We start from the raw sequence: 908,854 nt of genomic DNA, 5'->3' as shown, positions 1-908,854 counted from the left end.
CTGCGCCGCAAGATCGAGGAACTGGGCGTGACCGTGCACACGCAAAAAAATACGCTGGCCATCGTCGACGGCGAAGAAGCCACGCACCGCATGCAGTTCGCCGACGGCAGCCACCTGGAAGCGGACATGATCGTCTTCTCGGCCGGCATCCGTCCGCGCGACGAACTGGCGCGCGCCTGCGGCCTGGACGTGGGCCCGCGCGGCGGCATCGCCATCGATGACAGCTGCGTCACCTCTGATCCGGACATCTATGCCATCGGCGAATGCGCGCTGTGGGGCGGCCTGGTCTTCGGTCTGGTGGCGCCAGGCTACGAGATGGCCCGCATCGCGGCGCGCCACCTGTTGCAGGAAGAGGGCGAAGCCTCGTTCAAGGGCGCCGACATGAGCACCAAGCTCAAACTGATGGGCGTGGACGTGGCCAGCCTCGGCGACCCGCACGGCAATGCGCCGGGCAGCCGCTCCTACCAGTTCATGGATGAGCGCAAGCAGATCTACAAGAAAATCGTCGTCTCCGATTGCGGCAAATACCTGCTTGGCGGCGTGATGGTGGGCGACGCCAGCGAGTACGGCACCTTGCTGCAGATGATGCTCAACAAGATCGAGCTGCCGGCATCCCCCGAATTCCTGATCCTGCCGCAGGCCGATGGCCAGCAAAAGGTGGGCCTGGGCGTGGACGCCTTGCCCGAGTCGGCGCAGATCTGTTCGTGCAACGACGTGTCGAAAGGCGCGCTGTGCGCGGCCGTCGCCGAGGGCGCCACCACCATCGGCGCCCTGAAAAGCTGCACCAAGGCGGGCACCGCGTGCGGCGGCTGCGTGCCGCTGGTCACGCAGATCATGAAGGCGGAAATGCAGAAGCAGGGCCTGGCCGTGAACAACCACGTGTGCGAGCACTTTGCGTACTCGCGCCAGGAATTGCACCATCTGGTCCGCGTGGGCAAAATCCGCAGCTTCGGCGCGCTCCTGTCCGCCCATGGCCAGGGCCTCGGCTGCGACGTGTGCAAGCCCGTGGCGGCGAATATCCTCGCCTCGTGCTGGAACGATTTCGTGCTCTCTCCCGTGCATGCCAGCCTGCAGGACAGTAACGATTACTTCCTCGGCAATATCCAGAAGGATGGCACGTACTCGGTGGTGCCGCGCATGCCGGGCGGCGAAGTGACGGCCGATGGCCTGATTGCCGTGGGCATGGTGGCGAAAAAATACGGTCTCTATACGAAAATCACGGGCGGCCAGCGGGTCGACCTGTTCGGCGCGCGCGTCGACCAGTTGCCAGCCATCTGGGAAGAATTGATCGCGGCCGGATTCGAATCGGGCCACGCCTACGGCAAATCCTTGCGTACGGTGAAATCGTGCGTCGGCTCCACCTGGTGCCGCTATGGCGTGGCCGACAGCGTGGGTTTTGCCATCGAGCTGGAAAACCGCTACAAGGGCTTGCGCACGCCGCACAAGATCAAGTTCGGCGTCTCCGGCTGCACGCGCGAATGCGCCGAGGCGCAGGGCAAGGACATCGGCCTGATCGCCACGGAAAAGGGCTGGAATTTGTACGTGTGCGGCAATGGCGGCATGAAGCCGCGCCACGCGGAACTGATCGCTTCCGATCTCGATGAAGCCACCCTGGTGCGCTATGTCGACCGCTTCCTGATGTTTTACGTGCGCACGGCCGACCGCCTGCAGCGCACCAGCGTGTGGCGCGACAACCTGGAAGGGGGGCTCGATTACCTCAAGCGCGTCATCATCGACGACAGCCTGGGCATCGCCCACGAGCTGGAAGCGGACATGCAGCACGTGGTCGACACCTATGCCTGCGAGTGGAAGGAAGCCGTGTCCAACCCCGCCGTGCGCCAGCGCTTCCGCCATTTCGTCAACAGCGAGAAGAGCGATGAAAACGTGGTGTTCGTCGAGGAGCGGGGCCAGATCCGGCCCGCCACTGAAACTGAACGCCGCAGTACCGTGATCCCCATCCTTGCCGTGGAGGCGTGAGCCATGAATGCGATGAATGAACTTTCCGGCGCCACCGCCGACAATTGGGTAGCCATCTGTCCCTTGACCGACATCGTGCCCGACACGGGCGTGTGTGCGCTGCTGGGGGGCCGCCACGTGGCCGTCTTCCGCGTCGGCGATGCCGCGCCGCGTGTGTACGCCATCGACAATATCGATCCGAACGCGGGTGCCTCCGTGCTGTCGCGGGGTCTCGTCGGCAGCATCGGCGAGCGCGTCGTCGTCGCCTCGCCCATCTACAAACAGCATTTCGACCTGGCCAGCGGCGAGTGCATCGAAGCGCCCGAACATTCGGTCGCCGCCTGGCCGGCGCGCGTGTTTGCCGACATGGTGTGGGTGGCCCTGTGAATCCGCCAGCCAAGGCCACTGCGCGTCCCTCGCTCGTGGTGGTCGGCAACGGCATGGCCGGCATGCGCACGGTCGAGGAACTCTTGAAACTCGCGCCGGACCTGTACGACATCACCGTGTTCGGCGCCGAGCCGCACGGCAATTACAACCGCATCCTGCTGTCGCCCGTGCTGGCCGGCGAAAAGTCGGTCGACGACATCATGCTGCACACTCGCGAGTGGTATGCGCAGAATGGCATCACCCTGCACGCGGGCGATCCCGTCGCGCGCATCGACCGCAAGGCGCGCACCGTGCAATCGCTGTCCGGCATCACGGTTGCCTATGACCGCCTGCTGCTGGCCACCGGGTCCACGCCGTTCATCGTGCCCGTGCCCGGGCATGATCTGCCGGGCGTGATCGGTTTTCGCGATATCAGCGATGTCGACACCATGCTGCAGGCGGCGCGCACGCACCGCCACGCGGTGGTCATCGGCGGCGGCTTGCTGGGGCTGGAAGCGGCCAACGGCCTGCAGCGCCAGGGTATGGACGTCACGGTCGTGCACATGAGCGGCGCCCTGATGAACCAGCAGCTGGACGCACCCGCGTCGATGCTGCTGAAATCGGCGCTGGAAGCGCGCGGCCTGCGGTTTTTGATGCACGCGCAGACGGCCGAAATCCTCGGCAGCGATCGGGTGCAAGGCGTGCGTTTTGCTGATGGCAGCAGCATCCCCGCCGACCTGGTGGTGATGACGGCCGGCGTGCGCCCCAACATCGCGCTGGCGCAAGCGGCCGGCCTGCACTGCGAACGGGCCATCGTCGTCGACGACTGCCTGCAAAGCTACGACCCGCGCGTGTACGCCGTGGGCGAATGCGTACAGCACCGGCGCGCCACGTTTGGTCTCGTCGCGCCCATCTGGGAGCAGGCGCGCGTGTGCGGCGCGCACCTGGCTGGCGCAGGGCACCGCCGCTACGTGCAGCAGGCCAGCGCCACCAAATTGAAAGTGACGGGCATCGACCTGTACTCGGCCGGCGACATCATCGGCGGCGAGGGCAGCGAAGACCTGGTGCTGCGCGATCCGCGCCGCGGCGTCTACAAGCGCCTGGTGGTGCAGGGCAGCCGCCTGGCCGGCGCTGTGCTGTATGGCGACGTGCAGGACGGCCCCTGGTATTTCGACCTGATCCAGCAGCGCCGCGACATCAGCAAGCTGCGCGCCCATTTATTGTTTGGCCAGGCGCTGTGCGCCCAGGCCGCCTGACAGCGACCAACAGGACCCCCATGACCACTTGCACGCCCGTGAAAACCACTTGCCCGTATTGCGGCGTCGGCTGCGGCGTGGAAGCGACACGCCTGCCCGACGGCGCCATCCGCATCGCCGGTGATGCCAAACACCCGGCCAATATGGGCAAGCTGTGCGTGAAAGGCTCGGCCCTCGGCGACACCCTGGACCTGGAGAACCGTTTGCTGCAGCCGCAGGTGCGCGTCGATGGCGTGCTGCAGCGCGCTTCCTGGGACGCCGCGCTGGACCAGGTGGCCGGCGGCCTGCGCGCCATCATCGACAAGCACGGCCCCGACGCCGTCGCCCTGTACGTCTCGGGCCAGCTGCTGACGGAAGACTATTACATCGCCAATAAATTCATGAAGGGCTATGTGGGCAGCGCGAATATCGACACCAATTCGCGCCTGTGCATGTCGTCGGCCGTGGCCGGCCACAAGCGCGCGTTCGGCGAGGATATCGTGCCGGGCTGCTATGAAGACCTGGAACTGGCCGACATGGTGGTGCTGGTGGGTTCAAACACGGCCTGGTGCCACCCGATCCTGTTCCAGCGCATCGCCCGCATCCGCGAAAGCCGGCCGGAGATGAAACTGGTGGTGATCGACCCGCGCCGCACGGCCACCTGCGAGCTGGCCGACCTGCACCTCCCCGTGAAACCGGGCACGGACGTGTGGCTGTTCAACGGCTTGCTGTGCTATCTGGCGCGCGAAGGCGTGATCGCCGATGATTTCGTGACGCGGCACAGCAACGGCCTCGATGAAGCGCTGGCAGCCGCCCATGTCGACTGTTCCGATCCTTTGCGTGTGGCGAAAATCTGCAAGGTCGATCCGCAAGCCTTGCTGGCGTTCTACCAGGCGTTTTCCGCCACGCGCAAGGTCGTCACGGCCTTTTCGCAGGGCGTCAACCAGTCCTCGAGCGGCACGGACAAGGTCAACAGCATCATCAACTGCCACCTGGCGACGGGGCGCATCGGCCAGCCCGGCATGGGACCGTTTTCCCTCACGGGCCAGCCGAACGCCATGGGCGGGCGCGAAGTGGGCGGCCTGGCCAACATGCTGGCGGCGCACCTGGATCTCGACAAGCCGGCGCACCGCGCAGCCGTGCAAACCTTCTGGGACTCTCCGCGCATCGCCGACAAGCCTGGCCTGAAGGCGGTGGAGCTGTTCCACGCCATCGAGGCGGGTAAAGTGAAAGCCGTGTGGATCATCGCCACCAACCCGCTGGTCAGCATGCCGGACGCCGACCAGGTGCGCCGCGCGCTGGCCAAGTGCGAACTGGTGGTGGTGTCCGACATCAGCGCGGGGTCGGACACGAATGCCCATGCCGACGTGCTGCTGCCCGCCCTGGGCTGGGGTGAAAAGGATGGCACGGTGACCAATTCCGAGCGCCGCATCTCGCGCCAGCGCGCCTTTCTGCCGGCACCCGGAGAAGCGCGCGCCGACTGGGACGTGCTGTGCGACGTGGCGCGCCGCATGGGCTATGCCGGCTTCGATTTCACGGCGCCGCAAGCCATCTTCGATGAACACGCGCGCCTGTCCGCCTTCCGCAACGAAGGCGAGACGGCGCGGCTGTTCAACCTGGGCCACCTGGCGGGCCTGGACGCGGCGCGCTACGACGCCCTGGCGCCGCAGCAGTGGCCGCAGGGCCAGGCGCGCCTGTTCGGCGACGGCCGCTTCGCGCATGCGGACGGGCGCGCGCGCTTCGTGCCGACGGCGCCGCGTGCGCCGCGCAACCTTCCCGACGAGGACTATCCGCTCATCCTGAATACGGGCCGGGTGCGCGACCAGTGGCATACGATGACGCGCACGGGCAAGGCGGCGAAACTGTCGGGCCATATCGCCGAAGCGTTCATCGACATCCACCCGCAGGATGCGCTGCTGTACAGCGTGCGCGAAGGCGAGCTGGCGCGCATTTCCAGCGCCTGGGGCGCGATGGTGGCGAGGGTCGTGCATGGCGGCGGCATCGCGCGCGGCCAGGTCTTCGTGCCGATCCACTGGAGCGACGCGAATGCGTCGGACGCGCGCGTGGGCGCCGTCGTCAACCCGGTCGTCGACCCCGTCTCGGGCGAGCCCGAATTCAAGCACACGCCCGTGCGCATCGAGCAGTTCCGCGTGCACTGGCATGCGTTCGTGTTGAGCCGCACGCCCTTGAACCTGGACGGCGTGGCGCACTGGACGCGCATCCAGGGCGAGCAGTTCCTGCGCTACGAGCTGGCCGGCCGCCAGCGCATCGACGATCTGGGCGCCTGGGCGCGCGCGCTGCTCGGCGTCACGGACGACAATGCCGACTGGCTCGATTACGCGGATGCCAGCGCCGGCGTGTACCGCGCCGTGCACCTGGACGAGGGACGCATCGCGCAATGCGTGTATGTCTCGCCCCGTCCCGACCTGCCGTCGCGCAGCTGGCTGGCGGGCCTGTTTGCGCATGCGCAGATGGATGCGGCCGACCGCGCCGGCGTGCTGCTGGGCCAGCCCATCGGCAAGGGCGTGGACGCCGGTCCCACCGTGTGCTCGTGCTTTGGCGTGGGGCGCAACACCATTTGCGCGGCCATCGTGGAGCAAAAACTGACGACGACGGCGCAGGTGACGGCCTGCGTCAAGGCTGGCGGCAATTGCGGCTCCTGCGTGCCGGAGATACGACAGTTGCTGCTTGAGGCGCGCAGCGCTGCCTGATAGTCTGTCCTTTCCTGCGCGGCTTTGTTATATTGCCAGCTCTACAGGGGAGAGGCAGTGTGATGACAGCAGGACAACACGACACGGTCTGGCTGACGGGCTTGAGCGGCGCCGGCAAGTCCAGCATCGCCGAGGCGCTGGCGCGCCAGCTCAAGGCGCAGGGCCGCGCCGTGGCGGTGCTCGACGGCGACCAGTTGCGCCATGGCTTGAACCGCGACCTCGGTTTTACGCCAGAAGACCGGCATGAAAACATCCGCCGCGTGGCCGAAGTGGCGCGCCTGATGAACGGTGCGGGCCTGACCGTCATCGCCGCCTTCATTTCTCCGTACCGCGCCGACCGGGCCATGGCTGCAGACATCATCGGCGCTGCGCATTTCATCGAAATCCACGTCAGCACGCCGCTGGCCGTGTGCGAGGCGCGCGATGCCAAGGGCCTGTATGCAAAGGCGCGCGCGGGGCAGCTCGCGCAATTCACGGGCATTTCCGCGCCGTACGAGGCGCCGCTGGCGGCCGCGCTGACCCTGGATACGGGCACCCTGGCGCTGGACGAGTCGGTCGAGCGCCTGTGCCACTACCTTCAGCGGCGTACGTGACGAACTGGCGAAAACAGCTGCGCCGGCGCCTGCCCGCCAGCCTGAAGGCGCGCATGAGCGTGGTCGTCTTCCTGCTCGTGCTGGGCGCGGTCGCCTCGCTGGCGCTGGCCACCCTGGCCGTGGCCGAGCGCGGCATGCGCGACGTGATGGGGCGCCAGCAGTACGTATCGCTGGCCAGCGCCGCCGTCTTCATCGACGAGGAACTCGACGCGAAGCGCAATGTGCTGCGCGCGATCGCGGACAGCCTGGCGGCCAGCGGCGCGCACGACGGCCCCAGCCTGCAGCGCTTCCTGGCCGCGCAAACCGTGCTGAGCAAGGAGTTTTATTCGTCCGGCGTCGTCGATATCGACGGCATCGTCCTGGCCAGCGTGAGTCCCTTCAAGCCGCAGGCGGGGCTGAACGTGAAGGGCCGCCCTTACTTTGAACGGACGCTGGCGACCCGGCGTTCGGTGATTTCCTCGCCGCTCAACGGCAGCATTTCCGGCATGCCCATCGTGGTGGTGACGCAGCCCGTGTTCGATGCGCGCGGCGGCGTGCGCTATGTGCTGGCGGCCAGCGTCAACCTGCGCCAGCCCGATTTCCTCGGCCGTCTGGGCTCCCTCAAGCCTGGCACGGGCGGCTACCTGTACATCATGACCAGCGAAGGCGTCATCGTCGAGCATCCGGACAAGTCGCGCATCATGCAGCATATCGAAGCCCACGGCCCCGTCAGCGTGCCCACGCGGAGCGCCATGCAGGGCTACGAAGGCTGGATGACGGGTACCACCACGCAGGGCGTTGATGCCCTGTTCGCCTACCACCGCATCGCCTCGACGGGCTGGATACTGGCGTCCGTGTATCCGATGAGCGAGGCCTTTGCGCCGCTGCACGCCATCCGCAGCAAGATTCTGCTGGCCGCCGTGCTGCTGGCGGCGCTGGCTGGCCTGGCCGGTTGGCGCATCGTGCTGCGCCTGTTGCAGCCTTTGGAGCGCTTGCGCCGGCAGGTGCACCAGATCCGCCGCCAGCGCCTGGGCATCGAGGCGCTGCAAATCGAGCGGCGCGACGAGATCGGCGACTTGAGCCGCGATTTTTACTCGCTGGTGGCCGAGCGTGAAATCGCCGAGGCGCAGACGCGCGACAGCGAGCGGCGCTTGAAACTGCTGACGGACCATGTGCCCGTAGTGATCGTGTATATCGACCGCGAGCACCGCTACCAGTTCATCAACGCGACGTTTGAACGATGGTTCGGCGTCTCGGCCAGGGAGAGCCTGATGCATTCCATGCGCGAGGTGCTGGGCGAGGAAGCCTACCAGTTGCGCGAGCAGCACCTGCTGCGCGCCTTCGCGGGCGAGGAGGTCGACTATGAATTCACGGTCGACAACGAGGCGGGGGAGCGCACCTTCCATACCAGCTACGTGCCCGATGTGGGCGAGAGCGGCGCGGTGGAAGGCGTGTATGGCCTGATTCACGAAATCACCAAGACCAAGGCGATGCACACGGCGCTGCAGTTCGCCGCCGCCACCGACACGCTGACGGGCATCGCCAACCGGCGCCGCTTCGACGAGCAGCTGGCGCAAAGCATGCAGCGCACGCGGGCCGCGCGCGCGCCGATGGCGCTTGCCTATCTCGATATCGACCGTTTCAAGGCCATCAACGACAGCCTGGGACACAAGGCGGGCGACGAGGTACTGAAGGAATTCGCCTCGCGCCTGGTGCGCAGCGTGCGCGCCAGCGACCTGGTGGCGCGCCTGGCCGGCGATGAATTCGTGATCATTCTCCAAGGCGTGAACGGCGCGGCCGAAGTGCGCCAGGTCGGCGCCAAGATCGTCGACGCCATTCGCCAGCCCTTCGAGCTGGCCAGCGGCCCGCTGCCGGTGACGACCAGCATCGGCATCGCCATCTTCCGCGAAGGCGCGCTGACGCCGGCGCAGCTGCTGGACCTGGCCGACCAGGCCCTGTACGCAGCCAAGGGGCAGGGCCGCGATGGCGTGGCGCTGCTCGAGGCGGCGCCGTAGCGGCTACAGGGTGGCGCTCCAGTGGTCGAGCTGCTGCGTGGTGGCCGTCACGCCGCCGCACACGATGACGAGCACATTGCGGTAGGGCGCCAGTTCCGGCACCTTGCCGTAGACGGCCGCCAGCGCCGCGCCGCAGGCCGGTTCCACCACCAGGCGCTGGTCGGTGATAAACCGCTGGCAGGCGTCGACGGCGTCCCGGTCCGATACCACGACGCTGTGGAGCGGGCGCGTCTGGCTGATGGCGAACGCCTGCGCGCACACCTGGCGCGCGGCCAGCGAGGTGGCGATGCTCGTCACGGCGGGCAGGGCCACGTGTTCGCGAGCGGCCACGGCCGCCGCCAGCGAGGCGGCGCCTTGCGTTTCCACTGCCACGATGGCCACGTCATCCCAGCCGTTGCGCTGCAAGCCTTCGGCCACGCCGGCCAGCAGGCCGCCGCCACCGACCGACAGCACCACGGCGTCCGGTTTCAGGCCGGCGCTGGCCACCTCATCGATCATGCCGGCATGGCCCTGCCACAGCAGCGGGTCGTCGAACGGGTGCAAAAAGGCGTCTTGCGGCGTGAGCATGGATTGCGCCAGCGCGTTCGCTTCCTGCCAGGCGGCGCCGTGCACGATGACTTCGGCGCCTTCCTGGGCGATCAGGGCCTTGGCCCGTTCGCTCGTCGTTTCCGGCACGACGACGATGACGGGAATGCCCAGCTGGCGTCCCGCATAGGCGACGGCGATGCCGGCATTGCCGCCGGAAGAGGAGATGAAACGGCTGGCGCCGCGCCGCGCGTATTCTTCGCAGGCGAGGCCGATGCCGCGGATCTTGAAGGAGCCGGGCGGCTGCAAGGCTTCGAGCTTGAGCCAGATGGCGCGTTCGCTGTGCAGGCTCAGGGCGCGCGAGTTGAGCAAGGGAGTTTCGATGTGCAGGGCCATGCGTGTTCCTGGTAAACAGTCAGGCCAGCATCATAGCCGAAGCGCGCGCGCCGCCGCGTCACCCTTGCCGATGTGAGAATGCGTTCAGTTCAGCGGCGCGCTCTTGAGCTGATGCGTGCGCGCCACTTCCTTCATCGCTTCGAGCAGGTCGTCGCGCAGCTGGCGCGGCAGCTTGCCGAAGAATTCCTCGTCGTTCTGGTCGGCCATCTCGGCCAGCACGGGCACCAGCGCCTCGCCTTCCGTGGTCAGCTCGATCGAATGCTGGCGGCGGTCGGCCAGCAGGATGGACTTGCTGACCATGCCCTTGCTTTCCAGGCGGTCGATCAGTTTCGAGACGGCGCCCTTGCTCATGCCGGACACTTGCGCCAGCACCGTGGGCGAGGTGCAGCCCAGGCGGAACATTTCGCGCAGCACTACCCATTCGGATACCGTCACGCCATTGGCTTCGGCTTTTTTCTGGAAACTGTGGGAAACGTGGTTGGAAACGAAACGCAGCCAGTAACCGAGGTGGGCTTCCAGTTCGCTGACGGGAACGCTGTTGGGATGGGCGGCTTGCGGCATGGCGGCCGATTCAAAATTATGGCTCATTTCTCTTCCTTCACTGGGCGGCGTTGCCGGCATGGTTAAGGCCTTCACGCTTGCTGTCGAGTGGTTTGTTTGGGAACTATCATCGTGCTTGAGGTATTTTTAACACTGTTTTCACAGGAAATCACTCAGCGGCAAAGAGTTTTTTCCTTTTTCCTTACTCTAGATAAATAAAAAGCAATATCAAGCAAATAATCGTATTGCGAGAGAGGAAGATTAAAAAAATAACTCATGTTGCATCAATGGTAACAGCATTTTTGCCGAATTGATAAATATTTCATATCATTCTGTATGCTGGCCCACACAAGACGTATTGCCCACGCGACAGCGCGCAGTTTTACTGCAGAAATGTGACCTCCTCAGGCCGTCACCACCTTCACACCCGCTTCGCGCAGCACTTCGGCAAAGCGGGGCGGCGGTGGCGCATCCGTAAACAAGATGTCGATTTGCGCCAGGTCGGCCAGGCGCACGAGCGCCTTGCGGCCGAATTTGTGCTGGTCGGCCACCAGCCATACTTCGCGCGACTGTTCGATGATCGCTTGCGCCACCTTCACTTCGCGCGCGTCGAAGTCGCGCAGGCTGCCGTCTTCGTCGATGCTGGAAATGCCGATGATGCCGATGTCGACCTTGAACTGGCGGATGAAGTCGATGGTCGCTTCGCCCACGATGCCGCGGTCGCGCCCGCGCACCACGCCGCCGGCCACGATGACTTCGCAGGCCGCGTTGTCGGCCAGGATGGCGGCCACGTTGAGGTTGTTCGTCACCACGTGCAAGCCCGTGTGCCGGCCCAGCGCGCGCGCCACTTCCTCGGTCGTCGTGCCGATATTGATCAGCAGCGAGCAGCCGTGCGGCACTTGCGCGGCGACGGCGGCCGCGATGCGCCGCTTGGCGTCGCTGTTGAACACCTGGCGCTGGCTGTAATCGATGTTTTCCACGGACGAAGGCAAGCCCACGCCGCCGTGGTAGCGGGCCAGCAGGCGCGCTTCTTCCATCTGCTTGACGTCGCGGCGCACGGTTTGCGGCGTCACGTCCAGCTGCTGGGCCAGCTCTTCGACGGACATGGTGACCTTCTGGCGCACCACTTCGAGCAGGCGGCGCTGGCGGGGATTCAAGATCATGGTGTTCTCTTTAAAAATCATAAACGAACAGAAACGAACAAATAATACTAAAAATATGTTGCTATGGGTTCGTATTCTGGCGTAACCTTATTCATATTGCATGCGTATTACGAAATGGTGATCTTAACGACAGTCGCCGGCGATGCCTAGTCTTTCCTCGCCGGCGTGTCCCTGACAGACATGGAGTCCCGATGGCCGCAGCACAGCAGGGTGTGGAGACAGCGATCAAATGCGACGTGCTGGTGGTCGGCGGCGGCATCAATGGCGCAGGCATCGCGCGCGACGCGGCGGGACGGGGCTTGTCGGTGGTGCTGTGCGAAAAGGATGACCTGGCTTCCCACACTTCGTCGGCCTCCACCAAGCTGATACATGGCGGCCTGCGCTACCTCGAATACTATGAATTTGGCCTCGTGCGCAAGGCGCTGATCGAGCGTGAAGTGCTGCTGCGCTCGGCGCCGCACATCATGTGGCCGCTGCGCTTCGTCATGCCGCACGCCAAGGGCCAGCGCCCGGCCTGGCTGATACGCGTCGGCCTGTTCCTCTACGATATGCTGGCGAAGCGGGAAATTCTGCCGGCCTCCAGCAGCATCGATCTGACGCGCCATGCGGCCGGCATACCGTTACAACCCCAGTTCAAGCGCGGCTTCGTGTATTCCGACGGCTGGGTCGACGATGCGCGCCTCGTGGTGCTCAACGCCGTCGACGCGGCAGACAACGGCGCACACGTGCTGACGCGCACGCGCTGCACGGCCCTGCGGCGCGATGGCGATGGTTGGCAGGCTACTCTGCAGCAAGGCGACGGGCGGGAGTTATCCGTGCGCGCGCGCAGCGTCGTCAATGCGGCCGGGCCGTGGACGGCCGAGTTCCTGCAGCAGGCGGCACCGGGCGGGCAGGGCCGGCATTTGCGCCTGATCAAGGGCAGTCATATCGTCGTCAAGCGCCTGTTCGACCATGATCACGCGTATATCTTCCAGCATCCGGACGGGCGCATCGTGTTTGCCATTCCGTATGAGCACGATTTCACCCTGATCGGCACCACCGACCTCGACTATCACGGCGACACTGGCAAGGTGGAAATCGATGACGAGGAAATTCGTTACTTGTGCGAGCTTTCCAGTTACTATTTCAGCAAGCCAATCGTGCCGGCCGACGTGGTCTGGACGTATGCGGGCGTGCGCCCGCTGGTGGAAGACGCGGCGGCCGACGCCAAGGCCGTCACGCGCGATTACCGTTTCGAGCTGGACCGGGAAGGTGCGCCATTGCTCAGTGTTTTCGGCGGCAAGATTACCACCTTCCGCAAGCTGGCCGAGGAAGCGCTCGATCTGCTGGAGCCGTTGCTGGTGCCCGAACCGGGCAAGCGGCGGCGGGCCTGGACGGAGCACGCTTGTCTGCCCGGCGGCGACGTATATGGCGCCGTGCCGCAAAACCGGGCCGTGCGCGAGTTCGGCCAGTTCGTGCAAGCCTTGCAGCGCGAATATGCGTGGCTGCCGGCGGCGCTGGTGGCGCGCTATGCACGCGCCTACGGCACGCGCATCCACGTGCTGCTCGAAGGGCGGGCGGACGTGGCGGCCATGGGCGAGGAAATTGCCGCCGGCCTGTACGCGGCGGAAGTTGATTATGTGCGGCGCCATGAATGGGCCGTCAGCGCGGCCGATATCCTGTGGCGGCGCTCCAAGCTGGGCTTGCACCTGCCGCGCGAGACGGCGGACACGCTCGACGCCTGGCTGTTGCAGCACCCTTTGCCGTAAGCACAAAACGTTGGTGACCGCGCCCCGCAGAGGGTGCGGCGAAGAATAAGATACATCACTGGAGGAGAAGCGCGTGCAACTGGTACTGGACAAGATCAGCAGGAAGCAGGGGGCTGACGACTTTTTATATCCGATGTCGCTGGCCCTGGTGCCGGGCGCCATCAACGTCTTGCTGGGTACCACGCGTGCCGGCAAGACGACCCTGATGCGCGTGATGGCGGGCCTGGACAAGCCCAGCGGGGGTACGGTCACGGCCGATGGCGTCGACGTGACGGGCGTGCCCGTCAGCAAACGCAACCTGGCCATGGTGTACCAGCAATTCATCAACTATCCGGCCTTCACCGTCTACGATAATATCGCCTCGCCCTTGCGCCTGCGCAAGGTACCCGAGGAGCAGATACGCACGAAAGTGCTGGCGCTGGCCGAGCGCCTGCACATCACGCCCTACCTGCAGCGCACACCGGGAGAATTGTCGGGCGGCCAGCAGCAGCGCACGGCGCTGGGGCGCGCGCTGATCAAGGATGCGTCCTTGCTGCTGCTCGACGAGCCGCTGGTCAATCTCGACTACAAGCTGCGCGAGGAATTGCGCCGCGAATTGACGGAACTGTTTTCCAGCGGCAGCACGACGGTCGTGTACGCGACCACGGAACCGCTGGAAGCGTTGCAGCTGGGCGGCCACGTGGCCGTGCTGCACGAGGGACGATTGCTGCAGCAAGGGCCGACCCTGGACGTCTTCAACGCCCCCAATTCCATCGACGTGGCGCGCACCTTCAGCGACCCGCCCATCAACCTGATCCCCGCCCGCGTGGATGCTGCCGGTGTGGCGCAGGCGGCCGATGGCCTGTCGATCTATTTGAGCGGCGCACAGCGCGCCCGCCTGGGTGGCAGCATGGAGGTGATCCTCGGCGTGCGCGCGCACAGCCTGCATCTGTCGCCGCAGTCCGATGGCGACGTGGCCATCGCGGCGCAGGTGGATTTGGCGGAAATCAGCGGCTCGGAAACCTATGTTCATGCGCGCCGTGGCGACCTGGCCCTGGTGGCGCAGCTCGGCGGCGTGCACAACCTGGAGATTGGCAGCGCCTGCACCGTGTATTGCCAGCCGCATGCCTTGCTGATTTTTGCCAGTGATGGCGGCCTGCTGTTTGCTCCTGTGCAAGGAGGGGCGTGACATGGCGCGCATCGAACTGGTCGACCTGGCCCACGCCTACAAACCGAACCCGTCGGCACCCGCCGACTATGCGCTGCGGCCCATGAGCATGGCGTGGCATGACGGCGGCGCCTACGCCTTGCTGGGGCCGTCCGGCTGCGGCAAGACGACTCTGCTCAACATTATCTCCGGCCTGGTCAAGCCGTCGCATGGCAAGGTGCTGTTCGATGGCAAGGACGTGACGCAACTGCCGACCGAGGCGCGCAATATCGCGCAAGTGTTCCAGTTTCCCGTCATCTACGACACCATGACCGTGCACGACAACCTGGCGTTTCCGCTGCGTAATCGCGGCTGGAAAGAGATCGAGGTGAAAAAGCGCGTGCAGCAGGTGGCGCAGATGCTGGAATTGACGGGCGACTTGAAATTGCGCGCAAGCGGCTTGTCCGTGGACGCGAAGCAAAAGATTTCGCTGGGACGCGGTCTCGTGCGTCCCGACGTGGCGGCCGTGCTGTTCGACGAACCGCTGACGGTGATCGACCCGCATCTGAAATGGCTGCTGCGCAGAAAGTTGAAGGAAATCCACCACGAATTGAAATTGTCCCTGATCTATGTCACGCACGACCAGGTGGAAGCGCTGACCTTTGCCGACCAGGTGGTCGTCATGACGCAGGGCGAAGTGGTGCAGACGGGCAGCGCGCAAGCGCTGTTCGAGGAACCCGAGCACACGTTTGTCGGCTATTTCATCGGCAACCCGGGCATGAACTTGCTCGATTGCACGCTGGACGACGGCGGTGTGCGCGTGGCGGGGCAGCTGCTGGCCGTGTCCGCTGCCGCCCGCGCGGCGCTGTCTGGCGCGCAAGGCAAAATCACGGTGGGCGTGCGGCCGGAATTCGTCGAATGCGTGCAGGTGGGCGAGGGCGGCGAAGGTGGCGACCATTGCCTGGACGCGACGGTCACGGCCGTGCGCAATATGGGCACGCATTACCTGGCGGAATTCCAGCTGGGCGGCGCGACGGTGGCGGCCAAGCTGCGCGCCATCGATGCCGTCGCCGGGAATGCTGTGCGGCTGCGCTTTCCGCCGCAACGCACCCTTTACTATGTCAACGATAAGCGGGTGGCCTGATGATACATAACGGTAAAACCGATAACAACCGCCGCGCCTGGCTATTGATCTTGCCCGTGCTGCTGTGCGTGGCCTTTTCCGCCATCCTGCCCCTGATGACGGTGGTCAATTATTCCGTGCAGGATATTCTGAGCCCCACGCAAAAGGTCTTCGTGGGCACCGAGTGGTTCCGCATGGTCATGCTGGACGGCGACTTGCACAGCGCCTTGCTGCGCCAGCTGCTGTTTTCCGGCTCCGTGCTGGCCATCCAGATTCCGCTGGGTATTTTGATTGCCCTGTGCATGCCGGCCGATGGCTGGAAGGCGTCCCTTGCCTTGGTGCTGATCGCGCTGCCCCTCTTGATACCCTGGAACGTGGTGGGCACCATCTGGCAAATCTTTGGCCGCGGCGACATCGGCCTGATGGGCTACACCCTGAATCAGCTGGGCTTTGACTACAACTACAACGGCAATTCGCTCGATGCCTGGCTGACGGTGATGGTGATGGATATCTGGCACTGGACGCCGCTCGTCGTGCTGCTGTGCTATGCGGGCTTGCGCGCCATTCCCGATGCGTATTACCAGGCGGCGCGCATTGACGGCGCCTCGCGCCTGGCCGTGTTCCGCTACATCCAGCTGCCGAAACTGCGCAATGTGCTGATGATCGCCGTCTTGCTGCGCTTCATGGACAGTTTCATGATCTACACGGAACCGTTCGTGCTGACGGGCGGCGGGCCGGGCAATGCCACCACATTCCTGTCGCAGTACCTGACGCAAAAGGCCGTGGGCCAGTTCGACCTGGGGCCAGCGTCCGCGTTTTCCCTGATCTATTTCCTCATCATCCTGCTGTTCTGCTTTGTGCTGTACACGTGGATGCAGCGCGTTGGCACGGGAGACCAGAAATGATGCACAAGAAAATGAGCAGCACCATCCTCGTCGTCTTCTTGCTGGGCTCGCTTTTGCCCATCTACTGGATGCTCAACATGTCGCTCAAGACCAACGAGGAAATCGTCGGGGTCTTGAGCCTGTGGCCCCAGCAATTGACGTTCGCCAACTACCACACGATTTTTACCGACCGGTCCTGGTACAGCGGCTACATCAATTCCATGATTTACGTGGCCTTGAACATGGTGATGTCGGTCACGGTCGCCTTGCCGGCCGCGTATGCGTTTTCGCGCTACAACTTTGTCGGTGACAAGCATTTGTTCTTCTGGCTGCTGACCAACCGCATGACGCCGCCCGCCGTCTTCCTCGTGCCCTTCTTCCAGCTGTATTCGACGGTGGGCCTGATGGATACGCATCTGGCCGTGGCGCTCGCGCACATGGTTTTCAACGTGCCGCTGGCCGTGTGGATACTGGAAGGTTTCATGTCCGGCGTGCCGAAGGAAATCGACGAGACGGCGTATATCGACGGCTACAGCTTCCCGCGTTTCTTCATCCGCATCTTCTTGCCGATGATCAAGTCGGGCGTGGGCGTAACGGCGTTCTTCTGCTTCATGTTCAGCTGGGTGGAATTGCTGCTGGCGCGCACCTTGACTTCTGTCAATGCCAAGCCGATTGCCGCCACCATGACGCGTACCGTGTCGGCCGCCGGCATGGACTGGGGCGTGCTGGCGGCGGCCGGTGTGCTGACCATCGTGCCCGGCGCGCTGGTGATCTGGTTCGTGCGGCATTACATTGCCAAGGGTTTCGCGATGGGGAGGGTGTGACATGGAAAATACCGATAGCACAGCCAGCCTGTTCGGCTGGATGGCGTGGACGCCGGAAGTGGCCATCTTCTTCATTTGTATCGGCTTGATGCTGGCCGGCATGACGGTGTGGCAAATCCGTTCGCCCAGCATCGAACGCAAGGGTTTTTTGCCCATGCCGACGACGCGCGGCGACAGGTTGTTCATCGGCTTGCTCACGGCGGCCTATGTGAATCTGGCGTGGGCGGGGTTTACGGAAATGCAGCAGGCCATCGGGGCTGCCATCAGTTTTGTGTTGTTGTTGATTGTCATGCGTTGGGGATAACCGGCTTGCCGGTGTTGATGGATACCGTACCGCCAGCAGGCGGCCGGTAAAAACTATAAAAGGAGATTCACGATGAAATTGAAGTTCACGGTCTTCGCGGCTGCGGCCATGCTCGTGTCGAATGCGGCCCTGGCCGACGCCAAGCAGGCGCAAACCTGGATCGACAAGGAATTCCAGCCATCCAGCCTGAGCAAGCAGCAGCAGCTTGCTGAAATGAAATGGTTCATCGATGCGGCGGCCAAGCTGAAAGCCAAGGGCATCAAGGAAATTTCCGTGGTCTCGGAAACCATCGACACCCACGTCTACGAATCGAAGACCCTGGCCAAGGCCTTCGAGGAAATCACGGGCATCAAGGTGCGCCACGACATCATCCAGGAAGGCGACGTGGTGGAAAAGCTGCAGACGTCCATGCAGTCCGGCAAAAGCATCTATGACGGCTGGATTTCCGATTCCGACCTGATCGGCACGCACTACCGCTACGGCGCCGTCGAACCGCTGTCCGACTACATGGCCGCCAAGGGCAAGGAATTCACCAATCCTGGCCTGGACCTGAAGGATTTCATCGGCATCAGCTTTACGACGGCGCCGGACGGCAAGGTCTACCAGTTGCCCGACCAGCAATTCGCCAACCTGTACTGGTTCCGTGCAGACTGGTTCGCGCGCAAGGATTTGCAAGCCAAGTTCAAGGCCAAATATGGCTACGAGCTGGGTGTGCCGCAAAACTGGTCCGCGTATGAAGACATCGCCGATTTCTTCACGAATGACGTGAAGGAACTGGACGGCAAGAAGGTGTATGGCCACATGGATTACGGCAAGAAAGATCCATCGCTGGGCTGGCGCTTCACCGATGCGTGGCTGTCGATGGCTGGTGCGGCCGACAAGGGCATTCCGAACGGCATGCCTGTCGACGAGTGGGGCATCAAGGTCGCGGCCGACAAGTGCACGCCCGTGGGCGCCTCGATGTCGCGCGGCGGCGCCACCAATTCGCCGGCGGCCGTGTTTGCGCTGACGAAATACATCGACTGGATGAAGAAATACGCGCCGCCGCAGGCGAACGGCATGAATTTCTCGGAATCGGGCCCCGTGCCGGCGCAGGGCGAAATCGCCCAGCAAATCTTCTGGTACACGGCATTTACGGCCGGCATGACGAAACCGGGCTTGCCAGTGGTGAACAAGGACGGCACGCCGAAATGGCGCATGGCGCCGTCGCCGCACGGCCCGTACTGGAAAGAGGGCATGCAGAATGGCTATCAGGACGTCGGTTCCTGGTTCCTGTTCAAGTCCACGCCGGACGACCGCAAGGCCGCCGCCTGGCTGTACGCGCAATTCGTCACATCGAAAACCGTGTCGTTGAAGAAATCGATCGTCGGCCTGACCTTCATCCGCGATTCCGACATCCGTCACGATTACTTCACGAAACATGCGAACGAATACGGCGGCTTGATCGAGTTTTACCGCAGCCCCGCCCGCGTGGCGTGGACGCCGACCGGCAACAACGTGCCCGACTATCCGAAGCTGGCGCAGCTGTGGTGGAAGAACGTGGCCACGGCCATCACGGCGGAAAAAACGCCGCAAGCCGCCATGGATAACCTGGCCGAGGAAATGGACCAGGTCATGGCGCGTTTGCAGCGGGCCGGCATGAAGGCGTGTGCGCCCAAGCTCAATCCGAAGGTCGATCCGAACCAGTATCTTTCGGACCAGCACGCTCCATGGAAAAAGCTGGCGAATGAAAAACCGAAGGGTGAAACGATTGCCTACGACAAGCTGCTGCAAGCCTGGAAAGAAGGCAAGGTAAGGTAAACTGCCGCCGCAGTGCTGAGGGCACGGAGCTTGATGGCTCCGTGCCTGTTTTTACCCGTTTTTCGCACCACCAGACAATGACCAAATACATACTTGCTTTAGATCAGGGCACCACCAGTTCGCGCGCCATCCTGTTCGACCATGCGGGCCGGCCGCACGCCAGCGCGCAGCGCGAGTTCCGCCAGATTTTCCCCCAGCCGGGCTGGGTCGAGCATGACGCGAACGAAATCTGGACCTCGCAAGAGGGCGTGCTGCAGCAGGTGCTGCGCGACAGCGGCGTGGCCGCTTCCGACGTGGCCGCCATCGGCGTGACCAACCAGCGCGAAACGACGGTGCTGTGGGACCGCGCCACGGGCGAACCCGTCGCCAACGCCATCGTCTGGCAAGACCGCAGAAACGCCGCCTATTGCGAGCAGCTGGTCGAGCAGGGCAAGGCGGACATGATCCAGCAAAAGACGGGTCTCGTGCTGGACGCCTATTTTTCCGCCACCAAACTCAAATGGCTGCTCGACAACGTTCCCGGCGCCCGCGCGCGCGCCGAACGGGGCGAGCTGGCCTTCGGCACCGTCGACAGCTGGCTGATCTACAAGATGAGCGGCGCCCATTTGACGGACACGAGCAACGCGTCGCGCACCATGCTGTTCAACATTCATACTTTGCAATGGGACACGGATTTGCTGGCGCTGCTCGGCATTCCCGCCTCCCTGCTGCCCGACGTCGTGCCCTCGAGCGGCGTGGCCGCGTACACGCACGTTGATCTGCTGGGCATCTCCGTGCCGATCGCCGGCATCGCGGGCGACCAGCAGGCGGCCACCTTCGGCCAGGCCTGTTTGAAGCCGGGCATGGCCAAGAATACCTACGGTACGGGTTGCTTCATGCTGATGAACGTGGGCAAGCGCCCCTTGCCATCGAAAAACCGGCTGTTGACGACCGTGGGCTGGAGCCTGGGCGCGGGCAGCGACAAGACCGATTATTTGCTCGAAGGCAGCGCCTTTATCGCGGGCGCTGCCGTGCAATGGATGCGCGACGGCATCGGCATCATCCGCGACTCGTCCGAAGTGGAAGCGCTGGCCACCAGCGTGCCCGATTCGGGCGGCCTGGTCTTCGTGCCCGCGTTCGCGGGACTCGGCGCACCATACTGGGACCCGTATGCACGCGGTACCCTGATCGGCATCACGCGCGGCACGGGCAAGGCGCACATTGCGCGCGCGGCGCTGGAAGGCGTGGCCTACCAGAACGTCGACGTCCTGTCCGCCATGCAGGACGACGCGGGCATCGCGCTTTCCGAATTGCGCGTCGACGGCGGCGCGGCCCGCAACGACATGCTGATGCAGTTCCAGGCCGACATATTGAATGTGCCCGTGGTGCGTCCCGTCGTGACGGAAACGACGGCCCTGGGCGCCGCCTACCTGGCGGGCCTGGCCGTGGGCTACTGGGAATCGCAGGAAGAAATCGCCGCCCAATGGCAGGTGGGACGCCGTTTCGAACCGGCCATGGCGGCCGATGAGCGCTTGAGCCGGCTGCACAAGTGGCAGCGGGCTGTGGAGCGGTCGCGCGACTGGAGCGAGTGATTTAGGGCATAAGCCAGGATCAATGGCGCATGAAATACACGACATAGCCCACCGTTTCGCGCGGCACGGAATACAGGTCGCGCAGCTCGAAGTAGGGCGCGTGCACGTTGCCGCTGACGCTGATGCCGGCCCGTTGCAACGCCAGGCGGAAGCGGGGCACGTGGAAATATTGCGTGGCGACCATGGCTATCTGCCAGCCGTGCTGGTGCATGAGAAGCGCTGCGTTGCGCGCCGTGGCGTCCGTCGTCCAGCCTTGATTATCTTCAATAATGGCGCCGGCAGGCACGCCGCGCGACTGCAGGTAGCGGGCCATGGACGCGGCCTCGTCGAACCCTTCCTTGCCCGTCGCCCCGCTGACGAGGATGCGCGGCGCCCTGTGTTCCCGGAACTGTTTCACAGCCGCGTCGAGCCGCGCCTGCAGGCGCGGGCTGGGCGTGCCGTCCGGCATGATGGTGTTGCCCGGCACGACGATGACGTCGGCGGGGGCTTCCTTGTCGTTGAGTCCCGCCAGCACCAGGGCGGCGGTGGCCAGGAGGAAAATAGCAAGAGCACTCAAGCTCAGGAGTATGATTTTTCGCATCGTTGATGGTGAAACTTGTCGTGGACGCATCATACGCGCCCACTCCTGCATGTGGCAGTTCTGCAGGCGCGGTGAACGGCCAAGTAAAGTTGCAACTTAGCTCAGCGGGACAATCCTGGCATGCACATCGGCGTGCTCGCGCAACAGGTACAGCAAGGCTGAGCCGTCTATCAGTTCGATCGGCTTATCAGATGAAAAAACATAGGCATCGGGTCCATAGCGGCTGGTCGTAACCAATATGCCTTTGTTCGCACCTTCATTCAGCATGATTCCGTACAAATCGCGAACGGCGCTCACGCCAACCGCATCCTTATATCGTTTGGCCTGGATGACCACCTTGCCACCCAACACAGGACGGATATCAAATGCCACGGCGTCTACACCACCGTCGCGCGAACCGCGGGTGAGTTTGGTTTCGAGTCCCATTTTGCTGAACAAATTGGCGACCAGGTCTTCAAATTGCGATGGGCTTAGTTCGAGCAAGTTGGAGCGGTTTTCCAACTCGTTCAAGGAATTGCCCTGCACAATGAAGCGCTTGTCGACCATGTTGAATTCGATGATAGGTTTGACCGCGAGCAGTTCCTCGGGACGGGGTGAAACATGGGCGCCCAAGGTGCGCAGGCATGCAACGGGATCCGCCCGCTGCAAATTTATGGCAAGAAACGTGTCACGCGCCGTACGCACTGAAATGACGGGCACGCGGATGTCATGGCCCGTTGCGGGGTCATGGGTATCAATGATTCCCGTAAAGGCGAGTACTTTGATTGCCGATGCCTGATCCGCCTCAAACAGTTCATGCATGGTGCGCAGGGCGATTTCAGCGATCAGCTGCCGGTAAATATCCTGAATTTCCGATGGCTTGCGGATCTTTGATTCGATGCTGTCCTTGCTTTTGACGTAGCGAAATTCGCTTGTCGTGGGCACGATGGAAATCAAGGGCAACTCATATTCGACAGCCAGTGTGCCATTCAAAGCGTCATAGGCGACGCGAAATTCCTGGGGGAAGTCGTTCAGTGGGTATTCTGATCTGGATAGCACCATGTCGCAATAGGTGACCACGGCATCGCAGTCGTGCGAGAAATATTCCGCCTTGAACTGATCAATTGCACTGTTCCTTTCGGCTTGGCCGGCATGGAAGGCCGCTTTTCGCGCATCGTATTCGCGACGTTCTTGATCTTTGAAAAATTGTTTGGCGATTTCCTCGATGCTGAAAGCGATTAACTGCCGGTGATAGTTTTCTGTTGAATTTTTTATTTTAAGTTCATGGCGTTTCGCTACATGGGGCATGAATGCTGACCATGAAGGAGGCGGGTGGTGCAGAACTTCCTCCGGAGCGGAGGTGCTGTACAGACGAGGGGATATTTCAAACGGGGCGAATTTTTCTGTTGGCCGAAGACTGTCGAAACTGATCGTATCGTCGACATCAAGGGTGTGGGCCAGCACGCCGCGCAAACCAGCGAGGCAATCCTCAATCTCTTCATTCTTGTCTGCGACCTCCTGTTGCCTCAAATCCAGATAGTCGATCTTTGCCTGCTTTTCTGCCGCCTTTGTATCGCGCATCGATTGCGCAGCAGCCATGCGTTCGTTGCGTTCATGAGCCCGCCGTATCGTGGCTGCGCCTCGTGCTTGTCTTGCTTGCTCTCTCTCGGCAGCTGCGATAGCTCTGCTCGTGGCACGGATGAAACCTTCCAATCCAGAGCGACGGCCCATGTCATATCCCTAGTTCATTGTGGTAATAATAGAATACCGCAAGAAAGTTTCTATCCGGATAAAAAATTGATGTTCCAATGTGCGCATGGAAGTTTGCCAGTACAGAATTCCAAGTGGATGCATTATCGATAGACTATATCGGCAAGCCTGTCTACGCTGGCTCGCGAGCCAGCGCAAACAGCCTGCCTTCCGTGCTAAGCTTGGCGATCAGGCAACCTTGGCCTGCCCACCCTGCATTGGAGGACCCGCATGACAGCCATTTCCAGCCTGTTGATCGCCATGGCCTTTGCCGCACAGTCGGGTCAATATGAAGCTGCGGGCCAGTATGAGCGCCAGGAGCGGGCGCAGCGTGGCGAGGATATCCAGCTCGTGTGTTACGGCGAGGCGGAGAAGACCACGCTGGAAAACCATTCCGGCATGGAATGGGATTACGACAAGCACAAGTACGTGCAGAAATCCACCCTGGAGACAGGCAAGAGTCATTTCGATACGGCCGTCAATGTCAGCGTGCAGGGCAGCGCGGCGCAGATCCGCTTGCCGAAACAACTGGTGCCGCCGATCCACGGCGACAGCAACAATGGCTGGTGGGATCTGATGGATCTGGTCGTCGGCCACGACGAGATACGTGGCCGTTTCCAGCTCAATAGCCTGAACCGTCCCACCGTGGTGATCAACCGCCGCAGCGGCGTGATCACGGTCGACGGCATGATCAAGTTCAGCGGGCGCTGCGACGCCGATGACGGGCACCGGCGCTTTTAGTTACCGCGTCAGACGGACGCAGCCTTGCGCGCGCGCTGGTTAGACAGATAAATGTTGTCGATTTCCAGCGGCTTGCCTTCGCTTACGGCCTTGAGCCAATCCTGCGTGCTGGCGACGGCGGCGAAATTCGAGTGGAACACGGCGCTGAAGACGCGGTGGATTTCCTCGGCGCTGGCCGTGCCGCCCGCATTGGCGTAGGGCAGGGTGCCGGTGGCGTCCTGCAGGAATTCCACCTGCAAGCCATCGTGCGCGGCCTGGTAGATGGTGGCCGCGTCGCAGTTGTGCGTCATGTAGCCGATGACGCTCAGGGTGTCGATGCCGTGGCCTTCCAGCCAGGCGCGCAAGTCCGTGCCCGCAAAGGCGCTGCCCATGGTCTTGTTGATGCGGTGGTCGGCGGCAAAGGCGGCCACTTGCGGATGCAATTGCCAGCCATCGCTGCCCTTGGCGAAGATGGGCGAGGCTTCCGGCGCGTCGTGCTGGACGACGATCACGGGCACACCGGCGGCGCGCGCGGCGGCCATGGCCTGGACGATGTTGGGCAGGGAAATGTCGACGGACGGATATTCGATGGGCATGTCGCCCGTGAAGTATTCATTTTGTACGTCGATGACGAGCAGGGCGCGGCGTGGGGTGCTGGACATGGGTTCTCCTTGAGTGGTTGAAAGAGGAGACAGTTCCTCGATACAGCCATTTTCAAGCTGCGGGGCGTAAATAAAAAGTGGCCCGAAGGCCTATCTAAGATAAAATCGGGCCATGACTACTTCTCTTGCCTTTGCCGCTCCGTTGACGGTGGCCGTGATCGCCTTCGACGGCATGACGCCGTTTCACCTGTCCGTGCCTTGCCTCGTGTTTGGCGCCCAGACCGACGAGGCCGATCTGCCGCCTTTCCACGTGCGCGTGTGCGCCGCCGATCCCACACCGTTGCGCACGGCGGCCGGTTTCGGCATCACGCCCGAGTTCGGCCTGGAAGGACTGGACGGGGCTGATATCGTCATCATGCCGGCCTGGCACGACGATTGCCGCGATGCGGCCGCGCCCCTGGTCGCGGCGCTGCAGGCGGCCAGCCGGCGCGGCGCGCGCATGGTGGGCCTGTGCCTGGGCGCGTTTCCCCTGGCGCAGGCGGGCTTGTTGGATGGAAAGAGCGCGGCCACGCACTGGGGCATGGCGGACCGGCTGGCGGCCCGCTATCCCAAGGTCAAGGTGGACCGGGAAGTGCTGTACGTGGACGATGGCGCCGTGCTGACGTCGGCCGGCGTGGCGGCCGGCCTCGATTGCTGCCTGTATTTGCTGCGCCAGCTGGCGGGCGCCGAAGTGGCGAACCGGGTGGCGCGCCGCCTGCTGGTGGCGCCGCACCGCCAGGGCGGGCAGGCGCAATTCATCGAGCGTCCGCTGCCCGTGTCCGGCAGCGAAGGGCGCTTTGCCGACGTGCTCGCCAGCGTGACGGCGAGCCTGGGCCAGGCGCACAGCATCGACGCGCTGGCTGAACAGGCCGCCATGAGCCGGCGCAATTTCACGCGCCACTTCCGCCAGGCCATGGGCACGTCGTTCAAGCAGTGGCTGCTGAACCAGCGCCTGGCGCATGCGCAGGGTTTGCTGGAAAAGAGCGCGGCCTCGATCGACGTCGTGGCGCAAGAGGCCGGCTTCGGCACGGCCCTGTCGCTGCGCCAGCATTTCCGGGCGAACTTGCAGACGTCGCCATCGGCGTATCGCAAGCTGTTCCGGCAGCAGTTAGGTCAGGTCGCCTGACCATAGCATGGCCGGATCCCGGCTTCCGTGCGGCAGCCCCGCGCTGACGGCGATTTGCCGCGCGATGAAGGCGGCTGGATCGAAGGCGTAGCGTTCCTGGAAAGAGACGGTTTCCGCGCTCATCAGTTCGGTGTAGGTTTGCATCAGGGTCGAGGCGCAAACATGGTTGCCTTGCTCCAGGTAGGTGGCTATGGCGGCCAGCAGCACGCGATAATCCCCATTTTCCTTGCTGCCGCCAAAGTGGAACGACAACTGCCCGCAGGCGCGCCAGATGGGGTCAAGCTCCCCCTCCGGCACCGGTTGCGTGCGCAGCCATTGCAGGGCTTTCAGGGGCGGGCCGCCAAATGACGGCGGGGAGATGATGGCCTGGATGGCCACCCTGACGGCGTCGTCTGTTCTTCCCGCGCGCACGTACTGGCCGTGCAGCAAGGCCAGGGCTTCCGTATATTCGGGAACGATGGCCAGCGCCGCTTCCAGCAAGGCGATGGCCGCCTCCGGATTGCGCTGCGCGATCTGTTCCTTGGCGGCCAGGAAGGCGGCGCGCGGCGAGGCGGGGTCGTCGGCCAGCGATGGCGTGCCGACATACTCGTCTTCCGCTGCTGCGTAGGCTTGCAGAAACGCCGCCAGACTGGAAAAGTGCGGCTGGATGCGCCATTCGTCGTGCCAGGTCTCGACGACGATGGGCTCGCTCGCTTCGCGGCCGATGGGCCAGTACAGGCCGAACGTGTCGCCATTGCCCAGTGCACTTTCTGCAAACGGGGTGAAGCCGAGCGGTGGATACGCTGTCGTGTGTTGCCAGTCTTGTTGCGCCGAGATGTGGGCGAGGCTTGCGGGTAATTGCATGGAAGCACCGGAGGAGAAAACGCCAGTGTAGGGCAAGAGGACGCGGCGGGCGCGCGCATCTGCGCAGCAGCAAGGGATCACTGAACTGATAAAATGAAGACTCCTTCGCCCAGGCGGTCTCGCCATGTCCAGTCCATCACACTCTGCCATCGGCCTCAGCTTTCGCAGCTATGCAGATATCGGCGCGCCGGACCGCCACGATTTCGTGCAGCTGGTGCTGCCCATCAGCGGACAGCTATTGCTGGAAATCGACGGCAGGCAGGGGAAAGTCGATACGCAGCTGGGCGTCGTGATTCCGGCGCACGCCTGGCATGTCCAGCATAGCCAGGTGGCCAATCATTCCATCATTGTCGACGTGGACGCGGCCGCCGTGGCGCACAGCGGCTGGCAACGCCTGCTGGACGGTCCCTGCACGGCGATCGGGCCGGGCGCCCGCAAACTGATGGATTACCTGGGCGTCATGGCGCAGCAGCGGGCGCTGACGCCGGCCATCATCACGGGCTGGACGCCGTTGTTGCTCGATACCTTGTTGCTGGGAGAGCCGCAGCCCCGTTCGCGCCTGGGGGCACTGCTTGCCCGAGTGCAGGCCGAACCGGGCTTGCCGTGGTCGACGGCGTCGATGGCGCACTTTGCGAATCTCAGCGTCAGCCGCCTGCACGCGCTGTTTCGTGAAGAAATGGATGCCAGCCCGCATGCCTGGCTGTTGCAGCAGCGCTTAGTACGCGCCTGCGACTTGCTTGCCGCCGGCGACGCCAGCCTCGCCGAGATCGCGCTGGCGGCCGGCTTTTCCGAACAGAGCGCATTGACGCGCGCCATGCGCGACAGCATGGATATTACGCCTGCCGCCTACCGGCGCGCATGTCGCGATAAATGGGAGAAACGGTCAACAAGGCAGTAGCTGGCGCCAAGAATCGACGCGGCAGACTTGCCACAATCTCCTTTTCAGGAGATTGACCATGCATCAAGAAAACAAGAGCCGGCTGGGCATGCTGGCCGGCATCGCCGCAGGTGCGCTATGGGGGCTGGTATTCCTGGCGCCCGCGCTGGTCCCCGCTTTCCAGCCGCTGGAACTGTCCGTGGGCCGCTACCTGGCGTATGGCCTGATCGCGGCCGTGCTCGTCGCACCGTCGTGGCGGCGCCTGCTGCGCACCTTGAGCTGGCGCGAATGGCGCGGGCTCGTCTGGCTCAGCCTGACAGGCAATATCGTGTATTACGTGCTGCTGGCCAGCGCCGTGCAGACGGGCGGCGTGGCGATGACGTCGATGGTGATCGGCTTGCTGCCGCTGGTCGTCACGCTCGTGGGCAGCCGCGACCGGCATGCCGTGCCGCTGCGGCGCCTGATCCCTTCTTTGCTGCTGAGCGCGGGCGGGCTGGCCTGCATCAGCTGGCAGTCGCTGGCCAGCCCCCGTCATGCGTCCCTGCTGGGGCTGCTGTGCGCGCTGGCGGCGCTGCTGTCGTGGACGATGTATGCGGTCGGCAACAGCCGCTGGCTGGGGCGGCTGCACTCGGTTTCGGCGCAGGAGTGGAATTTGCTCACGGGCGTGGTGACGGGCGCTGCCGCGCTGTTGCTGGCCATTCCCGTCGCGCTTGCCGCACCTGCCGCGCATGGCGGCACGGCCTGGCTGCAGTTTGCGGGTGTCGTCATGGGTGTCGCGCTGCTGTGTTCCGTCGTCGGCAATGGCTTGTGGAACCATGCCAGCCGCGTGTTGCCGCTCACCCTGATGGGGCAGATGATCGTCTTTGAATTCCTGTTTGCCTTGCTGTACGGCTACTTGTGGGAGCAGCGCTGGCCTACGCTGGCCGAGGCAGCTGCCACCATGCTGTTGCTGGCAGGCGTGGCGGCATGCGCCGCGGCGCACCGGCCGCCTACTTGCGCGGCTCGTGTATCCGGAATTTCCTGACGATACCGGCCTGGTCGAACATGACGGCCACTTCGCGCGTGCCTTTTTCGCCGAGCAGGGGGATCAGCCGCGTCACCTTGGGCGCTTGCAGCTGGTTCTTGTAGACCCAGACTTCATAGCCGGGATCGAAGCTGACGACGGTGGCGTTGCCCAGGGCCGCGTCGAGGTCGAGGCGGGTGGTCTTGCCGACCTTGATGTTTTGATAGATGGCGCCATTGTCCGGCGCGCGGTTGACCTTGTATTCACTGGCGGTGCACATGGCCACGGCCAGGCCCGCGAGGCAGGAAGCTGCCAGTTTGATCAATGTGTTCATAGGGACTCCCAGTGTGCATCACTGCTTCCAATCTCAGAGGGGACGGGCGTGATGTCAGGAAAGGAGTGTGCTTGCGAACCGGGCAATGTGCTACAAGATTATACAAAGGTGCACAAAACGATGCCTTTGGTTCCGGCAGACGGTACTTTTACCGGCTCTGCAATACCTCGGTCGATAGCGCCAGGGTTTCCTTGATTTCTTCCATCACCACATAGCTTTTCGATTGCGCGGCGCCGGGCAGCTGCAGCAGCATGTCGCCCAGCAGCTTGCGGTACTCGGCCATTTCATGGATGCGCGCCTTGATCAGGTAATCGAAGTCGCCCGACACCAGGTGGCATTCCTGCACCTCAGGAATCTGCAGCACTTCGCGGCGGAATTGCTCGAAGGCGGACGCGGACTTTTGATTGAGCGTAATCTCTACAAAGACGAGCAGCTTGGCGCCCAGCGCGGCCGGGTTCACCTTGGCATGGTAGCCCGTGATGACGCCGTCGCGCTCCATGCGCTTGACCCGCTCGATGCAGGGCGTGATGGACAGTCCCACCTGTTCACCGAGGTCTTTCATCGAGATGCGGCCATCCTGTTGCAGGATGCGCAGGATGTGGCGATCCAGCTTGTCGAGGCCACGTGCCGATTCTTTAAGGATTCTCATGATTTATTGCTGAATATCTCGATTTATACGTGAACAAATACTGGCTCTTTCCCAATATGATAGCGGTTAATCTGGCGTCAGCCTAAAAAAATATAATGAGGAAACTATGCGTATCGTGATTCTGGGTAGCGGCGTCATCGGCGTCACCAGTGCTTACTATCTGGCCAAGGCAGGACATGAGGTGACCGTCATCGACCGCCAGCCGGGCCCGGCACTGGAAACCAGCTTCGCGAATGCGGGGCAAATCTCGCCCGGCTACGCTTCGCCATGGGCTGCGCCCGGTATTCCCCTGAAAGCCGTGAAGTGGATGATGCAGCGCCACGCGCCCCTGGCCATCTCGCTCGACGGCAGCGCCGCCCAGCTCAAATGGATGTGGCAGATGTTGCGTAATTGCACACCGGACGCGTATGCCGTGAACAAGGAACGCATGGTGCGCCTGGCCGAATACAGCCGCGACTGCTTCAAGGTGCTGCGCGCCGAGGCGGGCATCACCTATGAAGGCCGCCAGCAAGGCACGATGCAATTGTTCCGCACCGAAAAGCAATACAACGATGCCGCCAAGGATATCGAAGTGTTGAAAGACGCGGGTGTGCCGTATGAAGTACTGCAGCGCAACGAACTGTCGCGCGCCGAGCCGGCCCTGGAAGCGGTCAAGGATAAGCTGTTCGGCGGCCTGCGCTTGCCCAACGATGAAACGGGCGATTGCCAACTGTTTACCACGCGCCTGTCCGAGATGGCCGTGGCGCTGGGCGTGAAGTTCCGTTACGGCGTATCGATCGACGCGCTGTTGACGCAGGGTGATGAAATCGCCGGCGTGCAGTGCGGCGCGGAAATCGTCAAGGCCGATTCCTATGTGGTGGCGCTCGGTTCCTATTCGACGGGCTTCATGAAGCCGCTGCTGGACATTCCCGTATATCCATTGAAGGGCTATTCGATCACCGTGCCTATCGTCAACGCGGCCAAGGCGCCCGTGTCGACCATCCTCGATGAAACCTACAAGATCGCCGTGACCCGTTTCGACGACCGCATCCGCGTGGGCGGCATGGCGGAAATCGCCGGCTACAACCTGAACCTGAATCCGCGCCGCCGCGAAACCCTGGAAATGGTCGTCAACGACCTGTTCCCGGGCGGCGGCAATACGGCGGAAGCCACGTTCTGGACGGGCTTGCGTCCGATGACGCCGGACGGCACGCCTATCGTCGGCCGTACGCCGCTGCGCAACCTGTTCCTGAACACGGGCCACGGCACCCTGGGCTGGACCATGTCCTGCGGTTCGGCACAGTTGCTGGCCGACCTGATGTCGTCGAAAAAGCCGGCCATCCTGGCCGACGACCTGTCCGTCAGCCGCTACAGCGGCGCGCAGGGCCATGGCAAACTGCAGCACGCGGCGGCCTGAGATGGGGGCCAGCATGCCTCCGAAGGAACGTAGCGGCGCCATCCTGACGGTGGACCTGGACGCCGTGCGCGCCAACTACCGCTTGCTGCGCGACAAGGCGCACCCGGCCGCCTGCTCGGCCGTCGTCAAATCCGACGCGTATGGCCTGGGCGCCGCAGAAGTGGGCGCGGCCCTGTATGAAGAAGGCTGCCGCCATTTCTTCGTGGCGCACCTGGAAGAGGGTATCAGTCTGCGCCCGCACGTGGGGCCGGACGCCGACATCTTTGTGCTGCACGGCCCGCCCGTCGGCACGGAAGGCGAATTCACGGCCCATGGCCTGATTCCCGTGCTCAACAGCGAGCCGCAGGTGGCTGGCTGGCGCGCGCATGCGAAGGCGCTGGGCCAAACCTTGGAAGCGAATGTGCAGGTCGACACGGGCATGTCGCGCATGGGTTTGTCGCCGCAGGAAATCGACGCCTGGCTGCTGGATCCGCACTTTCTCGACGGCATCAAAGTGCGCTACCTCATGAGCCACCTGGCTTGCGCCGACGAGCGCAGCAACCCGATGAATGGCGAGCAGCTGGCCCGTTTCACGGCCATCCGCGCCCGTTTGCCGCAATACCGCGCCAGCCTGGCCAATTCCTCGGGTATCTTTTTGTCGCCCGATTACCACTTTGACCTGGTGCGCCCGGGCGCGGCCCTGTACGGCATCGGGCCGCAGGGCGGCGAACCGAATCCCCTGCGCTCCGTGGTGCGTCTGCAAGGCAAGGTCTTGCAGACGCGCACGATTGCTGCCGGCGACCACGTGGGCTACAGCCGCCGCTACACGGCCAGCGAGCCGCGCCAGGTGGCCACTGTTTCCGTCGGTTACGCCGATGGCTGGCTGCGCAGCATGAGCAACCAGGGCCTGGCCATCGTCGACGGGGTGAAAGTGCCGCAGATCGGCGCCATCTCGATGGATTCCATCACGCTTGACGTAAGCGCCATCGCCGAAGAACGCGTCGCGCCGGGCAGCCTGGTCGACCTGATCTGCGCCGAACACCCGGTTGACGCCGTGGCGGCCATGGCCAATACCATCGGCTACGAGGTATTGACTAACCTGGGCGGGCGCTACTACCGCGAATACCAGGGATTGGCTGGCGCACGCTAAACAGCGCGAAACCCATGATTGTGTGGCAAGATAGCCCCGGTGTGAACTCCACTAAGGGGCTTCTTTTTAACCATCATCGGGGATATATATGAGCCAATATAACGTTGCTATCATCGTCGGCAGCCTGCGCAAGGATTCCTTCAACCGCAAGCTGGCCGACGCCATCGTCAAGCTGGCGCCGCCCGAATTTTCCTTCAAGCACATCGAAATTGGCGACTTGCCGCTGTACAACCAGGATGACGATGGGGCACAGGCCGAGCAGGTGCTGCGCCTCAAATCCGACATTTCCGCCTCGCAAGCCTTGCTCTTCCTCACTCCCGAATACAACCGCTCGATTCCCGGCGTGCTGAAAAACGCGCTCGACCACGGTTCGCGTCCGTATGGCCAGAGCGTGTGGGGCGGCAAGCCGGGTGCCGTGCTCGGCGTGTCCGTCGGTGCCACCGGCACGGCCCTGGCGCAGCAGCATTTGCGCAATGTGCTGTCCTACCTGGACGTGCCGCTGCTGGGCCAACCCGAGATGTTTATCCAGGCCAAGGATGGCCTGTTTGACGAACATGGTGGCATCGGTCCGGCCAGCCTCGGTTTCTTCCAGGGCTGGATGCAGCGCTACGTGGACTGGGTCCGCAAGCACGCTATCCACGCTTGATGCAGATCAAAGCGGCAGCGTTCTGCGTTGCCGTTTGTACATTTTCTTTGACCATGGATGCCAATATTTCAATATTGGCACGGGCCTCTCGGTATAATGCGCTCTTTCTTTAGCGCAATACTTTCCAATTTCTTGCCGACCCCATGTGGACTAAACCTGTTCTGCGCATGAATCTGCGCCGTTTGATCGTGCTCGTGGCCTTTGCCAGCGCACTCGTGTCTCTGGCCAATACGTTTTATGCCAGCTACAGCGTGCAGCGCCAGCTGCTGATCGATACGACCCTGGAAGCGAACCACGCGTATGCGAGCAAGCTGGCCAGCACGGCCGAGGATTTCCTGCAGTCGGCGCGCCAGCAACTGGCCTACAGCGCCGGCAGCCTGCCATCGCGCATGGGCGACGATGGGTGGCTGACGGATGAGGCGCAGCGCCTGCGTTTGCAAACGAACAGCTTCAATTCCGTGCTCATCGTCGATGCGGACGGCAAGGTGCTGGGCGTGTCGCCGGAAACGCTGGCCCTGAAAAACCGCACGCTCGACTCCGTCGGCGCCGTGCAGGCGCTGCGCGAACGGCGCCCGCTGGTGACGCAGCCCTACGTCTCCTCGGCCGGCAACCTGGTTGTCTTCATTTCGCATCCCATCATTGGCAAGGATGGCCGCTACCTCGGTTATGTGGGCGGCAGCATCTACCTGAAACAGAAAAACATCCTGTACACCATGCTGGGCCAGCATTACTACCGCGACGGCTCCTACCTGTACGTGGTGGACCAGAACCGGCGCCTGCTGTACCACCCGGACCCCGAGCGCCTGGGCGACCTGGCCGGCAAGAATGACGTCATCGACACCATCGTCGCGCAGCAGGGCGGCGGCAACCGGCGCATGAGCAACAGCCTGGGCGTGGACATGCTGGCCGGCTACGCCGTCATGCCGTCGACGGGCTGGGGCATCGTGGCGCAGCGTCCCACGGCCATGACCCTGGCCCCGCTGAACCAGCTGATGGCCAACACGGTATGGCATTCGCTGCCGATCGCCTTGCTGAGCCTGCCATTCATCTGGTGGCTGGCCAGCCTGATTTCACGCCCCCTGATGCAGCTGGCCGACGGCGCGCGGCGCATGGATGCGCCCGGCACGGCCGAGCACATCGCCGGTATCCGTGCCTGGTATGTGGAGGCGGCGCAAATCAAGAAAGCCCTGCTGAAGGGCTTGGCGTTGTTGCAGAACAAGATCGGCAAGTTGAAGACCGACGTGCAGACAGACCCGCTGACGGGCCTGTCGAACCGGCGCGGCATGGCGGCGGCGCTCGACGTCTGGCAGGCGCAGGCGCGGCCGTTTTCCGTCATCGCCATCGACATCGACCATTTCAAGCAAGTCAACGACCAGTGGGGCCATGCCGTGGGCGACGACGTCATCCTGCGCCTGGCACAGCTGATGCGCGCCTGTTCGCGCGATGCCGACGTGCTGTGCCGTACTGGCGGCGATGAATTCATCATGCTGCTGCCCGACGCCGACCTCGACGCGGCCCTGCAGGTGGCCGAGCGTTTGCGCGCCAGGGTGGCCGCCGCCGTGATTCCCGGCGCGGGCGCCATCACGGTCTCGCTGGGCGTCGTGTCGTCGGAACAGGAAGCGGGCAAGGTGGGCGGTGCGGACGCCGTGCTGCTGGCAGCCGATGCCGCGCTGTACGTGGCCAAGGAAAACGGCCGCAATTGCGTGGGCATCACGGAGCCTGCTTGACAGGAAACTGATCCGCTGTTTTCTGTTGCATCTGAGCCTGTCCGCTTTGCCCGCCAGCGCTTACCATGTGGCCCTGATCAGATACAAAGAGGACAACGTATGGCAGGGGTGGATGAATGACGTTTGAACAAGCACCTGGCATCCGCTGCGAAGTCGCTGGACAGCCGCACCCGCTGGCCTTCCTCGGCTGCCGCGGACTCAACTATGGCCAGCACAGCGTGCTGCCGCTGCATCCGTTCCGCCTGAGCGTGCCGGAAGCGGCGCTGGCGCCCCTGCTCGACGAGCCGTTCAACAGTTTTATCCGGACTTGCCGCGAGGACGACCTGCAGGACGAAGAAAGCGACTTGCCCGCGCTCAAGGAAGCGGGCTATCCCGACATCACGGCCATGCTGGCAGGCCACCGGCAGCTGCTGGCCGAAATGCTTTACGACTTCATGATCAGCGATTTAATGGACGCGATCGGGCGAGCCAGCGGCTACCGGAGTCAGGTTCCACGCTACTGGGGCGACGTGGAGGCGGCAGACAACCGCGCGTATTTCATCGTCAATGAAGTGGAGACAGTCTCTTTTGCCGATGGTCAGGTCATATTCGAAGGGCAGGGCTACTACGGCACCTACGTCATCTGGCTGACGCACGGCTATGTCCGTAAATAGGGGCTTGACCTTCCTCATGTGGGAAGGTTTATAGTTGTGCCATGAACCGTGCCTTTTTCCGCTTTCTCGCCCGCTCGCTGCTCTGGCTGCTAGCCGTCACGCTGCCCTTGCAGGGCTTTGCGTCGGCCATGCGCAGCTGCTGCGTGGATGAGCTGGCGGTCACGGTCACGGTCGCCGTCGAGGCAGTGCAGGCGCCCCAGTGCCACGACATGGGCGACATGGCCGGCATGCACATGCAGAACCAGCCGATGAAAATGGCCATGGACGATGGCGGCGCCACGCACCACGGCCATGATTGCAGCAACCATGGCGCTTGCACCGTGGGTGCCACGGCGCCGCCCGGCATGCCTGCCTTGCACGCCTTGACCCTGCGCGCGCCGCCTCCGGCGCTGGCGCCCGACTCCCTGTTCGCCGGGCATATCCCGCCTGGTCCCGAACGTCCCCCGAGAAGCACGCGCTCCGCCTGACCGCCCGTTGAACCTGGCGGTGCGGCCGTCGCACGTCCCAGCATCCTGAGCCTTGCACCGGCCGCGCCAGCGTTCCAGTCGCGCGCCCGCCGCGCCATACCCTGTCATTCAAGGAATACCATGAAACACCTGTTCAGCCTCGCGCTGGCTGTGCTGCCGCTGGCTGCCGCAGCGCAGTCCCAATCCGCCCCGCAAGAGGCGCAAGCATCCGTGCCTGCCACCACCTACCGCTCCGCCTTTGCCGGCTACCGTCCCGCCGCCGAGGAAGAGGCCACGCCCGACCAGACCTGGCGCGCCGTCAACGACAAAGTCGGCAAGGCCGGCGGCCACATGGGCATGATGAAAATGGATGGTCACAAGATGGATGGCCACAAAATGGAAGGGCACAAGATGCCGATGGCTCAGCCCAGCCCCAAGCCCGATGCCAAGCCTGCCCCGCAACATCAGCACCACCAGCATGAAGGACACTGACATGACGCGTTTCAAGAACCCGTATGGCCTCACGCCGCTGGCCCTGGCGGCCGTCCTGCTGCTCAGCGGCTGCGCCAGCTTCAGCCAGGATGGCGGCATGCAGACGGTGTCCGCGCTGACCGACGCCCGTACGGGCGCCCCGGCGGCGCTGGCGGACAAGGGCGGCGAGGAAAAATTGGCTACCCTGCTGGCCCAGCCACTGGACGCCGACAGCGCCGTGCGCATCGCCCTGATGAACAACCACGGCATGAAGGTGGCGCTGGCCGAACTGGGCGCGTCCGAATCGGACCTCGTGCAAGCGGGGCGCTTGCGCAATCCCGGCCTGTCGTTCGGCCGCTCGCACGGTAGCCATGGCAATGAAATCGACCGCGGCGTCAGCTTCGACCTGGCCGGCCTGCTGACCATGCCGATGCGCGTGAACATCGAGCGGGGGCGTTTCGAGCAAGCCAAGTTGCAGGCCGCCAGCAGCGCCGTGCAACTGGCGTCCGACACGCGCCGTGCCTATTTCAACGCCGTGGCCGCCGTGCAGACGGAAGCGTTCATGCAGCGCGCGCTGCTGTCGGCCGAGGCGGGCGCCGAACTGGCCACGCGCTTGCAGCAGGCGGGCAACTGGAGCCGCCTCGACCAGGCGCGCCAGCAAGTGTTTTATGCGGATGCCGTCGGCGACCTGGCCCGCGCCCGCCACCAGGCCACGGCCACGCGCGAGCACCTGACGCGCTTGCTGGGCCTGTGGGGCAAGCAGACCGGCTTTACTTTACCGTCGCGCTTGCCCGACTTGCCGGCCGAGGCGGCGGACGCGGGCAATATCGAGGCGCAGGCGATGGAGCAGCGCCTCGATGTGCAAAGAGCGAAACTCGACGCGCATGCGACGGCCGATGCGCTGGGCTTGTCCAAGGTGACGGGCTTCGTCAATGTGCTCGACGTGGGCTACACCAACAAGAGCAGCAGCGAGGCGCCGCGCGAAAACGGCTATGAAGTGTCGCTGGAATTGCCCCTGTTCGACTGGGGCTCGGCGCGCAATGCGAAGGCGCAAGCGCTGTACGAGCAGTCGCTGCAGCGCACGGCGGGCACGGCTGTCAAAGCCCGCTCGGAAGTGCGCGAAGCGTATTCGAGCTACCGCACGGCTTACGACCTGGCGCGCCACTACCGCGATGAAGTCGTGCCGCTGCGCAAGACGATCTCGCACGAAGTATTGCTGCGCTACAACGGCATGCTGGCCAGCGTCTTCGAGCTGCTGGCCGACGCGCGCGAGCAGGTCGCCAGCGTCAACAGCGCCATCGAAACCCAGCGCGATTTCTGGATCGCGCAAACCGAATTGCAGTCAGCCATCAATGGCAGCGGCCCAGCCAACAAGGAATAATGATGATTACACGTAGAAACTTTTTCATGAATGCGGGCGCCGTCGCCCTGAGTGCCGCAGCGGTGAGCAGAGTCGGTGCGGCATCGTTGCCGGAAGCCGTCAGCATGGCTGGCGCTGACACCAAGGCCCCGCCACCGCCGCCGAACGGGCGTCCGTACAATCCCGTCGTCACCCTCAACGGCTGGTCCTTGCCCTGGCGCATGAACAACAACGTCAAGGAATTTCATCTGGTGGCCGAACCCGTCGTGCGCGAACTGGCGCCCGGCATGCAAGCGAACCTGTGGGGCTACAACGGCCAGTCGCCAGGGCCGACCATCGAAGTGGTGGAGGGCGACCGCGTGCGCATCTTTGTCACCAATAAATTGCCGGAACACACGAGCGTGCACTGGCATGGCCAGCGCTTGCCGAACGGCATGGATGGCGTCACGGGCCTGACCCAGCCGGGCATTGCCCCTGGTAAAACCTTCGTCTATGAATTCGTCGCCAAGCGGCCCGGTACCTTCATGTACCACCCGCATGCCGATGAAATGACGCAGATGGCCATGGGTATGATGGGTTTCTGGGTCACGCACCCGAAAGACCCGAACTTCATGAAGGTGGACCGCGATTTCGTCTTCTTGCTCAGCAACTACGACATCGATCCGGGCAGCTACACGCCGAAGATCATGACCATGACGGATTTCAATTTGTTCACCTTCAACAGCCGGGTCTTCCCCGGTATCGACCCGATGGTCGTGCGCCAGGGCGACAAGGTGCGCGTGCGCGTGGGCAATCTGACCATGACGAACCACCCGATCCACATGCATGGCCACGAATTCGAGGTGACGGGCACGGATGGCGGCTGGACGCGCCCCGAATCGCGCTGGCCCGAAGTGACGACCGATATTGCCGTGGGCCAGATGCGCGCCGTGGAGTTTACCGCCACGGACCTCGGCGACTGGGCTTTCCATTGCCACAAGTCGCACCACACGATGAATGCCATGGGGCATGACGTGCCGACCATGATCGGCGTCGACCACCAGGGCGTGGCGGCGAAGATCAACCAGCTCGTGCCCGGCTACATGGTGATGGGCGAGCGGGGCATGGCCGACATGGGCGAAATGCAGATGCCGATTCCCGACAATACCCTGCCGATGATGGCGGGAGATGGCCCGTTCGGCGCCATCGGCATGGGAGGCATGTTTACCACGGTCAAGGTGCGCAAGGATCAAAAGCCGGGCGACTACCGCGACCCCGGCTGGTACAAGCATCCGGCCGGCAGCGTGGCCCATGAATGGACGGGCGCCGTGCCGGCACCGGTGCGCGGCCAGGGCGCGGGCAAGCCGGCCACAAAAAGCGGCGTGGAGATGACGGTGCGCAAGCCGGGTGGGCACGCAGGCCACTAAATTGGTCAGCTGGCACTGACAATCGCAACGGCTTGCCTAGCATGGCAAGCCGTTTTGCATGTTGCTGCAAATCAATGAATTGTTGGTTAGTGACAATCCGAGCATTTTAGTGACTGTTTTTTCCTTATATTCAAGCCATACGCTTGAATTATTGGCTACCGTCTTGCCTAGGAGGAAACATGTTGAATCAAATGAAAGTGGGGACGCGCCTGCTCGCGGCCTTCTTTTGCGTCGCGCTGATGGGTGTCATCGTGGCCGGTATCGGCATTTTCAACATGGGCAAGATCGATACCATGGCGGGGCAGATGTACAACAATGAGCTGCTGGGGCTGTCATACATCAAGGAAGCCAATATCGCCCTGATCAAGGTGGGCCGCGCGCGCAGTAATTTCTTGCTGGCCACGACCGCCGAGGAGCGCGCCACGCGTCAGGCCGACATCACGAAATTTCTCGAATCCAATAAGGCCTATCTTGCCAAGGCCCAGCCGCTGTTCGTCACGCCGGCGGCCAAGGAGCTGTTTGCCCGCTTCGCCGCCGTTGAAGCCGAGTACGTCGCCACCATGCGGCAGGCGCTGACCTTGGCGGCGGGCGAACCGCTGGCGCAGCGCAGCGCGCAACTGGTCGAACTGCTCAACAAGACGCGCCACCATGCTGACGAGCTCGACGGCGTGCTCGATAAACTGTCGCTGCAGAAGGAAGAGCGCGCCAAGGCCGCTTCCGAGCAGGCGTCCGGCGTGTACCAGGCCAGCCGCAGCTTCATGATAGCGCTCGTGCTGGGCAGCGTGGCGGCCGGCCTGGCGCTGGGGGCGCTGATCACGCGCGGGCTGACGCGTCAACTGGGCGGCGAACCGGCGTATGCCGTCAAGATCGCCGGCGCCATCGCCGAGGGCGACCTCACCGTCGAGATCCGCACGGCCGGCCACGACAGCGCCAGCCTGCTGTTCGCCATGAAAACCATGCGCGACAAGCTCGTGGGCATCGTCAGCCAGGTGCGCTCGGGCACGGACACCATCAACACGGCCTCCGGCGAAATCGCCCAGGGCAACCTCGACTTGTCGTCGCGCACGGAAGAGCAGGCCAGTTCGCTGGAAGAAACGGCGTCGTCGATGGAGCAGCTGACGTCTGCCGTGCGGCAGAACGCGGACAATGCGCGCCAGGCCAATGCGCTGGCCGGCGCCGCATCCGACGTGGCCGGCAAGGGCGGCGCCGTGGTGGGGCGGGTGGTGCAGACGATGGAATCGATCAATGCGTCTTCGCGCAAGATCGTCGACATCATCAGTGTCATCGACAGCATCGCTTTCCAGACGAATATCCTGGCCTTGAACGCGGCCGTGGAAGCGGCCAGGGCGGGCGAGGAGGGGCGCGGTTTCGCCGTCGTCGCGGCCGAAGTGCGCAACCTGGCGCAACGCTCTGCCAGTGCCGCCAAGGAAATCAAGACACTGATCGGCGACTCCGTCGAGCAGGTGGAAATCGGTTCCAGACTCGTGCATGATGCGGGCAAGACGATGGATGAGGTGGTCGCCAGCGTGCGCCAGGTGGCCGACATCATGCAGGAAATCACGGCCGCCAGCGCCGAGCAAAGCGCCGGCATCGAGCAAGTCAACCAGGCCGTGCTGCAGATGGACCAGGTGACGCAGCAAAACGCGGCCCTCGTGGAAGAGGCCGCCGCGGCCGCCGAATCGCTGCAAGACCAGGCGCAGACCTTGACGGAACTGGTGGGCGTATTCCGTCTGCATGCCCAGGCGCAACAGATGGCCGTGCCGGCGGTCAGCAACGTCACACCGCTGCGCCGATCAGCGCCGGCCGCCAGGCAGGACGTGCGGCGCCTGGCCTGACAACGGCGGGCCCGGGCGCAATCGGCGCGGCGGTGGTAGGCTGTCGCTATTGCGCGTTTGCCACTTCCGGATCTTTCATGCCGTCTTCCCGCTTGCTTTGCTTATCCTTGCTGCTGTCCCTGGCGCCGCTGGCGCAGGCGCAGCAGGGCGATCCCGTCCTGCCTTACCGGCCTTCCGTCGCCAGTCCGGCCCAGCTGCCCGTGCCGGGCCAGCTGGAATTCGAGGCCGGCGGCCTGCTGTCGAAAACGGACGACACGCGCCGCGCCAGCCTGCCGTACACGTTCAAACTGGCGTTCACGCCCGAATGGGGCATGCTGCTCGAAGGCGAGGGTGTTGTGCGTGCGCGCGATGACACGGGGCGGCGCGAAACGGGCGTGGGCGACACGACGGTCGTGCTCAAGCGGGCCTTTTTGCTCGACAGCGCCACGGCGCTGGGCCTGGAACTGGGCTGGAAGTTGCCGACGGCCAAGGACAGCATCGGCAGCGGCAAGAGCGACGTGTCGCTGAACGGTATTTTCAGCCGCGACCTGAGCGCCGTGCACGTGGACGCCAACCTGAACGCCACGCGCCTGGGGGCATCGGACCCTGGCGCGGGCAGGGTGCAAACGGGCTGGGCGACTTCCTTTTCCACACCCGTCAGCGAGCACTGGGGCGCCACGGCCGAAGTGTCGGGCATGCGCCTGCGCGGTGCGCCGTCCACGGCGCTGCTGCTGCTGGCCGCCACCTACAGTCCCACGCCACGGCTGGCCATCGACATCGGCATGGCGCGCGGCTTGACGGCGTCGTCGCCGGACTGGTCGTTGTTCAGCGGCTTGGTCGTGCCCTTGGGCAAACTGTGGTGAGATTGCCACGGAGTTCCTTATGTGTCCTTGCGAACAAACAGTTGGTCACACAAGGTCTACAATGACGGCATAACTAAAAGGAGTGTCACCATGAAAACCCTGATTCTTGCTGCCGCCTTGCTGTCGGCAGCTACCGCCGCCGTCGCCCAGGTCGGCGTCTCCGTTACCGTCGGCCAGCCAGGCTTTTACGGACGCCTCGATATCGGCGATTATCCCGCGCCGCAACTGATCTATGCCCAGCCCGTCATCGTGCAGCGCCCGCAATACTATTCGGCCCGTCCGATCTACCTGCGCGTGCCGCCCGGCCATGCCAAGCACTGGTCCAAGCACTGCCGCAAGTATAATGCCTGCAACCAAGAGGTATATTTCGTCCAAGATAGTTGGTATAACAACCAATATGTGCCCCGTTATCGCCAGCAGCATGGCGACCATGGCCGTCCCGATTACGGCGACCGCGGCCGTCACGACTACAAGCATGATGACAAGCGCGACAAGCATGAAGGCAAGCGCGACAAGCATGATGACAAGCCGGGCAAGGGTCATGGCAATGGCAATGGCAATGGCCGCGGCAACGGGCACAAGGATTAACAGGCAGGAGGATATTTGCATAGTAAAATCGTTATCGTAGGGGGAGGTGCGGGCGGCCTGGAGCTGGCCTGCAAACTCAGCCGCAAGCTCGGCCCCGGCCAGGTCACCCTGGTCGACAGCCGCCTGTACCACATCTGGAAGCCGTCGCTGCATGAAGTGGCGGCCGGCACCCTGGACATTCATCAAGAGGGCCTGTCGTACCAGATGCTGGCGCATGACAATGGTTTTACCTATGTCTATGGTCCGCTGATCGCGCTCGACGCCGGCTCGAACAGCCTCACCGTGGGCGCCATCGCCACGGACAAGGACGAGCAGCTCTTGCCGCAGCGCACTGTCAGCTACGACCAGCTGGTGCTGGCCGTGGGCAGCACGTCGAATTACTTCGGCGTGCCTGGCGCCAAGGAAAACACGATTTCCCTCAATGCCACGGAAGACGCCGAACGTTTCCGTTTGACCCTGCTGAAACTGCTGGCCATGGCCGAGCAGCGCCAGGGCGACGCGGGCCATCCCGGTGTCGACATCGTCATCATCGGCGGCGGCGCCACGGGTGTCGAGCTGGCGGCCGAATTGCGCGAAGCGAGCGGCGTGTATGCGGCGTATGGTTTTCAGAATCTCAACGCCATCAAGGATGTGCGCATCACGCTGCTCGAAGGGGCGCCGCGCATCCTCGCGCCGCTGCCCGAGCGCGTGTCGATTGCCGCCTCGAAACTGCTGCACCAGCATGGCATCACCGTGGTGACCGATACGCGCGTCACCACGATCGAAGCCGACAAGGTGACGGTGGCCAGCGGCACCAGCTATGCGGCCGACATCTGCGTGTGGGCCGCCGGCATCCGCGCGCCGGAATTCCTCGCCACCTTGGGCTTGCCGACCAACCGTTCCGGCCAGCTGGAAGTGACGGGCATGCTCAACGTGCAGGGCCATGCAAATATTTTCGCGCTGGGCGACTGCGCTGCCTGTATGGGGCCGGACGGCAAACTGGTGCCGCCGCGTGCCCAGGCTGCCCACCAGCAAGCCGATTACCTGGTCAAAACATTCCTGCTGCAAGCGAAGGGCAGGCCGCCGCAAACCAAGCCCTACGAATACCTGGACTACGGTTCGCTCGTGTCGTTTGGCCGCACCACCTCGGTTGGGACCCTGATGGGTTCGCTGAAGGGCCTGAGCTGGTTCGTCGAAGGCTTTGTCGCGCGCATGATGTATGTGAGCCTGCACCTGATGCACCACAATGCCGTGCTGGGCAGCGTGCGCACGGCCGTCATGGCCATGGGCCGTTTCCTGATCAAGCGCAGCACGCCACAGGTCAAGCTACATTAAGCAAGCTGATATCCGAGCAGAAAGGGGCCGCGAGGCCCTTTTTTATTTGCTGCGCGGAATTGGCGCCGCTTCGCAGCGGCCCCGCGTCATGGGGAAGGCTATGGTGGTGAGTTTGCCCTTCAAGGTGCCGGTAATGCTGGCGTGCAAGATGCGCTCGCTGTCGTGGCGGTAGATGATGCGGCTCGGAAAGTCATTGTCCAGGTTGGCGAAGATGAATTCATTCGGCTTGTCCTGGCGCAGCAGGTTGAAGATCACGGGCGGCTGGCCCGACGGCTGCACGATGTAGGCCAGCTGCCCCGGGTCGGTGAGGCGGATCTGCACGAATTCAAACGCTGTCGTCTTGCCGCCCTTGACGGTGCGGCTGGTGCCGAGAATGGTGCCGCCAGCGGCCGTGCTCCATTGTTCTCCGGAACCTGGCTCGGCGCCGTCGACGTTCCAGCAGCCGGCCAGCCAGGCCAGCTTGTCCACGGTTTCCGGCGGCGGCACGGTATTGTCGGCGGCCTGGGCGGCGCCCATGGCCAGCAGCGCAGCCAGCAGGGTGGGGATCAGTCCTTGCATGCGGTCTCCTGTCGTCGAATCGTTCTGCTGTGCGGGGCGTTCCGGCAGTGTTCTGGCGTGATGCGGCCTGGCAAAGACTATTCTTTCGGGGTAACGCGCGGCAAGACGACGGTCAGGGCCGTGCCGCCTTGCGGATTGGCTGCCAGGCTCAGGCTGCCACCGAGGTAATGCACGCGCTCGCGCACGGAGCGCAGGCCGTGCTTGCTCATTTCGACGGGTTCGCTGGCGGGCAAGCCCACGCCGTCATCCTTGACGGTCATCATCAGCGCTTCGTCATTGTCGTCGATGATGATGTCCACTTCGCTTGCCTGCGCATGCGCGGCGATGTTGCCGAGCGCTTCTTCCAGGGTGCGCAGTAGGGCCACGCCCACGTTGCGCGGGCAAATCAGTTCATCTTCGGGCAGGCTGCAGCGCACGGTGATCTTGTGCTGTTCGGCAAATTGCGTGGCCAGCTCGCCCAGCGCCACATTTACGCCGAGAAACTCGAGCTTGTCGTTCCACAGCTTCATCTGCATCTGGCGGTTGGTCTCGATCACATTGAGCAGCAATTGCTTCATGGTCGCCGCTCGGTCGAGCAGGGCCGCTTCCTGCGGCATTTTTTGCGTCAGCAGCGACAGGTGCATGGTCAGCGCCGTCAGCGACGAGCCGAGGCTGTCGTGCAGCTGGCGCGACAGGGCGCGTCGTTCATTGTCCCAGCTGGTGTTGACATGGCCGAGCAACTCGCTGAGATCGGCGGCGCGTTCCGCATCGGCCTGGGCCGTTTCCTTGTTCGGATCTGTTTGTGCGGACATAGCGCCCCGTGAATGGTGAAAGGTGGACCAAATTCAAGTTGTGGATCATACATGAGGATTTCATCGCGGGGCGCATGGATGGAAAATTTCTGTCTTTTCGGCAATTTTGATCTCCTTCCATCACTTTTATATTGTCGGCAATATTATCGTTTGCGCCAGCAGCTGCCGTTCCTGCCGTTACGTACGGCTGCGCACATACCGGGGCGCCGCACGCTGCCATAGTGGCGTCATGCATTTTCTCCATGCAGCACAGGCCCGCTTACCGAAACGAAAGGATATGCCATGAATATCGATACCATCGTCGACCAGGAATACGCCGACAAAAGCTTCCGCGACATCGTCAATGCGCCCATCAGCGCCCTGCGCGGCGTCAGCCCGAAGGATGCCAAGGCCTTGCAGCAAGCGTTTGGCGTGCACACCGTGCGCGAACTGGCCAATCTCAATTTCGTCAAATGGGCCAGCGCGCTGGCCATCCTGGCCGATGAAGAGGGCATGAGCGGCGAAGAGCGGGCCAAGGAAGAGCTGCTCGACGACGCCGTGGAAATGACCTTCCCCGCCAGCGACCCGATTTCCGTCGATGCCGGCATCACGCGCATCGAAGTGCCGCCGGAAACGGTCGATGCGCAAACGGACCACCAGCACGCAGGCCAGCAAGAAGTGGCCGCTGGCAAGAAATAAGCATCCTGCGCATAAAAAAACCGGCTGGCCATGAAGGCTTGCCGGTTTTTTTTGCGTGCTGTGCGGTAAGAAACTCAGGCGATCGACGGGATGTTGTTTTTTTGCATGTTCACCTGCGTCTGCGCGGCGATCACCTCGTGCGGGATGCAGCAAAAGCGGTTCTTGCCGGCGCGCTTGGCTTCGTACAGGGCCGTGTCGGCCGCGCCCAGCAGCGAGTCGACGGTGCTGGCGTCGTCCGGATAGATGGCGATGCCGATGCTGGTCGACAGGCGCAGGGTCAGGTCGTTGATGAAATACGGCTCGGAAATGACTTCGATCAGCTTGGCGGCCGGTTCGCGCGCGTCGCCCTTGCCGGCCAGGTTGCCCAGCACGATGACGAATTCGTCGCCGCCGATGCGCGCCACCGTGTCTTCCTTGCGCGAGGCGCCCACCAGGCGGGCCGCCACCATTTTCAGGATCTCATCGCCATAGCCGTGGCCGTAGCTGTCGTTGATGGCCTTGAAGCCGTCCAGGTCCAGGTACAGGATGGCCGACTTGCCGCGGCTGCGGGCCGATTGTTGCAAGGTATGCTCGATGCGGTCTTCCAGCAGGCGCCGGTTCGGCAAGCCCGTCAGCGGATCGTGCAGCGCCAGTTCCTGCTGCTGCTTGCTGTATTGCGCCAGTTCCTTGTACAGCAGGCGCACTTCCAGCATGTTGTGGATGCGCTTGTGCACTTCCATCAGGTCGAAGGGCTTGCTGATGAAGTCGCGCGCGCCCGCTTCCAGCGCGGCGATCTTGAAACTTGGTTGTGCCGTCAGGGCCAGCACGGGCAGGTAGCCGCCATGCTCGATTTCCTTCAAGCCTTTCATGACTTGGAAACCATTGAGTTCCGGCATTTGCAGATCCAGCAAGATCAGGTCGTAGCAATGCTCCCGGTGCAGGGGGCAAACCTGGGCCGGACGCATGGTGGCCGTGACATTGGTATAGCCTGCATCGCGCAGGATTTCCAGCATCAGGTCAACATTGTCGGGTGAATCATCGACGACCAAAATTTTGGCTTTCAAAATCTCATCTTGGCTGGGCATGTAAGGTCTCGGTTATACGGTCTATGCAACGCTGGCTTCTACCGCAGCTGATGGGCTGACGGCAGTGGAAAGATAGTAGCGCCTTGCAACAAGATAGGGCGCACAACAGCGCTTGAGTTCGCTTATGCCGTTCTCGCCGGCCAAGGCCGCCGTCTCCAGCCTGCCGTGCAGGTGTGCTTCTGCATTTCAGTGTAGCAAACTTTCGCTTAGTTGCTTGTAGGACAGTGCCGCGTCTGAAAGTAGGAAGGCTAACCCATGAAAATAGTCATTTTGTACTGCACTATGTATTTCTTTGCATCATCTTTTTAGGGCCGTATATTGCGCCCCTGTTCACGGGCGCCGGTGCTGACGCGCGACGCGGCCAGCTGCGCCACGGCCGCCAGCAGCTCTGCCGGGTCGAGCGGTTTCGAGACCCAGGCCTGGAAGCCGCTGGCCAGCGCCCGCTGGCGGTCCTGCGGTTGCGCGAACGCCGTCAGCGCCAGCGCGGGCAGGTTGGCCGCATCGGGGGACGCATGCGCGCGGATTTGCGCCAGCAAGTCGAAACCGTCGGCGTCGGGCATGCCGATGTCGCTGACCAGCACATGCGGGTGCACCTGATCCAGCAGTTGCAGCGCTTGCGCCACGCTGCCGGCGCCATGCACTTCGGCGTGGCTGTCGCGCAGGATGCGCGCCGTCAGTTCGCGCGCATCGGCCTCGTCATCGACCAGCAGCACCGTGACGCCGCGCAAGTCGTGGCTGGCGGACAGCTCGCCGCCCTTTGGGCGCGCCGGTGCGGCCCGCGTCCCCAAGGGCAGGCGCACGGTAAAGCTGGCGCCCTGCATGTCGCCGGCGCTGCTGACCGTGACCGTGCCGCCATGCTGCTCCACCAGGTGCTTGACGATCGCCAGCCCCAGCCCCAGGCCGCCATGGCGGCGCGTGGTGGAAGCGTCGGCCTGGCGGAAGCGGTCGAACACGTGGGGCAGGAAGTCTTTCTTGATGCCGACGCCGTTGTCGGCCACCGTGATGGCCAGGCGGCTCGCCTCGCGGCGCACGCCGATCTCGACCCGTCCCCCTTGCGGCGTGAACTTCAGGGCATTCGACAGCAGGTTCCAGATCACTTGCTGGATACGGCTGGGGTCGCCCGTGATGGTGCCCGCATCGCTGGCGATGTTGCTGTGGATGGCGATGTGCTTGGCGTCGGCCGCCGGGCGCAGGGTTTCGATGGCCGAGGCGATGATGCTGGCGGGCACGATGGTTTGCAGGTCCAGCAGCACCTTGTCGGAGGTGATGCGGCTCATGTCGAGCAAGTCTTCGATCAGTTGCGCCTGCGCGCGCGCATTGCGTTCGATGCTTTGCAGACCCCGGTGCAGGTCGGCCTGGTCGCGCGTGCCGCGCCGCAGCACTTGCGCCCAGCCCAGGATGGCCGACAGCGGCGTGCGCAGCTCGTGCGACAGGGTGGTGAGGAAATCGTCTTTCAGCTGGTTCGTGCGCTCGGCGTCGGCGCGCGCCTCGCGTTCGCTGTCGAGCAGCACCTTGCGCTCTTCGGCGGCGCGCGTGGCGGCCGCGTACAGGCGCGTATTGTCGAGCGCCACGGCGGCCTGGGCCGCGATGGCCGAGACGATGCGTTCGCTGCGCGCGCTGAACATGCCCGCTTGCGGATGGCCGAGCAGCAAGCGCCCCAGCAACAGGCCCGAGCGCGAACTGACGGGCAGGCTCAGGCAGCTGCGCAGCGGCGGCGCGCCGCCGGCGCTGGCGTCGGGCGCGGCCAGCAAGTCGTTCTGGCGCATGGCCGGTCCCTGGCGCAGTTCCGTGGCGATGGCATCGGCCTCGCGCAGGCTGATGCCGTTGACGGCGCGTGCCGATGGCAGGGGGGCGAGGCTGTCGTGGACCTCGCCCGCATCGTCATAGTAAAAGGCGCCGAAGCGCGCGCCGCTGATGCGCGTGGCCGCATCGACGGTTTCCTGCAGCAGGGCAGGCAAATCGAGGGTGCTGGCCAGGGCCGCGCCCGTATTGTTGAGCAACTCGAGCACGCGCGTTTCATCGCGCAAGGCTTCCTGCGCGCGCTTGACCTGGTCGACATCGGTGCTCGTGCCAAACCAGCGCAGCAGCTGGCCGCCCCGGTCGCGCACGGGATTGGCGCGCGTCAGGAACCAGCGGTACTGGCCGTCGGCGCCGCGGATGGGGAACTCCATTTCGAAGGGCGTGCCGTCGCGCAAGGCGGCCTTCCAGGCTTGCAGCATGGGCGGCAGGTGCTGCGCGTCATAGGCGATGCTCCAGCCGTCGCCCGCCATCTGTTCGGCAGTGGTGCCCGTGTAGTCGTGCCAGCGCTGGTTGTACCAGGCAATGGTGCCGTCGAAGCTGGCGATCCAGGCCAGTTGCGGGATGGAATTGGCCAGCGCGCGCAAGTCTTCCTCGCTGTGGCGCAAGCTTTCCTCGGCCGCCTTGCGCTGGCTGATGTCCTGGATATACGTGGTCAGGCCGTCGCTGGAAGGGAAGATGCGCACTTCCAGCCAGCGCCCCAGCGGCGGATACAGCAGCTCGAAACTGCAGCTGTGCTGCTGCGCCATGGCGCGCCGGTACTGCGTTTCCAGTTCCGTGCCATGCAGGTCGGGGCAGGCTTGCCACAGGTTCTTGCCTGTCAGGCTGGCGCCAGGCGTGTGCTGCGGCGCCAGCATGGCCGCGCCGCGCGTATTGAGGTAGCGGATGGTCCAGTCGCGGTCGAGCAGGCAAAAGCCGTCGGTAATACTTTCCAGCAAGTTGGACAGGCGCTCGTCGGAGAGGCTCAGCGGCGCTGATGGGGGTAGCAGATCTTGCTCGCGGTCATGCTTGGCCATCGGAAATCCTGCAACAGTGAGTCTGCCGCACGGGCTCTTGCCCCGCCGGGCCGCCGCCGCTAAGCTCAGTTAAATAGGTCATGATGTTCAATGCCCGCCGTCATGCATCAGGGGAGGCACAAACGCCCCTGTCTGGCTGGTATTGTAGCCCCAAGCGGCGCGCCGCCACCGCACGCTTGCGCGCCGCCTGCAGATAGCACTGGACAGGCTGGGAAGCAGTCCCTATAATCCCGCTTCTTTCGAGACAGCAACTTCTCGATTCGCTGGGCGCCACTGTGAAAGCAGAAGTGTCCACCGATAAAAAGGCGTGCGCTTTTTGGCAGTGAAAAGGTAGTCGATGGAGCGGGGTGGTATTCTGCAAAATCAGCTAAGCGATTGAAAAATCGAACTTTTCAAAGCGAAATGAATACGCTATAATGTTTGCCTGCGCGGCTGTAGCTCAGCTGGATAGAGTACTTGGCTACGAACCAAGGGGTCGTGGGTTCAATTCCTGCCAGCCGCACCAGAATACTGAAAATCAGACTTTGCCTGATTTTGTTGTAACAAGTTTCACCTCCATGTTGTTCGTGGAATGTTGTCGAAGTTTTGCGGCTGTAGCTCAGCTGGATAGAGTACTTGGCTACGAACCAAGGGGTCGTGGGTTCAATTCCTGCCAGCCGCACCAGTATTGCCAAGATGGAGTTCGCTTCGTTTTGATGAAAGTTTCAAGCTTCGCGCCGTACGGCGAAGTGTGTCAGAGTTTGCGGCTGTAGCTCAGCTGGATAGAGTACTTGGCTACGAACCAAGGGGTCGTGGGTTCAATTCCTGCCAGCCGCACCAGTATTAGCAGTAAAGAAAAACCCGGAAAGTTCGCTTTCCGGGTTTTTTGCATTTCCGCCCGCGTCGCGCTTATGGCACGACATTGACCAGGTTGGACAGGCTCAGGATTTTACCCAGTGTCGCGCTATTCGCGCTGTGGCTGGGGTCCCTGTTAAGCGACAGGAATTTCCCTTCGTAATTCGAGATGCTGAGCGCTCCCGACATCATGCCACCCGTCGTCAGCAAGGTTCCCAGCACCGTGGTGTACTTGCCCGCATTGCCCGGCACGCCGCCACCGACGAAGCTGCCTTCGTAAATGCTGCTGCTGATGATGGTATTGCTGTAGGTATTCGATTTCAGGTTGATGCCATATTGCACCTGCTCGAAACGGGGCGCGATGATCGTGTTGTGGCTGAAATGGTCGACATCGATGCCGTTGAGCAGGCTTTCGAAGCCGATGTTGTAGAACTTGTTGCCGTTGAAGTAATCCGTCTGGTTCGGGCCTTTCTCGGCCCGCAAGCCCGTTTCGCCAGCGATGCGGCCACCTGTGAACGTGTTTTCATTGACCCAGTTCTTGCTGCCCGTGCTTTCCGTCGTCAGGTAGATGCCCACCGCGTTCTGGTACAGATAATTGAATTGCACCTTGTTGTACTGGGACCCCTTGGCGCTGCCATCGCCTGTGACCTTGATGCCATTTCTGAATCCCTCGATCCAGCGTGCATTCAGATTGGTATTGCTGGCATTGAGCAGGGTGACGCCCGAGCCGCTGTAGGTGCTGTAATCGGGCGTCGCGCTGGTCCAGCTCAGGCCGACGACTTTTTCCAGGTACACATCGTGCGTGTTTTCAACGATGAGGCCGTCGCCTGGCCCGAAAAACAGGGTGCCCAGCGACGTCAGGCGGATGCGCTTGTTCGCGGGCAGGCGGAGCGCGCCCTGGAATTTGTACTCGCCGGCATCGATCACCAGTTCCTGGCCGGATTTCAGCTTGCCGATGGCGGCGGTGACGGCCGGGGTATTGTTGTTCGATGCTTCCGACAGGCCGAACCATTTCGCGTGCAAGGCGCCGCTGTAGGCGCGCTTGTAGAGTTTGTTGCCGCTGAGAATAGTCGTGGCGCCGTCGGCATCGGTGGCGGAACCGGTGCCGGACAGGTAAAACAGGCCTTCGCGGCCCGTATCCGAGATGAACACCACGGGCGGCGGCGCCGCATCGCCTTGCAAGGCGCTGATGCTCATCATGGTCTGGGCGTGCACGCCTGGCGTCGCAAAGATTGCGGCGAAGGCGCCTGCCGTTGCGAATGTGGAGAAGGTAAAGGTAGGACGCATTATTTCCTCTGCATGGATGGATGGGACGGCTGGAGACTGTATGATTATCTTAAATATAATACTATTTAATAACAGTGTTATATTTAGATGCTTAAAAAATATTTTCCGTATGCCAGCCAGCCGGGGCAAGTCGCGCGCGCTGTCGCGGCGCCTGGGTGGCGCTATCTCAATTGGTATCTCAGTTGTTATATCAATTGTGAAATATCGCGGCGGCGCCCTTTGCCATTCTGCAAAGCCCTGCTATAATCTTGTCTTAGGCGGCTGTAGCTCAGCTGGATAGAGTACTTGGCTACGAACCAAGGGGTCGTGGGTTCAATTCCTGCCAGCCGCACCAGAATATTGGGGGTCAGATTGTAAAATCTGATCCCCTTTTTCGTTTCCGAACGGATTTACGCCAAGTCTTTGGCGCCGCGCCGGTATTGCCGGCGAAACGCGCGCGGCGTGACGTGCTTGGCGGCGCGGAACTGGCGGTTGAAATGCGCGAGGTTGCGGTAGCCCGCCTCTTGCGCGATGACGGCAATGGCGAGATTGCTTTCGATCAGCTGTTGGCAGGCGCGGCCGATGCGCAGCCGCGCCAGGTATTCGCCCGGCGTGCAATGCGCGTGGCGCTTGAAACAGCGGTGAAACGCGCCCAGCGACAGGGCGGCCCGCTGCGCCAAGGTTTCCAGTGCGATCTCTTCCCGGAAATGCGCGTGCATGAAGTCAAACACGATGGCCATGCGCTTTTGCTGCCCATCGGCATGCACCGGCGTCTGTGCTTGCGAGGCCAGCGGCCGCGCGGCGCCATCGCCCGCCAGCGCCAGCAGCACGTCGAGCAGCAGCGGCAGGCGCTGCGGCACGGGCAGGGCGTTCAGTTGCAGCAGTTGATGGGCGCAGCGCGCGCTCGTGTCCGCTGAAAAATGCAGGGCCGGGCCGGCGCGGGCCGCCAGCTGCCGCACGCCGTGCAACTCCGGAAAACAGGCCGCCAGCTGCTCCACCCACTCGAGCGAAAACCACACGACGACGGCCAGCATCGGTTGCGCGCTGTCGATGCGCTCGCTGGCCGACCACGTGTGCGGCAAATTCGGCCCCAGCAGCACCAGGTCGCCCGGTTCGAAGTCGCCCAGATGGTCGCCGATGTAGCGCTGCCCCCGCGCATTCACGGTCAGGGTCAGCTCGAATTGCGGGTGGTAATGCCAGATGAAGGGAATGGCATCGAGTTCGCGCCACAGCAAGCCCCAGGAGTGGCCCGTCGGGATCGTGACTTGTTCGAATAAAGGCGTCATCGTGACGTTTTGAAGGAGTTGATGGTGAGGATAGTATCAGTATTGGCCGCTCAACGCGCATTTTGCCCGGCTCTGCCGGAGCACAATCTGTCTCACACCAACACAGGAGACAGCGATGCAAGACCGATATCAATACGGCGAAGACCGTCCCGGCAACCCGTCCGTGGCCTACACGGAACAAACCCAGTTGCGCGACATCCAGAAACAGCTGCCGCTGCGCGTGCTTTCCGACAGCGACTTCTTGCACTGGCAAACCTATGGCTACGTCATCGTCAAGGATGCCGTGTCGCCCGAGCAGGTGCGCCGCACAACCGATTTCCTGTGGGAATTCCAGGGACTCGACGAGAACGACCCGGCCACCTGGAACCGGGATCAGTTGCGCGACCACGCGATGAAGGAACTCAACGGTTCCGGCATGGTCGAGGCGTATCACAACCAGACCCTGTGGGACAACCGCCAGACCCAGCGCGTCTATGACGCCTTTGTCGACATCTGGGATCGCGAGGACCTGTGGGTAACGATCGACCGCGCCAACCTGAACACGCCGAACAATGGCAAGCGCAAGTTTGGCGGCTTCATCCACTGGGATGCCGATACGACGCTCGACCCGCTGCCCGTCAACGTGCAGGGCGTGCTGGCCCTGTCCGATACGTCGCCCGAGAGCGGCGGTTTTCAATGCTATCCGGAATTGTTCAACAACTTGCTGGCGTGGCGCAAGACCGTGCCGCTTGACCGCAATCCATGGCAGCCGGACCTGGCGACCGTGCCGTACCCGATGGAATTCATCGCCATGAAGAAAGGCGAATTGCTGATCTTTAACAGCCTGCTGGCGCACGGCATCCGCCCGAACACGTCGACGGACCAGGTGCGCCTGGCCCAATACATCTCCTTTACGCCAGCGCAGGAAGACAATCAGTCCCTGCGCGACTGGCGCGTACAAAGCTGGCGCGAGCGCAGCGCGCCGCAGGGCTATGCGTTTCCCGGCGACCCCGAGGAAAAGGAAAAGCTGCGCTATCCTCAAGCGCAGTTGACTGAACTGGGCGAGAAAATCCTCGGCGCGCGCGCCTGGTAAGTGTGGCGGCATTGCCTGCCGGATAGACAATTGCAGGCAAATGCACGATCATGGCTTGACTTGCCATCGACCGAGGAAACGCATGAGTATCATCACCAGCATCGAAGACTTGCGCGTGCTGGCCCAGAAACGGGTGCCGCGCATGTTTTACGACTACGCCGATTCCGGCTCCTGGACGGAATCGACGTACCGCGCCAACAACAGCGATTTCGCCAAGATCAAATTCCGCCAGCGCGTGGCCGTCAACCTGGAAAACCGCAGCCTGGCCTCGACCATGGTGGGCCAGCACGTGTCGATGCCGGTGGCCCTGTCGCCCACGGGCTTGACGGGCATGCAGCATGCCGATGGCGAAATCCTCGCGGCCCAGGCGGCCGAGCGCTTCGGCGTGCCGTTCACCCTGTCGACCATGAGCATCTGCTCGATCGAGGACGTGGCGGCGAACACGACAAAGCCGTTCTGGTTCCAGCTGTACGTGATGAAGGACCGCGAATTCATCAACCGCCTGATCGACCGCGCCAAGGCGGCGAAATGTGGCGCGCTGGTATTGACGCTCGATTTGCAGGTGCTGGGCCAGCGCCACAAGGATTTGCGCAACGGCCTGTCGGCGCCGCCGAAGCTGACGATTCCCAACATCCTCAACATGGCCACCAAGCCGCGCTGGGTGGCAGGCATGCTGGGCACGAAACGCCGGGGTTTTGGCAACATCGTCGGCCACGCCACGTCCGTGTCCGACATGTCGTCGCTGTCGGCATGGACGCAGCAGCAGTTCGACCTGAGCCTGTCGTGGGCGGACGTGGAATGGATCAAGCAGCGCTGGGGCGGCAAACTGATCATCAAGGGCATCATGGACCCCGAAGACGCGCGCCTGGCCGTGGAAAGCGGCGCCGACGCGCTGATCGTCTCGAACCACGGCGGGCGCCAGCTCGATGGCGCGCAATCGTCGATCGAAGCCTTGCCGGCCATCGTCGACGCCGTCGGCAGCCAGATCGAAGTGCATATGGACGGCGGCATCCGCTCGGGCCAGGACGTGATCAAGGCCGTGGCCCTGGGCGCGAAAGGCGTATACATCGGCCGCCCGTTTTTATACGGCCTGGGCGCCATGGGCGGGCCGGGCGTGACCAAATGCCTGGACATCATCCGCAACGAACTGGACCTGACGATGGCCTTTTGCGGCTTGCGCGACTTGCAGCAGGTCGATAAAAAGATCCTGCTGCCGGGCACGTTTTAAGCGGTCACGTGCACGATATGAAAACCTTCGGCCGCTGAAGGCGGCACGAAGTGGCGCGTGATTTCATCAAATTGCGCGTCGCTGGTCGAGAACGGGTGCAGCCCGCTGGCATTGCGCTGGCGCAAGCGCTCCTTGCATTCTTCGTCCGAAACGTCGAGATAATGCAGCACGTGCGGCGTGCCCGCCTGCTGGAGCAGCTCGCGCATCCACGCGCGGCTGGCCGGCGTATTGGCGGGGAAATCAAGCACGACGGACACGCCCGCCCGCAGCATTTGCAGGGCCAAAGGGGCGATGGCCGCGCGCAGCCGCGCAGCGCAGGCCACGTAGTCGGCCAAGCTGGCGATCTGGCCCGGATACAGCTGCGCCAATAAAGTGTCTTCGCTGATGCGCACCGTGTGCGGCGCTTGCGCAAGCCGGCTGGTCAAAGTGGATTTTCCGGAGGCTATCTTGCCGCAGACGAGGTGCAGGGTGGGGGAAGCGTTGGTGCTGGAAGTCGGGGTCATGGTCGCTCGCTAAAAAAGAAATGAAGCCTGCGAGACGGTTTGACCAGTGACTGCACATCAAAGCCGCCCCTCAGGCGGCTTTGGCAATCACACTGCTGCTAAGCCACCATCGTTGGAATGGCGGCAATAATCGATGGCAGGGTAGGGCGTGGCGATTGCATGGCTGAACGATGCCATGCGATGGGCCGCGCTGTCAAGCCTGCCTTATGCGCGGTCATTTTCTTGGCCAATGGATGGAAAAGCTTGTCGCGACATTATGGCTGCGGTTGCGATATGGCCGAGCGCTGGCTCGGGCGCAGCAGGTAGACGCCGTACAGGCACAAGGGCAGCACCGCCAGCAGGGCGACGTATGGCAGGATGGACGCGCCGTCTTCGGCCGGGTTCGGCAAGGTGGCCGTTACCAGCGCGTAATCCCATAGCCCATGCACGAGCACCATCGGCCATATCGAGCGGGTGCGCAGCCGGATGGCCGCATAGCCGACGCCCTGCAAGGTGGCGGCCACGGCTTGCCACAAGGCGCCGCTGACGTCGCCCGTGGCCAGGCCATTGGCCGTATGGGCCAGGCCGAACAGCGCCGAGGAAATCAGGACGGCCGGCCAGACTGCGTAGCGGTCCAGCATGCCCTGCAACAAGATGGCGCGGAACATCAGTTCTTCCGAGATGGCCACCAGCGCCGCATTGCACGCGACGATCAGCAGCACGCGCGGCTGCGGCCAGCCGCCGGCCCAGGCCAGCAACAGCATCAGCAGCGCATACAGCAGGGGCGGCCAGACGAGCCACAGCGTTTTCCACGGCTGCGGCGCGCACAGGCCCGCTTCGCGGCGCTGGTTTGACGCCATCAGCAGCGCCAGCGCGAACAGTGCGGCCAGCGCCCATGACAGGCCGATACGGCCCGTGACGGCCGCGCCCGGCAAGGCATAGCTGGCGGCTTCCAGCCAGCGGCCGCCCATGCTCAAGCCCAGCCAGACGGCCAGTGCGATGAGGGACAGCGGCATGGTGAGAGCGATTCTTTTCCCGGACATAAGCGGCCTCATGCTGCTGGTACGCCGCCGCTGACGCGGTTGCGGCCCGTGTTTTTCGACTGGTACAGCAAGGCGTCGGCCTCGCGTATCAGCTCGCTGCTATCCGTGGGGCGGTCTTGGCCGGGCTGGAGCGTGGCCGCCCCCAGGCTGACGGTCACGACGCCGTTCGCGCTGGCCGCGTGGGGAATCTGCAAGCCTTCCACGGCCGCCCGGATGGCTTGCGCGACTTCCAGGGCGCCCGCCGCGCCCGTGCCGGGCATGATGACGGCGAACTCTTCGCCGCCGTAACGGGCCGCCAGGTCTTCGGCCCGGCCGACGCTGCGCGCCACAGCGCCAGCAACTGCCTGCAGGCACTCGTCGCCCGCCACGTGGCCATACTGGTCGTTGAATTTCTTGAAGAAATCCACGTCGAGCATGATCAGCGATACCGCGTGCCCGCTGCGCTGGGCGCGCTTGAGTTCATGCGCCAAGGTCTCGTCGAAACAGCGGCGGTTGGCCAGCCCCGTCAAGCCATCCTGCGATGCCCGCGCCGCCAGGTCCGCATTCGCGTGCTGCAACTCCGTCGTGGCCACGCGCAGGCTGGCTTCGATACGGTCGCGTACGGCAATCTGCCGCATCAGCTTGCGGAACAGGTAGATCAGCGCCGCGCCTGCCGCCAGCGACGCCAGCACGATTTGCATGCTCAAGCGTTGCCACTCGGCGAAAATATCTTCCTCCGATAGCCCCGCCGCCACGATGACGGGAAAGCGCTGCAGGTGGCGATAGCTGTACAGCCGTTCGATTTCGTCCACCTTCGCCGTCATCATGGCCGTGCCGACAGGCCCTTTTTCGCGGTAGGCGCGCAGGACCGCACCCGACGAAATATCCATGCCGATGACACCGGGCTGGAATGGCCGGCGGTAGATCAAGGTGCCGTCATCGAGCGCAAAGAAGGCCGTGCCCGTATTGCCAAGGTTGAGGCTATCGTAGATGCGTTCGAAGGAGGCGAGCCCCAGGGTGACCAGCACCACGCCCGCAAAGGAGCCGTCCGCCAATTCCACCCGGCGCGACACGGGCAAGACCCATTGCCCGCTGGATTTGCTGCGCACGGGCGCGCTGATGCGGCTGCCCAGCTGCGCATGCATCTTGTGATAAGTAAAATAGTCGCGGTCCGCATTGTTGCCGTCTTGCCCGGCGCCGGACGAGCTGGCCAGCCAGTCTCCGCGGCTGTCAAAAATGAAGACGCCGGCAATTTCCACGATATTTTTCGACAACTGCTGCAGATGCGATTGCAGCCGCTCGCCGGTCGCGTCATTATTGCCTTCGTTGCGGATGTGCTCGACGATATCTTCCAGCATCACATCGGCGACTTCCAGTTCCATGTACGCTTGGGTCGCCAGGGTGCGCGCCATGTGTTCCGTCGTCGCCTTCGCTTCGTGCAAGCGTACTTCGCGCGAAGACCAGACGATCCAGATGGTCATGCCAAGCAGCATGGCGCACATGCAAAAGAAGGCGATGCTGGCCCAGACGATGACCGGCCGCTTGTGCTTGCTCAAGACTTCGGGCTGCGCCGGGACGGCGTCGGTATGTGCTGCTTCTTTTACTGCGGGCATAAGCGGATCATGAAGTTGCATCAATGATATGGTGGAAATATTGCCATACTACATTAAAAGCACCGTCACAAAATTGCCACTTCGTTATAGTTGCATGGAATAATAAGCATTGCCCCTTTGAACCTTTGATTGGAGTCGCATGGCCTACACGAAAACCATCACCACTGAACGCCTGATCCTGCGCAAGCCGCAGCCATCCGATGAGGCGGCCCTGTTCGCCATGCATTCCGACCCTGAAGTGATGCGCTATTTCAGCGAACCGCCCTGGGACGATGCGGGCCGCGCGGCGCGCCAGATCGCCGAGGACGGCGCCGCCTTCGACAACGAAGAATTCTTCCGCTTCGCCATCGAATTGCAGGAGACGGGTGAATACCTGGGCAGCTGCACGCTGTTTTCCGTGCACCGCCAGAACCGCCGCGCCGAGATCGGCTACGCGCTGGCGCGTCCGCACTGGGGTCGTGGCTATATGCACGAAGCCTTGTCGGCGCTGCTGGAATATGCGTTCATCGAGCGCGACCTGAACCGCCTGGAAGCCGATATCGACCCGCTCAATGCGGGCTCGGCCAGCGCCCTCGAGCGCCAGGGTTTCAACAGGGAAGGTTTTTTGCGCGAACGCTGGATCGTCGGTGGCCACGTCAGCGATTCCGCCCTGTACGGCTTGCTGCGGCGCGAGTGGGAAGCGCGGCGCAAGGGCACCGCGTGAGCCAGCAGGAAATCGAAGCGATGGAGCGCTGGCTGGGCCATGCCTTGCCGGCGTACTACCTGCACTTTCTCCGGGACTGGGAGGAGGGCATGCGCGGTGAACAGGTATTGCTGTATGGCGCAGAAAGTTTGGTTGAGCGTAACGAAACATATGACACGCAGCAATCCTGCCCAGGCTACATCACCATCGGCGACGACAGCGGCGGGCGCGCCGTCATGCTGGCCCTCGATGGCGGCGACCGCACCGTGTATCTGGTCGGGCATGGCTCGATGCAACGCGATGATTTTGAGGTGGCCGCCAATGATTTTACATCCTGGCTGGCCGCCGATTGCCCGCTAGCCTGAGGAGGATGCCAAGCAATGAAAGCTGTCGATTTACCCAGTTCGGATCATGCCCTGGTGACGTTGCGCCACCTGGAACGCAGCGACGCGCCCGCCTGGTATGCCTACCTGGCCGATCCTGTTGTCGTGGAACATACGAGCTGGGACTTGCGTTGCGTCGACGATCTGCAGGCCAATTTCGATGACTATGCATCGGCCCAACCAGCGTCGTCCATCCGCCTGGCCATCGTGCTGCGCGAGAGCGGCCAGCTGGTGGGCACCATCGGCTTCAATGCCATTTCCCCGCAGCACCGCACGGCGGAGATTGCCTACGATCTGTCTCCTGCCGTATGGGGGCAGGGCGTGGCCACGTCCATCGCCGCGTCGGTCATGGACTGGGGCTTCCAGCGCCTGGGCTTCCTGCGCATCCAGGCAACTGTGCTGGAGAGCAATGAACGTTCGATCCGCGTACTGGAACGCTGCGGTTTCGAGCGCGAAGGCTATCTGCGCTGCTACCGGCAAATTCGCGGTAGGTCCGGCAACTTCTGGCTGTATGCGCGCATTGCCGGCACTCCATGAATCGCTTGCCCTTGAGCATATTGCTGGTGGAAGACCACCTGGCCATCGCGCGCCAGGTACTCGACTTCCTCGACGGCCTGGGCTGGCAGACCGACCATGCGGGCACGGGGGCGCTGGCCGTGCAATTGGCCACGCGCAACAACTATGACGTGGTGCTGCTGGACCTGAACCTGCCCGACATCGATGGCTTGCAAGTGTGCCGCGCCATCAAGGCGGGCGCTCCCAGCAATGTGCCGATCTTGATGCTGACGGCGCGCGATGCGTATGAAGACAAGGCACGCGGCTTTCGCGACGGCGCCGACGATTACCTGAGCAAACCGTTCGACTTGCGCGAAGTGGCCTTGCGCTGCGAAGCGCTGGCGCGCCGGCACCAGCTGCACGTGCACCAGGAAATGCGCGTGGGCCCCTTCACCTTGCAGACGCGCGAAGGACGCGCCCTGCTCGGTGACGTGGCGCTGCCTTTGACGCAGACGGGTTTCAAGATATTGCTGCTGCTGTGCCGCGAGCATCCGCATGCCGTGTCGCGTTCGGCCTTGCTGCAGCATCTGTGGGGCAGCCAGCCGCCCGACAGCGATGCGCTCAAATCGCACATCTACGCGCTGCGCAAGCAGCTGGAGCTGGCCGGCGGCGCGGGCATGCTGGTGACCATACCGCAGCTGGGCTACCGCCTTGCCTTCGACACTGCGGCGTTTCCATGAGCAAGTCGATCCGGCATCGCCTGTTCGCTGCCCTGGCCGGGTTCACCGTGTTGCTATGTCTGTGCTACACATGCCTGGCGCTGGTGATCGCCTACGTGACGGAAGACATGCTGGTGCAGCGCCTGCTCGAACGCGAAGCGGCGGTGGTCAGCCAGCATTTGCGCCAGCACGGTGAGCTTACGCCGTCTGGTAACGACCTCATCAAGACTTACGTCAACTACCATGATCTGCCTCAAGTGGTGCGCGAGCAAGTGCCGCCGTCAGCCCCGCGCGGGGAAGTGTTTACCACGACGGGCCAGCATTATCACGTGCTGGCGCTGGATCTCGTCGCCGCTGGCAAGCCGCAGCGCAGCTATCTGCTGGCCGACGTGGCGCCCGTGCTGGTGGTGCAGCGCCTGGCGCAAGAGGTGGGTGGTGTCGTGCTGGGCGTGGCGCTGGCGCTGATCTCGCTGGCCTTGCTGCTGGCGTACTGGCTGGCGCGGCGCCTCGTGCTGCCCCTGCAGCGCCTGGCCCAGGAAGCGCGCCAGCTGGCGCCCGGCAGCGCCGTCCATTTCAGCGAGCGTGACCGCCCCGACGAGATCGGTTTCCTGGCGCGCCGCCTGGAAACCACGTTTGCCGAACTGCAGGCGGTGTTGCAGCGCGAACAGGCCTTCGCCCGCGACGTCAGCCATGAACTGCGCACGCCGCTGACCTTGATGCACAACACGCTGGCGCTGGCTGAGGCGCGGCCCCTGGGCAGGCAAGAGCAGGCGCAGCTGCGGCAATCCTCGGACGAGATGCGCGCTACCATCGACGTGCTGTTCGCGCTGGCACGGGCAGAGCAACTGCCCGGCGACATGGTGGAGTTACGCGGCTGCATGGAGCAATGCCTGCTGCGCCTGCTCGACGAATATCGTTGGGATGCCAGCCTGCTGACCCTGGACGTGCCCGAGCGGCTGGACGTGGCCGGCAACGGGCAGCTGGTCATGTTGCTCATCAATAATTGCCTGGCGAATGCGCTGTTTCATGGCGGCCCCGATTGCCGCATCAGCATTGCGTTTGCGCAAGGCCACCTGAACATCATCAATACCGTGCAGGCGGGGCAGTCACGGCGCGTCCACGGTTTCGCGCATGGCCAGAACCTGCTGCTGCGCCTGGCGCAAGCGATGCGCTGGGACATTGCTTTCCACCCCGGCGCGACGCAATACCGTGTCGCGATCGTTCCTGTCCCGGCGCCATAAAGTCAGCGGATTTCACCGCGATTTCACCTGCTCCTGCTTATGCTGGCTGCTCTTTGACTTGAAGGGAAGCCCATGAAAATCGCCATCAGCCTGTTGACCCTGACCTGTTTGTGCACATCCGCGCTGGCCCAGGTGAGCAGCCTCGTCCACAAGGAAGACAAGCGCCGCTACATCGTCTACACACCGCCGTCTTACCAAAGCGCGCCGCAGCAAGCCTTTCCCGTCGTTTTCAATTTCCATGGCGGCGGCATGAGCATGGCGGAACAAATGCTGTACACGCAAATGAACAAGACTGCGGATCGGCACCAGTTCATCGTTGTATATCCGCAAGGCATCAAGCAGGATTGGAACGTGGGCTTCGGCATGGATTACCTGACGGGCACGGATGACGTCGGTTTCACGCAAGCCATGTTGAGCAAACTCAAGCAGGATTACCGCATCGATGACAAACGGATCTATGCGACGGGCCTGTCGCGCGGCGGTTTCTTTGCCCTGCGCCTGGCGGCCGAGCTGCCGCAGCAGTTTGCCGCCGTCGCCTCGGTGGGCGCGCCCATGCCGGAACCCGTGGTGCGGCACCATCAACAGCGCGGCAAGGTCGGCATGTTGTTGATACAGGGAACGGCCGACAAGGTCGTGCTGCACGAAGGCAAGGCCAACGGCTATCTGTCGGCGCAGGGCACCTTTGATTACTGGCGCAAGCACAACGGCATCGAAGGCGCCACGCCGCAGCCGCGCCTGATTCCTGGCCCGGCTGGCGATACGACACAAGTAAGCTGGCTGGAGCAGGGTGCCGGCGGCGCCAGCGTTGCCTTGCTCACCGTCAGGGATGGCGGCCACACGTGGCCGGGCGCCGATGCGTTCAATATCGGCCTGCCCATCGGCAAGACCACGCGCGCCGTCGATGCGAATGACGTCATCTGGGATTTTTTCAGCAAGCACCGGCGTTAATGTGACGGGGACGCGGCTGCCTGTGGCACACTCTTGTCATATTGAATCTTGCACAAGGAAATGATGAACAGCCATCCCGTCACCGTATTTTGCCGCTCCTTGGCGCAGCTTTCCGCCATGCTCGACAAGACCGGCACCGCGCCATCGATGCTGGCGGCGCGTTTGCACCCGGACATGCTGCCGTTTGCCCAGCAAGTGCGCGCGGCCGTGAGTTTTTCCCTGCGCGGCTGCTGCCCGCTGGCGGGCCTGGTCGTGGCCGATTTCAGCGCCGCCGCCAGCCTGCAGGAGCAGATCGCACAGACCATGCGCTACCTCCAGGATATTCCCGCCGAACGTTTTGACGGGCCGCCCGGGCGCATCTGCCGCGACCGCGCCGGCTTTGCCGACATCGCGCTGCCGGCCGACGAATACCTCAATTTGTATATCCTGCCGAATTTCTATTTTCACTTCAGCATGGCGTATGCGATTGCCCGCAGCCAGGGAGCCAGCATCGGCAAGGGCGATTTCGATGGCTATCACGCGTATGCGCCGGGATTTTCCTTTGAGACGCCGGTGGCATCGTAAGAACTACTGTCCCGCTTCCTTCCAGGAGGAAAACCCCAGCCGCTTCAACAGCCTGCCCGACAGCCCGCAGCTCCAGCAGCTGATCTGGATTTGCCGGTGTCTTGCCGGCCCCTGCGCATGCCAGGCTTGCTCGGCGTAATCGAGCAGCGCGTCGCTGAGCGCAGAAGTGTCGGCCACGGGCGGCAGGCGGTTCATCAGTTCGAACACGCCGTGCGGGGCCTCCTTGATCTGCAGCAAACCGTCCAGCAGGGCGCGCAGCACGTCGCTGCCGATGGACCTGCTGGCTTGGGTAAAGCGTTGCTGCCAGCACAGGCTGCGGGCCTGCCACAGGGCCAGCAGTGCGGGCACGTCGGCCACCCGCAGTTGTCCGATCAGCTCGTCCGCTTCATGAAACAGGTCGAGGCGGTCGTATTCCTCGTCATCGCCGCACAGCAGTTCATCGAGTTCGTGCAATACGCTCATGCCACCACGTTTGTCGGTGCACCCCGTTCGAACGCTTCCACGTTGCCGATCAGGATGTCCGCCAGCTTTTGCATGGCTTCGCCACTGGCCCAGGCCGTGTGCGGCGTGAGGATGAAGTTGGGCAAGCGCAAATTCAACAACGGGTTGTCGGGCAGCGGCGGCTCCTTCGATAACACGTCGAAACCGGCGCCGGCGATCACGCCGCTTTTCAATGCTTCAGCCAGCGCCGCTTCATCGACGAGGCCGCCCCGCGCCGTGTTGATCAACAGCGACGTCGGCTGCATGCGCGCCAGTTCTTGCGCGCCGATGATGTTGCGCGTCTTGTCCGTCAAAGGCAGGTGCAGGCTCAGCACGTCGGACGTGGCCAGCAAGTCATCGAAGCTCACTTGCGTCACGCCGTCGTCCTCGATGGGCGAGCGGTTATGCACGATGACTTGCATGCCGAAGGCGCGCCCCAGCTGCGCGACGGACTTGCCCAGCGCGCCGTAGCCGAGCAAACCCAAACGGCTGCCCGCCAGGTCGCGGATCGGGTGGCCGAACAGGCAGAAGCGGTCCGATGCCTGCCACAGGCCCGCTTCCACGTCCGCGCGGTAGGCCACCAGCTGGCGGCGCAGGGCCAGCATCAGTGCCAAGGTGTGTTCGGGCACGGTGGCGCGTGCATAGTCGCGGATATTCGCCACGACGATGCCTCGCTCGCGGCAGGCGAGCAGGTCGATGATATCCGTGCCGGTGGCGGCCACGGCGATCATTTTCAGGTCCGGCAGCTGCGCCAGCTCGGCCGCGCGCAGCGGCACTTTGTTCGTGATGGCGATCGTGGCGCCTTGCAGGCGCGACACCGTCTGTTCGCTGCCCCTGGTGTGCGCATGCTCTTCCCAGCTGTGCGCGAAGGCGGGCGGGCGCACGGTGGCGATCAGGCTGTCGCGGTCGAGGAAGACGATGCGGTGGGGCGATGTGCTTGCTGCGGTCATGGCTGGGCCTCGGTCAGGGTGGCGCGCGGGCTCGGGCTGGCATTCCTGCTCTTGAGCTGCGTGGCCGGGTGGTTGGTAAACATGTCGGCGACCCATTCGACAAACACGCGCACCTTGGCGGACAGATGGCGGTTGGGCGGATAGATCACGTGGATGGGCAGCGGGTCGGATTCCCATTCATTGAGCAATTCCACCATTTTGCCCTGTTCTATCAATGGGGCAAGCATGAAATGCGTCATTTGCACGATGCCCAGGCCCGCCAGGCCCGCGGCCGTGTAGGCGTTCGAGTCGTTCAGGGCGATATGGCTGGGCATGGCGATCTGGATGCGTTCGCCGGCACGCGTGAAATCCCAGTCAAACGTTTTGCCCGTCTTGGCGGAGAAAAAATTCACGCCCCGGTGGCGGGGCAGGTCGTTTGGATGCAGCGGCGTGCCGTGGTGCGCCAGGTAGCCGGGCGAGGCGCACGTCATGAAGTGCAGCACGCCGACCCGGCGCGCGATCAGGTTCAGGTCGCCCAGTTCGCCGCCGCGCACGGCGCAGTCGACGCCTTCTTCGATGAGGTCGACGGGGCGGTCGCTGCAACCGAGTTCCAGCGAGATGTCCGGGTAGCGGGCAAAGAAATCGGGCAGGGCAGGGATGATCAGTTCGCTGGCCAGGGCCGTGGGCGCGTCCACGCGCAGCCGCCCGCTGGGGCTCAATCGCGTGCGCGACAGCGATTCCTCGGCCTCGCGCACGTCCGATAGGATGCGCACGCAGCGTTCGTAATAGGCGGCCCCGTCTGACGTGATGCTGACGTGGCGCGTGGTGCGGTTGAGCAACTTGACCGACAGGCTCGCTTCCAGCGACTGGATCAGGGTGGACACGGTGGCTTTCGGCAGCTGCATGTTTTCCGCCGCGCGCGTAAAGCCGCCCGCATCGACGACTTGGATGAAAACTTCCATTGCTTGCAGCTTGTTCACTTGAATTCCTGTCACTTTAGGCTTGATTATTCAGAATCCTGAACAATCAATTCGTCATTGCACTCTTTATTAGATTGTAGATCAAGTCTATAGTTGTTGTACTGCAGCATAAATGTGATGCCGCAGGAAGTACAACAGGAGAAACATCATGGCTTATCGGAATGGACACTTTGCAGTACCCGCCTTGGTTGCGGTTGCGCTCGCTCTGGCCGCGATGGTATCGACGGATGCGTATTCACTGGCGGCGCAAAGCGAAGCCAGTGCTTATAGCGCCCTGACCCATGAAGTGGGCGGCGTCGCCCTGTTGTGCCTGAACGACACGGTACTTGATGCTGCGGTGCAGCCGGTGGTGGCGCAATGAGCGTTGCCGGCACCGTGGCTGAACTGGCTCCTGGCCAGGCGCTGAAGATACGCGACATCCAGGTCCAGGGCGCGCAGGATGCGCTCGGCGCGCGCGTCTACACGGCCGGCGTGCCGGGCGCCAAGCAGGCCAGCCTGATCGTTTTCTTCCATGGCGGCGGCTTTGTCGACGGCGACCTGGACGATGCGGACGACTTCCTGCGCTGCCTCGTGCTGAGCAATCCCGACCATGTGGTGCTGGCCGCGAACTATACGCTGGCGAAGGTGCGGCCATTCCCCGCCGCCGTGGAAGATGCGCACGCCGTGCTGCTGTGGGCAAAAAAGAACAAGTCCAAGCTGGGCTGGACTGGCAAGCAGATGCTGGTGTCGGGTATCGAGGCGGGCGCCAATCTGGCCGCCGTGTGCGCCATGATGTCGCGCGACCGGGGCGGACCGCCCCTCGCGGGCCAGGTGCTGATCATGCCCATGCTCGATCCCGGCCTGTCGACCTGTTCGATGCGCCACTTGCCGACGTGCCCTGACCTGGCGGAAGTGGCCGATCAATGCGCCGCCGCCTACCGTGGTTACCTGCCGAATGCCGCTGACCGTACCCATCCGTACGCGTCGCCATTGCAATCAAGCCGCCTGAAGAATCTGCCGCCAGCGCTCATCCTCTCCAGCGAAGATGACCCATTGCGCGACGAGGCTGAACAATACGGCAGCAAATTGATTGCCTGCGGCATCAAGACCACCGTGCGGCGCATGGCTGCCGCGCCGCTGCAGGATGCCGGCGCCCGCAATGAGTGCGCCTGCAAGGTGCAGGTATTGAGTGAAATCGCCAGCTTTGTCGCTGGACTGGGGCAGGAGCCCGAGTCATGACGCCGCCATCTGCGGCACCGCAAAATAATTACACTAATCAGTTTACTTTTTAAGTTTCGGTTGCTACACTATGCAGTGTAGTTCCCATCTTGCCTGAGTTGTGCGTTCGCACAGCCAGCTTTGTCGTCCCCGTCCGCTTTTAAGCAGCTGGCGGCCTGTTTACCTTTGATCGAGCGCCGTCGGGCGCCATGGCACCACCATTCACTCTTTTTAGCTGGGTTGCTTCCTGCCGCCCATACCATTAGAAATTTTCATAAAACAGGGAAATAAAATGAAAAACGTTCAACAATTTTCCACTCTGCTCAAGCCCCTGGCTGCCTCGCTCGCGCTGGCAGGACTGGTGGCCGTGAGTCTGGCTGGCTGCGATTCGGCCAATAGCAAGGTGCCCGACGCGCCAGCGGCCGGCGGCCCACCCATCTCGGCCGCCGCCGTCGTTGAAAAACAGATCACGGAAACGCAGGAATTCTCGGGTCGCCTGGAAGCGATCGAGCGCGTGGAAATCCGTTCGAGAGTCGGCGGTTTCATCACGGCCGTCAATTTCAAGCCGGGCAGCGAAGTGAAAAAGGGCGACGTGCTGTTCGTCATCGATCCGCGCCCATTCCAGGCCGAAGTGTCGCGCGCCGAAGGCACTGCCGCCTCGGCCCGCGCCAAGGCGGAACTGGCCAAGCTGGAATTGTCGCGCGCTGAAAAGCTGCTGGCTGAAAAAGCCATCGCCCAGCGCGAATTCGATGAAAAGGCGTCGGGCCTGAAAGAGCTGGACGCGAATGTCCGCTCGGCGCAAGCCGCGTATGAAGCGGCGAAACTGAACCTGTCGTACACGCAGGTGCAGGCACCGATCAGCGGCCGCGTCAGCAAGGCGGAAATCACCGTTGGCAACCTGATCGACGCTTCCGCCATCCTCACCTCTGTGGTGTCGACGGACCGCATCTACGCCAGCTTTGACGGCGATGAAGATACCTACCTGCGCGTGGCCGGCACGGCGCAAAAGGGCACGCCCGTCACCGTCAAGGTCGGCCTGGCCAACGAAACAGGCTTCCCGCATGAAGGCAAGCTGGAATTCGTCGACAACCAGCTTGACCCGGCCACGGGCAGCGTGCGCATGCGCGCCACCTTCGCCAACGCCGAGCGCCAGCTCGTGCCTGGCCTGTTCGCGCGCATCCAGCTTGATGGCGGCAACGGCCCGCAGGCGCAAAGCACGGCGCTGTTGATCAGCGACCGCGCCGTCGGCACGGACCAAAGCCGCAAATACGTCTACGTGGTGGGCGCCGACAACAAGGCCGAATACCGCGCCGTCAAGCTGGGCCCGACTTCGGACGGCTTGCGCGTGGTGCGTGAAGGCTTGAAAGCGGGCGAGAAAATCGTCGTCAACGGTTTGCAGCGCGTGCGCCCGGGCGCCCCGGTGACGCCGCAGATGGTGGCGATGGATTTCGATCCGACCGCGCCTGCCGCTCCCGCAAAACCTGAAGCAAAAGATGCCAAGATCGCCGCGAAAGCAGCATCGACTTCCAAGGAATAAACATGAACTTTTCCCGCTTTTTCATCGACAAGCCGATTTTCGCGGCGGTGCTGTCGATCGTCATATTCGTGGCCGGGCTGCTGTCGATTTTCGGCCTGCCCATCTCCGAATATCCTGACGTCGTGCCGCCATCCGTGGTGGTGCGCGCCCAGTACCCGGGCGCCAATCCGAAAGTAATCGCCGAAACCGTGGCCGCGCCGCTCGAAGAGCAGATCAACGGCGTCGAGAACATGCTCTACATGTCCTCGCAAAACACGTCCGATGGCGCGATGATGCTGACCGTGACCTTCAAGATCGGCACCAACGTCGAGCAGGCCGAAACGCAGGTGCAGAACCGCGTGCAGCGCGCCTTGCCGCGCCTGCCCGAAGAAGTACGCCAGATCGGCGTGACGACCGTCAAGTCCTCGCCCAACCTGACCATGGTGGTGCACCTGGTCTCGCCAAACAAGCGCTATGACGATATGTACCTGCGTAACTACGCGGTACTGAACGTCAAGGATCAACTGGCCCGTTTGCCCGGCATGGGCGACATCCAGATCTTCGGCGCCGGCGACTACGCCATGCGCATCTGGCTCGACCCGCAAAAGGTGGCGGCACGCGGCATGACGGCCAATGACGTCGTCGACGCGATCCGCGAGCAGAACGTGCAGGTGGCTGCAGGCGTGATCGGCGCCTCGCCAGCGAAGAACTCGGACTTCCAGCTGACCGTCAATACCCAGGGCCGTCTGCAGACACCCGAGGAATTCGGCGCCATCATCGTGCGCACGAATGCCGACGGCGCCGTGACGCACCTGAAGGACGTGGCGCGCGTGGAAATGGGCGCCAACAGCTACTCGCTGCGTTCGCTGCTGAACAATAATCCGGCCGTCGGCATGGGTATTTTCGAAGCGCCGAACGCCAACGCGCTGCAACTGTCTTCCGACGTGCGCTCCAAGATGGACGAACTGAAAAAAGACTTCCCGCAAGGCGTGGAATACCGCATCGAGTACGACCCGACGCAGTTCGTGCGTTCGTCCATCGAAGCCGTGATCCATACCCTGCTCGAAGCCATCGCCCTGGTAGTGCTGGTGGTGATCATCTTCCTGCAAACCTGGCGCGCATCGATCATTCCGCTGCTGGCCGTTCCCGTCTCCATCGTCGGCACCTTTGCCGTGATGCTGGGCTTTGGCTTCTCGATCAACACGCTGTCGCTGTTCGGCCTCGTGCTGGCCATCGGTATCGTCGTCGATGACGCCATCGTGGTGGTGGAAAACGTCGAGCGCAATATCGAAGAGGGCTTGTCGCCGCGCGACGCCACCATCCAGGCCATGAAAGAGGTCAGCGGTCCTATCGTCGCCATCGCCCTGGTACTGTGCGCCGTGTTCGTGCCGATCGCCTTCGTGCCTGGTTTGTCGGGCGAGTTCTATCGCCAGTTCGCGCTGACCATCGCCATTTCGACCGTGATCTCCGCTTTCAGCTCGCTGACCCTGGCGCCAGCCCTGTCGGCCGCGCTGCTCAAACCGCACGATGCGCCGAAAGATGCGCTGACGCGCGGCATGGACATGGTCTTCGGCCGCTTCTTCGCCTGGTTCAACCGCTTCTTCGGCCGCGCTTCGCACCGCTATGAAGCGGGCGTAAAAGGCGTGTTGGGCCGCAAGAGCGCTTCACTGGGCGTGTATGCGCTGCTGGTCATTGCCGCCATCTTCACCTTCAAGTCCGTGCCGGCCGGCTTCGTGCCAGCGCAGGACAAGCAATACCTGGTGGGCTTTGCGCAATTGCCTGACGCCGCGTCGCTGGACCGCACGGAAGATGTCGTGCGCCGCATGTCCGACGTCATCAAGTCGGTGCCTGGCGTCGAATCGACCATCGCCTTCCCCGGCCTGTCGATCAACGATTTCACCAATGCGCCGAACGCCGGTATCGTGTTCGCCACCCTGAAACCGTTCGACGAGCGCACCAGCAAGGAATTGTCGGGCGGCGCCATCGCGGCCGAGATCAACAAGCGCCTGGGCGGTATCCAGGACGCCTTCATCATGGTCTTCCCGCCACCGCCGGTCAACGGCCTCGGCACCATCGGCGGCTTCAAGATGATGATCGAAGACCGCGGCAATCTCGGTTACGACGCGCTGTACAACGCCACCCAGTCACTGGCCGCGAAAGCGTACCAGACGCCGGAACTGGCGGGCGTGTTCTCGGGCTACCAGATCAACGTGCCGCAGCTGTTCGCCGACGTCGACCGCGTGAAAGCCAAGCAGATGGGCGTGCAGCTGCAAACGATTTACCAGACCTTGCAGATCAACCTCGGTTCGCTGTACGTCAACGACTTCAACCAGTTTGGCCGCACCTACCAGGTGCGCGTGCAGGCCGATGCGGCGTTCCGTTCGCATGCGCAGGATATCGCGCAGCTGAAGGTACGCAACGACAAGGGCGAGATGATCCCGCTGTCGTCCCTGATGCGCGTCAAGGACAGCTATGGCCCGGACCGCGTGCAGCGCTACAACGCGTATGCAGCAGCCGACTTCAATGGCGGCGCCGCCCCTGGCGTATCGAGCGGCCAGGCGCAAGCCGCGCTGGAACGCATCGCCAAGGAAGTGCTGCCGCAGGGGATTTCGTATGAATGGACGGAGCTGACCTACCAGGACATCTTGTCCGGCAATACGATGATCTATGTGTTCCCGCTGTGCGTGCTGCTGGTGTTCCTGGTGCTGGCCGCCCAGTACGAAAGCTGGACATTGCCGCTGGCCGTGATCCTGATCGTGCCGATGTCGATCCTGTGCGCACTGCTGGGCGTGAAACTGACCGGTGGCGACAACAACGTGTTTACCCAGATCGCGCTGTTCGTGCTGGTGGGGCTGGCGTCGAAGAATGCGATTCTGATCGTGGAATTTGCCCGCGAACTGGAAGAGCATGGCCGCACCGTCGTGCAAGCGGCGCTGGAAGCGTGCCGCCTGCGTCTGCGTCCGATCCTGATGACGTCGATCGCCTTCATCATGGGCGTGGTGCCCCTGGTGTTCTCGAACGGCGCCGGTTCGGAAATGCGCCATGCCATGGGCGTGGCGGTCTTCGCCGGCATGCTGGGCGTGACCTTCTTCGGCCTGTTCCTGACGCCTGTGTTCTATGTATTGCTGCGCACCCTGGCGCAGCGTTTTGAGAAAAAACCAGCCGCCGTTGCCGCCAAGCCTGTCGCCGCGCCAGCGCTGGACCTGGAAGGAGATATATATTGAAAACCAAGGAAATCATCTGGCGCGTCAAGCCCGTGCTGACCGCCATGGCTGCCGCAGTCCTGCTGGCCGCCTGCGCGGCACCCGAGTTCAAGCAGCCGCAGATCGAGACGCCGGCCGCGTTCAAGGAAGCGCAAACCTTGCCCGCCGTGCAGACGGCGGCCGACGGCACGCGCTGGAAGCAGGGCGTGCCTGCCGAGCGCCAGGCGCGCGGCGAGTGGTGGCTGGCGTTCAATGATCCGGCTTTGACTGGCCTGATCAACGAAGCCACGCAAGCGAATGCCAACCTGGCCATCGCCGCCGCCCGCGTCAAGCAGGCGAGGGCGATTGCCGGCATCGCCGAAGCGGACCGCATCCCGCAAGTGGGCGTGAACGTGGGCGGCCAGCGCAACCGCGCTTCCGCCGTGTCGCTCGGCTTGCCGAACGGCGCGCCGGTGGCGGCCACGAATGTCTACCAGGCGAACCTGACGGCCAGCTACGAAGTCGATCTGTTCGGCCGCGTGGCGTCCAACGTCAGCGCCTCGCGCAGCGACGCGCTGGCCGTGGAAGCGACGTACCGCTCGGTGCTGCTGTCCTTGCAGGCCGACGTGGCGCAGACGTACTTCCAGCTGCGCGCCACGGACGCCGAACTGGCGACTCTGGAACAGACGGTGCGCCTGCGCGAAGAAAGCGTGCATGTGAACCAGCGCCGCTATGACCTGGGCGATATCGGCGAGTTCGACCTGTCGCGTGCCCGCACGGAGCTGTCGACCGTGCGTGCCGAAGCCATCGGCCTGCAGCGCCAGCGCGCCACCAGCGAACATGCGCTGGCCGTCCTGCTGGGCAAACCGGCCGCCAGCTTCACGGCGACCGTCAATCCGCTGCAGGATAGCGGCTTCCTGCCCGTGATCCCGGCCGGCATGCCGTCCTCCCTGCTGGAACGCCGTCCCGACATCGCGTCGGCGCAGCGCACCATGGAAGCGTCGAATGCGCGCATCGGCGTGGCGAAATCGGCCATGTTCCCGGCCTTGACCTTGAACGCGTCCGGCGGCGGCGCGTCCGATACCTTCTCGGACATCTTCAAGTGGAGCAGCCGCTCCTGGCTGCTGGGCGCCCTGATGTCGATGCCGATCATCGACGGTGGCCGCAACAAGGCGGCCGTGAGCCGCAGCGAAGCGCAGCTGGAAGAGTCGGTGGCGACGTATCGCCAGAGCGTGCTGGTGGCCTTCGCCGAGGTGGAAGACAACCTGGCCGGCCTGCGCATCCTGTCGGGCCAGACGCAGCAGATCGACGAAGCCGTCGTCTCGGCGCGCCGCTCGGCCGACCTGGCGCAAAAGCTGTACGACGCGGGCCGTTCCAGCTACCTGGACCTGCTGGACGCGCAGCGCAACCTGGCGGCCATCGAGCGCAACGCCGTGCAATTGCGCGGTAACCGCGCCGTTACCACGGTGGCGCTGATCCGCTCCCTGGGCGGCGGCTGGGGCGAGACGGAGCCGCAAGTGGCGGCCAACTAGTTTCCGGTCCGCGGCGATAAGCCTGTCGAAAACGGCGTCGTGCTTTGCACGGCGCCGTTTTTTTTTATGCTTGCGCAGGCCGGCTTGGCATGCAGCGCGGTAGGTCGGCTTAGCGCATAGCGCGTAAGCCGACACCACCCGCGCCTCCAACCCAGGCCAGACCAAAAAAATAAGTTGAATCCAATCCCCGGCCCACCACGTAAATACTCCTGCAATCACGCAAACGCAGTCATCCAGGAGATACCATCATGCGCACCTTCGTTCCCGCAGCACTGTTCATCACTTCCATGCTGGCCGCCAGCGCCCCGTTTGCCGCCGACATGACGATCATGGTCGGTGGCCAGAGCATGTATCCGTCCAAGGACATCGTCGACAACGCCGTCAATTCGGCCGACCACACGACGCTGGTCGCTGCCGTCAAGGCGGCCGGCCTGGTCGACACCCTGAAAGGCAAGGGGCCATTCACCGTGTTCGCGCCGACGAATGCGGCCTTTGGCAAGCTGCCGGCCGGCACCGTCGATACCCTGGTCAAGCCGGAAAACAAGGCGACCCTGACGAAAATCCTCACCTACCACGTGGTACCCGGCAAATACGACTTCAAGGCGCTGGCCAAGGAAATCAAGATGCATGACGGTAAAGCCACCTTGCCCACGGCCAGCGGCGGCAAGCTGATGTTCGCCATGAACGGCATGCACAACATCGTGGTGACGGACGAAGGCGGCAACAGCGCCAACATCAGCACCTATGATGTGTACCAGTCGAATGGCGTGATCAATGTGATCGACTCGGTGCTGATGCCTAAATAAGCGGACGAAAAAGCGGACGAAAAAAAAGACAGGGAAAACCCTGTCTTTTTGCTTGGTGCCGCCGCGATTACTTGGCTGGCGTTGCTGGTACTGCCGGCACTGCTGGTTCCGCAGGCGTTGCCTTGTCGGCTGGCGCGGCTTTCTTTGCCTTGTGATGCTTGGCTTTCTTGTGCTCCGCCGGCTTGACGGCGGCGGCTGGCGTTTCGGCCTTGACTGCCGGTGCCTCGGCCTTGACTGCCGGGGTGGCTGCGACGGCAGGCGTCGCTGGCGTGGCGGCAGGAGTGGCAGGCGCCTGGGCGAAAGCGGCGGTGGCGAACAGGCTGGCGATCAGGGTGGCGATGACTTTTTTCATGATGAGATCCTTGGTATGTGTGGTCAGTAAAGGGTGTCGGAATTACTTGGCTGCTGCTGGTGCCGGTACTGCTGCTGGTGCCGCTTCGGTGGTGGCTGATGCCAGCTTTTCGTCAGCTTTGGCTTTGGTTTTCTTGGCCTTGTGGTGGGCCTTGGCTTTCGTGGTAGCCGCTTCCGCTTTGGCGCTGGCGACTTCCGTTTTTGCGGCGACGACTGCTTTCGCTTCTTTTGCATCCGCTTTGACGACGGCTTGCGCTTCCTTGGCATCGGCTTTCACGACGGCCTTGGTGTGGGCCGCTTCCACTTTGGCAGGAACCGAGGCTGCCGGAGCGGCTGCAGGAGCTGCCGGGGTTTGGGCGAAGGCTGCAGTTGCGAACAGGCCGGCGATCAGGGTAGCAATTACTTTTTTCATGGTGCAGTCCTCAGTGGTGGTTTGTTTGGTATGTCTGTTGGTGCCGGGATGATTCCCGTATCACTGAGCATAAAACGCGCTCCGGATCGCTGCCGTTGACGGTCATTACAAACGCTTACATCTGCGTGCCATCCGCGTGCTGAATGGCTTTCAAGATGTCTTGCGCCGGGGCGGCGCATGGACTGCTTTCGTGGCGAGGGGGCGGTGGCCAGTGTTGCCCAATTACGCCGCCGTGTGGCGGTTTGCCGCGCCTATTTGCTGAAGGTGACATGAAGCTGATGTGCTTCATGGGCAGCCTTGCCGGTTTGCCGCACGCGTGCGCGGCGCTTGCGCAGCCAGATGATCAGTCCCGTCGCGCTCAGCATGGCTACCGCCAGGCCCATGGCGGAAATCAGGATGCGGCCCGGCAGGCCGAGTATGCGGCCGGAATGCAGCGGGAATTGCGCTTGCAGGAAGATGTCGCCCGCGCTGCCCGTGCCGGGTACCACGCCGCCAGCCGGCTTGCCATCGCGGCCATCGAAGTACAGCCATGCATTGCCCAGGCCACCGTCGCCATGGTCATTGTCCGCCTCGAAGAAACCCACGCCATACAGGCCGTAGCTCGACGAGTAAAACACGCCGCCGGCCGGCAGCGTCCAGCCGCGCCTTGCCGCTTCCGTCCTGGCCAGCGCCACCGCCTGTTCGCGCGTCAGCAACGGTTCGATGGGTTGGTCGGGCGGCTGCGGCGAGCGGCTGTCGAAGGCGTTCGGGCTGAGGGTGGACAACTTCGCCACCAGGGGACGCATCACCTGGGTTTGCAAATTCATCGACACGGAAGTGACGGCCAGCACCAGCAGCAGTAACCAGACCCACACGCCGCCCGAGCGGTGCAGGTCGAAGTTCAGTTTGTGGCCGCCTTCGCGCCAGCGGAAGGCCAGCGACTTGCGCCGGCTGCGCCAGTTCGGGAACGACAGGTACAGCGCGATGAAGCAATCGAACAGCCACACGATGCCAATGATGCCCATGAACCAGACGCCCAGTTCGATGCCCCAGCCATCGGGGATGTGCATGGTGTAGTGCAGCTTATACAGGAAAGGCAGCAGGTTTTCGCGCGTCAGCGAGACCACGCCCCACTGACGCGTGCCCTGGATGGCGCCCGTGACGGGATCGATGGCCACCTGGTTGAAGCCCGGTTCAAACGGCTTGCCGGTAGCAGGGTCCAGCCGGCCTTCCACCGAGATCAGCGCCGCGTGGCCGGGTTCGAGCGCCGTGAGCGTGTAGTTGACGCGCAGGCGCGGGTCCTGCGCCTCGAGCTGGCGCGCCAGTTCCAGGACCGGCTTTGCCGGCCCCGCGTCCGCGCCGCTGGCGGCGTGGAACAGCTGCGGATTAAGCCAGGCATCGAGTTCGTGATCCCACGAGATGACGGCGCCCGTCAGGCCGGAGACGAACAGAAAGAGCGCCACCGCCAGGCCGAACCAGCGGTGCAGAACGACCATCGAAGGACGCAGTCGCATGGCCGCCCCCTAGTATTTCCAGCTCAGGGTGGCGCTGCCATTGCGGCCGGGCGCATACAGCGACTGGGTCCAGTACAAGCTGGTCAGGTGCTTCTTGTCCGTCACATTGTTCAGGTTCAGCGCCAGGCTGATATTGCGGCTGATGGCGTAGCTGGCCATCAGTCCCAGTTGTGCATACGCGCCCTGGTGCAGGGTGGTGCTGTCGTCGATCCGGTTGTGGATGGCGTCCTGCCACGTCAGGCTGGCGCCCACTTTCAGCGCCGGCACGGCCGGCACATGGTAGGTGGTGGCCAGGTGGAACTGCTTGCGCGGGATGAAGGTGCGCGCATCCTTGCCGTCGTTGCCCTTGATGCGCAGCTGCGCATAGCCGGCGTTCGCCTGCCAGCCCTTCGCCAGTTCGCCCGAGGCATCGAGCTCGAAGCCCTGCGATTCCGAATCGACGCCCTTGTAGAAGGTCTTCAAGTCGGGCGTGGTGCCAGCCGCTTCCGCCACGTTCTTCTGGCGCGTCTTGAACAGCGCGCCGGACAGGTTCAGGCGGCCGTCGAACCACTCGCTTTTCAGGCCCGCTTCCAGGCTCTTGCCGGTGGCTGCCGCCAGGGTCTGGCCGGTGCTGTCGATGCTGCTTTGCGGGTTGAAAATCTCCGTGTAGCTGCCGTAGGCCGAGACATGGCGGCCGATGTCGTACACGAGCCCGACATACGGCGTGGTGTCGCTTTGCGACTTGGCCTGGCTGACGCCATACGCGCTGCCCGTGCTGTCGGCCTTGACGCTATTCACGCCTGCCAGCAGCTTGGCATTGTCGGCCAGGTTGAAGCGGGCGGCCAGGTAGGCGTTCTTGCGTTCATCCTTGTAGGCGCTGCCGTCGGTCGAGGCGTCAAACGCCGGTTCCGGGTAGGAGCCGTCGAACGCCGTGCCATTTGGCAGGGCCGTGCCGATGCCGCGGCCATAGTAGGACACGTCGTCGAGCGTGGATTTCGACCACGCCAGTCCCATGCTGAGGTCATGCTGGCGCCCCGCGAGCATGAATTTTCCCGTGGCGGCGACATCGAGCAGGCGCTGCTTGTTGGCCGAGCCATAGCGCGAAGGGTAGCTGAACAGGCCGTCGCCCGTGGCCTTGTCCGGCGTACCGTAGACATAGAACAGCTTCGAGTCGGAGGTGGAGCGGTTGTAGGTGGCGGTGGCGGTCACGCGCCAATCAGCATTGAACTGGTGCGCCAGTTCGGCGAAGGTGCTGTTGTTGAGGATGTTCCAGCGCGACCAGTCGGCCGAGGTCGAAGTGGAAATCGGGTAGTTGGTCGGCGTGCCGTCCGTGTAGGCGATGGGCAGGGCGCCCCACATGCCGCCTTTGGCCAGGTTGTTCTGGTAGCTGTGGCCCACGCTCAGGCTGGTGTCCGGCGTGAATTTCGCTTCGACGATGGCGTAGGCGACATCCTTGCGCGGCGAGTAGCGGTCGAGGTGGGAATCGCCTTCTTCATGCGCGACGACGAAGCGCGCGGCCACCTTGCCATCGGCGCTGAGCGGCGTGGAGACGTCCGCATCGAGGCGGCGCGTATTCCAGGAACCGAGGGTGACGCCGGCGGAAGCGGCCAGGCCGGCGCCAGGGCGCTTGCGCACGAAGTTGACGGTGGCCGATGGATTGCCTGTGGAGGAAATCAGGCCGTTCGCGCCGCGCACGATGTCGACGCGTTCGAACAGCGCCGTATCGAGGTCGCCCATCACGTTGCCGAAGACGAAAGGAAGGCCCACGCCGTCGAACTGGAAATTGGTGACGTCGTAGCCGCGCGCCGTGTAATAGGTGCGGTCCGTTTCCACCGCCTCGACCGTCACGCCCGTGGTTTGCGCCAGCACCTTGCTGGCGTTATCGAGCTTGAAATCATCCATCTGTGCGCGCGTGACAACGGAGACGGCTTGCGGCGTATCGCGCAGCGACAGGTCGAACTTGCTGGCCGATGCGCTCTTGCGCGTCGTGTACGCGGTTGCGTCGCTGCTGCCCGTGACCGTAATGGTTTGCATCACCGGCACGTCGTCGGTAGCGCCATCGGCCGCAGAGCTATCGGCGGCATGCGCCATGCCGGCGCCCAGCGCCAGCGAAATAGCCAGGGCCAGCGGGTGCAGCGATAGTGCTGGGCGGGATGATGGAAGGATGCGACCTGACATGAAACGGCTCCTGAAAATATGAATGAGAATGAGAATAATTCGCAATTCTATTTTAGCAGTGGCCAACGTGGCAAATACTTTGTGACTGGAAAGCGTCGTTTTTCCTGTCTTTACATGGATTTACATGGGGGCTGGCAGAGTGCGGGTGATGCTTTCTGGTTGTTTTGTTGTCCCGCAATGAAAAAAAGACAGCCGAAGCTGTCTTTTTCTGGAAACGCGGTGGATTACTTGGCTGGCGTTGCTGGAGCGGCTTCCGCCGCTTTGGCTGCATCCGCTTTTACTTTGGCTTTGTTGGCCTTGTGATGGGCCTTGGCCTTGGTGGCTTTGGCGTCGGCCTTGGCGCTGGCCACGTCGGCTTTTGCATCGGCGACGACGGCCGCTTCTTTCGCATCGGCTTTCACGACGGCCTTGGTTTCCTTGGCTTCAGCCTTGACCACGGCTTTCGTGTGGGCTGCTTCCGCCTTGGCCGGAACCGATGCTGCCGATGCTGCCGGAGCGGCAGGGGCTTGAGCGAAGGCTGCGGTAGCGAACAGGCCGGCGATGAGGGTGGCGATAACTTTTTTCATTGTATTTTCCTGGCGAGTGACAAGCGATGGTGTGGGGGATTACTTGGCTGCTGCTGGTGCCGCTACTGGTGCTGCTTCGGCGGTGGCCGATGCCAGCTTTTCGTCAGCCTTGGCTTTGGTTTTCTTGGCCTTGTGGTGTGCCTTGGCTTTCGTGGTAGCCGCTTCCGCTTTGGCGCTGGCCACTTCCGTTTTTGCGGCGACGACTGCTTTCGCTTCTTTTGCATCCGCTTTGACGACGGCTTGCGCTTCCTTGGCGTCCGCTTTCACGACGGCCTTGGTGTGGGCCGCTTCCACTTTGGCAGGAACCGAGGCTGCCGGAGCGGCTGCAGGTGCTGCCGGGGTTTGGGCGAAGGCTGCGGTTGCGAACAGGCCGGCGATCAGGGTAGCAATTACTTTTTTCATGGTGCAGTCCTCAGTGGTGGTTTGTCTGGTACGTCTGTTGGTACAGGGATGATTCCCGTGTCACTGAGCATAAAACGCGGCCCGGAAGCTTGCCGTTGACCTTGTTTACACTTTCTTACAATCGGGTGAGTTAAGCGAGGTTAATTGAAGAAGACGGTGTAAAAATGCAAAAAGACAGCAGAAGCTGTCTTTTTGTATGGCGCATGAAACGCGCTGTATGGATTATTTGGCTGCTGCTGCGGTCGCTTCAGTTTTGGCTTCGTCAGCTTTGGCCTTGGCTTTTTTCGCTTTGTGATGCGCTTTTTCCTTGGCGACTTTGGCGTCGGCCTTGGCGCTGGCAACATCGGCTTTCGCATCGGCGACGACGGCCGCTTCCTTGGCATCGGCTTTGACTACGGCCTTGGTTTCCTTGGCTTCCGCTTTTGCCACTTCCTTGGTGTGCTTGGCTTCGTCCTTGGCAGGCGCGGCTGGCGTTTGAGCAAAGGCTGCGGTAGCGAACAAGCCGGCGATCAGAGTAGCGGTCAAGTTGAAAATGCGTTTTTTCATGGTGCAGTTCCTCAAGAAGTGGGGTTGTAGTTCAGGAGATCAGCCCCCTGTCACTGAGGCAAAAAACGCGCCGTGCGGCAATACCGTTGACACGTTTTTTTCTAATTACAAACACTTACATTTGCTAGGGCAAGCACTCTGTTAGCTGGCGTACCGCGCCCGAATCTGTCGCAGACTAGACTAGACGACATCATCACCGCATGGGGCCGCCATGAAAGCCGCCTTGAAAACGTATCAAGCCAAACGCAATTTCGCCGTCACGCCCGAGCCTGCAGGGGGCGACGAGGATGCGAACGACGTGCTCACCTTTGTCATCCAGAAGCACTGGGCCAGCCGTTTGCACTATGATTTTCGGCTGGAACTCGATGGCACGATGAAAAGCTGGGCCGTGCCGAAAGGCCCCAGCTACGACCCGCGCGACAAACGCATGGCCGTGCAGGTGGAAGACCATCCGATTGCGTATGCGAGTTTTGAAGGCACGATCCCCGAGAAACAGTATGGCGCGGGCAAGGTCATCATCTGGGATAAAGGGACGTGGCAGCCCCAGCCAGCCACGCCCGATGCGCGCAAGGCGCTGGCGGCCGGCGATCTGAAGTTTACTTTGCACGGCCACAAGATGCATGGAAAGTGGGTGCTGGTGCGCATGAAAGGCAAGGGAGACAAACGCAGCGAAAAGCAGCCTGCCTGGCTGCTGATCAAGGAAAAAGACGACTATGCGCGGCCGGCAGAGGAATTTTCTGTCGTGGACGAGTTCCCCGACAGCGTCAGGAGCAAGGCCATGCCCAAGCGCAAGGTGGCGGCCGCGCCGCCGGCTGCCGGGTTGCCCGCCACCTTGTCGCCACAGCTGGCCACCCTCGTCGATGCACCGCCGCCAGATGCGCAAGACTGGATTTTCGAGGTGAAATTCGACGGCTACCGCATCCTCGCACGTTGCGATGGCGATCATATTGCGTTAATCACGCGCAATGGCAATGACTGGACGGCGAAACTGCCGAAGCTGCGGCAAGCGCTGGAACAGTTGAGCTTGCCGCCAGGCTGGTATGACGGTGAAATCGTCGTCAACGACAGCAGCGGGCACCCGGATTTTGGCGCCTTGCAGCGCGCGTTCGACGCGGAAACGACCAGCGAGATCGTGTATTACCTGTTCGACGTGCCGTACTTCGATGGCCACGATCTGCGAGGCCAGCCCGTCGAGGCGCGCAGGGCGCTGCTGCAAGGGCTGCTGCAGAGCTTGCCCGCATCGCCGCTGGTGCGCTTCAGTGACGCGCTCGATGCCGCACCGCAGCGGCTGCTGGACCACGCCTGCCGCCTGGGGCTGGAAGGGGTGATCGGCAAGCGGCGCGGCTCGCCCTACGTCACGCGCCGCTCGGGCGACTGGATCAAGCTCAAATGCGGGCTGCGCCAGGAATTCGTCATCGGCGGCTATACGGCACCGCAGGGCGCACGCGAAGGGATAGGTTCGCTGTTGCTGGGCGTGCATGATGAGCAGGGCAAGCTGCGCTATGCGGGCAATGTGGGCAGCGGCTTTGACGATGCCAGCCTGCGCGACTTGCGGCGCCGGCTCGATGCGCTGGCTATCGAGACGAGTCCGTTTGAAGGCAAGGCTGGCGGCGTGCGCCAGCCCATCTGGGTCCAGCCGCAATTGGTGGCCGAGGTCGGTTTTGCACAATGGACCAGTGGCGGTGCCGTGCGCCATGCCGTGTTTCACGGCTTGCGCGAAGATAAAAAGCCGGCCGCCATCGTGCGCGAGCGGGCGCGGCGAATCGAGAAGGAGAAGACAATGGAGAGCAAATCCATGCCGGACTGTGCCTTGCCGGCCAGTTTCAAGGTCAGCCATGCGGATCGCGTGATTGACAGCGACAGCGGCGCCAGGAAGATCGACCTGGTGTGCTATTACGCGCTGGTGGGCAAGCTGATGCTCGTACACCTGCGCGGGCGCCCCGTGTCGCTCGTGCGTGCACCCGCTGGCGTCGGAGGCGAGCTATTTTTTCAGAAACATATTGACACTTCGACAATGCCGGGCATCGAACAGCTCGATGCACGGCTGGACCCGGAACACCCGCCCATGCTGGAAGTGGCCAGCCTGCAAGGGCTGTTGTCCGCGGCGCAGTGGAATGTGGTGGAATTTCACACGCAAAACGCGCTGGCCAGCGCCTACGACACGCCGAACCGCCTGGTGTTCGACCTGGACCCGGGCAAGGGCGTGGCCTGGCCCGCCATTCGCGAAGCGGCCATGCTGCTGCGCGCCGTCCTGACGGAACTGGGCTTGCCCGCCTGGCTGAAAACCAGCGGCGGCAAGGGTTTGCACGTGGTCGTGCCGATCCGGCCCAAGCACGACTGGGATACGGTAAAAGCGTTTTCGCAAGCCATCGTGGCGCACATGGCGCAGCACATCCCGGAGAGGTTTGTCGTCAAGAGCGGTCCCGCGAATCGCGTCGGCAAGATTTTCATCGATTATTTGCGCAATGGCCGGGGCGCCACCACCGTGTGCGCGTGGTCGGCCCGCACACGCTCGGGGCTGGGCATTTCCGTGCCGCTGGCCTGGGATGAACTCGACGAGCTGGAGGCGGGCGACCAGTGGAACGTGGGCAATGTGCACAGCCGTCTCGGCGTGGGCAATACCCCGTGGGACGGCTATGCGCGCAGCGCGAAAGGCCTTGACGCAGCCATGAAAAAGCTGGCTTTTACGCCTCCGGCTTGAGCGGCAGGGTGGCGCGCGCCAGTTGCAGGGCTTCCTCGATGGCAGCGTTGAGCTGGGGAATCTCGACGGGTTTGGTCAGGTAGCGGAAAAAGCCCGAGGCCAGACCGTGCCGGATATCGCCCTTCATGGCGTTGGCCGTCAGGGCGATGACGGGGATGTGCGCCGTGCGCGCATCGTTGCGCAGGATGCGCTGCGCCTGGTTTCCATTCATGCCGGGCAGGTTGATATCCATCAGGATGACATCGGGATGGCGTTCCAGCGCCAGCGCGATGCCCTGGCGCGCGTCGGTGGCCGAGATCATGCGCAGGTGGGGCAGGAAGCTGACGATGTCTTCCACCAGGCGCAGGCTGGCCGGGTTGTCTTCCACGTACAGCAGCAGCGCCTGGCCGCCGTCATCGTCCCCTGTGTCGCCGGCGGGCTCGGGCAGATATTCCGGCTGCCGGCTGGCGGGCGGCGCGGCCGTGGTGCCCAGTTCGATCCAGAATACGCTGCCCACGCCAATGCAGCTGTGCACGCCCATGCAGCCGCCCATCAGTTCGACCAGGCGCTTGGTGACGACGAGGCCGATACCCGTGCCTTCCTCGCTGCCCGCCTCCTGTCCCAGGCGGTTAAACGGCTGGAACAGTTCGGCCATCTGCGCCTCGTCCAGTCCCTTGCCCGTGTCGCGGATGGCGATGCGCACGTGCTGCGCATCGGGCTGCGAAATTTCCAGCTCCACCTTGCCGTCCGGGCGGTTGTACTTGATGGCGTTCGACAGCAGATTCAGCAGCACTTGCTTGAGGCGCGTATGGTCGGCCCGGATCGTCAGCGGCTCGCAGGCCGGAAAAATCAGGTGGATATGACGCTGCTGCGCCTGCTCTTCCACCATCACGCGCACTTCCTCGATCAGCGCGGGCAGCGTCACCGCTTCCATCGACAGGCTCAGGCTGCCCGATTCGATCTTGGCCAGGTCGAGGATTTCATTGATCAGGGTGAGCAGGTGGCGCCCCGAGGTGACGATGTTTTGCACGAAGGCGCGCTTTTGCAGCACGGTCGCGGGCAGGGATTCGTTGGCCAGCAGCTGGGCAAAGCCGAGGATGGCGTTCAGCGGCGTGCGCAGTTCGTGCGACATGCTGGTGAGAAAGCGGTCTTTCGCCTGGCTGGCCCGCTCGAGTTCGATTTTCTGTTCGTTGAGCGTGCGTTCGATGCGCTTGCGCTCGGTGATGTCGCGGATGGCCGACGAGACCAGCACGCCTTCGTCCGTTTCCAGCGGCGACAGGCTGATTTCGACGGGAAACTCGGTGCCATCGCGGCGCAAGCCGTACAGTTCTAGGCCCGCGCCCATGGAGCGGGCACGCGGCGCCGTGGAAAATGACTGGCGGTGGCGCGGATGATCGTGCGCATAGCGGGCCGGGATCAGCACTTCCACGTTGCGCCCCAGCAGCTCCGCGCGCGAGTAGCCGAACAGGCGTTCCGTCTGCGAGTTGACGAGCACGATCTCGCCATCGCCGTTGACGATGACGATGGCGTCCGGCGCCGATTCGAGCAGGCCGCGGAACTTCTGCTCGGCCCGGCGGCGGTCGCTGACGTCGCGGATGGCGCTGATGACGAAGGTGCCGATCTCCGTCTGGATCGGCGACAGGCTGATTTCGACGGGGAACTCGATGTTGTCCTTGCGCAAACCCAGCAATTCCAGGTCGGCGCCCATGGTGCGCGTGCGCGGCTGGTCGAAATAGCGCGAGCGGTGCGCCACGTGCGAATGGCGCAGGCGTTGCGGCAGCAGGCTATCGATTTGCCTGCCGTTCAATTCGCCTTCCGCGTAGCCGAACAGGCGCTGTGCCTGCTCGTTGGCCAGCACGATGGCGCCCGTGGCATTGACCATGATGACGCTGTCCGGCGTCGATTCGAACAGCACGCGGTAGCGCACGTCGACGAACTGGGCGTCGCGCGCCGCCTTCAGCAAGGTCGTGTCCTTCATGGTGGAAATCAGGTAGCGGGGGGCATCCACCCCGGCCTGTGCGGTCTGGCATGCGACATCGACGTAGATGAGCTCGCCATCCTTGCGCCGCCGCAGCGATTCGCGGTCGTAGCTGCCGTGCTGGGCCAGCTGCTCGTCGATCAGCGGGGACGCTTCGGCCTGTCCCGGCAGGGAGATCAGCTCCCACAGCGTCTGACCCAGCGCTTCTTCGCTGGCATAGCCGAAAATGCGCTGCGCACCGGGCGTCCAGCGCACGACGACATGATCTTCGTTCGTGATGACAACGCCGCCAGGGGCGCCGCTGAGGATAAGCTGATCTAACTCGGCATCCATTTTTTCCGCACGCGTGACAGGGCTTGCCGGGCGGCACGCCTGTGCATAACGTAGCGAGAAGCCTGATCAAAGTCAATGCATTTGTATTATTGAAGAGTCTCCCGGGCCGCATGGGTGGTTCAGGCCGCCTTATGCCTCGATGGTGCCGGTTTGCGGGCAGTGGACGAGGCCGCGCGCTTGCGGGCCGGCGCGGCGGGCGCTTTCTTGCCCAGGCTTTGCTGCAGCAGGGCGACCAGGTCGATGACGTTGCTGCCTTGCTCTTCTTCCCGTTCGGGCGCGGGCGGTGTGATGGTCTTGGTCTGTCTGGCCTTGATTTTCTTCTTCACCAGCGCCAGCACGTCTTCGCGGTAGCTGTCGTGGTATTGCCCGGGTTCCCACTCGTCGCTCATGCCTTCGACCAGAGACAGGGCCATTTTGAGCTCCTTGTCGGAAATACCTGCCGCCCTCATGGTGTTGGGCGGCAAGTCCAGGTCATCCGTGGGGCGGATTTCATCGGCGTAGCGCAGGGTGTTGAGCACGATGGCGTCACCCACGCACACGAGCGCGCACAAATGCTGCTTGGTGCGCATGACCACGCTGGCGATGGCTACCTTGTTGGCCTTGCGCAAGGTTTCGCGCAGCAGCGCATAGACTTTCTCGCCGCCCTTGGCGGGCAGCAAATAATACGGGTGCTCGTAAAAGGTTAGCGGTACCTCGGCCGCATCGACAAAGGTGTCTATGTCGATGGTTTGCGTGGCCTTCACATTGGCTTGCCTTAAATCTTCCTCGGACAGCACCACGTATTCGTCCGTCTTGTATTCATAGCCCTTGATGATGTCGTCCCACTCGACTTCCTTGCCCGTCTTCTTGTTGTAGCGCTTGTAGCCGATGGGCGCGAAGTCGCGCCGGTCCAGCATGGACAAGTCCAGTTCATGGTCGAGACTGGCGGAAATCATCTCGACGGGGATGTGCACGAGGCCGAAACTGATGGCGCCTTTCCACAGTGCGCGCGCCATCGCTTATTCCCCCACGCTGCCGGTGATGGGCAGGACGATGCCGCTGATGTAGCTGGAACAGGCGGGCGAGGCCAGGAAGACGTAGGCGGGCGACAGTTCTTCCGGCTGGGCCGGGCGGCGCATGTCCGTGTCCTGGCCGAATTTCTGGATGTCTTCGGGCGACTTGTCGGCCGGGTTGAGCGGCGTCCAGACGGGGCCGGGTGCGATGGCGTTGACGCGGATGCCCTTGTCGAGCAAGTTGCCGGCCAGCGCCATGGTGAACGCATGGATAGCGCCCTTGGTGGTGGAATAGTCGAGCAAGTGCTTCGAGCCTTGCAAGCCCGTCACGGAGCCCGTGTTGATGATGGACGCACCCCGCTGCAAATGCGGCAGCACGGCCTTGGCCATGTGAAAGTACCCGTAGACATTGGTTTTCATGGTGAGGTCGAAGCGTTCCTCGCTCAGGTCGAGCAAGGATTCCGCATGTTCCTGGAAGGCAGCGTTGTTCACCAGCACGTCGATGCGCGTGAACTTGGCCATCACCTGGCTGACGGCGTCCTGGCAAAAGCCCTGGTCGCGCACGTCGCCGGGAATCAGGAGGCAGCTCTGGCCTTCCGCTTCCACATAGCGCTTCGTTTCGTGGGCGTCCGCGTGTTCGTTCAGGTAAATGATGGCGACATCGGCCCCTTCGCGCGCGTACAGCACGGCCACGGCGCGGCCGATGCCCGAATCGCCGCCCGTGATGACGGCCACCATGCCGGCCAGCTTGCCGCTGCCGCAGTAGTCGGGCGCCAGGAAGCGCGGTTGCAACTGCATCTCGCCTTCGATGCCAGGCTTGTCCAGGTGCTGGGCGGGCAGGGGCGGGACGGGCTGGCTGCGGTGGCCCGTCTGCACGGGCTGCTTGCTTTCCTGGCCGGATTTGGCGGCATCGTGCTGCTGATCGTGCTGATCCTGCTCCTGTTGGATGCTGCGCTGCAAATTGCCGGCGGACTGGTCCTTGTTCTCGTTCATGCTGGCCTCCTTGTAAACGAAGGTCCAGTATCGGCGCGGCACCCGCATCAAACGGTGCGCTCGCTAACAGAGTGGCGAAAACGGGCGTAAAGTTATATGATGGTTGACATAAATATGGGAGGGCAGCATGAAAGTAAGCAGGGAACAGGCGGCGCTGAACCGCGAGCGCATCGTGGACGTAGCGGCCAGATTGTTCCGCGAAAAGGGTTATGACGGCATCGGCGTGGCCGACCTGATGAAGAACGCGGGCCTCACGCATGGCGGTTTCTACGGCCATTTCGCATCCAAGGAAGACTTGATGATCGAGGCGTGCCAATATGCCCTGGAGAAATCGCTGGAAGGCTGGCGGGCGAAGGTCGCCAGCGACCCGCAGCGGGCACTGCCGGCGATTATCGACAACTACCTGACCACCCGGCACCGCGACCAGCCCGGCGGAGGCTGCCCGGCGGCGGCCATGGGCGTCGATGCGGCGCGCATGTCGCCCGGCGCGCGTCCCGCGTTTACAAAGGCGACGCAGCAGCAGTTCGCCTTGCTGCAGGGCTTGCTACCCGACGGCGCACCGGAAGAACGGCGACAGCAGGCGATCGCCACGTTTTCCGCCATGGTGGGTGCCATGGTGCTGGCGCGCTGCGTCGATGACGAGGTGTTATCGACGGAAATCCTCGATGCCGTGAAGGCGCAATTGCTGCAAGAGTAAGTACATCCCCCTGTCAGCCGGCCTCGTCGCATGATAGGCTTCGGTTTTCAGATTTTGGGATCATCCATGCTGCTCTGGCTCAGGCAATACCGGCGTCCTCTGTTGGCCGGAGACATCACTGCCGGTATCGTTGTCGCCATGATGATGGTGCCGCAAGGCATGGCTTACGCCTTGGTGGCGGGCTTGCCGCCCGTGGTGGGCATCTACGCCAGCATCCTGCCGCCCGTGCTGTACGCCTTGTTCGGCAGCAGCATGACGCAATCGGTGGGCCCGATGGCCATCGTTTCCCTGATGACGGCCGCCGCCCTGGCGCCGCTGGCCGATCCCGGCTCCTCCCTGTATATCGTGCTGGCCGCCCAGCTGGCCTTCATCAGCGGCCTCGTCCTGCTGCTGTGCGGCGTGCTGCGCCTGGGTTTCATGGCCAGTTTCCTGTCGCGCCCCGTGATCAGCGGTTTCAGCAATGGCGCCGCGATCCTGATCATCTGGGGGCAAATCACGCCGCTCCTGGGCGCCACCTGGCCCCATTGGCACACGCCCAGCCTCGTGCTCGGGCTGTCCGGCCTGCTGTTCCTGTGGCTGGCCAAGCGCTATCTGTCGCGCCTGCTGCAGCGCTGCGGCTTGAACAAGGTGGCGGCCGACGTGGGCGCGCGCCTGGCGCCGATGGCGCTGGTGCTGGCCGGCATCGCGCTGGTCGCCTATGGCGGTCTGGAAACGATGGGCGTGCAGACGACGGGCCACGTGCCCAGCGGCTTGCCGGGCCTGAACCTGGCCACCTCGAGCGCCCACTGGCGCACCCTGCTGTCGCCGGCGCTGCTGATCGCCTTCATCATCTTCCTGATGAGCATGTCCGCCGCCCAGACCCTGGCGCAAAAGCGCGGTGAAAAGCTGCACACGAACCGCGAACTGCTGGGCCTGGGCGCGGCCAACGTGGCCAGCGCGCTGTCGGGCGGCTTCCCCGTCACGGGCTCGATTTCGCGCTCGGCCGTCAATTTCCAGGCAGGCGCCAACACGCCGCTGGCCAGCATCATCACGGCGGGACTGCTGGCGCTGGCGCTGGTGGCGCCCACGGGCTGGCTGGCGCTGCTGCCGTTGCCGGTGCTGGCGGCCACCATCATCTTTGCCGTCAGCAGCCTGCTGGACTGGGACACCTTGAAACTGTCGTGGCGCTATGACCGCAGCGATGCCCTGGCCCTGCTGGCGACGACGGCCGGCGTGCTGGTGCTGGGCGTGGAAGCGGGCGTGGTGATCGGCGTGCTGCTGTCGATGGGTACCCTGATCTGGCGCGCCAGCCGCCCGCACATCGCCGTGCTGGGCCGCATCCCGAATAGCGAGCACTTCCGCAACGTGGAGCGCTATGAAGCGCAAACCCTGCCGGACGTCTTGCTGCTGCGCATCGATGCGGGCCTGTTCTTCGGCAACGTCGAAGCCGTCACGGAGCGCGTGGAAGACGAGCTGCGGGGACACCCGACGGCGCGCCACCTGGTGCTGGTGCTGTCGGCCGTTAACCAGATCGACAGCACGGCCTTGCTGGGCTTGATCGAACTCAACAGCACGCTGGCCAAGCGCGGCATCAGCCTGAACCTGGCCGAAGTGAAGGGCCCCGTGATGGACCGCCTGCGCCAGAGCAGCCTGTTAAAGGACCTCAGCGGCAAGCTGTATCTGAGCACAGCCCTGGCCATGGATGACCTGAGCGGAAAAAAAGCATGACGATGGCACTGAATCTGCACGGCGAGCCGCGCGCCGTTGGCACTATCGCTGCGCTGGAACAGGCGCTGCTGGACGCGCGCACGCTGGCCCAGTGCGAACTGTGGCTGACCATGGCCGAAGATGCCGAGCAAGGCCCGGCCCTGTGCATGCTGCGCAATGGCGGCAATGCCTGGCTGATGTATCTGTCGGGACAGGACGACCTGAGTTTTCACTCGCTGGGCGACGAGGAGGAGACGGGGGAATGCAGCTATCTGCTGTCGAATGGCCAGGTGGATGAGTATCCGGAAGCGTGGTGCGTGGATGTGGATTTATGCCAGCGCGCCTTCGTCGCCTTCTTCAAGACAGGCGGCGCGCGGCCGGCTGGCATCGCGTGGGAAGCGGATTGAGATGCTGCAAATATCAATAATCAGAAAGAACGCCTCGGCGCCTGGTACGACGGCTCGTCCATCTGCCTGATCGCGAAACTGCGGCAATGCCTGGCCGAGTCTGAAGCCGCTGCGCCAGACGACTGGCTGTTCAGGCCACCACCAGCTGCTTTTCCATCGCCACGCTGGCCAGGCTGATGCCGCTCGGATGCGCATATGCTTCCTCGCGCAAGGAGATAAATCCTGCGGCCTGGTAAAACGGCACGGCGTTCAGCGACGCGGACAGGTGCAGGCGCGCAATGCCTCGTTCGCGCGCCAGTTGCTCCAGCGCCGCCAGCAGCCGCTTGCCGATACCGAGTCCCGCGCGGGCAGGATCGACAAACACGGCATCGACTTCGTGTTTATCTACGTCCAGCATGGCATAGCCGGCAATGGCCTCGCCCTGCATCGCCACGATGCCGCCACCGGCAGCCAGCATGGCCGCATAAGCTGGCGGCACGGGCGAAGCCGTCCACACAGTAATTTGCTCCGGCGCATAGTGCGTGGCGCAACTGACGCGCACGGCCACCGTGCGCAGGGCCCACAGGGTGTCGATATCAAGGGGCAGGGCGGGGCGCAGGGTGATGGGCATGGAAGCTTCCAGGCAAAAGGCCATGCTAGCGCAATGGCTGGCATGGCGCCAGCATGAGCTTATTCAGCTGTCACTGCGCCGGCTTGTCGGGATCGATATAGTACGAACCCGGCGGCGCACCCGGCACCTTCACCCGGAACTTCAGGCCGGACAACAGCTTGTCCCACAAGGCAATCGCCTCCTCATCGGTCAGCGACGATGCTTCGGCGGCGCCGACCAGGTTGTGGGCGACTTTGGTGTACATGGATGCTTCCAGCACCGATGGATAGGCGATATCGCGCGGCGTACCCACCAGTGTCCATTCAAAATCATGCACGCCATCGGTACGCCGTATCAACGATTCCTCACCATGCCAGTGCTGCACGTCACGCTTGCCTTCGCGTAGCAGCGTGCGAGCGGGATAATTCTTGCCTTGTTGGTCTTTCGCCTGCTGGATGCGGGCAAGTAATGATAATTCTCCACGTACTTTTGCATCATATTCAGCCGGAGGGTAGTCACCGTATGCATTTTTATTCGATGTAATGGAAAAAGTCACGTCTGGAAAGCTGGGGAAATACAGGCCTGCATCCGCCATCTCCTGACTTTCATACTTGTTGTCGCTCATGAAGCCATGTTCGATGCAATAGCCGGGTTCCTTGGGAACTTCATTTTCATCGTGCAGACGTAAGTTATTAGCGCGGACCATTTGATTTCCTATGGAATCTGCTATTGTTTCACCTTTTCTCGTTGATCCATCAAGAATAAATATATGATTTCCTTTTATAATATATGTCTTGAAAATTAAATGACCATCTTCCTTGGCGAATTCTCCATCATAGTATTGAAGTTGCCAGCTATTTTCTATTGGACCTTTTCCATTATATGTAATTTCAGAGGTTGGGTCATTTTTTTTTATTTTTTCAATTTCTTCTGCAATGCGTTCGTTTTTTTCTGTCACTCCGCCTGGTATGGTTTTAATTTCTGAAAGAATTGTTGTTCCTCCTGATATGAGTTGTGCTTCTTGCGGAATCTCTAGGGCATAGCGCCCGAAACATACAATTTTTGTTTTTAAAAATAGTGTTTCCAGGCGTTTGCTGAGTTTGAAATTTTCAGGCATTATGATCTCCTTGGCTGAATTTTTTTTCGCGTAGGCGGATAGGAATCCCATCGTAATAACTGTGATCGTGAGAAAAATTGTTTTCTTTATCTTATTATTCATGGATTAATCCCATTTTGCCGTCTTGGCAATTTGTACGATGGAATACAGCATGGATGCCATAACATTTGTATCGGCATAGCTGTTCTGGTGGTCATAACCATTCGCTTCCGTCATGCCATGTACGAAAAGTGTGCCTGTGATGTGCCGTGCAGAACGGTCTGACGGTACCGTCCCATCACCGCGCGCACTGGCTGGCTGTAGCTTTAATTTTAATTTTTTTCCTCCGGCCTGAACCAGGAGTTGGCCCTTGCTATCATCTTCAAGTAATTTCCATTTTTCAGGTAGCGGCTCAAATTTATTCCACGGATCGTTAGAGCCGCTGTAAAGACCGTCAATTAATTTAAATACGACATCGCCGTAACTTAAAAAATTTCTGGAATCGCAATAGCTTGCATAAGTGTTTGGATGGAATTTTTTCTCTATGGACGATAGAAATTTTGAAGCATATTTTATTCGCTCCATTGTTCTTTCTATACCCCCGCCTTTTTCATAAGGGAGGTCCGCAGGGTTTACCCAGTTTGGATTGATTAGCCTCCACCATGCATTGGCTGGCTGAAGATAAATGCTTTCCAATGCAGTGGCCTTATCGCGAGGCCAGCTCCATAGAATTTTATCCTGTGCATCTACGATTTTCAGCCAATTCTGGCCATATGCCGCACCAGGCATCATTTCCAGTGGCGCCGGTGCATTTGCTAGAATGGCGGTGGCATGCATACCGTTGATGCCTAGAACGCTGGCCTCTATTTCGGCTAGGGAGCCTTCCCTTTCCTGAAAGCCAAAACGCATGCGTTTATACGCCCCTGCGGCACCAATGGTTGGCATCACGTTGTGATAAATGCCCAGAATTTTCACATCTTTATCATCAAGCATCTTCCCATAGCTGGGGTGTATCAATGCACGGGCCAGCAAGCCCCCCATGCTATGCGTGACGATGATAACTTCGTTACATTTGAATCCGCGTTCCTGGTAGCCTTTGACCAGGCCGCGTAGTCGCTCTGCAATAGTGACTGCGGATACCCCATTGCTCTTGATAAAGTTGTAGCCCATCGCATGCACGGGGTACCAGCAAGGAGAAATTTTCTTTAAATCGCTTACGGTAATGGCTTTGCCAGATGACGCGCCAAAATTTGTTGGATCTTGCAAAAGCAGTGTGCCAAGACCATTTGTTTGACGCCAGACCGGATGTGGCTTACCGTCGGAAATCATGTTATTGAGATGTAATTCAGCGGCCCGCAACATTGTTCCGTATGCACCAGCAAATAACACTTCACTCCATCCTCGCCAACGGGCTATTTGTGCTGGGCTTTGATATGAACAGGCTTTACCTTGATTCGGGCTTGTTGTTGTCGCGACCCTGTTAGTTCCCATCAAAGGAGGAATGGGTGTAAAGCTGTCTGGCACATTTTGATGCCGTGCGTCTGCAGCTTTGGTTTCCGCGCCATCCGGATCGAAGCGGCTGTTGCTCTCCGTATAGTGGTAGTACTCGACTTCTGTTTCAGTGGAGTCAAACACCAATTGACGCTGCCGTGGCGACGCATCTTTGAACCAGCCACCCAAGCCATTGCCTGTGAGGACTGCCGTCTTGCCTCCCGCACCCATCATATCGTCTGGTCGCCAGGCCCGATTGTCTGAACGGCGCAATTCTTCCTGGCGAAGCTTGCTCATCCTTAGATTGCTACCCATCACGCCTGGTAAGAAAATGACAGGAATTACTTTGCCTGGTGGTAGGGTGACGTCATGTCGCGCGGTATCTTTTGTTTCCGTCATCAAGACGGTGAGTTCCGCCCAGCCTCCCACGCCTTGACTAAACTTCGCAGGATGATTGCCGCGGTTATTCAAGTCATCACATTTGCTCATGGCAGTTCTCCCTTATAGCGAATAATGTAACTATCCATGCCGGTGGATTTTTGTAGTTGCGTGGAACCGTCTTCCGCGCTTTTGCCGGCCATGTTGCCGTCATCGCGCAGGATTTCAAAAGCAATGCCAACGGCCGGCGTATCGTCGGCATTCACTAGCAAGACCTCCTGATCAAAACTGCTGTGTGGCCGCTCATTAAATTCCTGCGACACGCTCTTCGGCGCCAAGGTTTCCAGGTTGCCGTTGAAGAGCACGGGGGACGAGGTGAAGAACTGCACCTTGTCGCTGATTTCCAGCATGTGGTTGGCGCCGTGCAGACGTACGCCTTTCTTGCCCTTGATGTTGACCCAGTCCGCTTCGCTGATCAGCGACAGGACTTTTTGGGCGAGGATTTCCACCTCGTCGCTGTGGGCCTGGATGGACACCTTGCCGCTGGCGGCAATCAGTTTCATGCCGGCCTTGTGCACGAACAGGCTGAAAGTCTTGGCGATGCTGGCAAACATGCTGTCACCGCTGGCAAGTGAAATATGCTTGCTGCTGGTGAGCGCCACATGCTCGCTGGCGGCCAGGTGGATGGACTGGGCCGTGCTCAGCTCGATGCCGGCCGGACTGGCCAGCAGCAAATGCGGTTCGGACAGCTCCGGGAAATCGCCGCTGGCGCCTTTGATGGCGGCGTTTTGCCGCTGGATGGATTCAGCGACGGCGCCCTGTTGCGCTGCGCTGTCTTGCGCCCCCGCATCAACGGCCATGCCGGCCAAGCCTTCCTGTAGTTGGCGTGCCTGCGCCAGGCGGGCCTGTGTTTCGTCGAGTTGCTTGACGGAGCCGGCGCCTGCCAGCGTTTCGGTGGTGATCAGCATGCCTTTGGCTGCGCGCAGGGCGCCCCAGGCGCTGCTGGCCAATTCAAAGCCCACGCCGCGCGCTTCCCTGCGGCCGGCATTGTCGTCGATGCGGGTGATGCTGCCCAATGAAAGACGGCTATCCTGATGCTCGCTGCGCAGCTGCGCTTGAATCGCGCCCTTGGTATCGTCGAGCACGAGATGGTTGGCGCTGCGGGCGCCCAGTTCGCGGCTGCGCAAGCCGGACAGCGCGCGTTGCTGCGGCAATTGCCAAGGCGGTGGATTGGCGCTGTTGTAGACCACGCCAATGACGATGGGATGGTCGATATTGCCGTCCTGGAATTGCACGACGACTTCCTGACCCACGCGCGGCAAGGCGATTTGTCCCATCTGCGGACCCGCCATCGGCATCATGACCCGTATCCATGGCGAGCTGCGCTCATCGAATTCACCGAGGCGGTCCCAGTGAAATTGCAGGCGGATGCGCCCCAGTGCATCGGTATGGATCTCCTCCCCGGCCGGTCCGACGACCAGCGCCGTCTGTACACCGGCAACGATGCACGGCGTGCTGTTGTAGCTGCGCCCCGGGCGCCAGCGGATGTCCCTGCGCACGCACAGCATATTGTTGACATAGTGGGACGGTGCGTTCGGGCCGACCTGATAATTATTGCTGGCGCTATGCTCGACTGACAGGATCAGGTACTCGCGTTCGGCAATACTGTCCGGGCGTTCCTCGCTAGGCTGATAGCGTTTTTCCTCGGCGCTGAAATGGCCATCGAGCCGGAAGCAAAGACCGGGCTGCGCGCCACGGTGATTGCCGGCCGCCTCGAAATACTGGCGCAAATGGTCGCTTTCCTCCATGCGGCGTTGTGCCAGAGCTTCCCCGGCATCGACATCCTTATAGCCATAGGCGCCCGTGTTTTCGTACAGTTCGTGGGCAAATACATCACCCTGACGATTCAGCGAGTAGCCGCTGGCAAGGCGCGGTTGCGGATTTTTATAGTCGAAACTGGCCAAGGTCAGTTGCCCGGAGCCGATCCGGCGCACGGCTTGCCACTGTTGCAGGCCGTCGTCTTCCATGGAGCCCGACTCTGAGTGAAAACGCATGGCGCCGTCGCCGGCCGCCGTGGCGATCATGTCAGCCAGGATGGTGTTGTCCGCGAGCCATAGCGTATGGCCATCTGCGCGGTGCTCGTACCAGTAATGCCAGCCCAGCGCCTCCCAGCGCCGGTGCAGGTGGTTGTAGTCGGTTTCATTGTGCTGGTTGGCGCAGGTGATCTGCGGATCGTCGCCATGGATGCTGGTTTTCCAGTCGCGCTGCTCGTAGTGCGCAAACGTCGTTTCGGTCAGCTGCATTACGCTTTGGCCATGGAAGGACACATTGTCCTGGCGCAGCCTGGCGAAGGCCAGCCATGGTTGCAGCACCATCCGGTACCACGCAAAGCCGCCATCGGCGCGCAGCAGGCAAAACTCGCCCACATAGCCGTTAAAGTAGCGCAGCGTACCATCGTCGCGCACCATGGAAATGGTCACCATGCAGCCCATCATGGCCTTGAGCGCAATATGCGCGTCATCGGACAGCAATTCGGCCTCGAAACGGAAGTCACGCGATACCTCTTCCCTGGCGGTCAGCGAATTGACCAGCACGATGGCGCCGGCAGGTCCATCTTCATGGGGAAAGTCGATCTTCAGCAGGCGCCGTTCTTGCGCGGCGAAGTCGAAGGCCGACAGTGCCGCCTGGATGTTTGCATGCATGGCCTGCTCCGTTACAGGGATGTGATCAGGTGGGCGCCACAGGCGGTGGCGTCGCCGTCATAGGCGTACGGCTTGCCCATGTGTTTTGCGCCGGCGCCATCGGGCGTGATCGGGAAGTTGCCCTTGCACTTGGGGCAGAAGGTGGTGTCATCGGCCAGCGCCGCCGTCTTTCCCATCACGGTGCTGCCCGATGATGCGCTGGTGACCTTGCCGCCGTGATCGGTTGCGTCTCCGAGCCGGATGACGCCGCGTCCCGCATGTTTCATGCTTGCCTCGCTTTCCAGTGATGGGCTGCTCAGGTCAGTTGCAGCAGATAACGCACTTCGGCGCCGCGTACCTTGCCTGGTGTTGTCTGCAAGAACGTCGTCCAGCCAAGGCGCCGTCTTTCTGATGGGTTGGAGCTCAGGAGCAGGGGGGTAATGCATGGCGGACTCAATATCAGCCGCACTTCATATTGCAGGTCTGGTACGCCAAACAGCGCCAGCACCTTTGCCAGTGCCGCCGCGCCTGTGCTGCGCGGCAGGAAGCGTTGCAGGCCAGCGGGATCCAGCGGGCCGATGTGCAGGCAGACGCGCATGTCCTGACGCCAAAGCCGCAGGCCAAGCGTTGCGCCGCGCCCCAGGGTAAAGTTGACGCTGCCCAGCAGGCTGCGCCGGTTTTTTGCCAGATAATCCCAGCCACCGACAAATTGTTGCACGGTGACGGGTACGCCGCAGTACTCGGCCAGCACGGGGCCAATCGCCTGCGCGGAGACGGGGCGGCAGCGCAGCAGACCCGCATACCAGGCCGCGACATCCTGCGTCACGGCATCAGCTTCGCAGCTCGAGGGCAGCGCACCGTGCCGCACGCCGGCCAGTGCCGTCAGCAAAGGCAGTTGTACATCCCTTGCCTGGGTCTGGAGCGTGGATTCCAGCCGATACTTTTCCCAAGCCTGGTAATACAGTGTGACCATGCGGTGCGAAAAGATATCGAGAAAGGCCGAGACGCCAGCGTCTTTGCTCGACAAGCGGTAGGCGGCGATGCGTTCCGAGTGGTGCAAGGGCAGGGTGCCGCCGACGCCCAGAAAACGCATGAAAGTGGGCATCAAGGTCAGCTGCTCATTGTCGTCGAGCGAGAGCTGTTCGATTTCACTGGCGGGGAAACTCAGCGACAGGCTGTTCTTGAAGCGCAACACCTGGCCAAAAGCTTGCGCATGGGACACGTTCTGCCGACGTAGCCAGCACAGCAGAATACGTACCGCCTGCACGAACTGGTAGCGGTACGGCTCGGCCAGCAAGTGTTGTACTACACCAGATTCTGCAGTCCGCTTCTTGGTTTGCATCGGATCAGCTCCTCTCCGCTTTGCCCTGACAGCACCACCAGTTCGATGAAACTGTTGATTTGCACATACAGCCTAAGAAAGTGATCGATTACCTGCACAAACAGGTGCATGCCGCTGCCGACGAACGCTTCCTCGTCCAGCGTGATGCGCACCTCCACGCCATGCGCCAGCGAGGTGCCGCGCTTGTGCCGCATCCATGTCGTGGTCGGCGAGTGCGCGAGCGCGACGATACCGCCGATCTGGCGTTGCGAGCTTGCCGATTGGGACAGGTCATACAGTGTCAGCATTTCGCGCAGCGCTGGCAGGCCTTCCTGAACCAGCGCGTGATGATTCAGCGTCAGGTGCGAAATCAGCCGCCAGTGCAGGCCCGCGCCCGGTGAAAAGCATCGCGGCTGACTGGGGCGCCGCAGCATGTGCAGTGCGGGTCCGCCGCCGCACGGTTGCAAGTCTCCTTGCGGCTGGCCGTATTTGAGCGACAGCGGAAGGTCGCGGTTACTGCAGGTCAGCGACAGCGACAAGCTGGCTTTTTCGTTGATCAAGGGATTGAAGTCGCTATCGACCAGCGTGATTTTCTTTTCGTAGCCAGGGCTTTTGATGGCCAAAGCCATGTCGTGGCGCACGACCCAGTAATTGCCTTGTTGCCCCGCGCCCTCGCCATGGCGCAGGCTGTACAGCGGGCGAAATTCGGTCAGCGTACTCTCGCCTCCGCGTTGGCGCAGCAAACGCACCGCATCGACAGTGACGACTTCGTAACCATGGGGATGGGTAGCATGGGCCAGCACGGAATAGTCGGTTTTTTGCCGGGTGATGGCGATTGGCACGCCTTCCTGGCGGAAGAGGTTGATCGCCGGACTGCAGCCCAGCCTTAAGTTGTCGCTGGAAATGCTGGACAACATGCGCGCCGCAGCGGAATCGGGTCGCAAACCGGCCATGCACAGATGCAGCGTAAAGCACTGGCAACCAGGCGGCAGGGCAGCACTCAGCGCCGCGATATCGATGTCAAAGAAATTGAATTTTTCCGGATATGCAAAATACTCGCTCAGGATGCGGTAGGCCGGTTGCGAACGAGCACCGAAAGGTATCAAGGCATCCGTGTCGGCGAAGCCGACGGGCGCCAGGGGGACGGTGGGCAGGGCCATCCACTGGGCCGCGTCGATGGACACAAAAGCGCAGATTGCATGCATGAACAGGGCATCGCGCAAGGCGGCGGAAAAAGAAGCTTCGCCATCGATGAAAACGCGCAGTGACGCGGGCGCCGCATCGAGATGCCGGATGCCGATGTTCAGCGAGGAACTGGCTTGTGCTGGCAGGCGTACGCCTGGCGGCGGCTTGATCATCGCATCGAAAACCGCGCTTTCCAATACCGATGCTCCGGTCGTCATGTCGTAGACCGTCTTGAAGCGGCAGCGTACGCCGCGCACCGGCGTCGCGTCCATTTCACTGCCAGCCGGCAGGTGCATTACACCCGCTCCAGCCGCTGGGACAGACTGATGCACGATGGTGGACGATGGAAAGGGGCGCAGATAATGTGGAAACAGGGCTTCGAACAGGGCTTCGGTAAATTGCGGATAGTCGTCATCGAGCCGTTTCGAGATGCGTGCCGCCAGCATGGCCACCGATTCGATCAAGTGTTCGACGTGCGGATCCTCGCAAGACTCGCCGGACATGTGCAATTTGCCGGCGATTTTCGGATAGCGTTCGGAGAACTCACGGCAATGCCGCCTTAGCATCACCAGCTCGCGTTCGAAATACGGCAGCAAGTCCTCCATCTCTCTTTTCCTGTGTCTTCGCGGCGGAATGGTCAGTATCCGAGCGTTTGCTCCAAGGTAAATTGCGTTTGCGCAATAATTGAACAGGGTTGCTGCGCAACATCAAGGACTTCCATACTGGCAACCTCAGACTGGCAAGGCAGCATGATTCCAACGGTCAACATGGAGAACGCCATGACATTGCCATCCAAATTACTGTGGTCCGAGGGGCTGGCCATTGGTCCCCAGCAATTCCAGCAGCTGGACCGCTACCATGAAGCGCGCCTGCAGCGTCTGGCTTCACTCATCAATCCACATTTATGGGGCGTGCACGGCGTCAGCTGGAATGTGGATGCACTGGCCAACAATAGCCTGCGGGCTGACGCCATGTCGCTCGTCTTTCAGGATGGAGAATTCTTTGAGGCGCCGCTCGGCGATGTATTGCCCAGTGCAGTTGACTTGTCCAAGCTGCCTTCCAGCGAACATAGTTTTACTTTTTACGCCGCGCTGCCGGCGCTGCAGGCACACGGCGGCAATGTGAGTTCTGCCGGCGCGCGCTATGTTCAGGCGGATATCGAAACCCCGGATCTGTACAGCGAAGCAGTCAGCATCGATGTGGCTTACCTGAAGAAGCGCGTGTATCTGCTGTCGCAGCTGGACCCTCTGAATGATTATCTTGCCATTCCGGTGATCCGTTTATACCGCGCTGGCAATGGCAGCTTTGAAATCGATGCCTCCTTCATTCCGCCTGGCCTGACCATCAGCGCCGAGTCTTCACTGCAGAAAATGCTTGATTCGCTGATCGACCGCATGGGTGCGAAAATTGAGGCGCTGTACAGCCGCCACCGTCAACCCGGTAACAATACGGTTGAATTTCATGGCGGGGATGTTTCCTCGTTCTGGATGCTCAATACACTGAGCACGGCCAGCGCCACGCTCAGTCATTGCGCCAGTTACCGACGCCACCATCCGGTATATTTGTTTGAAAAATTGATGGCATTGGCCGGCGGCTTGATGACGTTCTCGAAAAAGTACACGCTGAGCGACTTGCCCGCGTATTGTCACGATGACGCGGCTCCCGGTTTCGGCAAGCTCGATGGCATCATTCGCGACTTGATCGATACGGTGCTCCTGTCGCGTTACTTCCCGATTCCACTGTCCAACGACACGCAACAAAACACCCACTATCACGGCTTGCTCGATGCCAAGCGGATTGACCGTCAGACCGAACTCTGCCTTGCTGTCAACGCCGATATGCCGGCGCTGGAACTGGTTGCCACGGTGCCGTTGCAGTTCAAAATATCGTCTCCGGACAATATCGAACTATTGCTTGGCAGGGCACTTCCGGGTGCCGAGTTGCGTCATATGGCCCAGGTTCCTGCTGAAGTGCCAGTGCGGCCCAATACCTATTACTTTTCGATCGATAACAAGGGCAGCATTTATGACGGCATGATCAAGGCCCAGGCGATTGCGATTTATGTGCCGTCTGGCATAAAAGGGCTGAAGCTGGAATTGTTCGGCATCAGCGGCACCGCCGCGTAACGATGGTTGTCTTGTCAAAAGATTGCCCTAAGCAATAGACTTGCCCCGGCAGTTGACGTTATCATGTTTTTGTAAGTGTCGGTCGCTGAGCAGTCAGCGCAATGGTGAAACATGGTGACAGCGAGAGCGAGCATGGGCATGGCGAATGATGCGTGATGTGCCTGGCGGCGGGATGGGCAGGGCAGCGGTGCGCCGCTGCGGCCGCGCATTGCTGCTGGCGTTGTGTGTCTCCGCGGCCCCTGCGGCCATGCCGGCTGCGCCGCCGCATCAGGGGCAGCGCGTGCTGGTCCTCAATGCCTACGATTACGGCCGCGCCGGCGTGGAATCGTACACGCGCACCTATGTGGCCGCCATGGCCGCCGCGGGCCTGGCCAGCGAAGACATCATGGTCGAGCACCTGAACTTGAATACCCAGGGCGACCCGGCGCTGCGCAATGAGATGCGTGATTTGTTGCTTTTAAGATACACCCAGATGATGGGGCGCAAGGCGGATCTGATCATCGCGATGCAGCAGCCGGCGCTCGATTTTTTGCTGTCGGACCTGGCGCCGCTGGCGCGCGGCGTGCCCGTGCTGGCGATTAACACCTCGGGCAAGGCCTTGCCGGTAGGCAGCCCGCTGGCCATCTGGCAGCAAAAGGCGAACGTCGATTTTCCCGGCACCCTGGCGCAAGCGATGGCGCTGTTCCCTGAAACCAAAACCATCGTCATGGCCGTCGGCGCCAGCGAGGCCGACCAGGCCTTGAAGCGCAGCATGCAGCAGGCGGCGCAGGCCTGGCAGGGTATCGTTTTCATGGAGTATCTCGACGGCCTGACCCTGGCGCAGATGCGCGCGAAGGTGGCGCGCCTGCCCGCCGATACGCTGCTGGTGACGGGCAATGTCAACCGCGACGTGGACGGTGCCATCGCCACGCCCGTGCAGTTTGCCGGTGAACTGGCGCGGCTGGCGAACGTGCCCGCCTTCGGCATGTACAACACGAACGTGGGCAAGGGCATCCTCGGCGGCTCCATCCTGCACATCGAAGGGGCCGCGCAGCAGGTGGCGCAGATGTCGCTGGCCGTGTTGGCCGGCAAGGCGCCAGCCGCCCCGGGCGCCTTGCTGCCGCCGGTCCGTCCCGTGCCCATGTATGACTGGGAGCAGCTGCAGCGCTGGGATGCCGACATCAGCCGGCTGCCGCCGAACACCCTGTTCTTCAACCGCCCGCCGCAGCTGTGGCATGAGCACCGCGCGGCCGTGCTGTCGGCTGGCGCCGTGTTTCTCGCCATGGCGTGCATGCTGAGCGCCTTGCTGCTGCAGCGCCGCCGTTTGCGCCGCGCCGAGGGCGATGCGCGCGAAAGCGAGCAGCGCTTCCGCATCCTCGTCGAGCATGCGCCCGAAGCCATCGTCGTGTATGACCTGGATCTGGACCGTTTTATCGACGCCAACAGCAGTGCGCAGCGCATGCTGGGCATGTCGCGCGAGGCGCTGCTGGCGCGCGGGCCGTTCGACCTGTACACGGGCGAGCAGCCCGATGGTCTGCCGCTGGGACTGATGATGGAAGAGCATCTGCGCCGCGCCATGCTCGGTGAACCCATCCTGGTCGAGCGCAATGTGCGGCGCGCCGACGGCAGCATCTTTCCTTGCGAAGTGCGGCTGGTGCGCTTGCCGATGGAAGGGCGGCGCCTGGTGCGCAGCGGTATCGTCGACATTTCCGAGCGCAAGCAAAGCGAGCAGGAACTGCTCGGCTACCGCGACCACCTGGAGGAACTGGTGCAGCAGCGTACGGCCGCCCTGTCGGTGGCCGTCACCGAGGCCGAATCGGCGAACCGCGCGAAAAGCGTCTTCCTGGCCAACATGAGCCACGAATTGCGCACGCCCTTGAATTCCGTGATCGGCTTTTCGCAGATGATGGCCGATTCGAGCAGCATGTTCGAGGAAGAAAAACACAACCTGGCCATCATCAACCGCGCCGGCCACCATTTGCTCACCTTGATCAACGATATCCTGGAATTGTCGAAAATCGAGGCGGGCCGCATGCAGCTGCAGGCGGGGCCCGTGGACTTGAACGGTTTGCTCGACGAAGTGCTTGAGATGGTGCGCATGCGTTCGAGCGACCAGGGCATCGCGCTGCGGCTCGAACGTGCCGGCGTGCCGCCGCTGGTGCGCCTCGATGGCGCCAAGCTGCGCCAGGTGCTGCTCAATTTGCTGTCGAACGCGCTCAAGTTCATCAAGCAGGGCAGCGTGACCCTGTCGCTGGCTTGCCAGGCGGAGGACGATGGGCAAGTGGCGCTGGCCTTTGCCGTGCGCGATACGGGCAGCGGCATCGCGGAAGAGGACCTGGAGCGCATCTTTGAACCGTTCGTGCAGGCCGACAGCGCCGTGGCGCAGGCTGGCACGGGACTGGGGCTGACCATTTCGCGCGAATTCGTGCGCCTGATGGGCGGCGAGCTGCGCGTCGAATCGACCCTGGGGGCTGGCTCCATGTTCCATTTCGACTTGCGCGCGCCCCGCGTACAGTGCCCGGCCGTCGCGCCGCTGGCGCCGGGCCGCGTGGCGCGCCTGCCGGCGGCCCAGCGCGGGCGCACGGTGCTGCTGGTCGACGATGACGACAACTGCCGCAAGCTGCTGACCGGCTTGCTGGAGCCGCTGGGCTTCCAGTTGCAGGAAGCGGCGGGCGGCGTGCAGGCGCAAGCCATGCTGGCGGCGCAGCGCTACGACATCGTGCTCAGCGACTGGCGCATGCCTGACATGGATGGCCTGGCGCTGACGCGCTGGCTGCGCGCGCAGCCGGCGCTGGTGCAGCCGCGCCTGGTGATCATGACCGCTTCCGCCTTCGAGGAAGAAAAGCAGGAAGCGCTGGCGGCCGGCGCCGACGGCTTCCTGCGCAAGCCGATCGAGCAGGAACACCTGTTCGCCATGCTGGAGCAGCAGCTGGGCGTGCGCTTCCAGCGCACCGGCGCCGTGCCGCCGCGCGTGCCGGTCGCGCCATTTGACCTGCAGCAGTCGCTGGGCCAGTTGGGCGCGGACGAGCGCCAGGCGCTGCTCGCATCCGTGCAAGCCCTCGATTTGCGGCGCAGCGCCATCGTGCTGGCCGGCGTGGCAACCAGCCTGCCGCAGCTGGCCGCGCACATCGCCGCCATGCTGGAACAGCATCAATACCAGCCGCTGTGCGCCTTGCTGGCGCAGCTGGCCAGCGAGCCGCAGGGCGAAGACGCATGACGCTTCACCCATCCAAGGGCGCGCGCCTGGGCGGCGTGTCCATCGTGCTGGCCGTCAGCGTGGCGCTGACCTTTGTCGTCACCGCGCTGCTGCTGGTGTTTGCCGTGCTGTTTTACCAGTCCGAACGCGAGCAGCGCTGGCAGCAGCTGCAGCGCAGCCTGTCCGTCAGCGCGGACCAGCTGGCCGTGGCCATCGAACTGCCCTTGTGGAATCTCGATGAAAAGCAGATGCAGGCCATCATGCGCAGCATGCTGGGCAAGCGCGACCTGATGGCCAGCTCGCTGACGCCGGGCATCGGCAAGGAAGCGCTGGTCCTGCGCCGCACCGCGGACGGCGCCATCGGCAGCTTTTCCTCGCTGTCCGCGGAGCCGGACTGGCTGGTGCAGCGGCGTCCCGTGACGATGGGCGGACAAGTCATCGGCAGCGTGGCCGTGTATGCGACGCCTGCCCTGCTGCATGCGCAGCTGCGGCAACGCGCGCTGGGCATCGGCGCCATGATCGTGGCGCTCGACGTGATCCTCGTGGCCAGCATCTGGCTGCTCATGTGGTGTCTGATGCTCAAACCCCTGAAGGCGATCGGCCAGTATGCGGCCGGCATCCAGGCAGGGCAGGGCGAAGCGTTCGGCACGCCGCCGAAAGCGTGGTTCCTGGGCGAGCTGCGCACGCTGTACCGTTCGATCCGCGAGATGGTGGCGCTGCTCGACAGCCGCTACCGCGCCTTGCAGCGCAGCGAGGAGCGCGTGCAGATGGCCACGGGCGCGGCCAGCATCGGCATCTGGGACTGGAACGTCCGCAGCGGCGCCTTGCAGTGGGACGAACAGATGTACGCGCAGTTCAAGGCCGATGCGGACAGCGGCACGGCGCCGGCGGCGATCTGGCGCGCGGCGCTGATGCCCGACGACGTGCCGGCCGCCAAGGAGGCCCTGCGCGCCGCGCTGGGCGCCGGCCAGGCGTTCACGCACGAATACCGCATCCTGTGGCCCGATGGCGCCATCCGCTACATCAAGGCCGACGCGGTGATCTTCCGCGACGGGCAGGGCCAGCCCATGCGCATGGTGGGGTCGAACTACGACATCACGGCGCACCGCGAGGCCGAACTGGAACTGCTGCGCCACCGCCATCACCTGGAAGAACTGGTGGCCGAGCGCACGAGCGCCCTGTCGGTGGCCGTCAGCCAGGCGCAGGCGGCGAACCGCGCCAAGAGCACCTTCCTGGCGAACATGAGCCATGAACTGCGCACGCCCTTGAATTCCGTGATCGGATTTTCGCGCCTGATGGCCGCCTCGCCCAATATGCACGACGATGAAAAGCGCAACCTGGCCATCATCCACCGCTCCGGCAATCACTTGCTTACCCTGATCAATGAAATCCTCGAACTGTCGAAGGGCGAGGCGGGGCGCCTGCAGGCGCAGACGGCCGTGGTGGCGCTGGCGCCCCTGCTGCAGGAAGTGATGGACATGCTGGGCATGCGCGCCGAGCAGCAGGGGCTGGCCTTGCGGCTCGATTGCGCGGGCCTGCCGGCGGCCGTGCTGCTCGACGCGACGCGCTTGCGCCAGGTGCTGCTGAACCTGATGTCGAACGCCGTCAAGTTCGCCGGCGGCGGCGAAGTCACCCTGCGCGTGCGCGGCGAGCGGCGCGATGGCGATCAATGGATGCTGTCGTTCGCCGTCAGCGACACGGGCATCGGCATCGCGCCGGAAGACCAGCAGCGCATTTTCGAGCCCTTCGTGCAGGCCGACAGCGCGGGACCGAAAGATGGCACGGGCCTGGGCCTGGCCATCTCGCGCGAATTCGTGCAGCTGATGGAAGGCGAACTGACGGTGGAATCGACGCCGGGGCAGGGCGCCGTCTTCAGCTTCAGCATTCCCGCGCAGGCGGCCGAGGCGCCGCTGCAGGTACCCGTGCCGCAGCCTGTGGCACCTGTGCCCGAGGCGCGGCCGGCACTGCGGGCGCAAGATTTGCTGCTGTTGACCGGGGAAGAACGCGCCGCCTTGCTGGTGGCGCTGCGCGAATTGAACCTGGCCAGGGTGGCGCAGCTGCTGGCGGCCCTGCCCGCGGTGGCGGCGCCGTTGCTGGCGCCGCTGCAAGCCATGCTCGACCAGCATCAGTACCGCCAGCTGTGCGACTTGCTGGAGAATGAAGGCGTGCTGGCGCACGCTTGAAAGTGTGGGCTGACAACATCGGATTCGCTGAAAAGAACGACTAAGTAGCGCCGATGGATGGTGCTAAATTGCAATAAAGATTATGATGATAGTACGTAGTTCATCGCAAAGAAATGTCTTGTCCAGCGTGGCAACCGACCGCCGCGCCTCATCCAAAGCTGAGAGAACTGCTACATGCACCGCGATTTTTCGGAAGTGAACTCGAAGGGCGAAGTACTGATCGTTGAAGATACGCCGGCTTCGCTGAAGCTGTTGAGCGATTTGCTGGGCGGCGCCGGCTATGCCGTGCGCCAGGCGCCGAACGGTGAACTGGCCCTGTGGACGGCCCAGGCGCGCCCGCCCGAGCTGATCCTGCTCGACGTGCGCATGCCCGGCCTCGACGGCTTTGAAGTGTGCCGCCGCCTGAAGGAGATACCGTCCCTGTGCCAGGTGCCGGTGATCTTCCTGTCGGCCCAGTACGATACGGACGACAAGGTGCGCGGCTTTGCGCTGGGCGCCGTCGATTTCATCGCCAAGCCCTTCCAGGCCGAGGAAATCCTGGCCCGCACCGACGCCCACGTGCGCCTGGCGCGGGCGCAGCTGCAACTGGCGCAGGAACGCGCCAACCTAGAACGGAGGGTGGCCGAACGCACGGCCGAACTCGAGCAGGTGGCCAGCACACTGGCGCGCGAAGTGCAGATCCGCCGCGCCAATGAAGAATTGCTGCGCCTGTCGGGCCAGGTCTTCGAAGCGACCCAGGACGCCATCCTGATTACCGATGCGGCCGGCGTCATCGTCACCGCCAATCCCGCCTTTACGCGCATCACCGGCTACGCGGCGCAGGAAGTGGTGGGCACGGACATCATGCGCCTGCACGCCGAATACACGGGCGAAGCGGTGCTGCTGGCCCTGCGCCAGGGCTTGCGCAGCAGCGGCTGCTGGTCGGGCGAGGTGCAGACGCGGCGCAAGAGCGGCGACACCTATCCCTGCCTGCTCAGCGTCTCCACCGTGCACGGACCCGACGGCGCCGTCGTCAACTATATCGGCGTCTTCCTCGACATCAGCGAACGCAAGGCCGAGCAGCATCTGATCGATTTCCTTTCCTACCACGATGCGCTGACCGGTTTGCCGAACCGCGTGCTGCTGCGCGAGCGCTTCGAACAGGCGCGCGCGAACGCCGTGCGCGACAGCCAGCAGGTGGTGCTGATGTGCCTCGACCTGGACCGCTTCAAGAATATCAACGATTCGCACGGCCAGGCCGTCGGCGACAAGGCGCTGCAAGTGGTGGCGCGTTTCCTGTCCGGCTGCGTGCGCGAAGGCGACACGGTGGTGCGCCAGGGCGGCGACGAATTCCAGATACTGCTGCAGGACGATGCCCTGCTGGGGCGTACCCTGGGGCTGGCGCAAACCATCCTGGCCGGCTTGCGCGAGGAACTCAGCGTCGATGGCGAACGCCTGGCGCTGACGACCAGCATCGGCATCGCCATGTGCCCGGCCGACGGCGACAGCCTCGACGACGTGCTGCGCCACGCCGACACGGCCCTCGTGCGCGCCAAGGAAATGGGGCGCGACCATTACGCCTTCTTCACGGAACGCATGGGCAGCGATATCCGCGCCCGCCTGGCGATGCAGCAGCAGCTGCGCGGCGCCATCTGCCGCGATGAATTCGAAGTGCACTACCAGCCGCAGATGTGCTTGCGCACGGGCGCCTTGCTGGGCGCTGAAGCCCTGCTGCGCTGGGATAACCCGGTGCTGGGCAAGGTGCCGCCCGGCCTGTTCATCGCGCTGGCCGAGGAATACGGCTCGATCACGGCCATCGGCGAATGGGTGCTCGAAAGCGTGTGCGCGCAAATCCGCGCCTGGCACGACGCTGGCCTGGGCAGCATCAAGGTGGCCGTCAACCTGTCCGGCAAACAGTTCGCGCAGGACCGCACGGTGCCGTTCGTCGAGGCGGCCTTGCGCAAATACGGCATCGCGCCCGCCTGCCTCGGCATCGAGATCACGGAAAGCACGGTGATGGGCGACCCGGACAAGGCCGTGGCGGCCCTCACGCGCCTGAAGGATATCGGCGTGGGCATTTCGCTCGACGATTTCGGCACCGGCTATTCCAGCCTCGGCTACCTGAAACGCTTTCCCATCGACGTGCTGAAGATCGACAAATCCTTCGTCGACGACGTCACCACCAGCAGCAGCGACGCGGCCATCGCCCGTTCCGTCATCTCGTTGGCGCACAACCTCGACATGCGCGTCATCGCCGAAGGCGTGGAAACGCGCGAACAGGTCGACTTCCTGACGGAACACGGCTGCGATGAAATGCAGGGCTATTTTTTCAGCCGCCCCCTGGCCGCGGAAGCCTTCACGGCCTTGCTGCGCGAACGGCGCACCCTGGCCGTGACAGTGGCCGTGGCCTAAGCGCCGCGGTGCGGCCGATGCACCATGCCGGTGCGCCCGCCGCAGCGCGGTGCACGATTCTCACTTTTCCTTCCCCTGACGCTGGCACATATCCTGCTTAGGTAATCGCTTATTTACGCGATTGCCCCGCATGCCAGACAGCACCCGACCAGTCACGCCTTTACCAGCCAGCGCGCACGGCGCCTGGCAGGCGCAGCTGCGCCTGGGCTTTGCCTTGCACGATGGCGTCAGCCGCCTCGTCGAGCGCACGCATAGCGGCCCCCTGCGCGTGCAAAAGCCCCTGTACCCGGAAGGCGGCGCCGTCTGCCACGCCATCATCATCCATCCGCCCGGTGGCGTCGTGGGCGGCGACCAGCTGGCAGTCGACGCCACGGTGGGCGAGGGCGCGCACGCCTTGCTCACGTCGCCGGGCGCGGCCAAATGGTACCGCGCCAATGGCCACGTCTCGGGCCAGCACATCGTGCTGCGCGCCGGTAGCGGCGCGGCCATCGAGTGGCTGCCGCAGGAAAGCATTTTCTTCGACCAGGCCTGCGTGCGCCTGCGCCACGAAGTGGAACTGGCGCCGGACGCCAGCTACATCGGCTGCGACATCGTCTGCCTGGGCCGCAGCGCCTCGGGCGAAGTTTTCAACACGGGCAGCATCAGCCAGCAGGTGCAGATCCGCCGTGGCGGCAAGCTGCTGTGGTGGGAGCAGGGCGTGCTGGCGGGTGGCGGCGCGCTGATGGCCAGCCCACTGGGATTGGCGGGCCACACGGTGTGCGCCACCCTGATCGCCGTCGGCATGCCCGTTTCTCCCGACGTGCTGGCGGCCGTGCGCGGGATCGCCGTGCCGGCCGGCGCCGCGTTTGGCGCCACGCACATGAAATCGCTGGTGGTGGTGCGCCTGTTGTGCGGCGACAGCGAGGCGGCGCGGCGCGTCATGCTGGCCGCCTGGCAGCTGCTGCGCCCCGCCATGCTGGGACGCGATGCCGTCGTGCCCCGCATCTGGAACACTTAATCAGGAAAGAACAAGGAAAACTATGGACCTGACTCCCCGCGAAAAAGACAAGCTGCTGATTTTTACGGCCGCGCTGCTGGCCGAACGGCGCCTGGCGCGCGGCTTGAAATTGAATTATCCGGAAGCGGTGGCCCTGATCAGCGCCGCCATCATGGAAGGCGCGCGCGATGGCAAGTCGGTGGCGCAGCTGATGTCGGACGGTACGAAGATACTCTCGCGCGCCGACGTCATGGACGGCATCGCCGAGATGATCCCCGACATCCAGGTGGAAGCGACCTTCCCCGATGGCAGCAAGCTGGTGACCGTGCACCACCCGATACCGTAGTTTTTTGAGAAGGAGCCCATCATGACCCCAGGCGAATACCAATTGGAAGAAGGCGAAATCAGCTTGAATACCGGGCGCGCCACGGCCACCGTGGTGGTGGCCAACCGGGGCGACCGGCCGATACAGGTCGGCTCGCACTTCCATTTTTTTGAAGTCAATCCGGCGCTGGCTTTCGAGCGCTGGCGCGCCTACGGCATGCGCCTGAACATCACGGCCGGCACGGCCGTGCGCTTCGAGCCGGGCCAGCAGCGCACGGTGGAACTGGTGGCGCTGGCGGGCGAGCGCAAGGTCTACGGCTTCAATGGCGAAGTGATGGGCGAACTGCAAGACACACCACCGGGAAAGGATTGAGATGGCCAGCATTCCCCGTAGCGCGTATGCCGAGATGTTCGGCCCCACCAAGGGCGACCGCATCCGCCTGGCCGACACGGAACTGTTCATCGAGATCGAGCATGACTATGCGATCTACGGCGAAGAGGTGAAATTCGGCGGCGGCAAGGTGATCCGCGACGGCATGGGCCAGTCGCAGCGCTGCGCGGCCGAGGTGATGGATACCGTCATCACGAATGCCGTCATCCTCGACCACTGGGGCATCGTCAAAGCCGATATCGGCTTGAAGAACGGCCTGATCTTCGGCATCGGCAAGGCGGGCAACCCGGACATCCAGCCTGGCGTCACTCTGGCCATCGGCGGCGCCACGGAAATCATCGCCGGCGAAGGCATGATCGTCACGGCCGGCGGCGTCGACACGCATATCCACTTCATTTGCCCGCAGCAGATCGAGGAAGCGCTGATGAGCGGCGTGACCACCATGCTGGGCGGCGGCACGGGGCCGGCCGTGGGCACGGCCGCCACCACCTGCACGCCGGGACCGTGGCATTTGCACGCGATGCTGGCGGCCGCCGACGCCTTCCCCATGAACCTGGGCTTCATGGGCAAAGGCAACGTCAGCCTGCCGCTGCCGCTGGAAGAACAGGTGTGCGCGGGCGCCATCGGCCTGAAACTGCACGAAGACTGGGGCAGCACGCCGGCCGCCATCGACAACTGCCTGTCCGTCGCGGACCGCATGGATATCCAGGTGGCGCTGCACAGCGATACCCTCAACGAGGGCGGTTTTCTCGAGCACACGCTGGCCGCCTTCAAGGACCGCACCATCCACACGTTTCACACGGAAGGGGCGGGCGGCGGCCATGCGCCCGACATCATCGCCGCCGTGGGCCAGTCCAACGTGCTGCCCTCGTCGACGAATCCCACTCGCCCGTTTACCGTCAACACGCTCGACGAGCACCTGGACATGCTGATGGTCTGCCACCACCTGGACCCGGCCATTGCCGAAGACGTGGCGTTTGCCGAGTCGCGCATCCGCCGCGAAACCATCGCTGCCGAAGACATCCTGCACGACATCGGCGCCATCTCGATGATGTCGTCCGACTCGCAAGCGATGGGGAGAGTGGGCGAGGTGATCATGCGCACCTGGCAGACGGCGCACAAGATGAAGGTGCAGCGGGGCGCCCTGGCGCCCGACACGGCGCGCAGCGACAATTTCCGCGCCAAGCGCTACATCGCCAAGTACACGATCAATCCAGCCATCACGCACGGGATTGCGCACGTGGTGGGCTCCATCGAGGCGGGCAAGATCGCCGACATCGTGCTGTGGAAGCCGGCCTTTTTTGGCGTCAAGCCGTCGATGATTCTGAAGGGCGGCATGATCGCGGCCGCGCAGATGGGCGACCCGAACGCATCGATCCCCACGCCGCAGCCCGTGCACTACCGCATGATGTTCGGCGCCTTCGGCGGGGGCCTGAAAAAGTCGTTTACGTTTGTCTCGCAGGCGGCCTACGACCTCGATATCGGGCATCAGCTGAAACTGAATAAATCCGTCATCGCCGTGAAGAACATGCGCGGCTTGCGCAAGCACGACATGATCCACAACAGCGCCACGCCGCACATGGAAGTGGACCCGGAAACCTACGCCGTGCGCGCCGACGGCCAACTGCTCGTGTGCGAGGCGGCCGCCGTGCTGCCGATGGCGCAGCGCTATTTTCTATTTTAAGCAGGAGACAAACATGCTGACTTTGCATACCAAGTTGGGATCAGAAGACCAGCGCGCACCGTTTGCGCAACTGGTGCTGCCCTACGACCAGCGCGAAAAATGCCGGCTGCGCGCCGTGCTGTCGAATGGCGACGACGTGGCCGTGTTCACCGTGCGCGGCACGGTGCTGCGCGACGGCGAACGCATGACGGGGCCGGAAGGGCAGGTGGTGCAGATCGTTGCCGCGCGCGAGCCGACCTATCTGGTGCAATGCGCCGATGCGCACACCCTGCTGCGTTGCGCTTTCCACCTGGGCAACCGCCATACGCAGGCGCAGGTGGGCGACGGCTTTTTGCGCATCCGCAAGGACGTCGTGCTGAAGGAGATGCTCGAAGGCTTGCAGGCAATGGTGACGGAAGAAAGCGCACCGTTCGAGCCCGAGGCGGGCGCGTATGGCGGCGGCCATGGCCACCACGACGGCCACGGCCAGCACTTGCTGGCGCCCGTGCCGCTGCGGCAGAAAATCCACCGTCCCGGCGATGTGCCAGGCGCTGCGTGATGCAGGCATCGGCCCTGCTGCATTTGCTGCAGTTCGCCAGCCCGGCCTTGCCGATTGGCGCCTACAGCTATTCGCAGGCGCTGGAAGCGGCGCTCGAATCCGGCCTGGTGCACAACGCGGCCACGGCGCGCGACTGGATCGCCGAGCATCTGGCGCAGGTAGTGGCGCGCTGGGAAGCGCCTTTGTGCTGGCGCTTGATGCAGGCGTTCGAGGCGCAGGATTTGCGCGCCGTGCAGCGCTGGAGCGAGCGTTTCATCGCGTCGCGCGACACGGCGGAATTTCGCGCCGAAACGATCCAGATGGGCTATTCCCTGACCAAATTGCTGGCCGAACTGGGCGTGGCCGACGGCGTCTTGATCGACATGCTGCAGGGCCAGCAGGAGGTGGCCCTGCCCACGGCCTATGCCTGCGCCGTGGCGGCACTGGCCATTCCGCGCGAGCAAGCGCTGCTGGCCATGCTGTTCGCCTGGGCGGAAAACCAGGTGCTCGTCTGCGTGAAATCCGTGCCGCTGGGGCAGGTGGCCGGGCAGCGATTGCTGCTGTCGCTGCGCCCCGACCTGGAAGCGGCGGCGCTCACTGCGCAAACCTTGCAAGACGACGAGATGGGCAACTGGGCGCCCGGCCTGTCGCTGCTGTCGATGCACCACGAAGTGCAGTACAGCCGCCTGTACCGTTCCTGAACATGACAACGAGAGACCATACTATGACTTCGATCACCTCCAATCCGCTGCGCGTGGGCATCGGCGGGCCCGTCGGCTCGGGCAAGACGGCCCTGTGCGAAATGCTGTGCAAGGGCATGCGCGAGCGCTACGACATGGCCGTCATCACGAATGACATCTACACCAAGGAAGACATGGAAATCCTGCTGCGCGCGGACGCCTTGCCGGCCGAGCGCCTGATGGGCGTGGAGACGGGCGGCTGCCCGCACACGGCCATCCGCGAAGACGCTTCCATCAACCTGGAAGCCATCGCGCGCATGCAGGCGGATTTTCCCGAGCTTGACTTGATCCTCGTCGAATCGGGCGGGGATAACCTGGCCGCCACCTTCAGCCCGGAATTGTCGGACCTGACGATTTACGTAATCGACGTGGCGGGCGGCGAAAAAATCCCGCGCAAGGGCGGACCCGGCATCACGCGTTCCGATTTGCTGATCATCAACAAGACGGACCTGGCGCCGTATGTGGGCGCCAATCTGGACATCATGGCGCAAGATGCCAAGCGCATGCGCGGCGCGCGCCCGTTTGTGTTCACCAACCTGCGCAGCGGCGACGGCGTGCAGGTGGTCATCGATTTTATCCGCGAGCAAGGTTTGCTCGATCAACCAGGCAAGGAGCTGCAATGAGCGCAACACTGATGAAGAAAACCACCGCCGTGGCTGCCCTGTGCCTGCTGGCCTTGCCTGCGATGGCCCACCCCGGCCACGGCGAGAGCGTGGGCTTCCTGGCCGGTTTCGCCCATCCGTTCACGGGCATCGACCATTTGCTGGCCATGCTGGGCGTGGGCATCTGGGGCGGCCAGCAGCGCCGCGGCCTGGCCCAGCCCGCCACATTTCTCGGCATGATGCTGCTTGGCGCGCTGGCAGGCATGGCGGGCTTGACGGTACCCGGGCTGGAAACGGGCATCGCCGCCACGGTGGCGCTGGTGGGCCTGGCCATCGCGCTGGCGCTGGCCTTGCCGAACTGGCTGGGCATGGGACTGGTGGGCTTGTTTGCGCTGGCGCATGGCAATGCGCACGGCCAGGAGTTGCCGGCCGCCTCGGCCGCCTGCGGCTTCATGCTGGCCTCGGCCATCTTGCTTGGGACGGGACGTTTCACCGGCCAGGTGCTGGCCGAGCGCATGTTGCGGGTGGCTGGCATGGCCTTGACGGCCGCCGGCGTGGTACTGATGGGAGTTGCTTAGGCGCCGGGACGCTTGTCCGACAGCACGATGGGCGCCGCCTTTTCAGGGTGCAAGCCCTGGTGTCCCGCATACACGGCGGCAATCGCCGCCATGTCGGCGTCCTTGTCGCCTGTCAGATATAAATGGTCGACGACGCCCAGCACCTTGTTCGGGTAGTCGATGTAGACCAGCAGCAACGGTACCTTGGCCGCCACGGCCAGGTGATAAAAGCCGCTTTTCCAGTTCGGGCGGTAGCTGCGCGTCGCTTCCGGCGTGATGGCCAGCCAGTACCAGTCGGCCGCCAGCATGCGTTCGGCCTGGCGCTGTATCGTGCCGCTGGTGGTGCTGCGGTCGACCGGTTCGCCGCCCAGGTAGCGCAGCACCTTGCCCATCGGACCGCGGAACAGCGAATCCTTGGCCAGCCAGCGGAACGGCAGCGACAGCGCCCATTTGCCGAACAGGCCGACGATGAAATCCCAGTTGGACGTGTGCGGGTAGACGACGGCGATGCCGCGCGGCCCCGGCAAGGGGCGAAAGCGCATGCGCCAGCCGAACAGGTGCAGCACGCGCAGCGCGCAGCGCTGGTGCCAGGTCGGCAAGTCGCCCGCTTGTACAAATAAATCGTCCATTGATACCCTTCAGTGACACTATTCTTAATGGGATGGCGCTGGTGGCCATTTTCCTTGAAGCAAAAATTCTGCGCAGGCATTCTATACGGGGCTGGCGGTGGCGACAAGCAGCCGAGGCCGCTATTCATGCGGTGTCGGGGCGATTGCCGCTGCTATTTTAACGATGCTTTGCCACGGTGTCGGGCACTAAATGTGCACAATGTGGTCAAAACTTGATGCAAGGTTGATCCACCCGATAGGGAGCCGTGGCATGAAAAACAATATTGATGATGGACATGGGCAGCAAGTCCGAACGGACAAAGTGATGGCCGAGCTTGTCGAGCGTGGCGTGGCGTTTCATCATGCGCTGGGGCGAACGGTGGCGACGGCCTACTTGCGCGAGCACGCGGTGCCGGCCGAGGTGATACGCCGTGTCTTCAGCAGCGTGCAGGCGCGCCGTCCGGCCCGGCCGGCACGGCGCCGATGGCGCTGAAGCGTAGACAAAAACGGCGGGCGCCGCGATCGTCACGCAGTCCGTTGCGTTCGTATCGTTGCGCCCGCCGCCAGGGGGAGGAGCCGCTAGTTGCTGCTCAGGGCGCCGTTCAGCCGTGGGCCGCCAGCGCCGGGTAGTCCGTGTAGCCGGCCGCGTCCGGCGCGTACAGGGTGGCCGGGTTCAGCGGGTTCAACGGCGCGTCGCTGTGCAGGCGGATGGGCAGGTCGGGGTTGGCGATGAACCACAGGCCAAAGGCGACGGCATCGGCTTCGCCCTTGGCCAGCAGGGCTTCGGCCGCCGCCTTGTCCATTTTTTCGTTGGCGATGTACACGCCGCCGAATTCCTGTTTCAGGTACGGACCCAGGCGGTCGTCGCCAAGCGCTTCGCGCGCGCAGATGAAGGCGATGCCGCGTTTGCCCAGTTCGCGTGCCACGTAGCCGAAGGTGGCGCGCGGGTCGGAGTCGCCCATGTCGTGCGCGTCGCGGCGCGGCGCCATATGCATGCCGACCTTGTCCGCGCCCCATACTTCGATACACGCGTCCGTCACTTCCAGCATCAACCGGGCGCGGTTTTCTATCGACCCGCCATAGTTGTCGGTGCGCAAGTTGGTGCTGTCTTGCAGGAACTGGTCGAGCAAATAGCCATTGGCGCCGTGGATTTCCACGCCGTCGAAGCCCGCTTTTTTCGCATTTTCCGCGCCCAGGCGGTAGGCCGCGACGATGCCGGGAATCTCTTCCACATCGAGCGCGCGCGGCGTGACGAATTCCTGTTGCGGGCGCACCAGGCTCACGTGGCCGGCCGGCTTGACGGCGCTGGGCGCCACGGGCAGGTCGCCGTCGAGGAAGAGTGGTGCGGAAATGCGGCCCACGTGCCACAGTTGCAGCACGATCAGGCCGCCCGCGTCATGCACGGCCTTGGTGATGTGTTTCCAGCCTTCCACCTGTTCCTCGGACCAGATGCCCGGGGTGTCGGCATAGCCCACGCCCTGCGGCGTGACGGCCGTCGCTTCCGAGATGATCATGCCGGCCGAAGCGCGCTGCGTGTAGTACTCGGCCATCAGGGCGTTGGGCACGCGGCCCGGATTGCCGGCGCGCGAACGCGTCAGCGGTGCCATGATGATGCGGTTTTTCAGTTGCAGGCTGCCAATGGTGATGGGATCGAATAAAGTTGCCATGATGGTTGTCTTTCCTGTCGAGAGTGCCGCGTGCGGCGATGTGGATGGGGTTGCTGTTACAAACCTTGCTGCATGTGATCGAGAAAGGCCTGGATGGTGGCTTCATTGCGGCTGAAGAAACTCCATTGGCCCACCTTGGTGGCCGAAATCAGGCCCGCCTTCTGCAAGCTGGCCAGGTGTGCCGACACCGTCGATTGCGACAGGTTCAGGCGCCGGTCGATCAGGCCGGCGCACACGCCCAGGTGCAGCGGGTGATCCTGCTCCTGGAAATACTGTTCCGGCTCCTTCAGCCATTGCAGGATCTGCCGCCGCACGGGATTGGCCAACGCCTTGTGGATGGCGTCGATATCCATATTGTTTCTCCTGAACATACAATTCGCTTTTCAGCGATGTATATATCGTGATTGTTCAATTCTAATATCGCTATTTTACGATATAGGTATCTTACGATATAAATGAAAAGCGTGCTGGCGGCACGCATTTTTGAAGGGTTCAGGCGGGAAGGGGATTGCGCTGCAGTACGGCCGGACCTGTCAGCACGATGCGCACCAGGTCCACCTGGCGCTGGGCGCCGGCCTTGGCGGTGGCGCTCTTGATCTGCGTGCGCGCCGTGTGGATGGAGATGCGCTGGCGCTCGGCGTATTCCTGCAAGGAATAGCCGTTGACGAGCGCTTCCGTCAGGCGCGCCTCGGCCACCGTCATGCCATAGAAATTGCGCAAGGTGGCGGCCAGCGAGGTGATCAGGTCGCTGCTGTCGCTGAGGAAAACGGCGATGGCGCTGGCCGAGCCGAATGGGCTGTGCCAGGAAGGCAGGGGCGTGACGCGCAGGCGCAGCTGTTCGCCCGTCAGTCCGTTCAGATTGAGCACGCCGCCGGGGCCGCCTGCCGCCGTCGTGCCCGTTTGCGCGGCCTCATGCAGCAAGCGCCGCAGCGCGCCGTTGTCCGCTTCGCGCGGGCAATACAGGGGCGCGCCTTCGCGCAGCCGCAGCAGCCGCGTCGAAGCCGTCATGGCCAGCGCGCGCTCGTTGGCGTACAGCAATTGCGACGTGGCGTCGAGCAGCAGCACGCCAAACGGCAGCAATTCCAGTACCTGGGTGGAACTCTGGGACAGCACTTCGAGCCGGCGCAGCTTGCGCTGCAGGGCAAAGGCCGTTTGCAGATGCGGCATCAGCTTGCGCATCAGCGCCAGCTCGCCCGCGTCGTAGGCGCCCGCCTGTTCGCGGCGCACCACGGTGACGTTGGTGGAGCGTTCGGCGCGCAATTCGACGATGGCCGCCGCCGTATAAAAGATGTCTTGCGGGCGCAACCAGTCCGTCCAGTATTCGGTTTTCTTCAGGCAATGGTCGGGAAACAGCATGGAGCCGGTGACGACCGCGCCTTCGCGGTGCAGGGAGGCGTCTTCCAGCCACACGTTGCGCGCACCGTAATAGCTGGCAAAGCTGGCCATGGCGTCCGATGCGAAGCCATAGGTGGCGGCCAGGCCGCTGCCCGGCAGCTGGACATCGACCGAGCGGTTGCTGAAATCATTGGCCCAGATCAGGCCCGCGTGCGACTGCAACTGTTGCGCCAGGGCGGCCAGGAATTGCGACCAGGCACCATGTTGCGTGGCCGCTTCGTAGATCAGGGTAATCAGTGCCTGGCTGGCGACGGCGAGCGATGGCGTCATTGGCGATCCTCATGGCGGCAAGCGGTGGGCAAGACAGACAAGGGCGGCCTTTGCTGCGGCCGCCCGGCTTCCTTAACGCGATTCCAGCCAGCTTTTGCCGCCCGACGTGCACGTGCTGAGGCTGGCGTACTGGCTCACATAGTTATAGCCGCTGCCACAGCCGCCTTCGCCAGATTTGACGGGGCCGTAGCAAGCGCCTTCATAGCTGAGCTTACCATTGACGGTGGTGCTTTTGACACAGAAATTGTAGTTGCTTGCCGTCGTGTTGTTGGGCAAGGTGGTGCCATTGTTTTGCCCGCAGCCGAGTTCCTTGCTCACGCTGCGCGCATAGTCGACCATTTTCTGGTACGTGCCGCTGTAGTAGGCATCGGCCTTGGCTTTTTCCCCCAGCTTGCAGGCGGCGATCACGCTGTCATAGCCGGAATCGGCCTGCGCATAGTTGCCCGATACCTGGATGCCGCAGGCGCTGGCCTGCTTGCGTTCCGCGTCGCTGATCAGATTGCTGTACTGGCAGTTTGCCGAGGTGCCGCTGGTGCCGCCGGCGCTGGTGGAACCGCTGCCCGAGCTGGTGTCGTCGCTGCCGCCGCCACCGCAGGCGGACAGCATGAGGCAGCCGAGTAAAGTGACGGCAAAGGTGGTTGGATGTGCTTGCATGATTTCCCCTGTGGACTGTGACGTGCCACCATGTATCTGGTGGTATCTTTTTTATTGCTACAAGGAATTGTATCGGGCATGTTTTTTGGAAACATCACCCATATGGGGTATGCGCGGGCAGCACGGAGCGGGGGAGGGCGGCCGGCTGGCCGCCCCGGCAGGCATCAGGCGAAGTGGAACAGCAGCAAGGCGATGACGGCAGGCACCGTTTGCAGGTAGAGGATGCGCGTCATGACGGTGGCCGCGCCCCACACGCCGGCCACGGCGATGCACGCCAGGCCGAACACGGTGAATGCATAAGCGATGGCCGCGTCCGGGTGAAAAAAGCCCAGTGCCAGCGCGGCGACGAGAAAGCCGTTGTAGCAGCCCTGGTTCGACATGGCGGGACGCACGATCTCCGCCTTTTCCTTGGACAGGCCAAACACCTTGCGTCCGCGCGCATCGAACAGCACGGTTTCCAGCAGCACGATGTACACGTGCAGCAGCAGGATGAGGGCGGTAAGGATTTGGGCCAGTAGCAGCATCGTTGTTCCCGAAAGTGAATGGATGCGGCAATTATGCTGCCAAGTGCATGTTTTTTGGCAACTTTCGATTAGAGCAGCCGCACTAGCGATAGTGTGCTTGGGGCAAGATTTTTCACCCAATGGTATACTTTTCCCTTTGCTCCTGTGGGGACGACCCCGCTCGATGTGGGGCTGTATGGCGGGGACGACCCTGCCGCCTCGGGAGAAAAGTATGGCATGGATCATTCTGGTATTGGCGGGTTTGCTGGAAATCGGCTGGGCCATCGGCCTCAAATACAGCGCCGGCTTTACGCGCCTCGTGCCTTCCGTGCTGACGGCTGTTTCCATGGTGGGCAGCGTGGTGATGCTGGGCCTGGCCTTGCGCACCTTGCCGCTGGGCACGGCCTACGCCATCTGGACGGGCATCGGCACCGTTGGCACGGCCATCTTTGGCATCATGGTGCTGGGCGAACCGGCCAGTGCCGCGCGCATCGCCTGCATCGCCCTGATCGTGTCCGGCATCCTGGGCTTGAAACTGCTCAGCCCACAATAAAGGACGCCCGCATGAGTCTTGCCATGACCTATTTCTACCTGGCCATCGCCATCATCGCCGAAGTGATCGCCACCAGCGCCTTGAAGGCGTCCGAGGGTTTCAGCCGCTTGTGGCCCAGCGTCATCACCGTGGTCGGCTACAGCATCGCCTTCTGGTGCTTGTCCCTGACCCTGAAGGTCATTCCTACCGGCATCGTGTATGCGATCTGGTCGGGCGTGGGCATCGTGCTCATTTCCGCCGTCGGCTGGTTCTGGTTCAAGCAGAGCCTCGACACGCCGGCCTTGATCGGCCTGGGGCTGATCATTGCCGGCGTGCTCGTGATTAACTTGTTTTCCAAGTCCGTCGGGCACTAGGAGCCTATCCCAGTAGATGAATACATCCCCTGCTGGCGCCCCTCAGAAGCGGGGACTGCGTTGATCGTCGTCGCGTGGCTCGCCACGCGTCCTCCTCACGCCTTGTCCGCGCTCCTGATGAACTACCAGCAGATGACGCTCCCTACTGGAATAGGCTCTAATCAAAAACTGCTGGCAACCCTTGCCAGGTAATACCACTCGGCATTGGCTTGCGCGTTGACGTCCGGGAACAGGATGTAGGCGTCGAACTCGGCCGTCACGGGCGTGCCGTCCGCGCGTACGCCGATCTGCTCGCCCTGTTGCACCTTGTCAAAGCTGGACCAGGTCTTGATGAAGCGGTCGCCCGCATCGAGCTTGTCGTGCACGACGATCATGTTCAGCGCTTCCATGTCTGCATCGGCAATCGGTTCGGGCTGCGGCGCGTCGATGAAGCCGAGGAAGGCGAGCGTGTTCATGATGGCGCGGTAGGCAACGTCCGGCGCGGCCGGGTCCGCGTGCTGGCCGCATTCCAGGGTCAGCGCATAGCCGCCCGTCGAGCGCATGTATTCCGTCGTGCCCACGCCGTAGCGCAAGACCATGCCCACCTGGTCGCTGCTGCCCAGGCGGCGCTGCACGCCGGCGCCATACGTTTGCAGCCAGCCATCAACGAAGCGGCGCACGCCCAGGCGGCGCGCCAGCGCGCGTTCCTTGTCTTCGTGCTTGAACGGTTGCAGCGGGCCATCGTTGTTGCGCGGACCCACCATGACGAAGGGCTGGCTGTCGGCATTGAACGAGTGCAAGTCCAGCAGCACGTCATGCTGGCCCAGCAGCGGGCACAGCCAGTTGGCGATGCGGTCTTCGAAATCCTGGGGATTGTCGTTGGGGAACAGGTTGCGGTTCAGGTTGCGGTCGCCGCTGCGCACGCCCTTGGCGTAAGCAAGCGGGTTGGTGATGGGCACGAACGTGACGCTGCCGGCCACGATGGAGAGGGCGCCGCTGTCGAGTTCAGCCATCACGCGGTGGATGCCCTTGGTGCCGCAGGTTTCATTGCCGTGTACGGCGCCGGTGACGATCAGGCGGGGGCCGCTGCCCTGGCCCGTGTAGTTGATGGACTTGAAGTGGAGTGCGCTGCTCATGCTGGACATATCCTATTGTGTATCAGGGAAGGGAAAGCGGGGTCGGCATATTTTAGCGGGATTCACCACAGGCTCCCGTAAAAATGTGCGCATCGTCGGCCCCGGCATGGCATGATCGGCGCCACCGTTGTTTTCCCTTGCCGATTCCATGCCCAGCACTTCCCATCCTTCCCGCCTGTACGGCCTCGATACCCTGCGTGCGCTGGCCATCGTGCTTGTCTTCATGAACCATTATTTGCTGTTCGTCAGCGAGGGCGGGGCGTTCGGTTTCTGGGGTGAAATCGGCTGGGTGGGCGTGGACCTGTTCTTTGCCCTCAGTGGCTACCTGATCGGCAACCAGATCTTTGCGGCCTTGCGCAGCGAGCACGGCTTTTCCTTGCCGCGTTTCTATGCGCGGCGCTTCCTGCGCACCTTGCCCAGTTTCTACGCCGTGCTGGCCCTGTATTACTTGTGGCCCGCGTTTCGCGGCGATAGTGCGTTATTGCCGCTGTGGAAATTCCTGACCTTTACGCAAAACATCAATTTGACGCCGGGTACGGCGTTTTCCCATGCGTGGTCGCTGTGCGTGGAAGAGCAGTTCTACGTGCTGCTGCCGGCCGTGGCGCTGCTGATCGCCGCTTGTCGCAAGTCCTTGCTGTGGGCCTGGCTGGCCGTGGCCGCCAGCTTTATCGTGGGCATGCTGGTGCGCGCCTATTTGTGGGATGAGTATGTGCAAGTGCCGCGCGGCGGCCTTGGCTATTACAAGTATATCTATTACGCGTCGTGGTGCCGCTTCGACGAGCTGGTGGCGGGCGTGGCGCTGGCGCTGCTGAAGAATTACCATCCGGCCGCCTGGACACGCCTGACATCCCATGGCAACCGCAGCTTGCTCGCGGGAATTGCGGGCACGGCGCTGATGTTTTATGTGTTCCTCAACAATCACTATGGCTACTGGGTGACGGTGTTCGGCTATCCGGCCCTGGCCGCCAGTTTTACTCTGCTGCTGATCGCGGCGCTCAGTCCCGCCAGCGCACTCTATCGACTGCGCGTGCCGGGCGCGGCCAGCCTGGCCCTGTGGTCGTATGCGATTTACTTGCTGCACAAGCAGCTGTGCATCTTATTGCGGCCCTATTTGCAAGACGTTGGCCATGGCGCCGATAGCCTCACAGCGATACTGGCCAGTATTGCTGCCAGCATCGCCACGGGCTGGTTTTTATATGCTTTGGTAGAAACGCCGTTCATGCGCTTGCGGGCGCGCTATGTTCCCGCCAATCACGCCTGATTTACATATCGATGACGTCGAGCCCGCGCGGCGTGCCCACCAGCAATTCCAGGATTGCATGCACGCGCAGGTTCGTGTCTTCGTGTTCCGTGTTGAAGATCAGGGTGCGCAGGCCGGGCACGGCTTCCGTGATGTGGTCGCTGGCGTAGGCGTTGATCAATAACAAGACCAGGTCCGTGGCGCCCGCGCCGGGCTGGCGCCGCAGCCGGTCGTGGATCACGTTCAGCAGCGCGCGCTGCATGCGCGGCGTGGGATTGGTGATGTAGGCGAAGACGCTGGGCGTGTTGGCGATGGCCGCGCAGATGCGCCGCTCGATCTCGTCGGGCTTCACGTCGGAGGCAATATCGAAATACGCGGCGTCCCAGCGCGTGCGCGCGTACGGATGATGGGGCGGGAAGGAGTCGGCCGTTTCAAAACCGCAAATGCGGCTCAGGGTTTTCAGCCAAGTTAGTATGGTGGAATTCATGCCCCGATTCTAGCGGCATTCAAGGCGCCGCGGGCCCCCTCTATATAAAGGAGGCTGACGCCCGGAGAATGATTAAAGTTTCCTGTAAAACAGCCCTTGTCATTCTGGGAAAGCCTCTCTATAATGCTGGTCTTCGGGGCGGTTAGTTCAGCTGGTTAGAATACTTGGTCGACATCCAAGGGGTCGGGGATTCGAATTCCTCACCGCCCACCAGAATTTAGCAGTAGATGGTTTTAAAGACGATTGCTGATGCAGTGATCGATAAAAAAGTTTTACGGGCGGTTAGTTCAGCTGGTTAGAATACTTGGTCGACATCCAAGGGGTCGGGGATTCGAATTCCTCACCGCCCACCAGAATGCAGTTAAAGAGAAAGGGTGAACCGGTTATGACACCGCGAACTACTACCAAGCTTTGGGAGTGACGCTAGTCGAACGGGTTTCCTTTGTCTCAAGAAAGTGAAAAACGCGGCTAGTCCGCGTTTTTTTGCGTCCGCGTTTTCCTTTCAGTTTTTCAGTCCACACCACATTGCAGTTTTACCTGGCGCCAGCGCCGATATGGAGATCAATATGCTTACAATCCGACTTCCCGATGGTTCCGCCCGTCAATTCGACGGCCCGGTCACCGTGGCCCAGGTTGCGGCCAATATTGGTACCGGCCTGGCCAAGGCTGCCCTGGCCGGCAAGGTCGACGGCAAGCTGGTCGATACTTCCTATCTGATCGAGCAAGATGCGGAACTGGCGATCGTGACGGACAAGGATGCCGATGGTCTGGAAGTGATCCGCCACTCGACGGCCCACTTGCTGGCGTATGCCGTCAAGGAATTGTTCCCCGATGCACAAGTGACCATCGGCCCCGTGATCGACAACGGCTTTTACTATGACTTCGCCTACAAGCGTCCGTTCACGCCCGAAGATTTGACGGCGATCGAAAAGAAAATGGCGGAACTGGCCAAGAAGGATGAGCAAGTCACGCGCAAGGTTGTCGCGCGCGACGAAGCCATCGAGTACTTCAAGGGTATCGGCGAAGCGTACAAGGCTGAATTGATCGGTTCGATTCCGGCCGACCAGGAAGTGTCGCTGTATTCCGAAGGCAAGTTCACGGACTTGTGCCGCGGCCCCCACGTGCCATCGACGGGCAAGCTGAAAGTGTTCAAGCTGATGAAGCTGGCCGGCGCCTACTGGCGCGGCGACTCGAAAAACGAGATGCTGCAGCGTATCTATGGCACGGCCTGGGCCAAGAAGGAAGACCAGGAGCTGTATTTGCACAACCTGGAAGAGGCGGAAAAGCGCGATCACCGCAAATTGGGCAAGCAGCTCGATTTCTTCCATTTCCAGGAAGAAGCGCCGGGCCTGATCTTCTGGCATCCGAAAGGCTGGTCGATCTGGCAGCAAGTCGAGCAATACATGCGCAATGTGTACCAGGTCAATGGCTATCAGGAAGTCAAGGCGCCGCAAATTCTGGACCGTGGCTTGTGGGAAAAAACCGGTCACTGGGACAATTACCGTGAAAACATGTTTATCACGGAATCGGAAAACCGCGCCTATGCGCTGAAGCCGATGAATTGCCCTGGCCATATCCAGATTTTCAACAATGGCATGCGCAGCTACCGCGACCTGCCATTGCGTTACGGCGAATTCGGCCAATGCCACCGCAACGAGCCATCGGGCGCCTTGCACGGCATGATGCGCGTGCGCGGCTTTACGCAGGATGATGGCCACATCTTCTGCCTGGAAGAGCAGATCGCCGGCGAAGTGACGGCGTTCCACCAGCAGGCGATGGATGTGTACACGGCTTTCGGCTTCACGAATATCGATGTGAAACTGGCTTTGCGTCCTGATAACCGCATCGGCACGGAAGAGTCGTGGGATTTCGCCGAGGAATCCCTGCGTTCGGCCCTGCGCGCCTGCGGCGTGGAATGGACGGAATTGCCGGGCGAGGGCGCGTTCTACGGTCCGAAGATCGAATACCACCTGAAGGATAGCCTGGGCCGCGCATGGCAAGTGGGCACCGTGCAGATCGATCCGTCGATGCCGGGCCGCCTGGGTGCCGAATACGTGGCCGTGGACAACACGCGCCAGGTGCCGATCATGCTGCACCGCGCGATCGTCGGTTCGCTGGAACGTTTCATCGGCATCCTGATCGAACACTATGCGGGCGCCATGCCGTTGTGGCTGTCGCCGGTGCAGGTGTCGGTGTTGAATATTTCCGACGCTCAAGCTGACTATGTACAGGAAGTTACAACAAAACTGCGCAAAGCGGGGCTGCGCGTACAGGCTGATTTGCGTAACGAGAAGATTACCTATAAAATACGTGAACATTCCGTACAAAAATTGCCTTACATCTTAGTGATTGGCGACAAAGAGCGGGATGCGAATACAGTGGCCGTGCGGGCGCGGGGCAATGTCGATCTGGGCGTGATGTCCATCGATGCCCTGATAGAGCGACTCAAACATGAAGTCGACACCAAGGCCTGACGAGGAAACTCGCTGCACGACCGTCTTACAAGATTTTTAAAGGAAATTACAATAGCTACTGACAAGTCACATCGCATCAATGGCGAAATCACTGCCCCTGAAATGCGTTTAAGCGGGGTCGATAACGAGCCACTCGGTATCGTAAGTTTGGCTGAAGCCTTCCGCCTGGCGGAAGAGGCAAACGTCGATCTGGTGGAAATTGCGCCTACCGCGCAGCCACCGGTGTGCCGTTTGATGGACTACGGCAAATTTAAGTATTCGGAGCAAAAGAAAGCTCACGAAGCCAAATTGAAGCAAAAGATCATCCTCGTGAAGGAAGTCAAATTCCGTCCGGGGACTGATGATGGTGACTACAATATCAAGTTGCGTAATCTCATCAAGTTCCTTGAAGATGGCGATAAAACCAAGATCACCTTGCGTTTCCGCGGTCGTGAGATGGCGCATCAGGATATTGGCTTCCGCATGCTGGAACGTCTGAAAGCCGATCTGGAGCCGTACGGCCAGGTCGAGCAGTTCCCGAAGATGGAAGGCCGCCAAATGATCATGGTTCTTTCGCCTAAGAAGAAGAAGTAAGATACAATAGCGTTTTACTGTGGATCGACGTGGTTTGTGCCTGCATGGGCGCGACACCAGATTCCAGGCAGAATTTGCGCGGCCCGGTCAGCAATGCCCGGGCCGCGTGAACTGTAGTGGACTCGCATCCGCTGCACAACATGTGAAAGCAGGCATCTAAGCGCAGCGTCGTGTTGCCACCTGCAATCCTGTTATAAATGGAGCTGTCCGTAAGAGGACAGATTGCTATGCCTAAAATGAAGACCAAAAGCTCCGCGAAAAAACGTTTTCGCGTGCGTCCAGGTGGAACAGTCAAGTCGGGTCACGCGTTCAAACGCCACATCCTGACCAAGAAAACCACCAAAAACAAACGTCAGTTGCGCGGTACCCGTAACATCAACGCATCGGATGTCACATCCGTCATGCGCATGATGCCGACTGCTTAATCTCACACTCAATTTAAGGAGTTACTATGCCTAGAGTAAAACGTGGGGTTACAGCTCGTGCCCGTCATAAGAAGATTCTTGTTCAAGCTAAAGGCTACCGTGGTCGCCGCAGCCGTGTATACCGTGTTGCCAAGCAAGCAGTTATGCGCGCTGGCCAATACGCTTACCGCGATCGCCGCAACAAGAAGCGCGTTTTCCGCCGCCTGTGGATCGCCCGTATCAACGCTGCTTCCCGTGAGCATGGCGTAACGTACAGCGTATTCATGAACGGCTTGAAAAAAGCAAATATCGAACTGGACCGTAAAGTCCTGGCCGATATGGCTGTGATGGACAAGCCAGCATTCGCTGCGATTGTCAACGCAGTTAAAGCAAAAATCGCTGCGTAAGCATCGGTCATTGCACAACGTCATCCGTAGGGTGACGTCATAAAGAGCGGGGCAGGGGTGTGAACCTTATGCCCCGTTTCCGTTTTTGATTGTTGGACTTTTGATAATCGAGTCCAGAATTGATGTCCAAAACAGGAAATGCCGCATGAACTCCCTAGAAGAACTCGTCGTCTCGGCCCAGGCTGACTTTATCGCCGCCGCAGACGCTGCCGCACTTGAAAACGCCAAAGCCCGCTACTTGGGCAAGACTGGCCAGATTACCGAAATGATGAAGGGCCTGGGCAAGCTGGACCCGGACGCGCGCAAGGCGCAGGGTGCCCTGATCAACGCCGTCAAAGTGCAGATCGAAGACGCGCTGACGGCGCGCCGTGATGCGCTGGCCGATGCCCAGATGCAAGGCCGTCTGAACGCCGAAGCGATCGACGTGACCCTGCCAGGCCGTGGCCGCATGCCAGGCGGCATCCATCCCGTGATGCGCACGTGGGAGCGGGTCGAGGAAATCTTCCGTTCCATCGGTTTCGACGTGGCCGACGGCCCTGAAATCGAAAACGACTGGACCAACTTCACGGCGCTCAACAGCCCGGAAAACCATCCAGCCCGTTCCATGCAAGACACGTTCTACATCGATGGCAACGACACCGATGGCAAGCCTTTGCTGCTGCGCACGCACACGAGCCCGATGCAGGTGCGTTATGCGCGCACGCATACGCCGCCGATCAAGGTCATCGCACCGGGCCGCACCTACCGCGTCGACAGCGATGCCACCCATTCGCCCATGTTCCACCAGGTCGAAGGCCTGTGGATCGCCGAAGACATCAGCTTTGCCGACCTGAAGGGCGTGTACCTGAACTTCGTCAAGGCCTTCTTCGAGACGGACGACCTGCAGGTGCGCTTCCGCCCGTCGTACTTCCCGTTCACGGAACCGTCGGCCGAGATCGACATCGCCTTTGGCTCTGGTCCTTTAAAAGGCCGTTGGCTGGAAGTGTCGGGCGCCGGCCAGGTGCATCCGACCGTGGTGAAGAACTTCGGCCTCGATCCCGAGAAATTCATCGGTTTCGCTTTCGGCTCCGGCCTGGAACGCTTGACGATGCTGCGTTACGGCATCAACGACCTGCGCCTGTTCTATGAAGGCGACTTGCGTTTCTTGAAGCAATTCAACTAAGCGTTGTTCCGTTTGATTCATGGCGCTTGAGCGCCTGTGCGCTCGCGCTGTGAGCTTTGACCCTTTGAAGGCTTGATTATGCAATTTTCCGAAAACTGGCTCCGTACCATGGTCGATCCGAAGATGACTTCGGACGAACTGGCCCATCTGCTGACCATGTCCGGTCTCGAAGTCGAGGACGTCGATCCTGTCGCCCCGCCGTTCTCGAACGTGGTGGTGGGCCTGGTCCTGGAGATGGAAAAACATCCGAACGCGGACCGCCTGAATGTATGCCAGGTCGACGTCGGCACGGGCACCATGCTCAACATCGTCTGCGGCGCGCCGAACGTGCGCCCGGGCTTGAAAGTCGTCTGCGCGATGGCTGGCGCCGTGCTGCCGCCTGGCGCCGATGGCAAGCCGTTTGAAATCAAGGTGGGCCAGCTGCGCGGCGTCGAGTCGCAAGGCATGCTGTGCTCCGCGCGCGAGTTGAAATTGTCGGAAGAAAACGCCGGCTTGATGGAATTGCCGGACGACGCGCCGATCGGCCAGAATTTCCGCGATTACTTTGCGCTCAACGACTTGAAATTCACCATCAAGTTGACGCCGAACAAGGCGGACTGCCTGTCCGTGCTGGGCGTGGCGCGCGAAGTGTCGGCCTTGACGGGTGTGCCCCTGAATGCGCCTCAGTTCCGCACCGTGCCTGTTTCCAGCGATGAAATCCTGCCCGTGAAAGTCAGCGCGCCGGACCTGTGCGGCCGTTTCACGGGCCGCGTCATCCGCGGCTTGAACGCCAAGGCAGCCACGCCGGACTGGATGAAGCAGCGCCTCGAGCGCAGCGGCCAGCGTCCGCTGTCGGCCCTGGTCGATATCTCGAACTATGTCATGCTGGAGCTGGGCCGTCCCAGCCACGTGTTTGACCTGGCCAAGATCCACGGCAGCCTCGACGTGCGTTGGGGCAAGGCGGGCGAATCCGTCAAACTGTTGAACGGCAATACCATTGCCGTCGACGAGTGGATCGGTGTCATTGCTGATGATAAAGAAATCGAATCCTTGGCCGGCATCATGGGCGGCGACGCCAGCTCCGTGTCGGACGATACGGACAGCATCTATCTGGAAGCGGCATTCTGGTGGCCGAACGCCATTCAAGGCCGCGCGCGCCGTTTGAATTTCTCGACCGATGCGGCGCACCGCTTCGAGCGCGGTGTCGATTTCGCCACCACCGTCGAACACATCGAGCGCATCACGGCACTGATCGTGGAAATCTGCGGCACGCCGTCGACGACCGTCGGCCCCGTCGACGACCACGTGGTGAACTTGCCGCAACGCCAGCCCGTATCGATGCGCACGGCGCGCGCGCAAAAAGTCATCGGCGTGCCGCTCAACGATGAGCTGATCGCCGATATCTTCACGCGCCTTGCCCTGCCATACACCCTGACGGACGGCGTGTTTTCCGTGACCTCGCCCAGCTACCGTTTCGACATCGAGATCGAGGAAGACCTGATCGAGGAAGTGGCGCGCGTGTACGGCTTTGAAAACATCCCGACCTTGCCGCCCGTGGCTGCGAACGTGATGCAGATTGCACCGGAAAATACCCGCTCGCTGTTTGCGGTACGTCATGAACTGGCCGACCTGGGCTTCCAGGAAGTGGTTAACATGAGCTTTGTCGATACGGCATGGGAGCGCGATTTCTCGGGCAACACAAACCCGATCAAATTGCAGAATCCGATCGCCAGCCAGATGAGTGTAATGCGCTCCTCGCTGATCGGCAGCCTGATCGCCAATGTGCGCTACAACCTGAACCGCAAGACGAACCGCGTGCGCATCTTCGAAGTGGGCGCCATCTACCAGCGCGACGACAGCGTGGAAAACGGCCCGTTGTCGGTGGCTGGCTACGCCCAGCCCAAGCGCGTGGCCGCCATGGCCTACGGCGCGGTTGCCGACGAGCAGTGGGGCCAGGCCGCGCGCACGGTCGATTTCTTCGACGTGAAGGCGGACCTGGAAGCGCTGTTCGCGCCGCTGGTCTTGCGTTTCACCAAGGCGGAGCATCCGGCACTGCATCCGGGCCGTTCGGCCAACGTGGAGCTCGATGGCAAGGTCATCGGTTTCATCGGCGAATTGCACCCGCGCTGGATGCAAAAGTATGACTTGCCGCTGGCGCCCGTGCTGTTCGAAGTCGACGCCGCTGCCCTGACGCAAAGAGTCGTGCCCGCGTACCAGGAAATCTCGAAATTCCCTGGTGCCAGCCGCGACCTGGCCGTGGTCGTCAAGCAATCGGTGGCCGTGCAGGATCTGCTCGACAGCTTCCACGCGGCAGCGAAGGCGAGCCCGGCAGCGCGTATCGTGCAAGCCATTGTTTTATTTGATGAATATCGTGGAAAAGGTCTGGAAGCGGATGAAAAAAGCCTTGCTTTCCGGATTAGCTTGCAAGATACTCAAAACACCCTGCAAGACGATGTCGTCGATGGCCTGATGGCTGTTCTGATCGATGCGGCCAAGCAGGGCCACGACGCGAAACTGCGTTCGTAATTACCGGACTGGCCGTCGCCTTGCGTGACGGCCTTTCCGTCGTCAATCGTAGACGAGCTTGCCATGTGGCGAGCTCGGGCGCACAGAAAAGGCAGGGCAGGAAAATTAATAACAGCGACGTTGATTCCGCCGTACTGCAATCCGCACTGGCCGCCGATTTGCATCGGGCCATGCTGGTTGCCAAAGTGCGCCAGGAAGCGGAAAAAGATTTACCGACCTTGACCAAGGCGGAACTGGCCGAACTGTTGTTCGAGCAAGTGGGCCTGAACAAGCGCGAAGCGAAGGATATGGTCGAGACCTTTTTCGACGAAATCCGCAACGCGCTCGAGCGTGGCGAGGCCGTCAAGTTGTCCGGTTTCGGCAATTTCCAGTTGCGCGACAAGCCGCAACGGCCGGGCCGCAATCCGAAGACGGGCGAAGAGATCCCCATCACGGCGCGCCGTGTCGTGACCTTCCATGCGAGCCAGAAGCTGAAAAGCATGGTCGAAGAGACCAGTCCGCTGGCACGTGCTGCCTGAGTGAGTGGCGATGAACGAGCGCATCAGTAAAACCGAGTTGATCGCCTTGCCGCCGATTCCGGCGAAACGCTATTTCACGATCGGCGAGGTGAGCGAGTTGTGCGGCGTCAAACCGCACGTATTGCGCTACTGGGAGCAGGAGTTTTCCCAGCTCAAGCCGGTCAAACGACGTGGAAACCGTCGTTATTATCAGCACCATGAGGTGCTGCTGATACGCCGCATCCGCGAATTGCTGTACGAGCAGGGCTTTACCATCAGCGGAGCGCGCAACAAGCTCGACAGCCGTGGCGCTTCGCATGCCATCGCCGACGAGCTGCTGGCCATGCCTGCCGTGCCGCAGGAAGCGCCGCTGGACCGCGTGTGGATACGCAATGAATTAATGGCGATTTTAACCTTGCTAAAATAAGATTTGTACCAATATAGGTGGGGTTGTCCGGTAGCAGTTGACCAAGTTGACTATACTGCATGGGCGCCCCGCCTTGGCGCTCACGCTACCGTACGGCGCGCCATATTTTGAATATAATGTTAATGTTGCGTTTTTGTTAGTGACGCTGAACCGGAGCAGCGTTCAGGTTCCGGTAGTCTTTCCCAGGCCAGGAAAATTTAAGGGGAAACAATGATACGCGTTGCCATTTGTGATGATCACCAAATAGTACGAGCTGGATTCAAACAGATTTTTTCGTCTTCTGACGATTTCAGTGTGGTGGCGGAAGCCGGTACCGGGCGCGAAGCGCTCGATATCGCCCGCCGCGAAATTTGCGATGTATTGCTGCTCGATATAGCCATGCCCGATCAAAGCGGCATCGATACCTTGCGCACGATCCGCCAGGGCCAGCCGGAATTGCCCGTGCTGATACTCAGCGGCTATCCCGCGCAGCAATACGCGCTGAACCTGTTCAAGATGGGCGCGAACGGCTATCTGAACAAGGAATGCGAAGCCGACGAGCTGATGACGGCCGTGCGCACCGTGTTCCAGGGGCGCCGCTATGTCAGCTCCACCGTGGGCGAATTGCTGGCGCAGTCGTTCGACCGCGACACGAATGCGGCCCTGCATACGGAATTGTCGGACCGCGAGTTCCAGGTCTTCCTGCGCCTGGCGCGTGGCGCCACCGTATCCGATATCGGCGTGGCCTTATCGCTGAGCATCAAGACGGTGAGTACCTACCGTACGCGCATCATGGAAAAAATGGGCTTGCAATCTAACAGCGACTTGACCTATTACGCAATGAAAAACAATTTGCTTGACTAGCGCTGCGGTGCGATCATTGAAACATGATCGCTCAGCCAGCTAGCCAGCACGACTTGTGCAGTGCAGCAGTTTGTGGCGAGGACTATAATTGGCCGGCGCCGGCGCTCTTTCCCGCGCCGAACCTTGCTAAGGATGCACATCAGGATGTATTTCACCGCTGAACCGGCCCCGAATCACCGCCTGCCCCTGTACAAGACGATCCTGTGCGTGACGTGCGCCTTGCTGCTTGTGCTTAATGGCTTCAGTCTTTATCACAACCTGCAGTCGCTGAAGGGCACGAACGCCTTGCTCAGCCAGAGCGCCCGTGTGGCCGACCGTCTGCAGTATTTGAATGTGCTCGTGCTCGATGCGGAAAGCAGCTTGCGCGGCTATTTCATTTCCGGCTCCGAAACCTATCTGGGGCCGTCGAAGACCGCCACCACCGAAATCGAAAATGAATTCAACGAGCTGCAAACCTTGCTCGCGGGCAGTCCCACCCAGCTGAAAAACCTGGGCCAGCTGAAAAGCTTGATCCGTCGCAAGATGTCGATGTTGCAACAATCAATCGACGTCTACAAGCAGGGCGGGCTGGCCGAGATCGTCAACATTTCGCGCGTCACCGATGACCGCGCCACCATGGACGAGATCCGTCTGCAGGTGGTGATCATGACGCGCGAGCAGAATGAAGCGCTGTCGACCGGCAGCGCCGCCTTTTATCATGAGTACCAGAAAGCCGTGCTGCTCGGTATCGGCATCAATGCCTTGGCCATCCTTGTGCTGATCATGTTTTACCAGCTGGTGCGGCGCAGCTTCCAGAACCGCGCGGCCGTCGAGTATGCATTGCAAAATGCCAACGACACCCTGGAGTCGACGGTCAGCAAGCGTACCGAGCAGTTATCCGTGCTGTCGCGTCATTTGATCAGCGTCAATGAAGTGGAAAAAGCACGCCTGGCGCGGGAGCTGCACGATGAGCTGGGCGCCAACTTGACGTCGATCAGCATGGACCTGGGCGCCGTCACGCAGCAACTGGCGCACACGCAGCCGGAACTGGCGACGCAATTGCGGCGTGCCAAGGCCACCTTGCTGGAAACGGTGGAGCTCAAGCGCCGCATCGTCGAGGATTTGCGCCCCAGCCTGCTGGACAACCTGGGCCTGTGCGCCGCCATTGAAAGCTATTGCGAGGATTTTGCGCGCATGAGCTCGGTTCGTTGCGAAACGGACGTGGCCATCAATATCGACAACCGCGAAGCCACCCTGACGATTGCCCTGTTCCGTATCGTGCAGGAATCGCTGACGAATATCATGAAATATGCGCGTGCCGGCATGGTCAGCGTGACCTTGAAACGCAATGAACACGGCCTGGTGCTGCGCGTGATCGACGACGGCATCGGCATCACGGAAGCTGCGCTGCAAAAACCGATGTCGCACGGCTTGCTGGGCATGCGCGAACGCGCTTTGCTGCTGGGCGGCACTCTCACCGTGCGCCAGGGACCGGATGGCAAGGGGACCTGCGTGGAAGCCGTGATTCCGCTGCCGCTGACGCCGGAGCCGGAAGACATCGACGCGGATATCGAAGCGTAATTTTCTTTGAGATAAAAAAATGGCCGAGCATGCAGCCCGGCCATTTTTTATTTATCTTGCATGATCAGCAGCGCATCAGCAGCGTGATACGTCGCGCAGCAAGCGGTCGTATTCCGTCTTGGCCACTTTGTAGCATTCGCCCGCATAGCATTCCAGGCCGGCGCGGTCCAGCACCGTGATATTGCCGCGGCGATAGTGGATCAAGCCTTCTTCCTGCAGCTTGCCGGCGGCGGCCGTGATGCTTTCGCGGCGCACGCCCAGCATGATCGAGATCAGCTCTTGCGTCACTTTCAATTCATTCGATGGCGAACGGTCCAGGCGGTCCAGCAGCCAGCGGCACAGCTTTTGTTCGATCGAGCTGTGGCGGCCGCCGACGGCGTTCTGCGCCATTTGCGCAAACAGGGCGTTGGTGTAGCGCATCAGCAGCTGGGGCAGGGCGCCGCCTTGATTGAACGCGTCGCGCAAGCTTTGCGTTTTCAGGCGGTAGCCGTAACCGGCGCTTTGCACGACAGCCGTGCACATGGCGCGCTCGCCTGCCAGCAGCGAGGCACCGGCCACGCCTTCATGGCCGACGACGGCGATTTCCGTCGTGGCGCCATCTTCCATCACATACAGCAGCGAAATGATGGCGGTGGTGGGGAAGTAGCTGTATTCCAAGTTGTTACCGTAGGCATACAATTCCTTGCCGAACGGCAGTTCCACCAGTTCCAGGTCTTCGAACAGCGATTCAAGCGCGGCGCGCGGCAGGGCGGCCAGCAATTCATTCTGTTGGGCACTGCTGAGGCTAACCCGCGACGCAAGCTTGATTTCCCGTCCGGCCGCCGGCATGGCGCGCGGCAGCAACTGGTTCTTCTGGACCGGGGTGCTAAGTTGAGTTTGGTTCATAGTATTCCTCACAGGCTTTTTACATCGGAGTGCGACTGCCGCGTTGCTGGTCAAAGAAGCTGCCGTGCTCATGTGGTAACGGCGTTTTGTTCGACCGCGCGGTGCAGATCGCGATGTAGCTACTTTAAAAGCTTATGTAAGTGGCGAACATAAGATTAGCAGTCGCCACTTTGTAGTCTCATTTGAGGCGGAATTGTAGTCCTTGTCCTACGTGCACACTTTTGACTAGCTAGCCTTGCGCCGTTCCGCGCGATTTTGTGATATGACGCGCGGTTTATTGGCGCTCCACAGACCGGCCGGACGCACGCTGGGCAAGCCGTCGCGCACGGCTGCGGCCGGCGCCTGGCGCGGGTTTGGCGCCTCTTGCTCGCCCAGGCGGAAGCGGCTGACGGCCTGCGTCAGCGCTTCGCCTTCCTGGTGCAGGCGCTGCGAACCGGCGCGGGCCTCGTCGACCAGGCCCGCGTTCTGGCGCGTCATGTCGTCGATTTGCGCCAGCGCCTGGTTGATGCGGGCGATCTCGCCATTCTGCTCGGCGCCGGCGCTGCTGATGCGTCCGATCACCACGGCCACCTGCTGCACGGCGTCGACCACTTGCCGCATGGTGTTGCCGGCCGCATTGACGAGGTCGCCGCCGGCATCCACGGTGGCGACGGAATCGCCGATCAGGCGCTTGATTTCCAGCGCCGCCTCGTTCGAGCGCTGAGCCAGGCTGCGCACTTCGGAGGCGACGACGGCAAAGCCGCGCCCTTGCTCGCCGGCTCTAGCCGCTTCGACGGCCGCGTTCAGGGCCAGGATATTCGTCTGGAAGGCGATGCCGTTGATGACGCCGATGATATCGACGATCTTGTGCGAGCTGGCCTTGATCGAGGCCATGGTGTCGACCACGGCGCCCACGGTCTGGCCGCCGCGAAGGGCCACGTCGGCCGCCGTCGCCACCAAGGTGCGGCCCTGTCCCACGTGCGCCTCGTTGCGGCCCACGGTGGCCGTCAGCTCGCGCATCGAGTCCACGGTGGCGCCCAGTGCATCGGCCTGCGTGGCCGTGTGGCCGGACAGGGCGGCGTTGCCCTGGGCGATATCGGCGCCGGCCGCCGCGATGACGGCCGCGCCGCTGCGGATTTCCTGCACCAGGGTGGCCAGGCCGTGCGTCATGGCACCGAAGTCGCGCACCAGGTCGCCGATCTCGTCGTGCGCCTGCGAAGTGATGCGCTGTGACAGGTCGCCCGCCGCCGCCGCGCCGACGGCCACGCGCAATTGCGTCACGTCGCGCGCGAACGCGGCATAAAAGCCCGCGCACAGGTAGGCGGCGGCCAGCAGCACCAGCAGCATGGCAGCCAGGATCAGGGCGCGGCGCGCCTCGTCGCGGGCGATGCGTTGCGCCAGCAAATCGTCCAGGGCGCCGGCGGAAGCGCCGGACAGCGCCTGCAGGGCGTCGATCGCCTGCATGCCGGCCGCATGGAATTGCGCGCCCGATGTCTGGTCGTAGGAATTCGTCACTTCGTTTTTCGTGCGTTCGAGGAAAGCCAGCGCGGCTGGCACGGCTTTCAGGGCCGGCTGCACGCTGGCGCGCAATTCCGGCCGGGTGGCGAGGATTTCGTCGAAGCGGGCCGGCAGGCGTTCCAGTTCGTGGCGCGCGATCAGCGCGTTGGCGTTGACGAGTTGATCTTCATTCGCCTCGAACAGGCCCGTGTCGATGTAGGCGGCGCCGCGCCCGGCGATGTCGGACAGGCTTTCGGCCAGGTCGGGCAGGGTGGCGGTGAAGACGGCGCTCAGGTGGTTGGCGCCCGCGTCCGGGTCCAGGCTCAGGTGCGAACGGTCGGCCACCAGCTGGCCCAGTTTCGCCGCCTGACGCAGCAGCGCCGTATGTGCCGCGTAGCTGTCGCGCGCCGCGAGACCGGCCTGGCGGCCCAGCAGGGCTTGCCACTGTTTCGTCAGCTCGGCCGCCTGCGGCAAGCCGGCGCCGGCAGGCAGGCGCGCCAGCGCCGCCAGTGCGGCCGTGATGCGCGCGTTCAGGGCCGTGTTGTCCATGCCCGCCTTGCCGCTCAGGCGCAAGTGTTCGAGGCCGCGCCGCTGCTGCAGCAGGCGCGTGCCTTCCTGCAGCTGGCGCACATAGGCCACGCCCCGCTGCGCATCCTGCGCCTGGGCCAGCGATTTGCCCAGCTCCGAGATCAGCAGGGTGGTCGCCAGCACCAGCGGCAGCAGGAAGACCAGGCAGACAAGCATGAATTTGGGCAGCAGGCGCAAGCGCTGCATGAGTCGGATGGCGGGGGTGAGGAGGATTTTCATCGGGTTTCCAGGGTAGGGTGACAACATTTCTGCAGTGCAATGTTGCCTGCGGATTGTGACCCCTTGATGAAGTGCGCCCTGATGCAGTCATTTTTGCCGTTCGCCAGAGTGAAGCAGTTCACACGGAAGGCCGATCCTTCTGTAAAATCGAGGGTTTTTTGCGAGGGCCATATTATGGTCACCAATATGGCCAACGAGAACGACATCACTACCCCCGATTCCAGCGACAACGCGGACATCGCCGCAGCGCCAGCGAGCAGCAAGGCGCCGGCCGTGATCGCGCGCGAAGTGCAGCGCCGCCGCACCTTCGGCATCATTTCCCACCCCGATGCCGGTAAGACCACCCTGACGGAAAAACTGCTGCTGTTCTCGGGCGCGATCCAGATGGCCGGTACCGTCAAGGCGCGCAAATCGGGCCGCCACGCGACCTCGGACTGGATGGAGATCGAAAAGCAGCGCGGCATTTCCGTCGCTTCCTCGGTGATGCAGTTCGAATTCCGCGACCACGTCGTCAATCTGCTCGACACCCCGGGCCACCAGGACTTCTCGGAAGATACCTACCGCGTGCTGACGGCGGTCGACTCGGCGCTGATGGTGATCGATGCGGCCAAGGGCGTGGAAGCGCAGACGATCAAGCTGCTGGCCGTGTGCCGCATGCGCAATACGCCGATCGTCACCTTCATGAACAAGATGGACCGCGAGACGCGCGATCCGCTGGACCTGCTCGACGAACTCGAATCCGTGCTGAAGATCCAGTGCGCGCCCGTCACCTGGCCTATCGGCATGGGCAAGAACTTCCGCGGCGTGTATCACCTGCTGAACGACGAGATCATGCTCTTCAAGGCCGGCGAAGAAAAGGCCGATGGCGCCTTCGAAATCATCAAGGGCATCGACAACCCGCGCCTGCAGGAGATGTTCCCGCTCGAGATGGACCAGCTGCGCATGGAAGTGGAACTGGTGCACGGCGCGTCGAACCCGTTCAATCTGGAAGAATTCCTCTCCGGCGTGCAGACGCCCGTGTTCTTCGGTTCGGCCATCAACAACTTCGGCGTGCGCGAGATCCTGTCCGCGCTGGTCGACTGGGCGCCGGCGCCGCGCGAGCGCGATGCGACCGTGCGTTCGGTGGCTCCGTCCGAACAGCCGTTTACCGGTTTCGTCTTCAAGATCCAGGCGAACATGGACCCGGCCCACCGCGACCGCATCGCCTTCTTGCGCGTGTGCTCGGGACGTTTCGAGCGCGGCATGAAGGTCAAGCATTTGCGCCTGGGGCGCGAGATCAAGGTGTCGAACGTGGTGACCTTCATGGCATCGTCGCGCGAACAGGTGGAAGAAGCGTACGCGGGCGACATCATCGGCTTGCCGAACCATGGCAACATGCAGATCGGCGACAGTTTTTCCGAAGGCGAGATGCTGACCTTTACGGGCATCCCGTACTTTGCGCCGGACTTCTTCCGCTCCGTGCGCATCCGTAATCCGCTGAAGATCAAGCAACTGCACAAGGGCTTGCAGCAGCTGGGCGAAGAGGGCGCGGTGCAAGTCTTCAAGCCGGTGCAGGGCGGCGAACTGGTACTGGGCGCCGTCGGCGTGCTGCAGTTCGAAGTGGTGGCCAGCCGCTTGCTCAACGAGTATGGCGTCGATGCCGTGTTCGAAGGCACGAGCATCAGCAGCGCGCGCTGGGTCAGCTGCGACGACAAGCGCATCCTGCAGGATTTCGAAAATGCGCTGGGCCACAACGTGGCCTACGATGCGGCCGGCAACATGGCCTACCTGGCCACGTCGGGCGTCAACCTGCGCCTGACGGAAGAGCGCTGGCCGAAGCTGAAGTTCCACGCGACGCGCGAGCATTCGGCCAAGCTGGCTTGATGTAGCGTAGTGGTGTCGGGTTACGCGCTTTGCGCTAACCCGACCTACGCCGACCTACCTGTTCATGGCGTAGGTCGGATTAGGCCAACGGCCGTAATCCGACACCATCGTTGGCACCAACTCAAGCCGGCAAAATCGTGCGCGTGCTCCAGTCGCGCCGTTCCAGCAGCAATGCCGTCAGCTGCGCCGCCGTCATCGGGCGCGCGAAGAAAAAGCCCTGCACGTTGTCGCAGCCCGCTGTTCGCAAAAATTCCACCTGCCGCAAGGTTTCCACGCCCTCGGCCACCACTTTCAGATGCAGGCTGTGCGCCATGGCGATGATGGCCGTGACGATGGCTTCGCCCTCGCCGGGCAGGTCGTGCACGAAGCTGCGGTCGATTTTCAATTGGTCGATCGGCAGGCGCTTCAGGTAGGACATCGACGAATAGCCGGTGCCGAAATCGTCGATCGACAGATGGATGCCCGTTTCCTGCAGGCGCCGCATCAATTCCACGTTGGCGTGGATATTGTCCATCAAGACCCCTTCCGTGATTTCCAGCTCCAGCAAGCCATGCGGCAGCTGCGTTTCGTCCAGGATGGCGCGGATGTCGTCCATCAGGCCCGGGTCGCGCGCCTGACAGGCCGACAGGTTGACGGCTACGTGCTCGAGCGAATCGAGCAGGCCCGCCTTGCACCAGACGGCCGCCTGGCGGCAGGCGCTTTGCAGCACCCAGCGTCCCAGGTCGACGATGATGCCGCTTTCCTCTGCCACGGGGATGAATTCGGCGGGACTCAGCTGGCCCATCTCGCGGCAGTTCCAGCGTATCAGCGCTTCCACGCCGACGATGCGCCCGCTGCGCAAGTCGATCTGCGGCTGGTAGTGCAGATACAGTTCCTCGTTTTGCAGCGCGCGGCGCAGGTTCGCTTCCATGCGCAGGCGGCGCTGGGCGCGCAATTCCATTTCGGCCTTGAACACGGCGTAGCGGTTCTTGCCCTGGTGCTTGGCGTGGTACATGGCCGTATCGGCATTGCGCGTCAGGGTGGCCACGTCCTGCGCGTCGAACGGATACAGGCTCACGCCGATGCTCGCGCTGACATACAGCTGGTGGCCTTCGAGGTCGAATGGCGCGGCCAGCACGGCGAGGATCTTGCGCGCCACGCTGGCCATTTCCGAGGCGTCGTCGGCCGGTTCGACGATGACGACGAATTCATCGCCGCCGATGCGGCAGATGATGTCGGTGCCGCGCAGGATGGCCACCAGGCGCTCGGCGACGAGCTTGAGCAACTGGTCGCCGCAGTGGTGGCCCAGCGTATCGTTGACTACCTTGAAGTTGTCCAGGTCCAGCAGCAGCAGGCCTACGCTGCTGTCCTGGCGGTCGGCGCGCGCCAGCGCGTAGGCCAGGGCGTCGTTGAATTCATGGCGGTTCGGCAGTTGCGTGACGGAGTCGACGTGGGCCAGGTAGTGCAGATGGCTTTCCGCATGCTGGGCCGCGGTGCGCGTGCGGCGCACCATCAGGAACGTCAGGCCGAACGCGCACAGGCAGACGAGCACGGTGAAGGCGGCAAATTGCGCCAGGCTCGCATACAGCGGCGCCAGGCTGGCGCGCAGGTAGAGCGCGCCGCCGCCGGGCAGGGTCTTCAATATCGCGCCGCTGCCGTCCAGGTAATCGAGGTGCAGGCCGTTGCGCGGTGCCGTCGGCACGGCGTCGTTGCCGCTGCGCGCGTAGCGGGCAAACGGTGTGCCATAGGGGCTGTAGAGCAGGGCTTGCCGGACATGCGGGGCGGCGGTGAGGGGAGCGAGCAGTTGTTGTGCCGCGAGACGATTGTCCTCGCGCATGGCCTGGGTGGCGGCCGGTGCCAGCATGTCGGCCTGGATGTGCAGGTTGCGCTGGAAGGATTCCTGAAGGGAAAACAATTGAAAGAGGATCAGCAGCAGGCTGGCCGTGGCCAGCATGGCCGCCGCGGCCAGCAAGTTCAGCCGGGCTATCCGGTCGCCGCGCAATTGCACGGACGGCAGTATCAATGGCGTCATCATGACGCTTCTTCCTGCCGGCCCCGCCTGCCGCCGCCCCGTGTGATCACGCCTCGCCCTGCCATACTTTACGTTCCAGTCTGATGAAAACCGAAGTGAGCCGGAACTCTCAACGTGTTGCCAAGTGTTGCTAAGGCCGACATATTGTCATTTTGCAGCGTGAAAGTACAGGGCGTGCGGCAATTTATATCCATGCAGCACGCCGGTGACAGCAGGCAAGGCGACAAGACAGGCGGAAAAAGGAAATCGTGTCTTTCTAATAATAATTCATGCTGAATTTTAATCCTTTTTTTGCCCGCCGTTTTTTTTCTCTTAAAACAATGCTGATGGTAAACAAAATACCAGCAAGAATAACTTCAATGGATCCGGCCATCGCGGTACGGATAAACTTTTTTACGCTATAAGCCATTACAAGTCATTGATTTTAATAAATTTTAATGAAGAATGCGCGAACGCTATGGCCTTGCTCGGCGAGTTCGTCCATAATCCGCTGATGATGGACGTCCTGATGCTGTTTGTTTTGTCTGCCGCGGCCAAGTAAACTGCCGCCAGCAAAACCGGACGCCGCCCTGATGATCAATAGTGAGGATATCTTGGAAAAAAAACCAAAAATTATTTTGTCGTCACAAGACCTGGAACGACTGGAAGCGTTGTTGTATGCCTTGGGTAATAACTTATCGCCGGACAAGGCCGCCTTGCTCGATGAGCTGGGCCGTGCCGAGGTGCTCGAGCCGCAAGAGATTCCACCGACCGTCGTGACGATGAATTCCACCGTGCGCTTCACAGTGGAAAACAAGGAGGAATTCTGCCTGACGCTCGTGTATCCGAAGGACGTGGAAGGCCAGGCCGACCGTATTTCCGTGCTGGCGCCCGTCGGCAGCGCGCTGCTGGGCCTGTCCGTGGGCGACAGTATCGCCTGGCCCATGCCGGGCGGCGTAGTCAAAGTCAAGATCGAGGAAATCGTCTACCAGCCTGAACGGGCCGGCGAATACCACCGATAAGCAGTGACGGCGGACGGCGCCTGCCGTTCGCCTGCCAGGCCGTGCCGTGACTTAACTGTTTCGCTGCACGCGCACCACCAGCCATCCCGCCACGACCGTAAACGTGACGATGATGGCGACGATGATCCAGAAGCCCTGCGGATGCTGGGCCAGCGGAATACCCCCCACGTTCATGCCCAGCATGCCGGCGATGATATTGATCGGCAAGGCCAGCACGGTAACGATGGTCAGCACGAACAGGCTGCGGCTGTTTTCCTCGTTGACGCTGGCGGCGATCTCTTCCTGCAGCAGCTTGATGCGTTCCTGCAGCGAAGACATATCGCTGAGCACCACCGAAAACTCCTCCGTCGACTGGCGCAGTTCCAGGCTGTCGAGTTCCGACACCCACGAAGGCGGGCGTTGCAGCAGGCGGAACAGGGCGGCCGGTTCCGGCGCCAGCAGGCGCTGCAGCCGTACCAGCACGCGCCGCATGGCGCCCAGATCTTCGCGTTTCGGCACCAGGCGCCCGGCCAGCAAGTGGTCTTCTATATCGTCGACCCGCGCCACGGCGTCGCGCACGATGTTGACCAGCACGTCCGCCTGATCGCGCAGCAGATGGATCAGCAATTCCACCGACGAGCGGATCGGCTCGTGATTCTTGATGACGGCCTGGCGCAGGCGTTCGATCGACTGCAGCGGTGCGCGGCGCGCCGTGATGACGAGGTTTTGCGCCACGCTGGCCCACATGGTGGAAATGTCGGACGCTTCGAACGAGAAGTTGTGCACCACATCGTTGACCACGGCGATCAGGGTGTTTTCCGCCTGTTCGATGCGCGTGGAACGGGAACCCTGGTGCAGGGTTTCATAGAATTCGTCGGCCAGCTGCGTGTGCGTCATCAGCCATTTTTCGCTGGCCGCATGCGACAAATTGAAATGCAGCCAGACGAATTCCTGCGCCGGCCGCGCCGCGCCATCGGCCAGCCAGGCCAGCGCCGCCGTCGAGTCGAGCGCCAGCGGCTGCCCGTCGCGCCCAAACAGGAAGCCCCAGACCAGGCCCGAGGTGTCCGAGCCGTAGGTAAAACCGGCAGTTTCCATCGCCATCGTGAATCTTTCTCGTGCAGTGTGATTGATCGTCGCGCGATGTTAATACACGGATGTGTCGGGAAAATGACAAGGCCACCGCGATGGGTGGCCCTGGTGTTCGCGGTTTAGTTGCGATGCGGATTATCGGGGCGGCGGTCGTCGCGGTTTGGGACGCCGTCGCCATCGCGGTCGTGGCGGTTGCCATTGTCGCGGTCATAGCGGTTGGGGATGCCGTCGCGGTCGCGGTCGCCGTTCGGACCGCGCGACCAGCGGCCTTGCTCCATCTGCCAGCGGCCGTCGCGCTGGTTCCAGGCGGGCGGCGCATACACGTAGCCGCGGCGTTCGGCGATCCATACACCTGGCGTCCAGGCGTAGCGCTGGCCGCGCCATTCCCAGTGGCCGGGCGCCCAGACGTAGCCGTGGCGGGCGCGCGGGATGGCTTCGCGGCGCGGTGGCGGCGGTGCGATGCGGATGTCGTCATAGCGCACGGGCTGCACTTGCGCGGCGACCCAGCCGCCACGGTCCAGGCGCCAGCGGTTGTTCTCCTGTATCCAGGCGGCGCGGCGGTAGTGGTTGCCGCCCCGTTCGCGCAGCCATTCGCCGTCGGTCCAGACGTGGCGCTGGCCATCCCAGTTCCAGTAGCCTGGCGCCCAGACATAGCCGGCGCGCGGCGCTGGCGCGCTTTCAAACCGTGGCGGAGGCGGGGCGTCGCCGATGACAATGCTGACGCCGAGCTGATTCTGTGCCATCGCTTGCGCAGGCAGGAAGGCTGCGGTGCTGATGGCAAGCATGGCTGCTGCGTAGAGTGTGATGGGTTTCATGATGTGCTCCATTTCGGTGATTGCTTGAAATGGACTATAGGCGCTTGCAGGCGGGCAGATCGCCTTTGATTCAACTTATTACAATTGACACAATGCTGGGTGTCCGTGTATCCGTGGCAGATACAAATGGCGGCCTGGCGCGGCGGTATTCAAGCGGGCGCCAGGCGGCGTGGTGTCAGCATAGTTGGCTCACAGGGTGCTGGCGGTGGCGTTGCCCAGCAAGGCTTGCCGCTCTTCGATCAGCGAGATTTTCTTTTCCTGTTCCGTCAGGCGCTTGGCGCTGACCACCACGACGGGGATGGCGTTCGCTTGCGCAGTAGCGGCGGTTTGCGCGGCCTGTGGCTGGTTGAAGCTGGCATAGCTGGCGCCGCAGGCGATGGCGACGGCGACGGTAAAGATGGCTTCCATGTTTTTCAGGGTTTTCATGATCGTTCCTTTCGGGTGGCGGGTGGGTATGTATGCACTGTAGCCACGTGCGGGCCGGTGCGCCATGCGCATGCGACCAGCCGTGGTTTTGGCGGGATGGCCTGCAAAAAAACGGCGCTGAAATGCCTGCGCGCGGCGCGGACAGGCGACGGCTTGAATTGAGGCCTAATTAGCCCTGTATCCGCGCATATGAATGCAATTGCCCTATGGCATTATCTGATGCTGCGCACTGCCGTGCCCATGCCGTGCGCGGCAAGTGAGGCCCGGCTATCCTGCTAGAATCGGCATGGCAGCCGTGTTGCGCACACCATTATTCTCATCAGGAGTCACACATGTTCCAATTGTTTGGTTTTGGCGGCGCCCGCTGCCCGCGCTGCGAGCACAAGAACGGCGCCGCCGCCGGCTATTGCGCGCAATGCGGCTTGTCGCTGGGCGCCCCCGACAGCGACGCGGTGCTGCATGCCAATCAATGGCATCTTGCTGATGGGCAACTGGCCCTGTTCTTCGGCGTGCGCGAACTGTCCTCGCTGTTCGGCAGTGCCGCGCGCCGCCTGCGGGTGCCGGCCGAGTCGCGCGCCTGGATCGTGCAATCGGACGCTTTCACCTTGATACCGGCTGGCGATTACGACAGCGCCGCCTTCTTTGCGCGCCTGCCCGCGCTGCTGCCGGCACGCCCGGCCGAAGTGCTGATCACGCGCGCCGACGCCATCAGCCTGGAATTCGACCTGCCGGGCCTGGCCAGCACGGAACTGCTGGACGTCGCCGCATCGCTGCGCGTGGACATCGCGCTGGGCCAGCCCGACGCGTTCGCGCGCCAGTTCATGCGCGCGCCGGGCGCCGTCACGCGCGCCCACCTGCACGCCTTGCTGCTGCCGTCCGTGCGCCAGATCGCGCTGGAATTCATCGGCAGCCGCGCACTGCGCGAGATGGACGCGAATGCCGACTTGCGGCCCGAATTGAACGAGCGCCTGCAATCGGCGCTGACGCAGCGCCTGGCGCCCAGCGGCCTGGCCGTGTCGCGCGTGGAAACGCTGAGCCTGCGGCACGACAAGCGCGCGGGCGACGCAGGCGCCGGCATCGGCACCCTGTGGCTGGGCGGCTTGCCGGCGCAGGAACTCGAGCAGCACAGCCTGGAACGCATGAAACAGCTCGACCAGCTGTATGACGAGGAAGAATGGCAGCGCATCCGCCGCGAGGAACTGGCGGCGCGCCACGCGCACCGCCGCGCCGAGCTGCGGCAGGATGCGACGGTGGAAAAGGCGGAACTGAACCACCAGGAAGCGGAGCGCCTGCAAGCGCTGCGCGGGCGTCAGATCGACCTGTATGGCCGCATCCTGGAAGCGAAATCGCGACGCCAGGCGCTCGACCATGGCGCCGCCCTGGCGCTGGGCGAGCTGGAACAGGAACTGGCGCAGAAGGGCGCGCAACGGGCCGATGAAGCGGCCAACTGGGAACACGTGCGGGCGCTGGCCGCCATCAAGATGCGCAGCGAGCTGGAACTGTCGCAGCTGCACGGGCGCGAGCAGATCCAGCTGGCGCAGCAGCGCTTTACGCATCAGGTGCACCTGCAGTCGATCGCGCAGCAAGTGGAAAGCGCGTTGCTGATCGACGACGAGACGGGCCGCCGCACCCAGCTGGCGCGCCTGCGCCAGGCGGAAGCGGATGCGGCCCAGCGCGAGGCGCAGCTGGAGGCGGAGCAGCACCAGGCCGCGTGGCAGGGACTGATGCTGGCGAATGCGGCGCGCAAGCGCGAAGCGGAGCGGGTGCAGGAGTGGGAAGACCAGATGCAGCTGGCGCGCCAGCGCGAATTGCTGCGCGCCGAAGCGCACAAGGATGAAGCGGCCCAGGTGCAGGCGGCGGAAATCGCGGAAAAAGTGTCGGCGCTGCGGCGCGGCGGCGCGCGCGAAGACGCCATCGCGCAGCAGGAAAAGCTGCTGCGCACCATCGAGGCCGACGGCGTGCACGCGCGCCAGCTGCAGCAGCAAACGCAGCTGGCGCAGCTCGACGCGCTGGCCATCGAGGAACAGCGCCAGCAACTGCGCCAGCTGGAACAGGAAGCGCAATGGCAGCGCGACTTGCTGGCCATGGCGCAGCAGCGCGAAAGCGATTACGCGCGCTGGAAAGGTGAATATGAAGCGCTGCTGGCGCAACAGGCGCATGCGGCCGAACTGGCGCGCATCGACATCGACCGCATCGAGAAAATCGGCTCGCTGAGCGACACGGGCAAGGTGGCCATGGCCGCCGGGCAGAATGCGGCCGTGCTGGCGCAAGTGCTGAAAACGCAGCTGCAGGCGGGCATGAGCGCCGAGCAGATCCACGCGCTGGCCGCGCTGGCGGCGGCCGAGAACAGCGTCGCACCGCTGGATGCCATGCGCATGGCGCAGGACAGCGTGGCGCAGGAGCGCAGCTATCTGGAAGGCCAGGCGGAACGCGAACGGCGCCAGCAGCTCGATTTGATCAACTTGCAGAACGCGGCGCACGCGCATGGCCTGTCGGCCCAGGCGCAGCTGGGCGTGGCCGTGGCGCAGGCGCTGCAGCCGGGCGCCGCCGCAGCAGCAGCGCCGGTCCGCTGCAAGAACGGCCACGCGCAGCGCGCGGGCCATCCGGAAGATAAATTCTGCGCCGCCTGCGGCGTCGCCTTGCAGCCTTGATGGAAGTGTTTCACCCCAGATGATGCAAAAAGCACGAGACAAACTGCGGGAACTGCGCGCCCTCCACGACGACGGGCTGCTCAGCGAGCAGGAATTTGAACGCCGCAAGAACGCCATCCTCGACGCCGAATACGCGCCGCCCGGCGCCGCGCCTGTGCCGGCGCTGCCCGTGCGCCAGGGTACGGAGCTGGGCTTCATGACGGGCCAGGAAATCGGCCCGCAAAACCGCCGCTACCGGCTCGAGCGGCTGATCGGCACGGGCGGCATGGGGCAGGTGTGGCAAGCGACCGACCTGGCCACGCACGCGGAGCTGGGCAGCAGCGAAATGGTGGCGCTGAAGATCTTGCCGCCGCAGCTGACGCAAAGCGCCACGCACGCCAAGCTGCTGATCGAGGAAGCGACGCAGGCGCGCAAACTCGCGCATGAAAACATCGTGCGCGTCTACGAGTGGGCGCAGGACCCGGCCACGGCCAGCTATTTCATCATCATGGAATGCCTCGATGGCGAAGACCTCGAGCACTATCTGGCGCGCGAGGGCGCGCTGCCCCTGTCCACGGTGCAGGAATTGCTGCAGCCGGTGGCCGACGCCCTGTCGTATGCGTGGGAAAAGCACAAGCTCGTGCACCGCGACATCAAGCCGGGCAATGTCTTCCTGACGGCGAAAGGCGACGTCAAGCTGCTCGACTACGGCATCGCATCGCGCGTGCGCAATGCGGACAGCAGCCTGGCGCTGGACATGCCGAATGCGGGCACGCACGGCTACCGGGCGCCCGAGGCCGGCGCCAACCAGCGCCAGCCCAGCCCGCGCCTGGACGTGTATGCGGTGGCCGTGATGATCTATCAGATGCTCGAAGGGCGCATGCCGTTCGACGACGCGCGCAGCGCCAGCCATTTGCCGTCGGCGCCGCAAGCGCTTAACGCGCAGCAGTGGCAAGTGCTGCAGAACGGTTTTTCGCTGACGCCGGAACTGCGCCCGCAATCGGTGCAAGCCTTGCTGGAAAACCTGGAGCGCGCGGCCGGGCCGTCGCCCGAAGAACTGGCGGAACAGGCGCGCCAGCAGCAGGCGCGCGCGGCGCAGCAGGCGCAGCAACAACGGGAAGCGGCGCTGGCGGCCGAACAGGCCCGCGAGGCGGCGGTCAAGGAGGCGCGCGTGCGTCAGGAAGAACTGGACCAGCGCCGCAAGGCGGAAATCCAGGCGGCCGCGCTGGAAAAGCAGCGGCAAGATAAGCTGCGCCGCGAACAGGAGGCGCAGCGCCATTTCGAAGCGGAAGAGGCGCGCAAGCTGCGCAAGGAAGCGCTGCGCGGCCAGTTGCGCGCGCGCCGCGAAGCCGATGCCGCCACCGCCTTGCAGGAACACCAGGAATTGCAGCGCAAGGCCATCGTCGCCAAGGCGGAAGCGGCCTACCGCGCCGAGCAGGAACGCGCGCGCAAGGAACAGGCCAGCCGCGCCGCGGCCGCAGCTGTCCCCGCGCCGGCATCGGCGCCGGAAGCCGAGCACGTGGAACCGGTGCCCAATGCGGAAGGCGTCTTGCGCGACGATTTCCTCGATGGTTCGGGACAGGGGCCGGAACTGGTACTGATTCCCAGCGGCCGCTTCCAGATGGGGGCGCACGAGACGGAACACAAGGCCGCCATCCAGGCCGGCTCGCAGCAGACGTGGCTTGAGCGCGAAATGCCGCAGCACTGGGTCGGCATCGAGCGCCCGTTCGCGCTGGCGCGGCACCCCGTCAGCGTGGGCGAATGGCGCGCCTTCGTCAAGGCGACCGGCTGGGCGGGCGGTTCCGAGACGGACTGGGACAATCCCGGTTTCGTGCAGAACGACCAGCACCCGGTGGTGGGCGTGAGCTGGAATGACGCGCAGCTGTACCTGGCGTGGATGAGCGAGCGCACGGGCCGCCACTACCGCCTGCCCAGCGAAGCGGAATGGGAATACGCATGCCGCGCCGGCACGCGCACGGCCTTCAACGTGGGCGACACGATCAGCACCGAGCAAGCCAACTACGACGGCCTGTACGTGTACAACGGCGGCCCGCGCGGCGTGTACCGGGGCGGCACGACGCCGCTGGGCACTTTCGCGCCGAATTCCTGGGGCCTGTTCGACATGCATGGCAATGTGTGGGAATGGGTGCAGGACGTCGTGCACGACAATTACGAAGGTGCGCCCGTCGATGGCAGCGCGTGGGAAGAGGGCAGCGACAGCAGCCGGCGCATCCTGCGCGGCGGTTCATGGCTGTACCACCCGCGCTATTTGCGCTCGGCCCTGCGCAACGGCTTTTCCACCGTGCTGTCGAACGATATCGTGGGCTTCCGCGTGGCGCGCACACTCGACTAATCCATTGTTATATTGCTCATCTTGACGGATACTTCATGCACCTTAAACGTGCTGGAGTCTCCGTGTTCAAACGCCGCCTGCTGTCCATCGTGTTCGCCTGCCTGCCCATCTCCGTCCTGGCCGGCGATCTGCCTTCCTATCCCTTCATCCACGCGACGGGCACGGCCTACAGTTTCGTCACGCCGGACCTGGGCGAAATCGACTTCGACGTCAGCGCCTTCGACCCGGCGCCCGACGTGGCCACGGCGCTGGTGAAGACGCGCATCACGGAAATCAAGGCGCTGCTGGTGGAGCAGGGTTTGCCGGAAGCGGCGGCCGGCATCGAGGTGCGCGACGTGCGCAAGGAAATCCGCAAGGGCGCGGAACAGGACCCGGCCAATCCGCAGTACCTGATCAAGGCCAGCGTGCATATCAACGTGGCGGATTTATCGAAATGGCCCGCGGTCATGGGGCCGCTGCTGGCCATGCCCAACCTCGATGCGTTTGCCGTCACCTTCGGCGCCACGCAGCGCATCCGCCTGGAAGAGGAACTGATGGGCGAGGCCGTCAAGGATGCGCAGCGCAAGGCCGACGCCATGGCGCGCGGCTTCGGCAAGCGCGTGGGCGCTGTGGCCGGCATCTCGTCGGACCAGCTGAAAAACCTGGGCAATGCGGTGGGCCTGGTGCCGTCCGACCGCTACCAGCGCGCCAACAGCCGCCAGCGGCAAAATCCCGACGACATGCTGATGGTCACCGTCCTCAAGATGGGACAGACGGTTGATGCCGTGTTCCGTATCAAATGACCAGGTAGCAGGGCAGCGGGCTGCGCCAAGCGGCCAAACGGTGTAAATTGTGGCTTTCCAAACGCACCAAGGAACGCCATGACCATCAAAGCCATCCGCGACCAGTCGCAAGCCATGCGCCACATCGTGCACGTGCGCGATCACATCATTTCCGCCGACGCCTCGGTGGAGGAGGGGGGTGGCGACGCCGGCCCTTCGCCGCACGACCTGTACGACGCGGCCCTGTCGGCCTGCAAGGCGCTCACCGTCGTCTGGTACGCCCGGCACAAGGGCATCCCCCTGGAACATGTGGAAGTGTCGACCGAGCGCGATGCCAGCGAAGAGCGCAAGGGCGTGTACCGCCTGGCCGCCACCCTGCACCTGACGGGCGAGCTGACGGACGCGCAGCGCCAGGAATTGCTGGCCGTGGCCGGCAAATGCCCGATCCACAAGCTGATGACGGCCGTCACCACGGAAATCACGACGGTGCTCGCATGAGCGCGGCCATCCTGAAAAGCCACGAAAAGGACCTGGGCGGCGGCTTCGTCGTGCGGCGTCTGTTGCCGTCCGCTGCAAAACAGGCCGTCGGTCCCTTCATTTTCTTCGACCATTTCGGCCCCATCGACGTGGCCCCCGACGCCAACCACGACGTGCGCCCCCATCCGCATATCGGCCTGGCCACCGTCACGTATCTGTTCGAAGGCGCGATCGATCACCGCGACAGCATCGGCTCGTACCAGCGCATCGAACCGGGCGCCATCAACTGGATGACGGCCGGGCGCGGCATCGTGCATTCGGAACGCACGCCGCACGACCTGGCCGGTCAGCCGCACCGCACGCACGGCTTGCAGCTGTGGGCCGCGCTGCCCAAGGCGCACGAGGAAGACGAACCGAGTTTCACGCACACGCCGCAGGCCGACATTCCCGTCGTGCCGCTCGATGGCGCCGTGGTGAAGGTGTTGATCGGCACGGCCTTTGGCCAGACCTCGCCCGTGCGCACCTATATGCAGACGGTGTACCTGGACGTGGCGCTGCAGGCGGGGCGCGAGTTGCGCCTGGAAGGCTTGCCGCCGGAAGCGGCGATTTATCCGATCAGCGGGGACGTGCTGGTCGATGGCGTGGCGCTCGTGCCGCACACCATGGCCTTGCTGGAAGCCGGGGCCGTGCCCGTGGTGACGGCAGGCGGCGGCCCGGTGCAGTTCGTCGTCATCGGCGGCGAACCGCTGGACGGCCACCGCTTCCTGTTCTGGAATTTCGTCTCGTCGAGCAAGGAGCGATTGTCGCAGGCGGCCGACGACTGGACCGCCCAGCGCATGGGGAGCGTGCCGGGCGAGACGGAATTCATTCCGCTGCCGAAGGCGCCATTGCGTCCTCCGGCATAAGCGTTTCGTCTAGAACCGCGCGCGCAAGGTCAGTTGCGCCTTGCGCGGCTCGCCATAGAAATTGCCCCACGCCGGCGCGCCCACCGTCTGGTAATAGCGCTTGTCGAGCAAGTTCGTCACGGACAGCGACGCCGTCCAGTTGCGGTCGATCTGGTAGGCGGCGCGCGCGCTCCACAAGGCATACGCGCCTTGCGCCACCTTCACGTCGCGCGTCGTGCGCGAGCTCTCCGTCTGGAAGTTCATGCCGCCGCCCACGCTCCACTTCTGCAGGGCGCCGGGCAGGCGGTAGTCGCTCCACGCGCGCAGCATGTGGCGCGGCGAGTAGGTGCTGGCGAACATCACGCCCGCGTCCGACGTCTGTTCCAGGTACTTGAAGTTGTTCAAGGTGTAGCCAGCAAACAGCTGCCAGCCCGGCGTCACTTCGCCGCTGATTTCCGCGTCGAGGCCTTCGCTGCGCACCTTGCCCGCCGAGAAATAGCACTCCGTGCCGCTGGAGCAGGTGTTGAGCAGGTCGGCCTCGGCGCGGTTGCGCTGCTCGATGCGGAACAGCGCCAGCGAGGTATTGACCTTGCCGTCGAACAGTTCACCCTTGACCCCCACTTCCAGGTTGCGCCCCTTGAGCGGATCGAGCAGGGCGCCTTCGGCCGTGCGCTGGTTTTGCGGCTGGAAGATGTCGGAAACGCTGGCGTAGCCGGACCAGCGCTTGTCGAACGCGTAAATGACGCCGCCATACGGCGTGACGACGCCGTTTTCGCGGGACGGATCGAGATATACCTCGCCCGTGTCGCGGTACACGCTGGTCGATTTGAAATTCGATACGCGCGCGCCCGCCACCACGGTGAGCGGGTCGCTGACGCTGAATCGGGCCACGCCATAGGCACCCGTCTGTGTCATGGTGGTCAGGCTGTGGCCGCCGCCATATTGTTTCTCGCGTATCCAGGCATCGCTCGGTTCTGCCACGCCGTGATTCGGTTGCAGCGCGCTATTGGGCAGCTTCATCATGGCCAGGCTGTAATCGCTGTCGCTTTCCAGCCGGTTCGTGCTGACGCCGGCGCTGAAGCCGTGGCGGCGGCCGAAGGCGTTGAATTTGCCATCGAGCGACAGGTCGAGTCCCTTGTTGGTGGTACCGTAGTCGAACACGCCCGCGTACATCATCATGCCGGCCATGGTGGCGGGATTGAGCGCGCCCAGGTTGAACATGTATTTCACGTCATGCTGTTCGCGCGTGTAGTTGGCGCTGGCCTTGAGCGACCAGTCTGCATCGAAGCGGTGCTCGAATTCGGCGAAGACGGCCGTCTGGCGGCTGTCCCAGCGGTTCCAGTCCGCGCCCAGGTAGGTCGAGCGGGGCAGTTTCGGGTCGCTGCCATCGAGGTAGCGGGGCATGCCGGAGAAAAACGGCGTCGACTTCAGTTTTTCGTAGCTGGCGCCCGTTGTCAGCTTGCTGCCCGGCGCCAGGTCGAATTCCAGCACGCCGTACAGCACGTCCGTGCGGCTGTCGGCCACGTCATAGAAATAATCGCGCTGCTCGTGCGCGGCGACGGCGCGGCCGCGGATGCTGCCCGATGCGTTCAGCGGACCGGTGACGTCGACTTCGCCGCGCACGTCGTTCCAGCGGCCTGCGCTCAGCGCCAGCTGCACCTGCTTTTCCGCCAGCGGACGCTTGCGCACCATGTTGATGGCGGCGCCCGGCGAGCCCGTGCCCTGCAGCAGGCCCGTGGCGCCGCGCACGATTTCCACGCGGTCCAGCACGGCCGTGTTGCTGGTAAAGCTGTTCGCCTGCGGGTAGTACATGGCGCGGTTGACGCCGTCGAACTGGTAAGTGTCGACCATGAAGCCGCGCGAATACACATAGCGCCCGCCCATGGGGCTGTCGTACATGGTGATGCCGGTGGTGTTGGCCAGCACGGCGTCGATGGTGTTGAGGTTCTGATCGTCCATTTTCTGGCGCGTGACGACGCTGACGGATTGCGGAATTTCGCGCAGGGTTTGCACGCCCTTGCCGACGGTGACGGCGCGCGCCGCATACGAGTTGCTGTGTTCACTGACGGGGTCGCGCTCCATGCTGGCGCTGACCGTCACGGGCGCCATGGTCTTTTCCACGCCGGCCGCCGCTGCGGACGATGGTGCCGCCTGGCGCAGTACGTAGGCGCCGTTCGGCAGTTGCACGGCTTCCAGGCCGCTGCCGGCCAGCACCTGGGCAAAGCCCTGGGCTACGCCAAAGCTGCCGCGTACGCCGGGCGAGCGCAGGCCCCGCGTCTGCGCCGGGTCGGTCGACAGGCTGACGCCGGCGGCGACGGCAAAATCGTTAAGGGCGGTGGCCAGCGGGCCGGCTGGTACGGCAAACGCTTGGGCGGTGGCGGCCTGGCCTTGCGCCAGCGCGGGTGCGGCGATAAAGGCGGCGGCGGGGGCGGCGCAAGCCATGGTGAGGACGGCCAGGCGGATGGCGCGCGCGGCGGGATGGAGGACGGGGGGGGTCAGCTGCATGCTCGGTCTTTCTGCTCTAAGGGATAAGAATTGGCGTGTGAATCGGCTACGTGAATTGGCTACTTATCTAGGAAGCCGAAGCAGCGCAGCGAAACACCAACCCCTGGCGCAAAAAAACTGAAAATAATTATGTGGCCCTGGCCGACACCGTGGCCCAGTAGCGCGTGAAGTACGTCACTTGCAGTCCGTGAGAGACGCACAGGCTTTCCAGCACGGCATCGATATCGTCGAGCCGGTAAGTGCCCGTGACGGGACGCCGCGCCACGCCGGCATCGCACGCGAGGCGCCCGCGCCGGTAACGTGCCAGCTCCTGCACCAGTTGCTGCAGGGGCCAGTCGGCGGCCACCAGCATGCCGCGCAGCCAGCTGTCCTGGTGCGCGGGCATGGCCAGTACGTCCTCCGAGCCGCTTGCGCTGAAACGCAGCTGCTGGCCCGCGTCCAGGCGGCGCACAGCGTCCGGGCGCGCTGCGCAGCGCACTTCCACGGCGTGTTCGTAGACGCTGACGGTGCTGCCCTGCGCATCGCAGCGCACGCCGAAACGCGTACCGAGCGCGCGGATCACGCCGTGCGGCGTGTCGACGAGGAAGGGACGGGCATCGGATGCCGTCGTGATCATGATTTCGCCATGGTGCAGGCGGATGCGGCGGTGCGTGGCGCCGTAAGCGACATCGAGCGCGCTATCCGTGTTCATTTCCATGCGCCCGCCATCGGCCAGGGTCACGTGGCGGCGCTGGCCCGGCACCGTGCGCATGGACGCCGTCCACGCTTGCCATGGGGCGGATTGCAGGCCCGCCTGGCCCAGCGCGATGCCGCCGCCGGCCGCCACCAGCATGGCCAGCACTTTTGCGGCGGCGCGCCGGCGCTGCTGCGCCGCCTGCAGGGCAGGCATCGCCAGCGCTGCCGGTATCGCGCCCAGCTGGCCGTCCATGCGCTGCAGCAGTTCCCAGGCCCGTTCATGCTCGGCGCTGGCATCGCGCCATGCCTGCAGGGCGGCCGGGTCGGCGCCGCCGCACTGGAGTTCCACATGCCAGTGGGCGGCGGCGGCCAGGACCTTGCGGGCGATGGGAGTGGACGAGGATGCGCCGAACATCAGCCGGCCGCCAGCATCAGGCATTCCGTGTAGGCGCGCACCAGGTGCTTTTTCACGGTGGGCAGGGACACGCCGAGGCGCCGGCTGATGTCGACATAGCTGAGCTCCTCGATTTGCGCCAGCAGGAAGATGTCCCGCGTGCGCGTACCCAGGCGGTCGAGCAGGCGGTCGATGGCCAGCAGGGTTTCGATGATGATGGCATGTGTTTCGGCGCTGATCGATATCGGCTCGGCTTGCTGCGCCAGCGCTTCCAGGTAGGCGTGCTCCAGCGCCTGGCGCCGGTAGCGGTCGATCAGCAAGCCGCGCGCGATGGTCGCCAGGTAGCCGCGTGGTTCGCGCAGGGGCGCCAGCGGTGTCACCTCGCGCTTGCCCAGCAGGCGCACGAAAGTGTCCTGCGCCAGGTCGGCCGCCTCGGCGCGGTTGCCCAGCTTGCCGCGCAGCCAGCCATACAGCCAGCCGTGATGCTCGCTGTACAGGGTGCTCAGGTGATTGGCATGGGTGGGACTGACGGTACTCACTGCGTTCTCCAGGCAAGGGATGGGCTGGGCTGACGGAACGCGGAGTGCCGGCTGGCTGGGCTGTTTGAGAATGATACTCATTATCACATTGCCATGCGTCTTGCGTCAATTACTGTTGGTCGCCCAGACGCCAGCGCTCCTGCCACTGTTGCAGATCCGTCCAGGCTTGCTGCAGAGCAGCGCCGGACCAGTGCAGCAAGCCATCAAACGCCAGCGCAGTGCGCTGCCAGTGGATGCCGTCAAAAAAAACGTGGTCGGCCACGATGGTGGCGGCCAGCCAGGCGGCGATGATGACGATGATGTCGTGGCGCCCGCTTTTCCACCAGCGCAGCGAGTGGCGGCGAAAAATCCACGGCACGCCCAGCGGATTGGGCCAGTCGGCCAGCAGATGCATGATGCCGCCGGCAGCAAAGCCGAACAGGGGCGGTGCCCACAGGTGGTGCGGCAATTGCAGATATGTGTAGACGAGCAGGGCGATCCAGGCCAGGCCCCAGTGGGTCCACGTGCGGTGTGTGATCCACAGCTTGTGCGTGCGCGCCCACCAGGCCACTTCCAGCCAGTCCGGCGCCGTGCCGCCCAGCGCTCCCATGACAAAGGCGAGCACGCTCAGCACTTGATAGGGACCACCGGCGCCAGCGTGCGCGACCAGGGCCGCGGCGATCACGCCGGCAGCCCAACCGGTCGCATGATGCGCTTTGTTGGAAGCCATAGAAAATGTAAAACGCCATGCGTGGCGTTGTGTGAAATGCAGGGGGATATTAACTGGATGAATATACAGTATGCAAGGGCGTGGAGGGGTGCTATTTGCAGAATATCTGCTGATAATTTGTTAAATTGTGTGTCGGGATGGTGTGGTCAACGGACGCGGCAACGCATGCCGTCCGGTCAATTGTGTTATGCGGCTGATAATGTAATTGGCGCAGGGCGCGCTATGCTGAAAGCAGTTTGACGTTTTGAGGAGGTGTCGCCATGAAAATCCCGCGCGAATTGCAGATTCCCGCCCTCGTGTTTTCGCTGGAAGCGGTGTTTATTATTGGGCTGTCGCTGATTTTTCTCGTGCTCGTGCCCCGTTAGTGATCGGGGAGGTGCGGGGCGTCGTTGTATCAGACGGTTAGCACGCTGTCGCACAGCGCCGCGCCTTCGGTGCGGATGATCCAGCATTCCGGATACGGTTCGCTGGCGAAGCGGTTGTGGCGCGCGAAGCCGCTGAGCTTGTCGAGCGCGGTGGCGGGGGCCAGCGCGGTTTCCTTGCCGCTGGCCGTGTCCAGGTGCCAGAAACCGCCGTTGCGGTGGAAGAGCACGGGCAGGCCACTGGCTTGCGGCGTGGCAAGGTGGCTTGCCGGCGTGGGCTGGGTATCGGGCAGCAGCAGGTAAAAACACTCGGCGCGGGCGCCGTGGTCGAGGCGGTGCAGGATCACGCCATGCGCGAGGATGGCCGTGACGCCGAGCACGACGATGCCCTTGATGCTGGCAGACAATTCGATGCGCATGCCCAGGCGCAGGGGCACGGGTTTGTGCTTGCCCGGCCACACGCCGTCGAGCAGCAGGCCGTAGCGCGATACGTCTTCGATTTCAAAGCCTTGCTGGCTGCGCCGGATGATGGCGTGGCGGCCTGACAGGCGGCGCGTCAAGCCATTGTTGTCCTGGCCGTCGGGGCTGAAATGACTGAGCAGCACATCGGCTTCCGGGTCCACCAGTTCGAAGCGGCCCAGCATGCATTCTTCCAGCGCGAACAGGCGGATCTGGCGCTGTTCGCCCGCTTCCGGCGCCGCATTGACGAGGCAAGCTGCCTGGCTTGGGTGCGGATGGCAGTGGCTGGCGGCGGGCAGGTCGACTTCGATCAACTCCTCGTCCCAGGCTATCGTGGTAAAACCCATGTCGATCTTGCCCTGCGGCGCTGACAGATCCACGTGGGCGATGCCGGCATTGCGCGCCGTCACGTCGAGGTTGCAGCCATCGCCGCCCGTCACGCGGGCGATCGAGGCGTCGTCGGCCATCACGCGCACGTTCTTGTGCGTGCTGAGGAAGATCTGGTGGATTTCCGTCAGGGTGGCGTCGCGGCGCGGCACGAGGATGACGAACGTGCACACCCATTTCTGCGCCACGGCGCCATCGATATGGCTGTGGACTTCCACTTCGATCTGGTATTGCCCGTGTTCCTTGTTGCGCGAGGAAAACTCGACAAACACGGGACGCCAGTCGCCGCGCGTCGTGCGTACGAAATCATGCTGCACGTGCCCGCGCGGGATCAGGTCCGAGCGCAGGCGCAAGGTCAGCTGCGGCGCGCAGGCGGCGCTCATGCCGCGCAATTCCATTTTCAGGGTTTGCCGTCCGCCTGCCGCGCGCGGATCGAAGCCGCTGATGTGCAGGTGGGCTTGCACGGGCTGGTAAGCTGATGGCGCCGTTGGCGGCGCAACGGGCGCTGGCGTGGACGCCGGGGTGGCGGCAGAGGCCCCCACGGAGCGGGCCACCGTTTGAATGGCGGCATCGCGGATAACGGCATCACGAATAACAGCATCGCGAATATCAGAATCATGTGCAGGGGCGTGCGGATGCGCCGTTGCCGATGGCTCGGAACGGGCGCTGCGCAGTGCGGTCAACAGGTCGTAGCTGCTGGAGGCAGTCGTTGCTTGCGGGTGGTTGCCCGCGCAGACTGTTTCCCCAGGCAAGACCCAGAACGTACAGTGCGGGTGCTCCGGGTTGCTGCATTTTTTCATGACATTCTGACTCGAATCGAGCGGGGACATTCTGCCCTCTGTTATACATGAGAGCTTACGCGCTTTTGCGCCTGCTTGGCAACTTTCGCAGCGTCGGAACGCGCTCTTTTTGCCGAAATTCGTGCCCCTGGTCACACCTTGCCATGCATGCCATGGAAACTATTGCTTAAAAACACATTTTATATCTCTTTTGGCATGTTATTTTGATAGGCTCTGTCATCGGCAAGTAGGGGAATGCCGGAATCTTCCCTTGGCCGTGCTGTCTGACTCTGCATATCAATCACGCAGGGAGCAGATCATGCGGCCAGCCGAATGGATCAGCTTTATCGCGCAGTTTGCTCAGTTGAGCCAGCGCCAGCGCAGGCAGGCATTGCCCTGCTGCGTGGCAGCGCGCCACACGACGCGACCGTCGCGCTGCTGGAAAATGTGGCGCAGCCGCGATTGGCCTGTCCCGCCTGCCACTCGCCTCACTTGCACCGGTATCGTTGACGAAGGCGCAGCTGCATCACTGTTTGTTGCCCGTCATCGACAAGGACGGCTTGTTGGTGACTGATGGCCATCCCGCCTACCGGGCTTTTGCCCGGGAAGCGGGCATCAGTCATCAGGCCGTCAACTTGCGCGCCGGCATCCACGTGCGGGGCGCCGCCCACGTGCAGAACGTCAACGCCTATCACAGCCGCTTGCGGGATTGGCTACGGCCGTTTCATGGCGTGGCCACGCGCTACCTGCCGAACTATCTGGGATGGCGCTGGATACTCGACGCCAGGCGCATCCGCTCACCGGAAACATTATTGAAAGCAACTTTGGGCGCATTCCCACATCTAATGGTGACATAGCCTTTTGATATGTCATAGACTTGCTTGCCCACCCATGCGCGCCTGATGCCGTTTTTTGCATTATGCTGGCGCAACAGTTCCCCACGCGCCGCCTGACGCCGAAAGATGACCATGCCTGTCCAACGCCCGCTCCAGCTTGCCATTGCCTATGGCGCCACCCTGTGCGTGTTCCTGGCCATCGATGCCTTGTGGCTGGCCGTGCTGATGAAGCCCGTGTACGCCGCGGCGCTGGGGCCGCTGCTGGCGGACACGCCACGCTGGGCGCCGGCCGTGCTGTTTTATTTGCTGTATGTGGCGGGGCTCGTGGTGTTTGCCATCTTGCCCGGCTTGCGGGCGCGCCGTGGCCGCACGGCGGCAGCGCTGGGTGCGCTCCTCGGGCTGCTGGCCTACGGCACCTATGATTTGAGCAACTATGCGACCTTGCGCGACTGGCCGCTGGCCTTGACGGCGATCGACATGGCCTGGGGCGGCGTGCTGTCGGCCGTGTCGGCAACGGCCGGCTACCTGGCCGCTAGCCGATCAGGGCGCTGAACTCCGCATCGAAGCGCAGCGCCAGCATGGTAATGTTGTCGCTATGCAAGCCTTTGGGCGGATGCAAGACAAAGTCGTCGAACAGGGCGCTGACGGCCTGCGCCGCAGTCTTGCCGGCGCACAGGGCGGGCCAGCGGGCCGTGAGTGCCAGCGGATCCTCGCACGCCCAGAAGCCGTCGCTGGCCAGCAGATAGTGGGCGCCGGGACGCACGCGCAGCACGCGGCGGTCGCCCAGGTGCGCGAGGAAGGGCGGCAAGGTGGCCGCGTCGAGGCCGATCAAGGGCTTGTCGAGCTGCAAGCTGTCGCTGATGGCGTTGCCTAAAATAAAGGCCTGCGAGATTTGCGGATGGTGTTCGCCATGCACGGCGGCGCGCCAGCGGGTCTCGTCGAGTGCGCCGCGCATGGCGTACACGGTGGCCGGCACGTGGTCGACGGTGAGGATGCCGGCCACCCCGTCGGCAATTTCATACAGGCGCGAATCGCCCACGTGATACAGCAGCGGCGCTTCGCCGGGCGGTACTTCCAGCAAGGTCAGGGTGGTGCCGGGCGGACGCGCCTGGGCTGGCGCGGTCCTGGCGAAGGTGTCCTGCAAGCGCGTGTGCAACTGGTCGAGCCAGCCTGCCAGGCTGGCCGTGTCGAGACAGGCGGGCATGGCCAGCAAGCCTTGCACGGCCGCTTCCGCCGCTTCGCGCCCATGGCCGTGGCCGCCCATGCCGTCGAGCACGGCGGCGCGCACGTGGCCGCGCGGCCAGCCCGGCACCTGGCAGTGGAACGGCGCCTGCCGCGACAGGCACACGGCGTGGCCGCTGGCATCGATCAGCAGGAAGTTATCCTGGTTTTCGCGGCGCGGCATGGGGCCCGCGCCCACGCTGGTGCCGGCGGCGGCATCGAGCCAGGGGCCAAAGTCGAGCCCGTCTTTGATTAAATGCATCGGTTGTGCGGTCCAGGCGGCCAGCAATGTTGATCGTAGGACACAGCTTAGCCGAAATCGTGCGGGGGCGATACCTTGCCTGTCGCGCAAAAAAAACCTGCGGCAGCAAGCTGGCGCAGGTTTTTCATGGTGCAAATGTGGGGCGGTGCTTAACGGCGATGGCCCCAGCCGTGACCGTGGCCGTGACCATGGCCACGGTCATAGTAGTCGCGGCGGCCATAATCACGGTAGTAGCCGCGGCCCGGTTGCACGTAGACCACAGCCGGCGGGCCGTAGTAGCGCGGTGGCGGCGCGTAGTACACGGGCTGCGGCGCCGGGGCGTAGTACACCGGTTGCGGCGCAGGCGCGTAATAGGTTTCGCGGTAGCCGCCGCGATAGCCGCCACGGTCGTAATAACGGTCATTCGTGCTGATGCTGTTGCCGACGGCGGCGCCCAGCACGCCACCGACGATCGCGCCATTGCGCCCGCCGGTGCTGTTGCCAATGGCCGCTCCGACAACGGCGCCTGCAACGGTATTGAAGTCGCGGTCACCGGCGACTGCGGCCGAAGACACAGCCACTGCCGCTACCATTACCGCACCCAGGAGTTTCTTGTTCAACATGGCATTTCCTTCCATTCCGGCGAGATCACAATGATCTGCATGAAGTGGACTATATCTGCTGCCGCAAGCTTGTTCCATGTCTAATACAACTTATTACAATCCCGCCACGGCCGTAACAAGTCAGCGCCGGCGCGCCTGCCATTCGGGACGCAGCAGGCTGTACATTTTGACATCGCGCATCACGCCATTGATGAAGAAGGCCTGGCGTATCAAGCCTTCCTGGGTAAAGCCGTTCTTTTGCGCGATGCGCTCGGAGCCGATGTTCAGTGGATCCATCAGCAGCTCCAGCCGGTGATACGGATAGGCGCTGAACAGGTAATCGACCACCAGGCGCGTCGCTTCGCTCATGTAGCCTTGCCCGTCGCGCTGCCGGTCGAACAGGCGGTAACCGATCTCGCGCGAGGCTGGCGTGCGGCTCTTGAAGTGCGTGATCGTGCCGATGATGTGCTGTGAGTGATCTTCGATGAGGAACAATTCGCTGTCCTCGGTGACAAAGCCCGATTGCAGGAAATCGCGCCGCATGGCCTCGGGCGACTTGAATTGCATGGAGAAAAATTCGCCGCGCGAGGGCAGGTCGTTGACGAGGGAAATATAGGTATTCAGGTCGGCGGCTTGTAAGTGCCGGATGGTGCAGAGGGTTCCCTTGAGCATGTCGGTTTCCGGTAGCGATCACGAATCCTGATGGTAATCGACTCTGGGGGGACAGGCAATCGATCCCGTAAAAGTTGCTGCAATGACAGAACAAATACGCTATCGTAGAAAGCCGCGCCTTGCCCATGGCCAAGGCGTACCCGTTTCGACCTCGTTGACTGGAACTGACATCACATGCCTACCATCCTGACTGGCGCGCCATTGCGCCGTTCCGTTTTATCCATCGCCCTTGGCTGCATCGTCAGCGCCGGGGTCTTTGCCGCCGCGCCAGGCAATACCCCGCAAGCGCTGGCGCAGGTGCGCGACACGGCGCTGCACAGCGACTGGGCCTATGCCCGCCTGGCCGACATGACGGATCTGATCGGCCCGCGCCTGTCCGGTTCCGCCGGTGCCGCCGCCGCCGTGCGGCAGGTGGCCGACGCCATGCGCCAGCTGGGCGCCACCGTCACCTTGCAGCCCGTGAAAGTGCCGCACTGGGTGCGCGGCGTGGAAACGGCGGAAATCGTCGATTATGCGGGCCGTCCGCAGGGCGTGTCGCAGCGCGTGGTGCTGACGGCCCTGGGCGGCTCGGGCGCGACGCCGGCCGCCGGCCTGACGGCGCCCCTCATCATCGTCAAGAGCCTGGAAGAACTCAAGGCGCGCGCGCCGGAAGTGAAGGGCGCCATCGTGCTGATCGACACGCCGTTCGACCAGGAGATGGCCGAGCGGGGCCTGGCCGGCGTCACCTATGGCCAGGGTTCGCGCTCGCGCTTCCTCGGGCCGAAGGCGGCGGCCGACCTGGGCGCGGCCGCTGCGCTGGTGCGCTCGATCGGCGGCGCGAACTTCCGCATCCCGCACGCGGGCGCCACTGGGCTGGACGACAACAAGCGCATTCCGGCCGCAGCCGTCACCGTGGAAGACGCCTTGCTGATCGGCCGCCTGGCCGCGCGCGGGCCCTTGAAAATGCACCTGACCCTGACGCCGCAAAACCTGCCGGAAGCGGACAGCTACAACGTGATCGCCGACTGGCCGGGCACGGACAAGGCCGACGAAGTGGTGGTGGTCTCGGGCCACCTCGATTCCTGGGACCTGGCGACGGGCGCGCATGACGACGGCGCCGGCGTGGTGGCGGCCATGGGCGTGGTGGAAACCCTGAAAAAACTCGACTACCGCCCGCGCCGTACCATCCGCGTGATCGCCTGGATGAACGAGGAGAACGGCGGGCGCGGTGGCCAGGCCTATTTCGAGGCCCACAAGCAGGCGCTCGGCAAACAATATGCGGCCATCGAGATGGACAGCGGCGCCGGCCGCCCGTTCGGCATCCTCGCCAGCGTGGGGCCGAAGTCGGAAAAACTGTTTGCCCCGCTGCGCGCAGCCCTGCAACCGATGGGCGCGCACGCGTTCACGCGCCGCGACGCGCTGGGCACGGGCGACTTGCACCGCCTGGAAACGGGTGGCGTGCCCAGTTTCGAGCCGCTGGTCGACAGCCACAGCTACTTCCACTACCATCACACGCCGGCCGACACCCTGGACAAGGTCGACCCGGATAACCTCAAGCGCAACGTGGCGCTGATGTCGTCGCTGGCCTGGTTCCTGGCCAATATCGACGGCGAGATCGGCCGCGCGCCGGAGCAGGGCGAGTAAGCGCTATAGCGCGGGCCGCTGCCTTGCCGGCGCGGCTGCGCGCATCCCGGCCCCTCAGCTTTTCAGATACCAGCCCTCCGTAAAGACAATTTGCCTGGCTTGGGCGGCAATCATAAGATATGCAGCTGCAAATAATTCTCATTTAGTTGGGAATAGTGTGCAGCACACTCGCCCGGCCCATGGCGGCCGGGGTTTGCCTCTCTTCTGATTGTCAGGAACGCTGGTGCCCCGTCTTCGCTTGCTTTTTCCCCTACTCCTGGCCGGCTGGCTCGCGTCTGCCGGCGCCAGCACGCAGCAGCCGTCGCCGGCGGCCCCGCGCATCGAGCGCTGTACCATCGCCGACGAACAGGGCGACTTCGGCTTGCCCACGCCCTACACCCATGCCAGCGGCGGCATGGGCTATACGCTGACGAGCCTGATTTTCGATACCCTCGTGTGGCGCGATGCCAGCGGCAAGCTGGTGCCGGGGCTGGCCAGCGCGTGGCGCGAAAGCGCCGACCACCGCACCATCGACTTCACCTTGCGGCCCGACGCGCGCTGGCATGACGGCAAGAGCGTGACGGCGGCCGACGTGGTGTTTACGTTTGCGTATTTGCGCCAGCACCCGCATCCGCTGTTCGATCTGGGGGCCATCGATGGCGTGGACGACCTGGGCAAGGGGCGGGTGCGTGTGCGCCTGAAGCGCGTGTATGCGCCGTTCGTGGCGCAGCTGGCCGGTTCGGTGCCCATCCTGCCGCAGCATGTATATGCGCGTCTGGACGACCCCCAGCGCGTGAAACAGGCCGACATCGTCGGCAGCGGCCCCTATCGCCTGGGCGCGTATGACAAGGCGGCGGGCCGCTACCTGTTTACGGCGAACGAAGCGTATTACCTGGGCCCGCCCAGGGTGCGCAGCCTGCTGTTCCTGCGCATGCAGCCTTCGCTTGCCGTGGGCGCGCTCAAGCGGGGGCAGGTGGACATGATCCGCAGCCTGCCGGCGCCGCTGGCCACCGAGGTGGCCCGTTTCGCCACCGTGGTCAGCGCGCCCTCCGGCCATCCCGTGCGGCTGCGTTTCAATCATGCGCGTGCGCCGTTTGACGACAAGCGCCTGCGCCAGGCCATCGCGCGCGGCATCGACCGGCAGGAGCTGCTGCGGGTGGTCGAGAACGGGCAGGGCGAAGTGTCCGCCGGACGTTTCGTGCGGGGCAGCATCTGGCAGAGCGGGGCGCCGTTCGATGCGTATGCCTACGATCCCGCGGCGGCGCGCCGCATGCTGGCGGAGCTGGGCTACCGTGCCGCGCCCGATGGCCGCCTGCGCGACAGCGGCGGCAAGTCCTGGGTGCTGGAACTGGCGGCGTCGCGCAGCCTGTCGCGGCCAGCCAGCCAGCTGGCTGGCCAGCTGGAAAAGCTGGGCATGGAAGTCAACGTGCGCATCATGGACAGCGGCATCCTGGGCGCGCGCATCGCCGCGGCCGATTTCGACCTGGCCCTCGTCAGCCAGGGCAGCAATGGCGATCCGGAAAGCATGCTGCGGCAAACGGCGGGCAACGGCGCCTACAGCGACGCCTTCCGCCGCGCCGATCTGCTCGAGCTGCTGCAGCAGCAGGTCGGCACCGTCGACGTGGCCAAACGGCGCGCGCTGCTCGACCGCGCCCAGGCCATCTATGCCGAGGAGCTGCCGGCGTTCTTCCTGTATTCGCCGCAGTGGATCACGGCGGCCAATGCGCGCCTGCGGCCGTGGTTCACGCCGGGCGGCATCGCCGTCGGCATCTCGCTGCCGCTGAACAAACTGATGTTCGTGCAGTAGACGGGAGCCGACGCTGAGCGCTTTTTCGTTCATGGGCCGGCGCGCCGCGGGCTATGCGCTGGCCTTGCTGGCGCTCGTCAGCCTCGACTTCGCGCTGCCGCTGCTCATGCCCGGCGACCCCGTCACGGCCCTCCTGGGACAGGATGCGCTGATCGAACTCGATGCGGCCGAACGCGGCGCCCTGCTGGCGCGCCATGGCCTGGGCGGCGGGCAGCCGCTGTGGCAGCTGTACCTTGAGCACCTGGCGCAGCTGCTGCGGCTCGACCTTGGCTACTCCATCCGCCACGGCATGCCGGTGGCCGATTTGCTGGCGCAGCACCTGCCGTGGACCGTGCTGCTGGTGGCCTGCGCGCTGGCGCTGGCCCTGCTGCTGGGCGTGGTGCTGGGTATCGAAGCCGCGTTCGCGCAGGGCAGGGCGGCGGACCGCGCGCTGACGGCCGCCACCCTGGCGCTCGACAGCATCCCGCCTTTCGCCCTGGCGATGGGCCTGGTCATGCTGTTCGCCTATGGCTTGCAATGGCTGCCCAGCAATGGCGCCATGGCGCCGTTTTCCACGCAGACGGGGATGGCGGCCTGGCTGGAACGCGCGCAACACCTGGTGCTGCCCGTGTGCGCCATGGCGCTGCCGGCGTCCGCCGGCGTGTTCCTGAGCGCGCGCGCCACGGCCGTCGGCGTACGGCAGCGCACCTTCATGGAGCTGGCCCGCGCGCAGGGCGTGGGGCCGTTCGCCTTGCGCTACCGCCACCTGGCGCCCAACGTGCTGGCCGTCGTGCTGTCGCGCCTGGGCGCCGTGGCCGCGCGCCTGGTGTCGGGCGCCGTGTACGCGGAAACCGTGTTTGCCTATCCGGGCATCAATCTGGTGCTGACGGACGCCATCGTCAAGCACGACTACCCGCTGGTGCGCGGCGCCCTGCTGGCGACGGGGCTGCTGCTGTTCGCCATGAACTTGCTGGCCGACGCGCTGGCCGGCCGCCTGGCGCGGCGCGCGCAGCACGCGCCATGAACGCCTCCGTGCGCGCGGGAGCAACGCTGCTGCTGGTGCTGGCCTTCCTGCTGGCCGGCGCCAGCTGGCTGCAGCCGGCGTCCGGCGGCGCCATGGATGCCGTGCTGGCGCCGCCCGGCGCCACGCACTGGCTGGGCACCGATGACCTGGGCCGCGACGTCTTGCTGCGCCTGGCCGCCGCCGCGCTGCCCACCTTGGGCATCGGCGTGGCCGTGAGCGCCGCCAGCATCGCGCTGGCCGTGCTGCTGGCGCTGTGCGGGCTGGCCTGGCCCGCAGCCGATGCGCTGGTGCTGCGGCTGGCCGATCTGTTCAGCGCCTTGCCATCGACCTTGCTTTTCATCGTCATCGCTTCGGCCATGCAGCCGGGCGTGGCGGCCCTGGTGGCCATGCTGGCGGCATTCGGCTGGGATGCCGAATTTCGCGCGCTGCGCCTGCGCCTGCGCCAGGTGTGGCTCCAGGAAAGCCTGGACGCGGCGCGCCTGGCGGCGGCATCGGGCACGTATCTGCTGCGCCGCCACGTGTGGCCGGCCATGGCGGGACTGCTGGCCGTGCAAGCGGTCGCCCTCGTGCGCCGCGCCGTGTTTCATTACGCGGGCCTGGCCTTCCTCGGGCTGGCCGACCCGCGTACGGCGACCTGGGGCGGCATGCTCAATGAAGCCATGCCCTATCTTGCCCATCCGGATGCGCGCGCCTGGATCCTCGCGGCGTGGCTGTGCCTGGCCATGCTGCTGATCGCGCTGGCGCTGCTGGGCCAGGGCCTCGACGAGCGCGCGCGATGCTAGCGGCGGCCGCCTTCTGCGTCGAGGCCGATGGCCGCCAGCTGCTGCGCCAGTTGCACTTCCGGGCGAGACCCGGCGTGCCGCTGGTGATCATCGGCGAATCGGGCGCCGGCAAGAGCACCCTGGCGCGCGCCTTGCTCGGCATGGCGCCGGGGAGGGTCAGCGGCAGCTTGCGCGCCGGCGCCATGCAGCTGGTGGATGCGGACGACGCGGCGCTGCGGCGCTGGCGCGGCCGCCATGCGGGCCTGGTGCCGCAAGACGTGCACGACGCCCTCAATCCCCAGCACACCGTACTGGCGCAGGTGGCGGCGCCGTTGCGGCGGCATCTGGGCATGCGGCGCGGGCCGGCCGAACAGGCGGCGGGCGACTTGCTGGTCTCGCTGGGTCTGGCCGAAAATCTGCACCTGCGCTATCCGGCCCAATGCAGCGGCGGCCAGCTGCAGCGCGTCCTGCTGGCGGCGGCGCTGGCGCCTTCGCCGGAGCTGCTGGTGCTGGACGAGCCGACGTCCGCGCTCGACCCTGACACCAGCGCGCTGGTGCTCGGGCGCCTGCGCGCCGAAGCGGCGCAGCGCCAGCTGGTGGTGGTGACGCACGACCTGGAACTGGCGCGTGCGCTCGATGGCGACGTGCTGGTGCTGTACGGCGGCAGCGCCGTGGAAACGGGACCGGCCGCATCGGTGCTGGCGTCGCCGCGCCATCCCTACACGCGCGGGCTGCTGCGCGCCTGGCCGCGCGAGAACGGCAAGGACTTGCAGGGCATCGCGGGCACGCATGAAGAGTGCGCGCGCGGCTGCGCCTTCGCCAGCCGCTGCAGCCAGCGCATCGCCCGCTGCGCCGAGGAAGCGCCGGCGCTCGACGCCACGGGCGTGGCCTGCCTGCGCGGCGGCATCGTCACCGTGCTGTCCGCGCGCGGCGTGCACAAGCGCCTGGGCGGGCAAGCGGTGCTGGCGGGCGTGGACCTGGAGGTGCAGTCGGGCGAGACGGTGGTCATCGTCGGCGCGTCCGGCGCGGGCAAGTCGACCCTGGCGCGCATCCTCGTCGGCCTGCAGCAGGCCGATGCGGGCACAGTGGCCACGCCGGCGCGCGAGGAGGGTGGCGCGGCGGCGGGCGTCGCCTACGTGCCGCAGCATGCGGGCGCCTCGGTGGCCAGCCATTTCACGGTCTTCGAGGCGGTGGCCGAGCCGCTCGTCATCGGGGGCCGCGACAGCGGGGACGCCTGCCGCGCGGCGGCGCTGCGGGCGCTGGCCGACGTGCGCCTGCCGGCCACGCAGGCCTTCCTGGCGCGCCCGGCGCGCAGCTTGAGTGGAGGGGAATTGCAGCGCCTGGCCATCGCGCGGGCGCTGATCGCCGATCCGGCCGTGCTGGTGGCCGATGAACCGACGGCCGCGCTGGACGCCTCGGTGCAGGCGAAGGTGCTGCGGCTGCTGCTCGACGTGCAGGAAGCACGCGGCCTGGCCCTGCTGCTGATCACGCACAATCTGCCCGTTGCCCGCCACGTGGCGGACCGCATCGTGCGGCTGGAAGACGGCCGCTGCGCGGCAGAGGCCTCAGGGCCGCCGGCCGGCCCGGAAGGCGCCGCGCCGGCGCTCTGGATGCGCCTGGGCTAAGCCAGAAAATCGCCTACATACACCAGGTGTTCGAATGGCGGTTTTTCGTTCTCCGTGCGTGCCAGCACGGTGTCCAAGGTGGCGCGCAGCACGGCCTGTTTCGCGTCGGCGCCCGCATGCGCGACGATGGCCAGCGGCGTGCTGCCGGGCAGGTGGCGCGCTAGGCGTTCGACCAGCGAGGGCAGGTCGGCGCGCATGGTAAAGAAGACCAGCGTGGAACCGGTGGCGGCCAGCTTGTCCAAGGTATCCGTGCCCGTATAGTCGTCGCGCGTGTCGGCCGAGGCGGCGAGGATGACGGAGCGGCTGTGCTTGCCGCCCGTGACATCGCGGGCCAGCGCCGCATTGGCCGCATTGAAGCAGGAGATGCCGGGGATGACGATGGGATTGAGTTCGCTGAACTCGCTCAGGTAGCCCGATTGCGGCCCGAAGATCATGGCGTCGCCATAGTCGAGTACCGCGACGGTCTTGCCGGCCGCCGCTGCCGCATGGATGATGTCGCGCGTCTGTTTTTCCATGGCGTCGACTTCTTCCTCTGGCGTATCGCGTCGGGCCAGGGGACTGAACAGGCCGTGACCGGCCTTGTGCTGCTCCTTGCCGCTGAGCAGCTCGGCAAATGCTTCGAGCAGGCGCGGGATGCCGAACACGATATCGACGCCGCGCAGGGTTTTCTGGGCCTTGACGGTGATGCTGTCAGGGTCGCCGATGCCGGCGCTGACGAGGTACAGGCCGCAGCGCGTGCCCGCTTGGGTGGTATAGGTCATGGTTCTCTTCTCTTCAAGGATGGTTGATTGGAGGGGGAATCGCTTAAAACTGGTAATTCGCGCTGACGCGCACGTCGCGCCCCGGCTCCGGCAGGATATTGCCGGTGCCGCCGTCGATCGAACTGTGGCTCGTGTAGCGCTTGTCGCCCAGGTTGCGCACGGCCAGCGCCAGGCTCAGGGCACGCAGCGCGGCCGGCTGCCATTGCAGCTGGACGTCGTGCAGCACGTAGCCGGCGCGCTGCACCGCCGCTTTCGGCACGTCGTCCAGGCGCCGCACGGCGTTCAGGGTATAGCCGGCCGTGAGCCCGGGCAGCACCTGCCACTGGCTGTCCCACGTCAGGCGGTCGCCCAGCGCCGTGCCCACGCGGCGCGCCGGGTTCAAGGGCTTGCCGCCCACCGTGGTATCGGCCAGCACCACGCCGACGGACGTGCCGTAGTCGCCCCGCTGCCAGCGCGCCTTCCATTCCCAGCCTTTGGAGCGCAAAGTCTCGGGCATGTTGCGGATATAGGCGGGATACACGACGCCCTGGCCGGCCCATTCGATCAGATTGGCAATGCGCGTGTCGAAGTAGCCGAGGCGTACGGTCAGGTGGTCGCCGTCCTGCAGCGCATTGGCGCCTTCGTACTGCAGGCCCGCTTCGCGCGTGGTGGAGGTTTCCGGCTTGAAGGGCTTGCCGTTGTTGAAATTACTTTTTTTGTCCAGGCTCGTGAGAAAGCCGATGGGGATGATGCCGCTGGCGCGCACGGCTTCGCCATAGCTGGCAAAGGCGCCCACGCCGCCGCCCAGTTCCAGCTCGGCGCCCGCGTTCGGCGACGTCTCGCCGCCCTTGACGGTGCGTGGGCCGAAGGCGGTGTGGTAGTGATCGTGGCGCATGCCCAGCGACAGCTGCAGGGCTTGCCAGCGCATGCGCTCCTGCACGAAGAAGCCCAGGTTGCGCGCCTGCGTGGATTTGCGGCCCGGCCCCAGGATGGCGGCGCCCAGCACGCCGTCGGTGACGCCTTCCTCGTCCATGAAGTCGGCGCCGGCCGTCAGGCGGTGCTGCGTGCCGGCCAGGGACAGCTGCGCCGTGTTGCGCGCGCTGCCGCCCCGTTCCGTCGTCCTGGCGCTGCGCGCCTGCGTCACGTCTTCCAGTTCATTCTTGTTCAGGTACAGATTGAATTTCCAGTCCAGCAGCGCATTGCCGGCCGGCTGGTAGCGGTGTTCCAGGGTATAGGTGTGGCGTTCGCTGCGCTGGGAGGTGGGCACGGCGTTGGCGGGCGCATAGCCGTTGTCGCTGCCGACCCGGCTGAACAGATAGAGTCCCGCGTTGCGGTTGCGCGCCGCGCCCAGCCGCAGGCTGTGGCCGGACAGGTCCAGCAAGCTCAATTTGAGCAGGTAGTCGCGGTCATGCTCGGCCGAATTGGGCACGTCGCCACCGCCGCCGATGCGGTAGTTGTCGCGGTTGACGGCGCTCACGTGGGCCAGCAAGCCCACTGCCTCGCCGAGCATGCCGTACACGCTGACGGCGCCGCGCCGCGCTTCGTCGGCGCTGGCGTACGCGGCGCGCACGGTCGCGCCGGCGCGCTTGCCGGGCGCCAGCAAGTCCTGCGCATCGACGGTGTCGAAGCGGATGCTGCCGCCCAGCGCGCCCGGTCCCGCGTCGGCGCTGGGGCCGGGCTGGATATCGACCTGTTTCAGCAGGTCGGGATCGATGCCGCCCAGGTCGCCCCGGTGCTGGTGCAGGCTGCGGCCCTGGCGCGCGCCGTCGATGCTGAAGTTCAGGTTGGCGCCATCGACGCCGCGCAGATAGATGCGCTGTGCATTGCTGGCGCCGCCGCCGATGCTGACGGCCGGTTCGCTGGCGAAGACGTCGGCCACGTCCATCGCTTGCTGGCGCTGCAGGGTCTCGCGGGAAATGCGCGTGATGCCGGGCATAGGCGCGTCCGGCGCGGATTGGCCGATCAGCTTGACTTCGGGCAGGGTCGCCAGCGGCGCCGCCTGTTCGGCTGGCGTGTCCGCCGTTTGCTGTGCAAAAGAGAGGGGGGCGATGGGCAGCGCGCTGGCGCCAAGCAGGAACAGTGGAACGGCATGTCGCATGGGAAGGTCGTCTTTATCAGAAGGGAAGCCACGGGGAGGGAGGGCGCAGGTGCTGGCCTGCGCAGCGTCAGTCGAATCTGCTACAGCAGCGCTGTCCCGGGACAGGAAGTGGCGCGCCGCGCCCTTCCCGGTCCCTGAAATACCCGGTTGGCTTCATCTCGTCAGCCGCCATTCTGGAAGAGGCGGGCAACCTTGGCTATTTGTATTTCTTGAGCCGCGCCATCAGGAAAGCTGAGGGCTGCGCCTCACAGCCCTGCGCGCTTGGCCACCAGGGTCAGGATGTCGTAGCTGGCCACCAGTTCATCGTTCTGGTTGGTGACCTGCACGTCCCACGACACCACGCCCTGGCCGACGCCCTTGTCGTCGCGCCGCTGGCGGTCGACCTTGCGCTTGCACGTCAGGCGTGCGCGGATGGTGTCGCCGATGCCGACGGGCGCGACGAAGCGCAGATCGTCGAGCCCGTAGTTGGCCAGCACGGGGCCCGGCGCCGGCGACACGAACAGGCCGGCGGCGGCGGCCAGCACGAAATAGCCGTGCGCGATGCGCCGGCCGAACTGCGAATCGCGCGCGGCGATCTCGTCGAAATGCATGTAGAAATAATCGCCCGAGATGCCGCCGAAGGCCACGATGTCCGCTTCGCAGATGGTGCGCCGGTGCGTGAGCAGCGATTCGCCCACTTCCAGCTCGTCGAAATGCTTGCGGAACGGATGCTGCACGCTTTCGCGCACGGCGGCGCCGCGCACGTATTCGCCCGTCACGGCCGTCAGCATGGTGGGCGAGCCTTGCAGCGCCGAGCGTTGCAGATATTGCGAGATGGCGCGCAGGCCGCCCAGCTGCTCGCCGCAGCCGGCGCGGCCAGGGCCGCCGTATTTCAGGTGCGCCGACGCCAGCACGTCCGTGCCCGCCGCCGCCACTTCGCGTTCCAGCACCAGCACGCGCCCGTGCGAGGCGGCCAGGCGCGGCACGACATACGCGGCCAGCTTCGGATCGCGCGTGGCCAGGGTGCTGGCCAGGCTGCCCCTGCCGCGCGCGGCCAGCGCCAGTGCTTCCTCCACGTCCGCATACGGCATCAGCGCGCAGACGGGGCCGAACGCTTCGATTTCATGCACGGCGTCGCTGCGCGCGCCGCCGCGGCACAGCAGCAGGGTGGGCGCGGCAAAGGCGCCATCGCGCACGCCGTCTCCCGCCGGCGCGTAGCCGTCCACCTGGCCGCAGACGATGTCGCTTTCCTCGGCCAGGGCGCGCACGCGGGCGCCCAGTTCGCTGCGCTGTGCCTGCGATGCCAGCGGTCCCATTTGCACGCCAGCCTGGGCCGGGTCGCCGATCACCACGGCCGCCAGGCGTTCGCGCAGGCGCGCCGTCAGCGCTTCGATCTGCCCGTGCGGCACCATCACGCGGCGGATGGCGGCGCCGTCCTGGCCCGCCTTGACCGTCATCGAACGCACGATGGCGTCGACCAGCAGCTCGAATTCCGGCTCGCCGCTGCGCACGTCCGGTCCCAGGATGGCGCAGTTCAGCGACGCCGCGCCCAGGCTGACCTGCACCGAACGCGCCAGCAGGTTGGGGTGGTTGCGCAAGGTCGTGGCAGTGGCGTCCGAACCCGTGAAGCTGACGGCATCGTTGTCCTGCAGGCGGGCCAGCAAAGCGTCGGCCGGGCCGATGGCCAGTTGCAGCGCGCCTTTCGGCAGCACGCCTGACGCGTCGATCAGGCGCACCAGCGCTTCGGCCAAATAGCTGGTGCAGGTGGCCGGCTTGACGATGCAGGGCATGGCGGCCAGGAAGCTGGCGGCGAATTTTTCCAGCAGCGACCAGACGGGCAGGTTGAACGGGTTGATGTGCAGGGCCACCCCGCCGCGCGGCACCATGATGTGCGTGCCCGCCGCGCCGCCGCGCCGGCACAGCGACATGGCGGGCGCTTCGTGCAGCACATTGCCCGAAGGCAGGCCGCTGGCCGCGATGCCGGCATAGGAATTGAGCACGCCGATGCCGGCGCAGATATCCTGCTTGCTGTCGGCGCGCGTGGCGCCGCTCTGGTAGGCGATCGTGTACAGCTCCTCGCGATGCTGCTGGATGTGCGATGCCAGCGCCCGCAGGCAGGCCGCCCGCTGCTGGAAGTCGAGCGCCATCAGGGCCGGCACGCCGGTGCGGCGCGCATAGTCGAGCGCCTGCTGCGCGTCGACCGCCTCGGCATGCGTGTGGTAGATCAGCGAATTGTCGATGGCGCTGTGCAGCGACAGGCCCGCTTCGCTGCCCATCCAGCTTCCGCCTATCCAGCTTTGCAGTGTGCTTACCTTGTTCATGCTTGTTCCTCGTTCGTGTGCGTGAGCGATGCCGCCGTTTCCAGCGCATCGATGAACATGCCCGCCACGTCGAAACCCGTCTGCTGCATGATTTCGCGGAAGCAGGTTGGACTGGTGACATTGATTTCGGTCAGATGGGCGCCGATCACGTCCAGCCCGACCAGCAGCAGGCCGCGCGCCGCCAGCACGGGCGCCAGGGTCTCGGCGATTTCGCGGTCGCGCGCCGTCAGCAAGCGCGCTTCGCCGCGTCCGCCGGCAGCCAGGTTGCCGCGCACTTCCCCCGCCTGCGGTATGCGCGCCAGCGCATGCGGCACCGGCTTGCCGCCGATCAGCAAGATGCGCTTGTCGCCTTCGCTGATGGCGGGAATGTAGCGTTGCGCCATGATGGTGACCGCGCCGTCGCGCGTCAGCATTTCGACGGTGGCGCCCAGGTTCATGCCGTCCTCGCGCACGCGGAAGATGCCGGCGCCGCCCATGCCGTCGAGGGGCTTGAAGATCACGTCGCCGTGCTCGGCATGGAAGGCGCGCAGGCGCGACGGCTCGCGGCTGACGAGGGTCGGCGCGCAGAACGGCGAAAATTCCAGGATCGCCAGTTTCTCGTTGTGGTTGCGCACGGCCGATGGCCGGTTGAAGACGCGCGCACCCTGGCGCTGCGCCATGTCCAGCAGGTGGGTGCTGTACAGGTACTCCATGTCGAACGGCGGATCCTTGCGCACCAGGACGGCGTCGAACTGTGCCAGCGGCAGCGTCGCCGCCGCCTCGCGGCGGAACCACGCGCCGGCGTCGTCGACCAGCTGCACGCGCGCCGCGTGAGCGCTGACCACGCCCCCTTCGCAGTGCAGATGCTGCTGTTCGAACACGTGCAGTGCATGGCCGCGCGCGGCCGCTTCCTGCATCATCGCGTAGGTCGAATCTTTCTTGATGTTCAACAGCTCGAGGCGGTCAGCCAGGATCGCGATTTTCATCGATGCGCCTTTCATTCAATACGTTGGGGTAGAGGAAACCGGTCGGCCGCGCCAGTGTGCGCGGCAGCCGTGGCGCCATGCGCCGGGTCCTTGTTGCTGGAATATTTCTGCAACGATGGTAGCGCAACGAACGCCATTCGGCTCCTCAGATATTTGGACGTCGGCCCTCAGATATTGCGTCTTGTGAGGCACCCTCGATCGGTCTTAGCATCATTGGCGAAATGTCACTACCCAAGCCGGCCTGACCGGATATAACCGCCACATGAGGACACAATGATGCGCCGCTCTTTCAAGACCAATCTCGACATCCGTTACCGCGACACCGACTCGATGGGCCACGTCAGCAGCCCTGTGTACTACGAGTACATGCAGACGGCCTACCTCGAATACATGCACCGCATCCTGGAAATTCCAAAGAGCGAAAAGCTGCCGCACATCATGGTGAAAACCGCGTGCGAATACATCGCCCAGGCCAAGTACGGCGACAAGGTGCTGGTGCTCAGCCATGTCTCCAAGTTCGGCGGCAAGAGCTTTGAAATGGAGCACATCATGCACATTGGCGACGAACAGGGCGTGGTGATGGCCAAGGCCATTTCCGTGCACGTCATGTACGACTATGAAAAGCAGGCCACGCAGCCCGTGCCCGAGTCGTTCAAGCAAACCGTGCTGGCCTACCAGGGCAGCCTCTAAGATGGCGCGCCTGGCATTCCTGCAAGCGCTTGGCGCGTTGGGCCTGCTCGCGGGCGCTGCGGCGTCCGTGGCCGCCAGCGCCGGTGAACCGGTGCGGCGCGTGCTGACGCCGATCGACTGGCCCGCGGCCAGCCAGGCGCGCGCCGGCGCGGCGCAGGCCGACGCGGTGCTGCGCCCGCTGCGCGCCACGGCGCCCGCCGGGCTGGCGCAAGTCAACATCCCGGTACTGCTGCTGCCGGCCGAAGGCGACTGGGGCGCGCCGCGTTTCCATGGCCAGGGCACGGCCTATGCGGCCCTGTATTCGCCGGCCGGTGCGAAGCTGGGGCTGTTCGGCAGCGCCACGCACCTTGTCGCGCCAAGTGACCTGAAGCTTGAACATGCGGGCGGCGCCTTCGAATCGATAGGCGACGGCGCCGACTACAGTTTTACGCGCTTTGGCGCCGCCTACACGCTGCGCATGAGCTGCGACGAGCCGCTGAAGGACAAGCGCTGCACCGATCCGCAATATCTGGCCGACACGGCGCGTGCGCTGCTGCTCGTGGCGGGAGAAAAACCATGATGAAGATGACCGTATTGAATGGCGTGCTGGCCGGCGTGCTCGGTGCGCTGGCGCTGCCGGCATTGGCCGGCAATGATGACCGTTTCCTGCCGCCCGGCGCGCTGCTGCCCGGCAGCGGCAGCGGCGTGGCCAGCACGGCCGTGCTGTATCCGGACATGCGCTTTCCCATCGAGAAGGGCGCGGCCTACGCCAGTTCGCATTTCTATGGCGTGGGCGGCCAGCGCGGCAAGGCAGGCGATTCCTGCGACGACACCAATTATGCCTATCCGTGGCGCGACAATTTTTGCGAGCTGCGCAAGGACAACCTGCCGTTCTGCCTGTCCGGCGGACACCAGGGACAGGACCTGCGCCCGGCCACCTGCCGCGCCAACTATCACTGGGCCGTAGCGGCCGACGATGGCGTCATCGTGCAGATCGCGCGTTTCAGCGTGACCCTGCAGACGGCCGCCGGCACCCTGTACCGCTATGTGCACCTCAATACCAGCGACCTGGCCGTGCGCGAACTGCAGCCGGTGGCGCGCGGCGCGCGCATCGGCAGGATCTCGAACAACTGGATCGACAAGCTGCCGATCCACCTGCATTTCGACGTCAAGGACACCATCAAGGTGGGCCAGCAGACCCTGGTGACCTTCGTGCCGCCGTATGCCAGCCTGGTCGAGTCCTACATCCAGCGCAACAAGATACAAGGAGAGCAGCATGAGTGAAACGATGCAAGGCCGGCGCGGGCGCAAGCGGCCGATCCTGGCGATCTTGCGCCAGGAGGCGTCGACCCCTGGCCGCGCCGGCAAGCTGCTGCGCGACAAGGGCTTTGAACTCGATATCCGCCGCCCCGTGTGCGGCGATCCGCTGCCCGACACCCTCGATGGCCACGCAGGGGTGATCTCGTTCGGCGGCCCGATGAGCGCGAACGACAGCGACGCGCACATCCGCCGCGAGATCGAGTGGCTGTCCGTGCCGCTGGCGGAAAACCGGCCGTACCTGGGCATCTGCCTGGGCGCGCAGATGCTGGCCAAGAATCTCGGCTGCAAGGTGACGGCGGCCGAGGGCGACGTCACGGAGATCGGCTGGTATCCGCTGAAACCGACGGCCGAAGGCCAGCGCATCATGCCCAAGTGGCCGGACATGGTGTACCACTTCCACATGGAGGGTTTCGAGCTGCCCAAGGGCGCCATCCTGCTGGCCGAGGGCGACGCCTACCGCAACCAGGCCTTCCGCTACGGCGAGAAAGCCTGGGGCATCCAGTACCACCCCGAGCTGACCCTGGCCATGCAGCGGCGCTGGGCCGTGAAGGGCGCGCACCGCTTCCACCTGCCGAACGCGCAGCAGGGCGACCAGCACCTGCAGGGACGCGTGTTGCACGACAAGGCGCTGCGGGCATGGTTCAACGGCTTCCTGAACCGCGTGTTTACCGAAGCATGAGCCGCCAGCCCGCTACCCTGCAGGATGGCCTGGCCCTGAGTCTGGACCAGCTGCTGGCGCGCCAGAGTTTCAAGTGGCGCCAGTACCAGCCCGGCGTGCTTGCCGCCTGCGTGGCCGACATGGACCTGGGCACCGCGCCGGCCGTGCAGGCGGCGCTGGCGCAGGTGCTGCAGCGCGTCGATTTCACTTATCCCTTGCGCGATGGACGCAAGGCCGACCGCGCCGTGGCGCACGCGTTTGCCGCGCGCATGCGCCGCCTGTACGGCTGGCAGGCCGAGGCCGACCAGGTGCTGGTCCTGCCCGACCTGGTGCAGGCGACGTTTGCCGCCGTCATGGCGTTTACCGACCCGGGCGACGGCGTGGTCGTGCAAGTGCCGCACTATGCACCGTTCCGCGAAGCGGTCGAGGGCACGGGCCGGCGCCTGATCCCGCTGGAAATGCGCGCCGGCGCCGACGGCTATCAGCTCGATCTGGAGCGCCTGGCGCACGCCATCGATGTCCGCACGCGTGTGCTGATCCTGTGCAATCCGCACAATCCGACGGGGCGCGTGCTCAGCCGCGCGGAACTGGACAGCGTGCTGGCCTTTGCCGAGCGCCATGCCTTGATCGTGGTATCCGACGAAATCCACGCGGACCTGGTCTACCCGGGCGCACGGCACCTGCCATTCGCCGCGCTGTCCGACGCGGCGGCCGCGCGCACCGTGACCCTGAACTCCGCCACCAAGAGCTTCAATATCGCCGGCCTGCGCTGCGCCGTCGCGCATTTCGGCACGCCGGAGCTGCAGCGGCGCTTCCACGCGCGCCTGCCGGCGCGCCTGACGGGCGCCGTCAACAACCTGGGCGTGGACGCCACCGTGGCGGCCTGGAACGAGGGGCAGCCATGGCTCGACGCCGTGCTGGCGCACCTGCTGGCCATGCGCGACTACGCGGCCGACATCCTGCGCCGCGAGCTGCCGGCCATCCGCTTCCACGTGCCGCAGGGGACGTATCTGCTGTGGCTCGATTGCGCGGCGCTGGAGCTGGACCAGCCGGCGGCGGACTTCTTCCTCCAGCATGCGAAGGTGGCGCTCAGCCCCGGCGAAGTCTTCGATGCGCGTGCGCCGCACTGCGCGCGCCTCAATTTCGCCACGTCGCAGCCGCTGCTGGCCGAGATCCTCGACCGCATGGTCATGGCGGTGCGCGCGCACCAGCGCCGCCATCTGCCTGCCCACACTTAACCCGGCACACCCGTGCCACTACCTGGATATGACACCATGGAAACGTCCATCAACAAACACAAGCCGCGCATCCTCATCGGCGTCACGGGATCGCTCGACTCGACCCTGCTGCCGAACTACCTGCGCATCATCAAGGACCACCTCGATTGCGAGCTGAGCGTGCTGATGACGCCGAACGCCACCAACTTCCTCAAGCCGGAATCGATCGCGTTGTACGTCGACCGCGTCATCAGCGGCGAGCGGCCGCAGGATTGGCCGACGGACAAGCCTGGCCGCCTGGCCGCCGAGCATGACCTGCTGCTGGTGCTGCCCGCCACGGCGAATACCCTGGCGGCCGTGGCGAACGGCTTTTCCGGCAATCGCCTGACCACCGTGATCCTGGCCGCCACCTTTCCCGTGCTGCTGTTCCCCGTGATGGGCGGGCCGATGCTGGCCAAGCCGGCCGTGCAGCGTAACCTGGCGCAGCTGCGCGAGGACGGCTACATCATCATCGACCCCGTCTGGCGCGACCATTTCGACCCGCTGCTCGAGCGCATGCACGGCCACCACTCGCTGCCGAGTCCCGAGCAGGTGCTGGCGCTGCTGCGCGAACGCTTCCCCGCCAGCGGCGTGCAGCGCCTGGCGCTGACCGGCGCCGCGGCCTGACCTTCCACGCCAACCAGAGAGAACCGCATGTCCATCATCCTGTACAGCCTGTGCGCCGCCGACCGGCGCCGTCATTATTCGCCCCATGTGTGGAAGATCATCATGGCACTCAAGCACAAGGAGCTGCAGGCCGAAGTGCGGCCCGTGTCCTTCGCCGAAATCGCCGGCATCGAGGATGGCAGCTACAAGAGCGTGCCGGTGCTGAACGACAATGGCCATATCGAGGGCGACAGCTTTGAAATCGCCGTGCACCTGGAACGCGCCTATCCGGATCGGCCCAGCCTGTTCGGCGGCCCGGGCGGCCAGGCCATGGCCCGCTTCGTCGAAAGCTTCAGCCAGACGGTCATCCATCCGCCCGTGTCGGCCATCGCCGCCATGGACATGCATGCGCTGATGTCGCCGGCGGACCAGGCGTATTTCCGCGCGGCGCGCGAGAAGCGCTTCGGCAAGACCCTGGAAGAGGCGTCGGCCACGCGCCACATCGAGCTGGCGGCCCTGCCGGAAAAATTTGCGCCGCTGCGCAGCGTGCTGGCCAAGCAGCCGTGGCTGGGCGGCGCGCAGCCCCTGTTTGCCGACTACATCCTGTTCGGCGTGCTGCAGTGGGCGCGCATCACCGTGCCAACGCCGCTGCTGCCGATCGACGATCCCGTCAGCACCTGGTTCGAGCGCTGCCTCGACCTGCACGGCGCCATCGGGCGCTCCGTCGTTCTGTCGGACTGACGGCCGGCGTGCATTCCAGGGCCGCCCGCGCGGCCCTTTTCCTTTCATTGACCAACAAGGCTAACCATGATGTTTACACCGCAACAGGGCGAGATACGCCAGCGCTATGCCGGCATCGGCAGCGACATTGCCGCCGGCGCCGCCGCGCGCGCCGAAGGATTCGATTTTGACGGCTGGCAGCGCCTGCGCGACGCCGGCCTGTGGCGCATGATCGTGCCCGGCAGCGATCACGCGGCCGGCGACTGGTGGGGTTTTACCGCCGCCCTCGACGGCCTGTCGTCCACCATCGGCGCGCCGGAGCTGCTGCTGTCTGTCATCGCCCAGGCCGGCATGGTGCGGGGCCTGGAGCGGCACGGCACGGAAGCGCAGCGCGACCGCTATTTCGGTGCCATCCTGCGCGGCGACGTCAGCGCCACCGGCATCGCCGAGCCGGGCACGGGCACGGACGTGCGCAGCATCCAGAGCACCTTGCGCGCCACCCCCGAAGGCTATGTGCTCAATGGCGGCAAATACAATATCGCGCACGCGCCCATCATGGATTTCGCCCTGATCGTCTGCCGCCTGGCGGACAAGGAAGAGCACAACATCGCGCTGGCGCTGATCGACCGCGGCACGCCTGGCCTGCGCGCCGGCCAGGTGGATGACAAGCTGGGTAACCGCAACCTGCCTACCGGCGCCCTGCATTTCGACGATGTCGCCGTGCGCCCGTCGCAGCTGCTGGGCGCGCCAGGGCGTGGCCTGGGCACCTTGATCGACACCATTTCGCTGGGACGCCTGTATTACGGCCTGGCGGCGGCCAATCTGATCGCGCCCTACCTGGACGAGGCGATGCGCTACGCGGCCAGCCGCAGCAGCTTCAATAGCAGCATCGACAACCACCAGTACGTGCAGCGGCGCCTGGTCGATATCCGCATCGGCATGGAGCGTTCGCGATGGCTGGCGTTTGGCGCGCTGTCGCAATTGCTGGCAGGCCAGCGGGAAGGGTTGATGAGCTGTTCCATCGCCAAGCTGGTGGGGTCCGAAGACCTGATCAACAGCGCCACCAGCCTGGTCAAGCTGTACGGCAGCCTTGGCTATCACAACGGCCGCGTGGCCGAGCTGATGAAAAATGCCCTGGCGTTCGCCAGCGTGGGCGGCACCGAAGAAATGCACCGCAAAAATATCTTCAATCAGATGCAGCGCCTGGCTGGCCAGGCTTCCCGCGCTGGCTGAAGCACTCGCACCGCATATTGGCGGGTCAAGCCGCCAATATGCCCGATTCGCTCAGCGCATCGTTGATCGCCTCGAACATCGGCTCTCTGGCGCGCGAAGCCAGGTGCGCGAACAGATTGCGCACGGAGGACTGCGCCACGCACAGGATGTCGATTTCACCGAGGCGCTGGGCTTCCAGCGCCGTGTCGCCATGCAGCAGGCCGACGCCGAGGCGCTCGGCCAGCATCGAGCGGGTGACGCTTTCGCGGTCGATGCTGATGATACGGCGCGGACGGAAATTGCGCGTCTTGAACAGGTGCTCGGCTGCCCCGCCGCAGCACAGGCTCGATGGCGCGAAGATCCACGGCAGCTCGGCCAGCGCGTTCCAGTCGAGCGGCTCGGTGATATCGAGCATGCCGGCGGGCGCCGCCACGTAGACGGGGAAGCACGCCACTTCGATCGTCGCCAGGTCGTCGTCGGGCGTGCGCGCCTCGTTGTAGAAACCCGCATCGAGCGTGCCGCTGCGGATGCCGTTCAGGGTACCGGTGGAACTGCCATGTTCCAGCGACACTTCGACTTCCGGATGGTGCTCGGAAAAGCGCCGCACCAGCCGCCCGATGGCTTCGTTGTTGGACTGGCCTCCGACGCCGATGCGCAGCTTGCCGGCCAGGCGGCCCTTGATGTGGTTGGCTTCGTCGAGCAGTTCGCGGTGGATGTTGAGCGTGCGTTCGGCCTTGGCCAGGATGCGCTGGCCGCTGCTGGTCAGGCTCATGCCGCGCGCCGTGCGTTCAAACAGGGTCAGGCCGAGATAATCCTCCATCGCCTTGACATGGGCACTGACTGCGGGCTGGCTCAGGAAGAGCCGTTCGGATGCGCGCGTAATGCTGCCCTCGCGCGCCACCGTGGCGAAGGTTTTCAGGTGATGGATTTCCATGAGGGGCGGGTCCATTAAGTTAAAAGATGGGTGGAATTTCAGATACTCTTATTTGTTTTTCAACTATGCATTATATGTGATTTTATTAAGAGTACGGCATTAACAATGCCTATAAAATGGGTAATTATTTGTGACTTTTTCCTTCTCCCTGTCGCCACCGACATGTGCGGCGGCCCTTGAAATACCGTAAATTGTTACTTTTCGTGAGAAAGTCCGCGCACGTCATTCAACGCGCCGGGGCGCTACAGCAGGCCCAGCACGTGCCACCAGACGAAGTCCAGCGGCGTGAGTATCAGCAGGCTCAGCACGAACAGGCTCAGGCACAGACGCGTGACGGCCGCCACCGGCAGGCTGGCCGCCTGCATGGCGAAAATCAGGGGCGGTGCCTGGTAGGGCAGGCAGACATTGGAAAACGCCAGCACCTGCGTCATCAGCACCGTCATCAGCGGCAGGCCCGTGACGGCCGCCAGGTCCTGCGCCAGCGGCGTCATCGTCGCGGGCACGCCGGCCAGGTTGGTCACCAAGGACACCACGGTCGAGATCAGGGTCAGCACGGCCGCGTTCCACAGCGGCGTGTCGGCGGCAAAGCGCGCATGCCGGCTCAGGCCGTGCACCACGGCTTCGCCCAGGCCGCTTTCCGAAATCACCGCGCCCAGGCCCATCACGCCGGCCACGAACAGCAGCGAGCCATAGTTGATTTCCTGGTTCAGGCATTTTTTCGACGTCAGGTCGGCGGCCGGCCACAGGCAGACGAGGGCGGCGGCCAGGCCGACCCAGGCCGGCGACACATGGTGCAGGCCGTCCGTCATCCACAGGGCCAGGCAGACGCCCAGCACCACGGCCAGGCCCGTCTCCTGCGCCGACATCGGGCCTTGCCGCTGCGCCGGCGCGGCAGCGCGCACGGGATCGGCGGCGGGAAACATCCACAGGATCAGCAGCACCAGCAGCACGGACTTGAGGATGCCCAGCACGGGAAAATGCAGCAGCAGATAATTGACATACGAAATCTGCACGCCATACAAATTGTCCGCCATGCCGGACAGGATCATGTTCGGCGCGTTCGACGGCAGGATGGCGAAGGTCGGCAGGAAGCTGGAAAAGCTGGCCGCCATCAGCATGCCCGTGCGGCCGTTGTGGCCCGCGCCATAGCCGATATGCTCGGCCACGGCCATGGTGATGGGAATGAGCAGCACCACGCGGCCCATGCCCGACGGCATGACGAAGGCCAGCGCCACGCTGAACAGCACGATGCCGGCGATGACGCCCGTGTAGCGCCGCCCCAGCATGCGCGACAGGATGGCCGCAGCGCGCTTGCCCAGGCCCGTGTGGCCGATGGCTGCGCCCATCACGGCGCCGCTGAACAGCAGCCAGAAGGTGGTCGACTGCAGGCCCGAGAACACGGTTTGCGCGGGCGCCATCTTGCACAGCATCGCCACCAGGAAGAAGGCCAGGGCCGGCCAGTATTCGGGCACCAGGGCCGTGGCCCACATGCTGATGCAAAAGACCAGCAGCGCCACCACGCCGGCCATCGAGGCCGGCAGGTAGAGCGAAGCGGCCAGGCCGCTGGCGAAGGTCAGCGCGGCGATGGCGGCCAGCGCGCGCAGGCGCGCAGCGGGCAGGGGAAGGGCGAGGGACACGGACTTCAAGGCAGCACTCCTGGGCGCGCCGGCGCGGCAAGGCGCCGCGCCGTGTGGTGGTCGATACAGAACATGGTTACTGGTAGCGCCGGATGGCGATGGTGCGGAAAGGCGGCTGGGCGGGCGGCGCGGCGCTTGGGACGACTGTGCCAGTGGGAGCGGCCGGCTGTTCCAGCGTGGCCAGCAGCGCCTGCGCGCGCAGTTCGGCCGCGTCGATGCTGGCCAGCTTCACATGGCCGTAGCCGCGGATGGCTTGCGGCAGCTCGGCCAGCGCCACGATGGATGCCAGGTTGCCGGCGTTCAGGCGCGGCAGCAGGGTGTCGAGGCGCGCCGTGTAGTCGCCGATCAGCTGACGCTCGCGGCGCCGTTCGGCGCTGTAGCCAAACACGTCGAACCGCGTGCCGCGCAGTCCCCTGGCCCTGGCCAGCAGCGCCAGCAGCTTGCCCATCCACGGACCGAAGGCGCGCTTGCGCTTGCCCAGCAGCGGTGGCGCCATGTGGAAGGTGAGCGTCACGTCGCCCTCGAACTGCTGCTGCAGCTCGCGCTGGAACTGGCCGTCCGAGAACAGCCGCGCCACCTCGTATTCATCCTTGTAGGCCAGCAGCTTGCTGTAGCCGCGCGCCACGGCCAGGGTCAGCACGGGCGGCGCATCGGCGCCGAAGACGGCGCTTTCGCGCTCGCGCACGCGTGCGACAAACGCCTGGAAGCGTTCCGCCAGCGCCGCGTTCTGGTAGCGCGCCAGCATGGCGCTGCGCTGCTCCACCAGCGCGCCCAGGCTGGCGTCTTCCGCCACCGGCCCCGCGGCCACGTTTTGCAGCAAGGGCGCGCCGCAGGCGGCCAGGCGGCCGGCGGCAAAGGCGGCCTTGTTGGCGTCGACGGCCACGCCATTCAATTCGATGGCCCGTTCCAGCGCCGCCAGCCCGACGGGGATCAGGCCGCGCTGCCAGGCAAAGCCCATCAGTAGTATATTGGCCATGATGGTGTCGCCCATCAGCTGGCGCGCCAGCACCTGGCCGTTGCATTCGGCGATGTGTTCCATGCCGACGGCGTGGCGCAGCTTGTCCATCAGGGCGCCCGCATGCTGTGGCGCGTCCGGATCGCGCACCATGGCGGCGGTGGGAAACTGGTGCGTGTTGGCGACCACGCGCGTGTGGCCGTGGCGCAGTGTCTGCAGCGCGTCGGCGCTGGCGCCGACCACCATGTCGCAGGCCAGCATGGCGTCGGTCTGGCCTACGTCGATGCGCGCCTGGTGCAGATCCTGGCCGGCCAGGGCCAGGCGCACGAAGGACAGCACGGCGCCGCCTTTTTGCGCAAAGCCCATGAAGTCGAGCACCGACGCCTGCTTGCCCTCGAGGTGCGCGGCCATGGAAACGAGTGCGCCCACCGTCACCACGCCCGTGCCGCCCACCCCCGTCACCAGCAGGTTGAACGGGCCGTGCCAGCCATGCGGCGCGGGCAGGGGCAGGGCGGCTGCCGCGCGGCGCAGGGCTTGCGGGTCGATGGCGGCGTCGGCCGCCTTGCGCAAGGCGCCGCCGCGCACGGAGACGAAGCTGGGGCAAAAGCCGTTAGCGCAGGAATAATCCTTGTTGCACGACGACTGGTCGATGGCGCGCTTGCGGCCGTAGCTTGTTTCCACCGGCACGATGGACAGGCAGTTCGACTGCACGCCGCAATCGCCGCAGCCTTCGCACACGGCGCTGTTGATGACCATGCGGCGCGGCGGATCGGCCAATTCCTTTTTCTTGCGGCGCCGGCGCAACTCGGCCGCGCAGGTCTGGTCGTAAATCAGCACGGTGACGCCCTTGACGTCGCGCAGGCGGCGCTGCACCTGGTCGAGCTCCTCGCGCCCATGGAAGGTGGCGGGCGGCGGGAAGCGGCCGTGCAGGCCCGCGTATTTTTCCGGCGCGTCGCTGACCACGGCGATCGCCTTGGCGCCCTCGGCATGCACTTGCCAGGCGATGGCGTCGACGGTCAGGCTGCCGTCGATGGGCTGGCCGCCCGTCATGGCCACCGCATCGTTGTACAGAATCTTGTAGGTGATGTTGGCGCGCCCGGCGATGGCTTGGCGGATGGCCAGGAAGCCCGAGTGGAAATACGTGCCGTCGCCCAGGTTCTGGAACACATGCGGGGTGGCGCTGAACATGGAGTGGGCCACCCAGTCGACGCCTTCGCCGCCCATCTGTATCAGGCCCGTGGTATCGCGGTCCATCCACGAGGCCATGAAATGGCAGCCGATGCCCGCTTGCGCGCGCGAACCCTGCGGCACCTTGGTCGAGCTGTTGTGCGGGCAGCCGGAACAGAAATAGGGCTGGCGCCGCACGCCGTCGGCCGCATTCGCCAGCAGCGCGGCGGGCGCGAAGCCGGGCAGCAGGGCGCGGCGGTCGAGCGCCGGCTTGTGCCGCGCCAGCCAGTGCGCCAGCACGCCGGCGATGCGCGAGGGGCGCAGCTCGCCCTGCGCCGGCAGCAGCGGCGCGCCGTCGGCATCGAGCTTGCCCAGCACCAGCGGGCGGGCGCTGTCCGGCAAGTTGTAGAACAGGGTGCGGATCTGCTGTTCCACCAGCGGCCCCTTTTCTTCGATGACGAGGATTTCCCGCAGGCCCGCCTTGAACTGCGCCAGGCGCTGCGCTTCGAGCGGAAAGCTCAGGCCCACCTTGTACAGGCGCACGCCGGCGCGCTCCAGCACATCGAGGCTGAGGCCCAGGCGGCGCAGCACTTCGAGCACGTCGAGGTGCGCCTTGCCGCAGGTGACGATGCCGATATCGGCTTGCGGGCTGGGGCACAGCAGGCGGTCGATGCTGTTGGCGCGCGCGAACGCGTGCACGGCGGCCAGCTTGTGCGCGTGGCGCGTCTCGATGGGCAGGCCGGGCAGGTCGGGCCAGCGGTAATGCAGGCCGCTGGCCGGCGCGCTGTAGTCGGCGGGCTGGTCGAAGCGCGTGTGCAGGGCGTCCAGGTCGACCGTGGCGCCGCTTTCCACCGTTTCGGAAATGGCCTTGAAGCCCACCCACATGCCGGAAAAGCGCGACAGCGCCCAGCCGTACAAGCCAAATTCCAGGTATTCGGCGATGCTGGCCGGATTGACGATGGGCATGCTCCACGCCTGCATGGCGAAGTCGCTCTGGTGCGGCATCGATGACGAGACGCAGCCGTGGTCGTCGCCAGCCACCACCAGCACGCCGCCGTGCGGCGAGGAACCGTAGACATTGCCATGCTTGAGCGCATCGCCGGCCCGGTCCACGCCCGGACCCTTGCCGTACCACAGCGCAAACACGCCATCGGCCGTGCGCTGCGGGTCGGTCTCGACCTGCTGGCTGCCCAGCACGGCGGTGGCGGCCAGTTCCTCGTTGATGGCGGGCAGGAAGCGGATCTGCTGCGCTTCCAGCATGGGGCGCGCACGCCACAGCGCCTGGTCGTAGCCGCCCAGCGGCGAACCCCGGTAGCCGCTGATGAAGCCGGCCGTGTTCAAGCCCCGCTCGCGGTCCAGCCAGCGCTGCATCAGCGGCAAGCGCACCAGGGCCTGGGTACCGGTCAGAAAAACGCTGCCTTCGCGTGCCCGCAGGTTGTCTTCCAGCGCGTAAGTGCTCAGGCGTACCACGCCAGGGTCGGCCGCGACCATCTTGTCCATCACTTTCACCAGTGTTCTCCCATCGCCTTGTCGGCTTGCTTGTTGGCTTGCATGCCGCATGCACGCATGCATGCGTCCTGAGCACGCGGCCGTGTCGGCGCGCCGGATACGGAAGAAGGGGGCGCTGGCGCTGCAATGCCGGCGCAACCAAACTTTTCCGTCTATTGATATTCGTTTATCAAGATAAGGGCCAGGACGGCACGGCGCAATTCGCAAATCCTGAGTGCAGCACTCACTAACGCTGATGCGAACGCCGGTGCCGGGCGCAGGCCCCGGAAATGCAAACGCCTTGCCCCGGGCATCAGTGTTTCTGATCACCGCACTCAGGATTTGCGAGTTGTGTGGTCCGGGGCTTGGGGCTTATCGTCGGCGTCGAGATGGAAAGCCGAACGATGTTTTTTTGTAAAGGCAGCACAGCTATGAGTTCATTATTGACGCGCCGTATGGCGCTGCTGGCAGGCGCGGACGGACGTGCGCTGCTGGCCCAGGGATTGCGCGGCATCGAACGTGAAGCGCTGCGCGTGGACGGCCGCGGCCACCTGGCCGCCACGGCGCATCCGCTGGCGCTGGGCGCTGCGCTGACCCATCCCACCATCACTACCGACTATGCGGAGGCGCTGATCGAGCTGATCACGCCGCCCGAGCAGGACACGGCCGCCATGCTCGATGGCTACGACGCCTTGCACCGTTTCGTCTTCAGCGGCCTGGGCGACGAAATGCTGTGGAGTCACTCGATGCCGTGCCGGCTGCCCGCCGACCCGGACATCCCGATCGCCTGGTACGGCAGCTCGCACATCGGCATGCTCAAGCATGTCTACCGGCGCGGCCTGGCGTTGCGCTACGGCAAGAGCATGCAGTGCATCGCCGGCATCCACTACAACTACTCGCTGCCGCCCGCATTGTGGGAGCGCTTGCGCGCGGACGAGGGCGATGGCAGCACGGCGATGCAGTTTCAGTCGGAAAGCTATGTCGCGCTGATCCGCAACTTCCGCCGCTACGGCTGGCTGCTGATGTATCTGTTCGGCGCCGCGCCAGCGCTGTCGGCGCATTTCCCGGGACGCGGCGACTTCCCGCTGGAGCAGCTGTCCGCCGATACCGTGTACCTGCCGTACGCCACCAGCCTGCGCATGAGCGACATGGGCTACCAGAACGATGCCCAGGCCGGCCTGACCCCCGACTACAACACGCTCGACAGCTATATCACCAGCCTGGCGGCGGCGATGAACCATCCCTACCTGCCGTATGTCGAGCTGGGCACGCGGCGCGAGGGGCAGTGGGTGCAGATCAATACCAACCGCCTGCAGATCGAAAACGAGTACTACTCGGCGATCCGGCCCAAGCGCGTGGCGCACAGCGGCGAACGCCCGCTGCATGCGCTGGCCCAGCGCGGCGTGCAGTACGTGGAAGTGCGCTGCCTTGATGTCGACCCGTTCGAGCCGCTGGGCATCGGCGCGCCGGCCTGTCACTTCCTCGACGCCTTTCTGCTGTTTTGCGCGCTGCAGGACAGCCCGCTCACCGGCAATGCGGAAAGCCGCGAGAACACCGAGAATTTCGCCCGCACCGTCAAGGAAGGGCGCCGTCCGGGACTGCTGCTGGAGCGCCACGGCGAACATATCACCCTGCAGGCCTGGGCCGGCGAACTGCTCGATCGCATCGCCCCCATGGCCGCGCTGCTGGACCAGGCGCGCGGCGGCGCCGATTGCGCCACGGCGCTGGCGGCGCAGCGCGTCAAGCTGGCGGACGTGGCGCTGACGCCCTCGGCCCGCGTGCTGGCGGCGATCCGCGCCGAGCAGGGCAGTTTCGACGCGTTCGCCCTGCGCCAGAGCGCGGCGCACGCGGCGCATTTTCGCGGCCGTCCCTTGGCGCCGGCGGCACTGGCGCGCTTCACGGCGCAGGCCGATGCCTCGCTGGCCGAGCAGGAGAGGGTGGAACGGGCCGACAGCGGCGACTTCGGCCAGTTCGTCCAGCGCTACCAGGCCGGCGCCCGCTACCTGCCCGTGCCGGACGAACCGCCCATGGAAGCTGTGCTGGCGCAGCAGCGCGTCGCCTGAAGCCTTATTTCAACCTGATTTGAGCCATCACACCATGCGCATATTGCACGCCATGCTGCGCGTCGCCGACCTGGACGCCGCCCTGCATTTTTACCGTGACGCCCTGGGCATGACCCTGCAGCGGCGCCACGATTATCCCGACGCACGCTTTACGCGCGCCATCGTCGCCTATGGCGAGGCGCCCGAGCATGCGGCCATCGAGCTGACGCATAACTGGGACCGGCAAGCCTACACCCACGGCGACGCCTACGGCTACCTGGCCCTGGCGGTCGACGATGCGGCCAGCGTCTGCGCCAAGGTGCGCGCGCATGGCGGCACCGTCACGCGCGAGGCGGGGCCGATGAAGCACGGCAGCAATGTCATCGCCTTCGTGCAGGATCCCGACGGCTACCGCATCGAGCTGATCGAAGCGAGCGCGCACTATGACTGATCCATCGATTTACAACGACTGACACGGCATGGCAGGCGCGCCGACGGCGGCGCCTGCCGGCATTTTTGAAAAGGAAGCCACCGCATGGTGCAAGTAACAACGACAAGCAAGGCCGCGCCGCAGCCAACGCCAGCGCCGCAGCCGCAGCCGCAGAACCGGCAGGCGCTGGTGCAGGCGGCCGTGGCCGCGGCCTGCGCCCTGGCCGTGGCGGTGCCCGCGCCGGCCCAGGCGCCGGAAAAAAAGGCCGCCGCCAAGAGCGAAATCTGCTACGGCGTGGCGAAGGCCGGCCAGAATGAATGCGCCAATACCACCTGCTTCCATTTGTGTTCGGGCATGGCAACCGTCGACCGCGATCCTGGCGAATGGATGACCGTCCCCGCCGGCACGTGCACGGCGCTGGGCGGCAAGGTGGAAGCGGCGCCGCTGGCCTGCCCGGGTGCCGCGCCCGCCAGGACGGGACCGCCGGCCGATGTGGCCGCAGGCGAGGCGCTGTACCACGAGGGCGACGCGGCGCGCGCGCTGCCGGCGTGCGTCGCTTGCCATGGTCCGAAGGGCAATGCCGCCGTCGCCGATTATCCGAAGCTGGCCGGGCAGAACCTGGCCTACCTGGACAGCCAGCTGCGCGCCTTCCGCTCGCATGCGCGCGTCAGCCCCCTGATGAACACGGCCGTCGCGCCCCTGACGGACGGCGATATCGCCAACCTGTCCGCCTATTTGTCCCGGCAAAAGCTGGATGCCGTCGATCCCGCCCTGACCACCCCCGTGGTCGCCGGCAAGTCCTTCAGCGATTGCGACGGCGCGTGCCCGGAGATGGTGCCGCTGCCGGCCGGGCGCTTCCTCATGGGATCGCCGCCCGGCGAGAGCGGGCGCTTCGGCAACGAGGGCCAGCACCCGGTCGAGATCCTGCAGCCGTTTGCCATCGGCCGCTTCAGCCTGACGTTCGCGCAGTTCGACGCCTGCGTGCAGGACGGCGGCTGCGACGGCTACCGGCCGTCGGATGAAGGCTGGGGACGCGGCACGCGCCCGGCCGTCAACGTCAGCTGGAACGATGCGCAAAGCTATCTGCGCTGGCTGTCGAAGAAGAGCGGCGCGCGCTACCGCCTGCCCACCGAGGCCGAGTGGGAATACGCGGCGCGCGCCGGCACCGTCACGGCGCGCTGGTGGGGCGAGGACATCACGCGCGGCGACGCCAAGTACGGTCCCGACGACTGCCCGCAGCAGAAGCATTGCGGCGGCGTCGTTTCCGGTTCGGGCAACTGGCCCACGACGGCGCCCGTCGGCAGCTACGCGCCGAATCCGGCAGGGCTGTACGACGTGCTGGGCAATGTGTGGCAGTGGACGGCCGATTGCTGGCACAGCGATTACGAAGGCGCGCCGAAGGATGGCCGCGTGTGGGAGGAAGCGGGCTGCAAGAAGCGCGTGGCGCGCGGCGCCTCCTGGACCGACACGCCGAACTTCGTGCGCGCGGCCACCCGCCTGGGCCTGGGCGCGGAAGGGCGGCGCGGCTGGATCGGCCTGCGCGTGGTGCGTGAGCTCGATGCGGCGCCCGGCACGGCGGCCAAGGCCGGGGTGGCGCCAGCGGGCGCGCGCGGCTTGCCCTGATGCGCGAGGAGGCGATGGCCGCGCCCCTGGTGGGCATCGGCCTGCGCGGCGCGCATTACCGCGACATGCTGGCGCGGCGCCAGCCCGTGGACTGGCTCGAGGTCCACAGTGAGAATTACCTGGCCGAAGGCGGCTGGGACCTGCATGTGCTCGAGACCTTGCGCGCCGACTATCCCGTCTCGCTGCATGGTGTCGGCATGGGCCTCGGTTCCGTGCATGGCTTTTCGCGCGCGCACGTGGAGCGCATCGCCCGCCTGGCCGCACGCATCGAGCCGATGCTGGTGTCCGAGCACCTGTGCTGGGGCGCCACCGGCGACGCCGTGCTCAACGACTTGCTGCCGCTGCCGCTGAACGGCGCGAGCCTGGAACTGGTCTGCCAGCGCGTGGACCTGGTGCAGGAAGTGCTGCGCCGCCCGATCCTGCTGGAGAACGTCTCTACCTATTTGCGTTTTCCCGGCGACAGCTGGGGCGAGACGGAGTTCCTCGCCTGCGTGGCGCGCCGCACCGGTTGCGGCGTGCTGCTGGACATCAACAACCTGTACGTCAATCAATGCAACCACGGCGAGGATGCGCTGGCCGCAATGGCGTCGCTGGCGCCGGGCCTGGTCGGCGAACTGCACCTGGCTGGCCACTGCGAAGATGGCGGCCTGCTGGTCGACCACCATGGCGCGCCCGTGGCCGGTCCCGTGTGGGAACTGTACCGCGCCGCCTTGCGCCGCTACGGCCCGCTGCCCACCCTGGTCGAATGGGATACCAATCTGCCGCCGCTGGCCATTTTGCTCGACGAAGTGGCCCGTGCGCGGGCGCTGGCTGGCGAAGCGCTTGCGCCGGCGGCACTGGCGGCATGCGATGACGCTTGAGGAACTGGCGCGTCTGCAGGCCGCGTTCGGCGCGCAGATCGGCGCGCGCACGCCCGATGCGGCCGCGCTGGCGCCGTGGCTTGGCGTTGATGCGCGCGGCGCCGGCGCCCTGGCGCGTCACGGCCAGGCGCTGCGCCAGCACCACGCGCGCTCGCTGGAACTTGTGTATCCCGTGCTGCGCGCGCTGGGCGGCGCGTCCTGGTTCCTCGCCATGGCGCATGCCTACGGCGATGCGCATCCGTCGCGCAGCGCGGACCTGGCCCGTTTCGGCGCCAGCCTGCCGGTGTTTCTTGCGACCTGGCCGCCGGCCGCCGCGCATGGCTATTTTGCCGACGTGGCGCGCCTGGAATGGCTGCTGCACCAGGCCCATGGCGCGCCCGACACAGTGGCCCTGACCTTGCGCGACGTGCAGGCGGCCGGGGCAGGCCAGGTCGATGCCTGGCGGCTGGCGCTGCATCCGGCGGCCGTGCTGTACCGCTCGCCCTGGCGCGCGGCGGCGATCTGGCTGGCGCACGACGCCGTGGCGCAGTACGCCATGCCGGCCGACCCCGTGGGCGACACGCTGGCGCTCGTGTACCGCCATGGCTGGACGCCGTGCGTGCGCGAGATCGACGTGGTGGAAGCCGGGGCGCTGGACGTGCTCGCTGGCGGGGCCACCCTGGGCGCTGCGCTGGCGGCGGCGCAGCAGGCGCACTTGCTGGACAAGGCTGCCGCGCCATTCGCGCCGGCCCCCTTGCTGCTGCGCTGGCTGGCCGATGGCGTGCTGGTACAGGTGCCTGAGAGTGGCCGCGCGTGCTGACCTGACGATGTGCTTACAGTGGCCAGCCGCAGGTGCCCCAGCCGGTGGCGTCGAGCGGATAGGCGTCGGCCGGCGCGGATGACGTTTTTTCTTCGCTGTCGTCCTGTTCCTGTTCCTGCTCCTGTTCCGTATTTGGCTGCTGGACCTGCGCCGGGCTGTCGGGCGCAATGAAACTCGCCGCCCACGATAGCAGGCGTTTCAATTGGCGCTCCCTGGCGCCGCTGCGGGGGCGCCTTGGGCCGCGTCGTCAATCTTGCGCCGGGCGCGCACCAGCAGGCCGGAGGTCTCTCCGCTGCCGGTGCGGCCCGCCTTGTCGATGTGGAAGGCCGCGCCCAGCAAGGCCAGTACCCGGTCCAGGCGGTAGAGCAGTTCGGGATGCTGCGGCCCGCCGTGGCCATGCGCGAAGCTGTCCTCGTCGTGCGCCAGTAGCAGGAAAGTGCCGCCGGGCGCCACGGCCCTGGCCGCGCGCGCCAGTATCGGCGTCAGTTCCTGCTGCGGCAGGTGCAAATAGGCCAGCAGCACCAGGTCATGGCGGCCGGCGCCGAGGGCATAGTGGCGCAGGTCGGCCAGCACGAAATCGATGTGCGCCTCGACCTGGCGTGCGCGCGCCAGTTGCCGGCCCTTGTCGAGTCCCGCCGTGGCGTAGTCGACGGCCCGCACTTGCCAGCCTTGCTGCGCCAGCCAGACCGCGTGGCGCCCGGTGCCGCAGGCCAGGTCGAGCGCGCTGCCAGATGCGAGGCCGGCCACTTCGGCGGCCAGTACGGCGCTGGCGTCGGACGCCGCGGCGGCATTATCGCCAGCGTGGCGCCGGTTCCAGTCGGCGCTGTCCATCGGCCGCAGCGGCATGTCTGGCAGCGGAAAACGGGAGCGCGCGACGGGGCCGGCGCCAGGAGCAAGAGTGGCTTGCATGTCGTTGTCGATCGAAGTGGCGATGCGTCCATCGTAGCGCCGCGCCGGGTGCGCCGGAAGGCGTGCGGCGCACAATGTATCCATGCGTCTGGCGCCATGGACCCAATAAATCATGCTAAGGTAAGAAACTATGTCGATACCCGATCTGAACCTGTTAATCACCCTCGATGTCCTGCTTGCGGAAGGCAGCGTCACGCGCGCCGCGCGGCGCTTGCGCCTCAGTCCATCGGCCATGAGCCGCGCCCTGGCGCGGCTGCGCGAGACGACCGGCGATCCGCTGCTCGTGCGCGCCGGGCGTGAACTCGTGCCCACGCCGCGCGCGCTGGAATTGCGCGAACGGGTGGGCCCCCTGGTGGGCGAGGTGCTGGCCGTGCTGGGACCGGCGCAACGGCTCGATCCGCGCCAGCTGGAGCAGACGTTCACGCTGCGTTCGAGCGACGGTTTCGTGGAAAATTTCGGTCCCGCGCTGCTTGCGCATATCGGCGCGCAGGCGCCCGGCGTGCGTCTGCGCTTCGTGCAAAAGGTCGACCGTGAAAGCGTGCAGCTGCGCGAGGGCAGCATCGACCTGGAGACGGGCGTGATCGGCAGTTTCACGAGTCCGGAAGTGCGCACGCGCCGCCTGTTCGGCGACCGTTTCGTGGGCGTGGTGCGCAGCGGCCATGCGCTGGCGCAGGGCGAGATCAGCGCCGAGCGCTATGCGGCTGGCCAGCACGTGCTGGTGGCGCGGCGCGACCAGGATAAGGGACCGATGGATGACGCGCTGGCCGCGCTGGGACTGCAGCGCAGCATCACCAGCATCGTCGGCGGCTTTACGGCCGCGCTGGCGCTGGCCGCCGGCTCCGACCTGATCGCCACCGTGCCGGAGCGGCATACGGGCAATCTGCGCGCCGGCATGTTCAGCTTTGCGCTGCCGCTGCGCATGCCGGACCTGACTGTTTCCCTGATGTGGCATCCGCGCATGGATGCCGACCCCGCCCACCGCTGGCTGCGCGGCTGCGTGGTGGACGCCTGCGCCGGCCAGACAGGCGCCGCCTGACGCTGCCGGCAGCGTTATCCTAGCGCGGCACGGGCCCGTCGAAGCCGCCCGCCATGGCCGTGTAGCCATGGGCCGTGGCGATGGCCACGTCGCGGTGCGCCGTCACCAGCTGCTCCTGCGTGGCCAGCGCGATGCGTTCCGCTTCGAGCACGCCGAGCAGGCTTTCCGCGCCTTCCTGGTAGCGCACCCTGGCCAGGCGCGCGCTTTCCTGCGCCAGCTGGTGCGCCTCGCGCAATTCCGCATGGCGGCTGCGCAGCTGCACCCATTGCGCGATGGCGCTGTCCGTTTCCTCCAGCGCCAGCGCCAGCGCCTTGTCGAAGCCGGCCTGCGCGGCCAGCACTTCGGCGCCGGCCGCGCGGGCGCGGGCGCGGCGCGTGCCGCCATCGAACAGCGGCAGGGTAAAGGCGGCGCCCGCATGCCAGCGCGCCGCATCGCCGCCATTCCAGTCGCCGGCCACGCCGGAGGCGCCGAAGAGCGCGCCAAGGCTGATGCGCGGGAAGCGCTCGGCGATGGCCGCGCCTTCGCGGGCGCTGGCCGCCGCCAGCGCGCGTTCGGCCGCGCGCACGTCGGGCCGGCGCAGCAGCAGGTGGGCCGGTTCATCCGTCAGCAGGGTCTGCGGCAGCGCCAGCGGCATCGGCTGGTCGAGCGCCGCCAGTTCCGGCGCATCGAGGCGCTGCCCCGTGAGGGTCGCCAGGCGGTTGCGCGCCACCCGTTCCTCTGCATTCAGACTGGGCAGGCGGGCGCTGGCCAGGCGCATTTGCGCCTCGGCGCGCATGCGTTCGGCCGGCGCGGCGCGGCCCGCGTCCTCGCGCTCGCGCACCAGCCGCAAGGTGCCGGACTGGTTCGATAATTGCTCCTGCAGGCTGGCGCGCATCTGCTGCGCGCCGCGCAGCACCAGGTAGGCATCCACCACCTGCGCCAGGATCAGGCGCCGCACGTCGTCGCGCACGGCCGCGCGTTCGTCCGCCGTGGCCTCGGCGGCGGCGATGCTGTGGCGCACGCGGCCGAACAGGTCGAGCTCCCAACTGAAGGCGGCGTTCCACTGCACCGGCGAGGCGATATGCGGCTGGCCGTCGCTGCTCTCGATAGCGGCCAGGCGCGCGCGCCCGGCCTGGGCATCGAGATCCACCGTCGGCAGGCGTGCGCCGCGCGCCGCTTGCGTGTATTCGCTGGCGCTGGCCAGGCGCGCGGCGGCGATGCGCACGTCGTAATTGTCTTGCCAGGCGCGTTTCACCAATTGCTCCAGCCTGGCGTCGCCCAGTGCCTGCCACCACAGCGCCGGCGGCGCGCCGGCCTGCAGCTCCGGTGCGCCGGCGGCCGAGGGCAGGGCCGGCAGTTGCGCCGTGTCGAGTGCCCGCGTCGCCGTGGGTGTGCCGACGCTGCAGCCGGCCAGTACCAGCATGGCCGCCGCCAGTAGGGGCGCGGCGCGGCGCGTGTTCACATTGTTCATGCGGTGTGTGCGGCTCATGCGGCTTCTCCCAGCGCGACCGTGCGTGCGGCGGGCGCCGTGCGGCGCCTGCTCAGCAAGGTGAAAAACAACGGTGTAAACAACAGGCCCGACAAGGTCACGCCCAGCATGCCGGCGAAGACGGCCGTGCCCATCGACTGGCGCATTTCCGCGCCTGCGCCGGAAGACATCATCAGCGGTATCGCGCCCAGCAAAAAGGCCAGTGAGGTCATCAGGATGGGCCGCAGGCGCGTGCGGGCGGCGGCGATGGCCGCTTCGCGCGCATCGGCACCGGCCGCCATCGCCTGGCGCGCGAATTCGACGATCAGGATGGCATTCTTGGCCGCCAGGCCGATCAGCACCACGATGCTGATCTGCGTCAGCACGTTGTTGTCCAGGCCGCGCCACGATACGCCGACCAGCGTGGCCAGCACGCAGCTGGGCACGATCAGCACGACGGACAGGGGCAGCAGCCAGCTTTCAAACAGCGCCGCCAGCAGCAGATACACGAGCAGCACGGCCAGGCCCAGCACCATGCCGGTGCTGCCGCCCGCGTGTTTTTCCTGCAGCGCCAGTTCCGTCCATTCGTAGTCGAAGCCGGCCGGCAGGCGCGCCTTGAGCAGCTCTTCCATCGCGGCGATGGTTTGCCCCGTCGAGTAGCCAGGCTTGGTGCTGCCCTGGATTTCGGCGGCCGGATACAGGTTGTAGCGCGGCACGCGGAACGGCGCCGTGCCTTCGCTGAAGGTGGCCACGCTGCCCAGCGGGACCATGTCGCCGTTGGCGGCGCGCGTCTTCAGCGCGGCCAGGTCGGCCACGTTGCGCCGGTAGGGCGCGTCCGCCTGGGCCGTGACGCGCCAGACCCGCCCCATCAGGTTCATGTCGTTGACGAAGACGGGCGCCATGTAGCTTTGCAGGGTTTCGTTCACGCGCAGCAGCGGCACGCCCAGGTATTCGGCCTTGGTGCGGTCCAGTTCAACCTTGATCTGCGGGCTCATGGCGTTGAACGGCGTGAAGGCGCCCATCACCGAAGGCAGCTTGCCCGCTTCCTCGGCGATGCCGCGCGCGGCGGCCTGCAAGGCTTGCGGTCCCAGGCCGCCCGTGTCGCGCAGCATCAGCTTGAAGCCGCCGCCCGTGCCGATGCCGGGCACGGAAGGCGGCGGTATCACCATCACGCGCGCCGCGCTGATGGGCGCCAGCCTGGCGCGCATCGCGCCCAGCATGGCCGGGCCGTCCAGGCCATCGCTGGCGCGCGCGCCGAAGTCCTTGAACATGGTGAAGATGACGGCCGTATTGGGCGCCGACGTAAACGTGGCGCCGTCCGTGCCGACGAAGGCGGCCGTGTGGGCCACGCCGGGATGGCTCATCAGGCGGGCCGTGGCGTCCTGCACCACTTCGCTCGTGCGCGCCAGGGTCGAGCCGGCCGGCAGCTGGATCGAGACGATGGCGTAGCCGCGGTCCAGCTGCGGCACGAAACCGCGCGGCGTCACGTCCAGGCGCCACAGGGTCAGGCCCGCCAGCAGCAGGTACACGGGCAGCATCAGCCAGCGCCGGGAGAGGATGCGCCCTGTCAGCCGCACGTAGCCGCCCGTCAGGCGGGAAAAGCCGCGGTTGAAGATGACCATCCAGCGCGCGCCCAGGCTGTTGGCATCGTGCTGCGGCTTGAGCAGCAGCGCGGCCAGGGCCGGCGACAATGTCAACGAGACCAGCGCCGAGATCACGGTGGAGGCGGCGATGGTGACGGCGAACTGGCGGTAGAACATGCCGGAGATGCCGTCGATGAAGGCCGTCGGCACGAACACGGCCACCAGCACCAGCGCGATGGCGACGAGGGCGAAGCCCACTTCGTTCATGCTGCGCTGCGCCGCGGCGACGGGGCTCATGCCTTCCTCCATGTGGCGCTCGACGTTTTCCACCACCACGATGGCGTCATCGACGACGATGCCGATGGCCAGCACCAGGCCGAACAGCGACAGGGTATTGAGGGTATAGCCCATCGCGGCCAGCACCGTGAAGGTGCCGACCAGGGACACGGGAATGGCCAGGATGGGAATGATGGCGGCGCGCCACGAGCCGAGGAACAGCAGCATGGCCAGGCACACCAGCAGCGCCGCCTCGAAGATGGTGTCGCGCACCTTGTCGATCGAGGAGCGGATGAATTCGGTCGGGTTGTAATAGGCATGGTAGGCCACGTCCTGCGGGAACTCGCCTTCCATCTTGGCCAGCTGGGCCAGCACGCGGTCGCCCGTGGCCAGCGCGTTCGAGCCGGGCAGCAGGCTGATGCCCAGCGCGATGGCCGTGCGGTTGTCGACGAAGCCGCTTTCCGTGTAGTCCTGCGCGCCCATCTCGACGCGCGCCACGTCGCGCAGGCGCACCACGCCGCCGTCCGCATGGGCGGCCACGACGATCGCCTCGAATTCGGCCACGTCGCGCAAACGGCTTTGCGCCTGCACCTGCACCTGGTAGGCGCCGTCGCTGCCGCCCGGCGGCTGGTTCAGCACCCCGGCGGCGACCTGCGAGTTCGCTTGCCGCACGGCCGCGATGACTTCCGGCGCCGTCAGGCCCAGCGAGGCCACGCGCGCCGGGTCGAGCCAGATGCGCATCGAGAAGTCGCGCGCGCCGCGCGTATAGATGTCGCCCACGCCCTCGACGCGGGCCAGCTTGTCCTTGATGGCCGTGCCGATGAAGTTGGAAATGTATTGCTGGTCGCGCGTGCCTTTCGGGGAATCGAACAGCACCACCATCAGCAGGTCGGGCGAGGCCTTCTTGACGGCCAGCCCCAGGCGGCGCACGGCTTCGGGCAGGCGCGCTTCGGCCACCGCCACGCGGTTCTGCACCAGCGACTGGGCCTGCTCGACGTTGGTGCCCGGCTTGAAGACCACGCTGATGGTCAGCTTGCCGTCGCCCACCGATTGCGAGGACATGTAGAGCATGCCGTCGACGCCGTTGATTTCCTGTTCGATCGGCGCGGCGACGGTATCGGCGATTTCCTGCGCCGAGGCGCCCGGGTAGTTGGCCTTCACGGTCACCGTGGGCGGCACGATCTCGGGAAACTCCGAGATCGGCAGGCGCATGGCCGACACCGCGCCCACCAGCGTGATCAGGATCGACAGCACGATGGCAAACACGGGACGGCGGATGAAAAATTGGGAAAAGCGCATGGTCTCTCCTTATGCGCCGTTGGCGCGGGGAGCGGCCACCAGCACCTGGTCGCCGGGGCGCACCTTGGCCGCGCCGGAGACGATGACCCGGTCCTGCGGCGTGAGGCCGGACAGCACGATCTGCTTGTCGCCCTGCAGGCCGCCCAGCTCCAGCTTGCGCGGCGCCACCTTGCCCGCCGCGTCCACGACGAACACCATTTTTTTGTTCTGGTCGCTGAGGATGGCGGCGTCGGGCACCAGCAAGCGCTCCTGCGCCTTGCCGACGGGGATGCGCACGCGCGCAAAACTGCCCGGCATGACGGCGCGGTCGGCGTTGGCCAGGCTGGCGCGCAGGCGCACCGTGCCCGAGCGGGCGCTGATTTCGTTGTCGACAAAATCGACGCTGGCATCCTGGGCGGGGCCGCCGCCGTCGAGCGCCAGCTGCACCTTCGATGGCAGCTTGCTTTGCTGGCGCAGGCGCTGGAAATCCGCTTCCGACAGGTCGACCATGGCGCGCACGGGGCTGTGCGCGACGATGGTGGTCAGCACGCCGCCCTGCGCCGCGCCGCCGGCCACATAGTTGCCGACATCGACGCGGCGGTCCGACACGGTGCCGGCGATCGGCGCGCGCATGGTGGTGAAGGACAGTTCCAGTTCGGCGCTGCGCAATTCCGCCTGGCTCAGCATGACGGCCGCCTGCGCGCCTTCCAGTTCGCCGCGCGCCCGTTCCAGCTCCTCGGTGCTGGCCGCGCCCGTTTGCTGCAGCCGGCTGCTGCGCTCGAACTGGGCCTTGGCCAGCTTGCTGCGCGCATTGGCCTGGGCCAGGCTGGCCTGGGCGCGGTCGCGCGCCGCCGCGAAGGGGCGCGGGTCGATGACGAACAGCGCATCGCCGGCCTTGACCTGCTGGCCGTCGCGAAAGGCGATCTGCTGCAAATAGCCGGACACGCGCGAGCGCACTTCCACGCGCTGCGACGGTTCGATGCGGCCCGTGTAGTCGAGGGTGGCCTGCACCATTGACGTTTCCGGCAGCGCCACGGACACGGTGGGCTTGGGTGGCGGGCCGCCAGGCGCGGCCTGGGAACGGCCGCAGCCGGATAAGGTGGCGCTGCAGGCCAGGGCCAGCAGCAGTAACAGCGGGACGGGCAGGGACGGAATCGGACGGGGGCGCATCATGCGGGGTCTCCAGAAGGCGTAGGGGGCTTGGCCAGGGCGCGGCCGAGCGTGAAAATGGCCAGCGCGGCGAGTATCAGCGCGCTGGCGACGGCAAAGGTGGCGTGCATGCCACGGATCATGGCGGCTGGCTGGGCGCTGGCGAGATCGCTGGCGCTGGCGAAAAAAGCGAAGACGGCGCCCATCACGGAGGCGCCCGTGACGAGGCCCAGATTGCGCGACAGATTGAGCATGCCGGAAATGAGGCCGCGCTGGTCGGGGACGATGTCGCCCATCACGGCCGTATTGTTGGCCGCCTGGAACAGCGCGTAGCTGGCCGTGAGCAGCATGATCGGTGCGACGTAGCCGGGGATGCCCAGGCTGGCGGGCATCAGCGACAGCGCCAGGCAGGCGGCGGCTGCGCCGCACAGGCCCGCGCCGCCCATGCGCTGCGCGCCGTAGCGGTCCACCAGCCAGCCGGACGGCACGCCGCAGAACGCCGCCACCAGCGGTCCGGCCGCCAGCACCATGCCGGTGACAGCCGTGCCCAGACACAGGCCGCGCGCCAGGTAGAACGGGCCAACCACCAGCGTGGACATCATGACCGTCGACACCAGCATGCTGGTCGCCAGGCCGGCGCTGAGCACGGGCGCGCGCAGCATGGCCAGGCGGATCAGCGGCGCCGGCGCCTTCAGTTCCACATACACGAACAGGGCGGCGCCCACGCAGGCGGTCAGCAGCAGCGCCACGTTGCGCATGCCGAAATGGCCGCGCCCCAGGGTCATGGCCAGCGCATAGGCGGCCAGGGTCAGCGCCAGCAGCAGGGTGCCGCGGTGGTCGAACACGGGCCGCTTGGCGTTGGCGCCGCGCTGGTCGGTCGGTAGGAAGCGCCAGGCCATCAGCAGCGCCACGCCGGCCAGCGGCACGTTGACGAGAAAGATAGATTGCCAGCCGAAGCGGGCGATCAGCAGGCCGCCCAGCGCGGGGCCAAGCGTGGTGCCGACGGCCGACATGGTGCCGAGCAGGCCCATGGCGCTGCCCGTCTGCGCCTTGGGCACGATGCTGCCGACGAAGGCCATGGTCAGCGCCATCATGACGGACGCGCCCAGGCCCTGCAGCGCGCGCGCGGCGACCAGCAGCCACAAGGTGGGCGCCAGCGCACACAGGATGGAGGCAACGGCGAACAGGGCGATGCCGGCCAGCAGCAGGCGGCGCCGGCCGATCATGTCGCCGAGGCGGCCCACGCTGACGATCAGCGCGGTGATGGCCAGCAGGTAGGACAGCACGATCCATTGCACATCCTGGAACGGCGCATGCAGGGCCCTGGCCATGTCGGGCAGGCCCACGTTGGCGATGCTGGTGCCCAGCGCGGGCAGCAGCATCGCGAGGGACAGGCTGGCAAGGGCGCCGCGCACGGGTCGCATGGCGGCGCCGGCCGGGGAGGCCTGCTGGCTCGGTGGTACGGGTTTTGACGGCGAATTCATAAGGGGGCTTATCCATCCAATAAGAGTCATTACATGGTACTGAGGGATTTGGCATGGCGGAAGACGCACAAGTTGCACTTTGTTGTTGCGTTTGACGCCATGTATGGTGCGATGGGCAGCGCTACAGCATCTGGTCCATCTCGAAGGCGGGCAGGCTGTCGGCCTGGTGGTAGCGGACGATGCGCCCGGGAATGCCGGCCACGGTGCAATGCGCGGGCACGTCGCGCAGGACCACGCTGCCGGCGGCCACCTTGCTCATGGCGCCGATTTCGATATTGCCGAGGATCTTGGCGCCCGCGCCCAGCATCACACCCGAACGGATCTTCGGATGGCGGTCGCCATGCTCCTTGCCGGTGCCGCCGAGCGTGACGTTTTGCAGGATGGAGACGTTGTCGTCGACCACGGCTGTTTCGCCGATGACGATGCCGCTGCCATGATCGAGCATGATGCCCGCGCCGATGCGCGCGGCCGGATGGATGTCGATACCGAAGACGCTGGCCGCATGGCTGGACAGAGAATACGCCGCCTCGCTGCGGCCCGCCGTCCACAGATGGTGCGCCATGCGGTAGGTCTGCAGCGCATGAAAACCCTTCAGGTTCAGCAGTGCGTGCAGGGCGTCGGGGCAGGCCGGATCACGCTGCGCGATGGCCGCGAGGTCGGCCGCGATGCTGGCCAGGATGGGTGGCTGCGTGCTTAAAATATCCTCGAACAGGGGGCGCAGCACGGCCGGGCGCATGTCGCGCGCGCCCAGGCGCTGCGCCAGGACGGCGGCAAGCAGGCCGGCGGGGCTGTCGTGCGGCAGTATCAGCTCGTCGAGCATGGGGCGCAGCAGCGGCTCGCGCGCGGCGAGCCGTTGCGCCAGCCCGCGCATTTGTTCCCAGGCGCAGTCCCCGCTGGCGGGCTGGCTGGCTGCGGCGGCGTCGATGCGGCGCAGGGGCGGCACGGGCGGCAGGGGGCTGGCGTATGTCAAGTAAGTCATCGTGGCGCCTGTCCAGGCAAAGGAAGGAAAAGTGGAGCGCCTGGCAACAAGGCCGGCGCCGGCTGGCAAGTGCCCAAGGCCCGGAAGGCCGGGCTGCGCGGATTGCGGGTACACGATAAGCCGCCGCAGGGGACGAAGCAAATCGTAAATACTGAGCGCGTGGCTCACGATTCCTGATGCTTGGGGGAGGGGGCGTGCGGCGAACGTGGCGCTACCGGCCTGGCAGCCTGCGGCGCCAGGGGCGGAAGAAGGGAGAGAGGGAGCGGGCCGTGGCCCGCGTGGGAGTTACAGCGCGTTGAGCGGAATCTTCAGGTAGCGCACGCCATTGTCTTCCGGCTCGGGCAGTTTGCCCGCATTGATGTTGACCTGGATGGCGGGCAGGATCAAGGTCGGCATGTCGAGGGTGGCGTCGCGGCTGGTGCGCATGGCCACGAACTGTTCTTCCGTGATGCCGTCGCGCAAATGGATATTGCTGGCCCGCTGTTCGGCCACCGTCACTTCCCAGCGTGCTTCGCGGCCGTTGGGCGGGTAGTCGTGGCACATGAACAGCCGCGTCTGCGGCGGCAGCGACAGCAAGCGCTGCGCGGAGCGGTACAGCAGGGCAGCGGAGCCGCCGGGGAAATCGCAGCGGGCCGAGCCCACGTCCGGCATGAACAGGGTGTCGCCGACGAACACGGCGTCGCCGATCTGGTACGCCAGGTCGGCCGGCGTGTGGCCGGGCACGTGCAGGGCGCGCACTTCCAGCTGGCCGATATGAAAGACCTGGTCGGGCGCGAACAGCTGGTCGAACTGCGAGCCGTCGGCCCTGGCGCCGTCCTGGTGGTAGACGGCAGCGAACGCCTGCTGCACCGTCTGGATGGCGGCGCCGATGGCCACGTCGCCGCCCAGCTGCTGCTGCAAATAGGGCGCGGCGGACAGATGGTCGGCGTGCGCGTGGGTTTCCAGCAGCCAGCGGCACTGCAAGCCATGTTCGCGCACGAAGGCGATCACCTTGTCGGCCGAGGCGGTCGAGGTGCGGCCTGCTTTCGGGTCGTAGTCGAGCACGGAATCGATGATGGCGCAGTCCCGGCCATCGGCCTCGTAGACAACATAGGTGACGGTGGCGGTGGCGGGGTCGAAGAATGCTTGGATTTGTGGAGTCATCACGGCGGCAGGGGGCGGGCAGGGAATAACATTATATCGCCAGATTTCGTTCAAAAAATGTTGAAAATTAACATTTAACATGCGGAAAACAGATAAGCGAGGGGCTATGCGCGCGACTACCGTGCGCACCCTGTGTCTTGCTGCGTGCTAACCTCATTCTTCCAAGGAGGAATTCATGAACGATATCACTGCACGCAGCGAACAATACCGCGGTTTTACGATTTCCGTGACCCCGCAAAAGGATAACGACGACTTATGGGATTTTACCTACCGCCTGCAGCGCGAAGGTCAACCCGAGGCGCAGGCGATCACGCGCAGCCGCACCCTGGGCGGCTATGCGGCGCCCGAGACGGCTTGCACGGCGGGCCTGGAAGTGGCCAGGACGGAAGTGGACAATTTGCTGCGCCCTTGAGCCAGCATAAATCGTTTAGCCCGAAAGTGCGCCTGGCGACGGCTGGCGCGTGAAACACGTCGCTGCCAGTCGCGCTTCATGCTACGATTTCCAGTATTGAGTCAGTCACCAAGGAGGCACCCCATGAATAGCAGTTCTAAAATTCACTATAAAGGCTGGGAAATCGTTCCCCTGGCCGTGCCCACCACCGATGGCAAATGGTCGGCCAGTTGCGACATCGAACGCGCCACGGCGGAAGGCCTGGAAGTGTTCGAAGGCTCGACCATGCAGTTCGTGCGCGACGACGAGGAGGGCGCCATTGCCGCCGCCTGCGAAGAGGCCGTGCGCCAGATCGACAATATCATCGCCAATCCGCTGGTGCGGCTGGCCTAGTTTGCCTTGGTAGTATCAGTTGTATCAGATGTATAAATCAGCCGGCGCCCGCCGGCTGTTTTTTTGCGCATCTTGCCAGCCTGGGCTTTCATCGCCTTGTCTGCGCGTCTGTTTCGTGTTTCAATAAATGTTTCAAAATGAGTTTCGTGAAACAATAGTGAAACATTTTTGCCGCCAAACGTGATATCGCTGTTCCGCTGCGCCACAGCGCATGGTGCGTGGCCTCATGGCCGTTTGCCTGCCTTTTCACTCTGCATTCGACGGTTTCCGTCCAGCCTGAAGGGTCCTGGCACGGCATTTGCAATACTGATGCTCATAGCCACTCCGTGAAACATTCGGGACCATCCGAAACCCATAAGGTGAACACATGACTCAATACTCCGCAGGTGCCGCATTCCGCAAGGCCGTCCAGGAAGAATCCCCGTTGCAAGTCGTCGGCGCCATCAACGCCAACCACGCCTTGCTGGCCAAGCGCGCCGGTTACAAGGCCATCTACCTGTCCGGCGGCGGCGTCGCGGCCGGCTCGCTGGGCTTGCCCGACCTGGGCATTTCCAGCCTGGACGACGTGCTGACCGACATCCGCCGCATCACCGACGTGTGCGACCTGCCGCTGCTGGTCGACGCCGACACGGGTTTCGGTGCATCGGCCTTCAACGTGGCGCGCACGGTGAAATCGATGATCAAGTTCGGCGCGGCCGGCCTGCACATCGAAGACCAGGTGGGCGCCAAGCGCTGCGGCCACCGTCCGGGCAAGGAAATCGTGAGCAAGGAAGAAATGGTCGACCGCATCAAGGCGGCCGTCGATGCGCGCACGGACCCGAACTTCGTCATCATGGCGCGCACCGATGCGCTGGCCGTCGATGGCATGGAAGCGGCACTGGAACGCGCCGTCGCCTGCGTCGAAGCGGGCGCCGACATGATCTTCCCGGAAGCCATCACGGACCTGGACATGTACGCCACCTTCGCCAAGGCCGTCAACGTGCCGATCCTAGCCAACATCACGGAATTCGGTTCCACGCCGCTGTTCACCCTGGACGAACTGCGCAGCGCCCACGTGGGCCTGGCGCTGTACCCGCTGTCCGCCTTCCGCGCCATGAACAAGGCGGCGGAAAACGTCTACCAGGCGCTGCGCCGCGACGGCACGCAAAAGAATGTGCTCGACACCATGCAGACGCGCATGGAGCTGTATGAATCGATCAATTACCACGATTTCGAGCAAAAACTCGATGCGCTGTTCGCCGCGCAAAAGAAATAAACAGAAGCAGGGGCCGCATGCCGGCCCCGCAGTGACGCAACCGAGACTAGTCAATTTTTGGAGAAATCAATGAACGCACCGCAAGCCGCCACTTTCAAGCCTAAAAAATCCGTCGCCCTGTCCGGCGTCACCGCCGGCAACACGGCGCTGTGCTCGGTCGGCAAGACCGGCAACGATTTGCACTATCGCGGCTATGACATCCTGGACGTGGCCGACAGCTGCGAGTTCGAGGAAATCGCCTACCTGCTGGTGCACGGCAAGCTGCCGACGTCCGCCGAACTGAAAGGCTACAAGGCCAAACTGAAATCCTTGCGCGGCTTGCCGTCGGCAGTGAAACTGGCGCTCGAAGCGCTGCCCGCCGCCGCCCACCCGATGGACGTGATGCGCACGGGCGTGTCCGTGCTGGGCTGCACCCTGCCGGAAAAAGACGACCATAACGCACCGGGCGCGCGCGATATCGCCGACCGCCTGATGGCGTCGTTCGGCTCCATGCTGCTGTATTGGTACCACTACAGCCATAACGGCAAGCGCATCGAAGTGGAAACGGACGACGATTCGATCGGCGGCCACTTCCTGCACTTGCTGCATGGCGAAAAACCGTCGGCGTCGTGGGAAAAAGCCATGCACACCTCGCTGATCCTGTACGCGGAACACGAATTCAACGCCTCGACCTTCACCAGCCGCGTGATCGCCGGCACGGGCTCGGACATCCACTCGGCCATCACGGGCGCCATCGGCGCGCTGCGCGGCCCGAAACACGGCGGCGCGAATGAGGTGGCGCTGGAAATCCAGAAACGCTACGATAACCCTGACGAAGCGGAAGCGGATATCCGCGAGCGCGTGGCCAACAAGGAAGTGGTGATCGGCTTCGGCCACCCCGTCTACACGATCTCCGACCCGCGCAACGTGGTCATCAAGGAAGTGGCCCGTTCGCTGTCGCAGGAAGCCGGCTCCACCAAGATGTTCGACATCGCCGAGCGCCTGGAATCGGTCATGTGGGAAATCAAGAACATGTTCCCGAACCTGGACTGGTTCTCGGCCGTGTCCTACCACATGATGGGCGTGCCGACGGCGATGTTCACGCCGCTGTTCGTCATTTCGCGCACCTCGGGCTGGGCCGCCCACATCATCGAGCAGCGAATCGACAACAAGATCATCCGCCCGAGCGCCAACTACGTGGGCCCGGAAGACCTGGAATTCGTGCCGATCAAGGACCGCAAATAATGAGCACCCCCATGAATACCTTGCACCGCAAATCCTTGCCGGGCACCCAGCTAGACTATTTCGACACGCGCGCCGCCGTCGATGCGATCCAGCCAGGCGCCTACGCCACCTTGCCCTACACCTCGCGCGTGCTGGCGGAAAACCTCGTGCGCCGCTGCGACCCGGCCACCCTGGACGCTTCGCTGAGCCAGTTCATCGAACGCCGCCGCGACCTCGATTTTCCGTGGTTCCCCGCCCGCGTCGTCTGCCATGACATCCTGGGTCAGACGGCTCTGGTCGACCTGGCCGGCTTGCGCGACGCCATCGCGGCCCAGGGCGGCGACCCGGCGCTGGTCAACCCGGTGGTGCCCACGCAGTTGGTGGTCGACCACTCGCTGGCCGTCGAATGCGGCGGTTTCGACCCCGACGCCTTCGCCAAGAACCGGGCCATCGAAGACCGCCGCAACGAAGACCGTTTCGATTTCATCGACTGGACCAAGAAGGCGTTTAAAAACGTCGACGTGATCCCGCCGGGGAACGGCATCCTGCACCAGATTAACCTCGAGCGCATGTCGCCCGTGATCCAGGTGCAGGATGGCGTGGCCTATCCCGACACCCTGGTCGGCACGGATTCGCATACGCCGATGGTCGACGCGCTGGGCGTGATTGCCATCGGCGTGGGCGGCCTGGAAGCGGAAAGCGTGATGCTGGGCCGCGCTTCGTGGATGCGCCTGCCCGACATCATCGGCGTCAAGCTGACGGGTAAACCGCAGCCGGGCATCACGGCCACGGACACGGTGCTGGCGCTGACGGAATTTTTGCGCAAGCAGAAGGTCGTCTCGTCCTACCTGGAATTCTTTGGCGAGGGCGCATCGCACCTGACCCTGGGCGACCGCGCCACGATTTCCAACATGGCACCGGAATTCGGCGCCACGGCCGCCATGTTCTACATCGACGCGCAAACCATCAAGTATCTGAAACTGACGGGCCGCGACGACGAACTGGTGAAACTGGTGGAGCTGTACGCGAAAGAGACGGGCTTGTGGGCCGACAGCCTGGTGGATGCGCAGTACGAGCGCGTGCTGACGTTTGACCTGTCGTCCGTCGTGCGCAATATCGCCGGCCCTTCGAATCCGCACAACCGCGTGCCGACGTCGGAACTGGCCGCGCGCGGCATTTCCGGCGTGGTCGAGAACGAACCGGGCAAGATGCCGGACGGCGCCGTCATCATCGCGGCGATTACCAGCTGCACCAACACGAACAACCCGCGCAACATGATCGCCGCCGGCCTGATCGCGCGCAATGCGAACCGCCTGGGCCTCACGCGCAAACCCTGGGTGAAATCGTCGCTGGCGCCAGGCTCGAAAACCGTGGAACTGTATCTGCAGGAAGCGGGCCTGATGCCGGAGCTTGAAACATTGGGATTTGGTGTCGTGGCGTTTGCCTGCACCTCGTGCAACGGCATGTCGGGCGCGCTCGACCCCGTGATCCAGGATGAAGTGGTATCGCGCGACCTGTACGCCACGGCCGTCCTGTCGGGCAACCGCAACTTCGACGGCCGCATCCACCCGTACGCGAAACAGGCTTTCCTCGCCTCGCCGCCGCTGGTGGTGGCCTACGCGATCGCCGGCACCATCCGCTTCGATATCGAGAAGGATGTGCTGGGCCATGACGGGGACGGCAAGGCCATCACGTTGAAAGATATCTGGCCATCGGACGAGGAAATCGACGCCATCGTCGCGTCCAGCGTCAAGCCGGAGCAGTTCCGCAAGGTGTATATCCCGATGTTTGCCGCGCAGGCGGACGACGGCATCAAGGTCAGCCCCCTGTATGACTGGCGTCCGCAGACGACGTATATCCGCCGTCCGCCGTACTGGGAAGGCGCGCTGGCTGGCGCACGCCCGTTGAAAGGCATGCGTCCGCTGGCGGTCCTGGGCGACAACATCACGACCGACCACTTGTCGCCATCGAATGCCATCATGCTCGATAGCGCGGCCGGCGAATACCTGGCGAAGATGGGCTTGCCCGAGGAAGACTTCAATTCCTACGCCACGCACCGGGGCGACCATTTGACGGCGCAGCGCGCCACGTTCGCCAACCCGACCCTGAAAAACGAGATGGTCATCGAGGACGGCAAAGTGAAGGCGGGTTCGCTCACGCGCATCGAGCCGGAAGGCAAAATCTCGCGCATGTGGGAAGCCATCGAAGTGTACATGGAGCGCAAGCAGCCATTGATCATCATCGCCGGCGCCGACTATGGCCAGGGTTCATCGCGCGACTGGGCCGCCAAAGGCGTGCGCCTGGCCGGCGTGGAAGCCATCGTGGCCGAAGGTTTTGAACGCATCCACCGCACCAACCTGGTGGGCATGGGCGTGCTGCCGCTGGAGTTTTTGCCTGGCGTGAACCGCAAGACCCTGGGCCTGGACGGCAGCGAAGCCTATGACGTCGTCGGCGAGCGCACGCCGCGCTCCACCCTGACCCTCGTCATCCACCGCAAGAACGGCGAAACGGTGCAAGTGCCCGTCACCTGCCGCCTCGATACGGCGGAAGAGGTGTCGATCTATGAGGCCGGTGGCGTGCTGCAACGGTTTGCGCAGGATTTCCTGGAGTCGTCGAAGGCAGCGTAGGGGTGATGCGATCGCACAATCCACCCCAAAGGCAAGGTCTGGGGTCGGACCCTCAGGGTCCGACCCCGGCATTTCGCCGTTGGGTTTAATCAGTCATTCAACGCAGGAACTCTAATGACCCACACCCCCCAAATCAAAATTCCCGCCACCTATATGCGCGGCGGCACCAGCAAGGGCGTGTTCTTCCGCCTGCAGGATTTGCCCGCCAGCGCGCAAGTGCCGGGCGCGGCGCGCGATGCCTTGCTGCTGCGCGTGATCGGCAGCCCCGACCCGTACGGCAAGCAGATCGACGGCATGGGCGGCGCCACCTCGAGCACCAGCAAGACGGTGATCCTGGCGAAAAGCAGCAAGCCGGAGCACGACGTCGACTACCTGTTCGGCCAGGTGTCCATCGACAAGCCGTTTGTCGACTGGAGCGGCAACTGCGGCAACCTGTCGGCCGCCGTTGGCTCGTTCGCCATTGCCAGCGGGTTGCTGGACGCCGCCCGCGTGCCGGCAAACGGTATCGCCACGGTGCGCATCTGGCAAGCCAATATCGGCAAGACCATCATCGCCCACGTCCCCATGACGGAGGGCGAAGTACAGGAAACGGGCGACTTCGAGCTCGATGGCGTGACCTTTCCGGCCGCCGAAGTGAAACTGGAATTCCTCGATCCGGCCGCGGAGGAAGAGGGCGGCGGTGGCGCAATGTTCCCCACCGGCAACCTCGTCGATGACCTCGACGTGCCCGGCATCGGCGTCTTGAAAGTCACGATGATCAACGCCGGCATCCCGACGATTTTCATCGACGCGGACGCCATCGGCTACACGGGCACGGAGCTGCAGGACGCCATCAACGGCGATCCGGCCGCGCTGGCCCGCTTCGAGACCATCCGCGCGCATGGCGCCCTGCGCATGGGGTTGATTTCCCACCTCGATGAAGCGGCGAAACGCCAGCACACGCCGAAAGTGGCATTTGTCGCCAGGCCGGCCGGCTATGTCTCGTCCAGCGGGAAGAACGTGGAAGCGGGCGATATCGACCTGCTGGTGCGCGCCCTGTCCATGGGCAAGCTGCACCACGCCATGATGGGCACGGCCGCTGTCGCCATCGGCACGGCGGCAGCCATTCCCGGCACCCTGGTCAACCTGGCGGCCGGCGGCGGTCCCCGCAACTCGGTGCGCTTCGGCCACCCGTCCGGCACCCTGATGGTGGGCGCGGAGGCGGCGCTGGCCGATGGCGCATGGAGCGTCACCAAGGCCATCATGAGCCGCAGTGCGCGCGTGCTGATGGAAGGGGTCGTGCGCATACCCGGCGACGCGTTTTAAGCTGCCAGGCGAAACAGGCGGATGCGCATGCAGATTAGTTGATATTTCTGCTAGCAAAGAAACTGAGCGACAAGGAAAATGGGGGGCGTCAGCCGCGATGCGCGTGAGCGTAGTGCAGGCGCTGGCCGCCTCCCACGCTTCCTGACTGGTGAACAGATGCTATTTAACTCCTACGTCTTCCTGTTTGCCTATCTGCCCATCACGGTGGCGGGATTTTTCATCCTGGGACGACGCAGCCAGTCATGGGCCGCCGCCTGGCTGGCCGGCGCCTCGCTGTTTTTCTATGGCTGGTGGGACTACCGCTACCTGCCGCTGCTGCTCGGCTCCATCGTCTTCAATTACGGTTGCGCCACCTTGCTTGGGCCGGGACGCATCCGCCACCGCAAGGGCCTGTTGATCGCGGCCATCGCCGCCAACCTGGGCATGCTCGCCTATTACAAGTATGCGGGTTTCTTCGTTGCCAGCCTGGCGCAATTGCTGGCGCAACCGATGCCCGTCCTGCACGTGGTGCTGCCGATCGGGATTTCGTTTTTTACGTTTACGCAGATCGCCTTCCTGGTCGATACCTACCAGGGCAAGGCGCGGGAAAGCCGCTTTGTCCACTATCTGCTGTTCGTCACGTATTTTCCGCACCTGATCGCCGGCCCTGTGCTGCACCACAAGGAGATGATGCCGCAGTTCGCCGACAAGCGGATATTCCGGCTCTCGGCCAGGAATGTGGCCATCGGCTCGACGATTTTCATCATCGGGCTGGCGAAAAAAGTACTGGTCGCCGATAACATCGGCCCGTACGCAGCGCCCTTATTCAGCGATCCGGCCGCGCCATCGCTGCTGGCCGCCTGGGGCGGGGTACTGGCGTACGCGTTCCAGCTGTACTTCGATTTCTCCGGCTATTCCGACATGGCCATCGGCTTGTCGAGATTATTTGGCGTGCGCCTGCCGCTCAATTTCGACTCGCCCTACAAAGCGCGCAATATCGCGCAATTCTGGCGCCGCTGGCACATGACCCTGTCCCGCTTCCTGCGCGACTACCTGTATATCCCGCTGGGCGGCAAGCGCTGCGGCCCCACGCGGCGCTATCTGAACCTGATGATCACCATGGTGCTGGGCGGCCTGTGGCATGGCGCCGGGTGGAATTTCATCGTCTGGGGCGCGCTGCATGGCGCTTACCTGGCTATCCACAAGGGCTGGGGCACGGTGGCGCGCACGCTTCACCTGCCGTCCGATACGCGTGCGGGCAATGTCGTGGCGACTTGCCTCACTTTTACCGCCGTTTGCATCGCCTGGGTTTTCTTCCGGGCTCCCGATATGGCCAGTGCCCTGACAATATTAAAAGGCATGGCCGGCGGCTACGGCCTTGCGTTGCCCGATGCGCTGGCTCCCTATCTGCTGCCAGTGCAGCCCGTGTTCGCGTCGATGGGCGTGTCCTTCTATCTGGGCGGCGGCACGGCATTTGTGGAAAGCTGGACGTGGATCGCGATGGCCGCCGTGCTGGTTTTCGCCATGCCCAATACGCAGCACATCATGCGGCGCTTCGAGCCGGCGCTCGATTTCCAGGACGGCCAGGCTGCGGCAGGGGCGGGCGGCTTGGGCGTCTTGCGCTGGCTGACCTGGCGCGCGTCGCCTGCGTGGGCAGCCGCCATCGCCGCACTGGCACTGGCGAGCATGCTGGCCTTGAACCGGCCCGCCGAGTTCCTGTACTTTCAATTTTAGGGGACCGCCATGACACGCTCCCCGTTCAGGTTTTATCTGCTCACCTTGCTGCTCCTGCTGGTGTCGGGGGCCATCGTCGTTTGCGCCTTTGTGCTCATCGTCGACCCGTATGGCGTGTATGGGGTCGTGCGCCGCGATCATTTCAATGCCGTCAAGCCGGGCCTGACCCGCTACCAAAGCCAGATCAAGCAGGAACATGCGCTGCGTCTGCGGCCGCAATTCATCATCCTGGGGAACTCGCGCGCCGAGATCGGCTTCGACCCGCGTGCCAGCGCTCTTGCCGCGCTGGGCGCCGGCTACAACCTGGCGATACCCGGCACGGGGCTGGCCACGTCCGCCAGCCAGTTCGGGCAATTGCGCCAGGCTGGCGTCAAGCCGCGCACGGTCATCGTGGGTATGGAGTTCACCGACTTTCTCAATCCCGCCGTTGCGCCAGCCGTACGCCAGGCACCAGCGGCCGCTGCGCCCGCGCATGGCCGCGCCGACTGGCGCTTCGATGCGCTCTTTTCGCTGGCCTCCGTCAAGGATGCCGTGCACACGCTGCGCATCCAGCATGACGGCGAGGCGGCGACCATGTCGGCCGACGGCTTCAATCCCTTGCTCGACTATGGCGCCCATGCGCGCCGGGACGGCTACCACAAGATGTTCGCGCAACGGGCCCGGGAAAGCGCCGCCAACTTGGGCCGCAAATCGACGCGCGGCCTCGCCACCGAAGACTTCCAATTGTTGCGCACCTTCTTGCTGGCGATGGCGGCCACGCAGGCCGACATCAAGCTGGTGATCTATCCGTATCACGCGCAAATGCTGGCCATGTTCGAGGATGCGGGGCTGTGGCCCTTGTTCGAGGAATGGAAAGCACAGCTGGTGCTGGCAATTGGCGAGGTCAGGGCGCGGTACCCGGACGCGCACATTTCCCTGACTGATTTCAGCGGTTATGGCGCATACAACTGCGAGCCGATACCCGCCGCCAACGAGCGGAGCAAGGCCACGCGCTGGTACTGGGAAGCGGGGCATTTCAAGAAGGCGCTGGGCGACATCGTGCTGCGGCGCGTGATGTCGCCACAGGAAACTGCGCCGGACGATTGGCAGTTCGGCATGCCGCTCGATGCTGCCAGACTGGAGGCAAACCGCGTGCGGATCGCGCAGGAACGCGGCAGCTGCGTGGCGGCGCAGCCGGGATTGTTTGCAAGGCAGCTGCTGGCTGAACAGCATGGCCATGGCGGGGGGGCGCAGATGAACAGATAAGTAAAAAAGCACGAAAAACAACCACCACCGGAGGAGACATGAATTTCGCAAGTTTTTATCAACGCTCGATCAACACGCCTGACGCTTTCTGGCGCGAGGAAGCGGAAAAGATCGACTGGAACACCCCGTTTTCGCAAGTGCTCGATTATTCCCGGCCGCCGTTCGCCAAATGGTTCGTCGGCGGCACGACGAATTTGTGCCACAACGCCGTTGACCGCTGGGTGGCTAGCCAGGGCGATGCCGCCGCGCTGATCGCCATTTCCACCGAAACGAACACGGAGCGGACCTACAGCTTTCGCGAGCTGCAGCGCGAAGTGGAGCGCTGCGCCGCCATGTTGCTGTCGCTGGGCGTGGTCAAGGGCGACCGCGTATTGATCTACATGCCGATGATCGCCGAGGCGGCGTTTGCCATGCTCGCTTGCGCGCGCATCGGCGCCGTGCATTCCGTGGTCTTCGGCGGTTTTGCCGCCAACAGCCTGGCCAGCCGCATCGACGATGCGCAGCCAAAATTGGTGTTTTCCGCCGATGCCGGTTCGCGCAATGGCAAGGCAATCGCCTACAAGCCGCTGCTCGACGAAGCCATCCGCATCGCCGCGCACAAGCCGCAACAGGTGTTGCTGGTCGACCGCCATCTCGTGCCGATGGAACTGACGCCGGGCCGCGACGTCGATTACGCGGCCTTGCGCGAGCGGCATCTGGACGCACGGGTGCCCGTCACCTGGCTCGAATCGAACGAGCCCTCGTATGTGCTCTACACCTCGGGCACGACGGGCAAACCGAAGGGCGTGCAGCGCGACGTGGGCGGCTATGCGGTGGCGCTGGCGTCGTCGATGCAGTACAACTTCTGTGGCAAGCCCGGCGAAACCTTCTTTGCCACCTCGGATATCGGCTGGGTCGTGGGCCATTCCTACATCGTGTATGGCCCGCTGATCGCCGGCATGGCTACCATCCTGTACGAGGGCTTGCCCGTCTGTCCCGATGCGGGTATCTGGTGGAGCATCGTCGAGAAATACCAGGTCACGCGCATGTTCTCGGCGCCGACGGCCATCCGCGTGCTGCGCAAGCACCCGGTGGAACTGATGCGCAAATACGACCTGTCCTCGCTGAAGGCGCTATACCTGGCGGGCGAGCCGCTCGATGAAACCACGTCGCAATGGATCGCCGATGAACTGAAAGTGGACATCATCGACAACTACTGGCAGACGGAGACGGGCTGGCCGATTTTATCCGTGGCGAAAGGCGTGGCCGACACGCCGACGCGCCTGGGCAGCCCGGGCCTGGCCATGTACGGCTACCAGGTCAAGCTGCTCAACGAAGCGACGGGCGAGGAGTGCGGCGCCAACGAGAAGGGCGTGCTGGTGCTGGAAGGCCCGCTGCCACCGGGCTGCATGCAGACCGTGTATGGCGACGATGCGCGCTTCGTCGACACCTACTGGTCCACCTTCAGCGGCCGGCAAGTGTATTCCACGTTTGACTGGGGCGTGCGCGATGCGGACGGCTATTACTTTATTTTGGGCCGTACGGACGACGTGATCAACGTGGCCGGCCACCGCCTGGGCACGCGCGAAATCGAGGAAAGCATCACCAGCCATTCGAACGTGTCGGAAGTGGCCGTCGTGGGCGTGGAAGACAAGCTCAAAGGGCAGGTGGCGATGGCCTTCGTGATCCTGAAGGACCCGCGGGGCTTCGACAGCGCGGAAGCGAAAGCGGTGCTGGAACGCGAAGTGATGGCCGTCGTCGACCGCCAGCTGGGCGCCGTGGCGCGGCCCGCGCGCGTGCTGTTCGTGGCGCAGCTGCCGAAGACGCGCTCGGGCAAGCTGCTGCGCCGCTCGATCCAGGCCATCTGTGAAGGACGCAGCCCGGGCGATCTGACGTCGATGGATGATCCGGCCGCGCTGCAGCAGATCCAGGCAGCGCTGGCATAGCGCCACGATGAAAGCGATGTTTATCAATCGATAAACTTCGCTTTCAGATACGGTCGCTTTCCTTGCGCACGACCCGGCCCACGATCAGGCATTCATTGCCGCGGCACAGCTTGCGGTGGTATTTGCGCTGATCGGGGTTGTCCGACGTCAGCCACCATTCGCCGATATCGCGCGCCATGCGCTTGACCACCGGCTCGCCTTCATAATTGATGGCAAACACGATGCCGTCGGCCGGCCGGTTGTCGGCCGTATTGATGATCACCACGTCGTCCTCGTACAGGGCCGGCTCCATGCTCTCGCCCTTGACCTTGATCGCCACCAGTTTTTCAGGGTGGTAGCCATTGCGCTCGACCCAGCTGCGCGGCACGCTGATGGTGCTGCCGTCGTGCGTTTCCGGCTCGATGGCAAAGCCCGTGATGCCGGCCGACAGCCGCAGTTTCACCTTGCGGATCGGGTAGAAGCGTTCATCCTCGCCATCTTCCACGACCACGGGCTGCGCGCCGGCCAGCGCGCGCGCGGCCATGGCCGCCTGGTCGGGCGCCGCGCCCTGGTCGAAATACATGCTGCCCAGTTGCAGGTCCGCTTCCAGCTTGCGCGCGATCTTTTCGCTGAATGCGCGTCCCTCGCGGTAGGTGGGCGAGAGGATTTGCGAGATGCGCGCCTCGCTCCAGCCGCTGACGTCGGAAATTTTCTTGCGCGTGTTGTCGTAGTGCTCGCGGATCAGGGCCAGCAGGCGGTCGCGTCTGTATTGATACATATTCATCTCCACATTAAACCTGAAATTTACCGTTTGATAAATTACCAAATGCTTGACTTTAACATTAGCGATTGATAAAGTCCACTTGTTGCCTGTCGCAAACGCACTACAGCGTCTGCCGGTTGGCGACACTACGGGAGGTCAGGCAGATGTTGAACAGCAGTCAGTTGGTTGAAAGCAGGGCGGCGCCACGGCAGGGGCGCCAGTTACAGGGACGCAGCAAGAAGTCGCAGCTGCATATCGCCCGCATCGCGCAGTACATCCGCGAGCAGGGCCAGGCCAGCGCGGCGCAGTTGTCCGCCTTGCTGGGACTCGATGCGGGCACCATGAGCCGCTATCTGCGCCACATGTGCGGCATGGGGCAGATCCACCTGGCGCAGCGCCATTGCACGGAGCCGGGACGCCAGCGGCCCGCCCTGTACGCGCTGGGCGAGCAGGACGACGAGGTCGACGGCTGGGCCGAGCTGCCGCCGCAAGTGCGCCGCACGGCCAGCTGGGCACGCGGCACGGCCAGCCGCGATCCGCTGGTGGCGGCGCTGTTTGGCCCGGCACAGAATAACGATTAGTATCAACGAGGAGATATCATGGGATTCGCAGAAAAATTCATCGCATCGCTGTCATCGCAGAACCTGCGCGACGATGCCGTCCACCACGACCTGGACGTGATCGCGGCGGCCGCGCTGGCCGGCGACATGGGCGCCTTGCTGTGCCGCGTCAAATACGCGGACGGCACCATCAGCCGCCTGTTCGAAGGCAATGCGGGCAACCTGGCGCAGCTGCTGCGCGCCTGGACGGCGGCCGTGACGCAGAAAGGCCGCGCGCGGCGCTGGGTCAAGGCGCAGACGGCCTGGGATGCGCAGGCGGCCAATACCTTGTACCGCCGCGTGGCCGAAGCGTCGCTCGCGCATTGGCTCGACAGCAAATGCAAGGTCTGCCACGGCACGGGCGTCGTCGCCGCCATGCAGACCGGCGCGCCTGTCGTTTGCAAGGCGTGCCACGGTGGGGGCGAAGCGGCCATCAGCTGCTCCGGCGGCTTCGAGCTCGAACGCATCAAGGACATGGTCAGCGAGCTGGAAGGCATCTTCCAGTCGCACGGTGCCCGCGCCATGCGCCGCCTCGGTCACTGAAATTTTTTTTGCAATATGCCTGGCACTGAAAAAAACGCCCCTACAATAGAGTCTCGATCACGCAGCAACAGAAACACCGGCAACACAGCAGTACACCACATGCTTCTCCACTCGTAATAGACGCGCTTTCGGCGCGACACCGATAGGGGAAATCAGCGCAGCGAACGGCCTTCATGGCCCCTTCGCACAACATCCATCCGGCATGGCCCCATGCCATCCGGACGCCAGCCCGCCGCCTCACCGCGCGCGGGCTTTTTCGTTTCATCTCCCATTTTTCAGTTTCTCCCACAAGACCGCCCCGGCGGTTTTCATCCCACGAAAGGTATTACTTATGGCACTGACAGCAAACGGCATCGACAGCGTGATCGTTATCAGCAAACAAAGCGCGGAAGGCAGCAAGGCCGCCGCCGGCGGCGGCCAGATTTATCCCCGCGTGACGGCCACCTTCGACACGGAAGCGGACAAATACGCGAGCGCCGAAATCGACGCCAGCCAGCAACAGGGCGATACCCGCCTGGGCAACTTCCGCACCACGGGCGCCATCAAGGCCGAAGCAGCGTGCGGCACGTATGCGCCGCTGATGGCCGCGCTGCTGCGCCGCGACTTCACGGCGGGCGGCGTTGCTGCCGCACAAACGACCATCGCCGCTGCCGCCTCCGGCCTGACGCGCAGCGCCGGTTCCTGGCTGGCCGAAGGCTTCCGCGCCGGCAGCGTCGTGCGCATCACCGGCATGACGGCGCCGGCCGCCGCCAACAACGCGAAGAACTTCTTCGTCACGTCGGTGACGGCCACCAACCTGAATGGCCAGTTCATGGACGGCTCGGCCATGATCGTCAAGGCGGCCGGCGACTCGGTCGGCGTGGCGGCCATCGGCAAGCGCAGCTTCACCCCGTTGACCGGCCATACCACGGACTGGTTCACGGCCGAAGTGCAGGACCCGAACATCGGCGTGCACCGCAGCTTCGTCGACCAATTGGTCAGCAAGATGGACATCGCCGTGCAGCCGAACGGTATCACCAGCCTGGACTTCACCCTGATGGGCAAATCGGAATGCCCGACCACGGCCGTGCCGCATTTCGCCACGCCGCTGGCCGCGCCGGGCACCGGCAAATTCTCGGGCGCCACTGCGATGCTGTCTGTGAACGGCATCCCGTCGCAAATCTGCACCGGCATGTCTGTCTCGCTCGATGGCCAGGTCAAGGTCGACCCGGTGATCGGTTCGAAGTACGCCACGGCCGCCTCGCGCGGCAAGGTGATGGGCTCGGGCCAGTTCACGGTGCTGCTGCAGGACGCCACCTACCTCGACTACTTCAAGTCCGAGACGGAAATCCCGCTGGCCTACGCCATGGCGTCGGGCACGGCGCCGGCCGCCGACGTGCTGGCGCTTGCCATGGGCCGCATCAAGATCACCTCGGCCAAGATCGACGACGGCGAGAAAAACAAGATCGTCACCTGCGCCTTCGACGTCCTGCGCTACAAGGGTACGGACGCGCAGCATGAAGCGACCACCCTGACCATCCAGGACAGCGCGCTGTAAGCAGCTAGCGCCTGCACCGGGGCCGCCGCGATGGCGGCTTTTTTTATATTTTTCTACTTCATCCAGAAAGCATCACACATGAACAACGCGCAAAAAATCCAGGCAGGTTTCGACATCGGCAATATCCACGCGGCTGCCACGCCCGTCACCTTCGACGTGCCCGTCATCTTCGATGCGGACGGCGAAGCGGTGGCCGGCCTGACCATCGTCGGCAAGAACAGCGAACAATACCGCGTCGCCAACAACGCCGTGCGCGCCGAAGGCTACAAGAAATCGGCACGCCGCAAGACGGCCATCGACGCGTCCACCGACGAAGGTGCGGAACTGCTGGTGCAAGCCATCGACGGCAACCAGAAGCGCCTGGCACTGGCCGTGGTCACGGGCTGGTACGGCTTCACCAGCAACGGCGCACCCGTACCGCTCGATCCGGCGCTGTTGGAAGCGGCCTTTGAAAAGTACCCGACCTGGCAGGAAAAAGTGACCACCGCGCTGGAAAACGAGTCGAATTTTTTGAAACTCTGACGGCCAGCCTGCTGCGCTACGCCGGGCACCAGTTCGAGCGCGGCGCACGGGCGGCCGATGGCCATGCCAAGGGCGAGCATATGGATGCCGCCCGGCGCCATCCGCTGTACCGCGCGCCGCCCGAGGAGGCGACGCCGCCGATGCCGTTCGAGCTGGCCCACGTGTGGGAATGGTTCGCACAATTGAACCGCAAGCGGCAGAACGGCATGGCCGCCAACCCCATCGCCAGCACGGAAATCCTCGCCTGGCAGGCGCGCCACGCCATCGCCATCGAGCCGTTCGAGCACCAACTGCTCGACCAGCTCGACGCGCTGTTCCTGTCGCATCAGCATGCGGCGGGCTGACCCGCATTTTCCAACCTGGCCGCCATGCGCGGCCTTTTTTATGGGCCAAACATGCCAGAGATAACTGAGTTAAAGATTGCCGTTAATGCTGCAGAGATAAAGGCGGGGACGCAGGCGGTGAATGACCTGGCTACCGCCAGTAAAAAAACAGGCGATCAAGTCGAGGAAGCCAGTACCAAGTTTCGCAACTTCGAACCACGGGTACGCGCGCAGGCCGAAGCGGCTCGCATGGCGACCGATGTGAACATTGCCATGGGCAAGGGCGGCAGCGATGCCGCGGACGGGCTGCTCAAGGCGCTGGAGGCGGTCGATGGCTTTGCCAAAGCCTCGGCCAAGATTGGCGAAGGCAGCTTGAACGCCGACATTGGACAGATCAAGGATGGCCTGGGCGAGATGGCCAATGCCACCGGCTTGACGGAACTGGCCATGAAGCGCCTGGGAGCGGGGCCGTTGCTGGTGCTGCAGATGGCGGCCGACGTTGCGGCGTTCGTGGCCGAGGCCTTTGTGCAGGGTCAGCTGGAATCGGACAAGTTTTCCCGTGCCCTGGAATTGACCGGGAATGCCGCCGGCATCACTGAAGGCCAGTTCAACACCATGGTGGCGTCGGTTTCTGATGCCAGTCAGGGCGGCCTGGGCGATACCCGCGTGGTCTTGCAGACCCTGGTGGAAACGGGCCAGTTCACCAGCGAAGCGCTCAATTCCGTGGGCGCTGCCGCTGTCACCATGGCGCAAATGAATGGCCAATCTGCTGGCGCCGTGGCAGCCGACTTTGCGACGATGGCCGACGGCGTCACCAACTGGGTCGATACGCACGATAAAAATTACAACATCCTGACGGGCGCCCAGTACGCGCACATCGCCGCCCTGGAAAAGGAAGGCAAGACGCAAGAGGCCATGGTCATGGCGAGTGATTTGATCAATGCAGGCCTGCAAAAACGCGCTGAAAAGCTCAGCATGATCGGTACCTTGCTGCAAGGCAGCAAGAATCTCTGGTCCAGTTTCATGGATGGCATGCGTTCTATCGGACGCGAAGAGACGCCGGAAGACGAGATCGAAAAAATCAAGAAACGCACGGCCGACGTGCGCCGCACTGGCCAGCTGGTTCCCGGTACGCACCCGGCGGCGCGATTGACCGGCGTCCAGATGGAACAGTTTGAGCAGGAGCAGGCCAAGGCGTTGGCAGTGGCGATGAACAAGCAGACGCAGCTGGAAGCAAAGGCGAAGGCCGACCAGGCGGAATCGAAACGCAATGCCGACTCCAAGCAGGCCGTCAAGGAGCTGGGCGAGCTGCAGAAGCGCTATGTCACCAAGGCGGAGCGCGAGGTCGCGGAAATCAAGCAGCTCGAGGAAACCTTGGCCAGCGCCAGAGCCGGCGGTGTTGCTGTCTCTCCTGAAAAGGAGAAAGAGCTGCGTCAGAAAGTGCACGCTTCGTTTGCCGGACCGGCCAGGACTGCCGCACCTGCCAGGGCCGCCGCGACTCCAGCGGCAGGTTCCGACTCCCGCGACGCGGTGCTGGCAGGTCAGTTGCAGGCGATTCAAAGCGCGTTGCGCATCAAGACTGAGGGTTACGACCAGCAGGCCAAGCTCGACGAAGCGCGCCGCAAGGGCGGCGCCTTGAGCGAGGATGAGTTTTTTGCGAACCGCCGCGTGGCGATACGCGCGCGTGGCGCCGCCGAGGTGGCCGCCTACCAGCAGCAAGCCGAGGTATTAAAAGGTTTTCAGGCGAAGACGGCGCAGGGCCAGCAGGAAAGGGACAACAAGATTGCCGAAGCAGGCGCGGCGGAGCTGCGCGTGCAGCAACAGGTCAACGCCGATCTGGCGCAACTGGAGGAAACGGCAGGCCAGGAGAAGAAAGCGGCAGCGAAGAAACGCGAAGAGGAGGCCGCGGCAAAGGAGACCAAGAAGCGTGCCGACAACAAGGCGGCGGACGAAAAAACGTGGAAAGAATCGGTTGATGGCGCCAAGGCCATGGGCGATGCGCTAGAAAAAGCGTTTGGCAAGGCAGGGGCGGCGGTAGGCAAAATGGGCGCGGCTTTTGCAGATTATCAAAAGGCCCAGCGTGATGTTCAACGGACCCTGAGCGAAGGGCTCACGGACGCCAAGGACGACAAGCCCAAACAAGAAGCTGCGCATGCCAAAGCCCGCGAGGATGGCGCGCAGGCGCAGATCAAGGGCTACCGCGACATGGCTGGTGCCGCCAAGGGCTTCTTCAAGGAAAACAGCACGGGTTACAAGCTGATGGAAGGGGCCGAAAAAGCTTTCCGCGCTGTGGAAATGGCCGGCCAATTGCAAAAATTGGCCACCAGCCTGTTTGTATCGAGCTCGTCTGCTGCGGGCGTGCTCGTCGGGCAGGCCACAGAGACGGGGGCAGTGATGGCCGGCCAGACCGCGCAGAATGCGGCCAAGGTACCCGGTGTGTTCATGTCCTTCATGAGCTCCATGGGACCGTGGGGCTATGCGGCAGCGGCAGCGGCGATTGCCGCCGTGCTGGGCGGCGCCTTCAGCGGCGGTGGTGGCGGCGCCGACACGACGGCCAAAGACCGCCAGGCCGCCAACGGCACCGGCACGGTGCTTGGTGATTCATCCGCGAAATCGGCGTCGATCGCAAACAGCCTGGAAATTATGGAGAAAAACTCCGGCCTGGGCCTCGCGTATTCCTCGTCGATGGTGGTCTCGCTCAAGCAGATTGTTTCGGGTATCGGCGGCTTGGGCAGCTTGCTGGTGCGCTCGGACATCCTGACGTCCGCGCTGGGCACCAAAGGCAGTTCCAGCGGCGGCGTCATCGGCAATGTTGTCAGCAGCATCTTTGGCGGCAAGACCACGGTGCAGGATGTGGGGATAGTCACCAACTCATCGAGCCTGGGTGATCTTGATACTACCCGTTTCAAGGTGAATTCGTATGTCGATCTCAAGAAGTCCGGCGGCTGGTTTTCCAGCGACAAGAAGTCCACGAATCTCACGGCCATGGGGACGGAAACGAATGACCAGTTTACGAAAATCGTGCTTGGTCTGCGCACGAGCATCGTCTCTGCGGCCGACTTGCTGGGTGTCGGCGGCGATGCCTTCACCGCCCGTCTGAATTCCTTCGTCGTCAGCCTGGGCAAGATCAGCCTGAAGGACTTGAAAGGCGAGGAAGTGCAAAAGGCCCTGGAAGCGGCCTTTTCGAAGCTGGGCGACGACATGGCGAAGTTCGGCGTGGGAGGGCTGGAAAAATACCAGGCCGTGGGCGAGGGCTACCTCGAAACATTGGCGCGTGTAGCCAACAACTACATGCAGGTGTCGGATGTGCTGGCCGTATTGGGCAAGTCGTTCAACAGCTCTGGCCTTTCTGCCGTGGCGCTGAGCGAAAGCCTGATTCAGGCGGCGGGCGACCTCGATACCCTGACCAGTGGCACCAGCTTCTTTGTGCAAAATTTCCTGACCGAGGCCGAGCAGATGGACCCGGTCACCAAGTCGGTGCGTAGCGCCATGGCGGCGCTGGGACAGTCCGGCGTGACGACGAGCGAGCAATTCAAGGCGCTGGTGCTGGCGCAGGACTTGAACACGGCTGCTGGTCAGAACATGTACGTGCAGCTGCTTGCCATCGCCGAACCGTTCAAGAAGGCGGCCGATTATGCGGCCGACCTCACCGCCGCCACCGGTGAACTGGCCGAAGTGAACAAGACGGCCAGCGACATCGCCAGCGAACGCAAGGACATGCAGCAGCAGTTGAACGAACTGACGAAAACAGAAGCGCAGTTGCTGGCTGCCCAGCGCGCCGGCGTCGCCGATGCCAATCGCGGATTATTCGACCAGATCCAGGCCGTCAAGGCGGTGACCAGCGCGAAGGATGCGCTGGCCAAAGCCTACGAGACGGAATCCGTGGCGGCCAAGTCGGCGCTGGAGAAGTCGAAATCGTGGGTGACGACCTTGAATGGGCTCAATTCCAGCATGGCTTTGGGTGCCCAGTCGACGCTGACGCCGGAGCAGAAGTACGCCGAAGCGCGGGCACAGTTCGAGAAAACCCTGGCGGCTGCGAATGCGGGCGACACGACGGCGCAATCGGGGCTGTCTGCCGCGGAACAGGCATTTTTGACGGCCTCGCAAGTGGTCAATGCTTCCGACGCCCGCTATGCGGCCGACTATGCCCGCGTGGTGGAAGCGAACAAGGAAGCGTTGAAATGGGCAGCCGCGCAGGTCGACGTGCAGCAGGCCAGCCTGGACGCGCTTAACGCCCAGGTGTCGGGCTTGATCACGATTAACGACAGCGTGCTGACGGTGGCGCAAGCCATCGCCGGCCTGCGGGCGGCGATGGGCGGTGCGGCGGAGCTGGGCGTGCAACTCGGTAATCCTCCCGTGGTCGCAGCACTGGCCGCGATGACTTCTCCCGTGACAGCGGCGGTCTTCGACCCCGTGCGCTACTCGTCGGCCGCGAATGTTGGCTCCGACGTGCTGGTGGCTGAAATCCGCGGCCTGCGCGAAGACAACCAGGCCATGCGCGTGGAACTGGAAGGCTTGCGTGCCGACCAGCGGGCGCAAACAGGCGCCACCATCCAGGCCACCTTTGAATCGAACGCCAACGCCGCCAGGACGGTGGTCGATGGCGTGGACAAATCGTCCCGGGCATCCGCCTGGGCCAATGCAGTGAAAGGAGAATACGCATGACCGATGCGCAATTTCAGGAATGGCTGCAAAGCCCGTCGGCCATCCGCATGGTGCTGATCGAGGCGCAGGTGAATGTGGGCGGCAGCGAGGTGACGCGGTATATCGCTTCGCGGCCCTACGTCACCGGGCCGCGCGAGGTGCCGGCCAATACCGCGTACCAGCCGCTAGCCAAGGGCGGCCTCGCCTTCACGGAACAGGTCAGCCTGTCCGGCGAGGCGGGCCTGTCGGGCGGCGATATCGAACTCGATAACGCCGATGGCGCGCTCGATGGCTGGCTGGACGACGTCTGGATGAACCGGCCGGTCAAGGCCTGGGCCGGCGATCCTTCCTGGCCGCGTGCCGACTTCCAGCTGGTCTTCGACGGCATCATCGCCGACGTGGCCAGCGCGGGGCGCGAGTCGGTCAACCTGGTCCTGCGCGACAAGCTGCAGCGTTTGAATACGCCGATCTCCGAAGCCAAGCTGGGAGGCACGACGCCGAACAAGGACGCCATCTTGCCGATTCCGTTCGGCGAATGTCACAACGTGGCGCCCTTGCTGACCAACCCCGCCACCCTGGAATACGGGTTTCTCGGCACGGTCGAATCGACGTTCGAAGTGCGCACCAACGGCAAGCCCATCGCCGTGGCCTTGAATGACCAGGCAGGCCGTTTCAACCTGACGACCGATCCGTTTTCCACCACGATCACGGCCAGCGTGCAGGGCGACAAGGGCGGTGGCTATGCGCCGCGCATCGCGCCGCTGGTGCAGCGCATTGCCACCGCCTACGGCAAGGCGGCCGACCGTTTTACCGCGGCCGATCTGGATCTGGCCAACCTGGCCGCCTTCGATGCATCCCACCCGCAGCCGGTGGGGCTGTACGTTGCGGACCGTACGAACCAGGCGCAGGCCATCCAGCTACTGGCGGCCAGCGTGGGCGCCCAGGCGATCATGTCGCGCACCGGCCAGCTGCGCCTGGTGCAGATCGCTTTGCCTGCGGCCGGCGTGCCGCTGTCGATCGGCCCGGAGCAGATGCGCGAGCGCTCGCTGCGTCCCGCGCAGCGCCTGCCGGTGACGGCCGCCGTGAAGATCGGCTTCGACCGGAACTACACGCTGCAGGCGGGCCTGACGACCAGCATTCCGTCCGCGCATGCGGATTTGTACGCCACGGAATGGCTGACGGAGACGGTGGTCGATGAAGCCGTGCGCGCACGCTATCGCCTGACTGACGACCCGGTGCAGATCGATACCTGCCTCAAGACGCGGGCCGATGCCCGCGCGGAAGCGCAGCGGCGCCTGGCCCTGAACAAGGTGCCGCGCACCATTTACGAATTCGATGGAGAACCCGAGATGATGATGCTGGAACTGGGACAGCCCGTGCAACTGCGCGCTGAACGCTTTGGCTTGCAGGACGGTGTGCCGGGCGTGGTGGTGCTGCTGTCGCGCTTCTGGCTGACGGGCAGAGCGACGGTGGGGGTGCTCGTATGAGCGCGATTGTGGGGGAACGCGACAGGCTGATCATGAATACCGTGCCGCGCTTCGCGCCGGCCAACGACCGCGTGCTGCTGCTCGCTGCCACGGCGCAGGCGTTCAAGGTGGCCGCCACCACGCTTGCCGCGCCGGCAAGCATCGACTTTACGGCAGGTTTGGTGAATATGCAGGGGCAGGTGGCGTTTTCTGCCAGTAACGCCAGCGTGCTGACACGCGTCGGCAACGTGGCCACGCTGGCGTATGCCGGCATGGTGGGCGATAGCGTCACGGTCACGGCCAAGATTGTAGTCGATAGCCTCACTTACACGGCCAGCCAGACGGTCAGCAAGGTTTTTGATGGCGTGACGGGCAATTCTTCGCGCGTCGCCTACAGCAAGACAGGCCTGTCGTCGCTGGGGAGCATGCCGGCGACCATCAGCTCGCAGGGCGATGCGTCCTTTCCGCCAATTAACACCTGGGGGGCCGGCACGGTGTGGGAAGGTTCGCCACAGGCATTCGGTGCCGGAGAATCGCTTTACCGGTCCGATGGTATTTTCAACCCTGCCAGCGGCACTACCAAGTGGGCGGCGCCGTATCTGAATGCACTCAAGGTGGGGCAGCTGAGCGCAATCAGTGCCGACCTTGGCAAGGTCACGGCGGGCGACATTTACAGCGCGACGGTGCACGGCGGTATTGGCTATCCCAGCAGTGCCTATGCATGGCCAAGCAACGGCGGTAGCGGTTTCCACTTGAGCGAGAGCGGATTGCTGTTTGGTAATCCGGGACTGGGAAAGTATATGCAGATCGATGCGGCAGGCAATATCTATGCGCCTGGCTTTTCCATTGTCAATGGCCACGCAGTTTTCAGCGGCAATCTGGACAGTGTCAAGGGTACGTTCTCGGGGGAGCTGATAGCGGCAAAGGGCAGCTTTTCTGGTGTCCTCGATGCAGCCAAAGGAAAATTTTCCGGTGAGTTGGACGCTGTGAAAGGTACATTTTCTGGAGACCTTTCATCTGCGCGTGTATCCGTTGGCACTGCCTCCGCTGCAACGGCATTTTTCGAGCCCGGTTACCCATCGATTTCCCTGCAGTCGTCCGCATCCGGGGTATTTGTTGAGACTTCAACTCTCAGTTCCGCAGCTGTATTTACCAATCTGGAAGTACTGTTCAAACACAACGCTCCAGGGTGGCCTGCCGCGCTCCGCATCCGCTCTGGCAGTGTATTTTTTTCAATCGTTTGTACGGCGGTGGTCGACGACCAACTGAGCATTTGGTATCGCATGAATGGCGGCAACTGGCGCTGGTTGAGCGGAGTCCAGGAGCGGCAGGACGGCGATGCCCCTGCCGCAACGGTCTACGGACTTACCTTGAACATCAACGTGGGTGACACCGTCCAGTTCGGAGTTTCCGGCACCAATGCTGACCTTGGCGCAGCGAATATGGGCAAGCTTTATGTTAAACAATGTCAGGCGATTGTGATCGCAAGGAATTTTTAATGGAAACAATCGTTATCAACAGTGATGGCACTCAGACTAACGAACGCACAGGGAAGACGTTGCCACCCCGGCCTGGCGCGCATCACATCTACGACGCTGGTGCCGACTTGTGGATAGACACCAAAACGTTGGAGGGCACCAGGATATCTACCTGGGCACGCATCAAGCTGGCACGCGAGGCAGCCGAGCTTTCTGATTTTACATGCGCCGGATTGCGGTACCAGGCCGACAAGGCACGCATCACAGGTGCAGCGCACATGGCTTTGTTGGCACAAGTGGCAGGCCTGCCATATAGCATTGATTGGACGTTATCCGATAACACGACGGTGACGCTGGATGCCGCCGGCATGATCGCTGTTGGTGCTGCATTGGTCGCACAGGTCTCGGGCGCGTTCGCCATCGCGCGTGGCTTGCGCGAACTGATCGCGACGGCGGAGACCATCGGACAGCTTGATGCCATTGTTTGGCCAGTGCAGGGGGAGGCATGAGCAACTTGCGCATCATTTACGACAACGCGGCCGACCGCGCGGTCTTGACCGCATCCAGCCAGGCTGGAGCCTTAGGACCGGGCAATCTGCAGCGCGAAGACAAGTCCTCGCTGCTCCGTTCACCTGGCACTCAGTTGAGCATTACGGCGACCTGGCCAACGCCGGAGATCATCGGCGGCGTGGCCCTGCCATTTTGCAACTTGACGCCGACGGCGACGATTCGCGTTCGCGGCTACGTCGAGCCAGGGGATGACGTGTCCGATTTCGATACCGGCACCGTGCCGGCATGCGAGTACGCGCGCCTGGGCATGTGGAACTGGGGTGCGTTGCCGCTGGGGGTCAATGCCTTCAGCTATGGCGGTGCAACCTATGGCCGCTGCTGGTTCCAGATGCGCAGCGTCAAGAAAATGGTGATCGACCTGGTCGATCCGGACAACCCTGCCGGCTACATCGAGGTTGCGCGCCTGGTGGCCGGCGCCTGGTGGAGTCCCGAACAGAACGCATCTTACGGCGCCGGCGTCACGCCAGGCGATACCAGCAACCAATACCGCAATGGCGCCGGAGAGCAGAAGGTCGAGCGCGGTGCGTTGTACCGAAAACTGTCGATTTCGCTTGACCACATGACGCCACTGGACCGGGCCGAGCTGTGGCGCATCGTGCGCGGGAATGGCCTGTCGCACCCGCTACTCGTCAGCCTGTTTCCAGACAGCGACGACGTCGAGCTCGAGCAGACTCATCAGGTGTATGGGCGTCTGGCCAGCCTGGCTGCCATCACCACGCCGTATTACCAAACATATGCCACCACCATTGAAGTCGAGGAGCTGTAATGACTGATGTTTTTAAATATGGCCAACAGGATCTGATCTATCAGCTCAACCAGTTGGCCAAGGCGAAGGATATCGTCGATATCCCGCATAATTCCGCGGCGGCGGCCGCGAGTGCTGCTGCCTCTGCAGCTGCAGCGGCTGCGGCTGCGGAGTCGGACGGCACTGCCGCCACCGCTGCGTCAAAGGCTGCGGCTGCGCTCAAATCGCTCGATGCGCGCTATCTCGGCGCTAAGACGCTGCCGCCGGACGTTGACAATAATGGCGATGCGCTGCTGGCCGGCGCGACCTACTGGGACACGGTGCTGAACAGCGGCTGCCTGCGCGTATTCCAGGCTGGCACCTGGGTAACGATTCCAGCCAACTTGGCGTCGCAGATAAGCAGCACGCCGGCGGGCGGGATCGTTGCGACGGACGTGCAGGCGGCGCTGGCCGAATTGGATGCCAACAAAGCGGCCCGCGCAATGACGCTGGCTGGCTATGGCATTACTGACGCCCTGCCGGGCTCATATGTGCCGACCTGGGGCAGCATTACTGGTAAACCCCAGTTTGCGGCGGTGGCCACGTCAGGCAGCAAGGCCGATGTTGGCCTGGATAGCGTGGACAATACAAGCGACGCGAGTAAGCCAGTCAGCACGGCCACCGCCAGCGCTTTAGCAGGCAAGGCTTCGCTTTCAGGCGCTACATTTACAGGGGCTGTTAACGGCATAACGAAGACGATGGTGGGAATGGGCAGCGTGGACAACACCAGTGATACCGCTAAACCTGTGAGTACCCTGCAACAGGCCGCCCTCAACTCCAAGGTGAACATAGCAAATCCGACCACCACTGGCACTTGGTCCCATACCGGCGGGCCTCTATCGTTGAGTTCAGGCGCCTCTGCCTGGGGGGTATTCAGATCCGACATTGTCGGGAACTCCTACATGGCCTTTATAAAAGGGGGCAGCTCATTGCAAATCGGATATCTCGGCTCAGATGGGGGGGCATTGGTAATTGGCGGCACCGGTGAAAATTTTGTGCTCCGCGGCACGAGCCATTTGATTTTAGCATCGGACGGCGGGGTAGTTCGCCCGCGCGTCGACGACGCACACAATCTTGGCTTATCCAATTATCGTTGGGGGAACTCCTATTTTTCGGTCGCTCCAACTATCACATCAGACGCACGTGAAAAAGATATGTTTCGTGCGCTCGAAGCCGTAGAGATTGCTGCGGCCGCCGACATCGCACGGGCGATTAGAGTATATCGCTGGAAAACCGCAATAGCGACAAAGGGTGGCGGCGCCCGCGAACATATCGGGCCGACCGTCCAGGCCGCGATAAAGATCATGGAATCTCACGGCCTCGACCCGTTCAATTACGGATTCATCTGCTACGACTCGTGGAAGGGGGAAACCATCGAGCATGCAGCCATCGAGGCGACAGACGACAGGGAAATGCAGGCAGCATGGACAGAAACGATTCCCGCCAGCGACCGCTACGCATTTCGCTACGACGAGTTGAATCAGTTTATCGCAGCAGGATTGGAGGCGCGCCAGACCGCGATCGAAGCCCGGCTCGCTGCTCTAGAAAGCGCAGTTCCGTAATTCCACGTCATTGACTTACAGAAATTAAGCCGCCTCCGGGCGGCTTTTTCATTTCCAATCGCTTTCACAAATACTGTCTCACCTTCCCTAGAAATGAGACAGCCATGCTTGGACTGTCGGCATCAGATATTCCTCCGCAGCTACAAACTCACACCCACCACCTGAAAGGCAACCATGGCCCTCGAAACCACCGCCGCCGGCGGCGCATTGATCAAACTGTTTGGCGTGCCCGTGCTGGCCGGCGCAGCTGCCACGTCGCTGGGCTTCATGTTCATGTGGCCCCAATCCACGAAGGAGGCATTTATTCGTTTTTGTTCCAGCATCATCATTTCCACCTTTCTCGGCCCTGTGCTCGTGGCCGCCGTGCTGTCGTGGTGGCCGAGCCTGTTCGACAGCGCGAAGACCGTGGCCGGCTTGTACGGCGGCGACCCGTCCACGGGTTTTTTGTTCATCGCCGCGCCGGTGATGGTGGCCGCCGGCTTGCCTGCCTGGTGGGTGCTGGGCGCTTGCGTGCGCTGGTTCGACAAGCGGCGCGGCAAGGATATCGGCGAATTGGCGGCCGATGCAGCCGCTGCCGTCAAGGATGTGCGGGGCATGCTGTGACAGGCGCCCAATTGATGCAGATCATGCCGCTGGCCGGTCGCCGCGCTACGCTGTTCCTGGCGCCCCTGAATGCGGCGATGGCCGAGTTTAGCATCGATACGCCGCTGCGTCGGGCATCGTTCCTGGCGCAGGTGGGCCACGAATCGGGCCAACTGCGCTATGTGCGCGAGCTGGCCAGCGGCGCGGCGTATGAAGGACGGGCGGACCTGGGCAATGTGATTGCTGGTGATGGCATGCGCTTCAAGGGGCGCGGCTTGCTGCAGGTGACGGGGCGCGCCAACTATGCGGCGTGCGGCGTGGCGCTGGGCCTGGATTTGCTCGCATCGCCGCAACTGCTGGAGCAAACGGTTTTCGCGTGTCGCTCGGCGGGCTGGTTCTGGCAATCGCGCGGCTTGAACCGTCTGGCCGACGCGGGTGACCAGGAACGGGTGACGCGCCGCATCAACGGCGGCGTGAACGGTCTGGCCGAGCGTCTGTCCTTGTATCAGGCTGCGCGCAAGGTGCTGACATGAAGCCGTCGGTGAGTATCGTGGCCATGCTGGTGTTGCTGGGGGCAGCCGTGTTTTGCGCCCAGCGCTGGGGCCGCGAAGCGGGCCGTTCCGCGTGCGCGGCGCAAGTGCAGGAGGTGCAAGCCGTGTTGCAGCGCCAGAACCAGGCGCTGAAGGCAATGCGTGAGGAGGGCGCGCGCCGGTCTGCGAAGGTACGGCAGGCGCTGGCCACGGCGCAGGCCGGACAGGCAGATGCGCAAGCGGCTGCGGCGCGCATCCTGGCGCTGAAGCCCGAAGGTGACGCCTGCCGTGCCGCCGAGGCGCTGATCGCCAGCGAAATGCCATGAGGCCGCCGCGCGAACGTGCTGTAAGGCCTGCAGGCGGCCTCGCCAGCAGGCTAGCCGCTTTTTTGCTGGCGAGCTTGTTGACCGGCTGCGCGGCTTGGGCGCCAGCATCGCAGGTGGACGCTTGGCCCGTGAGCGCGCCGTGCGTAGCCACGCGCCCCGCCGCGCCCGTCTTGCCGGCGGTGCCATCGCACGGCATCTTCGAGCAAGTGCAAGCCTTGCTGGCGCGCGAGCAATTGCGTGCCGCCCATGTACGCCAGTTGGAAGCGCTGCTCGATGCCTGCTCCGGCGGCTAAGAGCCTATTCCAGTAGGGAGCGTCTTCTGTTGGCAGCGCATCAAGAGCGCGGACAAGGCGTGAGGAGGACGCATGGCGAGCCACGCGACGACGATCAACGCAGTCCCCGCTTCTGAAGGGCGCCAGCAGGGGATGTATTCATCTACTGAGATAGGCTCCAAGCACCAGTTACCAGCGGCCTGCCAGCGCTACCGCCTTTGCCGCCTTCTGGTGCAGGCGGGGCGCGGCATGCGAGAAAACGGTGCATCCATCGTCTAATTCGCCGATCTTTGCTGATTTCCGGCACAATTCCTGTATACAATCTATCTGGCACGAAGCGTGCATGGCTACCTTGGTCGTCCCATTCCAAGGAGCTTCGCATGCATCATTTGCCGCCAGTGTGTTCCTGCCGTCCCGTTTCTGTCTTGCTTTTCCCTTTCACCTGCGCCCATCCGGGCCGCGGTAACCCAGGAAATGGAGCGTAAATGGCCTCTCCCCGCTTGAAATCCATCCACCGCAGCGTGCCAGGTACCGCGCCTGCCGCGCCATCGCCCGTCGATGAAATCCTGCCAGCTGGCAAACTGTTTACCTTGGGTTTGCAGCACGTGCTCGTCATGTATGCCGGCGCCATCGCCGTGCCGCTGATCGTCGGCCGTGCTCTCAAGCTGCCGGCCGAGCAGGTGGCGGCGCTGATCAGTGCCGACCTGTTCTGCTGCGGCCTCGTGACCCTGATCCAGTCCCTGGGAATAGGCAGGCATTTCGGCATCCGCCTGCCCGTCATGATGGGCGTCACCTTTGCCGCCGTCAGCCCCATGCTGGCCATGGCGAACAATCCGGCCTTGGGCATCACCGGCATCTTTGGCGCCGTGATCGGCGCCGGTGTCGTCTCGATGCTGATCGCGCCCTTCATCAGCCGCCTGCTGGCCCTGTTCCCGCCCGTGGTCACCGGCAGCATCATCGCCGTGATCGGCGTGTCGCTGATGCGCGTAGGCGTGAACTGGGCCATGGGCGGGCCGCCCGCCATGGCGCAGATCGCCGATCCCGCCTTTCTCAAGATGGCCGCGGCCGCCACGGCGGCCGGCTTGCCCGCGCCAGCCGGCCCAGTGCCCATGATCGCCAACCCCGGCTATGGCGCGCTGGACAACATGGGCATCGCCTTCTTCGTGCTGGCCGTCATCTTGTTGGTGGCCAAGTATGGCCGCGGTTTCCTGTCGAATATCGCCGTATTGATCGGCATCATCGCCGGTACGGCCCTGTCGTTTGCGCTGGGCAAGGCCGATTTCGCCAAGGTGGCCAGCGCCAAGGCTTTTGCCGTCGTCACACCATTCCAGTTCGGCATGCCGACTTTCGACGTGGTGGCCATCGTCACCATGAGCCTGGTGATGATCGTCGTCATGATCGAGTCGCTGGGCATGTTCCTGGCCTTGGGCGAGATGACGGGCAAGCGCATCGAGCAGGCCGACATCAGCCGCGGCTTGCGCGTCGATGGCCTGGGCACCTTGATCGGCGGTATCTTCAATACCTTTCCGTACACCTCGTTCTCGCAAAACGTGGGCCTGGTGGGCGTGACGGGCGTGCGCAGCCGCTGGGTCTGCGTGGCGGCCGGCATCATCCTGCTCGTCATGGGCGTGATCCCGAAGATCGCGCAGACGGCCGAAGCCGTGCCGGCCTTCGTGCTGGGCGGGGCAGGGCTGGTGATGTTCGGCATGGTTGCCGCCACGGGCATTCGCATCCTGGCCGGCGTCGACTACAAGAGCAACCGCAACAACCTGTTCATCGTGGCCCTGGCTATCGGCTTCGGCATGCTGCCGCTGGTGGCCGAGCAATATGCGCAGCACATGCCGAAAGCCCTGTCGCCGCTGCTGCACAGCGGCATCCTGCTGGCCGCCATCGTTGCCGTGCTGCTCAATTTGTTCTTCAATGGATTGGTGTCGCAGGAAAAGGCGCAGGAGCAGGCGCGCGAAAACAGCCACGGCAGCGATTGAGGAGTCGCCCCACGCCGTGAACGCGGATTAGCCGGGCGGCAGAATTCTCAGCACCACGCAATTGCGCCCCGCATCCTTGGCGTAGTACAGCGCGGCATCGGCCAGGCGCAGCAGGGCGTCCGGATCGGCGGCGCCCGGTGCCGACTGGACTGCGATGCCGACGCTGATCGTTACCTGCAGTGCATCCGCGTTCACGTGGGCGATGCCCAGCTCTTCGATGGCGCGCCGTAGCGCTTCGCCGATCTGGCGCGCTTCGTCCGCCCCGGTGTTTGGCAGCACGATCGAAAATTCTTCGCCGCCGTAGCGCGCCGTCAGGTCGCCCGCGCGCCGCATGCCGGCCGCCAGCGCATGCGCGACCCGGATCAGGCATGCGTCGCCGGCCTGGTGGCCGTGACGGTCGTTGAAGCGCTTGAAATAGTCGACGTCGAGCATGACGACGGCAAGCGGCTGGCCGACGCGCGTGGCACGCGCACATTCGGCGCGCAGCACGTCGTCGAAATGGCGCCGGTTCGACAGGCCCGTCAGGCCATCGGTGATGGACAGGGTCGCCAGCTTGCGGTTGGCGTCTTCCAGCTGTTCCGTGCGTTCGGCAACGCGCCGTTCGAGACTGTCATGCAGCCTCGCGCTGGAAATCGAGATCATCGCCTGCGCGCCAAGCATGCGCAGGAACGCCACGCGTTCTTCCGTGAACGAGGCGTCGGCAAGCCGGTTTTCGAAGTACAGGATGCCGCCGATCTGGCCGCCGTGCCGGATCGGCAGGCACATGACGGCGCGCGGCAGGTGCAGCTGCACGTACGGGTCGGCGGCAAAGCGCGAAGCGCCCGTGATGCAGTCTTCGATCACCTCGGCACCTGTGCGCACGACGTAGCGCAGCAGCGATAGCGGGAACTGCGGGTCGCTGGCGGCGCTCAGGTCGAGCTGGCGCGATTGCAAAACGGTGACTCCATCGCCATCGATATTGGCCTCCAGCTGGTAGCTGCCTTCGGACAGCAGCAGCAGGCGCGTCACCTGCGCACCGGCGTTTTCGCATACGATGGCAATGAGGCGCGTCAGCACATTGCGCAGGCCCACTTCGTTCGACAGGATCTGCGACGCTTTCAGCAGCGACACCAGGTCGAGTGCGGAACTGCCGTGCGTGTGGGAGATGGAATGCCATTGCGTGCCGCGGCCGTCCATCCTTGACAGCAGTACGCCGTGGCGCGCCTGCAGCTGCGCCACCTTGCCCTGCGCACCCCACTGGCCGTAGTGCGCGATGGCGTCCTGGATGAAGACGCCGGCCACGCGTGCATGTCCCTGGTCGAACCAGCATTCGCCGCACAGTTCATTGCCCAGCGCCTGCATGTTGACGTAGCCGGCCAGGCCGGCCGCGTCGATCGCCTGCTGGTAATAACGCGTGGCCAGTTGCAGCTCTTCCCGGTAGCGCGCCATCTCGGCCAGCACCAGCAGGTGTTTGGCGTCGCTGTTGTCCGAGCCTAGCCTGGCCCACTCGGCGAGGCTTGCCTGCAGCGTGCCGATCACGGTCAGCACATCGCCCGCATTGGGGCGCGCAGGATCGCGCCGCAAGGCGCGGATCAGGATCAGCGCGGCGTAAAAGCTGCAATCGACGACCTTGGCCTGGCCGCGCATGATCTGGGTGACGTTGCCGAGCTGGCCCGCCAGCAGCTCGGCGTCGGCGCCGTCGAACAGGTAGGTGTTGCGTATCTTCCCCTGCAAGAAGTAGGCGCGGTACAGCTGCGAGCCGCCATACTGATCGAGGAAGCGCGCCTCGCTGAAGGCCGCATCGTCGTAGCTGTCGTGACGGGGCAGGAGGCCCATCAGGCATTTGATCGGCTGGACTGCGGCGGCGACGCAGCAATCGGCCATCGCCTGCTGGCCGTTGGCGCGCATCAGCGCCAGGTCGTGCTCGATGTCGTGCATCAGGTGCGGCAGATAGTCGCCGAGGATGAGTCGGTCGGTAGCGCGCACGGCCGCCACCACGCCGACCTGCACGAAATCGGCGATTTCCAGCGCCCAGCCAAACGCTTCTTCGTACAGGGCGTCGGAGCTGCGCAGCGGCTGCGTCCAGTGGTTGCTGAGCGCGCCGAACATCAGGCCCGTGAGCGTGCGTGTCTGCAGGTTGGCACGGCGCCTGGCCAGCGCCATCGCCATCGCGCCGAAGGCGTAGCCGCGCGCGATGTCGCCGCTGTACAGCGCAACCATCATCGCGTAGCCGACATAGGCGACGGCGCTGAAATCGCTGTTCCCCCGCTGCATGGACAGCCGCGTCATCGACACCACCATCAGCGCACTGAGATCCTGCTGGCCGGCGTAATAGCTGGCCATCCACAGGCCTTGCATCATCTGCATCGCGGCCACCGCGTCCGGCTCGCACATGTCATCTGCCGCCAGCAAGGTGTCGGGCGCATGCGCGCCAGGCTGCCGCCCGATGTCGGCGAGGATATCGGCGAAGCGCGCCTTCATCTGCTGCACATCGTGCGGAATGTCGATGTGCAGCAGCGCCAGGCCGTCGCGCTGTACGGCGATGGCGTCGAGCAGGCGGCCCTGCAATTGATATTGGTGCGCCTGAATGGCAATGCAGCGCACCTGCTGTAAGGGACTCAGGGTACGGGCGCGCACCAGCGGGTAGATCGCCTCGGCCGCATCGAACTGGCCGCACAAATAGGCCGCTTCGGCCGCACCCAACTGCAGGTCAAGCCAGAGGTCGGCGTGCCCGCTCCACGCCTGCGCCGGCAGCAGGTCGAGACCTGTGCGCATGTGCTCCAGGGTGGACTGGAACGCGGCGGAACGCCGTGCCTTGACGCCGGCTTGCAGATTGAGCCCCGCCAGCTGCCCGCGCTCGCCCGCATCGTTGATCAGCGCGCGGCCGGCATTGAGCTGCTCGACGATCTCGAACAGTGTCTCGTCCCGACGCTCCGGCGTCGCATGCCGCAGCAGCAAGCGGCCGATGAGAAGATGGTTGGCCGCGCGCGCATCGTCGTCGGCGACCAGGTAGGCGGCCTGCTGCACCCGGTCGTGCAGGAAGCGGTAACTGACGCCGCTGTTGGCCGCATCGGTGTCGCCATCGATGTATTTATAGCGTTCGTCGAGCGGCTGGATCAAGCCTGCCCTGAGCGCAGGCCACAGATCTTGCTGCGTTTTCCGGGGCGCGCGGTCCACGGTCAGCGCGAGTGTATCGAGCGCGAAGCGGTTGCCGCAGGAAGCGGCCAGTTGCAGCAGATGCTGCGTCACCGCGGGCAGGCGGCGGATTTTTTCCAGCAGCACCTCGACCACGTTGTCGGTATATCCGGCCTGTTCTATCGCGGGCAGGTCCCAGTCCCAGCAATCGTCGGCGGCCCGGTAGCGCAGATGGCCCGCTTCATTGAGCGTAGCGAGAAACTGGTTGAGGAAAAACGGATTGCCGGCCGTCTTGCGGTAGCAAATGCTGGTCAGCGGCGCGCAGTCGGGGGCCGTCACGCGCACGGTGGCCGAGACCATTTGCGCCACCTGCGGCTCGGTCAGTACGCCCAGTGACAGTGTCGACAGGCGTACGTCATGGGCGAGCAGCTTGTCGCGCAGCGCGATCAGCGGATGCGCGGCGCTCACTTCGTTGTCGCGGTACGCGCCGATGACCAGCATGCAGCTCTTGTCGCAGGAGACCATGAGCAGTTCGATCATCCGCAAGGTGGCCGCATCGGCCCATTGCAGGTCGTCGAGGAACAGCACCAGCGGGTGCCCGGCGCAGGCAAATACTTCGACGAAGCGGGGGAAGAGGCGATCCAGGCGCAGCTGGGCCTGTGCCGGCGCCGACGCGGGCATCGGGTCCGTGGGGCCGACGATCAGCGCCAGTTGGGGAATCAGCTCGACCAGCATGCCGATGCCACTGCCCAGCGCCGTGTGCAGTTTGGCGGACCACTGGCGCAGCGTTTCCTCTGGCTGGCCGAGTAGCTGGCGCACCAGCCCCTGGAAGGCCTGGATCAGCGAGGCATACGGCACGTCGCGCTGGAGCTGGTCAAATTTCCCGCTCAGGAAGCACCCGCGCTGCGCGATGATGGGCTTTTGCACTTCGTTGACGACGGCCGACTTGCCGATGCCAGAATGGCCGGCTACCAGCAGCATCTCGCACCTGCCCGCGGCGCTGCGTTCAAACGCCGCCAGCAGCTCGGCGATGGCACCCTCGCGCCCATGCAGCGTTTGCGGCACGAGGAAGCGGCCGTTGTGGTCGGACAGCTTGAGCGCCTGTGCCGGCTTTTGCGCGCGGCATGCTTCGAGGTCGCTGCGCAAGCCCTGCAAGCTCTGGTAGCGCTGATCGGCATTTTTTTCCAGCAGCCGCTGGATGATCGCCAGCAGCTGGCCAGGCAAGCTGGCCAGCGCCGGGTGCGACCAGTCGGGACTGCGCGCAATGTGGCAGTGCACGAGTTCCATCTCGTCGCCCGTCTCGAACGGTGCCTGGCCGGCCAGCAGTTCGTAGAAGGTGGCGCCGAGCGCATAGAAATCGGCGCGCCAATCGACCCGCCGGTTCATGCGCCCCGTCTGTTCTGGCGCCATGTAGCGCAACGTGCCTTCCAGCGTCTGCAGATTGGCGATGCCGTGGCTTTCATACGGCAGTTCACAGGCGATGCCGAAATCGATCAGCTGCAGCAGGCGGCGCTCGCCATTCCACACCAGGTTGGAGGGATTGATGTCCTTGTGGATCACGCCATGCGTATGGACCTCTTCCAGCGCCACGCACAGTTGCAGCGCGATGTCGAAAAAGTCATCCAGTGCCAGTGCGGGCTGCGACGGCGTCCTGCGCGCCGCCACCTGCGCGCGCAACACCTGGTCGAGCGCCTGGCCGCCGGTATCTTCGAGGACCATCGTCCAGCACCCGCCATGCAGCTGCAGCGCCAGCGGATGCGCCACGCCAAGATGGCGGCAGCGGCGCGCGATCGCATACTCGCGCTTGAATTGCGCCACTTGCTGAAAGGAGGGGAACGGCTGATTGGGCTTCTTGACGATCAACGCGGTGCCATCCGCAGCCCTGGCGCGGTAAACCCGTGAGCGGGCACCGCTGTGCAGCTGTTTGATGATCTCATGATCGAAAAGGGAGCGCATGGGCTGGGCTTAGCAGTACACAGACGGTTGCGGGAGCCTGAAGGCGCACATTTCGGAATGTTACTTGATTGTAAGTATTATATCAGCAGGGAACCATGGGGGAGGGAGCGGCCTGATGAGGGGTGTTGTAAAAATGCCAGTGGGAGGCGAGTGCGGGGCCGGGAATTGATCGCGATGGAGGTCGTGGCAAAGGAGTTTTGTAGCAAGCGGAGGAGATCGGATATGTCGGCGTTGCCCCCCAGCCGTAGTGTTCAAATAGAACAGCATTTTGCTGTTCGCTCCCCTCAATTTGATCTGCCACCGGAAGCCTGGCCAAGCTACATGGCGCCGATCATTCGCGCCTGGCACGAGGTGCCCGGTGAGCTGCAAGTTGCGCCGGCATGTTTTGGGATGGTTCCGCATTGGGCCGATATGAAGCTGGTGCGCCAGACCTACAACGCCCACACCGAAACCGTGGCGCAGAAGCCATCCTTCCGCAATGCATGGAAGCGCAAACAGTTCTGCATTATCCCTGCCGATAACTTCTTTGAACCCTGCTACGAAATAGGGAAACCTGTCCGCTGGCGCATCTAGCGCGCCGATGGCATGCCGGCCTCCATCGCCGGGATATGGGAATTCCGGCCGCAAGATTTGTTGCTGTCGTTCTCGATGCTGACGATAAACGCCGATGGCCACCCGCTCATGCAGCGTTTCTACAAGCCGGATGACGAAAAACGGATGCTGCTAATCCTCGACCCGGACCAGTATCACGGCTGACTCGCTGGTTCCCTTGTGACTGAAGAGGATTTGTTCCGGCAGTACCCGGCGGAACGCTTCTTGGCTGTAGCTGATCCGCTGCCTCCGCGTGTGAAAAAATGAATCCGATCCGGTGAGCTTCGGCGTCAAATGCTCATGGCGTTTGATACTTTGTTACCGTTACGTTCTTGTAGTAGCCAGACAGCTTCAGCGACCAGTCATGATACCGCGTACAAATGTTAGGCCTGACCTCAGCGCCAAAGAAGTGTTACTATTTAGAAATTTTAGACATAATACTAACTACATCTATGACAAAAATATCTTTTCTCCACACCGGACTTCCGAAAGAATGTATAGCCGCCAATATCTTCGTAGAGCCGAATTTTGAAGATCATCCATATATTAGAGGGACAGGTTTTTTCGCGAAACGCGGAAGGGATTTGTACTACATTACTGCAAAGCATTGCTTAGAAAAACATAATAAGCTTTCTGTTAGCGAGGCTGCAGCACGGTTGAGGGTGGTAGCGGAATTCAATAAACGTAACATCAGAGCGAACGACTATGTTTTGATTGATGAAATGATACTTTTAAAGAATGAATCTCTGCCAGAGGATGAAAAGATCGCTGACATAGTCGTCTTTCCAATAACTAGCTTCAAGAACGAAAAGCAAAGAAAAATGCTGTTGTCACGAGCAATTAAGCTTCCGCCAACGGGGGATTGGGTCGATGAATTCGTTAAAATTCCTTTGGTTCAAAGTAACATTGCTTCCGAAAATGGTGCTCCATTTACTTGTGTTGGTTATCCAGCGTCAGGAACAGGCACTGATGTACTAGGTTTCAAGGATAACAACGATACGGTTACCCTCCAAGCTGCTAAATTTACTGGGTATCTCACAATTTCCAGTGATGAATACAAATTTAAGTTGAAAAATATATCATGGGCTCATGATTTGGATGGGTTTAGCGGATCACCTGTATTTCTCTGCCATAAAAATGAGCATGGTCAGCACTATGCGTTGGCTGGAATGTTAGTGACAGGGGGGGCTAAGCAAACTCATTTTCTAAAAATAAATGTGATTACACAGGTTTTTAGTAACCACTCCTAAGATTCTTATCGTACTGCTCCAAGTGAAGTTACCCAAGCTTGGCCGCCATATCCTCGGCGCTCTCGTTGTAATAAACCTGAAGCATACGCAAATTCCTGTGGCCGACCATGCGCGCCAGGTCCAGCACGTTTAATTTTTTTGCCAATCGCGTGATGGCCGCATGCCGGCTGTCATGGAAGGTCAGCCCCTCGATGCACGATCGCTCGCGCGCTTTGCGGAATAGGGTATCGAGCGAGGCTGTGGAAATACCGAACAATGGCGCCTCGCCGGAGTCCGGCAGCAGCGCCGGAGTTCCAGCGCGTGCGTCGATACCTACACGTCTCGCCGCACACCGTTTTTATTGATCGAGGCGGGGAGGCGGGCGACGGCGCCGTCAACCCAGGCTGGCATCAGCCCGCAGATTTCTCCGGCCCGCATCGCCGTCTCGATGGCGAAGAGGTAGGCGACCGCCACGGTCTGGCTCTTCGTCGTCACTGGTTCGTCGGCGAAGCCAAGTGTGTTGCACAGGCGCTCGATTTCATCCTCGGTAGGAATGCGCTCACGCGAGGCGGCAGGCTTGGTGCTGCGCACGTCGCTGGTTGGACTGTGCGCAAGCCATTTCCATTCCTTGCGCACAGTCGTAAAAACGGGGAGGGCAGCAAGTTCAGCTCACGATTCACGGTGGCGCCAGTGGCTTTTCTTTGCCCTGTCATGTGCTGATTGCGCCAGGCGCCAAGCCGTTCGGGTGTCACGTTGGCCAGTTTGATATCTTTAATTTTCTGGCCGCCAATGACCATTTCGCCGATGGCGTTGAGGATGACGATTTCTGCCCGCCAACCGCCAACTCGTTTCCTTAGTGAGGCCATGCATCGCTCTCTTTGAGGCGTAATCACCGCGTAAATCTGGCGTAATCGCCACTGGTTTTTTGTCGGGTTTAATCGGGATTAGGGGAATGGCAGGACGTAAAAAAGCCACTAACTCCTTGGGAGTTAATGGCTTTTCTGACGTTTCCAAATCCTGTGCGCTGGTGCCCGGAGCCGGAATCGAACCGGCACGCCCTTACAGGCGGGAGATTTTAAGTCTCCAGTGTCTACCAGTTTCACCATCCGGGCAGCGCGGCGAGATTCTAGCACAGGTGATGCTCACTACGCCATCTTGTGCCTGAGCCATGCTGTCCGGTTTGCGCCGGACAGCGCGGTTTTATCTACCCACCGTCAAAACGTCGCCTTGAACTGCACCCCATACGTGCGCGGTTCGTTGACGATGCCTGTCAGGTTGTCGAAATCGATCGCGCCCAGCGACTGGATCTGGTTGGTGATGTTGCGGCCGTACGCGGAGACTTCATATTTGTCCCATTTGTAGCCGACGCGCAAGCCGCCTTCGAGCAGTTCCTTGGCCTTGTATTCCTTCGCTTCATACAGGAAGAAGTTGTAGCTGGTGCGGTAGGCCCAGTCCGTGTAGGCGTAGAACTCGCCATTGGCGAGGGGAATGCTGTATTTCAAGGTGAAGTTGGTTTGCCATTCCGGTGCGCGCGGCAGCGGGTTGCCGTCGATGTAGGCCGTGCCTTTGAACGGGCCCAGCGGGTCGGTGACGGTGCAGCCGCTGGCCGGGTTGTTTTGCGCGTTGCCGCAGCTTTGCACGAACAGCTTCTTGTCCTGGATTTCCGTGTGGTTGTAGCTGCCGCCCAGGGTCATGCTGAGCGAATCGCTGAGGTTAGCCTGGAAATCGAGTTCCACGCCACGGCCCGTGGCTTTGTCGGCGTTGAGCAGCTGGTTCATGTTGACAGCACCGCTGCCGGCCGTCAGTTGCTTGTCCTTGACCCGGTACTGGAACACGGCCAGGCTCAGGCGCGCGCGCTTGTCGAACAGGTCTTGCTTGATGCCTGCTTCGACGGACAACGCTTTCTCGGCACCCGCAAACGAAGGGCGGTCGGCCAGGCCGTTCAGGCGTCCCTGCATCGATGGCGCGCGGTAGCCGGTGGCGATGCGCGCGTAGGCATTCGTCGCCGGCGTGAGCACATAGGTGCCGCTCAAGTCCCAGCTGATGTTGTGCGACGTGTCGTTCAGGTTGAAGGGGCCGGCCGTGGTCGCTTCCACGCGCTTGGCCGAGAAATCCTTCTTGTCGGTCGTGTAGCGCAGGCCGGCGCGCAGTTTCAGGGCGTCCGACACCGTGTAGTTGAGCGAGCCGAAGGCCGCATACGACTTCGAGCTCTGGTTTTGCGTCGCGTAGTTCGGACTTTGCGGATTGCCGGGCGCCAGGCTGTCAAAGCTGATGCTGTCGATCTGGATATCTTCCTTGAAGTAGAACAGGCCGGCTATCCACTGCAGCGGGCCGCGGGCAGACGACTCGGCGCGGAATTCCTGCGAAATCTGCTTGTGGTTGGGGATCACGTCGGCCGTTTCCACGACGAAGGGGATGAAACCGGGGCCCATCGGCGGCGCATACACGGCGCCATAGCCGCCGTCGACGTCGGCGCGGCTGAAGAAATCGAGTTTTTCGTAGCCGGTGATCGAATGCAAGGTGACGCCGGGCAAGTCCCATTTCAGGCGCATGCTGCCGCCCTTGGTTTTCAGGTGCTGGCGGTTGATGCCGTCGGTCGGGTAGTTATCGTAATCAAAGCCGTCGACCAGGTCGTTGGTGCCCTGTTTCAGGATGTTGGCGCGGAACAAGGTGGCCGTGCCGTCGAGGTTGCGCGCGTGCACGTTGAACAGGGCGCTGAAATCGCGCGTGGGCTTGACCAGCAGCTGCAGGCGGGCGGCGCTGTCTTCATAGCCTTCGAAGTCGCGCGTGCCGGTGGAGCGCGGGTTGTGCACGCGGTCGTCGCGGCGCTGGGTCTGGCCGGAAAAGCGCAGGGCGACCGTGTCGCTGACGGGCACGTTGAAGGCGCCTTCCAGGTTCTTCATGCCATCCTTGCCGAAGCCGCCGCTCAGGTAGCCTTCCGTCTTGAAGACGGGCTTGGCGGAATCGAACTTGATCACGCCGGCCGGCGAGTTGCGGCCGAACAGGGTGCCTTGCGGGCCGCGCAGCACCTCGACCTGGTCGACGTCGAAGACGGGAAAACCTTTCAGCATGGCATTTTCCTGCACCACGTCATCCATCACCAGGCCTACCGGTTGCGAGGCGTTCAGGTCGAAGTCGGTATTGCCCAGGCCGCGAATGTAGAAGCGGGGGAAGGTGCGGCCATAGTCCGATTCGACGGACACGCTGGGTGAGCGGCTGTTGAGGAAGCGGATGTCGGCGCCGCCGGCCGTCAGGGTGTCGAGCTTGTCGCCCTTCAGGGTGGCGATGGACATGGGCACGTCCTTGATGTTTTCCGCGCGCCGCTGCGCCGTCACGATCACCGTTTCCAGCTGGCCAGGACCGGCCTGTGCCGCCGGAGCGGCAGGGGCGTCGGCGGCAGGCGCCGGGACGTTGTCCTGTGCCTGCGCCATCGCCTGCAGGGGAAAGGCGGCAGTGATTGCCAGGGCAATCAGGGTGTGGCGTACTGTGCTGGCATGCGGTGTCATCATGAAACGGCTCCTGTCGGTCAAGGTTGTTGGGGCATGCAGGCTGGCGCTGGCCAGCTGAACGAAAAATCATGCTAGCACGGAAAGTTTTGGTATTCATGCCATTTTCCAGCGACGGCTATTCATATCCGTTTCGACTGAATACATGAATAAAATCGTATTTGTCGTCAATATCTGACGGGTGCATAGTGGAGTGCCGGCAGGCTTGTGCGAGCGCAACAGCGGCTGGGCATGGCGATGCAGTTTCCTGCGGGAGCGCAAAAAGAGCGATGTTTTTTGCCATGCTGCCGGCTTGCGGGCACTGGAAATACAACAGCTGCCGCGGATTTTTTTGGAAAGGGGCTTGTTGTTGCAGCGCGACAGGGGAACGCGCGGCCTGCGGCTATTCCCCTGTGCGTGTGAGGCGGGGCATGCGTGGCCGCATGCCCGATCTGCTCAATTAAAACTCTTCCCAATCGCCGGCCGTCACGGCTTCCGCTTGTACCGAACGGGGTTTTGCCGGTGCGGCCTGGCGCTTGACGCTGCTGCTGGCCTGTGCCGGTACCAGGCGCAGCGGCTTGTGGCTGGCGCGCGCTGGCGCGAAGGTTGGCGCGGGCGCCGCCGCATGGCTGTCGTGCGTCTTGAAGACGCTCACGGTTTCCACCAGGTGGCTGGCCTGGTCGCGCAAGGATTCGGCCGCCGCCGCCGCTTCTTCCACCAGGGCCGCGTTTTGTTGCGTGACACTATCCATCTGGGCGACGGCCTGGTTGATCTGCTCGATGCCGGCGGACTGTTCCTGACTGGCCACCGTGATTTCCGCGATGATGTTGCTGACGCGGGCGACACTGGCGACCACCTCGGACATCGTTGTGCCCGCCTGCGCCGCCAGTCGGGAACCCGCATCGACGCGGCTCACGGAGTCGTCGATCAGCGCCTTGATTTCCTTGGCCGCGCTGGCGCTGCGCTGGGCCAGGCCGCGCACCTCGGTCGCCACGACGGCGAAGCCGCGGCCCTGTTCGCCGGCACGCGCCGCCTCCACTGCCGCATTCAGGGCCAGGATATTGGTCTGGAAGGCGATGCCGTCGATGACGCTGATGATGTCGACAATCTTGCGCGACGATTCGCTGATCAGGTCCATGGTGCCCATCACTTGGCCCACCACGGCGCCGCCCTTGCTGGCGACGTCCGATGCGGTCGTGGCCAGCACATTGGCTTCGCGGGCATTTTCCGCATTCTTGCGCACGGTGCTGGTGAGTTCTTCCATCGAGGAAGCGGTTTCTTCCAGTGAGCTGGCTTGCTGTTCCGTGCGCAGCGACAGGTCGCTATTGCCGGTGGAAATCTCTTCGGCGGCAAGCGAGACCGTGTCGGAATCCTGGCGCACGGAGGACACGACCGTGGTCAGCGACTCCTGCATGCGCTGCAGCGCCGACAGCACGCTGACGCTATCGTTCGGTGCAACACTGAGTTTGCCTGTCAGGTCGCCAGCGGCAAGCAGGCTGACGGCGTCGCACAGCTGTTTCGGTTCGGCGCCCAGTGACTTGAGCAGGCTACGCGTGATGAGCCAGCCCGCCAGGCCAGCCAGCACGATGGACAGCAAGCTGGCGCCGATGAGGATATTCCTGTTGAGGATGTAGTGCTCCTTGTCTTCCTGCAGGATGACGGCGGAGTGCGTGTCCGTCATGGCGAAATATTCATCGCTGGCGGCGACGAGGGCGGCCAGCAGGGGACGGCATTCCTCGTTCATCTTGACGGTGGCTTGTTCGGTTTTCTTTTGCAGCGCCAGATCCACGATGGCCAGGGCCACGGGAGCATAGCGTTTTTCGATGCCGTCGATCTTGCTGATGATGGCGCGCACCTGGTCCGACACCTCGGGCTGCTGCGCCAGTTGCAGCAGGTGCTGCATGTTCTTGACGACGTCGGCGTGCGCCTGCAAGACTTGTTTGCGTTCGGTTTCCAGGTCTTCCGGTTTGGTGACGAGCACCAGGTTCCTGGCTGCCACGGCGCGCATGTCGATCGCGTCACGCACGCGGTGGGCCGCGTTGGTGCGGGCCGTGATGCCGTTGACATACTGCTCAAAGCCCGTGTTGAAGGTGGAAAAACTCCGCACGGACAGGATCGAAATGCCGATGAGGAAAAAGACCAGCAGGCCGAAAGCCAGAGTGAGCTGGGTGCGTACGGTGAATTTATCCATGATGTCTCTCCCAAAATACGTGGTGACGATTAGAAAGGGGGCTTGCGTGGGACCAGTGGCAGGCGCTTGCCTGGCAGCGGGTCGTTCCCTGCGCAGTGCTTTTCTATCCAGAACACGGATTCGTGGTGTGAGGATCGAATTAATTCAAAAAACCGATTTCAATAATTTATTTGTTTTATTTATTAAATTCATTGTTGCACAAAAAATTCAGTAAATCAATGACATTTTGCGTGTCAAAAAACAACTTTTCGACATGGGATACTTGTTCAGACAGGTATCGGCGTACCTTGGTGAAAGGTCATCTGCCAGCGGCCATCGCGCCACTTCCACAGCGAACTGCGCAAGCTGGCGCTGGCGGGCAGGGTGCCGCTGGCGTGGCGCTGCGAGCGGTAGGTAACGAAGGCAACGTCGTCGGCCAGCAAGCGGGCCTGGAAATCGCTGATGCTGCGCGGGCAAAAGTCTTCCGCCGGCAAGTCCGCCAAGGTCGCCGCGCGCGTCCACAGCATGCCCGAGCTACCGAATTCGACGAACTCGTCGGCCAGCAGTGCCGCCAGCCTGGCACCGTCGACGCGCACGGCCTGGCTTTGCAGCGCCGCTTCCAGCGCCTGCAGATGTGCTGCCAGATCCGTGGCGTCCGGCCCCTCCGGCCCCGTCATCAGATGGGAAACGCGCCGGCGCCCGATACATTCAGGCAGGCGACCTTGTCGCTGGAAAAATACTTGATTTGTCCCAGGCCGATGGCGTAGCAGCCGTCGCTGAGTGGGGAAATGGGGCCGGTGAGTTTTTCACCGTTGATCAAGGTCACCACCCACGGCGTGGTGGCTGGTTTGCCTGCGTGGGTCAGGGCGTGTTGTACCAAGTCTGACATGCTGCCTCCAAAGAAATGTGGTTGGGCAGATGATAGCAGTGCGCGGCCGTTTTAAGCGTCGGCCAGCAGATTCTTGGGCAGCGCCACCGACGTGAGTTTCCAGCTCCACAGGCCGTCGCGCGTCAGGGTCAGTTCGCCGATATGGCTTTTGCTGTGGGTGCGCTGCACGACGACGCTGTTCCAGGACGTGTAGCGCAGTTTGTAGTCGGGCTTGGTGTTGCGCTTGCGGCCGCTGATGTCGCTGACCTTGGCGAGTGGCTTTTCGTAGCGGTCATTGAGCTTCATCAAGGCGACGATGCCTTCGGGCATCAGCATGGTGTCGAGCAAGGGATCGATGACGTCGGGACTGATGTCGTCAGCCACTTCCGGCGCCGAGAACAGGGCATGCAGTTGCTGCCCGAGACTGCCGCGCAGCTGTGGCAGGTCGATCTGTGCAGCCAGCGCCTGGCTATCCTCGTCCATGGTGGCCGCGCGGATCTTGTCCATGGTGAAATACGGACTGCCATAGAAGACGCCGGCCAGCGCGACCAGTACCGCTACAGCGAGAAGCATCAATCTTTTCATCTGCGATCTCTCGGATCCCTGGCGACCCGGTGCGCCTGAAGTGTTGGCATTCTACATAATATTTCCCAAAATCAATATGGCGGTTTAGGTAAGTGTTGTTTTAGATCAAGTTTCGTCAGAGTAATTCCGGCGGCAAGGTAATGTCCGCCAGTTTCCAGTCCCAGATGCCATGGCGGCGCAGCAGGAACTGGCTGGCGGCGGTGCCGGCGCCGCTGCGCCGCAGCACCACTTCATTCCACGAGCGGTATGCCATGCCGAAGTCGTGGCGCTTGCCGTCCGCCCCCTGCTTGCCGTGCAGGATCAGCACCGTGATGCCGGGCGGCGAGACGATGGTGTCGAGCATTTCCTTGAAATCGTCTTCATTGGCCGTTTCGCCGGCCGCCCGCAGCTGGCGCGCCACGCTGGCACGCACGGCGGGCAGGTCGGCCTGCTGCGCCAGGGTTTCCAGGCGCACGGATTTTGCCGCGATGCTGATGCGGTACATGGCGATGTAGGGGCTGACCCAGGTGAAGCCGATGGCGGCAACGCCAAAAATGATCGCGGTGGCGTACTTTCTTTTCATGGTCCGTGTTTTTGTATGAGCTGTGCCGCCGTGATTTTACCCGGCCAGCGGTGGCGGATGGTGTAGCATTCGTGCCGGCGCGGACCATCGCGCCGCAATATTGAGGACAACCATGAATATCACTATCAATCAGGTGCTGCAGTCGTATATCGACCCGCTCACCGCCAGCGAGTACGCGGCGCTCGAGCGCAGCCTGCTGGCCGAAGGCTGCCGCGATGCGCTGGTGCTGTGGAACGACGTGCTGATCGACGGGCATAACCGCTACGCCATCTGCCGCCAGCACGGCATCGAATTCAAGACCATCCAGAACACCAGCTTTAGCTCGCTCGACGACGTCATGCTGTGGATGATCGACAATCACCTGGCGCGCCGCAGCGTGTCGGATTTCCAGCGCGGCGTGCTGGCCCTGCGCAAGAAGGAAATCGTCGCCGCGCGCAGCCCGGCACCCGTCAGCGCCCAGGATGCGCCCGATGGCGAAAACGCGCCCAAGCCCCCCATGAGCACCCGCGAAGAAGTCGCCAAGGCGGCCCGCCTGAGCAGCAACCAGATCAGCCAGATCGAGAAGATCCAGAAAGCGGCGTCGCCGGAACTGGTGGAGGCAGTCCGTTCGGGCACGATCTCCATCAATGCGGCGGCCACCGTGGCGTCCCTGCCGCCGGAAGAACAGGTGGCGGCCGTCGCCGGTGGTAAAAAACTGCTGCGCCAAGCGGCCAAGGAAATCCGCGAACAGCGCGCCGCCACGCGCACGCCGCGCGAGCCGAAGGTGCCCCACGTGTCGCAGGATACGCCGGAGACGGGCAACGAGCCATGGGCGGACAACGCGGCCCAGGCGCCTAGTGAGGCGGAGCGCTTGCGCGGCGAGATCGCCAGCCTGAAACAGAAGGTGGCGCAGCTGCAGGCGGAAAATGTGGAACTCAACCAGCGGATTGCAACTCTCATCGACGCATCCTGATTATTGGAGTAGTGAATGCCAGCTCGCCGTGCCTTGTTTGCCGCCATCGCCTGCGGCGCCGTCGCCGCTCCTCCCGTGCTGGCGGCGCCCGCCGTTTCTGTCACGGACATGGCCCGCTGGCAGGCGCAGGCCGCCCATGTCAGCATCGCGCGCGACACCTGGGGCGTGCCCCATGTGACGGGCAAGACGGATGCGGATGCCGTCTTTGGCCTGATGTATGCGCAGGCCGAGGATGATTTCCCGCGCGTGGAACTCAATTACATCAACGCCATGGGGCGCTTGGCGGAAGTGGAGGGCGAGCTGGAGCTGTACCGCGACTTGCGCATGAAGCTCTTCATCGATCCGCTTGAGCTGCAGGTGCAGTACCGCGCCAGCCCGCCGTGGCTGCGCAAGTTGATGGATGCGTTTGCCGATGGCTTGAATTTTTACCTGGCCACGCACCCGCACGTCAAACCCAGGCTGATCGCGCATTTCGAGCCATGGATGGCCCTGAGTTTCAGCGAGGGCAGCATCGGCGGCGATATTGAATCGGTCAACCTGGCGCAGCTCGAAGCGTTCTACGGCCAGCAGGCCAAGCCCGCCACCGTGGCGCTGGCCAGCGTGGAAACTGGATTGGAGCCGGAGCCGAGCGGCTCGAACGGCTTTGCCATCGCGCCCGCGATCACGAAAAATGGCCATGCGCTGCTGATGATCAATCCACACACCTCGTTCTACTTCCGCCCCGAAGTGCAGGTGACCAGCGGCGAAGGCTTGAACGCGTATGGCGCCGTTACCTGGGGCCAGTTCTTCGTTTACCAGGGCTTTAACGACCGTCTCGGCTGGATGCATACCTCGGGCGGCGGCGACGTTATCGACGAATACCTGGAAAGCATCGTCGACAAGGATGGCGCATGGTTCTACCGCTATGACGGCGGCCTGCGCCCCTTGAAAGCCGTACCGATTACCTTGCCATATAAACTCGCGAACGGCGGCATGGGCTCGAAAACCATCACCGTCTACTACAGCCATCACGGCCCCATCGTGCGTGCCCAGGATGGACGCTGGGTGGCCGTGCGCCTGATGAACGAACCGTTGAAGGCGCTGACGCAGTCGTACACGCGCACCAAGGCGCGCGATTACGCGGCGTTCTACAAGACGATGGAATTGCGCACGAATTCGTCGAACAATACCGTGTACGCAGATGGGGATGGCAATATCGCCTACTTTCATGGCAATTTCATCCCCGTGCGCGACCCGCGCTTCAACTGGAAACAGCCCGTCGACGGCAGCGACCCGGCCACGGAATGGAAAGGACTGCACACGGTGGCGCAAACCATCACCCTGTTCAACCCGCAGAATGGCTGGATACAGAACACGAACAACTGGCCGTATTCGGCGGCCGGCGCCCACAGCCCGCGCCAGCAGGATTATCCCGCCTACATGTCCGTGTATGGCGAAAACGCGCGCGGCCTGCATGCCGTCAAGGTTTTCCAGAACAAGAAGGATTTCACGCTCGACAGCCTGATCGCCGCTTCCTACGACAGCGAACTGACGGCTTTCGAATCCTTGCTGCCGCCGCTGTTTGCGGCATACGATGCGCTGCCAGCGGGCGACGCGCAACAGCTGGCGCTGGCCGACAAGGTGGCCTTGCTGCGCGCCTGGGACTGGCGCTATTCGCTGACCTCCACGGCCACTTCCTTGGCCGTGTTCTGGGGCCAGGAGCTGGCCGAACTGGCTGGCAAGCAGGCGCGCGAGCAGGGCGTTCCTGTGGTCGATTTTCTGGCGACGGAGAACGTCACTGCCGCGCAGCGGCTGGCTGCCCTGGCGACGGCGGCGGATAAATTGCAGCGCGATTTCGGCAACTGGCAAACGCCATGGGGCGAGATCAACCGCTTCCAGCGCCTGACGGGCGACGTGGTGCAGCCGTTCGACGATGCGCAAGCCAGCTTGCCCGTACCCTATGCGTCGGGCAACTGGGGCGCGCTGGCCGCGTATGGGCAGAGCAGCAAGAGCACGACCCGCAGGATTTACGGCGAGCGTGGCAACAGCTTCGTCGCGGCCGTGGAATTCGGCCCTCGTATCAGGGCGAAAAGCATCCTCGCCGGTGGCCAGAGCGGTGACCCGACATCACCCCACTTCAAGGACCAGGCGGCCATGTATGCGCGCGGCGAATTCAAGGAGGTGCTGTTTTATCCCGAGGACGTGGCGAAGCACTTGGAGCGCAGGTACCGGCCCGGGGAGTGAAGTTGGTGAAGTGTCGGATTACGCACGGCGTTGCCGTGCTAATCCGACCTACCTGCCACGGCATACCGTAGGTCGGATTAGCGTAGCGTAATCCGACAAGCAACGCATTAAATCGCATCAAGTTCGTAGCCGTAGGTCGGATTAGCGCAGCGTAATCCGACAATCAACCCTCAAATCGCATCCAGCGCCGTGCGCAGATCATGCCGCAAATCCTCGATATCCTCGATCCCTACCGACAGCCGGATCAAGCCATCGCCGATGCCCAGCTTGGCCCGCTGTTCGGCTGGGATGCTGGCGTGCGTCATCAGGGCAGGGTGCTCGATCAGGCTTTCCACGCCGCCCAGGCTTTCGGCCAGGGCGAACACTTCGCAGCGCTCGAGAAAACGGCGCGCGCCGGCCAGGTCCGTATCGAGGTCGATCGAGATGATGCCGCCGAAACCATCCATCTGGCGCTGCGCCAGCGCGTGCTGCGGGTGCGAGGCCAGCCCCGGATAAAACACTTTGCGTACTTCCTTCTGCTGTTCGAGCCACTGCGCCAATACCAGCGCGCTTTCGCAATGGCGCTGCATGCGGATGGCCAGGGTTTTCACGCCGCGCAACGCTAAAAAGCTGTCGAACGGCCCGGCAATCGCGCCCACGGAGTTTTGCAAAAAGCCCAGTTGCTCGCGCCATTCCGCCTGGCGTGCTTCCGCGCCGACGATGGCGATACCGCCGATGATGTCCGAGTGGCCGTTCAAATACTTGGTGGTCGAATGGACGACGATATCGAAGCCATGTTCGAGCGGGCGCTGCACGAGCGGGCTGGCAAACGTGTTGTCGGCCACGGCGATGATGCCCCGTGCGCGGCAGATGTCGGCGATCGCGCGCAAGTCGGCCAGTTTCAGCATCGGGTTCGTGGGCGTTTCTACCCACACCATCTTCGTTTCCGGGCGCAGCGCGGCCAGCAGGTTTTCCGGATTCGTCAGGTCGGCATAGCTAAATTCGTGACCGGCCGAGCGGCGGCGCACTCTTTCAAACAGTCGATAGGTGCCGCCGTACATATCGTCGCCGGCGACGATATGGCTGCCAGAGTCCAGCAATTCCAGCACGGACGAAATGGCGGCCAGGCCCGAGGCAAACGCGAACGCCGCGCTGCCGCCTTCCAGGTCGGCTACGCAGCGTTCGAGCGCCCAGCGCGTGGGATTGTGCGAGCGGCCATAGTCCAGGCCCTTGTGCACGCCGGGGCTGTCCTGCACGAAGGTGGAGGTGGCGTAAATGGGCGGCATGATGGCGCCCGTCGACGGGTCGGGCGACTGGCCGGCGTGGATGACTCGCGTGGCGAGGCGGCTCTTGCGGGTGGTTTCCTGGCTCAAGATAGTGTCCTGCGTAAGTGGTTGAGAAGGTCGAAGCGGGTGATCAGACCATAGAAGGCGGTATCGTCGGCAACGACGGCCGTCAAGCCCCGGTCCAGGGTGGCGCGCAGGGCGGGCAAGCCGCTTGACGGCGCCAGGGTTTCGATCTGCGTCGTCATGGTGGCGCCCACCAGCGACGCGAAATGGACGGCGTCGCCGGAGACGTGCAGCAGCAAGTCCGATTCATCGATGATGCCAACCAGCTTGCCGCCGTCGATGACGGGCAGCTGCGCCAGGTCGCTGGCGCGCATGCGGTTGAAGGCCGTGAGCAGGGTGTCGCCCGGGGCCAGGCTGACGACGTCGCCCTCGTCGTAGCGGCGTCCGATCAGGTCGCGCAAGTCGCCGGACACGGCCCGCTGCAACAGACCCTGGTCGCGCATCCAGCCATCGTTGTAGACCTTCGACAGGTAGCGCGTCCCCGTGTCGCAGACAAAGGTGACGACGCGCTTCGGCGTCGTCTGCTCGCGGCAGTATTTGAGGGCGGCGGCCAGCAGGGTGCCGGTGGAAGACCCGCCGAGGATGCCTTCGGCGCGCAAGAGGGCGCGCGCGGAATCAAAGCTTTCCTGGTCCGTGATGGTGTAGGCCTTCGTGACGCTGTCCATGTCGGCGATAGCCGGGATGAAGTCTTCGCCGATGCCTTCGACGGCCCACGAGCCGCTCGTGCCCGACACCTTGCCCGTGTCGATGTATTCGGTGAGGATGGAGCCTTGCGGGTCGGCCAGCACGAATTCGAGCTTCGGCTGCGCCTTGCGGAAGTAGCGGGTCAGGCCCGTCAGGGTGCCGGACGAACCGACGCCGACGACGATGGCGTCCACGTCATGGCCGCTTTGCTCCCAGATTTCGGGCGCCGTCGTTGTTTCGTGTGCCAGCGGATTGGCGGGATTGTTGAACTGGTCGGCGAAGAAGGCGCCCGGCAGTTCGCGCGCCAGGCGCGCCGCGTAATCCTGGTAGTACTCGGGATGGCCCTTGCCCACGTCCGAGCGCGTGGTGTGCACTTCCGCGCCCAGGGCTTTCAGGTGCAGCACTTTTTCCGTCGACATCTTGTCGGGCACGACGAGAATCACGCGGTAGCCCTTGATGCGGCCCACCAGGGCCAGGCCGATGCCGGTATTGCCGGCCGTCGCCTCGACGATGGTGCCGCCCGGCTGCAGGCGGCCGTCCGCTTCGGCCGCCTCGATGATGGACAGGCCGATGCGGTCCTTGATGGAACCGCCGGGATTTTGCGATTCCAGTTTCAGGAACAGCTGGCACAGGCCCGTGTCGAGCCTGGTCACTTCGACCAGCGGGGTATTGCCGATCAGCTTGTATAGCGCTGGCGGCTGGGATGGGGATGGCATTCGATCATTCATGGTGGCTCCTGTCAGAGAAACAACGGCTCCGGATTGTGTCCCGAGCCGCCTTCCGTGCCGCGCAGTGTAGGCGCGTGGACGAGTGCGGCGAACGAATGTTTATATGCTTGTATATGCGCTCTTCGCATATCGGCGGCAAGGTTCGCTATGCGAGTATGCGCCGTTTTTTGCCCGCTTGCCGCGCCAATGGCACGACTATTAAGCTGCCGCAAGCGCGCCATTGCGATTTATAATCACGGCTCGAAAAGATACTAAATAGTATTGAAATTACTCAGACAGGGCAGGCGGCAGTGGCAAAACTTTATTTCCGGTATTCCGCGATGAACGCGGGCAAGTCGACGGCCTTGTTGCAGGTCGCGCACAACTATGAAGAGCAGGGCCAGCAGGTGCGCCTGTACACGGCCGCCATCGACAGCCGCTACGGCGTTGGCCGGGTCACCTCGCGCCTGGGCCCGCAACGCCAGGTCGACGTCTTCCATGCCGACACGAATTTCCTCGACGATATTCCCCAGGTCGCCTGTTTGCTGGTGGACGAGGCGCAATTTCTCAGCACGGCCCAGGTGCAGCAGCTGCACCAGCTGGCGCAAGTGAAGGGCGTGCCCGTCATCTGCTACGGCTTGCGCACGGATTTCAAGGGCGAACCGTTCCCCGGCTCGGCCTACCTGCTGGCGCTGGCCGACGATATCGAGGAATTGAAGAATATTTGTACGTGCGGCAAGAAGGCCACGATGAACATCCGCGTGGACGAGCAGGGCCGCCGCATCAAGGAAGGCGAGCAGATCAGCATAGGCGGCAACGAAAGTTACCGCCAGGCGTGCGGACGCTGTTTCTATTCCTAATCACTCGACCACCCGCGCTTTCGCCTCGGAGTCATCTGCTAGCAATTAAACACCACGCATATTAAATAAGTAAGATGTTTGGCAGTTTTGCTTCAGCTCAGCTTGACTAGATCAAAATTCGCCTCGGCTTGAGCGAGCTGTCCGGCTGCTTTTTCTAACTCCTCCATTATTCTTGCGCTACGGCTGTTGACGGACAGAACAAAATGATTCATATCCGATAGTTTTTCCAAGATTTTTTTCTCAAGCTGTACTTCGAGAGCCCCATATTTTGAACGAACTACGTTCTTGTCGGCGGTAGAGACAGCTTGGGTTGGATTGAAAACAAAGCGTCGTTCACACCCAGATTTCCAGTCAGTCAGACCCCTTGTTAGGCTTTCTCCGAACCCTTTTACTTGCATAACACGCGACTTCTTGACATCAGCGGCAGTTTCTATCCCAAACGACCGAAGAGTGGCCTTTCTAGCTGGACCTATCCCCGAAATATCGGCGGAATCGATAAAGAACTTTTCCAAAAATTTCTGACGTTGGCGTTGCTCAGCTGTGGATTGGAGATGCAACAGTTCTTTTTTTTCCGCATCAGCAAGGCCTCTATATTCGTCTCTGAGACGGGTAAGTTCATTTTTTCTCGACCTATATCCCTCTGGTCCCGCGACTTGATTAGCTTGACGAACCAAGTCATTAAGCACCTGGTGAGCGCGTGACTTTTCTTGCTTCCGTCGAATATGTTCAGCACGTAGCTCTGTATTATCACCTGGTTTGCCAAAATGCCAGCCTAGCCCAGCCGCAATGATTGATAAGGGAAATAGTTTTGGATTGACCAAAGCCACTATGCTTGCGATCACTATTGCAAGAATACCTACTATATTAATTGTGCTGGTAGTAGGTATATGAGATGGAATCGGTGTGCCCGTCTTAGTCGTTGGGCTAATATGTGGGGTATGAATTGGCCTTGGCGGTTGAACAGCTTCGACCATTGCCCAGATATGGACCAAATCAAATCCGGAGTTTGTTTTGACGAAGGTTATGCCGAGGTCAACGAAATAAACTACTCCTTGTTTTTCAAGCTCGCACCAAGGGCAGCCTTTCATATGCCCAGGGTAAAGGTGCATCTTAGAAGTTGCGCATCGCGTTAACCCTTGTCGCAAATGATCTAATGCACCTACCCATTGCTGCGCCGTCGGTCGTTGCCCTTTTGCTCCGTTTTCGGTAAAAGCAGCATGAAACATGCGCTCAATATTATCCGGTAAAATTGCTAATGGAATAGACTGCGGAGGTGGGGAGATGCCACGTGCCGCTGCGTCCTTTGAATAAGCGTATCGGAAATTTTTGATATCAGTTTCGAGAGCGTCGCCTACGCCGCTCCGCAGAGGCACACCTGAGTAAGGGTGTCGCCCGCCAAACAGGATATGAAAAATAAGAAGCGCTAGGCCGAAGTTGTCATGGGCTGATGAGCGCTTGAGGCCACTAAACGATGAGATTCCTTGAAGCTCCGGTGGAGTAAAGTGAGCCACGCCTACTTCGCAATAATGAAGAGTTCCTTTAGCATTTATTTGGAAAGAATCACTATCGATCAGAACAACCGTACTATCACTGGCAACCATTACGTTACCTTGATTGACATCGCCAAGCACATGCCCATCGTTGTGCAATACTTCGAATGCTGCCGCAACGTTTCTTGCTATATAGATCAGGAAGTCCCATGCGGCTTTGGGATGGTCTTGCCTTCGATGAGCAGGGCTGTATAGCATCTGAACAGGCGAATGCTTTGCCACCTTCGGCATGAGATAGCCGACTACAGGTCCAGCACGCCCATCTGTAATTGTTGCCTGCGGCCAAGCCACGTATTTTACCAATCGCTCTGAGGTGATAGTTGGCATGTAACGTAGCTTATCCTGCTTTTTTTCATTCAATGGCTTGAGGTATACTTTTGCTACGAATGGACAATCTGGCACCAATTCGAAGACTGCGCCTTCTCCACCTCTACCAAGCTCACGACCAAGTTTAATGGTGGCGCCTGACGATGAAAAAAATGTTTTGGTCACGGTTTTATTTTATAAAGACTGCAAGAGCTAAAGTTTTGTCGTCATCAGTTCTGCAATTGACGGCCTCGCTATTCAGAAACTTCAAGAGCGCGGTATGAAGTTCATCTTCTTTTTCAGATCGCGTGCTTTCTAATGTTTTAAAGAAAGGAGAGAAAAAAGGGATGTGCGGCGTGTTATCCGCCATGTTTAGTGCAAGTCGCTGAATTCCGTCAGAAAAAACCGCGACTTTAGAAAGAGGTTCATTTATTACTCGTGTACAGAGAACTTCGACTGCATTCTCATCGGTAACAAAATGAGTCATGTTGGCATATTCTCCAGTCATTGGGACGATTGCAAGTTCGAGATCCTTAGCAGCTTGAAACACAATCCCTCCGTCGCCAATCTGCATCGTAAGGGTTGCATGGGGAAGTGAGACTACACCCAGCAACGTACATGCGAAATCTCTTGGTCGTTTTCCTTCTGCTATGGCCCTCGACTCGATACTCTGACGAATCGCAAGGATGCACTGAACCGCTAACTCGTCATTAACGCCGAACTCACCTTCGCTTATTTTCCCTGCTATAAAGTCAGCTGCAGTTTGCATTGCAATTTCAGCACCATCCCCACCAAATTCTGCACTACCTGCGCCATCGGCGACAAAGACACTTAGGATTGGTTGCTTTCCGTTCATGATGTCGCCTTGAGCCCAGCAGCTGTCCTCGCAAGAGGTGCCATTTTCCACGTGCGAGGTACCAACGGCTGATGCGGCTACCACACGCCAGTTCACACTGAAGCCCATCCGCTCGGCGTAGTTAACGGAACATCTGTGCCAGGGGTCGAGCGCGAAACGGAGCGTAAAGAATTCGAAAGCCAGCTAAACAGTTCGCGGAATTTCAAATCTTTGAGCGACAATGGATCACGTACACTTATTTGCTTAAGTACATCCATGTTTGCCCCCTTTACACCAATAGCGAAGAACGCAAAGGCTTTCGATGCTTCACCTTCGCGTACAGCTGCTGCTGCCTCTTGCCATGCATCCGTCGGACTGCCATCAGTAATTAGAAAGACCCATGGGCGATAAAATGAAATCCCGTTAGATCGGTAATCGTTCTTGCGGTCCCGAACCAAGGATAGCGCTTGTGTGATGGCAGCCCCCATTGGCGTGTCGCCTTGAGCACTTAACGTTGGCGGATAAAAACTGTTGGCCGAGGTAAACGGCATTTCTACCTTTGTCGGTCCGAATGTCACGATGGCGATTTCCACGCGCTGCATCGCCAGCGAATCGGATGATAATTCGCTTTGGAACGATGCCAGTCCGGCGTTAAGCTCTGCTATTGCCATACCGCTCATTGAGCCAGATACGTCAAGCAGAAGTACGCATGGGCAACGTGGCTCAGGGTTGCTGGCAAAATCATTCGTCTCGAAAGAAATCTGTTCACTCATTGTTGGGTTCTCGCTTCAAGGTTGTATTTAGTACAGCCGCAACGGCCAGTGCCTAATGGAAACAGTATAACCTCGAAAATAAACACTTTGCTAACTTCTCCCCGGTTTTGTCATGCTCTAGTTGCACTAAATTAACAAGGTGCCAAGGTATGCAGATGAGCGTGGTATTTTGGGGCGTCAATATGGCCCTAGTTTATATGGCGCAAATTCTCAGCACGGCCCAGGTGCAGCAGCTGCACCAGCTGGCGCAAGTGAAGGGCGTGCCCGTCATCTGCTACGGCTTGCGCACGGATTTCAAGGGCGAACCGTTCCCCGGCTCGGCCTACTTGCTGGCGCTGGCCGACGATATCGAGGAATTGAAGAATATATGTACGTGCGGCAAGAAGGCCACGATGAACATCCGCGTCGACGAGCAGGGCCGCCGCATCAAGGAAGGCGAGCAGATCAGCATAGGCGGCAACGAAAGCTACCGCCAGGCGTGCGGGCGCTGTTTCTACTCGTAAATTAATCAGCGACGGGCGCGCCTACATCGGTATCATCCGACAGCGCCAGGTCGCCCCGCTCGAAGGCGGCGAGGATCTCTTTGGCGCGCGCCACGTCGTGTTCGCGCACCATCACGCGGGCGCCACCGATGGCGGCCGCCAGCAGCATGTCGGCCTGCATGTGCTGGTCGTCCGTCAGCAGCACGTCGATGCCGGCCGCTGCCAGGCAGCCGCGGATGACGTGCGCATCCGTGGGAATCATCAGCCGGGCAATCAAAACATAGTCGTCGTGCATCGCGTCTCCTGGCAAGGTGGTATGCGCCATCTTAGCACCGCGCCCGCTTTTACAGCTTGAACACGCTCACCACCTGGTTCAGCTCCTGCGCCTGCTCCTGCAAGGCGTCGGCGGCCGCGGCCGCTTCTTCCACGAGGGCCGCATTCTGCTGGGTCACCTGGTCCATCTGGGCGATGGCCTGGTTGACTTGCTCGATGCCGCTGCGCTGCTCTTCGCTGGCCTGCGCGATTTCGGCCATGATGGTGCTTACTTGCTGCACGCTGGCCACCACGGTATCCATGGTGGCGCTGGCCTGGCTCACTTGCGCGTGGCCCAGGTCCACCGTGCTGGCCGACGCCTGGATCAGGTCCTTGATGTCTTTCGCCGCTGCCGTCGAACGTTGCGCCAGGGTGCGCACCTCGGTGGCGACGACGGCAAAGCCGCGTCCCTGCTCGCCGGCCCTGGCCGCTTCCACGGCCGCGTTCAAGGCCAGGATATTCGTCTGGAAGGCAATGCCGTCGATGACGCCGATGATGTCGGCGATCTTGCTTGACGAGCTGCGGATGGCGTCCATGGTGCTGGCCACCTGCGCCACGGCCGCGCCGCCTGTCGCTGCCAGGCTGGACGAGTCGTGCGCCAGCCGGCTTGCCTGCTGGGCGTGATCGACGTTCTGGCGCACGGTGGAGCTCAGTTCCTCCATCGAGGCGGCTGTTTCTTCCAGCGAACTGGCTTGCTGTTCCGTGCGGCTCGACAAATCCAGGTTGCCGCTGGCGATTTCACCGGACGCCGTGGCGATTTGCCCGGCGCTGCCGCGCACGTTGCCGACCACTTGCGACAGGTTGTCGCTGATGCGGTTCATGGCCAGCAGCAGGCGGCCGATTTCATCCAGGCTGCTGGTATCGAGGTGCACCGTCAGGTCGCCGGCGGCGATTTGCGCGGCGGCCGTTTCGGCGGCGGCCAACGGGCGCGACACGAGGGTGCGCACGAGCCAGTACAGCAGCAGGGCGAAGACGAGCAGGGCGATGAAGCCGGAAACGGCCAGCTGGTTGCGCATCTGGCGCGCTTCCGCCGTGATCTCGTCCGTGAACGTGCCGCCCGCGATGATCCATTGCCAATCCTTGAATTGACGGTAGTACAGCTGCTTTTCGCGCGCGCTGGCAGCCGTTTCACCGGGCGCCGTCCACGTGTAGCGCATGGCGCCGTCTTTTTGCGCCAGCATGTCCTGGATGAACAATCGGCCGTCGCTGGCCTTGAACTCGAGCGCGCTCTTGCCTTCGCTGTTCGGGTGCAGCACCAGGTGGCCGTAATTGGCGCCGGGGGCCGTGTCGACGATATAGATGTAGCCCGTCTGGCCGATCTTGACCTGGCGAATCTTCTCTTTCAGCATGGCCAGATTCTTGCTGATATCGAGGCCGATGAACAGCACGCCGACCACCTTGCCGCCCGCGTCGCGCACGGGGTCATATTGTGTGATGTATTGCTTGCCAAACAAGGTGGCCATGCCGACAAAGCGCTGGCCCGCGCGCAGCGGCGCATAGCTGGGGTGGTTGTGGTCGAGCTGGGTGCCGATGGCCCGTTCGCCATCCTGCTTTTTCAGCGAGGTGCTGATGCGCACGAATTCATCGCCATTGGCGGCAAAGATGGTGGCGATCACGCCCGTCTGGGCCGTGTAGCGGTCGACCAGGGCCGTGTCGAGGTTGAGCACCTTGCCGCCGTTGGCCAGCGCGGGCGTGGCCTTGCCGGCGACGGCCACCATGGCACCCGCGTCGACCGTGAACGGGCCGGGAAATTCGGCCGCGAACAGGCGCGCGAAGCTGGCGGCCTCGTTGACCATGGCCGTGTGGAACACTTCCGTGGTCGTCATGACGCTATTGAGTTCGCTGGTGACGGCCGCTTCGGCGCGCTGTTCCAGCGCAGTCGAAGTGCGGATGCTGATCAAGGTCGTCAGGCTGGCGAGGATCAGGCTGACGAGGGCAAACGTGAACACGGTAATCTTGCCGCCGACACTCCAGTGGCGGGGGGAGAACGAAATTGTAGGCATAGTTTGAGTCTGGCAAAGGGTAATCAGCTCGGCCATTCCTGGTCATGACATGACACGCGGGGAGGGGATCTGGTGGGGATACTGCTGAAACGGAGGCGCGCCGGCTGTGGGAGCCGCGCACGGGCAAGCTGGATTTCAGGGCGCGATGATAGCATGTTGCTTGCCTTTTGTTACTAAGTGTTTCCCGCAGGAATTAATTTTTCGCGCAAAAACATCATCCACATCAAGGATCGCAAAAACAGTCCATTGACTTTTTTGATTCCAATGAAGCGTTTTGGTCTTCGTCGCTGAGTGGTGATGCAATTTTTGTCACGAATGTTTCACTTTGTAATGAATGAGACGCCATCCTTAATCCGCGTTTAAGCTTCCGGGAAGAAACTGATATTCCTTGGGAGACTGCCAGGCCGTATCCTGTAGAATAATATGCAGACCAGTCGTGTATTCCCCTTACTGTCTTGCTGGCTGGCGCATGAATAGCTGCGCCGCCTGGAATTGATTCAACTAATTTTCGGAGAAGCCGATGAAGAAGCAAATGATGCTGGTCACCCTGGTGCTTGCCCTGTCAGCCAACGCTGGCGCAGCCCAGACGGACAAGAGCGCCGCTCCTCCGCTACCCATGAAGCCGCTGGCCCAGCAAACGCAGGCCGCCTTGTGGGCATCGCGCGTATTGACGCGCGTCCATTACAAGGCCATGCCGCTCGACGACGCCATGTCCGAGAAAATCTTCGACCGCTACTTCAAGTCCCTGGACGCGGAAAAACTGTTTTTCGTGCAGGCCGACATCGACCGTTTCGCCCCGCTGCGCACCAAGCTGGACGACGCCATCATCAATGAAGACCTGACGTCGCCGTTTGCCATCTACAATTTGTACCAGCAGCGTTTCGACGAGCGCATGGCGTATGCGCGTGAATTGCTGAAAACCAAGTTCGACTTTGCCTCCGACGAGAGCTACCAGATCGACCGCGAAAAAGCCGCCTGGCCGAAGAATGACGAGGAAGTGCGCGACCTGTGGCGCAAGCGCGTCAAGAACGACTGGCTGCGTTTGAAACTGGCAGGCAAGGAAGACAAGGCCATCCGCGAAACGCTGGACAAGCGCTATGAAAGCTACACCACCCGTGCGCGCAAGCTCAACAGCGAAGACGTGTTCCAGATTTTCATGAACGCCTACGCCATGTCGATCGAGCCGCATACCAATTACCTGGGCCCGCGCGCTTCCGATAACTTCGACATCGCCATGCGGCTGTCGCTCGAAGGCATCGGCGCCGTGCTGCAGACGCGCGACGAATACACGGTCGTGCGCGAAGTCGTGCCGGGCAGCCCGGCCGGCTTGTCGGGCAAGCTGAAAGTAGGTGACCGCATCGTCGGCGTGGGGCAGGGCGAAAGCGGCCCCATCACCGAAGTGCTGGGCATGCGCATCGATGACGTGGTGCAATTGATCCGCGGCGCCAAGGATTCCGTCGTGCGCCTCGATATCCTGCCGGCCGATGCCGGCCCCGACGCCAAGCACGTGGTCGTGCCGCTGGTGCGCAAGAAAATCAGCATGGAAGAGCAGGCGGCGAAGAAATCGATCATCGAAGTGCGCGACAACGGCGTCAAGCGCCGTATCGGCGTCATTGCCCTGCCGACCTTCTACCAGGACTTCGAAGCGCGCCGCCGTGGCGACAAGGATTTCAAGAGCGCCACGCGCGACGTCAGCCGTTTGCTGGCCGAGTTGAAGAAGGATAAGGTCGACAACGTCCTCATCGACTTGCGCAACAATGGTGGCGGTTCGCTGAACGAAGCCGTCGAACTGACGGGCCTGTTCATCGACAAGGGCCCGGTCGTGATGCAGCGCAATGCCGAAGGCAAGGTCGACGTGGAAAGCGACACCAATACGGGCCTGGCCTGGGATGGCCCGATGGGCGTGCTGATCAACCGCGGCTCGGCCTCGGCGTCCGAAATTTTCGCCGCCGCCGTGCAGGATTACGGCCGTGGCGTCATCATCGGCGAAGGCAGCTTCGGCAAGGGTACCGTACAAACCTTGTTCAACCTCGACCGCTTCGGCGGCAGCGAGAAAGCCCGCTTCGGCGAGCTGAAGATGACCATCGCCCAGTTCTTCCGCATCAATGGCGGTACCACGCAGTTGCGCGGCGTGACTCCCGACATCAAGCTGCCCGCCATGTCGGACACGGAAAACTTCGGCGAATCGAGCTATGACAATGCCCTGCCATGGGTGGCCATCAAGCCGGCGCCGTACATGCCGACGGGCGACCTGAAGGATATCGTGCCGCTGCTGGACAAGAAACATGAAGCGCGCGTGGCCAAGGACAAGGATTTCCAGTACCTGCTCGATGACATCGCCCTCGTCGTCAAGCAACGCAAGGAAAACCAGATTTCGCTCAATGAAACCGTGCGCCGCAAGGAGCGCGATGCCCAGGAAGCGCGCGCCAAGGCCCGTGAAAAACGCCTGATCGCGCAGATTTCGAATCCTGCCGACGACCTGGTGGTAATTCCCGATCCGAAAGACGTGCTGAAGGGCGCGAAAGCGGCCAACAAGACGGCCAAGCAGATCGCGGCCGTGAAGGGCGCCTTGCGCACCGACGACGGCCTGCAGGGCGACGAACGGGCCCTGAGTGCCGAACTGGACGCCGAAACGGCCGCCAAGAGTGCCAAGGACGTGCTGCTGAACGAAGCGGCGCGCATCCTGGCCGACGAAGTGGCGCTGATCAAGGCCGACACCCGTCTGGCATCCAAGGTCTTGCCGTATGCCGCAGATGTGAAGGCGACGCCGGTGGCGGCGACGGCGAAGTAATGAATGCGGGGTCAGACCCGTCGGGGGAATGTGCTCCAATGGAGCACATTCCGATCACGAAGTGATTGACCCCAGCTTTTGCTTTGGGGTAAACAGTAGTTATTCGTTTCGCGTATTTCTATCATTCCAACAATCAATTGGATTGATATGCCGCGATGCAGCATAATTCACTTGTCTCCTCTATTCTCCTCCAAGAAAATAGATTCAGCCCGCTCCTTGTAGCGGGCTTTTTTTTGCCTCAGATATTGTGCGTGGGCAGTTGCACATCGGGGTGGGCCGCCAGCAAAGTCGTCAGCCATCCGGCAAACGCCTGCAGCTTGGGCGTGGCCAGCCGGCCTTGCGGCGTCAGCAGCGACATGGGCATCGGCGTCGGCGGGCAGTCGGGCAGCACTGCCACCAGCGCTCCGCTGTCGAGGTGCTGGCGCACCTGGTACATGGCCGCCTGCGCCACACCCAGCCCTTGCAGCGCGCAATCGACGCTGGCGTCCGCGTCATTGACGGCGATGGGGCCGGCCATCTGCACGCGCACCACTTCCTTGCCTTGTTGGAAATCCCAGTCGAAGGCGCGTCCCGTGCGGCCCGAGTAATGCATGATGCCGCTGTGCGCAGCCAGGTCAGCCAGGGTGTGCGGCGTGCCGTGCCGCGCCAGGTAGGCGGGCGAGGCGCACGTGGCGAAGCGCATCAGGCCGATCTGCTTGCCGATGAAGGCGGAATCTTGCAAGGTGCCCACGCGCAAGGCGCAATCGATGCCTTCCTGCGTCAGGTCGACCAGGCGGTCCGTCAGGCTCAACTGCAATTGCACGTCCGGATACGCGGCATGGAATTGCGCGATATGGGGAATGATCAGGCGCCGGCCCACGGTATTGGGCAGGTTGATGCGCAGTAAGCCGCGCGGTTTTTTCGCGTCCGGGCCGCGAAACGCCAGCTCCGCCGTATCGACGGCTTTCAGGATATCGATGCAGTGGCGAAAGTATTCGGCCCCTTCCGGCGTCAGCGACAGGCGGCGCGTGGTTCGCTGCAGCAATTGCGTGCCCAGGTAGGCTTCCAGCTTTTGCAGCGTGGCCGTCAGCGCGGCGCGCGGTAAATTCAATGTTTCGGCCGCCTTGGAAAAACTGTTGGCCTCGACGATGCGCACGAAGGTTTGCATGGCCTTGATCTTGTCCATGGGATAGCTTTCGTCTAATTGTTCATCTTATGTGAAAAGTGTAGAGGGATTATGCCCTAATTATCTTTGCCCCAGTTTTGCCTAGAATGGCAACATCCCTATCGAACCGAGGAAACAACATGAACAAGGCCTCACCGTCTGCTCCCCACGACATTTCACCCGCCATGGTGCTGCTGCTGGCCATCGCTTCCGGCCTGATCGTCGCCAATCTGTACTACGCGCAAACCCTCGTCGGGCCCATCAGCGCCTCGACGGGCCTGTCGGCCAAGGCGGCCGGGCTGATCGTCACCCTGACGCAAGTCGGCTATACCCTGGGCCTGCTGTTTGTCGTGCCCCTGGGCGACTTGCTGGAAAACCGCCGCCTGATCGTCACTGCCTTGCTGGTGACGGCCACGGCCCTTGTGGTGGCGGCCCTCTCCACGGGCGCCATCGTGTTCCTGGCCGCCGCACTGGCCATCGGCCTCGGTTCCGTGGCGGCGCAAGTGATCGTGCCGTTTGCCGCCCACCTGTCGCAGGAAGCGACGCGGGGCCAGACGGTGGGCAAGGTAGTCAGCGGCTTATTGCTGGGCATCATGCTGGCCCGCCCCGTGGCCTCGCTGGTGGCTGCGCACGCCAGCTGGCACGTGGTGTTTGGCGGTGCCGCCGTGCTGATGGTACTGCTGGCGCTGGTCCTGCGCCGCGCCTTGCCCGTGCGCCAGCCCGTGTCGGGCATGAAATATCCAGCCCTGATGGCTTCGCTGTGGCATTTGCTGCTGGGCACGCCCGTGCTGCGCCGCCGCGCCGCCTATCACGCTGGCCTGTTTGGCGCCTTCAGCCTGTTCTGGACGGTCACGCCGCTGGTGTTGTCCAGCCCCGCGTTCGGCCTGTCGCAAACGGGCATCGCCATCTTTGCCCTGGTGGGCATGGCCGGTGCCGTCGCTTCGCCCATCGCCGGCCGCCTGGCCGATGCGGGCCACACCTTGCCGGCCACGGCCGTTGCGCTGGCGCTGGGCATCGTCGCCTTCGCCTTGCCGATGTTTGCGCCGGAATCGAAACATGTGGCGCTGGGGCTGCTGGTGGTCGCTTCCATCGTGCTCGACATGGGCGTGGCGGCCAACCTCGTGCTGGGCCAGCGTGCCATCTTCAGCCTGGGTGCGGAAGTGCGGGGCCGCCTGAACGGCCTGTATTTCGCGCTGTTCTTCGCCGGTGGCGCGGCGGGCTCGGCCATCGGCGCCTGGGTATATGCAAGCTACGGCTGGCAGGCAACCTTGCTGACTGGCATGGCGTTTCCAGGCCTGGCCTTGCTGGTGTGGCTGGGCGAATTTTTACCGCAGGCCACGCGCCGCACGGCTTGAAACCCTGATGGGGCCTCATTATCACTGATGAGTATTTCTATCATCATAAAGATAAAGTGGCGTGATATGCCGCAATGCCGCAAGATGCACTTGTCTCCTCTATCTCCTCCAAGGAAATAGATTCAGCCCGCTTCCGTAGCGGGCTTTTTTTTGTCTGTTCAGATCAAATCACCACCAGATCGAGCGCGCGCATGAAGTTTGCCGCCTGCGCATGCGTGATGACGGCGCCTTTCAGCAGCGCCGCTTCGCTCAATTTGAAACCGTCGATATCGGCACCGCGCAAGTCCGCGCCTTGGAACTTCGCCAGTTTGATCGTGGCATTGCGCAGGCTGCCGCCTTCGAAGACGGCCTCGCGGAAATCGCAGCCGGCCAGGTAGGCGTCGGAAAAATCCAGCTGTTTTAATGTCGCCTTGCGGAACGAAAAGCCGCGCAAGTCGGCGCCCACCAGCAGGCTGTCTTCGAAGGTGAGGCCCAGGTGGGCCACTTCCTCGAAAGACGCGCCCGTCAGCTTGCAGCCGCGGTAGGTGGCCGAGGCCAGCTTGGCGCGCCGCCATTTCGTGTTGTTCAGGTCGCAGCCTTCGAAACTGGCGTCGACGGCATCGACGGATTCGAAATCGGCGCTGCCCGCGCGGCAGCGGCGCCAGGTGCTGCGTGCCAGTTTGCTGGCGAACAAGTTGGTGTCGGCAAAGGTGCAGCGCTCGAAGGTGCAGCCTTGCAAATCGAGGCGCGACAAGTCTTCGCCGTCGAAGGCGCAATCGATGAAGTGGCGTACCGATTGCGCCAGCTGCTGTTCCATGCTGGCGCGGTCCAGGGTCATGCCATCTACTGCGGTGTCGTGTGTTGCCATCCGTATTCATTCCTCATCAATGCAGGGGAGGGATGGCGCGGCGGGAAAAATGCACGAACCAGAACACCTCCCCGGCTGGTGGTACAGCCAAGGGTCAGCGCCGTGGGTCCGCGTGGGCGGGAGCATGCCGGACTGCGCCGGGCACTTACCGGGTTACCAACCGGTGCGCTCATTTTCGATCAGTACGTATTGTAGCGTGTCCGAATCGGCCTTGCCAGTTTCCGCAAGCTCGGGTTAGTATCACTGCAGGCACACGCATTGTGCCAACGTCGCTCGGACGGATCCGGGCGCTTACGTATAGAGATACCATGACCGACAGCCAAGCTCCGCGCAGCTTTTCGCGCATCAATCGCCTTCCCCCCTACGTTTTCAATATCACCGCCGAGCTCAAGATGGCCGCGCGCCGCCGTGGCGAGGACATCATCGACATGTCGATGGGCAATCCCGATGGCGCCACGCCGGCCCACATCGTGGACAAGCTGGTCGAGACGGTGAAACGCCCCGACACGCACGGTTATTCCGCGTCAAAAGGCATCCCCCGCCTGCGCCGCGCCATTTCACACTGGTACAAGAAGCGCTACGAGGTCGACATCGACCCGGACAGCGAAGCCATCGTCACCATCGGCTCGAAAGAAGGCCTGGCCCACTTGATGCTGGCGACACTCGACCGTGGCGACACGGTGCTGGTGCCGAATCCCAGCTACCCGATCCACATCTGGGGCGCCGTGATCGCGGGCGCCGATATCCGCTCCGTGCGCATGGGGCCGGGCGTGGATTTCTTTGCCGAACTGGAACGGGCCATCCGCGAAAGCTACCCGAAACCGAAGATGATGGTGCTCGGTTTCCCGTCCAACCCCACGGCGCAATGCGTGGAACTGGAATTTTTTGAAAGAGTCGTGGCGCTGGCGAAGCAGCACAATATTCTGGTGGTGCATGACCTCGCGTATGCCGACATTACTTTCGATGGCTGGAAGGCGCCGTCCATCATGCAGGTGCCCGGCGCGCGCGACGTGGCCGTCGAGTTTTTCACCATGTCGAAAAGCTACAACATGGCGGGCTGGCGCATCGGCTTCATGGTGGGCAACGCGGAACTGGTGGCGGCCCTGGCGCGCATCAAGAGCTACCACGACTACGGCAGTTTCACGCCCGTGCAAGTGGCCGCCATAGCCGCGCTGGAAGGCGACCAAAGCTGCGTGACGGACATCTGCGCCCAGTACCAGCGCCGCCGCGACGTGCTGGTGAAAGGCTTGCATGAAGCGGGCTGGATGGTGGAGAAACCGAAGGCGTCGATGTATATCTGGGCACATATCCCGGAAGCGTATCGCCACCTGGGTTCGCTGGAATTTGCCAAGCTGCTGCTGCAAAAGGCCAAGGTCAGCGTGTCGCCCGGCATCGGTTTCGGCGAATATGGCGATGAATACGTGCGCTTTGCCCTGATCGAAAACGAGGCGCGCGTGCGGCAGGCGCTGCGGGGCATCAAGAATATGTTGCGTTCTGGCGACGGGAAAACGGAAGTGGCAGCATAAAAGTTGCCGTGTGGAATGCTTCGTTGCCCCTAATATCACTATCGCGTATTTCTGACATCACGAATATAAAGTGGTTTTATATGCTGCGACGCGGCATCATTCATCTGTCTCCTCTATCTCCTCCAAGGAAATAGATTCAGCCCGCTCCCGCAGCGGGCTTTTTTTTGGTTCATCGCGTTTTGCCGGGAAAGGCATCCTTGATCTTCAAGAAGAAATAGGATGCATCCCGAAATCCGTAGGCCATGCGCTTGATGACCTTGATGCGGTTGTTGACGCCTTCGAGGACCGAAGAGTTCATCGGGTAGATGGACGAAGCGAGGATACCGCGCCGGTATTTGGCGAGGCGTTTGGCAAACTGGACCAGTGGTGCGATCTGGCTTTCCAGAGCAAGGTTGAGCCAGGCTTTCCATCGGCGAGCACCTTCCCGGACCGATGGCGCATACCAGATCTCTTTGAGTTCAGTTTTGAGTAGGTAGACCGTCGCCAAGGGCTGATTGGCAGCGAGCAGTTCCTCAAGCTGGATGGCCTGCTCGGCTTTCAGGTTGTTGCGGTTGCGTAGTAGCAGCCAGCGGCTGCGCTTGATGACCTGGCGCGCCTTCGGCTCGGCACGTAAGGTATTGGCTTGGTCAACGCGTACCCGGTCGACGACTTCGCGGCCAAAGCGGGCCACAACGTGAAACAGGTCGTAGACCACCTCGGCATTCGGACATTGCTGGCGGACCTCAAGATCCATGGCCGTGTTCATATCCATGGCAACGGCTTCGATTCGTTGGCAACCTTCCTCTCCCAGCCTCTCGAAAAATGGCCGGATCGCCTCTCGGCTATTGCCTTCCCCAACCCAAAGGACGCGCATGCGCTCTGCATCCAAGGCCACGGTAGCGTAACGATGCCCCTTGTGCAGAGCAAACTCGTCCATGACTAGACGGCGTACGCCTTCCGCCGAAAAGTCGCCATGCAGGTGCTGCAAACGCCGATGATCAATCTCTTTGATGGTATGCCAGTGCAGGCCAGTGAGGCGGGCTATATGGGCAATGGGGAGCAACTGCGCCAACGCCTCGACCCAGAGGCGTACGCGGTGTGTGATACGCGCGCGTCGATCAAGCCAGGCAATATGCTCGGCGACGCGCGCATCGCAGTGATGACAATCCAATCGCCGTACTGGCACGTCGAGCCAGACACGCTTGTCCAACATGTCGCGGTCGCGTACCTTGCGCCTTCGGCGCTCATGCACCAGCGCGCAGGGCTGGTGGCATGCCCCACATAACGCATCGCTTGCCGGGCAGGCCTGGAGAACGATCAGCAGGGAGCCGTCTTCTTGTTCTTGGACGGAATCGACAATATGGCCTTCCCAAAACGGAAGCGACGACATAACATTGAGCATGGCGGTGGTTTGACAGATTGACTTGTTTGGCGACTATCAATCTACCAACATCAGGCCTCCGCCTCCACATCCCGCTCAGTCGTCAATCCTGTCTTCCCCCATTCTCCGCGAAGAACCTTTTTTTTTGCGTCGCCATCGCCGCTGTCCACCGCCGGCAACACCAGCGACCCGCCGCCAGACCATAGGGCCAGGCCTTGCCCCTGCAAGAAGATCAGGTCGCCGCCAAAGCTGCAAAAATGACATTGTTGAGTGCTAGTATTTCGACTCGCCTGCCGATGCGGGCAGCTCGTCACCACTCTCCAATCATATCGGGAATCATCATGACCTCATTCATCAAGCCATTGTCCATTGCCGCCATCGTGGGCACCTTGTTCGCCAGCGTCGTTCCTGCCAGCCCGGCTTCGGCGGCGGGCGCCGTCAAGCCCACCATCGTCCTGGTCCATGGCGCGTTTGCCGATGCATCGAGCTGGGACGGCGTCGCCGCCATCCTGCAAAAAGACGGCTACACCGTCATCGGCGCGGCCAATCATCTGCGTAGCGTCAAGAGTGATGCCGATTCCGTGGCTCGTGTCGTCAACAGCGTGCCTGGCGCGGTCGTGCTGGTGGGGCACTCCTACGGCGGTTCCGTGATCAGCGCCGCTGCCCAGGCAGGCGGCAACGTCAAGGCGCTGGTCTACGTGGCGGCGTTTGCTCCCGATGCCGGCGAGACGGCAGCTGGCCTGTCCGGTAAATATCCGGGCGGCACCTTGGGTACGGCCTTGGCCAAGCCCGTACCGCTGGCCGATGGCAGCAACGACCTGTTTATCGAGCAGGCCAAGTTCCACGACCAGTTCGCCGCCGATTTGCCAGCGGCCAAGGCGCGCCTGATGGCGGTCGGCCAGCGTCCGATCACGGATGCGGCGCTGAACGAAGCCTCGCCTGCGCCAGGCTGGAAGGGGATCCCGTCCTGGTTTGTCTACGGCAAGGCAGACAAGAATATTCCCGCAGAAGCGCTGGCCTTCATGGCCAAGCGTGCCAATGCGAAGAAAACCGTCGTGATCGACGGCGCCTCGCACGTGGTGATGAGCTCGAATCCGGCGGAAGTGGCCAAGCTGATCGAGGAAGCGGCTGGCAGCGTCAAGTAAGCAACAAGGGCCTCACGCCAAGATATTGATGGGGCTTATCTTGCTCATCACAACACATGATTGGCGTGATATGCCGCAATGCGTCAAAATGCATCTGTCTCCTCTACTTCCTCACAGGAATTAGATTCAGCCCGCTTCCATAGCGGGCTTTTTTTTGCCCGTGCCCGTTTGGATTTCCATGAATATTATTAATGGATTCATGAGATTTTACCATTATTTTTCATGGATAAAAGCCTCTATGATGACTGCATACTTCATCAGGAGGCATGAGCATGACCGTCACGACACACAATTTGGGCTATCCGCGCATCGGCGCCAAACGCGAACTGAAATTCGCCCTGGAAGACTATTGGAAGGGCAACAGCAGCCTGGACGCACTGGAAGGCCAGGGCGCCGCATTACGCCAGCGCCACTGGCAAGACCAGAGCGGGCTGGACCTGGCGCCCGTGGGCGACTTTTCCTTCTACGATCAGGTGCTGGATCTGAGTTTTACCCTGGGTAACTTGCCACAGCGCGTGCGCGGCCTGGAAGGCGCGGCGCTCGATAACTATTTCCGCGTGGCCCGGGGCCGCTCGGCCAGCGACAGCGATTGCAGCTGCGTCCACGCCGGCGAAATGACGAAATGGTTCGACACCAATTATCACTACATCGTGCCGGAATTTTCGGCCGGGACGCAATTCAAGCTCGACAGCAGCCGTTTGTTGCAGCAACTGGCGCAAGCGCACCAGCTGAAAATAACGGCCAAGCCTGTGCTGATCGGCCCCGTTACCTATTTGTGGCTGGGCAAGGCCAAGGATGATTGCGACAAGCTGGCGCTGCTGCAAGGCTTGCTGCCCGTCTACGTGCAACTGCTGCAGGAACTGGCCGCCCAAGGCGTGGAGTGGGTGCAGATCGATGAGCCTATCCTCGTCACGGAACTGGACAGTACCTGGCAGCAGGCGCTCGTCACGGCCTATGATGCCTTGAGCAAGGTCAACAACGTCAAGCTGCTGCTGGCCATGTATTTCGGCAAGCTGCAAGAGAACCTGGCACTGGCGTGCAAGCTGCCCGTGCAAGGCTTGCACCTTGACGCCATCAATGCCCGTGAGGAAGTGGAGCAGGTGATTGCCCAGTTGCCTGCCACCAGCGTGCTGTCGCTGGGTGTCGTGAATGGGCGCAATATATGGAAGACGGATTTGAATGCAGTGCTGGCATGGCTGGAACCCGTGCACGCCAGCCTGCAATCGCGCTTGTGGATCGCCCCGTCGTGCTCCTTGCTGCACGTGCCTGTCGACCTGGACAGCGAACAAAAGCTCGATACGGATATTCAATCCTGGCTGGCCTTTGCCCGTCAAAAGCTCGATGAAGTGCACACGATCGCTGGCGCCCTGAACCAAGGCCGTGCTTCCGTTCAAGCTGCGCTGGATGCCAATCATGCGGCCGTGCAAGCGCGCCGCCAGTCGCCGCGCGTGCATAATCCCGACGTCAAAGCGGCCGTGGCCCGCATCGACGCCAGTCTGGGCCAGCGCGCCAGCGGCTATGCCGAGCGTGCAGCCAAGCAAGCTGCGCTGTTGCAACTGCCCGCGTATCCGACGACAACCATCGGCTCCTTCCCCCAGACGGCGGAAATCCGCCAGGCCCGCAGCCAGTTCCGCAGCGGCCAGCTCGATGAAGCCAGCTATAAAAAGCTGATGCAGGAGGAAATCGCCCATTGCGTCCAGGAACAGGAAACCCTGGGTCTGGACGTCTTCGTGCACGGCGAAGCGGAACGCAACGACATGGTGGAATATTTCGGCGAACAGCTCGACGGCTACGCCTTCAGCCAGTTCGGCTGGGTGCAATCGTACGGTTCGCGCTGCGTGAAACCGCCCATTTTGTTCGGCGACATCAGCCGGCCGCGCGCCATGACGGTCGAGTGGAGCACCTATGCCCAGTCGCTGACGGACAAGCCGATGAAAGGCATGCTGACGGGCCCCGTCACGATCCTGAACTGGTCCTTCGTGCGCGACGACCAGCCCCGTTCCGTGTCGTGCTACCAGCTGGCGCTGGCCATCCGCGCCGAAGTACAGGACCTGGAACAGGCCGGCATCCGCGTGATCCAGATCGACGAGGCGGCGCTGCGCGAAGGCTTGCCGCTGCGCAAATCCCAGTGGGCCGAGTACCTGCGTTGGGCCGTGGAATCGTTCCGCCTCACGGCCAATGGGGTGGCCGACGAAACGCAGATCCACACGCATATGTGCTATTCGGAATTCAACGACATCATCGCGCAGATCGCCGGCATGGATGCGGACGTCATCACGATCGAAACCTCACGTTCCGACATGGAATTGCTGGACGCCTTCGATGATTTCAACTATCCGAACGACATCGGCCCTGGCGTCTACGACATCCACTCGCCGAATATTCCTGGCCAGGAGCAAATGGTCAAGCTGATGCGCAAGGCGGCCGAACGCATCCCCGCGCAGCGCCTGTGGGTCAACCCCGATTGCGGCCTGAAGACGCGTGGCTGGAAAGAAGTCATTCCCGCGCTGGCCAACATGGTGGCGGCAGCCAAAACTTTGCGCGGCGACACCGTGGCGTAACGATGGCGGCGGCAGGGGAGGCCGCTATGGCTGAAACGTGGCTGAGATATAGAACAATCGTATTTCTGTCATCACAACATGCAATTGGATAGATATGCTGCGATGCGGCATCATGCATTTGTCTCCTCTACTTCCTCACAGGAATTAGATTCAGCCCGCTTCCATAGCGGGCTTTTTTTTGCCTGCTTCCATGGCCTTATCGCTTAAGATAAACTTGTTTAAACATAAACATGCAAGGAGACAAGTTGATGATGCCTTTGTTTCGCGCCGCCGGCACGCTGGCGCTGATGGCGCTCGGTGCCTGTTCGGCGGAGAAGCACCCGTTTGACCGCCATTTGGCCCAATTGCGTCCGGTCACGGTCGCAGCACTGCCCGATATGGGGTGGCCGGCCGGCACGATGCTGTGCCCGATGGGAATTTATCAGAGCGAGCTGAGCGACTCGGAGCCGCATGCAGACCGCGTTAACGCATTCCTGAAGCAAAAGAAATTTCTGGGTGATGAAGGCCTTTGGTCGCTGATCGTCGTCACACCGATGTCCGAAGGGGGCGCCGGTATCGAGCAATTGCTTTTCAAACGCGGCGATTATGACGTGATCAATGATCCGCAACTCTTCGCGCGCGATGCGGAAACGGTGCCAGCGGGGTTTGCGCCGCACGATTGCGTGACCGTAGAGCAGGCCCGCGTACTGTTGACGCGTGAACAAAGATCGCATCGAAAGCTCGTCATTTTTGGAACGAGCTAGGCCCGCTTCCATCGCGGTTTTGCCTGCACCATGCGTGATGCGCTACAGCACATTCGCCGCCACGGCCGAACTGTAGTTGCGCGCCAGCGCCGCGATGATGGCGGCCATCGCCTGCGGGTTGTCCGTGCCGCCGAAATGCGCGGCATACAGGCGCTTTGCCGCCTCGACTTGCGCATTCGTCAGTTTCACGGCATACGCCATGCGCACGGTTTCAGGATTGTTCAGCGTCATTTTTCACCTCGAAGACAGATTTCGCTTGGCTCGCGTCACTTGTACGCGCAAAGGATTGCAACTACAATCGTTGCATTTGCAATCGTATAGGCAATGTCTGCCTTGCGCAAGCATTGTTGCGACAGGAGCTTTCATGCATTCTTCCCCTTTATTTCCTCCACCGCCATTGGACGTGGCGCGCGACGCCGTCCAAGCCTGTCTGGCCGTGCTGGCGGCACCGCCGGCGTTGCCGTTGCGGCAGGTGTCGCCGCGCCGCGCGCTGGGCGCCATGGCGGGCAGCTTGCAGACGGGGCCGGGCGCGGCGAATGCCATCCGCGTCGTGCGCGCGGAAGTGACGCAGCGGCCTGACGATGCCTGGAATGTGACGGCGTCCGCCAGTGCCTGGCCGCTGCGCTATGGCGCCGACAAACCGCTGCTGTATCTGTGCCGCCCCGCCTCGCTCCAGGCATTGAATGGCGTGCTGGTCGATGCGCGCGAGCGTGGCATCGTCTGCAGCGATGCGGAAACGCAATCTTCTCTCTGGCCGAAAGGCGTGCAGCCCGCGCTGCCCGCCTGGCTCGCCACGCAGCACAATTGCACGCCGTTCGACCCGGCCACGGGCGAGGAAGTGCGCGCCATCCTGCGCTCGGCACTGGAAACGCTGTATGTGGAACAGCAGACAGGCTATTACTATCTGGCCATACATGACGAAGATGCGGACGAAGATGCGGACGAAGGTGCGGATGAAAATGCGGGCGAAGATGCGGTGGCGATGCCCTTGTCGGACGCCGATGCGGCAGCGGCCAGCCTGGGCATGTACCGTGTTTCGCCGCCGGATCCGGCGCCATGCCGGTTGCGCCTGTGCGGTGCGGGAACGATGCTGGCCGTCGTTGCCGATGCGGCCCGCTTGCTGAAGGACGACTGGGATATCGCCGCGCAAGTGTGGAGTTGCCCCAGCTACACGCGCCTGGCGCGCGATGCGCAGGCGGCGGAGCAGTGGAACCTGCGTCATCCGCGCGCCGTCCCAAGGTTGGCCCATGTGCGGCAGTGCCTCGATGACAGTGCCGCGCCCGTCATTGCCGTCACCGGCTATGGACAGCACATCGCGGGCCAGATCGGCGGCTACGTGCGCGGGCGTTTCATCGCCGTCGGCGCTGACGCCATGATGGAGGTCAGTGCGCCATGGCTGGCCGTCACCGCCTTGAAAGCCCTGGCCGACGATGGCACGCTGCCCCTGCAGTTCGTCGAGTACGCGCTGCGGCGTTACGCCTTGCTGTGAGCGGCATTGCGTGCCGCCTCGGCGGCGCGCGCGAGGGCGGCGCTGAAGTCCTGCTGCTCGCCGCTGCCAAATTGCGCCAGGAACAGGTCGGCCACCGTGGCCTGGTAGACGGCCCACATCTTCTTGCGCAGGATTTTCCCGTCTTGCGTGATGGAAACGAAGGCGGCGCGCCCGTCTTCCATCGAACGCGTGCGCGTCACCAGCCGGTCCGTTTCCAGTTTGTCCACCAGGCGCGTCAGGTTGTAGCGCTCGATGGCCAGAGCGTCGGCCAGTTCATGCATGCGGCGCGAACCGTCCTGTCCGCTTTCGAGTCCCCACAGCACGTCATACCACGCATACACGGGCAGGCCGGCGGCGGCGAGGCGGCGTTCGATTTCGCGGATCATCAAACGGTGCGTGCGCACGAACGCGAACCACAGGTCGGGCGCAGGGGCCGAGCCAATTTCAGGGGCAGTTTCAGACATCGGTATTCCTCCAGATCGATCACAGTTGCAAATGCAATTATAGCGCTATACAATGGCCGCCGTAACAATTGCAAATGCAATGATTGCATCAGCAATTATTCGCGTATTGAATTCCCAACCCAGGAGACCGCCATGACCACATCCCTTGCTGTGCCCGATATCGACCCGCAGGAAACCAAAGAATGGCTGGAGGCGATGCAAGCCGTCGTCGCGGTGGAAGGACGCCCGCGCGCCCATTATTTGCTTGACCAGCTCGTCGATTCCGATTCCGCGCAGCACGGCGGCATGCATGGCCGCGTCACCACCGCCTATACCAACAGCATCGCCACGGAACGCCAGGGCGCGTATCCGGGCGACCTGGCCATCGAGCGCCGCCTGAACGCGTATATCCGCTGGAATGCGATGGTGATGGTCTTGCGCGCGGCCAAGCATTCGAACGTGGGCGGCCACATCGCCACCTACCAGTCGGCGGCCGTACTGTACGACGTGGGTTTCGACCACTTCTTCCGTGGCCGCACGGACCAGTTCGCCGGCGACCTGGTCTACATCCAGGGCCATTCCGCGCCCGGCATCTATGGCCGCGCCTATCTGGAAGGCCGCATCACGGAAGCGCAGCTGGACAATTACCGCCGCGAAGCGGGGCGCGAGGGCTTGTCCTCGTATCCGCATCCCCGGCTGATGCCCGACTTCTGGCAATTTCCCACCGTCTCCATGGGCCTGGGCCCGCTGACGGCCGCCTACCAGGCCCGTTTCATGCGCTACCTCGAGTACCGTGGCTTGAAGGAACACCAGGGCCGCAAGGTATGGGCCTTCCTCGGCGATGGCGAGATGGACCAGCCCGAATCCCTGGCCGCCATTTCCCTGGGCGGACGCGAGCGCCTCGATAACCTGATCTTTGTCGTCAACTGCAACCTGCAGCGCCTCGACGGCCCGGTGCGCGGCAACAGCAAGGTCATCCAGGAGCTGGAGGGTACGTTCCGCGCGGCCGGCTGGCATGTGATCAAGGTCATCTGGGGCAGTGGCTGGGATGCCTTGCTGGCGCGCGATACGAGCGGCTTGTTGCGCCAGCGCATGATGGAATGCGTGGACGGTGATTACCAGACCTTCAAATCGCAGAATGGCGCCTACGTGCGCGAGCATTTCTTTGGCAAGTATCCGGAACTGCTGGCGCTGGTGGCGCACATGTCGGACGACGACATCTGGAAGCTCACGCGCGGCGGCCACGACCCGGAAAAAGTGCACGCCGCGTATGCCGAGGCCATGCGCACGCCGGGCCGTCCCACCGTGATCCTGGCCAAGACCGTCAAGGGCTTCGGCATGGGCGAGGCGGGCGAAGGGCAGAACATCAACCATCAGCTGAAAAAGATGAGCGCCGACGCCGTGCGCGCGTTTCGCGACCGCTTCGCGTTGCCCGTCAGCGATGCCCAGCTGGAAGAAATGCCTTACTTGAAACCGGCGCCGGACAGCGAGGAAGGCCGCTACTTCGCCGCGTGCCGGACGCAGCTGGGCGGCCATATTCCGGCCCGCATCAGCAAGGTGGCGCCTTTGCCCATACCGCCGCTGTCCACGTTCGCCACCCAGCTCAAGGATAGCGGCGAGCGGGGCGCGTCCACCACCATGGCCTTCGTGCGCATCCTCGGCACCTTGCTGAAAGATCCCGCCTTGAGCAAGATCATCGTGCCTATCGTGCCCGACGAATCGCGCACGTTTGGCATGGAAGGCCTGTTCCGCCAGATCGGCATCCATTCCTACCTGGGCCAGCTGTACACGCCGCAGGATGCCGGGCAGCTCAGCTATTACAAGGAAGCCAAGGATGGGCAGATCTTGCAGGAAGGGATCAACGAATCGGGCGCTATTTCTTCCTGGATCGCGGCCGGCACGTCGTACAGCAACCATGGCCTGGCTACCATCCCGTTCTACATCTTTTATTCGATGTTTGGCTTGCAGCGCGTGGGCGACCTGGCGTGGGCGGCAGCCGATGCCCGCACGCGCGGTTTTTTGCTGGGCGCCACGTCGGGACGCACGACATTGATGGGGGAAGGCCTGCAGCACGACGATGGCCACAGCCACGTGCTGTCGTCCGTGATTCCCAATTGCATCTCGTACGACCCCACGTTCGCGTATGAGTTGGCCGTGATCATTCACGACGGCATGCGCCGCATGTTTGCCGAGCAAGAGGATATTTTCTATTACATCACCTTGCTCAACGAAAACTACCCGCACCCGGCCATGCCAGCAGGAGCCGAGGCGGGCATCTTGCGGGGCCTGTATCTGCTGCAGGAAAGCCCGGAAGCTCTTACGGCAAGCACGCCGCGCGTGCAGCTGATGGGCAGCGGTTCCATCCTGCGCGAGGTGCTGGCCGCCAGCGTGCTGCTGCAGCAGGATTTCGGCGTCGCGGCCGACGTGTGGAGCGCCACCAGCCTGACGCAAGTGCGGCGCGACGGCCTGGCCGTGGAGCGCTGGAACATGCTGCATCCGGGCAGCGAACCGCGCGTGCCGTATATCGCGCAATGCCTGGCTGGCCGGCAAGGCCCGGTGGTGGTGGCCACCGACTACATGAAAATCGTCGGCGACCAGGTGCGCCCCTTCGTGCATGACCGGCGCTTTGTCACCCTGGGCACGGATGGCTTCGGCCGCTCCGATACGCGCGAATCGCTGCGCACTTTCTTTGAAGTGGACCGCCATTTCATCGTGCTGGCCGCGCTGACGGCGCTGGCCGATGGGGGGCAGCTGCCGCGCAGCAAGATTGGCGTAGCCATCGCCAAATACGGCATCGACGTGGACAAGCTCGATCCCGCGTCCGTGTAACTTTTTTCAAGGAGGGCATCATGAAACTGTATTACGCAACGGGAACGTGTTCCTTGTCGCCGCACATCGTGGCCATCGAGGCGGGCATTTCGCTGGAACTGGAACGTGTCGATATCCGGAAGATCCCGCGCATCACGGAAACGGGTGCCGATTATGCGCGCATCAATCCGAATCTGTACGTGCCGGCGCTGGCGCTGGACGACGGTACGATCTTGCTGGAGGGCACGGCCATCGTGCAGTACCTGGCCGACCTGGCGCCGGCCAGCGAACTGGCGCCGCCGGCAGGCACCATGGCGCGCGTGCAGCTGCAATCGTGGCTGGGTTTTATTGCCACCGAGTTGCACAAGGTGTTCAGCCCCTGGCTGTTCCATCCGGAATACGGTGCGCAGGCACAGGACGTGGCCCGCTCGCGCCTGGCCGCCCGCCTCGACTATGTGGAGCGGCAACTGGCGGCCGGCGGGCCGTATCTGCTGGGAGAGCGCTATTCCATTGCGGATGCCTATCTGTACACCATCCTCGGCTGGTCTGCGCACACAAAGGTGGACTTGTCGGCCTTTCCGCAAGTGAGGCGTTTGATCGAGCGCGTCGGCGAGCGTCCCGCCGTGCGTCAGGCATTGCGCGAGGAGGAGGGCAGATATTGATAAAACATATTTCTATCATCACAACATAGAATTGGATGAATATGCTGCGATGCGGCATCATGCATCTGTCTCCTCTACTTCCTCACAGGAATTAGATTCAGCCCGCTCCCGCAGCGGGCTTTTTTTTGCCCGTTTTATGGCATAAAGCTGCGCACGCTTGCTTGTCATCATCGCTATCGTGTTGCTTTTGTGCATGCTAAACTGGGCCTTCCCCAGACCAAGGTTGTTCGATGCTTCCATTATTTCGCCACACGCTGGAGTCCACGCCCATCCTTGCCCTGTTCCTCGTCATCGGCGCCGGTTATGCGCTGGGACGCATCAGCGTGTTCGGCTTTTCGCTGGGCGTGGGCGGCGTGCTGTTCGCGGGGCTGGCGCTGGGCGCCTTTGCTCCCGGTTCCGTGCCGCCGCCGATGGTCGGCTCCATCGGCTTGCTGCTGTTCCTGTATGGCATCGGTGTGCAGTACGGTGTGCAGTTTTTCGCCGGCTTGCGCGGCGCGGGGCAGAAACATAACCTGATCGCCTTCGTCGCCGTCATGGGCGGCCTGGCCGTATCGATCTGGGGCGGGCAGTGGATCGATATCTCGCTGCGCATGGCCAGCGGCGTGTTTGCCGGCGCCATGACCAGCACTGCCGCCCTGCAGGCGGCGCTGGAAGCGTCGCACGGCAATGGCGACGCGGCCGTCGGCTATGCCGTCGCGTATCCGTTCGGCGTCGTCGGCCCCATGCTGGGCCTGTACCTGGCCGGGCGCATCTTGAAACCCGTGCTGACGCCGCCGCCGGCGCCCATCGTCGTCTCCGAAATCACCATCGATGCAGCCAAACTGGCGGGCGCGGCCCTGTCCGAACTGGCCGACGGTCCCCTGGCTGGCGTGCAAGTGATCGGCGTGCGCCAGGGCCACCAGAACCGCTTGCCTGATCCGGGCCTCGTGCTTGGCGTGGGCGACGCGCTGATGGTGTCGGGCACGGTGGCGGGCGTGGAAGCGGCGCGCACGGCGCTGGGCCACCTGGACCCGGGCCGCTTGATGAAGGACCGCAGCGATTTCGACGGCACGGAAGTGTTCGTGTCGGACGCGGAAATCGTCGGCGTGCCCTTGGGCGAGCTGAATCTGGCCAAGGATTTCCCGCTGCAGATCGCCTTCATCCGCCGTGGCGACGCCATGATTTTGCCCCATCCCTTCCTGACCCTGGAATTTGGCGATCGCGTGATGGCCATTGCGCCGGCCAAACATGCGGCCGAGGTGCGCAAGCTGTTCGGCAATTCCATCACGGCCACGGCCGAGTTCAGCTATGTCTCGCTGGGCATGGGTATGGTGCTGGGCGTGCTGCTGGGGCTGGTGCCGATTCCCTTGCCGTGGATAGGTTCGTTCAGCCTGGGTCTGGCTGGCGGGCCGCTAGTGATGGCGCTGATTTTGGGCCGCCTGGGCCGAGTGGGCAAGATCAGCTGGCGCTTGCCGCTGTCAGCGAACCTGGTCATGCGCAACTATGGCTTGACGATTTTCCTCGCCTCCGTCGGCATGGCGTCCGGCTTGCCCTTCGTGCAGCAAGTGGGCGCCGACGGCTTGCCCATGCTGGCGCTCGGTGCCGTGACGGTGTTGGTGGTGGTGGCGCTCGTCGTGATCCTGGGCAAGGTCTTCCTGCGCCTGCCGTTTCCTGAACTGCTGGGCATCGCGGCCGGCGCCACGGGCAACCCGGCCGTGCTGGTGTTTGCCAACCGCCTGGCCAAGTCGGACCGCCCGAACCTCGGTTATGCGATGATTTTCCCCAGCATGACCATCGTCAAGATCGTGGCCGTGCAGGTGTTGCTGCACTTGTATGGCTGATGGCGGACACCGTCAATCCCTTGCAGCGCCAGGCTGCTTGTTTGCATCAATAAAGCTGATGCCAAACGACAGCAGCAAGGCGGCAGCGGCAAATCCTGCGGCAAGCCACAGGTTGGCGGAGAGGCCCAGCCTGTCCACGGCTTGGCCACCGGTCCACGCCCCGAGCGCAATGCCGATATTGAAGACGCCCACATACAGCGCGGCGACGATCTCCACGGCCCCGGGCGCCGCCTTCATCATCAAGGTCATCAGGCCGACCGATACGCCGCCGTAGGCCAGTCCCCAGGCCAGCAATACCACGCCGCCGCCGATGCCGGAGTCGCCGACAGCCAGGAACAGCAGTGGCGTGAGCAGCAGGCCGCACGAGATGGCGATGATGGTGGTCGCCGTGCGCCGCGCCGCGACGACACCGGCCAAGAAGTTTCCAATGATGCCGGCGAAGCCATAGGCAAACAGCAGTGCGCCCAGCCATTGCGTATCGAACCCCGACACGGACAGCAGTAGCGGGCGCACGAAGGTAAAGGCCATGAAATGGCTGGTCACCAGCAACAGGGTCAGAAGTAGCCCCGCTTGCAACTGCCTGTTGCGCAGCTGTAGGCCGAATTGGCGCAAGGTCGTCGAGCCGGCAGCGGGCAGGGCGGGAATGACGGCCAGGTGCAGCGCCAGTACCAGGCCGCTGAACAGCGCCATGACGCCGAAGGCCCAGCGCCATCCTGCAAGGTCGCCGATGTGTGCGCCAAGCGGCACGCCCAGCACGGAAGCGGCCGCCACGCCGCCGAAGATGACCGACGTTGCCAGGCCAACCGAACGGGCAGGAACCAGCCGGGAAGCGAGGCCGCCTGCGATGGCCCAGATGCCGCCCATGCAGAAACCGACGAGTACACGCGCCGCCAGCATCCACGCCATGTTCTGCGCCAAGGCCGAGGCAATGTTCGCGATCACCAGGAGCGTCAGCAAACCACAGAGAATGTTGCGCCTGTCCAGGCTTCCCGATGCGAGCACGACCAGCGGCGCGAACAAGGCCGCCAGCAATGCCGGCAGCGAGATCATCAGGCCGGCCGTTCCCGTGGAGGTGCCCAGGGTGTCGGCAATCGGCGTCAGCAGGCCGACCGGCAGCATTTCCGTCGTCACGACGGAAAAGGTGGCCATGCCGACAGCGGTGACCGCCAGCCACGGGTGGCGGACGGAAGTTTCTGCGGCAGCGCAGGAAGACGTACTCATGGTGCATATCCTTCATGTGATCAGGCGATAAACGGGTGTGCCCCGCTTGCAACGGAAACACGTCGCAGCGATAATACATACATCGCGTATGAATAAAGTATATATACATACGCAGTGAATGTAAACAATCATACGCTACGTATGTAAGGAGAAAGCAATGGTTCGCCGCACCCGTGTGGAAATGGAAGAAACCCGCGCTTCACTGCTGGCCACCGCCCGCAAAGTGTTCAGCGAGCGCGGTTATGCCGACACTTCCATGGACGACCTCACCGCGCAGGCAGGGCTGACGCGTGGTGCGTTGTATCATCACTTCGGCGACAAGAAGGGTTTGCTGCTGGCGGTGGTGGAGCAGATCGATGCGGAAATGGATGGCCGCCTGCAGACCATCTCCGACAGCGCTGCAGACTTGTGGGATGGCTTTCGCCATCGCTGCCGTGCCTATCTGGAGATGGCCCTGGAACCGGAAATTCAGCGCATCGTCTTGCGCGACGCGAGGGCGGTCCTGGGCGGCGCTTCACCGGACTCGCAGCGCCATTGCCTCGAGTCGATGCAGGGGCTTATCCAGCAGTTGATACACCAAGGCATCGTGGCCGACGCTTGCCCGCAGGCACTGGCTTCGCTGATCTACGGCTGCCTGGCGGAAGCGGCGTTCTGGATCGCCGACGGCGACGAAGGCAATGCGCGCCTGGTAAAAGCAGTTGCGGCATTGGAATTGCTGCTACGGGGGCTGCTGCTTCAACGGTAATGGCGAAAAGTGGCATGGCTTCGCGATGAACCTTGAGCCTGTGTAAAACCGCTGGTGCTGCTCCCAATCTGTTGTACAATCCTTGAGAACGGTCGTGCTTTTTTGTGCGCTGAGCTTCCTTGCGTGCAGTTATCACGGCAACCGACAAGAACAAGGAGACAGACATGGACCTGCATTACACGGCCGAGGAGATGGCCTTCCGCGACACAGTGCGCGCCTTCCTCGACACCCATTTGCCGGCGGATTTGCAGCGCAAGGTGCGCCAGCATCTGCGCCTGAACCGCGACGACTACGTGCGCTGGCACAAGATTGTCGCGCAGCAGGGCTGGGCCGCGCCGGCCTGGCCCGTCGAATATGGCGGCACGGGCTGGACGTCCGTGCAGCGCCACATATGGGAAGACGAGTGCGCGCGCGCCGCCACGCCGCCCATCTTGCCGTTCGGCGTGAACATGGTGGCGCCAGTCATCATGGCCTTCGCCAGCGCCGAACAAAAAGCATACTACTTGCCGCGCATTTTGAATTGCGACGATTGGTGGTGCCAAGGCTATTCCGAGCCGGGCGCCGGTTCCGACCTGGCCTCGCTGAAAACCACGGCCGAGCGCGACTGCGACCATTACATCGTGAACGGCCAAAAAACCTGGACGACCCTGGGCCAGCACGCGGACATGATCTTTTGCCTGGTGCGCACGGACAGCACGGTGCGCAAGCAGGAAGGCATCAGTTTCTTGCTGATCGACATGAAAACGCCGGGCATCACCGTGCGCCCCATCATCATGCTCGATGAAGAACATGAAGTGAACGAAGTCTTCTTCGACAATGTGCGCGTGCCCGTCAGCAATCTGGTCGGCCAGGAAAACAAGGGCTGGACCTACGCCAAGTATCTGCTGGGCCATGAGCGCACGGGCATCGCCGCCGTCGGCCGCTCGAAGCGCGAGCTGACCTTCCTCAAGCAGCTGGCCATGCAGCAGACCAAGCGCGGCGGGCCGCTGCTGCACGATCCCGCGTTTGCGGCCAAGGTGGCCCATCTGGAAATCGAATTGATGGCGCTGGAAATGACGGTCTTGCGCGTCATCAGCGAAGAAGGCAAGGGACCAGGGCCGCAGGCGTCGATGCTGAAGGTGCGCGGTTCGGAACTGCAGCAGCAGCTGACGGAACTGATGGTCGAAGCCATCGGCCCGCAAGCCTTGCCGTTCGACCCTGACTTCCTCGACGGCAGCGCGCCGCACGGCGCTGGCGGCGACGACCTGGCCGCACCGCTGGCCGCGTATTACTTCAATTACCGCAAGACATCGATCTATGGCGGCTCGAATGAAATCCAGAAAAACATCATCACGCAGATGATCCTGGGCCTGTAAGCCAGAAGGAGACGACATGGACTTTCAATTTAATCAGGAACAGCAGCAATTCGCCGATGCGCTCAGGCGCTGGGTCGACAAGGATTACCCGTTTGAAACGCGCACAGAGATCGTCCACTCGGCCACGGGTACGTCTGACGCGGCCTGGGCCACCCTGGCCGAACTGGGCATGACGGCCTTGCCGCTGCCGGCCGGCGCGGGCGGCTTCGACGGCACGGCCGTCGATATGCTGCTGGTGATGCAGGAACTGGGCCGGGGTTTGGTGGTCGAGCCTTATTTCGCCACCGTGCTGGGCGCGCGCTTCTTGAGCCTGGCCGGAGGCCACGATGCTGTGCTGGAACAGGTCGCCAGCGGCAGCCTGAAGCTCGCGTGTGCGCTGGGCGAGCGGCAGTCGCGCCACGATATGCACGATATCGCCACCACGGCCAAGGCCAGCGGCGACGGTTTCGTGCTCGACGGCGAGAAAACCGTCGTCATCCACGGCGCGCAGGCGGGCGCCTTGATCGTCTCGGCGCGCAGCAGCGGCGGCCAGATGGATACGGATGGCATCTCGCTGTTCCTCGTGCCCGCCGACGCGCCCGGTGTCAGCGTGCGCGACTACCGCACCATCGACGGCCAGCGCGCCGCCACCGTGACCCTCGTGCAAGTGGTGCTGGGGCAAGACGCCCTGAGCGGGCAGGCGGGGCAGGGCTGGCCCGTGCTCGACGCGGCCGTGGATTACGGCGCCGCCTTGCTGTGCGCGGAAGCCGTGGGCGCCATGGACGCCATCTTTGCCGCCACCCTCGAGTACCTGAAGACGCGCCAGCAGTTCGGCGCACCGATCGGCAAGTTCCAGGCCTTGCAGCACCGCATGGCCGACATGTTCATCCACCTGGAGCAGGCGCGCTCGATGGCCATGCTGGCCGCCGCCAAGGCCGATAGCGACGATGTGGCTGAGCGCCGCCGCACGGTGTCCGCCGCCAAGGCGAGGGTGGGACTGGCCGCCACTTTTGTCGGCCAGCAAGCCGTGCAATTGCATGGCGGCATGGGCGTCACGGACGAATTGCCTGCCGCCCACCATTTCAAGCGCCTCTCCATGATCGCCCTGACCTTGGGCGACGTGGACCATCATATCGAGCGCTTTATCGCCCAGCCGGGCTTCTTGCCGACGGAGACCGCATGACCGCATCGCCTGCCACCACCCCGAAACACTGGTATTTCGAAGACTTTACGCAAGGCCTGGAAATCGACCTGGGCCAGCGCCATGTGACGGAAAAGGAAATCATCGCCTTCGCCACGGATTTCGATCCGCAGCCATTCCACGTCGACCATGACGCCGCCGAAAAGACCATTTTCAAGGGCGTCATCGCCAGCGGCTGGCATACCTGCGGCATGATGATGCGCCTGGTGGTCGATAACCTGCTCAAGCATTCGTCCAGCATGGGTTCGCCCGGCCTGGACAGCATCCGCTGGCTCAAACCCGTGCGCGCTGGCGACACCTTGCAGCTGACCTACCAGGTCAAGGAAGTGCGCCCGTCCACGTCGAAACCGGACCGCGGCATCGTCATTTCCGTGTGGAGCGTGCGCAACCAGCACGGCGAAGTGGTGACAACGGTGGAAGGCATGGGCATGTTCGGCCGCCGTCCTGCCGGAGAGCAGCATGCGTGATATCGCCGGCATCGCCGGTTTTCAGGCCTTGGCGGGACAGCACGTGGCCGTCTCCGACTGGCTGACCATCACCCAGCAGCGCATCGACACCTTTGCCGACGCCACGGACGACCATCAGTGGATCCACGTCGATACGGAACGTTGTGCGCGCGAGTCGCCGTACGGCTGCACCGTGGCGCATGGCTTCCTGACATTGTCGCTGCTGCCGGCCATGTTGCAGGGCGCCTTGCACATGGCCGGCATCCGCATGGCCATCAACTACGGTTTAAACAAGGTGCGCTTTCCCGCACCCGTACCCGTCGGCAGCCGCCTGCGCGCGCGGCTCGACATCCTGTCCGTCGACGACCTGCCGGAAGGCGCGCAAGTGAACTGGGCCGTCACCATGGAGCGCGAAGGCGACACGAAACCCGTGTGCGTGGCGGAGTTTTTGATGCGCTGCTATCCCTGAGCGATAAGCCAGGCTCGCCGCGCAGGTTGGCGTAAGCCGACACAGACAGGCAGCAGACAGGCAGGCAGCACGCGCGCCTTCCCCCTCACTCCCCCTCCGACGCGCAATACCTGTCCCGCCCCGTATGCTTGGCGCGGTACAGCAGGGCGTCGGCGGCGCGGATCAGGGCGCTCGGGTCCATGCCTTCCGTGGGCATGACGCTGGCCATGCCCAGGCTGACGGTGACGTGCGGGCCGACGCTCGATCTGGCGTGGGGAATATGCAGCGCGCGCACTTCGTCGAGGATGCGCTGGGCAACGACTTCGGCGCCGTCGCGCGTTTCCTGCGGTAGCAGGATGATGAATTCTTCGCCGCCGTAGCGCGCCAGCAGGTCGGGCGGGCGCACGGCGCAGCGGCGCAGGGCGGCGCTCACCTGCTGCAGGCACAGGTCGCCCGCCTGGTGGCCATACGTGTCGTTGTAATCCTTGAAATGGTCGATATCGGCCATGATGAGGGCCATCGGCATGCCGTCGCGTGCGCAGCGCCGCCATTCGCTGTCCATCGTGTCGTTGAAGCTGCGCCGGTTGGCCACGCCCGTCAGCGAGTCCGTCAGCGACAGTTCGCGCATGGCGTCGGCCTGCCGCTTGATGGTCAGCTGGCTGCGCACGCGGGCCCGCACGACGGCCGCGTTGAACGGTTTCGTGATGAAATCGACGGCGCCCGCTTCCAGCGCCCGCGTTTCGTCTTCGGGCTGGTTCAGGGCCGTGACGAAGATGACGGGAATGGCGCTGAGGATGGCCGACTCGCGCAGCGCATTGCACACGGCATAGCCATCCATGCCGGGCATGACGGCGTCGAGCAGGATCAGGTCCGGCAGTTGATTATGCGCAATTTCCAGCGCCTTCTCTCCGCTCAGGGCGAACAGCACGTCGTGTTCCTCGCGCAGCAGCTGGTGCAGGATCTGGATGTTTTCCATGGCGTCATCGACGATGAGGATGCGCCCGTTCATGGCAAGGTTGGTCCAGCTCACTTGTTTTCCTCTCGTTTCAGCTGATCGAGCACGAGTTTTTCCGCTTCGGAAAAATTCAGCGTTTCAATCGCGTTGGCCAGCGCCAGGGCCGCTTCCCGGTCCGACTGTTGCAGGGCGGGGTGCAGGATGTGGAACTGGGCCAGCGCCTTCAGGTTATTGTTGCGGATCAGCACGAGCAGCTCGGCCAGGCCGGCGCGCAGGTCGACCGGTGCGCCGCCGGGCGCGGCCTGGGCCGGCTGCCCGCGCCGTGGTGGCGAGGGCAGGGTGCGCGCCGCATCGATGACTTCGGCCATCGCCCGTTCCAGCTGTTCCAGCAGGGCGGCCGTAGCGTGTGATTGCCCTGTTTTCAGCGTTTTCTCCGTCTCGGCGGCCAGGCTGGCGACATGGACCGCGCCCAGGTTGGCCGCCACGCCGCACACGCGGTGCAGCAGTTGCGCCGCCTGCCGTGTCTGGCCATCGGCCAGCAGGCGCCGGGTTTCTTCGACGGCGTCGCCCTGCGAATTTTCAAAGCGCTTGAGCAGCGCCAGGAAGGCGCCGTAGTCGCCGCCGAAGCGGTGCAGGGCGGCAGCCAGGTCGATGCCGGGTATCGAGGCCGGCATTTCCAGCACCTCCGTGGCGCCGCCACTTGGCTGCGCGGCGCTGCTGCCGCCACTGTGGGGCGCCGGCACCAGGCGGGTCAGTGTCTCGATCATGTCGTCGACGTCGATGGGCTTGGCCACGTGCGCATTCATGCCGCTGGAAATCGCGCGCAGGCGGTCCTCGTCCATGGCATTGGCCGTCATGGCGACGATGGGCAAGTCCGGCAAGCCCAGCGCGCGGATGGCCAGGGTGGCGTCGTAGCCATTCATGACGGGCATCTGCAAATCCATCAGCACCACGTCCCACGCTTGCGGGCTGTGCGCCAGCATGTCGACGGCCAGCCTGCCGTTGGTGGCCACGGCCACGCGCGCGCCCGAGTGCAGCAGGATGTACTGCGCCACTTCCTGGTTGATTTCATTGTCTTCCACCAGCAGGACGCGCATCCCTTCCAGCAAGCCCGACAGGGGCGTGGACACGGGCAGCATGGATGGCGCGCTGCGGCCATGGCGTCCATCCCGCACGGCGGTGACGGCCGCCAGCAGGCGCGCTGGCGTGGCCGGTTTCGAGACGATGCCGGCCAGCATCAGGCTGTCGGCCAGGCGTTCGAGGTTTTCGCTGTCCTGATCGGCCACCAGCATGATCACGGGCGGCAGCACCAGGTGTTCGTCGGTGCGTGCCTCGGTGAGCATGGAAATGCCATCCATGCCCGGCATGGCCGCGTCCAGCAGCACGAGATCGGCCGCCGGTTCGCCGCTGGCATGGTCGCGCAGCAGGGCCAGGCCGGCCGCGCCGCTGTCGGCGCTGCGGCTGCGCCAGCCCTGCGCCGCGCACCAGTCTTCCAGCATGGCGCGCACGCTGGCGTTGTCGTCGATGATCAGCAGCGACAGCGCCCTGGACGCACCCTTGCCGTGCGGCTCGGGCGGCGGCGCCACCTTGTCGAAGCGGCAGCGGAAGCGGAAGTCGGACCCCTGGCCCAGCGTGCTTTTCACGCTGAGCTGGCCGCCCATCAATTCCACCATGCGCCGGCAGATGGCCAGCCCCAGTCCCGTGCCGCCGTATTTGCGGCTGGTGCCGCTGTCGCCCTGGGAAAACGCGTCGAAGATGTGTTCCTGCTCGGCCGCGCCGATGCCGATGCCCGTGTCGCGCACGGAAAACTCGAGGGTGGCGCTGGCCGCATCCTCGGCCACCATGGTGATGGCCAGCACCACTTCGCCATGCGAGGTGAACTTGACTGCGTTGCCCATCAGGTTGATCAGGATCTGTTCCACGCGCAGGGCGTCGCCGATCAGTTCGTCCGGCACGCCCGGATCGAGCACGAACACGGGCTCCACGCCGCGCGCCCAGGCGCTGCTGGCCAGCAGCACGCCGACGCTGCCCAGCATGCGTTCGAGCTGGAAGCGGCGCTGTTCCAGCACCATTTGTCCCGCCTCGATCTTGGAAAAATCGAGCACGTCGTTGACGATATGGAGCAACGACTGCGTGGCCATCTGGATCTTGCCGACATAGCTGCGCTCGCGCCGCTCCAGCGGCGACTCTTCCAGCAGGCGCGCCAGGCCGATGATGGCGTTCATCGGCGTGCGGATTTCATGGCTCATGTTGGCGACGAATTCGCTCTTCGCCGTGCTGGCCGCCTCGGCCTTGTCGCGCGCGCGCACCATTTGCTCGTTCAGTTCGTGCAGGCGCAATTCCGTGCGCTTGAGTTCGGATACGTCCGAGGCCAGCACGAAAAAGCCGCGCACGCCGCCGCCGTCGTCGAGGTCGGGAATGTAATTGGTCCACGTGTGGCACACCTGGCCCGTGGGGTCGAGCAGGTCGCGCTCGAAGCTTTGCGGCCGGCCCGCCAGCACGCCCTCGACGTGGGGCGCGTACACGTCGAACAGTTCCTGTCCCAGCAATTCGCTCATGTGGATGCCGGCCAGCTCGGCGCTGCTGCGGCCAAACCATTCATTGTAGAAATTATTGGCGAAGCGGCAACGCAGATCGGCGCCCCAGTACGACACCATGCCGGGCAGGTTGTCCGTGACGGTGCGGATGAAGCGCTCGCTCTGTTCCAGGCGCAAGGTAGTGGCGTGCAGCACCTCGGTGGCGCGCTTGCGTTCCGTGATATCGATCGATACCCCCAGCACGTGGCTGGCGCGCCCCGCATCGTCGCGCAACACCACCTTGCGCGTGGTGAAGTGGCGCGTCGTGCCGTCGGCAGTGTTGATCGCCTCCTGTTCGATTTCCACCATTTGCCCCGTGGCCAGCAGCTTGCGGTCGGCGCTGACGAAGGCGGACGCCTGCTGCGGCGGGAAGAAATCGTGGTCGGTCTTGCCCAGCAATTGCTCGCGCGAGCGTCCCAGGGTCAATTCCGCGTGGCGGTTGATCATTTCAAAGCTCAGCTTGTCGGCGCGCTTGACGAAGACCATGGCCGGGATGTTTTCGATGATGGTGCCGAACAGGTGTTTCGAGCGGCGGAACTCCGCTTCGCTGCGTTTGCGCTCGCTAATGTCCAGCCACAGGCCCGATACGCCCAGCAATTTCTGTTCGGGGCCGAAGATCGGGTGATACGAGACGATCCAGTGGCTGAGCTGTTCGCGCTGTCGCCCGCCATGGCCTTGCAATTCGAGGTCGACGATGGGCGTTCCTGTTTCAATCACCTGGCGCACGCAGCGCTCCACCTCCATGCGCACGGCGTCGTCGAACTGCATGGCGCCCACGGGCTGGCCCAGATGCTGCGCCACGCTGGCGCCGCTGATGGCGGCCAGGTAGTGGTTGATCATGACGATGCGCAAGTCCAGGCCCACGAACAGCATGCCGATGGGCGCCGTCGCGTACACGGTTTCCAGCAGGCGCGTGGATTTTTCCAGGGCCAGCGTGCGTTCGGCCACCAGGCTTTCGAGCTGCGTACGGTGGCGCCGCAAATCGCGCTCCAGCGCGCCCAGGGCACCTGCCATGTCGGCCGATTCGCGGTCCGCGTGGCGGTGCGAGAGCAGCGGTTTGCCCTGCGCCAGCGCGTGGATCTGCTGCGTCAGTTCCTGCAAGGTGCGCGCCAGGCGGCCGCCCACGCGCCAGGCCAGGGCAAAGCCGGCACCGAGCAGCAGGGCCAGGATGAGGGAACCGGTGACCACCGAGCCCAGCAGGGCTTCGGCCACCGTGCTGGTGCGCATGGTGACGGCCACCGTCCAGGCGTCGTCTGGCGCGCGGCGAAAGCCCGTATACACGTCGAGGCCTTCCAGGGTGGTATGGCGCAGCACGCCTTCGCGCGCCTGGCGTATCTGCTCGAGCAGGGGCGCCGCGGTGCGCCGGCCCACATAGCGCTGCGGCGCCAGGGTGCGCGCCACATTGATGCCGTCGGCATTGACGATGGCCGCGCCCAGGTAGGCGGGCAGGTGCAGCTCGCGCAGCAGCAGGGGCAGGTAGTCGGACGGGTACAGCGCCGTCAGCACATAGGCGGGACCCTTGTCACGCGGCAAAGGTTGGTTCAGGGCCAGCCGCGGCACCTCGTCCGGCGCGATGAGCAAACTGGTCAGCCGTGCCTTGCCGTGCTCGCGCGTGCGCTCCATGCTGGCGGCCCATTTTTGCGGCAAGGGGGGCGGCGCCTGGCCGGCGGGCAGGGCTGTATTGACCAGCTGGCGTCCCTTCGCGTCGGAGATGATGAAGGCGCTGACGGCCAGGCTCGGCTGCAGCAGGGTGCCGGCCAAGGCACGCAGGGCGCCGATGTCGTCGGCTTGCAGGGCGGGCGAGGCGGCCAGGATGTGCGCGGCCAACTGGGCGCCGCTCAAGTCGCGTTCGACGGCGGCCGTGACGGCCCGCGCCGCCTGCGCCGTTTCGCTGACGACATGGTCGCGTTCGCGCGTGTAGCTTTGCGCCACGAGCAGGAGAAACACGAGGGCCGTCGGAATGACCCAGGCAAGCACCAGCCATGAAATTCTTGAGCGTATCGAAGGCAAATCTTGCACCCGGAAAGCTCCCAGAATGGATGAGTCGACAGGCAGGCTCACGCTGGCGCTGGCTGACCTTGAATGAAAAGATGCTAGACGAAATTGATTGTTCTGACAAGCCTAGTTTCTGGAATGGAAAAAAGGTTGCGCAAGGCATACAGAAGAGGGTGACGCCCATCCCGCCATGGCGGCGGGATGGCCAGGCAGCTTACGGGACCACGGTCAGCACGTCGACATCGATTTCCGGGCTTTCCATGAAATCTTTTTCCACTTCGCCACGGATTTCCACGCGAGTCTTGGCGTCGATCTTGCGGTTCATGAAGACCTTGTCGTCGATGTCCACGCGGATTTCCGCCGTGCCGTCTGAGAAGGTATATTTCTCGTTGCCCACTTTGCGCAGCAGGTTGCCGCGCAGCACGACGGCCTGGTCGTCAACGGGATTTTTCAGAATGGCGGCCACATTGGCGGGCGCGGCCGGGCCGGTCGTCGGTCCCACATATTGGGCTTGCGCGCTGCCGGCCAGCGCGGCGCAGGCGGCCAGGGAGACGATGAGTGTGCGGTGCATTGGCATGGTATTCCTTCGATAGTGACTGGTGGCTCAGAAAAATACGGCGGTGCGGGGAATGATAGCACCGGCATTGCCATAGGGCATGTTCGCCCGGACGCTGCCCGTGCTGGCCACGCCATCGTCGAGTTTGCTGTCGATCTGCTCGGCGTAGCTCTCGGGCAGGTTGTCGAAACGGATGCCGTTGCCGGCCCGGCCGCCCACTTCGTCGTTGTACAGGTAGACGGCGCCGCCCTGGGCGCTGGTCATGAATTGCGAGGTGCCGTTGAACGAGCCGGTGATGAAGCCGCCCAGCGCCAGGTGCTGCGGCGCCAAGGTGAATTCACGCGGCTGGCCGTCGCCGATCTGGCCATCGCCATTGCCGTTGCCGGCCGAATTGGGCACGTGCACGGTGCCCTGGATATCGTCGCCGGGCAGGGCGCGGAACTTGTCCTGGTAGGCGTTGACGGCGGCCGTCAGCGCATTCGACTGCTGGATGATGTTTTTCACCTTGGCGCTGTCGATCAAGCCTTGTCCCTTGAGCACGCCACCGAGCAGCAAGCCGATGATGACCAGGACGATGGCGATTTCTACGAGCGTAAAGCCGTGCTGGCGGCGTGGGAGCATGGGATTTCCTTGGAAAAAGTGCTGGTACTGGGTATGGCAGCTTCAGGATCGCAGTTTACTGCAATAGCGCTGCGCGCGCAGGGCATTTCGGACGGCGGTTCATGGCGCCGTCTTTTTCTTTTTGGCCAGTTCCTCGAGCTTGCGCGCGAGGAAAGCGAGCTCGTGCGGGTCGCTGATCTGGCCGCTGGCGATCAGCCCGCCGATCACCAGGCGGGCGCTGTCGAGCTGGTCCATGTCTTCCAGGATGAACGCTTCCATTTCGCGTACCCACGGCGGCACGTGCGGCCCCGTCGCCAGCTGGCGCAAGGCGCGCGCATAGCCGAGCGCCAGCGGCAGGTCGTGCAGCTGGTTTTTCGCCACCAGCACCGCCTGCGCCATGGCGGGCCAGCGCTGCTGCGGGTCGGCCGCGAAACTGGCGGCGACAAAGGCCAGCATGCGCCGCGCGCGCTGCGGGTCGGCCACGCCCGCGTAGACTTCGCTGGCGGCCACCAACGCGTAGCGGCTGCGCGGATCGAGCGTCTGCGCCGTCTCCAGCCAGCCGGCCAGGCGGTCATAGTCGAGCGCGCGCCACGGCAGGCTGACGCCGGGCTGGTCTTCGAACGACTGCAGGTACAGCAGCATGGCCTTCGACATGGCCAGCGGTTCGCCCAGGCTGGCCAGGCGCGCCACGCTTGCCGGCGGCGCGGCGGGCAGGGGCCGCGCCTGTGCCGGTGAGTACTGCTGCGCCAGGCGCCAGCCCAGCTGCAGCAGCAGGCAGGCCGCCAGCAGCCAGCACAGGGGGCGCGGCACGCTGCTCCAAGGACGCTGGGCGGCGGCCATCAGATGTTCCTGCGGTAAAAGTCGCACAGCGCGCAGCTGGCCAGCAAGGCCACATAGATGGCCGTTTGCGCCGCCACGCCGGCCAAGGCTCGCCAGTCGCCGGTCGCGTACAGCAGCCACTCCGTGCGCGTAAATGCGTCGAGGCGGGGCAGCAGCAGGGCCAGCACGTCGATGGCGCCGGCCGTGGCCCGCTGCGGCCATGACTCGCCCGCTTGGGGGCCGTGCGCCAGCAGTTGCAGGCTGCCCAGCATGCGCGCCAGCACATAGAAGCCGCCCGTGGCGGCCAGCGCCGGCAGGGCCTGCTGCAGGCTGGCCGCGCACAGCAGGCTGAAGGCGGCGACGATCCACAGTTCGCCCAGCAGGGACAGCGCCCACAGCGCGCTTTGCGCGGGCGCGGCGAACAGCGCCATCAACAGGCCGAACAGCATGGCGGGCACGGCCGCCAGCGCTGCGTAGCCCAGCAGTTTTCCCAGCAGGTAGGCCGCACGCGGCATGGGCAGAGCCAGCAGCAACTCGAGGCCCCGGTCGGCCGCTTCGCGCGCCATGCTGGTGATGATGAACGTGGCCAGCAGGAAGACACTGGCCAGGCGCAAGGCGGCCGCCAGCAGGGACGTTTGCACGGCGCCGCTTTCCGTCAGCGCCAGTTGCTGCAGGAAGCCGGCCAGGCCGGCGCAAGCGCAGGCCACCAGCACGAACAGCCACGGCAGGCGGCTGCGCAGCGCTTCGAGCAGCGTGTAGCGGGCGATGGTGAACGAGGGCAAGAGCATGCGCATCAGCGGGGCAGCCTTTGCGCCGCCACCATGCGGTTGAACAGGATGTTGGGCGACAGCCAGACGATGATATCGTCGAACTCGCCGCCCGGCTGCTGCGGGCCGCTGGCGGCGCGGCTGATGAAGGTGGTGGCGTTCGATGCATTGTTGCGCTCGTCGACATTGTTGCCGAAAGGCACGGCCTGGCGCTGGCCCTGCACGCCCGTGGCGCCAAAGCCGTTTTTCCCATGCGACATGATCATGGCGGGGATGTCCCGCAAGGCCGTCGCCTGCAGCAGCGCGCCGCCATTGCGCGTGACGATGCTGATGTCGCGCGGCGTGCCCAGGTTGAACTGCTGCTCGCTGTCGCTGAAGGCCGGCGTGACGCTGTAGCGGAACAGATTGTTCCAGCTGTCGCCCTGGCGCAGCCCCAGGGTGGCCCAGGGCAGGAAGCCGGCGCGTTTTTCGCCCGTGCAGCGTGTGCCGCGCCGGTCTTCCAAGCCATTGCCGGCGGAAATGGCGGGACAGGGCAGATAGCCGTAGCGCAGCGCGTAGCCCGTCAGCGCTTCCTTCGCTTCATTGAGCGCCTGCTGCGTCTCGGCCACCTTGCGCTGTTCCAGTTGCACCGTCAACGGCGTGACCAGGCCGCCTATCATCAGGCCGACGATGACAAGCACGATGGCGATCTCGATCAGGGAAAAGCCGCCCTGGCGGCGCGGATGGCGGGCGCTCATGGCAGGTTGCGCGCGGCGCGCATGCGTTGATACAGGGTAGGCAAGGTAATCCAGGTCAGCATGTCGTCAAAGGCGCCGCCGGGCATCGTGGCAAGTCCGGTGGCGGGGCGGGTGATGAAGCTGCGGCTGGCGCTGTCGTTGGCCGCTTCATCGATATTGCCGCGCGCCGTATTGATCTGCGGCACGCCGCTGGCGGCCGTACCATAGTGATCCTTGCCTTGCGACAACAGCACGACGGGCAGGCACTGGGCGCTGACGTCGCACTGGTCCTGTCCCGCCACGAAGGAGATGGCGCCGCGGCCGTCGCGCGTGACAACGACTCTGTTGGCGACGGCGGAAAACGAGACGATGGGCGCGCGCGCCATTTCCGGCGTGACGCTGTAGCGCAGCAGCTTGCCCCAGGCATCCACGCCATCCACGCCCAGCGCGACCCACGGCAAAAAGCCGCTGCACTCGGTATCGTCGGCGCAGTCGGTGGCCCGTTCGCGCCCGTCGAGGGCGGAGGCGGCCGGACGGGGCAGGCGGCCATTGGTCGCCGCAAAGCCCAGCAAGGCGTCGCGCGCCTGCGCCAGGGTGGCCAAGGTGCGCTGCTGGCGTTCGGCTTCGCCCGTGTTGCGCCCGAAGGCGCTGATCAGCAGGCTGGCCGTGCCCAGGCCCAGCACGGCCACCAGCAGCAACAGGGCGGCGCCGCGCTGGCGACGAAGTTGGTGATGCGCTTGGCACGGCGTCATGGCGGCGCCTCGGTCACGGTGCCGCTGGCCGGATCGTAGCGCTGGCCGGGTTTGAGCAGCAGCACCTGGCCGTTCGACAGGCGCAAGGTCAGGGTGCCGGGCGTGCCCGACTTGTCGCGCGCGAGGTGGTTGTGCGGTTCGTTCTGTGCTTCCTGGTTCAGCCAGACGGTGGTGCGGCCGCTGCTGCGCTGTACCACGCCATTCAATTCCACGGGCGGAGCGGGCGGCGGTGGCTGCGGCGGGGACAGTGGCGCCGCCAGGGCCGGATCGGGCGCCGGCGGGCCGTAGCGCTGCGCGTCGAGCTGGGCGCGCTGCTCGGGCGACAGGAACAACCGCCCCAGCTGCGGTGGCTGCGCCTGCGCCGCGAGCGCGGCGCCAGCCAGCAGCACGCTGAGGACGAGGGGGCGCTTCATGGCCGCCCCGGCACGGGCGTGCTGCCCAGGGTCAGCCACAGCAGCTCGCATTCGGCGCCCAGGGCGGGCGCCATGGCGCCCGTAGCGATTGCGTTGCCTGTGCCTGGACTCGCGCCGGCCGTGGCATGCCGCTTGAGCGTGCAATCCTGCACGGCGAAATAGCCGGCCTGGCGCAAATCGTCCAGCAGGTTCAGCAAATCCATCTCGTGCAGCAAATCCATCTGCAGGCGCATGCGGCTGCCGCGCAGCTGATATTGTCCCATCACCATGGGCAATGGCACTTGCAGCCCTTGCTGCGGGCTGATGTCATAGCTGATCGGCAGCAGTTTGCGCTGTTCCTGGCTGCGGCGGATGGCGTCGATCCAGGCGAGGCGGTTTTCCTCGCCGATCAGGCCGCGCTGGCGCAAGGCGAGGAATCGCGGTTCATAGGCGCGGATTTCCTGCTTCTCCGCCTCCACGTGGTTGAACAGCATGGCGGCCGCCGAACGCGTGCGCTGGGCCAGGTCCAGCTGCTGCGCCTCGCGCTCGCGGTAGGCGATGCTCAGGCTCAGCAGCACCAGACCGGCCAGCATGGTCAGCGTAAAGCACAGCAGGGCGCGGCGTATCAGGTGCAGTTCGCCCAGCCAGGCGGGCAGGGCGCGCGCGGGCGTGCCGGTCCGTTGCATGCCGGGCAGGGGCGGCTGTTTGACGGGGCCGCTCATGGCTGCCACGCAAGCAAGAGGGTGAAGCGGGCCTGGCTGGCTGGCGCCGGCACGGCGCTCTTGCCGGACAGGGCCGCGCTGGGGCGCAGGTCCAGCGGGGTTTCCTCGATCGTCACCTGCAAGCCCGGCTGGCGCGCCAGGGTTTGCGCGAAGGCCGTGATGGCGGCCAGGGCCGCGCGGTAATCGTTGTTCGGCATTGCCACGTCCGCTTCCAGGCGCAGCGCCTGTGGCGGCGCGACGGGAATGCCGGCCATGGCGCTGCCGGTCGGCCCGCCCGTACCTTGTTGCTGCTGTTGCGGCGGCTGATTGCCGGCTACGCGCGCGGGCGCCTGGCCCGCATGCCAGTGCAGCTGGCCGAGCGCCACCTGCGGCGCCTGGTCCAGTGCGGCGCTCAGCATGCCCAGCAGCCGCCCCGGCTCCGGTGCCTGGCTGGCGATCATGTGACCGAGGGTCACGGCCACTTTCATGTTCTGCGTCTTGGCCGGCGCCGGCGGCTGGGTCGACATGACGCTGCGGTAGCGCTCCTGGTAGGTCGCCGTTTCCTGCGTCAGGCGTTCGATGGCGGCCCCGTCGGCTATGCCGCCAAGCAAGTTAATCGAGCACCACAGGGCTGCCGACGCGCCGATCAGCGTGCTGGCGCCATACAGCGTCTTGCGCGCGCGCTGAAAGTGGTAATAGCGGGCCAGCGCGCCGGGTGGATAGTGGCTGGGCGGCGGATGCTTGCCCAGCAAGGTCAGCAGCAATTCATCGGCCAGTGCCGGCGTCCGGCGCAAGCCCACCCGTTCGCCGGCCAGCTGCAGGTCGATGAAGTGATACGCCACTTCGACGCCGTTATCGCACAGCAGTTCGAGCTTGGCGATCTGCGCGGCCGGCGCCAGGATGACGGTATTCAAGACGTCGCCGCGCGCCAGCATGCGCGTGCTGGTCAGAAATTGCCGCGTCTTTTCCGTTTCCAGCGCAATATTCACGGCCACGCCGTCGAGCGCGATGGTGGCCGTCTGGCGCGAAAAGCGCAGCTGGCCCTTTTCATAGTAACTTTGCCGCAAGCCGCCCGACTGCTGCGTCACGAGCAGCAAGTGTTCATGCGCGATCGACAGTTTTTTGACCAGCGCGATACTGAGCAGGCTGGTCGAATAAATGCCGGCCACGGGCACGCGCAAGTGCTCGAGCGCCTCCGTCCACGGCTGCAGCAAGGACGGGTTGGTCAGCGCGAAAAACAGCACCTGGTCGTCGTGGCGGCCCGTGCTTTCACGGCCCAGCAAGGTGCTGCCCCGGTACGGCGTGTCGCGGTGCAATTGTTGCTTGCGCCGCTCCAGCAGCGCTCGGCCCGCCTTGCCGCGCACGTGGGGCAGCAGCTGGCGCTGGAAATCTTCCTCGATCAAGTCCGTCAGCAGGTAGGCGGGCACGTCGAGGCGGTGCGCCTGCGGGTCTTCCAGCCACGCGGCGAAACCGTCCAGCCCGGCCGCGCTGGCGGGAAAGGCCTGGCCCGGGCCCAGCACGCCATGGTCCCAGTCGTAGGCGCACAGGGCGTCGCTGGTGATGTAGAGTAATTGTTTGCGGAACACGGCGGTCTCAGGTCTCGGGTCTCAAGTTTTAATCGTGCTGATGGTGTCGTAGATCGGCCCCAGCACCGACAACATGATCCAGCCCAGCAGCAGGCCCAGGATGACCGTCATGGTCGGCTCGATCATGGCTTGCACTTTTTCAATCAATTCCTTCACTTCGCGGTTGTAAAAGTAACTGACATTGCGCAAGGCCGTGTCCAGCGATCCCGTGGCCTCGCCCACCTTCAGCATGCGGATCACGAGCGGCGGGAAGATGCCCGTGTGCTGGAAGGCGGCCGTCACGCCGTAGCCCTCGCTGATCAGCTGCGCGGCGCGGCGCAGGCCCGCCGCCACCACCTGGTTGCCGGCGATGCCTTCGGACAGGCGGATGCATTCGAGTATCGTGATGCCGGAAGCATACATCAGGGCGAAAAACGTGGCGAAGCGGGCCAGGATGATCTTGTGCAGCACGGGTCCGACCAGCCACAGCCGCAGCTTCAAGCCATCCCAGGCATAGCGGGCCGCCTCGCTGCGGCGGATGAGCGCGCGCAGCCCGAAGAACAGCAGCACGGGCAAGGCCAGCAGCACATACCAGTATGCGATGAAGACATTCGACACGAAAATGAGCACGCGCGTGTGCAGCGGCAGCTCGCCGCCCATGTTGCGAATAAACGCCGTCAGCTGGGGCACCAGATAGATCATCAGGAAAAACGTCACGGCCGCCACGACGATGGCGACGATGATCGGATACATGATGATCTTGCGCGTCTGCGAGGCCAGCTCGTCCTGCCATTTCAGACTTTCCGACAGGTTCTTGAAGACTTCGGCGATCTTGCCGCTCTGTTCACCCGCCAGTATCAGGCTCGTGAACGTGGCGTCGAAGATGTCGCCATGCTGGGCCAGCGCGCCCGACAGGGGCAGGCCGCCTTCGATGCTTTCGATCAGGTCCGTGACGACTTCGCGCAGGCGCGGGTGGTCCGTGCTTTCGCGCAAGTCGTTCAAACCGTCCAGGATGGGCACGCCCGCGCCCGTCAATTGTTCCATGTGGAAGCAGAAATTGATCAGGTCGCGGCGGTGGATGACCCGCTTGCCCAGCAGCACCAGATACTGGCCCGTGATCTTGCAGTCGATCAAGTCGAGCTGCATGCGGTGCAGGCGCGCTTCCAGGTCCGGCACGTTGGCCGCCTCCATGCTGCCGGGAATCAATGTGCCGGCTGCATCCATGGCGCGGTAGACATATTGCGCCATCAGGCCAGCCTTTCCGTCAGGTCGACCACGCGGCCCACTTCTTCCAGCGTGGTGACGCCTTCCATCACGCGGCGCATGCCGTCGTCGACGAGGCCCTTGAAGCCGCCCGCGCGCGCCGCGTTCTTCAATTCGCGCGAACTGGCGCGGCGCGCGGTCAATTCATCGAGTTCGGCCGTCATCTTGAGGATTTCCATGATGGCCAGGCGGCCCTTGTAGCCCTGGTGCGCACAACGCTCGCAGCCGACGGCGCGGCAGATGGACACGGGCGCATCGTCTATTGCCAGGCCCAGCAGGCGGCGCTCGACGTCGTCGGCGATCGCGGTTTCCTTGCAATGCGGACACAAACGGCGCACGAGACGCTGCGCCACGATGCCGATGATGTTGCCGGCCATGATGTCGGGCAGGATGCCGATATCGAGCAGGCGCGAGATGGAGCCGATGGACGAGTTCGTGTGCAAGGTGGAATACACCTGATGGCCCGTCATGGCGGCGGCAAAGGCCATTTCCGCCGTTTCGCGGTCGCGGATCTCGCCAACTAAAATGATGTCCGGGTCTTGCCGCATCATCGAGCGGATGCCGTCGGCAAAGCCCAGCTTGACGGATTCGTTGACGGAGGTCTGGCGTATCATGTTCATCGGATACTCGACCGGGTCCTCCAAGGTCATGATGTTGACGCTTTCCGTATTGATGTGATTGATGATCGAATACAGGGTGGTGGTCTTGCCGCTGCCCGTCGGGCCCGTCACGAGGATCACGCCGTCGGGCCGCGCGATCATCAGTTTCAGCAAGTTCAGTTCCGCCTCGGCCAGGCCCAGGGCGGCCAGCGGCACGATGCCTTTCTGGCGGTCCAGCACGCGCAGCACGAAGTTTTCGCCATGCGTGGTGGGCTGCGCCGACGCGCGGAAGTCGATTTGCCGCCCGGAAAACTTGATGCTGATGCGCCCATCCTGCGGCGCGCGCGCCTCGGCGATATTCATGTTCGACATCACCTTCAGGCGCACGGCCATGGCCGGCCAGTACGATTTGTGCAGGCTGCGGATTTGCCGCAGGATGCCGTCGATACGGTAGCGGATGCGCAGGAATGACTGTTCCGGCTCGAAATGGATGTCCGAGGCGCCGTTTTGCACGGCATCGGCCAGCAGCGCATCGATCAGGCGCACCATGGGCTGGCTGTACTCGTCCGACGGCGACGCCATGCTCTGGTAGCTGACTTCGCCCGTTTCGATTTCGTGCAGGATGCCGTCGATCGACAATTCAAAGCCATAGTACTGGTCGATGGCGCGCGAAATATCGGACTCGTTGACGAGCACGGTGGAAATCGTGATGCCCTTGACCAGCATGGCGCTGATCTGGTCGAGCGCGACGATGTTGCTGGTGTCGGCCATGGCCAGGATCAAATTGTCCGCCTGCCGCTCATACACGATGGGGAAGACGCGGTAGCGCTTGGCCACGTCCTTCGGGATCAGTTTCAGGGCGATGGCGTCGACCACCAGGCTCGACAGATCCGCGCTGACCTGTTTCAGGTTTTCGCTGAGCGCTTCGCGCACGGTGGCTTCCGTAACGAAACCCAGGGTGATCAGCAGCTTGCCCAGCGGTTCGCTGCTGCGCCGCTGCTCGATCAGGGCGATGCGCAGCTGGTCTTCGCTGATCACGCCTTTCTGGATCAGCAATTTGCCCAGCGGAAGTTTTGCCTGTTCTGCCATGTAATGCTTATTCCTGACGGGGTGTGATGGTGGCCGGCTCAGCCGCGGGTGCTGCCGCCGGCGCGGGGGCCGCCAGTTCGCGCAGGCGCGTTTGCACGACGGCCTGGTCGAACGCGGCCGGCGTGGTTTGCGCCAGGCTCAAGGCGCGCTGGTAATAGGTGGCGGCCAGTTTTGGCTGGTTCAGCCGGTCCAGTCCCACGGCCAGGTTGAAGGCGTAATCGGGATTGCCGGGCGCGGCGCTGTAGGCGCGGAAAAATTGCTGCTGCGCTTCATTCCAGCGGCGCTGCTTGGCGTACACATTGCCCAGTGCAAACAGCACGGGGCCGCTGTCGGGGGTACGCGCCAGGATGGCCTTCAGTTTTGCCTCGCTCTGCACGACGTCGCCCTGGCGCAGGCCGATCAGGCCGGCCAGCGCTACGCCATCATCGGGATTGATTTCCAGCAAACGCACGTACAGCGACGCCGCTTGCGCGCCCTGGTTCTCGCGCTGGGCCACGGCCGCCAGGCCCAGCAGCGCATCGCGGTTGTTGGCATCCTGCTGCAGCACGCTTTCATATTGCTGGCGCGCCGCGCCCAGCTGGCCCCCGTTGAAGGCCTGGTAGGCTTGCTGCACGCCGGGGTTGATCTGCGGCGCCGTATCGTTGCGTACTACCTGGATCTGGCTGTTGTCGGGCGCGGCCACCGGTGGCAGGCTGGGCGGCGCAGGCGGCTGCAGTTGCGCCAGCTGGGCGGCCACGGCCGCTTGCGCGGCGGCCTGTATCATCGCCTGCTGTTCCGCCGCGCCGGCGGGCTGGCGCTGTTCGCGCGGCATGTCTTGCGGCAACGGTGCGGGCGCGTCCGGCAGGGCGCCGCCGGCCCCTGGCAAGACCACGATGGGACCGGCAACGCCGGCCGTGCCCGGGGCGTCCGTCAGCGGCATGGGCACGCCGGGCAGGTTGGCGCCCGCGCCGGGGCTGCTGCTGGCGCGCCAGTACCAGTAGGCCATGGAGCCTGCCACCAGCAGCAGGATCGCCAGCAGCACGGCCAGGCGCACGGTGGCCGGGTCGACGCTGATGGGGCCGGTGGGACCTTTCGGCGGCGGATTGCTGCGGCTGGCGCGCGGCTTGGCGGGTGGCGGTTCCGGACGGGCGCGCGGTGGCTCGGGGGGCGGGCCCGCTTGCGGAGCGGGCTGGGCGCTGCTCGGCTCGGGCCGCGGCGCGGGAGCGTCCGTCAGCGGTTCCAGGCGCAAGGTGCTTGCCGGCTGCACGGGCGGTGGCGCAACCGGCGCGGGACGGGGCGGCAGGGCGTCGGCCGGCGCCAGTTCCAGCACCTGGTCGTAGGCTTCGGACGGCTTTTCCAGTTCCTCGTCGGAAAGGCTGTTCTGCTTGGCGCGCTCGGCTTTCTTGAGCGCCTGCATCAGCAAGCTCATGGGACGTCTCCCTGCAGGCGTGCCTGCGGCTGGACGGCGGGCGCCGGCGGGCCATCCGTGTACGGCTGGCTGTTGAGCGGCGCCTGGCCAGGCAGCAGATAACGGTAGTCGCGGTAATCGCCCTCGACGCTGGCATCCTTGACCACGACGGGGCGCATGAAGATCACCAGTTCCGTCTTGCTGCTTGCCTCGTTACGATAGGTAAACAAATTGCCGACCAAGGGCAGGCTGGACAGGCCGGGCACGCCATCCTTGGCATTGTCGACGGAGTCCTGCATCAGGCCGCCCATCACGGCGATCTGGCCATTGCCCACTTTCATGATCGATTCCAGCTCGCGCGCCTGGATCACGGGCACGCGGCTGATCACGGTTGCCAGGGCCGGATTCGGGTCTTGCACGTAGCCGACGATGCGCGTAATGGTGGGGCGCACATTCAAGGTCACTTCATCGCTCTCGGAAATCTGCGGCGTGACGCTCATGACGAAGCCGACGGGCACCGTTTCCAGTTTCGACTCGTACGTTGCCGGCGTGGTGATGGTGCCCGTGGAGCTGATCACGGCGGGCGTCACCTTGATGGTAAAGAAGACATTGTTGTCGACCACCTTCAGCATGGCCGTCTGATTGTTGAGCACGCTGATCTTCGGACTGGACAGCACTTTCACCTTGCCGAACGATTCGAGCAGCTGGATGGTCGTGCTGAAACTGTCCTTCAGGTAATTGAGCACGAAGATGCCAGGCGTGGCGCCGGGCGTGACGCCGCTGCTGAGCGCCTGGGTGCCCACTTGCCTCTGCGTCAGGCTCAGGCTGCCCGTCAGGCGCGACCAGTTGATGCCTTGCTGGTACTCATTGCTCAGCCGCACTTCGATGATGGTCGCTTCGATCAGCACCTGGCGCTTGGCGCTGTGCAATACCGCGTCGAGGAATTCGGCGATTTTTTCATGCTGGCGGCCCGTGGCCCGCACGGCGATCAAGCCGCCTTCCACGTTGACGACGACGGACGAGGGAGTGCCCTTGTTGGCCAGTTTCAGCAGCGGCATGCCGTTCGCGTCGAGCGGCTGGGACGGGGTCGCGTTGCTGTTGCCCTGCTGCTGGCCTGGCGCATACTGGCCGCCAGTCTGCATCGGCGCCTGGCTGCCATATTGATTGCCGGCCTGATTCTGCTGCTGGCCAGGCTGGCCTTGTTGTCCCTGCTGCCCTTGTTGTCCTTGTTGCCCTTGCTGTCCTTGTTGACCGGGCATGCTCGTCAATTGCTGGTTCAGCTGCGCCAGCGGGTCCACCTGCACGTCGTTGAGCGTGGTCTCGCGCAGCAGGTCGCGGATATTCTTTTCCAGGCTGTACCAGAAGTTATTTTCCGAACGATTGACGACCAGAGTGGTCGAGTTGTTATTGCCGCCGCTGCCGTTGCCGCTGCCTTGCGTGCCGCCGACGGGGTTGCTGGCGCTGTTCGATCCTCCGCCCGCCGTGGAAATTTGCGTGGCGATATTCACGCTGCTGTTGGTGCTGCGCGCCATGTTGACGTAATCGACCTTGTAATTGCGCCATACGGGCGCATCGGGCAGCACCGTCAGGTTCTTGCCATCGATTTCGTAGCGCATATCGACTTGCTTGCCGATACGCGTCAGCAATTGCGGCAGGGTCTGGTTCAGCGCATTCAGGGTGACGCTGCCTTCGATCTGCGGGTGGATGTCGACATTCATGCCCGCGTCGCGCGCCAGCGCAAACAGCAGCGACTGCACGGGCACCTTGTGCACGGTGACGCTGTAGGTTTCCACTTTGGGCGCAGGCAGGGGCGCGGCCAGCGCGCTGCTTTGCTGCACCGGTTCGGGAATGGCGCCGGCTGGGCGGGGCGGGGTATTGATGTGGGCAGGCGACAGCGGCGTTTGATGCGTGGCGCAGCCGGACAGCACGGTGCTGCAGGCGAGGGCGACCCAGGAGGCCAGCACAGGAATAGGGTGTTGATTCATGAAAAGTTCGCCCTTTGAGTCGTGTTGTGCTTTTGTAATTTTACCCAGCATGATCGCCTAAAAGCAATCGGGTGTGCGGGCCCCGGAGGCAATATACCGAAATAAAGTCAGGGGGCGCCACGCCCCGTTTGTGCCGGTGTCGTGGCTTTCATTTCCGCACGGATACTATCTATGTCGTACAGCAATATTTTCTGTGGCGACGCAGGGGCCAGCCTGGCCCAGACGGCCTCGGCGCTGGTTCGGTCGGCGAAGCTGCCGTAGACGATGTCCAGGCGCCCGGCGGCGCTCGCGGACGCCGCGCCGGGCAGGCGAAACACGTGCAGGTCGCGCAGGCCGATGGCTTGCTGCGCCTGCTGCAGGAAAGCTTCCGCTGCGGCCGTTTCGGTGGCGGGCAGGCTGGCGATGTGCAGCACCAGTTGCTGCGGTCCTTGCCGTGCCAGCCAGCCGCGCGATTCGGCCAGCTTGCTGTCGAGCAGCGTCGAGGGTGCTGGCAGTGCAGGCAGCGGCGCGCGCGGGACCGCGGCCGGGGCCGGGATCGCCGCTGTCGTTCCCGGCGCCAGCCATTGCCACAGCAGCGCAGCGGCCAGCAGCAGCATCAGCGCGCTCAAGGCGCCCGCCACCAGCTTGCCCGCATGCCAGGGCGGCCGGTGAAACGGGCTGTCGGCAATGGCCAGGCGCATGTGGCGTGCGCTGATTTGCTGCGCATCGTCCGCAAACGCGGCCAGCAAGGCCTTGTCGGCCAGGATATTGACCCTGCGTACGATGCCTTGCGCCGCGCGCGCCAGCCGGCGCAGGGCGGCCGGTGTAAACACGAGCGGCGCCGTGCGGCCGGCGGCGCTCAGGCGGCATGTCAGATAATCGTTCAGCAAGGCTTGCGGCAGGCGCGGCACGGTAAAACTGTGGGTGATGCGCTCCTTCAATTGGCGGAACTGGGGCAAGTCCAGCGTGTGCTGCAATTCCGGCTGGCCAAACAGGACGATCTGCAGCAGCTTGTGGCTGGCCGTTTCCAGGTTCGTCAGCAGGCGCAGCGCTTCCAGGGTGGCGCCCGGCATGGCTTGCGCTTCTTCGGCCAGCAGCACTACCTGGCGCCCCGTCGCATGCCGGGCGATCAGTTCGCCATGCAGGGCGCGCAGCACGGCATCGGCGCGGCAGTCGTCCAGTTTCAGGCCCAGTTCGGCGGCGATGGCGTGCAGGACTTCGTCCGGCTCCAGGCGGGGATTGAGCAAATACAGCACGTCGACCTGGGGCGGCAGGCGCTCGGCCAGCATACGGCACAGCATGGTCTTGCCGCTGCCCACTTCGCCCGTCAGCTTGATGATGCCTTCGCCTTGCGTGACGGCATACAGCAGCGCGTCGAGCAGTTCGCCCCGTGTATTGCCCGTATAAAAAAAGGCCGGGTCCGGCGTGATGCCGAACGGCGCCGTGCGCAAGCCGAAATGGCGCAGATACATGCCGTGCGGCGAGGGCGCGTAGTGGCTGGAAACCTGCGTGTCGGCGTTCATGTCGCGATGCAATTGAGGAAAGCCTGTTCCAGGCTGGCGTCTTCCTCGCCGCCATGGCGGGCGCGGCATTCGGCGGGCGTGCCTGTAAACACGATGCGGCCCGCATGCAGGATGGCCATGCGGTCGCACAATTCTTCCACGTCGGCCAGCGCATGCGAAGTGAGCAGGGCGCCGCGGCCCTGCGCCCGCGCTTGCCGCAGCACTTGCTTGAACTGCGCGCGCGCTTTCGGGTCGAGTCCGCTCATCGGTTCATCGAGCACCAGTTGCCGCTTGCCCGACAGCAGGCAGGCGGCCAGTCCCAGTTTCTGCATCATGCCTTTCGAATATGCGCGCGCGGGGCGCAGCAGGACGTCCCGCGCCAGGTCCAGCGCATCCAGGGCTTGCAGCACGGCTTGCGCATCGGGGCGCACATCGTGCAGGCGCGACAGGTAGCGCAGGAAGTCGCCGCCCGTCAGGTAATACGGTGCCTGGAAACGTTCCGGCAGAAACGACAGCGGCTGGCGCGCCGCGCCGTGTCGGTGCGGCTGGCCGAAGATGGCGATGTCGCCACGCTCCGGTGTGCAAAAGTCCAGCAGGCATTTGAGCAGGCTCGTCTTTCCCGCGCCATTCACGCCGACCAGGCCGAACAGTTCACCCGCGCGCACCTGCAGGTCGACGCCGCGCAGCACGGCGCTGCCCGCCAGTTGCAGATGCACGTTGTGGAACTCGATGGCACAGGCATTCATAGGGGCAATGATCGGCAGGGAAGACGGGGAAGGACCTCCATTATTGCCATGGGCGCAGGTGGGCGGCAAGCGTTTCCTTGCAGTGTGTTGAAATGCGCAAAAATCAAACGTTGGAATGTATTTTCTTTAAGAAACAACAGGTTCTGGAATAAAATACCCCCGCGCGCCGCTGGCGTGTATCGTCTGTGGAATTTGTTTGTCGAGGAGCATGCAATGGCAAGGCCAGAGAAAGTCCGGCTCGGTGAAATTTTGGTGCAGCAGAAATTGCTGACGGAAGAACAGTTGGGCCAGGCCTTGACGGAACAGAAGCGTTCGGGACGCAAGCTGGGCCGCGTTTTTGTCGAGCACGGCTTCGTCACGGAGGAGCAGATTTCGGGCGCGCTGGCGCGCCAGCTCGACATTCCCTACATCAATCTGAAGTTTTTCAACATCAATCCCGAACTGGTGCGGCTGCTGCCGGAAACCCAGGCGCGGCGTTTTCGCGCGCTGGTGCTGGAAGACCGCCGCGAAGGCTTGCTGGTCGGCATGTCCGATCCGACCGACCTGTTCGCGTACGATGAAATTTCGCGCCTGGTCAAGCGCCAGATCGAACTGGCTGTCGTCAATGAAACGGAAGTGCTGGCCGCCATCGACCGCATCTACCGCCGCACGGAAGATATTTCGACCCTGACGCGCGAGCTGGAGCAGGACCTGGGCGACGTGTCCGTCGACTTCGGCGCGCTGGCCGCCAATCCGGGCCTGGAAGAGGCGCCCATCGTCAAGCTGCTGCAATCGGTGTTCGAGGATGCCACGCAGGTGCGCGCTTCGGACATCCACATCGAGCCGCAGGAAGGCCGGCTGCAAATCCGTTTCCGCATCGACGGCGTGCTGCACCTGCAGACGGAAGCGGACAGCAAGATCGCCAGTTCGCTGGCGCTGCGCTTGAAACTGATGTCGGACCTCGATATTTCCGAGAAGCGCTTGCCGCAGGATGGCCGTTTCGCCATCCGCGTGAAAAACCAGCGTATCGACGTGCGTATCTCCACCATGCCGACGCAGTACGGCGAATCCGTCGTGATGCGCTTGCTGAACCAGGGCGGCACGACCTTGCGCCTGGACGCCATCGGCATGCCGCCCAAGCTGGTGGCGCAGTTCCGCGCCATCGTCAGCCGCCCGAACGGTCTCGTGCTGGTGACGGGCCCGACCGGCAGCGGCAAGACGACGACCTTGTATTGCGCCTTGTCCGAACTCAATTCCGTGGAAAAAAAGCTCATCACGGTAGAAGACCCTGTCGAGTACCGCTTGCCCGGCATTAACCAGGTGCAAGTGAACGAGAAGATCGAGCTGAACTTTGCCAGGGTGCTGCGCTCGGCCTTGCGGCAAGATCCCGACATCGTGCTCGTCGGCGAGATGCGCGACCAGGAAACGGCGCAGATCGGTCTGCGCGCCGCCATGACGGGTCACTTGGTGCTGTCGACCCTGCATACGAACGATGCCATCAGCACGCCGCTGCGCCTGATGGACATGGGCGTGCCCCGCTACATGGTGGGCAGCTCGCTGCAAGCCGTGCTGGCGCAGCGCCTGGTGCGCGTGATCTGCGAAAGCTGCAGCACGCCATACCAGCCCACGCCGAACGAATACGAATGGCTGCGCCTGGAACTGGGCGAGCTGGTCGAGCGCAACCAGTATTTCCACGGCAAGGGCTGTTCGCATTGCAACGGCATGGGTTACCGTGGCCGTACGGGCGTGTATGAATTGCTGGAAATCACGCGCGCCGTGGCCGACGCCGCCAACCATGCCGACCCATCGCACTTCATGAAGGTGGCGACGGCGCAGATGGCGGGCGAAACTTTGCGCCGCCACGCCGTGCAACTGGTGGTACAGGGCCGTACGACGGTGATGGAAGCGATGCGCATCAGCAACCAGAGCGAGGATTGAGGTGCCGTTTTTCTCCTACAAGGCACGTAGCGCCAGCGGCGAACTGCTGACCGGCGTGATGGAAGGCGCCGACAGCGGCGCCGTGGCCGACCAGCTGATGGCGGGCGGCAGCACGCCCGTCGATATCAGCGCGACGAAACAGACGGTGACGAAGGCCGGCGCCAACCAGCTGGGCTGGTGGGCCCGGCTGACCGAGAAAAAAGTCACGCCCATGGACGTGCAGCTGTTCAGCCGCCAGCTGTACACCCTGCTCAAGGCGGGCGTGCCCATCATGCGCGGCCTGGCCGGCTTGCAGGAGTCCGCCATCAGCCCAGCGTTCGGGCGCATCATCAAGGATGTGCGCGAATCGCTCGACGCGGGGCGCGAACTGTCGGCCGCCATGGCGCGCCACCCCACGATCTTCACGCCGTTTTACTTGTCGATGGTGCGCGTGGGTGAAATGACGGGGCGCCTCGACGAAGTGTTTTTGCGCCTGTTCAACCACCTGGAATTCGACCGCGACATGCGCGCGCGCGTGAAAACGGCGACGCGCTACCCGACCTTCGTCGTCTTTGCCATGCTCGCCGCCATGATCGTTGTGAATATTTTCGTCATTCCCCAGTTCGAGAAAGTGTTCGCCAGCTTCCACGCGGAACTGCCGCTGATGACGCGCATCCTGATCGGCACGTCGCGCTTCACGGTGACGTACTGGCCCATCCTGCTGATGCTGGGCGTGGGCGGCTTTTTCGGCTGGCGCGCCTGGCTGCGCACGAAAGATGGCTTATACAAATGGGACCGCGCCAAGCTGCGCCTGCCGATCGCCGGCAAGATCATCCTGAAGGGCACGATGGCCCGCTTTGCGCGCAGCTTCGCCTTGTCGAGCACGAGCGGCGTGCCCATCGTGCAGGCACTGACGGTGGTGTCGCAAACGGTCGACAATACTTATCTGAGCGCGCGCGTGGAACAGATGCGCGACGGCGTTGAGCGGGGCGAAAGCATCTTGCGCACCTCGGTCGCGGCCGGCGTGTTTACGCCCGTGGTGCTGCAGATGATCGCCGTGGGCGAGGAATCCGGTTCGCTCGACGACCTGATGGACGAGATCGCGGACATGTACGAACGCGAAGTCGACTATGAATTGAAGACCCTCTCGGCGCAGATCGAGCCGATCTTGATCGTCTTCCTCGGCGCCATGGTGCTGGTGCTGGCGCTGGGCATCTTCCTGCCGATCTGGGACCTGGGCCGGGCGGCCCTGCACTGATGGCAAGGCCGCTCCGCCAGCGCGGTTTCACCCTGTTCGAGCTGGCGGTGGTGGCGGGCGTGTTCGCCATCCTGGTGGCGGTATTGTTGAACCGGGTCGGCTATTACCAGCAGCAGGCGCAGCAGGTGGCCGTGGCCCAGATGCTCGGCATCTTGCGCACGAGCTTGCGGGTGCAGGTGCTGCAGCTGTACCTGGCGGACCAGCGCGACAGAATGCCGGCGCTGGCGCGGCAAAACCCGTTCGACTGGCTGGCCGACAAGCCAGCCAACTATCTGGGCGAGTTCGCGCAGCCGGACCTTGCAAAATTACCAGCGGGGAATTGGTTGTACGACAAAAAAGAACAAAAAATTATCTATTTGTTTAGTAATGGCAATATTTTTCCGACTACAAGGGTTGATTCAGTGAAATTTAATGTAACCTTGCCGGGTGCAGACGCCGATCTTGGCAAGCTCGCCCGGGAGCCCGATATCGTGGTGTGGAAATCGCCGGACTCGGCAGCAAACTGACGCACTTCCTGGTCCGGTGCAGCGACAGTTTCATGGCGTTGGTTTTGATGTTTTTATTTGATTTTGGAGAGCAAGAATGAACAAGTCTTTACGTAGTATGAAAAGCGGCGCCCAGGCAGGTTTTACCCTGATCGAACTGATCGTCGTTATCGTGATCCTCGGCATCCTGGCAGCGACGGCGATTCCTAAATTTATCGACATGTCGACTGATGCGCGCGTGGCCAAGATGCACGCGGCCGCAGGCGCCATCAAGGCTGGCGCGGCCCTGTACCATGCGCAGTGGCTGGTCAATGCTGACCCGACCAAGGCTGTCACGATGGAAGGCCAGACGGTTACCGGGGCCAATGGTTATCCTACTGCCGATGCCGCCGGGATTGGCTTGGCCGCAGGCATCGCCAAACCGGACTATGAGATCTCCGATACCGGTTTCGTCGTGACCCCTGATGCAGTGGCATCGCGCTCGGGTTGCTCGGTTACCTATACCGCGGCTACAGCTACTGCCCCGGCAGGCACCGTCGATCTGGCAACGACCACCACGTGTAAGTAATCTTTGAGTACTCTGCAAGGAAAGTCTGGCCACGCCCGGCCTTCCTTGCGCACCACCAGCCCAACCCCAGGCGCCAGCCCGTTGGGCTTTTTTACGGGCCACCCATTGCAGCAGCCACCGACAGTCTTTCCGCATCTTCACGCAGGGCCACCAGGTCAGCTGCGACACACGGCTGCGCACGGCTTCACCTTGATCGAGCTGGTCGCGGTGCTCGTGATCGCCGGCCTGCTGGCCACCTTTGCCGTCAACCGGTTTTTCCAGCGCGACACGTTCGACGCGCGCGGTTTTGCCGATCAGGTGACGAATATCGTGCGCTACGGGCAAAAGCTGGCGGTGGCGCAAAACCGTGCCGTGTTTGTCAGCATCGATACCAACAAGGTGGCCCTGTGCTTCGACGCCGGCTGCAGCAATGCGCAGAAGGTGGTGCCGCCGACGGGCAGCAACAGCGGCAGCAAGGAGACGCTACAGTATTGCCTGGGTAGCAATTGGCTGTGCGAAGGCCGTCCTTCCGGCGTTACCATGTCGACCGATCCCGTCAAGTCGGCAAGTTTTTATTTCGACGCGCTGGGCCAGCCATATGCGCTGGCCAATGTGTTTCCTGACGCATCGACCTTCCCGGGCCCGCTGCAAATCAGCATCCAGAGCAACGGCCTGACGCGTACCGTCACGGTTGAAGGGGAGACAGGCTATGTCCATTAGCCAGCGTCGCCAGCGTGAACGTGGCGTGACCCTCATCGAACTGGTGCTGTTCATCGTCATCGTCGGCCTGGCTTCGGCCGCCATCCTGGGCGTGATGAGCCTGACGACGCAACACAGCGCCGACCCGCAGCTGCGCAAGCAGGCGCTGGCGATTGCCGAAAGCATGCTGGAAGAAATCCAGCTGGCGCGATTTACGTTTTGCGATCCGCAAGACCCTGCCGCGGAAACGGCCGCCAACCCCGCCGGCTGCGCCATCCCGGAAGTGGCCGGACAAGAGGCGGGCGGCGCGGGGCGTCCTTTTGACAATGTCAACGATTACGTGGGCGCGTATGGCGCGGCCACCGCTTACACGACGGATGCGCAGGGCGCCGTCTGGGCTGCCGGCTCCCCCCAGGCATATGTTGCATCGGTAACGATCACTCCCGTAGCCCTGAATGGCTTGCCTGCCACGGAAGGCCTGCGTATTCAGGTGGTCGTGCCGTATGCCGACCAGCAGGTCGTGCTCGACGGCTATCGCGTGCGCTATGCGCCGAACAGTATTCCATGAAAAATTTCCTTGACACCCGGCGCCGCCCGCGCGGCTTTACCCTCGTCGAGATGGTCATCGTGATCGTCATCACGGGCATCATCGGCGTCATGGTCGCCGTCTTCATCCGCGTGCCCGTGCAAGGCTATATCGACACCACCGCGCGCGCGGCACTGGCCGACACGGCCGATACGGCGGCGCGCCGCCTGACGCGCGACGTGCGCCTCGCCTTGCCGAACAGCGTGCGCGTGACGGGCGGCGGCCAGTTCCTGGAATTGCTGCTGACCAAGACGGGCGGGCGCTACCTGAGCGACAGCGATCCGGCCGGTCTGGGCACTGTACTGAGTTTCGAGACCCCTCCCGCCGCCGGCGTTCCGGCGAGCTTCACCGTCGTCGGCGCCATGCCCGCCAATGCGCTGGGTGCGCGCCAGGCGATCAGCGTGGGCGACCAGATCGTCGTCTACAACCTGGGTGGAGCTTTCGCGCCGAACAATGCGTATGCGTGCAGCGCGGCAAACGGCTGCAACCGTGCGCCCGTCACGGGCGTGGCCGGCCGTGTCGTCACCTTGGGTAGCTATCCTTTCACGACGGCGCCCGCGCCGCTGCCGTCGCCGTCGAACCGTTTCCAGGTGGTGTCGACGCCCGTCACCTATGCCTGCAATCTGGCGACCGGGACCCTGACCCGTTACGACGGTTATGTGATCCAGGCCGCCCAGCCGGCTGTGGAAGGCACCGCGCCGCTGGTGGCGGCGAATGGCGCCCTGCTGGCGCGCCAGGTGACGGCGTGCGCTTTCAGCTATACGGTGCTGGCCAATGTGCAGCGGGGCCTGGTGAATATCAGCCTGAGCCTGGGCGCGGCGAACAGCAATACGGGCGTGCTGCGCCTGGTGCAACAGGTGCAGGCGAGGAATACGCCATGACGCACTTGCTGCGCCACCGCGCGCGCCGCATGCGCGGTTTCAGCCTCGTCACGGCCATTTTCCTGCTCGTGGTGCTGGCCGCGCTGGCGGCCGTGATGGTGAATATGTCCACCTTCCAGCAGACGGAATCGGCGTTGGACGTGCAGGGCGTGCGCGCCGAGCAGGCCGCCCGCGCCGGCCTTGAATGGGGTTTGCAGCGGCAGATCAGCGCCGGCCTGACCGCCGGTGCGGCGTGCATCGGCGCCACCACGTTCAGTTTGCCACCTGGCACGACCCTGTCGGCGTTCAGCGTCAGCGTGCAATGCGGCACGGCCACGGGGCCCGGCACCTTGACCAGTTGGACCATCACGGCCACCGCTTGCAACCAGCCTGGGCCTACCGGCTGCCCGAACGCGGGCAATAACCCCGATTACGTCCAGCGCCGCCTGCAAGCCGTGTTGTCGCAGTAAGGTCAACTGCGTGAAAAAAAGATCGCTAATTTATTGTTTTTACACAATAAAGTTGGCTTCATGAATTAAAATTGGCTGGATGCATTAACTGCGCGACAAGATCGGGCAGGCACTTACACTGGATAGTTCGCATGGGTTTATTCGCAAGAGCAAAGAAGTACGATGGCTGGCTGGCCACGGCGTTTGGCCGCGAGGGCGTCAGCGCTGTCGTGGTCGAACGTCCCGCCGGCGGCATGCCGCGCGTGCTGCGTGCCAGCTACCAGGCGGCCGCACGGCCGGCGCCGGCCGAGGTGCTGGAAAAACTGGGCAAGGAGCTGCAGGCCCCATCGCGCCACTGCACCAGCGTGCTGGCTGGCGGCGAATACCAGCTGCTGTCCCTGGAAGCGCCGGCCGTGCCGCGCGAGGAGTTGAAGACGGCCGTGGGCTGGCGCCTGAAGGACATGCTGGACTTTCCCCTGGCCGACGCCACCATCGACGTATTCGACATTCCCGGCGATCCGAACGGCACCCAGCGGGGCAGCAGCGTGTTTGCCGTCGCCGCGCGCAACAGCGCCGTGTCGCGGCGCCAGGCGCAGTACGCCGAATGCAAGATTGGCCTGTCCGTAATCGATATCCCCGAAATGGCGCAGCGTAATATCGCCACCTTGCTGGAAACGCCGGGACGCGGCATCGCCGTGCTGTTTTTCGATGGCGACGGCGGCTTGCTGACCATGAGTTTCAATGGCGAGCTGTACCAGGCGCGCCGCATCGACGTGACCCTGACGCAATTGCAGTCGCCCGACGCCAGCCAGTACTACGACCGCGTCACCCTGGAACTGCAGCGCTCGTTCGACCACTTCGACCGCCAGTTCCATTTCATTTCGCTGGCCCGGTTGATGCTGATGACGGGCGCCAGCGATGGCTTGCACGCCTATCTGGCCGACAATCTCTACATGCCCGTCGAGCAGCTGGACCTGGCCACCGTGCTGGACTTGTCGCAGGCCGCCGAATTGCGCGCCCCCGCCATGCAGGCGCGCTACTTCCTGGCCATCGGCGCGGCCTTGCGCGAGCTTGGCCCGCACCCGGGCAAGCATGAAGGGAAGGGCGCATGAGCCAGCAGATCAATCTGTTCAATTCCCAGTTTGAACTGAAAAAACACCATATGTCGGCGAGCTCGGCCAGCCTGGGCCTGAGCGCGCTGGCGCTCGTCTTGCTGGTCCTGGGCGTGCTGGCCCGGCAGGCAATGGCCGGCCTGGAACAGCGCGAAGCGGGCGTCAAGGCGGCACTGGCGCAAGTCGAGGCGAAGCGCGACCAGATTTTGCGCGATTACCCGCCACGCAAGAAAGAGCCGGCCCTGGCGCAGGAACTGGCGGCCGTCGAGGCGCAGCGCCAGTTGCTGCAAGACGCGGCTAGCATGCTGGACAGCGGCAAGCTGGGCAATACCCTCGGCTATGCCGGCTATTTCCGCGCGCTGGCGCAGGCCAGGGTCGAAGGCGTATGGCTGACGGGCGTGGACATCGCCGGCGCCGGCAATGACTTCGGCTTGCAGGGCCGCGCCTTGCACGCGTCGCTGCTGCCCGCGTACATCACGCGCCTGGGCCAGCAGGAAATACTCAAAGGCAAGAGCTTTGCCAGCCTCGACATCAGCCAGTCCGAGCAGCCGGCCGTGGCCGAGGGCAAGGCGGCCAGCCTGCCTTACGTCGCGTTCAGCCTGCAGTCGGCTGAGCGTGCTGTCACGCCGCCCAAACCTGTTGCGGGAGGAACACGCTGATGCTGCCTTTGCTGAAGAAATGGGCCACCGCCTTCGACGCCCTCAGCCTGCGCGAGCGGCTGATGGTGTTTGGCGCCGGTGCGGCCGCCATCCTGTTCGTGTTTTATTTCATGAGCCTCAATCCCTTGCTGGCGAAGCACGCAGCGCTGGAAGCGAGCATTGCGCAAAAGCAAAGCCTGTTGACCGCGACGAACAAGGAAATCGAGCTGACCATGCTTGCCCATGCCACCGATCCCGACAAGGAAGCGCGTGCGCGTCTGCTGGCCCTGCAGGCGGAAACGGCATCCCTGGCGCAGGCGCTGCGCGAGAAGCAGCATGGCCTGGTGGCGCCCGAGCGCATGGTTACCCTGCTTGAGCACCTGCTGCGCCGGCATGCGGGATTGCGCCTGGTGTCGCTGAAAACCTTGCCCGGCAGCGCAGTCGGCGCACATCAGGCTGAAACCGCGAACGGCGATGCGGCAGCCAAGGCGGATGCCGCCAAGGCGCCGGCCCCGGCGCCGTTGCTGCACCAGCATGGCGTGGAAGTGGTGCTGCAAGGCAGCTATGCGGACATGCTGCAATACATGCAGGCGCTGCAAGCGATGCCGACGCGGGTCTTCTGGGGCGCCGCCCACCTCGATGCGGCCACTTACCCAAGCGCCACTTTGACCCTGACCTTACATACCCTCAGCATGGACGACACATGGATCGCACTCTGACCTTTGGTCCCGCGCTGCTGGCGCCTTTTCTTGCGTTGAGCCTGGCATGGCCGGGCGCGCAGGCGCAGGCGCTCGATGATCCGACGCGTCCGCCCGCGGCCCTGTGGGCACCCGCCAGCGCCGCGCCCGTCGTTGCGGCCCGGCCTCAGCTGCAATCGGTGCTCATTTCCACCCAGCCGGGCGGACGCCGCCTGGCCGTCATCGATGGCCAGACGGTCAAGGTCGGCAGCAAGGTGGGCGACGCCGTGGTGACGGAAATCCACGATACGGCTGTGCTGTTGCGGCGTGGCAAATCACTGGAAACCTTCAAGCTGTACCCGAGCAGCAAGACCGATAACAAGGCCGATCGCAAGACCGATAGCAAGACCGGCAGCAAGCAGGAGTAGAAGAAGTGGCCAAGCAACTCAATCAACACAAGGCGAGCATGTTCAAGATCAGTACGATGGCGGCTGTCATCAGCGTCAGCCTGGGCCTGGGCGGCTGCAATGTCGCGCCCGTCAAGCGCGACACCTACAATGCGATCTCCGATGCCGTCAAGGGCGCGGCGGCCACCACGGCGCCAGCGGCCCAGCCCGATGCCGTGGAAGCGGCGCTGCTGCCGCCCGTGGCGGCCCTGGCCCAGCAATTGCCGAAGGCCCGCGCCGCGCTCGACGAACGCTTCAACGTGGCGTTCAACAATGTGCCGGCGCGCCAGTTCTTCACTTCCATCGTGGCCGGTACGCGCTACAACATGCTGGTCCATCCCGACATCGGCGGCACGATTTCCGCCAACCTGAAGGACGTGACCCTGTTCCAGGCGCTCGACGCCGTGCGCGAACTGTATGGCTACGATTACAAGGTCGAGGGCACGCAGATCTACATCAAGCCCCTGACCATGCAGACGCGTTTGTTCCACGTCAATTACCTGACGGGCGCGCGCCGCGGCAGTTCCAACCTGCGCGTCTCGTCGACGTCCGTGGGTTCGGTGGGCTCGACCAACTCGGGCGGCTCGGGCAGCAATAACAGCCAGGGCAATAACCAGGGCAACAACCAGAATAACGAGCAGAACCAGCAAACCAATGGCGGCCAGGGCGGCCGCACCCTGGACAGCAGCAACCTGACCACCTCGTCCACGGCAGATTTCTGGCCGGAATTGAGAGCGGCGCTGGAAGCCATCGTCGGCAGCACCGAAGGCGGGCGGCAAGTGGTGCTGAGCCCGCAGTCGGGCGTGATCGTCATCCGCGCCATGCCGGAAGAGTTGCGCAATGTCGACATGTACCTGAAGGCCACGCAATTGTCCGTCGACCGCCAGGTCATCCTGGAAGCGAAAATCCTCGAAGTCGAGCTCAACGACAACACGCAGACGGGCATCAACTGGGCCTCGTTCGCCTCGATCAAGAGCGGTCACACGAACCGCATCTCGACGGGCTTCATCCAGCCGGGCGGCACCCTGGCGCCGCTGCCGTTCAACGGCGGCCAGCCGCCCAACATGACCACCGGCAATGGCTTGACGGCCAGCAGCGGCTTTGGCCTCAGTTCGGCGGCCAACGCGGCCGGTTCCATGTTCGGCCTGGCTTTCCAGACGGCCAATTTTGCCGCCATGATTTCCTTCCTGGAATCGCAAGGTTCCGTGCACGTGCTGTCGAGCCCGCGCATCGCCACCATGAACAACCAGAAGGCCGTGCTGAAGATCGGCACGGACGAGTTTTACGTGACGGGCGTGTCGACCACGACGAACACGACCGCCAGCGGCGCGACGACCAGCCCCAACGTGACCTTGCAGCCCTTCTTTTCCGGCGTGGTGCTGGACGTGACGCCGCAGATCGATGCGGATGGCAACATCATCCTGCACGTGCATCCATCCGTCAGCCAGGTGTCGACCATCAGCAAGGAAATCGACCTGGGCAGCGCCGGTTCGCTGAAACTGCCGCTGGCCGCATCGAGCACGTCCGAGATGGACAGCATGGTGCGCAGCCAGGATGGCCGCATCGTCGCCATCGGCGGCTTGATGCGCCAGGCCACCACGGCGGACCGCTCGCAAGTGCCGGGCGCGGGCGATCTTCCCGTGCTGGGCGCGCTGTTCCGCAACACGGGGCAGGTGATCCAGAAGCGCGAGCTGGTGGTGCTGATCAAGCCGACCATCGTTGATGGCGCCAATAGCTGGAACGAGGACTTGCTCGATTCGGGCAAGCGCATCGAGGCGCTCGATCCGCGCCGGCCGTCGGAGCGGCGCTAAATGTACCAGGCCCATTTCGGCTTGCGCGAGGCGCCGTTCGGCCTCACGCCCGATACCAGTTTCTTCTTCAACGGCCCGCAGTCGCAAAAGGCGCTCAACACCCTGCTGGTGGCGGCGCGCAATGGCGAGGGCTTCATCAAGATCACTGGCGAAGTGGGGACTGGTAAAACCTTTTTGTGCCGCAAGTTCATGCAATCGTTGGGGCCGGATTTCGTCACGGCCTACATCCCGAATCCGAACTTGCCGCCCCGTTCGCTGATCCTGGCGCTGGCGGACGACCTCGATGTATTGCTGGAGAAAGATGCTGATCAGCATCAGTTGCTCAAGTCCCTGAATTTGCGCCTGCTCAACCTGGCGGCGCAGGGCAAGCGCGTGCTGCTGTGTCTGGACGAAGCGCAGGCGATTCCCGTCGACAGCCTCGAAGCGCTGCGCCTGCTGACGAATCTGGAAACGGAAAAGCGCAAGCTGCTGCAAATCGTGCTGTTCGGCCAGCCGGAACTCGACGTCAAGCTGGCCCTGCCGGAAATCCGCCAGCTGGCGCAGCGCATCACCTTTCACTACCACCTGGGTCCCTTGTCGCGCGACGACGTGGATTTCTATGTGGCGCACCGCCTGCGCGTGGCCGGTTTCGATGGCGCGCGCCTGTTCAGCCGTGGCGGCGTGGGCAAACTGTACCAAGCTTCCGGCGGCATCCCGCGCCTGATCAACATCATGGCGCACAAGGCGCTGATGGTGGCGTATGGCGAAGGGCGGCAGCAGGTGAGCGGGCGCCACGTGGCGCTGGCCGCCAGCGATACCCTGGCCAGCAAGCCGCGCTTCTGGCAGAAGCCCTGGCCATGGCTGGCCGGTGCCGGAGTGCTGGCCGCCGCCTGCGGCGTGAGCTGGACTTTATTGAACCGATGACGAAGATGAGCCTGTAGATGAGCCTGATTAACAAGATGTTGCAAGACCTCGACGCGCGCGGCACCCCCGATGGACGCGGCGACGCGGCCGGCATCCGCTCCGTGCCCGAACGCGAGCGGGGCCTGCCGCGCGCGCTCGTCTTCGGCGGCGCTGCGGGCCTGACGGCCGCCGCCATCGCCTTGGGCTGGGTCTACCTGAAGCGTCCGGCCGTGCCGCCCATGCTGGTCAATGTGGCCAGTACGCCTGTTCTGACTCCCGTACCAGTGCCGGTGCCTGTCGTTGCACCGGCTCCCGTGGTGGCGGCACCAGTTGCGCCCATCGCGGCGGTGGAACCCGAGCCCGTGTTCCAGGCCGAGGAAGTTGCCCCCGCGCCCGCCAAGGCGCGGCCCGCCGAATTGCGCCGCATCACGGAAAAAGCGGCCAAGCCTGCCGCTGCGCCCGTGGTAAAAACACCAGCACCGGCCGCCAGCGAGCGCATCATCGACGGCAAGCAAGTCACTGCCCAGCAGCGCGTGGAGAACGAATACCGGCGCGCGCTGGCCCAGTTGCAGGATGGCCGCGTCTCCGACGCCATGCTGGCCTTGCAGCAGACCCTGCAGCTGGACCCGCGCCACCAGGGCGCGCGCGAAACCCTGGTGCGCCTGCTGCTTGAAGCCCAGCGATCCGACGAGGCGGCCCGCCAGTTGCAGCTGAGCCTGGCATTGGACCCGAAACAGCCGGCGCAAGCGATGATGCTGGCCCGTCTGCAGCTGGACAAGACCAACGGCGGCGCAGCGGCCCTCGAGACCCTCACGCGCAGCTTGCCGTACGCGACCGACAACGGCGAATACCACGCCTTCCTGGCCGGCGTGCTGCAGCGCGAACAGCGCTACCGCGAAGCATCGGAACATTATCAGCAGGCCCTGCAGACGGCGCCCGACAACAGCGTCTGGTGGATGGGCCTGGGCATCGCCTTGCAAGCGGACAACCACCCAGCCCAGGCGCGCCAGGCATTCGAACGGGCCAAGGGCTTGCAAACCCTGTCGCCGCAATTGCAGGCGTTTGTCGAGCGCAAATTGGTGCAGCTGACGGCGGCTGTGTCGAAGTAACTTTTACCTCAATGAAAGACTCCAGCTTGAAACCTCGCAATCTGCTCATCGTCCTGTGCTGCCTGGCCAGCAGCACCCTGGCCAACAGCGTCCTGGCCGCACCCGCCAACCCGCCAGCCAGCTACGTGCTGGAAAATACGGAAGTGCGCGACATCCGTGCGCAAGCTTTGAAGCGCGATTACCAAGTCTATGTCGCCTTGCCCGATTCCTATCGGCAGGGCAACAAGCGCTATCCGGTGCTGTTCGTCGTGGACGCCAATTACTCGTTCGCCATCGTGCGCAATATCGCGCAGCGCCTGAACAAGCATGCGGGGATGGAAGAAGTCGTGGTGGTCGGCTTGTCGTACGCCAACGGCGATGGCGGGGTGTACAGCCGCCGCCGTGACTACACGCCCACCACGCCGCGCAAGCACGATTACCGCTCGGACATGCCGGGGCGGCAACCGGCGTTTGGTGAAGCGAAGGCGTATGGCCAGTTCATCTCGGGCGAGGTGTTCCCCTTTATCGCCAGTAACTATCGCGTCAACATGCAGCGCAAGGTCTTCATCGGCCATTCCTACGGCAGCCTGCTGGGTCTGCAATTTTTGCTGACGGAACCACGCACCTTCGAGCACTACATCCTCGGCAGCCCGTCGCTGTGGTACGACGCCGGCGTCATGTTCGACCGCGAGCAGGCGTATGCCGCCAGCCACAAGGACTTGCCTGCATCCGTGTTCTTCGGCATCGGCGGCTTGGAAAAGCTGGCGGCAGGCAAGAAGCGTTCGCGTTTGGAGGAAGAGGCTGACATGCTGGCCGACTTGCGCGAGTTCGATGGCAAGCTGAAATCGCACAAGTACCCGGGCCTGAAGACGCGCTTGCGCGTGTTCGAGGATGAAGACCATGCGAGCGTGTTTCCCTTTATTTTGACGCATGGCTTGCGCGCGTATTTGAAGTCTTCAAACTGACGGCTTTGGTGCTGACCGTTTGAATTCGCAGCCACACAGGGGGCGAGGGTATAATTTTCTCAGTTGAAGTTCTTAAACCAAACGACAATATCCCCATGAAAACTTCTGATGCTGACAAAAAATCGACTTCGCCACTGAAAATGTTGGCGATTTCATTTCTATTGACAAGCGCTGTATTCGCCAATGCCCATGCTGAAGGTGATTCACCTGCGGACAAGTCAGGTGACTACGCTGCTCAAATTGACAGCTTGATCAAGGAAACCAGTCCAAGAAGTTTTAATGGGGTGATTCTCATCACGCAACATGGGAAAACAATATACTCAAAAGCCTATGGCTATGCGGATTTTGAAAATAAGGTGCCGTTGAAACTGGACGATAACTTCAGGATCATGTCGAATAGCAAGCAGATTACGGCAGCGCTGATTTTGCGGGAAGTTGAAAAAGGCAGGATAGACTTGCATAGTCCCGTTAGAAAAGGCTCTGTCATCGGCAAGTAGGGGAAATGCCGGAATCTTCCCTTGGATGTCTTGTCTGACTCTGCATACTTACCCTGCAGGAGCAGATCATGCGGTCAGCCGAATGGATCACCTTGATTGCGCAGTTTGCTCGTTTGAGCAGACGCCAGCGGCAGGCAGGCATTGCCCTGCTGCATGGCAACGCGCCACACGACGCGACCGTCGCGCTGCTGGAAAGTGTCGCGCAGCCGCGATTGGCCTGTCCCGCCTGCGGCTCGGCGCACCTGCACCGGCATGGTCATGCGCACGGACTGCAGCGCTACCGTTGCGTGCCCTGCGGCCGCACCTTCAATGCACTCACCGGCACGCCGCTGGCGCACCTGCGCCACAAGACCTTGTGGCTCGATTACGCCGATTGTCTGCTGGCATCGGATTCCGTGCGCAAGGCGGCGTTACAGCTGGGCGTACACCGCAATACCACGTTTCGCTGGCGCCACCGTTTTTTGTCGTTGGCAAAGACGGACCGGCCGCATGGCCTGCACGGCATCGCCGAGGCAGACGAGTTATATCTGCTGGAATCGGAAAAGGGATCCAGAAACATGACGCGTCCGCCCCGCCGCCGGGGCGGCCATGCCCATAAACGCGGCATATCGAACGAACAGGTCTGCATCCTGGTGGCGCGCGACCGTACGGGACAGACCCTCGATTTCGTCACGGGAAAAGGAGGGCTAACCAAGGCGCAGTTGCATCACTGTTTGTTGCCCGTCATCGACAAGGATGTGCTGCTGGTCACCGATGGTCATGCAGCCTATCGGGCCTTCGCCAGGGAAGCGGGGATCAGCCACCAGGCCGTCAACCTGCGCGCCGGCATCCGCGTGCAGGGCGCCGCCCACGTGCAGAACGTCAACGCCTATCACAGCCGTTTGCGACAATGGATGGGGCCGTTTCACGGCGTGGCGACGCGCTACCTGCCGAACTATCTGGGATGGCGTTGGATACTCGACGCCAGGCGTATCCGTTCACCGGAAACGCTGTTGAAAGCAACGCTGGGTGCATTTCCACATCTAACGGTGACATAGCCTTAGAAAATACTTGCCTGATTTGCCGCAGGCGTGGGCCGATAAGGTGACCGTGCATCAGCTGCTCAACTTTTCGGCAGGAATCACCGAGATTGACGCACCGCTGAGCTTCAAGCCCGGAACGGACTTTTTATACGGCGTGACGACGTACGCCATGCTGGGGCATATTTTTGAAAAAACAAGCGGGAAAAAGTATATCGAAGCGGCAAATGACTTGTTCAAAGAGCTGGCAATGGACAATAGTTTTTGCTATGAGGAAGGCAAGAAGAATAACGTTATCAATGGCTATGTCAATTCGAAAAATGTATTTGCATTGAAAGTGCATCCGGTTCAGGGGAAAGACTGGGTTGACTTTATCCCAGCTGGAGGCATTGTTTCAAATGCAAGGGACTTGAATATCTGGGATGAAAAGCTTCATAAGGGGAAAATTTTAAAGCCGGAAACCTACAGGCTGATGACGAGCTATGACATATCCAGCCAGCACGTCGCTTTCGGCGCTGAAAAAAATGGCTATGGTTATGGTGTCTATGTGAGCGACAAGACACCGATGAAGTTCATCGGCCACTCAGGAAAAGGCTTGGGCTTTGCATCAATCAAAATGTATTTCCCTGAAAAAGATGTCGACGTTGTTGTCCTGGAAAATCAGTTCAGCGAAGACAGCGCCCTTCATTACTATTTTGAAATAAAAATAAGAGAAATAGTGATGAATAGCAATCTTGTAAAATAGCAAGCAGCAATTTCCGCAGTGCCCTCGCGCTTCCCGACTGCCGCGAGCGGTACCGATAAGCATGGGAGCCGGCGCTTGCCCTGCTCAGACAAAGGGCCGACGGCTGGCTTTGCATGCCGCGATCGCCAGCATGGCCAGTCAAGCCGGCGAAATGGCGTTTCAATCCCCCGATCCAGCAGTTTGTCTCAATGGCATGTGCCGGAAAATGGCAAGGGGATAGCATGCGGTGGCTTCTCACGATCGGCTGCCCGCAAGCGAGTATTCGATGCTGACGGTAGCACCGTCATCAACGGATGCTTCTCAATGACCTTGACCAGGATGAAATACGCATGAAATTATCCCTTTCACCTATTCTTTCCACCTGCCTGCTTGGCGCCTTGGGCGCGATGGGTGGCGCGCAGGCGGCTCCCGCCGATGCCGAACTGCTGGCCCTGGCGCAGCGCCATGCGCAGGCCCAGAGCAGCTTCGATCAAGCCACATTGAAAGCCATTACGGCCGAGAATTATGTGGAAATATCGCCGGTCGGCGAGGTGGACGGACGTGAAAAAATGCTCTCCTTCTATGCGCCAGAGCAGAAGCGGCCGAGCCCTCAAGTTCAGGTCGATGAGCCGGTGGTGCGTATTTTTGGCGATACGGCGCTCATCTCGGCACGGCTGTCCTACCGCGTCAACCAGGAAGGAGCTGCCCGGACCTTCGCCATGCGCGCCGGGTATGTCGCCCGGCTTCTTGACAAGCAATGGCTGCTGGTCAGCGCACAGTACACGGGCATCCGTCCGCCGAAACCGTGAAATGACATTTTGCGGCGCTGGCCGCTGGCCGCTGGCGTTGCCCAGCCTGACTACAGCCGCGCCTCATCCCCCCACACATGCCGCATGCTGAAGCGCACGCCCGCATCATCTTCGTGCAGCGACGAAACGATGGCGAACTGGCTGTCGGCCGTGTCGCGCGGCGTCATCTGCGATAGCTGGGCGGCGGCCAGCGGCGCGCCCAGCGGGTCGCTGAGAGGGTGGACTTGGCCGGCGCCCCGTTGCGTGACGACACCCAGTTCGCCGCTGCGCAGGCGCACCAGGGTGCCCGGTGGATATTTGCCCAGCAGGTTGACGAACCGCTCGCCCAGCAGCGGATCGATGGGCACGCCCTGATCGAGGAAGATGTGCTGCAGCGCCTGGTCGGGCACGATGGAGCGCCGGTAGTTGCGCGCCGAGACGCGGGCGCAATAGCGGTCGGCCAGACCGATCAGCTTGGCATTTTGCAGGATTTCATCAGCCGTGCGCCCCTGCGGATAGCCGCTGCCGTCGTCGTTTTCATGGTGCAAGAGCACACAACTGAGCCATTCCTCGTCGTCGACGCCGGCGCAACGCAACAGTTCCGTGCTTTCCTGCGGATGCTGGCGCACGATGCGCATTTCTTCGTCATTCAGGGGGCCGCGCCGGTCCTGGAAGCTGTCGTGGTGGCGCAGCATGCCCACGTTCATCGTCAGCGCGGCCGCACCGATCAACAGCAATTCGTCGTGGGACTTGTGCATGCTGCGTCCCACCAGCATGGCCAGCAAGGCCGTTTCGATGCAGTGGCGCACGGCGTAGCTGCCGGCGATCTGGTTGAGCAGGATGCTGGCCAGGGCGATGTCGGCATCGTGTTCGAGCGCGCGCAGCAGTTCGCGGGCGATGTCGCGCACGTCGCGCTCGGCATTGTTTTCGCTGCGCAAGGCCAGCAGCAAGCGTTCCAGGCGCTGGGCCGCTTCGTTGAGCAGGCGCAAGACGGACGGCTGGTCCGGCGCGCCCACGTACAGGCCCAGCTGCATTAGCCGCCCCAGCTGCGCGCCGTCCGTGATGATCTGTCCCTTGCGCAGTTGCGGGCCCGCGCTGTGGTCGGCCAGAAACAGATCCCAGGGCAGGGGTTCGCCGGGAACCAGGTCGGCCGGGCCGATGCGACGCTGTACCATGCTTGTCATCCTTTGCCCCGCCGCAGCGAAGCCATGTTCAGTGCTCGGTTATATGCTGCGCAGGCGCTCAAGCGCCAGGCGCAAGGTCTCGTCTTTCTTGGCAAAGCAGAAGCGCACGATGCCCGACTCCTTGCCCTGCGTATAAAACGCGGACACGGGAATGGCGGCCACCTTGATTTGCGTCGTCAGCCATTCGGCGAACTGTGCTTCGGTCTCTTGCGAAATGGCATCGTAGCGCACGCACTGGAAATATGTGCCGTCGGCCGGCAGCAGGGTAAAACGGCTGCCCGCCAGGCCGTCGCGGAACAAATCGCGCTTGCGCTGGTAAAACGCGGGCAAGTCCAGGTAGGGCTGCGGGTCGGCCATGTAGCCGGCCAGGCCGTGCTGCATCGGCGTGTTGACGGTAAAGACGTTGTACTGGTGTACCTTGCGAAACTCCGCCGTCAGTGCCGCTGGGGCGGCTACATAGCCGACTTTCCAGCCCGTCACGTGATACGTCTTGCCGAAGCTGGACACGATGAAGCTGCGCGCCGCCAGTTCCGGGTTGCGCGCGAGCGACTCATGGCGCACGCCGTCGTACACCATGTGTTCGTAGACTTCGTCGGACAAGATCAAAATTTGCGTGCCGCGCACGATGTCGGCCAGCGCGGCCACATCGGCGGGGCGCAAAATCGTGCCCGTCGGGTTGTGCGGGGTATTGATGATGATCAGGCGCGTCTTGCTGCTGACGGCAGCGGCCAGCTTGTCCCACGGCACGCTGTAGCCGTGTTCACCCACCTCCATGGAGACGAGCACGGGCACGCCGCCGGCCAGCGCGATGGCGGGCAGATAGCTGTCGTAGGCCGGTTCGATGACGATGACTTCGTCGCCCGGGTGCACGCAGCAGAGGATGGCCGTGGTGAGCGCCTGCGTGGCGCCGGCCGTGACGGTAATTTCCGTGCCGGCATCATAGCTGTGGCCGTACAGGCTGGCGACCTTGGCGGCGATGGCCTCGCGCAGGGGCGCGGCGCCCGTCATCATCGGATACTGGTTGTGGCCGGCGCGCATGGCGTTGCTGACGAGGTCGACCAGTTCAGGCGCGCAATCGAAGTCGGGAAAGCCCTGGCCCAGGTTGACGGCGCCATGCTGGGCCGCCATGCTGGACATGCGGGTAAACACGGTGGTGCCCACGAGAGGCAAGCGGGTGGTCAGGGCGGGAGTCGTGTAGGGCAGGGACGGGCTGTTCATGAACGGTAGGGGCGCGGTGCGGAAAGTGGAGTCGTGTCCCATTCTAGCGCAGCGCGCCCCGTTGCGTGCGGGGCTTTAAAGGCTCAGCCTGGCAATGCCCAGCCTTCCGGCACCATGATCTTGAACATGCCGGCCTTGGCCGTCTTGCGGGCCAGTTTCAGCAGCGCCTTGTCCTTGGTGATGAGGATGTCGGCGTTGGCGTCGCGCGCCAGTTCGAGGAATTTCTGGTCATCCTTGTCCGTGCAGACGGGCAGGCGCACGCCGGAGACGGGCGGCGCCACGACCGTGATGTGGGCGTCGAAGCGCGCGGCGGCAACGGCACGGCTCGCTTCATCGAGCGGCAGATGCTTGTAGTGCAGCACGACCAGATATTCCGCGCGGCAATCTTCGCGCGTGATGGCGTGCACGGCGCCGCTTTCCATGGCCGCCAGCAGCCCCGCCCAGCGCGGGTCGTTGAAGACGAACAGGTCGAGGCAAACGTTGGTGTCGAGGACGAGTTTTTGTGGAGCAGGTATCATGTCGGCAATTCTATTCTGTAGTGATAATTTATGTTGATCGTGCTTTCGCCCGCCAAGAGTCTCGACCTGGAGACGCCGCCAACAACCTCGTTGCACAGCACTCCCGATTTTCTTGACCATTCCGCCCAGCTCATCGCCCGCATGCGCCAGTTTTCGCCCGCCGAAGTGGGCAGCCTGATGGGCATTTCCGACGCCTTGTCCGCCCTCAACGTGGCCCGCTACGCGTCCTGGACACCCCAGCTTGATGACGCGCGCCAGGCCATCATGGCCTTCAATGGCGACGTGTATGCCGGTTTCGAGGCGCGCAGCCTGCAGCCGGCCCAGCTCGACTATGCCCAGTCGCGCGTGCGCATCCTGTCGGGCCTGTACGGCTTGCTGCGCCCGCTGGACCTGATCCACCCGCACCGCCTGGAAATGGGCACGCGTCTGTCGACCTCGCGCGGCAAGGATTTGTATGCGTTCTGGGGCGACACCATCACCAACGGCCTGAACCGCACGGCCAAGGAGCAGGGCGCGAAAGTGCTGGTCAACCTGGCTTCCGAAGAATATTTCAAATCCGTCAAGCCGCGCCAGCTGGACGTGCCCGTCATCGCGCCCGTGTTCGAGGACTGGAAGAATGGCAAATATAAAATCATCTCGTTCTACGCCAAGCGCGCGCGCGGCATGCTGGCCCGCTATGCGGCCGTCAACCAGATCCGCGATCCCGAGCAGCTGAAGCAGTTCGACGTCGATGGTTATGCGTATGTGCCGGAAGCATCGAACGATACGAGCTGGGTGTTTCGGCGCAAGGTCGGAGAATAACCCTAAAGCAAATGCTGGGGTCGTACCCTCAGGGTACGACCCCGGATTTTGCCGTTGGGCTAAGAAAAAACCGGGCTAGCCCGGTTTTTTCTTATCTTACTGCCAGAATTTCCACCACTTGCGTTCCTTGTTCACCCCTTCCGGGCTGAGGAATGCCGTGTTCGGGTAGTTCTTGGTCAGCACGCGCAAGGCATCGTCGCGCAGATCGGTCAGGCCCAGCTTGTCATACGAGCGGTACATGATGAACAGCGCTTCTTCGATGGCCGGCGAGGCGGAAAAGTCGCTGATCGTCGTTTGCGCGCGGTTGGCGGCGGCCAGGTAGGCGCCGCGGCGGTAGTAATAGCGCGCCACGTGTACTTCGTATTTCGCCATGGCGTCGATCAGATAGTTCATGCGGGCCAGCGAATCGGGCGCATATTTGCTATTCGGGAACTTGTCGACCAGTTGCTTGAAGGCGGCAAACGCTTCGCGCGTGGCTTTCGGATCGCGCTCGGTCGGGTCTTGCTCGTACAGGAAGTTCAGGAAGCTGATCTGGTCATTAAAGCTGATCAGGCCACGCAAGTAGTACATATAGTCCACATTGGCGTGGTTCGGATGCAACTTGATGAAGCGTTCGACGGCAGCCAGTGCCTGCGCCTGGTCTCCCGACTTATAATACGCGTAAGCGATCTCCATCTGCGCTTGCAGAGCATAGTTGCCGAAAGGATAGTTAGCCTCCAGCTTCTGGAACAGGCCGATTGCAGCTTCATAGTGCTGCCCGGCCATTTCTTCACGCGCCTCCGAGTATAATTTCGTAACGGACCAGTTTTTGGTCTCATCCACTTTTTCAGGCAACAAGCTGCAAGCGGACATGCCGAGCAGAACGACTGAAGCGACTACCAACGATAATTTTTTTTGCATGACGTTTTGCAAGAAGGTTTTAACCAAGATTTTACAATAGGCTGATTATAGCCGATGGGAATGCTGTGATATTAACTCCGAAGCCTAATTTGGCTGACCCCGCGTTTGACTCCCTTTCTGACCATGCTGCCGAAGAGGCGTTTGACGGCGATTTTGCCGCCGACGACGTCTTCGAGGAAATGGCCCCGATTACATTGGAACTGACGCCGGACGCCTGCGGCCACCGCCTCGATAAAGTCATCTCCAAGCTGGTGCCGCAATACTCGCGCAGCCGCTTGCAATTGTGGCTGGAAGCCGGTTTCGTGACCGTCGATGGAAAAGTTGCCAAACGCAACATGACCGCCTATGGCGACGAAAAGATCGTCATTCTGCCGCAAAGCGCGCCGGAAGACGAGGCTTTTAAGCCGGAAGCGATGGAATTGAACATCGTGCACGAAGATGAGCATATCATCGTCATCAACAAACCGGCCGGACTGGTCGTGCATCCGGGCCCCGGCAACTGGTCGGGCACCTTGCTCAACGGCTTGCTGCACCACTGTCCGCAGCTGGCTGGCGTGCCGCGCGCGGGCATCGTGCACCGCCTGGACAAGGATACGAGCGGCCTGATGGTCGTCGGCAAGACCCTTGCTTCGCAAACGGACCTCGTGCGCCAGTTGCAGGCACGCACCGTCAAGCGCGAATATTTCGCGCTCGTGTGGGGCACGCCGAAAATGGCGGGCACCATCGATGCGTCCATCGCGCGCCACCCGCGCGACCGGGTCAAGATGGCCGTCTCGGAAAATTTCACGGCCAAGCCTGCCATCACGCACTATGAATTGATCGGCAGCGGCGAACTCGACCGCCGTCCCGTGAGCCTGATGCAATGCCGCTTGGAAACAGGCCGCACGCACCAGATCCGCGTGCACATGCAGCATCTGGGCTTTGCGCTGGTCGGCGACTACGTGTACGGCAAGCAGCATCTGGTGTCGGTCTTCTCGCGCCAGGCGCTGCAGGCGCGCCGCCTGGGTCTCGTGCATCCGGGCACCCTGGAAGCGTGCGAATGGATCGTGCCGCTGGCCGATGATTTCGCAGAGCTGATCGCCACCGCCGGCATTCCCGAGCCGGAACAGGTCTGATGACGCCGCCGTTGCCTTGCCTTATACCCGCTTGGCCCGGCTTGCCCGCGAACGTGGGCGCGCTGGCGACCGTGCGGGCGGGCGGCGTGAGCCAGGGGCCGTATGGTGACGGGCAGGGCGGCGGCGGCTTGAACCTGGGCACGCACGTGGGCGATGAGCCCGCGCACGTGGCCACCAACCGCGCGCGGCTGGCGGCCATCTTGCCTGCCGAGCCGGCCTGGCTGTCGCAGGTGCATGGCGTGGTTGTGGCCGATGCTGGCAAGCTGGACGGCCACGTGCCGGACGCCGACGCCAGTATCGCCGCCTTGCCTGGCGCCGTGTGCGTGGTGATGACGGCCGATTGCCTGCCGGTACTGTTCTGTTCGACGGATGGCCTCGTCGTCGGTGCGGCCCACGCGGGCTGGCGCGGCCTGGCCAACGGCGTCTTGCAGCGTACGGTAGACAGCATGCGGGCGCAGGGCGCGACGGACATCCTTGCCTGGCTGGGGCCGGCCATTGGTCCGCAGCAATTCGAAGTGGGTCAGGACGTGCTGCAAGCATTCCGCGACGGCGCGCGTGATGATGTCGAGCGGCAAGTATTGAGCGCCGCCTTCGTCGCCATCACTGGCAAGCCGGGCAAATACCTGGCCGACATCTATGCGCTGGCGCGCACCATGCTGCTGCGCGATGGCGTGGCGCAAGTGGCGGGAGGGGAATACTGCACCGTCAGCGATGCGGCGCAGTTTTACTCGTACCGGCGCGATGCCGTTACGGGAAGACAGGCCAGCTTGATCTGGCGCAAATAATCTGCACGGCAGACACTTATGTGTCTGCCGTTTTTGTTTTATCGTCTGCTGAGGCTTGGGCGCGCGCCTTCTGTTCCGCGATGCGCACGGCCTTGCGTTTGCGTCGCCGCGAGCCCGTCAGATAGAATAGGATGGACAGCGGGATGACGCAGTACAGCACGAAGGTCATCACCCCGGCGACGATGGACGGTTCCGTCAGCGCCATGAGGCCAACGACATAGATCCAGGCAACAGCGGTCATGAGCATCATTGGTATTGCCAGTCAGTAAAAGTTTGCATGCAGGTGGCCCGGAAGTAATTATTTATTAATTCTTGAATGGACTTACATATACCTATGAATATGCCCGATCCTCAAATGATGACCAAAGAATGGATGGCGCAGATCAGCAATCCTGAGCAGTGGAAGACGTGGTTCAACATGGTACCGCAGCCCCAGGGCAATCCGATTGCCGGCATTTTGCAGGATGCGGGCGCCAGCATCAAGCCGGAAGCGATCGAGCAACTGAAAAACGCCTACGTGGCCAAGCTGACGGGCTTGTGGGCCGACTTTATGGCCGGCAAGGTGCCGGAACTGAAAGACCGCCGCTTCGCCGCGCCCGCCTGGCACGCCAGCCCTTTGTCGGCCTTCAATGCGGCGGCCTATCTGCTCAATGCGGAGTTTCTCAGCGCCATGGCCGATGCCGTGGAAGCGACGCCGCACCAGAAGCAAAAGATTGCGTTTGCCGTGCAGCAAATCGTCGATGCCATGTCGCCGGCCAACTTTCTCGCCACCAATCCCGACGCCCAGCAAACCCTGATCGAGACCAAGGGCGAAAGCCTGACCAAAGGCTTGAGCAATATGCTGGCCGATATGCAGAAGGGCCGCATTTCGCAGTCCGACGAGTCGGCTTTCGAAGTGGGCCGCAACGTGGCCACCACGCCGGGCACGGTGGTATTTGAAAATGCCTTGTTCCAGCTGATCCAGTACACGCCGACGACGGCCACAGTACACCAGCGGCCGCTGTTGATGGTGCCGCCGTGCATCAATAAATTCTATATCCTTGACTTGCAGCCGGAAAACTCGCTCGTGCGCTACGCGGTGGAGCAGGGCAATACCGTGTTCCTGATGTCCTGGCGCAACCCGGACATGAGCATGCAGCACCTGACGTGGGACGATTACGTCGAGCAAGGCGTGATCGAAGCCATTAAAGTGACGCAGGAAATCTCGGGCCAGGACAAGCTCAATATGTTCGGCTTTTGCGTGGGCGGCACCATCGTCTCGACGGCGCTGGCCGTGCTTAAGGCGCGTGGCGAGAACCCGGCCGCCAGCCTGACTCTGTTGACCACTTTCCTCGACTTTTGCGACACGGGCGCGCTCGACGTCTTTATCGACGAGCCGCAAGTGGCGCTGCGCGAGCAGACCCTGGCCAAGGGCGGCCTGATGACGGGCCGGGACCTGGGCAGCACTTTCTCAAGCCTGCGGCCGAATGACCTCGTGTGGAACTACGTGCAGTCGAACTACCTGAAGGGCAAGGAGCCGCCCGCGTTCGACTTGCTGTACTGGAACGGCGACGGCACGGGCTTGCCGGGCCCCATGTTCTGCTGGTATCTGCGCAACACGTACCTGGAAAACAGCCTGAAAGTGCCGGGCAAGCTGACGGTGGCGGGGGAAAAGGTCGACCTGAGCAGCATCGACGCGCCCGCTTTCATCTACGGTTCGCGCGAAGACCATATCGTGCCCTGGGGCGCGGCCTACGCCAGCACGGCCTTGCTGAATCCGAAAAAACCGAAAGCCAACCGTTTTATCCTCGGCGCTTCGGGCCATATCGCCGGCGTGATCAATCCTGCCTCGAAGAAAAAGCGCAGCTACTGGAGCAATGACAAGCCACGTACGGCGAAAGCCAAGCCTTTGACTGCCGAGCAATGGATGGAAGGCGCGACCGAGCACGTGGGCAGCTGGTGGCCCGAATGGGCGGCCTTCCTTGCCGAACACGGCGGCGTCCAGGTGAAGGCGCCAGGCAAGCCGGGCAACAAGCGCCACGTGGCAATCGAGCCGGCGCCAGGGCAGTATGTTAAAGTCAGGGCGGACTAGTTTGCAAAAGCTTCTCGCCTGACAAGAACGGCGTAATCTCCGGTCTTGTCAGGAATCTACTTTTAGTTGCGTTGCAATAAATGCGGGAATCTACTACCCTGATGTGCAATGGAGCCGTTTTCCACTCTATAATGGAAAGCGTAGGCAGGTGCGAAAGCGGACCCTCGTTCGCTTTTTTTTCGGATTAACTCAGTATGCGCTGCGGCGCAATAAGTGGAACTTGTGATGAGTAGTGCAAAAAAAAGTATAGACCGCCTGATTAAAAAATATCCCAACCGCCGTCTGTATGACACGCAAACCAGTTCCTACATCACCTTGACGGACGTCAAGCAGCTGGTGTTGGACAATGAGGTGTTTACCGTCGTCGATGCCAAATCCAATGAAGATTTGACGCGCAGCATCTTGCTGCAAATCATTCTGGAAGAGGAAGCGAACGGCGCGCCCATGTTCTCGAGCAGCGTGTTGTCGCAGATCATCCGCTACTATGGCCACGCCATGCAGGGCATGATGGGATCCTACCTGGAAAAGAACGTGCAAGCGTTCACCGATATCCAGCACAAATTCACGGGCACGTCGGCCGGCAGCTTCGAAGGCAAGCCATTCAGCCCTGAAATGTGGACCCAGTTCATGAACGTCCAGGGCCCGATGATGCAAGGCATGATGAACAACTACATCGACCAGAGCAAGAGCCTGTTCGTGCAAATGCAGGAGCAGATGCAAAGCCAGAGCAAGAATCTGTTCGGCACGTTCCCGTTTGTTCCCCCGGTTCCGCCAACCGACAAAAAGTAAGCCGCAGCCCATGCGGTCCACGCAACGGCACAGGAACTCCTGTGCCGTTGTGCTTTGCGGGTGCCACGCCGGCGGCTGCCGATGGCGAGTGCGGAAGCGCCTATCGTTTCAGTTGTTGCAGCGTGGAGAGCAGATCCTGGTTTGAATGCTCGAGCTTCCATTTCCTGGCATTGTCCATGGAGCTGTAAATGCTGACGTTACCCTTGAAATCTTCCTGGATGCTGAGAGCGAGGCCGGAGGGGAAAATCAATGGGGTGTGGCGCAGTGTGTATGGCGCATACGGCCCCCAGGTTTTACCTTCGTCGCTGCTGACCAGCAGTGCGCCCTCGTTATACATGCCGGCCTCCATCAACAATCTGCCGTCATTGAGGGGCGCCACGGGCGACATCAGGACCTTGAATGGCGACACGATAGGCGTCCAGTCCTGGCCGCGATTCCGTGAAACATAGGCGTCCGGAAACCGTCCTCCCAGACCAGCCGCTACCAGAACGCTTTGCGTGCCATTGGCTTGATGGATAAACTCTGTCAAGCTTTTCTTGTGCGGGCTGAAGCGCTCGGTCAACTTGCCCGTGCTGTAGTCGAATTCGCCGATCACGCCCTTTTCCAGCGCATAGCCGATGTGGCCCGCGTCTTGCCAGGTCCACAACAAGCCTGGGCCATGCAGCCACGACCCAGGCAAGGCGGAATGGTGCACGGATCGCCAGTCGCCAGCCTCCAGTTGATTCGCATGGAAAATGTTCAATGCGTTCCCCTTGCGATGCATCACGTACCAGCCATCCTTGGGGTTGCCACCGATGCGCAGCAGGTTGCCGGGCGGCAGGTTGCCTGTATCGACAGGGAACAGCTTGTCACTGTCGCGCGCCTTGCGTAGCAGGGAGCCGGATTCGCCTACCGCGATCAACTCGGCATTGGGCAGGTCTATGGGAAACACGCAAGACAGCGACTCCACCGATGGGGCATTGATGATCTTCCATAGCCCTTGCGTCGAGCGCATCAGGACGGCGCCCATGCGGCTGGCGGCAGCCACCCGGCCATCGGGCATTTCGGTGACGCACTCGGCTCCGGCCGGGTGGGCGCGGGCAAATTGCTCGACATTGTCCTGTGCGTGGTGTGGGGTGCTCCAGCCCAGGCTGGCAGCGGCGCCGAATAGCTTGCTGTAGTCGGGGGCAAAGCGCTGGATCAATTCCACATTGGATACCGCCTGCGCGCTGCGACCGTATTGCACGCCGAAATCGCCGCGTGTCACAATCAGCCGCCCCAGATCCGCCGATTTTCCTGCTTCGATTTTGAAGCTTCCCACGATGGTCGAGTACACATGCAAGAGCTTGTTGGCCCGGGTGTCGATCAGTTCGACAAACTCATATTCGCCAGGCGGTAGGGCGCCAATAAACAGGGACGTATCGCCTGTCATCGCGCTCTCGACCTTTTTCATCACCAGGTTTGCGGAGACCAGCTTGAAATCACTGCGCTGCTCGCCCGCTACCACCCGGCGTAACTTGATCGTATTGAACCCGTAAATATCTTTGGTGTTCGACGTGATGCTGACCACCACAGGGGTCTCACCCGATTGTGCGCTCATTTTCAGTGGGTCAACGACCGACGTGTTGACGACGCAGCCGCTCAGCAGCAGTACAGACACGCCGCAAGCCGCGACAGCCAGACGTCGCGCTTTCAGATTGGTAAAGGAAAAAGACATGGAATTGATTTAGTTTTTTAAAAAACAATTATATGTCAGGCTATTAATTTCCCTAAGGCATTATTTTTAATTTCTTGATACCGGTGATGCATGGTGGGACCCTGTTCGGCCACTGCTTCGATGGCAGCGGCCGGAACAAAACGGCAGTTGCAGCGTTGCAGATGCGCCAGCAAAAGAAGCCGGCCCTGACAGCAAGGGGCGGCTCGGGGTACAATAGCCGATTCGCCTCACCATTTTACTAGCTGCCAACTATGTCTGAAATTCACCGTATTCCTGTTCCTTCCGCCCAGCCCGAGGCCATGCTGGCCATGCCAGGTGCGGCGCCGAAAGTGGGCTTTGTCTCGCTCGGCTGCCCGAAAGCGCTGGTCGACTCCGAACAAATCCTGACCCAACTGCGCGCCGAAGGCTACGAAACGGCGAAATCCTACGCTGGCGCCGATCTGGTGATCGTCAATACCTGCGGTTTTATCGATGCCGCCGTGCAAGAGTCGCTGGACGCCATCGGCGAAGCGCTGGCTGAAAACGGTAAAGTGATCGTGACCGGTTGCCTGGGCGCCAAGAAAGATGCTGCCGGCGACGACATCATCATGAAGGTACACCCGAAAGTGCTGTCCGTCACGGGCCCGCACGCCTTGGCCGAAGTGATGGATTCCGTCCACTTGCACCTGCCGAAACCGCATGCGCCATTCCTCGACCTGGTGCCGCCGCAAGGCGTCAAGCTGACGCCGAAGCACTATGCCTACCTGAAAATTTCTGAAGGCTGCAACCACCGCTGCAGCTTCTGCATCATCCCGTCCATGCGCGGCGACCTCGTCTCGCGCCCAATCGGCGAACTGATGATCGAAGCGGAAAACCTGTTCAAGTCCGGCGTCAAGGAATTGCTGGTCATTTCGCAAGACACCTCGGCGTATGGCGTGGACGTGAAATTCCGTTCCGGCTTCTGGAATGGCCGTCCCGTGAAAACCCACATGACGCAGCTGACGGAAGCGCTGGGCGAGCTGGCCAAGTCCTACGGCGCCTGGGTGCGCCTGCACTATGTGTATCCGTATCCGCACGTGGACCAGATCATCCCGATGATGAGCGGCGGCCACATCCTGCCATACCTCGACATCCCGATGCAGCATGCGCATCCTGACGTCCTGAAGCGCATGAAGCGTCCGGCCAGCGGCGAGAAAAACCTCGACCGCATCCAGGCCTGGCGCGCGATCAACCCGGACCTGACCATCCGCTCGACCTTCATCGCCGGTTTCCCAGGTGAAACGGAAGCGGAATTCGAGTATCTGCTGGACTTCCTCAAGGAAGCGCAGATCGACCGCCTCGGCTGCTTCGCCTATTCGCCTGTCGAAGGCGCGACGGCCAACGCCATCGCCAACCCCGTGCCGGAAGAGCTGCGCGAAGAGCGCCGCGGCCGCGTCATGCTGCTGCAGGAAGAAATTTCCAAGAAACGCCTGCAAGCGAAGGTCGGCAAGACCGTGCGCGTGCTGATCGATGAAGTCACCCGCTCGGGCGGCGTGGGCCGGTCGTCCGCCGACGCGCCGGAAATCGATGGCGTCGTGTATGTGAAGCCGCCATTCGAACCGCACCGCAAGCTGGCGGTCGGCCAATTTGTTGACGTGACGATCACCTCAGCGGACGCGCATGACCTGTGGGGCGCTGCCGAGTAAGCAGGTGTAACAGTCGTACGGCGTGCAGGGCGTAAAGCCCTTACAATCAAGGCGGACCAGCAATTGCTGATCCGCCTTTTTTTATTTCCCGACGCCATGACCACACCCAAATCTCCGCAAACCGCGCTGATCCACAGCGATTACCAGGCGCCGCAAGGCTTTGCCGCGTTCCCGAACGCCATACACCATGCGTCCACCGTACTGTTCAAGGACGTGGCGGCCATGCGTTCGGGCGACTGGAAAGACAAGAACGCCTACACCTACGGCTTGCACGGCACGCCGACTACCTTCACCCTGGAAGCGCGGCTGGCCGAGATTGAAGGGGGACAATACTGCCTGCTGGCGCCGTCGGGCCTGGCGGCCATCGCCATGGCGGACTTTGCGCTGCTGAAAACGGGTGACGACGTTTTATTGCCGGAAAATATATACAACCCGAACCGCGAGCTGGGGCGCTGGCTGTCGCAGGACTTCGGCATCACGGCCCGCTATTACGATCCGCTCATCGGCGCCGGCATCGCCGCCCTGATCCAGCCAAACACCAAACTGATCTGGACGGAAGCGCCCGGTTCCGTGACGATGGAAGTGCCGGACTTGCCCGCCATCTGCGCGGCCGCCCATGCGCGCGGCGTGCTCGTCGCTCTGGACAACACCTGGTCGGCGGGCCTGGCCCTGCGCGGCTTCGACCTGGGCGTGGACATCATCATGCAGGCGCTGACGAAATACCAGTCGGGCGGCTCGGACGTGCTGATGGGTGCGCTCATTACGCGCGAGCGGGCGCTGCACGACCGCCTGGCGCAGGCGCACATGCGTCTGGGCATGGGCGTGGGGGCGGATGACGCCTATCTGGTGCTGCGCGGCTTGCCCACCATGAAGCTGCGTTTCGACGCGCACGACGTGGGCGCGCGCACGGTGGCCGCCTGGCTCAAGGGAAGAAGCGAGATCGCCACGGTGCTGCATCCGGCCTTCGCCGATTGCCCGGGCCACGCCATCTGGCAGCGTGATTTCACGGGTGCGGGCGGCCTGTTTTCCGTGCTGTTCGATGCCCGCTACACGGAGGCGCAGACGGACCGTTTCGTCGATGCCTTGCAGTTGTTCAAGATTGGCTACAGCTGGGGTGGCGCGAACAGCCTGGTGATGCCGTACCGCATCGCCGCCATGCGCAAGGGATGGCAGTTGCCTGGCCAGCTGGTGCGCCTGAACGTGGGACTGGAAGATCCGCAGGACTTGATCGCCGATATCGAACGGGCGTTCGCTGCGATGTAGGCGGCGGCAAGCCGTTGGCTTGCCGCGAAGCACCTGTTACATGGGTACGGGCTTGTTGTTGTTCAGGTCGAGGAAGCCGCGCAGCAGGCGGTACGCTTTCCACAGCCAGGCCACGCCCCAGACGATGATGGCCAGCGGAATGCCGATCAGCGTGACCCACAGGATGGCGCCGACGACGACCCAGGCCACATACCACCAGAAGGAACGGATCATCCAGCTGTGATGGCTGTGCACGAAGGTCCCGGCAGCCTCGTCCCGCTTCACGTAATTGATGATGAGCGGAATGAAGGAAAACGCGCCCAGCGAAAACACGAAGCTGGCGCCATGTATCAGGTACAACCACCAGGCCAGGTTTTTGGTCTGCTGGAGTTGGGTATCCAAAATAATATCTTGTGACATGAAAGCTCCCGTCGTTGCTCAATTTTTAATTGTAACAAGCAAAGCGGCGCAGGAGCGCAGTCCATGGAAAAAGGCAGAATACATTGTTGAAACGAGATCGATATCCTACCCTGGCCGCGCGCGCCAGGTCGTGGCTGCAGCGCGCCGTGCCAGCCTTGCTGCTGTGCTGTGCCACCGTGGCTCATGCGGCCGGCCCCACCCTGGAGGCGGAGTTTGCCGCCGGCTTGAAGGACGAGGGTCTGGCGGGCGCCGTCTGGAGTGAAGTCTTGCCTGACGGAACAGTCAAAGTCGGCGCGTCCGGCTTGCGCGATGCCGCCAAGAACATACCCATGCAGACGGACACGCGCATGCAGGTGGGCTCCGTGGGCAAGGTGGCGCTGGCGCTGGGCGTCTTGCGCCTGGTCAGCGAAGACAAGCTCACGCTCGACACGCCCCTGCAGCAGGTGCTGCCGGAACTGGCACTGAAAAACCCGTGGCAGGCCAGCGACCCCGTGCGCATCCGCCACCTGCTCGCGCATACGTCGGGCCTCGATAACGTGCGCTTCTGGCAGGCGTTCAGCCTGAACCCGGCGCCGGGCACATCGCTGGCCGAGGCGTTTGACGGCGGGCGCAATCTGCTGCGCGTGCGCGCGCGGCCCGGCAGCCGCTATGCGTACTCGAACATGGGATATGGCTTGCTGGGCATGGTGATCGAGAAGGTCACAGGCCAGCCGTATGAACGCTATCTCGACGCGCAGCTGCTGCAGCCGCTGGGCATGGCGGACAGCACGTTTGCCTATGTTACGCAAATGCGTACGCAAATGAGCACCCAGGCGGGATCGCATGCGGACCCGCGCCTGGCCATGGGCCACTTCGAGCATGGCGTGGCGCAGCCGGCCGTGCCCCAGTATCTGCGTCCGGCCGCGCAATTTACCACCACGGCGGCCGACATGGGCAAGCTGGCGCAGTTCCTGATGGGCGATGGCAAGCTGCAGGGCGCGCAGTTCATCGACCTGGCGCTGATGGGCGCCTTGTCCGAACCGGCCGGCACGGATGCGGCGCAGGCGGGCCTGGCAACGGGCCACGGCCTGGCGCTGGCCGTGCGCGACCGCCATAACGTGGTGGGTGCCTGCCATCCCGGCACGACTGTCGGTTTTCGCGCCATGCTGTGCATCTACCCGGAGCAGGACAGCGCCTTCTTCGTGGCCTTCAATACGGATGCGGAGCAGGCCGACTATGAACGCTTCAACCGCCTGCTGCTGCGCGACCTGGAACTGCCGCTGCGCGCGCCGGCCCCGCGCGGCACGCCCGCGCCCACGGTGGAAAACTGGCAGGGCGTCTACGTGCCGTCGCCCAGCCCCATGGCCAGCATGGCCTGGGTCGACGCCGTCTTCGGCTTTACGCGTGTGAAATGGGATGGCGAGTCGCTGTTCCTGATCCCGTTCCAGGGCGAGCCGAAGGAACTGGAACCGGTGGGCGGCCTGCTGTTTCGCGCCAGCGACCGCAGCACGCCATCGCACGTGCTGATGCAGGAGGATGGCAAGCATGTGCTCAGCGACGGCTTGCGCAGCTATGAGCGCGCGTCGATGCTGCGCATGCTGGTGCTGTGGGGCAGCTTGGCCCTGGGTGCGGCCGGCTTGCTGTATGTGCTGCTGGTGGGCGTGTGGCGGGCCGCGCGGCGCAGCCTGGAACGGGGCGACCATCTGTTCGCGCCTTTGCTTGCCATGCTGGCGTTGCTCTTGCCGCTGCCGTTTTTCTATTTCCAGTCCTACCTGCGCCTGGGTGACGTCACCATCGCCAGCGTGCTGCTGGCATTGACGACGGGCGCGCTGCCGCTGGCGACGGCGTTCGGCCTGGCCCGCTGCTGGCGCAGCCGCGGCACGGCGGCCGAGGCGGGCTTGCTGGCGAAATGGGATTGGGTGGCCTTGCTGGCGGCCCTGCAACTGCTGCTGGTGCTGGCCTGGTGGGGCTTGCTGCCGCTGCGTATGTGGCAGCTGTAGCGGGCGCTTAGCGCCACACTTGCAGCAGCTTGCGCCACCAGCGTTGCGCCGGCCTGGGTTGGCCACTGCGCGCCGCCCGCTTGGCGCGGTAGCTGGCTGCTGCCATCTGCAGGCCGATGCGGTCCATTGCCGCCATCGCCTCCGCTTCCTGCGGCGACAAGCCATGCAGCAAGGCTTGCGCGCGGGGATCGAGCAGGAAGGCGGCACGCAAGGCGTCGTCCGTGTACAGCCTTGCCAGGTACGTTTCCAGTGCGGGAGAACTCATGCGGCTCGTCCCGCGCGCAAGGCCGCGCGCGCCAATTCCAGCTGGCCCAGCACATGCTCGAACGACGGATAATTGCCGTCGCGTTCGACGATCACCGTCAACGGTTGCCGTGCATGGCGCGCCAGCACGGTCAACAGATCGAAGACTTCGGGCGGCACGTCGTGCAGATGGTCGTCCAGCAAGCGCTGGCCGCCGCCCGGCGCAGCGATCCAGTGGCCGCCGCTCAGGTGCACGGCGCCGACCCTGTCCAGCGGCAGGCGCAGCAGCAGTTCCTGCGGTGACTCGCCGGCATTGACGGCATTCGCATACAGGTTGTGCAGGTCGAGCAGCAGCGGCACTTGTGCGCCGTGGATAATCTGCGCCACCCATGCCGCTTCGTCCATGGTGCTGGCCGGCGGCTGGACCAGGGTGGCGATGTTTTCCATCAGCGGCGCGCTGCCGACGATGCGCGTGGCCAGCGCGATATTGGCGATCGCGCCGGCGGCGCTGTGCTGCGTGCGCGGCGGCGCCGCCAGGTGGCCGATCTCGACGCCGCCGGCGCGCACGAAACTCAGGTGCTCGGACCACGATTCCGCCTGCACCGCTTGCATCAGGCGCGCCATCGCATGCAGGCGGCGCGGTTCGGCGGGAATCGTCGAGGCCAGGCCCATGCCGACGCCATGCAGGCTGACCGGCACCTGGCGCGCCAGGCTGCGCAAGGCCGAAATGCCGGCGCGCGAGGCGCCGTAATAATCGTCGGCGATCACTTCCAGCACATCGATCCGCGCCAGGTTGGACAGGATGCCGGCGGCCAGTTCGCCGCGCCAGCCCAGGCCGACGCGGTCGCGCGTGGCGTCCTTGCTAACTGCCACAGCCGCCGCCACCGCCGCAACCGCCACAGCCGCTGCCGCCGCCGTCACCGCCGCCCGATGACGAGTCGCCCGAGTCGCCCGTGCTGCTGGACGAAGAGTCGCTGCCGCCATTTTGCCGCGGCACCGGGTACAGCTCGGCGACATAGGCGTACACGGACAAGGGCAGGGCGCCGATGCCGAAGATGGCGGCCAGCAGGGCCATGTCGGCGCTGCTGCTGCCCGCCTGCAGGCGCGCCGAGCGCATGTTCAGCCGGCCGAACAGCATGCGCAGGTCGGTCAGCAGCCGCTGCGCGCTCCAGCTGGTCGCCTGGGTGCGCAAGCCGCGCAGCATGAGGAGAAAAATCGCCAGCAGGACCGCCAGGAACAGCAGATTGTAGTGCTGGCGGCTGATGGCGATGACAGCCTTGACGCCGGCCACCGTCAGCAGCAGCCAGTGCGCGGCCCAGGTGATGCGTTCGCGCCGGCGCAGCAGCGGCGGGCCGACCAGCAATTCCTGCCGCGTCAACGTCTCCTGGTAGGCGCGGCACGATGGCAGCATGTCGGCCTGCACGGCCAGTTCCTTGCTGTGGCCCTGGCGGCCCAGGTACAGCCGCAGCACGTCGCGTTCGATGTCGTGGCTGGCAAAGCGCAGGCTGTCGGCGCTGGCCGTTTCCAGCAGCGGGCCGTCGGCGCGCAGCAAGCCGCGGTCGACCAGCACGATGGCGGCGATTTTCACGGCTTCGAGGGCGCCGCCGCGCAAAAAAGCAATGCGGTAGGGATCATCGGCCAGCGACAGCTGGGCGTGCGGATTGCGCAATTCCATGCGGATCAGCAGCTCGCGCACGCCGTAGTACACGAGCGTGCCGAAGATCAGGTAGGCCAGCAGGAACGATGGCCCGCTCCAGTCAAACGGATTGTAGCCGTTCACCGCATCTGCTCCGCGTGTTCACGCAGGCGTTCGGTAATCGTCATCAAACCCGTAAAGGCGGGCAGGGCTTGCCCCGGTGCCAGGCGCGCCGTTTCGCGGGCGGCCGACATGGTGTGCAAAGCCGCGTGCAGGGCCGGGTCGCCCAGCTGGTCGACAAACGCTTCGAGCGCCTGCTTGCCGGACTGCGCAGACTTGCCCTCGAGCTGCGCCAGCGAGACCGCCGCCGAACGCAGCGGCCCGGCTGCATCGGCGATGGCGCCGGCCAGCTGTTCTTCAGTCAGGCTTAGGAGCATATAGCGTTCGCGCATGCGCAGCTGCTGGTTCAGAAGCACTTGCCGCAGGCGGCGCAGCACGGCGTCGCGGCTCGTGTGCAGGCTGGCGAATGGGTCAACGCCATGCAGCACCCGGTGGCGCGCGATGATGTCGGCGAACTTGACGGCGAAGGCGTCGGCGGCCTGGGGCAATTCGCTTTCAAGCAGGAACATCACCTGCAAATCGATGGCGGCGTGCGCCAGGCGCAAGGGGCCGCGCAGTGCATCGGCCGATGCGGGCGTAAAGCGCTTGAGCAGCAACAGCAGGTTGACGTCGGAGGTGGCGCGCAGCTGGCCATCGGCGGCCGAGCCAAACAGCACGGCGGCGGCCAGGTCGGCGCCGAAGGCCGTTTGCGCGGCGGCGACGAATATATCGAGGTGGCGTTGTATTTCTTCTGGCAGCGGTGGCGGCATGCGGTGTTCTTTCACGATGGGCTGGCGGGGGTGATCACAAGTTTGCAATATAGCAAACTTGTGCCGCCGTGCGCGCACCGCCCGCCAGATAGCGCCAAGCTGGCGCCGGCTCAGCTCAAGACGTTGAGCAAGCCATCGAGTCCGACAAAGTTCAGCGCCACGTCGGCCTGCGAGCGCACCACGGGCTTGGCGCGGAAAGCGACGGACAGGCCGGCGATGCCCATCATTTTCAAGTCGTTGGCGCCGTCGCCCATGACGATGGCCTGCGATGGCGTAATGCCCATCTCTGCGCACACTCGCTCCACCGTGCGCTGTTTTTCTTCGGCGTCGACGATACCGCCCAGGACTTTGCCCGTCAGCTTGCCGTCGATGATTTCCAGTGCGTTCGCATGCGTGAAGTCGAGGCCCAGGCGTTCCTTCAGGCGTTCGGTGAAGAAGGTGAAACCGCCCGACACCAGCAGGGTTTTCAGGCCGGCCTTTTTCACGGCCGCCAGCATGGCTTCCGCGCCCGGCGACAGTTTCAAACGCTCGTCGTAGACGCGTTGCAGGGCCGACGCATCGAGGCCTTCGAGCAGGGCCACGCGCTGCTTCAGGCTGGCGGCAAAATCGAGTTCGCCGCGCATGGCCGCTTCCGTGATGGCCGCCACTTGCGGTTTCAAGCCTTGCATGTCGGCGATTTCATCAATGCACTCGATGGTGATCAGGGTCGAATCCATGTCCATCGCCACGAGCTTGAATTCGGCGAGTTCGCGCTGGCCCATCATGTAGGTGGCGTCCAGCTGCGCCGCCTGCGCCGCCACTTCGATCGTGGGGCGCAGCGCGGGCGAGTAGGCGATCTGTTCGCAGCGCACGGCGTTCGGACCGAGGCGCGTGACGGACGTCGGCGCGGCCAGCGCGGCGATGCGTTCGAGGCGGGCGCTATCGCCGTCCAGGCCCTGCAGGATCAGATTCATGGTGATGGTCTTGGTATTGGTCATGGGGCAGTCCTGCATAAATGGTCGAAATGGTCGAAATGGTCTACACCGTCAATTGCTTGATGGTGGTCTTGATCTGCGTCACGCGCGCGGCCAGGTCCGGCATGGCGGCCGTGATTTTCAGCTTGTCCTGGCCATGCAGCTTGATATGGCGGTTTTTCTGGATCAGGTCGATGATGCGCATCGGGTCGATCGGTGGCTTGGCCATGAATTGCAGGGTGGCCGCCTCGCCATGCACGTCGATCTTGACGATGCCCACGGTTTTCGCCGCGATGCGCAAGCGGTGCGTCTCGACCAGCGCCTTGACGGCGTCGGGCAGCTTGCCGAAGCGGTCGATCAGCTCCTCCTGGATATCGTCGATCTTCTCTTGCGTGGCGCAATTGGCCAGGCGCTTGTAGATCGACAGGCGCTCGTGCACGTCGCCGCAGAAATCGGCCGGCAGCAGGGCCGGCACGTGCAGGTTGATCTCCGTGGTCGACGCCAGCGGCGCGGCCAGGTCCGGCTCCTTGCCCGCTTTCAGCGAGCGCACGGCTTCGTTGAGCATGTCCGAATATAGCTGGAAGCCGATTTCCGTCATCTCGCCCGACTGGCTCTCGCCCAGCACCTCGCCGGCGCCGCGGATTTCCAGGTCGTGCATGGCCAGGTAAAAGCCGCTGCCCAGTTCTTCCATCTGCTGGATGGCGTCCAGGCGGCGCTGCGCCAGCTTGGTGAGGCCTTGCACGTCGTGCACCAGCAGGTAGGCGTAGGCCTGGTGATGCGAGCGGCCTACACGGCCGCGCAGCTGGTGCAGCTGCGCCAGGCCGAACTTGTCGGCGCGGTGCATGATGATGGTGTTCGCCGTCGGCACGTCGATGCCGGTCTCGATGATCGTCGTGCACAGCAGAATATTGAAACGCTGGGCGACGAAGTCGCGCATGACTTTTTCCAGGTCGCGCTCGTGCATCTGGCCGTGCGCCACGGCGATGCGCGCCTCGGGCAGCAATTCCGTCAGCATGGCCAGGCGGTTCTGGATGGTTTCCACCTCGTTGTGCAGGAAGTAGATCTGGCCGCCCCGTTTGAGTTCGCGCAGACACGCTTCGCGGATGATGGCTTCGCCTTCGCTGCGCACGAACGTCTTGATGGCCAGGCGCTTTTGCGGCGCCGTGGCGATGATGGAAAAGTCGCGCAAGCCTTCCAGTGCCATGCCCAGGGTGCGCGGGATCGGCGTGGCCGTCAGGGTCAGCACGTCCACTTCCGCGCGCAGTGCTTTCAGCGCTTCCTTCTGGCGCACGCCAAATCGGTGTTCCTCGTCGATGATGACGAGGCCCAGGCGCGTGAACTTCACGTCGTCGGACAGCAGCTTGTGCGTGCCGATGACGATGTCGATGGTGCCGTCGGCCATGCCCTTGAACGCCTGCGTGATTTCCTTTCCGCTGCGGAAGCGCGACAATTCCGCGATGCGCACGGGCCAGTCGGCGAAGCGGTCGGCAAAGGTCTGCGCATGCTGCTCGGCCAGCAGGGTGGTGGGCGCCAGGATGGCCACCTGCTTGCCGCCCATGACGGCGATGAACGCGGCGCGCAGCGCCACTTCCGTCTTGCCGAAGCCGACGTCGCCGCACACGAGGCGGTCCATCGGTTTGCCCGAGGTCATGTCCTTGATGACGTTGTGGATGGCCTCGGCCTGGTCCGGCGTCTCGTCGAAGCCGAAGCTGTCGGCGAAGCGCTGGTAGTCGTGCGACGAGAATTCGAACGAATGGCCCTGGCGCAGCGCGCGGCGCGCATACAGGTTGAGCAGCTCGGCGGCCGTATCGCGCACCTGTTCGGCCGCGCGCTTCTTCGCTTTTTCCCACTGGCCCGAACCGAGCGAGTGCAGCGGCGCGTCTTCCGGCGACGCGCCCGAATAGCGGGAAATGACGTGCAGCTGCGATACAGGCACGTACAGTTTGGTGTCCTTCGCGTATTCGAGATGCAGGAACTCCGTCTCGCCTTCGCCCAGGTCCATGCTGGTCAGGCCCATGTAGCGCCCGATGCCGTGGTTGATGTGCACGACGGGGTCGCCGATTTTCAGCTCCGACAGGTCGCGCACCATCGACTCGACCTGCGTCACGCCTTCCTGTTTCTTGGTGCCGACCCGGCGGCCGGAACCGGCGTACAACTCCGTCTCCGTGATGAAAGATAAATTTCCGTCCGGCGTGAACAGCTCGAAGCCCGCGTGCAGCGGCGCCACGCCCAGCATCAGCTTGGCGTCGGATTGCAGGAAACCATCGCTGCCTTCCACCGGCGTCAGGTGCAGATCGTATTCGGTGAAGTACTGCTGCAAGGTTTCGCGGCGGCCGTTCGATTCGGCGCAGATCATCACGCGGCGTCCCGATTGCAGCAAATAGCTGCGCAGGTTGGCCAGCGGATCGTCGGCGCGGCGGTTGACGGCGATGTTCGGCACGGGCGCCGACAGTTCGGATGCCAGCGCATCGTTCGACTTGGCGATCGCCAGGCGCGCATACGGCTTGGCCAGGCCGAAGAACTGCTCGTCGGACAGGAACAGCGATTCGGGCGGCAGGATGGGTCGCTCGCGGTCCGCCTTCAGGAAGCGGTAGCGCGACTGGGTATCGGTCCAGAAGCGCCCGATGGCAGCGTCAATCTCGCCCACCAGGGCCAGCGAGGCGTCGGGCGGCAGGTAGTCGAACAGGGTGGCCGTCTGCTCGAAGAACAGGGGCAGGTAGTATTCGATGCCGGCCGAGGCGATGCCGCTGCTGATGTCCTTGTACACGACCGAGCGCGATGGATCGCCTTCGAACTGTTCGCGCCAGCGGTTGCGGAAGGTGGTGCGCGCCGCTTCGTCCATGGGGAATTCGCGGCCCGGCAGCAGCCGCACTTCATGCACGGGATACAGCGAGCGCTGGGTGTCGGCGTCAAACGTGCGGATGGTCTCGATGGTGTCGCCGAACAGGTCCAGGCGATAGGGCAGGGCCGAACCCATGGGGAACAGGTCGAGCAAGCCGCCGCGCACCGAGTATTCGCCCGGCGACATCACTTGCGAGACATGGCTGTAGCCGGCCAGGGTCAGCTGCGACTTCAGGCGCGCTTCGTCGAGCTTTTCGCCCTTCTTGAAGAAGAAGGTGTAGGCGGCCAGGAATGATGGCGGCGCCAGGCGCACGAGCGCCGTGGTGGCCGGCACGATCAGGACGTCGCATTGGCGCGTCTGGATTTCGTGCAAGGTGGCCAGGCGCTCGGAGACCAGGTCCTGGTGCGGCGAAAACGCGTCGTAGGGCAGGGTTTCCCAGTCCGGCAGCAGATGGCAGCGCAGGTCCTTGCCGCCAAACCACGGGATTTCATCGAGCAGGCGCTGGCCGTCGCTGGCCTGCGCCACCACCACGGCCAGCATCTGGCCCCGCGCTTTCAAGGCCGAAGCGGCCAGCGCCAGGGCATAGGCGTCGGATGAACCATACAGGGTGGGCAGCGCATAGCGGTTGCCGGGCTTGGGGAGGGCTTTTGTTAAGTCTAAGGACATGCAGGCGATGACACTAGTGGCAGAGGCAGTTGAATGGGACAGCTGTGGTGCGCGCCGCGCCGCCAGTGACGGCGCTGACAGGCAGGATTATAGACCATCGCCCGCGCGCATATTTGCAATGCCGAAGGGAACATGCACCATGGGTATCGTTCCCCCCGCCGATTTGAGGTGGCTCAACTGGTCGTCGAAGAAGATATGCGGCTTGAACACGGCCAGTACGCGCGACTTGTCCATGCCGCCGAGGAAAAACGTCTCGTCGGCCGCTACGCCCCAGCTTTTCAGGGTCGTCACTACTCTCTCGTGCGAAGGCGCGTTGCGCGCCGTGATGATGGCGATGCGCAGGATCTTTTTATAGCCGGGGTCGCGCCGCTGGGCTCTTTCTTCCAGGCGCTGCATGGTGGCCAGCTTCTGGAACAGGCCGGCCAGCGGTCCGGGGCGGTGCGGCGTGCCCACGTTCAGGGTTTCATGGGCGTGGAATTCGTCGACGTCGTTGTTGCGCTTGAAGACGGTTTCCGCTTCGTCGTCGGCGATCACGCCGTCGAAATCGAAGGCCACGCGCAATTCCTCGTCGTCCTCGTCGTCTTCCGTGCGCGACGGCAGCACCAGGCCGGCCGGGTAGTCGCAGGCCAGGGCGCTGCGCACGTCGCCTTCATTCGCGCTGAGGAACAGCGACGCGTTGAAGGCGGGCAGGTAGGGGTAGGGCGACTTGCCCGTCATGAAGGCGGCGCGTGAAATGTCCAGGCCGTAGTGGGCGATCGAATGCATGACGCGCAAGCCCGTTTCCGGCGAATTGCGCGAAAACAGCACCACTTCCACGGGCGACTGGCGCGGATAGTGCTTGTTGATGTTCAGGAAACGGCGGATGAAGGGGAAGGCCACGCCGCGCGGCAGGACCGTGTCGATATGCGTTTCCTGGTACTTGCGGTACTCCTCGGGGCCATTGTCGAGGTAGACCTGGTGCGATTCGGCCAGGTCGAACAGGGCGCTGGAAGCGACCCCGATCACCAGTTTGTGTTCGATAGGATAAGCCATGGTCTGCCTGTTGTTTGCTTGTTGCTCATCTTATACGACTATCAACTGCGTAGCCAATAGTGAAGCACGGTCACTTTTTGCACCAAAGCGTGGCGCCATGTCAATTTTTTTGACCGCTGTGCAATACGCACCACAGTAAAGAAATAAATATTGTCTTGTATCAAGTATATGGCAGCCAGCGCGCTCTTTTTCCACTATGCTTCCACTTATGAAATCTCGCCAATTGTAACGAAGCGTACGCCCTATCCCCGCCACCTTTATACAAGTGTCAGCTGTTTTACTCGAACATGCCAGCCCCGACTTCGCCAGCAGTCTTCGTGACTTTATAAAGGACCTAGCCATGTTTAAGAATTTACTGATCAAATGGAAGCTGGCGACGCTTGTCGCCGTGATGATGGCGGCATTGCTGGTGGTAGGCGTCAGCGGCTATTCGGGCATCGCCACCGTCGGGCGCGCCGTCAATGAAATCGGCGTGGTGCGCCTGCCGTCGATCCAGGGCCTGATGATGATGAGCGAAGGCCAGACGGCCGTCGCCGCCGCCACCCTGACGGCCGCCATGTATGAAAACAATTACCAGGCACAGGACAAGTTCGCGGAAGTGCTGCAGCTGCGCACCAAGGCATGGACGAATATCGAGGCGGGCCGCAAGCTGTACGAGCCGCTGCCGCAAACCCCCGAGGAAGCCGTGCTGTGGCAGCGCTTCCAGGGCGAGTGGGCGGCCTGGAAGGCGGACGACGACAAGGTGCGCGCCATCTTGCGCCAGCTGGCCGACAACCGCGACGAGCCGCGGCAGAAAGAGTTGTTCGTGGTGTTCTACAAGCAGTACCAGGACTCGCGCGCGCTGTTCGGCAAGGCCGAAGGCACGCTCAACGAGATCATCAAGCTCAATAACGGCGTGGCCGATGCCAGCGTCAAAGATGGCAGCGCGGCCGTGATCCGCTCGGAAAGCCTGATGGTCATCCTCGGCTTGCTGGCCTCCGCGCTGGGCATCGGCTGCGCCGCCTACATCACGCGCGCCATCACCCAGCCGATCAATGCGGCCGTGAAAGTGGCGCAGACGGTGGCTTCGGGCGACCTGACGAGCCAGATCGAAGTGCACACGACGGAAGAAACGGGCCAGCTGCTGCGGGCGCTGAAAGACATGAATTCCAGCCTGGTCAGTATCGTCGGCCAGGTGCGCAGCGGCACGGAGACCATCGCCACGGCGTCGTCGGAAATTGCCAGCGGCAACCTGGACCTGTCCTCGCGCACGGAAGAGCAAGCCAGTTCGCTGGAAGAGACGGCGTCGTCGATGGAAGAACTGACGTCGACCGTGCGGCAGAACGCCGACAACGCCCAGCAGGCGAACCAGCTGGCGCTGAACGCCTCGGGCGTGGCGGTCAAGGGTGGCGCCGTGGTGGGCAAGGTGGTCGAGACCATGGACGCCATCAACGACTCGTCGCGCAAGATCGTCGACATCATTTCCGTCATCGACGGCATCGCCTTCCAGACGAATATCCTGGCGCTCAACGCCGCCGTGGAAGCGGCGCGCGCGGGCGAGCAGGGACGCGGTTTCGCCGTGGTGGCCACCGAGGTACGCAACCTGGCACAACGCTCGGCAGCCGCCGCCAAGGAAATCAAGACCCTGATCGGCGACTCCGTCGTGGCCGTCGACACGGGCAGCAAGCTGGTGGCCGAGGCGGGCAGCACGATGGCTGAAATCGTCGCCAGCGTGCAGCGTGTGACGGACATCATGGCGGAAATCAGCCTGGCCACGCAGGAGCAAAGCTCGGGCATCGACCAGATCAACCAGGCCATCGGCCAGATGGACCAGGTGACGCAGCAAAACGCGGCCCTCGTGGAAGAGGCGGCCGCCGCGGCCGAATCGCTGCAGGAGCAATCGGGCCAGCTGGCCCAGGTGGTCAGCGTCTTCAAACTCGATGGCGCGCAGGCGCAGGTGCCCGCAAAGCCGGCCGCGCCGCGCACCGTGGCCGCCAGCACCGCGCTGAAGCGTCCGGTACCGGGACAAGCTTCGCGCCCCGTATCACACCCCAATTCGGGCCGCCCGGCCCTGCACGCCGTGACGACCCAGCGCCAGAGCGCGCCGCGCGACGACGAGTGGGAAGTGTTTTGATCGATTGACGGCGCCCGCATGCGCTACCGGACGGCCGCCTTGTGCGGCCGTTTTTACAGGCGTGCACAGATGCGCACTGCGGTTACTACTTACTAAAAAAACAGCGTTACAAAAATAGCTGTTTTGTCATCTAAGCAAATCTTTTCAAAACTTAACGCGACATTGCCTGTGAGATAACTCACACTGCCAGCCGTACCACCCTTGTTCCCGCCTCGGCCACATCCCGGCTGACCCTTCCGCCTGCTGCGTCCGGCCATACCTGGCAGGCGGCAGCCATTGCCGTCAGCCTTGCATGCGAGCCCGGCGCGATGACCGATGCACCACACTGAAGGATGCGAATAAAGATGGCAAATATGAAAATCGGCACACGCCTGCGCTGCGCCTTTGCGTTGTTGACCTTGCTGCTGCTGGCGACCGCCGTGCTGGGCATGCTGCGCCTGTCCAGCCTGGAACTGCGCATGCGCGACGTGATCGATGACAAATATCCGAAAACCGTGCTGGCCAACGACATCATCAAAAATGTCAACATCATCGCGCGCTCCTCGCGCAACCTGCTCCTGATGACGGAACCGCAGCAGCTGGCGCAGGAACGCGCCACCATCGCCAGGGCGGGCGGCGAAACGGAAAAAAGGCTGGCGCAGCTGGAAAAGGCGGTGCAGTCGCCGCAGGGCCGCGAGCTGATGGCGGCCGTGACGCAGGCGCGCGCCGCGTTCAACGGCGGGCGCGACAAAGTACTGGCCCTGCTGGAAGAGGGCGCGCGCGATGAAGCGACCAGCTTGCTGCTCGGCACGGTGCGCGGCGAGCAGCTGCGCTACATGGCGGCGCTGGAAAGCCTGATCGCGTACCAGCATGAGCTGATGGAGGAGGCGGGCGCCCAGGTGCATCAAGAGTACGCGACGGCGCGCAACATGATGCTGGCGCTGAGCGCGCTGGCCGTGCTCTTTTCGCTCGTCACGGCCTGGCTGGTCACGCGCAGCATCGTCGATCCGCTGCGCCATGCCTTGAGCGTGGCGCAGACCGTGGCCGCCGGCGACCTGACGTCGACCTTCGGCCGCCATGGCGGCGATGAAACGGGCAAGCTGCTCGACGCGCTGTGCATCATGAACGGCAACCTGCTCGACATCGTGCAGCGCGTGCGCAGCGGCACTGACACCATCGCCACGGCTTCGTCGCAGATCGCGGCCGGCAATATCGACCTGTCCTCGCGCACGGAGGAGCAGGCCAGCTCGCTCGAACAGACCGCGTCGGCCATGGAGGAACTGAGCTCCACGGTGCAGCAGAACGCGGACAATGCACGCCATGCCAGCGTGCTGGCCGTAGAGGCGGCGAACATCGCCGGCGCCGGCGGACAAGCCGTGGGCCAGGTGATCCACACGATGGACGCCATCAGCGCCTCGTCTGCGCAGATCGCCGACATCATCGGCGTGATCGACATGCTGGCCTTCCAGACGAATATCCTGGCCCTGAACGCGGCCGTGGAAGCGGCGCGCGCGGGAGAGCAGGGGCGCGGCTTTGCCGTCGTGGCAACGGAAGTGCGCAACCTGGCGCAGCGCAGCGCGGCGGCGGCGCGCGATATCCGCGCCCTGATCGCCACCTCGACGCAGCAGGTGGACGCAGGCGCGGCGCTGGTTGCGCAAGCCGGCGCCACGATGCAGGAAGTGGTGGCGGCCGTGGGGCGCGTGAGCCAGATGGTGGCCGACATCACGGCGGCCAGCGCCGAGCAAAGCACGGGCATCGGCCAGGTCAGCCAGGCGGTCGTGCAGATGGACGAAGTGACGCAGCAGAACGCGGCCCTGGTGGAGGAAGCTGCGGCCGCTTCGCAATCGCTGGAAGGCGAGGCGGCGAATCTGCTGCAGGTGGTCAGCGTGTTTCGCCTGCGCCAGGGGCCGGCGGTTCTGGCGGGCCGCCCTGCGCCTGCCGTGCCGCGCCTGCTGGCCTAGTGGCGCGCCTGGCAAGGTTCTGGCACGGCGCGCTGGCGCTGCTGTGCCGGGCGCCGGCGCGCAGCCGGGAGTTGCAGGGGCGCCTGGACAGGGCCATCGTCGATGGCGAATTCTGCTTTCACTACCAGGGCAAGTTCGATACGGCGCAGCTGCGCCTGGTCGGCCTGGAAGCGCTGCTGCGCTGGAACCATCCGCGCCACGGCCTCGTCTACCCGAACGAATTCATCGGCCTGGCCGAGCGGACGAACGCCATCGCCGCGCTGGGCAACTGGGGCATCGACGCGGCCTGCCGCCAGTTGGCGCAGTGGCGCGCGCAGGGCCTGCCGGTGGTGCCTGTCGCGGTGAATGTCTCGGCGCGCCAGCTGTGCCAGCCGCAGTTGCCCGATTTTGTGCTGGGCTGCCTGCGGCGCCACGCCATTCCCCCCGGCCTGCTGGAGCTGGAAGTGACGGAAAGCTGCTGCATCGACGACATGGCGCAGGCGACGCAGGGATTGCGCCGGCTGCGCGCGCTGGGCCTGTCCATTTCGCTCGACGATTACGGCACCGGCCATTCGGGCCTGAGCCATGTCAGGCTGCTGCCGATTCACACCATCAAGATCGACCGCTCCTTCATCCGCGACCTGGGCAGCGGTGGCAGCGCAGATTGTGACACTGTCATCGTCGCCTCGACCATTGCGCTGGCGCGCGGTCTCGGCTTGCAGGCGCTGGCCGAGGGCGTGGAAAACGGTGAACAGCTGGCGCAGCTGCGGCGGCTGGGCTGCCCGCAGGTACAAGGCTTTTATCTGCACCGCCCGGCGCCCGCGGCCGATGTGGCCGCGCTGCTGGCCCCGGGCGCGCCGGCCGGCCTGGTACGGCCTGGCGCGGATGCTCAGTAGAATATGGCCACTGCAAGCCGCGTGCTTTAACACCTACTCCCCCACGCAAGAATGATAAACAGTCCTGCCCCGGCCTATGTCTTCGGCCCGTTTCGCCTTTTGCCGCTGGAGCGCCTGCTGTTCGAGGGCGAACGCGCGCTGCGCCTGGGCAGCAGGGCCATGGACTTGCTGCTGGCCCTGCTGGAGCGCGCCGGCGACATCGTCGACAAGCATGAACTGGTGGCCATCGTCTGGCCCAATGCCGTGGTCGACGACGCGACCTTGCGCGTGCATCTGGCGGCGCTGCGCAAGGCGCTCGGCGATGGCCGCGATGGCCAGCGCTACATCACCACCATTCCCGGGCGCGGCTACGGCTTCCTGGCGCCGCTCGCGCATACGGGCCGGCCGGCGCCCGGTGCGGCTGGCGCCGAGCCGCGGCACAATCTGCCCGTCATGCTGACGCGCATGCTGGGGCGCGCCGAGGTGCTGCAGACGATGGCCAACCAGCTGTTGCAATTGCGGCTGCTGTGCATTGCCGGCCCGGGCGGCATCGGCAAGACCACCCTGGCCGTCGTCCTGGCCACGCGCGTGCTGCGCCGCTATGCCGACGGCGTGTGTTTCGTCGACCTGTCGCCGCTGGAAGAGGGGCGCCTGGTGCCGCTGGCGCTGGCCACGGCGCTGGGCGTGGCCGTGGCGGCCGGCGACGCCATGCCGGTGCTGCTGGCCTACCTGCGCCCGCGCCACATGCTGATCGTGCTCGATAACTGCGAGCACGTGATCGGCGCGGCCGCCGCGCTGGCCGACGCCTTGCTCAAGGGTGCGCCGCTGCTGCACGTGCTGGCCACCAGCCGCGAGCCGCTGCGCATCACCAGCGAGCAGTTGCAGCGCCTGCCCGCGCTGGAATTGCCGCCGGCCGATGCCGTGCCCGATGCGGCGGCAGTGCGCCATTTCGCCGCGGTGCAGCTGTTTTGCGAACGCTGCGCGGCCGTCGACGATGCTTTCGTGCTGGCCGACGCCGACGTGCCTGTGGTGGTGGACATTTGCCGGCGGCTCGATGGCATCCCGCTGGCGCTGGAGCTGGCGGCCGGGCGCATCGGCCATTTCGGCCTGCACGAATTGCGCCGCCAGCTCGACGACCGTTTTCGTTTGCTCACGCGGGGCGCGCGCAACATGCCCTTGCGCCACCAGACACTGCGCGCCACCCTGGACTGGAGCTACGGCCTGCTCGACGCGCAAGAGCGCCAGGTGCTGCAGGCGCTGAGCGTGTTCAGGAGCCGCTTCCGCCTCGAGTCGGCCAGCGCCGTGGCCGGCTGCGACGTGTTCGACACCTTGGCCGACCTGGCTGCCAAATCCCTCGTCAGCATCGAATTTTGCCGCCAGTACGTGTATTACCGGCTGCTCGACACCACGCGCGCCTATGCCGGCGCGCTGCTGTCGGCGGGCGGGGATGCGGGCGCCGTGCAGCTGCGCCACGCGCGCCATTGCCTGGGCCTGGCCCAACGCATCGCGGCCGACTGGGGCAGCATGCCGCCGGCCAGCTGGAGCGCGCGCTACGGCCGCCATGTCGACGACCTGCGCGCCGCCATCGACTGGGCTTTCGGCGAGGAGGGCGACGTGGCGCTGGGCGTGTCCCTGACCCTGGCCGCGCAAACCTTGTTCTATCAGCTGTCGCTGATGGACGAATACCGCGTGCGCGTCGGGCGGGCGCTCGAGCGCATGGCCGCGCATGCGCTGGACGACCCGGACAGCGAGATGCGGCTGCATGCCTCGCAGGCCCACCTGCTGCTGCATACGCAGGGCATTACCGGCACCATGCTGCGTTCGTTCCAGCATGGCTATGCGCTGGCCATGCGCACGGACGATGGCAGCCGCCGCTGTGAGGCGATTTGCGGCATGTGGATCTGCTGCCTGAAGCTGGCCGATTTCCAGCGCGCCGACAGTTACGCCACCGAGCTTGCCGTGCTGTGCGACGCGCGCGGCGACACGCCGATGCGGCTGGTGCTGGCGCGCATGCGCTCCGTGGGCGAGTATGTGCAGGGACGCTACGCGCAGTCGGCGGCGCTGGCGCGCATGGTGCTCGCCCATCCCGAGGGCGCGCGGCAGCTCGGCTTCAATCATGCCTTGCTGGCCGATCAGCAGGTTTGCCTGCGCGGCACGCTGGCGCGCTGCCTGTGGATGCAGGGCCGTCCCGACGACGCCCTGGCGCTGGTGCGCGAGGCGGTGGCGGTGGGCTTCGAGCACAATGGCGTCACGCTGTGCGTGGCGCTGGCCGTCAATGCCATTCCCGTCGCCCTGTGGTGCGGGCAGCGGGAACTGGCGCATGCGTGGACTTGCCTGCTGTGCGAGCATGCGGCCCGCTATGGCTTGCTGTACTGGAGCGCCTGGGGCGCCGCCTACCTGCGCCTGCTCGATGGGGGCGAGGCGCTGGCGCAGTTCCCCTGGCCTGCGGTGCGCAGCTGGCCGATACAGGTCGATTTGATGGCCACCCTGCACGACGCGGCCGCCGATAGCCAGGCGCTGCGGCGTGCGCGCATGGGCATGGCGCCGTGGAGTGCGCCGGAAGTGCTGCGCCGCGACGCGCACCACCGCTGGCGGGCGCTGGCGCAAGACGATGCTGCCGGCCTGGAAGCGGTGCGGGTGCAGCTGGAAGAAGCGCTGCGGCTGGCCAGGGGCCAGCAGGCGCCTGGCTGGGAACTGCGCTGCGCCACCAGCCTGGCGGCCGTGCTGCAGGCGCAGGGCCGCCGCGCCGCCGCGCATGCCGTGCTGGCCCCCGTCCATGCGGGCTACCGGCAGGGGCGTGACACGACGGACGTGATGGCGGCCGCCGCTTTGCTGGCGCAGCTGGCTTGAACGCTATTCGTAGGCGCCCAGCCGGCGCTGTTCGTCCGGGGTAAAGCTGGCGTCGCGCAGCTGCTGCAGGGCTGCCGCATCCTGCGCGCCGCCGGGCAGGCTGGCCTTCTGTGCTTTGAGCGCTTGATAGGCGATGATGCGCTGCTGCCACTGCGATTCTTCGCGGTCCAGTTCCGCCAGGCGCGCGGCCGCCGCTGGCGTAAAGGTGCTGGCACGCAGGCGGTACACTTCATTCTCGCCGCCGCCCTGTGCCCGCAAGGTCCTGACGGAGGCGTCCAGCTGCGCCACCTGCAGCGGCGCGTCGCGCGCGGCGCGCTGGGCGGGCGTCATTTTTTGATCGAGCGCCGCCAGTTGCGCCTGGCGCTGCGCTTCATCGAGCGACGTGTCGCCGAGGATGGCCATGCGCGCCACGGCATCGTCGTCGTACGCGTCGCTGGCGCCGAACAGGCCCGCGCTTTCCTCGGGCGTAAAGTAATTGCCGCGCAAGGTCCGCATGGCTTGCAGGCGCGCGCGCGCCGCCAGGGCCGCATCGGCTTGCGCCGGCAAAGCCTGTTCCGCGCCGGCCAGCGCCTCCTTGTAGGCCAGGTATGCGCCCAGCAGGCGCCTGGCTTCGCGGGCGGGGACGGGCGCCAGGCGCCGGTCCAGTTCCGCCTCGATCTGGCTGCGGATGGCGGCCAGCGGCTTTTCACCGAGGCCCGCCAGGTAGTAGTCGAACAGGTGCGCCAGTTCCGCGTCGACCACCAGCTTGTCGCCGGTGGCCACCGTCACGTTGCCGTCGGGCCGCGTGCCTTCCATCGAGCGCACGAACGCGAACAGGTCCGGTTCCGCCTTTTCCGGCGGCGGGGCCGGTGCTTCGCCAGAGCGCAGCGCCAGGTACAAGGCCAGGGCCGCCAGACTGCCGCCGATGATCGATTTCGCGTGCATGCGCTTCTCCTTACAGTCCCAGGCCTTGCAGGCGGTTGGCCTGCTGGCGGAAGACGGTGACGGGGTTCGTTTCGAACAGGTTGACGATGCCGACGAACTGGTTGACTTCATCGAGATGGTTCATGGCGTAGTCGTCGCGGATCACTTTGCCCAGGTGGCTGGAGCAGCTGCTGACCAGACCATCGTTCTTGGCACCACCGAAGGCCAGGCTGATGGCGGCCAGCAGCGGGTCGCCCACGTCGAGCACGTTCGTGTACGGCTGCGCGCCGCTCCAGGAAAAATAGTGCACGCCCTGCACCTGGTAGGCGCCTTCGCCGCAGGCGGAGGTGGGCACGCCTTGCGGATGGCGGCTGTTGAAGGCGAGCGAACCGGCCGTGGACAGCGACGCCAGCGAGGCGCCCGCGTTCTGCGGCAAGCCCTTGTTACCCGACAAAATGCCGATCAGCGAGGCCAGCGCATTGCCCAGCGCGTTGCTGGTGTTGGGAATGGCGCCGCTGAGGATATCGGCAACCTTGGAGCCTTTGTTCACGCCGGCCACGCTGGTGACGGACGCCACCAGATCGGGGCGCACGGAAGCGACATAGCGGGCCGTGGGGCCGCCGTGGCTATGGCCGATCAAATTGACCTTGGCCGCCCCCGTGGCGGCGAGGATTTGCCGCACCTGCGACAGCAGCTGCTCGCCGCGCACTTCCGTGCTGTTGGCGGCCGATACGGTGGTCACATACACTTGCGCGCCGCCGCTGCGCAGGGCGTCGGAGACGCCATAAAAATAATCGACGGGACCGAGCTTGTCGAAGCCGAACAGGCCGTGCACGAGCACGATCGGGTACTTCGTTTGCGTGTAGCCGGCGGCGCTGGCGCTGCCGGGCAGGATGGCGAGGGTGAACAGCAGGGTGGATAGCAGTTGCCAAAAGCGAGTCTTCATTTTGTCTCCGTTATTTGAATAATATGGAAATGTCGATGCTGTAGCGGTGAACCGTGCGCTCCTTTACATTCTCGATGCATTAAAAATAGCGAGCGCTCGGTTTTTTAAATGTAGCACCGCTCGATGTAAATTGCATTTGAATTGCATGATGCAGCGCAATAACTGTGGGTATTTGGCGTGGCTTATGCGCCCATTGCATAGTTGAAAAGTAAAATAGTTGTTTTCCTGAGCTATAATCGGCCCCGCATCAGCCGTCCCGCCGTCTTGCAGTGCCTTGCCCAGGCATTGCATGGATATCGCTCTTACACCGTTATTTGGGAATGCACTTGTCGACCCATTTTAATTTTGAACAGTTTCAGCAGATGACGCCTTTAAATGGCGAAAACATCTGGGAATATATTCTTGACCGCCACGCGGAACGTATCGGCGTCAAGCGCCGCAAGCCGGCGCTGGAAAATCTTGAACGCATCTTCGTCGCCACCTTTCGCCTGGCCAATGACGTGGGCTTCCGCGCCATGAGCTTGCGCGACCTGTGCCGCGAGACGGGGCTGTCGATGGGCGGCCTGTATGGCTACATCACCAGCAAGGATCAACTGGCCGAAATGATCGAGGACGTGGTGCGCCACGCCACGCAAGCCTTGCCGCTGCTGTTCGTCGACGTGAAGTCGCCGCTGGACCGCCTCGAAGCGATGATACGCTCGTCGATCTACCTGTCCGAAGTGCTGCAGCCGTGGTTTTATTTTGTCTTCATGGATTCGCGCGTGCTGCAGGTCGAGCAGCGCAGCATGGCGAAGAATTCGGAACTGTATGTGCAGACCCTGATCGCCGCCACCATCGCCGAAATCGAACCGAAGCCGCAGGGCGATCCCACCTTGCTTGCCGCGCACTGCCTGGCCCTGTTCCAGGACTGGTACGTGAAACGCTGGAAGTACCGCGCGGCGAAGGTCAATGTCGACGATTTCGCCGACAGCGTCGTCAGTACGGCGCGCGGGTATTTGAGCATGGTCAAGGCGCCGGAAGTAGGTCGGATTAGCGAAGCGTAATCCGACGAAAACCAGCTGCGGCTTGTCGGGTTACGTCGTTCCTCCTGACCCGACCTACGGTTCCATTAGTTCGTGGTTTCCACCGGCAGCGTCTCCGGCACGGCTGCCGGATCCGTCGGCGTCTCCGCGTCCATATCCAGCGTCTTGATCCCGTTCATGTCGATGAATTCATCGTACAGCCACTCGCCGTCGACCTGGCTCAGGCCCTCCGGCACGGCGCGCGTGACTTGCGGGCGCGTCGACAGGGCCGTGCGCATGTAGTCGATCCAGATCGGCATGGCCAGAGTGGCGCCGAATTCGCGTCCGCCCAGAGACTTGGGCTCGTCATAACCCATCCACGCCACGGCCACGATGCCGCCGCTGTAGCCGGCGAACCAGCCGTCGACGGCGTCGCTGGTGGTGCCCGTCTTGCCGGCGATGTCAGTCCGGCCCAGTTTTTTCGTTGCCGCCGCGCCCGTGCCCGTGCGCGCCACTTCGCGCAGCATGCTGTCCATCACGAAGGCGTTGCGCGGGTCCAGCGCCAGGGTCTTGTCGTCGTTCGGCGCGGGCGGCTTGGTTTGCATCAGGATGGCGCCCTTGGCATCGACGATGCGGTCGATCAGGTACGGTTCCACTTGGTGGCCGCCATTGGCGAACAGGGCGTAGGCGCCCGCCATCTGCACGGGCGTGACGGAACCCGTGCCCAGCGCCATGGTCAGATTGTTCGGCTGGCGGGCCGGGTCGAAGCCGAATTTTTCCATGAAGTCGTGCGTGTACGACACGCCCAGCGCGCGCAGGATGCGCACTGAGGCCACGTTCTTCGATTGCGCCAGCGCATAGCGCATGGTGATGGGGCCGTCGAACTTGAAGTCGTCGTTCTGCGGTGCCCACACCTTGCCGCCCGCCTGCATTTCCAAAGGCACGTCGTTGATCAGGGTGGCCGGCGAAAAGCCTTTTTCCAGCGCCGCCGAATACACGAACGGCTTCATGGCCGAACCGGGCTGGCGCCAGGCCTGCGTGACGTGGTTGAACTTTTGCAGGTTGTAATCGAAGCCGCCCACCATGGCGTGGTAGGCGCCCGTGTCCGCGTCGAGCGAAACAAAGGCGGCGGCCACCAGCGGCACTTGCGTGATGGCCCAGTTGTCCTTGCCATCTTTGGTGATGCGGATTACGGCGCCCGGACGCAGCTTGATGCCGGCGCTCGCTTTGGCGGACAGCGCAGGGGCGGCGAAGCGCAAGCCGTCGCCCGTGATGGTCTTGGCGTCGCCGTCGCCCGTATCGGCCACCACCTTGCCGCTGGCCACGTCCGTGACGACGGCGGCGATCAGGCCATCGCTGTCCGGGCGTTTTTGCAGCGCCGCGTCGATGGCGTCGTCGCGCTGCTCCGGGTCGGCTGGCATATCGATGAAGGTTTCCGGGCCGCGGTAGCCGTGGCGCTGGTCGTAGGCGATGACGTTGCGGCGCGTCGACGCATAGGCCGCATCCTGATCCGCTTTCAGGATCGTCGTGTAGACGCTGATGCCCTTGGTGTAGCTGTCTTCCTTGAACTGCGCGTAGACGGCCTGGCGCGCCAGTTCTGCCACGTATTCGGCGTGCGTGTCGAAGCCCTGCTTGCCGCGGCTATTGATATGCAGCGGCTGCGCCAGCGCCTGCTGATACTGGCCTTCGCTGATGTAATCGAGTTCGCGCATGCGTTTCAAGACCAGCCGCTGGCGCGCGTGCGCTTTTTTCGGATTGCTGATCGGGTTGTGGCGCGACGGGTTTTGCGGCAGGCCCGCCAGCATGGCCATTTCCGCGATCGACAGTTCATTGAGCGGTTTGCCGAAGTAGGTCTGCGCCGCGCTGCCGAAGCCGAACGAGCGCTGGCCCAGGTACATCTGGTTCATGTACAGCTCGAGAATCTGGTCTTTCGACAGGGCCGACTCGATTTTCAGGGCCAGCATGATTTCATTGAGCTTGCGCGAGGCGACTTTTTCGCGCGTCAGGAAGAAATTGCGCGCCACCTGCATGGTGATGGTGGAGCCGCCGCCGTGGCCGAAGCCGTGGCGCAGGTTCGACAGCACGGCGCCGCCGGCGCGCACGAAGTCGATGCCGTGGTGCTCGTAGAAGCGGCCATCCTCGATGGCCAGCAAGGCCTTCTTCATCATTTCCGGCACTTGCGCAATCGGCACGAAGTCGCGGTGCTCTTCGCCGAATTCGCCGATCAGCACATTGTCGGCCGTGTACACGCGCAGCGGTATCTTCGGCTGGTAGTCAGTGATGACGCCCAGTTCGGGCAGGCGGGGGCGCACGTACAGGAACAGGTAGGCGGCCAGCAGCAGGCCAGCGGCCAGGGCGGCGCAGCCGGCGATGATTATAGCGCGCACGGTGGCGCGGCGGGAAGGCCAGGGGAATCCGGTTCGTTTGGCAGTCAAGGCAGTCTCACGTGAGCGTGCAAGGCACGGTGGCAGCGATTATAGACCAATGCGCCAGCCGTTCCGGCGCGGGCGGGGCGGCGGAGCAAGGCGCAAAAAACCTTTTCATCGAAACGCGGCTGTGCGATAGTCTCGGCTTCAAGCAAATAGCCCGGGCATCGATCCGGGCTGTTTATTTTAAAAGATTAAGGATTGATTTATGGCAAAAGATGCAATGCCGAGCGCCGTGAAGCCGTATATTCCGGCCGATGCGAAACTGCCCGAGATGACCTTCCGCGCGCTGTTCATGGGTGTCATCCTGGGGATGGTCTTTGGCGCCTCCTCGCTCTACCTGGTGCTGAAAGTGGGCCTGACCGTCAGCGCCTCGATTCCCGTCGCCGTGATCGCCATTACCCTGTTCGGCCTGGCCAAGAAGGTGGGCGGCAAGGATTCGTCGATCCTGGAAAACAGCATCACGCAAACGGCCGGTTCGGCCGGCGAATCGCTGGCCTTCGGTCTGGGCGTGACCATGCCCGCCATTTTGATCCTCGGCTTCGACCTGGAAATCTCGCGGGTCATGCTGGTCGGTGTCCTCGGCGGCTTGCTGGGCATTTTGATGATGATCCCGATGCGCCGCACCATGATCGTCGACCAGCACAAGGAACTCAAATTCCCCGAAGGCACGGCGTGCGCCGAAGTGCTCAAGGCGGCCGCCACGGAAGAATCGCGCATCGCCGCCGGCGAAAGCATCGAGAAGGATTCGGCTGCCGCGCTGGACGCCAAGCGCCGCGCCAAGATTATCTTCGGCGGTTTTGCCGTCGGCTTGCTGTACAAGGTATTCAATATCTCGTTCAAGGGCTGGAAGGATACGCCGGGCGTGGAATTTGCCGCACCGCTCAAGGGCGGCTCCATCGGCGCCGAGATTTCCCCTGAATTGCTGGGCGTGGGTTACATCATCGGCCCGCGCATCGCCGCCACCATGGCGGCCGGCGGCGTGCTGTCCTACCTGCTGCTGATCCCGATGATCAAGTTCTTCGGCGACAGCCTGACCACCGTGCTGTCTCCTGGCACCAAGTTGATCAGCGAAATGGGCGCGGACGACGTGCGCAGCGCCTATGTGCTGTACATCGGCGCGGGCGCCGTGGCCGCCGGCGGCCTGATTTCGCTCGTGCGCGCCATGCCCATGATCTGGCGCAGCCTGTCGGCCGGCCTGAAAGGCATCGGCAAGGGCGTCAAGAGCAATTCGACCTTGCGCACGGACCAGGATATCCCCCTGAAATGGGTCGTCATCGGCTGCCTGTCCATCATCGCCGTGATCACCTTCGCCACGCCGCTGCACATGAACTTCCTCGGCGCGCTGCTGATCCTCGTCTTCGGCTTCCTGTTCGCCACCGTGTCGTCGCGCCTGACGGGCGAAATCGGCTCGTCGTCGAACCCGATCTCCGGCATGGCCGTGGCCACCTTGCTGTTTACCTGCCTGATCTTCCTGATCATGGGCTGGACGGGCGGGCGTTACTATGTGACGGCCCTGTCGGTGGGCGCCATCGTCTGCATCGCCGCCAGCAATGCGGGCACCACGTCGCAAGACTTGAAAACCGGCTATCTGGTGGGCGCCACGCCGCGCCTGCAGCAGTATGCGATTTTGGCGGGCGCGCTGTCGTCCGCGCTGATCCTCGGCCCGATTCTGCTGAAACTGAACGAAGCGAGCACCGTCTACGTGCCGGCCGCGCAAGTGGCGCCCGGCCTGACGGTCGACGCGTCGAAGCTGACGGTGACGGGCGCGCTGCATGGCCCGCAAGCCGATACCGACCACAATACGTATAAAGTCTGGCAAAAGACGGATACCGTCGGCGGCCCGGCCGGCAAGTATTTTGTGAAGGAAGACGGCCAGCTGGCCTACTTGGTCGATCCGGGCATCAATGGCCATTACAGCAAGCGTCCGGACGGTTCGGAAGTGAAAAAATACGATGCGCCGAAGGCCGTGCTGATGTCCTACATCATCAAGGGCATTCTCGACCAGCAACTGCCGTGGACCCTGGTGCTGTTCGGCGTGATGATCGCCGTGGTGCTGGAAATGGCCGGCATCCCGTCGCTGGCGTTTTCCGTGGGCGTGTACCTGCCGCTGTCATCGACCTTGCCGATCTTCGTCGGCGGTCTGGTGCGCTGGCTGGCGGACCGCCGCAACAACAAGCTGGAACACAATGCGAAACTGAACGAGGAAGAGCGCCAGCTGGCGGGCGACCGCAGCTCGGGCGTGCTGCTGGCATCCGGCTACATCGCCGGCGGCGCGCTGGCCGGCATCATCATCGCCATCACGGCCGGCGTGCTCACGCACTTCGACCAGATGATGGCCGACTGGGCCGAGCACGGCAACCCGTTCTACGCTGGCCTGCACTCGGATGCGCTGTCGCTGCTGCCGTATGCCGTCATCATCGTGCTGCTGTATATCGTGGCAAGAGAGAAGAAGGCGGATCGCCCGCAGGCTTGATGTCCCAGCCTACCCAATGAGAGCCGCCCGGTGTCATGACGATCCGGGCGGTTTTTCTATGCGTGCCCGATGGGCCGTGCCGCCAGCTGCGCCGCTGTGGCGTAGATCGTCACGTCGTCGGACGCGAGCCGGCCCAGGTGCGCATAAAATGCCTGCGCCGGTATGCACCACGACGCCGCGTCGCCCACTTGGCCGTTGACGCGCAGGCCGGCCGCGTCGAATTCACGGTGAAAGTAGTCGCGCAGGTCGGCGCGGCCGGGATGGTCGATGCGGCGCTGGGCGACTGCCGGATCGAACGGGCGCACGGGCACTTCCCAGCGCCGGCCCGCATGGTCCAGGCAGGCCAGCAGCTGTGTATCGTCTTCCCATACGGGCACGGGAAAGGCGTCGCCCATGGCGTCTTCCAGCGCGTGATAGAACGTCACCGGTCCCATGGAAATGCCGAGACCCAGCACCTTCGCCTGATCGCAGCCGATGAAACGCTGCCACGGCGAGTCCATGCCGAAGATCGAGGGCGCGTGGTGATGCGCCTCGGTAAGGTGAGCGGCATGGCGGCCCCACGCGGACACGGAGTGAGTCGGGTGGATGCTGCGCCGGACATTGGCGCTGGCAAGGAAGGCTTCGGGCAGGCGCCCCATGTGCGTGCCATGGCGGCACGGGTCGAACACATAGTCGGGCATGGCGCAGGTGGCGCGCACCGTGCCGCCGGGCAGATAGTAGGTGGGCAGCAGCAAGGTGCCTTGCGGGCCGACGGCGTCCTGCAGCGCATGTACGACGGCCGGCGCGCCGCCTTCCACGTAGCCGAGGCTTTTCAGCGATGAATGGATGAACAGCGTATCTCCGTGCGCAATGCCCAGCCGCGTCAGATCGGCGGCCAATCCGGCGCGCGTCACATGGGGCGCGTTCTGGCGCACGTGCCGCGCGCTGGCGGTGCGGCGCCATGCTTCCAGCGCGGCCCTGGCGGCGCGTTTGGCCTCGTCAAGCATCTCCGATGCCCATTTCCAGCAGGTTGGCATCGATGCAGAACTTGGCGGCCCAGTTCAGGTAGGCCCAGGTGCCGTAGTCGCCATCGACGGGAAACGAGCCCTTGACGCCGCCGCGCGCGTGCGCGGGACCGTCGATGCTGACCGCGCGCCGCACGAAACTGTTCAAGCGGCGCCCCGCGTCGAGGTAGCGCCGCTCGCCCGTGAGCTGGTACAGCAGGAACAGACAATGGGCGTTTTGCGCGGAACCCGTGAGGCAGGCGTAGCCGACCCCCGGCTGGAAGTCCGGGCCGAGGCGACCCGCCAGGTAGCCGTCGTCCCCCACGGCCTTGGCGACGCTCGTGCCGGTGCGCGCGGCGGCGTCCAGCAGGCCGGTGCGCGCGGAAAAGCGGTGCGCTTCGAGCAGGCCGCGCAAGGCGTAGCCGATGGTGTGAGTCAGGGGCAGCAGCGGGTTGTCCAGGCAGTTCGAAGCGAACCAGCCATTGGCGCGCTGTTTCGTCAGCGCCCAGTCGACCTGGCGCAGGCCGGCCGCGCCATAGCCGTGGCCCGGTGCGACGCGATCCGCTTCGAACAGACCCCACGCCACATGCGTTTCATAGGCCTTGTCTCCGGCGCTGGCGAACGGCGTAGGATGGCGGCGCCAGCAGCCGTCGGCATCCTGGCTGTCGCGCAGCCAGCTTGCCGCGCGGTGCATGGCGTCCTCGTAGGCTTCGCCGTACGCTGCCACGCCGGCGGCCAGGCCCAGCAAAATCTGGCCCGTGTTGAAGGTGACGGGCACGCGCGGCGTGGAATCGATCTTCCCGCCCTGAAAACCGCCTTCGGGGAACTGGATGGCCACGCACCAATCGAGCATGCGGCGCGCGCGCTCGTGCAGCGCCTCGTCACCCGTGCGCTGCGCCAGGGCGATGACGGTGGGGATGATGTAGCCGGTGGTCTCCGGGTAGGAACTCGACCAGCCTGTCAGCAGACTGTAGTCGCGCGCGACGCCGCCGTCGTGTGAGCTGGAATGGTCCTGCGCCGCGCACAGCCAGGCCGTGCAGGCCTTGACGACGGCTTGCGGCCCGAGGTCAAGGTCGGGCAGGCCACGCCGGTCCGACAGCCGCTCCATGCGCGCCGCGGCCGGCAGGCTTGCCTGCGGCGCCAGTGTGTTCCGTATCTTCGTGAGCAAGGTGCGCATGGCAGTGATGGCGTAGTGGTGGACTCCGGCTACTGTAGCGCCGGCAGCCGGCACGGCTATTGACTTGCCGCAAGGATCAGCCGCCGCATCGCCGCCGCCGGAATTGACGCATAATGGATGTCTCACCACCGTTGACGAGGCCCGCCATGAACAATGTCACCCTTGAGTATTCGGTCGTCACCAATCCCGACTCCTTCGTCGGCTTCAAGTATTACGTCAAGGCGGGGCAGGCATTCGATGCCGATGATTTCGCCTATTCCTACAAGCTGAAACGCTCCGATCTGGACCCGGACAGCGTGCTGGCCACGCGCGAGGCGGCGGCGAATCTGCAGCCGGGCGAGTGGCTGACGGTGTCGCATTCGGTTGCGGCGTAACCGAATGCGCATTGTTTCTCAGGCTAGATGCCGAACACTTTCAAGATCGTGTCCGTCAATCCCTCGAACCAGCTGCCCACCTTACCCGGATGCTTGCCGTGGCGCGGGGTTTCTTCGTACAGGTAGATGCCGTTGCCGCCATCGAAGCGGTCGTTGAGCAGCGCTTGCTGGCCGCGCAGGTAGGGGATGAAGGTTTCGCTGCGCAGAGTCGAGTACAGCACGTCGGTGCTGAAACCCAGAGTGGCGGACTGGCTGATGGAGCGTCCCTGGCCGGCCCGTTCCAGGCGCACGCCACGGCAGCCGCGCACGATCAGGGTGACGGGGCCGCGAAAGACGATGAAGCGCAGCTGCAGGGTGAGCCAGGCGTGCAGGCTGCCCAGGCGCCAGTGGCTGCTGATCGCCAAAGGCTGGCCCGCATCGGCAATCAATCCGACCAGTCCCCGCGGCTGGAACACGAGGGCGCTGCCGGCTGGCAGGTGGACGATGGCCACTTCCAGCAGCGGATCGTCGCTGGCGGATATCGTCACGGATGCCGGCTCGCTGCTTTCCAGCCGGGTCAGCGCCACCATGCCGGCGGCCAAGCTGGTGAACGGGAAGCGCCAGTCCAGCAGCCATTGCGTGCGCTTGGTGCTGCTGACGGGCGACGATTGCAGGTATTCGGGATGGATCAGCATCCGCTGCCCGGGCTGCAGCAGCAAGCCCTGCGAGACGGCGGAAATGCGTGATTCGCCATGCGGCGGCAAGGGGAGGGAGCTGCCCGGCAACTGTAGTTCGCGCGCGATCGACAGCGGCGGCAAACGCGCAGCAATGGGCGCCAGCACGAAGTAAAAGAAGGCCTTGATCGCCACGGGCAGCAAAATGGCCGACAGCACCAGCAGGGCGGCTGTGGGCGCCACGTCCATGACGGGCGCGCGCCAGCGGGCGATCCAGTTGCGCGCCAGCTGCGTTTCGCCGGCCGCGATGGCTTTTTGCACGGGCGCCAGCGCACCGGCCAAGGCTTGCGTGTCGATGGCGAATGCGGCGGGGCGGGCAGCGTTCGTGGCGCTGGTGCGCGCGCGCTGCGCTGCCCAGGCCTGGTACGCTTGCAGGTTGATCTCGCGCAAGCGCTGGCCTTGCGCTTCGAGCTGCGACAGCTGCGCGTAGACGTCGCTGCCGGGCAGGCGGGCCGCCAGCGGGTGCTGCGCTTCCAGTTCCCGGCGCTGGCGCAGGTTGTGCTGCAACGCGGCATACGCGCGCACATGTTCCGCGTGCAGGCGCGCCAGGGTCTGCCGCGCATCTTCGCCACTGATCGCCGCTTGCAGGGCCGTCAGATAGCGGGCTTCCTGCGCCAGCACTTCGATCTCCACGCGGCGCGTGGCTTCTTCCTGCGCGTGCAGGGCCAGGGTGGTCGTGTCGGGCAGAGGGAGGGTGAACAGCGACGGATGCTGCCGCGCGCGCAAGGTGGTCAATTGCACCTGCACCTGCACTTGCGCCAGGCGCGTGGCGATCGCCGCTTGCGAGGCCTTTTGCAAGGCGTTGACCCGTGCCGTGGCGGCAGCGGCCAGGCCGGCGCCATGATGATCGGCGCCATCGGCGGCCAGCCTCAGTGCACCCACGGCCTCGCTGCCGGCGCTGTAGGCGCGCCATTCGGCCAGCAGCAGGCGTCCGGCCAGCAGGATGACGATGAACAGCGCGAACTGCAGCGCGTGGCGCAGCAGGAAGCGCAGGATGGCCGTCAGCAGCTGGCGCAAGGAGATACCGTCTTAGGCGGCCGCGCTATCGGCGTCGGCACAGCATTTCTTGTATTTCTTGCCGCTGCCGCAGTGGCACGGGTCGTTGCGGCCCGTCTTCGGCAGTTCGCGCAGCACGGTGGCGCCGGGCTGGCTTTGTTTCAGGTGGCGCTGGCGCGCCCAGGCCGCGTTGATGGCGATGACGGCGGGAATCACGCCATCCATGGCTGTTTCGGCTGCATCGTCATCGAGTTCGCTGGCCGTGGCCAGGTGCTGGAATGGCGCCAGGTACTCAGGGTGGCTGACGGCCAGGGCCGCCCACTGGGGCTTGTCCAGGCTCGTTCCCAGGATAAAGCCGGCGCACCAGGCGGGCACGCTCCATTCGGGGCCGCAGACGTAGATGGGCTCGAAGCTGTCCGGGTCCTTCGCCAGCCATTCGACCATGTAGGCGTGGTGGCGCTGCGCCAGGCTGGCCGCCCGTTCGCTGGCCTCGTCCTGCGCTGGCAAGGCGCTGCCGGCCGCCTTGTCCCACACCCATGGCAGCCACTGTTCCGGCGCAATCTGTTTCGGGCTCAGGGCGACGGCCGTGAGAAAACCTTCCAGCATCGACACGTCCATGGCGCGGCTTTCCAGCGCAGGTGCGGCCAGCAGGGTGTCAAGTTCGGCGTATTCGTCGTCGGAGAGGGGCGTGGTGGTGGAGATGCTGGACATAATATTCTTTGGTGATGTGAGTGGAGTGGCCGGCGGCCCTGGCCGTATTGTACCGCCCGGCCGGGAAAAAACCGGCGCTGGAATGAAAAACGGCGGCCCGCAGGCCGCCGTTGTCAGCTAAGGCAGAAGCTTACTTCACGCCGTGCATCAGTTTGTTGATCAGCGGTGCGATCAGGAACAGCACGACACCGGCGCCCAGCAGGGACCAGAAGCCGAAGGTGTAGCCGGACAGGGCCGACTGCACCGACATGCCGCTGGTGCCGCTGACGTGGCTGGCGAAGATGCCCGACAGGTTGTTGCCGATACCGGTCGACAGGAACCAGCCGCCCATGCCCAGGCCGACCAGGCGCACTGGCGCCAGCTTGGTGACCATCGACAGGCCGATAGGCGACAGGCAAAGCTCGCCGATCGATTGCAGCACGTAGACGGTGGTCAGGGTCCAGAACGGGATCTTGTTATCGGCGCCAACCAGGCTCGACAGAGCGAAGATCAGCAGGCCGAAGGCCAGCGCATTGCCCAGCAAGCCCAGGCCAAATTTGCGCGGGATCGAAGGATTGACGTTGTGGCGCGCCAGGAAAACCCAGATGGCGGCGATGATCGGTGCGAAGACGATGATGGCGACCGAATTGACGGTCTGGAAGTAGGCGGTCGGGAAGATCCAGAAGCCCAGGTCGCGGTTGACGATCTTGTCGGCCAGGAAGGTAAACGAGCTGCCTGCCTGTTCGAAGAACATCCAGAACAGGATGTTGAAGACAAAGATCAGCAGCATGGCGATGACGCGGTCACGCGCAACTTTACCGTTGCGTATGCCTTCGATCATCAGCATCACGGCCAGGCCGACAAACAGCACGGTCAGGACGATTTGCAGCTTTTCAGCGCCGACGGTCAGCAGGAAGTACATCAGCGGGATCACGCACAGGGAACCGACGGCCACCCAGACGACGCGCATCGGGTTGCCGGAACCGGCTTCAGGAGCGCCGATGCCTTTCAGGGCGCGGCGGCCGATGGCGAACCATACCAGGCTGATCAGCATGCCGAAACCGGATGCCATGAAGACCATCTTGTACGATGGCATGGCGCTGGTGCCGAAGATCGACTCGGCCAGCCACTGGGTGAAGACAGGGGCAACCATGGCGCCCATGTTGATACCCATGTAGAAGATCGTGAAGCCGCTGTCGCGGCGCGGATCGGCTGTCGTGTACAGCTTGCCGACCATGGTCGAAATGTTCGGTTTGAACATGCCGTTGCCGACGATCATGGTGGCCAGGCCCAGGTTGAAGATGTCCTGGTTCGGTACCGAGATGCAGAACAGGCCTGCAGCCATGAAGACGGCGCCCAGCAGGATCGAGCGCTGGTAACCGATGACACGGTCGGCGATGTAGCCGCCGAACAGGGCGCCGGCGTACACCAGCGCGAGGAAGGAACCGTAGGTAAGGTTGGCCGCTGCCTGTCCCGAACCGTCGCCGCCGTGGAACTGGGCCACGATGTACAGGACCAGCGCCCAGCGAACTCCGTAGAACGCGAAGCGTTCCCAGAATTCAGTCATGAACAACATCCACAATGGGCTTGGATGGCCCATAATCTGCTTGAACTCGGGAATAACGGCTTCCTTGTTGGGCGTAGTCGCACCGCTCATGCGGTTCCTCCTGAAAAATTATTATAGTCAATCGATACAACGAACTTATGGAAGCCTGCGGGCGGCGGGGACTCTCATGAAGAACCTCACGCACGGGAATTCCAATAGGCTGGCATTCTAATCTACAAATTGCGCTGAGCGAAGGTTTCGATTCGCATTAGCAAGAATGACTGTTTCATATTAGTCAAACCGGTTTGCAGGCAAGGGCGGGCCCGGCGATTTTGCGGCGGCACAGCACAACTTGCCTGACTTGTCGTATATTAAGGCTGCAAGACCTTCGAGCATCGATTTTTAAAGGGATTTTTCGCATTATGGAACACGACGTTATCGATACTCTGGTTTCACCGGAAGGCCGCCTGGACGTGCTCTCCAAGACTGAAGTCAACAAACTGCTCGACACCAGCCAGGGCGGCCTGTACAACACCTTCCGCCGCTGCGCGCTGGCGGTCTTGAATTGCGGCAGCACCATCGACGATGGCCGCGCCCTGCTGGAGCGCTACCAGTCGTTTGAAATCTCGATCATCCAGCGCGAGCGCGGCATCAAGCTCGACATCAAGGGCGCGCCGGCCATCGCCTTTGTCGACGGCAAGATGATCAAGGGCATCCACGAGCACCTGTTTGCCGTGCTGCGCGACATTATCTTCGTCAGCGATGAAGTGACGGGCAACCCGAAATTCGACTTGCAGAGCACGGAAGGCGTGACGGACGCCGTCTTCCACATCCTGCGCAACGCGAACGTGCTGCAAACCCAGCTCAACCCGAACCTGGTCGTGTGCTGGGGCGGGCACTCGATCAACCGCGCCGAATACAATTATTCGAAGGAAGTGGGCTACCAGCTGGGCTTGCGCGGCCTCGACATCTGCACCGGCTGCGGCCCCGGTGCCATGAAAGGCCCCATGAAGGGCGCCACCATCGGCCACGCCAAGCAGCGCCTGCACAATGGCCGCTACCTGGGCATCACGGAGCCGGGCATCATCGCGGCCGAGTCGCCGAACCCCATCGTCAATGACCTCGTCATCATGCCGGACATCGAAAAACGCCTGGAAGCGTTCGTGCGCGCCGGCCACGGCATCGTGGTCTTCCCTGGCGGCGCGGGCACGGCCGAAGAGATTTTGTACATCCTCGGCATCCTGCTGCACCCGGACAACGCCGAGATTCCCTTCCCGCTGATCTTCACGGGCCCGGAAACGTCGCGCGAATACTTCGTGCAGATCAACCAGTTTATCCACGACACCCTGGGCCCGGAAGCGCAGCAGCGCTACAAGATCATCATCGATGACCCGGAACTGGTGGCGCGCGAAATGCTCGAAGGCATACGCCAGGTGCGCGAATTCCGCAAGGCGCACAGCGACGCGTATTACTTCAATTGGCTGTTGAAGATCGACCACGAATTCCAGAAGCCGTTCCAGCCCACGCATGAAAACATGCGCAACCTGAGCCTGCACAAGAACCAGCCCACGCACTTGCTGGCGGCCCAGCTGCGCCGCGCGTTTTCGGGCGTGGTGGCGGGCAACGTCAAGGATGACGGCATCCGTTCGATCGAAAAGTACGGCAACTTCGAGATCCACGGCGACAAATCCATCGCCGGCCCCATGGATGCGCTGCTCGCGTCATTCGTGGCGCAGCACCGCATGAAACTGGCGGGTACGGCATACGTGCCGTGCTATACCGTCGTCCAGTAATTTTTTAGTCAGCGCCGCCCGTCCTCTGCGTTTGCCGGGGGAGGGTGGCGCTTTTCCATTGATGCACCCATCGTGTTCCTTCGCCGCCACAGGCAATCAAATCGCTTGCGTCAACGATTCGTGGGTGCTATCTTTGGAACCGGTTCCAAAATAAAAATATGCAGGTCAACAGGTAGTGGAGAACAAGCTTGGATTCAGTACGCGGCAGTAAAAAAACAGTTTCCGGCGAGCCGGCACGGCCCGTGACCATCGCCCAGGTGGCGCGCGAGGCAGGCGTGTCGAAGACGAGCGTGTCGCGCTTTCTCGGCGGCGAACTCGATGCCCTGTCCGAGAATATCCGCCAGCAGATCACCAGCACCATCGCGCGCCTCGGCTACCAGCCGAACCAGATGGCGCGCGGCCTCAAGCGGGGACGCACGCGCCTGATCGGCATGGTCGTGGCGGACATGCTCAATCCCTACACGGTGGCCGTGCTGCAAGGCGTGGAAGCGGCTTGCCAGCAGCATGGCTATACCCTGATTCTGTGTAACACAGGCAATGACGAACAGCGCGAACGCCAGTCGCTGGCCGCGCTGCGCTCGTATAGCGTGGAAGGGCTGATCGTCAACACGCAGGGGCGCAACATCGAGTCGTCCGACTTGCAGCAGGCGGGCATGCCCATCGTGCTGGTCGATCGCCGCATCGAGGGCGCCGATTTCGACCTCGTGGGCCTGGACAATGTGCAGGCGGGCCGGCTGGCCACCGCGCATCTGATCGAACAGGGTTTCGACGCCATCGCCTTCGTTGCGCCGCCCTTGACGGGCGTCAGTTCGCGCCTGATGCGCGCCGACGGTTTCCAGTCCGTGATGGCCGAGCATCCGGGCTGCGTGGGCGAAGTGCTGGCGGTGGACCTGGACGACCGGCCCGCCATCGACGCGCAGGTGCGGCTATGCCTGGCGCAATGGCGCGGCCGCCGCGTGGCGCTGCTGGCCTCGAACGGCATGGTGGCGCTGGAACTGGCACTGATGCTGCAGCGCCTCGCATTGCGCATGCCGCAGGACGTGGGCTTGCTGGGCTTTGACGAATTGCCATGGTCGCCGCTGGCCGGCTTGAGCACGATCGAGCAGCAGACGTACGAGATCGGCTTTTCCGCGATGACCTGCATGCTGTCGCGCCTGCAGGGCGAGCAATGCCCGCCGCGCGAGGTGCTGTTGCCTGGCAAGCTGATTGTGCGCAACTCCACCCGGGGCGGCGACTGACGGGGAAGAGGGCCTTGCCTTTTTTTTGGAAAGGTTATGGAACCGGTTTCATAGATTGTATGCAGCCAGGAAAGGGGCGTGGATAGACAGGCAGGGCAATGGTTGGCAAGAGCTTGAAAATAAGTTGAAACGACACGGCAAGAGACGAAATAAATCGTCCATTTGACAATATTCCCGGAAGTGCCTCGACGAGGCCGGCACCGGGATCACAGGAGACTGAGCATGAAGATGACGACACTGTTTTACGCGAAGATCGTGGCCTGCGCACTGGCAGCAACGTGCGCCCTCGGTGCGGCGGCCGACGCCGGCGCCCAGACGCTTGGCGACTTGATCAAGAAGGGCAAGCTGACCATCGGCGTGGTCAGCGGCACGCCGCCGTTTGGCAGCATCGACGCCAAGGGCGCGCCCGTCGGCTATGACGTCGATGTGGCCAACCTGATCGGCAAATACCTGAACCTGCCCGTGGAAATCGTCCCGCTGACGGCGCCGTCGCGCGTGCCGTCGCTGGAAGCGGGCAAGGTCGACTTCCTCGTGGCCACCCTGGCGCCCACGCCGGAACGGGCCAAGACCTTGATGTTCACGATGCCCTACAGCGCCTTCGAGCTGGCCATCGTCGCGCCGGTCGGCGGCAAATTCAAGGCCCTGGCCGACTTGAAGGGCAAGAAGGTGGGCGTGACGCGCGGCACCACGAATGACACGGCGCTGAGCCGCATGGCGCCGGCCGGCACCAGCATCGTGCGTTTCGAGGACGACGCCACCGTCACCCAGGCCTTGCTCAGCAAGCAGGTCGACGCCGTCTCGATTCCCAGCACGATGGCGCTCGACATCATCAAGACGCGCGGCGCCGGCAAGATCGAGGTCCGCTTCTCCTACTCGCTGCAACCGAACTCGATGGCCGTGCGCCGCGGCGACTTCGAGCTGCACCAGTGGCTCAACAACTTCATCTACTACGTCAAGCTGAACGGCGAACTCGATGCCATCGCTCGCAAGTGGAGCGGCGCGCCGCTGCCGGCGCTGCCGACCTTCTGATACCGCCACCCGCACAGCGATAGTGCTCGTCCGCACGGCGCGCCGCCACGGTGGCGCGACCGGGGACGCACACGTAGAAAGGAGTTGAGTATGCCGTATGAATTTCATTTCGAACTCGTCATGCAATCGCTGGACCGCCTGTTGTGGGGCGCGGCGCTGACGATACGCCTGAGCGCACTGTCCATGGTGCTGGGGCTGGCGGTGGGCGTGTGCGCCGCCGTCATCCTGAAGAACGGTCCCGCCTATGCCCGCGCGGTGGTGCGCGCCTATGTCGAGATCATCCGCAGCACGCCGTTCCTGGTGCAGCTGTTCATCATCTACTTCGGCTTGCCGTCGCTGGGCTTGCAGCTCGATGCGAACGGCGCCGCGCTCGTCGCCATGACGGTCAACCTGGGCGCCTATGCGACCGAGATCGTGCGCGCCGGCATCGGCGCCGTGCATCCGTCGCAGCTCGAGGCGGCGCAGGCGCTGGGCATGACGCGCTGGCAGGTGATGCGCCACGTGGTGCTGCTGCCGGCGCTGGAAAAAGTCTATCCGGCGCTGGCCAGCCAGTTCACCTTGATGATGCTGGCCTCGAGCGTCGTGTCGGCCATTTCCGCCGAAGAGCTGACTGCCGCCGCGCACCTGCTCGACTCGGAAACCTTCCGCAGCTTCGAGATCTACATCGTCGTGATGGTGCTGTACATCGTGCTGGCCCTGTTGTTCCGCTTCAGTTTCTGGGTATTGGGCCAGATCGTTTTCAAACGCCGCCGCCGTCTGGGCGCGGTGCGCATGGGAGCATGACATGATCAGTGACTTTTCCTGGGATAACCTGCAGTTCCTGCTCGAGGCCACGCGCTGGACCATCGGCCTGTCGCTGATCGTCTTCATCACGGGCGGCATCGCCGGCTTCGCGGTGGCGCTGCTGCGCACGGCGCGCAGCCCCTTCCTGCGTTTCATCAGCGCCCTGTACATCCAGCTGGTCCAGGGCACGCCCGTGCTGATCGTGCTGTTCCTGACCTATTACGGCCTGGCCCTGTTCGGCTACAAGCTGTCGCCGGTCATCGCGGCCGGCGCGGCGATGACGATCTTTGCCAGCGCCTACCTGGGCGAGATCTGGCGCGGCTGCATCGAAGGCGTGCAGCGGCAGCAGTGGGAAGCGTCGGCCGCGCTGGCGCTGAACCGCTACCAGCAGCTGCGCTACGTCATCCTGCCGCAGGCGCTGCGCCATTCGCTGCCGCCGACCGTGGGCTTCATGGTGCAGATCATCAAGAACACTTCGATCACCTCGATCATCGGCGTGGTGGAACTGACGCGGGCAGGGCAACTGGTCAGCAATGCGACCTTCCTGCCGTTCATCGTCTTCCCCATCGTCGCCCTGATCTACTTCGCGATGTGCTATCCGCTGTCGCGCTACAGCCATTCACTGGAAAGGAAATTCCATGCCCATCGTTGAAATCGACAATATCAGCAAGAGCTTCGGCGCCAATCACGTGCTCAAGGGCGTGTCGTTCGCCGTCGAGCGGGGCCAGGTGATCGCCGTGATCGGCCGCAGCGGCTCCGGCAAGAGCACCATGCTGCGCTGTATCAACGGCCTGGAAACCATCGACAGCGGCAGCATCGTCGTGGCCGGCCACACGCTGACGGCACGCCAGGAACACCTGCTCGACTTGCGCAAGGATGTCGGCATGGTCTTCCAGAGCTACAACCTGTTCCCCCATCTGACCGTGGAAGAAAACGTCATGCTGGCGCCGCGCATCGTCAAGAAGGTGCCCGACGCCCAAGGCCGCGCCACGGCGCTGCGCGTGCTCAAGCAGGTGGGTCTGGACCACAAGCGCGAGTCCTATCCCGAGCAGCTGTCGGGCGGCCAGCAGCAGCGCGTGGCGATCGCCCGTTCGCTGGCGATGGAGCCACAAGTGATGCTGTTCGACGAAGTGACGTCGGCGCTGGACCCGGAACTGACGCAGGAAGTGCTGAAGGTGATGGAAGAGCTGGCGCAGGCTGGCATGACGATGCTGCTGGTGACGCACGAGATGGAGTTCGCGCGGCGCATGGCCGACGTCACCGTCTTCATGCACCAGGGATTGGTGTGGGAAAGCGGGCCGTCGGAAGCCTTTTTCAGCAATCCGCAAACACCCGAAGCGCGCCAGTTCGTTGGCGCGGGAGCGATCAAGTGAGCCCCGTCCTGGTGGCGGCGTCGGCCTACGGCGCAAGCAGGGTGAGGCAGCTGGGGCAAAGCCATTTCATCGACGTGGTGGCCGATGCGGGCGGTGCCGGCATCGAGATCCGCCGCGAATTGTTCACCTCCGACTTGCCGGACCTGGCGCGCATGGGCGCGGCGGTGGCCGCGCGCGGCCTGTACTGCGTGTATTCCACGCCCATCGAATTGTGGGGCGAGGACGGATTGCTGCAGCACGAGCTGCTGCGGCAGATGCTGGACGAGGCGGCGCGCCTGGGCGCGCGCTACCTGAAGGTGTCGCTGGGCCACTACCCGGCCGCTCCGGAGCTGCCGGCCTTGAAGGCGCAGCTGGAGGCCGCGTCCGTGGCGCTGCTGGTGGAAAACGACCAGACGGCCCATGGCGGCAAACTGGCGACGATGGCGCGCTTCCTGGCGGCGGCGCACGAGCTCGGGTTGCCCGTGGGGCTGACCTTCGATATCGGCAACTGGCGCTGGGTGGGCGAGGACGCGCAGCAGGCGGCGCGCCTGCTGGCGCCGTATGTGCGCTATGTCCACTGCAAGGCGGTTCTTGACGACGGAGGGCGGCTGTCCGCCTGCGCCGTTTCCGAAGCCGATCCCACTTGGCGCGCAGCCTTCGCGCATTTTGCGCCGGGCGTGCAGCGGGCCATCGAATTCCCGCTCGAGGGCGCCGACCTGGTGGCCGAAACGGGCCGCTACATTCAGATACTGGAGGCCGCATGATGAAGCTCGACGTTGTTACCTACGGCGAGGCGATGGCGATGTTCGTTGCCGAGCAAACGGGCGACCTTGCAACCGTGGCGCACTTTACGCGCCGCCTGGCCGGCGCCGAGACGAATGTCGCCATCGGCCTGGCGCGCCTGGGCTTGAGAGTCGGCTGGCTGAGCCGCGTGGGCGACGACTCGTTCGGCCGCTTCATCCGCGCCAGCGTGCAGGCCGAGGGCGTCGATTGCAGCCGCGTCGTTGCCGTCGCCGGCCAGTCCAGCGGTTTCCTGCTCAAGGAGAAGGCCGAGAACGGCGCCGATCCGCTGGTCGAATACTTCCGCAAGGGTTCCGCCGCCAGCCGGCTGGCGCCCGAACACTTCGACCCCGCCTATTTCCTGTCCGCGCGCCACTTGCACGCCACGGGCGTGGCCGCGGCGCTGTCCGAGACCAGCCTGGCGTTCGCCAGCCAGGCGCTCGATTTCATGCGCGCCAACGGCCGCAGCGTATCGTTCGACCCGAACCTGCGGCCCTCGCTGTGGCCGTCGCAAGCCGTCATGGTGGAACAGATCAACCGTCTTGCCGCCAAGGCGGACTGGGTGCTGCCCGGCCTGGGGGAGGGAAAAATCCTCACCGGCCACGACTTGCCGCACGACGTCGCCGGCTTTTATCTGCAGCAGGGCGCGCGCCTGGTGGTCATCAAGCTGGGCGCCGAGGGCGCCTATTACCGCACGGCCGATGGCGACAGCGGCATGGTGGCGGGCGAGCGCGTGGCCAACGTGGTCGACACGGTGGGCGCCGGCGACGGCTTCGCGGCCGGCCTGGTCAGCGCCTTGCTGGAAGGCTTGCCGCTGGCGCAGGCGGTAGGGCGCGGTAACCGGGTCGGCGCCTTCGCCATCCAGGTGGCCGGCGACATGGAAGGCTTGCCGACCCGCGCCCAGCTCGACGCGCTGGTCCCATCTTGAAACGTACAGGGGAAACACTCGTGAAAAAACATGTGGTTGTCTATAAAAAGCTGGCCGAACCGCTGCTGGCGCGCCTGCGCGCCGAATGCGAGGTGACGTATTTCGAGGCGATCGACGCGGGCAACCGCGCCGCGTTCGCCGCCGCCATCCGCGGCGCGCACGGTTTGCTGGGCGCCAGCGTGCGCCTGGACCGCGAACTGCTGGACCCGGCCCTTGACCTGCGCATCATTTCCACCATTTCCGTGGGTGTCGACCAGTTCGACGTCGATTACCTGCGCGAACGTGGCATCTTGCTGGCCAATACGCCGGACGTGCTGACGGAAACGACGGCCGACACGATCTTCGCGCTGATCCTCGCCAGCGCGCGGCGCGTCGTCGAACTGGCCGAATTCGTCAAGGCCGGGCGCTGGACGCGCAGCGTGGGCGAGAGCCAGTACGGCGTCAACGTGCACGGCAAGACCATCGGCATGCTGGGCATGGGCCGCATCGGCCGCGCCGTCGCCCGCCGCGCCGCGCTGGGCTTCGGCATGCAGGTGCTGTACGTGAATGGCGAGGCGGTGCCCGAGGTGGAGGCGGCGCTGGGCGCGCGCCAGGTGGCGCTCGACGACCTGCTGGCCGGCTCCGATTTCGTCTGCGTGGTGCTGCCGCTGACGGCGCAGACGGAACGCATTATGGGCCGGCGCGAGTTCGCGCTGATGCGCCCCGGCGCCATCTTCATCAACGGTTCGCGCGGGCGCATCGTCGACGAGGCGGCGCTGATCGAGGCGCTGCAGCAGGGCGTCATCCACGGCGCAGGTCTCGACGTGTTCGAGCGCGAACCGCTGGCGCCGGACAATCCGCTGCCGCACATGGCCAACGTGGTGGCGCTGCCGCATATCGGCTCGGCCACGCATGAAACGCGCTACGCCATGGCGCAGCAAGCCGTGGACAACCTGCTGGCCGGCCTGCGCGGCGAGCGTCCGCGCCACCTGGTCGGCCAAGAACAGTATCCACAGACAGGGAAAAAATGAAGAATAAGGTAGCAAGAGCAATCATCATCGGCGCGGGCGCTTGCGGCGGCCTGTGTAGCGCGCAGTCGAACGTGACCATGTACGGCATCGCGGACCTGGGCGTGGTATCCGAGAACGGCGGCCCCGGCGGCAGGGTGCTCAAGCTGACGAGCGGCATCGCCAACGGTTCGCGGATCGGCTTCAAGGGCAGCGAAGACCTGGGCGGCGGCACGACGGCGATATTTACCTTCGATGCGGGCATCCTGGCCGACACGGGCGCTTCGGCCCAGGGCGGCCTGCTGTTCGGGCGCCAGGCCTTCGTCGGCCTCGCCGGCCCGGCGGGCACACTGCGGCTGGGCCGCCAGTACACGTTCATCGACAGCAGCCTCGGGGCGCTGGATCCGTTTTACCTGGGTTTTGCGGGCAGGATAAGCAACGTCTTCACGGCCGGCTACATCAGCCGGGTCGACAACAGCATCACCTACAGCTCGCCCGTGCGCGGCGGCCTTTCCGGCGAACTGGCGTACGGCTTCGGCGAAGTGCCCGGCGATGCGTCGGCCAAACGCTACGCGGGCGCGGCGGCCACCTATGCCAGCGGGCCGCTGTATTTGCGCATGGCGCACCAGGACGCCAATACGCTGTCGACCGCGCAGGTGGCGGGCAGGGCGCGCAACACGGTGCTGGGCGCCACCTGGGACTTCGGCATCGTCAAGGCGCATGGCGCCGTTGCCGTCAGCAAGAGCACGGCGGGCGCCGCCACCACGGTCGACAGCGCGGACCTGATGCTGGGCGCCACGGTGCCGGTGGGCCCGCACAGAGTCCTGTTCTCGTACGTGCGGCGCGACGACCGGCGCGCCGCCAACGGCGACGCTACCCAGATCGGCATCGGCTACACCTACGCGCTGTCGAAACGCAGCACCTTGTATGCGGCCTACGCGCACATCGACAACCGTAACGGCGCCGCCTATGTGGTGGGCAACGCTACCGACAACGGCACCGGCAACCAGGCCTGGAACCTCGGCCTGCGCCACCCTTTTTAAGGGAGAATCGAATGAAGAAAATCGGATGGATACTGGTTGGCGCCAGCACCGTGGCGCGCGAATGGATGGTCGACGCAATCGACCAGCAGGGCGATGCCGAAGTGCTGGCCGTGGTCAGCCGCGATGCCGCGCGCGGCGCCGCCTTTGCCGAACAATTCGGCATCGCCGCCAGCTACACGGACCTCGATGCGGCGCTCGCGCATCCGGGCGCGGACGCCGTGTATATCAGCACCACCAACGAGTTGCACATGGCGCAGACCTTGCAGGCGGCGCGCGCCGGCAAGCACGTGCTGTGCGAGAAGCCGCTGGCGCTGAACCTGGACGATGCCCGCCGCATGGTCGACAGCTGCGCCGAAGCGGGCGTGGTGCTGGGAATTAACCACCACCTGCGCAACGCGGCCAGTCACGGCAAGGTGCGCGAGCTGATACGCGCGGGCGAGATTGGCCAGCCCCTGTATGGCCGCGTGCTGCACGCGAACAACCTGCCGCAGCACCTGCGCGGCTGGCGCCTGGACGCGCCGGGGTCGGGCGGCGTCACGCTCGACATGTTCGTGCACGATGTCGATACCTTGCGCTTCCTGCTCGACTCTGAACCGCGCCACGTCACCGCTTGCGCCACCAGCGGCGGCATGACGGTGGCCGGGCTGGAAGAGGGCCTGATGGCCGTCATCGAGTTCGACAACGGCGCCCTGGTGCAGGTGCACGATGCGTTCAATGCGCCGTATTCGCTGTCCGGCGTGGAAATCATCGGCACCAAGGGCACCATCTTCGCCACCGGCGTGATGACGCAGCGCCCCGTCGGCACCATCAGTCTGACGCGCGATGGCGGCAGCATCGATATCCCCGTCGAGCATGAAAACCTGTACGTGCGCTCGGTGCGCGCCTTCCAGCGCGCCATGCGCGGCGAAGGGCAGCCGGCCGCCACGGGCGACGACGGCATGCGTGCGCTGGCCACGGCATTGGCGGCGCAGCAGGCCAGCCGCAGCCACCAGCGCGTGACCCTGGCCGGCTGATAGCAGGCCGCATCAGTAAAAAAAGCCGCCTGATTAAAAAATCAGGCGGCTTCTTGTCGGCTTGCGTCCGTGATTACTCTTCGCGGCGTAAATGCGGGAACAGCAGCACGTCGCGGATGTTCGGCGAATCCGTGATGATCATCATCAGGCGGTCGATGCCGATGCCGCAGCCGCCGGCTGGCGGCATGCCGTATTCCAGCGCGCGGATGTAGTCGGCGTCGTAGAACATCGCCTCTTCATCGCCGGCGTCCTTGGCGGCCACTTGCGCCAGGAAGCGGGCCGACTGGTCTTCCGCGTCGTTCAGCTCGGAGAAGCCGTTGGCGATCTCGCGGCCCACCATGAACAATTCAAAACGTTCGGTGATGCCGGCCACCGTGTCGGAAGCGCGTGCCAGTGGCGACACTTCGACCGGGTAGTCGATGATGTAGGTCGGTTCCCACAGCTGCGCTTCAGCCGTCTCTTCGAACAGCGCCAGTTGCAGCGCGCCCAGGCCGGCCGTGGCGAACGGCTTGACGCCGAATTTCTTCAGCTCTTCCTTGATGAAGTCCGCATCGTTCAGCTGCTCCGGCTTGTAGCCCGGCGCGTACTTGTTGATCGCTTCGACGATGGTCAGGCGGTGGAATGGTTTTGCCAGGTCCAGCTCGCGGCCGCCGTAGGTCAGGGTGGCGGTGCCGTGCGCATCGATGGCGGCCTGGCGGATGACGGCTTCCGTGAAGTCCATCAGCCATTTGTAGTCGGTGTAGGCCGCGTAGAATTCCATCATCGTGAATTCAGGATTGTGACGGATCGACACGCCTTCGTTGCGGAAGTTGCGGTTGATCTCGAACACGCGGTCGAAGCCGCCGACGACCAGGCGCTTCAGGTACAGCTCGGGCGCGATACGCAGGAACATCTGCATGTCCAGCGCATTGTGGTGCGTGATGAACGGCTTGGCCGCCGCGCCGCCAGGGATCGTGTGCAGCATCGGCGTTTCCACTTCCATGAACTCGTTCTTTTCCATGAAGCGGCGGATCGACGAGATGGCGGCGGTACGCGCCTTGAAGGTGCGGCGCGTTTCCGCATTCATGATCAGATCGACGTAGCGCTGGCGGTACTTCGTTTCCTGATCGGCCAGGCCGTGGAATTTGTTTGGCAACGGGCGCAGCGACTTGGTGATCAGGCGCAGTTCCGACACCTTGATGGTCAGTTCGTCCGTCTTGGTCTTGAACAGCGTGCCCGTCACGCCCAGGATATCGCCCAGGTCATAGTGGTGCAGGGCGGCCATGGCCGCTTCGCCGGTCAGGTCCAAGGTGGCGTAGATCTGGATGCGGCCGTCGGCTTTCGGGCCGGAAGCGTCCTGCAGGGTGGCGAAAGCGGCTTTCTTGCCCGCTTCGCGCTTGAACATCATGCGGCCGGCCAGCACCACGGTGACAGGTTCGGCTTCCAGCTCTTCGCGCGTCTTGATGCCGTATTGTGCGTGCAGATCGGCCGCCTTGTGCTCGGGGCGGAAATCGTTCGGGAAGGCGACGCCTTGTTCGCGCAGTGCTGCCAGCTTGACGCGGCGCTCGGCGATGATCTTGTTTTCATCGGGTGCGGCGGCTTGTTCTTGGATATCCGTAGTCATGGTGTTCTTCGTTGGTGATTATTGATGATGTGGTGCCAGCGCTGGCGCCACGCTGGCAAACAGTGCGTCGACGTCGAGTGCGGAGAAATCCGGCACGATGGCAATGACGTTGTCGAAGGCGGCAAATGCTTCGGCCGGCAGGGTGGTGGTGAGCACCACGACGCGCATGCCGGCACGGCGCGCCGCTTCCACGCCCAGGGGCGCGTCTTCAAAGACGATGCAGTTGTGCGGCAGCGCGCCGGCCAGCAGCGCGCCTTTCAGGAAAACGTCCGGGTGCGGCTTGCCCCGTTCCACGTCGGCGGCGCCGACGATGGCGTCGAAGCGGTGGCGCAGGTCCAGGCCGTCGAGCGTGAACGCGATGTTTTCGGCCGGCGCGGCCGTGCCGACCACCAGCCCGACGCCAGCCTGACGCGCGCTGGCGATCAGCCGGTCGAAACCGGCGACTGTCGCCAGGTGCGGGCCATACAGTTCGCGGTAGACGACTTCCTTTTCAGCCAGCAGGGTGACGTGGTCGGCTTCCTCGCCCAGGTATTTGGCGATGATTTCATGCCCCTGCCGTCCTGCCGTGTCGCGGAAAAAGGCGTCCGCATCCAGCGCATGGCCGTGGCGTTCAAAGAACGCCAGCCACGACGTCGTGTGGAAGGCCATGTTGTCGACGATCGTGCCATCCATGTCGAACAGAAAGGCGCGCTGCGCTGGAGCGGATGTATTCATCCTTATACGCCTTGCTTGAGCGAGGCGGAGATGAAGTCGTCGATGTCGCCATCGAGCACGCCCTTGGTATTGCCCGTCTCGAAACCGGTGCGCAAGTCCTTGATGCGGGACTGGTCCAGCACGTAGGAGCGGATCTGGTGACCCCAGCCCACGTCCGTCTTCGAGTCTTCCAGCTTTTGCTGTTCGCTCATGCGCTTGCGCAGTTCATGCTCGTACAGCTTCGCTTTCAGCATTTCCATCGCTTCGGCGCGGTTGCGGTGCTGCGAACGGTCGTTCTGGCACTGCACCACGATGCCGGTCGGCGCGTGGGTCATGCGTACGGCGGAGTCGGTCTTGTTGATGTGCTGACCGCCGGCGCCCGACGCGCGGTAGGTATCGACGCGGATGTCGGCCGGGTTGACGTCGATCTCGATCGAATCGTCGACTTCCGGATACACGAACAGCGACGTAAACGAGGTGTGGCGGCCGTTGGCCGAGTCGAATGGCGACTTGCGCACCAGGCGGTGCACGCCCGTTTCCGTGCGCAGGAAGCCGTAGGCGTGATCGCCCTCGACCTTCAGGGTGGCCGTCTTGATGCCGGCGACCTCGCCGTCGGACTGCTCGAGGATTTCGACCTTGAAGCCCTTGCGTTCGCAATAGCGCAGGTACTGGCGCAGCAGCATCGAAGCCCAGTCCTGGGCTTCCGTGCCGCCGGCACCGGCCTGGATGTCGATGAAGCAGTTGTTCGGGTCCATCGGATTATTGAACATCCGGCGGAATTCCATGCTTTCGATGACCTTGCGGATTTCCTGCACGTCCTGCTCGATCGCTTCGAGCGTGTCGTCGTCGCCTTCTTCGCGGGCCATGTCGAACAGGTCGCGGGTGTCGCGCAGGTCGGCATCGGCCTTGGCCAGGGTGAAGACGATGGCTTCCAGCGCCTTCTTCTCTTTACCGAGGTCCTGGGCGCGTTTGGGATCGTTCCAGACGGTAGGATCTTCCAGCTCTTCGTTGACTTGCTCTAGTTTCTCCGACTTGACAGTGAAGTCAAAGATACCTCCGAAGTTCGGCTTCGCGGACCGTCAGGTCGTTGAGCAGGGCGGAGATGATATTGATGCGTTCGGCTTCCATAATGTTCTGGTCTTCTATGGTGAAATCAAACCCTGAATTATACGCGAGCGCGGCGCGTTTCTGATGCCGGCGGCGCGGAATCGATGCCGCACGGGGCAATAAAATCGTCATTTCGCTGTATTTGCGACAATATTTTTGCCTTGATAGGGGCTGCCGTGCTGCGTATGATGCTGGCGATATTGTCTTTCCAGAGGAATACATCATGCTTCAATCTCCCCGTCTCGCCCTGTTGCCGCTGCTGCTGGCCGGCTGCGGCGCCTTGCCGCCCGCCGCCACCGGTCCAGTCCAGCCATCGGCCGCGCTGGCCGGCAGCAGCGCCGTCCTGGCCCTGCTGGAGACGACGGACTTGCACGCGAATGTGCTCAGTTATGATTACTACAAGCTGCAGGCGGAGCCGTCGATCGGCCTGGAACGCACGGCGGCCCTGATCGCCCAGGCGCGCGCGCAGTTCCCGAACAACCTTTTGCTCGACAACGGCGACACCATCCAGGGTACGGCGCTGGCCGACTACCAGGCCCTCGTGAAACCGCTGGCCTGCGACCAGACCCTGGCCATCTACAAGGCCATGAATGTGCTGAAAGTGGACGGCGGCGGCATCGGCAACCACGAATTCAACTACGGCCTGGCGTTCCTGAGCCAGGTGACGGGCAACCGCTTCGACGTCGACAGTGTCGACGCCAGCAAACCGCGCTGCGCCGGCCCCACGTTCCCGCAAGTGCTGGCCAACGTCTACAGCGTGAAGAGCGGCAAGCCGCTGTTCGCGCCGTATCACATCATCGACAAGCAGATCACGGCCACCGGCCCCGATGGCAAGGCCATCACCAGCACTGTGAAGGTCGGCATCATCAGCTTTGCGCCGCCCACCATCATGGCGTGGGACAAGCGCTGGCTCGAAGGCCGCGTCTACACGCAGGGCGTGCGCGAGACGGCGGAAAAATTCATCCCCGAGATGCGCGCCAAGGGCGCCGAACTGGTGGTGGCCATCTCGCACGGCGGCCTCGATGACAGCCCATATTCGCCGACCATGGAAAACGGCAATTACTACCTGTCGCAAGTGCCGGGCGTGGACGCCATGCTGATCGGCCACTCGCACCAGCTGTTCCCGAACGCGGCCAGCACGGTGCCGCAGTTTAATTTGCCCGGCGTCGACAAGGCCCGTGGCCTGGTCAATGGCGTGCCCACCGTGATGGCCAATTTGTGGGGCAAGCACCTGGGCGTGATCGGCCTGCGCCTGCGCCACGACGGCAAGCAGTGGGTCATCGACAAGAGCGCCACGACGGTGGAAGCGCGCGGCATCCAGAACGCGGACAAGAGTTACGTCCAGCCCGATCCTGCCATCGCCAGACTGGTGGCCGAGGAGCACGCGGCGACGATTGCCTACGTGCAGACGCCCGTGGGCGTGACGGACTTCCGCATGTCGACGTATTTCGCCGACGTGGGCGACGTGAGCGCCATCGAGGTGGTGAACCAGGCGCAGGCGGGCTATCTGGCCGCATATGTGAAGGCGAACCTGCCGCAGTTTGCGCACTTGCCCGTGCTGTCGATGTCGTCGCCGTTCAAGAGCGGTTCGGCCGGCGTGTCCGACTACACGGACGTCAAGGCGGGCAATGTGGCGCTCAATAACGCGGCCGATCTGTATTTGTATCCGAACGCGCTGTACGGCGTGAAGATGACTGGCGCGGACCTGAAAGCCTGGCTGGAACAGTCGGCGCAGCGTTTCAATACCATCGACCCGAACAAGCTGGAAGCGCAGGAACTGGTCAACACGGCCCACCCGAGCTACAACTTCGATGCGATCACCAGCGCCGACGTGCGCTACCAGATCGACGTCACGCAAAAGCCCGGCCAGCGCATCAAGGGCCTCACGTACAAGGGCAAACCGGTGGACGCCAGCCAGGAATTTTTGATCGGGACGAATAACTACCGCGCCAGCGGCGGTGGCAACTTCCCGGGCCTCGACGGCAGCAAGACGGTGGTGGCTTCGCCCGACAACAACCGCGAACTGCTGATCGCCTATGTCACGCAGCAGAAAAACCTGACGCGGGCGAAAAACGGTTCGGCGCGCAGTTGGCGCTTCGCCAAGGTTGCCACCAAGGGCCCCGTGGTGTTCCATTCGGCGCCGAACGTGATCGAGCTGGCGCAAGCGGCCGGCATCGACAACGTCACGCAGTTGAAGCTGGATGATGGCGCGGGCAAGGGCTTTGCGCTGTACCAGCTCGACCTGTCGAAATGATGCTGGCCAACTTGCTGCTGGCCGCCGCGCTGGCTTTGCCCGTGGTGGCCGCGCCCGATGTCACGGCCCAGGCCAAGGTCCTGATGCGCGCGGGAGAAGCGACCCAGCCGCAGGCACGCGTCCTGTTCGAGCAGGCTGCGGGGCAGGGCAGCGGTCCTGCCGCATACTACCTGGGCCTGATGCACAAGAACGGCATGGGCGGGCCGCAGGACAAGGCCGCCGCCATGCGCTGGCTGGAGCAGGCCGCGCAACGCGGCGTGGCGCCCGCCATGTTCATCCTGGCGAACATGCTGCTCGATAGCGACGAAGCCAGGGCGCGTTACTGGCTTGACGCCGCCTGCGACCTCGAATACCCGGAAGCGCTGCAGCAGAAATCCCTAGCGCTGGCCGAGGGGCAGATGGGCTATGCGCACAACGAGGAGCAGTCGTTTCTGTTCCTGAAGATGGCCACGCACGCGATGGGGCACCGGGCGCCCGAGCCCTGAGTTACGCTGGCGCGTCCTTCTTCGGCTTGGCCCGCAGGCTGGCTGCCGCCTCGCCGATGGCGAACGGGTCGCGCGACAGGATGGCGGCGCCCAGGTCGACCAGCCTGGCCGCCGCACCGATGGCGGCTTTCACGTCGGCGATACGCTTGAGCTGCAGCTTGCCCTTGGCGATGGCGCCCTCGATATCGCCGCGCGCCTGTTCCGCGCCTTCGGCTGTCAGGTAAATGCCATACGCGCGAAACAGGGACACCATCTGGTCCAGGTGGTCTTCATATTGCTCCAGCAGCGCGCGCTCGTCCGGCGCCAGCGCCTCGCGTTCGCGGATGCGCAATTCCAGCACCAGGCTCGATGCCTGCGCCAGACTGTCGGCGATGGCGTAGCTTTGGTCTTTTGTCAGTTCGGTCAGTTGGGCCATGGGATACTCCTGTGTGCGCGCCGCTTACCAGCGGGCGGGGCCATAGAAAACAGCCTGTTTTTGCAGCGTTTCGACCTGGCGTGAAAACTGCGCCAGCTGCTGTTCCAGTTCGGGCGCCTGCAGGCGGTCGAGATTGGCGCGCAGCGCGGCCACGCTCGCTTGCAGCGCGTCGACGGCGGCGACGTACGCGGCGACGATCTTTTCCCTTTCCTGCAATTGCCGGCCTTCCAGGTGCAAGCGCGTGCGGATGTAGTTGGCGGCCAGCGGCTCGCGCGGCGCGGCCTTGTCGACGGCGCCACGCAGCAGGTCCAGGTCGCGCAACTCATCCTGCAAGCCGGCGCGGTAGCTGCGCTGCGCATACTCCTTGAGCGCATTGCTGACGATGTCGACGGCTTCCTGCTCGTCGAGCAATTCGCGCAGGGCCGATTTCTGCAGGCGCTGCGTGGCCAGGCGGCTCAGGTGCTCGCTCAATTTGACGACCTTCGACAGCTTGCCCGCATCGAGCAGGGGCGCGCCGCCACCCGGCTGCGCCAGGCCGCCCAGCGCATCGCCGAGTCCTGCAAACTCTTCCTTGTAGACAGGCAGCTTGTCATCGGCCAGCGCCGCCAGGGTACGGGCATAGCGCAGCAGGAGGTCGTTCAGGCTGGCGATCGAGGCGCTGGCCTGCGCGATGGCGGCGCAATCGGCGCGCGCCGCCTGTTCGCTCGCTTGCGCATCGAAACGCTCGGCCAGGATCAGTCGCTTGCGCATGGCCTTGTCCATGCAGCTGTGGACGCCGCCAGCCAGCATGGGTTCGAAGTGGACCGACATCTTTTGCGTCTGTTCGGCAAACGTGCGCACGGGCGCCAGGTTGGTGGCGCAGCCGCCCAGCAGCAGGCTGGCGATGGCGCCAAGTAGCAGGGGAGAAATGGACGAGTTCGACGGGCGCTGCATATCGCCTCCATGCGGTGGGAGTGGCTGATCGGACCTGCGCGTACGCGCTGGCAAGGGCGACGTTAGCATGCTGGACAGTGCCAGTATTGCGCCAGATCAGCGTCCTGATGAATCGCCGAGCTCGCCTTTGCCTGTCGCGTTTTGCCACAGCAGTGTTGCCCGATGGCGCAAGGTGCGCCAATTTGCGTCATATTTTCCTTACAAAAGGCTGACATCGGGCCAGCAATTGGTGCTTTTCTGCATGTTGCGACGCGTCATATGTAGTTGTTGCTGGAGCATGTTTACTCACCTACAATGATTTATCGATGGGGCGGTTATCCAGCGTACGACAATAAAAATAAGTGGCATTAAAAACGTTGTAACAGAGGAGATGACAATGAATTTGAAACAGAAATTGCTTGTAGCAAGTTTGGTTTTGGGTTTCTCGCAGGCGGCAGTCGCAGCCGACCCCATCAAGATCGGCGTGTCCGGTCCGTTCACGGGCGGTTCCGCGCCGATGGGCGTGTCGATGCGCGACGGCGTCAAGCTGGCCGTCGCCGAAATCAATGCCAAGGGTGGCGTACTGGGCCGTTCGCTGCTGCTGATCGAGCGCGATGACGAAGCGAAGAATGAACGCGGCGTGCAGATCGCCCAAGAGCTCATCAACAAGGAAAAGGTCGCCGCCACCGTCGGCTACATCAACACGGGCGTGGCTCTGGCCTCGCAGCGCTTCTACCAGGAAGCGAAAATTCCCGTCATGAACAATGTGGCGACGGGTTCCATCGTCACCAAGCAATTCGCCGACCAGCCGGAAAACTACGTCTTCCGCAATGCGGCCAATGACACCATCCAGTCCGGCATGATCGTGCATGAGGCGATCGAGAACCGCAAGTTCAAGAAAGTGGCGATCCTGGCCGACTCCACCAACTACGGCCAGCTGGGCCGGGAAGACCTGGAAAAGGCGCTCGACAAGAAGGGCATCAAGCCCGTCGTCGTGGAAAAATACAACATCAAGGACGTCGACATGACGGCCCAGCTGCTGAAAGCCAAGCAGGCGGGCGCGGAAGTCGTGCTGACCTACGGCATCGGCCCGGAACTGGCGCAGATCGCCAACGGCATGGAAAAACTGGGCTGGAAAGTGCCGCTGATCGGCAGCTGGACCCTGGCCATGGGTAACTTCATCGACAACGCGGGCAAGAACGGCAATGGCACGCGCATGCCGCAAACCTTCATCCAGGATGCCAGCACGCCGAAACGCAAGGCCTTCATCGACGCCTACGTGGCCGCCTACAAGCCATCGGGCGGACGCATGCCATCGGCCGTCTCGGCCGCGCAAGGCTACGATTCCATCTACCTGCTGGCAGCCGCCTTCAAGCAGGCAGGCGGCACGGACGGCCCGAAAGTGCGCGCCGCGCTGGAAAACCTGAATGAGAAGGTGGAAGGCGCCGTCACCACCTACAACAAACCGTTCAGCAAGACCAACCATGAAGCGATCACGGCCGAGCTGACAGTCTTCGGTGAAGTCAAGGACGGCAAAGTCGTCCTCGCGAAATAAGCCTGGCGGACATTCGCCGCGCAGTGGCCAGCCTTGAGGAATCAGGACTGGCCATTTTTTCATCGTTCGTCTTCCGGGGAATACCATGGAAATCTTCCTGCAGCTCGTCTTCAGCGGCATCGCGCTGGGCATGATCTATGCCGTCATCGCCTTCGGCTACCAGCTGACCTTTGCCACTTCCGGCACCCTCAATTTCGGCCAGGGCGAATCCCTGATGCTGGGCGCGCTCGTGGGCCTTTCCCTGGTGGGCACCATCCACGGCGGCCCGTACATGAGCTATCTGTTGATGATCCCCATCGTCATCGTCTTCGGCGCCTTGCAGGGCGTGTTCGTCGAATGGATAGGCGTGCGGCCCGCCATCAAGATCAAGTCCGAATTCGGCTGGATCATGTCGACCATCGCGCTGGCCATCATTTTCAAGAACGTGGCGGAAAACATCTGGGGCAAGGATGACCTGATGTTCCCGTCGCCGTTGTCGGCCGCGCCGTTCCAGGTGTTTGGCGCCAACGTGCAGCAGATGCAGGTGGCCGTCATCGTCGGCGCGCTGGCCATCATGCTGGCCGTCGAAGTGTTCAACCGCAAATCGATCTACGGCAAGGCCGTGGTGGCGACAGCCAACGACCGCGACGCGGCCGGCCTGATGGGCATCAACACGGGCATGGTCATCACGTTTTCCTATGCGCTGTCGTCGGCCACGGCCGCCTTTGCGGGCGTGCTGGTGGCGCCGCTGACCTTGACGGGAGCCACCATGGGCGCCTCGCTGGGCTTGAAAGCGTTTGCCGTGGCCATCATCGGCGGCCTGACCTCGGGCGTGGGCGCCATCGTCGGCGGCCTGATCCTGGGCATCGCGGAAACGACCACCGGCTACTACATCTCCACCGGCTACAAGGAAGTGCCAGGCCTGCTGCTGTTGCTGCTGGTGCTGGCCGTCAAGCCGTCCGGCCTGTTCGGCAAAGCCGCGATCAAGAAAGTCTGAGGACGACATGAACAAGAAAATCACCATGCTGGCACTGAGTGCGGCGGGACTGGCCGCGCTCGCACTGTTCCCCATCGTCATCCCGAACCCGTATTACATCCACCTGGCCGAGACCATCCTGATCTACGCCATCCTGCTGTTCGGCCTCGATATCGTCGTCGGCTACACGGGGCAGGTGTCGCTGGGCCACGCGGGCCTGTTCGGCATCGGCTCGTACGTCACGGGCGTGCTGGTGTTCAAGCTGGGCGTGTCGTTCTGGCTGGCCATCCCCGCCAGCATCCTGGGCGCGGCCGTGTTTGGCGCCATCCTGGCCTTGCCGGCCCTGCGCGTGACGGGCCCGTACCTGGCGATGGTGACCCTGGCCTTCGGCACCATCGTGCAAATCCTGATCAATGAAATGAGCTTCCTGACGGAAGGGCCGATGGGCATCAAGATCCACAAGCCCGTGCTGTTCGGCCACAAACTGACGGAAGTGGAGTACTACTACATGGTCGCCGCGCTGCTGGTGATCTCGTTGGTGGTGGTGCACCGCATCTTGAAATCGAACCTGGGCCGGGCGTTCGAAGCCTTGCGCGACAGCCCCATCGCCTCGGACTGCATGGGCGTGTCCGTGTACCGCTACAAGGTGTACGCCTTCGTCATCAGCGCCGGTTTCGCGGGCCTGGCCGGCAGCCTGTATGCGTATTCGGAAGAGTACATCTCGCCCAATACCTACAACTTCGAGCTGACGATATTGTTCCTGCTGGCCGTCATCATGGGCGGGCGCAAGACCCGTTCGGGCGCGCTGATCGGTGCCCTGATCGTCGTCATGCTGCCCAGCCTCTTGTCGGACATCGAATTGTTCCGCAAGATCGCCGTCGGCGCCGCCGTGCTGGGCGTGATCGGTTCCGCCTTCATGCTGGCGAAAAAGCGCTCCACCTTGCGCGGCGTGATCGTGCCCCTGGTGGCCACCATCGGCCTGGCCGCGTTTTCCTACAAGCTGGAAAACATGGTCGACTGGCGCCTGACCATCTTCGGTTTGATGACGCTGTTCGTCGTGTACTACCTGCAGGACGGTATCGTCGGCTTTTTGATGAGCTTTATCGGCAAGGGCCGGCGCCACGTGCAGGCCGTCGCTTCCCATGGCGTAGCGCCGTTCGACCACGCGCAGGGCGGCCAGCAGGGCGCGACCTTGCTGCGCGTGGACCAGGCCCTGATGCAGTTCGGCGGCCTGAAAGCGCTTAACCAGGTGGATCTGAACGTCACGCAAGGCTCCGTGCACGGCTTGATCGGGCCGAACGGCTCGGGCAAGAGCACGATGATGAACGTGCTCACGGGGATCTACAAGCCGACGGCGGGCAAGGTGGAATTTGCCGGCGCCGTGATCTCCGGCCGCACGCCGTCCGAGATCGCGCTGGGCGGCGTGGCGCGCACCTTCCAGAACGTGCAGCTGTTCGGCGAGATGACGGCCACCGAGAACGTGCTGGTGGGCTTGCACAACACCTTCAAGTCGAACGTGCTGGACGTGATGCTGCATACGCCGCGCTACAAGCGCGAAGAGACGGCCGCGCGCGAGCGGGCCGCCAGCATCCTCGAGTTTGTGGGCCTGGCCGACCTGGCCAACGAAGAGGCGCGCAATCTGCCGTATGGCAAGCAGCGGCTGCTGGAAATCGGCCGCGCGCTGGGTCTCAACCCGCGTTTGCTGCTGCTCGATGAACCGGCGGCCGGCCTGACGGCACCCGACATCAAGGAGCTGATGGCCATCATCCGCAAGATCCGCGAGCACGGCATCACCATCATCCTGATCGAGCACCACATGGACGTGGTGATGGCCCTGTCGGACGTGGTGACGGTGCTGGATTTCGGCCAGAAGATTGCCGAAGGCGTGCCTGCTGCCGTGCAGAGCGATCCGAAAGTGATCGAAGCCTATCTGGGCGGCAGCGCCGAAACCCTGGCGCCAGCGGCGCACTGAGAGGAAGACCATGCTGACCATTCAAAATTTGCACGCCGCCTACGGCAAAGTCGAAGTCCTGCACGGTATTTCGCTCGACGTCCCGAAGGGCAAGCTGGTGACCCTGATCGGCTCGAACGGGGCCGGCAAGACCACCACCATGCGCGCCATTTCCGGCATGCTGAAACCGAAGTCAGGCACCGTCACTCTGGGCGGCAAGGATGTCACGGGCCTCGATTCGCACAAGATCGCGCGCGCGGGACTGGCCCATTCGCCGGAAGGCCGGAGGGTGTTCGCCTCGATGTCGGTGACGGACAACCTGCTGCTGGGCGCCTTCCCCCGCTTCACGCGGGCGCGCCCGAAAGGCGACATCAAGGGCGACCTGGACAAGGCCCTGGAGTTGTTCCCCCGTCTGAAGGAGCGGCGCGACCAGCTGGCCGGGACGCTCTCGGGCGGCGAGCAGCAGATGCTGGCGATGGCCCGCGCCGTGATGCTGAACCCGGAAGTGATCCTGCTGGACGAACCGTCGATGGGCCTGGCGCCGATTCTGGTGGAAGAAGTCTTCCGCATCATCACGCGCTTGAAGGCCGAAGGCGTGACCATGCTGCTGGTCGAACAATTCGCCGCCGCCGCTCTGAACGTGGCCGATTACGGCTACGTGCTGGAAAACGGCAGCATCTCCGTGCACGGCCCGGCGGAAAGCCTGAAAACCGATCCGAAGGTGATCGCGGCGTATCTGGGGGGAGGGCATTAATGATGGCCTGACAATGCGCTTGCTGCGCATTGTCAAATCCTATACAGCCGTGTGCCTGGCAGGACTTGCCGGCTACGAATTGAGCAGGCGACGGCGAATCAATGCTTCCAGGTCACGGCTGGTATGGGCAATCATATGAACATAGACGATATCGTTATGTCCGTACTCGATGATGATACGATTCTGGCCGGCCAACAGTTGGCGGTGAGTCGTCAAGTGAAGGTCTTCAAGTTCAGGAACAAAGCTACCTTTAATGTTCCAATCTTTGAGAGAACTGACTTCAGCCAGAATCTCTTGCGTCACCTTCCTGGCAAAAGCAAGGGATTCGCTCTGCTTCAGATAGAAGCGAATGTCCTGTAAATCGTTCAGGGCGTATTGAGTCCAAATGATTTTCATTTGCGTAATCAGTTGTCGTCGTCTTCAGCTTCCAGAAGGGCCACAACGTCATCATGACCGATGACTTTACCTTGCTCAATCTGCTTGCGGCCGAGAGCAAGGATGCGGAGCATGGCAAGCTGATCTTGGATCTTTTGATAGCTAACGGGGTCTAGCACAACTGCCTGAACTCTGCCATTTACCGTGATGGCTACCGGGTCATGAGTCTCCAGTACCTGTTTGACCACGTCGCTGGTGTTGGTCTTCAAGTAACTAATTGGCTGAATGTTTAGAAAATTCATATTCCCCTCCATAAGTTGGCAGGCCGATGATAGCACCGGATGACCAAATTAAGTACCGAATTTAGTTGGTTGCACATTTTCCTTGTTTCTGGCGCAGCCTGTCAGCATCAGTGTTTGGTCGGCTTCTCCTGCTGCACCAGAATGAACGGGCTGACGACGACGGCCCACAGGGACGCGTCGGCGGCCTGCCAGTCCAGCGCCTGCTGGTCCGAGACTTTGGCTACTTTGCCATCGGCCATCCATTGCGTGATGGTCGCCTTGTCGTCGTGCGATATGCGCACGGCCACTTCGACCAAGTCCAGCTCGTTGGCGACCCAGACGACGTTGCCTTGGGCGAAGTGCTTTTCCAGTTCGCTCCAGGCCAGGCGGGCCGTTTCGCTGTTGACTTTGAGGCGCAGTTCGGTGTCTTTTTCAGGATTGGTTTGCATGTGAGATCAGGTTGCGGTGAGTCGGTGCCGATGCGCGCGGTTTATTTGCCCGGGAGGGCTTCCACGCGCGGCGTCGGCGTACCCTGCCATGTTAACCGATAGGCGGTGCCTTTGCGAACATTGCCGACCAGGGCAGGTCGGAAGCAGGCCAGGTTGGTGCCGCCCGCCAGCCGGGTGCTGGGGAAGATGATGCCCATGGAACCGGCCTCGAGCAGGATGGCGGCCAGGTCTTGCGAGGCGATGTAGCTGGCCGGGTCCAGGCAGGCCGCATAGCGCTCCTGGCCGCGCAAGTCGTGGAAGCTGGCGGAAAAATCGGCCAGCAGCGACTGGTAGTTGACGCTGTCGGCGAAATAGTCGATTTCCTGGTATTCCACGGTCTTGTGGAAAATGATCTCGGCCAGCGCCGTTTTCATGTCGAAGGCGCAATACCAGGCGCCCCGTTCGCCATCGTTGAAACGCGCCCCTTCCGGCCGGGCATAGGTGTAGGCGGCGTTGATGATGCGAAAGTGCGGCACGCCAAAAACCAGTTCGTCCACGCCAATTCCTGGCGCGCCGCCGTACTCGGCCACCAGGCGGGCGTTGGTGGCGTTATCGAGTTCGAACAGCTCGCGCAGGTGATCGTCATCCTCGGCCAGCGGCGCCAGCACGGAGTCTTCCATGTCCGCGAAGCGCGATGGAATCAACCGGCAAGTGTCGATCTGGCGCAGCGCGGCCAGCGGCGGCAGGTGGGTATTCGGGGCTGCAGGCACGATTACAGTCCTCCGCGGCGCGCGTCGAGCAGCTTGCGCACCGTCTGCATGGCCAGCAAGCCGCCGGCCAGCATCTGCGACAGGGGCGTGCGGCCGCCAAACACGGGATTCTTGTTGGGCAAACTGACCCATTCGTCGGCCAGCTTGTCGCCATACAGGATGTGCAGGGCTTTATAAATGCCCAGCAAGTAGGAAATGCGCGTGATGCGGTCCACTTCCAGCACGCGGTCCGGGTGCTTTTTCCACTCGTAATAGGCGCTGCTGGACAGGCCGCCCAGCAATTCGCGCGCATCGTCGTCGCGCAGTTTCCAGGCGGCGGCCAGCTTGAAAAAGCCTTTCAAGGCCGCTTGCGACAATCGCTCGCGTTCGGCTTTGGCGTTCAGGTCGACGAGCACGGCCGGTTCGAAGCGGCTCTTGGGGTAGGCGTAGGCAAGATTCATGATGAACTCCTTTTATGGAATAATATTACTCCTTTTCGGGAATTTGTGCTGTCCTCGTCCAAATGTGCGCGTCTATACCCTTAGCCGTCAAAGAATTGCATGCCAGCATAGGGCGCCGCCCGGCAGGCTGCCAACCGCTGCGCCAGACTGCCAGCATGGGCTTCCAGCCGGTGGCCGTCCGGATCGAGAAAATATAGGGAATCGCCGGCGCTGCGGTTTTGCTGCCATTCGGGCACGTCGGCGGCGCGCAGGCGGGCGGCAAACGGGGCGAAGTCGGCGGACGCGATGGAAAACGCGTAATGCGTGTAGCCGGGGCTGGCCAGCACAGGCGTGTCTTGCCCGTCAAGCGACAGGCACAGCCACAAGTCCCCGGCCGACAGATACGCGCCCCTGTCCCAGCGTGCATGCAGGCACAGGCCCAAGGTGTCGCGGTAAAAGATGATGCTGCGCGCCAGGTCGCGCACGGACAGGGTGAGGTGGTTCAGGCCGGTCAGCATGGATTGGGAGGTGTCGGGAAGGCGATCAATAGGTTTGGGCCGGTGTCATCAGATAGGCTCGGCGTGCTCTACCATGAGTTGTACCTTGGTCGTGCCATTGTATTCATTCGCATCCAGTCTGAACGCGACCCTCGTGCGTTCGCCCAAGGCATCCGTATGCCCGAACCAGATGGCGTCGAAGCGCACGCCGTTCTTTTCCAGCAGCAGTTTCAGATGGCGCTCTTTGAGGATGCGCTGGCTGACGACGCGGAACTCGTCGCAGAAGACGGGCGGGGCGAAGCCCTGGCCCCATACCTGGCCATCCATCAGCTCGATGAAGGCCGTCGTGTAATAGGCGTCCTCCAGCGGGCCGTCCGTTTCCACGACCCGCTCCAGCTGTTGCTGGCTGAGCCAGGCCTGGCCCACGGCTTCGAAGGCCTTGGAAAACGCATCGAAGGCGTCGGCGCGGATGGTCAAGCCTGCCGCCATGGCGTGGCCGCCGAACTTGTCGATCAGGCTCGGCGCCCGTTTCGACACGAGGTCGAGCGCGTCGCGCAAGTGGAAGCCGGGAATCGAGCGTCCGGAGCCCTTGATCCAGCCGTCCGCGCCCGGCGCAAACGTGATGGTCGGGCGGTAGAATTTTTCCTTCAGGCGCGAGGCCACGATGCCGATCACGCCCTGGTGCCACGATTCATCGAAGACGCTGATGGTGCTGCTGTTGGCCGGCTCGAACGTGTCCAGGTGCAGCAGGGCTGTGTCCTGCATTTCCGCTTCGATCTCGCGGCGCTTCAGATTGATGTCGTTCAATTGCTGCGCCAGCGCCCAGGCGCGGCCTTCGTCGTCCGTGACCAGACATTCGATGCCCAGCGACATGTCTTGCAAGCGGCCGGCCGCATTCAGGCGCGGTCCCAAGGCAAAGCCCAGGTCGAACGGCGTGGCGCTGCGCGCTTCGCGGCCCGCCACGCGGAACAGGGCCGCCACACCCGCGTGCATATTGCCCTTGCGCATGCGTTTGAGACCTTGCGCGACGAGGATGCGGTTGTTCGTATCGAGGCGCACGACGTCGGCCACCGTGCCCAAGGCCACCAGGTCGAGCAGGTTGTCGAGCTTGGGTTGCGTTTGCGCATCAAAGAGGCCGCGCCGGCGCATTTCCGCGCGTAGGGCCAGCAAGACGTAGAACACGACGCCCACGCCCGCCAGATGTTTACTGGGAAAACCGCAGGCGGGCTGGTTCGGGTTGACGATGACGGCCGCGTCGGGCAGGGTGTCGGCCGGCAAATGGTGGTCGGTGACGACCACCTGGATGCCGCGCCGGTTCGCTTCGGCCACGCCGTCGATGCTGGCGATGCCGTTGTCGACGGTGATGATGATGTCGGGCGACTTTTCGCGCGCCGTCAGTTCGACGATTTCCGGCGTCAGGCCGTAGCCGTATTCGAAGCGGTTGGGCACGATGAAATCGACGTCGGCGCCCATGGCGCGCAAGCCGCGTATGGCCACGGCGCAGGCGGTGGCGCCGTCGCAATCGTAGTCGGCCACGATGACCATGCGCTTCTTGGCGGCAATCGCGTCGGCCAGGAAGACGCCGGCCGCGCCGATGTGCAGCAAGCCCGATGGTGGTATCAAGTCTTTCGGCTCGATCGAGAGTTCTTTCGCGTCGGACAGGCCGCGCGACGCGTACAAACGGGCCAGCACGGGGTGGATACCGCCCTGGCGCAGCAATTCGGATTCGCGGTAGGGGCAGGGACGGGTGGCGATGCGGGTACGGGTCATGATGCTTTCAACTTGTTCAGGGTAATCGCGCGCCAGAATTTGCGCTGCGCGTTCTTGCTGGTGGTGCAGTCCAGCCAGGCGTCGCGGTGGCTCAGCACCAGGCGCAACTGGCCCAGGCGGCCATCCTTGAGGGCCACCAGCAGGGGCGCGAACCAGTTGGCTTCCAGCGCTTGCAACTGCTGCAGCCACATGCCCCATTCCTGCGCCTGCGCCGCTTCGGTCAGGCCGCCGAGCACGACGATCGCGTCCTGTGTGCTGGCCAGCACACTGTTTGGACTGGCATCGCGCTGCGCCGGTTCCGCCAGCGCGGCCAGCCAACCCGGTGCTCCCTGCGTATGCAGGCTGGCCGCGCAGCGCCCGGCTTGCGCCGTAGCCAGGCTGCCGCCCCAGATCCAGAAGGAATTGATGGCTTTCAAGCCCCGCTCCTCGCGCGCTGCATTGACGGGATGTTCATGCCACAGCATCTGCACTTCGTTTTGCAGGCGGCGCGCGGCGCGCGCATGCTCGCCTTCGGGCATCCACACGGACAAATCTTGCGTGGTGGCGGCGTCCGGCGTGGCGCACTGCAAGTCGGACCAGGCGTCGGCGCGCATGAACCAGGTGCCCGCGTCGCCATACGCGAGGGGCTGGCCGATCTCGTCGAAATACGGGGCCGCAATGTCGAACAGGGCGCGGCCATCGGCCTCGCTCAGTTTGAGCTGGCGCAGGTCTTCCAGGCTGATATGGCTGCGGGCGATGGCCAGGTGGGCCGGATGCAGCAGGAAGTAGCGCGCGCCCGGTTCCGGCACGAGGCCGTAGCCGCGCATGGCCTGGGCCGCGAAGGCCGCCTGCGCCGCCTCGCCGTTGGGCGCGGGCGACAGGGTCAAGGCGTGCGCCAGCCACGCTTCGTGCGGCAGCAGGCGGTTGGTATTGTCAAAAATTTCCAAATTGCAAGTGGATGTGCGCGACAGCAGCGCCGCCAGCGCGGGCGCCTGCAAGACCTTGAGCAGGTCGGCAGCCAGTTCGGCAGTGGGCAAGGCGAAGGGCAGGACGAGGGTAAGTTGATTCATCCCGAGATTGTAGGCGATTGTGGTGGGGGCCGAGAAGGTGCATCTATTTTCAGGCCCCGGATGGCAACACCGCGCGTGCTGGGTATGCGCAAAAAATTATAAAAATTTTATTGATATTTTTGGAAATTAATTTGCTTTTGAAAATATTATGGATATAATTGCGACAACTTAAATACTAGAAAGACAATCACCCCCTGCTGCGTGGTTGCGTCGTCTGGCTCCTGTGTCCCTCGAAACTGTATACAAGATCTGCCGGCTTCATTTTTTTAAACAAGTCCCTTCTTGGAAGCCCACCTATGTATACATTCGCCGCTTTGCGCGGCCAGGCTGATTGCGCCCTGGCCCTCCGTATTTCCGCTCCTGCAGCCGCCGTGGCATGCCGTCAGGAGGCCGCATGACTACCTACAACCTGTCGACCACGGTCCACGTCTGTGAAGACATCAACAAGAATTTCGATATCCGCGACCTGCTGATCCAGGCCGGCTACTCGGTGCAAGGTGAACTGAATATCAAGAATTTCACGGTTTTGTTGCCGGACGATACGGAATCGACGGAGAACACGCCGCTGTTCGGCATGCTCGACGCGGACACCGTGTACGTGCGTCCCGGCGACTGGGCCGCCAACTACAATGGCAGTTTCTCGACCATCCAGGTGACGATCGACAAGGGCAATGGAGACATCGTCCAGCTGAGCTTGCAAGTCATCATCGATCCCGTCAATGATGCGCCCGATGCGGCCGACAAGACCTTCACTCTGGTCGACGGTTCCAGCGTGGTGCTGAGCGAAAGCGATTTCGGCTTCCACGACGACGTCGAGCACGACGGCTTCAAGTCCATCGTCATCACCAATACCACCACGGCGGGCCAGGTCTTGCTCAACGGCGTGGCCGTGGCGGTGGGCACGGAAGTCTCCATCGACGATATCCGGGCAGGCCACCTGGTCTTCGTGCCCAGCCAGACCGTGGCCGGCGACTTCGACCTCGGTTTCAAGGTGCGCGATGACGGCGGCACGGAAGGCTGCAATGCGCAAGACCTGAGCCTGGCGCCCCATTACCTGACCTTCAAGGTGCCGATGGCCCACCTTGGCGACTTCGTGTGGGAAGACAAGAACGCCAACGGCGTGCAGGACGCGGGCGAGGCAGGCATCGCCAATGTTGTCGTGCAATTGAAGGATACGGCCGGCAATGTGGTGGCCTCCACTACGACGGACGCCAGCGGCGGCTACCACTTCGATGTCAATCCGGGCACCTATTCGGTGACCGTGGTGGCGCCCGCCGGCTACGTGCCGACGGCAGCGAACCAGGGCGGCGACACGGCCAAGGACAGCAATATCGATGCGGCCGGCAAGATGGCGCCCGTCACCCTGGCGCCGGGCGAAACTAACTTGACCCTTGATGCGGGCCTGTACCGCACGGCCGAGCTGGGCGACCGCGTCTGGTTCGACACGAACAAGAATGGCGTGCAGGATGCCGGTGAAGCGGGCGCCGCAGGCGTCAAAGTGACCTTGCTCGATGCGTCGGGCAACGCCGTCGGCAGCCCGCTGCTGACGGATGCGAACGGCAACTACCTGTTCACCAACCTGAAACCGGGCGCCTACAGCGTGCAGTTCGATAAAACGACGTTGCCAGCCGGCTACGCCTTCACGGGCCAGGACCAGGGCGGCGACGACCAGCGCGACTCGGACGCGAATGCCGACGGCCGCACGGCGCAAGTGCTGCTGGCCTCGGGCGACAGCAACCACAGCGTGGACGCCGGCATCGTCGCCTTGCCAGCCACTCTGGGCGACCGGGTCTGGCATGACAGCAATATGAATGGCGTGCAGGATGCGGGCGAAGCGGGCATGGTCGGCGTCACCGTGCAGCTGAAAAACGCGGCTGGCAGCGTGATCGGCTCGACCTTGACGGACGCCGCCGGCTATTACAACTTCAATGTCGATCCCGGCACGTATTCGATCACCGTCGTCGCCCCAGCCGGCTATCTGACGACGGTCAAGGATGCGGGCGGCAACGATGCGCTCGACAGCGACATCAATACGCTGGGCAACAGCGGCCAGGTGACGGTGGCTGCCGGCCAGAACTACAGGGATCTCGATGCCGGCCTCTACAAGACGGCCTCCATCGGCGACCGTGTGTGGCTCGATGCGAACGGCAACGGCACGCAGGATGCGGGCGAGGCGGGCGTCTGTGGCGTGAAAGTCAACCTGTACAACGCGCAAGGCGCCGTCGTGGCCAGCGCCACCACGGATGCCAGCGGCAATTATCTGTTCAGCAACCTGGTGCCAGGCAATTACTATCTGGGCTTCGTGCCGCCGGCCGGCTACGGCTTCACCAAGGCCGACATCGGCGGTTACGCCACCGATTCGGACGTCAATCCGGCCACGGGCTTCACCACCACGTGGACCACCCTGAAGTCGGGCGACGTGCAGCTGGACTGGGATGCGGGCCTGGTGAAACTGAACACGGCGTCCATCGGCGACCGCGTGTGGGAAGACAAGAACTACAACGGCGTGCAGGAGGCGGGCGAACTGGGCGTGGCGGGCGTGAAAGTCAATCTGCTCAATGCGTACAACCAGGTCATCGCCACGACGACGACGAATGCCAGCGGCAATTACCTGTTCAGCGAACTGGCGGCCGGCGGCTACAAGGTGGAAGTCATCCGTCCATCGGGCTTTTACTACACCAAGGCCAATCTGGGCGTTGACACGGCCGATTCCGACGTCGATGTCAGCACGGGGCGCTCGGGCCTGATCAACCTGGCCGCGGGCCAGAACGACATGAGCTGGGATGCGGGCATTTACCGCAAAGCCAGCCTGGGCGACAAGGTGTGGCGCGACGCCGACCATGATGGCGTACAGGACTACAACGAGGCCGGCATCGCCAACATCAAGGTGCAACTGTACTCGGGCAGCGGCGTGCTGCTGGCCACCACGTACACGAATGCCTACGGCAACTATTTGTTCAGCAACCTCGATCCGGGCAGCTATTCGCTCAAGTTCGACAAGTCGGGCGTGTACCACGCGGGCTACGCCATGGATGCGTGGCGCTGGGGCGCGAAGAACGTGGGCACGAACGACAACATCGATTCGGACGTCAACAGCAATGGCACGACGGGCAACGTGGTCTACACGGACATATTGAAACTGGCGTCGGGCCAGAACGACATGAGCTGGGATGCGGCCATCACGCCCATCGTCATCGACCTCAACGGTGACGGCGTGCACACGATCGCCCGCGCCGACTTCCACGGCAGCTTCGACTTGCTGGGCACGGGCAGCGCCATCCAGACGGGCTGGGTCTCGGCCCAGGACGGCTTGCTGGCCATCGACAGCAATGGCAATGGCAAGATCGACAACATCTCCGAACTGTTCGGCGGCAACGAGAAGGGCACGGGCTTTGCCAAGCTGTCCGGCCATGACTCGAACGGCGACGGCGTGGTCGATGCGCACGATGACAAGTTTGCGGAATTGCGCATCTGGCGCGACGCCAACAGCAACGGCGTGACGGACGATGGCGAGCTGATGTCCTTGCACGACGCCGGCGTGGCCAGCCTGACAGTCAGCTACACGGAACTGCCTTTCCTCGACGCCAACAGCAATTTGCACCTCGAGCGCAGCAGCGCCACCCTGGCCGACGGCAAGACGGTCGACATGACGGACGTGTATTTCAACGTCGACGCCAAGGATGCGGCCGCCGCCGGCGTGACCTTGCCCAGCATGGCCGATCTGCTGCGCGACGACAGCACGCTCGACGTGGTACTGGGCCAGGATGGCACGGTCAACACGGTCGCTGCCGCCCAGGCTGCCCCGGCTGCCGAAGCCCAGGCCCAGTGCGAGATGGCCGACCTCTTGCGCCGCGCCATGGCCCACGCGAATGTCCAGCCCCAGGAAATGGCTGCCTGATGTCCCTTGCCGGCCCGTAATCCTGCCCGGCAATGCCGCACCGGCGCACCCGTCACGGGGCGCCGGCGCTTTCCACGCTTTTTCCACACTTGATAATAGAAATAGGGAAACCAATGAAACAATCCATGCACCTGTTCGTCCGCGGCGCCATCGCCGCCGCCACGTTCGTCCTTGCCAGCGGCAGCGCCCTGGCCGCCTCCAACCTGCAAGTCGTCGATTCGCACAGCGTCAGCCTGTTTACGGCTGCCGGTGGCGCCTTCGGCTCGGGCAGTGCCATCTCGCCGACCTTGTGGGAAGTCAAGTACGACAGCAATACGTTCCTGGCGTTTTGCCTCGATCCCCATGTTGCACTGAGCAATAGTTCGAACAGCTACAGCAGCGGCGTCTTCGCCGCCAGCGATTCCGTCAAGCGCCTGTATGAAGGCTATTACGCCTCGTCCGTCGCGAATGTGTCGACCAGCGCCAACAGCGCCGCCGCCTTCCAGCTGGCCCTGTGGGAATTGAATAACGACAATACGAACCTGCTGACGGGCGATTTGCGCTTCAAAAGCCTGAGCAATGCCGTCGTCAGCGAGGCCAACACCATGCTGGGCGTGGCCACGGGCAATGGCGCCATCCAGAACCTGTACAACTACACGAGCTTGAGCAGCGTCAACCCGGCTTCGCAAACCCTGCTGGCCGTGTCGCCAGTGCCGGAAGCGCAAACCTGGGCCATGCTGGTCGCGGGCCTGGGCCTGCTGGGCTTCATGGCGCGCCGCCGCAAGGGCGCTTCCGCGCTGACTTGATTATTACTCGTTAATCATTACTCATCGCTCATCGCGCAAGCGATAGCGTTCCCGCTGCGGCGCGCCCGACCGGTGCGCCGCAGCGTTTTATTGTGAATCCAACATGACCCCACCCCCCGACACTTCCACCGCTTCCGCCGGCGCGTCCACCGATGCCATTGCCGACGCCATCGTCTTCCTCGCGCGCTTTTTCGGCGTGGCCGTGCAGGCCGAGCGCCTGCGCGCCAGCGTGACCGCGCATGGTGACCCGGCCGCCACCGGCTTTCTTGAACAGGCGCTGGCGCAAGCCACCCTGGCCGGTACCGCGTTGCCGGCAGACAAGCCGCACCGCGCTACGGAAATGCCGGCCTTGCTGTACAACGGGGAAGGGCAGGCGCTGGTGGTGCTGACCATTGCCGACGGCAAATACGAATGCCACGTGCCCGGCATCGACGGCAGCGCATGGCTTGACGCGGCCGCGCTTGCGCAGGAAGTGCCCGACGGACGCTGGGTGGCCGTGCGGCCCGTACTGTTTTTCGACCAGCGCAGCCTGCTCTACAGCATGCCGGTGGCGGGGCGCTGGTTCTGGGATGTCTTCAACCGCAACCGCTGGGTCTTCCGCTGGGCCTTGCTGGGCACCCTGGTGCTCAATATCATCGGCGCGCTGGTGCCGTTCTATGCGATGGCCGTGTACGACCGCGTGATCCCGAACAATGCCACCTCCAGCCTGTGGGTGCTGACGATCGCCGTCGTGGTGCTGACGGGCTTCGAGCTGGCCCTGCGCCTGCTGCGCGGCGAACTGGTGGAAACGGCGTCGCGCCGCATGGACGTGGCGCTGTCGTCGAACATCTTTGCCCAGTGCCTGCGCCTGCGCGCGGCCAGCCGGCCCGCTTCCGGCGGCACCCTGGCCAATACGGTGCGCGATTTCGAATCCGTGCGCGAATTCTTTGCATCGACGACCTTGACGACCCTGGGCGACTTGCCGTTCCTGCTGCTGTTCCTGCTGGTGATCGCCCTGGTGGGCGGCTGGCTGGTGCTCGTGCCCCTGGCCGTCATCCCGATTTTGCTGCTGGTGGCCTTTGCCTCGCGCGCGGCCCTGGCGCGCCACGTGGCCGCCTCGATGCAGGAAAGCGCGCAGCGCACGGCGCACCTGTTTGAAACCATGAATGGCCTCGACACGATCAAGGCGCTGGGCGCCGAAGCGTGGAGCCGGCGCAAATGGGAAAGCCTGACGGTGGCCATTGCCGCCAATAGCGTCGAGACGCGCGAAATCGTCAGCCGCGTCAATTACATCAACACGGCCGTGCTGGCCCTGTCCGGCGTGGCCGTGGTGGCCACGGGCGCCTTGCTGATGGGCGAACACTTGCTGACCCTGGGCCAGATCATCGCCGTGAGCATGCTGACGGGCCGCGCCCTGGCGCCCGTGAGCCAGATCGCGGGCCTGATCATGCGCTGGGAGCAAACCAAATTGTCCTACCACGCCCTGAATAAAATCATGGAAGCGCCGACCGATGACGACGCGGCCAGCCTGCAGGCGCCGCCGCTGTCCGGGCGCATCGAGTTTCGCGACGTGGGCTTTGCCTACCCGAACTCGCCGCCGCTGCTCGATAAACTTAATTTGCACATCCGCCCCGGCGAACGGGTCGGCGTGATCGGCAAGCTCGGTTCCGGCAAGAGCACCTTGCTGCGCTTGCTGCTGAACCAGTACGGCCCGCAAAGCGGCAGCGTGCTGTTCGACGACCTGGCCAGCACCCAGCTCGAACCCTTGAGCCTGCGCCGCCAGATCGGCTACGTACCGCAGGACGTGACCCTGTTCCACGGCACCCTGCGCGAAAACATCGAACTGGGACGCAGCCAGCCCGATGACGCCAGCCTGCTCGATGCCATTCGCCTGGCCTGCCTCGACGACATCATTACCCAGCTGCCCAACGGCGTGGCGACGGAAGTGGGCGAGCGGGGCGAGCGCCTGTCCGGCGGCCAGCGGCAAGCCGTGGCCATGGCCCGCGCCTTGCTCGCGAAACCGACCATGCTGCTGCTCGATGAACCGAGCAGCATGTTCGACCCGGCCACCGAGCAGCGCCTGATCGGCCGGCTGCGGACATTGAAAGACACGACCATCGTGCTCGTCACCCACCGCATGGCCATGCTGGCGCTGGTGGACCGCCTGATCGTCTTCGACAAGGGGCGCATCGTGGCCGATGGCCCGCGCGATGAGGTCATGCGCGTGCTCAATAACCAGACGGCCAGGCCTGCGGCGGAACAGGGAGTAGCGGCATGAGCGCCCTGAACGCCCGCCCGCTGCCAGCGGCCCACCCGGACCCGGAACGCGAACCGCAGCGCATTGTTCTTTGCATGCTGGCCCTGATCGCCGTGCTGCTGGTGTTGATCCTGGCCTGGGCCACCTTCGCCCAGCTCGACGTGTCCGTGAATGGCCGTGGCGCCATCACGCCGCCGTCGCATCTGCAGGAAGTGCAAAGCCTGGAAGGGGGCATCGTGCGCGAAATGCTCGTGAAACCGGGCCAGCGCGTGCGGCGCGGCGACTTGCTGCTGCGCCTGGACACGGCACAGTACGAGGCCAACCTGGGCGCCAGCGTGCAAAACCGCCTGGCCGCGCTGGCGGGCAGGGCGCGCCTCGACGCGCTGCTGTCCGGGGGCACGCCCCGGTTTGCGCCGGAATGGCAGCAGGAGGCGCCCGAGCTGATCGCCAAGGAAACGCAGTTGTGGCGCGACGGCCAGCGCGAATTCGCGTCGGCCACGGCGGCCGCGCGCGAAGGCGTGACGCGCCGGCGCGGCGAGCTGGCCGAGGCGCACAGCCGCATCGCGCAACTCGACACGGGTTTGAGAATCGCGCTGGAAAGCCTCTCGATCGAGGAGAGGCTTTTTAAAGAGGGCGCCGGTTCGCGCGGCGACTACCTGAATGCGCAGCAGCGCGTACAGCAGCAGCGCACGGAACTCGACAGCCTGCGTGCCTCCGTGCCACGCCTGGCGGCTACCCTGGCCGAGGCGCAGGCGCAGGCGGGCGAAGTGGAAGCGCGCATGCGCGGCCAGTGGGGCGCGCAGCGCAGCGAATACGAAACCAAGGCCGGCGCCCTGGCCAGTACGGTCAAGGGCCAGCAAGACCAGGTGAGCCGGCGCGACGTGACGGCGCCCGTCGACGGCGTCGTCAACCGCGTGCTGGTGGCGACTGTCGGCGGCGTGGCGCAGCCGGGTAAACCTATCCTGGAAATCGTGCCCGCCGATTCGGAAATGCTGATCTCCGTGCGCGTCAAGCCGTCGGACATCGGTTTTATCCACGTGGGACAGCGCGCCTCGGCCAATGTGCTGGCGTATGAGGCCACCACCTATGGCCGCATGCAGGCGCAGGTGGTGCGCGTGGGCGCCGACGCGATTCCCGATGAACGCAACGAGCCGTATTTCGAGGTGCAGCTGAGTACCGACCGCAGCCAGCTGACGGCGCACGGCAAGGTGCTGCCGATTACGCCCGGCATGCCCGTTGACGTGGGCATTCTGACGGGACGCCGCTCGGTGCTGCAATATGTGTTCAAGCCAGTGTTACGCGGCTTGCAGTCTTCCCTGCAGGAGCGGTGATGCGTGCTTTTTTACTTTGCATGGCATTCGCCTGCGCAAACGCGGCGGCCCAACCGGTGTCACCGGCCACTTTCCAGGCGCAGTCCACGCGCGGCTTGCCCGCCTTGCTGGCGCGCGCCGTGCCGCGCGATCCGCAGGTGGTGGCGGCGCAGGCGGCGCTGGCCACCGCCGAAGCGCGCTACAAGCAGGCCCGCTCGCGTTTGTTCCCGACGGCGGCGCTGCAGGCCACGCGGGGGCGCAGCAATGACCTCGATGGCACCCTGGACGTGGAACGCCGCACGCACCAGGTGGAGGCGAGCGTGCGCTGGAATGTGTACAACGGCGGCGCCGACCGCGCCGAACTCGATGCGGCCGAGCGCGAGATGGCGGGCGCCGCCTTCGACGTGGAACGGGCACGCGCTGACAGCGCGGAAAAGCTGGCCGAAGCATATTTCGACATGCAGCGCCTGGAGCGCAGCCTGCTGCAGTCGCAGGAACGCCTGCGCGACGTGACGCTGCTGGTGCGGCAGGTGACGCGCCAGGCGGAACTGGGCAAGGCGTCGGAAGTGGACCGCGAACTGGCGCAAAGTTCGCAGCTGGACGCGGAACTGGTGCACGACGGCTTGCTGACGGACCAGCAGGCGGCGCGCATCAAGCTCGAAGCGCTGGCCTTCGAACCGGTGGCGCAGTTTGCCGATTTCGCCTTTGCGCCGCTGCCGGCGCAGGCTTTGGAGAATGCTGATACGCAGCACGCGCAGTTGCGCGCCGCGCGCGAGCGGGCGGCAGCTGCCCAGCTGCGCGTGCGTGGTTTGGCGGCCACCCTGGCCCCTAAAATCGATCTGAATGTCAGCCACCTCCTGAATAACAAGACGACGCCGCCGCCGTCGACCATCCAGCAGCGGGGCTGGTCGGTGGGTGTTGCCTGGGAATTCCCGCTCGGCGGGGGCAGCCTGGCGCAGCGCGACGAGAGCATCAGCCGCGCCCAGGCGGCCGAGGCGGACGTGGCGCGCGCCGAGCAGGGCACCCGCGCCGACCTGGCCAGCATGCTGCCGCGCATCGCCAATGCGCAGCGTACCCTGGCCCTGCTCGACGAACAGGAAAAGAAGATGGCCTTCGTCGTGCGCGGCGGGACCATCCAGTACGAAGCGGGCCGGCGCAACCTGCAGCAGGTCATCCAGACGCGCGACAGCTACTTCACGATACAGCAGCGGCGCAGCGACCAGCTGCACCGTCTGACCCTGGCACAGATGCGGCAATATGCGCTGGCGGGGCGGTTGCTGGACGCGTTCGGCCTGGCGCAGGAGGCAAAATAGGGCCGGCGTGCGCGGTTTCACACATGGATCACGCAGACTTGATGCATGAAATGCCCATTATGTGGCACACTGCGCGCTCGCATATCATCGTTGTCGCGGGAGCGCATGAGCATCATCAAACAATTTCCCTTCGAGTGGCAGGTCGGCGTGCGCTATACGCGCGCCGGGAAACGCAGTGGCCGCAACAGCTTCATTTCCTTCATCTCCCTCATTTCCGTGGCCGGCATCGGCCTGGGCGTGGCCGCCCTGATCGTCGTGCTGTCCGTCATGAACGGCTTCCAGAAGGAAGTCACGGACCGGCTCATGTCGGTGCTGGCCCACGTCGAGGTGTTCGACACCAGCGGCTCCATGCCGAACTGGCAGGCGCAGGAACGCGCCGCCTACGCCAACCCGCAAGTGAAAGCCGTGTCGCCATTCGTGGAAACCCAGGGCATGCTGCTCAACGACGAAACCATGCGCCCGTCCGTCGTGCGCGGCGTGCTGCCGCAGCAGGAAGCCACCGTCTCCAGTGTGGCGAGCCAGATGAAGCAGGGCAGTTTCAACGATCTGACGCCAGGTTCGTACAACATCGTGCTGGGCATCGACCTGGCCAAGGCGCTCGACGTGAAAGTGGGGCAGAACGTCACCCTGATGCTGGAACGCGAGCCGAGGGCGGGCGATCCGGCCAATGGCATTGTCATGCCGCGCATGCGCGCGCTCAAGGTCGCCGGCATCTTCGAGGCGGGCCACAATGAACTCGATGGCAGCCTGGCCTTCGTCAACATGCAGGACGCGGAACAGCTATTGCAGCTCGACGGCCCGTCCGGCCTGCGTTTGCGCCTGCATGACATGAACAAGGCGCCGCAGGTGGCGCGCGAACTCAAGGCGTCGATGCCGGGCCAGCTGTGGATGCGCGACTGGTCGCGCGCCAGCGCCAGCTGGTATGCGCTGGTGCAAAGCCAGAAGAACATGATGTTCATCATCCTCAGCATGATCATCGCCGTGGCCGCGTTCAACCTCGTTTCGACCCTGGTGATGTCGGTGACCGACAAGCAGGCCGATATCGCGATCCTGCGCACCTTGGGCGCCTCGCCATTCTCCATCATGAAGATTTTCATGATCCAGGGTGCGCTGGTCGGCTTGCTGGGCAGTGCGCTGGGCGTGATCGGCGGCGTCGTGCTGGCGCTGAACGTGGGCGTCATCGTGCCCTTCATCGAAGGCATCTTCGGCCTGCACTTCATCTCGAAGGAAATCTACCAGATCAGCGCCGTGCCGTCGGACGTGCATTGGCTGGACGTGGCGCAGATCGGCCTGATCGCCTTTGGCCTGGCGCTGGTGGCGACCATCTACCCGAGCTGGCGCGCCGCGCGTGTCAAGCCGGCCGAGGCGCTGCGGTATGAGTAATTGGCTGATCAACAAACTGCCGGGGTCAGACCCGGCGGGTCAGACCCCTGAGAATTAACGAATCAATGAGCATGTTAAAAAATCTTCCTTTCGAATGGCTGGTCGGCCTGCGCTACACGCGGGCTGGCAAGCGCAGTGGCCGCAACAGTTTTATCTCCTTTATCTCGCTCATTTCCATGGCCGGCATCGGCCTGGGCGTGGCGGCGCTGATCGTCGTGCTGTCCGTGATGAACGGCTTCCAGAAGGAAGTGACGGACCGCATGCTGTCCGTGCTGGCCCACGTGGAAGTGTTCGACAACAGCGGCAGCATGCCTGACTGGCGCGCGGAAGCTGCGCAAGCGTTCAAGAATCCGTCCGTGAAGGGCGCCGCGCCGTTCGTGGAAACGCAAGGCATGCTGCTGCGCGACGATGCGCTGCGGCCCGCCATCGTGCGCGGCGTGCTGCCCGAGGAAGAACCGAATGTCTCGGACGTGGCCGGCCAGACGCGCATGGGCAGCTTCAAGGCGCTGCAGCCGGGCACCTTCAATATCGTGCTGGGCATCGAGCTGGCGCGGGCCTTGCGCGTCAACCTCGGCGAAAAGGTCACCTTGATGCTGGCGCAGGGCCAGGTCACGCCGGCCGGCGTGCTGCCACGCATGCGCAGCTTTACCGTCAGCGGCATCTTCCAGGCGGGCCACAATGAATTCGACGCGGGCCTGGCCTTCATCAATATCGAAGACGGCCAGCGATTGCTGCGCCTTGACGGCCCGTCGGGCCTGCGTTTGCGCCTGGCCGACATGAACCAGGCGCCGCAAGTGGCGGCGGAATTGAAAAAATCCATGCCGGGCGACCTGTGGCTGCGCGACTGGTCGAAGCTGAACGCCAACTGGTTCGCCGCCGTGCAGACGGAAAAACGCATGATGTTCATCATCCTGACCCTGATCATCGCAGTGGCCGCCTTCAACCTCGTCTCGACCCTGGTGATGACGGTGACGGACAAGCAGGCCGATATCGCGATTTTGCGCACACTGGGTGCTTCGCCGCGTTCCATCATGAAGATATTCATGATCCAGGGCGCGCTGGTGGGCATCCTGGGCACGATCCTCGGCGTGGGCGGCGGCGTGCTGGTGGCCATGAACATTGACGTCATCGTGCCCTTCATCGAGCATTTGCTGGGCGTGCAGTTCCTCTCGAAGGACATCTATTTCATCAGCACCGTGCCGTCCGACCTGCGCTGGCCCGACGTCACCAAGATCGGCGTGCTGGCCGTGATCCTCGCCTTTTTGGCGACCCTGTACCCAAGCTGGTGGGCTGCCCGCGTGAAACCTGCGGAAGCCCTGCGCTATGAATAAACCACTGACTACGACCATGACCGATCTGAACAAACCTGCTTCCAATGGCGGCGCTGCCGTCCTTTCCTGCCGCGGCCTGGGCAAGACTTTCACGCAGGGCAGCTACAAGGTGCAGGTGCTGGCCGGCATCGACATCGACATCCACCGCGGCGAGCGGGTCGCCATCGTCGGCGCCTCCGGCTCCGGCAAATCGACCCTGCTGCATCTGCTGGGTGGCCTCGATACCCCGACCAGCGGCAGCGTGACCTTGCTGGGCAAGGATTTCGCCACCCTCAGCGAAAAGGCGCGCGGCGATTTGCGCAATGCCTCGCTGGGCTTCGTCTACCAGTTCCACCACCTGCTGCCCGAGTTTTCCGCGCTCGACAACGTCGCCATGCCCTTGATGATACGGCGCATGAAGCGCGCGCCGGCCACCGAACTGGCGCAGCAAATCCTCACGCGCGTGAACCTGGCCAAGCGGGTCACGCACACGCCGGGCGAGTTGTCGGGTGGCGAGCGCCAGCGCGTGGCCCTGGCCCGCGCCCTCGTCACGCAGCCGGCCTGCGTGCTGGCCGATGAACCGACGGGCAATCTCGATCACGCCACGGCCGAACAGATTTTCGACCTGATGCTGGAACTGTCGCGCACCCTGGGCACGGCCTTCGTCATCGTCACGCACGATATCGAACTGGCCAAGCGCTGCGACCGCGTGCTGCGCCTGACGGACGAAGGGCTGCAACCGTACCAATATTAAGGAACCGCCATGCTGTGGATCGACACGCACTGCCACCTCGACGCGCATGAATTTGGCAGCGAATCGCTGCAGGTGGCGGCGCGCGCGCAGCAGCAGGGCGTGGGCATGATTGTCATCCCCGCCGTCGAACGGGCCAATTTCGCCATCGTGCGTGACCTGGCGGCAGCGGCGCCCAACGCCTGTTATGCGCTGGGCATCCATCCGATCTACGTGCCGCACGCCACGGATGATGATTTGATCGCCCTGCGCGAGGCCGTGGCGCTGGCCATGAATGACCCGCGTTTTGTCGCCATCGGCGAGATCGGCCTCGATTTCTTCATCCCCATGCTGTGCGAACCGGCCATGCGCATCAAGCAGGAGCATTTTCTGCGCGAGCAGCTGAGAATCGCCCGCGACTTCGACCTGCCCGTACTCACCCATGTGCGCCGCTCGCAGGACATCGTCCTCAAGCACGCGCGCCAGATCCGCCCGAACGGCGGCATCGCCCATGCGTTCAATGGCAGCTTCCAGCAGGCGCAAGGCTATATCGACCTCGGTTTCAAGCTGGGGTTTGGCGGCGCCATGACCTTTACCCGCGCGCTGCAGATACGCCGCATGGCCACGGAATTGCCCCTGGACACCATCGTGCTGGAGACGGACGCGCCCGATATTTCCCCGGCCTGGGTGCACCCTGGCCGCAACAGCCCCGAAGAATTGCCGCGCATCGGCGCCGTGCTGGCCGAGCTGCGCGGCCTGGCATTGGCCGACGTGGCCGTTGCCACCAGCGCCAACGCGCGCGCCGTGATGCCCCGATTACCTTTGATGGAATGAGATCACAATGAACAACAAGATAATCCTGGCCGCCTGCCTGTCCGGTGCGTTCGCTCCCGCGATGGCTGCGACCAGCGCCCAGTGCGACGGCATGCCCCGTCTCGACGTCGCCACGCCGGCCGGCTTTTGCGTGGCCGTGCTGGCCGAGGGCCTGAAATTCCCCCGTGGCGTGCTGCCGCTGACGAATGGCGACATCCTCGTCACGGACATGACGGGATGGGCGCCGAAGCAGGGCAAATTGTGGCTGTTGCAGGCCAAGGCGGCCGGCGCCGGCTACGAGCGCAAGCTGCTGCTCGACAAGCTCGATCGCCCGAACGGCATCGTGCAGGGCCCGGACGGCATGGTTTACGTGGGCGAAGTAGGGCGCATCTTCCGCTTCGACTTGCGCGACACCACCCGCAAGCTCACCGACGTGATCGGTGGCACGGCCAAGACGCCGCGCCTGCCGGGCCTCGGCTTGCACCTGCTGACGAATATGCGCTTCAGCCCCAAGGGCGACCTGTATGTGAACGTGGGCTCGAGCACCGACCATTGCGAGAACGACGGCAAGGCGCCCGATCCGGCCAAGGCATGCCCTTCGGCGGAAGGACTGGATGCGCTGGGCGCCATCCGCGAATACACGATGGCCTGGCCGGCTGGTACGGTGACGAGCTGGCGCACGCATGCGCGCGGCTTGCGCAACTCGATGGCGCTGGCTTTTCACCCTGCGACGGGCGAACTGTGGCAGGCTGAAAACTCGCGCGACGCCATCCAGGCGGCCATGCCGCAACTGAAAAGCGACGAGAACCTGCCGCACGAGGAACTCAACCTGATCAAGGCCGACCGGCACTACGGCTGGCCGTACTGCTATGACGACAACGTCGCCAGTCCCGAATATCCGAAGACGGCTTGCGACGCCCAATATGCGGCGCCGGAGCGCCTGCTGCCCGGCCATGCCGCGCCGCTGGGCATGACCTTTTACACTGCCAGCCGCTTCCCGACACTGTACAAGAATAGCCTGATCATCGGCTACCATGGCTACCGCAGCAACGGCCACCGCCTGGTGGCCCTGCTGCCCGACAAGGCCGGTGGGCCGCTGGGCAAGTCCGTCGATTTGATCAGCAACTGGGAGCGCAAGGGCAAGCAGGGCAGGGGCGCACCCGTCGACGTGAAGCTGGGGCAGGATGGCGATATCTATATGGCCGACGACCATAATGGGCTGGTGCTGAAATTACATTATGCGGCGCCGGGCAAACCATAACTTTCACCGGTTTCGTACGTGTAGGTCGGATTAGCGGGGCAAGGCCGCGCGTAATCCGACATCATTGTTGGCGTTACAGGTGTTGTCGGGTTACGGCCTTTGGCCTAACCCGACCTACCCGGCATACCGGGCCTACGCTTGACCTCGCTCAGTGCGGGGCTGCCGCATTGTCCTACAATCGGCCTGATGTTCCCTGTCGACCAGGGACGACGGGAGGCTGGCGTGAAACCTGCATTCATCAATCTGCGTGAAAATTACTCGAGCGTGGCGGCCGTCGACCAGGCGGCCCTGTTCCGCGAAATCGGCTGGGAAGACTTGATCGGCAAGGACAGCTTTGCCAACACCTGCGCCATCCGCGTCAGCCTGGCACTGATCAAGGCCGGCGTGAAGGTCAAGGGCCGCATGGCCATCCGCAGGGGCCCATTCAAGGGCGCGCTGATCGAGCCTGGGCAGGCCAAGCTGGCGCACATGCTGGCCAGTCCCTCGTTGTTCGGCGCACCCGAAAAGTTCGCTGCCGATGCGGCCATCGAAGGCATCGGCCAGCGCCAGGGCCTCGTCGCCTTCTTCCGCATTCCCGGCTACCTGGGCGGCGCCGGCGGGCATATCGACATCCTGTTGCCCTCCATCGGCGTGAAGGTGTGCGGCACCGAGTGCTACTGGGATTGTGGCGAGGTCTGGTTCTGGCCACTCCGTTGACGTTTACCTGAATTTCTTCGAGCGTCCGCGCGAGGCCGCATTGTGTGCGCGCAGGATGGAATCGACCCGCTCCGACGCATCGCGCGACAGGTTTTGCGCCACGGCGATATCGGGAAAGAATTCGGGCAGGCGGTAGCTGAGCCACGCATACGCCGAGTAGTAGCGGCAAGTGTCTTCCACCTGCTGCAGATTCTGCGTGCCGCCGCCATAGGCGTGCTGGCGCAAGGTGCTGACTTTTCCCTGCGACAGATTCTTCGCCCAGTGTTCCCACGCCGTTTGCAAGGACGGCACCTTGCTCGATATCGGCACCAGCGACAGGGTGAACTTGTCGGCCACGGACAGGGACAGGGTGTCGAGCCAGACGGCGCGTTCCTTCTGGTCTTCCGTGATGCGGGGGAAGAAGAAGCCGTCCGGCACGTCGATATTGTGGATGAAGCGGCGCAGCAGTTTTGACAGCGACAGTTCGCCCGTCACCGATGAAATGCGGTGCAGATGCTCGAGCGACGGCGCCACGGCAAAGCCGCTCGTGTTCAGCGGGTGCAGCTTTTCCTTCAGCAGGGCGCGCATCACTTCATGCGTCTCGTTGTCGTAGCCGGCCACCAGGCCCTCTTCATGCACGCCGTAGCGGCCCGCGCGCCCGGCGATCTGGCGCGCCAGCGCGGCTGAAATCTCTTCCTCTTCGCGGCCATTGTATTTGACGCAGGTGGTCATGACGATGCGCGCGATCGGCATGTTCAGGCCCATTGCCAGCGCATCCGTGCCGACGACGATATCGGCCGTGCCGTCGCGGAAGCGCTGCGCCTGCGCGCGCCGCACTTCGGGCGACAGGTTGCCGTAGACGGTGGCCACGGACAGGCCCGTTTCCGTGATCATGTCGCGCCACATCAGCACTTCGCGGCGTGAAAAGGCGATGACGGCGTCGCCGCGGCGCAGGTTGCGTACCTTGCGCACGGCCGTCGGCTCCATCGACAGGGGCGCCATGCGTTTTAATACGTGCACTTCCAGCGGGCATTCGAGGCGCTCGGCCAGCGCCTCGATGGCGCGCCGCGCTTCGGGCGCTCCTACCAGGTAGACCGTGTGGGCGGGCGCGCCGCAGACGGCCGCCGTCCACGCGGCACCCCGGTCCGGGTCGGCCAGCATCTGGATCTCATCGATGACGGCCACTTCCACGACGGTTTTCGTGTCCAGCATTTCCACCGTGCTGGCCACGTGCGTGGCGCCGTCGACGACCCGACGTTCCTCGCCCGTGATCAGGCTCACTGCCAGCGGTTTGCCGTGCGGCGCGGCTTCCTGCAGGCGCTCGTAGTTTTCCAGGGCCAGCAAGCGCAAGGGCGCCAGGTAGATGCCGCTCTTTGCCTTGATCAGCGCTTCCATGGCGCGGTGCGTCTTGCCCGAATTGGTGGGACCCAGCAGGGCGATGAAGCGGCGCGGCAGGCGGCGCGCCATCTCGAACGAGGCCGGATACTCGGCCAGGTTGATGCTCTGGCGCGTGCGCGCCGCGTGCTGTTCTTCCTGCTGACGCTCGATGGCGTGATTGAAGCGCTGGCGGATGCGGTCGAACACCATGCCCGCCGGCTCCGACGTCTGCATGTCGGCCAAGGTGTGCAGGAAAACCATCGGGTCCGTGTCCACGTCCTCGCTCAGGCCCGCGATATCGGCGACGAAATCGAGCACGTGCTGGCGCAGCTCCTCGAACACGGCCGCGCTGGCCCGTTCGCGCACGAGGGCCAGCTTGGCCTCGCGGTCCATCTTGCGCCACTTGGCTGGCCGCGCCAGCACGCCCTGTGCGGGCACCAGCGCATACGGCACCACCAGGTGGCCGGCCTTGACCACGCCGGAAAAGCGCACGAAAACGCGGCCTTCCATCTTGACGAGGCGGATATGCTCGGCCAGCTCCCCCAGTTCCGCGACGAGGGTAGCGTCGTTATTGTCTTCGCTGCTGTCGGAAATGTCGGTGGAAGTGTCGGGAGGAAGTGGGGAGGAAGTCATGTCGTGCCTGGGTGTTGAAGTAAGCGAGGCCGATTATACCGTCGATGGCGGTGGCTGGTGGTGGCCGGCCCCGGTAGCTGCATGTTCAGGCGGCCCGGGCCCGCACCAGGCGCAATCCCCATCCTGTAGCGATCTTGCCATCGTCGCCTTGCAGCGGCGCCACGGCGTCCAGGAATGCGCCGCGCAGGCGCTGTCTGGCGCCGTCGTCCAGGCGGTCGATATCGTAGGTGTCCAGCAGGGCCGTCCACAGTTCGCCCGGCGTGGGCGTCCAAGGGACGTCGATGTCGTCGAATTCGACGTCCGCAAACGCGCCATCGAGCAGCTCGCGCCAGCCCGCTTCGGAGCCCGTGCGCCGGTCGCCAAAGCGTAGCGGCGGCAGTTCGGTGCTGGCGATCGGCTTGAATACGCGCATGAAAACGTCGTTGACTTCGCCCAGCAGGAAAGTCCTGCCGACGATGGCTGCAAACCGGCTATCGGAACGCAGCACGCGGCGCATTTCGCGCACGACTTGTTCGATGTCGTCCATCAGCATCAGCGCCATGTGCGACACGAGATAATCGACGCTGGCCGATGGCAGGTCCAGCGCCTGGCCGCGGCCATGCAGCAGCCGCACGGACGGGGGCAGGGCGGCGCGTGCGGCAGCCAGTTCACCCTGGCTCATGTCGACGCCGAGCAGTTGCAGCCGGGGCTGCCGCCGGGCTGCCAGCAAACCCAGCAGATGACCGTCGCCGCAGGCCAGGTCGAGTACGGTCAAGGGCGTGTCCACGGCCGGTACCAGGCTGGTCAATACTTCGTAGGACGAGGCGTAGGTAGCTGATGCCGCATGTGCTGGCAGGTGCGCAAACGCGGCGGGCGTCACACCGACCTGGCGTTGATGGAAGTCCTGCAGATACATCTCGGCGGTTGAAATCGCGTTCATGCGGAGTTCGATATGGGAAGGGCGGACGCCCCAAGGCGCTGACAGGCATGCTAGCATGGAAACGTTGAGAAATGGATTGCGGTGCTTCAGCCAGGCTGGCGTCGCTTGTGATAGGGAGGATGGGAAAGTAATAATGTTGAGTCGCCAAGGTTTTTTCGCTATCGATGCGGCAACTGCCGAGAAGGTCATTCTCGATGCGCAAGCGCAGGGCATGCGTGTTTTTCATCTTCCCGGGAAAATGTCGTCCAGGGATGCTTTCTTTGATGGCGTACGCGATACGCTTCCTCTCGACCCGCCATTACAAAGTAATGCAAGCTGGGATGCGCTTGACGATTCCGTATGGTCGGGTCTGGATGGATTGGACGAGAATGGCATCGTGATCGTTTGGCGCGATTCCAGCGACATGGAGGCACAAGCCCCGGCGGATTTTTCCACCGCCTTTTCTATCCTGAATGAATTGCCTGGCATGCTAGCCGATGTTGTATCCACGGTGAATCATTCCAAGAAATTGGTGGTGCTTCAGGTGATGTGATCGGCATATGACGCTGACTTGCCGTGCATGCGCAATGCCGCTTGTTCAGGCGCCTGCAGGGTTAAAGAAAAATACAACTGGAAGTCAACGAGGGCAATCAGCAGGTTGCAATTCCTTGGGATTGAGGGTTCTTTATGTTGATGGCGCATGTGAGCCGTTGAATACGGAATCTGCACTTCTTCAATATTTTTATTGATTAACAAGAAAAAAACGGTTTGACGATGGCGCTATGCTGAACCTTGCGTGCTGGCTTATGTCTTTCTACCAGCCGCCGGTCGATTTGCCGCGCAGATAGCGTGCCATGGCAGCGATGATAGAAGCGTGGTATTGATTGAGCTATTCCGCTTTTCCCTGCGCCGTATCAAACCTGTCGCCCGCATGCTCGCGCGCATTCATGTAGCGCCGTTTATATTGGTGAGCTTGAGTCGCGCTGCTTCGACCTGTCATGCGCACCTTCCTACTCGGCTTTTCCGCTGGCGCTTTCTGGCTGCAGATGCAGGCGGCACTGCCGGCGCATGCCGGTGCGGCGCTGCTACTGGCCAGCCTTTTGCTCATGATGCTCGGTTATGTCACGCGCGGCTGGCATACGGGCTTGCGCATTGCGATGCGATGCCTGTTCGGGCTGGTGTTTGGCTACCTTTGGGCCGCGTTCCTGGCACACTCGGCCCTCTCATCCCAGCTGGCATTGAAAGACGAAGGCCAGGACATCACCGTGATCGGTACAGTGGCCAGCCTGCCCTACCGCTTCGAGCAGGGTGTGCGCTTCAACTTTGCCGTGGAAAAGGCGGTTGGGGCGAAGGTGCCGCCCTTGATCGCCCTGTCCTGGTACGCGGGTTTTCGCGATGCCGTGAAGAACGCCGTGGGCGACGTGCAACCGGGCGAGCGCTGGCGCCTCACGGTGCGGCTGCAGCGTCCGCACGGCAATGCGAATCCCATGGGTTTTGATTACGAGGCGTGGCTGCTGGAGCAGGGCGTGCGCGCCACCGGTTATGTACGGCCGCAGCCGCGCGCGGACACGCCGAACGTGCGCCTGGCTGCCTTCGTGCCCGGCTTCGGCAGGGTGGTGGAGGCCAGCCGCGCAGCCCTGCGCGCGCGCATCGCCCGCAGCCTGGAAGGCAAGCAGTATGCGGGCGTGATCGTGGCGCTGGTGGTGGGGGATCAGCGCGCCATTCCCCAGTCTGACTGGCAAGTGTTCAACCGCACGGGCGTCAGCCATCTGATTTCGATTTCCGGCTTGCACATCACCATGATCGCGGGACTGTTCGCCTTGGGCGCGGGTGCGCTGTGGCGCCGTTCATTCTTTACCGACTGGCAACTGCCCTTGCGGCTGCCGGCGCAAAAGGTGGCGGCGCTGGCCGGTGCGCTGGCGGCCTTTCTTTATGTGCTGCTGGCCGGCTTCGGCGTGCCAGCGCAGCGCACCTTGTATATGTTGCTGGTGGTGGCGCTGGCCCTGTGGCTGGGGCGTGTCACCAGCATCGTTCACGTGCTGTGCCTGGCGCTGGGCGCCGTCGTGCTGCTCGACCCGTGGGCCGTGCTGTGGCCCGGCTTCTGGCTGTCGTTCGGCGCCGTCGCCACCATGCTGTACGCGACGGCGGGCCGCACCACGGCGCCCATGCCGCCGCAGGCTGGCCGCTGGCGTCGCCTGCGCGCGGCCGTGGCGCAGGGCGCGCACACGCAATACGTGGTGACGGCGGGACTGGTGCCGTTGACGATGCTGCTGTTCTCGCAAGTATCGCTGGTCAGCCCCGTGGCCAATGCGCTGGCGATTCCCGTCATCAGCCTGGTCGTCACGCCCTTGTCGTTGGCGGGCAGCCTGCTGCCTGCGCCCCTGTCCGATGGGCTGTTGCTGCTGGCGCATGCCATCGTGCAGATGCTGGCGCAGGTGCTGGAATGGCTGGGTGCGCGCCGTTTTGCCGTGTGGACGGCGCCCGCGCCGCCAATGTGGAGTTTTTGCTGGGCCTTGTTTGGCACGGCTTGGCTGCTGGCGCCACGCGGATGGCCGCATCGCTGGGCGGGCATGCTGGGCTGGCTGCCGCTGCTGACGGCCTTGCCGTCGAGCCCGCCGCCGAGTCAGCTGTGGGTGACGGCCTTCGACGTGGGGCAGGGCATGGCCGTGCTGGTGGAAACGCAGGGACACCGTCTGCTGTACGACACGGGCCCCGCCTACAGCCTCGATTCCGATGGCGCCAGCAGGGTCATCGTGCCCTACTTGCGGGCACGCGGCATAGCCAAACTCGACGGCGTCATCATTTCCCACAGCGACCTCGACCACGCGGGCGGCGCCATGTCCCTGCTGGAGAACGTGCAGGTGGGCTGGCTGGCCTCGTCCCTGTTCGATGGCCATCCGGCCGTCGAGTTCCAGCGGGAATCGCACCGGCCTTATCTGCACTGCACGGCGGGCCAGAGCTGGACCTGGGAAGGCGTGCACTTCGCCATGCTGCACCCGTTGCCCGCCAGCCATACGGACATTGCCCTGAAGCCAAACGCCCGCAGCTGCACCGTGAAAATCACGGCTGGCAAGCACTCGATCTTGCTGGCCGGCGACATCGAAGCGGCGCAGGAAGCGCAATTGCTGGCCCGTTCTGCCGAGGGCGAACTGGCGGCCGACGTGCTGCTGGCGCCGCATCACGGCAGCGGTACGTCATCGACGCCGGCATTTTTGTACGCTGTCCATCCGGCCCTGGCGATTTTCCAGGTGGGACACAGGAATCGCTACAAACATCCGAAGCCGCAAGTGTATGCGCGCTATGGCGACATGGGGATTGCCCGGCTGCGCACGGATGTGGAAGGGGCGGTGGTGCTGGAATTTGGAGGCAATATCGACGTGACGCGGTATCGGGCCAGCCGGCCGCGCTACTGGCATGGACGCTAGCGGAAGCTGCTGCATCAATGGTATAAATCTGTCATGGCTTGGCAGCCCCGGTGCTGCCTGGAATATTCTGAAAGGGTGGAGATGGGCTGGTTCAGTTGGAAGAAAAAGGCGACCGTGCCGGAAATCAGCTTCGAGGAGCGGATCCGTTTGCAAAGCAAGCAGTCGAAGACGCTGTCATATGATTTGCAGGGACGGCAAGCTGACGCCGTTCGCCTGCAGCATCCGTATCTGTATCATGTGACGGACGTGCCAACCGTCGAGGCCATAGTGAAGCAGCAACAGCTGCAAGGCGCTTTTGCCTACGTGACGCTGTCGCAGGGACTGCAGGGGGCGCTTTCGCAGGCGGAAAGAACAGGCTGCGTGCTGGTTTTTCGCTTCCATGGACAGGCCATCGTCGGGCCGGCACCGCTGGTAAAAGCGAAGGAGGTGGCTTACCACCATGTTGGTTCCGAAGGCTATGTGGAAACCTTTATCGCGCATGGAACGGAAGCGCTGCTGGAACTCATCGCGATATCGTTTCGCGGCGAGGTGCCTATCTATGATGTGGCGTGGGTCCTGGACACGCCTGTTTTTGTTCGTATACAGCCATAGCGGCCATTCATCGGCGCAGTGTCAGCTGTGCCGCTCGTCCGGTATCTCCAGCCCCCGCTGCCGCACATATTCGAGAAACAGCCGCGCCCCCTTGGCCATGCGCGAGGTGCCGTAGACCGCATGGATGCTGGGATCGAGCTCCTTCGACGAGGTCAGCCGGTACGCCGTGCAGACCCGGCGCAGGGTGCCTGCTGCCACGGCGGGTTCGGCCAGCCAGCTGGCAAGGCGCACGATGCCTGCGCCTTCCAGGGCCGCTTGAAAAGTGGCGATGCCCGACGTGAAGCGGAAACGCGGCTGCACCTGGTAGCGCACGTTGCGTTCGCCGGAGACGAAATGCCAGTCGCGCAGGATGCGGGGGGCCGAGTGCATGATGATGTCGTGGCCGGCCAGCTCTTCCGGTTCCTCGGGCGCGCCCATGCGACCTATATAGTCGGGCGAGGCGTACATGTAGCGGCGGTAGTTCCACAGGGGGTAGCCGATCAGCTCGCTCGACTGGGGGAAGGCGCCGCGGATGGCGAAGTCGAGCTTTTCCTGGATGGGGTCGATCGATTTGTCCGAGAAATGGATGTCCACCGACACGTTCGGGTAGTCGCGTGAAAATTGCGCCACCACTTTCGGCAAGAAGCCCAAGGACAGGATTTCCGGCGCCGACAGGCGCACCCAGCCTTGCGGCGAATTGCTCAGCTCAGCCAGTTGGTCTTCCGCTTCGGCCTGCGTTTCCAGCAAGTGCTTGGCCGATGCGTAATACGTTTCGCCGGCCGTCGTCAGGGTGAACTGCTTTTGCGTGCGCAGGATCAGCTCGGCGCCGATGGCTTCTTCGAGGAACTGGATGGCGCGCGTGACGGCCGACGGCGAGCGCCCCAGCATGCGCGCCGCGTGGATGAAGCTGCGCTTTTCCACCACGGTGCAGAAGGCGCGGATCTCCCACATCAGTTTCATCGACATCGTGACTCCCGGCAAAAGAGGCCAGTAGACCGCATGGGGCGCATTCCGTCAAGCGTTACGCCTGATTGCGTTTTCCGCAATTTGAAGTTGCATCGGAAAAAATCCACGGCGCCTATACTGCCGCTGTCGATCATTCCATATTGCCTATCATGCTGACCATCTCGCTGCTGTGTTTATTTGCCTTCTTTGCCGGCCTCATCGACGCCGCCGTGGGCGGGGGCGGGCTGATACAGCTGCCGGCCCTGTTCAACCTGATGCCGAACATGGCCTCGACGTCCTTGCTGGGGACGAATAAACTGGCGTCCGCCTGCGGCACCACGTTTGCCGCCCGCTCATTTGTCGGCAAGGTACATATCCCCTGGCTGCTGGTACTGCCGGCCGTGGCCAGCGCCTTTGTCATGTCCTTCATCGGCGCGGCCGCCGTGTCCTACGTGCCGCAACAGGTGGTGCGCCCCATGGTGCTGGTGCTGATCATCATCATGGCCATCTACACCTTCATCAAGAAGGATTTCGGCACGACCCGCGAAGCGCGTCCCATCGGTCCGCGCGAACGCATCCTCGCCATCGTCATCGGCGGCGCCATCGGTTTTTATGACGGCCTGTTCGGGCCGGGCACGGGCAGCTTTTTGATTTTCCTGTTCATCCGCGTCTTCGGTTTCGATTTCATCCTTGCCTCGGCCTGCTCGAAACTGGTGAATATCGCCACCAACGTGGCCGCGCTGGCCTTCTTCATTCCCGCCGGCCACGTGGTGTATGCGGTGGCCGCGCCGATGGCCGTGTGCAACATCCTGGGCGCGCTGACGGGCACCTGGATCGCCGTGCGCCGTGGCGCCGCCTTTGTGCGCATCCTCTTCCTCGTGTTGCTGGTGCTGCTGATCGTCAAGTTGTCCTACGACATTTTCTTCAAGTAAGTTTTTGAACGACAACAAGCCATGAAAACCATCCAGGGCGTGCTGTGGGACAACGATGGCGTGCTGGTCGATACCGAACAGCTGTTTTACGAAAGCAACCGCGACTTGCTCTTGCCTTACGGTATAGACCTGACGCCGAAGCAATTCTTTGACTGGTTCCTGGACAATAACTACGGCGCCTGGCATGTGCTGCTGGGGCAGGGCCACGAGATCGAGCTGGTCGAGCGTCTGCGGGCCGAGCGCACGGTGCTGTTTGCCGAACGCTTGCGCCAGGCGCGCCGGCTGGCCATGCCCGGCATCGGGCAAGTACTGGCGGCGCTGCGTCCGCACGTGGCCATGGGCGTGGTCACCAGCGCCTACGAACAGCATTTCCGGATCAGCCATGCGGCCACGGGCTTGCTGCAGCACTTCGACTTCGTGCTGACGCGTGAAATGTATGGCGAAAGCAAGCCGGCGCCCGACGGCTACCAGCTGGGTTTGCAGCGCCTGGGCCTGGCTGCCGCCGACTGCGTGGCCGTGGAAGACTCGCCGCGCGGCTTGCGCGCCGCCAATGCGGCCGGGCTCGAGTGCATCATCGTGCGCAATCACATGAACCGCGAGCATGCATTTGATGGGGCTTTTTGCGTGGTGGATTCAAATGCAGAGCTGGGCGAAGTGCTGGCCTCGTTCGTGCCCGGCATGGCGCCAGTGCGCCCGCAATTAGAGGCCTTCCTCTGATCCGTCTTGCCGGCATGCCATTACAATTGCCTATCGCATTCACCGGCACCGCCCCACGATGACCCTCCCGCAACTGCACTTTGCCCACGCCAACAGCTATCCTGCCGGCACCTACCGCAAGCTGTTCGGCTTGCTGGGCCAGCATTACACCGTGCAGGCGCTTGACATGCATGCGCACGACCCCGCATACCCCGTCAGCACGGGCTGGCCCGAGCTGGTGCGCGAGTATATCGACGAGCTCGAGCGCCGCTACAGCGCGCCCGTGATCCTCGTCGGCCACTCGCTCGGTGGCATGCTCAGCGTGATGGTGGCCAAGCAGCGGCCCGACCTCGTGCGCTGCGTGGTCTTGCTCGATTCGCCCGTGGTGGCGGGCTGGCGCGCCTTGCTGGTGCGGCTGGCGCGCAACACGGCGCTGGGCGAGCGCTTCTCGCCATCGCGTTTTTCCGCCAGGCGGCGCAAGCTGTGGCCCGATGCGCAAGCCGCGTATGAACATTTTGCCGCCAAGGACATGTTCGCCATCTGGGCGCCGCAGGTCTTGCGCGACTACATCGACAGCGGCCTGGTGCCACATCCGGAAGGGGTGCAGCTGCGCTTTACGCGTGAAGTGGAAACGGACGTCTACCGCAGCTTGCCGCACCATATTGGCGGCCTCGTCAAGGACGGTTTTCCCGTCCCCATCGGCTTTATCGGCGGCACGGAATCGGTGGAATGCCGCCAGGCGGGCTTGAAGGCCACGCGCAAGCTGGTCGGCAAGTTTTTCCGCCAGGTGCCGGGCGGCCATCTGTTTCCCATGGAAAACCCCGAGCTGACGGCGCAAGTGGTGCGCGAAATGATCACGGCATTGCTGGCGAAACAATAGAATATCGCCGAGGATTTTCAGGCGATGGGGGCCAACAGCGGCGGATTTTCGCGTAAAATCCTGCCATCCGGGCCGCGCCTGCACCAGGCGTGCGGTCCCAGCCATTCCGATATTCTAGAAAGATACTGCTGCGATGACGATTAAAAGCGATAAATGGATACGCCGCATGGCGGAAACAACGGGCATGATCGAGCCGTTCGAACCAGGCCAGGTCAAGGAACGCGACGGCAACCGCATCGTGTCCTACGGCACGTCCAGCTATGGCTATGACATCCGCTGCGCCGACGAGTTCAAGTTGTTTACCAACATCAACACGACCATCGTCGATCCCAAGGATTTTGACGCGAACAACTTCGTCGACGTGTCGGGCAAGGGCTATTGCATCATCCCGCCGAACTCGTTCGCGCTGGCCCGTACCGTGGAATACTTCCGCATTCCCCGCAACGTGCTGACGATTTGCCTGGGCAAGAGCACCTATGCGCGCTGCGGCATCATCGTCAACGTCACCCCGTTCGAACCGGAATGGGAAGGTTATGTGACCCTGGAGTTTTCCAACACGACCCCGCTGCCGGCGAAAATCTACGCCAACGAAGGTGTGGCGCAAGTGCTGTTCTTCGAGTCCGATGAAGTGTGCGAAACGTCGTACAAGGACCGCGGCGGCAAATACCAGGGCCAGGTTGGCGTGACGTTGCCGAAGACCTGATTGCGGTGCAGGGCGGGGCGCCAGCCGGCTTAGCTGTCTTTACCTGCCTTTACACCCGCCGCCCTAGATCCGCGCTCCATGCCTGCCGTTAACCTTGGTATTGAAACACTGAGGAGACAGTATGGTAGCGGCAATCGGTTCAGGCGGCGCAGTCGGCGCGGCCAGTAGCGCCAGTACGGGCAGCGGTTCGCAGATCGCGGCGCTGCAAAAGCAGATCACGGCGGCGCAAAAGCAGTTGACGGAGTCGCAGAAGGGCGAGCAGACGGAAGCGTCGCAAAAGCTGCAGCAGCAGCTGGCGCAGCAAATCCAGGCCTTGCAGGCGCAGATTGCCCAATTGCAAGCAGCAGCCGCGCAGGCGCAACAAGACTCTCAGACGGCCAGCGGCGCCGAAACGGCGGCCAGCCCGGCCAGGTCAAGCGCGTCGACCCTGGGCAGCATCATCGATACGCAGGCCTAACAGCACATCCGCACGTCAAAACGCCAGGCTCGCCGACAGGTCAGCCTGGCGTTTTGACGGGCAGCAGCATTTCCACGCACAAGCCGCCACCGCTGCGCAAGCTGGCCCCGATGCGGCCGCCATGGGCGCTGATGACGTGCTGGGCGATGGCCAGGCCAAGGCCGTGGCCATCCGTGCTGTGCTGGGTATTGCTGGCGCGGAAGAACGGTTCAAAGATACGGGCCAGGTCGGCGCTGGCGACGCCGGGGCCCCGGTCCAGCACGGCGAGGCGCAGCCAGCCGGTCTGGCGCGACAGCTCCACGTTCACCGTGCCGCCATCGGGGCTGTGCTTGATGGCATTGCGCACCACGTTTTCCACGGCGCGGGCCAGCAGTTCCGGCTGGCCCGTGACGCAGGCATCGGCAGTAGCCGCGTCTCCGGCCAGCGCGATGCCCAGCTGGCGCGCCCTGGCTTCATAGCGGGCGTCATCCACGATGTCGTGCACGAGGTCGGCGATGCCGACGTCTTCGCTGTGCGCTTGCCCGGCTCCCGCCTCCAGGCGTGAGAGGGTCAGCAGCTCACCGATCAGTTTATCCATGCGTTCGCTTTCGCGTTCGATGCGCTGCATCGAGGCAGCCATCTTTTCCGGCTGCTGGTGCGCCAGGCCGATGGCGGCCTGCAGGCGCGCCAGGGGCGAGCGCAGCTCGTGCGAGACGTCATGCAGCAAGCGCGTCTGGCTATCCATGAGGTTGCGCAAGCGCCCCGTCATGCGGTCGAAATCGCGGCCCAGGTCCGTCAATTCATCGCCGCGCTTGCCACTGGCCTGAAAGCGCGGCGCCAGGTTGCCGTGCGAGGCGGCCTCGAATGCCTGCCGCAGGTCGCGAATGGGGCGCGCAAAATACCAGGCCAGCAAAAAGGCGAACAGCAGGCTGGCGGCGATGGCGGCGCCCAAGGGAATGAAGTTGCGGTAGGGCGTGTCCATGCGCGGCGGCGGGCCGCGGCCGAATTCGCCGCGTGGCGGCGGGGCGCCCGCTTCGTGGGGCCGTGGAGCGGGCCCCATGGCGCGCGGGCCGCTCATGGCGACGGCGTTCAGCGTGTCGCGCGCGGCCCCCGCCTCGGCATTGCGAAAGCGCTCGGACGAGGGCAGGAACAGCAGGTAGCGCTTGCCGTCGCTGCCGGCGGCGTCGCGCACGACGGGATGGGCCTGGCTTTGCTCCAGCATGGCGCGCGCCTTGGCCAGCATGGCGGGATGCACGGCGCGGCCCATCAATTCTTGTCCTTTGGCATCGACGGCGAACACGCGCATGCGCTCTAGCTTGCCCAGGAATTGCCGCAAGGCCTGGCTGCCGCCCGCTTCCAGGGTGGCGCTGGCGGCCTCGATGATCATTTGCGCGGGCGGACTGGTGTCGATGTCGAGGGCTCGTTCCTGCTGCGCGGCGCGGTTTTTCAGCCAGAAGGTGCCGCCGATGCCGATGGTGGCCGTCACTTGCGCCAGCATGATGCACAGAAAAAACTTCCAGAACAAACGGCCCACGCTTACTCCTTGATCAGCTGGTAGCCGAGGCGGTACACGGTCTGCAGGCAGGAGCGGCCGTCGGCCAGGCTGCCGAGCTTGCGGCGCAGGCTGCTCAAGTGCACGTCGATATTGCGGTCGAAGCGGGCCATGGGCCGTCCCAGGCCCAGTTCCGACAATTGATTCTTGCTCACGGGTTTGCCCGCATGGCGCACCAGCACTTCCAGCAAGTTGAATTCCGTGCTCGTCAGCTCCAGGTGCGCGCCGGCCCAGGAAACGCGGCGCTGTTCGGGCCACATCGTCAGTTGCCCCACGGTCAGGGGCGCCAGGCCCGACGCATCGTGCGGCGCCGCTTGCGCGCGGCGCAGGATGGCGCGGATGCGGGCCGTCAGCTCGCGCGGCGTGCATGGTTTTGTCACGTAATCGTCGGCGCCCAGCTCCAGGCCCACGATGCGGTCCGTATCGTCGCCGCGCGCCGTCAGCATCAAGATGGGCAGGTTGCTGCCGGCGCGGATGCGGCGCAGCGTTTCCAGGCCATTCATGCGCGGCATCATGACGTCGAGGATGGCGATCGCGTACAGGCCCGTCAGCGCTTCGGCCGCGCCGCTTTCGCCGTCATGCACGGCGCGGGCATCGAAACCTTCCTGCGTCAGGTATTCCTGGAACATGCCGACCAGTTCCACGTCGTCATCGATTAACAAAACCTTGCTCATGCCTGTGCTTTTTTCGGGTGAATATCGTCCGATGATAGCAGTCAACAGGCGCTGTTCAGCGCGGTTTTACCCGCTTTTACACACGTTCGCTTACATTTCCGGCCCTTCCTTTACGCGCTTTTACGCGGCCCTGACGTTGCTTTACACGCCAGACGACGACAATCAGGGCTGACCGCCACGAAAGGAAATCCCGATGAAATACCTGAGCATTGTTGTATCCCTGTTGCTGCTGTCCGCCTGCAGCATGCCCTTGCTGGCGCTGGCCCAGCCAGGGCCGCCGCCCGGCTTGCCGCCGTTTTTGCACGGCATCGAGCTGAACGAAGCGCAGCAGGACAAGGTTTTCGCCGCCACCTACGCCCAGGCGCCCGAGTTGCGGGAACAGGAAAAGATCGCCTTCAAGGCCCATGCGCAGCTGCGCGAGCTGGCCGGGTCCAGCGCCTATGACGATGCGAAAGCCGGCGCGCTGGCGAACACGGCGGCGCAAGCCATGGCGAAGATCAGTTTGCTGCAGGCGCGCCTCGAGCAGCAATTGCTGGCCGTGCTGACGCCGGAACAGCGCCAGCAGGCGCAGCAGCTGCACGACGGCCGCCAAGGCCCGCGCCACCTTGAGCGCCCCGAGTAGGCGGCCGGCGCGAGCACAGGGAGAGTCAGCATGCGCATCCAGGCGCTCTCGCGACGGGCCACGCAGGTTTTGTACCTGTGTGCCAGCCTCAGCCCCGCCTTGGCGGGTTTGCCCCACTTGATGGAATATATATGGAATTACATGATCACGGTCTGGCATCCGACCTCGAAATGATGCGCCGGCAGGCGGCTGAACGGCGGCAAGTGCTGCGCTGGCTGCTGGCTGGCGCCGCCACCTTGCCTTTGATCAGTTGCGGCGGCGCTTCGGACGCCAGCGATACGGCGGCAGGCAGCGGTGCCGGCACCGTTGCAATACCGACCACGGGCGCCTGCACGGTGATACCGGAGGAAACGGGCGGGCCGTACCCGGCCGATGGCACGAACACGCATGGCGGCAGCATCATCAACGTGCTGAAGCAGTCGGGCGTCGTGCGCAGCGATATCCGCGCCAGTTTCAATGGCGCTGCGGGTGTGGCGGCGGGCGTGCCGCTCACCATCCAGTTGCAGTTGCTCAACGCCAGCGGCAGCTGCGCCAGTCTGGCCGGCTACGCCGTGTATGTATGGCATTGCGATCGCGATGGCCTGTATTCGCTGTATTCGAGCGGCGTGACGGCGCAAAATTACCTGCGCGGCGTGCAGGTAACGGACAGCGCCGGCAGCCTCAGCTTCACGACCATCTTTCCCGGCTGTTACGCGGGACGCATGCCGCACGTGCATGTCGAGGTCTATCCCAGCGTGGCCATGGCGGCCTCTGCCTCGAACCGCATCAAGGCCTCGCAATTCACGTTTCCGCTGGCAACGCTGAACGAGGCCTACGCGGCCAGCGGTTACACGGCCAGCGTGCGCAACCTGGCGCAGATCAGCTATGCGACCGATAATGTCTTCAGCGACGGCGCCAGCCTGCAGATGGCCACGGTGGCGGGCAATGCCACGCAGGGTTACGTCGCCACGCTGGTGATCGCCGTGAACGGTTAAGTTGTCGTCATGAAACCCAGGTCGCGCCGGCTGAAGTTGCCGATGTTCGGGAACACCTCGGCCAGCTGGCTGTCGGCCACGCCGAACCACTTGGCCAGGGTGGCGCCGTACTGGTCGACGGACGTGGTCGGCAGCAGGGCGCCGGAACCCACGTCCAGCGCATGGCCGATGCCCGTGACGGGGAAGGCGCCGTAGATGTCGCGGCCCTTCACGGCGCCGCCCACGACAAAGTGGTGGGCGCCCCAGCCGTGATCCGTGCCATCGCCGTTGCTGCTGAAGGTGCGGCCGAAGTCCGACGCTGTAAACGTCGTCACATGGCGCCGCAGATCCACGCCCTGCAGGGCCGCCAGGGCCGTGTCGAAGTACGCGAGCGCATGGGCCAGCCGGGCCATCAGGTCGCCATGCAGCACTTTTTGCCGGTCATGCGTGTCGAAGCTGCCCAAGGTCACATAAAACACTTGCCGTTTCGCCCCCAGGGCGCCGCGGCCGCCGATGATGCGCGCCACCGTCTGCAATTGCACGGCCAGCTGGTTTACGCCGGACGCGCCCGTGTTCGGATTGATGTAGGGCGGTGGATTGGGCACGCCGCCCGCGCCGGCCGCCAGCATGGCGCCGCTGAGGATGCTTTGGCTGGAAATGGCGCGCTCGATCGTGGCCACATGTTCCTGCTCCATCAGGTCGCTGCCGGCCGTCGTGATGATTTGGCGCAAGGCCGCCGGTCCCTGCGCCGTGCCGAACAGGCTGCCGCTGAGATTGATATTGCGGATCGGCACCGCACCGGCCTGGCCCACCTGGAACTGGCGCACCTGGCGCCCGCTCAGGAACAGCGCGTTCGATGCAGCGGACACGGCCGTGAACATGGCGTTGCCGTTGCCTGCGCCAAGCAGGTCGCCCAGGCGCCCGCCCCAGCCGATGCTGGCGCCTTCCGGCAAGCCCGATTGCCATGTCGATTGCTGGTCGTTATGCGAAAACAGCTTGGGCGGCAGGGCCACGCTGCCCGCCTTGTATTGCGCCAGGGTGACGGGCTGGATCAGGGTGCCCACATTGGCGACGACGGCGGCGCGGCCGTCATCGAACAGGCTTTTCAGCGGACCGAGGGCGGGATGCAGGGCAAAGCTGCGTCCCGTTTGCGCGGTGGCCGGCACGATGGGCAACACGCCGCCGGCTGCACCGACGGCGGGCAAGTGGATCGAATCATTGCTGCCCGTGTTGCGCAGGCGCTGGTATTCATTCCAGGACGATGTATCGGTTGCCAGCACCGTGTTGAAGGCGTCGTTGCCGCCGGCCATGAACAGGCACACGAGCGCCTTGTAGTCATCGGCCGACTGGGCTGCAGCCTGGCCCATGGCTGCCAGGTTGAGGGCGAACGGCGCGGCCGTGCTGCCAGCCAGGCTCAGCATGGAGCCAAGGAAGCGGCGGCGGGAAAAAGGGGGGAGATGGGACATGCGGCTTCCTTATTTCTGGACCAGGTATTCAGGCGAGGCCATCGACAGGAAGATGGCCAGGCGTACGCGGTAGGTTCTTGCGAGGTTGACTTGTGCGGCATTGCTGCCGGTGGCGGCCGGAATCGGCACGCTATTGACGGTGGACAGGATGGTGCCGCGCAGCTTGGTCGACATGCTGCCGGCCAATAGCAGCAGGTCGACGCGGTCGAGCAGGGCTGCCGGCTGGTCGGCCAGGGCCAGCTCGGCCGCATAATCCGCCTTCACCGAGGCGTTTTCTCCTACCCCGCCGCTGATGGCATCCTGGATGAAGTTCAGATAGCCGGTGACGGACGGTTCCGCCGTAATCTGCATTTCCGGCGCCACCAGGCTGGCGGCGGCCAGCGACGAATTGGGCGGCACATAGCTGGGACGGAAATAATTGAAGACGGATGGCGCATTCATGGGATTCTGGCCCAGGCCCGTGAGCGGATCGCTCAGGTAGTAGACGCGGTATTGCGAGGCTGCATCCTTGGCGTTAAAGGCGCGCATCCAGTTACCCAGGCGTACCAGCGGTTCGCGCAATTTCCCCGTGCGCAAGGTCGTGCCGGCCGGGGCCAGCGCCTCCGGATCTAGCAGCACGGCGCGCAGCACCGCCTGCATGTCGCCGCGCACGCCAGCGCCATTGTTGGCAAACGCGGCTGCTACCCGGCCCACATAGGCGGGGCTGGGATTGCTGGTGACGAGCCGCTGGATCAGCTGGCGGCCGAAGAAGGGCCCTGTGTTCGGGTGGTTGAACAGGGTGTCAAGGGCTTGCGCCAAGTCGGCTTCGCCGGTGGTGGCGCCTGAAATACTGACGCCCAAGAAACGTTTTTCACCGGTGGAATGGAAGGCGGTGTAATTCTGCATCGGCTTCCAGTCCCGGTCCGGATCGGCCACGCTGCCAAAGAAACGGTTCGCAGCCTGGTCAGGCCCGGCCCAGCTCCAGCCCGTAAACACTTTCGCCAGGCCGCTCACGTCATCACGCGAGTAGGTGTCGATGGGCTTGCCGCCGGACAATTTCACGCTGCCGTCAGCGTTCAGCTGATACAGGCCGATGGTAAATAACTGCATGACTTCGCGGGCGAAATTCTCATCCGGGGTACGCGTCGCCGATTCCTTCTGATTGCGCAGGTGCGACAGATACAGCCCCATCATCGGATGCGTGGCGACGCCTTGCAGCAAGGTGCGGAAGTTACCGAAAGCATGTTGCCCCAGCATGTCGTAATAGCTGGCGACACCGCGCACGTGTGGCCACACGGCCTCGTTTTGCGTGGAAATGACGAAAATTTCCGACAAGGCAAACGCCGTGCGTTGCCGCAACTGATCGTCGCCGCCTGCGGCCTGCTGCCAGAACGACTCGTAAAAATCCTGCGGCAAGGCTTTGCTGGCCGTCGTGCCCGCCGGTGGAAATTTCGCATCGAGATATTTTCGATGCAAGGTTTGTGGCCTGGAAAACTGGTACTTGAACCAGGCGTTGCTGTCGCTGGTGGCAAGTGCATCGATGGCCGCCATATTCGGACCGAACGTGGCCCGGCCCAGGAAGCGCGACGCCTGCTGGCGCGTAAAAGTCATCGTCTTCGCGTCCGGTGGCGTGGTCAGTGGGGGCGGCGGGGCGGTTTCCCCGGGAACTGCCGGCTCGCCCGGCGTCACATCCGCGGGCGGTACCGCCGCGGTATTGGGTTTCTGTATCGCAGCGGTCGGGCTGTCCCCGCCACCGCCACCGCCACAGGCGGTGAGCAAACTCAGGAGTGTTACAGCCAGCAAGCGGCGCAAAGTAGGGTGGTTCATTTAGTTTCTTTGTGGCAATCAAAATCTGACCTCGTAATTGTATTGCCTGCCTACTGAAAGTGCGTGCTCAAAAGAACATTTACGTCTTGTCCATTTTTCGAGTTGGTGGATTTTTGAGCGAGGTTGAGTGCTTGTTGGCGTATTTTTGAGGAACTTTATTTTTTACAAATGGAAAAATATTTTTACGTGAACGCCTACTTGTGGTCGATAGACGACGTAATCAATTTCATCGAATTAAGCTTGTTTGAAAGCTCATGGACAGAGCGAAAACAGCTTCGCCGGAAACCATGGTTTTTACGCCATCGGCGAAACGCCGTTCGCCGTTACCCGCCGCTTTTCCCTTGTCCTTGCTGGCACGGCCCTTGCAATAACAGGGCATGGGCCGCGTGCCTTTCCTTGTTGCCGGAGCCTGCCATGACCAGCCGTCTGCTCGCCTATCGTCCCGAAATGGAATTGCCTGAAGCGCCGGGCATGCTGCCTTTGCAGCAGGAAGATGAACTGGCACTGGCGGCGCAGTTGCTGGAATTGCAGGCGCCGGCGCAGTTCGACGCTTTCCTGGCGCGCCAGCTGGGCGCCACGACGGCGGGCCAGCAAGTACGCGGCACGCCGCTGGAAGGGCCGCTGCGTCAGCTGCTGGGCAAGGTGGTGGCGCCCCTGCTGCCCCTGCATGGCGGTTCGCCGCAGGCGCTCAAGCGGCGCGCCGCCGGCATCTTCGGCATGGAACTGGAAGGATTGAGCCCGGAAGACAAGGAATTCGAACTGGCGCGCCAGGTCGTGCACCTGATCGATGCCGTCAATACGGCGCTGGCGCAGGACTGCGGTACGGACGCGCGCGCACCCAGGGCGCGGGTGGAGACGGCCCTGCTGCAAGTGGCACGCAGCGTGGCGCCAGGCTTGCTCAGGCAGGCGGCGCAAACGCCGGGGCCGGACGGTGGCCGCTGGCGCCGCGAGGGCGGGCACATCGTCGTGCTCGATTGTTAGCCGGACGGCCAGTCCGTCCGGCGCTGTAGTGTCAACTGAGTGTCAACCGAGGTGTTAACTTACAGGAGCTCATCATGCATGACTTAGATCGTACGACCCTGGAATACGGGCAGGAGATGTCCGGCTTTGAAGCGGAGCAGTTCGAGTTTGGCCAGGGCGAGTGGAGCGGCGAGGGCGGCGCGAACGCCATGTTTTCCGAGACCGAGGAAATGGAACTGGCGAATGAACTGCTGTCGGTCAGCAATGAAGCCGAGCTGGAACAGTTTCTCGGCAATTTCCTGCGCAAGGCCGCCTCGGTGGCGGGCGGCATCATCAAGTCGCCCGTGGGACAAGCGGTCGGCGGCGTGCTCAAGGGCGTAGCGAAAAAAGCCATCCCCCTGGCCGGCGGCGCGATCGGCGGCTATTTTGGCGGCCCGCTGGGCGCCAAGATCGGCAGCGGCCTGGCCTCGGCCGCCGGCAACGCGCTGGGGCTGGAAGCGGAAACGTCATCGAATGAGGACCGCGAATTCGAGGGCGCCAAACAGTTCGTGCGCCTGGCCGCCGACACCGTCAACCGGGCCGCGCAGGCACGCGGTGCGGGCGACCCGCGCGCCATCGCCCAGGCGGCCGCCAGCGCGGCGGCGCGCCAGTTCGCGCCCGGCTTGCTGGGACGCCCCGGCAGCCAGGTGGCCACGCAGGGAGGCAGCGGCGCCGGCGCGGGCGGCAGCATGACGCAGGGGGGCGGACGCGGCCAGGGCCAAGGCCAGGGCGGCATGCGCCAGTCCAGCGGACGCTGGGCGCGCCAGGGCCACAAAATCGTCTTGTACGGCGTCTGACATCATGGCCATCGGCGCTTACGCTGCCTGGATGCTGGCGCAGGAAGCACGCTCGTTGCTGACGCGGCTGGCGCGGCTGGAACCGTTCGCGCTGATCGAGCCGACGGTGCTGGCGGCCGCCCTGATGCCCAGCGCCCAGTCGGCCATCGAAAGCCAGCTGGTGCAGGGCCGGCGCGCCTTGCGGCGCATGGTGGCCCAGTTCCAGTGGTGGCTGCGGCGCGAGTACGCCGACGGCGCCAGCATGGCCACGGCCGCCGAGGCACAGCGCCGCTTCACTTTCCTGCGCCTGAAATTCAATGCCGCGCTGACCCAGTTCGACCTGTTCAACGAAGTCATCACGCAGCGCAGCGAGCACAAGACGGGTGTGTGGCTGGCCGGCCTCGACATCGTTGCCGCCGACGCGCTGGCGCTGCCCGGCAATGTGTACCAGGCGCCGCCCGTGATCTGCTACCTGGACCGGGGCCCGGGCGCGGCCATCCGCCGCGCACGCACGCGCCTGCCGGGCGGCGGTGACAATCCCGTCGCCATCATCCGCCTGCCGCGCGAACGCATGATCGGCAGCAGCATCGCCTCGTCGCTCGTGCACGAGGTGGGCCACCAGGGCGCGGCGCTGCTGGACCTGGTGGCGTCCTTGCGACCCGTACTGCAAGCCATGCAGCACGGCGGCAGCGGTGCCGTGCACGTGTGGCAGCTGTGGGAACGGTGGATTTCCGAGATCGTGGCCGATTTCTGGTCGCTGGCGCGGGTCGGCGTGGCCGCCACCCTGGGCCTGATCGGCGTGGTCAGCCTGCCGCGCGTGTTTGTCTTCCGCCTCAATATCGACGATCCGCACCCGGTGCCATGGTTGCGGGTACGCCTGAGCTGCGCCATGGGGCGGGCCCTGTATCCGCATCCGCAGTGGGACCGCCTGGAGCAGCTGTGGCTGTCGTACTACCCGCTGGCTGGCCTGCCGCCGGCCCGGCAGCGGCTGCTGGAGCAGTTGCAGGCCAGCATGGCGGCCCTCGTGGGCTTGCTGGTGCAGCACCGGCCGCCTGCCTTGCGCGGCGGCTCGCTGGCCGAAGCCATGGCCGTGCGCACACGCCAGCCGGCCATGCTGGCGCAGCTGTTTCGCAGCTGGACCCTGGCGCCGGCGCAGATGTACCAGGCCGCGCCGACCCTGGTCTTCGCCGTACTGGGCCAGGCGCGCGCCAGCGGCACCCTGAGCCCGGAAGACGAAAGCGAGCTGCTGGGGCGTTTGCTGACCCACTGGGCCCTGCGCAGCACCCTGGACACGTCGGAGCTGTGCGCCGATGTCGTGCGGCATGGCCGCCAGTCCGGCAGGCTGCTGCCGCCCCTGGCATCCCGTTTGATTATCCATTGAGGAGAATGACATGAGCAGCAAGACGAGCAGCAATATGGGTGGCAAGAACAGAGGGGCGGGCCAGGCGGGTCCGAAACACCACGGCGGCAGCATTGCCGTCACCGTGCACGAGCAGGACAGCGGGGCCATGGTCGTCAATGCCGCCATCAGCCTGTACCGGGGAGCCGAGGCTGACTGCCATCTGTTCAATGCCGCCACCTGGGTGCCCGACCCCGCCATGCTGGTGGGCGTGCGCTGGACGGATGGGCGTGGCGGCACCGTGTTTACCGACCTGGCGACGGGCAGCTACGTGGGGGTGTATGGCAATTTCCCCGCCACAGCGCCCCAGTGCGTGACGGTGCAGGCCGGCTGCAGCGCCGTGCTGTGCTTCACGCCCCAGCTCAACCCGCAGGTGACGCTGGCGTTTGAAACGGCCGACTGCCATCCCAGCGACTGCCATTTCGGCAGGGTGGGCGACCGCGCCGTGGCCACGATCGCGTTTGACGGCGACCAAAGCGCCGACGGGCGCGATCAGGTGCAAGTGCTGGCCGCCGCGCCATGGGTACCGATGCGCGGCGCGGACAACGCGTTTACCACACAAGTGCGGCGCGCCGGCATGCACCGTTTCATGGGGCAGATGATGCTGTCGCAGCGGTCCGAATTGCGCAGCGCCTTGCCCGTGCCGGAAGGCATGAGCCCGAACGCCATGCTGGCGCTGGATGCGGAATACGAGACGGAAGAGCGCCAGCCGCAACCCATCTCGGGCAATGTGGGCGTGTCGCTGACGCGCACGGAAACGGAGCCGACGGAAGACTTGCCGCTGTGGACTCTGATACGCAACAGCACCGAGGCGATGTCGTTTACCAATTACCTGCATTTCATGGACAGCCTGTTTTGCGGCGACCTGGCCAGCGTGCGCGGCTTCGAGCAGGAACGCTTCGTCAAAAAGACGGAGATGTTCCAGCAGCTCAAGCAGCGCCGCGCGCTGCCGTTTTCCGATGCCGATTCCTACCGCGTGCTGAAAGTGGCGACGGAAGCGTTCGTGATGGTCAATTGCGGCGTGCTGAACCAGCCGCTGGCCTTCAATCCGGCCGAGGACAACGCCTACCTGGACCGGCGCGACATCCCCCAGGGACGCGACCTGGAAACCGTGCTGCGCAATGACTACCTGGAAAATATCGACGGCTTCCAGACCTTGCCCTATTTGGCCGTGATCCGCCGCAAGCTGCCCGACATTCCCATCAGCATCCCGCGCGGCCAGGAAGGCGAAGTGGACCTGTGCTTTGGCATCATCCAGGAAAAGCTGGCCAATCCTTGCCTGCTGGAACTGATCTGGTCGTACTGGCATGAAGAGGGCATGCTCGTGCAAACCATGAACGCCATCGCGCAACGCTTCCAGAACCTGCGCGCGCCGGGCAACCATCTCGACCCCCTGTCGAACACGGAAATCGACATGCTGCGTCCGCTGAATAATTTGCTGTGGGGATACACGCAGGATGAACAGCATCGGCTGACCGTGATGCGCCGGAACTATGAGTATGACCATCACTACGGTGTGCGCCTGGACGGCAAGGCAGTGCAGCACTTCCGGCCAGCCGATAGCCGCTCCAAATTCCTGGAAGCGTTCCACCACTTGCTGCGCCTGCTGACTTCGTTCTACAAGCAGGATGACGACACCACCGTGAAGGCGGACGCCTTCCCCGTGCTCAATGCCTTGAAAGAAATCCACCTGATCCTGTCGCAGGGCGCGCACAACCAGTTCGGCGACTTGCCGTCGACGGCACGTATCGAGATGCTGATGCAGCAATGGATGCTGGCGCGTCCCGAATTCCGTGAATTTTTACCGACGCGCGTGATGGTCGCGTATCCGGAACCGTGGATGGACAGGGTTGACGCCATGAAGAAACTGCAGGGCTGGACGGATACGAGCGTGATGCATTTCCGTAACCTGGCCATTTTTGGCGAGCAATTGCTTCTGTCTGTGCGCTACGGCAACTGGAGCGACATCTATGAGCCGACCCAGGCGTTCAACTGGGCGCGTTTCTGGCGCCCGCAAGTGCAGGGCTATATCCACGGCTACCGCGCCGCCACCGGGGTCGACCTGTCCGTCGACAGCAGCGATCCGGTGGTCGAAGCGACGATGCCCTCGGTGTTGCTGCGCCAGCGCCTGAGCCAGCAGCTGCGCAGCGTCTAGGGCGGGAGCGGGGCGCGTGCATGCTCGACTTTACCAGTGCCCTGTACCTGGGCATGCGCCATCCGGCAGCCGCGCTGGCGCCGTGGAGCAGCCTGACCCTGGGCCAGCCGGCCGCGCTGCACGAGCCGCCCGGCGCGCAGGCCCTGGCCGCGGATCTCGCTGCCCTGCAAGGCTGCGAAGCGGCCTGCGTGCTGCCGTCGACCCTGCACCTGTTCTGGGACCTGTTCGGCATGCTGGCTGCCGAGCGGCTGGTGATCCTCGTCGATGGCGGCAGCTACGCCATCGCGCGTTGGGGCGCCGAGCGGGCGCAGGCCCTGGGCGTGCCGCAGCAAGTGTTTCCCAGCGGCGAGATGGCGGCGCTGCGGCAGCTGGTGGCGGCCTGGGGCAGGCAAGGGCGGCGTCCATTGATCCTGGCCGATGGCTATGTGCCGGGCAGCGAACAGGTCTTGCCGCTGGCCGGCTATGCAGCTCTGGCGCGCCAGGGCGACGGTTATCTGCTGCTCGACGACACGCAGGTGCTGGGCGTGACGGGTACACAGGGGGGCGGCTCGGCGCGGCTGCATGGCTTGCATGGGGAATCGCTGATCATCGGCGCCTCGCTGGCCAAGGGATTTGGCGTGCCGCTGGCCGTGCTGGCAGGCAGCCGCAAGCTGCTGCGGCGCTTTGCGGCGCACAGCCAGACGCGCGTGCATGCCAGTCCGCCCTCGGCGGCCGTGCTGGCGGCGGCGTGGCGGGCGCTGGCGCTCAATGCGCGCCATGGCGACACCTTGCGGGCCAGGCTGGCGGACAGGGTGGTGCAATGGCGGGCGGGAATGGCGGCGGCCGGCATCGCTTGCCGGGGCGGCAGCTTCCCCGTGCAGCGCCTGCCCGGGCGCGCCCATTTGCAGCCAGCCTTGCGCGAGGCGGGCGTGCTGGCGCTGGCGCAAGCGGGGGAAGGTCACGGCGCGCTGACGTTTCTGCTGCGGGCCGACCAGACGCCCCGGCAACTGGAACAGGCGATGGAGTTGCTTGAACATCATACGAGGAGGCGATATGAACGAAGCGTTTGAAATGCTGCCCTTTGCGGGGCAGGCGGGAGGGGCCGGCGAGCAGGAGTGGCTGGGGGAATGGTCGCAGCAGTGGTTGCAAGAAGGGACGCAAGAAGGGGAGGACGAGGGCGAGTGGGAAGGTGAATGGGAAAGTGAATGGGAGAGCGAATGGGAAGGCGAGCGTGCGCGCCCGGGAGGTGGACGCGGCGCCATGCGCGGTGGCGGTCTGCGCGCAAGGCCGCCGCTGCGGGGCCCGCGCCGTCCCGCGCCGCCACGCTACCAGGGCCAGGGGCGCCGGCCACCCCGCTATCCGCCGCCTCCCCTGCCGTATCCGCCGCGCTACCGGGGCTGGGGCGGCTATGGCGCCATCTATCCCACCATTTATCCGGCGCCGTATCCCGTGTTCGGCGGCCAGCAGGAGCCGGCGCCGTATCAGGACACGGGCCGGTATCAAGACCAAGGCCAGGGGCAGGATCAGGGACAAGATCAGGACCCGGACCAGGATGACGGCCAGATGCAGGGCGAAGTGCCGCCCATCCTGGCGTCCACCCTGGGCCGCGTGCCGGGCGCGGCCGCCTTGCGCTACCAGGCGGTGGGAGCGATTCCGCAGGCCGTCAACGATGCGAACGCCACGGGGCCGGGCCTGTATGTGATCGAGTTCGACACCAAGGATGGCCGGCGCGCCTACAGCGGCCAGACCGATGATTTGCGGCGGCGCCTGAAACAGCACCATCTGTGCGGCAAGATGATGGGCATCGACATGAGCGCACATGACGTCTATGTGGCGCCGCTATCGTCGGCCGCACAGCGGCGCATTCTGGAAAAGGGTATCCACAGCGACATGTTTACCCACCGGCGCGGCGTGTTGACGAACCAGCGGCGCGAACTGGAAATGGCCGTGCTGGGCGAAATGTGGGGCTGACGACGACTGTACCTTGACGACTGCGAAGGAGAGCATCATGCACCAACTCGAATGTGAATGCGGGCAATGCCGGCAGCGGGCAGGCGCCGCGTTTGAAGTGCTGGAATTCGGCCGGGAGTGGCCGGGCAAGGGCCGCGCGCCGGCCGTCTTCAGCGAAGAGGAAGAACTGCAACTGGCCATGGAATTGCTGGAAGTGGCCAGCGAGGAGGAACTCGAGCAGTTTCTCGGCAATGTCTTCAAAAGCGTGTGGAAGGGCGTCAAGAAAGTGGGCGCTACCATCGCCAAGGTGGCCAAGCCGCTGGGCGGCGCCTTGAAGGCCGTGGCCAAGACGGCCTTGCCCTTTGTCGGCGGCGCCCTCGGTTCGATGATCCCGATACCGGGCGTGGGCACGGCGCTCGGTTCGGCCCTGGGGCGCGCGGCCAGCAATGCGCTGGAGCTGGAAATGGAGAGCGCAGCACCGGCCGATCGTGAACTGGAACTGGCGCGCCGCTTCGTGCGCATCGCGGGACAGGCGGCGCGCCTGGCTGGTGACGGCGATGGCAGCACGCGCGCCGTGGAAAGCGCGCTGACGCGGGCCCTGCACCAGCAATTGCCGCACTTCCGCTCGCCTGCGCCGCAGCAGGAAGAGGAAAGCGGACGCTGGCGCCGGCGCGGCAACCGCATCGTCGTCATGGGCGACTGGCAATAGTGTGGCACGATGATCATCGATTGCCACTGCCATGCGGGACCGGGCGACGGCTTGAGCGGGCCGTGGGACAGCGATGCGCCGCTGCAGGCCTACTTGCGCCGCGCCCAGACGGCCGGTATCGCCCGCAGCGTGCTGTTCGCCACCTTCCACTCCGATTACGCCATCGCCAACCATGGCGTGGCGCGCCTGGTCGCCTCAGATCCGCAGCGCTTTTACGGCTTTGCCTTCGTGCATGCGCGGCGCGACCGGGGCCGCATCCAGGACCTGGTGCGCACGGCCGTCGAGCGTTATGGTTTTGTCGGCATCAAGGCGCACCGGCTTGACGCGCGCATCAGCGGCGAACTGTGCGAGGCGGCGCGCTTTTTCGGCTTGCCCGTGCTGTACGACCCGGCCGGTGAGGTGGCCGTGGCCGAATTGCTGGCGCAGCAGTATCCCGACGTCAATTTCATTTTGCCCCACCTGGGCAGCTTTGGCGACGACTGGGCGGCGCAGCTGGCGCTGATCGACCACCTTGTGCGGCATCCGAACATCCATACGGACAGCTCGGGCGTGCGCCGCTTCGACTTGCTGCAGCAGGCCGTGCGCCGGGCGGGGCCGCACAAGGTCCTGTTTGGCTCGGATGGTCCGTGGCTGCATCCGGGACTGGAATTGCACAAGATTCATTTGCTGGGCTTGCCGCCAGCCGATGCGGCGCTGATCACGGGCGGCAATTTATTGCGGCTGGCGCGGCTGGCGTGAGGCAGATCAAAGGGCGGCTGGCGGTGTCGCGGCAGTGGCAATAGTCGCGGCAGTAGCGGCTTGCTCCTCGCAGGCGGCCGTCTTGCGGCGTATCTGCAGGGCGCGGTCGGTTATGCCCAGGCGGGCGGCGGCGCGCTGGTTGTTGCCGTGTTCCTCGGCCAGCACGAGGCGGATGGCCACGTCGGTGGCGCAGCGCGTGATGTGCGACAGCTTGCAACCCTGGGCCAGGGCCCGCCGCACGGCCGCTTCGAAATGCTGGTCGGGCCAGAGCGGCGCCAGCAGCCGTTCGTCGGGCGGCAGGGCGCCGATGGTGATGGGGCCGGGGCCGCAATGGCGGTGCCAGATGCGGGTGACGGTCTGGCGCAGTTCACGCACATTGCCCGGATAGTCGCGCAGCAGCAGGTATTCGCGCACGGCCGTGTCCAGCGCAGGCGGCTGTTGCTGCGCCAGTTCGGCGAGGAAATGCCGGGCCAGCGGCAGGATATCGTCCTGGCGCTCGCGCAGGGGGGGCGTCTGGCAACGCCAGCCGGCGATGCGGTAATACAGGTCGGCGCGGAAGGCGCCGCGCGCCACCTCGTATTCCAGTTCGCGGTTGGTGGCGCAAACGAGGCGAAACTGGGTCGGTTGCCAGGTATTGCCACCCACGCGCTTGTATTTGCGTTCCTGGATGGCGCGCAGCAGCTGTGCCTGCAGCGGCAGCGGCAGTTCGCCCACTTCGTCGAGAAACAGTACGCCGCCGTCGGCCAGGGCGAAAGCGCCATCGCGCGCGGCCGCCGCGCCCGTAAAAGCGCCCCGTTCATGGCCGAACAGTTCGCTGCCAGCGAGGTCCGGCGACAAGGTGGTGCAGTCGAGAATGGTGAAGTCGCCACTGCAGTTGCCCAGGCGGTGGATCAGTTGCGCCAGTAAATCCTTGCCCGTGCCCGTCTCGCCCGTGATCAGCATCGACGCCTGGCTGAAGGCGGCCATTTCCACCACCTGGTGCAGCAGCGCGGTCCAGGCCGCGCTCTCGCCCACCAGCTGCTGGCGCACGGCGCTGGACGCCAGCAACTGCGCCACGGCCTGCCAGCGCTGCAGGCGCGCCAGCACCTGGCCCGCATCGATGCTGCCCGCCGGCCACAGCAGCACATCGAGCGCGCCGGCCGCCATCAGGGCACGCTTTTGCGCGCAACTGGTGGGCTGGCCGCAGGCGGCAATGGCCATCACGGAGGCATGGCGGCACAGCGCAGGCAGCGCTTGCAGCAGCGCGGCATTGGCCTCGGCAAACAGGACGATGCCCGCGCCATCCTCCTCGCCATCGTGCCGCCGGGCTACAGTTACCTGAGCCTGCTTCAAGGCCGTCATCAGCAAGGCGCCACTGCCAGCCGCCGCCTGCTGCACGATTTCCAGCCACACCTTGAGCGTCATATGCCAGCCATCACGAGGGCACGAGTGGCCCATCTTAGAAGCCCGATACCCCAGCCGTTTGATCTGGCACAAGCGTGCGCGGTAGGCCGCAATGAAAAACGCCGCCTGATCTGCATCAGGCGGCGCTAAGTCGCATTAACTGTTTTTAACGAACTTCACAAGAATGGCTAAAAACGTTCAGGGCAAGGCGCATTGCCGAAGACAGTACGAATAGTACGGCTAGGCAATGCAACGCCGCCATGGACGATTTTTAGACGTTCTCGTCCAACTTGACGCAATCAACAAAATATCCGCGCTTGCCATCGACTTCGCGTTTCACCAATCCATGCACATCCGTCTCGAAGCCTGGGAAGCGCTCGTTGAAGTCGCGCGCGAAGCGCAGGTAGTCGACGATGGTCTTGTTGAAGCGCTCGCCCGGGATCAGGAGCGGAATGCCCGGTGGATACGGCGTCAGCAGGATGGACGTGATGCGGCCTTCCAGTTCGTCGATGGCCACGCGCTCGATTTCGCGGTGCGCCATCTTGGCGAACGCGTCCGACGGCTTCATGGCCGGGATCATGTCCGACAGATACATTTCCGTCGTCAGACGCGCCACGTCGTAGGCCTTGTAGAAATCGTGGATCTGCTGGCACAGGTCGCGCAAGCCCATTTTTTCGTAGCGTGGGTTGGCCGCCGCGAATTCCGGCAGGATGCGCCACATCGGCTGGTTCTTGTCGTAGTCGTCCTTGAACTGCTGCAACGCGGTCAGCAGGGTATTCCAGCGGCCCTTGGTGATGCCGATGGTAAACATGATGAAGAACGAGTACAGGCCGCATTTTTCAATGATGACGCCGTGCTCGGCCAGGTATTTGGTGACGATGGACGCGGGGATGCCCGTGTCGCCGAACTGGCCGTCCAGCGACAGGCCCGGGTTGACGATGGTCGCCTTGATCGGATCGAGCATGTTGAAGCCGGGAGCGAGGTCGCCGAAGCCGTGCCAGTCATCCTCGGCGCGTATCATCCAGTCTTCCTGCTGGCCCATGCCTTCGTCGTTGAAGCTGGACGGACCCCAGACCTGGAACCACCAGTCCTGGCCCCACTCCTGGTCGATCTTCTTCATGGCGCGGCGGAAATCGAGCGCTTCCATGATCGATTCTTCCACCAGGGCCGTGCCGCCCGGCGCTTCCATCATGGCCGCGGCCACGTCGCACGAGGCGATGATGGAATACTGCGGCGACGTCGAGGTGTGCATCAGGTAAGCCTCGTTGAAGGCGTCCTGGTCCAGCTTGACCGTGTCCGATTCGCGCACGAGGATTTGCGAGGCCTGCGACAGGCCGGCCAGCAATTTGTGCGTCGACTGGGTCGAGAAGATCATCGATTCCTTGGCGCGCGGACGGTCCTTGCCGATGGCGTGCATATTCTTGTAGAAATCGTGGAAGGTGGCGTGCGGCAGCCACGCTTCGTCGAAGTGCAGGGTGTCGATCTTGCCGTCCAGCATTTCGCGCAGGGTTTCCACGTTGTAGATCACGCCATCGTAGGTCGATTGGGTGATGGTCAGGATGCGCGGCTTCTTGTTCTTCGCTTCGCGCGCGAACGGGTTCGCTTCGATCTTGCGGGCAATGCTTTCCGGCGTGAATTCATGCAGCGGGATAGGGCCGATGATGCCCAGGTGATTGCGCGTCGGCATGAGGAACACGGGAATCGCGCCGCACATGATGATCGAATGCAGGATCGACTTGTGGCAATTGCGGTCGACGACGACGATGTCGCCTGGTGCCACGGTCGAGTGCCACACCATCTTGTTCGAGGTCGACGTGCCGTTGGTGACGAAATAGCAATGATCGGCATTGAAGATGCGCGCCGCATTGCGCTCGGACGCGGCGACAGGACCCGTATGGTCGAGCAGCTGGCCCAGTTCTTCGACGGCGTTGCAGACGTCGGCGCGCAGCATGTTTTCACCGAAGAACTGGTGGAACATCTGGCCGATCGGCGACTTCAGGAAGGCCACGCCGCCCGAGTGGCCGGGGCAGTGCCACGAGTAGGAACCGTCGTTGGCGTAGTGCACCAGCGCGCGGAAGAACGGCGGCGACAGGCCGTCGAGGTAGGATTTCGCTTCGCGGATGATGTGGCGCGCGACGAATTCCGGCGTATCTTCGAACATGTGGATGAAACCATGCAGTTCGCGCAGGATATCGTTGGGGATATGGCGCGACGTGCGCGTTTCGCCGTACAGATAAATGGGGATGTCGGCGTTCTTGTAGCGGATTTCCTCGACGAAGGCGCGCAGCGATTTCAAGGCGTGATCGGTTTCCTCGATGGAACCGCCGCCGAATTCTTCATCGTCGATCGACAGCACGAAGGCCGACGCGCGCGATTGTTGCTGGGCAAATTGCGACAAATCGCCGTAGCTGGTCACGCCCAGCACTTCCATGCCTTCTTTTTCCATTGCGGCGGCAAGGGCGCGAATGCCCAGGCCGGACGTATTTTCAGAACGGAAATCCTCGTCAATGATGACGATAGGGAAACGAAATTTCATGCATGTCTCCAAAAAAGCAAGCCGCCCCTGACAGATGTGAAGGGGCGGACTAGGGCGCGACTTCAGGCGGTGATACAAGCCGGCAGCCGCAGAAAAAAAATAAGAACGGGATTCTCGCAGAAATGCGGCCTCTGCGGGAAAAAATATCACCCCCAAGCATCACAAGCGTACGCTAGCGTGACGCATGGGTGTGACAGGGGTATTACAGCAACATTCTGGCCATCATTCTCAACCTTATCAGGCTTTGCGTTCCAGCGTGACAAAGGCGTAAGGCAGGCCGGATTTCTCTGAAACATGCGCTTCGCGCGCGGTCTCTTGCCACACGGCATGGTCAACGGCGGGGAAAAAAGCGTCGCAATCGAATGTCTGGCCGATTTCCGTGATCAGCAAGCGCTGTGTCAGGGGTAGTGACAGCTTGTAGATCTCGGCGCCGCCGATGACATAGCCTTCCGCGCCATCAAGCAGGGCAATGGCCGCTTCCACCGACGACACCGCTTCCACACCCTCATGGCGCCAGTCCGGGTTGCGCGTGATGACGATGTTGCGGCGGTTCGGCAGCGGACGGCCGATGGAATCGAAGGTCTTGCGGCCCATGAGGACGGGATGGCCCGTCGTCAAGCGCTTGAAACGCGCCATGTCTTCCGGCAATTTCCACGGCAGGGTGTTGTCGATGCCGATGCCGCCTTGCTGGTCGGTGGCGACGATGATGGTCAGATGGCTCATTGGTTCTGTCAAAGTGGTGGGGGCGATGCCCGATGCCCGTCATTATCGTTGAAATTGCCCGCTGCCTCCAGATGCGCACGCATGGCGTCGGCCAGCGGGCCCGGCGCCTCCAGCGGAATCATGTGGCCGGTGTTCTCTTTCAGCAGATGCAAGGTGGCCTGCGGCAGGCGGGCGGCCATGGCGCGCAGGTCGTCGGGACTGACGAGCTTGTCGTCTTCGGCGCCCACGATCAGCACGGGAAAATCGAGTTCCGGCAAGCGCGCCATCAGGTCGGGGCGGGCTATGGTGGTGATGAATTGCGCCAGCAGCACGTCCTTGCCCAGGTCCAGGCCCATCTGCCGGATCAGATCCGTGATCGATGCATCGTCCAAGTGCGATGGGTGCAGCAGTTCGCGCAGGCGCTGGCGCGTGATGCCCGCATAGGCATTGCGTTCCAGCATGGCGACGATGCGCTGGCGCGCTTCGATTTCCGCGGGCAGCAAACCTTTGGCGGAATTGGCGATCAAAGTGAGGGACTGGACACGCTGCGGGTGCGCCAGCGCGTGCTCGAGCGCCAGATAGGCGCCCAGCGAAAAGCCCACCAGATGGGCCCGTGGCGCGCTGTGGCTGGCGATCAGTGCCTGCATCTGCGGGCGCGTGCGCGCCTCGTGCAGGGGCACGTGCCGCAGATCAAAGGCACCGCCCAGTGCAGGGGCCAGGCGCGACCACAGGCGCTCGTCGCACAGGGTGCCGGGGATGCAGTCGAGCCGTATCTTGGTATTGTTCAAGGACAAGCCGGGGTTCAAGGATGATGAAAATTTTTGTCGAGCGGCATTATCCGTCATTTTGCGCATTGGGGCAGCGGCATGGTATTTTCTGTATGGCATTATTTTTAATAGTGCGCGGCTGGCAAGTAGTCACTTTATGGTAGGCTCATGGCTCATCAAGCCGGCGTATCGGCGACGTGACCTGTAACACCGAATGCAACCCTTAGCAACCAACCTTATTAAACAAAGAGGAATTACCATGGCGATCAGTTTGCAAAAAGGCGGCAATGTCAACCTGAGCAAGGAAGCTCCTGGCTTGAAGAAAATCGTGATTGGCCTGGGCTGGGACCCGCGCGCCACCGATGGCGCCGCATTCGACCTGGACGGCAGCGCCTTCCTGCTGAAAACGGATGGCAAGGCCCGTTCCGATGCTGATTTCATTTTTTACAACAACCTGAAGTCGGCCGACGGCTCCATCGCTCACGCTGGCGACAACACGACGGGCGGCGGCGATGGCGATGACGAGAAAATCGCCGTCGACCTGGCCAACGTGCCTGCCGACATCGACAAGATCGCCGTGGCCGTCACTATCCACGACGCAGAAAACCGCAAGCAGAACTTCGGCATGGTCGGCAAGGCCTACATCCGCTGCCTGAACGGCGACAACGGCGCGGAAATCGCCCGCTACGATCTGTCGGAAGACGGCTCGACGGAAGCGGCCATGATCTTCGGCGAAGTCTACCGTGCCGGCAGTGAATGGAAATTCAAGGCGATCGGCCAGGGTTTCAAAGGCGGCCTGGGCCCTCTGGCCCGCTCTTTCGGTATTAATGCTTAAAAAGCAGTTGTTTGCGTAAATGTACCGGGTGGCACTGCTGCCCGGTTCTGTCTTTCCCATCTTTCTCCCTGACTCCATGGAAAACCTGATCAAGGGGCAGCGCCTGGCGCTGTCCGGCCTCGTCACGAGCAATATTGTGCAACTGGGTCTGGCCAGCGCCGGCGTGCCGCTGGACTTTGCCTGTTTCGGCCTCGACGCCAACGGCAAGCTGTCCGATGACCGCTACATGACTTTCTTCAACCAGCCCCGTACGCCGTGTGGCGGCGTGGAAACTGCGGCGCCGTCCGGCGATGCGGCCGGTTTCAGCTATCAGCTGGACCGCTTGCCTGCGTTCATCGAGCGCCTGGTCGTCACGGCCGCCATCGATGGCGACGCCACCATGGCGCAGCTGGGCAGCGGCCATTTGCGGCTGCTCGACGGCGGCAGAGAATTGGCACGCTACACGTATGCGGGCGCCGATTTTGCGCAAGAAAAAGCCGTCATGCTGGGCGAGTTTTACCGCAAGGACGGCGGCTGGCGCTTCATGGCCGTGGGCCAGGGTTTCAATGGCGGCCTCGATGCGCTGGTCGCGCATTTCGGCGGCGAAGTGGCGCAGGCGCAAGCAGAACCGCCGCCGCCGCCCAAGATTTCCCTGTCCAAAATTTCGCTGACCAAGGCGGGCCAGACGCACAAGGTGTCGCTGGAAAAGGGCGCGGGTGCGCCGAGCAAGCTCACCGTCAAGGCCACCTGGGTCGATAACGGCGATGGCGATGACGATAACGACGACCTCGATTTGCGTGTCGGCATCCTCTTGCCAAACGGCCAGATGCGCTTCATCCAGGCGCCGGACACGGCAGGCAGCTTCGACGCCATGCCCTACGTGCGCCACCTGGGCGACGTGGCGGGCGCGGCGGGCAAGGAGCCGGCCACGGAAACGGTGGAAGTCAACCCCGCGCTGGCGCAGCATTACGGCGGCACGGTGGGCCTCGTCTTCAGCGTGTATTCGGCGGTGGCCAATGGTGCCGTCTCGGTCGCGTCCATGCGGCCGAAGATGGTCATGCAATACGGCGAGCAGATCGTCGAGTGCGCGTTCGACTTCCGCCTGTCCAAGGCGGCCGACGATGATTCCGTCTACACCTATGTGATCGGCATGGCGCGCGTCACGAACGACAGCATCATCCTCGAGCCGTCCGGCAAGACGTCGGAGCCGGGCAGCGAAGCGACGCCGTGGCTGAGCTGGCAGGGCGAGAACCTGCAGCTGGCCTTCAACGGTCCCGTCGTCTTCAAGGGCGAGGACAAGGAAGACGAAGATGATTGCAATGCCGACAATCCGCGCCGCTACATCGCCTAGGAGACACTGATGGAAACCTTGTCCAAGGGACAGCGCTTGCCGCTGGCCAATCTCGTTCCCGATGGCGTGCTGCAGATCGGCGTGGCCGCGCAGGGGCTGGCGCTCGACGTGGCCTGCTTCGGCCTCGATGCGGCCGGCAAACTGTCCGACGAACGCTACATGACTTTTTTCAACCAGCCGCGCACGCCGTGCGGCGGCGCGGAAGCGCGTGCCGGCAGCGGCGGCGACACGACCGAGTTTGCCTTGCAGCTGGCGCGCTTGCCGGCCGGCATAGACCGCCTCGTCGTGACGGCGTCCATCGATGGCGGCGGCGTGATGTCGCAGCTGCAAGCTGGCCACGTGCGCCTGCAGGCGGGCGGACGCGAGCTGGCCCGCTTTGCGTTTGCCGGTGCGGATTTTGCACAGGAAAAAGCCGTCATGCTGGCAGAGATCTACCGCAAGGATGGCGGCTGGCGCTGCATGGCCGTGGGACAAGGTTTCAATGGCGGACTCGATGCGCTGGTGCGCCACTTCGGCGGCGAAGTCGAGCAGGCTGCCCCCGCAGCGGCCTCGGTCGTCATGCAGGCGAAGATCAACCTGGAAAAGCGCGTGGAACGCGAAGCGCCGCAACTGGTCAGCCTCGTCAAGCAGGCGGGCGTGTCCCTGCAAAAAGTGGGGCTGCTTGATCACCGCGCCAAGGTGTGTCTGTGCCTCGATATTTCCGGCTCCATGGGACGGCTGTATAAAGAGGGGCTGGTGCAGCGCTTTGCCGAACGCATCCTGGCCCTGGGCTGCAAGTTCGACGACGATGGCGAGATCGATGTTTTCCTGTTCGGCAAGAACGTCCACCATCCGGCGCCCATGGCCTTGAGCAACTGCAATACCTATGTGAGCCAGGCGATACAGCGCCATCCGCTCGAAGGCGACACGCGCTATGGCGCCGCCATGCAGGCGATCCGCGCGTTTTATTTCCCCGACAAGGCCGGCGGCGAGCGCACGCGGCCCGTCGCGGCCGAGTTGCCCGTGTACGTCATGTTCGTCACCGATGGCGGCACGAGCGACCAGGCGACGACGGAGAAACAATTGCGCTGGGCCAGCAATGAACCCATCTTCTGGCAATTCATGGGCATCGGCAAGGGACGCAAGTCGAAAAGCAAGTTTCTTTCCGCCTTTGCCGATTCCGATTTCCCCTTCTTGGAAAAGCTTGACGAATTGCAGGGGCGCCTGGTCGACAATGCCAATTACTTTTCCGTCAGCTCGCCCGACGAGCACAGCGATGCGGAACTGTATGACTTGTTGATGACGGAATATCCGGGCTGGCTGAAGCTGGCGCGCGGCAATGGCTTGCTGAGGTAGTGGCCATCGGATGAGGCTGTATGACCACAAGTGCAAGAGATTTGTAAATTGAAGTAAATAACAATGGTTCGCATTTGCTTTGCGTAATGGAGTCGTGGCATGCTTTAACTGTGCCCACACCTGTGCCCTCACGCCACGGCGTAGTGCCTCATCCGTAGCGTCTCCATTATTTTTTAAGCAAATGCATAAAATCCTCTTTCACTGTCTGGCGGGCGGCAGCCTGCTCGTTTCCGGCGCCGCTGTCCAGGCCCAAACCACGCCTACCAGCGGCGACACCGTCGTCAAGCCCGCACCAGCCAAGGCGCCCGCTGCCGATGCGCCTCCTTCCGTCAGCGTGACGGCCGAGCGTCCCACGGGCCGTATCGACCGCCAAGTCTACGACGTCAAGTCCGACGTGGGCAGCAGCAACGGCACGGCGGCCGATGCCTTGAATAATGTGCCTTCCGTGGCCGTCGATCCCGATGGTTCCGTGTCCCTGCGCGGCAGCAGCAATGTGCAGATATTGATCGACGGTAAACCGTCGGCCATGCTGCAGGGCGATTCGCGCGGCGCCACCCTGAACGCCATGGCGGCCGACGATATCGAATCCGTGGAAGTGATCAACAATCCCGGCGCCCAGTTCGGCAACGAGGCCGGTGGCGGCCCCATCCTGAACCTGGTGATGCGGCGCAACCGCAAGCCGGGCGGCTTTGCCACCGTCAACGCGAACGCGGGCATCGCGGGGCGCTACAACAGTGCCGTGTCCGGCACCTACAACGAAGGCCCGTGGGGCTATCAGGGCGGCATCAATGTGCGCCATGACGGCCGCAATTCCGTGGGCGAGGTCAGCCGCGAGCGCCTGGAACGCGGCACTGGCGCTTTCGCCCCCAGCAGCCAGCAATCCACCAACAATGGCTTGAACGACTCGCTGGGCTTGCACGGCACCGTCAATTACAACCTGAACGCCAACGACACCCTGGCCGCCAGCGTGTCGTATAACGGACGCAGCAACGACCAGCGCTCGCTCGACCGCTACATCAATGGCGACAGCACGGGCAGCACCATCGGCGACTATGTGCGCAGCACCGTGCGCAATGGCGACAGCCGCAATTACAGCTGGGGCGCGCGCTACGACCACAAGGGTGAATTGCCGGGCGAAACCCTCAAAATCGACTTGCGCGTGTCGTCGTCGACCAACGAGAGCGACAGCGATTACGCGAATACCTACGCGGTGGCGCCCGTCAACACCTTCGACAGCCGCGCACGCCAGCACAGCGAAACGGGCAACCGCATCGTCGACTTCAGCGGCGACTACGAGCGCCCGCTGGCGGGCGGCACGGCCAAGCTCGGTTACAAGGTGGCCGACAACAAGAGCAGCTTCGACACTTTATATACGGACATCAATCCGGCCAGCCTGGCGGAAATCGTCAACCCCATGCGCAGCAACCGTTTCGAGCTCGACGAGCGCACTGTTGCCCTGTATGGCTCCTACCAGATGCGCCTGACCGAACGCTGGGGCGCGCTGGCCGGCTTGCGCGCCGAATACACGGACTTGAACGTGCGCCAGATCACGAGCGGCATCGAGGCCAGCAACAATTACGTCAACTACATTCCCAGCCTGTTCGCCACCTACAAGGTCAGCGACGAGAGCAATGTGCGCTTCAGCTATGCGCACCGCATCCGCCGGCCGAACGCGGGCGACCTGAATCCGTACGTGGTCTACCGCGACGAGTTTAATGTTTCGGCCGGCAACCCCAAGCTGAAACCCACGCAGACGGATTCGTTCGAGATCGGCTATGAAACGAAGATCGCGGGCCTGGAAAGCAGCTTGCGCGCCTACCACCGCCGCGACACGGACGCCATCGTCGATTACCGCTACTTTATCAGCGACAATGTGCTCTTGACCACGCGGGAAAACGGCGAAGGCAGCCATTCGAGCGGGCTCGAGTTCAGCGTCAGCGGCAAGCTGACACCATCGTTGACCCTGAACACGAGCGGCAACCTGGCGCGCAGCCAGCAGACCACTTCCGACGACCTGGGCAACCGCAGCACGCGCACGGCCAACGCCCTGAGCGGCCGCGCGCGCCTCAATTACCAGGTCAATACTGCCAACCAGGTGCAGCTGGCCCTGCAAATGCAAGGCAAGACGCTGTCCGGACAGGGCTACCGCTCGCCGAACAATACCCTGAATGTGAGCTGGCGCCACACGGTGACACCGCAGCTGAGCCTGGTCATGAATGTGACCGATGTATTCAGCAGCAACAAGATGGAAACCGTCATCAACAGCGCGTCCCTGCGCGAGACAAGCACGCGGCGCTTCGATGGACGCATGATTTATGTGGGGCTGTCGTACCGCCTGGGCGGCGCCACGTCGGCGGCGAAAGAGGGCGAGCGCGAACCGCGCTTCGGTCCGCCGGGTGGACGCGGGCCAGGCGGACCCAGCCTGGGCGGGCCGGGAGGCGAAGCAGGCTAGGCCGCCAGCGCGATCTGGTGCAGGAAGTCGATGAAATCGTCCGTATGGAGCTCGAAGCGCCACTCGCCAGTGCCATGTTCGGCGCGGTACACGGGCAAGTCGCCGTCGATGCTTCTTTCGTCCAGGTGCACGCAGTACGGGTCGCCGCCCGCATCAGCAATCACCACCAGCTTCTGTGCCCAGGCCGCGATTTGGTGATGGTGCACGGCATGGACGGAGTAACCGTGCTGGGCCTTCACCAGCTCGGCCGCGCCGTACAGATGCAGGCCCTGCGGGAAGCGCTTGCCGTCGACATGCACGCGCAGCGGCGAATACCATTCCAGGAAGCGGCGATATATCTCTGGCAATACCCAGTGCGCGTCGATCTCGGCCATGTCCTCGGCGCTGGCGACCGTCAGCCAGTTCGACGGTTGCGCCAGGTCCTGTTTGCGCTGGCGCTGCAGCGCCAGTTTTCGTTCCAGGAAAGTGGCTGCCATTTCCAGGCGCGAAAGCGGCTGGGTCAGCGTGTAATGCGTGGGGGGCGCCTTGTAGCCTGCGCCGTCAGGGTAGCCGTCCGCTTGCCAGGCCAGTACGGCGCCTAGTCGCAACTGCTCTGTCTTCCAGTGGCCGGGATCGGACGGCAAACCCTGGTCAAACGGCTGGCGGCTGAACATGGCCAGGCTTTTGATCGCCTTGGCGCGCACTTCCAGGCTGGTGGCGCTCGACGCTGCCAGAGCCACCAAGGGCGCATACGCGTCCACGCCTGTACTTTTCAGCAAGCCATCCACGCCCCAGTACGCCAGTGTGGGCTGCTCCAGTGCCCAAGAGAAAAAGGCCGCATGTTGACTGCCTTCCACCAGATGCACGATATCGCTCATTAAAAAGGTGCGCCAGTGCAGCAGTTGCCCATCGCGCGCATACGCCATCAGGATATCGAGCACGGCCAGCCGCTCGTCCGCGGCATGCTTTTTCAGCAGCCGTTCTTTCAGCCGTGCGAACTTGCTGCCGTCCGTTTCGTCAAACAGCTTGCGGTGCAGGGCTGCCAGCGGTGCGGCCGCCATCAGACGGCCATCGCCGCCTTGATCGGCGCGTGGTGTTCATAGCCGTCCAGCGAGAAGTCGGACGGTTCGATCTTTTCCAGCCATTCCGGCTCGTACTTGCCCGTTTTCGCATAGTCGGGCACGCGCTCGGAAATGACAAACCTGGGCGCCGGGAAGGGCGTGCGTTTGAGTTGCTCTTCCACCATGTCGAGGTGGTTTTCATAGATGTGCGCGTCGCCGATGAAATACGTGAACCAGCGCGGCGTGTAGCCCGTCAGGCGCGCCACCAGATGCAGCAGGGCTGCGCCTTCGGCGATGTTGAACGGCGTGCCCAGGCCGATGTCGTTGCTGCGCACATATAAGCACAGCGAGATTTCGCGCGTGCTGGCGTTCGGGATGAACTGGTACAGCAAGTGGCAGGCGGGCAGGGCGACGGCGTCCAGCACGGCCGGGTTCCAGCCGTGGAACAGGATGCGCCGGCTGCCCGGGTTCGTCATGATGGTGTCCAGGCACTCGCGCAACTGGTCGACGGCCTTGTACAGCAGCACTTTTTGCACGCCGTCTTCGACGATGGGGGCGATCAAGGTAAAACCGTTCGCTTGCGCGTCGGCGATTTGCGCGGGCTGGTCGGCGGCCAGCAGTTTATAGGCGGGCCACTGGCGCCATTGCACGCCGTACACGGGACCGAGGTCATCCTCGCCTTCGCGGTAGGGGTTGGCCAGCCATTGCGCATTTTCATTGGCGTTCTGGTCCCACACCTTGCAGCCCAGCGCGCGGAACTCGGCCGCGTTGCGCGAGGCGCGCAGGAAGGCGCACAATTCGCCGATCACGGATTTGAAAGCCAGTTTCTTGGTCGTCACGGCAGGGAAGTTGCCGTTGGCCAAGTCGAAACGCATCATGGCGCCCGGCACGCTCAGGGTGCGGATGCCCGTGCGGTTGTCTTGCCAGCTGCCCGTTTCGAGCACGGTCTTGATCAAATCTTGATATTGCTGCATGTATTTCTCCAACGGTAAGGATGGTGATTGTAACGCAGGCGCGACAGGCGGTCTGCGACCCGCACACATAATTACGCTGCTGTCTTACCTGCAAACATGACTCTGTGGTAATTTGTGTGTCCTTAAAGAAATACACAGAAACGGCAGACGCTGCACCATGTTCTTGCGACAATTTGTAAATAATAATAACGGCGCCATGGTGGAGATGAGCAGGGGCGATTTTCTCAAGGCCAACTTGCGCCTGATCCTCGCCTGGCCCTTGCTGGGGCTGGTCCTGTGCGCCGTGCTGTGGACGGCCACCTTGCTGCAGCTGGAGGCGGAAAAAAAGGTGGCGCAGCAGCAGGCGCTCGACAGCGTGTCTTCGCTGTCGAAAGCGTATGGCCAGTATCTGCTGCGCACCCTGGAGCAGATGGACCAGCTGACCTTGCAGCTCAAGTATGAATGGGAAAATTCGCGCGGCCAGCTGCGTCTCGATCAATTGAAGACGCAGGGCATGTATGCCTTGCCGCAATTTGCCATCGTCGCCATCCTCGACCGCAAGGGCCAGCCCGTGACGGCCACGGCGCCGCTGCAGCGCCTGCGGGTCAACGAGCGCAGCGATTTCCTGCTGCGCCACTGGCGCAGCAATTCCAGCGCGCTGCGCATCGCGCTGGGGCGGGCCAATGCGGCCAATGCGGACGATGCTGCCACGGTGCCCGGCGCCGACGAAAGCCTCGTGCATTTCACGCGCCGGCTGGAAGATGAAGATGGCAATTTCGACGGCGTGCTGCTGATCTCGATTCATTCCAGCTATTTTTCCGAATTCTATAACAGCGTCAGTTTCGGCAAGTTCGGCATGTCCGCCATGGTGGGCGAAGAGGGCGAGCTGTTCAGCACGCGCCTCGGCTCGCGCGTGCTGCCGACCCGGAGCGCACAAGGCACGCCGTTTCTCGACACCAGCTTTCTGGAAACGGAGAGCGGTGCCCTGCATTCGGGCGGCAGGATCGCTTTTTCCGACAAGCAAAGCCGCTACGTGGGCTGGCAGGCGCTGAAAGCCTATCCGTTTACGGCCGTGGTCGGACTGTCGGACGGCGAAATGCTGCACCCCTACGAGGAAACGCGCACGATCTATATCGGCATCGCCCTGGCCGTCACCATGCTGCTGCTGGCCTTTACCGCCATCGCCACCATGTTGTCACTGCGCCTGGCGTGGCGCCACCACCAGTCCGAAGGCGTGCGCAATGCCTACCGCATGGCCACCGAAGGCACGAGCGACGGCTTTTATATCATTGCCGCCCTGCGCGGCGCGGACGGCAGCATCCTCGATTTCGAGATGGTCGATTGCAACGAGCCGGGCGCCGGCTATTTTGGCGTGCGGCGCGAACAATTGCTGGGCATGCGCCTGCAGTCGCGCGCCCACGAGCCGTATTTCCGCGACCTGATCCATAATTACCGGGCCGCCATGGTTTCCGGTTTTTCCGAGGAAGAGATCGAACTGCCGGAGGGCAACCCGTTCAAGCTGCGCTGGATACGCCGGCGCGTGGTGCGCAGCGGCGACCGCCTGGCCGTCACCCTGCAAGACATCAGCACGGCCAAGGAGCACGAGCGCGACTTGCGCCGCCTGGCCAACGAGGATGGCTTGACGGGCTTGCCCAACCGCTACTGGCTGCAGCAATTCCTGCCCGGTGCCCTGGGCCGCGCCGCCATCGCGCGGCATATGCTGGCGCTGCTGTTCATCGATCTGGACGGCTTCAAGGATATCAACGACACGCAGGGCCACGCCGAGGGAGACAAGGTGCTGCGCGCCGCCTCCTTGCGCCTGAAAGCCGTGCTGCGGCCGGGCGACCACGTGGTGCGCCTGGGCGGCGACGAATTCGTCGTCGTACTCGACCCCGTGGAGGACGACAGCCGCGCCGAACAGGTGGCGCAGCGCATCGCCATCGCCTTCGACGAACCGTTCTACCTGGGCAGCGAACGCCACAAGATGGGTGCCTCGATCGGCATCAGCCTGTATCCGCGCGATGGCGCCGAAACGGACGTGCTGCTGAAGAACGCCGACATCGCCATGTATGCCGTCAAAGTGGCGGGCAAGGGCCATCACCGCTTTTTCCAGCCCGAACTGTTCGAAACCATCCGCAGCCGCCGCGAACTCGAGCAAAGCCTGGTGGCTGCGCTGGAGCTGGACCAGTTCCTCGTCGTCTACCAGCCGCGGGTCGACGCCATGAGCGGACAGCTGTGCAGCATGGAGGCGCTCGTGCGCTGGCACCATCCGCAGCACGGCATGGTGCCGCCGCTGGAATTCATTCCCGTGGCCGAGAGCAGCGGCCTGATTTCGCAGCTGGGCGAAGTCGTCATCGAAAAGGTGTGCCTGCAGATGGCGCGCTGGCAGGCGAGCGGGCTGGAACTGGTGCCCGTGTCGATCAACGTCTCGGCGCGCCAGTTCGGCCGTGGCGACGTGCACCAGGTGCTGGCGTCCGCGCTGACGCGCCACCGCATCGATGCGCGCCTGATCGAGGTGGAAATCACGGAATCGGCCATGATGGATGAACAGAACCGCGCCGTGGAGCAGCTGTCGGCCATCCGCGCGCTGGGCGTGCGCCTGCTGGTCGACGATTTTGGCACCGGATACTCGTCGCTGTCGCAGCTGCAGAAGTTCGCGATGGATGGCTTGAAGATTGATCGCGCCTTCACCATGGAGCTGGGCCGCTCGGAGCAGGGCGAGGTCTTCGTGCGCGCCATCCTGTCGATGGCGCATGCGCTGGGCATGAGCGTGGTGGCCGAAGGCGTGGAGACGCGCGAGCAGCTCGACATCCTGCGCACGCTGCAATGCAACGAAGTGCAGGGCTATTTCATCTCGCGCCCCGTGCCGGCCGAACAGATGCTGGCGCTGATGCATCAGCGCTTTCTGATACCGCTTCCAGCCCCGGCGCTGGCCCTGTAGAACGTCGTGATTGGCGTGGAAAACAACGCTGTTTCATAAAAAGAGCGAACGTTCGCTTTTTTCTAAAAAATATTATATGCTTCGCTCATGCCGTCAGTGAATTGGAGTTCACGGCGGCAAGAAAAGTGCAAGACGGGGCGGCTTGAGATGCCCGCGACAGTGTGCCGAAGACCTTCATATAATAAAGAGAGACTAACTTGAAACATAAATATCTGCCCCTCCTGATCGTTGCCGCGTTCGCCGGCATCTCCTCCACCGCACAAGCATCGGGCTACCGTTTTGGCTCGCAAAGCGTTTCCGCGCAAGGCTCGGCCGATGCCAGCGGCGCGGAAGCGGCCGATGCATCGACCATTTTCTACAACCCGGCCGGCATGTCGCGCCTGGAAGGCACGCAATTCCTGGGCGGCGGCACTCTGGTCGTACCGCATTCGACTTACCAGGACACGGGTTCGAAGACTTTCACCGGCCGCACGCCGGGCGGCACGACCAAGGACTACGCGCCGGATGCCGTCTTCGCGCCGGCCCTGTATGCGAGCAAGAAGCTCAATGACCAGTGGACTGTCGGCATGGGCCTGTTCGTGCCGTACGGCGCCAAGCTCGATTACGGCAATGACTGGAGCGGCCGCTATGCGATCACCAACATCAAGCTCGAAGCGATCGCCCTGAATCCTTCCGTTTCCTTCAAGGTCAATGAACACCATTCCTTCGGTTTCGGCGTCACCGCCGAACACATGAAGGCGGAACTGGGCCAGGCGGTCGACGTGCCGGGTTCCGTGGCCTTCCTGGCCCAGCACGCGCCAGCCGCGTCGCAAGCCTTCCTGGCCAATATCGCCAAGACGCAGGGCCTGGCCGCCGCGCAGGCAGCCGGCGCCGCGCTGAAGGGCGCCAAGGATGGCCACGCATCGATGGATGGCGACGACTGGGGCTTCGGCTTCAACCTGGGCTATTTGTACCAGATGAATGAAGGCACGCGTTTCGGTATTTCCTACCGTTCGTCGATTTCGCACAAGCTGAAAGGCGACACGATCTGGGACTTCTCGCAAGTGTCGGACAACGCCGCCGTCAATGCCTTCATCGCCAAGGCATCGAACAAGGTCAATTCCAAGGCGCTGGTGGAAGTGCGCACGCCGGAAACCCTGTCGATCAACGCCTTCCATCAGATGGATGACCGTTGGGCCTTGATGGGCGACGTCACCTGGACCCGCACTTCGCGCCTGCAGAACCTGGACATCCAGTTCCCGCCGACGGCCGAAGGCGCCGAGCGCATCCGCCAGCAGTGGAAGAACACCTACCGTGTCTCGCTGGGTACCAACTACAAATACAGCGAAAACCTGCTGCTGCGCGCCGGTATCGCGCACGACCAGGCGCCAGTGCGCAGCGCCGAGCTGCGTCATCCAGCGCTGCCGGACAGCGACCGCATGCAGTACTCGATCGGCGCGAACTGGAAGCTGAACGCCAATTCCTCGCTCGACCTGGCTTACAGCTTCATCGACTTCAAGGATGCCAGCGTCAACTACAAGAATGACTGCTCGCCGGTGACCCCTGGCTGCACCGGCAACGGTGAAACCACCAAGGGCCTGTTCAAGACCCGCATGCAGTTGATCGGTCTCGCTTACAACTACAAGTTCTAAGCAGGTAGTGGCGGCCGACCCGGCCGCCATGAAATGAAAAAAGCGCCTTCGGGCGCTTTTTTTGTGTCACGACTGTGGTGGCGTCGGCTTACGCGCTGCGCGCTAACCCGACCTACGCCGACCTACGTCGACCTACGTCGCTCAGGCTTTGATGCGCATGGCCTGATCCAGCAGGGTCAAGGCCAGCCGCACGGTGTCGTCGGGCAGGTCCAGCAAGTTATCCCCTACATACCATTCCACCACGCTGTGGCCGGGCAGGGCGGCGTGGCTGGCGCGGCCGAACAGCCAGATGCCGTGGTCTTCGGCCACCTGGTTGCGGATGGCGATGGCCCGCTCGCGCGAGACGGGCAGGTGCAGGTGCAGCATGTTGGCGTGCGGGGCGGCGGGATTGACGGCAATCGATGGAAAATCACGCAGCTGCGCGTACAGCCACTGCGTGCGTGCAAAATACTGAGGCATGGTGGCGAGGCGCGCATCGAACTGCATGGCGGCGGCCACCACGTAGGGTGTGCGGTGCACGATGTTGCCGCCCTGGCGGCGGAACCACTCGCGCGCCCGTTCGACAAACGGGCGGCTGCCGGCCAGCACGGCGCCGCCGAGGCCGCCGATACCCTTGTACAGCGACACGTAGACGGAATCGAAACCGTCGCAGATGGCGGGCAGGGACTGGTTGAAACCCGCTTGCGCTTCCCACAGGCGCGCGCCATCCATGTGCAAATGGATGTTGTGCTCGCGGCAGTGCCGCTTGATGTCGTTCAATGCGTCCCACGACGGGCACTGGCCGCCGATTTCGCGCATCGGCAGTTCGACCTGCGCGGCGCCCAGGGCATCGGGCACGGCGCGCAGGTCGTCCACCGCCCACGGGCGGTGCGGGTCGCCCAGTATCAGACCCTTGAAGTGGTCGAGCAATTCGTGGTTGCCGCGCTCGTGGCGCAGGATGTGCGAGGTCGGGTGCAGCGCCACCAGGCGCGAGCCCCGGTCCTGGCAAGCCAGGCGCAGGGCCGTCACCTGCGTCATGGTACCCGTGATGCAGAACACGGCCGCCTCGTAACCGAGCAGGCTGGCGATCTTGTTCTCGAACTGTTCGATCAGCGCGCCTTCGCCATAGGTGTCGTGCGCAACAGCGTTGGCGTCGCACCAGGCGGCCATGGCCGCAAAGGTGGCCGCTGGCGTTGGCTGGCGGTGGCCCGGCAGGACGGTATGGCAGCGCTGGCGCAGTTCAAGCTCGTTCACGGTGCATTCCTTACAAGGTGGCCGTGGCCAGTTTCGCGCCAAAGCCAATGAACATGGCGCCCACGCCGCCACCCATGCCGGCCGACAGGCGGCGACGGCGGCGGAAGGTGTCGGCCAGGCGAGCGCCGACAAAGATGATGGCCGTCAGGTAGGTAAAGCTGATCACCTGGCAGATCAGGCCCAGGCCGACGAAGGACAGCACGGGATTCGGGAAGGCCGGGTCGACGAACTGGATGAAGAACGAGATGAAGAACAAAATGGCTTTCGGGTTCATCAGGCTGATGATCAGGGCCTTGCGGAATGGATCGCTTTCTTTCACGGGCGCTGGCGCGGCAGGCGTTTCACCGTCGGCTGGCGCGGGCGCGCGCAGCTTGCGCCAGCAGCCGATCAGCATTTGCAGGCCGATCCAGCCCAGGTAGGCCGCGCCTATGTATTTCACGACGTAGAACAGGGCCGGGCTGGCTTTCAGCAGGGAGGCCACGCCGCAGGCCGACAGCACCATCAATATCAGGTCGCCGGCGAAGATGCCGAAAGCGCCCTGGTAGGCGGGCCGCACGCCGCGCTGGGCCGCGACCGACAGCACATACATGGAATTGGGACCGGGCAGGATGACGATGAAGATGGTCCCCAGCAAAAAGGTCCAGAAATCGGTGATGCCCAGGTTGGCGTGGAAAAGTGCATTCATGATGGTTCTGTTTAATTGACTTGTACGTGATGGAATTGCAGGGCAGCCAGGTTGGCGTAAATGCCTTTCATTGCGACGAGCGACGCGTGCGTGCCCGTCTCGACGATCTTGCCGTCTTCCATGACGATGATGCGGTCGGCCCGCTGAACGGTGGCAAGGCGGTGGGCGATGATGACCGTGGTGCGGCCGACCATGGCCGCTTCCAGCGCCTTTTGCACCAGGCGTTCCGATTCCGCGTCCAGCGCGCTGGTCGCTTCATCGAGCAGCAGCAGCGGCGGGTTTTTCAGCAGGGCGCGAGCGATGGCGATGCGCTGGCGCTGGCCGCCGGACAGGCGCACGCCCCGTTCGCCGAGGAACGATTTATAACCGTTCGGCAGGCGCTCGATGAATTCGTGGGCGGCCGCCATTTTGGCAGCCGCGATCACTTCCGCGTCGCTGGCGCCGGCGCGGCCATAGCGGATGTTTTCCATGGCGTCGGCCGAGAAGATCACCGTATCTTGCGGCACGATGCCGATGGCGTCGCGCAGGGTGTGCAGGTCCAGCTGCTTGATATCGACGCCATCGAGGCGGATGCTGCCGCTTTGCGGGTCATAAAAGCGCAGGAACAGCTGGAACAGCGTGGTCTTGCCGGCGCCGGAAGGGCCGACGACGGCTACCGTTTCGCCGGCGCGGATGTCGAGGCTGACGTGATCGAGTGCGTGTGTATCGGGACGCGACGGGTACGAGAACATCACGTCGTCGAGCGACAGCGCGGCGCCGGTGGCGGCGCGCGCGGGCAGCGGCAGCGGCGTGACCGGGGATTCGATTTCCGATTTGACGGCCATCAGTTCCAGCAGGCGCTCGGTGGCGCCGGCCGCGCGCTGGGCTTCGCCCATCACCTCGGACAGGGCGCCGATGGCGCCGGCCACGATGGACGCGTACAGGATGAACTGGCCCAAATCTCCGCCCGTCATCGAGCCTTCCAGCACGGCACGCGCACCGAGCCACAGCACGAAGACGATGGTGCCGAACACGAGCAGGATGGCGATCATGGTGAGCAGGGCACGGGCGCGGATGCGGCGCATGGCCGTCATGAAAGCGCCTTCGACGGAGTCGCCGAAGCGCTTCGATTCGATTTTCTCGTGCGTGAATGCCTGCACGGTGGGCATGGCGTTGAGGATTTCGCCGGCCATGGCCGACGCGTCGGCGATGCGGTCTTGCGAGTCGCGCGACAGCTTGCGCACGCGGCGGCCAAATACGATGATGGGCACGACGACGAGGATCAGCAAGCCGATGATGATGCCGGCCAGCTTGGCGCTGGTGACGAACAGCATCACCAGGCCGCCGAGGAACAGCAGCACATTGCGCAGCGCCATCGAGATGCTGGTGCCGACGACGGCCTGGATCAAGGTTGTGTCGGTGGTGATGCGCGACAGGACTTCGCCCGTCTGCGTCGTTTCAAAGAAGGCGGGGCTTTGCGTGACCACGTGGCGGTACACGGCGCTGCGGATGTCGGCCGTGACCCGCTCGCCCAGCCACGACACGGTATAGAAGCGCGCGGCCGTGGCCAGCGCCAGGATGGACGCCACGCCGAACAGGGCGAGGAAGACCAGGTCGACGTGCTGGATGCTGCTTGAACCGGCCGCGCCGCCGAAACCGAGGTCTATCATCTGCTTGAAAGCGGCAGGGATGGCCAGGGTCGAGGCGGCGGCCACCACCAGCGCGATACCGGCCAGGAAGAACTGCTTGCGGTACGGCGTCAGGAAAGGCATCAAGCCCTTGAAGGCGGCCAGGCTGCCTTTTTTCAGTTCGCGGCTGGTGCCGGTGTCGGGCGTGGGTGCGGTGCTTGCGGCGGTTGTTGAACTGGTGCTGCCTGTTTCTGTGCTGGTTGTCATTGTTTTTCGCTTAGTCTTTACTGTATTTTGTACTGCTTATAACTTCATCGGCTGGACGTAGCCCGTCATTTCCAGATAGGCGCGGCCCACCGGCTGGCCGTCGCGCTCCACCGTCACGGCGCCTTCCCAGTACACGGCCCCCGTCGAGCGGCGCGAATCGAGTTCCTGGTCCGGCTGCAGCGGCTTGATGTGCCAGCGCGTGGCGCCAGTGCGGATCTCGGTGGCGACCGGGTATTCGGCTTGCGTGCGGGGCGAGCGCCACAGCTGCGTGGGCGTGAAATCGACGTCGCCGGGCGCGAACTGCGTCATCTTACCGGACGCATCGCGCCATGTCGCGTGCGCCCATAGTTTAGCACCTGTCTTGCTGCGGATCTGGAAGGCCATCAGGGCGCCGCCGTCATCGAGGTTGGCGCCTATCCAGTTCCAGCCGCTGGCGTCCGCGTCAAGCACCTGGCTCGACCACTCGTGATCGAGCCAGGTGGTGCCCGTCACGGCTTCCGGCTTGCCGCCCGCGCGCGCGATCGTGCCCGTTGTACGCAGCTGCGGCTCGCTGTAGTAGTAACTCGATTGCGCGGGCCGCGCGCCCTTGCGCGAGTAACCGTTTTCGCCCTGCAGCAGCACGGGCTGGGTGGGGGAAAGGGTCAGCTGCAAGTTGAATTCGCGCGCGGCCAGGCTGACCTGATATGTGCCGTCGGCCTGGCGCCGCATGCGCCAGTCGTCGAGCTTCACGTCCGTGTCGCCCACCTTGGCGTAGGCCAGGCCGAAGCCCTCGCGCGCGCTTTTCTCGTCGTGCAGCAGCTTGCCCACTTTCGGGTCGGACAGGGCCGCGTGGCCGATGATCAGCTGCTTGGGCGCGAACGCGCTGGGGTTGTCCGCGTCGGTGGCCGTCGTGCTGCGAAAGAAGGTGACCTGGTAGCCCAGTTGCTCGCCGCCAGCGGTTTTTACCCAGCCCGTGGCATACCACCATTCCGTTTTATAGGCGGGATGGGCGCCGAAGTCGTGTGGCAGGCGCAGGGTCTGGCCGGCCGGCAGCGGCGTGACGGGGCCGAAGGCGGGCGGCGCGGCAAGGGCAGGCAGGGCCAGCGCAAGCAACAAGATGAAAGTATGGCGCATTACCAGTCCTCCCTGACGGCGCGGATGGGGCCAGCGGACAGTGCCTGGCGGCCCGCGATCAGCGCCGTGGCGGCGGCCGCCGTCAGCAGAGCGCCGGCCACCGTGGCGATCAGGGGCCACGGCAGGTGCAGCTGCATGGTCCAGTGAAACGATTGGGGATTGACGATGAAGACGAGCACAAAGCTGATCAACAGGCCCAGGACAAAACCGGTGGCGATGCCCAGCGCCGTCAGCGCGCCGCCTTCGAGCGCCAGGATGGACAAGATCTGGCCGCGCGTCACGCCGACGTGGCGCAGCATGCCGAATTCGCGCGCGCGCGCCAGGGTTTGCGCGGAAAACGTGGCGGCCACGCCGAACAGGCCGATGACGATGGCGATGGCTTCCAGCAGATACGTGACGGCGAAGCTGCGGTCGAAAATCTGCAGGCTCAGGGCGCGGATGGCCGAAGGATTGGACACTTCCAGGCTGGCGCCGAACGGCAGCGCTTTCAGGCGCTGTTGCAACGCGTCGCCCGTGGCGTCCTTGGCCAGCCACAGGGCCGCATCGCTCACGTCATTGTCGCCGGTCAGCGCGCGATAGTCGTCCAACGGCATCTGGATGGCGCCGGACGAGCGCGCATAGTCGCGCCAGATGCCGGCAACAAAGAACTGGTGCAAGCCGCCCGCCAGCGGCAGGGCGATCTGCTGGCCAGGCTTGACGTTATACAGGTCGGCCGCCGCTTCGGACAGCCACACGGGTTTCGCGCCATTGGGCACGGGCAGGGTGTCGCCCACCAGCACCATGCTCTTGCCCGGGTCTTGCAAATTGATGGGGCGCGCCAGCAGCGCCACGTTCGGCCGGTCTGGCGCCAGCGACAGCGAGCGCACGCGCTGGAAATCCACCCTGGCCACCTCGGGCAAGGCGGTGATGCTCGCCTGTTCGCGCGGGTTCAAGCCTGCCGTGCCGCCGCTGGCGGCCGTGCGCGCATACACGTCGGCGGGCAAGATCTGCAGCAGCCAGTCATCGACGGAGACGCGGAAACTCGACACCATGATGGCCATCGCCACCATCAGGCTAAAGCTCGACAGCACGCCGCCGAGGGCGATGCCTGCCTGGCCCGAGGCGTTTGCCAGGCGCGCCAGGGTCAGGCTGCGCACGGGCGCATGTTTGCTCGTGTCCGTGCGCAGCCAGGCGCGTTGCAGGAAACGGAAGACGACGGCGGCCAGCTGCGGCATCAGGGCGATGGCGCCGATCAGCAGCAGCGCGATGGACAGGTAGCCGAACAGGGGCAGCTCGAACACGGGCGGCAGGAACGTCAAGGCGCCGGCCAGCAGCAAACAGGCCAGCGCCGGCCAGGTCTTGGCCAGGCGCGTCGTCACGACTTCCTCGCTGCCCGATTTCAGGGCGATGGCGGGGGCCGCGCGGGCCGCTTCCAGCGCGGGCGCGGCGCAGCCCAGCAAGGCAACACCGAGGCCCAGCGCGAAGTAGACGAAGGCGGCGACGGGCGTGAACTGCACCTGCGGCTGCACGCCCGCGAAATAGCCGGCGCCCAGGTCGCCGCCGAAAAAGCGCAGGGCCACGGCGGCCATGGCGTAACCGCCGGCGATGCCGAGAGCCGCACCGACGACACCGAGGCTGGCGCCTTCCAGCAGCACCTGGCGCAGCAACTGGCCCCGCTCCATGCCCAGTACGCGCAGCAGCGCGAACTGGCCGCGGCGGCGGATGACGGACAGGGCCTGCGTGGAAAAGACCAAAAAGGCGCCCGTAAACAGGGCGACGAGGGCCAGCACCGTCAGGTTGACGCGGTAGGCGCGGCTCAGGTTATTGTTGCGGCTATTCTGGTTTTCATCGTTGGGCTGGCCCACCTGGAAACGCCCCGGATACTGCGCTTCCAGTGTGCGCGCCAGATCCGCCTGGAAGGCGTCGCGGTTCACGCCCTGGCGCAGTTTCAAGTCGATGCGCGACAGCTTGCCCAGCTTGTTGAAGCGCCACTGCGCCGCGCCGACATCCATCACGGCGATGCGCTGGCCGGCGCGTGCCCGTTGCAGTGAACCTGCCACGCGCAGGGACACCGTGCCCGTGCCCGATTGCAGGGCGACCTGGCCGCCTTCGGCCACGGCCAGCCAGCGCAAGGCGGCGGGCGATAAGAAGACGGCGTCGTCGGCCAGGGTGTCGAAAGGCTGGCCATCGACGGGCGCGCCGATGAGGTCGGGCGAGATGAAGCCGGCGCGGAAGACGTCGAGCGCCAGGATGTGCAGCGGGCCGCCGTCCTTCTTGCCGGCCACCGTGGCCTGCAGCTCCAGCACGGGCGAGGCCACGGCCACGCCGTCGCGCTGCGCCAGCTGCGGGTAGATGCTTTCGTCGAACAGCGCTTCGCGCCCGGCCACCTGGACGTCGGCCTGGCCGGACAGGCTTTTGACGGCCGTGGAAAATTCATTGAAGGCCGCCGCGTTGATCAGATGGATGGCAAAACCCAGCGACACGCCGATGGCGATGGCGAGGATGGCGACGAAGGCGCGCACGGGATGCGCGCGCCACTCGCCCAGCAGCAGCCAGCGTGACAGCAGGCGCGTCGTTGCCGGGCTTTCCACCTGCGCATTCAATTCAGGCATTCGACGGCCAGGCGTTCACCGGCGCGCCGCGCTTTCAGTTGCGCAGCGTCGCGGGTTTTATCGCCCGCGCCGACGGCGTCCTGTGCCGCCCATTTCTGCTCCAGGCGCAGCTGCGCGCAATGCTTGTCGCGCGCCTCAAGTTGTTTTGCGGCCCGTTCACGGGCCTGGTCTTCGAGCTTCTCACGCTGCTTGCGCGCCGCTTCCATCTGGCTGGCCACCCGTTCCTGGCGCGTGGCCGCGCCCTTGTCGACGGCAGGCGGAGGCGAGGGGACTTCCAGTATCTGCAGCTGCCCGCCCGTGCAGGGCGTGGCGCTGTAGCTGGTCTGGCCATCCTGCACGCATTTGTAGACGTCCTGCGCACTGGCGGAACCGGCCAGCAAGACCATGGCACATAGCAGGAGGGACGGCGATTTCACAATATCTTCCCCGGATTCATGATGTTCTGCGGGTCCAGTGCCTGTTTGACAGTCCGCATCAGCTGCAGTTCCAGCGGCGACTTGTAGCGGGCCAGGTCGTTCTTCTTCAGCGCGCCGATGCCGTGTTCGGCCGAAATCGAGCCGCCGAAGCCGTGGACCTGGTCGTGCACGATGCGGTTGATCGCATCCTGGTTGGCCAGGAAGTCGCGGTCCGTCATGCCGGCGGGCGGCGCCACGTTGTAGTGCAGGTTGCCGTCGCCCAGGTGGCCGAAGCACACGAGCTGGCAGCCGGGGAAGGCCGTTGCCAGGGCCGCATCCGTGACGGCGATGAAGTCGGCGATGCAGGAAATCGGCAGCGAGATATCGTGCTTGATGTTCTTGCCCGCCTGCGCCTGCGCCAGTGGGATGTGTTCACGCAGCTGCCATAGTCCCTCGGACTGCGCCACGGAACTGGCGACGACGGCGTCGGCTATCAACTCGTCTTCGAGTGCCGCGCCGATGCTCGCTTCCAGCAATTCCACGGCGTGCGCCTCGGACTGGCTGCTCGACAATTCCAGCAGCACGTACTGACCGTGGGCTTCGGCAAAAGGACGCGGCAGCTGCGGGAACTGTTCCGCCACCAGTTGCAGACAGTATTGCGACATCAGTTCAAAGCCCGTCAGGCTGGCGCCGCAATGGTCCTGCATCAGGCTTAATAAACGCAGGGCGTGGGCGGGCGAGGGCATGGCGGCCAGCGCCGTGATGCAGGCTTTCGGCTGCGGATATAGTTTCATGACGGCGCCCGTGATGACGCCCAAGGTACCCTCGGCACCGATGTACAGGTCGCGCAAATCGTAGCCGGTATTGTCCTTGCGCAGGCCGCGCAAGCCGCTCCAGATCTCGCCCTGCGGCGTGACCACTTCCAGGCCCAGGCACAGCTCGCGCGTATTCCCGTAGCGCAGCACGGCCGTGCCGCCCGCGTTCGTCGCCAAATTTCCCCCGATGGTGCAACTGCCTTCGGCCGCCAGCGACAGGGGGAACAGACAGCCGGCGGCGCTGGCCGCTTCCTGGATGGTTTGCAAAATGCAGCCCGCGTCCACCGTGATGGTGCGGTTGACGGGATCGAGCGCGCGGATGCTGTTCAGGCGCGCCAGCGACAGCACGACGGCCGTGCCGGCGTCGTCGGGTATGCTGCCCAGCACCAGGCCTGTGTTGCCGCCCTGTGGCACGACGGGCACCTGCCATTGCGCGCAGGCGCGCAGCACGCCCGCCACCTGTTCCACCGTGGCGGGGCGCAGCACGGCCAGGGCCTTGCCCGTAAACCGGTCGCGCCAGTCGGTAAGGAAGGGCGCCGTGTCGGCGTCCAGGGTGAGTACATAAGTGTCGCCCAGCAGGTCGCGGCAGGCGGCGAGGAAATCTGTTTGGTCAGTCATTTCTTGATGCTCACTTTATTCACTTTTTCCAGCAGCTCTTTGGCCATGCGCTTGGCCGCCTTTTTATACGGACGCAGATACAGCACGGCGCAGACAAAATAGACGCAGACGATGGCCGCCTCGCCCCAGGCCATCAGGGCCGAGGTGGCGTTCGTGTCGCTGTAGCCGCGCACCACGCCTTCCGTGAAGTACAGCAGGATCACCATCGACGACCATTGCAGGGTATAGACGTCGCGCTTGATGACGCCGTACAGTGGGATGAGCAGGGGCGCGGCCTTCAGGACGACCCAGGAGCCGCCCGGCTGCAGCGGGGCGACGACGGTTTCCCACAGCACGCACCAGACGATCAGGGTGACGAGGCTGGCGATGGCGCCCCAGTGAAAATACTTGTGCAGTACGCCGTGCATCATGCGCCTGCCAGTTTCGCGGCGTTTTCCGCCAGGCGCCGGCCCAGGGCGATGGCCAACCGCTTTTCATCGTCGCTGAGCGCCTTGTCGCCGTCGATGCCCGACCAGTGCGTGGCGCCATACGGCGAGCCGCCCGTGGACGTCGTCATCAGTTCGGGATGCGTGTAGGGCAGGCCCATGACCAGCATGCCATGGTGGAAGAGGGGGATCATCATCGACAGCAGGGTCGATTCCTGGCCGCCGTGCAGGCTGCCCGTGGACGTGAATACGCAGGCGGGCTTGCCGGACAGGCTGCCGGCCAGCCAGTCGCTGGCCGTGCCATCCCAGAAGTACTTCATGGCGGCGGCCATGTTGCCGAAGCGCGTGGGCGAGCCCAGGGCCAGGCCCGCGCACTCCTGCAAGTCGTCCAGTTCCACATAAGGAGCGCCATCAGGCGGCACCTCGGGCGCCGTCGCTTCGGCCACCGTCGAGACGGCGGGCACGGTGCGCAGGCGCGCGTCGCAGCCAGGCACGCTTTCCACTCCCTGGGCTATCAGCTCGGCCAACTGGCGCGTGGCGCCATGGCGTGAATAAAACAATACGAGAATAATCAGATTGGTTGGCTTCATCATTGGTATTATAGGGCGCTTTACAGCCTGATACGACTGCTGTCATGGCGCCGTTCTGATTTTGCACATGTTTTCAAAATATATATTCCCGTTCTTTCAATACCTGTGGCGCACCCTGCACATCGGTGCCGACATTGTGCGCGGCCTGACGTGGTCCGAAACGCGCGACCTGCTGCAGTTCGCGCGCCGCCGCGTGCGCGAGGAAAGCCTGCCGCAAGTGGCCGGCAGCCTGACGTTCGCCACCGTGTTCGCGCTGGTGCCGCTGCTCACCCTGGCCCTGGCGATCTTCACCACCTTCCCCCTGTTTAATACCTTCCGCCACGCGCTGGAAGATTATTTCGTGCAAAGCGTCATGCCCAAGGGGATATCGAACACCATCCTCGATTATCTGACCACGTTTGCATCGAAGGCCACGCGCCTGTCGGCCATCGGCGCGGGCGCCCTGATCGTCACGTCGATAGGCATGATGGGCTTGATCGAGCGTGTCTTCAACCGCATCTGGCGCGTGCGCCAGGAGCGCCGCTGGACCAAGCGTCTACTGGTTTACTGGGCCATCGTCACCCTGGGACCGCTGCTGGTGGGCGTGTCGCTGACGGTGACGTCGCGCCTCTTCATGGCCACCAGCGGCGTGGTGGGCGCCGTGCCTTTCATCGGCGCCGTGTTTTATACCCTGGTGTCGATCGGCCTGACCATGCTGGCGTTTACCCTGCTCTACATCGCCGTGCCGAACCGCGACGTGGACTGGCGTGACGCGGCCTGGGGCGGCTTGCTGGCGGCGCTGGCGTTCGAGGTGGCCAAGCGCGGCTTCGGCGAATTCATCCAGGAATTCCCCACGTATTCGCGCATCTACGGCGCGCTGGCCGCCTTGCCGCTGTTCCTCGTGTGGATATACCTGAGCTGGATGATCACCCTGGTGGGCGCCTTGCTGGTGGCCGCCTTGCCCGTCGTGAAATATGAGCGCTGGTGGTACGAAGCGGCGCCGGGCAGCGAATTCGTCGACGCCGTCGCGATTCTGAAAGTGCTGCACCAGGCCTGCCAATGCGCCGATTCGGCCCTGGTGGGCGCGGCCGACATCCGCCGCAGCACGCGCCTGGGCTTCGAAGAGATGGAAACCCTGCTCGACAAGATGGTGCAGCAGGGGTGGGTGGGCCGAGTCAACGTGGATGGCGCCGTGCGCGTCCAGTGGGGCAAGCGCGTGGCCGACAGTTCCGACCACTGGGTCTTGCTGGGCAACGTCAACCGCATCAGCCTGGCCGACGTCTATCGTTTATTCGTCTTCGGCGGCATGCGCGTGAACTCCGGCTACCCGGCCGGTTCCACCAATGAACGCGACATCAAGGCGGCGGAAGAAGCGGCCGCGCTGGCGGCGCAGGTGGAAAACGCCGTGGAGCAGGGCCTGGGCTTGAGTTTGGCGCAGCATTTTGGGGAGGTGCGCTGCGCGGACGGGCCGGGGAGGCGCGCTTCCTTGCCCGCCTATGCCCCGCACGATAGGGCGCGCATGTCATAAACTGGTCACCGAAGGCCGGTAAGCTTTCCTCTTCATTCATCTTGTTGAGGAAGCAAATATGCGTTGTCATTTGAGCGGTTTGAATGTGTGCCGCGGCCTGGCCATCGTGGTGGTCAGCGGCGTGCTCGCTGCCTGCGGCGGCAGTTCCTCTGCCGCTCCTGATGTGGTGCCCAAGGACGGGGAAGGCTTGCCGCACCAGCTTGCCGGCTGGGCAGCGCTGCCTGACACGGCGCGCTGGCCAGGGCCGGTTACGGGACAGTTCACAGCCGCAGTGCTGGGCGTCACCCCGCCGTTTGCCAGTGGCGTGCCGATTCCCGGCTTTTCCGCGCTGCTCAGGAATGATGACGGCAGCTGGACTGCCATGGCCGACAATGGCTATGGCGCCAAGGGCAATTCGGCCGATTTCGTGCTCGGCCTGTATAACGCCAGCATCAACTTCCGCACGGCCGCTGACGCCAGCAAGACGCCTGGCAGCATCAAGCTCAACAGCTTCCTGGCCTTCAACGACGCCAAGGGTTTCTTAAACGATGGCAAGGGCGTTGACCTGAAAATCACGGCCGACTACGCCAACTACCTCAGCAACACCACCGGCGGCCTGGTTTTTGCCGACAGTGGTATCGCTGTGGATGCGCGCATTCGCGCTGGCCGCTTGCTGACCGGTTTTGATTTCGACATCGAGTCGCTCGCGCGCGCTGCCGACGGTACTTACTTCGTGGGCGAGGAATTCGGCCCCTATATCCTGCACTTCGACAAAAACGGCACGCTGATGGGCGACCCGGTTCCCCATCCTTTCCTGCGCAGCCCGGCCAATCCGGAAGTGCTGGGCAAGGGCGCCAGCATTACCTTGGCAGGCAGCCGCGGCTTCGAAAGCCTGGCCTACAATGCCGACCGCAGCCTGCTCTACGCGGTGCCGGAGGCGGCGCCAAGCGATCCGTCGCTGCGGCCCGTCGCAGCCGATGAACGCTACCTGAACATCTTCGAGTTCGACCCCGGCACCATGCGCTACACGGGCAAGAACCTCGTGTACCGCAAGGATGGCGCAGCCAAGGACAATGGCGTCGTGATCGGCGACATGACCAATGTCGGCGGCAGCAAGTTCGTGCTGATCGAACGCGACGGCTTCTGGGGCGCCAAGGCCGTGATCAAGCGCCTGTACCTGGTGGACCTGAAAGAAAAAGACGCTGACGGCGCGCTCAAGAAAACGCTGTTGGTGGACTTGCTGAACATCTCCGACCCCAAAGGCATAGGCGGGCAGGCGAGCAATATGCCCGTGGGTAAGTTCAGCATGCCTTTCGACTCGGTGGAGAGCGTTGAAGTACTCGATGCCCAGACGCTGGTCGTGGCAATCGACACGAACTACCCGGGTGAAGACGGCCGCAAGCCGGGCAAGCCGGACGACACCGAAGTCATTACCCTGCGTTTTGACAAGGCGCTATTCGATCGTTCCGCCAAATAAAGACGACGTGCCGGCAATCCGCTCATAGCAGGACCGGCCGCAAGGCCGCCTGCAGCGCCACTGCCTTGAACGCTTCCGCGTCCTGCGCCCGCACCACGCCCAGATAATACGTGTCCTCGCCGCCGTGCACGTTCACGAGGCGCAGCTGGTGCGGCGCCAGGTGGGCTGCGATGGCGGCCAGGCCTTCGGCCATGGCGTCGCCATCTTGCTGGTCCGCCCAGCGGAAGTCCCGCAGCGCGGGCAGGGCGATATGCTGGGCGATGTGCGGCACTTCATCGACGGCTTTCCAGTCCAGGGTGGTGCCGTGGCCCAGCGCATCGGCGGCCGTGGACCAGAGCAGGAAGAAGCAGGCCGCTTCGGGCGTATCGCCTTCGTATTCCTCTTCCGGGTCGTCTTCCGCCAGTTCTTCCAGCGTGATGTCCACGCAGCGTGCGGCCAGTGCCGCATCGCCCAGCAGGAGCAGGGCGGCCATGCTGCGCAATTGCCCGCGGTCGGCCTTGGCCAGGATTTGCGCCGGCGTGAAGCTGCGGCGCCTGGCGGGCTTTTTCTTGCCCAGTCCCATGGCCTCGCTGAGCTGCGCTGTGACGTTGGCCTTGAAGTTTTCCACGGTGTCGAACTGCTCGAGCAGCTGGCCCGTGAAATCCATGCTCCAGGCCATGCCATCCTTGACGACATATAACAAGTCGCTTTGCACGGCCACGCCGCGCAGATGGTGGGCCGGTGGGTATAGCGGCGTGAAGGCCGGTTTTCCATCGAGTGTCAGCATGCAGGCGAGGCCTTGCGCATCGATGGCGAAGATCAGGTTCTTGCGCAGCTTGGGCGGCGACGAGGTGGTGGCGCAATCGATGGCTTCGTACTGGCACGGCGCCAGCAAATCTCCCTGGCTATTCGCCAGGCCAAACAGGCAGCGCCCGTTGATGCGCTGGCTGACGATGGCGATCTTTTTCTTCGTGCCGAAATCCTGCACGGAGTTGTAGACGAGCGGCACCACGACCTTGCCCGTCTTGTCGACCACGCCGTGCACATTGCGCTCGTCATCATCTGTCTGGCGCTCGATGTCGATCAAGCCATCTTCGCGCAGGCATATGTTATCCACCCTGTCGATGAGCAGCGCGCCGTCGGGCAGGCGCAGCAGGCGGCTGGCGCCGTCCGGATCGATTCTCTGCAGCAGGTGGGGGCTGATCACGTACAGGGCGCCGGGGGCGGGCGGCAGCACCAGCGTGCCATTCAAGTCCATGACGCCGTGCGCGTCGGGCGCATCCGCCGTGGCAAAGGTGATCCAGCCATCGTCCGCATAATAAACGCCCAGGTCCACATAGCGCTGCGACAGCGGCACGATCCAGCGGCCATACGGCGTGACCAGGCCGGTGACGTCCGGTTCGCCGGCGGTGCTCACTTCATAGCATAGCGCGTCTTCTTCCCAGCCCACCACTTCCAGGCCTTGCAGGAAAGGCAGTTCGTCCGTGCCCAGCTCCTCGACATCGGCCAGCTGCGCGCTGGCCGTGGCCGACCAGTAGCCGGTGGCCGGCGATGCGGCGCCGATGGTCAGCAACGGCGCCAGCGCGTCCCGGTCGCCGCGCAGCAGGGCGGAGTGCAGCATTTGCGCTTCGGCGCGCAGGGCGTCGAGTCCGGCCGCGTAGTCCGGCGTGCCGATATCGTGCGCGATCAGCTGCACGCCATCGAGGATCAGCCATGGCTGGCCGCCCGCCAGCAGGGCGCTGATGGCGCTGCGCGCGACGATGGCGGCCGCGTCGCGCGGCTTGTCCATCAGGGTGGACAGGGCTTGCCAGCTGGCTTGCGCCTGCGCCATCGGCGCGGCCAGCACGCAGGGGCAGTCTTCGCCATCGCCGTAGATGGGCCAGGCGACGGCTTGCGTGCCGGCGCCGATGAGCAGCTTGAACAGCGTAGGTACGTCCAGCCGCCATTCGGCCAGGCCCGTGATTGCGTCGGTGTCGAAGCCGGCCTGGCCGGGTAAAAAGGCGGTGCTGAACAGGGCTGCGGTATTGATCATGTCTCTTCGTTAAAAATATTGGGGGATCATGGCGATGGCGGCATGACCCAGTGCGCCAGCGCGCCGCGATCGATGCCCAGCTGCTTGGCCACGGCGGCTGCTTCGAAGGCCCACAGGCCGTAGTAGCCGCCCAGTCCCTGCGCCCGCAAATGGCCGTTGAACCAGTCTTCGTGGACCAGCGCACCGTGCCAGCTGGCCAGGTAGTGGCGCAAGTGATCGAGCTGCTGCGCAGGGTCTTCTGCGTCCAGACAGTCGTAGAGGGCGGTATAAGGCTCGGCGAAATACCACTCGTCGACGGCGGGACGCTGCGGGTCGACGGCGGACAGCAGCGCTTCGTACACGCCGTCTTCGCCATCGAAGGCCGTTTGCAGGGCGGCCAGGCGCATGGCCAGGTCGCGGCGGCCGAACAGCAGGGTCGCGCCCAGCAGCTGCAGGGTGCGCGCGTAATCGGTCAACTGTTCGAAGTCGAAGGCGGGCAAAGCGTCGTCATCGTAGGTCGCAGCCAGGGCCGCGCGCGCCGTCTCGCAGGCGGCAACGGCCGCTTCCAGCGCTGGCTCCACTTCCGGCAAGGGCAAGCCTGCCGTGTAGCGCAACGAGAAGACTTGGTAAGCCGTGCTGGCGGCCGCGCACGCCCAGTAGGCCGCGTCGCCGCCATCGTCTTCCGCCTGCGTCTGTGCGCGTGCGTAGGCGGCCAGCAAAGCGTCGAGGTAGGCGAGGTTGCGGGCAAAATCGAACGGTGCGGGCGGCGTCTGGCGCGGCGTGCAAGGCCAGGGCGTGGACGAAGCCGGGCAGGCGTCGGCGCAAGCGCGCTGGATGGCCCAGTCGGCGAAGATTTGCTGCATATACTGCGCCGTCTCGTCGTCGTGGACGATGGCGCCGACGCCTACCATGGTCGTGCCCAGCAGGGTGTAGCCAGGGAAGCGGCTGCTCTCGTAAGCGATGGTGGTCACGCTCTGGATGGTTCTGCCGTCGCTCAGGTCGCGCACGCGGAAGTAGACGTCGTCCCAGCCGGCCAGCGGTGGCGGTGGCGGTTCATTCGGCAGCGTAGTCCAGCTGCCGCCCGCCTGCTCTTCATAGGCGTCGAGCAGCTCGTCGAGGCCACCGGGGCGGTCGATGCGGTTGTTGGCATCGTATTGCAGGCCCAGTTCGGCAGCGAATGCTGCCGCGTGGCGGCCCTCGAAGACCAGGTACTGGGAGCTCGTGGTGCCGACCAGCAGATCAGTGTGCTGGCCCGCCACGACGAGCGCCTGCGGCAGCCGGCACCATTGGTAGTACGGAATGCCGGCCATGGGACCGCCTTCGTCCGCCAGCGGGTTGGTGAAGCGCAGCTGTTCCAGCCATTTATAGCGTTCGTGCCGCTCCGCTTCCGTGCCGCTGCCTCGGCCAGTCAATTCGTCAAACAGGGTATTCAACAACATGTGCATCTATCCTAAAAAAAGCGTTCATGCCGCTGCCGTTTGCGCAAACGCAAACAGCGCGTCGAGCACGGCGTCGGGTTGTTCGGCCATCAATTCGTGCCCGCTGTCGACCTGCACCACCGTGCCATGCGCGATGCTTGACGTCAGCAGCCTGGTCGACTTGGGCGGTGTCATCATGTCGCGCGCGCCGAAAATGAATAAAGTGGGGCAGTGTACCGAAGCGGCGGCGATTTCGCCGTTCGCGTAGGCATTGCATGCATAAAAATCCGTATGAAACACGTGACCGGGATTGAGGGCGGCGATGCGCTGTTTCAGGCGCCGTGCGCCGCCCATGGCATAGAATCCGGGGCCGGGGAACGACGGCTTTTGTGCGATCGACGAGTGCGACCAGATGTTGACCATGTCGATGGCCGCCTGTTCATCGTTAAGCGACGTTTCCAGCAGCGCTGGCGAGACCTTCATCGGATAGGTGGAGCCCAGCATGGCCAGGTGGCTGACCCGTTCCGGCGCCAGGTGCGCCGCTTCCAGCGCGATCAGTGAGCCCATGCTGTGGCCGATCAGCATGGCCTTGGCCGCGCCGGCAGCGTCCAGCACGGCCAGTATCCAGCGCGCCAGCTCTTCAACGCTGCTTTTCGCCGCGCCCAGGCTGCGGCCATGGCCCGGCAAGTCGACGGCCAGCACGTTCCAGCCGTGGTGGGCAAAATAGCGCGTTTGCAGCGCCCACACGGAGTGATCGTTTTGCGCGCCGTGGATGAAGACGGCCGTCGGTTGATGTGGGTTAAAAGCCTTGCCGCCCGTGTAGCAGTAGGCGACGGTATTGTCGATGGTGAACAGCATCTCAGGCGCCTTTCTGCGACAGTTTCAGGCCACGGGCCAGGTCTTCGATCAAATCGTCCGCGTCTTCCAGGCCCACGGACAAGCGCATGGTGCCTTGCGTGATGCCCGCCTGCGCCAGCTGGTCGTCGGGCACGCGGAAATGCGTGGTGGAGGCGGGGTGGATGACGAGCGACTTGGCGTCGCCCACGTTGGCCAGGTGCGAGAAGATCTTCAGGCTGTCGACGAAGCGCTGGCCGGCTGTACGGTCGCCGTGCAGGCGGAAGGTGAACACGCCGCCCGCGCCTTTGGGGAGCAGGGTTTTCGCCAGCTCGTAATCAGGATGCGATGGCAGTTCGGGGTAGGACACGGATTCCACGGCCGGATTGGCCAGCAGGAAGTCGATGATTTTGCGCGTGTTGGCCACGTGGCGGTCCATGCGCAGGCCCAGGGTTTCGACGCCTTGCAGGATGGCGAAGGCATTGTGCGGGCTCATGACGGCGCCGAAATCGCGCAAGCCTTCGCGCCGCGCGCGCAGGGCGAACGGCGCCACCGTCGATTCCTCGGCGAAGACCATGCCGTGGAATCCCTCGTACGGTTCGCACAGTTCGGCGAAACGGCCCGTCTTGTCGTATGCCGTTTGCCAGTCAAAGGTGCCGCCATCGACGAGCAGGCCGCCGATGGCCGTGCCGTGGCCGCACAGGAACTTGGTGGCCGAGTGGAAGACCAGGTCGGCGCCATGCTCGAAGGGGCGCAGCAGATACGGTGTGGTAAACGTCGAATCGAGCATCAGCGGCAAGTGGTGTTCATGCGCGAGGGCGGCAATCTGGGGGATGTTTAGCACATCGAGGCCGGGATTGCCCAGGGTTTCGGCAAACAGCACTTTTGTATTTGAGCGGATGGCGGCGCGCCAAGCGTCCACGTCGCGCGGGTCGACAAAGGTCGTCTCGATGCCGAAGCGTTTCAAGGTGTAGGCCAGCAGGTTGTGCGAGCCGCCGTACAGGGCGCGCGATGCCACGATGTGCGAACCGGCGCCCGCGATGGTGGACAGGCCCAGGTGCATGGCGGCCTGGCCGCTGGCCGTGGCGATGCCGGCCACGCCCCCTTCCAGCGCGGCGATGCGCTCTTCCAGCACGGCGTTCGTGGGATTCGAGATGCGCGAGTAGACGTGGCCGGCCCGCTCCATATTGAATAGCGAAGCCGCATGTTCCGAACTCTTGAAGGCAAACGAGGATGTGAAATGGATGGGCGTGGCGCGTGCGCCCGTGGCCGGATCGGGCGCGGCGCCCGCATGCAGGGATAAAGTGTCGAAACCGGGGTATTTCGGGCCGCTCATGGTGTCTCCGCCAAGTTTTTATAGTGGCAAGATCGTAACCTGATTTGCAGCTGAGCAAAAGGGCTCCTGTGCAGGGCGCATGGCGCCGTGCTGGCGGGCAGGGCATGTAACCTGAAGTGTAAAAAAAGTGACCGTCGCGATGCGGCGGTGGTAGGATACCGGATCAGTGATATTCGGGCTGTTTGACCTGTGCGCGTGCGCCGCGCCGCAGGAAAGGCGGCTACGTGCCAGCGAATTCCTGGGCTTCAGGCGAACTCTCATCGCAAGTCCACCAGGAAAGATTTTATGCCCGCAATATCGTTCGACGGCTCCCTTGCCGTTCCCGGACTCTCTATCGTCGACGGCCTGTGCCAGGCAGGCTGGCTCATGCAAGAGCATTTTATCTCCCCTGAACTGAGCCGCCAGCTGGCTGCCGAATGCGTGCAATCCATGCTCAGCGGCAAGATGAAGGGCGCCGGCGTGGGCAGTGGCCATGCGCCTCTGCTGCAGCCCGATATCCGCGGCGACCACATCGAATGGCTGGAAATAGGCCGTTCCGAGGCGTGCGACCGCTACCTGGAACACATGGAAGCGCTGCGTTGCATGCTCAACCGCGAGCTGTTCCTGGGGTTGGAGGAGTATGAAAGCCATTTCGCGCTGTACGCGCCGGGTGCCTTTTACCGGGCGCATCTGGACCGTTTCCGCGACGACGACAAGCGCACCGTGTCCGTCGTGCTGTACCTGAACGACGACTGGCTGCCCGAGCACGGCGGCGCGCTGCGTCTGCATCCGCAAGGCGCGCCTGTGGTGGACGTCTTGCCGCAGGCGGGCCGCATGGCCATGTTCATGTCGGGCGAGATGCTGCACGAAGTGCTGCCGACGGCGCGCGAACGCTTGTCCATCGCAGGGTGGTTCCGCCGCCGCGCGTAATGGAACGTGGCGGGCGATCCCCCCCGATTTGATTGCGCGCAAGGCTGGATTTTTCCGCAGGCATAGGCTACAGTCGCAGTAAGGGCTAGAATAACTAAAATACCAATCACGCGGACAGGACGGCCAATATGAAAGTATCTGAAATTCTCCAAGTCAAGGGCAATATTCTCTACACGGTCACGCCTGACCAGCCCCTGCTTGACGCGGCCAATACCATGGCTGAAAAAGACATCGGTTCGCTGGTGGTCATGGAATTTGGCGACCTGGTCGGCATGCTGACCTTCCGCGAGGTGCTCAACGCGCTGCATGAAAACGCGGGCCAGATCGGCGGCGGCACCGTGCGCAAGCACATGGATGACCACCCGATCACCGTCACGCCCGACACGGAAGTCAACGAAGTGCGCCGCATCATGCTGGAAAAGCATGCGCGCTACCTGCCCGTCATGAACGCCAAGACCCTGCTGGGCGTCATCTCCTTCTACGACGTGGCGCGCGCCGTGCTCGAGGCGCAAAGCTTCGAGAACCAGATGCTCAAAGCGTATATCCGCGACTGGCCGGCCGAAACGACGGACTGATACCACCATGCAGTAAAAACAACGCCGGCAACTGCCGGCGTTTTGCATTGACTATCCAGGGTGGCGTCTACGCCGCTCCCTGCAGGGCCTCGTTGTTCAGCCAGGTACCCAGCGCCGTGGCCGTCATCGGGCGGGCGAACAGAAAGCCTTGCGCCATCGGGCAGCCCAGCGCCTGCAAGATTTGCGCTTGCCGCTCGTCTTCCACGCCTTCCGCGATCACGGCCAGGCCCAGGTTGCGGCCCAGCTGGATGACCATCTCGGCGATGCTGCTGCCGCGCGCCGAACCGGTGATTTCCGTCACAAACGCGCGGTCGATTTTCAGACGGTCCACCTGCAGCCGCTGCAAATAGGACAGCGAGGAAAAACCCGTGCCGAAGTCGTCGATGGCGATGCTCACGCCCGTCTGCTTGATCTGCCACAGCATCTTGATCAGCAGATCCGGCTCTTCCATGGCCATCGATTCCGTGATTTCCAGCTCGATGAATTCGGGCGGCGCCTGTGTCTCTTCCAGCGCCGCGCGCAGCATGTCCAAAAATAGCGGATGGCGGAACTGCACCTGCGACACGTTGATGGACATGACGAAGTTGCGGTGGCCCTGTTCGCGCAGCAGCACCAGTTCGCGGCAGGCCGTGCGCAGCACCCATTCGCCCAAGTCGATGATGATGCCCGAGTATTCGGCAATCGGGATGAAGCGGTCGGGCGAGATGAACTTGCCGTCCGGCGTCTGCCAGCGCAGCAGCGCTTCCGCGCCCACGGGGCGGCGCGTCGTCAGGTCGATCTGCGGCTGGTACACGACAAACAGCTGGTCCTGGCTGAAAGCCGTGCGCAGCGCGTGCATCATGCGCACCCTTTCGCGGATTTCGATGCCCATGCTGCGCGAAAAATAGAAGTGGCCGGCGCGCTGCTGGCTTTTCGCCCGCTTCAGGGCGATATCGGCATCTTTGAGCGCATCGGCGCCCGTGCCCGCATGTTCACCGAGCCGCACCAGGCCCAGGGTAGCGGACAGCTGCACGTCCTGGCCGTCAATGCAGAACGGCGGCTGGAACAGGGCGAGGATCTTGTTTGGGTTGACTTGCGACGAGTCGCCCAGCACGCAAAAGATGTCGCCGCCCAGGCGCGCCACCGTCAGCTGGGGACCCAGCTGGGTTTGCAGCCGGCCCGCCACGGCGATCAGCAAGGTGTCGCCGAACTGGTGGCCCAGCGCGTCGTTGGTCTCGGCAAAATGGTCGAGATCGACCAGCGACAAGGTGGCGTCGTCGCGCGCGGGGCCGGCCAGAGTGGCGTCGAGGATTTCCACCAGGCGCGTGCGGTTGGGCAGCTTCGACAACTGGTCGTAAAAGGCGGCATTATGCAGGTGCGATACCAGCTCGACATTGTCCAGGCCCACGGCGACGTTGCTGCAGAATACTTCGAGCAGGCTTTCATCGATGGCCGACAAGGGGCGCGGCAGTACCAGGTAGGCGGCCGCATCGCGGCTGGCCTTGCCCGCGAAGTACAGGGTGGCGTAGTCGTGCGCGTACACATTGCGCCGCTGCGCCAGCGTGTGCTCGATGGCGGCCATCACGCGGGGGTTTTGCAAGCCGCACAGGGCGCTGTGCGGCAGGCTGGAAAAGCTGCCCGTGCAGGCCGAGACGAGCAGCTCCTTGCTGCCGTTGTCCTGCAAATCCTGTACGCACAGCACGCCGTCGGCGCGGATGCCCAGCAGGTCGGCGATCTGCGCCAGCACGCCGGCCGAGAAATTCTGCACGCCGTGCAGCGCCATCAGCTGCGTGCTGGCGTGGACGATACGGTCCAGGCCGCGCCGGCTGCTGTTGATCGAACGGATCTGCTCGTACGAGCGGATGGCCGCAGTCACCGTCGTAAACAGCTTGATGCGCGTCAGTTCGGACTTGGTCTTGTAGTCATTGATATCGAAATCGCGGATGGCATCGATTTCCGGCGCATAACCGGGCTGGCCCGTGCGCAGGATGATGCGCACATCCGTCATTTTCAGGGTTTCGCGGATGTAGCGCACCAGGTGCAGGCCCGCGTCATCCTGTTCCATCACCACGTCGAGCAGGATGACGGCGATGTCGTCTTCATGCCTGAGCAGTTCGCGCGCCTGACCGGCCGAATATGCATGCACGAATTCCAGCGGGCGGTGCTGCATTTCCAGGTTGCCGAGGGCGAAAGTGGTGGTGGAGTGGACGTCTTCATCGTCGTCGATGATCATCACCCGCCAGACGCTGCGCGGTGCGGCCGTCAGGGGCGCAGCCGGTTGCTCATCGAGGAATACCAGGTCGTCGTGATCGTCCTTGTTGGCGTCAAGGGGGATGATCGGTGCGGGCATGTATAGCTTCTCCAGGATGACTCGATATTTTTTACGAGCGCGTCGCAAAAGCCCATGGCGTTGTTGCGTTGCCTTGCCGTACTTGCGTACTGTCTTCGGCAACGACGCCTAGCCCTGGGCATTTTGTGACGAGCTCTCGGCGCAGCCCTCAACCAGTATTTTGTGGCGCGCTTTGATCCAAGTATATAGCTATTTAATAAGCAAAATGTTTTTTTAAATCTATTCTGTGGGGCAATATTTCTTGTTTTGCATTATTGCAACTCATATTTGGTGTTTTTGTGTGAAAAAATACACGGGATGTAAAAATGGCGATTTGGGCGGGGGAATATCGGGCCTCGGTGTGGCATTAGCGGCATGGCATGCCCCCCAGGCTGGTAGAATTGAGTTTTCCAGTCCTCACACTTCCTACTATGTCCGGCAATTCTTTTGGCAAGCTGTTTACTGTTACCACTTTCGGCGAATCGCATGGTCCGGCCATCGGCTGCGTGATCGATGGATGTCCGCCGGGATTGATCCTGTCGGAAGCCGATATCCAGCCCGAGCTGGACCGCCGCAAGCCGGGCACGTCGCGCCACGTGACGCAGCGCCAGGAATCCGATACGGTCGAGATCCTCTCCGGCGTGTACCAGGGCGTGACGACGGGTACGCCCATCGCGCTGCTGATCCGCAATGAAGACCAGCGCAGCAAGGATTACGGCAATATCGCGGAAAGCTTCCGCCCCGGCCACGCCGACTATACGTACTGGCACAAATACGGCGTGCGCGATCCGCGCGGCGGCGGGCGCTCGTCGGCGCGCCTGACGGCGCCCGTGGTGGGCGCGGCGGCGATTGCCAAGAAATGGCTGCTGCAGCAGTACGGCACCACGTTCAAGGGTTGCATGAGCCAGCTGGGCGACATTCCCGTGCCATTCCAGTCGTGGGAACACGTGCATGCGAATCCGTTCTTTGCCGCCAGCGGCGACGCGGACCTGATCGCGCGCATGGAAGAGGCGATGGACCAGCTGCGCCGCGACGGCGATTCCATCGGCGCACGCATCGACGTGATCGCGCAAAACGTGCCGGTCGGCCTGGGTCAGCCCATCTACGACAAGCTCGACGCCGACATTGCCTATGCCATGATGGGCATCAATGCCGTCAAGGGTGTGGAAATCGGCGCCGGTTTCGATTCGGTGGCGCAAAAGGGTTCCGAGCACGGCGACGAACTGACGCCGGAAGGTTTTATCGGCAATAACGCGGGCGGCGTCCTGGGCGGCATTTCGACGGGGCAGGATATCAGCGTGTCGATCGCCATCAAGCCGACCTCGTCGATCCGCACGCCGCGCCGCTCGATCGATAAAGAAGGCAATCCCGTGATGGTCGAAACATTCGGCCGCCACGACCCCTGCGTGGGCATCCGCGCCACGCCGATCGCCGAAGCCATGCTGGCGCTGGTGCTGATCGACCACGCCCTGATGCACCGCGCGCAATGCGGCGATGTGTCGGTGAGTACGCCGAAGTTGAAGTAAGTTTTAGCCCGCGGCGGAAGGGCAGGGGTCAGACCCGGCGGGTCTGACCCCAGATTTTGCATTTGTGGTGAAAGCTGCCAGTGTCACGCCACCTTATTCGCCACCAATTCCAATTGGTGCCGCATCTCCACCGACTGCACCAGTAACGCCCGGATATCGTTGATCAGGTTGAATTCCGTCTGGTTCAATTGGATCGGCGGGAAGCTGTCGTCCCAGTCGCCATATAAAAATCCCGTGGGGTGGCCGTTGGCCGACAGGGGCAGCACGACGAAGCTGCGCGCTTCCGACAAGGTCGCTTTCCACCATTGCGGCAGCTTGGCGGCAAATTTCGGGTCGCGCGCATTGTCGATGAAGATCACGCGGTCGCTATTGAGAGCCGCGTGGAAGACGTTCGGTTCATACGCGTCGCCAAACACCATCAAATCCTGCAAGTCGGCCATGCCTTCGCCCATGCTGATGCGCGCCGAATACAGATGATCCCTGTGGTTGCGCACGAACGCCACCGAGCGCGAAAAATCGAAGCCCTGGTGCAGCGTTTCGAGCGCCATCGAGACCATTTGCCCCGGGCTGGCGCTGCCGATGGCGCTGCGCAGGTCGGCCAGGCCGCCGATCAATACGCGGTTGCCTTCGGCGCGCATGCGCGTCGACGCCAGCTGGCGCGCGCGCCGTTCGGCCGGTTTCGACAGGGGCGCGATCGACAGGTCGGCCGCCGCCATCGCCTTGGCCTTGTCCACGGCCACCACCAGGTCGGTCGCCGTGATGCCCAGTGTGCCCGCATAATCGTCGATCAGCGCATGCACTTGCGCCGCGCCGGCCGCGTCGTCATGCCACAGCGAGTCGGCGCAGCGCGCCGCCATCGTCGACAGGCCCGCCATCCAGTCGGCGCCGCTGACGGGAGAGTTGTCCGGCGACGGGTCCATCGGACGCATGCCGTTGATCAGGTGCTGCGGCAAGCCCCAGTGGGCGGCCGTGGCATAGCCCACTTCGGGCAGCGACAGGCCGAGGATTTCGCGCGCGGCGGCCGCCTCGTTGCCGGGACCCGCATGCGCCTGCATGCGCGCCCAGAAGTCGGTCATGTAGAACGTCACCATCATGCGGCCCAGGGTGTGCAGCATCGAGCAGACGACGGCCTGCTCCGCCTGCAGGCTGCCGGCGCTGGTGGCCACCTGCTGCGCCACCATCCCGGCCAGCACGGCCTTTTCCATTTCCACATGGGCGCTGACGGAATCGGGCGACGCCTGCGACAGCTCCTCGATCAGCTTCAGGCCCAGCGCCAGGTGGCCGATGGCGTCGATGCCCAGCACCAGCACGGCCTTCGAGACCGTGTTGACCCGCTGGCCGAAGGCCGAATACATGCCGCTGTTGGCCAGCCTGAGCACCTTGTGCGTGAGGACAGGGTCGGACAACACCGTTTGCGTGATGTCGAATTCGTGGTCATCCTCGCCGCGCATGGCACCGAGGATGGCGCTGATGGCTTTCGCGAAGCCGGGCATGTCGCCCTGCTGGCGCGTGCGCGCCCACAGCAGGTCCAGGGTGTTTTTGCCCAGCTGTGTCGGTACCGTGAAATGACCTGGATTCATTGCACCCCTCCGCGCGGTTCATTGGCAGACGGCACAGGCACCAGCGCCGCATAGGTTTTGTCGCCCAAGGCCGATAGCGCGGCATGGGCCGGCATCGGTTTGCCCGTCAGGTAGCCTTGCACGTACTGGCAGCCGCGCGATTCGATGAAATGCATTTGCTCTTCGGTTTCCACGCCTTCGGCCACCACGGACAGGTTCAAATGCTTGGCCAGGTCGAGAATGGTGTTGCAGATGGCCGCATCCTTGCTCGATTCGGGCAAGTCCTTGATGAAGGTGCGGTCGATCTTCAGCACGGAAATGGGGAAGCGTTTCAGATACGCGAGCGAAGAGTAGCCGGTGCCGAAATCGTCGATGGCGATGCGCGCGCGGCGCTCCGTCATCTTGACGAGGATGGTTTCCGCATGCACGGGGTCGATCATCAAGGTGCCTTCCGTGATTTCCAGCACCAGGTGTTCGCCCGAGAGTCCCGAAAACGCGATGGCGTCATCGAGCACGTCGAGGAATTTGTCGTTGCGGAACTGGCGCGGGCTGATGTTGACGGAGATGTACAGCGGCCGCTTGGCCACTTCCTGGAACTGCTTGAGCTGCACGCATGCCGCCTTCAGCGCCCAGGCACCGAGCAGATTGATCAAGCCATTGGCTTCGGCAATCGGGATGAAGCGCACGGGCGGCACCAGGCCCAGGGTCGGGTGCTTCCAGCGCATCAGGGTTTCGAAACCCTGGATTTGCCGCGTGTGCGCATCGACGATGGGCTGATAAAAGAGCAGGAATTCGCCTTCGCGCACGGCGTGAAACATGGCCGCTTCCAGCGAGATGTCATGTTCCGACGGACCGTTCAGGCGCGGGCTGTAGACCAGGCAGCGGGCCTTGCCCGTTTCCTTGGCGCGCGACATGGCCGCATCGGCCAGCGCCACCAGGCGCACTTCATCTTCCGCATGCAGCGGGTAGATCGACACGCCCACGGACGCGCCCACGTAGATCGTATGGCCGTCCACTTCGAATGGGGCCTGCAGGGTGGCCAGCAGGCGGCCCGTCACCAGTTTGATTTGCGCGTCGGTGGCGCTGCCGGGCAGCACGGCGACGAATTCATCGCCGCCCACGCGCGCCAGGGTGTCGCTGTCGCGCAAGGTCTTGCGCAGGCGCGCGGCGGCCAGGCGCAGCACGGCGTCGCCGACGGGGTGGCCCAGGCCATCGTTGACCTTTTTAAAGCCATCGAGGCCGATGGTGGCGACGGAAAAACCCTGGCCCGAACGGGCCGCCTGGGCGATCACCATGCGGATGCGGTCCGACAGCAGCAAGCGGTTCGGCAAGCCCGTGAGCGCATCGTGCGTGGCCATGTGGCGCAGCCGTTCTTCCGTATTATGCTGGGCCGACGTGTCGCGCCCGACCACCAGCAATTCGGCCACGCCGGCCGCGTTCATATAAGAAGACAGGCGCAGCTCGAACCAGATTTCCTGGTCCGGCGTTTGCAGGCGCACTTCGAGGCGGCCCGGTTCTTCCAGCGCGTCTTCCAGCGCCGCCTGCAGCGCCGCGCGCGACGCTTCGGTGGCCAGCGGCAGCAGCAAGTGGCCGGTCATGCCCGATGGTGCGCCAAACAGGGTGGCCGCGCGCTTGCTGGCGAACAGGATCAGGCCGTCCGTATCGAGCCGGAACACGACGTCGCCTGCCTCTTCCATGAGGTTGTCCAACTCGTGGCGGGCCTCGCGGTGGGCGGCGGATGGGGTACTGGAAAACATCGTGCTGGCTTTTACCTTTTTATTATCAGTGCCGGCGCTCGCTGCAGGGCAGGGCGCCAACGGAAAGAGTGCGTCGTGCGTGACGCGCGCCATAGGGGCCGAAAGGCGGCTATCGGAACGCGATCCACACGAAATGTATCATTGAAAAGCACCCGATTACATGAAATAGAGCAACATTGCTTCAGGTTTTGTAAATATTCCTGCCTTCCATGAAAAAAATCATGCTGTGCGACCCACACAGTCATTTTCATTCCGCATGGAAACATTTATCTGCGCTTGCTTCCACTGGCGCGCTTGCCCCGCCATGCGCTTTACGCTAGTCTGGCTGGCAGACGGTGTTGACGGTGCGTCCGCGGCAGGCAAGGGCGCCATGATAACAAATCGCGGGAGACCCCCATGAATGCTTTTGACACGCATGAAGTTTTCAACCAGGCCACGCCGTTTGAAAACGTCAATCTGTTCGCCTGCGACCCGGCGCTGATCGAAGCGCTGCTGCGCGAGGGCGGCGGCGCGGCGCTGAAGGAGCTCGACGCGCTGGGCGAGAAGCTGGGCCGCGCCGAAACCTATGCGCTGGCGCGCCAGGCCAATATCCACACGCCCGAGTTGCAGCAGTTCGACCGCGCCGGGCGCCGCATCGATGAAGTGCTGTTCCATCCGGCCTGGCATGAACTGATGGCCATCCTCGTGGGCGCTGGCGCGCATGCTTCGCCGTGGGCCACGCCCGGTCCCGGCGCCCAGGTGGCGCGCGCGGCCGCCTATCTATTAGTGGGGCAGGTGGAAAACGGCACGCAGTGTCCCGTAACGATGACGTATGCCTCGGTGCCGGCCTTGCGCCAGGCGCTGGATCTGCCGCAGATCGCGCAGCGCTGGCTGCCGAAAATCCTCTCGCGCGACTACGATCCACGCTCCCTGCCCGTGGAGCAGAAGCGGGGCGCACTGGTCGGCATGGGCATGACGGAAAAGCAGGGCGGCTCGGACGTGCGCAGCAATACCACGCGCGCCGTGCCCGTGCCGCTGGCCGAGGCGCAAGCCCTGTTCGGCGGCGAGGCTGATGGCGCCTGGCGCATCGTCGGCCACAAATGGTTTTTTTCGGCGCCCCAGTGCGACGCCCATTTGATCCTGGCGCAGGCGGACGAGGGCGGATTGTCGTGCTTCTTTTTGCCCCGCTACCTGCCCGATGGCAGCCGCAATGCCATCCGCGTGCAGCGCCTGAAAGATAAATTGGGCAACCGCTCGAATGCCTCGTCGGAAGTGGAATTTACCAACGCCTACGGCTGGCTCGTGGGGCAGCCGGGGCGGGGCATACCCACGATTCTGGAAATGGCCAGCCACACGCGCCTCGATTGCGTGCTGGGCAGCACCGGCATCATGCGCGCCGCCTTGACGCAGGCGCTGCACCATGCGCGCCAGCGGGCCGTGTTCGGCAAGCCGCTGGCCGAGCAGCCGCTGATGCAAAACGTGCTGGCCGATCTGGCGCTCGAATCGGAAGCGGCCACGGCCTTTGCGCTGCGCCTGGCCCGCTGTTTCGATGAAAAGGACGACCCGCGGCAAGCGATGCTGGCGCGCGTGCTCACGCCGGCCGGCAAATACTGGATCTGCAAGCGCGGTCCCGGCTTCGGCTTCGAGGCCATGGAGGTGCTGGGCGGCACCGGCTATGTGGAAGACGCGCCGCTGGCGCGCCTGTACCGCGAATTGCCCGTCAACTCGATATGGGAAGGCTCGGGCAACGTCATGTGCCTCGACGTCTTGCGCGCCTTTGGCAAATCGCCGGCCGCGCGCGACGCCCTGGCGGCCGAGCTGGCGCTGGCCGGCAATGATGACGCCGCCTTTGTTGCCTGCCGCGCGCGGCTGCTGGGCGACCTGGACGGGCCGCAGACGGATGAATTTGGCGCCCGGCAATTGTCCGAACGCATCGTGCTGGCCGTGCAGGCGGCCTTGCTGCTGCGCCATGCGCCACCGTTTGTCGCGCAAGCATTCCTGCAATCGCGGCTGGTGCAGGCGCCGGGCGGGGCGTATGGCCGCTTGCCCGCCGGCACCGATTGTGCGGTCATCCTGGCGCGCGCGCTGCGCGAGTATTGATTTCAATAAATCCGATTATTTCGAAAATTCCGGCCACAGGCGGGCTGCGGGCTGGGATAATGCCGCAATCCATCATTTTATCGATACACAGCGCGCTTGCGGCCCGGGCTCGCCGCCGCGCCAGACAGTAGAGAAAGAAAAACAATATGAAACAAGACCCACGCTTCCCGAATTTGTTCATTACCGATCACCCTTTGATCCAGCACAAACTGAGCCACATGCGCGAGCACGACACGTCGACGCGCACCTTCCGCGAATTGCTCAAGGAAATCACTTTGCTGATGGGCTATGAAATCACGCGCGACCTGCCGCTGACCACGCGCGAAATCAAGACCCCGCTCGTCACCATCGACGCGCCTGTTATCGCTGGCAAGAAACTGGCCATCGTGCCCATCCTGCGCGCCGGCATCGGCATGAGCGACGGCTTGCTGAACCTGGTGCCATCGGCGCGCGTCGGCCACATCGGCGTGTACCGCGACCCGGCCACGCATATGCCCGTGGAATACCTGGTGCGCCTGCCGGACCTGAGCGAGCGTACCTTCATCCTGTGCGACCCGATGGTAGCGACCGGCAATTCGGCCGTGTATGCCGTCGACGTGCTGAAAAAACGCGGCGTGACGGACGAGCAGATCATCTTCCTGGCCCTGGTGGCCGCACCGGAAGGCGTGACCGTGTTCCAGAACGCGCATCCGAACGTCAAGATGTTCTGCGCCGCGCTCGATTCGCACCTGGATGACCACGCTTACATCGTGCCGGGCCTGGGCGACGCCGGCGACCGTATCTTCGGCACCAAATAAGCCGCGTTCAGGCGAGTATTGCGATGGCAACCTTGATCGACCCGGACTTTCGCGCGCGTTTGCGCGCCCTGAATGAAAAATATGCGGCTGGCGTGCCGGCGTTGTTGCAAGCGATCACGCAGGCAAGCAGCCGCTGCGACAGCGACGGTCCCCGTTTGGAACCGTTGACGGAGCTGCACCGCGCGCTGCACGCGGTGGCCGGCTCGGCCGCCACCTTCGGCTTTGCCGCGCTGGGCCAGGAATGCCGGCGCATCGAACAGCTGGTGCGCGCCATGCTCAATGCCCCCGCGCAAGCGGCGGTGGAGTGGCCTGTCGTGCGGGCGCAAGTGACGGCGTTACTTGACTGGGCGGGACGCGATGCGGCCGCCACCCATTTCACCGCGTGAGCGACAGCACTATAGAGATGTGGTTGCAATGATTCATTTGATACAACGCAAAGCACCCGCGTCGAAGATTAGGATATAGTGTGTCCATGCCGCTGCTACAGGGCGCCGCAAGACGGGGATTTGGCTATTAAAGTAGTGTTCGTAAGTTTATTTTGCGAAAGAATGGTTTTTCTCAGTTTTGTTGGTATAATTGGGCATCGTTGGATTCGAGGTAGTAGTGCAGTTTGTCTGTCATTTCTTTCTTGCTTCAAACGATATAACGGGCGCAAGCCCAACTTAACTGAAATAGGAAATTGTAATGGCAACTGGCATCGTAAAATGGTTCAATGATTCGAAGGGTTTCGGCTTTATTACCCCTGACGAAGGCGGCGAAGATCTGTTCGCTCACTTCTCGGCTATCCAGTCGAACGGCTTCAAGTCCCTGCAAGAGAACCAACGCGTTTCTTTTGAAGTGACCGCTGGCCCTAAAGGCAAGCAAGCTTCGAACATTCAGCCAATCTAATACGCTGGATCAAACGAAATAAAGAAATCCTCGGTCTCCGAGGATTTTTTTTCGCCTGAATTTCCGTGAAGTAGCGGTTTTGCTGGGGCTGCGCGCTTTTTCGGCGTACTTTGCGTCATCAGGTAGGTCGGCTTAGCGCTTGCGCGTAAGCCGACAACGGTGGTGTTGGCAGATGTATGGGCTGGTGTCGGATTACGCTACGCTAATCCGACCTACGCCGACCCGCGCCGACTTGCACCAGCCTGCGTCAAACTACGCTCTACCGGTCCGGCCGGCAGTGGCTAGATTGCACGTTCGCGCCAGTAGTCGGGTTGCGAATAACTGTGCCTTAAAAAATCCACAAACGCCCGTATGCGCAGCGGCAAGTGGCGGCGCTGGGCGAACACGGCGTAAATGTCATTGCCCGGGGCGGCGAACTGGTCCAGCACCGTCACCAGCTGGCCCGAGGCGATCTCGGCGCCCACTTCCCACATCGAGCGCCACGCCAGGCCCTTGCCCGCCAAGGCCCAGTCGTGCAGCACTTCGCCATCGTTGCAGACCATATTGCCCGCTACTTTTAAAATCACGTTCTTGCCGTTTTCGCGGAAGGTCCAGCCCCGCTGGCTGCCTTCGCTGCTGATCGCCAGGCAATTGTGCTTGGCCAGGTCGGCCGGGATACGGGGCGTGCCCGCCCGTTTCAGGTAGGCGGGCGAGCCTACGAGCACGCGCTGGTTGTCCGCCAGCTTGGTGCTCACGAGCGAGGAATCGGACAGGCTGGCGATGCGGATGGCCACGTCGATGCCTTCTCCGATCAGGTCGACGAGGCGGTCGTTCAGGTTCAGCGACACCGTCACGTCGCGGTGTTCGGCGACAAAAGAGGGAATCAGCGGTGCCACGTGCTGGCGTCCGAAGCCGGCCGGCGCGGAAATGAGCAAATGGCCGCTGGCCTTCACGCTGCGTTCGGCCACGGCCGCTTCCGCCTCTTCCAGTTCGCCCAGGATGCGCTGGCAATCTTCGAGGAAGGCGGCGCCTTCATTCGTCAAGGCCAGCTTGCGTGTCGTACGCTGCAGCAATTTGACGCCCAGGCGCTGCTCCAGCGCATCGAGGCGCCGGCCTATCATGGCCGGTGCGATGCCTTCCGCGCGCGCGGCGGCCGACAGGCTCCCTTTGGCGACCACTTCCACGAACGTCGATATTTGTCTGAACTGTCCCATGCCGTGCTCCCGCGATGCCATCACTTGTGATAAAAACGCATAGATGAAGTGATTTTTAATCTCGTTTCCATGCCTTATAGTGCAATACTATAGAACAAACGCGCCGCTCGGCAGAGTGTTTTTGCGCCTCTGTCCAGCTTGCCCGCGCAGTCGTTCAGCTTATACTTGGATCACCAGATTACCTTTGCTTATATTGACTAAAAACCGGAGAACTTCATGACGCAGAACACGATCGCACTTCCAGAAGGCATGCAAATCACGGGTGACATCCAGCCCGGTTATGAACAGATATTGACGCCGGCCGCGCTGGCGCTGGTGGCCAAGCTGACGCGTGAATTCGAGCCGCGCCGCCAGCAGTTGCTGGCCGTGCGCGTGGAGCGGGCCAAGCGCCTCGACGCGGGCGAGCGTCCTGATTTCTTGCCAGAGACCGCGCACATCCGCGACGGCGACTGGAAGATCGCGCCGATTCCGAAGGCGCTGGAATGCCGCCGTGTGGAAATCACGGGTCCCGTCGAGCGCAAGATGGTCATCAACGCCTTTAACTCGGGCGCGGACAGCTACATGACGGACTTCGAAGACTCAAACACGCCGAACTGGGATAACCAGCTGACGGGCCAGATCAATATGTTCGACGCCGTGCGCAAGACGATTTCGCTCGAGCAAAATGGCAAGTCGTACAAGCTGAACGACAAGATCGCGACCCTCGTCGTGCGTCCACGCGGCTGGCACCTCGATGAAAAGCACGTGCTGGTCGATGGCAAGCGCATTTCCGGCGGCATTTTCGATTTCGCTCTGTTCATGTTCCATAACGCCAAGGAACAGCTGGCGCGCGGTGCCGGTCCGTATTTCTACCTGCCGAAGATGGAATCGCACCTGGAAGCACGCCTGTGGAACGATATCTTCGTCATGACGCAAAACGAATTGGGCTTGCCACAAGGCACGATCAAGGCGACTGTCCTGATCGAAACCATTCTGGCCGCGTTTGAAATGGATGAAATCCTGTACGAACTGAAAGAGCACAGCTCGGGCCTGAACGCGGGCCGCTGGGATTACATCTTCTCGTGCATCAAGAAATTCAAGCTGGACAAGGATTTCTGCCTGGCCGACCGCGCGAAAGTGACCATGACGGCGCCATTCATGCGCGCCTACGCCTTGCTGCTGCTGAAAACCTGCCACAAACGTGGCGCGCCAGCCATCGGCGGCATGGCAGCCTTGATCCCGATCAAGAACGATCCGGAAAAGAACGACATCGCCATGGGCGGCGTGCGCAATGACAAGGCGCGCGATGCCACCGACGGCTACGACGGCGGCTGGGTTGCCCATCCGGGTCTGGTGGAGCTGGCCATGGGCGAGTTCACCAAAGTGCTCGGTGACAAGCCGAACCAGATCGAGAAACAGCGTCCCGACATCGACGTGAAAGCGTCGGATCTGCTGAACTTCCAGCCGGAGGCGCCGATCACGGAAGCGGGCTTGCGTTACAACATCAACGTCGGCATCCACTACCTGGGCAGCTGGCTGGCCGGCAACGGGTGCGTGCCTATCCACAACCTGATGGAAGACGCGGCTACGGCCGAGATCAGCCGCTCGCAAGTGTGGCAGTGGATTCGCTCGAGCAAGGGTGTTCTGGAAGATGGCCGCAAGGTGACGGCCGAGATGGTGCGCGCCATGATTCCGGAAGAGCTGGCCAAGGTGCAGCGCGATGCGCCAGGCGGCAACGGCCCGACCTATGTGCGCGCCGGCCAGATTTTCGAGGAAATGTCGACGTCGGAATCGTTCGCCGAATTCCTGACTTTGCCGCTGTACGAGGAAATCTGATCCTGATCAAATAGATCAATAAAAAATCCCGGCGGTACCTGATGGTATCGCCGGGATTTTTCTTTTTGGAAGCAGAAGCTTAAAAACTATTCTTCCACATCCGTAGTGCGGCAAATGCTTCCACGGGCGAGGCATCTGCCGTCAGCTTGCCTTCCACCTTCAGGCTGGTCAGGATCGCCGGTTCGCGGTAGCGCAGGAAGGGGTTTGTGGCCTTTTCAAGGGCAATGGTCGACGGCACGGTCGATAATCCTTGCTGGCGCTTTTCCGTGTCGATGGCGATGCGCTCCTGCAAGGCCACATTGCCCGGTTCGACGGCGTTGGCAAAGCGCAAATTGGACAAGGTGTACTCATGCGCGCAAAATACCTCGGTATCGTCGGGCAGGGCGGCCAGCTTGCCCAGTGAATCGGCCATCTGGCCCGGTGTGCCTTCGAACAGGCGGCCGCAGCCGCCCGCAAACAGGGTGTCGCCGGAAAACAGCCATGGTGCGCCGCTACGCTCGTCACGCTGGCGCACATAGGCGATATGCCCCTTGGTATGGCCGGGCACGTCGATGACGGTCATCTGCAGGCCCAGCTCGGGCACGTGGGCGACATCGCCTTCGGCAAGCGGTTCCGTGATGGCTGTGATAGCCTCATTGCGTGGGCCGAAGACGGGTACGGCGAAATGCTGCAACAATTCAGGCACGCCACCCGTGTGGTCGGCGTGGTGATGCGTGAGTAAAATGGCGGACAAGGTCAGCTGATGGGCTTGCAGCGCATCGAGGATGGGCATCGCGTCGCCGGGGTCGACCACGGCGGCGTGGCGGCCGTCGTGGATCAGCCACAGGTAATTGTCGGCAAAGGCGGGCACGGCAAGTACCGATAGAGCGTGTTCAGGGGAGTGTGTCATGAGCAAAAGAGAAAACTGAATGGACAGTGTGGCATCCGAAAAATCCATTATAGCGCTTGACGGCTGGCTGCAGACGCCGGCCGGTCTGTACGTGTGCGCCTGGGAGCAGCAATGCCTCGACAGCCTGACCGTCGATATCTTCGGTTTTAATGCCGTGCAGATCGGCTTGCCCCAGCTCGACGCGCTGGCCGCCAACCGCATGCCGAACAAATGGCTGCTCGATGCGCGCCTGCCTTCGCATTCGCCGCAGGGCAATCGCCTGACCCTGGTGTCGGCCTTCGATGAGTTGCCGTTCGATTCGCAAAGCCTGGACCTGGTGGTCTTGCCGCACGTACTCGAATTTGCCGCCGAGCCGCACCAGGTCTTGCGCGAAGTCGAGCGCGTGCTGATCCCGGAAGGGAGGGTGATCGTCTGCGGCTTCAATCCGGCCAGCCTGTGGGGCATGCGCCAGGGCCTGGGGCGGGTGACGGGACGCCATTACCTGCCGCAGGCGGGCGAGCTGATCTCTATGCCGCGCATGAAAGACTGGTTAAAATTGCTCAATATGGGCGTCAGCCAAAGCTACTTCGGCTGCTACGCACCTGCCTGCAGGACAGAAAAATGGCTACGCCGCAACGCTTTCCTGGACAAGGCGGGCGCGCGCTGGTGGCCATATCTGGGCGCAGTGTATATAGTGCAGGCGATCAAGCGCGTCAAAGGGATGCGTTTGATCGGTCCGGCGTGGACCAAGAAACCGGCGACGGCGCCCGCAGGCGCACCGGTCACGAATAAAAGGCGGGAACACCAAGATGGATAAGGTTGAGATTTACGCCGATGGCGCATGCAAGGGCAACCCCGGCACAGGCGGTTGGGGTGCGCTGATGGTGGCCGATGGCGCCAAGAAAGAAATTTATGGCGGGGAACTGAATACGACGAATAATCGTATGGAATTGAAGGCAGTGATCGAAGCCTTGACGGCGCTCAAACGTCCGTGCCAAGTGGTGCTGTATACCGATAGCCAGTACGTCCAGAAGGGTATCAGCGAATGGATCCACGGCTGGAAGGCGCGCGGCTGGAAAACGGCGGCCAAGGCGCCCGTGAAGAACGTCGACCTGTGGCAAGCGCTGGACATCGCCCAGGCCGTGCACGAAGTGGAATGGCGCTGGGTGCGCGGCCACAACGGCCATCCGGGCAATGAACGGGCCGATCAACTGGCCAACCTTGGTGTGGAAACGGTACGTGCCTGATGTTAAAAATTCCTGCCCCGAAACAGCGGGCAGGGCGTAATCGAAGGGCGCAGGTTTGCTATACTGTGCCCTTCGCTTTTTGCTTTTACGACTGAATCTGCCATGCGTCAAATTGTTCTCGATACTGAAACCACCGGCCTGAACCCGCGCACGGGCGACCGCATCCTGGAGATCGGGGCGGTCGAGCTGAACAACCGCATGTTGACGGGGAATAATTTCCACCACTACATCAATCCCGAGCGCGATTCGGAAGAGGGCGCGTTGGCCGTCCACGGATTGACGACGGAATTCCTCAGCGACAAACCGAAATTCGCGGAAATCGCCGACGAGTTTCGTGCCTATATCGCCGGCGCCGAACTGATCATCCACAACGCCCCGTTCGATATCGGCTTCCTGAACGCGGAATTCAAGCGCCTGAACCTGCCACCCGTGCACGAGCAAGTGGTTGGCGTGATCGACACCCTGGTGCAGGCGAAGGAAATGCACCCGGGCAAGCGCAACTCGCTCGACGCCCTGTGCGACCGCTACGGCGTCTCGAACGCCCACCGCAAGCTGCACGGCGCGCTGCTCGACTCGGAATTGCTGGCCGACGTCTACCTGGCCATGACGCGCGGGCAAAACAGCCTGAGCATGGAAGAAGAAGTGGAAGTGGCCGCCGACGGCGCCGTGCTGGAAATCGTGCCCCTGGCCGAAGTCATCTTCCAGAGCGCCACGGTCGACGAACTCGCCGCCCATGAAGCCACCATCGCCGGCCTCGACAAGGCCGCCAAAGGCCAATGCATCTGGACCGCCGTCACATCGCCGCCGGCGGCAGCCTGAGAAAAAAGCGGGGCATGGTAAATTTCCTTTTGCCAGCCCTTGCAGATGCCGCAACACCTATGCGATAATTCGCCTCGCTTCGGGAGGTTAGCTCAGGGGTAGAGCACTGCATTCACACTGCAGGGGTCGCAAGTTCGAAACTTGCACTTCCCACCAAATTTTTCGTTTCTATTCAATGACTTAAGATTTCTCATCTGGTCTGAATACGAACTTGGGGCAAATCTGGGGCAATGGGTTTTTCGTCCATTGTCCAGCCCCAAACGATACGGCCGCTTCCTGCGGCCGTTTTCATATCCGGCTATATTTAATTGTATTTCGGGAATTCATCCGCCCGCAGCGGGTTCGTCTGCGCGTACATGCGCAGTAGTCGTTCCCTGCGTCCATGGTCCAGTCCTGCGGCGATCCACTTGCCGTAGGTGCGCACGATCATGGTCGTGTCTGCATGGCCCATTTGGGTGGCGACATATAGCGGCAGCGCACCAAGCATGAGCAGGTTGGAGGCGAAAGTATGGCGCGTCTGATAGGGGTTGCGGAAGCGCACGCCGCTGGCCTTGATGATGCGTTTCCAGCAGTTGTAGATGGGCTTGTCTCCCTGCCACGGCTTGCCGCTGCGCGGGTGCAAGAATACCGTTCCGGCGCCAGCGCCCGTCAGCGCGTACTGTGCCTGCAGCGCGGCTAGCGCGCCGCAACGCATGTCGATCGTGCGCAGGCCGGCCAGCGTCTTGGCGCGGTCCTTCATCTCGCCATCGACGAACGCCCCGGCCACGCAGACCTGGTGGTGAGGCTCGTCCACGGCCGCCCATTGCAGTGCGATGTATTCGGATGGACGCATGCCGGTGCAGAAGGCAAACTGCAGCATGGAGCGCTCTTCCTTGCTCTCGCAGGCGTTCAGGATGAGTTCCATCTCGTCGATATTGAATGGGTCGGCCTTGAACTTGCTGACGCGCTGGTCGCGCGGCAGCAGCTTGCCCAGCTTGATGCTGTCGAAGGGATTGGATTCCAGATCGCCCTCGGTCACGCCCAGCTCGATGGCGTTGCGCATGGGGGTCAGGATCAGCTGGATCGTCTTGCTCTTGCCGTTCAGGCCCATGATCCACTTGCGCAGGTCGCGCGTGGTCAATTCGGCGGCCGGCTTGTCCTCCCATTGGGGAAACAGGTGGTTCTTCGCCACCTGCTGATAGCAGTTGTAGGTCGACAATTCCAGGTTGCGCCTGGCGATCTGCAGGTAGTCGCGCAGCAGGTCGCCCACGAGCACCGGTGGACGGGTCTTCGCGGCAGCCGCAGCCTGCGCGTCGGCCTGTGCCTGCTTTTGGCGCCGGGTGGTGAGCGAATCGGGAAAGAATTCCTCGTAGACAAAGGTGCCGCGTTCGATGGCATTGATCACGGCACCTTGCAGGCGCTTGGCAAAGGCGATATTGTTGCGCGTATGTTCCAGCTTCAGTGGTTCGCGGCAGCGTTTCCCCTGGTACTGGAACACGATGCGTATCGTTTCCGAGCGCGCTCCCTTGCGCAGTTCTATGCCCGTACCGCTGTTCTTTGCCCCCATGTCTCCACCCATTTTTCTGCGGCAGCGAGATTGACCCAAAGCATTTCATCGACCACCTTGCATTGTATGCCGTCGCACCACTTTCCGGCACGCCGTCTGGCGTGTACGGCTGCTGCCGTATCACCGGTGAGTTCGGCGTATTTGCTGATTTTTACCCACGTCACGGGATGTTCCATCTGAGCCTCCATGGTTCTGTGTGCCGCGCCAGCGCTGCACGATCATTAATTTGAGTTCTTGAGCCTAGTAACCGATGTCAGCACCGGCGTACGAAATGACATCCGCGCGCGATCCATTGGGCAATCCATGTGTTGATCGGCGTCCCCCTCGGTGAATGTCTGCTGGCCGACAGCAGGATGCATCATGGTGGGAGACCGCGAATGGTTCGAATGGACGATGTATTTCATAATGAGCTGTCTCCATGACCAATAACGGATGATCCTGATCCATGGTGGCTTTGCTGATCGTGGGCATCAAGTTGAAAACTGGCATATTTTGGTGGTATTTCATGGCAATTAAGGGTTGCCGTAGCGACCGACGTCAGTGGCTGTGGCCGATTGGCAGTGATCATGTGGGAAAGCGTTGGCATGCGAATGGCCGATGGGACATTTCCTCCGCTCCGGACCCTTGTGAGGTCTCCATGTTCGTCGAGCGCCTTTCACCGCGTTAATGCAATGCTGCTCGCATCGTAGGGCGGAACAATAGAGATGGGCGGTGCGTTGAACAGCCTTAAGCGTTGGCACCAACATCTCTTCGAAAAGATGCAACGTGCCGGCGCACGAACGCCATTGAATACAGAGCGGCGCATGTGTGGCGATGATGTCCAGTTCGATACTATGGCTGAGTCCGTAAAATTCCCGCTCTTCGTCTGTTAAAACCCCACATGCCAGTACCACCTTGTCGTGAGCATGGCACCATTCGATTAGGCGCCGGACATGCTGCGGGACGAACCTGGATACCTGCTCGATCACTATTGTTGCTATGCCGCTTTGTTGTTGCGATATGTCCAGGGGCGACATGCCGTCGCCCCTAGGCTCCAGCCGATAGGACGGACCAAACGCGGTTTCCATCGCTGCTAAGCACCATGCCGGTGCCGCTGGCGCTTCACTGCGGAGTAACATTGTGAGGCACATGGCTTCCTCCGTGCCGGATGGTTGGTGGGTTGGAATGCCTTCCTATTCGGGATACGGGAAGGAAGGCTTGTAGGGTTCGTCAGGGGCTTATCGGCACTTCGTCGCTGAATGGGATGACCGGAGTGCTTAAAACGTGCCCAGGGCCTGGATTGGGCTCTGAGTGGTCTGGTGGTTGATGCGCTCCGTTGACGCCGGAAGAGCCGGTTGAATCAACGTCCGGAGAGGGTCGAATGCTCGGTGCGGTGGGTTTGCGCTCGGATACGGGCAGGGCATTGATGCGTTTGAGTAGACCGAGGGACAGCGCGCGCGTGGTGGCGGTCACTGCCCGTACGGTTTTCTTGATCTGCGATTTTTCGTTGATCAGTTCGCTTGTCGAGATCGCCTCATCAATGCACAAGGTTTCGAGCATGGGCATGAGCTGGTCGACTTTGCTGATCAATTCCAGTAAGCGCCTGCCGAACATGGAAAACACTTTCGCTTCGATGGCAAGTGGTTCGATGTCATAGGTAGCCAAGTCGGTGATGCCGTGTTGATGGCACAGTTTCTCGAAAGCGACGATACGCTGGTTCGCCAGGGCGATGCGCGCGTCGAGCATGGTGCGCAATTCCTGTTCCACTTTATCGACATCCTCGGCTAGTAATTTCATCCTGGCAAAGACGGAAATAAAATGGAAATTCGCTTGTGATACATAGAAGCAACGCAAGTACAAGCGCTTGCCTTCTGGGCTGGCGAGCGTGATATTGACCTTGCGGCTCGCTGATTCGACGCGTGTCAGATCGGCGGCGGCCTCCTTGGCCAGCAACTTCCTGTTGGTTTCGCCTTGATCACGCGTGACGATCAAATGGGTGGGAGCTGGGTGGTTCATGGTGATGTCCTCAATAATGCCCACGGGGCTACATGACATGGTGTACTCGCCATTCCGGTGATTCAAGAGGAATGCACGGAGCTTTGGAAGCGTATTTGCGAGTACTACGCACGCCAGCTAAGGAATGTCGAAAAGCGTTTTGATAGGTAGGCAACAGCGTGTTCTACATCCGCCGATGTGCCGGTAGCATTTTTCGTCGAACCTAAGTTGACACGCAGGTGAGGGCAGCCTAAAGTCAGTAAATGTACGCAGTAGCTAGCCCTGCATCGTCCGGCAAGCCTTATCAATTGCGCCTAGCGCGCCGCAGTACCGATTGGACAGCCCCCTGTTTCCAGGTGCGACGTCCGTGTTCCTGAATGCCGAGAGTGTTTTGACGCGCCACGCGCACCGCGCAGTCACGTCAAAGCACTTTGCATGCGTTTTCAGGACGGTAGCTGGCATCCCCGCCGAAACGGCATCAGCCGACAGTATCAAGCCAGTCAATTGAAGTTCCGGTGCATCGCAGCAACCGGATGATTTATTTCCCCCTTTGGGACGATGCGTCCCGGGAGGGAGTCGCCTCGTCTCTCTTTCTTGTGCGAGGCAATCATGAGCAGATCTCAGATCAACCATTGTCGCGTCCTTCAGGATAGGACCACACCTTCCCAGCCGGGCGTGTTACGGGCACCTGTGAGCAAGGTATCGGCGTGCGAAAGCCACGACGATGTGATTGAATTTTCGGAAGAGGAGTTGGTGGCATTGCACTGGTGGCTATTACGCAAAGTAAGTTTGCTCAGCGACCCACGCACGCCGCTGGATGAGAAGTTTGAATTGGTTCGTTGGGTGTTCACAGATCCGGTTCGCGATACGCAGCCGTTTTCCTTCGTCAATTGCATGAAGGTGGTGAGTGGTAGCCCATTGTCGCAGCTGCCATTCATCGGCGCCGTTGATGCGCAGGAAGTGCGCGATTGGATTGGTTCCCATTTGTGCTGCTGGTTTATGGGTGCGCTGCACGACTATCCTGCGTGGGTTCGCCAAGCTGTCATGGCAAAGCCGGATTGGATTTCGGAGAACTTATTCAAAAATCCACAATGGATGAATGAGCAGATCAAGCTTCATGAGTCCGATCTTTTTGCTTCGTTGAATTCAACGGAGGACGTGGATTGCTTGAATGGCCATGGCGTTAAGGATGAACGCTTGGCTGGCAAGAAGGGAGAGCGCCATGCGTGATGCCACCATTGCCGCCGCATTTCCTCCCGTTCGCTTTTGTCGGATACGGGACATCGACGATTTGACGTTCAGCGTCAAGGAAAGCGAGATCGTTACTGGACAGCAGGGTCGTGTTTTCTACCTCGGACAAGAACTACGGTCAGTACGGTTGTCCCTGGTGCCGGGCGGCTTTCAGGTCGACCCACAGCGTGGCCGGCCGGAGCGAAGAGGCATATTTCTCACTTTTAACGAACTGCTGTCGGGGCGAGTTGGCCTTGCCATTGAGCATGGGGGGCTGTTTACGCGTCGCGTGTCATACCGGAGCGTAGGCAATTCTCTCGGGGTCTACCTAGGGAGGTCAACATGAATAGTAGCAAGGAAGAATTCAACGCGCATTTTCAGCAGGTCAAAGAGCGCGCGTTCGGACGGTGGACGGAAATCCTGCTGGCGCTGGGCGTGGATGCAAAAGTGCTCAACCAACGTAATCAGCCGTGCCCATTGGGTGATTGCGGCGGCACTGACCGGTTTCAATACACGGACAAGTTTGGCCACGGTAATTATATTTGCCGTGGCTGCGGCGCCGGTGGCGGCTTTAAGTTGCTGATGGGCTGCCTAGGATTGAATGCGGTTGATGCGCTGAGTAGGGTGGATGCCTACCTTGGTACTACTGCGCCTAGGCCGCTGATCGCGCTCGCTCAGGACTCCTGCGCGGAACGCAAAAGCTTGATTCGGAAAATTTTGGCCGAAACGGTGCCAGTGTCGCCGGGAGACGAGGTTGACAGGTATCTACGGAACCGTGGGGTGAGCCTGGAGCGGTATCCAACGACGCTGCGCCTACATCCTGCGTTGGGTTACTACGAGCGCAATTTGGCCACTGGTCAAGCCGTGATGGTTCGACGGTACCCTGCCATGGTGGCCTGCGTGCAGGACAAGAGCGGCCACACGGTGTCGTTACATCGGACATATTTAAGCAATGGCGAGAAGGCCCGCGAATGCGCGGTCAAGAAGCTGCTGTGTGCTGGGATAGGTGGTGCGGCAATTAGACTCGCGCCATCCACAGATGAATTGGCGGTGTGTGAAGGCATCGAGACGGCGCTGGCGGTCATGAAGCGCTCGCATCAGCCGGTGTGGGCGGGGATGAGTGCTGGAAACCTGGAAAAGCTGTGGATCCCGGAAACAGTCAAACGCCTACGAATTTACGCCGACAACGATGCGCATGCATTTTTTGATGGGCAGGCTGCGGCCTATAGCCTTGCGCGACGCTACCTAAAATCCCATGCAGGACGGGCAGGGAAATTTGCCGAGGTGTTTGTGCCGAAGTCGGCGGGCGCCGATTGGGCAGAGGTGCTACTGACGATTTCACACCGTACGTGCCATGCGGCGTGAGGTGCTCAGAGCAAAGCAGTGAATTTGGCGCGGTGGCCGTTTGGTCGCCGCATGTTGGCGCAATAGTGCGCCCACGTGGAACTCAGTGAATTCCGCGTGCTTGACCCTGCGGGGGATGCGCTCCCGCCAGGGCGTTGCATCGCCCGCTTTTTTCATGGAGGTTGTGATGAAAACAGGACGTCCTTTGGAACAACTCGTTGTCGAACTTGAGCGGCAGGCGGCGCTCAAGAAGGACATGATCGTACCGGCGACGAAGCTGGTGAGCGAGACGACAGCGGCAGGGCAGTGCAATCTCGTCATTGACGAACCCTATGGCAAAAAGCGCTACCTGATGAACGATTTTGCCTGCGCGCAGCTGGCAAAGAAACTGGATATCCCGTTGCTGTATTTTAAGCGCATGCGTTCGTTTGATACTGAACTGCTCGATGAAAATATCAATGCGTGGTTCAGAATTTGCGCCAAAGATAGCTATATGGTGCGTACCTTGGCGGGACGGGCCAGAGCCTTTTTGTCGTCGCGCTTCCGTCGGCTTGACAACATCGATCTGGCCCATAGTATTTTGCCGATCTTGCTCAAACTGCCCGGTGCACGTTTTGAGTCGGTAGAGCTGACTGAAACCAAGATGTATTTAAAGGTGGTCAGTGCCGAGGTGACGCATGAAGTTGCACCAGGTGACGTATTGCAGGCCGGCGTGGTGGTCAGCAACTCGGAGATTGGCGTGGGACGGCTGCGGGTCGAGCCGTTGATTTATCGCCTGAAGTGCAGCAATGGGCTGATCGCTTGTGAGCGCTCGATGCGGAAAAATCATGCTGGGCGTTTACTGGAGTGTGGCGATGACGTTGTTCTGCAAGATGACACAGTCGAGGCCGAAGATCGCGCGATCTTTCTGAAAGCGCGGGACATGGTGCAGACTGCGGTGTCGGAGACCACCTTTCAACTGATATCGGAGAAGATGCGCAAGACCATGGGCATCGCATTGACGGGAGATCCGGTGAAGGCAGTGGAGGTATTAGCGAATCGCTTCGTATTAAATGAGCCGGAGCGGGCAGGCGTGTTACGGCATTTGATTGCGGAGCAGCAGCTGAACGGCTATGGACTGCTCAATGCGGTGACAGGTTACTCGCAGGAAGTGGATGACTATGATCGCGCCACTGAATTTGAGGAGTTTGGTGGAAAAATGCTCGAATTCTCGAATAAGGAGTGGAGAGAGGTCGTTGACGCAAAGTAGCGTGGCATGCGACTTAACGCCATGACGACGAAGTTCCCCGGTTGCTTGGCTGCCGGGGAATTTCAGTCAATGAAGCGTGTTGCGCGTCTCACCGTGTCAAAAACGGTTGATGTTAATTGCTGCTTTCACACGCCCTAATATTTTTATGGTCAGCATTGCTTTTGATATTTTTACTAGGGTCGGGTTGTAGCGTTGGTTTTCGCAACGAAGTAATAAGCCTTCCCCCACGACAATTTCGATGTGCCGCACAAGGCGCTTTCCTTGGTAATCCAATACATAGATCCCATTAACCTCAACCTCATTCACTGTTCCGTCAAAAAAGAATGGTGCGCCATCATGGATGAGTGGAACCATGTCATCCCCCTTCATCGTTCCTACTTGATTGGTGCCGGTGAATGACGCTGTGTGCGTGAGCAAGTGACCGATCCAGTCAAAGGCGGGCGTTTCATGACCATAAACCTGTTCCTGAACTCGTGCCGATAGTTGTTGCTTGGGGAACGGGAGACGATTCGATGTCAATCCCAAGATCCAGTTCGCATCCATATCGAATTGAAGGCAGACAATGGCGAGGGATTTCAGATCGGGCAGACCTGGTTTTTCTTCGTCGATCCAGCGCGCCACTGTTTGCAGCGCTCGCCCGGTAATGTCACTAAGGAAGTGCTCGCGTTGAGCTGGATGTACACCCCGTCGATCAAGTTCAGCGATGAGTCGTTCTCGCACACCAGGGACGATATCGATGTCAAGTTCGCGGACGGCATCTCTGGTAAGCGGGATGTTATTGCTTATCGTCACCATTTTTGTCTCCTGGCAGGGGTAAGGTGAGAGACCTTGGTTTATTTGTAGATTATTTGTAGCAGTTGTTACGATCAGGTTTTTATTTGGTTGAGTTTGATTTTAGGATGGGAATCGCATTTCCTCCAGTGAAATTTTGCCAAGGTGCACGTAAATATTTTAATTCAATTAGCAGTTGCTATTGACCTTTGGATTTTTGCGGAGTAGTCTTTTTTTAATGTGCTATTGCCTTTGCGCGCAGTCCTCGTACCCATGACTTCGCCCATCAGTTGAGCGACACGGCAGATGTGCACAGCGGAAACCGGATGAATGACCACGCCCCGCCATTGCGGGGCAAAGCGGGGTGGACCATGGAAGACGCTATTCGATACACGGAAGTGCAGTACCTCAACTTGAATTACTTACTCACTATCCAGGTGGGTCTGAAGCATGACCCCCTGGCCACTTGTTGCACCTATCACCTTGACACTGCATCAGCCGAGACGCTCGCGGCAATGAGTGTTGACTCATTGCAACTATTGGCTGCGAACATGTCGCATGAAAGCCTGTTTAAGCCGATAGCTAATTTTAAAACTCTCCTTGAAACGCCGCCCGTATTGGCCATGACGTTGTGCCGCGTCGGGAATGTTGATCCGGCTCTCGCCCGTGGCGCAGCGCGTCTCGGCCAGGCCGTTGCAGCTCAAGTTCGTATGCCATAGGTGACCTATGGCATACGAACATGCGGAGCGGCACATACAGGCCCTGCAGCTTGCAAAGTCCTGTGTCGAACTGGGTGCACGGATGAAAACCGTCGCCTATTTGACCGGATTGAGTGGAACACTGCTGCGGGAATATTTCTACAATGACCGGGCGGCCACCGGAGGTCGATGGCCTAGTTCGCAGGATTGGTACCATATGGCAACGCTAGTGCAACGCGCTGAGGCGTCACTGATTGCTAGTATTTTTCAGTTCCTGCGCACACAGCATGCATGTTCGGCACGGAAGGCCATGGTCTGCGCCTACAAGATGTATCGAGAGCGATGGAGTGGCCGTTCCAGCATCTCGTTTGACCGCGCTTTCGAATTGATCGCTAGTGTGGAGGGGATCTGGACCCAACAATCATCGCAGTTGGCTCTGCATATCTGCGCGCGGTGCCGTTGTCGTTATCTGATCGCACTCGGGGATACATCGGCGGATCACTCCGGGTGCGTTTTTTGCAAGCTCGTCAAACGCTATGCCACTGATTCTCGTATCCAATCGAGCTTTGCCGGTAAACCTGACTTACCCCTGTCCCTAGCACGGGTTCAATCACCGGATCGCTTGCTCAGTGATTCTCTATAGTTGAGCAGTAATGGTTGTGCGTATTTACCGATTGAATCCGCAGGCGAAAGCGGACGTACACGGCAGTCAGGCATAGAACGGGCAGCGTGCTCATTGTAGAGTAGTCCCGCTTGTTTCAGCATTGCTGACCGATAAGCTCCGATCCAATATCGCGGCTCACCTTACTTTAGATCTAGCGTCGCCAATAGGTGGTTCGCTACCTATCAATGATCAAACCAAGTTGAGCGGTATCTTGTTCGTGCTCTGAGCTGAAATATCTTGGGTGTATTTGCCTGCCGCGCGAGCTCGGACGAAGGAGCAGCAAGCCCTACTGGCGTCGACGACACGAATGGAGCAGCCAGAATCTGGCAGGGGCATTGTAGCGGCGAATTCCTCTATATGTTGTCGACGAATGATCGCAGTAGAAGTCAGGCTTTCACTTGGATGTATGTCGATTTGCATAGCCATAATGCTCATGTAGCCACGTGAGTGATCCTTATGGCCGCTGTGAATTTCCTCAAATACCTGGGTTGGCTTGGCCGCAATCGTCAATATGATCGCAGCCGTCAGGCCGCGCCCATATGTCCGCAACGTTCACTGCCCCAAACTGGTCATGCGCGTGACGGCGGGATGCGTCCCCGCAGTGTCGATGCGATTTTGGACGACAATCGGGATATCCTGGGGCGCATCAAATTGGCTTATGGAGGCGACGCGAATACCTTTGCCAAGGAAATGCTTCCGCTCATCAGGAATTACACTGCCTACGTGAGTGTGTTGCCGGCGACGCAGGACAGTTTTTTTGCTCGCTCCGGAGGCCTACTACGATTATCTCTGGAGACCGCATTCTTTGCATTGCAAGCGACCGATTCGCAGATCTTTGCTGGGAGGGCGACGATATCGACTCGTCGACAGTTGGAGCCACGCTGGCGCTTTGGCACCTTTATCGCGGGACTATGCGCGTACCTATTCCGTGCGCTCGACAGCGTCGTCGTTAGTGATGCGCATGGAACCGTATGGCAACCATACCTGATAGCCCTAGGGGAATGGACCCACAAACACGAGGTCGGCCGTCTGTTCGTCAGATGGGGGGAGGCCAGGCAGGAATGTCGCGCCCTATCGTTGTTCGCGCTACCGATGATCCTGCCGACAGATGCCTTGGCCTACTTGACCCACGACGGTTCGATGATCGTCGCCCACATGCTCGCAGCGATCAGTGGAGAAGTGAGGTATCAGGATCACAACGTCATTGACCATCTCGTCAATCGAGCATCGACTTTGGTGATACACCGCGACTTGCGCGACGCTGATGCGCCGGCAGGTAGGGCGCGGGCGCGGGCCTACCTTGCGAGGTTTCTCCTAAACGCGATGCGCGAGCTGGTGCAGTCTCATCAGGGATGGGTGCCCAATGCGGATCGGTCCCGCATGTGGCTCGGGCGGGATGGTTTGTTTCTGGTGTGGCCGAACGGTGTGAGCGACATACTCACCTTGTTGGAGGACGAGGGATTGCACGGCTTGCCTGCCTCGCCAGTCGAGGCCATGGAAATTTTGAGCGATGCCGGGATCGTCCTGCCAAAGAATCCAAATGAGTGTGTTTGGTCTATCCGGCCACCAAGCGCCCCTGAACCCTTGGAGGCGTTGAAGTTGGTGACGCCCGGTTGTGTCCTAGCTGTCTTACACCCGCCACCAGTGGCGCTGGACATTGCTATTGCTCTCCACTGCTCGGATGAAGACATGCGGGCCACGGAGCATGACACCAAGTATCGGCAGGCGAAGGCGGCGCCGTCCCAGGCTCAGGGAGCGAGCGGGGCACAGGAGGTGCCGCCGGATGCTAGCGATCGTCAATTGTCGTTGCCAACCATCGCACCGATACCAACTGCGGGAGACACAGGTATCGAACCAAGTACAGATGGCCGCCAAGGAAAGGTGAAGAAAGTCAAGGATATCAAGTCAAGCCAGCCAGCAACGGAAACATACGCGTTACGCGCACCGATTCGCCTACATCCAGGCATTGCCAAGGTATTGCAGGCGATCGTGCAGTCTCTCAATAGAACGAGCTTGCCACCAGCATGCTATCCCCTGGCGTCCGGCCTGTTTGTCCCCTTAGACGCCTTCGTGGCGCGACAGGTGGATGCGAAGATGGCGCTACGCGCACTTGCCGATGCCAACATGCTGGTGGTGGGACCGGCAGGAACCGAATCTGTTGAATACCGCAACCCGCATGGCAAGCAACTGGCCGGAATGGTTATCGCTCGTCAATTCATCGAGGGCATGGATGGAGTAGGGGAGACCCCAATCAATTCGAACGCAGGTTGACCATGTTGCTGCGACAGTATGAAATGCCATGGCGTAGTCCCATTGAGGCCGTTGCCGCCCTGGCATGGATGCTCGCCGCCGCCATTTTTTACTTTCTGATACCCGATCATTTGCCACCGCGTGCGGGTTTTCTTCTCATCTTTTGTTCAATACTCATAGCGTTGATCCGCTGCCGGCAAGCCTTGCGCGTAGTACGTACGCGTGCCGCGCTGTCTGGCCGCGCGATGGAAATGGTTTCAATTTCCCGGCTCACCACATGGACAGGCGATCCTGAACAGGTCGTATTCGGTTTGGGCTTTATCTGGTTGCCACTACACTCTCAGCGGCTTTATGAGTTGATCAAAATCGACTATCGCGCGATGACCATTTCTCCCTGGCTCATACGCGCTCTGGGATATCAACCCAATCCACAATCAGACGCAGAGATTGGCTTGCCCTGGATTCATGGTGTTGAGTCGGAAGAGCACTTGTTGATGCGGCCGCTTCAGAACTTTGAAGGGGGAACCTTGGTGGTCGGAACTACACAGTCTGGCAAAGGGGTATGCCTTGGCTGGTTGATTTTTCAGGCTATCCGCCGAGGCGATGTCGTTATTATTATTGATCCGAAAAATTCACGCCGCCTCAAGCGACTGGTCATGAAGGCCTGTCAACTGTATCGCGAGCCAGACAGTTTTCTTTGGTTTCATCCAGCCTTTCCGGAAACGGGTGTTCGTCTCGACTTTACGTTCAATTGGCAAAAGCCTACCGAAGTCGCTTCCCGTATTCAGTCAATCATGCCACCGGATACAGCTGGAACGTTCAGCGCATTTGGTTGGGACGCTGTGAATGTCGTCGTGCAAGGGATGGTGCAACTGGAGAAGCGTCCGAATTTGGCGAAGCTGAAGCAATACATTGAAGGAGGTGTCGAACCGATCCTAGAACAGGCACTTGAGCGTTTTTACGAACAGCTCCTTGGCATGCAGTGGCGTAGTACGCCCGACATGGCGCGCTTGCTCGATAAGGCGCGGAGAGGGCAGATCAAATCGCCGACACCCGCCGCGAGCCATGAACTCTTGGCGTATGTCACCTACTACGATCACCATGTGCATGAGGCCAGGCGTGATCCGGTGGTCAGTTCGCAAGTCCGGGTATTCCAGCATAACCGCGAACATTATCAAAAAATAACCGCCAATCTCTTACCGATCTTGTCCATGCTGACATCTGGGGATCTTGGAAAAAGCCTGTCTCCCGACCCGTTTGATGCGGATGATCAGCGGCCGATCATGAATCTGGAAAAGATCGAGCGCGCGGGACATGTACTACTTCTCTGTCTGGACTCGTTGCCGGATCCTTCTGTTGCAACGGCAATCGGCGCCATGGCGCTGGCCGACCTGGCTGCCCGTTCAGGCATTCGCTACAACCTGGGAGGAGAGCGGCGCATTTCCCTGTTTGTGGATGAGCTATCGAACGTGATCAATCAACCACTAATCGAAATACTGAATAAAGGTGCCGAGGGAGGGCTGTACACCACGGCTGCCATGCAGACGATTGCCGACCTGGCGAAACGCCTTGGCAGCCAGGAGGCGGCACGCATGGCATTGGGGAACTTGAACAACCTCATCGCCTTCCGAACCAAAGATCAGCCCACTCAGGAGTTCATCAATGAAACACTGGGCCAGACCACCATCCATAGCATGAAATTCGGGCACAACACGGCCAGGGATGGCCACTTTACGGATTTTACGGCAGTCGATTCAACGCAGTTGAGCGAGGAAGTCAATGAGTTGGTACCGGCATCGATTCTGGGTAAATTACCCAATTTGCAGTTCTTCGCCTCAGTGTCTGGCGGCCATGTCTACAAAGGGCGGTTTACGCTAATTGACCCGGGCGTGGACGATGTAAGCCGCGATCAGAAGGAGGAGGGTGAAGCATGTTGATTCGGTTGATGGCCATTGTTTCGCTGAGCGTGCTCCTGATGCTGGTGCTGTACCTGCCGTCAGCCTTCCCACCTCAGCGATTTGTCGCGCAGATCCGCGCGGAGCATATGGCCAGTGCAGACTGCTGGGGCGATCTGTATGCACGCCGCGTGTTGAGCCGCATGTTTCAGTATCAAGCTGCATTGGACTCCCAACCGGCATCGGCCAACATCCACGAGGTGACGCGCGATCCGGTAGCACAACCCGTCGCCGATAGCCTGGGCCGGGTGCGTCTGCAGCTTTTTCAGAACAGCTATTTCCGCTCGCTCGATACGCTGACCATGCTGGCGCTGTATAGACTGGCAGGCCTTGTGCAGTGGTGGGCACTGTTCCTGGTGCTGATCACAGCCTGTATCGTGGACGCCTTGGTGCGCCGACGTATTAAACGTTTGGAGTTCGCCAAGCAGCACCCGGAGTGGTTCGCGGCAGCCATGGGCACGGCGATTTTGCTGATTTGTCTGATGGCAGTAGCGTGTGTGCTTCCTGTTCAACTGTTCCCGCTTCTGTTGCCCGCCATGTTGTGTGTGGTCGCGTGGCTGGCAGGGCAAATGGTGGCGCAGTATGCGTGAGTGTGAAGGTAGAAGTCCCGAAGCTTTGGCTACACGCCGAGTCGGGCCTGGATTCATCCAAATAGTCCACAAAAAGCGCGACTTTTTGGACAAACATTGGGGCTGCGATACGCTAGCATGATGTCATACGCAGTCCATTTTGATTTCGAGTCGCCATGAATACTGAATTTCGCTCGACGCCGTCCTCATCTTCTGCTCACACGGTCGCTGCCCATCGTTCTGCTGTCGCATCCACGCGGTGCGAGGACACCATCGGGACGCTGGTATGGATGGAGGAATTTCGTCACTTAGACCAACTGTTCAGCCATCAGCACAATTGTTCGCCAAAGTTGCGACATCCCGATCTGATTAGTGCGTGTGTTGCGATAGTGTGCGCGCAGGCGGAACATGCGAAGCAGATTTTTTCTTTTTTGCATACCCAGTTGGTGTTGCGCGATCAATGCATGCCACGTCGACAGGAGGAAATTTGGCGTGCCCAGTATGTATTGTTGCTGGCGCTGCAGAAGTCAGAAATGAACCGGCATCCCCATCCTCGATTCGACTTGGGGCAGTTTACGACCGCATGCATCGCCCTGGCCCTCCAGGAAGAGGGGGCGCAAGGGAAAATATTTGAACAGGCACGGCGCAACATCGCCGAGCGAGCAATATCGCATCTGCCATAAAGGGCAGGTTGCAAGGCATACCGTCAACGGATATGCGACCCGAAGTGACCCTGCCAGGCTGATGCCAGGCTTACCCGATGTGCACCCTCGATGGTCTGGCGCCTGCTCGCGCCGGGTGGATCAACGCTTTCGGGTTTATGCCTGCTCCTTGCCATGGAACGACCTCTTTCATGCTTCATAGCGCTCCTCGTCGTTTGTCCGGGTCCTGCCTGGGCTTGCTGGGAACAAGCCGCCGTTCGCCACAAGGTGCCGGCACCGCTGCTCTATGCGATTGCTCAAGCGGAATCATCACTGGATCCGAACGCCGTCAATCGCCGCCATCTGCGCCAAACGGGTACCGTGGATATCGGTTATATGGGTGTCAATTCTGATCCACGAGTCCTACGCAATTTGGGGGTGACCGAGCAAGAACTGCATGAGCCCTGTAAAAACATTCATGCTGGTTCCCGAATTCTCGTGGAAAAGCTGCATAGGTACGGCAATACCTGGGAGGCGATCGGCGCATACAACGCCTCGTGTACCAAACTTGATGCGGCCCAATGCCAGGCTACGCGCACCCGCTACGCCTGGCGCGTATACGGCTTTCTGACCAATACCAAGCCGCCGGCAGTACACCGCGCTACGCCGCAGGCCAAGTACCGGACTCAGAAAAATGGGCGAGCTGAATCGGTCGTCCCAACGCAGCCCGCGCTGGTGGCAGTGGGGCTGACATGAGACGCACAATTGCTCATGCCACACTAGCTGCCACAGGAATGGCTGCAGCCAGCTTGCTGATGGCCTCCTGCGAAAATGTGCATACCCATCCACAAGCTGCAGGACTGTCTACTCGCGCAGCCACGCCTGGGTCCCACATGCAGCACATCACCCAGCTTCACTACGGTAGACAGGCACGCTACGGCCTGTGTATCGATCCAGCTTGCCCTACGCGCACGCCCAAGACGCTGGCAAGACGGGATGCGCACATTGAAGAGGTGCCGCAAACCATGATCGCGGCAGCCAGCACCCAGCGGACCCTGGCAGGGGCACCCGTAGGTACCAGTGCAGCGAACGAAAGTGATTTGTCTGATGTCACCGAACTTGCGGTGTACTTTGCGCCGGGCTCATCCCGTCTCGATAGAACGGCCCAACAGGTTCTGCAGCAATTTCTCACGCTGGTGCAGCCAGCATCCCATATTCGTATCGCTGGCAGAACAGACAACACCGGCACGCCGGCCCTGAACGATGCCATCGCACGCCAGCGCGCGGCCAGGGTCGAGCGCTATCTGCGCCGCCATCTGCACGTGCCTGCCGTTCAGCTTGAGGTGGGAAGCAGCGGCGCCTGCTGTTACGCCGCCGCCAATGTGACCGAAACGGGCCGCTCGAACAACCGGAGGGTAGAGCTCAGCCTCACCGCCGACGCGCTTCGGCAGGTGCAGAGATGAGCACTCAAGCCCGCCTGATCAACCTGACTTCGGCATGGGTAACGTGCTGGCCGGGCAAGATCGCGTGGCAATGCCCCGTGCGTGGTCCCCCTGTGCCGCCATGCCGCAGCACCTAGCCGCCCGCACAGACCGTTTTAGGCAATTTTTTTCACGATCACGATTGGAATGCACATGAACACCCTGCAATACGTCACCGTTCTCCCTTTTAAACACCACGGCAAGCGGCCGCTTGGCCTGCGCGTCTCCACTGCGGCCAAGGTCCTTGCACTGCTGACCCTGATCACCCTGGGCCTGCTCGCCGCTATTCCCGCCACCGCCATCGACCTCGTCGCCTTCACCGGTATCACCGGCCCGCTGACGTCAGCACTGACGCAATTGGCCGCACTGGCCCCCGGTGTGAAAGCACTGGTCGGCTTCATCGGCTTCGTGGTGGCCCTGATCTCGCTGACTGCCCTGCGCAACTTCGGCCCGGTCCTGTTCTACATCGGCATGGCCATCTTCGGTGCGGTCGGGCTGATCATCGGCGGCGCGATTATGGGCGCCACGATCTGAACCAGGCTGGCGCAGACACCGCACATTGAAAAAAGGAGGACGCCATGCAAGCCGACACCTATATTCCCCGGCGGCTAGACGACCAATGGAAGATTGGCCTATGGGACTTTGATGTCGCCTTTCCCGTCCTCCTTTCGGTCTTTGTCGGTTATCTGGCCAGCAGCAAACTCGGATTTTTCCTCGCGGTCTGCGCCGGCGTCGCCGTGTCGCGCTGGCTCAGCCGCAAAAAAGCGGACAAGCATCCGGCCTTTGTCCTGCACTGGGCGTACTGGTACCTGCCTGTCAGTCCGCTGACGTCCATGCGCTCAACCCCGCCATCGCATATCCGCAAGATGGTCGGATAGCGAAAAGGAGAGCACCAGTGAAACTGGAAACCTATCAGGATGATTTGGCCGCCCTGCGGCGCCGCGTGTTCGACCAGCGCCTGGCTATTGGCATCCTTTCCGTTTGCCTGATGCTGGCGTTGACCATCATTGTGCGCATCGCGGGCACGGAACGCACTGTCATTGTGCCGCCGGCTATCAATAAAACGTTCTGGATCGAGGACGGCAAGGCCAGCAACGACTACCTGGTGCAGATGTCCGGCTTTATCGCTTACCTGATGCTGGACGTCACGCCGAAGTCCATCGAATGGAAGAAGGACATGCTGCTCAGCTGGTGCCTGCCGGAGAACGCCGGCAGCATCAAGACACGCCAGGATCTGGAGGCGGCAAGACTGAAAAAACTCAACGCGAGCACCTACTTCCAGATGCAGCAACTGGTGCCGGACGAAGAAACGCAATCGGTCACGATGACCGGTTACCTCAAAACCCAGGTGAACGGGGCCAATACCTCTGACAACCTCAAGACCTACCGTGCGGACTTCGTCTTCCGTGGCGCGCGCGTGCATTTGAAAGATTTTAAGGAGTTGAAAGATGGAAAACCGGATACTGCCACTGGCGTGGCTGATGCTGGGGCTCGTTGAGCTCCCCGCTTGGGCCGACCAGACCAGAGAGGTCAGGGACGGCGCCACCATCGAGGCGGTGATCGCCGCACATGAACCGACGCGCATCCGCATCGAGGGCGGCAAGATCATCGACGTCGTCGGCAACATTTATTCAAGCAGCAACTGTGCGCCCAAACCAGCCGACGCCAGCCTGTCCGTAGCGCCTGGCGCCGGCACGGCCGTCAATCCCGGCGGCCAGCTGTCGCTTGCCTGCGACCTGGCCAAAGGCGAAATCTATATTCAGCCGGTGGGCACTGCTGCCAAGCCGATCAACCTGTTTATTTCTTCCGCCACAGCCACCTACATCTTGCGCCTGAACCGCGCGGAGGTTCCTGCGGACACCATCGTGATCTCGGACAAGTCGGCCAGGCGCCAGGCCAGGGCCGCCATTGCCGGCAGCGCGGCACCGGCGAGGTCCGCCACATTCATCCGCTCCCTGAAATCGATGCTGATGTTCATGGCTTCCGAGCAGGTGCCCGACGACGTCCAGATGGAAGAGCGCGACGAAGCACGCCTGCTGTGGGCGGAAGCAGAAATGAAGCTCATCCGTCAGTTTGAAGGCCGTGGCCTCATCGGCGAAACCTATGCACTTAGCAATATCAGTGGTGCGCCGCTGGTGCTCGCAGAACAGGAATTTGACCGCGACGATGGCGATGTCCTGGCCGTCGCCATCGACAATCTCAACTTGCGTCCGAACGAGAGCACGCGGGTCTACGTCATTCGGGCAGGGGAGTGAGCCGCCATGCGCATCATGCAAACATTGAAATCCTTCACGGCTCGGTTGACGCCCAGGCAGCAGCAGTACCTGGCCGCCGCCAGTATCGTGACAGCGTGCATTGGCGTCCTGTGGGCGGTATTGGCCTATTCCGAGTCCGGCAGCCCCGCCCGGCAGCTCCCCAAGTCGACCGACAAACGCGCCACCGTCAATGTGGATGGTGCCAGCATGATGGTGCCGGGCCAGATCTCGCCCGAAGATCAATGGGTCGGCAATGCCGGCAAGAAGCTGGCCCAGTATGACAGTGACAAGGAAGCGCAAGACAAAATCAACAGCGATCGCAAGGCCGTCGAAGCGGCCTTGCTCAAGCGCCTGGCAGATCTGGAAGCAAAAACGGCCGCTCCGGCAGAACAAGCGCCGCCACCAGCGCCACCCGCGCCCGTCACGCCGCCCATTCCCCAGCCAGCGGCGCCGGCTCCGTTGCAGTACCCTCCCGGCACGCCACTCGGTGGCAACGCGCCGCCAGGACCACCCGCCACCGACGTAGCCAGTGGCAACACCGGCGTACTGCGGCCAAACGCGCCACCGGAGACGCCCGCGCCGATGATCCGCGTGTCCCTGGGCGCCGCGACAGACTCCGGTGGGAACACCGGGGCCGCCAAGGAGGCCGGGGGCAATGGCGTAAAACCGGCCAACACGCTGGACGACTTCCTGCCAGTGGGCATCCTGCCGGGAGAACTGCTCGGCGGGATCGATGCGCCGACGGGCGGCCAGGCGCAAAGCAATCCGCTGCCGGCACTCATCAAGATTTCAGCCGCTGCGATCCTGCCTAATCAGTTCCGCGCGGACGTCAAGGAATGCTTTGTGGTGGCCTCCGGCTATGGCGACATCAGTTCCGAACGTGCGTACCTGCGCACCGACGTGCTCTCCTGCATCCGCTACGACCGCTCGGTGGTCGAGGTCAAGATCGAGGGCAACATCTTTGGCGAGGACGGCAATCTGGGATTGCGCGGCACGCTCGTCTCCAAACAGGGCCAGCTGTTGGCCAACAGCCTGCGCGCAGGCATCGTCAGCGGCATCGGCCAGGGCTTCGCTCAAGGCAACAGCTCATTTACGACCTCGCCGTTTGGCACCCTGTCGACGACGACCGGCGGCACCGGCGACCAGTTCCGACGCGGCATTGGCAGTGGCATGGGGAGCGCGCTCAACAACCTGGCCAACTATTACATCCGGCTGGCCGAACAGACGTTTCCCGTCATCGAGGTGCATGCGGGCCGCAAAGTGGACGTGGTGCTGACCCGCGGCGTGCGCATTCCCGCGCGGCCAATGTCACGCAGCGACGCGGACCGGCAGGATCAGCTCGGCCTTGCCGAGCGCACGATGGAGGTTCCCAGTGAAAATGCCGACTAGACTGGCCCTCGCCGCACTCGCCTGCACGGCCGCGCTTGGCACACAGGCACGGACCACTGAAGACACGCTGCTCACCGCGCTCAAGCAAGCCTATCCCGGCACGGCCTTTGATACGGTCACGGCGACGCCGATCCCCCACGTCTTCGAGGTGTGGATGGGAGACAACGTCGGCTTCGTCGCCGATACACGCCCTGACTACATGATCTTTGGCCGCCTGGTCGACCTGCGCGCCATGCGCGACCTGACCGCACCGAAACTAGAGCAGCGTACCAAAGCCGCCAACCCGGCAGCGCCGACGGTAGCGGCTATCGATGTACGCCAGTTGCCGTTGGCCGATGCGATCGTCACCACGCAGGGCAAGGGAGAGCGCGTCCTTTATCTCTTCACCGATCCACATTGTCCGTATTGCCGCCAGCTCGAACCGGAACTCGTCAAGGTACCCAACCTGCGCATCTACAACTTCATGGTGCCTTTCCAGGACCAGGCTTTACCTCTGCGCATCTGGTGCGCTACCGACCGCCTGGCCGCTTGGCGCAGCGCCGTCAGCGGCGCGTTGGACGGGCAGGGCGCACCAGCCCAATGCGCCGATCCGCTCGACCGCAACCTGGCCCTGGCCAGCAAATTGGGCGTACAGGGCACACCGACCCTCTTCTTTGCTGACGGCTCGCGGGAAACCGGTTTGATCAGTGCCAACGAAATTGAAGCCCATCTGGCACAAGCCGCCTCCAGCCTTCCATCCGGCAAGAACCTCAAGGAGTAATCATGCAACGGATCCCATCGATTTCATTTCGCGTCAACAACCTGTCCGCCGCAACGGTATGTCTGACGCTCCTCGCCGGGTGCGGCGACATGACAGGCCTGGGCGGCAAGTCGGAATATGCCTGCAAGGCGCCGGAAGGCGTGCAGTGCAATTCCGTATCCGGCAATTACTACAATACGTTTCCATCGGGCGGCAGCGCGGCGGCCAAAGGGGCCCCGACAAAAGGAACGCCACGTGCAGCCCCGCGCAGCATGTACACCATGGCCAACGCCGCCTCCAGCGGCAGTTCCATGCAGGGACAGCCTGCATTCGAGCCAACCGCGCTGCGCTCGCCGCCGCGCGTCATGCGGCTCTGGATCAAACCGTGGGAGGACAGCGACCATGATCTCCACGATCAGTCCTTTGTCTACCTGCAAACAGACCCAGGTCGCTGGCAGGTCGCCCATGCGCAGCGGCAGATCCGTGATGCCTTTGCGCCCCTGAAACCGCCCACACCTCAGCAGGCGTCGTCTCCGGCTGCAGCGTCCCCCTCCGGACAGGCCAACTCCGGCGCCGAAACACGGCCAACCTCCCCGCCAGCGGGAGCGCTTGCCGATCCGCCCATCGGGGCCGTCACGACGACTCCAGAAGGCGCGCCGTCTCAAGCGTCGGCAACAAAACAATAGCGGTGTTGCATTCAGAGAGGACAAATATGCTCAAGTTCTTCACGCCAGAAAAAGAGGGCGAAGGCTTCAGCGCTGGCATCTGGGATCTGTTTGGATTAAGCCGAGGCGAGGAATTTTCCAAGGATCAGTTTGCCAGCTGGCTACCGTACGGTCCCTATGTCGACAGCGAGCAGCTGTTCATCAATCGCCATCACCGGCTCGGCTTCATGCTCGAACTCATGCCCCAGGCTGGCGCCGATGAGCGGATGGTGGAAGTGCTGCAAAGCCTGTATACCAACTGTCCCGCCAACACGGGTGTGCAATTTCATCTGTTTGGCTCACCGGACATCCGCGCCCCGCTGATCCAATATGCCAACATGCGCATGGAAGACGAGGATCAATATGAAAACTCGCAGCAGTGGGGCCGGCCGGCCCGGAACAGCAACCTGTACCGCCAGCTGGCACGCCAGCGCGTGCAGCATCTGCTGGCCGGGAGCCAGAAATCCCTGACCAAGGGATTTCATTTTACGCTGCGCGACTTTCGGTTGATGATGAGCGTCACGATGGATGGACGCGCCGATGATATCGGCAAGCGCGAAGCGGCCATCGGTTTGCGCGACTCGATGGCAAGCACCCTTGACGCCGCTTCTTTTCCCAGCACAGTATGCGATGCGGCCGACTTAATCAACTGGTGCGCACTGTTCACCAATCCACACCGGCTCGCCGACGGTGTCACCCCATGGATTCACTACGATGAGGGAAGAGAACTGCGGGATCAGATTGTGGACTTCGATACCGTCCAGGAGCCGACCAACGAAGGCATTCGGTTTTCGAAGCCAGGCAAGCCGCAGCACGTGGAAGCACGCTTCTTCTCCATTAAATCGTTTCCTGGACGTTTCCCCCTCTGGCAGATGGGCGCGCTCATCGGCCACGTCATGCAACCGGCACTGCAGTACCGTGCGCCGTTCCTGCTCACCATGGGCGTGCACATCCTCGATACGAACACGACGCGCACATTGATCACGGCGAACCATATCCGCGCGACGCAGAACGCGGGCAGCAAGATGGCCGCCATCATGCCGGACGTGCAGAAGAAGCAGGAAGACTGGAATGCAGTCGCCAACGCCATGGATGTCGGCGGCAATCTCGTCTCGATGTACCACCAGCTGGCCATTTTCTCATCGCCCGCCGAGGCGGCGACGGCGGCCGAAGCGGCCAAGGCCATCTGGCGTGCCAGCGGCTTTGAACTCAATGCCGATGTGTACATGCACCGCCAGGCGCTGCTGGCGAGCTTGCCCATGACCCTGACGCCCGCATTCCACAATGACATGAAGAAGATGAAGCGGGTGACGCGCAAATCCACGGCGAACGCCATCCATCTGGCGCCCCTGCTGGCGGAATGGCGTGGAACCGACACGCCAACGCTCATCTTCGCCGGCCGCCGCGGCCAGCTCGTGACCCTGGATCTGTATGACAACGACCTGGGCAACTACAATTTTGCCGTCGTCGGCGCCCCAGGGTCCGGCAAGTCCGTCACCCTCAACGAGATCGCCTGGTCATACCGATCCGGTGGTGCACAAGTGCGCCTGCTGGATCTCGGGCGCTCATTCGAGAAGCTGTGCAAGAAAGCCAATGGTACGCACGTGGAGTTCAGCGCCCGCTCGAAGATCATATTGAACCCATTTACGGCGGTCAATGACATTCACGAAGACATCGATATGCTGTTGCCCGCCCTGGCGAAGATGTGTTCGATGAGTCAGCAATTGCAAGAAGTGCAATACAAGGCCATTTCAACGGTCCTGCTGAAACTATGGAAATCCTACGGCAATGATTTGACGATCACCGCTTTGCGCGACGCATTCAAGACCGGCAATATCGCGGAGCTCGAAATCAAAGGGGATGACCGCATCCGCGATCTTGCCATCATGCTCAATCCGTACGCGAAAGGCGGGCAATATGAACGATTCTTCGAGGGCAAGAATAACGTCGATTTCTCGAATGACTTTGTCGTGATCGAAAACGAAGAACTCAAGCGCAAGCCAGATCTGCATGCCGTCGTCAATATCCTGCTGATGTACCAGATCACCGGCGAGATGTACCTGAACCGCGATCGCAAGAAGCTCCTGATCATCGATGAACTCAAGCAACAGCTCGGAGAGATCGGTGCGGACGACCCGGTCAAGGCCGCCGTGGTGGAAGAAGCCGCCCGGCGTGCGCGCAAGTATGGCGGTGCACTGGGCACCGCGACGCAGGGTGCCGATGACTGTTACGGTTCGGTGCAAATGACGGCCGCTTTCAATTGTTCCGACTGGGTTTTCCTGCTGCGGCAAAAACCGGAGTCGATTGAAATCCTGGAAAGCAACAAGCGCATCGTCATGGACGCCGCCAAGAAACGGCTATTGAACTCGCTACGCACCGAGGCGGGGGCCTTTGCGGAAATGTATGTCTCGTCGCCGATCGGCGAAGGCGTCGTACGCCTGGTCATTGATCCAGCCACGCAGTTGCTGTTCTCGAACAAACTCGCCGATAACAAGCCGATTGATGCCTTGCGTGCCCAAGGCTACTCCATCGACGAGGCCATCGCCCGGGTACTGGCCGACAGGGGACTCCAATGAGGATCATGCTGATCAATATCTTCGTATCGGCCTGCTTCGTGGCGATCGGCATTGCGGCATATGACCGGCTGGTGCTGCGGCCGATGCTGGTCATCGGAGTCGTCGATGCGGCGACCGTTTTCAATGCAAAGCAGGAACAGTACGTCAAAGCGATGGCGGCCAGCCGTACCGACATAGAACGGCGGCAGGCGATCTCCGATGCTGAACGATTCGTCAACAGTTTTGCTGCTGTGTTGGCGCAATTGCCGCAAGAGTGCGAATGCCTGGTGGTCGACAAAACGGCGGTGATCGGCAGCCGCGCGACGCTGATCGATCTCACTCCTTTGCTCAGAAGAAAGGTGAAGCTGTGACCCGCGATTTCTTTCAGCATGTGCGCAGACGTTGGTATCTGTACCTGGCGCTGGTCGTGATCTGGACACTCGCCTATGTGCGTCTGTTTGTCGATGCCACTCCGCGCTTGCCTATCCTGTTTAACGTGACCCCCAGCTTGCCCTACACGATCGCAGTGGTCGACTACCGGGCGGACGGCATCCGTCGCGGGGATTACGTGGTCTATGCATTCGAAGGGCCGGCGTACCGCATCTTCCCCGGCCTGTACCACCAGCCGTTCTTCAAGATCGTGCGCGGCGTGGCCGGCGACAAAGTGACCGTCCGGGATCGCCACGTGTTCGTCAATGGCGAGGAGGTCGGCATTGCCAAGACGCATACCACCGTCAAACATCTCCGGCTCGACCCCATCGCCGAGATGGTGATTCCGCCATCGTATTTTTATGTACAAGGCACCAGCCCGGACAGTTTCGATTCACGCTACAGCATCAATGGCCTCGTACGCGCCGACGCGGTCCTGGGTGTGGTGATTCCGATCTTTTGACGCAAGGGGAAAATGATGGCATTGCTTGAGCCGACACCTGCGACACTACGCTTCCCCTGCCTGCCATGCGGTGCGCTGACCAAGCGTATCTTCTCCGTCCTGTTGCTGGCCAGTGGCCTCATGGGAGCACTGGCAAAGGCTGAGGAACTGGCCGCGATCGGGCCGACGTATCCGATTGCCGAGCAAAACCTGCTCGACATGATCGCCCAGCGCCTGCGTGCGCTGGAAAAGAGCGGCCAGCTTCACGCACTGCAGGAGCAGGCGATCGCCAAAGGCAGGGCGGCCGTGGCCAACCCGGCACCGGTGGCAGGTTTGACGCCGGCGAAGGCACCACGAACCGTCTATGTTGATCCCACCTATGTGCTCGACAAGAACATGCTCGACGCACAAGGTCACGTCCTGTTTCCCGCCGGCACCCGTACCAACCCGCTCGCGATCACGTCCATGTCGAAAAAGCTGCTGTTTTTTGACGCGCGCGATCCTGCACAGACAAGGATGGCGCGCAGCCTGCTCCAGCGCGATGGCGCGCGGATCAAGCCGGTACTCGTCGGCGGTTCGTATCTGGAGCTGATGAAACAGTGGAAAACGCGGATCTACTTCGATCAGCAGGGCAGATTAGTAGGGCGCTTTGGCATCCGGCAGGTCCCCGCATTGGTGTACCAGGAAGGCATGCGCCTTCGGATTGATGAAATGGTGGCGAAATGAATCCATTCAAACAAACCGCTGCAGTGCTCTTGCTCCTCCTCGGCGCAAGCCAGGCAGAGGCAGCGCCGGTAGGCACCTGTACTGGCGCCTTTCCGAATCCGATCACGGATATCTGCTGGTCATGCATCCTGCCGGTCTCCCTGGGCAGTGTCACTTTGGGCAACCTGGGCGGCCAGGAAGACACCGCCAATCCGTCCAGTCCGATTTGCACGTGCAAAGTCAATCCGGTGATCGGCCTGTCCATCGGCTTTTGGGAACCCGTGCGCCACGTGGAAGTGGTGCGCAAACCGTTTTGCCTGGTGTCCCTCGGTGGCATCGATCTCAATCCGGGCATCCCTGCGCCAGAGGCCGCCCGGGCCACGGACGCAGGCGGCGCCCAGGACGCCTTCTACCAGGCGCATTTTTATGTCAATCCGGTCATGTATTGGCTCAAGGCGGTCGCCGATTTCCCCTGCCTGGAAGCCGGCTCCTTCGATATCGCCTACATGACCGAGGTCGACCCGTTATGGGGTGACGACGAGCTGACACTCATCATCAATCCGGAAACGCTCCTGTTCGCCAATCCCGGCGCCGTTGCCGCCTGCGCTGCAGACTGCGTTGCCGCCACGACGGGATTTGGCCACCCGGAATTGTTCTGGTGCGCCGGCTGCCAGGGCGGTCTTTTCCCGCTCGATGGCCACGCGGCCTACCACGTGGGCGGGGTGCGCACTGCCGAATTGATGATGCAGCGCCTCACCGCCAAGATGCACCGCGAGCTGCTGACGTGGGGCATGCATGGTCATAAAGGGCTGTGCGGTCCGTACTTCCTGCCGGAAATGGACAAGACGGCCTACAAATCCCAGCTGACATATCCCATTCCGGCCACCGACAAGGAACTGGGCAAATGCTGCCAGCCCTTCGGCCGCACCACCATTGCCTGGGGAGCGGGCAAGGAATACCCGGTCAAGGGCGAAGATTTCGCGTTTATGTTATTTCGAAAAAGGAACTGCTGTGTTGGCTACTAATCCAATCCAAGTGCCCCCTGCGGGCGCCAGGCCTGCTGCGCTGAATGCCATGGCAGGGCTCGGTGCGCTGTTCCTGGCCCAGGCCGTGGCGGCGCAGGCGATACCAACGATCACTGACGCGGACATCGAACACGCCAAAAAGCTGCAGCCGGTCATCACCGAACAGGATATTTCCCGCGCGGTACGGGCCAATTCCATGCCGCAAGACCTGCCGCCAGGGCCAACTCCCACTACGCGACGGATGCGGATCGACGCCTTGCCCCAGCCTCGCCCAACGCCACCCGTCGATCTGGGCGCCATTGCCAAAGGCTACGAAGCGGCATCCAATCCAATCGCGCTCTCTGCGTTGAATGGCGACCGGCTGCTGGTCTTTGTGACCTTCGCTATGCCGGAAGCTGCGCTGAAAAAACTAGCCATGCAAGCCGCGCAGCTGCAGGCGACCCTGTTACTACGGGGTTTGGACGACGGATCACTGGTCAAAACTGTGGCGCATGCCCAAAAGATCATGGGTGAGCGCAAGGTGGCATGGCAAATCGATCCGCAGGCCTTTGACCGCTTTGCCGTACGCCAGGCACCGACCTTCGTTTTACTAAGTGTCGGCGCGCCCGCCCAGACCTGCTGGGCAGGGAGTTGTTTCGCACCGGATGCCTATGTCCGGGTCGCCGGCGACGTCTCGCTGGAATACGCGCTCAAAACCATCCAGCACCGCGCACCGCGCTTTGCCGACAGCGCCGGGCACTTCCTGGACAAGATGGGGAAATAGCCATGCGCCGCCTGATCGCCTTGATGACCGCCTGCTGCTTGAGCAGCATGCAGCCTGCCATTGTCCTGGCGCAAGTCAACGGGGATCTGGCCGGCGCCACGGCTGCCAACCAGGCCGCCCGGGCCAGCGTCACCACCCAGAGCGCCACTGCCCACGTGCCCGGCTATACGCTGACGCCTCCCGAAACCGTCTACCACGGCAAGGGTAACCTCAAAAGCGATGCCAATGCACATCTGGCGGCCTGCGCCGTGACACCCGGCGACCCGGCCTGCGCGGCGCAAGTGGGTGCCCTGAACTTGGCCAACACGCCGCGCCCGCCCGTGCTGGCCACCGATCCGACCATCTCCGCCGCGCAAGCCATCGCCCGCGATCCCCTGAGTGCCGAGACGACGCTGGCCGCGTACACCACCGGCTGCCCTGCTGGCGCCACTTGTGCGCCAAAAACGTCCTGTCTCGGTACGCAATGCTTCAGTACCAGCTATACGAACGACGTCGATTTTGCGCAGGTCATGACCTACATGGAGGCCGTGCGCGAGGCCGGCGTCTATCTCGATCCGAAGACCATGACTTTGTTCAATGGTGAGGGTAATACCTGCCGCAACCGGCTCCTCAAAAACTGCTGCTATACAGATGGCGCCGGGGCCCACTTTACTAACCAGTCCCTATTTGGCATCGGCTCGCGCCTGGTATTCGACATCCTGATGAACAGCGGCAACCGCGAGTTCATCACGCAAGGCGCCAAGGCGCTGCTGACCAGTGGCGGTTTCAGCGGCAGTTATACGACGTTTGGTGTGACGGTGGCCGTCAATGGCACGGCGCTGCCGGCGGGATCGGTCACGCTGGCCACCACCGAACACCTGGCGATCGCGTTCAATCCCTGGAGCCTGGCGATGACGGCGGTGATGTACATCGCGGTCTCGATGATGTCCTGCAACGCTGGCGAGGGCAAGCTGGCGATGAAGGAGGGCGCTCAGTTGTGCCACACCATCGGCACCTGGTGCAGCTCCTGCATTCGGGTATTGGGCAAATGCGTATCGTGCATCGAGCACACGACCTCTAAATGCTGTTTTAACTCGCGCCTGGCCAGGATGATCAACGAACAGGGGAGGGCGCAGCTCGGCATGGGCTGGGGAGCACCAAAAAATCCTGCCTGTTCCGGCTTTAGCGTGGCGCAGTTACAAAGCATCGACTTCGCAAAACTGGATCTGACCGAGTTCTATGCCTCGATCGTGCCAACGCTGCCCAACGGGGCGGCGCTCAAGGACGCTGCCGCCCAGCGTGCGCCAAGCTGTTATCTGGGGAGAGGGAAATGCTGAATCGAACCACGACGCGCACGGTTTTGCTTGCCCTTTGCTCCGCCATGCTCTGCGCCGCAACCAGTGCGGCCCCGGATGCCGCACCCCGCGTGGCGGTGCACGATCCGAAAGTACTGATGCTGGCGGCCATCGATGCACCCGACGGCCGTGCAGCCGGCATGCTGACGGGAGAACCGGCGGACGCGATCACTCGGCGCTTTTCTGCCACCTCCGCACTCTTCATGGATGTCACGACACTGGCCCGCTACGCCCAGGACGGCTGCCGCCGGCTCAACGTCCGCTTTTGGCAGGAAGGCGTCAAGCTCGCGGCAGGGCAGGCACCACACAAGCAAACGATCGATATCGGCATCAATTACTGCCGCAATGGCCAGCCGCCCGCTAATCTGCGTCTGGAGAAAGCGCCATGAGAAAGTTTCCCTACTGTCTGGCAGTGCTGCTCGTATGCGGAGCCGTACACGCTCAGGTTCCCGCCAGTGTCCCTGCACAAGGCCACGCTGCTGGCGCGCAGGCCGCTGTGCGGCGCGGCTGGCATTTTTATGACGACCCGGCAATGCACGAACCGCAGAAGGAAGTGCTACCGCCTGCGCCAGTCGCGCTACCAAAACCCACCGGGCCGCAGCCACCGCCTGAAGTGAAGGCGCTGCGCGATTTACAGATCCAGCTGGAACAGCTCAAGGCCGTCGCCGTCATGCATCCCACTGTCGCCAATGTGCGCCGCTACATGGAGCTCGAATCGAAGGTCCTCAGGAATGCCTCGCTGTTCGCCGACCTGTCGCAGAAAGTGGCGTGGGCCAATCCGGACCTGGACCCCACCACGCAGGGCCGCCCCGTCAATGCCCAGGCGCTGGAGGTATTTGAACAGGTGCAGATGCAGGAGAGATCTTCCGCCCTCGCCAACATCGGGAGCGACCACATCCTGATGTTCTTCTTTCGTGGTGATTGTCCGTACTGCCATGCCTATGGGCCGGTATTGCGGGCGTTTTCCACGAAATACCGTATCCAGGTGCTGCCCGTCAGCCTGGATGGCGGCGCGGTGCCGGGCTTTACCAATGCCCGCACCGACAACGGTACCGCCGCCACGCTCAACGTCAAGCAAGTTCCGGCGCTGTTCCTGGCACAGCCGATCACCGGCAAGATCATGCCGGTCGGTTTTGGTGTGCTGTCGGAAGGCCAGTTGGTGGAACGGATCGACGCCTTGCGGCCGCGCGCCGCAGAAGCCGTCGAAGCGCCGCTGACAAGCAATTACTCATCTCGTTAAGGAGCTCATCATGCCTATGCGCAAACTCATCATCGCACTTTCCCTGTGCACCAGCACCCTGTACACCCATCCCGCCTTCGCCGGAGACCTGAATGCCGAAGTCAACAAGATGTTCAACGACCTCGGCGCCATCGGCAACTACTCGGCGCCTGGCGCCTTCCGTGGCCAGGTCTACAACACCTATAGCGGCGGCAGCCTGATGCTGCGCGCGCCGAACAAGACATACCAACTCATGGCCATCAATTACCCGACGGCCAAAGCCGGCTGCGGTGGCATCGATCTTTTCGGCGGCTCGTTCTCCTACATTTCGGCGGCCGAATTCAAGAACATGCTCAAGAACGTCACCTCCGCGTTGCCAGGCGTAGCGTTTCAACTCGCGCTCGAATCGGTGTCCCCGCTACTCGGTGGTATCACCAAGTGGACCAAAAACCTCGAATCCATGATGACGAATGCGCAAATCAATTCCTGCAACACCGCCAAATCCCTGGTGTCGTCGGCCGCCGAGGCCACCGGATTTAGTTCCAGCAAGGCCTGCGAGGACATTGCCGTCTCGCTAGGCCTCGAATCGGACTATGCCGCCGCAGCCGTCCGCTGCAAATCCGACAAAGGTTCCATTCTGGAGACGGCGCGCAAATCTTCCGATCCCCTGGTCAAAAACAAGGCCCCGTTCGTCGGCAACCTCACCTGGGAATCGCTCAAGCTCGCCGGCAACTACCTGGACGACAAGGAGCGAGAAATGATCATGAGCATGGTCGGGACCATTATTTTCTATTCGGAGGGGCGAGACCCGAATCCGATCGCACCGACCTTCACGTCGATCTCCCAGCTGCTCTATGGCCAGTCGGATGCCGGGAGTGGCAACGTCCACCAAACGGTCCTGCGCTGCAACAACTACACGAACTGCGACCAGGTCACCCTCGATCCCGCCTACGTCCACACGCCATTTACCGCCAAGGTTGAAAAACTGATGCGTTCTATCGCCTACAAAATCGAGACGCGCACACCGATTCCCAACATGTCGCCGGAGGTCGGTTTTGTGAACCAGACCAGCGAGCCTGTCTACCGCATGCTGTCGATCGGCGCATCGTTTCCTTCTGCCTCAGCCAATGAGCAGCTGATTGCCACCTATCGGGATGTGATTGCCGCGGATTACGCCTACATGTTTCTGGAGAAGAACCTGCGGTTGGGGATGCAAGCCCTGGAGAAAGACTTCACTTTAGACATAAAACAGCAGGGGAGAGCCCAAGAAATCCGGCTACGCGCCAAGGACATGCTGGCCCAGCTGTCCCGCGAAAAGGCCCTCGTCTACCAGAAAGTAGGCTCCATCACGGTGGTGTCCAACCACCTGGAACAACTGGAACGGCAAATGCGCGCCAATATGCCGCAGCAGGTACTCGATCTGCTGGGACGCCAGGCCGCCTATCTGCGGTGATAAAAAGGTGGGGAAGTAAAAGGAGGAGGTAAATAGTCATGTGGGAAATTTTCGCATACCAGAACTCGGACAGTTTGTACGGGTTGATGAATGCCGTGGCCGCCATGGTCGGCGCCAACACTTACCGAAATGCCCTCGGCATCGTTGCCGTGTGCGGCTTCGTGGCCGCCCTAATTGGTTATGCCTTCGCTCCGGAAAAGATGGTGGGCTGGAAGTGGCTCGCTTCGATCGTCCTGGTCTTGTCGGTGCTCCTGGTGCCGAAGGTCACCGTCGGCATTGTCGACAAGACGGGCGGTTCGGCCGAAGTCTTCGTTGACAACGTCCCGTTCGGCCTGGCGGTGCTTGCCTCGCTGACCAGTACGATCGGCAATAGTCTGACGGAACTCGAAGAAACAGCCATGCAGGTGATTCCGGGGCCGGCCGGCATGCCGGATAAGCTGAGCTATCAGAACAACGGCCTCATGTTTGGCAGCCGGATGGTGCGTGAGGCTTCCAAAGTGGTATTCCAAAGCCCGTATTTCCGCACTGACCTCATCAACTTCCTGCACAATTGCACCATGTACGATCTGGCCTCTGGCTACCTGTCGCCGGACGTATTTGCGACCTCGGGCGACGTGTGGAGTCTCATGGGCGACCCCAATCCCGCCCGGTTTAGCAGCGTTACGAATGCGGCCGGTACCTCCGAAGTGCTCACCTGTCCTCAGGCATATACAAAGCTATCGGCGAAAATGCCGGCCGAAGTTCAGCGCATCCAGGGCACACTGGCATTCCGCATGAATCCGACGCTTCCTGGTACGGTAGCCTCGGCTCTGATCGCCGACCAGATACAGCAAGCCTATCTCAAAGCAAAAATAGCAGACGCCTCGGCCACCGCAGCCAATATTATTCGGCAAAATGCGCTCATCAATGCTGTGAACGATACCAGTCTGATGGCGGGGCAAAAAATCAACGATCCGGCGACGATGTTGCTTGCTGTTGGACGCGCGCAGGCGGTGGCCCAAACGAATGCTGCGTGGATTAACAACGGTAAGGTGGCCGAGCAAGCGCTGCCGGTAATCCGTAACGTCGTCGAAGCAGTCGTCTATGCAGTGTTCCCGCTCATGATTATTTTGTTGCTACTGACCAATGGCAAGGAGACTGTGGCCGGCGTTAAAAACTACGCGATGATCTTAGTCTGGATTCAGCTATGGCCACCGCTCTATGCCATTCTGAACTACATGGCGACCATGTATGCAATGCGTGACTTGGCCGCCGCGGCCAGCGTAGGCAACGGGGTCAATGCCCTGTCGCTGACTACCTCCTCGACCATTTTTTCCAGCGCCATTTCAGGCGAAGCCGTCGTCGGCTATATGACCATCAGCATTCCATTCATTGCCTGGGCCGCCGTCAAGCGCATGGAGAACTTTGGCACCGCGCTCGTCGACGGCATGCGCCTGTTGCAAGGTAGCGTGACCAGTGCCACCAATTCGGCGGTATCAGGCAACGTATCGATGGGAAATGTCGCCATGGATCAGATGACCTTGGCGCCTGTCCGCTCGTCACCGTTCTTCAGAAATCGGCAAAACGATCTTTCAGGAAATAGCTACACATCCAACGCGTTGTCTGGTCTGACTGCGGTTAAGGCGTTGGCCAATGAAGGGCCAGTATCCAGAACAGTGGAGGGGAAGGTCACGGAAAATCATGTCGCAGCTGCCACGCAACAAGTATCGGCAGCGGAGTCAAATGCTGTTGCTGCAACAAGGGATAAAGCCGCCGCCTTGTCGAATGCCCTGCTGCATGTCGATGGAACTAGCGCTACAACGAATCGGTCTAAAGGTGTCACAAGAAACAGTATTGAAGGATTTGGCGCGCGTGCGCAAGAGCTTAAGCAACTTACCGACACCATTGGGAGAGCCCTGGGGGCCAGCGAGCAACAGGTCGCAAGCGTAGCATTTGGGGTAGCTGCCGAGCTCAACATTGGCACGCCGCAAGCGGGCAAAATTCCTGGAGCTAAATTTGCAATACCAGGCCGTGGTGGAAAACAGTACTCCGCCTCAATAGACCAAAAAGAATCGGAGATACGGCAACACTTAAGTAGTGAGGATGTTTCCAAATTTAAAGATTGGGGCGAGATGCTAGTCAAGAATACTAGTTTATTGAACTCTGTTATTGCTGATCAAAGGACCGCCACCGAAAATGCTGCCCGGATCACCGAGACGGTAGCGACCTCAGAGCGGGCAGATGCAACGTTGCGCGAACAAGTAGACTACGCTACTAGTATATCGGCAGCGTATTCGCGCGGGGATTCCTTTAATTTTGATCTTGCAAAGGATCCGCACAATATTCAACTGTTTGAATCACTTTTATCAAACAATCACAACAGCGCAGCTGCCAAAACTATTATTGACTCCCATCTCGGAAGCATTGCAAAAACTCCCATATTGCCAACCACGAACAGCAATTTTCCAGAATCATTTGAATCAGTAAGGGTGACATATCGTGACATGAAGGACAATCCATCGCTTTATTCCGGCATTGATAGGAAGCATCAGGCTAACAAGTCACGTATACATTCGAAAACTCCAAATAGTTCTAAAAACAGCGTTGAAAACGACGAGGGAGTATCTTTGCCGTTAAAAGGGGAAGATTGGATGACAGCAGAGCAAGCTAGAATTAAGAAATCGTCTACGAAAGTTCAGTCAGAAATAGAAAAAATAGATGAAAAAGCCAGAGATGATAAAAATAAGGGGCGACAAAAATTTAGAAACGATAGTGGAATTGTCGAGACTCCGTCTGGCAACATTTCGTCGAAAAAATCGTTGTTCGGCAAGGCGAATAAACTAGTTACCGAAGATCCAGATATTGTTGCGGAAGAAATAAAAGAAATTGGAAACTCAGGTATGAAAAAATTGAAAGAATTTTTTAATAAACGATAATTCTATTGTGGTTCGCGCATGAGCCATTGGGGGTCTAAATCTGGATCGCCACTTTCGTCTAATCGATAGGCCGGATTGCCAAAGTATTTAGTTCCGCCACATTCATATTCATCCTTATCAATCACTAATTGCGATGAATAAAGGTGAGCCTCTTCGAGATTTTTTTCATGAAAAAATACAACCAAAAAAATTATCCAATATAAAGATAGAAGTGTAACAAACCCCATAACTGCAACCACAACAACTAACAGAAAAGGTTCACCAACGCTCAACAAAATGCCGATTATCGCACCGGAAAGTCCACAAAGAAACATCTGCCTTATCATTCTCATAATAATTTCAAAAAATATACGCCTATATAATATTAGCAAGAACAAAAAAAATTTCAAGGAGGTGTTAAGTGGGATAGATAAGTTTAATCTTATATGAGAGATTTCCATTATGAAATTATTGTATATAGCCTTTACGCTAATTTTGACATTTACGCTTTCATCGGTGCAAGCGGTTGCACTCGCAAAAAAGCCCACAGACGATTCAGTCTGCGATTTGTCTACGATGACGACGTACAGATTGTCCCAACGAACTTTCGTCGAAGCGCGAACGCGAGACGAGAACGTTATTTACGCTCGGCTAGCTCTTCGGTTTATAACGCAAGAGTGTAAGAATGGCCAGCTCTTGCTGCTTCATTCTGAGGACGGCATCGCTTTCGACGATCAATATTTTCGGGTAGTTACTGCTCAGTTATGTAGTGTTTCCAAGGTCACACGAGAAACAGCGAGCACGCAAGAATATCCTCAGGCCTTTGTTATGCGCTGCCCAATCTCAAAGCTTAAAGAAGCAACCGCGGCATTAGCCGAAATAGAAAAAGCAAAATCGACGGAAACCATGATCGTGGAAGGCGCGCCGATGCGAAGTACACAGCCAAACCGGAGAGAAGAAGAAAAAAAAGCGTGTGGTGACAATATGACCTGGGAAACTGTCGTACTGGGTTGGGGGGGCAGTTGTCGCTAACTTATTGCGCCTAGCCCCCAAGGAAACGCCATGGAAAATAAAGACGATAAGAGTCAAGCTGAACTGCAGGCCGCCAATCTCGCACTACTTATGTTGGCCGAGATACGCGAACAACGTGCGGGATTCAGGGAAGAACGCCTGGCGCTTGAACGGGATCGAAAATTTGCTCGCCGCCTCACCTTGACGCTGAAGTCGTTGCTCGTTCTCATGCCACTCTTGTTCGGTCTGTACTTTTTCATGCAAATGTTGCAGTTTAAAATAGGTCCCTTCAGCCCGGTCATAGGCATTGTGCACATCGAAGGTGAGATCGCTGCAACCTCACTCGCGTCCGCAGACAAGATTGTGCCGGCCCTGAAGCGGGCGTTTGAGTCTAGCAACGTTACGCAGATAGTTCTGGCGATAGACAGTCCCGGCGGCGCGCCGGTCGAGGCCGAGCGTATTGGAAGCGCGATTCACTCTTTCAGGAAAAAGCACCCGAAACCGGTAGTGGCGGCGATCAGCAACGTCGGCGCATCGGCTGCCTACATGATTGCGTTGCACGCCGACAAGATCATCGCGGGAAAATACAGTCTGGTGGGATCGATCGGCGCCATCATCGCGCCATGGCAGCTATCGCGTGCGCTGGACCGCCTGGAAATCTCGCAGCAGGTATATGCATCCGGTCACCTGAAGGCATTCTTGAATCCGTTTACGCCGCCTAGCCCAGACGCGCAAGCCAAGGCGCAGGATTTGGTGGACAGGGTCGGGCGAACTTTTTTGCGCGAACTAGAGGAACGGCGCGGCCGCGTCCTGAGGCACGACGTCAACTACGCCAGCGGGGAAATCTGGAGCGGGTTAGAGGCAAAGGAAATCGGCCTGATCGATGCCATCGGCACGGTGGATGACTTCGTGGATGCGCAAAAGGATGTGACTGCATTCAACTTTGGACCGCACCCCGGCGGATTTGGCCAAATGGGTGCCCTGATCTCAACCTCGATCACTTCTGCGTTCGACGACATCATCGCGAGGCAGGAGTTTAAGCTTAGATAGGGGAGGGAGAGCGAGGGTGCAATTCGGTACGGTATGCGATCCATGTCAAGCAAAAATACGGCGCAAATTGGGTTAGCTTTCTTGTGGCCGATACTGCCTTCGCACGAGTAAGCTTGAAGAATCATGGAAAGATTTCAAGCCTACAGGTTCGAGTTGAGACCAACCGGGGACCAGGAGCGTGCCATGCGCCGCTTCGCCGGTTCTTGCCGGTTCGTCTACAACAAAGCCTTGGCTCTGCAAAAAGAAAATCACGCAGCCGGCAACAAATTCATTAGCTATGTGGCCATGGCGAAATATCTGACAGCATGGCGCAACGGTTGCGAAACCCCTTGGCTTGCTGCCGCACCTTATTCAGCACATCAATATGCGTTGAAGGACTTAGAGAAAGCTTTCGCGAATTTCTTTGCTGGCCGTGCAAAATTTCCAAAATTCAAGCGCAAGGGCGACAGAAACTCCTTCCGCGTGGCAGCAAAAGGGGCAATTAGAATCGAACAAACCAATAGCCGCCTGCGTTTTCCCAAATTAGGATGGCTACGGTACCGCAAGAGCCGGGACATTATAGGTGAGCCAGTGAATGCAACCATAAGCCAGGCTGCTGGTAAGTGGTTCATTTCAATACAGACCCGGCGCAAGGTAGATCCGGTGGTTCCTATCGCTACAAGTGCCGTTGGAATAGATGTCGGTATCGCTCGTTTTGCCACCCTGAGCGATGGCTGCTTCATCGCGCCGCTCAACAGTTTCAAGAAACACCAGCAGTGTCTGGCGCGCTACCAGCGCCGCATGAACCGAAAGGTAAAATTTAGTAGCAACTGGAAAAAGGCAATCGCCAAAGTTCGACGGATTCACACCCGCATCGCCAATGCCCGTAAAGACTTCCTGCACAAAATTACCACGACAGTCAGCCGAAATCACGTGCTCGTCTGCATTGAGGATTTGCAGGTAGGGAATATGTCCAGGTCCGCCAAAGGCACTGTCGAACAGCCGGGCAAGAAGGTCAGCCAAAAGTCGGGGCTGAACCGCGCCATTCTCGATCAGGGATGGGGCGAGTTTAGACGGCAGCTCAATTACAAGATGGAATGGAGTGGGGGCATGCTGCTTGCCGTGCCTCCGCACCACACTAGCCAGACGTGCCCGACTTGTAGGCACATATCAAAAGACAATCGGCAGACCCAGGCGAAATTCCTATGCGTCGAGTGCGGCTACAAAAATCACGCAGACGTGGTGGGCGCGATTAACATTGTTGAGCGGGGACACCGCTTGCTAGCCTGTGGAGAGATGGCGCAGTCAGGCCGCTCGAAGAAGCAGGAACCCACCGAAGCGCGTCGCAACTCATCGCGCCGCGCCGTAGAAATCTCTGTCCTTTAGGCAGGGTGGATGTCAATCAAAGAGTGGGCAAATGCTGGCGAGAAATACTAACTTGTTGAAGTCGGTTGCCGACGTGCCTGCCGGCCCAGGCATCACCCGCATGGCCGCCACTTCCAATTTCATCGGGCTATTGCCGACAGTGCTGGTCAGAGAGGCGAGCACCGCCAGGCCGAACGGGACTTTTTCGACGATGACTTCGCGCCGCGCGGTATCTGACGGTAGTCGGTACCACACCAGCCAGACATGTACGGACTACGGATCGGAATGGAGGTAAGGGCGCGTACACCACCGCTTCAACAACAAGCTGCTCCCAATCCTACAAAAAGCCGCCTTTCAAGCGACTGGCGAGTGTCTAGTGAATTCGTGGCGATTCAGTGATAGTCTAGGGGGCAGCCCGTTTTACAAAAAGAGGAACATCATGAGCCGAGCAGATCGTCGTCGCTTCGAAAAGGAATTTAAGAAGCTGCCAAAACCAGATAATTGCATGATTTGCGGGAATGCTCTTATTCACAACACCCGTACTTTTGGCGGACTGACTGCTGATGGCAGTGTTGTCCTTGCCGGCGAGTGTTGCGAGCGCCGTGTTGTCACTCCGATGGTCAGCGGACTGTATTTGACAAGAGGCATTGACGGCCTGATGCCACGCACAAATCAGGGGAACGGAAAAAGCAATAGTCCGGAGGACGTACATCGAGCTCTTGGCGCGATCCAGTCGCATTTTGATGACCTCGACAGCCGCACCCGGGCTATGATGCGGCAAGGTGGCATTCCGAGGCAGGCTCACAACATTTTCGTGGCTGACCAACCATGGAAGGAAGACGATGCGGCGTGGTTCAGAAATAATCCGGATCGTTCCCATCGGCTGCGGCCTATGCTGGCGGGCGAAGCGGCAACCTTGCCGTCCGAAGTTACCATGACAGAGATTCCCGCAAATCATCGCCTGGAAATTCTCGTAAGACAAGTCGAACCAGGGGCGCGAATCAGAGCCGTTTTCTGCCGCAATACGGACTTCGCGTTACCGGACCGTGAGGACATCATGCACGCGCTATTCGATACCGTTGCGATGTCCGGCAATCGGGGCATTATCGACGCTCAAAAAATAAACGCCTTGGCACAACAGTATGCCAACAGCAGCAGCGATGTCACACCGAAACCCACGCTGAACTGATCATGCTTTTGCGGAAGGCGAAATTTTGATGACGGCTGGCCCGCCCAGGATCTCGCATTCTGTCACCAAGTTCAGCGTGTCAAATTTTCACTTACCTGTCCTGCTTTTCACTTTCTTTGTCATTCGACACGGTGACACGATCACGCCGGTGCCGCCAACCTGGTATCACCAATCGGTTATGGTGACGGCGGCCGAGCACCTTGTCGACACCAGCATCATCAAGAAATACAGGGATGCGCCATGGTGACTTGGTGACTGGCCAGCTCCTGCAGGAGCGCCGCAGCGTCACCAATTTTGAAATGGATGCAACGCCAGTTGAGCATACTAATGTGATTAGGCTAGGTATGGTAGTTGGTGCTGCAGCCCATCATTATGCGTCGTCTGCGGATTCGCTTGGCGGCGTGAAGTGTACAAGGCCCTGGCCTACTCGTCCGCCAACCAGCGGTACGCGCCGGCCGTAAGCGCAACTCCACCGCAGGCGCGCAAAGTCCCCGATATGGCCGGGCGCACGAAGCAGATGACGGGCTAGTTTATCGTAGCCAACTGTGCCGAGGTAGCGCGCAAAAGCAGGTGCTCTCCTTGTGCCTTGGTCGGATAAACCATCCTTCTCCGTCCGTTATGGCTAGGGAAGGCCTTTTTTTGCGAGCGTGCGGCATGAGTCTTTGCAGGGCAGGGCAGGGAATAGGCAGGTCAGCCCCTATCTTATCGTTGGATCGGGCAGCTATGAAATCGCGCACCAGAACCCTGGCAGGGCAGCTAGGCTCCTGCTGGCAGCGAAGACTGAATCAGCGCCTACAGGTCGTCAGGAAGAAGTGCTTTGGCCATGTGATCGGCTCCCGAAAACGAGGTCCGGTGGTTTTGACCACTACAGATAATTACGGAATTCGGTAAGTTGCATGCCGGTTAATTATGTTTTCCCTGGCCAAGGAAGTGCGTCGAATCTTGACTTTAAATTATCGGCATATGGTGAGTCTACCATGTTTGCGTAGTTAATCAGGCCCAAAATATGGCGATACATGCCACCTATGGAGTCGAATTTACGATGATTCGCATGCTGTTCGATACTTTTTCCGAGAGAAAATAGATGCTGCTTCATTATTGCTCTAAATTCTTTTGTTAGACGAGGTCGCTTTCTGTCGACCAAAAGCCCCAGCACTAACTTTCTCGAGCCAGGAGGGATCACAGCAGTTTTCTTTCTATTTAAGAACAAACCATTTTTTTTCAATATTTTTGCGGTTTCTGAAATAAAGACATACGCCCTTTCTCGCGTAAAATTCGAGTCCGAAGTTGAGAAGGTCATGTCATCGCTGTATCGCGTGAATTTTAGACCATGAACCTTTGCAAGCCTTGAAATCTGCTCATCAATTTTGAGCATCACTAGATTTGATAACATTGGGCTAGTAGGTGCCCCTTGCGGTAGCCGGCTTAAGATAGGGCTACCATAAGTTGGAATTTTATATACTGATGGATCTGAAATCCAAGAGTCTAATTTGTATTTTTGTGAATGGACGACTCTATCAGTACAAATTCGAGCCATTTCAAAAGCGACCAGATGGTTATATCCTAATCGCCTGAATACACGCCACGCCTGTATTTCTGTCACGCTACCGAAAAAATCAGCGATATCAATCTTTATAAGCCATTTGGCTTCACAATGTTGCTTAGCGCATTTTACAATTGAACTTTGTGGAGAAAACGCATGGCTCGCCGAATGCACCAATTGTGGTGCGAGAACCTCTCTAGCAATCCAGGATTGAACGTTACTTAAATCCGGAGAAGGAATGGAAATTTGGCGGCGCCCCCCAGAGCGCTTCCGAATCCAAAAATACCTATATGGATTGCTAGCCGTACGAGCGACGATTGTCCGAAGGGAGAAGTGAGGAGTATTGCTTAACTTCGCAAGGTGCCCAAGTGTGAGTATGGCGGGGCGAGCTGGTTTTTTTAGCTGTATTTGCTCGATTTGAGCGGCAGCGGCTTCCAATACCGCTTCAGACCGAAGCAATTCTGTGCCTAATTTAATATAGCGTTGAGAAGACCACATATTAGTTACTTTGAGAGCTGTTCGAACGGCAGTAAGGTGCGGCTCAACACCGAGTCGATCTTCCGATGGATGGTGAGTCGTACCTTTCTTCCGTCATTGCCTGGGCTTTTTCAATGGGAAGCGGAACCCGCCACCATACACGACGCCTAATGTCTTAAGCGCATGGTAAACACTAACCTTGATTAGTGGCTCCTCAACGCATATGGATAGTAATCTTCTTTTTTTATTTTGGAAAGTTCTTTTTCATCATCAATGGTCGCCCGCTGCGATGCAAGGAGCTCCGCGCTGCCTAATTTTGTCAAGCGCCAGTGTTGCGTCAACAGGCCTGCAGCCACACATTTTTCCATTACATTAGTAGCTTCGATATGGTTCATTCTGCTAACGCCCTCTAACGCGTCAACTCGACGAACACCCTTACTACACAGGGATAGCGCTGCGAGCCACTCTCCGGGTAAGGGCCGATTTATAACAGTATTTGCAGATCTCGCCATCCGATTTTCGCCTGCTTGGATGAGCGTTGTTGTCGGGTCATTTTTTAATATTTCAGGTGGAAATATTCGACGTACGTCAAGGGATACAGCCTTACCTTCGAAAAGTGGAATCCATGGAGAGTTGTCTTTTGATGACCAAAAAATACCAGGGACATTATTGGGACAACTATGTTCAAAAATCATTAGGGCACCAACTTGGTCATAACCCAGAGGATATGCGAGACTATTTTTTCTTGCATATGTTTTGCATAATATTTTGATGCTTTTCTTTTCTCCAGAATCCCAAAGTTTGCTGTCAATCGTTGGGCAACTACGAACTATTATTACTGTGGGAGCAGTTTTTGAAGTTCGAACTTTTTTTATTCCTTGAGCAGTGCCGGAATAGCAAATAATCGATGTTTTAAATTTCTTTCTGGAAAACCAAGATTTTATTGTCAAATTTTCATAAAAGGAATTTATAAAGGTAGCTACTCTTCGACCTGAACCGATAAAGTCGTCTAAGAAAATTACAACGACACATTTATTTTGTCGCATTTCGAGAATTGAAGGGCTATTTAGGAATTTTCCCCCACTCCCTTCACCCCTAACGAAATTTCTAAGAATGGCAGCTACGCGACCTTCGCTACCGATGTCATGCCCACGTGGAGTTGAGTCAATGGCAGTGCCATCTGGTTGAAAGACATGTTCCCCACAATCATCCACACCAGTTTTTCCAGGTTTCCTTAGCTCTCTAACGCTAAATAGAGCGATGTTTCCCTGGATTTTTTGTGAGAAATTAAGCAAGGCGGCAATAAGCTCGCGCTCGAACTCTATCTCAGATATCAGTGTAAGAGAGCCGGCCAAAATTCGTGCAGTTGGCCTATCCTTCTCGACGAAGTTCTGCAGCCACAGTTCACCTCGTTCCGTAAGTACGAGTTTGCTACTATCTTTGTCATCGCTCATGGTCTGTTCAGGTAGAAAACGAGATAAAATTCTTTCACTTTATTTATCTTATCATTTTAGATTTTTGTTGTAGTCTTTTTTTTGCGGCGGCTTGACTTGGCCATTAGCCCCTCGTCTTCCAGCAAAGGGTAGTGGAATGTATTGAAGCGCTTTGATAATCCCCCCATTTTTAGAGGGCTTTAAAAGTAGAGAATAAGCGGCCTTGGCAAGCTTCTGTTTTGACGTGATACCGTCTAGTGCCATGTCGCGCGGGCCGTGATCGCAACTCCACCGCCATCGCGCAAAGTCCCCGATCTGGCAGAGCGCACGAAGCAGTTGACGGGCTAGTTTATCGTAGCCAACTGCGCCGCTGAAGCGCGCAAAAGCAGGCGCTCTGCTTTTGCCTCGGTCAGCGATGCCATCCTTCGCTGACCTTTATGGCGAAAGATGTCCAGCTTTTTGCGCGAGGGAGCGGTTGTGGCTCCCTTCGATCGAAATGTTTCAAGCTGATGAGATCCTGGCGAGTTTCAAGCTTGACAGCGCAAAAATTCAACCAGGAATCTTTCAGATGACTTCTCTTTTTTAGCGCATCAAGGTCGATGACCCAAAACGTCCATGCAGTGATGCCGCGGCATGTATCGCTATGCGGAAGCTCATACTCGCCTAACATGGTAGCTTCCTAGCGTTTGTGAGGATCATGCTTTGGGCGCTCTTTGGCTCAATGAAATAAAACCGTTTCGACAAAGAAAGCGTAGCGTGGTCGCGGTTTCGACTCCTATTTTTTCGGCGACAATGCTCGCAAGCGTTGACACGTACAATGTCGAATGCTTCTCGCGCATCAAGTGATACATGATACTGGTGTCGCCAACAGTCCGGCCGTCAATCCGGGCTCGACTTGCAACCAGCTCCAGCTCGTGGTCCCGCTGCGACCCATTGATCGCCCAGATCCAATATTCGCTGTCCGGCGAGCGAAAGAACCTCTCGTCAATTGTTTCGGGGGAGCAATTTGCCAGTTGCACGACGCCATCCTTGGACGCTCGTACCAAATGTCGATTGTCGAGACCAGGAACCAAGTCAGGGAAAATCAAAGCAAACAGCCTGTCGTAGCGCGTATCTCGCCGGTACAAGTCTTCGTGACGCTTAATACTGGCTCGGACTTCATTTCTCCACTCTATCAGCCTGGTGTTCTGCGGCAACGTGAGTCCAAGTTGGCCCTCTCTAGCTTTTATAGCCAAATGATAAAGTGCATGCCAAGACTTGGCCTCGGGAGTGCTATCGGTCAACATGCTGTTAATGACCTGCCAAACCTTTTCGTAGCGGTAAGCCACAGGGTGGCACAGCATGATCGACATCAAACGGTGGAACATCGTACGCTGCCTGTCAAACAACCGGTGGTCGAGTGCCTCGGGATATCCGTGGACGTGCAGGCCGTCAGCCGAAGCCAATACCGAATCCAGCGCTGCGGCTCTTTCCCGCTCTGAATCCCAGAGTTCGTGCTCGTCGATTTCGTGGTCGAGTCGCGCTAGCTCACGAACAGCCTCAAGATATTTGTTGGCCCAAAGCTCTTCAGGAGTATTGAGCATTTGCTGCCTGGTCATCACTGTAGCAGTCGGGTGCAGGGGGCCAAAGTCGACGGTCTCTTCGTCTCGTGCATTTAGCACATTTGTTGTGAGTGGATGATGGAGCCAAACCTTGCCGGCCACGTTGTCCAGCACAAGTTCGCGTAACGCGCCCCTGGACAGCCTCCCGGACATCCGCGAGAAATCGATCTCCAGCGTTGCAAGGTTGACTGCCCGAATGCGCGCCAGACGCTCCGCCTTGATTGTGTTGGTAACGGTGACTTCGATCAATAGTTCTCTGCCATTTTTCAGCTGGGCGATCACATCAGGAATGATGCGGCCAAGCCTTTTCTCTAGCTTGGCGCCGGTTAGCTCGGTGCGCGTAGCTCGCTCCCGAGCGGTCACGATCGCGCCAGTCGAGGACACCGTCCATGTAGGGACTAGGATCGACTTCGCACTTTCAAGGATCGCCTTGACCTCACGATGCAGGAGCGATTCTCGGCGCAGATTAGCCGGCAAATCTCCTGCTTCCTCGCCCCAATCCAGGGCATCCTCAGCGGCAAGCCTCGCTGCGTCAAGGGCCATCGTATCGCCAGCGATATCTGGCCAGTGACCACACCAAGCGCCCGCTGAAATTGCGGGCACCAGCCGCTCTCGCAATTGCTCCGGAGACATTTCTGCAAGGGCAGGATCATCAATGTAGATCTCGATTCGGGGGATAAGCGTATCGCCGGCGACACCAACGTTAGCACTAGCGCTTCCCGTTACCAACACCTGCAGACGGCGCCCATTTTCAAGCACTACCTCGGCCGTCGCCATATCAATAAAATGCAACGTGCCAACTCGCGCTTGCTGCGATGCGATCTCGACCCAACCCTCATAGATGGCACCAGAAAGACCCTGAAAAGTCGCGGAGCGACGATGCCGCGGCAGAATGATCAAGTCACCTTCCTGCAAGCTCGCTAGGAGTGCTGCACGCGCCGACAACACGCGGCAACTGTGCGTCTCTGCTCCCATTTCATGGCGAAAGTGAGGGCGTTTCTCCCATTGTAGCTTTGCTGCATTGACTGCAATAAGGGGCTGACTACAACTGATGCAAGTACAGCCGCAGGCACGACCCCGCTCGCGTTCACTTAACTCCATAATGTAGCGCAGCCGGCCCGATGCATTATCCCGGGCCCAGGCAAGTATCTGGTCCTGTAGACGAACACGAACCTGTTCCTGCAGGTGGATAGTGACGTTGGTGGAAGTAGGATCAGTCATAATTGATTGCCGACATCAAGTCTCGCACGGGCAGCGATAGTCCACTGGCTGAAGGAGGCTAGACGGCTTGACGGTTTCGGAAACGGAAAGACTACAAGTAAGCTCTATGCCCTCTCCCATCGAAAGCCGCGGGTTAGGTTGCGACCGGCCCACACTAGATTGGAAGCTAACCGGCTCACACCAAAACTTCGTTTGCACACTAGGCTGACCATTAAAAAACCCCCGCGCTTGCTCGCAATTTTCACAGTTGTAAGGTGCACCTTCAGCAGTGTCGAAGGTCGCAGCGAACAACATTGTACTTGTGTCGAATACACTGCTTCGATATAACGTATAGGTATCGCTGCCCTTTGCGGCATAGGCGGCGATGGCAAATACAACGGCTGTTGAAAGTATGAATAACCTAGCACTGTGATGCATGGTGTACTCCGATAAGGCGAAACTATCACTCGAAGATATGTACTTTTAGGAAATTCGACAACTATATGCCACGATGATGCCTTGATTACATTTAGTTGATAAGGCCGCCATTTCTCAAATAAGGTCGTAGCCCCGCACACATAAGTTCCAAATACAACTGCATGAACATACAGCCTGTTCCGAAAAATTCCAGAAAGCGGAGCCAGTCAATGAGAGCATGTCCTACTGAAAAAAACGACTTCATGTCGGAAAATTATCTTAGTTCCGCCCTCTAAGTTTCCACTCCAACTCCCGCCTCGCAGTCGCAATAACGTCTCCATAAGTCATTGCACTCACATCTTCCTCCAGCCGTTCAGTCGGAAAATCATCCGACCTCGCCCCACCAATCAGGACGACCCGGATGCGTTTGCTAACATACTGTTTGAGCTCGTGCCGGTAGTTTGTCGCTTGCGTATAGTCCTCACGTTTCAACGCATGACTAGGTCTCTTGAATTCGATAAGAAGACACTCACCGTTTAAGTCCTCATTCAACAAAAGATCGGGACGTTTGGTTGCGCGCTTGCCCAAATACTTCTTTCCAAAATCATCCTCAATGGTTCGTTGCAAGGTCTTGTTCGATGAGAAAAGAGAGAATGCTGTACCTAGTACCCACAGACTGTGCTCAAGCGCCTTGTGCATCTGAGCTTCCAAGGTGCTTGTGTTTCTCGTCAGCTCTTCTAACTTATCTAAAAACTGCTGGCGAGCTTGAGCCTGGGCCACTAGATGTGCCAAATCGGCTAGCCCAAATTGATCAAGTCCGTATGCGATAGCTGCAACATCATGCTTTGGCGCTGACGCTAAATGACTTACGACCGCGCCATATTCTGAATGTTCGATTGCCTCCAGCAGCACGTGCACATAGGCCTCAATTTTATCTGCAGGCTCTCCGAAGAACTTTTTCAAGATGCTTTTTATTGCTTTGTCTGCTTGCTCTCGTCGATGCTCAGGAAGCCTCGCCAAACGCTCGTTGATTTCTTTTTTCAGGCGCGCTTGAGCGAGTTGAATTTCCTTTCCGAATTTATCTTTAAAGGCTTCGTAAAGTAGAGGTTGGATGTAGGCTGTAACTGTCTCAAGCAGGACACTGTTTTCCACAAGCGCATCCCACCCTATTGTCACGTGCTCCCGGAGACCATTGGCGTTCAGCTCACCAAAGAGACGACGCAACAACTTTTGGGGAACGTCATCTCTATTTTCAAGACCAAAGTACGAGGGCTTTCCTATGGCTTTGCCATCAACCCGGATCACTATGCCAGGTTGCCGAGAGACTGATTTCTCATCGGCGATAGCAAAACTAACCTGGACCTCACCGACTCCATCCAAATTGGCGGAGTCGGTTATAAAAGAGCCAACCACATCGTCAATTCCCAGCCTCTTGCCATTCACCACAATGACAAAGTCTTGCTCTCGACCATAGTCTTGTAGCAGGATCTGGCGAAGCTTCACTGGGTCTGGAAAGGCTAGGCCAGAATGAAGCTCTTTTAGCATGATCGTTGTGCCATGCTCATCGTGATGACAAGTCTTGACGTCAAGCGCAATGGGCAGCTCTTCGATATCCACTACCGTTCTGAGCGCCTCAAGATGTATATAAAAGCTCGTGGCGCTGCCGTTGGTCGACGTTCGCAACATCATATCGGACGCCGCCATCAAGCCAGCAAACTTCCCCACACCCTTCCGCCCCTTGACTTGCCGCCCCCTCGCCGTGCGTTCCCCACGGAGAATTCTTCGATCAGAGGCAATTTTCAGATAATGTGATTGGACTTCCTCGGGACTCATGCCGGTGCCATCGTCAATGATTACGATTGGATCTTTCGACATTGGTTCGGGTAGCAATACCTCTATGTGTGTAGCATCAGCATCCCATGCGTTGTCCACGAGTTCCTTCAATGCTTTTTCTGTGGACGAGTACTCTTGACTAAGAAGGCTAGCCAATCGGGAGTCCACTTGAAACCGAGTAATTCTGCCCATGCTTTTATAACCAATCACTATTTTCGCGATATGAACTGCTGATTTTTACCCAAGCAAATGATAGCCCAACCAAAAGGAATTCTGTAATTTGAATTGGTTTTAATATCTCAAAAAAGGTAAAAAGAGACAATTTCCGCTATTCTTAGGGGGGATGTTTTAAGTAAAGGTTAGTTTTCCCGTCCCGTTTGATCATAAACGTGCTTCACGAATAGGTTCGGCTTCTTTTGCCGCCATTCTTTGAGCGCCTGGATGGGTGTTTTTGCACCGATGACCTGTTGTGAAATGTGGTGGTTGTAAAGCTTTAAATAGTTGAGCAAGGTCGTCTCCAGATCGGCCCGGCTGTCGAATCGGGTCTGCTGCAGTAGCTCTCTGATACGGCCTTCTAGTCGTTCTACCATGCCGTTCGTGTGCGGGCGCCAGGGCGGTGCCAGGCGGTGCTTGATGCCCAGGCCAGCGTAGCCTTTAGCGAAGGCGTGCTGGCCACTGGACATCCTGTCTTTTATGGCGAAGCAGTCGGCGAATTGCGAGCCGTTGTCGGTCAGCAGTTTGACGATCTTGACCGGCGAGGCCAGCTTGAGCCGGCGCGGAGGTCGATGCAACTTTTGTCTGTTAGCTCAACGCGTGGTGGAGTACAGCCAAGCACCTAAAATGATCCATTGGTTTTCAACTTTCAATTACCATGGGTCAGCAGAGCCTAAGCTGCTGGTCGGGATTCAGCTCACCTTCAAGGGCGGTTAGAATTTTCTTGATTGTGATCACACCGAACAGGTTCTCAATCAAAAGAAGAAGTAGAATGTTGAATACAAAACACAGTCCACCTAAGGAATAGTAATGTTTAACTTACTCGTCAAAGGCATGCCCTGGGTCAATGGTACTGCTACCTTTGGAGCCGACCGGGTTATAGGTTATACCGATGAATCTCTCAGGCAGAAGTTCACTAAGAATAATATTCTTGACTTTGAAGCTCTTATGAAGTTGCCTTCGTTATTTGTTGAGGAAACGAATTTTCAAGAGCAGCAGCAACTGGCAAGGGTAGGGCGAGTTACCCATGTTCGGCAAACGCGAGCAGAGGTAATCCTTCAATATTCCTTCGATACAGATTGTGCACCGATACCACAAGAAGAATTGATTAGGCTAAAAGATTTTCTTCACCTTGAATTCCCAAGGCGTGGTTACGATGAGTTAAGCACAACTCATTGGGCTGTGAAGGATGTGGATCTCTTCCGCGTCCTTTACAACTCTATGACGATGAACACGCGAACTCCGAAAGTTTTTAATGTTCCGTCCCATCAATTCATTAATAAGACTTTGGTGTCTGTCATGATGCCATTTGCTGGCTTCTCGCCTGTCTACGAGGCGATTCAATCGGCTGTGAAATTCACCGATATGGAATGTGTGCGCGCTGATGAGTTATGGGAAAACTCCACAATTATTCAAGATATTGTTTCTATAATTGACCGTGCAGCTATAGTTGTTTGCGACTGTACGAATAAAAATGCTAACGTATTTTATGAGGTTGGGATCGCTCATGCGTTAGGAAAAGAAGTGATACTGATCACCCAAAGTAAGAACGATATTCCTTTTGACCTCCAACAACATAGGTATATCCATTACCTCGGCAACGCTGAAGGATTGGCGGGCCTGACGAGGGATTTGATCGGTCGCATCAATACTCTGAAGAACCAATAACGGTCACGAAAAACATGCACGCGTAGATGTCCAGTCCCGTTTGATCATAAACGCACGTTACGAGTAGGTCTGGCTTCTTTTTCTGCCACTCCTTGAGCGCCTGGGTGGGCGTTTTTGCACCGATAGCCCGTTGTGGAATGTATGCTTGTAGAGTTTTAAATAGTTGAGCAAGGTCGATTCCAGACCAGCCCGGCTGCTGAATCGGGTCTGCTGCAGTAGCTCGCTGTTACGGCCGTTGAATCGTTCGACCATGCCATTCGTTTGCGGATGCCAGGGTGGTGCCAGGCCGTGTTCGATGCCTTTGTTGGCGCAGACTGCAGGCGTGTTGGTCACTGGGCTTCCTGTCTTTTGTTGTCAAGCGGCCGGTGATTTGCGAACCGTTGTCGGTCAGTAGTTTGATGATCCTGATCGTCGAGTCCCGCTAGAGCCGGCGCAGAGGTCGACGCTGTTTTTCTCGGTCATGTCACCGTAGTTGTGCATAAATACTCACGCGTGACGAAGCAATGGGTAGGGGATCGACAGGTCAAATCCGATCTCGTCGGTGGATCAGGCTGCTGCGAGATCGCGCACCAGCCGGTCCCAGTCGCCACCACGGACCTTGGTGCGGACCTTAACTTCCATTTTGGCGGGTGCTCGGACGGTGCCGTCCTCTTGGACGTAGATATTCCCCTCTGCCATTAAATCAGTTGCTTTCGCCATACCACGCTTGATGCCTCGAATGTACCATTCGATAGCCTGCTCCTTCATGGCATCTGGAATCGCCTCAATTGCCGCCTCCAAATCAAAACTTGGATACCTGGAGTGAGAAGGTTCAAGGTCAAAAACCTCGGCAATGCTATTGACTGCTTTGCGGTATGTCGCTGATGACGCTCCGACTGGTGTTTTGCTCATATTTTTCCTATTTGTTGATTGCGTCACATTCGGCCATCGCTTTCCAACCAAATTTGCCCCGATCACCGCACTCGTATTCGGTCTTGCCGGTCCAGCGATCACTACGAATTCCACCGTGTGCTGAGAATTCGTACCGAAACGTCGTTGCGATAACAACTGCCGCAATCACGATGGCGCCGGCCAGATACCTCATGTCTCTATCCATGGATATTCCTCTCAGTTCTTGTGATGCTCGATGCAAGCTGCTTTGTTTGCGAATACTTTCTCGGCGCCTGACAGATTCAAGGCAATCCGAAGCCGTCGCGCGAGAATCACAAAAGCGTTCTTATCACCGTGGATGAGCACGTGACCGGAGTCCTTGCGGAATAGACAGTCTTGGCATGGAGCTTTCATGTTCGGTAGCCTCATCAGGTCGTTTTCCTCGACGATTTTTGCCGAGCGGGCCTAGAGCTCTGCTATCGCGGTGCCTTGCTTGAAGACGCTAGGCTTTTCCCGTGCCGTAGCTGCCAGGCAGCCGGCGCCAGGTACCTCTATGGAACGGTTTTAACCATGCGCCCCAGTCGACCACGGAGGAGCCGCTGTCGCCGGCGTCGTCGAGGAGCTTGAGATGCTCCTTCCAATAATCGCGCCAGAGTCCGATCTGCTCGTTGCACACAACCTGAACACGCATCAAATACCGGTGCAATTCCTCTGACGGTTCGGAAGGTGCAATCGGAAAAGCTAGGCTCGGGTCGTGTGCGAAATCCTTTTCCAGCGTGCTGAAGTCTAAACCATGCAGTATGCGGCGTGAACTAGCGTCGAACTGGTGGGCCACCGACGCGGCCTCCCGCAAGCATAGATAGATTGCCTGCGCATCGCGCCAGCAGAGCGCGAGGGTACTGCGCGCCTGCTCGGCGCCTGTGATCAAACCTGGGATTTCGCGCTCGCAGTGTATGCGCTGAAGACGTTCGAGGTGGGAAGCCACGGTGCGGCTGGCTTTCTTCGTCAATCCCCTCCACTGTCGTGAGACATCGTCATCGATGAGCTTCCAGGCGAGGTGCACTTGGCGCAGATCGGCAATCGTCTCTGTCGGCCCATACCAGAGGGCTCCGTCCCAGAGGGTATAAAATACCCGAGCTGTGCGCGCTTCCTCAGCGAGCCACCGGAGTTCATAGACCCCAGGAAGCTGGGGAGGCTCAGCGCACGTTTTCCACGAAGTACAGAGGCGCCCGCCCAGCTGCTTGATAATCACGTCGACCTCGCCGACCTGCTCACCGATCAGCCGCACCGGCGGCAACGGAGCGGGCACGGAGACGGTCAGGTCACATTCTTCGATCGTCACAACAACATCGGACGCTTCGACTTCAACATTGGCGTCGAACCAAGTGCCCGTGAAGACTGCGCCGTGCGGTTGCCAGGATAACGTGCCCCGCACCAGCGGTTCGGATGGCCCGTCATCGTAATCGGACAAATAGTTGCACGTGACATCCTGCAGTCCGCTTTTCAAAGCGATCGCCAGTTCACCGACGCCATAGTCTTCACAGGTATGAATGACGCGTATACAATCGGCGTTGCGATAGCAGTGTGTGACCACGCCACTATATACCATGCCGCTTCTGCGTTCGGACCATTCGATGACCCCTCTCATGTCGGCCTCCCTCGCGGCATTGCTAGCTGCGCAAGGCAGGTCAAGTAGCGTTTTCCCGCCGCTGGCGCGTGCTGGGTGTGCCCTGGCGGGAGCGGCCGAGCCGGAAATGGCAAGTCAACGATGGTCATGATTTTCCTTGATGCTAATTCCCGTTGTGTGCATATTCTACCTGCGCCTGGAGATCATCCAGATAGCTATCTACGGCCGAATCGCGCACGGCAAGTGATATTTTCTGTCCTACGATTGCCAGCAAAACGATATTTACAGTTGCACTATCGATTGCTTCGAGTAGCGTTGACAACAAGCGTCCAGCATAACGGGCGTCTAGTTGACCTGTGCGAACGACATAACGAACAAGCATCAGGGATATGAATCCCGTTGCCGATAATTGCATCGGGTCATCAATCGCAGCAAGTTGCTCAAAACTCATCTGACGCACGTCTTCGAACGAACACTGTTTCATAGACCTTCTCTATTTCATGTTGACTAGGCAAAGTGCCCGGCCCTCTCACCTCAAAAGCCTGTTCGTGGCCGGCGTTCGTACTGCTGTTGATTTTCCTCGCCCTTATCAGTTCGTTGTCGCTGTAACATCCCGTGCCGCCAACCATTGCGCTCCCAAAGTGGATAGCTTCCAAATTTCGCCCACGCCGTCGTTGTGAACATGCCAGACAGGGTAGGTAAACTCGCGGCCAGTTGGTTCAAACCATCCCGTAGCCAGCATTGCCGAGGCCATCAGGCCGTTGTGGTCGCCCCAAGTATCGGCGCAAAACTCGTCCATCGCCAACGCTACTTCAGAAGCGTTCAACGACCATTCGCCATAGAAGACTCCGCTCAGCTGCTCGATCCATACTCGAATGCCGGACTCCCTCGACATCAATGCGTATAGCATTTGGCCGTCGTCAAAGCCATAGTAGATCACTGTCTTTTTCATGTGCCTATCATTCCTTCCTGGGACAGCATTACGCCGGTCCTCTCGGTGCCGCTGCCCGGTCGATCCGTGTTTCGTCGTAATAAAAACTTGAATGATGGCCTCCAAAAATCAAGACCTTACCGTTTCGGTGGCCAGCCTACGCCTGATGCAGATTATTGAACAGGTACGTTTACCAACGTGCGCCTGACCAACTGCGGAACATCCCTTTGAACGCCGGCTCCAGAGCCGCCACTGAGAGGCCGTTCATTCAAGTTTTTTACCCTGTTCAAGTTTCTTTTCCTCTACTATTCAACCATCGCTGCTTTGATAGCGATTCCTGCCTTTTTGATCGCCTTCAACGCGACTTCCATTTCGTCGATTGCCGCACGACTCTCTTCGCCTTTCTGACCTCCTTGCCGCGATCCCATGTTTTCAAGGGCCTCATCCTCTGCAGCGCAAATGTCTTTCACCTGATCGCGTATTGCCCTCAATTGATCCAGCGCGGCAGCAAGTTGTTTTCGTCGCGTCTTATTCATATTTTTTCCTCGCTGTCCAGTACCGTGCTGGCCTTCTCATCGGGTCAGGCCCGTCAATGCGGGCCTTGGGGTGTTACTCTGCGTTTTCCGATCAATTAGTCAGTACGCCAATTTTCACAACACGTTCTTTCGTCAGCCAACGGAAAGCAAAAACACTGTCATCTTCAACCAGTACGCAATCATAAAATCCGATATGACGATGCTTGTCTATGGTTAAGTCCAAGCCCATTGTGGTCGGCTTACCAACTTGGTCCAGAATCTCATAAACTGGAGCCATGCCATCAGGCCGCACGCCTGGAACTGCGCGAACATTCAGCGTGACCAATTGTTTATCGCTAGTTGTATATATCAGCTTCAAAATGTTTTCCTCGGGTTTGATCTACGGATTGCCTTAATGCTTGGAGAACCTCAGTGGGACGTCCACGTAACGTTGGCGCCCCTTTGACCCAGGTACCGATACGTCAACGGTAGCGGTGCCCGAGCCAGGAATGAGCTGACCGTTGCGGTCACTCTTGAACGTAATGGAACAGCGCTTGAGAGTCACCCCCGAGTCCACGCCACCAAGTACTGGCAAACCTGCTTCGTTAAACATAACGTACATAAATTTTTCCTTGCCGGCGCCGGCCGGTGCGGGGCGCCCAGGGCGCCGGGATTTTCCGTGGTCAAGGTTGGGGAACGTTCGGGATTTCCAGCCACACGTCTTTGCCGGTGCGCCGGGACGCCCATGCCCAACATAATCCATCGGTTTTTCAACTTTCAAAAACTATGGATCAAGAGAGTCTAAGCTACTGGTGGCGATTCAGTAAAGCGGACTCTATCGGAGTTGGTGCGATTTTGTAATTTAATTTTTTAACGCGTGTAGCGGAGTACTGACCGCAAGGTAGACGAGCTATAAAAAGTGTGGTAGGGAGGTGAATTGATAAAATTATTATTAAATTTCATCAATTTTTCTGGTACATTTGCGTGCGTTTCCAAATTTTTTTATAATCCCCGCATAGCTATCAAATACAGTAAGCGTACACAAATGAAAAAAATAAGAATAAAGTTGATAGCGATAGGTCACTTACCGATTAATTTTCAAGAGAGAAAAGTTCTCGACTGGCAGTCTTCAACTTTTGAAGTCTCGAAGGAAATAGAGAGTTTTTCGCTTACGTGCAATTCCGATGGGCCAGACTGGGCGTTTTCAGACGATCTCGTAAAGGGACAACTGCCGAAGGAATTTGATGCTGACTTCATGGTGGCTATTGTAAACGTTCCTATTGAAGGTAATTGGTATTCGCGACGGCTTGGCAATAATCAGATCGTTTTTTCGTTCTATGAAACTAAAGATATTCTTGAGAGCTGCAATATACCGATTGAAAACGCGGTCTATAGAATGCTTTACGCATATACCCTTTTATATAAAGGATCAGGAGGAAGAATTCCCGGAATCGACGAGGTTCCAGGATTCACACATGACGAAACAAGGGGGTGCTTGTTTGATATGAATGGAATTAAGACCGACCTTGCGGCCTCCTGCAGCAACGCAATAATTTGCGTGCCGTGTCAAGAGCGACTGCGACAGGAAAGGGTCTCTAATCACGTAATTGAGGCGATCCGAGGCGAAATCAAGCGGATACGAAAAGACCTCTACTATCGTGCGTTTGATTTCATAAAAAAATATCCCATTTGGTCGCTCACGCTATCGAGTATTTTCGCACTTGCTCTTGGGGTCACAGGGTCAATTATAGCTTCGTTTCTTTATGATGCTGTGAAGGAAGTACGCTAACATGCATCTGATGAAAATACGCTTGGTAAGCTCTTCAGCGTAAATGGCCATTCAGTGAATAAATTTGGTACGCGCTTAAGCAGTTTCCGTATCATCTACTAATTGCCAAAAGCGGTCGATTGGTTCCACTTGAACGTCGATACGATCCACTTATAACCATAAGCTAATTAAATATGAATACAGTAAAGGAACCACCAAAAGTCTTCATCTCGTACAGCTGGTCTGGGGCGGAGCATGAGCAATTTGTGATCGAACTAGCTACTGCTCTTCGTACCCACGGCATTGACGCAATTTTGGACAAGTGGCGCCTCAAACCTGGTCAGGATAAATACGTTTTCATGGAATCGATGGTTACAGATGCCAGCGTAGTAAAGGTCTTGGTGATCTGTGATCGAAAATATAAAGAAAAGGCAGACATACGCGCCGGCGGTGTTGGAACTGAAAGCCAAATTATTTCATCTGAGCTCTACTCTAAGGTTGCGCAGACTAAATTTATTCCTATCGTAGCTGAACGAGACGATGATGGTAAAGAATTTTTACCCGTCTTTATGGCAGGCCGCATCTATGTGGATTTGTCGTCAGATGAGAAGTGGGGCGACGGTTTGGACGAGTTGCTTCGCCTTATCTATGATCAACCAATTAATCCAGAGCCGAAGCTAGGAGACGTTCCAAAATTTCTTAAACCTGACAGCAATGGTTTACCGACGGCAAAGGAGTTGCCAAGTGCATTGAGATCGATTCGTGACGGTAAATCGAATCGCGAAGGGCTGGAAAGCCTCTTTGTACGAAGCATGTTGACTGAGATGAAACAGCGATACGTCACACCTGACGGTAAACCTGGATATGACGAAGAAATCTATCAGGCGATCTTGCAAACAAAAGGTCTCAGGAACCAGTTTTCAGAATACATTGAATCAGTTGCAACGTTCTTGGGGGATGAGCCGAGGGCACTCAAGCAATGCACTTATCTGCTCGAGCAACTTGGTCAGCTTTTTGGTCCTCCGATTGAGAATGGTATGTACGTCGCGGGATGGGCCGATATCTATCGCTTCTTCGCCCTTGAGGCTACGCTCATTGTGACGGCAACGCTCTTACGGCACGAGCGCTGGCACATGCTTCGACATTGGCTGAAGTATCCATTTCTCGTGCGAACTGACCACCATGATCTAAAAGCTGAAAATATCATTGCGTTTGATTCGTTTCTTTCATCAATGGATGAGCATCGCAACAATCGATTGAGCCTTAATAGGACATGTTTAACGGCAGACATGTTGAGAGAGCGATGTTCTGCTGAACATACGCCGTTCAACGAACTCTTACAAGCGGATATGTTCTTGGCACTATATGGCATAGCTCAGTTAAAGGGGCGTGGCGAAACCAATTTTCCTGTTTTTTGGCGGCCCCGTACGGCAGTGTATTCAACCGAGTCTCTACGCCTACCAATATTTCTCAAAGCAATTGACTCGGACATTAGAAACAATATTCTTTTCGCAATAGGCGTGGCTTCAGGTGCAGATCTCGCAGAAAGAGTCGTCGTGGCGCGTTCGCAAACTGATAATTTTCGGCATTTGTTATTAAGCAGGATGTTTGGGTTTAGTTTTGAAAGTGCCGTGAACCTGCAGGCCCTAACAAAATAACGCTTGTAGGATGAGTCAGAATTCGTAGTTAGATTAAGAGAGGGCGGATGCTGTTTGCCTAGGCTTACCAAGGTGCCTCGCTGTTCTAGCGGATGATGTCCCGCACTTCTTCAATATGCCTCCATGCATGTAGGGCCGCCCGTTTGGCGGCCTGATTGCTTTTGTAAAGATGTCCCAGCGTTTTGAATGTGCCCTTGGCGGCGGCCTGCTCCTGCCCAGCCTTTTTCTTTTTCGCCACCACCTCCTTCCACTTGGCCAGCACGCCCGTGATGCTTTCGTTCGGGTCGTACTCTTCCTCACGCTCGGCCTCCACCGCTTCCGTTTTCGTTTCAAATTCCACCCGCGTGGTAAAAACCGTTGCCGCCCAGGCTGTGCGCGACCTTGACCGATAGCAATTCGGTGGCGTCGATCTTAGGCTTGACGCCTTGCGACGGGCGATTGCGGGAACACGGACGGGTTGCCCAGGGCCAGTTCCGTCTCCAAGATGGCCAGGCTGCGCAAGATGCGCTGCCATTCGGCCACTGCCGCGGCGCGCGCAGGCGCTCTGCTGTTGCCTTGGCCAGCTATGCCATTCTTCGCCGGCAGTTATGGCCAGGGAAGGACAGGTTGTGCTCGAGTGCGGCACGAGACTGTGGAGGGCAGGGGATAGACAGGCCAGCCCCGATCTAGTCGTTGGAGCAGGCAGCTACGAGATCGCACACCTGGTGTCTGGCACGAAACCCAAGGCCCGGACACGATCCATGATTCTCATCGTCCGAGAACCATGTATCAGGAAAGTCTAAGCTACTGACGGCGATTCAGTGGTACCCTCCGCTTCCGCCCCATACCGGTCATTGAAGTATTGCTCCTGACTCTGGAACTAGGCTAAATGGGCGCCATCCGCCTGGTGGGTCCCATTCACCATCACCACGAATCTGACCCGCGCTCGCATCGTGAAGGACTACACCGTCGATCCTAAGCGGCGACTGCTCCCAGATCAGACCTCCTGTATGGTCAAAAGCAAGAACTTCAGATGCCGAAGTTACAAGCACTGCGATGCGGCTATTTAGGTTCTCAAGGTCGCGCGAATCGTACAAATGGCCAAAGTAACCGTCCAGCTGATGGCGACGAACTTCGCCAAGGTAAAGATCAACGACGAACACGAACTGCCCAAAGCCGATGTAAACGATGCCCTCAGCGAAACGTGTGCTCTGAAAGCATGAGTACCCTGCGCTGGCAAGAATGTTTACGCGAGTCACCGGCGCACTATGGTGAGCGATCAAGACACTGGCAACAATGTTGGATTCTGAGGTTGGGCCGCGAGCAACAAGGACGCGACCATGTTCACTTTGCTCGCCAAGACTAAGAAATTTAACTTCCATCTGCATTTGTTTCCAAGGGATACGTCGAGTGACCGTTTCTGGCTGCGGACTCAATCGATCAACGCAACACTTTAACTTAAAGGCACCATTGCAGAGCGAAAATGATGCGAGAGATAACTCGAATCGGTCGCGCCGCACCCCGCGGAACCCGAGATTAACGTCGCAAGGCGTTTAGCCATGGGAAAATTCATGCAGGAACCCGCTGAAGCTCAAGCAGCTTTTACTTGAGCGCGGTCAGTCTGACGTGCATTAAAACTACATTTCCAGTGACCTGTTAGAAAATATCCGGGACTGAAATCTTGTCACGAATAGGTGTATCACATGCGAGCAAGCAAGGAAAATACTTGCTGAAACGGAAAATTATTCTCTTGGCAAAGACTATTACGTCGCCCACAATTAGGTCATTGCTTCGCTATGAGTACTAAATCCGATAGTCAAGGTCGCATTAAGGAGGTTAGCAATGTCAAATCCAAATCAATGGGCAATGATGCAGGAATTTTTCACGGGGCTTGAGCGTAAGATCCATGAAAATCGCGATGTGATCGAGACGAGGCTAAAAAAATTCGCTGAGATGATGGAGAACGCAGCGCTTGCATTTAACGAAGCTGCGAAGGTTCAAGCCGAACTCTATCCGAAATTACGGGATTCCACGGGACCGTTGGCAAAACGAGGCTGGTTCGTCAGCGGTAACTTTGGAATGTCTGAAATCATGGAGCTTGCTCGGCAATGTGGAAGTGTGTCAGATGCCGAACTTGATAGCATAGTCGCCGAAATGTACCGCAATAGCGTCGACGAACTCGGTGCTTCATTGCTACAAGACTATCCAGAACGCGCTTTTGCGATAAAACCAGCGCTTGATGCGCACAACCGTGGCGAACATGCGCTTTCTGTACCTATATTTTTTTCACAGGCAGAAGGCATCTGCTTTACCGCACTCAAAAAGTATATTTTTACCAACGGGAAATCATCAGGTGGCATAGACGAGAACATCAAATTTACCGCCAAGGAGCGATTAGAAGGCATGAAAAAGCCGGACGATGACTCGAATCCATACGCCGCACTTTCCATGTTTATGGAAATTATGTGGCTACCATTCGCGGAACCGCTACCGATTGGATATGGACAAAAAGACAGGCGAATCCACAACTACGAGGGACTCAACCGCAACACACTTATGCACGGGCTTGATTTGGAATATGCCACGGAAGAGAACAGCCTAAAGGCATTTTCGATGTTGAGTCACATAGGTGCGCTAATGCACAACTTGTCAGACACATCAGTGTAAGGGAGCGCGCCCTCGCCCCAATAATTTAACTCATGCCAAAGTCAAACGTCGGATCCGAGCCATATCGGCGCAGGTCACTAAGCCAATGCCCGCAGTGGGGGCGCACGCTCCCACGCTTCAATGTAACGTGGCAAAACAGTTCATCAGAATACTATCTGACACACATACGCCTGGGCCGGTCAAGCCGGCAATACCCAAACCGCCGGTGCGGCGACGTCCAAAGTCGAAATCGCAGCCGGCGAAACATCAGCTACATCGCCGTAAGGCGTTTAACCATGGTGGAGTTCCTACAGTAACCCACCGAAGCTCAAACAGAACAGCTTTTGCTCGAGCGCGGCGGTAGCCGCTGCAGGGCAGGGGAGATAGACAGGCCAGACCCGATCTCGTCGGTGGATCAGGCAGCTACGAGATCGCACACCAAGCGCCTGGCAGGGCGCCCGGGCCCTCAGGCGCTCCATCGGATTTTCATCAGCCAAGAATGATGGATCACGTGCGCCGTAGGTACCAGCAGCGATTTACCCCAATGGCACAGCCTGGACCCTAAGCGGACATCGATAGGTGCAAACAATCATTAATTGAGCAAACGGTCGGGTTTTGATGCAATTCAAACAGGTAATCGTACGTAATTCTTTACTCGTATTGCTCAGAGCCTGAAATGGCCTCAATCACTTCTTTAAATGGAATCACCTTGACTCCACTTACGATCTCGCCATTCTCTTCAAAAAGAGGATCGATAAAAACGTGATGATTGTTTTGAGTCGCCGCCAACACCAGATTATCGAAAGTGGTATCTTCAGACACTACATTTACTACATAATCATCCACATTTTTTCCCGCATCCTTCCAGTTTTCTAGAAATCGAGAAAGAACAAACGGGTCGTTCAAAAAATATATCGCTCCATCAATTAGCAACGGCTTTCCTGTGTCCTTAGACAGGAGCACAACAAGCGGAGCATAATGATGACAGCGTGATGAGTAGGCGACCTCAATACCCGAGTCAAACGATGTCGCTTCAGCACTTTCACACTTTAGGAGCTTGTGCGTTGCGCCAAATCTCCGGCGAACATCAAGCATGGTGCCACATACTGAATGATCTGATGTATAAACCCATGGATCCTTTTTTTCGCGCTGCTTAATATAAGAATCGCTCAACTCCTTCGCCTTTTCATGCGCTTCTTGCATTCCGAATCGCTCCACCTTGCCTCTTTGAGTGACATAGCCAGCACTGCCATCCTCTAAGTTTACACGGACGCACCACGATCCTCGCAACGACGCGGAAGGCGCAAATTGCCAGACTGCTGTTGCGACTACTCCATTATACGGAAATTGCGATAATGCACTTTGCCCAAATCTATTCGCAAGAATCCATCCTTCATAATCAAAATCGGTTAAGTCGGGAAACTCCGCGAATAGTTCCGACTGAATCTCTCCTAGAACCCTCAAACTTGGCCGCTGACAACGTTTGTGGATGAACCCAACATCCAAAGACATTCCTTCTTCATCAACTTCCACTGATAACGCCCGGTCTTCTGAAAGTGGGTAACCACAACTCAAGCAACTAAATAGATTCGTTTTATTAAAAATTATTTTGCTTAGCAACTGCTCATGAGCGACCGCATATACACCCTTATCGGGTTTGTCTCCACAAGAACGAGGTAAAAATAAAATTTTTCTTTCTCTAAATAAGCTTTGATTTGAACTTATGAACCTTCGCAGCCCCGTGACTGTAGCTCCCCGATACAAGATTGGTTGTGTTGTGCCATCGGGCAGCGTGCAGCAATTGGCACTGAATTGGAAAATTCGACGGCCATCTTTACTAAAACGCTCGTACTCACCAATGCAAAGAGCGTCCATGTTCCGAAAACCGTCAAAGAGCACCACTTCTTTACCAGTAGAAATAGGGCCATGCTTAATGGTCAATTTAAATTCTTCGAGTGCAGACTTTTTCTCTCCCTTAGGCTTGATATAAGATCCCAACGCATGAACGATTCCATTAAGATCTACCGACTGCCGATTCTCCATGAGATTGGAAGCCAAATTGACGGTAGCGGTCCACAATAACGGTGCATCTATGATTGATCTGCTACGTAAAAGTGATATGGCTAGACGCTCATCGCTACCATTTGATCCAATGTCCAGAGGTAAAATCCAGATGATCTTCAAGAGATTAATTACTTCTATCTCGCTTGGCTTATAACCTTTGGTTTCTAACCAATGAAATTCAATCATTTTTTTTGTTTTTTCAATTACATCCTGCTCAGCTAGCGTATATGGATTTGAAGATAGCGCACTAGCGTTAAGCCTCAACGACGTCGTAATTTTTCTTAAATCAATAATGATGCGAGATGACGATTCTGTACTGGTCGCAAGGACATATCTATCATCCTGCTTCCACTCGTTGTGATAGTGTCGAACAAACTGCTGAAGGACCTTTGATAACTGAGACGTAGGCAAGTCAGAAAGAGGTAAATTTCTCTTCGCTTGGATAAATACTCTATAACTTCCTTCTAGAACGACATCATCAATTTCATTGCACGTTTCAAGATGTACGCTTTCAAGTTGATATCCAGCATCCAAGGCTAGAGCGGAATAATCTTCGTATTCGATAAGGGCATGTGCTATGGCTAAGGCAGCCACGCGGCCTTGAAAGTTCATGCCTCCAGCTGCCGCCGAACCTCCAGCTGATCCATTTTTTTGTTTCTTATTTTGCTTTACCATACTGTCCGTTCGAAGCCTAAATTTTGGTTTTCAATCTGTTCATTGTAAGGCAATCCGCTTAAAATATTTTAATGTCGGTATTCGCTTTATCCATACCGTCCCTTGTGCGCAGATGTCCGCTATTGGCCGAACCCGGCCGTTCAGCTGAGCATAGCAGGTCGTCAGTACGAAAATCTAGCGAGCTCTACGACAGGCTGGATTCGACTCATAACGGACATTGCGCCGCAGGTCGTCAATCACCTAACTATGACGTGGATACGTTTGTCTTTGTGTGCAGTTCGAGAATCGAATTTAGTTCAGTTTCGAGTATTCGCCACAAATATTTTCGACTAAGTTCGCTTATATCAGTATCACAACTGCTGAAAGTCGTGGTTGCTCCATGAACCAGTTTCGATCGCAATTTGTAAATTTCGCGCACATCGGACCGTATGCTCGAACGTTGGGCAGGGATGCTACCAAGCAAGAAGGCACATCTGTCCGCGAGACGTTCGGTAATACCGCCCGACTCATTTTCCTCTCCAAGCGCCGCTTCAAGACCGATACATGTGCTGATGTAACTTGGTACAGTCTCGTCATCTGCCATCGCATCGAAGGCCCATTCGAAAGCACTCCGCAGTGACTTGGTCTGATCCTCATTGATTTGCTCTACGAGCAACGCACATGGACTGGACAACAACTTTTGCAAGTCGTGCTGCATGTCGATATTGGAAATAATAGGCGGACGGACCTGCCTCATTCCCCCAATGGCGTGAATACTTATCCTATTTAAATAATTTGACAAGTTGCGGCTGAGCTGGATGCGTCTAACCGGACGATCATTCGCAGATGATTCCGATACCACGGCGGTCAGAGCTGGATGAGCGCTAACGTCACCGTCTGGGGCAGTGCTCAACGTGTGAAAATCAGGGTAGAAACCGTCGACTGCGAATACGTTCTTAATAACCCCCACCTGAACACATCGCTTTAGCACAGAAGTTGCACTCAGCATGGCTGACTGTGCACGGGACGACGACAAATATCCGCTGACCGTAACCCTTAAGAATGTCTGAATATTGTTAGCTTCGACGTCTGCGGAACCGCCAGTATCTGACTCCATACCTTGAAAGACCGACTCTGCCGATAAAACGTCGGACTTCCGGCCAAAATCTCGACTAACGAACCCGACTAACGAACAGAATTCGGTATCCGGGACAGTCTGCATCTGCGGCAACGGGAAGAAAACTTGATAAGATCGCGGGATCTCCGCTAATGCGACTATCAATTCCTCGCTCAGCAATCTCGCCTTTTCAGCAGAAAGCGGCCTAGATCGACGTTTTAAACCGGCATTAAGGTGACGCAGTACTGGCCTAGCTTCCTCAAAGACTAAGGTAACTATGTCACGGGCTGACATCCAGTCGCCGAAATACTTCAGACTAGACTCGGCAAATGTATGGACTGCGGGATTCCAAGCAGCAAGTATATCGTTATCGATGATGGTCGTTCCGCTTAGAGCCTGAGTGAGTTTTATTGCAAGCGCTCTCCTAGCTTCGTCCCCAAATTTTGCACGTGTAAGTCGACTTCCTTTGTTATCGTTTGTTGCCATAATATGTCGCAATCGACCGAGGTGATCTGAGTGAAGGAGGGATTTCCAGCTGCCGAGTCTTACGCAAGTAAGTTAGGCTGCACGATGCCGGTGGCACTGTCCAGGTGAATAAATGAAGCAATATGGGCTGGCACAGTCGTCTTTGTTCATCTGATAGGACGGAAAACACATAGATCGCTATTGTCCCGATTAATCAAGGCGATTATGTACTGGACGCATATCGCCATCATACGGGATTGCGCCAACTACCGTAAGTTGACCGACCGCATCTGGCCGGCTGCTGTCGTTGCCAGGTATCACCTGCAGATTCAATCGTTCAACGCAACACTTTAACTTAAATGCATCGTTGCAGAGCGGAAATGATGCGAAAGATAACTCGAATCGATTGCTCCGCGTCCCGTGGAACCCGAGATAAAGGTCGCAAGGCATTTTGCCGCGTGAACGTTAATGCATGAGCCTCCCGAAGCTCAAGTAGCTTTTGCTAGCGCATGGCAGGAGTCTCTGCAGGGCAGGGGAGATAGACAGGCCAGACCCGATCTCGTCGGTGGATCAGGCAGCTATCGCGCACCAAGAGTCAGGCAGGGTGTCCATGCCCAACACAATTCATCGGGTTTTCATCTTGCAAGAACCATGGACCTGGAAAGTCTAAGCTACTGGTGGCGGTTCAATGGCACTGTCCGCTTCCGCCCCCAAAGCTGACCGTCAATTTTTGTGTCCGGGAGTAACCGAAAGCTGGCAATGGGAACAAAGGGCGATTTACTCAGCATCACTAAGAAGAATCTCCTCGCTAAATTGGGACTCATCTTCATTGCGCCGAATTGCACGCAATTGCGTCATAATCTCATCGCCATATGGCGTTAGCGTCCAATAAGTACCCGCGTCTTTAACGCTTCTAGCTTTTTCGCTTTTAGTGATAAGGCCCAAGGCGCGAAGTTGAACTTTGATCGTCTGAAAGTCGTCTTCGCTAATGTAAAAGTTGCGCAGCGCATGGCCAACGAGTCCCTTGTTTTTGCTCACACGCTCAATGCTGACTGTTTCGGCAAACTGGTCAAGTGAACTTTTTAGCACGGGTTCCGTCGCCTCATGAATCATTAATGGAGCAATCGATGCAAATATTTCATTCCAGGTGGGCGAAAAGGTCGAATTCCACTTTTGGCTTAGGTAATCGCCTGGCGCTTTCGCTGAAAATAAAAACCTTATTGAATGCTCTTCATCGCCCTGAGCTAACCCCTCAGAACCCTTAGGTGCAGAAATACGTGCCCGAGATAACTCGGTTTGGAGTTCTTCAACGCGACGACGTAGCTGCAGCAATTCCATCGTTGCTTCTCGATCTGCCAACTCGTTGGCCCGCACCCAACCCACTGCTGGGGTTGACCTTATCAGTTGAATTAAACTCCTACTAACGACAGATCCAAGTTCTTGAGCTGACTCCCAATGTTTGCAAAGCTTTTGCTCTACAGATTCCCGAAACGCTTGTAGCTTTTCTTTTCCCTCTGCTGTCGGTTCCGAATTGTCGGCGATTATCTTTCCGGGACAGCGGTGCAGGAAGGCAATTGTTGGCTTGCCGGTTGAGAGAGCATATCGATACTCCATCTCCGTATAGCTGATGCCCTCGGTCCCAATTGAGCCATAGCGACCTCCAAGAATCAAAATGTAGTAGTCACAGTCGTCTATTACCTTTTTGATCAAGTTCCATTGAGTCTCATTCGCAGCTGGGAAAAGCTCCATGCCGGAGGGCATACAATCTAACTCAAGGAGTGCGTGCATGACTTCCTGCCGCTCGACCTCGAGGTCGCGGAACGTGCTGCTTATGAAAACTTGGTATTTCTTCTCCACTTACGCTCCTAGTTCTTGAGTCCACAATTTGGATACGCTTTGCATCTAGTCAATGACCGCTGTTGGCTGCGGATTCAATCGATCAAAGCAACACTCTAACTTAAATGCATCGTTGCAGAGTGGAAATGATGCGAAAGAGAACTCGAATCGATTGCACCGCGCTCTGCGAGACCGGAGTTTACCGTCGTAAGGCGTTTTGCCGCGGGAACGTTAATGCACGAACCTCTCGAAGCTCAAGCAACTTTTGCTAGCGCGCGGTGTTTGTCGCTGCAGGGCAGGGGAGATAGACAGGCCAGACCCGGCCTCGTCGGTGGATCAGGCTGCTACGAGATCGCACACCAGGTGCCTGGGAGGACACCCGTGCACCTAACACGATCCATCGGTTTTTCATCTTTCAAGAACTATGGATCGGTAGAGTTAGCGGTGGTCGTGGCGATTCAACTCTTTATTTTCCACTTTCCTTAAAGCAATCCAGAATTTCAAATCAAGCTAGATCGATCGTCGTACAGCGAGCTCCGGTGCTAGCCCTAGTTTGCAATTTTTGACATGGTGATCTATGGATAAATTCGGTGTTTTTCGGTTATGATCAAAGGTCACGGTCATCTGCTTTTTTCTAAAAGCTTGGGCGACTTTAATATCGCTAGGTTGCTAATTAGAAATAATTTCGGAAGATAGTATTTCAAACCCATGCATTTGTATTAATAATATGTCAAACAAACAGAGTGATTTTTAATAATTTTCTTGACTATGCGCAATATTTAGTGTTATTGCTATAGCAAATAATATTGGAGATTGCGGTGGTACAAATTTCATCAGTCGCACCATATGCAAGTTTCGTAGTCGCACACGCAAAAATCACTAATGCTGATGCTGCTCGCTTAGTCCGGCAACTGAGGGCGTTGTTCCCTACTAGTTCGAAGCTGTACGATTGGACGGATTTGAAGCCTAATACTATGGCTGGTTTTGATGGTCTCGCAGCCCTGCATCTGAAAGAGAAGCGCTCAGTAACATGGGCAGGCGTCAACAAAGTAGAAGATCAGTTGAACCACCTAGTTGCCGTATTCGTGGCGAAAGGGTTTGCCCTGATTTATATGAGTGACGGCGACCTTAAGTCAGAAATTCACGATGGCTTGTTTGCGGGCGGTTTTTCTGAATGGGAACCGGTCGACGAGAGAGTGCTTGTGAGCGCGTATGTCACAGGAAATGCATTGCGTACACTTTGGCTCGGAGGCACTCACAAGAATGTGACCATTCGCCCAAACAGCAAAGTAATGAGCGGGAAGGATCTAGCTGACGCTATTGATCCCTTTGGCGACTCGACGTTTCTGGCGGGCGCAGTTAGATCTTCGAAAGCTGGTGTCAGCTTGAAGAGAAGCGGCATCTGGTTTGGGCCAACCAAGCAATGGAATGATCTTTGTGTGTTGGCTTTGTCAGTCTTGACAGAACTTGCTGTAAACCAGACGAATATTGCTACGCTTTCTGGGGCCGTGCACGAGGGATTGGCCCAAGCTGTAGGTGACTTTAGTGCAGTCAAAACCGCCTATGAAATCGAATGGGTTGATGTGGACACTATTGCTGGAAAAAGTCGAGCGAAGAAGTTAGAAAAAATTCGTTCGCGATACGTTATCCAGTTGGGCTCGGTGGTTGTCCCTGATAAAGACATTAGCGTTAGGCTGCTAGATTTAAATGATGGGAAAACTGCGGATGTGGTGCTTGAACCGACTTTGACTTCGTCAAAGGTTGTGCAGTTGAAGGTCGTAGGGAAGGTGTCGGGTGGACTGCAGAGTTGTGTCGACGCGATTTCGAATGACCCAGGATTTATTCGCGTTTATTACGAGAGCTGGCATACGATTACAGACTCGACCTTAAGCATGGCCGCAGTTCAAGACAGAGATTTTGCTTTGGAATACTGCAACTTTGGTTTGATAACTGACTGCGATGTCGGTCAAGAAAAACCCGATGGAAAGGTACTTGACCTATCAAAAATTTTTACTGTTGCTGACGTTAGCCTATTCAAATGGGTATTTCAAAAGGGGTTAGCGCAGCTAGGCCTAGAGCAGCCGGCGGCTGGAACATGTTGGCTCTACTGCGATGATGGCGCTGGTGAGGTCGCTGATTTTATCCATGTGGTGCTCCCGCCTCATGGTGGACGGACTGTCCCAAAAATTACGCTCATACATGTGAAAGGCGCTAACAACAATGGCCCCAATCGCAAGGTCTCGGCCGGAGCGTATGAAGTCGTTACTGCACAGGCGATGAAAAATTTGCGCCGAATGATTGCCAACAAAATGGTTGACGACATCAAAGCCACCGTGACTAAGCATGGGGACAACAGGACATGGGACAACCCATGGTCGCTCGGTCTCACATCCGCACTTGGTACCGGACAATTGCTGTTGAACGCGCTCAAAGCGATCAATGCCCAATGTGAGTATGAAGTTGTGATTCTTCAGCCACACGTTCTAAGATCGAAATATGAAACGCAGGCGGGGCCGAGCCAGGCGGTAACTGCAGTGCAGTTGCGCAGCTTGCTTTTTGGTGCAAGTGCAATGACACAGGCAGCCGGAGCGAAGTTGCGTGTTGTGTGTGATGATCGCTAGAAGATTGTTAGTGCTACGAGAGATAGATTCTAAGAATGCTAAAGCCCATAGTTAAAGAACTCGGTGTCACTGAAGGCGAGCGCTATTTAGCAAAGCTAGCAAACTCTACGTTTGTAGGGATGTGGAGCTATCCCAGTGTCTATCGGGATGTAGTGGTCAACCCATCCCGGACACTACATTAAGTTTTTCTTCGGCGACGGCCGGTGCCAATCCCTCATTGAACTGATGTGGCCGTATCCAGTTATACCGGTGCATCAGGTAGTGGCTGATGTCCCGCTGTGCTTCCTTTGCCGTCATGTAACCGGTGGACGGCAGCCATTCCGTTTTGAAGCTGCGGAACAGCCGTTCCATCGGGGAGTTATCCCAACAATTTCCCCGACGGCTCATACTCTGGCGTATCCGATAGCGCCACAAGCGCTGACGGAATTTTCGACTAGCGTACTGGCTACCCTGATCCGAATGAAACAGAAGCCCTTGTGGTCGACCTCGCTGCTCGTAAGCCCTTTCCAGAGCTTGCACAACGAGGTCAGCGTCGGGTCGTTGCGAGAATGCCCAGCCCACCGCGCGGCGCGCGAACAAGTCCAACACCACGGCCAAGTAATACCATCGGCCTTGCGCCCAGACATAGGTGATGTCCCCGCACCAGACCTGATTTGGCGCCTCCACTGTAAATTCACGATTGAGGTGGTTCGGAATATCGACCCGCTCCACCGTGGCCTGCTTATAGGCATGGCTGCCAGGCTGCTTGCAGACCAGCCCCAACTCCTCCATCAAACGGCTGACTTTGAAGCGGCCAATTGCAGTGCCTTCCTCGCGCATCATGCCCATGATGCTGCGGCTTCCCGCCGAACTACGACTCTCGACGAACAGCTCGTGTACGCGGCTACGCAATGCCATGCGCTCAACATCAATGTGGCGGGCGCGCTCCCGATGTGCATACAGGCACGACCGCGCCACGCCGAACACCGCGCAGATCAACTCGATTGATTCGTCACCGCAAATCTGATCGATTACCTCGTACGTTCGATCCCTTCCGACATCAAGAGCGCGGTAGCCTTTTTTAAAATGGACTTCTCCCGCTCCAGACGTTCAATGCGCGCTTCGAGCTCCTGTATGCGCTGCTGGTCAGGCGTCATTGCCTTGCTCTGCGGCGTGATGCCTTGCCGCTCCGACTCAAGCTGCCGCACCCAGCGGCGCAGCACTGATTCGCCGATGCCGACCGACCGGCTTGCCTCCATGTAGCTATATCCTTGATCCAACACCAAGCATGCCGCCTGCTGTTTGAACTCCGGGGAAAACGTACGTCTCTGCTTGCTCATCAAACACCTCTCCATGGCGAGCATTCTCGCCTAAATCAGTGTCCGGGTACATTAAACCACTACAGGTCGCCGTTCTCAATGGCGAACTCTCGCCAGGCAGACTGCAAACTTTGATCACGACCAAGCCGGCTTCAGTCGCGGCGCGGCAGCCTTGTGCCAATGAAAACGCACTTGAACAGCGCGGATGATTCGCCAGTCTCCCCATGTTTTGCACGCACTCACTCAATGTTGGCGATACGCAATTACACGCATCACCACGCCAGTTATGCTTAATGAATATTTTATAAATTTGCTTGACGAAAGAACAGCAACTCACTAGTATATGAATTCAAAAAAAGGAAATGGGTCGACGAAAGCAAGTGCTTCTATACACCCGCTCTAATTCTCAATTCTTCATCTTAGTTCAATTTGACTCTTGTCTTTAGCGTTTCGCATCTTGTTTAGTTATTGTTCTCGCCACTGGGTTTCTTGATCGAAATTGCCAAGGGAATAAACTATGTCTCGCGTAGTAGCCTACCAAGAAAATGCAACCGGATTAGTAGCTCTTCTGCCAGATGGTCGTGTCAGATTTTTACATCTGGCGGCAAAGCCGTTAATCGATCAATACAACCAAAATCCCGATGTGAGCGAAGTAATAGATCTCGACGATTTTATTATTGATTCCCCATTCGTTGAGCTTAAACAGTTTCACCTGTCGGCGCCGGCGATCGCATTCATAGAGACAACCAATCTCTGCAATTTGAAATGCAGCCATTGCTACGCCTGGTCGGGCGAGCGACGCGAGTCCGAGATGCCAACAGAGCGTATTTTGCGGCTACTTGATGAGTTTGCCGAACTGGGCGTCCTGCAAGTATTCCTCACTGGCGGGGAATTGTTCGCCCACCCAGATGCAGTGAAAATAATACAGTATGCGAGAACCAAACCATTCAGCACCCAGATATTCAGCAACGGGTTACTAATAACAGAAGAGAAACTGCGCAATATCCCAGAGGGACAATCGTTTTTCGTCAGCTTCGATACCGCCGTGCCCGAACGATCAATTAGAGGAAAAATGGACTTCCCCAAGTTGCGCAAGTGTTTCGAAATGATGAAAAAGTATAACCATGTGGTGAGGACCGCAATATCGGTGCATCGCTACAACATCGATGATGTCGAAGGGATTTTTGAGTGGTGTGTGGAAAATGGGTATCCGCGGCCACAATGGCTCGAGACCCATCCTATCGGAAGAGCATTGCTTCACCCGCACATCATTCTGACCGCAGATCAGATTGAAGAAGTATTTGCAGTATATGTGCGTTGCATGGATAAATATCAAGCTGCAGAAAATGAGGCTCCTCGTATATCGGTGACCGGTGATCCACATCCGCGTGAGGCAGATATAAGAGGAGTCGATACTATAAAATTTTGCCAGCAACTTGAACGTGCAACAGGGCAAGAGAAATGTGGAAGATCCGTTGCGTACGTAAACAGTAGCGGCGAAGTCTATCCCTGCAGCAATTGCATGAGTAATAACATCTACCGAGCAGGGAACATCCTGGATCGCTCTTTCAAGGATATTTGGGAAGATGGATTTTCCGAGTTCAGGAATGTACTTTTCGACGACTTTGATAAGTGTAAAACCTGCCTGGTTCAGCAAAGCGATATTTGGTGCCAATTCAAGTGCCCACCACTCTCGCAGAACCTTTCAGGAAGCCAGCTTGAGTGTGGGGCAACGGAGTATCTCCGCATTTTCATGGTTCGGGCCAATACGTATTGGAATACGCGTAAGCGCCAAGGGTTCAAGTTGAGCCTGATGGCAAAAACGGCATGATAGAGCCGGAGTTGGTCCAATCTATCACTGGGTTTTTTTCAATTTCTAGGAGCCTCAGCATGGAAACAAACTTTACGAAAGCAAGTCTGCCGTCGGATGGCATTTCAATTTCGGCGTCACCAGGTAACAAGTTCACTCGCATTCATCTTGACCTGGCGAATGATGGCGTCACCTTGGCAATGGTCGGCGCAGCCTCGGCGTTGAAGGCAGACGACAGTCGCCATATGGTGACGCTCAAGTCAGCGGCGGATGGCATCTCGCTCGCGATGGTTGGCGCCGCGTCGGCGATTAAATGACCTAAAGCAATTAAGCGCTCCTGAGTTTCACGGGCGCTTTCTCACCGTTTAATCGACCGCCGGTGGATAACCATGCAAGAACAAGTTCTAGAAATCATTGATGAACAGACCGGGGAATTCCTAGCCAGGATTCGTGTAACGCGGCCAGTCTGCGGCCAGTCCGAAGGAACCGCATGCGTCATGATCAACTCCGGTCGAGTTGGCAGCTTCGATGGAACGCAAGATGAAGTGAAACTGTTTGACGACGTACGCGCTGCGCTTGGCGAGCGCGGCGTTGCCTGTTTCGAGATCGACCTGCCGGACCGTGGCGGGGAAAACGAGATCGGTGGGGAGCTGATCGCTTTACGGCTCCGGCGTGTGCGACGTATGCTGTTTCATCCGGAATTTTTGCCCTATCGCGAGCGTTACACTTTTTTAGCACTGTCGCTTGGCGGGCAAGTTGTATTGCGTTATCTTGCTTCAATCGAAATCAATGCCCCGGTGCCAGTGAGGGCCGTCTTAATCAGCACCGTGATCGAGTGCCCGATCGTTGTGCAGCTACCCGTAGCCGTAATTAATTTGCTCTTCGGCGAAAATGATTTTGTCGGCTATATCACTCCAGATGAAGCGAATGTCAAGCTGCTCAGCCCGCATGCATATGCCGGGCAGTCGCTGGACAGGCTCGTCGTGCGCCGTTCGCAGCAAGTCACTTGCCATATTCTGCGAGGATGCGGTCACATTCTGAACTCTGTGATGCCGCAAGCCGCCGATGCGCGTGAATATCTCGTCGACCTGATCGCTCCGCTCGTGCCTGCAAACGCGCCAGCAGCGATCGATGCCGTCCAAATATCATGCCGGTGATCGAGATCCAAACACCCGTAACAGCGCCACCTCCGGGAATGCTGGCGCTAATGGCCAAACAAGTCCAGTCGCTTCTGGACTTGCCCGATGACCGCGTCTGGATACTATGGACTGCACTCGACGAGGGTTGTTACTTTCGTCCTAGCTGGGGCGCTGAAGTGGGACAAGGAGGGCCGATAGTACGGATTCGCTGCAAATCCGATTACAACTCACATCAAGTAAATGCGGTAATGACTGCGGTTGCGGAAATGCTTGCCGAGCATATGTGCGTACCACTTGATTCGGTCTACGTCGTGGTCGATCCGGTGGTGAGAGGTCGGCTGTTCGTAAGGGGACAACGTTGGAAATGAAAACATGGAAACCATAAATCTGTCGCAAATCGGAATAGTGAAGAACGCGATTTTGACACCGCAGGATGACAACTGGGGCGACGTCGTTTCTGAGCTCGTATTTGACGCTGCCCAGCTCACCGAAGCGTCGCTTGTTGGCATTGAAGAGTTTTCTCATTTGGAGGTCATTTTTCTAATGCATCTGGTTGACCCCAGCAATATCCCGCTCGGAGCACGCCATCCTCGCAATCTCAAACACTTGCCGACGATAGGGATTCTGGCTCAGCGTCCGAAAGCGCGGCCGAATCGATTGGGGCTATCGCGTTGTGAGCTAATACGGCGCGATGGCCTCACCCTCGCGGTCAAAGGGTTGGACGCGATTAACGGTTCGCCAATTCTCGACGTTAAGCCATTTTTCCAGGAGTTCGCGCCACGCGGGACAATTCGTCAGCCGGAGTGGACGAGAGAAATAATGGCCAATTATTACTGACACACCAAATCAAGGTCGATTGCCGTTTAACGTTATTTTCGAGAGGGGAAGACATGAGTTCGGCGACGGAATCAACACTGAATCAATTGCTTGCAGAGAATCCTGAATTGAATATTCAGGTCAATGACTACAATATCAATGTAACCTCGAACGAAGGCCGAATTCTGGATGCCGCACAGCTATACCAGACGTACAAGGAGTTCGACGGCAAAGGGCGACCCGCGCATCTGTACTTCCATCTACCGCTTTGTGACTATATCTGTCACTTTTGCAACTATGTAAAACGCAAGGTAACGGCAACCGACAAGCGCGGCGAACTGATGCAATGGGCCGATTTGCTGATCAAAGAGACTGGCATGTATCTTGAGAACTCGCCTTGGGTACGCGACGCCAAAATCACTTCGTTTTACATCGGCGGAGGCACCGGCGCGCTGCTGCTAAATAACGAGGACGCGTTGCAAAAGCTGATTTCTCACGTAGATCGTCATTTCAATCTCAGTCCCGATTGCGAACGTAGTCTCGAGGGCAATCCAGAAAACTTCACAGAACGTAATGTTCAGCTAGCCTTGGAAAATGGTTTTAATCGCTTCAGTGTCGGTGTCCAAAGCTTGCAGCAGGAAGTCAATTCCTTTTCGAACCGCGGCCACACACCCGAGGATGCGTTACGCGCCATCCATGTCCTGATGGCGACTGACAAGCCATTTAGCGTTGACATGATGTTCGGCCTGCCGTATCAGACTCCTGCCAGCGTCGAGCAGGACATCAAAACCCTTGCAGACATCGGAGTACCCTGCATTACTCTCTACAGATTGCGCAATGTGGAGCGCGAAAAAATGGGAATAGGTAACGCATCAGTGTGGAACTCGGAGAAGCACAAGAAGCGTCTGAGCGAAGCGGGTCTGTTTCCTGAAGTCGGCATGACGTATCAAATGCGCGATGCCGCTACGCGGGTTCTGCGCGCGTGTGGCTATCACCCGAGCCCATGCGGATGGTGGAACAAATCGAATACCTATGCCGAGGGAAACATCCCTCGTGTATCCAAGGACAAATGGCAGCGCTATCACTCGATGCTTGCCTTCGGTCCTGGCGCCTATGGCTGGCTGGCTGGTGCCCAGCCTCGCTCCATCCAAACCCATAATATTACCGATATCAACAAATATGTTGCCCACATGGGGGAGAACATTGCCGTGCCACCGCTGGCGTATGGCCGGGTGCTTGAAGGTAACATCGCAATCGGAACCCGGTTGAGTTTTGCTTTCAAGGCAAATCAGCCGATCCTCTTCAAGGATTATGCAGAGCTGTTCGGAATAGACCTGCTCGTCGACGAGCCCTATGCCGGTGTTTTCGCCACGCTGGTACACAAGGAGCTAATGACCCTTACGTCCGATGGCGCCGCGATTATGCCTACCTGGAAGGGAGAAGAACTGCATGAAGAAATCATGTACTACTATTTTCACAAGCTAATAGGTGGAGCTACCGATGGTTTGTGCAAGCGCACGGTGATCGAGCTGAAAGTCGTCACCTGATGCAACCGGTTGCCCTTAATCCGCAAGCGGGAATGTTTTCCGCGTTAGCGGAGCGCTATAGTTCATACAGGCCCCGTTACCCGACTTCGCTGTTCGACTTCCTCGCCGCATGTGTCGAACGCCACGAGCAGGCTTGGGATTGCGGCACCGGCAATGGACAAGCTGCCATGGGGCTGGTTGAGCATTTTCGACATGTCGTGGCCACGGACGTCGACGCGCAACAAATTGCACACGCATTTCAGCACCCCCGCATCGACTATTCGATAGCAGCCGCTGAAACGTCCGGTTTGGCAACGGCAAGCATGGACCTTATTACGGTAGGAGAAGCTTTGCATTGGTTTCATTTGGAGCGCTTCTGCGATGAGGCGCGACGTGTTCTACGGCCAAATGGAATGCTAGCCATATGGAATTATGGCCGTTGTCGCATCACGCCATCCATCGATCGCATCCTCGATGAATTTGCAGATCGGGATCTCGGCTCCTATTGGTCGGCGGCGGCGTTGAATGATAACGTAAGCAATTTTCCAATTCCCTTCAGCGAAGTGACAGTGCCGCAATTTGAGATCGTTCAGCATTGGGATTTGAACGCATTCTGCGGATACGTAAGCAGTTGGTCTGCGAGCGCGACCTACCAGCGTGAGCAGGGATACAGCCCAGTTGATCACCTGCGCGAAAAATTGGAAGCTGCATGGATGGCGCACGGCGCTCAAATGTCCATTCGTTGGCCACTGTGCGTACGCGTCGGCCGCTTCATGTCAGGCAGTGAAATTCTAGACAGCGTCTAACGCGGTCATAAAGTCTAGCTCGATATCCTCCGGATCTTCCAAGCCGATGGAGATTCGCAAAAGGGTAGGTGAGATCCCGAATTCACGCAGATCGTCCGCGCCATAGCTGGCGTGCGTCATGCTTGCAGGGTGCTGTATGAGTGTCTCAGCGTCGCCGAGACTGACCGCGATGTTCACCATTTTCAGAGCGTTCATCAGCCGCCTTGCTCCCTCCATGTCTGAGCGCAGGTCAAGAGAGATCAGTCCTCCCGGCATCCTCATGCATTCAGCGGACAGCGCGAACTGAGGGTGCGATGCCAATCCTGGATAATAGACTGTAGCGACTTTGGGATGCTCAACCAGCAAACGTGCCAGCCGGCCGGCATTGTTCGAGTGCCGCTCCATCCGCAGGCCGAGCGTCTTCAGACCGCGCAATACCAAGAAGGCAGCCATTGGTGAAATCGTTGCACCAGTCATGTAACGCAGCCCCTTCATCCGCACAGTCTTGATTAGCTCGTGGGTGCCTACTACAACCCCTGCTAGAACATCGCCGTGTCCACACAAATATTTGGTCATACTGTGGACCACAATATCCGCGCCCAATTTGAGTGGGAGCTGCAGGTAAGGCGAACAAAACGTGTTGTCGACCACGGTGATCGCCCCCACACTACCGGCGATGGCGCTAATTTGCGCAATATCGATTATTTCCAGCTGTGGATTCGTGGGGGACTCGAAAAACACCATCCGGGTTCGCTCGGTAATTGCGCGTGTCGCGGTCGCAATTACACTCAGATCCGCAAATACGACATCGATGCCAAACGACGGCAGCTCATGGCGAAACAATGTAAAGCTGTTGCCGTACATGTGGCGATGCACGACCACTTGGTCGCCGGGTCGAAGGACCGACCAAAGAAGGCTGCTGATCGCACCCATTCCTGATGCAGTGGCAAGTGCGGCCTCGCCGCCTTCCAGGCTCGCTATCCGTGCTTCAAGCAAGGCCTGGGTAGGATTATGCACCCGTCCATAAACGAACTGCTCGCGCTCACCGGCAAAAGTCGCTGTTGCGTCTTCGGCAGTCGCGAAAGCAAATGTAGAAGTCATATGAATTGGGGCGATCAATGCCCCCTGCGCATCGGCCGGCTCGTATCCAGCGTGTATCGCACGGGTGTTAAAGCCTTCGGTATCGGGCATCTGATATCCATTTCAAACAAGTGAGCGTGCGAAGGTAGCCAAAGGGGCGGTCGAGACTGTCAGATACCAGATGCAGGATCATGCCGTCTGCCATTTCCAATCTGCACAAGACTTCTTCATCCATAAGACTTTCACTTTTATCGTTTGACCTCAAGTCGCCGGCGTGTATTGTCAATGACCGCTCCTGGCCGAGGCTGTGTAAAAACGTGAAGAAAATCCTTGCACTGAAAAATCGGCTTCTCAAAACGGCCGCTACGCAATTTTCTCGGCTTCGGGAAGGGTAACCCTATCCATGGAAATTTCTAGTTTTTGCGTTTTTACACAGCCTGGGCCATTTTCAGACCATCATACAGGAATATTGACATTCAAACATCAATCTCCACTGAACACCCGGTGGTCTTGGCATGACCACTATCGAAAGCCAACGCCCGAAGCGGACCTTTTGTCGAAACGTTGCTCCGGTTGTCAGGCCAACAAGGGCTGGCGTGCGATAAGCCAATCGCTGGCACCCGGTTCCCATGGAAATACGCCAGTAGTGCTCGGCCAGATGATCTGATAGGCTCGAAACGGCCGGTTCTTGTACAGCCAGCTCGCCCAGTGCATGTAGTCGGAAACTTGCTCGGCGGACGCTTCGCCGACGACGCATTCGAAATCGCCGCCGAGCAGACCGGCGATGCGCGCCCCCGGAGCGATCGCCCCGCGCTCCTTCATCTGTCGACAACACTCGTTGATGGCGCTGTGGGCCACGTTGGACTTTAGGCCGATGACGATCAGCTCCGGCATGCCGAGCGACTGTTCGATACCGATCGAATACGTGAACGGTGCATGTTCATCGTCTTCCGTCACGCAGATGACATGCAGGCCGTACTTCTCGATGTCGGCGAGCGCCTTTGCGTCCGCTTCCGGTCCACCGCACGCATGCGCCCCGTCTTTATTACCATCGTCCTGATCGTGTGCCGGGTCCAGCTCCCGGCGCTCCCATTTGGCGCCGGCAATGTCGCGCCAAGCGCCCCAGCCGCGCGGAAGATCGGCGATGGCCACGATGTCGGCGTGCTTCTCGAAAAGACAGCCGAGACACAGCATGACGCACTCGCCCGGCTCGTCCGTGGTGCCGTCCAGGAACTGCCAGTCTCCGTTGAGATCGTGGGCCACACGCAGCACATCGAAGTCTCCGCGTGCCACTTTGTCCGTGCAGAAGGTGGCCGTGGAAATGGGATCGGGGAACGGCCAGTCGGGAAAATTGTGAATATGTGCGGTCATAAATGCAGGCGTGCGCCGTTAGTAGATGTTCGCTGAAGCAAAACTGTTGACCAGGAGCTGGCTATCACTGCGGTCGGGAAGGGGCATGCGGTTCCACATCTTCGGCTAAGAGCGCCTAACAAAACCGCTGAATATATCTCCAGCAGATGAGTATGCAGGCAAGCGAGAGAAATGCCTGGTGGATATCGGCACGGCGCTCGTAGCGGATGCGTAATCGGCGGAAGCGGTGCAGCCAACCCAGTGTGCGTTCGACCACCCAGCGCCATTTACCCAGGCGTTCGCGCGACTCGATGCCATAGCGGGCAATGCGTGGTGCAATGCCTTTGCTACGTAGCCAGGCGCGATGGGCACGCGACGCATAGGCCTTGTCGGCGTGCAGTTTTGCCGGGCGTTTGCGCGGCCGTCGAGCCAGTCCGGATACGGATGGGACAGCTTCAAGCAGTGGAATCAGCATGCGGGAATCATGTACCTGAGCCCCTGATATGCTCGCCACCAGAGGCAGACCGCGTTGATCGACGAGCAGATGGTGCTTGCAACCGAGCTTGCCTCGGTCGGTGGGATTGGGGCCGGTATGCTGTCCGCCGAGGAGGGGATGGCACGCTGGCCGAGTCGACACTGGCGCGTTCCCATTGAATCTGGTCGTATTCCCGCAAGTGCTGCAGCATGGCGTCATGGATGCGTTGCCACACACCGGGCTGTTGCCATGCATGCGGGCGCCCTCAGCAACTCATGCCGCTGCCGCAGCCCAATGGTTCAACTGCTGTTGCAGGCCGCCAAGCCAGCGCTGACGCGTTCTTAGCATTGCTGGCATGGATCGATGAGGCACAGCTGGCCAAGACGATCATGGTCCTGCGTAACGCCTGCAAGGCCGGATTAGTCGACGAGGGCATCTCGATATATGGTAGGTCGATATCGCTGCGGGCGACCAGGACAACGCGGCGCGTGTGAGTGGCAAGTTGTAGTAGCCGTTGGCATCATGGCTCGAACTGCTCGAATCACAATACAGTCTGCTTTGTGAAAGTGCTTTTTTATCGGCAAATTGAAGCAGATGTGAGGTAATTTGCGTTCAATTTGTGCCATGGGCAGGCTTGCATGGTAAAAATTCGTGAGCTTCCTTGCGAAACAAAATGGTAAGCTATTGTCCTTAGTTAACTTTAAGTGAAAAACGTATGAGCTGGAGCTTATTTTTTACCAATGACGAACAAGCGGATATCCCGCCAGGTGGCATTCGGATTCGTCCAACAAATTCAGATTGGAACAATTTCTCATTTAATTTTAATGCAGTGATTTCAATTATCCCGCCAGACAATCGGAAACCGATATCCTTCACCGGCTATGTAGTACCGTTACACGGAATTTTAAAAGAACGCAATCTCCGAAATTGGATAAAAGAAAATCCTGGCCTGCGGAGACACGATGATGCAGGAAACACAGAAACTGCCCTGCATGGAATCCTGTTATTTGCAACCCTCATCGGCCATGAGCAAGATTACTCGCAGTTGGCGAAATGGGTGCTCAATAGAACAGAGCTAAATTCGATATTATCTGCATTGAACGACATACTGTTTTTGAGCGATTCCGCCTTTAGCTCGGATATTGCAAATTTGCTTAAGCGAAATTCGTTCAGTCTGGGCGTACTGCGAATGCCTGCGGCATACCGATCTATGCGCCGAGGCACGCGCGCCGTGCTGGGACACCAGATTAAGGCGCTACCAGAAGTCAGAAAAAGCTTTACCTTCCGGGCGCAACTGCACGGGTTTGATGAAGGTGTGCATGATTTGTCGGTCGGGTTCCAAGATCTGGGCTTGTTCGAGGACAGAATTCACTGCCTTATCGGCGTCAATGGTACAGGCAAGACGCGGTTGTTGAGGGAATTTGTATTGTCACTTGGCAAGCTATCGGGGAAAATGGACAAATCTTTCACTTCATTCCACGAATACTCTGAGGCCATTTTCGAGTGCGAATATTATGGCCCGCTTTATAATCGCTTGTTGGTAATCTCCACCGCCCCGCAAAATCGCTTTCCTTTGAGTGCTATCGATATGGGAAGTTTCGAGTACCAATACTTCAATCTGGTCAATGACAGATCGGATTCAGGAGGTCAGAATCTTTTGACCACTCTAATGGTCGATCTGATCCGGGATCCAACTGAGTTTGTGGGCGCATCGCTTACTAGGTTTGCCCTCCTCAAAAGAACACTACGAGACCATATCGACCTTAATATGTTGTACTTGCCAGTACTGCCGGATGTTGCGCATGACATCGGCACTTATCAGAATGAGAACGGCGAGTATTATGCACGCGCTCTGGATATCACGCTGATGAACGAACAAAGGCATTTGTTGTACATGTCTGCAGTTGATACAGCGAGACGGATCGGATTCTATAAGCAGACAGGCGAAGACAACAGAATAATCATGCTACATCCAAGCAGCGGCCAGTCTATTTTCTTCTACTTCGCCTTGAGGCTGATCAGTAGCATCGATCAGGGCACACTGGTGATTATCGATGAGCCGGAAACCCACCTCCATCCTAACCTGATCTGCGAACTCGTAACGTTGTTGTACGATGTGCTGGAGGCGACGAAATCGATCGCTCTGGTTGCCACGCATTCTGCTTATATTGTGCGCGAGGTGCCAACCCATTGCGTGCACGTTTTCTCCTTCGAGGACGAGTCTAAACGGATCAATATCGGACAGGTCCGCATGAGGACCTTGGGAGCAAGTATCGATAGCCTTTCGCAGGCGGTTTTTGGTGATGCCACTGCAAAAAAATACCACGAAAAATTTGCTATGGACATGTCCAAAAGCGGCATGTCACAGGAGCAGTTGCTAGCCGAATATGGCTCTGTTCTTAGCCCTGAACTATTGATAGAAATACGCGCAATGCGAGCGAGGGGCAGCAAGTGATCTTCCTTCGTTATCCTCGCGTTAGAAATTCAAAAACCATCTCCGTTTTCCCAGTATATGCGCCGTCATTGCTAACGCTGGTGCCGGATTTGAAGAAGGCTTACCGTGCCTATCGTACCAACAAAGGAAGTCCAACCGTTGTTCTTCCTTTTAATAAAACGCAACCGGGGAAAATCTCACCAGTCCAAAAAGAAGAATTAACGGGTCTTTACGCTACGACTTATAAAAAACTGAAGGAAAACTACCGACAACTGGACTGGGCCTACGAACTGAGAAAATCCGACAAGCTGCCGTATTGCCCAATGTGCGGAAATACGGGACGGGATGCGTTGGACCACTACCTAGCAAAGGGGGACTATCCGGAATTTGCTATCCTTTCATTTAATCTGGTACCAACGTGCACAGCCTGTAATTCGAAGCGTAGCAACTCGGCCAATGCACCGGGAACTGTACTGCCATTGATACATCCGTATTTCGAGGGCCCGCGCCTCGATAGCCCGTTGGTTCAGGTCGAGATTGAGGCGGACAAGGGAACGGTGCCGCCTACTTATCTAATGCCGTCGTTTCGGCTGGTGCCGACAATTCCGACGACTGACCCGCTTTTTCAGCGACTGGCAAATCACCTGGACAAGTGCGTGGATGAAACGCAGCTACGACGTTGGGTGACTGGGCGCTGGAAGCTGTGGCGCATCAAGGCAGCAGACTACAGTTTGGTGTCTGAGCTGGGCAACGATGTCAATCACGAGCTGCAAGCGGAAGTTGATGTTGGTGGCATGAACAATTGGACTGCAGCTTTTTTACGAGGCTTGCTAACTACGCCGTCTGCCATGCAATGGATGATGAATAATCCGGCGCCTTAGAGGGTGTAGACAAAATCAACAACGAAGTTGTGGCATGCTATCTCGATGTGGAGGGAGCATGCCATGGCAACCAAACATTCACTCGGCAGCACTGCGCCGTCAAGCAGCTTCGGCGGCAGACCACCAGCGTTGAAGCCTGAGCATATCGCCGTTTTGCACGAGATCGTCGCGGAGCGCGCTCAGGCGAGCTTGCAGCGGTAATCCCCAAATTTTTAGAGCGCTCTAAAAGTAGAGGTTAAGCGGCCACGGCAAGCTTCTGTTTTGGCGTGATGCCGTCGGGTGCCATGTCGCGCCGGCCGTGATCGCAACTCCACCGCCAGCGCACAAATCCCCGATTTGATCAAGCGCACAGAGCAGAAGATGGGCTAGTTTAACGTAGCCAACTGTGCCGCTATCGCGCGCGAATGCAGGCGCTCTGTTGCTACCTCGGTCGGACATGTCATCCTTCGCAGGCAGTTATGGCTAGGAAAAGCTTGCTTTTGCTTGAGCGGGGCAGGAGTCTCTGCAGGGCAGGGGAGATAGACAGGTCAGCCCCGATCTCGTCGCTGGATCAGCCAGCTACGAGTTTCGCACCAGGAGTCTGGCAGGTCGCCCAGGGGCTCAATACGACCCATCGTTTTTTCATCTTCTAAGAACCATGGATCAGGAGAGTCTAAGCTACTGTCGGCGATTCATTAAGCGGCTCGGGCAAGCATCTAATTTGGCGAGATGCCGCTAGGTGACATGCTAGGTCGGCAGTGACGGCAGGTTCACCGCCAACGCGCAAAATCCACGCTCTCATCGAGCGCACCAAGCAAATGATGGGCTGGTTGTCGAAGCTAACTGTGCCGCCATGGCACTCAAGAGCAGGTGCTCTGCTGCTGCCTCAGCCGGATATGGCAACCCTCACCGCCCGTTATGGCGAGGGATGGCCAGCATTGGTGTAGCTGAGTATTATCCTTTGGAATTAATCATCCTTGGCATTCAGGTCATTTACATAAATGCAATGTTGGCACAGGACAGAATCACCAGTTGCTATTGCTCGTATCGCATCAGCTATGAAATCGATCTCTATTGCAAAGGCGCAGTCTTCGTTCTGACATATGATATCGAAATGAGGTGCGATAAACTGCTTGTAGACATGCATTTGCCTTGGGCTTAACCCATCCAAACTATCCGTAGCAGCAATTTTCTGGGCTATTCCTAGAGCAGCACCATCCAACAATTCCTCATCAATCAGCGCCTGGGCGCCTTCACCTATTGACATGACAATTCCAATAAACGGCTACCGGCCGTGCGCGGAACGCCAGGTGGCGTGGATTTCCTTTACAGATTATTAGATTTTTTCTTCAGAACGCGAGCAATCGTTTCGCTGTGACCTGGTGTGTTGTGGAAAAATTCCGTTCCATTGTCGAGCACGAATTCTGCCACGTCACTCGGAACCTCCCCCCTAATTGACATACCCCTAACGGCATTTTTTGCACAATATGTTCTAATTTCTTAACGTTTTTTTGTCGCCATACAGCGATTCATACTCTAAGGAATATTCTAAGACAAGAAGCTTTTCAACTAAATTCAGTTGTTCTTCACTTAACGATTCAAACTCAATCGAAGCAATAATACACTCCTCCCCCGGTGGAATAGCAGTGCCAATTCCAGGTAATCCATGACGACGCAAGACGTACGGGAAGGAGTCTCCAAGCATCCTTCCGATTAGCTGGCGAATCACATCATCGCCCCGAAGTTCAATTTCCTCATCCTGATAGATACACCTCTGTCTTTTAACGATTGCTGGCCCAATACCAACATTTTTGATACTGAAGCTGCATGTAACGGAATGATTACTCCATGATCGACCACGAGACCATACCAATAAAGGCGTTACACTTAACCGGTTGTGACCGCGTGTTAGTCGTCCTTGCCAAATTGTGGCGCCGAACGAGCACAGCGCAATGACTGCTGCTGCACAGGCAATGATGTCGCCTGACTGTAAATTCATGGCTGCGGGCATTCGTACTTTCTCTTCAGATTACGGAAAATGGATATCCACTATATCTCAATCTCTGAAATTGCCCCTGATTCACCAGACACAGCCTATGCGTTATTCTTACGGATAGGAATAGGACTGTGCATATGACTAGGAACAAGCAAACAATCGACGTGGTGGCGGAGAGCCAGAAGTGCCCAGGCGCTAGCCTATCGAAGAAAAACGGCTCTGGTGCGTGAGTGGTACGAGCCAGGCATGAACGCGTCTAGGTCCTGTGCAAGCGGTTTTTTGGTATAAATCAGTTGTTAAAATCGCGCAAGTTTGAACGGAACTGCACCTTAATGGCGGGCAGCAAAGGCGAGCCGGAAGTGCTGGCGAGCGAATCGGCGGCAGCGCGCGCTCATGTTGCGCGGCTGGTACATATTCGGCGTGACACCACCAAATGCTGGGTCGCGCGAGTCATGATGAAAATCCACCGCCAGTGCGCAAAGTCCCCGATCTGGCCGAGCGCACGAAACTGATGATGGGCTAGTTTATCGTAGGCAACTGTGCCGCCATAGCGCTCAAAGGCAATTGATCGCGGCTACCTGTTTCGGATATGTCATCTTTCTCCGTCCGTTACGGCGAAGGAAGACCTGGGGGCAATTTTGACGCCTCAGACGCAGGTATCATCTCCCATGTAATGACCGCGCCACTTGGCAGCACAACATCTTCTCCTGAGCGGATACTTTGTACGAACGCTTGCACAACCTCAGCATTAACTTTGCGATTAAGCACTTTTTGCTCGTCATATGCTCGATACCAAATTCCACCTAATTTCTCCCAAGCGCGTGCACTCACATTCGTAGGATAAAAAGCGCCGATGGGCCTTCCTTTGTCTTGAGCCCGACTTCCGAAAACTATATAGACAGCAGCGGTCAATGGAATTAGAACACCATGAATGTTCTTACGGTGTTGAGGACGTGGTCTGTAGGTCATGCTAGTCATATTTCCTATGGTTCACATTGCATGCCAGCCATTTTCGATGGCGACTCTAAATTGCGGATTCAGCCACTGGTTGTAACACTCTAGCACTGCCGTAGGCCTATGTGTAACTCTATCCAGAGCGGGTCGGCTAATTGGCTTAATGCAGGCGTAACGTTGGTGCAAAACGACTTGCTCTAGGCTGGCGGTAAGCGCAAAGCCGGCGCCGCCTTGAGCTCCGCAAGGAATTAGTCGATGATGACATCACACCGCTGCGAAGCGGCGTGGTTTAAAGTCGACGCAATCTGCGCGGCGTAGCTCCAGGGAGGGACGTGGCTGACGAGGTTGGGCGGGCGATTGGCGATGGGCTCGAACACATAGCGCAGCCAGGCTTCGGGGTCGACGCCATTCAATTTGGAGGTCTCGATCAGCGAGTAGATGACGGCGTCGCCGGCGAACAGGTGGTTGCGGCCGCTGTCAGTACCGGCAACCGCCCAAGCTCAAGCAGCTTTTGCTTGAGCTTGGCATGAGTCTCTGCAGAGCAGGGGAGATAGACAGGCCAGACCCGACCCCATCGGTGGATCAGGCAGCTACGAGATCGCACCCCAGGAGCCTGGCAGGGCTCCCAGGCTCAAACTCGATCCATCGGTTTTTTATCTTTCATGAGCTATGGATCAGGAGAGCCTAAGCTACTGGTGGCGATTCAAATGGGCGTCGAGCTGGAAACATCTAGGGAAATACCTCATAGTCGATATGTTTTTGAAAATTGGGTGTATCCTTATCCCGCCGCTCAACTATTTTTCTCAAACACACAGAACAAAGAGAGCGGATTTTTCCAACTCTTGGAAGGAAGCAGAATGACGAAAATAAAAGGGAACAACGATGGACCTGGCGGGCGCAATGAGTCCTATCAGATTGGCTCCCGGAAAGAAGTACCACGTCCTGTCGCCGTCAAGGAAGTTAAGGCCGGCAAGCATCCCGATGCGCATGTCGTAAAGGTGAACGGCCAGGAATATGTCAGGGACAATCCGGATAGTTCGGTCAAGGATAACGTTAATCGAAAGTGAATCGGGAGTGATGCATCAAGTGAGTAATACTGCACCGTTCTCGCTAACAATCCGATTCTGCTATTGAGATTTAGAATCACCAGAAAATATCCGAGTTTTATACGATAAATTGAAATTTCCAGCCAATTCAAAGGAGTATCGTATGCCAGGTTATTATCATTTGAAGAAGAACGCAGGGAACTATCACTTCAATCTGAAAGCGGACAATCACGAGATAATACTCACCAGCGAGTCCTATACGACCAAGCAAGCGGCAAAGAATGGCATAGAGTCTTGCCAACGCAACAGCCCTAGCGATGACCGGTATGTTCGTCTGACGTCGAAAGCGGATCAACCATACTTCGTTCTTAAAGCTGGCAACGGCGAGATCATTGGCAACAGCCAAATGTATGCGTCGTCTGCGAATCGGGACAATGGCATTACCTCCTGTAAAACCAATGGCCCGACATCTAAAATAGTTGACGAAGCCTGATCGTAGCGAGTTAATGTTGGAAGTGGGCCGGATGCTTCTCTAATGAAAATTCCGGCTCTTCGTGTCAAGCTGACCGAGCAAATGCGAGCAATCCACCAGTCGCTTGGCAATCAAGTTGCGCACGCCACTCTTCGATTGCCAGATGCCGTACACCCCCAAGAGTGAGGCATTCATCAGTTCGGCCCGCTGCTTTTCCACCAGCGTGGGCCAGACGATGATGTTGATGGTGCCAAATTCATCTTCCAGGGTGAGGAAGATCACCCCCTTGGCCGTCTCCGGCCGCTGTCTTACCGTGACTATGCCGCAGCCCCTGGCCAGCTGGCCGTCGCTGAAGGTGTTCAGGATGTCCGATGGTACAAAGCGCATTTTATTGAGGCGCTCGCGCAAGAGAGCGAGTGGATGACGGCCCAGTGTCAGGCCGACATGCCGGTAGTCCGCCACGATGTCATCGGCTTCCGTGGGCGGCGCCAGCTCCAGCACGGGTTCGGCAATGGTCGTCGCGCGCATTAAATCTCGCTCCGGCACGCTCGCCGCAGCATCCCACATGGCCATGCGCCGGTTGCCCGTCAGCGCTACCAGGGCGTTCGCTGATGCCAACGCCTTCATATCCCCCGCATCGAGTTGCGCGCGCATGGCAACATCGCGTATGTTCTTGAATGGCGCGGCAGCGCGGGCTTCCTCAATGCGCCAAGCCGCCTCTCTCATCATTCCATTGATATTATTCAAACCAAGGCGTACCGCCAGTTTGCCGTCCACCATTGGCTCCAGGGATGCTTCCCATCCGCTCGTACAGACATCGACGGGTCTTACCTCGACGTCATGCCGGCGCGCATCTTGCACCAGCGAGGAGCGGCTGTAAAAACCCATGGGCTGGCTGTTGAGCAGGGCGGCCAGGAACTCGGCAGGATGATGGCACTTGAGCCAGCTGCTGGCATAGGCCAGCAGGGCAAAGCTGTGCGCATGCGACTCTGGAAAGCCATACTCGGCAAAGCCGCGTATCTGGCCGACAATGGAGGTGGCAAACTCGAGGCTGTAGCCACGCTCGGCCATGCCGCTCATGAGCTGGTCTTCGAACTGTTCCAGGCCACCTTTTCTTTTCCAGGCGGCCATGGCGCGGCGCAGGCGATCGGCTTCACCGGCCGTAAAACCGGCCGCTGTCATGGCGATCGACATCACCTGCTCCTGAAAGATTGGCACCCCGAGCGTGCGCCGCAGCACCGCCTCGATCTCCGGGCTCGGATAGGTCACTGCTTCTAAGCCCTGGCGCCGGCGCAAATACGGATTGATCATGCCACCTTGGATGGGCCCTGGCCGGATAATCGCCACCTCGATGACGAGGTCATAGAACTCGCGTGGCTGCATGCGCGGCAGCATGGACATCTGCGCCCGCGATTCGATCTGAAACACGCCGACGGTGTCCGCTTTGGAAATCATCTGGTAAGTGGCGGCATCCTCATGGGGAATATCGCCCAGTTCAAAACGCTCACCACGCTGTTCCGAGATCAAAGCCAGGGTGCGGGCGATACACGACAGCATGCCCAGCGCCAGGATGTCGATTTTTAGGAGACCCAGCTCATCGATGTCATCCTTATCCCATTGAATCACGGTGCGCTCGGGCATGGCGGCGTTTTCAATCGGCACCAGGCGGGAGAGGGGGCCGCGTGAGATGACGAAGCCGCCCGGATGCTGGGAGAGATGACGTGGAAAACGCATCAGGCGCTCGGCAATTGCCGCCCATTTTTCGGCGATCAGGGAGTGCGGATCGAGTCCGCAAGTGGTAAGGCGCTGCTGCAGGTCGGCGCGCCCACCCCAGCTATGCGAGGCTTTGGCCACCTTGTCGACCACCGACAGGTCCACCCCCAGCGCGCGCCCCACATCGCGCAGCACGCTGCGCGGGCGGTAGGAAATGACAACGGCCGTCAAAGCGGCTCGCATGCGGCCATATTTGCGATAGATGTATTGAATCACCTCCTCGCGCCGCTGGTGTTCGAAGTCGACATCGATGTCGGGCGGTTCATCGCGCTCGCGTGAGATAAAGCGCTCGAAAAGGAGGGTGCCGCGCGAGGGGTCGACTTCGGTGATGCCGAGGCAGTAGCAGACAGCCGAATTCGCCGCCGATCCGCGCCCCTGGCAGAGGATTTTTTGCGAGCGGGCGAAGCGCACGATGTCGAATACCGTCAAAAAGTAGGGTTCGTACTGCATGTCGCCGATCAGTTCCAGCTCATATTCCAGCTGTGCCTGCACATTGTCCGGAATGGCGTGCGGGTAGCGCCAGTGCGCTCCAATATATGCCTGTTCGCGCAGGTAACTGGCTGGGGTCTGCCCCTCCGGCACGATCTCGCCTGGATATTCATAGCGTAGTTCATCGAGCGAAAAAGTGCAGCGCTGGGCCACGCGCAGGGTTTCATCCAGCATGTCGCGCGGATACAGATTACCCAGCCGCAAACGTGAACGCAGATGCGCTTCGGCATTCGAGGCCAGCTGATAGCCGCACTGCGCCACCGGCGTATTCAGACGAATCGCGGTCATGGTGTCCTGGATGATTTTCATCGAGCGTAGATGCATGACGACATCGCCCGTGGCGACGACAGGTAAACTGAATTCGGCGCCGATGGCTTCGACCATGGCGCGGTGCCGGTCATCCTGGGCACGGTGGTGCAACGTCAAGGCGACGCGCGCGCGGCCCGGTGCGCTGCGCACCAGCCATTCGGCTTGCCGCTCGATCTCTTCATAGGGGGCGTTATATTTGGGGCACAGAATGAGCTGGCAGCCAGGCAGCCCTTTTAAGTGGACGAGATGGCCGCTGGGGTTGGCGATGTCGCGTGGCCACACCAGGTAACTTCCCTTGTCGGCGCGCGTGCGCGCAGCGGTAATGAGTTCGCTCAGGTTGCCATAGCCGTCGCGGTCCATGGCCAGGATCAGCACCGTGAAGGGCGGGGTGCCGTCTTCCGGTGTCACTTTCATTTGGCTGCCAATGATGAGATGGATGTTCCACTCCCGCGCGGCCACATGCGCCTTGACCACACCGGCCAGGGAACATTCGTCGGCCATGGCGATGGCCTGGTAGCCCAGCTGGGCCGCGCGCGCCACCAATTGATCGGGCGGAGAGGCGCCGTGCAGGAAGGAGTAATGGCTCATGCACTGCAGCTCGGCATAGTCGGGCAGCGTGGGAGCGAGTGGTTTGTCCATGATCAGCCGAACATGCCGTGCAGGTACCAGCGGCCGTCAACGACACGTTCCAGGTAGATCCAGTAGCAGGTCGCGTCGCTTCCTTGCGCGATGTAATAGTCGCGGGCAGCGATTTGATCATTCCACCAGCCGGCCTCAATGCGTTCCGGCCCCTTGAGCATTTTTAGTGGGGAACCATAGAAGGGACGTTCGCCGCGCAGCAGCAGCGGGATGGGTTTGGGTAGCAGCCAGAACGGGCGCTCAAACGCCTCATCCTCGGCGTTGACCGCCTTGCGCTTCTCGGTGGCAGCAGCCCAGGCATTGCTTTCCTCCGGCCGATGGTCGTGATGCTCGACAGGCGAGAGGACGTTGTCGCTGCCAAGACGGGCGCTGAGTAATTCCAGTAGGCGCTTATAGTCGGCGGGGGTGCCGCCCGGCTCGGGAAACAGGTCTTGCGTCGGTGGCGCCATCGCGGTGAGCAGTCGCGCTTCTAGCCGCAGGGCGATGACCGGGGCAACCAGTTCCGTGCGCGCCAGGCGCTCCTTCAGCAGCCTTATTAGGTGTTCGTCGCGCCAGGTCGGCTCCGCCAATCCGATCTCGATCGGCGTGGGCGGGATCGCGGTCTTGCCGCGCTCGTGCTCCAGCAGCAGAACAAAAACACTCACGGCCTGCTGGCGCGCGACCAGCCAGCCGACAAATTGCTGCAGCAGGCCCGTGGCGCCGTCCAGCAGGGCATCGGCGTGTTCGATCCGGTCAAAGGTTTCGATGCGCGCTGAAAAAGTCTCGGGAATGGCGATCCATTCAAACAGTTCAGGAGCGAGTCCATAGGCGCGGTCGAGTTCATCGAGCACGTGCTTGTTCATCCTGCGCTGGATGCCAGGGCGGGGCAGGCGCCGTAGCGCCGCCAGATGATCCGCGCCAATATCCGTCAGCCACTCCAGATGATTCGCCGTGCTGGGCAGATAGGCGCAGGGCATGCGGTCGAGCTGGCGCTCGAGTGAGCGCATGTGCACCGTGCGCCGCACAATGATCTGGCGTTTGGCCGGCTGCCAGCGCGACAGCAGCCAGGCGCCCATGGCCGTCGGCGCCGTGCCGAGCTGCGCCGTCACGCCAAGCGCTTGCAGGGCAGCGCGAATGCGCCGGCTGATGGCGGCTCGCCCGTTAAACAGGCGCAAGCTGGCGGTCACGTCCAGCAGCAGGCTGAAGTCGCCGGCATGCGCCACCTCCGGGGTGAACTGGAGGAGGGCGAGCGCGATGGCATTGCTGGTGATCAATTCACGCTCAAGATTACGCTCCAGGATGACGCTATCCGGCGAGACGGCCGCTACACCGCCAGGGCGCATGCCGATACGTACCCCTTCGGCATAGGCATGCTGCGAGACCGCAAGGATGCGGCCTTTCTCGACCACCGCATACGGCCCCGGTTCACACCAGCGCGGCCTGAGGCATTCGAGAGGCAACAGTGGGAGGTGTACGCTGAACCAGAACCGCATTTTGATCGTCCAAAAATCGTTGACGTGCCGGCATGTCTGCCAGCGGGATAAAGAGTGGTGCCTCATGATGTGGGCCACGCCGTTTGATGATGTGAGTGGAAATGCCGCCGGCGGCTGGGCGCAATGCCAGGCGCAATGGTGCAGGTGAGGCATCAGCCGCTGCGCTCATCGGCCGGACCAGCCAGAAGAACGTTTCGGTTGTCTGCGCCGCCAGATTGAGGCGCCGCAGTGCCTCGTCGCGAATATTGGCTTGCCACAACAGCACCGCGCCGCAGCTGCCATTGCGCAGGATCTGCTCGGTGGACCAGAGAGCATCGGCGGTGCTGGGGGCGCGTATCCAGAGCAGGTTCGGGCAACTCAGGTCCATGAATTTGCAGGCGGCGGAGTTGGGCAAGTACGGCGGCTGCACCAGGGCGATCCGACGATGTTGCGATAGTTGCGCCAGCACTGGCCGCAACAAGTGCATTTCCCCGATACCCGCTTGCTGAACTAACAACTCCGTGAAGGTCGATTGAGGCCAACCGTTGCCCGGAAGTTCGTGATCCAAGACGCTGTGACCGGTAGTAACAGTGCTCGTTGTTCCTCGACTCAGCTCACTAGCCCGCCAGACGTCACGCAGCAAGGCACTATTGGCCAGTGTGGTAGGGCTGCTACGTTGAAGGGAAGGTGAAAGCATGGCGGCTGGCTTGCGAGGTTGTGGATCATTCTCAAAACTACTGTACATAAATACAGTATATGCTGAGGACGTCAAAAACTGCAAGGTCCATGAATTTCTTGAATTGTTAAAACTAACGGTTGTGATGGCACGAAGGCGTCAAGAGGATCGCCGAAGCTCAAGCATCGTTTGCCTGAGCGCGACGGTAGTCTCTGCAGGGCAGATGAATAACCAGGTCAACGCCAATTTCGTCGTCAGATCAGGCAGCTACGAGATCGCACACCAGGTATTTGGCAGAACACCCAGGCTTCAATACGATCCATCGATTTCTCATCTTTCAAGAACGATGGATCAGGTGACTCTAAGCTTCAGGTGGCGATTCAGTGATTCATCCATTGTTTGGCGCCTAACCGGTCGGACTGAGGCAAAATTCAACGCATCTTCATCATTCCTTGATGTTTTCCACAAAATATCTGCATCATTGAGTGAGAAGCTGCCGGCATCCTGACAACGTCGCCGCTACTATGCCCGCTCGAATTCCACTTTTTCTCTGCACGCTGCTGCTCGGCGGCTGTTCTCTCGCTCCTTCTTACCAGCGTCCGGCGATGCCGGCTTTGCCGTCCACGTTGGGCTCAGGCACCATGCGGTCCGATGTGGATGTGGCATCGACCACGTCGCCCTCGGTCCGCACGGCAACCTCTACTACACTGAGTATCCAGGAGTCCCGGTTGGTGAACGACTTCGCACCGCAGCGTAGCGCCGGCCAGCTGGCCACCCTGATGACGCTAGTCGAGCAGGCGCTGGCACACAATGCACAATACAAGCTAGCCATGCGCCGTGTTGACGAGGCACGTGCGCTGATGCGCATGGAAGGCGCGGCTCGCTTGCCCTCCGTGGCGTTCCAGGCGGAGAGCAAGCGTACTCGCTTCGACAATGCCGACCTGAATGAGACCGAGAGTGAACATTACAGCGCAGCCGGCTTGGGCATGGATTTCGATCTCGATTTTTTTGGCAGACTACGGTCGCTGTCACAGGCAGCGCAGGAACGTTACGTGGGGTCCGGATACGGCCTTGTGGCAACCCGCGCCGCACTCATCGCGGAAGTGCTGCGTGCCCACTCGATCGCGGTCGCCACCGCCGATACCTGGCGCGTCCTGCGGAGCAATGACGGTTATCAACGTCAACTCGAAGGCTATGCGCGGCGCCAGTTCGAGCTCGGCCTGATCTCGCGCGACAAGTTGGACGCGGAACGCAATGCCGCTGCCGCACACCACGCAGCCACCGTCAATGCCGAGGCCCAATTCGTTGTCGCGCAACGCGCCCTGAATATCCTGACCGGCTTTGTACCCTCCGCAACAGTGGACACGGCCGGCAGCGTGGATGTGCTGTCAGCGATGCCGTTGCCGATCGCCGCGCTGCGTGACCTCGATGCGCGCATATTGCTCGACCGTCCTGACATCAGCCAGGCGGAGGCCGAGCTGAAGGCGCGCCATGCCGACATCGGCGCGGCGCGCGCGGCATTTTTTCCATCGATACACCTGAGCACTGGCGTGGGATCGGTCAGTGAAAGCCTCGACGGCCTGTTCAAACCGGGTAGCCGCGCCTGGACCTTCAATCCATCGGTCAGCCTGCCGATTTTCGACGGCGGCCGCAACCAGGCGCAGCTCGACGTGGCGGAACTGCGCAAGGATGCCGGCGTTGCCGCCTACGCCCAGACCATTGAAGCGGCGTTCCAGGAAGTGGCGGGCGCGCTCGACCAGCAACGCGCGCTGGAGGCCGGCGAAGCGGCGATGCGTCAGCGCGAGGAATCGCTGGAACGGCGCACCAGAGCGCTGACATGGCGCGTCCTGCAAGGCCTCCAGGACACCACAGAACTGCTGGACGAGCACCTGCGTATGGAGGCGGCATCGCTCGCCCACATCGACGCCGCGCGCGATCTCGCCCTCAACCGGATTCGTTTGCTGCACGCCTTCTATGGCACTTCCTTCTCACTTAACCAGGATTGACCACACCATGATTTATACGTTCCGCTCCTTCCTCCTGGCCTTGTCCGCCCCGACCCTCGCGCTGGGCTTGTTGGCGCCCAGCGCACACGGCGCCGAACTGACCGTCAACTACCTGCTGGGCGATAAGCTCGAAGCGGCAATTGGCGCCGGCGTGCGCGTCGCCCCCCGCTACATGGGTTCGCGCGACACCGCCACCACGTTTGTCCCCGTGGCGTACGCCCAGCAAGGCATCTTCTTTATCGACACCAGCCGCGGCGTCGGCCTGCAACTGCTTACCGGGTCCGGCTTTTACGTATCGCAATCGATCCATTATGACCAAGGACGCGGCGTGAAGTCCGATCTGTTCCGCCCTGGAGGCCGCGATTTGGCCGGCATGGGCGAGGTGCCGGGGTCGGCCACTTGGCACACGCTGGTGGCCCAGCAGGTCACGCCCGCGCTGTCGATCAGCGCCGAGGCAGATGTCACGCTCAAGTCCAGCGTGAACCGGCACAACTTGCGCGTGGGGGCGGAGTGGAACGTGATTGACACGGGCGACGAGCGCGTGGCCCTGGGCGTCAACGCCCATTGGGGCAATGCCCGCTATAACCAGGCCTATTTTGGCGTGACTTCGACGCAAGCGGCCAGCACCCGCTTTGCGGCGTACAACGCGCGAGGCGGCCTGTACGCGTATTCCGTCAGCGCCCAGTGGGAACACAAGCTGGCCGAGCACTGGTACAGCTCCGCGCAACTGACCGTCATGCCGTTCGCCGAGCGTGCCGAGAACAGTCCGCTCATGGCCCGCAAAACGCCGGTCGAAGCCATGATGACCGTCCGGTACGTGTACTGACCGATGGACCAGGAGAACTTGATGACATTTCGCTCCCTTCCCATGCTGCTGGGCGCGGCCGCACTGGCCACCCAGCTTGCGGCCTGCGACCGTCAGCCCGCCCGCGTCGAGGCGCCGCTGCGCATGGTCAAGCTGATCACCACGTCCACCACCGCCGCCGGAGACTACCGCTTCGTGGCGCTGGTGCGGCAGGCCCAGCGCGCCGACCTGTCGTTCGAGAACGGCGGCAAGCTGGCCGGCGTGATGGTCGATGTCGGCGACACCGTCCGCCGCGGCCAAGTGCTGGCTACGCTCGACCCGGAGCCGGCGCACCTGCAAGTACTGCAAGCCGAGGCCCAAGTGCGCTCCACAGCTGGCCAGTTGCAGGAACGGCGCGATCAGTTGCGCCAGCAGCAGGCCATGCACGCGGACGGTGCCACCTCGAAACTCACCCTCGACGCGGCGCAACTGGCCGTGACGATGGCCGACGCGGCGCACAGCTCGGCCAATGCCGCGCTGCAGCTGGCGTCGCGCGCGCAGCGTCAGGCTGTGCTGCGCGCCCCATACGCCGGGCGGATCAAGGCGCGTCTGGCCGAACCTGGCGCACTGGCCGCCAGCGGCCAGGCTGTGCTGCAAATTGAAGGCGACAGCCACCTGCAGGTGGTGGCCGATCTGCCTGCCGCGCTGTTGCCTGCATCGCTCAAGCCGGGCGTCGTGGTCGTCGCACGCGGGGCGGACCAGGCGACCGCTGGCTCCGATGCCGCCGACGCTATCAAGCTCACGCTACGCAGCCTGGCCGACCATATCGACGCCGGCGGTACCGTGCAAGCGATCTTCGACCTGCAACCTGGACAGACGCCACGGCGCAGCGGCGAAGCGCTGTCGATCGCGATCGCCTCCGGTGCGCCACAAATTGCAACCCTGCCGTTGACGGCCGTGGCGCAGAGCACGAAGGCAGGCACCGGCCACGTGTTCGTGTACCACCGGACCGGCAACGTGCTCGAACGCCGCGCCGTCGTGCTGGGCCGCCAGCGCGGTGACAGCATCGAAGTGACGCAGGGCCTGCAGGCTGGCGAGGAAGTCGCCGGCGCCGGCACCGCGTTCCTGATCGACCGCCAGCGCGTGGTGCCTTACCACTCCGCGTCTACGCTGGCCACCGGGGAGCAGCCATGAACATCACCCGCGCCGCGCTCTCTTCGAGCCGACTGACGATTGTGGTGGCCGTGCTGCTGCTCGTCGTTGGCGTGTTCACGTTTCTCGATTTCCCATCTCAGGAAGAGCCTTCGGTCACGGTGCGCGAAGCCACTGTCGCCGTATCATTTCCCGGCATGCCGGCCACGCAGGTGGCCGACCTGCTGGTCAAGCCGCTCGAAGAGCAGCTGCGCGAGATCGCCGGTATCAAGCGCATCGTCTCCAGCGCGCGCACTGGCAACGCCATCATCCAGCTGACTGCCTACGACAACGTGCGCGACCTGCCAGCGCTGTGGCTGCGCGTGCGCGCCAAGGCGGCGGACGCCAGCGGCGCCATGCCGCAGGGTACCGTCGGCCCCTTCGTCGACGACGATTTCGGCCGTGTGGCCGCCGCGTCGATCGCAATTACCGCGCCGGGATTCGGCATGAGCGACATGCGCGGGCCGCTGCGCGCCATGCGCGCGCAACTCTATACCGTCGATGGTGTGGAGCGCGTGAGCATGCATGGTTTGCAGGAAGACCGGGTATACCTTTCCTTCAACCGTGCGCACCTGGCCGAGGCGGGCCTGGCGCCGGAAGCGGTGATCCAGCAACTGCAAACGCAAAACATCGTCGAGCCGGGTGGATTGACGGCGGTGGCCGGCCTGTCCATGTCGCTGGGCACCACCGGCATGCTCACCAGCGTGGAGTCGCTGCGCCAGGTGCCGATCCGCGTCAAGGGCGAGTCCGGCGCGCGCACCGTGCGCCTGGCCGACCTGGCGGATGTGCGGGTGATGCCAGCCGATCCGCCCGACAGTGCCGCCATCTACCAGGGCAAGCCGGCCGTGGTGATGGCGGTGTCGATGGCGGCCGGACGCAGTATGGAGGACTTCGGCAAGTCCTTGCGCGTGGGCCTGGACCGCGCCAGGGCGCAGCTGCCGGTGGGCTTCCAGCTGCACATCGTGACGTTCCAGCCCGACGTGGTGGCACGCGAAATGAGCAAAATGCACCATGTGATGGGCGAGACGGTCGTGATCGTGATGGCCGTGGTGATGTTGTTCCTGGGCTGGCGCACGGGCTTGATCGTGGGCGCTATCGTGCCGCTCACCATTCTGGCAGCGCTGATCGCGATGCGCGCCCTGAATGTGGAGTTGCAGACGGTGTCGATCGCCGCCATCATCCTGGCGCTCGGCCTGCTGGTGGATAACGGCATCGTGATCGCCGAAGATATCGAACGACGCCTGGTGGCCGGCGAGGACCGCGCGCACGCCTGCGAGGAAGCGGGCCGCACGCTGGCCATTCCCCTGCTTACGTCGTCGCTGGCCATTATCCTGGCATTCTCGCCATTCTTCTTCGGCCAGACCTCCACCAACGAATACCTCCAGTCATTGGCTATCGTGCTGGCCGTGACTCTGCTCGGCTCCTGGCTGCTCAGTATCACGGTCACGCCTCTGCTGTGTTTCCACTTTGCGAAGGTGGAGCCGCTGCACGCCGGTGCGGAACACTACGACACCCGCTTCTACCGTGGCTACCGCACCGTGATCACCACGCTCCTGGACCATAAGCTGTTGTTCATCGGCACCATGACCCTGGCACTGGCCGGCGCGGTGACGGTGCTGGCATCGATTCCGTACGATTTCCTACCGCGCTCTGACCGGCTGCAGTTCCAGATCCCGGTGACCTTGCAGCCGGGCGTGGACTCGCGCGTGACACTGCAAACGGTGCGTACCCTGAGTACGTGGCTGGGCGACCGCAAAGCAAATCCCGAGGTGGTCGACAGCATCGGCTACGTTGCCGATGGCGGTCCGCGCATCGTTCTCGGACTGGCACCCACCCTGCCGGCACCCAATATCGCCTACTTCACGGTCAGCGTGAAACCCGGAACTGATGTCGACGCCGTGATCGACCGTGTGCGCCGCCACACTCTGGCGACCATGCCCAACGTGCGCGCCGAACCGAAGCGATTCTCGCTGGGCTCGACCGAATCAGGCGTGGTGGCCTACCGCGTGACAGGACCGGATCAGGAGGTGTTGCAGCGGATAGCCCAACGCATCGCGGACCGCCTGCGCGAGCTGCCGGGTACCATGGACGTGCACGACGACTGGGAGGCGCGCGTGCCGCGCTATGTGATCGAGGTGGACCAGGTCAATGCCCGCCGCGCCGGTGTGTCCAGCGCCGACATCGCCAAAGCACTGCAATTGCGCTACGGTGGCGCTACCGTCACCGGCATCCATGATGACGGTGTGACGGTGCCGGTAGTGCTGCGCGGCGATGCCAGCGAGCGCGGCGCCCCGGAGGAAACCATGGTCTTCCCGGCCGAGGGCACGTCAGTGCCGCTAGGCTCGGTGGCACGGGTGACAACCGGCAGCGAGCCGTCGGTGATTATCCGCCGCGACCTGGCACCGGCGGTCACGGTCACCGGCCGCAACCCCCGCATGACGGCAAGCGAAATCGCCGACACGCTCGCCGGCGACATTGCCGCCATCAAGCTGGAGCCAGGTTACAAGATCAAGCTGGGCGGCGAATTGGAAGACTCGGCTGAAGTCAACCAGGCGCTGCTCGGTTTCATGCCGCATGCGCTATGCGCGATCATGCTGTTGTTCGTGTGGCAGTTCAATTCGCTGCGCAAGGTGGTGATCGTGGCGTCCAGCGTGCCGTTCGTGCTGATCGGCGCGGCCACCGCGCTGCTGCTCACCGGCTATCCGTTCGGCTTCATGGCAACCTTCGGCCTGCTTGCGCTGGCCGGCATCATCGTCAACAACGCGGTGCTGCTGCTCGAGCGGATCGATGCGGAACTCGACACCGGCTGTACCCGGCGCGAAGCAGTGGTGGCCGCGGCCATCAAGCGCTTCCGTCCGATCCTGATGACCAAGCTGACCTGCATCGTGGGCCTGGTGCCGCTGATGCTGTTCGCCGGGCCACTGTGGACCGGTATGGCGATCACCATGATCGGCGGGCTGGCATTGGGCACGCTGGTGACGCTGGGGTTGATACCGGTGGCGTACGACTTGCTGTTTTCGCTGCGCACTAAGCCGGCAGCGTAAGCACGATCTCCAACCCGCCACCGCTGCGGTTGCGACACACCAACGCACCGCCGTGGCTCTCGCAAATTGCGGCAGCGATCGCCAGCCCCAGGCCGCTGCCACCCAAGTGCCGCGAACGCGAATCCTCGGCGCGCCAGAAGCGGTCAACCGCACGCGACAGATGGTTTTCGTCCATGCCGGGGCCACGGTCGGCCACGATGACGCACGCCATGTCGTCTTCCGCGTACGCCGTTATGTCCAGTACGCCGCCATCGCTTGCGTAGCGCAGCGCGTTTTCAATCAGGATCGAGACCGTCTGGCCGACGCGGTCGCGGTCCGCCCGCAGCGTCAGTGCGGGGTCGCAGCGCGTGTGCACGACCAATCCCGTCGCCTCAATACGCAGCGTGGCCCACTCCAGCCTTTCGAGCAACAGCTCGCGCACGCTGAAGTGATCGATTTCCAGCCCTAACTGTCCTGCCCGAGCCAACGACATCAGGTGCAGGTCGCCGACCAGCCGGTTGATCTGTTCAAGCTGGGCGTGTACTTTGCGTAATTGATCGGGTTCCAGCGGGAACACGTCGTCGAGGATTGCCTGAAGGCGCCCCATGGCTGCGTTGAGCGGTGTGCGTAGCTCGTGCGCCAGCATGACACTTGACTCTTCAAGTTCGCGCTCGTACTGGGCCAGGCGGCGCCCCATGTCGTTGAAATTATCGGTTAGCTCGGCCAGCTCTTGCGGCGCTCGTGGCGCTGACGCCAGGTGAATCGAAAAATCGCCGTCGCGCACTTTACGCACGGCCGCGCTCAGCACGGTGAACTGGCGCGAGATTGAGCGTGACACCAGCAACGCGCTGATGATGATGAACGGTGTGACGATGGCCACCATTGCCGCCACCATCCACCATTCCTCGCCGGGTAGGCCTGGCAGAAACAGTGCGATGTTGTAATGCTCGCGTAACAAGCTCCAGATCAGGTCGGCATTTTCCTGTGGTGCCTGGAGCAGCATTTCCATCTGTGCGCGCACATCCACCGGAATCTTCTGGATGTAGCTGTTCTCTTTTCCCTTGAGGTACACCCACATCGCCAGCGCAATCACCACCACCGCAATGATCGCCAGCGTGCTCATGCGTAGACCCATCCACACCCACAGCGGTACGCCCTGGCGCCGCCATTTCCGAATGAGGCCTCGCATGTTTATTGGAACCTGTAACCGACCGAGCGCACGGTCAGCAGCACGTTGACGAGGCCATGAACGCCAAGTTTCCTGCGCAGGTTGGAGATGTGGGTATCGACCACCCGTTCGAGGGCGTCGCTGTCGGGCAGACAGGTGGCCAGCAATTCACTGCGGGTGAACGCCTTGAACGGTGCGCGCAGCATGATGGTCAGCAGATGAAATTCGGTGGGAGTGAGGTCGAGCTCATGTTCCTGCGCGGCGCGATCCACGATCACGGCCTTGAACGATGCCGTATCGACGGTGAGCAGGCCATGCCGCATCACGCTGCCAGCGCCCACACGCGGCTGCCAGCGCCGCAATACCGCGTGGGTCCGCGCCACCACTTCTTTCGGACTATAGGGCTTGACCACGTAATCGTCGGCGCCGTAGCGCAGCGCGCCCAGTTTTTCCGGTTCGTCGCCGATGGCGGACACCATGATCACTGGCGTGTCACCGCAGCGGCGGATATGCGACAGCACGTCGGTGCCGGACAGGCGTGGCAGCATCAGGTCGAGCAACACCAAATCCGGCTGCCAACTCGTATACAGATCGACCGCCTGGACGCCGTCCCTGGCAATTTCCACCTCGAAGTCGTCACGCCGCAGATAGGCCTCAAGAATACTGGCGCTGTCAGCGTCGTCTTCCACGATCAGGATGCGCTTGCTGGACTGGTGGTTAGTACTCATCTTTGGTATGGGGTGAGCTGGTAGGCAGTGGAGGTGGGTACCTTCGGAATTATAGGTGATTATCCGTCATAGCCGAGTGTCGATTTCCCTCTGCGCGTCGAGGCGCTCAAGCATCCATGGCACCAAGATCAGATTTCGACAATGCATCCAAATCGTTTGATCATCGATCTTCCGATCCATTGAAGAAAAGAGCCACACACGTTCAATGCTGTTCGATCGCACAAAAACACCATTACTTCGATTCAGCTTGCGTATGGGCGTAGCCCAAACCATCAATTTTTTCCAGCTATTGCCATGACGTGCTTAGGTAGCGCCAGGACATATCATTCCACGTTCATTACAGGGATTGCAACAAGTCAAATACTCCTTGACACAACAAAATTGGCTGCTAGAATGCCTACCTACTAGTTGGTAAATTTTATATAAACTGAAAAAGGAACGTGATGATGGATACCAAAAGCTTTGATGGCCGCAAACTCCTGGTCGTAGGCGGGACCAGCGGCATCGGTCTGGAAGTGGCCACGATGGTTGCGCAGGAAGGCGGCACAGTGGTGGTCGTGGGAAATCGCGTGGAAAAGGCAGAGGTCGCGCGCCAGCAATTGGCGGCCATTGCTGGGGAAGGTAAGGCATTCGCACTGACTGCGGACCTATCGGATTTTGCCAGCGTACGTACATTAATCGACAGGTTGAAAAGCGAGCATAGTGACATCGATCTGCTGGTCAATTCCGCTGGTATTTTTTATCCTAAAGGGTTCCTTGAGCATTCGCTCGAAGATTACGATAGTTTTCTGAATCTGAATCGGGCGCTCTTTTTTATTACCCAACAGGTGGCCAGCTCGTTGGTGGCGCAGAAGAAGCCGGGCTCCATTGTCAACGTGACAGCTGTTGCAGCTCGCCAGGCGATTGAGACGGTGTTGGCCTCGGCCTATTCGATGGCGAAAATCGGACTCGACTCCATGACGCGGCATGTGTCCGCTGAATTGGCAAAATTCGGCATCCGCATCAATTCGGTTGCGCCGGGCATGGTGGAAACACGCATCTTCGAGCGCTTCATTCCCGGAGATCAACTGGATAACGCGTTGAAAGATTTCAACGATTTTCATCCGCTCGGCCGTAATGGTACGCCACGCGATGTGGCCGAGAGCATTGTCTTTCTGCTTTCGGACAAGGCCTCCTGGGTAACGGGTGCAGTATGGGATGTCGATGGTGGCGTGATGGCATCCCGTAAGCTGGGCAAGTAAGCAGAAAATCTTCGCCCACAGTAAATGCTGAAAGGAAAGACCGGATAGCCTGGTGCGCACATGGTTCGTTCAGGCCAGTTCTTGTGCCGCTGGGCAAGTCCATCATTTAGCCATATCCAGCCTGCAACGGCGATTAACTGATGTATTTTATACAGCATACATACAGTATCAGCAGGAATCGGAAGGTGTTCATGGCAGGCTCATTAATGGCCAAACTCAGCTTCATGCAGTAGCCATTGCCGAAACTGGACAACCGGCTCTGGCAATGCAAGGTGCAGTGGCTGCACAATAAAGTAGCGCCAGGGAACGGGCCAACTTATTTCCGGTAATAAGCGTACCAGCTGGCCGGTTTGCAGTTCGTTCGCCACGAAACGACGTCTTGCCAATGCCACTCCTTGAGCGGCCAGCGCTGCCTGGATTACCGCTGCTGCGGAGTTAATTTTGAACCCTTCGCTGATATGTTCCCTATGGTATCCCTGGCGCGCGAACCAGGTTGACCAACTTGGGAAGGCGGTCGTCTGAGCGAGCGTCAGGTCATGAATCAAGGTAAACCCTGCCATGTCTTCGACACTGCTTGGGTTGCCTCCGGAAAGCAGCGTTGGACTGGCTACCGGGAATACTTCCTCATCCATCAACTCGGTTGCCATTAATCCATCCCAGCGCCCGGCGCCGCATCGAATACCAAGGTCGGCTTCCCCATGCTCGATGTCGGCCAGATTGTCCGAAACGTCGAGCCGTACATCGATAGCCGGATGCATGGTTGTAAATAGATGCAAGCGCGGAAGAAGCCAGCGGGATACTACTGCTTGCGATGCCGAAACGGTCACGAGCGAGCGGCGGCCTCGCTGACGCATTTGCCGTAAGCCTGCGTCCAGCTGATCCAAACCTTCGGTAAATGCTGGCAAGGCCATGCGTGCGCTATCGGTCAATGACAGGCGGTTGGCACCGCTACCCAAGCGATTGAACAATGGCGCCCCAAGCCAAGCTTCCAAAGCCCGCACTTGCTGTCCGATGGCAGCTGGCGTCACATTCAATTCGAGCGCAGCATCAGCATAGTTTCTCTTGCGCGCGACGGCTTCAAAAGCCTGTATTGCTCTTAGCATCGATAAATTTCGCATCGGGTGGGATAGTTTTTCTTGTTTGTCGGAGAAGAAATTGTAACTCGCGGCGGCGTTCATCACTGAGTAGACTGGGTATTCATTTTTCACTGGAGTAAATCATGAATTTCTCTGATAAAACAGCAGTCGTCACCGGCGGCAGTACTGGCATCGGCTTTGCCACAGCGAAGCTTCTGCTTGAGCAAGGCGCCCGCGTCACGATTACAGGACAGAACCGGGCACGTCTTGATGCTGCAGCGCAGTCATTGGAGGCCTTCGGCGATCATGTATCCACTGCCATCGTGGAGATGCGCCGCCCGGCAGATCTGATCGCGTTGCACGCACAGGTGCAGCAGCAGTACGGAAAGCTGGATGTACTGTTCGCCAACGCGGGGGTTGCGTTCGCAACACCGCTGGAGTCGACCACCGAAGAGCGCTTTGATGAGATGTTTGACATCAACGTCAAAAGTGTCTATTTCACGGTCCAGCATTTGGCACCATTAATGCAGTCTGGCAGCAGCATCGTGCTCAATACCTCCTGGCTTGCCGAAACCGGTACCGCGGGCTTGTCACTGTTATCGGCTTCAAAAGCAGCCGTGCGGTCGATGACGCGTACACTGGCGGCCGAATTGCTTTCCCGTGGAATACGTGTCAACGCAGTCAGTCCAGGGGCAATCGCGACACCTATCCACGGCAAGAACGGAATGAAGCCCGACGAGTTGGCGACTTTTGCGGCGAACATCCAGCAAGGTGTGCCCTTGGGCAGGTTTGGCGAAGCCGAAGAAGTGGCCGCTGCCGTCGTTTTCCTGGCCGGGAGCGGGTCAGCTTACATGCTCGGATCCGAGGTCGTGGTAGATGGCGGCTTCTCGCAGCTCTAACCGAAGGCGGCATCAACCCGGGTCATCGGCGGAATTTCACAACCTTTGCCACGGACCAGTCAACTGTAAAGTGTCCGTGGCATCTGCCGGAGTTCCTTCAAGGGTGACCCGGCCGTACATGCTGGAAACAGAGTCGTGTTCCTGGCGAGCGACGATGACGGTGCTGCAGCGGAGGTTGCTATGCTTGCAGAAAATCTCGGCTTCTCGCCAATCAAACTTGGCGGGCTCTCCGAAGGTGGACTGCTTGTGCAAGCATGCGGAAATAGCTGGGGGCAATTGATCTATAAAAATCTGGTCAAGTACGACTGACTACATAGCCTGGCGGCCCAATTGCTTTCGGGTGTACGTGTCAATGAGGCCATTTCAGATGCGATCGAGCCCTCTACCTGCGGCTTCGGAACCGTGGCAGACGGGGGCTTTTCGCGCATCTCTTGCCATCGGACAGCTGTTATATGAAAAATGGGGAATGCTCAGCGTGTGATTCCGTGGGCCTGCAGCAGTTTCCCTATTGATCGTCACAACTTACCAAACGGTGTCCCGCAGCGGACAGTAACGGCAGCGCTCGTTCTAGATCATTTCGCTGAAGCAGTAGGTGATCGCCATCGAATGTTGATACAACGAAAATACCGATTCCGTTGCGTGAGAGTGGCTCGATTACCGACAAGACAATGCCGGTGGCGCCGAAAGCAAACGGACCGACAAAACGCCAGCAAGCCCAGTCCTGTTCAGACCGTGTGCCAGCGGGTACGCGGTCGGCCCTGCAAACGATAGATAGCTCATGGCGCGAGCGGCTGATGGTGACAAATCCTTCACCATCAGCCCAATCTGGAATCGCTACATCAGGCGCTAGGCGGCTGACTGCATAGGGATGAGGGTCCTGTTCGAGTGTGATTTGATGCATGCGATTTTTTCTTTGAAATGATGTGGGAGCGAGAGTACACGCCTTGACTGTATTATTGCAGTCAATATTTTTTATTTGCCATGCATGATGCTAATAACGTCACCCTCGGTCTACTCGTGGGGGGGCACTGTGGATTTTTAAGGACAAAATTGTGTCCGTTTACGTGCCATTTGCATGGAACTCTGGCAGTACCTCAGCGGCCAATTCTTCGATAATCTCATGGAGCGCGCGCTCGGAAGTTGAGATATTGAGCGACACATGATGTGTGCCGCTGTCTCGCATATTCCTCAGTAGTTCCGCCAAACCCAATCTGCCAACTCGGTAACCCAGAGGGATCGGAATTGCTTTTTCATATGGATTGGCACTGAGGTCCAAGCGCATGGCAACCCCAAAGGCGCGGAACTCTCCGGGAGCGACGCGCTCGACCGCTGTTCGCCACATGCCATGGCGCACTTGCTGGTCTTCCGGCTTGCGGTCATACGTCATCCAACCGAGGGCGTGGCGTGCAATCCAATTGACACTCTGGCCACCGGAACCCACGGCAAGCAAGTCGATGCTGCGGGGGAGCCGGGGTAAGAGGAAGAAGGCTGGGGTGTCTTGTGACACAATGTCCGGAACGACTTGCGAAGGTATGCTGATAGCTGCGGCAACGGTTTTCCAGTGACGCCGGAATAATTCTTGCCGCTCTTTGGTATCCTTGCCGAATGCGGCATATTCGGCAGGTCGATCGCCTGATCCCAAACCTAGGATGAAACGATCCTGCGACAAATTGCTCGTGGAAATGGCGCTTTTTGCAATGTGCAATGGGTGCCGTAATGGCAGAACGATTGCACCGCTGACGAGTGCAATCTGCGTAGTTTGCACTGCCAGGGCCCCCAACAAGACCCAAGGATCGAGGTGCCCCACTGGGTCAGGATAGCCGGTGCTGTTAAGTGGGACATCACGTATCCATAAGGCTCGATATCCCAGCGCATCCGCTTTCTTCGCCAAAGTAAGTTGCTCGCTAAAGTCGACCACGGTCTGCCCGACTTGGAGCATAGGTAAGGCGAGCCCGATTGAGAGTTGTTTATCTCGGAACACGCGCGTGGAGGCCGTTGTTTGAATACTTTCCATCTTCTTCCTTTTCTTCCTAGTACCTGGATGAAGGCGAACCCCTCATCGTGGGAGCGGCTGAGCAAAGATTACTTAATGGCTGGTTATTTCACCACGCTGGCGAATCGAGTTTTCTTCGAGTTGATCCAAAGTGGCTGAATTGTCTTTGCCTACTCGTCGAGCACCTTCAGCGGCAACAAACGTCACTCCAGAGGCGTCAGCCAAGGATTTTGAGCGCTTAGCAGCACCGAACAAGAGGGCGCGCGCGGGGTAAGGGCTGGAGCGAGAGTCTATCGACCGTAGTGGAGCTAGTCGTCCAGATCCGAGTCTTAGAACTTTGAAAGGCGAGGCGCTGGCACTTGCCTTTCAGCCGTGAGGCCGCAGCTAGCCTTTGGTATTTGTTTTGATCTGTTGGGTACGTGGCAATAAGTACCAAAGTACACCCGCCATGATGAATAATGCCGGGACATCACCAAGAAGGTTGGCGTGCTCGTGAGCATCATGTCCGGCCTGCAGAGCCATAATCCCAGCGTGCACGATGTTGGACCAGATCGTAAACTGGATCAGGCTTCGGTGTTCGCTTGGTCGACGGGACGCGATGACCAGAAATATACCTAACGTCGCGTAGACCCCTTGGATCATCTGCTCATACTTTGTCTGTCTCGGCTCCCATGTCCAGCCCTCTGGCCAGAACCAGTTCATCAGCGGGTACAGACCAACCAGGAGAAACAGGCCGAAAAATAGCAGGGCCCAGCGTAGGAACTTCTCTCGAGTTTCATTATTCATGTCGTTACCGTCTCCATTATTAATATGCGCACCGTTGCCATACGAGAGCGAAAAAAGACTCACCAGCCGAGAGCCTGTCAAAAGGTCAAGGCTGGATTGAGGTACCGTTAAATGGTGCAGCCGTCCAGGCCACAGACCTGCCCGCCGGATGCCGTCAGGTTCACTTGAGACTGCGCATAGAGCTTCTCCAGCGCCTGCTTGAAAACTTCTGGGGACTGAGCCCCTGAAATATGTGTCCCATTGCCAAACAGAAACAGCGGCACACCCGAAGCGATGCTTGAGGCTTTGCGCTCATCATCCAGTACCAGTTGGCGCAAGTGCGGTGTCGACCATGCGCGTTGCACTACCTCGGCAGGAACGCCAGCTTGCGCTGCGATCAGGGCGAGGGACTCACGGTCGAACAACGATTTGCCATGCGAAACACTCTGTTCATAGAGCACCTCGACCAAGTGTTTTTGCAATGCCTCGTCGTCCACTGCCTTGACGAGCATGTGCGCGTCCATGGTATCGCCAAACAGCATGGTGTCGAACTGATAGTCCAAGCCTTCCGCCGCCCCGTGCGACTTGACCGAGTACATCATGCCCTCGGCCGCTGTCGGATCACGAAACTTTTTCAGCAGAACTGTCTTGATCGGTTCGGCGGGATAGTTCGAGCCGATGCGGTAAGCGCGCAGATTCACCTGTACCGCGTCTTTGTGCTCGAAAGCGGCAAGAGCCTTGTCAAAACGGCGCTTGGCAATCCAGCACCAAGGGCAGACGAAATCGGACCAGATATCGACGACGAGTGTTTTTGTGTTGCTGTTCATGGTTTTCCCTTAAATAGCCGACGCTGGCATATATGTTTGCCAGTGTCGGCTGTCGGAGCAGTATCAAGCTTTGTCGAACGCGTCCAGCACGTGGGTGCTGTACACAACTGCGGCGCCGGCATTGAGGTTGATCGCCACGCCGAGTGCTTCGCCAATTTCTTCAACGGTCACGCCGAGTTTCTTGGCCGCGGCGGCATGGAAAGCGATACAGCCGTCGCAGCGCGTGGTGACGGCTACCGCCAGCGAGATCAGTTCGCGCGTTTTCGCGTCGAGATGGTTGGTTTTGTCACCAGCGGCGCCTAGTGCGGCGATGCCTTTCATAGTCTCCGGTGTCAGGGAGTTCAGTTGCATCGCACGTGTGTTGATGTCTTGCCGGGCTTGTTTCCAGTCTTCCATAGTATCCTCGCTTGGCGCCAGGGCGCCGATTGGTTATCTGGGCAATTCCCAGGATTTACGTAGTCTACCATCTAGAAGGTAGGTTGTCAAGGCCTGCATGATTAATCATGCGTATTCGCTTAAAGCTTTGTTCGGCAGTGAGTGTTTACGGACTAAGTGGATCAGTCGATGTGGCCACGGCGGATGCGCCGTGGTCGTTGAGGCGCCAGCTAGTGGCAGTTAGGTCAGCGTATTGAGAATGTGATGAAATGCAGCCAGTGGATCGGATGAAAGACCCAATGCCCAATCGATAAAGCTGGCGCCTTCAAGGGCGCTGAGGAGCATCAGGGCACAGTCCTTGGCTGATTTGGCGGGTGTTTTGCCAGACAACTGCGCTGCTAGTATGAGATTTTTTTCCATCCAGGACAGCTGCGTCACGATCAGGCGCCGGCCCAGCTCTTGCAGCGAGGCGGGGAGCGCGGCCATCTCGGCGGCAAGCGCACCGCACAGTGGCAACAGGCGATCATTGGCACTGGCCAGAAATAGCCCGGAAAATTCGCGCAGGCGCTCGAGCGGGTCAGTTTGCGCCGCATCGATTGCCTGCAGCTTTTCAGTGAACAGGTCAATATATTGCGTAATCAATGCCACGCCAAGGTTTTCTTTGGTGGGGAAATGGTGATGAATACTGGCTTTGCGGATACCGATTTCTTCCGATAAATCGGCATAGCTGAAAGCCGCGTAGCCTTTTGAGCGCAGCTGGATTTCCGCACTCTTCAAGAGGGCATCCCGTGTGCTGACTGACATGACAAACTCCTCAACCAATGACCATGCTCCAGTCTAGGCTGGAGCATGGTCGAGAGGCTCTGATAGGGCCGCGGCCAATGATATTGGCCGCGGCAGGATTAACAGCGAAACTGCAAAGGGGGCAATTATGCCTCAAGAATCTCCAGCTTGGGCAGCATGCGGATGGCCTTCGAGAAATTGGCCAGGTTGACCGAGGTTTTGGTCACGGCCTGATGCAGTGCTTCGACGCGATCGCGTGAAGCATCCGTACTGATTCGCACCACATAGCTAACCTCGTCGTAGCCAGGATTGACGTTTTCGTCCAGGCCGAGGAAGCCGCGCAGGTCCAGCTTGCCGTCCGTTTCGATCTCCAGGCTGTGCACGGTGATGCCCATGGCCGCCGCATTGGCCGCGTAGCCTACCGACAGACAGGCGTTGAGCGCGGCCATCAGTAACTCTTGCGGATTTGGGGCTGTATTTTGACCCAGCAATTCATGTGGTTCATCGGACGCGATCTCGAAATGGCGCGCATGTTTCTCGCCGCCAAGAACATAGTGGCTGACGGTGGCCACGCTGCGTGTCTGATGTTCCCACTTGGTCTTGACATTGAAACGCGCCTCGCCTTTGTCAGGGTTCTCTGCCACGCACTGGGCGAACTGTTGCAGGCCTTCTACATTAATACCGTTGAGCATATTGGTCATGATCGATCCTTGTAAGACGGCTGTCGCAGCCGACGAGTGAAAGAACCATAGTCTACCAACTAAAAGGTAGGTTTGCAAGTCCCGATATGATTTCTGCCTTTCACAGATAGGACAAACAAGTGTCGAGCAGGTCGTTTGGACGTCCAACTTGTGCCAAGGGCCAAGTATTTGTGCCGTCGACACTGAGGAACTATGGGATAATAAATTACTTGAAATTCTACCTACTAGAAGGTAGAATAAGTGATGATAAAAAAGTCTCCGGAAATACGTTGGGCTGATGGCGTATGGGGGTGGAGCATCTGGAAGCGCTAGACAACAATTTGCGTGGGCGGCCAGACGGTTGCTAGACAAATCAAGGAAAGTACATTTAATGACTTGCCACCCAAAATCTCTCGTCGTCGATATGTGGTGTGACATGGGCTGTGCTGTTTGTTTGCAGGCAAAACGCCATTTTGATGAGGCACTGGCTATTTTTCCTGGTAAGGACAGGGTGCGGGTGAATCTGCACGTGCCCCGGCTTGCCCTCAAGGCCGTAGAGACGGAATTCACTCGTAAACCGGGCCCGGAGGATGTTAATCCACAGAGCTTGCCGCACGCTGACATCTCGATACCCGCAATTTCAGACCGCGTTCCAATGTTTGTCTTTAATCAGCGCTTTTATGTTTCCGGCATGCAGTCCGTGCAGCGCTATGCCAATGCACTTGAAGGTATGTTGATATTGTCCAGCGAAGTGACCGGGGTGAAAGCTGACCTCTCATGCGTTTTGGATCGTTGTCTGGTGTAATTGATTGATAAAAGGGGTGTGCAATGGGAAATTTTACCGAGTTGTCCGCGGATGGGTTTTCAAATTTTATTCGGGAAGGCGATGCGATCATTCTTTTCTCCGCATCGTGGTGCCGGCCATGCGACGAGATGAAGCCGGTGTTTCAGGCGTTGTCGGACGAGTTGTCCTCAGAAGCGGTGTTTGGTGTGATTGACAGCGCCGTCTCGCCTACCGTTGCCGTCACGATGGGCGTGCGTTCCGTTCCATCGATTGCGCTTTTTCGGGATGGGCGCCTGCGTTTGCTGTTGAGTGGTCCACGCACGTTCGCCGCCACAAAAGAGGCGATCCTGGATGCATTGCAGGCTGGGGCCTGATCAAGCTAACGACGCGCCGCCCGTGCGAGCGGCGCGTATAGCCAAGGCAGGATTTTTATGCATGCGCTCCAGACTGTTTGCCGTGGCATGCGCCGCCGGTCAGGTGTATTGAAGCTGTTGTCAGATGCGTCCGGCCGTGACACCGCCATCAACCGGCAGAATGGCACCGGTAATCCACGATGCTTCTTCGGACGCCAGGAACAGCATGGCTTCAGCGACATCGCGCGGCTGACCGTTGCGGCCTAGCGGATGGAAACTGTCAAATCCTGGCAAGGCCGCCTTCACCTGTTCAGCGTCCATGAAGGTGCCGAAGATGGGCGTTTCCACCACAGCGGGGGCCACGGTATTGATGCGGATGTTGGCGCCGGCCAGCTCGATGGCCAAGTTGCGGGTCAGAGCGTGTACGCCCGCATTGGCGGCCGAGTAGGCGGCCGATGGGGTGGCGCCAATCGCCTGCGTAGCCCACATGGAGCCGGTTTGCACGATGACGCCGCCGCCGCGCTGCAGCATCGCCTTGGCGGCAGCTTGCGCCATGAAAAATTTTCCCTTCAGGATAATGTCGAGAAAACCATCGTATTCCTTGGGCGTCACTTCCAGAAAGGGCTTGGGTTGGAACACGCCGGCGTTGTTGATCAGGATATCAACGCCGCCAAACGCTGCTATTGCCGTGTCCACCAGGCCTTGTGCCGTGGACGGCAAGCTGATATCGCCGGTATGGCAACGCACGCGCTGATGGCTGGGATCGATCTCGTCGGCGGTTTGCGCCAGCTTGGCGGTATCTCTGCCGCCGATGACCACCGATGCGCCGGCCGCTACTAACCGCTTGGCGACCTCTTTACCGATACCGGAGCTTCCTCCGGTGACAATAGCGACCTTATTGGTGAATGTATGCATGTTGGAACTCCATGAGGATGAGGGAAGTACTGGATCAAAACGTGCTGACCGCATCTGGGGCACGGTCAGCATCTGTTTTAACGGCTTGATGCGGCGTTATAAACTGGGTAGTCGGTGTAGCCCTGGGACAGGGCGCCGCTGACACCGTAATAGGTCGAACGGTCGCTGTCGGCCAGCGGCCAGCTGTTTTGCATGCGCTCCACCAGATCCGGATTGGAGATGAATGGCATGCCGAAGGCGATGAGGTCGAGGTCGCCTTTTTCCAGTTCGCTGCGCGCCAGTTCCTGCGTGAAGCCGCCCGCGCCGATCAGGGTGCCTTGGTAGGCTTTGCGGAAATGCGCACCAAAGCCTTCCGGAACTTCCGCCGCCGTGATGGTCGGCTGATAATTCAAATGCACATACGCCAGGTTTCGAACGCTAAGCTCAGCGGCCACGCTCTTCCAGACTTGCGCTTCATCCTCATAGGCGCGCATGTCGTACAGTCGGCCGTATGGCGAGAAGCGCACCCCGACTTTGCTGCTGCCGATGGCGGCCGACAGGGCGTCGATCGTTTCCAGCAAAAAGCGCTGGCGGTTGGCGATGCTGCCGCCGTACTGGTCGGTGCGCGTATTGACGGCGCTGCTGAGGAACTGGTCGAACAGGAAGCCGTTGGCGGCCATGATCTCGATCCCGTCAAAGCCAGCTTCGATTGCGACTTTTGCCGCATGTACGAAGTCGGCAGTGACGCGGGCAATCTCATCAACCGTCAGTGCGCGCGGCACGCTGGGCAGTACCGGGCCAGCCTTGCCCGGTTCGATCCAGGCATAGACGGTGGTGTTTTCCGCCGCCACGTCGCTGGGGCCGACGGGCGCCACATTACCCGGCTGGATCGATACGTGCGACATGCGGCCCACGTGCCACAGCTGAGCGAAGATCTTGCCGCCCTTGGCATGCACGGCATCGGTGACTGGACGCCAGCCCCGGCCCTGGGTTTCGCTATAAATGCCCGGCGTGTATAAATAGCCGCGGCCTTCATCGGAGACCGGCAAGCCCTCGGTGACGATCAGGCCGGCAGAGGCGCGCTGGGCGTAATACAGCGCGGTGAGGGCGTCAGGATTGTTTTCGAGCGTGCGCGTGCGCGTCATCGGCGCCATCACGACGCGGTTAGCCAGGGAAATGCCGGACAGGTCATAGGGAGTGAACAGTTGATTCATGTGATGCCTCGCAAAGGGGTCTGGAGCGCCGGGGCGCCGGATAATTGCCGGGATAAATACCAAGCTCGAAATAAGTCTACCATCTAGTAGGTAGGCTTGTCAAGCAGACTTTGAATTTGTTTTGTGTGAACCGTGCAAATCGTTATCTAGGTATGACGCTGCATGTTTTGTTTCGCAGTGCCACGATGGACACTTTCGAAAGAACCGAGGACCGTGCTCAGAATATGTAATTGGACGCTATCCCTGTTGCTCCGCTCCACCCATCTGGGTTCATGCATATGTCCTTCTAAATCGTTGAGCCCGGCAGCGACTCTATCCACGGCGTCCATCCCGCCAGCGCCGGTTTCCTCCGCGATTTGTAGGCGTTCGTCGCATGGGAGAAGATACGGGCGTCCGTGCCGCTAGAATGGGGGCGAGTTAAACACAAGGAATTTAATGAGTTCTCCCCCATTTTTGCCATTCAACGCGCCTCCCGTATCGGAAGTCAAGCACGACCGCCACCTTGTGCGCCGCTACTTGCTGCAGTCTGCGCTGCGCTTAAACGCCGGTTCACTCTTGTTCCTGTCGCTGGCGATCGCGCTGCTTCCGCTCTGGCTGAACCTCACCCCGGCCGCGCCGGGCGAAATGGAGACCCGCAAGCTGACTCCGTACATTGTCAGCGGCGTTGTAGCGGCGGTGATGGTCTGGCTCGCGCTGATGTCTAATGGGATCGCACGCAGCTTTCTAGCGCGGCTGGGCGAAGAGCGCAAGGCGCTGAGTGTCGAGGCGATGGCTTCCATGGTTACGCGTCGCATCCATGCGCCGTTCAATCCCTACACCACCTTTGACCTGTGCACTGAGTCCCTATCGGGGCTGGCGCTCGGCATGGCACTTGGCTACTCCGGTCCGCCTGCGTTTTTTCACGACCCTTTCAAGGGCCGGATCGTGCTGGGTCGCTGGCGCCCGTTGGTGCTGGGGCGCCATGTCGAGGTGAGAATATCGTCCGATTTGGGCCCCAGCTGCGACATTGAGCTGCGCTGCCGACCTGGCCTGGCTTGGTTCGCGATCCAGCAGGGTGAGTCACTAAAGACTGCCGAGATGGTGTCTACCCAACTGCAACAGCACCTCGCGCGCCATGCAAGCGCGCTAAATGCGGCTCGGCGTGAGCGCGAGCTGGAACGCACCTCTCTGCAGGCGCGCCTTTCAGCCTTGCAGGCCCAGGTAGAGCCGCACTTCCTGTTCAATACCCTGGCAAATCTAAAGTATCTGATCCGCACCGACCAGCGGGCCGCGCAAGAGATGCTCGACCATCTGGTCGGCTACCTGCAAAACGCGATGCCCGATATGCGCTCGGTGTCCTCGACCCTGGGACGAGAAATGGATCTTGTTAGCGACTACTTGGCGGTGATGCGCATTCGCATGGGCACGCGCCTACGCTACGCTGTCGAAGTGGCCGAGGAATTGCGCAGCCTGCCGTTCCCGCCGGCGATGCTGATCTCGCTTGTGGAGAACGCCATCAAACACGGTTTGGAGCGGGCCAGCCGACCGGGCCTGATTACCATCAACGTAAGGCACAAAAGCGACAGCACGGACGGGCTGCTGAGCGTGTCTGTTGTCGATGACGGGGTCGGCTTAACCGAACAATCCGGGCAAGGAACAGGGTTGGCGAATATTACAGAGCGCTTGCTGCTGCTATATGGGCGGGAGGCTAGCCTTTTTGTGGAGCCTGGCGACGGACAAGGTGTATGCGCAGTGTTGACGGTGCCTATTGTCGGGAGCCACGCCTGATGCCAAGCGCTCTGATCGTCGAGGACGAGCCTCTGCTAAGGGCGGAGCTGGTGGACCAGCTGTACGCCTTGTGGCCCGAACTGCAAATCGCCGGCCAGGTCGAAAACGGCATCGACGCGGTGGCAAGCATCGACGTACTGAAACCGGACATCGTATTCCTGGACATACAGATGCCCGGCCTGAACGGCATGGAGGTGGCGCGCCATATTCCCGAGTCGTGCCAGGTAGTGTTCGTTACAGCGTATGCGGACTATGCCTTGGCCGCTTTCGATACCGGCGCGTCCGACTATCTGGTCAAGCCGGTGACGACCTCACGCCTGCTGCAGACGATCCGTCGTCTGAAATCGCGCACGGCCGCAAGCCCGCCGCCGGCCGTGTGGGAACAGCTCTTTGAACAGGAGAGCGCACCGGTGTACCTCAAGTGGATCAAGGCCTCAAGCGGCAGTTCGGTGCGACTGGTGATGGTGAGCGAAGTGCTGTACTTCCAGTCGACCGAAAAGTACACGCGGGTGGTGACGGACCACGGCGATTCGCTGATTCGGTTGCCTCTCAAGTCCCTGCTCGAGCAACTGGACCCTCAGTTGTTCACGCAAATCCACCGCAGTGCCGTCGTCAATCTGCAGGCCATTGACCGGATTGAACGCAGTGAATCCGGGGTGCGCAGCGGCCCTGGGCTGGAGGTCATCCTGAAAGGCCGGACCGAGCGCTTGACCGTTAGTGAGGGATTTACCAAGCAGTTCCGTCAGATGTAGCAAGGATGTTAAAGCCTCCCTGCCGATTGGCCGCCTCCGTAACGACGGCGGATTTGTTGGTTCAGTTCGCAGTTAATCATTTAATCATATTAAAAAAAAGGAAAATAATGAAAAATAAATGGATAGTCTCCCTAGCTTTGTTATTACTGACCGTGACAGGGGCAATCGCAGCTACCCCCCCGGTGGCGCCGACAGTGGAGGTCAATCCGGCAGTCCGGTTGGAGGTCATCGATACGCTGATTGCCAAGCTCAATTCCCACTACGTTTTTCCAGACAAAGCCAAACAAGTCGAGGTTGTCTTGCGCCAGCATCTGCGCGAGGGCAAGTACGATAGGGTCACAGACGGTCAACAACTCGCCAAACAGCTATTCGATGACATTGATGGCGTTATCCACGACAAGCATATGTTCATCGATGTCAGTGCCCAGCCGGTGCCGCCCGATGATGCAATGCCGCCGCCACCACAGACGCGGGCGGAATGGGAAAAACAAGTGCCGCCTGCCGTGCTTGAAAGGGTTCTTGCATCAAACCTTGGCGTGGAAAAGGTCGATCATCTTAGTCCCAATATCGGCTACCTGGAGATTTCCTCATTCGGGCCGATTTTCCTTGTATCCGACAAGTTCGCCACAGCGATGAATAAACTCGCTAACACCGATGGCCTCATCATCGATCTGCGCAACAACGGCGGTGGCGGGGAAGACTCAGTGGCGCTACTGATCAGTTATCTTGTTGACGGGCGCACCCGCCTCAACGACATCTGGGAACGTGCGACCGGTATCACCACGCAGTATTGGACGCAGGATAAGCTCGACGGCAAACGCTATGGGGGCAAGAAGCCGGTCCTCATCTTGACAGGCCCCGATACGAAGTCCGCCGCCGAATCATTTGCGTACCAAATGCAGGCGCTGAAACGCGCCAAGGTGATCGGGGAACGCACTTGGGGCGGCGCCAACGCTTCGCGCCCATATCGTCTCAGCGAGCATTTAGCTATCTTTATCCCAAGCAAGCGCCCGGTCAGCTCAATTACCCGTACAAACTGGGAGGGCACGGGAGTCACTCCGGATGTAGCTACAAAGGTGAACGATGCTCTCGCGGAGGCTAAAGTTCTGATGCAGCGACAATTTCATGGGGGCGCACCACGTGCTACCAAGGATCACTAAAAACTATGGTCGATATGCCGGGTGCGAAGTTCATATTTGCCACGATGAGGTAGAGAACAGCCCAGTGCAGTCTTTGGGTGGCGAGATTCTTCACTTCGACGGCAAGAGTTTCACCCGGTCTGAGTTGCCGGAGACAAAGGCAGATAAACACGGCTAGAATGGGATTCAGACGTCTGGCGCAGTGTTGATTGATAGGTTTTATATCTCCACGACGGCACGGCACAAGCATGCACTATGGCGGGAGGGACGCCTCCAAAGTGCGCGCCTCCTCAGAAGATCAAATCATCACCTTAGATAAGCGCTACACCTGGTCGCAACGAAGGCGGGATCGCGGAACGTAGCGCCAAGTTTATCAACCGTGATCTTGCGCCTCTCCAAGGACGTCTCCCAGAACTATTGCCGTAACCGCGAGAGGTTATTCAACTCTGGCGTCGGCCAAATCCCTGTGGTTAATGCCGCCACCATGCGCAAACGAGTCGGCCGTGTGCTGGGCCGTGGCGGTGAATTCGCCAACCGCGTGTACATCAATAGCTGGTATCTGATCGGGCCGTTCAAAGGCAAGCACGGAAGGGGACTATCTTCCATCCACTACTATCCGCCAGAAGATGGAATTGTTCTGGACTCTGCCTATCGAGGCAAGGATAACCGTGTGGTTCAATGGCGTTACATCAACGCGGATAGCTATCCCCTCGTACCGCCCGACTTCGCCGAAGACGCGGTCTACTACGGCTATACCGAACTCATGTCTGGCTAAGAGCGGCACCTGACGATCTGGATTCCGGCCGGCAGGCCGATCATCGCAGCACCCGATCAAGCACCTGCGCCAGCGCGGCCGCGTTGGGCTGGCCTTCGATGCACACGTGGAGCTGGCCCAGCTCAAGCATGATCGTCCCGCCCACATCGATGGTGGCGTTGCCTGGCGCCGGCGCAGTGGGCGCCAGCACCACCGGCAAGAGGCCATCGTCGCGCATCAACGCAGGCACGCCGAGGCGTCCTTGTTGATAGAGGCTGCGCCAGCTGCCTGCGTGGCATGGGTCGAACATCATCAGGTAGCTGCCATTTGGCTGGCGCACTTATTCAGGTGCGGAGCAAACGGCAACGCGGTACCGATACGGCAATCCATCTAGCACAGGATGAAGAGGGAGATTAGCGAGCCGGTGTCGCCCAGCGCCAGTGCGTGGTGTTGGCGCTCGACGCGCCATTACTTCATGGTTACGAACTCTTCGGCAGCAGTAGGGTGGATAGCCACTGTATTGTCGAAGTCGCGTTTGGTCGCACCCATCTTCAAGGCCACGGAAAATCCTTGTAGGATCTCATCCATGCCGATGCCGATGCCGTGGATGCCAACAATTTTTTCCTCCGCGCCGATACACACGAGTTTCATGCGCGAAGGCTGTGCATGATGGGTCGGTGCGGTATACATGGAAGTGAACGCAGATTGATATATCTTGACAGCGCTATCACCAAATTGCACACGGGCCTCGGGTTCCGTAAGTCCAACTGTGCCGATGGGCGGGTGGCTAAACACCACGGTAGGGACGTTGCTGTAATCGAGATGTTCATCAGGCTTGTTGTTGAACAGGCGTTCGGACAGGCGCCGGCCAGCAGCAACTGCGACAGGTGTCAGTTCAATCCGGCCGGTGTTGTCGCCCACCGCGTAGACCCCCGCAGCGCTAGTGTTTTGCAGCTTGTCAACAATGATGTAACCCTGCTCGCTGATAGTGACGCCAGCACGTGCGAGGTTGAGCTTGTCGGTGGCCGGCTTGCGGCCAATGGCCCAGATTAGACAATCCACAGTTTGGGTTCGCCCATCCTCCAACGTCAGGGTCAGACTGCCATCCGCGTTTCTATCCACGGATTTTGGCACGGCGTTGTTGTGCAGATTGAGCCCTTCAGCCTGCATTACTTCGACCAGCGTCTCAACGAGAAGTGGATCAAAACCTCGTAATGGGGCATGCCTTCGAACAAACAGGTGCGTTTCGGCACCCAGGGCATTGAGAACGCCCGCAATTTCTACTGCGATGTAACCGGCCCCCACCACTGCGACTCGCTGCGGCAAGGCATCCAGTGCGAAAAATCCGTCAGAATCAATACCGTATTGTGCGCCGGGAATTGTGGGATAACTGGGGAAACCGCCGGTCGCGATCAGTATATGGTCCGCTGTCAATCGTTCACCGTTGACTTCGACAGTATGGGAGTCGATGAATGTGGCGAAACCCCGGATCACGTCCACTTGGTTTTTACCGAGAACGTTGTTGTAGGAAGCACGGATACGTTCGATATAGGCCGTCCGATTCGCAATCAACCTTTGCCAATTGAAATAGTCGACATTGACGTCAAAACCATAATCGGGTCCGTAGGTGTGAATCGCTGAAGCGATCTGCGCCGCGTACCACATCACCTTTTTTGGCACACAGCCGACGTTGACGCAGGTGCCACCAATGTCCTTCGCCTCGATCACGGCGCATTTCATGCCGTGCATGGCGGCGCGATTAACAGAGGCGATCCCGCCGCTACCACCACCTATTGCAATATAGTCGTAATGTTTCATCAATTAACTGCCCTTTATAGTCGTCAATTTCCCGTATCGTTATCGCAAGCAGACAAGCAAGTTTGTTGAATTTCATACGTCGCACGCTTACTTGCTGATCAATTCTCAACTTTAAATTATTTCCAATACTATACCTACTAAATGGTAGTTTGTGTGAGAAGCCATGAATCTGACAAACCGGCACAGAGACGCGAAGGACGGCCACGTTGACCGAACGGGAGCTTGCGATGCCAGGGTCGGGGACCTGTTTAAGCGGAATGGACGCGCGTGTTGCATTCAGCAGCGATAGTGCGTGCTCAAGATATCTTCTTTGTCATAGATGATCGTTTGCTAAGGTCGACACAACGAAGATGCTGACGTAGCCGCTGCCTGCGGCCAACCTGACATACGGTAGGGTGCCATTTTCGCGCGATTCACCGAGTTGCTCAGCGATCCCCGCAATTTTTCAAGTTGTTGTTGTTTCCTCCTCTTCACATTTTTCCCTCTTGATATTTCTGCTTGCCTTTACTGATATATTACATTTACTATTCTGATATATCAGAGCGCGCCAGTTTGGTGCCACGACAAAAACACAGCGCGATGCCCGTCGCGCGCAGCAAGGAGATAGCTACGATGACCGAGTTCATGAATCAGGATTTTCTTCTCACCACCGACACGGCCCGCAAGCTGTACCACGAAGTGGCGGCCGACCTGCCGATCATCGATTACCACTCGCATTTGCAGCAGGGCGAGATCGCCAGCCGCAAGACCTTCCGCAACATCGCCGAGCTGTGGCTGGCGGGCGACCACTACAAATGGCGCCTGATGCGCACGGCTGGCGTGGCCGAGGAGTTCATCACGGGCGCGCGCTCGGACCAGGAGAAATTCCGCGCCTTCTGCAAGGTGCTGCCACTGGCCATCGGCAATCCGATCCACCACTGGAGCCATCTGGAACTGCGCCGCATCTTCAATATCGATTTGTTGATCAATGAAGCGAATGCGGACGCCATCTGGGAACAGGCCAACGCCATGCTGGCAACGATGGACACCTGGTCGCTGCTGGAACAGGCGGGCGTGGAAATCGCCTGCACCACCGACGATCCGGCCGACGACCTGCTGCAGCATGCGCAAATCGCCGCCTCCGGCCTGAAGACGCGCGTCCTGCCCGCCTACCGTCCGGACAAGGCCATGCGCATCAACCAGCCGCGCTTCCCCGAGTACCTGCAGCGCCTGAGCGCAGTGGCCGATGTTCCCGTCACCTCGTTTGCCTCGCTGATCGCCGCGCTGGCCGTGCGCGTGGAATTCTTCCACTCGCGCGGTGCGCGCATCTCGGACCACGCCGTCGACGTGACCTTGCCCGTGCAGGCGGCCAGCGCCGAGGAACTCGAAGCGTTGTTCGCCAAGCGCCTGCAAGGCACCTTGCTCAGCGACGTGGAAAATGGCTTGTACCTGCGCGGTCTGCTCGAGGCGATCGGCCGCGTGTACGCGAACTACGGCTGGACCATGTGCCTGCACATCGGCGCGCAACGTAACAACAACGACCGCATGCGCGGCTTGCTGGGGCCGGACACGGGCTACGACTCGATCTCGGACATGGGCTGCAGCGCCGGCCTGGCCTCCTTGCTCAACGCCCTGGATCTGGACGACCGCCTGCCGAAAACCATGCTGTTCTGCCTGAACCCGAACATGAATGAAGTGTTGTCTACGATGGTGGGCAACTTCCAGGACGGCACGGTGGCAGGCAAGCTGCAGTTCGGCCCGGCCTGGTGGTTCAACGACCACAAGGAAGGCAATCTGCAGCAACTGGTCGGCTTCGGCAATCACAGCGTGCTGGGCGTGTTCGTCGGCATGGTGACCGATTCGCGCAGTTTCGCTTCCTACCCGCGCCACGACTACTTCCGTCGCCTGGTATGCCGCCAGATCGGCGAATGGGTGCACGGCGGGGAATACCCGAACGATTTCGAGGCATTGGCCACCGTCGTGCGCGGCATCTGCTACGAAAACGCCCAAAAATATTTTCAGCTGTAAGCCCTTAGCCGCCGCCAGGAATTAGTCATGCAAAAAGTATTGTGTATCCACCCAGACGACGACATGCTGGTCGCCTTGTCCGACCTGGCCGCTGGGGAAGTGGTGAACTGGGAAGGTGAGTCCATCCTCATCAGCAGCGCCGTCAAAACCAAGCACAAGCTGTCCCGCCGCGCTTTCGCGGCCGGCGATATCCTGCGCCTGTACGGCGTCCCCGTCGGCAAGGCCACGGTGGATATCCGCCGCGGCGAAGCCGTGACCACGGACAACCTGCACCATTACGCGGCCGAAGTGGAGCTGGAAGCGCAAGCGCCCTACACCTGGACGCCGCCTGACGTGGCACGGTTTGACGGCGCCACCTTCCCCGGCGTGGTGCGCGCCGACGGTCGCGTCGGCACGGCCAATTACTGGCTGATTTTCCCCCTCGTCTTCTGCGAAAACCGCAACGTCGAGCACTTGCGCAACGCGCTTGAAGCGCCGCTCGGCTATACGCGCAACGACCTCGCTTCGTTCACCTTGTCGCTGCTGGGCGAAGACATGGAAGCGCCGAAGCCCGTCGTGCGCCCGTTTCCGAATCTGGACGGCGTGCGCATCATCACGCACAACGGCGGCTGCGGCGGCACGCGCGCCGATGCGCGCTCACTGTGCAAGATTTTATCTGCCTACGCCGACCATCCGAACGTGGCCGGCATCACGGTGTTCAGCCTTGGTTGCCAGAATGCGCAGATCGCCATGTTCCAGGACGCGCTGGCCAAACAGAACCCGCATTTTGACAAGCCCTGCCTGATCTACGAACAGCAGAAATGGGATAGCGAAGACGCCATGATGAAGGCCGTGCTGACGGACACCCTGGCGCAATTGAAGGAAGCGAACAAGGTGGTGCGCCAGCCGGTGCCGCTGTCGCACCTGAAGATCGGCGTCAAGTGCGGCGGCTCGGACGGCTTTTCCGGCATTTCCGCCAATCCTGCCATGGGCCTGGTGTCGGATATGGTGGTGGCCGTGGGCGGTGCCTCCATCCTGGCCGAGTTCCCGGAACTGTGCGGTGTCGAGGCGAACCTGATCGAGCGCTGCGAAAACGACGACGACAAGCGCCGCTTCCTGGGCCTGATGCGCGACTTCGAAGCGCGCGCCGAGGCGGTCGGCACGCATTTCGCCGATAACCCCAGCCCTGGCAACATCCGCGACGGTCTGATTACCGACGCGATGAAATCGGCCGGCGCGGCAAAGAAGGGCGGTACCTCGCCCATCGTCTCGGTACTCGATTACGGCGAGCAAAGCCCGAAACCAGGTTTGTCCCTGCTGTGCACGCCGGGTGGCGACGTCGAATCGGTGACGGGCATCGTCGCCTCGGGCGCCAACGTGGTGCTGTTTTCCACGGGCCTGGGCACGCCGACGGGCAATCCGATCGTGCCGGTGCTGAAGATTTCCAGCAATACGCGGGTGGCGAAAAAGCTGTCGGACCTGATCGACTACGACTGCGGCCCCGTCATCGACGGCACGCCATTGCCGGACGTGGCCAACGGCCTGTTCGACATGGTGGTGGCGACCGCCGGCGGCAAGTACACGGCCAAGGCCGACCGCCTGCAGCAGTACGACTTCATTTTCTGGAAACGCGACATTTCACTGTGAGCCACACGCCCATGCAAACCCTACGCCGCAGCGCGCCTTATGCGCTGCCGATCAAATTCCTCCAATTCGGCCAGGGCAATTTCATGCGCGGCTTTTTCGACTGGCAGGTCGACCTGCTCAACGAACGCAGCGGCCTGAATGCGGGCGTGGTCGTGGTGCGCCCGCGCGGCGGCAGCGGCTCGCCGCTGCTCGACGTCCAGGGCGGCCTGTTTACCACCGTCGTGCGCGGCCTTGACGAAAATGGCCATGCTGTCAGCACCTGCCGCACCATCTCCTGCGTGCAGCGCGAAATCGATCCGGTCAGCATGTATGGCGACTATCTGGCGCTGGCCAGCCTGCCGGAACTGCGCTTCATTGTCTCGAACACCACCGAGGCTGGCATCGTCACCAACGACAGCGACACCTTCGATGATGCGCCGCCGTCGAGCTTCCCCGCCAAGCTGGCGCGCCTGCTGTCCGACCGATATGCGTATTTTGAAGGCGACCGCACAAAAGGCGTGGTATTGCTGCCCTGCGAATTGATCGAACAGAATGGCCCGGCCCTGAAGGCGGCCGTGCTGCATTTTGCGCGCCTGTGGCAGCTCGAGGCGGGCTTTGCCGATTGGCTCGACAACGCCTGCGTCTTTTGCTCGACCCTGGTCGACCGTATCGTCACCGGCTATCCGCAAGAAGACGCCGCCGCCATCGAAGCGCAGCTCGGTTACCGCGACCAATTCCTGGTGGCCGCCGAATATTACTATTTGTTCGTCATCGAAGGCCCGGCGTCGCTGGCCGATGAATTGAAACTGGCGGATGCTGATCTGAATATCCTGCTGGTCGACGATATCGCGCCCTATAAAAAGCGCAAGGTGGGCATCCTCAACGGCGGCCATACGGCGCTGGTGCCCGTGGCCCTGCTGGCTGGCCTGGGAACTGTGGGGGAGGCCGTCAACGACGCGCAGGTCGGTGGCTATCTGTCCGATACGCTCGCCCAGGAAATCATCCCCGCGCTGCCGCTGCCGCAGGACGAACTGCAGCAGTTCGCGCGCGACGTACTGCTGCGCTTCCGCAACCCTTACATACAACACCGCCTGGCGTCCATCGCCCTCAACAGCTGGAGCAAGTTCGCCGCCCGCATTGCGCCGCAGCTGCTGCGCTATGTGGAAATGCATGGACGATTGCCGCTGCGCCTGGTGCTGGCACTGGCTGCCACCATGCGCCTGTACCGCGGCGACGTCATTGCCTTGTCCGACGATGCGGCCACCCTGGCGTGGTTCGGCCAGGGCTGGGCCGATGTCGATGCCGGCCGGCTGAGCTTGCAACAGCTGGCGCAGGGCTGGCTGGCGCAGGAAAACGTGTGGGGCCGCGACATGAACGCGGTGCCAGGCCTGGCGCAAGCCGTGGCCACGGCCCTGCAGAACATCGCTTCGCAGGGCATGCGCGGCGCCTTGCAGGCCTTGTAGGACAGCCGCACCGCAACAGCATTACCGCACTACGGCAATACCGCAGCACCCATAAAAACCGAGGCCGAAGGCACTTCCCCAGGAAGGCTGAACGGCCCAAAAAGTGGCGGCGCAGCTGCGCCGCCTTGGATGGATAGAGGGAGACAATATGACTAAAATACGCGGCATGCGCTGGTGGATGGTCGGCCTGGTCACGGCCGGACTGATCGTCAATTACCTGGCGCGCAATACCTTGTCGGTGGCGGCGCCAACGATGATGAGCGAGCTCAATATCACCACGCAGGAATATTCGTACATCGTGGTGGCGTGGCAGGTGTGCTACGCGCTGATGCAGCCGATCGCCGGCTATGTGATCGACGCCATCGGCACCAAGCTTGGCTTCGCAGTATTTGCGCTGGCCTGGTCCGTGGCCTGCGCCTGCGCGGCGATGGCCACGGGCTGGCAAAGCATGGCGCTGTTCCGTGGCATGCTGGGCCTGACCGAAGCGGCCGGCATTCCCGCCGGCGTGAAGGCCACCACCGAGTGGTTCCCTGCCAAGGAGCGCTCGATCGCCATCGGCTGGTTCAACATCGGCTCCTCGATCGGCGCCCTGTGCGCGCCGCCGCTGGTGGTGTGGACCATCCTGCACGGCAGCTGGCAAATGTCCTTCGTCATCGTCGGTGCCATCGGCATCGTCTGGACGGGACTGTGGCTGGCCTTCTACAAGCATCCGCGCGACCAGAAGCTGTTGACCGACAAGGAGCGCGACTTCATTCTGGAAGGCCAGGAGCAGAGCGACGCGTCCGGCAACGGCGTGGCGCCGAAGGCGCGCTGGCACCAGATCGTGCGCAGCCGTAATTTCTGGGCCATCGCCATTCCCCGCTTCCTGTCGGAACCGGCCTGGCAAACCTTCAATGCCTGGATCCCTTTGTACATGGCCACCGAGCGCCACATGAACATCAAGGAAATCGCCATGTTCGCCTGGCTGCCGTTCCTGGCCGCCGACATCGGCTGCGTGCTGGGCGGCTACCTGAGCCCGTGGTTCCACAAATACTGGAAGGTATCGCTGTTCACTTCGCGCAAGCTGGTGGTCATCGTCGGTGCCGTCTGCATGATCGGCCCGGCTTGCATCGGCCTGGTGGCCAGCCCGTACGCGGCCATCGCTCTGCTGTGTGTGGGTGGCTTCGCTCACCAGACTTTATCGGGCGCGCTGTACTCGATCACCTCCGATGTCTTCGGCAAGAACGAAGTGGCCACCGCGACGGGGCTGGCCGGCATGTCCGGCTACCTGGGCGCGACGATCTTCACGCTGGTGTTCGGCGTGCTGGTGACCCTGGTCGGCTACAGCCCGCTGTTCATGCTGCTGGCCGTATTCGACCTGGTGGCCGCCGTCGTGGTGTGCATGCTGATACGCGAAAAGATGACGCCAGCCGTGCCGCTGGGTAAGCCAGCCTTTACCTGACGGCCAACCCTCCCTGTTTCCCCCCGTTGTTTCCTGCACCACGCGGTGCGGCGGGGAGCTGTTTTTTTGATGTTTATACATATGCGCCAATCAAGGCGCGAGAAGAGGAGAAGCACATGACACCACTGAACAACCGTTGCACCCGCCGTGTCCTGGCGGCAGCGATCCTGGCGGCCTTGTCCGGCAGCGCGCTGGCCGAAGGCATCCTGGAAAACCGCCATGTCGAAACGCGCATCTACGGCTTCCTGAACGGCGAGATCGAATCGGTGAAAGCCGAAGGCGGCCCCACCCCCTACGGCAGCCGTGGCCGCGTGTCGGACGGCAATTCACGCATCGGCTTTGCCGGCTCGATCGGCATCAAGGGCGACGTGCGCGGCCTGTGGCAGATCGAAGGCAGTCTGAACAACTTTGACGAAGGCGGCATCAATGGCCAGGGCAAATCATCGACCATCGAATCGCGCAATACCTTCGTCGGTATCGAGAGCAAGCGCTTCGGTCGCTTCGTGATCGGCAATAACGATTCCGTCTACCGCAGCCTGGTCGGTTCGGGCGGCGCCCTGGGCGGCAACCTGGGTCTGACGGTGCAGGGTCTGGACGTGTGGAACAACACCTCGGCTCAGCTGAGCGGCAATGCCGACAGTCTGTTCGGCCGCGGCGAAGCGCGCTACAAGAACTCGGCGCACTACCTGACGCCGCAATGGAACGGCTTCCAGGCTGGCGCTTCCTACGGCTTCGATGAAGTGCGCGATACCGGCGACGACCGCGCGCGCTACTCGCTGGCCGCCAAATACAGCATCGGCGCGTTCTCCATCGGCGCCGGCTATGACCGCCAGCAAAACACGGGCGTGGACGTGGAAAACCTGTCGAAGGGTTTCGGCATGCGCAATACCTCGGTGAGCGGCGTGAACACCTCGTTCTACAAGGTGCTGGCGACCTACAAATTCCCGACCAAAACCTCGGTCGGCCTGGGCTTTGAATCGGGCAGCTACGGCTACGCGCTGCAGTCGCTGCCGACGCCGGGCAATATCTACACGGCTCTGCAAACGGGCAGCATGAAGCAGCGCTCGGTAATGGCGTCGCTCACGCAGGAAGTCGGCTACGACACCACGGTGATGCTGGCCGCCGGCAAGCTGGGCAAGCTCGACAACACCACCTTTGGCCGCCCCGATGACTTCGGCGCCACGCAAGTATCGCTGGGCGCGACCTACAAGATCGACGAACAGTTCATGCCCTATGTGTACTTCACGCGCATCAACAACAAGTCGCAGCAAAACGTCAACTTGGGCCAGTCGCCGCTGCACAGTAACAAGGCGGGTACGGACGACGCCTTCCTGGCGCCCGGTAATTCGCCACGCGCCTTCGGCATCGGCCTGATCGCCCGCTTTTAAACCTTGTTTTCAAAAAGAAGCCGGCGCAAGCCGGCATACAGCGCGCCTCAGAGCGTGCTTCCATCAGGAGATACATACATGAAGTCAGGTATCAAACAACTTAATACTGGCTGGACGCAGGCATGCGTCGCCCTGCCGCTGGCCGTCATGCTGGCTGCCTGCGGCGGCGGTGGCGACACCAAGGGCGAAACCGCCACCAGCTATACCCCGGGCAGCGTCTACCAAGTTGGCACGACGTCGTTCGATCCGGACCTGCCGGCCGAACCGACCCTGCCGAAAGATACGCAAGTGTGCGCCACGCTCGAAGCATCGCCGAACCTGGTGCGCCGTCCGGACGGCTCGCTGCCGCCGGAAGCCGACCCGTCGAAGCCGGGCGTCGGCGTCGTCGTCACCACGGCCACGGCCAATCCCGATCAGGCCCGCATCCAGGCAGCGCTCGACGCCTGCGGCGCCGCCGTCGATGCCGAGGTGGGCGCGAAGATCGCCGCCGCCGATGCCGCCGCTACGGCCGCGCAAAAGACCGCCAACGTCAAGAACGTGAATATCGCCGGCGTCACGGGTGAGGAACTGGCCAAGCCGGAATACCGCGGCAGCAAGTTCGCCGTGCGCCTGGTGGTCAACGGCTCGGGCGTGGGTGATGGCTTCATCAGCGGTCCCTTGACCCTGCCATCGGGCGTGACCCTGTGGATCGACAAGGGCGTGACCTTGTACGCCTCGCGCGACGTGACCACGTATTCGCCGAATCCGGCCGGTCCGTACTGTGGCAACACGGCTGTCAGCTCGACCAAGGCCGGCAGCTCTGGCAACTGTTCGGCGCTGATCAACGGTAACAACCTGGTCAACTCGGCCGTCATGGGCGATGGTTCGATCGACAGCCGCGCGTATGCGGAAATCGTCACCACCAACAAGCTGTATCCGCTGATGAAGGTCGACATGACCTGCTCGAACACCTATGCCATGTACGCCACGGGCAAGCAGGCGGTGGACGGCGTGTCGTGTGATAACGGCGGCACCGTCGTCGACTCGAAATCGTCGGCACGTAACATGAGCTGGTGGGACCTGGCCTTTCTGGGCAACATGGTGCAGAACGGCGTGACCGGCACGGGCTCGCAGTCGAACTTCCGCATGATGGTGTTCAACTATGCGAAAAACCTGACCCTGTACCGCATTTCGCTCAACAACAGCGCCAACTTCCACGTCGTGCCGAGCGGCGTCGATGGCTTGACCGTGTGGGGCGTGAAAGTGCAGACGCCGACCCTGGCGGCCTTCGCCAATCCGGCCGGCAACGGCAACCCGCTGTACAACGGCGATACCTATAACGCGGACAACGTCAAGAACACGGACGCCTTCGATCCGGGCGCGGCCGGCAAGGCCATCTCCGGCAAGCTGGCCACGGGCAGCAAGACCACATCAACGGGTGCCATGTCGTTTGACGGCTACCTGAAGAACTTCGTCTTTGCGTATAACTTCGTCAGCACGGGAGACGATGACGTGGCCCTGAAAGGTAGCGCCAATCCCTCGCCGCCCGGCTCGGGCCTGTTCGCCATCGACGGCAAGCGCGATGTGCGTTCGGACCGCAAGCACGGTATCGTGATCGCGCATAACCACATTTATTGGGGCCATGGCATTTCGGTCGGCAGTGAAACGAATGCGGGCGTGAGCAACGTCGAGGTGTACGACAATTCGTTCACGCATTCGGAAGAAGGCTTGCGCATCAAGTCGGACTATGCGCGCGGCGGCGAAGTGAGCAACGTCCACTACCGCAATATCTGCATCCGCGATGCCTTGAACGCGCTGCTGTTTACCACCTACTACAGCACCAAGGCGCTGCCGACGGCGGGTCCGCAATACCCGAACTTCCACGACATTACGCTCGATAACGTGCGCATCTTGGGCAATACGGCCATCAAGCTGCAGGGCTTCAAAGCCAATACGGGCGGTTTCGACAATCCGCAGTATCCTCTGGTGATGTCGTTGAATAACGTGGTGACGGATGCGCCGAACGGCACGACGATGACGTCGTCGGACGCGAACCTGACGATCAAGGGCACCAATTTGCCTATTTTCGCCAATGCCGCTGAACGCGTGAAGGTCAACGGCACGGCCACGCAGGCAGTGGACGTCGACAAGGTGGTCGACTGCAGCAAGGCCTTCGTTGATTTCCCGGCCATCGGCCAGTCGAACCTGTTTGGCTCGACCTGGGACAAGAAGTAAGCCGCGGCGCCGGGCTGAGTAGCACCGCGCCGCGCCGGCATCCCGAAAGATGGCCAGCGCGGCGCCGCTCTGAATCGATGGAAATTGGGAGATAATCGCAATGCAAGCACCACAAACCGTCTTCGTCATCGGCGAATGCATGATCGAACTGCAGCGCAGCGCCGGGACGCAGGCCATGGCTTACCGTTTTGGCGGCGATACGCTCAATGCGGCGCTGTATTTGGCGCGCCTGGCCGATCCGCGCCGGCATGCGGTGGCGTACGTGACGGCGCTGGGCGTCGACGGGCTGTCGGACGACATGCACGCCAGCTGGCAGGAAGAGGGCATCGATACGCACTGCGTGCAACGTCTGGACGACAAGCTGCCCGGCATGTATCTGATCGAGACGGATGCGCACGGCGAACGGAAGTTTCATTACTGGCGCAGCGATTCGGCCGCGCGCCACTGGATGCGTGGGCCGCAGGCGCCTGCCATCTTGCAGCAGCTGGCTAGTGCGCGCCACGTTTATCTGTCCGGCATCAGCCTGGCCATCCTGGCGCCGGCGGACCGCGAACTGTTGCTGGACACGCTGGCGCAGTGTCATGCACAAGGCGGCCAGATCATCTTCGACAACAACTATCGCCCGCGCCTGTGGGAAAGCGCCGATGCCGCCGCCTCGGTCTACCATCGCGTGCTGAGTCTGTCGTCACTGGCCCTGCTGACGCTGGACGATGAAGATGCCCTGTACGGGCCTGCCGACGTGGCACAGGTACTGGCCCGCACCCGCGCGCTGGGTGTGCCCGAGATCGTGCTCAAGCGGGGAGCCCAGCCGTGCATCGTCAGCTATGAGGACACGCTGCAGGAAGTGGCCGCCGAGCCCGTGGCGCAAGTGGTCGACACCACGGCGGCAGGCGACTCGTTCGGCGCCGCCTATGTGGCGGCGCGTCTGGCGGGCCAGCCGCCGGCAGCGGCAGCGCGTGCGGGACACCGGCTCGCCGCCCGCGTGATCGGCCAGCGCGGCGCCATCATCGCACGCACGGAAATGCCTGCCGGATGAACGCGGACGCGGTATCATCATTCCTGTCAAACTTTGCCGTACCATTACACAGTCTATGAATTCGACGTCTCCTTTTACGCTCGCCGATGGCGAAACCGGTGTCAGCGCCGCCCGCCGCATTTACGGACTGCTGCGCCAGCGTATCGTCGATATGAGCATGCTGCCGGGTACCCGCATTGTGGAAAAGGACCTGGCCGATGAATTGGGCACCAGCCGCACGCCCGTGCACGAAGCAGTACAGCGCCTGGCCGAAGAGGGCTTGATCGAGGTGCTGCCGCGAGTGGGCACGTTTGTCGCGCGCATCCCGCTCGACTCGCTGGAGGAGGCCATGCTGGTGCGCTGTGCCTTGGAAACGGCCATCATCGAAAAGGCCACCGAAAGAGCGACGCCCGAAGGTATCGCCAGCCTGCGTGCCATCCTGGCGGCTCAGGCCGAGTGCATCGAACGCAATGACATACGGGGATTTCACCGTACCGATGAGAATTTCCACGCGGCCTTGGCCGAGTTGTCTGGCTATCCGGGAGTCTGGCCCATGATCCTGCAGGCGAAAACGCAGATGGACCGCTATCGCCAGCTGACTTTGCCATTGGAAGGGCGCATGAGCGACGTGATGGCCGAACACGCCGGCGTGGTTGAAGCGGTCGCCTCTGGCAACCCGCAGCATGCCGTCGCCGCCATGCGCAGCCATCTCGATCATGTGCTGCCGGTGCTGGAAATCACCCGTAAACTGCGGCCTGAGTATTTCATTCCGCATCTCGCAGTCAAACCCAAGCGCTAGAACGCCGCCGCACCGCCCAGCACCCGCCCTCACAGCGGCGGGCAGGGACAGGCACGCCTGTCGTCGGCGATTGCGCGCGTTTGCGCACAACAAGGAACGCCCCATGAAAGTCTCTCAACGCCTGCTGTTGCTCGTTGGCGCCGCTCTGCTGGCCATGGCCATGCTCGGTGGCTCCAGTTTGCGTACGCTGCACAATGCCATGCTGCATGACCGTGAAGCGCAGATTATCAATATGCTCAAGATGGGTGAACACCTGGTCGCGCATTTCCATGCGCAAGAACTGGCAGGCCGCCTGACGCGGGAGCAGGCGCAGGCAGCGGCAAAAGAAGCGCTGACCCAGCTCAATAACGACGGCAAGAGCTACTACTGGGCAAGGTTGCCCAATGGCTTGAACCTGGTGCATCCGAATCCCAAGAATATCGGCGTGATCGCCGAGGGCGAAACGATGGATGGCCGCCCGGATTCGCAGGCCTATGTCGAGGCGCTCGCCCGGGACGAGGTGGGCTTGGTGTCCGTGAAAAGCAAGCGTGAGGGCCAGCTGATGGCTAAGCTCAACGGTATCATCGCCTTCAAGCCCTGGGGGTGGTGGATCGGCACGGGTTTTTTTAACGACGATATCGACAACGCATTCTGGCAAGCGGCGCTGCAGTCGCTATGGTTCTTCCTGGGCGCACTGGCGGTGATGTCGGCGCTGGGCTGGCAGGTGATCCGCAGCGTGCTTGGCGCTCTTGGCGGCGAACCGGCCTATGCGGGAGAGGTCACGCGGCGCATCGCAGGTCGCGACCTGTCCACGCCGGTGGGGCTGCGGGATGGCGACAGCAGCAGCTTGTTGCACAGCATCGCGCGCATGCAGCAGGATCTCGCCGGAACGGTGCACCAGCTTCACGGCAATGCGTCGGCGATCGCCACGGCGTCGCAGGAAATCGCTAGGGGCAACCTGGACCTGTCGGCGCGCACGGAAGCGCAGGCGAGTTCACTGGAGCAGACGGCCGCGTCGATGGAGGAATTGACGGGCACCGTCAGTCAGAATGCTGGCAATGCGCAGCTGGCCAGCACACTGGCGGAAGAAGCCTGCAAACTGGCCCGGCAGGGCGGCACGGTGGTCGCGCGCATGGTCGATACCATGGATGCCATTCGCCTGTCGTCGTCGAAGATTGCGGAGATCACTGGCGTCATCGATGCCATCGCCTTCCAGACGAATATCCTGGCCCTGAATGCCGCCGTCGAAGCGGCGCGCGCAGGCGAACAGGGGCGCGGCTTTGCCGTGGTGGCAGGTGAGGTGCGCAGCCTGGCACAGCGGTCGGCCAGCGCAGCCAGGGAAATCAAGGATCTGATCGGCGCCTCGGGCACCCAGGTGCGGTATGGAGGCGAACTGGCCGGAGACGCAGGCGATGCGATGCGCCATGTGGTCGAGAGTATCGACAGGGTGACCACACTGATGCTGGAAATCAGCACCGCCACGCAGGAACAAAGCCAGGGCATTGCGCAGGTTAACCAGGCCATCATCAGCATGGATGATGTGACACAGCAGAATGCGGCCTTGGTGGAGCAGGCGGCGGCCGCTGCGCAGGCCATGCGGGACCAGGCACAGCAACTACAGGAGCTGGTTGGCATGTTCAAGCTATCACGATAATCTTTTGTGTCGTCACGGTGTTGCCGAGCGCTCACGCAGTGCCTGGTGTCGATTCGCTTCAAATTCAGGCTGCGGCTAGCGCCTACCAAAACTGTTCTGGAAGACGATGCTCCTCATAGGAGGAGTTGTCAGCGTGGCAGCGAGCGTCGCTATGGTTTCCTTGGATCCTTGGCAGTCTTGGAGCATGACCATACTTTGCTGCCGGAGGCAGTTTTGCGCGCGAAAACCTCCGCGAAAAATAAGCGGCCACTGGCCGCTTCCTTATGCTGACTTGGGCTTCCGGACGCTGGAAAATTCCGGAATGTCGATCAAAGACGGTCCGAACACGCCCGAACGGGCATCCCGGCTGATGGCTTTGCCACCCAGCGTGACCCGGATCCGGCCCTGGGATGGCTTGACTTCACCGATGATCGGCGCACCCAAGGAAGCGACCTTGGCGCGGCGAGCGGCCGCTGCCAATTTGTAGGCATTGTTCTGGGGCAGAGGCGTTTTCTTCAAGGCGGTCATGGTTCAATCTCCGGTAGAAGGAGTGATTGATACAGGTAGTTTAGCAGAATCGCCCAACTTCGACTGTCGGCGCTCAAGTCGAAGCGCATATCTCGGCCCCGGCCGTGTACATTCCATCATTCTTGGTCCACAGCAATAACCTCCTGGACCGTCCGGCAAGCACGCAGGGGTTTGGAGGGTGCCATGTTCAGTTCGGCAGGTTCGAGTGGCGCGTCAAACCCGAATTTCGGCCATACAGCAAATCCAACGAAACCGTCCGGGTCGTCTGGATCGATCGGTCCGTTTCCGGCTGCGAAAAGCGAAATGTGGTCAAAGCCCCGCCGGTAAGCCGAGATAGCCATCAGACCGAATGCGACCGTGGCCATGCGTTCAGGCGCGTCGGCGGCGAGTACGAGCTGGCGAATATAGAGCGCATCGACGCGCAGGGATGTGCCCTCATCATCCCTGTAGGCGATGACACTGGTGTTCTCGTTCTCGGCCATGAAGATGTTGTTCGACACGACTTCCAAGCCGGCAGGCGCCTCGCCGTGCTCCCTTAGTTCGAGCGCCCACACGATGGAGCCATCCGGGATCATGAACAGCCTGCCGGTCTCAGATTCGTCGAGGTCCAACGTGGCGCCGTCGAGTTGATCGATCGTGATTCCCTCGAGGCGGGAGACGCCGTCGCGTTGATACAGCTCGCCCTGAAAATAGTCGCGGGCGATCTTCTGCCCGGTAAGAAGGGCTTCTGCAGGGATCAAGTTGTCGCGGTCGAAGGGATCATTCGGATTCATCGAGGCATTGTACTGAGATCGGCAGGCGTCCAGTCAATATGTTGGAAGCCCGATTACAGTCGGGGGGCTTCTGGCCTACACAGAACTTGGTCGGGCGATCATGTCAGGGATATAATGCTGACTGGCTACCGTCGCCTGCCGCACGCGCCCGAAAGGGTACGACGAAGACGGGGAATATCCAGAACCCTTCCATATCGTGGTTTTTACCTATGGGCGGTCCGCAAAGTGTGCACCGGAAACACCGCCCGTGGAGAAACCATGCATATTCAACAACTCAAGCAGTTGGCCGGGCGCCTGCGCGCCCTTTTAGAAGACGCCGCTATCGAGATAGGGCACGGCCAGGCGTTGGACCTCAGCGCTTCGCTTGTAGGACTGCGAAATTGGCCAGAAGTCCAGGCCTTCCCTCGGTGCGTTGGCGCGCAGGAACTTGATTTGTCAGCTACAGCTCGCCTGGCTTATCGGCTCGCCCACAAATACAAGCATGAAGTGAGTTCCGCAGAACTGCTGCAGCTTTTGCTCCCTCCTGCAGACTTGCAAAATGCACCGACACTGCAGATCTGGCCGGCCGGATCGAAAGCAGGGGTGTACCTCACGACGTCTCAGGCTGCAATCGATGCACTGGTGGGCCTGTACCAGGAGGCGACGGACGGCGGGGTGTTCTATGCCGAACGCGCCGGAACAAGACATGACTCCGCCATCAACCTCGGTGACGACGGCCTCTGGTCAAGCGGCCTTGAGCGAGTCCCGAGCGGTACGCTGATCGTCCTCGGACCAGTCGAACTAGATCAACAGTCGTGGCGCGAAGCGAGTGATCGGGTCGAGATGGCCTGCATCCGTGCGGAGAGTTCCGGCCATCGGGTAGCGATCCTGTTCGACACGCCAATGCCGGAGCTGTTAGGCGCGGACGCGACGACGATGTTGCTAGACAAGGGATACGACGATCTTCACGAATACCTGGTCGGCACAATAGCGGAGGATGGCACTCTTCAGCCAGGCCTCGTTCAACAATACAGCGCACCACTCAAGGGCGCCTCGGTGACAGACACGCAGTCTCTCCCGGGACCGGTGGCAGACCAGCTAAAGGCCGTTCTTGCGAAGAGAAATCGAGGCATCATTGCGCTAGGGTCGATCGAGGACGTCGAGAATCACGGTGCAAAAATTGGTGAGGCTGCCCTTGCATTGACGGAGCATCTGGGCTTGGCAGCGCGCATCATGCCACGACACCGCAGCACCATGAGCAAGTTCGATCAAGTACCGACGACTGTAGGTCAGCTGCCTTTCCTTGCCTCGATCGAAAGTGCATACGCGCAAGGATACAGACGGTTTCTGATCGATCCGCGCTATACCAAAACCGAAGTACTGGCCCGCTTTGTCGAGGATTCATTGTTCATCGCCTGCACTTACGCAGCAACCGTCGACGAACTTGCGATGTACTCTGCTGAAGCAAAAGGCCCCAGCCCATCACTATTGCCTTGGCTACTCGCTGCTGTTGTGGTGGCGCCCGTGCAGACTCAAGTGGGAACGGAAATTTTAACGGACCTGTATATTGGCTCGGAGGACGCTTACGTCGACAACGCGGAACACGTCTTTGATTTCGTGGCCAAGCACCGAACAATACGCATTGAAGATCAGTTCAGGGCACTGGTAGACAGGGGTGAAATTGACATCGCCGCAGCAAGCGAGGCCGGAATTGGACAGCGAACGATAAAGCGCCTCACCCGGCTGCTAGATGCGGATGAGTAGCACAAGGCAAAAGGGGGCAAGCCCTCTTTCCTTATTTCAGCAGGCACACAATGCAAAAAAGTGGGCCGTAGTACAGCAGCTTGGCGCTTTCGTTTGAAGTGAGCGCAACGTCGTAGTGGCGACATACCTGTCGCACGCAGGTGCCTGGCAAAACACCCAGGCACCTGACACGATCCATCGGTTTTTCATCATTAATGAACCATGGACATGGAAAGTCTAAGCGACTGGTGGCGATTCACCTCAATGTTATCGTCTGGAAGACTGCATAGATAGACAATGCAGCGCAACCAAGAACATGTGATTCACATAGACCTGGAGCGGGCGGGTGTGCGAGGCCCGCACTGCTGGCACCTTGTCAGGTACCGAAGATCTCTTGGATTCGAGCGCTTATTTGTTGGCGGATATTGTTGCTGGACATTACTGGATCACCTGGATCGATGCAAAATTCGGCAGTAACGTCACTGCCAGAACCATTTTTAGAAAATGTCAGCTCGAGCCACATTGCGCCTGATTTTCCAGGTGTACCTGACGAGACAGTTTGAGCTAAATGGTAAAAGGCGCCGCTTTGCTTTTCATGCTTGTATCCCTGATCAACCAAGTAAGTTCGATCAACAGTTTTTCGGTAAAACGTGATCTGTTCAGGCGACTTAAATCCGAAACGGGTCATTGCGCGTCCATAAAGCGTATCAACATCGACGCTACTTTTATGAATCGGCAGTACCGTGCATCCTGATTCTTTGGAGTAAGTGGTGGCTGAAATTCTATTGGGATATAAATTGCCTTGGCGTACGTGGGAAGGCGCAGCTATATTGGTGTCGATCTTTAACAAGCCATTGAGTGATGGATCAAATTCGGCGCAAGCCACGATATTTAGTGCGATGATTTCAATCCATGCGATATTCATGAATTTCACAATATCTCCGTATTCAGAGCGGTAATATTTCCTACTCCAAAGTCACCGATATTTTCGGCTCTATGGTCTAGGTGTATGTCGCCCGATCTGCTGCAGGCCGTGCCCTCGCCGATTTACTATTTCAAAAACTTTTCGTCGAACGCCTTTTGCCTTTGTTTTTCCACGTGCTTGTCGTAGCGGTCCATTGCCAACAATCCTGCAATACCCGCTAGTAAGATGACGATGACGATCATCAGAACTTTACGCATGTTGCACCTCGACACAATCCACTATGTTTGCGAGCTGACCAGTCCGGCATCCCGAAGTTTTTGCAAAAAAATGTACCCATCCTCTTCTTCTGTAAAGATCTCTTCACCGTCGAGCATGTACGCCTTGAGCAATTCCGCGATACCAGCTTCTTCATTGCTCAAGGCCAATTCCGTCTGCGCAAGGCGATAATGCACAAACGGGTTCTCTTGGCCGTCAGGACCATTTAGCGCATCGAATAATGCCTCGCGCGCCGCAGAAAAATCAGCAAGGTGGTGGAGCGCATCGCCAATGGAGGCTTTCAGCCAGGTATACGCTTCCCACTTAGCCTGTGGTGCAGGGAGCAGATCAAGGGCCTGCGTCCATCTCTCCGCTGCTTGGCTGAATTCGCCTTGATCGGCCAGGTCATTGCCCATTTCTGATAGCAAGTCGATCTGCTTGCTTACATTGGAAGGTAAGTCCATTCAGTTTCCCTTTTGCTGCTGTTCAAGCGCCCGGTTCCGGTCATCGAGTTCATGATACGAGACCTCTTGGAGAAAGCCAGGCTGCCGCATCTTCTTTGTGCGCCATATCAGTAAATCGCAGTTCATAGCATTTATTATCGCTCGCAAGAAACTCTGACTGTCCAGTGAAAGCATCATCACGTGGGACATTCACAGAGGGTATTCTCTGAGCACCATATGGCCTATACCGTACTTTCAGGATACTTTTTGCATTCCTTCAAGAATTCACATCGGCGACACTGCGATATTGATTCCGCGTGATCGGCCGAAATCGTTTGGCTCAATAAAGCTATTCTGCGGTGATAAAATGCCGTGATTTGTTTGTGATTAAGCAAGAAAACCTTGATGGCTCTACGCCCAGGTATCTCAGGGTGCTCAACAACGACAAATCCATACTCGTTCACCTTGGCGCCGCTTGCCAATTCCAGAACCATCTTTTGGACCGAAAGTTCGATCACGTCCGACATGAACACGCGCTCCACACGTCGGATTTTGTATTCCATCAACGTAAGTCTTCCTTTGTTGCGATAGACCCGATCAACACGCGCGAGAAGTTTGATGGGGTGGTCGATGGAGAAAGTTTGCTCTGCGTAAGCCAGGCTGGCGTAACGCAATTCGTTCGGGAACCAGCTGGGGCGCGTTCGACACGTGGCATGCCTTCGCACGCCACGTACAACACAGAGCAACAGAAGCACCCAACTCACATGCCAGAGTATCGATAGATAAGTCGAAGTGTTCATTTTTTTTCATGAATGCGTGTGACAAGGCGAAGGCGCGCTTGGCGCCTTTGTGGCACTTGTCGATGTCGCGGCCAGCACCGTTGTTGGCGTAGTCTCAAAAAAACCGTTCGAACGGATTTCCCCATTTGAACGCGCATGTTGCGCACCGCCGATAGGCTTCTTGGCAATACCTTGTTCAACCAACTGTAGAGTTTGGTCGGGCGTCTAGGTAAACTGTTGGCCTCGATAGCGGAGCGCTCTCTCAGGCCAATTGGCGCAAACGGCGCGGCATTCAAATCCAATGTTTCGATGAAGAACCTCACGTGTTGAAGCTCTCCATAGGCCCGTGCCTGTTCGCGTTCGGGCGAGCAGCGTGGGCCAAACCTGTCGGCCAAAACGATCTTGCGTTCGCAGAACCCCATTTCGGCCAGTTGGCTAGCACTGATACGCGGTAGCTCTTCGTTTTCCATGGATTACTCCTATTCGCTTCTTGATGGGCCAAAAAGCTCCATCGATGCCAAGGCGGCGACGGTGTCTTGATTCGGCGTGTTTGGTTCAGAATTTGGTTTGCTGAGGCACGGTGCTTCCATGGTCGACGTGGTCTGCCCGGATTGCTGTACTACCAGCCCGGCATAGGCCAGCGTGCGCAGACGATTCACGCGGCGCGGTCCCTTAGGAAACCTGATGAGATCGTCATACAGGGGAGGGTTGTCCGCGCGCTCCAGCTCTACACTCAAACGGATAGTGATGGGTGTGCCCATGATTTAAGTCGCCGTGTCTAGCGGCTCTGTGCCATCTGTCCGTGCCGATGTAGCGTCTACCTGCTTGGCCAGTTCTGTTCCAGCAAACTGAAAACCTTTGACGTTGGCAAAGATCGGATCCTTGAGTTCCTGCAGCTCGTGATGCGGGAATGCGGTTTTCAGTGCTTTTCGATAGAAGAAGGCGCCACCGCCGACCAGAATAATATTTTTAATGTCAGCAGCGTCGCCCACGTAGTGCAGCATCTCGGCGACAGCCTGCTCCGGGATTTTCTGCGCGAGCGGCAGGTGTTGGGCGATGTCGTACTCTTTTTGAAAGATGACCGGTTTCTTTCCCGTCCGCAGCGCCAAATCGATCGCGTCGTATTCCCGGTAATGAGAGCCGGTGGCTCGGCTGATTCCTTCGATGATCGAGTGGAGCACGTCAAACATGCCACGCGGTACCGAGTGGCTGCGCTTGTCAATTTGTTGCATACCTTGCGTCACGAGCCAATCAAACGTCCGCCGACCTGGATCGATGATCAGATTGCGCTCCTTGCGCATCTGTGCAAGGCGCCCATGGGTCAGCCCGCAGTACATCAAGGCTCCGGATGGCTGCGCAATTGCTTTGACGCGCGCGATCGTGATCTTTCTGCCTTCCGCCAAGGTGTGTTCCCCGGTCACGCGGCGTTCCAACGCCGCCACCTGCTTCTTGAGCTTATAGGTGGCCACGGGTAGGCCAAGTACCAGGAGATCGATCCGGTCCAGGCGCATGTAATGCAGCGCACCCAGTAGCAAAGCCAGATATTCGGGCGTTGCACTGTAGCTGTCGTGCTGCAGCACATTGGCATTGAAGATGTCGGAAGCCAGGTGAGCGTCTGGCCCGACCTCATAGTTCAAATCGTCGACCGGGACGCAGACGGTACGGCGTTTTGTTCCCCAGGTTTCCTGCTCATAGATCGTTTCACATGGGTGGGCCTGCGAGGGAAACATCGCGCAGCGCATCTCACCGGCGCTGACCGTTGCAATGAATTTGGTATTTCCTCGGCCAATGTCCACGGCCCGCACGATGGGTTCCACTTCGTTCTCCTGATTGCTGCAAGTGATCAACAGTAATAGTGGGGCGGTACGTACTCCATGGGAAAATCCCTGCTTTTTTGCCAGAATTTGTAATGAGTGCGAATCCAGACGCGCTGGGGAACGACTGGAGTCGCGCTGCGGCGCGGCTATACTGGTGCATGTCGGCGTGAAATCGCATCGGATCTGCGCTGGAACTGCGCCACATCGCAGACGTATTTTGGTCGCTCATCTGTGTATCTGGCTCAGTCCGTCCCGATGTTCAATACCATTTACAATCAGAGGAATGGCCACGCGGCGTTCTTCATAGGGAGAAATCCTCGCCATAGGCACTTACCAAATAAATTCGACCTCAATCACAAATTTTCAGCGCCGAAAATCGGCTTGACATTCGAAAAAACTGATCATATTCTGTGACGACTGTCTGGACCCACTTCCAGGAACATCGCGTTCCGAATGTGGCGCTGGCAAGCGTGGTATGCCGTTGCAGTCGTTACCTGTCTATCGAAGCGAAGTTGATCGGCCGCGCCCTGCGGTCGAGTTGAGTGGTATGTCAGTGAAGAAGTAGGTCGGGCTGCCCCTGCTGGGGGTAACTGCTCGCGCGTGATTTCTCGTCAAGAGACGCTTGTCAAATCGGAGAGGGCCTTGCGGCGCTCCGTCGCTAATTTACGATCTTAGTAGTGTCGATGTATCGCCTGCGGCCGCGAACCGCAGGAGAGTGATTTATCACCTATTCAATCTTCCTGCTGTACGAAGAGCCTATCGCGGTGCCTTGTTGTGACGTTGCCGAAGAAGCTTCGATCAACCTGGTTAGTGCGCAATCACGAAGCGGCCTGGTGGTAGGGCTGGTGGGATGACCGTGAGGGAAGAGGGGCAAGGTCCTGGTTCAATTGAGAGTGGCCGGGGCACCTAAATGTCTTTGTGGCGCCAGCGCCGCACTGCTCGCGCAAGACGCGGGGACTAACACAGAAGGAGAAATTCGCTGGTTATTCGCATGAGCATTTTTAAGACACCGCGCCTTCGGGCAAATAGAAAATCCGCCATCGACGCTGAGATAGGGACAGCGCGTTGGAATGTCTAGAGTACATCTCCCTCGTCGGCGCAGCAGGCCAGGCGCCGATGCCACTAAATGGCCACACCGGGGCATGCGCGCCAGACAGTGCAGCATGCCAAGTCGACAATCCTTGAGTATCAGGAGGGAGAAGTCATGACCCACAACACACAATGGAGGGGGCAGCTCGATGCGTTGCTGGACGCATTCAATGAGCGGCATGCCAGCATCGGTAAAGGAATTTCGCATAGCACCAGGGAGGCGCGCAGCCAGGGCTTGTACCGTATTTTCGCTTTGCTGCGCAAATTGGGTTTTAAACCCATACCGGAGAACCTGGCGGAACGGCACGTGCGCGCGTTGATGGCGTACTGGACGGCGCAGCCGTTACCGGCAGATGTGCTACTTGATATGCCGATGACCATACCGCGCCGTGCATACCCCTGCAGCGCGGCCTACATTCAGCAGCAAATGAGCTTTATCCGCGTCTTCGCCAGCTGGATTGGCAAGCCGGGCCTGGTGCGCAGTGCCGAGAGCTATGTGAACGATCCGGCTCTGGTACGCCGCTCCTACGGGGCGCTAATCGACAAGGGGTGGGAGAGCCATGGTCTTGCCGTCAATGAGGTCATTGCCGCCGTCGATGCGGTTGACAGCCACGTGGGAGGGCAGCTGGCGATGATGATCGCGTTTGGCCTGCGCCGCAAGGAAGCCGTCATGTTTTGCCCGCGCGCCGCCGAAGTACCGGCGTATGCCTTGCCGGCCCAACATCCTCGATCCGATCACTATATTAGCTTTTTGCGCATCAAGCGCGGGACGAAGGGCGGCCGGCTGCGCTACGCGGCAGTGCGTACAGCCCAGCAACGGCAAGCGCTGGCGCGTGCACGCTGTCTCGCCCGGCAGGATTGGGGGCATATTGGGCATCCTGGGCTGTCCTTGAAACAGTCGCTGGACCTGTTTTCGAATGTGGTGCGTTCAGTAGGGCTGACCAAGAATGACCTGGGCGTCACGCCACACGGCTTACGGCATCAGTTTGCCGGTGATCTGTACTTTGATATCACGCAGATGCAGCCGCCTGTACGTGGCGGCGAGCTGTTAATCGATCGTGAGGTCATGGCGGATGCTTATCGGCAGGTGGCCGAACAGCTGGGCCACCATCGCCCGCAGATCAGCAATGCATATCTGGGATCGCCGGCGGGCCGGCGCAGTGATGAAGTCGATTTAATGGGAGCGGCATCATGAAACGGGGACATTGGCAGCGTTGGTCGTCAGGGAATCCGCGTGCGCGGTGGGTCAAGCGCGCCGTGGCCAGTGACAATGGAAGAGCGCGAATCGAAGAGGGAAAAGCTGGGGGCTCGGGCGCGCCGCGTCCGCCGCGCGAACGCTATGAAGCGGTTCTGGCCAGTTCGCGCGGCCTGAGCGGCATGCTGGTTCGCTGTGCATCGCAGGTGCTCAATGCTGTGCGGCTGCGCCGGCTCACTGAACATCGCCGGCGTATCGCGCAATCGCGCGCGGTGTTGCGGGCTGTGCGGCAGTTCACGGGGGAGGGATATGCGGCGCGGTGTCTGGCCTATCTGCGCAGCGTGGATCCGCTGGTGTTCGAAGAGGTCGTTCTCTCGGCCCTGGAAGACGCTGGACTATTTGTATTGCGCAACCAGCGGTACTCCGGGGACGGCGGGATTGACGGCAAGGTGTGGCTGCCTGGGCAGGGCTGGTATGCGGTACAGTCAAAGCGCTACAGCGGCCATGTGAATCACCACCATGTCGCGGCCTTTGGCGAGGCCATTTGCCATCACGGTTTTGGGGCGGGACTATTTCTGCATACCGGACGCAGTGGCGCAGCCGTGTATCCCCATTTGACCAAAAGCAAAGTGGTGCTGGTCAGCGGCGCTAGTCTCGTGAAACTGGTGCTGGGAAGGCGCGCGGAGGACGTCGTATGGAACTGAATGCGGAGGACCAGCAGTTGTTGCGAGCATGCCGGACAGCCGGATCCACCTACACGGTGATTGAGAAAAGCGGATGCAAGGGGATCGAAGTAGCTGATGCCCGCGTCGCGGCGCAAGCTTATTATGGTGCGCCGGTAGAAGGGCGGCCGTTCGTCATATGCAATTTTAGTCACACATCATGCGTGATTGCTGACACGCGGCGCGTCTCGCGATGTGGCCGCCTGGAAAAGCATGTGATTGTGGCTTGTGACGATGGGGGAAAATTCATGCGCTGTTTTAATCAATTGGTGCATGAGCGCCTTAGACTGCTGCAGACAAGCCAGATTTGAGAGTGAACGATGTGCCCGTCAAAGCAGTAGGTGGTTAGAGGCAGATAATTTCTTCGGAGCATGGATTTATTTCAGCAGGTGAGTGGACCGTTCCTCACTTCTTCGCAGCAGTCACGGGTTGACAGGCATCCGGTTGCCGACGGATGACTGCAGCCGACGACTGTGTACGGATCGCTATCGGTGAGTAGCTTGGGAACGCATCGAGCAACCTTAAACGATCGATTTTCGGTGAACTTTCGCCCCGGTGCGGCTTGAATTCGTCAAGAAGTACTGCAAAAATGAGAGTGCTTTCTGTGAGAATCGCTCTCACGTTGCTCCTGCTCCATCCATCGCGGATGTCTGGCAGGATCTTGCCACTCACGTGGTGAGCGTTGCGGTCGTCACCCGTCATTCACCTGTCGAGTAAGACTTCGACACGTTGCTTCGGCAACCGATCTTCGCCTGGCCACTTGTCAGGCTGATGTGCGCAAGCAGAGGATTGTTTGCGTCATGGAAGTACAGTTCACTCGCTACTTTCATCGATTGGGCCCCCTGTTCTGAGGAATGGAGGGCCCTCTTTCGCTTGACTATCGGTATTGGACGATAGCCATGCTTATCTTCTCGTGTGTGGGGCATCGCGGTCTCCATACGGGGCCATGGTGCCTTCTTTTTTTGGAGAGCTATCATGTCCCAACGACAATTTCTACAGGATCAGCCATACCCGCTTTGCATTTTACTCGGCGGCACCGGGTTACGTGAGGTGAACGGGGACGTGCATGTCGTGTGTGCACTGCTGCGGGCAGGCTCAGGCGACCCTCGGATATCGCATACTTCAGCGTACGCGCAGATGCCATATCAGTGTCATCCTGGCAGTGTGTTCCCGTACCTGCGGTCAGGCATAGGATCGTTATTTGCCTGTGTTGTTCACATCGCGACGAAGCTCTGGTTGCGGCGAACCCAGCTGATGCGGCGCCTTGCCCGGAGTGACTTACACTCCAGCCAAGGCACTTGCTGAGGAGACCATCATGGGAATCAGGGTATTTGGAAGGAGTGTCGAGCCTGGCGGAATGGAACTCGACAATGAGCGCTTTGAAGCGGAGTGCCCGGCATGTTTGCATGAGCGGGCCAGGTATCACAGCTGGGAAAGTGCTGAGTCTGGCACGATCAATCAGCACTGGAGCATATATTGCCCCGCATGCGGTTATTCGTTGCCAGATGAGGGAGAGTGCTAAAAAGATTGTCTCGTTTGCTTGTTAAAGGGCGCGGGACGTGTTTAGACGAGGGAGCACCAGCATCCGATAGGATGCCGGCGTTCCCTTTTGTTTTTGCGGAGGACATCATGCATCACGAAGCAGAGGCGAGGGCAGGGAAGCGACGGCGCTCCTTGGTCGACATTGAAGAGGAGCGGGTTTGGGCGAGTCTTTATCGGCGCGCGGCAGACCCAGTGATTGCCGCCGAGTTGGTGGCGCATCTGGAAAAAAACGGTGAAATGCGATTGCAGCATAGTGGTCTGTATTTGCGTTGTAAACATGTGTTGCGAAGGGAAAAAGCGCGTCAGGCACGCCTGCGCAAGATTGGCGCCGGGATCCGTTGGGCAATCCATATGGTGATCGGCGTCCCGATCGGTTTGACGAGCAGGTTGTTCAGGTCGATGGGAGCAGTTCTGTTGGCCTGTTTGCCAGAACGCGAGGATCAGGCAGCCGCTCAGTTGGGCAGGTTGGCATCTGGGGACGCCGGCCCGTTCGCGGCCGGCGAGGAAGTCTCACCGTCAGGGATTGCTCGCCCATTGCGTGAAACCGTTGCAACTGACGCCGGGCAACAGGCCGGTATGAGCGCATCTCGTCGTCCGACAGAGCGCGCTGGCGGCAGGGTGCGTTGATTCACGATCGACTCTGGCATAGCGGCCGCTGGTCGCGCTGCCAAGATTCAGGATCGTGAGCCTTCTGCCTGGGAACTGCATCATGCCTGGACGCACTAGGAGCCAGTTGGTGATCGGTGAAGTATTGTGCCGGCCGATGTGCGGCATGAGGCGACCGTTTCGTCGATGAGCTGATGCAACAACCTCATCTCGTCGGCACGACCCCGCAAATGCTGTTTGCATTGTTCGATGTAAGCGTCGAGATCGGTGAGCCTTTTGATACCCACCGGTTCAAAACCAGTGACGTAGCGCAAGCGTTCCACGTCTCTCGCCGTCAGTCGGATATGTACGCCAAGTTGCAGCATGTTGTTGCCAATCGTGGCCCTCATCAGATCCTGAATTCGGCATAGAAGGTTTTTTCTATGCCGATACCGTTGCTCAGGATAGGCATGGATTGAGCAGATTTCAAGTCGCCAGCATACGCCAAGCTGGCATCGTCCAGGTTCCCTGCCGTGTGCTGGCATCGCTTGCCCAGGACATTTCAATTCCCTCAAGCATGGAGGACATCATGAAACATCATTATTTACTCTGGAAGAGGAGTGGGAGTCCATACACCAGCGCGGCTGGAGAAGTTGACCCGCTCATTGAACAATTAGAGGCACTGCCTCCAGGGGCGCGCGTGGTCACTCGGGACGGCGCGCAGTTTATTCGAACAAACAGGACGTGCATTTGCTTTTGCGACCTGACAACAGGGCACCTGTGTTCAGCAAAGGATCTTTGCTATGGACACGGTGGTTCTACGGAAGACGGCGCAGGGCATTTGCACTGAGGAGTATTGTCATGAATGAAGTCATCAACATAACAATTAGTTTGATTTATCACGAGTATTGCCGCGCGCTTGACATCCGTTATGATGAACGGCGTCGACACGACCTGATGAGCGTGATGTTATATCGCGCTGAGGAGATGGGGTATGACGACTACAAGCGGGGCAATGAGCAGGTGCCGCGCTTGTTTAACCAGGAGATCGGATTGCGGGATGCCTGGCTGATGGGGTTTGCGCAAGCGGCTATCAGCGACAGCGTTGAACAGTTAAGGGCGTTGCAACGTAAGCGCCATCAGAAGTCAGCCGAAGCGGTAGAACCTCACGGAGGCGATGATGGACGATGCTAACGAGGCTCACGGTCTTGCTGTCGTCCTGCAATACATGGAGGCGGCCGAGAGGTGGCGTCCGGACAGCGATGAGTTGGTGCAGCTGGAAGCATTTCAGGCAGCGCTGCACCTAGGCTATGAAGACTACTTCGACGCACGGGACGAAATGCCGTTGGTGTTTCTGTTCCATGAGTCGCTGCAGACCTTATGGCTGGAGGGCACGCATCTCGCCAGGACGGCAGCCGAAATGCGGCTATGCCGTGCGCATGGCGGATGGAAGTGTGATTGTGCCAAGGCAGTAGACGGCAGGTGTTGGAGAAACCAGCTCCGTCAAAGGCGGATATGCGAGCGGCAAAACAGGGTGGCTCAGCTTGCCCCACGATTTGCAGAGGCGTCCTGAGTAAGCATGCTGACAAGCATGTATCACGACAACGGGGGGCATTTACACTTTGTACCCATAGCGGTGGAAGTGCTCAGATGAATGAGGGATGATGAGCGGTAGCTCGCTCATCATCCCTGTTTGTCCAGGCATTCTTCAAGCGATGGCACGGCCAGAGTGTAAGAAGTGCATACCAGAAGGCGGATTGGCGGGTGATGCAATGGTGACTGGTGTGTATATTGAAGACTAGATGAGATCGATGGTGGCGTCAGCCATGGCCGCCAACTCTGGCGTGTGTGAAATAAAGAATTCTTGTCGATAATTACCCAGTTGCATAACCTGTCTTTTCATCGCAAGGAACATGCGTTTATGCTCGGCATCAAAGGCACCATCCGCTTCGTCCGAAAAGAGGGTTTCGCTGCGCCGGTTGTTTGACTGGGCTAGATACAAGGCCATGGCGCGCGTGAGGCATTCGTTGATCCAGACGCGCTCGCCTCCGCTCATCTTGGAAGCGCTCTTGGCGAAGCCGGTGTTGGCGTCGTGCACGATGACGTCAAATCCTTCCCTGGATTGCCCTTTGCCCGATTCGAGCAGCGTGCGAATGGATACCGTAAAGCGTGGCCCATAGCACGCCATCAATAAATCGTTCGTGAGCATCGACAGGGCGGGGCCCGCGTCGTCAATGGCTAATGCGATGATGCCATCGTTCCCCAGGCATGTGGCGAACAGAGACCATATTGCTGTCTGCTCTTCAATATGAGCGATGCGGGCATCCAGAGAGGCTAGCGTTTGACGTTGACCCAGTCGCTGGCGTTGAAGTTCAGTCAGGCGGTGCTGTCGCCCGATCGCTTCGTTTAGTTGTGTTTCACATTCTGTGAGCTTGTCCGTGAAGTGAGCGATTTCCTGCTCGGCCTGAGTGAGACGAACCAGATCGAACGGCGAAGGTAGAGCGGCGAGTTGCTGTTCAATACGCTCACGTTCCATGTGAATTCCCTGCGCGATCTGAGCGCGCTCACCTGCAATGGCTGCCAGTTGCTTGTCAATGCGTGCTTTTTCCTGTTTTTCGGTATCCGTTTCGTGGTCGACGGCCTGCGCGAGCAGGTGAATCCGGCGGATCACATCGTCGATGCTATCCCGTGCCTGCTCGATCTCGCTGGCGCGCGCAGCGACTTGCTGATTGGTTGCGCGTCTTTCCCGAGTACGATCCAGGCGGCGCAGTGCCCGCGCCAAGCGCTCTGCCGTGTCCGGCATCGCGGCGATTTGCGCGTCCAGCTGTGACAGCACCTCGGATTGCTGGCGCTGGGCGTGTTCCAGGCGGCGCAGCGATTGTTCGTGCTGGGGAATGATGGGACGGGCTGAGCGGGCGTGTTCGAGTAGCTGGCATTGTCCCTGGAGCGCGGTCCCCGAGCAGGGAACGAGGGAGGTGAGCGAGAGGCGCTGGTGCAGTGCTCGGATCTGGCATACCGTCTCACCGATTTCCCGGTTGAACCCATCGATCTTTTGCAGGGCTACAGCACGCTGGGACGTTGCCTCCGTATGCCGATCATGCAGCTGACGGCAGATTGTGGCATGATTGCTGCGGTATTCCTGCAGGCGTGTCAGGATCGGTAGCCGCTCAACGGCGCGGGTCACGCGTCGGTGATCGGCGTTGAGCAACCGCAGGTTCGCATGCCGGCTGACTGCAGTTAGATATTCCTGCGCATGCTCGTGCCGCCGCTGCACGATCTGGTGGATCATGGCCTGGCCTACCGCGATGAGGTCATGTTCTCGCTCGTCGATTTGCTGATTGCGTGCCAGCAGGCGATCACGCAGGTGCTGCAGTGTCTGGTTGAGCTGCTGGCGCTGGTTCGCGTAGGTTGCGGAGACGGTTTGTTCGGCCTTGAGGGTGGCCAAGGTGTTTTTTTTCGCATCCAGCGTTGCCAGTGCTGCCTGCCTGCCGCGTTGTAAGGTCTCCAGCGCGCCGTCGGGCATGCTCAATTGTCGCGATATCTCGTGATTGTCATCGATTTGTTGCAGTAATAGGCGTCGCTCCTGCTGCCATCCGGATAGCCCGCAGCGCAGCAGTTTCGCCGTCTCCGCAGCCTGTAGCCCCTTGGCACGCACGCGCTCCAGTCCGAGCACGTCACTCAATAGCACTTTGATTTCCGCATTGCGGTAGTGAGCCAGTTGGCGCCTGTTCTGCGCCGAGAATGCTGTGGTAAAAAAAGTGGCGGCTGGGCCGACGATGTCCTCGACGCAGCGTTGGTAGGATTCCATCCGGCCATCGGAGAGGCTGCCGTCTGGGCGTTGCACGGGTTGCCATGTGCCATCGCAGAGCTGATGCAGGTAGGCCTCGCTCCTGCGCTTACCGTTGAGTCGAATGATGATCTGGGTGCGGTATTGCCGTCCCGCCATTTCCCACAGGAGCTCCTTGCGGTTGACCGGCAAGTACACCTCATCGTAGTAGGAAAAGCTGCCAAGGCCGTCAGCCCCTGCCTTGGACGGCATGGTCGCAAAGGGCGTCATATTGTCTAACACGGTGGTTTTGCCGCGTCCATTCGGGCCGACGATGGCCACCAGCTGGGCGCCGGCTGTGAGGCGTTCGAAATCGAGCGTCAATGTTTCTCTGTTCATCCCGTCGCGAATACCGATGAAACCCGTCAAGGTGAGGGAAAGAGGGCGCATGGTGATCTCTCCTGGTCAAAGTGTCTTTCGTTCTTTAGTATGAAGCGAAGCACGCGCACCTCAAGGCTGCACAGCCCCGTTTCCCGAAGCATGGCACTCGCTTGTACAAGCGTCGCCAGCAACGGTTTCTATTGACAGCGCAGCCATAGCAATGTCGGCGGGTGAATGGATAGCTAGCTGGGCCAGGCACGCCAATAAGGGCGCTGCTGGCGTATCGACCTGCTGTGCCCACGCATGCACTTGCTCTTCAAGTTGATGGCAGCGTGCCATTCCCTCCGCTCTAGCGCGGGCGATCGGGATCACACGGCCTTCGAGCTTGATGCCTGCCGCGCCACGAAACAGTGCCGTGATCGCTTCGCGGTCGATGGTGGCGCGCTCCTCTTCAAGGCACTGCCAGCGGATACGCACCCAGGCACCTTCGATGGAGTGGCTAGCGACGTATTGGTGCAGTGCATGCATATCCGGCGCTCCGGCAAACGCCAGCTCCAGCGTGCGGCGAGCCGGCGTCGCGACGAGTTCGAAGCCAGCGCTGTTCGCGGTGACGTCCCACATCAGGAAACCCTTATTGCCTTGTTCACCGTAATGCAAGCGTCCAATGGAGCCGGGGTAGGCGATCACCTGTCCGTTGTGGTCCCATGCCTGATGCAGGTGAATATGCCCCAGCATGAACGCATTGGCCTGTGCCTGAAACAGCGCGCCTGCGGTAAATTCATGGTCCATTCCCGCCATCGGCACCCCATGTTCTGTCATGCAGCCAATCACGGTACCGTGGGAGAGCGCGATGGTGGGAATACCCCGCTGGCGCGCCAGCAGATTGCCTGGCGCGTAGCCGGCCAGGAGGTCAGCCAGATAGTGCCCCATGGCCTGTCCCGCTTGTTCCGCACCGACACTGGCGGCCACCTTCGCCTTGTTCATGGTCGGAATGCACGAGCAGAGAAGGGCACAGTCCGTGTCGCGCCAGTCGTTGGCATCGAAACGGCAGTGAGCTGAAGCGCTCCATTCACGTCGGCTATTCAGAATGACTTGCTGCAGATGATTGGCCACGTGAATGGGATACCGTCCCGCTAGCAGGGAAAACAGATCCAGCGTACCGGGTGGTTCGTGGGAAAACGTCCCTTGCAGCATCAGGACCGGGCAATGGTCGGCCAGACGCCGGATCTGGCGCGCAAGCGCCATCAACGCCGGCGAATGGGCGTCCAGGGCGTGATCGGTGGTGTCGCCCGTAATGACGGCGACCTCTGCCTGTCTTGCGATCGCCTGGTCTACGGCATAGGTGAAGCACGTATCCACCTCGGGCAAGGTCGATACTGCATAGTGCAAATCGGAAAAATGAGCGATGCGCATGACTATTCTCCCTTGGCTGGCGCTGTTGGCACGCGCGGCCGGGATGACGGCGTGTCCGACGCGCGCAGGCGGGCATTGACCTTTTCACAGAAGCCTTCCGGATCATTCTGATAGCGTTCCAGTTCCGCCAGCACGCGTTGACGGCCGTTCGGATTGCGCCGCCAGCCGGCTCCCCACTGGCGGTCAGCAAAGAGGCCAAACCGATCCTGCTCCACACCATAGGCCGCTGCCAGGTCAAACAGGGTGCGGATTGCTTCCTCTTCGCCGCAGTGGTTGGCCTGCTGAGGTGGTGCCAATGCCGTGGCGTCAGTGGCCGCTTTCTGCTGCATGGATGCTTCACTCTGTGCCGGTTGCTCCAGTGGCACCTCACGTGCCTCATCGGGGCGGAGCTGCAATGAGGCAATGTCTTGTTGTTCCTTTTGCCCCTGCAGGATATGGGCGGCCTGATCGGCCAGGTGTAAAGCGCTTTCATCGTCATGCTGGATCAGGAGGGAAGAGACATCGATGGGTGCTTCCAGTTCGATGATCCAGTGTGCGCTGCGCACGGATTGCCCGGTTTTGGGATCGATATGGGAGACGTCGCGCAGCTTCTTACTGAAAAAGAAGGGCGTGCGGTGCTGATCGAGGAAGCCGGCCAGGCGGCCACCGCGCATGAACGAGATGGTTTCAAAGCGCTCGATGGCGCGGCTCATGGCATAAAAACTGTTCGTGTGCAGGACAAAGGCATCAATCGAGGCAATGCCTGGAATATAGAAAATGAATTTTCCGGTCAGATTACATTGCCGGTTCTGAAATTCCGGGCAGTTTTCTGGATCGCAGACACCATTGTTTTCTGGCCGTAGTTGTACTGGGCGTCCACCGAAGGTGCGCACCACGCGTTGGCTGCGCTCATCAAAACGCACGGGCGCATACATTTTGCAGTAGCGCGTATGGCCATCTGACGCATACTCGCTCCAGTAGCGTTTGTCATTGCGTGCCCAGGCAGCCAGTTCATGTGGCATGACCAATTGCCAGGTGTCGGCCGGAAAAATGACCGGAAAACGATACAGCCGGATGACGCCGTCGCCGCGATCTTCGCCAAACGCCGCCAGAATCTGCGCTGCCAGGGCCGGATTGGGAAAGTCATTCGGACGTACGGTGAACCACGCCACATTTTTGGGCACCAGCGGTGCCTTGATGTCCGGGAAGGCCTCGGCAATCTTTTGTCCGATCTCTTCAAACGAACAGTTTGAGGCCAGCCCTTGCTCGTAGATCGCTTTCGCTTGCGGATTGCTCGCTGCCGCCTTGGACAGCACCTTGATGCCGGCGCGGATCGTGCCACCCGTGGGAATGCGGGCCGGCCGTTCTCCAAGGACCGTTGGTGGAGCGGCTTGCGGCAGTGAGCGATTGACGATTTCCTTGTCCATGATGGTCTCCTTGACGTGAAAATGAGCGATAAACCATCCTCTCATTGACCATTCGCGAGTCAACCCCGAGATCCTTGTCCAGACACTTTGCTACGGGACGAGCGAACCTAGGTAGTTCGAGCGATGGCAAGATGGGTCGTGTTCAAGTGCCGGAGGTGCCTGGATGGGGTGGCTTGCCGGGACTTGTCGTCAGCAGGCGCTGCACGGTACCGGTGCGTGTACCAAGATAAAATGCGATCTCGTCGTGTGTGCTGCCGTCGGCCTGCAACCGATGCGCCACTGAACGGCGCGCACCCAGCACACCCAGACCAGGCTGATTGGCGTAACGGAAGATACGCTGCAGGACATCATGTAAACCCTTTTCGGCAGTGGCTTTTGCTGATGGCGAAGTAAACGATTCACCAGTCCGGCTGAGAAATAGGCTACTGTCGCCCTGAAGGCCTCGGTATTCTCTGCGATCGCTCACACCCCAACCAGCGGCTACGCGCCACGCAAGATACGCGTCAAGCCAGTACAAGACTGTTGCGTCGAGAAGCAGTGGGCGCCTTACGCCATTTGTGGCCGCACCAGCTGGCAGCCATACTGGAGAGCGGTGCTGGCCCGACGCATCGATGTAGTCCGCGATGGTTATCCTGGCGATCTCATTCGGACGTGCACCGGTATGGATAAGCATGAGGAGAAGGGCGATATCGCGCTGTTTGCAGCGGCTATGCCGTGCCGTATGCAGCACCAGCTGGTCAATGTGTGCCCGGGTAATGATTGGAAGTGAGGCTGTGGCCGCATGTTTCGCCAGCGGCACGAAGTGTTCCAACGCTTCCAGATAATCTTTTCCATGCGCGCGGATCACATGGGCAGTGGGCGCACTGTCCTCGTCGATGCCGACCACACCAACGATGGACTGCAGATCTCGCGCTAGATCGGTAACCGATTTGGACACCGTCGACTTCGTGACACGAAACCGCGCTGCGATCTGGTCATAGGTCTGCCCTTGAAGCATGGCCAGAAGCCAGGTCGATGCGAAGGAAGGGGATCGTGGTTCCATATTTCAGCCTTCGTGGCCACGGTGATTTTCACGATTGTTGCCGGGTCAGCTGCATGGCTCCAGTCGAAATGGCCCCTTTAAACAAGGGGTTTCGATGTTACAAGGAGAAAGAAGACGGCTAAAGCACGAACGAAATGTTTTAGAATGGCTTTCACTTGGCATGCATGCTCAAGTCACATACAGGCATCCCCCAAATTTGTATTACTTTCAAGGAGTTCATATGGATACCTCATCATTATCACTGGCCGAGTTAAAAAAGCTTGAAGCGCAAGCAATTCAAGAAATCAAGACCCGACAAAAAGGCGAGTTGGAAAAAGCCCGTGCAGAAATGCTGGCGATTGCCCAGCGGGTCGGTGTGCCGCTGACACAGTTGATCGCCGGCGTGCCAAAAAATGCAGCGAAGGAGGAGAAAAAAGCAGTGGCTGCTCTATATCGCAACCCCGAAAATCAGGATCAGCAATGGAGTGGGCGCGGACGCCAACCTTTGTGGGTCAAGTCTTGGCTGGAGAAGCATCAATCGCTTGATGGGATTCGTATCTAGTTTGAATTTCCTATTCTGATGCCGGTAGTTTGTGCAATCGTTCTGCGATATTTGAATCGCCTCCGTGACCCCGCCTCCCGCCGCGTTGTTGACGAAGACGAAAAGTAGCGTTCGACTTGTAAAAGGGGGACGAGTATTGGTGATAATGGGACAGTGACCATAGAATCAAACTGTAGTGGTTTAATGTACCCGGACACTGATTTAGGCGAGAATGCTCGCCATGGAGAGGTGTTGTTGATTTGCAGCGAAATCTGACCCACTTCACCGCATAATTTGCACACGAAACTGACCCACGTATAAGACACAATCCTGCTCATGACATTGAGTGGGGAATTGGAGTGATCGACGTGGCATTACTAGGCATTATTCCACGCTGGCACATTCGCGACCAGGTCCCTTTGAGAGAGATAGCCAGGCGTTTGGGCATCTCTAGAAACACCGTCCGGCGCTATCTGCGATCGGAAACCATTGAGCCAGCCTACTCTGAGCGGCGCTCCGTCCGGGCCATCGACAAATACGCGTTTCAGCTTTCTGCGCTCCTAAAAACCGAGGCGGCGCGATCACGCAAGCAGCGGCGCACGCTGAAACAGATCCATGAAGACTTGAAGGAATTGGGATTTGAGGGGTCTTACGACAGGGTCGCGGCGTTCGCGAGGACATGGAGGGAGGGTCAAACTGAGAGGGTCAATCCGGCCAGCAAACGAACAGAATCCTTTAAATCTACAAAAGGGAAAAAGCTATCGATCCGCCGCGATTGATGTCGAATTTTTAAAGAGTTTGATTGGTTTTGATGCTAAATCCTGCCGCAAGCTTGGGGACGTTGATCGGATCAGTAAGAATGACGGTGAAATACGCGTAACGATTACCTATTACGACCTTGCGACGGAAAAGTACCGACATCAGTCTAGGATAGCAGTAAGCAGGGAGTGAGGGTGTGGGCGGTAACCAAGCGTCGATTTGAGCCTAGGGACGTATTGCTAGATGATGGCATCACACCGCTGGGAAGCGGCATGTTTTTTAAGCTGAGGGGTGCTGCGCGGCGCAGTTCCAGGGCAGCAATTTGACCGGGTGAGCGGCGATGTGCGCCAGTCCATGGCGTAGCTAGGCCTCAGGATCGGCGCTGTTGAGCTTGGCCGTCCCGATCAACGAGTAGAGCCCCGCTTGGAGAAGTGCCTAAAAATTGTGGCACTTCAATTCTCGACGAGAACACCGCCTTTAATTTAAAATGTCCAAATACGATAATTCGCACCCTCCGCCCCGAATTGGCAACTGATCATCAATATTAATGTTAATTTTCTTCCCTGTCGCGAACGCAAGATAGGCAGAAGCGATTATATGTTTATGTTTTATATCGACGTGAACACGATAACTGTTGGGCGCACATCTCGCTCCACTTGGAAAAATTAATGGTGAAGAAAACCAAATTTCAATCGTATTTGAAAATGCTGGAGAATAGTACTCACCAACGGCACGTATTTTACTAATAGTTAAATCACCAATGTAGATATCGGAAGCTCTCGCATGAGAGCCAAACATCACTAGAATCAGAGATAAAAAAAGAGATTTTATTTTTGAAAAATTGACAGTCATACCCATCTTTTCATGTAAGAGGTTCATATTATGAGCAAAAAATCATCCCTTAGGAAGTTGATTATGTGAAATTTATTATACCTTTGAACACGTGATTAATCTATGATTTTCGCCGTCGGTAGTTAAGCATCAAGTTCCGTCTGAATCGCCATCAGTAGCTTAGCAACTCACCACCGGCAGTTAAGGTTCTGTCGTATTGGCAACCCTCCGGAGACCGGCTAGGTAGACTAGGACCCCCGAACGCTGGACTCGACATGCTCAATTTTAAAGGAACGCGTTTTCCGATCAACGTCATCTTGGTACGCATCCGCTGGTATGCAGCCTATCCGCTGAGCTACCGGCACATAGAGGAAATGATGAAAGAGCGTAGCGTGTCGGTCGACCATTCGTCGATTAATCGATGGACGATCCGTTTCCTGCCGCGCATTGAGACAATGGCCCGCAAACACAAGCGCGCGGTCGGTAGCAACTGGCGCATGGATAAGACCTATATCAAAAGGTCAAGGACATCTGGAAGTATCCTTATCGCGCTGTCGACAAGCGAGGCAAGACCGTCGACTTCCTGCTCACGGCGAAGCGTGACATGACTGCCGCGAAACGCCTCTTCAATAAGGCGATAGAATCGAACGGTGATCCGGGCAAGCTCGCAATGGACAAGAGTGGCGCGAACAAGGCGGCCATCGATACGATCAATGCCGGCCGCGACGTGCCGATCCTGTTGTACCAAGTCAAATACCTCAACAACATCGCGAAACAGAACCACCGCGCTATCAAGCCAGTGACCCAGCCGATGCTCAACTTCAAATCATGCCACTGCGCCGGCTCCGTGATTGCTGGCATCGAACTCATGCACATGATCCGTAAGGGCCAATGAATCGTACAGTGATGATGCCGTTCGCAGACCAATTTTATGCGCTGGCAGGACCGGTCTCTCCATTTTGACGGCCGAAGTGCCATACCGGGATAACTTCGCCCTCCGATCAACAACGCGACAGAACCTCTTTACGTTGTTGCATTCGCCAATCTGGTACTGGCTGGCAGGCGCTTTACAATCACTGAATCCCGTAGTCCGTCTTGATGACAAAAAGACGTGAGAATCGCGTCGAATCGAACGAAAAACGAGCTTGAGTGGCTCGTCGGTCGGCCTTTAGCGCGCCAACCTCGCTACGAAAGTGAATTGATCAGCACTTCCATAAAGGACTCAAACCGAAAATCCTCAAGTCTATGCCTGGCAGACAAATCATCAATGATCGAAACAATGACTATCGACAATGCAATTAACTTAAACTGCCGATACGGTGCAAACGATGCGAAAGATAGCCCCCTTTATTCTCTACAGCATCATGACAATAAATCGACGCCGTCTTTCCGGATGCATACAAGGTTAACACCAACGCATAAAGATATCTCTCTTCAGGCATAACATGACAATAAAGACCGCTCGATAGCTTGATCACAATAGGACTCGCATCCTGCCACACAATGACTTCCTGGACACTGACAGGCTCTCCCGACGGGGTCCAAGCATAGGCAGCACTACTCAATGCCAGCATGACCAATATGCAGAGTCGATTAATAGTTTTATTCATTTTCAGTCCTGCTTATTAAATAAGAATTCGATAATTATTACATTCGAAACGCAATAGATCAAGTCAATGCCTAACGCCAGAAGAAAACCGCCAGCACAGCGGCTCTCATTCACATGCGTTTCCCAATCGACGTCATCTTGGTCCGCATCCGCTGGTGTGCGACATACCCGATGAGCTGCTGGTACATCGAGAAAATGACGTAAGAGTGAGGCACATGGGTCGACCATTCATCGATCAACCGGTACTGCAAGGGCAGGGGCGATAGACTAGCCAGCCCCGATGTCGTCGTTGGATCAGGCCGCTACTAGATCGCACACAAGGTGTGCTGGCAGGATACCCAAGCTAAGATACGACCCATCGGTTTTTCATCTTTCAAGAACTATGGATCAGGAGAGTCTAAGCTACTGGCGACGATATATTAAGCGATCCGGCAAGCGTCTATTTTGGCGTGATGCCACCACATGCCATGCTAGGCTGGCTGTGATGTCAGCTCCACTGCCAGCGCGTAAAAATCCGCGACTTCATCGACTACTTCAAGCAGATGATGGGCCCGGCTGACGTAGCCAGTTGTGCCGTTACAGCGTTCAGAAGCCGGCGCTCTGCCTCTGCCTTGGTCGGATATGCTATCCCTCACCGTCCGTTATGGCGAGGGATAGCCAGCTTTTGCCTGAACGCAGCAAGAGCCTCTACAGGGCAGGGATAGACACATCAGCTCCGACCTGATCGTCGGATCAGGTCGCGCAAATCGCCGGGAACCTTGAGGTAGCCGTAGACCGCACCACTTTCCAACCATGACTTCTTCATGTGGCCGAGCAAGCGCCTATCTTCCTTGGCCCGCTTGCTCTCAGGCTGAACGCACCACGCATAAAAACCGCTGGGATGAACTCCCATCATCTTGCACAAACGCCGCACCGGAAATTCCTCCTGGACTTTCTGAATGAAGGCTTACCTTACTCGGACGTCTTTGCAAGTACACCGCCTTTTTCAAGATGTCGCGCTCCTCGGTAACACGCTTCAATTCGGTCTTCAGCCGCCGCATTTCGTCAGGCTGGATGTCCTCGGTGTTGCGCTCGGTTTAGGGCACGCCGTACTGGACAGAATCCTATTTCTTGAAGAATCACCATCTAGAGTAGAGTATGAACAGGTAGCGGAACAACTACGACACATCGCCGAATGCTTTTTGTTGTTGAGTCACGAACAAATATGCAATAAAATCAATGACACGCGGAGCGAAGGAATGCAGTTTATATTTTAAATTTTAATATACCTACATCATCTACCGCCCGAAGAACAAGCGCAGCAATAGGAAAAATAAATTATTTAGCATCCTCTCAGCCAATCCTCAAATAAAAATTCAACACAATCAGATAGAAGGCATCATGCATAAATTATTTTTAATCTTAGCTTTTCTATTCGCAACCCAATGCAACCCGGCCTACGCAGGAGAGCAAGTAGGAAAAATACTCAGTATCACTGTTCGATCCAGTGATGGATTGATCTATTTTGTCATGGAAAATACAGCAACAGGAAAACCAGCCTGCGCAAAAAATTCATACTGGATGATTGCAGATGAAAAATCAGTCACAGGAAAGCAGCAACTTGCAATATTATTAACTGCTCGCGCAAGTGGTCAGGCCATCAGTGTTTCTGGAAGCAATAGCTGCGTACGCTGGCACGATGGCGAAAATGTTGTTGGCATCACGTTCTAGGAAACGTTCAGCAATTGACGATTTCACTTACCCGCCATTTTCTCCCAAAGCGGTCGCCGTAAAATTTGCATTTCAACGTACACTTTGTTACAGTCCGATTTTTGGGGAAATTCCCCATACTCATTGAGTTTTTTGCGCTCAGGATGTATTCTGGATTCAGTGATGGTAAATGGCCGTCCAGCTACTGCCAAGCTAGTCCTTGAAATTTCAAAATAATCATATAGAAGAAATCATGTCTAAATTTTTTTCAGTCTTAGCCTTTCTATTCGCAATCCAATGCAACCCGGCCTATGCAGGAGAGCAAGTAGGAAAAATAGTCAGTATCACCGTACGATCGGTTGATGGCTTAATCTCTTTTACCATGGAAAATACGGCGACAGGAAAACCAGCCTGCGCAAAATATTCATACTGGCTGATTGCTGATGAGAATTCAGTCACAGGGAAACAGCAGCTTGCAATGTTATTAACTGCTCGGGCGAGCGGTCAAGTTATCAGTGTCTTTGGGAGCAATACCTGCGTACGTTGGTCCGATGGTGAAAATGTTGTTGGCATTACGCTCTAGGGAAGCGTTCATCAATTAATGATTTCGTTTACCAGACGTTTTTTGCTAAAGGGGTGGCTGTAAAGTTTACATTTCAATGTTCACTTTGCTACAACCAGATTTTTTGGCAAATTAGCTATACTCCTTGAGCATCTTGTTAGGACACACTTTGGATTCAGTGATCCTAAATTGCCGTCCAGCTACCACCAAGTTAGTTGAGCTGTGTTTCTTGGGCAGACCACACAGTAGCCGCTCTTGCAATGATCGAATGGCTTTTTTGCCGGCATGGAACGGATGCTTCCCCTCGTGCGGCGCCCCGCTCTTCGAACTCATTTCCTATCGCCCTCGCAGCGGCCTGCACGACATCAGTCGTGTGCTGGGCATCGATCATCGGTGGTCGACAAGGTGGCTAAAGCCTCGTATAGCTGGGGTGGGCGTGCCGACCTGCGCAGCGCCTCAACCTGTGAACTCAATGTACATTCCCCGATTGCGGAAAAATGGATAGCGATTACGGAGCGCCTGATGCGTTTCCCGCGTCCTCTCTCTCAGTATCTTGGCGGTTTGTTATTTCGCGCGCCGACCAAGCGGCAATCGCCGACATGACCCCCAAACAGAATGTACCGACACGGCACACCAAGTCAAATACCTCCACAACGCCGCTGAACAGGATCATCAGCCGATCAAGCGCGCGTAACCGACCATGTTGGGCTTCAAGTTGTTTAGGTTTGCCAGCAGTGTACTCGCTGACATCGAGCTGGTACACATGATACGCAAAGGTCAGTTCGCATGCTACGGCGCCAATACAAACTCATTCTCCGATCAATTGTATGTACTGGTAAAACAAGTCCGTCCAAGTGAGGCACCACAATTTCTTCCCTGAAAAATTATGCCCTTGAATCAACAACGCAACAGCGCGTCAATAGCCCCAGACATGAACTTTTCCAAGATTATAAAATATTGTTTGACAACAATATCCAATGATTATAGTATGAACAACTACTTGAAATTAATGAAATTTACCCAGTTAATTTAAATTAAGAAATTTATATGAAAAATTTTTCAAAAATATTAAAAATTTTTGTTATGTGCTTAACAATTCTTTACGGCTCCGCACATGCTGAACGACGCCAGATATTTTACTCAGTGGCGTCTGGACAACCGAGCTGGAAATTGGAAAACTACATGGCCGATGGAGTTGCCATATGGAATACGCCGTCATCATGTAACGGTGGTTTTATTAGCTTTCCAAGCAATATGACTGTTAATGATAAAAATCGTTTTTATGCAACGTTAATTGCGACAAAAACGTCCAATGCAACGATGTTTATTTATTATGATGAAGCCCCAGGGATCTGCATGCTTGTTAGTTTCGGGCTACTATAATTATTAATTATCTCATTAGTAAAACAAATCCGCCCCTTATTTTGCCGCATTCGAAACACTGGATCCTTAGCAGCACCACCCTCAAATGCATTGAATTAAATTCAACATGAAAACAAGAAATATTATTAAACTAGGCTTGCTTGCTGGAGTCATATTTACCACAGAGGCAACTGCAGCATTCTGCAGTGAAAATATCTCCACTATAATTAGCCACTCAAATGGAAATATTTATTTCACAACAGATCTAACGTGCGTGAATTGGTGTCAGTTCACAGGAAATGCTTCCTTTATCAAACAATCGTATGCAATGCTATTATCGGCCCAGTTAGCCAATAAAAAATTAGGATTTGCCTGGAATGATTTGGCCTCATGCAACGAGAAGAATAAAGTTTACGCCGTCCCGGATTTTGTAGTGGCAGCACCACAATGATATTTTAAGAAAATTTCTTTTATTCATGGGAAACAAAAAATCACCACCTACTTAGAGCACCTAACAAAACCTTCGAATATATCGCCAGCAGATGAGTATGTAGGCAAGCGAGAGGAATGCCTGGTGGATATCGGCACGACGTTCATAGCGGATACGCAGCCGACGGAAACGGTGGAGCCAACCCAAGGTGCGTTCGACCACCCAGCGCCATTTACCAAGGCGCTCGCGCGATTCGATGCCGTAGCGGACTATGCGCGGTGCAATGCCTCTGCCACGTTATCCTCCTTTGGGGACGGATGGTTTGCTGGCAGTAAAGGCAGGATCAGCGCCCACAGGTCATCAGGAAGAAGTGTTTTGGCCATGTGATCGGCTCCCGAAAACGATGTCAGGTGGCTTTGACCAACTTCGGGGCCGTTTGTTTCTCTAAACGAAGTTTCTGTTAGGTGCTCCAATTCTCGACCGGTGGCATCGATGGGATGTCATTTACTGAGAATTTTACGCGCCGACAGAGGAAAAACATTTAGTAGAATGAAATAACTTCGTAGGAAAAAACCATCTCTGAGCAGAAATGCAATAGAACTAAGAACCAACATGCGCCGCTGCTCGCCCTCACTATACGCGCACTCAGAAAACAAGAGTATCTTCGTGAAGCAAAAAATCCAAGAAAAAAAGTAACTTCCCGTATGAACTTTAAATTAGAAATATTTCTTGAAAGTAATGCTTGAAATTGCTACTATCACAATAATACGGCAATTTTCGACCACCCTAAAATGGTTAGGTGAAAAAGCTATAACTAATCTTTACTGCAATAAGGACCATCTCGTGACGTTGCTACTTGAATTTGGCTGGAATACATTAGTTCGGAAGAGTGTTAAGTGGGGGATGTTAATGGTGGCCCTCACTTTGATATCGCAGCAGGCAAGCCACGCTAGTCAGGTGTCTGTTTCAGCTGCAGGAACGCCTTCTTATAGTTTGCCTATTTCAGTGCCACCCGGTGTCGCGGGCATGGCGCCAAATATTGGCCTGTTGTACAGCGGCGGCGGCGTCAATGGTCCGGTTGGATATGGCTGGGCATTGCAGGGAATCTCCTTGATTACCCGCTGTCCTGGCAATAAGCAAATTGATGGCAGCGTGGTGCCTGTCCGATTTAACGGCAACGATAAATTATGCCTCGATGGTCAACGCCTGATCCAAACGAATGCGGATGGCGCAGTGCTCAATCCGGACAGCATGCCTTTCCAGCCTGGTGACAGCCTGGGTGGAAGCGGGTTCGTGCGCGAGTACAGGACGGAGAAAGACATGTATGCGCGCATCCGCGCTTATGGCATGGCTGGCGGCAACCCAGCGAATGGTCCCGCGTATTTCAAAGTGTGGACCAAAAGCGGACAGATTTACGAATACGGCGTGAATGGCAATGCCACTGCGAATGCGAATATCATCGCCAATGCACCAGTCGATGCGGACGGAAATTATTCCGCCACCACCAGACAAGTAGCGACAGCCTGGCCCGTGAGCCGGATTGCCGATACTGTTGGTAACTATATCGATTTTCAATATGAACAGCGAGACATCGCCTGGGGTAGCCAGACGGGAGGCGGTCCCGGTCACGAATGGAACTTGACGGAAATCCGCTATACAGGCACGGCGGCACAAGCGCCGATGAACCGTGTGGTATTTGAATATACCGATCGACCCGATACACCGAACCAGGCGCAGGATCGTTCCGAGGCTTACCATAACGGCGCGAAGAATGTCAGCGTGCGCCTGCTGCAGAAAATCCATACCTATATCAACTGGCCCGCGGCTCAAGCCACCCAGCCTGCAAGCGCCATCCGCACCAAGGTGATGAAATTATCGTACGACAAGGGACTGCGTAGCGGGCGCAGTCGTGTTGTCAAAATTTCCGAATGCACGGGCTCTAATGAGCAAAAATGCTTACCAGCGACCACCTTCGACTATAGCCAGGGCGGGGGACTTGCCTACTCCCAGAACACCAACTTTAGCTCAGGCCCTCTGGTGAATGAAAAAATGCTGCCTGGCCTCGGGCATTATGGCGCGGTAGTAGGGAGTTTTTTTGGCAGCGGCCGTACCGATATCCTGCGCTGGTCGGATAACCCTGGAGAAAACCGCTTGTATGAAAGTACAGGGAAAGGAAATTTTTCACAGTCCAGCAGGTTTAACATCACCGATCAGAATTTATTCAAGAGCGATGGCTGCTACAGAAGCATTGTAGCGGACTTTAATGGCGACGGCTTAAGTGATATCTTGCGCACGATGCAGACGACGTCTGTGCAGAGTACTTCTTGTGGTGTGGTGCGCAACATCCTGTATCTGTCGCAAGGTGATGGTTCTTTCAGGCCAGTGGATATTACTGGAATTGATTTTACCATCAAGGCAAGTGTAGTTAAAGAACATTGCATTCGCGGCAACTGTGGTGGTGACATGGACAATGGGCAGCCAACTGTGCCACTGTCATATTCCGCGACGCAGGGAAATGTTTTCCATGTGCTTGATGCGAATGGTGACGGCTTGCTCGATATTGTGGCAAGCATCATTCCCGCTTATCCCCGCACAAACAAGCCGCCAGAAGGCGATCAAGCATGTGCCACTGTTATCTGTACGCGCTTATATCTGGGACAGGCAAGTGGAGGATTTATCGAAGCATCAACCAATCTTGCGCATCGTTCAGCGTATACGTCGACCATTAATTTGCGAAATGCATCGCCGACTGTTATTGATTTGAATGGCGATGGGCTGCCCGACCTGGCAGTAGATTCAGGGGGATGGTTATCTAAAGGGAATGGCGATTTTGAATATGTGGCACTCGGTGATAGCTGTAACAACGCGCTAGATTTCAATGGCGATGGCAAGATGGATTGTGTGTGGCCAAATCAGATGATGCCACTACAGCATCTGTGGGTATCTGATTCAACCAAAAGCTTAAAGCAAATCACCAATTTCAATTTAATTTCTGCCGGGGATGAACTGATGTTGTTCCTCCCATATGTATCCGGCAGCACTGGCGTTTCCAATCACTCTTCCTATTTTCAGACCGTCGACATGGATAGAGACGGCCGTACCGATATCCTGCGCTGGGGCGACGATACCAACAGGAATACTGTCTTCCTGAGCAATGGAGATGGAACTTTTAGGCGTTCGGATACCTTCAATATCACCCAGCAATTACAGCATAGTGACGGCAAGACGACCATGCTGCTGGGTGACTTCACGGGGAGTGGCACCACCGAGATCCTGCGCCTTTCATATCCGTCGCCCGGCGCCTATAACTTGCTATTTGTCCGCACAGACACAACACCACCCGACCAGCTGATGTCGGTGCGCACCGGCAATGGCATCACCACCAGCCTGAACTGGGTACTGCTGACCAGCCCGAACACTGGCAGCCTGGGTCCGCGCTACAAGAGCGACCGCGGCACCCCAGACGCGGCCGCCTATCCCATGGTCGACGTGCTCACGCCAACCTATGTCGTGGCGACCGTGACGACCAATGCCGGCTTTGGCGGTACCCTGCAAAAGACCGAATATGCGTACAGCGGCATGAAGATGGCCTATGACGGCCGCGGCTGGCTGGGATTTCGCAGCAATGCGATCCAGAACACGGCACCCAACGACGAGTACCTCACTGTCACCACGCAGAACATCCAGAACGGCCCGAATCCCGGCCCGGCCAGCATGAGCGAAACGCGCCGCGGCGCCCTCGATCAGCCTTCCGCGCCACTGCTCAGCCGCAGCAGCTTTATCTATTGCGACAAGACGGCCACCGCCGGTGCGCAGGAATCGGCCACTGCCGGCGTCCCATGCGCCACCAGCGCCAAGGTGCAGCGTCCGTACCTGTACAAAAGTACGGAAGAGGGCTGGGACCTCGAAGGCGTGGCGCTGCCGACGGTGACGACCACCAACACCTTCAACAACAGCGGCGATGCCCGCGAGATCCTGACGGTCACCAGCAGCGCCTCCGGCGCGGCGCAAAGCAGCAAACGCACGACGAATGACTACCTTGCCGGCAATACCAGCGGCGACAGCTGGATCCTCGGACGCCTGAAAACGGCCACGGTCTTGAATGATGTCAGCGGCAGTTCGAGCCTGCTGCCGACCGTGTCGGCCGGCGCACCAACGTCGGGCTCGGGCACCGATCCGGGCGTCACACCCATCCAGCCGGCGGTAAATCCCGCTGCGCTGATGGCGATCATCAACCTGCTGCTGGGAGACGACTGAAATGGCCGCCAACATCAGCACACTCGCTACGGCCGGCAAGGCCAGGACCGCAATGCGACAATTGACCTGCTGGCTGATTGCGCTGTGCGCGTTCGGCACCACCATGGCCCAGGCGCAGTCACCAGCCAATCCGCTGGCCTACAGCCGTTCCAGCGCATTCGAATATGATCCGGTGACGGGGCTGCTGACAAAAGAAATCGTCGAACCGGGCACGCTGTCCTGCGTCACCACCAGCTATGCCTACGATGGCTACGGCAACCGCACCAGTGCCACCACCACCGATTGCGGTTCCGGCGGGCGCGCCGCGTTCCTCAGCCGCAGCAGCGGCAGCACGTATGCCGCCAGCACGGTCACACTGGCCGGCATCGGCAATGTCAGCATCCCGGCAGGCACCTTTCCCAATACATCGACGAATGCACTGGGACATACGGAAAGCAAGGAATTCGACCCCCGCTTTGGCGCAATGACGGCGCTGACGGGCCCGAATGCCCTGACGACGCGCCTGCAGGTTGATGATTTCGGCCGCACCGTGCGCGAAACGCGCGCCGACGGCAGCAGCACCGTCACCGCCTACTGCTATTTGCCGGACCGCGACATTGCCGATACCAGTTCGAACAGCGCGCACTGCCCGGCGCCGGCGCGTTCGGAATGGCCGACCGAAGGCATCAGCTTTGTCCACGTCGAGCCGCGCAACAGCGCCGACGCGAAGAACGGGCCGTTTTCGCGCGTCTACATGGACCGCGCCGGGCGCAAGGTGCGCACCGTCACAGAAGCCTATGATGGCGCCGCCCAGCCGGGCGGCACGGGGCGCCTGGTGGTGCAGGACACTGATTACAACACACAGGGCGTGGCGGTAATCAGCACCCAGCCATACTTCCTCGATTCGCAGTCCTCGAGCAGTGGCGGCCGCGGCGACTATGGCATGAGCATGAATATCTACGATGCGTTAGGCCGCGTCGTACGCGTGTATACCAGCGATCCGCTGGGCAAGCATGGCAGCGTGCAGTTCGGCACGCGCCGCGCCATGAACGCAGCGAAAAACATCATTTTCTACAAGGGACTGACGGTCACCTACGAGAACGACCACGGACAGCAGCGCCTGGAAGAAAAGAATATCGATGGCAAGCTGGTACGCGTGACAAATACACTGGGCGCCCAGCTGGCGCACCAGTATGACGCGTTCGGTAACCTGATCCAGACCCGCGACGCGATGCAGAACATCATCAGCGTGAAATATGATATCCGCGGCCGCAAGAAGGAGATGGTCGATCCGGATACGGGCTGGTGGCAGTACGACTACAACGCACTGGGTGAACTGGTGTGGCAGCAAAGTCCGAACCAGCGCGCGCTGAATCAAGCCACGACCCTGGAATACGACCTGCTGGGTCGTCTCATCAACCGTTCCGAGCCGGAATACGCCAGCTACTGGCGCTATGACCGCTACCTCGACGGCAGCGCCTGCAGCAAGGGCATCGGCAAGCTGTGCTCGAGCGGCAGCAGCAATGGCGTGAGCCGCAAGATCGCCTACGACAGCCTGGGGCGGCCGGTCAATACGCGCACAGATGTAACGGGCGGGCCCAGCTTTGCCAGCGGCGTGCGCTACGATGCGAATGGCCGCCTGGTGAGCGAGATCTATCCGACCGGCGTGCAGGTCGACTATCAATATACGCCAAAGGGCTTCCTGTCCTCGGCCACCCTGGCGCAGGCGGCCAGCATCACGCCGCTGCCGGGCGCGAATGGCGCGGCGACGGCACCGGCGACGAGTCGCCCGGCCGGCAGTCTGCTGTGGCAAGGCCAGTTCTATGACGCGCGCGGCCAGGCGGAGCAGCAGTTCTATGGCAACAACGTCACAGTACGCGCCGACTTCGAACCGGTCACGGGGCGTATCCGCAGCAACACGGCCGCCTTCACGGGATCGTACGCAGCGATCCTGAATTACCAATATGAGTGGGACAGTTTGAACCATCTGCGCAAGCGCATCGATGCGAATGGCGATGGTGTCACCGGCTCGGTGACGGATGATTACGATTACGATCCGATCGGCCGCCTGCGCAACTACAGCGTGTCGGCACCAGCGGTGCCGGGGCTGCAGCGCACGGTCGCGCTGCAATACAACGCGCTGGGCAGCGTGCTGTACAAGAGCGATGTCGGCACCTACAGCTATCCAGCATCCGGGCCCGGCGTGGTGCGCCCGCATGCCTTGACCAGCGTCAGCGGCGCGATCCCGGCCAGCTATACCTATGATGCGAACGGCAACTTGACGGTCGCCAGCGCTGGCAGCTACCGCAAGATCAGCTACACCAGCTTTAACCTGCCCGATGGCCAGAATGGCCTGGAAGGCCCCAACGGTTATCCGCGCTACAGCTGGCAGTACGATGAAAACCACCAGCGCGTGAAGGAAACCCGAGTCAGCAGCAGTGGCACGCGCGTGACCTGGATGATGCACCCGGACAATGCCGGCGGCCTGGCCTTCGAGAGCGAGCAGAATGGCAGCAGCATCAGCAACCGCCATTACCTGTCGATCGGTGGCACCAGCCTGGGTGTGCTGGTGACAACAGGCAGCCTGCCGGCACTGGGCGCCGGGCAGATGGAACCGTGGATACCGCCTAGCCTGGTGGTGGTAAAACTGGAATACTGGCACAAGGACCTGCAGGGCAGCCTGGTCAGCACCACCGACCATAACGGCACGCTGACGGCACGCTACTCCTACGATCCATTCGGCAAGCGCCGCACGGCCAGCGGCAATTACGACGCCAGCGGCAAGCTGGTGTATGACTGGAACAATACCAGTAGCGGCACGGACCGCGGCTACACAGGCCACGAGCACCTGGACGACGTCGGTCTGATCCACATGAACGGGCGCATCTTCGATCCGCGCCTGGGCATGTTCATGCAGGGCGATCCCTTCATCCAGGATCCGATGAACCTGCAGAACTACAACCGCTACGCGTACTGCTATAACAATCCGATGACGTGCACGGACCCAACAGGACAATTCAGTTTGTTCGGCCACAGGATATTGCCCGGTTTGTTCAATAGTAAAACTTTGCGAATTGCTGCTGCCATAGGCGCCGCATTTGTACTTGGACCTGGCAGCGCGGTATGGGGCGCGGAGTGGGGGATGCTAGGCGCCGTGACGCAAAATGCAGTGGCACAATCGGCCGTCGCTGGATTTGTGAGCGGTTCTATTGCTAGCGGAACGGTAAAAGGCGGCCTTCAGGGTGCTGTAACAGCTGGTATGTTCACGGCCGCGGGCAATGTTATAGATGGAGGTAATGCATTTACAGGGGGGGCTGACAAAACTGCAGCATGGACTAACCCCGCTGCGGGAGTCGCCTTGCACGGCGTCGTAGGTTGTGTAACAAGTGAAATGAATGGGTCTAAGTGCGGAGCAGGTGCTCTTAGTGCCGCATTCTCAAAATCAATGGCACCCAGCGTTTCCGAATGGAGCGGCAAAAATGCTGTAGAAGGTAGTGTTATTAGTGCTGTAGCAGGCGGGACAGCCTCGGTTCTTGGTGGCGGGAAATTTTCAAATGGAGCCAAAACAGCTACATTTGGTTATCTATATAATACATGCCATGATGGCAGCTGTAGCTTGCCATGGGATCAATTGAATGAGTCCCCAGTTAGGAAGTTATGGGATCAAGCTGTACGTACGTTCAACCCTCCGGCTCCGGACTTTATCGCAATATCTGCGGGTTATTATACTTATTCAGGGGGTATTGTTTGGAATTTGCATAATGATGAAATTACTTATCAATGGAGTGCAACAAAGACATGGCCAGGAAACTCGTTGAAGGGAGTCTCCTTAACAGTAACGGCTGGATATATAATCGGCGGAGCAGATGCGATCACTACACGAGGATTTTTAAATGGCGGAGCAACGCAAGTAGCATTCTTTACTCCCACCCCTATCGGCTTTGGTCTGGGAGGGGCAATTACCCATTCTTATGGCGGGGCCACTGCGATAGAAATTGGCGCAGGCACATCGGGATTTGGCTATACACCGGTAAGTTATGGATTTAAAAAAACCCTGAGAAGATAAAATGAATAAGAAGAAAAGCCAAAAAGAATTATATAAAGATATTTTCACGAAAAATTTAGGGCAGCGCCTTGATGAAATGTCTAATTTCGAAAGAAAATCTTATTGGTGTTTTGTGATAAGTGGAATTCTTGCAATAATCCTTATTGTAATTTTTTTAGGATGATAAGATTTTTTGCATATTTTTAAGGTTCTCATGTTTTTCTTGAATCATATAACAGGGTTCCGCTTTTCCGTATATCTACATTGGCCATGGCTGGCCGCCAGCGCCGCACTGGGCTGCTCGGCGTGGCTAGCTTTTTCTCAATTGCCAACGCAGCGTATGGACAACAAAACTGCGGCAGCCAAGGTGCGGATGTTGGAAGCCCAGCTGCGCACGCAAGCCGCTGATCCTGTGGCAACGCAGCAAAACCTAGCGGCACAATTGGCAGGTTTCGATAGCCTGTCGCTGGTGACGGCGGACTTGCAGTCGCTGGCGACGCAAAACGGCTTGCTGATGTCCGATGCGAGCTTCAAGCCAGCAGGCGACAATCAGCCAGACGCCAGGATCGGGCGCGTCGAGGTCAATGCACGTATCAAGGGTGCCTATTTACCGCTGAAGAAAGCCCTGGCCGCGCTGCTGGCCACGCATGGCGGATTGGCGCTGGACTCGCTGTCGCTGCGACGCGCGCGCGCCAGCGATATCGTGATGGATATCGATCTGCGCTTCACCTACTTTTACCGGAAGCCAAGCTGATGGCAATATCGACGCCGACCTTGCCGTCCCGCCGGCAAGGCCTATGGCTGGCAGCGCTACTCACAGCGGCCTTGTGCGGCTGGACCGCGTGGCGCGAGCAAGAGAGCCTTGCATTGTCCACCGAAGATGCAAGGCCGCGCCGACAGGCCGCCCCAGCAGTTACGCTGGCTCAGGAAACCACCGCTGGCGAGGCGGGCGCTTTGCTGGAACGCGATCCTCTGGTGGAATCGAAAACAGACCTGTTCCGTTTCATCAGTTTCCAGCCGCCCGCACCGAAAGCCTTGCCGCCGCCACCACCGCCGCCACCGCCAAAACCGAACGCGCCAACCTTTCCTTATCAGTACTTCGGACGCATGGTCGATGTGGATGGCCGGACGGTTACTTATTTAACGCGTGGCGACACACTTATTCCCATCCATGCTCGCCAGTTGTTGGATAATACATACCGCATCGATGCCGTGACAGACACGCAGATTGTCGTGACGTATGTGCCGCTGGAAGAAAAAATAGTGATCGCCGTGCAGACCGGTAATTAAATGGCTGGCGCCAGTAGGGCGTTCATATATAACAGGGAGTAAGGCATTGCGTTACAAGGGACATTATTTGGGCTGGGCCGGCGCGGTATGCAGCGCCGTCTTGCTGGCAGGATGCGGCACGCAATATATACGTGACGACGCTCAGCGCCAGATAGGCGCCGGCAAGTATGAGGATGCACTACAGGCCTATGATAAAGCCCTGCTGAGCGATCCGGAAAGCGTGATTCTGCGCACCGGCCAGCTTGCTGCACGCGACACTATCCTGGCGCGCTTGCTGACAGCGGCGACGGCGGCGCGTTCGCGCGGCAATGAGCCCCAGGCGAAGGAAATTCTGCAGCGTGCGCTGGCGATACAGCCCAATGAGGACAGAGCCAGGGCCATGCTGCTGGAAATCGAACGCGACACGCGGCAAAAGGCTGCTGTCGCCAGTGCCCGCGAGCTGATTGAGAAAGGCATGCGCGAACGCGCCATGCTGGTGATCGAGGCTGCCCTGAAGGATACGCCAAGAAATACCGAATTACTCGGCCTGCAGCGGCAATTGGAGCTGGCCAGCAAGCAATCCGAGCTAAGTGTCGCACGGCTGGCCGAAACGCGTCCCATCTCGCTCGACTTCCGTGATGCCAACCTGCGCATGGTGCTTGAGGCGCTGACGCGCAACAGCGGCATCAATTTTGTGCTCGACAAGGACGTGCGCCAGGATTTGCGCACCACCATTTTTCTGCGACAGACACGTCTTGACGATGCGCTGGAATTGCTGACCTCAACGAGTCAGTTGACCTTCAAGGTGCTCGATGCGTCCACCGTGCTGATCTATCCGAAGACAGCAGAAAAGGCCAAGGAATACCAGGACCTGGTAATTCGCGCCTTCTATCTGTCCAGCGCGGACGTCAAGCAGACCGCCTTGCTGCTGAAAACCATGCTGAAGATACGTGAGCCTTTCGTCGACGAAAAGCTGAACCTGATCATGGTCCGCGAAACACCGGAAACGATACGCCTGGCAGAACGCCTGATCGCGCTACACGATCTGTCCGAGCCGGAAGTAATGATGGAGGTGGAGGTGCTGGAGATAAAACGCTCCAGCCTGACCGAACTGGGCATCAAGTACCCGGACGGCTTCAACCTGACGCCGCTCGCGCCCGCCGGCTCGGACGGTTTTACGCTGGGCAACCTGAAAAGCCTGAATCGCGATTCCATCGGCATCAATTTGCCCGATGTCCGCATCAATCTGCACCGCGACGTGGGCGACGTGAATATCCTGGCCAATCCCAAGATCCGCGCGCGCAACCGCGAAAAAGCCAAGATCCTGATTGGCGACAAGCTACCCGTGGTCACTACTACCGGCAGCTCCAACAACAACAGTTTCATTTCTGAATCGGTGCAATACGTCGATGTCGGCCTGAAGCTCGACGTCGAGCCGAATATCTACCTGGATGACGAGGTGGCCATCAAAGTTGGCCTGGAAGTCAGTTCGCTGGTGCGCGAGATCAAGACGGCCGCCGGTTCGCTGGTGTACCAGATCGGCACGCGTACCGCCAGCACAGTGCTGCGGCTGCGCGATGGGGAAACCCAGCTGCTGGCCGGCTTGATCAGCAACGAAGAGCGCATGAGCGCCAACCGCGTGCCCGGCATCGGCGACCTGCCTTTGGTGGGCCGGCTGTTCTCTTCGCAGCGCGACGATGGTCAGCGCACGGAGATCGTACTGTCGATCACGCCGCGTATCGTGCGCAATATCCGCAGACCGGACCTGAACCAGGCGGAGTTCTGGTCGGGGACCGAAAACGATGTCCGCAGCAGACCTTTGACCCTGCCGGCAGTGGAAAAGCCAGGCGCGGCCAAGGGCACGCCACCAGTTCCCGGCTTGCCAGGCGCGGCGCCCATGGCCTCGAGTGCACCACAGGGCGTGGCGCCGATGATGGTACTGCCGCAGGATGGAGGGGCACCCGTAGCGGCTGCGCCGCAGGTGGCCGTATCGCTGGTGGGACCACAGGAGGTCAAGGCTGGAGACACGTTTACCGTACATGTCAATGTGAAGGCAGCCACCGCTTTGCGGGGCATGCCGCTGAAGCTGCAGTTTTCGCCGCAGAACCTGCAAGTGGTCGATGCGGATGAAGGTGCCTTTTTCACCCAGGATGGCGCTACCGCCAGCGCGAGCAAGTCGATGGAGCAGGGCAAGGGCCTGGCATCGATGGCGATCCTGCGCACCGGTGCGGCTGGCGTGAAAGGAGAAGGCACGATGATGAGCTTCAAGTTCAAGGCGCTCGCTGCGGGCCCCGGCGAGATTCGCGTGTTATCGGCCAAATCAATTTCCTCGACGCCGATCGATGCCGAAACATTGCCGGCGCCGCTGCGCGTGATGGTCAAGTGAGTGCGTGCCATGCTTAAACTGCGCAAGTCCGGCCACGTCCTGCATGCCGGCTACACCACCATCGAGCTGCTGGTGGTGATGGCCGTACTGGGTATTCTGGCGACGGCCGCCATGCCGCTGGTCGAACTGACGGCGACGCGCAACAAGGAACGCGAGCTGAAGCAGTCCTTGTGGGAAATTCGCCGCGCCATCGATAGCTACAAGCAGGCCTACGATGCCGGACGGATCGGCAAGGGGGAGCAAGGCAGCGGATATCCGCCATCGCTGGCGGCGCTGGTGCAGGGCGTGCCTGACCTGGCAGCAGGTGGTCAGACCATGTATTTGCTGCGGCGCATTCCGAAAGATCCGTTCGCGCCCGCCGATGTGAAGGCCGAAATGTCCTGGGGCTTGCGCAGCTACCTGTCTCCGCCGGATGAGCCGAAGGAGGGCGCAGACGTGTTCGACGTCTATTCCACCTCGGACAAGGTCGGCATGAACGGCATCGCGTACCGTCTATGGTAACTCGCCCCTCAAGTCGCGGCTTTACGCTGATCGAACTGCTGGTCGTAATGGCGCTGATCGGCATGCTGCTGTCGCTATCAGTGCCGCGCTATTTCGGTAATATCGACAAGGCCAAGGAATCGGTGCTGCGGCAGAACCTCGCGCAGACGCGCGATGCGATCGACAAGTATTTTGGCGACAATGGCCGCTATCCCGATTCGCTCGACGAAATCGTCGCGCGCCGCTATCTACGCAAGTTGCCTGTCGACCCGATTACCGACCGCAGCGACAGCTGGGTCATTGTCGCGCCGGAAAAAAAGGACATGGGCGCCGTGTTCGACGTCAGGAGCGGTGCGGCTGGCCGCGCACGCGACGGGAGCGAGTATGCCTCGTGGTAACCAGCATGGCTTTACCTATGTCGCCATGCTATTCGCGCTGGCGATGTTCGGTATTGGCCTGGCCGCCGTCGGCGAAGCGTGGAGTACCGCGACACAGCGCGAGCGGGAGGAAGAGTTGATCCAGATCGGACAGGCGTATGTGCGCGCCATCGGTACCTATTATGCGCAGGCACCCGGTACGGCGAAAGCTTACCCGCCAGCGCTGCAGGACTTGGTCGAAGACAGACGTTTTGTCGGCGTGCGGCGCCACCTGCGCAAGATTTACCTCGATCCAGTGAGCAAGGGGGCGGAGTGGGGACTGGTGAAGGCGGCCGATGGCGGTATCGCCGGCGTGTACAGCCTGAGCGAAAAAGCTACCTTGCGGCGCCAGCCTTTGCTCCTGCGGGGTGCCGCGCCGGTGTTAGGTGGGCGCTACACCGACTGGAAGTTTGTGTATGTTGCAACGCCATGACGCGCGCCTCACATACAACAGCCGCTGCCTGTCAGAACGAATTGGATCTTCATGCAATTTAAGATACGCACATTTCATGCCGCCAGCGGCGCCATTGCCGAACGCACAGTGGACGGTGAGGATGCTGCCGCCGTCACGCGCATGGCGGAGCAGCAGGGATACGCAGTATTGTCGATCACGGCGCAGGGCCGGCGCATCCGCACGCGCGGGGTGTCGGGTATCCGGAGTTTTAACCTGGTGCTGTTTTGCGACGAGCTGCGTACCTTGTTGTCATCCGGCATGTCGCTGGTGGAAGCGATTGACACCCTGTGTACCAAGGACAATGATGACGCCAAACGCACCGTGTTGCTGGAAATCAGGCAATTGCTGTTAGAGGGTAAACCGCTGTCATCGGCACTGGAATTGAACCGCCTGGGATTCCCCCCTCTGCTGATCGCCTCCATCCGCGCCAGCGAGCGCACCAGTCGGCTCGACGAGGCACTGGAAGAGTATGTAGCGTATGAAAAAGTAGGCCAGGAACTGGGCCGCAAGGTAGTCAGCGCGGCGATCTATCCAAGCCTGGTTGTCGGTTTTGGCATGCTGGTGTGCCTATTCATGATTTCTTATGTCGTGCCCCGCTTTGCCAAAGTCTATGACGATTTTTCGCAAAAACTGAGTTTTTCCACGGTGATCCTGATGAAGGTGGGGCAAATCTCCAGCGACTATCTCGGCCTGATACTAGCGGGCTTAGCTGGACTGGTCGCGCTGGCGATCATCGGCCACCGCAATGGTAAGCTAAAGATTTTTCTACTGCGCGCGCTTGGCCGTTTCAAGTTCGTTCAGCATTATCTGCGTCTGTACCAGCTGGCGCGCATCTATCAAACCATGTCGATGCTGCTCAAGGGCGGCTATACGCTGAGCGATGCCATACCGCTGGCGCAAAACCTGGCATTTGAAAAAAAACTTCAGGATCAAATACTGCGCGCGCGCGGCGTAATCCAGGAGGGCAAGCGCCTGTCGACCGCCTTTGCCGAGAACGGTCTGACGGACACGGTGACCGAGCGGCTGCTGCAGGTCGGAGAACGATCCGGCAACCTGGCGCGCATCATGGATATCATCGCGCAGACTTATCGTCAAGAATTTACCGTATTTATCGACCGCGCCACGAGGGTGGCTGAACCGATCTTGCTGATGGCCGTTGGCATCATGATCGGTGCGATTATTATTTTGATGTACATGCCAGTATTCGACCTGGCTGGAGGAATTTGATACATGAGTAGTGTTCCCACCTTAGCCGCCATGCCGCCGTTGAACACCTTGCTGGCGCAAGCGCGGACTCGCGCGCGCGACAGTGGCCAAGCGCTGGCGGTTGAACTGGCGGCACTGGCCGGCTGCGAAGTGGCCGACCTCGCTGCGGCAGCCCCTGTCCACCTGGATATGGCATATTACCCGCAGACCGCCATGCTGGCCTGCGCTCCCGAGTTCTCGTTGCTGAGCTTTACTGACTGCGTCAAACGCGTGATCTATCCGTTGCGGCTGCCGGGCGGCGATAGCTTCGTGGTGACCGATCCATGGGACGATCACGCTTTGCAATGGCTGGCCAACAAAGTGGGCGGCTACCCAGCGCTGGGATGGGGCAACAAAGTGGATATCCTGGCAGCGCTGGAACAGGCGCAGCACCGTATCAAAGCATCGAGCAGCCTGTCGGCCGGTGTACCGGAACAGCGAAGCAGCGTTGGCGATGGCGCAGGAAATGTGATTTCAATCGAAACCATCGAACGCAGCACCAGTCCCATCGTACGCTTTGTCGATGCCGCTATTTATGATGCCTGGAAAGCTGGTGCCAGCGACATCCATTTTGAATGCGACCGCAATGGTGTGAAGGTCAAGCTGCGCCTTGATGGCGTACTCGTACCGGCATCCGAATTACCGGATCGCGTGCGCGCCGAGGAGGTCATTTCGCGCATCAAGGTGCTGGCGCAGCTCGATATCGCCGAGCGTCGCGTGCCGCAGGATGGTCGCTTCCGCATCGTTCTGGGTTCGCGCGAACTGGACTTCAGGGTTTCCATCATGCCCAGCATTTTTGGCGAGGATGCCGTGGTGCGACTGCTCGACAAGACGCAGTTGCGTGGCGATGCTCATGCTATTTCGCTGGCCAGCCTGGGCCTCGATGCCGATGCCATCGAGCGCATCCGCCGCCTGGCGAAGAAGCCACATGGCATGCTGCTGGTCACCGGGCCAACGGGCAGCGGCAAGACCACGACGTTGTATGCGGCGCTGACGGAGATCCAGACCGGGCAAGAAAAGATTATTACCATCGAGGATCCGGTGGAATATGAACTGCCTGGCGTATTACAAATCCCTGTCAACGAAAAAAAGGGACTGACCTTTTCCCAAGGCCTGCGCTCCATCTTGCGCCATGATCCGGACAAGATATTAGTAGGCGAGATCCGCGATGCGGAAACCGCCGAAATCGCCGTGCAAGCCGCATTAACGGGCCATCTGGTGTTTACCACCGTGCATGCCAACAGCGTGTTCGACGTCATCAGCCGATTTGCCCACATGGACATCGATTTATACAGTCTCATGTCGGCCTTGAATGGCGTGGTGGCGCAGCGTTTGATCCGCTCGAACTGCCCTATCTGCAGCGTGCCGGAAGAGGCAAGCCTGGAAATTATCGAACGGCTGAAAGTGACGAACATGGATATTAGCAAGCTGACGCTGAAAAGGGGCCGCGGCTGCGAACATTGTCGCAATACAGGCTACAAAGGCCGGCATGCGTTAGCCGAAGTGCTGCCATTCGACGATACCCTGCGCACCATGATACTGAACCGTGCAAATGTCACCGAGATCAAGCGCTATGCGCTGGAACTTGGCGTACGCCCCCTGAATGTCCGTGCGCTGGACTTGGTGGCTAGCGGTGCCACCACGATGGACGAAATTGACCGGGTGGTTGCACATGATTGACGCATACCATATTTACCTCAACGGCAGCGAGGTCATGCTGCGTCGCCAAACTGGATGGGGACAATGGCGCCGCGTCGAAGAGATTGCACGCTGGCAGTGGGATGCAGGTACGCCGGCTAGCCTGAATTTTGATGCGCTAGCGCTGCGCAAGCGCCGATATGCCACGCTGGCCGTGCATGTCGGTTCAGCACTGGGCAAATTCATGATGCTACAACTGCCGCTCGGACTGCAGGGTGAGCAAGAGGAGCGCGCGGCCGCAGAAGCGCAGATGCAGCATCAACTTGGCTTGAACCCCGGCCAGTGGGAGTTCACATTGGATCATTTGCCAGCACGGGGAAAGGTCGTAGCCTGTGCGCTGCGTACCGATATTGGTGCGAGGCTGCGCCAGCTGGCCAACGAGCACAGCTTGCGGCTGCAGTCTGTCCGGCCGTATGTAGCAGCCGTATGGAACACGGTGCAATTGTGGCGGGGTCGGACGGCCCAGGCACTGGATGGCGGAAGCGCAGTGATGATGGTAGAGCGCGACGCTTTCACGATTGTGATTGAAAAGGAAGGTGCAATGGAAGCGATGAGCGCCATGACACATCGTCGCGAGGCAGAAGTGATCAACCGCGAGATCCGGCGCATGGCATATTCCCTCGGCGAGGATGCGCAGCGTCATGTTTACCTAGCGGTGGCAGCTGAGATTCTGCCGCTGGCGCAGTTGCATGCTGACAAAGTGGTGCGGCATGATGACTTTCTGCAACCAATCCTCTATGCGGATTTCCGTGACCTGTTGTTCCAGCCGCCCGCGCAGGGAATGCCATGATGCTGCAACTCGAATTCATCCGGCGCCGTCCCATTCCATGGATGGGACTGTTTTGCATGGTCTGTACGCTAATCTGGGGGGCAGTGCTGCTGGCCGAGTCGATCGCCTTGCGGGAAGTGGCCAAACGCGATGCGCAACGCGCCGGGCAGCTGGAGCTAGTGCTACAAGAACGACGCCGGGCCGCACAGCAGCAGCAAGCCAAAAGCGACCCGGAAACACAACGGCGCCAAAAAGAGCAGGAAAAGATCGTCGCGGCCTTGCGCTATCCATGGACACGCGTCTTGTCTACCATAGAGCAGGCTGACTCGAACGACGTAGCCATGTTAACGCTCTCGCATGAACAGGTGACAGGGCAGACTCAGATTACGCTTGAGGCACTTAATGTTCACGGCCTGGTACATTTTGTCGACGCGCTCAATGAAAGCGGCGAAAGCGACCGTGATAGTAGTGGCGATGCCGGCTCGCGCGCGCAGTGGTATATGACGATCTATCAAATCCAGCCACAAAACAATCCTCAAACGATTAAGGCGACGGTGTTGAATAAGTAAGGCTATCTCATTATCTATCTGCCTGGCACCGCGTGGCTGGCGAGCAATCGGCGCTAACGCCGTATCTGGAATGGTAAAAATTCCTGAACTATTTTGAAATCTGCTGCAATTTAGTGAAATTATCTGTAATCCTATGCAACTATCTGGAATTCGGCGAAACTCTCTACAACGGTAATCCCACCGCTCCACGGCGAAAAACATACGTATAAGTTACAACGAAATAGTATCAACGTCTTCGCCATCAACCCAGCGAGAGCATGTCCCAGCGCCGGTAATACTAATACTTTGTCCCGTCGCTTTGGCTGTTGATTTGCAGCGAAATCTGACCCATTTCACCGCATAATTTGCAAACCGAACTGACCCACGTATAAGACACAATCCTACTCACGACATTGAGGGGGGAATTGGAGTGATCGACGTGGCCCTACTAGGCATTATTCGACGCTGGCACATTCGTGACCAGTTCTCATTGAGAGAGATCGCCAGGCGTTTGTGGTTCCATTTAAACCCCTTCACGTTGCGCAAATACAGGAAGCACAGGCCGAAGCCCCAGTTGCGCTGGTTGTTGGTCAGGCGTATCAGCCAGGCAACCACGACAGCATTTTCCGCGTCGAGCTTGGCGCGATAGCGATAGCAGGTCTGGCTGATGCCGAACGCCTGGCAGGTCAGTCCTATGGTGGCTGAACGCTGGGCCACGGCCCATCGCGCCATCTCCCGCCGCTGAGATGGCGCTACCATTTTTTTGTCAGGGCCTCCGCGACGATCTCGGCTTTCAAGCGCTCCTCGGCATACATCTTCTTCAGGCGCCGGTTTTCGTCCTCCAGTTCCTTCATGCGGGCCATCAGCGAGGCGTCCATGCTGCCGAACTTGGAGCGCCATTTGTAGAACGTGGCGTTGCTGATGCCGTGCTCGCGGAAAAGCTCAGGGACTGGTGAGCCGCCCTCGGTTTGCTTAAGGATGGCGATGATCTGGCTATCGGTAAAACGGGACGTCTTCATGTAGAACTTTCAAAAAATCTGAATTTGGAAAATTCTACTTTTAAACGCGATCATTTGGTGGGGGGATTACCGGCGAGTCCTAAACAACCGGCACGGCGACGCACTAAATCAAAGTCGATGTCTCGTGAAACTTCAGCCACAATGTCGCAAGGCGCTTATCCACGGGAAAGTTCATAGAGGAACACGCCGAAGCTTAATCAACTCTTGCTTAAGCGTGGCAGTAACAACTGCAAAGTGGGTAGGGAGGATCGGCAATCGTCCGTCCAGTTTGAGGGCAGCATTGCCATTCTGGGAATATTCGCCCTGTGATTAACAACGCGACACAAACCTACTGTGCAGACCTGCAGCACCGGTCAGGAGATGTGCGTGGAAAGGCGTCTGCCTGCCTCAATTCACAATCGCTGACTTAGGCGGCGTCACGGAAACCGGAGCCGGACCACTCCGCATCGCCGGTGCGGCCCCTTGTCCCCCAAGCATAATTTCTGCGATCTTGCATGTGCTGTCGCTGAAGTACAGCATAACCGTGCCACCGTATAGATAAGCGACCATTAAGTCCGTCTTGATGCGATTAATGCCCGGATGTTCAGGATAAATGGAGGCGAAGCTGGCTCCGTAGCCGCTATTCGAGATGCAGTTTGTCAAGGCAGGTGACAGCTCGACGTTGACGCCACCGTCTTGGGTCACTACAAGCGTTTTTACAACTGCCCTGCTGGACCAGCCTGGTCCCTCGGCCGCTACTGACATGGAAAATGTCAGCCCCGCCATTAAGGCGAGAAAGTGGCCATGCACGGATCGAAAAGATGACTTCATGTATTCCCTTTGCTGTAACTATATTAATGAAATCGTTGGCCACGAGAAATGGCTAGAAATGGCTATTAAAAAGAACGATAAATGTAAATTTTTCATTAGTCAAGTTTCCCCAGGCAGGGTACTGACATCTTTCTGTGCTGCCATTTTCCATCCCCAGATGGCTTTGTTGCACAAGTCGTTCACATCAGCGGCAGTGCCGTGCCTCACGTAAGCTGACGGTATGAGTGCACCTGTGAAACCGAAGTATCGAACGACAAACTGGAAGGCGTGCAATGCAGCGTTGAAGACGCGTGGCTCGTTGCTTATCTGAGGTCACGGACAACGCCACCGGCGATGCACCGATGCTGCCATGCCTGCTCGGCCAGATTGGCAAGAATGAAGCCATCTCTAGCGTCAGTGGCGCCTACGACACTAAGGCCTGCCATGACGCCATCGCTCTACGCGGCGCACAGGCCACTATTCCAACGCGCATAAACGGCAAGCCGTGGAAAGACCATCGACCGGGCACCCAGGCCCGCAATTCAATACTTCTTGCCATGCGCCGCCTTGGCCGAAAAATATGAAATGAGTGGACCGGCTACCATCGACGCAGTCTGGTGGAGACCAAAATGCGATGTTTTAAGTTGCTCGGTGAGCGAGTAATGGCCCGTGACTTTGACCGACAGGTCGCAGAGCTCCAGGTCCGCTCTGCCATTCTAAATCGATTTACCCGCCTGGGTACGCCGACGACGGTGGCTATGGCCTAATTCCGTCTGGGCTAAGGGGTATTACGCTAAAAGTTTATTTGTGCAACAAAGCCGTTTTGATATATCTCCTACAAAGTGGTATAAAACAATTTATCAACTCACGCTTTGCACCGCGTGGCATTCCGCATTCCCCTTCTTTCCATAAATATTTACTGCATTCATGTGCATCAGGAGAATTTTTTCGTGCTTTTTGTTAAAAAAATAATCACACCCCTGGTGGACCTTTGTCTCGCTCTATTCCTGTTGTTGGCCATGCCCGCCTTGCATGCTGCTCTCCCGGAGCCCAACGACGGGGCGCAGTTTATTTCGCAGAGCGTACCGCTGTCGATGGTCAGTGGGAAGAACTATCCCGTGTCCATCATGATGCGCAATGTGGGAAATACCAAGTGGACGAATATTTATCAACTGGTTTCTGCGAATCCCGAGGCAAATACAACCTGGGGTACGCAATCGGTGCAGGTCGATTCTGACGTTGGCAGGCAAGGGCAATATACATTCACTTTTAATGTCGTCGCACCACAGGTCCCAGGAAATTACAATTTCCAATGGAAAATGCAGGGCGATCAATCCTTCGGCGGTCCATCGACCAATCTGGTGATCAACGTTACGCCGTCGCAAAATACGCATCCGGACTTCACGAACCCACCCAGTGCAAGCGAGGCGGGTGTACTCCTGACCATGCTCAATCTGTTGCTGGATGACGATACGCCGGAAGTGACGCCTCCAACAACCCCCACCTTGCCACCGAATCCCGACGACTCGCCCGTCTGGATCGGTAATTTGGCACAACTCAGTAACGCCGATACCGGCGCCCTGTCGGGCACCATGGGCGTCGGCAATGGCGCGGCCACTTACAATCTGCCCATCGCGTTGCCACCTGGCGTAGCGGGAGTACAACCGAGTTTGAGCCTCAATTACAGCAGCACCGACACCGGTGGCGTGGCGGGCCTGGGCTGGAGCGTGGCGAGCGTGTCGAGCATCGACCGCTGCGGCCGTAACTTTGCCATCAATAACACCACCGACGTGGCGCGCTTCCTGCCGGCCGACCGTTTGTGCCTGGATGGCCAGCAGCTGATCCTCATCAATGGCAACCATGACAACGACAGCGACTATTGGCGCGACGGGGCCGAGTACCGTACAGAAATCGACACGTTTAGCCGCGTCCGCGCGACGCTCGCGAACGGCCACCGCAGCTTCACGGTAGAAAACAAGACTGGCCAAACATTGACCTACGGCGACCGCGCCGATACCTATTTACTGGGCCAAGGTCGCTCTGATGGACTGGCGCACCGCTGGTGGCTGTCGGGCAGCACGGACCGCTCGGGTAATACCGTTGGCTATTGGTATAACCTTGATGCGGCAAGCGGTGAAAGCCGGCTGGCCCAGATCCGCTGGGGCGGTAACACGCGTTCCGGTCAGGCGATGATCATCAAGGCCGAGCTGCAGTATGAAACCCGGCCCGATGCGCAGGTGGCCTATGTGTCCGGCAGCCACTTCGACGCACGCCTGCGCCTGAAAAGCATCGTGACCAGCACCGATACGCAAGCAGACGGTAGTGGTGGCACGCCGGCGCTGCGGTATAACCTGGCATATGAATTGAGTGCCAGCAGCGGGCGCAGCCTGCTCAAGACGGTACAGGCATGCGATGCCAGCGGCGTGTGCTTGCCGACGACGACGTTTGACTGGGGCAAGAAAAATCCGAATGCGCCGCGCGCTTTTGTCAGCCTAGGCGGCGTGCGCCAGGGACCGAATTTGATGGCGATGGGCAGCGATGCCGCGTGGTTCAGCAATAGCCCGCAGGGCATGCTGGCGTTCGGCGACTTCAACGGTGACGGCAAGACTGACATCATGGAGCGTTACCGTGTCGCCGCCAACAACTACCAGCAACGCCTGTTCCTGTCGAATGCCGATGGCAACGGCTGGACGGTCTCGACGCCGATGAACAGTATTTCGGGCCATGTGATGGAAACCGGCGACTTTGACGGCGACGGGCAGCTCGACCTGCTCGTTGCTGACCAGCCACTCGGGCAGTACCGTATCAGTAACTGGCGCTTGTGTCATTCGCGCCTGAGTACCGGCGGCGGATTTGTCTGCAGTACCACGCTCAGTTTTCCTACCGATGCTTTCAACATTTTCTCGCCACCGAAACCATCGCGCATGGTGGGCGACTTCAATGGCGACAACCGTGACGACCTGATGCTCTCGGCCGGCGATATGCATGGCGACAAAAAATACAAATGCATGTCGACGGGAAGCGCGTTCGATTGTAGAGCGGTCAACGGTACCAATGAGGATATGCTCATTGGTGACAGCGCGAGTCAAGGAAACGGACGCGTAGGCGCGCACCCGAATGCCGACATGGACGGCGATGGACGGACCGAACAGGTCATGCTACAAGGCTGCTTCTTCGAAGGAGTGGATCCTCTGGTGAGGCCTCCGAAGAACACATGGGCATGCCCGGCAGTGGGGGTCAGTGTATACACCCGCAGCCAGGTTGGTACGTTCAATTATTCGTCTGCCTGGTTCCCGATCTCGCCTCTCAATCCAACCCGCGTGCTGGAGCCTGCGACATCGGGAGTCTTGACCAGCGATCTGAACGCCGATGGGTTAACCGACATGGTGTTTGCGGCGGCACTGCTGACTAACAATAGTGAATTTACATCGACCAATGGCTACGTCTGTTACTCCAAAGGGGTCGGGGGAGATTGCCGCGCTTTACCTGCTTCCGGTACTGCTTATTCGCATGAGGTCGTGACACTGGGAGACTTCGATGGCGATGGCGTGGTCGATGTCTTGCGTCCCGCCCATGACACCTGGAACACTGCCAATATCTCCGCCTACCAGTTGTGTCATATAGGCGCGGATGCTACGTCCCATACCTGCGAAGCCTGGACGGGCCCTACCTTTTATACGTATTCTGGCCAGGTAAAGGACACACCATCGCCAGCGAACACGTATCTCATCAAGGTGGAGTCGCTATTCCTGGGCGATTTCAACGGCGACGGCAAGCAGGACATCGTCAGCTATCTGGGGGGGAGCAACTGGGAAATTTCCGGTGCCGCGGACCAGGCCATGCCTGGGCAGGCCATCGATAAGCTGATCAGCGTGACCAATGGTTTGAGATTGGTTGAAAAAGTGGAATATGCCGCTGTCAACGATGCCACCGTCTACCAGGACGTGGCCTACGATATCAGCGGCCAGCCGATCATGCCGGCATATCCGGTCAAGCGCGCCCCGGTGACGCGCCAACTGGTGAAGACGTTCAGCCGCAGCAACGGGCAGGGCGGCTGGCTGACGTCGCGTTATCGCTATGCTGGCAACGCCAACGACGGTTCCGGTCGTGGCAACCTCGGTTTTGCGCGGCAGGATGTGACCAATGCGCAGAGCGGGCATGTCACGACCACCTGGTACCGTCAGGATTTCCCGTTTATTGGCATGGTCGGTGCCAGCCAGACGACTCGGTATGCGCAGGTTGCACCGGTACCTTCAGCGAATGTCCTCAGCGACATGCGCCAGACGCTGAGCCAGTACACCGTCACGCAGGCGAGCAACAAGATCACCCGTCACCCGTTCGTGCAAACCTCGAGCGTGTCCCGGCGCGACCTCGATCAGAGCGACATGGGCAACATCACCACGACCAACCAAGTCGGGGCCTATGGCAACCTGCTCACCAGCACCGTCATCGCCACGGTACCTGGCGGCGACACGTTCACATCGAAAATCGAGAACACGTACGACAGCAACGAAGCCACCTGGCGCCTGGCCGATCTGAAGAAAACGACCGATACCCGCACCTCACCGTCTTCGACGGTCACGCGTACCAAAGCGTATACCTATGATGCGCAAGGTTTGCTGCTGACGGAAACGCAGCAGGAGAACGATGCCACACTCAAGCTGATGACGTCCTATGATCGCCTGAGTAACTTGTCCGGTCTGGTCAACAAGGTGACGCAGAGCTGGTTCGATCCGGCCAGCAACACCGCGCAAACGCGCATTGTCTCGGAAGTGGACTATGACACGCAGCGCCGTTTCCCGATCTCGAAGAAGAATGCGCTGGGACAGGTCGAAACGTACCCATCGTACGATGCCGCCAGCGGCACGCTGAAGCAGCGCATCGATATTAACGGCCTGGTGTACAACCAGACGGTGGATGGTTTCGGGCGCAAGCGCATTGAAACCGCGCCAGACGGCAACGAGACGCGCAGCTACGAGAAGGTGTGCGACGCCAGCTGTCCGGCCGGCGCGGTCGCGATCGCGATCACCGACTACATGAAAAATGGCCAGCGCGTCGCTTTGCCCAAACTGGTGTACAGCGACAGTGCCGGCCATGTGTTGCGCACGCAAAGCTGGGCTTTTGATGGCAAGCTGGTGGTGACTGACAGCCGTTACGATGCGCGTGGCCGCCTGGCTGAAACCTACTGGCCGCGCATCACGGGCGCGGCTCAGGTGTCGGCCAGCCGGTTCGCTTACGACGACCTGGACCGCGTGACGAGTACCGTGACCCGCAACGATGCGGGCCAGGAATTGACAGCGAGTACCGCGTATCAGGGGCTGACCACCGTGCAGACCAACGCCAAGGGTCAGCGCAAGAGCGACACACGCAATATGCAGGACAAGCTGGCCAGCAGTGTTGACGCATTAGGTGGTACCACCACGTACACGTACGACGCTGACGGTAATTTGCTGCGGACCCAGGATTCGGCTGGCAATGTGGTCACGGTCAGCTACGATGCGCTGGGACGCAGGATCGCGCTGAACGACCCGGATCTGGGCAAGATTACGTATGGTGTTGACCCGCTGGGCCAGGTCTGGAAACAGGTCAGCCCGCGGCAATCGGCCACAGGCACCACGACGACGATGCGCTATGACGCGCTGGGACGCATGGTGCAACGCAGCGAGCCCGATCTGATCGGCTACTGGGTTTATGATGTGCTCGCTGGCCAGAACAATTGCGCGGCGCTGAAAAGCTGCGGCCAGCTGGTGCAGGCGTATACGACGGATCTTACCGGCAAGGTCGATTATCGGCGCGAGCACAGTTTTGATGCACTGGGTCGGCCTGTCACCACGACGACCCGCCTGGACCAGGTACAGTCCGCGACTTATAAAGCCACGACCGGCTATGACGCCTGGGGCCGTTTGCTGACCCAGTCCTACCAGCGCGGCAGCGATACGGCGAAGGTATTTACGCAGCGGTATAACGAACGCGGTTATTTGGAAAGCATCGGGCGCGGCGCGCTGCTACTGTGGCAAGCGACTGCACAGGATGCCGCGAACCGCGTGACGGCCGCTACGCTGGGCAACGGCTTGAAGATGGCCCGTGAGTACAACCCGAATACCGGCTACCTGTCATTTGGCACCTTGAACAATGTGCAGAACCAGGGGCAACTGAGCGAATCGTATAACTACGACGCGCTGGGCAACGTGAAGCAGCGCGCGCAATACTGGCCGGGCGCCGGGCTGGTAGGCTTCACGGAAGAGTTCGAATACGATGGCCTGAACCGCCTGACCAGCGCCACGGTGGCGGGCCAGCCGATACAAAACTTCCGCTACGATGGTGTCGGCAACCTGCTGTCGAAGACCGGTGTCGGCACGGGCGACTACGTGTATGCACCGGCGGGCGGGCGCCTGCCGCATGCGGTCAAGTCGATTCCGGGCATTGGCGCGCTCGATTACGACCTCAACGGCAATCTGCTTTCGGGCGCCGGACGTGCACTGATCTGGACCAGTTTCGACATGCCGCGCTCGATCAGCAAGGGCAGTGAGAACAGCATCTTCATGTATGGGCCAGAACACCAGCGTGCGCGCCAGGAGCGCAACGATGGTACGACGACGTACTACGCGGGCGCCATGGAAGTGGAAGTCAAGGGCGGCGCGCCAACTGTCAAAACCTACTGGCCGATGGGGCTGGGCGTGGAGATCGACAAGCCAACGGGCAGTACAGAGCTGAACTGGACGCATCTGGATCGCCTGGGCAGCGTGGTGGCGATCAGCAATGCGGCCGGTGTAGTCAAGGAGCAGCTGGCCTATGACAGCTGGGGAAAGCGCCGCAAGGCTACTGGTGACGGGATTCCGGACTGCCTCGATTGCGTGACGGATAACCGCGGCTATACGGGCCATGAAATGCTCGACAAGCTCGACCTGGTGCACATGAACGGGCGCATCTACGACCCATTGCTGGCGCGCTTCATGAGTGCCGATCCGCTGATCCAGGATCCGACGCATAGCCAGAGTTACAACCGCTATACTTATGTATGGAACAACCCAACGAACCTGACGGATCCCACTGGGTTTGCGAGCGAGGAACTGCCGGAAGAGCAGAAGAAAAGACAACTTGAGGAAACGCAGCGTCGCGACAAGGAAAAGAAGAAAGCAAGTAGCTTAAGCGACAGCGGGAAAGGCGAAAAGTCCACGAATAGTGCTGATAACTCCAGTAATATGGGTGCAAATAGGGTGTCGCCAATTGGGGGAGGCGGCGCGGCTGAGAGAGTTGTAGAGCGGCACCGAAGCGACATGGAGGCTGGTAACGGCGCCGTTTATGAGCCATTACAGCCTGTAGCAGTTGCAGTTACTGGTGCGGCCCTCGGCGGATCCGGCTTCGCCGGGTTAGCCACCACCTCTATTGGTCGGGCATTTTTAGCATTTTTGGGATTCGCGTCTGAGGTGCAAGGACTAGCCGAAGGTGTTCCCTCGACTAGGGGCAGTGCACCACGGTTGCCGCAGGACATAAATGTTAATCCGAAGGCGCCAGCGGCATTGCCGACGAGTCGGCCGATTGGACTGAGTCCTACGCAAAACGCTGAAGCTCAGAGAATTGTTGCCGATATGAAGGCAGCTGGTTACACGGATATTCGGGTCAATCAACAGCAGACTAATGCTCTGGGATCACGAGTCGGTGTTAATCGGCCCGATATTTCTGGAACCAGTCCTGCGGGCCAACGAGTGCATTACGAGCTTGATACTGATTCGTCTAGCCGAGGTGCTGGGCATCAGACCAGAATTAAAGCGAATGATCCTGCGGCCGAAGTCATATTGAAAAGGGTGAATTGAAATGAATGTTGTGGATTTCGGAAAATTATCATCGTCTTTTGGGCTTGTGCAAAGCTCAGCCAAGGTAGTCGCGGAGAGCTTTTTGGCGTGGCAGCAAGAGATTCTGCGACAGTGGGGTTTTGAGCTTAAGTTAGGAGTGCGCCAGGGGAAACTTAGCGATGCACTGAACGCGCTTTATCCTCTGACCGCGCCTATCGTCACGAAATATTTGTTCTGGCCGCTTAATGAGAATTGGACGCTGTACTTTGATAATGGAGTAAACGGAACCGACGCAGGACCACCAAGCGTTCTTTCGTCGAGGCTGGGTGTGGATGCTATGAGGGTGGTGATGGCGGACGAAATCGTCAACCCCTCGTCCGGGCAAGTGACGCAATACCGAGCAACGATTCTTGAGTACTTCTCCAAGGGAGTTGAGCAGCGGCATGTTTTTGTTGCAAATGACGGCGGCAAATGGAAGTTTGGGGAATCTGGCGCACCATTCCCATTTGAAAATACGGCAGCGTATAAGGTAAGGTCGATCAGAGACCGGTTCACTAATGTGATGTTGAATGGCTATCTTAAAGAGTTGGGAGTTGACCTCAGTAACAGTCATTTTTCCGTGATTGAACATGGCCTTGGTTACTTGCTTGAAAAGCACGGCAAGATGCCCGCGAGCTACAAAGAATTTAAGGACTGACGGGGATGGGTGACCCACAGTCGGACCTGTGACAGGGCGGGGCTATTCGGACACGGCCTGGCTGTAGTGGCGGACAACTTGCGCTGGGCAACGGCTTGAAGATGGCCCGTGAGTACAACCCGAATACCGGCTACCTGTCATTTGGCACCTTGAACAATGTGCAGAACCAGGGGCAACTGAGCGAATCGTATAACTACGACGCGCTGGGCAACGTGAAGCAGCGCGCGCAATACTGGCCGGGCGCCGGGCTGGTAGGCTTCACGGAAGAGTTCGAATACGATGGCCTGAACCGCCTGACCAGCGCCACGGTGGCGGGCCAGCCGATACAAAACTTCCGCTACGATGGTGTCGGCAACCTGCTGTCGAAGACCGGTGTCGGCACGGGCGACTACGTGTATGCACCGGCGGGCGGGCGCCTGCCGCATGCGGTCAAGTCGATTCCGGGCATTGGCGCGCTCGATTACGACCTCAACGGCAATCTGCTTTCGGGCGCCGGACGTGCACTGATCTGGACCAGTTTCGACATGCCGCGCTCGATCAGCAAGGGCAGTGAGAACAGCATCTTCATGTATGGGCCAGAACACCAGCGTGCGCGCCAGGAGCGCAACGATGGTACGACGACGTACTACGCGGGCGCCATGGAAGTGGAAGTCAAGGGCGGCGCGCCAACTGTCAAAACCTACTGGCCGATGGGGCTGGGCGTGGAGATCGACAAGCCAACGGGCAGTACAGAGCTGAACTGGACGCATCTGGATCGCCTGGGCAGCGTGGTGGCGATCAGCAATGCGGCCGGTGTAGTCAAGGAGCAGCTGGCCTATGACAGCTGGGGAAAGCGCCGCAAGGCTACTGGTGACGGGATTCCGGACTGCCTCGATTGCGTGACGGATAACCGCGGCTATACGGGCCATGAAATGCTCGACAAGCTCGACCTGGTGCACATGAACGGGCGCATCTACGACCCATTGCTGGGGCGCTTCATGAGTGCCGATCCGCTGATCCAGGATCCGACGCATAGCCAGAGCTACAACCGCTATACTTATGTGTGGAACAACCCAACGAACCTGACGGATCCCACTGGGTTTGCGAGCGAGGAACTGCCGGAAGAGCAGCGAAAAAGGCAGCTCGAGGAACAGCGGCTGTTGGAAAAGAAAAAGGCCGATTCGAGCAACCAGAACGATAAAGGAAACGGCGATAAGTCGAAGCATGGCAAGGATGATTCGGCCAACCAGGGTGCCGATAAGGTTTCGGCAAACAATGTAGTGAAAAGCAATGAAATTATGAGGGCGGTAATTCCAGGGCAGGTGCGGTGGGATGAGGCTCGGACTGATTTTGCGAATGGAAATTATGGAGGGGGGGTATTACACACAGGGCTGATGGTAGGCGAGCAGGTGATGACTGTTCTTACCTTTGGCTTAGGTCAGGGTGGTCGTGCCGCCACACAAACAGCTTTGTCGACAAAGGAAGCGGGAGCGCTTTCAGCGGAATTGGGGAAAGATGCAGCAAGGACTGCAACGCAGATCGCTGCAGAAGGCGGCAAGCATGCTGGTCAGCTAACACAGTTCTTGAAGCAAACGCCTGATCAACTTCGAAAGACGATTGGTTCGTTTGAAAGACAAATCGCAAAGCATGAAGGGTATATAGCTGATCCAGCGTCACACGTTCCAAATTTTGGAGCATTGAGGCCAGAGCATCAGTCGAATCTTCTTCACCATTGGGGACAAGACATTATTCGCCATCGTGAACTAATGTCGATCGCCAAGGATGTACTAAAAGGTCTATGATCTTTTCTCGGAGAACTTTACTATGACAATTCATAAAGATTACTTGCATGATTTAGGTATTTTGCTGAAAGAAATGGCACTGGAGGCGAAGCAAACTGCAGAGTACAGCCAGACAGATTTTGCCGTCGGTTATATGGCAGGATTTCATCGCGTGATTTCTTTGATGCAACAGCAGGCCGAAGCATTTGGCATTCCATTGCAAGAACTGGCATTGGACGGCATTGATCCTGATGCCGAGCTTGTTTGATAAGTCGACTTTGGCCTGACTAAGCTTGGATTTCTGTACGGCGCCTTCTGCAACTGACTCGGCAATCAGTGGTGGATACGTAGGTGCAAAGGCTACGCAGGCGACTGGTCAGATAAATGGGTGCGACCCAGGCATGCAGTGTGTAGTCATACCTGGCCAACGCTTTGACATAACAAAAAATCAGCGTGAAGATCTCGCCAAGGGGGACTTCGTCTCCTTCTTGCAGTCGAGGTGTTGATTTGTACCGAAAACTGAACCACTTAGCGACATAATTGGCATCGAAATTTGACCCACGTTTAGCACACAATCCTACTCACGAGAACGAGTCGGGGATCGGAGTGATTGACTTGGCATTACTAGAAATTATTAGGTGCTGGCACCTTCGGGATCAAGTTCCGTTGAGAGAAATTCCCAGGCGCCTCGGCATCTCACGAAACACCGTCCGGCGCTATCTGCGCTCGGAAACTACTGAACTTGCCTATGCGGAGCGCCAGTCGGCCAGCGCCATCGACCCTTACGCCTTCCAGCTGTCGGGCTGGCTCAAGACAGAGGCGGCCAAATCACGCAAGCAGCGGCGTAGCCTGCAGCAGCTCCACGAGGACCTATTGGAACTGGGATTTAAAGGGTGTTACGACCGTGTCGCGGCGTTCGCCCGACGATGGCGGGAGGGTCAAACGGAGTGGGTCAATTCGGCGCGCAAACGAACAGCTCGACTGACTGTCCTGCTCGAGACGCGAAAAGCGGTGGCGATGTGGGACATGGTAAAGGCGGTAGACAGATCGGCACGTGCCCTTGCCTCGTCTCTATCGCTATAGCGGGACTGATATTACGCTAATGACAGGGTGACAGCGTGGCGCTGAAGATCGGCGTATCCTTAAATTCATCGGAGCGCTTCGATTGCTGCTGTGCTGAAATGAAGGCGTTGTCGCCCAGAAGAATCTGATGACAGGTGCGAGCAAGCGGACTAGTGTCATTCATTCCGGCCGCGACAAACCGGCAATAGCGGATTTTGCTGGTGAGGGTATTTTTGAAGGTGTCGGTAACTGAATGGTTTGGAAAACACCGAAAAATCAACCGCTTAGCAACCTCATTGACAATCGAATGGGAATTAATTCAAGCTCTGTTGAAGTTTCTCCGATGTCCACGTCTGTGAGATTTTCTGAAGCGCACTATTTCTGGCCAGGAATATGAGCAGTCGCTGCCTGAAATGGAAGTGCTGCCCATTGTTAAAATACCGCTGTCTTTTTATTTTTTTCACCTACATATGGTTGTGATACTTTCGGTAAAACTTGGGGCAAACTTGGGGCAATGGAAGATGGCATCAAATCACCTTAGCGCAAAAGATACCGGAAGTTACCCATTTTTCCCCTACGCTGTCGTAGGCTATTGTGATCTATGGTTACTTTGTTTCTAATTCGAAACTTGCACTTCCCACCAAGAATACACACAGAATCAAGGACTTGCGAGAAATTGCAAGTCCTTTTTTGTTTTGCATGTGCTAAAGATAGTTGTTCAGGGCGGCAGCCTGAGTCGTCAGCATGCGCCTCCCGGCATCAAGCCGGGCTGCGGCAATTGCTCGGCGTATGTTAATTACCCACGGCCCGATCCGGGATGATCCACTGGAAATCCGTGAGAGTGAAGGGTGCCAGGCATGAACTCTTGGGGTTGAGCGAGGCGCGCAGGTTCGGGCATTGCGGATTTTGATAGCTGGCCACGCCCGGGGTCATGGCTTTAAAGCTGCTGGGCCAGCCTGCGTTGGCGTGGCAGGTGTAGCAACTGGTGCCGACCGGGTGCGTCACCAGTTCGATGTACGGGTTGGTGGCAACGGGGAGCAGGTCCGGGTTGCCTTTTTCCGGAATGCCGTAGGCTTCCGTCAGCAGATAGTGTTTCCATGGTCCCGTGGCCTGGATGTCGGCCGGGCGGTTGGCGGCATAGGGCATGCTGTCCGGACGGTCCGACCACCACACGCTTTGCAGGCCCCAGCTGGGAATTTCCTTGGTATTGATGTGCATGGCGACCGTGACCAGGTAGTCGCCGGCGCCGAAGGGCTGGCCATTCAGCCAGTAGCTGGCGGCGTTGATGATGGCCTTGTCGGCTTCGTCGAAACTGGCCCAGTCGGCGGCACTCACCTTGTGGTGGTAGAAGTCCTGCAAACCGTATACCTTGGCGGCTTTGGTGATGACGGGCCATGGTGTGGTGGTATCGTGCTTGTACAGGCCGTGCAGATAGCTGACCTTGGCCATCTGGCCGACCTGCTTGCCGTCCGGGTTGATGGCAACGGCCGTACGCCACTTTTCGTAGCCCGCATAACCGGTATATTTGGCGCTGAAGTCGTCGTGCCACACGGGCAATGCGGTCAATCCCTGGGCTTTGACGGGCCAATACATGTGCTTGGTCACGACATAGCTGGCTGGCGCATTCAGATTGTGCACGCGCTTGGCTGGATCGTCCTTGCTGTACAAGGCATCGAGCGTGCTTTGCTTGTAGACGGGCTGTTTCGGGTCGCGGATGAAATCGAGCGCCTCCTTGCTCAGCGATTCCGTCGCGATCATGATATCGCCGTTGAAGGCGAAGTGGATGCCGTCGCGGATGCTGATTTTGGTCTTTCCCCCTTCCGTCGTGCGGACTATGGCGCCGGGATACGCGGCGATGACCTGTTGCGGGATGCGGTAAAACGGTGTGTTTTGCACATTGACGGGAGTCAAAGTGCTCGCCCCCAGGCGGCCCATGCGGCGCTTGGCTGGCTTCACGTCCGCCGTGGCGGCTGCCGCAGTGCCGCTCAACGCCGCGGTGTCGGCGAACGCGTCGGTGCCGTTGGGCCAGGTGTACCAGACTGGCCAGTCCAGGCCGGTGGCCGGCTGCATGATGCCGGCCCACAAACGCCAGCCGTGCGCGCGCACGACGGCGTTGTCGCTTGTCTTTACCGCCATCTGCAGCGCGCGGGTTTCTGCCGGTTCCAGATAGCCATAGCCTTTGGGGAAGGGCTGGTAGGCGGGCGTGCCGGCGGCTGCGGTGGCGCAGAACAAGACGGCGAGGCTGGCGGACACTAACTTGGGAGCGGACATGAATGCACCTGTTTAAGTTTGGTTACTGGAATATAGTATCCGCAAATAATTGATGAAATCTCAATAATTGTCACCGCTGATTGCCCTGGCGAACGACACCGTGTATGGTCTCGCAAGCCCAGCGCCTGGCTGGTGCCGCCGGGCGTTTGATTGCCTCACCTGAATGACATACACATGAAAAATACCAACAAGGCCACCCTGACCGGACTGGGCGCCATTCTGCTGTGGAGCTCGATTATCGGGCTGATCCGCAGTGTCACTGACTTGCTGGGACCCACGGGTGGGGCGGCGATGATGTACAGCGTGGCGTCAGTGTTCCTGCTGCTGTCCGTGGGTTATCCGAGGCTGAGCGAATTTCCGCGACGCTACCTGGTCTGGGGCAGTGTGCTGTTCGTTACCTATGAGCTGTGCCTGGCGCTGTCGATCGGTTATGCGAGCACGGCGCGTCAGGCCATCGAGGTGGGCATGGTGAATTATCTGTGGCCGACCTTCACCATTGTTGCGGCCATCCTGTTCAACGGGCAAAAGAGCAATTTCCTCATCGTGCCGGGTTTCCTGCTGTCCGTCGCCGGCATCTGCCGGGTGCTGGGCGGCGAGCAGGGCTTTGACGTGGCCGACACCGTGGCCAATGTGCGGAGCAGCCCGCTCAGCTATGGCCTGGCCTTCGCGGGCGCGCTGATCTGGGCCGCGTATTGCACCGTGACGGCGCGCCTCGCGCAGGGCAAGAATGGCGTGACCCTGTTCTTCATCCTCGTTTCCATCAGCTTGTGGACCAAGTACCTGCTGCAAGGGGGCGGCCAGATGGCATTCACCGCCGAGGCCATCATCTATCTGGTCCTGGCCGCGGGCGCCATGGGCTTTGGCTACGCCGCGTGGAACGTGGGTATTCTTCACGGTAACGTCACTATCCTGGCTGGCGCCTCGTATTTCATCCCCGTGCTGTCCGCCGCGCTGTCGTCGCTGCTGCTGCGCACGCCGCTGTCACTGGCCTTCTGGCAAGGCGCTGCGATGGTGTGCGGCGGTGCCATCCTGTGCTGGCTGGCGACGCGGGCGGGACGTGCCAGGCCGGTCATCAGCTAGCACTAGCCGAAACACGCCGCCGCGCAACCGGCCAGGCGGTGCGGGCGGGGCTATTGACGCCTGCGCCATGCGGGCAGGATCAAGGTATCGCCATCAGAAAGTCCTGCAGCCCGGACCGGGAGCGAGTCCCCACGACTTGCCGAAGCTGCCCCGCTTGCACGCTTCAAGCGTGAGATTGGGCCTGGATTTGCCGCTGCATTGCCGCGCGGACCAGCAAGGGGCGTGGCCTTGCTGGTCCGCGGCGGCATCTTTCTCTGCCTTGGTGGTGGCCGGGCTGGCCGCCGCATTTTCCTTGGGTGTTTCCTTCTCCTGCTTGGCGGCACCCGCCATGGAAACGGCCGAGATCAAGGCGACAAGGCAAAACAGACGTTGCAGTTTCATATAAACCTCCTGGTTGGATGAGAAATGTCAAACACACTGTTGTACTGCTGGGAAAGAACGGCGATTCAATTTTCCATGGCTTCTGGTGGGCTCGCCTTGTCCGGTGGCGGAATGTTGGTGCGGTCCTGATTCCGGTAGGCGATGGGCCTGATCTGCGTCCCATCCGAGCGCGTCACCACCAGGTCGGTCAGCAATTGCCATTGCCATACACGCGCCGTTTCCTTGAAGATCAGCTGTTCCGAATATTCGACGCTGGTCTCTTCCGTGCGGCCGCTCAGCTGCGTTAATGAAAATGTGTTGGTCATGGAAAGGGATGCCGAGGCGGTGGGACCTTCGAACACGGCACCGACCTCGACATTCGTGGTGATCGACGTCGACCGTTCGAAGGTCGTGGATTCTTCCTTGGTCACGCCGACGCGGTAGGTTGTCGTCGTGGTGCCGCCCCCGGTCGGCGATAACACGTTGTAGCAAAAGTAATACGGCTGGGCGGCGATGAAATAGAAGGGCGACGTGTATGGCTGGTCGGGTACGTTGCTGGCGTCACCGGGGATGGCGGTAAACGGGACGATCACGACTGGGCTCAAGCCGGCCTTCAGCTTGTGGTTGACCACAATTGCCGGGTCCAGCTCCGGCCGTGGCGGGCCGGGAAAATCAAATGGCTCCACGTCGAGGCAGGCCATGGGCAGGCGCAAGTAAAATGCCGGCAAGCTGCCATAGGTATACGCCAGTGGCGACAAAAGGACGTATCCGTCCTGAACATCCTTCCATTTGTCCGGGCGCGCCTTCGGCGCTTCCACGCTGCCGCTGCCTTGCCATCCGTGTTCTTGCCATACGCGGATCTTGTCGACGGAAATGCACAGGTCTTTTCTCACGCACCAGTACTTGCTTCTGTCTGGTTCCCTGGCGTTAAAGCAGATGCCAAGCGCGTAATAGCCATCGGGCGCAATGGGCTGCCAGTAGCAGATGTCCCGGGGGTTTTTGGAGCCTCTGTCATTGACCAGAAAACGGAACCCCGTCGGATGCGCCAATGCGGGACCCAGGGCGGACGGCGGCGCTTCCGGGCACGGTGACAGGTAAAACATGGGAGATGCCCGGGGCGGCTGATACGGTGGAGCCAGTCTGGTGGACACCGCGATGTCGCCGACGGGCAGGCAATTCGCATCGCGCTGCCCGCTGCCTGTGAAATGGTAAAGGCCGATCCACGGCATGTTGTTCAGGTCGGGGGGGAACGTGCTCAGGTCCAGTTGGCTCCATACTTCGGTGAACTCATCCGGCTTGGCCAAAGTCAAACAAATTTCACCGTAGCGCACCGCCGTCTTTGTCCAGTCCCTGGCGCGCACCGCCTTGACGATGGCGGCGTTCGCCTTTTCATTGTGCGGAGCCAGGGCGGGGGCGAAGGTGGCATCGTTGTTGTCGTTACGCATGGGTGCAGAACTCCGTCGAGAGTAGGAACCGGTCCCGCAGCTGTCGCGGGCGGGTAGGGAACTTGATTCTCCATCCCTGGTTCATGCCGACTTGACACCCTGTTTCACTTTTTCAAAATATTATTTTGAGGAAAGATCATTCCGGACTGCGCCTGAACTGTTCCCGAATTGTTCACGAAAATCGCGCGGCGACATGCCATACGCGCGGCTGAACGCGCGTGAGAAATCGGAGGCGCTGTTGAAGCCCAGTCCCAGTCCGATCTGCGTCACGGCAAGATGGCGCATGCTGGTCAGTTCATGTGCCGCGTCGCGCAGGCGGCAATGGCGGATATAGGCGGCCAGGCCCCCCTGGGATTCAAACAGGCGGTAGATAGTCGAGCGCGCGACGGGAAACGCCCGCATCACGCCGTCCGGCGTCAGGTGTTCCTCGTGCAGGTTCGCCTGGATATAGTGTTCGATCTGTCCCTGCAGCGCGGCGCGGGCGACAGCGCGCCCATGCTCTTCCAGGCGCTGCTGCTTGGCAAATGCGGCAATGATCAGCCGGGCGCACGTGCGTAGCGTCTGCTCTTGCTGGTCTGCCGGCAGCGCTGGCAGGCGCTGGCATAGGATATTCAGGTAAGCCGGCAGCATGCGCGTCAGTGGCGTGGTATAGCCGACGATGCGGCCATGAATGGCTTCGGCATCGGGCAGGTGCGCGCTGACCGCGGCACGGGGCAGGAAGAAGGCCAGTACATGCGCCCGCGTCGGCCGCACCATGCGCATCGGCTGGTTCATGTCCAGGGCCAGTATGCCTGGCGTGTATTGCAGCGCTTTTGCGCTGGGGCGCGCCGTGCTGGTCTCGATAATGCCCTGCACGGCGATGTGAAAGACGAAATCGCGCATGCTGTCGGTGGAGATGCGCTCATTGCTGCGCAGCTGGGTAACCGCGTCCGTGCGGCTATCCAGATATGCCATGTCCGGCAGCAAGTACGTGTCGAGTTCTGCGTGAAAACCATTGCCCAGCTGCTGGCGCCTTACCTGGAGGTCAAGGAACCGGCCCAGATAATCGCGCCAGGCCAGTAGCTGCAGTTCCTTGTGCTCGCTGGCGACGCTGAAGTGCTGCCGCGTCAGCCCGCTGACGGGCGGCGTGCGGGCATGCCTGATGTCACGCGCGGCAAGTAGGTCGCGCATCGCCGTGGAATATTCCTGGCTCAATGGTGGTGGCTCCAGCGCTAGAGGGTAGCTGTTGCCGGCAGCTTGTCAGCCAGCACCATGATCTTGCCGGGATTGGGCCTGGCCGTCAAGACACGTCGCCGGCCGCTAATGCGACAGCACCGAATCGCGCGACTTGTGCCCTAGGTAAGGCAGCAAGCTGATGAGACCAAGCACTGCCAGCGCGACACCGACCCACAGTGGCGAGCGCAAGCCGTAGCCGGCGGCGATGCCGAGGCCGCCGAGCCATGAACCGGCGCCCAGGCCGATGTTGATGACCGAGGTGTGGACGGTGTTGACCAGCGGCCCCGGATGGGCGGTCTTCATCACGCGGGCGATGATGGCGGGATTCATCGACATGCCGACCAGGCCCGTGACGACCAGCAGGGCAACGCTGATGGTCTTGTCGTGCGCAAAGACGGCGAACAGCGCCAGGCTGATACTGAGGATGACCATGCCCCAGACCATGATGACGGTGGTGTAGCGGTCCGCATAACGGCCGACCACGCCATTGCCCACTACATTGGCGACGCCATAGACGCCCAGCAGCCAGGGGATAGCGGACGCCGGAAAACCGGTAATTTCCGTCAGGATGGCCGCGAAGTAGCTGAATGCCGCGAAAATCGCGCCGATGATGAGGCCGCTGCTGGCATACGCCGCCCACAGGTGGCGGTTGCGGAACTCTGCCAGTTCATTACCGAGGCTGACGACTTCGGATGGCTTGGTGCGCGGCACCAGCACGGTGATGAGCGCCAGGCACATCAGTGCGAGCAGCACCACCAGCCAGAAGCTGGCGCGCCATCCCAGGTGCTGGTCGATGAGCGTGGCGACCGGCACGCCCACCACAGAAGCGAGCATGAGGCCGCCGATCACGACGGCGGCGGCGCGTCCGCGCGCGTTGGGGCTGACGATATCGGCGCAGATCGCCAGGGACAGGCCAAAGCAGGTTGCGGCGGCCACGCCCGTGACCACCCGCGCGACGGCCAGGATGTCATAGCTGGTGGCTGAGGCGGCGACGGATTGGGCCAGGACATAAAAGCCCAGCAGCCACAGCAGCCCCTGCTTGTTCGGCACGCGCAGCTTGAGCAGGGCGATGGTGCTCAGCGGCCCGCCGATGACCATGCCCATGGCGTAGAGGGAGATCAGATAGCCGATCCGTGTCACCGGTTCGTCCATGGCCAGGGCCAGTGACGGCATCATGCCCGCCACCATGAATTCGGATGTGGTTAACGAAAAGATCGTCAACCCCAGAATGTAAACAACCAGCGGCATAGCAATATCCTTCGAGAGTAATAACAAAAAACACTAGCCAGGGATGGCGCGCGTGCCGGCCGCATGTGGCCCTGGCGCGCGCCATGCCCTGGTCAGGTGTTGCAAGACGTAAAGACACTGTCCGGAATGTCGCCGACAGACAGGTTGGGAAAGTCGCGTACCGAACGGTGCTGCGGGTCGTTGCCTGTGATCATGCGCAGCAGGCGGTTGCCACCGGCCTCCAGGTAAAACACCGATGGCGGCTTGCCCGCTGGCTCGACTACCCAGGCATCCGCCTCCCGCCCCAGCACGCTGTGGCGGCCGTCATGACGGGCGCCGCCGTCCAGCAGCACCGCTTGCGGCAGGAACAGCGCCTGAAACGGCATCACCTCGTCGGCCAGCGCCGTTCCCTGCAGCAGCTCGCCAGTTGCCTGCGCCTGCCGTGCATAAGCCACTTTCTGCTTGCGGCTTTGTTCACGCCTGGCGTCGCCGATTTCCGACATCCACAGCAGGTGTCCATGTTCCTTTTCCGGCCAGGGGTTGAACAGGCCATCGATGCGGCAGATGTTGCGCGCATAGTCGAACCAGCAATAGCCGGACGTGATCTGGTCGTCCTCCTGCATCGGCGTCCAGTAGGAAACATAGGCGCTGCTCCATTGCATCGGCAGCAGCGGCGGGGAGACGTGTGTCGGCATGGTATCTCCCTAGCGGCCCAGCGCGTAGCCAAGGCTGGCCATCAGCGCTTCCTGCAGCGATGGCAAGTCCTTGCGGCGGGCGTCGAAGCTGTCGGTCAGCTCTGCATTGCTCAGGTCGATACGCTCGCCTACGGTTTCAAACCACAGGCGGCTGGCGTTGGCGTGGTCCTTGAACAATTGCATCAGAGGCACGGCGCGGGCATTAAAGCTGTCCAGGGCGGCGGCCGTGCCAGCTTCGGTATTGAGGATTTTGACCAGCAGCAGGGCCGCCACCACCGCCATGGTGGTGCCATGGCCGATGGAAAAATGCCCCGATTGCAGCGCATCGCCGAGCAGGACGAACTTGCCGTCGCAGGCCCGGTCGCGGCTGAGGGTCATGAAGTTGCGCCAGCCCTGGCCCGGTTGGCTCTGCAGCCCATGTTCGCCGAGCTCGGCTTTGAACGTCTTGGCGATATATGCGGCGGCGTCGCGCTCGGACAGCGCTTCCAGCCCGGCCCTGGCGTACGTTTCTTCGCTGCATTCGACGATAAAGGTGCTCATCGTGTCCGAGTATTTGTAGGCATGGCCGATGAAAATGCCTTGCTCATTGCTGCGGAACACCAGGTTCATCTGGTCGAACAGCTGAGTGGTGCCGTACCAGATGTATTTGTTGCGGCCGAAATCGATGTGCGGCGCCAGCGCTGGCGGCAACTCCAGCGATTTGTAATTGATTCCATTCGCTACCACGACCAGATCGTACTCGGCTTCCAGCTGCGCCCGGGGCGCCGGCGGCGTTTCATAGCTGATCGCGATGCCGGCCGCCACGCACTTGGCGCGCAGTGCTTGCACCAGGGCCTGGCGTCCCACGCCGCACAGGGTCACGCCGGTGCTCATCAGGTTGGGCTGGTCGTGGTGCACGAGCTTGAATTCTTCCAGGAACTGCGGATTGAGCCGTTCCGGCTGCTCCAGATAGGAGAGCGGATTGGCGGGATGGCGCGGCGGGCGTCCCGGCAGCACCACGCCCCAGCCCAGCACTTCTTCCGGGGTGTTTTTTTCCGTGATGCTGATATTCCAGCCGGGCTGGGCTTGTTTCATCTGACTGGCGAAGAGCAGTCCTGCGGGGCCTGCGCCGATAACGAGAATGTTCATTAATTTACCCTTCCAAGTTTGTACCAAACGTTTTGTTTCTTCTGGATTTGCTGCAATTCATCGTAAGGAACCGATGTGAAGTACAGTTTCTCCGCCATGTCTGGCGGATAAACACGGGGGAATTTCTTGTGCATGTAGCGCGTGTAGCGCGTCTGCAGGAAGAAAATCAGATTCGGATTGCTCAGCGCTTCATAGTTGGCGATCGCCATGTCCTGCATGGCGTCCGCCTGCACCTTGCGCTGCTGCGTGAACTCGGACAGGGCAGGGCCCAGGGCATTGCCGTGCTTTTCCAGCAGGGAAACGAAGACGTGGACGTCTTCCAGCGCCATGTTCATGCCTTGTCCGAGGAAGGGGGCGGTGGCATGCGCCGCATCGCCGATCAGCAGGATATTGGCCTTGTAGTGGAAGGTGCTGGAACGGACATTGATGAGGTCGTTGCTGGGCAGCGCCATGAACTGGTCGATCATCTCCTTGCGGCGGTCCGGCGGCAGGTTGCCGAAGTAGCGGCTGAAGAAGTCGGCCATGGCTTCGCGGTTGAGCGTGCCCAGGCTGGGCGTGCCCGTGTAGGGCAGGCACAGGGCGAAGCTGATGCTGCCGTCCGGAATGGTAGCCGCGCGGCCGGCAAACAGGCCCTTGGAATCCATGCCGAAGAAGTACAGCAAGTCCTTCCGGAAACCCAGATCCGCCGCGTTCGGCAAGACCAGCGTCCTGTAGCCGTGGCGGAAGTAACTCTGCTTGAACTCGAAACGGCGCACGCCGCTTTGCATGGCGCGCCGCACGGCCGAGTGGGCGCCGTCGGCGCCGATGACCAGGTCGCCATGCAGCTGCTGCACGGCGCCGTCCGGGCCCTGGATCAGCACGATCTTTCTTTCCAGGTCGACATCCAGGCATTTATGCTCAAAGTAATACTTCACCTCGTGCAGGGCGGCATGCCGGTTCAGCAGGCGCTGGAAGGCGGTGCGGTCCAGCGACAGGGGGAACAGGCCTTCGAGCGGGGTCAGCTCGCGTATGCGGTGCCTGCCGCCCACGCAAAATGCCATGCCGACGATGGGTTCGCCGCACTGGTCGAGCTCCTGCTTGCTGATGCCAGCTCCCAGGACGGCCTTGATGCCGCGTACCGTCATGCTCACGCCGATGGCGCGCGAGTTGACCGGGTCGGCGTTTACAGCATTCTCCAGCAGCGGATCGCCGCGTTTTTCGATAACGTGGACATCGTGTCCCCGTTGCGCCAGATAAATGGCGCTGAGGCTACCTGCCAGGCCTCCACCGACGATAATGATTTTATGCATTTCAAGCCTCTCTTGACATCTTTCCCCGAGATAAATCGGTAAGTTGCTGATTAAAAAACTCCAACATCTCTATCGGCGCCATGCCGATGACATCGCTCTCAAGGCCGCGCGCGTACTGCGCCAGCGCCTGGCATTTCTGCGCCAGCATGTTGCAGCCCAGGCTGTAGTCGCTGCTGATCAGACTGCTGACCGGCTCTGGCACGGGCGGTCCCGCATGGCGGCCGGGCACGCCGGACGGCATGTTCATCAGGGCGGCCGACAGGGGACGCAACAGGCCGGTCATGATGTCGATGGACGCATTCATCAGGCGCGAACGGCGCAGGCTGCCCAGCGGCCGCTGCGCGAAATGGTGCGCCATCATCAAAAAGGTCAGTTCGTAGCAGCCTTGATACAGCTGCATCAGCGCGCGCGCCTTCCGGTCGGTCACCACGGTGCAGTCCGCACGCGCTTCCAGCACGGGATTCTTCAGCGCCGGCAGCGCCGGCTCGAACGGTTTGTCGCAGGCTGAAAACTTGCCGGCCACGGCGCGCAGCCGCTGGAAGTGCGACGAGGCGAAATGTGGCGAATCGACGGCCACGCCTTCCCCCTGTTCGGTGACGAAGTCGATGGCAAACAGCGCGCTGTCACGGTCCGACACTTCCAGCTGGTAGCCGGGATAGGCGCGGTTGGTCAGTTCTTTCAGGAACAAATGGTGTTCGCCGCCGCGCTTGCCGCCGCCGCTCTCGAACAGGCCGGGCAAGTCGGCAACGGCCTGGCGGATCGCGATATAGAAGGTGGCGATGGATTTGCCCGGCGTGGGAATGTAGTCGGGCCATTCGAAACGCACGAAACGGGCCAGCACGTGTTCGGAAAATGGTTCGAACGCAAATTCCGTGTCCAGGCCGAAACGCTTGCGCGCCAACTGGCCCAGCACCGGGGTGCCGCTATAAAACGCTTCGCCAAGCGCCATCAACACATTGTTGACCAATAAATAGTGAATCATTTCTTCATGGGCGATCTCCAGCAGCGCGCCGCGCGTGCCGCTGTTGCGGCGCCGGTCTTCGGCGCCGCAGGCCAGCTCCAGCTCGGCCGGCAGCCAGCGGCCAGCCTGCACCAGCGCCGCCCCCTGCGCATAGTTGGGAATCGAATACGCTGCATACAGGTATTGCAGCATCAGCGACAGTTCCAGGTCGATGGCTTTTTTCAGTTCCTCGATCAGCTCGGCCTTGCTGCCGATGACAGGCGGCACCGCCGCTTCCGGCACCGCCGCCTTGGCCTTTGCCTCGACCTGCGTCAGGTATTTCAGGAACAGCCGCGACTTTGGCAGCGACAGTTCGCGGGTGCTGGGCATGTAATAGCTCTTGTCGCGGTTCTGCGGATCGCACATCTGCCACATCAGGCGCGAATAGGTTTCGCACTTGCACTGGTCCGCCAGGCTGAAGACCTTGTCCGACATGAATGGATACACGAGCTCGTAATAGCTCATCACATGCCGGTAGAGGAAGGCGTAGTCGACCTGTTCGGCCGGTACGTCGTCGAGGTCCCAGTCGTCGGGCAGCACGCGCACGCCGAGGTATTGTTTATGCTTGTCCGCTCCCAGCACGATCCTGGTCGCGCCCGGCTGGCGCCCCGTCAGGGTCAGCGCCGTGTAGCCATGTCCGAGCGGCGACGGCTGCTGCTCCACGGCCAGCAGCGCGCCGTCCTCGGCCTGCGCCGGCAGGGACGTAGGCGCCGCCAGTTCGCCGCGGAAGCGGCTTTGCACGGTGATCGTCTGCGGAAATTGCTCATGCTTGTTGCGGTTCGGCGCTTCCAGGTACAGCTGGTTGCTGTCCGATTGCAGCACCCAGTCGGTTTCGTCCCACTGCGCCTGCGCGCTGCCCAGGCTGAGCGAACCCGTGGCCGCGCCAGCGTGCTGCAGCGGCACGTCAAAGATGCCGTGATGGCGCCAGTAGTCGCGGTACAGCTGCTCGGGTATCCGCGCCAGCAAGGTGCCGGCGCCGTCCCGCAGCAGCAGGTCGCCGAGCGCCTGCTTGTCGCCCAGGGCATGCGTGGGATGCTGCTCCGAGACGGCGCGCGGGTCGCGCGTGGTGAAGGGAATGGCGGTCGGCATGTTGAACGCGACGCGGTCCGCATGCATTTTCACCAGCACCGGTCCCAGGCTGCCCTGGCGCGGCTGCAGCAGGCGGCCGGCCGGATAGCTTGCCAGTTCGTCGCGCCGCCAGAGGCCGATGCTGCCGGCCAGGTCGTAGAACACGGGCGAATCGGGTTTGAGCGGCGTCGACATATTGAACAGCGCATATTGCACCGTCAGGCCCAGTACCGCGTCGTCGTCCAGGGCTTGCCGCAAGGCCTGCATGCTGGCCGGCAGCGGCAGATCCCCATTGAACAGGAAATGCGGATCTTGCTTGGCCACCGAAAACTGGAACAGCCTGGAGCGGGCGAATTCCTCGTCCAGGAAATGCCCGCTGCGTTCCGTGACATGGCCGCTGCCGAGCCAGCGTACCGAGTGCGCCTGCGCGATATCGGCTGTGAACAAAGTGGGCGTGTTGGGCGTGGCCAGCTTGTCGCTCAAGGTGAACTGGCCGGCGTAGATCAGCGTGGTGTCCGGCTGTGCCGGGTTGTTGTCGATCCACCGGGCGCGGTTGAACGTCGTGCGCAGGTACTCGTTGTAGTGCCCCCACAGGGCCAGCTTGGCGCCCACCAGCGCGTCCTGCGTGTCGACCTCGCCATCGCGCAGCTGGACGCCCGTGATCCGCGCGTTTTCCCACGAGAAATGATTATTGCCGCAAAAGTTGTAGCCTGCCGCCTGGCTGAAGACGCCGTCCGGATCGGGCTTGCCCTCTGCATTGAAGCGGGGGGCAAGCTGTTTCAGGTGCGCATGGAATTCGGACGGCGGCCGGCTCAGGTCGACAGCCTCGCCCGCCATCGATACCGCATTCGTGGCGATATCGATGTTGCCGTGCGTATTGCGATTCCCCGTCGGCACATTGGCGCGGGCAAAACCCCGAAAATGCAGGCGGGGGAAGTCAAGTAGGCTCATGCGCGCTCGGTCGAGGAAGTGATGAAGGTATCATTGGCGGCCGCGACCTCGTCCAGTTGAGCTAGCCGTTGCAGCAACAGGCTGCTGGCTTGCTGGGCGCTGATCAGACTGCCTTCCATCCAGCCGCAATGCCCGGTATAGGCATCCGAGCAGGAAATGATGCCGTCCCGGTGCAGCAGGACGGCCGGGTGTTCGGCTTCCGGTTCCACGCAAAACTCGACGCCATGCGGCCAGAACTTGTGGAAGTGCGCCTTGATCCGCGGCAGCGGCTGGCCATCGAGCGGCAGGACTTCTTCCAGGTGGCTGCGGACACGCTCCAGATACACGTCTTCACCGAGTTCCAGGCTGTCGCGCCAGTAGCTGGCACTTTTGCTGTCGGTATAGAACAGCACATACTTGTCGCTCTTGAAGTAGATCTTGCGCAGGGGATTGGCCGCCATCAGCACCTTGTCGGTCAGCCCCAGCGCGTCCCACCAGGCCGTGTCGAACGTAAGGAAACCCTTGAACAGGGGCAGCGAGTCGTACTGGAACGGGCTCCATGCGGCCGGGAAATCCAGGTTCAGGCGCGGCATGGCGGATGGCGGGATGGCCATCACCAGATGACGTGTGCGGTGCATCTGCGTGTCGCCGTGGTGGCTGAAGGCGAGCACATGGTCGGCGCCCGATTTTTCAACGGACAGCAAGCGATGTTCGAGCTGGAATTCCACGCCGGCGACCTGGGCCTGGTGCTGCAACTGGCACAGCAGCGCATGGTAGCCATCGGTGGCATAGTGCCACTGGTTGGCGGCGTTTTCCGTGAAGTGCTGCGTTTCCGGGTGTTTCTTGATGATGTCGTAGGCCATGGCCGCCGACACCATCGGCAGCAGCAAGGCGTCATAGCCGGTCGCCTTGATGATGTGGCTGGCCTTGGCGGCGCCCAGGTAATGGCTGACGAAATCGAGGAAGGAGAGGTTCGGATGCTCTGCCAGCCTCGGGCTCAGCTCATCCAGCGTCGCCTTCAGCTCGTCCAGCACGCTATCGTGGGAGATGACCTCGGTGAACGGGTAGACCGCATGCGGCAATCCGCTGCTCTGCATCAGTTGCTGGAAATGTGGGTGCAGCTGCGGCGAATAGCGGGCGGCGCCGAGTTCGGCGATTTCCTCGCCATCTATTTTCCGCGACTGGATGCGGCCGCCCACGGTGGCATTCAGGTCGAATACCCGGATGCGCAGATTCCTGTCGGCGGCGGCGCCGATCAGGCGGCTGGCGCAAATCAAGCCGCCTATGCCGGCGCCAACGATGCAAATGTCAGAATACGTGCTCATACGAAATTCCTTTTTAACGTTCATTAATCAAAAGGCTGCAAAATCGCTAGCAAAAGTTCCCCCTGCACGTGTATGCAAGGGACGGGGACGCTGCGTGTTACGGCACTTGGCGAGCGTTATCAGCTGGGGAATGAAGAGCCTGGCGAAAACTGGCGTTGTGTCTGGAATGGTCGATTCTTGGCAGCAGAGTTTCTGTTTCAGATCAAAGATGGCACCGACAGTAGCCCAGGGTTTGGGCTGTCAATTTGATAAATATCAATGTTGTTGCCGTCTACCAAGCGTGCGCTGATATCGCGGAAATGTTGCTACGCTCCCCGCAAACGGGAGGCGCCATGTCCGACTTCATTGAACTGTTGCAATGGCCCGCCATGGCCGCTTCGCTGCTGGCGGCCTGGCTCGTGGGGTCGCGCGCGGCCGCGCGGCGCTTTGCCGGCTTCTGGGTTTTCCTGTTCAGCAATGTGCTGTGGGTCTGCTGGGGCTGGCATGACGAAGCCTGGGCCTTGATCATCCTGAACGTCTGCCTGGCGTTGACGAACGTGCGCGGGATCGTCAAAAACGAGTGAGCGGGACAGGATTTGCTCGAATATATTTCTGTTTACATATTTGTTTCCACGGGTGCATACATGGCTTGCGTGCCTGCTTGCATCTATTTCCATGCGGAAAACCGCCATATTCTCCCGTATGCTTCAGATATTTGCTGTCTTATATAAGATTCGACGCCATCGGATACACAAACAGCGGCAGGACAGTCTAAAATACGTGGTGGGCAAGCACGGCGTCACCGCCGGCACACTAGCCGTCCAAAGCAAGGCTAACCGTCCTGTGTTTGGAATGAAGAAAGTTAACCACCAGGCATCACCGCATACAAGGGAATGAACATGGCAACACAAAAATCCAAAATCATCTACACGCTGACTGACGAGGCGCCGCTGCTCGCGACGTATTCCCTGCTGCCAATCATCAAAAAATTCACCGCGCCGGCCGGCGTGGACGTGGTGTCCAGCGATATTTCGGTGGCGGCACGTGTACTGGCCGAATTCCCCGAATTCCTGACGGACGCGCAAAAAGTCCCGAATACCCTGGCTGAACTGGGCAAATTGACCCAGAATCCGGACACCAACATCATCAAGCTGCCAAACATCAGCGCTTCCCAAGGTCAGCTGATCGCTTGCGTGCGCGAATTGCAAGGCCGCGGCTACAAGCTGCCGGACTACCCGGAAGACGCGAAGACGGACGAAGAAAAAGCCTTGAAGGCCCGTTACGGCAAATGCATCGGCAGCTCCGTCAACCCGGTCCTGCGTGAAGGCAATTCCGACCGCCGCGCACCGAAGGCCGTCAAAGAGTATGCGCGCAAGCACCCGCACTCGATGGGTGAGTGGAGCCAATCGTCGCAAACGCACGTGTCGCACATGCACCATGGCGACTTCTACCATGGCGAAAAATCGCTGACCCTGGAAAAGGCCCGCGACGTCAAGATGGAACTGGTCACGGCCTCGGGCAAGACCATCGTGCTGAAACCGAAGGTTTCCCTGCAAGCGGGCGAAATCATCGACAGCATGTTCATGAGCAAGAAAGCGCTGCTGGAGTTCTACGAGAAGGAAATCGACGACGCCTTCAAGACGGGCGTGATGTTCTCGCTGCACGTCAAGGCCACCATGATGAAGGTGTCGCACCCGATCGTCTTCGGCCACTGCGTGCGCATTTTCTACAAGGACGCGTTCGCCAAGCACGCCGAGCTGTTCGACAAGCTGGGCGTGAATGTCAACAATGGCATGAGCAACCTGTACGACAAGATCGACACCCTGCCAGCGTCGCAAAAGGATGAAATCCTCAAGGACCTGCACGCTTGCCACGCCCACCGTCCGGAACTGGCCATGGTCGATTCGGCCAAGGGCATCACCAACTTCCATTCGCCGAACGACATCATCGTCGACGCGTCGATGCCAGCCATGATCCGTATCGGCGGCAAGATGTGGGGCGCCGATGGCCGTCCGAAAGACGTCAAGGCAGTCATGCCGGAATCGACTTTCGCACGGATCTACCAGGAAATGATTGGCTTCTGCAAATGGCATGGCAACTTCGATCCGAAGACCATGGGCACCGTGCCGAACGTGGGCCTGATGGCGCAGCAAGCGGAAGAATACGGTTCGCACGACAAGACGTTTGAAGTGCCTGAAGGCGGCATCGCCAACATCACCGACCTGGAAACGGGCGAAGTGCTGCTGACGCAAACGGTGGAAGAGGGCGATATCTGGCGCATGTGCCAGGTCAAGGACGCGCCGATCCGCGACTGGGTCAAGCTGGCCGTCACGCGCGCGCGCAACTCGGGCATGCCTGCCGTGTTCTGGCTCGATTCCTACCGTCCGCACGAAAACGAAGTCATCAAGAAGGTACAGGTCTACCTGAAGGATCACGACACCAAGGGCCTGGACATCCAGATCATGTCGCAAACGCGCGCCATGCGCTACACCCTGGAACGCGCCTTCCGCGGCCTGGACACCATCTCGGTGACCGGCAACATCCTGCGCGACTACCTGACCGATCTGTTCCCGATCCTGGAACTGGGCACGTCCGCCAAGATGCTGTCGATCGTGCCTTTGATGGCCGGTGGCGGCATGTACGAAACGGGCGCCGGCGGTTCGGCTCCTAAGCACGTCAAGCAGCTGGTGGAAGAAAACCATCTGCGCTGGGATTCGCTGGGCGAGTTCCTGGCCCTGGCCGTGTCGCTGGAAGACATGGGCATCAAGACGGGTAATGCGAAGGCCAAAATCCTCGCGAAAACCCTCGATGAAGCCACGGGCAAGCTGCTGGACAACAACAAGTCGCCATCGCCACGTACCGGCGAGCTGGACAACCGCGGCAGCCATTTCTACCTGGCCATGTACTGGGCGCAAGCTCTGGCAGCGCAGAAGGACGACGCGGAACTGGCAGCGCATTTTGCGCCAGTGGCCAAAGCCCTGGCCGACAACGAAGAAAAGATCGTTGCCGAGCTGAAAGCAGTACAAGGCAAGGAAACGGATATCGGCGGCTACTACCTGCCAGATCCGGCGAAGACGGAAGCGGTCATGCGTCCTAGCGCCAGCCTGAATGCGGTATTGGACAGCATCTGATGCAGTCCTGACAGGCAGCAGGTTCTTTGCTGCCTGACATAAAAAACGCCGCCGGAAGCGATTCCGGCGGCGTTTTTCATTTCTCCTCAGTGTCTATTTGTAGTGTTTGTAGACCTCGGTGCTGCCATTGCCTTTGACCAGCAAGACGTCATACGGGTCCTTGCGCGGTCCTTCCATGCCAGGCGAACCCATCGGCATTGCCGGCACGGCCAGGCCTTTCGCCTTGGGTTTCTCGCGCAGCAGCTGCTTGATCTCGCTGGCCGGCACATGGCCTTCGATGGCGTAGCCGTTGACGAGGCCCGTATGGCAGGAGCCAAGCGCGTCGGGAATGCCGGCCAGCTTGCGGTATTGCGCCGGCATCTCGACATTTTTCGCCCGCACCGTAAAGCCGTTCGTTTCCAGGTGCTTGATCCATGCGGAACAGCAGCCGCACGAGGCGCTCTTGTAGACTTCAATGACGGGCAGGGCCGCCATGGCGAACGTGGGCAGGCCCAGCATGACGGCGAAAGCGCCGCGTACTAATAAAGGTTTGATCATGTGTTGCTTTCAGACGAAGTAGATCTATCGTGGCCACCTTGGTAGCCTGCTTTTATTTAAGCGGAAAGCAGTCTAGGAGGCCGGCGCAAGCCGTCGGGAATGAATCCTGTCAGCAGGGTGGCATTGGCTACGGCGGCGTGTTCCGCGCCGTTGAGCACGGCGGCAGGCAGGGGGAAACAGGGCGGCATCAGCGCGCCCAGGCAAAAGCTGGAACAGGCGCCGCACGCGGGGTGCTTGGCAGGGGACTTGCTGTCTTCTGGCGTGCTGGCGCTGTCCGGGACGGTGGATGATTGCGCATCGTGATGCTGGCAGGCGGCTGTCATGGCGGCGGCAGGCGAGGCAGCGAGCGGCGCGCACAGCCGCGTGGCGCCCGCAGCGGCCGCTTGCAGCGGCACCGCCGTGATCAACAGCAGGATCAGCCATGTTTTGAAGAGTCTCAGCATCGCGGGAAAGTATAGCATGGGGGCACTGTCGCCAGGAGGGGCATCCGCTAGCGCGAGGCGGCGGCCAGCACCTTCGACGCGTACATGGCCCGGTCCGCATGGCGCAGCAGCAACTGCATGGTATCGCCGTCTTCCGGATAGTGGGCCACGCCGATGCTGACGGCGATCTGCAATTGCTGTCCGTTGCCCAGGTGCAGCGGCGCGGCCAGGGCTGCGTGGATCTTTTGTTCGATCAGCTTGACGTCGGCCGGCGTGACATTGCTTTCCAGAAGCACGACGAATTCATCGCCGCCCATCCTGGCCAGGGTGTCGGTTTCGCGCATGCAATCGCGCAGGCGGTTCGCCACCGTTTGCAGCAGCAGGTCGCCACAGGCATGGCCGTGGTCGTCGTTGACGCGCTTGAAGTTGTTCAAGTCCAGGAACAGCAGCGACAGCCGTCCTTCCTGGCGGTGCGCGCGCGCGAATGCCGTGTGCAGGCGGTCGTGGAACAGGCGGCGGTTCGGCAGGCGGGTCAGTTCATCGTGCATGGCCATGAACTGCATTTGCGTCTGCAACTGCCGGCGCTCGATGGCGGTGGCAAGCTGCTTGGCGACAAATTGCAGCAAATCCTGGTCTTGCTCGGTGCCGATGACGGCGTCCTGCCCGCCTTGCAAGGCCAGCGCGCCGATGCTGCCCATGGACGAATACAGCGGTACGGCAAGCCAGCACGAGGACTGGACGCCGGCCGCCGTTTGCAGCGCCGCCGGCAGTCCGGCCAGTTGTCCCGCTTGCAGCAGCAGGGGGCGGCCGCTGCGCAGCACTTCATCGCACAGCAGGCTGGCCAGGGACGATGTCGGTTGCGGCGCGCTGTCGTCGGCATGGCAGGTCATCAAAGGTTGGGCGCCGTGTTCGTCATGCAGCAGCAAGGTCAGGCTACGCGTGGGCAAGTGTTCGCCGATGATGTGCTGGATACGGTGCAACAGGGCGGGCAAGTCTTGCGTTGCCTGCATGGCTTCGGAAATGGCGTACAGCGCGGCTTGCTTTGCCTGCGTCTGTTTCAGCAGGGTAATGTCGCGCGCCACCGCCACGCGCAGCTGGTCGGCGGCGGACCAGCGGGCCGTCCACATGATGTGCGCCAGGCTGCCATCCTTGCGCAGGTAGCGGTTTTCAAAATGCGTCTGCGCATGGCCATCCATGATGGCACGCGCGGCGGCCAGGGTGCGGGCGCGGTCGGCGGGAGCGACCAGGTCGAGCATCTGCTTGCCGACCATTTCCTGCTGCGTGTAGCCGAAGATGCGTTCGCAGGCCGCGCTGACGAAGACGAAGCGCCCGTCCACGTCCACCATGCACACGGCGTCGAGCAGCAAATCGGTGAAACTGGCGACCGGCGCGCTAATCATATGTTTCATATGCCCACCATTCTAGTGGACATTGCCGGTCGATATTGAAGTTGTCGTTTTTAGAAAACAAAGAGCATTGATCATGGCTTGCCGGGCCGGCAGCGGCGGCAAGCTGATGCTTGTTGATGGGGGAGAACTATCCGGTCAAAAAGTCGCCTTCAGACGCAGGAGCGCAGCCTGGGGCAGGCGATGGCCAGGCGCTTAGTCGCTGACGACAAACGCGCCCTGGTCGAGTTGATCCAGCGTGACGATGGTGCTGCTGCCCAGCGCGCCGCTGGCCTGGCTGAGCCGTGCATGCAGCTGGGCCAGATAGTCGGCGCGGCAGCGGCGCAGCACGTAATCGCGGAAGTTATCCTGTTCCAGGGCGTGCCAGGCGCGTTCGCGTCCTTGCGCCGAGCGCATGCCGGCCAGCTCGATCAGCGCGGGCGTGATGTTGACGTCGCCGCGGCTCAGGCGCGCGTAGCCGTAGCGGTCCATATACGGGCCGGTGAGCGTTTCGATGAGGTTGATGTCATCGTCCGACAGTTGCCGCCTGAATTTGTCGATGTTGGTCGCGATCGGCGCATAGCAGTTGGCCGACCAGAGCGATGACAGCTGCGCGATTTGCCGCGCCTCCGCCGACGCGGCCACGTCCAGCATTTGCGGCAGGAATGCGATGCCGAGAAAGTCACATACCGTTTCCAGCGTCTCTTGTTGCCGCGACAGGAAATCTTCATAGCGTATCGTCAGCACGCGCCGGGGATAGCGTTGCACGACATGGTCGGCTGCCGCATGGGCGGCCAGCCAGGTCCTGGCATTGAGCAGCGTGTCGAAATCGTGGATGATGGCGCGGTTCATCGACGCCACTTGCGCGCGCGGATCGCGCACCACGTTCAGGAACAGCATGTCCGGATATAGCCGCACGATGTCGTCGGCGTAGTGGACGCTGTCGAGCGACTTGTCCATCACCACCTGCGCCTGGCGGCGTTCGCCCGCGCGCAGCAGCAGCTCCCATGCCACGCGGTGGATGCTGCGCGGCTGGCCGCGCAGCGTCTCGAACACTTCCACCGGATCGAAGACGATCCCCGGCCACTTGACCATGCTGGCCGCCGCCAGGCCCACCACATCGACCACCAGGCGAAAGTAGGCGCGGTCGTCGCGCAAGTCGCCGTACAGGGGCAGCAGCGGCATCATATCGACCAGGTGCAGTGGATACGGTGAATAAAACTGCGGCGACAGGTTCAGGCGCAGGCGCAGGGCATGGCTGCCGCAGCGGCGCAAGGGGATCATCATGACGGGGCGCGGGCGCGCGCCGTGGCCGGGATGGTGGTTGCTGCTCATTTCATCATTCCTCAGGAAGGTGGCCGCGCGGCATCAGATGAAGCGCGGGCACAGTTGCTGGAACAGCCGCTCGCAAGCCTGTTCCAGCGACAGCAAGCCCGTGTCCAGGATAAGCGCCGGCGCCAGCGGTGCCTCGTAGGGCGCGGAGACGCCCGTAAAAGCAGGGATCAGTCCGGCTCGCGCTTTTTTGTACAGCCCCTTGGGGTCGCGTTCCTCGCATAGCGCGCTCGGCGTGCTGATGTAGGCTTCGATAAAATTGTCGCTGCCGATGATCTGGCGCGCCATCTCGCGGTCGCTGCGCAGCGGCGAGATGAAGGCGCAGATGACCATCATGCCGGCATCGTTCATCAGCCTGGCCACGACGGCGCTGCGGCGGATGTTTTCCTGGCGATCGCGGGGAGAGAAACCCAGGTCTCCATTCAGGTGGTGCCGCATATTGTCGCCATCGAGCACGCAGCTCAGGTGGCCCTCTGCCAGCAGCCGCCTTTCCAGCGCGTACGCCAGCGTCGACTTGCCTGCGCCGCTCAGGCCGGTCAGCCACAGCGTCGCGCCTTGCTGGCCGGTCAGCAGGCCCCGTTGTTCCTTGCCGATATGGCTTGCAAGCGGGAAGATGTGCTTCGCCACCACGTCGCCCGCAACGGCGATCTTTTCCAGTTTTCCCACGTGTGCCACTCCCCCGTTGCCGGCTCAAAACTGTTCCCACTCGATTTCACTGGGCTTGGCGATGGCCGGACGGGCCGGCTTTGCCGTGGCGGGCGCGCGCCGCACCGCCAGCGGCGGTGGCGGACGGCTGACCACGCGCAGCCCCGCATCGCGGCCGCCAGCGATGTTGCCGACGCGGAAGACGCTGACCACATCGTTCAGGCTGTTGACCTGTTCCTGCATCGCTTGCGCTGCGGCGGCGGCTTCTTCGACCAGTGCCGCATTTTGCTGCGTCACATTGTCCATTTGCGTCACGGCCATATTGATTTGCTCGATGCCAGCTGATTGTTCCTGGCTGGCGGACATCATTTCAGACATGATGCCGGTGACGCGCTGGACGCTGGCGACGACCTCGTGCATGGTCGATCCTGCCTGTTCGACCAGCCGGTTGCCGGCCTGGACCTTGTCGACCGAGTCGCCGATCAGGTCCTTGATTTCCTTGGCCGCGGCGGCCGAGCGCTGCGCCAGATTGCGCACCTCAGTGGCCACCACGGCAAAGCCGCGCCCCTGTTCCCCGGCACGGGCCGCCTCGACCGCCGCGTTCAGCGCCAGGATATTCGTCTGAAAGGCGATGCCGTCGATGACGGCGATGATGTCGACGATCTTGCGCGCCGAGACATCGATGGCCGCCATGGTGTCGACCACCTGCGCCACCACGGCGCCGCCCTTGGTGGCGACATCGGAGGCCGATTCGACCAGCCCGTTGGCCTGGCGCGCATGGTCGGTGTTGATGCGCACGGTGCTGGTGAGTTCTTCCATGGATGAAGCGGTTTGCTCCAGCGTACTGGCCTGCTGTTCCGTGCGCGAAGACAAGTCCAAGTTGCCCATGGCGATCTGGCTTGCCGCCGTGGCGATGGTCTCGGTGCTGGCGTGAACTTGCTGGACAATCTGCGCCAGGCTGTCGCGCATCGATTGCATGGCGTACAGCAGGCTGTGCGTATCGCCGGCGCGGGTATGGATGGGCACGGCCAGGTTGCCGCTGGCAATCTGCCCGGCGATCGCCGCCGCTTCGTCGGGCTCGCAACCGAGTTGGCGCGTCACGCTGCGCGTGATCAGCACGGCGGCCAGCAGGCTGGTGATCAGGGCCAGCGAGCCGATGCTCAGCATCACCAGGCGGGCCTGGCTGTAGGCCGCCTCGGCGACGCTGGATGCCTCGTTATTCTGCTTTTCCTCGACGGCGATCAAGGTGCGCAGCAATTCCCACCAGCGCTTTTGCACGGGGCGGAATTCATAGCGCAGCAGCTTGTAGGCATCGTCCTGTTTCTGGTCCAGCGCCAGCGCGGCGGCCCGCTGAATGAAGGGGGCCGCCAGTTCGCTTTGTATGCGGATTTGTTCGAGCAGGCTTTTTTCTTCGCTCGAGGTGCCTTCCCGCTTGGCGAACATGGCCCCCAGCTTTTGCTGGGCGGCGGTGTATTTCTTTTCCTGCTCCGCGATGCGCGCGACCTCGATCTGGACTTCCTTCTCATCTTTGAGCAAAATCAGATTGCGCAGCGCCAGCGCCCGCTCGGTGACCGTCAAATCCATGCTTTGGGCCAAGCTGGTTTCGACGTTGTTGACCTTGGTGGTCTCATCCATGCGGCCCTGGATTTGCCGCATGCTGGTCAGCCCCAGCGTGATGACCAGCAACAGGAACATGGCGACCAGGCCGAAGCCCAGGCCGAGCCGCTTGGCTATGGTTAAGTTCATAAATTTCATACCGCCTCCTTAAGACCATGCTTCCTGTTCCGAATAAGCAAATGCGGATTTATCACGAAGCACTCAGCGATCATAGAGATTGCTGGTAGGTGAAAAGTCACACATAGTCACTTTCATCATTTGAGCAACAGTATGAATTTACTTGCGGCCCCAGTTCTAATTGCACCCTCGCTGGCGCCGCCGCTGGGGCGGAGCGTGACTTGTATCAAGAATGAAAAATTTTCATGCCACATTGTGCTCATGATTTCACATTTCACGTCGTTATAGCTGTGTCTGCCTGGCACCTGAAGCGGCGTGTATCGCACGTCTGGCTGAAAGTGGGCTAGCTTGACGGTTGATTGTTATCAAAAACTGAAAGTTATGAATATCTCACCCATACACCACTACGCGTTTAGCAAGGCATAACGACCATGACCTCCGTCTCCCCGATCCCGAGCTGGAATCCAAGCCCGTCCCGCGCGCCTGCCGCTACGGCAAGCAGGGCGGACACGCCCTCATCGCCAGCGCCGACCCCTTCCGCCATCGTCGCCTTCGGCGGCCCGCCGGCCGTGTCGTCTCTCGTGCCTTCGCCGATGGTGTGGGAAAGCGCGACGCGCGACAAGGTCAGCGAAGCGATGACGAAGAGTTTTTCGTCGTATGCGTTTGGCGGCCGCTTCAGCGGCCTGGGCGCGGCAATGCTGGGACAGGCCAAGCTGGGAAACTACAATTTCTCGCAGGCGATGCGGCAGCCGCCGCCAAGCACCACGCCGAATATCTATGGAGCGTCCGGCATCGCGCCGGGCAGCCTGCATGGCAATGGCGAAGACAGGGTGTCCCTCAGCATCACCACCAGCAGCGGCGTGGAAGTCAAGCTGTCGCTCGACAGCCAGGGTGACGGGCTGGCCGTGAGCATGACGACCAGTGGCGACCTCAGCGACGCTGAAGCGAGCGCCCTGGGCGACTTGGCGAAGGGCTTCCAGGAAGCCATCGACGGCATGGGGCAAAGTACGCCGAAAATCAAGCTGGAAGGCTTGATGCAATTTGACCAGCAGCAGCTGGCTTCGGTGAAACTGCATGCGGAAGTCAAGGTGCGCGGCGAGCCGGAAAGTATTCAAACCCTGGACTTCCAGGCCGATGGCGCGCAGCGCAAGGTCAGCTTCAGCGGCGAGGCCGGCAGCCTGGAGCTGAAGGTCGATGCCAGTCAGCTCAATACCCTGGGCAGCAAGGAAAAGCAGGCGAAGGCGCTGGGCAGCTACATGAAGCAGTTCGACCAGGCGGCGTCGCGCGGCCATGGCGACGCGGGCCTGGTGGCCATGCTCAAGGATAGCTTTACAGCCTTGCACAGCAATACCGCCGCGCCGCAGGTGGCCACGGACACGCCCGAGACGGGCAAGTGGCGCCTGGCGGCCGAGGACAAGTCCATCCTGACGGGGCTGGCCGATTTCAGCGCCTCCGTGTCGCAGACCGTGAAATTCAGCAATCCCATGCGCAGTTCGGAAAAGGATGGCTTCAATTATGACGTGTCGCAAAAGACGCAGCAGGCCGGCGCCAGCCAGGATGAGCGTTCGGTCAGGCAGCAGCAGCAATCGAAGCTGAGCGCCAGTTTCCATGAGACGCTCGTCCCTGGCGTGCCGCTACGCTTGCTGGACAATACGGAATCGCAGAACTATACCTACCACCAGATCGAAGATACGGCCAGCAGTGACGCGCAGGTGGCCTACAAGGATGGCAAGATGGTCAAGGCGAGCTTGCGGCAAGAGGGCAACCAGTCCGAGCATGTCATGAAGTATTTCCTGGGCAAGCTGGAATCGGACAAGACCACGCCAGGTAACTATTCCGTGCTGCGTGACCTGCTGCCTGTGCTGGGTCCGTACAAGACGGGCGAGCTGGGCATGACTCCCGAGAAAAAGGCGGAGCAGCGCCAGCAGGCGATGCTGACCTTGAGCGACGACGTCCTGCTGCAATCGTATGCGGGCCAGACCATCAGCATGTGGCGAGCCGATGTGCAGCCGGACGAGGGCGGGGCCGCCGCCGCTTAGCAATGGCGCGCGCTGAATGCAAAAAGCCCGTCTGCGAAGACGGGCTTTTTGCTTGCCGATTGCAAAATACTGCGCAAGCCTATGCCTATGCCTTGGCCTTGTTTTGCTTGATCCAGTAGCCGATGCCCAGCGCGGCGAGCCACACGGGGATCAGGTAGACGGAGATGCGCAGGCCCGGCGTCAAATACATGATCACGAGGATGCCGGCCAGGAAGACCAGGCACAGGTAGTTGGTGAACGGGTAGCCCAGGCTCTGGAACAGGGTCGTCTTGCCCTCGGCCTTCTTCTGCGCGCGGAAACGCAAATGGATCCAGCTGATCATGGCCCAGTTGATGATCAGCGCCGAGACCACGAGGCCCATCAGCACTTCGAACGCTTCGCCCGGCATGAAGTAATTGACCACCACGCAGGCGCCCGTGGCCAGCGCGGACACGCCCAGTGCCACCAGCGGCACGCCGCGGCGGTTCAGGTGCAGCAGCGCGCGCGGCGCATTGCCTTGCTTGGCCAGGCCGAACAGCATGCGCGTGTTGCAGTACACGCCGCTGTTGTACACGGACAGGGCGGCCGTCAGCACCACGACGTTCAGGGCCGTGGCCACCAGGTTGCTGTCGAGCGCATGGAAGATCAGGACAAACGGGCTGCCGCCGGTGACGACGTTTTGCCATGGGTACAGCGACAGCAAAATGCCCAGCGCGCCGATATAGAAAATCAGGATGCGGTAGATGGCCTGGTTGGTGGCGCGCGGGATCGTCGTGCTCGGGTCATCCGCCTCGGCCGCCGTGATGCCGACCAGTTCCAGGCCGCCGAACGAGAACATGATGACGGCCATGGCCATCACCAGCCCCTGCCAGCCATTCGGGAAGAAGCCGCCGTGCTGCCACAAGTTCGCTACCGACGCCTGCGGGCCCGCGTCGCCGGAAGCGAGCAGGTAAGCGCCGAAGACGATCATGCCGATGATGGCGACCACCTTGATGATGGCGAACCAGAATTCCATCTCGCCGAAGGCCTTCACATTGAGCAGGCTGATGGCGTTGATGGCGCAAAAGAAGATGAGGGCCGAGACCCAGGTCGGCACGCCCGGCCACCAGTACTGCACGTAGATGCCGACGGCCGTCAGTTCGGCCATGCTGACGAGCACATACAGCACCCAGTAATTCCAGCCCGACAAAAAGCCGGGCAGGTGGCCGCAGTATTTGTCGGCGAAATAGCTGAAGGAGCCGGCGACGGGTTCGTCGACCACCATCTCGCCCAGCTGGCGCATGATCATGAAGGCGATGACGCCGGCGATGCCATAGCCGAGCAGCACGGAAGGTCCGGCCATCTTGATGGTTTGCGCGATGCCCAGAAACAGGCCGGTGCCGATGGCGCCGCCCAGGGCGATGAGCTGGATGTGGCGGCTTTTCAGGCCGCGCTTGAGCTCTTGTGGTTCGGTATTCCCGACTGCCGTCATATGTTTTATCCTGTTTTTACGGGGCTGAGGTCGCTGATTCTAAAGCATGGACGGGCAAAGCAGGAGCGAAATGCATGTTGCACTGCGGGGGCGCAAGAAAAGCCCCGCATCTTCGCCGAACGGCGCGCAAAACGGTGGCCTAGTCGTCTGCGCGCAGCGCGCCGGCCGCGACGATGGCCGGTTCGTACACGGCCAAAAACTCGGGCGGCAGGCGGCGCGCGCGGCCGCTGCTCAATTCGATGCAGATCAAGTCCCAGCGTCCGCGCACGACGGTGGCGCCGTCGCTGTCGCGCACCAGCTGGAAGCGCCGTTCCATGCTGGAGCGGCCATCGCTGGCGCACAGCCAGGTGGCCAGGGTCAGCGCTTCGCCGGCGCGCGTCGGCAGCAGGTAATCGTATTCACCGCGGCGTATCGCCATGGCCCGGTCCAGGCGCCGGTAATCGTCGAGGTCCAGCCCCAGGGTGGCCGAGTGGTGCCAGGCGATATGCTCGCACCAGCGCACATAGACGGCGTTGTTCGTGTGCTGCAAGCCGTCGATGTCGCCAGGTTCCGGCGTGACGGGCAGGGTGTGGGCGTGCGGATAATCCCAGTTCAAGTGTGCTCCTTTCGATACGGTGGCGGCTGATTGTACGTGCTTGCGCTGCGTCCTGTCTGCGGCGCACGCGTGCAAAAACACTGTTTTATCTCTTGATGTATGATGCATCATAATTATTTGAATCTGAAAACCACTATGAACCATCCCCTGGACAGTCTGGTGCACGTCAATCTGGGCAAGTCCGTGTATGCGACGCTGCGCGATGCGCTGGCGGCCGGGCGCTTCCAGCCCAACGACCGGCTGCGCATCCGCGAACTGGCGCTGCAGCTGGGCACGAGCGTGACGCCCGTGCGCGACGCCATGCTGCAACTGGTGCAGGAAGAAGCGCTGGTGCTGCGCTCGCCGCGCGACTTCCGCGTGCCCGTGCTGAGCGTGGCGCGCTACCTGGAAATCCGCGCGCTGCGCCTGGAGCTGGAAGGCTTGGGCGCGTTCGAGGCGGCGCAGCGCATCGACGACGCCACCCTGGCCGACCTCGAGCGCCTGCTGCAGGCGAACGAAGAGGCCATCGCGCGCCACGACTTGCCGGCGGCCCTGCAATGCAACCAGGCGTTTCACCTGGGCCTGGCGCAGGCGGCCGGCATGCCGACATTGAAACGTTTCGTCGACCATCTGTGGATGCAGACGGCGCCGCTGATCGCCGCCGGCTACGCCAGCTTTTCGCCCGACATGCGGGTGGGCCACCACCACGCCATCATCAGCGCGCTGCGCCAGCGCGACGGCGCGGCCGCACGGCGCGCGATCGAACAGGACATTCTCGACGGCGGGACGCAGATGCTCGCGTATGTGATGCGGCAGGAGCGCATGCACGCCGGGGCAATACAGAAAGAAAAGGACGAGGAAGAACATGACGAACATGAAGCACACGACTGAACAGAAAACCGCCATCGTCACCGGCGCCAGCCGCGGCATTGGCCATGCGGTGGCCGAGCGCTTCCGTAGCCTGGGCTGGCGGGTCATCACCGTCTCGCGCAGCCCGATTCCCGGTGGCTGCCCGCGCAGCCAGGAGCACAACACGCATGTGTGCATGGATTTGTCGGACCTGAGCCAGATCGGACAGATGGTCGACACCCTGCGCCCCATGCTGGGCGACTCCAAATTGCATGCGCTGGTAAACAATGCGGGCGTGTCGCCGAAAGGGCCGGGCGGCTCGCGCGTCAATTCGCTGACCACCGACATGCAGACGTGGCAGGAAATGTACAACACGAATTTCTTTGCGCCGCTGGCCCTGACGCGCGGCTTTGCGCAGGAATTGTCGAACGCGCACGGCTCCGTCGTAAACCTGTGCTCGATCGCCGGCTACCGCGTGCACCCGTTTGCCGGTTCCGCTTACGCCAGTTCGAAGGCGGCGCTGGCGTCGCTGACGCGCGAAATGGCCAACGACATGGCGCCGCTGAACGTGCGCGTGAACGCCATCGCGCCGGGCGAGATCGACACGGCCATCCTGTCGCCTGGCACCTCGCATATCGTCGACACGCAAATCCCCCTGCGCCGCCTGGGCACGACGGCAGAAGTGGCGGATTTGGTGGAGTTCCTGTGCAGCGAGCGCGCCTCGTACATCACGGGCGCGGAAATTCCCATCGACGGCGGCCAGCGCATTTAATCAAGGAGGAAGAGCATGAGCAAACATATCGGCATCGTCGGCTGTTCGGCCGAAGGCGCGGCCCTGTGCTACCGCACGATCTGCGAAGAGGGCGCGCATGCGCTGGGAGCGTATGAACACCCGGAAGTATCGATGCACACGCCGCCGCTGGCGCGCTACGTGGATTGTCTGAACGGGGGCGACCTGGCCGGCGTGGCCGAGCTGATGCTGGCGTCGGCGCACAAGCTGCACGCGGCCGGCGCGGAGTTCCTGATTTGCCCCGACAACACCATCCACCAGGCGTTCGAGCTGACGGCGCCCCGTTCGCCGCTGCCGTGGCTGCATATCGCCGACGTCGTCGCCGCCGAGGCGGCCGCGCGTGGTTTCAAGCAGGTGGGCTTGACGGGCACGCGCTGGCTGGTCGACAGCGCCGTGTATCCGGACAAGCTGGCCGCGCGCGGCATCGCTTGCGTGCGCCCCGGCGAGGACGAACGCAGCGAGATCAACCGCATCATCATGGAAGAACTGGTGCCGGGCGTGGTCAATCCGGGCAGCGTGGCGCGTTTCCAGGCCATCATCGGCGGCTTGCGCGAGCAGGGCTGCGACGCCGTCATCCTCGGCTGCACGGAAATCCCGCTGATCATCAGCGACGCCAATTCGCCGCTGCCGACCCTCGATTCCACAAGGCTGCTGGCGCGCGCCGCCTTGCGCCGGGCGCTGGAAACCTAGCGTTCCAGCTGCGCCTGCAGCGCGGCCACCACCAACGCGTGGTCGTCCGCCTGCGCCAGGCCGGACACGGTTACCGTGCCCACTAGTCCCACGCCGCGTATCAGCAGGGGGAAAGCGCCGCCGTGGCCCGCGTACTCGATATCGTCGAGGTATTTCACGTCTTCAAAGGTGCTGCCGCGGCTTTTATACGAGATGCCCATGTAGTAGGAACTGCGGCAAAAGCGCTGCACCGTGTTGTTCTTGCGGCGTATCCAGTCCGCCTGGTCGGCCGTGGCGCCCGTCATGGCGTGGTGGAACAGCACTTGGCCATTGCGCGTGATGTTGACGGTGACGGCCTTGCCCCGCTTGCGCACTTCTTCGACGATCCACAGGCCCACGGCCAGCGCGGCGTCGTTGTCGAAGCGTTCGAATTGCAGGGATTCTTCCTGTTGCGCCAGGGTTTGCAGCAAATCGGCGTAATGATCCATCGTGAAAGAGGGCGGTAGTGGCTGGAAGCGCTACTGTAGCGCACCATGGGACAGCCGCGCGCGCTTTTTGTGTGGCGCGGCTAAAATAGGCAACATGAACCTGTCCCTGTTCGCCGATGAAGAGCAAGTCCCGGCCGGCCCCGCGCCGCTGGTGCCGGGCTCGTCCGCGTCCGTCCTGCTGCGCGGTTTTGCGCTGCCTTACCTGGATGAGGTGCTGCCGGCGCTGGACGCCATCGTGCTGGCGGCGCCCCTGCGCCACATGGCCACGCCGGGCGGCTTGCGCATGTCGGTCGCCATGAGCAATTGCGGCCCTCTTGGCTGGGTCACGGATGGACGCGGCTACCGCTATGCGCGCCTCGATCCGGCCAGCGGTTTGCCTTGGCCGCCGATGCCGCCCGTGTTCCTGCGCCTGGCGCAGGCGGCGGCGCTGGCCGCCGGCTATCCGGGCTTTGTTCCCGACGCCTGCCTGGTCAACCGCTATGCGCCCGGAGCACGCATGGCCTTGCACCAGGACCGCGATGAATGCGATTTCAACGCGCCCATCGTTTCCGTCTCGCTGGGCTTGCCCGCCACCTTCCTGTTCGGCGGCGCAGAGCGGGCCGACAAAGCGGCGCGCATCGGCCTGCTGCATGGCGACGTCGTGGTGTGGGGCGGCGCCGACCGCCTGCGCTTCCACGGCGTGGCGCCGCTGAAGGAAGGCGAACACGCGGTGCTGGGCGCCCAGCGCATCAATTTGACGTTTCGCAAGGCTGCCTGAGCTGGCGCCATGGCGTACCTGGCTTGCGTACGTACTGGGCATGCACGTAGCGCCACGGAATGGCCAGGTAGACGAGCACGACGAACGATATTTCAAACACATATTGCATGGTGGCGGGATCCGCCCCGCCGTGCAGCCATTGCGGCAGCGGCACGAGCAGCAGCCACAGGGTCTTCCACAGCGCTTCCCACAGCAACACGGGCAGCATCTGCAGCGGATAGCGCAAACCCAGCAAACACAGCAATGAAAACGCGGCCAGCATGCAGTTCACGGTGCCGCGCATCAGTTCCCACGGCGCGTGCGGCGTGACGATGCCGGGCCACAGCACGCTGCCGAGGCCCAGGACGACCAGCAGATACATGGCGCGCAGCGCATACAGACGGGCGGTCGATACGGTATTCATGGTGCGGTCTCCTGGTCATGGGGGGGCGATGAAGGGCTTTATTCGACTTCCTTGAGGATGGTTTCCAGGCTGCCCAGGCGCGCCTGGATCTGCGCCACGGATGCGCTCAAGGCGGCCAGCGACGCTGCCGTTTCCACCTGTGCGGCGGCCATCGACTTGGCCAGCTCCTGGTAGGCGCCGTCCTGCGCCAGCCTGGCGCGCGCCTGCACGATGCCGGATGTGTATTTGAAGGCGAAGATGATGACGGCGGCCGTGCAGGGGAAGAAGAAGGCGGCAAAAAAGATATTTTCAGACATGATGACCTCTACAGTTCAGGATTGATCCGGGTTGGGAGTGAGCGAGGATGTCGCCGCGGCGATGCTGGCCGGCGTCAGCCGCAATTCAAATGGGCTGGCCTCGAAATAGTTGAGGGCCTTGCCGTCGTGCGACAGCTCCAGCTGGCTGGTGACCAGTCCCGCGTGTTCCAGCTTTTGCAGGTGCAAATGCAGCAGGGGACGGCTGATGCCCAGGTCGCGCGCCAGCTGGCTGATGTAATTGCGCCCGCCGCTGGCCAGCGCCGCGATGATGCGCAGCCGGTGCGGGTTGTCGAGCGCCGCCAGCATGGCCAGCAAGCGTTCGCCCGTCGGTGGTGTGTTTATGTCTTTCATGTGTCAACATTATCTGACATGTGTTAGCGCGTCAAGAAAAATATCGCATCATATTAATGCAAGCTACTTGCAAATATGGCGCCGCCTCTGCAGACTGCCGTGAGAAGGGCGGACGAGCAGGCGTTCGCGCGCTTGAATGGTGCTAATCTGATGTATGTGGAAGACGCGGCCCGCCGCGTGCAGGCGGCGCTGGCGCAACATTATGCGCAGGCGCGTGTTACCGTACGGCATATGGAAAGCCTGCATCCGCACGATGCCGTGGCGCAGGCGGGCAAGCTTGCCTGCGCTTTTCACCCAACCACCGTGGAGGAGCACCGCATGCCGGAGAAAATCGCGCAGGAGCCTGACGAAGACAGCCTGGAAGAGCAAGTGGAGCGAGAGCGGCGCGAGCATGCGCTGATCGACGAGGAAAAGCTGGGCATGGACGAACTGGAAGAGGAACGGCTGAAGAGGGAGCGCCAGCCGGGCGCAGCGGCAGGCCGCTAGCGTCAAGGCAATGTTTCAGCGCTGGCATCGCGCCGTGCTGCCCGGTACAATTTCGCTTTGTCCTACTCCCCCAACCCCGGAGGCCCATGAAATATCGCGCATTCTTCCAGTTCATCCTCGGCCTGACAGGCGCCGTACTGGCCGCCACGCAAGCCCAGGCCGCCACCATCTGCACAGCCATGGCCGACGCCAAAACGGGCACGGTCCTGCTGCAGGAGGGTAATTGCCTCGACAGGGTCACGCCCGCATCCACGTTCAAGATCGCACTCAGCCTGATGGGCTATGACGCCGGCTTTCTCAAGGACGAGCACAAGCCCAGCCTGCCATACCGCCAGGGCTATGTGGACTGGGGCGGCGAGGCCTGGCGCCAGGATACGGACCCGTCGCGCTGGATGCAGTATTCCGTCGTCTGGTATTCGCAGCAGATCACGCAGGCGCTGGGTGCCGAGCGCTTCCAGAAATACGCCAAGGCTTTGCGTTATGGCAATGCGGACGTGTCGGGCGACAAGGGCAAGGACAATAGCCTGGAGCGCTCGTGGATCAGCTCTTCGCTGAAGATTTCGCCGCTCGAGCAGCTGGGCTTCCTGCGCAAGCTGGTCAACGATCAATTGCCCGTGTCGAAACAGGCGATGGAGCAGACGCGGCGCCTGACCCGCCTGGCCGACGTGGACGGCTGGCAAGTGCATGGCAAGACGGGCGCGGCCTTCCCGCGCAAGGCCGACGGCAGCTTTGATGAAGCGCATGGCTACGGCTGGTTCGTGGGCTGGGCCAGCAAGGGCGAACGCAGCATCGTCTTCGCGCGCCTGGTGCAGGACGAGCAGAAGGGCGAGCAGTCGGCAGGCCTGCGCACGCGCGAAGCCATGCTGAAAGAATTGCCGGCGCTGCTGGAGCAGGCGCAAAAGTGACGGCCAGCATCGTTGCCGCCACTTTCATCGCTTCCGAAGGCGAGTACCTGGAAGCCGTCATCGAAGTGGGCGGCCAGCGCCTGCACGTGATGGACGAGTTCGGCGGCGGGCAGATGGCCGCCGGCACGCAAGTCCAGCTCGAACTGTGGCCCATGCCCGGCGAGCTGGACGACTGGGACGCCATCTTCCGCGCCAATCCTGGCCGGGAGCAGGGCCTGCGCCGGCTTGACGGCTGGCGCTACCTGGCGCTGTGCGTCGTGACCCAGGTCGACCCCGTCATCTGCGATTGCGGCCTGCTGCAGCTGGAAAACCCGTTTACGACGCATGATGCGCGCTGCGTGGGCGCGTATGTCGGCGTCACTGTGGCGCGCCTCGATGCTTGCCTGGCGTAAATTCCGGCCCGCTTTGTTGCCCGCCCTATATACTTGCTGAAACGGATTTTCCGGCATCAGACAAGGTTACAGGCATGGCATCAGGCATGGAGCAGTTTCAGGAAAAAGCAAGGCAGGCAATGACGTGGACGCGCGCGCAGGCATTGCGCGTGGGAAGTGCGGCGTGGGCGAGGGCGGTGGCCTTGTACCGGCGTGGTCACGCGTACTTGATGACCTTGCCGCCGGTGCGGCGCGCGCTGGTGCTGGGGTTATGGTCTTTCCTGGCCGTGCTGGCGCTGCTGACCTTCTACATGCTGCTGCTGATCCCCTTGACGCCGAGCATCCACGACTTGCGCCAGGCGCGCGCGGCCGCGCCGAGCACCATGGTCAGCGCCGACGGCAAGGAACTGGCCCGCTTCGACCAGGGCTTGCAGGAACGGGTCACGTTAAAACAGATTTCGCCGAACGTGATCAGCGCACTGATCTCGACGGAAGACCACCGTTTCTACGACCACCACGGCGTCGATTTCACGCGCACGGCGGGCGCCATCTTGCACACGGCGAGTGGCAACCCCCAGGGCGGTTCCACCATCACGCAGCAGCTCGCGCGCAATATGTTTCCCGAAGAAATCGGCCGCTCGCGCAACCTGAACCGCAAGCTGAAGGAGCTGATCACGGCCCTCAAGATCGAGGCCACCTACAGCAAGACGGAAATCCTCGAAGCGTATTTGAATACGGTGCCTTTCCTGTACAACACCTACGGCATCGAGATGGCGGCCCGCACCTATTTCGACAAACCCGCTTCGCGCCTCGATATCCTGGAAAGCGCCACCCTGGTCGGTATGCTCAAGGGCACGAATTACTACAATCCCGTCGGTAATCCCGAGCGCTCGCTGCAGCGCCGCAACGTGGTACTGGGGCAGATGCGCAAGCACGACGTCATCGACGAGGCGCGCTACAAGCAACTGGTGAAACGGCCGCTGCGCCTGCATTTCGAGCGCCAGAGCGAGCGGGCGCAATCGGACAGCCATTTCACGGCCTATGTGCGCAAGTGGCTGATCGAGTGGGCTGACGAAAACGATTACAACCTGGAACTGGACGCCCTCGTGGTGCACACCACGCTCGATTACGACTTGCAGCAGGCGGCAGAGCGTGCCGTCGAGCGCCAGGCTAATGCCTTGCAGGCGATCGCCGACGTGGAATGGAGCCGCGCCGGCGTGCCATCGTCCACCTCGACCGGCATGTATGCGGGCATGCAGGGCGGCAGCGTGGCGTTTGATTATTTCTGGAAGTCGCATCCGGCCCTGCTCGACGCTTTCGTGCGCGAGTCGGGCGATTACCGCAAGCTGACGGCCGCCGGCGGCACGCCGGAAGCGGCGCTGGCGCAGCTGAAGGGCGACCGTGCGTTCATGGCAGCCCTGCGCAAGTCGAAGACGCGCCTGGAAGCGGGCTTTACGGCCATGGACCCGGCCACGGGCGCCGTGCGCGCCTGGGTGGGCAGCCGCGACTTTGCGCGCGAACAGTTCGACCACGTATCGCAGGCGGCGCGCCAGCCCGGTTCCACCTTCAAACCCATCGTGTATGGCGCGGCGCTGGAAAAGGGTTTGAGCCCCGAGCACGTCTACCGCGATGAAGTGATGGATATCAAGGCTGCCGACGGCACCAAATGGCGCCCGACGGACATGAGCGGCACGACGGGGCGCGACATGACCATGCGCGATGGCCTCGTGTATTCGAAAAACACCATCACGGCGCAAGTGATGCAGGACGTCGGCTTGCCGCCGATCATCAAGCTGGCGCGCGCTCTCGGTATCCGCGACAGCAAGCTGGAAAAAGTGCCGTCCCTGGCGCTGGGCACCAGTCCCGTCACCTTGCTGGAAATGGTCAACGCCTACGCCAGCATCGCGGCCCAAGGCGAGGCGCGCCTGCCGTTTGTCGTCACGCACATCACGGACCGCGAAGGCAAGGTCATCGCCCGTTTCGGCGAAGACAAGCCCAAGCGCGCCATGCAGGCAGAATCGGCCGCCACCCTGACGGACATGATGCGCGGCGTGATCGACCGCGGCACGGGCACGGCCATCCGCAGCCGCTTCGGCATCCGCTCCGACGTGGCCGGCAAGAGCGGCACCACGCAAAACAATGCGGACGGCTGGTTCATCCTGATGCACCCGGAACTGGTGGGCGGCGCCTGGGTCGGCTTCAATGACGCGCGCGTTACCATGCGCAGCAACTACTGGGGCCAGGGCGGCCACAACGCCGTGCTGGTGGTGGGCGACTTCTTCAAGACGGCGCTCGACACGGGCAAGCTGTCGCGCGACGCGATCTTCCCCGGCGGTAAGCCGCCACCGCCGCTGCGCCACGTGGAGCCGGTCGAGGAACCAGAGGACGAACCGGTGGAAGAGCCCGGAGATTTGCTGCAGGAAGGCGCGCCGCCGGCGCCGCTGGCCATGCCGGCCGAAGGCGATGGTGGGCAGGAGTCGCATGGGAAGGCGGTGCAGGAGCCTGCACCTGCGCCCGCGCCGCAGCCAGCACCAGTGCCGCAGCCGGTTCCGGCGCCGCAAGGATAAGCGCGACCGCCATGCACGCTTGCGCGGCCGCGCTCCGGACATAGAGGAGCTGGCGCTGTTCTGGCACGGGAACTGATGTATCCAGGCTTTCAGCAGGACATGACGGATTTGTGTAGAGGGAGTTGAGGAACATGATGGCATTGAAAGTGGCAGCGAAAGTTTTACTTTTGATGGGTCTGTTTTTCGTTTCCCGCGCGGAAGCGAGATCGGTAAGCACGGCGAGTGAAAAAACTGCTTTTGCCCGTGCTGATGCCGTTTATGAAGTGGCGATAAGCCAACGGTCCGCGGGTATCCGTGCTGCGGTCAATTGTGGCGTCGTTTATACGGTGGCGGTACACAAGGTTCTCAAGGGACGCACACCTGGACCTGTTTTTGAATTTGGCTTCCTGGATGGTTTGGAGGTAGGGCATGCTTATACCGTGTATCTGGTGTCGTCACGGAATACGCAGTTAATGCGGGGGTTGTTGCAATCCAGGGCAACGAATGACTCCCAGATTGCATCGTTTGTCGAATCGTGCCCCGGATGGGATTTTTACTTTTTTCAGGCAAAGAGAACTGTGCCTGCAGAGACCAAATGACGAGGCATGAGGCGGCGCGGCCAGCCAGCTCTCGCTGGTCCTGGCGCTGATAGGGAAAATAAGGACGGGGGCGGCAATGCATCAGCGCAGCATGAAGTATTTTTTAGCCGTCTATTCTTTCGCCTGTTACGGCGGCTCCACTGCGCAAGAACTGATACCAGTAGGTTCGGAAAAGGGCCATATTGCGTTAGGTTAATTGGTCAGGCGTTCCTCCCTGGTAGCGAAGGTGACGGTCATATCCGCGACGGCAGTGCCGAATGAAGGCAAGGGCGACGGGAAGCCATGTGGATTTGTTTACCGGGCAAAAAATGACGCAGGTATTGAAGGGCCGTGACGACGTCAACGTACAGTTCTTCATGCCCCTGGCAATGCATCCCCTCAAGCCGGCTCTCGAGTATCTCGTGTTTTTGGCGTATAGAAGCGAACAGGATGCGAAAGACCTGCATACGTCCTTGCGCGCCGCATTGAGTAGTGAGGAAAATGACAGGCTGAGGTGTCAATTTGCGCAGGGGTATTACGCTCCGCTAGATGTGGCGCCCATGCCTTTTGATGCAGAAGCCGGGCGGCAATTTGGTGGGGATTGGCTGGCGCTGGCGTCAAGCGACGGCGTGCCATCGGGTATTCTTCTTTGCCAAGTCCAGGGTGTTGATGTGCATGACAGGGACAGCCAGTCGCATCGAAGAAAGAAATCCGGCGGCGCGGTGGTCAGCATGAGGCAACGGGCATCTCCGCCGAAGTGCGGATACGGCAGATGGCCCAGGCATCACTGGTTTTCCACGCCGCTGTCCACGTGGACGATGGCGGCCGGGGTTCAAGGTTTCCTCATGTCATGGAAAAACTGTACCGGGAAGACTGGAAACGTGCCGCATGGCGCCCGGCAGCCTGGCTACCATTTGGGTTGACGTGACCAGCGCAGCACTGTGGCAAGCCTGATTCTCACCGTATACTCATCTCCCGTTTCATGCTCCAGCCACAGGATGCCGTCTTCGATGCTGACCCAGGCATCGACTATCCGCGTGTCGAACGGCATCGCCGTGTCCTTGATATCAATCTTCATTCGTCCGGACTCCACATCGAGCGACCGTAATACCCGCGTCGTTCGCTGCGTAAACTCGATGACGTATGAAGTGCTTGTTTTTTTTATCATCAGGAATGCTCACCCAAAATGCTTTGAATATTTTTTTTCAATATTACTACATAAAAATTTACCCTTGCGCACGAAGGTAAACACGTCAATAAGCTATCAAGATAAAATTTCCATAGGGAAACATTAATTACTTCGATAGATTTAATTAAGTCTGGAACAGTGTTATTTTTACGTGCATAAAAAATATTTCCTGGTTAATTGTTTCTTGATGGGACATATATTTATTTTTTTATAATATTAAATATCTTGTATTGCATGTATTGATATAAATCAATGTTCTTTTGGGTGTTAGCTTGAGGATATATTCTTGCTGCTAGGATATGAGATCAACTTGGGCTACAGTGAGTGATGCATGTCCGATGGAAATGAAAATTTCTCATTAGAAATTAATTGTCTGAATACTGTATCGGAATTTCATGCGCTGTATATCAGATATCGTATCCGTATAAGAAATTTGGTAAGTCAGTCCATTCATCGCGAGGAGGATATTGATGACATGGTTCAGTTTATATTTCTCAATGTCTTTCTATGGTTTAAAAGAGGATGTGGGCATTCGATGTTTTATCCGAAGTTATATTCAATGGCCATGCGCAATATAAAGTCTAATTATAGTAGTGGCGGGGAAGTTAATTTAAGTTCGGTTGATTTGATTGATGACGCAGATAATGTCGTTGATGCATTGGACTTGGTTGATGAAGATAATCCGGAAGAGATATGCAGTGCAATGGAAACGGGGATGGAAATTATTCGATTAATCGCCAATTTTCCGCCTCCCTTGAAAAAGGCATTATTGTTGCGCGAGGATGAGGGTCTGCGCTATGACGAGATTGCAGTAAGGATGGGATGCCCGATGGGAACAGTGCGAAGCCGTATTCACAGAGTAAGGGCAGAGATACGCAAGATACTGGAAAAGGATCAATGAATGCGGCCTGCCGCATTGCGGTAGTCCGCAGCGGGAGGATACGGTGCTTGTCCCATACTCGACATAAATTCATATGGTAAATAAAAATTACATCGGTGGCCTCGTGCAAGTGGAGCTTGATCATCCCAGACGCATCGATGCATTGACAGCACAAAAAATAGATGTGGCGATTATCTTCCAGGAAATGCTTGGCACCGCTGTGGCAGCAAAATACTTGCACACAAATGGCGTGTCGCTATCTGTCGCATTGCGCGTATTGGTATGCGAGCGCAGAAAAGATCCATCGCCGCCAAAAATGATCGGAATTGAAAAACGCTAGGCCCATTGCCGTCCCCCAGGCTCACTGCGTGCCAGACCGTATCGTGCCTCAAGCCCGACCGGGCGCGCCATCACGGCGCCGTCACGTCCTGGCGCTGGAATTCGATGCGGTTTTCCTGGTAGTCCCACTTGGTGTAAGGGCCGAACACGCGCCGGTTTTCCTTGCTGTCGGCATTTGACAGTTCGCGCTTCATGCGCCGCACGAGGGCGGGGTCCGTGAGCGGCGCGGTGGTGGCGGCGAACACGTCGTGCCGCACGCTCTGTTTCGCGTCGGCGCCGCGCGAAATGATGGTGAGCTTGCGCGTGGCGGGATCGAAGTACAGGCGCATGGCGAAGGTATTCATGTCCTGCAGATACAGGCCGTCGTCGCGCTGCTGGGCATAGAAATAATCGCCGCAGACGGCTTTCGGTTCGCGTTTCCACTCGCAGGACAGGACGATCATCAGATGCCGCTCATCGAGTTGCTTGACCAAAATGCGTCCCTTGGAATAGCCCCAGGTGCTGGCCGGCACGGTCGCCGACGAGGCAAGATTGTATTCGCCTACCAGCTTGGTCAGAGGAAGGGGAGCTTGCGCCGAGGCGCTGATGCAGAGCGTCAAGGCGGCGGCCGTAAGGGCGCCTTGTATCTTGGAAAATGGAGTCATGATGGCCATATAGAAAAGTTGCCATATTATAGATGGCAACTTTCTAATACGGCCACGCGCTAGCGCGCCGCGCCGGCCTTACTTCAGCTTGCTCAATTCCGCGATGTCGATCTTGACGACCTTGTCGCCCACGGCGGCGACCAGCGTCTTGAAGTGCGGCGTCGCTTCATGCGCCGTGTGGCCTGCCTTGTCGGTCCATTCTTCCAGCATGATGAAGCGCGTGGGAATCTTGTTGTCGAGGTGCAGTTCGTAGCGCAGGCAGGCGCTTTCCGCGCGGCTCGGCGCTACGACGGCTTCCAGGGCGGCGCGCACGGCGCCGATATATTGGGCTTGGGCATCGATGGTGGCGACGATGATCAGGGGCATGGTGGTCCTTGTGGTTGGGGTTCCGCAGCTTAGCGCATCTGGCGCTTCCTTGCCGGCCGGCCACCATGGAGCTGCGCCGCAACGGCGTGCGGCGCAGCCGGTATTCCTTAGGCCGCTTGCAGTGCGCCGATCTGCTCGAAAGCGCCCGTCAATGCCTGCGCCCTGGCCGCATCGCTGACCTTGACGCCTTCGGCGCGCACGATCTCGATCTGCGTGATGCCGAGGAAGCCGAGGAAGGCGCGCAGATGGCTTTCCTGGTGTTCGAGGCTGGCCATCGGCGTGTCGGTGCCGTAGTAGCCGCCGCGCGTCGAGGCGATGATCACGCGCTTGCTGCCCAGCAAACCTTCGGGACCGTTGGCGCCATACTGGAAGGTTTTGCCGGGCACGGCCAGCGCGTCGAGCCACGATTTGAGCTGGCTGGGGATGGCGAAATTGTACATGGGCGCGCCGATGACGAGGACGTCGGCGGCCAGGACTTGCTCCAGCGCGCCAGCCAGCGCCGCGCCGTCGGCGTCGCTGGGCGTGGCCGTAAATTGCGGCAGCGGTTGCGCTGCCAGGTCGCGGTACTGGACGGTGGCGCCCGGCGCGGCCGCTTGCAGGCGGGCGATGATGGCGGCGGACAACTGGCGGCTGATGGAATGCTCGCCGAGGATGCTGGAATCGATGTGCAGGATGTTCATATGGGCCTTCTTGGGTGGTATGATCGGGTGGTATGTTTTTGTAATCGAGTTAAATATAGTGACTATCAAATGAACGCACAAGAAGGCACTTTTTCCACACTGGGGCACACGGATGTGACTATTGGCGACGCCGCCGCGCAAGGGGCGGAGCTGGAACGGCGCATGCGTGACGAGGGCGGCCATGCGGGCGTGGCCGCTTCCTGCCGCCCCATCACGGACATCCTCACGCGCGTGGGCGACAAATGGAGCGTGATGGTGGTGATCTTGCTGGGCAATGGCACCAAGCGCTTCAACGAGATGCGCCGCCTGATCGGCGGCATTTCGCAGCGCATGCTGACGTTGACCCTGCGCGGGCTCGAGCGCGACGGCCTCGTGACGCGCACCGTGTTTCCCACCGTGCCGCCACGCGTCGACTACGCCTTGACGGACTTGGGACGTTCGCTGCTGATTCCCATCAGCGCGCTGGGCGCCTGGGCGCATGGCCACCGCGATGCCATCGATGCGGCGCGGCTGGCGTTCGATGCCAGGGCCGATGCGAACGCAGCGCCAGACCGTCAGGCCAGCTGAATCACGGCCAGCATGTCGTTGCCATCGGCATCCAGGCCTTTTTCCACGAAGCCCATGCTGGCATAGAATTTTTGAGCGTTGGCATTGCCGGGCTTGTAGCAGATTTCAATGCTGCGCGCATCCGGTCGGGCGCGGATTTCCGCCAGCGCCAGGGCGAGCGCGGCCCGCCCATGGCCTTGTCCCTGGCGCCGGTGGTCGACCATGAAGCGCCAGATCTGATAGTGGCCGGGCGGATCTTCGGCATCGGGTGAGACGAACATCAGGAAACCGATCACCTCCTCGGCGCAATACACGGCGCGCGTATGCATGGTGGCGGGGTAAAAGCTGGCCTGCGCGATGGAATAGTCGTTGCTGGCCAGATAGTCGCGCTGCTGGGGCAGCAGGGGCAGTTCGCTGATGATGTCGAAATTGTCGGCCGTGACGGGGCGCAGGCTGATGGGCATGGTCAAAAGCAATGGAAAGGTAGGGCGTACGAGTATGCGGAAAACTTACTCAAAAGGCAATGCGGCTCCATCGCCCGCCCCGAACAATTGCGCCATCGTCTGGCGCAGCCAGCGGTTCGACGCATCCTGGTGGTAGCGCTCGTGCCAGTGCTGCTTGACTGAAAAGCTGGGCAGTTGCACGGGCAGAGGCAGGATGCGGAATGCTTCGTGGTCCTGCATCTGCAGCGCGTAGCGGTACGGCACCGTGACGATGTACTCGGTTTCGGCGACGATGCGCGACACGCCCAGGAAGCTGGGCAGTTTCAGCACGATGCGCCGCTGCACGCCGGCCGCCGCCAGCACCTTTTCCACGATGGAATGTCCCGTGCCCGAGCTTTTCACTTCGATATGTCCCTCACGCAGGAACTGTTCCACAGTCATCGTGTCGCGGATGCGCGGGTGGCTGCTGGCCACCAGGCAGACAAAATGCTGGTCGAACAGCTTTTGCTGATAAAACCCCGATTCCAGGTGCGGCATGAAGCCCACGGCCAGGTCCACTTCGCCTCCTTCCAGGCGCTCGGGCGTGTCGGTGGCGATCTTCGACACGTCCAGCGTGATCCCGGGCCCGACCTGCTGCAGGTGGTTGAGCAGGGTGGGCAGCAGCACGATTTCACTGATATCCGTCATGCAGAGGGCAAATTCGCGCGTGCTGGCGGCCGGATCGAACACGGGCTGGTCGGCCAGCGCGTGCTGCCAGGCGGCGATGGCGGCGCGCACGTCCTGCACGGCGTTCTGCGCGCGCGGCGTCGGTTCCATGCCTTTCGAGGTGCGCGCGAACAGGCGGTCGCCGAAATGCGTGCGCAGCTTGCCCAGGCCGATGCTTACCGTCGATTGCGGCAAGCCCAGGTTTTCCGCCGCGCGCGTCACATTGCGGCTTTTATAGATCTCGTCAAAGATGAACAGCAGTTCGATATCGAAGCGCGACATGGGGAGCACCATTATTTAAAAACTTGATTGTAGCTATTGTATTCCATCGCTTTACCAAATATTGACCTGTCGGCACACTGCTTGCCATACCAAGAACACAGCAAATGCAAGCACACAGATCAATTGGAGGAGAGAAATGGAACATACGCAAAAGCCGTCGGTATTGATCGTCGGCGGCGGCATCGGCGGCATGGCCGCCGCGCTGTCCCTGTCGCGCCAGGGACTGGCCGTCACCGTGCTGGAACAGGCTTCGACCCTGGGCGAGATCGGCGCCGGCATCCAGCTGGCGCCCAACGCCTTCGCCGCGCTCGACGCGCTGGGCGTGGGCGAACGCACCAGGGCCCGCGCCGTGTTCACGGAGCGCCTGGTGATGATGGACGCCGTCGACGCCAGCGAAGTGGGCACCTTCGTCGTCGATGCGGCCTTCCGCGAACGCTTCGCCAATCCCTACGCCGTCATCCACCGCGCCGACATCCACGGCGCCATCCTCGACGCGGTGCGTACCTCGCCCCTGATTACCTTTGTCACGTCCTCGCACGTGACGCAGGTCGCGGAAGATGCCGATGGCGTCACCGTGGTCGATGCGGCGGGGCGCAGCTTCCGCGCCGATGCGCTGATCGGCTGCGACGGCGTCAAGTCCGTGACCCGCGAGCGCATCGTCGGCGACCAGGTCCGCGTGTCCGGCCACGTCGTCTACCGGGCCGTGGTGCCGGCGGCCGACATGCCGGCCGACCTGCGCTGGAATGCGCCCGTCGTCTGGGCCGGGCCGAGCTGCCACCTCGTGCACTACCCGCTGCGCAATGGCGAGCAATACAACCTGGTGGTGACCTTCCACAGCCGCGAGCGGGAAGAATGGAGCGTCACGGATGGCAGCAAGGAAGAAGTGCTGTCCTACTTCGACGGCGTGCACGCGCAGCCGCGCCAGTTGCTGCACAAGCCCACCTCGTGGAAACGCTGGAGCACGGCCGACCGCGACCCGGTCGCCAACTGGAGCACCAGCCGCATGACCCTGCTGGGCGACTCGGCCCACCCGATGCTGCAATACCTGGCGCAGGGCGCCTGCATGGCGCTGGAAGACGCCGTGACCCTGGGCGAAGCCGTGCGCGCCTGCGATTTCGACATGGCGGCCGCTTTCCAGCTGTATCAACGCTCGCGCATCGCCCGTACGGCCCGCGTTGTGCTGTCGGCGCGCGAAATGGGCCGCTTGTACCACGCCCAAGGCGTCGAACGCCTGGTGCGCAACGATTTGTGGCGCGGCCGCACGCCCGCGCAATTCTACGAAGCGCTGGCCTGGCTGTATGGCTGGACGGCGCAAACCTGCCTGGCCACCACCGAGAAGGAGGCAGCATGACTTCCCATCAAACGTCCGAACGCGAGGCCCTGTACCAGGCCTTGAGCGGCATGCACTTGTCGCCGCTGTGGCAATCGCTGCACACCCTCGTGCCGCCGCACCCGACGGCGCCGTATGCGGCGGCCCTGTGGCGCTATGCCGACATCGCGCCGCAGCTGGCGCGCGCCGGCGAAGTGATCACGGCCCACGAAGCCGTGCGCCGCGTGCTCGTGCTGGAAAACCCGGCCTTGCCGGGCCGCTCGTCGATCACGCAATCGCTGTACGCGGGCCTGCAGCTGATCTTGCCCGGCGAAGTGGCGCCCTCGCACCGCCACAGCCAGTCCGCGCTGCGCTTCGTCGTCAGCGGGCAGGGCGCCTACACGACGGTGGCTGGCGAGCGCACCACCATGCACCCCGGCGACTTCATCATCACGCCCTCGTGGACCTGGCATGACCATGGCAACCTCGGTGTCGACGGCGTGTGCGAGCCCGTGGTATGGCTCGATGGCCTCGACATTCCCATGCTGCGCTATTTCGACTCGGGCTTCGCGGAAAACGACACGGAAGACAGCCAGAGCGTCACCCGTCCGGAAGGCCAGAGTTTCGCCCGCTACGGCTACAACATGGCGCCCGTCAAATCGCAGCACGAAGGGGCCACGTCGCCCATCTTCAACTATCCGTACGCCCGCTCGCGCGAAGCGCTGGACCTGCTGTCGCGCACGGACGCCATCGACGACTGGCACGGCCACAAGCTGAAATACGTGAACCCGCTGACGGGCGGCTCGCCCATGCCCACCATGGCCACCTTCATGCAGCTGCTGCCGAAAGGCTTCAAGGGCAGGCGTGCGCGCAGCACGGACGGCACCGTCTACAGCGTCGTCGAGGGGCATGGCACCGTGACGATCGGCGGACAGGTGTTCGACTTCGCCCCGCGCGATACCTTCGTCGTACCGTCCTGGGCCACCGTTTCCTTCGACTGCCCGCGGGACGACGTCGTGTTGTTCAGTTTTTCCGACCGCCCCGTGCAACAAGCCATGGGCGTGCTGCGCGAGCAGTTTTTGACCGATTGATTTTTCTGACAGGATTTCACCATGACCAACTTCATCTTCGCCCCCCAAGCCATCGTCGGCCTGCCCATCGTCGGCACGGACGTGCAGTTCCCCGTACGCCGCATCTACTGTGTGGGCCGCAACTACGCCGCCCATGCGCGCGAAATGGGGTTCGACCCGGACCGCGAACCGCCATTCTTCTTTTGCAAGCCGAATGACGACAAGTCCGTCGTGCCCGTGCTGCCCGGGGTGACGGCCAGCGTGCCGTATCCCACGCAGACGTCGAACTACCACCACGAGATCGAACTGGTGGTCGCCATCGGCAAGGGAGGCAGCAATATCGCGCTGGACGACGCGGCCGCGCACATCTTCGGCTACGGCGTGGGCCTGGACATGACGCGGCGCGACCTGCAGATGCGCATGCGCGAACAGGGCCGCCCGTGGGAAATCGGCAAGGCCTTCGACTATTCGGCGCCCATCGGCGCGCTCACGCCGATGGCCGACAGCGGCGAAATCACCACGGGCGAGATCGTGCTGGAAGTCGACGGCAAGGTCGTGCAGACGAGCGATTTGACGCATTTGATCTGGTCCGTCAATGAAGTCATCGCCAATCTGTCGACCCTCTTCGAGCTGCAGCCGGGCGACATCATCATGACGGGTACGCCCGAAGGCGTGGGCGCCGTCACCAGCGGCCAGACGATGAACGCGCGCATCGCCGGCCTGACGCCGATCACCGTCGCCGTCCAGTAAAACCACCGGGCCAGCGCGGCACAGACCGCGCAGCCCGACAGCAGTATCACGCATAAGAATGGAGACAAGATAATGACTGCCCACGCCAGTACCGACGTCCAGCAATTCCTCGATACGCACCCGTTTTCCCGCTACCAGAAGCTGATCCTCTGGCTATGCTTCCTCATCGTCGCCATCGACGGCTTCGACACGGCCTCGATCGGCTTCATTGCACCGGCCATCCGCGCGGAATGGGGCTTGACGCCCGCCGCGCTGGCGCCCCTGTTTGGCGCCGGCCTGTTTGGCCTGATGGCGGGTTCGTTCCTGTTCGGCCCCCTGGCCGACCGCTACGGTCGCCGTCCCGTGCTGATCGTGTCCGTCGCCTTCTTTGGCGCCGCCAGCCTGCTGTCGGCCTGGTCGACGGATCTGACCATGCTGCTGGTGCTGCGCTTTTTGACTGGCTTGGGCCTCGGTGGCGCCATGCCCACGTCGGTGACCATGACGTCCGAATACTGCCCGCAGCAGCGCCGTTCCGGCCTCGTGACCATGATGTTCTGCGGCTTTACCATCGGTTCCGCGCTGGGCGGCCTGGCGTCGGCGCAGCTGCTGCACCTGATCGGCTGGCGCGGCGTGCTGGTGCTGGGCGGTGCCTTGCCGCTGCTGCTGGTGCCCGTCCTGCTGCTGGCGCTGCCCGAATCCCTGCGCTGGCTGGTCTTGAAAGGGCGCGACGGCAGCGAGACCATCATGCGGCGCATCGCGCCCACCCTGGCCGCCTTGCCGCGCCTCGTCGTCAGCGACAAAAAACTCGCCGGCTCGCCGATGGCGGAGCTGTTCCGCCCCGGCGTGATCGGCGGCACCTTGCTGCTGTGGTCCACGTTTTTCATGAGCCTGTTGATCATCTATCTGCTGTCGAGCTGGATGCCGACCCTGTTGAATGGCAATGGCCTGTCCCTGTCGAACGCCTCGCTGGTGACGATGATGTTCCAGGTGGGCGGCACGGTGGGCGCCATCCTGCTGGGCCGCTGGATGGACCGCTACAGCCCCCATAAAGTACTGAGCATCGCCTACCTGGCAGCCGCCGGCTGCATCGTCGTCGTGGCCCTGTCGGGCAGCAGCCTGGCCCTGCTGGTGCTGGCCGTCTTCGGCGTCGGCTTTGGCGTGAGCGGCTCGCAAGTAGGCGCCAATGCGCTGGCCGCTGCCTTTTACCCGACGTCCAGCCGCGCCACGGGCGTCAGCTGGGCGGCGGCCGTGGGCCGCAGCGGTTCCGTGCTCGGTTCCATGGCCGGCGGCTTGATGCTGACCCTGAAACTCGATAACGAAACCATCTTCTTTTTGCTGGCAATCCCGGCTGTGCTGGCATCCCTGGCTTTGCTGGCCATGGGCCGGCTGATGCACGCCCGGAATGCCGCCAGTACCGTTCCCGCTACCCTGAAAGAGAGCACCGTATGAAATTGCATGGCTATTACCGCAGTTCCGCCTCCTACCGCGTGCGCATTGCGCTGAACCTGAAAAACCTGCATCCCGACACGGCGTATGTGCACCTGAGCCGCAATGGCGGCGAGCAGTTCACGCCGGCGTTTTCCAGCCTGAATCCGCAGCACCTGCTGCCCGTGCTCGAGGACGGCGGCGCCGTGCTGACCCAATCGCTGGCCATTATCGAGTACCTGGACGAGACGCAGCCAGGCCATCAGCTGCTGCCGGTCGATGCCCCGGGCCGCGCCCGCGTGCGCCAGCTGTCCATGGTCTGCGCCTGCGACATCCATCCGCTCAACAATCTGCGCGTGCTCAATTACCTGACGGGGCCTTTGGCCCTGTCGCAGGAGCAGAAGAACGCGTGGTACCTGCACTGGACCCATCTGGGCCTGGCCGCGCTGGAAGCGGAGCTGGCAAATAGTCGCTTCACGGGAACGTTCTGCCATTGCGACACGCCGACCCTGGCCGACTGCTGCCTGCTGCCGCAGGTCTACAACGCGCGGCGCTTCCAGTGCGACCTGACGCCGTATCCCACGATCCTGCGCATCGTTGCGCAATGCGAAGCGCTGCCAGCCTTTCAGGATGCGCATCCTGACAGACAGCCAGACGCCGAATAAATACATATAAAAACGGAGACAAGCATGAAACAACGCAAGGCCATCACCATGGCGCTGCTGGGCGCGTGCGCCTGCAGCACCGTCCATGCGCAAGGCAGCGCCACGCTGTATGGAGTGCTCGACAGCTCGCTGGCCTACACGACGAATGCCAATGCGGCCGGCGACAGCGTCGCCAAGATGCCCACCTTGACGGGTTCATTGCCATCGCGCTTCGGCTTGAAGGGCGCCGAAGACCTGGGCGGCGGCTTGCAGGCGATCTTTGCGCTGGAATCGGGTTTCGGCGTCGATACGGGCATCGCGGGGCAGGGTGGGCGACTGTTCGGCCGCCAGTCGTGGGTGGGGCTGAAAGGACGTTATGGCAGCGTGATGCTGGGGCGGCAGATGAACATGTCGTTCTGGGCCACGCAAAAATCCGACATCATGGGGCCAGCCCTGTTTTCCATCAGCAGCCTCGATCTCTACCTGCCCAACGCCCGCAGCGACAATGCCATCGGCTACATGGGCACGTTCTCGAATGTGTCCGTGGGCGCCACCTACAGCCCGGGGCGCGACGCTTCCAGCGCTGGCGGACCGGCGGCCACGGGTTGTGCGGGCGAAGTGGCAGGCAACGCGAAAGCTTGCCGCCAGGTGACGGCCTTGCTGGGCTACGACACGGGCCGCTATGGCGCCACGGCGTCCTACGACATCCTGTATGGCAACGCGGGTGCGGCCAGCGGTCTCACGTCCAGCCGCAACTTCGACCGCCGCGTGATCGCCAGCGCCTATGCCATGGTCGGCCAGTTAAAGCTGGGCGGTGGCATCATCGACCGCACGATCCGCGCCGCCACGGGGCCCGTCGATTCGCAGTTGCTGTATTTCGGCGCCGCCTGGCCGGTCGCACCTGCGCTGGTGCTTGATGCTCAGGTGGCCAAACTGGCCGTCAAGGACAGTCCGAACGATGCCACGCTGGCCACCGCGCGTCTGACCTATCATTTATCCAAACGCACGGCCATCTACGGTGCCGTCGGCCGCATGGACAACGATGGCACCTCCGCCGTGGCGCTCGATGCGGGCGGCACGGTGGGCGCGGGGCGCACGCAGAACGGCATGATGGCGGGCTTGCGCCATTTCTTCTGACGCAGCCTTACCGGGCTGCCACCGCCTCCGTCCCCGCCTGCGGCGCCTGCCAGCCGCCGCCCAGCGCCCGGTAGGTGGCGACGGCAGCGCGCGCCAACGCCGTTTGCGCCTGTTCGCGCGCGTCCGCTGCGCGCAGCAGCCGGGAGTCGGCCTGCAGCACGTCAAAGCGGCTGACCGCGCCTTTCTCGTAGGCGGCCAGCGAGGCGGCGCGGGCGCGCTCTAGCGATTCCACGCTTTGCGCCAGTAAAGCAGCTTGCTCTTCGTGGCGCAGCAGGGCCGAGCCGGCGTTTTCCACGTCTTCGGCAGCGTGCAGCGCGGCGAGCCGGTAAGCCGCCAGCAGTTCGGCTTCCTGGCCACGGGAAGCTTCGATCTGGGCGTCGATGCGGCCGAAATCGAACAGGCGCCAGCGCAGGCCCAGCATGCCGGCGGCCTGGCCGGAACCGCTGCCGAACAGGGCGCCGCCGGCCGTGGCGCTGCCCAGCAGGGCACCCAGGCTCAGTTTCGGGTAGTACTCGGCGACGGCCGCGCCCGTGCGCGCGCTGGCGGCGGCCAGGCGCCGTTCGGCGGCGATCAGGTCGGGCCGGCGCCGCAGCAGTTCGCCCGGCGAGCCGCCGGCCGTGATGCGCGGCGCGCGCGCCATCGCGCCAGCGGCGGCCATGTCATCGCCATAGGTGCCGGGCGCCGCGCCCAGCATGACGTCGAGCGCATGCAGCGCCACTTCGCGCGCCGTGTCCAGGCCCGGCACGACGGCACGCGCCTGCGCCAGCGACGCTTCGGCTTGCCGCAGCGCCGGCTCGTTCGCCAATCCCTTGTCATATAACAGCGTGGCCAGTTCCAGCAGCGCCGCGTCCGTGCCGACCTGCAGGCGCGCCAGCTCGAGCCGCGCCTGCAGCCCCTGGATCGTCAGGTACAGGTCGGCCGTTTGCGCCGCCACGGCCAGCCGTGTCGCGGCCCATCCTGCTTCGCTGGCTGCGTAATCGGCGCGCGCCGCTTCGCGTTCGCGGCGCAGGCCGCCAAACAGGTCGAGTTCCCACGACGCTTGCAGGTTCAATTCGCGCGCGCTGCCGGCGCGGTCATAGCCTGGCGTGGCGTTCAAGACCTGGCCCAGCGGCGTTTGCACGGACTGGTAGGCGCGCGCCGCCTGGCCGCCAAGGCTGGCCGACGGCAACAGCGCGGCGTCGGCCGCACTGATGGCCGCGCGCGCCTGGCTGACCCTGGCCTGCGCTTGCGCTAGGTCGAGGTTTTGCGCCAGCGCCACCGTCACCAGGCGGGTCAGGCGCGGATCGCCGAAGGCCGTCCACCACTGCCGCAGTTCGGCAGCGTTGGCGGCATTGGTACCCTCGCGCGCGCCGAGCGCCGCCTGGTGCAGGTACTGGGCCGCTTGCGGCAGTTCGGGCCGGCGGTAATCGTTGCCGACGGTGCAGCCGGTGGCGGCCAGACCGGCAGCGATCAGCAGAAAGGGGAGGCGCAGGCGTGGCAGTGGCATGGTGGTCTTCCAGTTAAAAAGAGAATAATGTGTGACTATAATACAGTTTGGTCACTTATTGTGCATTCCGGCGCGGCGCGTTAAGCTGTCGCCATGAATTCCACCACACCCGAACTACCTACTCCTGCACGCGGCCCCGCCGGCCACGACGTGCGTGACCAGATCGTTGCCGCCGCTACCGATTACTTCAGCCGCTACGGCTATGAAAAGACGACCGTCTCCGACCTGGCCAGGGCGATCGGCTTTTCCAAGGCCTATATCTACAAGTTCTTCGAATCGAAGCAAGCCATCGGCGAGCATATCTGCGCCAGCTGCCTGCGCCAGATCGAGACCGAGGTGAAGGCAGCCGTCGAGGCGGTCGAGCGGCCGCCAGAGCAGCTGCGGCGCATGTTCAGGGCCAGCGTCGAGGCCAGCTTGCGGCTGTTTTTCCAGGACCGCAAGCTGTACGACATCGCCGCCTCGGCCGCCACCGAGCGCTGGCCGGCCGTGCAGGCCTACGAGCTGGCGATGGGCGCCTTGCTGCAGGATATCTTGCAGCAGGGGCGCAAGACGGGCGACTTTGAACGCAAGACGCCGCTCGACGAAACGGCCAGCGCGATCTACCTGGTGATGCGCCCCTACGTCAATCCCTTGCTGCTGCAACACAGCGTCGACAGCAGCGAAACGGCGGTGGTGCAACTGTCCAGTTTGGTGTTGCGCAGTTTGTCTCCGTAAGCGATTCAATGATAAGTGACGATTGACTTAATTGGTCACTGGTACCAGAATGAGCGCTCTGATCACTCATTCATGGAATTCCTATGCGCTGGCGCCGCCTCGCTTCATCTGTTGTCATTTCAACTTTACCCCTGGTGTTGAGCGCCTGCGCCGACAAGGCGCAGGCCGATCCGCGCACGGCCACGCCGCTGGTGCGCGCCGTCACGGTGCTAGGCGCCGAAGCGGGCACGCGCAGCTTCACGGGCGTGGTCGCGCCGCGCGTGCAGAGCGATCTCGGTTTTCGCGTGGCCGGCAAGGTGCGCGAACGGCTGGTCGACGCCGGCCAGGCCGTACGCCGTGGCCAGCCATTGATGCGCCTCGACGCCGACGACTTGCAACTGCTGTTCCAGGCCCGGCAGGACGCCGTCACGGCTGACCGCGCCCGCGCGCGCCAGGCGACGGATGAAGAAGCGCGCTACCGCGACCTGCGCGGCACGGGCGCCATCTCGGCATCCAGCTACGACCAGGTGAAGGCGGCGGCTGACGCGGCCGGCGCCCAGCTCAAGGCATCCGAAGCCCAGGCCCGCGTGGCGCGCAATGCGCTGCAGTACGCGGTGCTGCTGGCCGACGCCGACGGCGTCGTGATGGATACCCTGGCCGAACCGGGCCAGGTGGTCGCGGCCGGGCAGGTGGTGGTGCGCCTGGCCCATGACGGCCGGCGCGAAGCGGCGATCCAGCTGCCGGAAACCTTGCGCCCAGCGCTCGGCTCCACAGGCCAGGCCACCCTGTTCGGCAGGCCGGGTACCGGCGTGCCAGCCACCTTGCGCCAGCTGTCGCAGACGGCGGACAGGCAAACGCGCACCTTCGAGGCGCGCTATGTGCTCGACGCGGCGCTGTCAAGCGCGCCGCTGGGCGCCACCGTCACCTTGCTCCTGCCCGGCGCGCAAGCTGGCGCCGCCAGCGTGCAAGTACCGCTGGCGGCCCTGCATGACGCGGGCAAGGGGCAGGGCGTGTGGGTGATCGGCGGCGCGCCGTCGCAGGTCAGCTGGCGGCCCGTCAGGTTGCTGCGGCTGCACGAGGATGGCGCCGACGTGAATGGCCTGAAGGCGGGCGAACGCATCGTCGCGCTGGGCGCCCATCTGCTGCGCCAGGGCGAGCAGGTCAGGGTCGAACAGGCGCCAGTGGCCGCCGCCGCGGGAGCGCGTCCATGAGCGCGGCCCGCTTCAACCTGTCCGCGCTGGCCGTGCGCGAGCGATCCGTCACCCTGTTCCTGATCTGTCTCATTTCGCTGGCTGGTCTGCTGTCGTTCTTCAAGCTGGGGCGCGCGGAAGACCCGGCGTTCACGGTCAAGGTGATGACCATCGTCACCGCCTGGCCAGGCGCCAGCGCGCGCGAAATGCAGGACCAGGTGGCCGAGAAGATCGAAAAGCGCCTGCAGGAGCTGCGCTGGTACGAACGGGCCGAGACCTATACCACGCCCGGTCTGGCCTTCACGACACTGACCCTGCTCGACGGCACGCCGCCCGACCAGGTGCAGGCCGAGTTTTACCAGGCGCGCAAGAAGGCCGGCGACGAGGCGGCCAATTTGCCGGCCGGCGTGATCGGCCCCATGATCAATGACGAATACGCCGACGTCACCTTTGCCCTGTATGCGCTGAAAGCCAAGGGCGAGCCGCAGCGCCTGCTGGTGCGCGAGGCGGAAACCCTGCGCCAGCGGCTGCTGCACGTGCCGGGGGTGAAAAAGGTCAATATCATCGGCGAGCAGGCCGAACGCATCTACGTGGAGTTTTCGCAGGAGCGCCTGGCCACCCTGGGCGTGCGGGCGCAGGACGTGTTTGCCGCGCTGAACGGCCAGAATGCCTTGAGCCCGGCCGGCTCGGTGGAAACGCGCGGGCCGCAAGTATTCATCCGCCTCGACGGCGCGCTCGACGCGCTGCAAAAGATCCGCGATACGCCTGTGGTGGCGCAGGGGCGCACCTTGACGCTGTCCGATATCGCCACCGTGCGCCGTGGCCAGGAAGACCCAGCCAGTTTCATGGTGCGCAATGGCGGCGAGCCCGCGCTGCTCTTGGGCGTGGTTATGCGCGACGGCTGGAACGGACTGGACCTGGGCAAGGCGCTGGACGGGGAAGTGACGGCCATCGGCGCCGCCATGCCGCTGGGCATGAGCTTGGCCAAGGTCACCGACCAGGCAGTCAATATCGGCGCGGCCGTCGACGAATTCATGCTCAAGTTCCTCGCCGCATTGCTGGTGGTGATGCTGGTGTGCTTTATCAGCATGGGCTGGCGGGTCGGCATCGTAGTGGCCGCCGCTGTGCCATTGACGTTGGCCGTAGTGTTCATCGTAATGGCGGCCACTGGCAAGAACTTCGACCGCATTACCCTCGGTTCATTGATCCTGGGCCTGGGCCTGCTGGTGGATGACGCGATCATCGCCATCGAAATGATGGTGGTGAAAATGGAAGAGGGCTACAGCCGCATCGCCGCCTCCGCCTATGCCTGGAGCCACACGGCCGCGCCCATGCTGGCCGGCACCCTGGTGACGGCCGTGGGCTTCATGCCGAACGGCTTTGCCCGTTCCAGCGCCGGCGAATACACGAGCAATATGTTCTGGATCGTCGGCATCGCCCTGATCGCTTCGTGGGTGGTGGCGGTGGTGTTCACTCCCTACCTGGGCGTGAAGCTGCTGCCTGAACTCAAACACGTCGCCGGTGGCCATGATGCGCTGTACGACACGCCGCGCTACCACCGTTTTCGCCGGCTGCTGGGGCGCGTGATCGCCCGCAAATGGCTGGTGTTCTGCACCGTGATCGGCCTGTTCGTGCTGGCCGTGCTGGGCATGGCCGTCGTCAAGAAGCAGTTTTTTCCGATTTCGGACCGCCCTGAAGTGCTGATCGAAGTGCAGCTGCCCTACGGCAGCGCGATCGGGCAGACCAGCGGCGCGGCGGCCAAGGTGGAAGCGTGGCTGGCGCGCCAACCCGAGGCGAAGATCGTCACGGCCTATGTGGGCCAGGGCGCGCCGCGCTTTTACCTGGCGATGGGACCGGAATTGCCCGACCCGTCGTTTGCCAAGATCGTCGTGCGCACCGACAGCCAGCAGGCGCGCGACGCGTTGAAACAGCGCTTGCGTGTGGCCGTCGCCGCCGGGCTGGCGCCCGAAGCACGGGTGCGCGTCACGCAACTGGTGTTCGGCCCGTACTCGCCGTTCCCCGTCGCCTACCGGGTCAGCGGCCCCGATCCCGAGGTGTTGCGCGGCATCGCCGGCCAGGTGCAAGCCGTGATGCAGGCCAGCCCCTTGATGCGTACCGTGAACACGGACTGGGGCACGCGCACGCCGACCCTGCATTTCAGCCTGCAGCAGGAGCGCTTGCAGGCGATGGGCTTGACGTCGGCCGCGGTGGCGCAGCAACTGCAGTTTTTGCTCAGCGGCGTGCCCGTCACGGCCGTGCGCGAAGATATCCGCACGGTGCAGGTGATGGCGCGCGCGGCCGGCGACGTGCGGCTCGATCCGGCGCGCATCGCCGACCTGACCCTGGCCGGCGCGAATGGCGAACGCATCGCGCTGTCGCAGGTGGGCAGCGTCGAGGTGCGCTCGGAAGAACCGGTGATGCGCCGGCGCGACCGCCAGCCGACGATTACCGTACGCGGCGACATCGCCGACGGCATGCAGCCGCCCGACGTCTCGGGCGCCATCACGGCGCAGCTGCAAACGGTCATCGACAAGCTGCCGGCCGGCTACCGCATCGAGCAGGCCGGCTCCATTGAGGAATCGGCCAAGGCCACGCAAGCCATGCTGCCGCTGTTCCCCATCATGCTGGCATTGACCTTGCTGATGATCATCCTGCAGGTGCGTTCGATCTCGGCGATGGTGATGGTGTTCCTGACCAGCCCATTGGGTCTGATCGGCGTGGTGCCCACCTTGCTGCTGTTCCAGCAGCCGTTCGGCATCAATGCACTGGTCGGCCTGATCGCGCTGTCGGGCATTTTGATGCGCAATACCCTGATCCTGATCGGACAGATCCACCAGAACGAGGCGGCCGGACTGGCGCCGTTCGACGCCGTGGTCGAAGCGACCGTGCAGCGCGCGCGTCCCGTGATCCTCACGGCGCTGGCGGCCATCCTGGCGTTTATTCCGCTGACCCATTCGGTATTCTGGGGGACCTTGGCCTATACCCTGATCGGCGGCACGTTTGCCGGCACGGTGCTGACTTTGGTGTTCTTGCCCGCCATGTATGCGATCTGGTTCCGGATACGGGGGCAGGCAAGGGCTGCGCCGCAGGTTTAATCTGGCGCGGCAGGATCGGCAGCGGCGTGCGCCAGGCGTGCGCGCCGCAGTTCGGCCCACTCGATCAGTGCCTGCATCGACGGTCCCAGCGCATGGCCGATCTCGCTCAATGCATATTCCACCCTGGGCGGTACCTGCGCATAGACCTTGCGCACGACGATACCGTCCTTTTCCAGTTGCTTGAGCTGCTGGATCAGCATTTTCTGATTGACTTCCTCGATCAGGCGCTCCAGGTCGGAAAAGCGCAAAGGCGCCTTGGCTGCAAACAGCTGGCACAGGATGATGATCTTCCATTTGCCTTCGAGTACGCGCAGGGTCTCGGTGGTGGCGTCGGCCCAGTCTCGGCGATTTTGCGGATCGCTACAATTCCATTCCCGTTGTTCTGTCATGATATGTGGGTTACTTACTTTTTGGTGGGTACTTCCCATTATTGCATAAGGCTCCTAAAATCACAGCACATTGGACGATCAACGACACGGAGCTCATGAACATGAAGATAGGAATTATTGGAACGGGAAATATCGGCGCAACCCTGGCGCGCAAGCTGCTGTCCGCCGGCCATGAGGTGAAGGTCGCCAATTCCGGCGGCGTCAAAGGCGTGCAAAGCGCGGCCGACGACATCGGTGCGGTGCCGGCCGATGTGCATGGCGCCGTCGATGGCGTGGACGTGGTGGTGCTGGCCATTCCGCTGCCGGCCATGGCCAGCCTGCCTGCCGGCCTGTTCGACGGCGTGCCGCCGCAGGTCACCGTGATCGACACCAGTAATTATTACCCTGGCATGCGTGACGCGGCGATTGCGCAGATCGATGCGGGCATGGCCGAAAGCGTCTGGGTGTCAGCCCAGCTGGGGCGTCCGGTGGTCAAGGCCTTCAACAATGTGCTGGCGCATACGCTGGCCGCGTTGGGCCAGCCCGCAGGCACGCCGGGCCGCCTCGCCATTGCCGTCGCCGGAGATGACCCGATGGCTGTGCAGACGGCGATGACCTTGGTGGAACAGGCCGGATTTGACGCGGTCGATGGCGGCACCCTGGCGCAGTCCTGGCGCCAGCAGCCCTGTACCCCCGCCTACTGCTGCGACCTTGAGGCGCCCGCGATGGCCAGGGCGCTTGCTGCGGCGGTTCCCGGCAAGGCGGCCGCGATACGCGACAGGATGCCGGCGCAGTTCGCCAAGCTGGGCGCGCATGCCAGCCATGACGACATCGTCGCCATGAACCGGCAACTGAACGTCTAGGCTCCGGCGGCATCCTGCCGGTAGCGTGCCGGTGGCAGTTCGAACTGGTTCTTGAAGAAGCGGGTGAACGCGCTTTGCGAGGAAAAGCCAAGGCGGTCGCCGATTTCCGCCACGCTCAGGCTCGTTTCGCGCAGCAAACGGCGCGATTCGCGGCTCTTGGCGCGCAGTTCCAGTGCACGGAACGAGGTCTGCTCCTGCTGCAGCTGGCGCTGCAGGGTCCAGCGGTTCATCGCCAGGCCGTCGCACAGGGCCGGCAGCAGCGAGGCGCTATCGGCGTCGCCCGCGCCTTGCTGGCCCAGCAGATCGATGATGGCTTGCTCCACGCGGGCCGAAAACAGCTGCGCCCCCTGCAGCTGCTGCAATTGCCCCTGCGCGTGCCGCAGCGCGTGCGGCGCCAGCATGGCGTTGAACTGGGCGAAGGGCCGGTCCAGCGCCGGTGCATCGAACGTCAATGTATTGCGCGCCTGGCCGAAAGCGACGGCGGCGCCGAAGCACTCGGAAATGGCCGGTGCGAACCATGGCGCCTTGCCCTGGAAGCTGGCACGAAAGGCGGTGGGCGCGCCATCGTCGTAGGCGCGCGCCACCAGCGACAGCATGCGGAAATTGGCCAGCGCCTGCATGGCGCCGCCCGACGGGCAGAACTCGGACAGGTATTCGATTTCGATGCGCGTGCCATTTTCACTCATCAGCATGAAATCGAATTCGCCGATCAGGCCCCGCAAGTGCAGCAGCTCGTGCAGCGCGCTGCGCAGGGTGGGGCGGTTGAAGCAGACGTGGGCGATTCCCGAGTAATGCGCGAACCAGTGCGTCACGTCGAGGTCGAGCAAGCCGCGGTGCTGCGGCAGCTGCTGGGCATAGGCCGTCATGCGGCGGTGCCGCTCGGCGTTGATGCGGCCGCCCGGCTCGTCCAGCTGCGCCGGCGTAATGCCCGTGCGCTGAAAAAACTCGGCGGGGTCGTGGCCATCGGCCTGCATGGCGCGCGCGCATTGCTGCGCGATCCGGTTCGAAACCGTGCGCGTGTCGGGTTTGTGCAAGGCTGTCTCCTGCTTATCCTGCTTGTTGTAGTAATTTTTCACAAATATTAGCACTTTGTAGGAGATTGTTGGTTGTTGTGCCATCTAACCAAAAATTGTTCTCGCGGGTATAAAACGCGTGCTGCGCGGTCAAGAAACTCACGCATTCTCACGCTATATTGTTTTTGGCCGGCCTTGCTGCCGCGCCTTGATACCTACAAAAACAGTCTTGGAGATAATGATGAATTGCACTTTGAAACCGATGGCCCGCCTGGTCGCCGGCTGCGTCGCCACGCTTGCCCTGGCCGCCTGCGGCAATAACGGCAGCGTGGAATACAAGCAGCCCGTGTTTGGCGCCACCACCTACAGCCAGATCCAGGTCGACGGCTATGCCTTCAAGGACATGAACCGCAACGGCAAGATCGATCGATACGAAGACTGGCGCCTGCCGGCCGAGGTGCGCGCCGACGATCTGTTGTCGCACATGAGCCTCGATGAAAAAGCGGGCCTGATGATGCACGGTACGGCGCCCACCGTTGCCGACCCCACCGGCATCGGCCAGGGCGGCGCGTACGATTTGACGGCCCTGCAAGACCTGATCGTCAAGCAGTACGTCAACACCTTCATTACGCGCATGGCGGGCGACTCGGCCAACATGGCGGCCCAGTACAACAAGGTGCAAGCGCTGAGCGAAACGTCGCGCCACGGCATCCCGGTGTCCATCAGCACGGACCCGCGCCACCATTTCCAGTACACGGTAGGCGCCAGCGCCGGCACCAAGGGGTTTTCGCAATGGCCTGAAACCCTGGGCCTGGCCGCCATCGGCGACGATGCGCTGGTGCGCCGCTTCGGCGACATCGCGCGCCAGGAATATCTGGCCGTCGGTATCACGCAGGCCCTGTCGCCGCAGGCCGATCTGGCCACCGAGCCGCGCTGGTCGCGCATCAACGGCACCTTTGGCGAAGACGCGGACCTGGCCAAGCGCATGGTGCAGCACTATATCGAGGGCTTCCAGGACGGGAACACGGGCCTGCATGACGGCAGCGTGGTGGCCGTCGTCAAGCACTGGGTCGGCTACGGCGCCACGAAAGAGGGTTACGACGGCCACAATTACTATGGCCGCTACATGACCTATCCGGGCAACAACTTCGCCTACCACGTGAAACCGTTCGAAGGCGCCTTCACGGCCAAGGCGGCTTCCGTCATGCCGACCTACGCTCTGCCGGACGGCAATATCACGATCGACGGCATCACCCTGGAACAGGTGGCGGCCGGCTTCAGCAAGACCATGCTGACGGATCTGCTGCGTGGCAAATACGGTTTTGAAGGCGTGATCCTGTCCGACTGGGGAATCACCTCCGACTGCGACGCCAACTGCCGCAACGGCACGGCGCCTGGCGTCGCGCCTTCCTTCATGGGCTTTGGCACGCCGTGGGGCATGGAAGACGCCACCAAGGCCGAGCGTTACGTGAAAGCCGTGACGGCGGGGATGGACCAGTTTGGCGGCGTGACGGAAGCGCCGTACCTGACGCAAGCCGTGCAGCGTGGCCAGTTGACGGAGGAGCGCATCAACGCGTCGGCGCGGCGCATCCTGATCCAGAAATTCAAGCAGGGCCTGTTCGAGCATCCGTTCGTCGATGCGGCCAATGCGGCCACCACGGTGGGCAAGGCGGACTTCATCGAGGCTGGCCTGGACGCGCAGCGCCGCTCGCTGGTCCTGCTGGAAAACAAGGACAAGGTCTTGCCGCTGGCGGCCACCGTCAAGAAGGTCTACCTGTACGGCATCGATGCGGCCGTGGCCAAGCAGTATGGCTACACGGTGGTCGCCACGCCGCAGGAAGCGGACGTGGCCCTGCTGCGCGTGGCCGCGCCGTATGAAATCCTGCACCCGAACTACATCTTCGGCAGCATGCAGCATGAAGGGCGCCTGAACTATGTCGACGGCGACGCCGACTACGAGGCGATCAAGAACGCGGCCAAATACGCGCCGAAGACGGTGGTAACCGTGTACCTGGACCGCCCGGCCATCCTCGGCAACGTGCAGGACAAGGCCAGCGCCATCGTCGCCAACTTCGGTGTCAGCGACGGCGCGCTGTTCGATGTCCTGACGGGCAAGGCCAAGCCGCAAGGCAAGCTGCCTTTCGAGCTGCCATCGTCGATGGCCGAAGTGCAAGTGCAGAAATCGGACGTGCCGTATGACACGGCCCGTCCGCTGTACAAGTTCGGTTACGGCTTGGCCTACTAAACGCCGTTCAACGCAGGGAAATCCAGCTGCGCTCTTTGGCGGAGCGCAGCGCGGCGGCTATCAGCCGGTCCACCTCGTAGCCGTCGCGGAAGGTGGGCCAGACCGGCTGGCCGCCCGCGATCGCCTGCAAAAAGTCGCGCGCTTCGATGACGATCTGCTCGTTGTAACCGGTGCCGTGCCCGGCGCCCTGGCTGAACGCCAGGTAGTCGGGGTGGGCGGGGCCCATCAGCAGGCGCTGGAAACCCTGGCGCTGCGCGGGGCGGCCGGCGTCGTACAGCCATAATTCGTTCTGGTTTTCCTGGTCGAAGGCGATCGCGCCTTTCGTTCCCGTGATGCGGTAGGTGTAACCCATCTTGCGCCCGGCCGCCACGCGGCTGAAGGTCAGGGCGCCCAGCGCGCCGCTGGCAAAGCGCAGCATCACATTTCCCTGGTCGTCATTCTCCACCGCTTCCATGCCAGTGGGCCCTTGCCGCTGTGCGTGCACGGTATTCATGTCCGCCACCAGCGAGTCGACGGGGCCGCCCAGGCGCAGGGCCAGGTTGAGCAGGTGCGAGCCCACGTCGGCCAGCGCGCCGGCACGCGTTGCCGTCGCTTCACGCGTGCGCCACGAGGCAGGCGCGCGCGGGTCGTGCAGATAGTCTTCCACATGTTCGGCGGCGACGTGGATGATCTCGCCGATTTCGCCCGATTCGATGATTTGCCGCGCCAGCTGGCTGGCCGGCGTGCGGATGTAGTTGTAGCCGACCATGTTGGCCACGCCCGACGCTTCCGCCGCCTGCGCCAGCTGCAGGGATTCCGCGGCCGTCATGCCCAGCGGTTTTTCGCAAAACACGGGTGTGCCCAGGGCCAGCGCCGCCAGCACGATGTCCTTGTGCGTGGCCGGCGGCGTGGCGACGATGATGGCGTCGATGGAGGGATCTCCCACCAGCGCGCGCCAGTCGCCCGTGGAGCGGTTCCAGCCCAGTTCCTGCGCGCTGCGGGCGGCGCCTTCCGCGCTGCTGGTGCTGATACATTCGCATACGGGATTGAGGGCGGTGGGAAAAATGCTGCGCACGGTCTTGTAGGCGATGGTGTGGGCCTTGCCCATGTAGCCGGCGCCGATCAGGCCGATGTTGATGTCTTGCATAGGGAGTCTCCGAGGATGTCGCGATAGGGGATCAAGCTTGCTGGCGCCAGGCATGGCTGTCCAGGACGTCGAGGAAGCGGGCGGCGGGCCACTCTTGCGCCAGCGCTTCGTGCATGAGCTGCTGCTGCGTGGGCGGCGCCATGCCGGCTATGGGCTGGTCGCGATCGAGGTTGCTGGGGAAGGCGTAGCCCTCGGCGCAGGCGGCAATCGCGTGGCCGATGCCGTCGTCGGACAGGGCGCCCTGGTCGCGCAGCGCCTGCAGTACCGGATACAGCGCGGCGCTCATGGCGCGGCGGTCCAGCGCTTCCATCGCGCGCCCGAACGGCGACGACACTTGCAGCAGGTTGGCCATGCGGCGGATGTCGGACGAACGGTTATGGCCCGCCGCATGGAACAGGGCAGGGTTGAAGAAGACGGCGTCGCCTTGTGACAGCGGCAGCTGCACGCAATGCTGCGCGAAATAGTCGCGGAAGGGCTGCTGTTGCCAGGCGAGAAAGCCGGCCTGGTAGCGCTGCGAATACGGCAGGTACAAGGTGGGGCCCGATACCAGCGGCATGTCGCAGTGGGCGACGGCGCCCTGCAAGGTCAAGACGGCCGACATCTGGTGCACGGGCGCGGGATAGGCGGCGCAACTGGCGGCGCTCTGGAAGCCCAGGTGATAGTCGCGGTGCGGCGCCTGGGCCGCCCCGCCCGGGTTGACGACGTTCACTTGCGCCGTCATCTGGTAGGCGGGACCCAGCCACGCCTCGGCGATCCACGCGAAGACGGGATTGGCGTAATAGCGCGCGAACGCTTCGGGCGCGCGCAGACACAGTTTTTGCTGGGCGTTCCAGATGCGGTCGTTCGCGCCCGGTTTGGCGAAATGGTCGCCGCCCGCCTGGCCGCTCGCATGCTGTTCGGCGATCAGCGCGCGAAACACGCTGCTCACCTGTTCCAGCGTCGCCGTGTCGTCGACGGCGCGCTGGAGCACGATGACGCCGGGGCCATCCATCAGCGCCTTCCCCCATTCTGCCTGCAGCGCGCGCAGCGACGCAGTACTGGCGGCCAGCGCACGCACCTGGTCGCAGTCGTAGACGAGAATATTGTCTTCCACCGCAGCGGCGTGGGGATAGTCGGCCAGCGTGGTGCGTTGGCTGACGGTGCGGATGAAATCATCGAGCCGGCAATCTTGCGGCGACAGCCAGAAGGGGGCGGGCGGCGCGGCGTCTTGGATGATCATGCGGTGTCTCCTGATGTTTTAAGTTGTAGAATCAGTATAGGTATGTAAATCCGCATTTTTCATCAGAAAATCCATCAAAAAACCATCAATGGAATGGGCATGGCATGACGCATCCGTTTCCCGTCAAGGTCGTGGCGCTGCAGGCCGGCGTCAGCGTGGCGACCGTCGACCGCGTGATCAAGCAGCGCGGGGGCGTGCACGCCAATACCGTGCGCCGCGTGATGCAGGCGCTCGAGGAGCTGGCGCGGCAAAGCACGCAGGTGGGCCTGGCCGGCAGAAAATTCATGCTCGACGTGCTGATGGTGGCGCCGCGCCGCTTTACGGACGCCGTGCGCGCCGCACTGGAAGCAGAGTTGCCGTCCTTGCACCCGGCCGTGCTGCGCTCGCGCTTTCACCTGCATGAAACCCTGGAAGTGGACGCCATCGTCGACCAGCTGGAGCGCATCCGCAAGAACGGCAGCCACGGCGTGCTGCTGAAGGCGCCGGACTTGCCGCCGGTGGCCGAGGCGGTAAACCGGCTGGCGGCGGCCGGCATTCCCGTGGTGACCCTGGTGACGGACTTGCCAGCTTCCGTGCGCCGCGGCTACGTGGGCATGGATAACCGCGCGGCGGGCGAGACGGCCGCCTGCCTGATCGGCCAGTGGCTGGGCGCGGGCCAGCGGGCCAGGAAGCAGCAAGTGCTGGTGACCCTGAGCAGCAACCGTTTTCATGGCGAGGAAGAGCGCGAGATCGGCTTTCGCCGCGCGCTGCGCGAACGGCACCGCCATTTATCCATCGTTGAAGTGAGCGAGGGCCACGGCATCGACGGCGCCACGGGTGCGCTGGTGCGTGAAGCACTGGCCGGGCATCCAGGCATCGCCGCCGTGTATTCGATCGGCGGCGGCAATGCCGCCATCGTGCAGGCATTCGCGCAGGCGGGCCGGCCTTGCCAGGTCTTCATCGGCCACGACCTCGATGCGGACAACGTGGCGCTGCTCAAGTCGGGCGCCATCCACGCCGTGCTGCACCATGACCTGGGCCAGGACATGCGCCGCGCCTGCCAAGAGATGCTGCGGGCGCAGGGCGCGCTGCCTGCCCTGGCGCACGCGCTGCCCTTGTCCGCGATCCAGATCGTCACGCCGTGGAACCTGCCCGCGCTGAACGGGGTGAATTGACAGTTACCCGGGGCTGGCCGATACTCGCCGCTTCGCTCATCGTTCACCTCAGGAAGGAATCCCCCGATGTCCGTCACTCCGCAATTGTGCAAGACCGTGCTGGTAGCCGCACTCTCCATCGCGTTTACCATGCCCGCCATGGCCGCCGTCCCTGCAACTGCCGGCGCTTCATCGGCCTGGGTTGAAGCAAGCAACCGCAACGCGGCCATCGTGCTGGCGGCGCAGGCGCAGTTTTCGCCCGAAGACGCCTCCGATACGGGCCTGGCCCAGTACGACGGCCTGGCCGCCGACCTGGGGCCGAACATCACCGAGCGCCATGTGGCGGCCATGCAGAAGGCGCGCGCGCAATTGCAGCAAAAGCTGGAACTGGAACGCGACGAGCGCATACGCCAGGACCTGGAAATCCTGATCGGCGCCGTCGACCAGGAAATCATGGGCACGCAGCTGGAAGCCAAATACACCCTGCCGTGGGTCGATGTGCCGCAAATGGTCTTTGGCAGCATGCAAAGCCTGCTGCAGGAGCAGCGCCCGGCCGCGCGCCGCGCCAAGGCGCTCGAGCGCCTGAAACGCTACGTGGGCCAGTTCCCGGGCAGCACGCCGATTACGCAGCAGGCCAAGGCGCGTTTCACGGAAAAGATCGGCCAGCCTGGCCTGGCGGGACCCGTGCGCCTGCAGGTGGAGCAGTCGCTGGAAAACGTGCCGACGTATATCGCCGGCATCCGCAAGCTGTTCGCAGACATGAAGATCACGGGTGCCGAAGCTGCGCTGGTGGCCATGGAGCAGCAGCTGAACGAGTATGCGGCATGGGAAAAGCAAGTGGTGCTGCCCCTGTCGCGCACGGATTTCCGCATGGCGCCCGAGCTGTATGCGTTTCGCCTGAAACAGGTGGGCATCGACATCGCGCCGCGCGCGCTGGTCGAACGGGCGCAAGTGGCCTACCTGGAAACGCGCGCCGCCATGCAGGCGCTGGCGCCCGTGGTGGCGGCCAAGCTGGCGTTGAAGGGCGTCGACGGCACGGACTACCGCCAGGTACTGCGCGCGCTGAAAAGCGATTCGATTCCCAACGAGCAGCTCGAAGCGCACTACAAGGGCGTCAATACGCAGCTGGAACAGCGCATCGCCCGGCAGCGCGTGGTCGATATTCCTGCGCGCGCCATGACCATGCGCCTGGCCTCCGCCGCCGAATCGGCGGCCCAGCCGGCGCCGCATATGCGTCCGCCTCCGCTGATCGGCAATACGGGGGAACACGGCCAGTTCGTCCTCCCCGTCAGCAATCCGGCCGCCAGCGGCAAGGGCGAGGCGTATGACGACTTCAATTTCGCGGGCGCCGCCTGGACCCTGAGCGCGCACGAAGGCCGCCCCGGCCACGAGCTGCAGTTCAGCGCCATGGTGGAACGTGGCGTGTCGCAGGCGCGCAGCCTGTACGCGTTCAACAGCGTCAACGTGGAAGGCTGGGCGCTGTACGCGGAAGCGGAGATGATTCCGTACGAGCCGGCCGAAGGCCAGTTTATCGCGCTGCAGTTCCGCATGCTGCGCGCGGCGCGCGCCATGCTCGACCCGATGCTGAACCTGGGGCAGGTCACGCGCGAGGAAGCGGGGCGCATCCTGACGGATGAAGTGATGCTGTCGAAACCGATGGCGCGCCAGGAGCTGGACCGCTACACCTTCAACATGCCGGGCCAGGCGGGCAGCTATTTCTATGGATACACACGCATCCTGCAGCTGCGGGCGGAAACGGAGCTGGCGCTGGGCGAGAAATTCGACCGCCTGGCATTCAACAACTTCCTGCTGGGGCAGGGCTTGCTGCCACCGGAGCTGCTGGCCAAGGCCGTGCGCGAACACTTCATTCCCGAGCAGAGAAAAGCCAAAAGCTGACGCCATGGCACGGGAGCGGCAGGGAAGGGGAATTTTGCCGCTATTGTCCGCGGGCCAGTCGTATAATGACGCTCATTGTGCTGGCCCACCCAGGAGTTCCACTTGCAGCTACCGATCCGTTATCCGAACATGCCGCAACTGCTGCTGAAGGCCCGCGACAGCCTGCTCCAGCATTTCCGCCCCATCCTCAATCACTTCGGCGTGACGGAGCAGCAGTGGCGCATCATGCGCGCGTTGAATGAAAGCCCGACCCTGGAGCCGCGCGAGCTGTGCGAGATCTGCCAGATTTCGAGCCCCAGCATGAGCGGCATCCTGGCGCGCATGGAAGAGATCGGCCTGATCGGACGCAGCAAGTTCGAAGGCGACCAGCGCCGCCGCAAGGTGCACCTGTCCGAGGCGGGCGCCAGTTTGCTGATGCAGATGGGTAAGCTGATCGACCTGCAATACGCCCACCTGGAAGCGGCGTACGGCAAGCAGGTGTTTGAAGACATGCGTCGCGCCCTGGAAGCGTTTATTGCCCTTGAAACCCTGCCGGTGGCGCCCGCCATCCTGCGCTGAGCGGCAATCCCGCTCCCATCTTTCACTTTCCGTACGGCCATCAGGCGCGTGTTTTTCAGCATGCGTCGCCGCTGCTTTTCCCATGCCTTTCCCTGTGATTTCCCCGTGCTGCCGGGCGTGCGCCCGCACGCCTGCCGGATTTACTATAAGACTAAGCCTTACAGTCAATCACTTACATGTGAGTAAATAAGCGTATAATTTGCTTCACTTGATCCAGATCAAGAAGAACAGCGGACGCTCCTCTCGCGGGAGGGAACTGCAACGCGGCGCCACGCCCGTATTTCGCCAGATAAAACAGGAAAGTCAGGAAAAAAATGAACACACCATGCATGCGCGCTGCGGCGCTCGCCGTCTCCACGCTCATCGGCGCAAACGTTTGCGCCCAAAGCAATGTCACCATCTACGGCGTGGTCGACGCGGCCACTGCGTACGCGAGCAACCAGGGCGGCAAGTCGACTACCTATATGCGCAGCGGCAGCTTGTCCGCCAGCAAGATCGGTTTCCAGGGCGTGGAAGACCTGGGCGGCGACCTGAAGGCGCTGTTCCTGCTGGAAAACGGCTTTGAAAGCGATACGGGCGCGCAAAGTTCGGCCAGCGCCCTATTCAACCGCCAGGCCTATGTGGGCTTGCAATCGACAGCCTACGGCACCGTGACGGCGGGCCGCCAGTACACGCCGTACTACCTGCTCGTGGGTTCCCTGGCATCGAGCAATGTCTTGACGGGCGCCACCGGCGCCCACCCGGGCGATATCGACGGCCTCGATACAACCGTGCGCATCAGCAATTCCGTCACCTACAGCATGCCAGCCTGGCGCGGCCTGCAAGCCAGCGCGCAATACGGTTTTGGCGAGGCAGCCGACGGCAATGCCGTGGGCAGCAGCTTCAGCGCCGCCGTCAAGTACAGCACGTCGCCAGCCGAATTCGCGCTCGGCTACCTGAAACTGAAAAATGGGCAGAACGGCGCCGGCTGGAGCGACAACGCATCGGGCAGTTTCGGCATCTCGGCCCTCAACCAGGGCTACGCCTCGGCGGAAAGCATAACGTTCATCGCCGCCAGCGCGCGCTACACCATGGGCAAGTGGATGGTGGGCGCCAATGCCAGCAACGTGCAGTACCAGGCGGGCAGCCGCTCGGCCTTCCGCGACACGGCCATCTTCAACACTGCCGGGCTGATCTCGAGCTACCAGTTGACGCCGCAGTGGTTCCTGTCCGCCGGCTACAGCGACACCTTCGCCAGCCACGCCAACGGCATCGCCGACCGCGCGCGCTACCGCCAGTTGTCGTTCGAGCAGAATTACGCGCTGTCGAAGCGCACGGCGATCTACCTGATCGAAGCGCGCCAGCTGGCGCGCGGCCAGACCCTGGACCAGGGCGGCGCCATCGTCAATGCCGTCGCCTCGGTCGGCGATTCGCAAAACGGCACGCCGTCGTCGAACGGCGGGCAGACGGTGGTGATGGTCGGTCTCAAGCATTCTTTCTGAACGGTTGCTGAACTCACGGGAGCTTCAATTGGACGCTACACATAATAAGGAGGGCCGCGGCCCCCTGAATCCCGGCCGCCGCATGGTGCTGGCCGGCCTGCTGTCGGCTTCGGCTGCGGCGCTGATTCCCTGGGCGCTGGCCGAACCGGTCGCCAATGCGGAGCAGGGCGCCTTCCTCGGCGTGTCGGCCATGCTGGTGGGACGGCAAGTGCTCGACCCGGTGCTGGCCACACGCCTGTATGACGCGCTGGTGGCGCAGGACGCCGCCTTTCCCGCCAACGTGCGTGCGCTGCTGGCGCTGATCAATGCGCAGGGATTGCAGGCGGCAGGCCTGCAGGAAGCGCTCGACGGGCTCGATCCGGCCCAGTCGCCGCTGGCGGCCTTGCCGCGCCAGATCGCCAGCGCCTGGTACCTGGGCATCGTCGGCACGGGCGAGGCGGCCGTCTGCGTCGCCTACGAGCAGGCCTTGAACGCGGCCGTCGTCGCCGACGTGCTCAAACCTCCCACGTATTCCTACGGCGCCTACGGCAGCTGGGCCAGAAAACCAATTTAAGGAGCCATCATGGCTGAAGAACTCTCCGCCGATTACCTCGTGATCGGCTCCGGCATCATCGGTTCCCTGGCCGCGCGCAAGCTCGCGCTGGCGGGCGCCTCGGTGCTGATCCTGGAAGCGGGCCCGCGCGTGTCGCGCGGCGAAATCGTCGCCCGTTTCCGCAACACGACGCGCCGCAGCGACTGGATGTCGCCATATCCCTCGGTGGCCACGGCGCCGCACCCGATCTACCAGCCGAAGGACAACGGCTACCTGGTGCAGGCCGGCCCGTACCCATACCCGGCCGAATACATCCGCCAGTTCGGCGGCACTTCGTGGCATTGGGCCGCGCAGGCGTGGCGCAACGTGCCGAACGACTTCCGCATCCATACCCTGTATGGCGTGGGTGTCGACTGGCCGATCAGCTATGAAGACCTGGAGCCGTTCTATCAGGAAGCGGAAGAGATCATGGGCGTCTCGGGTGCCGAGAACACGGGTTCGCCGCGCAAGCAGCCATTCCCGATGGACCCGGTGACGGAGCCGTACGCCATGCGCCGCATCCGCGAACGCCTCGACCCGTCGTTCAAGGTCGTTGGCAACACGGTGGCGCGCAACAGCGTCAGCTACGATGGCCGCCCGGCCTGCTGCGGCAATAACAGCTGCCAGCCGATCTGCCCCATCGACGCGCAATACCATGGCGGCATCGCCGCGCTGCAGGCGGAAGCGGCGGGCGTCAAGATCGTCTGCAACGCCAACGTCTACAAGCTGGAACACGATGCGCAGGGCCGCATCACGGCCGCCCTGTACTACGACGTGGACAAGAAGAGCCACCGGGTCACGGCCAAGACGTTTATTCTGGCCGCCAACGGTATCGAAAGCCCCCGCTTGCTGCTCGTTTCCGCTTCTGACAAATACCCGAACGGCCTGGCCAACAGCAGCGACATGGTGGGCCGCAACCTGATGGATCACCCGAGCACCTCGATCACCTTCGACGCCGATGAGGACCTGTGGCTGGGCCGGGGCCCGCAAAGCCCCAATTCCATCAACACCATGCGCGACGGCTATTTCCGCAGCCAGCATTCGCCGTACCGCCTGGATTTCACGAACATTTCGAGAGTCGACGGGGCCTCGAAGGAATTGATCGGCAAGGGCGTCTTCGGCGAAGCATTCGAACAGCAGCTGCGTTTCCGCTCGGCGCGTGAAATGAGCTTGAAAAACGTGCTGGAAGTACTGCCGAACCGGGAAAACCGCATCGCCCTCAGCAGCGAGAAAGATGCCATGGGCATTCCCAAGCCGCAGGCGCATTACGCGATCGACGAGTACACCAAGCGGGGCCACGAGCGTTCGAAGCAGGATTTCGAGCGCATCGCCAAGCTGATGGGCGGCACCAATCTGCGTCACAGCAAGGAAGGCGTGTTCGCCAACAACCAGCACATCTGCGGCACCCTGTCGATGGGTTCCGACCCGGCCAAGGCCGTGTGCGACCAGTGGGGCCGCACCTTCGACCACGCCAACCTGTTCCTGTGCAGCACGGGTGTGCTGCCCACGTCCGGCACCTGCAATTCGACGGAAAACGGCCTGGCCGTGGCCCTGCGCACCGTCAAGCATATCCTCGACGAACAACAGGGAGGCACGGCATGATGGCGATCTTCAGACTGGCGGCCGGCGCCGCCTTGCTGTCCCTGGCCTTGCCCGTGCTGGCGGCGCAAGCGCCGGGCGCGGACGTGCAGGCGATCGAACGTGGCCGCTACCTGGCCACGGCCGGCGACTGCATCGCCTGCCACAGCGTGCCTGGCGGGAAGCCGATGGCGGGTGGCCTGGCCCTGGCCACGCCGCTGGGCGCCATCGTCGCCACCAACATCACGCCGTCGACAACGCATGGCATCGGCAACTACACGCTGGCGCAGTTTTCCGCCGCCGTGCGCCATGGCGTGCGGGCCGATGGCGCACACCTGTACCCGGCCATGCCCTATACGGCCTACGCCAAGGTAACGGATGACGACACGGCCGCCCTGTACGCCTACTTCATGCATGGCGTGGCGGCGGTGGACACGGCGCCGGCGCAAAAGACGGACTTGCCGTTCCCGTTCAATATCCGTTTGTCGATGGCGGGCTGGAATCTGCTCTTCCTCGATAAAAAACCGTTCGTGGCCGATGCGTCGAAAAGCATGGAATGGAACCGCGGCGCCTACCTGGCGCAAGGCCTGGCCCACTGCACCACGTGCCACACGCCGCGCAATGCGTTGATGGCCGAGCAGCTGTCGAAGGAGCTGGGCGGCGCCAACCTGGGCACCTGGTACGCGCCGAACATCACGTCGGACGTCAACAGCGGCATCGGCAGCTGGAGCCAGCAAGACCTGGCCGGCTACCTGCGCACGGGCCGCGCCGCGCACCGGGGGCAGGCGGCCGGACCGATGGCCGAAGCCATCGACCATAGCCTCAAGCATCTGAGCGACGCGGACTTGAACGCCATCGCGCACTACATCAAGAGCGTGCCCGCCATCCGCGACAAGGCGGACGTGAAACCGGTAACGCAATGGGGCAAGGCGGGCGACGAGTTGAGCAGCATCCGCGGCGTGCCGCTGCCGCAAAACCTGAACACGATGTCGGGTGCGCAGCTCTACGATGCGCAGTGCGCCAGCTGCCACCAGGCGAAGGGCGAGGGCAGTTTCGACGGCGGCTTGCCGCCCCTGTTCCACAACTCGGCGACGGGCCGCAGCAACAGCAACAACCTGGTGATGGCCATCCTCGATGGCGTGGAACGGCAGGACGGCAAGGGTAGCCATGCCGGCCACCTGATGCCGGCGTTTCGCCAGACCCTGTCGGACGAGCAGATCGTCACCCTCGGCAATTACGTGCAGCGGATGTACGGCAATCCCGCCATCAAGGTGACGGCGGAGCAGGTGACGACCTTGCGCAATGGCGGCGCGCCGTCGAACCTGATCGGCCTGGCCCGCGCGGGCATCATCGTCGGCGTGCTGGTGCTGCTGGCCTTGCTGCTGTGGTGGCGGGGACGGCGGAGCAAGGAAACATCGACAGCGTAAAAAGACACCCTGAAGCAAAGGCTGGGGTCAGACCCGACAAGGTCTGACCCTTTTTTTATGCAGGATTTTGCAACTGGTTTGCATTTGCGTGAATTATGTACTATCATTAGTTACATGAGACGCGACAGCAAACTATCATCGATCCTCCATGTGCTGCTGCACATGGCCCATGCGGGACGCCCGATGACGTCCGAGGAACTCTCCGGCTACCTGGACACCAACCCCGTGCTGGTGCGGCGCGTGATGGCCGGCCTGCGCGAGCGCGGCTACGTGGCGTCGGACAAGGGCCATGGCGGCGGCTGGCGCATCGTCTGCGACCTGCACAAGGTAACCCTGCAAGATATCTACGTGGCCGTGGGATCGCCCACCATCTTCGCCATGGGCAACCGCGTCGATCAGCCGGGCTGCCTGGTCGAGCAGGTGGTCAACCAGTCGCTGGCCGGCGCCTTCGACGAAGCCGAGGCGCTGCTGATCCGGCGCCTTGGCGCCGTCACCCTGGCCGACCTGGCCGACCGTTTCAGCCAACAATACGCCACACACAAAGGAGCACCGCATGCACATTCCTGAATCGCCTGGCATTCCGTTCGATGCCATCATCATCGGCGGCAGCTACGCGGGCCTGTCCGCCGCCACGCAACTGGCGCGCGCCCGCCGCCGCGTGCTGGTGATCGACGGCGGCCAGCGCCGTAACCGCTACGCCAGCCATTCCCACGGTTTCCTGACCCAGGACGGCAGCGGCACGGCCGCCATCGCGGCCGAAGGCAAGGCGCAGCTGATGGCGTATGCCACCGTCACCTGGCTGGACGGCATGGCCGTGCAGGCGGCGGCCAGCGGCGATGGCGATGGCGATGGTTTTGATGTGACCCTGGCGGATGGCCATGTCGTCCACGGCCGCCGCCTCGTGCTGGCCACCGGCGTGATCGACGAACTGCCGCCCGTCGACGGCCTGGCCGAGCGCTGGGGCGGCAGCGTCTTTCACTGCCCGTATTGCCACGGCTATGAACTGGAGCAGGGCGCCATCGGCGTGCTGGCCACCGGCCCCTTGTCCATGCACCATGCCTTGATGCTGCCCGACTGGGGCACGGTCACTTTTTTCCTCAATGGCGCGTTCGAGCCCGATGCGGCGCAGCTGGCGCAACTGGAGGCACGCGGCGTAACTTTGGTGCGCACGCCAGTGGCGCGGATCGACGCGGTGGCCGACGTGGTCACGGCGGACGGCAGCCGCCACGCGATGGCCGGCCTGTTCGTGGCGACCCGCACCCGCCTGGCCAGTTCCCTGGCCGGCGAATTGGGCTGCGCGCTGGAAGATGGGCCCATGGGACCGTTCGTGCGCACCGACGAGCAAAAGGCCAGCAGCGTGCCTGGTGTCTTTTGCTGCGGTGACGCGGGCCGCATGGCCGGCAGCGTGGCGTTTGCGGTGGCCGATGGCGCCATGGCGGGCGTGGCGGCGCACCGCTCGCTGATGTTCGGACTCGATCAGGCGGCAAAACCACCATCGATCTTCAGTCCCGCGCCCGTGACGAACGCCGCTTCCGCGCTGGCCAGGTAAGCGACCATGCCGGCGATTTCATCGGCCGTGCCGTGGCGGGGCAGGGCCATCAGGCCGTGCATCAGGTCGGCGAAGTCGCCCGTCGGCGGATTCATGTCCGTGGCGACGGGGCCCGGTTCCACGTTGTTGATGGTGATGCCGCGCGGGCCCAGGTCGCGCGACAGGCCTTGCGTCAGGCCGCTCAGCGCCGACTTGCTCATGGCGTAGGCGGCCGCGCCGCCGAACGGCATGCGGTGCGCATTCGTGCTGCCGATGTTGATGATGCGCCCGCCCGTGGGCATGTGCGCCACGGCCGCCTTGATGGCGACGAAGACGGCGCGCACGTTGACGTTCAAGGTCTTGTCGAAGTCTTCCAGCGAAAAGTCGTCGATGGCGCCGGGCAGGAAGACGCCCGCATTGTTGACGAGGATGTCGACACGGCCAAACTGCGCCGCCACCTTGGCTATGGCGGCCGTCAGGGCGGTGGCGTTGGCCGCATCGGCCTGCACGCCCAAGGCCTTGCCGCCGGCCGCTTCCACCTTGGCGGCCAGCGCCTGCGCTTCGGCGGCGGAACTTTGATAGGTGAAGACGACGTTGGCGCCCTGGCTGGCAAGGCGGCGCACGATGGCGGCGCCGATGCCGCGCGAGCCGCCCGTCACGAACGCGATCTTGTCTTGCAGTGGCAAAGAGGTGCTGGTGGTGGCTTGGGTTTGCATGATGAGCTTTCTGAGTGGGGAGTCGAGGAATTCAGTATCTGCCTTTCATTCCTGCCGCGCTAGCCATGAATCGCTACAATCACTTTCAACCTTGAGTATCAAATGAGCGGGTAGAATACAGGCATGGACGCCCTCAATCACTTGCAATCGTTTGTGCTGTCTGCCGAGCTGGGCAGCTTTTCGGCAGCCGCGCGCCGCCTGGGGCTGACGCCGGCCGCCGTCAGCAAGAACGTGGCGCGGCTGGAAGCGAGCCTGGGGCTGCGGCTGTTCCAGCGCAGCACGCGCCGGCTGACCTTGACGGAAGGGGGCGAACGTTTCCTGCAGCAGATAGGCGGCGCCCTGTCCACCTTGCGCGAAGCGATCGCCGGCGTGGCCGAAGAGGGCGGCCAGCCGGCCGGCATACTGAAAATCAGCATGGCGCCATCGTTCGGGCGCAGCTACGTGGTGCCGCTGCTGGGCGACTTCATCGCCCGCTACCCTGGCGTCATCCCCGACTGCCATTTCGACAACAGGCAAGTGGACCTGATCGGCGAAGGTTTTGACGTGGCCATCGGCGGTGGCATCGAATTGACGCCGGGCGTGGTGGCGCGCGAACTGGGCCACGCCCACATCGTCGCCACGGCGTCGCCCGCCTTCATGCGGGGCAAAACCATGCCCGTGCATCCTTCGGATCTGGCCCAATTCGACGGCGTGGCGCGCCGCTCGGCCGGCAGCGGCAGATTGCGCAGCTGGATACTGCGCGACGGCGTGGGCGGCGAAGGCGTGGCCGAATACCGTCCGCGCGCCATCTTCGACGATCCGGAAGCGATGGCGCAGGCGGCTATTCTCGGCGTTGGCGTGGCGCTGCTGCCCATGCCGCATGCGCTGGCCCATTTGCGCAGCGGCGCCCTGGTCCGGCTGCTGCCCGGCTGGCATGCCGATTCCGGTCCTCTGTCCGTGTACTATCCGAGCAAGAAGCTGCTGCCCGCAAAGACGCGCGTGTTCGTCGATTTTTTGCTGGAGCAGTTCCGCCAGCGCGATTTCGCCGCGCAGATGCGGCCCGATTAACCGATGAAAAATCGTATGCCTGATAACTACAGCCTGTTTTATATCTTTGAAAACGATCAGCCAGCCCGCTTCCAGGAAGCGCGTGTCTTTGGCACGACCGTGTGGACGGCCAGCGGCGCGGCCATGACCTGGGGCGAAGAGACGCGTGCACAGTACGCCAGCGTATCCGAGGCGCAGGCCGCCTACGCCGCCCGGTGCCAGGCTGCGCAGACCGATGGTTATACCCTGGCGCGCGCCATGCTCATCGACCCGGCCGTCTTTGATTTCGCTCTGCTGCACACCCTGGTGGCGGACGCCGCGCGCCGTGCTTTCGCTGCCGTGCGCCGTCTGCATCCCGATCAGCACATCGACGCTTTTGCGCTCGTCAGCGACGACAGCGCCATGACCATCGGCCCGGCGGCCAACAGCCGCGAAGCGCTGGCCGCCTCGGAATATGGTGAAGAGATGTTGTGGAATCCGGCCGAATGGGCGTTTGATGACGGGGTCGCGTATTTCGACAGCGCCTACCGATTGCTGCTGCAGGCGCACCGCGATTTGCCGTTCGACGTCGATTTCGACACCTTCCGCAGCGGCGTGTTCGACGCCTGCATCGCGGCGCTGGCGCAGCTCGATGCCGAAGGCTGTTTTGGCGCGGGCGCGCAGCGCGACGAATTCGTGCTGCTGTTCGAGGTCAGCGACAGTGAGCAGGTGGAAGGCGCGATGGAACGCTTGAATCCGCCGGCCGTGGTGGCGCGTTTCGCGGCGTGGATGGCCAGCTGGGCGGACTAGGTTCTACGCCGCCACCAGCCTCAGTCTCGTGATTTCCGCCGGCGCGCCGATGCGCTTCGGCGGCCCCCAGTAACCGGTACCGCGGCTCACGTAAATCCACAAACGGCCTTGCCGGTGCAGGCCCGCCACATAGGGCTGCTGCAGCGGCACGAACAGATTCCAGGGCCAGAATTGTCCGCCGTGCGTGTGGCCCGACAGTTGCAGGTCGTAGCCGGCCGCTTCGGCTTCGGGCGCGCTGCGCGGCTGGTGTGCCAGCAGAATGCGGGGGATATCGGCGGGTGCGCCGGAGATGGCCGCTTGCGGGTCGCTTTTCTGAGCAGGGTCGAAACTGGCCGCGTTGAAATCGGTGACGCCGGCCAGGGCCAGGCGCGCGCCGTCGTGTTCGAGCACCGTGTGCTCGTTCATCAGTACGCGCAAGCCCAGGCGGCGGAACTCCGCCACCCACGGTGCGGCGCCCGAATAGTATTCGTGGTTGCCCGTGACGAGGAAGACGCCATGGCGCGCGCGCAGCTCGCCCAGCGGCGCCGTATGGCTGCCCAATTGCGTCACCGTGCCGTCGACCACGTCGCCCGTGATGGCGATGATGTCCGCTTGCAGGCCGTTGGCGCGCGCGACGATGGCTTCCACGTAGGCGCGCTTGATGGTGGCGCCCACGTGGATGTCGCTCAGCTGCACGATGGTCAAACCGTGCAAGGCGGCCGGCAGGCCGGCGATGGGCACCGTCACTTCGCGCACGCGCGCCACCCTGCGGGCGTTGACGAAACCGATGGCGGCGGCCAGCAGGGCCAGGAGCAGCACAAGCACGGCGGACGCCTGCGCGTGCGTGCGGGCGGCGGGAATCAGCATCAGCAACTCGCGCAGCACGGTCAGCACGAACAGCGAGGAAAAAAAGCCCATGCACAGCGAGCCGGCCCAGCTCAAACGGTCGGCCAGGCGCGCATCGTTGGTGACGGCGCGGGCGAAGATGGTCATCGGCATGAGCATGGTCGAGGCCAGCAAGACGGCGCCGCCCAGCAGCCAGCCGGCCAGACCGACAGGCAGGGCAGGCAGCAGCAGCCAGCCCAGCAGGGCGTGCAGGGCGCCCAGTATCATGGTGATGCGCAGCAGCGGCGTGCGGGTTTTCATGGCGTGATTCCAGTGGTGAGGCGGCCGCCGATTATAGCGGACGCCCTGGCAACACGCAGCCGCCACCGCGCTCACGGTGCGATATGCAGTCCCAGCATGGCCAGCTTGCCGAAATCGACAGGCTTGGCGAAGTGTTCATTGAAACCCGATGCCAGGGCCGCCTGCCGGTCGTGTTCCTGGCCATAGCCGGTCAGCGCCACGAGCAGGAACTGCTGCGGTATCGGCAGCTGGCGCATTTTGACGGCCACGTCGTAGCCGCTCATGTCGGGCAGGCCGATGTCGAGAAAGACGATGTCGGGCTTGAATTCCAGGGTGCGCTCGGTCGCCTGCGTGCCCGTGTAGGCTGTGCGCACCGTGTGGCCGTACATTTCCAGCAATTCGGCCAGGGTGTCGGCCGCATCGCAGTTGTCGTCGACGACGAGGATGCGCTGGCTGCCGCCGGCGGCCGCTTCCGGCACTGGCGCGGCCGGCTGCGGCAGGTTGGCGTCGAGCGGCAGGATGACTTCGAAGGTGCTGCCCAGTCCCACGCCGGGGCTGTGCACGCTGACCTGGCCGCCATGCAAGGTCACCAGGTTGCGCACCAGCGACAGGCCGATGCCCAGGCCGTCCTGCACCCGGTCGGGCGAATGGCCGCTCTGCTCGAACAGGCCGAAGATGCTGTCGATGCTGGCGGCGGCGATGCCGATGCCGTTGTCGCTCAGGCGGATGCGCACGTTGTCTCCTTCGCGCACGGCGGTGATGGCGATGCGCCCGCCCGGCGCCGTGAACTTGGCCGCGTTGAGCAGCAGGTTGGCGACGATCTGCGACAGGCGCACGGCGTCGCCGCAGACCCACAGTTCTTCCTTGGGCAGGTTCACGTCCAGCGCATGGCCGCGCGCTTCGACGCTGTGCGAGCTCGTTTCCAGCGCGCTGCGGATCACGCTGGCCAGGCTCACGCTTTCCCATTGCAGCGAGATTTTGCCCTGCGAGATGCGCGACACGTCGAGCAGGTCGTCGACCAGGCGCACCAGGTGGTCGGTGTGCCGCCCGATGGTGCGGCGCGCGTTGTCCTGCACGGCCGGCACGACGGGGTCGAGCTTGCACAGCAGGGCCAGCGCCGTGCGGATGGGGCCCAGCGGGTTGCGCAATTCGTGCGCCAGGGTGGCCAGGAATTCATCCTTGCGGCGGTCCACGTCGCGCAGCGCGCGCTCGACTCTTCCCAGGCGCAGCAGCGCCTTGACGTTGGCGATCAGTTCATCGGCCTCGATCGGCTCGACCAGGTAATTGTCGGCGCCGCCGTCGAGGGCGCGGATCTTGTCGGCCGTGCCGATGCAGGAAGCGGACGTCTGCAGCACCAGGATGGTGTTCGTCTCGGCGCCGCCCTTCAGTTGGCGGCACACTTCCAGGCCGTTGATGTCGGGCAGCTTGACGTCGAGGAGGATCAGGTTGGGGCGGTCCTGGCGGGCGCGCAGCAACGCGTCGCCGCCGTTCGACGCTTCGATGACCTTGAAGCCGGCGCGTTTGAGGATGCGCGATTTGGCGTAGCGTGCGCCGTCGCTGTCATCGACGTTCAGGATCAGAGCATCGCTGTTGTTATCCGGTAGCATGCGCATTGTCCCATATGGTTGTGCCTTGCGGCGGAGCCGGCTCCTGCCGGTGATGTGTGTTGCCGATCAGCGCGCGCAGGGTCGCCAGCAATTGCTGGCGCGACAGCGGCTTGATGTAGTAGGCCTCGGCGCCCAGGGCCAGGCCCTTGCGCACATCGTCGATCTCGGTGGCGACGATGACGGGCACCTGGCGCCGCAGCGGGTCGTTTTTCAGCTCGGCCAGCCAGTGCCAGGCCGTTTCGCCGTGCAGCAGGATGTCGAGGATGACGGCGGCGGGGCGCTGCTGTTCCCAGCGCTCCTGCGCTTCGCGCACGCTGCGCGCGGGAACTACGCGAAATTCGCTGCCGGCCAAAAATTTTTCATACAGCAGGCGCACGGGCGGATTGTCTTCCACCACCAGCACGGCGACGCGCTGGTCGTTGCCATTGTCGTTGGCCGGCGCGCATGGCGGCAGGCTGCCTTCGGGCGCATGGTAGCTGGTGGGCAGGACGACGGAAAACAGCGAACCGCGGCCCGGCGTGCTTTCCACGGACACCGTGCCATTGAGCAAGGTGGCCAGGTTGCGGCACAGGGGCAGGCCCAGGCCCGTGCCCTTGACCTTGCGCTGCATGTGGTTTTCCACCTGGCTGAATTCCTCGAAGATCAGCTGCACGTCTTCGGCATCGATGCCCAGGCCCGTGTCGGAGACGGAAAAGCGGATGGCGTCCTGCTCCGGCAAGGGCGTGGCGCTGACGACGATGGCGCCGGCCTCGGTGAATTTGAGGGCGTTGGAGATGAAATTGCGCAGGATTTGCGACAGCTTGCCTTCATCCGTGTGGATGTGCAGCGCCGGGTCGGGGTCGATGAAGGTCAGGGTGAGCGTATCGGACACCAGCAGCGGGCGCAGCATGCCGCGTAGGGCGCTGAACAGGTCGGCCACCTGGAAGCTGTTGGCGTGCACGTCGACCTTGCCCGCTTCGATCTTGGCCAGGTCCAGCAGGTCGTTGACCAGGTCGCTCAGGCTGACGGCGCTTTGCAGGATGAACATCACCTGCTTTTCCTGTTCTTCCGACAGCTCGCCGTCGATGCGGTCGAGCAGCAGCTTGGACAGGGCGCGGATGGAGCTGAGCGGGGTGCGGAATTCATGGCTCATGTTCGACAGGAAGCGCGATTTCATCTGGTCGGCGCGGCGCAGGTGGTCGGCTTTTTCGTCGAGTTCCGCGAACAGCGCCACCACACCGCGGTTGGTGTCTTCCAGTTCGCGCGTCAGCTGCAGCAGGTCGTCCTGGCGCGTCTTCAGTTCGGCCAGGGTGGTCAAAAGCTCGCGGTTCTGTTGCTGCACTTCGGACAGCGTGATATCCGAAGGCAGCGCCTGCAGGCTGCCGGACAGCGTGCCGATCATGCTCCCGTCGAGCAGGCGCGCGTCGCGCGGGAACAGTTTGTGCAGCGTGATCTGCGTGCCTTCGCCGGGCGTGCTGTGGATATGGCAGCGGTCCATCAGGCGCTGGGCGCCCAGGATGCCCAGGCCCATGCCCGTGGGCGAGCGGTAGGTGCCGGCCAATATCTTGTCGAGCTGCGCGATGCCGGGGCCCTGGTCCTCGATGCGGATGCTGAGCACCTGCGGCGCCGTCTGGCCATCGATGGCGAAATGCACCTTGCCGCTGCCGGCGTAGTTATAGACGTTGCGCGCCAGTTCCGACACGGCCGTGGCGATGCGCACCTGGTCCTGCACGCCGAAGCCGCACAGGGCGGCGATCTGCCGCGCGCGCTGGCGAGCGCCCACCACATCGAGTTCGCTGCCGATATGGGCCGTCAATATGCGTTGCGTCATGCTGTTTCGCTCCTTTCCGCGGTGACGGCCTGGCATTCCTCATGTTCGCGCAGCACCACCACCGTGACGTCGTCGCGCCCGCGCGCAAAATCGCGGTACAGCACGGCGGCGACGAGGCTGGGGTGGCATTGCGCCAGGCCCGGATACTGTTCCAGGTCCCAGCGCGTGTGCAAGCCGTCCGAGTGCATGATCAAGGTCGTGCCCAGCTGCCACGGATAGCAGAACTCTTGCACCTTGCGCAGGTTGCTGCCGACGATGCCGTTATGCGACAGCAGATGCCGGCGCTGCTGCGCATCGAAGGCGCAGGCGGCGATATTGCCCACGCCCGCATAGCGCAATTCGCGGCGCGCGCTGTCGATATGCGCCACGGCCATGGCCGCGCCGCGCGTCGTGCGCAGGGCGCCGTGGGCCAGTTCGATGAAGGGGGCGGGCAGGGGCGGCAAGCCGGGCGTGTCGGTTTCCAGCAGGGCGCTGGCGCGTTCCGAGGCGCGCGCCGCCAGCGGGCCGTGGCCCAGGCCATCGGCCACCATCAGGCTCAGTTCATGGCCTTCGCAGACCACGTTCCATGCGTCGCCGCACACCTGTTCCGAGGCCAGCGGCAGGCACACGGCGCCGATGCGCCAGTTCGGATGGGCGGGGATGGCGCTGCTGGCGTGCTGCCCCCAGACCACCACCATCAGCACCGTGCCCTTGCCGGGCGCCGTGTACAGGTCGAATTCCTGGCTCAGGCGGCGTATCGCGCCCAGCCCCACGCCGTAGGTGCCCGTGGTGGAATGGCCATCGGCCATGTGCTGGCGCACATTGGCCATGCCGGGGCCGTTGTCGATGGCCAGCATTTCAATGCCGCTGGTGCCGCCTCGCAGCACCTTGCGCAGCAGGATTTCGCCGCGCTGCGCGTGCTTGATGATGTTGGTCGCCGCTTCGCTGATGATGATGGCCAGCTGGCCCGTGCGCACGTCGTCGAAGCCGATGCGGCGCGCCAATTCGTTGCCGGCGCGGCGGGCCGCGGCGATCTCGCTCGGTTCGCCGATGGGAAAACTTCTTTGCCTGAGAATGTCAGGCTGTGGTTCCTGGTGGTTCAAAACAGCTTCCATTTCGCGATGGTGACGGTGGTGCCCGCGCCGGGCGCCGTGTCGATGTGAAATGCGTCGGCCAGGCGCTTGGCGCCACCCAGCCCCAGTCCCAGTCCGCCGCCGCTGGTGTAGCCATCGGTCAGCGCCAGGGGAATATCGTCGATGCCCGGTCCCGCATCGACAAAGCGCAGCTCCAGTCCCTGCCGCGCGCCATCGCAGACGCGCGCGATGCGCGCTTCGCCGCCGCCGCCGTAGCGCAGGGTGTTGCGCGCCAACTCGCTGGCCGCCGTGATGATCTTGGTTTGCTCGATCAGGCCAAACCCCATGGCGACCATGCTGTCGCGCACCTGCTTGCGCAAGCGCACGACGTCTTCGTCGCTGTGCAAAGGCAGGATCTGCTGCGTCTGCGGCCCTCCCGCCTGCGTCCGCTCCTGTGCCTGCGCGCCTAGCATGGCGCCCCCGTCATGCGCATGCGCCGCCCCGTTCCAGCATCTTGATGCCCAGCTCCACGTTGAGCGCCGTGCTCACGCCTTCCAGGGTCAGCCCCAGTTCCACCAGGGTGATGGCGACGGCTGGCTGCATGCCGACGACGACGGTGCGCGCGTCGAGGATTTTCGCCATCGCCGCCGTGTTGCTGATCATGCGGCCGATGAAGGAGTCGACGATGTCGAGCGCGGAAATGTCGATCAGCACGCCCGTGGCACGGTCCGTCACGATGCGGGTGGTCAGGTCGTCCTGCAAGGTCATCGCCAGGCGGTCGTGCATGTCCACCTGTATCGTCACCAGCAGCAGACGGCCCATGCGTAAAATGGGGATTCTTTCCATAGGCTCCTCAGTGTGATTGCTGCTGGTAGCTGATGCTGGAACCCGTGCGTTTCAGGGCCACGACGAAGGCGTCGGCCAGGGTGGCCTTGGTCATCACGTCTTCCAGGTTGACGCCCAGGTGCACGATGGTTTGCGCGATCTGCGGGCGGATGCCGCTGATGATGCAGTCGGCGCCCATCAGGCGCGCGGCGGCGATGGTTTTCAGCAGGTGCTGCGCCACCAGAGTGTCGACGGTGGGCACGCCCGTGATGTCGATGATGGCGATCAGCGCACCCGTATCGACGATCTTTTGCAGCAGGCTTTCCATCACCACCTGCGTGCGCGCGCTGTCGAGCGTGCCGATCAGGGGCAGGGCCAGCACGTTTTGCCACAGCTGCACCACGGGTGTGGACAGTTCCAGCAATTCCTGCTGCTGGCGCAGAATCACCTGTTCGCGCGCCTTCTGGTAGATGGCGATGGTCAGCAGGCCCAGTTCGTCGAACAATTTGCTGGTGCTGACGATGGCGTCACCCAGCTGCTCCGGCTGCGCCGTGATCGCCTTGCGCAGGTAGCCGAACAGCGGCTCCTTGAGGGAGAACATGAAGCTGGCTGTGTCGATCGGCGAATATCCCTGGCGCACGCGCGACTGCGATATTTCCGCGATCAGCTGGCGCGTATCGTCCCAGGTGCCGCCTTCGATGTCGAACGAGTCGCCGTTTTCCAGCGCGCCCGCCAGCAGCGGCAGGAATTGCGATGCCTGCTGGCGCAGCTCGTTTTCCGCGATCTTGTCACGACGCACCAGGCGGGCGATCAGGCCGGCCATCCAGCCGTCCAGCAGTTCCGTGTGGTGTTCGTTGATGATGGCGGCCAGTTGCTGCGCCTGGCCCGTGCCCGTTTTGTTTTTCATGCTCATCCTTGGCTGGAGTGGAGGGTGCGGCACGGCCGCAAACGGGCCCGCGCTGTGATGAGCAAATTATAGGCAGGCATCGCGGAAGCTTGTGTTCTGTGCCGCACATAGTGGTGCAATAGCTCGGCATTTCCGTCCGATACTTTTATAAATCAAAGATGCATGTAGTTTGCATGTTTAAATGAATTCCGCTACACTGGCAGCACTCAACAAGAGAAAAACGCCATGAATATCGACAAATTCAAACAGCAGCACCTGGCCATCCTGGCCGCCATAGATGACTTGCGCCAGCTGGCGCGCGGCGGTGTGGCCGCGCAGGCGCAGGCGATTGCCGAACAGATCATCGCCATGAGCGGCCTGATCAAGCTGCACCTGGCCGTCGAGCAGCGCTACCTGTATCCGGCCGCGCAAGCGTCCGGCGTGGCCAAGGTGGCCCAGCTGGGGCGCCAGTACGAGAACGAAATGCATGGCATCGCCGGCGCCTACCTCGATTTCGCCGGCCGCTGGAATACGCCCGTGCGCCTGGAAGCGGAACCGGAAGTCTTCCGCAGCGAAGCCAATACCGTGCTGCACGCGCTGTTCCAGCGCATGCGCCGCGAAGACCATGAGTTATACCCAGCTGTAGAGACGCTGGCCTGAGACCGCTTCCCCATATCCCCACAGGAGTTTTACATGCTGACCCAAGAACAACGCGCCATCATCACGGCCACCGTGCCCATCCTCGAGCAAGGCGGCGAAGCGCTGACGCGCCACTTCTACAAGAACCTGTTCCGCGACCATCCGGAAGTGCTGCCGTACTTTAACCAGGCGCACCAGCACAGCGGCGACCAGCAGCGCGCGCTGGCCAATGGCGTGCTGATGTATGCCAAGAATATCGACAAGCTTGCCGCGCTGGGCGACCTCGTGGCCACCATCGTCAACAAGCACGTGGCCTTGCAAATCCGTGCCGAGCACTATCCGCTCGTCGGTGCCAGCCTGCTGCAGGCGATACGCGAAGTGCTGGGCGCAGAGGTCGCCAGCGACGCCGTCATCGACGCCTGGGGCGCGGCCTACGGCCAGCTGGCCGACATCCTGGCCGGCGAAGAAGGGCGCATCTACAAGGCGCAGGCGGCCGCGCCGGGCGGCTGGAGCGGCGCGCGCGACTTTACCGTGCGCAGCAAGACGGTGGAAAGCGGCGAGATCACGTCCTTCCTGCTGGCGCCCGCCGATGGCCAGCCCGTGCTGGACTTCGCGCCAGGCCAGTATATCGGCGTGCTGGTCAACGTCGATGGCGTGCCCATGCGCCGCCAGTACTCGCTGTCGGCCGCCAGCAATGGCCAGACCTACCGCATCAGCGTCAAGCGCGAATCGGGCGGCAAGGTGTCGAACCATTTCCACGACCACGTGCAGGCGGGCGACACCGTACAGCTGACGCCGCCATCGGGCGACTTTGTGCTGAAAGACAGCGACAAACCGCTGGTGCTGATCAGCGGCGGCGTGGGCATCACGCCGACCCTGGCCATGCTGACGGCGGCCCTGCGCGGCAAGCGTCCCGTGCACTTCATCCACGCGGCGCGCAACCACGGCGTGCATGCGTTTCGCGCGCAGATCGACGAACTGGCCGCGCAGCACCCGCAGCTGCAGCGCTATTACTGCTATGCGGAACATGGCGGTGAACAACACGCGCCGGACGCCGTCGGCTTGCTTGATAAAGAGCAGCTGAATAACTGGCTGCCGGCCTCGCGCGACGTCGATGCCTATTTCCTGGGACCGCAGCCATTCATGCGGGCCGTCAAGCAGTACTTGCGCGAACTGGGCGTGCCGGAACAGCAGACGCACCATGAATTCTTCGGACCGGCTGCCGCCTTGAACTGATTTTTCTTCCTGCCTTGTGTTGTCTCCGCGAGAAAAAACGCTGCCGTAAGGGGCGGGTAAGCCTCGCGCTGTACTGTGAATCCAAGCTCGCACAAAAGAGCACGCTTTTACATAACAGGAGGCAACACAATGCATGACGATCTGGTTCAAAAAATCAAGAGCGACCCCAGCTATCATCAGCTGGTCAAGGTGCGTTCCCGCTTCGGCTGGGCGCTGACGGGCCTGATGATGCTCGTGTACTACGGCTACATCCTGCTCATCGCCTTCAACAAGGAATTCCTGGCCACGAAAACGGGCGCCGGCGTGATGACCTGGGGCATGCCGATCGGCCTGTTCGTCATCGTGTTTACCGTGCTCGTCACCGGCATCTATGTGCGCCGCGCCAACAAGCAATTCGACGACCTGAGCAACGCCATCCAGGCACGGGTGCAAGCATGAGCGCCGCCAAGCATGCGCTGCGCGGCGTGTCCTGCCTGAGCGTCCTGGCCCTGCTGGGTGCCAGCAACGCCGTGTTCGCGGCCGGCGCCGACCTGGGCCAGGCCGTCAAGCAACCGACCAACTGGACGGCGATCATCATGTTCGCCGCCTTCGTCATCTTCACCCTGTTCGTCACCAAGTGGGCGGCCGCGAAGACCAAGTCGGCCTCCGATTTCTACACGGCCGGCGGCGGCATCACGGGCTTCCAGAACGGCCTGGCCATCGCGGGCGACTATATGTCGGCCGCATCGTTTCTCGGCATTTCCGCCGCCGTCTTCCTGAACGGCTACGATGGCCTGATCTACGCCATCGGCTTTCTCGTCGGCTGGCCCGTCATCACCTTTTTGATGGCCGAGCGCCTGCGCAATCTGGGCCGCTTCACCTTTGCCGACGTGGCCGCCTACCGCTTCAAGCAGGCGCCGATCCGCATCTTTTCCGCGTCCGGCACCCTCGTCGTCGTGGCGTTCTACCTGATCGCGCAGATGGTGGGCGCGGGCCAGTTGATCAAGCTGCTGTTCGGCCTCGAATACTGGATCGCCGTCGTCCTCGTCGGTACATTGATGATGATTTACGTATTGTTCGGCGGCATGACGGCCACCACCTGGGTGCAGATCATCAAGGCCGTGATGCTGCTGGGTGGCGCCACCTTCATGGCCGTTGCCGTGCTGGCGCAATTCAACTTCAGCCCGGAAGCGCTGTTCGCCAAGTCGGTGGACGTGCACGCCACCAAGGAAGCCATCATGGGCCCAGGTTCCTTCATCAAGGACCCGATCTCGGCCATCTCGTTCGGCATGGCGCTGATGTTCGGCACGGCCGGCCTGCCGCACATTTTGATGCGTTTCTTCACGGTGCCGAGCGCCAAGGAAGCGCGCAAATCCGTGTTCTGGGCCACCACCTGGATCGCTTATTTCTACATCCTGACCTTCATCATCGGTTTTGGTGCCATCGTGCTGGTGAGCACCAATCCCGAGTTCAAGGATGCTGCCGGCAAGCTGCTGGGCGGTAACAACATGGCGGCCGTACACCTGGCCAAGGCCGTGGGCGGCAACGTCTTCCTCGGCTTCATGTCGGCAGTCGCGTTCGCCACCATCCTCGCTGTCGTGGCGGGCTTGACCCTGTCGGGCGCGTCGGCCGTGTCGCACGATCTGTACGCCACCGTCATCAAGAAGGGCAAGGCCACGGGCGCCAACGAATTGAAAGTGTCGCGCGTGACGACGATCGTGCTGGGCATTATCGCCGTGGTGCTGGGCATCGCCTTTGAAAAGCAGAACATCGCCTTCATGGTGTCGCTGGCATTCGCCATTGCCGCTTCGGCCAACTTCCCCGTGCTGTTCATGTCGGTGCTGTGGAAGGATTGCACGACGCGGGGCGCCACCATCGGCGGCTTCCTCGGCTTGACCACGGCCGTCGCGCTGACGGTGGTGTCGAAGTCCGTGTGGGTCGACGTGCTCGGCCATGGCGAAGCGCTGTTCCCTTACGCCTCGCCGGCGCTGTTCTCGATGACGGCCGGCTTCGTCGGCATCTGGCTGTTCTCGGTGCTCGACAAGAGCCCCCGCGCGCGCATCGACCGCGCCGGCTACGAAGCGCAGCAAATGCGTTCGGAGACGGGCATCGGCGCGGCAGGCGCCAGCGCGCATTGATGTTTTAGATAGTCGCTGCAGGAAACAATGCCCGGTTCGCCGGGCATTGTTGTTTTTGGCGCGCTTACTTTGCCACGCGCAGGGGGATCACGCCGGCCGCCAGCGCCGACGTGCCCGGCGTCGCTTCGAGTATCGACGCCAGGGTCACCGTGTCGAGCACGGCAAGGAAGGCGGCCGTGGCCTGGCCCAGCTTGGCTTTCAGCAGGCAATCGGGTGTCAGCGGGCAGGTATTGTTTTCCTTGTTAAAACATTCCGCCATGAAAAAATCGTTTTCCGTCTCGCGCACGACGGTGCCGATATTGATCTCGGCCGGATCGCGCGCCAGACGCAGGCCGCCATTGCGCCCGCGTACCGTTTCCACGATGCCTGACAGGCCCAGCTGGTGCACCACCTTCATCAAATGATTTTTCGAGATGGCATGCAGGTCGGCGATGTCCTGGATGGTCACGAGGCGGTCGCGGTGCACGCCCAGGTACATCAGGGTGCGCAGGGTGTAGTCGGTATAGGCAGTCAGTCGCATGGGAGTAGAGAGTAAACACCCGACAAAGCTACTGCGCGTCGCGATTTGCGGCCTGCGATGCTCACTGTGCATCCGCACAGCTGCGCTTCTCGGCCACAACTCTCATCCGCTCGCTACGTTTTTGTCAGGTGTGTGAAAGATGTGGATTACATCCTTGTTTCATCCGCAGCATACAGGAGAGTGCCGGTCGTGTGTGTTGCGCCGTCACTTTTCCGCCTCGAAAGACAAAAGTTGATTGCCTTTCGCCTAAATGCGTAGTAAATTTTCATATTGTTGCCCTGGCAAACAGCTCGCAAGCCCTTGTTGGCCCTTTGGATATGATTTTTATTGATGGAAATCAAGAGGATGGTGAAACAATAAGGTAAATTTACTACAAATTCGACGATGGGCGTTTCCCGGGCCGGGAAGCGCGAACTACGCAATCTGTGCGGTGCCGCCGTGGCCGCCCCAGGAAATACATACCATGCAAATGAATGAAGTGAAAGACGAGCTGCTGAGCAGCGATATCCGCCAGCTGGGCCGTCTGCTGGGCGACGCCATCCGCAACCATCTGGGCGACCCCGCCTTCGAGCGCATCGAACATGTGCGCCAGCTGGCCATCCGTTTCCGCCGCGACAATGATGAAGCGGCGCGCGCGCAGCTGTCGGACGCGCTGCAAGCGCTGTCACAGGAAGAAACCACGCAGTTGACGCGCGCTTTCAGCTATTTCTCGCTGCTGGCCAATATTGCGGAAGACCAGCACCACATCCGCCGCACGCGCGCCCACTTGATCGCCGGTTCGCCGCCGCGCCAGGGTAGCCTCAGCCATGCCGTCGGCAACGTGTTTGACGCGGGCAAGGCCGATGCATTGGAAACCTTCTTTGAAGATGCGTTCGTCAGCCCCGTCTTCACGGCGCATCCGACGGAAGTGCAGCGCAAGAGTATCCAGAATTGCCAGATGGCCATCGCCCGCCTGTTGAGCGAGCGCGACCGAGTGCAAATGACGCCGGAAGAAGCCGAGCAAAACGAAGAAGCGCTGGGCCGCGGCATTGTGACCTTGTGGCAGACGCGTTTGCTGCGTACGAGCAAGCTGTCCGTCATGGATGAAGTGGCCAATGGCCTGTCGTTCTACGACCACACGATCTTGCGCGAATTGCCGAAACTGTATTCTTCGCTGGAAACCATGCTGGCCCAGCGCGATGCCCGCTGGGAAGATGCGGAATTGCCGAATTTCATGAAAGTCGGCAGCTGGATAGGCGGCGACCGCGACGGCAACCCCTTCGTCACGGCCGACATCCTGCGCAGCACCCTGCAAACGCAGGCCGACAAGGTCCTCGACTTTTACCTCGGCGAATTGCGCAAGCTCGCTTCGCAACTGTCGCTGGCGCAAATACTGAACGCCTGCAGCGAGCCGCTGCGCGCGCTGGCCGAGCGCTCGGCCGATGCCTCGCCGCACCGCGTCGACGAGCCGTACCGCCGTGCCCTGCATGGCATCCATGCGCGTCTGGAAAACACGCGCGTGGTGCTTTCCGGCAAGGGCAAGCAAGCCGACGGCGTGCAGCCTTACGCTGCCGCTGTTGAACTACTGGCCGACCTGGACGTGGTCCAGCATTCGCTCGTCAGCAATGGCTTGCGCGCACTGGCCCGTGGCCGCTTGCGCCAGCTGCGCCGCGCCGTCAAGGTCTTCGGTTTTTCGCTGGCGCCGCTCGACTTGCGCCAGAATTCCGACGTGCATGAGCGTGTCGTGGGCGAACTGTTCGCGGGCGCCCAGCCGGGCCTCGTCTACCTGGACCTGGATGAAGAGCAGCGCATCAGCCTGCTGCTGGCCGAACTGGAATCGCCACGCCTGCTGACGTCGCCGTATGCGCAGTATTCGGAAGAAACCACGTCCGAACTCGACATCTTCCGCGCCGTGCGCGAAGCCCACGTCAAATACGGCCGTGAATCGGTGCCGAACTGCATCATCTCGAAGGCGGCCAGCGTGTCGGACTTGCTGGAAGTGGCCTTGCTGCTGAAAGAAGTGGGCTTGCTGCGCCAGGACAGCCGTGAAGTGGACGTCAACATCATCCCGCTGTTTGAAACGATCGACGACTTGCGCGCCGGCCCCGCCATCATGGCGCGCGCGTTCGGCTTGCCGTTCTACCGTGGCTTGCTTGCCTCGCGCGCGGACCAGCAGGAAGTCATGCTTGGCTACTCGGACAGCAACAAGGACGGCGGCTTCCTGACCTCCGGCTGGGAACTCTACAAGGCCGAGATCGAACTGGTGACCGTCTTCAAGGAGTATCAGATCAAGCTGCGCCTGTTCCACGGCCGCGGCGGTTCCGTGGGACGCGGCGGCGGACCCAGCTACGAAGCCATCCTGGCCCAGCCGGCAGGCGCCGTGCAGGGACAGATCCGGCTGACGGAGCAGGGCGAAGTCATCACGGCCAAGTATGCGAACCCGGAAGTGGGGCGCCGCAACCTGGAAGTGCTGGTGGCCGCCACCATCCAGTCGACCCTGCTGCCGCAGGCACAGTTGCAACCAAAGGCTTCGGCCGGTGCGGGCCATCTGGCCGCGATGGAAGAGCTGTCCGGCACGGCCCTGAACGCCTACCGCGACCTCGTGTATGGCACGGATGGCTTCGAGCAGTATTTCTGGGAATCGACGGTGATCGCGGAAATTGCCGCGCTAAACATCGGCAGCCGTCCCGCTTCGCGCAAGAAATCCACGTCCATCGAAGACTTGCGCGCCATTCCGTGGGTCTTGAGCTGGGCGCAATGCCGCTTGATGCTGCCGGGCTGGTTCGGTTTCGGTTCCGCCGTGCAAGCCTACCTGGCCGCCCATCCTGCCGATGGCGCGGACGTGCTGCGCGGCATGTACACGGACTGGCCATTCTTCACGTCCTTGCTGTCGAACATGGATATGGTGCTGGCCAAGAGCGACATCGCCATTGCCGGCAAGTATGCGGAACTGGTCAAGGACAAGGCCTTGCGCGATGCCATTTTTACCCGCATCCGCGCCGAATACGCGGCCACCCTGGACGCCTTGAAACTGATCACGGGCCAGGAAGAGCTGCAGCAAGCCAATCCGCTGATGCAGCGTTCGATACGCAACCGTTTCCCGTATATCGACCCGCTCAATCACGTGCAGGTGGAGCTGCTGAAGCGTTTCCGCGAGGGCAAGCAGGATGCGGCGGCGCGCACGGGGATCCATTTGTCGATCAATGGCATTGCGGCAGGGTTGCGGAATAGCGGTTAATGAAAATCAAGCTCAACAGCTAAAGCTGGGGTCGTACCCTCAGGGTACGATCCCGGTACTTGCACTTGGGTTGGCTTTACGAACTCAGCAGAAAACATCAAGGAGACAGCATGACCATCAAAGTTGCCATCAATGGCTATGGCCGCATCGGCCGCAACGTCTTGCGCGCGTTTTATGAAGGCGGCAAGCAGCAGGATATCGAAATCGTCGCCATCAACGACCTGGGCGACGCCAAGTCGAATGCGCATTTGACGCGCTACGACACGGTGCACGGCAAGTTTCCCGGCGTCGTGACCATCGACGGCGACAATATGCTCGTCAATGGCGATCGTATCCGCGTCTTCGCGCAGCGCGACCCGGCCCTGATTCCGTGGGGCGAGCTCGGCGTCGACGTGGTGCTCGAATGCACGGGTTTTTTCACGACCAAGGAAAAAGCGTCGGCCCACCTGAAGGGCGGAGCGAAAAAAGTCATCATTTCCGCGCCGGGAGGCAAGGACGTGGACGCCACCATTGTGTTCGGCGTCAACCAGCACGTGCTGAAAGCCACGGACACGGTCATCTCGAATGCCTCGTGCACGACGAATTGCCTCGCGCCGCTGGTCAAACCCCTCAACGACGCCATCGGCATCGAATCGGGCTTGATGACCACCGTGCACGCCTACACGAATGACCAGGTGCTGTCCGACGTGATGCATGAAGACTTGCGCCGTGCCCGTTCGGCTACGCATTCGATGATTCCCACCAAGACGGGCGCGGCTGCCGCCGTCGGCCTGGTCTTGCCGGAACTCAATGGCAAGCTCGATGGCTTTGCCATCCGCGTGCCGACGATCAACGTCTCGCTGGTCGACCTGTCGTTCATCGCCAAGCGCGATACGACGGTGGAAGAGGTGAATGCCCTGCTGAAAACGGCGTCGGAAGGCGCGTTGAAGGGCATCCTGACGTACCAGACGGAACCGCTCGTTTCCATCGATTTCAACCACAACCCGGCCTCGTCGAATTTCGATTCGACCCTGACCAAGGTCTCGGGCCGCCTCGTGAAAGTGTCGTCGTGGTACGACAACGAGTGGGGCTTCTCGAACCGCATGCTCGATACGACGGTCGCCCTGATGGCGGCCAAGTAAGAACGTAGTGCCGCTGATCCAGCGCACCAGGACGGCCGGCCCACAAGGCTGGCCCTTGTAGCAACTTATTTTAGAAAGCAGCAACCATGACCATGCAAGTACAGCAACGCGCCACCAAGATCGTTTCCACCATCGGCCCCGCTTCGAACGATATCGATACCCTGGTCCGCATGTTCAAGGCCGGCGTCGACGTCGTGCGCCTGAACTTTTCGCATGGCAAGGCGCAAGACCATATCGACCGCGCCCGCATGGTGCGCGAAGCGGCAGCCCTGTGCGGCCGCGAAGTGGCGATCATGGCCGACTTGCAAGGCCCGAAAATTCGCGTCGGCAAGTTTGAAGAAGGCAAGATTTTCCTGGAAAACGGCGCCAAGTTCATCCTCGACGCGAAATGGGGCGAGAACGGCGAACTGGGCAACATCGAGCGCTGCGGCCTCGACTACAAGGAATTGCCGCGCGACTTGCGCACGGCCGACGTGCTGCTGCTCAACGATGGCCTCATCGTGCTGACGGTCGACAAGGTCATCGGCAGCGAAATCCATACCACCGTCAAGATTGGCGGCGAGTTGTCGAACAACAAGGGCATCAACCGCCAGGGCGGCGGCTTGTCGGCGCCGGCGCTGACGGCGAAAGACATGGAAGACGTGAAAACGGCGATGAGCTTCCAGGCCGATTACGTGGCCGTGTCTTTCCCGAAAAACGCCACCGACATGGTCATGGCGCGCCAGCTGGCCAATATCGCCGGCGAAGCGTGGGACCACAAGCCGATGATGATCGCCAAGATTGAGCGTGCGGAAGCTATTCCTGCGTTGCAAGAAATTCTCGACGCGTCCGACGGCATCATGGTGGCCCGTGGCGACCTGGCCGTGGAAGTGGGCAATGCGGCCGTGCCGGCCTTGCAAAAGCGCATGATCAAGATGGCGCGCGCATCGAACAAGCTGGCGATCACGGCCACGCAGATGATGGAATCGATGATCGTCAACGCCGTGCCGACCCGCGCGGAAGTGTCCGACGTGGCGAATGCCGTGCTCGATGGCACGGACGCCGTCATGACGTCGGCGGAAACGGCCTCGGGACGCTATCCGATCGAGACGGTGGAAGCGATGGCCGCCATCTGCCTGGACGCAGAAAAGTGGGACACCTGCAAGCTGGACGCCGATTTCCTCAACGCCACGTTCTCGCGCATCGACCAGTCGATCGCCTACGGCGCCCTGTTTACGGCCCATCATCTGCGTGTAAAGGCCATCGCCACCCTGACGGAATCGGGCTCCACGGCCTTGTGGATGAGCCGCTGCAACATCGACATTCCGATCGTCGCCCTGACCCCGAGCGTGGGCACGCGCCGCAAGCTGGCCCTGTACCGCAACGTCAGCACCCTGGAGCTGACGTCCGGCACGGATCGCGACAAGGTCTTGCAGCAGGCGGAAGATTTGCTGGTGGAACATAAAGTCGTGGCCAAGGGCGACACCGTCGTGCTGACCTGGGGCGAGCCGATGGGCAAGGTTGGCGGCACGAACGCGCTGAAAATCATGAAGATCGGCCAGCACTGATCGTATTACGACCCTATCCACCGCAAGGCAGATTCCCAATCTGCCATTGCGGTGGCCGCATTTCCGTGTCAGCATGGATTTCCTGCCTTCCAGGGCGCCTCCGGAATTCATGATGACTGCATACTTGCCTGCCTTGATCTGGTCGCTGTCGGCCTTCGCCTGCCTCTTCATCGCCAAACGCCGCTCCTTACGAATAACGGCCATCCGTGCCATCCTGGTGACTTTCCTGGGTCCGTTTGCCATTCCCTTCGCGCTGGCGGCAAAGCCCGGGATGTACGGCTAAGCGTGTGGCCTGCGCGCATTCCTCTTTGCTATATTCAAACTTTTAGCTAAAAGGAATGCCCATGAAGCGCAGCGCCACCTTGCTCCTGATGACTATTTTCCCCCTGTGCGCGGCCACGTTCGCTTCGGCGGCCGAGCCTGTTCAGCGTTTGCAGCGCGCCACGGGGCTGTGGAAGGTGACGCCTGCCACCTCGCCATTTTCCTGGGAAATCTGCGTCGACCACGCGCGCGACCGCCTGATCGACGACGACCTGTGGTCCGGCTTCGAGCAGGAGTGCAAGATCGAGTCGCAAAGCCGCCAGGGCGACAGTTTCCAATTCGCGTCCAGCTGCCCGGACGCCAGGCTGGCTGGCACCTTCAAGGGCGATCTGGCCAAGGCATATACCCTGAGCGCCGACACCACCGTGCAAGTCAATGGCAAGAGCGAAGTGCAGCGCACGGAACTGGCGGCCGTATTCCAGGGTGCTTGTCCGGCGGGTCTGGCGCCGGGCGCGAAGAAAATGCGCGGCGGCATGGTGATGAAGAGCTTGTATACCGACCGCTAGAAGAGCGCAGCCACGCTGAAACAACAGTTTCCAGGGGTAGGCAGGCGCCGGCATTGACGCCAGCGGCAATGATTTGTGATAATGAGAATTATTATCAATTAGCCGCGCCTTGCCTTGCGCGCATCGGAGTCCCAGTGAACATTGCGCAGTCCAGCGAGTCGATAGCCGGTATCTACAGCCACCATCATGGCTGGCTGATGCGCTGGCTGCGCGCCAAGCTGCAGTGCGCCGACCATGCGGCCGACCTGGCGCACGATACCTTCGTGCGCCTGCTGATGGCGCCGCCCGAGAACCGGCAAACCTTGCGCGAACCGCGCGCCTACCTGACCACCGTGGCGCAGCGGCTGCTGATCGACCATTACCGGCGCCTGTCGCTGGAGCAGGCCTGGCTGGAAACGCTGGCGCAGCAGCCTGAATTGCTGATGCAGTCGCCGGAAGAGCGGCTGCTCGTGCGCGAAACCCTGCAACGCATCGATGCCATGCTCGACGGCTTGCCGCCGCTCGTGCGCAGCGCCTTCCTGCTGGCGCATGTCGACGGCCTCGGCTACGGGGAAATTGCCAGGCGCCTGGCCGTGAGCGAGCGCAGCATCAAGCGCTATATGGTGCAGGCGTTCGAGCGCTGCATTCTGTTGATCCTGTGAACGTGGCCATCGATCCTCGCGCGGCCCGGGCGGCGGCGCAATGGCTGGTGCGCCTGCACGGGGGCGCTTTGACTTCCGACGAGCAGCAAGCGTTCCAGGCCTGGCGCGCCAGCGATCCCGCACATGAAGCGGCGTGGCAGCGGGCCGAGCTGGTGTGCAGCACCCTGGCCAGCGTGCCGCCCGCGCTGCGCCAGACGGCGGACGCGGCGCCGCATTCGCCGCAGCGGCGCGCCGTGCTCTACGGCCTGGCCGGGCTGATCGCGGCCGGGCCGGCACTGTGGCTGGCCAGCCAGTCGGCACCGTGGCAAGCGTGGCGTGCCGGCATCCGCACGGCCAGGGGCGAAATCCGCCACATGACATTACCCGACGGCACGCAACTGGTGCTCAATACGGACACGGCCATCGACGTGCGCTTTGACGGCGCGGCGCGGCTGGTCTTGCTGCATGCGGGGGAAATCCACGTCGCCACGGCGCACGATGCAGCCGTGCCGGCGCGCCCGTTCTTCGTGCGCAGCATCAATGGCGCCGTGCGCGCGCTGGGCACGCATTTCAGCGTGCGCCACCTTGGCAGCGTGCTGGCGCCGCGCACGCAGGTCAGCGTCAGCGAGGGTGCGGTCGAGATCCAACCCGGCGAAGCTCCTGACGCCTTGTGCAGGATCGATGCGGGCCGACAGGGCTGTTTCGATGGCCGTGCTGTTTCTGCCTTGACGCCGCTTTCACCCCATGCGGATGCCTGGCTGCAGGGCGTGCTGATCGCCGAGCGCATGCCGCTGGGCGAGGTACTGGAACAGGTGGCGCGTTACCGTTACGGCGTGCTGCGCTGCGATCCCGCGCTGGCAGCCATGCCCGTGGACGGCATCTTCCAGTTGAACGACCCGGACAATATCCTTCTCCTGCTGCAGCGCTCCTTGCCGATCCGGCTGGCGCGCCGCACGCGTTACTGGGTCAGTGTCGAGGCGGCTTGAGCTAGTCGGCTGACGAATGCCAGGGCTTGTAGGTCGGCTTGGCCCGCAGGGCGTAAGCCGACAGGCAATGCGGGCTGGCCTTGTCGGCTTACGCGTGGCTACGCCCCGCTAAGCCGACCTACGGTTTGTGCGGATATGGCAGCTTGGCTGGTTGGCGTGCTTGTGTAGGTCGGCTTAGTCCGCAGGGCGTAAGCCGACAGGCAACGTTGGCTGGCCTTGTCGGCTTACGCGTGGCTGCGCCCCGCCAAGCCGACAAGCGCCACTATTTACAGTTTCCCTGTCCCTTTTTCCGGATTGCTTCGTCATACAAGGTAGAGAACGAACAATCCGAACCATCGAAAGGGTCCACATGGCTTTGCAGCACCGTAACTTTACCGCAGCACGCATGACGCTCCATCCCACCACCGGCGCCGTGCGCGCCGCGCTGGTCCTGCTCCTCGCCGTGGGCGCGGCCGGCGCCAGCTTGCCGCACATGGCGGTGGCGGCCGAGCCCAGCCCGGCCGCCACCGTGCGCGACTATCATATTCCCGCCGGCAGCTTGCGCAGCGCATTGGCCACGTTTGCCATCGCTGCGGGGATCAACCTGTCCACGCAGGGCGTGATGCTCGACGGGCTGGCGACGCCGGGTTTGCAAGGCAGCCATGGGGTTACGGCCGGCTTGCAAAAACTGCTGCAGGGCAGCGCCCTGGAAGCGATAGACGGCGGCAACGGCAATTACCTGCTGCGCAAGATCAATACCAATACGGCCGATGGCGGCCTGGCCAGCATGCCCGCCGTCGTCGTCAGTGCGGAGGCGGACCGCGCCACGGAAGGCACGGGGCTGTATACGGCCCGTAATATGTCGACGGCCACGGGGCTGAATTTGTCGCAGCGCCACACGCCGCAAACGGTCAGCGTCATTTCGCGCCAGCAAATGGAAGATTTCGATCTGACCACCTTGCAGGACGTGGCGCGCGCCACGCCTGGCATCTATGGCAAGACGCAAGGCGTGTCCGACCAGGAAACCACGTATTTCGCGCGCGGCTTTGCCTTGAGCCACGTCAACGTCGATGGCTTGCCGCTGGACGTCACGGGTTTTAACGAGCGCAACGTCTCGGCCGACATGCTGATGTACGACAGGGTGGAAGTGGTGCGCGGCGCCACGGGCTTGATGGAAGGGGCGGGCGCGCCGTCGGGCAGCATCAACATGATACGCAAGCGCCCCACGGCCACGCCCTTGCTGAACGCTTCCGTTCACCTGGGCAGCTGGAAGGACAAGCAATTGACGGTCGACGCCAGCAATGCGCTGAATGCCTCGGGCAGCGTACGCGGCAGGGTAGCGGCCAGCTGGCGCGACAGCGACAGCTTCGTCGACGTGGTCAACAACAAGAACAGCACCGTGTATGCGATCGTCGAGGCGGACTTGACGCCGTCGACTACGGCCGGCATCGGCTTTTCGCGCCAGCACAGCCGCACGGACGGCGTGTTCGTCGGCTTGCCGACCATGCTTGACGGCCGTCACATGGACTTGCCCCGCTCGACCTTCCTGAACAATGCCGACTCGTTCCAGAAACGCGACAACAACGTCGTCTTCGCCGACCTGGAAACAAAGCTGGAGCAGGGCTGGCGCAGCCGCTTCGCCATCACGCGCATCGACGCTTCTTCCAGCACGCGCAATACCACCAATAGCCGCATCGATGGCGAAATATACAAGCTGAGCCAGTCGGAAACGGGCTGGAAGTACAACACGGAGCAAGTCGTGGCCGACTGGCGCCTGAGCGGCCCCGTCACCTGGTTCGGCCGCCAGCACGACGTGATCGTCGGTGCCAGCTACCGCCATGACGATTCGGACGCGGGCCAGAGCTGGGAAGGCGCCGGGACGCGCGTGATCGATATCCGCCAGTGGAATCCCTACGCCTACCCGATGCGCGGCGCGACGTTCGAGCCCTACAACTGGGGCCGCAAGACGGACGAGAAGGGCGTTTATGCGGCAGGCAACTTCAGCCTGGCCGATCCGCTGCGCCTGGTGCTGGGCGGGCGCTTCGGCTGGTATGCGCAAGATGTCACGGGCTGGTATTCCACCAACCCCGCCTGGCGCCGCGGCCTGACGGAAAACGCGAAATTCACGCCGTACGCAGGCCTCGTCTACGATGTGGACCGGCATCACTCCGTGTATGCGAGCGGCACGCAGATTTTCGAGCCGCAAAGTTCGCTGGATGTGCGCGGCAACACCTTGCCGCCGTTGAGCGGCACCAACCTGGAGGTGGGCGTCAAGGGCGAGTATTTCGGCGGCCGGCTCAATGCCAGCGGCGCGCTGTTCCGTATCAAGCAGAATAATCGTGCCATGGCCGATGAGCTCAACTGTCCCACGGGCGGCGCCATCTACTGCGCCCGCGCGGCCGGGCAGGTGCGGAGCGAAGGCATCGATCTGCAATTGTCGGGCTCGCCATTGCCGGGCTGGCAAATCGCGGGCGGCTACACCTATGTACTGGCCAAGTACACCAAGGACAGCGTGGCCGCCAACATCGGCCAGCGCATCGCCACGGACGAACCGAAGCAGCTGTTCAAGTTGATGACGAACATCCAGCTGGGCGGCAGTCTGGCGCAATGGAATGTGGGCGCCTCCGTGTATGCGCAAGACAAGATTGAGCGCCGTGACACGGCTTACCTGACGCGGCAGGGCGGCTACGCCATCGTCGGGCTGACGGCCGGCTACCGCATCAGCGAGCAGCTGCAGCTGCGCCTGAATATCGACAACGTGCTCGACCGCCGCTACTACCAGGCGCTTGGCTATGCGTGGTCGGGCGGGCTGGAGCGTTACGGCGCGCCGCGCAGCGTGCTGCTGTCCTTGCACTACAAGATGTAGCCGTTGCGCCAGCAGAGCGCGTCCCTTGCGGCGCCTCTGCTACACTGCCGCCGTCTTTATCTTTTCACTCTGCCATGACCGCTACTCCTGTCCTCACACCCCTGAAAAGCGCTTTCCAGCAATCGCGCACCGAGAATAACATCGAGCTGATCCTGCCCGAACTGCTGGCTGCCCAATTGCACGTCGTTATTGGCGGGCAGAGCGAGCAGATCGACCTGTTCCTCGTGCCGTCGCCCAATCCCGAGCGCCAGTGCGTGACGGTGGCGGAAGACCTGGCCTTCCTGGCCGGCATCGCGTTTCCGAAGATTCCCGTGACGGGCGCGCAACTGGTCGCCTCGATTCCCGCCGAGATCGAAATCGTCATCCTGCATGGCGATGGCGCCAATTATTTGACGCGCGAGCAACTGGCATGGTTCCGCCGCATGCTGGGGCAGAACGCCTGAGCGGATTGAAAAAAGCATGGCCGTCAACGCTGCCTTGACCCTGCGTCCCGTGTGCGCGGCCAACGCCGAGGCCGTCATCGGGCTGCCGCTGCATGCGGCGCAACGCGATTTTATTGCCAGCAATGCCGAGTCGCTGGCGCTGGCCGCCAGTCACGCCAACATGCGCCCGCGTGCCATCTATGCCGGCGATGAACTGATCGGCTTTGCCATGTATGCGCTGCCGGGCAGTGTGGGGCGGCAGGATACGTACGTGCTGTACCGCCTGATGATCGCGGCGCCTTGGCAGGGCCAGGGATTTGCCCGCGCGGCCCTGGCCCTGCTGCTGGCCGAGATGCGCGCGCGCGGCGCGGGCAGGGTGGTGCTCTACTATGTGCCGGCCAACGCGCGTGCCCGGCAACTATATGCGCAGTCCGGTTTCGTCGAAACAGGGCTCGACGGCGATGGCGAGATGATGGCCGAGCGCTTGCTTTCCTGAGCTGTGGCATCGAGGCTGCAGAATATGTTTGTTTTGGCAACTGTATTGCTGAAGTCCTATGAATATTTTCGTAAAGCAACTATACTCATGGCTCTTTAAAAAATCATCGTCACGCTGGCGGCCAGACATCCGCGCCAGAGTTCGTACGCATTCCGCCTGTTCTCTCTGAACGGGCACCTTTCCCCCGCGCGGCAGGCGCGGGCGTGATGACCGAGCCTTGCCCTGGTCGACTGCTACCGTTGTCATTTCCGCTGTATTGCCGCTTTAGTAAAAAGCCCGGCGACGGCGCGCGGTGTGCCGTCATGTTTTGCTACGTTAGGTTTCACTCTCTTATGCCACGACAGTATGCTTAGTTCCATCTTTGCCGTATCGACCGATACCATGCAGTACATCTATGGCACGCACAATGCGTGGCTGGTGCTGTTTTCCATCGGTATCGCCATCTTTGCCTCGTTCATGGCCCTGCAGATCGCCGGCATGGCGCGCAGCAGCGAGCGCGGCTTTCAGCGCCAGACGGCCATCATCACGGGCGCCATCGCGCTGGGCGGCGGCATCTGGTCGATGCACTTCATCGGCATGCTGGCCTTCGATATCTGCACACGCGTGTCCTTCGACCCTGGCCTGACCCTGCTGTCGATGCTGCCCGGCATGGCCGCTTCGTGGGTGGCGCTGCACTTGCTGGCGCGTCCGAGCATCAACTGGCGGCAACTGATGGTGGGCGGCGTGCTCGTCGGCGTGGGCATCGGCTCCATGCATTACAGCGGCATGGCCGCCATGCAGACGTCGCTGGCCTTGCGCTACGAGCCCTGGCTGTTCGCCCTGTCGCTGCTGGTGGCCGTCACCTTGGCCATGCTGGCGCTGTGGGTGCGCTTCGGCCTGAGCGCCATGCGCCAGCGCCTGAGCCCCCTGACCTCCTTGCTGCTCAGCAGCGTGGTGATGGGCCTGGCCATTTCCGGAATGCACTACACAGGCATGCTGGCCGCGCGTTTTTCCGGCACGCCCACGGCAGGCGAGAACACGATTACGGTGCAAGCCTCGTTCGTGGCCCTGGCCGTGGCCCTGATCACCGTCACCCTGACCGTCTTCGTGGCGGCCGCGAACGGCTTGCTGCGCTACCGCCAGCTGCTGCGCCACGCCAGCGTCAGCGAATCGCGCCTGCGCGCCATCGTCGATACGGCGGCCGATGGCTTGATCACCATCGATGGCCAGGGCAAGGTGCGCTCCTTCAATCCCGCCGCGGAAAGCCTGTTCGGCTGGCGCGAAGCGGAAATCGTGGGGCGCGACGCCAGCGTGCTGCTGCAGCCGGCCGACGCGGCCGAATACGAGGGCTATCTGCGCGACTACCTGGAAACGGGCGCCTCGCGCATCCTCGACAGCGGACGCGAACTCGATGGCCGCCACAAGGATGGCGCCGTGCTGCCCATGCGCGTGGCGATCGGCAAGATCGATACGCCGGGCCAGCCCCTGTTCGTGGCGTTTGTCACGGACATGCGCTCGTCGCGCAGCATGGAGCAGGCGCTCAAGGACAGCGAGCGCCAGTACCGCACCCTGATCCGCAATATCCCCGGCGTGTCCTTCCACTGCAGCTTCGCGCCCGAATGGAAGATGATTTTCATCAGCGACGCCGTCTTCAATCTGACGGGCTGGCTGCCGCAGGACTTCGCCGAAGGGCGGGTCAGGCTGTTCGACCTTGTGCACCCGGACGACCGCCAGCGCGTCAACGACACCTGCGTGCAGGCGGCCGGCGAACGGCGCGATTTCGAGAACGTCTACCGCATGATCCACCGCGACGGGCGCGAGCGCTGGGTGCGCGAAAGCAGCGGCCCCGTGCTCGATAACGACGGCGTGGTGCGCTGGATCGACGGCGTCATTCTCGACATCACGGAAAGCGAATTGCGCAACGCCGAATACGAGGGCAAGGTGACGGCGATCTCGCGCGCGACGGCCGTCGCGGAGTTCGACCTGCAGGGACGCATCCTGGCTGCCAACCAGAACTTCCTCGACCTGGTCGGCTACCAGCTCGACGACGTGCTGGGCCTGCACCACAGCATCTTCTGCGAGCCGGGCTACGTGACCTCGCCCGACTACAGCGTGTTCTGGCAGCAGCTGGCGCAGGGTGAATTCAATACGGGCGAGTACAAGCGCATCGGCAAGCATGGCAAGGAAGTGTGGATACAGGCTTCGTACAACCCGATCTTCAACACGGACGGCAAGCCGTTCAAGGTGGTCAAGCTGGCCACCGACGTGAGCGAGCGGCGCGCCATGCAGGAAAACCTGCGCGCGGCGAAAGACCGCGCCGAGCTGGCCGCCGAATCGAAGACCAGCTTCCTGGCCAACATGAGCCATGAAATCCGCACGCCGATGAACGCCATCATCGGCTTTACGGAAGTGCTGCTGGGCACAGCCCTGGACAGCCTGCAGCGCCGCCACCTGGGCACGGTGCGCCAGTCGGCCCGTTCGCTGCTCGAGCTGCTGAACGACATCCTCGACATGGCCAAGCTGGAAAAAGGCGCGACCGAGCTGGAACTGGTGGACTTTTCGCTGCCGGACCTGGTCGACCACGTGGCCGCGTCCCTGCGCATCACGGCGCATGCGCGCGACCTGGTGCTGCATGTCGATGTCGATCCCGGCATGGGCCAGTTCTTCCTGGGCGATGCGCGCCGGGTGCAGCAGGTGCTGACGAATTTGATCGGCAACGCCGTCAAGTTCACGGAAGTGGGCCATGTGCGCGTGGCCGTCGGCATGCAGGGCGAGCAGGTGCATATCGCCGTGCACGACACGGGCATCGGCATTCCGGCCGACCGCCTGGACAAAATCTTCGCTCCATTCACGCAAGCCGATTCCTCGATGAGCCGCCGCTTTGGCGGCACGGGCCTGGGTACGACGATTTCGCTGCAGCTGGTCGAACTGATGGGAGGTACCATCACGGTGGAAAGCACCCTGGGCGTGGGCAGCGTGTTTCACGTGCTGCTGCCGCTGGCGCCGGGCAAGGCCGTGTCGCGCCGCAGCGAGCAGCCCGTGGTGGCCTTGCCGCCGCTGCGCATCCTGGCGGCCGACGACGTGCCGCAGAACGTGGAGCTGCTCCTGATCAGCCTGGGCGCGGCCGGCCACCAGGTGATCGCCGCCAGCGATGGCGAGAGCGCCGTGCGCGAGTTCAGCAAGGGCAGCTTCGACGTCGTCCTGATGGACGTGCAGATGCCGCGCATGGATGGCCTGGAAGCGACGCGTCTGATCCGTGTGTACGAGCGCGAGCAGGGTTTGAAAGCGACGCCCATCATCGCGCTGACGGCCAGCGTGCTGGAACAGGACCGGCGCGCCGCGCAGACGGCCGGCATGAACGGCTTTGCCTCGAAACCGCTGGAAATGCACAAGCTGACGGCGGAAATCGCCCGCCTGCTCGATATCGCCGTGTCCATGCCGCCGCCGGCGTCCGGCGCGGCGGCGCGTGCTGCCGCGGGCCAGGTCGACTGGCAGCGCGGCATCGCCCTGTGGGGCGGCCGCGAAGCCTTGCAGCGGGCGATTGGCCGCTTCGTGCAGGCCAATGGCGACTGCGCCGCCATGCTGGCGGCCGAACTGGAACGGGGCGGCAGCAGCGTGGCGGGCCATTTGCTGCACCGTATCAAGGGCGCTGCGGGCAATCTGTGCCTGGTGCAGGTCGAAAGCCTGCTGGGCCGCATCGAACAGGCGATCGCGCGCCAGCTGCCGGCGACTGAATTGCTGGTGCAGCTGGCCGCCGCCTTCATGGCGCTGGCCGGCGAGCTGGAAGAATCGGGCATGCCGGCCGTGGCCGTGGGTACGCCGGCTGCCGGCGCGCCACTCGATGCCGACGCCGCCGGTGCCTTGCTGCGGCAAGCCATCGCCAGCCTGGAAGGCGGGCAGCTGGACGACGCCCTGATGGCGCAGATCGCCGCCATGCTGGCGCCGCACGGCCAGCAGCAGCGACTGCAGGTGCTGGCCAGCGCCATCGACGACTTTGAATTTGCGCGCGCCGCGGACGTGCTGCGCCAGCTGCTGGCGTGGCTGGAAACGCCTATGCCTGCCGACCTTTCCTGATATTGGGCTAACGATGACCTTACACGAAGACAAACCGATCCTGCTGCTGGTCGACGACGAAGCGACGAATCTGCAGGTGCTGCGCCAGATCCTGCAGGACGATTACCGCCTGCTGTACGCCAAGGATGGCGAGAAGGCGTTGGAGCTGGCGCAGAACAACCCTGTCGAACTGATCCTGCTCGACATCATGATGCCCGCCATGACGGGCTATGAAGTGTGCCGCCAGCTCAAAGCCATGCCGGCCACCGCGCCCATTCCCGTCATTTTCGTCACCGCCCTGTGCGACGTGAAGGACGAGGCGGACGGTTTTGATGCGGGCGCCGTCGATTACATCACCAAGCCGGTCAGCCCGCCCATCGTGCGCGCCCGCGTGCGCACGCACCTGTCGCTGGTGGACGCCGAGGAATTGCGCCGCTCGCGCCTGCAGGTGATCCAGACCCTGGGCCAGGCGGCCGAATACAAGGATAACGAGACGGGCATGCACGTCATCCGCATGAGCTATTACGCGCGCCAGCTGGCGCTGGCGGCCGGCTACAGCGCGGGCAGGGCGGAAGACCTGCTCAATGCGGCGCCCATGCACGACGTGGGCAAGATCGGCATCCCCGACGCCATCCTGCAAAAACCCGGAAAGCTTGATGCGGACGAATGGCAAGTCATGCGCCGCCACGCGGAAATCGGCGCGGCCATCATCGGCGAGCACGCGAGCGGCTTGCTGAAAATGGCGCGCACCATCGCCCTGACGCACCACGAAAAATGGGATGGAAGCGGCTATCCGCAAGGTTTGAAGGGCGAGGAAATCCCGCACGAAGGCCGCATCGTCGCCATCGCCGACGTCTTCGACGCCCTTACCAGCGAGCGCCCGTACAAGCGCGCCTGGACGATCGACGAAGCCGTCGCCACCATGCAGCGCGACAGCGGCACGCACTTCGACCCGGACTTGCTGGCGCTGTTCATCGAGCAGCTGCCGGCCATGCTGGAGATCAAGGACAAGTGGCGCGAGCCGGTGTAGGGAATCTCAGGTCAGGGCGGATTCACGCGCAGACGATCGGCGAGCAAGCGTGCATATGCTTCAGTGGCGCCGAATTGCATGTGTGAGCATGCCATGTTGGTTTCCAGTGCTGTCATATGGCGGGACGATATCGCATAAGCCAGTTTGCCGGGCTGGCGGCGCGACGGGTACACGAAGCCGTGAATCGGACTATTTTCCTGCGCAATGATCTGGTCAAGCTGCCAGCCCAGCCATTGGCACCAGCCGTGATCGGGGCTGTGCAATTGATCATAAATGCCCAGCCGGCTGGCGGCCATCCCGGTCAGGTCGAACAATTGCAACGGGGCGCTGAAGGACAAGGTTGCGATCAGCGCTTGTTGCGCAGCGTGCGCGATATAAAAAGTGCCGGGGCGTGTGACGTCGTTGCGGCAAAGCTGGGCTTCCCAGGCAGCCGTGCAGGTATCTTCCGCAATATATACCCAGTGATAGGGGAAGCCGTTGGCGTTGGCCAGATCGGCAGGCGGGCCGAAGCGGTAGGTCCGTTCGACCTTCGCCGGCCAGATGGATGCCACGTTCCACGCTGCGCGTACCAGGGCCTGGCCGGCTGGAAAAGTGACGACATTGCGCAATAATTCAGCGCGCAGCGATGCCAGCGCCGGCAGGCGCGTGGCCATTTCAGGTGGAATCGGTGTTTCTTCCAGTTCAAGTTTCATGCAAGGCTAGCCCGTGATGTCGGCCATGCCCCTATGCTGCCACTTCGCTGCCGCAAGCACCTTGCGCAATCTCTCGCTTGCGGGCAGGTCCAGCAGCGCCTGCTGGCTGGAATGGACTTCGGTCCGCGTCTCGAACGATTTGCCTGCAAGCATCTCTGCTGGCGACAGTTCGTTGAGTTCGTCTGCACTGCTGATCCAGAAGGCATGGATTTCACTGCTGGGCTGGCCGGCAAGGATCGCCAGTACCGGTGCGATCAGTTCCGGCACGGGCTGGATAAATTGCCACGCCGGAAATTCCTTGCCGATACTACGCCCCTTGGGTGTCACGCAATAAAACCGCTGGCTTTCCACCGCGCGATACAGCGACGCCTGTGACAGTTCCACCCATCCTTGTCCGATCACATCGGACACCTTGAGTTTTGACACGGGAAGCTGGACTGGAGCGAGCGGTGGCGGGGTGACCAAAGAGGCGCGCGCCTGCTGGAGCGCGCGCGTGGCCAGGTCGATCAGGCGCAGGCGCTCGGGCCCTTGTGCCAGTATGTCGAGCTGTGCGCTCACGAGGCGCGAGAATTGTTCCACCACCCGCAGGTCGCTATCCGTTAATGCCTGAAGCTCGGGCGCCAGAGTATCGTGATGCAGATGCACTGTCATGATGATTCCTTTGCAGTAGCGCAGTAAAGAACATCATATACAAGATTATCATGTTTCGCAACTTTATCATGTGCTGTAACTTTCTTATCCAGCGATAATCCATGCGCAAAGAATGCCAATTGCCTTAGGGCAGGGTATCAGGCATGCGCAAAATCCGCCGTATCTCCAGAATCGCCTGCGGGCTTTCTTGCACGCTGTGCCACGAGGGGATGACTTTTTCCGACTGTGCGCCGTCGAGGTGGGCGCTGGCGTAGGGCACGACGCCGTCGCTCGATTCCGCCAGCGGCAGGTCCGGCGTGTCGTTGCCCATGATGGAGTAGTAGCGCACGTTCGGGCTGATGGGCAGGTCGGCCACCAGGCGCACGAACGGGTCCTTGTCGCTGAGGTTATCGATGCTGTTGGGGATGCGCAGCGGTTCGCTGCTGCCCGTGTCGAGCTGCGCCAGGCTGCCGGCCGCGTCGGACAACTGGTCGAGCATGGTGATGGGCAGCGTGACGAGGTTGGCGATCCAGCGCGCCACCTTGTGGTTGGCGAACGATGTGCCGCGATGCGGCGCGGCGATGAAGATGGCGCGGTTCACCTGCGGCATGGCCGTGAAATTGAGGTAGGGCGCCAGTCCCGCGCGCACTTTTTCCGCCTTCTTGCCCTTCAAATTATATTCTTCCGTGATGGCGTCGAGCAGCGTGTTGCTGGCGTCGGAGACCATCAAACGCGCCAGCACGCCGCCCATGCTGTGGCCGATCAAGACCATGTCGTTCGCGGCCGTCGCCTTGGCGGCAGGGTCGAACTGCGCCAGGGTCGCGTTCAGCGCTTTGCGGATGGCGGCGTTGTTGGCGGCCAGCGGCGCATTGCTCGGGTAGTACACCTGCCAGATCTGGTAGCGGCGGCGCAGCTGCTCGTCGCCCATCAGTTCATTCGCCACGTTGATCCACGCTTCAGGGCTGCTGGCCAGGCCGTGCAGCATGACGATGGTGCGCTTGTTCGGGTCATAGGGTTGCATCAGGTGCACCTGCGGGCGCGAAATGCCGTCGGCGCTGCCGAACAGAGTGCGCAGCGCCTGCACGCCAAAGCCGGAACGGGCCAGCCACAGGCCGTAGCCGGCCGTGAAATTGGCCGCCACGGGCAGTTCCTGGCCCGCCATGCGCGTCGATTCGCTGCGCGTCGGGTCGACCAGCATCACCAGCAGCTGCTGTGTGGCCAGTACCTCCTGCAGGCTGTTGCCGTCGAAGCGGATCAGCGCCGTGACGACGGGAAAACGCGTCTCCTGGTACGGCACGTACTCGCCTTTCGACGCCCGGGGCTTGGGCATGACGGCCACCAGGTCGGCGCCGAAGCCGTCGCGCCGGTACACATTGCGCAGGCCGGAAAACGACAGCGAGGTGGCCGGCAGCAGTTCGTCGGGCAGGGTCCCGTCATCGGGCAGGCGCAGGGCCGACAATTCGCTGTCGATCTGCCAGCCGGCGACGCGGATCACATTGCCGTCAGGGCGGTATTCGCCGCGGTGGCGGAACAGATTGCCGACGGCCTTTTGCACGGCATAGTTATAGTAGTCGCGGATTTGCGTCTGGCGTTCCTCGAAGGCGCGCTGGCCCGGCGTGCGCGTCGTGTAGAACAGGTAGGCATACGCGTAGCGGGCCGATTCGAGCCAGGCGGCCAGCGTTTCGGCGCTAGGATGGCCACCCTGTTTTTCTTCCGCCAGCGCGCTTTCCAGCCACAATTCGGACAGGGTCGCCAGGCGCTGCTCGTCGCTGAGCAGTTCGGAGCGGGCCAGGTCGGCGCGGCAGCTGCCCGTATTGGCTTCGCAGGCGGCGATGTCGCTGCCGATGATGCGCAGCACCTCGCTGGCCGAGGCGCTGAGTTTGCCCGTGGTAAGAATGTCGCCGCGCCGCTGCTGCAGGTAGTCGGCCGGCGAAATGGAGCTGACGGTGACGGCGGCGCAGCCGCTCAGCAGCGCCGCCGCGCACAGCAGGGCGCCCAGGCGCAGGCGCCGCATCAGCGTGGCCCGCATGTCAGAACGAGTAGACCAGGGTCAGCGAGGTTTGCGTATCCGTGTTCTTCTTGTCGTCCGGCACGCGCGTGTCGTTGCGGGCGCTGAAGGCGGCCTTCATCTGCATGGTGCCGTTGATTTTCGTACTGAGGGCCGTTTCGGCGATCGAGTGGGTGTTCGAGGTGCCCCGTTCCACGCTGACCGTCTGCGTGAACATGGCCGACTGGCTGATCTTCCACTTCATGGCGGCCGCGCCGCGCACCGTCAGGCCGTGTTCCGATTCGCCCGCGTCGTTGGTGCCGCTGAAATAGCCAGGACCGAATTCCACGTCGACGCTTTTGTCTGTCGACTGGTACCAGCGCGAGCCATGACCGACGGCCAGGGTCGAGTACTTGGTGTAGGCGCCGAACTTGTCGTTCACGTGCGAGGCCAGCACGAACAGCTTTTCATGGTCGGCCATCAGCTTGTACGCCGCCTTGGCGGAGGCGGAAAAGCGTTCGGCCGAGCGTTCGCGCACTTTCTCGCCATCGTCGTTCGTCGTTTCGTCTTCCTTGAAATAGCCGCTGAAGATGTACTGGTTGCTCCAGTCATCGAGTTCCTGGCGCGCGTCGATCTTGCCCGTGACGGAGGTGCCGACCGTGTTGCCCGAGGTGGTGATGGCGCCCAGTTCTGCGGAAGTGCTCCAGCTGCCGATGGGGATTTCATCGAACAGCATGCTTTGCTTGGTGTCTGCGGCGGCGGCACCGCCGCAGCTGATGGCCATGGCCAGCGCCAGTGCGAGAGAGTGGGTCGATTTCATGGCTGTATCGGTTTGTGGCGCGCGCCAGGCGCGCCTGATGTTCGTTAGTGGCAGTGATGGTTTGCAGGCCGCGGCAAGCCGGGAGGCGCCGATAAAAAATGCGCGCGCGGGCGCGGCCAAACATTGTCGAGGCTGTATTGTACCCGACCCTGCGATCGCGCGTCGCACGCGGCGGGGCTGGCAAGTGGCGCGCGCCTGGCGTATGCTGCGCCTATTTGCTGCCTGATCTTTACAAGGAATTCCCCGTGCGCTGCCTGGTCATCGAAGACGAAGCCGAAACTTCCCGCTATATCTGTGCCGGCCTGCGCGAGGCGGGCCACGACGTCACCGCCTGCGACAATGGCATCGACGGCATGCGCCTGGCCTGCGGCGAAGACTGGGATGCGCTGGTGCTCGACCGCCTGCTGCCCGGCGAGATTGATGGCCTGGCCATCGTCGCGCGCCTGCGCGGCATGGGCCGCAACACGCCGGTGCTGGTGCTGTCGGCCCTGTCCAGCGTCGACGAGCGTGTGCGCGGCCTGCGCAGCGGCGGCGACGATTACCTGTCGAAACCGTTCGCCATCGACGAACTGCTGGCGCGCATCGAAGCACTGCTGCGGCGTGCCGCGCCCGTGCCCGAATCGACGCAGCTGCAGGTGGCCGACCTGGTGCTCGACATGCGCACCATGCGCGTGACGCGCGCCAACCGGCAGATCGCCCTGCAGCCGCGCGAATTTCGTTTGCTCGAATACCTGATGCGCCACCAGGGCCAGTCCGTCACGCGCGCCATGCTGCTCGAAGCCGTGTGGGACTACCATTTCGACCCGCAGACGAACGTCATCGACGTGCAGGTGAGCCGCTTGCGCACCAAGGTGGACAAGGAATTTTCGCCGCCGCTGATCCATACGGTGCGCGGCGTCGGCTACACGCTGGGCGTAATCGACAGTGCGTAACTTGCACCGTTCGATCGCGGCCCGCCTGGCGCTTGGCTATGGCGTGCTGGTGGTCGTGTCGATCAGCATCGTCTGCGCCGTGTTCTATTTCGGCACCATCGGCGTGCTCGATCGCAGCGTGGACCGCAAGCTGGCCCTGCTCTCGGAGCGCCTCGCCGCGCTGTACCTGCAGGGCGGCAGCAGCCGCACGACGGCGGAAATCGCCCATCTGCTCACCGACCGCACCGACAGCGACACGGAGATCTTTTTGCTGGTGGACGCCGATGGCCGCCGCGTGGCGGGCAATCTGTCGTCCTGGCCCGACGTGGGCAGCCCCGTGGGCCACCTGCTGCACCGCGACGTCACGCGCGAAGGGCGCAGGGTGCCAGCGCGCATGCTGATCCGCGACCTGGCGGGCGGCGCGCGCCTGTTCGTCGGGCGCGACATGGAAGAGGGCAAGTCGATCCGCTCGCTGGTACTGCGCTCGCTGGCCTATGGCGGCGGGGCGGCCATCCTGCTGGTGGTGGCCGGCGCCTGGCTGTTCCGGCGCCAGCTCGAAGCGCGCATCGGGCAGATCCGCCGCACGGCGGGCGAGATCGAGGCGGGCGACCTGAGCCGGCGCATTCCCGTCTCCAGCGAGGATGAATTCGGCTTGCTGAGCCGCGACATCAACCGCATGCTCGACCGCATCGAACACCTGATGGAAGGCGTGCGCCACGTGTCGAACGCCATCGCGCACGACCTGCGCACGCCGCTGGGCCGCATCCGCAACAAGCTCGATGGCGCCTTGCGCCAGCAGCAGGGCGTGGCAGGCTACGAGAGCGCGGCGCAGGCGGCCATCGACGACATCGACGACCTCACGCGCGTGTTCGACAAGCTGCTGCAGATCGCGGCGGCCGAATCGGGCATGCGCCCCGAGAATTTCGACGACATCGACCTGCATCAGATCGGCGCCGACATCGTGGAAATGTACGAGGCCACGGCCGACGAGCAGGGCGTGCTGCTGGTACAGTTGTATGGCGACGGCGTGCCGGCGCGCGGCGACCGCAATCTGCTGGGCAGCGCGCTGGCCAGCCTGGTTGACAATGCCATCAAGTACGCGGGCCCGGGCGCCACGGTGGAAGTGTCGGCCGGCAGCGATGCGCATGGCAACTGGCTGGCCGTGCGCGACAACGGCCCCGGCGTACCAAAGGAAGAACTGCCGAAACTGACGCAGCGCTTTTACCGGCTCGACAAGAGCCGTCACTTGCCCGGCAATGGCCTGGGCCTGTCCATCGTCGCGGCCATCGCGGCCCTGCATGGCGGCAGCCTGGAGATCGAGGATGCGGCGCCGGGCTTGCGGGTGAGGCTACGCCTGCTCAACTGAATGCCCCGGCTTGCGCCTGCGTCGTGAGGCGCGGCCCTTCCGGTGATACTGACTGGGCGGTTTCAACCCGAATGATTTGCATGAAGGTTTGTACCGGGGGTTGCTGAGGTTTTTCGGAGGGATTTTGCTCTTCAGTTTCCGCCGCTAGCCATGGATACTCGTCTATTTTGCGGCAGTGACTGTCGCCGTGCTCCTCGCTTTCAGCTTGCGCGGCGACAGCGGCGGCGTCACGTCGCTGGCCTTTGTCGTCATGGGCCTGTTGCCTGCGCTGGTGTGGTTGGCAGCGTGGTGGCGCCCAGCCATACTGGAAAACAGTTTCTATGCTTATGTTGGCGATATCTCTTATGCCGTCTACCTGCTGCATTTGCCTTTGGCAATCCTGTTGCAAAAACCACTGAGATTGATGCTGCCGAGACCCGGGATTTCCAGCATCGCGCTCAAATCCCTGATCTTCAGCGCCCTGTTGATAGCGCTAAGCACCGCCAGCTTTCGTTGCCTTGAAATGCCGGCCCGCCGCTGGCTGCTGCGCCGGTTTCGCAAAGATGGCAGACAACAGCTTCCTTTTCCTGCCCGCTAGCGGCCTGCGATTTGTAATATTTGACATAAAATTATATTTTTATATATTTAAAAAGATATTAATTGATATTTTTACATCCATGTGAAATAGTCTGACTTGAGGCGATATCGCTGTCGGAATCTACCGCCAAGAACGCTGCCTAGTCAGGCAGCATGCCGGAGCTTTTATTCATAGGGGTGTGAGATGGGAAATGCAGTGCGGGCTGGCGCGATGGCAGGCGGCCGCGTGGTATCGCTGGACGGCATACGGGGCATCGCTGCCCTGTTTGTCATGGTGTACCACCTGCCGACCATTTTCGGTTTTCATGTTCCTCATGCCTATCTGGCGGTCGACCTGTTTTTCATGCTCTCGGGCTGGGTTATGGCCTATAGCTACGAGGAACGCATAGGCCAGGGAATGGCATTCAGGCAGTTTGCATTGCAGCGCTTTGCGCGCCTATACCCCTTGTATGGCGTGGCGCTGGCATTGGGATTTTCGTTTGCATTGGTCAAATACCTGTTTGGCACGCCGACGGCCGCGACCCTGGCATGCATCGTGCCAAATAGCGTCATGTTGCCCTGCATGCTAGATGACCCTGAAAACTTTCCATTGAATCGTCCCGCCTGGAGCATTTTCGTCGAAGTGGCCATCAATCTCGGCTGGTATTTTGTCGTGCGTTTTGGAATGCGCACCATGCGCTGGAAATTCGCCTTGCATCTGGGTTCAGTGCTGCTGTGCTGGGGCACGGCCTACATGGTCGAGCGTTTCTTGCGCGGTTATACGCCCGCGGATGTGACTGAGGGGCTGCTGCGCGGCCTGCTGGGTTTCTCGGGTGGCGTGCTATTGTTTTATTGCCGCAAGCAAGCCTGGATACTCGCCTATTTTGCGGCGCTGTCCCTGGCCATCCTGCTGGTCTTTGGCCTCAAGGGGCGCAGCGTCGAGCTGATGCTGCTTGCCTTCGTGGTCATGGCCCTGTTTCCGGCGCTGCTGTGGCTGTTGGCCGCCCTTCGTCCTGCTGTCCTGGAAGGCAAAATATCGGCCTTCCTCGGTGACATTTCCTATGCCGTCTATTTATTGCATGTTCCCCTGGGCCTGATTCTTGTCAATCCCTTGCTGCGCCTGGTGCCAGGCGCCGGCCTGGTGCCGACCGCCATCCGCGCCGCATTGTTCACCGGGGTACTGATTGCCGTTTGCAGCCTCAGCTACCATCGGCTGGAAAAGCCCGCGCGGCGCTGGCTGGTGGCCCGTTACGGAAAGCCTGGCCGGCCGCTGGGCGCTGCGGCGGCACCCTGAGCGTCCAGGTTTGCCAGCGGCACATTACCAACTTGTAACCCCCTTCGTTTTCACCTCCCCCTATCATCCGCTCTACCCGGCGTAGAGCGGCTGCCAGCGTGCAGCCGCCTGTTCCGGGCTGCCTGCGGCCGTCGCCGCGTCCTTTCCAGTAGAGCCGTTTGCATGCATACTTTTACCGCCACCGGCGACAACGCCGCGTCGCAGCAGGCGCCACTGCGCCAGCATGGCCACCGTATCAAGGCCGCGCTGGGGGCCATCGTCTTTCCCCGGCAGCGCGCGCGCTGGCAAGCGTTCATCGCCGCGACGCCTGGACTGCCGGCGCTGGCGCAAGCCCATCCCAGTCTGCTGTACAAGATTTATCGTCCCTACGCCAGCCGCCAGTTCGGCTGCGCGGCGCGGGTGGACCTGCTGTGCGGGCATTACCGCTTCCTGTGGCAGGCGGGCGCGCGGCCGCTGGTGGAGTACGCCGCGCGCCGTGCGCTGGTGCTGGCCGCCATCGAGGGCAAGGATGGCGCCACTTACCGCCTGAAATTGACGGCCATCCGCGACAGCCACCGGGAAGGGGAGCTGTGCCTGCGCCTGACGCGCGACGGCGTGCCGCTGTACCTGGCCAGTTTCCTGTTCCGCCCCCAGCCAGGCGGCGCCGTCATCCAGCTGGGCGCCTTGCAGGGCTTGCGCTCGCCCGCCGGCGCGCAGGCGGTGAAAGAGGCCACGCGGGCGCTGCATGGCTGCCGGCCGAAAAACCTGATGGTGGCCGCCTTGCGCGACCTGGGCGACTTGTTCGGCTGCGGCCATCTGGAACTGGTCAGCAACGCCAACCGCATCGCGCTGAACTGGCGCCGGCGCAGCCATATCTCGTGCGACTACGACTTGGCGTGGCATGAACTGCATGCGCAGCCCGCCAGCGGAGGCAATTTCCGCCTGCCATGCGGCCCTTGCCGGATGCCGGACCTGGCGCTGGTGCCGTCGAAGAAGCGGGCCGATGCGCGCCGCCGAGGCGCCATGCTGGTGCAACTGGCGGCCGACATGCGCTGGCAAGTGACGGCCCTGCTGCACGCGCAATGACGGCGCAGGGCGGTGTTTCTTGATTTGCGCGGCTTTTTTGCCGGGCGGTCCGGCGCAACTGGCGCGATCGGCGTATACTTATCGGCGTTGTTAACCCGAAGCCAGTCACTCCATGCCAGCACAATTCCCCACTTCGCGCATGCGCCGCCTGCGCGCGACCCCGCAACTGCGCGAGCTGTTCCGTGAAACCGAGATCAATCCGCGCGACCTGGTCCTGCCGATCTTCGTCGACGAAGGCAGCAGCGATTTCATCGACATCAAGTCCATGCCCGGCGTGCGCCGCATTCCCGAAGCGAAGCTGGCGCAGGAAGTGGAGCGCTACGCGCGCGCCGGCCTGCGCTCCGTCATGACCTTCGGCATTTCGCACCACAAGGATAGCCACGGCACGGACACCCTGAACCCGGACGGCCTGGTGGCGCGCATGTCGCGCATCATCAAGGACGCCGTGCCGGAAATGGTGGTCATGTCCGACACCTGCTTCTGTGAATACACGGACCACGGCCATTGCGGCATCCTGCATGGCGACACGGTCGACAATGACAGCACGGTGCTGAACCTGGGCAAGCAAGCCGTCATCGCGGCCCAGGCGGGCGCCGACATCATTGCCCCATCGGCCGCCATGGATGGCCAGGTGGCGGCCATTCGCAGCGCGCTAGACGCGGCCGGCTTCCACGACACGCCCGTGATGGCGTATTCGACCAAGTTCGCCTCGGGCCTGTACGGCCCGTTCCGCGACGCGGCCGGCAGCACCCTCAAAGGCGACCGCAAGACGTATCAGATGGACCCGATGAACCGCCGCGAAGCGATCCGCGAATCGCTGATCGACGAAGCCGAAGGCGCCGATGCGCTGATGGTCAAACCGGCCGGCGCGTATCTGGACATCATCCGCGAACTGCGCGAAGTGACGCGTTTGCCGATCGGCGCCTACCAGGTCAGCGGAGAATACGCGATGATCAAGTTCGCCGCACAGGCCGGCGCCATCGACGAACGCCGCGTGGTGCAGGAAACCCTGGGCGCCATCAAGCGCGCAGGCGCGGACATGATCTTTACGTATTTTGCGATGGATGTGCTGAATAATCCGTACTGAGGTTTGTCTCTGGCGCGCCGTTAGCGTTCTTTTTACCCCGAAGGCAAAGTCTGGGGTCGGACCCGCAGGGTCCGACCCCGGTATTTCCGCCGTTGGGTCTTCTCCGCTTTTCCCATGCCCCTGAAAATCTCCCGCATCCTGCACGCCGGCTATGTCTTCGAATGCGAAGGCACGGCCATCGCCTTCGACCCCATCGTCGAAAATCCGTTCAGCCGCAACTGCCACGCGTTTCCGTCCGTGCGCTTCGACCTGGACGCCGTGCGCCGGCTGCGCTGGGATGCCGTCTTCATCTCGCACTTCCACGACGACCACTGCTCGCTCGACAGCCTCGATGTGCTCGACCGCACCACGCCCATCTATCTGTACTGCGTCTTCGACGAACTGTTCGCGATGCTGCGCGCACTCGGTTTTACACAGGTGCAGCGCCTGCACGTCGACGTGCCCGTGCAGGTGGGTGCCATTGAGGTGATTCCGCGCCGCGCGCTCGATGACGATGTCGACTCGCTGTTCCAGGTGCGCGCGGCCGGGCTGAACGTGCTCAATGTCGTCGATTCCTGGATCGGCCCCGAGACGCTTGAACAGCTGGCCGCCTTTGCGCCGTGGGACATGGTGCTGTGGCCATTCCAGACCATGCGCGAGATCGCCGTCATCGCGCCGTCGCAAGCGCAGCCTGGCCCCGTCGAACTTCCCGACGACTGGGTGCCGCAGCTGCGCGCGCTGGCGCCACGGTACATCGTGCCCAGCTCTTGCCAGTTCGTGCAGGAAGACTGGTCCTGGTACAACCACGCGATGTTCCCGATTACCTACCGCCGCTTTGCCGATGAAATCGGCGCCGCGCTGCCCGAGGCGCACATTTTCCGCCTCGATCCATCGACGGCCGTGCTGCTCGACGCGCACGGCGTGAGCAGCGCCGAACCCTTGCCCTGGGTGGTACCCGTGGGCCTGCAAGATGTGGATTTCGACTACCGTCCCGAGGCGCCGCCGCCCGCCACGGCGGACATCGCGCGCCGTTTCGCGCCCTTGAGCGATGCCGATGCGGCGCTGGTGCTCGATTTCTGCCGCCACGGTTTGCTTGAACGCTACCGCGACATGGAGCTGCCCGAGGACAGCTACTTCCAGCAACCGCGTTTGTGGCGATTGTCGCTGTACGGCCATGACGGTGCGGCCACCGTGCTCCATTACCGCACGCACGGCGACTTGATCGACCTCGTGCCGGAGACGGGCGAGGCGCCCGGCTGGACCACCGAGCTGCCGCTGGTGAAATGCCATGCGGCGCTGGTGCTCGGTGAATCGCTGACGTCGATGTACATGCGCATCAACGATGGTCCTTTCGATGCCGAAGCGCGGGCGGAGCTGGCGGAAGCCGACATCGTCGACGACCCGCTGATCCGCTGCCTGTTCAACGACGCCATCGGCGCCTACCAGGCGGCGCAGCTCAAGCGCTTGCTGGCCCGCTGAAGAAAGTCGCGCGACAGGGTAAGATAGCTGCTTCTGACTAGAACGGGAAAGACACCATGGCACAAGACAATGCACAAGGCAATGAAACGGCGATCCTGGCCGGCGGCTGCTTCTGGGGCGTGCAAGACTTGCTGCGCCGCTATCTGGGCGTGATCGCCACGCGTGTGGGCTACAGCGGCGGCGACGTGGCCAACGCCACCTACCGCAACCACGGCACGCATGCGGAAGCGATCGAGATCATTTTCGACCCGGCCACCATCAGCTACCGCAAGATCCTGGAATTTTTCTTCCAGATCCACGATCCCAGCACGGAAAACCGTCAGGGCAATGACCGCGGCACGAGCTACCGTTCAGCCATCTATTACACGAACGACGAGCAAAAAAGGGTAGCCGAAGACACCATCCGCGACGTCGACGCTTCCGGCCTGTGGCCAGGCAAGGTGGTGACGGAAGTGGCGCCGGCCGGCCCGTTCTGGGAGGCGGAACCCGAGCACCAGGATTATCTGCAGCGTTTGCCGCACGGCTACACCTGCCATTACATCCGGCCGGACTGGGTCTTGCCGCAGCGCGGGCAGTAAGGACGCAGATATGCGTTACTGGCGCGTCGAACGGCGGCAGGCGGAAGGGCAGCTGGACTTCGGGCGTACCCTGGAGTTGATGGCTGCCATCGGCCATGCCGACGTGAATGCGGTCGCCGGGGCCATCCTGAAAACGGTCAGCACGGTCGCACCGATTGCCCAGTGCACGATCTTTGCCTATGAATTCGGCAACCGGCCACGGACTGTCGCCGTGGCCGACCGGCGCGGTGGACGTTTCCTGCAAGATATTGCCGACAGCTACGCGCGCCATTACTACGCGCTCGATGGCAACCAGCGCGTGATCGCGCCGGCGCCGGGGCGGAAAATCGATCCCGCCATCGTGCTGCACCAGCAAGCCAGCGACGAGATCGACCATCCCGGCTACCGCGCCGCCTGCTATCAAAAACCGAATGTCTCGGACCGGCTATCCCTGCTGGTGCAGCCGGCCGGCGATATCTGGCTCTCCGTCAATTTCTACCGCGACAGCAGCCAGGGCCAGTTCCAGCCTGGCGAAGTGGCAGGCATCGAAACCCTGTCGCCGCTGTTTGCCCATGCCGTCAAGCATCACTACAGCCTGAACGGCCAGGCGACGCAAGGCGTCGCGCCGATGATGCTGGCAAGGCTGCGTCAGCATTGCCCCGCTTTGAGCAAGCGCGAACTGGACGTGCTGCGCTGCGTGCTCGAAGGCCTCACGGCCGTGGAAATCGCCGAGATCATGGGCGTGCAGCAGTCCAGCGTGACGACTTACCAGAAGCGCGCCTATAAACGCCTGGGCATTTCCAGCCAGCGCCAGTTGTTCGCCCTGTGCATGGCGCCAGCGCCTGTCTAGTTCCTTGGACGTAGCAATGGCTCCGCCTTTCTGACTGTTTTGGCCGCAAAATGTCCCCAAAATGGGGACAGCCGGCGGCATCGTCGTCTGCATACTGTGTTGCAAGCCGGGATCACCCGGCCGCTCTCACCCAATAAAAACAGCAAGGGGAGGGCGACACCTTATGGAGACAAGCATGACCATCGCCAAAGCGGCCACCCCCGCCACTGCGCCCGTCCTCGACGCGGCCGCCAATCAACTGGAACAGCAGGTGATGCGCAAGGTATCGCGCCATCTGCTGGGATTTCTGTTCCTGCTGTTCGTTTTTTCCTTTCTTGACCGCATCAACATCGGCTTTGCCGGCCTGACCATGATGCAGGACCTGGGGTTGCGCGGCACCCAGTTCGGCTTTGCCACCACCCTGTTTTACATCGCCTATATCGCTTGCAGCATTCCCAGCAACATCGTGCTGGCGCGCATCGGCGCGCGTAAATGGATAGGCAGCATGATGATCGCCTGGGGCCTGGCCTCGACGGCGACCCTGTTCGCCAGCGGCCCGGCCAGCCTGTATGCGTTGCGCTTCCTCGTCGGCGTGACGGAGGCGGGCTTCCTGCCCGGCATGCTGCTGTACCTGACGTACTGGTTTCCCAGCGCCTACCGGGCACGCGCCAATGCCCTGTTCATGATCGCCATGCCTGTGACGGCCGCCATCGGTTCGGCCTTGTCGGGCCTGATCCTGGGCCTCGATGGGCACTGGGGCTTGAAGGGCTGGCAATGGTTGTTTTTGCTCGAAGGCATGCCATCCGTGTTCCTGGGCCTGGCCGTGTATGGCTACCTCGATGATGCACCTGGCAAGGCGAACTGGCTGAGCAAGCTGGAACAGCAGGTGCTGGCGCGCATGCTGGCGGCCGAACACAAGCCGGTGGCTCCCCGGCACAACACCTCGGTGATGGCGGAAATGCTGTCGCCCACGGTATTGAAATTCGGCGTCGCCTATTTTTGCCTGGTCAACACCCTGGCCATGGTGGCCGTGTGGACACCGCTGATCGTGAAAAGTTTTAACAGCAACGCCAGCAACACGCAGATCGGTCTGCTGGCGGCCATTCCGCAAGTGTGCACCGTCATCGGCATGATTGCCTGGGGCCGCCGCTCGGACCGCTTGCAGGAGCGCCGCTGGCACATCGTCTGGCCCATGCTGCTGTCGGCCGCCGGCTGGCTCTTCACCGCGTACTCGGCCAATCCCATCGTGCAGCTGCTGGGCGTATGCATGGCATCGACGGGCGCGTACACGGCCATGTCCATCTTCTGGACCACGCCGGACCGTGCCCTGAGCCTCGGTGCGCGCGCCATCGGCATCGCCGTCATCAATGCGACGGGCAATATCGGCTCGGCCCTGAATCCCGTTGTCGTGGGCTGGCTGAAGGATTTCACGCACAGCTTTGCCACGGGCTTGCTGTACGCCAGCGTGCTGCTGGTGGCGGGCGCGGCCATCGTGCTGACCCTGCCCATCGCCCGTGGCGGCAAAGAACAATCTTGAAGAGGACACCATCATGAGCGACACGTTCCACCCTTATCCCCATGTGCCGAAAGTGTATCCGCCCGGCAAACCGGCGGGCGCATCGACGCAACATGTTCCTGTGTTGATCATCGGCGGCGGCCCCGTGGGCCTGGCCACGGCCCTGGGCCTGGCCCGCCACGGCGTGCGCTGCGTGCTGATCGAGGCCGACGATGGCGTGTGCACGGGCAGCCGCGCCATCTGCATCTCGCGGCGCAGCCTGGAAATCATCGAACGCCTGGGCGCGCTCGACGGTTTTATCAGCAAAGGCTTGCCGTGGGCCGGTGGGCGCAGTTTTTACCGCGACGAGGAAGTGCTGCATTTCACGATGCCGCAAGACGCGAACCAGAAGCTGCCGCCCATGGTCAACCTGGCGCAATATCATATCGAGCAATTCCTGCTCGACGCGGCCGAACGCCAGCCGGAACTGATCGATATCCGCTGGCAAACGCGGGTGACCGGCGTGGACCGGCGCGCCGATGGCGCCACGGTCACGGTTGCCACGCCCGACGAAACCTACCAGATTGACACGGACTGGCTGGTGGCGGCCGATGGCGGGCGCAGTGTCGTGCGCGAGGCGCTGGGCTTGAAATTGCAGGGCACCAGCTATGAAGGGCGCTATGTGATCGTCGATATCCACCTGAAGAGCGACCGTCCGACGGAACGGCTCGCGTATTTCGACCCGCCGTCGAATCCCGGCTCGACAGTGCTGGTGCACAAGCAGCCCGACGATATCTGGCGCATCGACTATCAATTACGCGACGACGAGGATGCGCAGGCGGCCGTGCTGCTGGAAAATGTGGCGCCCCGCGTGGACAGCCTGCTGGCCATGATGGGGGAAACCGCGCCGTGGCATCCCGTGTGGATCACTATCTATAAAGCCAACGCGCTGACGCTGGAAAAATACCGGCACGGTCCCGTGCTGTTCGCGGGTGATGCGGCCCATCTGGTGCCCATCTTCGGCGTGCGCGGAGCGAACTCGGGCATCGACGATGCGGATAACCTGGCCTGGAAGCTCGCCTACGTGGTCAGGGGCCAGGCACCGCATGCCTTGCTGGACAGCTATTCGGATGAGCGCGTGTACGCCGCTCATGAAAACCTGCGCCACGGCACCAAAAGCACGGAATTCATGGCGCCGCCCACGTTCGCCTTCGATCTCATGCGCACGGCCGTGCTGGGGCTGGCGGGCAAGCACGCGCACGTGCGCTCCTTGATCAACCCGCGCCAGACGAGCGCCATCGCGTATGCGCAGTCGGCCTTGAATACGCCAGATAGTGCGACGTTTGCCGCCGGTCCCGCACCGGGCACGGTCTTGCCCGAGTGTCCGCTGGCGCTGCTGCACAACGGCGGGCAGAAAGCGGGGTATATTACCGATCTGGTGAACCGCACTGATGGCGATTTCACGGGGCTGTACTTCAGCGACGATGGCTGCGTGCCTGCGGAATTGCTTGCGCTGGGCGATACATTGCCGTTGACGACCGTGGCGATCGCCCGCAGTGGCGTGCAAGGCGCCTGGGACCACACGGCGCAGGTATTTTCGCTGTTCGACGCGCAGCCTGGCAGTTTTTACCTCGTGCGTCCGGATGGCCATGTACTGGGGCGCTGGCGGCAAGTGCGGGCGGAGCAGGTGGTTGACGCGCTGGCGAAAGTTTTAAACTGAATAAACCCAACAGCTGAACGGCTGGGGTCGGACCTTCAGGGTCCGACCCCGGAATTGGCAAGGGGTTAAAAATGGCGATAGCCAGAGAAGAGGCAAAAAACATGACCGACATCGAACTGGACAATCTTTACACCGAGCTGTGCCACACCATGGGCGGCCTGGGCGAACAGCGCTCGCCCCTGTTCCTCGCACGCTTCGCCTTGCTGGCCATGGGCGCCATCGGCAAGGCCGACGTGGTACAAGGCTTGCTGCGCGACGCGGCCGACGGCCTGGCGGAGCGCGCATGATAGGCGCTGGCTACCAGAGCGGCTTCGGCAACGAATTTGCCACGGAAGCCATCGCCGGCGCCTTGCCACAGAGGCAGAATTCGCCGCAGCAGGCGCCGCTGGGCCTGTACGCGGAACAATTGTCAGGCACGGCCTTCACGGCGCCGCGCGCGCAGAACCGGCGCTCGTGGCTGTACCGCATCCGTCCCGCCAGCCAGCATCCGCCTTTTACCTTGTTGGCCAACACGCGCATCGTCAGCGATTTCCACGCCATGCCTTTCACTCCGCCGAACCAGCTGCGCTGGGATCCGCTGCCGCTGCCCGACAGCGCGACACCAACGGACTTCATCGACGGCTGGCAAACGATGGCCGGCAATGGCAGTGCTGAAACCATGAGCGGCTGCGCCATCCACGTGTATGCAGCCAACCGCTCCATGCAGCGTTTCTTTTACTCGGCCGATGGCGAATTGCTGGTCGTGCCGCAAGAGGGCCGGCTGGCGATCGCCACGGAACTGGGCTTGATCGAGCTGGAACCGCAGGAAATCGCCGTGATTCCCCGCGGCGTGCGTTTCCGCGTGACTCTGCCGGACGGCACCGCGCGCGGCTATGTGTGCGAAAACTTCGGCACGGCCTTCCGCCTACCCGACATGGGGCCCATCGGTTCGAACGGCCTGGCCAATAGCCGCGACTTCCTCACTCCGCACGCGGCCTACGAAGACATCGACGGTGCGTGCGAACTGGTGGCCAAGTTCGGCGGCCATCTGTGGCGCACGACCCTCGACCATTCGCCGCTGGACGTGGTGGCCTGGCATGGCAATTACGCGCCCTACAAATACGATTTACGCCGCTTTAATGTCATCGGATCGATCAGCTACGACCATCCGGACCCGTCGATCTTCCTCGTGCTGCAGGCACCGAGCGAAAATCCGCTGTTCGGCGCGATCGACTTCGCCATCTTCCCGCCCCGCTGGCTGGCCGCCGAACACACGTTCCGCCCGCCGTGGTTCCACCGCAACGTGGCCAGCGAATTCATGGGACTGATCCACGGCGTCTACGACGCCAAGGCGGCCGGCTTCGTGCCGGGCGGCGCCAGCCTGCACAACTGCATGTCGGGCCATGGCCCCGATGCGCAGACGTTCGAAAAGGCGTCGCATAGCGACACGTCGGCGCCCGTGAAGGTGGCCGATACCATGGCCTTCATGTTCGAGACGCGCACCATCCTCAGGCCGACGCCATTCGCCTTGAATAGCGAACTGCTGCAGAATGACTATTTCGAGTGCTGGCAAGGCTTGCGCAAGCATTTCGATCCCGACCAGGCATAGTCAAATGGCGGTCTAGCGGCCCGCGCCAGCGTGTGCGGGTTGCTGGGCAGGCCGCATTGCCTGCTTGCTTGCCGCAGCAAGGTTCGGGTCCACGCCCCGCATATGCAAAATCCGGATAAGCTAGCGCGGCACCATTCGTTCACGCCTGCGGATGGAGCGCGGTATAGTCGGCCCATGGAACTCTTAGCCCACAATTTCAGCAGCGATTTCGCGCGCAGCGCCCACCTTGCCCGTGGCGCCGGCGATGACGGCGACAGCGAGGCGCTGGTCGCCTTCCGCGACCCGCAGCAAATGAGCTTGCTGGTGCGCGCCACGGCCTTTGTCTTTGCCGATCCCCGTTCGCGCCAGTTGCACGAACTGATCGAACGTATCGCCCCCAGCGAGGCGACGGTGCTGATCACGGGCGAAACGGGAACGGGAAAAGAACTGATCGCGCGCCACGTGCACGGCTTGAGCGGGCGCGCCGAACAGACCTTTGTGGCGATCAACTGCGGCGCGTTTTCCGAAACCCTCGTCGAGAGCGAGCTGTTTGGTTATGAAAAAGGCGCGTTTACGGGCGCGCAGCAGGGCAAGCCGGGCTGGTTCGAGACGGCCAGCGGCGGCACCCTGTTCCTCGATGAAATCGGCGACCTGCCGCTGGCGATGCAGGTCAAGCTGCTGCGCGTGCTGCAGGAGCGCGAAGTGGTGCGCCTGGGCGCGCGGCGCGCCATCCCCATTGACGTGCGCCTGATCGCGGCCACCAACGTGGACCTGGCCGAAGCCGTGCGGGCAGGGCGCTTCCGCGAAGACCTGTATTACCGGCTGCAGGTGATCGGCCTGCCGCTGCGTCCCTTGCGCGAGCGTCCGGGCGACATCATGCCGCTGACGCGCCACTTCATGGCCATCTATGCGCAGCGATTGCACTTGGGCGAGGTGGAACTGGGCCCCGATGCGCAGCAGGCCTTGCTCGCTTATCCATGGCCGGGCAATATCCGCGAACTGGAAAACGTCATGCACCGCGCGCTGCTCGTATGCCGCAGCGGCGTCGTGCGGGACGAGGACTTGAGTTTGTCGGGCTGGCACCGCGCGCCTGCCGCCGCACCTGTCTCTGCGCCTGCTCCAGATGCGTGGGCTGGCGGCGCCGACATCGCGTATGCGACCCATGGCGCGGCCGGGCAGGACGACTTGTTGGCCGCCGAGCGCTTTGCCCGCGCCTGGCAAGCCTTGCTCGACTCGGGCGAAGCCGTGGAGTTCGAAGCCATGCAGCAGGAACTGGTGCGCGCCGCGTGGGAGCGCAATGAGCGCAACCAGGTACGCACGGCCAGACACTTGAACCTGAGCCGCAACATCTTGCGCACCTTTTTGAAAAAGGCGGGCGCCATCGATTAGGTGCTCGATGGGCATCCCGGAGCCGGACCCGCAGCGATGCGGCTCCGGCTTTTTTCATGGCTGCTGCGCGCGCAACACATTGCTGCCGTGGCTGCAGTCGATTGCTGCGCAAGCAGCAGTTTCGGGCGCCGATGGGTAGCCAGCGCATGGCATGTTTTCTGCTAGGAGGGAAGGGCAGATCGCTACGCACGATGCGCCGCGACCTTTTCTTCGACCCACGACAGGAGTCCATGCATGACCATCGAATTCATCTGGCAATTGCCCACCAGCGGCGACGGCCGTTACGCGGCGCCCGGCATCACGCGCCGGGGCGAACGTGCGGCTGGCGCGCCCAGTCCCTTGCAGGCGGGCGTGAGCGACCCGCGCGGCGCGCGTCCGCCCTTCAATTATTTCGACTACCTGCACCAGATCGCCCGCGCGGCCGATCTTTCGGGCTTCGATGGCATCCAGATACGCCACGATACGCAGGGCGATGAAAGCTGGATCGTCGCCGGCTACCTGGCCCGCAGCACGCGCCACCTGAAACTGATCGCAGAATTCGACGCGGCCTGGGGTTCGGCCGTGTATGCGGCGAAGAATGCCGTTAGCTTCCAGCGCTTTACGGGCGGGCGCCTTGCCTGGCAGATCGGTCACGGCGGCGATGCGGCAGCGCGCCGGCGCCAGGGCGATACCGTGCCGGACGCCGATATTCTGCCCCGCATCGATGAATTCATCACGGTGGCGCGCGGCGTGCAAAGCACATCACCGTTCAGCTTCAAGGGCAAGTTCTTCGAGGTGCAGGACGGCGGCTTCAAGGGGCCGCTGGCGAACCACCCCGTTAACACCATCTATTTGACCGGTGAGTCGTCGGAGGCGCTGGCCCTGTCGGCGCGCCAGGCCGACGTGCACGTGTTCGATGCGGCGCCCGTGGAGGCCCTGCAGCCTTCCATCGCCAGTCTGCAAGCGCAGGCGCGCCAGCTGGGCCGCACGGTGGCGGCGGGTGTGCGCATCGACGTGCTGGCCCGTGAAACGTTCGAGGAAGCGCTGCGCGACGCGCGCCGCTACCGCAGCGGGGCAGGACTGCCTGACGATGCGCCATTCGATGCCGGTGCCGCAGCCTTCTGGCCAGGCTTTGCGCAAGCGCAGACGGGCGCCCGTGGCGCCCTGGTCGGCAGCTATGCACAGGTCAGCGCTGCGCTCGAGGCCTACGCGCAGGCGGGAATCTCCAGCTTCGTGCTGGCCGCCATCCCCCATTTCGAGGAAGCCTACCGCATCGGCGAACATGTGCTGCCCCGTGTGCGGGCGGCTTTGTACACGCAACGGCAAGCGGCCTGAATCCCCTAATTTGAAGGAGTACCACTACATGGCAATCGATTTTTTCTGGCGCATCCCCACGCATGGCGAACCGAGTTCGCACCGCGCCCGCACGCCGTTTCGCGGCGACTGGTTTCCCGGCAATGACAACTTGCGCCAGGCCGGCCTCGGTGGCGGCGGCGCCGATGGTTTTACCTACATCGACTATCTGGCGGAGATCGCCCGCGCGGCCGAGCTGTCGGGCTTCCAGGGCGGTTTGATTCCGTCTTTCCCCATGACGGATGAACCGTGGGCCATTTCCGCGCTGCTGGCGCGCGAGACGAGCACCTTCCGCTTCATGATCCCGTTCCAGCCCGGCTTTTTGAATCCCGTGGTAGCCGCGCGCATGACGGCCAGCCTGCAGCGGGCCACGGGCGGCCGCGCCCTGTACAACGTGATCACGGGCGGCGGCGGTCCTTCACAGCTGTGGTGGGGCGATTCGGCCGGCCACGACGACCGCTACACGCGCACGACGGAATTTCTCGACGTGGTGCGCGGCGTGTGGCGCGGCGGGCCGTTTTCCTACCAGGGCAAGTTCTATCAGGTGGAAGACGCGGGCCTGGCCACGCCGCTGTCGGAGCAGGATTTCCCCGAGATTTATTTTTCGGGATCTTCGGACGCGGCCCTCGGGTCGGCCTCGAAACACGCCGATTACTACCTGACGTGGCTGGAACCGTTCGAGCAGCTGCGCGAGAAATTCGCCCGCGTGCATGAAAAGACGGCGCTCTTGGGCCGCAAGATCAAATGCGCCGTGCGCGTCGACATCGTGGCCCGCGCGACGGAAGAAGAAGCGTGGGACGAAGTGCGCAAGGGTTTTGACGCCGTGGACCCCGCCACCCTGCGCCAGTTCCTCGGCGCCGATGGCGGCGATTCCGTGGGCGCGGCGCGCCAGCGGGGCAACCGCCCGACGACCCTGAACAGCTATAAGGACTTGATCACGGCGCCGAACATCTGGTCCGGCTTCAACCTGCTGCGCGGCGGGCAGACGCAGGGCATCGTCGGCAGCTACCAGCAGGTGGCCGAACGCCTCGACGAACTGGTGCAGCTGGGTGCCGACGCCTTCATCCTGGCCAGCACGCCGCACCTGGAAGAAGCGTACCGGGTGGGCGAGGAAGTGCTGCCGCTCGTGCGCGGACACACGTCGGCACTCTTGCGCGCTGCCTGATCCTTTCCCTGTTGGCGCGACAGCAGCGTCACCGCCTGCTGTCGCGCAGGCAGCACGCGGCGGCGGCGCTGCTGCCAAATCAACAGCACTATCATGATGATAGTCTTCCTTTGAAATCAAGCACTTGACGACGATTTTCTGCGCTGCGGCAGCGGGCATGCCCCTTGCAATAACAGTCATCACCATCTCGCGTTTTGACTTTACTCAAGGATAATCACCCATGCGCCGTTCGACTGCCCCCGCCGCCGTTTCTTCTTTCCCCTTTCATTTGACGCCAGTGCGCCGTGCGCTGCGCTCGGCCTTCGCCATCGGCGGCCTGATGCTCGCTTCCAGCATGGCCCATGCCGAAGCGCCTGGCGCCGATGTCATTGCCGCGGCCGACGCGAACGGCGGGGGCGAGGGCGCCTCCCTGCAATCGGTAACGGTGACGGCGCAAAAGCGCGAGGAATCGGCGCAGAAGGTGCCGAGCGCGATCACGGTCCTCGGTGGCAAGGAGCTGCTCGACACGGGAATCGGCCGCTCGGCCAGCGAAATCCTCAATTACGTGCCGAACGCCTCGGCCGGCACGCAGCAGCATGGCCGCCCCCGCTGGTGGATACGCGGCGTCGGCGCGGGCCAGCAGCAGATCGATTTCCCGAATCCCGTCGGCTTCTATCTCGACGACGTCTACATCAGCAATTCCAGCGCCACGGGCTTTCCCTTGTTCGACCTGGACCGGGTGGAAGTGCTGCGCGGCCCGCAAGGCACGCTGTGGGGCAAGAACACGACGGGCGGCGCCATCAACGTCATTTCGCGCAAGCCTTCGTTCAAGTCCAGCGGCTACGCCAAGCTTGACTACAGCAGCTACGACACCAAGCTGGCCGAAGGGGCCATCGGCGGCGCGCTCGTCGACGAGGTGCTGGCGGGGCGCTTGTCCTTCCACACGGAGCAGCAGGACAAGGGCCGCTTCCAGAACCAGTTTACGGGCGAGCGCGATGGAAAACTCAAGGACAGCGCCATCCGCGGCCAGCTCAAGGCCCTGATCGGGCGCGACCTGACGGCCAATTTGAACCTGCATTACCGCGACTACACGACCAAGGGCGCCACCACGACGGTGGCCAGCTATGGCGCCAATGGCGTCTACCGTAATGGCTACATCCCCAGCACCAATCCCGATGACGTGAGCACGAACGCGCCGGCCGACAGCGACGTGAAGCAGGGCGGCGCGCAGCTGAACCTGGAATATGCGCTGGGCGAGCTGACCCTGACGTCGATCACGGGCTATGAAAATTTCAGGAACGAAGCGACGGGCGACAGCGACAACACGCCGCTGGAAGTGGGCCGCAGCCGCTCGAAGGCCAGCAGCCGGCAAGTGTCGCAGGAGCTGCGCCTGACGTCGCCGCAAAACGGCGCCGTGAGCTGGGTGGCGGGCCTGTTCTACTTCAATGAAAAGATCGATTCCGATTCGGCTGGCGCGCGCCTGCCCAACGGCACCGTGCCGGCGCTGGCGGGCAGCACCCAGCCTGTCGGCTACAACCGCACGATCTACCAGCACAAGGCGCGCAGCGCGGCCATCTTCGGCAGCACGACCGTCAACTTCAGCGAACAGTTCCTGTCCACCTTTGGCCTGCGCTGGACGACGGAAACCAAGGACCTCGATTTGCAGCGCGTGCAGGCCGCATCGAATACGGTGACGTTTGGCGACGCAGCCAGCTGGTGGAACACGGTCCGGGGCGGCAATTACGCGGCCGCCTCGGTGGCCAACAATAACTTCACGTCGAATCCTTCGACCACGTGGAACGCGCTGACGTATGACGTGACACCCGAATACCGCTTCAGCCGCACCTTGCGCGGCTATCTGAAATACGCGCATGGCATCAAGTCGGGCGGCTACAACACGAGCGCCACGGATGTGCGGGCACTGAACACGGTCAAGCCCGAAACCCTGAATTCGTTCGAGGCGGGCATCAAGTCGGAGTGGCTGGACGGGCGTTTGAACTTCAACGCCAACGTTTTTCACTATGACTACAAGAACGTGCAGGTCAATATCACGGGCGTGTACAACGGCGACCCCACGCAAAGCGTCAATTACCTGCAGAACGTGCGCAAGGCCCATGTGAATGGCGCGGAATTCGAGATCGAGGCGCAGCCGACGGACAATCTGCACATCAACGCCAATATCGGCCTGCTGCGCACGGAATTCGACGATTTCGCCATCCAGAACAATGGCGGCGACCGCTCCGGCAATGAATTCGTGCGCTCGTCCCACGTGACGGCCTTGCTGGCGGCCGATTACCGCTACCCGCTGGGCAATGGCGCGCAGCTGGTCTTCAGCGGCGACGTGCGCTACACATCGAAGCAGTACTACTATGTCGACCCGCAAAACGCCGCGCGCGACCTGCTGAACCAGGGCGGCTTCGCGCTGGCCAATGCGCGCCTGTCGTATGTACTCCCGGGCGGCAAGCACCGCATCACGGCGTATGCGAACAACCTGGCCGACAAGGTCTACCGCAACCACACCTTGACCAGCTTCGTGCCGGGCGCCGTCAACGGCGACACCGTCATCATCGGCCAGGGCCGCACGGTGGGGGCGTCGTACACGATCCAGTTCTGATGGCGATTGATTGATGTGAAGGCCGGCAAACTCGCCGGCCATTTTTTTGATCAGGTAGGCCGGCCTGGCGCAGCGGTAGGTCGGCTTAGCACAGCGTAAGCCGACAACACCACTACCGCATCAAGCCGCCACCCGCAGCAGCGCCGCCAGCCGCCGCTGCGCCTCCTCCAGCGGCCGCCGGTCGATCCAGCTTTCGATATCCACGTCGCGGTCAAGAAAACCGTGCTGCAGCTGAAAATCCTTTTGCTGGCGGAACAGCGCCACCTTGTCATCGGACAGGTCGGGCGCCAGGGCCAGGTGAAAACCGTCGCGATAAGCTTCGGCCACGGCGTCGGCGCCGGCCCGCGTCTCGCCCTGCAGGATGGCCAGCACGTCGGCCTGGTGGCTGCGGGCCCAGTGCGCGGCGCGCAGTGTCTGCGTCAGGAAGCGCACGACCAGCTCGAAATGCTGCTCCAGCATCGTTTCATGCACGGTGATTGGGCGCGGCGTGCCGTTGTTCACGCGGAAGCGCCGGTCGGGCAGGGCGTCGATGTCGATCCCCACTTCCAGTCCCGCCGCGCGGGCCGCTTCGGCCGCCGCCGCGCCTTTTACGTAGACGGCATCGACTTCGCCGCGCAGCAGCGGCGCGATGCCTTGCCACAGTCCCGCGCCGAGATTGGCCGATGCCTGGGCGTCGGCTCCCACTTCCACCAGCCGTACATCATCGAGCGTGAGGCCGGCCGACGCCAGCACGCCCTTGTAACCGGCCAGGCTCATGCCACGTGCGATGCTGCGCCCGCGCCGGTTTTCGCGCAAGTCCTCGGCGCGGAACGCTGGCAGCGCCAGGCGCTTGCCCTGCAGCTGCGCCGGTGTCGTGATGCCGGAACCGGGGCGCACGAGGATGGCTTGCCACTCATCGATCCACGTCAGGCCGATCAGGCGCGTGGGCGCCCCTTGCGCGCGCGCGGGCAGGGCCAGCAGGTTTCCGCCTTCGCGCACGAGCGTGGATAAGCCGTGGTCGTAATGGTGGCGCGCCAGTTCGCCGCCCACTTCCTGCAGGGTTTTCAGGGCGATGCCGTCGCGGGCGAATTCCTCGTCCAGCCAGCCCAGTTTGTAGGCCAGGCCCGTCGCCGTGGGCACGGGGCAGCGGGTGAACCAGACGGTATCGACGGCGGGAGATGGTGCGGTAGTCATGGGATTCCTTGGTGATGGGTGGAGCCTTGAGCCGTGCAGGAAACGTGCCCGCGCCGCTTGCTGGCTTGCCGACAGCGCGCTTCCACAACGCTGCTGCCACGCCAGCAGCCGCTGTTGCGCAGGCAGCAGCGCTTCACCATTTTCGCGGCCCCGGCGCTGGCACGCGTCTTGCGAAAGTACAGGCATGACTGATTCGTACCTCAACCTCAAAGACTGGAGCATGACATGACGGACGTGGCACAAGCGGAAGCACAACAAGTACAGGCGCAGGATCTGACGGCGACCGAACTGGCCTTCGTCGAGCAGGTGCGGCGCGACGCGCAGATCGCCTTCGACGGCTTGCGCGAGACGGGCAGCCTGACGGCCAACGGTACGGTGGGCTTTGTCGAGCGCACCCCTGGCGGCGACAAGGTCGTGGTGGTCAACGATCCGGGTCCGTTCCGCCGTGGCCAGGCATTGAAGGCGGCCGTGCTGGCGCTCGATGGCACGGTGATCGTGGGCGACGCGAACAACGGCGGCGCGCGTTACTTAAAACTGTTCCGCGAACGGCCCGAGGTGACGTCGATCTCGCACGTGCATTCGCCGTCCCTGGGCGCGTGGGCGCAGACGCACCGCACCCTGCCGATCCGCTACGTGCCCGTGCAGCGTTTCCAGCTGATCCGCGAAATTCCCATCTATATCGACCGCCGCCAGCCGGAAGTCGATTTCATCCTCGGCGAAATCGCGCGCAATACGCATGCGACGGCCATCCTGGAAGCGAATGGCGGCGCCACCGTGTGGGGCAAGCAGGGCTTGCTGAAGCTGGCCGAATTCATCCTGCTGCTGGAAGAGGGCGCGCAGATACAGATCGCGGCCGAAGCCATCGGCGGTTCGCGCGACTTCGGCCCCGGCGTGCTGCTCCAGCAATGGAAGATGAGCAAGCTGATCGACACGGCGCGCGCCTTGTCTCTGCTGCCTGCCACCGACCTCGTGTAACCCTTTCAAGAACAGGCCCACGATGTCATTGCAATTCTTACGTTTGAACTGGCGCAAAGTACTCGCTACCGCCCTGGCGGCAAGCCTGCTGGCGCCAACGATCGCGGCCGCCGCCGATCCGCTGCCGGCCGCCGTGCGCATCGCCGTCGTGGCCCGCACGGCGCCGTCCGGCAAGACCGTGTTTGCCGGCTCGGCCGCCCAGGTGGCATCCCAAGGCTGGCTGGCGGCCGAGCTGGGCAAGCTGGGCGTAAAGCTGGAATGGGTGCCCGTCACGACCAATTCCGTGGCAACGCAAGTCAACGAAGCGTTTGCCAACCATTCGATCGACCTGGCCCAGTATGGCGATCTGCCATCGATTATCGCCAATGCCTCGGGCTTGCAGACGCGGCTGATCTTGCCCGGCGGCAGCGCCAATAACACCTATCTGGTGGTGCCCAACGGCTCCACGGCCAAGTCGATCAAGGACTTGAAGGGCAAGAAGATCGCCCTGCACCGTGGCCGGCCGTGGGAATACCCGTTCGCGCGCTTGCTGGAAGCGAACGGCATGAGCTTGCGCGACGTCAAGATTCTCAACCTCAATCCCCAGGCGGGCGCGGCGGCCGTGGCCACGGGTGGCGCGGATGCCTTCTTCACCCTCAGCGACGCCTTTTTGCTCGAGGATAAAAAGGTCGGCAAGATCATCTGGGCCAGCAAGGCGCCGCCGCAGGACTGGAAGATGCGCGCCGAACTGTGGGCCGACAGCAGCTTTCTGAAAAGCTATCCGCAGCTGGCCCAGCTCGTGGTGACGGCCTATGTGCGCGAGCACCACCGGGCCGCCGGCGCCGGTGGCGAAGACGAGTATGTGCGCACCGAGGCGGCCGCGGGCCAGGTGGAAAGTGTCGTGCGGCGCGAACTGGCGGGCGACCATACGCCGTGGCAGGCGCGCTGGTCGCCGTTGTTTACGGCCAGCCTGCGCCAGCATTACGTGGGCGAGGCGGCGTATGCGAAGAGCGCGGGCCTGATCGGGCGGCCCCTGCAAGTGGACAGCCTGTTCGCGCCCCAGTTCGTCAACCAGGCGCTGGCGCAGCTGAAATTGCAAACTTACTGGGCGCCATGACTTCCTTGACTATCGCCTTGCCGCGCGCCTCAGCGCCAGCGCGTGCGGCCTCTGTTCCCTGGCTGCGGCGCTTCGTGCGCTCGCCCTGGTCCGTGTGGGCGTCGCCGCTGGTCTTGCTGCTGCTGTGGACGGCGGCCACCACGTTCGAATGGATGCCTGCGCACATCTTGATGTCGCCATGGCAAGTACTGCTGACGGCCCGCGACCTGGCGGAAAGTGGCGAACTGGGCCAGCACCTGGCCATCAGCCTGTTCCGCCTGCTGGCCGGTTTCGGCCTGGGCGCCAGCGCGGGCCTGGCGTTCGGCGTCTTGCTGGGCCTGTCGCCTGGCTTGCGCAGCTATGTCGATCCCACGTTCAATGTCTTGCGCCAGCTGCCCACGGTGGCCCTGATTCCCCTGTTTATCTTGCTGTTCGGCATAGGCGAGAGTTTCAAGGTGTTTATCGTGGCCAAGGCCAGCTTCTTTATCGTCGCGCTGGCCGTGCATGACGCCATCCGCAACCTGTCACAGCGCTATTTTGAAGTGGCGCAAGTGTATTGCTTTTCGCGCTGGCAGCGCATCCGCCTGATCGTCTTGCCCGCCATCGTGCCGGCCGCGCTGACGGGCATGCGCATCGCCCTGTCGCGTTCGTGGATGGTGCTGGTGGGTGCGGAATTGCTGGCCGCAGACAGCGGCCTGGGCCAGATGATGGAAATGGGCCGGCAAATGTTCCGCCTCGACGTGGTGATGGTGGGCGTGGTGCTGACGGGCATGATCGGCTTTGGGCTGGACCGGCTCTGCCACGCGCTGGAAGCGTGGCTGATGCGCTGGAAACGCGGTGGAGAGTCCAAATGAAGCAGCGTTTGATATTGATCATCAAGGGCGCGCTGCTGCCGCTGGCCTTGCTGGGCGCCTGGCAATGGGCCTCAGGACAGGGTGCGGCGGCCGCCTACATTTTTGTGTCGCTGGGCGACCTGGCGCACAGCTTGCGCGATCTGGTCTTGAGGGGCGAACTGTGGGTGCATTTGCGCGCCAGCCTGGGCAGGACGTTGGCCGGCTTGCTGCTGGGCGGCAGCGCCGGCATCGTCACGGGCGCGCTGATGGCGCAGTCGCCGCTGGCGGACCGGCTGATCGGCCCGCTGTTCCACAGCATCCGCCAAGTCCCGCTGCTGGGCCTGATTCCCCTGCTGGGCCTGTGGGTGGGCAATGGCGATGGCGCCAAACTGCTGGTGATCGCCATCGCCGCCTTTTACCCGACCGTGCTCAACACGTATGCGGGCATGCGGCAGGTGGAAGGGCGCCTGCGCGAAGTGGGGCAGGTGCTGACCCTGACGCGCTGGCAGACCCTGCGCCAGATTTTGCTGCCGGGCGCCATGCCGGCCATCGTCACGGGCATCACGCATGCGCTGGCGTTTGCCTGGCTCGCTTGCCTGGGCGGCGAACTGCTGTTTGCGGCCGGCCCCGGCATGGGTTCCTTGCTGCTCAATGGCGAAGTGTCGGGCCGCATGGACGTCGTCTTGCTGGCCGTGCTCGTGATCGCCTTGCTGGCGCAAGCGATGAACGTGGCGTTTGCGCGTCTCGCGCGTTTGCTGGTGAAGGGGCGCAGCAGTGAGTGAATCGCTGCCATTCCAGCCAGACGCGGCCGCCAGCGCCCGCGAAGGCGAGCTGCGCGCCTTCTTGCTGCGCTTTATCGGCCTGACCTTGCTGTCGGGCGTGACCATCGGCATGAACAAGGTGCTGGCTACCTTGCTGGGCTTGCACTTGCACGTGAGCAATTTCCAGCTGGCTGCGATCAGCAGCGCGGAAACCCTGGCCATGGCGCTCGGTACCATTCCTGCCGGCTATATCTTGTCACGCGGAAATCCGAAGCATTTGTACGCGGGAGTGAGTCTGAGCCTGGCACTGGCCTTCTGCGTGCTGCCGTGGCTGCCCGGCTGGCAATGGGTGGCCTTGCTGATGTTCTTGGTTGGCCTGTGCATCTCGCTGCGCATTGTAGCCATGAGCACGGTCTTCCTTGTGCGCTTGCCGGAACTGGGGCAGGGCAAGGCGGGCTGGTACAAGGGGACCTTGATCCTCGGCATGCAATTCCTCGGACCCCTGTGCGGCAACTACCTGATCGCGCAGCTGGGGCTGAAGGCGGGCTTTTTGATTTCCGCTCTGATGTTCGCCATCCTGGCCATGCTGGGCTGGCAAGTGTTGCCTGACAATACGGCACCGCGCAAGCTGGAGGGACATGCTGGCGTACCTGGCGCGGCCAGCCTGCGCGAACTACTGCGCCTGCCTATCGTGCGCGTGACGTACCTGTTTGAAATTCTCGCCAGCTTTACGGCGTCCAGCGTGGGCGTGTTTTCCATCTTGCTGGCCATCCGCGTGTTGCACTGGCCTGCGCATCACTCCGTCTGGCTGATGGCCGTGCAGGGACTCAGTTGCGTGCTCGTGCTGCTGTTCCTGGGGCGCTTCGTGCTGGCCAGCCGCTACCGCGAACAATTGTATGGCGGCGCCCACCTGGCCATCATGGCCGCCTTGCTGATCCTCGGCCTGTGGCCGAACAGCATCGCCTACCTGGCTGCCTCCGTGCTGCTGGGCCTGGGTCTGGGTGTGAATAACCTCGTCAATACGGACAATATCGCCCGCGCGCCCGTCGACAAGGCCAGGGTCTCCGCCCACTTGACTCTGTTCGGCATGGTGGGCGGCACGGCTGGCGCGCTGGCGGCGGGCCGCCTGGCCGACCTGACGGGCTTGCGCAATGTGTTCCTGATCTGGCTGGCTCCGTGGCTGGCCGCCTGGCTGGTTTTCCACGGCAGCCGCTGGCTGCGCCGGGCGCCGCCCGCCGCCATTCCTTCCCTCGCCCCCACCGCAGAGAGTGCGCCATGAATGATTTCGTTTCCCCCTCGGCCTTGTTGCCGCAACAGCAGCACCTGAGCGGCGGCTTGCAAGTGCAGCACGTGAGCAAGTCGTTTTCGCTGAAAGGCGCGCCGCTGCCCGTGCTCGACGATATTTCGCTGACCATCGCGCCCGGTGAATTCGTCGCCATCGTGGGTGCGTCCGGCTGCGGCAAATCCACCTTGCTGCGCCTGCTGGCGGGCCTGGACACCGATTACACGGGTTTGCTGCTGCACGATGGCGTGCCCATACGTGGCACGGATCTGCACCGGGGCCTCGTGTTCCAGGATCACCGCCTGTTTCCCTGGCTGACGGTGCAGCAGAACGTGGCCGTGGCGTTCAGCAATACCAAGGTGCCGCTGGCCGAGCGGGAAGCCCGCGTGGCGGCGGAAATCACGCGCGTGGGCCTCGATGGCTATGCGGATGCCTACCCGCATCAATTGTCGGGCGGCATGTCGCAACGGGCGGCCATTGCCCGCGCCCTTGTGGGGCGGCCCGACGTGCTGCTGCTGGACGAGCCGCTCGGTGCGCTTGACGCGTTGACCCGTTTGCGCTTGCAGCAGGAACTGCGCCGGCTGTGGCAAGACGAAGGCATCACCATGGTCATGGTCACGCATGACATCGATGAAGCCGTCTACCTGGCCGACCGCATCGTCGTGCTCGATGCGCGTCCCGGCAAGGTGCGCCGGGTGCAAGACGTGCCGCTGGCCCACCCGCGCCAGCGCGGTTCGCCCGGTTTTGTCGCCATCCGCGATGGCTTGCATGCGGATTTCAGCGACCTCGACGAATCGCATGCGCCCGTGGCGCAGGAAGAACACCCCAGCAGCTTGTGGGATGGCAATGAATGGGCGCGCAGGATGGCGCTGTAGTTTCCTTTTTGACCGGTCCACCCACTCTGGAGATACACCATGAGCAATGAAAATCAAGTAGAAAAGCAAGCACTCGACACCCTGTGGTACACGCGCTGCCCCGTTCCGACGGGCCTGGGGATAGCCCTGCAGCAAGGCTGGTTGGAAGAAGCCTTGCGCGCCGACGGCACCAGCTTGCGCTCCTTGCGCGAATCGGACCAGGAAGCCGTGCGCGAATCGCATTTCGACCATACCCTGCAAAATTCCGTGCGTCACGGTGGCAACATTCCCGCCCTGTGGGCGCGCGCGGCGGGACGCGAGACGCGCGTGATCGGCCTGTCGTGGTCGGACGAGACGCAGCTGATATTGACCCTGCCCGGCAGCGGCATCCAGACCGTGCGCGACCTGAAGGGCCGGCGCTTCGGCTTGCCACTATGGGCCAAGGCGCAGATCGACTTTGCGCGCGCGCAAGCCTTGCGCGGGCTGGAAAACGCGCTGAGCCTGGAAGGGCTGGCGGTTGCTGATGTGGAACTGGTCGATTATGTGGTCAACGCGGGCCAGAGCGAAGCGGCGCCGGAGAAGGGTGCGGCGACGAATCTGTTCAGCGGCGCGCGGCGCGGCGGCCAAAGTCCGGAACTGCTGGGGCTGCTGCGGGGCGAGGTGGACGCCATCTTCCTGAAAGGCGCGTCTGCCGCGCAGCTGGCGCAGCAATTCGGCTTGCACACGGTGATCGACACGGGCATCCATCCGGAACCCCTGATCCGCGCCAACAACGGCACGCCGCGCACCCTGAGCGTCGATGCGCACTTGCTCGACAAGCATTTCAATTCCGCCGTGACCCTGGTCGACCAGGTGCTGCGGGCCGAAGCGTGGGCGCGCGGCCATGCGGACGAGACACGGCGTTTCCTCGCGCGCGAATCGAATGCCAGCGAGCACTGGGTGCAAGTGGCGTATGGCAAGGATGCGCATCTGCGCCTGGATACGGACCTGGCGGAAACGTCGGTTGCCGGCTTGCAGGATTTCAGCGACTTTTTGTTCCGCTGGAATTTCTTGCCCAGCAAGGTCGACGTGCGCGCCTGGATCGACCCGCGTCCTTTCGAAGCGGCGCTGGCGCAGACGCGCCGGGCGGCTTGAGCGGGAAGCACGTCAACAGTGGCCATGTTCGATGATGAGGAGAATGCGATGCGGCGACGCACGGTGATGGGCGGGCTGGCTTTGCTGCCCCTGGCGGGACAAGCGGTGTCGGCGGTGTCGGCAGCAAAAGGGACGGGGGCGCCGCCGGCGGCCCTGCGCATCGCCTCGACGGGTTTTGCGGAAAACGGCAAGGCGGAACTGGGCGGCATCGCTTACCGGGTACAGCAGGAAGGCTGGCTGGCGCGGGAACTGAAGCAACGGGGCGTGCGGCTGGAATGGCTGCCCGTCACGGGCGACACGGGCGCGACCATGAATGAAGCGTTCGCCAGCGGCCGCATCGACATGGCCGCGTATGGCGACTTGCCGTCCGTCATCCTCAACGCGGGCGGCGTGCGCACGCAGGTGATCGTGCCGGCGGGGCGGGGCACGGACCAGTTCCTGCTGGTGCCTACCAGTTCGCGCGCCACGTCATTGGCCGAGCTGAAAGGCAAGCGCATCAGCGTGCACCGGGGCCGGCCGTGGGAACTGGGCTTGCGCCAGCTGATCGCCGACCAGCGCATGTCGCCCACGGATTTTCGTTTGATCAATATGGATTTGAAGCCTGGCACAGCCGCGCTGGCCACGGGTGCCGTCGACGCCTTGTTCATGATCAATGGCTATCCGCTGGAAGACAAGGGCATCGGCCGCATCATCTGGTCCAGCAAGGGGCTGCCCGAACGCAAGATGCGGGCGGAGCTGTGGGCGCGGCGCGACTTTACGCAAGCCCATCCCGACATCGCCGAACTGGTGGCCACGGCCTGGCTGCGGGCCCAGCACTGGGCGGCGCTCGATGGCAACCGCGAAGCGATCATCAAGGATGGCACGCGCAACGGCACGCCCGACAGCGTGGTGCGGCGCAGCTATGACGATCCGGGCCTGCAGTGGAAGGAGCGCTGGTCGCCCCTGTATGACGACGCCGTGTACCGCCATTACCGCCGGGTGCTGGCGTTTGCGCAGGAACAAAAGCTGATCCGCCAGCCCCTGACGGCGGAGGAATTGCTGGAACCGCGTTTTGTCGCGGCAGGCTTGAAAAAGCTGGGGCTGGCCAATTACTGGGAGCCGGCCAAGGTGTAGTGCCAGCGTGGGGTGTGGTTCAGTGCGGCAAGCATACGCGTCCCGCCACATTGACCACGTCGTCGCCCGCATGCGCGCGCAGTTGCAGCAGCATCAGGGCTACGCCCAGCATCAGCGCCGCGGCGCAGAGTTTCTTGTGCATCGTCTTTCCTGTTCGTACGTTCGATGAGGTTTGCCGGCATATTATTGCCCAAATTCAGCGTGCGGGCTGAGCATGTGCCATGCGTGCTTTACAATTATGCATCTGCGCATCCGCGCCATCCGAATTCTATGCATAGTATGTGAAGGGAATGACAAGCCTGTGACTTCCAAGCCGATCAAGATCGCCGCCACCGTCGTCGTGGCGCTCGCCGCTGGGGCGGGCATTTACACGTTTACCCGTCCCGCAGCCACCGCCACGCCAGGCGCCCCGGCCTCGGGCAGCCCGGCCGCCGCGCCCCAGTCCACCGTCGATACGGCCGCTGTGGCCAGCCAGTTCCGCGACTTGCTGGGCAATTTCCGCAAGATCATCGTGCTGCTGGCCGACGAGCAAAGCTTGCCCGAAGGCGCGCGCGACGAAGCCCGCAAGGTGGGGCAGGCGCTGTTCCATGAAAACCAGGAACGCATCGCCAAGCTCGATGCCGCGCTCGACCAACTGACGGCGCCCACCAATCCGGGCCGTTTCGAGGCGCTCGACGGTTTATTGACGTATATCGAGTCCGATCCGGGCCTGTACGACGCGGACCGCCTGGCGTTCCGCGAACTGCTGCAAAGCATGCTGGCCGACGTGGCGAAAGACTCGTCCTTGCCGGCGATCAAGCTGCACAAGCGCATTTCCGAAGACCTCGACGCGCTGGGCGAGATCGAGCGCAATTACGAGAAAGAAATCCGGCAGATCTTCGGCAACCTGGGCCAGCGCGCCATCGAGCTCAAGCGAGAACGGTGGGACGATTACGTGGCGCAGCTGAAAAAACTCTACAGCCGCGAACAGATCCTCAAGGAAAACGGCATCGTCGTGCCTTACACCGTGCCACCGGCCGGTTCCATTCCGGAAACCAAGCCGGTGCCAAAAAAAGATGAGGCGGAAATCTTTGGCCTGGGTTTGCCGAAGAAAACCATCGTGCTGACCTTTGACGACGGCCCGCACCGCCGCTATACGGAAGAAATCAGCGCCATTTTGAAACAATATGGCGTGCCGGCCGTGTTCTTCAACGTGGGCCGCAATCTCGGTTCGCTCGATGCGGAAGGCCACGCGAAGCTGAACGCGGGCGCGGAAGTGAGCCGCAAGCTGATGAAGGAAGGCTATGCCGTGGGCAACCACAGTTTCAGCCATGCACAGTTATCGAAACAGACTGGCGACAAGCTGAAGGGCGAAATCCTTGGCACCGACACTTTATTGAAGGCCATCAGCCCCGAGCGGGCCGCGCTGTTCCGCTTTCCGTATGGCGCGCGCAACAGCGAAGGCATGGCCGCGCTGGCCGATGCCCATCTGAAATCCGTGATGTGGAATATCGATTCGCTGGACTGGGCCGACCCCGTGCCCAGTTCGATCACGAACCGGGTGCTGGCGTCCGTCGACAAGGCGGGACGCGGCATCATCTTGTTCCACGACATCCACGAACGCACGGTCAAAGCCTTGCCGGCTGTGCTCGACAAGCTGATCGCCGAAGGCTATCAATTCGCAGGCTGGGATGGCACGAGCTTCCAGGTGGCGAAAAGCACGGCGCCCGCGCCGGAAAAAGTGCCCGTCACCACCGGTTACGCCAATTCCTGGGCCGTCGTGATCGGCATCGATGATTACGCCAAGTGGCCGAAACTGCAATATGCGGTGCGCGACGCGCAAGGCATCCGCGAAACCCTGATCGAGAAATTTGCGTTCGCGCCCGAGCGTGTCGTCACCCTGAAGAATGGCGAAGCGACGCGCAACAACATCCTGGCCGCCTTCCATGACAAGCTGGCCCATGGCGGGGTGCAAAAGAATGACCGCATCTTCGTCTTCTTCGCCGGCCACGGCGCCACGCGCAAGTTGAGCTCCGGGCGCGACCTCGGCTACATCGTGCCCGTCGATTCCGACCCGGCGCAGTTCGCTACGGATGCGATCCCGATGACGGAAATCCAGAATATCGCCGAGTCCCTGACGGCCAAGCACGCGTTCTTCGTCATGGACGCCTGCTATAGCGGCCTGGGCCTGACGCGCGGCGCCGGTTCCAGCTCCTTCCTGCGCGACAACGCCAAGCGCATAGGCCGGCAAATGCTGACGGCCGGCGGCGGCGACCAGCTGGTGGCCGATGGCGGGCCGAACGGCCACTCCGTATTCACGTGGACCCTGCTGCAAGGGCTGGCGGGCAAGGGCGACCTGAACGGCGACGGCCTGATCACGGCCACGGAACTGGCGGCTTACGTGGCGCCGGCCGTGTCCAGCGTGTCGAACCAGACGCCCGCGTTTGGCAGCTTGCCCGGTTCGGAAGGGGGCGATTTCGTCTTCGAATTGCCGGGCGAGACGGAATTCCTCAGCCCGAACACGACGCAGCTGTCGACGGAAGCCATTGCCCTGAACAGCAAGCTCGACGCCAAGCCGGCGGCAGCCAGCGTAACGGTCAAGGATTTGCAGGGCGGTGAACAGAAGATCGTCACGCCGGGCGCCGTGCCGAGCTCGACGCGCCAGCTGGCGCAGCGGGCCAACGACCGTGGCTTGCAGCTGTACAAGGAGAAACAGTATGCGGCGGCGGAAGCGCAATTTACGGAAGCGCTGAAACTGCGTCCCGATTTCGCGCTGGCGGCCAACAACCTGGGCTTTGTTTTCTACAAGCAGGAAAAATACCGCGAAGCGGCCCGCTGGTTTGAAAACACGGTCAAGATGGACCCGTCGCGCGCCATTGCCTATCTGAACCTGGGTGACGCGTATGCCAAGGCTGGCGATGCGGCCAAGGCCAAAGCCGCCTATAAAACCTATCTGGAACTGGCGCCGACGGCGGCCACGGCGCCGGCCGTGCGGCAAAAGATGGAGAAGCTGTAGTTGGCCACTACTTTGCCCATCGTCCACGTGTTTGCCTGCAGCGGCCGTTTCCCCAGCTGGGAAGCGCTGCAGGCATATTTGTCGCCCACGTACACGGAAGATGGTGATGCCATGCCATCGCCATTCATCCTGGAAACGGGCCTCACGTGCTACGAGCCGGCCTGTTTTGAAAGCGCCATGCTGGCGTCGCCCGCGCCGCTGGCGCAGTTGCTCGATGGCGTGTCGTATCCCGACAGCTGGCTGGCGCAGGCCTGCGCGGACGCGGATGGGCAAGGCGTGCTGGCCGACACGGCCGTCTGCGTGTTTGCGCCAAACCAGCTGGCGCACCCGCAGCGCAGTTCGCTCCATTACGTGGGCAGCTATGCCTACGCCGGTGGTTGAACACCATCCTCGCGTTGCTCATGCAGTAACTTGTTGATTGCCGCCAGCAGGCTGGTGCCCGAGGTGGTGATAAAACGGGCGCCTGCCGCCTGCGCTTCCGTGCCGTAGCTGGCGACCGTATCCTTGCTGCAATATACGACGATGGGCAGTTCCGGCAAGGTCTGGCGCACTTCGCGCACCGTGCGCACGCCCGCATCCTTGATGCGCCGGCGATTTTCCACCCGTGCCATGTCCGTGATCAGCAGCGCATACGGTTTCTGTTGCAGCATGGCCAGTGCCTGCCGCGTCGACACGGCCTGGTCCACCTTGATGTTTTCCCGTTCCAGCTGTTCCACCAGCAAGGTATTGTTGCGCGGATGGTCGTCCAGCCACAGCACCAGGCTGGCCGGCTTTTGCGCCATCGGCACGCCGGCCAGGGCCGTGACTGGCGCGCCGCCATCGGGCGGGTAGGCCAGCAGCAGCTGCGTGACGGCTTCCTGCATGTCATCGAGCGACTTTTGCTGCAAGCGGCTCAGTTCCGTCACCTCGATTTCCTTGCCGCTCTCCAGGCGCACGGATTCGTTCTTGACCATGCTGTCGGCCCGCTTGATCATGATGGACAGGTAAATGCGCGTAAGCAGGTAGCCGATCAGGAAACCATGCACGGAAAAGAACAGCATGATGCCGCCCACCACCGCCATCGCCGTGGCCGTATCCGTGGCCAGGCTGGGCGCGATAAAGGCGGCCATGCTGCGTGCGCTGCCGGGCAGGCTTTTGAGTTCGATCAAGCCTACGCCGACGATGATTTTCGTCAGCCAGTCCGACACTTCCACCAGATTCGAATTGATTTCCATGGGCGTGGGCGTGCCCAGGAACAGCGTATTGCTGGGGGCGGCGGCCGCCGTGTCGGTCCCTGCGGCCGGTGGCTCGTCCGTGGGACGGCTCTTGCCATTGTTCCGCTCGTCGGGCGGTGCGGCGCTGACGGTGCCAGAGGGCAGGCTGCGCGGGATGCCGAACAAAAAGCCCAGCAGCATGCCGCTGACGCAAAATCCCAGGCTCCACAGCAGGGCCGGCACGGCCTGGTAGTAGGGCGGCAGCAGGGCGCCCGCCATCACGGCCAGCAAGCCCGCCAGCAGGATGAACAGCAGGATGTAGGGTAGCGCATCGCGCTTGCGCACGGCCGCGGCGGCGGTTTTCGTTGCCTTGCCGGTACTGTCGCTCAGTTCCACGGTCGCTCCTTGAAAAATGCTGAATCCAAACAAGCAGCCGGCCGCGTATATATCCGGTAGGCTAGACCAAGCCCTGGACCCATACTGACATCATAAAAACTGGAGACGCGATGCGATTGAGAAAACGCAAACTGGTAGCAGCTTGTGCGCTGGCATTGCTGGGCTTGGGGCGCCAGGCGGCGGCCCAGGCCCAGTCCGAGGCGGCTCCAGTTGCCGATGAAACACGCACCGTGCGCGTGACTGGCCACTACGACAACGCCGTCGGCACGTCGGATGCGGCCAGCCAGGGCGTCATCACTACTGAGTTGATTGTCAACCGGCCCGCTTTGCGCACGGGCGAATTGCTGGAATTCGTGCCCGGGCTGATCGTCACCCAGCACAGCGGCGACGGCAAGGCCAACCAGTATTTCTTGCGCGGCTTCAATCTCGACCATGGCACGGATTTCGCCACTTACGTCGACGGCATGCCCGTCAATATGCGCACGCATGCGCACGGGCAAGGCTATTCCGACCTCAATTTCCTCATTCCCGAACTGGTGCAGCGCATCGATTACAAGAAGGGACCGTATTTCGCCGGCGAAGGCGATTTCGCCTCGGCAGGCAGCGCCCGCATCCGCCTGGCCGACAAATTGCCGCAGGGCCAGGCCAGCGTCTCCGTCGGCCAGCACGGTTATGTGCGCGGCGTCGTCGCCGATTCGTTGTCTGCCGGGCCAGGCACCTTGTTGTACGGCCTGGAAGTGCACCGCAACAACGGTCCCTGGGACGTGCCGGAGCACGTGCGTAAATACAGCGGCGTGCTGCGCTACAGCCAGGGCACGCCGGACGACGGCTTCAGCGTGACGGGCATGGCCTATAAAAACAGCTGGAACGCCACCGACCAGGTGCCGCTGCGCGCCGTGGAATCGGACCAGATCGGCCGTTTCGGCAGCCTCGCGCCCAGCGACGGCGGCGATACCTCGCGCTACAGCCTGTCGTACGCGATGCGCAAGCGCACGGACAACCGGCTGTTCGAGCTCGACGCCTACCTGATCCGCTCGCGCCTGGAACTCAACAGCGACTTCACGTATTTCCTTGCCGATCCGCAACAGGGCGACCAGTTCCAGCAAAGCGAGCGGCGCACGGTGGCCGGCGTGAACGCCAGCGAAAGCTGGACCATGGAGCTGTTCGGCCTTCCCCTGCGCAACAAGCTGGGCGTGCAGGCGCGTGTTGACCGGCTGTCGCCCGTGGGCTTGTACAACACGGTGGAGCGCGTGCGGCAGAGCACGGTGCGCGAAGACCGGGTGCGCGAAAGCAGCATCGGTCTTTACGGCGAAAACACGGTGCAATGGCTGCCCTGGCTGCGTTCCGTGGCGGGCGTGCGCTATGACGCCTACCGTTTCAAGGTGGACAGCAGCATAGACGGCAACAGCGGCTCGGCGAACGACCACGTGATGTCGCCGAAACTGTCCTTGATACTTGGGCCGTGGAGCAAGACGGAATTTTTTATCAACTACGGCAAGGGATTCCACAGCAACGATGCGCGCGGCACGACGCAGACGCGCTTGCCCGACGGCACGCCGTCCACGCCCGTCACGCCGCTGGTGCCGACCAAGGGCATGGAATTGGGCGCGCGCACGGAATGGTTGCCTGGCCTGCAAAGCTCGCTGGCCCTGTGGCGCCTCGACATCGCGTCGGAATTGCTGTTCGTCGGCGACGCGGGCGAGACGGAGGCGAGCCGCGCCAGCCGCCGCCACGGTATCGAGTGGAACAACCACTACATTGCCGCACCGTGGCTGCTGTTCGACCTGGACCTGGCCGCTTCGTGCTCGCGCTATACGGAAAATGATCCGGCCGGCAATTTTATTCCCGGATCGATCGACAAGGTGGCCTCGTTCGGCGTGACCGTGACGGACCAGGGGCCGTGGTCGGGCGCCTTCCAGCTGCGTTACTTCGGCCCCCGTCCGCTGATCGAGGACAACAGCGTGCGCTCGGCCTCGACGACGTTAGCCTACGCGCGCGTGGCGTATCAGATCAACCGCAAGACGCGCGTCTCGCTCGACGTATTCAACCTGTTCGACAAGCGCGCCAGCGACATCGACTATTACTATGCGTCGCGCTTGCCTGGGGAAGCAGCGGAAGGCGTGAACGACCGGCATTTCCACCCGGTGGAGCCGCGCTCCGTGCGCCTGACCTTGTCATATGCGTTCTGACAAGGCTACACTGGGGCATGACAGATCATTTGGTAAATACCAGCAAATTCCTTTCCCTCATACTGCGCCACGCCCCCGAAAAAATCGGCCTCGCGCTCGATCCCCAGGGCTGGGCCGATATCGGCCAGCTGCTGGCGCTGGCGGCCCAACACGGCCGCCGCCTTTCCCGTGAACAATTGGATGAGGTGGTGGCGCGCGACAGCAAGACGCGCTATGCCATCAGCGATGACGGCTTGCGCATCCGTGCCAACCAGGGGCATTCGCTGTCCGCCGTCGATATCGGCTTGCCGCCCGCCACGCCGCCCGCCGTGCTGTATCACGGCACGGCCAGCCGCTTTGTCGACGCGATCCGCGCCGGCGGTTTGCTGGCGGGCGCGCGCAACCACGTGCACCTGTCCAGCAATCAGGAAACGGCCGTGGCCGTCGGCGCGCGCCATGGCAAGCCCGTCGTGCTGACGGTGGATGCGGCCGCCATGCAGGCGCAGGGCCACGTGTTTTACGTGTCCGACAATGGGGTGTGGCTGACGCCGGCAGTGCCAGTGGCCTTCATCGGCTTTCCCTGACGAATTAATGACTTAGCGCTTTGGCCCTGGCTTGCCCCTGGCGCTTGCGGCGCCAGATCAGCACGCCCGTCACGCTCAGGCCCGCCACCAGCACGCCCATGGCGCAAATAAACAGTTTGAAAGGCCAGCCCCACATCGAGGCCATGTGCAGGGCGCTGATCCAGCTGCGGATGGTGTCGCCGCTCGCCGCTCCCGTGGGGAGCCAGGTGGCCAGCTGCCGGCCGCTGGCCGCGTCGAAAAAGACGGTGGTCAGGCCCTTGTGGGCGCGCACGTCGCGGCTGCTGCGCACGTTGTAGCTGTACACGCCCAGCGCGCGTTCGTAGGCCAGCGCGTTTTCCTCGATGATGGTGAATGCGTGCTGGCGCGCCAGCGCGTCCATCAACTGGCGGCCCTGCGTGCGCGCGGCCGGCCAGTCCAGCTGCGGCCCCGGCGACGGCGTGTGCCGCGCGACGATTTCTTCGGCACCCTGGTGGGCAAACAGCGGATGCATGACGGCCGCATAGGCGCCGTACAGGTTGAAGGCGACGCCGCTCCACGCAAACACCAGCAGCATGGCCCACAGCCACAGGCCGCCCGCGCGGTGCAGGTCGAACACCAGTTTATAGCTGCCGCCGTTGCGGCGCAGCAGCCATGACGGGCGCCAGCGCAGCAGCCACGGTTTGCTGCCCGGCGAGCGTTTCTTCAGGCGCGCGGGGAAGGTCAGGGCGGCGCCGATGAAGCAGTCGAGCGTCCACACGATGGCGATCAGGCCGAACATCAGCAAACCCGTGTCGCCCAGCGCCAGCGCGTAATGCAGGCGCTCGATGAAGGGCAGCAGGTTGATGGCACCCTCGCTGATCTCGCCCCAGCGGCGCTGGCCGAGGATCGCGCCCGTGTAGGGATCGACGAACACTTCGTCGCTGGCCAGCGGTGCGTCGTCGGGCTGGCGCAGGTAGAACACCATGCTGTGGCCTTGGGGCGCGGACAGCGGCGCGTAGCTGACCTGCGCCTGGGGAAAGCGTGCAGCGACGGACTCGCGCAGCAGCAGGGCGTCGAGCGGCGCCGCACCAGGCGTGGGCGGCGCCACGCGGAAGACGGCGGGCAGCATGGCCGCCTCCAGTTCATCCTTCCACGCGAGCGCGCTGCCCGTGACGCCAGCGACGATGAGGAAGCCGGCCATCAGCAGGCCCGCATAGCGGTGCAGCGCCGCCAGGACGGGGCGCATGTGCAGCGATGGCATCAGAAGCGGTACATGGCGCTGACGTTGGCCGTGCGCTCCGCATTGCGGTAGCACAGGTTGGGCAGGTAGCCGCAGTCATACAGGGTCTGCTTGTTCAGCACATTGTTGACGTTGAGGGCAAATTGCCATGGCCCGCGCGACACGCCCAGCGCCGCATCCCATTGCGTGATGCCGCCATTGCGGATGTTCAGGTTTTCGCCATCGGAATTCGAGCGCATGGCGCCGAGAAAACGCATGCCCAGCGCCGCATACGCAGGCAGGCTGCCGGCCAGCGTGAACGATTGTCGGGCCCAGGCCGAGGCGCTGTGGCGCGGCGCGCCCGCCTGCTGCAAGCCCAGGTCGCCGTTATTGCTCTTCCTGACTTCCGTATCGAGGTAAGTGTATTGGGCGATCAGGCTCAGACGGCTGGCGAACTCCGTGCGCGCTTCCAGTTCCACGCCGCGCGAACCCACTTTGCCCGTTTGCTGCAGGCGGCCCGGGTTGCCGATGTCGGACGTGGTCACGTTGTCGCGTACCAGGTCGAACACGGCCGCCGTGTAGCTGGCGCGCTGGCCCACGGGCTCGTAACGCACGCCCGCCTCGAACTGCTTGCCGCGCGACGGCTTCAAGGCGTCGCCGTTGGCCGTGATGCCCAGTTCGGGCGAGAACGAGGTGGCGTAGCTGACATACGGCGCCCAGCCGCCATCGAACAGGTAGACGGCGCCCACGCGGCCTGTGGTGGCCGATGGCGACTGGTGGAAGTCGGGTTTGACGGCGCCGCTATTAAGATCGGTGACGTCGCGCGACTGCGTGGCCTTGTCGCGGCGCAGGCCCGCCGTGACGACCCAGCGGTCCCATTTCAATTGATCCTGCGCGTACAGGCCCAGCTGGCGCGACGGCGCTTCGGCGCGCGTGGGCGCCTTGGCCGGCACCAGGGGCTGCTTGCCGTACACAGGCTGGTACAGGTCGATCGGCTCGATAAAGCCCCGCTGGTGGCGGTAGTCGTCCGTGTTGCGGATGTTCGCGTAGTCGACGCCCAGCAGCACCTGGTGCGTCAGGCCGCCCGTGGCAAACTTCGCCTGCAGCTGCGTGTCGGCGAACAGGCTTTTCGACGCCGTATCGACAGGCATGAAATAGCGCTCCACCGTGCCGTCGTCATTCAGGCCCAGGGGAAACATGTCCGTGCGGTCGTTTTTCAGGCGCGTGTAGCGCAGGTTCTGGCGCAGCGACCACGTATCGTTGAATGTGTGCTCGAACTCGTAGCCCAGCATGGTGTTGCGGCGCTTGAAGCGGTTATCGTCGCCCATCAGGTTCACACTTGGGTCAACCTGTCCGCGCGGGCCCGGGTGCAGCAGCTGGTTCGGAAACGCGTACTGCTGGTTGTCCTGCTCGTAGCGGGCCAGCAGGGTCAAACGCGTCGCGGGGCCTGCCTGCCAGGTGAGTGAGGGGGCGAAGTACAGGCGGTTATCGCGGTCACGGTCCAGCCGCGTATGGGCTTCGCGGCCCAGCATGACGACCCGGTAAGTCCAGGCGCCTGGCGCATCGAGCGCACCGCCCACGTCCGCTTTCAGCTGGCGGCGCTGGTAGCTGCCGTACTCAATTCCCACTTCGCGCATGGCGTCCGCACTGGGACGCTTGCTGACGGCGTTGACCATGCCGCCAGGCGGAATCTGCCCGTACAGCACGGACGCGGGGCCGCGCAGCACTTCCAGGCGTTCCAGGCCATACGGCTCGATCGAGGCGCCAAAAGTGCGGCCCGAGTTGCGCAAGCCATCTTGCAGGATGCCGTTCGTCTCGATGGTAAAGCCGCGCAGCAGCGAGGAGTCGTCGCTGCCCAGCGGGCGCTGGTTCGGCGTCACGCCGGCCGTGTAGCGCAGGGTTTCGTCGAGCGATTCGGCATTGCGGTCGCTGATTTCATCGGCCGTGACCACCGACACGGATTGCGGGTTTTCATTGAGGGCCGTATCCGTCTTGGTGGCCGAGCCGGCGCGCCGCGCCACGTAGCCGCGCACGGGACCCGTTGCCGTTTCGCGTTCGCTGCTGGCATTGATGGTGATGGCGGGCAGGGTGGCACTGGCCTGGGCCGGCGTGGCTGCCGGTGCAGGGGCAGTCTCCGCCCGCAGCGCATACGCGCCGTTGGCGCCCGCCACCACGCGCACGCCCTGGCCGCGCAGCAGTTCCTCGAAACCCTGGCGCACCGTGTAGCTGCCCGCCAGGCCGCCGCTGCGCTTGCCCTGCAACAGGGCCGCATCGGCCGACAGTTCCACGCCGGCCGCGCTGGCGAACGTGGTCAAGGCCCGTTCCAGCGGTCCGGCGGGCACCGCGTACTGGCGCTTCGCTTGCGTCGCGTCGGCCGTCTGCGCGTGGGCGGCAGGGGCCGTGACGGCGACGGCGCCCACGGCGGCGCCTGCGAGGAACAAGGCCTGGATGGCGGCGGCGAGGGGGAACGGACGCAGTTTGTGCGCAGGTGCGGTCAGGCGAGGGGGCATGGTGCAAATCCTTGGAAAGTGGCGGGAAAAAAATCGGTTCTTCCCGTATTCCGAACGAAAAGCCAAAACCCTCAACGTTTTTTCACTTATTTTTTCAGGCGGCCTGGCGCGGCCCCACGCTGACCCAGTAGCGCGTGCGGTAAACCAGCTGCACGGGAAGGCTGGCGGCCAGGTTGGCCAGCGAGCGGTCCGTGTCGCGCAGCGAATACACGCCCGTCACGCGCAGGCCGGCGATCGATTCGTCGCAGCGCAGCACGCCGTGGCGGTAGCGCCCCAGCTCGGCCAGCAGCTCGTCCAGGCGCATGCGCTCGGCCACCAGGCTGCCATCGGCCCAGGCGGCGGCGCTGTTTTCGACGTTCGTCACATCTTGTACTTCCAGGCGCGTGTAGCCAGCCTGCTGGCCCGCCTGCAGGTGCAGGGCGGGGGCGCCGTCCCGCATCGGCTGCAGCGGCTGCAGGGCGACTGTGCCCTGGAACACGGCGACACGGCTCTCGCCATCATCGAGGCGCACGCTAAAACGCGTGCCCAGCGCCGTGGCCGTGCCTTGCGGCGTTGCCACCAGCAGCGGACGGTAGACGGGCGCCGTTTCGCGCGCGCTGGTGACGAGGATGGCGCCAGCGCGCAGCACGATGCGCCGTTCATTGGTGCCGTAGCGAACGTCGATGGCGCTGGCCGTGTCGAGCACCACGTGCGTGCCGTCGGCCAGCACGATGGCGCGCGTCTCGCCGACCGACGTGCGGTAGTCGCTGGCGGCGCGCTGCCACAAGTCCGTTTCGTGCGTCAGCAGGGCCGTGCCCCCGCCCGCCGCGATCAGCCCCAGCAGTTGCAAGGCGCGCCGACGGCCGGTTGCATGGCGCGGCGCCGGCGTCAGGGCGTTGCGCGCCACGTCGCGCGGTAACGCCTCGAATTGCCGGGCAAAGCGCTGCAGCCGGGCCCAGGCCCGTTCGTGTTCAGGGTTGGCGGCGCGCCAGGCGGCGCAGGCGTCGGCATCGGCCGCGCTGGCGTCTTCCGCCCACAGCCGTGCCATCCACTCGGCGGCGCGCTGCAGCACGGCGGGGGCGATGGGGGCGCTGTCCAGCTGGGAGCTCATGCGAATTGCGCCGCGCAGCAGGCCAGCAGCGCGCGGGCGATGTATTTTTCCACCGACGAGACGGAAACGTCCAGGCGCATGGCGATGTCGGCGTAGCCCATGCCTTCGAGCTTGCACAGCAAGAAGGCGTCACGCACTTTAGCGGGCAGGCTGGCGAGGATAGTATCGATTTCCATCAGCGCCTCGACGATCAGCGCGCGCATTTCCGGCGTGGGTGCGGCCGCTTCCGGCTGTGCGGCGATGGCGTCCGCGTAGGCTGATTCGATATGCCGGCGGCGGAACAGGTCGACCACGAGGCCATTGGCGATCTGCGCCAGGTGCTGGCGCGATTCGTCGCGTCCGGGCGCGCGGCCCCGCGCGAGGATGCGCAGATAGGTGTCGTGCGCCAGGTCGGCCGCATCGAAGGCGTTGCCCAGCTTGCGGCGCAGCCAGCCCTGCAGCCAGCCGTGGTGGTCGGTGTAGAGCACTTCGATTTGTCGATGCAGTTCCAGTTCGGGGCGTAGCATGCAACCTTTCCATGCCATGGTCCGCGGACAAACAGGCCTTGATGCGATTGAGAATTGTTCGTATTGTAGCCCGGTTGTGCGCTCTTGTGGCCGGCTTGTGGCCGGCTAGTGGCTGTCCAACAACGCCATCAGCTTGAAATCAGCTTGATGTCGACCACTCTCTCCACCAGCCAGACGGCCGCCACCAGCGCGATGGCCAGCGAGCCGACGGTCAGCACCTGCCGGTACAGCCAGGTCTTGCGCAGCAGCCAGGCGGCGGGGAGGAAGGCGGCGACGATGGCCAGTTGGCCCAGTTCCACGCCCACGTTAAAGCCCAGCAGGCTGGCCATCAGGGAACCCTGGGGCAAGCCCAGGTCGCGTAGCACGCTGGCAAAGCCGAAGCCGTGGATCAGGCCAAAGGCGAAGGCGGCCACGGGGCGCTTGCCGCGGAACAGCGGCAGCAAGTTGTTCAGCGCGGCCAGGATCACCGAGGCGGCGATGGCCGATTCCACCCAGCGCGATGGCAGGGAGATGAGCGACAGGCTGGCCAGGGTCAGGGTGATGGAATGGGCAAGCGTAAATGCCGTGACGACTTTGAAAACGTCAAAAAATGCCGCATTCAAACCCAGATGCGAGGTCTGGGGTCGGACCCTCAGGGTCCGACCCCGGTTTTCTGCCGTTGGGTTTAAGCGCTTTTGTTGCTCGCTTATACCAGGCAGCAGCACGGCCGGCAGCAGCAAGGACAGCAAAAACAAAATATGGTCGTAGCCGATCCAGATATGCCAGATGCCGTGTTTCACATAGGCGCCGAACTGCACCAGGCGGTCGGGTGCGGCCAGGGAAAGCGTCTGGAGCGGGCTGTCCGGGTCGAAGATGGCCGTTTGCGTATTGCCACCGCTATCGATTTTGACGAGTCCCTTGTGCTGCGGATCAAGGTCGGCGAACAAGGTGTAGCCGATGGCGAGACTGGCCGGCGCAGCGCCGGGGCAGCTTGCCTGGAAGCGCAGCACGCTGTAGGCGCCGTCCGTATGGTTGTCGATCAGCTGCTCGACGGCTTTCAAGGGGCACGCGCCCTGGTCGCTGGCCACTTGCAGGCGCTGCAGCGCGTACGCGGCGATGGCCTCGTGGCGCGCGCGGATTTCATCCCACGTCAGGGCGCCATCGCCATTGCCATCGAGGCCGATGGCGAAATCGAGGTCGCGCAGGGCGATATCCCATTGTCCTTCGATCTGCTGGCCGTGGACCTCCAGGCTCAGGTAGCTGTCGCTGGGCTTGTGGGCTTGCGCGGGCGCGAGCCAGGCGCACAGCAGCAGGATGAAAAGGCTGCGTTTCATAGCGCACCTGCCTTCTTCGCAGAACTGATTTTCGCATCATCCTGCCGCCCCAGCTGCCTGACGAGGCGCTGCAAGGCCACGTCTTCCACGCCATTGGCCGCGATCCAGGCCAGCACGGGCTGTGCCGCCGTATAGTTGCGTGCGGCCAGCGATGCTTCCAGCAAGATGCGCATGTCGGGCACTTCTTTCTGAATGGCCCAGTTTTTCTGCGCCAGTTGCAGGGCGGCGGGAATATCCTGCTGCAAAAACAGGGCGAAGCGGGCCTGTTCGCGCTGGTGCACGGTGTCGCCCCGCTGCATGGCGGCGTTGAAGCGGGCCGCCAGTTCCGCTTTTGCCGCCAGGAAGGCCGGCTGCTGGCCGGACTGCGCCTGCAGGGCCAGCGCGTAGCGCAGCAGCAGGGCATCAATGCGCTGCTGCTCTTTCAGCAGCTTGGCGACTTCCTGCGGGCGCTGCCGGTCGAGCAGGAAATCCGCGTAGGCGCCCAGCAGATAGCTGTCGCGCGGCTGCTGCGCCAGCGCCTTGGTATAGCGGGCTTCGGCCAGCGCCCACTCTCCGCGCCGCGTGGCCATTTCCGCCAGCAGGGTTGCTGCCCAGCTTTCCAGTTCGGGCGCCGCGCCGGCGCTCCTTTGCAGGGTCAGCTCCAGCAAGCGCTCGCTGGCGGCGGCGCGGCCCGTGACGCTGGCGATGTTGGCAAGGCAGGTGACGGTGACGAGCTGCGTTGTCAAGGCCGACAGCCGGGCGCAGCTGGCCGTCGCCTTCGCGTAGTCGCCCTGCACGGTGAGCACCGTGGCGCGCGTCAACCACGCTTGCCCGTTGGCCGGCTCCTGCGCGATGACGGCGTCGAGATCCTGCAGCGCGGGGCCGAAATGGTGGGTGCTTTGCAAGATGGTGGCGCGCAGCAGGCGCACGGGGACGGGCGGTGCCGCCTGCCGCCACCAGGGTGCCAGCGCCGCTTGCGCGTAGCCCAGGTAGCGCGGGTCCGTTTCGCTGCGGGCCAGCGCAATATAGCGCTGCGCCAGGCCGCTGGCCAGGGCCAGGTCTTGTGGTTTGGCGTCGAGTTGCTGGCGCAGGCCGCGCAGGGCCAGCTGCGTGGCGTCGGCGCGGCGCGGCAGCTGTTCGATGACGGCGCTGCCATCTTTCGGCGTGTAGGGCGCGGCCCATGCCAGCAAGGGCAAACAGGCGCACAGCAGGGAAATCGGTGTTTTCATCGTGGACGCCATCGACGGGAATGGGTACGGGCGCCGGGGAGCTGACTCCCCGGCGCCCGATGGGGCTTACAGAGGCACCGGCTCCGTATTGTCCGGAGACGTCGCCATGATGGCGTCGATGCCGACGCCATCCTTGTCATCGCTGGTGGTCAGGATGACGTTGCTGACGGCCACATAAAATGCGTCGAGCAGGACGACGGGGGGAGGATTGACGCCACCGTCGCCATTATCGCCGCCGTGGCTGCTACCGCCGCCACCGCAGCCGGCCAGCAGGGCCGTGAGCGCCAGGGCGCCGCATACATAGAGCTTTTTCATCGCGTTCTCCTGGTTACAGCTGCGGCGAACCGGCCACGGGATTTTTCAGGTAGGGGAAGCCTGCCGTGAACGACGTTTCGTCGAGGAAGGCGCCATCCGTGAAGTGCAAGCCGCCGGCGGGGGCGTCGGCCGGGGCGCAGCCGATGTTCAGGGTGCACAGCTTGCCCATGGCCACGCGCAGGACCACGTCGACCACGTCGTCGCCGGGGCGGCGGCCGTTCGGGAAGCCCGCGTTATCGCCGCCGATGACGCCGAGACGGTTCTGCGCACCGACGCTGGTGGCGGCGATGGACGTATTCAGACGCAGCATTTCCGATGCCGTCACGGTAACGGGCTGGTTCACGCCCTTGATGCCCGTCAAAAAGGTGGCGACCAGGTCGTTGCGGGGGAAGTTGGTGGGTGCCTTGGCGCCGGCCGAGCCGTACAGCACTTCCACCAGGGCTGGCGCCGTGGGGTTGGTGACGTAGTCGGCAAATTGCGCGTCGCCCGACGGCTTGCTGGCGTTGAAGCGGTCCTTGTCCTTCAGGCCGATCACCAGTTCATTTACCAGCGGCATGCCCAGGCGCGACACTTGTACCCACGCGCCGCCTTCCTTCGACGCCGCCGTGGCCGTGCCCGGCGCCGGGTTCAGCAAACGTCCCTGGCGCAGGCTGGCCGTGGTCCAGCCGCCGATGACGGGGTCGGCGCCGGCGGTCAGGCAGGCGGTCGGCACTTCCATCTCGATGGCCGTGACGTTTTTCTTGGCCAGGTCATCCTTGGCGGCCGACTCCGCATTCGCGGCAAACTCCGTGGCGGGCGCCTTGATGTTGATCAAATCGAACGTTTCGCCCAAGTTCACGACGAACGGGTCCTTGCGCTGGCCGACGAACAGGCGCGCCGGTGTGGCGCAGCCGGGAATGTTGACGGCGTACACATGCTGCGCGGCATATGCGGCGTAGTTGGGGATGGCCTTGTTGCCGATATTGTCGACGGGCTTGTCGAAGGTCGTGCCGCCACCCGTGGCATTCGTGACGCTGCTGCGCGTGCCCGTGCGGCGGTCTCCCCGCACCACGGTCACACTATAGGTTTCGCGCACGTTCAGGCCGGCCGGGTTGACGGAATCGATGGCGCCGCCGTTGATGACGAGCGGAATCGAGACCTTCTTGCCGCCCACGGTGAACTGGCCATCCTTGATGGTGTTGGTGAAACGGAACTGGAAGGTGAGGTCTTCCTTGCCGTCGCCATTGTTGTCGATATGGATTTCGTACAGCGCGTTCGGGTCCATGGCGAAGTAATTCGGCCCGCCGTAGGCATCCTGCAGGGGAATATAGTCGGCTACCAGCGTGGTGTAGGCCCCGCGCCCCGTTTCATAGCTGCGGAACATATAGAAGTCGGTGGCGTCGACCTTGGGGTTTTGCGTGATGAACGGCGCTTCGCGGTGGCTGGAGGCGAAGGCCGATGGCGCAATCGCCAAGGCCAGCAGGTTGCCCAGGAGGGCGGCGCCCAGTGCGGTTTTCGAGTGTAACAATGACATGTCGATTCTCCCTGATTGTTATGTGCATACGTAGGACTAGCGGGAATTACGGGGCTGCATCAGTTGTACGGGGCGCCAGCACGATCGGATTCATTCCTTGCAAATTATTTTTAGGCAGCGGAATGAACGGCCGCCGATCATCAGGGGGCTGGCGCACGAGGTCGAATCTACGTGCTTATTACACATGTTCAGGAAAAAATATTTTGTGGACAAGAACAGACAGCGGCGCCAGTGATGGCGATAGCCTGTTGCTCTATGTCAAAGCGTATGTGAAGGCGGGCAGGGGGTGCGTGGGAATGCGTGAGTATGCGGGTATGAATACGATAGACGTGCAAAACCCGCTTGACCGGCGCCCCGCTTGCAGGGAGAGTGCGCTTACCAGGCCAGCACTTTGGGCCCGATGGCCGCGCCGATGGCAGTTGGCGCCAGCATGCCCAGCACATACCAGAAGCCGACGAAGCTGGCCGCCAGCTCCGGGCAATGCAGGCAATACACGAGGGCCGCCATGCCGCCGGCGGAAAACCCGGCCGCCGCACCGGCCAGGCGTAGCCGCGTGGGTGCCAGCTGGCGCATCAGGCGCAGCACGGCGGCCAGGATGGGCAGCGACAGCAGGGCGATCAGCAAGGGGCAGCTGCGCCAGGTGGCGCCCCAGAACAGTTCCGCCCGTTGCTCGGGTGGCGCTTCGCTCAGGACGATGGCGCCCAGCGCCCACATCAGCAGCAGAGGCATGGCGAGCAGCAGGGGCAGGGCGCGCGTGGCGGCGCCCGGCACGCACAGACGGCGGCTGACGTGCCAGGCTGCCAGGGAGAGGCAGATGACGAAACCGACCTTGATCCAGAAATCGGGCAGCTGGGCCAGCTGTTCCAGGTTGGGCCGCACGCCCAGCAGCATGGCCATCAGGGCCACGCTGGCCAGCAGCCCGGCGCCCAACGTGGATGCGGTGCGCCAGTGCGTGCCCGGCGGCGGCGCGGCGGCCACGTCGGGGCCGTTGGCCAGCATGGTGATCAAGTCATCGGTTTTCATGGTGTCGTTATCCTCAAGTTGGCTGCCAGTGCTTTCAAGCCGCGATGTACGGCCACTTTGACGCTGGCTTCCGAAATCCGCATGGCGGCCGCCGTGTCGCGCACGGACCAGCCATCGAGCTTGGTGTGCACGATGGCGTCGCGCTGCTGCGCCGGCAAGGTGGCCAGCAGCTTGCCCAGGTCGCGGCTGGCCTCGGCCGCCTCGGCATCGGCGCTGGAAAACAGTTCCTGCGCGCTATCTTCTTCGTCGTACGGCAAGTGCTGCGCCTCGCGCCGCCCATGCCGGCGCAGCCAGTCGATCAACTTATAGCGCGCGATCGCATGGATCCACGACGTCAGCGGCACCCCCGTGTCATACGTCAAGCGCTGGTTGTGGATGGCCAGCAGACACTCCTGCACCAGGTCTTCCACCTCGTCCGGCCAGCGCAGCAGGCGGCGCCGGAAAAAGGCGCGCAAGTGCTGGCTGCTTGCCTGCAAAAAACTGCGGTAGGCCGCCGCATCGCCATCGAGCCCGCGCAGCATCAAGCCATGCAGCCGCAGTTCCGTGCCATGCAGGTGTTCGCTTACAGGTATTCGTTGCATGCAGGCCTTTGGTGACAGGCGTTGGAAAAATAAATTCAAAAAATAATGGATGGTGGCTGTAACCAATCCGCGGCATGCGGCGAATTGACAGGCAAGCACGCTTCTTAATTCAATATACCGGGTAACGACCATGGACATCAAGCACCGCCTTGCAACACTGCTTTTACCCGTACTGAGCATGACTGTGGCCGCCCCGGCCATGGCGCAAATGGCAGTCGGCCAGCGCTGCGCCGTGCAAAGCGGGCCCCAGACGGCGGCGCTGGTGGAGCTCTACAGCAGCGAAGGCTGCTCCAGCTGCCCGCCCGCCGACCAGCGCCTGAGCGCCTTGCGCAAGGAAGCGGGAGCGGCCAGCCTGATCGTGCCGCTGGCCTTGCACGTCACCTACTGGGACCAGATCGGCTGGACGGACCCGCTGGCGCAGGCGCAATTCGATGCGCGCCAGGCCGAATTGCTGCGCCACCAGCCGCGCCACGTGGCCTACACGCCGCAGTTCTTCGTCGGCGGCACGGAATTGCGCAGCTGGGATACGCAACTGCCAGCCGCCATCCGCCGCATCAACGCCACCACCGCGCCCGTCAATATCGGCCTGTCCGCCACGCCGGGGCCAGGTGGGAAACTGGTGCTTGAAGCCAATGCCAGCGCGCCGGACGCGCGGACGAGCGGCCAACTGTACGTGGCCATCAGCGAAAGCGCCATCGTGTCCAAGGTGCTGCGCGGCGAAAACCGCGGCGCCACCCTGCATCACGACGCGGCCGTGCGCCTGTGGCTGGGGCCAGTTGCGCTGGCGCAAGGCCGTGCCCAGCTGCGCCGTGAAGTCAAGCTGCCCGCCAGCTGGCGCCCGGAGCAGCTGCAAGTGGTGGCCTTCGTGCAGCGCAGCGACAGCAGCGCCATCCTGCAAGCCGTCAGCACGGCATCCTGCGCGAAGGGAGCGATGTGATGAACGGACAAGCAAGCGTGATCCACCCAGCCTGGCTGCGCATCACGCACTGGCTCAATGCCGTGGCCGTCGTGGTGCTGGCCACCAGCGGCTGGCGCATCTATAACGCGGCGCCGTTTTTCCCGTTCGAACTGCCGCGCGCCCTGACCCTGGGAGGCTGGCTCGGCGGCGCCCTGCAGTGGCATTTCGCCGCCATGTGGCTGCTGGTGGCCAATGGCTTGCTGTATCTGCTGATTAACATCGTCTCGGGGCGGCTGCGGCGCCAGTTCTTTCCCCTGTCGCCGCGTTTGCTGTTGGCCGATTTGGTCGCCGCGCTGAAGGGCAAGCTGGCCCATGCGGACCCGCGCCACTACAACATGGTGCAGCGCACCGCCTACCTGTTCGTCATGCTCGACTGCATCGCGCTGGTGCTGTCCGGCCTGGTGTTGTGGAAATCCGTGCAATTTCCCCTGCTGCGCGAGCTGATGGGGGGCTACGAGAGCGCGCGCAGGGTCCACTTCATCGCCATGGCGCTGCTGACAGGCTTTGTCGGCGTGCACCTGCTGATGGTGGCGCTGGTGCCGCGCACCCTGGTCGCCATGCTGCGCGGCCGCTAAGGAGATGAGCATGAAAAAAACCATCATTGTGCAAGAGCAGGGCCAGGCCATGCTGGCCAGCGCCTTGCGCCAGATCAAGCAGCCGTCGCGCCGGCTGTTCCTGCAGCGCAGCTTGACCCTGGGCGGCCTGTCCTTGCTGACGGGATGCAACGCCAGCGACCCGTCCGGCATCGAGACAGCCTTGACGGCGGTCTCGCGCTTCAATGACAAGGTGCAAGGCTGGCTGTTCGACCCTAATAAACTGGCGCCGACTTATCCCGATTCCATGATCACGCGGCCGTTTCCGTTCAACGCGTATTACGGCGAAGATGAAGTGGAAGAGGTCGACGGCGAGGCCTGGCGCCTGGAATTGAGCGGCTTGATCGCCGACAAGAAAGCGTGGACCTTGCCCCAGTTGCGCGCCTTGCCGCAGGAAACGCAGGTGACGCGCCACATCTGCGTGGAAGGCTGGAGCGCCATCGGCAAGTGGGGCGGCGTGCCGTTTTCCCACTTCCTCAAGCGGGTGGGCGCCGACACGACGGCCAAATACATCGGTTTCAAATGCGCCGACGATTATTTTACGAGCATCGACATGGCGACGGCCCTGCATCCGCAAACCATCATGGCCCTGACGTATGACGGCCAGGAATTGCCGCCCAAATATGGCTATCCGATGAAACTGCGCATGCCGACCAAGCTGGGCTACAAGAACCCCAAGCACATCCAGGCCATTTTTGTCACGAATACCTATCCGGGAGGGTATTGGGAGAATCAGGGATACAACTGGTTCGGCGGCTCCTGATCACTTTTGGCAACACCTGTAGCACAGCAACAGCTTTACCACCGGGCAATCTCGCCCATCCCACACTGAGACAAGGACCTATCATGAAAACCACCATCACCGCCATCATCGCTTCCGCCATCCTCATGTCGGGCGCCGCATTTGCCCAGGACGCCATGAAAAAAGACGCCATGGCCAAGGACGCTTCGGCCGATGCCATGCACAAGGATGCGATGGACAAGGACGGCATGAAGAAGCCGATGGCCAAGAAGCACATGAAGAAGGATCACATGGCCAAGGATGGCATGGCAAAAGACGGCATGGCCAAGGGCGAGATGAAAAAGGATGAAATGAAGAAAGATGGCATGGCCAAGGATGCGATGGCCAAGTAAGAAAGAACCCTTGCGCCGCCTGTCGTGGCGGTGCAAGGCCAACGATGGTATTGACGCGGCAGGCCGGATACCGCAGAGTGCAGTGACGACGCGCAACTCTGGAGAACCATGCAGCCATTGCCCACGATTGTAACGCCACAGACCATTTTGACCGTGCTCCACCCCGGCAATGCGGGTCTGTTGCTTGCCTACCAGCAGGAAAACAGGCATCACCTGGCGCCGTGGGAGCCCGAACGCGACAGCCAGTTCTATACCGCAGATGCCTGCCATGCGCGTGCCGCGAGCGCTTGGCGCGCATTCCTGGATGGCAATGCCGTCAATTTCATCGCCATCGGACGCGACTCGCAGAAGATGGTTGCCGGGTGTAACTTCACGAATATCGTCAGGGGGCCGCTGCAGGCCTGCAATCTTGGCTACTCCGTCGCCAAGGCTTGCGAGGGCCGAGGCCTGATGCGCGAAGTGGCGGCGGCGGGGATCGGCTATGCCTTCGGGGAGCTGGGTTTGCACCGCATCATGGCCAACCACATGCCGGCCAACGTGAAAAGCGAGCGCCTGTTACGTACGCTGGGATTCGAGCGCGAAGGTTATGCCAGGGCCTATCTGAAAATTGCCGGCCAGTGGGAAGATATGGTGCTCAATGCGCTGATCAACCCGCAAGGATAGGAAGCCGTGGCACGCGGATGAGCAGAGACTTGTATACTAGATATCTCTCCCGATACCCGCAGAGCCATGACCGACCCGTCCGCCACCTCGCTGTCCGCAACGCCCACCGTTACCGACAAATCCCTGCGCCGCCGCTCGCTGTTCGCCGCCTGCAGCGCGCATGCCGTGCATGACGGCTTGACGGACGTCATCTACGTGCTCTTGCCCATCTGGCAGGCGCAGTTCGCCATCAGCTACGCCATGGTGGGCCTGCTGCGCGGTTCGTACTCGGGCATGATGGCAGGCTTCCAGTTGCTGGCCAGCCGCCTGGCCAGGCGCTGGGGGCGCGAACGCCTGCTGGTGGGCGGCACGGCCTTGGCCGGCGTCGCCTACCTGGTCGCGGGGCAGGCGGGCGGCCTGGCCGTGCTGCTGTTCGCCTTGCTGCTGGGCGGCCTGGGTGCCAGCACCCAGCATCCGCTGGCCTCGTCCATCGTCACCGATACGCACGAGGCGGGTGGCGGTGTGAAGGAAGCGCTGTCGCACTACAATTTTGCCGGCGATATCGGCAAGACCCTGATACCCGCGCTGGTGGGCTTGCTGTTATTGGTCTGCAGCTGGCAAGCCAGCGTCTCGCTGCTGGGTTTGCTGGGGCTGGCGGCGGCCGGCTTGCTGTGGTGGCTGCTGCCCAAGCCCGGCGACATCCAGGCCAGCCAGAAAAAAGTAAGCAAGCCTATTGCGGGCAATGGTTCGCCCGCGAGTTTCCGCGCCTTGCTGGCCACGGGTACCCTGGACAGCGCCGTACGCATGGGTTTTCTCACTTTCCTGCCATTCCTGCTGAAAAGCAAGGGGGCGGGCACGGCCGGCATCGGCGTGGCCTTATCGCTGCTGTTCGTGGGCGGCGCCTTCGGCAAGCTGCTGTGCGGCTATCTGGGCGCACGCATCGGCATGATGAAGACCGTGTGGCTGACGGAATCGATGACCTCGCTGCTGATCGTGCTGGCCCTGTTGCTGCCGCTGGCCGGCGTCATGGCCATGCTGCCCCTGCTGGGGCTGGCGCTGAACGGCACCTCGTCCGTGCTGTATGGCGCCGTGCCGGAACTGGCCGAGCCCGGCAAGCGCGAGCACGCGTTTGCCCTGTTCTACACGGGCAGCATCGGCGGCGGCGCGCTGTCGCCCGTGCTGTTCGGCGCGCTGGGCGACCATACGAGTGTGAACACGGCCTTGCTGGCGCTGGCGGCCGTATTGCTGTTGACTTTGCCATTGGCGTGGAAGGTGCAGCGGGGCCTGGCGCACGGTGGCGATACAGTATGACTTGCCCACCGGCACCGCCATCGTCTACACTCGCCGCATGAAAAATTTTGAAAAGCGGCGCGACCGCTATGACTTGTTCCGGGCGTTTGACAATCCCCTCGTCAACATCAACTTCCAGCTCGACGTGCCGGATTTCCGTCCCTGGTGCAAGGAACGGAAAATCCCCGTATTCCACTTTTTCCTGTTCTGCCTGCTCAATACGGTCAGGGAAATCGACAATTTCATGTACCGTATCCACCAGGGCGAAGTGATCAGGATCGACGATTTCCCCGCCTCGTACACCGTCATCAACGGCGACGAGAACCTCAACTACACGCGCTTCGCGATGACGGACCAGCTCGATCTATTCATCGCGCGCAGCCTGGAAGCGAAACGCCTGGCCGAAGCGAGCAGCACGTTGATCAACACGGGTGCGGGAGAAACCGAGCGCGAGCAGCGCAACAATATCTTCATCACCTGCCTGCCATGGCTGGAGCTGGCGGCCATCGAGCACCCGATTTACCGTCACCGCGACGCCGACATCCCGACTTTTACCTGGGGCAAGTTCGGCCCCGCGCAGGACGATGGCCGCATGCGCGTGCCGTTTTCCGCCCAAGCCCACCATGGCTTTGTCGACGGCTACCATGTGCAGAAACTGGCGCAGGCGCTGGCGCAGCGCATCGCCGCCATCATTGTCTAGTTCGACAGATAATCGCTGGGCGCCTGGCCCAGCACGCGGCGGAAGGCGGCCGTGAAGGCGCTGGGGCTGGCATAACCGAGGTCGAGTGCGATCCTGGTGACGGCTTGCCCCTCGGCCAGCCGTGTGATGGCGGCCAGCAGGCAAGCTTGCTGGCGCCATTGGGCAAAGCCCAGTCCCGTCTGGATGCGGAATTGCCGCGTAAAGGTGCGTCGGCTCATGCCTGCCTGCGTCGCCATCGCATCGAGATTGCTGTCCAGGCTCGGTTGCTGCAGCATGTTCATGCATAGCTTTGCCAGCCGCGGTTCCTGCGGCAGGGGCGCACTCAGGGGCAGGGGCCTGGCGGCAGCAATCTCATCGAGCAGCAAGGCCATCAATCGTCCTGCCCGCGATTGTTCCGCATACAGGGCGTCGACGGTCACGGCCTCGGCCAGCAACTGGCGCAGCAGCGGCGGTGTGTCCAGCACCTGGCAGTGGGGCGGCAAGCCGGCACCGTCGATGGCGGCTGCGTCGATAAACACGTTGTGCATGGTCACGGCGCCATGCATGCGCATGCCGTGGACGAGCTGGACCGGCACCCAGCAAGCGCGTTGCGGCGGCACCAGCCAGCTGCCTTGCGGTGTGTGCACGCTGATGACACCGCGCGCCGCATACGCGAATTGCCCGCGCGCATGGCTGTGGCTGGGAAACATCGCGCCTGCGCCATAGTCGCGCGCCGTGACGATCAAGGGGCGCGGCACTTCCGTATAAAAATCATCCATGGCCCGTACTCTACAGTATTTGACCTGCCATCGAAGGCGGGCCGCTTGCTGGCCGCTTACCATCACACTCTTTTTCAGGAGTGAACATGCACAACACCTATCATCGCGTGGGCCATGGCGCCCACGCCGTCATCGTCCTGCACGGCTGGTTTGGCGACGCGCACGCGTTCGGGCCGATGGAAGCGGCCCTCGATAGCGGCGGTTTCAGCTATGTCTTCATGGACAATCGCGGCTATGGCGGCATGCGCGGAGCACATGGCAGCTACTCGATGGACGAGGTCGCCCGCGACGCGCTGGCCCTGGCCGATGCCCTGGGCTTTGCCACGTTCAGCGTGGTGGGACACTCGATGGGCGGCATGGCGCTGGAACGGCTGGCCTTGCTGGCGCCCTTGCGCCTGCGCAAACTCGTGGCCGTGGCGCCAGTACCCAGCTGTGGCGTGGCGCTCGATGGGGCGGCGCGGCAACTGTTTCTCGACGCCAGTGGCAATGTGCAGGCGCGGCGCGCCATCATCAACCGCAGCACGGGAGAACGCTTGCCAGCCGCCTGGCTGGACTGGAAGGCGCAATACTCCTGGGAAAGTTCGGACCAAGCGGCGTTTGCCGCCTATTTTCTCGCGTGGAGCGGGACGGATTTCAGTGAAGACATCAAGGCGGCGCGCGTGGAACTACCGTTGCTGGCGCTGGTGGGGGAGCATGACCCCCGTTTTGATACGGCCCTGATGCGCCGCACGTATCTGGCGTGGTACCCGCAAGCCCGGCTCGAGGTGCTGGGCAATGCGGGACACTATCCGATGAATGAAACGCCGCTGGCCCTGGCGGCCAGCATCGAGGCGTTTCTACTGGCGTAATTACGCGGCCTTGCTGCGCAGGCGCAGCAGGCTCAGGCCCAGCAAGACGAAGGCGCCGCCCGTGATGCGGTTGAACAGCTTGGCGCGGCCCGGCGTGGCCAGCTGGGTTTTCAGCAGGCGCGCCAGGTTGGCGTAGAACAAATGGGCCAGCATGGCGCAGGCAACAAACGAGGTCGTCAGCACGGTGAACTGGATGGCCACGGGTTCGCCCGGCGTGATGAATTGCGGGAACAGTGCCGAGAAGAACAGGATGGCTTTCGGATTGGTCAGCGCGACCGTCAAGCCCTGGCGGAACAGTTTCCAGAACGAATTGGGATTCGCCGCGCCAGCCACCACGGGTGCGTCGGCCACGACGCTGGTCTTGCTGCGCCATTGCTTGATGCCCAGGTACACGAGGTACAGGGCGCCAGCCAGTTTCAGCAGCATGAAGGCCGTGGCCGAGGTGGCGAGCACGACGCCCATGCCGGCCATGGCCACGCCGGAAATGATGAACAGGCCAAACCCATTGCCCATGCTGCTGATCATCGCGCGGCGCGGGCCGACGGCGATGGCATTCGAGATGGCCAGCAAGACGGCCGGGCCTGGAGAAAACGTGACGAGCAGGGCGACGCTGCAGAAAAGCAGCCAGTTCGAGAGGTGCATGGATGTTCCTGGATGGGGCCGAAGCCGGTTTGAGAGTCAAAACACTTGTATTGTACGAAGTTTTCGGCTCCCGCGTCAGTGACCCCGGCTTGAATCCGGCTCAAGGTCAGGCAAACAGGCTGGCAACCACGTGGTTGATGGCGGCGCCACCGGCGATCAGCCAGCAGAACAGGATGCCTGCCAGCAACAGGGGCTTGATGCCGGCGCGGCGGATGGCCGACATATGTGTCGTCAAGCCCAGGGCCGCCATGGCCATGGCCAGCAGGACCGTGTCGAGTTCGGTAATGGTGGCCACGGTGCCCGCTGGCAGCAGGCCCAGCGAATTGAAGGCGACCACGGCAATGAAGATGAAGGCAAACCAGGGGATGGCCAGCTTGGCCGCCTTTTCCTTGCCACCGGCCTTCGCCTTGCCGCGCGCCAGCACGGCCGACAGGATGACGAGAAACGGCGCCAGCATCATCACGCGCACCATCTTGGCGATCACGGCCGCATTCGCCGCTTCCTGCCCGATCGACTTGCCGGCCGCCACCACTTGCGCCACTTCATGCACGGTCGAGCCGATATACACGCCAAAGGCGGCAGGCGTGGCGCCCAGTACATGCCAGCCCAGGTTCAGCTGGTACAGCAGCGGATACAAAAAGATGGCGATGGTGCCGAACACCACGACCGTCGAAACTGCCACGGTGACGTCTTCGCTGCGTCCCTTGACGACGGGTTCAGTCGCCATCACGGCCGCCGCGCCGCAGATCGAACTGCCCGCGCCGATCAAAATGGCGCTGTTGCGTTCCAGCTTGAATACCTTGGTGCCGAGGAACATGGCCAGGCCAAACGTGGACGCCAGCACCAGCGCATCGATGGCGATGCCGGCCAGGCCGACCTGGCCGATATCCTGGAAGGTCAAACGAAAGCCGTACAGGATGATGCCGAGTCGCAATAAGGTCTGCTTGGAAAAGGCCACGCCCGCGCCGCAGGTGGGCGCCAGGCGGCCGTACACGCTGTTGCCCAGCACGATGCCCAGCATGATGGCCAGGGTCAGCGCGCTCATGCCGTGGCTTTGCATCCATTCCAGCTTGCCCAGCGCGATGGCGGCATAAGCGATTGCGCCGCTCAGCAGCAGGCCAGGCAGAAGGCGGCCATAGCGGTCGCTGAAATTGCTTGTGTTCGTTGTTGAGAGGGATGACATACCGTGCTCCGTGTTCTGTATTCGTATGTCATGACTGTACAGTTCGCTGATTAAATGGTAAAACGGATTGTTTTGGTATGTTTAACTTAAAAAATAGGTAGATGAGATGGCGTTGACCTTGCGGCAGTTGCAGATTTTCCTTGCCGTGGCGGACACGGGCAGTACCAGTGCGGCTGGCGACTTGATTGCGCTGTCGCAATCGGCCACGAGCGCGTCCCTGAATGAGCTGGAAACCTTGCTGGGCGCGCAACTGTTTGACCGGGTGGGCAAGCGATTGCTGCTCAACGACAATGGGCGGCTGCTGCTGCCGCAGGCGCGGCAGATGCGCGACGGGGCCGCCAGCATCGAGCGCCAGTTCGCGGGCGCCGATCCGTCCGTGCCCGTCAGCCTGCAGATCGGCGCCAGCACCACCATCGGCATCTATCTGCTGCCGCAGATCCTGGCGCAAGCGGCGCAGCAATACGGGCGCAGCATTCCGCAGGTGACGATTGCCAACACGGCTGACATCGCGGCCTCCGTGGCGGAGTTCCGTGTCGATATCGGCCTGATCGAAGGGCCGTGCCACGAAGCGGGCTTGCTGGTGGAACCGTGGCTGACGGACCAGATGCTGATCGTGGCCGCACCCACGCATCCGCTCGCGCAGCTGCGCCATCTGCTCAGCTTTACGGAACTGAACCAGGCAGGCTGGCTGCTGCGCGAAGCGGGCTCAGGCACGCGCGAAGCCGTCGAGCAGGCGCTGGTGCCGTATCTGCACTATCTGCGCGCCGCAGGCGAGTTCAGTAATTCGGAAGCCATCAAATATGGCGCGGCGGCGGGTCTGGGCATCGCCTGCCTGTCGCGCGTCGTCGTGGCCGATCTGCTGGCCGGCGGGCAACTGGTGGAACTCGAGACCATGCTGCCGCCATTGGAGCGCAACTTTTATCTGATCCGCCAGTCCAAGAAGATACTCTCGCCGCGTCTGGCCGGTTTCCTGGAGCTATGCCGCCACGCATCGCGCATGGCGGGCTAGCTGTGCCGGGTGTCATTTTGGCCGGGGAGGCTGGAGCTCCGCATCGGGCGGCGCCAGCGTGCCTGCGCGCAGCCGTTGGACGGCGACGGCCACGGCGCGCGCCACGTTGCGTACCTCTTCCTGCAGATTGGTGTCATGGTCGAGAGTATCGTGGCTTTGCGCGTAACTGTCGTAATAGCCGATGTAGCGGTCCAGCCGCGCCTTGGCGCCTGCGTCAACCAGGCCCATCCAGTCCAGCCAGTCGGACAGGCCCCGACGCACGCCTTCGATGCCGGCCACGTCGCCATGCACGACGAGGCCATACGCGCGCCCGGCCAGGTGTTTCGGGTAATTCCAGCCTTGCAGTTCGAGCGCCTTTGCTTCCGTGGCTTTCTTGCCGTGCGTGGACGTGGGATCGGGATTGCCGCCATCGGCGCAGACGAGCCGGTCTATCATCAGCTTGAGTACGCTGGGCGTCTGGTACCAGTACACGGGCGTGAGGATGATGACGGCGTGCGCGGCCGTCCAGCGCTCGTAAATTTCCGCCATCCAGTCATTCGTCTGCCGTTCGCCATGGTTCGGGTAGCAGCTGCATGGCCAGTGGCACAATGGCATGGCTGTCGAGACACAGCCCTTGCACGGATGAATGTGCAAATCATACGAGGAGGTCAGCAAGCTCAGGTCCAGCACGTCCGTTTCGATATTGTCGACCTGCAGTACTTCCCTGGTCCATTGCGTCATGCGCCACGTTTTCGACATTTCACCGGGGCAAGAACCGTCATTGCGTGCCGCGCCGCAGATCAGCAGCACGCGCGACGCCGTGCCGGGGTCTTTCTGGCGCGCTTCGGCGGCCAGCAGGCGGTCGCGCGTGGCTTTCCACTCCACGGACAAGTCGTAATCGGGGTCAAGAAAACCGGGCCCGGCCTTCTGTGTCACGGGTGCCTTGCGGCCATCCTGGTAATTCTTCCACGCCACTTCTTCCACCTGCACCAACGCGCCGCGCACGGCGTCGAACGCGGGATCGGCATATGAGCGAATGAACTGCAAATGGAATTCGACCCTGCCCAGCGGCGCGGGCGCCTGACCCAGACGTGGCTGGGGAGTGGCGGGAGTGGAGGCCATGGCTTTTCCTTGAAGTGATGGCGTATCGTGCCTGGGGAGGGCTTGCTGGTCTGTGCGCTGAACAACTGTGCAGCAACTGCTTGCCAAGTTCTCTTTTGTGGGATAAATTCCCATATATGGAAAATTCAACATTGACTGATAACGAGACGGAACAGCGGCTGGCCGCGCGTTTGAAACAGTTGCGGGTGGAGCAGGGCTGGTCGCTGGATCAACTGGCCAGTGCCAGCCAGGTCAGCCGCGCCACCCTGTCACGCCTGGAAAATGGCGAAGTCAGCCCGACAACTAGCGTGCTGGGCAAGCTGTGCGCCGCGTACGGCCTGGCCATGTCGCGCCTGCTGCGCATGGTGGAAGACGATTTCCCGCCCCTGTTGCGGCGGTCTCAGCAAAGCGTATGGACGGACCCGGACACGGGTTTTCGGCGCCGCTCCGTTTCGCCCCCGTCACGCGCGCTGGCCGGCGAAGCGCTCGAATGCGAACTCGATGCGGGCGTGACGATCACTTATGCCGCCTCGCCCCGGCCCGGCATGGAACACCATCTGTTGCTGCAGGAAGGCAAGCTGAACGTGACCGTCGACGGCCGCGCGCACGATTTATTGGCCGGCGACTGCCTGCGCTACCAGTTGCACGGCCCCAGCGCGTTCACGACGCCGCCAGACAGCGGCGCCCGCTATTTTCTCTTTCTTGTCTGAGGTCGCCATGTCCGCATCGTTACGTCATTTTTCATCCACCGATATTCGTGAACGCTTGCCGGAACTGGGCGCCTTGCTGCAAGACTGCGTGCACGACGGCGCCAGCATCGGTTTTATCTTGCCCTTTGATGCGGCGGCCAGCCAGGCGTTCTGGATGGATAATGTGTTGCCGGCCGTCACGCGCGGCGTGCGCCTGTTGCTGGTGGCCGAAGTCGATGGCCGGGTGGCGGGCGCCGTGCAGCTGGACTGGGACACCAATCCCAACCAGGCGCACCGGGCCGAAGTGCGCAAGCTGCTGGTCGCGCCCACTTTCCGCCGGCATGGCATCGCCCGCCAGCTGATGCAGGCACTGGAAGCACAGGCGCGCCAGTTGCCGCGCAGCCTGCTGACCCTGGACACGCGCAGCGGTGACCATGCGCAAGCGCTGTACTTGTCGCTCGGCTACGTGGTGGCCGGCAGCATCCCCGCCTATGCGCTGGCGCCGGACGGCAACCGCCTGGATGCCACCACCATCATGTACAAGCAGCTTCGGCAATGAGCTGCAGTTACCCGATGCGCGCTGTCGCCTGGCTTGTTGCCAGATAAAATCACCCGCCTGATTACAGAGTCTTCCTACTTCAATGCCCGGCATCGTCCGACTGGCGCATGCCGGTGCCGCGCCTACACTGTTCCTTGATAGACCCGGCGGCGGGTCCTTTCTTCTTACAGGAGGCTGATATGGCGAATATCCAGGCAGGATCGGACGGTGCGGCAAAACAGGAAATGTCGGCAAAGCGCTTGAACGTGGTCGACTGGATCTCGATGATCCTCTTGATCGTGGGCGGCTTGAACTGGGCGCTGGTGGGCTTGTTCGATATCGACATCGTGGCCAGCATCCTCGGCGCCATGACGGCCGCTTCGCGCGGCGTGTATGTACTGGTGGGACTGGCGGCGCTGTATTCCATTTACCTGTGCCTGCGCAAGTTGCCGGCCAAAACGTAGACCGGAGGGGACATGCCTGTCGGTGCAAGCCCCAAGCGTGAACGCGAATTCAAGAAGCTGGAACGGGATTTCAAGCAGGAAGGACGCTATCCGGGCCGCGAGGAAGAAGTCGCGGCGCGCATCGTGAACAAGCAAAGGGCGCAATCGGGTGAAGCGAAGGAAACGCAGGAGCGGAAAAAAGCCGGTGGCGCTGCCTCGGATGCGTCATCGCCGGACTTGCCCATCGCTGGCTACCAGCAATTGACGGTGGCGCAGATCCGCGACAAGCTCGATGGCCTGTCCGCTGCCCAGCGCAGGCGGCTGCGAGTCTATGAAGCAGCGCACAAGAAGCGCAAGGGCGTGCTGCAGGCGCTGGGAGCTTGATCCGGCGTCAATGGCTGGATGCGGTATGCGCCTGTCCGTGCATGCGTTATGGGATGTGCTTACTGCGTGCGCAGGTAGGCCAGCAAGTCGGCCACCTGCTGCGCATTGCCGATGCCCCAGAAGCGCATGTTATTGCCGGGAATGAAGTCGCTCGGTGCTTTCAGGAAGCCGGCCAGATTTTGTTCGGTCCAGACGATATTCGCGTTTTTCATCGCCGCCGAATACTTGTAGTCGGTGGTGGATCCGGCTTTGCGGCCGATCACGCCCGTCAGCTTGGGGCCAAAGCCGCCGCGCGCCGATGGCCCTACCTGGTGGCAGGAAGCGCACTTCCGAAACGCGGCCTTGCCTGCTTCCGCATTACCCTTGAGGGCGGCCGGAGCGGCAGCCTGCGCGACGGCGGCTGGCGCCAGCAGCACGGCTGCGGCAGCGAAAGGGGAGAGCAGGCGAAAAAGAAGTGTCGATGTCATCGATGGGGCAGAGTGCGCGATATGGCAAGCAATGACGCATTTTACAGGCGGGCATCAAAACCTGCCTGCCCGTCGAGCACCGCTAGCGCTTGCCGCCCTGTGCGCCGAGCGCCGCCATGGCCGACGCGAACACGATGCAGGCGATGGCCAGCCACTGCGTCAAGCTCAGCATTTCTCCCAGCACCACCATGGCGGCTAGCGCGCTGACGGCCGGCGCCGCGCTGCTGAACATGCCGAACACGCCTTGTGGCAAGCGGCGCAGGGCAAAGATTTCCAGCGAGTATGGCAGGGCGCTGGACAGCATGGCGATGGCCAGGCCCATCAGCGCAATCGATGGCGCCAGCAGTGCCGTGCCTGAATATGTGATGCCGATGGGCACCGTCACCATGGCTGCCACCGTCATGCCCCAGGCCACGGCCTGGCCGCCTTGTAATGTCGATGCCCGCTTGCCGAAGATGATGTACAGCGCCCAGCACAGCGCCGCCCCCAGCGCATACGCCACGCCGACAGGGTCCAGGCTGCCCGGACTGCCTTGCAGGGGCAGCAGCAAATACAAGCCGAACACGGCGCACGCCACAGCCAGCAAATCGCGCGGCCGGCGCGACGACAGCATGGCCACTGCCAGCGGCCCCGTCACCTCGATGGCGACCGCGATGCCAATCGGTATCAGCGCAAACGCCCGGTAAATCAGCAAGTTCATCAACCCCAGCACGGAACCGTAGACGAGCAAGTTCAGCACATCCTTGCGCGTCAGCCGGTAGCGCCACGGCCGGAAGATAGCCAGCAAGATCAGCGCAGAAAACCCCACGCGATATGCCGTAATCCCCTCGACCCCGATGACAGGAAACAGATTCTTCGCAATCGCCGCCCCCAAATTGACGGAAATCTGCCCTCCCAATACGGCCAGGGAAGGGAGCAAAATGCTGTCAGGGAGAGGGGAGGTCGAGGCGGGGGAGGTCATGGGGCGGTATTTTAATACGGCGGAGGCGGTGCGGTCATCTTAGTCTCTTAATAGCAGTGATGGACGGGGTGGCCTCCTTTTCCTCTATTTTAGTTGTCGGAGCAAGTCATGGTGATTTCCGAAAGAAACAAACCACTTAATATTTTTTTGGCACAATAATTTCATTGACAGGAAGCGTCAAATAAAATACTGTTCCAATATTATTTGCAAAAATGGAATGAATCATGAATGAGCCTTCTTATTTAAAAAAACTTACTATTAGTGGGTTGCATGAGGATAAAAATGCAGTAATTAATTTTCTGCCGCAATCCACTATAATTATGACCGAAAATGGAGTGGGGAAAACAACAGTTCTCAATATATTGTTTAGTATATTAAGTGGGAATTTAAAAAAGCTTGCGGCTTATAATTTCAGAGAAGCCAAACTGGAAATGTCTGACGGAAAACAATTTTTCACCGTAAAAAGAAGTGATATTAGTGATATCGGTGAAAATAGTTTTGATAGGAAGGAAGGAAGAATTCCACTTTCAATACGCAATATTCTTAGTATGATAGAGGTTAATATTAACTCAAAAATGGTCGAGATAATAAATAAGGCTCTTCAAGAGGGAGATTTGAAAAATTTGAGATTAATCGTTAAGGAAATTTCACCAGAATCATCTCCAGTGGCAATTAGTAATGTGACTAGATACTTAATGGAGTTTCCTGAAATAATTCAACGATATATAATTGTAAGTGAGTTAAATAAATTTAGAATAAATTTTCCATATAAGATACTTTATTTGCCCACATATCGCCGAGTTGAAGAGAACCTTGCAAGACTTGGGATAAAAGGTGTCGATGAGGGAGATGGATTTGATATTTTTGAGGATAGTTACGAAGAGGACAGTCATGATGAGGAAACATTAATCCATTTTGGTATGGATGACGTTGAGAAAAGATTTAAGGATGTCACTCAAAAAATTAAAGATGATACGATGGCGTCGTATTCAAAAATAAGTGGAGGTATGCTTGATGAACTGTTGCAAATGCCAAATTTTTCAGCGGAAATGTCAAATTCACACCACCTTCAGAAGAACGAAGAGAAACTAGATCTGGTATTAAAGAGAATTGGATCTTCAATAAGTGATAAAGGTAGAAGTCAAATATTGGATTTGGTAAAAAGCGGAGAGATTGGAATTTCTAGATATCAACCCATAGCCTATTTTTTAGGAAATCTTATTAAGATTTATGAAGAGCAAAAGGTGTTTGATCAACAAATAAATCGATTTATTTTAACGATTAATAAATATCTGAGCGATAAGGAAATGATTTACGATGAGGTTGACCCTAAAATATATATAAAATCAAAGCGCTCAAAAAAAATCATTGATTTAAATACTCTTTCATCTGGCGAGAAACAACTTATTTCTATACTGTCATTGATATATCTTGATAATAGAAAATACGCGGTGATTTTTGACGAGCCGGAGCTTTCTCTTTCTACTGAGTGGCAAGAAAAATTGCTTCCAGATTTAATTGCGTCTGGGAATTGTAGTTTTCTTTTGGCTGCGACGCATTCTCCATATATATTTGCCAACGACCTTGCGAAATCTGCACGACCAATGAGTGTCACTTATGAGATCGAGGTCGCCATTGAAAACAGGTAAATTGAGAAAGGATTTGCCTCATGTTATTTTGGACTTTAATAAAAAATATGGCAATCCGATGAGGCCTGTTCTTGCAGTAGTTGAAGGAAAAGATGAAGATTATTATCGGCCAAGGCTATCGGGGCTAACTAGAGGTTGTGAGATAAATTTTATAGACGCAAATGGCAAGGATAATGTCATTGACTTGCATGAACATTTAAAAATTTCGTGCGATGCTTATGATGTTGATCGTTATGTTCTTTTTGCAGATCGTGATTATGATGCTATTAGAACTGACGCTAGACTGTACGTAACGAATAGACATTCAGTGGAAAATTTCTACACTTGTCCTGAATCTTTTAAGAATCTTATTGCGAATAAATTTAATTTAAATTTAGAGGGTCGTGAAGATGAATTAAGGATTGTGGTTGATAGATATATTTCTTGGGTTTCTTATGTGTCGAAAGAAACTTTACAGTTTAGTGCTTGGCTTTTTTGGCAGCTTACTGAGGCGCCAAAAGTTGATGGTAAGCCTCCAAGATTAAATTTGAATGGATTGAATTTGTCGACTCTTTTTGAAATAAAATTCGATGATAAATCTGAAATTAGTATTGTGAAGAAATTCGATATAAATAAGAGTAAAGATATATTTCCATATTCTGCTGAAAATAATTTTCAAAGAATTTTTGAGATAATGAGTGAGATTGACGGTCAGGACTTCTTCTTCTATTTTCGGGGGAAATTTATATTGGAAATGTATATGGTAATTTTGGAAAATTTAAAAATAGACTCTCGTAGGGAAAAGCCAAACATTTTTCGGGGGAAATGCAAAACCTCTCTTACATGGAGTAGTCAAATTTTGGCGGAGTTATCCTCGTTCGCGGAAACCCCAATCTGTTTGTCGAATTTCTTAAGGAAATCCTTTCCATGATATTAAAAAACAACCTGACGCTGAGGGCTTGTGATTTTTCAAGAGGGTGGCGGGGGCAAAGAGGGTGGCGGGGTCAGGTCTGCCATTCGGACATGATCTCAGCCTTGGCATCTAGACTCACTGTCAATACGGCATGACTAACAATGCAGCGTATGCGTATTGACGCTGAGCTTACGCAGAGACTTCAGCTTTGGGATTCGCATAGCTAGGACTGTGTCGGAATCGCGGACCTGACCCTCAAACGCTCCCTTCAAACGCTCCCGAATAGGAATATGATCACCCAATTCTAAACACGTAGCTTTTATGTAGGGCTACAATGAAACCATCAGCAAGAAGTTTGATTCCGGCAACATCAAAAATTGGAATTTTGGACGAGAACTAATATCATATGTATCAGCTATATAAGCCATTAAGAAATAAGCTATCAATGATAAACTTGGAGTCGGGATTGCAAGCGATGTGGATATATCGTGAACACCTGCTTAACGGAAGCGCTGTACCGCAAGCATTAGCGGGGCCACCTGGATTCAGGAAGCATCTCTATTTGCATCAATTGGCAACTCTCACTAGGGAGCTAATCCTGAATGCAGAAGTGAAGGGCGGTAAGCCTTTTACCTACAAGACTTTGGCAGAATCGTTTAATTTGATTCGTGATATTCAAGGCTTTATATCGTCAAGGGAGACAGACGACCCTGATAGAGTTCTCTTGGATTTACACTCCATAATTCATCATCAGATTCCGCTGAATAATACTAGCCTTCACATGCCGGTAATAATTAGAAATTCAATGATTTTTGGTGGCGACAAAATTAACGAGATGTTAAAGAAGAAGACCGGATTAGATTTTATTCAATTTTTGTTTTTTGCGCTTCAAGTAAGTGGAGGTGTTCTAAGGAATCCCTATGTCTCGGCACATGATGACTATTCGGAATTCGGGATAAGTGAAGAGGACAGGGATCTCTTTTTCGGAAAAATGTCTCAGTCAATAGACGACTTACGCACTCATTCAAAAGCGCTTGCGAGATACGATCACAATTGGGAATATACCGTCCATGCGTTGTTATCTAAGCCCTTCGTTTGGCTATCTAATGAACGGCCTTGGGAGCTTTATTGTCCGACACCTTCTTTCGTCTGGAGTCGGTTGGGGTCGGGTCTATATTATGATTTAGTCAAAGAGCCTGATTTTGGGAATGTTTTTGGTGACTCGTTTGAAACCTATATCGGTAAGTATGCGAAAAGTGTACTGCCTAGCGATAGCTTCACTGTCTTGGGAGAACGACCCTATCGTGTCGGTTTATATCTTAAGCATGGAACTGACTGGATTATCAGTGACAAAACAGGTCACTTGTTTATTGAGTGCAAAACAAAAAGGCTAAACCATAATGCCAAGCTGCTCGATGCGGAACAACCTATTCTTAATGAACTGACGATACTTGCTGGCGATGCTCTCCAAATTTATAAGAACTTAGACGACGCTTTGTCTGGTATTGCTGATTGGGATGCCGAAGATTTAACTTGCTATCCAATGATAGTCACGCTTGAAGATTGGGTAATATTCTCGCCAGCTATCAGGGCTCAATTTAATGATTTGTTGAAGCTCGCAATGATAGGCAATGAGAAGTTATTGAACCTATCGGCTAAATATCCAGTAACAATCGCTTCATGTCAAGAATTTGAAGAATTATTAATTGTTATTCGTTCGTGTGGGGTTGAAGAGTTCTTCAAGGCGAGAAGCCATCCAGATTTCGACAATTGGATGCTATCCGCGTTCATGCAGAGTGCCTTCCCAACAATCCAAAGAATGGACGGGGAAGTTGTCTCGGCAAAGTGGCGAGAACTCTTGGTTCAGTTTACTGCTAGGTGGGAACTGCAACACCAGAAAGCACTCTTAGAGATTCCTGTCTTCTAGTGAGGGCGACCACATAATTCGGAAAAAATAGTACGCTAAGCTCAAAAATCACAGCTGAGCACCTCGGGCGGTGACGGAAGTGGTCTAAGATACCGTTTCCGACTGCCCAGCAGTCCGGCAGGGTTTGACGTACACATTGGTCCCTAGCGACAAATGCGGCGCGGATAAGAGAAACCGAGCGTCGGCAAACACTTGTTGCCCGATAGGCTGCGTTCGGCCATAAGACGACCGTCCGTTTTGGGGCGGAAGCGGACGTAACCGGTTTTGCCTGTTTTGCGGAGTAAGCGGCCTTTTCTTGCGTTCACCGGCATTCTTAAAGGCGATGAAGTTTGACGCCATTTCGGCGTGCGTTGAGAATGATGGCACGAACATGGTTAAAGGATAAAAATAAGGTATCGGCACGATAGCCGTGATTGCCGGCTTTATCCTTCTGGTTTCGTGACCGAGGGGGCTGCCCCTGTATTTCTTGCTACCTGTCGCGTCCATATTTAGCTGTAACTGGGGAGTCGTATTGCATGACTGTTTTTAGTATCGGTGACACCAATTTTGAAGTGGATGTAGCGAAATCAAGCATTGGTCTGGAAGTGCATGGCAGGGGCATGCTGGAGATAAATATCGATATCCATGGCGACGATGATGTGTTCATGCGCTTGACGGAGCCGGATGATGGGGAATGGTCGTGGGCGCTGTATCCACCGGCTTTTTTCCTGCACGGCTTGCGCATACCGGAAGGGCAGGAAGGAGCGCTGGCGATCGGAATGCTCGATATGCACCCCGATGCAGAGGAATCGGGTATCTATATGATGGAATACGGTGACGTATCGGCCGTCAACATTGTCGAATTGTCGGCAGGGCGCCTGCTCGTGACGGGCATGGTGGACTTGTGCGGCAAGCGCCTGCCATTTCATATTGATATGCCGCGCACATAGTGGCGGGGCCGGCCTCTTCGGGATGGAAATGCGCCCCATTGGTGCGCATTTCCCCGGTGCTGCTGCCCCCTGTTGCTGCTAACTTAATCCAGCTTTAACGCCTTCGCCACATCGCCCCACGCTACATACTTGAAGTTCTGCGGCCCATCGGGCAGGCGCTTGTAGCCGTCCTGGATCACCAGCATGCCTTGTGCATACGCGCCGCCCAGGTTGGCGGAGGTGACGTCGAGGCCGTCCGTTTCCGAGGTGCCGTCGATGCCTGCCGGTAAATTGAAGCCCACCTTGAAACGGCCACGCACCTTGTAGGGGGCTTTGGCGTCGAGAACGACGTAGCTGTTGTCGCCCTGGCTGGAGACGATCAGGTAGCCAGAATCAGCCTTGCTGCCCGGCTGGCGGTAGATGGCCATGCCTTCCACGTCGGCCGTCAACTGTGCGCCCACGGGCAGGACCATGGTGAGGGCGTCGGGCTTGGCGGCGTCGGCCGAGGTGGTCCAGATGCCGCGCGTTTCCTCGCCCAGGAACAATCTGGCGTTGGCATCATCGGCCACGCAGCCTTCCGGTTGGGTGGCAACCTTGAAGCTGCGCAAGAGGGTGGCGCTGAACTTGCTGCCGTTCATGCTGATGCTGTACTGCTGGAAAGTGCCGTCCTTGTCGTTGATGAACGCTTCCACGCCGCCGCTGGCCGGCTGGTACAAGCACATGCCGTAGATGCTTTTCAGTCCGGTCGGGAAACGGCCCGCTTCCGCCACGACGCCATCGGCATTGATGGTGAACAGCATCATGCTGTTGTCGTCGCGCTGGGTGGCGACGGCCAGGTCGACCTTGCCGCCGCCAAGGCTGATGTTTTGCCGCACGTCGACGTTGTTCAGGCGTCCCACTTCCAGCAGCTGCGTCTGCTTGCCTTGCAGGTCGTAGACCAATAGTCCCTGCTTTTTGTTGGTGCCTAGGATGCGTGCGTCGGCAGGGTTGCTGGACAGCCAGATGGCCGGATCGTCGGCCGCGTCGCCCTGGCGCGCCATCGGTTCCGTCTGCGCTTGCGGGGCGATGATGGCCACCGCAGGTGATGTCTCCGCTCGGCCAGCCCATTTCAAGGGCCGCGCTTGCCAACCGCTCTTGCCGCGCAACATCAAGGAATTTCCGTCGAGTGCCAGCTGGCTGTCGCCCTTGCGCACGTTCAAGGCGACGGCTTGGGCTGGCTGTGCCGTCCACTTGCCCGCCTGATGGGAGTACAGGTGCAGCTTGTCCGCCTTGCCATCGAGCACGGCGACGCCGCCCGGCAGCACGGCCAAGGCGCCGGCACCGCCATCCAGCTGGCCGTACGGCTTGCGCAGGGCCACCACTTCGCGCTTGCCCATGCCTTCCGAATCGGCTTCATACGACCATACGCCCATGTTGGCCTCGCTGACCAGCAGGCGCTGGGCGCCATCGTCGGCGCGGCAATGCTTGGCGTGCGGCGGCAAAGCCAGTTTGCGTACCAGGCTTCGCTGTTCACCTTGCATCACCCACTGTTCCGCTTGCCCATCCTTGCCGATCAAGAACAGATGGTCGAGCTGCTGGGCGTCACGGTACAGGCAGGACGCTTCCACGGAAAAGGTGGGCACGGGGAACGGCGCCAGGCGATTGAGCTTACCGGCCTGCACGTCGACGGAGACGGGCAGCGGGCGCTGCGTGTCCGCTTCCAGGAAGACGGCCAGCACTTTGCCGCCATTGATGCGCGTGTCGAGCTGCTTGGCGCGCACGGTGATGCGGTCCTGCTCCTGGCCGCTGGCGTTGAACAGGCGCAAGCCGTGCTTGTCCAGGGTCAGCCAGCCGCCGCCGGGCAGGCGCGCCAGTTCCTCGGCCTCTTGCGTGAAGGAAGGCAAAGTGTTGGCGGGGGCGGCGAAGACGGCACCGGTGGCGCAGAAGGCGGCCAGCAAGGCGCCGCAGAGTACGTTTTTTTTCATGTTCATTGAAATCATCATCAGAAGGCGCTGGCTTTCAAGCTCACTTTGAAAGTGCGGCCGTATTGTTCGTTCTGCACGTTGTATTGCTTCGTGCCCTGGTAGACATAGTATTTTTCGTTGTTCAGGTTGGCCGCTTCAAACATCAGCTGGAACTGTTTGTTGATCTGGTACGACAGCGAGAAATCGAGCTGCTTCTGGCCGGCGACGATATGGTCCTGGCTTTGGTCAAGGATGTCGTTGCCCATTTCCAGCAGATACGGCGACTTGTAGTTGAGGGCCAGGCGGGCGCTGAGCGGGCCCGTTTCATAGCCCAGCATCAAGTTCATTACCTGGTTCGACTGGCCAGGCAGGCGGATGTCGCGGTTGAGTTGCTTGTTCGTCGCCTTGTCGAAACGGCTGATTCGCGCGCTTGAGGTGCTCAGGGTGCCATTCACGCCGACGAGGAATTTATTGAACGGCGCCGGCAGCATGCGCAGCGGCTGCATGTAGGCCAGTTCGATGCCTTTGACTTTGGCCGCGTCGCCATTCGCATATGACGTGGCCGTCGTGTAGCCCGCCCATTGGCCCGTGCCGGCCAGGTTCGTCGTGTACGTAAAATTCTTGATGTCCTTGTAGAAGCCGTAGGCCGACATCACGCCATCGTTGCCCAGCACGCGCTCGATGCCGAGGTCCAGGTTGTTCGCCTTCAGCGGTTTCAAGTCCGGGTTGCCGATCACGGCTTCCGTGTTGCTGGCCAGGCTGACGCCCGGTGCCAGCTGGCTGAAATTGGCGCGCACGACGGCTTGCGTCCAGGCAGCCCGCACGCTGGTCTTTTGATCGACGTCATAACGGGTTTGCAGGTTCGGCAGCCAGTTGGTGTACGAACGCTCGCGCGTCAAGGCCGTGGCGACGCCGGCGCTGTCCACTTGCGAGCCGGCCGCTTCAAAGCTGGTACGTTCGGCGCGCACGCCGCCGAGGATGTGCCAGGCGCCGAAGTCGTAGCTGTTTTGCACATACATGGCGTTGATGTCTTCATGCATGCGGTAGTCGTTGATGATCGATTCCGTGGACAGGCGCGCCTTGGCGCGGTCCAGTCCCGCCACGCGGGCGCGTATCAGGGCCGGGTCCAGCGCCACGCCGATGTTGCCCAGGTCGTAGTCGAGATTGTGGCCCTGCACGAAATTGCTCATCAACGTGGAACCGGTGCCCCAATAGTTGCCGCTGGTGGCCTTGCTGCTGTTATACGCCCATTGATCCGTGTCATTGGTCTTTTCGCGGCGGCTGACCTTCGCGCCGAACTTCAGCGTGGCGATGTCGAACTTGCGCGCCAGGTCTATGCGTGCGTGGTGTTCATTGTCTTTCGAGTAGCGCTTTTGCAGGGTGATGGCGTTGAGCGCGTAGCTGGCCGGATCGTACAGCGAGGCGGGGCCGCTCAGTTTCGGCTCCTGCGTATCCGTAAAGCTGATGCCGGCGAAATTGCTGAGGCCGCGGAAACGGCCATCGTTCAGGGATTCCGGCGTGTCTTCCGTGGCGCGGCTCATGCCGCCTTTCACGTCCAGGGTCCAGTCGCCCGATTTCTGTTGCGTGCCCAGCACGAGCGAGCGCACTTGCTGCGTGTACTTGCGCTGGCGGATGCGGCGCTCGGCGCGCGCGCTGGCCGTCTGCTCTTCGGCCAGGCTGCCGCCCGCGATATTGCTGATGGTCAGGCGGTCGCGCACTTCATTGTCGGAAAATTCGCTGACGAACGAGCGCAAGAACCAGCTGTTGCCCGCTTCGGGACGGTAATCGAGGTTGACGGCCAGGGCGCCGCGCTTGCGCACGGGCAGGTAGTCGCGCAATTCCAGGCTGGACAATTTACCCTTGCTCCAGGCGCCGCCCGTTTCCACGTCATCGGAGCCGAACGAGCGCTTTTCCGCGCTCAGGCCGGCTGCCACGCCCAGCTTGCCGTCGAGGAAGCGCTGGGCCCACAGGGCGCCGCCGCTGGGGCTGGTCTTGCCCGTCTTTTCATCGTAGCTGGCGCCCACGTTGGCCGACAGCAGCTTGCCCGGCAAGTCGAAGGCGGACAGCGATTTCACTTCGACCGTGGCGCCCAGCGAGTTGGCGTCCATTTCAGGCAGCAAGGTCTTCGAGACTTCCAGGGTGCGGATCAGGCCGGCGGGCAGGATGTCGAGCGCCACGGCGCGGCGGCCCGCTTCCGGCGACGGCACGAGGGCGCCATTGATGGTGACGGCGTTCAGGTCCGGGCCCAGGCCGCGCACCGTGATGTAGCGGCCTTCGCCCTGGTCGCGCTGCACGGACACGCCCGGCAAGCGGGCCAGTGCTTCGGCCGCGTTTTTATCGGGCAAGCCGCCGATATCGTCGCTGCTGATGACGCTGATGATGTTGTCGGCTTTCTCTTGCGCGGCGATGGCGTTGCGCAGGCTGGCGCGCTGGCCGCTGACGACCACGGTGGCGGCTGGCTGGCCGTCCGCATCTTGCGCATGGCTTTGACCGCTGAAGACGGCCATGATGCCGAGGGCCAGGGCCGTCAGGCGCAGCGGGGAGGGAGTCGAAGTGTGCATGGTTTTCATGAAGAGCTCGGTTAGGGAAAGGAACCGGGCGGATTCTAGGCAGCAAATATGACGGTTGCGTGACAGGCAAGGGCTTGCCACCCTGAAAACAACGGCCCGTGAACGCTTTCCGGCTGGAAATGGAGCGTGGTGAGCTGAAATGACCTGCCGGTCGTGGGCACATGGGGCGTGGCATGCCGTATTTGCATGAGCGCCCAAGGTAATGATGAGCCGTTTGCACCTGCCGCACGGGCGTGGGGCATGTCATCGTGCCGTCATGGGCGGGCGCTATCGTGGCGACAGCACCACTTTTAAAGGTTTCCCCACATGCTGCCATTGCACCGTAACAGCCTGATTGCCGCCGCACTGGCCTTGCCCCTGTTCTTGTTCCTGTACGCCACGTTAGGGCACCCTAAACCGATCGCCATCTGGAAGTGGATGGATATCGTCTGCGAAGGCGGCACGGCCGTCATGGCGGGCATCTGGTTTTTGTTTACCCTCAGCAGCCGGCCGCGCGGGCTGGTGACGAGCCTGATCGCCGGCGGCCTGTGCGCCATCATGCTGGGCTCCTGGGCTGATTGCCTCGACGAATTCTTCGCCGTCGACAAGAGCGCCGTGTGGGATAACTGGCTCGAAGGCTTGATTCCGTTTGGCATGCTGCTGGTAACGATCGGCATGTATTACTGGCGCCAGGAACAGTTCCGCCTGAACGAACACCTGCAAAAGCGCGAGCGCCTGTTCCGCGACCACCGCGCCTTCGACCGCATCACGCAACTGGCCGATGCCAGCTACCTGCGCACGCAGATGCGCCTGGAGCAGGAGCGCCGGCCCGGTCTCGATTGCGCACTGGTCTTGCTCGATATCGACAGCTTTCATTTGATTAACCGCGAATATGGCCACCGCGAAGGCGACCGCGTGCTGCAAGCCGTGGGCCACATGCTGCTGCTGAACTTGCGCAATGACGATTTGCTGTGCCGCTATGCGGGCGACCGTTTCGCCGTGCTGATGCCGGGCGTGTCGCGCGAGGATGGGGCAGTGAAGGCGCGCCACCTGTGCGTCATGGTGGGGCAGATGCACCACCACGCCAACGACAACCGTGAAATCCGCCTGAGCCTGCGCCATGCCTGCTCGCTGACGGACGGCGTGCCGGAAGTGGTGCTGGCCGAGCTGAGCCGGGCCGTGGAAACGCCGGGCCGGAGCGCCAGTCCCCGGGCCGGCACCGCCGCGCCTGCCTGATGCCGCTGAACCAGCAAAGCGACCCCAGCATCGCAGCCCATCACCAGCCGGCGCTGGTGCTCGATTACGCGCGCAGCCGCGAGTTGCCCGTGGCGCCGCTGCTCAAGGGCACGGGCCTCGATGGCGGTGCGCTGCCGTCTGCGGAAAGCCAGGTCAGCGCCGCGCAATACCTGCAATTGCTGGCCAACGTGGCGCGCGGCCTGGACAGTGCCGACACGAGTTTCATGCTGGGCCAGCAAATGCTGCCCGGCCATTACGGCGCGGCCAGCCATGCCTTGCTGCAGGCGCAGAACCTGCGCCAGGCCTTGACCATCCTGTGCGATTTTCATACCTTGCTGTGTCCGCTGCTGCAACCGCGTTTGCGCGAAGCGGGCGACATGCATGTGCTGTACTGGGTCGACGCGTTCGGCGCACCGAGCCAGCTGCCTTTTCTCGTGGAAATGCACATGACGGCGCTGGCGGCCATGTGCCGCTGGCTGGCCGGAGAGTCCTTGCCGTGGCGCTTCTGCTTCAACCGCGCGCGGCCCCGTCACGTGGAGCAGCACGAAGTGCACCTGGGGCAGTCCCTGCGTTTCGATTGCCAGGTCGACGCCATGCTCATCGATTCCAGCTGGCTCGACAAACCCTGGCCGCGCGGCAATGCAACGGCGGCCGCGCTGGCCTTGCGCGAGGCGGCCCTGGCGCCCGTGCCGGCAGCGAGCCTGCTCGGTGCGCTGTACGACTATCTGCTGGCCAATATCCGCTGCGCGCCAACCCTCGAGCGCACGGCGCAGGAGTTTGGCGTCAGTCCCGCCACTCTGAAACGCCACCTGGCGCGCCATGGCACGCATTTCCAGGCCGAGCTGGACCAGGTGCGCGCGCACAAGGCCATCTATCTGTTCCAGGCGCATGGCTACGATAACGACGCCGTGGCCGCCTACCTCGGCTTTCATGATGCCACCAACTTCCGCCGCTCGTTCAAGCGCTGGACGGGGCAAACGCCGCAGTTGCTGCGTCATGCGCTGGCCTTGTTCGTCGCGGGATGAGCGCCGGCGTTGCGCGGCAGCGCCACGGACAGTCGTTCCTGAGGGAACAATTGCCCGTTCTGCTACATCCATAGTACACTCGATCAGAGAGCGAACAGATGCGCTTTGAGGCGCTCCGGCACGGCGTCGCGCGACGCCGCAATACCGCCATTGCGATGGCGGAGCCGGCGGCAAACGACCGGTGTGCCGTGCCTTAACCCAGCCTGGAATCTGGTGTCACCAGTGTGGTGCGCCGGAAACCGGGCAACTTGATAATGCTCAATCGTGTATTCACAATCGCAGATCGATCCAGTCGTCAGTTTCCGCAACACCCAAGGTGAGGCGGTGCGCGGCACGATTTTCAACTTGCAGCGCAATTCGCTGGTCATGGAAATCTACAATCCATACTCGATTGTGCAGGTCAGCGAGGTGCTCAATGACGTGACGGTGCGCATGGGGGCGAAAAACGCCTATGTCGGCAAGGCCGTCGTCATCAGCAGCGTCAACACAGGCCTGACTGCCATCGTTTCCGTGACCCTGATCGACGAGTGGCGCGAATTGAGCGACGTGGTCGTCGTCAAGGGCGCCGTGGCGAAAGAGTCCAGCGCCTTTGTGGCGGGCTGGGGCGAGCGCTTCCGCATCCGCCGCGACTACCAGATCGTCGTCAACGAAATGCGCGCCTTTTTGTCGGAAGTGGCGCGCTGGGTCGAACAGGTCGACTTGTCCGACTCGCTGCCCAAGGAAAATGGCCGGCTGCGTCCCGACATCTTCGATGAACTGGCCTTGCCGCTGATGGAACAGACCCAGCTGTACTTGCGCCAGCTCGAGGTGGAAGCGTCGCTCGTCGAGGAAGAGCGGGCGCCGGCCCACCGCGCATTTGCCCAGGCGGCGCTGCATCCTTTGATCCTGCGCGCGCCGTTCGTCTTCCGCACGTTTACCAAGCCGCTCGGCTATGCGGGCGACTACCAGATGGTCAACCAGCTGCTCGACGATCCGCGCCAGGGGCCGAGCACGTATTTTCAGATCGTCAATGCGGCCTTCTTGCAGGCGGCCGTGGCCACCGCGCACCGCAACCGCATCGATATCCTGACGGAATTTTTGGCAGAAAAGGCGGCCGCGGCGCGTGCCGCGGGGCGTGTGTACAAAGTGCTCAACGTGGGCTGCGGCCCGGCCATCGAGGTGCAGCGTTTTCTCGAGACATGCCCCGATGCGCAATGGCTGGCCTTCGAGCTGGTCGACTTCAGCAGCGAGACCCTGGACTGGACGCGCGCGCGCCTGACCACCATCATGCAGCGCACGGGAAGAGTGGTCGAGATCGATTATGTGCACGACTCCGTGCATAACCTGCTCAAGCGCCGCCATGGCTCGGGCATCACGGGCTTGCCCGGCAGTTTCGACGCCGTGTATTGCGCCGGCCTGTTCGACTACCTGTCCGATAAAGTGTGCGCGCGCCTGCTCATGCACTTCGCCTCGCGCGTGGGGCCGGGCGGACGTTTGCTCGTCACCAATGTGCACGCCGACAACCCTGGCAAGTTCGGCATGGAGCATTTGCTCGAGTGGCATTTGATCTATCGCAATGAAGCGGGTCTGTCGGCCCTGCTGCCCGAACATGCGACGGAGCCGAAAATCTATGTCGACGCGACGGGCGTGAATGTGTTCGCGGAAGTGAGCATTCCTTGATGGATACTCCAGGCCTGCACGCCGGCTACACGGCCGTTTTGCGCGACTTCCGCCTGGAATTCAGCCGCGGCGGGGCGTACACGGGCATCGTGCTGATCCTGCTGGGCATGGGCCTCGATTCGGCCCTGTATCCGGACAAGCAATCGGCGTTTACCAGCGCGCGCATCGTCGTGTCCGTGCTGATCTTTTGCGTCGTGCTGGCCATGCGCACGCGCTGGGCGCAAGACCGCATCCAGGGGCTGACGTTTGTCTGGCTGATCCTGCCGCAAATGATGATCGCCTGGATGATCGCCATCACGGAAGGCGCCACCTCGATCTATTACGTGGGCATGACGCTGGCCATCTATTCGTCGGGCATCGTGCTCGCTTTCGGCCTGTGGCAAAACATGGTCTTCGGCGCCATCTCCTGCCTGCTGTACGTGGGCGCCTGCGCCTGGCATGCGGGCGGCTTCGACTTGCCGGGCACGTTTGTCGTCAACTGTCTGTTCCTCATCATGTCGGCCAGCATCAGCGCCGTCTTTACCTATTTCAACGAGCGCGCCCGCTTCATGCTGTTCCAGCTGAAGGCGGAAGTGGCGCAAAAGAACACGCAGCTGGAAGAAACGAATAAAAGCCTGGCCGATATCAAGGGACAGATGCTGCAGCAGGAGAAGATGGCCGCCATCGGCACTCTGGCCGCCGGCATGCTGCATGAAGTCAATAACCCCGTGAATTTCTGCATGATGGCGATCGAAGTGGCCATCGAAGACCCGGTCGCCAAGCAAAGCGCGCTGGTCAGCGAATGCCTGGCCGACGCCAAGCAGGGCATGCTGCGCGTGCAGCACATCGTGTCCGACTTGAAGACCTTTGCCTATCGCAAGAGCGGCAACCAGCTGGAAACGGGACACTTCCAGTTCCGCAGCGCGCTCGACGCGGCCATCCGCCTGGTAGGGCATGAAACGAAAAATGTCAGCATCAGCCACGACCTGCCGGTCGACACCCTGGTGCGCGGCGACGAGGCCGCCATCGTGGGCGTGCTGATCAACTTGCTGGGCAATGCCGTGCTGTCCATGCGCAAGGGCAATGCCCCGCCATTCGAAATCCGCATCACGGCCCATTGGGATGACAAGCGCCTGCGCATCAGCGTGCGCGACAACGGCCCCGGCATCGCCCCGGAAAACCTGGCGCGCGTGTTCGAGCCGTTCTTTACCACGCGCGAAGTGGGGCAGGGGCTGGGCCTGGGCTTGAGCATCAGCTATGGCGTGATCGAGCGCCACGGGGGAACATTGAGTGCCGAAAGCGAGCTGGGCAAATGGGCCAGCATGAATTTCGACTTGCAGCGCTCCGATTGGGAGGGCCGCTAGCATGGACAGCGATAGCCGCGCCAGCGTGCTGTACGTGGACGATGAAGCGCTCGCCTGCAAGTATTTCGAGCGCGCCGTCGGTCCCCGTTACCGCGTATTGACGGCGCAGAGCGTCGATGCGGCGCTGGCCTTGCTGGAAGACGAGGCTGGCCAGATCGACGTGCTCGTCACCGATTATCGCATGCCGGACCGCCTGGGCAGCGAGCTGCTGCAGGAAGTGGCGCAGCGTTATCCGCACATCGTCTGCATGCTGGTGACGGCCTATGCGGACAAGGACGTGCTGCTCGAGCTGATCAACGGCGGCACCTTGTTCCGTTTGCTGGAAAAGCCGCTCGACCTGGCCGCCATGCAAACGGCGCTGCAGCTGGCCGTGCAGACGGGCCGCGAACGGGCCGCGCGCCGCCAGGGCCTGGTGGCGATGGAAGAATCGCTGGCCTTCCTTGCGCATGAATTGAATACGCCGCTGGCGGCCATCGCCAATTTTGCGCGCGGCATCGCGCGGCGCGCGCAGGCGGACGCCGCGCCGCAGGCCGAGATCGGCGAAGCGGCCGCCCTGATGCACGACAATGCGCGCTATTGCCTGTCGGTCCTGGCCAGCTTTGTCGACACGGTGCGCCTGGCCAGCGCCGGGCCGGGCATGCAGGGCGGACGCCGCGCCGGCAGCGCGCGCCAGTTGCTGGACGCCTTGCTCGACAGTTATCCCTTGAGCGCGGCCCAGCGCGCCGCCATCACGGTCGAAGTGGGCGAAGATTTCTCCATAGCCGAGTCGCCCAATTGCGTCGCGCTGATATTATCGTCCGTGCTGGCGAATGCCTTGCGTTCGGCCGGCGAGCAAACCCATCCAGCGATCGGCATCCGCATCGATGCTGGCCGCATCACGGTGCGCGACAATGGCGCCGGCATCGCCCCCGAGATTGTGGAACAGCTGTTGATCGACCCCGTCAGTGCCGGTGGCGGCGAAGGCAAGGGCTGGGGCATGGTGTTTTGCCACCGCATGATGCAGTCGTTCGGCGGCAACCTCGATATCGCCACCGAGTTTGGCACCTCCACCACGGTAACCCTGAATTTTCCAGTACATATAAGGAACGAGCATGATTGACGCCAATCTGCGTTTACCGGCTCAGCGTGAGCCGGCGCAAGGCTTGCCGACGATACTCTATGTCGATGACGAGGCCAACGCCCTCAAATACTTCCAGCGTGCCATCGCGCCGCTGGCTGACGTGCTGACGGCCACCTCGGTCGAGGAGGGCAAGCGCATCCTCGACGAGCAGGCCGACCGCATCGCCGTGCTGGTCTCCGACCAGCGCATGCCCGGCGCCTACGGCAACGAATTGCTGTCGTACGCCTGGGACCGCCATCCGCACATCGTGCGCATTCTGACCACCGCGTATTCCGAACTCGAGCACACGGTGGAAGCCGTCAACCAGGGGCAGATCCACCGCTACATCCAGAAGCCGTGGGATATCGCGGCGCTGCGCATGGAACTGAAACAGGCGCTGGAACTGGCGCGCTTGCGCAATGAACACGCCCAGTTGTTGCGCGAAAAGCTGATGGTGCGCCAGCGGCAAGCCGTCGCCAACCGCATCGGCACCCTGTACGCCTTGTGTGCCAGCCTGGCCGGTCCGGAACAGCAACTGCCCGTGGAAGCGTATCTGTCGGCGGCCCTGACGGCCGGCGTCACGCCGCCCGAGCCGGACTGGCTGCTGATGGATTATGCCGACCTGGTCAGTTCGGAAGCGTTCCGCGGCACGGCCTTTGCCGCCGCCGTGCGCCAGCAGCTCGACACGCTCGAGCGCGAGCATCCGGGGCGTGGCGTGGAGCAGGCGATCGACATGCTGCTGCCCGTGTTTGGCGCGGCGCTGCAAAACCAGGGCGGCACGGCGCTGTTCCTCGATGGACGGCTGCTGACGGAATTCCTGGAAACGCCGACCACCACGCCCGTCTCGCCGATCCACTCGTTTTGGCTGGCCAGCTTGCTGTGGCTGGCGCGGCGCGGCTGGTCGCTGCAGCTGAGCGAGACGGAATCGGGCTTGCAGGGCAAGGTAGTGCAGGCTGAACCGGCGCTTACGCCGGACCATCTGGCCGCCTGGATCGAGCAGTTCTGAGCAAGCCTGCGCAAGGAGGCGCCAAGTAAAACAGGGCCGCGCGGGCCCTGTTTCCTTTTGCTGCGAGCGGGCTTAGCGTTCCGCAGCCGCTTTCAGGTTGTTCAAGCCTTTTTCAAAATCCTTGCCGATCATCCTGTCCATGCTGACGAAGACTGTCATGACCTTGCTGACGTAAGGGCTGGGGCCCGTCATGGTCCAGTTCACCTTGGTGCCGTCGCCTTCGGGCGTCATGGTAAACGTGGTGGTGTTGTGGCTTTCGAAGGGCTTGAGGAAGTCCAGCTTGATGACGGTGCGTTCGGGCTGGGCCGCCTCCGTGATTTCCATGCGGCCGGCGCCTACCTTGTCATTGCCTTGCCACGCATATTGCGCGCCCAGACCATTGGCCGGGCCCGTAAACGTGCGGCGCATGGCGGGATCGAGCTTTTCCCACGGCGACCAGGCGGCCCAGTAATGGAAGTCCGTGATCAGGGCGGCGATTTTCTCGGGCGGTGCCTTGATGGTGATTTCGCGCTGGACACTGAAGGTGTCGGGCTTGGTGGTGGCATAGCCGAGGATGGCGGCGACGACGACGACGATCAGCAGCAGGGTTTTTTTGATCATATGCTCTCCAAATCTTGAATGGTCGATGCGAACGAATCCAGCCAATCTTAGCAGATATGAATCGCTGTGCGCGGCCTGTTGGCCTTTATTTGCACCAGCTCTGCGCAGGACCGCCTGCACGCCCAGTTTCCGTCGCGCACGCCAGGTTTGCGCGGGTTTGTGATGATGGCCGCCGTCCGCTAGAATGCTGGCCTGCAATGATTTCACTTAGGGAAATATGATTCAACGATCGATCGCCAGGCTGACCCTGGCGTGCGGCTTGCTGGCTTCCGCCTTTGCCGCGAACCTGGCGCATGCCGATGCCTGCCCCGCCCATTACGTCGATGGCCGCAAGCCGGAAATCACCAACCCCAAGCTGGACGTGGCAACCAAAGAGCTGTGCTACAACGTGTTTGGCGTAATGCACTCGGGTATCACGCGCACGCCGCTGTGGTCGGCCGAGCACTTGACGGCGAACAATCTGGAGGCGGCGCAGGACTTGTCTCGCGAAAACTCCTTCCACGCCGAACGCAAGCTGCCCGCCGCCCAGCGCGCGGAATTGGCCGACTATGCGCGCAGCGGCTTCGACCGTGGCCACATGGCACCCAACGGCGACATGCCGGACCGCAAGAGCCAGCGCGACAGCTTTACCCTGTCCAACATGGTGCCGCAAGATTCGCGCAACAACCGCTATGTGTGGGCCGGCATCGAAGGCGCCGTGCGCAAGATGGCCAAGAAAGAGGGCGACCTGTACGTGATCACGGGGCCGGCTTTTATTGGCGGTAACTTGCGCAAGGTGGGCCGGGTGATCGTTCCCAGCCATCTGTACAAGGCCGTGTACAGCCCGCGCCAGCGCGCCGGCGCTGCCTATTTTATTGAAAACGTCGATACCAAGACGTATGAAGTGTTGAGCATTGCGCAACTGGAAGACAGGATCGGCATCGATCTGTTACCGTCGCTGACGCGCCAGCAAAAGTTGCGCATGCTGAGTTTGCCCAAGGTGAAAAGCAAGTCCAAGAAATAAGACCGTCAAAAAGGAAATCCCATGTGCGCAAAGAAATTCGTCCCGTATGCCAATGAAAGCGATGTGCTGGAAATCGGCAGCCTGACCATCGAAAACCGGATCGACCGCATCAGCATCAGCGGCGACATCGACCTGACCCTGGACAAGCCGGGCCTGGCCCTGGCCAAACAGCTGCAAAAACTGCTGGCCGACGTGGTGGCGCAGCTGGAAAAGCGGGAACTGCCCGACCAGCTGCCGCCGCCCGAGGTGACGTCGGTGGCCAATCCGTTCGAGTGAGTTGGCAGCGCGGGGGCGGTTGATCGCCCGCCGCGCTTACAGTTGGCGCAGCCCCTGCGGCGTATTGATGTGGGCGACCAGGCCGGCGCCGCGCTCCGCTGTCGACGCGTGCACAACAAGCTGGCCTTCAAGGCCCAGCGATAGCAGCAAGCGGGCAATGCGTTCCGGTTCGGGATGAAACAGTTCGAGCTTGATGAGGGACAGCCCCTGATCCTGCAGCTTGGCCGCCGGGTGCGCCTCCGCTTGCCACTCGATGAGTGCCGGGGCGACGCCATGCAAGGGCAATGCGCCATCGCCGGGAATGGTGATCAGCCAATTCAGGGCACCCCGGCTCATGGCTTCGATATTGCCAAGCGGCTCCGAGCATGCCGCAACGCTGGCCTCGATATCGGCGGTGCGGGCTATCCAGGTGGCGAGTGCCGGCGCCGCATCGGCGGCCAGGGTGTCAAGCGCGAACCAGCGGGGCCGGGACGGTAGCGGCGCCTCGGGGTCGGGTGCGATCACTTCCAGGTAGACAGCATCGCCTAGCCTTAGCAGAAGGTTATGCGTCCCCATGCGGGTATGCGCTCCGCCAGTCTGAAGTTCTACCCCCAGCGCCAGCCGCACCAGCTCCGCACCCGCTTCCAGCGTTGGCGCCGTGATGGCGATATGATCAATGTGACAGCGTGGCATTCCATATCCTTCACCGCAGGTCGTTGATGTGTTCAAGTCTGGCCACCCCCGATGCACCCCATCCGACATGCTTCCTCAGATGGGGTGATCCAGCACCAGCCCTTACTTCGCGAACGCCTGCGCCGCTGGCGTCACGGTGACGGCTGCGGGCTGGATGTTCAGCTTCATCGCGCCGATGACCTTGTCTTCATCGAGCAGGGCTTGCGGCTTGTTGCCGTCGTACTTGATGGGAGAAAACGCGTCGCTGACGAGTTTTTCCTTCAAGCCGGCCGCATCCTTGGCGACGATCACGACGGACAGGTTCTTCGCCGACAGGTGCTGCTTGATGGCGCGGTTGACGTCCGTCAGCGTCAGTTTTGACAAGCCATCACGCATCAGCTTGGTGAACTCGGGCGTGCCATACCATTGCGAATCGAGCGCATAGCCCAGTTGCTGGTCTTGCGTCGACGTCATGACGAAGACGTTCTTCATCAGGTAGTCGCGCGTGGTGGCGAAAACGTCCTGCGTCAGGCCGTTGTCGACCAGCTTGCCCAGCTCCGTCAGGGCCACGCGCAGCGCGAAGTGAGCGTTGTCCGGCGCCACGGGGCGGATCCAGATTTCGAACAGCTGCGCCTTGCGGCCCAGGTTCGGGTTCGGGAAGAACTGGAACATGCCGCGCGGGAAGGCTTCAATGTACGCATAATCGCCATAGTTCATGCCGCGGATTTCACGGATGCGCTGGTACAGATAGGAATTCGAGGCACGGTGCTCGCCCAGCCATGTCTTCGCCAGCCACAGGGCGGGGAAGTCAGGGTGCGTGCGCGTCACCTCCAAAGGCAGGCCGAAGGAAATGGCCGTGGCGCGCGTGTTTTTCTCGATGATTTCCACTTCCAGGCCGTTCGCCTTGCGGCCCGCGGGTTTCACCGTTGCCGGCAAGCCTGGGCCGGCCGGCAAGCTTGCCAGCGCCTGCGTCAGGGAAGCCGTCATGGCCTCGGAGACGTCGCCGGAAATGCCCACCTTGACGGCGCCTTGCGCGTACGCGCTCTTCCAGAACTGTTTCACGTCGTCGAGGGTGATGGCGTCGATGCCGGCGACCGTGCCCAGCACGGGGTGGCCGTACGGCGTACCCGCATACACATTCGTTTGCAGGCGTTCCTTGGCGAATTCCTCTTCGTTATTGTCTTTCAGGTCCAGCAGCAGCGCGTTCTTTTGCGCATCCTTGAGGCGGCGGAAGTCGTCTTCGCGGAAACCGGGCGAGAGCAGCAGCGGCAGGGCGATGGCGTTGAACTGCGTCCAGTTATCCTTGTGGATGGAGCCCGTAAACGTCGTCATTTCCTTGTCCGTCTGCTGGCTGAAACTGCCGGCCAGCGGGAACAGGGCCTGGTTGACTTCGTCGATCTTGCGCTCGGACGAGCCACCGGACGCCACCATGGACGCCGTCAGCGCGGCCAGGCCTTCCTTGCCTTGCGGGTCTTGCGCGGAACCGGCCATAAACAGCAGCTTGTAGCGGATTTGCGGCAGCGCGGACTTTTGCACCAGCACGTCGAACTTCGCGTTCGAGGCGGCCGGCAGCAGGCTGGCCAGCTTCGGCGTGGTGGCGATGGCGGCGGCCATTGGCTGATGCGACAGGGTCGTCACCACCAGGCCCTCGTCCGTCAGGTATTTGCGCGCGGCTGCCTGCAGGTCGGCCGGTGTGAGCGTATCGATCAGGCGGTAGTACTGGTTGATGGTGGCATACGAGCGGTCGAAATGCACGAACGACGCCAGGGTGCCGGCGATCTGCTCCGTGTTGTCGAGTGAGCGTATCAAACCGTATTTTTCCGCCGACTTGGCGTCCGCCAGGTCTTTTTCGCTCACTGGCGTGTCGCGCAGCCGCGCCACGGTGGCCAGGATGGCGTCGCGCACGTAGACGGCGTCATCGATGCTTTTCACGCGCGCGCCCAGCACGGCCAGGGTCGGGTCGACCCGGTCCGGCGTCATCTCGAACAGCTGGTCGACCTTTTGCTCGTTTTGCACGAGGCGTTTATACAGCGGCGAGGTGCGGCCGAACGACAGCGACAGCAACGTAGCCAGTGCGGCCTGGTCCTTGTCCTTCACGGAAAACGCGGGCGCGTGGAAGCCGACGGCCACCCATGGCAGGGTCGGCGTGGGCCAGGCCACGTGCTTGTAGACGGGGCCGCGCGGGGCCGGTTCCACGGGCACGGCCGCCTGCTGCTTGCCGCGCTGCCAGCCGCTCCAGTATTTTTCCACCAGTGCGATGGCTTGCTGCGGTTCCACGTCGCCGGCGATGATGATGGTGGTGCGCTCGGGACGGTACCAGCGGTCGAAGAAGATCTTCGAATACGCGTACTGGTTCGGCATGTCTTCGATGTCCTGGATAAAACCCATCGTCGTGTGCTTGTAGGTATGCGTCGTGTAGGCGCTGTCGCGCATCACTTCGAACAGTTTCGAGACGGGATTGGCGCTGTTCTTGTTGTATTCGCCCAGCACGGCACGCGATTCCGTCTTGAACGCGTCTTCCGCATAGTCGAGGTGCTGGAAGCGGTCCGCTTCCACCTTCAGCACGGTTTCCAGGTCCTGCTTGGCAAACGTCGTGTGGTAATTGGTCAGGTCGTCGCTCGTATAGGCGTTCTGGCGGGCGCCGGCGCGCGTGATCACTTCCTGGTATTTTTCGGGTGGATAGGCCTTGGTGCCGCGGAACATCATGTGCTCGAAGAAGTGGGCAAAGCCGGATTTGCCCGGCTCGACTTCATTGCGCGAACCCGTCTGCACGGGTATCTGCAAGGAAACGAGGTTCGGGAAGCCGGTCGGCACGATGATGATCTTCAAGCCATTGGGCAAGGTCTTTTCCGTGGCCTTGAACGGCAGCAAATCGGCCTTGCTGGCGGCGGCGCTGTGCGCGGCGGCCGGTTTGACGGGCGCGGCGCCCAGGTTCGACGAGGCCATGGCCGACAGGGCCAAGGCGAAAGCGGGTAATAAAACGGGCATGATTCTTGACACGGGGGCTCCTTCTTTTTTGGAAATGTGGAAAGTGCAACGCCGCAGCATAGAATATTCGTGCCGCCCTGCATAGGGGCTACAAGTCGGGCCGCAGGATGCGGGTCGTGAGATGGCTGAGAAAATCGCGCCGGGTGGGTAGGAACATGCGGATGTACACGATGTCGTGCGCGCGGTCATGGTGGTAGATCACGCGAATCTCTTCGCACAGGCGTTGCCGCACATCCATGCCGACTTCGCGGGCTGCTTCGACGGGCGTGCCGCTATCGGGAAAGGTTTTCAGATCAGAGAATAGTTGCCGGAAAGCGCAGATGAACTGCGCCTGGGCGGCGGCCGTATGGTGCGCCTTGAAATCGCTGCGCAGCTCATTGAAATCGGCTTGCGCGCTTTTCAGCACAACGATGCGCGTCATCTCAAGCCTGGTCGAGGCTGGCCAGGAAATCCTCTTCGGACACGACGTCGCCGCGCGCGATGTCCTGGTTGCCCATGGCGATCAGTTTCATGAACGCATGCTGCTCCTGCATCTGCTGCGCTTGCCGCTTGCCTTCCTGATACGCGTGCATGGACAGCACGACCATTTTCGCTTCGCCATTTTGCGTGATGATGATGGGCTCGTCCTGGCCTGCGTCAAAGCTGTTGACGATCTCCGTCGTATTGGCCTTGAGGTAGGAAATCGGCTTGATGCGTTCCTTGAGGTTCATGGCGTCTCCGGATGCGAAAAATTGTGACAGGACCAAATATACACCAAATTTGGTCGTGTTTCCTGATGATGGGACTTGTTGCTTATGTCAGCGTCGTTTCCGGCAGGCTGATGCGGTTGCGGCCCAGGTGCTTGGCGCGGTACAGGGCGCAGTCGGCCGTATGGATCAATTGGCCCAGCTCCGTGCCGGGGCCGGGCAGGGCCGTGGCGGCGCCGATGCTGACGGTGACGCAGGCGCCGTCCGGACGCTTGCGCGGCAGTTGCAGGCGCTCGACGCGGTGGCGGATGCGTTCGGCCACGATGGCCGCGCCCTTGAGGGACTGGTTCGGCAGGATGACGGCAAACTCTTCGCCGCCGTAGCGCGCCACCAGGTCGTTGGCGCGCATTTCGCTGGCCACGGCGCCGGCCACCTTGCGCAGGCACAGGTCGCCGCCCTGGTGGCCGTGGCTGTCGTTGTATTCCTTGAAATTGTCGACGTCAACCATCAACAGCGACAACGGCTGGCCCTGGCGCTGGGCGCGCTGCCACTCGGCCAGGATGGTGTCGTCGAAGCAGCGCCGGTTGGCCAGCCCCGTCAAGCCGTCGCGCGTGGCCAGGCGTTCCAGTTCCACGTGCGCGCGCTTTTCGTCCGTCATGTCGCGCAGGGTTTCGACGACGGCGATCAGTTCGCCGTGATTGCCGTAGATGGGGCTGGCATCGACGGCCAGGTAGCGCCGCCGTCCCGTGCGCGGCATGTCGCACCAGTTTTCCGCGCACAGATTGCTGCCCGTGCTGCTGCGGTATTGCTGCTGGGTATGCAGGGCGCGCATGTCGCCGCCGCGCCCGGCCAACAGCAGGTCGGCCAGGGTGGGGCGCTCATCGTTGTAAAAGCAGCGGCCCGGTTCGCGCGCACCCAGCACTTCGCTTGCCGGTACGCCCGTCAGCTGCTCGCAGGCGCGGTTCCAGATCATCACCTTGCCATGCACATCGAGTACAAAGGTGGGCACGACCAGCAATTCCATCATCTTGACGGCGAAACCCTGGGCTTCACCATATGGCGATAGGCTGGCATGTGCGTGGCTATCCGGCATGAAAGCATCCTTCTTGGGCGTGAATGGGGCTGGCTCGTTGGCCATGATGCCGCGTGGGGTAGCGATGGTGTTGATATTGAGCAATATTTTCAGTGATGGACCATTGCTTCGTCGTGGCAGACCGGCAGGGGCAGCGACACGCGCAAGGTGGTGCCGGCGCCGCTGCGGCTGTCGATGTGCAGGCTGCCGCCGGCGGCGGCCACGCGCTCATGCATGCCGGACAGGCCGCAACCGAGGCGCGGCGGCGAGCCCGACAGTCCGATGCCGTCGTCGCTGATGCGGCAAGCCACGGTGGCGCCCGTTTGCTGCAGACACAGCTGGACATGCGTGGCGTGCGCATGGCGGGCAATGTTCGCCAGCGCTTCCTGCACCACGTGATACAGCAAGGCGCCATGCGCGCGGCCGGCGGCGGCGTCGAGTTGGTAGTCGCAGCCGCAGCCGATGCCGGTGGTACGCGTAAAGTCGGCCAGCAGTTCGTCGCATGCCGCTTGCAGGCCTGCGTCGAGGGCAGGCGGGCGCAGGTCATGGATGACGCAGCGCAGCGCCGCGATGGTCAGGTCGACATTGCGCGCGATCACGGCCAGCTGTTGCGCCAGCTGGGGCGCCGCCTCATGCGTGCTGGTCTGCAGCATGGACAGGTCGATCTTCAGGGTCAGCAGATGCTGGCCCAGGTCGTCGTGGATGTCGCGCCCGATGCGCAGGCGTTCCTGCTCGCGCGCCTGCTGTTGCCCGCTGGCCAGGCGCGCCTGCTCGCCGTCCTCGCGCAGCTGTTCCAGCGCCTGCAGGCGCAGCGCCAGGCGGTGCTGGCGCCACAGCAGCAGCGTCAGCGCACCGAGCAGGACGGCGCAGGCCGCCATCAAGGGGGAGGGCGCGCCGGCCGGCGGCATCGGTCCCGCCGCGTATCCGGTGTGCAGGGTGGCGAGTGCGCTGGCTGCCAGACAGGCCAGAATGCTCAGACGGTACGGCAGGCGTAGCCAGCGTTGCATCATTTCTCGCTCCCTAAATGTTTTCCAGAAGGCAATCTTATTACAGAAAATATATTAACTGTGGGATATTTATATTGTCTAAACGCAAAAGTCGCGCAGTTATGCCTTTCGCCGTGGCTTTCTGGTCCTTTGGCGCCGCTCGGCCAGGTGACGGGCACGGCATTTGCACGGGAAGTGTCGTGGCGGCATATAATAGAGGGTTGTCAATCGGCTTTTGCGGTTCCGGCGGTATGCGCCGGCATCGCTGCGTACGCCCTGCGCGAGGACGCCAGCCAGCTCTTAGGAAATACAGTGACTTATAGCATCAAAGAGATTTTTTACACCCTGCAGGGCGAAGGTGCGCACGCGGGCCGTCCGGCCGTGTTTTGCCGCTTTTCCGGCTGCAACCTGTGGACGGGCCGCGAAAGCGACCGCGCCACGGCCGTGTGCCAGTTCTGCGACACGGATTTCGTCGGCACGGACGGTGAACTGGGCGGCAAATTCAAGACGCCGCAGGAACTGGCCGCGCTGATCGACAGCCTGTGGCCGGCCAGCTATGCACCGAGCAAATACGTGGTGTTTACGGGCGGTGAGCCGCTGCTGCAGCTGGATACGGCCCTGATCGACGCCATGCACGCGGTCGGCTTTACCATCGCCATCGAAACCAACGGTACCTTGCCCGTGCCGGCCGGCGTGGACTGGATCTGCGTCAGCCCGAAGATGGGTTCCACACTGGTCGTCCACAAAGGCAATGAAATCAAGGTGGTCATTCCCCAGTTCCAGCAAGACCTGGCTGCCTACGAACAACTGGATTTCCAGAACTTCTTCGTGCAGGCGATGGATGGCCCCCTGGCCGCGCACAACATGAAGCTGGCCATCGAAACGTGCAAAAGCAACCCGAAGTGGAAGCTGAGCCTGCAAACCCATAAACTGCTGCAAATACCTTAACAACACATATGCTGACTATCACACGCAAGCTCGAATTCGACGCGGGCCACCGCATTCCCGACCACAAAAGCCAGTGCCGCAACCTGCACGGCCACCGCTACACGGTGGAAATCACTCTGGTCGGCAAGGTCATCGAAGCGGAAGGCAATTCCGACAATGGCATGATCATGGACTTTTCCGACGTGAAAACCCTGGCCAAGCAGCACCTGGTCGACGTCTGGGACCACGCCTTCCTCGTCTACGAAAAAGACACGACCGTGCGCGACTTCCTGGCCAGTCTGCCTGACCATAAAACCGTCGTCATCGACCGCATTCCGACCGTGGAAAACCTGGCGCGCATCGCCTTCGACATTTTGAAGGCCGCGTTTACCGACCATTTCGGCACGGGCTTGCACCTGCATAAGCTGGTGCTGCATGAAACGCCGAATTGCTGGGCAGAAGTCACCGATGACTGAAACGCACGCTAGCGCGCAGGACGCGCGCTACATGCAGCTGGCCCTGGAGCAGGCCCAGCACGCGTGGGACCTCGGTGAAGTGCCCGTTGGCGCCGTCGTCGTCAAGGATGGCGAAGTCATCGCCGTCGGCTACAACCAGCCCATCGGCCGCCACGATCCGACCGCGCACGCGGAAGTGATGGCGCTGCGCGCGGCCGCCGAAAAGCTGGGCAATTATCGCTTGCCCGGCTGCGAGCTGTACGTGACCCTGGAGCCGTGCGTGATGTGTTCGGGCGCCATGCTGCATGCGCGCCTGGCCCGCGTGGTGTATGGCGCGGGCGACCCGAAGACGGGCGCCTGCGGTTCCGTGCTGAACCTGTTCGAGCAGCCGGCGCTGAACCACCAGACGGCTATCGAAGGCGGCGTGCTGGCCGATGAGTGCGGCGCTTTTCTGCGACGTTTCTTTGCCGAGCGCCGCCGCGCGCAGGCCGAGGCGCGCAAGCTGGCCCATCCGCCGGCCTGACATCAGTCCAATGTGCCAGCCATCCCGGCTGGCATTTTTATAATTGTTGCGAAATAACATCTGTCTAGACCAATTGTCATTCTCAAATGAGAATGATTCGTGTTACAGTATTGTTTTCGCCAGCAAACTTTCCTTGCGCATCGTTATCGATCCGGGTTCAAGAGCCAGCCTTTACTCTTAGACCGGACCATCATGACTACTGTGCTTCCGCAGCGCACCGCTGCACCCGTCGTATCCCCAGCTCATCTGCCTGCCCGCCGCCACAACCTGGTGCTGCGCGCCGCCTTGCTGGGCCTGTTCGCCGCACCGATGCTGCCTGCCGTTGCGCAAAATGCCGCCATCAACGCGGGCACGGCCGCCCAGGAACCGGCCAAGCTGCCTGTCTTCCCGGAAATCGTCGTCAATGCCAAGCAGGATTACGAGCGCCGCGCCGGCACCAAGACGGTCATCAGCAGCGACGACCTGGAGCGCCGTGGCGTGACGGACATGGGTGGCATCGTGCGCTACCAGCCGTTGATCAGCACGCCAATGGCGGCCTCGGGCGCCGGCAGCGTGTGGGATGGTTCGGGCAACACGGGTTACAACATCCGTGGACTGGAAGGCAACCGGGTCAGCCTGGACGTCGATGGCATTTCCTTGCCCGACGCGGCACCTAAGCCCGATGGGAATACCCTCAATGCCTTCGGCACGGGCCGTGATTATTTCGATCCTGAAACCTTCCGCGAAGTGCGCATTGATTCGGGCACGACGGCCGTCAGCGGCGCCAGTCCTGGCCTGGGCGGCGGTGTGGCCTTTGTCACCAAGTCGCCCGAGGATTACCTGGGTGAAGGGCAAGACCATTACGTGGCCTATAAATACGGCCGCGCGACGGCCGACCGCAGCAATGCGCACACCCTGACGGGCGCCGCCAAGCTCGGCGCCAGCCTGCAAGGACTGGCCGTGTACGTGCACCGCGATGGCGAGCAGCTTGACAGCCGCGGCAGCGCTACCGTCAATCCCGACGACTGGCATTCGAACGCCTTGCTGTCCAAGCTGGTGTGGACCTTGCCTGGCGAACAGAAGCTGGACTTGACGGTCGATATGTTCGAGCGCAAGAACAAGCGCGATCTGCGCAACAAGGTCAGCACGTATTATCCGACCGGCGTGCAGCAGGATTCCACCACCAGGCGCACGCGCGTCAGCCTGGGTCATGACGTGGTGCTCAAGGATTTTGCCCTGTTCGACCGCCTGACGTCGAAAGTGTATCTGCAGAATGCGAAAACCGATGACAAGACGCAAGGCCTCTACACCTTCGGCAGCCCGGCACAGCGTACCATCGACACCAGCTTCAAGAATGACAGCATCGGCTTGACGTCGGAAGCGCTCAAGCAGCTCAATGCGAACAATGCGCTGCTGTACGGCGTGCAGCTGGAACAGCTGAAAACGCGCCGTCCATGGCGCGAAGACCGTGTCATCGTTGCCACGGGCCAGCATCAGATCACCAACAAGAACCGCATGGCCGACATGGACACAACCAAGCTGGCCCTGTACGTGCGCGACGATCTCAGTTTCAATCTGGCCGGCAAGAAAGCCGTGCTGACGCCGGGCTTGCGTGCCGACTACCGCAAGAACGAGCCGAAAAACCTGCAAAACTATGTGATCGCCGTGCCGAACGCGGCCAAGGAAGTGCGCAAGGAAAGCGACACCTATTTCACGCCGAGCCTGAGCCTGTCCGTGGAAGTGTTGCCGCAAATGAACGCCTACGCCACCGTGACGCGCGGCACGCGCCTGCCGACGGCGGCCGAGCGCACGGGCACCTATGATTCCTTCAGCTACACGGGCCGCGGGACGGGCTATGCCGTGCTGGGCAATGCGAACTTGCGCAAGGAAACCAGCCAGGCCTATGAACTGGGTTTAAAGGGCGACCTCGTCAAGGGCTTGAGCATGCACGCGTCCGTCTACCAGACGGAATACAAGAACATGATCGAGTACGTGATGCAGGAAGATGATCCCGTGAACTATCCCACCATCGTGCAGGGTTTGTTCCGCCCGGAAAACATCGGCGATGCCCGTACCTGGGGCGGCGAGCTGACCCTGCGCGCGGAGCTGGGTGCCTGGGCACCGGCCATGCAGGGCTATCGCGTCGACCTGGCCACGGGCGTGGCCAAGGGTCGCTCCTTCAATACCCGGACGGGCGAGAGCGGCGGCCTGGCCTCGGTGGCGCCAGCCAAGACGGCGCTGACCTTCGGTTACGACCACAGCAACATGCTGTTCGGCCTGGAACTGACGGCGCTGCATGCCGGCGACAAGCAGGCGCCGAACGACTTGCTGATGGGCTCGACCGCGCCGCGCTTCAAGGTGCCGTCGTACACCATCTTCGACTTGTCGACTTACTGGAACGTGCACAAGAACGCCAAGATCATCGTCGGCGTGTACAACTTGACGGATCGCAAGTACTGGGATTACGCCGCCTCGCGCAGCCTGTCCGCCGGCACCACGGCCGCCAGCCGTGCCGAGATCGAGCGCTACGCCAAGCCGGGCCGCAACGTCGCCGCCAGTCTCAGCATCAGTTATTGATTTTTAACCGGGGAGGGGTGCTTGCCCCTCTGTTTTTCCATGTTTGATTGAATGGTCTCTCTATGAAGTTATCCAAACTCGTTCTATCCCTGCTAGGCAGCCTGCTGATCGCAAACGCATACGCGGCCCCAGCCACTTTGGCGGAACGCTGGTCCACCTTGCGCACGGAACAGCCGAAGCTGCAGATCCGCGACGCGGCCCGCGCGCTGGGTGTGTCCGAAGCACAATTGCTGGCAACCAATATCGGCAAGGGCGTCACGCGCCTGCAGGCCGACGGCAACCAGCCGCGTGAAATCATGCGCGCCGCGCTGGACCTGGGCATCGTGCAAGCGATCACGCGCAATGAAAACGGCGTCATTGAAACGACGGGCGTCGCCAGCAAGTTCAAGCAGGCGGGCGACAAGTCGGAACAGGCCGACGCCAAGCAGGATCCGGAAACGGAAGCGCGCCAGCGCAATATCGCGGGCGGCTACCTGGGCGGCCAGATCGACCTGCGTTTCCACTTTGAAAACTGGAAATATGCATTTGCCGTGGAGCAAGCGGGCCGCGATGGCAAGCCGACGCGCAGCCTGCAATTCTTTGATGCCAACGGCACGGCCGTGCACAAGATCTACCTGCGCAACGAGCCTGGCGTGGCCGTCTACGACAAGCTGGTGGCCACCTTCCGCATGCCTCAGCAAAGCGCCGAGCTGAACGTGCTGGCCGTGGCGCCCAAGGCCGCTGAAAAGCCGGACGCCGAAATCGACGTCAAGGAATTCCAGCTGGCCTGGAAAGACATGACGGACGTGCACCAGTTTGCGCAAATCATGCGCGAGTTCCATCTGTCGCGCGAACAGGCGCTGCGTCTGGCGCCGGCCGGCGTGGTCGAGCGCGTGACGCCGGAAGCGCTGCGCACCCTGCTGGAAAACGCGGCCAAGGACAAGGTCGCCATCATGGTGTTCCTGGGCAATGAAGGCTTGACGCAGATCTACAGCGGCAAGATCGAAAAAACCATGGCCGCCGGCGGCTTCTTCAACGTGCTGGACCCGGACTTCAACCTGCACATCCGCGACACGGCCCTGCGCAGCGGCTGGGTCGTCAAGCGCGGCGGCGTCACTTCTGTCGAATTCTTCGACAAGGAAGGCACGCAAGTGGTCTCCTTCTTCGGCGTGCGCGAACGCGGTAAACCGCAGCCGCAAGCGTGGGTGGACTTGGCCGATTCCTTGCCTAAGGCCAAGTAAGGTGCAGCAAGGTTGCCGCGCGCCGTACCGGCGCGGCAACACTTCAGCTGAGTGCCGCGTGCCGGTCTCATGTCTGAAGCACAATAGTGGTATGCTGGTTGCAAGGCCGCAGCGATCGTGCCTGCGTGCTGGTTCCTGTAAGAGAGGCAATCATGGCAACCATCATGGCGAACGGCCTCAACATAGCTTATGAAAGCCACGGCGACCCCAACGATCCGTGCGTGCTGCTCGTCATGGGCCTGGGCATGCAACTGATTGCCTGGCCGGCGGACTTCGTCGAAGGCATCGTCGAGCAAGGTTTTCACGTGATACGTTTCGACAACCGCGATAGCGGCCTGTCGAGCAAGATGGCGCTGGCGGGCAAACCGTATCTGCCGCTGGCCTACGTGAAAAACTTGCTGGGCTGGCCCCTCAAAACTTCCTACACCTTGAATGACATGGCGGACGACGCGCTCGGTTTGCTGGCGGCCCTGCGCATTGCGCAAGCGCACGTGATCGGCGTGTCGATGGGCGGCATGATCGCGCAAGTGATGGCGGCGCGCGCGCCGCTGCAGGTGCTCAGCCTGACGTCCATCATGTCGAGCAGCGGCCGGCGCGGCTTGCCCGGCCCCACGCGGGCCGCGCGCAATGCGTTATTGCAACGTCCGAAACGCAATGCCAGCCGCGCCGAACTGATGGCGCACATGGCGGCCACCGTGCGCGTCATCGGCAGCCCTGCCTATCCCGTGTCGGAAAAACTGCTGTACCAGCGCATCGAAGCGGCGCTGCAGCGCGGCAGCTGCCCCGAAGGCGTGGCGCGGCAGATGGTGGCCATCGCCGCCTCGGGCGAGCGCACGGCATTGTTGCCGAGCATCAGCTGTCCGGCGCTGGTGATCCATGGCGCGGCCGACCCCCTGATCCCCGTCGCCTGCGGCATCGATACGGCGGCGCTGATCGCGGGCGCCCGGCTCGAGGTGATCGAAGGCATGGGGCACGACATGCCGCCCCAGCTGATCGAGCGCCTGCTTGCCTTGATCGATGTGCATCTGCAAGGTAAGATGGCGCCCCAGATGCGCTCCCAGCCAGCCTAGGCGCGCCCACCATTTTTGAAGGCACGGGCATTTTGAAGACACCTGAGATTGGCATCGCCATCGTCGCGCCGGGCGGTTATGCGCCCGACGCGGCGGCTTTGGAACGCGGCATCGCCCGCTTGCAGGCGCAAGGCGCCACCGTCCACAATTACTACGACCCCGACCACACATTCCAGCGCTTCGGCGGCACGGATGCGGGCCGTCTGGCGCAGCTGAACGCGGCCGCTGCCGACCCGGCCGTGCAGGTGGTGATCGCCTTGCGCGGCAGCTACGGCATCAGCCGCATCCTGCCCGAGATCGACTTTACCGCCATGGCGGACAGCGGCAAACTGTTTGTCGGCTACAGCGACTTCACAGCCTTCCACATGGGCTTGATGGCGAAAACGGGCCGCGCCAGCTTTGCCGGCCCCATGATCTGCGACGATTTCATCCGTGACGAGCCCGAGCAATTTACGCTCGATCAACTGTGGTCGTGCCTGGCCGGCCCCATGCACACGGTCACGGGCACGGCGGCGGGCAATCCGCAGGTCGCGCTGCAAGGCAAGCTGTGGGGCGGCAACCTGGCCATGCTGGTCCACTTGCTCGGCACGCCGTATTTCCCCGAGATCGATGGCGGCATTTTGTTCCTGGAAGACGTCAACGAACACCCGTACCGGGTCGAGCGCATGCTGCTGCAATTGCTGCACGCGGGCGTATTTCAGCGCCAGCAAGCCGTGGTGCTCGGCGATTTTTCCGCCTATAAATTGAGTCCGATGGACAATGGCTACGATTTCGACGCCATGCTGGCCTACGTGCGCGAACGCCTGCCCGTGCCCGTGCTGACAGGGCTCGAGTTCGGCCATATCCGCCGCCGGGTCACTTTGCCGTTCGGCGGACACGCACGCCTGCAATCGGATGCGTCCGGCTTCAGCCTGCAAGTGACAGACTACCCGACCCTGGCGCGTCCCTGAACTCCATGAGCGCCAAACCCGGCAGATTGCTGCAGCTCGACGTGCTGCGCGGCATCGCCGTGTTTGGCATCTTGCTGGTCAATATCTGGGGCTTTGCCTGGGGCACCTTGTCCCTGCGCTACGGCACCTTGCCGGCCCAGCCGCCTGTACTCGACCAGCTCGTCATTTTTGGCGTGGCGGCGCTGGCGCAATTCAAGTTCTATCCCATCTTCGCGTTTTTGTTCGGCGCCGGCTTTGCCCTGCAGACACGTTCCCTGAAACGCCAGCTGGGCAGCTGGGAGCAGGCGCAAGCGGCCTATCGGCGCCGGCTGCGCTGGCTGCTCGTGTTTGGCCTGCTGCACGGTTTCCTCATCTGGAGCGGCGACGTGCTGACCTCGTATGCGGTGGCCGGCATGCTGATCCTGCCGCTGGCAGCCGCCAAACTGAGCCGCATACGCAACCGCGCCTGGCTGGTGGCCGCCGGTTTTCTATTATTCATGTGCTTGCTGATTCCCATGGACCAGCAGGGCGGCGCGCCGGACATCGCGCGCGACCTGCAAGGCTTTGCGGACCGCTACGCCATCTACACGCAGGGCAATGTGCTGGCCGTGGCCAGACTGCGCGCCAACGATTTTCTCGTCTCCTTGCTGTACGCCATCGTCATGCTGCCGCACATCATCGTGCTGTTCCTGCTGGGCATCTTGTCCGTGCGCTGTGGCTGGCTGACGCAGCCGCAGCGCCACCAGCTGCTATGGCGCCGCGTGCGTGCCGCAGGGCTGGGCGTGGGCTTGCCGTTCAACCTGCTGGCGGCGGGCGCCGTCGCGTGGCAGGTGACCGATCCGTATCAAACCGTATTCGACACGGCCCTGTTCGAAGTGGGCCTGTTCGCCGGCGGCCCCGTGCTGGCGGCCGGCTATGTGGCGGCGCTGATGCTGGCCGGTCCTTTCATGCTGCGCTGGCTAGCGGTATGGCTGGTGCCCGTGGGACGCATGGCGCTCAGTAATTATCTGCTGCAATCCCTGATCGGCACTTGGCTGCTGCAGGGGCCGGGACTGGGCTGGGGCGGAACGCTGCGTCCGGCCGAGATGCTGGGACTGGCCGTGCTGATCATGGCAGGGCAGGTGCTGCTGAGCTGCTATTGGCTGCGGCATTTCCGCCAGGGACCAATGGAAGCGCTGTGGCGCCGGCTGGCGCGATTGCCCGCCTGAGTTAGTCGCCCCAGTCGAACGCGCTTTGCGCCGCGGCCGGTGGTGGCGGCTTGGGTTTGGCCGACGGCACGAGGGGATTATCGACGGCATGCCACTCGAACAGTTCCACGTCGAGCATGCAGGTGCGCGCCAGGTGCAGTGCCTGCTCTGGCGTCAATGCGGGGTCGAGCCAGCGGTGCGCGTCTTCCAGGCTGACGGCCACGGGCCGGCGGTCGTGGATGTCGACCATGCCGCCGAGGCTGTCGGCCGTCACCAGCACGAAACCCGCTTCTTCGCGGCTGTGCTTGTACGGGCCGAACTGGGCCAGCGCCAGCAGGAACAGGGGCGCGCGGTCCTTGCGGTGGATGTGCCACGGCTGCTTGCTGCCTTTTTCTCCCGTCCATTCATACCAGCCATGCACGCAGACGATGCCGCGTCCCGCGCGCAGCAGGGGCTTCCAGTAGGACCCGGCAAGTTTTTCCAGGCGGGCGTTGATGGCGATGGGGATTTTTTTCTTGCCGGGCGCGAGCATGGCTTGCGCGGCCCAGGCGGGGCGGTAGCCCCAGAAGACATCGTCGACCCTGTGCACGCCATCCTGGATATGCAGCACGGGCCGGTAAGTGCCGGGCGACACGTTCAGGTGCGGCTCGGCCTCGCTGTCGAATACCGCGTCGGTCCAGCCGAACGATGACGCCAGCTCGGGCGCCGTGTCATTTTGATCGAGTCGTCCACACATGTTGAAATCATACCCGATCACCGGGCGCCGCGAGGCAGGCGCGTGCGTGCTTTCTGTGTGTGATCAAACGTACAGACTGCTTGCGCGCGCGGGCGCACAGTGAGGTCTGTCAGGTCCCTGACGCTTTCGCCTCGGAGGAAATATGTCTTTTGAAAATCCCACCATCCACAAAGGTTTTATCATCAGCGCCACGGCCAGCCAGCGCCGCGATGGCCGCTGGGTCGGCTCGTATGTCAGCCAGAACCAGGCGTGCGGCGCCTATGCGGACACCTGCGACTATGACGATTGCAGCAATGAAAAGGAAGCGCAGCAACTGGCCTTGTCGATCGGCTGGCGCTTGGCCGATGGCGTGCCGGCGCGCTGAAGTCGCCTTAGCGCTTGCCCCGCAAGGCCAGCAGCAGGCCGGCGAACGGCAGCAGCAGGGTAGCGCCCAAGCGTACGGAGGTCAGCGATGCGATCTCCACGCCCAGTACATAAGGCAAGGCCAGCAGTAACAGGGGGGCGGGCACGGCAATCGCGAAGAAAAACAGATACCACGAGTAGCCATTTTTCTTGGCCAGCAAGGCGATCAGGGCGCAGCCGACGAGGAAGACCAGCGGTAAATTCACAAATTCCATGGTGTTGAGTTTTCATCCGGGAAAGCGCGTCATTATACGCGCCGCCCCGGACGACCGGATGGGCTTGCCTGCGTCAGTTACCGACGAAATCCGGCGGCTGCGACGCCTGTTTTCCAGCCAGCTGCCCATCGGCCGGCAGCAAGGCCTTGATGGCGCCGTTATAGATGAGTTCCTGCGCATACGCCGATGCTTCGATCAAGGCCGCATGCACGGACTTGAAACTGCTCGGCGTTTCTATCAATACGGGCTTGGCATACACCTGCTGCGTATCGCCGCGCTTGCTGATCAAAATCATGCCCCGGTAGCGCCCATCCTTCTCCAGCGCCCCCGCCACATGAAATTTATACCCTCTGATCTGGTGTTTTTGTCCCTGATCCATGTATCCCGCCTCCAGACCTGATTGTCATGGCTTTGGACTAACGATTCGATTAGAACGGTTGAGTGTTTGATCTGAATCAATACCCACATTCTTGACCACCATCCAACGAACGTCACGACGGCTGCCGCAAGCGTAGCGAGCGAGGTGATTTGTGGCTGAGAAGCGCAACCGCACTGAAGTGCGGTGAGCATCGCCAGCCGCAAGGCGCCCCGCGCAGTACGCAGTAGCTTGCGGCAGCCGTCATCATCCAGCGCGTATGGCGCGGATCTGTTGGGCGGTTTCCTCGATCTCCCGATACGCTTCCTGGATATAGCCATTGATCGGGTGTCCATCCATCCACTCGAAATAGGCGCGCTCGTCGTGTTTGATGGCAAAAGGAATGTGGTGGTCGCGTATCGACTCGGCCGTTTCGCGCACCAGCGAGGCAAAAAGCAGCTCAATAGTTTCCATAATGGTCACCTTGTGAGACAGGAATGCAGAGCATTGAATGTAGCACAAAGCGCGCCGCCGGGGCCGCGCGTATCGGCTGCCGGACCTCAGGCCGGATGGCCGATATGCTCGTACAGGATCACGCAGCCGATGACGATCAGCACGAGGCCGCCCACCAGTTCGGCGCGCCGGCCCGCCACCGTGCCCAGCACGCGGCCCAGCATCACGCCCAGGGTCACCATGACGAAAGTGGAAAAGCCGATGGCGGCGGCTGTGACGACAATATTCGCGCCCAGCAAGGCCAGGCCCGCGCCTACGACCATGGCGTCGATGCTGGTGGCCAGGCCCGTGACGGCCAGCACCCAGAACGAGTGTGACTGGGCCGGCGCTTCCTCCTCGTCGCTATCGCTCAAGGCATTGCGTATCATCAGCAAGCCGATGATGCCCAGCAGGCTGAAGGCGATCCAGTGGTCCCACGCTTCCACGTAGGGCGCCGCCACGCTGCCCAGGGCCCAGCCGATGATGGGCGTGATGGCTTCGATGACGCCAAAAATCAGGCCCGTGCGCAGCGCCTCGCGCCATTGCGGCTTGTGCAGGGCGGCCCCTTTGCCCACGGCGGCCGCGAAGGCATCGGTGGACATGGCAAGCGAGAGGGCGGCGGTGGCGGCGAAATTCATCGTTGGCTTTCAGTAAAACCTGGCTGGGATGGATGGTTGCAAATTGCAAACCCGGCGATTTTACCCCAGGTACAGCACCACCATGGAAGCGGCCAGGCAATACGCACCAAAGAAATGCCAGCGTCCTTGTTCGAGCCAGCGCGACAGCCAGCGCAGGGCCAGCAAGCCGGCCAGGAACGACAGCAGCATGCCCAGCAGGCTGGGGCCGAGCAGGTGCAGCAGGCTGTTGCCGTGTTCCAACTGGTCCAGGCTGCCATTTGCCACGGCCTGGTAGAAGCGCCAGCCTTCCTTGGCCAGCACGGCCGGCGTCAGGACGACGGCCAAGGCGAAGCTGAATTCCTCGGCGCGGCGCTGCGGCACGCCCATGGCGATGCCGGCGGAAATGGTGGCGCCCGAACGGGAAAAGCCCCGGAAGGGCAGGCAAAGGCCTTGTACGGCGCCGATCACCATTGCCTTGCCGATGGACAAGGTGCCATGCTGGCGCCCTTGCTGGCGCGAGGAGACGATGATCAGCACGCCGGCGGCGGCCAGCGCGACGGCCATCAGTTTCGCGTTGCCGAACAGGTGTTCGATTTCAAAGCCGGGCGCATCTTTGCTCATGACGTGCGTAATGCCCTTCAGCAAGCCGAAGCCGACGATGCCCGTTAGGGCCGTGGCCGCTGCGAGCAGCAGGACGTTGCTGCGAAAAGCGCTGGCCGAACTGAAATAGGTGGCGCGCCAGGATGTCCAGAAATACACGATGACGGCGAACATGGTGCCCGTGTGCAGCATCACCAGCAGCATGGTCAGTTCCGGCGATGTCGGGTCCAGGCCCATCAGTTTCTCCGCCATGATGACGTGGGCGGAGCTGGACACGGGCAGCAGCTCGGCGAAGCCCTGGACGATGGAAAGAATAAATAGTTGAAGAAAACTCATGGGTATCTGTACTCGGGCGGGAAAAGCAGGGCCGCCGATTTTACCCGCCAGATGTGGCGAGCCAGCCCCGCGCCAGATTACAGTTTGTCCATGTCTTACTGCCGGGCCGGCTCTTGCGGCTTGAACACGGCGCGGAAAGCCTTCAGGGCTGCGGGATGGTAGATCGTGCCATGGGTTTCTTCCGGCATCTTTTCCACATGCCATTGCAGGCCGGACGGCGCCTGTTTCGCCAGCACGTCGGCCAGGCGCTGCACTTCGATGGCGATACCCGCTTCGCTGCTCGACGCCAGGTACAGGCTGCGCTTGCCTGGCTTGCCTGGCTTGCCCTTGGCCAGCAAGGTTGCCGCTTCGCGCGGCAGGGCGCCGCGATTCCACCACAGGCTGGGGTCGAACGCCAGGTAATGGTCGAACAGCTGCGGTTCCAGCAGATACGTTTCCACCACGAACAGGCCGGCCAGCGATTCGCCGACGATAGCCGTTTCGCCCGTCGTGCGGTAGCGGCGCGCAATTTCCGGCATCAGTTCATCGCGGATGAAGGCCCGGTAGGTGGACGCGCCGCCCACCACGGGGGAGATCTTGCGGTCTTCCGCGCTGTCCGTCGGCCCCGTCAAGTCGCGCCGGCGCTGCGTGTTTTGCATGCCGACCAGCATGAAGGAGCGCATCGTGCCATTTGCTACCATCACTTGCAGCAAGCCGGCCACGTGCAGGAAATCTTCCGCCACGCCACCGTCCGGCATGTACAGCACGGGCAGTGGCGCATCGGGCGGCGTATCCCAGGCGCGCGCCATGTACACATTGATGTGGCGCTTTTCCTGCAGCGCCTGCGAATCGATGCTGAAACTTTCACCGATGACGAGCGGCGTGGCCGCGCTGGAGGCCGCGGTAATGGCGGGCGCGGCAGTGGCGAGATGGAAGGGGCTGGACAGCAGCAGGGCGGCGGTGAGGTGCAGTGCAAGGCAAGAGCGGCGCATGTTTTCCCGTGATAAGAGTTGGATCGATGGCATGTACGCGTATGGACATGCCATCGGGCGATTCTATCTTATCTTTGATGCAGCATTATTTGATCGTCAAGAGTTGCCGCTCGCGCACGATACCGGCCTTGTCGACCGTGTAGGCGACCAGTAGCGCGCCATCCTCGGCGCAGGCATGGCAAGTGATCAGGGGCGTGGAAAACAGCAGGCGCTGGCCGCCATCGCTGGTGGCCGTGCTGCCGAGGAAATCGGCGGGCGCAAACGGGACGGAGTCCGGATGGGCGGCGGCAAATGCGCGCCAGGCCGGTGTGGCGCGGTCTTCCTCGCGCACGGAACCTTCGTCGACGTCGATGGCCGCGCCATCGCTGCCGATCAGCAAGGTGCCTTCGTTCATGTTGGCGCGGAATGGATAGGTGACGGTAGCCAGGGCCGCCTTGCCCAGCGGGCGCCAGGCCGAGATGAAGCCGGCCTTGTCCGCCTTCACCAGCATCCTGGCGGCGGCGATGGCTTGCGGGTGCGCGCCGCTGCGCTGCATGGTGCGCAGCAGGCAGACGTCGGGCGCCGTCGGCGATTGTTCGCTGCGGCAAGCCGACAGCGAGCGTTCCTGCCAGACGGCGCGCGCGTCGATGGGGCCGATAGCTTGGGCATGGGCCGCCTGCATGGCGGCCAGGCCGGAGAAAGCAAGGGCGCTCAATACGCGGCGGGAAAATCGTGTGGGCATGGACGTCTTTCAATAGCGGAAACAGGAGAGCTTCCGATTATAGAAGGGGGCTGGCGTGCTTGCGCGCACGGGATGGTCTTGCCGGCGGCCGGCTTGCGCCTCGATCAGCGCTTTTTTGCCGCCGCCTGACGCAAAGCCTTCGCTTCCTGCTTGTTGGGGATATGCGGGCGCGTGGCCAGCTCGGCCTTGACGGCGGCGATGGCGGCGCCAAACATCTGTTCGGCCTGCTCGACGCTGGCGCCCGCATAGTGCTGCTGGTTGGACTGGGCGGCGCGCAGCCGGCGCAGCAGCGCCAGCAATTGCTTGCCGTGCAGGGCGTGCAGGTCTTGCGCCAGCACTTGCGCGCCCAGCGTGACCTCCACATGCTCGGGGGCAAGCATGCGCAGCAAGGCCAGGCCTGCGGGCTGGGCGACCGGGGTCAGTTTGGGCTTGTCCATCGGCAGTTTAGAACTCCGTAAAGGATTACAGGTATTCCCAGATTTCATCGAAGGTTTCGCGCGCGAAATCGTTGCGCCACGCTTCCGAGTTCTTTTCGCGGCTGACGGCAAACACGGCGCGCCACGTCTGCTTTGGCGAGCTCGTGTAGGTTGCGGCGATCTTTTGCAGTCCGTCCTTGCATTGCTCGACCTTGCAGCCGCTCTTCGCCAGTTGCTGGGCGGCGGTCGCCCATGCCACCGGCACCTTGACGACCTGGCATTCGAAGCTGACGGCAGCCGTCTGCATGCCGTTTTGCACCGTCACCGGGTCCGCCTTGGTGGCCTGGCACGCGGCGCCATTCTTGGCGACGATGACATTGGCGGCCAGCAGTTCGGCGGCCGGCGTGACGGCTGCGCGCATGTCGGCGGGGAACAGGTCGGCGATCAGCTTGCCCGTTTGCGTTGGAAACTGGGCGTCTGCTTCCTTCAGGGCGCTGTACGACGCATACTCGGCGCTTTGCTGGCCCGCCAGACGGGTAGGGCGCAGGTAGGCGTTGAGCTTGGCGACGCTGGCTTCATCCTGGTTGATGATGGTCTTGATGTACAGGTCGGCGACGGCCAGCGGCGCCAGCTCTGCGGCGTCGGCGGCGATGGCGGGCTGCATCAGTGCGGCGGCGAAGGTGGCGGCCAGCAGTCTGGCGGCAGGGAATGGCTTGCGCATGTATTTTCTCCACGATTCAATGTCAGGTGCCAAAAGATGCTCCATAGCAACTCTGGCGCGCGCATTATAGATGGTGAAAGTCATAACGTTGCACACTTCACGTGTCAGCCTTGCTGGCCGCTGCAAGCAGGGCCAGCAGCAGCTCCTTGCGCCGGCCTTGCGCCTTGCGCGCCAGGGCAGCCAGTTTTTCCAGCTTGCCCCAGACGGGATACAGCATGTGCTCGACCAGATAGCCGTCCAGCCCTTGCAGTTGCTGGCAGAACAGTTCCAGTTTCTCGACATCCTCCAGTTCCGCCTGGATCTTGACCTTTGCGTTATCCGTGCACGCGCGCAGGCACGCCGCCAGTACGGGAGCGGAGTCGCGCGTGACGCCATGTTGTTCGGCGAAGGCCGCCGTGAACTGGTCTTGCACGGACTGGTGTTCCTCGTCGATATTCTTCATGTAATGCTGCACCAGCGGGAAATAGCGGGCATCGAGCAAGCCCAGCCCAAACACGGCGTAACTGCCTGGCATGCAATTCTTTTCGCCTTCCGTGTCGGCATAGAATTCGAATTGCTCGATGGCCGCCTGTGCATACGCTTCCAGCTGCGGCTGCAAGGACGCATGGGCGAGGGCGTTGGCAAAGAAGCGATGCGTATCGGATTTCGCCAGTCCCTTGATCGGCAAATATGTCTTGACCTTGGATTTGAGCTTGATCTGGTAGCTTTTCGGGAAGCCGGCTTGCAGCAAATGCGTGATGAAGGCCAGCGCCTGCGCATACGCTCCTTCCTCTTCCTGTGTGATGGTGATGCTGATCGTGGCAAACACATCGTTGGCGCGGCATTCCAGCAGCGCGTTTTTCACGTGGATGTCGGCATCGGGGAAAGTGCCGCTGCCTTCCTTGAGCATGCGCACGGCCCGTTCGCTGCCCAGTTCGCGCGCGATTTCCAGGAATTTGAGGCCTGTCGATTTGGCGTAGCTCGGTTCGTGCCGCAGTATCATGACGGCGCCATACAACAGCAGGTCAATCGGCGCCAGCGCCTGCGCGTCTGGCGCCGCGCCCGCCTTCAAGCTGTATTCCGCGCTGCGGTAGCTTGACTGCTGCACATCATAGAACTGCGGCAGAAATTGCTTTTCCGCCCAGGCCGACACGGCCTGGATGATATCGCCGCGATGTTCGGCCAACGCCTGCGGGCGTGATTTGTTCAGCTGCTCGATGCGTTCGAATTGCACCAGCGTCCAGCCGATATCAGGTTGCGGAAACAGCTGGGGATCGAGCAGATGGCGGGTCAGGAAGAAGGTTTCCAGCTTTTTCGTCGGCCGCTTGCCGTGTTCAAGTTTTTGCGTGACGTAGCTGTGTATGCGCTCGAGCAGGGTCTTGCGCTTGCCTTCGTTGACGTAGTCGAGCAGGTTCAGGTGCAGCATGCCCTGTGCCGTCTGGAATTTGCCGCGAAAGCTGAAGCGGTAGTCGATCAGGGGCGTGTCCGCCAGTGTTTCCAGCCTCGCTAGCACCATGGCAACCAGTTGGGGCGCGATGATGTCGCGCACGACGGCTTCATCAAGGCGCGATGGCGTCCTTCTTGGTGCGAAATCCTCGGCATCGGCCAGCTGGAAATCGTCGGCCATGCTGCGTCCGGGTTTGTAGTCGAGCAATAACTCGTTGAAGATGCCCATTTGTAAGGTGGTGCGATTCACGGCGCTTTCCAGGTCGGTGCGCTTCAGGCGCTCTACAAACCACTCTTCTACGGCTGCCATCATTTCCCCCGTTGCCTGCTCTAACAGTGTGCTCATTGACTTCCTTGCATTGTGGGCGACCGTGCCATCGCTTGCCGTCACGATCATGTTTGATATAAAACACTATTTTAGGTGTCATGCCTGGCTGCAACAAGGGCCACACACGAGCGACTACTGGTATGCACTTATGTTCGGTGGCAGACGGTAGCTTGCGCACCTTGCCGCTATTCTCGGCGTATTCCCAGCGGGAAATGGCGCCGAGCTTGCGCCATTGCCGCGACAACCTTGCCAGGAGCCGCACGGCCATGCCCTATGAAATTCTCCGCGACAGCATCGCGCTCGAGCAGGCGGGAGACGCGATCCGCTTCCATTTGTCCGTTTTCGGCGCGGAAAAGACGTGCCGCATCACCGTTACGGCATTGCACAGCCTGGACCAGGGGCAGGGCGGCGACTTGCTGGCCATCTTCGACACCCACCGTCTGCGCATCGGCCAGCGTGCCTTCTCCTGCCTGAGCCGCGATCTGCTGGTCAGCGGCGTGGTCTTGCGCGCACTTGATTTCTAGTCACTTTTTCCTGCGCCCATGCCCATGGCCTGGCCAGGTATGGTATTTCCGCACAGATCGTCAAGTAAATGCAGGTATGGCTGGACGGAAATGTTACATCTCGGTATTCTGCGCATCTGATACTTATTTCTATACAGAAAAAGTTACGAGGGTGGTTCGGGCCGGCGGCGACGCGGCGCGCGCTGCCAAGCAAGGTCAGACATGCAAAGGTGAAGTCGTCCGCTTGCTGAGCGAAACGGTCGTGTTTCGGCTCGCGGCGGGCAGGGAACAGTGCTGTCATCTTTAAAATAGTAGGAGAGGTTGCTCATGGATGCAGAAAAGGATGTTGTGTACGGTACAGAAGATTTGTTGATGAGTTTGTGCAACTCGGTGGTTCGGGTGCTCAACGTTGCAACGCAAAGCAAGGTCAATTATTCGGGCATGGTGCAGCGCATCACCAAGACGGGCCTGAAGCCGGACATCGGCTGCTTCGTGATGTTCGATGGCGGTTTCACGGGCCTGGTCGTGCTCAATTTTGCCGCCGATACGGCGATGGAAATCTACGAGCGCTACATGTTGCACATGGGTATGCCGAAGTCGGAGCTGGCCAGCTTCTACACGTCGGACGAAGTGTCGAACATCATGGGCGAGCTGATGAACCAGATCGTGGGCGACTTCACGGGCAAGGTACGCCGCGAGCTGCAAACGAACATCACCCAGAGCCAGCCGAAGATGCTGGTGCTGAACAAGCAGGTGATGCTCAGCGTCGACACGCCGCTGGACCGCCCGGAAATGCGTCGCGTCACTTTCTACACGGAAAAGAACAATATTTTCTACCTGGAACTGGCGATCGACCGTACCGAGTTCATCAAGCTGCACGATTTCGATTCGCGCGAAGTCGATGCCGACTCGCTGATGGATGGCGAATTCGCGAACCGCGAACGGAACGCCGCCCCCGCACCTGCGGCGGAACCGGAAGACGACGACAACGCCGACCTGCTCAAGTCGCTGGGCATGTAAGCAGCGCTTGTTGACCGTGGTTGACAGTGGCTGGCGGCAGCTTTGCAGCCAGCCACTGCTGTTTACAGCCTACAAGGTCTTGCTCATGAACACCCGGCTCGTGCCTTCGGGGCTGCAGGCGATGTCGCCAAAGCGGCGCCAGCCGCGGCGCTCGTAAAATTCGGGCGCCTGGAAACTGATGGTGTACAGCACCGCCGAGGCGCAGCCGCGCCGGCGCCCTTCCTCTTCGAACTGCGCCAGTATCTGGCTGCCCAGGCCCAGTCCCCGCAAGGCGGCGGGCAAGTAAAACAAATCGAGAAACAGCAGGCCCAGCGAGGTCCGGCCCATGGCGCCGCCCAGCACCCGCTGGCTGTCGCGGTCGCGCACGACCACGCTCAATACCTGCCTGTCCTGGTATCCCGTGATCGCATCGTTGTAGGCGTTCAAGCCCTCGAGGATGGCTTGCTCGACCTCCGCGTCGATCGTGGCGCTGACGCAGATGGTGTAGGGTAATTCGATGTGCGGGTGTGCAGGCATACTGGGCAGGATAATAGTGAATAACTGTACAAATATACAGTATTTTATCTATTTACGCCCGTCTTGTTGCGGCAACGTCAATGTTTCCATGCGGCGCTTGCCGACCATGCCGCCTTGCTGGCTGTCGTCGAGCGACCAGTACTCGAGCGCATACGCATAGTTGCCATCGATGATGGTCAGCGTTTCCTTCTGGCGGCCGTTGGACGCCTTGTAATACAGGCGCCGCGCGGGCCGGCCATCCACCGTCTGGTTGAACGATTGCGGTGAAAGACTGGCGCGCTTGCCCGCCTTGCCCGCCATCGACATCGCCGTGATGGTCACGTAGGCCCGGTCCGGGCAGCGGGCCAGCAGGTGGGCACCGCTGAGGACGTTGGGCTGCGTTGGATCGAGCGGGAAGCCGAACGGTTGCACACCGATGATATCCTGGCAGCCCATCTGTTGCGCCAAGGTGCTCAGCACGGCCGGACCGAGCGCGCTCGTATAGTGTTTTTCAGCGGCCTGCGCCTGACCCAGCGCCAGGCGGCGCTCCAGTTCGGCCAGCGAGATGTCGCTGGGCACGGGCAGCGGCGCGGGCGCGTCGGGGTCGGCGGCCTTCGACGTTTCCGCTTGCATGCGCGAGGCGACAGAGTGGCTGCTCCCGGCTGTGCCATCGAGGGCATGGGCGAGTGGCGTGGCGCTGGCAAGGGCGATTGCCAGCGATAAAGCTGGGTGTTTCAGCATGAAATGTCCTGGTTAACGTGCGGCCATCGCCGACGCAATCTCGATCGAACTCAGTTTCCAGCCCCACACGCCATGGCGCAGCAAGACCAGCGCACCTTCCTGTGCATTACCATCCTTCGCGCGCACGACGAAGGTGTTCAAGCCGGCATAGCCTGCCGAATACCCGGCCTTTTTCTGCGCGCCGTCGGCGGGTGCATCCGCGTTCGTATTCGCATCCGCCTGCGGGCTGACGGCGCTCTTGTTGACCAGCGCGACGACGCCGGCAGGCGAGACCATGGTGTCGACCATCTTGCCCAGCATGGCGCTGGCGATCGACTGGCCCAAGGCGGCCAGCGGGTTGTCGCTGCCGGCGGTCGCTGCGATGCTGCGCGCCATGCCGGTCTCCAGTTGCGTCTTGACGCTGGCGCGCAGGGCGGGGAAGTCCACGTGTTCGGCCAGGGCTTCGGCGTTGCGCTCAGCCAGCGCAGCCTTGATCTGGTGCAAGGCGTAATACGGCGAGGCATAGGCGGTGGCGGCGATGGCAACGACGGCCACGGCCGCGGCAATGGTGATTTTTTTCAAGTGAAGCCTGTGAGGTGGAGGGTGGAAAATGGATGGCACGCAGCGTATCTGCTAAATGGAAATACGGCAATCATATTTTCTTGCCATTATTTCTCCGCATGCACTCGGAGCGCCCTCGGCGGACCACTATAGAGTGATGAGGGTGGGTGCTGTATAATGGGAGAAAAGTA

At 61.8% G+C, this 908,854-nt stretch carries 804 protein-coding genes, 8 tRNA genes and 15 pseudogenes (1 of these 827 only partly in view); 487 read left to right on the top strand and 340 right to left on the bottom strand.

Annotated features, from left to right (window positions below; genetic code table 11):
• From nirB to MRBLMS1_RS04390, 6 genes are all read left to right on the top strand, one after another.
• Positions 1–1,977, top strand: the 3' portion of a protein-coding gene (gene nirB / locus MRBLMS1_RS04415; protein ID WP_485878058.1) for a nitrite reductase large subunit NirB. 576 nt of this gene lie to the left of the window's left edge; the window shows 1,977 of its 2,553 coding nt (coding positions 577–2,553); the start codon falls outside the window, past its left edge; the stop codon is at positions 1,975–1,977.
• 12 nt (positions 1,978–1,989) lie between these two features.
• The gene (gene nirD, locus MRBLMS1_RS04410) at positions 1,990–2,343 is read left to right on the top strand and encodes a nitrite reductase small subunit NirD (RefSeq protein WP_046684027.1); all 354 of its coding nucleotides are present in this window, start codon (positions 1,990–1,992) and stop codon (positions 2,341–2,343) included.
• Positions 2,340–3,578 carry an NAD(P)/FAD-dependent oxidoreductase gene (locus MRBLMS1_RS04405; protein WP_485878056.1) on the top strand — a complete coding sequence of 413 codons (1,239 nt, stop codon included), beginning with the start codon at positions 2,340–2,342 and terminating at the stop codon, positions 3,576–3,578. The genes nirD and MRBLMS1_RS04405 overlap by 4 nt, the downstream gene beginning before the upstream one ends.
• A gap of 20 nt (positions 3,579–3,598) precedes the next feature.
• Complete coding sequence (locus tag MRBLMS1_RS04400) at positions 3,599–6,268, top strand: molybdopterin-dependent oxidoreductase (protein ID WP_485878054.1); 2,670 nt, start codon at positions 3,599–3,601, stop codon at positions 6,266–6,268.
• Between the two features lie 62 nt (positions 6,269–6,330).
• Positions 6,331–6,861 (top strand): adenylyl-sulfate kinase, encoded by a 531-nt coding sequence (gene cysC, locus MRBLMS1_RS04395; protein ID WP_128142619.1) that lies wholly within the window; start codon positions 6,331–6,333, stop codon positions 6,859–6,861.
• Positions 6,858–8,855: a diguanylate cyclase domain-containing protein gene (locus MRBLMS1_RS04390; RefSeq protein ID WP_485878053.1), complete on the top strand. Its 1,998-nt coding sequence runs from the start codon at positions 6,858–6,860 to the stop codon at positions 8,853–8,855. Before cysC (MRBLMS1_RS04395) ends, MRBLMS1_RS04390 begins: the two co-directional genes overlap by 4 nt.
• A gap of 3 nt (positions 8,856–8,858) precedes the next feature.
• On the opposite strand, the gene MRBLMS1_RS04385 is transcribed toward MRBLMS1_RS04390, so the two are convergent.
• From MRBLMS1_RS04385 to MRBLMS1_RS04375, 3 genes are all read right to left on the bottom strand, one after another.
• The gene (locus MRBLMS1_RS04385) at positions 8,859–9,776 is read right to left on the bottom strand and encodes a pyridoxal-phosphate dependent enzyme (protein WP_485878052.1); all 918 of its coding nucleotides are present in this window, start codon (positions 9,774–9,776) and stop codon (positions 8,859–8,861) included.
• An 84-nt stretch (positions 9,777–9,860) separates the two neighbouring features.
• Positions 9,861–10,364 (bottom strand): MarR family winged helix-turn-helix transcriptional regulator, encoded by a 504-nt coding sequence (locus tag MRBLMS1_RS04380; RefSeq protein ID WP_046684031.1) that lies wholly within the window; start codon positions 10,362–10,364, stop codon positions 9,861–9,863.
• A gap of 356 nt (positions 10,365–10,720) precedes the next feature.
• The gene (locus tag MRBLMS1_RS04375) at positions 10,721–11,479 is read right to left on the bottom strand and encodes a DeoR/GlpR family DNA-binding transcription regulator (RefSeq protein WP_181878063.1); all 759 of its coding nucleotides are present in this window, start codon (positions 11,477–11,479) and stop codon (positions 10,721–10,723) included.
• Between the two features lie 191 nt (positions 11,480–11,670).
• On the opposite strand from MRBLMS1_RS04375, the gene glpD reads away from it, so the two are divergent.
• The 8 genes from glpD (at position 11,671) to glpK (ending at position 20,859) form a co-directional block, all read left to right on the top strand.
• Positions 11,671–13,227, top strand: coding sequence for a glycerol-3-phosphate dehydrogenase (glpD, locus tag MRBLMS1_RS04370; protein ID WP_485878051.1), 1,557 nt, complete (start codon positions 11,671–11,673; stop codon positions 13,225–13,227).
• Between the two features lie 73 nt (positions 13,228–13,300).
• The gene (locus MRBLMS1_RS04365) at positions 13,301–14,395 is read left to right on the top strand and encodes an ABC transporter ATP-binding protein (protein ID WP_485878050.1); all 1,095 of its coding nucleotides are present in this window, start codon (positions 13,301–13,303) and stop codon (positions 14,393–14,395) included.
• A gap of 1 nt (position 14,396) precedes the next feature.
• Positions 14,397–15,497, top strand: coding sequence for an ABC transporter ATP-binding protein (locus MRBLMS1_RS04360; RefSeq protein WP_485878048.1), 1,101 nt, complete (start codon positions 14,397–14,399; stop codon positions 15,495–15,497).
• A complete protein-coding gene (locus tag MRBLMS1_RS04355; protein WP_034754965.1) occupies positions 15,497–16,381 on the top strand; it encodes a carbohydrate ABC transporter permease in 885 nt (294 codons plus the stop codon). Before MRBLMS1_RS04360 ends, MRBLMS1_RS04355 begins: the two co-directional genes overlap by 1 nt.
• Entirely contained in the window at positions 16,378–17,184 is an 807-nt protein-coding gene (locus MRBLMS1_RS04350; protein ID WP_070256602.1) for a carbohydrate ABC transporter permease, read from the top strand. Before MRBLMS1_RS04355 ends, MRBLMS1_RS04350 begins: the two co-directional genes overlap by 4 nt.
• Positions 17,185–17,212: 28 nt before the next feature.
• Positions 17,213–17,488: a DUF2160 domain-containing protein gene (locus MRBLMS1_RS04345; RefSeq protein ID WP_034755012.1), complete on the top strand. Its 276-nt coding sequence runs from the start codon at positions 17,213–17,215 to the stop codon at positions 17,486–17,488.
• A 72-nt stretch (positions 17,489–17,560) separates the two neighbouring features.
• Complete coding sequence (locus tag MRBLMS1_RS04340; RefSeq protein WP_034779106.1) at positions 17,561–19,288, top strand: ABC transporter substrate-binding protein; 1,728 nt, start codon at positions 17,561–17,563, stop codon at positions 19,286–19,288.
• 77 nt (positions 19,289–19,365) lie between these two features.
• The gene (gene glpK, locus MRBLMS1_RS04335) at positions 19,366–20,859 is read left to right on the top strand and encodes a glycerol kinase GlpK (RefSeq protein WP_485878046.1); all 1,494 of its coding nucleotides are present in this window, start codon (positions 19,366–19,368) and stop codon (positions 20,857–20,859) included.
• Between the two features lie 19 nt (positions 20,860–20,878).
• Here glpK and MRBLMS1_RS04330 read toward each other — a convergent pair whose 3' ends face one another.
• Both MRBLMS1_RS04330 and MRBLMS1_RS04325 read right to left on the bottom strand, forming a co-directional pair.
• Positions 20,879–21,415: a YdcF family protein gene (locus tag MRBLMS1_RS04330; protein ID WP_485878045.1), complete on the bottom strand. Its 537-nt coding sequence runs from the start codon at positions 21,413–21,415 to the stop codon at positions 20,879–20,881.
• Positions 21,416–21,535: 120 nt separating this feature from the next.
• Positions 21,536–23,149 (bottom strand): restriction endonuclease, encoded by a 1,614-nt coding sequence (locus MRBLMS1_RS04325; protein WP_485878043.1) that lies wholly within the window; start codon positions 23,147–23,149, stop codon positions 21,536–21,538.
• A gap of 249 nt (positions 23,150–23,398) precedes the next feature.
• Here MRBLMS1_RS04325 and MRBLMS1_RS04320 point away from each other — a divergent pair, with 249 nt between their 5' ends.
• Positions 23,399–23,908, top strand: coding sequence for a hypothetical protein (locus MRBLMS1_RS04320; protein WP_456150359.1), 510 nt, complete (start codon positions 23,399–23,401; stop codon positions 23,906–23,908).
• Positions 23,909–23,916: 8 nt separating this feature from the next.
• Here the strand turns inward: MRBLMS1_RS04320 and MRBLMS1_RS04315 are convergent, their stop codons facing one another.
• Positions 23,917–24,549 (bottom strand): cysteine hydrolase family protein, encoded by a 633-nt coding sequence (locus MRBLMS1_RS04315; RefSeq protein WP_485878042.1) that lies wholly within the window; start codon positions 24,547–24,549, stop codon positions 23,917–23,919.
• Positions 24,550–24,691: 142 nt separating this feature from the next.
• On the opposite strand from MRBLMS1_RS04315, the gene MRBLMS1_RS04310 reads away from it, so the two are divergent.
• Complete coding sequence (locus MRBLMS1_RS04310) at positions 24,692–25,654, top strand: GlxA family transcriptional regulator (RefSeq protein ID WP_456150990.1); 963 nt, start codon at positions 24,692–24,694, stop codon at positions 25,652–25,654.
• On the opposite strand, the gene MRBLMS1_RS04305 is transcribed toward MRBLMS1_RS04310, so the two are convergent.
• A complete protein-coding gene (locus MRBLMS1_RS04305) occupies positions 25,637–26,497 on the bottom strand; it encodes a tetratricopeptide repeat protein (RefSeq protein ID WP_485878041.1) in 861 nt (286 codons plus the stop codon). The two genes, MRBLMS1_RS04310 and MRBLMS1_RS04305, sit on opposite strands and share 18 nt — an antisense overlap.
• 124 nt (positions 26,498–26,621) lie before the next feature.
• Here MRBLMS1_RS04305 and MRBLMS1_RS04300 point away from each other — a divergent pair, with 124 nt between their 5' ends.
• Entirely contained in the window at positions 26,622–27,395 is a 774-nt protein-coding gene (locus MRBLMS1_RS04300; protein ID WP_485878040.1) for a helix-turn-helix transcriptional regulator, read from the top strand.
• A gap of 58 nt (positions 27,396–27,453) precedes the next feature.
• On the top strand, positions 27,454–28,398 hold the full coding sequence (locus MRBLMS1_RS04295; RefSeq protein WP_485878038.1) for a DMT family transporter: 945 nt from the start codon (positions 27,454–27,456) through the stop codon (positions 28,396–28,398).
• On the opposite strand, the gene MRBLMS1_RS04290 is transcribed toward MRBLMS1_RS04295, so the two are convergent.
• The gene (locus tag MRBLMS1_RS04290) at positions 28,364–28,711 is read right to left on the bottom strand and encodes a hypothetical protein (protein WP_034754978.1); all 348 of its coding nucleotides are present in this window, start codon (positions 28,709–28,711) and stop codon (positions 28,364–28,366) included. The genes MRBLMS1_RS04295 and MRBLMS1_RS04290 overlap by 35 nt on opposite strands.
• 148 nt (positions 28,712–28,859) lie before the next feature.
• Complete coding sequence (locus MRBLMS1_RS04285) at positions 28,860–29,360, bottom strand: Lrp/AsnC ligand binding domain-containing protein (RefSeq protein WP_353656458.1); 501 nt, start codon at positions 29,358–29,360, stop codon at positions 28,860–28,862.
• 106 nt (positions 29,361–29,466) lie between these two features.
• On the opposite strand from MRBLMS1_RS04285, the gene MRBLMS1_RS04280 reads away from it, so the two are divergent.
• The 13 genes from MRBLMS1_RS04280 (at position 29,467) to MRBLMS1_RS04220 (ending at position 43,173) form a co-directional block, all read left to right on the top strand.
• Complete coding sequence (locus tag MRBLMS1_RS04280; protein WP_485878036.1) at positions 29,467–30,756, top strand: D-amino acid dehydrogenase; 1,290 nt, start codon at positions 29,467–29,469, stop codon at positions 30,754–30,756.
• A gap of 13 nt (positions 30,757–30,769) precedes the next feature.
• Positions 30,770–31,885: an alanine racemase gene (gene alr, locus MRBLMS1_RS04275; protein WP_485878034.1), complete on the top strand. Its 1,116-nt coding sequence runs from the start codon at positions 30,770–30,772 to the stop codon at positions 31,883–31,885.
• A gap of 88 nt (positions 31,886–31,973) precedes the next feature.
• A complete protein-coding gene (locus MRBLMS1_RS04270; RefSeq protein WP_034754982.1) occupies positions 31,974–32,531 on the top strand; it encodes an NADPH-dependent FMN reductase in 558 nt (185 codons plus the stop codon).
• A 143-nt stretch (positions 32,532–32,674) separates the two neighbouring features.
• A complete protein-coding gene (locus MRBLMS1_RS04265; protein ID WP_485878031.1) occupies positions 32,675–34,258 on the top strand; it encodes a sensor domain-containing diguanylate cyclase in 1,584 nt (527 codons plus the stop codon).
• A 116-nt stretch (positions 34,259–34,374) separates the two neighbouring features.
• A complete protein-coding gene (locus MRBLMS1_RS04260) occupies positions 34,375–34,911 on the top strand; it encodes a hypothetical protein (protein ID WP_485878029.1) in 537 nt (178 codons plus the stop codon).
• Positions 34,912–34,952: 41 nt separating this feature from the next.
• The gene (locus tag MRBLMS1_RS04255; RefSeq protein ID WP_485878028.1) at positions 34,953–35,378 is read left to right on the top strand and encodes a hypothetical protein; all 426 of its coding nucleotides are present in this window, start codon (positions 34,953–34,955) and stop codon (positions 35,376–35,378) included.
• A gap of 120 nt (positions 35,379–35,498) precedes the next feature.
• Positions 35,499–35,849, top strand: coding sequence for a hypothetical protein (locus MRBLMS1_RS04250; RefSeq protein ID WP_485878026.1), 351 nt, complete (start codon positions 35,499–35,501; stop codon positions 35,847–35,849).
• A 1-nt stretch (position 35,850) separates the two neighbouring features.
• Complete coding sequence (locus tag MRBLMS1_RS04245) at positions 35,851–37,209, top strand: TolC family protein (protein WP_485878024.1); 1,359 nt, start codon at positions 35,851–35,853, stop codon at positions 37,207–37,209.
• Positions 37,210–37,211: 2 nt separating this feature from the next.
• The gene (locus tag MRBLMS1_RS04240; RefSeq protein ID WP_485878022.1) at positions 37,212–38,594 is read left to right on the top strand and encodes a multicopper oxidase family protein; all 1,383 of its coding nucleotides are present in this window, start codon (positions 37,212–37,214) and stop codon (positions 38,592–38,594) included.
• A 179-nt stretch (positions 38,595–38,773) separates the two neighbouring features.
• Positions 38,774–40,429 carry a methyl-accepting chemotaxis protein gene (locus MRBLMS1_RS04235; RefSeq protein ID WP_485878020.1) on the top strand — a complete coding sequence of 552 codons (1,656 nt, stop codon included), beginning with the start codon at positions 38,774–38,776 and terminating at the stop codon, positions 40,427–40,429.
• A 77-nt stretch (positions 40,430–40,506) separates the two neighbouring features.
• A complete protein-coding gene (locus tag MRBLMS1_RS04230; RefSeq protein WP_485878019.1) occupies positions 40,507–41,271 on the top strand; it encodes a transporter in 765 nt (254 codons plus the stop codon).
• 90 nt (positions 41,272–41,361) lie between these two features.
• Positions 41,362–41,859, top strand: coding sequence for a hypothetical protein (locus MRBLMS1_RS04225; protein ID WP_485878018.1), 498 nt, complete (start codon positions 41,362–41,364; stop codon positions 41,857–41,859).
• Positions 41,860–41,874: 15 nt separating this feature from the next.
• Positions 41,875–43,173 carry an NAD(P)/FAD-dependent oxidoreductase gene (locus MRBLMS1_RS04220; RefSeq protein WP_485878016.1) on the top strand — a complete coding sequence of 433 codons (1,299 nt, stop codon included), beginning with the start codon at positions 41,875–41,877 and terminating at the stop codon, positions 43,171–43,173.
• Positions 43,174–43,215: 42 nt separating this feature from the next.
• On the opposite strand, the gene MRBLMS1_RS04215 is transcribed toward MRBLMS1_RS04220, so the two are convergent.
• Both MRBLMS1_RS04215 and MRBLMS1_RS04210 read right to left on the bottom strand, forming a co-directional pair.
• The gene (locus MRBLMS1_RS04215) at positions 43,216–43,731 is read right to left on the bottom strand and encodes a DUF6265 family protein (RefSeq protein ID WP_485878014.1); all 516 of its coding nucleotides are present in this window, start codon (positions 43,729–43,731) and stop codon (positions 43,216–43,218) included.
• Positions 43,732–43,808: 77 nt separating this feature from the next.
• Positions 43,809–44,522, bottom strand: coding sequence for a sensor histidine kinase (locus MRBLMS1_RS04210; RefSeq protein WP_485878012.1), 714 nt, complete (start codon positions 44,520–44,522; stop codon positions 43,809–43,811).
• A 282-nt stretch (positions 44,523–44,804) separates the two neighbouring features.
• Between MRBLMS1_RS04210 and MRBLMS1_RS04205 the strand changes: the two genes are divergently transcribed.
• Positions 44,805–45,200 carry a hypothetical protein gene (locus MRBLMS1_RS04205; protein ID WP_139089750.1) on the top strand — a complete coding sequence of 132 codons (396 nt, stop codon included), beginning with the start codon at positions 44,805–44,807 and terminating at the stop codon, positions 45,198–45,200.
• A 74-nt stretch (positions 45,201–45,274) separates the two neighbouring features.
• Here MRBLMS1_RS04205 and MRBLMS1_RS04200 read toward each other — a convergent pair whose 3' ends face one another.
• Both MRBLMS1_RS04200 and MRBLMS1_RS04195 read right to left on the bottom strand, forming a co-directional pair.
• Positions 45,275–46,264 (bottom strand): GGDEF domain-containing response regulator, encoded by a 990-nt coding sequence (locus MRBLMS1_RS04200; protein ID WP_072453016.1) that lies wholly within the window; start codon positions 46,262–46,264, stop codon positions 45,275–45,277.
• A gap of 305 nt (positions 46,265–46,569) precedes the next feature.
• Complete coding sequence (locus tag MRBLMS1_RS04195) at positions 46,570–49,077, bottom strand: hybrid sensor histidine kinase/response regulator (RefSeq protein WP_485878010.1); 2,508 nt, start codon at positions 49,075–49,077, stop codon at positions 46,570–46,572.
• A 428-nt stretch (positions 49,078–49,505) separates the two neighbouring features.
• Here MRBLMS1_RS04195 and MRBLMS1_RS04190 point away from each other — a divergent pair.
• From MRBLMS1_RS04190 to MRBLMS1_RS04180, 3 genes are all read left to right on the top strand, one after another.
• Positions 49,506–49,582: transfer RNA gene (locus MRBLMS1_RS04190), tRNA-Arg, on the top strand.
• An 82-nt stretch (positions 49,583–49,664) separates the two neighbouring features.
• Positions 49,665–49,741: transfer RNA gene (locus MRBLMS1_RS04185), tRNA-Arg, on the top strand.
• A gap of 78 nt (positions 49,742–49,819) precedes the next feature.
• Positions 49,820–49,896, top strand: a tRNA-Arg gene (locus tag MRBLMS1_RS04180).
• A 69-nt stretch (positions 49,897–49,965) separates the two neighbouring features.
• On the opposite strand, the gene MRBLMS1_RS04175 is transcribed toward MRBLMS1_RS04180, so the two are convergent.
• The gene (locus tag MRBLMS1_RS04175) at positions 49,966–51,111 is read right to left on the bottom strand and encodes a NosD domain-containing protein (RefSeq protein ID WP_485878008.1); all 1,146 of its coding nucleotides are present in this window, start codon (positions 51,109–51,111) and stop codon (positions 49,966–49,968) included.
• Between the two features lie 344 nt (positions 51,112–51,455).
• Between MRBLMS1_RS04175 and MRBLMS1_RS04170 the strand changes: the two genes are divergently transcribed.
• A tRNA-Arg gene (locus tag MRBLMS1_RS04170) sits at positions 51,456–51,532 on the top strand.
• A 55-nt stretch (positions 51,533–51,587) separates the two neighbouring features.
• Here MRBLMS1_RS04170 and MRBLMS1_RS04165 read toward each other — a convergent pair.
• On the bottom strand, positions 51,588–52,463 hold the full coding sequence (locus MRBLMS1_RS04165) for a helix-turn-helix domain-containing protein (RefSeq protein ID WP_485878006.1): 876 nt from the start codon (positions 52,461–52,463) through the stop codon (positions 51,588–51,590).
• A 115-nt stretch (positions 52,464–52,578) separates the two neighbouring features.
• Between MRBLMS1_RS04165 and MRBLMS1_RS04160 the strand changes: the two genes are divergently transcribed.
• Both MRBLMS1_RS04160 and MRBLMS1_RS04155 read left to right on the top strand, forming a co-directional pair.
• The gene (locus MRBLMS1_RS04160; RefSeq protein ID WP_485878005.1) at positions 52,579–53,535 is read left to right on the top strand and encodes a phytanoyl-CoA dioxygenase family protein; all 957 of its coding nucleotides are present in this window, start codon (positions 52,579–52,581) and stop codon (positions 53,533–53,535) included.
• Positions 53,536–53,617: 82 nt separating this feature from the next.
• Positions 53,618–54,763, top strand: coding sequence for an alpha-hydroxy acid oxidase (locus MRBLMS1_RS04155; protein ID WP_139089746.1), 1,146 nt, complete (start codon positions 53,618–53,620; stop codon positions 54,761–54,763).
• Here MRBLMS1_RS04155 and MRBLMS1_RS04150 read toward each other — a convergent pair.
• The 3 genes from MRBLMS1_RS04150 to MRBLMS1_RS04140 form a co-directional block, all read right to left on the bottom strand.
• Positions 54,760–55,266, bottom strand: a complete 507-nt coding sequence (locus tag MRBLMS1_RS04150; protein WP_485878003.1) for a P-loop nucleotide/nucleoside kinase family protein — start codon at positions 55,264–55,266, stop codon at positions 54,760–54,762. The genes MRBLMS1_RS04155 and MRBLMS1_RS04150 overlap by 4 nt on opposite strands.
• A 254-nt stretch (positions 55,267–55,520) precedes the next feature.
• Complete coding sequence (locus MRBLMS1_RS04145; RefSeq protein ID WP_485878001.1) at positions 55,521–56,261, bottom strand: CPBP family intramembrane glutamic endopeptidase; 741 nt, start codon at positions 56,259–56,261, stop codon at positions 55,521–55,523.
• Between the two features lie 35 nt (positions 56,262–56,296).
• Positions 56,297–57,880 carry a GGDEF domain-containing protein gene (locus tag MRBLMS1_RS04140; RefSeq protein WP_485877999.1) on the bottom strand — a complete coding sequence of 528 codons (1,584 nt, stop codon included), beginning with the start codon at positions 57,878–57,880 and terminating at the stop codon, positions 56,297–56,299.
• Between the two features lie 139 nt (positions 57,881–58,019).
• Here MRBLMS1_RS04140 and MRBLMS1_RS04135 point away from each other — a divergent pair, with 139 nt between their 5' ends.
• The 7 genes from MRBLMS1_RS04135 to MRBLMS1_RS04105 all read left to right on the top strand — a co-directional run bounded on the left by MRBLMS1_RS04135 (position 58,020) and on the right by MRBLMS1_RS04105 (position 62,912).
• Entirely contained in the window at positions 58,020–58,583 is a 564-nt protein-coding gene (locus MRBLMS1_RS04135; protein WP_456150338.1) for a GNAT family N-acetyltransferase, read from the top strand.
• A complete protein-coding gene (locus tag MRBLMS1_RS04130) occupies positions 58,580–58,927 on the top strand; it encodes an SMI1/KNR4 family protein (RefSeq protein WP_485877997.1) in 348 nt (115 codons plus the stop codon). Before MRBLMS1_RS04135 ends, MRBLMS1_RS04130 begins: the two co-directional genes overlap by 4 nt.
• 15 nt (positions 58,928–58,942) lie before the next feature.
• Positions 58,943–59,482: a GNAT family N-acetyltransferase gene (locus tag MRBLMS1_RS04125; protein WP_128142654.1), complete on the top strand. Its 540-nt coding sequence runs from the start codon at positions 58,943–58,945 to the stop codon at positions 59,480–59,482.
• Positions 59,479–60,180: a response regulator transcription factor gene (locus MRBLMS1_RS04120; RefSeq protein WP_485877995.1), complete on the top strand. Its 702-nt coding sequence runs from the start codon at positions 59,479–59,481 to the stop codon at positions 60,178–60,180. The genes MRBLMS1_RS04125 and MRBLMS1_RS04120 overlap by 4 nt, the downstream gene beginning before the upstream one ends.
• Positions 60,177–61,400 (top strand): sensor histidine kinase, encoded by a 1,224-nt coding sequence (locus MRBLMS1_RS04115; RefSeq protein WP_485877993.1) that lies wholly within the window; start codon positions 60,177–60,179, stop codon positions 61,398–61,400. The genes MRBLMS1_RS04120 and MRBLMS1_RS04115 overlap by 4 nt, the downstream gene beginning before the upstream one ends.
• Before the next feature lie 72 nt (positions 61,401–61,472).
• Positions 61,473–62,348 (top strand): extracellular catalytic domain type 1 short-chain-length polyhydroxyalkanoate depolymerase, encoded by an 876-nt coding sequence (locus MRBLMS1_RS04110; RefSeq protein ID WP_485877991.1) that lies wholly within the window; start codon positions 61,473–61,475, stop codon positions 62,346–62,348.
• Positions 62,349–62,408: 60 nt separating this feature from the next.
• Complete coding sequence (locus MRBLMS1_RS04105) at positions 62,409–62,912, top strand: DUF1993 family protein (protein ID WP_485877989.1); 504 nt, start codon at positions 62,409–62,411, stop codon at positions 62,910–62,912.
• Positions 62,913–62,915: 3 nt separating this feature from the next.
• Here the strand turns inward: MRBLMS1_RS04105 and MRBLMS1_RS04100 are convergent, their stop codons facing one another.
• The 3 genes from MRBLMS1_RS04100 to MRBLMS1_RS04090 are packed head-to-tail and all read right to left on the bottom strand — an operon-like array spanning position 62,916 to position 65,301.
• Positions 62,916–63,374, bottom strand: a complete 459-nt coding sequence (locus tag MRBLMS1_RS04100) for a hypothetical protein (protein ID WP_485877987.1) — start codon at positions 63,372–63,374, stop codon at positions 62,916–62,918.
• Positions 63,371–64,342, bottom strand: coding sequence for a D-2-hydroxyacid dehydrogenase (locus tag MRBLMS1_RS04095; protein WP_485877985.1), 972 nt, complete (start codon positions 64,340–64,342; stop codon positions 63,371–63,373). Before MRBLMS1_RS04095 ends, MRBLMS1_RS04100 begins: the two co-directional genes overlap by 4 nt.
• Positions 64,339–65,301: a LysR family transcriptional regulator gene (locus MRBLMS1_RS04090; protein WP_128142660.1), complete on the bottom strand. Its 963-nt coding sequence runs from the start codon at positions 65,299–65,301 to the stop codon at positions 64,339–64,341. Before MRBLMS1_RS04090 ends, MRBLMS1_RS04095 begins: the two co-directional genes overlap by 4 nt.
• A gap of 148 nt (positions 65,302–65,449) precedes the next feature.
• Here MRBLMS1_RS04090 and MRBLMS1_RS04085 point away from each other — a divergent pair, with 148 nt between their 5' ends.
• The 6 genes from MRBLMS1_RS04085 (at position 65,450) to MRBLMS1_RS04060 (ending at position 73,534) form a co-directional block, all read left to right on the top strand.
• Complete coding sequence (locus MRBLMS1_RS04085) at positions 65,450–65,662, top strand: hypothetical protein (RefSeq protein ID WP_485877982.1); 213 nt, start codon at positions 65,450–65,452, stop codon at positions 65,660–65,662.
• Positions 65,659–66,519: an alpha/beta hydrolase gene (locus MRBLMS1_RS04080; protein WP_128142662.1), complete on the top strand. Its 861-nt coding sequence runs from the start codon at positions 65,659–65,661 to the stop codon at positions 66,517–66,519. Before MRBLMS1_RS04085 ends, MRBLMS1_RS04080 begins: the two co-directional genes overlap by 4 nt.
• A gap of 271 nt (positions 66,520–66,790) precedes the next feature.
• A complete protein-coding gene (locus tag MRBLMS1_RS04075) occupies positions 66,791–68,035 on the top strand; it encodes an efflux RND transporter periplasmic adaptor subunit (protein WP_128142663.1) in 1,245 nt (414 codons plus the stop codon).
• Between the two features lie 2 nt (positions 68,036–68,037).
• Positions 68,038–71,238 (top strand): efflux RND transporter permease subunit, encoded by a 3,201-nt coding sequence (locus MRBLMS1_RS04070; protein ID WP_128142664.1) that lies wholly within the window; start codon positions 68,038–68,040, stop codon positions 71,236–71,238.
• Between the two features lie 44 nt (positions 71,239–71,282).
• Positions 71,283–72,728 (top strand): efflux transporter outer membrane subunit, encoded by a 1,446-nt coding sequence (locus MRBLMS1_RS04065; protein ID WP_128143326.1) that lies wholly within the window; start codon positions 71,283–71,285, stop codon positions 72,726–72,728.
• Positions 72,729–72,976: 248 nt separating this feature from the next.
• Positions 72,977–73,534, top strand: coding sequence for a fasciclin domain-containing protein (locus tag MRBLMS1_RS04060; RefSeq protein ID WP_485877979.1), 558 nt, complete (start codon positions 72,977–72,979; stop codon positions 73,532–73,534).
• A gap of 67 nt (positions 73,535–73,601) precedes the next feature.
• Here MRBLMS1_RS04060 and MRBLMS1_RS04055 read toward each other — a convergent pair whose 3' ends face one another.
• The 7 genes from MRBLMS1_RS04055 to MRBLMS1_RS04025 form a co-directional block, all read right to left on the bottom strand.
• A complete protein-coding gene (locus MRBLMS1_RS04055; protein WP_485877977.1) occupies positions 73,602–73,886 on the bottom strand; it encodes a hypothetical protein in 285 nt (94 codons plus the stop codon).
• A gap of 42 nt (positions 73,887–73,928) precedes the next feature.
• The gene (locus tag MRBLMS1_RS04050) at positions 73,929–74,297 is read right to left on the bottom strand and encodes a hypothetical protein (protein WP_485877976.1); all 369 of its coding nucleotides are present in this window, start codon (positions 74,295–74,297) and stop codon (positions 73,929–73,931) included.
• 251 nt (positions 74,298–74,548) lie between these two features.
• Positions 74,549–75,784: a PepSY-associated TM helix domain-containing protein gene (locus MRBLMS1_RS04045; RefSeq protein ID WP_485878974.1), complete on the bottom strand. Its 1,236-nt coding sequence runs from the start codon at positions 75,782–75,784 to the stop codon at positions 74,549–74,551.
• 15 nt (positions 75,785–75,799) lie between these two features.
• Positions 75,800–77,947, bottom strand: a complete 2,148-nt coding sequence (locus tag MRBLMS1_RS04040; protein ID WP_485877974.1) for a TonB-dependent siderophore receptor — start codon at positions 77,945–77,947, stop codon at positions 75,800–75,802.
• Positions 77,948–78,171: 224 nt separating this feature from the next.
• Positions 78,172–78,513, bottom strand: coding sequence for a hypothetical protein (locus tag MRBLMS1_RS04035; RefSeq protein WP_485877972.1), 342 nt, complete (start codon positions 78,511–78,513; stop codon positions 78,172–78,174).
• 39 nt (positions 78,514–78,552) lie between these two features.
• Positions 78,553–78,915 carry a hypothetical protein gene (locus MRBLMS1_RS04030; protein WP_139089728.1) on the bottom strand — a complete coding sequence of 121 codons (363 nt, stop codon included), beginning with the start codon at positions 78,913–78,915 and terminating at the stop codon, positions 78,553–78,555.
• Positions 78,916–79,137: 222 nt separating this feature from the next.
• Positions 79,138–79,461 carry a hypothetical protein gene (locus tag MRBLMS1_RS04025; protein ID WP_485877970.1) on the bottom strand — a complete coding sequence of 108 codons (324 nt, stop codon included), beginning with the start codon at positions 79,459–79,461 and terminating at the stop codon, positions 79,138–79,140.
• A gap of 211 nt (positions 79,462–79,672) precedes the next feature.
• Between MRBLMS1_RS04025 and ligD the strand changes: the two genes are divergently transcribed.
• Positions 79,673–82,162: a DNA ligase D gene (gene ligD / locus MRBLMS1_RS04020; RefSeq protein WP_485877969.1), complete on the top strand. Its 2,490-nt coding sequence runs from the start codon at positions 79,673–79,675 to the stop codon at positions 82,160–82,162.
• Here ligD and MRBLMS1_RS04015 read toward each other — a convergent pair.
• From MRBLMS1_RS04015 to MRBLMS1_RS04005, 3 genes are all read right to left on the bottom strand, one after another.
• Entirely contained in the window at positions 82,146–84,452 is a 2,307-nt protein-coding gene (locus MRBLMS1_RS04015; protein WP_485877967.1) for a PAS domain S-box protein, read from the bottom strand. The genes ligD and MRBLMS1_RS04015 overlap by 17 nt on opposite strands.
• 119 nt (positions 84,453–84,571) lie before the next feature.
• Positions 84,572–85,447, bottom strand: coding sequence for a non-homologous end joining protein Ku (gene ku / locus MRBLMS1_RS04010; RefSeq protein ID WP_485877965.1), 876 nt, complete (start codon positions 85,445–85,447; stop codon positions 84,572–84,574).
• Between the two features lie 3 nt (positions 85,448–85,450).
• Positions 85,451–86,437 carry an SDR family oxidoreductase gene (locus MRBLMS1_RS04005; protein ID WP_485877963.1) on the bottom strand — a complete coding sequence of 329 codons (987 nt, stop codon included), beginning with the start codon at positions 86,435–86,437 and terminating at the stop codon, positions 85,451–85,453.
• A gap of 127 nt (positions 86,438–86,564) precedes the next feature.
• On the opposite strand from MRBLMS1_RS04005, the gene MRBLMS1_RS04000 reads away from it, so the two are divergent.
• The 3 genes from MRBLMS1_RS04000 (at position 86,565) to MRBLMS1_RS03990 (ending at position 89,227) form a co-directional block, all read left to right on the top strand.
• Entirely contained in the window at positions 86,565–87,134 is a 570-nt protein-coding gene (locus MRBLMS1_RS04000) for a TetR/AcrR family transcriptional regulator (protein ID WP_485877961.1), read from the top strand.
• Between the two features lie 66 nt (positions 87,135–87,200).
• Positions 87,201–88,841, top strand: a complete 1,641-nt coding sequence (locus tag MRBLMS1_RS03995; protein WP_485877959.1) for a SulP family inorganic anion transporter — start codon at positions 87,201–87,203, stop codon at positions 88,839–88,841.
• Positions 88,838–89,227: an Imm1 family immunity protein gene (locus tag MRBLMS1_RS03990; protein WP_485877957.1), complete on the top strand. Its 390-nt coding sequence runs from the start codon at positions 88,838–88,840 to the stop codon at positions 89,225–89,227. The genes MRBLMS1_RS03995 and MRBLMS1_RS03990 overlap by 4 nt, the downstream gene beginning before the upstream one ends.
• Positions 89,228–89,357: 130 nt before the next feature.
• On the opposite strand, the gene MRBLMS1_RS03985 is transcribed toward MRBLMS1_RS03990, so the two are convergent.
• The 7 genes from MRBLMS1_RS03985 to tssF all read right to left on the bottom strand — a co-directional run bounded on the left by MRBLMS1_RS03985 (position 89,358) and on the right by tssF (position 98,573).
• Positions 89,358–89,837 (bottom strand): GNAT family N-acetyltransferase, encoded by a 480-nt coding sequence (locus tag MRBLMS1_RS03985; protein WP_485877955.1) that lies wholly within the window; start codon positions 89,835–89,837, stop codon positions 89,358–89,360.
• 70 nt (positions 89,838–89,907) lie between these two features.
• Positions 89,908–91,035 carry a T6SS immunity protein Tli4 family protein gene (locus MRBLMS1_RS03980; RefSeq protein WP_223278767.1) on the bottom strand — a complete coding sequence of 376 codons (1,128 nt, stop codon included), beginning with the start codon at positions 91,033–91,035 and terminating at the stop codon, positions 89,908–89,910.
• 3 nt (positions 91,036–91,038) lie between these two features.
• The gene (locus MRBLMS1_RS03975; protein WP_485877953.1) at positions 91,039–92,892 is read right to left on the bottom strand and encodes an esterase/lipase family protein; all 1,854 of its coding nucleotides are present in this window, start codon (positions 92,890–92,892) and stop codon (positions 91,039–91,041) included.
• Positions 92,889–95,483, bottom strand: a complete 2,595-nt coding sequence (locus MRBLMS1_RS03970) for a type VI secretion system Vgr family protein (RefSeq protein ID WP_485877952.1) — start codon at positions 95,481–95,483, stop codon at positions 92,889–92,891. Before MRBLMS1_RS03970 ends, MRBLMS1_RS03975 begins: the two co-directional genes overlap by 4 nt.
• An 11-nt stretch (positions 95,484–95,494) precedes the next feature.
• Positions 95,495–95,749 (bottom strand): PAAR domain-containing protein, encoded by a 255-nt coding sequence (locus MRBLMS1_RS03965; RefSeq protein ID WP_070258054.1) that lies wholly within the window; start codon positions 95,747–95,749, stop codon positions 95,495–95,497.
• Between the two features lie 29 nt (positions 95,750–95,778).
• Positions 95,779–96,804, bottom strand: a complete 1,026-nt coding sequence (gene tssG, locus MRBLMS1_RS03960; RefSeq protein ID WP_485877949.1) for a type VI secretion system baseplate subunit TssG — start codon at positions 96,802–96,804, stop codon at positions 95,779–95,781.
• Positions 96,768–98,573 (bottom strand): type VI secretion system baseplate subunit TssF, encoded by a 1,806-nt coding sequence (tssF, locus tag MRBLMS1_RS03955; RefSeq protein WP_485877947.1) that lies wholly within the window; start codon positions 98,571–98,573, stop codon positions 96,768–96,770. Before tssF ends, tssG begins: the two co-directional genes overlap by 37 nt.
• A gap of 174 nt (positions 98,574–98,747) precedes the next feature.
• Between tssF and tssK the strand changes: the two genes are divergently transcribed.
• The 12 genes from tssK to MRBLMS1_RS03895 all read left to right on the top strand — a co-directional run bounded on the left by tssK (position 98,748) and on the right by MRBLMS1_RS03895 (position 113,655).
• On the top strand, positions 98,748–100,094 hold the full coding sequence (gene tssK, locus MRBLMS1_RS03950) for a type VI secretion system baseplate subunit TssK (RefSeq protein ID WP_485877945.1): 1,347 nt from the start codon (positions 98,748–98,750) through the stop codon (positions 100,092–100,094).
• Between the two features lie 145 nt (positions 100,095–100,239).
• Positions 100,240–103,290, top strand: coding sequence for a sensor histidine kinase (locus MRBLMS1_RS03945; protein ID WP_485877943.1), 3,051 nt, complete (start codon positions 100,240–100,242; stop codon positions 103,288–103,290).
• Positions 103,287–105,452, top strand: coding sequence for a sensor histidine kinase (locus MRBLMS1_RS03940; protein ID WP_485877941.1), 2,166 nt, complete (start codon positions 103,287–103,289; stop codon positions 105,450–105,452). The genes MRBLMS1_RS03945 and MRBLMS1_RS03940 overlap by 4 nt, the downstream gene beginning before the upstream one ends.
• Before the next feature lie 174 nt (positions 105,453–105,626).
• On the top strand, positions 105,627–107,843 hold the full coding sequence (locus tag MRBLMS1_RS03935) for a two-component system response regulator (RefSeq protein WP_128142686.1): 2,217 nt from the start codon (positions 105,627–105,629) through the stop codon (positions 107,841–107,843).
• A 130-nt stretch (positions 107,844–107,973) separates the two neighbouring features.
• Complete coding sequence (locus MRBLMS1_RS03930) at positions 107,974–108,840, top strand: urease accessory protein UreD (protein WP_485877938.1); 867 nt, start codon at positions 107,974–107,976, stop codon at positions 108,838–108,840.
• 22 nt (positions 108,841–108,862) lie between these two features.
• Positions 108,863–109,165 (top strand): urease subunit gamma, encoded by a 303-nt coding sequence (locus MRBLMS1_RS03925; protein WP_034751936.1) that lies wholly within the window; start codon positions 108,863–108,865, stop codon positions 109,163–109,165.
• A gap of 21 nt (positions 109,166–109,186) precedes the next feature.
• Complete coding sequence (locus MRBLMS1_RS03920) at positions 109,187–109,516, top strand: urease subunit beta (RefSeq protein ID WP_485877936.1); 330 nt, start codon at positions 109,187–109,189, stop codon at positions 109,514–109,516.
• Position 109,517: 1 nt separating this feature from the next.
• Complete coding sequence (gene ureC, locus MRBLMS1_RS03915; protein WP_485877934.1) at positions 109,518–111,218, top strand: urease subunit alpha; 1,701 nt, start codon at positions 109,518–109,520, stop codon at positions 111,216–111,218.
• A gap of 13 nt (positions 111,219–111,231) precedes the next feature.
• Positions 111,232–111,756: an urease accessory protein UreE gene (gene ureE / locus MRBLMS1_RS03910; protein ID WP_485877932.1), complete on the top strand. Its 525-nt coding sequence runs from the start codon at positions 111,232–111,234 to the stop codon at positions 111,754–111,756.
• A complete protein-coding gene (locus MRBLMS1_RS03905) occupies positions 111,756–112,436 on the top strand; it encodes an urease accessory protein UreF (protein ID WP_485877930.1) in 681 nt (226 codons plus the stop codon). The genes ureE and MRBLMS1_RS03905 overlap by 1 nt, the downstream gene beginning before the upstream one ends.
• A gap of 23 nt (positions 112,437–112,459) precedes the next feature.
• Positions 112,460–113,098 (top strand): urease accessory protein UreG, encoded by a 639-nt coding sequence (gene ureG, locus MRBLMS1_RS03900; protein ID WP_070304690.1) that lies wholly within the window; start codon positions 112,460–112,462, stop codon positions 113,096–113,098.
• Positions 113,095–113,655, top strand: a complete 561-nt coding sequence (locus MRBLMS1_RS03895) for a HupE/UreJ family protein (protein WP_485877929.1) — start codon at positions 113,095–113,097, stop codon at positions 113,653–113,655. Before ureG ends, MRBLMS1_RS03895 begins: the two co-directional genes overlap by 4 nt.
• Here MRBLMS1_RS03895 and MRBLMS1_RS03890 read toward each other — a convergent pair.
• Positions 113,652–114,263, bottom strand: coding sequence for a 1-acyl-sn-glycerol-3-phosphate acyltransferase (locus MRBLMS1_RS03890; protein ID WP_485877927.1), 612 nt, complete (start codon positions 114,261–114,263; stop codon positions 113,652–113,654). The genes MRBLMS1_RS03895 and MRBLMS1_RS03890 overlap by 4 nt on opposite strands.
• Positions 114,264–114,513: 250 nt before the next feature.
• Here MRBLMS1_RS03890 and MRBLMS1_RS03885 point away from each other — a divergent pair, with 250 nt between their 5' ends.
• Positions 114,514–114,735: a hypothetical protein gene (locus MRBLMS1_RS03885; protein ID WP_034751929.1), complete on the top strand. Its 222-nt coding sequence runs from the start codon at positions 114,514–114,516 to the stop codon at positions 114,733–114,735.
• A 109-nt stretch (positions 114,736–114,844) separates the two neighbouring features.
• Here MRBLMS1_RS03885 and MRBLMS1_RS03880 read toward each other — a convergent pair whose 3' ends face one another.
• From MRBLMS1_RS03880 to MRBLMS1_RS03860, 5 genes are all read right to left on the bottom strand, one after another.
• Entirely contained in the window at positions 114,845–115,909 is a 1,065-nt protein-coding gene (locus tag MRBLMS1_RS03880; RefSeq protein WP_139089709.1) for an alkene reductase, read from the bottom strand.
• A gap of 56 nt (positions 115,910–115,965) precedes the next feature.
• Positions 115,966–116,262, bottom strand: a complete 297-nt coding sequence (locus MRBLMS1_RS03875; RefSeq protein ID WP_034751927.1) for an ArsR/SmtB family transcription factor — start codon at positions 116,260–116,262, stop codon at positions 115,966–115,968.
• A gap of 139 nt (positions 116,263–116,401) precedes the next feature.
• On the bottom strand, positions 116,402–117,574 hold the full coding sequence (locus tag MRBLMS1_RS03870) for a helix-turn-helix transcriptional regulator (protein WP_128142691.1): 1,173 nt from the start codon (positions 117,572–117,574) through the stop codon (positions 116,402–116,404).
• Positions 117,575–117,646: 72 nt separating this feature from the next.
• Entirely contained in the window at positions 117,647–118,228 is a 582-nt protein-coding gene (locus tag MRBLMS1_RS03865; protein WP_139143482.1) for a hypothetical protein, read from the bottom strand.
• Positions 118,229–118,392: 164 nt separating this feature from the next.
• Positions 118,393–118,752: a DUF1304 domain-containing protein gene (locus MRBLMS1_RS03860; RefSeq protein ID WP_034751924.1), complete on the bottom strand. Its 360-nt coding sequence runs from the start codon at positions 118,750–118,752 to the stop codon at positions 118,393–118,395.
• A gap of 211 nt (positions 118,753–118,963) precedes the next feature.
• On the opposite strand from MRBLMS1_RS03860, the gene sugE reads away from it, so the two are divergent.
• Both sugE and MRBLMS1_RS03850 read left to right on the top strand, forming a co-directional pair.
• Positions 118,964–119,284, top strand: a complete 321-nt coding sequence (sugE, locus tag MRBLMS1_RS03855) for a quaternary ammonium compound efflux SMR transporter SugE (RefSeq protein WP_046684095.1) — start codon at positions 118,964–118,966, stop codon at positions 119,282–119,284.
• Between the two features lie 23 nt (positions 119,285–119,307).
• Positions 119,308–119,637, top strand: a complete 330-nt coding sequence (locus MRBLMS1_RS03850; RefSeq protein ID WP_070217979.1) for an SMR family transporter — start codon at positions 119,308–119,310, stop codon at positions 119,635–119,637.
• A 161-nt stretch (positions 119,638–119,798) separates the two neighbouring features.
• Here MRBLMS1_RS03850 and MRBLMS1_RS03845 read toward each other — a convergent pair whose 3' ends face one another.
• Positions 119,799–120,761: a M14 family metallopeptidase gene (locus MRBLMS1_RS03845; protein WP_485877923.1), complete on the bottom strand. Its 963-nt coding sequence runs from the start codon at positions 120,759–120,761 to the stop codon at positions 119,799–119,801.
• A gap of 139 nt (positions 120,762–120,900) precedes the next feature.
• Between MRBLMS1_RS03845 and MRBLMS1_RS03840 the strand changes: the two genes are divergently transcribed.
• Positions 120,901–122,013 carry an acyltransferase family protein gene (locus MRBLMS1_RS03840; protein ID WP_485877921.1) on the top strand — a complete coding sequence of 371 codons (1,113 nt, stop codon included), beginning with the start codon at positions 120,901–120,903 and terminating at the stop codon, positions 122,011–122,013.
• A 1-nt stretch (position 122,014) separates the two neighbouring features.
• Here the strand turns inward: MRBLMS1_RS03840 and MRBLMS1_RS03835 are convergent, their stop codons facing one another.
• On the bottom strand, positions 122,015–122,479 hold the full coding sequence (locus tag MRBLMS1_RS03835) for a hypothetical protein (protein WP_070304716.1): 465 nt from the start codon (positions 122,477–122,479) through the stop codon (positions 122,015–122,017).
• 136 nt (positions 122,480–122,615) lie between these two features.
• On the opposite strand from MRBLMS1_RS03835, the gene MRBLMS1_RS03830 reads away from it, so the two are divergent.
• From MRBLMS1_RS03830 to MRBLMS1_RS03775, 12 genes are all read left to right on the top strand, one after another.
• Positions 122,616–122,692 (top strand) — tRNA-Val (locus MRBLMS1_RS03830).
• A gap of 63 nt (positions 122,693–122,755) precedes the next feature.
• A tRNA-Val gene (locus tag MRBLMS1_RS03825) sits at positions 122,756–122,832 on the top strand.
• Between the two features lie 213 nt (positions 122,833–123,045).
• On the top strand, positions 123,046–124,953 hold the full coding sequence (gene thrS, locus MRBLMS1_RS03820; RefSeq protein WP_485877919.1) for a threonine--tRNA ligase: 1,908 nt from the start codon (positions 123,046–123,048) through the stop codon (positions 124,951–124,953).
• A gap of 12 nt (positions 124,954–124,965) precedes the next feature.
• A complete protein-coding gene (gene infC, locus MRBLMS1_RS03815; RefSeq protein WP_205711303.1) occupies positions 124,966–125,526 on the top strand; it encodes a translation initiation factor IF-3 in 561 nt (186 codons plus the stop codon).
• A 227-nt stretch (positions 125,527–125,753) separates the two neighbouring features.
• The gene (gene rpmI, locus MRBLMS1_RS03810; protein WP_038493025.1) at positions 125,754–125,951 is read left to right on the top strand and encodes a 50S ribosomal protein L35; all 198 of its coding nucleotides are present in this window, start codon (positions 125,754–125,756) and stop codon (positions 125,949–125,951) included.
• Between the two features lie 26 nt (positions 125,952–125,977).
• A complete protein-coding gene (rplT, locus tag MRBLMS1_RS03805) occupies positions 125,978–126,337 on the top strand; it encodes a 50S ribosomal protein L20 (protein ID WP_010399214.1) in 360 nt (119 codons plus the stop codon).
• Between the two features lie 145 nt (positions 126,338–126,482).
• Entirely contained in the window at positions 126,483–127,499 is a 1,017-nt protein-coding gene (gene pheS, locus MRBLMS1_RS03800; RefSeq protein ID WP_034751917.1) for a phenylalanine--tRNA ligase subunit alpha, read from the top strand.
• 78 nt (positions 127,500–127,577) lie between these two features.
• Positions 127,578–130,004: a phenylalanine--tRNA ligase subunit beta gene (pheT, locus tag MRBLMS1_RS03795; RefSeq protein WP_485877916.1), complete on the top strand. Its 2,427-nt coding sequence runs from the start codon at positions 127,578–127,580 to the stop codon at positions 130,002–130,004.
• Between the two features lie 170 nt (positions 130,005–130,174).
• Positions 130,175–130,522, top strand: coding sequence for an integration host factor subunit alpha (locus MRBLMS1_RS03790; RefSeq protein ID WP_010399205.1), 348 nt, complete (start codon positions 130,175–130,177; stop codon positions 130,520–130,522).
• Between the two features lie 10 nt (positions 130,523–130,532).
• Positions 130,533–130,928: a MerR family transcriptional regulator gene (locus MRBLMS1_RS03785; RefSeq protein WP_485877914.1), complete on the top strand. Its 396-nt coding sequence runs from the start codon at positions 130,533–130,535 to the stop codon at positions 130,926–130,928.
• Positions 130,929–131,138: 210 nt separating this feature from the next.
• Positions 131,139–131,771 (top strand): response regulator, encoded by a 633-nt coding sequence (locus MRBLMS1_RS03780; protein WP_010399201.1) that lies wholly within the window; start codon positions 131,139–131,141, stop codon positions 131,769–131,771.
• Between the two features lie 144 nt (positions 131,772–131,915).
• Positions 131,916–133,331, top strand: coding sequence for a sensor histidine kinase (locus tag MRBLMS1_RS03775; protein ID WP_072453148.1), 1,416 nt, complete (start codon positions 131,916–131,918; stop codon positions 133,329–133,331).
• 75 nt (positions 133,332–133,406) lie between these two features.
• Here the strand turns inward: MRBLMS1_RS03775 and MRBLMS1_RS03770 are convergent, their stop codons facing one another.
• On the bottom strand, positions 133,407–134,216 hold the full coding sequence (locus tag MRBLMS1_RS03770; protein ID WP_034751913.1) for a Crp/Fnr family transcriptional regulator: 810 nt from the start codon (positions 134,214–134,216) through the stop codon (positions 133,407–133,409).
• Positions 134,217–134,441: 225 nt separating this feature from the next.
• The gene (locus MRBLMS1_RS03765) at positions 134,442–136,499 is read right to left on the bottom strand and encodes a methyl-accepting chemotaxis protein (RefSeq protein WP_485877911.1); all 2,058 of its coding nucleotides are present in this window, start codon (positions 136,497–136,499) and stop codon (positions 134,442–134,444) included.
• A gap of 186 nt (positions 136,500–136,685) precedes the next feature.
• Here MRBLMS1_RS03765 and MRBLMS1_RS03760 point away from each other — a divergent pair, with 186 nt between their 5' ends.
• Positions 136,686–138,362, top strand: coding sequence for a peptide chain release factor 3 (locus MRBLMS1_RS03760; protein WP_070304828.1), 1,677 nt, complete (start codon positions 136,686–136,688; stop codon positions 138,360–138,362).
• Between the two features lie 121 nt (positions 138,363–138,483).
• Here MRBLMS1_RS03760 and MRBLMS1_RS03755 read toward each other — a convergent pair whose 3' ends face one another.
• Complete coding sequence (locus tag MRBLMS1_RS03755) at positions 138,484–140,376, bottom strand: putative bifunctional diguanylate cyclase/phosphodiesterase (protein WP_485877909.1); 1,893 nt, start codon at positions 140,374–140,376, stop codon at positions 138,484–138,486.
• A 590-nt stretch (positions 140,377–140,966) separates the two neighbouring features.
• On the opposite strand from MRBLMS1_RS03755, the gene rnk reads away from it, so the two are divergent.
• On the top strand, positions 140,967–141,374 hold the full coding sequence (gene rnk, locus MRBLMS1_RS03750) for a nucleoside diphosphate kinase regulator (RefSeq protein WP_162835757.1): 408 nt from the start codon (positions 140,967–140,969) through the stop codon (positions 141,372–141,374).
• Positions 141,375–141,425: 51 nt separating this feature from the next.
• Here the strand turns inward: rnk and MRBLMS1_RS03745 are convergent, their stop codons facing one another.
• The 3 genes from MRBLMS1_RS03745 to MRBLMS1_RS03735 form a co-directional block, all read right to left on the bottom strand.
• Positions 141,426–142,454, bottom strand: coding sequence for a transporter (locus MRBLMS1_RS03745; RefSeq protein ID WP_175560449.1), 1,029 nt, complete (start codon positions 142,452–142,454; stop codon positions 141,426–141,428).
• Between the two features lie 107 nt (positions 142,455–142,561).
• Complete coding sequence (locus MRBLMS1_RS03740; RefSeq protein WP_485877906.1) at positions 142,562–143,257, bottom strand: YXWGXW repeat-containing protein; 696 nt, start codon at positions 143,255–143,257, stop codon at positions 142,562–142,564.
• 189 nt (positions 143,258–143,446) lie between these two features.
• Positions 143,447–143,683 (bottom strand): hypothetical protein, encoded by a 237-nt coding sequence (locus MRBLMS1_RS03735; protein WP_485877904.1) that lies wholly within the window; start codon positions 143,681–143,683, stop codon positions 143,447–143,449.
• 332 nt (positions 143,684–144,015) lie between these two features.
• On the opposite strand from MRBLMS1_RS03735, the gene MRBLMS1_RS03730 reads away from it, so the two are divergent.
• The 5 genes from MRBLMS1_RS03730 (at position 144,016) to MRBLMS1_RS03710 (ending at position 150,809) form a co-directional block, all read left to right on the top strand.
• Positions 144,016–146,334, top strand: coding sequence for a coiled-coil domain-containing protein (locus MRBLMS1_RS03730; protein WP_485877902.1), 2,319 nt, complete (start codon positions 144,016–144,018; stop codon positions 146,332–146,334).
• A gap of 19 nt (positions 146,335–146,353) precedes the next feature.
• Positions 146,354–148,666, top strand: a complete 2,313-nt coding sequence (locus tag MRBLMS1_RS03725) for an SUMF1/EgtB/PvdO family nonheme iron enzyme (RefSeq protein ID WP_485877900.1) — start codon at positions 146,354–146,356, stop codon at positions 148,664–148,666.
• A gap of 62 nt (positions 148,667–148,728) precedes the next feature.
• Entirely contained in the window at positions 148,729–149,448 is a 720-nt protein-coding gene (locus MRBLMS1_RS03720; RefSeq protein WP_485877898.1) for an SIMPL domain-containing protein, read from the top strand.
• A gap of 78 nt (positions 149,449–149,526) precedes the next feature.
• Positions 149,527–149,925 carry an OsmC family protein gene (locus MRBLMS1_RS03715; RefSeq protein WP_230539349.1) on the top strand — a complete coding sequence of 133 codons (399 nt, stop codon included), beginning with the start codon at positions 149,527–149,529 and terminating at the stop codon, positions 149,923–149,925.
• Positions 149,922–150,809, top strand: a complete 888-nt coding sequence (locus MRBLMS1_RS03710; protein WP_485877895.1) for a pirin family protein — start codon at positions 149,922–149,924, stop codon at positions 150,807–150,809. Before MRBLMS1_RS03715 ends, MRBLMS1_RS03710 begins: the two co-directional genes overlap by 4 nt.
• Positions 150,810–150,818: 9 nt before the next feature.
• Here the strand turns inward: MRBLMS1_RS03710 and MRBLMS1_RS03705 are convergent, their stop codons facing one another.
• From MRBLMS1_RS03705 to MRBLMS1_RS03685, 5 genes are all read right to left on the bottom strand, one after another.
• Positions 150,819–153,293, bottom strand: a complete 2,475-nt coding sequence (locus MRBLMS1_RS03705; RefSeq protein ID WP_485877893.1) for a TonB-dependent siderophore receptor — start codon at positions 153,291–153,293, stop codon at positions 150,819–150,821.
• Positions 153,294–153,420: 127 nt separating this feature from the next.
• The gene (locus MRBLMS1_RS03700) at positions 153,421–154,383 is read right to left on the bottom strand and encodes a FecR domain-containing protein (protein WP_485877891.1); all 963 of its coding nucleotides are present in this window, start codon (positions 154,381–154,383) and stop codon (positions 153,421–153,423) included.
• On the bottom strand, positions 154,383–154,901 hold the full coding sequence (locus MRBLMS1_RS03695; RefSeq protein WP_485877889.1) for a sigma-70 family RNA polymerase sigma factor: 519 nt from the start codon (positions 154,899–154,901) through the stop codon (positions 154,383–154,385). Before MRBLMS1_RS03695 ends, MRBLMS1_RS03700 begins: the two co-directional genes overlap by 1 nt.
• Positions 154,902–155,010: 109 nt before the next feature.
• Complete coding sequence (locus tag MRBLMS1_RS03690; RefSeq protein WP_485877887.1) at positions 155,011–155,610, bottom strand: metal-dependent hydrolase; 600 nt, start codon at positions 155,608–155,610, stop codon at positions 155,011–155,013.
• A 394-nt stretch (positions 155,611–156,004) separates the two neighbouring features.
• Positions 156,005–157,618, bottom strand: a complete 1,614-nt coding sequence (locus MRBLMS1_RS03685; RefSeq protein ID WP_485877885.1) for an FHA domain-containing protein — start codon at positions 157,616–157,618, stop codon at positions 156,005–156,007.
• Positions 157,619–158,058: 440 nt separating this feature from the next.
• Here MRBLMS1_RS03685 and MRBLMS1_RS03680 point away from each other — a divergent pair, with 440 nt between their 5' ends.
• Both MRBLMS1_RS03680 and MRBLMS1_RS03675 read left to right on the top strand, forming a co-directional pair.
• Positions 158,059–158,454 carry an IS1595 family transposase gene (locus MRBLMS1_RS03680; RefSeq protein WP_485878972.1) on the top strand — a complete coding sequence of 132 codons (396 nt, stop codon included), beginning with the start codon at positions 158,059–158,061 and terminating at the stop codon, positions 158,452–158,454.
• 111 nt (positions 158,455–158,565) lie between these two features.
• A complete protein-coding gene (locus MRBLMS1_RS03675; RefSeq protein ID WP_485877883.1) occupies positions 158,566–158,985 on the top strand; it encodes a DUF2177 family protein in 420 nt (139 codons plus the stop codon).
• Here MRBLMS1_RS03675 and MRBLMS1_RS03670 read toward each other — a convergent pair.
• The 3 genes from MRBLMS1_RS03670 to MRBLMS1_RS03660 form a co-directional block, all read right to left on the bottom strand.
• Entirely contained in the window at positions 158,966–159,916 is a 951-nt protein-coding gene (locus MRBLMS1_RS03670; protein ID WP_485877882.1) for a PP2C family protein-serine/threonine phosphatase, read from the bottom strand. The genes MRBLMS1_RS03675 and MRBLMS1_RS03670 overlap by 20 nt on opposite strands.
• 149 nt (positions 159,917–160,065) lie before the next feature.
• Entirely contained in the window at positions 160,066–160,518 is a 453-nt protein-coding gene (locus MRBLMS1_RS03665; protein ID WP_128142712.1) for a glycine zipper 2TM domain-containing protein, read from the bottom strand.
• 120 nt (positions 160,519–160,638) lie between these two features.
• Positions 160,639–161,169 (bottom strand): GNAT family N-acetyltransferase, encoded by a 531-nt coding sequence (locus tag MRBLMS1_RS03660; RefSeq protein ID WP_128142713.1) that lies wholly within the window; start codon positions 161,167–161,169, stop codon positions 160,639–160,641.
• Positions 161,170–161,343: 174 nt separating this feature from the next.
• On the opposite strand from MRBLMS1_RS03660, the gene MRBLMS1_RS03655 reads away from it, so the two are divergent.
• The 5 genes from MRBLMS1_RS03655 to MRBLMS1_RS03635 all read left to right on the top strand — a co-directional run bounded on the left by MRBLMS1_RS03655 (position 161,344) and on the right by MRBLMS1_RS03635 (position 167,967).
• Positions 161,344–162,792 (top strand): M20/M25/M40 family metallo-hydrolase, encoded by a 1,449-nt coding sequence (locus tag MRBLMS1_RS03655; RefSeq protein WP_485877880.1) that lies wholly within the window; start codon positions 161,344–161,346, stop codon positions 162,790–162,792.
• A gap of 223 nt (positions 162,793–163,015) precedes the next feature.
• Positions 163,016–164,578: an ABC transporter substrate-binding protein gene (locus MRBLMS1_RS03650; RefSeq protein ID WP_485877879.1), complete on the top strand. Its 1,563-nt coding sequence runs from the start codon at positions 163,016–163,018 to the stop codon at positions 164,576–164,578.
• A 31-nt stretch (positions 164,579–164,609) separates the two neighbouring features.
• A complete protein-coding gene (locus MRBLMS1_RS03645) occupies positions 164,610–165,581 on the top strand; it encodes an ABC transporter permease (RefSeq protein WP_485877878.1) in 972 nt (323 codons plus the stop codon).
• Positions 165,578–166,363 carry an ABC transporter permease gene (locus MRBLMS1_RS03640; RefSeq protein WP_485877877.1) on the top strand — a complete coding sequence of 262 codons (786 nt, stop codon included), beginning with the start codon at positions 165,578–165,580 and terminating at the stop codon, positions 166,361–166,363. The genes MRBLMS1_RS03645 and MRBLMS1_RS03640 overlap by 4 nt, the downstream gene beginning before the upstream one ends.
• Positions 166,357–167,967 (top strand): ABC transporter ATP-binding protein, encoded by a 1,611-nt coding sequence (locus MRBLMS1_RS03635; protein WP_485877875.1) that lies wholly within the window; start codon positions 166,357–166,359, stop codon positions 167,965–167,967. Before MRBLMS1_RS03640 ends, MRBLMS1_RS03635 begins: the two co-directional genes overlap by 7 nt.
• On the opposite strand, the gene MRBLMS1_RS03630 is transcribed toward MRBLMS1_RS03635, so the two are convergent.
• The 4 genes from MRBLMS1_RS03630 to gshB form a co-directional block, all read right to left on the bottom strand.
• On the bottom strand, positions 167,964–168,728 hold the full coding sequence (locus MRBLMS1_RS03630) for an SAM-dependent methyltransferase (RefSeq protein WP_485877874.1): 765 nt from the start codon (positions 168,726–168,728) through the stop codon (positions 167,964–167,966). The genes MRBLMS1_RS03635 and MRBLMS1_RS03630 overlap by 4 nt on opposite strands.
• Before the next feature lie 43 nt (positions 168,729–168,771).
• Complete coding sequence (locus MRBLMS1_RS03625) at positions 168,772–170,805, bottom strand: TonB-dependent receptor domain-containing protein (RefSeq protein WP_485877872.1); 2,034 nt, start codon at positions 170,803–170,805, stop codon at positions 168,772–168,774.
• 245 nt (positions 170,806–171,050) lie between these two features.
• Positions 171,051–173,105: a phenylacetic acid degradation bifunctional protein PaaZ gene (paaZ, locus tag MRBLMS1_RS03620; RefSeq protein ID WP_485877870.1), complete on the bottom strand. Its 2,055-nt coding sequence runs from the start codon at positions 173,103–173,105 to the stop codon at positions 171,051–171,053.
• Positions 173,102–174,070 carry a glutathione synthase gene (gene gshB, locus MRBLMS1_RS03615; RefSeq protein ID WP_485877868.1) on the bottom strand — a complete coding sequence of 323 codons (969 nt, stop codon included), beginning with the start codon at positions 174,068–174,070 and terminating at the stop codon, positions 173,102–173,104. The genes paaZ and gshB overlap by 4 nt, the downstream gene beginning before the upstream one ends.
• Before the next feature lie 273 nt (positions 174,071–174,343).
• On the opposite strand from gshB, the gene MRBLMS1_RS03610 reads away from it, so the two are divergent.
• From MRBLMS1_RS03610 to MRBLMS1_RS03575, 8 genes are all read left to right on the top strand, one after another.
• Positions 174,344–174,760: an acyl-CoA thioesterase gene (locus MRBLMS1_RS03610; protein WP_034783925.1), complete on the top strand. Its 417-nt coding sequence runs from the start codon at positions 174,344–174,346 to the stop codon at positions 174,758–174,760.
• A 1-nt stretch (position 174,761) separates the two neighbouring features.
• A complete protein-coding gene (locus MRBLMS1_RS03605; RefSeq protein WP_485877866.1) occupies positions 174,762–175,319 on the top strand; it encodes a hypothetical protein in 558 nt (185 codons plus the stop codon).
• Positions 175,316–176,023, top strand: a complete 708-nt coding sequence (locus MRBLMS1_RS03600) for a peptidoglycan DD-metalloendopeptidase family protein (protein WP_485877864.1) — start codon at positions 175,316–175,318, stop codon at positions 176,021–176,023. Before MRBLMS1_RS03605 ends, MRBLMS1_RS03600 begins: the two co-directional genes overlap by 4 nt.
• Positions 176,016–176,738: a glutamine amidotransferase gene (locus tag MRBLMS1_RS03595; protein WP_128142724.1), complete on the top strand. Its 723-nt coding sequence runs from the start codon at positions 176,016–176,018 to the stop codon at positions 176,736–176,738. Before MRBLMS1_RS03600 ends, MRBLMS1_RS03595 begins: the two co-directional genes overlap by 8 nt.
• On the top strand, positions 176,735–177,955 hold the full coding sequence (locus tag MRBLMS1_RS03590) for a MalY/PatB family protein (protein WP_485877863.1): 1,221 nt from the start codon (positions 176,735–176,737) through the stop codon (positions 177,953–177,955). Before MRBLMS1_RS03595 ends, MRBLMS1_RS03590 begins: the two co-directional genes overlap by 4 nt.
• 36 nt (positions 177,956–177,991) lie before the next feature.
• Entirely contained in the window at positions 177,992–178,600 is a 609-nt protein-coding gene (locus MRBLMS1_RS03585; protein WP_128142725.1) for a flavoprotein, read from the top strand.
• A 27-nt stretch (positions 178,601–178,627) separates the two neighbouring features.
• Positions 178,628–179,320: a glutathione S-transferase family protein gene (locus MRBLMS1_RS03580; protein WP_139089676.1), complete on the top strand. Its 693-nt coding sequence runs from the start codon at positions 178,628–178,630 to the stop codon at positions 179,318–179,320.
• A 66-nt stretch (positions 179,321–179,386) separates the two neighbouring features.
• Positions 179,387–180,532: an acyl-CoA dehydrogenase family protein gene (locus tag MRBLMS1_RS03575; RefSeq protein ID WP_485877861.1), complete on the top strand. Its 1,146-nt coding sequence runs from the start codon at positions 179,387–179,389 to the stop codon at positions 180,530–180,532.
• Positions 180,533–180,557: 25 nt separating this feature from the next.
• Here the strand turns inward: MRBLMS1_RS03575 and MRBLMS1_RS03570 are convergent, their stop codons facing one another.
• The 3 genes from MRBLMS1_RS03570 to MRBLMS1_RS03560 form a co-directional block, all read right to left on the bottom strand.
• Positions 180,558–181,445 (bottom strand): LysR family transcriptional regulator, encoded by an 888-nt coding sequence (locus MRBLMS1_RS03570; protein WP_128142727.1) that lies wholly within the window; start codon positions 181,443–181,445, stop codon positions 180,558–180,560.
• Between the two features lie 242 nt (positions 181,446–181,687).
• Positions 181,688–183,082, bottom strand: a complete 1,395-nt coding sequence (locus tag MRBLMS1_RS03565; protein ID WP_485878970.1) for an SLC13 family permease — start codon at positions 183,080–183,082, stop codon at positions 181,688–181,690.
• A 76-nt stretch (positions 183,083–183,158) separates the two neighbouring features.
• Complete coding sequence (locus MRBLMS1_RS03560; protein ID WP_485878969.1) at positions 183,159–186,695, bottom strand: indolepyruvate ferredoxin oxidoreductase family protein; 3,537 nt, start codon at positions 186,693–186,695, stop codon at positions 183,159–183,161.
• A 428-nt stretch (positions 186,696–187,123) separates the two neighbouring features.
• Between MRBLMS1_RS03560 and gshA the strand changes: the two genes are divergently transcribed.
• The 5 genes from gshA (at position 187,124) to MRBLMS1_RS03535 (ending at position 192,446) form a co-directional block, all read left to right on the top strand.
• The gene (gene gshA, locus MRBLMS1_RS03555; RefSeq protein WP_485877858.1) at positions 187,124–188,755 is read left to right on the top strand and encodes a glutamate--cysteine ligase; all 1,632 of its coding nucleotides are present in this window, start codon (positions 187,124–187,126) and stop codon (positions 188,753–188,755) included.
• A gap of 34 nt (positions 188,756–188,789) precedes the next feature.
• Positions 188,790–189,185: a lactoylglutathione lyase gene (gene gloA / locus MRBLMS1_RS03550; RefSeq protein WP_128142729.1), complete on the top strand. Its 396-nt coding sequence runs from the start codon at positions 188,790–188,792 to the stop codon at positions 189,183–189,185.
• Positions 189,186–189,269: 84 nt separating this feature from the next.
• Positions 189,270–190,787: a BufA1 family periplasmic bufferin-type metallophore gene (gene bufA1 / locus MRBLMS1_RS03545; RefSeq protein WP_485877857.1), complete on the top strand. Its 1,518-nt coding sequence runs from the start codon at positions 189,270–189,272 to the stop codon at positions 190,785–190,787.
• A 14-nt stretch (positions 190,788–190,801) separates the two neighbouring features.
• A complete protein-coding gene (gene bufB, locus MRBLMS1_RS03540) occupies positions 190,802–191,647 on the top strand; it encodes an MNIO family bufferin maturase (RefSeq protein WP_485877855.1) in 846 nt (281 codons plus the stop codon).
• Positions 191,637–192,446 (top strand): HvfC/BufC family peptide modification chaperone, encoded by an 810-nt coding sequence (locus MRBLMS1_RS03535; RefSeq protein ID WP_485877853.1) that lies wholly within the window; start codon positions 191,637–191,639, stop codon positions 192,444–192,446. Before bufB ends, MRBLMS1_RS03535 begins: the two co-directional genes overlap by 11 nt.
• 13 nt (positions 192,447–192,459) lie before the next feature.
• Here MRBLMS1_RS03535 and MRBLMS1_RS03530 read toward each other — a convergent pair whose 3' ends face one another.
• Entirely contained in the window at positions 192,460–192,648 is a 189-nt protein-coding gene (locus tag MRBLMS1_RS03530; protein ID WP_456150263.1) for a hypothetical protein, read from the bottom strand.
• Positions 192,645–193,439 (bottom strand): class I SAM-dependent methyltransferase, encoded by a 795-nt coding sequence (locus tag MRBLMS1_RS03525; RefSeq protein ID WP_485877851.1) that lies wholly within the window; start codon positions 193,437–193,439, stop codon positions 192,645–192,647. The genes MRBLMS1_RS03530 and MRBLMS1_RS03525 overlap by 4 nt, the downstream gene beginning before the upstream one ends.
• A 46-nt stretch (positions 193,440–193,485) precedes the next feature.
• Here MRBLMS1_RS03525 and MRBLMS1_RS03520 point away from each other — a divergent pair, with 46 nt between their 5' ends.
• Positions 193,486–194,391, top strand: coding sequence for a LysR family transcriptional regulator (locus tag MRBLMS1_RS03520; protein WP_128142734.1), 906 nt, complete (start codon positions 193,486–193,488; stop codon positions 194,389–194,391).
• A 19-nt stretch (positions 194,392–194,410) separates the two neighbouring features.
• Here MRBLMS1_RS03520 and MRBLMS1_RS03515 read toward each other — a convergent pair whose 3' ends face one another.
• The 6 genes from MRBLMS1_RS03515 to MRBLMS1_RS03490 all read right to left on the bottom strand — a co-directional run bounded on the left by MRBLMS1_RS03515 (position 194,411) and on the right by MRBLMS1_RS03490 (position 203,730).
• Positions 194,411–195,859 carry an efflux transporter outer membrane subunit gene (locus MRBLMS1_RS03515; protein ID WP_485877849.1) on the bottom strand — a complete coding sequence of 483 codons (1,449 nt, stop codon included), beginning with the start codon at positions 195,857–195,859 and terminating at the stop codon, positions 194,411–194,413.
• Positions 195,856–198,996 carry an efflux RND transporter permease subunit gene (locus MRBLMS1_RS03510; RefSeq protein WP_485877848.1) on the bottom strand — a complete coding sequence of 1,047 codons (3,141 nt, stop codon included), beginning with the start codon at positions 198,994–198,996 and terminating at the stop codon, positions 195,856–195,858. Before MRBLMS1_RS03510 ends, MRBLMS1_RS03515 begins: the two co-directional genes overlap by 4 nt.
• A 9-nt stretch (positions 198,997–199,005) precedes the next feature.
• Positions 199,006–200,148: an efflux RND transporter periplasmic adaptor subunit gene (locus MRBLMS1_RS03505; protein ID WP_128142736.1), complete on the bottom strand. Its 1,143-nt coding sequence runs from the start codon at positions 200,146–200,148 to the stop codon at positions 199,006–199,008.
• Entirely contained in the window at positions 200,145–201,608 is a 1,464-nt protein-coding gene (locus MRBLMS1_RS03500; protein ID WP_485877846.1) for an MFS transporter, read from the bottom strand. The genes MRBLMS1_RS03505 and MRBLMS1_RS03500 overlap by 4 nt, the downstream gene beginning before the upstream one ends.
• A gap of 121 nt (positions 201,609–201,729) precedes the next feature.
• Complete coding sequence (gene cysE, locus MRBLMS1_RS03495) at positions 201,730–202,587, bottom strand: serine O-acetyltransferase (RefSeq protein ID WP_485877844.1); 858 nt, start codon at positions 202,585–202,587, stop codon at positions 201,730–201,732.
• Positions 202,588–202,872: 285 nt separating this feature from the next.
• Complete coding sequence (locus MRBLMS1_RS03490) at positions 202,873–203,730, bottom strand: MBL fold metallo-hydrolase (protein WP_139089667.1); 858 nt, start codon at positions 203,728–203,730, stop codon at positions 202,873–202,875.
• A 175-nt stretch (positions 203,731–203,905) separates the two neighbouring features.
• On the opposite strand from MRBLMS1_RS03490, the gene MRBLMS1_RS03485 reads away from it, so the two are divergent.
• From MRBLMS1_RS03485 to MRBLMS1_RS03445, 9 genes are all read left to right on the top strand, one after another.
• The gene (locus tag MRBLMS1_RS03485) at positions 203,906–204,142 is read left to right on the top strand and encodes a hypothetical protein (protein WP_485877843.1); all 237 of its coding nucleotides are present in this window, start codon (positions 203,906–203,908) and stop codon (positions 204,140–204,142) included.
• A 123-nt stretch (positions 204,143–204,265) separates the two neighbouring features.
• Positions 204,266–204,514, top strand: a complete 249-nt coding sequence (locus MRBLMS1_RS03480) for a hypothetical protein (protein WP_034751890.1) — start codon at positions 204,266–204,268, stop codon at positions 204,512–204,514.
• A gap of 367 nt (positions 204,515–204,881) precedes the next feature.
• Positions 204,882–205,769 (top strand): methylisocitrate lyase, encoded by an 888-nt coding sequence (gene prpB / locus MRBLMS1_RS03475; protein WP_128142739.1) that lies wholly within the window; start codon positions 204,882–204,884, stop codon positions 205,767–205,769.
• Positions 205,770–205,838: 69 nt separating this feature from the next.
• A complete protein-coding gene (prpC, locus tag MRBLMS1_RS03470; protein WP_035819899.1) occupies positions 205,839–206,993 on the top strand; it encodes a bifunctional 2-methylcitrate synthase/citrate synthase in 1,155 nt (384 codons plus the stop codon).
• A gap of 11 nt (positions 206,994–207,004) precedes the next feature.
• The gene (gene acnD, locus MRBLMS1_RS03465) at positions 207,005–209,599 is read left to right on the top strand and encodes a Fe/S-dependent 2-methylisocitrate dehydratase AcnD (protein WP_485878967.1); all 2,595 of its coding nucleotides are present in this window, start codon (positions 207,005–207,007) and stop codon (positions 209,597–209,599) included.
• 114 nt (positions 209,600–209,713) lie between these two features.
• Positions 209,714–210,904, top strand: coding sequence for a 2-methylaconitate cis-trans isomerase PrpF (gene prpF, locus MRBLMS1_RS03460; RefSeq protein ID WP_485877840.1), 1,191 nt, complete (start codon positions 209,714–209,716; stop codon positions 210,902–210,904).
• Between the two features lie 156 nt (positions 210,905–211,060).
• Positions 211,061–212,617, top strand: a complete 1,557-nt coding sequence (locus MRBLMS1_RS03455; RefSeq protein WP_485877838.1) for an MBOAT family O-acyltransferase — start codon at positions 211,061–211,063, stop codon at positions 212,615–212,617.
• A 9-nt stretch (positions 212,618–212,626) separates the two neighbouring features.
• Entirely contained in the window at positions 212,627–213,862 is a 1,236-nt protein-coding gene (locus MRBLMS1_RS03450; protein WP_485877836.1) for an SGNH/GDSL hydrolase family protein, read from the top strand.
• Positions 213,859–215,787: a propionate--CoA ligase gene (locus MRBLMS1_RS03445; protein ID WP_485878965.1), complete on the top strand. Its 1,929-nt coding sequence runs from the start codon at positions 213,859–213,861 to the stop codon at positions 215,785–215,787. Before MRBLMS1_RS03450 ends, MRBLMS1_RS03445 begins: the two co-directional genes overlap by 4 nt.
• A 43-nt stretch (positions 215,788–215,830) precedes the next feature.
• Here MRBLMS1_RS03445 and MRBLMS1_RS03440 read toward each other — a convergent pair whose 3' ends face one another.
• The gene (locus MRBLMS1_RS03440) at positions 215,831–216,544 is read right to left on the bottom strand and encodes a S24 family peptidase (protein WP_456150251.1); all 714 of its coding nucleotides are present in this window, start codon (positions 216,542–216,544) and stop codon (positions 215,831–215,833) included.
• Between the two features lie 149 nt (positions 216,545–216,693).
• Between MRBLMS1_RS03440 and MRBLMS1_RS03435 the strand changes: the two genes are divergently transcribed.
• The 17 genes from MRBLMS1_RS03435 (at position 216,694) to MRBLMS1_RS03355 (ending at position 234,252) form a co-directional block, all read left to right on the top strand.
• A complete protein-coding gene (locus MRBLMS1_RS03435; RefSeq protein ID WP_176390054.1) occupies positions 216,694–217,110 on the top strand; it encodes a FeoC-like transcriptional regulator in 417 nt (138 codons plus the stop codon).
• Positions 217,111–217,128: 18 nt separating this feature from the next.
• Entirely contained in the window at positions 217,129–217,671 is a 543-nt protein-coding gene (locus MRBLMS1_RS03430) for a hypothetical protein (protein WP_485877833.1), read from the top strand.
• A gap of 331 nt (positions 217,672–218,002) precedes the next feature.
• Complete coding sequence (locus MRBLMS1_RS03425; protein ID WP_485877831.1) at positions 218,003–219,208, top strand: phage tail tube protein; 1,206 nt, start codon at positions 218,003–218,005, stop codon at positions 219,206–219,208.
• Between the two features lie 78 nt (positions 219,209–219,286).
• Positions 219,287–219,730: a hypothetical protein gene (locus tag MRBLMS1_RS03420; protein ID WP_034751875.1), complete on the top strand. Its 444-nt coding sequence runs from the start codon at positions 219,287–219,289 to the stop codon at positions 219,728–219,730.
• A gap of 80 nt (positions 219,731–219,810) precedes the next feature.
• Complete coding sequence (locus tag MRBLMS1_RS03415) at positions 219,811–220,074, top strand: phage tail assembly chaperone (RefSeq protein WP_485877828.1); 264 nt, start codon at positions 219,811–219,813, stop codon at positions 220,072–220,074.
• Positions 220,075–220,302: 228 nt separating this feature from the next.
• A complete protein-coding gene (locus MRBLMS1_RS03410) occupies positions 220,303–224,718 on the top strand; it encodes a phage tail length tape measure family protein (RefSeq protein ID WP_485877826.1) in 4,416 nt (1,471 codons plus the stop codon).
• Positions 224,715–226,184: a hypothetical protein gene (locus MRBLMS1_RS03405; RefSeq protein WP_485877825.1), complete on the top strand. Its 1,470-nt coding sequence runs from the start codon at positions 224,715–224,717 to the stop codon at positions 226,182–226,184. The genes MRBLMS1_RS03410 and MRBLMS1_RS03405 overlap by 4 nt, the downstream gene beginning before the upstream one ends.
• Positions 226,181–227,662 carry a hypothetical protein gene (locus MRBLMS1_RS03400; RefSeq protein WP_485877823.1) on the top strand — a complete coding sequence of 494 codons (1,482 nt, stop codon included), beginning with the start codon at positions 226,181–226,183 and terminating at the stop codon, positions 227,660–227,662. Before MRBLMS1_RS03405 ends, MRBLMS1_RS03400 begins: the two co-directional genes overlap by 4 nt.
• Entirely contained in the window at positions 227,662–228,150 is a 489-nt protein-coding gene (locus tag MRBLMS1_RS03395; protein ID WP_485877822.1) for a DUF4376 domain-containing protein, read from the top strand. The genes MRBLMS1_RS03400 and MRBLMS1_RS03395 overlap by 1 nt, the downstream gene beginning before the upstream one ends.
• Positions 228,147–228,977, top strand: coding sequence for a hypothetical protein (locus MRBLMS1_RS03390; protein WP_485877820.1), 831 nt, complete (start codon positions 228,147–228,149; stop codon positions 228,975–228,977). Before MRBLMS1_RS03395 ends, MRBLMS1_RS03390 begins: the two co-directional genes overlap by 4 nt.
• Positions 228,977–230,557 carry a tail fiber domain-containing protein gene (locus tag MRBLMS1_RS03385; protein WP_456150243.1) on the top strand — a complete coding sequence of 527 codons (1,581 nt, stop codon included), beginning with the start codon at positions 228,977–228,979 and terminating at the stop codon, positions 230,555–230,557. Before MRBLMS1_RS03390 ends, MRBLMS1_RS03385 begins: the two co-directional genes overlap by 1 nt.
• A 174-nt stretch (positions 230,558–230,731) precedes the next feature.
• Entirely contained in the window at positions 230,732–231,160 is a 429-nt protein-coding gene (locus tag MRBLMS1_RS03380; protein ID WP_058048714.1) for a hypothetical protein, read from the top strand.
• A 14-nt stretch (positions 231,161–231,174) separates the two neighbouring features.
• Positions 231,175–231,672 (top strand): glycoside hydrolase family 19 protein, encoded by a 498-nt coding sequence (locus MRBLMS1_RS03375; RefSeq protein WP_485877818.1) that lies wholly within the window; start codon positions 231,175–231,177, stop codon positions 231,670–231,672.
• Entirely contained in the window at positions 231,669–231,995 is a 327-nt protein-coding gene (locus MRBLMS1_RS03370) for a hypothetical protein (protein WP_485877816.1), read from the top strand. Before MRBLMS1_RS03375 ends, MRBLMS1_RS03370 begins: the two co-directional genes overlap by 4 nt.
• A 128-nt stretch (positions 231,996–232,123) precedes the next feature.
• The gene (locus MRBLMS1_RS03365; RefSeq protein WP_485877814.1) at positions 232,124–232,288 is read left to right on the top strand and encodes a hypothetical protein; all 165 of its coding nucleotides are present in this window, start codon (positions 232,124–232,126) and stop codon (positions 232,286–232,288) included.
• Between the two features lie 72 nt (positions 232,289–232,360).
• Positions 232,361–232,546 (top strand): hypothetical protein, encoded by a 186-nt coding sequence (locus tag MRBLMS1_RS03360; protein WP_485877812.1) that lies wholly within the window; start codon positions 232,361–232,363, stop codon positions 232,544–232,546.
• A 206-nt stretch (positions 232,547–232,752) separates the two neighbouring features.
• The gene (locus MRBLMS1_RS03355) at positions 232,753–234,252 is read left to right on the top strand and encodes a nucleobase:cation symporter-2 family protein (RefSeq protein WP_485877810.1); all 1,500 of its coding nucleotides are present in this window, start codon (positions 232,753–232,755) and stop codon (positions 234,250–234,252) included.
• Positions 234,253–234,279: 27 nt separating this feature from the next.
• On the opposite strand, the gene MRBLMS1_RS03350 is transcribed toward MRBLMS1_RS03355, so the two are convergent.
• Positions 234,280–239,322 carry a diguanylate cyclase domain-containing protein gene (locus MRBLMS1_RS03350; protein WP_485877808.1) on the bottom strand — a complete coding sequence of 1,681 codons (5,043 nt, stop codon included), beginning with the start codon at positions 239,320–239,322 and terminating at the stop codon, positions 234,280–234,282.
• Positions 239,323–239,544: 222 nt separating this feature from the next.
• On the opposite strand from MRBLMS1_RS03350, the gene MRBLMS1_RS03345 reads away from it, so the two are divergent.
• From MRBLMS1_RS03345 to MRBLMS1_RS03335, 3 genes are all read left to right on the top strand, one after another.
• Entirely contained in the window at positions 239,545–239,895 is a 351-nt protein-coding gene (locus tag MRBLMS1_RS03345) for an SOS response-associated peptidase family protein (protein WP_485877807.1), read from the top strand.
• Between the two features lie 12 nt (positions 239,896–239,907).
• Positions 239,908–240,078: a hypothetical protein gene (locus tag MRBLMS1_RS03340; RefSeq protein WP_485877805.1), complete on the top strand. Its 171-nt coding sequence runs from the start codon at positions 239,908–239,910 to the stop codon at positions 240,076–240,078.
• A 215-nt stretch (positions 240,079–240,293) separates the two neighbouring features.
• Positions 240,294–241,163 (top strand): hypothetical protein, encoded by an 870-nt coding sequence (locus tag MRBLMS1_RS03335; protein WP_485877803.1) that lies wholly within the window; start codon positions 240,294–240,296, stop codon positions 241,161–241,163.
• A 28-nt stretch (positions 241,164–241,191) separates the two neighbouring features.
• Here the strand turns inward: MRBLMS1_RS03335 and MRBLMS1_RS03330 are convergent, their stop codons facing one another.
• The 5 genes from MRBLMS1_RS03330 to MRBLMS1_RS03310 all read right to left on the bottom strand — a co-directional run bounded on the left by MRBLMS1_RS03330 (position 241,192) and on the right by MRBLMS1_RS03310 (position 246,818).
• Complete coding sequence (locus MRBLMS1_RS03330; protein WP_485877802.1) at positions 241,192–241,419, bottom strand: tyrosine-type recombinase/integrase; 228 nt, start codon at positions 241,417–241,419, stop codon at positions 241,192–241,194.
• Positions 241,420–241,475: 56 nt separating this feature from the next.
• Positions 241,476–241,733, bottom strand: a complete 258-nt coding sequence (locus tag MRBLMS1_RS03325; RefSeq protein WP_485877801.1) for a site-specific integrase — start codon at positions 241,731–241,733, stop codon at positions 241,476–241,478.
• Between the two features lie 434 nt (positions 241,734–242,167).
• Positions 242,168–242,254, bottom strand: a tRNA-Leu gene (locus tag MRBLMS1_RS03320).
• A 102-nt stretch (positions 242,255–242,356) separates the two neighbouring features.
• Complete coding sequence (locus MRBLMS1_RS03315) at positions 242,357–244,651, bottom strand: TonB-dependent receptor (RefSeq protein WP_485877800.1); 2,295 nt, start codon at positions 244,649–244,651, stop codon at positions 242,357–242,359.
• Positions 244,652–245,087: 436 nt separating this feature from the next.
• Positions 245,088–246,818, bottom strand: a complete 1,731-nt coding sequence (locus tag MRBLMS1_RS03310) for a methyl-accepting chemotaxis protein (protein ID WP_485877798.1) — start codon at positions 246,816–246,818, stop codon at positions 245,088–245,090.
• Here MRBLMS1_RS03310 and MRBLMS1_RS03305 point away from each other — a divergent pair.
• Positions 246,817–247,032, top strand: a complete 216-nt coding sequence (locus MRBLMS1_RS03305) for a hypothetical protein (protein WP_128142762.1) — start codon at positions 246,817–246,819, stop codon at positions 247,030–247,032. The genes MRBLMS1_RS03310 and MRBLMS1_RS03305 overlap by 2 nt on opposite strands.
• A gap of 52 nt (positions 247,033–247,084) precedes the next feature.
• Here MRBLMS1_RS03305 and MRBLMS1_RS03300 read toward each other — a convergent pair whose 3' ends face one another.
• The 4 genes from MRBLMS1_RS03300 to MRBLMS1_RS03285 form a co-directional block, all read right to left on the bottom strand.
• Positions 247,085–247,474 (bottom strand): nuclear transport factor 2 family protein, encoded by a 390-nt coding sequence (locus MRBLMS1_RS03300; RefSeq protein WP_485877796.1) that lies wholly within the window; start codon positions 247,472–247,474, stop codon positions 247,085–247,087.
• A complete protein-coding gene (locus MRBLMS1_RS03295) occupies positions 247,474–247,686 on the bottom strand; it encodes a hypothetical protein (protein WP_034755154.1) in 213 nt (70 codons plus the stop codon). The genes MRBLMS1_RS03300 and MRBLMS1_RS03295 overlap by 1 nt, the downstream gene beginning before the upstream one ends.
• A 51-nt stretch (positions 247,687–247,737) precedes the next feature.
• A complete protein-coding gene (locus tag MRBLMS1_RS03290; RefSeq protein ID WP_485877794.1) occupies positions 247,738–248,238 on the bottom strand; it encodes a DUF2939 domain-containing protein in 501 nt (166 codons plus the stop codon).
• A gap of 127 nt (positions 248,239–248,365) precedes the next feature.
• Positions 248,366–248,812: a DUF2939 domain-containing protein gene (locus tag MRBLMS1_RS03285; protein ID WP_485877793.1), complete on the bottom strand. Its 447-nt coding sequence runs from the start codon at positions 248,810–248,812 to the stop codon at positions 248,366–248,368.
• Between the two features lie 112 nt (positions 248,813–248,924).
• Here MRBLMS1_RS03285 and MRBLMS1_RS03280 point away from each other — a divergent pair, with 112 nt between their 5' ends.
• A complete protein-coding gene (locus MRBLMS1_RS03280) occupies positions 248,925–249,764 on the top strand; it encodes a hypothetical protein (RefSeq protein ID WP_485877791.1) in 840 nt (279 codons plus the stop codon).
• Between the two features lie 15 nt (positions 249,765–249,779).
• Positions 249,780–251,987, top strand: a complete 2,208-nt coding sequence (locus tag MRBLMS1_RS03275; RefSeq protein WP_485877790.1) for a penicillin acylase family protein — start codon at positions 249,780–249,782, stop codon at positions 251,985–251,987.
• Positions 251,988–252,157: 170 nt separating this feature from the next.
• Here MRBLMS1_RS03275 and MRBLMS1_RS03270 read toward each other — a convergent pair whose 3' ends face one another.
• Both MRBLMS1_RS03270 and MRBLMS1_RS03265 read right to left on the bottom strand, forming a co-directional pair.
• Entirely contained in the window at positions 252,158–253,339 is a 1,182-nt protein-coding gene (locus tag MRBLMS1_RS03270) for a trans-sulfuration enzyme family protein (protein ID WP_485877789.1), read from the bottom strand.
• Positions 253,336–254,727, bottom strand: coding sequence for a pyridoxal-phosphate dependent enzyme (locus tag MRBLMS1_RS03265; RefSeq protein WP_485877788.1), 1,392 nt, complete (start codon positions 254,725–254,727; stop codon positions 253,336–253,338). Before MRBLMS1_RS03265 ends, MRBLMS1_RS03270 begins: the two co-directional genes overlap by 4 nt.
• A gap of 290 nt (positions 254,728–255,017) precedes the next feature.
• Here MRBLMS1_RS03265 and MRBLMS1_RS03260 point away from each other — a divergent pair, with 290 nt between their 5' ends.
• Positions 255,018–255,566, top strand: a complete 549-nt coding sequence (locus MRBLMS1_RS03260; protein ID WP_329958146.1) for a thymidine kinase — start codon at positions 255,018–255,020, stop codon at positions 255,564–255,566.
• Between the two features lie 92 nt (positions 255,567–255,658).
• Here the strand turns inward: MRBLMS1_RS03260 and MRBLMS1_RS03255 are convergent, their stop codons facing one another.
• Genes MRBLMS1_RS03255 through MRBLMS1_RS03245 form a run of 3 tightly spaced genes read right to left on the bottom strand, consistent with a single transcriptional unit; the run spans position 255,659 to position 259,030 of the window.
• Positions 255,659–257,608, bottom strand: a complete 1,950-nt coding sequence (locus MRBLMS1_RS03255) for a helix-hairpin-helix domain-containing protein (RefSeq protein ID WP_485877787.1) — start codon at positions 257,606–257,608, stop codon at positions 255,659–255,661.
• Between the two features lie 4 nt (positions 257,609–257,612).
• Complete coding sequence (locus MRBLMS1_RS03250) at positions 257,613–258,386, bottom strand: PP2C family serine/threonine-protein phosphatase (RefSeq protein WP_485877785.1); 774 nt, start codon at positions 258,384–258,386, stop codon at positions 257,613–257,615.
• On the bottom strand, positions 258,371–259,030 hold the full coding sequence (locus MRBLMS1_RS03245) for a vWA domain-containing protein (RefSeq protein ID WP_485877784.1): 660 nt from the start codon (positions 259,028–259,030) through the stop codon (positions 258,371–258,373). Before MRBLMS1_RS03245 ends, MRBLMS1_RS03250 begins: the two co-directional genes overlap by 16 nt.
• A gap of 188 nt (positions 259,031–259,218) precedes the next feature.
• Here MRBLMS1_RS03245 and MRBLMS1_RS03240 point away from each other — a divergent pair.
• Positions 259,219–259,533, top strand: a pseudogene (locus MRBLMS1_RS03240) (thymidine kinase); the annotation flags it as partial.
• Position 259,534: 1 nt separating this feature from the next.
• Here the strand turns inward: MRBLMS1_RS03240 and MRBLMS1_RS03235 are convergent.
• Both MRBLMS1_RS03235 and MRBLMS1_RS03230 read right to left on the bottom strand, forming a co-directional pair.
• The gene (locus tag MRBLMS1_RS03235) at positions 259,535–259,807 is read right to left on the bottom strand and encodes a putative signal transducing protein (protein ID WP_485877782.1); all 273 of its coding nucleotides are present in this window, start codon (positions 259,805–259,807) and stop codon (positions 259,535–259,537) included.
• A 49-nt stretch (positions 259,808–259,856) separates the two neighbouring features.
• Complete coding sequence (locus MRBLMS1_RS03230; RefSeq protein WP_181878076.1) at positions 259,857–261,827, bottom strand: methyl-accepting chemotaxis protein; 1,971 nt, start codon at positions 261,825–261,827, stop codon at positions 259,857–259,859.
• A 520-nt stretch (positions 261,828–262,347) separates the two neighbouring features.
• Here MRBLMS1_RS03230 and MRBLMS1_RS03225 point away from each other — a divergent pair.
• A complete protein-coding gene (locus MRBLMS1_RS03225) occupies positions 262,348–264,618 on the top strand; it encodes a carboxy terminal-processing peptidase (protein ID WP_485877780.1) in 2,271 nt (756 codons plus the stop codon).
• A 238-nt stretch (positions 264,619–264,856) separates the two neighbouring features.
• Here MRBLMS1_RS03225 and MRBLMS1_RS03220 read toward each other — a convergent pair whose 3' ends face one another.
• Positions 264,857–265,783 (bottom strand): LysR family transcriptional regulator, encoded by a 927-nt coding sequence (locus tag MRBLMS1_RS03220; protein WP_485877778.1) that lies wholly within the window; start codon positions 265,781–265,783, stop codon positions 264,857–264,859.
• A 119-nt stretch (positions 265,784–265,902) separates the two neighbouring features.
• Here MRBLMS1_RS03220 and MRBLMS1_RS03215 point away from each other — a divergent pair, with 119 nt between their 5' ends.
• Positions 265,903–267,117, top strand: coding sequence for an MFS transporter (locus MRBLMS1_RS03215; RefSeq protein ID WP_485877777.1), 1,215 nt, complete (start codon positions 265,903–265,905; stop codon positions 267,115–267,117).
• A gap of 163 nt (positions 267,118–267,280) precedes the next feature.
• Here the strand turns inward: MRBLMS1_RS03215 and MRBLMS1_RS03210 are convergent, their stop codons facing one another.
• On the bottom strand, positions 267,281–267,964 hold the full coding sequence (locus MRBLMS1_RS03210) for a pentapeptide repeat-containing protein (protein ID WP_485877775.1): 684 nt from the start codon (positions 267,962–267,964) through the stop codon (positions 267,281–267,283).
• Positions 267,965–268,272: 308 nt separating this feature from the next.
• Between MRBLMS1_RS03210 and alaC the strand changes: the two genes are divergently transcribed.
• Complete coding sequence (gene alaC, locus MRBLMS1_RS03205; RefSeq protein ID WP_485877774.1) at positions 268,273–269,490, top strand: alanine transaminase; 1,218 nt, start codon at positions 268,273–268,275, stop codon at positions 269,488–269,490.
• Between the two features lie 169 nt (positions 269,491–269,659).
• Here the strand turns inward: alaC and MRBLMS1_RS03200 are convergent, their stop codons facing one another.
• A complete protein-coding gene (locus tag MRBLMS1_RS03200) occupies positions 269,660–270,859 on the bottom strand; it encodes an ISL3 family transposase (RefSeq protein ID WP_485878963.1) in 1,200 nt (399 codons plus the stop codon).
• A 332-nt stretch (positions 270,860–271,191) separates the two neighbouring features.
• Between MRBLMS1_RS03200 and MRBLMS1_RS03195 the strand changes: the two genes are divergently transcribed.
• The 3 genes from MRBLMS1_RS03195 to MRBLMS1_RS03185 all read left to right on the top strand — a co-directional run bounded on the left by MRBLMS1_RS03195 (position 271,192) and on the right by MRBLMS1_RS03185 (position 275,299).
• Positions 271,192–271,995: an alpha/beta fold hydrolase gene (locus MRBLMS1_RS03195; RefSeq protein WP_485877772.1), complete on the top strand. Its 804-nt coding sequence runs from the start codon at positions 271,192–271,194 to the stop codon at positions 271,993–271,995.
• A gap of 272 nt (positions 271,996–272,267) precedes the next feature.
• Positions 272,268–274,556 (top strand): 5-methyltetrahydropteroyltriglutamate--homocysteine S-methyltransferase, encoded by a 2,289-nt coding sequence (gene metE / locus MRBLMS1_RS03190; RefSeq protein ID WP_485877771.1) that lies wholly within the window; start codon positions 272,268–272,270, stop codon positions 274,554–274,556.
• Positions 274,557–274,804: 248 nt separating this feature from the next.
• Entirely contained in the window at positions 274,805–275,299 is a 495-nt protein-coding gene (locus tag MRBLMS1_RS03185; protein ID WP_485877770.1) for a hypothetical protein, read from the top strand.
• A gap of 42 nt (positions 275,300–275,341) precedes the next feature.
• On the opposite strand, the gene MRBLMS1_RS03180 is transcribed toward MRBLMS1_RS03185, so the two are convergent.
• Complete coding sequence (locus tag MRBLMS1_RS03180; protein WP_046684175.1) at positions 275,342–275,530, bottom strand: hypothetical protein; 189 nt, start codon at positions 275,528–275,530, stop codon at positions 275,342–275,344.
• Positions 275,531–275,663: 133 nt separating this feature from the next.
• Here MRBLMS1_RS03180 and MRBLMS1_RS03175 point away from each other — a divergent pair, with 133 nt between their 5' ends.
• On the top strand, positions 275,664–276,788 hold the full coding sequence (locus tag MRBLMS1_RS03175; protein WP_485877768.1) for a transketolase-like TK C-terminal-containing protein: 1,125 nt from the start codon (positions 275,664–275,666) through the stop codon (positions 276,786–276,788).
• On the opposite strand, the gene MRBLMS1_RS03170 is transcribed toward MRBLMS1_RS03175, so the two are convergent.
• Positions 276,773–277,252 carry a MarR family winged helix-turn-helix transcriptional regulator gene (locus MRBLMS1_RS03170; protein ID WP_485877767.1) on the bottom strand — a complete coding sequence of 160 codons (480 nt, stop codon included), beginning with the start codon at positions 277,250–277,252 and terminating at the stop codon, positions 276,773–276,775. The genes MRBLMS1_RS03175 and MRBLMS1_RS03170 overlap by 16 nt on opposite strands.
• A 132-nt stretch (positions 277,253–277,384) precedes the next feature.
• Here MRBLMS1_RS03170 and aceE point away from each other — a divergent pair, with 132 nt between their 5' ends.
• Both aceE and gstA read left to right on the top strand, forming a co-directional pair.
• Complete coding sequence (gene aceE / locus MRBLMS1_RS03165; RefSeq protein ID WP_485877766.1) at positions 277,385–280,060, top strand: pyruvate dehydrogenase (acetyl-transferring), homodimeric type; 2,676 nt, start codon at positions 277,385–277,387, stop codon at positions 280,058–280,060.
• A gap of 20 nt (positions 280,061–280,080) precedes the next feature.
• Positions 280,081–280,701 carry a glutathione transferase GstA gene (gene gstA, locus MRBLMS1_RS03160; RefSeq protein WP_485877765.1) on the top strand — a complete coding sequence of 207 codons (621 nt, stop codon included), beginning with the start codon at positions 280,081–280,083 and terminating at the stop codon, positions 280,699–280,701.
• Positions 280,702–280,758: 57 nt separating this feature from the next.
• Here gstA and MRBLMS1_RS03155 read toward each other — a convergent pair whose 3' ends face one another.
• Complete coding sequence (locus tag MRBLMS1_RS03155) at positions 280,759–280,941, bottom strand: hypothetical protein (RefSeq protein ID WP_485877763.1); 183 nt, start codon at positions 280,939–280,941, stop codon at positions 280,759–280,761.
• Here MRBLMS1_RS03155 and MRBLMS1_RS03150 point away from each other — a divergent pair.
• Positions 280,932–282,521: an aspartate:alanine exchanger family transporter gene (locus MRBLMS1_RS03150; protein ID WP_485877762.1), complete on the top strand. Its 1,590-nt coding sequence runs from the start codon at positions 280,932–280,934 to the stop codon at positions 282,519–282,521. The two genes, MRBLMS1_RS03155 and MRBLMS1_RS03150, sit on opposite strands and share 10 nt — an antisense overlap.
• A 12-nt stretch (positions 282,522–282,533) precedes the next feature.
• Here MRBLMS1_RS03150 and MRBLMS1_RS03145 read toward each other — a convergent pair whose 3' ends face one another.
• Positions 282,534–283,742: an MFS transporter gene (locus MRBLMS1_RS03145; protein ID WP_485877761.1), complete on the bottom strand. Its 1,209-nt coding sequence runs from the start codon at positions 283,740–283,742 to the stop codon at positions 282,534–282,536.
• Between the two features lie 157 nt (positions 283,743–283,899).
• Between MRBLMS1_RS03145 and MRBLMS1_RS03140 the strand changes: the two genes are divergently transcribed.
• From MRBLMS1_RS03140 to MRBLMS1_RS03120, 5 genes are all read left to right on the top strand, one after another.
• Positions 283,900–284,487: a TetR/AcrR family transcriptional regulator gene (locus tag MRBLMS1_RS03140; protein ID WP_485877759.1), complete on the top strand. Its 588-nt coding sequence runs from the start codon at positions 283,900–283,902 to the stop codon at positions 284,485–284,487.
• Positions 284,488–284,651: 164 nt separating this feature from the next.
• Complete coding sequence (locus MRBLMS1_RS03135) at positions 284,652–285,842, top strand: acyl-CoA dehydrogenase family protein (RefSeq protein WP_128142795.1); 1,191 nt, start codon at positions 284,652–284,654, stop codon at positions 285,840–285,842.
• Between the two features lie 16 nt (positions 285,843–285,858).
• Entirely contained in the window at positions 285,859–287,004 is a 1,146-nt protein-coding gene (locus MRBLMS1_RS03130; RefSeq protein WP_485877757.1) for an acyl-CoA dehydrogenase family protein, read from the top strand.
• The gene (locus MRBLMS1_RS03125; RefSeq protein WP_485877755.1) at positions 287,001–287,489 is read left to right on the top strand and encodes a MaoC family dehydratase; all 489 of its coding nucleotides are present in this window, start codon (positions 287,001–287,003) and stop codon (positions 287,487–287,489) included. Before MRBLMS1_RS03130 ends, MRBLMS1_RS03125 begins: the two co-directional genes overlap by 4 nt.
• Positions 287,482–287,937 (top strand): MaoC family dehydratase, encoded by a 456-nt coding sequence (locus MRBLMS1_RS03120; protein ID WP_034755282.1) that lies wholly within the window; start codon positions 287,482–287,484, stop codon positions 287,935–287,937. Before MRBLMS1_RS03125 ends, MRBLMS1_RS03120 begins: the two co-directional genes overlap by 8 nt.
• Positions 287,938–288,022: 85 nt before the next feature.
• Here MRBLMS1_RS03120 and MRBLMS1_RS03115 read toward each other — a convergent pair whose 3' ends face one another.
• The 17 genes from MRBLMS1_RS03115 to MRBLMS1_RS03035 all read right to left on the bottom strand — a co-directional run bounded on the left by MRBLMS1_RS03115 (position 288,023) and on the right by MRBLMS1_RS03035 (position 308,860).
• Complete coding sequence (locus MRBLMS1_RS03115; protein WP_485877752.1) at positions 288,023–288,946, bottom strand: diguanylate cyclase domain-containing protein; 924 nt, start codon at positions 288,944–288,946, stop codon at positions 288,023–288,025.
• Positions 288,943–293,424 carry a PAS domain-containing protein gene (locus MRBLMS1_RS03110; protein WP_485877750.1) on the bottom strand — a complete coding sequence of 1,494 codons (4,482 nt, stop codon included), beginning with the start codon at positions 293,422–293,424 and terminating at the stop codon, positions 288,943–288,945. The genes MRBLMS1_RS03115 and MRBLMS1_RS03110 overlap by 4 nt, the downstream gene beginning before the upstream one ends.
• Positions 293,425–293,656: 232 nt before the next feature.
• Positions 293,657–294,013, bottom strand: a complete 357-nt coding sequence (locus tag MRBLMS1_RS03105) for a YgiW/YdeI family stress tolerance OB fold protein (protein WP_485877748.1) — start codon at positions 294,011–294,013, stop codon at positions 293,657–293,659.
• A 33-nt stretch (positions 294,014–294,046) separates the two neighbouring features.
• On the bottom strand, positions 294,047–294,619 hold the full coding sequence (locus MRBLMS1_RS03100; RefSeq protein WP_034755294.1) for a prepilin-type N-terminal cleavage/methylation domain-containing protein: 573 nt from the start codon (positions 294,617–294,619) through the stop codon (positions 294,047–294,049).
• A gap of 99 nt (positions 294,620–294,718) precedes the next feature.
• Positions 294,719–295,438, bottom strand: coding sequence for a hypothetical protein (locus MRBLMS1_RS03095; RefSeq protein WP_485877746.1), 720 nt, complete (start codon positions 295,436–295,438; stop codon positions 294,719–294,721).
• A complete protein-coding gene (locus MRBLMS1_RS03090) occupies positions 295,438–296,211 on the bottom strand; it encodes an ABC transporter permease (protein ID WP_485877744.1) in 774 nt (257 codons plus the stop codon). The genes MRBLMS1_RS03095 and MRBLMS1_RS03090 overlap by 1 nt, the downstream gene beginning before the upstream one ends.
• Positions 296,211–296,921 carry a type II secretion system protein gene (locus tag MRBLMS1_RS03085; RefSeq protein WP_456150201.1) on the bottom strand — a complete coding sequence of 237 codons (711 nt, stop codon included), beginning with the start codon at positions 296,919–296,921 and terminating at the stop codon, positions 296,211–296,213. Before MRBLMS1_RS03085 ends, MRBLMS1_RS03090 begins: the two co-directional genes overlap by 1 nt.
• The gene (locus MRBLMS1_RS03080; protein WP_485877742.1) at positions 296,918–297,652 is read right to left on the bottom strand and encodes a hypothetical protein; all 735 of its coding nucleotides are present in this window, start codon (positions 297,650–297,652) and stop codon (positions 296,918–296,920) included. The genes MRBLMS1_RS03085 and MRBLMS1_RS03080 overlap by 4 nt, the downstream gene beginning before the upstream one ends.
• Entirely contained in the window at positions 297,649–298,065 is a 417-nt protein-coding gene (locus tag MRBLMS1_RS03075; RefSeq protein WP_485877740.1) for a hypothetical protein, read from the bottom strand. The genes MRBLMS1_RS03080 and MRBLMS1_RS03075 overlap by 4 nt, the downstream gene beginning before the upstream one ends.
• Positions 298,062–298,766, bottom strand: a complete 705-nt coding sequence (locus MRBLMS1_RS03070) for a hypothetical protein (RefSeq protein WP_485877739.1) — start codon at positions 298,764–298,766, stop codon at positions 298,062–298,064. The genes MRBLMS1_RS03075 and MRBLMS1_RS03070 overlap by 4 nt, the downstream gene beginning before the upstream one ends.
• Positions 298,763–300,331: a hypothetical protein gene (locus tag MRBLMS1_RS03065; protein ID WP_485877738.1), complete on the bottom strand. Its 1,569-nt coding sequence runs from the start codon at positions 300,329–300,331 to the stop codon at positions 298,763–298,765. The genes MRBLMS1_RS03070 and MRBLMS1_RS03065 overlap by 4 nt, the downstream gene beginning before the upstream one ends.
• Before the next feature lie 21 nt (positions 300,332–300,352).
• Entirely contained in the window at positions 300,353–301,558 is a 1,206-nt protein-coding gene (locus MRBLMS1_RS03060; protein ID WP_485877737.1) for a type II secretion system F family protein, read from the bottom strand.
• Positions 301,558–303,261, bottom strand: a complete 1,704-nt coding sequence (locus tag MRBLMS1_RS03055) for a GspE/PulE family protein (RefSeq protein ID WP_485877736.1) — start codon at positions 303,259–303,261, stop codon at positions 301,558–301,560. The genes MRBLMS1_RS03060 and MRBLMS1_RS03055 overlap by 1 nt, the downstream gene beginning before the upstream one ends.
• Before the next feature lie 7 nt (positions 303,262–303,268).
• On the bottom strand, positions 303,269–304,669 hold the full coding sequence (locus tag MRBLMS1_RS03050; protein WP_485877734.1) for a tetratricopeptide repeat protein: 1,401 nt from the start codon (positions 304,667–304,669) through the stop codon (positions 303,269–303,271).
• A complete protein-coding gene (locus MRBLMS1_RS03045) occupies positions 304,666–306,633 on the bottom strand; it encodes a type II secretion system protein GspD (protein ID WP_128142811.1) in 1,968 nt (655 codons plus the stop codon). Before MRBLMS1_RS03045 ends, MRBLMS1_RS03050 begins: the two co-directional genes overlap by 4 nt.
• Positions 306,634–306,740: 107 nt before the next feature.
• Entirely contained in the window at positions 306,741–308,135 is a 1,395-nt protein-coding gene (locus tag MRBLMS1_RS03040) for an ExeA family protein (protein WP_485877732.1), read from the bottom strand.
• Entirely contained in the window at positions 308,132–308,860 is a 729-nt protein-coding gene (locus tag MRBLMS1_RS03035) for an ABC transporter ATP-binding protein (RefSeq protein WP_485877730.1), read from the bottom strand. Before MRBLMS1_RS03035 ends, MRBLMS1_RS03040 begins: the two co-directional genes overlap by 4 nt.
• Before the next feature lie 213 nt (positions 308,861–309,073).
• Between MRBLMS1_RS03035 and MRBLMS1_RS03030 the strand changes: the two genes are divergently transcribed.
• The 20 genes from MRBLMS1_RS03030 (at position 309,074) to MRBLMS1_RS02935 (ending at position 326,308) form a co-directional block, all read left to right on the top strand.
• Positions 309,074–310,777 (top strand): GspE/PulE family protein, encoded by a 1,704-nt coding sequence (locus tag MRBLMS1_RS03030; RefSeq protein WP_331776301.1) that lies wholly within the window; start codon positions 309,074–309,076, stop codon positions 310,775–310,777.
• A gap of 1 nt (position 310,778) precedes the next feature.
• Complete coding sequence (locus MRBLMS1_RS03025) at positions 310,779–312,014, top strand: type II secretion system F family protein (RefSeq protein WP_128142813.1); 1,236 nt, start codon at positions 310,779–310,781, stop codon at positions 312,012–312,014.
• A complete protein-coding gene (locus MRBLMS1_RS03020; protein WP_485877727.1) occupies positions 312,014–312,520 on the top strand; it encodes a type II secretion system protein in 507 nt (168 codons plus the stop codon). The genes MRBLMS1_RS03025 and MRBLMS1_RS03020 overlap by 1 nt, the downstream gene beginning before the upstream one ends.
• 76 nt (positions 312,521–312,596) lie before the next feature.
• Complete coding sequence (locus MRBLMS1_RS03015; protein WP_485877725.1) at positions 312,597–313,067, top strand: prepilin-type N-terminal cleavage/methylation domain-containing protein; 471 nt, start codon at positions 312,597–312,599, stop codon at positions 313,065–313,067.
• 159 nt (positions 313,068–313,226) lie between these two features.
• Positions 313,227–313,766, top strand: coding sequence for a pilus assembly FimT family protein (locus MRBLMS1_RS03010; RefSeq protein WP_485878961.1), 540 nt, complete (start codon positions 313,227–313,229; stop codon positions 313,764–313,766).
• On the top strand, positions 313,756–314,313 hold the full coding sequence (locus MRBLMS1_RS03005) for a type IV pilus modification PilV family protein (protein WP_139089599.1): 558 nt from the start codon (positions 313,756–313,758) through the stop codon (positions 314,311–314,313). Before MRBLMS1_RS03010 ends, MRBLMS1_RS03005 begins: the two co-directional genes overlap by 11 nt.
• Positions 314,310–315,212 carry a prepilin-type N-terminal cleavage/methylation domain-containing protein gene (locus MRBLMS1_RS03000; protein WP_485877723.1) on the top strand — a complete coding sequence of 301 codons (903 nt, stop codon included), beginning with the start codon at positions 314,310–314,312 and terminating at the stop codon, positions 315,210–315,212. The genes MRBLMS1_RS03005 and MRBLMS1_RS03000 overlap by 4 nt, the downstream gene beginning before the upstream one ends.
• The gene (locus MRBLMS1_RS02995) at positions 315,209–315,661 is read left to right on the top strand and encodes an agglutinin biogenesis protein MshP (protein WP_485877721.1); all 453 of its coding nucleotides are present in this window, start codon (positions 315,209–315,211) and stop codon (positions 315,659–315,661) included. The genes MRBLMS1_RS03000 and MRBLMS1_RS02995 overlap by 4 nt, the downstream gene beginning before the upstream one ends.
• A gap of 131 nt (positions 315,662–315,792) precedes the next feature.
• Positions 315,793–316,752: an agglutinin biogenesis protein MshI gene (locus tag MRBLMS1_RS02990; RefSeq protein WP_485877719.1), complete on the top strand. Its 960-nt coding sequence runs from the start codon at positions 315,793–315,795 to the stop codon at positions 316,750–316,752.
• Positions 316,749–317,411: an MSHA biogenesis protein MshI gene (locus MRBLMS1_RS02985; protein ID WP_485877717.1), complete on the top strand. Its 663-nt coding sequence runs from the start codon at positions 316,749–316,751 to the stop codon at positions 317,409–317,411. Before MRBLMS1_RS02990 ends, MRBLMS1_RS02985 begins: the two co-directional genes overlap by 4 nt.
• On the top strand, positions 317,411–318,109 hold the full coding sequence (gene gspM / locus MRBLMS1_RS02980) for a type II secretion system protein GspM (RefSeq protein WP_485877715.1): 699 nt from the start codon (positions 317,411–317,413) through the stop codon (positions 318,107–318,109). Before MRBLMS1_RS02985 ends, gspM begins: the two co-directional genes overlap by 1 nt.
• The gene (locus MRBLMS1_RS02975; protein WP_051991629.1) at positions 318,094–318,495 is read left to right on the top strand and encodes a hypothetical protein; all 402 of its coding nucleotides are present in this window, start codon (positions 318,094–318,096) and stop codon (positions 318,493–318,495) included. Before gspM ends, MRBLMS1_RS02975 begins: the two co-directional genes overlap by 16 nt.
• Positions 318,496–318,533: 38 nt before the next feature.
• Positions 318,534–320,324 carry a pilus (MSHA type) biogenesis protein MshL gene (gene mshL / locus MRBLMS1_RS02970; protein WP_128142823.1) on the top strand — a complete coding sequence of 597 codons (1,791 nt, stop codon included), beginning with the start codon at positions 318,534–318,536 and terminating at the stop codon, positions 320,322–320,324.
• Complete coding sequence (locus tag MRBLMS1_RS02965; protein WP_485877713.1) at positions 320,325–321,227, top strand: ExeA family protein; 903 nt, start codon at positions 320,325–320,327, stop codon at positions 321,225–321,227. It abuts the gene before it with no gap.
• A 17-nt stretch (positions 321,228–321,244) separates the two neighbouring features.
• Positions 321,245–322,315, top strand: coding sequence for a tetratricopeptide repeat protein (locus MRBLMS1_RS02960; RefSeq protein ID WP_485877711.1), 1,071 nt, complete (start codon positions 321,245–321,247; stop codon positions 322,313–322,315).
• A gap of 26 nt (positions 322,316–322,341) precedes the next feature.
• On the top strand, positions 322,342–323,259 hold the full coding sequence (locus tag MRBLMS1_RS02955; protein ID WP_485877709.1) for an alpha/beta hydrolase: 918 nt from the start codon (positions 322,342–322,344) through the stop codon (positions 323,257–323,259).
• A 95-nt stretch (positions 323,260–323,354) separates the two neighbouring features.
• Complete coding sequence (locus tag MRBLMS1_RS02950) at positions 323,355–323,756, top strand: serine hydrolase domain-containing protein (RefSeq protein WP_485877707.1); 402 nt, start codon at positions 323,355–323,357, stop codon at positions 323,754–323,756.
• Positions 323,757–323,824: 68 nt separating this feature from the next.
• Positions 323,825–324,793, top strand: coding sequence for an IS1595 family transposase (locus MRBLMS1_RS02945; RefSeq protein ID WP_485877705.1), 969 nt, complete (start codon positions 323,825–323,827; stop codon positions 324,791–324,793).
• A gap of 13 nt (positions 324,794–324,806) precedes the next feature.
• On the top strand, positions 324,807–325,520 hold the full coding sequence (locus MRBLMS1_RS02940) for a serine hydrolase domain-containing protein (RefSeq protein WP_485877703.1): 714 nt from the start codon (positions 324,807–324,809) through the stop codon (positions 325,518–325,520).
• A 329-nt stretch (positions 325,521–325,849) separates the two neighbouring features.
• A complete protein-coding gene (locus tag MRBLMS1_RS02935) occupies positions 325,850–326,308 on the top strand; it encodes a nuclear transport factor 2 family protein (protein ID WP_181878077.1) in 459 nt (152 codons plus the stop codon).
• A gap of 50 nt (positions 326,309–326,358) precedes the next feature.
• Here MRBLMS1_RS02935 and MRBLMS1_RS02930 read toward each other — a convergent pair whose 3' ends face one another.
• From MRBLMS1_RS02930 to MRBLMS1_RS02920, 3 genes are all read right to left on the bottom strand, one after another.
• The gene (locus tag MRBLMS1_RS02930) at positions 326,359–327,462 is read right to left on the bottom strand and encodes an HD-GYP domain-containing protein (protein WP_485877701.1); all 1,104 of its coding nucleotides are present in this window, start codon (positions 327,460–327,462) and stop codon (positions 326,359–326,361) included.
• Between the two features lie 48 nt (positions 327,463–327,510).
• Positions 327,511–328,689, bottom strand: a complete 1,179-nt coding sequence (locus tag MRBLMS1_RS02925; protein ID WP_485878959.1) for a pyridoxal phosphate-dependent aminotransferase — start codon at positions 328,687–328,689, stop codon at positions 327,511–327,513.
• Between the two features lie 83 nt (positions 328,690–328,772).
• Entirely contained in the window at positions 328,773–329,207 is a 435-nt protein-coding gene (locus MRBLMS1_RS02920; protein ID WP_034755336.1) for a putative toxin-antitoxin system toxin component, PIN family, read from the bottom strand.
• A 30-nt stretch (positions 329,208–329,237) separates the two neighbouring features.
• Between MRBLMS1_RS02920 and yaaA the strand changes: the two genes are divergently transcribed.
• Positions 329,238–330,008: a peroxide stress protein YaaA gene (gene yaaA / locus MRBLMS1_RS02915; protein WP_128142830.1), complete on the top strand. Its 771-nt coding sequence runs from the start codon at positions 329,238–329,240 to the stop codon at positions 330,006–330,008.
• Positions 330,009–330,104: 96 nt separating this feature from the next.
• On the opposite strand, the gene MRBLMS1_RS02910 is transcribed toward yaaA, so the two are convergent.
• The gene (locus MRBLMS1_RS02910; protein ID WP_086140734.1) at positions 330,105–330,908 is read right to left on the bottom strand and encodes an outer membrane protein assembly factor BamD; all 804 of its coding nucleotides are present in this window, start codon (positions 330,906–330,908) and stop codon (positions 330,105–330,107) included.
• 89 nt (positions 330,909–330,997) lie between these two features.
• Between MRBLMS1_RS02910 and MRBLMS1_RS02905 the strand changes: the two genes are divergently transcribed.
• A complete protein-coding gene (locus tag MRBLMS1_RS02905) occupies positions 330,998–332,023 on the top strand; it encodes an RluA family pseudouridine synthase (protein WP_034755341.1) in 1,026 nt (341 codons plus the stop codon).
• Positions 332,023–332,808 carry a peptidoglycan editing factor PgeF gene (pgeF, locus tag MRBLMS1_RS02900; protein WP_128142832.1) on the top strand — a complete coding sequence of 262 codons (786 nt, stop codon included), beginning with the start codon at positions 332,023–332,025 and terminating at the stop codon, positions 332,806–332,808. The genes MRBLMS1_RS02905 and pgeF overlap by 1 nt, the downstream gene beginning before the upstream one ends.
• Positions 332,809–332,824: 16 nt before the next feature.
• Here pgeF and MRBLMS1_RS02895 read toward each other — a convergent pair whose 3' ends face one another.
• On the bottom strand, positions 332,825–333,058 hold the full coding sequence (locus MRBLMS1_RS02895) for a hypothetical protein (protein WP_319991331.1): 234 nt from the start codon (positions 333,056–333,058) through the stop codon (positions 332,825–332,827).
• A 105-nt stretch (positions 333,059–333,163) separates the two neighbouring features.
• Between MRBLMS1_RS02895 and phaC the strand changes: the two genes are divergently transcribed.
• Together phaC and phaR are read left to right on the top strand one after the other, a co-directional pair.
• Positions 333,164–334,879: a class I poly(R)-hydroxyalkanoic acid synthase gene (gene phaC / locus MRBLMS1_RS02890; RefSeq protein WP_485877696.1), complete on the top strand. Its 1,716-nt coding sequence runs from the start codon at positions 333,164–333,166 to the stop codon at positions 334,877–334,879.
• Between the two features lie 225 nt (positions 334,880–335,104).
• Positions 335,105–335,668: a polyhydroxyalkanoate synthesis repressor PhaR gene (gene phaR, locus MRBLMS1_RS02885; RefSeq protein ID WP_010399000.1), complete on the top strand. Its 564-nt coding sequence runs from the start codon at positions 335,105–335,107 to the stop codon at positions 335,666–335,668.
• A 100-nt stretch (positions 335,669–335,768) separates the two neighbouring features.
• On the opposite strand, the gene MRBLMS1_RS02880 is transcribed toward phaR, so the two are convergent.
• Entirely contained in the window at positions 335,769–337,364 is a 1,596-nt protein-coding gene (locus tag MRBLMS1_RS02880) for a beta propeller repeat protein (protein ID WP_485877694.1), read from the bottom strand.
• Between the two features lie 308 nt (positions 337,365–337,672).
• Here MRBLMS1_RS02880 and rimO point away from each other — a divergent pair, with 308 nt between their 5' ends.
• On the top strand, positions 337,673–339,028 hold the full coding sequence (gene rimO, locus MRBLMS1_RS02875) for a 30S ribosomal protein S12 methylthiotransferase RimO (protein ID WP_128143344.1): 1,356 nt from the start codon (positions 337,673–337,675) through the stop codon (positions 339,026–339,028).
• A gap of 96 nt (positions 339,029–339,124) precedes the next feature.
• Complete coding sequence (locus MRBLMS1_RS02870; protein WP_485877693.1) at positions 339,125–340,291, top strand: cystathionine beta-lyase; 1,167 nt, start codon at positions 339,125–339,127, stop codon at positions 340,289–340,291.
• A gap of 36 nt (positions 340,292–340,327) precedes the next feature.
• Here MRBLMS1_RS02870 and MRBLMS1_RS02865 read toward each other — a convergent pair whose 3' ends face one another.
• Entirely contained in the window at positions 340,328–340,690 is a 363-nt protein-coding gene (locus MRBLMS1_RS02865) for a DUF4870 family protein (RefSeq protein WP_128142837.1), read from the bottom strand.
• An 86-nt stretch (positions 340,691–340,776) separates the two neighbouring features.
• Between MRBLMS1_RS02865 and MRBLMS1_RS02860 the strand changes: the two genes are divergently transcribed.
• Complete coding sequence (locus MRBLMS1_RS02860; protein WP_485877690.1) at positions 340,777–342,669, top strand: serine hydrolase domain-containing protein; 1,893 nt, start codon at positions 340,777–340,779, stop codon at positions 342,667–342,669.
• A 7-nt stretch (positions 342,670–342,676) separates the two neighbouring features.
• On the opposite strand, the gene MRBLMS1_RS02855 is transcribed toward MRBLMS1_RS02860, so the two are convergent.
• From MRBLMS1_RS02855 to MRBLMS1_RS02825, 7 genes are all read right to left on the bottom strand, one after another.
• Positions 342,677–342,934: a hypothetical protein gene (locus MRBLMS1_RS02855; protein ID WP_139089581.1), complete on the bottom strand. Its 258-nt coding sequence runs from the start codon at positions 342,932–342,934 to the stop codon at positions 342,677–342,679.
• Positions 342,931–343,785 carry an MbnB/TglH/ChrH family RiPP precursor modification enzyme gene (locus MRBLMS1_RS02850; protein ID WP_189396500.1) on the bottom strand — a complete coding sequence of 285 codons (855 nt, stop codon included), beginning with the start codon at positions 343,783–343,785 and terminating at the stop codon, positions 342,931–342,933. The genes MRBLMS1_RS02855 and MRBLMS1_RS02850 overlap by 4 nt, the downstream gene beginning before the upstream one ends.
• On the bottom strand, positions 343,775–344,692 hold the full coding sequence (locus MRBLMS1_RS02845) for a TIGR04222 domain-containing membrane protein (RefSeq protein ID WP_485877688.1): 918 nt from the start codon (positions 344,690–344,692) through the stop codon (positions 343,775–343,777). The genes MRBLMS1_RS02850 and MRBLMS1_RS02845 overlap by 11 nt, the downstream gene beginning before the upstream one ends.
• A complete protein-coding gene (locus tag MRBLMS1_RS02840) occupies positions 344,689–345,417 on the bottom strand; it encodes a nucleotidyltransferase domain-containing protein (protein WP_139089578.1) in 729 nt (242 codons plus the stop codon). Before MRBLMS1_RS02840 ends, MRBLMS1_RS02845 begins: the two co-directional genes overlap by 4 nt.
• Positions 345,418–345,527: 110 nt before the next feature.
• Positions 345,528–346,370 carry a phosphoserine phosphatase SerB gene (gene serB, locus MRBLMS1_RS02835; RefSeq protein WP_485878957.1) on the bottom strand — a complete coding sequence of 281 codons (843 nt, stop codon included), beginning with the start codon at positions 346,368–346,370 and terminating at the stop codon, positions 345,528–345,530.
• Between the two features lie 64 nt (positions 346,371–346,434).
• The gene (mfd, locus tag MRBLMS1_RS02830; RefSeq protein ID WP_485877687.1) at positions 346,435–349,878 is read right to left on the bottom strand and encodes a transcription-repair coupling factor; all 3,444 of its coding nucleotides are present in this window, start codon (positions 349,876–349,878) and stop codon (positions 346,435–346,437) included.
• Between the two features lie 87 nt (positions 349,879–349,965).
• Complete coding sequence (locus MRBLMS1_RS02825; RefSeq protein WP_139089576.1) at positions 349,966–350,910, bottom strand: 5'-nucleotidase; 945 nt, start codon at positions 350,908–350,910, stop codon at positions 349,966–349,968.
• Between the two features lie 340 nt (positions 350,911–351,250).
• On the opposite strand from MRBLMS1_RS02825, the gene MRBLMS1_RS02820 reads away from it, so the two are divergent.
• From MRBLMS1_RS02820 to MRBLMS1_RS02805, 4 genes are all read left to right on the top strand, one after another.
• Entirely contained in the window at positions 351,251–353,023 is a 1,773-nt protein-coding gene (locus tag MRBLMS1_RS02820) for a methyl-accepting chemotaxis protein (protein WP_485877685.1), read from the top strand.
• Positions 353,024–353,376: 353 nt separating this feature from the next.
• Positions 353,377–354,963, top strand: coding sequence for a methyl-accepting chemotaxis protein (locus tag MRBLMS1_RS02815; RefSeq protein ID WP_485877683.1), 1,587 nt, complete (start codon positions 353,377–353,379; stop codon positions 354,961–354,963).
• Entirely contained in the window at positions 354,963–355,838 is an 876-nt protein-coding gene (locus tag MRBLMS1_RS02810; RefSeq protein ID WP_485877681.1) for a putative bifunctional diguanylate cyclase/phosphodiesterase, read from the top strand. The genes MRBLMS1_RS02815 and MRBLMS1_RS02810 overlap by 1 nt, the downstream gene beginning before the upstream one ends.
• A gap of 51 nt (positions 355,839–355,889) precedes the next feature.
• Positions 355,890–358,667: an ATP-binding protein gene (locus tag MRBLMS1_RS02805; protein ID WP_485877679.1), complete on the top strand. Its 2,778-nt coding sequence runs from the start codon at positions 355,890–355,892 to the stop codon at positions 358,665–358,667.
• A 3-nt stretch (positions 358,668–358,670) separates the two neighbouring features.
• Here MRBLMS1_RS02805 and MRBLMS1_RS02800 read toward each other — a convergent pair whose 3' ends face one another.
• Complete coding sequence (locus MRBLMS1_RS02800) at positions 358,671–359,591, bottom strand: lipase secretion chaperone (protein ID WP_485877677.1); 921 nt, start codon at positions 359,589–359,591, stop codon at positions 358,671–358,673.
• Positions 359,592–359,601: 10 nt separating this feature from the next.
• Positions 359,602–360,516, bottom strand: coding sequence for a lipase family alpha/beta hydrolase (locus tag MRBLMS1_RS02795; RefSeq protein WP_230517822.1), 915 nt, complete (start codon positions 360,514–360,516; stop codon positions 359,602–359,604).
• A 362-nt stretch (positions 360,517–360,878) separates the two neighbouring features.
• On the opposite strand from MRBLMS1_RS02795, the gene MRBLMS1_RS02790 reads away from it, so the two are divergent.
• A complete protein-coding gene (locus MRBLMS1_RS02790) occupies positions 360,879–361,559 on the top strand; it encodes a TetR/AcrR family transcriptional regulator (RefSeq protein WP_456130656.1) in 681 nt (226 codons plus the stop codon).
• 65 nt (positions 361,560–361,624) lie between these two features.
• On the opposite strand, the gene MRBLMS1_RS02785 is transcribed toward MRBLMS1_RS02790, so the two are convergent.
• Positions 361,625–363,904, bottom strand: a complete 2,280-nt coding sequence (locus MRBLMS1_RS02785; protein WP_485877674.1) for a penicillin-binding protein 1A — start codon at positions 363,902–363,904, stop codon at positions 361,625–361,627.
• A 247-nt stretch (positions 363,905–364,151) separates the two neighbouring features.
• On the opposite strand from MRBLMS1_RS02785, the gene MRBLMS1_RS02780 reads away from it, so the two are divergent.
• Entirely contained in the window at positions 364,152–366,419 is a 2,268-nt protein-coding gene (locus tag MRBLMS1_RS02780; RefSeq protein ID WP_456150160.1) for an OPT family oligopeptide transporter, read from the top strand.
• A 56-nt stretch (positions 366,420–366,475) separates the two neighbouring features.
• Here MRBLMS1_RS02780 and MRBLMS1_RS02775 read toward each other — a convergent pair whose 3' ends face one another.
• Both MRBLMS1_RS02775 and MRBLMS1_RS02770 read right to left on the bottom strand, forming a co-directional pair.
• Positions 366,476–367,405, bottom strand: coding sequence for an AAC(3) family N-acetyltransferase (locus MRBLMS1_RS02775; protein ID WP_485877672.1), 930 nt, complete (start codon positions 367,403–367,405; stop codon positions 366,476–366,478).
• The gene (locus MRBLMS1_RS02770; RefSeq protein WP_485877670.1) at positions 367,398–368,579 is read right to left on the bottom strand and encodes a prenyltransferase/squalene oxidase repeat-containing protein; all 1,182 of its coding nucleotides are present in this window, start codon (positions 368,577–368,579) and stop codon (positions 367,398–367,400) included. The genes MRBLMS1_RS02775 and MRBLMS1_RS02770 overlap by 8 nt, the downstream gene beginning before the upstream one ends.
• 146 nt (positions 368,580–368,725) lie before the next feature.
• Between MRBLMS1_RS02770 and MRBLMS1_RS02765 the strand changes: the two genes are divergently transcribed.
• Positions 368,726–368,953 carry a hypothetical protein gene (locus tag MRBLMS1_RS02765; RefSeq protein WP_485877668.1) on the top strand — a complete coding sequence of 76 codons (228 nt, stop codon included), beginning with the start codon at positions 368,726–368,728 and terminating at the stop codon, positions 368,951–368,953.
• A gap of 23 nt (positions 368,954–368,976) precedes the next feature.
• Here MRBLMS1_RS02765 and MRBLMS1_RS02760 read toward each other — a convergent pair whose 3' ends face one another.
• The 3 genes from MRBLMS1_RS02760 to MRBLMS1_RS02750 all read right to left on the bottom strand — a co-directional run bounded on the left by MRBLMS1_RS02760 (position 368,977) and on the right by MRBLMS1_RS02750 (position 372,952).
• The gene (locus tag MRBLMS1_RS02760; protein WP_485877666.1) at positions 368,977–370,683 is read right to left on the bottom strand and encodes a hypothetical protein; all 1,707 of its coding nucleotides are present in this window, start codon (positions 370,681–370,683) and stop codon (positions 368,977–368,979) included.
• A 12-nt stretch (positions 370,684–370,695) separates the two neighbouring features.
• The gene (locus MRBLMS1_RS02755) at positions 370,696–371,373 is read right to left on the bottom strand and encodes a UPF0149 family protein (protein ID WP_485877665.1); all 678 of its coding nucleotides are present in this window, start codon (positions 371,371–371,373) and stop codon (positions 370,696–370,698) included.
• A gap of 130 nt (positions 371,374–371,503) precedes the next feature.
• The gene (locus MRBLMS1_RS02750; RefSeq protein WP_485878955.1) at positions 371,504–372,952 is read right to left on the bottom strand and encodes a peptide MFS transporter; all 1,449 of its coding nucleotides are present in this window, start codon (positions 372,950–372,952) and stop codon (positions 371,504–371,506) included.
• A gap of 368 nt (positions 372,953–373,320) precedes the next feature.
• On the opposite strand from MRBLMS1_RS02750, the gene ppnN reads away from it, so the two are divergent.
• From ppnN to MRBLMS1_RS02695, 11 genes are all read left to right on the top strand, one after another.
• The gene (gene ppnN / locus MRBLMS1_RS02745) at positions 373,321–374,691 is read left to right on the top strand and encodes a nucleotide 5'-monophosphate nucleosidase PpnN (protein ID WP_046683005.1); all 1,371 of its coding nucleotides are present in this window, start codon (positions 373,321–373,323) and stop codon (positions 374,689–374,691) included.
• Positions 374,692–374,879: 188 nt separating this feature from the next.
• Positions 374,880–375,929, top strand: a complete 1,050-nt coding sequence (locus MRBLMS1_RS02740) for a LacI family DNA-binding transcriptional regulator (protein ID WP_485877662.1) — start codon at positions 374,880–374,882, stop codon at positions 375,927–375,929.
• 222 nt (positions 375,930–376,151) lie between these two features.
• On the top strand, positions 376,152–376,958 hold the full coding sequence (locus MRBLMS1_RS02735; protein WP_485877660.1) for a transporter substrate-binding domain-containing protein: 807 nt from the start codon (positions 376,152–376,154) through the stop codon (positions 376,956–376,958).
• Between the two features lie 90 nt (positions 376,959–377,048).
• Positions 377,049–377,741: an amino acid ABC transporter permease gene (locus MRBLMS1_RS02730; RefSeq protein ID WP_485877658.1), complete on the top strand. Its 693-nt coding sequence runs from the start codon at positions 377,049–377,051 to the stop codon at positions 377,739–377,741.
• 1 nt (position 377,742) lies between these two features.
• Complete coding sequence (locus tag MRBLMS1_RS02725; protein ID WP_034755387.1) at positions 377,743–378,393, top strand: amino acid ABC transporter permease; 651 nt, start codon at positions 377,743–377,745, stop codon at positions 378,391–378,393.
• Positions 378,380–379,114, top strand: a complete 735-nt coding sequence (locus MRBLMS1_RS02720; protein WP_070304995.1) for an amino acid ABC transporter ATP-binding protein — start codon at positions 378,380–378,382, stop codon at positions 379,112–379,114. The genes MRBLMS1_RS02725 and MRBLMS1_RS02720 overlap by 14 nt, the downstream gene beginning before the upstream one ends.
• Positions 379,111–379,857 (top strand): sugar phosphate isomerase/epimerase family protein, encoded by a 747-nt coding sequence (locus MRBLMS1_RS02715; protein ID WP_485877656.1) that lies wholly within the window; start codon positions 379,111–379,113, stop codon positions 379,855–379,857. The genes MRBLMS1_RS02720 and MRBLMS1_RS02715 overlap by 4 nt, the downstream gene beginning before the upstream one ends.
• Entirely contained in the window at positions 379,854–380,801 is a 948-nt protein-coding gene (locus tag MRBLMS1_RS02710; RefSeq protein WP_139089556.1) for a sugar kinase, read from the top strand. Before MRBLMS1_RS02715 ends, MRBLMS1_RS02710 begins: the two co-directional genes overlap by 4 nt.
• A gap of 20 nt (positions 380,802–380,821) precedes the next feature.
• Positions 380,822–381,811: a 2-hydroxyacid dehydrogenase gene (locus MRBLMS1_RS02705; RefSeq protein ID WP_139089555.1), complete on the top strand. Its 990-nt coding sequence runs from the start codon at positions 380,822–380,824 to the stop codon at positions 381,809–381,811.
• Positions 381,808–382,830, top strand: coding sequence for a porin (locus MRBLMS1_RS02700; RefSeq protein WP_485877655.1), 1,023 nt, complete (start codon positions 381,808–381,810; stop codon positions 382,828–382,830). Before MRBLMS1_RS02705 ends, MRBLMS1_RS02700 begins: the two co-directional genes overlap by 4 nt.
• 11 nt (positions 382,831–382,841) lie before the next feature.
• Entirely contained in the window at positions 382,842–383,843 is a 1,002-nt protein-coding gene (locus tag MRBLMS1_RS02695; protein ID WP_485877654.1) for a Gfo/Idh/MocA family protein, read from the top strand.
• Between the two features lie 73 nt (positions 383,844–383,916).
• On the opposite strand, the gene lysS is transcribed toward MRBLMS1_RS02695, so the two are convergent.
• The 4 genes from lysS to MRBLMS1_RS02675 all read right to left on the bottom strand — a co-directional run bounded on the left by lysS (position 383,917) and on the right by MRBLMS1_RS02675 (position 387,471).
• Positions 383,917–385,446, bottom strand: coding sequence for a lysine--tRNA ligase (gene lysS / locus MRBLMS1_RS02690; protein ID WP_485877652.1), 1,530 nt, complete (start codon positions 385,444–385,446; stop codon positions 383,917–383,919).
• A gap of 18 nt (positions 385,447–385,464) precedes the next feature.
• A complete protein-coding gene (locus MRBLMS1_RS02685; protein ID WP_485877650.1) occupies positions 385,465–386,160 on the bottom strand; it encodes an HAD family hydrolase in 696 nt (231 codons plus the stop codon).
• 2 nt (positions 386,161–386,162) lie between these two features.
• A protein-coding gene (prfB, locus tag MRBLMS1_RS02680; RefSeq protein ID WP_115057524.1) for a peptide chain release factor 2 occupies positions 386,163–387,267 on the bottom strand; the annotation gives its coding sequence in 2 pieces (ribosomal slippage) (positions 386,163–387,185 and positions 387,187–387,267; 1,104 coding nt in all).
• Entirely contained in the window at positions 387,184–387,471 is a 288-nt protein-coding gene (locus MRBLMS1_RS02675) for a hypothetical protein (protein ID WP_485879011.1), read from the bottom strand. The genes prfB and MRBLMS1_RS02675 overlap by 84 nt, the downstream gene beginning before the upstream one ends.
• On the opposite strand from MRBLMS1_RS02675, the gene MRBLMS1_RS02670 reads away from it, so the two are divergent.
• Both MRBLMS1_RS02670 and MRBLMS1_RS02665 read left to right on the top strand, forming a co-directional pair.
• Entirely contained in the window at positions 387,470–389,500 is a 2,031-nt protein-coding gene (locus MRBLMS1_RS02670) for a bifunctional 2',3'-cyclic-nucleotide 2'-phosphodiesterase/3'-nucleotidase (RefSeq protein ID WP_485877648.1), read from the top strand. The two genes, MRBLMS1_RS02675 and MRBLMS1_RS02670, sit on opposite strands and share 2 nt — an antisense overlap.
• Positions 389,497–389,985 carry a tetratricopeptide repeat protein gene (locus MRBLMS1_RS02665; protein ID WP_485877646.1) on the top strand — a complete coding sequence of 163 codons (489 nt, stop codon included), beginning with the start codon at positions 389,497–389,499 and terminating at the stop codon, positions 389,983–389,985. Before MRBLMS1_RS02670 ends, MRBLMS1_RS02665 begins: the two co-directional genes overlap by 4 nt.
• Before the next feature lies 1 nt (position 389,986).
• On the opposite strand, the gene MRBLMS1_RS02660 is transcribed toward MRBLMS1_RS02665, so the two are convergent.
• Entirely contained in the window at positions 389,987–390,400 is a 414-nt protein-coding gene (locus MRBLMS1_RS02660; RefSeq protein ID WP_485877645.1) for a hypothetical protein, read from the bottom strand.
• A gap of 24 nt (positions 390,401–390,424) precedes the next feature.
• The gene (locus tag MRBLMS1_RS02655) at positions 390,425–391,333 is read right to left on the bottom strand and encodes a hypothetical protein (RefSeq protein ID WP_139089547.1); all 909 of its coding nucleotides are present in this window, start codon (positions 391,331–391,333) and stop codon (positions 390,425–390,427) included.
• A 376-nt stretch (positions 391,334–391,709) separates the two neighbouring features.
• On the opposite strand from MRBLMS1_RS02655, the gene MRBLMS1_RS02650 reads away from it, so the two are divergent.
• The 4 genes from MRBLMS1_RS02650 to MRBLMS1_RS02635 all read left to right on the top strand — a co-directional run bounded on the left by MRBLMS1_RS02650 (position 391,710) and on the right by MRBLMS1_RS02635 (position 396,527).
• Positions 391,710–392,867, top strand: coding sequence for an ABC transporter substrate-binding protein (locus MRBLMS1_RS02650; protein ID WP_034755418.1), 1,158 nt, complete (start codon positions 391,710–391,712; stop codon positions 392,865–392,867).
• 85 nt (positions 392,868–392,952) lie between these two features.
• On the top strand, positions 392,953–393,843 hold the full coding sequence (locus MRBLMS1_RS02645) for a branched-chain amino acid ABC transporter permease (RefSeq protein WP_010398938.1): 891 nt from the start codon (positions 392,953–392,955) through the stop codon (positions 393,841–393,843).
• A 7-nt stretch (positions 393,844–393,850) separates the two neighbouring features.
• Entirely contained in the window at positions 393,851–395,794 is a 1,944-nt protein-coding gene (locus MRBLMS1_RS02640) for a branched-chain amino acid ABC transporter ATP-binding protein/permease (RefSeq protein WP_456150138.1), read from the top strand.
• Between the two features lie 10 nt (positions 395,795–395,804).
• Positions 395,805–396,527 (top strand): ABC transporter ATP-binding protein, encoded by a 723-nt coding sequence (locus tag MRBLMS1_RS02635; protein WP_485877643.1) that lies wholly within the window; start codon positions 395,805–395,807, stop codon positions 396,525–396,527.
• 72 nt (positions 396,528–396,599) lie between these two features.
• On the opposite strand, the gene MRBLMS1_RS02630 is transcribed toward MRBLMS1_RS02635, so the two are convergent.
• The 8 genes from MRBLMS1_RS02630 to MRBLMS1_RS02595 form a co-directional block, all read right to left on the bottom strand.
• Positions 396,600–396,923, bottom strand: a complete 324-nt coding sequence (locus MRBLMS1_RS02630; protein ID WP_456150136.1) for a type II toxin-antitoxin system RelE/ParE family toxin — start codon at positions 396,921–396,923, stop codon at positions 396,600–396,602.
• 8 nt (positions 396,924–396,931) lie between these two features.
• Complete coding sequence (locus MRBLMS1_RS02625; RefSeq protein ID WP_181878085.1) at positions 396,932–397,204, bottom strand: type II toxin-antitoxin system Phd/YefM family antitoxin; 273 nt, start codon at positions 397,202–397,204, stop codon at positions 396,932–396,934.
• 107 nt (positions 397,205–397,311) lie between these two features.
• On the bottom strand, positions 397,312–397,632 hold the full coding sequence (locus MRBLMS1_RS02620) for a DUF2288 domain-containing protein (RefSeq protein ID WP_128142873.1): 321 nt from the start codon (positions 397,630–397,632) through the stop codon (positions 397,312–397,314).
• 41 nt (positions 397,633–397,673) lie between these two features.
• Positions 397,674–398,381: an RES family NAD+ phosphorylase gene (locus MRBLMS1_RS02615; protein ID WP_485877640.1), complete on the bottom strand. Its 708-nt coding sequence runs from the start codon at positions 398,379–398,381 to the stop codon at positions 397,674–397,676.
• A gap of 2 nt (positions 398,382–398,383) precedes the next feature.
• Positions 398,384–398,821 (bottom strand): MbcA/ParS/Xre antitoxin family protein, encoded by a 438-nt coding sequence (locus MRBLMS1_RS02610; RefSeq protein WP_034755432.1) that lies wholly within the window; start codon positions 398,819–398,821, stop codon positions 398,384–398,386.
• 80 nt (positions 398,822–398,901) lie between these two features.
• Positions 398,902–399,318, bottom strand: a complete 417-nt coding sequence (gene fos, locus MRBLMS1_RS02605) for a fosfomycin resistance glutathione transferase (RefSeq protein ID WP_485877638.1) — start codon at positions 399,316–399,318, stop codon at positions 398,902–398,904.
• A 48-nt stretch (positions 399,319–399,366) separates the two neighbouring features.
• Positions 399,367–401,067 carry a single-stranded-DNA-specific exonuclease RecJ gene (recJ, locus tag MRBLMS1_RS02600; RefSeq protein WP_485877636.1) on the bottom strand — a complete coding sequence of 567 codons (1,701 nt, stop codon included), beginning with the start codon at positions 401,065–401,067 and terminating at the stop codon, positions 399,367–399,369.
• Positions 401,064–402,116: a hypothetical protein gene (locus MRBLMS1_RS02595; RefSeq protein WP_485877634.1), complete on the bottom strand. Its 1,053-nt coding sequence runs from the start codon at positions 402,114–402,116 to the stop codon at positions 401,064–401,066. Before MRBLMS1_RS02595 ends, recJ begins: the two co-directional genes overlap by 4 nt.
• A gap of 394 nt (positions 402,117–402,510) precedes the next feature.
• Here MRBLMS1_RS02595 and MRBLMS1_RS02590 point away from each other — a divergent pair, with 394 nt between their 5' ends.
• The 11 genes from MRBLMS1_RS02590 (at position 402,511) to MRBLMS1_RS02540 (ending at position 417,851) form a co-directional block, all read left to right on the top strand.
• Positions 402,511–406,014, top strand: a complete 3,504-nt coding sequence (locus tag MRBLMS1_RS02590; protein ID WP_485877632.1) for an SdrD B-like domain-containing protein — start codon at positions 402,511–402,513, stop codon at positions 406,012–406,014.
• Positions 406,015–406,127: 113 nt separating this feature from the next.
• Entirely contained in the window at positions 406,128–406,799 is a 672-nt protein-coding gene (locus tag MRBLMS1_RS02585; protein ID WP_485877630.1) for a PEP-CTERM sorting domain-containing protein, read from the top strand.
• Positions 406,800–406,902: 103 nt separating this feature from the next.
• The gene (locus MRBLMS1_RS02580) at positions 406,903–409,056 is read left to right on the top strand and encodes a type I secretion system permease/ATPase (RefSeq protein ID WP_485877628.1); all 2,154 of its coding nucleotides are present in this window, start codon (positions 406,903–406,905) and stop codon (positions 409,054–409,056) included.
• The gene (locus MRBLMS1_RS02575; RefSeq protein WP_485877627.1) at positions 409,053–410,366 is read left to right on the top strand and encodes an HlyD family type I secretion periplasmic adaptor subunit; all 1,314 of its coding nucleotides are present in this window, start codon (positions 409,053–409,055) and stop codon (positions 410,364–410,366) included. The genes MRBLMS1_RS02580 and MRBLMS1_RS02575 overlap by 4 nt, the downstream gene beginning before the upstream one ends.
• A 56-nt stretch (positions 410,367–410,422) precedes the next feature.
• The gene (locus MRBLMS1_RS02570) at positions 410,423–411,658 is read left to right on the top strand and encodes a TolC family protein (RefSeq protein ID WP_485877625.1); all 1,236 of its coding nucleotides are present in this window, start codon (positions 410,423–410,425) and stop codon (positions 411,656–411,658) included.
• 105 nt (positions 411,659–411,763) lie between these two features.
• On the top strand, positions 411,764–413,041 hold the full coding sequence (locus MRBLMS1_RS02565; RefSeq protein ID WP_034755457.1) for a lipoprotein-releasing ABC transporter permease subunit: 1,278 nt from the start codon (positions 411,764–411,766) through the stop codon (positions 413,039–413,041).
• 65 nt (positions 413,042–413,106) lie between these two features.
• Positions 413,107–414,372, top strand: coding sequence for a lipoprotein-releasing ABC transporter permease subunit (locus MRBLMS1_RS02560; RefSeq protein WP_456150126.1), 1,266 nt, complete (start codon positions 413,107–413,109; stop codon positions 414,370–414,372).
• Between the two features lie 16 nt (positions 414,373–414,388).
• Entirely contained in the window at positions 414,389–415,105 is a 717-nt protein-coding gene (gene lolD / locus MRBLMS1_RS02555; protein WP_139089536.1) for a lipoprotein-releasing ABC transporter ATP-binding protein LolD, read from the top strand.
• 12 nt (positions 415,106–415,117) lie between these two features.
• Entirely contained in the window at positions 415,118–415,915 is a 798-nt protein-coding gene (locus tag MRBLMS1_RS02550; RefSeq protein ID WP_485878953.1) for a TatD family hydrolase, read from the top strand.
• 7 nt (positions 415,916–415,922) lie between these two features.
• Complete coding sequence (locus MRBLMS1_RS02545) at positions 415,923–417,155, top strand: PQQ-dependent sugar dehydrogenase (RefSeq protein WP_485877623.1); 1,233 nt, start codon at positions 415,923–415,925, stop codon at positions 417,153–417,155.
• A 222-nt stretch (positions 417,156–417,377) separates the two neighbouring features.
• Entirely contained in the window at positions 417,378–417,851 is a 474-nt protein-coding gene (locus tag MRBLMS1_RS02540) for a T6SS effector amidase Tae4 family protein (protein ID WP_181878087.1), read from the top strand.
• Between the two features lie 3 nt (positions 417,852–417,854).
• On the opposite strand, the gene MRBLMS1_RS02535 is transcribed toward MRBLMS1_RS02540, so the two are convergent.
• Together MRBLMS1_RS02535 and MRBLMS1_RS02530 are read right to left on the bottom strand one after the other, a co-directional pair.
• Complete coding sequence (locus MRBLMS1_RS02535; RefSeq protein ID WP_485877621.1) at positions 417,855–419,840, bottom strand: helicase-related protein; 1,986 nt, start codon at positions 419,838–419,840, stop codon at positions 417,855–417,857.
• A gap of 85 nt (positions 419,841–419,925) precedes the next feature.
• Positions 419,926–420,759 (bottom strand): class I SAM-dependent methyltransferase, encoded by an 834-nt coding sequence (locus tag MRBLMS1_RS02530; protein ID WP_485877619.1) that lies wholly within the window; start codon positions 420,757–420,759, stop codon positions 419,926–419,928.
• A gap of 133 nt (positions 420,760–420,892) precedes the next feature.
• Between MRBLMS1_RS02530 and MRBLMS1_RS02525 the strand changes: the two genes are divergently transcribed.
• Positions 420,893–421,291 carry a barstar family protein gene (locus MRBLMS1_RS02525; protein WP_485877617.1) on the top strand — a complete coding sequence of 133 codons (399 nt, stop codon included), beginning with the start codon at positions 420,893–420,895 and terminating at the stop codon, positions 421,289–421,291.
• Here MRBLMS1_RS02525 and MRBLMS1_RS02520 read toward each other — a convergent pair.
• Positions 421,279–421,494: a hypothetical protein gene (locus MRBLMS1_RS02520; RefSeq protein WP_485877615.1), complete on the bottom strand. Its 216-nt coding sequence runs from the start codon at positions 421,492–421,494 to the stop codon at positions 421,279–421,281. The two genes, MRBLMS1_RS02525 and MRBLMS1_RS02520, sit on opposite strands and share 13 nt — an antisense overlap.
• A 242-nt stretch (positions 421,495–421,736) precedes the next feature.
• Between MRBLMS1_RS02520 and MRBLMS1_RS02515 the strand changes: the two genes are divergently transcribed.
• Positions 421,737–424,163 (top strand): DNA internalization-related competence protein ComEC/Rec2, encoded by a 2,427-nt coding sequence (locus MRBLMS1_RS02515; RefSeq protein WP_485877613.1) that lies wholly within the window; start codon positions 421,737–421,739, stop codon positions 424,161–424,163.
• Between the two features lie 81 nt (positions 424,164–424,244).
• A complete protein-coding gene (locus MRBLMS1_RS02510) occupies positions 424,245–424,754 on the top strand; it encodes a hypothetical protein (protein WP_485877611.1) in 510 nt (169 codons plus the stop codon).
• A 21-nt stretch (positions 424,755–424,775) separates the two neighbouring features.
• Here MRBLMS1_RS02510 and MRBLMS1_RS02505 read toward each other — a convergent pair whose 3' ends face one another.
• The gene (locus MRBLMS1_RS02505) at positions 424,776–425,699 is read right to left on the bottom strand and encodes a LysR family transcriptional regulator (RefSeq protein WP_485877609.1); all 924 of its coding nucleotides are present in this window, start codon (positions 425,697–425,699) and stop codon (positions 424,776–424,778) included.
• Positions 425,700–425,848: 149 nt separating this feature from the next.
• On the opposite strand from MRBLMS1_RS02505, the gene MRBLMS1_RS02500 reads away from it, so the two are divergent.
• The 5 genes from MRBLMS1_RS02500 to MRBLMS1_RS02480 all read left to right on the top strand — a co-directional run bounded on the left by MRBLMS1_RS02500 (position 425,849) and on the right by MRBLMS1_RS02480 (position 429,346).
• Positions 425,849–426,610 carry a sulfite exporter TauE/SafE family protein gene (locus MRBLMS1_RS02500; protein WP_034756294.1) on the top strand — a complete coding sequence of 254 codons (762 nt, stop codon included), beginning with the start codon at positions 425,849–425,851 and terminating at the stop codon, positions 426,608–426,610.
• Positions 426,611–426,631: 21 nt separating this feature from the next.
• Positions 426,632–427,327, top strand: a complete 696-nt coding sequence (locus tag MRBLMS1_RS02495) for an HAD family hydrolase (protein WP_485877607.1) — start codon at positions 426,632–426,634, stop codon at positions 427,325–427,327.
• Between the two features lie 58 nt (positions 427,328–427,385).
• Positions 427,386–428,186 carry an alpha/beta fold hydrolase gene (locus MRBLMS1_RS02490; RefSeq protein WP_456130692.1) on the top strand — a complete coding sequence of 267 codons (801 nt, stop codon included), beginning with the start codon at positions 427,386–427,388 and terminating at the stop codon, positions 428,184–428,186.
• A 133-nt stretch (positions 428,187–428,319) separates the two neighbouring features.
• Positions 428,320–428,889 carry a dCTP deaminase gene (gene dcd, locus MRBLMS1_RS02485; RefSeq protein WP_034755486.1) on the top strand — a complete coding sequence of 190 codons (570 nt, stop codon included), beginning with the start codon at positions 428,320–428,322 and terminating at the stop codon, positions 428,887–428,889.
• Between the two features lie 121 nt (positions 428,890–429,010).
• Positions 429,011–429,346 (top strand): FlxA-like family protein, encoded by a 336-nt coding sequence (locus MRBLMS1_RS02480; protein WP_485877605.1) that lies wholly within the window; start codon positions 429,011–429,013, stop codon positions 429,344–429,346.
• A gap of 40 nt (positions 429,347–429,386) precedes the next feature.
• Here the strand turns inward: MRBLMS1_RS02480 and MRBLMS1_RS02475 are convergent, their stop codons facing one another.
• The gene (locus MRBLMS1_RS02475) at positions 429,387–430,859 is read right to left on the bottom strand and encodes a sensor histidine kinase (RefSeq protein WP_485877603.1); all 1,473 of its coding nucleotides are present in this window, start codon (positions 430,857–430,859) and stop codon (positions 429,387–429,389) included.
• A 2-nt stretch (positions 430,860–430,861) separates the two neighbouring features.
• Positions 430,862–431,551 carry a response regulator transcription factor gene (locus tag MRBLMS1_RS02470; RefSeq protein WP_034755491.1) on the bottom strand — a complete coding sequence of 230 codons (690 nt, stop codon included), beginning with the start codon at positions 431,549–431,551 and terminating at the stop codon, positions 430,862–430,864.
• 193 nt (positions 431,552–431,744) lie between these two features.
• Between MRBLMS1_RS02470 and MRBLMS1_RS02465 the strand changes: the two genes are divergently transcribed.
• A complete protein-coding gene (locus tag MRBLMS1_RS02465) occupies positions 431,745–432,173 on the top strand; it encodes a Spy/CpxP family protein refolding chaperone (RefSeq protein WP_485877600.1) in 429 nt (142 codons plus the stop codon).
• Positions 432,174–432,304: 131 nt separating this feature from the next.
• On the top strand, positions 432,305–433,147 hold the full coding sequence (locus MRBLMS1_RS02460; RefSeq protein WP_485877599.1) for a dioxygenase family protein: 843 nt from the start codon (positions 432,305–432,307) through the stop codon (positions 433,145–433,147).
• Here MRBLMS1_RS02460 and MRBLMS1_RS02455 read toward each other — a convergent pair.
• A complete protein-coding gene (locus MRBLMS1_RS02455) occupies positions 433,144–434,592 on the bottom strand; it encodes a DUF1501 domain-containing protein (protein ID WP_485877597.1) in 1,449 nt (482 codons plus the stop codon). The genes MRBLMS1_RS02460 and MRBLMS1_RS02455 overlap by 4 nt on opposite strands.
• 9 nt (positions 434,593–434,601) lie before the next feature.
• Positions 434,602–436,182, bottom strand: a complete 1,581-nt coding sequence (locus MRBLMS1_RS02450; RefSeq protein ID WP_485877595.1) for a DUF1800 domain-containing protein — start codon at positions 436,180–436,182, stop codon at positions 434,602–434,604.
• 630 nt (positions 436,183–436,812) lie between these two features.
• On the opposite strand from MRBLMS1_RS02450, the gene MRBLMS1_RS02445 reads away from it, so the two are divergent.
• From MRBLMS1_RS02445 to MRBLMS1_RS02410, 8 genes are all read left to right on the top strand, one after another.
• Entirely contained in the window at positions 436,813–437,379 is a 567-nt protein-coding gene (locus MRBLMS1_RS02445; protein WP_485877593.1) for a hypothetical protein, read from the top strand.
• A 74-nt stretch (positions 437,380–437,453) separates the two neighbouring features.
• The gene (locus MRBLMS1_RS02440; RefSeq protein WP_485877591.1) at positions 437,454–438,194 is read left to right on the top strand and encodes a hypothetical protein; all 741 of its coding nucleotides are present in this window, start codon (positions 437,454–437,456) and stop codon (positions 438,192–438,194) included.
• Positions 438,195–438,198: 4 nt separating this feature from the next.
• A complete protein-coding gene (locus tag MRBLMS1_RS02435) occupies positions 438,199–439,554 on the top strand; it encodes a hypothetical protein (protein WP_485877589.1) in 1,356 nt (451 codons plus the stop codon).
• A gap of 10 nt (positions 439,555–439,564) precedes the next feature.
• Entirely contained in the window at positions 439,565–441,727 is a 2,163-nt protein-coding gene (locus MRBLMS1_RS02430) for a hypothetical protein (protein WP_485877587.1), read from the top strand.
• Positions 441,728–441,747: 20 nt separating this feature from the next.
• Positions 441,748–442,776: an aminotransferase class I/II-fold pyridoxal phosphate-dependent enzyme gene (locus tag MRBLMS1_RS02425; RefSeq protein ID WP_485877585.1), complete on the top strand. Its 1,029-nt coding sequence runs from the start codon at positions 441,748–441,750 to the stop codon at positions 442,774–442,776.
• Complete coding sequence (locus MRBLMS1_RS02420; RefSeq protein ID WP_485877583.1) at positions 442,760–443,677, top strand: GIY-YIG nuclease family protein; 918 nt, start codon at positions 442,760–442,762, stop codon at positions 443,675–443,677. The genes MRBLMS1_RS02425 and MRBLMS1_RS02420 overlap by 17 nt, the downstream gene beginning before the upstream one ends.
• A 37-nt stretch (positions 443,678–443,714) precedes the next feature.
• Complete coding sequence (locus tag MRBLMS1_RS02415) at positions 443,715–444,365, top strand: hypothetical protein (RefSeq protein WP_485877581.1); 651 nt, start codon at positions 443,715–443,717, stop codon at positions 444,363–444,365.
• Between the two features lie 9 nt (positions 444,366–444,374).
• Entirely contained in the window at positions 444,375–445,103 is a 729-nt protein-coding gene (locus tag MRBLMS1_RS02410; protein WP_485877580.1) for an amidohydrolase family protein, read from the top strand.
• Between the two features lie 6 nt (positions 445,104–445,109).
• Here MRBLMS1_RS02410 and MRBLMS1_RS02405 read toward each other — a convergent pair whose 3' ends face one another.
• The 4 genes from MRBLMS1_RS02405 to MRBLMS1_RS02390 form a co-directional block, all read right to left on the bottom strand.
• Positions 445,110–446,507, bottom strand: coding sequence for a sigma-54-dependent transcriptional regulator (locus MRBLMS1_RS02405; protein ID WP_485877578.1), 1,398 nt, complete (start codon positions 446,505–446,507; stop codon positions 445,110–445,112).
• 250 nt (positions 446,508–446,757) lie between these two features.
• Positions 446,758–449,022 (bottom strand): arginine/lysine/ornithine decarboxylase, encoded by a 2,265-nt coding sequence (locus MRBLMS1_RS02400; protein ID WP_034755510.1) that lies wholly within the window; start codon positions 449,020–449,022, stop codon positions 446,758–446,760.
• 237 nt (positions 449,023–449,259) lie between these two features.
• On the bottom strand, positions 449,260–449,745 hold the full coding sequence (locus MRBLMS1_RS02395) for a dihydrofolate reductase (RefSeq protein WP_485877576.1): 486 nt from the start codon (positions 449,743–449,745) through the stop codon (positions 449,260–449,262).
• Between the two features lie 8 nt (positions 449,746–449,753).
• Positions 449,754–450,518 carry an alpha/beta fold hydrolase gene (locus MRBLMS1_RS02390; protein ID WP_485877574.1) on the bottom strand — a complete coding sequence of 255 codons (765 nt, stop codon included), beginning with the start codon at positions 450,516–450,518 and terminating at the stop codon, positions 449,754–449,756.
• Between the two features lie 232 nt (positions 450,519–450,750).
• On the opposite strand from MRBLMS1_RS02390, the gene MRBLMS1_RS02385 reads away from it, so the two are divergent.
• The 4 genes from MRBLMS1_RS02385 to MRBLMS1_RS02370 all read left to right on the top strand — a co-directional run bounded on the left by MRBLMS1_RS02385 (position 450,751) and on the right by MRBLMS1_RS02370 (position 456,443).
• The gene (locus MRBLMS1_RS02385) at positions 450,751–451,326 is read left to right on the top strand and encodes a TerD family protein (protein ID WP_128142912.1); all 576 of its coding nucleotides are present in this window, start codon (positions 450,751–450,753) and stop codon (positions 451,324–451,326) included.
• A gap of 76 nt (positions 451,327–451,402) precedes the next feature.
• Positions 451,403–452,656: a TerD family protein gene (locus MRBLMS1_RS02380; protein ID WP_485877572.1), complete on the top strand. Its 1,254-nt coding sequence runs from the start codon at positions 451,403–451,405 to the stop codon at positions 452,654–452,656.
• A gap of 9 nt (positions 452,657–452,665) precedes the next feature.
• Complete coding sequence (locus MRBLMS1_RS02375; RefSeq protein ID WP_485877570.1) at positions 452,666–453,991, top strand: VWA domain-containing protein; 1,326 nt, start codon at positions 452,666–452,668, stop codon at positions 453,989–453,991.
• A 181-nt stretch (positions 453,992–454,172) separates the two neighbouring features.
• The gene (locus MRBLMS1_RS02370) at positions 454,173–456,443 is read left to right on the top strand and encodes a TonB-dependent receptor domain-containing protein (RefSeq protein ID WP_485877568.1); all 2,271 of its coding nucleotides are present in this window, start codon (positions 454,173–454,175) and stop codon (positions 456,441–456,443) included.
• Here MRBLMS1_RS02370 and MRBLMS1_RS02365 read toward each other — a convergent pair.
• Both MRBLMS1_RS02365 and MRBLMS1_RS02360 read right to left on the bottom strand, forming a co-directional pair.
• Positions 456,440–457,483 (bottom strand): SMI1/KNR4 family protein, encoded by a 1,044-nt coding sequence (locus MRBLMS1_RS02365; protein WP_485877566.1) that lies wholly within the window; start codon positions 457,481–457,483, stop codon positions 456,440–456,442. The genes MRBLMS1_RS02370 and MRBLMS1_RS02365 overlap by 4 nt on opposite strands.
• Entirely contained in the window at positions 457,483–458,457 is a 975-nt protein-coding gene (locus MRBLMS1_RS02360; protein ID WP_485877564.1) for a thymidylate synthase, read from the bottom strand. The genes MRBLMS1_RS02365 and MRBLMS1_RS02360 overlap by 1 nt, the downstream gene beginning before the upstream one ends.
• Positions 458,458–458,614: 157 nt before the next feature.
• Here MRBLMS1_RS02360 and MRBLMS1_RS02355 point away from each other — a divergent pair, with 157 nt between their 5' ends.
• Together MRBLMS1_RS02355 and MRBLMS1_RS02350 are read left to right on the top strand one after the other, a co-directional pair.
• Entirely contained in the window at positions 458,615–461,377 is a 2,763-nt protein-coding gene (locus MRBLMS1_RS02355) for a bifunctional diguanylate cyclase/phosphodiesterase (RefSeq protein WP_485877562.1), read from the top strand.
• Positions 461,378–461,574: 197 nt separating this feature from the next.
• The gene (locus MRBLMS1_RS02350) at positions 461,575–463,008 is read left to right on the top strand and encodes an OmpP1/FadL family transporter (protein WP_456150022.1); all 1,434 of its coding nucleotides are present in this window, start codon (positions 461,575–461,577) and stop codon (positions 463,006–463,008) included.
• A 141-nt stretch (positions 463,009–463,149) separates the two neighbouring features.
• Here MRBLMS1_RS02350 and MRBLMS1_RS02345 read toward each other — a convergent pair whose 3' ends face one another.
• Genes MRBLMS1_RS02345 through wrbA form a run of 9 tightly spaced genes read right to left on the bottom strand, consistent with a single transcriptional unit; the run spans position 463,150 to position 473,347 of the window.
• Positions 463,150–464,241 carry a threonine aldolase family protein gene (locus MRBLMS1_RS02345; RefSeq protein ID WP_485877560.1) on the bottom strand — a complete coding sequence of 364 codons (1,092 nt, stop codon included), beginning with the start codon at positions 464,239–464,241 and terminating at the stop codon, positions 463,150–463,152.
• Positions 464,242–464,251: 10 nt separating this feature from the next.
• Positions 464,252–464,926 carry a leucine efflux protein LeuE gene (leuE, locus tag MRBLMS1_RS02340; protein WP_485877558.1) on the bottom strand — a complete coding sequence of 225 codons (675 nt, stop codon included), beginning with the start codon at positions 464,924–464,926 and terminating at the stop codon, positions 464,252–464,254.
• Between the two features lie 11 nt (positions 464,927–464,937).
• Complete coding sequence (locus MRBLMS1_RS02335; protein ID WP_485877556.1) at positions 464,938–466,800, bottom strand: ABC transporter transmembrane domain-containing protein; 1,863 nt, start codon at positions 466,798–466,800, stop codon at positions 464,938–464,940.
• A gap of 36 nt (positions 466,801–466,836) precedes the next feature.
• Positions 466,837–467,913, bottom strand: coding sequence for a lipocalin-like domain-containing protein (locus MRBLMS1_RS02330; protein WP_485877554.1), 1,077 nt, complete (start codon positions 467,911–467,913; stop codon positions 466,837–466,839).
• Complete coding sequence (locus tag MRBLMS1_RS02325) at positions 467,913–470,504, bottom strand: FtsX-like permease family protein (protein ID WP_485877553.1); 2,592 nt, start codon at positions 470,502–470,504, stop codon at positions 467,913–467,915. Before MRBLMS1_RS02325 ends, MRBLMS1_RS02330 begins: the two co-directional genes overlap by 1 nt.
• Positions 470,492–470,920, bottom strand: a complete 429-nt coding sequence (locus MRBLMS1_RS02320; RefSeq protein WP_485877551.1) for a DUF4124 domain-containing protein — start codon at positions 470,918–470,920, stop codon at positions 470,492–470,494. Before MRBLMS1_RS02320 ends, MRBLMS1_RS02325 begins: the two co-directional genes overlap by 13 nt.
• Positions 470,917–472,332, bottom strand: a complete 1,416-nt coding sequence (locus MRBLMS1_RS02315) for an FAD-binding oxidoreductase (RefSeq protein WP_485877549.1) — start codon at positions 472,330–472,332, stop codon at positions 470,917–470,919. The genes MRBLMS1_RS02320 and MRBLMS1_RS02315 overlap by 4 nt, the downstream gene beginning before the upstream one ends.
• A complete protein-coding gene (locus tag MRBLMS1_RS02310) occupies positions 472,329–472,739 on the bottom strand; it encodes a DUF2069 domain-containing protein (protein ID WP_436835988.1) in 411 nt (136 codons plus the stop codon). The genes MRBLMS1_RS02315 and MRBLMS1_RS02310 overlap by 4 nt, the downstream gene beginning before the upstream one ends.
• The gene (gene wrbA, locus MRBLMS1_RS02305) at positions 472,739–473,347 is read right to left on the bottom strand and encodes an NAD(P)H:quinone oxidoreductase (RefSeq protein ID WP_035827487.1); all 609 of its coding nucleotides are present in this window, start codon (positions 473,345–473,347) and stop codon (positions 472,739–472,741) included. Before wrbA ends, MRBLMS1_RS02310 begins: the two co-directional genes overlap by 1 nt.
• A 67-nt stretch (positions 473,348–473,414) precedes the next feature.
• On the opposite strand from wrbA, the gene MRBLMS1_RS02300 reads away from it, so the two are divergent.
• Positions 473,415–474,854 carry a YihY family inner membrane protein gene (locus MRBLMS1_RS02300; protein ID WP_223278742.1) on the top strand — a complete coding sequence of 480 codons (1,440 nt, stop codon included), beginning with the start codon at positions 473,415–473,417 and terminating at the stop codon, positions 474,852–474,854.
• A gap of 58 nt (positions 474,855–474,912) precedes the next feature.
• Positions 474,913–476,310, top strand: coding sequence for an esterase-like activity of phytase family protein (locus MRBLMS1_RS02295; RefSeq protein ID WP_485877547.1), 1,398 nt, complete (start codon positions 474,913–474,915; stop codon positions 476,308–476,310).
• Between the two features lie 22 nt (positions 476,311–476,332).
• On the opposite strand, the gene MRBLMS1_RS02290 is transcribed toward MRBLMS1_RS02295, so the two are convergent.
• From MRBLMS1_RS02290 to MRBLMS1_RS02275, 4 genes are read right to left on the bottom strand one after another with little or no spacing between them, the layout of a single operon-like run.
• The gene (locus tag MRBLMS1_RS02290; RefSeq protein ID WP_485877545.1) at positions 476,333–478,321 is read right to left on the bottom strand and encodes a WG repeat-containing protein; all 1,989 of its coding nucleotides are present in this window, start codon (positions 478,319–478,321) and stop codon (positions 476,333–476,335) included.
• A 26-nt stretch (positions 478,322–478,347) separates the two neighbouring features.
• The gene (locus MRBLMS1_RS02285; protein WP_485877543.1) at positions 478,348–479,739 is read right to left on the bottom strand and encodes a PoNe immunity protein domain-containing protein; all 1,392 of its coding nucleotides are present in this window, start codon (positions 479,737–479,739) and stop codon (positions 478,348–478,350) included.
• Between the two features lie 24 nt (positions 479,740–479,763).
• Complete coding sequence (locus MRBLMS1_RS02280) at positions 479,764–480,576, bottom strand: alpha/beta fold hydrolase (protein ID WP_485877541.1); 813 nt, start codon at positions 480,574–480,576, stop codon at positions 479,764–479,766.
• 1 nt (position 480,577) lies between these two features.
• Positions 480,578–481,888 carry an O-acetylhomoserine aminocarboxypropyltransferase gene (locus tag MRBLMS1_RS02275; protein ID WP_485877539.1) on the bottom strand — a complete coding sequence of 437 codons (1,311 nt, stop codon included), beginning with the start codon at positions 481,886–481,888 and terminating at the stop codon, positions 480,578–480,580.
• A 285-nt stretch (positions 481,889–482,173) separates the two neighbouring features.
• Between MRBLMS1_RS02275 and MRBLMS1_RS02270 the strand changes: the two genes are divergently transcribed.
• Positions 482,174–482,797 carry a 2OG-Fe(II) oxygenase gene (locus tag MRBLMS1_RS02270; RefSeq protein ID WP_485877538.1) on the top strand — a complete coding sequence of 208 codons (624 nt, stop codon included), beginning with the start codon at positions 482,174–482,176 and terminating at the stop codon, positions 482,795–482,797.
• A 128-nt stretch (positions 482,798–482,925) separates the two neighbouring features.
• Entirely contained in the window at positions 482,926–483,372 is a 447-nt protein-coding gene (locus MRBLMS1_RS02265; protein WP_010398828.1) for a CBS domain-containing protein, read from the top strand.
• Between the two features lie 67 nt (positions 483,373–483,439).
• Here MRBLMS1_RS02265 and MRBLMS1_RS02260 read toward each other — a convergent pair whose 3' ends face one another.
• On the bottom strand, positions 483,440–485,701 hold the full coding sequence (locus MRBLMS1_RS02260; RefSeq protein WP_456150008.1) for a putative bifunctional diguanylate cyclase/phosphodiesterase: 2,262 nt from the start codon (positions 485,699–485,701) through the stop codon (positions 483,440–483,442).
• Between the two features lie 410 nt (positions 485,702–486,111).
• Between MRBLMS1_RS02260 and aroC the strand changes: the two genes are divergently transcribed.
• The gene (aroC, locus tag MRBLMS1_RS02255) at positions 486,112–487,206 is read left to right on the top strand and encodes a chorismate synthase (RefSeq protein ID WP_046682932.1); all 1,095 of its coding nucleotides are present in this window, start codon (positions 486,112–486,114) and stop codon (positions 487,204–487,206) included.
• Positions 487,207–487,289: 83 nt separating this feature from the next.
• Here the strand turns inward: aroC and MRBLMS1_RS02250 are convergent, their stop codons facing one another.
• Both MRBLMS1_RS02250 and MRBLMS1_RS02245 read right to left on the bottom strand, forming a co-directional pair.
• Entirely contained in the window at positions 487,290–488,786 is a 1,497-nt protein-coding gene (locus tag MRBLMS1_RS02250) for an HDOD domain-containing protein (RefSeq protein ID WP_070302727.1), read from the bottom strand.
• Positions 488,783–490,522, bottom strand: coding sequence for a putative bifunctional diguanylate cyclase/phosphodiesterase (locus MRBLMS1_RS02245; RefSeq protein ID WP_485877535.1), 1,740 nt, complete (start codon positions 490,520–490,522; stop codon positions 488,783–488,785). Before MRBLMS1_RS02245 ends, MRBLMS1_RS02250 begins: the two co-directional genes overlap by 4 nt.
• Before the next feature lie 396 nt (positions 490,523–490,918).
• Between MRBLMS1_RS02245 and MRBLMS1_RS02240 the strand changes: the two genes are divergently transcribed.
• From MRBLMS1_RS02240 to MRBLMS1_RS02225, 4 genes are all read left to right on the top strand, one after another.
• Complete coding sequence (locus tag MRBLMS1_RS02240) at positions 490,919–492,601, top strand: isovaleryl-CoA dehydrogenase (RefSeq protein WP_485877534.1); 1,683 nt, start codon at positions 490,919–490,921, stop codon at positions 492,599–492,601.
• Positions 492,602–492,747: 146 nt separating this feature from the next.
• A complete protein-coding gene (gene upp, locus MRBLMS1_RS02235) occupies positions 492,748–493,398 on the top strand; it encodes a uracil phosphoribosyltransferase (RefSeq protein ID WP_034755568.1) in 651 nt (216 codons plus the stop codon).
• Positions 493,399–493,421: 23 nt separating this feature from the next.
• Positions 493,422–493,784, top strand: a complete 363-nt coding sequence (locus MRBLMS1_RS02230) for an Hpt domain-containing protein (protein ID WP_485877531.1) — start codon at positions 493,422–493,424, stop codon at positions 493,782–493,784.
• A 298-nt stretch (positions 493,785–494,082) separates the two neighbouring features.
• Entirely contained in the window at positions 494,083–494,286 is a 204-nt protein-coding gene (locus tag MRBLMS1_RS02225; RefSeq protein ID WP_010398811.1) for a cold-shock protein, read from the top strand.
• A 281-nt stretch (positions 494,287–494,567) separates the two neighbouring features.
• Here MRBLMS1_RS02225 and MRBLMS1_RS02220 read toward each other — a convergent pair whose 3' ends face one another.
• Positions 494,568–495,479 (bottom strand): LysR family transcriptional regulator, encoded by a 912-nt coding sequence (locus tag MRBLMS1_RS02220; protein ID WP_035819455.1) that lies wholly within the window; start codon positions 495,477–495,479, stop codon positions 494,568–494,570.
• Between the two features lie 216 nt (positions 495,480–495,695).
• Between MRBLMS1_RS02220 and aceB the strand changes: the two genes are divergently transcribed.
• Positions 495,696–497,294 carry a malate synthase A gene (gene aceB / locus MRBLMS1_RS02215; RefSeq protein ID WP_485877529.1) on the top strand — a complete coding sequence of 533 codons (1,599 nt, stop codon included), beginning with the start codon at positions 495,696–495,698 and terminating at the stop codon, positions 497,292–497,294.
• A gap of 79 nt (positions 497,295–497,373) precedes the next feature.
• On the opposite strand, the gene gloB is transcribed toward aceB, so the two are convergent.
• Positions 497,374–498,183, bottom strand: coding sequence for a hydroxyacylglutathione hydrolase (gene gloB / locus MRBLMS1_RS02210; protein WP_230518602.1), 810 nt, complete (start codon positions 498,181–498,183; stop codon positions 497,374–497,376).
• 19 nt (positions 498,184–498,202) lie between these two features.
• On the opposite strand from gloB, the gene MRBLMS1_RS02205 reads away from it, so the two are divergent.
• The 4 genes from MRBLMS1_RS02205 to MRBLMS1_RS02190 all read left to right on the top strand — a co-directional run bounded on the left by MRBLMS1_RS02205 (position 498,203) and on the right by MRBLMS1_RS02190 (position 500,384).
• Positions 498,203–498,979 (top strand): class I SAM-dependent methyltransferase, encoded by a 777-nt coding sequence (locus MRBLMS1_RS02205; protein ID WP_485877527.1) that lies wholly within the window; start codon positions 498,203–498,205, stop codon positions 498,977–498,979.
• Entirely contained in the window at positions 498,972–499,409 is a 438-nt protein-coding gene (gene rnhA / locus MRBLMS1_RS02200; RefSeq protein WP_034755581.1) for a ribonuclease HI, read from the top strand. Before MRBLMS1_RS02205 ends, rnhA begins: the two co-directional genes overlap by 8 nt.
• A gap of 102 nt (positions 499,410–499,511) precedes the next feature.
• Positions 499,512–500,228 carry a DNA polymerase III subunit epsilon gene (dnaQ, locus tag MRBLMS1_RS02195; RefSeq protein WP_485877525.1) on the top strand — a complete coding sequence of 239 codons (717 nt, stop codon included), beginning with the start codon at positions 499,512–499,514 and terminating at the stop codon, positions 500,226–500,228.
• Positions 500,229–500,309: 81 nt separating this feature from the next.
• Positions 500,310–500,384: transfer RNA gene (locus MRBLMS1_RS02190), tRNA-Val, on the top strand.
• Positions 500,385–500,532: 148 nt separating this feature from the next.
• Here MRBLMS1_RS02190 and MRBLMS1_RS02185 read toward each other — a convergent pair.
• The 3 genes from MRBLMS1_RS02185 to MRBLMS1_RS02175 all read right to left on the bottom strand — a co-directional run bounded on the left by MRBLMS1_RS02185 (position 500,533) and on the right by MRBLMS1_RS02175 (position 503,769).
• On the bottom strand, positions 500,533–501,774 hold the full coding sequence (locus tag MRBLMS1_RS02185; RefSeq protein WP_485877523.1) for an Arm DNA-binding domain-containing protein: 1,242 nt from the start codon (positions 501,772–501,774) through the stop codon (positions 500,533–500,535).
• On the bottom strand, positions 501,744–501,950 hold the full coding sequence (locus MRBLMS1_RS02180) for an excisionase (RefSeq protein ID WP_205704585.1): 207 nt from the start codon (positions 501,948–501,950) through the stop codon (positions 501,744–501,746). Before MRBLMS1_RS02180 ends, MRBLMS1_RS02185 begins: the two co-directional genes overlap by 31 nt.
• Before the next feature lie 1,033 nt (positions 501,951–502,983).
• Positions 502,984–503,769 carry a hypothetical protein gene (locus MRBLMS1_RS02175; protein WP_485877521.1) on the bottom strand — a complete coding sequence of 262 codons (786 nt, stop codon included), beginning with the start codon at positions 503,767–503,769 and terminating at the stop codon, positions 502,984–502,986.
• 588 nt (positions 503,770–504,357) lie between these two features.
• Between MRBLMS1_RS02175 and MRBLMS1_RS02170 the strand changes: the two genes are divergently transcribed.
• From MRBLMS1_RS02170 to MRBLMS1_RS02160, 3 genes are all read left to right on the top strand, one after another.
• Complete coding sequence (locus MRBLMS1_RS02170) at positions 504,358–504,978, top strand: hypothetical protein (RefSeq protein WP_485877520.1); 621 nt, start codon at positions 504,358–504,360, stop codon at positions 504,976–504,978.
• A 342-nt stretch (positions 504,979–505,320) separates the two neighbouring features.
• Positions 505,321–506,343, top strand: coding sequence for a DUF7146 domain-containing protein (locus MRBLMS1_RS02165; RefSeq protein WP_485877518.1), 1,023 nt, complete (start codon positions 505,321–505,323; stop codon positions 506,341–506,343).
• A gap of 166 nt (positions 506,344–506,509) precedes the next feature.
• Positions 506,510–507,571 (top strand): DUF932 domain-containing protein, encoded by a 1,062-nt coding sequence (locus tag MRBLMS1_RS02160; RefSeq protein WP_485877516.1) that lies wholly within the window; start codon positions 506,510–506,512, stop codon positions 507,569–507,571.
• A gap of 96 nt (positions 507,572–507,667) precedes the next feature.
• On the opposite strand, the gene MRBLMS1_RS02155 is transcribed toward MRBLMS1_RS02160, so the two are convergent.
• Positions 507,668–508,366: a S24 family peptidase gene (locus MRBLMS1_RS02155; protein WP_485877515.1), complete on the bottom strand. Its 699-nt coding sequence runs from the start codon at positions 508,364–508,366 to the stop codon at positions 507,668–507,670.
• A 347-nt stretch (positions 508,367–508,713) separates the two neighbouring features.
• Between MRBLMS1_RS02155 and MRBLMS1_RS02150 the strand changes: the two genes are divergently transcribed.
• From MRBLMS1_RS02150 to MRBLMS1_RS02025, 26 genes are all read left to right on the top strand, one after another.
• Positions 508,714–509,061: a hypothetical protein gene (locus MRBLMS1_RS02150; protein WP_072453981.1), complete on the top strand. Its 348-nt coding sequence runs from the start codon at positions 508,714–508,716 to the stop codon at positions 509,059–509,061.
• A gap of 7 nt (positions 509,062–509,068) precedes the next feature.
• The gene (locus tag MRBLMS1_RS02145; RefSeq protein ID WP_485877513.1) at positions 509,069–509,683 is read left to right on the top strand and encodes a FlhC family transcriptional regulator; all 615 of its coding nucleotides are present in this window, start codon (positions 509,069–509,071) and stop codon (positions 509,681–509,683) included.
• A 477-nt stretch (positions 509,684–510,160) separates the two neighbouring features.
• The gene (gene mobH / locus MRBLMS1_RS02140) at positions 510,161–511,975 is read left to right on the top strand and encodes a MobH family relaxase (protein WP_485877511.1); all 1,815 of its coding nucleotides are present in this window, start codon (positions 510,161–510,163) and stop codon (positions 511,973–511,975) included.
• Between the two features lie 2 nt (positions 511,976–511,977).
• On the top strand, positions 511,978–513,891 hold the full coding sequence (gene traD / locus MRBLMS1_RS02135; RefSeq protein ID WP_485877509.1) for a conjugative transfer system coupling protein TraD: 1,914 nt from the start codon (positions 511,978–511,980) through the stop codon (positions 513,889–513,891).
• The gene (locus tag MRBLMS1_RS02130; RefSeq protein WP_485877507.1) at positions 513,885–514,499 is read left to right on the top strand and encodes an IncC plasmid conjugative DNA transfer DtrJ family protein; all 615 of its coding nucleotides are present in this window, start codon (positions 513,885–513,887) and stop codon (positions 514,497–514,499) included. The genes traD and MRBLMS1_RS02130 overlap by 7 nt, the downstream gene beginning before the upstream one ends.
• Before the next feature lie 155 nt (positions 514,500–514,654).
• Positions 514,655–515,161 (top strand): hypothetical protein, encoded by a 507-nt coding sequence (locus MRBLMS1_RS02125; RefSeq protein WP_485877505.1) that lies wholly within the window; start codon positions 514,655–514,657, stop codon positions 515,159–515,161.
• A gap of 90 nt (positions 515,162–515,251) precedes the next feature.
• A complete protein-coding gene (locus tag MRBLMS1_RS02120; RefSeq protein WP_485877504.1) occupies positions 515,252–515,875 on the top strand; it encodes a lytic transglycosylase domain-containing protein in 624 nt (207 codons plus the stop codon).
• Positions 515,876–516,012: 137 nt separating this feature from the next.
• Positions 516,013–516,582, top strand: a complete 570-nt coding sequence (locus MRBLMS1_RS02115; RefSeq protein ID WP_485877502.1) for an OmpA family protein — start codon at positions 516,013–516,015, stop codon at positions 516,580–516,582.
• Positions 516,583–516,753: 171 nt separating this feature from the next.
• On the top strand, positions 516,754–517,134 hold the full coding sequence (locus MRBLMS1_RS02110) for a hypothetical protein (RefSeq protein ID WP_485877500.1): 381 nt from the start codon (positions 516,754–516,756) through the stop codon (positions 517,132–517,134).
• Between the two features lie 44 nt (positions 517,135–517,178).
• On the top strand, positions 517,179–517,478 hold the full coding sequence (traL, locus tag MRBLMS1_RS02105; RefSeq protein WP_070258240.1) for a type IV conjugative transfer system protein TraL: 300 nt from the start codon (positions 517,179–517,181) through the stop codon (positions 517,476–517,478).
• A 17-nt stretch (positions 517,479–517,495) separates the two neighbouring features.
• The gene (gene traE / locus MRBLMS1_RS02100; RefSeq protein WP_485877498.1) at positions 517,496–518,098 is read left to right on the top strand and encodes a type IV conjugative transfer system protein TraE; all 603 of its coding nucleotides are present in this window, start codon (positions 517,496–517,498) and stop codon (positions 518,096–518,098) included.
• A complete protein-coding gene (locus MRBLMS1_RS02095; protein ID WP_485877496.1) occupies positions 518,049–518,855 on the top strand; it encodes a type-F conjugative transfer system secretin TraK in 807 nt (268 codons plus the stop codon). Before traE ends, MRBLMS1_RS02095 begins: the two co-directional genes overlap by 50 nt.
• 6 nt (positions 518,856–518,861) lie before the next feature.
• Positions 518,862–520,244: a TraB/VirB10 family protein gene (locus tag MRBLMS1_RS02090; protein ID WP_485877494.1), complete on the top strand. Its 1,383-nt coding sequence runs from the start codon at positions 518,862–518,864 to the stop codon at positions 520,242–520,244.
• Entirely contained in the window at positions 520,234–521,004 is a 771-nt protein-coding gene (locus tag MRBLMS1_RS02085; protein ID WP_485878950.1) for a DsbC family protein, read from the top strand. The genes MRBLMS1_RS02090 and MRBLMS1_RS02085 overlap by 11 nt, the downstream gene beginning before the upstream one ends.
• A 2-nt stretch (positions 521,005–521,006) precedes the next feature.
• Positions 521,007–521,669, top strand: coding sequence for a TraV family lipoprotein (locus tag MRBLMS1_RS02080; RefSeq protein ID WP_485877492.1), 663 nt, complete (start codon positions 521,007–521,009; stop codon positions 521,667–521,669).
• Positions 521,670–521,695: 26 nt separating this feature from the next.
• Positions 521,696–524,263: a type IV secretion system protein TraC gene (traC, locus tag MRBLMS1_RS02075; RefSeq protein ID WP_485877490.1), complete on the top strand. Its 2,568-nt coding sequence runs from the start codon at positions 521,696–521,698 to the stop codon at positions 524,261–524,263.
• Between the two features lie 5 nt (positions 524,264–524,268).
• The gene (locus tag MRBLMS1_RS02070) at positions 524,269–524,613 is read left to right on the top strand and encodes a hypothetical protein (RefSeq protein ID WP_485877489.1); all 345 of its coding nucleotides are present in this window, start codon (positions 524,269–524,271) and stop codon (positions 524,611–524,613) included.
• Positions 524,610–525,134, top strand: a complete 525-nt coding sequence (traF, locus tag MRBLMS1_RS02065; RefSeq protein WP_485877488.1) for a conjugative transfer signal peptidase TraF — start codon at positions 524,610–524,612, stop codon at positions 525,132–525,134. Before MRBLMS1_RS02070 ends, traF (MRBLMS1_RS02065) begins: the two co-directional genes overlap by 4 nt.
• A gap of 12 nt (positions 525,135–525,146) precedes the next feature.
• Entirely contained in the window at positions 525,147–525,839 is a 693-nt protein-coding gene (traW, locus tag MRBLMS1_RS02060; protein ID WP_485877486.1) for a type-F conjugative transfer system protein TraW, read from the top strand.
• Positions 525,836–526,843, top strand: a complete 1,008-nt coding sequence (locus MRBLMS1_RS02055; protein ID WP_485877484.1) for a TraU family protein — start codon at positions 525,836–525,838, stop codon at positions 526,841–526,843. Before traW ends, MRBLMS1_RS02055 begins: the two co-directional genes overlap by 4 nt.
• Before the next feature lie 49 nt (positions 526,844–526,892).
• Positions 526,893–527,606 (top strand): type-F conjugative transfer system pilin assembly protein TrbC, encoded by a 714-nt coding sequence (gene trbC, locus MRBLMS1_RS02050; RefSeq protein WP_485877482.1) that lies wholly within the window; start codon positions 526,893–526,895, stop codon positions 527,604–527,606.
• Between the two features lie 2 nt (positions 527,607–527,608).
• Positions 527,609–528,922 (top strand): conjugal transfer protein TraN, encoded by a 1,314-nt coding sequence (traN, locus tag MRBLMS1_RS02045; protein ID WP_485877480.1) that lies wholly within the window; start codon positions 527,609–527,611, stop codon positions 528,920–528,922.
• A complete protein-coding gene (locus tag MRBLMS1_RS02040; RefSeq protein ID WP_485877478.1) occupies positions 528,916–529,329 on the top strand; it encodes a hypothetical protein in 414 nt (137 codons plus the stop codon). The genes traN and MRBLMS1_RS02040 overlap by 7 nt, the downstream gene beginning before the upstream one ends.
• Positions 529,326–530,180, top strand: coding sequence for a conjugal transfer protein TraF (traF, locus tag MRBLMS1_RS02035; protein ID WP_485877476.1), 855 nt, complete (start codon positions 529,326–529,328; stop codon positions 530,178–530,180). Before MRBLMS1_RS02040 ends, traF (MRBLMS1_RS02035) begins: the two co-directional genes overlap by 4 nt.
• A gap of 10 nt (positions 530,181–530,190) precedes the next feature.
• On the top strand, positions 530,191–531,612 hold the full coding sequence (locus tag MRBLMS1_RS02030; protein ID WP_485877475.1) for a conjugal transfer protein TraH: 1,422 nt from the start codon (positions 530,191–530,193) through the stop codon (positions 531,610–531,612).
• Between the two features lie 38 nt (positions 531,613–531,650).
• Positions 531,651–534,527 (top strand): conjugal transfer protein TraG N-terminal domain-containing protein, encoded by a 2,877-nt coding sequence (locus tag MRBLMS1_RS02025; protein ID WP_485877473.1) that lies wholly within the window; start codon positions 531,651–531,653, stop codon positions 534,525–534,527.
• 2 nt (positions 534,528–534,529) lie between these two features.
• Here the strand turns inward: MRBLMS1_RS02025 and MRBLMS1_RS02020 are convergent, their stop codons facing one another.
• On the bottom strand, positions 534,530–534,859 hold the full coding sequence (locus MRBLMS1_RS02020) for a hypothetical protein (protein WP_485877471.1): 330 nt from the start codon (positions 534,857–534,859) through the stop codon (positions 534,530–534,532).
• 109 nt (positions 534,860–534,968) lie between these two features.
• Between MRBLMS1_RS02020 and MRBLMS1_RS02015 the strand changes: the two genes are divergently transcribed.
• The 4 genes from MRBLMS1_RS02015 (at position 534,969) to MRBLMS1_RS02000 (ending at position 539,100) form a co-directional block, all read left to right on the top strand.
• The gene (locus MRBLMS1_RS02015; RefSeq protein WP_485877470.1) at positions 534,969–535,538 is read left to right on the top strand and encodes a hypothetical protein; all 570 of its coding nucleotides are present in this window, start codon (positions 534,969–534,971) and stop codon (positions 535,536–535,538) included.
• Positions 535,539–535,568: 30 nt separating this feature from the next.
• Positions 535,569–536,567: a S49 family peptidase gene (locus tag MRBLMS1_RS02010; protein WP_485877468.1), complete on the top strand. Its 999-nt coding sequence runs from the start codon at positions 535,569–535,571 to the stop codon at positions 536,565–536,567.
• A gap of 123 nt (positions 536,568–536,690) precedes the next feature.
• Entirely contained in the window at positions 536,691–537,932 is a 1,242-nt protein-coding gene (locus tag MRBLMS1_RS02005) for an RNA-guided endonuclease InsQ/TnpB family protein (protein ID WP_485877466.1), read from the top strand.
• A gap of 418 nt (positions 537,933–538,350) precedes the next feature.
• Positions 538,351–539,100: a hypothetical protein gene (locus MRBLMS1_RS02000; RefSeq protein WP_485877464.1), complete on the top strand. Its 750-nt coding sequence runs from the start codon at positions 538,351–538,353 to the stop codon at positions 539,098–539,100.
• Positions 539,101–540,007: 907 nt separating this feature from the next.
• On the opposite strand, the gene MRBLMS1_RS01995 is transcribed toward MRBLMS1_RS02000, so the two are convergent.
• The 6 genes and pseudogenes from MRBLMS1_RS01995 to MRBLMS1_RS01970 form a co-directional block, all read right to left on the bottom strand.
• Positions 540,008–541,141 carry a reverse transcriptase family protein gene (locus MRBLMS1_RS01995; RefSeq protein ID WP_485877463.1) on the bottom strand — a complete coding sequence of 378 codons (1,134 nt, stop codon included), beginning with the start codon at positions 541,139–541,141 and terminating at the stop codon, positions 540,008–540,010.
• Between the two features lie 182 nt (positions 541,142–541,323).
• Positions 541,324–542,574: a phosphoribosyltransferase-like protein gene (locus MRBLMS1_RS01990; RefSeq protein WP_485877462.1), complete on the bottom strand. Its 1,251-nt coding sequence runs from the start codon at positions 542,572–542,574 to the stop codon at positions 541,324–541,326.
• A 388-nt stretch (positions 542,575–542,962) separates the two neighbouring features.
• Positions 542,963–543,223: a hypothetical protein gene (locus tag MRBLMS1_RS01985; protein ID WP_485877461.1), complete on the bottom strand. Its 261-nt coding sequence runs from the start codon at positions 543,221–543,223 to the stop codon at positions 542,963–542,965.
• A gap of 25 nt (positions 543,224–543,248) precedes the next feature.
• On the bottom strand, positions 543,249–545,375 hold the full coding sequence (locus MRBLMS1_RS01980; RefSeq protein ID WP_485877459.1) for a hypothetical protein: 2,127 nt from the start codon (positions 545,373–545,375) through the stop codon (positions 543,249–543,251).
• 675 nt (positions 545,376–546,050) lie between these two features.
• The gene (locus MRBLMS1_RS01975) at positions 546,051–547,796 is read right to left on the bottom strand and encodes an ATP-binding protein (RefSeq protein WP_485877457.1); all 1,746 of its coding nucleotides are present in this window, start codon (positions 547,794–547,796) and stop codon (positions 546,051–546,053) included.
• Between the two features lie 167 nt (positions 547,797–547,963).
• Positions 547,964–548,412: pseudogene (locus MRBLMS1_RS01970) on the bottom strand (integrase core domain-containing protein); the annotation flags it as partial.
• Positions 548,413–548,627: 215 nt separating this feature from the next.
• On the opposite strand from MRBLMS1_RS01970, the gene MRBLMS1_RS01965 reads away from it, so the two are divergent.
• Positions 548,628–549,485, top strand: coding sequence for a hypothetical protein (locus tag MRBLMS1_RS01965; RefSeq protein ID WP_485877456.1), 858 nt, complete (start codon positions 548,628–548,630; stop codon positions 549,483–549,485).
• On the opposite strand, the pseudogene MRBLMS1_RS01960 reads toward MRBLMS1_RS01965, so the two are convergent.
• The 8 genes and pseudogenes from MRBLMS1_RS01960 to MRBLMS1_RS01925 all read right to left on the bottom strand — a co-directional run.
• Positions 549,463–549,971, bottom strand: a pseudogene (locus MRBLMS1_RS01960) (integrase core domain-containing protein); the annotation flags it as partial. The gene MRBLMS1_RS01965 and the pseudogene MRBLMS1_RS01960 sit on opposite strands and share 23 nt — an antisense overlap.
• A 60-nt stretch (positions 549,972–550,031) precedes the next feature.
• Entirely contained in the window at positions 550,032–550,376 is a 345-nt protein-coding gene (locus MRBLMS1_RS01955; RefSeq protein WP_485877454.1) for a hypothetical protein, read from the bottom strand.
• Positions 550,377–550,383: 7 nt separating this feature from the next.
• The gene (locus MRBLMS1_RS01950; RefSeq protein ID WP_485877452.1) at positions 550,384–550,581 is read right to left on the bottom strand and encodes a hypothetical protein; all 198 of its coding nucleotides are present in this window, start codon (positions 550,579–550,581) and stop codon (positions 550,384–550,386) included.
• A gap of 276 nt (positions 550,582–550,857) precedes the next feature.
• Positions 550,858–552,003, bottom strand: coding sequence for a hypothetical protein (locus MRBLMS1_RS01945; RefSeq protein WP_485877451.1), 1,146 nt, complete (start codon positions 552,001–552,003; stop codon positions 550,858–550,860).
• 142 nt (positions 552,004–552,145) lie between these two features.
• Positions 552,146–552,466: a hypothetical protein gene (locus MRBLMS1_RS01940; RefSeq protein WP_485877449.1), complete on the bottom strand. Its 321-nt coding sequence runs from the start codon at positions 552,464–552,466 to the stop codon at positions 552,146–552,148.
• 105 nt (positions 552,467–552,571) lie between these two features.
• Positions 552,572–552,934, bottom strand: coding sequence for a hypothetical protein (locus MRBLMS1_RS01935; RefSeq protein WP_485877448.1), 363 nt, complete (start codon positions 552,932–552,934; stop codon positions 552,572–552,574).
• Positions 552,935–553,218: 284 nt separating this feature from the next.
• A complete protein-coding gene (locus tag MRBLMS1_RS01930; protein WP_485877446.1) occupies positions 553,219–553,449 on the bottom strand; it encodes a hypothetical protein in 231 nt (76 codons plus the stop codon).
• Between the two features lie 91 nt (positions 553,450–553,540).
• Positions 553,541–553,807: a hypothetical protein gene (locus tag MRBLMS1_RS01925; RefSeq protein ID WP_485877444.1), complete on the bottom strand. Its 267-nt coding sequence runs from the start codon at positions 553,805–553,807 to the stop codon at positions 553,541–553,543.
• A 666-nt stretch (positions 553,808–554,473) separates the two neighbouring features.
• Here MRBLMS1_RS01925 and MRBLMS1_RS01920 point away from each other — a divergent pair.
• Together MRBLMS1_RS01920 and MRBLMS1_RS01915 are read left to right on the top strand one after the other, a co-directional pair.
• Entirely contained in the window at positions 554,474–555,217 is a 744-nt protein-coding gene (locus MRBLMS1_RS01920) for a hypothetical protein (protein ID WP_485877442.1), read from the top strand.
• 173 nt (positions 555,218–555,390) lie between these two features.
• Positions 555,391–556,854, top strand: a complete 1,464-nt coding sequence (locus tag MRBLMS1_RS01915; RefSeq protein ID WP_485877441.1) for a toll/interleukin-1 receptor domain-containing protein — start codon at positions 555,391–555,393, stop codon at positions 556,852–556,854.
• A gap of 85 nt (positions 556,855–556,939) precedes the next feature.
• On the opposite strand, the gene MRBLMS1_RS01910 is transcribed toward MRBLMS1_RS01915, so the two are convergent.
• Entirely contained in the window at positions 556,940–557,194 is a 255-nt protein-coding gene (locus MRBLMS1_RS01910; protein ID WP_485877439.1) for a hypothetical protein, read from the bottom strand.
• A 490-nt stretch (positions 557,195–557,684) separates the two neighbouring features.
• Entirely contained in the window at positions 557,685–558,221 is a 537-nt protein-coding gene (locus tag MRBLMS1_RS01905) for a hypothetical protein (RefSeq protein WP_485877437.1), read from the bottom strand.
• Positions 558,222–558,675: 454 nt separating this feature from the next.
• Here MRBLMS1_RS01905 and MRBLMS1_RS01900 point away from each other — a divergent pair, with 454 nt between their 5' ends.
• Complete coding sequence (locus tag MRBLMS1_RS01900; protein ID WP_485877435.1) at positions 558,676–559,500, top strand: hypothetical protein; 825 nt, start codon at positions 558,676–558,678, stop codon at positions 559,498–559,500.
• A 630-nt stretch (positions 559,501–560,130) separates the two neighbouring features.
• On the opposite strand, the gene MRBLMS1_RS01895 is transcribed toward MRBLMS1_RS01900, so the two are convergent.
• From MRBLMS1_RS01895 to MRBLMS1_RS01885, 3 genes are all read right to left on the bottom strand, one after another.
• Complete coding sequence (locus tag MRBLMS1_RS01895; protein ID WP_485877433.1) at positions 560,131–562,218, bottom strand: hypothetical protein; 2,088 nt, start codon at positions 562,216–562,218, stop codon at positions 560,131–560,133.
• A 244-nt stretch (positions 562,219–562,462) separates the two neighbouring features.
• The gene (locus tag MRBLMS1_RS01890; protein ID WP_485877431.1) at positions 562,463–563,800 is read right to left on the bottom strand and encodes a hypothetical protein; all 1,338 of its coding nucleotides are present in this window, start codon (positions 563,798–563,800) and stop codon (positions 562,463–562,465) included.
• 756 nt (positions 563,801–564,556) lie between these two features.
• Positions 564,557–565,636: a DUF4062 domain-containing protein gene (locus MRBLMS1_RS01885; RefSeq protein WP_485877429.1), complete on the bottom strand. Its 1,080-nt coding sequence runs from the start codon at positions 565,634–565,636 to the stop codon at positions 564,557–564,559.
• Positions 565,637–566,574: 938 nt separating this feature from the next.
• Here MRBLMS1_RS01885 and MRBLMS1_RS01880 point away from each other — a divergent pair.
• Positions 566,575–568,236: a hypothetical protein gene (locus tag MRBLMS1_RS01880; RefSeq protein ID WP_485877428.1), complete on the top strand. Its 1,662-nt coding sequence runs from the start codon at positions 566,575–566,577 to the stop codon at positions 568,234–568,236.
• A 156-nt stretch (positions 568,237–568,392) separates the two neighbouring features.
• On the opposite strand, the gene MRBLMS1_RS01875 is transcribed toward MRBLMS1_RS01880, so the two are convergent.
• A protein-coding gene (locus MRBLMS1_RS01875) for an IS3 family transposase (protein WP_478309013.1) occupies positions 568,393–569,555 on the bottom strand; the annotation gives its coding sequence in 2 pieces (ribosomal slippage) (positions 568,393–569,300 and positions 569,300–569,555; 1,164 coding nt in all).
• A 496-nt stretch (positions 569,556–570,051) separates the two neighbouring features.
• On the opposite strand from MRBLMS1_RS01875, the gene MRBLMS1_RS01870 reads away from it, so the two are divergent.
• The 6 genes from MRBLMS1_RS01870 to MRBLMS1_RS01845 all read left to right on the top strand — a co-directional run bounded on the left by MRBLMS1_RS01870 (position 570,052) and on the right by MRBLMS1_RS01845 (position 575,631).
• Positions 570,052–571,365: a radical SAM protein gene (locus tag MRBLMS1_RS01870; protein ID WP_485877426.1), complete on the top strand. Its 1,314-nt coding sequence runs from the start codon at positions 570,052–570,054 to the stop codon at positions 571,363–571,365.
• Between the two features lie 59 nt (positions 571,366–571,424).
• The gene (locus MRBLMS1_RS01865) at positions 571,425–571,661 is read left to right on the top strand and encodes a hypothetical protein (protein WP_485877425.1); all 237 of its coding nucleotides are present in this window, start codon (positions 571,425–571,427) and stop codon (positions 571,659–571,661) included.
• A gap of 72 nt (positions 571,662–571,733) precedes the next feature.
• Positions 571,734–572,501, top strand: a complete 768-nt coding sequence (locus MRBLMS1_RS01860) for a hypothetical protein (protein WP_485877423.1) — start codon at positions 571,734–571,736, stop codon at positions 572,499–572,501.
• Positions 572,502–572,855: 354 nt separating this feature from the next.
• A complete protein-coding gene (locus tag MRBLMS1_RS01855; RefSeq protein WP_485877421.1) occupies positions 572,856–573,320 on the top strand; it encodes a TrmO family methyltransferase domain-containing protein in 465 nt (154 codons plus the stop codon).
• A 53-nt stretch (positions 573,321–573,373) separates the two neighbouring features.
• Positions 573,374–574,846 (top strand): radical SAM protein, encoded by a 1,473-nt coding sequence (locus tag MRBLMS1_RS01850; RefSeq protein WP_485877419.1) that lies wholly within the window; start codon positions 573,374–573,376, stop codon positions 574,844–574,846.
• Positions 574,846–575,631 (top strand): class I SAM-dependent methyltransferase, encoded by a 786-nt coding sequence (locus tag MRBLMS1_RS01845; protein ID WP_485877417.1) that lies wholly within the window; start codon positions 574,846–574,848, stop codon positions 575,629–575,631. The genes MRBLMS1_RS01850 and MRBLMS1_RS01845 overlap by 1 nt, the downstream gene beginning before the upstream one ends.
• Here the strand turns inward: MRBLMS1_RS01845 and MRBLMS1_RS01840 are convergent.
• The 3 genes and pseudogenes from MRBLMS1_RS01840 to MRBLMS1_RS01830 all read right to left on the bottom strand — a co-directional run.
• On the bottom strand, positions 575,617–576,801 hold the full coding sequence (locus MRBLMS1_RS01840) for a trans-sulfuration enzyme family protein (RefSeq protein ID WP_485877415.1): 1,185 nt from the start codon (positions 576,799–576,801) through the stop codon (positions 575,617–575,619). The genes MRBLMS1_RS01845 and MRBLMS1_RS01840 overlap by 15 nt on opposite strands.
• Positions 576,802–577,266: 465 nt before the next feature.
• The gene (locus MRBLMS1_RS01835) at positions 577,267–578,061 is read right to left on the bottom strand and encodes a DUF4262 domain-containing protein (RefSeq protein WP_485877413.1); all 795 of its coding nucleotides are present in this window, start codon (positions 578,059–578,061) and stop codon (positions 577,267–577,269) included.
• A 115-nt stretch (positions 578,062–578,176) separates the two neighbouring features.
• Positions 578,177–578,810: pseudogene (locus MRBLMS1_RS01830) on the bottom strand (IS5 family transposase); the annotation flags it as partial.
• A gap of 420 nt (positions 578,811–579,230) precedes the next feature.
• Between MRBLMS1_RS01830 and MRBLMS1_RS01825 the strand changes: the two are divergent.
• The 3 genes from MRBLMS1_RS01825 (at position 579,231) to MRBLMS1_RS01815 (ending at position 582,031) form a co-directional block, all read left to right on the top strand.
• A complete protein-coding gene (locus MRBLMS1_RS01825) occupies positions 579,231–580,970 on the top strand; it encodes an AAA family ATPase (RefSeq protein WP_485877411.1) in 1,740 nt (579 codons plus the stop codon).
• Positions 580,967–581,830: a hypothetical protein gene (locus MRBLMS1_RS01820; RefSeq protein WP_485877409.1), complete on the top strand. Its 864-nt coding sequence runs from the start codon at positions 580,967–580,969 to the stop codon at positions 581,828–581,830. The genes MRBLMS1_RS01825 and MRBLMS1_RS01820 overlap by 4 nt, the downstream gene beginning before the upstream one ends.
• Positions 581,831–581,893: 63 nt before the next feature.
• Complete coding sequence (locus tag MRBLMS1_RS01815; RefSeq protein WP_485877408.1) at positions 581,894–582,031, top strand: hypothetical protein; 138 nt, start codon at positions 581,894–581,896, stop codon at positions 582,029–582,031.
• Between the two features lie 745 nt (positions 582,032–582,776).
• Here the strand turns inward: MRBLMS1_RS01815 and MRBLMS1_RS01810 are convergent.
• The 3 genes from MRBLMS1_RS01810 to MRBLMS1_RS01800 form a co-directional block, all read right to left on the bottom strand.
• Positions 582,777–583,076: a hypothetical protein gene (locus tag MRBLMS1_RS01810; RefSeq protein ID WP_485877407.1), complete on the bottom strand. Its 300-nt coding sequence runs from the start codon at positions 583,074–583,076 to the stop codon at positions 582,777–582,779.
• Between the two features lie 225 nt (positions 583,077–583,301).
• Positions 583,302–583,820: a hypothetical protein gene (locus MRBLMS1_RS01805; RefSeq protein ID WP_485877406.1), complete on the bottom strand. Its 519-nt coding sequence runs from the start codon at positions 583,818–583,820 to the stop codon at positions 583,302–583,304.
• A 1,187-nt stretch (positions 583,821–585,007) separates the two neighbouring features.
• The gene (locus MRBLMS1_RS01800; protein ID WP_485878948.1) at positions 585,008–585,187 is read right to left on the bottom strand and encodes a transposase domain-containing protein; all 180 of its coding nucleotides are present in this window, start codon (positions 585,185–585,187) and stop codon (positions 585,008–585,010) included.
• A 279-nt stretch (positions 585,188–585,466) separates the two neighbouring features.
• Here MRBLMS1_RS01800 and MRBLMS1_RS01795 point away from each other — a divergent pair, with 279 nt between their 5' ends.
• Both MRBLMS1_RS01795 and MRBLMS1_RS01790 read left to right on the top strand, forming a co-directional pair.
• Positions 585,467–585,826, top strand: coding sequence for a DUF3892 domain-containing protein (locus MRBLMS1_RS01795; protein ID WP_485877405.1), 360 nt, complete (start codon positions 585,467–585,469; stop codon positions 585,824–585,826).
• Between the two features lie 142 nt (positions 585,827–585,968).
• The gene (locus MRBLMS1_RS01790; RefSeq protein ID WP_485877404.1) at positions 585,969–586,298 is read left to right on the top strand and encodes a YegP family protein; all 330 of its coding nucleotides are present in this window, start codon (positions 585,969–585,971) and stop codon (positions 586,296–586,298) included.
• Between the two features lie 39 nt (positions 586,299–586,337).
• Here MRBLMS1_RS01790 and MRBLMS1_RS01785 read toward each other — a convergent pair whose 3' ends face one another.
• Genes MRBLMS1_RS01785 through imuA form a run of 3 tightly spaced genes read right to left on the bottom strand, consistent with a single transcriptional unit; the run spans position 586,338 to position 591,635 of the window.
• Positions 586,338–589,487 carry an error-prone DNA polymerase gene (locus tag MRBLMS1_RS01785; RefSeq protein ID WP_485877403.1) on the bottom strand — a complete coding sequence of 1,050 codons (3,150 nt, stop codon included), beginning with the start codon at positions 589,485–589,487 and terminating at the stop codon, positions 586,338–586,340.
• A gap of 2 nt (positions 589,488–589,489) precedes the next feature.
• Positions 589,490–590,959 (bottom strand): Y-family DNA polymerase, encoded by a 1,470-nt coding sequence (locus MRBLMS1_RS01780; protein ID WP_485877401.1) that lies wholly within the window; start codon positions 590,957–590,959, stop codon positions 589,490–589,492.
• The gene (imuA, locus tag MRBLMS1_RS01775; protein WP_485878946.1) at positions 590,892–591,635 is read right to left on the bottom strand and encodes a translesion DNA synthesis-associated protein ImuA; all 744 of its coding nucleotides are present in this window, start codon (positions 591,633–591,635) and stop codon (positions 590,892–590,894) included. The genes MRBLMS1_RS01780 and imuA overlap by 68 nt, the downstream gene beginning before the upstream one ends.
• 503 nt (positions 591,636–592,138) lie before the next feature.
• Between imuA and MRBLMS1_RS01770 the strand changes: the two genes are divergently transcribed.
• Genes MRBLMS1_RS01770 through MRBLMS1_RS01755 form a run of 4 tightly spaced genes read left to right on the top strand, consistent with a single transcriptional unit; the run spans position 592,139 to position 598,639 of the window.
• Positions 592,139–593,620, top strand: a complete 1,482-nt coding sequence (locus tag MRBLMS1_RS01770) for an efflux transporter outer membrane subunit (protein ID WP_485877400.1) — start codon at positions 592,139–592,141, stop codon at positions 593,618–593,620.
• Positions 593,621–593,627: 7 nt separating this feature from the next.
• Entirely contained in the window at positions 593,628–594,446 is an 819-nt protein-coding gene (locus MRBLMS1_RS01765) for a MipA/OmpV family protein (protein WP_485877398.1), read from the top strand.
• 21 nt (positions 594,447–594,467) lie between these two features.
• Positions 594,468–595,598 (top strand): efflux RND transporter periplasmic adaptor subunit, encoded by a 1,131-nt coding sequence (locus tag MRBLMS1_RS01760; RefSeq protein ID WP_485877396.1) that lies wholly within the window; start codon positions 594,468–594,470, stop codon positions 595,596–595,598.
• Positions 595,595–598,639, top strand: coding sequence for an efflux RND transporter permease subunit (locus tag MRBLMS1_RS01755; protein ID WP_485877395.1), 3,045 nt, complete (start codon positions 595,595–595,597; stop codon positions 598,637–598,639). The genes MRBLMS1_RS01760 and MRBLMS1_RS01755 overlap by 4 nt, the downstream gene beginning before the upstream one ends.
• Here MRBLMS1_RS01755 and MRBLMS1_RS01750 read toward each other — a convergent pair.
• Together MRBLMS1_RS01750 and MRBLMS1_RS01745 are read right to left on the bottom strand one after the other, a co-directional pair.
• Positions 598,623–599,741 (bottom strand): sensor histidine kinase, encoded by a 1,119-nt coding sequence (locus MRBLMS1_RS01750; protein ID WP_485877393.1) that lies wholly within the window; start codon positions 599,739–599,741, stop codon positions 598,623–598,625. The two genes, MRBLMS1_RS01755 and MRBLMS1_RS01750, sit on opposite strands and share 17 nt — an antisense overlap.
• Positions 599,742–599,809: 68 nt before the next feature.
• Positions 599,810–600,514 (bottom strand): response regulator, encoded by a 705-nt coding sequence (locus MRBLMS1_RS01745; protein ID WP_485877392.1) that lies wholly within the window; start codon positions 600,512–600,514, stop codon positions 599,810–599,812.
• A gap of 446 nt (positions 600,515–600,960) precedes the next feature.
• Between MRBLMS1_RS01745 and MRBLMS1_RS01740 the strand changes: the two genes are divergently transcribed.
• Positions 600,961–601,755: an SDR family NAD(P)-dependent oxidoreductase gene (locus MRBLMS1_RS01740; protein ID WP_485878944.1), complete on the top strand. Its 795-nt coding sequence runs from the start codon at positions 600,961–600,963 to the stop codon at positions 601,753–601,755.
• Between the two features lie 203 nt (positions 601,756–601,958).
• Here MRBLMS1_RS01740 and MRBLMS1_RS01735 read toward each other — a convergent pair whose 3' ends face one another.
• A complete protein-coding gene (locus MRBLMS1_RS01735) occupies positions 601,959–602,963 on the bottom strand; it encodes a LysR substrate-binding domain-containing protein (protein WP_485877391.1) in 1,005 nt (334 codons plus the stop codon).
• Positions 602,964–602,974: 11 nt separating this feature from the next.
• Between MRBLMS1_RS01735 and MRBLMS1_RS01730 the strand changes: the two genes are divergently transcribed.
• On the top strand, positions 602,975–603,730 hold the full coding sequence (locus tag MRBLMS1_RS01730) for an SDR family oxidoreductase (protein WP_485877389.1): 756 nt from the start codon (positions 602,975–602,977) through the stop codon (positions 603,728–603,730).
• Positions 603,731–603,835: 105 nt separating this feature from the next.
• Positions 603,836–604,039 (top strand): annotated as a pseudogene (locus MRBLMS1_RS01725) (NADP oxidoreductase coenzyme); the annotation flags it as partial.
• A gap of 196 nt (positions 604,040–604,235) precedes the next feature.
• Here the strand turns inward: MRBLMS1_RS01725 and MRBLMS1_RS01720 are convergent.
• The 7 genes from MRBLMS1_RS01720 to MRBLMS1_RS01690 form a co-directional block, all read right to left on the bottom strand.
• Positions 604,236–604,631: an ACT domain-containing protein gene (locus MRBLMS1_RS01720; RefSeq protein ID WP_099411069.1), complete on the bottom strand. Its 396-nt coding sequence runs from the start codon at positions 604,629–604,631 to the stop codon at positions 604,236–604,238.
• A gap of 159 nt (positions 604,632–604,790) precedes the next feature.
• Positions 604,791–605,744, bottom strand: coding sequence for a TIGR03571 family LLM class oxidoreductase (locus MRBLMS1_RS01715; RefSeq protein WP_099411070.1), 954 nt, complete (start codon positions 605,742–605,744; stop codon positions 604,791–604,793).
• A gap of 363 nt (positions 605,745–606,107) precedes the next feature.
• Complete coding sequence (locus MRBLMS1_RS01710) at positions 606,108–606,509, bottom strand: DUF6632 domain-containing protein (RefSeq protein ID WP_099411071.1); 402 nt, start codon at positions 606,507–606,509, stop codon at positions 606,108–606,110.
• A gap of 107 nt (positions 606,510–606,616) precedes the next feature.
• The gene (locus MRBLMS1_RS01705) at positions 606,617–607,315 is read right to left on the bottom strand and encodes a DsbA family oxidoreductase (RefSeq protein ID WP_099411072.1); all 699 of its coding nucleotides are present in this window, start codon (positions 607,313–607,315) and stop codon (positions 606,617–606,619) included.
• Between the two features lie 63 nt (positions 607,316–607,378).
• Positions 607,379–607,711, bottom strand: coding sequence for a carboxymuconolactone decarboxylase family protein (locus MRBLMS1_RS01700; protein WP_099411073.1), 333 nt, complete (start codon positions 607,709–607,711; stop codon positions 607,379–607,381).
• Positions 607,712–607,930: 219 nt separating this feature from the next.
• Positions 607,931–608,494, bottom strand: coding sequence for a TetR/AcrR family transcriptional regulator (locus tag MRBLMS1_RS01695; protein WP_485877387.1), 564 nt, complete (start codon positions 608,492–608,494; stop codon positions 607,931–607,933).
• A gap of 125 nt (positions 608,495–608,619) precedes the next feature.
• Positions 608,620–609,174 (bottom strand): OsmC family protein, encoded by a 555-nt coding sequence (locus MRBLMS1_RS01690; RefSeq protein ID WP_465046845.1) that lies wholly within the window; start codon positions 609,172–609,174, stop codon positions 608,620–608,622.
• 370 nt (positions 609,175–609,544) lie between these two features.
• On the opposite strand from MRBLMS1_RS01690, the gene MRBLMS1_RS01685 reads away from it, so the two are divergent.
• Positions 609,545–609,958, top strand: coding sequence for a hypothetical protein (locus MRBLMS1_RS01685; protein ID WP_485877385.1), 414 nt, complete (start codon positions 609,545–609,547; stop codon positions 609,956–609,958).
• A 23-nt stretch (positions 609,959–609,981) separates the two neighbouring features.
• Positions 609,982–610,311 (top strand): thioredoxin family protein, encoded by a 330-nt coding sequence (locus MRBLMS1_RS01680; protein ID WP_099411077.1) that lies wholly within the window; start codon positions 609,982–609,984, stop codon positions 610,309–610,311.
• Positions 610,312–610,431: 120 nt separating this feature from the next.
• Here MRBLMS1_RS01680 and MRBLMS1_RS01675 read toward each other — a convergent pair whose 3' ends face one another.
• Together MRBLMS1_RS01675 and MRBLMS1_RS01670 are read right to left on the bottom strand one after the other, a co-directional pair.
• Positions 610,432–611,205 (bottom strand): SDR family NAD(P)-dependent oxidoreductase, encoded by a 774-nt coding sequence (locus MRBLMS1_RS01675; RefSeq protein ID WP_485878942.1) that lies wholly within the window; start codon positions 611,203–611,205, stop codon positions 610,432–610,434.
• 77 nt (positions 611,206–611,282) lie between these two features.
• The gene (locus tag MRBLMS1_RS01670) at positions 611,283–612,398 is read right to left on the bottom strand and encodes an alkene reductase (RefSeq protein WP_485877384.1); all 1,116 of its coding nucleotides are present in this window, start codon (positions 612,396–612,398) and stop codon (positions 611,283–611,285) included.
• A 435-nt stretch (positions 612,399–612,833) separates the two neighbouring features.
• Here MRBLMS1_RS01670 and MRBLMS1_RS01665 point away from each other — a divergent pair, with 435 nt between their 5' ends.
• From MRBLMS1_RS01665 to MRBLMS1_RS01650, 4 genes are all read left to right on the top strand, one after another.
• Complete coding sequence (locus tag MRBLMS1_RS01665; protein ID WP_485877382.1) at positions 612,834–614,165, top strand: sensor histidine kinase; 1,332 nt, start codon at positions 612,834–612,836, stop codon at positions 614,163–614,165.
• The gene (locus MRBLMS1_RS01660; protein WP_099411081.1) at positions 614,165–614,917 is read left to right on the top strand and encodes a LytR/AlgR family response regulator transcription factor; all 753 of its coding nucleotides are present in this window, start codon (positions 614,165–614,167) and stop codon (positions 614,915–614,917) included. Before MRBLMS1_RS01665 ends, MRBLMS1_RS01660 begins: the two co-directional genes overlap by 1 nt.
• 107 nt (positions 614,918–615,024) lie before the next feature.
• A complete protein-coding gene (locus tag MRBLMS1_RS01655; RefSeq protein WP_180279135.1) occupies positions 615,025–616,077 on the top strand; it encodes a S41 family peptidase in 1,053 nt (350 codons plus the stop codon).
• A 364-nt stretch (positions 616,078–616,441) separates the two neighbouring features.
• Positions 616,442–616,831 carry a hypothetical protein gene (locus MRBLMS1_RS01650; RefSeq protein WP_143450042.1) on the top strand — a complete coding sequence of 130 codons (390 nt, stop codon included), beginning with the start codon at positions 616,442–616,444 and terminating at the stop codon, positions 616,829–616,831.
• A gap of 40 nt (positions 616,832–616,871) precedes the next feature.
• Here the strand turns inward: MRBLMS1_RS01650 and MRBLMS1_RS01645 are convergent, their stop codons facing one another.
• Together MRBLMS1_RS01645 and gorA are read right to left on the bottom strand one after the other, a co-directional pair.
• Entirely contained in the window at positions 616,872–617,150 is a 279-nt protein-coding gene (locus MRBLMS1_RS01645) for a hypothetical protein (RefSeq protein WP_143450043.1), read from the bottom strand.
• Positions 617,151–617,278: 128 nt separating this feature from the next.
• Positions 617,279–618,628, bottom strand: coding sequence for a glutathione-disulfide reductase (gene gorA / locus MRBLMS1_RS01640; protein WP_485877379.1), 1,350 nt, complete (start codon positions 618,626–618,628; stop codon positions 617,279–617,281).
• Between the two features lie 612 nt (positions 618,629–619,240).
• Here gorA and uxaC point away from each other — a divergent pair.
• From uxaC to MRBLMS1_RS01595, 9 genes are all read left to right on the top strand, one after another.
• Positions 619,241–620,635: a glucuronate isomerase gene (gene uxaC, locus MRBLMS1_RS01635; protein ID WP_485877377.1), complete on the top strand. Its 1,395-nt coding sequence runs from the start codon at positions 619,241–619,243 to the stop codon at positions 620,633–620,635.
• A gap of 27 nt (positions 620,636–620,662) precedes the next feature.
• The gene (locus tag MRBLMS1_RS01630) at positions 620,663–622,261 is read left to right on the top strand and encodes a UxaA family hydrolase (RefSeq protein WP_485877375.1); all 1,599 of its coding nucleotides are present in this window, start codon (positions 620,663–620,665) and stop codon (positions 622,259–622,261) included.
• A gap of 11 nt (positions 622,262–622,272) precedes the next feature.
• On the top strand, positions 622,273–623,703 hold the full coding sequence (locus MRBLMS1_RS01625; RefSeq protein WP_485877373.1) for a tagaturonate reductase: 1,431 nt from the start codon (positions 622,273–622,275) through the stop codon (positions 623,701–623,703).
• A gap of 148 nt (positions 623,704–623,851) precedes the next feature.
• On the top strand, positions 623,852–625,144 hold the full coding sequence (locus tag MRBLMS1_RS01620) for an MFS transporter (protein WP_099411089.1): 1,293 nt from the start codon (positions 623,852–623,854) through the stop codon (positions 625,142–625,144).
• Positions 625,145–625,260: 116 nt separating this feature from the next.
• Positions 625,261–626,532: a porin gene (locus MRBLMS1_RS01615; protein WP_099411090.1), complete on the top strand. Its 1,272-nt coding sequence runs from the start codon at positions 625,261–625,263 to the stop codon at positions 626,530–626,532.
• A 147-nt stretch (positions 626,533–626,679) separates the two neighbouring features.
• The gene (locus MRBLMS1_RS01610) at positions 626,680–628,746 is read left to right on the top strand and encodes a glycoside hydrolase family 28 protein (protein WP_485878940.1); all 2,067 of its coding nucleotides are present in this window, start codon (positions 626,680–626,682) and stop codon (positions 628,744–628,746) included.
• A 100-nt stretch (positions 628,747–628,846) separates the two neighbouring features.
• Positions 628,847–629,782 (top strand): 2-dehydro-3-deoxygluconokinase, encoded by a 936-nt coding sequence (gene kdgK, locus MRBLMS1_RS01605; protein ID WP_485877371.1) that lies wholly within the window; start codon positions 628,847–628,849, stop codon positions 629,780–629,782.
• Between the two features lie 55 nt (positions 629,783–629,837).
• On the top strand, positions 629,838–630,560 hold the full coding sequence (locus MRBLMS1_RS01600) for a GntR family transcriptional regulator (protein ID WP_099411093.1): 723 nt from the start codon (positions 629,838–629,840) through the stop codon (positions 630,558–630,560).
• Between the two features lie 103 nt (positions 630,561–630,663).
• A complete protein-coding gene (locus MRBLMS1_RS01595) occupies positions 630,664–632,193 on the top strand; it encodes a methyl-accepting chemotaxis protein (protein WP_485877370.1) in 1,530 nt (509 codons plus the stop codon).
• A gap of 261 nt (positions 632,194–632,454) precedes the next feature.
• Here the strand turns inward: MRBLMS1_RS01595 and MRBLMS1_RS01590 are convergent, their stop codons facing one another.
• Both MRBLMS1_RS01590 and MRBLMS1_RS01585 read right to left on the bottom strand, forming a co-directional pair.
• Positions 632,455–632,700: a hypothetical protein gene (locus MRBLMS1_RS01590; protein ID WP_485877368.1), complete on the bottom strand. Its 246-nt coding sequence runs from the start codon at positions 632,698–632,700 to the stop codon at positions 632,455–632,457.
• Between the two features lie 116 nt (positions 632,701–632,816).
• The gene (locus MRBLMS1_RS01585; RefSeq protein ID WP_485877367.1) at positions 632,817–633,473 is read right to left on the bottom strand and encodes a hypothetical protein; all 657 of its coding nucleotides are present in this window, start codon (positions 633,471–633,473) and stop codon (positions 632,817–632,819) included.
• Between the two features lie 258 nt (positions 633,474–633,731).
• Here MRBLMS1_RS01585 and MRBLMS1_RS01580 point away from each other — a divergent pair, with 258 nt between their 5' ends.
• On the top strand, positions 633,732–635,216 hold the full coding sequence (locus tag MRBLMS1_RS01580) for a glyoxalase superfamily protein (protein WP_485877365.1): 1,485 nt from the start codon (positions 633,732–633,734) through the stop codon (positions 635,214–635,216).
• Between the two features lie 355 nt (positions 635,217–635,571).
• Here the strand turns inward: MRBLMS1_RS01580 and MRBLMS1_RS01575 are convergent, their stop codons facing one another.
• The 7 genes from MRBLMS1_RS01575 to MRBLMS1_RS01545 form a co-directional block, all read right to left on the bottom strand.
• Positions 635,572–636,129 (bottom strand): hypothetical protein, encoded by a 558-nt coding sequence (locus MRBLMS1_RS01575; protein ID WP_485877363.1) that lies wholly within the window; start codon positions 636,127–636,129, stop codon positions 635,572–635,574.
• Between the two features lie 116 nt (positions 636,130–636,245).
• Positions 636,246–636,377: a hypothetical protein gene (locus MRBLMS1_RS01570; RefSeq protein WP_257626325.1), complete on the bottom strand. Its 132-nt coding sequence runs from the start codon at positions 636,375–636,377 to the stop codon at positions 636,246–636,248.
• Between the two features lie 21 nt (positions 636,378–636,398).
• Positions 636,399–636,839 carry a tetratricopeptide repeat protein gene (locus MRBLMS1_RS01565; RefSeq protein ID WP_072453934.1) on the bottom strand — a complete coding sequence of 147 codons (441 nt, stop codon included), beginning with the start codon at positions 636,837–636,839 and terminating at the stop codon, positions 636,399–636,401.
• A gap of 221 nt (positions 636,840–637,060) precedes the next feature.
• Positions 637,061–637,618: a PD-(D/E)XK nuclease family protein gene (locus tag MRBLMS1_RS01560; protein WP_139248313.1), complete on the bottom strand. Its 558-nt coding sequence runs from the start codon at positions 637,616–637,618 to the stop codon at positions 637,061–637,063.
• Positions 637,615–638,067, bottom strand: a complete 453-nt coding sequence (locus MRBLMS1_RS01555; RefSeq protein WP_485877360.1) for a hypothetical protein — start codon at positions 638,065–638,067, stop codon at positions 637,615–637,617. The genes MRBLMS1_RS01560 and MRBLMS1_RS01555 overlap by 4 nt, the downstream gene beginning before the upstream one ends.
• A gap of 9 nt (positions 638,068–638,076) precedes the next feature.
• Positions 638,077–638,358, bottom strand: coding sequence for a hypothetical protein (locus tag MRBLMS1_RS01550; protein ID WP_092715352.1), 282 nt, complete (start codon positions 638,356–638,358; stop codon positions 638,077–638,079).
• A 3-nt stretch (positions 638,359–638,361) separates the two neighbouring features.
• Positions 638,362–639,414, bottom strand: a complete 1,053-nt coding sequence (locus MRBLMS1_RS01545) for a PRTRC system protein D (protein WP_485877359.1) — start codon at positions 639,412–639,414, stop codon at positions 638,362–638,364.
• A 1,204-nt stretch (positions 639,415–640,618) separates the two neighbouring features.
• Between MRBLMS1_RS01545 and MRBLMS1_RS01540 the strand changes: the two genes are divergently transcribed.
• From MRBLMS1_RS01540 to MRBLMS1_RS01515, 6 genes are all read left to right on the top strand, one after another.
• Positions 640,619–641,698, top strand: coding sequence for an integrase domain-containing protein (locus tag MRBLMS1_RS01540; RefSeq protein ID WP_485877357.1), 1,080 nt, complete (start codon positions 640,619–640,621; stop codon positions 641,696–641,698).
• Positions 641,695–642,402 carry a restriction endonuclease gene (locus tag MRBLMS1_RS01535; RefSeq protein ID WP_485877356.1) on the top strand — a complete coding sequence of 236 codons (708 nt, stop codon included), beginning with the start codon at positions 641,695–641,697 and terminating at the stop codon, positions 642,400–642,402. The genes MRBLMS1_RS01540 and MRBLMS1_RS01535 overlap by 4 nt, the downstream gene beginning before the upstream one ends.
• On the top strand, positions 642,393–642,731 hold the full coding sequence (locus tag MRBLMS1_RS01530) for a hypothetical protein (RefSeq protein WP_485877355.1): 339 nt from the start codon (positions 642,393–642,395) through the stop codon (positions 642,729–642,731). The genes MRBLMS1_RS01535 and MRBLMS1_RS01530 overlap by 10 nt, the downstream gene beginning before the upstream one ends.
• Before the next feature lie 1,318 nt (positions 642,732–644,049).
• Positions 644,050–644,589, top strand: coding sequence for a hypothetical protein (locus tag MRBLMS1_RS01525; protein WP_485877354.1), 540 nt, complete (start codon positions 644,050–644,052; stop codon positions 644,587–644,589).
• 173 nt (positions 644,590–644,762) lie between these two features.
• Entirely contained in the window at positions 644,763–644,978 is a 216-nt protein-coding gene (locus tag MRBLMS1_RS01520) for a hypothetical protein (RefSeq protein WP_485877352.1), read from the top strand.
• 430 nt (positions 644,979–645,408) lie between these two features.
• On the top strand, positions 645,409–645,741 hold the full coding sequence (locus MRBLMS1_RS01515; protein ID WP_485877350.1) for a hypothetical protein: 333 nt from the start codon (positions 645,409–645,411) through the stop codon (positions 645,739–645,741).
• Between the two features lie 604 nt (positions 645,742–646,345).
• On the opposite strand, the gene MRBLMS1_RS01510 is transcribed toward MRBLMS1_RS01515, so the two are convergent.
• The 4 genes from MRBLMS1_RS01510 to MRBLMS1_RS01495 form a co-directional block, all read right to left on the bottom strand.
• Positions 646,346–648,763 carry a DNA repair protein gene (locus MRBLMS1_RS01510; RefSeq protein WP_485877348.1) on the bottom strand — a complete coding sequence of 806 codons (2,418 nt, stop codon included), beginning with the start codon at positions 648,761–648,763 and terminating at the stop codon, positions 646,346–646,348.
• A 60-nt stretch (positions 648,764–648,823) separates the two neighbouring features.
• The gene (locus MRBLMS1_RS01505; RefSeq protein WP_485877347.1) at positions 648,824–650,107 is read right to left on the bottom strand and encodes a metallophosphoesterase family protein; all 1,284 of its coding nucleotides are present in this window, start codon (positions 650,105–650,107) and stop codon (positions 648,824–648,826) included.
• A 2-nt stretch (positions 650,108–650,109) separates the two neighbouring features.
• The gene (locus MRBLMS1_RS01500; protein WP_485877346.1) at positions 650,110–651,513 is read right to left on the bottom strand and encodes a recombination directionality factor; all 1,404 of its coding nucleotides are present in this window, start codon (positions 651,511–651,513) and stop codon (positions 650,110–650,112) included.
• Positions 651,514–651,655: 142 nt separating this feature from the next.
• Positions 651,656–652,555 (bottom strand): site-specific integrase, encoded by a 900-nt coding sequence (locus MRBLMS1_RS01495; RefSeq protein ID WP_485877344.1) that lies wholly within the window; start codon positions 652,553–652,555, stop codon positions 651,656–651,658.
• Between the two features lie 220 nt (positions 652,556–652,775).
• Between MRBLMS1_RS01495 and MRBLMS1_RS01490 the strand changes: the two genes are divergently transcribed.
• Both MRBLMS1_RS01490 and MRBLMS1_RS01485 read left to right on the top strand, forming a co-directional pair.
• A complete protein-coding gene (locus MRBLMS1_RS01490; RefSeq protein ID WP_485877342.1) occupies positions 652,776–653,096 on the top strand; it encodes an H-NS histone family protein in 321 nt (106 codons plus the stop codon).
• 338 nt (positions 653,097–653,434) lie between these two features.
• A pseudogene (locus tag MRBLMS1_RS01485) lies at positions 653,435–653,764 on the top strand (helix-turn-helix domain-containing protein); the annotation flags it as partial.
• Positions 653,765–654,311: 547 nt separating this feature from the next.
• Here MRBLMS1_RS01485 and MRBLMS1_RS01480 read toward each other — a convergent pair.
• The gene (locus MRBLMS1_RS01480) at positions 654,312–654,692 is read right to left on the bottom strand and encodes a hypothetical protein (RefSeq protein ID WP_485877341.1); all 381 of its coding nucleotides are present in this window, start codon (positions 654,690–654,692) and stop codon (positions 654,312–654,314) included.
• A gap of 248 nt (positions 654,693–654,940) precedes the next feature.
• Between MRBLMS1_RS01480 and MRBLMS1_RS01475 the strand changes: the two are divergent.
• Positions 654,941–655,628: pseudogene (locus tag MRBLMS1_RS01475) on the top strand (IS6 family transposase).
• Positions 655,629–655,963: 335 nt separating this feature from the next.
• On the opposite strand, the gene MRBLMS1_RS01470 reads toward MRBLMS1_RS01475, so the two are convergent.
• The gene (locus MRBLMS1_RS01470) at positions 655,964–656,275 is read right to left on the bottom strand and encodes a hypothetical protein (protein ID WP_485877339.1); all 312 of its coding nucleotides are present in this window, start codon (positions 656,273–656,275) and stop codon (positions 655,964–655,966) included.
• A 113-nt stretch (positions 656,276–656,388) separates the two neighbouring features.
• On the opposite strand from MRBLMS1_RS01470, the pseudogene MRBLMS1_RS01465 reads away from it, so the two are divergent.
• A pseudogene (locus MRBLMS1_RS01465) lies at positions 656,389–656,475 on the top strand (IS6 family transposase); the annotation flags it as partial.
• 514 nt (positions 656,476–656,989) lie between these two features.
• On the opposite strand, the pseudogene MRBLMS1_RS01460 reads toward MRBLMS1_RS01465, so the two are convergent.
• A pseudogene (locus MRBLMS1_RS01460) lies at positions 656,990–657,347 on the bottom strand (IS3 family transposase); the annotation flags it as partial.
• A gap of 307 nt (positions 657,348–657,654) precedes the next feature.
• Between MRBLMS1_RS01460 and MRBLMS1_RS01455 the strand changes: the two are divergent.
• The 5 genes and pseudogenes from MRBLMS1_RS01455 to MRBLMS1_RS01435 all read left to right on the top strand — a co-directional run bounded on the left by MRBLMS1_RS01455 (position 657,655) and on the right by MRBLMS1_RS01435 (position 660,338).
• The gene (locus MRBLMS1_RS01455) at positions 657,655–657,984 is read left to right on the top strand and encodes a hypothetical protein (RefSeq protein WP_072453915.1); all 330 of its coding nucleotides are present in this window, start codon (positions 657,655–657,657) and stop codon (positions 657,982–657,984) included.
• Between the two features lie 232 nt (positions 657,985–658,216).
• The gene (locus MRBLMS1_RS01450; RefSeq protein ID WP_485877338.1) at positions 658,217–658,546 is read left to right on the top strand and encodes a hypothetical protein; all 330 of its coding nucleotides are present in this window, start codon (positions 658,217–658,219) and stop codon (positions 658,544–658,546) included.
• A 613-nt stretch (positions 658,547–659,159) separates the two neighbouring features.
• Positions 659,160–659,405, top strand: a pseudogene (locus tag MRBLMS1_RS01445) (DDE-type integrase/transposase/recombinase); the annotation flags it as partial.
• Between the two features lie 167 nt (positions 659,406–659,572).
• Complete coding sequence (locus tag MRBLMS1_RS01440; protein ID WP_485877337.1) at positions 659,573–659,908, top strand: hypothetical protein; 336 nt, start codon at positions 659,573–659,575, stop codon at positions 659,906–659,908.
• Positions 659,909–660,014: 106 nt separating this feature from the next.
• Positions 660,015–660,338: a hypothetical protein gene (locus tag MRBLMS1_RS01435; RefSeq protein ID WP_485877336.1), complete on the top strand. Its 324-nt coding sequence runs from the start codon at positions 660,015–660,017 to the stop codon at positions 660,336–660,338.
• Positions 660,339–660,398: 60 nt separating this feature from the next.
• Here MRBLMS1_RS01435 and MRBLMS1_RS01430 read toward each other — a convergent pair.
• Positions 660,399–660,614 (bottom strand): annotated as a pseudogene (locus MRBLMS1_RS01430) (transposase); the annotation flags it as partial.
• Positions 660,615–661,226: 612 nt separating this feature from the next.
• On the opposite strand from MRBLMS1_RS01430, the gene MRBLMS1_RS01425 reads away from it, so the two are divergent.
• The 13 genes from MRBLMS1_RS01425 (at position 661,227) to MRBLMS1_RS01365 (ending at position 677,884) form a co-directional block, all read left to right on the top strand.
• Positions 661,227–664,574 carry an FG-GAP-like repeat-containing protein gene (locus MRBLMS1_RS01425; RefSeq protein ID WP_485877335.1) on the top strand — a complete coding sequence of 1,116 codons (3,348 nt, stop codon included), beginning with the start codon at positions 661,227–661,229 and terminating at the stop codon, positions 664,572–664,574.
• A 1-nt stretch (position 664,575) separates the two neighbouring features.
• Positions 664,576–668,619, top strand: coding sequence for an RHS repeat-associated core domain-containing protein (locus MRBLMS1_RS01420; RefSeq protein WP_485877333.1), 4,044 nt, complete (start codon positions 664,576–664,578; stop codon positions 668,617–668,619).
• 1 nt (position 668,620) lies between these two features.
• Positions 668,621–668,782, top strand: coding sequence for a hypothetical protein (locus MRBLMS1_RS01415; RefSeq protein ID WP_485877331.1), 162 nt, complete (start codon positions 668,621–668,623; stop codon positions 668,780–668,782).
• Between the two features lie 9 nt (positions 668,783–668,791).
• A complete protein-coding gene (locus tag MRBLMS1_RS01410) occupies positions 668,792–669,352 on the top strand; it encodes a GspMb/PilO family protein (RefSeq protein ID WP_485877330.1) in 561 nt (186 codons plus the stop codon).
• A 113-nt stretch (positions 669,353–669,465) separates the two neighbouring features.
• Entirely contained in the window at positions 669,466–669,888 is a 423-nt protein-coding gene (locus tag MRBLMS1_RS01405; RefSeq protein WP_485877328.1) for a hypothetical protein, read from the top strand.
• Between the two features lie 220 nt (positions 669,889–670,108).
• Positions 670,109–672,253: a cohesin domain-containing protein gene (locus tag MRBLMS1_RS01400; RefSeq protein ID WP_485877327.1), complete on the top strand. Its 2,145-nt coding sequence runs from the start codon at positions 670,109–670,111 to the stop codon at positions 672,251–672,253.
• A gap of 9 nt (positions 672,254–672,262) precedes the next feature.
• Positions 672,263–672,754, top strand: a complete 492-nt coding sequence (locus MRBLMS1_RS01395) for a prepilin-type N-terminal cleavage/methylation domain-containing protein (RefSeq protein WP_485877326.1) — start codon at positions 672,263–672,265, stop codon at positions 672,752–672,754.
• Positions 672,748–673,131 (top strand): type II secretion system protein, encoded by a 384-nt coding sequence (locus tag MRBLMS1_RS01390; protein WP_485877324.1) that lies wholly within the window; start codon positions 672,748–672,750, stop codon positions 673,129–673,131. The genes MRBLMS1_RS01395 and MRBLMS1_RS01390 overlap by 7 nt, the downstream gene beginning before the upstream one ends.
• The gene (locus MRBLMS1_RS01385) at positions 673,118–673,582 is read left to right on the top strand and encodes a type II secretion system protein (protein ID WP_485877322.1); all 465 of its coding nucleotides are present in this window, start codon (positions 673,118–673,120) and stop codon (positions 673,580–673,582) included. The genes MRBLMS1_RS01390 and MRBLMS1_RS01385 overlap by 14 nt, the downstream gene beginning before the upstream one ends.
• Positions 673,583–673,633: 51 nt before the next feature.
• Positions 673,634–674,830: a type II secretion system F family protein gene (locus MRBLMS1_RS01380; protein WP_072453906.1), complete on the top strand. Its 1,197-nt coding sequence runs from the start codon at positions 673,634–673,636 to the stop codon at positions 674,828–674,830.
• Positions 674,831–674,860: 30 nt separating this feature from the next.
• A complete protein-coding gene (locus MRBLMS1_RS01375) occupies positions 674,861–676,528 on the top strand; it encodes a GspE/PulE family protein (RefSeq protein ID WP_485878938.1) in 1,668 nt (555 codons plus the stop codon).
• Entirely contained in the window at positions 676,521–677,336 is an 816-nt protein-coding gene (locus tag MRBLMS1_RS01370; protein ID WP_485877319.1) for a hypothetical protein, read from the top strand. Before MRBLMS1_RS01375 ends, MRBLMS1_RS01370 begins: the two co-directional genes overlap by 8 nt.
• A complete protein-coding gene (locus MRBLMS1_RS01365; RefSeq protein ID WP_485877318.1) occupies positions 677,333–677,884 on the top strand; it encodes a hypothetical protein in 552 nt (183 codons plus the stop codon). Before MRBLMS1_RS01370 ends, MRBLMS1_RS01365 begins: the two co-directional genes overlap by 4 nt.
• A gap of 483 nt (positions 677,885–678,367) precedes the next feature.
• Here the strand turns inward: MRBLMS1_RS01365 and MRBLMS1_RS01360 are convergent.
• A pseudogene (locus MRBLMS1_RS01360) lies at positions 678,368–678,882 on the bottom strand (transposase); the annotation flags it as partial.
• 387 nt (positions 678,883–679,269) lie between these two features.
• Entirely contained in the window at positions 679,270–679,692 is a 423-nt protein-coding gene (locus MRBLMS1_RS01355; protein WP_485877317.1) for a hypothetical protein, read from the bottom strand.
• Between the two features lie 308 nt (positions 679,693–680,000).
• Here MRBLMS1_RS01355 and MRBLMS1_RS01350 point away from each other — a divergent pair.
• From MRBLMS1_RS01350 to MRBLMS1_RS01325, 6 genes and pseudogenes are all read left to right on the top strand, one after another.
• A pseudogene (locus MRBLMS1_RS01350) lies at positions 680,001–680,438 on the top strand (transposase); the annotation flags it as partial.
• A 183-nt stretch (positions 680,439–680,621) separates the two neighbouring features.
• Positions 680,622–687,485, top strand: coding sequence for an RHS repeat-associated core domain-containing protein (locus tag MRBLMS1_RS01345; protein WP_485877315.1), 6,864 nt, complete (start codon positions 680,622–680,624; stop codon positions 687,483–687,485).
• Between the two features lies 1 nt (position 687,486).
• Positions 687,487–688,161 carry a hypothetical protein gene (locus tag MRBLMS1_RS01340; protein WP_485877313.1) on the top strand — a complete coding sequence of 225 codons (675 nt, stop codon included), beginning with the start codon at positions 687,487–687,489 and terminating at the stop codon, positions 688,159–688,161.
• Between the two features lie 101 nt (positions 688,162–688,262).
• Positions 688,263–689,942, top strand: coding sequence for an RHS repeat domain-containing protein (locus tag MRBLMS1_RS01335; protein WP_485878936.1), 1,680 nt, complete (start codon positions 688,263–688,265; stop codon positions 689,940–689,942).
• Between the two features lie 22 nt (positions 689,943–689,964).
• The gene (locus tag MRBLMS1_RS01330) at positions 689,965–690,189 is read left to right on the top strand and encodes a hypothetical protein (protein ID WP_485877311.1); all 225 of its coding nucleotides are present in this window, start codon (positions 689,965–689,967) and stop codon (positions 690,187–690,189) included.
• A 338-nt stretch (positions 690,190–690,527) separates the two neighbouring features.
• Positions 690,528–690,896, top strand: a pseudogene (locus MRBLMS1_RS01325) (IS21 family transposase); the annotation flags it as partial.
• An 879-nt stretch (positions 690,897–691,775) separates the two neighbouring features.
• Here the strand turns inward: MRBLMS1_RS01325 and MRBLMS1_RS01320 are convergent.
• Positions 691,776–693,254 carry a hypothetical protein gene (locus tag MRBLMS1_RS01320; protein WP_485877310.1) on the bottom strand — a complete coding sequence of 493 codons (1,479 nt, stop codon included), beginning with the start codon at positions 693,252–693,254 and terminating at the stop codon, positions 691,776–691,778.
• 174 nt (positions 693,255–693,428) lie between these two features.
• Here MRBLMS1_RS01320 and yddG point away from each other — a divergent pair, with 174 nt between their 5' ends.
• Positions 693,429–694,334, top strand: coding sequence for an aromatic amino acid DMT transporter YddG (yddG, locus tag MRBLMS1_RS01315; RefSeq protein ID WP_456149988.1), 906 nt, complete (start codon positions 693,429–693,431; stop codon positions 694,332–694,334).
• Positions 694,335–694,427: 93 nt separating this feature from the next.
• On the opposite strand, the gene MRBLMS1_RS01310 is transcribed toward yddG, so the two are convergent.
• From MRBLMS1_RS01310 to vioA, 9 genes are all read right to left on the bottom strand, one after another.
• Entirely contained in the window at positions 694,428–694,715 is a 288-nt protein-coding gene (locus MRBLMS1_RS01310; RefSeq protein WP_034755607.1) for a hypothetical protein, read from the bottom strand.
• Between the two features lie 65 nt (positions 694,716–694,780).
• Positions 694,781–696,139, bottom strand: a complete 1,359-nt coding sequence (locus MRBLMS1_RS01305; protein ID WP_485877308.1) for a Vps62-related protein — start codon at positions 696,137–696,139, stop codon at positions 694,781–694,783.
• A 120-nt stretch (positions 696,140–696,259) separates the two neighbouring features.
• A complete protein-coding gene (locus tag MRBLMS1_RS01300; RefSeq protein WP_219328767.1) occupies positions 696,260–697,309 on the bottom strand; it encodes a helix-turn-helix domain-containing protein in 1,050 nt (349 codons plus the stop codon).
• 129 nt (positions 697,310–697,438) lie between these two features.
• Positions 697,439–698,602: an MFS transporter gene (locus tag MRBLMS1_RS01295; protein ID WP_485877305.1), complete on the bottom strand. Its 1,164-nt coding sequence runs from the start codon at positions 698,600–698,602 to the stop codon at positions 697,439–697,441.
• Positions 698,603–698,694: 92 nt separating this feature from the next.
• Positions 698,695–699,276, bottom strand: coding sequence for a violacein biosynthesis enzyme VioE (gene vioE, locus MRBLMS1_RS01290; protein ID WP_485877303.1), 582 nt, complete (start codon positions 699,274–699,276; stop codon positions 698,695–698,697).
• 9 nt (positions 699,277–699,285) lie between these two features.
• Positions 699,286–700,404 carry a flavin-dependent violacein biosynthesis monooxygenase VioD gene (gene vioD / locus MRBLMS1_RS01285; protein WP_485877301.1) on the bottom strand — a complete coding sequence of 373 codons (1,119 nt, stop codon included), beginning with the start codon at positions 700,402–700,404 and terminating at the stop codon, positions 699,286–699,288.
• Positions 700,404–701,693: an NADP-dependent violacein biosynthesis oxygenase VioC gene (vioC, locus tag MRBLMS1_RS01280; protein ID WP_485877300.1), complete on the bottom strand. Its 1,290-nt coding sequence runs from the start codon at positions 701,691–701,693 to the stop codon at positions 700,404–700,406. Before vioC ends, vioD begins: the two co-directional genes overlap by 1 nt.
• Position 701,694: 1 nt before the next feature.
• Positions 701,695–704,712 carry an iminophenyl-pyruvate dimer synthase VioB gene (gene vioB / locus MRBLMS1_RS01275; protein WP_485877298.1) on the bottom strand — a complete coding sequence of 1,006 codons (3,018 nt, stop codon included), beginning with the start codon at positions 704,710–704,712 and terminating at the stop codon, positions 701,695–701,697.
• Complete coding sequence (gene vioA, locus MRBLMS1_RS01270) at positions 704,709–706,016, bottom strand: flavin-dependent violacein biosynthesis tryptophan-2 monooxygenase VioA (RefSeq protein WP_485877296.1); 1,308 nt, start codon at positions 706,014–706,016, stop codon at positions 704,709–704,711. The genes vioB and vioA overlap by 4 nt, the downstream gene beginning before the upstream one ends.
• A 332-nt stretch (positions 706,017–706,348) precedes the next feature.
• Here vioA and MRBLMS1_RS01265 point away from each other — a divergent pair, with 332 nt between their 5' ends.
• Together MRBLMS1_RS01265 and MRBLMS1_RS01260 are read left to right on the top strand one after the other, a co-directional pair.
• Entirely contained in the window at positions 706,349–706,579 is a 231-nt protein-coding gene (locus MRBLMS1_RS01265; RefSeq protein WP_331776402.1) for a hypothetical protein, read from the top strand.
• A 315-nt stretch (positions 706,580–706,894) separates the two neighbouring features.
• On the top strand, positions 706,895–709,126 hold the full coding sequence (locus tag MRBLMS1_RS01260; RefSeq protein ID WP_331776403.1) for an NADP-dependent isocitrate dehydrogenase: 2,232 nt from the start codon (positions 706,895–706,897) through the stop codon (positions 709,124–709,126).
• A 93-nt stretch (positions 709,127–709,219) separates the two neighbouring features.
• On the opposite strand, the gene MRBLMS1_RS01255 is transcribed toward MRBLMS1_RS01260, so the two are convergent.
• From MRBLMS1_RS01255 to MRBLMS1_RS01230, 6 genes are all read right to left on the bottom strand, one after another.
• Positions 709,220–709,663, bottom strand: coding sequence for a DUF411 domain-containing protein (locus MRBLMS1_RS01255; RefSeq protein ID WP_485877293.1), 444 nt, complete (start codon positions 709,661–709,663; stop codon positions 709,220–709,222).
• Positions 709,664–709,719: 56 nt separating this feature from the next.
• Entirely contained in the window at positions 709,720–710,106 is a 387-nt protein-coding gene (locus MRBLMS1_RS01250) for a hypothetical protein (protein WP_485877292.1), read from the bottom strand.
• A 47-nt stretch (positions 710,107–710,153) separates the two neighbouring features.
• On the bottom strand, positions 710,154–711,494 hold the full coding sequence (locus MRBLMS1_RS01245; protein ID WP_485877291.1) for a sensor domain-containing protein: 1,341 nt from the start codon (positions 711,492–711,494) through the stop codon (positions 710,154–710,156).
• Between the two features lie 192 nt (positions 711,495–711,686).
• Positions 711,687–712,805, bottom strand: coding sequence for a sulfotransferase family protein (locus MRBLMS1_RS01240; RefSeq protein WP_485877290.1), 1,119 nt, complete (start codon positions 712,803–712,805; stop codon positions 711,687–711,689).
• Between the two features lie 33 nt (positions 712,806–712,838).
• Positions 712,839–713,468, bottom strand: a complete 630-nt coding sequence (cysC, locus tag MRBLMS1_RS01235) for an adenylyl-sulfate kinase (protein WP_485877289.1) — start codon at positions 713,466–713,468, stop codon at positions 712,839–712,841.
• Between the two features lie 24 nt (positions 713,469–713,492).
• Positions 713,493–715,193: a methyl-accepting chemotaxis protein gene (locus tag MRBLMS1_RS01230; RefSeq protein WP_485877288.1), complete on the bottom strand. Its 1,701-nt coding sequence runs from the start codon at positions 715,191–715,193 to the stop codon at positions 713,493–713,495.
• A gap of 419 nt (positions 715,194–715,612) precedes the next feature.
• Here MRBLMS1_RS01230 and MRBLMS1_RS01225 point away from each other — a divergent pair, with 419 nt between their 5' ends.
• On the top strand, positions 715,613–717,220 hold the full coding sequence (locus tag MRBLMS1_RS01225; RefSeq protein ID WP_456149974.1) for a hypothetical protein: 1,608 nt from the start codon (positions 715,613–715,615) through the stop codon (positions 717,218–717,220).
• 85 nt (positions 717,221–717,305) lie between these two features.
• Here the strand turns inward: MRBLMS1_RS01225 and MRBLMS1_RS01220 are convergent, their stop codons facing one another.
• A complete protein-coding gene (locus tag MRBLMS1_RS01220; RefSeq protein WP_128143031.1) occupies positions 717,306–718,670 on the bottom strand; it encodes an amino acid permease in 1,365 nt (454 codons plus the stop codon).
• A 139-nt stretch (positions 718,671–718,809) separates the two neighbouring features.
• On the bottom strand, positions 718,810–719,265 hold the full coding sequence (locus MRBLMS1_RS01215; protein WP_456149972.1) for an acyl-CoA thioesterase: 456 nt from the start codon (positions 719,263–719,265) through the stop codon (positions 718,810–718,812).
• Positions 719,266–719,400: 135 nt separating this feature from the next.
• On the opposite strand from MRBLMS1_RS01215, the gene MRBLMS1_RS01210 reads away from it, so the two are divergent.
• From MRBLMS1_RS01210 to MRBLMS1_RS01200, 3 genes are read left to right on the top strand one after another with little or no spacing between them, the layout of a single operon-like run.
• Positions 719,401–720,135 carry a GntR family transcriptional regulator gene (locus MRBLMS1_RS01210; RefSeq protein WP_485877286.1) on the top strand — a complete coding sequence of 245 codons (735 nt, stop codon included), beginning with the start codon at positions 719,401–719,403 and terminating at the stop codon, positions 720,133–720,135.
• Complete coding sequence (locus tag MRBLMS1_RS01205) at positions 720,119–720,865, top strand: SDR family NAD(P)-dependent oxidoreductase (protein ID WP_058050987.1); 747 nt, start codon at positions 720,119–720,121, stop codon at positions 720,863–720,865. Before MRBLMS1_RS01210 ends, MRBLMS1_RS01205 begins: the two co-directional genes overlap by 17 nt.
• 15 nt (positions 720,866–720,880) lie before the next feature.
• On the top strand, positions 720,881–721,573 hold the full coding sequence (locus MRBLMS1_RS01200) for an aspartate/glutamate racemase family protein (protein WP_485877284.1): 693 nt from the start codon (positions 720,881–720,883) through the stop codon (positions 721,571–721,573).
• On the opposite strand, the gene MRBLMS1_RS01195 is transcribed toward MRBLMS1_RS01200, so the two are convergent.
• A complete protein-coding gene (locus MRBLMS1_RS01195; RefSeq protein WP_046682905.1) occupies positions 721,570–722,040 on the bottom strand; it encodes a heme-degrading domain-containing protein in 471 nt (156 codons plus the stop codon). The genes MRBLMS1_RS01200 and MRBLMS1_RS01195 overlap by 4 nt on opposite strands.
• A 94-nt stretch (positions 722,041–722,134) precedes the next feature.
• Here MRBLMS1_RS01195 and alkB point away from each other — a divergent pair, with 94 nt between their 5' ends.
• Entirely contained in the window at positions 722,135–722,797 is a 663-nt protein-coding gene (alkB, locus tag MRBLMS1_RS01190) for a DNA oxidative demethylase AlkB (protein ID WP_485877282.1), read from the top strand.
• Here alkB and MRBLMS1_RS01185 read toward each other — a convergent pair.
• From MRBLMS1_RS01185 to MRBLMS1_RS01175, 3 genes are read right to left on the bottom strand one after another with little or no spacing between them, the layout of a single operon-like run.
• Positions 722,769–723,200: a hypothetical protein gene (locus MRBLMS1_RS01185; RefSeq protein WP_485877281.1), complete on the bottom strand. Its 432-nt coding sequence runs from the start codon at positions 723,198–723,200 to the stop codon at positions 722,769–722,771. The two genes, alkB and MRBLMS1_RS01185, sit on opposite strands and share 29 nt — an antisense overlap.
• A 38-nt stretch (positions 723,201–723,238) precedes the next feature.
• Positions 723,239–723,496 carry a hypothetical protein gene (locus MRBLMS1_RS01180; RefSeq protein WP_485877280.1) on the bottom strand — a complete coding sequence of 86 codons (258 nt, stop codon included), beginning with the start codon at positions 723,494–723,496 and terminating at the stop codon, positions 723,239–723,241.
• 15 nt (positions 723,497–723,511) lie between these two features.
• Entirely contained in the window at positions 723,512–723,847 is a 336-nt protein-coding gene (locus MRBLMS1_RS01175; RefSeq protein WP_485877278.1) for an ArsR/SmtB family transcription factor, read from the bottom strand.
• 75 nt (positions 723,848–723,922) lie between these two features.
• Here MRBLMS1_RS01175 and MRBLMS1_RS01170 point away from each other — a divergent pair.
• The 6 genes and pseudogenes from MRBLMS1_RS01170 to MRBLMS1_RS01145 form a co-directional block, all read left to right on the top strand.
• Positions 723,923–724,126: pseudogene (locus MRBLMS1_RS01170) on the top strand (GTP cyclohydrolase, FolE2/MptA family); the annotation flags it as partial.
• Between the two features lie 293 nt (positions 724,127–724,419).
• Positions 724,420–725,238, top strand: coding sequence for a class D beta-lactamase (gene blaOXA / locus MRBLMS1_RS01165; protein WP_128143039.1), 819 nt, complete (start codon positions 724,420–724,422; stop codon positions 725,236–725,238).
• Positions 725,235–725,630 (top strand): hypothetical protein, encoded by a 396-nt coding sequence (locus MRBLMS1_RS01160; RefSeq protein WP_485877276.1) that lies wholly within the window; start codon positions 725,235–725,237, stop codon positions 725,628–725,630. The genes blaOXA and MRBLMS1_RS01160 overlap by 4 nt, the downstream gene beginning before the upstream one ends.
• A 74-nt stretch (positions 725,631–725,704) precedes the next feature.
• A complete protein-coding gene (locus MRBLMS1_RS01155; RefSeq protein ID WP_485877274.1) occupies positions 725,705–728,176 on the top strand; it encodes a penicillin-binding protein 1A in 2,472 nt (823 codons plus the stop codon).
• Positions 728,177–728,307: 131 nt separating this feature from the next.
• A complete protein-coding gene (locus MRBLMS1_RS01150; RefSeq protein WP_456149965.1) occupies positions 728,308–728,754 on the top strand; it encodes a hypothetical protein in 447 nt (148 codons plus the stop codon).
• Between the two features lie 284 nt (positions 728,755–729,038).
• Positions 729,039–729,656 carry a hypothetical protein gene (locus MRBLMS1_RS01145; protein ID WP_456149964.1) on the top strand — a complete coding sequence of 206 codons (618 nt, stop codon included), beginning with the start codon at positions 729,039–729,041 and terminating at the stop codon, positions 729,654–729,656.
• Here the strand turns inward: MRBLMS1_RS01145 and MRBLMS1_RS01140 are convergent.
• Positions 729,641–729,811, bottom strand: a complete 171-nt coding sequence (locus MRBLMS1_RS01140; protein ID WP_175444525.1) for a hypothetical protein — start codon at positions 729,809–729,811, stop codon at positions 729,641–729,643. The two genes, MRBLMS1_RS01145 and MRBLMS1_RS01140, sit on opposite strands and share 16 nt — an antisense overlap.
• A 442-nt stretch (positions 729,812–730,253) precedes the next feature.
• Between MRBLMS1_RS01140 and MRBLMS1_RS01135 the strand changes: the two genes are divergently transcribed.
• Complete coding sequence (locus tag MRBLMS1_RS01135; protein ID WP_485877271.1) at positions 730,254–730,823, top strand: sigma-70 family RNA polymerase sigma factor; 570 nt, start codon at positions 730,254–730,256, stop codon at positions 730,821–730,823.
• 73 nt (positions 730,824–730,896) lie between these two features.
• Positions 730,897–731,142: a hypothetical protein gene (locus MRBLMS1_RS01130; RefSeq protein WP_436481443.1), complete on the top strand. Its 246-nt coding sequence runs from the start codon at positions 730,897–730,899 to the stop codon at positions 731,140–731,142.
• Positions 731,143–731,212: 70 nt separating this feature from the next.
• Here the strand turns inward: MRBLMS1_RS01130 and MRBLMS1_RS01125 are convergent, their stop codons facing one another.
• The 3 genes from MRBLMS1_RS01125 to MRBLMS1_RS01115 form a co-directional block, all read right to left on the bottom strand.
• The gene (locus tag MRBLMS1_RS01125; RefSeq protein ID WP_485877269.1) at positions 731,213–731,785 is read right to left on the bottom strand and encodes a hypothetical protein; all 573 of its coding nucleotides are present in this window, start codon (positions 731,783–731,785) and stop codon (positions 731,213–731,215) included.
• A 78-nt stretch (positions 731,786–731,863) separates the two neighbouring features.
• On the bottom strand, positions 731,864–732,151 hold the full coding sequence (locus MRBLMS1_RS01120) for a putative quinol monooxygenase (RefSeq protein ID WP_485877268.1): 288 nt from the start codon (positions 732,149–732,151) through the stop codon (positions 731,864–731,866).
• A 107-nt stretch (positions 732,152–732,258) separates the two neighbouring features.
• Positions 732,259–732,831, bottom strand: coding sequence for an FMN-dependent NADH-azoreductase (locus tag MRBLMS1_RS01115; RefSeq protein ID WP_485877266.1), 573 nt, complete (start codon positions 732,829–732,831; stop codon positions 732,259–732,261).
• 162 nt (positions 732,832–732,993) lie between these two features.
• Here MRBLMS1_RS01115 and MRBLMS1_RS01110 point away from each other — a divergent pair, with 162 nt between their 5' ends.
• Positions 732,994–733,398: a winged helix-turn-helix transcriptional regulator gene (locus tag MRBLMS1_RS01110; protein ID WP_139090021.1), complete on the top strand. Its 405-nt coding sequence runs from the start codon at positions 732,994–732,996 to the stop codon at positions 733,396–733,398.
• On the opposite strand, the gene MRBLMS1_RS01105 is transcribed toward MRBLMS1_RS01110, so the two are convergent.
• Together MRBLMS1_RS01105 and MRBLMS1_RS01100 are read right to left on the bottom strand one after the other, a co-directional pair.
• Positions 733,386–733,841, bottom strand: a complete 456-nt coding sequence (locus MRBLMS1_RS01105) for a GNAT family N-acetyltransferase (protein ID WP_485877265.1) — start codon at positions 733,839–733,841, stop codon at positions 733,386–733,388. The genes MRBLMS1_RS01110 and MRBLMS1_RS01105 overlap by 13 nt on opposite strands.
• A gap of 45 nt (positions 733,842–733,886) precedes the next feature.
• Entirely contained in the window at positions 733,887–734,807 is a 921-nt protein-coding gene (locus tag MRBLMS1_RS01100; RefSeq protein ID WP_485877263.1) for a LysR family transcriptional regulator, read from the bottom strand.
• A 136-nt stretch (positions 734,808–734,943) separates the two neighbouring features.
• Here MRBLMS1_RS01100 and MRBLMS1_RS01095 point away from each other — a divergent pair, with 136 nt between their 5' ends.
• From MRBLMS1_RS01095 to MRBLMS1_RS01070, 6 genes are all read left to right on the top strand, one after another.
• The gene (locus MRBLMS1_RS01095) at positions 734,944–736,158 is read left to right on the top strand and encodes a 3-hydroxybenzoate 6-monooxygenase (protein WP_485877262.1); all 1,215 of its coding nucleotides are present in this window, start codon (positions 734,944–734,946) and stop codon (positions 736,156–736,158) included.
• The gene (gene gtdA / locus MRBLMS1_RS01090; protein ID WP_485877261.1) at positions 736,155–737,207 is read left to right on the top strand and encodes a gentisate 1,2-dioxygenase; all 1,053 of its coding nucleotides are present in this window, start codon (positions 736,155–736,157) and stop codon (positions 737,205–737,207) included. The genes MRBLMS1_RS01095 and gtdA overlap by 4 nt, the downstream gene beginning before the upstream one ends.
• 21 nt (positions 737,208–737,228) lie before the next feature.
• Positions 737,229–737,936, top strand: coding sequence for a fumarylacetoacetate hydrolase family protein (locus MRBLMS1_RS01085; protein ID WP_485877259.1), 708 nt, complete (start codon positions 737,229–737,231; stop codon positions 737,934–737,936).
• A 72-nt stretch (positions 737,937–738,008) separates the two neighbouring features.
• Positions 738,009–739,364, top strand: coding sequence for an MFS transporter (locus MRBLMS1_RS01080; RefSeq protein WP_485877257.1), 1,356 nt, complete (start codon positions 738,009–738,011; stop codon positions 739,362–739,364).
• Positions 739,361–740,005, top strand: a complete 645-nt coding sequence (maiA, locus tag MRBLMS1_RS01075; protein WP_485877255.1) for a maleylacetoacetate isomerase — start codon at positions 739,361–739,363, stop codon at positions 740,003–740,005. Before MRBLMS1_RS01080 ends, maiA begins: the two co-directional genes overlap by 4 nt.
• 24 nt (positions 740,006–740,029) lie before the next feature.
• Complete coding sequence (locus tag MRBLMS1_RS01070; RefSeq protein ID WP_485877253.1) at positions 740,030–741,121, top strand: porin; 1,092 nt, start codon at positions 740,030–740,032, stop codon at positions 741,119–741,121.
• 7 nt (positions 741,122–741,128) lie between these two features.
• On the opposite strand, the gene MRBLMS1_RS01065 is transcribed toward MRBLMS1_RS01070, so the two are convergent.
• Positions 741,129–742,607 (bottom strand): efflux transporter outer membrane subunit, encoded by a 1,479-nt coding sequence (locus MRBLMS1_RS01065; protein ID WP_485877251.1) that lies wholly within the window; start codon positions 742,605–742,607, stop codon positions 741,129–741,131.
• Positions 742,608–742,700: 93 nt separating this feature from the next.
• Here MRBLMS1_RS01065 and MRBLMS1_RS01060 point away from each other — a divergent pair, with 93 nt between their 5' ends.
• The 3 genes from MRBLMS1_RS01060 to MRBLMS1_RS01050 all read left to right on the top strand — a co-directional run bounded on the left by MRBLMS1_RS01060 (position 742,701) and on the right by MRBLMS1_RS01050 (position 747,585).
• The gene (locus tag MRBLMS1_RS01060) at positions 742,701–743,321 is read left to right on the top strand and encodes a TetR/AcrR family transcriptional regulator (protein WP_485877249.1); all 621 of its coding nucleotides are present in this window, start codon (positions 742,701–742,703) and stop codon (positions 743,319–743,321) included.
• Positions 743,322–743,404: 83 nt separating this feature from the next.
• Positions 743,405–744,511 (top strand): efflux RND transporter periplasmic adaptor subunit, encoded by a 1,107-nt coding sequence (locus MRBLMS1_RS01055; protein WP_485877247.1) that lies wholly within the window; start codon positions 743,405–743,407, stop codon positions 744,509–744,511.
• Positions 744,508–747,585, top strand: coding sequence for an efflux RND transporter permease subunit (locus MRBLMS1_RS01050; RefSeq protein ID WP_485877245.1), 3,078 nt, complete (start codon positions 744,508–744,510; stop codon positions 747,583–747,585). Before MRBLMS1_RS01055 ends, MRBLMS1_RS01050 begins: the two co-directional genes overlap by 4 nt.
• On the opposite strand, the gene MRBLMS1_RS01045 is transcribed toward MRBLMS1_RS01050, so the two are convergent.
• Positions 747,582–747,974 (bottom strand): winged helix-turn-helix transcriptional regulator, encoded by a 393-nt coding sequence (locus MRBLMS1_RS01045; RefSeq protein WP_456149955.1) that lies wholly within the window; start codon positions 747,972–747,974, stop codon positions 747,582–747,584. The two genes, MRBLMS1_RS01050 and MRBLMS1_RS01045, sit on opposite strands and share 4 nt — an antisense overlap.
• A 5-nt stretch (positions 747,975–747,979) precedes the next feature.
• Between MRBLMS1_RS01045 and MRBLMS1_RS01040 the strand changes: the two genes are divergently transcribed.
• Positions 747,980–748,816 (top strand): NADPH-dependent F420 reductase, encoded by an 837-nt coding sequence (locus MRBLMS1_RS01040; protein ID WP_456149954.1) that lies wholly within the window; start codon positions 747,980–747,982, stop codon positions 748,814–748,816.
• Here MRBLMS1_RS01040 and MRBLMS1_RS01035 read toward each other — a convergent pair.
• Positions 748,813–749,850: a helix-turn-helix transcriptional regulator gene (locus MRBLMS1_RS01035; protein WP_485877244.1), complete on the bottom strand. Its 1,038-nt coding sequence runs from the start codon at positions 749,848–749,850 to the stop codon at positions 748,813–748,815. The genes MRBLMS1_RS01040 and MRBLMS1_RS01035 overlap by 4 nt on opposite strands.
• Before the next feature lie 217 nt (positions 749,851–750,067).
• On the opposite strand from MRBLMS1_RS01035, the gene MRBLMS1_RS01030 reads away from it, so the two are divergent.
• The gene (locus MRBLMS1_RS01030) at positions 750,068–752,074 is read left to right on the top strand and encodes a glycoside hydrolase family 3 protein (RefSeq protein ID WP_485877242.1); all 2,007 of its coding nucleotides are present in this window, start codon (positions 750,068–750,070) and stop codon (positions 752,072–752,074) included.
• A gap of 7 nt (positions 752,075–752,081) precedes the next feature.
• Here the strand turns inward: MRBLMS1_RS01030 and MRBLMS1_RS01025 are convergent, their stop codons facing one another.
• Both MRBLMS1_RS01025 and MRBLMS1_RS01020 read right to left on the bottom strand, forming a co-directional pair.
• Positions 752,082–753,200, bottom strand: coding sequence for a Gfo/Idh/MocA family protein (locus MRBLMS1_RS01025; RefSeq protein WP_485877240.1), 1,119 nt, complete (start codon positions 753,198–753,200; stop codon positions 752,082–752,084).
• 31 nt (positions 753,201–753,231) lie between these two features.
• Positions 753,232–754,419 (bottom strand): phytanoyl-CoA dioxygenase family protein, encoded by a 1,188-nt coding sequence (locus MRBLMS1_RS01020; RefSeq protein ID WP_485877238.1) that lies wholly within the window; start codon positions 754,417–754,419, stop codon positions 753,232–753,234.
• Between the two features lie 104 nt (positions 754,420–754,523).
• Here MRBLMS1_RS01020 and MRBLMS1_RS01015 point away from each other — a divergent pair, with 104 nt between their 5' ends.
• The 9 genes from MRBLMS1_RS01015 to MRBLMS1_RS00975 all read left to right on the top strand — a co-directional run bounded on the left by MRBLMS1_RS01015 (position 754,524) and on the right by MRBLMS1_RS00975 (position 764,612).
• Positions 754,524–755,573: a LacI family DNA-binding transcriptional regulator gene (locus MRBLMS1_RS01015; RefSeq protein WP_485877236.1), complete on the top strand. Its 1,050-nt coding sequence runs from the start codon at positions 754,524–754,526 to the stop codon at positions 755,571–755,573.
• 66 nt (positions 755,574–755,639) lie between these two features.
• A complete protein-coding gene (locus MRBLMS1_RS01010; protein WP_485877235.1) occupies positions 755,640–757,448 on the top strand; it encodes a DUF885 domain-containing protein in 1,809 nt (602 codons plus the stop codon).
• A gap of 102 nt (positions 757,449–757,550) precedes the next feature.
• Complete coding sequence (gene hpaR / locus MRBLMS1_RS01005) at positions 757,551–758,006, top strand: homoprotocatechuate degradation operon regulator HpaR (protein WP_223278727.1); 456 nt, start codon at positions 757,551–757,553, stop codon at positions 758,004–758,006.
• 314 nt (positions 758,007–758,320) lie between these two features.
• Positions 758,321–759,487, top strand: coding sequence for a porin (locus MRBLMS1_RS01000; protein ID WP_485877233.1), 1,167 nt, complete (start codon positions 758,321–758,323; stop codon positions 759,485–759,487).
• A 28-nt stretch (positions 759,488–759,515) separates the two neighbouring features.
• Entirely contained in the window at positions 759,516–760,040 is a 525-nt protein-coding gene (locus MRBLMS1_RS00995) for a sugar dehydrogenase complex small subunit (RefSeq protein ID WP_485877231.1), read from the top strand.
• Positions 760,041–760,049: 9 nt separating this feature from the next.
• On the top strand, positions 760,050–761,660 hold the full coding sequence (locus MRBLMS1_RS00990; RefSeq protein ID WP_485877229.1) for a GMC family oxidoreductase: 1,611 nt from the start codon (positions 760,050–760,052) through the stop codon (positions 761,658–761,660).
• Positions 761,657–763,063 (top strand): c-type cytochrome, encoded by a 1,407-nt coding sequence (locus MRBLMS1_RS00985; RefSeq protein ID WP_485877227.1) that lies wholly within the window; start codon positions 761,657–761,659, stop codon positions 763,061–763,063. The genes MRBLMS1_RS00990 and MRBLMS1_RS00985 overlap by 4 nt, the downstream gene beginning before the upstream one ends.
• A 114-nt stretch (positions 763,064–763,177) precedes the next feature.
• Positions 763,178–763,630, top strand: a complete 453-nt coding sequence (locus MRBLMS1_RS00980) for an RrF2 family transcriptional regulator (RefSeq protein ID WP_485877225.1) — start codon at positions 763,178–763,180, stop codon at positions 763,628–763,630.
• Positions 763,617–764,612 carry an NAD(P)/FAD-dependent oxidoreductase gene (locus MRBLMS1_RS00975; RefSeq protein ID WP_485877224.1) on the top strand — a complete coding sequence of 332 codons (996 nt, stop codon included), beginning with the start codon at positions 763,617–763,619 and terminating at the stop codon, positions 764,610–764,612. Before MRBLMS1_RS00980 ends, MRBLMS1_RS00975 begins: the two co-directional genes overlap by 14 nt.
• Here the strand turns inward: MRBLMS1_RS00975 and MRBLMS1_RS00970 are convergent.
• On the bottom strand, positions 764,540–765,307 hold the full coding sequence (locus tag MRBLMS1_RS00970) for an SDR family oxidoreductase (RefSeq protein ID WP_485877223.1): 768 nt from the start codon (positions 765,305–765,307) through the stop codon (positions 764,540–764,542). The two genes, MRBLMS1_RS00975 and MRBLMS1_RS00970, sit on opposite strands and share 73 nt — an antisense overlap.
• A gap of 123 nt (positions 765,308–765,430) precedes the next feature.
• Between MRBLMS1_RS00970 and MRBLMS1_RS00965 the strand changes: the two genes are divergently transcribed.
• Together MRBLMS1_RS00965 and MRBLMS1_RS00960 are read left to right on the top strand one after the other, a co-directional pair.
• On the top strand, positions 765,431–766,354 hold the full coding sequence (locus tag MRBLMS1_RS00965; protein WP_485877221.1) for a LysR family transcriptional regulator: 924 nt from the start codon (positions 765,431–765,433) through the stop codon (positions 766,352–766,354).
• Between the two features lie 15 nt (positions 766,355–766,369).
• Positions 766,370–767,122 (top strand): DUF4303 domain-containing protein, encoded by a 753-nt coding sequence (locus MRBLMS1_RS00960; protein WP_485877220.1) that lies wholly within the window; start codon positions 766,370–766,372, stop codon positions 767,120–767,122.
• 3 nt (positions 767,123–767,125) lie between these two features.
• Here MRBLMS1_RS00960 and MRBLMS1_RS00955 read toward each other — a convergent pair whose 3' ends face one another.
• From MRBLMS1_RS00955 to MRBLMS1_RS00925, 7 genes are all read right to left on the bottom strand, one after another.
• Positions 767,126–768,247: a metallophosphoesterase gene (locus MRBLMS1_RS00955; RefSeq protein ID WP_485877218.1), complete on the bottom strand. Its 1,122-nt coding sequence runs from the start codon at positions 768,245–768,247 to the stop codon at positions 767,126–767,128.
• 71 nt (positions 768,248–768,318) lie between these two features.
• Positions 768,319–769,833 (bottom strand): ATP-binding response regulator, encoded by a 1,515-nt coding sequence (locus tag MRBLMS1_RS00950; RefSeq protein WP_485877217.1) that lies wholly within the window; start codon positions 769,831–769,833, stop codon positions 768,319–768,321.
• Positions 769,820–771,643: an ATP-binding protein gene (locus MRBLMS1_RS00945; RefSeq protein ID WP_128143064.1), complete on the bottom strand. Its 1,824-nt coding sequence runs from the start codon at positions 771,641–771,643 to the stop codon at positions 769,820–769,822. Before MRBLMS1_RS00945 ends, MRBLMS1_RS00950 begins: the two co-directional genes overlap by 14 nt.
• Entirely contained in the window at positions 771,640–772,725 is a 1,086-nt protein-coding gene (locus MRBLMS1_RS00940; RefSeq protein ID WP_485877215.1) for an ATP-binding SpoIIE family protein phosphatase, read from the bottom strand. Before MRBLMS1_RS00940 ends, MRBLMS1_RS00945 begins: the two co-directional genes overlap by 4 nt.
• Positions 772,722–773,168 (bottom strand): ATP-binding protein, encoded by a 447-nt coding sequence (locus MRBLMS1_RS00935; RefSeq protein ID WP_051991706.1) that lies wholly within the window; start codon positions 773,166–773,168, stop codon positions 772,722–772,724. The genes MRBLMS1_RS00940 and MRBLMS1_RS00935 overlap by 4 nt, the downstream gene beginning before the upstream one ends.
• 10 nt (positions 773,169–773,178) lie before the next feature.
• On the bottom strand, positions 773,179–773,541 hold the full coding sequence (locus MRBLMS1_RS00930) for an STAS domain-containing protein (RefSeq protein ID WP_034755734.1): 363 nt from the start codon (positions 773,539–773,541) through the stop codon (positions 773,179–773,181).
• A 7-nt stretch (positions 773,542–773,548) separates the two neighbouring features.
• Positions 773,549–774,433 carry an STAS domain-containing protein gene (locus tag MRBLMS1_RS00925; protein WP_485877212.1) on the bottom strand — a complete coding sequence of 295 codons (885 nt, stop codon included), beginning with the start codon at positions 774,431–774,433 and terminating at the stop codon, positions 773,549–773,551.
• Between the two features lie 219 nt (positions 774,434–774,652).
• Between MRBLMS1_RS00925 and MRBLMS1_RS00920 the strand changes: the two genes are divergently transcribed.
• The 4 genes from MRBLMS1_RS00920 to MRBLMS1_RS00905 all read left to right on the top strand — a co-directional run bounded on the left by MRBLMS1_RS00920 (position 774,653) and on the right by MRBLMS1_RS00905 (position 778,398).
• On the top strand, positions 774,653–775,066 hold the full coding sequence (locus tag MRBLMS1_RS00920) for a hemerythrin domain-containing protein (protein WP_485877210.1): 414 nt from the start codon (positions 774,653–774,655) through the stop codon (positions 775,064–775,066).
• A gap of 33 nt (positions 775,067–775,099) precedes the next feature.
• Positions 775,100–776,281 (top strand): NO-inducible flavohemoprotein, encoded by a 1,182-nt coding sequence (gene hmpA / locus MRBLMS1_RS00915; protein ID WP_485877208.1) that lies wholly within the window; start codon positions 775,100–775,102, stop codon positions 776,279–776,281.
• A gap of 129 nt (positions 776,282–776,410) precedes the next feature.
• Positions 776,411–776,719 (top strand): DUF485 domain-containing protein, encoded by a 309-nt coding sequence (locus tag MRBLMS1_RS00910; protein WP_034755744.1) that lies wholly within the window; start codon positions 776,411–776,413, stop codon positions 776,717–776,719.
• Positions 776,716–778,398, top strand: coding sequence for a cation acetate symporter (locus tag MRBLMS1_RS00905; RefSeq protein WP_128143068.1), 1,683 nt, complete (start codon positions 776,716–776,718; stop codon positions 778,396–778,398). Before MRBLMS1_RS00910 ends, MRBLMS1_RS00905 begins: the two co-directional genes overlap by 4 nt.
• Positions 778,399–778,462: 64 nt before the next feature.
• Here the strand turns inward: MRBLMS1_RS00905 and MRBLMS1_RS00900 are convergent, their stop codons facing one another.
• Positions 778,463–778,918, bottom strand: a complete 456-nt coding sequence (locus tag MRBLMS1_RS00900) for an RrF2 family transcriptional regulator (protein ID WP_485877205.1) — start codon at positions 778,916–778,918, stop codon at positions 778,463–778,465.
• A gap of 463 nt (positions 778,919–779,381) precedes the next feature.
• Between MRBLMS1_RS00900 and ppc the strand changes: the two genes are divergently transcribed.
• The 12 genes from ppc (at position 779,382) to MRBLMS1_RS00840 (ending at position 796,061) form a co-directional block, all read left to right on the top strand.
• Positions 779,382–782,135, top strand: a complete 2,754-nt coding sequence (ppc, locus tag MRBLMS1_RS00895; protein ID WP_485877203.1) for a phosphoenolpyruvate carboxylase — start codon at positions 779,382–779,384, stop codon at positions 782,133–782,135.
• A 110-nt stretch (positions 782,136–782,245) separates the two neighbouring features.
• A complete protein-coding gene (gene gap / locus MRBLMS1_RS00890; protein WP_092708981.1) occupies positions 782,246–783,256 on the top strand; it encodes a type I glyceraldehyde-3-phosphate dehydrogenase in 1,011 nt (336 codons plus the stop codon).
• An 86-nt stretch (positions 783,257–783,342) separates the two neighbouring features.
• Positions 783,343–784,803 carry a pyruvate kinase gene (gene pyk, locus MRBLMS1_RS00885; RefSeq protein WP_314629563.1) on the top strand — a complete coding sequence of 487 codons (1,461 nt, stop codon included), beginning with the start codon at positions 783,343–783,345 and terminating at the stop codon, positions 784,801–784,803.
• Positions 784,804–784,912: 109 nt separating this feature from the next.
• Complete coding sequence (locus tag MRBLMS1_RS00880) at positions 784,913–785,086, top strand: hypothetical protein (protein WP_175444522.1); 174 nt, start codon at positions 784,913–784,915, stop codon at positions 785,084–785,086.
• A 61-nt stretch (positions 785,087–785,147) separates the two neighbouring features.
• Positions 785,148–785,630 (top strand): DUF3617 domain-containing protein, encoded by a 483-nt coding sequence (locus tag MRBLMS1_RS00875; RefSeq protein ID WP_485877200.1) that lies wholly within the window; start codon positions 785,148–785,150, stop codon positions 785,628–785,630.
• A 134-nt stretch (positions 785,631–785,764) separates the two neighbouring features.
• Positions 785,765–786,271, top strand: coding sequence for a sigma-70 family RNA polymerase sigma factor (locus MRBLMS1_RS00870; protein WP_223278723.1), 507 nt, complete (start codon positions 785,765–785,767; stop codon positions 786,269–786,271).
• 2 nt (positions 786,272–786,273) lie between these two features.
• Positions 786,274–787,236 carry a FecR domain-containing protein gene (locus MRBLMS1_RS00865; protein WP_485877198.1) on the top strand — a complete coding sequence of 321 codons (963 nt, stop codon included), beginning with the start codon at positions 786,274–786,276 and terminating at the stop codon, positions 787,234–787,236.
• Positions 787,237–787,621: 385 nt separating this feature from the next.
• Positions 787,622–790,081, top strand: coding sequence for a TonB-dependent siderophore receptor (locus MRBLMS1_RS00860; protein ID WP_485877196.1), 2,460 nt, complete (start codon positions 787,622–787,624; stop codon positions 790,079–790,081).
• Between the two features lie 74 nt (positions 790,082–790,155).
• Positions 790,156–790,524, top strand: a complete 369-nt coding sequence (locus MRBLMS1_RS00855; RefSeq protein WP_070302650.1) for a hypothetical protein — start codon at positions 790,156–790,158, stop codon at positions 790,522–790,524.
• A 16-nt stretch (positions 790,525–790,540) separates the two neighbouring features.
• Positions 790,541–790,999: a GNAT family N-acetyltransferase gene (locus tag MRBLMS1_RS00850; RefSeq protein WP_485877193.1), complete on the top strand. Its 459-nt coding sequence runs from the start codon at positions 790,541–790,543 to the stop codon at positions 790,997–790,999.
• Positions 791,000–791,344: 345 nt separating this feature from the next.
• Positions 791,345–795,052: a PAS domain S-box protein gene (locus tag MRBLMS1_RS00845; protein WP_485877191.1), complete on the top strand. Its 3,708-nt coding sequence runs from the start codon at positions 791,345–791,347 to the stop codon at positions 795,050–795,052.
• A gap of 13 nt (positions 795,053–795,065) precedes the next feature.
• Entirely contained in the window at positions 795,066–796,061 is a 996-nt protein-coding gene (locus tag MRBLMS1_RS00840) for a response regulator (protein ID WP_485877189.1), read from the top strand.
• Between the two features lie 11 nt (positions 796,062–796,072).
• Here MRBLMS1_RS00840 and MRBLMS1_RS00835 read toward each other — a convergent pair whose 3' ends face one another.
• From MRBLMS1_RS00835 to MRBLMS1_RS00820, 4 genes are all read right to left on the bottom strand, one after another.
• Positions 796,073–796,753: an RES family NAD+ phosphorylase gene (locus MRBLMS1_RS00835; protein ID WP_128143075.1), complete on the bottom strand. Its 681-nt coding sequence runs from the start codon at positions 796,751–796,753 to the stop codon at positions 796,073–796,075.
• Between the two features lie 6 nt (positions 796,754–796,759).
• The gene (locus MRBLMS1_RS00830) at positions 796,760–797,404 is read right to left on the bottom strand and encodes a hypothetical protein (RefSeq protein ID WP_223278722.1); all 645 of its coding nucleotides are present in this window, start codon (positions 797,402–797,404) and stop codon (positions 796,760–796,762) included.
• A gap of 124 nt (positions 797,405–797,528) precedes the next feature.
• Entirely contained in the window at positions 797,529–799,412 is a 1,884-nt protein-coding gene (locus MRBLMS1_RS00825; RefSeq protein ID WP_485877186.1) for an esterase/lipase family protein, read from the bottom strand.
• A 1-nt stretch (position 799,413) separates the two neighbouring features.
• Positions 799,414–800,190 carry a DUF481 domain-containing protein gene (locus MRBLMS1_RS00820; RefSeq protein ID WP_485877185.1) on the bottom strand — a complete coding sequence of 259 codons (777 nt, stop codon included), beginning with the start codon at positions 800,188–800,190 and terminating at the stop codon, positions 799,414–799,416.
• A 245-nt stretch (positions 800,191–800,435) separates the two neighbouring features.
• Between MRBLMS1_RS00820 and MRBLMS1_RS00815 the strand changes: the two genes are divergently transcribed.
• The 17 genes from MRBLMS1_RS00815 to MRBLMS1_RS00735 all read left to right on the top strand — a co-directional run bounded on the left by MRBLMS1_RS00815 (position 800,436) and on the right by MRBLMS1_RS00735 (position 820,573).
• Positions 800,436–801,122 carry a winged helix-turn-helix domain-containing protein gene (locus MRBLMS1_RS00815; protein WP_034755791.1) on the top strand — a complete coding sequence of 229 codons (687 nt, stop codon included), beginning with the start codon at positions 800,436–800,438 and terminating at the stop codon, positions 801,120–801,122.
• Positions 801,115–802,467: a sensor histidine kinase gene (locus MRBLMS1_RS00810; protein WP_485877184.1), complete on the top strand. Its 1,353-nt coding sequence runs from the start codon at positions 801,115–801,117 to the stop codon at positions 802,465–802,467. Before MRBLMS1_RS00815 ends, MRBLMS1_RS00810 begins: the two co-directional genes overlap by 8 nt.
• Positions 802,468–802,654: 187 nt before the next feature.
• Positions 802,655–803,044 (top strand): hypothetical protein, encoded by a 390-nt coding sequence (locus MRBLMS1_RS00805; protein ID WP_485877183.1) that lies wholly within the window; start codon positions 802,655–802,657, stop codon positions 803,042–803,044.
• Between the two features lie 183 nt (positions 803,045–803,227).
• A complete protein-coding gene (locus MRBLMS1_RS00800; protein WP_485877182.1) occupies positions 803,228–804,316 on the top strand; it encodes an acyltransferase family protein in 1,089 nt (362 codons plus the stop codon).
• 162 nt (positions 804,317–804,478) lie between these two features.
• Positions 804,479–805,381, top strand: a complete 903-nt coding sequence (locus MRBLMS1_RS00795; RefSeq protein WP_485877181.1) for a DUF535 family protein — start codon at positions 804,479–804,481, stop codon at positions 805,379–805,381.
• Between the two features lie 112 nt (positions 805,382–805,493).
• Positions 805,494–806,468, top strand: coding sequence for a porphobilinogen synthase (hemB, locus tag MRBLMS1_RS00790; protein ID WP_485877179.1), 975 nt, complete (start codon positions 805,494–805,496; stop codon positions 806,466–806,468).
• A 114-nt stretch (positions 806,469–806,582) separates the two neighbouring features.
• Positions 806,583–807,926, top strand: coding sequence for an MBL fold metallo-hydrolase (locus tag MRBLMS1_RS00785; protein ID WP_485877177.1), 1,344 nt, complete (start codon positions 806,583–806,585; stop codon positions 807,924–807,926).
• Positions 807,927–807,982: 56 nt separating this feature from the next.
• A complete protein-coding gene (gene msrA, locus MRBLMS1_RS00780) occupies positions 807,983–808,504 on the top strand; it encodes a peptide-methionine (S)-S-oxide reductase MsrA (RefSeq protein ID WP_485877175.1) in 522 nt (173 codons plus the stop codon).
• A 10-nt stretch (positions 808,505–808,514) separates the two neighbouring features.
• Positions 808,515–809,333 (top strand): helix-turn-helix domain-containing protein, encoded by an 819-nt coding sequence (locus MRBLMS1_RS00775; protein ID WP_485877173.1) that lies wholly within the window; start codon positions 808,515–808,517, stop codon positions 809,331–809,333.
• Between the two features lie 175 nt (positions 809,334–809,508).
• Positions 809,509–810,849 carry an MFS transporter gene (locus tag MRBLMS1_RS00770; protein WP_485877171.1) on the top strand — a complete coding sequence of 447 codons (1,341 nt, stop codon included), beginning with the start codon at positions 809,509–809,511 and terminating at the stop codon, positions 810,847–810,849.
• A 13-nt stretch (positions 810,850–810,862) separates the two neighbouring features.
• Positions 810,863–812,527 (top strand): FAD-dependent oxidoreductase, encoded by a 1,665-nt coding sequence (locus tag MRBLMS1_RS00765; protein WP_485877170.1) that lies wholly within the window; start codon positions 810,863–810,865, stop codon positions 812,525–812,527.
• 101 nt (positions 812,528–812,628) lie between these two features.
• The gene (locus MRBLMS1_RS00760) at positions 812,629–812,814 is read left to right on the top strand and encodes a DUF2783 domain-containing protein (protein WP_034755818.1); all 186 of its coding nucleotides are present in this window, start codon (positions 812,629–812,631) and stop codon (positions 812,812–812,814) included.
• Positions 812,811–814,115 (top strand): homogentisate 1,2-dioxygenase, encoded by a 1,305-nt coding sequence (gene hmgA / locus MRBLMS1_RS00755; protein ID WP_485877168.1) that lies wholly within the window; start codon positions 812,811–812,813, stop codon positions 814,113–814,115. The genes MRBLMS1_RS00760 and hmgA overlap by 4 nt, the downstream gene beginning before the upstream one ends.
• Before the next feature lie 174 nt (positions 814,116–814,289).
• Positions 814,290–815,483 (top strand): sigma-54 interaction domain-containing protein, encoded by a 1,194-nt coding sequence (locus MRBLMS1_RS00750; protein ID WP_485877166.1) that lies wholly within the window; start codon positions 814,290–814,292, stop codon positions 815,481–815,483.
• Positions 815,484–815,717: 234 nt separating this feature from the next.
• Complete coding sequence (locus tag MRBLMS1_RS00745; protein ID WP_485877164.1) at positions 815,718–816,797, top strand: LLM class flavin-dependent oxidoreductase; 1,080 nt, start codon at positions 815,718–815,720, stop codon at positions 816,795–816,797.
• 28 nt (positions 816,798–816,825) lie between these two features.
• Positions 816,826–817,980 (top strand): LLM class flavin-dependent oxidoreductase, encoded by a 1,155-nt coding sequence (locus MRBLMS1_RS00740; RefSeq protein ID WP_139089279.1) that lies wholly within the window; start codon positions 816,826–816,828, stop codon positions 817,978–817,980.
• Positions 817,981–818,200: 220 nt separating this feature from the next.
• Positions 818,201–820,573, top strand: a complete 2,373-nt coding sequence (locus MRBLMS1_RS00735; protein ID WP_485877162.1) for a TonB-dependent receptor — start codon at positions 818,201–818,203, stop codon at positions 820,571–820,573.
• A 120-nt stretch (positions 820,574–820,693) separates the two neighbouring features.
• Here MRBLMS1_RS00735 and MRBLMS1_RS00730 read toward each other — a convergent pair whose 3' ends face one another.
• Positions 820,694–821,746, bottom strand: a complete 1,053-nt coding sequence (locus tag MRBLMS1_RS00730; protein ID WP_485877161.1) for an ABC transporter substrate-binding protein — start codon at positions 821,744–821,746, stop codon at positions 820,694–820,696.
• Positions 821,747–821,971: 225 nt separating this feature from the next.
• On the opposite strand from MRBLMS1_RS00730, the gene MRBLMS1_RS00725 reads away from it, so the two are divergent.
• From MRBLMS1_RS00725 to MRBLMS1_RS00690, 8 genes are read left to right on the top strand one after another with little or no spacing between them, the layout of a single operon-like run.
• Complete coding sequence (locus tag MRBLMS1_RS00725) at positions 821,972–822,721, top strand: class II aldolase/adducin family protein (RefSeq protein ID WP_485877159.1); 750 nt, start codon at positions 821,972–821,974, stop codon at positions 822,719–822,721.
• A gap of 22 nt (positions 822,722–822,743) precedes the next feature.
• Positions 822,744–823,817, top strand: a complete 1,074-nt coding sequence (locus MRBLMS1_RS00720) for an ABC transporter substrate-binding protein (protein WP_485877156.1) — start codon at positions 822,744–822,746, stop codon at positions 823,815–823,817.
• Complete coding sequence (locus tag MRBLMS1_RS00715) at positions 823,814–824,650, top strand: ABC transporter permease (RefSeq protein WP_485877155.1); 837 nt, start codon at positions 823,814–823,816, stop codon at positions 824,648–824,650. Before MRBLMS1_RS00720 ends, MRBLMS1_RS00715 begins: the two co-directional genes overlap by 4 nt.
• Positions 824,647–825,411, top strand: a complete 765-nt coding sequence (locus tag MRBLMS1_RS00710; protein ID WP_485877154.1) for an ABC transporter permease — start codon at positions 824,647–824,649, stop codon at positions 825,409–825,411. The genes MRBLMS1_RS00715 and MRBLMS1_RS00710 overlap by 4 nt, the downstream gene beginning before the upstream one ends.
• Complete coding sequence (locus tag MRBLMS1_RS00705) at positions 825,404–826,669, top strand: MFS transporter (protein WP_485877153.1); 1,266 nt, start codon at positions 825,404–825,406, stop codon at positions 826,667–826,669. Before MRBLMS1_RS00710 ends, MRBLMS1_RS00705 begins: the two co-directional genes overlap by 8 nt.
• Positions 826,666–827,547 carry an ABC transporter ATP-binding protein gene (locus MRBLMS1_RS00700; protein ID WP_485877151.1) on the top strand — a complete coding sequence of 294 codons (882 nt, stop codon included), beginning with the start codon at positions 826,666–826,668 and terminating at the stop codon, positions 827,545–827,547. The genes MRBLMS1_RS00705 and MRBLMS1_RS00700 overlap by 4 nt, the downstream gene beginning before the upstream one ends.
• A gap of 39 nt (positions 827,548–827,586) precedes the next feature.
• Positions 827,587–828,660, top strand: a complete 1,074-nt coding sequence (locus MRBLMS1_RS00695) for an ABC transporter substrate-binding protein (protein ID WP_485877150.1) — start codon at positions 827,587–827,589, stop codon at positions 828,658–828,660.
• 48 nt (positions 828,661–828,708) lie between these two features.
• The gene (locus MRBLMS1_RS00690) at positions 828,709–829,773 is read left to right on the top strand and encodes an ABC transporter substrate-binding protein (RefSeq protein WP_181878106.1); all 1,065 of its coding nucleotides are present in this window, start codon (positions 828,709–828,711) and stop codon (positions 829,771–829,773) included.
• Between the two features lie 19 nt (positions 829,774–829,792).
• Here the strand turns inward: MRBLMS1_RS00690 and MRBLMS1_RS00685 are convergent, their stop codons facing one another.
• Positions 829,793–829,915 (bottom strand): hypothetical protein, encoded by a 123-nt coding sequence (locus tag MRBLMS1_RS00685; protein WP_256267169.1) that lies wholly within the window; start codon positions 829,913–829,915, stop codon positions 829,793–829,795.
• A gap of 159 nt (positions 829,916–830,074) precedes the next feature.
• On the opposite strand from MRBLMS1_RS00685, the gene MRBLMS1_RS00680 reads away from it, so the two are divergent.
• Both MRBLMS1_RS00680 and MRBLMS1_RS00675 read left to right on the top strand, forming a co-directional pair.
• Entirely contained in the window at positions 830,075–832,768 is a 2,694-nt protein-coding gene (locus tag MRBLMS1_RS00680; RefSeq protein WP_485877148.1) for a polysaccharide deacetylase family protein, read from the top strand.
• On the top strand, positions 832,769–833,149 hold the full coding sequence (locus MRBLMS1_RS00675; protein ID WP_485877146.1) for an immunity 22 family protein: 381 nt from the start codon (positions 832,769–832,771) through the stop codon (positions 833,147–833,149).
• On the opposite strand, the gene MRBLMS1_RS00670 is transcribed toward MRBLMS1_RS00675, so the two are convergent.
• Positions 833,134–834,357 carry a response regulator gene (locus MRBLMS1_RS00670; protein ID WP_485877145.1) on the bottom strand — a complete coding sequence of 408 codons (1,224 nt, stop codon included), beginning with the start codon at positions 834,355–834,357 and terminating at the stop codon, positions 833,134–833,136. The genes MRBLMS1_RS00675 and MRBLMS1_RS00670 overlap by 16 nt on opposite strands.
• Positions 834,358–834,467: 110 nt before the next feature.
• On the opposite strand from MRBLMS1_RS00670, the gene MRBLMS1_RS00665 reads away from it, so the two are divergent.
• Both MRBLMS1_RS00665 and MRBLMS1_RS00660 read left to right on the top strand, forming a co-directional pair.
• The gene (locus MRBLMS1_RS00665; protein WP_485877143.1) at positions 834,468–836,546 is read left to right on the top strand and encodes a TonB-dependent receptor; all 2,079 of its coding nucleotides are present in this window, start codon (positions 834,468–834,470) and stop codon (positions 836,544–836,546) included.
• 17 nt (positions 836,547–836,563) lie between these two features.
• The gene (locus MRBLMS1_RS00660; RefSeq protein ID WP_485877141.1) at positions 836,564–837,109 is read left to right on the top strand and encodes an RNA 2'-phosphotransferase; all 546 of its coding nucleotides are present in this window, start codon (positions 836,564–836,566) and stop codon (positions 837,107–837,109) included.
• A 4-nt stretch (positions 837,110–837,113) separates the two neighbouring features.
• On the opposite strand, the gene MRBLMS1_RS00655 is transcribed toward MRBLMS1_RS00660, so the two are convergent.
• The 10 genes from MRBLMS1_RS00655 to MRBLMS1_RS00610 all read right to left on the bottom strand — a co-directional run bounded on the left by MRBLMS1_RS00655 (position 837,114) and on the right by MRBLMS1_RS00610 (position 848,345).
• Positions 837,114–838,328: a PepSY-associated TM helix domain-containing protein gene (locus tag MRBLMS1_RS00655; RefSeq protein WP_485877139.1), complete on the bottom strand. Its 1,215-nt coding sequence runs from the start codon at positions 838,326–838,328 to the stop codon at positions 837,114–837,116.
• Positions 838,328–840,796: a TonB-dependent siderophore receptor gene (locus MRBLMS1_RS00650; protein ID WP_485877137.1), complete on the bottom strand. Its 2,469-nt coding sequence runs from the start codon at positions 840,794–840,796 to the stop codon at positions 838,328–838,330. The genes MRBLMS1_RS00655 and MRBLMS1_RS00650 overlap by 1 nt, the downstream gene beginning before the upstream one ends.
• 94 nt (positions 840,797–840,890) lie before the next feature.
• The gene (locus tag MRBLMS1_RS00645; protein WP_485877135.1) at positions 840,891–841,886 is read right to left on the bottom strand and encodes a FecR domain-containing protein; all 996 of its coding nucleotides are present in this window, start codon (positions 841,884–841,886) and stop codon (positions 840,891–840,893) included.
• Positions 841,883–842,392, bottom strand: a complete 510-nt coding sequence (locus tag MRBLMS1_RS00640; RefSeq protein WP_485877134.1) for a sigma-70 family RNA polymerase sigma factor — start codon at positions 842,390–842,392, stop codon at positions 841,883–841,885. Before MRBLMS1_RS00640 ends, MRBLMS1_RS00645 begins: the two co-directional genes overlap by 4 nt.
• Before the next feature lie 128 nt (positions 842,393–842,520).
• Complete coding sequence (locus tag MRBLMS1_RS00635) at positions 842,521–843,705, bottom strand: HupE/UreJ family protein (RefSeq protein ID WP_485877132.1); 1,185 nt, start codon at positions 843,703–843,705, stop codon at positions 842,521–842,523.
• Positions 843,702–844,913, bottom strand: a complete 1,212-nt coding sequence (locus MRBLMS1_RS00630; RefSeq protein ID WP_485877131.1) for a hypothetical protein — start codon at positions 844,911–844,913, stop codon at positions 843,702–843,704. The genes MRBLMS1_RS00635 and MRBLMS1_RS00630 overlap by 4 nt, the downstream gene beginning before the upstream one ends.
• Before the next feature lie 66 nt (positions 844,914–844,979).
• The gene (locus tag MRBLMS1_RS00625) at positions 844,980–845,228 is read right to left on the bottom strand and encodes a hypothetical protein (protein ID WP_128143105.1); all 249 of its coding nucleotides are present in this window, start codon (positions 845,226–845,228) and stop codon (positions 844,980–844,982) included.
• 13 nt (positions 845,229–845,241) lie between these two features.
• Positions 845,242–846,741, bottom strand: coding sequence for a DUF4331 domain-containing protein (locus MRBLMS1_RS00620; RefSeq protein WP_139089258.1), 1,500 nt, complete (start codon positions 846,739–846,741; stop codon positions 845,242–845,244).
• Between the two features lie 375 nt (positions 846,742–847,116).
• Entirely contained in the window at positions 847,117–847,764 is a 648-nt protein-coding gene (locus MRBLMS1_RS00615) for an NrsF family protein (RefSeq protein WP_485877129.1), read from the bottom strand.
• Positions 847,761–848,345 carry a sigma-70 family RNA polymerase sigma factor gene (locus MRBLMS1_RS00610; RefSeq protein WP_456130796.1) on the bottom strand — a complete coding sequence of 195 codons (585 nt, stop codon included), beginning with the start codon at positions 848,343–848,345 and terminating at the stop codon, positions 847,761–847,763. The genes MRBLMS1_RS00615 and MRBLMS1_RS00610 overlap by 4 nt, the downstream gene beginning before the upstream one ends.
• A gap of 130 nt (positions 848,346–848,475) precedes the next feature.
• Here MRBLMS1_RS00610 and MRBLMS1_RS00605 point away from each other — a divergent pair, with 130 nt between their 5' ends.
• The 7 genes from MRBLMS1_RS00605 (at position 848,476) to MRBLMS1_RS00575 (ending at position 853,662) form a co-directional block, all read left to right on the top strand.
• Entirely contained in the window at positions 848,476–849,282 is an 807-nt protein-coding gene (locus tag MRBLMS1_RS00605; RefSeq protein WP_485877127.1) for a DUF1223 domain-containing protein, read from the top strand.
• The gene (locus MRBLMS1_RS00600; protein WP_485877126.1) at positions 849,282–849,878 is read left to right on the top strand and encodes a cytochrome b/b6 domain-containing protein; all 597 of its coding nucleotides are present in this window, start codon (positions 849,282–849,284) and stop codon (positions 849,876–849,878) included. Before MRBLMS1_RS00605 ends, MRBLMS1_RS00600 begins: the two co-directional genes overlap by 1 nt.
• Before the next feature lie 49 nt (positions 849,879–849,927).
• Positions 849,928–850,659, top strand: coding sequence for a molybdopterin-dependent oxidoreductase (locus tag MRBLMS1_RS00595; RefSeq protein WP_485878933.1), 732 nt, complete (start codon positions 849,928–849,930; stop codon positions 850,657–850,659).
• Between the two features lie 83 nt (positions 850,660–850,742).
• Positions 850,743–851,030: a pentapeptide MXKDX repeat protein gene (locus MRBLMS1_RS00590; RefSeq protein ID WP_139089252.1), complete on the top strand. Its 288-nt coding sequence runs from the start codon at positions 850,743–850,745 to the stop codon at positions 851,028–851,030.
• Positions 851,031–851,138: 108 nt separating this feature from the next.
• The gene (locus MRBLMS1_RS00585) at positions 851,139–851,693 is read left to right on the top strand and encodes a GNAT family N-acetyltransferase (RefSeq protein WP_485877124.1); all 555 of its coding nucleotides are present in this window, start codon (positions 851,139–851,141) and stop codon (positions 851,691–851,693) included.
• 66 nt (positions 851,694–851,759) lie between these two features.
• Complete coding sequence (locus MRBLMS1_RS00580) at positions 851,760–852,983, top strand: MFS transporter (RefSeq protein ID WP_485877122.1); 1,224 nt, start codon at positions 851,760–851,762, stop codon at positions 852,981–852,983.
• A 1-nt stretch (position 852,984) separates the two neighbouring features.
• The gene (locus MRBLMS1_RS00575; RefSeq protein ID WP_485877120.1) at positions 852,985–853,662 is read left to right on the top strand and encodes a CatA-like O-acetyltransferase; all 678 of its coding nucleotides are present in this window, start codon (positions 852,985–852,987) and stop codon (positions 853,660–853,662) included.
• Here MRBLMS1_RS00575 and MRBLMS1_RS00570 read toward each other — a convergent pair.
• Positions 853,659–854,420, bottom strand: coding sequence for an AraC family transcriptional regulator (locus MRBLMS1_RS00570; RefSeq protein ID WP_485877119.1), 762 nt, complete (start codon positions 854,418–854,420; stop codon positions 853,659–853,661). The two genes, MRBLMS1_RS00575 and MRBLMS1_RS00570, sit on opposite strands and share 4 nt — an antisense overlap.
• Before the next feature lie 86 nt (positions 854,421–854,506).
• On the opposite strand from MRBLMS1_RS00570, the gene MRBLMS1_RS00565 reads away from it, so the two are divergent.
• A complete protein-coding gene (locus MRBLMS1_RS00565; RefSeq protein ID WP_485877118.1) occupies positions 854,507–855,268 on the top strand; it encodes an alpha/beta fold hydrolase in 762 nt (253 codons plus the stop codon).
• Here MRBLMS1_RS00565 and MRBLMS1_RS00560 read toward each other — a convergent pair whose 3' ends face one another.
• Positions 855,269–855,910 carry a LysE family translocator gene (locus tag MRBLMS1_RS00560; RefSeq protein WP_034755914.1) on the bottom strand — a complete coding sequence of 214 codons (642 nt, stop codon included), beginning with the start codon at positions 855,908–855,910 and terminating at the stop codon, positions 855,269–855,271. It abuts the gene before it with no gap.
• Between the two features lie 106 nt (positions 855,911–856,016).
• Positions 856,017–857,093, bottom strand: a complete 1,077-nt coding sequence (locus MRBLMS1_RS00555) for a YeiH family protein (RefSeq protein WP_485877116.1) — start codon at positions 857,091–857,093, stop codon at positions 856,017–856,019.
• 106 nt (positions 857,094–857,199) lie between these two features.
• Here MRBLMS1_RS00555 and MRBLMS1_RS00550 point away from each other — a divergent pair, with 106 nt between their 5' ends.
• Positions 857,200–858,102 (top strand): LysR family transcriptional regulator, encoded by a 903-nt coding sequence (locus MRBLMS1_RS00550; RefSeq protein ID WP_485877114.1) that lies wholly within the window; start codon positions 857,200–857,202, stop codon positions 858,100–858,102.
• A 12-nt stretch (positions 858,103–858,114) separates the two neighbouring features.
• Here the strand turns inward: MRBLMS1_RS00550 and MRBLMS1_RS00545 are convergent, their stop codons facing one another.
• Positions 858,115–859,203 (bottom strand): flavodoxin family protein, encoded by a 1,089-nt coding sequence (locus tag MRBLMS1_RS00545; protein ID WP_485877112.1) that lies wholly within the window; start codon positions 859,201–859,203, stop codon positions 858,115–858,117.
• Positions 859,204–859,319: 116 nt separating this feature from the next.
• Between MRBLMS1_RS00545 and MRBLMS1_RS00540 the strand changes: the two genes are divergently transcribed.
• The 4 genes from MRBLMS1_RS00540 (at position 859,320) to MRBLMS1_RS00525 (ending at position 861,236) form a co-directional block, all read left to right on the top strand.
• Positions 859,320–859,892, top strand: a complete 573-nt coding sequence (locus MRBLMS1_RS00540) for a helix-turn-helix domain-containing protein (protein WP_485877110.1) — start codon at positions 859,320–859,322, stop codon at positions 859,890–859,892.
• Between the two features lie 7 nt (positions 859,893–859,899).
• Positions 859,900–860,430, top strand: coding sequence for a GNAT family N-acetyltransferase (locus MRBLMS1_RS00535; protein WP_485877108.1), 531 nt, complete (start codon positions 859,900–859,902; stop codon positions 860,428–860,430).
• Between the two features lie 179 nt (positions 860,431–860,609).
• Positions 860,610–860,873: a DUF378 domain-containing protein gene (locus tag MRBLMS1_RS00530; RefSeq protein WP_070302572.1), complete on the top strand. Its 264-nt coding sequence runs from the start codon at positions 860,610–860,612 to the stop codon at positions 860,871–860,873.
• 12 nt (positions 860,874–860,885) lie between these two features.
• Entirely contained in the window at positions 860,886–861,236 is a 351-nt protein-coding gene (locus MRBLMS1_RS00525; RefSeq protein WP_485877106.1) for a hypothetical protein, read from the top strand.
• Between the two features lie 59 nt (positions 861,237–861,295).
• Here MRBLMS1_RS00525 and MRBLMS1_RS00520 read toward each other — a convergent pair whose 3' ends face one another.
• Positions 861,296–861,703 (bottom strand): c-type cytochrome, encoded by a 408-nt coding sequence (locus MRBLMS1_RS00520; RefSeq protein WP_456149880.1) that lies wholly within the window; start codon positions 861,701–861,703, stop codon positions 861,296–861,298.
• An 82-nt stretch (positions 861,704–861,785) separates the two neighbouring features.
• On the bottom strand, positions 861,786–862,664 hold the full coding sequence (locus tag MRBLMS1_RS00515) for an EamA family transporter (protein WP_485877104.1): 879 nt from the start codon (positions 862,662–862,664) through the stop codon (positions 861,786–861,788).
• Between the two features lie 224 nt (positions 862,665–862,888).
• Between MRBLMS1_RS00515 and MRBLMS1_RS00510 the strand changes: the two genes are divergently transcribed.
• The 4 genes from MRBLMS1_RS00510 (at position 862,889) to MRBLMS1_RS00495 (ending at position 868,061) form a co-directional block, all read left to right on the top strand.
• The gene (locus MRBLMS1_RS00510; protein WP_485877102.1) at positions 862,889–864,313 is read left to right on the top strand and encodes an AAA family ATPase; all 1,425 of its coding nucleotides are present in this window, start codon (positions 862,889–862,891) and stop codon (positions 864,311–864,313) included.
• Positions 864,300–865,223, top strand: coding sequence for a DUF4435 domain-containing protein (locus MRBLMS1_RS00505; protein ID WP_485877100.1), 924 nt, complete (start codon positions 864,300–864,302; stop codon positions 865,221–865,223). Before MRBLMS1_RS00510 ends, MRBLMS1_RS00505 begins: the two co-directional genes overlap by 14 nt.
• A gap of 448 nt (positions 865,224–865,671) precedes the next feature.
• Positions 865,672–867,132, top strand: a complete 1,461-nt coding sequence (locus MRBLMS1_RS00500) for a hypothetical protein (RefSeq protein ID WP_485877099.1) — start codon at positions 865,672–865,674, stop codon at positions 867,130–867,132.
• Between the two features lie 515 nt (positions 867,133–867,647).
• On the top strand, positions 867,648–868,061 hold the full coding sequence (locus MRBLMS1_RS00495) for a hypothetical protein (protein ID WP_485877097.1): 414 nt from the start codon (positions 867,648–867,650) through the stop codon (positions 868,059–868,061).
• 83 nt (positions 868,062–868,144) lie between these two features.
• Here MRBLMS1_RS00495 and MRBLMS1_RS00490 read toward each other — a convergent pair whose 3' ends face one another.
• Together MRBLMS1_RS00490 and MRBLMS1_RS00485 are read right to left on the bottom strand one after the other, a co-directional pair.
• Positions 868,145–870,010 carry a phytase gene (locus tag MRBLMS1_RS00490; RefSeq protein ID WP_485877095.1) on the bottom strand — a complete coding sequence of 622 codons (1,866 nt, stop codon included), beginning with the start codon at positions 870,008–870,010 and terminating at the stop codon, positions 868,145–868,147.
• 11 nt (positions 870,011–870,021) lie between these two features.
• The gene (locus MRBLMS1_RS00485; RefSeq protein ID WP_485877093.1) at positions 870,022–872,544 is read right to left on the bottom strand and encodes a TonB-dependent receptor; all 2,523 of its coding nucleotides are present in this window, start codon (positions 872,542–872,544) and stop codon (positions 870,022–870,024) included.
• A 315-nt stretch (positions 872,545–872,859) separates the two neighbouring features.
• Between MRBLMS1_RS00485 and MRBLMS1_RS00480 the strand changes: the two genes are divergently transcribed.
• The 6 genes from MRBLMS1_RS00480 to MRBLMS1_RS00455 all read left to right on the top strand — a co-directional run bounded on the left by MRBLMS1_RS00480 (position 872,860) and on the right by MRBLMS1_RS00455 (position 879,900).
• On the top strand, positions 872,860–873,768 hold the full coding sequence (locus MRBLMS1_RS00480) for a GGDEF domain-containing protein (protein ID WP_485877091.1): 909 nt from the start codon (positions 872,860–872,862) through the stop codon (positions 873,766–873,768).
• Complete coding sequence (locus MRBLMS1_RS00475) at positions 873,768–874,793, top strand: AraC family transcriptional regulator (RefSeq protein ID WP_485877089.1); 1,026 nt, start codon at positions 873,768–873,770, stop codon at positions 874,791–874,793. The genes MRBLMS1_RS00480 and MRBLMS1_RS00475 overlap by 1 nt, the downstream gene beginning before the upstream one ends.
• 264 nt (positions 874,794–875,057) lie before the next feature.
• Positions 875,058–876,452, top strand: a complete 1,395-nt coding sequence (locus MRBLMS1_RS00470) for a class I SAM-dependent methyltransferase (RefSeq protein WP_436481565.1) — start codon at positions 875,058–875,060, stop codon at positions 876,450–876,452.
• Positions 876,452–877,795, top strand: a complete 1,344-nt coding sequence (locus tag MRBLMS1_RS00465) for a sensor histidine kinase (protein ID WP_485877087.1) — start codon at positions 876,452–876,454, stop codon at positions 877,793–877,795. The genes MRBLMS1_RS00470 and MRBLMS1_RS00465 overlap by 1 nt, the downstream gene beginning before the upstream one ends.
• A 1-nt stretch (position 877,796) precedes the next feature.
• Positions 877,797–878,894 (top strand): hybrid sensor histidine kinase/response regulator, encoded by a 1,098-nt coding sequence (locus tag MRBLMS1_RS00460; protein ID WP_319991531.1) that lies wholly within the window; start codon positions 877,797–877,799, stop codon positions 878,892–878,894.
• Complete coding sequence (locus MRBLMS1_RS00455; RefSeq protein ID WP_485877084.1) at positions 878,887–879,900, top strand: response regulator; 1,014 nt, start codon at positions 878,887–878,889, stop codon at positions 879,898–879,900. Before MRBLMS1_RS00460 ends, MRBLMS1_RS00455 begins: the two co-directional genes overlap by 8 nt.
• A gap of 72 nt (positions 879,901–879,972) precedes the next feature.
• Here MRBLMS1_RS00455 and MRBLMS1_RS00450 read toward each other — a convergent pair whose 3' ends face one another.
• The gene (locus MRBLMS1_RS00450) at positions 879,973–880,500 is read right to left on the bottom strand and encodes an SRPBCC family protein (protein WP_034755971.1); all 528 of its coding nucleotides are present in this window, start codon (positions 880,498–880,500) and stop codon (positions 879,973–879,975) included.
• Positions 880,501–880,717: 217 nt separating this feature from the next.
• Here MRBLMS1_RS00450 and MRBLMS1_RS00445 point away from each other — a divergent pair, with 217 nt between their 5' ends.
• Positions 880,718–881,503: a DNA/RNA non-specific endonuclease gene (locus tag MRBLMS1_RS00445; RefSeq protein WP_485877081.1), complete on the top strand. Its 786-nt coding sequence runs from the start codon at positions 880,718–880,720 to the stop codon at positions 881,501–881,503.
• Between the two features lie 21 nt (positions 881,504–881,524).
• A complete protein-coding gene (locus MRBLMS1_RS00440) occupies positions 881,525–881,779 on the top strand; it encodes a hypothetical protein (RefSeq protein ID WP_485877080.1) in 255 nt (84 codons plus the stop codon).
• Between the two features lie 36 nt (positions 881,780–881,815).
• On the opposite strand, the gene MRBLMS1_RS00435 is transcribed toward MRBLMS1_RS00440, so the two are convergent.
• From MRBLMS1_RS00435 to MRBLMS1_RS00410, 6 genes are all read right to left on the bottom strand, one after another.
• Complete coding sequence (locus MRBLMS1_RS00435) at positions 881,816–882,451, bottom strand: VOC family protein (protein WP_128143136.1); 636 nt, start codon at positions 882,449–882,451, stop codon at positions 881,816–881,818.
• Positions 882,452–882,553: 102 nt separating this feature from the next.
• Positions 882,554–885,430: a M16 family metallopeptidase gene (locus MRBLMS1_RS00430; RefSeq protein WP_485877078.1), complete on the bottom strand. Its 2,877-nt coding sequence runs from the start codon at positions 885,428–885,430 to the stop codon at positions 882,554–882,556.
• 76 nt (positions 885,431–885,506) lie between these two features.
• A complete protein-coding gene (locus MRBLMS1_RS00425) occupies positions 885,507–885,839 on the bottom strand; it encodes a type II toxin-antitoxin system RelE/ParE family toxin (protein ID WP_485877076.1) in 333 nt (110 codons plus the stop codon).
• A gap of 1 nt (position 885,840) precedes the next feature.
• Complete coding sequence (locus MRBLMS1_RS00420; protein ID WP_096235600.1) at positions 885,841–886,128, bottom strand: type II toxin-antitoxin system Phd/YefM family antitoxin; 288 nt, start codon at positions 886,126–886,128, stop codon at positions 885,841–885,843.
• 82 nt (positions 886,129–886,210) lie between these two features.
• Positions 886,211–887,281, bottom strand: coding sequence for a sensor domain-containing diguanylate cyclase (locus MRBLMS1_RS00415; protein ID WP_485877073.1), 1,071 nt, complete (start codon positions 887,279–887,281; stop codon positions 886,211–886,213).
• Between the two features lie 5 nt (positions 887,282–887,286).
• On the bottom strand, positions 887,287–888,186 hold the full coding sequence (locus tag MRBLMS1_RS00410) for a sensor histidine kinase (protein WP_485877072.1): 900 nt from the start codon (positions 888,184–888,186) through the stop codon (positions 887,287–887,289).
• A gap of 288 nt (positions 888,187–888,474) precedes the next feature.
• On the opposite strand from MRBLMS1_RS00410, the gene queE reads away from it, so the two are divergent.
• The 8 genes from queE (at position 888,475) to MRBLMS1_RS00370 (ending at position 897,050) form a co-directional block, all read left to right on the top strand.
• Entirely contained in the window at positions 888,475–889,110 is a 636-nt protein-coding gene (queE, locus tag MRBLMS1_RS00405; protein WP_485877070.1) for a 7-carboxy-7-deazaguanine synthase, read from the top strand.
• Positions 889,111–889,118: 8 nt separating this feature from the next.
• On the top strand, positions 889,119–889,565 hold the full coding sequence (gene queD, locus MRBLMS1_RS00400; protein ID WP_436547489.1) for a 6-carboxytetrahydropterin synthase QueD: 447 nt from the start codon (positions 889,119–889,121) through the stop codon (positions 889,563–889,565).
• Positions 889,558–890,067: a tRNA adenosine(34) deaminase TadA gene (tadA, locus tag MRBLMS1_RS00395; protein ID WP_139089227.1), complete on the top strand. Its 510-nt coding sequence runs from the start codon at positions 889,558–889,560 to the stop codon at positions 890,065–890,067. Before queD ends, tadA begins: the two co-directional genes overlap by 8 nt.
• A 192-nt stretch (positions 890,068–890,259) precedes the next feature.
• A complete protein-coding gene (locus MRBLMS1_RS00390) occupies positions 890,260–892,623 on the top strand; it encodes a TonB-dependent hemoglobin/transferrin/lactoferrin family receptor (RefSeq protein ID WP_485877067.1) in 2,364 nt (787 codons plus the stop codon).
• A 62-nt stretch (positions 892,624–892,685) separates the two neighbouring features.
• A complete protein-coding gene (locus MRBLMS1_RS00385; protein ID WP_485877065.1) occupies positions 892,686–893,843 on the top strand; it encodes a hemin-degrading factor in 1,158 nt (385 codons plus the stop codon).
• A gap of 152 nt (positions 893,844–893,995) precedes the next feature.
• Entirely contained in the window at positions 893,996–894,913 is a 918-nt protein-coding gene (locus tag MRBLMS1_RS00380; protein ID WP_485877063.1) for an alpha/beta fold hydrolase, read from the top strand.
• Positions 894,914–894,945: 32 nt separating this feature from the next.
• A complete protein-coding gene (gene ldcA, locus MRBLMS1_RS00375; protein ID WP_485877062.1) occupies positions 894,946–895,863 on the top strand; it encodes a muramoyltetrapeptide carboxypeptidase in 918 nt (305 codons plus the stop codon).
• 5 nt (positions 895,864–895,868) lie between these two features.
• On the top strand, positions 895,869–897,050 hold the full coding sequence (locus MRBLMS1_RS00370; protein WP_485877060.1) for a DUF418 domain-containing protein: 1,182 nt from the start codon (positions 895,869–895,871) through the stop codon (positions 897,048–897,050).
• Between the two features lies 1 nt (position 897,051).
• Here the strand turns inward: MRBLMS1_RS00370 and MRBLMS1_RS00365 are convergent, their stop codons facing one another.
• On the bottom strand, positions 897,052–897,765 hold the full coding sequence (locus tag MRBLMS1_RS00365) for an SOS response-associated peptidase (protein WP_485877058.1): 714 nt from the start codon (positions 897,763–897,765) through the stop codon (positions 897,052–897,054).
• Positions 897,766–897,907: 142 nt separating this feature from the next.
• Between MRBLMS1_RS00365 and MRBLMS1_RS00360 the strand changes: the two genes are divergently transcribed.
• Positions 897,908–898,129 (top strand): hypothetical protein, encoded by a 222-nt coding sequence (locus MRBLMS1_RS00360; RefSeq protein ID WP_034756009.1) that lies wholly within the window; start codon positions 897,908–897,910, stop codon positions 898,127–898,129.
• 7 nt (positions 898,130–898,136) lie between these two features.
• On the opposite strand, the gene MRBLMS1_RS00355 is transcribed toward MRBLMS1_RS00360, so the two are convergent.
• From MRBLMS1_RS00355 to MRBLMS1_RS00310, 10 genes are all read right to left on the bottom strand, one after another.
• On the bottom strand, positions 898,137–898,382 hold the full coding sequence (locus tag MRBLMS1_RS00355) for a hypothetical protein (RefSeq protein ID WP_485877056.1): 246 nt from the start codon (positions 898,380–898,382) through the stop codon (positions 898,137–898,139).
• Between the two features lie 73 nt (positions 898,383–898,455).
• The gene (locus tag MRBLMS1_RS00350) at positions 898,456–898,761 is read right to left on the bottom strand and encodes a hypothetical protein (RefSeq protein ID WP_485877055.1); all 306 of its coding nucleotides are present in this window, start codon (positions 898,759–898,761) and stop codon (positions 898,456–898,458) included.
• A 243-nt stretch (positions 898,762–899,004) separates the two neighbouring features.
• Positions 899,005–899,211 carry a hypothetical protein gene (locus MRBLMS1_RS00345; RefSeq protein ID WP_046682793.1) on the bottom strand — a complete coding sequence of 69 codons (207 nt, stop codon included), beginning with the start codon at positions 899,209–899,211 and terminating at the stop codon, positions 899,005–899,007.
• 86 nt (positions 899,212–899,297) lie between these two features.
• Complete coding sequence (gene mntP, locus MRBLMS1_RS00340; protein ID WP_034756017.1) at positions 899,298–899,867, bottom strand: manganese efflux pump MntP; 570 nt, start codon at positions 899,865–899,867, stop codon at positions 899,298–899,300.
• Between the two features lie 60 nt (positions 899,868–899,927).
• Positions 899,928–900,782 carry an undecaprenyl-diphosphate phosphatase gene (locus MRBLMS1_RS00335; RefSeq protein ID WP_485877052.1) on the bottom strand — a complete coding sequence of 285 codons (855 nt, stop codon included), beginning with the start codon at positions 900,780–900,782 and terminating at the stop codon, positions 899,928–899,930.
• Positions 900,783–900,877: 95 nt separating this feature from the next.
• A complete protein-coding gene (locus MRBLMS1_RS00330; protein ID WP_485877050.1) occupies positions 900,878–901,753 on the bottom strand; it encodes an alpha/beta hydrolase in 876 nt (291 codons plus the stop codon).
• A gap of 85 nt (positions 901,754–901,838) precedes the next feature.
• Entirely contained in the window at positions 901,839–902,474 is a 636-nt protein-coding gene (locus MRBLMS1_RS00325; protein WP_485877048.1) for a hypothetical protein, read from the bottom strand.
• 104 nt (positions 902,475–902,578) lie between these two features.
• Positions 902,579–902,911 (bottom strand): hypothetical protein, encoded by a 333-nt coding sequence (locus MRBLMS1_RS00320; protein ID WP_485877046.1) that lies wholly within the window; start codon positions 902,909–902,911, stop codon positions 902,579–902,581.
• A gap of 25 nt (positions 902,912–902,936) precedes the next feature.
• Positions 902,937–903,611 (bottom strand): hypothetical protein, encoded by a 675-nt coding sequence (locus MRBLMS1_RS00315; RefSeq protein ID WP_485877044.1) that lies wholly within the window; start codon positions 903,609–903,611, stop codon positions 902,937–902,939.
• Positions 903,612–903,708: 97 nt separating this feature from the next.
• Positions 903,709–905,382, bottom strand: coding sequence for a DUF6138 family protein (locus MRBLMS1_RS00310; protein WP_485877043.1), 1,674 nt, complete (start codon positions 905,380–905,382; stop codon positions 903,709–903,711).
• A 122-nt stretch (positions 905,383–905,504) separates the two neighbouring features.
• On the opposite strand from MRBLMS1_RS00310, the gene MRBLMS1_RS00305 reads away from it, so the two are divergent.
• Together MRBLMS1_RS00305 and MRBLMS1_RS00300 are read left to right on the top strand one after the other, a co-directional pair.
• A complete protein-coding gene (locus MRBLMS1_RS00305; RefSeq protein WP_485877041.1) occupies positions 905,505–905,888 on the top strand; it encodes a DUF1488 family protein in 384 nt (127 codons plus the stop codon).
• 306 nt (positions 905,889–906,194) lie between these two features.
• The gene (locus MRBLMS1_RS00300) at positions 906,195–906,887 is read left to right on the top strand and encodes a DUF3334 family protein (RefSeq protein WP_034756036.1); all 693 of its coding nucleotides are present in this window, start codon (positions 906,195–906,197) and stop codon (positions 906,885–906,887) included.
• Between the two features lie 69 nt (positions 906,888–906,956).
• Here the strand turns inward: MRBLMS1_RS00300 and MRBLMS1_RS00295 are convergent, their stop codons facing one another.
• Genes MRBLMS1_RS00295 through MRBLMS1_RS00285 form a run of 3 tightly spaced genes read right to left on the bottom strand, consistent with a single transcriptional unit; the run spans position 906,957 to position 908,684 of the window.
• Positions 906,957–907,403, bottom strand: coding sequence for a GNAT family N-acetyltransferase (locus MRBLMS1_RS00295; protein WP_485877039.1), 447 nt, complete (start codon positions 907,401–907,403; stop codon positions 906,957–906,959).
• A 48-nt stretch (positions 907,404–907,451) separates the two neighbouring features.
• Positions 907,452–908,123 carry a hypothetical protein gene (locus MRBLMS1_RS00290; protein ID WP_485877037.1) on the bottom strand — a complete coding sequence of 224 codons (672 nt, stop codon included), beginning with the start codon at positions 908,121–908,123 and terminating at the stop codon, positions 907,452–907,454.
• Between the two features lie 12 nt (positions 908,124–908,135).
• Positions 908,136–908,684, bottom strand: a complete 549-nt coding sequence (locus tag MRBLMS1_RS00285) for a DUF2939 domain-containing protein (RefSeq protein WP_485877035.1) — start codon at positions 908,682–908,684, stop codon at positions 908,136–908,138.
• Between the last annotated feature and the right edge of the window lie 170 nt (positions 908,685–908,854).

Source organism: Massilia sp. LMS1-1-1.1 (genome assembly GCF_040815535.1).
Taxonomy (GTDB): domain Bacteria; phylum Pseudomonadota; class Gammaproteobacteria; order Burkholderiales; family Burkholderiaceae_D; genus Janthinobacterium; species Janthinobacterium aestuarii.
Note: the sequence above shows the minus strand (reverse complement) of the source record. Positions and strands in the feature narration are given on the sequence as shown.

What these genes read in the sequence shown, in the direction of transcription:
- nirD (WP_046684027.1), top strand. Translation starts at nt 1,990, where the DNA reads ATGAATGAACTTTCCGGCGCCACCGCCGACAATTGGGTAGCCATCTGT.
- MRBLMS1_RS04400 (WP_485878054.1), top strand. Translation starts at nt 3,599, where the DNA reads ATGACCACTTGCACGCCCGTGAAAACCACTTGCCCGTATTGCGGCGTC.
- cysC (WP_128142619.1), top strand. Translation starts at nt 6,331, where the DNA reads ATGACAGCAGGACAACACGACACGGTCTGGCTGACGGGCTTGAGCGGC.
- MRBLMS1_RS04385 (WP_485878052.1), bottom strand. Translation starts at nt 9,776, where the DNA reads ATGGCCCTGCACATCGAAACTCCCTTGCTCAACTCGCGCGCCCTGAGC.
- MRBLMS1_RS04380 (WP_046684031.1), bottom strand. Translation starts at nt 10,364, where the DNA reads ATGAGCCATAATTTTGAATCGGCCGCCATGCCGCAAGCCGCCCATCCC.
- MRBLMS1_RS04375 (WP_181878063.1), bottom strand. Translation starts at nt 11,479, where the DNA reads ATGATCTTGAATCCCCGCCAGCGCCGCCTGCTCGAAGTGGTGCGCCAG.
- glpD (WP_485878051.1), top strand. Translation starts at nt 11,671, where the DNA reads ATGGCCGCAGCACAGCAGGGTGTGGAGACAGCGATCAAATGCGACGTG.
- MRBLMS1_RS04360 (WP_485878048.1), top strand. Translation starts at nt 14,397, where the DNA reads ATGGCGCGCATCGAACTGGTCGACCTGGCCCACGCCTACAAACCGAAC.
- MRBLMS1_RS04355 (WP_034754965.1), top strand. Translation starts at nt 15,497, where the DNA reads ATGATACATAACGGTAAAACCGATAACAACCGCCGCGCCTGGCTATTG.
- MRBLMS1_RS04350 (WP_070256602.1), top strand. Translation starts at nt 16,378, where the DNA reads ATGATGCACAAGAAAATGAGCAGCACCATCCTCGTCGTCTTCTTGCTG.
- MRBLMS1_RS04340 (WP_034779106.1), top strand. Translation starts at nt 17,561, where the DNA reads ATGAAATTGAAGTTCACGGTCTTCGCGGCTGCGGCCATGCTCGTGTCG.
- glpK (WP_485878046.1), top strand. Translation starts at nt 19,366, where the DNA reads ATGACCAAATACATACTTGCTTTAGATCAGGGCACCACCAGTTCGCGC.
- MRBLMS1_RS04325 (WP_485878043.1), bottom strand. Translation starts at nt 23,149, where the DNA reads ATGGGCCGTCGCTCTGGATTGGAAGGTTTCATCCGTGCCACGAGCAGA.
- MRBLMS1_RS04320 (WP_456150359.1), top strand. Translation starts at nt 23,399, where the DNA reads ATGACAGCCATTTCCAGCCTGTTGATCGCCATGGCCTTTGCCGCACAG.
- MRBLMS1_RS04315 (WP_485878042.1), bottom strand. Translation starts at nt 24,549, where the DNA reads ATGTCCAGCACCCCACGCCGCGCCCTGCTCGTCATCGACGTACAAAAT.
- MRBLMS1_RS04305 (WP_485878041.1), bottom strand. Translation starts at nt 26,497, where the DNA reads ATGCAATTACCCGCAAGCCTCGCCCACATCTCGGCGCAACAAGACTGG.
- MRBLMS1_RS04300 (WP_485878040.1), top strand. Translation starts at nt 26,622, where the DNA reads ATGTCCAGTCCATCACACTCTGCCATCGGCCTCAGCTTTCGCAGCTAT.
- MRBLMS1_RS04295 (WP_485878038.1), top strand. Translation starts at nt 27,454, where the DNA reads ATGCATCAAGAAAACAAGAGCCGGCTGGGCATGCTGGCCGGCATCGCC.
- MRBLMS1_RS04290 (WP_034754978.1), bottom strand. Translation starts at nt 28,711, where the DNA reads ATGAACACATTGATCAAACTGGCAGCTTCCTGCCTCGCGGGCCTGGCC.
- MRBLMS1_RS04285 (WP_353656458.1), bottom strand. Translation starts at nt 29,360, where the DNA reads ATGAGAATCCTTAAAGAATCGGCACGTGGCCTCGACAAGCTGGATCGC.
- MRBLMS1_RS04280 (WP_485878036.1), top strand. Translation starts at nt 29,467, where the DNA reads ATGCGTATCGTGATTCTGGGTAGCGGCGTCATCGGCGTCACCAGTGCT.
- alr (WP_485878034.1), top strand. Translation starts at nt 30,770, where the DNA reads ATGCCTCCGAAGGAACGTAGCGGCGCCATCCTGACGGTGGACCTGGAC.
- MRBLMS1_RS04270 (WP_034754982.1), top strand. Translation starts at nt 31,974, where the DNA reads ATGAGCCAATATAACGTTGCTATCATCGTCGGCAGCCTGCGCAAGGAT.
- MRBLMS1_RS04265 (WP_485878031.1), top strand. Translation starts at nt 32,675, where the DNA reads ATGTGGACTAAACCTGTTCTGCGCATGAATCTGCGCCGTTTGATCGTG.
- MRBLMS1_RS04260 (WP_485878029.1), top strand. Translation starts at nt 34,375, where the DNA reads ATGACGTTTGAACAAGCACCTGGCATCCGCTGCGAAGTCGCTGGACAG.
- MRBLMS1_RS04255 (WP_485878028.1), top strand. Translation starts at nt 34,953, where the DNA reads ATGAACCGTGCCTTTTTCCGCTTTCTCGCCCGCTCGCTGCTCTGGCTG.
- MRBLMS1_RS04250 (WP_485878026.1), top strand. Translation starts at nt 35,499, where the DNA reads ATGAAACACCTGTTCAGCCTCGCGCTGGCTGTGCTGCCGCTGGCTGCC.
- MRBLMS1_RS04245 (WP_485878024.1), top strand. Translation starts at nt 35,851, where the DNA reads ATGACGCGTTTCAAGAACCCGTATGGCCTCACGCCGCTGGCCCTGGCG.
- MRBLMS1_RS04240 (WP_485878022.1), top strand. Translation starts at nt 37,212, where the DNA reads ATGATTACACGTAGAAACTTTTTCATGAATGCGGGCGCCGTCGCCCTG.
- MRBLMS1_RS04235 (WP_485878020.1), top strand. Translation starts at nt 38,774, where the DNA reads ATGTTGAATCAAATGAAAGTGGGGACGCGCCTGCTCGCGGCCTTCTTT.
- MRBLMS1_RS04230 (WP_485878019.1), top strand. Translation starts at nt 40,507, where the DNA reads ATGCCGTCTTCCCGCTTGCTTTGCTTATCCTTGCTGCTGTCCCTGGCG.
- MRBLMS1_RS04225 (WP_485878018.1), top strand. Translation starts at nt 41,362, where the DNA reads ATGAAAACCCTGATTCTTGCTGCCGCCTTGCTGTCGGCAGCTACCGCC.
- MRBLMS1_RS04215 (WP_485878014.1), bottom strand. Translation starts at nt 43,731, where the DNA reads ATGCAAGGACTGATCCCCACCCTGCTGGCTGCGCTGCTGGCCATGGGC.
- MRBLMS1_RS04210 (WP_485878012.1), bottom strand. Translation starts at nt 44,522, where the DNA reads ATGTCCGCACAAACAGATCCGAACAAGGAAACGGCCCAGGCCGATGCG.
- MRBLMS1_RS04205 (WP_139089750.1), top strand. Translation starts at nt 44,805, where the DNA reads ATGAATATCGATACCATCGTCGACCAGGAATACGCCGACAAAAGCTTC.
- MRBLMS1_RS04200 (WP_072453016.1), bottom strand. Translation starts at nt 46,264, where the DNA reads ATGCCCAGCCAAGATGAGATTTTGAAAGCCAAAATTTTGGTCGTCGAT.
- MRBLMS1_RS04195 (WP_485878010.1), bottom strand. Translation starts at nt 49,077, where the DNA reads ATGGCCAAGCATGACCGCGAGCAAGATCTGCTACCCCCATCAGCGCCG.
- MRBLMS1_RS04175 (WP_485878008.1), bottom strand. Translation starts at nt 51,111, where the DNA reads ATGATGAGCATCAGCGCCTTGCAAGGCGATGCGGCGCCGCCGCCCGTG.
- MRBLMS1_RS04165 (WP_485878006.1), bottom strand. Translation starts at nt 52,463, where the DNA reads ATGACGCCTTTATTCGAACAAGTCACGATCCCGACGGGCCACTCCTGG.
- MRBLMS1_RS04160 (WP_485878005.1), top strand. Translation starts at nt 52,579, where the DNA reads ATGCAAGACCGATATCAATACGGCGAAGACCGTCCCGGCAACCCGTCC.
- MRBLMS1_RS04155 (WP_139089746.1), top strand. Translation starts at nt 53,618, where the DNA reads ATGAGTATCATCACCAGCATCGAAGACTTGCGCGTGCTGGCCCAGAAA.
- MRBLMS1_RS04150 (WP_485878003.1), bottom strand. Translation starts at nt 55,266, where the DNA reads ATGACCCCGACTTCCAGCACCAACGCTTCCCCCACCCTGCACCTCGTC.
- MRBLMS1_RS04145 (WP_485878001.1), bottom strand. Translation starts at nt 56,261, where the DNA reads ATGCCGCTGTCCCTCATCGCACTGGCCGTCTGGCTGGGCTTGAGCATG.
- MRBLMS1_RS04140 (WP_485877999.1), bottom strand. Translation starts at nt 57,880, where the DNA reads ATGCCCGCAGTAAAAGAAGCAGCACATACCGACGCCGTCCCGGCGCAG.
- MRBLMS1_RS04135 (WP_456150338.1), top strand. Translation starts at nt 58,020, where the DNA reads ATGGCCTACACGAAAACCATCACCACTGAACGCCTGATCCTGCGCAAG.
- MRBLMS1_RS04125 (WP_128142654.1), top strand. Translation starts at nt 58,943, where the DNA reads ATGAAAGCTGTCGATTTACCCAGTTCGGATCATGCCCTGGTGACGTTG.
- MRBLMS1_RS04120 (WP_485877995.1), top strand. Translation starts at nt 59,479, where the DNA reads ATGAATCGCTTGCCCTTGAGCATATTGCTGGTGGAAGACCACCTGGCC.
- MRBLMS1_RS04115 (WP_485877993.1), top strand. Translation starts at nt 60,177, where the DNA reads ATGAGCAAGTCGATCCGGCATCGCCTGTTCGCTGCCCTGGCCGGGTTC.
- MRBLMS1_RS04110 (WP_485877991.1), top strand. Translation starts at nt 61,473, where the DNA reads ATGAAAATCGCCATCAGCCTGTTGACCCTGACCTGTTTGTGCACATCC.
- MRBLMS1_RS04105 (WP_485877989.1), top strand. Translation starts at nt 62,409, where the DNA reads ATGATGAACAGCCATCCCGTCACCGTATTTTGCCGCTCCTTGGCGCAG.
- MRBLMS1_RS04100 (WP_485877987.1), bottom strand. Translation starts at nt 63,374, where the DNA reads ATGAGCGTATTGCACGAACTCGATGAACTGCTGTGCGGCGATGACGAG.
- MRBLMS1_RS04095 (WP_485877985.1), bottom strand. Translation starts at nt 64,342, where the DNA reads ATGACCGCAGCAAGCACATCGCCCCACCGCATCGTCTTCCTCGACCGC.
- MRBLMS1_RS04085 (WP_485877982.1), top strand. Translation starts at nt 65,450, where the DNA reads ATGGCTTATCGGAATGGACACTTTGCAGTACCCGCCTTGGTTGCGGTT.
- MRBLMS1_RS04080 (WP_128142662.1), top strand. Translation starts at nt 65,659, where the DNA reads ATGAGCGTTGCCGGCACCGTGGCTGAACTGGCTCCTGGCCAGGCGCTG.
- MRBLMS1_RS04075 (WP_128142663.1), top strand. Translation starts at nt 66,791, where the DNA reads ATGAAAAACGTTCAACAATTTTCCACTCTGCTCAAGCCCCTGGCTGCC.
- MRBLMS1_RS04070 (WP_128142664.1), top strand. Translation starts at nt 68,038, where the DNA reads ATGAACTTTTCCCGCTTTTTCATCGACAAGCCGATTTTCGCGGCGGTG.
- MRBLMS1_RS04065 (WP_128143326.1), top strand. Translation starts at nt 71,283, where the DNA reads ATGGCTGCCGCAGTCCTGCTGGCCGCCTGCGCGGCACCCGAGTTCAAG.
- MRBLMS1_RS04060 (WP_485877979.1), top strand. Translation starts at nt 72,977, where the DNA reads ATGCGCACCTTCGTTCCCGCAGCACTGTTCATCACTTCCATGCTGGCC.
- MRBLMS1_RS04055 (WP_485877977.1), bottom strand. Translation starts at nt 73,886, where the DNA reads ATGAAAAAAGTCATCGCCACCCTGATCGCCAGCCTGTTCGCCACCGCC.
- MRBLMS1_RS04050 (WP_485877976.1), bottom strand. Translation starts at nt 74,297, where the DNA reads ATGAAAAAAGTAATTGCTACCCTGATCGCCGGCCTGTTCGCAACTGCA.
- MRBLMS1_RS04040 (WP_485877974.1), bottom strand. Translation starts at nt 77,947, where the DNA reads ATGTCAGGTCGCATCCTTCCATCATCCCGCCCAGCACTATCGCTGCAC.
- MRBLMS1_RS04035 (WP_485877972.1), bottom strand. Translation starts at nt 78,513, where the DNA reads ATGAAAAAAGTTATCGCCACCCTCATCGCCGGCCTGTTCGCTACCGCA.
- MRBLMS1_RS04030 (WP_139089728.1), bottom strand. Translation starts at nt 78,915, where the DNA reads ATGAAAAAAGTAATTGCTACCCTGATCGCCGGCCTGTTCGCAACCGCA.
- MRBLMS1_RS04025 (WP_485877970.1), bottom strand. Translation starts at nt 79,461, where the DNA reads ATGAAAAAACGCATTTTCAACTTGACCGCTACTCTGATCGCCGGCTTG.
- ligD (WP_485877969.1), top strand. Translation starts at nt 79,673, where the DNA reads ATGAAAGCCGCCTTGAAAACGTATCAAGCCAAACGCAATTTCGCCGTC.
- MRBLMS1_RS04015 (WP_485877967.1), bottom strand. Translation starts at nt 84,452, where the DNA reads ATGGATGCCGAGTTAGATCAGCTTATCCTCAGCGGCGCCCCTGGCGGC.
- ku (WP_485877965.1), bottom strand. Translation starts at nt 85,447, where the DNA reads ATGGCGCGCGCACTGTGGAAAGGCGCCATCAGTTTCGGCCTCGTGCAC.
- MRBLMS1_RS04005 (WP_485877963.1), bottom strand. Translation starts at nt 86,437, where the DNA reads ATGAACGAGAACAAGGACCAGTCCGCCGGCAATTTGCAGCGCAGCATC.
- MRBLMS1_RS04000 (WP_485877961.1), top strand. Translation starts at nt 86,565, where the DNA reads ATGAAAGTAAGCAGGGAACAGGCGGCGCTGAACCGCGAGCGCATCGTG.
- MRBLMS1_RS03995 (WP_485877959.1), top strand. Translation starts at nt 87,201, where the DNA reads ATGCTGCTCTGGCTCAGGCAATACCGGCGTCCTCTGTTGGCCGGAGAC.
- MRBLMS1_RS03990 (WP_485877957.1), top strand. Translation starts at nt 88,838, where the DNA reads ATGACGATGGCACTGAATCTGCACGGCGAGCCGCGCGCCGTTGGCACT.
- MRBLMS1_RS03985 (WP_485877955.1), bottom strand. Translation starts at nt 89,837, where the DNA reads ATGCCCATCACCCTGCGCCCCGCCCTGCCCCTTGATATCGACACCCTG.
- MRBLMS1_RS03980 (WP_223278767.1), bottom strand. Translation starts at nt 91,035, where the DNA reads ATGAATAATAAGATAAAGAAAACAATTTTTCTCACGATCACAGTTATT.
- MRBLMS1_RS03975 (WP_485877953.1), bottom strand. Translation starts at nt 92,892, where the DNA reads ATGAGCAAATGTGATGACTTGAATAACCGCGGCAATCATCCTGCGAAG.
- MRBLMS1_RS03970 (WP_485877952.1), bottom strand. Translation starts at nt 95,483, where the DNA reads ATGCATGCAAACATCCAGGCGGCACTGTCGGCCTTCGACTTCGCCGCG.
- MRBLMS1_RS03965 (WP_070258054.1), bottom strand. Translation starts at nt 95,749, where the DNA reads ATGAAACATGCGGGACGCGGCGTCATCCGGCTCGGAGACGCAACCGAT.
- tssG (WP_485877949.1), bottom strand. Translation starts at nt 96,804, where the DNA reads ATGCAAACCAAGAAGCGGACTGCAGAATCTGGTGTAGTACAACACTTG.
- tssF (WP_485877947.1), bottom strand. Translation starts at nt 98,573, where the DNA reads ATGGAGGACTTGCTGCCGTATTTCGAACGCGAGCTGGTGATGCTAAGG.
- tssK (WP_485877945.1), top strand. Translation starts at nt 98,748, where the DNA reads ATGACATTGCCATCCAAATTACTGTGGTCCGAGGGGCTGGCCATTGGT.
- MRBLMS1_RS03945 (WP_485877943.1), top strand. Translation starts at nt 100,240, where the DNA reads ATGATGCGTGATGTGCCTGGCGGCGGGATGGGCAGGGCAGCGGTGCGC.
- MRBLMS1_RS03940 (WP_485877941.1), top strand. Translation starts at nt 103,287, where the DNA reads ATGACGCTTCACCCATCCAAGGGCGCGCGCCTGGGCGGCGTGTCCATC.
- MRBLMS1_RS03935 (WP_128142686.1), top strand. Translation starts at nt 105,627, where the DNA reads ATGCACCGCGATTTTTCGGAAGTGAACTCGAAGGGCGAAGTACTGATC.
- MRBLMS1_RS03930 (WP_485877938.1), top strand. Translation starts at nt 107,974, where the DNA reads ATGCCAGACAGCACCCGACCAGTCACGCCTTTACCAGCCAGCGCGCAC.
- MRBLMS1_RS03925 (WP_034751936.1), top strand. Translation starts at nt 108,863, where the DNA reads ATGGACCTGACTCCCCGCGAAAAAGACAAGCTGCTGATTTTTACGGCC.
- MRBLMS1_RS03920 (WP_485877936.1), top strand. Translation starts at nt 109,187, where the DNA reads ATGACCCCAGGCGAATACCAATTGGAAGAAGGCGAAATCAGCTTGAAT.
- ureC (WP_485877934.1), top strand. Translation starts at nt 109,518, where the DNA reads ATGGCCAGCATTCCCCGTAGCGCGTATGCCGAGATGTTCGGCCCCACC.
- ureE (WP_485877932.1), top strand. Translation starts at nt 111,232, where the DNA reads ATGCTGACTTTGCATACCAAGTTGGGATCAGAAGACCAGCGCGCACCG.
- MRBLMS1_RS03905 (WP_485877930.1), top strand. Translation starts at nt 111,756, where the DNA reads ATGCAGGCATCGGCCCTGCTGCATTTGCTGCAGTTCGCCAGCCCGGCC.
- ureG (WP_070304690.1), top strand. Translation starts at nt 112,460, where the DNA reads ATGACTTCGATCACCTCCAATCCGCTGCGCGTGGGCATCGGCGGGCCC.
- MRBLMS1_RS03895 (WP_485877929.1), top strand. Translation starts at nt 113,095, where the DNA reads ATGAGCGCAACACTGATGAAGAAAACCACCGCCGTGGCTGCCCTGTGC.
- MRBLMS1_RS03890 (WP_485877927.1), bottom strand. Translation starts at nt 114,263, where the DNA reads ATGGACGATTTATTTGTACAAGCGGGCGACTTGCCGACCTGGCACCAG.
- MRBLMS1_RS03885 (WP_034751929.1), top strand. Translation starts at nt 114,514, where the DNA reads ATGAAAAACAATATTGATGATGGACATGGGCAGCAAGTCCGAACGGAC.
- MRBLMS1_RS03880 (WP_139089709.1), bottom strand. Translation starts at nt 115,909, where the DNA reads ATGGCAACTTTATTCGATCCCATCACCATTGGCAGCCTGCAACTGAAA.
- MRBLMS1_RS03875 (WP_034751927.1), bottom strand. Translation starts at nt 116,262, where the DNA reads ATGGATATCGACGCCATCCACAAGGCGTTGGCCAATCCCGTGCGGCGG.
- MRBLMS1_RS03870 (WP_128142691.1), bottom strand. Translation starts at nt 117,574, where the DNA reads ATGACGCCATCGCTCGCCGTCGCCAGCCAGGCACTGATTACCCTGATC.
- MRBLMS1_RS03865 (WP_139143482.1), bottom strand. Translation starts at nt 118,228, where the DNA reads ATGCAAGCACATCCAACCACCTTTGCCGTCACTTTACTCGGCTGCCTC.
- MRBLMS1_RS03860 (WP_034751924.1), bottom strand. Translation starts at nt 118,752, where the DNA reads ATGCTGCTACTGGCCCAAATCCTTACCGCCCTCATCCTGCTGCTGCAC.
- sugE (WP_046684095.1), top strand. Translation starts at nt 118,964, where the DNA reads ATGGCATGGATCATTCTGGTATTGGCGGGTTTGCTGGAAATCGGCTGG.
- MRBLMS1_RS03850 (WP_070217979.1), top strand. Translation starts at nt 119,308, where the DNA reads ATGACCTATTTCTACCTGGCCATCGCCATCATCGCCGAAGTGATCGCC.
- MRBLMS1_RS03845 (WP_485877923.1), bottom strand. Translation starts at nt 120,761, where the DNA reads ATGTCCAGCATGAGCAGCGCACTCCACTTCAAGTCCATCAACTACACG.
- MRBLMS1_RS03840 (WP_485877921.1), top strand. Translation starts at nt 120,901, where the DNA reads ATGCCCAGCACTTCCCATCCTTCCCGCCTGTACGGCCTCGATACCCTG.
- MRBLMS1_RS03835 (WP_070304716.1), bottom strand. Translation starts at nt 122,479, where the DNA reads ATGAATTCCACCATACTAACTTGGCTGAAAACCCTGAGCCGCATTTGC.
- thrS (WP_485877919.1), top strand. Translation starts at nt 123,046, where the DNA reads ATGCTTACAATCCGACTTCCCGATGGTTCCGCCCGTCAATTCGACGGC.
- rpmI (WP_038493025.1), top strand. Translation starts at nt 125,754, where the DNA reads ATGCCTAAAATGAAGACCAAAAGCTCCGCGAAAAAACGTTTTCGCGTG.
- rplT (WP_010399214.1), top strand. Translation starts at nt 125,978, where the DNA reads ATGCCTAGAGTAAAACGTGGGGTTACAGCTCGTGCCCGTCATAAGAAG.
- pheS (WP_034751917.1), top strand. Translation starts at nt 126,483, where the DNA reads ATGAACTCCCTAGAAGAACTCGTCGTCTCGGCCCAGGCTGACTTTATC.
- pheT (WP_485877916.1), top strand. Translation starts at nt 127,578, where the DNA reads ATGCAATTTTCCGAAAACTGGCTCCGTACCATGGTCGATCCGAAGATG.
- MRBLMS1_RS03790 (WP_010399205.1), top strand. Translation starts at nt 130,175, where the DNA reads ATGCTGGTTGCCAAAGTGCGCCAGGAAGCGGAAAAAGATTTACCGACC.
- MRBLMS1_RS03785 (WP_485877914.1), top strand. Translation starts at nt 130,533, where the DNA reads ATGAACGAGCGCATCAGTAAAACCGAGTTGATCGCCTTGCCGCCGATT.
- MRBLMS1_RS03780 (WP_010399201.1), top strand. Translation starts at nt 131,139, where the DNA reads ATGATACGCGTTGCCATTTGTGATGATCACCAAATAGTACGAGCTGGA.
- MRBLMS1_RS03775 (WP_072453148.1), top strand. Translation starts at nt 131,916, where the DNA reads ATGTATTTCACCGCTGAACCGGCCCCGAATCACCGCCTGCCCCTGTAC.
- MRBLMS1_RS03770 (WP_034751913.1), bottom strand. Translation starts at nt 134,216, where the DNA reads ATGAACCAAACTCAACTTAGCACCCCGGTCCAGAAGAACCAGTTGCTG.
- MRBLMS1_RS03765 (WP_485877911.1), bottom strand. Translation starts at nt 136,499, where the DNA reads ATGAAAATCCTCCTCACCCCCGCCATCCGACTCATGCAGCGCTTGCGC.
- MRBLMS1_RS03760 (WP_070304828.1), top strand. Translation starts at nt 136,686, where the DNA reads ATGGCCAACGAGAACGACATCACTACCCCCGATTCCAGCGACAACGCG.
- MRBLMS1_RS03755 (WP_485877909.1), bottom strand. Translation starts at nt 140,376, where the DNA reads ATGATGACGCCATTGATACTGCCGTCCGTGCAATTGCGCGGCGACCGG.
- MRBLMS1_RS03745 (WP_175560449.1), bottom strand. Translation starts at nt 142,454, where the DNA reads ATGGCGATGGAAACTGCCGGTTTTACCTACGGCTCGGACACCTCGGGC.
- MRBLMS1_RS03740 (WP_485877906.1), bottom strand. Translation starts at nt 143,257, where the DNA reads ATGAAACCCATCACACTCTACGCAGCAGCCATGCTTGCCATCAGCACC.
- MRBLMS1_RS03735 (WP_485877904.1), bottom strand. Translation starts at nt 143,683, where the DNA reads ATGAAAACCCTGAAAAACATGGAAGCCATCTTTACCGTCGCCGTCGCC.
- MRBLMS1_RS03730 (WP_485877902.1), top strand. Translation starts at nt 144,016, where the DNA reads ATGTTCCAATTGTTTGGTTTTGGCGGCGCCCGCTGCCCGCGCTGCGAG.
- MRBLMS1_RS03725 (WP_485877900.1), top strand. Translation starts at nt 146,354, where the DNA reads ATGATGCAAAAAGCACGAGACAAACTGCGGGAACTGCGCGCCCTCCAC.
- MRBLMS1_RS03715 (WP_230539349.1), top strand. Translation starts at nt 149,527, where the DNA reads ATGACCATCAAAGCCATCCGCGACCAGTCGCAAGCCATGCGCCACATC.
- MRBLMS1_RS03710 (WP_485877895.1), top strand. Translation starts at nt 149,922, where the DNA reads ATGAGCGCGGCCATCCTGAAAAGCCACGAAAAGGACCTGGGCGGCGGC.
- MRBLMS1_RS03705 (WP_485877893.1), bottom strand. Translation starts at nt 153,293, where the DNA reads ATGCAGCTGACCCCCCCCGTCCTCCATCCCGCCGCGCGCGCCATCCGC.
- MRBLMS1_RS03700 (WP_485877891.1), bottom strand. Translation starts at nt 154,383, where the DNA reads ATGTTCGGCGCATCCTCGTCCACTCCCATCGCCCGCAAGGTCCTGGCC.
- MRBLMS1_RS03690 (WP_485877887.1), bottom strand. Translation starts at nt 155,610, where the DNA reads ATGGCTTCCAACAAAGCGCATCATGCGACCGGTTGGGCTGCCGGCGTG.
- MRBLMS1_RS03685 (WP_485877885.1), bottom strand. Translation starts at nt 157,618, where the DNA reads ATGAAAAAATGCAGCAACCCGGAGCACCCGCACTGTACGTTCTGGGTC.
- MRBLMS1_RS03675 (WP_485877883.1), top strand. Translation starts at nt 158,566, where the DNA reads ATGCCTGTCCAACGCCCGCTCCAGCTTGCCATTGCCTATGGCGCCACC.
- MRBLMS1_RS03670 (WP_485877882.1), bottom strand. Translation starts at nt 159,916, where the DNA reads ATGCATTTAATCAAAGACGGGCTCGACTTTGGCCCCTGGCTCGATGCC.
- MRBLMS1_RS03665 (WP_128142712.1), bottom strand. Translation starts at nt 160,518, where the DNA reads ATGTTGAACAAGAAACTCCTGGGTGCGGTAATGGTAGCGGCAGTGGCT.
- MRBLMS1_RS03660 (WP_128142713.1), bottom strand. Translation starts at nt 161,169, where the DNA reads ATGCTCAAGGGAACCCTCTGCACCATCCGGCACTTACAAGCCGCCGAC.
- MRBLMS1_RS03655 (WP_485877880.1), top strand. Translation starts at nt 161,344, where the DNA reads ATGCCTACCATCCTGACTGGCGCGCCATTGCGCCGTTCCGTTTTATCC.
- MRBLMS1_RS03645 (WP_485877878.1), top strand. Translation starts at nt 164,610, where the DNA reads ATGGGCCGGCGCGCCGCGGGCTATGCGCTGGCCTTGCTGGCGCTCGTC.
- MRBLMS1_RS03640 (WP_485877877.1), top strand. Translation starts at nt 165,578, where the DNA reads ATGAACGCCTCCGTGCGCGCGGGAGCAACGCTGCTGCTGGTGCTGGCC.
- MRBLMS1_RS03635 (WP_485877875.1), top strand. Translation starts at nt 166,357, where the DNA reads ATGCTAGCGGCGGCCGCCTTCTGCGTCGAGGCCGATGGCCGCCAGCTG.
- MRBLMS1_RS03630 (WP_485877874.1), bottom strand. Translation starts at nt 168,728, where the DNA reads ATGACCTATACCACCCAAGCGGGCACGCGCTGCGGCCTGTACCTCGTC.
- MRBLMS1_RS03625 (WP_485877872.1), bottom strand. Translation starts at nt 170,805, where the DNA reads ATGCGACATGCCGTTCCACTGTTCCTGCTTGGCGCCAGCGCGCTGCCC.
- paaZ (WP_485877870.1), bottom strand. Translation starts at nt 173,105, where the DNA reads ATGAACAAGGTAAGCACACTGCAAAGCTGGATAGGCGGAAGCTGGATG.
- gshB (WP_485877868.1), bottom strand. Translation starts at nt 174,070, where the DNA reads ATGAAAATCGCGATCCTGGCTGACCGCCTCGAGCTGTTGAACATCAAG.
- MRBLMS1_RS03610 (WP_034783925.1), top strand. Translation starts at nt 174,344, where the DNA reads ATGATGCGCCGCTCTTTCAAGACCAATCTCGACATCCGTTACCGCGAC.
- MRBLMS1_RS03605 (WP_485877866.1), top strand. Translation starts at nt 174,762, where the DNA reads ATGGCGCGCCTGGCATTCCTGCAAGCGCTTGGCGCGTTGGGCCTGCTC.
- MRBLMS1_RS03600 (WP_485877864.1), top strand. Translation starts at nt 175,316, where the DNA reads ATGATGAAGATGACCGTATTGAATGGCGTGCTGGCCGGCGTGCTCGGT.
- MRBLMS1_RS03595 (WP_128142724.1), top strand. Translation starts at nt 176,016, where the DNA reads ATGAGTGAAACGATGCAAGGCCGGCGCGGGCGCAAGCGGCCGATCCTG.
- MRBLMS1_RS03590 (WP_485877863.1), top strand. Translation starts at nt 176,735, where the DNA reads ATGAGCCGCCAGCCCGCTACCCTGCAGGATGGCCTGGCCCTGAGTCTG.
- MRBLMS1_RS03585 (WP_128142725.1), top strand. Translation starts at nt 177,992, where the DNA reads ATGGAAACGTCCATCAACAAACACAAGCCGCGCATCCTCATCGGCGTC.
- MRBLMS1_RS03580 (WP_139089676.1), top strand. Translation starts at nt 178,628, where the DNA reads ATGTCCATCATCCTGTACAGCCTGTGCGCCGCCGACCGGCGCCGTCAT.
- MRBLMS1_RS03575 (WP_485877861.1), top strand. Translation starts at nt 179,387, where the DNA reads ATGATGTTTACACCGCAACAGGGCGAGATACGCCAGCGCTATGCCGGC.
- MRBLMS1_RS03570 (WP_128142727.1), bottom strand. Translation starts at nt 181,445, where the DNA reads ATGGAAATCCATCACCTGAAAACCTTCGCCACGGTGGCGCGCGAGGGC.
- MRBLMS1_RS03560 (WP_485878969.1), bottom strand. Translation starts at nt 186,695, where the DNA reads ATGGTCGCGGCCGACCCTGGCGTGGTACGCCTGAGCACTTACGCGCTG.
- gshA (WP_485877858.1), top strand. Translation starts at nt 187,124, where the DNA reads ATGAGTTCATTATTGACGCGCCGTATGGCGCTGCTGGCAGGCGCGGAC.
- gloA (WP_128142729.1), top strand. Translation starts at nt 188,790, where the DNA reads ATGCGCATATTGCACGCCATGCTGCGCGTCGCCGACCTGGACGCCGCC.
- bufA1 (WP_485877857.1), top strand. Translation starts at nt 189,270, where the DNA reads ATGGTGCAAGTAACAACGACAAGCAAGGCCGCGCCGCAGCCAACGCCA.
- bufB (WP_485877855.1), top strand. Translation starts at nt 190,802, where the DNA reads ATGGCCGCGCCCCTGGTGGGCATCGGCCTGCGCGGCGCGCATTACCGC.
- MRBLMS1_RS03535 (WP_485877853.1), top strand. Translation starts at nt 191,637, where the DNA reads ATGACGCTTGAGGAACTGGCGCGTCTGCAGGCCGCGTTCGGCGCGCAG.
- MRBLMS1_RS03525 (WP_485877851.1), bottom strand. Translation starts at nt 193,439, where the DNA reads ATGGATACATTGTGCGCCGCACGCCTTCCGGCGCACCCGGCGCGGCGC.
- MRBLMS1_RS03520 (WP_128142734.1), top strand. Translation starts at nt 193,486, where the DNA reads ATGTCGATACCCGATCTGAACCTGTTAATCACCCTCGATGTCCTGCTT.
- MRBLMS1_RS03515 (WP_485877849.1), bottom strand. Translation starts at nt 195,859, where the DNA reads ATGAGCCGCACACACCGCATGAACAATGTGAACACGCGCCGCGCCGCG.
- MRBLMS1_RS03510 (WP_485877848.1), bottom strand. Translation starts at nt 198,996, where the DNA reads ATGCGCTTTTCCCAATTTTTCATCCGCCGTCCCGTGTTTGCCATCGTG.
- MRBLMS1_RS03505 (WP_128142736.1), bottom strand. Translation starts at nt 200,148, where the DNA reads ATGATGCGCCCCCGTCCGATTCCGTCCCTGCCCGTCCCGCTGTTACTG.
- MRBLMS1_RS03500 (WP_485877846.1), bottom strand. Translation starts at nt 201,608, where the DNA reads ATGAATTCGCCGTCAAAACCCGTACCACCGAGCCAGCAGGCCTCCCCG.
- cysE (WP_485877844.1), bottom strand. Translation starts at nt 202,587, where the DNA reads ATGACTTACTTGACATACGCCAGCCCCCTGCCGCCCGTGCCGCCCCTG.
- MRBLMS1_RS03490 (WP_139089667.1), bottom strand. Translation starts at nt 203,730, where the DNA reads ATGACTCCACAAATCCAAGCATTCTTCGACCCCGCCACCGCCACCGTC.
- MRBLMS1_RS03485 (WP_485877843.1), top strand. Translation starts at nt 203,906, where the DNA reads ATGAACGATATCACTGCACGCAGCGAACAATACCGCGGTTTTACGATT.
- MRBLMS1_RS03480 (WP_034751890.1), top strand. Translation starts at nt 204,266, where the DNA reads ATGAATAGCAGTTCTAAAATTCACTATAAAGGCTGGGAAATCGTTCCC.
- prpB (WP_128142739.1), top strand. Translation starts at nt 204,882, where the DNA reads ATGACTCAATACTCCGCAGGTGCCGCATTCCGCAAGGCCGTCCAGGAA.
- prpC (WP_035819899.1), top strand. Translation starts at nt 205,839, where the DNA reads ATGAACGCACCGCAAGCCGCCACTTTCAAGCCTAAAAAATCCGTCGCC.
- acnD (WP_485878967.1), top strand. Translation starts at nt 207,005, where the DNA reads ATGAATACCTTGCACCGCAAATCCTTGCCGGGCACCCAGCTAGACTAT.
- prpF (WP_485877840.1), top strand. Translation starts at nt 209,714, where the DNA reads ATGACCCACACCCCCCAAATCAAAATTCCCGCCACCTATATGCGCGGC.
- MRBLMS1_RS03455 (WP_485877838.1), top strand. Translation starts at nt 211,061, where the DNA reads ATGCTATTTAACTCCTACGTCTTCCTGTTTGCCTATCTGCCCATCACG.
- MRBLMS1_RS03450 (WP_485877836.1), top strand. Translation starts at nt 212,627, where the DNA reads ATGACACGCTCCCCGTTCAGGTTTTATCTGCTCACCTTGCTGCTCCTG.
- MRBLMS1_RS03440 (WP_456150251.1), bottom strand. Translation starts at nt 216,544, where the DNA reads ATGTATCAATACAGACGCGACCGCCTGCTGGCCCTGATCCGCGAGCAC.
- MRBLMS1_RS03435 (WP_176390054.1), top strand. Translation starts at nt 216,694, where the DNA reads ATGTTGAACAGCAGTCAGTTGGTTGAAAGCAGGGCGGCGCCACGGCAG.
- MRBLMS1_RS03430 (WP_485877833.1), top strand. Translation starts at nt 217,129, where the DNA reads ATGGGATTCGCAGAAAAATTCATCGCATCGCTGTCATCGCAGAACCTG.
- MRBLMS1_RS03425 (WP_485877831.1), top strand. Translation starts at nt 218,003, where the DNA reads ATGGCACTGACAGCAAACGGCATCGACAGCGTGATCGTTATCAGCAAA.
- MRBLMS1_RS03420 (WP_034751875.1), top strand. Translation starts at nt 219,287, where the DNA reads ATGAACAACGCGCAAAAAATCCAGGCAGGTTTCGACATCGGCAATATC.
- MRBLMS1_RS03415 (WP_485877828.1), top strand. Translation starts at nt 219,811, where the DNA reads ATGGATGCCGCCCGGCGCCATCCGCTGTACCGCGCGCCGCCCGAGGAG.
- MRBLMS1_RS03410 (WP_485877826.1), top strand. Translation starts at nt 220,303, where the DNA reads ATGGCGACCGATGTGAACATTGCCATGGGCAAGGGCGGCAGCGATGCC.
- MRBLMS1_RS03405 (WP_485877825.1), top strand. Translation starts at nt 224,715, where the DNA reads ATGACCGATGCGCAATTTCAGGAATGGCTGCAAAGCCCGTCGGCCATC.
- MRBLMS1_RS03400 (WP_485877823.1), top strand. Translation starts at nt 226,181, where the DNA reads ATGAGCGCGATTGTGGGGGAACGCGACAGGCTGATCATGAATACCGTG.
- MRBLMS1_RS03395 (WP_485877822.1), top strand. Translation starts at nt 227,662, where the DNA reads ATGGAAACAATCGTTATCAACAGTGATGGCACTCAGACTAACGAACGC.
- MRBLMS1_RS03390 (WP_485877820.1), top strand. Translation starts at nt 228,147, where the DNA reads ATGAGCAACTTGCGCATCATTTACGACAACGCGGCCGACCGCGCGGTC.
- MRBLMS1_RS03385 (WP_456150243.1), top strand. Translation starts at nt 228,977, where the DNA reads ATGACTGATGTTTTTAAATATGGCCAACAGGATCTGATCTATCAGCTC.
- MRBLMS1_RS03380 (WP_058048714.1), top strand. Translation starts at nt 230,732, where the DNA reads ATGGCCCTCGAAACCACCGCCGCCGGCGGCGCATTGATCAAACTGTTT.
- MRBLMS1_RS03375 (WP_485877818.1), top strand. Translation starts at nt 231,175, where the DNA reads ATGCAGATCATGCCGCTGGCCGGTCGCCGCGCTACGCTGTTCCTGGCG.
- MRBLMS1_RS03370 (WP_485877816.1), top strand. Translation starts at nt 231,669, where the DNA reads ATGAAGCCGTCGGTGAGTATCGTGGCCATGCTGGTGTTGCTGGGGGCA.
- MRBLMS1_RS03360 (WP_485877812.1), top strand. Translation starts at nt 232,361, where the DNA reads ATGGCGAGCCACGCGACGACGATCAACGCAGTCCCCGCTTCTGAAGGG.
- MRBLMS1_RS03355 (WP_485877810.1), top strand. Translation starts at nt 232,753, where the DNA reads ATGGCCTCTCCCCGCTTGAAATCCATCCACCGCAGCGTGCCAGGTACC.
- MRBLMS1_RS03350 (WP_485877808.1), bottom strand. Translation starts at nt 239,322, where the DNA reads ATGCGCTCCCTTTTCGATCATGAGATCATCAAACAGCTGCACAGCGGT.
- MRBLMS1_RS03345 (WP_485877807.1), top strand. Translation starts at nt 239,545, where the DNA reads ATGTCGGCGTTGCCCCCCAGCCGTAGTGTTCAAATAGAACAGCATTTT.
- MRBLMS1_RS03340 (WP_485877805.1), top strand. Translation starts at nt 239,908, where the DNA reads ATGCCGGCCTCCATCGCCGGGATATGGGAATTCCGGCCGCAAGATTTG.
- MRBLMS1_RS03335 (WP_485877803.1), top strand. Translation starts at nt 240,294, where the DNA reads ATGTTAGGCCTGACCTCAGCGCCAAAGAAGTGTTACTATTTAGAAATT.
- MRBLMS1_RS03315 (WP_485877800.1), bottom strand. Translation starts at nt 244,651, where the DNA reads ATGATGACACCGCATGCCAGCACAGTACGCCACACCCTGATTGCCCTG.
- MRBLMS1_RS03305 (WP_128142762.1), top strand. Translation starts at nt 246,817, where the DNA reads ATGATGTCTCTCCCAAAATACGTGGTGACGATTAGAAAGGGGGCTTGC.
- MRBLMS1_RS03310 (WP_485877798.1), bottom strand. Translation starts at nt 246,818, where the DNA reads ATGGATAAATTCACCGTACGCACCCAGCTCACTCTGGCTTTCGGCCTG.
- MRBLMS1_RS03300 (WP_485877796.1), bottom strand. Translation starts at nt 247,474, where the DNA reads ATGACGGGGCCGGAGGGGCCGGACGCCACGGATCTGGCAGCACATCTG.
- MRBLMS1_RS03295 (WP_034755154.1), bottom strand. Translation starts at nt 247,686, where the DNA reads ATGTCAGACTTGGTACAACACGCCCTGACCCACGCAGGCAAACCAGCC.
- MRBLMS1_RS03290 (WP_485877794.1), bottom strand. Translation starts at nt 248,238, where the DNA reads ATGCTTCTCGCTGTAGCGGTACTGGTCGCGCTGGCCGGCGTCTTCTAT.
- MRBLMS1_RS03285 (WP_485877793.1), bottom strand. Translation starts at nt 248,812, where the DNA reads ATGAAAAGAAAGTACGCCACCGCGATCATTTTTGGCGTTGCCGCCATC.
- MRBLMS1_RS03280 (WP_485877791.1), top strand. Translation starts at nt 248,925, where the DNA reads ATGAATATCACTATCAATCAGGTGCTGCAGTCGTATATCGACCCGCTC.
- MRBLMS1_RS03275 (WP_485877790.1), top strand. Translation starts at nt 249,780, where the DNA reads ATGCCAGCTCGCCGTGCCTTGTTTGCCGCCATCGCCTGCGGCGCCGTC.
- MRBLMS1_RS03265 (WP_485877788.1), bottom strand. Translation starts at nt 254,727, where the DNA reads ATGAATGATCGAATGCCATCCCCATCCCAGCCGCCAGCGCTATACAAG.
- MRBLMS1_RS03250 (WP_485877785.1), bottom strand. Translation starts at nt 258,386, where the DNA reads ATGGGCTTCAGTGTGAACTGGCGTGTGGTAGCCGCATCAGCCGTTGGT.
- MRBLMS1_RS03245 (WP_485877784.1), bottom strand. Translation starts at nt 259,030, where the DNA reads ATGAGTGAACAGATTTCTTTCGAGACGAATGATTTTGCCAGCAACCCT.
- MRBLMS1_RS03235 (WP_485877782.1), bottom strand. Translation starts at nt 259,807, where the DNA reads ATGCACGACGACTATGTTTTGATTGCCCGGCTGATGATTCCCACGGAT.
- MRBLMS1_RS03230 (WP_181878076.1), bottom strand. Translation starts at nt 261,827, where the DNA reads ATGCCTACAATTTCGTTCTCCCCCCGCCACTGGAGTGTCGGCGGCAAG.
- MRBLMS1_RS03225 (WP_485877780.1), top strand. Translation starts at nt 262,348, where the DNA reads ATGAAGAAGCAAATGATGCTGGTCACCCTGGTGCTTGCCCTGTCAGCC.
- MRBLMS1_RS03220 (WP_485877778.1), bottom strand. Translation starts at nt 265,783, where the DNA reads ATGGACAAGATCAAGGCCATGCAAACCTTCGTGCGCATCGTCGAGGCC.
- MRBLMS1_RS03215 (WP_485877777.1), top strand. Translation starts at nt 265,903, where the DNA reads ATGAACAAGGCCTCACCGTCTGCTCCCCACGACATTTCACCCGCCATG.
- MRBLMS1_RS03210 (WP_485877775.1), bottom strand. Translation starts at nt 267,964, where the DNA reads ATGGCAACACACGACACCGCAGTAGATGGCATGACCCTGGACCGCGCC.
- alaC (WP_485877774.1), top strand. Translation starts at nt 268,273, where the DNA reads ATGACCGACAGCCAAGCTCCGCGCAGCTTTTCGCGCATCAATCGCCTT.
- MRBLMS1_RS03200 (WP_485878963.1), bottom strand. Translation starts at nt 270,859, where the DNA reads ATGTCGTCGCTTCCGTTTTGGGAAGGCCATATTGTCGATTCCGTCCAA.
- MRBLMS1_RS03195 (WP_485877772.1), top strand. Translation starts at nt 271,192, where the DNA reads ATGACCTCATTCATCAAGCCATTGTCCATTGCCGCCATCGTGGGCACC.
- metE (WP_485877771.1), top strand. Translation starts at nt 272,268, where the DNA reads ATGACCGTCACGACACACAATTTGGGCTATCCGCGCATCGGCGCCAAA.
- MRBLMS1_RS03185 (WP_485877770.1), top strand. Translation starts at nt 274,805, where the DNA reads ATGATGCCTTTGTTTCGCGCCGCCGGCACGCTGGCGCTGATGGCGCTC.
- MRBLMS1_RS03180 (WP_046684175.1), bottom strand. Translation starts at nt 275,530, where the DNA reads ATGACGCTGAACAATCCTGAAACCGTGCGCATGGCGTATGCCGTGAAA.
- MRBLMS1_RS03175 (WP_485877768.1), top strand. Translation starts at nt 275,664, where the DNA reads ATGCATTCTTCCCCTTTATTTCCTCCACCGCCATTGGACGTGGCGCGC.
- MRBLMS1_RS03170 (WP_485877767.1), bottom strand. Translation starts at nt 277,252, where the DNA reads ATGTCTGAAACTGCCCCTGAAATTGGCTCGGCCCCTGCGCCCGACCTG.
- aceE (WP_485877766.1), top strand. Translation starts at nt 277,385, where the DNA reads ATGACCACATCCCTTGCTGTGCCCGATATCGACCCGCAGGAAACCAAA.
- gstA (WP_485877765.1), top strand. Translation starts at nt 280,081, where the DNA reads ATGAAACTGTATTACGCAACGGGAACGTGTTCCTTGTCGCCGCACATC.
- MRBLMS1_RS03150 (WP_485877762.1), top strand. Translation starts at nt 280,932, where the DNA reads ATGCTTCCATTATTTCGCCACACGCTGGAGTCCACGCCCATCCTTGCC.
- MRBLMS1_RS03155 (WP_485877763.1), bottom strand. Translation starts at nt 280,941, where the DNA reads ATGGAAGCATCGAACAACCTTGGTCTGGGGAAGGCCCAGTTTAGCATG.
- MRBLMS1_RS03145 (WP_485877761.1), bottom strand. Translation starts at nt 283,742, where the DNA reads ATGAGTACGTCTTCCTGCGCTGCCGCAGAAACTTCCGTCCGCCACCCG.
- MRBLMS1_RS03140 (WP_485877759.1), top strand. Translation starts at nt 283,900, where the DNA reads ATGGTTCGCCGCACCCGTGTGGAAATGGAAGAAACCCGCGCTTCACTG.
- MRBLMS1_RS03135 (WP_128142795.1), top strand. Translation starts at nt 284,652, where the DNA reads ATGGACCTGCATTACACGGCCGAGGAGATGGCCTTCCGCGACACAGTG.
- MRBLMS1_RS03130 (WP_485877757.1), top strand. Translation starts at nt 285,859, where the DNA reads ATGGACTTTCAATTTAATCAGGAACAGCAGCAATTCGCCGATGCGCTC.
- MRBLMS1_RS03125 (WP_485877755.1), top strand. Translation starts at nt 287,001, where the DNA reads ATGACCGCATCGCCTGCCACCACCCCGAAACACTGGTATTTCGAAGAC.
- MRBLMS1_RS03120 (WP_034755282.1), top strand. Translation starts at nt 287,482, where the DNA reads ATGCGTGATATCGCCGGCATCGCCGGTTTTCAGGCCTTGGCGGGACAG.
- MRBLMS1_RS03105 (WP_485877748.1), bottom strand. Translation starts at nt 294,013, where the DNA reads ATGCACCGCACACTCATCGTCTCCCTGGCCGCCTGCGCCGCGCTGGCC.
- MRBLMS1_RS03100 (WP_034755294.1), bottom strand. Translation starts at nt 294,619, where the DNA reads ATGCTCCCACGCCGCCAGCACGGCTTTACGCTCGTAGAAATCGCCATC.
- MRBLMS1_RS03095 (WP_485877746.1), bottom strand. Translation starts at nt 295,438, where the DNA reads ATGGCCGCCGCCCAGCGTCCTTGGAGCAGCGTGCCGCGCCCCCTGTGC.
- MRBLMS1_RS03090 (WP_485877744.1), bottom strand. Translation starts at nt 296,211, where the DNA reads ATGCGCATGCTCTTGCCCTCGTTCACCATCGCCCGCTACACGCTGCTC.
- MRBLMS1_RS03085 (WP_456150201.1), bottom strand. Translation starts at nt 296,921, where the DNA reads ATGAGCGCCCGCCATCCGCGCCGCCAGGGCGGCTTTTCCCTGATCGAG.
- MRBLMS1_RS03080 (WP_485877742.1), bottom strand. Translation starts at nt 297,652, where the DNA reads ATGACGCCGTGCCAAGCGCATCACCAACTTCGTCGCCAGCGCGGCGCC.
- MRBLMS1_RS03075 (WP_485877740.1), bottom strand. Translation starts at nt 298,065, where the DNA reads ATGAAGCGCCCCCTCGTCCTCAGCGTGCTGCTGGCTGGCGCCGCGCTC.
- MRBLMS1_RS03070 (WP_485877739.1), bottom strand. Translation starts at nt 298,766, where the DNA reads ATGAGCGGCCCCGTCAAACAGCCGCCCCTGCCCGGCATGCAACGGACC.
- MRBLMS1_RS03060 (WP_485877737.1), bottom strand. Translation starts at nt 301,558, where the DNA reads ATGGCGCAATATGTCTACCGCGCCATGGATGCAGCCGGCACATTGATT.
- MRBLMS1_RS03055 (WP_485877736.1), bottom strand. Translation starts at nt 303,261, where the DNA reads ATGGCAGAACAGGCAAAACTTCCGCTGGGCAAATTGCTGATCCAGAAA.
- MRBLMS1_RS03050 (WP_485877734.1), bottom strand. Translation starts at nt 304,669, where the DNA reads ATGAGCTTGCTGATGCAGGCGCTCAAGAAAGCCGAGCGCGCCAAGCAG.
- MRBLMS1_RS03045 (WP_128142811.1), bottom strand. Translation starts at nt 306,633, where the DNA reads ATGAATCAACACCCTATTCCTGTGCTGGCCTCCTGGGTCGCCCTCGCC.
- MRBLMS1_RS03040 (WP_485877732.1), bottom strand. Translation starts at nt 308,135, where the DNA reads ATGAACGCCGACACGCAGGTTTCCAGCCACTACGCGCCCTCGCCGCAC.
- MRBLMS1_RS03035 (WP_485877730.1), bottom strand. Translation starts at nt 308,860, where the DNA reads ATGAATGCCTGTGCCATCGAGTTCCACAACGTGCATCTGCAACTGGCG.
- MRBLMS1_RS03030 (WP_331776301.1), top strand. Translation starts at nt 309,074, where the DNA reads ATGGCAAGGCCAGAGAAAGTCCGGCTCGGTGAAATTTTGGTGCAGCAG.
- MRBLMS1_RS03020 (WP_485877727.1), top strand. Translation starts at nt 312,014, where the DNA reads ATGGCAAGGCCGCTCCGCCAGCGCGGTTTCACCCTGTTCGAGCTGGCG.
- MRBLMS1_RS03015 (WP_485877725.1), top strand. Translation starts at nt 312,597, where the DNA reads ATGAACAAGTCTTTACGTAGTATGAAAAGCGGCGCCCAGGCAGGTTTT.
- MRBLMS1_RS03005 (WP_139089599.1), top strand. Translation starts at nt 313,756, where the DNA reads ATGTCCATTAGCCAGCGTCGCCAGCGTGAACGTGGCGTGACCCTCATC.
- MRBLMS1_RS03000 (WP_485877723.1), top strand. Translation starts at nt 314,310, where the DNA reads ATGAAAAATTTCCTTGACACCCGGCGCCGCCCGCGCGGCTTTACCCTC.
- MRBLMS1_RS02995 (WP_485877721.1), top strand. Translation starts at nt 315,209, where the DNA reads ATGACGCACTTGCTGCGCCACCGCGCGCGCCGCATGCGCGGTTTCAGC.
- MRBLMS1_RS02990 (WP_485877719.1), top strand. Translation starts at nt 315,793, where the DNA reads ATGGGTTTATTCGCAAGAGCAAAGAAGTACGATGGCTGGCTGGCCACG.
- MRBLMS1_RS02985 (WP_485877717.1), top strand. Translation starts at nt 316,749, where the DNA reads ATGAGCCAGCAGATCAATCTGTTCAATTCCCAGTTTGAACTGAAAAAA.
- gspM (WP_485877715.1), top strand. Translation starts at nt 317,411, where the DNA reads ATGCTGCCTTTGCTGAAGAAATGGGCCACCGCCTTCGACGCCCTCAGC.
- MRBLMS1_RS02975 (WP_051991629.1), top strand. Translation starts at nt 318,094, where the DNA reads ATGGATCGCACTCTGACCTTTGGTCCCGCGCTGCTGGCGCCTTTTCTT.
- mshL (WP_128142823.1), top strand. Translation starts at nt 318,534, where the DNA reads ATGTTCAAGATCAGTACGATGGCGGCTGTCATCAGCGTCAGCCTGGGC.
- MRBLMS1_RS02965 (WP_485877713.1), top strand. Translation starts at nt 320,325, where the DNA reads ATGTACCAGGCCCATTTCGGCTTGCGCGAGGCGCCGTTCGGCCTCACG.
- MRBLMS1_RS02960 (WP_485877711.1), top strand. Translation starts at nt 321,245, where the DNA reads ATGAGCCTGATTAACAAGATGTTGCAAGACCTCGACGCGCGCGGCACC.
- MRBLMS1_RS02950 (WP_485877707.1), top strand. Translation starts at nt 323,355, where the DNA reads ATGAAAACTTCTGATGCTGACAAAAAATCGACTTCGCCACTGAAAATG.
- MRBLMS1_RS02945 (WP_485877705.1), top strand. Translation starts at nt 323,825, where the DNA reads ATGCGGTCAGCCGAATGGATCACCTTGATTGCGCAGTTTGCTCGTTTG.
- MRBLMS1_RS02935 (WP_181878077.1), top strand. Translation starts at nt 325,850, where the DNA reads ATGAAATTATCCCTTTCACCTATTCTTTCCACCTGCCTGCTTGGCGCC.
- MRBLMS1_RS02930 (WP_485877701.1), bottom strand. Translation starts at nt 327,462, where the DNA reads ATGGTACAGCGTCGCATCGGCCCGGCCGACCTGGTTCCCGGCGAACCC.
- MRBLMS1_RS02925 (WP_485878959.1), bottom strand. Translation starts at nt 328,689, where the DNA reads ATGAACAGCCCGTCCCTGCCCTACACGACTCCCGCCCTGACCACCCGC.
- MRBLMS1_RS02920 (WP_034755336.1), bottom strand. Translation starts at nt 329,207, where the DNA reads ATGATACCTGCTCCACAAAAACTCGTCCTCGACACCAACGTTTGCCTC.
- yaaA (WP_128142830.1), top strand. Translation starts at nt 329,238, where the DNA reads ATGTTGATCGTGCTTTCGCCCGCCAAGAGTCTCGACCTGGAGACGCCG.
- MRBLMS1_RS02910 (WP_086140734.1), bottom strand. Translation starts at nt 330,908, where the DNA reads ATGCAAAAAAAATTATCGTTGGTAGTCGCTTCAGTCGTTCTGCTCGGC.
- pgeF (WP_128142832.1), top strand. Translation starts at nt 332,023, where the DNA reads ATGACGCCGCCGTTGCCTTGCCTTATACCCGCTTGGCCCGGCTTGCCC.
- MRBLMS1_RS02895 (WP_319991331.1), bottom strand. Translation starts at nt 333,058, where the DNA reads ATGATGCTCATGACCGCTGTTGCCTGGATCTATGTCGTTGGCCTCATG.
- phaC (WP_485877696.1), top strand. Translation starts at nt 333,164, where the DNA reads ATGATGACCAAAGAATGGATGGCGCAGATCAGCAATCCTGAGCAGTGG.
- phaR (WP_010399000.1), top strand. Translation starts at nt 335,105, where the DNA reads ATGAGTAGTGCAAAAAAAAGTATAGACCGCCTGATTAAAAAATATCCC.
- MRBLMS1_RS02880 (WP_485877694.1), bottom strand. Translation starts at nt 337,364, where the DNA reads ATGTCTTTTTCCTTTACCAATCTGAAAGCGCGACGTCTGGCTGTCGCG.
- rimO (WP_128143344.1), top strand. Translation starts at nt 337,673, where the DNA reads ATGCCAGGTGCGGCGCCGAAAGTGGGCTTTGTCTCGCTCGGCTGCCCG.
- MRBLMS1_RS02870 (WP_485877693.1), top strand. Translation starts at nt 339,125, where the DNA reads ATGACCACACCCAAATCTCCGCAAACCGCGCTGATCCACAGCGATTAC.
- MRBLMS1_RS02865 (WP_128142837.1), bottom strand. Translation starts at nt 340,690, where the DNA reads ATGTCACAAGATATTATTTTGGATACCCAACTCCAGCAGACCAAAAAC.
- MRBLMS1_RS02855 (WP_139089581.1), bottom strand. Translation starts at nt 342,934, where the DNA reads ATGAGTTCTCCCGCACTGGAAACGTACCTGGCAAGGCTGTACACGGAC.
- MRBLMS1_RS02840 (WP_139089578.1), bottom strand. Translation starts at nt 345,417, where the DNA reads ATGCCGCCACCGCTGCCAGAAGAAATACAACGCCACCTCGATATATTC.
- serB (WP_485878957.1), bottom strand. Translation starts at nt 346,370, where the DNA reads ATGAATCTGATCCTGCAGGGCCTGGACGGCGATAGCGCCCGCCTCGAA.
- mfd (WP_485877687.1), bottom strand. Translation starts at nt 349,878, where the DNA reads ATGTCCTTAGACTTAACAAAAGCCCTCCCCAAGCCCGGCAACCGCTAT.
- MRBLMS1_RS02825 (WP_139089576.1), bottom strand. Translation starts at nt 350,910, where the DNA reads ATGGCTTATCCTATCGAACACAAACTGGTGATCGGGGTCGCTTCCAGC.
- MRBLMS1_RS02820 (WP_485877685.1), top strand. Translation starts at nt 351,251, where the DNA reads ATGTTTAAGAATTTACTGATCAAATGGAAGCTGGCGACGCTTGTCGCC.
- MRBLMS1_RS02815 (WP_485877683.1), top strand. Translation starts at nt 353,377, where the DNA reads ATGAAAATCGGCACACGCCTGCGCTGCGCCTTTGCGTTGTTGACCTTG.
- MRBLMS1_RS02805 (WP_485877679.1), top strand. Translation starts at nt 355,890, where the DNA reads ATGATAAACAGTCCTGCCCCGGCCTATGTCTTCGGCCCGTTTCGCCTT.
- MRBLMS1_RS02800 (WP_485877677.1), bottom strand. Translation starts at nt 359,591, where the DNA reads ATGCACGCGAAATCGATCATCGGCGGCAGTCTGGCGGCCCTGGCCTTG.
- MRBLMS1_RS02795 (WP_230517822.1), bottom strand. Translation starts at nt 360,516, where the DNA reads ATGAAGACTCGCTTTTGGCAACTGCTATCCACCCTGCTGTTCACCCTC.
- MRBLMS1_RS02790 (WP_456130656.1), top strand. Translation starts at nt 360,879, where the DNA reads ATGACGCCTTTAAATGGCGAAAACATCTGGGAATATATTCTTGACCGC.
- MRBLMS1_RS02780 (WP_456150160.1), top strand. Translation starts at nt 364,152, where the DNA reads ATGGCAAAAGATGCAATGCCGAGCGCCGTGAAGCCGTATATTCCGGCC.
- MRBLMS1_RS02775 (WP_485877672.1), bottom strand. Translation starts at nt 367,405, where the DNA reads ATGCTTGACGAGGCCAAACGCGCCGCCAGGGCCGCGCTGGAAGCATGG.
- MRBLMS1_RS02770 (WP_485877670.1), bottom strand. Translation starts at nt 368,579, where the DNA reads ATGCGCACCTTGCTCACGAAGATACGGAACACACTGGCGCCGCAGGCA.
- MRBLMS1_RS02765 (WP_485877668.1), top strand. Translation starts at nt 368,726, where the DNA reads ATGAACAATGTCACCCTTGAGTATTCGGTCGTCACCAATCCCGACTCC.
- MRBLMS1_RS02755 (WP_485877665.1), bottom strand. Translation starts at nt 371,373, where the DNA reads ATGTCCAGCATCTCCACCACCACGCCCCTCTCCGACGACGAATACGCC.
- MRBLMS1_RS02750 (WP_485878955.1), bottom strand. Translation starts at nt 372,952, where the DNA reads ATGGGCCATCCAAGCCCATTGTGGATGTTGTTCATGACTGAATTCTGG.
- ppnN (WP_046683005.1), top strand. Translation starts at nt 373,321, where the DNA reads ATGGAACACGACGTTATCGATACTCTGGTTTCACCGGAAGGCCGCCTG.
- MRBLMS1_RS02735 (WP_485877660.1), top strand. Translation starts at nt 376,152, where the DNA reads ATGAAGATGACGACACTGTTTTACGCGAAGATCGTGGCCTGCGCACTG.
- MRBLMS1_RS02730 (WP_485877658.1), top strand. Translation starts at nt 377,049, where the DNA reads ATGCCGTATGAATTTCATTTCGAACTCGTCATGCAATCGCTGGACCGC.
- MRBLMS1_RS02725 (WP_034755387.1), top strand. Translation starts at nt 377,743, where the DNA reads ATGATCAGTGACTTTTCCTGGGATAACCTGCAGTTCCTGCTCGAGGCC.
- MRBLMS1_RS02720 (WP_070304995.1), top strand. Translation starts at nt 378,380, where the DNA reads ATGCCCATCGTTGAAATCGACAATATCAGCAAGAGCTTCGGCGCCAAT.
- MRBLMS1_RS02710 (WP_139089556.1), top strand. Translation starts at nt 379,854, where the DNA reads ATGATGAAGCTCGACGTTGTTACCTACGGCGAGGCGATGGCGATGTTC.
- MRBLMS1_RS02700 (WP_485877655.1), top strand. Translation starts at nt 381,808, where the DNA reads ATGAAGAATAAGGTAGCAAGAGCAATCATCATCGGCGCGGGCGCTTGC.
- MRBLMS1_RS02695 (WP_485877654.1), top strand. Translation starts at nt 382,842, where the DNA reads ATGAAGAAAATCGGATGGATACTGGTTGGCGCCAGCACCGTGGCGCGC.
- lysS (WP_485877652.1), bottom strand. Translation starts at nt 385,446, where the DNA reads ATGACTACGGATATCCAAGAACAAGCCGCCGCACCCGATGAAAACAAG.
- MRBLMS1_RS02685 (WP_485877650.1), bottom strand. Translation starts at nt 386,160, where the DNA reads ATGAATACATCCGCTCCAGCGCAGCGCGCCTTTCTGTTCGACATGGAT.
- MRBLMS1_RS02670 (WP_485877648.1), top strand. Translation starts at nt 387,470, where the DNA reads ATGCTTCAATCTCCCCGTCTCGCCCTGTTGCCGCTGCTGCTGGCCGGC.
- MRBLMS1_RS02675 (WP_485879011.1), bottom strand. Translation starts at nt 387,471, where the DNA reads ATGATGTATTCCTCTGGAAAGACAATATCGCCAGCATCATACGCAGCA.
- MRBLMS1_RS02665 (WP_485877646.1), top strand. Translation starts at nt 389,497, where the DNA reads ATGATGCTGGCCAACTTGCTGCTGGCCGCCGCGCTGGCTTTGCCCGTG.
- MRBLMS1_RS02660 (WP_485877645.1), bottom strand. Translation starts at nt 390,400, where the DNA reads ATGGCCCAACTGACCGAACTGACAAAAGACCAAAGCTACGCCATCGCC.
- MRBLMS1_RS02655 (WP_139089547.1), bottom strand. Translation starts at nt 391,333, where the DNA reads ATGCAGCGCCCGTCGAACTCGTCCATTTCTCCCCTGCTACTTGGCGCC.
- MRBLMS1_RS02650 (WP_034755418.1), top strand. Translation starts at nt 391,710, where the DNA reads ATGAATTTGAAACAGAAATTGCTTGTAGCAAGTTTGGTTTTGGGTTTC.
- MRBLMS1_RS02645 (WP_010398938.1), top strand. Translation starts at nt 392,953, where the DNA reads ATGGAAATCTTCCTGCAGCTCGTCTTCAGCGGCATCGCGCTGGGCATG.
- MRBLMS1_RS02640 (WP_456150138.1), top strand. Translation starts at nt 393,851, where the DNA reads ATGAACAAGAAAATCACCATGCTGGCACTGAGTGCGGCGGGACTGGCC.
- MRBLMS1_RS02635 (WP_485877643.1), top strand. Translation starts at nt 395,805, where the DNA reads ATGCTGACCATTCAAAATTTGCACGCCGCCTACGGCAAAGTCGAAGTC.
- MRBLMS1_RS02630 (WP_456150136.1), bottom strand. Translation starts at nt 396,923, where the DNA reads ATGAAAATCATTTGGACTCAATACGCCCTGAACGATTTACAGGACATT.
- MRBLMS1_RS02625 (WP_181878085.1), bottom strand. Translation starts at nt 397,204, where the DNA reads ATGAATTTTCTAAACATTCAGCCAATTAGTTACTTGAAGACCAACACC.
- MRBLMS1_RS02620 (WP_128142873.1), bottom strand. Translation starts at nt 397,632, where the DNA reads ATGCAAACCAATCCTGAAAAAGACACCGAACTGCGCCTCAAAGTCAAC.
- MRBLMS1_RS02610 (WP_034755432.1), bottom strand. Translation starts at nt 398,821, where the DNA reads ATGAATCTTGCCTACGCCTACCCCAAGAGCCGCTTCGAACCGGCCGTG.
- fos (WP_485877638.1), bottom strand. Translation starts at nt 399,318, where the DNA reads ATGCTGACCGGCCTGAACCACCTCACCCTGTCCGTGCGCGACCTGGCG.
- recJ (WP_485877636.1), bottom strand. Translation starts at nt 401,067, where the DNA reads ATGACCCGTACCCGCATCGCCACCCGTCCCTGCCCCTACCGCGAATCC.
- MRBLMS1_RS02595 (WP_485877634.1), bottom strand. Translation starts at nt 402,116, where the DNA reads ATGAATCAACTTACCCTCGTCCTGCCCTTCGCCTTGCCCACTGCCGAA.
- MRBLMS1_RS02590 (WP_485877632.1), top strand. Translation starts at nt 402,511, where the DNA reads ATGACTACCTACAACCTGTCGACCACGGTCCACGTCTGTGAAGACATC.
- MRBLMS1_RS02585 (WP_485877630.1), top strand. Translation starts at nt 406,128, where the DNA reads ATGAAACAATCCATGCACCTGTTCGTCCGCGGCGCCATCGCCGCCGCC.
- MRBLMS1_RS02580 (WP_485877628.1), top strand. Translation starts at nt 406,903, where the DNA reads ATGACCCCACCCCCCGACACTTCCACCGCTTCCGCCGGCGCGTCCACC.
- MRBLMS1_RS02575 (WP_485877627.1), top strand. Translation starts at nt 409,053, where the DNA reads ATGAGCGCCCTGAACGCCCGCCCGCTGCCAGCGGCCCACCCGGACCCG.
- MRBLMS1_RS02565 (WP_034755457.1), top strand. Translation starts at nt 411,764, where the DNA reads ATGAGCATCATCAAACAATTTCCCTTCGAGTGGCAGGTCGGCGTGCGC.
- MRBLMS1_RS02560 (WP_456150126.1), top strand. Translation starts at nt 413,107, where the DNA reads ATGAGCATGTTAAAAAATCTTCCTTTCGAATGGCTGGTCGGCCTGCGC.
- lolD (WP_139089536.1), top strand. Translation starts at nt 414,389, where the DNA reads ATGACCGATCTGAACAAACCTGCTTCCAATGGCGGCGCTGCCGTCCTT.
- MRBLMS1_RS02545 (WP_485877623.1), top strand. Translation starts at nt 415,923, where the DNA reads ATGAACAACAAGATAATCCTGGCCGCCTGCCTGTCCGGTGCGTTCGCT.
- MRBLMS1_RS02535 (WP_485877621.1), bottom strand. Translation starts at nt 419,840, where the DNA reads ATGACTTCCTCCCCACTTCCTCCCGACACTTCCACCGACATTTCCGAC.
- MRBLMS1_RS02530 (WP_485877619.1), bottom strand. Translation starts at nt 420,759, where the DNA reads ATGAACGCGATTTCAACCGCCGAGATGTATCTGCAGGACTTCCATCAA.
- MRBLMS1_RS02525 (WP_485877617.1), top strand. Translation starts at nt 420,893, where the DNA reads ATGTTGAGTCGCCAAGGTTTTTTCGCTATCGATGCGGCAACTGCCGAG.
- MRBLMS1_RS02515 (WP_485877613.1), top strand. Translation starts at nt 421,737, where the DNA reads ATGCGCACCTTCCTACTCGGCTTTTCCGCTGGCGCTTTCTGGCTGCAG.
- MRBLMS1_RS02510 (WP_485877611.1), top strand. Translation starts at nt 424,245, where the DNA reads ATGGGCTGGTTCAGTTGGAAGAAAAAGGCGACCGTGCCGGAAATCAGC.
- MRBLMS1_RS02505 (WP_485877609.1), bottom strand. Translation starts at nt 425,699, where the DNA reads ATGTCGATGAAACTGATGTGGGAGATCCGCGCCTTCTGCACCGTGGTG.
- MRBLMS1_RS02500 (WP_034756294.1), top strand. Translation starts at nt 425,849, where the DNA reads ATGCTGACCATCTCGCTGCTGTGTTTATTTGCCTTCTTTGCCGGCCTC.
- MRBLMS1_RS02495 (WP_485877607.1), top strand. Translation starts at nt 426,632, where the DNA reads ATGAAAACCATCCAGGGCGTGCTGTGGGACAACGATGGCGTGCTGGTC.
- MRBLMS1_RS02490 (WP_456130692.1), top strand. Translation starts at nt 427,386, where the DNA reads ATGACCCTCCCGCAACTGCACTTTGCCCACGCCAACAGCTATCCTGCC.
- dcd (WP_034755486.1), top strand. Translation starts at nt 428,320, where the DNA reads ATGACGATTAAAAGCGATAAATGGATACGCCGCATGGCGGAAACAACG.
- MRBLMS1_RS02480 (WP_485877605.1), top strand. Translation starts at nt 429,011, where the DNA reads ATGGTAGCGGCAATCGGTTCAGGCGGCGCAGTCGGCGCGGCCAGTAGC.
- MRBLMS1_RS02470 (WP_034755491.1), bottom strand. Translation starts at nt 431,551, where the DNA reads ATGAGCAAGGTTTTGTTAATCGATGACGACGTGGAACTGGTCGGCATG.
- MRBLMS1_RS02465 (WP_485877600.1), top strand. Translation starts at nt 431,745, where the DNA reads ATGAAATACCTGAGCATTGTTGTATCCCTGTTGCTGCTGTCCGCCTGC.
- MRBLMS1_RS02460 (WP_485877599.1), top strand. Translation starts at nt 432,305, where the DNA reads ATGGAATTACATGATCACGGTCTGGCATCCGACCTCGAAATGATGCGC.
- MRBLMS1_RS02455 (WP_485877597.1), bottom strand. Translation starts at nt 434,592, where the DNA reads ATGTCCCATCTCCCCCCTTTTTCCCGCCGCCGCTTCCTTGGCTCCATG.
- MRBLMS1_RS02450 (WP_485877595.1), bottom strand. Translation starts at nt 436,182, where the DNA reads ATGACTTTTACGCGCCAGCAGGCGTCGCGCTTCCTGGGCCGGGCCACG.
- MRBLMS1_RS02445 (WP_485877593.1), top strand. Translation starts at nt 436,813, where the DNA reads ATGACCAGCCGTCTGCTCGCCTATCGTCCCGAAATGGAATTGCCTGAA.
- MRBLMS1_RS02440 (WP_485877591.1), top strand. Translation starts at nt 437,454, where the DNA reads ATGCATGACTTAGATCGTACGACCCTGGAATACGGGCAGGAGATGTCC.
- MRBLMS1_RS02435 (WP_485877589.1), top strand. Translation starts at nt 438,199, where the DNA reads ATGGCCATCGGCGCTTACGCTGCCTGGATGCTGGCGCAGGAAGCACGC.
- MRBLMS1_RS02430 (WP_485877587.1), top strand. Translation starts at nt 439,565, where the DNA reads ATGAGCAGCAAGACGAGCAGCAATATGGGTGGCAAGAACAGAGGGGCG.
- MRBLMS1_RS02425 (WP_485877585.1), top strand. Translation starts at nt 441,748, where the DNA reads ATGCTCGACTTTACCAGTGCCCTGTACCTGGGCATGCGCCATCCGGCA.
- MRBLMS1_RS02420 (WP_485877583.1), top strand. Translation starts at nt 442,760, where the DNA reads ATGAACGAAGCGTTTGAAATGCTGCCCTTTGCGGGGCAGGCGGGAGGG.
- MRBLMS1_RS02415 (WP_485877581.1), top strand. Translation starts at nt 443,715, where the DNA reads ATGCACCAACTCGAATGTGAATGCGGGCAATGCCGGCAGCGGGCAGGC.
- MRBLMS1_RS02410 (WP_485877580.1), top strand. Translation starts at nt 444,375, where the DNA reads ATGATCATCGATTGCCACTGCCATGCGGGACCGGGCGACGGCTTGAGC.
- MRBLMS1_RS02405 (WP_485877578.1), bottom strand. Translation starts at nt 446,507, where the DNA reads ATGACGCTCAAGGTGTGGCTGGAAATCGTGCAGCAGGCGGCGGCTGGC.
- MRBLMS1_RS02400 (WP_034755510.1), bottom strand. Translation starts at nt 449,022, where the DNA reads ATGAAATTTCGTTTCCCTATCGTCATCATTGACGAGGATTTCCGTTCT.
- MRBLMS1_RS02395 (WP_485877576.1), bottom strand. Translation starts at nt 449,745, where the DNA reads ATGAGCCATCTGACCATCATCGTCGCCACCGACCAGCAAGGCGGCATC.
- MRBLMS1_RS02385 (WP_128142912.1), top strand. Translation starts at nt 450,751, where the DNA reads ATGGCGATCAGTTTGCAAAAAGGCGGCAATGTCAACCTGAGCAAGGAA.
- MRBLMS1_RS02380 (WP_485877572.1), top strand. Translation starts at nt 451,403, where the DNA reads ATGGAAAACCTGATCAAGGGGCAGCGCCTGGCGCTGTCCGGCCTCGTC.
- MRBLMS1_RS02375 (WP_485877570.1), top strand. Translation starts at nt 452,666, where the DNA reads ATGGAAACCTTGTCCAAGGGACAGCGCTTGCCGCTGGCCAATCTCGTT.
- MRBLMS1_RS02370 (WP_485877568.1), top strand. Translation starts at nt 454,173, where the DNA reads ATGCATAAAATCCTCTTTCACTGTCTGGCGGGCGGCAGCCTGCTCGTT.
- MRBLMS1_RS02365 (WP_485877566.1), bottom strand. Translation starts at nt 457,483, where the DNA reads ATGGCGGCCGCACCGCTGGCAGCCCTGCACCGCAAGCTGTTTGACGAA.
- MRBLMS1_RS02360 (WP_485877564.1), bottom strand. Translation starts at nt 458,457, where the DNA reads ATGCAGCAATATCAAGATTTGATCAAGACCGTGCTCGAAACGGGCAGC.
- MRBLMS1_RS02355 (WP_485877562.1), top strand. Translation starts at nt 458,615, where the DNA reads ATGTTCTTGCGACAATTTGTAAATAATAATAACGGCGCCATGGTGGAG.
- leuE (WP_485877558.1), bottom strand. Translation starts at nt 464,926, where the DNA reads ATGAATGCACTTTTCCACGCCAACCTGGGCATCACCGATTTCTGGACC.
- MRBLMS1_RS02335 (WP_485877556.1), bottom strand. Translation starts at nt 466,800, where the DNA reads ATGACAACCAGCACAGAAACAGGCAGCACCAGTTCAACAACCGCCGCA.
- MRBLMS1_RS02330 (WP_485877554.1), bottom strand. Translation starts at nt 467,913, where the DNA reads ATGCGCCATACTTTCATCTTGTTGCTTGCGCTGGCCCTGCCTGCCCTT.
- MRBLMS1_RS02325 (WP_485877553.1), bottom strand. Translation starts at nt 470,504, where the DNA reads ATGCCTGAATTGAATGCGCAGGTGGAAAGCCCGGCAACGACGCGCCTG.
- MRBLMS1_RS02315 (WP_485877549.1), bottom strand. Translation starts at nt 472,332, where the DNA reads ATGACTGACCAAACAGATTTCCTCGCCGCCTGCCGCGACCTGCTGGGC.
- MRBLMS1_RS02310 (WP_436835988.1), bottom strand. Translation starts at nt 472,739, where the DNA reads ATGCACGGCGTACTGCACAAGTATTTTCACTGGGGCGCCATCGCCAGC.
- wrbA (WP_035827487.1), bottom strand. Translation starts at nt 473,347, where the DNA reads ATGAAGCCAACCAATCTGATTATTCTCGTATTGTTTTATTCACGCCAT.
- MRBLMS1_RS02300 (WP_223278742.1), top strand. Translation starts at nt 473,415, where the DNA reads ATGTTTTCAAAATATATATTCCCGTTCTTTCAATACCTGTGGCGCACC.
- MRBLMS1_RS02295 (WP_485877547.1), top strand. Translation starts at nt 474,913, where the DNA reads ATGCGTTGTCATTTGAGCGGTTTGAATGTGTGCCGCGGCCTGGCCATC.
- MRBLMS1_RS02290 (WP_485877545.1), bottom strand. Translation starts at nt 478,321, where the DNA reads ATGATCAATACCGCAGCCCTGTTCAGCACCGCCTTTTTACCCGGCCAG.
- MRBLMS1_RS02285 (WP_485877543.1), bottom strand. Translation starts at nt 479,739, where the DNA reads ATGTTGTTGAATACCCTGTTTGACGAATTGACTGGCCGAGGCAGCGGC.
- MRBLMS1_RS02280 (WP_485877541.1), bottom strand. Translation starts at nt 480,576, where the DNA reads ATGCTGTTCACCATCGACAATACCGTCGCCTACTGCTACACGGGCGGC.
- MRBLMS1_RS02275 (WP_485877539.1), bottom strand. Translation starts at nt 481,888, where the DNA reads ATGAGCGGCCCGAAATACCCCGGTTTCGACACTTTATCCCTGCATGCG.
- MRBLMS1_RS02270 (WP_485877538.1), top strand. Translation starts at nt 482,174, where the DNA reads ATGCCCGCAATATCGTTCGACGGCTCCCTTGCCGTTCCCGGACTCTCT.
- MRBLMS1_RS02265 (WP_010398828.1), top strand. Translation starts at nt 482,926, where the DNA reads ATGAAAGTATCTGAAATTCTCCAAGTCAAGGGCAATATTCTCTACACG.
- MRBLMS1_RS02260 (WP_456150008.1), bottom strand. Translation starts at nt 485,701, where the DNA reads ATGCCCGCACCGATCATCCCCCTTGACGCCAACAAGGACGATCACGAC.
- aroC (WP_046682932.1), top strand. Translation starts at nt 486,112, where the DNA reads ATGTCCGGCAATTCTTTTGGCAAGCTGTTTACTGTTACCACTTTCGGC.
- MRBLMS1_RS02250 (WP_070302727.1), bottom strand. Translation starts at nt 488,786, where the DNA reads ATGAATCCAGGTCATTTCACGGTACCGACACAGCTGGGCAAAAACACC.
- MRBLMS1_RS02245 (WP_485877535.1), bottom strand. Translation starts at nt 490,522, where the DNA reads ATGTTTTCCAGTACCCCATCCGCCGCCCACCGCGAGGCCCGCCACGAG.
- MRBLMS1_RS02240 (WP_485877534.1), top strand. Translation starts at nt 490,919, where the DNA reads ATGAATGCTTTTGACACGCATGAAGTTTTCAACCAGGCCACGCCGTTT.
- upp (WP_034755568.1), top strand. Translation starts at nt 492,748, where the DNA reads ATGAAACAAGACCCACGCTTCCCGAATTTGTTCATTACCGATCACCCT.
- MRBLMS1_RS02230 (WP_485877531.1), top strand. Translation starts at nt 493,422, where the DNA reads ATGGCAACCTTGATCGACCCGGACTTTCGCGCGCGTTTGCGCGCCCTG.
- MRBLMS1_RS02225 (WP_010398811.1), top strand. Translation starts at nt 494,083, where the DNA reads ATGGCAACTGGCATCGTAAAATGGTTCAATGATTCGAAGGGTTTCGGC.
- MRBLMS1_RS02220 (WP_035819455.1), bottom strand. Translation starts at nt 495,479, where the DNA reads ATGGGACAGTTCAGACAAATATCGACGTTCGTGGAAGTGGTCGCCAAA.
- aceB (WP_485877529.1), top strand. Translation starts at nt 495,696, where the DNA reads ATGACGCAGAACACGATCGCACTTCCAGAAGGCATGCAAATCACGGGT.
- gloB (WP_230518602.1), bottom strand. Translation starts at nt 498,183, where the DNA reads ATGACACACTCCCCTGAACACGCTCTATCGGTACTTGCCGTGCCCGCC.
- MRBLMS1_RS02205 (WP_485877527.1), top strand. Translation starts at nt 498,203, where the DNA reads ATGGACAGTGTGGCATCCGAAAAATCCATTATAGCGCTTGACGGCTGG.
- rnhA (WP_034755581.1), top strand. Translation starts at nt 498,972, where the DNA reads ATGGATAAGGTTGAGATTTACGCCGATGGCGCATGCAAGGGCAACCCC.
- dnaQ (WP_485877525.1), top strand. Translation starts at nt 499,512, where the DNA reads ATGCGTCAAATTGTTCTCGATACTGAAACCACCGGCCTGAACCCGCGC.
- MRBLMS1_RS02185 (WP_485877523.1), bottom strand. Translation starts at nt 501,774, where the DNA reads ATGGGGGCAAAGAACAGCGGTACGGGCATAGAACTGCGCAAGGGAGCG.
- MRBLMS1_RS02180 (WP_205704585.1), bottom strand. Translation starts at nt 501,950, where the DNA reads ATGGAACATCCCGTGACGTGGGTAAAAATCAGCAAATACGCCGAACTC.
- MRBLMS1_RS02175 (WP_485877521.1), bottom strand. Translation starts at nt 503,769, where the DNA reads ATGAACCACCCAGCTCCCACCCATTTGATCGTCACGCGTGATCAAGGC.
- MRBLMS1_RS02170 (WP_485877520.1), top strand. Translation starts at nt 504,358, where the DNA reads ATGAGCAGATCTCAGATCAACCATTGTCGCGTCCTTCAGGATAGGACC.
- MRBLMS1_RS02165 (WP_485877518.1), top strand. Translation starts at nt 505,321, where the DNA reads ATGAATAGTAGCAAGGAAGAATTCAACGCGCATTTTCAGCAGGTCAAA.
- MRBLMS1_RS02160 (WP_485877516.1), top strand. Translation starts at nt 506,510, where the DNA reads ATGAAAACAGGACGTCCTTTGGAACAACTCGTTGTCGAACTTGAGCGG.
- MRBLMS1_RS02155 (WP_485877515.1), bottom strand. Translation starts at nt 508,366, where the DNA reads ATGGTGACGATAAGCAATAACATCCCGCTTACCAGAGATGCCGTCCGC.
- MRBLMS1_RS02150 (WP_072453981.1), top strand. Translation starts at nt 508,714, where the DNA reads ATGGAAGACGCTATTCGATACACGGAAGTGCAGTACCTCAACTTGAAT.
- MRBLMS1_RS02145 (WP_485877513.1), top strand. Translation starts at nt 509,069, where the DNA reads ATGGCATACGAACATGCGGAGCGGCACATACAGGCCCTGCAGCTTGCA.
- mobH (WP_485877511.1), top strand. Translation starts at nt 510,161, where the DNA reads ATGGCCGCTGTGAATTTCCTCAAATACCTGGGTTGGCTTGGCCGCAAT.
- traD (WP_485877509.1), top strand. Translation starts at nt 511,978, where the DNA reads ATGTTGCTGCGACAGTATGAAATGCCATGGCGTAGTCCCATTGAGGCC.
- MRBLMS1_RS02130 (WP_485877507.1), top strand. Translation starts at nt 513,885, where the DNA reads ATGTTGATTCGGTTGATGGCCATTGTTTCGCTGAGCGTGCTCCTGATG.
- MRBLMS1_RS02125 (WP_485877505.1), top strand. Translation starts at nt 514,655, where the DNA reads ATGAATACTGAATTTCGCTCGACGCCGTCCTCATCTTCTGCTCACACG.
- MRBLMS1_RS02120 (WP_485877504.1), top strand. Translation starts at nt 515,252, where the DNA reads ATGGTCTGGCGCCTGCTCGCGCCGGGTGGATCAACGCTTTCGGGTTTA.
- MRBLMS1_RS02115 (WP_485877502.1), top strand. Translation starts at nt 516,013, where the DNA reads ATGCAGCACATCACCCAGCTTCACTACGGTAGACAGGCACGCTACGGC.
- MRBLMS1_RS02110 (WP_485877500.1), top strand. Translation starts at nt 516,754, where the DNA reads ATGAACACCCTGCAATACGTCACCGTTCTCCCTTTTAAACACCACGGC.
- traL (WP_070258240.1), top strand. Translation starts at nt 517,179, where the DNA reads ATGCAAGCCGACACCTATATTCCCCGGCGGCTAGACGACCAATGGAAG.
- MRBLMS1_RS02095 (WP_485877496.1), top strand. Translation starts at nt 518,049, where the DNA reads ATGGAAAACCGGATACTGCCACTGGCGTGGCTGATGCTGGGGCTCGTT.
- MRBLMS1_RS02090 (WP_485877494.1), top strand. Translation starts at nt 518,862, where the DNA reads ATGCGCATCATGCAAACATTGAAATCCTTCACGGCTCGGTTGACGCCC.
- MRBLMS1_RS02085 (WP_485878950.1), top strand. Translation starts at nt 520,234, where the DNA reads ATGCCGACTAGACTGGCCCTCGCCGCACTCGCCTGCACGGCCGCGCTT.
- MRBLMS1_RS02080 (WP_485877492.1), top strand. Translation starts at nt 521,007, where the DNA reads ATGCAACGGATCCCATCGATTTCATTTCGCGTCAACAACCTGTCCGCC.
- traC (WP_485877490.1), top strand. Translation starts at nt 521,696, where the DNA reads ATGCTCAAGTTCTTCACGCCAGAAAAAGAGGGCGAAGGCTTCAGCGCT.
- MRBLMS1_RS02070 (WP_485877489.1), top strand. Translation starts at nt 524,269, where the DNA reads ATGCTGATCAATATCTTCGTATCGGCCTGCTTCGTGGCGATCGGCATT.
- traW (WP_485877486.1), top strand. Translation starts at nt 525,147, where the DNA reads ATGATGGCATTGCTTGAGCCGACACCTGCGACACTACGCTTCCCCTGC.
- MRBLMS1_RS02055 (WP_485877484.1), top strand. Translation starts at nt 525,836, where the DNA reads ATGAATCCATTCAAACAAACCGCTGCAGTGCTCTTGCTCCTCCTCGGC.
- trbC (WP_485877482.1), top strand. Translation starts at nt 526,893, where the DNA reads ATGGCAGGGCTCGGTGCGCTGTTCCTGGCCCAGGCCGTGGCGGCGCAG.
- traN (WP_485877480.1), top strand. Translation starts at nt 527,609, where the DNA reads ATGCGCCGCCTGATCGCCTTGATGACCGCCTGCTGCTTGAGCAGCATG.
- MRBLMS1_RS02040 (WP_485877478.1), top strand. Translation starts at nt 528,916, where the DNA reads ATGCTGAATCGAACCACGACGCGCACGGTTTTGCTTGCCCTTTGCTCC.
- traF (WP_485877476.1), top strand. Translation starts at nt 529,326, where the DNA reads ATGAGAAAGTTTCCCTACTGTCTGGCAGTGCTGCTCGTATGCGGAGCC.
- MRBLMS1_RS02030 (WP_485877475.1), top strand. Translation starts at nt 530,191, where the DNA reads ATGCCTATGCGCAAACTCATCATCGCACTTTCCCTGTGCACCAGCACC.
- MRBLMS1_RS02025 (WP_485877473.1), top strand. Translation starts at nt 531,651, where the DNA reads ATGTGGGAAATTTTCGCATACCAGAACTCGGACAGTTTGTACGGGTTG.
- MRBLMS1_RS02020 (WP_485877471.1), bottom strand. Translation starts at nt 534,859, where the DNA reads ATGAGAATGATAAGGCAGATGTTTCTTTGTGGACTTTCCGGTGCGATA.
- MRBLMS1_RS02015 (WP_485877470.1), top strand. Translation starts at nt 534,969, where the DNA reads ATGAAATTATTGTATATAGCCTTTACGCTAATTTTGACATTTACGCTT.
- MRBLMS1_RS02010 (WP_485877468.1), top strand. Translation starts at nt 535,569, where the DNA reads ATGGAAAATAAAGACGATAAGAGTCAAGCTGAACTGCAGGCCGCCAAT.
- MRBLMS1_RS02005 (WP_485877466.1), top strand. Translation starts at nt 536,691, where the DNA reads ATGGAAAGATTTCAAGCCTACAGGTTCGAGTTGAGACCAACCGGGGAC.
- MRBLMS1_RS02000 (WP_485877464.1), top strand. Translation starts at nt 538,351, where the DNA reads ATGAGCCGAGCAGATCGTCGTCGCTTCGAAAAGGAATTTAAGAAGCTG.
- MRBLMS1_RS01995 (WP_485877463.1), bottom strand. Translation starts at nt 541,141, where the DNA reads ATGTGGTCTTCTCAACGCTATATTAAATTAGGCACAGAATTGCTTCGG.
- MRBLMS1_RS01990 (WP_485877462.1), bottom strand. Translation starts at nt 542,574, where the DNA reads ATGAGCGATGACAAAGATAGTAGCAAACTCGTACTTACGGAACGAGGT.
- MRBLMS1_RS01985 (WP_485877461.1), bottom strand. Translation starts at nt 543,223, where the DNA reads ATGTTAGGCGAGTATGAGCTTCCGCATAGCGATACATGCCGCGGCATC.
- MRBLMS1_RS01980 (WP_485877459.1), bottom strand. Translation starts at nt 545,375, where the DNA reads ATGACTGATCCTACTTCCACCAACGTCACTATCCACCTGCAGGAACAG.
- MRBLMS1_RS01975 (WP_485877457.1), bottom strand. Translation starts at nt 547,796, where the DNA reads ATGGGCAGAATTACTCGGTTTCAAGTGGACTCCCGATTGGCTAGCCTT.
- MRBLMS1_RS01965 (WP_485877456.1), top strand. Translation starts at nt 548,628, where the DNA reads ATGTTTAACTTACTCGTCAAAGGCATGCCCTGGGTCAATGGTACTGCT.
- MRBLMS1_RS01955 (WP_485877454.1), bottom strand. Translation starts at nt 550,376, where the DNA reads ATGAGCAAAACACCAGTCGGAGCGTCATCAGCGACATACCGCAAAGCA.
- MRBLMS1_RS01950 (WP_485877452.1), bottom strand. Translation starts at nt 550,581, where the DNA reads ATGGATAGAGACATGAGGTATCTGGCCGGCGCCATCGTGATTGCGGCA.
- MRBLMS1_RS01945 (WP_485877451.1), bottom strand. Translation starts at nt 552,003, where the DNA reads ATGAGAGGGGTCATCGAATGGTCCGAACGCAGAAGCGGCATGGTATAT.
- MRBLMS1_RS01940 (WP_485877449.1), bottom strand. Translation starts at nt 552,466, where the DNA reads ATGAAACAGTGTTCGTTCGAAGACGTGCGTCAGATGAGTTTTGAGCAA.
- MRBLMS1_RS01935 (WP_485877448.1), bottom strand. Translation starts at nt 552,934, where the DNA reads ATGAAAAAGACAGTGATCTACTATGGCTTTGACGACGGCCAAATGCTA.
- MRBLMS1_RS01930 (WP_485877446.1), bottom strand. Translation starts at nt 553,449, where the DNA reads ATGAATAAGACGCGACGAAAACAACTTGCTGCCGCGCTGGATCAATTG.
- MRBLMS1_RS01920 (WP_485877442.1), top strand. Translation starts at nt 554,474, where the DNA reads ATGAAAAAAATAAGAATAAAGTTGATAGCGATAGGTCACTTACCGATT.
- MRBLMS1_RS01915 (WP_485877441.1), top strand. Translation starts at nt 555,391, where the DNA reads ATGAATACAGTAAAGGAACCACCAAAAGTCTTCATCTCGTACAGCTGG.
- MRBLMS1_RS01905 (WP_485877437.1), bottom strand. Translation starts at nt 558,221, where the DNA reads ATGCAGATGGAAGTTAAATTTCTTAGTCTTGGCGAGCAAAGTGAACAT.
- MRBLMS1_RS01900 (WP_485877435.1), top strand. Translation starts at nt 558,676, where the DNA reads ATGTCAAATCCAAATCAATGGGCAATGATGCAGGAATTTTTCACGGGG.
- MRBLMS1_RS01895 (WP_485877433.1), bottom strand. Translation starts at nt 562,218, where the DNA reads ATGGTAAAGCAAAATAAGAAACAAAAAAATGGATCAGCTGGAGGTTCG.
- MRBLMS1_RS01890 (WP_485877431.1), bottom strand. Translation starts at nt 563,800, where the DNA reads ATGGCAACAAACGATAACAAAGGAAGTCGACTTACACGTGCAAAATTT.
- MRBLMS1_RS01870 (WP_485877426.1), top strand. Translation starts at nt 570,052, where the DNA reads ATGTCTCGCGTAGTAGCCTACCAAGAAAATGCAACCGGATTAGTAGCT.
- MRBLMS1_RS01865 (WP_485877425.1), top strand. Translation starts at nt 571,425, where the DNA reads ATGGAAACAAACTTTACGAAAGCAAGTCTGCCGTCGGATGGCATTTCA.
- MRBLMS1_RS01860 (WP_485877423.1), top strand. Translation starts at nt 571,734, where the DNA reads ATGCAAGAACAAGTTCTAGAAATCATTGATGAACAGACCGGGGAATTC.
- MRBLMS1_RS01855 (WP_485877421.1), top strand. Translation starts at nt 572,856, where the DNA reads ATGGAAACCATAAATCTGTCGCAAATCGGAATAGTGAAGAACGCGATT.
- MRBLMS1_RS01850 (WP_485877419.1), top strand. Translation starts at nt 573,374, where the DNA reads ATGAGTTCGGCGACGGAATCAACACTGAATCAATTGCTTGCAGAGAAT.
- MRBLMS1_RS01845 (WP_485877417.1), top strand. Translation starts at nt 574,846, where the DNA reads ATGCAACCGGTTGCCCTTAATCCGCAAGCGGGAATGTTTTCCGCGTTA.
- MRBLMS1_RS01840 (WP_485877415.1), bottom strand. Translation starts at nt 576,801, where the DNA reads ATGCCCGATACCGAAGGCTTTAACACCCGTGCGATACACGCTGGATAC.
- MRBLMS1_RS01835 (WP_485877413.1), bottom strand. Translation starts at nt 578,061, where the DNA reads ATGACCGCACATATTCACAATTTTCCCGACTGGCCGTTCCCCGATCCC.
- MRBLMS1_RS01825 (WP_485877411.1), top strand. Translation starts at nt 579,231, where the DNA reads ATGAGCTGGAGCTTATTTTTTACCAATGACGAACAAGCGGATATCCCG.
- MRBLMS1_RS01815 (WP_485877408.1), top strand. Translation starts at nt 581,894, where the DNA reads ATGGCAACCAAACATTCACTCGGCAGCACTGCGCCGTCAAGCAGCTTC.
- MRBLMS1_RS01810 (WP_485877407.1), bottom strand. Translation starts at nt 583,076, where the DNA reads ATGTCAATAGGTGAAGGCGCCCAGGCGCTGATTGATGAGGAATTGTTG.
- MRBLMS1_RS01805 (WP_485877406.1), bottom strand. Translation starts at nt 583,820, where the DNA reads ATGCCCGCAGCCATGAATTTACAGTCAGGCGACATCATTGCCTGTGCA.
- MRBLMS1_RS01795 (WP_485877405.1), top strand. Translation starts at nt 585,467, where the DNA reads ATGGGCGTCGAGCTGGAAACATCTAGGGAAATACCTCATAGTCGATAT.
- MRBLMS1_RS01790 (WP_485877404.1), top strand. Translation starts at nt 585,969, where the DNA reads ATGCCAGGTTATTATCATTTGAAGAAGAACGCAGGGAACTATCACTTC.
- MRBLMS1_RS01785 (WP_485877403.1), bottom strand. Translation starts at nt 589,487, where the DNA reads ATGGACAAACCACTCGCTCCCACGCTGCCCGACTATGCCGAGCTGCAG.
- MRBLMS1_RS01780 (WP_485877401.1), bottom strand. Translation starts at nt 590,959, where the DNA reads ATGCGGTTCTGGTTCAGCGTACACCTCCCACTGTTGCCTCTCGAATGC.
- imuA (WP_485878946.1), bottom strand. Translation starts at nt 591,635, where the DNA reads ATGCTTTCACCTTCCCTTCAACGTAGCAGCCCTACCACACTGGCCAAT.
- MRBLMS1_RS01770 (WP_485877400.1), top strand. Translation starts at nt 592,139, where the DNA reads ATGCCCGCTCGAATTCCACTTTTTCTCTGCACGCTGCTGCTCGGCGGC.
- MRBLMS1_RS01765 (WP_485877398.1), top strand. Translation starts at nt 593,628, where the DNA reads ATGATTTATACGTTCCGCTCCTTCCTCCTGGCCTTGTCCGCCCCGACC.
- MRBLMS1_RS01760 (WP_485877396.1), top strand. Translation starts at nt 594,468, where the DNA reads ATGACATTTCGCTCCCTTCCCATGCTGCTGGGCGCGGCCGCACTGGCC.
- MRBLMS1_RS01755 (WP_485877395.1), top strand. Translation starts at nt 595,595, where the DNA reads ATGAACATCACCCGCGCCGCGCTCTCTTCGAGCCGACTGACGATTGTG.
- MRBLMS1_RS01750 (WP_485877393.1), bottom strand. Translation starts at nt 599,741, where the DNA reads ATGAGCACGCTGGCGATCATTGCGGTGGTGGTGATTGCGCTGGCGATG.
- MRBLMS1_RS01745 (WP_485877392.1), bottom strand. Translation starts at nt 600,514, where the DNA reads ATGAGTACTAACCACCAGTCCAGCAAGCGCATCCTGATCGTGGAAGAC.
- MRBLMS1_RS01740 (WP_485878944.1), top strand. Translation starts at nt 600,961, where the DNA reads ATGGATACCAAAAGCTTTGATGGCCGCAAACTCCTGGTCGTAGGCGGG.
- MRBLMS1_RS01730 (WP_485877389.1), top strand. Translation starts at nt 602,975, where the DNA reads ATGAATTTCTCTGATAAAACAGCAGTCGTCACCGGCGGCAGTACTGGC.
- MRBLMS1_RS01720 (WP_099411069.1), bottom strand. Translation starts at nt 604,631, where the DNA reads ATGCATCAAATCACACTCGAACAGGACCCTCATCCCTATGCAGTCAGC.
- MRBLMS1_RS01715 (WP_099411070.1), bottom strand. Translation starts at nt 605,744, where the DNA reads ATGGAAAGTATTCAAACAACGGCCTCCACGCGCGTGTTCCGAGATAAA.
- MRBLMS1_RS01710 (WP_099411071.1), bottom strand. Translation starts at nt 606,509, where the DNA reads ATGAATAATGAAACTCGAGAGAAGTTCCTACGCTGGGCCCTGCTATTT.
- MRBLMS1_RS01705 (WP_099411072.1), bottom strand. Translation starts at nt 607,315, where the DNA reads ATGAACAGCAACACAAAAACACTCGTCGTCGATATCTGGTCCGATTTC.
- MRBLMS1_RS01700 (WP_099411073.1), bottom strand. Translation starts at nt 607,711, where the DNA reads ATGGAAGACTGGAAACAAGCCCGGCAAGACATCAACACACGTGCGATG.
- MRBLMS1_RS01695 (WP_485877387.1), bottom strand. Translation starts at nt 608,494, where the DNA reads ATGTCAGTCAGCACACGGGATGCCCTCTTGAAGAGTGCGGAAATCCAG.
- MRBLMS1_RS01690 (WP_465046845.1), bottom strand. Translation starts at nt 609,174, where the DNA reads ATGACCAATATGCTCAACGGTATTAATGTAGAAGGCCTGCAACAGTTC.
- MRBLMS1_RS01685 (WP_485877385.1), top strand. Translation starts at nt 609,545, where the DNA reads ATGACTTGCCACCCAAAATCTCTCGTCGTCGATATGTGGTGTGACATG.
- MRBLMS1_RS01680 (WP_099411077.1), top strand. Translation starts at nt 609,982, where the DNA reads ATGGGAAATTTTACCGAGTTGTCCGCGGATGGGTTTTCAAATTTTATT.
- MRBLMS1_RS01675 (WP_485878942.1), bottom strand. Translation starts at nt 611,205, where the DNA reads ATGCATACATTCACCAATAAGGTCGCTATTGTCACCGGAGGAAGCTCC.
- MRBLMS1_RS01670 (WP_485877384.1), bottom strand. Translation starts at nt 612,398, where the DNA reads ATGAATCAACTGTTCACTCCCTATGACCTGTCCGGCATTTCCCTGGCT.
- MRBLMS1_RS01665 (WP_485877382.1), top strand. Translation starts at nt 612,834, where the DNA reads ATGAGTTCTCCCCCATTTTTGCCATTCAACGCGCCTCCCGTATCGGAA.
- MRBLMS1_RS01660 (WP_099411081.1), top strand. Translation starts at nt 614,165, where the DNA reads ATGCCAAGCGCTCTGATCGTCGAGGACGAGCCTCTGCTAAGGGCGGAG.
- MRBLMS1_RS01655 (WP_180279135.1), top strand. Translation starts at nt 615,025, where the DNA reads ATGAAAAATAAATGGATAGTCTCCCTAGCTTTGTTATTACTGACCGTG.
- gorA (WP_485877379.1), bottom strand. Translation starts at nt 618,628, where the DNA reads ATGAAACATTACGACTATATTGCAATAGGTGGTGGTAGCGGCGGGATC.
- uxaC (WP_485877377.1), top strand. Translation starts at nt 619,241, where the DNA reads ATGACCGAGTTCATGAATCAGGATTTTCTTCTCACCACCGACACGGCC.
- MRBLMS1_RS01630 (WP_485877375.1), top strand. Translation starts at nt 620,663, where the DNA reads ATGCAAAAAGTATTGTGTATCCACCCAGACGACGACATGCTGGTCGCC.
- MRBLMS1_RS01625 (WP_485877373.1), top strand. Translation starts at nt 622,273, where the DNA reads ATGCAAACCCTACGCCGCAGCGCGCCTTATGCGCTGCCGATCAAATTC.
- MRBLMS1_RS01620 (WP_099411089.1), top strand. Translation starts at nt 623,852, where the DNA reads ATGACTAAAATACGCGGCATGCGCTGGTGGATGGTCGGCCTGGTCACG.
- MRBLMS1_RS01615 (WP_099411090.1), top strand. Translation starts at nt 625,261, where the DNA reads ATGACACCACTGAACAACCGTTGCACCCGCCGTGTCCTGGCGGCAGCG.
- MRBLMS1_RS01610 (WP_485878940.1), top strand. Translation starts at nt 626,680, where the DNA reads ATGCTGGCTGCCTGCGGCGGCGGTGGCGACACCAAGGGCGAAACCGCC.
- kdgK (WP_485877371.1), top strand. Translation starts at nt 628,847, where the DNA reads ATGCAAGCACCACAAACCGTCTTCGTCATCGGCGAATGCATGATCGAA.
- MRBLMS1_RS01600 (WP_099411093.1), top strand. Translation starts at nt 629,838, where the DNA reads ATGAATTCGACGTCTCCTTTTACGCTCGCCGATGGCGAAACCGGTGTC.
- MRBLMS1_RS01595 (WP_485877370.1), top strand. Translation starts at nt 630,664, where the DNA reads ATGAAAGTCTCTCAACGCCTGCTGTTGCTCGTTGGCGCCGCTCTGCTG.
- MRBLMS1_RS01590 (WP_485877368.1), bottom strand. Translation starts at nt 632,700, where the DNA reads ATGACCGCCTTGAAGAAAACGCCTCTGCCCCAGAACAATGCCTACAAA.
- MRBLMS1_RS01585 (WP_485877367.1), bottom strand. Translation starts at nt 633,473, where the DNA reads ATGAATCCGAATGATCCCTTCGACCGCGACAACTTGATCCCTGCAGAA.
- MRBLMS1_RS01580 (WP_485877365.1), top strand. Translation starts at nt 633,732, where the DNA reads ATGCATATTCAACAACTCAAGCAGTTGGCCGGGCGCCTGCGCGCCCTT.
- MRBLMS1_RS01570 (WP_257626325.1), bottom strand. Translation starts at nt 636,377, where the DNA reads ATGCGTAAAGTTCTGATGATCGTCATCGTCATCTTACTAGCGGGTATT.
- MRBLMS1_RS01565 (WP_072453934.1), bottom strand. Translation starts at nt 636,839, where the DNA reads ATGGACTTACCTTCCAATGTAAGCAAGCAGATCGACTTGCTATCAGAA.
- MRBLMS1_RS01560 (WP_139248313.1), bottom strand. Translation starts at nt 637,618, where the DNA reads ATGAACACTTCGACTTATCTATCGATACTCTGGCATGTGAGTTGGGTG.
- MRBLMS1_RS01555 (WP_485877360.1), bottom strand. Translation starts at nt 638,067, where the DNA reads ATGGAAAACGAAGAGCTACCGCGTATCAGTGCTAGCCAACTGGCCGAA.
- MRBLMS1_RS01550 (WP_092715352.1), bottom strand. Translation starts at nt 638,358, where the DNA reads ATGGGCACACCCATCACTATCCGTTTGAGTGTAGAGCTGGAGCGCGCG.
- MRBLMS1_RS01540 (WP_485877357.1), top strand. Translation starts at nt 640,619, where the DNA reads ATGACCCACAACACACAATGGAGGGGGCAGCTCGATGCGTTGCTGGAC.
- MRBLMS1_RS01535 (WP_485877356.1), top strand. Translation starts at nt 641,695, where the DNA reads ATGAAACGGGGACATTGGCAGCGTTGGTCGTCAGGGAATCCGCGTGCG.
- MRBLMS1_RS01530 (WP_485877355.1), top strand. Translation starts at nt 642,393, where the DNA reads ATGGAACTGAATGCGGAGGACCAGCAGTTGTTGCGAGCATGCCGGACA.
- MRBLMS1_RS01525 (WP_485877354.1), top strand. Translation starts at nt 644,050, where the DNA reads ATGCATCACGAAGCAGAGGCGAGGGCAGGGAAGCGACGGCGCTCCTTG.
- MRBLMS1_RS01520 (WP_485877352.1), top strand. Translation starts at nt 644,763, where the DNA reads ATGCAACAACCTCATCTCGTCGGCACGACCCCGCAAATGCTGTTTGCA.
- MRBLMS1_RS01515 (WP_485877350.1), top strand. Translation starts at nt 645,409, where the DNA reads ATGAATGAAGTCATCAACATAACAATTAGTTTGATTTATCACGAGTAT.
- MRBLMS1_RS01510 (WP_485877348.1), bottom strand. Translation starts at nt 648,763, where the DNA reads ATGCGCCCTCTTTCCCTCACCTTGACGGGTTTCATCGGTATTCGCGAC.
- MRBLMS1_RS01505 (WP_485877347.1), bottom strand. Translation starts at nt 650,107, where the DNA reads ATGCGCATCGCTCATTTTTCCGATTTGCACTATGCAGTATCGACCTTG.
- MRBLMS1_RS01500 (WP_485877346.1), bottom strand. Translation starts at nt 651,513, where the DNA reads ATGGACAAGGAAATCGTCAATCGCTCACTGCCGCAAGCCGCTCCACCA.
- MRBLMS1_RS01495 (WP_485877344.1), bottom strand. Translation starts at nt 652,555, where the DNA reads ATGGAACCACGATCCCCTTCCTTCGCATCGACCTGGCTTCTGGCCATG.
- MRBLMS1_RS01490 (WP_485877342.1), top strand. Translation starts at nt 652,776, where the DNA reads ATGGATACCTCATCATTATCACTGGCCGAGTTAAAAAAGCTTGAAGCG.
- MRBLMS1_RS01480 (WP_485877341.1), bottom strand. Translation starts at nt 654,692, where the DNA reads ATGGGTATGACTGTCAATTTTTCAAAAATAAAATCTCTTTTTTTATCT.
- MRBLMS1_RS01470 (WP_485877339.1), bottom strand. Translation starts at nt 656,275, where the DNA reads ATGAATAAAACTATTAATCGACTCTGCATATTGGTCATGCTGGCATTG.
- MRBLMS1_RS01455 (WP_072453915.1), top strand. Translation starts at nt 657,655, where the DNA reads ATGCATAAATTATTTTTAATCTTAGCTTTTCTATTCGCAACCCAATGC.
- MRBLMS1_RS01450 (WP_485877338.1), top strand. Translation starts at nt 658,217, where the DNA reads ATGTCTAAATTTTTTTCAGTCTTAGCCTTTCTATTCGCAATCCAATGC.
- MRBLMS1_RS01440 (WP_485877337.1), top strand. Translation starts at nt 659,573, where the DNA reads ATGAAAAATTTTTCAAAAATATTAAAAATTTTTGTTATGTGCTTAACA.
- MRBLMS1_RS01435 (WP_485877336.1), top strand. Translation starts at nt 660,015, where the DNA reads ATGAAAACAAGAAATATTATTAAACTAGGCTTGCTTGCTGGAGTCATA.
- MRBLMS1_RS01425 (WP_485877335.1), top strand. Translation starts at nt 661,227, where the DNA reads ATGGTGGCCCTCACTTTGATATCGCAGCAGGCAAGCCACGCTAGTCAG.
- MRBLMS1_RS01420 (WP_485877333.1), top strand. Translation starts at nt 664,576, where the DNA reads ATGGCCGCCAACATCAGCACACTCGCTACGGCCGGCAAGGCCAGGACC.
- MRBLMS1_RS01415 (WP_485877331.1), top strand. Translation starts at nt 668,621, where the DNA reads ATGAATAAGAAGAAAAGCCAAAAAGAATTATATAAAGATATTTTCACG.
- MRBLMS1_RS01395 (WP_485877326.1), top strand. Translation starts at nt 672,263, where the DNA reads ATGCTTAAACTGCGCAAGTCCGGCCACGTCCTGCATGCCGGCTACACC.
- MRBLMS1_RS01390 (WP_485877324.1), top strand. Translation starts at nt 672,748, where the DNA reads ATGGTAACTCGCCCCTCAAGTCGCGGCTTTACGCTGATCGAACTGCTG.
- MRBLMS1_RS01385 (WP_485877322.1), top strand. Translation starts at nt 673,118, where the DNA reads ATGCCTCGTGGTAACCAGCATGGCTTTACCTATGTCGCCATGCTATTC.
- MRBLMS1_RS01380 (WP_072453906.1), top strand. Translation starts at nt 673,634, where the DNA reads ATGCAATTTAAGATACGCACATTTCATGCCGCCAGCGGCGCCATTGCC.
- MRBLMS1_RS01375 (WP_485878938.1), top strand. Translation starts at nt 674,861, where the DNA reads ATGCCGCCGTTGAACACCTTGCTGGCGCAAGCGCGGACTCGCGCGCGC.
- MRBLMS1_RS01370 (WP_485877319.1), top strand. Translation starts at nt 676,521, where the DNA reads ATGATTGACGCATACCATATTTACCTCAACGGCAGCGAGGTCATGCTG.
- MRBLMS1_RS01365 (WP_485877318.1), top strand. Translation starts at nt 677,333, where the DNA reads ATGATGCTGCAACTCGAATTCATCCGGCGCCGTCCCATTCCATGGATG.
- MRBLMS1_RS01355 (WP_485877317.1), bottom strand. Translation starts at nt 679,692, where the DNA reads ATGAAGTCATCTTTTCGATCCGTGCATGGCCACTTTCTCGCCTTAATG.
- MRBLMS1_RS01340 (WP_485877313.1), top strand. Translation starts at nt 687,487, where the DNA reads ATGAATGTTGTGGATTTCGGAAAATTATCATCGTCTTTTGGGCTTGTG.
- MRBLMS1_RS01335 (WP_485878936.1), top strand. Translation starts at nt 688,263, where the DNA reads ATGGCCCGTGAGTACAACCCGAATACCGGCTACCTGTCATTTGGCACC.
- MRBLMS1_RS01330 (WP_485877311.1), top strand. Translation starts at nt 689,965, where the DNA reads ATGACAATTCATAAAGATTACTTGCATGATTTAGGTATTTTGCTGAAA.
- MRBLMS1_RS01320 (WP_485877310.1), bottom strand. Translation starts at nt 693,254, where the DNA reads ATGTCCGCTCCCAAGTTAGTGTCCGCCAGCCTCGCCGTCTTGTTCTGC.
- yddG (WP_456149988.1), top strand. Translation starts at nt 693,429, where the DNA reads ATGAAAAATACCAACAAGGCCACCCTGACCGGACTGGGCGCCATTCTG.
- MRBLMS1_RS01310 (WP_034755607.1), bottom strand. Translation starts at nt 694,715, where the DNA reads ATGAAACTGCAACGTCTGTTTTGCCTTGTCGCCTTGATCTCGGCCGTT.
- MRBLMS1_RS01305 (WP_485877308.1), bottom strand. Translation starts at nt 696,139, where the DNA reads ATGCGTAACGACAACAACGATGCCACCTTCGCCCCCGCCCTGGCTCCG.
- MRBLMS1_RS01300 (WP_219328767.1), bottom strand. Translation starts at nt 697,309, where the DNA reads ATGCGCGACCTACTTGCCGCGCGTGACATCAGGCATGCCCGCACGCCG.
- MRBLMS1_RS01295 (WP_485877305.1), bottom strand. Translation starts at nt 698,602, where the DNA reads ATGCCGCTGGTTGTTTACATTCTGGGGTTGACGATCTTTTCGTTAACC.
- vioE (WP_485877303.1), bottom strand. Translation starts at nt 699,276, where the DNA reads ATGCCGACACACGTCTCCCCGCCGCTGCTGCCGATGCAATGGAGCAGC.
- vioD (WP_485877301.1), bottom strand. Translation starts at nt 700,404, where the DNA reads ATGAACATTCTCGTTATCGGCGCAGGCCCCGCAGGACTGCTCTTCGCC.
- vioC (WP_485877300.1), bottom strand. Translation starts at nt 701,693, where the DNA reads ATGCATAAAATCATTATCGTCGGTGGAGGCCTGGCAGGTAGCCTCAGC.
- vioB (WP_485877298.1), bottom strand. Translation starts at nt 704,712, where the DNA reads ATGAGCCTACTTGACTTCCCCCGCCTGCATTTTCGGGGTTTTGCCCGC.
- vioA (WP_485877296.1), bottom strand. Translation starts at nt 706,016, where the DNA reads ATGAGCACGTATTCTGACATTTGCATCGTTGGCGCCGGCATAGGCGGC.
- MRBLMS1_RS01265 (WP_331776402.1), top strand. Translation starts at nt 706,349, where the DNA reads ATGTCCGACTTCATTGAACTGTTGCAATGGCCCGCCATGGCCGCTTCG.
- MRBLMS1_RS01260 (WP_331776403.1), top strand. Translation starts at nt 706,895, where the DNA reads ATGGCAACACAAAAATCCAAAATCATCTACACGCTGACTGACGAGGCG.
- MRBLMS1_RS01255 (WP_485877293.1), bottom strand. Translation starts at nt 709,663, where the DNA reads ATGATCAAACCTTTATTAGTACGCGGCGCTTTCGCCGTCATGCTGGGC.
- MRBLMS1_RS01250 (WP_485877292.1), bottom strand. Translation starts at nt 710,106, where the DNA reads ATGCTGAGACTCTTCAAAACATGGCTGATCCTGCTGTTGATCACGGCG.
- MRBLMS1_RS01245 (WP_485877291.1), bottom strand. Translation starts at nt 711,494, where the DNA reads ATGAAACATATGATTAGCGCGCCGGTCGCCAGTTTCACCGATTTGCTG.
- MRBLMS1_RS01240 (WP_485877290.1), bottom strand. Translation starts at nt 712,805, where the DNA reads ATGAGCAGCAACCACCATCCCGGCCACGGCGCGCGCCCGCGCCCCGTC.
- MRBLMS1_RS01230 (WP_485877288.1), bottom strand. Translation starts at nt 715,193, where the DNA reads ATGAACTTAACCATAGCCAAGCGGCTCGGCCTGGGCTTCGGCCTGGTC.
- MRBLMS1_RS01225 (WP_456149974.1), top strand. Translation starts at nt 715,613, where the DNA reads ATGACCTCCGTCTCCCCGATCCCGAGCTGGAATCCAAGCCCGTCCCGC.
- MRBLMS1_RS01220 (WP_128143031.1), bottom strand. Translation starts at nt 718,670, where the DNA reads ATGACGGCAGTCGGGAATACCGAACCACAAGAGCTCAAGCGCGGCCTG.
- MRBLMS1_RS01210 (WP_485877286.1), top strand. Translation starts at nt 719,401, where the DNA reads ATGAACCATCCCCTGGACAGTCTGGTGCACGTCAATCTGGGCAAGTCC.
- MRBLMS1_RS01205 (WP_058050987.1), top strand. Translation starts at nt 720,119, where the DNA reads ATGAAGCACACGACTGAACAGAAAACCGCCATCGTCACCGGCGCCAGC.
- MRBLMS1_RS01200 (WP_485877284.1), top strand. Translation starts at nt 720,881, where the DNA reads ATGAGCAAACATATCGGCATCGTCGGCTGTTCGGCCGAAGGCGCGGCC.
- MRBLMS1_RS01195 (WP_046682905.1), bottom strand. Translation starts at nt 722,040, where the DNA reads ATGGATCATTACGCCGATTTGCTGCAAACCCTGGCGCAACAGGAAGAA.
- alkB (WP_485877282.1), top strand. Translation starts at nt 722,135, where the DNA reads ATGAACCTGTCCCTGTTCGCCGATGAAGAGCAAGTCCCGGCCGGCCCC.
- MRBLMS1_RS01185 (WP_485877281.1), bottom strand. Translation starts at nt 723,200, where the DNA reads ATGAATACCGTATCGACCGCCCGTCTGTATGCGCTGCGCGCCATGTAT.
- MRBLMS1_RS01180 (WP_485877280.1), bottom strand. Translation starts at nt 723,496, where the DNA reads ATGTCTGAAAATATCTTTTTTGCCGCCTTCTTCTTCCCCTGCACGGCC.
- MRBLMS1_RS01175 (WP_485877278.1), bottom strand. Translation starts at nt 723,847, where the DNA reads ATGAAAGACATAAACACACCACCGACGGGCGAACGCTTGCTGGCCATG.
- blaOXA (WP_128143039.1), top strand. Translation starts at nt 724,420, where the DNA reads ATGAAATATCGCGCATTCTTCCAGTTCATCCTCGGCCTGACAGGCGCC.
- MRBLMS1_RS01155 (WP_485877274.1), top strand. Translation starts at nt 725,705, where the DNA reads ATGGCATCAGGCATGGAGCAGTTTCAGGAAAAAGCAAGGCAGGCAATG.
- MRBLMS1_RS01150 (WP_456149965.1), top strand. Translation starts at nt 728,308, where the DNA reads ATGATGGCATTGAAAGTGGCAGCGAAAGTTTTACTTTTGATGGGTCTG.
- MRBLMS1_RS01140 (WP_175444525.1), bottom strand. Translation starts at nt 729,811, where the DNA reads ATGAAGATTGATATCAAGGACACGGCGATGCCGTTCGACACGCGGATA.
- MRBLMS1_RS01135 (WP_485877271.1), top strand. Translation starts at nt 730,254, where the DNA reads ATGTCCGATGGAAATGAAAATTTCTCATTAGAAATTAATTGTCTGAAT.
- MRBLMS1_RS01130 (WP_436481443.1), top strand. Translation starts at nt 730,897, where the DNA reads ATGGTAAATAAAAATTACATCGGTGGCCTCGTGCAAGTGGAGCTTGAT.
- MRBLMS1_RS01125 (WP_485877269.1), bottom strand. Translation starts at nt 731,785, where the DNA reads ATGACTCCATTTTCCAAGATACAAGGCGCCCTTACGGCCGCCGCCTTG.
- MRBLMS1_RS01120 (WP_485877268.1), bottom strand. Translation starts at nt 732,151, where the DNA reads ATGCCCCTGATCATCGTCGCCACCATCGATGCCCAAGCCCAATATATC.
- MRBLMS1_RS01115 (WP_485877266.1), bottom strand. Translation starts at nt 732,831, where the DNA reads ATGAACATCCTGCACATCGATTCCAGCATCCTCGGCGAGCATTCCATC.
- MRBLMS1_RS01110 (WP_139090021.1), top strand. Translation starts at nt 732,994, where the DNA reads ATGCGTGACGAGGGCGGCCATGCGGGCGTGGCCGCTTCCTGCCGCCCC.
- MRBLMS1_RS01105 (WP_485877265.1), bottom strand. Translation starts at nt 733,841, where the DNA reads ATGCCCATCAGCCTGCGCCCCGTCACGGCCGACAATTTCGACATCATC.
- MRBLMS1_RS01100 (WP_485877263.1), bottom strand. Translation starts at nt 734,807, where the DNA reads ATGTCGCGCTTCGATATCGAACTGCTGTTCATCTTTGACGAGATCTAT.
- MRBLMS1_RS01095 (WP_485877262.1), top strand. Translation starts at nt 734,944, where the DNA reads ATGGAACATACGCAAAAGCCGTCGGTATTGATCGTCGGCGGCGGCATC.
- gtdA (WP_485877261.1), top strand. Translation starts at nt 736,155, where the DNA reads ATGACTTCCCATCAAACGTCCGAACGCGAGGCCCTGTACCAGGCCTTG.
- MRBLMS1_RS01085 (WP_485877259.1), top strand. Translation starts at nt 737,229, where the DNA reads ATGACCAACTTCATCTTCGCCCCCCAAGCCATCGTCGGCCTGCCCATC.
- MRBLMS1_RS01080 (WP_485877257.1), top strand. Translation starts at nt 738,009, where the DNA reads ATGACTGCCCACGCCAGTACCGACGTCCAGCAATTCCTCGATACGCAC.
- maiA (WP_485877255.1), top strand. Translation starts at nt 739,361, where the DNA reads ATGAAATTGCATGGCTATTACCGCAGTTCCGCCTCCTACCGCGTGCGC.
- MRBLMS1_RS01070 (WP_485877253.1), top strand. Translation starts at nt 740,030, where the DNA reads ATGAAACAACGCAAGGCCATCACCATGGCGCTGCTGGGCGCGTGCGCC.
- MRBLMS1_RS01065 (WP_485877251.1), bottom strand. Translation starts at nt 742,607, where the DNA reads ATGCCACTGCCACGCCTGCGCCTCCCCTTTCTGCTGATCGCTGCCGGT.
- MRBLMS1_RS01060 (WP_485877249.1), top strand. Translation starts at nt 742,701, where the DNA reads ATGAATTCCACCACACCCGAACTACCTACTCCTGCACGCGGCCCCGCC.
- MRBLMS1_RS01055 (WP_485877247.1), top strand. Translation starts at nt 743,405, where the DNA reads ATGCGCTGGCGCCGCCTCGCTTCATCTGTTGTCATTTCAACTTTACCC.
- MRBLMS1_RS01050 (WP_485877245.1), top strand. Translation starts at nt 744,508, where the DNA reads ATGAGCGCGGCCCGCTTCAACCTGTCCGCGCTGGCCGTGCGCGAGCGA.
- MRBLMS1_RS01045 (WP_456149955.1), bottom strand. Translation starts at nt 747,974, where the DNA reads ATGACAGAACAACGGGAATGGAATTGTAGCGATCCGCAAAATCGCCGA.
- MRBLMS1_RS01030 (WP_485877242.1), top strand. Translation starts at nt 750,068, where the DNA reads ATGATGAATTGCACTTTGAAACCGATGGCCCGCCTGGTCGCCGGCTGC.
- MRBLMS1_RS01025 (WP_485877240.1), bottom strand. Translation starts at nt 753,200, where the DNA reads ATGCAAGACATCAACATCGGCCTGATCGGCGCCGGCTACATGGGCAAG.
- MRBLMS1_RS01020 (WP_485877238.1), bottom strand. Translation starts at nt 754,419, where the DNA reads ATGATCATCCAAGACGCCGCGCCGCCCGCCCCCTTCTGGCTGTCGCCG.
- MRBLMS1_RS01015 (WP_485877236.1), top strand. Translation starts at nt 754,524, where the DNA reads ATGACGCATCCGTTTCCCGTCAAGGTCGTGGCGCTGCAGGCCGGCGTC.
- MRBLMS1_RS01010 (WP_485877235.1), top strand. Translation starts at nt 755,640, where the DNA reads ATGTCCGTCACTCCGCAATTGTGCAAGACCGTGCTGGTAGCCGCACTC.
- MRBLMS1_RS01000 (WP_485877233.1), top strand. Translation starts at nt 758,321, where the DNA reads ATGAACACACCATGCATGCGCGCTGCGGCGCTCGCCGTCTCCACGCTC.
- MRBLMS1_RS00990 (WP_485877229.1), top strand. Translation starts at nt 760,050, where the DNA reads ATGGCTGAAGAACTCTCCGCCGATTACCTCGTGATCGGCTCCGGCATC.
- MRBLMS1_RS00985 (WP_485877227.1), top strand. Translation starts at nt 761,657, where the DNA reads ATGATGGCGATCTTCAGACTGGCGGCCGGCGCCGCCTTGCTGTCCCTG.
- MRBLMS1_RS00980 (WP_485877225.1), top strand. Translation starts at nt 763,178, where the DNA reads ATGAGACGCGACAGCAAACTATCATCGATCCTCCATGTGCTGCTGCAC.
- MRBLMS1_RS00975 (WP_485877224.1), top strand. Translation starts at nt 763,617, where the DNA reads ATGCACATTCCTGAATCGCCTGGCATTCCGTTCGATGCCATCATCATC.
- MRBLMS1_RS00970 (WP_485877223.1), bottom strand. Translation starts at nt 765,307, where the DNA reads ATGCAAACCCAAGCCACCACCAGCACCTCTTTGCCACTGCAAGACAAG.
- MRBLMS1_RS00965 (WP_485877221.1), top strand. Translation starts at nt 765,431, where the DNA reads ATGGACGCCCTCAATCACTTGCAATCGTTTGTGCTGTCTGCCGAGCTG.
- MRBLMS1_RS00960 (WP_485877220.1), top strand. Translation starts at nt 766,370, where the DNA reads ATGCCTGATAACTACAGCCTGTTTTATATCTTTGAAAACGATCAGCCA.
- MRBLMS1_RS00955 (WP_485877218.1), bottom strand. Translation starts at nt 768,247, where the DNA reads ATGAAAACCCGCACGCCGCTGCTGCGCATCACCATGATACTGGGCGCC.
- MRBLMS1_RS00950 (WP_485877217.1), bottom strand. Translation starts at nt 769,833, where the DNA reads ATGCTACCGGATAACAACAGCGATGCTCTGATCCTGAACGTCGATGAC.
- MRBLMS1_RS00945 (WP_128143064.1), bottom strand. Translation starts at nt 771,643, where the DNA reads ATGACGCAACGCATATTGACGGCCCATATCGGCAGCGAACTCGATGTG.
- MRBLMS1_RS00935 (WP_051991706.1), bottom strand. Translation starts at nt 773,168, where the DNA reads ATGCTAGGCGCGCAGGCACAGGAGCGGACGCAGGCGGGAGGGCCGCAG.
- MRBLMS1_RS00930 (WP_034755734.1), bottom strand. Translation starts at nt 773,541, where the DNA reads ATGGAAAGAATCCCCATTTTACGCATGGGCCGTCTGCTGCTGGTGACG.
- MRBLMS1_RS00925 (WP_485877212.1), bottom strand. Translation starts at nt 774,433, where the DNA reads ATGAGCATGAAAAACAAAACGGGCACGGGCCAGGCGCAGCAACTGGCC.
- MRBLMS1_RS00920 (WP_485877210.1), top strand. Translation starts at nt 774,653, where the DNA reads ATGAATATCGACAAATTCAAACAGCAGCACCTGGCCATCCTGGCCGCC.
- hmpA (WP_485877208.1), top strand. Translation starts at nt 775,100, where the DNA reads ATGCTGACCCAAGAACAACGCGCCATCATCACGGCCACCGTGCCCATC.
- MRBLMS1_RS00910 (WP_034755744.1), top strand. Translation starts at nt 776,411, where the DNA reads ATGCATGACGATCTGGTTCAAAAAATCAAGAGCGACCCCAGCTATCAT.
- MRBLMS1_RS00905 (WP_128143068.1), top strand. Translation starts at nt 776,716, where the DNA reads ATGAGCGCCGCCAAGCATGCGCTGCGCGGCGTGTCCTGCCTGAGCGTC.
- MRBLMS1_RS00900 (WP_485877205.1), bottom strand. Translation starts at nt 778,918, where the DNA reads ATGCGACTGACTGCCTATACCGACTACACCCTGCGCACCCTGATGTAC.
- ppc (WP_485877203.1), top strand. Translation starts at nt 779,382, where the DNA reads ATGCAAATGAATGAAGTGAAAGACGAGCTGCTGAGCAGCGATATCCGC.
- gap (WP_092708981.1), top strand. Translation starts at nt 782,246, where the DNA reads ATGACCATCAAAGTTGCCATCAATGGCTATGGCCGCATCGGCCGCAAC.
- pyk (WP_314629563.1), top strand. Translation starts at nt 783,343, where the DNA reads ATGACCATGCAAGTACAGCAACGCGCCACCAAGATCGTTTCCACCATC.
- MRBLMS1_RS00880 (WP_175444522.1), top strand. Translation starts at nt 784,913, where the DNA reads ATGATGACTGCATACTTGCCTGCCTTGATCTGGTCGCTGTCGGCCTTC.
- MRBLMS1_RS00875 (WP_485877200.1), top strand. Translation starts at nt 785,148, where the DNA reads ATGAAGCGCAGCGCCACCTTGCTCCTGATGACTATTTTCCCCCTGTGC.
- MRBLMS1_RS00860 (WP_485877196.1), top strand. Translation starts at nt 787,622, where the DNA reads ATGACGCTCCATCCCACCACCGGCGCCGTGCGCGCCGCGCTGGTCCTG.
- MRBLMS1_RS00855 (WP_070302650.1), top strand. Translation starts at nt 790,156, where the DNA reads ATGACCGCTACTCCTGTCCTCACACCCCTGAAAAGCGCTTTCCAGCAA.
- MRBLMS1_RS00850 (WP_485877193.1), top strand. Translation starts at nt 790,541, where the DNA reads ATGGCCGTCAACGCTGCCTTGACCCTGCGTCCCGTGTGCGCGGCCAAC.
- MRBLMS1_RS00845 (WP_485877191.1), top strand. Translation starts at nt 791,345, where the DNA reads ATGCTTAGTTCCATCTTTGCCGTATCGACCGATACCATGCAGTACATC.
- MRBLMS1_RS00840 (WP_485877189.1), top strand. Translation starts at nt 795,066, where the DNA reads ATGACCTTACACGAAGACAAACCGATCCTGCTGCTGGTCGACGACGAA.
- MRBLMS1_RS00835 (WP_128143075.1), bottom strand. Translation starts at nt 796,753, where the DNA reads ATGAAACTTGAACTGGAAGAAACACCGATTCCACCTGAAATGGCCACG.
- MRBLMS1_RS00830 (WP_223278722.1), bottom strand. Translation starts at nt 797,404, where the DNA reads ATGACAGTGCATCTGCATCACGATACTCTGGCGCCCGAGCTTCAGGCA.
- MRBLMS1_RS00825 (WP_485877186.1), bottom strand. Translation starts at nt 799,412, where the DNA reads ATGCGGGCCACGCTGATGCGGCGCCTGCGCCTGGGCGCCCTGCTGTGC.
- MRBLMS1_RS00820 (WP_485877185.1), bottom strand. Translation starts at nt 800,190, where the DNA reads ATGAAATCGACCCACTCTCTCGCACTGGCGCTGGCCATGGCCATCAGC.
- MRBLMS1_RS00800 (WP_485877182.1), top strand. Translation starts at nt 803,228, where the DNA reads ATGGGAAATGCAGTGCGGGCTGGCGCGATGGCAGGCGGCCGCGTGGTA.
- MRBLMS1_RS00795 (WP_485877181.1), top strand. Translation starts at nt 804,479, where the DNA reads ATGCATACTTTTACCGCCACCGGCGACAACGCCGCGTCGCAGCAGGCG.
- hemB (WP_485877179.1), top strand. Translation starts at nt 805,494, where the DNA reads ATGCCAGCACAATTCCCCACTTCGCGCATGCGCCGCCTGCGCGCGACC.
- MRBLMS1_RS00785 (WP_485877177.1), top strand. Translation starts at nt 806,583, where the DNA reads ATGCCCCTGAAAATCTCCCGCATCCTGCACGCCGGCTATGTCTTCGAA.
- msrA (WP_485877175.1), top strand. Translation starts at nt 807,983, where the DNA reads ATGGCACAAGACAATGCACAAGGCAATGAAACGGCGATCCTGGCCGGC.
- MRBLMS1_RS00775 (WP_485877173.1), top strand. Translation starts at nt 808,515, where the DNA reads ATGCGTTACTGGCGCGTCGAACGGCGGCAGGCGGAAGGGCAGCTGGAC.
- MRBLMS1_RS00770 (WP_485877171.1), top strand. Translation starts at nt 809,509, where the DNA reads ATGACCATCGCCAAAGCGGCCACCCCCGCCACTGCGCCCGTCCTCGAC.
- MRBLMS1_RS00765 (WP_485877170.1), top strand. Translation starts at nt 810,863, where the DNA reads ATGAGCGACACGTTCCACCCTTATCCCCATGTGCCGAAAGTGTATCCG.
- MRBLMS1_RS00760 (WP_034755818.1), top strand. Translation starts at nt 812,629, where the DNA reads ATGACCGACATCGAACTGGACAATCTTTACACCGAGCTGTGCCACACC.
- hmgA (WP_485877168.1), top strand. Translation starts at nt 812,811, where the DNA reads ATGATAGGCGCTGGCTACCAGAGCGGCTTCGGCAACGAATTTGCCACG.
- MRBLMS1_RS00750 (WP_485877166.1), top strand. Translation starts at nt 814,290, where the DNA reads ATGGAACTCTTAGCCCACAATTTCAGCAGCGATTTCGCGCGCAGCGCC.
- MRBLMS1_RS00745 (WP_485877164.1), top strand. Translation starts at nt 815,718, where the DNA reads ATGACCATCGAATTCATCTGGCAATTGCCCACCAGCGGCGACGGCCGT.
- MRBLMS1_RS00740 (WP_139089279.1), top strand. Translation starts at nt 816,826, where the DNA reads ATGGCAATCGATTTTTTCTGGCGCATCCCCACGCATGGCGAACCGAGT.
- MRBLMS1_RS00735 (WP_485877162.1), top strand. Translation starts at nt 818,201, where the DNA reads ATGCGCCGTTCGACTGCCCCCGCCGCCGTTTCTTCTTTCCCCTTTCAT.
- MRBLMS1_RS00730 (WP_485877161.1), bottom strand. Translation starts at nt 821,746, where the DNA reads ATGACTACCGCACCATCTCCCGCCGTCGATACCGTCTGGTTCACCCGC.
- MRBLMS1_RS00725 (WP_485877159.1), top strand. Translation starts at nt 821,972, where the DNA reads ATGACGGACGTGGCACAAGCGGAAGCACAACAAGTACAGGCGCAGGAT.
- MRBLMS1_RS00720 (WP_485877156.1), top strand. Translation starts at nt 822,744, where the DNA reads ATGTCATTGCAATTCTTACGTTTGAACTGGCGCAAAGTACTCGCTACC.
- MRBLMS1_RS00715 (WP_485877155.1), top strand. Translation starts at nt 823,814, where the DNA reads ATGACTTCCTTGACTATCGCCTTGCCGCGCGCCTCAGCGCCAGCGCGT.
- MRBLMS1_RS00710 (WP_485877154.1), top strand. Translation starts at nt 824,647, where the DNA reads ATGAAGCAGCGTTTGATATTGATCATCAAGGGCGCGCTGCTGCCGCTG.
- MRBLMS1_RS00700 (WP_485877151.1), top strand. Translation starts at nt 826,666, where the DNA reads ATGAATGATTTCGTTTCCCCCTCGGCCTTGTTGCCGCAACAGCAGCAC.
- MRBLMS1_RS00695 (WP_485877150.1), top strand. Translation starts at nt 827,587, where the DNA reads ATGAGCAATGAAAATCAAGTAGAAAAGCAAGCACTCGACACCCTGTGG.
- MRBLMS1_RS00690 (WP_181878106.1), top strand. Translation starts at nt 828,709, where the DNA reads ATGCGGCGACGCACGGTGATGGGCGGGCTGGCTTTGCTGCCCCTGGCG.
- MRBLMS1_RS00685 (WP_256267169.1), bottom strand. Translation starts at nt 829,915, where the DNA reads ATGCACAAGAAACTCTGCGCCGCGGCGCTGATGCTGGGCGTAGCCCTG.
- MRBLMS1_RS00665 (WP_485877143.1), top strand. Translation starts at nt 834,468, where the DNA reads ATGCGATTGAGAAAACGCAAACTGGTAGCAGCTTGTGCGCTGGCATTG.
- MRBLMS1_RS00660 (WP_485877141.1), top strand. Translation starts at nt 836,564, where the DNA reads ATGACAGATCATTTGGTAAATACCAGCAAATTCCTTTCCCTCATACTG.
- MRBLMS1_RS00655 (WP_485877139.1), bottom strand. Translation starts at nt 838,328, where the DNA reads ATGCCATCGCTGCACATGCGCCCCGTCCTGGCGGCGCTGCACCGCTAT.
- MRBLMS1_RS00650 (WP_485877137.1), bottom strand. Translation starts at nt 840,796, where the DNA reads ATGCCCCCTCGCCTGACCGCACCTGCGCACAAACTGCGTCCGTTCCCC.
- MRBLMS1_RS00645 (WP_485877135.1), bottom strand. Translation starts at nt 841,886, where the DNA reads ATGAGCTCCCAGCTGGACAGCGCCCCCATCGCCCCCGCCGTGCTGCAG.
- MRBLMS1_RS00640 (WP_485877134.1), bottom strand. Translation starts at nt 842,392, where the DNA reads ATGCTACGCCCCGAACTGGAACTGCATCGACAAATCGAAGTGCTCTAC.
- MRBLMS1_RS00635 (WP_485877132.1), bottom strand. Translation starts at nt 843,705, where the DNA reads ATGAAACGCAGCCTTTTCATCCTGCTGCTGTGCGCCTGGCTCGCGCCC.
- MRBLMS1_RS00630 (WP_485877131.1), bottom strand. Translation starts at nt 844,913, where the DNA reads ATGAAAACACCGATTTCCCTGCTGTGCGCCTGTTTGCCCTTGCTGGCA.
- MRBLMS1_RS00625 (WP_128143105.1), bottom strand. Translation starts at nt 845,228, where the DNA reads ATGAAAAAGCTCTATGTATGCGGCGCCCTGGCGCTCACGGCCCTGCTG.
- MRBLMS1_RS00620 (WP_139089258.1), bottom strand. Translation starts at nt 846,741, where the DNA reads ATGTCATTGTTACACTCGAAAACCGCACTGGGCGCCGCCCTCCTGGGC.
- MRBLMS1_RS00615 (WP_485877129.1), bottom strand. Translation starts at nt 847,764, where the DNA reads ATGAAAACCGATGACTTGATCACCATGCTGGCCAACGGCCCCGACGTG.
- MRBLMS1_RS00610 (WP_456130796.1), bottom strand. Translation starts at nt 848,345, where the DNA reads ATGCAACGAATACCTGTAAGCGAACACCTGCATGGCACGGAACTGCGG.
- MRBLMS1_RS00605 (WP_485877127.1), top strand. Translation starts at nt 848,476, where the DNA reads ATGGACATCAAGCACCGCCTTGCAACACTGCTTTTACCCGTACTGAGC.
- MRBLMS1_RS00600 (WP_485877126.1), top strand. Translation starts at nt 849,282, where the DNA reads ATGAACGGACAAGCAAGCGTGATCCACCCAGCCTGGCTGCGCATCACG.
- MRBLMS1_RS00595 (WP_485878933.1), top strand. Translation starts at nt 849,928, where the DNA reads ATGCTGGCCAGCGCCTTGCGCCAGATCAAGCAGCCGTCGCGCCGGCTG.
- MRBLMS1_RS00590 (WP_139089252.1), top strand. Translation starts at nt 850,743, where the DNA reads ATGAAAACCACCATCACCGCCATCATCGCTTCCGCCATCCTCATGTCG.
- MRBLMS1_RS00585 (WP_485877124.1), top strand. Translation starts at nt 851,139, where the DNA reads ATGCAGCCATTGCCCACGATTGTAACGCCACAGACCATTTTGACCGTG.
- MRBLMS1_RS00580 (WP_485877122.1), top strand. Translation starts at nt 851,760, where the DNA reads ATGACCGACCCGTCCGCCACCTCGCTGTCCGCAACGCCCACCGTTACC.
- MRBLMS1_RS00570 (WP_485877119.1), bottom strand. Translation starts at nt 854,420, where the DNA reads ATGGATGATTTTTATACGGAAGTGCCGCGCCCCTTGATCGTCACGGCG.
- MRBLMS1_RS00565 (WP_485877118.1), top strand. Translation starts at nt 854,507, where the DNA reads ATGCACAACACCTATCATCGCGTGGGCCATGGCGCCCACGCCGTCATC.
- MRBLMS1_RS00560 (WP_034755914.1), bottom strand. Translation starts at nt 855,910, where the DNA reads ATGCACCTCTCGAACTGGCTGCTTTTCTGCAGCGTCGCCCTGCTCGTC.
- MRBLMS1_RS00555 (WP_485877116.1), bottom strand. Translation starts at nt 857,093, where the DNA reads ATGTCATCCCTCTCAACAACGAACACAAGCAATTTCAGCGACCGCTAT.
- MRBLMS1_RS00550 (WP_485877114.1), top strand. Translation starts at nt 857,200, where the DNA reads ATGGCGTTGACCTTGCGGCAGTTGCAGATTTTCCTTGCCGTGGCGGAC.
- MRBLMS1_RS00545 (WP_485877112.1), bottom strand. Translation starts at nt 859,203, where the DNA reads ATGGCCTCCACTCCCGCCACTCCCCAGCCACGTCTGGGTCAGGCGCCC.
- MRBLMS1_RS00540 (WP_485877110.1), top strand. Translation starts at nt 859,320, where the DNA reads ATGGAAAATTCAACATTGACTGATAACGAGACGGAACAGCGGCTGGCC.
- MRBLMS1_RS00535 (WP_485877108.1), top strand. Translation starts at nt 859,900, where the DNA reads ATGTCCGCATCGTTACGTCATTTTTCATCCACCGATATTCGTGAACGC.
- MRBLMS1_RS00530 (WP_070302572.1), top strand. Translation starts at nt 860,610, where the DNA reads ATGGCGAATATCCAGGCAGGATCGGACGGTGCGGCAAAACAGGAAATG.
- MRBLMS1_RS00525 (WP_485877106.1), top strand. Translation starts at nt 860,886, where the DNA reads ATGCCTGTCGGTGCAAGCCCCAAGCGTGAACGCGAATTCAAGAAGCTG.
- MRBLMS1_RS00520 (WP_456149880.1), bottom strand. Translation starts at nt 861,703, where the DNA reads ATGACATCGACACTTCTTTTTCGCCTGCTCTCCCCTTTCGCTGCCGCA.
- MRBLMS1_RS00515 (WP_485877104.1), bottom strand. Translation starts at nt 862,664, where the DNA reads ATGACCTCCCCCGCCTCGACCTCCCCTCTCCCTGACAGCATTTTGCTC.
- MRBLMS1_RS00510 (WP_485877102.1), top strand. Translation starts at nt 862,889, where the DNA reads ATGAATGAGCCTTCTTATTTAAAAAAACTTACTATTAGTGGGTTGCAT.
- MRBLMS1_RS00495 (WP_485877097.1), top strand. Translation starts at nt 867,648, where the DNA reads ATGACTGTTTTTAGTATCGGTGACACCAATTTTGAAGTGGATGTAGCG.
- MRBLMS1_RS00490 (WP_485877095.1), bottom strand. Translation starts at nt 870,010, where the DNA reads ATGAACATGAAAAAAAACGTACTCTGCGGCGCCTTGCTGGCCGCCTTC.
- MRBLMS1_RS00485 (WP_485877093.1), bottom strand. Translation starts at nt 872,544, where the DNA reads ATGCACACTTCGACTCCCTCCCCGCTGCGCCTGACGGCCCTGGCCCTC.
- MRBLMS1_RS00480 (WP_485877091.1), top strand. Translation starts at nt 872,860, where the DNA reads ATGCTGCCATTGCACCGTAACAGCCTGATTGCCGCCGCACTGGCCTTG.
- MRBLMS1_RS00475 (WP_485877089.1), top strand. Translation starts at nt 873,768, where the DNA reads ATGCCGCTGAACCAGCAAAGCGACCCCAGCATCGCAGCCCATCACCAG.
- MRBLMS1_RS00465 (WP_485877087.1), top strand. Translation starts at nt 876,452, where the DNA reads ATGGATACTCCAGGCCTGCACGCCGGCTACACGGCCGTTTTGCGCGAC.
- MRBLMS1_RS00460 (WP_319991531.1), top strand. Translation starts at nt 877,797, where the DNA reads ATGGACAGCGATAGCCGCGCCAGCGTGCTGTACGTGGACGATGAAGCG.
- MRBLMS1_RS00455 (WP_485877084.1), top strand. Translation starts at nt 878,887, where the DNA reads ATGATTGACGCCAATCTGCGTTTACCGGCTCAGCGTGAGCCGGCGCAA.
- MRBLMS1_RS00450 (WP_034755971.1), bottom strand. Translation starts at nt 880,500, where the DNA reads ATGATCAAAAAAACCCTGCTGCTGATCGTCGTCGTCGTCGCCGCCATC.
- MRBLMS1_RS00445 (WP_485877081.1), top strand. Translation starts at nt 880,718, where the DNA reads ATGATTCAACGATCGATCGCCAGGCTGACCCTGGCGTGCGGCTTGCTG.
- MRBLMS1_RS00440 (WP_485877080.1), top strand. Translation starts at nt 881,525, where the DNA reads ATGTGCGCAAAGAAATTCGTCCCGTATGCCAATGAAAGCGATGTGCTG.
- MRBLMS1_RS00435 (WP_128143136.1), bottom strand. Translation starts at nt 882,451, where the DNA reads ATGCCACGCTGTCACATTGATCATATCGCCATCACGGCGCCAACGCTG.
- MRBLMS1_RS00425 (WP_485877076.1), bottom strand. Translation starts at nt 885,839, where the DNA reads ATGACGCGCATCGTTGTGCTGAAAAGCGCGCAAGCCGATTTCAATGAG.
- MRBLMS1_RS00420 (WP_096235600.1), bottom strand. Translation starts at nt 886,128, where the DNA reads ATGAACCTCAAGGAACGCATCAAGCCGATTTCCTACCTCAAGGCCAAT.
- MRBLMS1_RS00410 (WP_485877072.1), bottom strand. Translation starts at nt 888,186, where the DNA reads ATGATGCAACGCTGGCTACGCCTGCCGTACCGTCTGAGCATTCTGGCC.
- queD (WP_436547489.1), top strand. Translation starts at nt 889,119, where the DNA reads ATGCTGACTATCACACGCAAGCTCGAATTCGACGCGGGCCACCGCATT.
- tadA (WP_139089227.1), top strand. Translation starts at nt 889,558, where the DNA reads ATGACTGAAACGCACGCTAGCGCGCAGGACGCGCGCTACATGCAGCTG.
- MRBLMS1_RS00390 (WP_485877067.1), top strand. Translation starts at nt 890,260, where the DNA reads ATGACTACTGTGCTTCCGCAGCGCACCGCTGCACCCGTCGTATCCCCA.
- MRBLMS1_RS00385 (WP_485877065.1), top strand. Translation starts at nt 892,686, where the DNA reads ATGAAGTTATCCAAACTCGTTCTATCCCTGCTAGGCAGCCTGCTGATC.
- MRBLMS1_RS00380 (WP_485877063.1), top strand. Translation starts at nt 893,996, where the DNA reads ATGGCAACCATCATGGCGAACGGCCTCAACATAGCTTATGAAAGCCAC.
- MRBLMS1_RS00370 (WP_485877060.1), top strand. Translation starts at nt 895,869, where the DNA reads ATGAGCGCCAAACCCGGCAGATTGCTGCAGCTCGACGTGCTGCGCGGC.
- MRBLMS1_RS00365 (WP_485877058.1), bottom strand. Translation starts at nt 897,765, where the DNA reads ATGTGTGGACGACTCGATCAAAATGACACGGCGCCCGAGCTGGCGTCA.
- MRBLMS1_RS00360 (WP_034756009.1), top strand. Translation starts at nt 897,908, where the DNA reads ATGTCTTTTGAAAATCCCACCATCCACAAAGGTTTTATCATCAGCGCC.
- MRBLMS1_RS00355 (WP_485877056.1), bottom strand. Translation starts at nt 898,382, where the DNA reads ATGGAATTTGTGAATTTACCGCTGGTCTTCCTCGTCGGCTGCGCCCTG.
- MRBLMS1_RS00350 (WP_485877055.1), bottom strand. Translation starts at nt 898,761, where the DNA reads ATGGATCAGGGACAAAAACACCAGATCAGAGGGTATAAATTTCATGTG.
- MRBLMS1_RS00345 (WP_046682793.1), bottom strand. Translation starts at nt 899,211, where the DNA reads ATGGAAACTATTGAGCTGCTTTTTGCCTCGCTGGTGCGCGAAACGGCC.
- mntP (WP_034756017.1), bottom strand. Translation starts at nt 899,867, where the DNA reads ATGAATTTCGCCGCCACCGCCGCCCTCTCGCTTGCCATGTCCACCGAT.
- MRBLMS1_RS00335 (WP_485877052.1), bottom strand. Translation starts at nt 900,782, where the DNA reads ATGAGTTTTCTTCAACTATTTATTCTTTCCATCGTCCAGGGCTTCGCC.
- MRBLMS1_RS00330 (WP_485877050.1), bottom strand. Translation starts at nt 901,753, where the DNA reads ATGCGCCGCTCTTGCCTTGCACTGCACCTCACCGCCGCCCTGCTGCTG.
- MRBLMS1_RS00325 (WP_485877048.1), bottom strand. Translation starts at nt 902,474, where the DNA reads ATGCCCACACGATTTTCCCGCCGCGTATTGAGCGCCCTTGCTTTCTCC.
- MRBLMS1_RS00320 (WP_485877046.1), bottom strand. Translation starts at nt 902,911, where the DNA reads ATGGACAAGCCCAAACTGACCCCGGTCGCCCAGCCCGCAGGCCTGGCC.
- MRBLMS1_RS00315 (WP_485877044.1), bottom strand. Translation starts at nt 903,611, where the DNA reads ATGCGCAAGCCATTCCCTGCCGCCAGACTGCTGGCCGCCACCTTCGCC.
- MRBLMS1_RS00310 (WP_485877043.1), bottom strand. Translation starts at nt 905,382, where the DNA reads ATGAGCACACTGTTAGAGCAGGCAACGGGGGAAATGATGGCAGCCGTA.
- MRBLMS1_RS00305 (WP_485877041.1), top strand. Translation starts at nt 905,505, where the DNA reads ATGCACTTATGTTCGGTGGCAGACGGTAGCTTGCGCACCTTGCCGCTA.
- MRBLMS1_RS00300 (WP_034756036.1), top strand. Translation starts at nt 906,195, where the DNA reads ATGGATGCAGAAAAGGATGTTGTGTACGGTACAGAAGATTTGTTGATG.
- MRBLMS1_RS00295 (WP_485877039.1), bottom strand. Translation starts at nt 907,403, where the DNA reads ATGCCTGCACACCCGCACATCGAATTACCCTACACCATCTGCGTCAGC.
- MRBLMS1_RS00290 (WP_485877037.1), bottom strand. Translation starts at nt 908,123, where the DNA reads ATGCTGAAACACCCAGCTTTATCGCTGGCAATCGCCCTTGCCAGCGCC.